At 59.3% G+C, this 922,746-nt stretch carries 780 protein-coding genes, 9 tRNA genes, 3 rRNA genes, 1 other RNA gene, 11 pseudogenes and 1 riboswitch (2 of these 805 only partly in view); of the genes and pseudogenes, 430 read left to right on the forward strand and 374 right to left on the reverse strand.

Going from position 1 to position 922,746, the window contains the following annotated elements; translation table 11 throughout:
- The 6 genes from ACA061_RS01015 to ACA061_RS01040 form a co-directional block, all read left to right on the forward strand.
- A protein-coding gene (locus ACA061_RS01015; RefSeq protein ID WP_497300417.1) for a sigma 54-interacting transcriptional regulator crosses the window boundary here: on the forward strand, positions 1-387 show its final stretch. Its footprint begins 534 nt before the window's first position; the window shows 387 of its 921 coding nt (coding positions 535-921); the start codon falls outside the window, past its left edge; its stop codon occupies positions 385-387.
- A 254-nt stretch (positions 388-641) separates the two neighbouring features.
- Positions 642-1,439 (forward strand): MetQ/NlpA family ABC transporter substrate-binding protein, encoded by a 798-nt coding sequence (locus tag ACA061_RS01020; RefSeq protein ID WP_042557106.1) that lies wholly within the window; start codon positions 642-644, stop codon positions 1,437-1,439.
- A gap of 528 nt (positions 1,440-1,967) precedes the next feature.
- Positions 1,968-2,633 (forward strand): amino acid ABC transporter permease, encoded by a 666-nt coding sequence (locus ACA061_RS01025; protein ID WP_210701269.1) that lies wholly within the window; start codon positions 1,968-1,970, stop codon positions 2,631-2,633.
- Positions 2,614-3,273: an amino acid ABC transporter permease gene (locus ACA061_RS01030; RefSeq protein ID WP_497300418.1), complete on the forward strand. Its 660-nt coding sequence runs from the start codon at positions 2,614-2,616 to the stop codon at positions 3,271-3,273. Before ACA061_RS01025 ends, ACA061_RS01030 begins: the two co-directional genes overlap by 20 nt.
- Positions 3,270-4,052 carry an amino acid ABC transporter ATP-binding protein gene (locus ACA061_RS01035; RefSeq protein ID WP_497300419.1) on the forward strand — a complete coding sequence of 261 codons (783 nt, stop codon included), beginning with the start codon at positions 3,270-3,272 and terminating at the stop codon, positions 4,050-4,052. Before ACA061_RS01030 ends, ACA061_RS01035 begins: the two co-directional genes overlap by 4 nt.
- Entirely contained in the window at positions 4,049-4,921 is an 873-nt protein-coding gene (locus ACA061_RS01040; RefSeq protein ID WP_497300420.1) for a transporter substrate-binding domain-containing protein, read from the forward strand. The genes ACA061_RS01035 and ACA061_RS01040 overlap by 4 nt, the downstream gene beginning before the upstream one ends.
- 140 nt (positions 4,922-5,061) lie before the next feature.
- On the opposite strand, the gene ACA061_RS01045 is transcribed toward ACA061_RS01040, so the two are convergent.
- Positions 5,062-6,222: an AAA family ATPase gene (locus tag ACA061_RS01045; protein WP_150603932.1), complete on the reverse strand. Its 1,161-nt coding sequence runs from the start codon at positions 6,220-6,222 to the stop codon at positions 5,062-5,064.
- A gap of 123 nt (positions 6,223-6,345) precedes the next feature.
- On the opposite strand from ACA061_RS01045, the gene ACA061_RS01050 reads away from it, so the two are divergent.
- The 4 genes from ACA061_RS01050 (at position 6,346) to ACA061_RS01065 (ending at position 13,987) form a co-directional block, all read left to right on the forward strand.
- Positions 6,346-7,449, forward strand: a complete 1,104-nt coding sequence (locus ACA061_RS01050; protein WP_210554401.1) for an efflux RND transporter periplasmic adaptor subunit — start codon at positions 6,346-6,348, stop codon at positions 7,447-7,449.
- Positions 7,446-8,510 (forward strand): efflux RND transporter periplasmic adaptor subunit, encoded by a 1,065-nt coding sequence (locus tag ACA061_RS01055; RefSeq protein ID WP_210701265.1) that lies wholly within the window; start codon positions 7,446-7,448, stop codon positions 8,508-8,510. The genes ACA061_RS01050 and ACA061_RS01055 overlap by 4 nt, the downstream gene beginning before the upstream one ends.
- On the forward strand, positions 8,507-11,560 hold the full coding sequence (locus tag ACA061_RS01060) for an efflux RND transporter permease subunit (protein WP_150618415.1): 3,054 nt from the start codon (positions 8,507-8,509) through the stop codon (positions 11,558-11,560). Before ACA061_RS01055 ends, ACA061_RS01060 begins: the two co-directional genes overlap by 4 nt.
- Positions 11,561-11,734: 174 nt before the next feature.
- Positions 11,735-13,987, forward strand: a complete 2,253-nt coding sequence (locus tag ACA061_RS01065) for a glycoside hydrolase (RefSeq protein WP_497300421.1) — start codon at positions 11,735-11,737, stop codon at positions 13,985-13,987.
- 1 nt (position 13,988) lies between these two features.
- On the opposite strand, the gene ACA061_RS01070 is transcribed toward ACA061_RS01065, so the two are convergent.
- Positions 13,989-14,615, reverse strand: a complete 627-nt coding sequence (locus ACA061_RS01070) for a class I SAM-dependent methyltransferase (RefSeq protein WP_497300422.1) — start codon at positions 14,613-14,615, stop codon at positions 13,989-13,991.
- Between the two features lie 204 nt (positions 14,616-14,819).
- On the opposite strand from ACA061_RS01070, the gene ACA061_RS01075 reads away from it, so the two are divergent.
- Positions 14,820-16,226 carry a hypothetical protein gene (locus ACA061_RS01075; RefSeq protein WP_497300423.1) on the forward strand — a complete coding sequence of 469 codons (1,407 nt, stop codon included), beginning with the start codon at positions 14,820-14,822 and terminating at the stop codon, positions 16,224-16,226.
- A gap of 91 nt (positions 16,227-16,317) precedes the next feature.
- Here ACA061_RS01075 and ACA061_RS01080 read toward each other — a convergent pair whose 3' ends face one another.
- From ACA061_RS01080 to ACA061_RS01130, 11 genes are all read right to left on the reverse strand, one after another.
- On the reverse strand, positions 16,318-16,962 hold the full coding sequence (locus ACA061_RS01080; RefSeq protein WP_210701263.1) for a methionine ABC transporter permease: 645 nt from the start codon (positions 16,960-16,962) through the stop codon (positions 16,318-16,320).
- Positions 16,952-18,073 carry a methionine ABC transporter ATP-binding protein gene (locus ACA061_RS01085; protein ID WP_210701262.1) on the reverse strand — a complete coding sequence of 374 codons (1,122 nt, stop codon included), beginning with the start codon at positions 18,071-18,073 and terminating at the stop codon, positions 16,952-16,954. The genes ACA061_RS01080 and ACA061_RS01085 overlap by 11 nt, the downstream gene beginning before the upstream one ends.
- Before the next feature lie 2 nt (positions 18,074-18,075).
- Positions 18,076-18,885 (reverse strand): MetQ/NlpA family ABC transporter substrate-binding protein, encoded by an 810-nt coding sequence (locus tag ACA061_RS01090; RefSeq protein ID WP_150618421.1) that lies wholly within the window; start codon positions 18,883-18,885, stop codon positions 18,076-18,078.
- 125 nt (positions 18,886-19,010) lie between these two features.
- The gene (locus ACA061_RS01095; RefSeq protein ID WP_210554394.1) at positions 19,011-20,363 is read right to left on the reverse strand and encodes an LLM class flavin-dependent oxidoreductase; all 1,353 of its coding nucleotides are present in this window, start codon (positions 20,361-20,363) and stop codon (positions 19,011-19,013) included.
- On the reverse strand, positions 20,363-21,556 hold the full coding sequence (locus ACA061_RS01100) for an SfnB family sulfur acquisition oxidoreductase (RefSeq protein WP_210554393.1): 1,194 nt from the start codon (positions 21,554-21,556) through the stop codon (positions 20,363-20,365). The genes ACA061_RS01095 and ACA061_RS01100 overlap by 1 nt, the downstream gene beginning before the upstream one ends.
- Before the next feature lie 35 nt (positions 21,557-21,591).
- On the reverse strand, positions 21,592-22,833 hold the full coding sequence (locus ACA061_RS01105) for an SfnB family sulfur acquisition oxidoreductase (RefSeq protein ID WP_210554392.1): 1,242 nt from the start codon (positions 22,831-22,833) through the stop codon (positions 21,592-21,594).
- 392 nt (positions 22,834-23,225) lie between these two features.
- A complete protein-coding gene (locus ACA061_RS01110) occupies positions 23,226-23,990 on the reverse strand; it encodes a hypothetical protein (RefSeq protein ID WP_150618425.1) in 765 nt (254 codons plus the stop codon).
- 477 nt (positions 23,991-24,467) lie between these two features.
- Entirely contained in the window at positions 24,468-25,217 is a 750-nt protein-coding gene (gene tcyN / locus ACA061_RS01115; RefSeq protein WP_150618426.1) for an L-cystine ABC transporter ATP-binding protein TcyN, read from the reverse strand.
- A 4-nt stretch (positions 25,218-25,221) separates the two neighbouring features.
- A complete protein-coding gene (gene tcyL, locus ACA061_RS01120) occupies positions 25,222-25,887 on the reverse strand; it encodes a cystine ABC transporter permease (protein WP_042608566.1) in 666 nt (221 codons plus the stop codon).
- A complete protein-coding gene (gene tcyJ / locus ACA061_RS01125; RefSeq protein ID WP_497300424.1) occupies positions 25,887-26,687 on the reverse strand; it encodes a cystine ABC transporter substrate-binding protein in 801 nt (266 codons plus the stop codon). The genes tcyL and tcyJ overlap by 1 nt, the downstream gene beginning before the upstream one ends.
- Before the next feature lie 291 nt (positions 26,688-26,978).
- The gene (locus ACA061_RS01130) at positions 26,979-27,971 is read right to left on the reverse strand and encodes a D-cysteine desulfhydrase (protein WP_210701255.1); all 993 of its coding nucleotides are present in this window, start codon (positions 27,969-27,971) and stop codon (positions 26,979-26,981) included.
- A gap of 190 nt (positions 27,972-28,161) precedes the next feature.
- Here ACA061_RS01130 and epsC point away from each other — a divergent pair, with 190 nt between their 5' ends.
- The 3 genes from epsC to mgrA all read left to right on the forward strand — a co-directional run bounded on the left by epsC (position 28,162) and on the right by mgrA (position 32,581).
- A complete protein-coding gene (gene epsC / locus ACA061_RS01135; protein WP_210554389.1) occupies positions 28,162-29,088 on the forward strand; it encodes a serine O-acetyltransferase EpsC in 927 nt (308 codons plus the stop codon).
- 403 nt (positions 29,089-29,491) lie between these two features.
- On the forward strand, positions 29,492-31,453 hold the full coding sequence (betT, locus tag ACA061_RS01140) for a choline transporter BetT (RefSeq protein ID WP_497301907.1): 1,962 nt from the start codon (positions 29,492-29,494) through the stop codon (positions 31,451-31,453).
- A 90-nt stretch (positions 31,454-31,543) separates the two neighbouring features.
- On the forward strand, positions 31,544-32,581 hold the full coding sequence (mgrA, locus tag ACA061_RS01145) for an L-glyceraldehyde 3-phosphate reductase (RefSeq protein ID WP_150596768.1): 1,038 nt from the start codon (positions 31,544-31,546) through the stop codon (positions 32,579-32,581).
- Between the two features lie 90 nt (positions 32,582-32,671).
- Here mgrA and tauD read toward each other — a convergent pair whose 3' ends face one another.
- The 7 genes from tauD to ACA061_RS01180 all read right to left on the reverse strand — a co-directional run bounded on the left by tauD (position 32,672) and on the right by ACA061_RS01180 (position 41,012).
- Complete coding sequence (gene tauD / locus ACA061_RS01150) at positions 32,672-33,511, reverse strand: taurine dioxygenase (RefSeq protein ID WP_497300425.1); 840 nt, start codon at positions 33,509-33,511, stop codon at positions 32,672-32,674.
- Between the two features lie 138 nt (positions 33,512-33,649).
- Entirely contained in the window at positions 33,650-34,483 is an 834-nt protein-coding gene (gene tauC, locus ACA061_RS01155; RefSeq protein WP_497300426.1) for a taurine ABC transporter permease TauC, read from the reverse strand.
- Positions 34,480-35,274, reverse strand: coding sequence for a taurine ABC transporter ATP-binding subunit (gene tauB, locus ACA061_RS01160; protein ID WP_497300427.1), 795 nt, complete (start codon positions 35,272-35,274; stop codon positions 34,480-34,482). The genes tauC and tauB overlap by 4 nt, the downstream gene beginning before the upstream one ends.
- A gap of 16 nt (positions 35,275-35,290) precedes the next feature.
- On the reverse strand, positions 35,291-36,268 hold the full coding sequence (gene tauA / locus ACA061_RS01165) for a taurine ABC transporter substrate-binding protein (protein WP_150603910.1): 978 nt from the start codon (positions 36,266-36,268) through the stop codon (positions 35,291-35,293).
- Positions 36,269-36,475: 207 nt separating this feature from the next.
- Positions 36,476-38,059: a glutamate--cysteine ligase gene (gshA, locus tag ACA061_RS01170; RefSeq protein WP_150603909.1), complete on the reverse strand. Its 1,584-nt coding sequence runs from the start codon at positions 38,057-38,059 to the stop codon at positions 36,476-36,478.
- A 245-nt stretch (positions 38,060-38,304) separates the two neighbouring features.
- A complete protein-coding gene (locus tag ACA061_RS01175; protein ID WP_210701254.1) occupies positions 38,305-38,688 on the reverse strand; it encodes a PaaI family thioesterase in 384 nt (127 codons plus the stop codon).
- Complete coding sequence (locus tag ACA061_RS01180; protein WP_497300428.1) at positions 38,688-41,012, reverse strand: Tex family protein; 2,325 nt, start codon at positions 41,010-41,012, stop codon at positions 38,688-38,690. Before ACA061_RS01180 ends, ACA061_RS01175 begins: the two co-directional genes overlap by 1 nt.
- Before the next feature lie 357 nt (positions 41,013-41,369).
- On the opposite strand from ACA061_RS01180, the gene ompR reads away from it, so the two are divergent.
- Together ompR and ACA061_RS01190 are read left to right on the forward strand one after the other, a co-directional pair.
- Positions 41,370-42,110, forward strand: a complete 741-nt coding sequence (gene ompR, locus ACA061_RS01185) for an osmolarity response regulator transcription factor OmpR (RefSeq protein ID WP_042557134.1) — start codon at positions 41,370-41,372, stop codon at positions 42,108-42,110.
- Positions 42,111-42,224: 114 nt separating this feature from the next.
- Positions 42,225-43,538 (forward strand): ATP-binding protein, encoded by a 1,314-nt coding sequence (locus ACA061_RS01190; protein WP_042557135.1) that lies wholly within the window; start codon positions 42,225-42,227, stop codon positions 43,536-43,538.
- Between the two features lie 90 nt (positions 43,539-43,628).
- Here the strand turns inward: ACA061_RS01190 and rimK are convergent, their stop codons facing one another.
- Genes rimK through rimA form a run of 3 tightly spaced genes read right to left on the reverse strand, consistent with a single transcriptional unit; the run spans position 43,629 to position 45,806 of the window.
- The gene (gene rimK, locus ACA061_RS01195) at positions 43,629-44,534 is read right to left on the reverse strand and encodes a 30S ribosomal protein S6--L-glutamate ligase (protein ID WP_007952690.1); all 906 of its coding nucleotides are present in this window, start codon (positions 44,532-44,534) and stop codon (positions 43,629-43,631) included.
- Positions 44,531-45,010 carry a retropepsin-like aspartic endopeptidase RimB gene (gene rimB, locus ACA061_RS01200; RefSeq protein WP_479687564.1) on the reverse strand — a complete coding sequence of 160 codons (480 nt, stop codon included), beginning with the start codon at positions 45,008-45,010 and terminating at the stop codon, positions 44,531-44,533. The genes rimK and rimB overlap by 4 nt, the downstream gene beginning before the upstream one ends.
- Before the next feature lie 16 nt (positions 45,011-45,026).
- Complete coding sequence (gene rimA / locus ACA061_RS01205) at positions 45,027-45,806, reverse strand: S6 modification regulatory phosphodiesterase RimA (RefSeq protein WP_210554383.1); 780 nt, start codon at positions 45,804-45,806, stop codon at positions 45,027-45,029.
- Positions 45,807-45,922: 116 nt separating this feature from the next.
- Here rimA and ACA061_RS01210 point away from each other — a divergent pair, with 116 nt between their 5' ends.
- Positions 45,923-46,330 carry an RNA-binding S4 domain-containing protein gene (locus ACA061_RS01210; protein WP_150593838.1) on the forward strand — a complete coding sequence of 136 codons (408 nt, stop codon included), beginning with the start codon at positions 45,923-45,925 and terminating at the stop codon, positions 46,328-46,330.
- A 179-nt stretch (positions 46,331-46,509) separates the two neighbouring features.
- Here ACA061_RS01210 and ACA061_RS01215 read toward each other — a convergent pair whose 3' ends face one another.
- Complete coding sequence (locus ACA061_RS01215; protein ID WP_210554382.1) at positions 46,510-47,310, reverse strand: phosphatase PAP2 family protein; 801 nt, start codon at positions 47,308-47,310, stop codon at positions 46,510-46,512.
- Positions 47,311-47,413: 103 nt separating this feature from the next.
- On the opposite strand from ACA061_RS01215, the gene hslO reads away from it, so the two are divergent.
- The 3 genes from hslO to ACA061_RS01230 all read left to right on the forward strand — a co-directional run bounded on the left by hslO (position 47,414) and on the right by ACA061_RS01230 (position 50,269).
- On the forward strand, positions 47,414-48,316 hold the full coding sequence (gene hslO / locus ACA061_RS01220) for an Hsp33 family molecular chaperone HslO (RefSeq protein WP_042557140.1): 903 nt from the start codon (positions 47,414-47,416) through the stop codon (positions 48,314-48,316).
- A 181-nt stretch (positions 48,317-48,497) separates the two neighbouring features.
- Positions 48,498-50,039 (forward strand): phosphoenolpyruvate carboxykinase, encoded by a 1,542-nt coding sequence (locus ACA061_RS01225; RefSeq protein WP_047299301.1) that lies wholly within the window; start codon positions 48,498-48,500, stop codon positions 50,037-50,039.
- A gap of 17 nt (positions 50,040-50,056) precedes the next feature.
- Positions 50,057-50,269: a hypothetical protein gene (locus ACA061_RS01230; protein WP_497300429.1), complete on the forward strand. Its 213-nt coding sequence runs from the start codon at positions 50,057-50,059 to the stop codon at positions 50,267-50,269.
- 142 nt (positions 50,270-50,411) lie between these two features.
- On the opposite strand, the gene ACA061_RS01235 is transcribed toward ACA061_RS01230, so the two are convergent.
- The 4 genes from ACA061_RS01235 to ACA061_RS01250 all read right to left on the reverse strand — a co-directional run bounded on the left by ACA061_RS01235 (position 50,412) and on the right by ACA061_RS01250 (position 53,317).
- Complete coding sequence (locus ACA061_RS01235) at positions 50,412-50,957, reverse strand: PBECR2 nuclease fold domain-containing protein (protein WP_338049948.1); 546 nt, start codon at positions 50,955-50,957, stop codon at positions 50,412-50,414.
- A 182-nt stretch (positions 50,958-51,139) separates the two neighbouring features.
- On the reverse strand, positions 51,140-51,439 hold the full coding sequence (locus tag ACA061_RS01240) for a hypothetical protein (protein ID WP_210701250.1): 300 nt from the start codon (positions 51,437-51,439) through the stop codon (positions 51,140-51,142).
- Between the two features lie 364 nt (positions 51,440-51,803).
- Positions 51,804-52,931, reverse strand: coding sequence for a hypothetical protein (locus tag ACA061_RS01245; protein ID WP_497300430.1), 1,128 nt, complete (start codon positions 52,929-52,931; stop codon positions 51,804-51,806).
- A gap of 98 nt (positions 52,932-53,029) precedes the next feature.
- Complete coding sequence (locus ACA061_RS01250) at positions 53,030-53,317, reverse strand: hypothetical protein (RefSeq protein WP_150617415.1); 288 nt, start codon at positions 53,315-53,317, stop codon at positions 53,030-53,032.
- Between the two features lie 273 nt (positions 53,318-53,590).
- On the opposite strand from ACA061_RS01250, the gene ACA061_RS01255 reads away from it, so the two are divergent.
- The 4 genes from ACA061_RS01255 to ACA061_RS01270 all read left to right on the forward strand — a co-directional run bounded on the left by ACA061_RS01255 (position 53,591) and on the right by ACA061_RS01270 (position 58,283).
- Complete coding sequence (locus tag ACA061_RS01255; RefSeq protein ID WP_150603901.1) at positions 53,591-54,094, forward strand: polysaccharide deacetylase; 504 nt, start codon at positions 53,591-53,593, stop codon at positions 54,092-54,094.
- Between the two features lie 182 nt (positions 54,095-54,276).
- The gene (locus ACA061_RS01260) at positions 54,277-56,205 is read left to right on the forward strand and encodes a RecQ family ATP-dependent DNA helicase (RefSeq protein WP_497300431.1); all 1,929 of its coding nucleotides are present in this window, start codon (positions 54,277-54,279) and stop codon (positions 56,203-56,205) included.
- 217 nt (positions 56,206-56,422) lie between these two features.
- Positions 56,423-57,649 (forward strand): 3-hydroxyacyl-CoA dehydrogenase, encoded by a 1,227-nt coding sequence (locus tag ACA061_RS01265; RefSeq protein ID WP_497300432.1) that lies wholly within the window; start codon positions 56,423-56,425, stop codon positions 57,647-57,649.
- A gap of 208 nt (positions 57,650-57,857) precedes the next feature.
- Positions 57,858-58,283: an acyl-CoA thioesterase gene (locus tag ACA061_RS01270; protein WP_497300433.1), complete on the forward strand. Its 426-nt coding sequence runs from the start codon at positions 57,858-57,860 to the stop codon at positions 58,281-58,283.
- Between the two features lie 98 nt (positions 58,284-58,381).
- Here ACA061_RS01270 and ACA061_RS01275 read toward each other — a convergent pair whose 3' ends face one another.
- From ACA061_RS01275 to ACA061_RS01290, 4 genes are all read right to left on the reverse strand, one after another.
- A complete protein-coding gene (locus ACA061_RS01275) occupies positions 58,382-58,864 on the reverse strand; it encodes a glycine zipper domain-containing protein (protein ID WP_150617420.1) in 483 nt (160 codons plus the stop codon).
- Between the two features lie 346 nt (positions 58,865-59,210).
- Complete coding sequence (locus ACA061_RS01280; RefSeq protein ID WP_150617421.1) at positions 59,211-61,559, reverse strand: FdhF/YdeP family oxidoreductase; 2,349 nt, start codon at positions 61,557-61,559, stop codon at positions 59,211-59,213.
- Positions 61,556-62,395: a formate dehydrogenase accessory sulfurtransferase FdhD gene (fdhD, locus tag ACA061_RS01285; RefSeq protein ID WP_497300434.1), complete on the reverse strand. Its 840-nt coding sequence runs from the start codon at positions 62,393-62,395 to the stop codon at positions 61,556-61,558. The genes ACA061_RS01280 and fdhD overlap by 4 nt, the downstream gene beginning before the upstream one ends.
- Positions 62,396-62,487: 92 nt before the next feature.
- On the reverse strand, positions 62,488-63,375 hold the full coding sequence (locus tag ACA061_RS01290) for a LysR family transcriptional regulator (RefSeq protein ID WP_150617423.1): 888 nt from the start codon (positions 63,373-63,375) through the stop codon (positions 62,488-62,490).
- A 139-nt stretch (positions 63,376-63,514) separates the two neighbouring features.
- Between ACA061_RS01290 and lysM the strand changes: the two genes are divergently transcribed.
- Positions 63,515-63,955 (forward strand): peptidoglycan-binding protein LysM, encoded by a 441-nt coding sequence (gene lysM, locus ACA061_RS01295; RefSeq protein WP_150617424.1) that lies wholly within the window; start codon positions 63,515-63,517, stop codon positions 63,953-63,955.
- A gap of 102 nt (positions 63,956-64,057) precedes the next feature.
- Here the strand turns inward: lysM and yrfG are convergent, their stop codons facing one another.
- A complete protein-coding gene (gene yrfG, locus ACA061_RS01300) occupies positions 64,058-64,720 on the reverse strand; it encodes a GMP/IMP nucleotidase (RefSeq protein WP_210701244.1) in 663 nt (220 codons plus the stop codon).
- A gap of 88 nt (positions 64,721-64,808) precedes the next feature.
- Between yrfG and nudE the strand changes: the two genes are divergently transcribed.
- Together nudE and cysQ are read left to right on the forward strand one after the other, a co-directional pair.
- Entirely contained in the window at positions 64,809-65,375 is a 567-nt protein-coding gene (nudE, locus tag ACA061_RS01305; RefSeq protein ID WP_150617426.1) for an ADP compounds hydrolase NudE, read from the forward strand.
- 11 nt (positions 65,376-65,386) lie between these two features.
- Positions 65,387-66,214: a 3'(2'),5'-bisphosphate nucleotidase CysQ gene (gene cysQ, locus ACA061_RS01310; protein ID WP_497300435.1), complete on the forward strand. Its 828-nt coding sequence runs from the start codon at positions 65,387-65,389 to the stop codon at positions 66,212-66,214.
- Between the two features lie 77 nt (positions 66,215-66,291).
- Here cysQ and ACA061_RS01315 read toward each other — a convergent pair whose 3' ends face one another.
- From ACA061_RS01315 to rfbC, 4 genes are read right to left on the reverse strand one after another with little or no spacing between them, the layout of a single operon-like run.
- A complete protein-coding gene (locus ACA061_RS01315) occupies positions 66,292-66,747 on the reverse strand; it encodes a thioesterase domain-containing protein (protein ID WP_210701242.1) in 456 nt (151 codons plus the stop codon).
- Entirely contained in the window at positions 66,744-68,126 is a 1,383-nt protein-coding gene (locus ACA061_RS01320; RefSeq protein WP_150604065.1) for a sigma-54-dependent transcriptional regulator, read from the reverse strand. The genes ACA061_RS01315 and ACA061_RS01320 overlap by 4 nt, the downstream gene beginning before the upstream one ends.
- Complete coding sequence (locus ACA061_RS01325; RefSeq protein WP_150617430.1) at positions 68,123-69,931, reverse strand: sensor histidine kinase; 1,809 nt, start codon at positions 69,929-69,931, stop codon at positions 68,123-68,125. The genes ACA061_RS01320 and ACA061_RS01325 overlap by 4 nt, the downstream gene beginning before the upstream one ends.
- A gap of 39 nt (positions 69,932-69,970) precedes the next feature.
- Positions 69,971-70,516 carry a dTDP-4-dehydrorhamnose 3,5-epimerase gene (gene rfbC, locus ACA061_RS01330; RefSeq protein WP_150617431.1) on the reverse strand — a complete coding sequence of 182 codons (546 nt, stop codon included), beginning with the start codon at positions 70,514-70,516 and terminating at the stop codon, positions 69,971-69,973.
- A gap of 147 nt (positions 70,517-70,663) precedes the next feature.
- Between rfbC and ACA061_RS01335 the strand changes: the two genes are divergently transcribed.
- From ACA061_RS01335 to ACA061_RS01350, 4 genes are all read left to right on the forward strand, one after another.
- A complete protein-coding gene (locus ACA061_RS01335) occupies positions 70,664-73,576 on the forward strand; it encodes an aminotransferase (protein ID WP_497300436.1) in 2,913 nt (970 codons plus the stop codon).
- A gap of 284 nt (positions 73,577-73,860) precedes the next feature.
- Positions 73,861-74,739: an N-carbamoylputrescine amidase gene (aguB, locus tag ACA061_RS01340; RefSeq protein WP_150617433.1), complete on the forward strand. Its 879-nt coding sequence runs from the start codon at positions 73,861-73,863 to the stop codon at positions 74,737-74,739.
- Between the two features lie 5 nt (positions 74,740-74,744).
- Positions 74,745-75,851: an agmatine deiminase gene (gene aguA, locus ACA061_RS01345; RefSeq protein ID WP_210554364.1), complete on the forward strand. Its 1,107-nt coding sequence runs from the start codon at positions 74,745-74,747 to the stop codon at positions 75,849-75,851.
- A 245-nt stretch (positions 75,852-76,096) separates the two neighbouring features.
- Positions 76,097-76,309 (forward strand): hypothetical protein, encoded by a 213-nt coding sequence (locus tag ACA061_RS01350; RefSeq protein ID WP_150604059.1) that lies wholly within the window; start codon positions 76,097-76,099, stop codon positions 76,307-76,309.
- 148 nt (positions 76,310-76,457) lie between these two features.
- Here ACA061_RS01350 and ACA061_RS01355 read toward each other — a convergent pair whose 3' ends face one another.
- Positions 76,458-78,551, reverse strand: a complete 2,094-nt coding sequence (locus ACA061_RS01355) for a TonB-dependent receptor (RefSeq protein ID WP_497300437.1) — start codon at positions 78,549-78,551, stop codon at positions 76,458-76,460.
- 254 nt (positions 78,552-78,805) lie between these two features.
- Between ACA061_RS01355 and ACA061_RS01360 the strand changes: the two genes are divergently transcribed.
- The 6 genes from ACA061_RS01360 (at position 78,806) to ACA061_RS01385 (ending at position 83,503) form a co-directional block, all read left to right on the forward strand.
- Positions 78,806-79,474, forward strand: coding sequence for a DsbA family protein (locus ACA061_RS01360; RefSeq protein WP_210554362.1), 669 nt, complete (start codon positions 78,806-78,808; stop codon positions 79,472-79,474).
- A 297-nt stretch (positions 79,475-79,771) separates the two neighbouring features.
- On the forward strand, positions 79,772-81,058 hold the full coding sequence (locus ACA061_RS01365; RefSeq protein WP_150604055.1) for an OprD family porin: 1,287 nt from the start codon (positions 79,772-79,774) through the stop codon (positions 81,056-81,058).
- Between the two features lie 232 nt (positions 81,059-81,290).
- Positions 81,291-82,037 (forward strand): 2OG-Fe dioxygenase family protein, encoded by a 747-nt coding sequence (locus ACA061_RS01370; RefSeq protein WP_150604054.1) that lies wholly within the window; start codon positions 81,291-81,293, stop codon positions 82,035-82,037.
- Between the two features lie 79 nt (positions 82,038-82,116).
- Positions 82,117-82,494 carry a GNAT family N-acetyltransferase gene (locus tag ACA061_RS01375; protein ID WP_150594162.1) on the forward strand — a complete coding sequence of 126 codons (378 nt, stop codon included), beginning with the start codon at positions 82,117-82,119 and terminating at the stop codon, positions 82,492-82,494.
- Positions 82,491-83,207 carry an AzlC family ABC transporter permease gene (locus tag ACA061_RS01380; protein ID WP_150604053.1) on the forward strand — a complete coding sequence of 239 codons (717 nt, stop codon included), beginning with the start codon at positions 82,491-82,493 and terminating at the stop codon, positions 83,205-83,207. Before ACA061_RS01375 ends, ACA061_RS01380 begins: the two co-directional genes overlap by 4 nt.
- Positions 83,186-83,503 carry an AzlD domain-containing protein gene (locus tag ACA061_RS01385; RefSeq protein WP_150596790.1) on the forward strand — a complete coding sequence of 106 codons (318 nt, stop codon included), beginning with the start codon at positions 83,186-83,188 and terminating at the stop codon, positions 83,501-83,503. The genes ACA061_RS01380 and ACA061_RS01385 overlap by 22 nt, the downstream gene beginning before the upstream one ends.
- Here ACA061_RS01385 and ACA061_RS01390 read toward each other — a convergent pair.
- Positions 83,420-84,346 (reverse strand): LysR family transcriptional regulator, encoded by a 927-nt coding sequence (locus ACA061_RS01390; RefSeq protein ID WP_115146028.1) that lies wholly within the window; start codon positions 84,344-84,346, stop codon positions 83,420-83,422. The two genes, ACA061_RS01385 and ACA061_RS01390, sit on opposite strands and share 84 nt — an antisense overlap.
- Positions 84,347-84,678: 332 nt before the next feature.
- On the opposite strand from ACA061_RS01390, the gene ACA061_RS01395 reads away from it, so the two are divergent.
- The 4 genes and pseudogenes from ACA061_RS01395 (at position 84,679) to ACA061_RS01410 (ending at position 86,192) form a co-directional block, all read left to right on the forward strand.
- Entirely contained in the window at positions 84,679-85,089 is a 411-nt protein-coding gene (locus ACA061_RS01395; RefSeq protein WP_150617438.1) for an MbcA/ParS/Xre antitoxin family protein, read from the forward strand.
- Entirely contained in the window at positions 85,086-85,766 is a 681-nt protein-coding gene (locus ACA061_RS01400; RefSeq protein WP_497300438.1) for an RES family NAD+ phosphorylase, read from the forward strand. The genes ACA061_RS01395 and ACA061_RS01400 overlap by 4 nt, the downstream gene beginning before the upstream one ends.
- 50 nt (positions 85,767-85,816) lie before the next feature.
- Positions 85,817-85,918, forward strand: a pseudogene (locus tag ACA061_RS01405) (transcriptional regulator); the annotation flags it as partial.
- Positions 85,908-86,192, forward strand: coding sequence for a helix-turn-helix domain-containing protein (locus tag ACA061_RS01410; protein WP_210701238.1), 285 nt, complete (start codon positions 85,908-85,910; stop codon positions 86,190-86,192). The pseudogene ACA061_RS01405 and the gene ACA061_RS01410, both read left to right, overlap by 11 nt.
- A gap of 360 nt (positions 86,193-86,552) precedes the next feature.
- Here ACA061_RS01410 and ACA061_RS01415 read toward each other — a convergent pair.
- The 6 genes from ACA061_RS01415 to ACA061_RS01440 all read right to left on the reverse strand — a co-directional run bounded on the left by ACA061_RS01415 (position 86,553) and on the right by ACA061_RS01440 (position 91,259).
- A tRNA-Thr gene (locus ACA061_RS01415) sits at positions 86,553-86,628 on the reverse strand.
- A 418-nt stretch (positions 86,629-87,046) separates the two neighbouring features.
- Complete coding sequence (locus ACA061_RS01420; RefSeq protein ID WP_210701237.1) at positions 87,047-88,282, reverse strand: methyltransferase; 1,236 nt, start codon at positions 88,280-88,282, stop codon at positions 87,047-87,049.
- Positions 88,263-88,952, reverse strand: a complete 690-nt coding sequence (locus ACA061_RS01425) for an ABC transporter permease (protein WP_047299330.1) — start codon at positions 88,950-88,952, stop codon at positions 88,263-88,265. Before ACA061_RS01425 ends, ACA061_RS01420 begins: the two co-directional genes overlap by 20 nt.
- On the reverse strand, positions 88,949-89,644 hold the full coding sequence (locus ACA061_RS01430) for an ABC transporter permease (protein WP_047299331.1): 696 nt from the start codon (positions 89,642-89,644) through the stop codon (positions 88,949-88,951). The genes ACA061_RS01425 and ACA061_RS01430 overlap by 4 nt, the downstream gene beginning before the upstream one ends.
- A 78-nt stretch (positions 89,645-89,722) precedes the next feature.
- The gene (locus ACA061_RS01435; protein WP_150593870.1) at positions 89,723-90,472 is read right to left on the reverse strand and encodes an ABC transporter substrate-binding protein; all 750 of its coding nucleotides are present in this window, start codon (positions 90,470-90,472) and stop codon (positions 89,723-89,725) included.
- Between the two features lie 13 nt (positions 90,473-90,485).
- On the reverse strand, positions 90,486-91,259 hold the full coding sequence (locus tag ACA061_RS01440; protein WP_042557182.1) for an ABC transporter ATP-binding protein: 774 nt from the start codon (positions 91,257-91,259) through the stop codon (positions 90,486-90,488).
- Positions 91,260-91,812: 553 nt separating this feature from the next.
- On the opposite strand from ACA061_RS01440, the gene gabP reads away from it, so the two are divergent.
- Positions 91,813-93,204: a GABA permease gene (gene gabP / locus ACA061_RS01445; protein WP_210554359.1), complete on the forward strand. Its 1,392-nt coding sequence runs from the start codon at positions 91,813-91,815 to the stop codon at positions 93,202-93,204.
- Positions 93,205-93,275: 71 nt separating this feature from the next.
- Here gabP and ACA061_RS01450 read toward each other — a convergent pair whose 3' ends face one another.
- The 11 genes from ACA061_RS01450 to ACA061_RS01500 all read right to left on the reverse strand — a co-directional run bounded on the left by ACA061_RS01450 (position 93,276) and on the right by ACA061_RS01500 (position 103,835).
- The gene (locus ACA061_RS01450; RefSeq protein WP_497300439.1) at positions 93,276-93,728 is read right to left on the reverse strand and encodes a hypothetical protein; all 453 of its coding nucleotides are present in this window, start codon (positions 93,726-93,728) and stop codon (positions 93,276-93,278) included.
- A gap of 6 nt (positions 93,729-93,734) precedes the next feature.
- Positions 93,735-94,148, reverse strand: a complete 414-nt coding sequence (locus tag ACA061_RS01455) for a hypothetical protein (RefSeq protein WP_042557187.1) — start codon at positions 94,146-94,148, stop codon at positions 93,735-93,737.
- 29 nt (positions 94,149-94,177) lie between these two features.
- Positions 94,178-95,152, reverse strand: coding sequence for an alpha/beta hydrolase family protein (locus tag ACA061_RS01460; RefSeq protein ID WP_497300440.1), 975 nt, complete (start codon positions 95,150-95,152; stop codon positions 94,178-94,180).
- 67 nt (positions 95,153-95,219) lie between these two features.
- Positions 95,220-96,278 carry a PDDEXK nuclease domain-containing protein gene (locus ACA061_RS01465; protein ID WP_150617448.1) on the reverse strand — a complete coding sequence of 353 codons (1,059 nt, stop codon included), beginning with the start codon at positions 96,276-96,278 and terminating at the stop codon, positions 95,220-95,222.
- A gap of 244 nt (positions 96,279-96,522) precedes the next feature.
- Positions 96,523-96,870, reverse strand: coding sequence for a hypothetical protein (locus tag ACA061_RS01470; RefSeq protein ID WP_497300441.1), 348 nt, complete (start codon positions 96,868-96,870; stop codon positions 96,523-96,525).
- A 30-nt stretch (positions 96,871-96,900) separates the two neighbouring features.
- A complete protein-coding gene (locus tag ACA061_RS01475; protein WP_210554355.1) occupies positions 96,901-98,379 on the reverse strand; it encodes an aminotransferase-like domain-containing protein in 1,479 nt (492 codons plus the stop codon).
- Positions 98,380-98,406: 27 nt separating this feature from the next.
- Entirely contained in the window at positions 98,407-99,831 is a 1,425-nt protein-coding gene (locus tag ACA061_RS01480) for an L-lactate permease (RefSeq protein ID WP_497300442.1), read from the reverse strand.
- A gap of 266 nt (positions 99,832-100,097) precedes the next feature.
- A tRNA-Phe gene (locus tag ACA061_RS01485) sits at positions 100,098-100,173 on the reverse strand.
- A gap of 103 nt (positions 100,174-100,276) precedes the next feature.
- A complete protein-coding gene (locus ACA061_RS01490) occupies positions 100,277-100,549 on the reverse strand; it encodes an oxidative damage protection protein (protein WP_095190072.1) in 273 nt (90 codons plus the stop codon).
- Entirely contained in the window at positions 100,546-101,613 is a 1,068-nt protein-coding gene (gene mutY / locus ACA061_RS01495) for an A/G-specific adenine glycosylase (RefSeq protein ID WP_150617452.1), read from the reverse strand. Before mutY ends, ACA061_RS01490 begins: the two co-directional genes overlap by 4 nt.
- Positions 101,610-103,835, reverse strand: coding sequence for an AsmA family protein (locus ACA061_RS01500; protein ID WP_497300443.1), 2,226 nt, complete (start codon positions 103,833-103,835; stop codon positions 101,610-101,612). The genes mutY and ACA061_RS01500 overlap by 4 nt, the downstream gene beginning before the upstream one ends.
- A 353-nt stretch (positions 103,836-104,188) precedes the next feature.
- Between ACA061_RS01500 and ACA061_RS01505 the strand changes: the two genes are divergently transcribed.
- The 7 genes from ACA061_RS01505 (at position 104,189) to ACA061_RS01535 (ending at position 109,997) form a co-directional block, all read left to right on the forward strand.
- On the forward strand, positions 104,189-105,853 hold the full coding sequence (locus ACA061_RS01505; RefSeq protein WP_150604031.1) for an OFA family MFS transporter: 1,665 nt from the start codon (positions 104,189-104,191) through the stop codon (positions 105,851-105,853).
- Positions 105,854-106,115: 262 nt separating this feature from the next.
- Entirely contained in the window at positions 106,116-106,709 is a 594-nt protein-coding gene (gene hisB, locus ACA061_RS01510) for an imidazoleglycerol-phosphate dehydratase HisB (RefSeq protein ID WP_042557195.1), read from the forward strand.
- Positions 106,709-107,347 (forward strand): imidazole glycerol phosphate synthase subunit HisH, encoded by a 639-nt coding sequence (hisH, locus tag ACA061_RS01515; protein WP_150604030.1) that lies wholly within the window; start codon positions 106,709-106,711, stop codon positions 107,345-107,347. The genes hisB and hisH overlap by 1 nt, the downstream gene beginning before the upstream one ends.
- Positions 107,348-107,608 carry a DUF2164 domain-containing protein gene (locus ACA061_RS01520; protein ID WP_150593884.1) on the forward strand — a complete coding sequence of 87 codons (261 nt, stop codon included), beginning with the start codon at positions 107,348-107,350 and terminating at the stop codon, positions 107,606-107,608.
- Between the two features lie 42 nt (positions 107,609-107,650).
- The gene (hisA, locus tag ACA061_RS01525) at positions 107,651-108,388 is read left to right on the forward strand and encodes a 1-(5-phosphoribosyl)-5-[(5-phosphoribosylamino)methylideneamino]imidazole-4-carboxamide isomerase (RefSeq protein WP_014336098.1); all 738 of its coding nucleotides are present in this window, start codon (positions 107,651-107,653) and stop codon (positions 108,386-108,388) included.
- Between the two features lie 9 nt (positions 108,389-108,397).
- A complete protein-coding gene (gene hisF, locus ACA061_RS01530; RefSeq protein WP_497300444.1) occupies positions 108,398-109,168 on the forward strand; it encodes an imidazole glycerol phosphate synthase subunit HisF in 771 nt (256 codons plus the stop codon).
- Positions 109,169-109,241: 73 nt separating this feature from the next.
- On the forward strand, positions 109,242-109,997 hold the full coding sequence (locus ACA061_RS01535; RefSeq protein WP_150617454.1) for a substrate-binding periplasmic protein: 756 nt from the start codon (positions 109,242-109,244) through the stop codon (positions 109,995-109,997).
- Here the strand turns inward: ACA061_RS01535 and ACA061_RS01540 are convergent.
- The 5 genes from ACA061_RS01540 to gpmI form a co-directional block, all read right to left on the reverse strand.
- Complete coding sequence (locus tag ACA061_RS01540) at positions 109,978-111,354, reverse strand: Vps62-related protein (RefSeq protein WP_150617455.1); 1,377 nt, start codon at positions 111,352-111,354, stop codon at positions 109,978-109,980. The genes ACA061_RS01535 and ACA061_RS01540 overlap by 20 nt on opposite strands.
- A 119-nt stretch (positions 111,355-111,473) precedes the next feature.
- On the reverse strand, positions 111,474-112,250 hold the full coding sequence (locus tag ACA061_RS01545; RefSeq protein ID WP_497300445.1) for a divergent polysaccharide deacetylase family protein: 777 nt from the start codon (positions 112,248-112,250) through the stop codon (positions 111,474-111,476).
- Between the two features lie 2 nt (positions 112,251-112,252).
- Entirely contained in the window at positions 112,253-113,572 is a 1,320-nt protein-coding gene (locus ACA061_RS01550; protein WP_150604025.1) for a S41 family peptidase, read from the reverse strand.
- Positions 113,573-113,606: 34 nt separating this feature from the next.
- Positions 113,607-114,911 carry a murein hydrolase activator EnvC family protein gene (locus tag ACA061_RS01555; protein WP_150604024.1) on the reverse strand — a complete coding sequence of 435 codons (1,305 nt, stop codon included), beginning with the start codon at positions 114,909-114,911 and terminating at the stop codon, positions 113,607-113,609.
- Between the two features lie 253 nt (positions 114,912-115,164).
- The gene (gene gpmI / locus ACA061_RS01560) at positions 115,165-116,694 is read right to left on the reverse strand and encodes a 2,3-bisphosphoglycerate-independent phosphoglycerate mutase (RefSeq protein WP_150617458.1); all 1,530 of its coding nucleotides are present in this window, start codon (positions 116,692-116,694) and stop codon (positions 115,165-115,167) included.
- Positions 116,695-116,847: 153 nt separating this feature from the next.
- Between gpmI and ACA061_RS01565 the strand changes: the two genes are divergently transcribed.
- From ACA061_RS01565 to secB, 3 genes are read left to right on the forward strand one after another with little or no spacing between them, the layout of a single operon-like run.
- A complete protein-coding gene (locus ACA061_RS01565) occupies positions 116,848-117,261 on the forward strand; it encodes a rhodanese-like domain-containing protein (protein ID WP_042557204.1) in 414 nt (137 codons plus the stop codon).
- A gap of 1 nt (position 117,262) precedes the next feature.
- On the forward strand, positions 117,263-117,517 hold the full coding sequence (grxC, locus tag ACA061_RS01570) for a glutaredoxin 3 (protein WP_007909231.1): 255 nt from the start codon (positions 117,263-117,265) through the stop codon (positions 117,515-117,517).
- A gap of 57 nt (positions 117,518-117,574) precedes the next feature.
- The gene (gene secB / locus ACA061_RS01575) at positions 117,575-118,060 is read left to right on the forward strand and encodes a protein-export chaperone SecB (RefSeq protein WP_042557206.1); all 486 of its coding nucleotides are present in this window, start codon (positions 117,575-117,577) and stop codon (positions 118,058-118,060) included.
- 182 nt (positions 118,061-118,242) lie between these two features.
- Here the strand turns inward: secB and ACA061_RS01580 are convergent, their stop codons facing one another.
- Entirely contained in the window at positions 118,243-118,698 is a 456-nt protein-coding gene (locus tag ACA061_RS01580) for a tRNA (cytidine(34)-2'-O)-methyltransferase (RefSeq protein ID WP_003220777.1), read from the reverse strand.
- Between ACA061_RS01580 and ACA061_RS01585 the strand changes: the two genes are divergently transcribed.
- Entirely contained in the window at positions 118,697-119,134 is a 438-nt protein-coding gene (locus tag ACA061_RS01585; protein ID WP_150604022.1) for a hypothetical protein, read from the forward strand. The two genes, ACA061_RS01580 and ACA061_RS01585, sit on opposite strands and share 2 nt — an antisense overlap.
- A gap of 548 nt (positions 119,135-119,682) precedes the next feature.
- Here ACA061_RS01585 and ntrC read toward each other — a convergent pair.
- The 5 genes from ntrC to glnA all read right to left on the reverse strand — a co-directional run bounded on the left by ntrC (position 119,683) and on the right by glnA (position 125,256).
- Positions 119,683-121,119: a nitrogen regulation protein NR(I) gene (ntrC, locus tag ACA061_RS01590; RefSeq protein WP_150604021.1), complete on the reverse strand. Its 1,437-nt coding sequence runs from the start codon at positions 121,117-121,119 to the stop codon at positions 119,683-119,685.
- A complete protein-coding gene (gene glnL / locus ACA061_RS01595) occupies positions 121,116-122,201 on the reverse strand; it encodes a nitrogen regulation protein NR(II) (RefSeq protein WP_150604020.1) in 1,086 nt (361 codons plus the stop codon). The genes ntrC and glnL overlap by 4 nt, the downstream gene beginning before the upstream one ends.
- A 231-nt stretch (positions 122,202-122,432) precedes the next feature.
- Complete coding sequence (locus ACA061_RS01600) at positions 122,433-123,056, reverse strand: DUF4124 domain-containing protein (RefSeq protein WP_210554348.1); 624 nt, start codon at positions 123,054-123,056, stop codon at positions 122,433-122,435.
- Entirely contained in the window at positions 123,053-123,565 is a 513-nt protein-coding gene (locus ACA061_RS01605) for a DUF4124 domain-containing protein (RefSeq protein WP_497300446.1), read from the reverse strand. Before ACA061_RS01605 ends, ACA061_RS01600 begins: the two co-directional genes overlap by 4 nt.
- 284 nt (positions 123,566-123,849) lie before the next feature.
- Positions 123,850-125,256, reverse strand: coding sequence for a glutamate--ammonia ligase (glnA, locus tag ACA061_RS01610; protein ID WP_150604017.1), 1,407 nt, complete (start codon positions 125,254-125,256; stop codon positions 123,850-123,852).
- 327 nt (positions 125,257-125,583) lie between these two features.
- Here glnA and thiI point away from each other — a divergent pair, with 327 nt between their 5' ends.
- Positions 125,584-127,038 carry a tRNA uracil 4-sulfurtransferase ThiI gene (gene thiI / locus ACA061_RS01615; protein ID WP_150617461.1) on the forward strand — a complete coding sequence of 485 codons (1,455 nt, stop codon included), beginning with the start codon at positions 125,584-125,586 and terminating at the stop codon, positions 127,036-127,038.
- A 139-nt stretch (positions 127,039-127,177) separates the two neighbouring features.
- Complete coding sequence (gene typA, locus ACA061_RS01620; RefSeq protein ID WP_042557214.1) at positions 127,178-128,998, forward strand: translational GTPase TypA; 1,821 nt, start codon at positions 127,178-127,180, stop codon at positions 128,996-128,998.
- Positions 128,999-129,159: 161 nt separating this feature from the next.
- Here typA and ACA061_RS01625 read toward each other — a convergent pair whose 3' ends face one another.
- Complete coding sequence (locus ACA061_RS01625; protein ID WP_042557215.1) at positions 129,160-129,597, reverse strand: YkgJ family cysteine cluster protein; 438 nt, start codon at positions 129,595-129,597, stop codon at positions 129,160-129,162.
- Between the two features lie 258 nt (positions 129,598-129,855).
- Between ACA061_RS01625 and ACA061_RS01630 the strand changes: the two genes are divergently transcribed.
- From ACA061_RS01630 to ACA061_RS01650, 5 genes are all read left to right on the forward strand, one after another.
- Complete coding sequence (locus ACA061_RS01630; RefSeq protein ID WP_210554345.1) at positions 129,856-132,306, forward strand: glycogen/starch/alpha-glucan phosphorylase; 2,451 nt, start codon at positions 129,856-129,858, stop codon at positions 132,304-132,306.
- A 162-nt stretch (positions 132,307-132,468) separates the two neighbouring features.
- Positions 132,469-136,041 (forward strand): DUF2339 domain-containing protein, encoded by a 3,573-nt coding sequence (locus ACA061_RS01635; RefSeq protein WP_497300447.1) that lies wholly within the window; start codon positions 132,469-132,471, stop codon positions 136,039-136,041.
- Positions 136,038-137,402, forward strand: a complete 1,365-nt coding sequence (locus ACA061_RS01640; protein ID WP_150617464.1) for a DUF3999 domain-containing protein — start codon at positions 136,038-136,040, stop codon at positions 137,400-137,402. The genes ACA061_RS01635 and ACA061_RS01640 overlap by 4 nt, the downstream gene beginning before the upstream one ends.
- 331 nt (positions 137,403-137,733) lie before the next feature.
- Positions 137,734-138,744 carry a class 1 fructose-bisphosphatase gene (locus tag ACA061_RS01645; RefSeq protein WP_042557219.1) on the forward strand — a complete coding sequence of 337 codons (1,011 nt, stop codon included), beginning with the start codon at positions 137,734-137,736 and terminating at the stop codon, positions 138,742-138,744.
- 3 nt (positions 138,745-138,747) lie between these two features.
- Complete coding sequence (locus tag ACA061_RS01650; protein ID WP_497300448.1) at positions 138,748-139,350, forward strand: DUF924 family protein; 603 nt, start codon at positions 138,748-138,750, stop codon at positions 139,348-139,350.
- 134 nt (positions 139,351-139,484) lie between these two features.
- Here the strand turns inward: ACA061_RS01650 and ACA061_RS01655 are convergent, their stop codons facing one another.
- On the reverse strand, positions 139,485-140,249 hold the full coding sequence (locus tag ACA061_RS01655; protein WP_411959663.1) for a methyl-accepting chemotaxis protein: 765 nt from the start codon (positions 140,247-140,249) through the stop codon (positions 139,485-139,487).
- A gap of 93 nt (positions 140,250-140,342) precedes the next feature.
- A pseudogene (locus ACA061_RS01660) lies at positions 140,343-141,377 on the reverse strand (cache domain-containing sensor histidine kinase); the annotation flags it as partial.
- Positions 141,378-141,659: 282 nt separating this feature from the next.
- Between ACA061_RS01660 and ACA061_RS01665 the strand changes: the two are divergent.
- Both ACA061_RS01665 and ACA061_RS01670 read left to right on the forward strand, forming a co-directional pair.
- Positions 141,660-141,914, forward strand: a complete 255-nt coding sequence (locus ACA061_RS01665) for an outer membrane protein assembly factor BamE (protein ID WP_150604007.1) — start codon at positions 141,660-141,662, stop codon at positions 141,912-141,914.
- Positions 141,915-141,944: 30 nt separating this feature from the next.
- Complete coding sequence (locus ACA061_RS01670) at positions 141,945-142,514, forward strand: lipocalin family protein (RefSeq protein WP_150604006.1); 570 nt, start codon at positions 141,945-141,947, stop codon at positions 142,512-142,514.
- A gap of 90 nt (positions 142,515-142,604) precedes the next feature.
- Here the strand turns inward: ACA061_RS01670 and ACA061_RS01675 are convergent, their stop codons facing one another.
- Positions 142,605-143,969 (reverse strand): formimidoylglutamate deiminase, encoded by a 1,365-nt coding sequence (locus tag ACA061_RS01675; protein WP_150604005.1) that lies wholly within the window; start codon positions 143,967-143,969, stop codon positions 142,605-142,607.
- Positions 143,970-144,114: 145 nt separating this feature from the next.
- On the opposite strand from ACA061_RS01675, the gene hutC reads away from it, so the two are divergent.
- From hutC to ACA061_RS01765, 18 genes are all read left to right on the forward strand, one after another.
- Positions 144,115-144,825 (forward strand): histidine utilization transcriptional repressor HutC, encoded by a 711-nt coding sequence (gene hutC / locus ACA061_RS01680; protein WP_181818442.1) that lies wholly within the window; start codon positions 144,115-144,117, stop codon positions 144,823-144,825.
- Positions 144,822-145,394, forward strand: coding sequence for a HutD/Ves family protein (locus ACA061_RS01685; RefSeq protein ID WP_497300449.1), 573 nt, complete (start codon positions 144,822-144,824; stop codon positions 145,392-145,394). The genes hutC and ACA061_RS01685 overlap by 4 nt, the downstream gene beginning before the upstream one ends.
- A 449-nt stretch (positions 145,395-145,843) precedes the next feature.
- Positions 145,844-147,532, forward strand: coding sequence for a urocanate hydratase (gene hutU / locus ACA061_RS01690; protein ID WP_497300450.1), 1,689 nt, complete (start codon positions 145,844-145,846; stop codon positions 147,530-147,532).
- 148 nt (positions 147,533-147,680) lie between these two features.
- Positions 147,681-149,153: a purine-cytosine permease family protein gene (locus ACA061_RS01695; RefSeq protein WP_150604002.1), complete on the forward strand. Its 1,473-nt coding sequence runs from the start codon at positions 147,681-147,683 to the stop codon at positions 149,151-149,153.
- A gap of 70 nt (positions 149,154-149,223) precedes the next feature.
- Complete coding sequence (locus ACA061_RS01700; RefSeq protein ID WP_150604001.1) at positions 149,224-150,192, forward strand: ABC transporter substrate-binding protein; 969 nt, start codon at positions 149,224-149,226, stop codon at positions 150,190-150,192.
- An 83-nt stretch (positions 150,193-150,275) separates the two neighbouring features.
- Positions 150,276-151,127, forward strand: coding sequence for an ABC transporter permease (locus tag ACA061_RS01705; RefSeq protein ID WP_042557230.1), 852 nt, complete (start codon positions 150,276-150,278; stop codon positions 151,125-151,127).
- Positions 151,124-151,954, forward strand: coding sequence for a quaternary amine ABC transporter ATP-binding protein (locus tag ACA061_RS01710; protein ID WP_150604000.1), 831 nt, complete (start codon positions 151,124-151,126; stop codon positions 151,952-151,954). Before ACA061_RS01705 ends, ACA061_RS01710 begins: the two co-directional genes overlap by 4 nt.
- 185 nt (positions 151,955-152,139) lie before the next feature.
- Positions 152,140-153,663 (forward strand): histidine ammonia-lyase, encoded by a 1,524-nt coding sequence (gene hutH / locus ACA061_RS01715; protein ID WP_210554337.1) that lies wholly within the window; start codon positions 152,140-152,142, stop codon positions 153,661-153,663.
- A gap of 117 nt (positions 153,664-153,780) precedes the next feature.
- Positions 153,781-155,313: a histidine ammonia-lyase gene (gene hutH / locus ACA061_RS01720; RefSeq protein WP_150617473.1), complete on the forward strand. Its 1,533-nt coding sequence runs from the start codon at positions 153,781-153,783 to the stop codon at positions 155,311-155,313.
- Between the two features lie 101 nt (positions 155,314-155,414).
- A complete protein-coding gene (hutI, locus tag ACA061_RS01725) occupies positions 155,415-156,620 on the forward strand; it encodes an imidazolonepropionase (protein ID WP_497300451.1) in 1,206 nt (401 codons plus the stop codon).
- A 10-nt stretch (positions 156,621-156,630) separates the two neighbouring features.
- Positions 156,631-157,431 carry an N-formylglutamate deformylase gene (hutG, locus tag ACA061_RS01730; protein ID WP_497300452.1) on the forward strand — a complete coding sequence of 267 codons (801 nt, stop codon included), beginning with the start codon at positions 156,631-156,633 and terminating at the stop codon, positions 157,429-157,431.
- Positions 157,432-157,701: 270 nt separating this feature from the next.
- Positions 157,702-158,673 (forward strand): prolyl aminopeptidase, encoded by a 972-nt coding sequence (pip, locus tag ACA061_RS01735; RefSeq protein ID WP_150603995.1) that lies wholly within the window; start codon positions 157,702-157,704, stop codon positions 158,671-158,673.
- Positions 158,670-159,107 carry a D-aminoacyl-tRNA deacylase gene (gene dtd, locus ACA061_RS01740; RefSeq protein WP_150617476.1) on the forward strand — a complete coding sequence of 146 codons (438 nt, stop codon included), beginning with the start codon at positions 158,670-158,672 and terminating at the stop codon, positions 159,105-159,107. Before pip ends, dtd begins: the two co-directional genes overlap by 4 nt.
- Positions 159,108-159,411: 304 nt before the next feature.
- Positions 159,412-161,196, forward strand: a complete 1,785-nt coding sequence (locus ACA061_RS01745; protein ID WP_191624040.1) for a glucan biosynthesis protein G — start codon at positions 159,412-159,414, stop codon at positions 161,194-161,196.
- On the forward strand, positions 161,189-163,759 hold the full coding sequence (mdoH, locus tag ACA061_RS01750) for a glucans biosynthesis glucosyltransferase MdoH (RefSeq protein WP_497300453.1): 2,571 nt from the start codon (positions 161,189-161,191) through the stop codon (positions 163,757-163,759). The genes ACA061_RS01745 and mdoH overlap by 8 nt, the downstream gene beginning before the upstream one ends.
- Before the next feature lie 188 nt (positions 163,760-163,947).
- Positions 163,948-164,745 (forward strand): transporter substrate-binding domain-containing protein, encoded by a 798-nt coding sequence (locus ACA061_RS01755; RefSeq protein WP_150603992.1) that lies wholly within the window; start codon positions 163,948-163,950, stop codon positions 164,743-164,745.
- A gap of 135 nt (positions 164,746-164,880) precedes the next feature.
- Positions 164,881-165,840, forward strand: a complete 960-nt coding sequence (locus tag ACA061_RS01760) for an amino acid ABC transporter permease (protein WP_210554331.1) — start codon at positions 164,881-164,883, stop codon at positions 165,838-165,840.
- Positions 165,833-166,567 carry an amino acid ABC transporter ATP-binding protein gene (locus tag ACA061_RS01765; protein WP_034148587.1) on the forward strand — a complete coding sequence of 245 codons (735 nt, stop codon included), beginning with the start codon at positions 165,833-165,835 and terminating at the stop codon, positions 166,565-166,567. Before ACA061_RS01760 ends, ACA061_RS01765 begins: the two co-directional genes overlap by 8 nt.
- 159 nt (positions 166,568-166,726) lie before the next feature.
- Here the strand turns inward: ACA061_RS01765 and ACA061_RS01770 are convergent, their stop codons facing one another.
- From ACA061_RS01770 to ubiE, 11 genes and pseudogenes are all read right to left on the reverse strand, one after another.
- A complete protein-coding gene (locus tag ACA061_RS01770) occupies positions 166,727-167,599 on the reverse strand; it encodes a methyl-accepting chemotaxis protein (RefSeq protein WP_412071155.1) in 873 nt (290 codons plus the stop codon).
- Positions 167,582-168,643 (reverse strand): annotated as a pseudogene (locus tag ACA061_RS01775) (methyl-accepting chemotaxis protein); the annotation flags it as partial. The pseudogene ACA061_RS01775 and the gene ACA061_RS01770, both read right to left, overlap by 18 nt.
- Before the next feature lie 202 nt (positions 168,644-168,845).
- Positions 168,846-169,553 (reverse strand): 16S rRNA (uracil(1498)-N(3))-methyltransferase, encoded by a 708-nt coding sequence (locus tag ACA061_RS01780; RefSeq protein WP_210554330.1) that lies wholly within the window; start codon positions 169,551-169,553, stop codon positions 168,846-168,848.
- Entirely contained in the window at positions 169,550-170,341 is a 792-nt protein-coding gene (gene tatC, locus ACA061_RS01785) for a twin-arginine translocase subunit TatC (RefSeq protein WP_150604819.1), read from the reverse strand. The genes ACA061_RS01780 and tatC overlap by 4 nt, the downstream gene beginning before the upstream one ends.
- Positions 170,338-170,790 (reverse strand): Sec-independent protein translocase protein TatB, encoded by a 453-nt coding sequence (gene tatB / locus ACA061_RS01790; protein ID WP_150617480.1) that lies wholly within the window; start codon positions 170,788-170,790, stop codon positions 170,338-170,340. Before tatB ends, tatC begins: the two co-directional genes overlap by 4 nt.
- Positions 170,791-170,800: 10 nt before the next feature.
- Positions 170,801-171,082, reverse strand: a complete 282-nt coding sequence (locus tag ACA061_RS01795) for a twin-arginine translocase TatA/TatE family subunit (protein WP_042557245.1) — start codon at positions 171,080-171,082, stop codon at positions 170,801-170,803.
- A 25-nt stretch (positions 171,083-171,107) separates the two neighbouring features.
- Positions 171,108-171,440, reverse strand: coding sequence for a phosphoribosyl-ATP diphosphatase (locus ACA061_RS01800; RefSeq protein ID WP_003220849.1), 333 nt, complete (start codon positions 171,438-171,440; stop codon positions 171,108-171,110).
- The gene (gene hisI, locus ACA061_RS01805) at positions 171,433-171,834 is read right to left on the reverse strand and encodes a phosphoribosyl-AMP cyclohydrolase (RefSeq protein WP_007909357.1); all 402 of its coding nucleotides are present in this window, start codon (positions 171,832-171,834) and stop codon (positions 171,433-171,435) included. Before hisI ends, ACA061_RS01800 begins: the two co-directional genes overlap by 8 nt.
- A gap of 120 nt (positions 171,835-171,954) precedes the next feature.
- Positions 171,955-173,559: a ubiquinone biosynthesis regulatory protein kinase UbiB gene (gene ubiB / locus ACA061_RS01810; RefSeq protein ID WP_497300454.1), complete on the reverse strand. Its 1,605-nt coding sequence runs from the start codon at positions 173,557-173,559 to the stop codon at positions 171,955-171,957.
- Positions 173,556-174,179 (reverse strand): ubiquinone biosynthesis accessory factor UbiJ, encoded by a 624-nt coding sequence (locus ACA061_RS01815; RefSeq protein WP_150604822.1) that lies wholly within the window; start codon positions 174,177-174,179, stop codon positions 173,556-173,558. Before ACA061_RS01815 ends, ubiB begins: the two co-directional genes overlap by 4 nt.
- The gene (gene ubiE, locus ACA061_RS01820) at positions 174,179-174,949 is read right to left on the reverse strand and encodes a bifunctional demethylmenaquinone methyltransferase/2-methoxy-6-polyprenyl-1,4-benzoquinol methylase UbiE (RefSeq protein WP_008080626.1); all 771 of its coding nucleotides are present in this window, start codon (positions 174,947-174,949) and stop codon (positions 174,179-174,181) included. The genes ACA061_RS01815 and ubiE overlap by 1 nt, the downstream gene beginning before the upstream one ends.
- 166 nt (positions 174,950-175,115) lie before the next feature.
- On the opposite strand from ubiE, the gene ACA061_RS01825 reads away from it, so the two are divergent.
- The 3 genes from ACA061_RS01825 to ACA061_RS01835 all read left to right on the forward strand — a co-directional run bounded on the left by ACA061_RS01825 (position 175,116) and on the right by ACA061_RS01835 (position 176,946).
- Positions 175,116-175,391, forward strand: coding sequence for a polyhydroxyalkanoic acid system family protein (locus tag ACA061_RS01825; RefSeq protein ID WP_042557248.1), 276 nt, complete (start codon positions 175,116-175,118; stop codon positions 175,389-175,391).
- A gap of 204 nt (positions 175,392-175,595) precedes the next feature.
- Complete coding sequence (locus tag ACA061_RS01830) at positions 175,596-176,018, forward strand: phasin family protein (protein ID WP_047299389.1); 423 nt, start codon at positions 175,596-175,598, stop codon at positions 176,016-176,018.
- A 10-nt stretch (positions 176,019-176,028) separates the two neighbouring features.
- Positions 176,029-176,946: a phasin family protein gene (locus tag ACA061_RS01835; RefSeq protein ID WP_497300455.1), complete on the forward strand. Its 918-nt coding sequence runs from the start codon at positions 176,029-176,031 to the stop codon at positions 176,944-176,946.
- 145 nt (positions 176,947-177,091) lie between these two features.
- On the opposite strand, the gene ACA061_RS01840 is transcribed toward ACA061_RS01835, so the two are convergent.
- From ACA061_RS01840 to ACA061_RS01885, 10 genes are all read right to left on the reverse strand, one after another.
- Entirely contained in the window at positions 177,092-177,712 is a 621-nt protein-coding gene (locus ACA061_RS01840; protein WP_497300456.1) for a TetR/AcrR family transcriptional regulator, read from the reverse strand.
- A 30-nt stretch (positions 177,713-177,742) separates the two neighbouring features.
- The gene (phaC, locus tag ACA061_RS01845; protein WP_210701214.1) at positions 177,743-179,425 is read right to left on the reverse strand and encodes a class II poly(R)-hydroxyalkanoic acid synthase; all 1,683 of its coding nucleotides are present in this window, start codon (positions 179,423-179,425) and stop codon (positions 177,743-177,745) included.
- Between the two features lie 138 nt (positions 179,426-179,563).
- Positions 179,564-180,418, reverse strand: coding sequence for a poly(3-hydroxyalkanoate) depolymerase (phaZ, locus tag ACA061_RS01850; RefSeq protein ID WP_150604827.1), 855 nt, complete (start codon positions 180,416-180,418; stop codon positions 179,564-179,566).
- Between the two features lie 139 nt (positions 180,419-180,557).
- Entirely contained in the window at positions 180,558-182,237 is a 1,680-nt protein-coding gene (gene phaC, locus ACA061_RS01855) for a class II poly(R)-hydroxyalkanoic acid synthase (RefSeq protein ID WP_150604828.1), read from the reverse strand.
- Between the two features lie 258 nt (positions 182,238-182,495).
- Positions 182,496-182,873: a gamma-butyrobetaine hydroxylase family protein gene (locus ACA061_RS01860; protein ID WP_210554326.1), complete on the reverse strand. Its 378-nt coding sequence runs from the start codon at positions 182,871-182,873 to the stop codon at positions 182,496-182,498.
- A gap of 126 nt (positions 182,874-182,999) precedes the next feature.
- Positions 183,000-184,337 (reverse strand): ATP-dependent protease ATPase subunit HslU, encoded by a 1,338-nt coding sequence (hslU, locus tag ACA061_RS01865; RefSeq protein WP_150604830.1) that lies wholly within the window; start codon positions 184,335-184,337, stop codon positions 183,000-183,002.
- A gap of 48 nt (positions 184,338-184,385) precedes the next feature.
- Complete coding sequence (gene hslV, locus ACA061_RS01870; RefSeq protein ID WP_003220875.1) at positions 184,386-184,922, reverse strand: ATP-dependent protease subunit HslV; 537 nt, start codon at positions 184,920-184,922, stop codon at positions 184,386-184,388.
- A gap of 219 nt (positions 184,923-185,141) precedes the next feature.
- Positions 185,142-185,837 carry an SPOR domain-containing protein gene (locus tag ACA061_RS01875; protein WP_150593934.1) on the reverse strand — a complete coding sequence of 232 codons (696 nt, stop codon included), beginning with the start codon at positions 185,835-185,837 and terminating at the stop codon, positions 185,142-185,144.
- A 1-nt stretch (position 185,838) separates the two neighbouring features.
- Positions 185,839-187,575 carry an arginine--tRNA ligase gene (argS, locus tag ACA061_RS01880; RefSeq protein WP_210701213.1) on the reverse strand — a complete coding sequence of 579 codons (1,737 nt, stop codon included), beginning with the start codon at positions 187,573-187,575 and terminating at the stop codon, positions 185,839-185,841.
- Between the two features lie 213 nt (positions 187,576-187,788).
- Entirely contained in the window at positions 187,789-190,008 is a 2,220-nt protein-coding gene (locus ACA061_RS01885; RefSeq protein ID WP_210554324.1) for a primosomal protein N', read from the reverse strand.
- Between the two features lie 292 nt (positions 190,009-190,300).
- On the opposite strand from ACA061_RS01885, the gene rpmE reads away from it, so the two are divergent.
- The 3 genes from rpmE to ACA061_RS01900 all read left to right on the forward strand — a co-directional run bounded on the left by rpmE (position 190,301) and on the right by ACA061_RS01900 (position 192,796).
- Entirely contained in the window at positions 190,301-190,528 is a 228-nt protein-coding gene (gene rpmE / locus ACA061_RS01890; protein ID WP_016984589.1) for a 50S ribosomal protein L31, read from the forward strand.
- 65 nt (positions 190,529-190,593) lie between these two features.
- Positions 190,594-191,343, forward strand: coding sequence for a thermonuclease family protein (locus tag ACA061_RS01895; RefSeq protein ID WP_497300457.1), 750 nt, complete (start codon positions 190,594-190,596; stop codon positions 191,341-191,343).
- Positions 191,344-191,527: 184 nt separating this feature from the next.
- Complete coding sequence (locus tag ACA061_RS01900; RefSeq protein ID WP_497300458.1) at positions 191,528-192,796, forward strand: malic enzyme-like NAD(P)-binding protein; 1,269 nt, start codon at positions 191,528-191,530, stop codon at positions 192,794-192,796.
- A gap of 267 nt (positions 192,797-193,063) precedes the next feature.
- Here ACA061_RS01900 and ACA061_RS01905 read toward each other — a convergent pair whose 3' ends face one another.
- Positions 193,064-195,487, reverse strand: coding sequence for a penicillin-binding protein 1A (locus ACA061_RS01905; protein ID WP_497300459.1), 2,424 nt, complete (start codon positions 195,485-195,487; stop codon positions 193,064-193,066).
- 216 nt (positions 195,488-195,703) lie between these two features.
- On the opposite strand from ACA061_RS01905, the gene ACA061_RS01910 reads away from it, so the two are divergent.
- The 10 genes from ACA061_RS01910 to ACA061_RS01955 all read left to right on the forward strand — a co-directional run bounded on the left by ACA061_RS01910 (position 195,704) and on the right by ACA061_RS01955 (position 210,201).
- Positions 195,704-196,768, forward strand: a complete 1,065-nt coding sequence (locus tag ACA061_RS01910) for a pilus assembly protein PilM (protein ID WP_210554321.1) — start codon at positions 195,704-195,706, stop codon at positions 196,766-196,768.
- Positions 196,768-197,334 carry a PilN domain-containing protein gene (locus ACA061_RS01915; RefSeq protein ID WP_150604837.1) on the forward strand — a complete coding sequence of 189 codons (567 nt, stop codon included), beginning with the start codon at positions 196,768-196,770 and terminating at the stop codon, positions 197,332-197,334. Before ACA061_RS01910 ends, ACA061_RS01915 begins: the two co-directional genes overlap by 1 nt.
- Complete coding sequence (gene pilO, locus ACA061_RS01920) at positions 197,331-197,954, forward strand: type 4a pilus biogenesis protein PilO (protein ID WP_150604838.1); 624 nt, start codon at positions 197,331-197,333, stop codon at positions 197,952-197,954. The genes ACA061_RS01915 and pilO overlap by 4 nt, the downstream gene beginning before the upstream one ends.
- A complete protein-coding gene (locus ACA061_RS01925) occupies positions 197,951-198,478 on the forward strand; it encodes a pilus assembly protein PilP (protein WP_210701210.1) in 528 nt (175 codons plus the stop codon). The genes pilO and ACA061_RS01925 overlap by 4 nt, the downstream gene beginning before the upstream one ends.
- 13 nt (positions 198,479-198,491) lie before the next feature.
- The gene (locus ACA061_RS01930; protein ID WP_497300460.1) at positions 198,492-200,570 is read left to right on the forward strand and encodes a type IV pilus secretin PilQ; all 2,079 of its coding nucleotides are present in this window, start codon (positions 198,492-198,494) and stop codon (positions 200,568-200,570) included.
- A 4-nt stretch (positions 200,571-200,574) separates the two neighbouring features.
- Complete coding sequence (gene aroK / locus ACA061_RS01935) at positions 200,575-201,093, forward strand: shikimate kinase AroK (RefSeq protein ID WP_210554317.1); 519 nt, start codon at positions 200,575-200,577, stop codon at positions 201,091-201,093.
- Between the two features lie 151 nt (positions 201,094-201,244).
- The gene (gene aroB / locus ACA061_RS01940) at positions 201,245-202,345 is read left to right on the forward strand and encodes a 3-dehydroquinate synthase (RefSeq protein WP_497300461.1); all 1,101 of its coding nucleotides are present in this window, start codon (positions 201,245-201,247) and stop codon (positions 202,343-202,345) included.
- A gap of 10 nt (positions 202,346-202,355) precedes the next feature.
- Positions 202,356-203,954 (forward strand): AAA family ATPase, encoded by a 1,599-nt coding sequence (locus ACA061_RS01945; protein WP_497300462.1) that lies wholly within the window; start codon positions 202,356-202,358, stop codon positions 203,952-203,954.
- Between the two features lie 349 nt (positions 203,955-204,303).
- On the forward strand, positions 204,304-208,749 hold the full coding sequence (gene gltB, locus ACA061_RS01950) for a glutamate synthase large subunit (protein WP_150617495.1): 4,446 nt from the start codon (positions 204,304-204,306) through the stop codon (positions 208,747-208,749).
- Positions 208,750-208,782: 33 nt separating this feature from the next.
- Positions 208,783-210,201 carry an FAD-dependent oxidoreductase gene (locus tag ACA061_RS01955; RefSeq protein ID WP_150617496.1) on the forward strand — a complete coding sequence of 473 codons (1,419 nt, stop codon included), beginning with the start codon at positions 208,783-208,785 and terminating at the stop codon, positions 210,199-210,201.
- 182 nt (positions 210,202-210,383) lie between these two features.
- On the opposite strand, the gene ACA061_RS01960 is transcribed toward ACA061_RS01955, so the two are convergent.
- Positions 210,384-211,280 carry a trypsin-like serine peptidase gene (locus tag ACA061_RS01960; RefSeq protein WP_497300463.1) on the reverse strand — a complete coding sequence of 299 codons (897 nt, stop codon included), beginning with the start codon at positions 211,278-211,280 and terminating at the stop codon, positions 210,384-210,386.
- A gap of 199 nt (positions 211,281-211,479) precedes the next feature.
- On the opposite strand from ACA061_RS01960, the pseudogene ACA061_RS01965 reads away from it, so the two are divergent.
- Positions 211,480-211,645 (forward strand): annotated as a pseudogene (locus ACA061_RS01965) (glutamate synthase small subunit); the annotation flags it as partial.
- Positions 211,646-211,796: 151 nt separating this feature from the next.
- Positions 211,797-212,864 carry a uroporphyrinogen decarboxylase gene (hemE, locus tag ACA061_RS01970; protein WP_497300464.1) on the forward strand — a complete coding sequence of 356 codons (1,068 nt, stop codon included), beginning with the start codon at positions 211,797-211,799 and terminating at the stop codon, positions 212,862-212,864.
- Between the two features lie 143 nt (positions 212,865-213,007).
- On the opposite strand, the gene ACA061_RS01975 is transcribed toward hemE, so the two are convergent.
- Entirely contained in the window at positions 213,008-214,282 is a 1,275-nt protein-coding gene (locus tag ACA061_RS01975; protein WP_210554314.1) for an MFS transporter, read from the reverse strand.
- Between the two features lie 118 nt (positions 214,283-214,400).
- Between ACA061_RS01975 and ACA061_RS01980 the strand changes: the two genes are divergently transcribed.
- Complete coding sequence (locus ACA061_RS01980; RefSeq protein WP_150604847.1) at positions 214,401-215,303, forward strand: LysR family transcriptional regulator; 903 nt, start codon at positions 214,401-214,403, stop codon at positions 215,301-215,303.
- Positions 215,304-215,396: 93 nt separating this feature from the next.
- Here ACA061_RS01980 and ACA061_RS01985 read toward each other — a convergent pair whose 3' ends face one another.
- The 23 genes from ACA061_RS01985 to ACA061_RS02095 form a co-directional block, all read right to left on the reverse strand.
- Positions 215,397-215,834 carry an excinuclease gene (locus ACA061_RS01985; RefSeq protein WP_497300465.1) on the reverse strand — a complete coding sequence of 146 codons (438 nt, stop codon included), beginning with the start codon at positions 215,832-215,834 and terminating at the stop codon, positions 215,397-215,399.
- A 300-nt stretch (positions 215,835-216,134) separates the two neighbouring features.
- On the reverse strand, positions 216,135-217,724 hold the full coding sequence (locus ACA061_RS01990; protein WP_497300466.1) for a hypothetical protein: 1,590 nt from the start codon (positions 217,722-217,724) through the stop codon (positions 216,135-216,137).
- A gap of 224 nt (positions 217,725-217,948) precedes the next feature.
- Entirely contained in the window at positions 217,949-218,392 is a 444-nt protein-coding gene (locus tag ACA061_RS01995) for an excinuclease (RefSeq protein ID WP_150604850.1), read from the reverse strand.
- 20 nt (positions 218,393-218,412) lie between these two features.
- On the reverse strand, positions 218,413-219,648 hold the full coding sequence (locus tag ACA061_RS02000; RefSeq protein WP_497300467.1) for a beta-ketoacyl-ACP synthase: 1,236 nt from the start codon (positions 219,646-219,648) through the stop codon (positions 218,413-218,415).
- A complete protein-coding gene (gene fabG, locus ACA061_RS02005; RefSeq protein ID WP_150604852.1) occupies positions 219,648-220,376 on the reverse strand; it encodes a 3-oxoacyl-ACP reductase FabG in 729 nt (242 codons plus the stop codon). The genes ACA061_RS02000 and fabG overlap by 1 nt, the downstream gene beginning before the upstream one ends.
- Positions 220,369-220,833 carry a hotdog family protein gene (locus ACA061_RS02010; RefSeq protein ID WP_497300468.1) on the reverse strand — a complete coding sequence of 155 codons (465 nt, stop codon included), beginning with the start codon at positions 220,831-220,833 and terminating at the stop codon, positions 220,369-220,371. The genes fabG and ACA061_RS02010 overlap by 8 nt, the downstream gene beginning before the upstream one ends.
- Positions 220,830-222,026 (reverse strand): beta-ketoacyl-[acyl-carrier-protein] synthase family protein, encoded by a 1,197-nt coding sequence (locus ACA061_RS02015; protein ID WP_210701201.1) that lies wholly within the window; start codon positions 222,024-222,026, stop codon positions 220,830-220,832. The genes ACA061_RS02010 and ACA061_RS02015 overlap by 4 nt, the downstream gene beginning before the upstream one ends.
- The gene (locus ACA061_RS02020) at positions 222,023-222,556 is read right to left on the reverse strand and encodes a hypothetical protein (protein WP_224450893.1); all 534 of its coding nucleotides are present in this window, start codon (positions 222,554-222,556) and stop codon (positions 222,023-222,025) included. Before ACA061_RS02020 ends, ACA061_RS02015 begins: the two co-directional genes overlap by 4 nt.
- Positions 222,557-222,612: 56 nt before the next feature.
- Positions 222,613-223,338 carry a class I SAM-dependent methyltransferase gene (locus ACA061_RS02025; protein WP_497300469.1) on the reverse strand — a complete coding sequence of 242 codons (726 nt, stop codon included), beginning with the start codon at positions 223,336-223,338 and terminating at the stop codon, positions 222,613-222,615.
- On the reverse strand, positions 223,335-224,582 hold the full coding sequence (locus tag ACA061_RS02030; RefSeq protein ID WP_150604857.1) for an NAD(P)/FAD-dependent oxidoreductase: 1,248 nt from the start codon (positions 224,580-224,582) through the stop codon (positions 223,335-223,337). Before ACA061_RS02030 ends, ACA061_RS02025 begins: the two co-directional genes overlap by 4 nt.
- On the reverse strand, positions 224,569-225,732 hold the full coding sequence (locus ACA061_RS02035; RefSeq protein WP_497300470.1) for a cation:proton antiporter: 1,164 nt from the start codon (positions 225,730-225,732) through the stop codon (positions 224,569-224,571). Before ACA061_RS02035 ends, ACA061_RS02030 begins: the two co-directional genes overlap by 14 nt.
- Positions 225,729-228,068 carry an MMPL family transporter gene (locus ACA061_RS02040; protein ID WP_497300471.1) on the reverse strand — a complete coding sequence of 780 codons (2,340 nt, stop codon included), beginning with the start codon at positions 228,066-228,068 and terminating at the stop codon, positions 225,729-225,731. The genes ACA061_RS02035 and ACA061_RS02040 overlap by 4 nt, the downstream gene beginning before the upstream one ends.
- Positions 228,052-228,654, reverse strand: coding sequence for an outer membrane lipoprotein carrier protein LolA (locus tag ACA061_RS02045; protein ID WP_150617507.1), 603 nt, complete (start codon positions 228,652-228,654; stop codon positions 228,052-228,054). The genes ACA061_RS02040 and ACA061_RS02045 overlap by 17 nt, the downstream gene beginning before the upstream one ends.
- Positions 228,651-229,076 (reverse strand): acyl-CoA thioesterase, encoded by a 426-nt coding sequence (locus ACA061_RS02050; RefSeq protein ID WP_210554305.1) that lies wholly within the window; start codon positions 229,074-229,076, stop codon positions 228,651-228,653. The genes ACA061_RS02045 and ACA061_RS02050 overlap by 4 nt, the downstream gene beginning before the upstream one ends.
- Complete coding sequence (locus tag ACA061_RS02055) at positions 229,069-230,613, reverse strand: HAL/PAL/TAL family ammonia-lyase (RefSeq protein WP_497300472.1); 1,545 nt, start codon at positions 230,611-230,613, stop codon at positions 229,069-229,071. The genes ACA061_RS02050 and ACA061_RS02055 overlap by 8 nt, the downstream gene beginning before the upstream one ends.
- Complete coding sequence (locus ACA061_RS02060) at positions 230,594-231,541, reverse strand: lysophospholipid acyltransferase family protein (RefSeq protein ID WP_210701198.1); 948 nt, start codon at positions 231,539-231,541, stop codon at positions 230,594-230,596. The genes ACA061_RS02055 and ACA061_RS02060 overlap by 20 nt, the downstream gene beginning before the upstream one ends.
- The gene (locus ACA061_RS02065) at positions 231,538-232,272 is read right to left on the reverse strand and encodes a glycosyltransferase family 2 protein (protein ID WP_497300473.1); all 735 of its coding nucleotides are present in this window, start codon (positions 232,270-232,272) and stop codon (positions 231,538-231,540) included. The genes ACA061_RS02060 and ACA061_RS02065 overlap by 4 nt, the downstream gene beginning before the upstream one ends.
- 77 nt (positions 232,273-232,349) lie before the next feature.
- Positions 232,350-234,029, reverse strand: a complete 1,680-nt coding sequence (locus ACA061_RS02070; protein ID WP_497300474.1) for an ApeI family dehydratase — start codon at positions 234,027-234,029, stop codon at positions 232,350-232,352.
- Positions 234,026-234,571, reverse strand: a complete 546-nt coding sequence (locus ACA061_RS02075; RefSeq protein ID WP_497300475.1) for a COG4648 family protein — start codon at positions 234,569-234,571, stop codon at positions 234,026-234,028. The genes ACA061_RS02070 and ACA061_RS02075 overlap by 4 nt, the downstream gene beginning before the upstream one ends.
- Complete coding sequence (locus tag ACA061_RS02080; protein ID WP_150604867.1) at positions 234,568-234,822, reverse strand: acyl carrier protein; 255 nt, start codon at positions 234,820-234,822, stop codon at positions 234,568-234,570. Before ACA061_RS02080 ends, ACA061_RS02075 begins: the two co-directional genes overlap by 4 nt.
- 9 nt (positions 234,823-234,831) lie before the next feature.
- Entirely contained in the window at positions 234,832-235,092 is a 261-nt protein-coding gene (locus ACA061_RS02085; RefSeq protein WP_047299425.1) for a phosphopantetheine-binding protein, read from the reverse strand.
- Complete coding sequence (locus ACA061_RS02090) at positions 235,073-235,882, reverse strand: lysophospholipid acyltransferase family protein (RefSeq protein ID WP_150617513.1); 810 nt, start codon at positions 235,880-235,882, stop codon at positions 235,073-235,075. The genes ACA061_RS02085 and ACA061_RS02090 overlap by 20 nt, the downstream gene beginning before the upstream one ends.
- The gene (locus ACA061_RS02095; RefSeq protein WP_150604869.1) at positions 235,858-236,583 is read right to left on the reverse strand and encodes a beta-ketoacyl synthase chain length factor; all 726 of its coding nucleotides are present in this window, start codon (positions 236,581-236,583) and stop codon (positions 235,858-235,860) included. The genes ACA061_RS02090 and ACA061_RS02095 overlap by 25 nt, the downstream gene beginning before the upstream one ends.
- A gap of 356 nt (positions 236,584-236,939) precedes the next feature.
- Here ACA061_RS02095 and ACA061_RS02100 point away from each other — a divergent pair, with 356 nt between their 5' ends.
- On the forward strand, positions 236,940-237,710 hold the full coding sequence (locus ACA061_RS02100) for a ParA family protein (protein ID WP_150604870.1): 771 nt from the start codon (positions 236,940-236,942) through the stop codon (positions 237,708-237,710).
- Between the two features lie 128 nt (positions 237,711-237,838).
- Here the strand turns inward: ACA061_RS02100 and trxC are convergent, their stop codons facing one another.
- Positions 237,839-238,273 carry a thioredoxin TrxC gene (trxC, locus tag ACA061_RS02105; RefSeq protein ID WP_497300476.1) on the reverse strand — a complete coding sequence of 145 codons (435 nt, stop codon included), beginning with the start codon at positions 238,271-238,273 and terminating at the stop codon, positions 237,839-237,841.
- A 235-nt stretch (positions 238,274-238,508) separates the two neighbouring features.
- Between trxC and mazE the strand changes: the two genes are divergently transcribed.
- Positions 238,509-238,778 (forward strand): type II toxin-antitoxin system antitoxin MazE, encoded by a 270-nt coding sequence (mazE, locus tag ACA061_RS02110; RefSeq protein ID WP_150617515.1) that lies wholly within the window; start codon positions 238,509-238,511, stop codon positions 238,776-238,778.
- Complete coding sequence (mazF, locus tag ACA061_RS02115) at positions 238,778-239,140, forward strand: type II toxin-antitoxin system toxin MazF (protein WP_497300477.1); 363 nt, start codon at positions 238,778-238,780, stop codon at positions 239,138-239,140. Before mazE ends, mazF begins: the two co-directional genes overlap by 1 nt.
- A gap of 6 nt (positions 239,141-239,146) precedes the next feature.
- On the opposite strand, the gene selO is transcribed toward mazF, so the two are convergent.
- From selO to ACA061_RS02140, 5 genes and pseudogenes are all read right to left on the reverse strand, one after another.
- Complete coding sequence (selO, locus tag ACA061_RS02120; protein ID WP_497300478.1) at positions 239,147-240,610, reverse strand: protein adenylyltransferase SelO; 1,464 nt, start codon at positions 240,608-240,610, stop codon at positions 239,147-239,149.
- Positions 240,611-240,658: 48 nt separating this feature from the next.
- A complete protein-coding gene (mscK, locus tag ACA061_RS02125; protein ID WP_150617518.1) occupies positions 240,659-244,036 on the reverse strand; it encodes a mechanosensitive channel MscK in 3,378 nt (1,125 codons plus the stop codon).
- Between the two features lie 34 nt (positions 244,037-244,070).
- Positions 244,071-245,813 (reverse strand): potassium/proton antiporter, encoded by a 1,743-nt coding sequence (locus ACA061_RS02130; protein ID WP_150604876.1) that lies wholly within the window; start codon positions 245,811-245,813, stop codon positions 244,071-244,073.
- Positions 245,814-246,011: 198 nt separating this feature from the next.
- Positions 246,012-246,884, reverse strand: coding sequence for a methyl-accepting chemotaxis protein (locus ACA061_RS02135; RefSeq protein ID WP_371042268.1), 873 nt, complete (start codon positions 246,882-246,884; stop codon positions 246,012-246,014).
- Positions 246,885-246,914: 30 nt separating this feature from the next.
- Positions 246,915-247,637 (reverse strand): annotated as a pseudogene (locus ACA061_RS02140) (MCP four helix bundle domain-containing protein); the annotation flags it as partial.
- A 276-nt stretch (positions 247,638-247,913) separates the two neighbouring features.
- On the opposite strand from ACA061_RS02140, the gene ACA061_RS02145 reads away from it, so the two are divergent.
- The 4 genes and pseudogenes from ACA061_RS02145 (at position 247,914) to ACA061_RS02160 (ending at position 250,480) form a co-directional block, all read left to right on the forward strand.
- Positions 247,914-248,144, forward strand: coding sequence for a hypothetical protein (locus ACA061_RS02145; protein ID WP_042557307.1), 231 nt, complete (start codon positions 247,914-247,916; stop codon positions 248,142-248,144).
- Positions 248,141-248,443, forward strand: a complete 303-nt coding sequence (locus ACA061_RS02150; RefSeq protein ID WP_150604878.1) for a cell division protein ZapA — start codon at positions 248,141-248,143, stop codon at positions 248,441-248,443. Before ACA061_RS02145 ends, ACA061_RS02150 begins: the two co-directional genes overlap by 4 nt.
- Before the next feature lie 144 nt (positions 248,444-248,587).
- Positions 248,588-249,616, forward strand: a pseudogene (locus ACA061_RS02155) (HAMP domain-containing protein); the annotation flags it as partial.
- A gap of 132 nt (positions 249,617-249,748) precedes the next feature.
- Positions 249,749-250,480, forward strand: a complete 732-nt coding sequence (locus ACA061_RS02160; RefSeq protein WP_497301908.1) for a methyl-accepting chemotaxis protein — start codon at positions 249,749-249,751, stop codon at positions 250,478-250,480.
- Between the two features lie 142 nt (positions 250,481-250,622).
- Here ACA061_RS02160 and ACA061_RS02165 read toward each other — a convergent pair whose 3' ends face one another.
- Both ACA061_RS02165 and putA read right to left on the reverse strand, forming a co-directional pair.
- Entirely contained in the window at positions 250,623-252,425 is a 1,803-nt protein-coding gene (locus ACA061_RS02165; RefSeq protein WP_210554296.1) for an acyl-CoA dehydrogenase, read from the reverse strand.
- 300 nt (positions 252,426-252,725) lie between these two features.
- Positions 252,726-256,679, reverse strand: coding sequence for a trifunctional transcriptional regulator/proline dehydrogenase/L-glutamate gamma-semialdehyde dehydrogenase (gene putA, locus ACA061_RS02170; protein WP_210554295.1), 3,954 nt, complete (start codon positions 256,677-256,679; stop codon positions 252,726-252,728).
- A 457-nt stretch (positions 256,680-257,136) separates the two neighbouring features.
- On the opposite strand from putA, the gene putP reads away from it, so the two are divergent.
- From putP to ACA061_RS02190, 4 genes are all read left to right on the forward strand, one after another.
- Positions 257,137-258,621 (forward strand): sodium/proline symporter PutP, encoded by a 1,485-nt coding sequence (putP, locus tag ACA061_RS02175; protein ID WP_150617522.1) that lies wholly within the window; start codon positions 257,137-257,139, stop codon positions 258,619-258,621.
- Positions 258,622-258,976: 355 nt separating this feature from the next.
- On the forward strand, positions 258,977-260,992 hold the full coding sequence (locus tag ACA061_RS02180) for a type VI secretion system Vgr family protein (RefSeq protein ID WP_497300479.1): 2,016 nt from the start codon (positions 258,977-258,979) through the stop codon (positions 260,990-260,992).
- Complete coding sequence (locus ACA061_RS02185) at positions 260,982-261,689, forward strand: DUF4123 domain-containing protein (protein ID WP_497300480.1); 708 nt, start codon at positions 260,982-260,984, stop codon at positions 261,687-261,689. Before ACA061_RS02180 ends, ACA061_RS02185 begins: the two co-directional genes overlap by 11 nt.
- A 320-nt stretch (positions 261,690-262,009) precedes the next feature.
- Positions 262,010-262,330, forward strand: coding sequence for a hypothetical protein (locus ACA061_RS02190; RefSeq protein ID WP_047299446.1), 321 nt, complete (start codon positions 262,010-262,012; stop codon positions 262,328-262,330).
- Between the two features lie 107 nt (positions 262,331-262,437).
- Here the strand turns inward: ACA061_RS02190 and ACA061_RS02195 are convergent, their stop codons facing one another.
- Entirely contained in the window at positions 262,438-262,851 is a 414-nt protein-coding gene (locus ACA061_RS02195) for a T6SS amidase immunity protein Tai4 family protein (protein ID WP_497300481.1), read from the reverse strand.
- A 163-nt stretch (positions 262,852-263,014) separates the two neighbouring features.
- On the opposite strand from ACA061_RS02195, the gene ACA061_RS02200 reads away from it, so the two are divergent.
- Positions 263,015-263,854, forward strand: coding sequence for a 23S rRNA (adenine(2030)-N(6))-methyltransferase RlmJ (locus tag ACA061_RS02200; RefSeq protein ID WP_047299449.1), 840 nt, complete (start codon positions 263,015-263,017; stop codon positions 263,852-263,854).
- 127 nt (positions 263,855-263,981) lie between these two features.
- Here the strand turns inward: ACA061_RS02200 and msrA are convergent, their stop codons facing one another.
- The 5 genes from msrA to aceE form a co-directional block, all read right to left on the reverse strand.
- Positions 263,982-264,647: a peptide-methionine (S)-S-oxide reductase MsrA gene (gene msrA, locus ACA061_RS02205; RefSeq protein ID WP_150604885.1), complete on the reverse strand. Its 666-nt coding sequence runs from the start codon at positions 264,645-264,647 to the stop codon at positions 263,982-263,984.
- 183 nt (positions 264,648-264,830) lie between these two features.
- Positions 264,831-267,527: a putative bifunctional diguanylate cyclase/phosphodiesterase gene (locus tag ACA061_RS02210; RefSeq protein ID WP_150617528.1), complete on the reverse strand. Its 2,697-nt coding sequence runs from the start codon at positions 267,525-267,527 to the stop codon at positions 264,831-264,833.
- Between the two features lie 254 nt (positions 267,528-267,781).
- The gene (locus ACA061_RS02215; RefSeq protein ID WP_497300482.1) at positions 267,782-269,176 is read right to left on the reverse strand and encodes an alkaline phosphatase D family protein; all 1,395 of its coding nucleotides are present in this window, start codon (positions 269,174-269,176) and stop codon (positions 267,782-267,784) included.
- 275 nt (positions 269,177-269,451) lie between these two features.
- Entirely contained in the window at positions 269,452-271,413 is a 1,962-nt protein-coding gene (gene aceF / locus ACA061_RS02220; protein ID WP_497300483.1) for a dihydrolipoyllysine-residue acetyltransferase, read from the reverse strand.
- 11 nt (positions 271,414-271,424) lie between these two features.
- Positions 271,425-274,070 carry a pyruvate dehydrogenase (acetyl-transferring), homodimeric type gene (aceE, locus tag ACA061_RS02225; RefSeq protein ID WP_150602689.1) on the reverse strand — a complete coding sequence of 882 codons (2,646 nt, stop codon included), beginning with the start codon at positions 274,068-274,070 and terminating at the stop codon, positions 271,425-271,427.
- 262 nt (positions 274,071-274,332) lie between these two features.
- On the opposite strand from aceE, the gene ACA061_RS02230 reads away from it, so the two are divergent.
- The 12 genes from ACA061_RS02230 (at position 274,333) to ACA061_RS02285 (ending at position 289,337) form a co-directional block, all read left to right on the forward strand.
- Positions 274,333-274,458, forward strand: coding sequence for a hypothetical protein (locus ACA061_RS02230; RefSeq protein WP_263596704.1), 126 nt, complete (start codon positions 274,333-274,335; stop codon positions 274,456-274,458).
- On the forward strand, positions 274,455-277,394 hold the full coding sequence (gene glnE / locus ACA061_RS02235) for a bifunctional [glutamate--ammonia ligase]-adenylyl-L-tyrosine phosphorylase/[glutamate--ammonia-ligase] adenylyltransferase (RefSeq protein WP_497300484.1): 2,940 nt from the start codon (positions 274,455-274,457) through the stop codon (positions 277,392-277,394). The genes ACA061_RS02230 and glnE overlap by 4 nt, the downstream gene beginning before the upstream one ends.
- Before the next feature lie 464 nt (positions 277,395-277,858).
- Positions 277,859-278,893 carry a lipopolysaccharide heptosyltransferase II gene (waaF, locus tag ACA061_RS02240; RefSeq protein ID WP_150602686.1) on the forward strand — a complete coding sequence of 345 codons (1,035 nt, stop codon included), beginning with the start codon at positions 277,859-277,861 and terminating at the stop codon, positions 278,891-278,893.
- Position 278,894: 1 nt separating this feature from the next.
- The gene (waaC, locus tag ACA061_RS02245; protein WP_497300485.1) at positions 278,895-279,956 is read left to right on the forward strand and encodes a lipopolysaccharide heptosyltransferase I; all 1,062 of its coding nucleotides are present in this window, start codon (positions 278,895-278,897) and stop codon (positions 279,954-279,956) included.
- Entirely contained in the window at positions 279,956-281,077 is a 1,122-nt protein-coding gene (locus ACA061_RS02250; protein ID WP_497300486.1) for a glycosyltransferase family 4 protein, read from the forward strand. Before waaC ends, ACA061_RS02250 begins: the two co-directional genes overlap by 1 nt.
- Positions 281,078-281,884, forward strand: coding sequence for a lipopolysaccharide core heptose(I) kinase RfaP (gene rfaP / locus ACA061_RS02255; RefSeq protein ID WP_150617535.1), 807 nt, complete (start codon positions 281,078-281,080; stop codon positions 281,882-281,884).
- Positions 281,884-282,618: a lipopolysaccharide kinase InaA family protein gene (locus tag ACA061_RS02260; protein ID WP_150617536.1), complete on the forward strand. Its 735-nt coding sequence runs from the start codon at positions 281,884-281,886 to the stop codon at positions 282,616-282,618. The genes rfaP and ACA061_RS02260 overlap by 1 nt, the downstream gene beginning before the upstream one ends.
- On the forward strand, positions 282,615-283,367 hold the full coding sequence (locus ACA061_RS02265; RefSeq protein ID WP_150617537.1) for a lipopolysaccharide kinase InaA family protein: 753 nt from the start codon (positions 282,615-282,617) through the stop codon (positions 283,365-283,367). Before ACA061_RS02260 ends, ACA061_RS02265 begins: the two co-directional genes overlap by 4 nt.
- The gene (locus ACA061_RS02270) at positions 283,367-284,818 is read left to right on the forward strand and encodes a lipopolysaccharide kinase InaA family protein (RefSeq protein WP_497300487.1); all 1,452 of its coding nucleotides are present in this window, start codon (positions 283,367-283,369) and stop codon (positions 284,816-284,818) included. Before ACA061_RS02265 ends, ACA061_RS02270 begins: the two co-directional genes overlap by 1 nt.
- Positions 284,819-285,167: 349 nt before the next feature.
- Positions 285,168-286,922 carry a carbamoyltransferase family protein gene (locus ACA061_RS02275; RefSeq protein WP_047299460.1) on the forward strand — a complete coding sequence of 585 codons (1,755 nt, stop codon included), beginning with the start codon at positions 285,168-285,170 and terminating at the stop codon, positions 286,920-286,922.
- Positions 286,915-287,823 (forward strand): glycosyltransferase family 2 protein, encoded by a 909-nt coding sequence (locus ACA061_RS02280; RefSeq protein WP_210701180.1) that lies wholly within the window; start codon positions 286,915-286,917, stop codon positions 287,821-287,823. The genes ACA061_RS02275 and ACA061_RS02280 overlap by 8 nt, the downstream gene beginning before the upstream one ends.
- Before the next feature lie 143 nt (positions 287,824-287,966).
- On the forward strand, positions 287,967-289,337 hold the full coding sequence (locus tag ACA061_RS02285; RefSeq protein WP_497300488.1) for a hypothetical protein: 1,371 nt from the start codon (positions 287,967-287,969) through the stop codon (positions 289,335-289,337).
- Between the two features lie 3 nt (positions 289,338-289,340).
- Here ACA061_RS02285 and ACA061_RS02290 read toward each other — a convergent pair whose 3' ends face one another.
- A complete protein-coding gene (locus tag ACA061_RS02290) occupies positions 289,341-289,994 on the reverse strand; it encodes a lipopolysaccharide kinase InaA family protein (RefSeq protein WP_150617541.1) in 654 nt (217 codons plus the stop codon).
- A 124-nt stretch (positions 289,995-290,118) separates the two neighbouring features.
- Here ACA061_RS02290 and msbA point away from each other — a divergent pair, with 124 nt between their 5' ends.
- The 7 genes from msbA (at position 290,119) to ACA061_RS02325 (ending at position 298,365) form a co-directional block, all read left to right on the forward strand.
- A complete protein-coding gene (msbA, locus tag ACA061_RS02295; RefSeq protein ID WP_150602677.1) occupies positions 290,119-291,939 on the forward strand; it encodes a lipid A export permease/ATP-binding protein MsbA in 1,821 nt (606 codons plus the stop codon).
- A complete protein-coding gene (locus ACA061_RS02300) occupies positions 291,933-292,829 on the forward strand; it encodes a GNAT family N-acetyltransferase (protein WP_210554283.1) in 897 nt (298 codons plus the stop codon). Before msbA ends, ACA061_RS02300 begins: the two co-directional genes overlap by 7 nt.
- A 4-nt stretch (positions 292,830-292,833) precedes the next feature.
- Positions 292,834-294,234 (forward strand): PIG-L deacetylase family protein, encoded by a 1,401-nt coding sequence (locus ACA061_RS02305; RefSeq protein WP_497300489.1) that lies wholly within the window; start codon positions 292,834-292,836, stop codon positions 294,232-294,234.
- A 64-nt stretch (positions 294,235-294,298) separates the two neighbouring features.
- A complete protein-coding gene (gene hldE, locus ACA061_RS02310; protein WP_042557338.1) occupies positions 294,299-295,720 on the forward strand; it encodes a bifunctional D-glycero-beta-D-manno-heptose-7-phosphate kinase/D-glycero-beta-D-manno-heptose 1-phosphate adenylyltransferase HldE in 1,422 nt (473 codons plus the stop codon).
- A 130-nt stretch (positions 295,721-295,850) separates the two neighbouring features.
- The gene (locus tag ACA061_RS02315) at positions 295,851-296,825 is read left to right on the forward strand and encodes a glycosyltransferase family protein (protein ID WP_150617545.1); all 975 of its coding nucleotides are present in this window, start codon (positions 295,851-295,853) and stop codon (positions 296,823-296,825) included.
- Entirely contained in the window at positions 296,826-297,512 is a 687-nt protein-coding gene (locus ACA061_RS02320) for a hypothetical protein (RefSeq protein WP_210701175.1), read from the forward strand.
- 52 nt (positions 297,513-297,564) lie between these two features.
- On the forward strand, positions 297,565-298,365 hold the full coding sequence (locus ACA061_RS02325; protein WP_210554279.1) for a hypothetical protein: 801 nt from the start codon (positions 297,565-297,567) through the stop codon (positions 298,363-298,365).
- 7 nt (positions 298,366-298,372) lie between these two features.
- On the opposite strand, the gene ACA061_RS02330 is transcribed toward ACA061_RS02325, so the two are convergent.
- From ACA061_RS02330 to ACA061_RS02345, 4 genes are all read right to left on the reverse strand, one after another.
- The gene (locus ACA061_RS02330; protein WP_150602671.1) at positions 298,373-299,335 is read right to left on the reverse strand and encodes a metal ABC transporter ATPase; all 963 of its coding nucleotides are present in this window, start codon (positions 299,333-299,335) and stop codon (positions 298,373-298,375) included.
- A 31-nt stretch (positions 299,336-299,366) separates the two neighbouring features.
- On the reverse strand, positions 299,367-300,179 hold the full coding sequence (locus ACA061_RS02335) for an aldo/keto reductase (RefSeq protein WP_210554278.1): 813 nt from the start codon (positions 300,177-300,179) through the stop codon (positions 299,367-299,369).
- Positions 300,176-301,351, reverse strand: coding sequence for an NAD(P)/FAD-dependent oxidoreductase (locus tag ACA061_RS02340; RefSeq protein ID WP_210554277.1), 1,176 nt, complete (start codon positions 301,349-301,351; stop codon positions 300,176-300,178). The genes ACA061_RS02335 and ACA061_RS02340 overlap by 4 nt, the downstream gene beginning before the upstream one ends.
- 124 nt (positions 301,352-301,475) lie before the next feature.
- Positions 301,476-301,808 carry a DMT family transporter gene (locus ACA061_RS02345; protein WP_150602668.1) on the reverse strand — a complete coding sequence of 111 codons (333 nt, stop codon included), beginning with the start codon at positions 301,806-301,808 and terminating at the stop codon, positions 301,476-301,478.
- Between the two features lie 102 nt (positions 301,809-301,910).
- Between ACA061_RS02345 and ACA061_RS02350 the strand changes: the two genes are divergently transcribed.
- Together ACA061_RS02350 and waaA are read left to right on the forward strand one after the other, a co-directional pair.
- Positions 301,911-302,813: a LysR family transcriptional regulator gene (locus ACA061_RS02350; RefSeq protein ID WP_150617550.1), complete on the forward strand. Its 903-nt coding sequence runs from the start codon at positions 301,911-301,913 to the stop codon at positions 302,811-302,813.
- An 11-nt stretch (positions 302,814-302,824) separates the two neighbouring features.
- On the forward strand, positions 302,825-304,099 hold the full coding sequence (gene waaA / locus ACA061_RS02355) for a lipid IV(A) 3-deoxy-D-manno-octulosonic acid transferase (RefSeq protein ID WP_210554275.1): 1,275 nt from the start codon (positions 302,825-302,827) through the stop codon (positions 304,097-304,099).
- A gap of 186 nt (positions 304,100-304,285) precedes the next feature.
- On the opposite strand, the gene ACA061_RS02360 is transcribed toward waaA, so the two are convergent.
- Complete coding sequence (locus ACA061_RS02360; protein ID WP_150602665.1) at positions 304,286-305,719, reverse strand: TolC family outer membrane protein; 1,434 nt, start codon at positions 305,717-305,719, stop codon at positions 304,286-304,288.
- A 196-nt stretch (positions 305,720-305,915) separates the two neighbouring features.
- Positions 305,916-306,021: riboswitch (TPP riboswitch) on the forward strand.
- Positions 306,022-306,189: 168 nt separating this feature from the next.
- On the opposite strand from ACA061_RS02360, the gene thiC reads away from it, so the two are divergent.
- A complete protein-coding gene (gene thiC, locus ACA061_RS02365; RefSeq protein ID WP_150617552.1) occupies positions 306,190-308,079 on the forward strand; it encodes a phosphomethylpyrimidine synthase ThiC in 1,890 nt (629 codons plus the stop codon).
- A 246-nt stretch (positions 308,080-308,325) separates the two neighbouring features.
- Complete coding sequence (gene cytX, locus ACA061_RS02370) at positions 308,326-309,618, forward strand: putative hydroxymethylpyrimidine transporter CytX (RefSeq protein ID WP_497300490.1); 1,293 nt, start codon at positions 308,326-308,328, stop codon at positions 309,616-309,618.
- On the opposite strand, the gene ACA061_RS02375 is transcribed toward cytX, so the two are convergent.
- Positions 309,587-310,333: an RsiV family protein gene (locus ACA061_RS02375; RefSeq protein ID WP_150602662.1), complete on the reverse strand. Its 747-nt coding sequence runs from the start codon at positions 310,331-310,333 to the stop codon at positions 309,587-309,589. The two genes, cytX and ACA061_RS02375, sit on opposite strands and share 32 nt — an antisense overlap.
- A gap of 228 nt (positions 310,334-310,561) precedes the next feature.
- Between ACA061_RS02375 and ACA061_RS02380 the strand changes: the two genes are divergently transcribed.
- The 9 genes from ACA061_RS02380 (at position 310,562) to ACA061_RS02420 (ending at position 319,989) form a co-directional block, all read left to right on the forward strand.
- Entirely contained in the window at positions 310,562-311,179 is a 618-nt protein-coding gene (locus tag ACA061_RS02380) for an NUDIX domain-containing protein (protein ID WP_115145950.1), read from the forward strand.
- On the forward strand, positions 311,170-311,622 hold the full coding sequence (locus ACA061_RS02385) for a DUF1249 domain-containing protein (RefSeq protein ID WP_003221062.1): 453 nt from the start codon (positions 311,170-311,172) through the stop codon (positions 311,620-311,622). The genes ACA061_RS02380 and ACA061_RS02385 overlap by 10 nt, the downstream gene beginning before the upstream one ends.
- 99 nt (positions 311,623-311,721) lie before the next feature.
- On the forward strand, positions 311,722-312,537 hold the full coding sequence (gene cpdA, locus ACA061_RS02390; RefSeq protein ID WP_150602661.1) for a 3',5'-cyclic-AMP phosphodiesterase: 816 nt from the start codon (positions 311,722-311,724) through the stop codon (positions 312,535-312,537).
- 225 nt (positions 312,538-312,762) lie between these two features.
- Complete coding sequence (locus ACA061_RS02395; protein WP_150617555.1) at positions 312,763-313,371, forward strand: YqiA/YcfP family alpha/beta fold hydrolase; 609 nt, start codon at positions 312,763-312,765, stop codon at positions 313,369-313,371.
- 41 nt (positions 313,372-313,412) lie between these two features.
- Complete coding sequence (parE, locus tag ACA061_RS02400) at positions 313,413-315,317, forward strand: DNA topoisomerase IV subunit B (protein WP_150602659.1); 1,905 nt, start codon at positions 313,413-313,415, stop codon at positions 315,315-315,317.
- On the forward strand, positions 315,317-316,306 hold the full coding sequence (locus ACA061_RS02405) for an esterase-like activity of phytase family protein (RefSeq protein WP_497300491.1): 990 nt from the start codon (positions 315,317-315,319) through the stop codon (positions 316,304-316,306). Before parE ends, ACA061_RS02405 begins: the two co-directional genes overlap by 1 nt.
- On the forward strand, positions 316,303-316,827 hold the full coding sequence (locus tag ACA061_RS02410; RefSeq protein ID WP_042557359.1) for a retropepsin-like aspartic protease family protein: 525 nt from the start codon (positions 316,303-316,305) through the stop codon (positions 316,825-316,827). Before ACA061_RS02405 ends, ACA061_RS02410 begins: the two co-directional genes overlap by 4 nt.
- Before the next feature lie 7 nt (positions 316,828-316,834).
- Positions 316,835-319,099 carry a DNA topoisomerase IV subunit A gene (gene parC / locus ACA061_RS02415; RefSeq protein WP_150602656.1) on the forward strand — a complete coding sequence of 755 codons (2,265 nt, stop codon included), beginning with the start codon at positions 316,835-316,837 and terminating at the stop codon, positions 319,097-319,099.
- A 176-nt stretch (positions 319,100-319,275) separates the two neighbouring features.
- Entirely contained in the window at positions 319,276-319,989 is a 714-nt protein-coding gene (locus ACA061_RS02420; protein ID WP_150602655.1) for a PqiC family protein, read from the forward strand.
- A 258-nt stretch (positions 319,990-320,247) separates the two neighbouring features.
- On the opposite strand, the gene ACA061_RS02425 is transcribed toward ACA061_RS02420, so the two are convergent.
- Positions 320,248-321,759, reverse strand: coding sequence for an AhpA/YtjB family protein (locus ACA061_RS02425; RefSeq protein ID WP_497300492.1), 1,512 nt, complete (start codon positions 321,757-321,759; stop codon positions 320,248-320,250).
- Positions 321,760-321,893: 134 nt separating this feature from the next.
- Here ACA061_RS02425 and serB point away from each other — a divergent pair, with 134 nt between their 5' ends.
- Positions 321,894-323,108 carry a phosphoserine phosphatase SerB gene (serB, locus tag ACA061_RS02430; RefSeq protein WP_150617558.1) on the forward strand — a complete coding sequence of 405 codons (1,215 nt, stop codon included), beginning with the start codon at positions 321,894-321,896 and terminating at the stop codon, positions 323,106-323,108.
- Positions 323,109-323,200: 92 nt separating this feature from the next.
- Here the strand turns inward: serB and ACA061_RS02435 are convergent, their stop codons facing one another.
- From ACA061_RS02435 to ACA061_RS02450, 4 genes are all read right to left on the reverse strand, one after another.
- Positions 323,201-324,955 carry a cyclic-di-GMP receptor FimW-related protein gene (locus tag ACA061_RS02435; RefSeq protein ID WP_497300493.1) on the reverse strand — a complete coding sequence of 585 codons (1,755 nt, stop codon included), beginning with the start codon at positions 324,953-324,955 and terminating at the stop codon, positions 323,201-323,203.
- A 150-nt stretch (positions 324,956-325,105) separates the two neighbouring features.
- Positions 325,106-325,966, reverse strand: a complete 861-nt coding sequence (gene asd, locus ACA061_RS02440) for an archaetidylserine decarboxylase (RefSeq protein WP_150602651.1) — start codon at positions 325,964-325,966, stop codon at positions 325,106-325,108.
- A gap of 18 nt (positions 325,967-325,984) precedes the next feature.
- Positions 325,985-326,800: a thiosulfate sulfurtransferase gene (gene rhdA, locus ACA061_RS02445; protein ID WP_150618015.1), complete on the reverse strand. Its 816-nt coding sequence runs from the start codon at positions 326,798-326,800 to the stop codon at positions 325,985-325,987.
- Between the two features lie 42 nt (positions 326,801-326,842).
- Complete coding sequence (locus ACA061_RS02450; RefSeq protein WP_150602649.1) at positions 326,843-328,381, reverse strand: HDOD domain-containing protein; 1,539 nt, start codon at positions 328,379-328,381, stop codon at positions 326,843-326,845.
- Positions 328,382-328,547: 166 nt separating this feature from the next.
- Here ACA061_RS02450 and motA point away from each other — a divergent pair, with 166 nt between their 5' ends.
- Together motA and motB are read left to right on the forward strand one after the other, a co-directional pair.
- Entirely contained in the window at positions 328,548-329,399 is an 852-nt protein-coding gene (gene motA / locus ACA061_RS02455; protein WP_150594024.1) for a flagellar motor stator protein MotA, read from the forward strand.
- A 3-nt stretch (positions 329,400-329,402) separates the two neighbouring features.
- On the forward strand, positions 329,403-330,488 hold the full coding sequence (motB, locus tag ACA061_RS02460; protein WP_497300494.1) for a flagellar motor protein MotB: 1,086 nt from the start codon (positions 329,403-329,405) through the stop codon (positions 330,486-330,488).
- A 257-nt stretch (positions 330,489-330,745) separates the two neighbouring features.
- Here motB and ACA061_RS02465 read toward each other — a convergent pair whose 3' ends face one another.
- From ACA061_RS02465 to rsgA, 4 genes are all read right to left on the reverse strand, one after another.
- The gene (locus ACA061_RS02465; protein WP_210554264.1) at positions 330,746-331,231 is read right to left on the reverse strand and encodes a toll/interleukin-1 receptor domain-containing protein; all 486 of its coding nucleotides are present in this window, start codon (positions 331,229-331,231) and stop codon (positions 330,746-330,748) included.
- Positions 331,231-332,190: a caspase family protein gene (locus ACA061_RS02470; protein ID WP_150618011.1), complete on the reverse strand. Its 960-nt coding sequence runs from the start codon at positions 332,188-332,190 to the stop codon at positions 331,231-331,233. The genes ACA061_RS02465 and ACA061_RS02470 overlap by 1 nt, the downstream gene beginning before the upstream one ends.
- A 2-nt stretch (positions 332,191-332,192) precedes the next feature.
- Positions 332,193-332,336, reverse strand: a complete 144-nt coding sequence (locus tag ACA061_RS02475; RefSeq protein ID WP_191626423.1) for a hypothetical protein — start codon at positions 332,334-332,336, stop codon at positions 332,193-332,195.
- A gap of 212 nt (positions 332,337-332,548) precedes the next feature.
- Positions 332,549-333,580 carry a small ribosomal subunit biogenesis GTPase RsgA gene (gene rsgA / locus ACA061_RS02480; protein WP_150602645.1) on the reverse strand — a complete coding sequence of 344 codons (1,032 nt, stop codon included), beginning with the start codon at positions 333,578-333,580 and terminating at the stop codon, positions 332,549-332,551.
- 107 nt (positions 333,581-333,687) lie between these two features.
- Here rsgA and orn point away from each other — a divergent pair, with 107 nt between their 5' ends.
- The 7 genes and pseudogenes from orn to ACA061_RS02515 all read left to right on the forward strand — a co-directional run bounded on the left by orn (position 333,688) and on the right by ACA061_RS02515 (position 345,924).
- A complete protein-coding gene (gene orn, locus ACA061_RS02485) occupies positions 333,688-334,230 on the forward strand; it encodes an oligoribonuclease (protein ID WP_150618010.1) in 543 nt (180 codons plus the stop codon).
- An 82-nt stretch (positions 334,231-334,312) separates the two neighbouring features.
- On the forward strand, positions 334,313-334,924 hold the full coding sequence (locus tag ACA061_RS02490; protein WP_150602643.1) for a trimeric intracellular cation channel family protein: 612 nt from the start codon (positions 334,313-334,315) through the stop codon (positions 334,922-334,924).
- Between the two features lie 180 nt (positions 334,925-335,104).
- Positions 335,105-336,136, forward strand: coding sequence for a hypothetical protein (locus ACA061_RS02495; RefSeq protein ID WP_497300495.1), 1,032 nt, complete (start codon positions 335,105-335,107; stop codon positions 336,134-336,136).
- 181 nt (positions 336,137-336,317) lie between these two features.
- Positions 336,318-336,465 (forward strand): annotated as a pseudogene (locus ACA061_RS02500) (trimeric intracellular cation channel family protein); the annotation flags it as partial.
- An 808-nt stretch (positions 336,466-337,273) separates the two neighbouring features.
- Positions 337,274-339,727: a leucine-rich repeat domain-containing protein gene (locus ACA061_RS02505; protein ID WP_497300496.1), complete on the forward strand. Its 2,454-nt coding sequence runs from the start codon at positions 337,274-337,276 to the stop codon at positions 339,725-339,727.
- Positions 339,728-340,066: 339 nt separating this feature from the next.
- Complete coding sequence (locus tag ACA061_RS02510) at positions 340,067-341,062, forward strand: hypothetical protein (RefSeq protein WP_497300497.1); 996 nt, start codon at positions 340,067-340,069, stop codon at positions 341,060-341,062.
- A 77-nt stretch (positions 341,063-341,139) separates the two neighbouring features.
- Positions 341,140-345,924, forward strand: coding sequence for an RHS repeat domain-containing protein (locus tag ACA061_RS02515; RefSeq protein WP_497300498.1), 4,785 nt, complete (start codon positions 341,140-341,142; stop codon positions 345,922-345,924).
- A 16-nt stretch (positions 345,925-345,940) separates the two neighbouring features.
- On the opposite strand, the gene queG is transcribed toward ACA061_RS02515, so the two are convergent.
- Positions 345,941-347,014: a tRNA epoxyqueuosine(34) reductase QueG gene (gene queG / locus ACA061_RS02520; RefSeq protein WP_150602638.1), complete on the reverse strand. Its 1,074-nt coding sequence runs from the start codon at positions 347,012-347,014 to the stop codon at positions 345,941-345,943.
- A 63-nt stretch (positions 347,015-347,077) separates the two neighbouring features.
- Here queG and ACA061_RS02525 point away from each other — a divergent pair, with 63 nt between their 5' ends.
- The 12 genes from ACA061_RS02525 to ACA061_RS02580 all read left to right on the forward strand — a co-directional run bounded on the left by ACA061_RS02525 (position 347,078) and on the right by ACA061_RS02580 (position 362,070).
- Positions 347,078-348,577, forward strand: coding sequence for an NAD(P)H-hydrate dehydratase (locus ACA061_RS02525; RefSeq protein ID WP_497300499.1), 1,500 nt, complete (start codon positions 347,078-347,080; stop codon positions 348,575-348,577).
- Complete coding sequence (gene tsaE / locus ACA061_RS02530) at positions 348,565-349,035, forward strand: tRNA (adenosine(37)-N6)-threonylcarbamoyltransferase complex ATPase subunit type 1 TsaE (RefSeq protein WP_210701159.1); 471 nt, start codon at positions 348,565-348,567, stop codon at positions 349,033-349,035. The genes ACA061_RS02525 and tsaE overlap by 13 nt, the downstream gene beginning before the upstream one ends.
- A gap of 3 nt (positions 349,036-349,038) precedes the next feature.
- On the forward strand, positions 349,039-350,466 hold the full coding sequence (locus tag ACA061_RS02535; protein WP_210554449.1) for an N-acetylmuramoyl-L-alanine amidase: 1,428 nt from the start codon (positions 349,039-349,041) through the stop codon (positions 350,464-350,466).
- On the forward strand, positions 350,463-352,373 hold the full coding sequence (gene mutL / locus ACA061_RS02540) for a DNA mismatch repair endonuclease MutL (protein ID WP_150602634.1): 1,911 nt from the start codon (positions 350,463-350,465) through the stop codon (positions 352,371-352,373). Before ACA061_RS02535 ends, mutL begins: the two co-directional genes overlap by 4 nt.
- Positions 352,373-353,344: a tRNA (adenosine(37)-N6)-dimethylallyltransferase MiaA gene (gene miaA / locus ACA061_RS02545; protein WP_497300500.1), complete on the forward strand. Its 972-nt coding sequence runs from the start codon at positions 352,373-352,375 to the stop codon at positions 353,342-353,344. Before mutL ends, miaA begins: the two co-directional genes overlap by 1 nt.
- Before the next feature lie 94 nt (positions 353,345-353,438).
- Positions 353,439-353,699, forward strand: a complete 261-nt coding sequence (gene hfq / locus ACA061_RS02550) for an RNA chaperone Hfq (protein ID WP_007902656.1) — start codon at positions 353,439-353,441, stop codon at positions 353,697-353,699.
- Positions 353,700-353,711: 12 nt separating this feature from the next.
- Positions 353,712-355,013 carry a ribosome rescue GTPase HflX gene (gene hflX, locus ACA061_RS02555; protein ID WP_042557387.1) on the forward strand — a complete coding sequence of 434 codons (1,302 nt, stop codon included), beginning with the start codon at positions 353,712-353,714 and terminating at the stop codon, positions 355,011-355,013.
- A 96-nt stretch (positions 355,014-355,109) separates the two neighbouring features.
- Positions 355,110-356,282: an FtsH protease activity modulator HflK gene (hflK, locus tag ACA061_RS02560; RefSeq protein WP_150602632.1), complete on the forward strand. Its 1,173-nt coding sequence runs from the start codon at positions 355,110-355,112 to the stop codon at positions 356,280-356,282.
- Positions 356,282-357,151, forward strand: coding sequence for a protease modulator HflC (gene hflC / locus ACA061_RS02565; protein WP_042557389.1), 870 nt, complete (start codon positions 356,282-356,284; stop codon positions 357,149-357,151). The genes hflK and hflC overlap by 1 nt, the downstream gene beginning before the upstream one ends.
- Positions 357,152-357,464: 313 nt before the next feature.
- Complete coding sequence (locus tag ACA061_RS02570) at positions 357,465-358,652, forward strand: ATP phosphoribosyltransferase regulatory subunit (RefSeq protein WP_150602631.1); 1,188 nt, start codon at positions 357,465-357,467, stop codon at positions 358,650-358,652.
- Positions 358,653-358,706: 54 nt separating this feature from the next.
- The gene (locus ACA061_RS02575; protein WP_150602630.1) at positions 358,707-359,996 is read left to right on the forward strand and encodes an adenylosuccinate synthase; all 1,290 of its coding nucleotides are present in this window, start codon (positions 358,707-358,709) and stop codon (positions 359,994-359,996) included.
- A gap of 139 nt (positions 359,997-360,135) precedes the next feature.
- Positions 360,136-362,070 carry a methyl-accepting chemotaxis protein gene (locus ACA061_RS02580; RefSeq protein ID WP_150602629.1) on the forward strand — a complete coding sequence of 645 codons (1,935 nt, stop codon included), beginning with the start codon at positions 360,136-360,138 and terminating at the stop codon, positions 362,068-362,070.
- Positions 362,071-362,160: 90 nt separating this feature from the next.
- On the opposite strand, the gene ACA061_RS02585 is transcribed toward ACA061_RS02580, so the two are convergent.
- From ACA061_RS02585 to ACA061_RS02600, 4 genes are all read right to left on the reverse strand, one after another.
- Positions 362,161-363,726, reverse strand: a complete 1,566-nt coding sequence (locus ACA061_RS02585) for an ABC transporter permease (protein ID WP_497300501.1) — start codon at positions 363,724-363,726, stop codon at positions 362,161-362,163.
- Positions 363,726-364,736: an extracellular solute-binding protein gene (locus tag ACA061_RS02590; protein WP_150602627.1), complete on the reverse strand. Its 1,011-nt coding sequence runs from the start codon at positions 364,734-364,736 to the stop codon at positions 363,726-363,728. The genes ACA061_RS02585 and ACA061_RS02590 overlap by 1 nt, the downstream gene beginning before the upstream one ends.
- Positions 364,737-365,052: 316 nt before the next feature.
- Positions 365,053-365,139, reverse strand: a tRNA-Leu gene (locus ACA061_RS02595).
- A 181-nt stretch (positions 365,140-365,320) separates the two neighbouring features.
- Positions 365,321-365,407 (reverse strand) — tRNA-Leu (locus ACA061_RS02600).
- 225 nt (positions 365,408-365,632) lie between these two features.
- Between ACA061_RS02600 and rnr the strand changes: the two genes are divergently transcribed.
- The 7 genes from rnr (at position 365,633) to dnaB (ending at position 372,914) form a co-directional block, all read left to right on the forward strand.
- Complete coding sequence (gene rnr, locus ACA061_RS02605) at positions 365,633-368,263, forward strand: ribonuclease R (RefSeq protein ID WP_210554253.1); 2,631 nt, start codon at positions 365,633-365,635, stop codon at positions 368,261-368,263.
- Positions 368,260-369,024 (forward strand): 23S rRNA (guanosine(2251)-2'-O)-methyltransferase RlmB, encoded by a 765-nt coding sequence (gene rlmB, locus ACA061_RS02610; protein ID WP_150617997.1) that lies wholly within the window; start codon positions 368,260-368,262, stop codon positions 369,022-369,024. The genes rnr and rlmB overlap by 4 nt, the downstream gene beginning before the upstream one ends.
- Before the next feature lie 294 nt (positions 369,025-369,318).
- Positions 369,319-369,741: a 30S ribosomal protein S6 gene (gene rpsF, locus ACA061_RS02615; RefSeq protein WP_003236224.1), complete on the forward strand. Its 423-nt coding sequence runs from the start codon at positions 369,319-369,321 to the stop codon at positions 369,739-369,741.
- A gap of 28 nt (positions 369,742-369,769) precedes the next feature.
- Entirely contained in the window at positions 369,770-370,000 is a 231-nt protein-coding gene (gene rpsR, locus ACA061_RS02620) for a 30S ribosomal protein S18 (protein WP_003171373.1), read from the forward strand.
- A gap of 36 nt (positions 370,001-370,036) precedes the next feature.
- Positions 370,037-370,930, forward strand: a complete 894-nt coding sequence (locus ACA061_RS02625) for a hypothetical protein (RefSeq protein ID WP_150594047.1) — start codon at positions 370,037-370,039, stop codon at positions 370,928-370,930.
- A gap of 18 nt (positions 370,931-370,948) precedes the next feature.
- On the forward strand, positions 370,949-371,395 hold the full coding sequence (gene rplI / locus ACA061_RS02630) for a 50S ribosomal protein L9 (protein WP_042557398.1): 447 nt from the start codon (positions 370,949-370,951) through the stop codon (positions 371,393-371,395).
- A 121-nt stretch (positions 371,396-371,516) separates the two neighbouring features.
- Positions 371,517-372,914 carry a replicative DNA helicase gene (gene dnaB / locus ACA061_RS02635; RefSeq protein ID WP_042557399.1) on the forward strand — a complete coding sequence of 466 codons (1,398 nt, stop codon included), beginning with the start codon at positions 371,517-371,519 and terminating at the stop codon, positions 372,912-372,914.
- 44 nt (positions 372,915-372,958) lie between these two features.
- Here dnaB and ACA061_RS02640 read toward each other — a convergent pair whose 3' ends face one another.
- The 3 genes from ACA061_RS02640 to ACA061_RS02650 all read right to left on the reverse strand — a co-directional run bounded on the left by ACA061_RS02640 (position 372,959) and on the right by ACA061_RS02650 (position 384,159).
- Positions 372,959-377,455 carry an NEL-type E3 ubiquitin ligase domain-containing protein gene (locus ACA061_RS02640; protein WP_497300502.1) on the reverse strand — a complete coding sequence of 1,499 codons (4,497 nt, stop codon included), beginning with the start codon at positions 377,453-377,455 and terminating at the stop codon, positions 372,959-372,961.
- A 396-nt stretch (positions 377,456-377,851) separates the two neighbouring features.
- Positions 377,852-381,496 carry a leucine-rich repeat domain-containing protein gene (locus ACA061_RS02645; RefSeq protein ID WP_497300503.1) on the reverse strand — a complete coding sequence of 1,215 codons (3,645 nt, stop codon included), beginning with the start codon at positions 381,494-381,496 and terminating at the stop codon, positions 377,852-377,854.
- A gap of 98 nt (positions 381,497-381,594) precedes the next feature.
- Positions 381,595-384,159, reverse strand: a complete 2,565-nt coding sequence (locus tag ACA061_RS02650) for a hypothetical protein (RefSeq protein ID WP_497300504.1) — start codon at positions 384,157-384,159, stop codon at positions 381,595-381,597.
- Positions 384,160-384,377: 218 nt separating this feature from the next.
- Here ACA061_RS02650 and ACA061_RS02655 point away from each other — a divergent pair, with 218 nt between their 5' ends.
- The 4 genes from ACA061_RS02655 (at position 384,378) to ACA061_RS02670 (ending at position 393,711) form a co-directional block, all read left to right on the forward strand.
- Positions 384,378-386,690 (forward strand): YgiQ family radical SAM protein, encoded by a 2,313-nt coding sequence (locus ACA061_RS02655; protein WP_150602691.1) that lies wholly within the window; start codon positions 384,378-384,380, stop codon positions 386,688-386,690.
- Between the two features lie 280 nt (positions 386,691-386,970).
- A complete protein-coding gene (locus ACA061_RS02660) occupies positions 386,971-390,246 on the forward strand; it encodes a transglutaminase family protein (protein ID WP_497300505.1) in 3,276 nt (1,091 codons plus the stop codon).
- A gap of 88 nt (positions 390,247-390,334) precedes the next feature.
- Entirely contained in the window at positions 390,335-392,821 is a 2,487-nt protein-coding gene (locus tag ACA061_RS02665; RefSeq protein ID WP_497300506.1) for a circularly permuted type 2 ATP-grasp protein, read from the forward strand.
- Complete coding sequence (locus ACA061_RS02670; protein WP_497300507.1) at positions 392,821-393,711, forward strand: transglutaminase family protein; 891 nt, start codon at positions 392,821-392,823, stop codon at positions 393,709-393,711. The genes ACA061_RS02665 and ACA061_RS02670 overlap by 1 nt, the downstream gene beginning before the upstream one ends.
- 175 nt (positions 393,712-393,886) lie before the next feature.
- On the opposite strand, the gene ACA061_RS02675 is transcribed toward ACA061_RS02670, so the two are convergent.
- Both ACA061_RS02675 and ACA061_RS02680 read right to left on the reverse strand, forming a co-directional pair.
- Positions 393,887-394,084, reverse strand: a complete 198-nt coding sequence (locus ACA061_RS02675; protein WP_150617990.1) for a hypothetical protein — start codon at positions 394,082-394,084, stop codon at positions 393,887-393,889.
- Positions 394,085-394,152: 68 nt separating this feature from the next.
- Positions 394,153-394,740 (reverse strand): cytokinin riboside 5'-monophosphate phosphoribohydrolase, encoded by a 588-nt coding sequence (locus tag ACA061_RS02680; protein ID WP_150602617.1) that lies wholly within the window; start codon positions 394,738-394,740, stop codon positions 394,153-394,155.
- Between the two features lie 344 nt (positions 394,741-395,084).
- Between ACA061_RS02680 and azu the strand changes: the two genes are divergently transcribed.
- Positions 395,085-395,531 carry an azurin gene (gene azu / locus ACA061_RS02685; protein WP_042557408.1) on the forward strand — a complete coding sequence of 149 codons (447 nt, stop codon included), beginning with the start codon at positions 395,085-395,087 and terminating at the stop codon, positions 395,529-395,531.
- A gap of 247 nt (positions 395,532-395,778) precedes the next feature.
- Here azu and nadE read toward each other — a convergent pair whose 3' ends face one another.
- The 3 genes from nadE to ACA061_RS02700 all read right to left on the reverse strand — a co-directional run bounded on the left by nadE (position 395,779) and on the right by ACA061_RS02700 (position 398,955).
- Positions 395,779-396,606 (reverse strand): NAD(+) synthase, encoded by an 828-nt coding sequence (gene nadE / locus ACA061_RS02690; RefSeq protein ID WP_497300508.1) that lies wholly within the window; start codon positions 396,604-396,606, stop codon positions 395,779-395,781.
- 4 nt (positions 396,607-396,610) lie between these two features.
- Positions 396,611-397,834: a nicotinate phosphoribosyltransferase gene (gene pncB / locus ACA061_RS02695; RefSeq protein ID WP_497300509.1), complete on the reverse strand. Its 1,224-nt coding sequence runs from the start codon at positions 397,832-397,834 to the stop codon at positions 396,611-396,613.
- Positions 397,835-398,055: 221 nt separating this feature from the next.
- A complete protein-coding gene (locus ACA061_RS02700; protein WP_150602614.1) occupies positions 398,056-398,955 on the reverse strand; it encodes a LysR family transcriptional regulator in 900 nt (299 codons plus the stop codon).
- A 163-nt stretch (positions 398,956-399,118) separates the two neighbouring features.
- Between ACA061_RS02700 and amaB the strand changes: the two genes are divergently transcribed.
- The 9 genes from amaB to ACA061_RS02745 all read left to right on the forward strand — a co-directional run bounded on the left by amaB (position 399,119) and on the right by ACA061_RS02745 (position 410,482).
- Positions 399,119-400,609, forward strand: a complete 1,491-nt coding sequence (amaB, locus tag ACA061_RS02705) for an L-piperidine-6-carboxylate dehydrogenase (protein WP_042557412.1) — start codon at positions 399,119-399,121, stop codon at positions 400,607-400,609.
- A 229-nt stretch (positions 400,610-400,838) separates the two neighbouring features.
- Positions 400,839-402,122: an L-pipecolate oxidase gene (gene amaA, locus ACA061_RS02710; protein ID WP_497300510.1), complete on the forward strand. Its 1,284-nt coding sequence runs from the start codon at positions 400,839-400,841 to the stop codon at positions 402,120-402,122.
- A 368-nt stretch (positions 402,123-402,490) separates the two neighbouring features.
- A complete protein-coding gene (locus tag ACA061_RS02715) occupies positions 402,491-403,624 on the forward strand; it encodes an ABC transporter substrate-binding protein (protein ID WP_042557414.1) in 1,134 nt (377 codons plus the stop codon).
- A 240-nt stretch (positions 403,625-403,864) separates the two neighbouring features.
- Positions 403,865-404,779: an ABC transporter permease subunit gene (locus ACA061_RS02720; RefSeq protein WP_042557415.1), complete on the forward strand. Its 915-nt coding sequence runs from the start codon at positions 403,865-403,867 to the stop codon at positions 404,777-404,779.
- Positions 404,780-404,782: 3 nt separating this feature from the next.
- A complete protein-coding gene (gene livM, locus ACA061_RS02725; RefSeq protein ID WP_150617987.1) occupies positions 404,783-406,084 on the forward strand; it encodes a high-affinity branched-chain amino acid ABC transporter permease LivM in 1,302 nt (433 codons plus the stop codon).
- On the forward strand, positions 406,081-406,953 hold the full coding sequence (locus ACA061_RS02730) for an ABC transporter ATP-binding protein (protein ID WP_016985385.1): 873 nt from the start codon (positions 406,081-406,083) through the stop codon (positions 406,951-406,953). The genes livM and ACA061_RS02730 overlap by 4 nt, the downstream gene beginning before the upstream one ends.
- The gene (locus tag ACA061_RS02735) at positions 406,950-407,666 is read left to right on the forward strand and encodes an ABC transporter ATP-binding protein (protein ID WP_150594063.1); all 717 of its coding nucleotides are present in this window, start codon (positions 406,950-406,952) and stop codon (positions 407,664-407,666) included. The genes ACA061_RS02730 and ACA061_RS02735 overlap by 4 nt, the downstream gene beginning before the upstream one ends.
- Before the next feature lie 930 nt (positions 407,667-408,596).
- The gene (locus ACA061_RS02740) at positions 408,597-409,361 is read left to right on the forward strand and encodes an SDR family oxidoreductase (protein ID WP_150617986.1); all 765 of its coding nucleotides are present in this window, start codon (positions 408,597-408,599) and stop codon (positions 409,359-409,361) included.
- A gap of 215 nt (positions 409,362-409,576) precedes the next feature.
- Complete coding sequence (locus ACA061_RS02745) at positions 409,577-410,482, forward strand: cation diffusion facilitator family transporter (RefSeq protein WP_150602608.1); 906 nt, start codon at positions 409,577-409,579, stop codon at positions 410,480-410,482.
- A 201-nt stretch (positions 410,483-410,683) separates the two neighbouring features.
- Here the strand turns inward: ACA061_RS02745 and ACA061_RS02750 are convergent, their stop codons facing one another.
- From ACA061_RS02750 to ACA061_RS02780, 7 genes are all read right to left on the reverse strand, one after another.
- The gene (locus ACA061_RS02750; RefSeq protein WP_497300511.1) at positions 410,684-411,817 is read right to left on the reverse strand and encodes an AGE family epimerase/isomerase; all 1,134 of its coding nucleotides are present in this window, start codon (positions 411,815-411,817) and stop codon (positions 410,684-410,686) included.
- A gap of 219 nt (positions 411,818-412,036) precedes the next feature.
- Positions 412,037-412,609 (reverse strand): HupE/UreJ family protein, encoded by a 573-nt coding sequence (locus ACA061_RS02755; RefSeq protein ID WP_497300512.1) that lies wholly within the window; start codon positions 412,607-412,609, stop codon positions 412,037-412,039.
- 27 nt (positions 412,610-412,636) lie between these two features.
- Positions 412,637-413,251 carry an urease accessory protein UreG gene (gene ureG / locus ACA061_RS02760; RefSeq protein ID WP_150594068.1) on the reverse strand — a complete coding sequence of 205 codons (615 nt, stop codon included), beginning with the start codon at positions 413,249-413,251 and terminating at the stop codon, positions 412,637-412,639.
- 38 nt (positions 413,252-413,289) lie between these two features.
- Positions 413,290-413,964: an urease accessory protein UreF gene (locus ACA061_RS02765; protein ID WP_497300513.1), complete on the reverse strand. Its 675-nt coding sequence runs from the start codon at positions 413,962-413,964 to the stop codon at positions 413,290-413,292.
- A complete protein-coding gene (gene ureE / locus ACA061_RS02770) occupies positions 413,961-414,461 on the reverse strand; it encodes an urease accessory protein UreE (protein ID WP_497300514.1) in 501 nt (166 codons plus the stop codon). The genes ACA061_RS02765 and ureE overlap by 4 nt, the downstream gene beginning before the upstream one ends.
- Positions 414,462-414,759: 298 nt before the next feature.
- The gene (locus ACA061_RS02775; protein WP_150602604.1) at positions 414,760-415,392 is read right to left on the reverse strand and encodes a TetR family transcriptional regulator; all 633 of its coding nucleotides are present in this window, start codon (positions 415,390-415,392) and stop codon (positions 414,760-414,762) included.
- Positions 415,393-415,563: 171 nt separating this feature from the next.
- Positions 415,564-415,983 (reverse strand): hypothetical protein, encoded by a 420-nt coding sequence (locus ACA061_RS02780; RefSeq protein WP_497300515.1) that lies wholly within the window; start codon positions 415,981-415,983, stop codon positions 415,564-415,566.
- 385 nt (positions 415,984-416,368) lie between these two features.
- Here ACA061_RS02780 and ACA061_RS02785 point away from each other — a divergent pair, with 385 nt between their 5' ends.
- Complete coding sequence (locus tag ACA061_RS02785; RefSeq protein WP_497300516.1) at positions 416,369-418,444, forward strand: AsmA family protein; 2,076 nt, start codon at positions 416,369-416,371, stop codon at positions 418,442-418,444.
- 184 nt (positions 418,445-418,628) lie between these two features.
- On the opposite strand, the gene ACA061_RS02790 is transcribed toward ACA061_RS02785, so the two are convergent.
- Together ACA061_RS02790 and ACA061_RS02795 are read right to left on the reverse strand one after the other, a co-directional pair.
- Positions 418,629-419,162, reverse strand: a complete 534-nt coding sequence (locus tag ACA061_RS02790; protein WP_150602601.1) for a ferritin-like domain-containing protein — start codon at positions 419,160-419,162, stop codon at positions 418,629-418,631.
- A gap of 100 nt (positions 419,163-419,262) precedes the next feature.
- A complete protein-coding gene (locus ACA061_RS02795; protein WP_497300517.1) occupies positions 419,263-420,189 on the reverse strand; it encodes a LysR substrate-binding domain-containing protein in 927 nt (308 codons plus the stop codon).
- Between the two features lie 120 nt (positions 420,190-420,309).
- On the opposite strand from ACA061_RS02795, the gene ACA061_RS02800 reads away from it, so the two are divergent.
- A complete protein-coding gene (locus ACA061_RS02800) occupies positions 420,310-420,957 on the forward strand; it encodes an FMN-dependent NADH-azoreductase (protein ID WP_210554233.1) in 648 nt (215 codons plus the stop codon).
- Between the two features lie 120 nt (positions 420,958-421,077).
- Complete coding sequence (locus ACA061_RS02805; RefSeq protein ID WP_150602598.1) at positions 421,078-421,956, forward strand: esterase/lipase family protein; 879 nt, start codon at positions 421,078-421,080, stop codon at positions 421,954-421,956.
- 146 nt (positions 421,957-422,102) lie between these two features.
- On the opposite strand, the gene ACA061_RS02810 is transcribed toward ACA061_RS02805, so the two are convergent.
- A complete protein-coding gene (locus ACA061_RS02810; RefSeq protein WP_210701143.1) occupies positions 422,103-422,990 on the reverse strand; it encodes a DMT family transporter in 888 nt (295 codons plus the stop codon).
- A 96-nt stretch (positions 422,991-423,086) separates the two neighbouring features.
- Here ACA061_RS02810 and ACA061_RS02815 point away from each other — a divergent pair, with 96 nt between their 5' ends.
- The 3 genes from ACA061_RS02815 to ACA061_RS02825 all read left to right on the forward strand — a co-directional run bounded on the left by ACA061_RS02815 (position 423,087) and on the right by ACA061_RS02825 (position 425,513).
- On the forward strand, positions 423,087-423,881 hold the full coding sequence (locus ACA061_RS02815; RefSeq protein ID WP_497300518.1) for an AraC family transcriptional regulator: 795 nt from the start codon (positions 423,087-423,089) through the stop codon (positions 423,879-423,881).
- A 63-nt stretch (positions 423,882-423,944) separates the two neighbouring features.
- Positions 423,945-424,250, forward strand: coding sequence for a PsiF family protein (locus ACA061_RS02820; RefSeq protein WP_042557433.1), 306 nt, complete (start codon positions 423,945-423,947; stop codon positions 424,248-424,250).
- Positions 424,251-424,499: 249 nt separating this feature from the next.
- Complete coding sequence (locus tag ACA061_RS02825) at positions 424,500-425,513, forward strand: AI-2E family transporter (RefSeq protein WP_150602595.1); 1,014 nt, start codon at positions 424,500-424,502, stop codon at positions 425,511-425,513.
- Between the two features lie 71 nt (positions 425,514-425,584).
- Here the strand turns inward: ACA061_RS02825 and ACA061_RS02830 are convergent, their stop codons facing one another.
- Positions 425,585-426,859 (reverse strand): Hsp70 family protein, encoded by a 1,275-nt coding sequence (locus tag ACA061_RS02830; protein ID WP_210701141.1) that lies wholly within the window; start codon positions 426,857-426,859, stop codon positions 425,585-425,587.
- A 292-nt stretch (positions 426,860-427,151) separates the two neighbouring features.
- Here ACA061_RS02830 and ACA061_RS02835 point away from each other — a divergent pair, with 292 nt between their 5' ends.
- Both ACA061_RS02835 and ACA061_RS02840 read left to right on the forward strand, forming a co-directional pair.
- Positions 427,152-428,102, forward strand: coding sequence for a DnaJ C-terminal domain-containing protein (locus ACA061_RS02835; protein ID WP_042557436.1), 951 nt, complete (start codon positions 427,152-427,154; stop codon positions 428,100-428,102).
- Positions 428,103-428,125: 23 nt separating this feature from the next.
- Positions 428,126-428,431 carry a chaperone modulator CbpM gene (locus ACA061_RS02840; RefSeq protein ID WP_150602593.1) on the forward strand — a complete coding sequence of 102 codons (306 nt, stop codon included), beginning with the start codon at positions 428,126-428,128 and terminating at the stop codon, positions 428,429-428,431.
- Positions 428,432-428,633: 202 nt separating this feature from the next.
- On the opposite strand, the gene ureC is transcribed toward ACA061_RS02840, so the two are convergent.
- The 20 genes from ureC to cbiE all read right to left on the reverse strand — a co-directional run bounded on the left by ureC (position 428,634) and on the right by cbiE (position 448,049).
- Positions 428,634-430,334 carry an urease subunit alpha gene (ureC, locus tag ACA061_RS02845; RefSeq protein WP_150617975.1) on the reverse strand — a complete coding sequence of 567 codons (1,701 nt, stop codon included), beginning with the start codon at positions 430,332-430,334 and terminating at the stop codon, positions 428,634-428,636.
- 139 nt (positions 430,335-430,473) lie between these two features.
- Complete coding sequence (locus ACA061_RS02850; RefSeq protein WP_497300519.1) at positions 430,474-430,779, reverse strand: urease subunit beta; 306 nt, start codon at positions 430,777-430,779, stop codon at positions 430,474-430,476.
- Complete coding sequence (locus tag ACA061_RS02855; RefSeq protein WP_497300520.1) at positions 430,779-431,312, reverse strand: GNAT family N-acetyltransferase; 534 nt, start codon at positions 431,310-431,312, stop codon at positions 430,779-430,781. Before ACA061_RS02855 ends, ACA061_RS02850 begins: the two co-directional genes overlap by 1 nt.
- Positions 431,313-431,317: 5 nt before the next feature.
- Positions 431,318-431,851, reverse strand: coding sequence for a GNAT family N-acetyltransferase (locus ACA061_RS02860; protein ID WP_497300521.1), 534 nt, complete (start codon positions 431,849-431,851; stop codon positions 431,318-431,320).
- Between the two features lie 9 nt (positions 431,852-431,860).
- Complete coding sequence (ureA, locus tag ACA061_RS02865) at positions 431,861-432,163, reverse strand: urease subunit gamma (RefSeq protein ID WP_042557443.1); 303 nt, start codon at positions 432,161-432,163, stop codon at positions 431,861-431,863.
- Positions 432,164-432,336: 173 nt separating this feature from the next.
- Entirely contained in the window at positions 432,337-433,176 is an 840-nt protein-coding gene (locus ACA061_RS02870) for an urease accessory protein UreD (RefSeq protein WP_150617972.1), read from the reverse strand.
- A gap of 43 nt (positions 433,177-433,219) precedes the next feature.
- On the reverse strand, positions 433,220-433,918 hold the full coding sequence (gene urtE / locus ACA061_RS02875; protein ID WP_047299522.1) for an urea ABC transporter ATP-binding subunit UrtE: 699 nt from the start codon (positions 433,916-433,918) through the stop codon (positions 433,220-433,222).
- 115 nt (positions 433,919-434,033) lie between these two features.
- The gene (urtD, locus tag ACA061_RS02880; protein WP_210554228.1) at positions 434,034-434,903 is read right to left on the reverse strand and encodes an urea ABC transporter ATP-binding protein UrtD; all 870 of its coding nucleotides are present in this window, start codon (positions 434,901-434,903) and stop codon (positions 434,034-434,036) included.
- Entirely contained in the window at positions 434,900-435,979 is a 1,080-nt protein-coding gene (gene urtC, locus ACA061_RS02885) for an urea ABC transporter permease subunit UrtC (protein ID WP_497300522.1), read from the reverse strand. Before urtC ends, urtD begins: the two co-directional genes overlap by 4 nt.
- Positions 435,979-437,481: an urea ABC transporter permease subunit UrtB gene (urtB, locus tag ACA061_RS02890; protein WP_497300524.1), complete on the reverse strand. Its 1,503-nt coding sequence runs from the start codon at positions 437,479-437,481 to the stop codon at positions 435,979-435,981. The genes urtC and urtB overlap by 1 nt, the downstream gene beginning before the upstream one ends.
- 233 nt (positions 437,482-437,714) lie before the next feature.
- Entirely contained in the window at positions 437,715-438,980 is a 1,266-nt protein-coding gene (urtA, locus tag ACA061_RS02895) for an urea ABC transporter substrate-binding protein (RefSeq protein WP_042557449.1), read from the reverse strand.
- A gap of 298 nt (positions 438,981-439,278) precedes the next feature.
- Positions 439,279-440,658 (reverse strand): PepSY-associated TM helix domain-containing protein, encoded by a 1,380-nt coding sequence (locus ACA061_RS02900; RefSeq protein ID WP_497300525.1) that lies wholly within the window; start codon positions 440,656-440,658, stop codon positions 439,279-439,281.
- A 122-nt stretch (positions 440,659-440,780) separates the two neighbouring features.
- Positions 440,781-442,901 carry a TonB-dependent copper receptor gene (locus ACA061_RS02905; RefSeq protein ID WP_497300527.1) on the reverse strand — a complete coding sequence of 707 codons (2,121 nt, stop codon included), beginning with the start codon at positions 442,899-442,901 and terminating at the stop codon, positions 440,781-440,783.
- 84 nt (positions 442,902-442,985) lie between these two features.
- Entirely contained in the window at positions 442,986-443,417 is a 432-nt protein-coding gene (locus tag ACA061_RS02910) for a DUF2946 domain-containing protein (RefSeq protein WP_497300529.1), read from the reverse strand.
- A 21-nt stretch (positions 443,418-443,438) separates the two neighbouring features.
- Positions 443,439-443,918: a copper chaperone PCu(A)C gene (locus ACA061_RS02915; RefSeq protein ID WP_497300530.1), complete on the reverse strand. Its 480-nt coding sequence runs from the start codon at positions 443,916-443,918 to the stop codon at positions 443,439-443,441.
- 48 nt (positions 443,919-443,966) lie between these two features.
- On the reverse strand, positions 443,967-444,365 hold the full coding sequence (locus ACA061_RS02920) for a DUF2946 domain-containing protein (RefSeq protein ID WP_497300531.1): 399 nt from the start codon (positions 444,363-444,365) through the stop codon (positions 443,967-443,969).
- Between the two features lie 47 nt (positions 444,366-444,412).
- On the reverse strand, positions 444,413-444,724 hold the full coding sequence (locus ACA061_RS02925) for a hypothetical protein (RefSeq protein ID WP_150617965.1): 312 nt from the start codon (positions 444,722-444,724) through the stop codon (positions 444,413-444,415).
- 298 nt (positions 444,725-445,022) lie between these two features.
- A complete protein-coding gene (locus ACA061_RS02930; protein ID WP_497300533.1) occupies positions 445,023-445,751 on the reverse strand; it encodes a cobalt-precorrin-6A reductase in 729 nt (242 codons plus the stop codon).
- Positions 445,748-446,845 carry a cobalt-precorrin-5B (C(1))-methyltransferase gene (locus tag ACA061_RS02935; RefSeq protein WP_497300535.1) on the reverse strand — a complete coding sequence of 366 codons (1,098 nt, stop codon included), beginning with the start codon at positions 446,843-446,845 and terminating at the stop codon, positions 445,748-445,750. Before ACA061_RS02935 ends, ACA061_RS02930 begins: the two co-directional genes overlap by 4 nt.
- The gene (gene cbiE, locus ACA061_RS02940; protein WP_497300536.1) at positions 446,838-448,049 is read right to left on the reverse strand and encodes a precorrin-6y C5,15-methyltransferase (decarboxylating) subunit CbiE; all 1,212 of its coding nucleotides are present in this window, start codon (positions 448,047-448,049) and stop codon (positions 446,838-446,840) included. Before cbiE ends, ACA061_RS02935 begins: the two co-directional genes overlap by 8 nt.
- A gap of 132 nt (positions 448,050-448,181) precedes the next feature.
- On the opposite strand from cbiE, the gene cobG reads away from it, so the two are divergent.
- From cobG to ACA061_RS02970, 6 genes are all read left to right on the forward strand, one after another.
- Positions 448,182-449,486: a precorrin-3B synthase gene (gene cobG / locus ACA061_RS02945; protein ID WP_497300537.1), complete on the forward strand. Its 1,305-nt coding sequence runs from the start codon at positions 448,182-448,184 to the stop codon at positions 449,484-449,486.
- A complete protein-coding gene (locus tag ACA061_RS02950; RefSeq protein WP_210554215.1) occupies positions 449,486-450,112 on the forward strand; it encodes a precorrin-8X methylmutase in 627 nt (208 codons plus the stop codon). The genes cobG and ACA061_RS02950 overlap by 1 nt, the downstream gene beginning before the upstream one ends.
- Positions 450,109-450,843, forward strand: coding sequence for a precorrin-2 C(20)-methyltransferase (locus tag ACA061_RS02955; RefSeq protein ID WP_390896383.1), 735 nt, complete (start codon positions 450,109-450,111; stop codon positions 450,841-450,843). The genes ACA061_RS02950 and ACA061_RS02955 overlap by 4 nt, the downstream gene beginning before the upstream one ends.
- Positions 450,843-452,543, forward strand: coding sequence for a precorrin-3B C(17)-methyltransferase (cobJ, locus tag ACA061_RS02960; protein ID WP_497300539.1), 1,701 nt, complete (start codon positions 450,843-450,845; stop codon positions 452,541-452,543). The genes ACA061_RS02955 and cobJ overlap by 1 nt, the downstream gene beginning before the upstream one ends.
- Positions 452,544-452,850: 307 nt before the next feature.
- Complete coding sequence (locus ACA061_RS02965; RefSeq protein WP_497300540.1) at positions 452,851-458,883, forward strand: TcdA/TcdB pore-forming domain-containing protein; 6,033 nt, start codon at positions 452,851-452,853, stop codon at positions 458,881-458,883.
- Positions 458,884-458,901: 18 nt separating this feature from the next.
- Entirely contained in the window at positions 458,902-459,990 is a 1,089-nt protein-coding gene (locus tag ACA061_RS02970; RefSeq protein WP_497300541.1) for a hypothetical protein, read from the forward strand.
- A gap of 112 nt (positions 459,991-460,102) precedes the next feature.
- Here ACA061_RS02970 and ACA061_RS02975 read toward each other — a convergent pair whose 3' ends face one another.
- The gene (locus tag ACA061_RS02975; protein WP_150617957.1) at positions 460,103-460,699 is read right to left on the reverse strand and encodes a MarC family protein; all 597 of its coding nucleotides are present in this window, start codon (positions 460,697-460,699) and stop codon (positions 460,103-460,105) included.
- A 228-nt stretch (positions 460,700-460,927) separates the two neighbouring features.
- Here ACA061_RS02975 and ACA061_RS02980 point away from each other — a divergent pair, with 228 nt between their 5' ends.
- The 3 genes from ACA061_RS02980 to ACA061_RS02990 all read left to right on the forward strand — a co-directional run bounded on the left by ACA061_RS02980 (position 460,928) and on the right by ACA061_RS02990 (position 463,126).
- Positions 460,928-461,692, forward strand: coding sequence for a hypothetical protein (locus tag ACA061_RS02980; protein ID WP_497300543.1), 765 nt, complete (start codon positions 460,928-460,930; stop codon positions 461,690-461,692).
- Positions 461,693-461,786: 94 nt separating this feature from the next.
- On the forward strand, positions 461,787-462,500 hold the full coding sequence (locus ACA061_RS02985; RefSeq protein ID WP_497300545.1) for a hypothetical protein: 714 nt from the start codon (positions 461,787-461,789) through the stop codon (positions 462,498-462,500).
- Complete coding sequence (locus ACA061_RS02990; RefSeq protein WP_497300546.1) at positions 462,485-463,126, forward strand: hypothetical protein; 642 nt, start codon at positions 462,485-462,487, stop codon at positions 463,124-463,126. Before ACA061_RS02985 ends, ACA061_RS02990 begins: the two co-directional genes overlap by 16 nt.
- Before the next feature lie 5 nt (positions 463,127-463,131).
- Here ACA061_RS02990 and ACA061_RS02995 read toward each other — a convergent pair whose 3' ends face one another.
- The 12 genes from ACA061_RS02995 to gcbA form a co-directional block, all read right to left on the reverse strand.
- A complete protein-coding gene (locus ACA061_RS02995; RefSeq protein ID WP_210701123.1) occupies positions 463,132-465,906 on the reverse strand; it encodes a hybrid sensor histidine kinase/response regulator in 2,775 nt (924 codons plus the stop codon).
- A 99-nt stretch (positions 465,907-466,005) separates the two neighbouring features.
- Positions 466,006-467,301, reverse strand: a complete 1,296-nt coding sequence (gene purD / locus ACA061_RS03000; RefSeq protein ID WP_497300547.1) for a phosphoribosylamine--glycine ligase — start codon at positions 467,299-467,301, stop codon at positions 466,006-466,008.
- Positions 467,302-467,463: 162 nt separating this feature from the next.
- On the reverse strand, positions 467,464-469,071 hold the full coding sequence (gene purH, locus ACA061_RS03005) for a bifunctional phosphoribosylaminoimidazolecarboxamide formyltransferase/IMP cyclohydrolase (protein WP_497300549.1): 1,608 nt from the start codon (positions 469,069-469,071) through the stop codon (positions 467,464-467,466).
- 82 nt (positions 469,072-469,153) lie between these two features.
- On the reverse strand, positions 469,154-469,474 hold the full coding sequence (gene fis / locus ACA061_RS03010; protein ID WP_003221275.1) for a DNA-binding transcriptional regulator Fis: 321 nt from the start codon (positions 469,472-469,474) through the stop codon (positions 469,154-469,156).
- Complete coding sequence (gene dusB / locus ACA061_RS03015) at positions 469,471-470,481, reverse strand: tRNA dihydrouridine synthase DusB (RefSeq protein ID WP_150602564.1); 1,011 nt, start codon at positions 470,479-470,481, stop codon at positions 469,471-469,473. Before dusB ends, fis begins: the two co-directional genes overlap by 4 nt.
- Before the next feature lie 185 nt (positions 470,482-470,666).
- Positions 470,667-471,929, reverse strand: coding sequence for a DUF3426 domain-containing protein (locus ACA061_RS03020; protein ID WP_150602563.1), 1,263 nt, complete (start codon positions 471,927-471,929; stop codon positions 470,667-470,669).
- 30 nt (positions 471,930-471,959) lie between these two features.
- Positions 471,960-472,838 carry a 50S ribosomal protein L11 methyltransferase gene (prmA, locus tag ACA061_RS03025; RefSeq protein WP_210554207.1) on the reverse strand — a complete coding sequence of 293 codons (879 nt, stop codon included), beginning with the start codon at positions 472,836-472,838 and terminating at the stop codon, positions 471,960-471,962.
- A 269-nt stretch (positions 472,839-473,107) separates the two neighbouring features.
- The gene (accC, locus tag ACA061_RS03030) at positions 473,108-474,466 is read right to left on the reverse strand and encodes an acetyl-CoA carboxylase biotin carboxylase subunit (protein WP_150602561.1); all 1,359 of its coding nucleotides are present in this window, start codon (positions 474,464-474,466) and stop codon (positions 473,108-473,110) included.
- Positions 474,467-474,483: 17 nt separating this feature from the next.
- On the reverse strand, positions 474,484-474,942 hold the full coding sequence (gene accB, locus ACA061_RS03035) for an acetyl-CoA carboxylase biotin carboxyl carrier protein (RefSeq protein WP_150602560.1): 459 nt from the start codon (positions 474,940-474,942) through the stop codon (positions 474,484-474,486).
- Between the two features lie 48 nt (positions 474,943-474,990).
- A complete protein-coding gene (gene aroQ, locus ACA061_RS03040) occupies positions 474,991-475,443 on the reverse strand; it encodes a type II 3-dehydroquinate dehydratase (protein ID WP_025111759.1) in 453 nt (150 codons plus the stop codon).
- A gap of 248 nt (positions 475,444-475,691) precedes the next feature.
- Positions 475,692-477,638, reverse strand: coding sequence for a methyl-accepting chemotaxis protein (locus ACA061_RS03045; protein ID WP_497300552.1), 1,947 nt, complete (start codon positions 477,636-477,638; stop codon positions 475,692-475,694).
- Between the two features lie 51 nt (positions 477,639-477,689).
- The gene (gene gcbA / locus ACA061_RS03050) at positions 477,690-479,360 is read right to left on the reverse strand and encodes a diguanylate cyclase GcbA (protein ID WP_210554205.1); all 1,671 of its coding nucleotides are present in this window, start codon (positions 479,358-479,360) and stop codon (positions 477,690-477,692) included.
- 422 nt (positions 479,361-479,782) lie between these two features.
- Here gcbA and ACA061_RS03055 point away from each other — a divergent pair, with 422 nt between their 5' ends.
- From ACA061_RS03055 to ACA061_RS03085, 7 genes are all read left to right on the forward strand, one after another.
- On the forward strand, positions 479,783-480,850 hold the full coding sequence (locus tag ACA061_RS03055; protein ID WP_150617947.1) for a DUF2333 family protein: 1,068 nt from the start codon (positions 479,783-479,785) through the stop codon (positions 480,848-480,850).
- A gap of 3 nt (positions 480,851-480,853) precedes the next feature.
- Complete coding sequence (locus ACA061_RS03060) at positions 480,854-481,411, forward strand: NUDIX hydrolase (RefSeq protein WP_150617946.1); 558 nt, start codon at positions 480,854-480,856, stop codon at positions 481,409-481,411.
- A gap of 297 nt (positions 481,412-481,708) precedes the next feature.
- Positions 481,709-482,080, forward strand: a complete 372-nt coding sequence (locus ACA061_RS03065; RefSeq protein WP_016984929.1) for a translation initiation factor Sui1 — start codon at positions 481,709-481,711, stop codon at positions 482,078-482,080.
- Between the two features lie 218 nt (positions 482,081-482,298).
- Positions 482,299-484,212 carry an arginine decarboxylase gene (gene speA / locus ACA061_RS03070; RefSeq protein ID WP_150602555.1) on the forward strand — a complete coding sequence of 638 codons (1,914 nt, stop codon included), beginning with the start codon at positions 482,299-482,301 and terminating at the stop codon, positions 484,210-484,212.
- Positions 484,213-484,445: 233 nt separating this feature from the next.
- Positions 484,446-485,789 (forward strand): type VI secretion system Vgr family protein, encoded by a 1,344-nt coding sequence (locus tag ACA061_RS03075; RefSeq protein ID WP_497300555.1) that lies wholly within the window; start codon positions 484,446-484,448, stop codon positions 485,787-485,789.
- Positions 485,786-486,580: a DUF4123 domain-containing protein gene (locus ACA061_RS03080; protein ID WP_210554203.1), complete on the forward strand. Its 795-nt coding sequence runs from the start codon at positions 485,786-485,788 to the stop codon at positions 486,578-486,580. Before ACA061_RS03075 ends, ACA061_RS03080 begins: the two co-directional genes overlap by 4 nt.
- A gap of 17 nt (positions 486,581-486,597) precedes the next feature.
- Entirely contained in the window at positions 486,598-487,473 is an 876-nt protein-coding gene (locus ACA061_RS03085) for an alpha/beta hydrolase (protein ID WP_497300556.1), read from the forward strand.
- On the opposite strand, the gene ACA061_RS03090 is transcribed toward ACA061_RS03085, so the two are convergent.
- Positions 487,467-488,816 carry an MATE family efflux transporter gene (locus ACA061_RS03090; protein ID WP_497300557.1) on the reverse strand — a complete coding sequence of 450 codons (1,350 nt, stop codon included), beginning with the start codon at positions 488,814-488,816 and terminating at the stop codon, positions 487,467-487,469. The genes ACA061_RS03085 and ACA061_RS03090 overlap by 7 nt on opposite strands.
- A 162-nt stretch (positions 488,817-488,978) precedes the next feature.
- Entirely contained in the window at positions 488,979-489,272 is a 294-nt protein-coding gene (locus tag ACA061_RS03095) for a hypothetical protein (RefSeq protein WP_150602550.1), read from the reverse strand.
- 230 nt (positions 489,273-489,502) lie between these two features.
- Here ACA061_RS03095 and ACA061_RS03100 point away from each other — a divergent pair, with 230 nt between their 5' ends.
- The 5 genes from ACA061_RS03100 to ACA061_RS03120 all read left to right on the forward strand — a co-directional run bounded on the left by ACA061_RS03100 (position 489,503) and on the right by ACA061_RS03120 (position 494,025).
- Entirely contained in the window at positions 489,503-489,805 is a 303-nt protein-coding gene (locus tag ACA061_RS03100; protein ID WP_007951009.1) for a MazG-like family protein, read from the forward strand.
- A complete protein-coding gene (locus ACA061_RS03105) occupies positions 489,805-490,554 on the forward strand; it encodes a methyltransferase (RefSeq protein ID WP_497300559.1) in 750 nt (249 codons plus the stop codon). Before ACA061_RS03100 ends, ACA061_RS03105 begins: the two co-directional genes overlap by 1 nt.
- 12 nt (positions 490,555-490,566) lie before the next feature.
- Positions 490,567-491,178, forward strand: coding sequence for a DUF4136 domain-containing protein (locus ACA061_RS03110; protein ID WP_497300560.1), 612 nt, complete (start codon positions 490,567-490,569; stop codon positions 491,176-491,178).
- 27 nt (positions 491,179-491,205) lie between these two features.
- On the forward strand, positions 491,206-491,763 hold the full coding sequence (locus ACA061_RS03115) for a DUF4136 domain-containing protein (RefSeq protein WP_150602546.1): 558 nt from the start codon (positions 491,206-491,208) through the stop codon (positions 491,761-491,763).
- Between the two features lie 264 nt (positions 491,764-492,027).
- Positions 492,028-494,025, forward strand: a complete 1,998-nt coding sequence (locus ACA061_RS03120; protein WP_497300561.1) for a pilus assembly protein TadG-related protein — start codon at positions 492,028-492,030, stop codon at positions 494,023-494,025.
- Here the strand turns inward: ACA061_RS03120 and ACA061_RS03125 are convergent.
- Both ACA061_RS03125 and ACA061_RS03130 read right to left on the reverse strand, forming a co-directional pair.
- A complete protein-coding gene (locus ACA061_RS03125) occupies positions 494,010-496,757 on the reverse strand; it encodes a PAS domain-containing sensor histidine kinase (protein ID WP_497300562.1) in 2,748 nt (915 codons plus the stop codon). The two genes, ACA061_RS03120 and ACA061_RS03125, sit on opposite strands and share 16 nt — an antisense overlap.
- Complete coding sequence (locus ACA061_RS03130) at positions 496,754-497,194, reverse strand: TadE/TadG family type IV pilus assembly protein (protein ID WP_497300563.1); 441 nt, start codon at positions 497,192-497,194, stop codon at positions 496,754-496,756. The genes ACA061_RS03125 and ACA061_RS03130 overlap by 4 nt, the downstream gene beginning before the upstream one ends.
- Before the next feature lie 75 nt (positions 497,195-497,269).
- Between ACA061_RS03130 and ACA061_RS03135 the strand changes: the two genes are divergently transcribed.
- Both ACA061_RS03135 and ACA061_RS03140 read left to right on the forward strand, forming a co-directional pair.
- Positions 497,270-497,740 carry a prepilin peptidase gene (locus ACA061_RS03135; RefSeq protein WP_210701112.1) on the forward strand — a complete coding sequence of 157 codons (471 nt, stop codon included), beginning with the start codon at positions 497,270-497,272 and terminating at the stop codon, positions 497,738-497,740.
- Between the two features lie 124 nt (positions 497,741-497,864).
- A complete protein-coding gene (locus ACA061_RS03140) occupies positions 497,865-498,638 on the forward strand; it encodes a response regulator transcription factor (protein WP_150617934.1) in 774 nt (257 codons plus the stop codon).
- Positions 498,639-498,689: 51 nt separating this feature from the next.
- Here the strand turns inward: ACA061_RS03140 and ACA061_RS03145 are convergent, their stop codons facing one another.
- Together ACA061_RS03145 and ACA061_RS03150 are read right to left on the reverse strand one after the other, a co-directional pair.
- The gene (locus ACA061_RS03145; protein ID WP_150594122.1) at positions 498,690-499,097 is read right to left on the reverse strand and encodes a response regulator; all 408 of its coding nucleotides are present in this window, start codon (positions 499,095-499,097) and stop codon (positions 498,690-498,692) included.
- Positions 499,098-499,156: 59 nt separating this feature from the next.
- Complete coding sequence (locus ACA061_RS03150) at positions 499,157-499,375, reverse strand: Flp family type IVb pilin (protein ID WP_150596158.1); 219 nt, start codon at positions 499,373-499,375, stop codon at positions 499,157-499,159.
- Between the two features lie 336 nt (positions 499,376-499,711).
- Here ACA061_RS03150 and cpaB point away from each other — a divergent pair, with 336 nt between their 5' ends.
- The 10 genes and pseudogenes from cpaB to ACA061_RS03200 all read left to right on the forward strand — a co-directional run.
- A complete protein-coding gene (gene cpaB / locus ACA061_RS03155; RefSeq protein ID WP_497300564.1) occupies positions 499,712-500,662 on the forward strand; it encodes a Flp pilus assembly protein CpaB in 951 nt (316 codons plus the stop codon).
- A gap of 21 nt (positions 500,663-500,683) precedes the next feature.
- Positions 500,684-501,934, forward strand: coding sequence for a type II and III secretion system protein family protein (locus ACA061_RS03160; RefSeq protein ID WP_497300565.1), 1,251 nt, complete (start codon positions 500,684-500,686; stop codon positions 501,932-501,934).
- On the forward strand, positions 501,931-503,121 hold the full coding sequence (locus ACA061_RS03165; RefSeq protein WP_150602537.1) for a CpaE/TadZ family protein: 1,191 nt from the start codon (positions 501,931-501,933) through the stop codon (positions 503,119-503,121). Before ACA061_RS03160 ends, ACA061_RS03165 begins: the two co-directional genes overlap by 4 nt.
- Positions 503,118-504,389, forward strand: coding sequence for a TadA family conjugal transfer-associated ATPase (locus tag ACA061_RS03170; protein WP_150617930.1), 1,272 nt, complete (start codon positions 503,118-503,120; stop codon positions 504,387-504,389). Before ACA061_RS03165 ends, ACA061_RS03170 begins: the two co-directional genes overlap by 4 nt.
- 11 nt (positions 504,390-504,400) lie before the next feature.
- Positions 504,401-505,285, forward strand: a complete 885-nt coding sequence (locus tag ACA061_RS03175; protein ID WP_210554196.1) for a type II secretion system F family protein — start codon at positions 504,401-504,403, stop codon at positions 505,283-505,285.
- A complete protein-coding gene (locus ACA061_RS03180) occupies positions 505,282-506,172 on the forward strand; it encodes a type II secretion system F family protein (RefSeq protein WP_497300567.1) in 891 nt (296 codons plus the stop codon). Before ACA061_RS03175 ends, ACA061_RS03180 begins: the two co-directional genes overlap by 4 nt.
- A gap of 10 nt (positions 506,173-506,182) precedes the next feature.
- The gene (locus ACA061_RS03185; protein ID WP_210554194.1) at positions 506,183-506,872 is read left to right on the forward strand and encodes a tetratricopeptide repeat protein; all 690 of its coding nucleotides are present in this window, start codon (positions 506,183-506,185) and stop codon (positions 506,870-506,872) included.
- A gap of 10 nt (positions 506,873-506,882) precedes the next feature.
- The gene (locus ACA061_RS03190; RefSeq protein ID WP_150602532.1) at positions 506,883-507,155 is read left to right on the forward strand and encodes a DUF3613 domain-containing protein; all 273 of its coding nucleotides are present in this window, start codon (positions 506,883-506,885) and stop codon (positions 507,153-507,155) included.
- A 514-nt stretch (positions 507,156-507,669) separates the two neighbouring features.
- The gene (locus tag ACA061_RS03195) at positions 507,670-508,032 is read left to right on the forward strand and encodes a DUF6124 family protein (RefSeq protein ID WP_210554193.1); all 363 of its coding nucleotides are present in this window, start codon (positions 507,670-507,672) and stop codon (positions 508,030-508,032) included.
- A 308-nt stretch (positions 508,033-508,340) separates the two neighbouring features.
- Positions 508,341-508,568, forward strand: a pseudogene (locus tag ACA061_RS03200) (DUF6124 family protein); the annotation flags it as partial.
- Between the two features lie 242 nt (positions 508,569-508,810).
- Here ACA061_RS03200 and ACA061_RS03205 read toward each other — a convergent pair.
- The 4 genes from ACA061_RS03205 to ACA061_RS03220 form a co-directional block, all read right to left on the reverse strand.
- The gene (locus ACA061_RS03205) at positions 508,811-510,481 is read right to left on the reverse strand and encodes a ShlB/FhaC/HecB family hemolysin secretion/activation protein (RefSeq protein WP_210701106.1); all 1,671 of its coding nucleotides are present in this window, start codon (positions 510,479-510,481) and stop codon (positions 508,811-508,813) included.
- Between the two features lie 132 nt (positions 510,482-510,613).
- A complete protein-coding gene (locus tag ACA061_RS03210) occupies positions 510,614-512,527 on the reverse strand; it encodes a collagen-like triple helix repeat-containing protein (protein ID WP_497300569.1) in 1,914 nt (637 codons plus the stop codon).
- A gap of 312 nt (positions 512,528-512,839) precedes the next feature.
- Entirely contained in the window at positions 512,840-513,694 is an 855-nt protein-coding gene (locus tag ACA061_RS03215; protein WP_497300570.1) for a MaoC family dehydratase, read from the reverse strand.
- Positions 513,695-513,696: 2 nt separating this feature from the next.
- Positions 513,697-515,049: a 3-oxoacyl-ACP reductase gene (locus ACA061_RS03220; protein ID WP_150617922.1), complete on the reverse strand. Its 1,353-nt coding sequence runs from the start codon at positions 515,047-515,049 to the stop codon at positions 513,697-513,699.
- A 237-nt stretch (positions 515,050-515,286) separates the two neighbouring features.
- Here ACA061_RS03220 and ACA061_RS03225 point away from each other — a divergent pair, with 237 nt between their 5' ends.
- The 3 genes from ACA061_RS03225 to ACA061_RS03235 all read left to right on the forward strand — a co-directional run bounded on the left by ACA061_RS03225 (position 515,287) and on the right by ACA061_RS03235 (position 519,126).
- Positions 515,287-516,564, forward strand: coding sequence for an acetyl-CoA C-acetyltransferase (locus ACA061_RS03225; protein WP_497300571.1), 1,278 nt, complete (start codon positions 515,287-515,289; stop codon positions 516,562-516,564).
- A 263-nt stretch (positions 516,565-516,827) separates the two neighbouring features.
- Positions 516,828-517,724, forward strand: coding sequence for a PA4780 family RIO1-like protein kinase (locus ACA061_RS03230; RefSeq protein WP_042557508.1), 897 nt, complete (start codon positions 516,828-516,830; stop codon positions 517,722-517,724).
- A 199-nt stretch (positions 517,725-517,923) separates the two neighbouring features.
- Entirely contained in the window at positions 517,924-519,126 is a 1,203-nt protein-coding gene (locus tag ACA061_RS03235; RefSeq protein WP_497300572.1) for an MFS transporter, read from the forward strand.
- Here ACA061_RS03235 and cueR read toward each other — a convergent pair.
- The 3 genes from cueR to ACA061_RS03250 all read right to left on the reverse strand — a co-directional run bounded on the left by cueR (position 519,080) and on the right by ACA061_RS03250 (position 522,513).
- A complete protein-coding gene (cueR, locus tag ACA061_RS03240; protein WP_150602525.1) occupies positions 519,080-519,493 on the reverse strand; it encodes a Cu(I)-responsive transcriptional regulator in 414 nt (137 codons plus the stop codon). The genes ACA061_RS03235 and cueR overlap by 47 nt on opposite strands.
- Entirely contained in the window at positions 519,490-521,883 is a 2,394-nt protein-coding gene (gene cueA, locus ACA061_RS03245) for a copper resistance metal-translocating P1-type ATPase CueA (protein ID WP_497300573.1), read from the reverse strand. The genes cueR and cueA overlap by 4 nt, the downstream gene beginning before the upstream one ends.
- Before the next feature lie 246 nt (positions 521,884-522,129).
- On the reverse strand, positions 522,130-522,513 hold the full coding sequence (locus ACA061_RS03250; protein ID WP_497300574.1) for a hypothetical protein: 384 nt from the start codon (positions 522,511-522,513) through the stop codon (positions 522,130-522,132).
- A gap of 148 nt (positions 522,514-522,661) precedes the next feature.
- Between ACA061_RS03250 and ACA061_RS03255 the strand changes: the two genes are divergently transcribed.
- On the forward strand, positions 522,662-522,859 hold the full coding sequence (locus ACA061_RS03255) for a heavy-metal-associated domain-containing protein (protein WP_210554186.1): 198 nt from the start codon (positions 522,662-522,664) through the stop codon (positions 522,857-522,859).
- A 205-nt stretch (positions 522,860-523,064) separates the two neighbouring features.
- Positions 523,065-524,267: a multidrug effflux MFS transporter gene (locus ACA061_RS03260; RefSeq protein ID WP_497300575.1), complete on the forward strand. Its 1,203-nt coding sequence runs from the start codon at positions 523,065-523,067 to the stop codon at positions 524,265-524,267.
- A gap of 3 nt (positions 524,268-524,270) precedes the next feature.
- Here the strand turns inward: ACA061_RS03260 and ACA061_RS03265 are convergent, their stop codons facing one another.
- Together ACA061_RS03265 and ACA061_RS03270 are read right to left on the reverse strand one after the other, a co-directional pair.
- Positions 524,271-524,444, reverse strand: a complete 174-nt coding sequence (locus ACA061_RS03265) for a hypothetical protein (protein ID WP_191626421.1) — start codon at positions 524,442-524,444, stop codon at positions 524,271-524,273.
- A 153-nt stretch (positions 524,445-524,597) separates the two neighbouring features.
- Positions 524,598-525,611, reverse strand: a complete 1,014-nt coding sequence (locus ACA061_RS03270) for a zinc-binding alcohol dehydrogenase family protein (RefSeq protein ID WP_150617916.1) — start codon at positions 525,609-525,611, stop codon at positions 524,598-524,600.
- Positions 525,612-525,726: 115 nt separating this feature from the next.
- On the opposite strand from ACA061_RS03270, the gene vimR reads away from it, so the two are divergent.
- Both vimR and ACA061_RS03280 read left to right on the forward strand, forming a co-directional pair.
- Positions 525,727-526,656, forward strand: a complete 930-nt coding sequence (gene vimR / locus ACA061_RS03275; protein ID WP_150617915.1) for a transcription regulator VimR — start codon at positions 525,727-525,729, stop codon at positions 526,654-526,656.
- Between the two features lie 317 nt (positions 526,657-526,973).
- The gene (locus ACA061_RS03280; RefSeq protein WP_150617914.1) at positions 526,974-527,705 is read left to right on the forward strand and encodes an ArsR/SmtB family transcription factor; all 732 of its coding nucleotides are present in this window, start codon (positions 526,974-526,976) and stop codon (positions 527,703-527,705) included.
- Between the two features lie 159 nt (positions 527,706-527,864).
- Here ACA061_RS03280 and ACA061_RS03285 read toward each other — a convergent pair whose 3' ends face one another.
- The 3 genes from ACA061_RS03285 to ACA061_RS03295 all read right to left on the reverse strand — a co-directional run bounded on the left by ACA061_RS03285 (position 527,865) and on the right by ACA061_RS03295 (position 531,074).
- On the reverse strand, positions 527,865-528,818 hold the full coding sequence (locus ACA061_RS03285) for an adenosine deaminase (RefSeq protein ID WP_042557518.1): 954 nt from the start codon (positions 528,816-528,818) through the stop codon (positions 527,865-527,867).
- Between the two features lie 80 nt (positions 528,819-528,898).
- Positions 528,899-529,864: a 2-oxoglutarate and iron-dependent oxygenase domain-containing protein gene (locus ACA061_RS03290; protein WP_210554184.1), complete on the reverse strand. Its 966-nt coding sequence runs from the start codon at positions 529,862-529,864 to the stop codon at positions 528,899-528,901.
- A 136-nt stretch (positions 529,865-530,000) separates the two neighbouring features.
- The gene (locus tag ACA061_RS03295; protein WP_497300578.1) at positions 530,001-531,074 is read right to left on the reverse strand and encodes a BMP family ABC transporter substrate-binding protein; all 1,074 of its coding nucleotides are present in this window, start codon (positions 531,072-531,074) and stop codon (positions 530,001-530,003) included.
- 288 nt (positions 531,075-531,362) lie between these two features.
- On the opposite strand from ACA061_RS03295, the gene ACA061_RS03300 reads away from it, so the two are divergent.
- Complete coding sequence (locus ACA061_RS03300; protein ID WP_210554183.1) at positions 531,363-532,454, forward strand: calcium:cation antiporter; 1,092 nt, start codon at positions 531,363-531,365, stop codon at positions 532,452-532,454.
- A gap of 131 nt (positions 532,455-532,585) precedes the next feature.
- Here the strand turns inward: ACA061_RS03300 and ACA061_RS03305 are convergent, their stop codons facing one another.
- The 3 genes from ACA061_RS03305 to ACA061_RS03315 form a co-directional block, all read right to left on the reverse strand.
- Positions 532,586-533,944: an 8-oxoguanine deaminase gene (locus tag ACA061_RS03305; RefSeq protein WP_497300580.1), complete on the reverse strand. Its 1,359-nt coding sequence runs from the start codon at positions 533,942-533,944 to the stop codon at positions 532,586-532,588.
- A gap of 263 nt (positions 533,945-534,207) precedes the next feature.
- Positions 534,208-534,894 (reverse strand): SDR family oxidoreductase, encoded by a 687-nt coding sequence (locus tag ACA061_RS03310; protein ID WP_210554182.1) that lies wholly within the window; start codon positions 534,892-534,894, stop codon positions 534,208-534,210.
- Positions 534,895-534,911: 17 nt separating this feature from the next.
- Complete coding sequence (locus tag ACA061_RS03315; RefSeq protein ID WP_210554181.1) at positions 534,912-535,268, reverse strand: MerR family transcriptional regulator; 357 nt, start codon at positions 535,266-535,268, stop codon at positions 534,912-534,914.
- Between the two features lie 84 nt (positions 535,269-535,352).
- On the opposite strand from ACA061_RS03315, the gene ACA061_RS03320 reads away from it, so the two are divergent.
- Positions 535,353-535,787: a hypothetical protein gene (locus ACA061_RS03320; protein WP_210554180.1), complete on the forward strand. Its 435-nt coding sequence runs from the start codon at positions 535,353-535,355 to the stop codon at positions 535,785-535,787.
- Between the two features lie 73 nt (positions 535,788-535,860).
- Here the strand turns inward: ACA061_RS03320 and ACA061_RS03325 are convergent, their stop codons facing one another.
- The 7 genes from ACA061_RS03325 to ACA061_RS03355 form a co-directional block, all read right to left on the reverse strand.
- Positions 535,861-536,787, reverse strand: a complete 927-nt coding sequence (locus ACA061_RS03325; RefSeq protein WP_210554179.1) for an ABC transporter permease — start codon at positions 536,785-536,787, stop codon at positions 535,861-535,863.
- Positions 536,787-537,893 carry an ABC transporter permease gene (locus tag ACA061_RS03330; protein WP_210554178.1) on the reverse strand — a complete coding sequence of 369 codons (1,107 nt, stop codon included), beginning with the start codon at positions 537,891-537,893 and terminating at the stop codon, positions 536,787-536,789. The genes ACA061_RS03325 and ACA061_RS03330 overlap by 1 nt, the downstream gene beginning before the upstream one ends.
- A gap of 13 nt (positions 537,894-537,906) precedes the next feature.
- Positions 537,907-539,454, reverse strand: coding sequence for an ABC transporter ATP-binding protein (locus tag ACA061_RS03335; protein ID WP_497300581.1), 1,548 nt, complete (start codon positions 539,452-539,454; stop codon positions 537,907-537,909).
- A gap of 618 nt (positions 539,455-540,072) precedes the next feature.
- Positions 540,073-540,654, reverse strand: coding sequence for an IMPACT family protein (locus ACA061_RS03340; RefSeq protein ID WP_150617872.1), 582 nt, complete (start codon positions 540,652-540,654; stop codon positions 540,073-540,075).
- Positions 540,655-540,661: 7 nt separating this feature from the next.
- Positions 540,662-541,312: a TetR/AcrR family transcriptional regulator gene (locus tag ACA061_RS03345; RefSeq protein WP_150617871.1), complete on the reverse strand. Its 651-nt coding sequence runs from the start codon at positions 541,310-541,312 to the stop codon at positions 540,662-540,664.
- Positions 541,313-541,400: 88 nt separating this feature from the next.
- The gene (locus ACA061_RS03350; RefSeq protein WP_150602508.1) at positions 541,401-542,789 is read right to left on the reverse strand and encodes a uracil-xanthine permease family protein; all 1,389 of its coding nucleotides are present in this window, start codon (positions 542,787-542,789) and stop codon (positions 541,401-541,403) included.
- 121 nt (positions 542,790-542,910) lie between these two features.
- Positions 542,911-543,831 (reverse strand): LysR family transcriptional regulator, encoded by a 921-nt coding sequence (locus ACA061_RS03355; RefSeq protein ID WP_210701095.1) that lies wholly within the window; start codon positions 543,829-543,831, stop codon positions 542,911-542,913.
- Between the two features lie 138 nt (positions 543,832-543,969).
- Here ACA061_RS03355 and aptA point away from each other — a divergent pair, with 138 nt between their 5' ends.
- From aptA to yfiB, 13 genes are all read left to right on the forward strand, one after another.
- Positions 543,970-545,319 (forward strand): omega-aminotransferase AptA, encoded by a 1,350-nt coding sequence (aptA, locus tag ACA061_RS03360; RefSeq protein ID WP_150617868.1) that lies wholly within the window; start codon positions 543,970-543,972, stop codon positions 545,317-545,319.
- A 76-nt stretch (positions 545,320-545,395) separates the two neighbouring features.
- Positions 545,396-546,889, forward strand: coding sequence for a CoA-acylating methylmalonate-semialdehyde dehydrogenase (locus ACA061_RS03365; protein WP_150617867.1), 1,494 nt, complete (start codon positions 545,396-545,398; stop codon positions 546,887-546,889).
- A 630-nt stretch (positions 546,890-547,519) separates the two neighbouring features.
- Positions 547,520-549,056, forward strand: a 16S ribosomal RNA gene (locus tag ACA061_RS03370).
- A gap of 82 nt (positions 549,057-549,138) precedes the next feature.
- A tRNA-Ile gene (locus tag ACA061_RS03375) sits at positions 549,139-549,215 on the forward strand.
- A gap of 30 nt (positions 549,216-549,245) precedes the next feature.
- Positions 549,246-549,321: transfer RNA gene (locus tag ACA061_RS03380), tRNA-Ala, on the forward strand.
- Positions 549,322-549,569: 248 nt separating this feature from the next.
- Positions 549,570-552,463: ribosomal RNA gene (locus tag ACA061_RS03385) — 23S ribosomal RNA — on the forward strand.
- Positions 552,464-552,613: 150 nt separating this feature from the next.
- Positions 552,614-552,729, forward strand: a 5S ribosomal RNA gene (gene rrf / locus ACA061_RS03390).
- The 16S, 23S and 5S rRNA genes sit together here with 2 tRNA genes alongside, the layout of an rRNA operon.
- A gap of 154 nt (positions 552,730-552,883) precedes the next feature.
- Positions 552,884-556,336, forward strand: coding sequence for an exodeoxyribonuclease V subunit gamma (recC, locus tag ACA061_RS03395; RefSeq protein WP_497300584.1), 3,453 nt, complete (start codon positions 552,884-552,886; stop codon positions 556,334-556,336).
- Positions 556,333-560,022: an exodeoxyribonuclease V subunit beta gene (gene recB / locus ACA061_RS03400; protein ID WP_497300586.1), complete on the forward strand. Its 3,690-nt coding sequence runs from the start codon at positions 556,333-556,335 to the stop codon at positions 560,020-560,022. The genes recC and recB overlap by 4 nt, the downstream gene beginning before the upstream one ends.
- On the forward strand, positions 560,019-562,127 hold the full coding sequence (gene recD, locus ACA061_RS03405) for an exodeoxyribonuclease V subunit alpha (RefSeq protein WP_497300588.1): 2,109 nt from the start codon (positions 560,019-560,021) through the stop codon (positions 562,125-562,127). The genes recB and recD overlap by 4 nt, the downstream gene beginning before the upstream one ends.
- Before the next feature lie 119 nt (positions 562,128-562,246).
- Positions 562,247-562,822, forward strand: coding sequence for a regulatory sequestration protein YfiR (gene yfiR, locus ACA061_RS03410; RefSeq protein ID WP_497300589.1), 576 nt, complete (start codon positions 562,247-562,249; stop codon positions 562,820-562,822).
- Positions 562,819-564,087 carry a diguanylate cyclase DgcN/YfiN gene (dgcN, locus tag ACA061_RS03415; RefSeq protein WP_210701311.1) on the forward strand — a complete coding sequence of 423 codons (1,269 nt, stop codon included), beginning with the start codon at positions 562,819-562,821 and terminating at the stop codon, positions 564,085-564,087. The genes yfiR and dgcN overlap by 4 nt, the downstream gene beginning before the upstream one ends.
- 5 nt (positions 564,088-564,092) lie before the next feature.
- Positions 564,093-564,587, forward strand: coding sequence for an outer membrane lipoprotein YfiB (yfiB, locus tag ACA061_RS03420; protein ID WP_497300591.1), 495 nt, complete (start codon positions 564,093-564,095; stop codon positions 564,585-564,587).
- Here yfiB and ACA061_RS03425 read toward each other — a convergent pair.
- Positions 564,584-565,531: a LysR family transcriptional regulator gene (locus ACA061_RS03425; RefSeq protein ID WP_150617246.1), complete on the reverse strand. Its 948-nt coding sequence runs from the start codon at positions 565,529-565,531 to the stop codon at positions 564,584-564,586. The two genes, yfiB and ACA061_RS03425, sit on opposite strands and share 4 nt — an antisense overlap.
- Before the next feature lie 149 nt (positions 565,532-565,680).
- Between ACA061_RS03425 and ACA061_RS03430 the strand changes: the two genes are divergently transcribed.
- Together ACA061_RS03430 and mmsB are read left to right on the forward strand one after the other, a co-directional pair.
- A complete protein-coding gene (locus tag ACA061_RS03430) occupies positions 565,681-567,207 on the forward strand; it encodes a CoA-acylating methylmalonate-semialdehyde dehydrogenase (RefSeq protein WP_210554463.1) in 1,527 nt (508 codons plus the stop codon).
- A 10-nt stretch (positions 567,208-567,217) separates the two neighbouring features.
- Positions 567,218-568,105 (forward strand): 3-hydroxyisobutyrate dehydrogenase, encoded by an 888-nt coding sequence (gene mmsB / locus ACA061_RS03435; RefSeq protein ID WP_150617049.1) that lies wholly within the window; start codon positions 567,218-567,220, stop codon positions 568,103-568,105.
- 183 nt (positions 568,106-568,288) lie between these two features.
- Here the strand turns inward: mmsB and ACA061_RS03440 are convergent, their stop codons facing one another.
- From ACA061_RS03440 to ACA061_RS03455, 4 genes are all read right to left on the reverse strand, one after another.
- Positions 568,289-568,639: a cupin domain-containing protein gene (locus tag ACA061_RS03440; protein WP_497300593.1), complete on the reverse strand. Its 351-nt coding sequence runs from the start codon at positions 568,637-568,639 to the stop codon at positions 568,289-568,291.
- Between the two features lie 106 nt (positions 568,640-568,745).
- Positions 568,746-569,117 (reverse strand): MerR family transcriptional regulator, encoded by a 372-nt coding sequence (locus ACA061_RS03445; protein WP_497300594.1) that lies wholly within the window; start codon positions 569,115-569,117, stop codon positions 568,746-568,748.
- Positions 569,118-569,165: 48 nt separating this feature from the next.
- Positions 569,166-569,741, reverse strand: a complete 576-nt coding sequence (locus tag ACA061_RS03450; RefSeq protein WP_150604137.1) for an NAD(P)H-dependent oxidoreductase — start codon at positions 569,739-569,741, stop codon at positions 569,166-569,168.
- Between the two features lie 45 nt (positions 569,742-569,786).
- Positions 569,787-570,668: a LysR family transcriptional regulator gene (locus ACA061_RS03455; RefSeq protein ID WP_497300595.1), complete on the reverse strand. Its 882-nt coding sequence runs from the start codon at positions 570,666-570,668 to the stop codon at positions 569,787-569,789.
- A gap of 230 nt (positions 570,669-570,898) precedes the next feature.
- On the opposite strand from ACA061_RS03455, the gene ACA061_RS03460 reads away from it, so the two are divergent.
- On the forward strand, positions 570,899-571,663 hold the full coding sequence (locus ACA061_RS03460) for a sulfite exporter TauE/SafE family protein (protein WP_497300596.1): 765 nt from the start codon (positions 570,899-570,901) through the stop codon (positions 571,661-571,663).
- Here ACA061_RS03460 and ACA061_RS03465 read toward each other — a convergent pair.
- A complete protein-coding gene (locus tag ACA061_RS03465; RefSeq protein WP_497300597.1) occupies positions 571,653-571,967 on the reverse strand; it encodes a putative quinol monooxygenase in 315 nt (104 codons plus the stop codon). The genes ACA061_RS03460 and ACA061_RS03465 overlap by 11 nt on opposite strands.
- 185 nt (positions 571,968-572,152) lie before the next feature.
- Between ACA061_RS03465 and mdaB the strand changes: the two genes are divergently transcribed.
- The 7 genes from mdaB to ACA061_RS03500 all read left to right on the forward strand — a co-directional run bounded on the left by mdaB (position 572,153) and on the right by ACA061_RS03500 (position 580,046).
- Positions 572,153-572,743: an NADPH:quinone oxidoreductase MdaB gene (gene mdaB / locus ACA061_RS03470; protein WP_497300599.1), complete on the forward strand. Its 591-nt coding sequence runs from the start codon at positions 572,153-572,155 to the stop codon at positions 572,741-572,743.
- Between the two features lie 127 nt (positions 572,744-572,870).
- Positions 572,871-573,782, forward strand: a complete 912-nt coding sequence (locus ACA061_RS03475) for a LysR family transcriptional regulator (RefSeq protein ID WP_150617056.1) — start codon at positions 572,871-572,873, stop codon at positions 573,780-573,782.
- A gap of 103 nt (positions 573,783-573,885) precedes the next feature.
- Positions 573,886-574,779: an NAD-dependent epimerase/dehydratase family protein gene (locus ACA061_RS03480; RefSeq protein ID WP_497300600.1), complete on the forward strand. Its 894-nt coding sequence runs from the start codon at positions 573,886-573,888 to the stop codon at positions 574,777-574,779.
- A gap of 1,063 nt (positions 574,780-575,842) precedes the next feature.
- Positions 575,843-577,192, forward strand: a complete 1,350-nt coding sequence (locus tag ACA061_RS03485) for a GntP family permease (RefSeq protein WP_115148412.1) — start codon at positions 575,843-575,845, stop codon at positions 577,190-577,192.
- Positions 577,193-577,207: 15 nt separating this feature from the next.
- Positions 577,208-578,068, forward strand: a complete 861-nt coding sequence (locus ACA061_RS03490; RefSeq protein WP_047299666.1) for a MurR/RpiR family transcriptional regulator — start codon at positions 577,208-577,210, stop codon at positions 578,066-578,068.
- Between the two features lies 1 nt (position 578,069).
- A complete protein-coding gene (locus ACA061_RS03495) occupies positions 578,070-579,527 on the forward strand; it encodes an N-acyl-D-amino-acid deacylase family protein (RefSeq protein WP_497300601.1) in 1,458 nt (485 codons plus the stop codon).
- Positions 579,528-579,677: 150 nt separating this feature from the next.
- On the forward strand, positions 579,678-580,046 hold the full coding sequence (locus tag ACA061_RS03500; protein WP_150595137.1) for a glyoxalase superfamily protein: 369 nt from the start codon (positions 579,678-579,680) through the stop codon (positions 580,044-580,046).
- A 254-nt stretch (positions 580,047-580,300) separates the two neighbouring features.
- Here ACA061_RS03500 and ACA061_RS03505 read toward each other — a convergent pair whose 3' ends face one another.
- Both ACA061_RS03505 and gliR read right to left on the reverse strand, forming a co-directional pair.
- A complete protein-coding gene (locus tag ACA061_RS03505) occupies positions 580,301-580,666 on the reverse strand; it encodes a DUF6124 family protein (protein ID WP_497300603.1) in 366 nt (121 codons plus the stop codon).
- A gap of 513 nt (positions 580,667-581,179) precedes the next feature.
- Positions 581,180-582,196, reverse strand: coding sequence for an AraC family transcriptional regulator GliR (gene gliR / locus ACA061_RS03510; RefSeq protein ID WP_497300605.1), 1,017 nt, complete (start codon positions 582,194-582,196; stop codon positions 581,180-581,182).
- Between the two features lie 209 nt (positions 582,197-582,405).
- Here gliR and ACA061_RS03515 point away from each other — a divergent pair, with 209 nt between their 5' ends.
- The 6 genes from ACA061_RS03515 (at position 582,406) to ACA061_RS03540 (ending at position 592,245) form a co-directional block, all read left to right on the forward strand.
- Positions 582,406-584,001: an FAD-binding oxidoreductase gene (locus ACA061_RS03515; RefSeq protein ID WP_497300606.1), complete on the forward strand. Its 1,596-nt coding sequence runs from the start codon at positions 582,406-582,408 to the stop codon at positions 583,999-584,001.
- A 5-nt stretch (positions 584,002-584,006) separates the two neighbouring features.
- Positions 584,007-585,599, forward strand: coding sequence for a glycerol-3-phosphate dehydrogenase/oxidase (locus ACA061_RS03520; RefSeq protein ID WP_497300607.1), 1,593 nt, complete (start codon positions 584,007-584,009; stop codon positions 585,597-585,599).
- Positions 585,600-585,619: 20 nt separating this feature from the next.
- Entirely contained in the window at positions 585,620-587,188 is a 1,569-nt protein-coding gene (locus ACA061_RS03525; protein ID WP_497300608.1) for an FGGY-family carbohydrate kinase, read from the forward strand.
- A gap of 238 nt (positions 587,189-587,426) precedes the next feature.
- The gene (locus ACA061_RS03530) at positions 587,427-588,716 is read left to right on the forward strand and encodes a phospholipase (protein ID WP_497300610.1); all 1,290 of its coding nucleotides are present in this window, start codon (positions 587,427-587,429) and stop codon (positions 588,714-588,716) included.
- Positions 588,717-588,763: 47 nt separating this feature from the next.
- The gene (locus ACA061_RS03535) at positions 588,764-590,722 is read left to right on the forward strand and encodes a DUF1302 domain-containing protein (protein WP_497300611.1); all 1,959 of its coding nucleotides are present in this window, start codon (positions 588,764-588,766) and stop codon (positions 590,720-590,722) included.
- 149 nt (positions 590,723-590,871) lie between these two features.
- Entirely contained in the window at positions 590,872-592,245 is a 1,374-nt protein-coding gene (locus ACA061_RS03540) for a DUF1329 domain-containing protein (protein WP_497300613.1), read from the forward strand.
- Positions 592,246-592,503: 258 nt separating this feature from the next.
- Here the strand turns inward: ACA061_RS03540 and ACA061_RS03545 are convergent, their stop codons facing one another.
- Complete coding sequence (locus ACA061_RS03545) at positions 592,504-593,367, reverse strand: methyl-accepting chemotaxis protein (protein WP_411959666.1); 864 nt, start codon at positions 593,365-593,367, stop codon at positions 592,504-592,506.
- A pseudogene (locus tag ACA061_RS03550) lies at positions 593,362-594,423 on the reverse strand (methyl-accepting chemotaxis protein); the annotation flags it as partial. The gene ACA061_RS03545 and the pseudogene ACA061_RS03550, both read right to left, overlap by 6 nt.
- 251 nt (positions 594,424-594,674) lie before the next feature.
- Between ACA061_RS03550 and pmrG the strand changes: the two are divergent.
- Positions 594,675-595,346 carry a lipopolysaccharide core heptose(II)-phosphate phosphatase PmrG gene (gene pmrG / locus ACA061_RS03555; protein ID WP_497300614.1) on the forward strand — a complete coding sequence of 224 codons (672 nt, stop codon included), beginning with the start codon at positions 594,675-594,677 and terminating at the stop codon, positions 595,344-595,346.
- Positions 595,343-596,176, forward strand: a complete 834-nt coding sequence (locus tag ACA061_RS03560) for a phosphatase PAP2 family protein (RefSeq protein ID WP_497300615.1) — start codon at positions 595,343-595,345, stop codon at positions 596,174-596,176. The genes pmrG and ACA061_RS03560 overlap by 4 nt, the downstream gene beginning before the upstream one ends.
- Positions 596,177-596,238: 62 nt before the next feature.
- Here the strand turns inward: ACA061_RS03560 and rimJ are convergent, their stop codons facing one another.
- On the reverse strand, positions 596,239-596,826 hold the full coding sequence (gene rimJ / locus ACA061_RS03565; RefSeq protein ID WP_150604117.1) for a ribosomal protein S5-alanine N-acetyltransferase: 588 nt from the start codon (positions 596,824-596,826) through the stop codon (positions 596,239-596,241).
- 270 nt (positions 596,827-597,096) lie between these two features.
- Positions 597,097-597,468, reverse strand: a complete 372-nt coding sequence (locus ACA061_RS03570; RefSeq protein ID WP_210701331.1) for a DUF6124 family protein — start codon at positions 597,466-597,468, stop codon at positions 597,097-597,099.
- A 374-nt stretch (positions 597,469-597,842) separates the two neighbouring features.
- Between ACA061_RS03570 and ACA061_RS03575 the strand changes: the two genes are divergently transcribed.
- Both ACA061_RS03575 and ACA061_RS03580 read left to right on the forward strand, forming a co-directional pair.
- Complete coding sequence (locus ACA061_RS03575) at positions 597,843-598,529, forward strand: hypothetical protein (protein WP_497300616.1); 687 nt, start codon at positions 597,843-597,845, stop codon at positions 598,527-598,529.
- A gap of 96 nt (positions 598,530-598,625) precedes the next feature.
- Positions 598,626-600,488, forward strand: a complete 1,863-nt coding sequence (locus ACA061_RS03580; protein ID WP_497300617.1) for a hypothetical protein — start codon at positions 598,626-598,628, stop codon at positions 600,486-600,488.
- 13 nt (positions 600,489-600,501) lie between these two features.
- Here the strand turns inward: ACA061_RS03580 and ACA061_RS03585 are convergent, their stop codons facing one another.
- The 11 genes from ACA061_RS03585 to ACA061_RS03635 form a co-directional block, all read right to left on the reverse strand.
- The gene (locus ACA061_RS03585) at positions 600,502-601,908 is read right to left on the reverse strand and encodes a DUF2252 domain-containing protein (RefSeq protein WP_497300618.1); all 1,407 of its coding nucleotides are present in this window, start codon (positions 601,906-601,908) and stop codon (positions 600,502-600,504) included.
- A gap of 106 nt (positions 601,909-602,014) precedes the next feature.
- Positions 602,015-602,941 carry a hypothetical protein gene (locus tag ACA061_RS03590; RefSeq protein ID WP_497300619.1) on the reverse strand — a complete coding sequence of 309 codons (927 nt, stop codon included), beginning with the start codon at positions 602,939-602,941 and terminating at the stop codon, positions 602,015-602,017.
- 266 nt (positions 602,942-603,207) lie between these two features.
- Positions 603,208-604,026, reverse strand: a complete 819-nt coding sequence (locus tag ACA061_RS03595; RefSeq protein ID WP_497300620.1) for a PDZ domain-containing protein — start codon at positions 604,024-604,026, stop codon at positions 603,208-603,210.
- Between the two features lie 282 nt (positions 604,027-604,308).
- Positions 604,309-604,701, reverse strand: a transfer-messenger RNA (tmRNA) gene (gene ssrA / locus ACA061_RS03600).
- A gap of 96 nt (positions 604,702-604,797) precedes the next feature.
- Complete coding sequence (locus ACA061_RS03605; RefSeq protein ID WP_150617082.1) at positions 604,798-605,073, reverse strand: PA2433 domain-containing protein; 276 nt, start codon at positions 605,071-605,073, stop codon at positions 604,798-604,800.
- 194 nt (positions 605,074-605,267) lie between these two features.
- Entirely contained in the window at positions 605,268-605,552 is a 285-nt protein-coding gene (locus ACA061_RS03610) for a PA2433 domain-containing protein (protein ID WP_210701346.1), read from the reverse strand.
- Positions 605,553-605,682: 130 nt separating this feature from the next.
- The gene (locus ACA061_RS03615; protein ID WP_497300622.1) at positions 605,683-608,493 is read right to left on the reverse strand and encodes an FAD-binding and (Fe-S)-binding domain-containing protein; all 2,811 of its coding nucleotides are present in this window, start codon (positions 608,491-608,493) and stop codon (positions 605,683-605,685) included.
- Complete coding sequence (locus tag ACA061_RS03620) at positions 608,490-609,161, reverse strand: LutC/YkgG family protein (RefSeq protein ID WP_497300623.1); 672 nt, start codon at positions 609,159-609,161, stop codon at positions 608,490-608,492. Before ACA061_RS03620 ends, ACA061_RS03615 begins: the two co-directional genes overlap by 4 nt.
- On the reverse strand, positions 609,161-610,615 hold the full coding sequence (locus ACA061_RS03625) for a LutB/LldF family L-lactate oxidation iron-sulfur protein (RefSeq protein WP_210554494.1): 1,455 nt from the start codon (positions 610,613-610,615) through the stop codon (positions 609,161-609,163). The genes ACA061_RS03620 and ACA061_RS03625 overlap by 1 nt, the downstream gene beginning before the upstream one ends.
- Positions 610,612-611,436 (reverse strand): (Fe-S)-binding protein, encoded by an 825-nt coding sequence (locus tag ACA061_RS03630; RefSeq protein ID WP_115147485.1) that lies wholly within the window; start codon positions 611,434-611,436, stop codon positions 610,612-610,614. Before ACA061_RS03630 ends, ACA061_RS03625 begins: the two co-directional genes overlap by 4 nt.
- A 161-nt stretch (positions 611,437-611,597) precedes the next feature.
- On the reverse strand, positions 611,598-613,292 hold the full coding sequence (locus ACA061_RS03635; RefSeq protein WP_497300625.1) for a lactate permease LctP family transporter: 1,695 nt from the start codon (positions 613,290-613,292) through the stop codon (positions 611,598-611,600).
- 261 nt (positions 613,293-613,553) lie between these two features.
- Here ACA061_RS03635 and ACA061_RS03640 point away from each other — a divergent pair, with 261 nt between their 5' ends.
- Positions 613,554-614,321 (forward strand): FCD domain-containing protein, encoded by a 768-nt coding sequence (locus ACA061_RS03640; RefSeq protein ID WP_150604102.1) that lies wholly within the window; start codon positions 613,554-613,556, stop codon positions 614,319-614,321.
- A 103-nt stretch (positions 614,322-614,424) separates the two neighbouring features.
- Here the strand turns inward: ACA061_RS03640 and smpB are convergent, their stop codons facing one another.
- Positions 614,425-614,907: an SsrA-binding protein SmpB gene (gene smpB, locus ACA061_RS03645; RefSeq protein WP_007900551.1), complete on the reverse strand. Its 483-nt coding sequence runs from the start codon at positions 614,905-614,907 to the stop codon at positions 614,425-614,427.
- A gap of 119 nt (positions 614,908-615,026) precedes the next feature.
- On the opposite strand from smpB, the gene ACA061_RS03650 reads away from it, so the two are divergent.
- Genes ACA061_RS03650 through ACA061_RS03660 form a run of 3 tightly spaced genes read left to right on the forward strand, consistent with a single transcriptional unit; the run spans position 615,027 to position 617,179 of the window.
- Complete coding sequence (locus tag ACA061_RS03650; RefSeq protein WP_497300627.1) at positions 615,027-616,430, forward strand: sodium-dependent transporter; 1,404 nt, start codon at positions 615,027-615,029, stop codon at positions 616,428-616,430.
- Between the two features lie 7 nt (positions 616,431-616,437).
- Positions 616,438-616,872 (forward strand): type II toxin-antitoxin system RatA family toxin, encoded by a 435-nt coding sequence (locus ACA061_RS03655; protein WP_150604100.1) that lies wholly within the window; start codon positions 616,438-616,440, stop codon positions 616,870-616,872.
- Positions 616,865-617,179, forward strand: a complete 315-nt coding sequence (locus ACA061_RS03660) for an RnfH family protein (protein ID WP_497300628.1) — start codon at positions 616,865-616,867, stop codon at positions 617,177-617,179. The genes ACA061_RS03655 and ACA061_RS03660 overlap by 8 nt, the downstream gene beginning before the upstream one ends.
- Before the next feature lie 60 nt (positions 617,180-617,239).
- Here the strand turns inward: ACA061_RS03660 and ACA061_RS03665 are convergent, their stop codons facing one another.
- Positions 617,240-617,767: an outer membrane protein assembly factor BamE gene (locus tag ACA061_RS03665; protein WP_210701351.1), complete on the reverse strand. Its 528-nt coding sequence runs from the start codon at positions 617,765-617,767 to the stop codon at positions 617,240-617,242.
- A gap of 97 nt (positions 617,768-617,864) precedes the next feature.
- Between ACA061_RS03665 and fur the strand changes: the two genes are divergently transcribed.
- Positions 617,865-618,269: a ferric iron uptake transcriptional regulator gene (fur, locus tag ACA061_RS03670; protein WP_150595101.1), complete on the forward strand. Its 405-nt coding sequence runs from the start codon at positions 617,865-617,867 to the stop codon at positions 618,267-618,269.
- A gap of 75 nt (positions 618,270-618,344) precedes the next feature.
- On the opposite strand, the gene recN is transcribed toward fur, so the two are convergent.
- On the reverse strand, positions 618,345-620,018 hold the full coding sequence (gene recN / locus ACA061_RS03675; RefSeq protein WP_210701352.1) for a DNA repair protein RecN: 1,674 nt from the start codon (positions 620,016-620,018) through the stop codon (positions 618,345-618,347).
- Positions 620,019-620,260: 242 nt separating this feature from the next.
- Here recN and grpE point away from each other — a divergent pair, with 242 nt between their 5' ends.
- The 8 genes from grpE (at position 620,261) to ACA061_RS03715 (ending at position 630,738) form a co-directional block, all read left to right on the forward strand.
- Positions 620,261-620,827: a nucleotide exchange factor GrpE gene (gene grpE / locus ACA061_RS03680; RefSeq protein ID WP_042557580.1), complete on the forward strand. Its 567-nt coding sequence runs from the start codon at positions 620,261-620,263 to the stop codon at positions 620,825-620,827.
- A 102-nt stretch (positions 620,828-620,929) separates the two neighbouring features.
- Positions 620,930-622,846 carry a molecular chaperone DnaK gene (dnaK, locus tag ACA061_RS03685; protein ID WP_150617089.1) on the forward strand — a complete coding sequence of 639 codons (1,917 nt, stop codon included), beginning with the start codon at positions 620,930-620,932 and terminating at the stop codon, positions 622,844-622,846.
- 297 nt (positions 622,847-623,143) lie between these two features.
- Complete coding sequence (gene dnaJ / locus ACA061_RS03690; protein ID WP_038357478.1) at positions 623,144-624,268, forward strand: molecular chaperone DnaJ; 1,125 nt, start codon at positions 623,144-623,146, stop codon at positions 624,266-624,268.
- 9 nt (positions 624,269-624,277) lie between these two features.
- Positions 624,278-625,084 carry a 4-hydroxy-tetrahydrodipicolinate reductase gene (gene dapB, locus ACA061_RS03695; protein WP_150604096.1) on the forward strand — a complete coding sequence of 269 codons (807 nt, stop codon included), beginning with the start codon at positions 624,278-624,280 and terminating at the stop codon, positions 625,082-625,084.
- 257 nt (positions 625,085-625,341) lie between these two features.
- Entirely contained in the window at positions 625,342-626,478 is a 1,137-nt protein-coding gene (gene carA / locus ACA061_RS03700; RefSeq protein WP_150604095.1) for a glutamine-hydrolyzing carbamoyl-phosphate synthase small subunit, read from the forward strand.
- Positions 626,479-626,604: 126 nt separating this feature from the next.
- A complete protein-coding gene (carB, locus tag ACA061_RS03705) occupies positions 626,605-629,826 on the forward strand; it encodes a carbamoyl-phosphate synthase large subunit (RefSeq protein WP_115147483.1) in 3,222 nt (1,073 codons plus the stop codon).
- Positions 629,827-629,828: 2 nt separating this feature from the next.
- The gene (greA, locus tag ACA061_RS03710) at positions 629,829-630,305 is read left to right on the forward strand and encodes a transcription elongation factor GreA (RefSeq protein ID WP_042561951.1); all 477 of its coding nucleotides are present in this window, start codon (positions 629,829-629,831) and stop codon (positions 630,303-630,305) included.
- A gap of 28 nt (positions 630,306-630,333) precedes the next feature.
- The gene (locus tag ACA061_RS03715; RefSeq protein WP_150595162.1) at positions 630,334-630,738 is read left to right on the forward strand and encodes an MFS transporter; all 405 of its coding nucleotides are present in this window, start codon (positions 630,334-630,336) and stop codon (positions 630,736-630,738) included.
- 9 nt (positions 630,739-630,747) lie between these two features.
- On the opposite strand, the gene ACA061_RS03720 is transcribed toward ACA061_RS03715, so the two are convergent.
- Positions 630,748-631,056 carry a YhbY family RNA-binding protein gene (locus tag ACA061_RS03720; RefSeq protein WP_042557586.1) on the reverse strand — a complete coding sequence of 103 codons (309 nt, stop codon included), beginning with the start codon at positions 631,054-631,056 and terminating at the stop codon, positions 630,748-630,750.
- 101 nt (positions 631,057-631,157) lie between these two features.
- Here ACA061_RS03720 and rlmE point away from each other — a divergent pair, with 101 nt between their 5' ends.
- The 16 genes from rlmE to ACA061_RS03800 all read left to right on the forward strand — a co-directional run bounded on the left by rlmE (position 631,158) and on the right by ACA061_RS03800 (position 646,714).
- Positions 631,158-631,787, forward strand: coding sequence for a 23S rRNA (uridine(2552)-2'-O)-methyltransferase RlmE (gene rlmE, locus ACA061_RS03725; RefSeq protein WP_008088328.1), 630 nt, complete (start codon positions 631,158-631,160; stop codon positions 631,785-631,787).
- A gap of 203 nt (positions 631,788-631,990) precedes the next feature.
- Positions 631,991-633,898, forward strand: a complete 1,908-nt coding sequence (ftsH, locus tag ACA061_RS03730; protein ID WP_042557588.1) for an ATP-dependent zinc metalloprotease FtsH — start codon at positions 631,991-631,993, stop codon at positions 633,896-633,898.
- Between the two features lie 8 nt (positions 633,899-633,906).
- Positions 633,907-634,758, forward strand: coding sequence for a dihydropteroate synthase (folP, locus tag ACA061_RS03735; protein ID WP_497300631.1), 852 nt, complete (start codon positions 633,907-633,909; stop codon positions 634,756-634,758).
- A gap of 16 nt (positions 634,759-634,774) precedes the next feature.
- Entirely contained in the window at positions 634,775-636,112 is a 1,338-nt protein-coding gene (gene glmM / locus ACA061_RS03740) for a phosphoglucosamine mutase (protein WP_150617093.1), read from the forward strand.
- A 65-nt stretch (positions 636,113-636,177) separates the two neighbouring features.
- The gene (gene tpiA, locus ACA061_RS03745) at positions 636,178-636,933 is read left to right on the forward strand and encodes a triose-phosphate isomerase (RefSeq protein ID WP_016986498.1); all 756 of its coding nucleotides are present in this window, start codon (positions 636,178-636,180) and stop codon (positions 636,931-636,933) included.
- A 4-nt stretch (positions 636,934-636,937) separates the two neighbouring features.
- Complete coding sequence (gene secG, locus ACA061_RS03750; protein ID WP_027610782.1) at positions 636,938-637,324, forward strand: preprotein translocase subunit SecG; 387 nt, start codon at positions 636,938-636,940, stop codon at positions 637,322-637,324.
- Between the two features lie 21 nt (positions 637,325-637,345).
- Positions 637,346-637,431: transfer RNA gene (locus ACA061_RS03755), tRNA-Leu, on the forward strand.
- Positions 637,432-637,528: 97 nt separating this feature from the next.
- Positions 637,529-637,605: transfer RNA gene (locus tag ACA061_RS03760), tRNA-Met, on the forward strand.
- A 138-nt stretch (positions 637,606-637,743) separates the two neighbouring features.
- Positions 637,744-638,202 carry a ribosome maturation factor RimP gene (rimP, locus tag ACA061_RS03765; protein WP_042557593.1) on the forward strand — a complete coding sequence of 153 codons (459 nt, stop codon included), beginning with the start codon at positions 637,744-637,746 and terminating at the stop codon, positions 638,200-638,202.
- Between the two features lie 47 nt (positions 638,203-638,249).
- Complete coding sequence (gene nusA / locus ACA061_RS03770; protein WP_042557594.1) at positions 638,250-639,731, forward strand: transcription termination factor NusA; 1,482 nt, start codon at positions 638,250-638,252, stop codon at positions 639,729-639,731.
- 27 nt (positions 639,732-639,758) lie between these two features.
- Positions 639,759-642,290, forward strand: coding sequence for a translation initiation factor IF-2 (gene infB, locus ACA061_RS03775; protein ID WP_210701355.1), 2,532 nt, complete (start codon positions 639,759-639,761; stop codon positions 642,288-642,290).
- A 159-nt stretch (positions 642,291-642,449) separates the two neighbouring features.
- Complete coding sequence (gene rbfA, locus ACA061_RS03780) at positions 642,450-642,851, forward strand: 30S ribosome-binding factor RbfA (protein ID WP_042557596.1); 402 nt, start codon at positions 642,450-642,452, stop codon at positions 642,849-642,851.
- Between the two features lie 4 nt (positions 642,852-642,855).
- Positions 642,856-643,773, forward strand: coding sequence for a tRNA pseudouridine(55) synthase TruB (gene truB, locus ACA061_RS03785; RefSeq protein ID WP_034154423.1), 918 nt, complete (start codon positions 642,856-642,858; stop codon positions 643,771-643,773).
- A gap of 142 nt (positions 643,774-643,915) precedes the next feature.
- Positions 643,916-644,185 (forward strand): 30S ribosomal protein S15, encoded by a 270-nt coding sequence (gene rpsO / locus ACA061_RS03790; RefSeq protein ID WP_003177875.1) that lies wholly within the window; start codon positions 643,916-643,918, stop codon positions 644,183-644,185.
- Between the two features lie 193 nt (positions 644,186-644,378).
- A complete protein-coding gene (gene pnp / locus ACA061_RS03795; protein ID WP_150604090.1) occupies positions 644,379-646,484 on the forward strand; it encodes a polyribonucleotide nucleotidyltransferase in 2,106 nt (701 codons plus the stop codon).
- A gap of 157 nt (positions 646,485-646,641) precedes the next feature.
- A tRNA-Thr gene (locus ACA061_RS03800) sits at positions 646,642-646,714 on the forward strand.
- Between the two features lie 10 nt (positions 646,715-646,724).
- Here ACA061_RS03800 and ACA061_RS03805 read toward each other — a convergent pair.
- Positions 646,725-647,219 carry a hypothetical protein gene (locus tag ACA061_RS03805; RefSeq protein WP_497300633.1) on the reverse strand — a complete coding sequence of 165 codons (495 nt, stop codon included), beginning with the start codon at positions 647,217-647,219 and terminating at the stop codon, positions 646,725-646,727.
- Between the two features lie 274 nt (positions 647,220-647,493).
- Between ACA061_RS03805 and ACA061_RS03810 the strand changes: the two genes are divergently transcribed.
- The gene (locus ACA061_RS03810; protein ID WP_150595087.1) at positions 647,494-647,793 is read left to right on the forward strand and encodes a DUF6388 family protein; all 300 of its coding nucleotides are present in this window, start codon (positions 647,494-647,496) and stop codon (positions 647,791-647,793) included.
- 89 nt (positions 647,794-647,882) lie between these two features.
- Here the strand turns inward: ACA061_RS03810 and nadC are convergent, their stop codons facing one another.
- On the reverse strand, positions 647,883-648,731 hold the full coding sequence (nadC, locus tag ACA061_RS03815) for a carboxylating nicotinate-nucleotide diphosphorylase (RefSeq protein WP_150604086.1): 849 nt from the start codon (positions 648,729-648,731) through the stop codon (positions 647,883-647,885).
- A gap of 384 nt (positions 648,732-649,115) precedes the next feature.
- Here nadC and ACA061_RS03820 point away from each other — a divergent pair, with 384 nt between their 5' ends.
- The 4 genes from ACA061_RS03820 to ACA061_RS03835 all read left to right on the forward strand — a co-directional run bounded on the left by ACA061_RS03820 (position 649,116) and on the right by ACA061_RS03835 (position 655,016).
- Entirely contained in the window at positions 649,116-651,302 is a 2,187-nt protein-coding gene (locus ACA061_RS03820) for a DUF1631 domain-containing protein (protein WP_497300634.1), read from the forward strand.
- Positions 651,303-651,366: 64 nt separating this feature from the next.
- Positions 651,367-651,927 carry a 1,6-anhydro-N-acetylmuramyl-L-alanine amidase AmpD gene (gene ampD, locus ACA061_RS03825; protein WP_497300636.1) on the forward strand — a complete coding sequence of 187 codons (561 nt, stop codon included), beginning with the start codon at positions 651,367-651,369 and terminating at the stop codon, positions 651,925-651,927.
- The gene (ampE, locus tag ACA061_RS03830; protein ID WP_042557603.1) at positions 651,924-652,763 is read left to right on the forward strand and encodes a regulatory signaling modulator protein AmpE; all 840 of its coding nucleotides are present in this window, start codon (positions 651,924-651,926) and stop codon (positions 652,761-652,763) included. The genes ampD and ampE overlap by 4 nt, the downstream gene beginning before the upstream one ends.
- A gap of 222 nt (positions 652,764-652,985) precedes the next feature.
- Entirely contained in the window at positions 652,986-655,016 is a 2,031-nt protein-coding gene (locus ACA061_RS03835) for a methyl-accepting chemotaxis protein (RefSeq protein WP_497300637.1), read from the forward strand.
- Positions 655,017-655,135: 119 nt separating this feature from the next.
- Here ACA061_RS03835 and ACA061_RS03840 read toward each other — a convergent pair.
- The 3 genes and pseudogenes from ACA061_RS03840 to cra all read right to left on the reverse strand — a co-directional run.
- Positions 655,136-655,324: pseudogene (locus ACA061_RS03840) on the reverse strand (TatD family hydrolase); the annotation flags it as partial.
- A 118-nt stretch (positions 655,325-655,442) separates the two neighbouring features.
- Positions 655,443-656,219 (reverse strand): TatD family hydrolase, encoded by a 777-nt coding sequence (locus ACA061_RS03845; RefSeq protein ID WP_497300638.1) that lies wholly within the window; start codon positions 656,217-656,219, stop codon positions 655,443-655,445.
- Positions 656,220-656,222: 3 nt separating this feature from the next.
- Positions 656,223-657,218, reverse strand: a complete 996-nt coding sequence (cra, locus tag ACA061_RS03850) for a catabolite repressor/activator (RefSeq protein ID WP_150604081.1) — start codon at positions 657,216-657,218, stop codon at positions 656,223-656,225.
- A gap of 307 nt (positions 657,219-657,525) precedes the next feature.
- Between cra and ptsP (ACA061_RS03855) the strand changes: the two genes are divergently transcribed.
- The 4 genes from ptsP (ACA061_RS03855) to ACA061_RS03870 all read left to right on the forward strand — a co-directional run bounded on the left by ptsP (ACA061_RS03855) (position 657,526) and on the right by ACA061_RS03870 (position 664,753).
- Positions 657,526-660,387: a phosphoenolpyruvate--protein phosphotransferase gene (gene ptsP / locus ACA061_RS03855; RefSeq protein ID WP_497300639.1), complete on the forward strand. Its 2,862-nt coding sequence runs from the start codon at positions 657,526-657,528 to the stop codon at positions 660,385-660,387.
- Entirely contained in the window at positions 660,387-661,328 is a 942-nt protein-coding gene (gene pfkB, locus ACA061_RS03860; protein ID WP_150617103.1) for a 1-phosphofructokinase, read from the forward strand. Before ptsP (ACA061_RS03855) ends, pfkB begins: the two co-directional genes overlap by 1 nt.
- 11 nt (positions 661,329-661,339) lie before the next feature.
- Positions 661,340-663,073: a PTS fructose-like transporter subunit IIB gene (locus tag ACA061_RS03865; protein ID WP_210554505.1), complete on the forward strand. Its 1,734-nt coding sequence runs from the start codon at positions 661,340-661,342 to the stop codon at positions 663,071-663,073.
- Positions 663,074-663,211: 138 nt separating this feature from the next.
- Positions 663,212-664,753, forward strand: coding sequence for an alkaline phosphatase D family protein (locus ACA061_RS03870; protein ID WP_047299746.1), 1,542 nt, complete (start codon positions 663,212-663,214; stop codon positions 664,751-664,753).
- A gap of 108 nt (positions 664,754-664,861) precedes the next feature.
- On the opposite strand, the gene ACA061_RS03875 is transcribed toward ACA061_RS03870, so the two are convergent.
- On the reverse strand, positions 664,862-667,390 hold the full coding sequence (locus ACA061_RS03875) for a PepSY domain-containing protein (protein ID WP_497301910.1): 2,529 nt from the start codon (positions 667,388-667,390) through the stop codon (positions 664,862-664,864).
- 214 nt (positions 667,391-667,604) lie between these two features.
- Positions 667,605-669,908, reverse strand: coding sequence for a TonB-dependent receptor (locus ACA061_RS03880; RefSeq protein WP_497300641.1), 2,304 nt, complete (start codon positions 669,906-669,908; stop codon positions 667,605-667,607).
- Positions 669,909-670,115: 207 nt separating this feature from the next.
- Here ACA061_RS03880 and ACA061_RS03885 point away from each other — a divergent pair, with 207 nt between their 5' ends.
- The 4 genes from ACA061_RS03885 (at position 670,116) to ACA061_RS03900 (ending at position 674,916) form a co-directional block, all read left to right on the forward strand.
- A complete protein-coding gene (locus ACA061_RS03885) occupies positions 670,116-670,796 on the forward strand; it encodes a Fe2+-dependent dioxygenase (protein WP_042557612.1) in 681 nt (226 codons plus the stop codon).
- Entirely contained in the window at positions 670,793-671,548 is a 756-nt protein-coding gene (locus ACA061_RS03890) for a tetratricopeptide repeat protein (protein WP_497300643.1), read from the forward strand. The genes ACA061_RS03885 and ACA061_RS03890 overlap by 4 nt, the downstream gene beginning before the upstream one ends.
- A 231-nt stretch (positions 671,549-671,779) precedes the next feature.
- Positions 671,780-673,993, forward strand: a complete 2,214-nt coding sequence (locus ACA061_RS03895; RefSeq protein ID WP_497300645.1) for an alpha-xenorhabdolysin family binary toxin subunit A — start codon at positions 671,780-671,782, stop codon at positions 673,991-673,993.
- A gap of 44 nt (positions 673,994-674,037) precedes the next feature.
- Complete coding sequence (locus ACA061_RS03900; protein WP_210554510.1) at positions 674,038-674,916, forward strand: hypothetical protein; 879 nt, start codon at positions 674,038-674,040, stop codon at positions 674,914-674,916.
- Positions 674,917-674,956: 40 nt separating this feature from the next.
- On the opposite strand, the gene ACA061_RS03905 is transcribed toward ACA061_RS03900, so the two are convergent.
- The 5 genes from ACA061_RS03905 to ACA061_RS03925 form a co-directional block, all read right to left on the reverse strand.
- The gene (locus ACA061_RS03905) at positions 674,957-676,120 is read right to left on the reverse strand and encodes a type III PLP-dependent enzyme (RefSeq protein WP_150617111.1); all 1,164 of its coding nucleotides are present in this window, start codon (positions 676,118-676,120) and stop codon (positions 674,957-674,959) included.
- A gap of 652 nt (positions 676,121-676,772) precedes the next feature.
- Complete coding sequence (locus ACA061_RS03910; protein ID WP_150617112.1) at positions 676,773-677,930, reverse strand: osmoprotectant ABC transporter ATP-binding protein OsmV; 1,158 nt, start codon at positions 677,928-677,930, stop codon at positions 676,773-676,775.
- A complete protein-coding gene (locus ACA061_RS03915; protein ID WP_497300646.1) occupies positions 677,927-678,580 on the reverse strand; it encodes an ABC transporter permease in 654 nt (217 codons plus the stop codon). Before ACA061_RS03915 ends, ACA061_RS03910 begins: the two co-directional genes overlap by 4 nt.
- Before the next feature lie 13 nt (positions 678,581-678,593).
- Complete coding sequence (locus tag ACA061_RS03920; protein ID WP_150595073.1) at positions 678,594-679,487, reverse strand: glycine betaine ABC transporter substrate-binding protein; 894 nt, start codon at positions 679,485-679,487, stop codon at positions 678,594-678,596.
- A gap of 21 nt (positions 679,488-679,508) precedes the next feature.
- Entirely contained in the window at positions 679,509-680,198 is a 690-nt protein-coding gene (locus ACA061_RS03925; RefSeq protein WP_169432591.1) for an ABC transporter permease, read from the reverse strand.
- Positions 680,199-680,638: 440 nt separating this feature from the next.
- Between ACA061_RS03925 and ACA061_RS03930 the strand changes: the two genes are divergently transcribed.
- The 3 genes from ACA061_RS03930 (at position 680,639) to ACA061_RS03940 (ending at position 683,380) form a co-directional block, all read left to right on the forward strand.
- Positions 680,639-682,222 (forward strand): peptide chain release factor 3, encoded by a 1,584-nt coding sequence (locus ACA061_RS03930; protein WP_042557621.1) that lies wholly within the window; start codon positions 680,639-680,641, stop codon positions 682,220-682,222.
- Positions 682,223-682,461: 239 nt separating this feature from the next.
- A complete protein-coding gene (locus ACA061_RS03935; protein WP_497300648.1) occupies positions 682,462-682,869 on the forward strand; it encodes a hypothetical protein in 408 nt (135 codons plus the stop codon).
- Positions 682,870-683,119: 250 nt separating this feature from the next.
- A complete protein-coding gene (locus tag ACA061_RS03940) occupies positions 683,120-683,380 on the forward strand; it encodes a hypothetical protein (RefSeq protein WP_150617114.1) in 261 nt (86 codons plus the stop codon).
- A gap of 214 nt (positions 683,381-683,594) precedes the next feature.
- Here the strand turns inward: ACA061_RS03940 and ACA061_RS03945 are convergent, their stop codons facing one another.
- From ACA061_RS03945 to ACA061_RS03985, 9 genes are all read right to left on the reverse strand, one after another.
- Positions 683,595-684,575 (reverse strand): peptide ABC transporter ATP-binding protein, encoded by a 981-nt coding sequence (locus ACA061_RS03945; RefSeq protein WP_042557623.1) that lies wholly within the window; start codon positions 684,573-684,575, stop codon positions 683,595-683,597.
- Positions 684,575-685,543 carry an ABC transporter ATP-binding protein gene (locus tag ACA061_RS03950; protein ID WP_042557624.1) on the reverse strand — a complete coding sequence of 323 codons (969 nt, stop codon included), beginning with the start codon at positions 685,541-685,543 and terminating at the stop codon, positions 684,575-684,577. Before ACA061_RS03950 ends, ACA061_RS03945 begins: the two co-directional genes overlap by 1 nt.
- 10 nt (positions 685,544-685,553) lie before the next feature.
- A complete protein-coding gene (locus tag ACA061_RS03955; protein WP_390896398.1) occupies positions 685,554-686,483 on the reverse strand; it encodes an ABC transporter permease subunit in 930 nt (309 codons plus the stop codon).
- 4 nt (positions 686,484-686,487) lie between these two features.
- Positions 686,488-687,498, reverse strand: a complete 1,011-nt coding sequence (locus ACA061_RS03960) for an ABC transporter permease subunit (RefSeq protein WP_042557626.1) — start codon at positions 687,496-687,498, stop codon at positions 686,488-686,490.
- A gap of 73 nt (positions 687,499-687,571) precedes the next feature.
- Complete coding sequence (locus tag ACA061_RS03965) at positions 687,572-689,167, reverse strand: ABC transporter substrate-binding protein (protein WP_150604439.1); 1,596 nt, start codon at positions 689,165-689,167, stop codon at positions 687,572-687,574.
- A 77-nt stretch (positions 689,168-689,244) separates the two neighbouring features.
- Positions 689,245-690,621 (reverse strand): OprD family porin, encoded by a 1,377-nt coding sequence (locus tag ACA061_RS03970; protein WP_150617116.1) that lies wholly within the window; start codon positions 690,619-690,621, stop codon positions 689,245-689,247.
- Between the two features lie 175 nt (positions 690,622-690,796).
- On the reverse strand, positions 690,797-692,395 hold the full coding sequence (locus ACA061_RS03975; RefSeq protein WP_150604437.1) for an ABC transporter substrate-binding protein: 1,599 nt from the start codon (positions 692,393-692,395) through the stop codon (positions 690,797-690,799).
- A 300-nt stretch (positions 692,396-692,695) separates the two neighbouring features.
- Positions 692,696-694,321: an ABC transporter substrate-binding protein gene (locus ACA061_RS03980; RefSeq protein WP_150617117.1), complete on the reverse strand. Its 1,626-nt coding sequence runs from the start codon at positions 694,319-694,321 to the stop codon at positions 692,696-692,698.
- 1,461 nt (positions 694,322-695,782) lie between these two features.
- Positions 695,783-696,499 (reverse strand): SIMPL domain-containing protein, encoded by a 717-nt coding sequence (locus tag ACA061_RS03985; protein ID WP_150604435.1) that lies wholly within the window; start codon positions 696,497-696,499, stop codon positions 695,783-695,785.
- Between the two features lie 311 nt (positions 696,500-696,810).
- On the opposite strand from ACA061_RS03985, the gene ACA061_RS03990 reads away from it, so the two are divergent.
- From ACA061_RS03990 to ACA061_RS04005, 4 genes are all read left to right on the forward strand, one after another.
- Positions 696,811-698,073, forward strand: a complete 1,263-nt coding sequence (locus ACA061_RS03990) for an ATP-binding protein (protein ID WP_150604434.1) — start codon at positions 696,811-696,813, stop codon at positions 698,071-698,073.
- Positions 698,066-698,626 (forward strand): response regulator transcription factor, encoded by a 561-nt coding sequence (locus ACA061_RS03995; protein ID WP_042557635.1) that lies wholly within the window; start codon positions 698,066-698,068, stop codon positions 698,624-698,626. The genes ACA061_RS03990 and ACA061_RS03995 overlap by 8 nt, the downstream gene beginning before the upstream one ends.
- A gap of 96 nt (positions 698,627-698,722) precedes the next feature.
- Positions 698,723-700,450: an ABC transporter ATP-binding protein/permease gene (locus tag ACA061_RS04000; protein ID WP_150617119.1), complete on the forward strand. Its 1,728-nt coding sequence runs from the start codon at positions 698,723-698,725 to the stop codon at positions 700,448-700,450.
- A 185-nt stretch (positions 700,451-700,635) separates the two neighbouring features.
- Entirely contained in the window at positions 700,636-701,385 is a 750-nt protein-coding gene (locus ACA061_RS04005; protein WP_150617120.1) for a FadR/GntR family transcriptional regulator, read from the forward strand.
- A 4-nt stretch (positions 701,386-701,389) separates the two neighbouring features.
- On the opposite strand, the gene ACA061_RS04010 is transcribed toward ACA061_RS04005, so the two are convergent.
- The gene (locus ACA061_RS04010) at positions 701,390-701,764 is read right to left on the reverse strand and encodes a hypothetical protein (RefSeq protein ID WP_497300651.1); all 375 of its coding nucleotides are present in this window, start codon (positions 701,762-701,764) and stop codon (positions 701,390-701,392) included.
- 363 nt (positions 701,765-702,127) lie between these two features.
- Here ACA061_RS04010 and kdgD point away from each other — a divergent pair, with 363 nt between their 5' ends.
- The 5 genes from kdgD (at position 702,128) to ACA061_RS04035 (ending at position 708,758) form a co-directional block, all read left to right on the forward strand.
- Positions 702,128-703,039, forward strand: coding sequence for a 5-dehydro-4-deoxyglucarate dehydratase (gene kdgD, locus ACA061_RS04015; protein WP_497300652.1), 912 nt, complete (start codon positions 702,128-702,130; stop codon positions 703,037-703,039).
- A 59-nt stretch (positions 703,040-703,098) separates the two neighbouring features.
- On the forward strand, positions 703,099-704,544 hold the full coding sequence (locus ACA061_RS04020; RefSeq protein WP_150604428.1) for an aldehyde dehydrogenase family protein: 1,446 nt from the start codon (positions 703,099-703,101) through the stop codon (positions 704,542-704,544).
- Positions 704,545-704,727: 183 nt separating this feature from the next.
- Complete coding sequence (locus tag ACA061_RS04025) at positions 704,728-706,092, forward strand: MFS transporter (protein ID WP_047299764.1); 1,365 nt, start codon at positions 704,728-704,730, stop codon at positions 706,090-706,092.
- A gap of 11 nt (positions 706,093-706,103) precedes the next feature.
- Positions 706,104-707,657 carry a galactarate dehydratase gene (gene garD, locus ACA061_RS04030; protein ID WP_497300654.1) on the forward strand — a complete coding sequence of 518 codons (1,554 nt, stop codon included), beginning with the start codon at positions 706,104-706,106 and terminating at the stop codon, positions 707,655-707,657.
- A 159-nt stretch (positions 707,658-707,816) separates the two neighbouring features.
- Complete coding sequence (locus ACA061_RS04035; protein ID WP_150604426.1) at positions 707,817-708,758, forward strand: AEC family transporter; 942 nt, start codon at positions 707,817-707,819, stop codon at positions 708,756-708,758.
- Positions 708,759-708,843: 85 nt separating this feature from the next.
- Here ACA061_RS04035 and ACA061_RS04040 read toward each other — a convergent pair whose 3' ends face one another.
- The 6 genes from ACA061_RS04040 to gatC form a co-directional block, all read right to left on the reverse strand.
- Complete coding sequence (locus ACA061_RS04040) at positions 708,844-709,221, reverse strand: carboxymuconolactone decarboxylase family protein (RefSeq protein ID WP_042557645.1); 378 nt, start codon at positions 709,219-709,221, stop codon at positions 708,844-708,846.
- Positions 709,218-710,279 (reverse strand): calcium/sodium antiporter, encoded by a 1,062-nt coding sequence (locus ACA061_RS04045; protein WP_497301911.1) that lies wholly within the window; start codon positions 710,277-710,279, stop codon positions 709,218-709,220. Before ACA061_RS04045 ends, ACA061_RS04040 begins: the two co-directional genes overlap by 4 nt.
- A 46-nt stretch (positions 710,280-710,325) precedes the next feature.
- Complete coding sequence (locus tag ACA061_RS04050; RefSeq protein ID WP_150604425.1) at positions 710,326-710,700, reverse strand: septal ring lytic transglycosylase RlpA family protein; 375 nt, start codon at positions 710,698-710,700, stop codon at positions 710,326-710,328.
- Between the two features lie 260 nt (positions 710,701-710,960).
- Positions 710,961-712,406 (reverse strand): Asp-tRNA(Asn)/Glu-tRNA(Gln) amidotransferase subunit GatB, encoded by a 1,446-nt coding sequence (gene gatB, locus ACA061_RS04055; protein WP_497300656.1) that lies wholly within the window; start codon positions 712,404-712,406, stop codon positions 710,961-710,963.
- Positions 712,407-712,416: 10 nt separating this feature from the next.
- On the reverse strand, positions 712,417-713,868 hold the full coding sequence (gene gatA, locus ACA061_RS04060) for an Asp-tRNA(Asn)/Glu-tRNA(Gln) amidotransferase subunit GatA (RefSeq protein ID WP_210554514.1): 1,452 nt from the start codon (positions 713,866-713,868) through the stop codon (positions 712,417-712,419).
- Between the two features lie 16 nt (positions 713,869-713,884).
- Entirely contained in the window at positions 713,885-714,172 is a 288-nt protein-coding gene (gatC, locus tag ACA061_RS04065; protein WP_007901429.1) for an Asp-tRNA(Asn)/Glu-tRNA(Gln) amidotransferase subunit GatC, read from the reverse strand.
- 211 nt (positions 714,173-714,383) lie between these two features.
- Between gatC and mreB the strand changes: the two genes are divergently transcribed.
- The 8 genes from mreB to tldD all read left to right on the forward strand — a co-directional run bounded on the left by mreB (position 714,384) and on the right by tldD (position 725,650).
- Positions 714,384-715,421 carry a rod shape-determining protein MreB gene (gene mreB / locus ACA061_RS04070; RefSeq protein ID WP_002555108.1) on the forward strand — a complete coding sequence of 346 codons (1,038 nt, stop codon included), beginning with the start codon at positions 714,384-714,386 and terminating at the stop codon, positions 715,419-715,421.
- Between the two features lie 141 nt (positions 715,422-715,562).
- On the forward strand, positions 715,563-716,687 hold the full coding sequence (gene mreC / locus ACA061_RS04075; RefSeq protein ID WP_210701512.1) for a rod shape-determining protein MreC: 1,125 nt from the start codon (positions 715,563-715,565) through the stop codon (positions 716,685-716,687).
- Complete coding sequence (gene mreD, locus ACA061_RS04080; RefSeq protein ID WP_042557650.1) at positions 716,687-717,178, forward strand: rod shape-determining protein MreD; 492 nt, start codon at positions 716,687-716,689, stop codon at positions 717,176-717,178. The genes mreC and mreD overlap by 1 nt, the downstream gene beginning before the upstream one ends.
- A gap of 36 nt (positions 717,179-717,214) precedes the next feature.
- Positions 717,215-717,811: a Maf family protein gene (locus ACA061_RS04085; protein ID WP_497300658.1), complete on the forward strand. Its 597-nt coding sequence runs from the start codon at positions 717,215-717,217 to the stop codon at positions 717,809-717,811.
- Positions 717,812-717,868: 57 nt separating this feature from the next.
- Positions 717,869-719,326 (forward strand): ribonuclease G, encoded by a 1,458-nt coding sequence (gene rng, locus ACA061_RS04090; RefSeq protein ID WP_150604421.1) that lies wholly within the window; start codon positions 717,869-717,871, stop codon positions 719,324-719,326.
- Between the two features lie 75 nt (positions 719,327-719,401).
- Positions 719,402-723,208, forward strand: coding sequence for a YhdP family protein (locus ACA061_RS04095; RefSeq protein WP_497300659.1), 3,807 nt, complete (start codon positions 719,402-719,404; stop codon positions 723,206-723,208).
- 135 nt (positions 723,209-723,343) lie between these two features.
- The gene (locus ACA061_RS04100) at positions 723,344-724,204 is read left to right on the forward strand and encodes a carbon-nitrogen hydrolase family protein (protein WP_497300661.1); all 861 of its coding nucleotides are present in this window, start codon (positions 723,344-723,346) and stop codon (positions 724,202-724,204) included.
- 3 nt (positions 724,205-724,207) lie between these two features.
- On the forward strand, positions 724,208-725,650 hold the full coding sequence (tldD, locus tag ACA061_RS04105) for a metalloprotease TldD (RefSeq protein WP_497300662.1): 1,443 nt from the start codon (positions 724,208-724,210) through the stop codon (positions 725,648-725,650).
- Between the two features lie 103 nt (positions 725,651-725,753).
- Here the strand turns inward: tldD and yjgA are convergent, their stop codons facing one another.
- Complete coding sequence (gene yjgA, locus ACA061_RS04110; protein WP_042557656.1) at positions 725,754-726,278, reverse strand: ribosome biogenesis factor YjgA; 525 nt, start codon at positions 726,276-726,278, stop codon at positions 725,754-725,756.
- Positions 726,279-726,386: 108 nt separating this feature from the next.
- Between yjgA and pmbA the strand changes: the two genes are divergently transcribed.
- The 6 genes from pmbA to ACA061_RS04140 all read left to right on the forward strand — a co-directional run bounded on the left by pmbA (position 726,387) and on the right by ACA061_RS04140 (position 731,724).
- Positions 726,387-727,733, forward strand: coding sequence for a metalloprotease PmbA (gene pmbA, locus ACA061_RS04115; RefSeq protein WP_042557657.1), 1,347 nt, complete (start codon positions 726,387-726,389; stop codon positions 727,731-727,733).
- A 221-nt stretch (positions 727,734-727,954) separates the two neighbouring features.
- Complete coding sequence (locus ACA061_RS04120) at positions 727,955-728,362, forward strand: FagA protein (protein ID WP_210554518.1); 408 nt, start codon at positions 727,955-727,957, stop codon at positions 728,360-728,362.
- A complete protein-coding gene (locus ACA061_RS04125) occupies positions 728,343-729,719 on the forward strand; it encodes a class II fumarate hydratase (RefSeq protein WP_150617131.1) in 1,377 nt (458 codons plus the stop codon). The genes ACA061_RS04120 and ACA061_RS04125 overlap by 20 nt, the downstream gene beginning before the upstream one ends.
- Positions 729,720-729,746: 27 nt before the next feature.
- Entirely contained in the window at positions 729,747-730,187 is a 441-nt protein-coding gene (locus tag ACA061_RS04130; protein WP_042557660.1) for a DUF2753 family protein, read from the forward strand.
- A 1-nt stretch (position 730,188) separates the two neighbouring features.
- On the forward strand, positions 730,189-730,800 hold the full coding sequence (locus ACA061_RS04135) for a superoxide dismutase (protein ID WP_150617132.1): 612 nt from the start codon (positions 730,189-730,191) through the stop codon (positions 730,798-730,800).
- A 30-nt stretch (positions 730,801-730,830) separates the two neighbouring features.
- Positions 730,831-731,724: a ZIP family metal transporter gene (locus ACA061_RS04140; RefSeq protein ID WP_150604415.1), complete on the forward strand. Its 894-nt coding sequence runs from the start codon at positions 730,831-730,833 to the stop codon at positions 731,722-731,724.
- Between the two features lie 91 nt (positions 731,725-731,815).
- Here the strand turns inward: ACA061_RS04140 and ACA061_RS04145 are convergent, their stop codons facing one another.
- The 10 genes from ACA061_RS04145 to ACA061_RS04190 form a co-directional block, all read right to left on the reverse strand.
- Positions 731,816-732,091, reverse strand: coding sequence for an HPr family phosphocarrier protein (locus ACA061_RS04145; protein WP_008085079.1), 276 nt, complete (start codon positions 732,089-732,091; stop codon positions 731,816-731,818).
- A gap of 15 nt (positions 732,092-732,106) precedes the next feature.
- Positions 732,107-732,964 carry an RNase adapter RapZ gene (gene rapZ, locus ACA061_RS04150; RefSeq protein WP_497300663.1) on the reverse strand — a complete coding sequence of 286 codons (858 nt, stop codon included), beginning with the start codon at positions 732,962-732,964 and terminating at the stop codon, positions 732,107-732,109.
- Positions 732,965-732,966: 2 nt separating this feature from the next.
- A complete protein-coding gene (gene ptsN / locus ACA061_RS04155) occupies positions 732,967-733,431 on the reverse strand; it encodes a PTS IIA-like nitrogen regulatory protein PtsN (RefSeq protein WP_042557664.1) in 465 nt (154 codons plus the stop codon).
- 11 nt (positions 733,432-733,442) lie between these two features.
- A complete protein-coding gene (hpf, locus tag ACA061_RS04160) occupies positions 733,443-733,751 on the reverse strand; it encodes a ribosome hibernation-promoting factor, HPF/YfiA family (RefSeq protein WP_047299778.1) in 309 nt (102 codons plus the stop codon).
- Between the two features lie 73 nt (positions 733,752-733,824).
- Positions 733,825-735,318: an RNA polymerase factor sigma-54 gene (locus tag ACA061_RS04165; RefSeq protein WP_210554520.1), complete on the reverse strand. Its 1,494-nt coding sequence runs from the start codon at positions 735,316-735,318 to the stop codon at positions 733,825-733,827.
- 187 nt (positions 735,319-735,505) lie between these two features.
- The gene (gene lptB, locus ACA061_RS04170; RefSeq protein ID WP_007953572.1) at positions 735,506-736,231 is read right to left on the reverse strand and encodes an LPS export ABC transporter ATP-binding protein; all 726 of its coding nucleotides are present in this window, start codon (positions 736,229-736,231) and stop codon (positions 735,506-735,508) included.
- Complete coding sequence (gene lptA, locus ACA061_RS04175; protein ID WP_150792345.1) at positions 736,231-736,776, reverse strand: lipopolysaccharide transport periplasmic protein LptA; 546 nt, start codon at positions 736,774-736,776, stop codon at positions 736,231-736,233. Before lptA ends, lptB begins: the two co-directional genes overlap by 1 nt.
- Positions 736,763-737,335, reverse strand: a complete 573-nt coding sequence (gene lptC / locus ACA061_RS04180) for an LPS export ABC transporter periplasmic protein LptC (RefSeq protein ID WP_150604409.1) — start codon at positions 737,333-737,335, stop codon at positions 736,763-736,765. Before lptC ends, lptA begins: the two co-directional genes overlap by 14 nt.
- Positions 737,336-737,343: 8 nt before the next feature.
- The gene (locus ACA061_RS04185; protein ID WP_150604408.1) at positions 737,344-737,868 is read right to left on the reverse strand and encodes a KdsC family phosphatase; all 525 of its coding nucleotides are present in this window, start codon (positions 737,866-737,868) and stop codon (positions 737,344-737,346) included.
- Positions 737,869-738,843: a KpsF/GutQ family sugar-phosphate isomerase gene (locus tag ACA061_RS04190; RefSeq protein WP_150604407.1), complete on the reverse strand. Its 975-nt coding sequence runs from the start codon at positions 738,841-738,843 to the stop codon at positions 737,869-737,871.
- Positions 738,844-739,118: 275 nt separating this feature from the next.
- Here ACA061_RS04190 and ACA061_RS04195 point away from each other — a divergent pair, with 275 nt between their 5' ends.
- The 10 genes from ACA061_RS04195 (at position 739,119) to hisC (ending at position 747,090) form a co-directional block, all read left to right on the forward strand.
- Positions 739,119-739,928: an ATP-binding cassette domain-containing protein gene (locus ACA061_RS04195; protein ID WP_150604406.1), complete on the forward strand. Its 810-nt coding sequence runs from the start codon at positions 739,119-739,121 to the stop codon at positions 739,926-739,928.
- On the forward strand, positions 739,928-740,725 hold the full coding sequence (mlaE, locus tag ACA061_RS04200; RefSeq protein WP_042557673.1) for a lipid asymmetry maintenance ABC transporter permease subunit MlaE: 798 nt from the start codon (positions 739,928-739,930) through the stop codon (positions 740,723-740,725). Before ACA061_RS04195 ends, mlaE begins: the two co-directional genes overlap by 1 nt.
- Entirely contained in the window at positions 740,725-741,192 is a 468-nt protein-coding gene (gene mlaD / locus ACA061_RS04205; protein WP_150595037.1) for an outer membrane lipid asymmetry maintenance protein MlaD, read from the forward strand. Before mlaE ends, mlaD begins: the two co-directional genes overlap by 1 nt.
- Positions 741,193-741,203: 11 nt before the next feature.
- A complete protein-coding gene (locus ACA061_RS04210) occupies positions 741,204-741,857 on the forward strand; it encodes an MlaC/ttg2D family ABC transporter substrate-binding protein (protein ID WP_150604405.1) in 654 nt (217 codons plus the stop codon).
- Complete coding sequence (locus ACA061_RS04215; protein WP_042557676.1) at positions 741,854-742,159, forward strand: STAS domain-containing protein; 306 nt, start codon at positions 741,854-741,856, stop codon at positions 742,157-742,159. Before ACA061_RS04210 ends, ACA061_RS04215 begins: the two co-directional genes overlap by 4 nt.
- 115 nt (positions 742,160-742,274) lie before the next feature.
- The gene (locus ACA061_RS04220) at positions 742,275-742,514 is read left to right on the forward strand and encodes a BolA family protein (protein WP_007912386.1); all 240 of its coding nucleotides are present in this window, start codon (positions 742,275-742,277) and stop codon (positions 742,512-742,514) included.
- Positions 742,515-742,536: 22 nt separating this feature from the next.
- Positions 742,537-743,802: a UDP-N-acetylglucosamine 1-carboxyvinyltransferase gene (murA, locus tag ACA061_RS04225; protein ID WP_150604404.1), complete on the forward strand. Its 1,266-nt coding sequence runs from the start codon at positions 742,537-742,539 to the stop codon at positions 743,800-743,802.
- A 134-nt stretch (positions 743,803-743,936) separates the two neighbouring features.
- Positions 743,937-744,572, forward strand: a complete 636-nt coding sequence (gene hisG / locus ACA061_RS04230; RefSeq protein ID WP_008085048.1) for an ATP phosphoribosyltransferase — start codon at positions 743,937-743,939, stop codon at positions 744,570-744,572.
- Positions 744,573-744,697: 125 nt separating this feature from the next.
- Complete coding sequence (gene hisD / locus ACA061_RS04235) at positions 744,698-746,035, forward strand: histidinol dehydrogenase (RefSeq protein WP_150604403.1); 1,338 nt, start codon at positions 744,698-744,700, stop codon at positions 746,033-746,035.
- Between the two features lie 2 nt (positions 746,036-746,037).
- Complete coding sequence (gene hisC, locus ACA061_RS04240) at positions 746,038-747,090, forward strand: histidinol-phosphate transaminase (RefSeq protein WP_497300664.1); 1,053 nt, start codon at positions 746,038-746,040, stop codon at positions 747,088-747,090.
- A gap of 119 nt (positions 747,091-747,209) precedes the next feature.
- On the opposite strand, the gene ACA061_RS04245 is transcribed toward hisC, so the two are convergent.
- The 3 genes from ACA061_RS04245 to algW form a co-directional block, all read right to left on the reverse strand.
- The gene (locus tag ACA061_RS04245) at positions 747,210-747,929 is read right to left on the reverse strand and encodes a DUF4198 domain-containing protein (protein WP_497300666.1); all 720 of its coding nucleotides are present in this window, start codon (positions 747,927-747,929) and stop codon (positions 747,210-747,212) included.
- A gap of 12 nt (positions 747,930-747,941) precedes the next feature.
- Positions 747,942-750,059: a TonB-dependent siderophore receptor gene (locus ACA061_RS04250; RefSeq protein ID WP_497300667.1), complete on the reverse strand. Its 2,118-nt coding sequence runs from the start codon at positions 750,057-750,059 to the stop codon at positions 747,942-747,944.
- An 87-nt stretch (positions 750,060-750,146) separates the two neighbouring features.
- Positions 750,147-751,304, reverse strand: a complete 1,158-nt coding sequence (algW, locus tag ACA061_RS04255; RefSeq protein WP_150604399.1) for a Do family serine endopeptidase AlgW — start codon at positions 751,302-751,304, stop codon at positions 750,147-750,149.
- Positions 751,305-751,407: 103 nt separating this feature from the next.
- On the opposite strand from algW, the gene ACA061_RS04260 reads away from it, so the two are divergent.
- The 3 genes from ACA061_RS04260 to cysN all read left to right on the forward strand — a co-directional run bounded on the left by ACA061_RS04260 (position 751,408) and on the right by cysN (position 755,231).
- Positions 751,408-752,166: a Nif3-like dinuclear metal center hexameric protein gene (locus tag ACA061_RS04260; RefSeq protein WP_150617136.1), complete on the forward strand. Its 759-nt coding sequence runs from the start codon at positions 751,408-751,410 to the stop codon at positions 752,164-752,166.
- A 239-nt stretch (positions 752,167-752,405) separates the two neighbouring features.
- A complete protein-coding gene (gene cysD / locus ACA061_RS04265) occupies positions 752,406-753,323 on the forward strand; it encodes a sulfate adenylyltransferase subunit CysD (protein WP_007912374.1) in 918 nt (305 codons plus the stop codon).
- A 9-nt stretch (positions 753,324-753,332) separates the two neighbouring features.
- Positions 753,333-755,231, forward strand: coding sequence for a sulfate adenylyltransferase subunit CysN (gene cysN / locus ACA061_RS04270; protein WP_210554523.1), 1,899 nt, complete (start codon positions 753,333-753,335; stop codon positions 755,229-755,231).
- A gap of 179 nt (positions 755,232-755,410) precedes the next feature.
- On the opposite strand, the gene yihG is transcribed toward cysN, so the two are convergent.
- From yihG to ACA061_RS04285, 3 genes are read right to left on the reverse strand one after another with little or no spacing between them, the layout of a single operon-like run.
- Positions 755,411-756,313, reverse strand: coding sequence for a 1-acylglycerol-3-phosphate O-acyltransferase, YihG family (gene yihG / locus ACA061_RS04275; RefSeq protein WP_150604395.1), 903 nt, complete (start codon positions 756,311-756,313; stop codon positions 755,411-755,413).
- A complete protein-coding gene (gene pta, locus ACA061_RS04280; RefSeq protein ID WP_150617138.1) occupies positions 756,314-758,413 on the reverse strand; it encodes a phosphate acetyltransferase in 2,100 nt (699 codons plus the stop codon).
- A gap of 60 nt (positions 758,414-758,473) precedes the next feature.
- Positions 758,474-758,800 carry a DUF3565 domain-containing protein gene (locus ACA061_RS04285; RefSeq protein WP_045122156.1) on the reverse strand — a complete coding sequence of 109 codons (327 nt, stop codon included), beginning with the start codon at positions 758,798-758,800 and terminating at the stop codon, positions 758,474-758,476.
- On the opposite strand from ACA061_RS04285, the gene ACA061_RS04290 reads away from it, so the two are divergent.
- The 3 genes from ACA061_RS04290 (at position 758,769) to ACA061_RS04300 (ending at position 761,197) form a co-directional block, all read left to right on the forward strand.
- Positions 758,769-759,254: an FKBP-type peptidyl-prolyl cis-trans isomerase gene (locus ACA061_RS04290; protein WP_150604393.1), complete on the forward strand. Its 486-nt coding sequence runs from the start codon at positions 758,769-758,771 to the stop codon at positions 759,252-759,254. The genes ACA061_RS04285 and ACA061_RS04290 overlap by 32 nt on opposite strands.
- Before the next feature lie 123 nt (positions 759,255-759,377).
- Complete coding sequence (locus ACA061_RS04295) at positions 759,378-759,860, forward strand: glutathione peroxidase (protein ID WP_042557689.1); 483 nt, start codon at positions 759,378-759,380, stop codon at positions 759,858-759,860.
- Positions 759,861-760,093: 233 nt separating this feature from the next.
- Positions 760,094-761,197, forward strand: coding sequence for an NADH:flavin oxidoreductase (locus tag ACA061_RS04300; RefSeq protein WP_150617139.1), 1,104 nt, complete (start codon positions 760,094-760,096; stop codon positions 761,195-761,197).
- Positions 761,198-761,325: 128 nt separating this feature from the next.
- Here ACA061_RS04300 and ACA061_RS04305 read toward each other — a convergent pair whose 3' ends face one another.
- Both ACA061_RS04305 and cysZ read right to left on the reverse strand, forming a co-directional pair.
- Positions 761,326-762,525, reverse strand: coding sequence for a glycosyltransferase family 4 protein (locus ACA061_RS04305; RefSeq protein ID WP_497300669.1), 1,200 nt, complete (start codon positions 762,523-762,525; stop codon positions 761,326-761,328).
- A 42-nt stretch (positions 762,526-762,567) separates the two neighbouring features.
- Positions 762,568-763,320 (reverse strand): sulfate transporter CysZ, encoded by a 753-nt coding sequence (gene cysZ / locus ACA061_RS04310; protein WP_150604390.1) that lies wholly within the window; start codon positions 763,318-763,320, stop codon positions 762,568-762,570.
- A 310-nt stretch (positions 763,321-763,630) separates the two neighbouring features.
- On the opposite strand from cysZ, the gene trxB reads away from it, so the two are divergent.
- Entirely contained in the window at positions 763,631-764,593 is a 963-nt protein-coding gene (trxB, locus tag ACA061_RS04315; RefSeq protein WP_497300671.1) for a thioredoxin-disulfide reductase, read from the forward strand.
- A gap of 187 nt (positions 764,594-764,780) precedes the next feature.
- Here the strand turns inward: trxB and ACA061_RS04320 are convergent, their stop codons facing one another.
- The 6 genes from ACA061_RS04320 to ACA061_RS04345 form a co-directional block, all read right to left on the reverse strand.
- A complete protein-coding gene (locus ACA061_RS04320) occupies positions 764,781-765,119 on the reverse strand; it encodes a HopJ type III effector protein (RefSeq protein ID WP_210701377.1) in 339 nt (112 codons plus the stop codon).
- Complete coding sequence (locus ACA061_RS04325) at positions 765,112-765,408, reverse strand: DUF1244 domain-containing protein (RefSeq protein ID WP_042557694.1); 297 nt, start codon at positions 765,406-765,408, stop codon at positions 765,112-765,114. The genes ACA061_RS04320 and ACA061_RS04325 overlap by 8 nt, the downstream gene beginning before the upstream one ends.
- A gap of 96 nt (positions 765,409-765,504) precedes the next feature.
- Positions 765,505-765,876 carry a dihydroneopterin triphosphate 2'-epimerase gene (folX, locus tag ACA061_RS04330; RefSeq protein WP_016771653.1) on the reverse strand — a complete coding sequence of 124 codons (372 nt, stop codon included), beginning with the start codon at positions 765,874-765,876 and terminating at the stop codon, positions 765,505-765,507.
- A complete protein-coding gene (folE, locus tag ACA061_RS04335) occupies positions 765,877-766,437 on the reverse strand; it encodes a GTP cyclohydrolase I FolE (RefSeq protein WP_210554525.1) in 561 nt (186 codons plus the stop codon).
- Positions 766,438-766,459: 22 nt separating this feature from the next.
- Positions 766,460-767,170: a dihydromonapterin reductase gene (gene folM, locus ACA061_RS04340; RefSeq protein ID WP_210701378.1), complete on the reverse strand. Its 711-nt coding sequence runs from the start codon at positions 767,168-767,170 to the stop codon at positions 766,460-766,462.
- 158 nt (positions 767,171-767,328) lie between these two features.
- The gene (locus ACA061_RS04345; RefSeq protein ID WP_210701379.1) at positions 767,329-767,904 is read right to left on the reverse strand and encodes an antibiotic biosynthesis monooxygenase; all 576 of its coding nucleotides are present in this window, start codon (positions 767,902-767,904) and stop codon (positions 767,329-767,331) included.
- Between the two features lie 211 nt (positions 767,905-768,115).
- Here ACA061_RS04345 and ACA061_RS04350 point away from each other — a divergent pair, with 211 nt between their 5' ends.
- Positions 768,116-769,075 carry a MerR family transcriptional regulator gene (locus ACA061_RS04350; RefSeq protein WP_150617159.1) on the forward strand — a complete coding sequence of 320 codons (960 nt, stop codon included), beginning with the start codon at positions 768,116-768,118 and terminating at the stop codon, positions 769,073-769,075.
- A gap of 3 nt (positions 769,076-769,078) precedes the next feature.
- Here the strand turns inward: ACA061_RS04350 and ACA061_RS04355 are convergent, their stop codons facing one another.
- Positions 769,079-769,684 carry a hypothetical protein gene (locus ACA061_RS04355; protein WP_150604383.1) on the reverse strand — a complete coding sequence of 202 codons (606 nt, stop codon included), beginning with the start codon at positions 769,682-769,684 and terminating at the stop codon, positions 769,079-769,081.
- A 72-nt stretch (positions 769,685-769,756) separates the two neighbouring features.
- The gene (locus ACA061_RS04360) at positions 769,757-770,215 is read right to left on the reverse strand and encodes a PAS domain-containing protein (RefSeq protein ID WP_210554529.1); all 459 of its coding nucleotides are present in this window, start codon (positions 770,213-770,215) and stop codon (positions 769,757-769,759) included.
- A gap of 153 nt (positions 770,216-770,368) precedes the next feature.
- On the opposite strand from ACA061_RS04360, the gene ACA061_RS04365 reads away from it, so the two are divergent.
- The 4 genes from ACA061_RS04365 (at position 770,369) to ACA061_RS04380 (ending at position 773,798) form a co-directional block, all read left to right on the forward strand.
- Positions 770,369-770,827: a flavodoxin gene (locus ACA061_RS04365; RefSeq protein WP_497300674.1), complete on the forward strand. Its 459-nt coding sequence runs from the start codon at positions 770,369-770,371 to the stop codon at positions 770,825-770,827.
- A 163-nt stretch (positions 770,828-770,990) separates the two neighbouring features.
- Positions 770,991-771,773, forward strand: coding sequence for a class II aldolase/adducin family protein (locus ACA061_RS04370; protein WP_497300675.1), 783 nt, complete (start codon positions 770,991-770,993; stop codon positions 771,771-771,773).
- Positions 771,773-772,675: an alpha/beta fold hydrolase gene (locus ACA061_RS04375; RefSeq protein WP_497300677.1), complete on the forward strand. Its 903-nt coding sequence runs from the start codon at positions 771,773-771,775 to the stop codon at positions 772,673-772,675. Before ACA061_RS04370 ends, ACA061_RS04375 begins: the two co-directional genes overlap by 1 nt.
- A gap of 211 nt (positions 772,676-772,886) precedes the next feature.
- On the forward strand, positions 772,887-773,798 hold the full coding sequence (locus ACA061_RS04380; RefSeq protein WP_497300678.1) for an SDR family oxidoreductase: 912 nt from the start codon (positions 772,887-772,889) through the stop codon (positions 773,796-773,798).
- Between the two features lie 46 nt (positions 773,799-773,844).
- On the opposite strand, the gene ACA061_RS04385 is transcribed toward ACA061_RS04380, so the two are convergent.
- Together ACA061_RS04385 and ACA061_RS04390 are read right to left on the reverse strand one after the other, a co-directional pair.
- Complete coding sequence (locus tag ACA061_RS04385; RefSeq protein ID WP_150617164.1) at positions 773,845-774,105, reverse strand: hypothetical protein; 261 nt, start codon at positions 774,103-774,105, stop codon at positions 773,845-773,847.
- The gene (locus ACA061_RS04390) at positions 774,102-776,420 is read right to left on the reverse strand and encodes an S-type pyocin domain-containing protein (RefSeq protein ID WP_497300679.1); all 2,319 of its coding nucleotides are present in this window, start codon (positions 776,418-776,420) and stop codon (positions 774,102-774,104) included. The genes ACA061_RS04385 and ACA061_RS04390 overlap by 4 nt, the downstream gene beginning before the upstream one ends.
- A 720-nt stretch (positions 776,421-777,140) precedes the next feature.
- Here ACA061_RS04390 and ACA061_RS04395 point away from each other — a divergent pair.
- From ACA061_RS04395 to ACA061_RS04405, 3 genes are all read left to right on the forward strand, one after another.
- Positions 777,141-778,934, forward strand: coding sequence for a DUF1302 domain-containing protein (locus ACA061_RS04395; protein WP_150605487.1), 1,794 nt, complete (start codon positions 777,141-777,143; stop codon positions 778,932-778,934).
- Positions 778,935-778,957: 23 nt separating this feature from the next.
- Entirely contained in the window at positions 778,958-780,325 is a 1,368-nt protein-coding gene (locus tag ACA061_RS04400; RefSeq protein WP_150617166.1) for a DUF1329 domain-containing protein, read from the forward strand.
- 139 nt (positions 780,326-780,464) lie between these two features.
- Positions 780,465-783,020 (forward strand): LuxR C-terminal-related transcriptional regulator, encoded by a 2,556-nt coding sequence (locus ACA061_RS04405; RefSeq protein ID WP_497300681.1) that lies wholly within the window; start codon positions 780,465-780,467, stop codon positions 783,018-783,020.
- Between the two features lie 105 nt (positions 783,021-783,125).
- Here the strand turns inward: ACA061_RS04405 and ACA061_RS04410 are convergent, their stop codons facing one another.
- Complete coding sequence (locus ACA061_RS04410) at positions 783,126-783,905, reverse strand: IclR family transcriptional regulator (RefSeq protein WP_150617168.1); 780 nt, start codon at positions 783,903-783,905, stop codon at positions 783,126-783,128.
- A 164-nt stretch (positions 783,906-784,069) separates the two neighbouring features.
- Between ACA061_RS04410 and hmgA the strand changes: the two genes are divergently transcribed.
- From hmgA to ACA061_RS04430, 4 genes are all read left to right on the forward strand, one after another.
- The gene (hmgA, locus tag ACA061_RS04415) at positions 784,070-785,374 is read left to right on the forward strand and encodes a homogentisate 1,2-dioxygenase (RefSeq protein WP_210554537.1); all 1,305 of its coding nucleotides are present in this window, start codon (positions 784,070-784,072) and stop codon (positions 785,372-785,374) included.
- Positions 785,375-785,377: 3 nt separating this feature from the next.
- On the forward strand, positions 785,378-786,682 hold the full coding sequence (gene fahA, locus ACA061_RS04420; RefSeq protein WP_210554538.1) for a fumarylacetoacetase: 1,305 nt from the start codon (positions 785,378-785,380) through the stop codon (positions 786,680-786,682).
- 12 nt (positions 786,683-786,694) lie between these two features.
- Complete coding sequence (gene maiA, locus ACA061_RS04425) at positions 786,695-787,330, forward strand: maleylacetoacetate isomerase (RefSeq protein WP_497300684.1); 636 nt, start codon at positions 786,695-786,697, stop codon at positions 787,328-787,330.
- A gap of 157 nt (positions 787,331-787,487) precedes the next feature.
- Positions 787,488-788,843 carry an MFS transporter gene (locus ACA061_RS04430; RefSeq protein WP_497300685.1) on the forward strand — a complete coding sequence of 452 codons (1,356 nt, stop codon included), beginning with the start codon at positions 787,488-787,490 and terminating at the stop codon, positions 788,841-788,843.
- A gap of 101 nt (positions 788,844-788,944) precedes the next feature.
- On the opposite strand, the gene ACA061_RS04435 is transcribed toward ACA061_RS04430, so the two are convergent.
- Positions 788,945-789,748, reverse strand: coding sequence for a SirB1 family protein (locus ACA061_RS04435; RefSeq protein WP_150605496.1), 804 nt, complete (start codon positions 789,746-789,748; stop codon positions 788,945-788,947).
- Between the two features lie 186 nt (positions 789,749-789,934).
- On the opposite strand from ACA061_RS04435, the gene ACA061_RS04440 reads away from it, so the two are divergent.
- Positions 789,935-790,954: a Leu/Phe/Val dehydrogenase gene (locus ACA061_RS04440; RefSeq protein ID WP_210554540.1), complete on the forward strand. Its 1,020-nt coding sequence runs from the start codon at positions 789,935-789,937 to the stop codon at positions 790,952-790,954.
- Positions 790,955-791,107: 153 nt separating this feature from the next.
- Here ACA061_RS04440 and ACA061_RS04445 read toward each other — a convergent pair.
- A pseudogene (locus ACA061_RS04445) lies at positions 791,108-791,362 on the reverse strand (YebG family protein); the annotation flags it as partial.
- A gap of 325 nt (positions 791,363-791,687) precedes the next feature.
- Here ACA061_RS04445 and ACA061_RS04450 point away from each other — a divergent pair.
- The gene (locus tag ACA061_RS04450; protein WP_150605499.1) at positions 791,688-792,188 is read left to right on the forward strand and encodes a phosphate-starvation-inducible protein PsiE; all 501 of its coding nucleotides are present in this window, start codon (positions 791,688-791,690) and stop codon (positions 792,186-792,188) included.
- On the opposite strand, the gene ACA061_RS04455 is transcribed toward ACA061_RS04450, so the two are convergent.
- Together ACA061_RS04455 and ACA061_RS04460 are read right to left on the reverse strand one after the other, a co-directional pair.
- The gene (locus ACA061_RS04455) at positions 792,185-792,502 is read right to left on the reverse strand and encodes a DUF3509 domain-containing protein (RefSeq protein WP_150605500.1); all 318 of its coding nucleotides are present in this window, start codon (positions 792,500-792,502) and stop codon (positions 792,185-792,187) included. The genes ACA061_RS04450 and ACA061_RS04455 overlap by 4 nt on opposite strands.
- 326 nt (positions 792,503-792,828) lie before the next feature.
- Positions 792,829-794,205: an L-serine ammonia-lyase gene (locus ACA061_RS04460; RefSeq protein WP_150605501.1), complete on the reverse strand. Its 1,377-nt coding sequence runs from the start codon at positions 794,203-794,205 to the stop codon at positions 792,829-792,831.
- 135 nt (positions 794,206-794,340) lie between these two features.
- On the opposite strand from ACA061_RS04460, the gene ACA061_RS04465 reads away from it, so the two are divergent.
- Together ACA061_RS04465 and ACA061_RS04470 are read left to right on the forward strand one after the other, a co-directional pair.
- On the forward strand, positions 794,341-795,288 hold the full coding sequence (locus ACA061_RS04465) for a LysR substrate-binding domain-containing protein (RefSeq protein WP_042557721.1): 948 nt from the start codon (positions 794,341-794,343) through the stop codon (positions 795,286-795,288).
- A 200-nt stretch (positions 795,289-795,488) separates the two neighbouring features.
- The gene (locus tag ACA061_RS04470) at positions 795,489-795,893 is read left to right on the forward strand and encodes an HPF/RaiA family ribosome-associated protein (protein ID WP_047299805.1); all 405 of its coding nucleotides are present in this window, start codon (positions 795,489-795,491) and stop codon (positions 795,891-795,893) included.
- 158 nt (positions 795,894-796,051) lie between these two features.
- On the opposite strand, the gene fecA is transcribed toward ACA061_RS04470, so the two are convergent.
- From fecA to ACA061_RS04485, 3 genes are all read right to left on the reverse strand, one after another.
- On the reverse strand, positions 796,052-798,385 hold the full coding sequence (fecA, locus tag ACA061_RS04475) for a TonB-dependent Fe(3+) dicitrate receptor FecA (RefSeq protein ID WP_497300688.1): 2,334 nt from the start codon (positions 798,383-798,385) through the stop codon (positions 796,052-796,054).
- A 177-nt stretch (positions 798,386-798,562) separates the two neighbouring features.
- Complete coding sequence (locus tag ACA061_RS04480; protein ID WP_497300690.1) at positions 798,563-799,495, reverse strand: DUF4880 domain-containing protein; 933 nt, start codon at positions 799,493-799,495, stop codon at positions 798,563-798,565.
- Positions 799,492-799,980 (reverse strand): sigma-70 family RNA polymerase sigma factor, encoded by a 489-nt coding sequence (locus ACA061_RS04485; protein WP_150617176.1) that lies wholly within the window; start codon positions 799,978-799,980, stop codon positions 799,492-799,494. Before ACA061_RS04485 ends, ACA061_RS04480 begins: the two co-directional genes overlap by 4 nt.
- A 191-nt stretch (positions 799,981-800,171) precedes the next feature.
- On the opposite strand from ACA061_RS04485, the gene ACA061_RS04490 reads away from it, so the two are divergent.
- From ACA061_RS04490 to ACA061_RS04515, 6 genes are all read left to right on the forward strand, one after another.
- Complete coding sequence (locus ACA061_RS04490) at positions 800,172-800,477, forward strand: DUF3649 domain-containing protein (protein ID WP_150603691.1); 306 nt, start codon at positions 800,172-800,174, stop codon at positions 800,475-800,477.
- Positions 800,474-802,060: a PepSY-associated TM helix domain-containing protein gene (locus ACA061_RS04495; RefSeq protein WP_210701447.1), complete on the forward strand. Its 1,587-nt coding sequence runs from the start codon at positions 800,474-800,476 to the stop codon at positions 802,058-802,060. Before ACA061_RS04490 ends, ACA061_RS04495 begins: the two co-directional genes overlap by 4 nt.
- On the forward strand, positions 802,060-802,386 hold the full coding sequence (locus ACA061_RS04500) for a DUF3325 domain-containing protein (protein WP_497300693.1): 327 nt from the start codon (positions 802,060-802,062) through the stop codon (positions 802,384-802,386). The genes ACA061_RS04495 and ACA061_RS04500 overlap by 1 nt, the downstream gene beginning before the upstream one ends.
- 1 nt (position 802,387) lies before the next feature.
- Positions 802,388-802,954 (forward strand): RNA polymerase sigma factor, encoded by a 567-nt coding sequence (locus tag ACA061_RS04505; RefSeq protein WP_150597468.1) that lies wholly within the window; start codon positions 802,388-802,390, stop codon positions 802,952-802,954.
- Positions 802,951-803,940: a FecR family protein gene (locus tag ACA061_RS04510; protein ID WP_210701449.1), complete on the forward strand. Its 990-nt coding sequence runs from the start codon at positions 802,951-802,953 to the stop codon at positions 803,938-803,940. The genes ACA061_RS04505 and ACA061_RS04510 overlap by 4 nt, the downstream gene beginning before the upstream one ends.
- A gap of 201 nt (positions 803,941-804,141) precedes the next feature.
- A complete protein-coding gene (locus ACA061_RS04515) occupies positions 804,142-806,571 on the forward strand; it encodes a TonB-dependent siderophore receptor (protein WP_497300695.1) in 2,430 nt (809 codons plus the stop codon).
- A 95-nt stretch (positions 806,572-806,666) separates the two neighbouring features.
- Here the strand turns inward: ACA061_RS04515 and ACA061_RS04520 are convergent, their stop codons facing one another.
- Positions 806,667-807,542, reverse strand: a complete 876-nt coding sequence (locus ACA061_RS04520) for an AraC family transcriptional regulator (RefSeq protein WP_210701452.1) — start codon at positions 807,540-807,542, stop codon at positions 806,667-806,669.
- A gap of 139 nt (positions 807,543-807,681) precedes the next feature.
- Here ACA061_RS04520 and ACA061_RS04525 point away from each other — a divergent pair, with 139 nt between their 5' ends.
- Complete coding sequence (locus ACA061_RS04525) at positions 807,682-808,584, forward strand: DMT family transporter (RefSeq protein ID WP_210554549.1); 903 nt, start codon at positions 807,682-807,684, stop codon at positions 808,582-808,584.
- A gap of 20 nt (positions 808,585-808,604) precedes the next feature.
- Here ACA061_RS04525 and ACA061_RS04530 read toward each other — a convergent pair whose 3' ends face one another.
- The 4 genes from ACA061_RS04530 to ACA061_RS04545 all read right to left on the reverse strand — a co-directional run bounded on the left by ACA061_RS04530 (position 808,605) and on the right by ACA061_RS04545 (position 813,234).
- Positions 808,605-809,114 (reverse strand): DUF2165 family protein, encoded by a 510-nt coding sequence (locus tag ACA061_RS04530; RefSeq protein WP_150617183.1) that lies wholly within the window; start codon positions 809,112-809,114, stop codon positions 808,605-808,607.
- 135 nt (positions 809,115-809,249) lie between these two features.
- Positions 809,250-810,224, reverse strand: coding sequence for a 2-hydroxyacid dehydrogenase (locus ACA061_RS04535; protein WP_210554550.1), 975 nt, complete (start codon positions 810,222-810,224; stop codon positions 809,250-809,252).
- Positions 810,225-811,510: 1,286 nt separating this feature from the next.
- Positions 811,511-811,885, reverse strand: a complete 375-nt coding sequence (locus ACA061_RS04540) for a DUF6124 family protein (RefSeq protein WP_150617185.1) — start codon at positions 811,883-811,885, stop codon at positions 811,511-811,513.
- A 380-nt stretch (positions 811,886-812,265) separates the two neighbouring features.
- The gene (locus ACA061_RS04545; protein ID WP_497300697.1) at positions 812,266-813,234 is read right to left on the reverse strand and encodes a LysR family transcriptional regulator; all 969 of its coding nucleotides are present in this window, start codon (positions 813,232-813,234) and stop codon (positions 812,266-812,268) included.
- Positions 813,235-813,514: 280 nt separating this feature from the next.
- On the opposite strand from ACA061_RS04545, the gene ACA061_RS04550 reads away from it, so the two are divergent.
- From ACA061_RS04550 to ACA061_RS04565, 4 genes are all read left to right on the forward strand, one after another.
- A complete protein-coding gene (locus tag ACA061_RS04550) occupies positions 813,515-815,014 on the forward strand; it encodes an efflux transporter outer membrane subunit (protein ID WP_497300698.1) in 1,500 nt (499 codons plus the stop codon).
- Positions 815,015-815,245: 231 nt separating this feature from the next.
- Positions 815,246-817,438, forward strand: a complete 2,193-nt coding sequence (locus ACA061_RS04555; protein WP_497300700.1) for an FUSC family protein — start codon at positions 815,246-815,248, stop codon at positions 817,436-817,438.
- Positions 817,428-817,628, forward strand: a complete 201-nt coding sequence (locus tag ACA061_RS04560; RefSeq protein ID WP_007914106.1) for a DUF1656 domain-containing protein — start codon at positions 817,428-817,430, stop codon at positions 817,626-817,628. The genes ACA061_RS04555 and ACA061_RS04560 overlap by 11 nt, the downstream gene beginning before the upstream one ends.
- A gap of 10 nt (positions 817,629-817,638) precedes the next feature.
- Positions 817,639-818,505, forward strand: a complete 867-nt coding sequence (locus tag ACA061_RS04565) for an efflux RND transporter periplasmic adaptor subunit (RefSeq protein ID WP_150617188.1) — start codon at positions 817,639-817,641, stop codon at positions 818,503-818,505.
- Positions 818,506-818,644: 139 nt separating this feature from the next.
- Here the strand turns inward: ACA061_RS04565 and ACA061_RS04570 are convergent, their stop codons facing one another.
- Positions 818,645-819,043: a DUF4440 domain-containing protein gene (locus ACA061_RS04570; protein ID WP_497300702.1), complete on the reverse strand. Its 399-nt coding sequence runs from the start codon at positions 819,041-819,043 to the stop codon at positions 818,645-818,647.
- Positions 819,040-820,410, reverse strand: a complete 1,371-nt coding sequence (locus ACA061_RS04575; RefSeq protein ID WP_210701460.1) for an MFS transporter — start codon at positions 820,408-820,410, stop codon at positions 819,040-819,042. The genes ACA061_RS04570 and ACA061_RS04575 overlap by 4 nt, the downstream gene beginning before the upstream one ends.
- A gap of 109 nt (positions 820,411-820,519) precedes the next feature.
- Between ACA061_RS04575 and ACA061_RS04580 the strand changes: the two genes are divergently transcribed.
- The gene (locus ACA061_RS04580) at positions 820,520-821,401 is read left to right on the forward strand and encodes a LysR family transcriptional regulator (protein WP_497300704.1); all 882 of its coding nucleotides are present in this window, start codon (positions 820,520-820,522) and stop codon (positions 821,399-821,401) included.
- A gap of 130 nt (positions 821,402-821,531) precedes the next feature.
- On the opposite strand, the gene ACA061_RS04585 is transcribed toward ACA061_RS04580, so the two are convergent.
- Positions 821,532-822,356, reverse strand: coding sequence for an SDR family oxidoreductase (locus ACA061_RS04585; protein WP_497300705.1), 825 nt, complete (start codon positions 822,354-822,356; stop codon positions 821,532-821,534).
- A gap of 38 nt (positions 822,357-822,394) precedes the next feature.
- Positions 822,395-822,859, reverse strand: a complete 465-nt coding sequence (locus ACA061_RS04590; RefSeq protein WP_042557745.1) for a hypothetical protein — start codon at positions 822,857-822,859, stop codon at positions 822,395-822,397.
- A 183-nt stretch (positions 822,860-823,042) separates the two neighbouring features.
- Between ACA061_RS04590 and ACA061_RS04595 the strand changes: the two genes are divergently transcribed.
- Complete coding sequence (locus ACA061_RS04595) at positions 823,043-825,826, forward strand: RHS repeat domain-containing protein (RefSeq protein ID WP_497300706.1); 2,784 nt, start codon at positions 823,043-823,045, stop codon at positions 825,824-825,826.
- Positions 825,827-825,905: 79 nt separating this feature from the next.
- Here ACA061_RS04595 and ACA061_RS04600 read toward each other — a convergent pair whose 3' ends face one another.
- The 13 genes from ACA061_RS04600 to yaaA all read right to left on the reverse strand — a co-directional run bounded on the left by ACA061_RS04600 (position 825,906) and on the right by yaaA (position 844,096).
- The gene (locus tag ACA061_RS04600; RefSeq protein WP_150603712.1) at positions 825,906-827,357 is read right to left on the reverse strand and encodes a mannose-1-phosphate guanylyltransferase/mannose-6-phosphate isomerase; all 1,452 of its coding nucleotides are present in this window, start codon (positions 827,355-827,357) and stop codon (positions 825,906-825,908) included.
- A gap of 208 nt (positions 827,358-827,565) precedes the next feature.
- On the reverse strand, positions 827,566-828,222 hold the full coding sequence (locus ACA061_RS04605; protein ID WP_042557747.1) for an alginate O-acetyltransferase AlgF: 657 nt from the start codon (positions 828,220-828,222) through the stop codon (positions 827,566-827,568).
- A 14-nt stretch (positions 828,223-828,236) separates the two neighbouring features.
- Positions 828,237-829,412 (reverse strand): alginate O-acetyltransferase, encoded by a 1,176-nt coding sequence (locus ACA061_RS04610; RefSeq protein ID WP_150603714.1) that lies wholly within the window; start codon positions 829,410-829,412, stop codon positions 828,237-828,239.
- A gap of 10 nt (positions 829,413-829,422) precedes the next feature.
- Complete coding sequence (locus tag ACA061_RS04615; protein ID WP_150594969.1) at positions 829,423-830,988, reverse strand: MBOAT family O-acyltransferase; 1,566 nt, start codon at positions 830,986-830,988, stop codon at positions 829,423-829,425.
- A 208-nt stretch (positions 830,989-831,196) separates the two neighbouring features.
- Positions 831,197-832,321, reverse strand: a complete 1,125-nt coding sequence (locus ACA061_RS04620) for a mannuronate-specific alginate lyase (protein ID WP_150617194.1) — start codon at positions 832,319-832,321, stop codon at positions 831,197-831,199.
- 8 nt (positions 832,322-832,329) lie between these two features.
- Positions 832,330-833,790 carry an alginate O-acetyltransferase gene (locus ACA061_RS04625; RefSeq protein WP_497300709.1) on the reverse strand — a complete coding sequence of 487 codons (1,461 nt, stop codon included), beginning with the start codon at positions 833,788-833,790 and terminating at the stop codon, positions 832,330-832,332.
- Positions 833,791-833,800: 10 nt separating this feature from the next.
- Entirely contained in the window at positions 833,801-835,372 is a 1,572-nt protein-coding gene (gene algG / locus ACA061_RS04630; protein WP_150617196.1) for a mannuronan 5-epimerase AlgG, read from the reverse strand.
- A gap of 26 nt (positions 835,373-835,398) precedes the next feature.
- Entirely contained in the window at positions 835,399-836,886 is a 1,488-nt protein-coding gene (locus tag ACA061_RS04635) for an alginate export family protein (RefSeq protein ID WP_150603718.1), read from the reverse strand.
- Positions 836,883-838,391 carry an alginate biosynthesis TPR repeat lipoprotein AlgK gene (gene algK / locus ACA061_RS04640; protein WP_210554562.1) on the reverse strand — a complete coding sequence of 503 codons (1,509 nt, stop codon included), beginning with the start codon at positions 838,389-838,391 and terminating at the stop codon, positions 836,883-836,885. The genes ACA061_RS04635 and algK overlap by 4 nt, the downstream gene beginning before the upstream one ends.
- 9 nt (positions 838,392-838,400) lie before the next feature.
- Complete coding sequence (locus ACA061_RS04645) at positions 838,401-839,570, reverse strand: alginate biosynthesis protein Alg44 (RefSeq protein ID WP_150603720.1); 1,170 nt, start codon at positions 839,568-839,570, stop codon at positions 838,401-838,403.
- 35 nt (positions 839,571-839,605) lie between these two features.
- Positions 839,606-841,090 (reverse strand): mannuronan synthase, encoded by a 1,485-nt coding sequence (gene alg8 / locus ACA061_RS04650; protein WP_411959664.1) that lies wholly within the window; start codon positions 841,088-841,090, stop codon positions 839,606-839,608.
- A 98-nt stretch (positions 841,091-841,188) separates the two neighbouring features.
- Entirely contained in the window at positions 841,189-842,505 is a 1,317-nt protein-coding gene (locus ACA061_RS04655) for a nucleotide sugar dehydrogenase (protein WP_150603721.1), read from the reverse strand.
- Between the two features lie 811 nt (positions 842,506-843,316).
- Entirely contained in the window at positions 843,317-844,096 is a 780-nt protein-coding gene (yaaA, locus tag ACA061_RS04660; protein WP_150617198.1) for a peroxide stress protein YaaA, read from the reverse strand.
- Positions 844,097-844,364: 268 nt separating this feature from the next.
- Here yaaA and ACA061_RS04665 point away from each other — a divergent pair, with 268 nt between their 5' ends.
- The 6 genes from ACA061_RS04665 to ACA061_RS04690 all read left to right on the forward strand — a co-directional run bounded on the left by ACA061_RS04665 (position 844,365) and on the right by ACA061_RS04690 (position 849,702).
- The gene (locus ACA061_RS04665) at positions 844,365-845,489 is read left to right on the forward strand and encodes a polysaccharide deacetylase family protein (RefSeq protein ID WP_150617199.1); all 1,125 of its coding nucleotides are present in this window, start codon (positions 844,365-844,367) and stop codon (positions 845,487-845,489) included.
- A gap of 349 nt (positions 845,490-845,838) precedes the next feature.
- On the forward strand, positions 845,839-847,230 hold the full coding sequence (locus ACA061_RS04670; RefSeq protein WP_150617200.1) for a PhoH family protein: 1,392 nt from the start codon (positions 845,839-845,841) through the stop codon (positions 847,228-847,230).
- A 228-nt stretch (positions 847,231-847,458) separates the two neighbouring features.
- Complete coding sequence (moaC, locus tag ACA061_RS04675; RefSeq protein WP_210701472.1) at positions 847,459-847,932, forward strand: cyclic pyranopterin monophosphate synthase MoaC; 474 nt, start codon at positions 847,459-847,461, stop codon at positions 847,930-847,932.
- A complete protein-coding gene (locus ACA061_RS04680; protein ID WP_150617201.1) occupies positions 847,929-848,171 on the forward strand; it encodes a MoaD/ThiS family protein in 243 nt (80 codons plus the stop codon). Before moaC ends, ACA061_RS04680 begins: the two co-directional genes overlap by 4 nt.
- 3 nt (positions 848,172-848,174) lie before the next feature.
- The gene (gene moaE / locus ACA061_RS04685) at positions 848,175-848,627 is read left to right on the forward strand and encodes a molybdopterin synthase catalytic subunit MoaE (protein WP_497300712.1); all 453 of its coding nucleotides are present in this window, start codon (positions 848,175-848,177) and stop codon (positions 848,625-848,627) included.
- A gap of 298 nt (positions 848,628-848,925) precedes the next feature.
- Positions 848,926-849,702 carry an ABC transporter substrate-binding protein gene (locus tag ACA061_RS04690; RefSeq protein ID WP_150617203.1) on the forward strand — a complete coding sequence of 259 codons (777 nt, stop codon included), beginning with the start codon at positions 848,926-848,928 and terminating at the stop codon, positions 849,700-849,702.
- A gap of 124 nt (positions 849,703-849,826) precedes the next feature.
- Here the strand turns inward: ACA061_RS04690 and ACA061_RS04695 are convergent, their stop codons facing one another.
- The 5 genes from ACA061_RS04695 to ACA061_RS04715 form a co-directional block, all read right to left on the reverse strand.
- Positions 849,827-850,453 carry a helix-turn-helix transcriptional regulator gene (locus ACA061_RS04695; RefSeq protein WP_150597492.1) on the reverse strand — a complete coding sequence of 209 codons (627 nt, stop codon included), beginning with the start codon at positions 850,451-850,453 and terminating at the stop codon, positions 849,827-849,829.
- 92 nt (positions 850,454-850,545) lie between these two features.
- Positions 850,546-851,673: an NAD(P)/FAD-dependent oxidoreductase gene (locus ACA061_RS04700; RefSeq protein ID WP_150617204.1), complete on the reverse strand. Its 1,128-nt coding sequence runs from the start codon at positions 851,671-851,673 to the stop codon at positions 850,546-850,548.
- A gap of 215 nt (positions 851,674-851,888) precedes the next feature.
- On the reverse strand, positions 851,889-852,833 hold the full coding sequence (locus ACA061_RS04705) for an ornithine cyclodeaminase family protein (RefSeq protein ID WP_497300714.1): 945 nt from the start codon (positions 852,831-852,833) through the stop codon (positions 851,889-851,891).
- A 140-nt stretch (positions 852,834-852,973) separates the two neighbouring features.
- Complete coding sequence (rhlB, locus tag ACA061_RS04710) at positions 852,974-854,452, reverse strand: ATP-dependent RNA helicase RhlB (RefSeq protein ID WP_497300716.1); 1,479 nt, start codon at positions 854,450-854,452, stop codon at positions 852,974-852,976.
- 96 nt (positions 854,453-854,548) lie between these two features.
- On the reverse strand, positions 854,549-855,205 hold the full coding sequence (locus tag ACA061_RS04715) for an alpha/beta hydrolase (protein WP_150603731.1): 657 nt from the start codon (positions 855,203-855,205) through the stop codon (positions 854,549-854,551).
- A 468-nt stretch (positions 855,206-855,673) separates the two neighbouring features.
- On the opposite strand from ACA061_RS04715, the gene ACA061_RS04720 reads away from it, so the two are divergent.
- The 4 genes from ACA061_RS04720 (at position 855,674) to ACA061_RS04735 (ending at position 859,836) form a co-directional block, all read left to right on the forward strand.
- Entirely contained in the window at positions 855,674-856,705 is a 1,032-nt protein-coding gene (locus ACA061_RS04720; RefSeq protein ID WP_042557768.1) for an amino acid ABC transporter substrate-binding protein, read from the forward strand.
- Between the two features lie 66 nt (positions 856,706-856,771).
- Positions 856,772-857,953: an amino acid ABC transporter permease gene (locus ACA061_RS04725; protein WP_210701480.1), complete on the forward strand. Its 1,182-nt coding sequence runs from the start codon at positions 856,772-856,774 to the stop codon at positions 857,951-857,953.
- 10 nt (positions 857,954-857,963) lie between these two features.
- Positions 857,964-859,061, forward strand: coding sequence for an amino acid ABC transporter permease (locus ACA061_RS04730; RefSeq protein WP_210554567.1), 1,098 nt, complete (start codon positions 857,964-857,966; stop codon positions 859,059-859,061).
- A gap of 10 nt (positions 859,062-859,071) precedes the next feature.
- Positions 859,072-859,836, forward strand: coding sequence for an amino acid ABC transporter ATP-binding protein (locus tag ACA061_RS04735; RefSeq protein ID WP_150603734.1), 765 nt, complete (start codon positions 859,072-859,074; stop codon positions 859,834-859,836).
- Between the two features lie 52 nt (positions 859,837-859,888).
- On the opposite strand, the gene ACA061_RS04740 is transcribed toward ACA061_RS04735, so the two are convergent.
- Entirely contained in the window at positions 859,889-860,377 is a 489-nt protein-coding gene (locus ACA061_RS04740; RefSeq protein ID WP_095188818.1) for a type II TA system antitoxin MqsA family protein, read from the reverse strand.
- Positions 860,374-860,685, reverse strand: a complete 312-nt coding sequence (locus ACA061_RS04745; protein WP_095188819.1) for a type II toxin-antitoxin system MqsR family toxin — start codon at positions 860,683-860,685, stop codon at positions 860,374-860,376. Before ACA061_RS04745 ends, ACA061_RS04740 begins: the two co-directional genes overlap by 4 nt.
- Positions 860,686-860,851: 166 nt before the next feature.
- Between ACA061_RS04745 and ACA061_RS04750 the strand changes: the two genes are divergently transcribed.
- From ACA061_RS04750 to ACA061_RS04770, 5 genes are all read left to right on the forward strand, one after another.
- On the forward strand, positions 860,852-861,511 hold the full coding sequence (locus ACA061_RS04750; protein WP_150594946.1) for a FadR/GntR family transcriptional regulator: 660 nt from the start codon (positions 860,852-860,854) through the stop codon (positions 861,509-861,511).
- Positions 861,501-862,805: a CynX/NimT family MFS transporter gene (locus tag ACA061_RS04755; protein WP_497300719.1), complete on the forward strand. Its 1,305-nt coding sequence runs from the start codon at positions 861,501-861,503 to the stop codon at positions 862,803-862,805. The genes ACA061_RS04750 and ACA061_RS04755 overlap by 11 nt, the downstream gene beginning before the upstream one ends.
- A 209-nt stretch (positions 862,806-863,014) precedes the next feature.
- Positions 863,015-863,485, forward strand: a complete 471-nt coding sequence (locus tag ACA061_RS04760; protein WP_042557775.1) for a nuclear transport factor 2 family protein — start codon at positions 863,015-863,017, stop codon at positions 863,483-863,485.
- Between the two features lie 39 nt (positions 863,486-863,524).
- Positions 863,525-863,827 (forward strand): GIY-YIG nuclease family protein, encoded by a 303-nt coding sequence (locus ACA061_RS04765; protein WP_150617209.1) that lies wholly within the window; start codon positions 863,525-863,527, stop codon positions 863,825-863,827.
- 84 nt (positions 863,828-863,911) lie between these two features.
- The gene (locus tag ACA061_RS04770) at positions 863,912-864,847 is read left to right on the forward strand and encodes a glutathione S-transferase family protein (protein ID WP_497300721.1); all 936 of its coding nucleotides are present in this window, start codon (positions 863,912-863,914) and stop codon (positions 864,845-864,847) included.
- Positions 864,848-864,940: 93 nt separating this feature from the next.
- Here ACA061_RS04770 and ACA061_RS04775 read toward each other — a convergent pair whose 3' ends face one another.
- Both ACA061_RS04775 and yejK read right to left on the reverse strand, forming a co-directional pair.
- A complete protein-coding gene (locus ACA061_RS04775) occupies positions 864,941-865,291 on the reverse strand; it encodes a glutaredoxin family protein (protein ID WP_150617211.1) in 351 nt (116 codons plus the stop codon).
- Positions 865,291-866,295 (reverse strand): nucleoid-associated protein YejK, encoded by a 1,005-nt coding sequence (gene yejK / locus ACA061_RS04780; protein ID WP_042557778.1) that lies wholly within the window; start codon positions 866,293-866,295, stop codon positions 865,291-865,293. The genes ACA061_RS04775 and yejK overlap by 1 nt, the downstream gene beginning before the upstream one ends.
- Positions 866,296-866,690: 395 nt before the next feature.
- Between yejK and ACA061_RS04785 the strand changes: the two genes are divergently transcribed.
- On the forward strand, positions 866,691-866,972 hold the full coding sequence (locus ACA061_RS04785) for an HU family DNA-binding protein (RefSeq protein WP_150603742.1): 282 nt from the start codon (positions 866,691-866,693) through the stop codon (positions 866,970-866,972).
- 194 nt (positions 866,973-867,166) lie between these two features.
- Here ACA061_RS04785 and rlmF read toward each other — a convergent pair whose 3' ends face one another.
- The 5 genes from rlmF to ACA061_RS04810 form a co-directional block, all read right to left on the reverse strand.
- On the reverse strand, positions 867,167-868,186 hold the full coding sequence (gene rlmF, locus ACA061_RS04790; RefSeq protein ID WP_150603743.1) for a 23S rRNA (adenine(1618)-N(6))-methyltransferase RlmF: 1,020 nt from the start codon (positions 868,184-868,186) through the stop codon (positions 867,167-867,169).
- A 240-nt stretch (positions 868,187-868,426) separates the two neighbouring features.
- On the reverse strand, positions 868,427-871,273 hold the full coding sequence (locus ACA061_RS04795) for a valine--tRNA ligase (RefSeq protein ID WP_042557780.1): 2,847 nt from the start codon (positions 871,271-871,273) through the stop codon (positions 868,427-868,429).
- A gap of 216 nt (positions 871,274-871,489) precedes the next feature.
- Complete coding sequence (locus ACA061_RS04800) at positions 871,490-871,873, reverse strand: DNA polymerase III subunit chi (RefSeq protein ID WP_150617212.1); 384 nt, start codon at positions 871,871-871,873, stop codon at positions 871,490-871,492.
- A gap of 8 nt (positions 871,874-871,881) precedes the next feature.
- Positions 871,882-872,310 (reverse strand): DNA polymerase III subunit chi, encoded by a 429-nt coding sequence (locus ACA061_RS04805; RefSeq protein ID WP_210554571.1) that lies wholly within the window; start codon positions 872,308-872,310, stop codon positions 871,882-871,884.
- Positions 872,311-872,367: 57 nt separating this feature from the next.
- Positions 872,368-873,858 (reverse strand): leucyl aminopeptidase, encoded by a 1,491-nt coding sequence (locus tag ACA061_RS04810; RefSeq protein WP_497300723.1) that lies wholly within the window; start codon positions 873,856-873,858, stop codon positions 872,368-872,370.
- A 576-nt stretch (positions 873,859-874,434) separates the two neighbouring features.
- On the opposite strand from ACA061_RS04810, the gene lptF reads away from it, so the two are divergent.
- The 8 genes from lptF (at position 874,435) to pdxJ (ending at position 882,800) form a co-directional block, all read left to right on the forward strand.
- The gene (gene lptF / locus ACA061_RS04815; protein WP_497300724.1) at positions 874,435-875,556 is read left to right on the forward strand and encodes an LPS export ABC transporter permease LptF; all 1,122 of its coding nucleotides are present in this window, start codon (positions 874,435-874,437) and stop codon (positions 875,554-875,556) included.
- On the forward strand, positions 875,549-876,610 hold the full coding sequence (gene lptG / locus ACA061_RS04820) for an LPS export ABC transporter permease LptG (protein WP_150594934.1): 1,062 nt from the start codon (positions 875,549-875,551) through the stop codon (positions 876,608-876,610). The genes lptF and lptG overlap by 8 nt, the downstream gene beginning before the upstream one ends.
- A gap of 172 nt (positions 876,611-876,782) precedes the next feature.
- On the forward strand, positions 876,783-878,582 hold the full coding sequence (gene lepA, locus ACA061_RS04825) for a translation elongation factor 4 (protein WP_016986097.1): 1,800 nt from the start codon (positions 876,783-876,785) through the stop codon (positions 878,580-878,582).
- A 5-nt stretch (positions 878,583-878,587) separates the two neighbouring features.
- Positions 878,588-879,442 (forward strand): signal peptidase I, encoded by an 855-nt coding sequence (gene lepB, locus ACA061_RS04830; protein ID WP_150617216.1) that lies wholly within the window; start codon positions 878,588-878,590, stop codon positions 879,440-879,442.
- Positions 879,443-879,611: 169 nt separating this feature from the next.
- Positions 879,612-880,301 (forward strand): ribonuclease III, encoded by a 690-nt coding sequence (gene rnc, locus ACA061_RS04835; RefSeq protein ID WP_042557788.1) that lies wholly within the window; start codon positions 879,612-879,614, stop codon positions 880,299-880,301.
- Positions 880,294-881,196, forward strand: a complete 903-nt coding sequence (gene era / locus ACA061_RS04840) for a GTPase Era (RefSeq protein ID WP_042557789.1) — start codon at positions 880,294-880,296, stop codon at positions 881,194-881,196. The genes rnc and era overlap by 8 nt, the downstream gene beginning before the upstream one ends.
- 119 nt (positions 881,197-881,315) lie before the next feature.
- On the forward strand, positions 881,316-882,005 hold the full coding sequence (gene recO / locus ACA061_RS04845; protein WP_150603749.1) for a DNA repair protein RecO: 690 nt from the start codon (positions 881,316-881,318) through the stop codon (positions 882,003-882,005).
- Positions 882,006-882,053: 48 nt separating this feature from the next.
- Positions 882,054-882,800 (forward strand): pyridoxine 5'-phosphate synthase, encoded by a 747-nt coding sequence (pdxJ, locus tag ACA061_RS04850; protein WP_497300727.1) that lies wholly within the window; start codon positions 882,054-882,056, stop codon positions 882,798-882,800.
- A gap of 114 nt (positions 882,801-882,914) precedes the next feature.
- Here pdxJ and mltF read toward each other — a convergent pair whose 3' ends face one another.
- On the reverse strand, positions 882,915-884,375 hold the full coding sequence (gene mltF, locus ACA061_RS04855) for a membrane-bound lytic murein transglycosylase MltF (RefSeq protein WP_150603751.1): 1,461 nt from the start codon (positions 884,373-884,375) through the stop codon (positions 882,915-882,917).
- Positions 884,376-884,660: 285 nt separating this feature from the next.
- On the opposite strand from mltF, the gene purL reads away from it, so the two are divergent.
- The 3 genes from purL to ACA061_RS04870 all read left to right on the forward strand — a co-directional run bounded on the left by purL (position 884,661) and on the right by ACA061_RS04870 (position 890,241).
- Positions 884,661-888,557: a phosphoribosylformylglycinamidine synthase gene (gene purL, locus ACA061_RS04860; RefSeq protein ID WP_497300729.1), complete on the forward strand. Its 3,897-nt coding sequence runs from the start codon at positions 884,661-884,663 to the stop codon at positions 888,555-888,557.
- A 5-nt stretch (positions 888,558-888,562) separates the two neighbouring features.
- The gene (locus ACA061_RS04865) at positions 888,563-888,874 is read left to right on the forward strand and encodes a YqfO family protein (protein ID WP_042607740.1); all 312 of its coding nucleotides are present in this window, start codon (positions 888,563-888,565) and stop codon (positions 888,872-888,874) included.
- Between the two features lie 1,007 nt (positions 888,875-889,881).
- Positions 889,882-890,241, forward strand: coding sequence for a DUF6124 family protein (locus ACA061_RS04870; protein ID WP_497300731.1), 360 nt, complete (start codon positions 889,882-889,884; stop codon positions 890,239-890,241).
- 252 nt (positions 890,242-890,493) lie between these two features.
- Here ACA061_RS04870 and nagE read toward each other — a convergent pair whose 3' ends face one another.
- The 7 genes from nagE to ACA061_RS04905 form a co-directional block, all read right to left on the reverse strand.
- Positions 890,494-892,209 carry an N-acetylglucosamine-specific PTS transporter subunit IIBC gene (gene nagE, locus ACA061_RS04875; RefSeq protein WP_210554576.1) on the reverse strand — a complete coding sequence of 572 codons (1,716 nt, stop codon included), beginning with the start codon at positions 892,207-892,209 and terminating at the stop codon, positions 890,494-890,496.
- A 23-nt stretch (positions 892,210-892,232) separates the two neighbouring features.
- Complete coding sequence (ptsP, locus tag ACA061_RS04880; RefSeq protein ID WP_497300732.1) at positions 892,233-894,749, reverse strand: phosphoenolpyruvate--protein phosphotransferase; 2,517 nt, start codon at positions 894,747-894,749, stop codon at positions 892,233-892,235.
- Between the two features lie 188 nt (positions 894,750-894,937).
- Entirely contained in the window at positions 894,938-895,960 is a 1,023-nt protein-coding gene (locus ACA061_RS04885) for an SIS domain-containing protein (RefSeq protein ID WP_497300733.1), read from the reverse strand.
- Positions 895,941-897,047 (reverse strand): N-acetylglucosamine-6-phosphate deacetylase, encoded by a 1,107-nt coding sequence (gene nagA / locus ACA061_RS04890; RefSeq protein ID WP_210554579.1) that lies wholly within the window; start codon positions 897,045-897,047, stop codon positions 895,941-895,943. The genes ACA061_RS04885 and nagA overlap by 20 nt, the downstream gene beginning before the upstream one ends.
- A gap of 24 nt (positions 897,048-897,071) precedes the next feature.
- Entirely contained in the window at positions 897,072-897,803 is a 732-nt protein-coding gene (locus ACA061_RS04895) for a GntR family transcriptional regulator (protein WP_042557811.1), read from the reverse strand.
- Positions 897,804-898,085: 282 nt separating this feature from the next.
- Positions 898,086-898,601, reverse strand: coding sequence for a L,D-transpeptidase family protein (locus tag ACA061_RS04900; protein ID WP_150617226.1), 516 nt, complete (start codon positions 898,599-898,601; stop codon positions 898,086-898,088).
- A gap of 98 nt (positions 898,602-898,699) precedes the next feature.
- Positions 898,700-899,251 carry an NUDIX hydrolase gene (locus ACA061_RS04905; protein ID WP_210701489.1) on the reverse strand — a complete coding sequence of 184 codons (552 nt, stop codon included), beginning with the start codon at positions 899,249-899,251 and terminating at the stop codon, positions 898,700-898,702.
- Between the two features lie 146 nt (positions 899,252-899,397).
- Here ACA061_RS04905 and ACA061_RS04910 point away from each other — a divergent pair, with 146 nt between their 5' ends.
- The 5 genes from ACA061_RS04910 (at position 899,398) to purT (ending at position 902,697) form a co-directional block, all read left to right on the forward strand.
- Positions 899,398-899,997 carry a CoA pyrophosphatase gene (locus ACA061_RS04910; RefSeq protein ID WP_150594921.1) on the forward strand — a complete coding sequence of 200 codons (600 nt, stop codon included), beginning with the start codon at positions 899,398-899,400 and terminating at the stop codon, positions 899,995-899,997.
- 51 nt (positions 899,998-900,048) lie between these two features.
- Positions 900,049-900,573 carry a gamma carbonic anhydrase family protein gene (locus ACA061_RS04915; protein WP_497300736.1) on the forward strand — a complete coding sequence of 175 codons (525 nt, stop codon included), beginning with the start codon at positions 900,049-900,051 and terminating at the stop codon, positions 900,571-900,573.
- Entirely contained in the window at positions 900,570-900,785 is a 216-nt protein-coding gene (locus tag ACA061_RS04920) for a DUF1289 domain-containing protein (protein ID WP_150603762.1), read from the forward strand. Before ACA061_RS04915 ends, ACA061_RS04920 begins: the two co-directional genes overlap by 4 nt.
- A 162-nt stretch (positions 900,786-900,947) precedes the next feature.
- Positions 900,948-901,415 (forward strand): preQ0 transporter, encoded by a 468-nt coding sequence (locus tag ACA061_RS04925; protein WP_210701490.1) that lies wholly within the window; start codon positions 900,948-900,950, stop codon positions 901,413-901,415.
- A 100-nt stretch (positions 901,416-901,515) separates the two neighbouring features.
- On the forward strand, positions 901,516-902,697 hold the full coding sequence (purT, locus tag ACA061_RS04930) for a formate-dependent phosphoribosylglycinamide formyltransferase (protein WP_497300737.1): 1,182 nt from the start codon (positions 901,516-901,518) through the stop codon (positions 902,695-902,697).
- A gap of 114 nt (positions 902,698-902,811) precedes the next feature.
- On the opposite strand, the gene ACA061_RS04935 is transcribed toward purT, so the two are convergent.
- The 3 genes from ACA061_RS04935 to ACA061_RS04945 form a co-directional block, all read right to left on the reverse strand.
- On the reverse strand, positions 902,812-904,128 hold the full coding sequence (locus tag ACA061_RS04935; RefSeq protein ID WP_150603763.1) for an MFS transporter: 1,317 nt from the start codon (positions 904,126-904,128) through the stop codon (positions 902,812-902,814).
- A 311-nt stretch (positions 904,129-904,439) separates the two neighbouring features.
- Complete coding sequence (locus tag ACA061_RS04940) at positions 904,440-905,681, reverse strand: transporter associated domain-containing protein (RefSeq protein ID WP_150617230.1); 1,242 nt, start codon at positions 905,679-905,681, stop codon at positions 904,440-904,442.
- Between the two features lie 12 nt (positions 905,682-905,693).
- Positions 905,694-906,506, reverse strand: a complete 813-nt coding sequence (locus tag ACA061_RS04945) for a cytochrome C assembly family protein (RefSeq protein ID WP_150603765.1) — start codon at positions 906,504-906,506, stop codon at positions 905,694-905,696.
- A 210-nt stretch (positions 906,507-906,716) separates the two neighbouring features.
- Between ACA061_RS04945 and ffh the strand changes: the two genes are divergently transcribed.
- The 13 genes from ffh to ACA061_RS05010 all read left to right on the forward strand — a co-directional run bounded on the left by ffh (position 906,717) and on the right by ACA061_RS05010 (position 918,291).
- The gene (gene ffh / locus ACA061_RS04950) at positions 906,717-908,093 is read left to right on the forward strand and encodes a signal recognition particle protein (protein WP_150617231.1); all 1,377 of its coding nucleotides are present in this window, start codon (positions 906,717-906,719) and stop codon (positions 908,091-908,093) included.
- 249 nt (positions 908,094-908,342) lie between these two features.
- Positions 908,343-908,594 carry a 30S ribosomal protein S16 gene (gene rpsP, locus ACA061_RS04955; protein ID WP_042557823.1) on the forward strand — a complete coding sequence of 84 codons (252 nt, stop codon included), beginning with the start codon at positions 908,343-908,345 and terminating at the stop codon, positions 908,592-908,594.
- Positions 908,595-908,599: 5 nt separating this feature from the next.
- Complete coding sequence (rimM, locus tag ACA061_RS04960; protein ID WP_034154824.1) at positions 908,600-909,136, forward strand: ribosome maturation factor RimM; 537 nt, start codon at positions 908,600-908,602, stop codon at positions 909,134-909,136.
- Positions 909,137-909,138: 2 nt separating this feature from the next.
- Positions 909,139-909,891 carry a tRNA (guanosine(37)-N1)-methyltransferase TrmD gene (trmD, locus tag ACA061_RS04965; RefSeq protein WP_042557825.1) on the forward strand — a complete coding sequence of 251 codons (753 nt, stop codon included), beginning with the start codon at positions 909,139-909,141 and terminating at the stop codon, positions 909,889-909,891.
- Positions 909,892-909,936: 45 nt separating this feature from the next.
- On the forward strand, positions 909,937-910,287 hold the full coding sequence (gene rplS / locus ACA061_RS04970; RefSeq protein ID WP_003175895.1) for a 50S ribosomal protein L19: 351 nt from the start codon (positions 909,937-909,939) through the stop codon (positions 910,285-910,287).
- Between the two features lie 150 nt (positions 910,288-910,437).
- On the forward strand, positions 910,438-910,851 hold the full coding sequence (locus tag ACA061_RS04975; protein WP_150603767.1) for an acyl-CoA thioesterase: 414 nt from the start codon (positions 910,438-910,440) through the stop codon (positions 910,849-910,851).
- Between the two features lie 69 nt (positions 910,852-910,920).
- Positions 910,921-911,817, forward strand: coding sequence for a site-specific tyrosine recombinase XerD (gene xerD, locus ACA061_RS04980; protein ID WP_042557828.1), 897 nt, complete (start codon positions 910,921-910,923; stop codon positions 911,815-911,817).
- A 326-nt stretch (positions 911,818-912,143) separates the two neighbouring features.
- Positions 912,144-912,875, forward strand: coding sequence for a bifunctional protein-disulfide isomerase/oxidoreductase DsbC (gene dsbC / locus ACA061_RS04985; RefSeq protein ID WP_150617232.1), 732 nt, complete (start codon positions 912,144-912,146; stop codon positions 912,873-912,875).
- Between the two features lie 131 nt (positions 912,876-913,006).
- A complete protein-coding gene (locus ACA061_RS04990) occupies positions 913,007-914,311 on the forward strand; it encodes a homoserine dehydrogenase (RefSeq protein WP_150617233.1) in 1,305 nt (434 codons plus the stop codon).
- A 105-nt stretch (positions 914,312-914,416) separates the two neighbouring features.
- A complete protein-coding gene (gene thrC, locus ACA061_RS04995) occupies positions 914,417-915,826 on the forward strand; it encodes a threonine synthase (RefSeq protein WP_150617234.1) in 1,410 nt (469 codons plus the stop codon).
- A 120-nt stretch (positions 915,827-915,946) separates the two neighbouring features.
- Complete coding sequence (locus tag ACA061_RS05000) at positions 915,947-917,320, forward strand: transporter substrate-binding domain-containing protein (RefSeq protein ID WP_497300739.1); 1,374 nt, start codon at positions 915,947-915,949, stop codon at positions 917,318-917,320.
- Positions 917,321-917,437: 117 nt separating this feature from the next.
- The gene (locus ACA061_RS05005) at positions 917,438-917,845 is read left to right on the forward strand and encodes a response regulator (RefSeq protein WP_150617236.1); all 408 of its coding nucleotides are present in this window, start codon (positions 917,438-917,440) and stop codon (positions 917,843-917,845) included.
- Between the two features lie 164 nt (positions 917,846-918,009).
- Positions 918,010-918,291 carry a DUF3509 domain-containing protein gene (locus tag ACA061_RS05010; protein ID WP_150617237.1) on the forward strand — a complete coding sequence of 94 codons (282 nt, stop codon included), beginning with the start codon at positions 918,010-918,012 and terminating at the stop codon, positions 918,289-918,291.
- Positions 918,292-918,467: 176 nt separating this feature from the next.
- Here the strand turns inward: ACA061_RS05010 and ACA061_RS05015 are convergent, their stop codons facing one another.
- Positions 918,468-919,394: a TIGR02285 family protein gene (locus ACA061_RS05015; protein ID WP_497300741.1), complete on the reverse strand. Its 927-nt coding sequence runs from the start codon at positions 919,392-919,394 to the stop codon at positions 918,468-918,470.
- Positions 919,375-920,574: a CaiB/BaiF CoA transferase family protein gene (locus tag ACA061_RS05020; RefSeq protein ID WP_210554588.1), complete on the reverse strand. Its 1,200-nt coding sequence runs from the start codon at positions 920,572-920,574 to the stop codon at positions 919,375-919,377. The genes ACA061_RS05015 and ACA061_RS05020 overlap by 20 nt, the downstream gene beginning before the upstream one ends.
- A 146-nt stretch (positions 920,575-920,720) precedes the next feature.
- On the opposite strand from ACA061_RS05020, the gene ACA061_RS05025 reads away from it, so the two are divergent.
- Complete coding sequence (locus tag ACA061_RS05025; RefSeq protein ID WP_042557838.1) at positions 920,721-921,263, forward strand: YaeQ family protein; 543 nt, start codon at positions 920,721-920,723, stop codon at positions 921,261-921,263.
- A 51-nt stretch (positions 921,264-921,314) separates the two neighbouring features.
- Positions 921,315-922,746 carry the 5' portion of a single-stranded-DNA-specific exonuclease RecJ gene (gene recJ / locus ACA061_RS05030; protein ID WP_210554589.1) on the forward strand. It continues 278 nt past the right edge of the window, so only the first 1,432 of its 1,710 coding nucleotides appear in the window; the start codon lies at positions 921,315-921,317; its stop codon lies off the right edge, out of view.

A 922,746-nucleotide genomic window follows, 5' to 3' on the forward strand; every position in this document is an offset into this window, starting at 1 on the left:
AAATTCCACGAGCGGCTCTACCACTATCTCAGCGAAGGGCATCTGGAATTGCCAGCCTTGCGCGCGCGGATCGGCGACATTCTGTCGCTGGCCGAATATTTCCTCGGCATCTACAGCCAGCGGCTGGGCCTGCCGGTGCCGTTGATCAGCGAAGCGGCGCAACATGTGCTTGAACAACACAGCTGGCCAGGCAACACCCGCGAACTGGAAAACGTCATTCACTTTGCCTTGCTGGTGAGCACCGGTGATGAAATTCTCCCGGAGCACCTGAACCTGCCAGCGCCACTGACGCAGATCGAAACCCAGATCACCCAAATCCTCGCTTCCGGCTCCTCGACTGACCAAGCCGCGCTCAGGCAACTCCTGAGAAACGCCGGCCTTCTGTAGAGCTGCGGCACGCTGCGATCTTTTGATCTTGGCTTTATTTAAACCATTGAAAATCAAAAGATCGCAGCGTGCCGCAGCTCCTACATGTCTAGCGCGCGGGTGCGAACAAAATGGAATATAGAGCTGAATAAACGTTATTGTCCGGGAATAAAAAATCCCGGTATTGTCCGCTTCACGCCAGAGATAGCACTTCACTGGCACACGTATTAATAGCCGTCGCCATGAGCGACCGTGATTTTCGATAAGGACACTGCATGAAAAAGGTTCTGTTGTTTACCGCATTGGCGGCTGCTCTGACGGCTTCCCTGGCCCAGGCCGGTGAGAAACTGGTCGTCGCGGCGACCCCGGTCCCGCATGCTGAAATTCTTGAGCTGATCAAACCGACCCTCGCCAAAGAAGGCGTGGATCTGGAAATCAAAGTCTTCACCGACTACGTACAGCCGAACGTGCAGGTTGGCGAGAAGCGTCTGGATGCCAACTACTTCCAGACCCTGCCGTACCTGAACAGCTTCAACCAGGGCAAGTACAAGGATGACAAATCCAAGTACCTGGTGACCGTGCAAGGCGTGCACGTTGAACCGTTCGGTGGTTACTCGAGCAAATACAAAACCCTGGCCGAACTGCCGGACGGCGCAACCATCGCCATCCCGAACGAAGGCAGCAACAGCGGCCGCGCGCTGATCCTGTTGCAGAAGGCTGGCCTGATCGAATTGAAAGATCCGAAAAACGCGTTGGCGACTCCGAAAGACATCGCCAAGAACCCGCACAACTTCAAGTTCAAGGAACTGGAATCGGCTTTGCTGCCGCGCGTTCTGAAGGAAGTTGATCTGGATATGATCAACACCAACTACGCGCTGGAAGCAGGTTTGAACCCGAATAAAGATGCTTTGGTGATCGAAGGCGCTGATTCGCCGTACGTGAACTTCCTGGTGGCCCGTGAGGACAACAAGAACAGCGACGCGATCCAGAAACTGGCCAAAGCCCTGACCAGCCCGGAAGTCAAAGCGTTCATTGAGAAAAAGTACAACGGCGCGGTATTGCCGGCGTTCTGATCTAACGCTTGAGTGAACCCCTTCGAGGTGTAAAAACGCCGATGGCCAGCGATGGTCATCGGCGTTTTTTGTTTGCGCTCAAAAAAGCAAAAGATCGCAGCCTTCGGCAGCTCCTACAGGGGGAATGCGATCTCTTGATCTTGTCGGTGACTCAGGCTACCTGTGCCTTCAGCGCCCGACGCAACGCCACCAACAACTTCACAATGTCCTGTGGATCCAGTCGCTGCGGCACTTTTAAATCAGCCATGTTCTCTTCCTTGTGATGGTTCGGCCGGGGGAGTCTGGCCAAAAGCTGTTCGTCCTTGGAGGGCTTTCGTAAAAAAAAGATCCCTCCTACAGCGAAAAGGAAAATAGCCTTCTTATTCCTTCCCGGCAAACCCACAGGATAGTTTTTTGGGTGATATCCATATGCTTTAACGGTATTTAAATTCTTGTTTTTATACCTATAAAGTCACTTCCTGCCGGACAGTCACCCGCTGCCCATGGACTGCACCACCGTCGTTTACCCAGCGGCGCACAGGATGTTTCATGACCTTCGATTACGCTTTTATCCTCAGCACCCTGCCGGCGTTTTTCAAAGCCGTGGGCGTGACGCTGCAGGTCGGTTTGATCGCCATCTGCACCTCGCTGCTGGTAGCGCTGCTCAACGCGACGATTCTGGTATTTCGTACGCCTTACTTGCAGCGCGCGGTCGGCCTGTATGTGGAACTGGCGCGCAATACACCGCTGCTCATCCAGCTGTTCTTTGTCTATTTCGCCTTGCCGGCATTGGGGATCAAGGTCTCCGGCTTTACCGCCGCGATCATCACCATGACGTTCCTCGGTGGTGCTTACCTCACCGAAGTACTGCGTGCGGGCGTCGATGCGGTGCCGCAGGCGCAACTGGAATCCGGGCGCTCCATCGGCCTGTCTCATGGCCAGTTGTTGCGCTACGTGATCCTGCCGCAAGCGGGAATCCTCAGCCTGCCGTCGCTGTTCGCCAATTTCATTTTTCTGCTCAAGGAAACCACCGTGGTCTCGGCGGTGGCGGTGCCGGAAATCCTCTACACCACCAAGAGCTACATCGCGCTCTATTACAAAACCTACGAAATGCTCGCCGTGTTAACACTCATCTGCGTGCTGCTGTTCTTGCCGCTGTCGCTGCTGCTCAGCCGTCTGGAAAGGAGGCTCCAGCATGGCCAGTTCGGGTCTTGAACTGCTCTGGGTGTCGTTGCCGCAACTGGCAAAAGGCGCCGGGCAAACCTTGTCGATTTCGTTCCTGAGCATCGCCATCAGCACCGTCGGCGGCGTGCTTTACGGTGTGTTGCGCACGCTCAACGTGATGTGGCTGAACGCGATCCTGCGCCTATATCTGGAGCTGTTCCGGGCGATCCCGGTGCTGGTCTGGCTGTACCTGCTGTTTTTCGGCCTGCCGATTTTCTTCGGGCTGAGCCTGCCGAGCTTCTGGTGCGCGGTGCTGGTGTTGTCGCTGTGGGGCGCCAGCGAATGCGGTGAAGTGGCGCGCGGCGCGTTGCATTCGTTGCCGCGCGGGCAGCGTGAGGCGGGGTTGTCGATTGGCCTTAACGCGCCGCAACTGTTCGGCTACGTGCTGCTACCGCAAGCGCTGAAACGCATGACGCCGCCGACCATCAACGTCTATACGCGGATCATCAAGACCAGCTCGCTGGCGGTGCTGATCGGTGTGGTCGATGTGATCAAGGTCGGCCAGCAAATAATCGAGCGCACTTACGAATCGGTGTTGATCTACGGCGCGCTGTTTCTGTTTTTCTTTTTCATCTGCTACCCGCTCTCGGCCGCTTCGCGCGTGCTGGAGCGGCGCTGGACGCAAGCATGAGCGCATTGATCGAGTTTCAGGGTTTCAACAAATTCTACGGCGAGCAGCAGGTGCTCAACGGCATCGACCTGCAAGTGAAATCAGGCGAAGTGATCGTCATCCTTGGTCCCAGCGGTTGCGGCAAAAGCACCTTGCTGCGCTGCCTCAACGGTCTGGAAAGCGCGCACAGCGGCAGCCTGAAATTTGCCGGGCGCGAGCTACTGGACCAGGCCACTGACTGGCGCGAAGTGCGTCAGCAGATCGGCATGGTTTTCCAGAGCTATCACCTGTTCCCGCACATGGGCGTGCTCGACAATCTGCTGCTCGGTCCGCTCAAAGTGCAGAAGCGTCAGCGCCGCGAAGCGCAGCAGCAAGCCGAGGCCTTGCTCGAGCGCGTAGGCCTGTCGGACAAGCGTGATGCTTTTGCGCGCCAGCTCTCCGGCGGCCAGCAGCAACGCATCGCCATCGTCCGTTCGTTGTGCATGAACCCACGGGTCATGCTCTTTGACGAGGTCACCGCCGCGCTTGATCCGGAGATGGTCAAGGAAGTCCTGCAAGTGATTCAGGGGCTGGCCCGCGAAGGCATGACCCTGTTGATCGTCACCCATGAAATGGCCTTCGCTCGCGCGGTGGCCGATCGCATCGTGTTCATGGATGCCGGGCGCATCCTTGAACAGACCCCGCCCGAGATTTTCTTTACGAACCCGCAAACCGCACGCGCGCAGCAGTTCCTGGAGAAGTTCTCCTTCGTTGCAACATTGCCAAAAACGAATCCGACAAAGGAACTGGAACTGCTATGAAAACTGCCACTTTTTTACTGCCCCTGTTGAGCCTCGCATTGCTGGCCGGTTGCAGCAAAACCGATGAACCACCAAAGCCGAAAGTGGCCAGCGAAAGCGCCGCGCCCGCCGGCTATCTGGACAAGATCAAGGCACGCGACAAATTGATCGTTGGCGTCTTTACCGATAAGCCGCCGTTCGGTTTCGTCGATGAGGCCGGGCGCTACGTCGGTTTCGATACCGACATCGGCCGCCAATTCGCCAAGGATCTGTTGGGCGATGAAAACAAGGTCGAGTTCGTTGCGGTGGAGCCGGCGAGTCGTATTCCGTTTCTGCAAAGCGACAAAGTCGACCTGATCCTCGCCAACATGACCGTGACCCCGGAGCGCAAGGAAGCGGTGGAGTTCACCAACCCGAACCTCAAGGTCGCGGTGCAGGCCCTGGTGCCGCAGAGCAGCTCGGTGAAAAACCTCGATGACCTGGCGACGCGCACCACCATCGTCACTACGGGCACCACGGCTGATATCTGGCTGACCAAGAACCACCCGGACTGGAAACTGCTGAAGTTCGAGAAAAACTCCGAGTCGCTGCAAGCCTTGGCCAATGGCCGCGGCGATGCCTACGCGCAGGACAATCTGGTGCTGTTCAGCTGGGCCAAGCAGAACCCGGGCTATCGCGTGCTGGAAGAAAAACTTGGCGCCGAGGCACCGATTGCGCCGGCCGTGAAGAAGGGCAACATCGAGCTGCGCGATTGGGTGAATACCGAGTTGGCCAAGCTCGGTGAAGAGAAGTATCTGCTCAAGCTGTATGACCAATATGTGCGTAAAGAACTGAGCGATGACACCAAGCCTGAAAGCGTGATTGTTGAGGGTGGGAAGTGGCAGGGGTGATCGGCCAGCATTATTGAATAAAGATCAAAAGATCGCAGCCTGCGGCAGCTCCTGCAGGGCGTCGGCGTCCGTCGCAAAATAACGGAGCGACGTGGCCTCTGTAGGAGCTGCCGCAGGCTGCGATCTTTTCGGTTTCGGAATCAATCAGGCCAATGCCACGCCGGCTCATCCAGCACCCGCTGCCCGACAATCCCGGTCTGCCCCAGCGTCTTCTCCAGCACGATGCAGTTGCACTCCGAATCCTCCTGCAATGCCGAAATCAACCGTCGCGCATGGGACACCACCCATACCTGACACTCTTGCGACGCCTTGATAATCAACCGCGCCAGCGCCGGCAACAGGTCCGGGTGCAAACTGGTTTCCGGTTCGTTCAGCACCATCAACGAAGGCGGCCGTGGCGTGAGCAATGCTGCGACCAGCAGTAGATAACGCAACGTTCCGTCCGACAGCTCTGCCGCCGACAATGGGCGCAACAATCCTTCCTGAAAAAATTCGATGGCAAACCGTCCACCGGCCTGTGATTCGATATGCAACCGCGCGCCGGGGAATGCATCGCTGATGGCGGCGCGCATCGCGTCGCCATCGCCTATTTCGATGATCGTCTGCAACGCGGCTGCCAGATCGCGACCGTCGTGATGCAACACCGGCGTGCGCGTGCCCAGTTGCGGCTGGCGCACCGGGGCGTCGGCATCGCTGCGAAAGTGATCGTAGAAGCGCCAGCGGCGGATGAACTCGCGCATCTGGAACACTTCCGGCGAGCTGCGCAGGCTGCCGACCTGATCGAACAGGCTGTCGAAATTCGGCGTGTGCTGTGCCAGTACATCCCAGCCACGGCCCTCGCGTGCGCGGATCATCGGGCCGTTGCGATCCACCAGCAGGCTGGCGGGGCGATAGAGCGGCCCGGCCCAGATGCATTCCTTTTTGATTTCCGGGTCGAGGGAAAAGAACGAGCGGCTCGGTTCGGGCAAGCCCAAGGCAATCGAATAACTGAAATCCTCCCCCGCAAACCCCAGCCGCAGACGTTTGACGCCCTGGCGCACCGTCGGCTCGATCGCCACCTCACCGTTGCGCATCCGTCGGCTGATGGTTTCCGGCCCGGCCCAGAACGTTGAATCCAGCCCGCCTTCACGGGCCAGCGCATTGACCACGCCGCCTTGCGCAGTCTCTGCCAACAGACGTAGCGCCCGGTAAAGATTGGATTTGCCGCTGCCGTTTGGGCCGGTGATCAGGTTCAGCCGACCCAGCGGGATCACCAATTTATTGATCGAGCGGTAATTGGCCACCGCGAGGGTCTTGAGCATGGAATTCCTTCTCTTGAGGCGCCCATCAGGGAAATGTGGTGAACTCGCGGGCGAACGTTGAACCCTGTTCTAAGCTCACAGTCGTATCGACACTTGCACGTTCGTACACAGGAAGGAGTCTGCATGGCGAGTCCCGGTTTGAAAACAGCGCTCATGCTGAGTCTGTTCATATTGTTGAGCGCCTGCGGCGAGAAAAAAGCCCCTCAGGAGTACCTGCCTCGGGTCTTTGTGCAAGAGGTCAAACCGACGGATTATGCCGCTGCAGTGACCCTCACCGGCGACGTGCAGGCGCGGGTGCAGACCGAACTTTCATTCCGCGTCGGCGGCAAGATCATCCAGCGCATGGTCGATGTCGGTGACCGGGTGACCGCCAAACAAGTGCTGGCCAAACTCGATCCCAAGGATCTACAGACCAACGTCGATTCCGCCCAGGCCCAGGTTGTCGCCGAACAGGCGCGGGTCAAGCAGACCGCCGCGGCGTTCGTGCGCCAGCAAAAACTGCTGCCCAAGGGCTACACCAGCCAGAGCGAATACGATTCAGCGCAAGCGGCGTTGCGCAGTAGCCAAAGTGCGCTGAGCGCGGCGCAGGCGCAACTGGCCAATGCCAAAGACCAATTGAGCTACACCTCGCTGATCGCCGACGCACCGGGGGTGATTACCGAGCGTCAGGCTGAAGTCGGTCAGGTCGTGCAGGCCACCGCGCCGATTTTCAGTCTGGCCCGCGATGGCGAGCGCGATGCGGTGTTCAACGTTTATGAATCGCTGCTGGCCGAGCGCCCGGCGGATCCGTCGATTGTCGTCAGCCTGCTCGATAACCCGGCAATCAAAACCACCGGCACCGTGCGCGAAGTCACCCCGGCGGTGTCGGCGCAGTCCGGCACGGTGCAGGTCAAAGTCAGCCTCGACAGGCTGCCGCAGGGCATGCAACTCGGCTCGGTGGTCAGTGCCACGGCCAAGGGCAGCGGCAAGGCAGCGGTGGTATTGCCGTGGTCGGCGCTGACCAAAAACATCAGCGCCCCGGCCGTGTGGATGGTCGACGACAAAGGTGAGGCGCAATTGCACAACGTTACGGTCGGGCGCTACCTGATCGGCAAAGTCATCATCAGCGAAGGCCTCAACGGCGGCGAAAAAGTCATTGTCGCGGGTGGGCAGTTGTTGCACCCGGGAATGAAAGTCGAGATTGCCGAAAATACCTACAAGGATCTGCAACCGGGAGCGCAGCCATGAAGCGTCTGGGGCTGTTGTCCATTGCAGTGATGCTGGCGGCGTGTTCGAAAAGCGAACCGCCACCGGAGCCGGTGCGTCCGGTGCTGTCGGTCAAAGTCGAGGCGCTCAACGAAGAGACCCTCGGGCGCTTCGCCGGCAGCATTCAGGCGCGTTACGAGAGCAACACCGGGTTTCGCGTGGGCGGGCGCATCGCCAGCCGAAATGTCGATGTCGGCACCGAAGTGGAGAAGGGCACGCTGCTCGCCACCCTCGACCCGTCCGACCAGCAGAACCAATTGCGTTCGGCCCAGGGCGATCTGGCCAAGGTTCAGGCGCAACTGATCAACGCTCAGGCCAATGCCCGGCGTCAGCAAGCGCTGTTTGATCGTGGTGTCGGCGCTCAGGCCCAACTGGACATCGCCACCACGGATCTGAAAACCACCCAGGCTTCGCTGGAGCAGGCGCGGGCGGCGGTGAATCAGAGCAAGGATCAACTCAGTTACACCGAATTGCGCTCCGACCACAAAGCCGTGGTTACCGCGTGGAACGCCGAGGCCGGCCAGGTCGTCACGGCGGGTCAGCAAGTGGTGACATTGGCGCAACCGGACATCAAGGAAGCGGTCATCGATCTACCGGACACACTGGTCGATCAGATCCCCTCAGACGTGGTGTTTCTGGTCGCCGGGCAACTCGACCCGAGCATCAACACCACGGCGGTCATCCGCGAAATCGAACCGCAGGCGCAGAGCGCTACCCGCACTCGCCGGGCGCGGTTGACCCTGGCCGAAACACCGCCCGGGTTTCGCCTCGGTACGGCGATCAGCGTGACCCTCAGCTCGGCGATCAAACCGCGCATCGAATTGCCGGCGACTGCCTTGCAAGAGGTCGACGGCAAAACCCGTATCTGGGTGATCGACCAACAAAACAAAACCGTTGCCCCGCGTGATGTCAGCCTGATCAGCCGCACCGACAGCACCGTGGTGCTGGCCGGCGGGGTGAGCGCCGGCGAGCGCGTGGTCAGTGCAGGCGTCAACAGCCTTAAACCGGGACAAGCCGTGAAACTCGACGAGGACAGTCAATGAAAGGCTCTTTCAATCTCTCCGAATGGGCCCTCAAGCATCAGTCGTTCGTCTGGTATCTGATGTTCGTCGCGTTGTTGATGGGGGTGTTCTCGTACTTCAACCTGGGGCGCGAAGAAGACCCCTCGTTCACCATCAAGACCATGGTGATCCAGACCAAATGGCCGGGCGCGACTCAGGAGGAAACCCTCCAGCAGGTCACCGACCGTATCGAGAAAAAACTCGAAGAGCTCGATTCCCTCGACTACGTGAAAAGCTACACACGGCCCGGCGAATCGACGGTTTACGTGTACCTGCGCGACACCACCAGCGCCAAGGACATCCCGGAGATCTGGTATCAGGTTCGCAAGAAAATCGACGATATTCGCGGGCAGTTTCCCCAAGGGATTCAGGGGCCAGGATTCAACGACGAGTTCGGTGACGTCTACGGATCGGTCTATGCGTTTACCGCCGATGGCCTGACCATGCGGCAGTTGCGCGACTACGTGGAGCAGGCCCGCGCCGAGATTCGCAGTGTGCCGGGGCTGGGCAAGGTCGAGATGATCGGCCAGCAGGACGAAGTGATTTACCTGAACTTCTCCACGCGCAAACTCGCGGCGCTGGGCATCGATCAGCGTCAGGTTGTGCAGAGCCTGCAGTCGCAGAACGCCGTGACCCCGGCGGGAGTGATCGAGGCCGGGCCGGAGCGGATTTCGGTGCGCACCTCGGGCCAATTCGCCTCGGAAAAAGACCTCGCCGAGGTCAACTTGAAACTCAACGACCGCTTCTATCGTCTGGCGGACGTCGCCGACATCAGTCGTGGCTACGTTGATCCGGCGTCGCCGCAATTTCGTTTCGACGGCAAACCGGCCATTGGTCTGGCGATTGCCATGCAGAAGGGCGGCAACGTTCAGGAATTCGGTAAGGCGTTGCATGCGCGGATCGATCAGGTCACGGCTGATCTGCCGGTCGGCGTCGGCGTGCATACCGTGTCCGATCAGGCGGTGGTGGTAGAGGAAGCCGTGGGCGGTTTCACCAGTGCCTTGTTCGAAGCGGTGGTGATCGTATTGGTGGTGAGCTTTATCAGCCTCGGCGTGCGTGCCGGACTGGTGGTGGCGTGCTCGATCCCGCTGGTGCTGGCGATGGTGTTTGTGTTCATGGAATACAGCGGCATCACCATGCAGCGGATCTCCCTCGGTGCATTGATCATCGCCCTCGGCCTGCTGGTGGACGATGCGATGATCACCGTTGAGATGATGGTCACGCGCTTGGAAATGGGCGAGACCAAGGAGCAGGCGGCCACATTCGCCTACACCTCGACGGCGTTCCCGATGCTCACCGGTACGCTGGTGACCGTGGCCGGTTTCGTGCCCATAGGCCTCAACGCCAGTTCTGCCGGTGAGTACACCTACACCCTGTTTGCGGTGATTGCGGTGGCCATGCTGGTGTCGTGGGTGGTGGCGGTGTTCTTTGCACCGGTGATCGGTGTGCACATCCTCAGCGCCAAAGTGAAGCCTCACTCCGCTGAACCGGGGCGTGTCGGGCGCGCGTTCAACGGTGGTTTGCTGTGGTCCATGCGCAACCGCTGGTGGGCGATCGGCATCACGATTTTGCTGTTTGTGCTGGCCGTGTTTTGCATGCGTTTCGTGCAGAACCAGTTCTTCCCGTCGTCGGATCGTCCGGAAATCCTGGTCGACCTGAACCTGCCGCAAAACGCCTCGATCGATGAAACCCGCAAGGCCGTCGACAAGCTTGAAGAAACCCTCAAGGGTGACCCGGACATCGTCCGTTGGAGCACCTACATCGGCCAGGGCGCGATCCGTTTCTATCTGCCACTCGATCAGCAACTGCAAAACCCGTACTACGCGCAGCTGGTGATCGTCAGCAAGGATTTCGAGGCCCGCGAGGCACTGAGCCAACGCTTGCGTGAGCGCTTGCACAAGGATTTCGTCGGCATCGGCAGTTACGTGCAAGCGCTGGAAATGGGCCCGCCGGTCGGGCGTCCGATCCAGTACCGGGTCAGCGGCAAGGACATCGATCAAGTGCGCAAACACGCGATCGACCTGGCCACCGAACTGGACAAGAACGAGCACATCGGCGAGATCATTTACGACTGGAACGAGCCGGGCAAAGTGCTGCGCATCGACATCGCCCAGGACAAGGCCCGCCAGCTCGGGCTGTCGTCCGAAGACGTGGCGAACCTGATGAACGGCATCGTCAGTGGTGCGCCGCTGACACAGGTCAATGACGACATCTACCTGATCAACGTGGTGGGTCGTGCGGTGAGCGCCGAACGCGGTACCCCGGAAACCCTGCAAAACCTGCAGATCGTCACGCCCAACGGCACGTCGATTCCGCTGCTGGCGTTCGCCACGGTGCGTTACGAACTGGAGCAACCGCTGGTGTGGCGTCGCGATCGTCTGCCGACGATCACCATCAAGGCTTCGGTGCGCGACGAGATCCAGCCGACCGATCTGGTGAAACTGCTCAAACCGTCCATCGATGCCTTTGCCGACAAACTGCCGGTTGGCTACAAAGTCGCCACTGGCGGTACGGTCGAGGAAAGCGGCAAGGCCCAGGGGCCGATTGCCAAGGTCTTGCCGCTGATGCTGTTTCTGATGGCGACCTTCCTGATGATCCAGTTGCACAGCGTGCAGAAGATGTTCCTGGTGGCGAGTGTTGCGCCGCTCGGGCTGATCGGCGTGGTGCTGGCGCTGGTGCCGACCGGCACGCCAATGGGCTTTGTGGCGATCCTGGGGGTTCTCGCGCTGATCGGCATCATCATCCGCAACTCGGTGATTCTGGTGACGCAAATCGATGAGTTCGAGAAAAAGGGCTCCGCGCCGTGGGATGCGGTGGTGGAAGCGACCGAGCACCGGCGTCGCCCGATCCTGCTGACCGCCGCGGCGGCGAGCATGGGCATGATCCCGATAGCCCGAGAAGTATTCTGGGGCCCGATGGCCTACGCGATGATTGGCGGGATTGTCGTTGCGACGCTGCTGACGCTGCTGTTTCTGCCGGCGCTGTATGTCGCCTGGTACAAGATTCGCGAGCCGAAGAAAGAGGCGGTTTAACAGCGAGCGCTTTGCGCGCGTCGCCAGCAGGATGGCTCCTACAGGGAAATACATTCCGACTGTGGGAGCCAGCCTGCTGGCGATGGCTATCTACAATTTACCAACATCTTGCAGACCGACTTCTGCTTCCAGTTGCCTTACCCTCCCTTCTCTTGACGCAGAAGGGACATCCCCATGCAGCTCATCTATCGCGTTCTACGCTATGCCCTGTTCAGTTGGGCTGTGTTGTTGTCGCCGTGGGTTTCGGCCAACACCGTGTTGGAAAACCCGTTGTGGCGTGTCGAACTCGATCCCGCGACGCTGTCGATTCGTGTAACGCCTGCTCAGGTAAAAACGCTACAGGCTTCGGCCGGCGTCGCCGCGCACATAGTCAGCCACCTCACGACGACCTCCACACGCGCCGATTGGCAATGGGACGATGGCGCCTGGGCTGTTAGCGTCGAACTGGATCAGCGCGACCTCCTGTTCACAATCACCGCGCGTGAGCCGGGGGAATTGGAGTTCCTGCGCCAACCCGGCAGCGCCATGGGCAAAGGCTTGATCTGGCCGCTGGCTGAGGGGCATTACGTGCCGCGTGGCGATCAGATCTGGCAAAGTTTTCTGCTCGACCAAGGCGCATTCAACACCACTCAGGATCTCAGCTTGCCGCTATGGGGCGTCGAACACGACGGGTTCAGCCTCAACTGGTTGCTGACCAATCCCTACAACAATCAGTTGCTGTTCAGTGCTGAAGGCCAGACGTTGGCGTTGTCCGCGCGGCATCAATTCACCTCATTGCAACCGTCGACGCCGCTGACGTTCAGCCTCTTTTTGGGCGACGCCGAACCATTGGCGGGGGCCAAACGCTACCGGCAATGGCTGATTGATAACGGTCGCTATGAAACGCTGAGCAGCAAGCTTGAGAAAACCCCGCAGGCCAGCAAGCTGCTGGGGGCCAGTCACGTTTACCTGTGGGGCAATGATCTGCTGGGCGCGAAAGACGTGCGCAACTGGCCGGCGCTGCTCGGCAAACTGCGCAGCCAGACGCCGCTGGCCGGTGCGCTGCGCGGCGCGATGGATCACGAAGCCTTGCAGATGCTCGCTGGCGGAACCGTGCTCAATCGCTACCAGCAAACCGTGCTGCTGCGCAGTTTCAACCGCGCGCTCAACACCTTGGCGCGCAAAACCTGGCAAGCCCGTACGGAGCCGGATATGCAGGCTCTGGCCAGTGGTTATGGCGTGCTTCGCGGGCAACTGGCCGGCGAATTCGCGGACGCCTTGACCGCCGATTCCACGCGCTGGGGCAGCACCTTGTCGCTGGACACCCTCGAACGTTTGCGCAGCGCCGGGCTGGCGCGTTTGTGGCTGGGGCTCGGCGAGGGTTGGGAGGGCGGACTCTGGCATCCGGAAGCTGTTCGCGCAGCGGTGAAGGCCGGTTATCTGATCGCGCCATATGACTCTTACGAAACGGCGCTGAGCCGTGCCGAAAACCCCGACTGGACCACCGCACATCTGGGCGATAAAGCGAACACTGAATGCGCCATCGTGCTGGAAAACCGCACGCTGAAAACCGGCTTCCAGCAGTCAGGCCATTACACCGATCCGCGTTGCGTACGGCCGTTGCTGGAGAAACGCGTCACCGCCATCAGCGCCGCTGCCGGTTTCAACAGCTGGTTTCTCGACGCCTATGCCACCGGCATGGTGTTCGACAGTTATCGTTCCGGCTCCACGATGACGCAGTCGCAGAATGCCGAGGGCAACGTCGAGGCGTCACGCTGGATCAACCAGGTCTTGCAACTGCCTACCGGTTCTGAGGATGGCAACGCGATCACGGCGCAAGGCGTGCTGTTCGCCCATGGCATGCAGACGCCCGTGATCGGCTGGGGCGACATCGATATGAGCAAGAATGCCGAATCCGAATACTTCGTCGGCAAGTGGTATCCGCCCGAACAGCCGGCGGTATTCTTCAAACCGGTGCCGATCAAAGAACCGTACCGCCGCATTCATTTTGATCCGGCCAGCCGTTTGCCGCTGTACCAGGCGGTGTTCCACGGCTCGGTCATTACCACCCATCACTGGTTGTACGACAGCCTGAAACTGAGCAACGTGCGGGTCGCGAATGAACTCACGCAACTTCTCTACAACGTGCCGCCGCTGTATCACCTGAGTGCGGCGACGCTGGCGCAGCGATTGCCGCTGATGGCACGGCAGGACGGTTTTTTCCGTCCGTTGCATGAGCGTCTGGCAACGCAGGCGCTGACCGCGTTCGAGTGGTTGAGCGACGATCGACGGGTGCAGCAAACAACCTTTGCGGATGGCACTCGATTGCTGGCCAACTTCGATTCAGCCGCGCGGGAAGTGCGTGGCCAGACCTTGCCGGGCGAGACCCTCACGGTCTTGATGCCCGACGGCACGGTCAGCCATTACCAGGTAAAAAACGCGCCCTGATTCAGACCTTGCGCCAGACACTCGCCAGCCACGGCTGCTGCTCTCGCGGCAGCCCCGCCGGGCGGAAGTAATGCTCCAGCTCGACAAATCCGGCGGTCGTGAGCAACCCGCGCCATGCTTCCAGATCGTGATACGAGCCATAACGCGGGCCGTTCCAGCCCTCGCGGTTATCGCCGCGCGGATTGGAACTGAACAGCACGCCACCCGTTTTCAGGCTGCCGTGCAGTTGCTGTAAAACCCGCGGCAACTCCTGCAACGGCACATGAAACAGCACCGCGTTGGCGAAGATTCCGTCGAAGCGCTCTGCGGGCAGGTCCAGTTTCAGGAAATCCTGCTGAAGCACTTCGCAACCGCTGACCTCACGCGCCATCTGCGCAAACTTTTCCGAGCCGTCGAGGCCGACGGCGATGTGACCCATGCGCGTGAATGTCTGCAAATCCCGCCCCGGCCCACAGCCGAAATCAAGAATCGTCAACGGTGCCGTGCCCTGAATATGCCGCAACAGCGCGTCGATGTTCTGGCTGACATCGTGATCGCGGGTGCCTTCACGAAAGTCCTCGGCCACCGCGTTGTAGTGGCCGAGGGTGGTGGCGGTGATCTGCTCAAGGTCGCTAGGGGTCTGCTTCATGATCATTTCGTGACTGGACGGATATGGGCTGACTATAGCGTGAAAGGTTACGAACGAAGCACAAAACTGCGACTCATGTGCGTTACATATGTACCGCACTCGAGGTGTTGCCATCGGATGTACTGACGCCCACGCGATAGACCACTGTCGCGTTGTCTGCCCTGTTTTATTTTCGGGGGGATTCACTAAAAAAAGGATTTTTTAATGGGCATTGTTCGTCAATCCGTTATCTCGCCATCCAGCCGTAGCCCGACGGATGTACTGCCATCACGTAAAAGGTCAGGCAGTGGACTGCCCGACCATCCACCTGCGGTGAAAAGCTTTCGTGCGGACATCGAGCAAGTAGGCGTAGAGGTGGTTCGGCCAGGTTACACGCCAATCGCTACCGTCACCGTTGAGGCGTTGCCGCGTACCGGGGTGCTGCCTATCCACCCGGCAGTCACCACGCTTGAGCGCTATCGCTTGAAAGCGCCTGCGATCCTGCCTGCGGCCAACGCGTGGGGCCTCAGGATCATCAAGGGGCGCATTTACGCCGATATCGGTTCCGGCGAGATCGTCCAGGTTCGGCAGAGCGCACAAACCGGTGAGTATCGCGCCACACTGGCCTCTGAACTCAATGCATCGGGGCCGGAACTGTTCTTCGATCCGCAAAGTGCAACGTGGAAGCTTGAGCGTGTTCAGCCCCTCGATAACCGCGGCACGGTCATTGATATCGATATTGATGCGCTCATTCACGAAGTGAGAAATCATTCGGCAAAAAAGCATCGAGTCCATACTGGGCTCAATGACTCGTTTGAACGCAAGACCGCAAACGACGCCCCGCTGGTTGCGCGCGGGTTGAAGCAGTTTGCGCCGCAGGAGGCAGCCTTGATTCGTTCGGAGCTGCGCGTGGTTGAAAGCATTTTCGCGGATGCCGCTCACGTCGCAGGTCTGAATTACACAGAAACCGCGGCCCTTTATGAAAGTTTCTTTGGCAGCGAGCATAGCGCTGTAGCCTCGCAGGTCGCTGGATCAGTTGCGCGAGGTCTGGCGCTGTCCAAAGAGTATCAAGGGCATTGGGGAGAAGAAAAATTCCTAGGGGTTGATACCGATACCAACAGCGAAGCCTGGATGTACAAGGGAGATTTTCATGGCCGGTTCTTCCTCAATCGCAAGTACATGCGGCAGGGGGATTTGAGTATGTCTTTGGGTCATGAAATGTTGCATACCAACAGAATCGACCGTTTCAAGGCCATTGGCCCGAACGCGGCAGATTTTTTCTACCTGGACGCCAGTATGCGCAGCCTGCTGGGTGCTGAGCCGCAAACCATTTACGACGTTGCAGAGCGCGGTGTTTCCGAGGTAATCATGCGCGGTGGATTGACCGTCGATTATTTGAACGCCTTTTCTGATCACCACGACAGCTTCCTGTTCCGTATCAGCGATTACTTGGGCATCGGCGACGATCTGGACCTGAAAACGGCGGTAAAACTGTTCAATGCCAATCCGTTGATGCGTGCGCAAATGGCCGCGAACAATGCCGACAGCATCATTTACGCGGCAAAAAGCATGCAGGTGCTGCACCGCGCCAAAATCGAATATGCGTGGCTCGACAGCCTGATCGACGATTGATTCGGACGAACGCAAACGAGCAGGTCGCAGCCGGCGGTATACGCCAATCCCCCTTAGGCGTTGCCGCAGGCTGCGGTCTTTTGATCATGCGTCAGCGCTTGTTCAACCCCTGTGCCAAGCGATCGCCGCCAAGTTGAATCACCGCCACCAACGCCACCAGCAACACAATCACCGTCAGCATGATCTGGCTATCAAAGCGTTGATAACCGTAGCGATAGGCGATGTCGCCCAAGCCACCGGCACCAATCGCCCCGGCCATGGCCGAGGAGTTGATCATCGTCACCAGCGTGATGGTGAAACCACCGACTATCCCCGGCAACGCCTCGGGCAGCAGCACATGCCAGACGATGTGCCGGCGCCGGCAACCCATCGCTTGCGCGGCTTCGATCAAGCCGTGGTCAACTTCACGCAAACTCACCTCGGCAATTCGCGCAAAGAATGGCGTCGCTGCAATCGTCAACGGCACCACCGCCGCCCATACGCCGTAGGTGGTACCGACGATCAGCCGCGTAAACGGGATCAGCGCGACCATCAGAATCAGAAACGGGATCGAGCGAAACAGGTTCACGAATGCGCCCAAGGCGCGGTTCAGCACCGGTGCTGCGTAGATCCCGCCCTTGTCGCTGGTGACCAGAATCACCGCCATGGGAATGCCCACCAGCAGCGCGATCAACGACGACACGCCGACCATCAGAAACGTATCGATAAAGCCCTGCAGCAAGCGATCAAACCACATAACCCAGAACCTCCACCCGTTGTGCCCATTGCCCGGCGCGTTGACGCAATGTTTCGGCGTCCAGCGAAGAACCACTCACCGCCAACAGCAACTGCCCCAGCGCGTGGCCCTGAATCCGTTCGACGCCGCCCTGAAGCAACTTCACTCGACCCCCGAGAGCTGTGAACAAAGCTGCCAGGTCTGGCTCATCGCTGGCGCTGCCGGTGAACTGCAAACGCAACACCACTGCGGCCTCGGAGGAGGGTGACTGGGTCTGCAAGCGACTCTGCAACTCTTCCGGTAAGGCATGCTGCAGCGGCGCGAGCAGCGTCTGGCTGACCTCGTGCTGCGGGTTGCCGAACACTTCCCAGACCGGGCCTTGCTCGACGACCTGGCCGTGTTCCAGCACCACCACGCGGTCGCAGATTTCGCGAATCACTGCCATTTCGTGGGTGATCAATACGATAGTCAGGCCCAGGCGCCGGTTGATCTCGCGCAGCAAGCCGAGGATCGATTGCGTGGTCTCCGGATCGAGCGCCGAAGTCGCTTCGTCACACAGCAGAATATCCGGGTCATGCACCAGCGCGCGGGCGATGCCGACACGCTGTTTCTGCCCGCCGGAAAGCTGCGCCGGATACGCCTTGTGCTTGCCTTGCAGGCCCACCAGTTCCAGCAGTTCGCGAACCTTGTTCTCGCGTTGCTCTTTCGGCACCCCGGCGACTTTCAGCGGCAACTCGACGTTCTGCCAAACGGTCTTGGCCGACATCAGATTGAAGTGCTGGAAGATCATGCCGATCCTGCGCCGCAGCGCGACCAAGCGGTCTTCATCGAATTCACCGATATCCACTTGATCGATCAGCACCCGCCCCGAAGTCGGTTGTTCCAGACGATTGATCGTACGGATCAGCGACGACTTGCCGGCGCCGCTGCGGCCAATGATGCCGAATACTTCACCGCGCTGGATCGCCAGGTCGATGCCGTGCAGAGCGGCGACCGGGCCTTGTCGACCGTTGTAGGTTTTACCAAGGTTGATGAAGCGCACGTGGGCGCGGTTCAGTTCCGGGTGCAGTTCTGTGCGTTCAGCATTCTTTGGCTCTGGAATCTCCAGTCGCCGTTGGATCGCGGCCGTCATGCTCAACTTTCCCAACCGGCCTGATACAGCTTGCCGTGGGCCTTATCCAGTGCCGCGCGAACGGCTGGCGAATGCTGATAGATATCGACGAATTTGCTCAGGCGCGGGTCGGTTTTGCTTTTGGGTTGGATTACGAATTGAATCACGTATTCCTTGTGATCGAGGCCATCGAACAGCAGCGCGGATTCGGCATCGAAGGTCTTCGCCAGGCGAATATAGGCCGGGTAACCCTGGACGAGATCAGCGTCGTCGTAAGCGCGCACCAGTTGCACGGCTTCAACCTGGAGGATTTTGATTTTTTTCGGGTTGGCGACGATGTCGTCCTCGGTGGCCTTATAGCCGACGCCCGGTTTCAACGTGATCAGTCCCGCCTTGGCCAGTAGCTGCAAACCGCGGCCGCTGTTGATCGGATCGTTGGCAATGGCGACGCTGGCGCCTTCTGGCAATTCGTCGAAGCTTTTGTATTTCTTAGAGTAGAGACCGACGTTGTTGATGATCCCCGGGGCGAACGGCACCAGGTCATAACCGGCGGCGGCTTTGGCGTTTTCGAGGAACGGGATGTGCTGGAAGTAGTTCACGTCGATGTCGCCGGCGGCGAGGCTGACGTTGGGCGCGATCCAGTCGGTGAACTCAACCAGTTCGACTTTCAGGCCTTGTTTGTTGGCTTCTTCGACGGCGGCTTCCAGTGGAATGGCGAATGCGGCGGTGGTGCCGATTTTCAGCGGCGCATCGGCGGCGAAGATTGCCGAACTGAACAGGCCGAGGGCCAGGGCCAGTGCTTTGACTGGGTGGGACAGGGGGTTCTTGGTCATGATGAGTTTTCCAGTCAGTGCATAAATTTGTGGTGTCTGTTGCGGCCTCATCGCTGGCAAGCCAGCTCCCACAGGTTTTGTGAACGCCACAGACCCTTGTGGGAGCTGGCTTGCCAGCGATGCTTTTAGCGGCGAAACGCGGAACCCGTGTGTTGCTCGGGCAAGTGCGCCTCCCGGTGAAACAGCTTCTCGCGCAAGCTGCCGCTGTCATAAGCGGTCTTGTACGACCCACGCCGCTGCAACTCAGGGATCACCAAATCAATGAAATCCACGTAGCTTTCAGGCGTGACGATGCGGGTCAGGTTGAAGCCGTCCAGACCGGTTTCGGCGATCCACGATTCCAGCTCATCCGCCACTTGCTCGGCCGAACCGACCACGGTGATGTAGCGACCACCGAGGGCGTGCTGGTCGAGCAACTTGCGTCGGGTCCAGTCGTTGTTTTGCAGGTTTTTGGTGGCGGACTGAATGGCGTTGCTCTTCACGTACTGGATCGGTTCGTCGATCTCGTACTGGGAAAAATCGATGCCGGTGGACGCGGAGAAATGCGCCACGCCGGCCTCGGCGCTGGCGTAGCTGAGGTATTCGGCGTGCTTGGCCCAAGCGGCTTTTTCAGTGGCGCCGACGATCACGTTGAGGCCCATGAACACCTTGATGTCCTCGGGATTGCGCCCGGCCTCTATAGCGCTGGCGCGGACCTTGTCGACCTGAACCTTGGTCGAGGGTTTGTTCTGCCCGCTGATAAACACGCACTCGGCGTGACGCCCGGCAAACAGCAAACCGCGATCTGAACTGCCGGCCTGAAACAGCACCGGCGTGCGCTGTGGCGACGGCTCGCAGAGGTGATAACCCTCGACCTGATAGAACTCGCCCTTGTGCTCGACCTTGTGCACTTTTTCCGGTTGGGCATAGATGCGCTGTTCGCGGTCGTTGAGCACCGCGCCGGTTTCCCAGCTGCCTTCCCAGAGTTTGTAGAGCACCTCAAGGTATTCGTCGGCCTGGTCGTAGCGACGGTCGTGTTCGACTTGCTCGCGCAGGCCCATGGCTTTGGCGGCGCTGTCGAGGTAACCGGTGACGATGTTCCAGCCCACGCGACCACGGCTCAGATGATCGAGCGTCGACATGCGCCGTGCGAACAGATACGGCGGCTCGTAGGTGAGGTTGGCAGTCAGGCCGAAACCAAGGTTTTTGGTCACGGCTGCCATCGCCGAAACCAGTAGCAACGGATCGTTGACCGGCAACTGGATCGACTCTTTCAGCGTGACATCCACCGAGTTCTGATAGACGTCGTACACGCCGACAATGTCTGCGATGAACAGCCCGTCAAACAGTCCGCGCTCCAGCAACTGCGCCAGTTCGGTCCAGTATTCGATGCTGTTGAATTGGGTCGAGGTGTCGCGCGGATGCGTCCACAAACCGTGATTGATGTGGCCGATGCAGTTCATGTTGAACGCATTGAGCAGGATCTTTTTCTTGCTCATCAGATAGTCCCCCGCAGCGGCGGGTTTTCATCGTTGAGGTAATAATTGCCAACCGCGTGATACTTCCAGCGCACCGGATCGTGCAGGGTGTGCACCCGGGCGTTGCGCCAGTGGCGGTCGAGGCCGTGTTCGATCAGCGTGGCCTGGCTGCCGGCCAGTTCGAACAACGTACTGCCGGCAGCCAGAGAGATTTCGGTGCTGATGGCGCGTGCTTCGGCGACGGCAATCGATGCCGCGGCGACGGTGTCTGCGTTGGTCTCGGCTTGCGCGGCATCGAGGAATTCGCCTGCGCGCTCAAGCAAAGCCTCGGTGGCGTGCAGGCGAATACTCAGGTGGCCGAAGCTTTTCAGGGTCAGCGGATCTTCGGTGGCCTTGTCATTGCCCGAGTCGATCCATGGCCGGGTTTTGCTGCGCACAAAGTGCAGCGCGTCTTCATAAGCGGCGCGGGCGATACCGGTGTCGATGGCGGCGTGAAGGATCTGCGCGAGCGGGCCGACGGTGGTCGGACGTTCGAAGGCGCTTTGAAACGGCAGCACGTCTTGCGCTGCGACGTACACGTCTTCGAACACCACCGAACCGCTGCCAGTGGTGCGCTGGCCGAAGCCGCTCCAGTCGTCGATCACGCTCAGGCCTTTGCTCTCTCGTGGGACGAAGGCCAGTTGCTGCACGCCGTTTTCATCGACCACCGAGGTTGGAATGCGCTGCGCGTAAATCGCCCCGGTCGCATAGAACTTGCGGCCGTTGATACGGTAGCCGTCACCATCACGCTTGAGGCTGGTAACGCGGTCGTGGGCGGTTTTGGTGCCCAGCTCCGCCAAAGCGTTACCGAAGCGCTGACCGGCCAAGACTTCCGCGTACAGGCGTTGTTTCTGCGCGTGACTGCCGTTCACCCGCAGCACTTCGAGCGCATAGAAATGGTTCTGCGGAATCTGCCCGAGCGAGCCGTCAGCCTGAGCGATCAGGGCGATGACTTTTGCCAGGGTCACGTTGGACACAGCGGCGCCGCCGTATTCCTTGGGGACGGTGATGCCCCACAGGCCGGAGCGGGAAAACACGTCGAGTTCCGGCAGCGGCAGGCGACGTTCGCGGTCGCGCAGGGCGCTGTCGCGTTTGAAATCTTCTGCCAGGTCGCTGGCGACGATCAGAGCTTGCTCATCGCTGGTGATGACCGCGACGGGATGGGAAAAAGTCATGTGTTTCTCCAGAGATCTGGTCAAAAGTGTTCTGGTCAAATCCAGGAATGGCGAGCCGGCAAAGTGCCGTTCAGGCGATAGGCGCCGACCGCGTGATATTTCCAGCGCACCGGGTCGTGCAGCGTGTGCACGCGGGCGTTGCGCCAGTGGCGGTCGAGGTTGAATTCGGCGAGGGTCGCTCGGCTGCCGGCCAGTTCGAAAAGCTTTTCGCTGGCCAGCAGCGAGATCTCGGTGGTCAGCACTTTGGCTTCAGCCACAGCTATCGAGGCGCGGGCGGCGGACTCGGCGGTGACTGGCGCGGCCTGTACCTGATCGAGCACTTGCCCGGCCTTGCGCAGCAGCGCTTCGGCGGCGTGCAGTTCGATTTTCAGCTTGCCGATGTCGGCGATCACATAGAGGTCATCGCTGGCGCGCTCGACCTTGGCGTCGATCCATGGTCGCGCGCGGGTTTTGACGAATTCGATGGCGTCATCGATGGCGCCGCGGGCGATGCCGGCGTCGATCGCGGCTTGAATCAGCTGCGAGACCGCACCTTGAATGTTCGCGGTTTCGTTGATCTTCCAGTTGTCGACGACAAGGCCCGCTTCGACGCGAACGTTGTTCAGCAGGATCGTGCCGCTGGCTGTGGTGCGCTGACCGAAACCCGACCAGTCATCGACGATGCGCAATCCCGGCGTGCCGCGACGGACGAAGGCCAGCACTTGCTTGCCGTCATCGTTGAGCGCTTTCACCGCGACCCAGTGCGCAAACAGCGCGCCAGTGGAATAAAACTTCTGGCCGTTGATCACGTAATCATCACCGTCAGCGGTGATCCGGGCCTTCAGTTCAAGGGTGTTTCTGGTGCCGCGTTCAGGGCCGGCATTACCGATGCGCCAGCCTTCCAGGACACTTTGGAACAGCTGCTTTTTCTGCGCTTCGGTGGCGCAGCCGAGCACCAGATTGATGATGCCGAACTGGTTCTGCGGGATCTGTCCCAGCGCCGGATCGGCGGCGGAAATGATCGCGAACACCTCGGCCAACGTTACGAACGAAACCTGTGGCCCACCGTATTCGCGCGGGATGGCAATGCTGCCCAGACCGCTGCGGGTGAACTGTTCGATTTCCGACCACGGCAACTTGCGTTGGCGGTCGCGTTTGGCGGCCTGCACGCGGGCGACTTGCGCCAGCTCATGGGCGGCCTCGATGGCTTGGGCGTCATCACGCAAGACTTGCGCGGGCAACAACAACGGGGCGATATCCAGATCAGACTGGACGATTGCATCTGCCAGACTGGACATCAGTGCCGCTCCTTGGCTGCACGCAATGCCCTGGCGATCTGCACTGGGGTGATTGTGTTCCGGACCATACTACCTACCTCACATCTCATGAAAACGCCGCACAGTGCGACGAAAGAAAGAATGTCCGGTGGTCCGGTTCATATACCCTAAGCGTGTATAAAAATTAAATAAACTAACTTTTAGGAATATGCATAGAAGGGGTGATGGTCGGGTTGGTCAAGAGTTTTTGAGCAGAAGCCTTGTGGTGGTCAGAGGGCCTTTGTGGTGAGGGGATTTATCCCCGATGGGGCGCGCAGCGGCCCCTCTCTTGATCCAAAAATAATTGGGCCTGCTGCGCAGTCCATCGGGGATAAATCCCCTCGCCACAAAGGCCCTCAGCATTGAGTTTGGTGCTATTGCTTGCGTGGCTCTGCAGCCTTGAACTCGGGCTTGAGCGGGACCTTCAGATAAGGATTCACACACCCGATCTTCAATGTCCTTGGCGGTGCCCAGCGCGAGTTGTTGCCGACCCGGTCGAGGATGCAGTAGGTCACGTCCAGACGCAGATCCTCACCGGCTTCGACGATGACCGCCGGCGGTATCCAGACTTGAATCGGCAACCCGATATCGGCCGCCGTGATCGGCGCCAGATCCATACGGACGTCGCCCCAACGCAAGGTGATGGCGTCGTCTTCGGCCATGTTCAAGTACGGCTCGATGGTCAGGGGCACGCCGCGTTTGATCTGATTCGGATTCACCCCCTGGCGGCGAATGGTGTCGGGAATTGTCACCGGCGCCAGTTGCTGGTTTTCATCACCGCACAGGGGCGCTGGCTGGCCGCCAGGACAATCGAGTTTGACCTGCACACGCGTCGCCGCCGACAGTGCCGCGCCCTGACCGACTTGCATCACCCGGTAGTGGATACGCGCGGTGCCGTTGGCAATGAAACTCTCAGGCACGCGCAGACTGATCGACTCGCCAACGTCCTCGGCGGTCAGCACCTTTGATGCGACGTAGCACTTGTTCCAGAACAGTTCGATCAGGTCGCCGCAGTCCATGTCGGGATAGGGCGCAACGGCGACCAGCAGATGGGCGGCGGCGGCCAGATTGATGCCGGTTTTTTGCGCTGGTGCCAAAGTCGGCGCTGCCAGTTCGGGGGTATGCGAAGTGCGGGTCATCGAATTTCTCTCCTTGAAGCCTTGCAGCGAAGTCCGTTTCTGGAAGTACAAATGGCATGAATCAACTGGCAATAAAGCAATGAACATTTCGTTCAACTTGAGAGTGAGTTGATTAAACTAAGTAGTGCCGGTTGGCGACTAGATAAGAGTGTGTTGGATGGGGTGTCAATAGTCGGTGTTAGTTAATCTGTGAATTACGATTTAATCAGAAATTTCCTACAGTGCCGGCGCCGAATGCCTCGGTTGAGATGCGAATAGGGCTACGTTTCCCAGGCTTTTTTAGCGATTTTTATGGGGTGTTATTTGAAAGTGGGCTATTGGCATTCGGTAGATTTCAGACGGGTTTTATCTGTTGCAGAACATATATATATATGTAGTGCGCCGAGCATGTTGGGTTTGTATATATTGAGGAGGGGGATGGAGCGGGGTGGAGATAACTTCCATCCATGGAAGTTTGAGAGGGTGCGCTGAAAGTTCTCAGGCGTGATTCAGGAACTTGCTGAGAAACTGTTGAGTGCGTTCTTCTTTCGGGTTGGCAAACAACGCTTTGGCTTCACCTTGTTCAACGATCACGCCCTTGTCGAAAAACACCACACGGTTGGCCACGTCGCGGGCGAAGCCCATTTCGTGGGTGACGATCACCATGGTGCGTTTCTCTTCGGCGAGACCGCGGATGGTCGCCAGCACTTCGCCGACCAGTTCCGGGTCGAGGGCCGAAGTCGGCTCGTCGAACAGGATCACTTCCGGCTCCATCGCCAGCGCCCGGGCAATCGCCACGCGCTGTTGCTGACCCCCGGACAGTCGACGCGGATAGGCGTCTTCCTTGCCGGCGAGGCCAACCTTGGTCAGCAGCTTCTTGCCCAGGGCAACCGCTTGCTCGCGCGGCATCTTCTTGACCACGATCGGCCCTTCGATGACGTTTTCCAGAGCGGTGCGATGGGGGAACAGGTTGAAGTTCTGGAACACGAAGCCTACGTGCTGGCGCAGATTGCGCACCAGACCTTGCTGCTGGTTCAGCGGGCGGCTGGTATCGATTTCGATATCGCCGACCTTGATCCGGCCGCTGGTGGGCTCTTCAAGGAAATTCAGGCAACGCAGGAACGTCGTCTTGCCCGAGCCGCTAGGGCCGATGATCGCGACGACCTCGCCTTCCTTGACCTCAAGATCAATGCCGTTGAGTACGACTTGATTCTTGAATTGCTTGGTCAGTTTTTCCACGACAATCATGGGATCAGGACTCCTGGTCGTGCCGATTGACCCGCTCTTCCAACTTGTTCTGGAAGTGCGAAAGCACCGTGGCCAGAATCCAGTAGATCAGCGCGGCGGCAAGATACATGGTGAAGACTTCGAAAGTCCGGGCGGTAATCAGCTGCGCCTGACGGAACAATTCCGGTACCTGAATAGTGGCGGCCAGCGCGGTGTCCTTGACCAGCGAAATGAAGCTGTTGCCCAGCGGCGGCAAAGCCGTGCGCATGGCTTGCGGCAGGATGGCCCGGCGCAGGGTCTGCGCGCGGGTCATTCCGATACTGGCAGCAGCTTCCCACTGACCGCGTTCGATCGAACCGATCGCGGCGCGCAGGATTTCACAGGCGTAGGCGGCCATGTTCAGCGAAAAGCCGATCAGCGCTGCTGGCAGCGGATCGAGCTCCATGCCCAATTGCGGCAAGCCGTAATAGATCACGAACAGTTGCACCAGCAACGGCGTGCCGCGAAAGAACGACACGTAGATGCGGGCCAGCCAGCTGACCGACTTGAAGCGCGACAGGCGCATCAACGCCAGGCCAAAGCCCAGCAGCAGGCCGAAGAACATCCCGCCAAGGCTGAGGACAACCGTGTAATACGCGCCCTTGAGCAGAAAGGGCGCGGAATCAAGTGCGAGTTGGAAAGCCTCTTCCATTATTTAGTGACGTCAGCGTTGAAGTATTTCGTGGACAGCTTCTCAAGGGTGCCGTCGGCACGCAGTTCGTCGAGGGCCTTGTTCAGGGCTGCCAGCAATTCAGGCTCGCCTTTGCGCAGGGCTATACCCGATTCCTGACGGGAGAAGGCTTCACCGGCAGCGACGGTTTTCGGGGCTTTCTTGGCGTATTCGAGAGCGGCCAGTCGGTCGATCAAGATGGCATCGGTACGGCCGTTATTCAGATCGGCGAACTTGGTCGGATCATCATCATAGGTACGCACGTCAGCACCCGGTACGTTGGCGCGGACCCACTGCTCGTAGTTGGTGCCCAGACCTACACCGACTTTCTTGCCGGACAGGTCAGCAGCGGTCTTGATGTTCAGTGCCGCTTCCTTATTCTTCAGCACCAATGCCTGGATACCGGAGACGGTGTACGGTTCGGAGAAGTCGTACTTCTTCTTGCGCTCGTCGGAGATAGTCACCTGGTTGACCACGACGTCCAGACGCTTGGATTCCAGCGCGGCGAGAATGCCATCCCATTTGGTTGGCTGGATCTTGGCTTTGACACCGAGTTTTTGCGCCAGCGCTTCGGAGAGCTCGACTTCAAAACCAGACAGTTTGCCGTCGGCATCAACGAAGCTGAACGGTGGATAAGTGCCTTCCAGGCCGACGTTGATAACGCCTTTGTCGTTGATCTGTTGCAACTGCTCACCGGCCACTGCCTGGCCGATCAGACCGGCGCTCAGTGCCAGGCCCAGCGAACCAACCAGCAGATTGCGACGTAGTGCGGAAAAATTCATGACAAGCCCCTGTGTTTTCTTATGGAAGACGCTTAAGGAATGTAGGCAAATGGGTGATTTGAACGACAGCGCTATCCTGCCTTAAAGCAGCTTATGCGTCTCTCGCGAAATTCGCCTGCGGCGAGACTATATGATGACTGCGTTAGACTTGAAAATACTAAATACTTAATTTGATATTCTCTTGAGGAATATGTGGCGAGTTCGAAAAGATCGCAGCCTTCGGTAGCTCCTGCAGGTGAACGCATTCCAATGCAGGAGCTGCCGAAGGCTGCGATCTTTTGATTTTTTCGGCTACAGAAAATCCTTATATGCAAACAACGCCGGAGCCCCACCAGTGTGCAGGAAAATAATCGGACCTTGATCGAAGCGCGAACGGCCAATCCCGTCGAGCAAGCCCGCCATGGCCTTGCCGGTGTAAACCGGGTCCAGCAACAGACCTTCCTGACTCGCCAATAGCTTCACCGCCGCCAGTGTCCCGGCATTCGGTTCGCCATAGCGCGGGCCAAAGTATTCGTCCCACAACTCGACCTTGAAGCTTGCCGGCAGTTCCACGCCGAGCAGCTCCGCGGTGCGTTCGGCCAGACCCTGCACCTTCGGGCGCTGGTCTTCCTCGCTACGCGAAACGGTCACGCCGATCACCGGCAGCTCTGGCAACACTTCGCTCAGGGCCAGCGCCAGACCGCTGTGCGTCCCGGCACTGCCTGAAGCCAACACCACGGCGGCGAAGTCGAGACCGGTGTCCTTGATCTGCTCGGCCAGTTCCAGGCCTGCGCGCACGTAACCCAACGCACCGAGGGCGTTGGAGCCGCCAATCGGCACCAGATACGGTTTCTTGCCGTTGCTGCGCAGGCGCGCGGCGAGTGCGGCCAGTTGTTCGTCGGCGTTGTCGAGGTTTTCGACCAGCTCGACTTTGGTATCGAACAGGTCCAGCAGCAGCCGATTGCCGTTGCCGGTGTAATTGCTGTCGTCCGTGCCTAACGGGTTTTCCAGCAGCGCGACACAACTCAGGCCCAGTTTGGCGGCCAATGCTGCGGTCTGGCGAACATGGTTCGATTGCAGCGCGCCGGCGGTGATCAGCGTGTCGGCGCCCTGGGCGAGCGCATCGGCGGCGAGGTATTCGAGTTTGCGTAATTTGTTGCCACCCATGGCCAGCGGCGTCAGATCATCGCGTTTGACGTAGACCTCGCGGCCGAGCCAGGCAGAGAGGCGCTCAAGTTTTTCCAGTGGGGTGGGTTGGCCGAGCAGGTCGAGACGGTTAAAACGGTCCAGCTGTTGTTTAATCATGAGTCCGTACTGGCGGAGAAAGATGAAAGGACTATAGGCAGTCGATTTTGCAGGGGCAACCGTGAATCGCTTATAGCCAAATGAACTGAGCCCAGCACTATCGGTTCTTAATTCGCTCTCGCAGGCATGCCGTAAAGTAGGCGCCGTTGACGCGGCCAGACAGTCCGGCCGCCCGTGAGGAGTCTTTACCGTGAGCGAGCGTTCCAGCCATTGGCAATTGCAGTCCATCGTCAGCCAACTGCGCACCGCGCGGGATCAGTGGCGCGCACAAAATGGCCGGGCCTCCGGCGAGCAGGGTGGCAGGGAGCTGCCCTCACGTGCTGCGATGGCGGAGATTCTCGAGGCGTTGTGTGGCGCGTTGTTCCCGATGCGCCTGGGGCCGGTCGATCTGCGCGAAGAAAGTGAAGATTTTTATGTGGGGCACACCCTCGACGTCGCGTTGAATGCCTTGCTGGCGCAGACGCGACTTGAACTGCGTTATGTCGCCCGGCACAGCGCGCAGGTCGACACCGAAGTCGAGGCCCGGGCGATCCAGATCGTTCAGGATTTCGCCCTTGCCTTGCCGGGGTTGCGCACGCTGCTCGACACCGACGTGCTGGCGGCCTATCACGGTGATCCGGCAGCGCGCAGTGTGGATGAAGTGCTGCTGTGCTACCCGGGGATTCTGGCGGTCATTCACCATCGTCTGGCGCACCATTTGTATCGCGCCGGGTTGCCGTTGCTGGCGCGGATCAGCGCGGAAATCGCTCACTCGGCGACGGGCATCGATATCCACCCGGGCGCGCAGATCGGCCGCAGTTTCTTCATCGACCACGGCACGGGCGTGGTGATCGGCGAGACCGCGATCATTGGTGAGCGGGTGCGGATTTATCAGGCGGTGACTCTGGGCGCCAAGCGCTTCCCGGCAGATGAAGACGGGCAGTTGCAGAAGGGCCATCCGCGTCATCCGATTGTTGAAGATGACGTGGTGATTTATGCCGGGGCGACGATTCTTGGACGGATCACCATTGGCAAGGGCTCGACCATTGGCGGCAACGTCTGGCTGACGCGCAGTGTGCCGGCCGGGTGCAATTTGACTCAGGCCAATTTGCAGCATGATGACGGGACGCAGAAGTAGGGCGGCTAACACTCCCGTGTAGGAGTTGCCGCAGGCTGCGATCTTTTGAAGTTGCTTTTGAAGATCAAAAGATCGCAGCCTGCGGCAGCTCCTACAGGGTCGATTTTGAGTTCGGAAGAGATAATGGCAATCAGCCAATTCTCCAGTGAACGAATTGCCCCAAACCTACGTCATACCCCTCCTTGGGCTACTGTAGGAAAGCTACCGCCTAGCCCTGCGATTAGTCCTTACCACCCCATTCATGTTTAACTTGAACGTTCATTCAAGTTAAACCGGTGGTTCGCTGCCCGCTCACAACAGGAGGCTTGCCTTTGCTGAGTCCGATCATTTCAGCCACGTTTCAACCCCTCGAGGTGCACGTTTCATGAGTGCATCGTCTACCCCCGCCAGCGGTCTGGTGCGGATGAATCCGCCGGTGTTCTACTTCGCCGCGACGTTTATTCTGCTGTTTGGTCTCGTTGTCATCGCCATGCCGCAACAGGCCGGTGCCTGGCTGCTTGAAGCACAAAACTGGGCGGCCAACACGGTCGGCTGGTACTACATGCTCGCGATGACGCTGTATCTGGTCTTCGTGGTGGTCACCGCGTTATCCGGCTACGGCAAGATAAAACTCGGTGCCGACCACGACGAACCCGAATTCAGTTATCTGTCTTGGGCCGGCATGCTGTTCGCCGCCGGGATCAGCATTACGCTGTTCTTCTTCTGCGTTTCAGAGCCGCTGACTCACATGCTGCAGCCGCCGCAAGGCGAGGCCGGCACCGCGGATGCAGCGCGTCAGGCCATGCAGGTGCTGTTTCTGCACTGGGGTCTGCATGGCTGGGGCGTTTTTGCCTTCGTCGGTATGGCCCTGGCGTACTTCGCCTACCGGCATAACCTGCCGCTGGCCCTGCGTTCGGCGCTGTATCCGCTGATCGGCAAACGCATCAACGGCCCGATTGGTTACGCGGTGGATGGCTTCGGCATCATCGCCACGGTGTTCGGTCTCGGCGCCGACATGGGCTTCGGTGTGCTGCACCTCAACTCGGGTCTCGACTACCTGTTCGGCATCGCCCACACACAGTGGATTCAGGTCGGCCTGATCACGCTGATGATGGGCGCGGCGATCCTCGTCGCCGTGGCCGGGGTCGATAAAGGCGTGCGGGTGATGTCCGACATCAACATGCTGCTGGCCTGCGCGCTGTTGCTGTTCGTGCTGTTCGCCGGCCCGACTCAGCACCTGCTCAACACCTTGATCCAGAACATCGGCGACTACCTCGGCGCCTTGCCGATGAAGAGTTTCGATCTCTACGCCTATGACAAACCGAGCGACTGGCTCGGCGGCTGGACAGTGTTCTACTGGGCCTGGTGGATTGCATGGTCGCCGTTCGTGGGCCTGTTCATTGCGCGGATTTCCCGTGGCCGCACCATCCGTGAGTTCGTTTTCGGCGTGCTGTTGATTCCGCTCGGTTTCACCTTGGCGTGGATGTCGATCTTCGGTAACAGCGCCATTGATCAGGTGCTCAATCACGGGATGTCTGCGATGGGCATGTCGGCGATCGAGAATCCGTCGATGACCCTCTACCTGCTGCTGGAAACCTACCCGTGGAGCAAAACCGTCATCGCGGTGACGGTGTTTATCAGCTTCGTATTCTTCGTCACCTCTGCTGATTCCGGCACCGTGGTGCTTTCGACACTGTCGGCCAAGGGCGGCAACCCTGACGAAGACGGGCCTAAATGGCTGCGGGTGTTCTGGGGCGCGATGACAGCGTTGATCACCAGTGCGCTGCTGTTCTCGGGCAGCATTGATGCACTGAAATCGGCCGTGGTGCTGACCTCGTTGCCGTTCTCGCTGATTTTGCTGTTGATGATGTGGGGTCTGCACAAGGCCTTCTATCTCGAATCGCAGAAGCAGATCGCGCAACTGCATTCGCTGGCGCCGGTGTCCGGTGCACGGCGTGGAACGGGCGGTTGGCGACAGCGTTTGAGCCAGGCCGTGCATTTCCCGTCGCGCGATGAGGTGTACCGTTTCATGGACACCACGGTGCGCCCGGCGATCGAAGAAGTGACGGCGGTGTTCGTCGAGAAAGGCCTGAACGTGGTCACTCAGCCGGATCCCTCCCATGACAACATCAGCCTGGAAATCGGCCATGGCGAGCAGCATCCGTTCATCTATCAGGTGCAGATGCGCGGCTACTTCACGCCGTCATTCGCGCGTGGCGGCATGGGCTCCAAACAGCTCAACAATCGCCGTTACTACCGCGCTGAAGTGCACCTGAGCGAGGGCAGTCAGGACTACGATCTGGTCGGCTACACCAAGGAGCAGATCATCAACGACATCCTCGACCAGTACGAACGGCACATGCAGTTCCTGCACCTGGTGCGTTGATCATGAGCTGGGCGCCGCGTCTGTTCAGGACTCGGCGCTCAGCTCGCGAAGCAGTCGACACCTGTTTCAAAACAAACAAGAGAGGATTCGATGACTTACACCGCTGCCGAAAACCGCTACGACTCCATCCCTTACCGCCGCGTCGGCCGCAGCGGTCTGGTGCTGCCAGCGCTGTCGCTGGGCCTGTGGCACAACTTTGGCGACAGCACGCCGATCGACACCCAGCGCGCCTTGCTGCGCACCGCGTTCGACCTGGGCATCAACCACTTCGACCTGGCCAACAACTACGGCCCGCCGTACGGCAGCGCCGAGATCAACTTCGGTCGCCTGCTGCGCGAAGACTTCAAGCAGTATCGCGATGAGCTGATCATCTCCAGCAAGGCCGGTTGGGACATGTGGCCCGGCCCGTACGGCCAGGGCGGCGGTTCGCGCAAATACGTGCTGGCGAGCCTCGACCAGAGCCTGCAACGCCTCGGTCTGGACTATGTGGATATCTTCTATTCGCACCGTTTCGACCCGGACACCCCGCTGGAAGAAACCGCCAGCGCCCTCGCCACTGCGGTGCAACAGGGCAAGGCGTTGTACATCGGCATCTCGTCGTATTCGGGCGTGAAAACCCGCGAGATGGCAGCGCTGCTCCAAGAGTGGAAAGTGCCGCTGCTGATCCATCAACCGGCGTACAACCTGCTCAATCGCTGGGTGGAAAAAGACCTGCTCGACACCACCGATGAACTCGGCACTGGCGTGATTGCTTTCACGCCGTTGGCGCAAGGTCTGCTGACCGATAAATACCTCAACGGCGTACCGGCGGATGCGCGGGTCAATCGTCCGGGCGGTGGTTCGTTGCAGGCTGCGCACTTGTCCGAAGCCAACATCGCCCATGTGCGCGCGTTGAACGAGATTGCCAAGCGTCGGGGTCAGAGTCTGGCGCAACTGGCGTTGGCCTGGACCCTGCGTGATCCACGGGTGACCTCGGCACTGATCGGCGCGAGCCGGCCGGAGCAGATTATCGAGAACGTCGGGGCGTTGAAGAATTTGAGCTTCAGTGCTGAGGAATTGGCGGAGATTGACCGGTTTGCCCAGGAGGGTGGGATCAATCTTTGGGAAAAACCGTCGACGGCGGAGTAATTGGTAAAGCAAAAGATCGCAGCCTGCGGCAGCTCCTACATTGGAATGCGTTCCCCTGTAGGAGCTGCCGCAGGCTGCGATCCTTTGATCCTAGAAAAACGGCACATCCCCCAACACCGTAGCCCGCTGCATCACTCGCCGCGCCGGGCGGTAATCATCCACCGCGTAATGCTGCGTCACGCGGTTATCCCAGAACGCAATATCGTCCTTCTGCCAGCGCCAGCGAATGGTGAATTCCGGCCGCGTCGCATGGGCGAACAGAAACTTCAGAATCGCCTCGCTTTCGGTTTCCGACAGCTCATTGATCTTCGACGTAAAGCCTTCGTTGACGAACAATGAACGCCGCCCGCTCACCGGGTGCGTGCGAATCACCGGGTGCGACAACGGCGGATTCTTGCGCCGTGCCTCTTCCCACTGCGCCAGCGCTTCGGGCGTGTTGCCATAGCGCTCCAGCGGAAACGAGCGAGTGAAATCGTGGGTCGCGGTCAGACCTTCGAGCAAACCTTTCATTGGCGCTGACAGGGCTTCATAGGCGGCAATGCCACTGGCCCACAACGTGTCGCCACCGAACTCCGGCAGCAACTTGGCGCTGAGCACCGCGCCCATCGCCGGCGTCGGCAGGAAGGTTACGTCGGTGTGCCAGATCGCGTTGTCGCGCACGTCGGTGACGGCGGTGTCGAGGATCAACACTTCTGGTTGCTCCGGCACGTTCGGGTAGATCGGGTGAATGTGCAGGTCGCCAAAATATGCGGCGAAACGCGCCTGTTGCGGCGGGTCGATCGGCTGGTTGCGGAAAAACAGCACTTGATACTTGAGCAACGCCTGCTCGATGGCATCGCGGTGATCCAGGCTCAATGGCTGGCTGATGTCGACGCCGCTGATCTGCGCGCCGAGGGCCGAGCTTAACGGGGTGATGTGCAGGCTGCTCATGGTCTTTCTCTTCAATTCCGGATAACCACTCCCTGTAGGAGCTGCCGCAGGCTGCGATCTTTTGATCTTGTTTTTTAGAAGATCAAAGTCAAAAGATCGCAGCCTGCGGCACCTCCTACAGGGGGGGATAGAAAATTTTTAGTGGGCCTGGCCGTGCCACGGCACCAGTTTGCGTTGCAGGGCTCTCAGGCCCATCTCCATGGCGAAGGCGATCAGGGCGATGACCAGAATCCCCAGCACCACCACATCAGTCACCAGAAATTGCGCGGCCGATTGCACCATGAAGCCCAAACCGCTGGTGGCGGCGATCAGTTCGGCAGCCACCAGCGTCGACCAACCGACCCCCAGACCAATGCGCACACCGGTGAGAATGTCAGGCAATGCGCTCGGCAAAATCACATGACGAATCAGCTGCGCGCGGGTGGCGCCGAGCGACTGCGCGGCACGCAATTTCGCCGGGTCGACGGTGCGTACGCCGGTCGCGGTGGCAATCGCAATCGGCGCGAAAATCGCCAGGTAAATCAGCAGCACTTTCGACAATTCGCCGATGCCGCACCAGATCACGATCAGTGGCAAATAGGCGAGTGGCGGAATCGGCCGGTAGAACTCGATCAGCGGATCGAGCACACCGCGCGCGATTCGGTTGGCGCCAATCGCGATGCCCACTGGCACGGCGGTCAGAATCGCGAAACCCAGGCCCAGGCCGATGCGGCTCAGACTCGCGCCGAGGTGCTGCCACAGCGTCGAATCCATGTAGCCGCTGGTCGCCAGCAACCAGCCTTTTTGCGCTACGGCAGACGGTGGTGGCAGAAACAGCGGTTCGATCAAACCAGTGGCAGTGACTGCCCACCAGGCTGCCAGCAAAACGAACAACGTCAGCAGGCTGATCCAGCGAGTGCTGAGGCTGCGGCGCACTGGAATGACAACCGAAGGGGTTTTTACTGGCGCAGCGGAAACGTCGTAACTGCTCATGCGCGCTCCTGCCGTTGAACGGCGCTGCGTTGCGAGAACACTTTGCTGAGTACGTGTTCGCGGGTTTCGATAAAACGCGGGTCGGATTTGATCGCTCGCGCGGATTCACCGGCTGCGTAACGCTGACCAAAATCCAGGTGCAGGCGCTCGACGATCTGCCCCGGATTGGGCGCCAGCAGAATCAGGTCAGTGGCGAGGAACACCGCTTCTTCAATGTCGTGGGTAATCAGGAAAACCGGTTTGGCGGTGCGTTGCCAGACTTGCAGCAACAGCTCCTGCATCTGTTCGCGAGTAAAGGCGTCGAGGGCGCCGAAGGGTTCGTCCATCAGCAAAACGCGCGGGTCGGCGGCGAGGGCGCGGGCGAGGCCGACGCGCTGTTTCTGGCCACCGGAGAGTTGCCAGATACGACGGTTTTCAAAACCGCAAAGATCGACCAGTGCGAGCATTTCGCGGGCGATTTTTTCGCGTTTGTTTTTGGCGACGCCTGCCAGTTCCAGGCCGAAAGCGACGTTGGCCAACACGTCCTGCCAAGGCAGCAACGCGTCGTCCTGGAACACCACGCCACGTTCGGCGCTCGGGCCTTCGACCGGCACGCCGTCGAGGGTGATGCGCCCGGCGCTCGGTTCGACGAAACCGGCAATCAGGTTCAACAGCGAAGTCTTGCCACTGCCGGACGGGCCGAGCGCGACCAGCAATTGCTGAGGCCCAAGGGTCAGAGAAATATCCGCCAGCACCGGTGTAGGGCTGCCCGGGTACTGTGCGCTGATGCGCTCCAGCTGTAGCAAGGCCATCGCTGTTAACTCCCGATCAGTTGGTGATGTATTTGGCGCTGACGTACGGCGCGTAGTCCGGCAGAACGGCTTCGACCTTGCCTTGTTCCTTGAGGAACGCGGCGGTGTCGGTGATGGCTTTGGTGGTCGGCGCCCCGAGGTCGCTGACCTGGTCCGCCGCCAGCGGGTACACGTTGCCTTGCAGCAGCAGCGGAATGTCGCTGGCCTTGGCACCCGAGAGTTTCACAAGCTTGTCGACGTTGGATTGATCGGCGAGCCAGGCTTTCGGGTCCTTGCGGTAATCGGCGTAGGCGTCGAGGGTGACCTTGGCGAACGCGGTAACGATTTCCGGGTGCTTGGCGGCGAAATCTTTGCGCACGATCCACGCATCGAATGTCGGCGCGCCGAACTTCGCCAGTTCGCCGGAAGTGATCAGCACTTTGCCGTTTTCCTTGGCCACACCGAGGGCCGGATCCCAAACGTAGGTGGCGTCGATGTCACCGCGTTTCCACGCCGCGATAATCGCTGGAGGAGCGAGGTTGAGCACGGTGACTTTCGACGGATCGATGTTCCAGTGCTTCAACGCTGCGAGCAGGCTGTAGTGACCGGTAGACACGAACGGCACGGCGATTTTCTTGCCGATCAGATCTTGCGGGGTCTTGATGCCGGAACCGTCGCGGGCGACCAGTGCTTCGGCGGCGCCGATCTGGGTGGCGATGAGGAAAGTTTCGACCGGGACTTTGCGGGTGATCGCGGCCGTCAGCGGGCTCGAACCGAGGTAGCCGATTTGCACGTCGCCGGAAGCGATGGCGGCGATGATGTCGGCGCCATTGTCGAACTTGCGCCAGCTGATATCGGCTTTGGTGGCTTTCTCGTAGGCGCCGTCGGCTTGTGCGACTTTCGCCGGGTCAACGGTGGTTTGGTAAGCGACGGTGAGGTCGGTGGCCTGCGCCAGGAAGCTCGCAGCAGCCAGAGAGGCCACGGCCAGCAGGCGAAGCGGGAAATTCAGTTTCATTGAAGAGCTCCATATCAGGCGACCGAGCGTCGGCGTGAAAGGAGACTAAATGATCTAAGAATTTAGAAATAAATAACTTTTTCGAATGAGCTTATGAGCGGAAAAATCTAAGGATCAAAAGATCGCAGCCTCCGGCAGCTCCTACATGGGACAGGCGTACACCCTGTAGGAGCTGCCGAAGGCTGCGATCTTTTTTATCGACAACGCTTAGTTACTGATCGCCAGAATACTCGCCTGATACGACCCAACGAACACGTCGAAATCGCCCACCTCGTTCTGCTCAAGCTCAGCCTGCGCCGCCAGCGAAGTACGCGCCACTTCCTCAAACTTCGCCTGCTCATCCGCCGCCAATGGCTCGCTGCGGAAGAACTCGGCATGTGCCTGGCTCTGGCGCAGAGAGAACTGCGCAAAGCTTTCCTTGTGCTCGGCCATCGCGGCCAGCACCTGTGCCGATGGCGTCAGGGACGAATCCTTGACCTTGGCCAGTTGCGCATCCAGCGCGGTGCTGTGCGCATCAAAGCCATGGCTTTGATCCAGCAGCGCCGCCAGTGGAGCAATCTGTTCCAGCAATTCGGCTGCCCAGGTCTTCATGTCGACCGCTTCGCCGTCGCGCTGCAATTGCAGGCCCGGACGGCGACCTTCCTTGACCACGCTGAGGAAGTTCGAGGTGGCGTTGCCACACGAGGTGTTGGTCAGCAGCGGGCTGTCGTTCAACGCGCAATACAACAGGAAGGCGTCGAGGAAGCGCGACTCGGTGAGATCGATGCCCATCGGCAGGAACGGGTTGATGTCCAGGCAACGCACTTCGACGTACTGAATGCCACGGGCGACCAGCGCCTGAATCGGCCGCTCGCCGGTGTAGGTCACGCGTTTCGGGCGGATGTTGGAGTAGTACTCGTTCTCGATCTGCAGGATGTTGGTGTTCAGTTGCACCCATTCGCCATCCTGGTGCGTGCCGACTTCAACGTACGGCGCGTAAGGCGTGGCGACGGCTTTGCGCAGGCTGTCGGTGTAGCTCGCCAGATCGTTGTAGCACGGCGTAAGGCCGGCCTGGGCGTTGCTCTGGTAACCGAGGTCGCTCATGCGCAGGCTGGTCGCGTACGGCAGGTACAGCGTGTCCGGGTCCAGTTGTTCCAGCTGATGCGAACGACCGCGCAGGAAACCGGCATCCAGCGCCGGCGACGCGCCGAACAGGTACATTAGCAGCCAGCTGTAGCGGCGGAAATTGCGGATCAGCGCGATGTAGGAGACCGACTGGAAGTCCCGGTCGGTACCGACAAAACCTTCGGCTTCCTTGAGCAGCGGCCAGAGCTTTTCCGGCAGGGAAAAGTTGTAGTGAATTCCGGCGATGCACTGCATGGTCTTGCCGTAACGCAGGGCCAGGCCTTTGCGATAGACGTACTTGAGTTGACCGATGTTGGACGTGCCGTAATAGGCGATCGGAATGTCTTCCTCGGCCGGCAACGGGCACGGCATCGATGGACTCCACAGGTACTCGTTGCCGAGCTTGCTGTAGGCAAAGCGATGAATCTTGTCCAGGCTCGCCAGGGTGTCTGCCGGGTCGGGCAGGGCGGGCGTGATGAATTCCAGCAGCGACTCGGAATAGTCGGTGGTGATTTGTTCATTGGTCAGCGCGGAACCCAAGGCTTCGGGGTGCGGCGTTTGCGCCAGACGACCTTCACTGGTCACGCGCAGGCATTCACGTTCGATACCGTGCAGGCACTGCTCGAGCAGAGAGAGGTTGGCGCGCTCACCGAGCAGAGCCAGGCGGCGGTTGAGAAGTTCGCTCAATTTGGATTCCTTCACGCGTCAGTCGCCCCAATATGGGGGTGGGCAGGACGGTCTACAAGGGTGAAGTTGAAACTGGCGTTTTCGCCTGGTTTTACTAGCCGGTCAGCCACACATAACCTGTAGGAGCTGCCGAAGGCTGCGATCTTTTGATCTTGCTGTTGGAAAACAAAATCAAAAGATCGCAGCCTGCGACAGCTCCTACAGGATTCGTTGCGCCGAAATTAACTCAAAATGATGATCAACATCTACAGGACAGCGAACGTGCCTTGCGCTTTTGCGACCAGTTTGTCGCCCTGCATCACCTCGGCTTCGACCACCAGCGTGCGCCGCCCCGGGTGAATCACCCGCGCCGTGCACATCACCTCGCCATCGGAAACGGCGCGGATGTAGTTGATCTTGCACTCGATGGTCGCGCTCTGCTGATCGAAGCCGTGGGTGCTGGAACACGCCAGCCCCATGGCGATGTCGACCAGACTGAACAGCGCGCCACCGTGCAATTTGCCGCCGCGGTTGCGCAGTTCGGGTTCCAGCCCCAGGGCGACTTGCGCCACCCCGGTTTCCAGGCTGTGCAGGCGACAGCCCAACAGCTTGAAAAATGCGCTCTCGACGAGCCCGGCCGGAATCTCCATCAGCGTTTCTTCAGCTGTTTGGCGTTGGCGAACAGCGAGGCCATCGCATTGTTCACTGGCGCTGCGGTCGCGGTTTCCTTGCGCGGCGCGTTGTTCGACGGCTGGCGTTGAGCCGAGCCCGGGCGCGAGCCACGGGCACCGTCGATTTTCTCGCCCGGGGTGTCGCCCATGCGCATCGACAGGCCGACGCGTTTGCGCGGGATGTCGACTTCCATGACCTTCACTTTCACCACATCACCGGCCTTCACCGCTTCGCGTGGGTCCTTGATGAACTTCTCCGACAGCGCCGAGATGTGCACCAGACCGTCCTGGTGCACGCCGATGTCGACGAATGCGCCGAACGCGGTCACGTTGGTGACGACGCCTTCAAGGATCATCCCCAGTTGCAGATCCTTGAGGTCTTCGACGCCTTCCTGGAACTCGGCAGTCTTGAACTCAGGACGCGGGTCACGCCCCGGCTTTTCCAGCTCCTGGATAATGTCGGTCACCGTCGGCAGACCGAAGGTCTCGTCGGTGAATTTCTTCGGATCCAGACGCTTGAGGAAACTGGCGTCGCCGATCAGCGAACGGATATCGCGGTCGGTTTCAGCAGCGATGCGCTGCACCAGCGGATAGGCTTCCGGGTGAACAGCCGAGGAATCCAGCGGGTTGTCACCGTTCATCACACGCAAGAAACCGGCAGCCTGTTCGAAGGTTTTTTCGCCCAGACGTGCGACTTTCTTCAGCGCCGCACGAGTCTTGAACGCGCCGTGTTCGTCGCGGTGAGCAACGATATTCTGCGCCAGCGTCGCGTTGAGGCCGGAGATTCGTGCCAGCAGCGCCACCGAGGCGGTGTTGACGTCGACTCCGACGGCGTTCACGCAGTCTTCGACCACGGCATCCAGACCGCGCGCCAGCTTCAACTGCGATACATCGTGCTGGTACTGGCCAACGCCGATGGATTTCGGATCGATCTTCACCAGCTCTGCCAGCGGATCCTGCAGACGGCGAGCGATGGACACCGCGCCACGGATCGACACGTCCAGATCGGGGAATTCCTTGGCTGCCAGTTCCGACGCCGAGTACACCGATGCACCGGCCTCCGACACCATGACCTTGGTCATCTTCATGGCTGGATATTTTTTGATCAGTTCGATGGCCAGTTTGTCGGTTTCGCGGCTGGCGGTGCCGTTGCCGATGGCGATCAGGTCAACCGAGTGCTTGGCGCACAGGGCCGCCAGAATGGCGATGGTCTGATCCCACTTGTTGTGCGGCACGTGCGGGTAAACCGTGGCGTGATCGAGCATCTTGCCGGTCGAATCGACCACGGCAACCTTGCAGCCGGTACGCAGGCCCGGGTCGAGGCCCAAGGTTGCGCGTGGGCCGGCCGGGGCGGCCAGCAACAAGTCATGCAGGTTGTGGGCGAAAACGTTGATCGCCTCGGTTTCGGCGCCGTCGCGCAACTCGCCCAGCAGGTCGGTTTCGAGGTGGGTGTAGAGCTTGACCTTCCAGGTCCAGCGCACCACTTCACCGAGCCATTTGTCGGCCGGACGGTTCTGGTTCTGAATATTGAATTGCTGGCCGATCATGCCTTCGCAGGGGTGCATGGTGCCCGGCAGCTCGTCGCCGACTTTCAGCGCAGAGCTGAGAATGCCTTCGTTGCGACCACGGAAAATCGCCAGTGCACGGTGCGACGGCATGCTTTTCAGCGGCTCGTCGTGTTCGAAGTAGTCGCGGAACTTGGCGCCTTCCTCTTCCTTGCCGGCGATGACGCGGGCACTGAGGATGGCTTCCTGCTTGAGATAGGTACGCAGTTTTTCCAGCAGGCTGGCGTCTTCGGCGAAACGTTCCATCAGGATGTATTTGGCGCCTTCCAGCGCAGCCTTCACGTCGGCCACGCCTTTTTCGGTATCGACGAAGCGCGCGGCTTCGGTTTCCGGAGCGAGATTCGGGTCGTTGAACAGACCGTCGGCCAGGTCGCCGAGGCCGGCTTCCAGGGCAATCTGGCCCTTGGTGCGGCGCTTCTGCTTGTACGGCAAGTACAAGTCTTCGAGGCGGGTCTTGGTGTCGGCGAGTTTGATGTCGCGCTCAAGGGCAGGGGTGAGTTTGCCTTGCTCCTCGATACTGGCGAGGATGCTGATGCGCCGTTCGTCGAGTTCTCGCAGGTAGCGCAGGCGCTCTTCCAGATGACGCAACTGGGTGTCATCGAGGCTGCCAGTGACTTCTTTTCGGTAACGGGCAATGAAGGGAACGGTTGAGCCTTCATCGAGTAGCGCGACGGCCGCTTCGACCTGTTGTGGGCGTACGCCGAGTTCCTCGGCGATGCGGCTGTTGATGCTGTCCATAAAACCACCTGACATATTGTGAAAGCAGGCTCGCAGGCACGGAAATAAAGGCCCGGAGTCTGGTTGAGCGGCTGGAAAATTGCCGCTGCCTGGGTCAAAAGGCAGCCCATTGACCCGTGAAATCGAACTATTACTGCGCTGGCCGGTAAAAAAGACGGCCACTTGCGGTAACGATTCAGACGTTGCCTGGCACAAAACGCCGCGCATTATAACCAGCGTTCTGTCATTCGGGGGCGTCACAGTCTGTAGGCTTAAACCCCGGTTTTCTGGCAGTGAAGGAAAAATCTGCTAACAATGCACACGGTGCGTATAACGGCAGCTACGCCATAATGCGCGCCGAGCTAAAAGGAGCATCTAATGAGCAGCACTGCACAAACTGCTGAAGGCGAAAAAATTCTTATCGTTGATGACGATCCGGGGCTAAGCAGCCTGCTGGAACGTTTCTTCGTCAGCAAGGGCTACCGTGCCCGTACCGTACCGAACACCGAGCAGATGGATCGTCTGCTGGCGCGTGAAGTATTCAATCTGGTCGTCCTCGACTTGATGCTGCCCGGCGAAGACGGTCTGACCGCTTGCCGCCGCCTGCGGGCCGCGAACAACCAGATTCCGATCATCATGCTCACCGCCAAGGGCGATGAGATGAGCCGTATCAAGGGCCTGGAGCTGGGCGCTGACGATTATCTCGCCAAGCCGTTCAACCCGGACGAGCTGATGGCCCGGGTCAAAGCGGTGCTGCGTCGCCAGGCCGCACCAGTGCCGGGCGCGCCGGGCAGCGAAGACGAAAATGTCACCTTCGGTGATTACGTCTTGTCGCTGGCCACTCGCGAGCTGAAACGTGGCGACGAAGTGCACATGCTCACCACCGGTGAGTTTGCGGTACTCAAGGCCTTGGTGATGAACGCGCGTCAGCCTCTGACCCGCGACAAACTCATGAACCTGGCCCGTGGCCGCGAATGGGATGCTCTGGAGCGTTCCATCGACGTGCAGATCTCCCGTCTGCGCCGGATGATCGAGCCCGATCCGTCGAAACCGCGCTACATCCAGACTGTCTGGGGCGTTGGCTACGTGTTCGTACCGGATGGCGCCGCCACCAAGTGATCGGCGATTTGTAGGAGCGGGTCTGTTGGGGATTGGTCAAACGACCATGCCCACAGACTCGCAATCCGCAATATGCGAGCATTGCTCGCTCCTGCAAGTGTGTAGCGGTTATTGATGAAGACGCCCGTCTGGTTCCCCCAAAGTTTTTTCTCCCGCACCCTCTGGCTGGTGCTCATCGTCGTGCTGTTTTCCAAGGCGCTGACCCTGGTTTATCTGTTGATGAACGAGGATGTGCTGGTGGATCGCCAATACAGCCACGGCGTCGCCCTGACGCTGCGTGCGTATTGGGCCGCTGACGAAGAAAATCGCGCGAAGATCGCCGATGCCGCGACCCTGATTCGGGTGGTGGGTGCCGGTGTGCCGGAAGGCGAGCAGCACTGGCCGTACAGCGAGATCTATCAACGACAGATGCAGGCGGAACTCGGCGCCGACACCGAAGTGCGATTACGCATGCATTCGCCGCCGGCACTGTGGGTTCGCGCCCCGAGCCTGGGTGATGGCTGGCTGAAAGTGCCGCTGTATCCGCACCCGTTGCGTGGCCAGAAAATCTGGAACGTGCTGGGCTGGTTTCTCGCGATCGGTTTGTTGTCGACTGCCTCGGCGTGGATTTTTGTCAGCCAGCTCAACCAACCCTTGAAGCGCTTGGTATACGCCGCCCGGCAACTCGGCCAGGGTCGCAGTGTGCGCCTGCCGATCAGCGACACCCCGAGCGAGATGACCGAGGTCTATCGCGCTTTCAACCAGATGGCCGAAGACGTCGAACAGGCCGGACGTGAGCGTGAGCTGATGCTGGCCGGCGTCTCCCATGACTTGCGTACGCCGTTGACGCGCTTGCGTCTGTCGCTGGAATTGATGGGCGACCACAACGACCTTACCGACGACATGGTGCGCGATATCGAAGACATGGACGCGATTCTCGACCAGTTCCTCGCGTTCATTCGCGATGGTCGTGACGAGTCGGTGGAGGAGGTGGACCTCAGCGATCTGGTGCGTGAAGTGGCTGCGCCGTACAACCAGACTGAAGAGAAAGTTCGCCTGCGTCTGGAGCCGATCCAGCCGTTCCCGTTGCGTCGGGTATCAATGAAACGTCTGCTCAACAACCTGATCGGCAACGCCCTTAACCATGCTGGCAGCGGCGTTGAAGTCGCGGCTTATGTGTCCGGCGACACCAGCGCGCCGTATGTGGTGCTGAGTGTGATGGACCGTGGTGCGGGGATTGATCCGTCGGAGCTTGAGGCGATCTTCAACCCGTTCACCCGTGGTGACCGTGCGCGCGGCGGCAAGGGAACCGGGCTGGGCTTGGCGATCGTGAAGCGGATTGCTTCGATGCATGGCGGCAATGTTGAACTGCGTAACCGGTCCGGTGGTGGACTGGAGGCGCGGGTGCGGTTGCCGCTTGGGTTGATGCTTCCGCGAGATGCGGTGTAGCAACAAAAATCGCAGCCTGCGGCAGTTCCTACAGGGTACGCATTCCCATGTAGGAGTTGCCGCAGGCTGCGATCTTTTGATCTTCCCGCTTTAGCCCTTGCCTTTCGTGCGGGTCATATTCGGCCCGCCATTCTTCTCAAGATGCTCGATGATGATCCCCGCCACATTCTTCCCCGTGGTGGTCTCGATCCCTTCCAGTCCCGGCGACGAATTCACTTCCATCACCAGCGGCCCGTGGTTGGAGCGCAAAATATCCACGCCCGCCACCGACAGGCCCATGACCTTGGCTGCACGCAGCGCGGTCATGCGTTCTTCCGGGGTGATCTTGATCAGGCTGGCGCTGCCGCCGCGATGCAGGTTGGAACGGAATTCACCCGGTTTGGCCTGACGCTTCATCGCCGCGATTACTTTATCGCCGACCACAAAGCAGCGGATGTCTGCACCGCCAGCCTCCTTGATGTATTCCTGAACCATGATGTTCTGCTTCAGGCCCATGAAAGCCTCGATCACTGACTCGGCGGCGGTCGCGGTTTCGCACAACACCACGCCGATGCCTTGAGTGCCTTCGAGCACTTTGATCACCAGTGGCGCACCGTTGACCATGTCGATCAGATCGGGAATATCGTCCGGCGAGTGAGCAAACCCGGTCACCGGCAAACCAATGCCACGGCGCGACAGCAATTGCAGCGAGCGCAATTTGTCCCGCGAACGGGCAATGGCCACCGACTCATTGAGCGGGAACACACCCATCATTTCGAACTGGCGCAACACCGCGCAGCCATAGAACGTCACCGACGCGCCGATCCGCGGGATTACCGCGTCGAAGCCTTCCAGCGGTTTGCCGCGATAGTGGATCTGCGGCTTGTGGCTGGCGATGTTCATGTAGGCGCGCAAGGTGTCGATCACTACCATTTCATGCCCGCGTTCAGTGCCGGCCTCGACCAGACGACGGGTGGAATACAGACGCGGGTTCCGCGACAGCACAGCGATCTTCATGCAACACCTGTGGAGGAGGTAGATACCGGGAACACCGGCTTGTCTTGTACATATTTGATGCCCGGATTGACCACCAGGTGGCCATCGATCAGGGCTTTGGAGCCGAGTAACAGGCGATAGCGCATCGATTTGCGGCAGGCCAGCGTGAACTCGATTGGCCAGACCCGATCACCAAGGGCCAGGGTGGTGCTGATCACGTAGCGCTCCTGGGCATGGCCGTTGGAGCTCTTGATGGTTTTGCGCGTCACCAGCAGCGCTTCACAACGCCGGTGACGCAACTGCACCACCGTGCCCAGATGCGCGGTGAAACGCACCCATTTCACACCATCGCGTTCGAACGGTTCGATGTCGGTGGCATGCAGGCTGGAAGTACTGGCACCGGTGTCGATTTTTGCGCGCAGGCCCGCGACTCCCAAATCCGGGAGCGCCACCCACTCGCGCAGACCGACAACGGTCAAATGGTCAAATGTCTTCAATATAAGAAACCAACGATTAACGCGCCCAGGCCTCAGGTGATACCTGCGCCAAGGCTTTGAATGCAGGTTTGGCGAACCAGTAACCCTGCATCAGAAATATTCCACAGTCCGCCAGGAAATCCCGTTCACCGGCGCTCTCGATGCCTTCGGCAATGACTGTAACGTCCAACTCCGCACAGATTGTGACAATCCCCCGGACGATAGCCTGACGGACACGGTCTTGATCGACATCGCGGATCAACGCCATGTCGAGTTTGATCAGGTCCGGTTGGAAATCAGCCAGCAGATTGAGCCCCGAGTAACCGGCACCGAAATCGTCGATGGCGGTCTTGAAGCCGAATTCGCGGTATTCACGCAGAATATTGGTCAAATGGCGATAGTTATCTACGTGCTCGCTTTCCAGTGTTTCGAAAATCAGTCGGTCGATCGGGAAATCGTGTTTTTTTGCTGCCTCCAACGTGCTGCGAATGCATAACTCTGGACGATAGACAGCGTTGGGCATGAAGTTGATCGACAAGTGTGTCTGCATATTAAGATTGGCCGCGCCTTCGATGGCGCGCGTCCGGCAGAGCTGGTCGAAACGGTAGCGGTTCTCTTCTGTAACCTGATCTAACACCGTCAATGCACCTTCGCCGACTACACCACGGACCAGCGCTTCATGAGCGAAAACCGACTGGTCGCGCAGGTCGACGATAGGTTGGTAGGCGAAGGCAAAATCGAAGCCCAGCGGCTCACTTTGCTGGCAGCCCTGGCAACTCGCCTTTGGCGAGGTTAATGAAGACGGAAATTTAGTCACTCGATCACTCCATGCCGATGAACCGGCCAAGATCACAGTCTATCTGGAGGGCCGAGTTCTTGCGCCCGACAGAAACGGTAGTACAGTTCCGACTACTGGCTGAGCGAGGAATTCATATGGCACAAAAACAGGAAGAGGACGACAAGGTCCGTCTCGATAAATGGTTGTGGGCGGCGCGCTTTTATAAAACCCGTGCCTTGGCCAAAGCGGCCATCGAGAGCGGCAAGGTGCACTGTCGAGGCGAGCGCTGCAAACCCGGCAAAGAGCCGCGCGTCGGCGATGAGTTCGAGATACGTACCGGTTTCGAGGTGCGCATCGTCAGGGTTGAAGCCTTGTCGATCGTGCGTCGTGGCGCCCCCGAGGCGCAGGCGTTGTACGCGGAAACCGAGGCGAGCATTGCCAAGCGCGAAGCGGCCGCAGCAATGCGCAAGGCTGGCGCGTTGGGCATGAGCACCGACGGCAAACCGAGCAAGAAGCAGCGGCGGGATCTGTTTAAATTTCGTGGGAACAGCAACGACGACTAAGGCTGATGTTTCAGTGTTGTTTGTGCTGACCTCATCGCCAGCAGGCTAGCTCCCACAGTTGAAAGGCAATCCAACTATGGGAGCCAGCCTGCTAGCCCCCTCAGTTTGAAATGCAGTCCCTGTGGGAGCCAGCCTGCTGGCGATTCGAGTGCGCAGCACTCGCCAGAGACTTTGCGGTATCAGGCGCTACGCACGACACTCATCCGCGAAACCAGCGGCAACTTGCCCAGCAAATTGAAAACCGGTGCCGTCACTTTCAACCAGAAATTCGCCGCGTGATACGCAAACGGCGTGTAGTAACCCCAGCCCAACGCCCACACCGCCAGCAACATCCCGCCGATGTAATCGTCCTGACCCCAATGCGCGCCAGCCACCAGTCGCGGCAGCATGAACAGCAGCGCCAGGCCCCAGATCGTCACGAACTGTCCGACCGTACGGCTGAACACACCCATGAACAGTGCCCAGATCAGCAACACCGACGCATGGTCACCGGGGAAGCTCTGGCCCGAGCGATCCTTCAACTCCCAGGTCTTCTCCAGATGCGGGAAGTAGTCGCTGAGGTGCACCGCGCCTTCCAGCACCATCGACGGGCTGCTGTGCTGCCAGCCCATGTGGTCGGCGAACTTGGAAAACAGTGCGCGAATCACCACCATCAACAGCAGAATCGAGAAAAAACCGAAAAACGCGCGACGCACGTCAATCGCCTTGAACACCCAGTCGCCCTTGATCAACAGCATCAGCAGAATCAGTCCGACGACGATGTCGAACGGGCGCAGACTTGCAATTGCCCAGATGTGGAGCCATATCGGGTTGCTGGCCAGCGGTGCATTGAGCGAGCGAAACAGCCACTCGTCGAAAATCACACACAGCATGTTGCCCGTAGGCCATAACCAGAAAGCCAGCAACGCCAATGGCACGACGTTGCACAGAACCAGCCGGCCGAGGTTCCACCTTGATTGGAACAAACCCGGATTGTTCATAAAATGCCTCCCGTGGCTGAACGTTCGCACCAAACAGGTGCAAAGAAGCGCGGCATTTTCATATTTTGTAACCAATTTGTCATCAATTCAGATACCCAGACCTATGACCGATCTCCCGGATACCGATTACACCCAACGCTTCATCTTTGATGACAGCGACACTCGCGGCGAACTGGTAGCGCTTGAGCGCAGCTACGCCGAAGTCCTCGCCAAGCACCCGTACCCGGAACCGGTTGCGCAACTGCTGGGCGAATTGATGGCGGCGGCCTCGCTGCTGGTGGGCACCCTGAAGTTCGACGGTTTGCTGATTCTGCAGGCGCGTTCCGAAGGCCCGATCCCGATGTTGATGATCGAGTGTTCCAGCGATCGTGAAATCCGTGGCCTGGCGCGTTATCACGCCGATCAGGTATCGGCCGATGCGACCCTCAGTGACTTGATGCCCAACGGCGTCCTGGCCCTGACCGTCGACCCGACCGTTGGCCAGCGCTATCAGGGCATCGTCGACCTCGATGGCGAAACCCTGTCCGATTGCTTCACCAACTATTTCGTCATGTCGCAGCAGGTTGGCACTCGCTTCAAACTGTTCGCCGACGGTCGTCGTGCCCGTGGCATGTTGTTGCAGCAACTGCCGGCAGATCGCCTGAAAGACGAAGAAGATCGCGCCGCCAGCTGGCAGCACATCACCGCGCTGGCCAGCACCCTGAGCGCCGATGAATTGTTGAGCCTGGACAACGAAACCGTGCTGCATCGCCTCTACCATGAAGAGCAAGTGCGCCTGTTCGATGTGCAACATCTGCGCTTCCACTGCAGCTGCTCGCGGGAACGCTCGGGCAATGCGCTGGTCAGTCTGGGTCTGGAAGATGCGCAGGCACTGGTGGCAGAGCAGGGCGGTACAGTCGAGATCGATTGCCAGTTCTGCAACGAGCGCTACCTGTTTGATGCGGCCGATATCGCTCAATTGTTCGCTGGCGCGGGCGTCGACACGCCGTCAGATACCCGGCACTAAAACGGTTCAGCGCAGGTAAATTCACTGCTCAACGACGGAATTACGCCGTTACGACGGGAGGGCCCTACTCTTTTTGGGCTTTTCTGGCATAATCCGGCCCACTTTTTTCGCGGTAGTAGTGCACGACTTTCTACTACAAAACGTTTGGAGCACACTCGGCCACTGGCCGACGGGGAACCTCATGACGCAAGCCAATAACGCCGTGTACACCGATCTGAGTGTTGATGATCTGGTAAAAGAAGCCCTGAACCGCGGTGAAGGCGAGCTTGCCGATACCGGCGCTCTGGTTGTTCGCACCGGTCATCGCACCGGCCGTTCGCCAGTCGACCGTTTCATCGTTGAAGAGCCTTCCACTCAGGCCGCTATCGCCTGGGGCCCGATCAATCGCAAGTTCCCGGCCGACAAGTTCGATGCCTTGTGGGCTCGCGTAGAAGCCTTCAACAACGCGCAAGAGCACTTCGTTTCCCATGTGCATGTAGGCGCAGCTGAAGATCACTACCTGGCCGTGAAAATGACCACCCAGACTGCCTGGCAGAATCTGTTCGGTCGTTGCCTGTTCATCAACCCGGCCCAGTACAACCCGGCTGGCCGTGATGAGTGGCAAGTGCTCAACGTCGCCAATTTCGAGTGCGTGCCTGAGCGTGACGGCACCAACTCCGACGGTTGCGTGATCATTAACTTCGCACAGAAAAAAGTGCTGATCGCTGGCATGCGTTACGCCGGCGAGATGAAGAAAGCCATGTTCTCGGTGCAGAACTTCCTGCTGCCGGCCGCTGATGTGCTGCCAATGCACTGCGCTGCCAACATCGGCGAAGAAGGCGACGTGACCCTGTTCTTCGGTCTGTCCGGCACCGGCAAGACCACCCTGTCGGCTGACGAAAGCCGTTACCTGATCGGCGACGACGAACACGGCTGGGGCGAAGGCGTTGTCTTCAACATCGAAGGCGGCTGCTATGCCAAGTGCATCGACTTGTCCGAGAAGAACGAGCCGGTCATCTGGAAAGCCATCAAGCACGGCGCAGTGCTGGAAAACGTCGTTATCGACGATGCCAAGCACGCTGACTATGCCGATGTCAGCCTGACCCAGAACAGCCGCGCCGCGTACCCCCTGGAGCACGTTGCCAAGCGTTCCGAGCACAACCTCGGTGGCGAGCCGAACGCTGTGATCTTCCTGACTTGCGACCTGACCGGCGTCCTGCCGCCAGTGTCGATCCTCAACGAAGAACAAGCGGCCTACCACTTCCTGTCTGGCTACACCGCACTGGTGGGCTCGACTGAAATGGGTTCGGGCAGCGGCATCAAGTCGACCTTCTCCACCTGCTTCGGCGCGCCGTTCTTCCCGCGCCCGGCCGGCGAATACGCAGAGCTGCTGATCAAGCGCATCCGCGGCTTCGGCTCCAAGGTCTACCTGGTCAACACCGGCTGGACCGGCGGCGGCTACGGCGTCGGCAAACGCTTCAACATCCCGACTACCCGCGCGGTGATCGCAGCGATCCAGAGCGGCGCCCTGATCGGCACCGAAACCGAACACCTGGACACCATCAACCTCGACGTGCCACTGGCCGTACCGGGCGTTGAAACCGGCCTGTTGAACCCACGCAACACCTGGGCTGACAAGGCTGCATACGACGAAGCTGCGAAAGCACTGGCCGGTCTGTTTATCGAGAACTTCAAGAAGTTCGAAGTGAGCGACGCGATCAAGGCTGCAGGGCCGAAGTTGTAAGAGTTGGGTTGTAGAGAATGAAAAAGCCGCCTCTTGGGGCGGCTTTTTTGTGGGTAACATCAGCCAAAGGTTTGACTGCCATTATTCCCGCAGAAAAGCGCTTTAACTCGCAGAATATTGCCACTTATCCGCTTCGCTTTTGCGCACCGGAGCAGCCAAAACTGCAACATCCAGCGAGAGGAGATTTTTTGAGAATCACGGCCATTCATCATTCTGCATTGACGCTATGATCAAAGACGAATAGCCTTGGTTCCGAGCGCGAAACCAGTTGCCTCCCAGCGGCAATAACTGGCGTAGGAACCCCGTCGATGGTTGGGACATCAGCGTAGGGTGAGACCTCCACACCCCTGCTTGAGGGTGTGTATATGAATATCAAGCATCAAATTCGAGGGCTACTGTCACCAGTAGCCCTTTTTCTTTGCCTTCAAAAAGTGTGTAGCGCTTGTACAACAATTCGCCATGGCGATGCTTGTTGAGCGATTTAGCGTCTGTGTGCATGAAGTTCCAGAGCAGCTGGCCATCGACGATCGCGACACTCACTAACATTTGCCGTTTTGATTCATACGCTCCGATGAACGCCAATCGGTCGGTATCGTTGGTGAAGGCGACTTTCCATATTTCCAGTGGGCCGGTGAGCGTATCCAAGGCAAGTCTCACGTAACGCTCGCGGGCATCTTTACGCTTTTCAACGATGTGATAAATGCTGCTGCGCAGGATCGTTACTTCGCCCCAAGGCGTTTCTACCGACAGGGACAGGATTGAAGGGTGACTGAATCCAAGGTGCTGAGCTGTAACCTCGACAGCGTCCTCGTGGGAGGTAGCCGCGAGGACTTCATCAATCGTCTGAGTACGCAGTTCACGAGCCAGGGTACGCAGGTCTGGAAGTTTGCGTTCAACCCATGTGGGTTGGCCCTTCACTTCGCAAACCTTGGGTCGAAACGTGTCCGTGCTCAAATACGCTGCTCACTGTTTACGTTGGCCAGACTACTGCAAGGCAACTCACTTCCGAGAGCTGCTGCTTATGACCGCTCCAATGTTTTTCTTTTCGGTTCTTTCAATCGCTCTCAGGTAATGCGTGAGAGCGATCCGATCACTTAATTTCAGGCTGGTGCTTTCCAATTGAGCATCTGCTGTTGCGCGACTTGCAGCAGGTCACAGCCATCCTGCGTCAGCAGATAGAGGGCGTGGGTGATGTGGGGGATGTCTTCTAGGTCGGCTTGTTTGAAGCTGAGGCAGTAGAGGGTTTTTAGCAGGTCGGCGGAGGCGCGCAGGCGCTGGACGGCGCATTCGAGGATGTCTTGGGGGTTAGCCGTTGTGTCGATGATCAGGGGCTTGGTGTCGGTGAGGTTGGATTCGAGTGGGCGGTAGTGATCAGGGGTGAGCGGGTTCCATGCTTTCATTGTTCTTCTCTCTATAGGCGTTCCAATAGCCGCCGCCATCATGACCAAACGATGGGAGGCGACTGTGTTTGGGTTGGTCAACCAGAGAGAGAGAACTCCGTGTACGCCGAAGCGTCCCAAACACAGCCGCCATAAAGCATGCCGCGCAATAGATCGCGGCAAGCATACAAGGGCATGCGCAGTTTCTCTCTCTCGATTTCAGGTGACCAAACCCGAGCCGCTGATTTGGCAGCGGCAGACACGACTATAGATTCGAGCCATCGAGCCGCGATAGACGGCAAGGGAGTCTGGGTTTGTAGGAACGGGACGAATACCCAATAGGCAATTGCTGTAGGTTTTTTCTCCCGCTCATTCTCCACAGCGTTCAACCAATATTCCGATACGCCGCCACATCCAGCACGCTGGTCGTCAGCCCGGTTGCAGGCGCGTAAATCGAGCCTTTCACCGCCGAGAACGGTACACCCTTGCTACCCAGCGACACATAGCGTTCGCCTTTGTGGAGCTCGGTGAAGTAGGTGTACGAGCACTTTTCCATGGCTTTGTATTTCGCCTCGGCGTTGACGATGGTGTCGCTGTGTTGGCGCAGATCGGCGTCGGTCAGGTTGAGGGTCTTGCTCAGCGGCGTGCCCCAGCGCTTTAAGCACACTTCGGCGAAGTGGCGGACGATCAGGCCGGGTTCGGCCAGCATTTTTGGGCCGCTGTGGCCGTCAGCGGCGGCGTTGCCGACGAGGGTGGCGTGGCGGCCAGGCATTGGAAAGATGCTCGTCTTGGTGCCGGTGGCGGTTTGCGGGATGACGCAGCCGAAACCTTTGGAGCGTTCGTCCCGAGCATAGAAACCAACATATTCTTTAACGTTGGCGTTAAGTTTTACTCGGTGTTTCTGGAAGTTGCCGATGCCCGGAACCGGGTCAATGGCAAAAATCCTTACCGGAATGTTTTTCAGTGCACTGTCAGTGAACATGGCGTTAGCCAGCATGTGGCAACTTATGCCGCCTCGGCTCCAACCCCCCAGATTGACGCGGGTGGGAATAACGCCATCTTTGCGGAAAGTCCTGATAATCCCTTCCTGTAACCTCTGTTGAGTAATGCTACGGGCGCCGTAGTTATACTTTCGCTCCAACCACGAGCCTTCGACCTTGACATCGTCAATGGGAATGCCAGCGGCTTTGAGGCGGTTGTATTCGGCTTCGGTCAGTTGCTCGCGTTGCCAGTCACATTTGCCCTTGATGATATTCAGCGCGTGCTGCACGTTTTCTTCCCAACCCTTGCCGAATAAGGTGCCGCTGAGGCCGTACTCCTTGGTTTTGGTGAACAGTTCATCGGCTTGCAGGTTACCGCTGCCGGGTCCGTCGACGACGATCCATTCGGCAAACTCGCGACCGCAATGATTTGCAGCCAGTGTGGAAATCAGTTCGCCGTTCCAAAAGTTTTCATGGTGCGTATCAAACTTATTGGAGCCAGTACCGCAAAAGAAAATAGTGAGTACGGTCATGTTTGTTGCTCTTGTTTAATGAAAGAGCAGTCAACGTAATGTCGTTTTTTTTAAGGGCAAAGAAGTGGGTTGTTTCCGGGTTTGTTATTTGTTTGCTTTTAGTTTTTGGAAGTGTTTTTAAGTTTTGCAACTTCCAGTAGTTCGCAGCCGTCTTGAGTCAATAAATAAAGCGCTGTGAGGATGTTGGGGATGTCTTTGACGTCTGCTTGTTGAAAACACATGCAGTAAAGAGTTTCCAGCAGATCCGTCGCGGCGGAGAGTCGTTGGTGAGCGGCGTCCACCAAGTCTTCGTGGCAGGCGTCTGTGTCGATGACCAGCACCGGATTTTCGCTGTAGCTGGATTTCAAACGGCGATAGCGGTTGGTGGGCGGATGCAGTGAGTTCATGGAGTAAGGCTGTCCTTTGAGAAGTCGCGCCGGCCACTATAGGAGGGCATTGCGCAGTGGGACAAGGCGGCCAGAGTGGACAGAGTTCGTAGGGGTTTTTCCGGGTATCGGGTACTTGCCCTACAGGTTTTCATGACGTTTTCAAGGCAAAACCCTTAGATCGGAAATTTCCCACGTGTTTGTCAGGCGTTTCGCGGTAAACCGCTGTATCGTGCGCGCCAGAATCTGTAGGACGTTTCCAAGCGTCCGATACGCGCTTAAAGGGAATTAGGTATGCAATGGCTACGAATGGCCTCGATCGTATTGCTGTGGGCCAGTGGTTGTCGTGTGGCAATGGCCGCCGACGTTGGCAATCCGCTGGTACTCGATCATTTGAATCGCACCGGATGGCCGGACGCACTCAACAGTCAGGCGAATATCGACACGGCGTCCCGCGCCGAGGTGCTGATGTTCGGCAAAGCCCTGCTCGCCAGCGAAGCGTTGGACGAGTCGGGTTTGAAGCAGAAGCTGGGTGTGCCGCAAGTGCAGTTGAAGTCGATCAGACAACTGCGCGACGGTTTGTGGGATCACTTGCTGAGCACCTATCGCAACGCCAGTCAGGACTGCGCTGAACAACCGTTTTGTCCACAGGTACGCCGTGTTGCCGATCTGCGTCAATTGGCGGCAGCGTTCACCGGCGACATCAGCCCGGCCCATGCGTTATGGGCGAGCAAAAGCCTGGGTGTGCATGAGCAGATGTTGAATGAACAGCTGCGGGTGGCCGTGTTGCAGCCGTGAACGTTTAGATTTTGTGTAGTCAGTGCCGGCCTCTTCGCGGGCAAGCCCGCTCCCACAGGGACCGTGGCGTTTAGGTGAATCGCTGTATCATTCCGTATCGATTTGGCCCCCGACCTTTTCTCGACTCGCTGCGATCGCCCGCTAGGCTGTTGGCATGGCAGCAGTCAAAGGAGTGACAGCGAATGCACAACACCCTGGAACAGGTTTTTGGTTATCCACAGTTCCGACCCGGACAAGAGGCCGCGATCAGCGCGGTGTTGGCCGGACGCTCGGCAGCAGCGATTTTTCCCACAGGTTCCGGCAAGTCCCTTTGCTATCAACTGTCGGCACTGATGCTGCCGAATCTGACGCTGGTGGTCTCGCCGCTGCTGGCGTTGATGCAGGATCAATTGGCGTTCCTGCAACGCCACGGCATTGCGGCGGGCAGCATTGATTCGGCGCAAAGCCGCGATGATGCCAATGACGTGATGGCCCGCGCCCGATCAGGTGAATTGAAAATTCTGATGATTTCCGTGGAGCGGCTGAAAAATGAACGCTTCCGCAACTTCTTGCAGCAGGTGCCGATCTCGCTGCTGGTCGTGGATGAGGCGCATTGCATCTCCGAGTGGGGGCACAATTTCCGCCCGGACTACCTCAAGCTGCCGGACTACCAACGACAGTTCAGCATCCCGCAAACCCTGCTGCTGACCGCCACGGCAACGCCGAAAGTCATCACCGACATGCAGGCCAAATTTGCCATCGCCACCGAAGACGTGGTGACCACCGGTTTCTATCGGCCCAACCTCAATCTGCTGGTGGAGCCGGTGCGCGGCCAGGACAAGCGTCGGCGTCTGGTGGAGTGGATGGCTGAGCGCCCGGGCCAGCCGAGCATTGTCTACGTCACCTTGCAGAAAACTGCCGAACACATAGCCGAGCACCTGGAGCGTAACGGCATCCAGGCCGAGGCGTACCACGCCGGTTTACCCCACGATAAACGCGAGGCGATCCAGAAGCGTTTCATGGCCGGGCAGTCCAATTGCATCGTCGCGACCATTGCTTTCGGTATGGGCATCGACAAAAGCGACATCCGCAATGTGGTGCACTTCGACCTGCCCAAATCCATCGAAAACTACAGCCAGGAAATAGGCCGCGCGGGGCGTGACGGGCAGCCGTCGGATTGTCTGGTGCTGGCCAATCGCGACAGCCTCAACGTGCTGGAAAACTTCGTTTACGGCGACACACCGGAGCGCGATGGCATCCGTTATGTGCTCGACGAGTTGAAAACCTCGGTGCCGGAAGGTCAGTGGGAGTTTCTGCTCGGTCCGCTCGCGGATCAAAGCAACATCCGCGCGTTGCCGCTCAAGACATTGCTGGTGCAATTGGAGCTGCGTGGCCTTATCGCGCCGCGCTACGCGTACTACGCCGAATACCGTTTCAAATACTTGCTGGAACCGGACGCGCTGCTCGAACGTTTCGAGGGCGAACGCAAGGATTTTGTCGCGGCGATTATCCAGACGTCGAGCCGTGCGCGAACCTGGGCGACCGTGAGTTTCGAGGCGATGTACACGCAATATTCGGCTGAGCGAAATCGGGTGGTGAAGGCGCTGGATTACTTCCAGGAGAAGGGCTGGGTCGAGCTTGAGAGCAAGCAGATGACCGAGGTCTACAGCGTGCTGCAGAGCGACTTTGACAGCGACGCGTTGAGCGCTGACCTACACGAGTACTTCACCCGCCACGAGCAGGCCGAAGTCGCACGAATTCACGCCATGCTTGAGGTGTTCGCCACTGAGCGCTGCCTGGGTTATCGCCTGGCCGAGTATTTCGGCGACCACAATGCGCCAGAGCGCTGTGGGCATTGTTCGGTGTGTCATGGGCATATCGCGCGGTTGCCGGAACCCCCGCAATTGACGCCGCTTGTGGATAAAAACTTTGCAGCGCTGTGCGGCGACTTTATCCACAAGCACGAGCAGCACACCGGCAACGTACCCACGGCGGAACGGCTGACGCGGTTTCTGTGCGGGATCAGCGTGCCACTGTTTACCAAGCTCAAGGCGCGGACGATTTCCGGGTATGCGGCGTTGGAAGACTATCCCTACGCCGAGGTGCGGGGCTGGGCCCAAGAACACCTCTGAACCCCTGTAGGAGCTGCCGAAGGCTGCGATCTTTTGACTCTGTTTTTAACATCAAAAGATCGCAGCCTTCAGCAACTCCTACAGTGAGTTGCGCCAAGTCAGTCGGAAGGGGTGAAATCCATCCGCTGAATGTCGATCATCACGGTAATAAACTTCAAAAAGTGTCGTTGGCTGACTATGGTGAGACCAGTCTTTGGATCGCCAACAAGAGAACAACATGAGCCAGACATCTTTCGATATTCAGCAGGCCGCGGTGATCGGTGCGGGCACCATGGGGCGTGGCATTGTCATGTGTCTGGCCAATGCCGGCGTGACGGTGCAATGGGTGGACACCAATCCACAGATGCTCGAACAGGCGCTCGCAACTGTGGCCGAGACTTATGCACATAACGTGCGCCAGGGCCGGATTGATCAGGCCGAGGCTGATGCACGTTTGGCCCGGGTCAGCGCCGCAGCGGATTACGCGGCGATCCGCAATGCCGATCTGGTGATCGAGGCGGTGTACGAAAACCTCGAACTGAAGCAGAAGATTTTTCGTGAGCTGGATGGCTTGCTCAAGCCGCAAGCGCTGTTGGCGAGTAACACGTCGGCACTGGATATCGATGCAATTGCTGCGGCCACCAAGCGGCCTGAGCAAGTGTTGGGTCTGCATTTCTTCAGCCCCGCGCACATCATGAAACTGCTGGAAATCGTTCGTGGTGCGCAGACTTCGCCGGCAGCACTGAACGCTGCGCTGGTACTGGGCAAGCGCATGGGCAAAGTCAGTGTGGTATCGGGCAATTGCCACGGTTTTATCGGTAACCGCATGCTGCATCCGTATGTGCTGGAGGCGCGCAAGATGCTGCTTGAAGGGGCTTATCCACAGCAGGTCGATGCGGCGTTACAGGGATTCGGTTTCGCCATGGGGCCGTTCCGCATGTACGACGTGGTCGGCATCGATCTGGAATGGCGCGCTCGTGAGCTGGCGGGCAAGGGCCAGGATGCCCCGGAAGTTCAGGTGGATAACCGCTTGTGCGAGATGGGCCGGTTCGGTCAGAAGTCTGGCAATGGTTATTACCACTACGAGCCGGGCAGTCGTCAGGCAGAGCATGACCCTGAGGTCGATGCGCTGGTGTTGCGTGTCAGTGAGGGTTTGGGTTTCCAGCGCCGTGAAATCGGCCCGGAGGAGATTCTGGAGCGTTGCCTGCTGGCACTGGTCAACGAAGGCGCGAAGATTCTGCAGGAAGGCATTGCCGAGTCGGCGCATGACATCGATCTGGTGTACCTGAACGGTTATGGCTTCCCGGCGGACAAGGGCGGGCCGATGGCCTGGGCGGATCAGCAGGGGCTTGCAGATATTCATCAACGGCTGCTGGCGCTGGAGACGCGGCAGGGTGATCAGTGGAAACCGGCAAGGCTGATTGGTGAGTTGGCGGCGCAAGGGAAGGGGTTCGCTCAAGCGTGATGTCGGGGCGAGAATCGATCCGCCTCTCCCCCAAGGTGCGAGGGGGAAAGGGAGCTGATCTTCATGCGTTCCAATCTTATGATCGACTCGATCTTTCAGGTCGGCGGACCTCGAATGACCACGTCGGTCAGTCCCCTCTACCTCTGGGAGAGGGTTAGGGTGAGGGCAACCGGCCTCACACGATTCATCCAGGAGAAACAGCCCAACCATGTCCACCCCTCAACGCACCGACTACCCACACTTCCAGCCCATCACCACGCGCTGGCACGACAACGACGCCTACGGCCACGTCAACAACGTCACCTACTACAGCTTCTTCGACACGGCGGTGAACACCTACCTGATTCAGGTCGGTGGTCTGGATATCCATGACGGTGAGGTGGTGGGGTTCGTGGTCAGTTCGGCGTGTGATTACTTTGCCTCGATCGCGTTTCCGGATCTGATCGAGATCGGTCTGAGGGTCGGCAAGTTGGGCAACAGTTCGGTGCAGTACGAATTGGCGGTGTTCAAGGTCGGCGAAAGCGAGGCCTGCGCGGCGGGGCGCTTCGTTCATGTGTTTGTGGATCGTACGACCAATCAACCTACGCCGATTCCCAACGGATTGCGCCAGGCGCTGGAGCGAATAGCAGTTTAAAAAGCGCAAAAAAATCGCAGCCTACGGCAACTCCCATAAATCCATGTAGGAGCTGCCGCAGGCTGCGATCTTTTGATCTACCTGCCGCCATTCAGCGATTAACGGTGGCGATAGTGCTTGTGATGCTTGCGGTGACCATAGGCATGGCCGCGACCAGGGTGGCCGTCGCGATAGTAGCGACGGTCACGGCCGCCGCGATCGTAATGACGATCATCGTCGTCGCTCTTGTTGCCCATGTAGTTACCCAGCGCGCCGCCGGCACCGCCACCTGCTGCCGAACCGATCAGGCTGCCGGTGGTGCCGCCCATGCTGCGGCCAACCACGTTACCGCCGGCTGCGCCCAACGCACCGCCGATGGCGGCTTCGCCACGGCTGCGTTTGTCTGCGCCGACCGCGCTACCACCCGCGCCGCCCAAGGCTGCGCCAATGGTGGAACCTGTATTGCCGCCTAAAGACTGACCGACGACCGAGCCAAGAACCCCGCCCAATGCGCCGCCCACACCTGCTTCGGTGGTGCCGCCTGCGGACGCAAAACCACTGACCAGGCCAAGGGACAACAAGAGAATCGAGGAGAACTTCATAGAGGAGCCTCAAAGGGATGACGGCGCCGATCCTGAGGCTGTGTAACAAGCGTGACAATCGAAATCCGACGAATAGCACGACCTGTATACAATTTCGCAAGTTACTGTTTTAACTGCGGAACTTAAGCGTTTTTCGCCGGTCTTTAACTACTTCGGACAGGCCGCTTTTGTGAAAAAGCGGCCTTTTTTGTGGGCGATGGGAAAGTGCAGGCTGGTGAGAAATGAGCAGGCTCGACTACCGCTATCGCGAGCAGGCTCACTCCTACAGTGATCGCGTTCCTGCAGATAGAACACGAAAAACTGTAGGAGTGAGCCTGCTCGCGATAGCAATGGGTCGGTCGCCGCTTTAAGCAGACTTGGCCATGATCAATCCGGTCTCACTCGCCGCTTCCAAGCGGATCGCGATGAACTTAGATGTCGGCGTATGACTGCCGTCGCCAGTGCTTTCCAGCGGTACCAGTGGATTCACTTCCGGGTAATACGCAGCGGCCTGGCCGGCAGGGATATCAAACGCCAGCAGTGTGAAGCCCTTTACCCGACGCTCGCGCCCATCGTCCCAGATCGACACGATGTCCGCTTTCTGCCCCGGACGGAAGCCCAGGCGAATGATGTCGGCCTCGTTGGCGAACAACACATCGCGCTGGCCCTTCACCCCGCGATAACGGTCGTCGAGGCCATAAATCGTGGTGTTGTACTGATCGTGCGAGCGCATTGATTGCAGGATCAGATCCGGCAATTGCCCAGTGGCGCGAGTGCGTTCGTGAACCAGATCCTTTGGCAGCATATTCGCGCGGAAATTGGCGCGGCCCGACGGCGTGTTCCACTTGCGTGCACCGGCGCTGTTGCCGAGGTAGAAACCACCTGGATTTTTGATCTTTTCGTTGAATTCCTTGAAGCCCGGGATGGTATCGGCGATCAGCTCGCGGATACGCCCGTAATCGGCCACCAGCCAGTTCCAGTCCACCGGTTTGCTGCCCAACGTCGCGGCAGCGATACCGGCGACGATCGACGGCTCTGAGCGCATCTGGTTCGACAGCGGCTGCAACTGACCGTTGGAGGCGTGAACCATGCTGAAGGAGTCTTCCACGGTGACCGCTTGCGCGCCTTCAGCCTGGATATCGATGTCGGTGCGACCGAAGCACGGCAGGATCAACGCGTCTTTACCGTGAGCCAGGTGGCTACGGTTGAGTTTGGTGCTGATCTGCACGGTCAGGTCGCAATTGCTCAGCGCCTCGAACGTGCGCGGGCTGTCCGGGGTGGCTTGGGCGAAGTTGCCGCCCAGACCGATAAACACCTTGGCGCGGCCCTCGGCCATGGCGTGGATCGCCTCGACCACGTTGTGCCCGTTGTGACGTGGCACCTTGAACTGGAAGCGACGCTCCAGCGAATCAAGGAACGCTACCGGCGGGCGCTCGTTGATACCCATCGTGCGGTCGCCCTGCACGTTACTGTGACCACGTACCGGGCACAGGCCGGCGCCCGGTTTGCCGATGTTGCCGCGCAGCAGCATCAGGTTGGCGATTTCCTGGATGGTCGGCACCGAATGCCGGTGCTGGGTGATGCCCATCGCCCAGCACATGATCACGTTTTTGCCTGTGGCGTACATGCGCGCTGCCTGTTCGATCTCGATCAGGGTCAGGCCGGATTGCTCGACGATCTGTTCCCACGGCGTGTCGTCGACGACGCCGAGGTATTCCAGCACGTTGGCACTGTGTGCATTGAGGAAGTCGTGATCGAACACCGCCGGCGCGCCAGCCTTCTGCGCATCGCGTTCCCATTGCAGAAGGAACTTGGCCATGCCGCGCAGCAGCGCCATGTCGCCACCCAATGCCGGGCGGAAGTACGCGGTGTTGGTCGGTTTGTCGCCGTTGGTGAGCATTTCAATCGGGTGCTGCGGGTGCTGGAAACGCTCCAGGCCACGCTCTTTGAGCGGGTTGACGCACACCACTTGAGCGCCGCGTTTCACCGCTTCACGCAGTGGTTCGAGCATCCGCGGATGGTTGGTGCCGGGGTTCTGGCCCCAGACGAAAATCGCGTCGGCGTGTTCGAAATCATCGAACGTCACGGTGCCTTTGCCGACACCGACACTCTGCGCCAACGCCACGCCGCTGGCCTCGTGGCACATGTTCGAGCAGTCGGGAAAGTTGTTGGTACCGAAGGCGCGCACGAACAGCTGATACAGATACGCCGCTTCGTTGCTGGCACGACCCGAGGTATAGAACTCGGCTTGATCCGGGCTCGACAGACCTTGCAGGTGTTTGGCGATCAGCGCGTAGGCGTCGTTCCAGGCAATCGGTTTGTAGCGGTCGGTCTCGGCGTCGTAGACCATCGGCTCGGTCAGACGACCCTGATATTCCAGCCAGTAGTCGCTCTGCTCCAGCAACGCGGTGACGCTGTGTTTGGCGAAGAATTTCGCATCCACCCGGCGCTTGGTCGCTTCCCAGTTCACTGCTTTGGCGCCGTTCTCGCAGAACTTGACCATGCCGCTTTCCGGCGAATCGCCCCACGCGCAACCCGGGCAGTCGAAGCCGCCGTTCTGGTTGGTCTTGAGCATCATGCGCAGGTTTTTCAGCGCGTTGTCGCTGGTCAACCAGGCCTGAGCCACGCTGATCAGGGCACCCCAACCGCCGGCTGCGCCTTTGTAGGGCTTGTAGCGCGGGACAGGTTTCTGGTCGGCTTGATGATGTTGGCTCACGCTTGATTCTCCATCGCGGGGCTATACACCCGCGGCGCATTTTTCTGCGGCAGGTGGATGAGATTGAGGTTATGTCGACGGGCCCATTGCACGGCAAGGCCTGTGGGTGCGGACAGGCTGACCAAGGTCTGGATGCCGGCGCGCAAAACTTTCTGGATCAATTCGAGACTGCAACGGCTGGTGACAATCGCCAGGCCGCCATCCATGGATATCTTCTGGCGGATCAGCCCGCCGATCAGTTTGTCGAGGGCGTTGTGGCGGCCGATGTCTTCGCGCCCGAGCAGCAATTCGCCGCTGGCATTCATGAACACCGCCGCGTGTACCGCACCGCAATGCTGACCGAGCGGCTGGAAGGCGCCGATGCGCTGGCGCAGACCGTCGAGCCATTCAAGTGGCGGCAACGGCGCACCGGGCAACACCTTGAGATCGGGTAACGCCTGTTCCACCGCTTCAACGCCGCACAAGCCACAGCCACTGGTGCCGGCCAGTTGCCGACGCTGGGTCTTGAGATTCCAGAAGGCGCGATTGGCGATGGTCACTTGCGCGTATTGCGCCGAACCTTCGCCAGTCAGTTGCAGGTCATAGATCTCATTGGCGTCTTCGATGATGCCGCTGCCGAGGCTGAAACCGACGATGAAGTCTTCCAGATCCGTCGGGGTCACCAGCATCACTGCCTGGCTGATGCCGTTGTAGGCGATCGCCAACGCAACTTCCTCGGCCAGCGCGGTGCTGGCCGATTCTTCTAAAGGCAAGTCGCTGTAACTGTATGTCTGGCTGGCGGCAGGCGCGGGCGTTTCGATTGCAGGCGCCGCGCAGGCTGGGCGCTTGGCGTTCATGGCATCACCGACGGTTTGAACAACGTTAAGACTAGGCGCGGCAAGATGTCGCGTCTAATCGCTAATGTTGATCTACCGATAGATGCCGTCGATCAAGACTCGCCTGGCGATTTTTGATACAGCGCAAAACAGGCCTCGGCCAGCGCTGAACGCGGTGCGCCCCGACGCATGATGAACCCCAACCGGGCGAGGGTTTGTGCGCTTTCAATCGGTTGCAGGCGCAGGTGATCGGTGAGGTTTTCCAACCCGCCGTCCAGCGGCATCACCGCGCAACAGAACCCGCCGTGCACAGCTTGTAATAATTGATGCACGGCATCGGTTTGCAGCAGTGTTTGTGGCGTCAGGCCACGGCTGTGGAAATTATGGTCGATCGACTGGCGAAAGTGCATGCCGCTGGTGAGCATGCCCAGTGGCAGTTCGATCAGCGCTTCCCAGCTCAACGGCGCTTCGCCGAAGGAGAAAAAACGCTGGTCATACAGCAATCCCATGCGGGTTTCGCTGAAGGCCAGGGATTCGAAGCGCTCACTGTCCAGCCGATCAAGGTAGGACACGCCGATATCGATGCGGTTGTTCGCCAGTTGTTCGAGGATCTGTTCGGAACTCAGCGCCGACAATTCAAAGCGCAAATTCGGGTGCTGCGCGTGCAGACGCTGCATCAGCGGCAACGCATCGAAACTCGACAGCGGCACCACGCCCAGGCGCAACGTACCGACCAGATTGCCGCGGCACGCTGCCGCTTCCGCCTGCAAGCCGTCATACGCCGCCAACACCGTGCGTGCCCACGCCAGCACCCGCTCGCCCGGCGCGGTGAAGCCTTCGAATCGCTGACCGCGGTTGACCAGCGGCAGGTCGAGTTCTTCTTCGAGGCTGCGCAGGCGCATCGACAGCGTCGGCTGCGTAATGTGACAACGCGCAGCGGCCTGGCCGAAGTGACGGGTTTCGTCGAGGGCGATGAGGAATTTCAGCTGCTTGATGTCCATCTTCGCTCCGAAGGGTGTTGGCGGGGGTGGGCGATTCTAACGCTTGTGGGGTGACAGGGTCATTGGTCGGCTTGGAACCGGGGTTGCCATTGGTGGTCTAGGCTTTGACGTCTGGAACCCAAATCAAGGAGTGTGCGCTATGAGTCTTTTTAGCTTTGTGAAAGAAGCCGGTGAGAAACTGATCGATCTGCTGACCCCGGGCAATGCCAATGCCGGTGAGCAATTGAAGGAACATATCAGCAAGGTCGGGCTGGGCAATCCGAATGTTCAAGCGACGGTCGACGGTGACAAGGTCACGGTTACCGGCGAAGTGGCGAGCCAGGAAGAGAAAGAGAAAATTCTGCTGGCCGTGGGCAATATCGAAGGCGTGGGCAGCGTCGATGATCAGATCACGGTGGCCGGCCCGGTAGTGGCTGCTGCGCAGTTTGTGGTGGTCAAGTCGGGTGACACACTGAGTGCAATTTCCCTGCGTGTTTACGGCGATGCCAACAAGTATCAAAAAATCTTCGAAGCCAACAAACCGATGCTCAAAGATGTGAACAAGATCTACCCAGGGCAGACACTGCGCATTCCTGAGTAAGCAATAACCCCTGTAGGAGCTGCCGCAGGCTGCGATCTTTTGATCTTGCCCTTGAAAAATCAAGATCAAAAGATCGCAGCCTGCGGCAGCTCCTACAGGGGGTCAGAGTCCGGAAATGAGGTCGCGGTAGTCATCCACTGCGGCAAATTCTGCCGTGTCCTTCGGCCCTTTGCGGCTGTCCGGTTCCTTGACTGCCAGCAGGTGCGCCACGCCAAAATCCCGCGCACTGCGCAGAATCGGCAAGGTGTCATCAATAAACAGACTGCGCGCCGGTTCAAAATCTATATCTGCCTGCAAGGCATCCCAGAATTGCGGATTCTCCTTGGGAAAACCGTAGTCATGCGAGCTGATCAGTCGCTCGAAATAGGGCGCCAGTTCAATCCGCTCCAGCTTCAACGACAGCGAATCACGGTGCGCATTGGTGATCATGATCACCCGCTTGCCGGAGCGTTTTATCGCTTCAAGAAAGGTATCGGCGTCGGGGCGCAGGGCGATCAGGTGTGCTGTTTCCTGCTTCAACTCTCGCACTGATAACTTCAGTTCGCTGCTCCAGAAATCCAGGCAGTACCACTGCAACTGCCCGGCATGGCGCTCGAACAGCGGCTGCAATTCCATCTCGGCCATGGCGCGGCTGACCCCGTGCAGTTCGGCGTAGCGCTGAGGCAAGTGCTCCAGCCAGAAATGATTGTCGAAGTGCAAATCCAACAGCGTGCCGTCCATGTCCAGCAGAACGGTATCGATGTCGGACCAGGGTAGTGAAGGCATGGCAACGTCTCGAGCGGTAGAAAGATATCCGACGTAAACAATCGGGAAAGCCGCGTTATAGTAGCGCGTTCACGCCAAGGAGCTTTGCATGCGCCAGAAACCCACCGTACTTGCCCGCGAGATCGTCGCCACCAGTCGCCTGTTTTGCGTCGAAGAACTCAAGCTGCGTTTTTCCAACGGTGTGGAACGCACCTACGAGCGTCTGGTGGGCAAGGGTGCCGGATATGGCGCGGTAATGATCGTGGCAATGCTCGATGCCGAGCACGCGGTGCTGGTCGAAGAATATTGCGGCGGTACTGACGAGTACGAATTGTCCCTGCCCAAAGGCCTTATCGAACCCGGTGAAGACGTGCTGGCGGCGGCCGAGCGTGAGCTCAAGGAAGAGGCCGGTTTTGGCGCGCGGCAACTGGAGCATCTGACCGAGCTGTCGCTGTCGCCCGGTTACATGAGCCAGAAAATTCAGGTGGTGCTGGCCACCGAGCTGTACGAAGAACATCTGGAGGGCGACGAGCCTGAGCCGATGCGGGTCGACAAGGTCAACCTGCGTGAACTGTCGGCGCTGGCGTTGAATCCGCAATTCACCGAAGGGCGTGCCTTGGCGGCGTTGTACCTGGCGCGTGATTTGCTGAGCCAGCGCGGTGCCTTTCAACTATGAGTGAGCAATCGATGAACTTTCCCCATCCGTTGATGGCGCCAGTGATTGCGCTGGCATTGAAGGCTGGCGAGGCAATTTTGCCGTTCTGGCGATCAGGCGTTGAAGTCACCGCCAAGTCCGATGAATCACCTGTGACCGCTGCAGATCTGGCCGCGCACCACGTGATTGTGGACGGATTGATCGCGCTGGATCCGAGTATTCCGGTGCTGTCCGAAGAGGATGCCAATATCGCGCAAAGCGTACGTGCCAACTGGCAGCGCTGGTGGCTGGTAGACCCGCTGGATGGCACCAAGGAATTCATCAGCGGCAGTGAGGAATTCACCGTCAATATTGCGTTGATCGAAAACGGTCGGGTGGTATTCGGTGTGGTATCGATGCCGACCAACGGTCGTTTCTACGTCGGTGGTGTCGGGCTCGGTGCCTGGCGCTGTGACGCGGGCGGTACACCGGTTGCGATTCAGGTGCGTGACGTGCCGGGGCCGGGTGAAGCGTTCACCGTAGTAGCCAGTCGTCGGCATTCCAGTCCCGAGCAGGAGCGCTTGCTGGCCGGGTTGAGCGCGAGTCTGGGTGAGCTGCAATTGGCCAATATCGGCAGTTCGTTGAAGTTTTGCCTGTTGGCCGAAGGTGCGGCGGATTGCTATCCGCGACTGGCGCCGACTTCGCAGTGGGACACGGCGGCGGCCCAAGGCGTGCTGGAAGGGGCGGGCGGTGAGGTGCTGGATTTGCAGGGCGAAGCGTTCTGTTATCCGGCGCGGGAATCGTTGCTGAACGAGTTTTTTCTGGCGCTGCCGGCGAAGGCGGCGTGGCGTTCCAGGCTCTTGGAGCTGGCCCGAGGTTAAGATTAAAAGATCGCAGCCTGCGGCAGCTCCTACATGGATCAACCTGTAGGAGCTGCCGCAGGCTGCGATCTTTTGCTTTAACGGTGCAAAACGTACTGCCCGCTAAACCTCACCGCATCCTCATCACTCCCTGCATTGACGATCCACGTATTCAGCGTCAACCGTGCCCGCCCATAACGCTGATACATCGCCAGAAACTTCTTCCACACCGCCGCATCCGGCGCCGGGCAAATGGCTGTCGCATCCCCCGTCACTGGCAGGGGATAACTGATCTGCCCTTCCTGAATCACGATGTGTCCTTCGGTAATCCCTTCTTCCTTCAAGCGCAAATGCAACCAGCCCCAACCGGCCAGCACCGCGCCGCAATAGAGACTGCCGCCGAACATGGTGCTTTTGTGATTGACGTTGGGCTCCAGCGGCAGATGCAGACTCAATTGCTGTGCCTGCCACTCGAGCACCTTGAGGCCCATCTCCCGGGTCAGAGGGATGTCGTGATGCAGCACCGATTCGAGATAGTGAGTGTCCGGGTTCATTCGTTCTCCTCCCCATGGCTGTTGTCACCGAAGTTGAGGCCGTGTTTGCGCAGTTTGTCGTGCAGGGTCTTGCGCGGTATGCCCAGCGCTTCGGCGAGGCTGCGTACCGAGCCGTGGGTGCGCGCCAGTTCGGCGGCGATCAACGATTTCTCGAAGTTTTCCACTTGCTCGCTGAGCCCGCCGCCCGTGATTTGCACCGTGGTGCCGCCACCCTCGAAACCACTGTTATCCAGCGCCAGTTCAAGGCCCAGCGCAAAACGTTCGGCCGCGTTTTGCAGCTCTCGCACGTTACCCGGCCAGGTATGGCGCAGCAGCAAGGCGCGTTGAGCCGGTTGCAATTCGTGGGGCGGCAGACCGTGGCGGGCGCTGGCTTCATCGGCGTAATACTGGAATAGCACCAACGCATCTTCGCCACGTTCGCGTAGTGGCGGGATGCGCAGCGGCGCGACGTTGAGGCGGTAATACAAGTCGGCACGGAAGCGGCCCTGATCAGCAGCCTGGCGCAAATCTTCCTTGGTGGCGGCGATGACGCGGATATCCAGCGGGATCAGTTGATTACCACCCAGGCGTTCAACGACTCGTTCCTGCAGCATGCGCAGCAGTTTCACCTGCACATCCATGCTCATGCTTTCGATTTCATCGAGGAACAAGGTGCCGCCATTGGCAAATTCGAACTTGCCGATACGGCGTTTTTGCGCGCCGGTGAACGCGCCCGGCTCATGGCCGAACAGCTCGCTTTCCACCACCGATTCGGCCAGCGCGCCGGCATTGATCGCCACAAACGGACCGTTGCGACGGCTCGACAGGTCATGCAGCGCGCGGGCCACAACCTCTTTGCCTGCGCCGGTTTCACCGAGGATCAACACGTCAGCCTTGGTCGCAGCCAGCGCGCCGATCTGCTCGCGCAGGCGCAGCATCGGCGGCGAATGGCCGACCAGTCGCGTGCTCAGTTCGTTGCGATCGCTGAGGGCCAGTCGCAGGCTGCGGTTGTCCAGCACCAGGCGGCGCAGGGCCAGCGCGCGGCGCACGCTGTCGAGCAGGGCGTCGCTGGCGAACGGTTTTTCGAGAAAGTCGTACGCCCCGGCGCGCATCGCCTGCACGGCGAGCGGCACATCGCCGTGGCCGGTGATCAGCAGCACGGGCAGCTCCGGGTCCTGAGCGTGCAGTTCGCTCAACAATTCCAGACCGTCCATGCCCGGCATGCGGATGTCACTGACCACCACACCCGGCCAGTCGCGTTCCAGTTGTCCGGCCAGACCCTTGGCTTCAGACAGCGGCAGGATTTTCAGCCCGGCCAGATCCAGTGTCTGGCCCAAGGCCTGGCGCAGATGCGGATCGTCGTCGATCAACACCACCTGAATGCGATTGTCGATGGTCATGCACTTCGATCCTCGGACGGTTGCAGGCTGACCCCGGGCGCACCGGCACGCAGCCGCAGGGTTATCAATGCGCCACCTTGCTTGTGGTTGGCGAACGACAGTTCACCACCGAAGGCGCGCATCAGGGTTTCACAAATCGCCAGGCCCAGACCCAGACCCTGGGTGCGCGTCTTGGTCGTGTAGAAAGGCTCGCTGGCGCGGCCAAGGGCTTCCATGCAGAAACCCGGACCGTTGTCGCGAATGTACAGATTGACGCCGTCGGCCGTGGATTCGGCACTCAGCCACAGTTTGCGCGGCGGGCCTTTTTCGGTGAGGGCGTCGAGGGCATTGGCCAGCAGATTGCCGAGCACTTGGCGCAGGCGGGTTTCCCCGGCCTCGACCCACAAGGTGGCGGCGGGCAGGTCGCGGATCAACTCGACTTCCATGCTGCGTCGACGTTTGGCCAGCAAGGCCAGCGCATCGTCCAGCGCCGGTTGCAGGGCAACGCTTTCCGGGGCATGCCTATCGCGGCGGGCGAAGGCGCGCAGGTGGGCGATGATCGAGGCCATGCGCCCGGTCAGTTCACTGATCAGCTTGAGGTTGCCGCGCGCGTCTTCGGTGCGTTGATGGTCGAGCAACACTTCGGCGTTTTCCGCGTAGCTGCGGATCGCCGCGAGAGGCTGATTGAGTTCATGGCTGATGCTCGCCGACATCGTGCCCAGCGCCGACAATTTGCCGGCTTGTACCAGATCGTCCTGAGCGCGCACCAATTCCTGCTGCGCCTGCTCTCGCTCCAGCACTTCCTGCTTCAGACGACGGTTGAGGCCTTCGAGGTCGCTGGTGCGTTCGGCGACTCGGCCTTCCAGTTCCCGTCGCGCCTTGGCTTCGAAGGCGATGCGTTCCAGGTAGTGGCGGCGGCGCTGCATCATCAGGCCCACCAGCAACATCACCACCAACAGCGTGGCGCCGCCGATGGCGACCACCGTGCGCACTGGCCGATCGATCAATGTGCGCGGCGCGAGAATGCTGACGCTCCAGCCGGTTTCGGCGATGTCGTGGGTTTGTGTCAGCCAGGCGTCGGGGCTGAGATTCAGCGGCCGGGGCTCGCGGGTCGGGTAGGGCTGGATCGCCGTGATCGCCAAGCGCTCGGCATCGCTCAAGACGCGGGTCGAGCGAAAGCGCCATTCCGGGCGTGACGTGAGGATGACCACGCCGTTGTGGTCGGTCACCAGCAGTTGTTCCGGGGTTTTGCCCCATAGGCTTTCGGTGTGGTCGAGATCGACCTTGATCACCAGTACGCCGATGATTTTTTCACCGCTGCGCACGGCGGCGGCGAAGAAGTAACCGCGTTTGGCCGACGTGGTGCCGAGACCGAAGAACCGTCCAAGACGTCCGGCCATGGCTTCACTGAAATACGGGCGGAAGGAGAAATTACGGCCGACGAAGCTGTCGTGTTTGTCCCAATTCGACGCCGCCAGTGTTTGCCCGGAGGTGTCCATCAGGTACATCACTTCGGCACCGGTTTGGGCCGAGATGTTTTTCAACAGACGATTGGCATTGCCTTGGGTGACGCCATCGTCCGGCGCCCCGAGCACGGCGCGCAGGGCCGGCAGGTCGCCGAGGATCTGCGGCAATACTTCGTAGCGGTGCAGGGTGCCCAGCAGGTTGGCGACGTACAGGTCGAGGGTCTGGCGGTTCTGGCCGGCCAGTTCGCTGCGGTAATAGCGCTCGGCCAGATGTTCCAGCGGCCAAAGCAGCGGCGCCAGACACAATGCCAGCAGGGCGAGGCTGCGCCAGCGGGGTCTGCGAGGAAGAGGTGGTTTCATGAGCGTGCGCCTGTGGGGACAGGCGCATTATGCCTAGGCTCAGGCGAAGACGTCAGCGTCCTTGAGCAGCGCTGCTACCTGATCCTTGGCCGACAGCTTCGGCGCTTCGTCCAGCTGCCAGTCGATGCCCAGTGCAGGGTCATCCCAGCGAATGCTGCGCTCGGACGATGGGTCGTAATAGTTGGTGGTCTTGTAGAGGAACTCGGCGAACTCGCTCAATACCACGAAACCATGGGCGAAACCTTCCGGCACCCACAGCTGACGATGATTCTCGGCCGACAGGCGCACCGCTACCGACTTGCCGAAGTGCGGCGAGCTGCGGCGAATGTCCACGGCCACATCGAGCACTTCACCGACAGTGACGCGCACCAGTTTGCCCTGAGTGTTTTCCAGTTGGTAATGCAGGCCACGCAGCACGCCTTTCTGCGAGCGCGAATGGTTGTCTTGCACGAATTGGGTGTCCAGGCCGGTCGCGTCCTGGAACGCCTTGGCGTTGAAGCTCTCGTAAAAGAAACCGCGCTCGTCACCAAACACCTTCGGTTCGATGATCAGAACACCGGGCAAGTCGGTGGTGATGACATTCATAAGTATTTCCAGTGGTAGGGGGCAATGGCCGACATTCTTGCGCAAAGTGCTGCCGGATGCGAGTACTCGAATAACCATCATCAGGGGTTGCGTCTCGCCAGAAGCAATGGCGATATAAGCGCCTAATAAAATTTCAGGGGTCTTTTCATGTCGCTCGCCACGTTGATTCATCGCGCCAGTCTGCCCAGCCCGCAAGTCAGCGAGGCGCAGGCCCTGCAATGGCTGGCCGAGCATTACGGGCTCAGCGGCACGTTGCAGGCCCTTGGCAGCCAGCAGGATCTCAACTACCGCGTTGACAGTGCGCGCGGGCGGTTTGTGCTGAAAATCTGCCGGGGCGACTACGCCCTTGTAGAGCTACAGGCTCAACACGCTGGCCTCAAGTATCTGGCCGAGCATTCTGATGTGCATGTGCCGCGGGTCATTGCGGCCAATAACGGTCAGGATTTGTTGTCGCTTGAGGTCGATGGCGAGGCCGTCCATGTGCGGCTGCTGGATTACATCGAAGGCCAGCCGCTGACGCACCTCGATCATTTGGGCCACGCAGTGGTCGCCGGATTTGGCCGGCTCTGCGGCGAGATGGACCTGGCCTTGGCCGGGTTCGACCATACGGGTCTTGAGCGCACTTTGCAGTGGGATGCACGCCACGCCAGCGCGTTGATCAGCCACTTGCTACCGGTGATCGAGGACGAACAGCAACGCACGTTGATCGCCGACGCCGCCGAACAGGCCGAGCGTCGTTTGCAGCCGTTGCTGGACAAGCTGCCGGTGCAGGCGATCCACATGGATATCACCGATGACAACGTGGTGTGGCAGCGTGACGCGCAGCGCCACTGGCAATTGCAGGGTGTCATCGACTTCGGCGATCTGGTGCGCACCTGGCGTATCACCGATCTGTCGGTGACCTGCGCGGCGTTGTTGCACCATGCCGGTGGCGATCCGTTTGTGATTCTGCCGGCGGTTCAGGCCTATCACGCGGTCAATCCGCTGCAACATGAAGAGCTGCAAGCGTTATGGCCACTGATCGTCGCCCGCGCGGCGGTGCTGGTGCTCAGTGGCGAGCAACAAGTCAGTATCGATCCGGATAACACCTACAGCCGCGACAACCTCAGCCACGAGTGGGAGATTTTCCGCGTCGCAACTTCAGTGCCGTTGGCGTTGATGGAGGCGGCAATTCTCAATGCGGTGGGTCAGACATTGCCGGCAATCAATAGCGAAGGTTTCGCGCCGTTATTGCCAGAGCTGGTCGGGCGCGAATTTGCGCTGATTGATCTCGGCGTGCTCAGTCCGCATTTCGAGGCGGGCAACTGGGAGCAGGAGAGCATTGACCAACGCTTGCTGAACGAAGCCGCCGCCGCCCATGGTCTGGCGGCGAGTCGTTATGGTCAGTACCGTTTGTCACGCACCCGGCCCGACAGTGCTGATGAACCGGATACCTTTGCGCTGCACGTCGAGTTGCGCGTGCCAAATGGCACTGCGGTGGAAGCGCCGTTTGCCGGCGTGTTGCATCAAAAGGCAGACGGGGCATTGCAACTGGACGGCCCGCAGCTCAGCGTTCGGCTGTGGGGCGTGGCGGCAACGCTGCACAGTGGCGCGGCGCTGGTCAAAGGTCAGGTGCTGGGTTCGGTCAGCGGACCGTTGAGCGTGCAACTGATTCGCGGCGCGGATCTGGATGCGCCGCTGTTCTGTACGCCGTCCCATGCACCCGCGTGGCAGGCGTTGTGCCCATCACCGGCCGCTTTGCTGGGACTGGCCTGCGATGCCGAACCGGAGCTGGATTGGCAAACGTTGCTCGAACGCCGCGATGCCAGTTTCGCCCGCACGCAAAAACATTATTACGTCGACCCGCCGCGTATCGAGCGCGGCTGGCGCAATCACCTGATCGACATGCAGGGCCGCTCCTACCTCGACATGCTCAACAACGTGGCGGTGCTCGGTCACGGCCATCCACGCATGGCGGCGGTCGCGGCCCGTCAGTGGTCGCTGCTCAATACCAACTCGCGGTTCAACTATGCGGCGGTGGCCGAGTTTTCCGAGCGTTTGCTGAAGCTGGCGCCGGAAGGGATGGATCGGGTGTTTCTGGTCAACAGCGGCAGCGAAGCCAATGACCTGGCGATTCGTCTGGCGTGGGCCTACAGCGGCGGTCGCGACATGATCAGCGTGCTTGAGGCTTATCACGGCTGGACGATCGGCGCCGATGCGGTCTCGACTTCGGTCGCCGACAATCCGAAAGCCCTCGAAAGTCGTCCGGACTGGGTGCATCCGGTGCCCGCGCCGAACACCTATCGTGGCGAGTTCCGCGGCCTCGATTCGGCGCCGGATTACGTGCGCAGCGTCGAACATCATCTGGAAAAAATCGCCGAACAGAAACGCCAACTGGCCGGGTTCATCTGCGAGCCGGTATACGGCAATGCCGGGGGTATCTCGCTGCCGCCGGGTTACTTGAAGCAGGTGTATGCGCTGGTCCGCGCGCAGGGCGGTGTGTGTATTGCCGACGAAGTGCAGGTCGGATACGGGCGCATGGGCCATTTTTTCTGGGGTGTCGAAGAGCAGGGCGTGGTGCCGGATATCATTACCATGGCCAAAGGCATGGGCAACGGTCAGCCACTGGGAGCGGTAATCACGCGCCGGGACATCGCCGAGGCGCTGGAAGCCGAGGGTTACTTCTTCTCGTCGGCCGGCGGCAGTCCGGTGAGCTGCCAGATCGGCATGGCGGTGCTCGACGTGATGGAAGAAGAAAAGCTCTGGGAGAACGCGCAGGTGGTCGGCGGCTACTTCAAGGCACGACTCGAAGCGTTGATCGATAAACATCCGCTGGTGGGCGCAGTGCACGGTTCCGGTTTCTATCTCGGTGTGGAACTGATCCGCAACCGCGACACACTGGAACCGGCGACAGAAGAGACCACGTTGCTGTGTGATCGCCTGCGCGAGCTGGGGATTTTCATGCAGCCGACGGGGGATGATCTGAACATTCTCAAGATCAAACCGCCGATGGTGACCTCGCGGCGCAGCGTGGATTTCTTCGTCGACATGCTCGATCGGGTGCTTGAAGAAGGCCTGTAACCCACCGATCCCCTGTAGGAGCTGCCGAAGGCTGCGATCTTTTGATCTTGCTTTTCAAAGGCAAAATCAAAAGATCGCAGCCTCCGGCAGCTCCTACATAAAGCGGATTTATATCGGTAATTTGTAGTTATTTTTAGATGATCTGATCGTTCAATGCTTTTAAAGCCGATATTTATCGGCTATAAAGTCGCCATTGCTCCGGCATGGCGATGGCTATCCGGTGCGCGCGTTTTTTCTCTTCGGTCGAAACCTCGACCGTCAAAGCACTTGCCCGGAGATGATTCATGAGCCGTACCGTTACCGTCGCCGCCACTCAGATGGCCTGTTCGTGGGACTTGGAAGCCAACCTCGAAACTGCTGAAAGGCTGGTGCGTGAAGCCGCCGCCAAAGGCGCGCAGATCATCCTGATCCAGGAATTGTTCGAAGCGCCGTACTTCTGCCAGAAGCCCAACCCGGACTATCTGCAACTGGCCACGACGGTTGAAGAAAACGTCGCCATCAAGCATTTCCAGAAAATCGCCAAAGAGCTGCAAGTGGTGTTGCCGATCAGCTTCTACGAACTGGCCGGGCGTGCGCGGTTCAACAGCATCGCGATCATCGATGCCGATGGCAGCAACCTCGGGATTTATCGTAAAAGCCACATTCCGGATGGCCCCGGTTACCACGAGAAGTACTACTTCAACCCGGGCGATACCGGCTTCAAAGTGTGGAACACCCGTTACGCGAAGATCGGCGTGGGCATCTGCTGGGATCAGTGGTTCCCGGAAGCGGCGCGTAGCATGGCCCTGCAAGGTGCGGAAATCCTCTTCTATCCAACTGCGATCGGCAGCGAACCGCACGACAAAACCATCTCGTCGCGCGATCACTGGCAGCGCGTGCAGCAGGGACATGCCGGCGCAAACTTGATGCCGCTGATTGCCAGCAACCGCATCGGCAACGAAGAACAGGATGGCTACGACATCACGTTCTACGGCTCTTCGTTCATCGCCAACCAGTTCGGCGAAAAAGTGCAGGAGCTGAATAAAACCGAAGAAGGTATTCTTGTGCACACTTTCAACCTCGACGAGCTGGAACATATTCGCAGCGCGTGGGGTTCATTCCGCGACCGCCGGCCGAATCTGTACGGCGCGTTGAAAACCCTCGACGGTTCCCTGGAGTCCTGATCCCGATGACCACATTGAAAAGTACCCCACGCGCCGACGGCTTCCACATGCCGGCCGAGTGGGCGCCACAAACACAGACCTGGATGATCTGGCCCGAGCGTCCGGACAACTGGCGTCTGGGCGGCAAACCGGCGCAGGCTGCACACGCGGCGGTGGCCAAAGCCATCGCCCGTTTCGAGCCGGTGACCGTTGCCGTGTCCGCCGGCCAGTACGAAAACGCCCGCGCGCGCCTCGACGTGCCGAATATCCGCGTGGTCGAGATGTCCAGCGACGACGCTTGGGTACGCGACAGCGGTCCGACATTCGTCATCAATAACAACGGCGAAGTACGCGGTGTGAACTGGGACTTCAACGCTTGGGGCGGTTTCGACGGTGGTTTGTACGCGCCATGGAATCGCGATTCGCAGGTTGGCGGCAAGATCCTCGAGATCGAGCGCAGCCCGCGCTATCGCACCGAAGGTTTTGTGCTTGAAGGCGGTTCGATTCATGTCGACGGCGAAGGCACGTTGATCACCACCGAAGAATGCCTGCTCAACCGCAATCGCAACCCGCATCTGGGGCGCGAAGAGATCGAAGCGGTGCTGAGCGACAATCTGGCTGTGGATAAAATCATCTGGCTGCCGGACGGTTTGTTCAACGACGAAACCGACGGTCATGTGGATAACTTCTGCTGCTACGTGCGTCCGGGTGAAGTATTGCTGGCCTGGACCGATGATCCACAGGACCCGAACTACCCGCGCTGTCAGGCGGCGATGAAAGTGCTGCAAAGCAGCACCGACGCCAAGGGTCGCCCGTTCACGGTGCACAAAATGCCGATTCCGGGGCCGCTGTATGCGACCGAAGAAGAGTGCGCTGGCGTCGACCAAGTGGACGGCTCGCAGGAACGTAATCCTACCGAGCGTCTGGCCGGTTCCTACGTGAACTTCCTGATCGTCAACGGCGGCATCATCGCGCCGAGCTTCGACGATCCAATGGATGCCCCGGCCCGGGAAATTCTGCAGAACCTGTTTCCGCAACACGAAGTGGTGATGGTGCCGGGCCGCGAACTGTTACTGGGTGGCGGCAATATTCACTGCCTTACCCAACAGCAGCCAGCGCCGCACAAAGAGTGAGTTGAGTCGTAACAGCTTGAGCTGATTGGCAAATCAGTCGAGCAACGATTAGCTCGCCAGGTACGCGTAGAGGCCCGCAGCCCGACAGGACTGCGGGCTTCTTTGTATCCACTTGTCGACAAATCGCAAACCTTGGCACAGCTCTTGTATTTGTCCTGGTGCACTAGGGAGGGAGGAGAACTTCAACAGTTCTGTCATAAACCTTGGATAACTTAGCCGCTCATGACCGGGGAGAGAGCGCTGAAATGAACGCCGAAGTGAACGTAGTCAGCGAGCGGACGTTGCATCCCATGGCCGTAAACGGCGAATCGCTCCAGATGGTCGCGCACTTTTTGAGGTCCAATGGAACGCGTCAGATCAGGGAACCTGATCCGCGCCGGATGATGATCGAGCGCTACCCCGCTGACCTGTTCAGCGAGGCCGAACTGGAAGCGTTGTGGGCTGTGATGGAAGGATAAGAAAAACAACAGGGATTGGTGAAAGCGCTGCCGGGATGGCGGCGCTTTTTTTGCGCGGCTGAAAAGATCGCAGCCTGCGGCAGCTCCTACACTGGAATGCGAGTTCCCCTGTAGGAGCTGCCGCAGGCTGCGATCTTTTGATCTTGCTTCAGAAACTGTAGGTACCCGTCATCACCACGCTACGCGGCGCCCCCGGCATGATCTGCGCGGCGCTGGTCGCTGACGCGTAATACTCGCGATCAGTGATGTTGTTCAACGCCGTACGCAAATCCCAGTCCTTGAAGCGATAACCGACCAGCGCATCCCAACGGCCATAGCCCGGCAGCACGGTGGTGTTGGCGTTGTCGGCATAACGCTGGCCGACCAGGGTCAGGCCGGTTTCGCCGTACCAGCCCATCTCCGGTTTCCAGGTCAGGAACAGACTGCCGTTGTGCTTGGCGACGTTGTTGATGCGTTTGCCTTCCAGACCGTTGTTGTCCTTCTCGATCTTCGCATCCTGCATACCGACGCCACCGCGCACGTACCAGTTGCCGACGAGGTTGCCGGTAGCGGTCAGTTCGATCCCGCGCGAGCGTTGCAGACCGGACATCACCGTCAGGGTCGGATCATTGGGATCGGTGGTGCGACGGTTGTAGAGCTCCAGGTCATAGATGGCCAACGTTGTGCTGAGGCGATCATCGAGCCAGTCGCTCTTCACGCCGATCTCTTTCTGCTTGGTCAGCTCGGGGCTCAGGTCGTTGGTGTTGCCGGCCGCCCCCGGCGTGATGCCGATCAGGCCGCCGCCCACTGGCGAGAAGGTCTTCGACCATGAGGCGTAGAAGGAATGATTCTCCAGCGGCGTCCAGACCAGGCCCACGCGCGGGCTGGTGCTGTGGCTGTCGCGATCTTCGGAAATGTTGCGCAGCTTGTTGGTCGACTCGATATCAAACGTGTCGTAGCGCAATCCGCCGAGCAGTTGCCATTGATCGTTAAGACGCAGTTGATCCTGCACGTAGACCGCGCGGCTTTCGACTTCGGTGTGGCTGCTACTGGAGACCTGCATGGCGCCGGTGTGACGCAGATCGCGGTTCGGGTTGAACAGGTCAAGCGAAGGCACCGGCTGCGCGCGTGGCGTTCTGCCGGTGGCGGCGTTGTACAAGGTCGGGTCGCGGCGCTGGCTGCCGATTTCGATACCGGTGAGCAAACGATGCTCAAGGCCGAACGTATCGAAACCACCTTCCAGTTCAACGTTGTTGTAGACGTTGCGGGTGGTCAGATCCTGCTGCCAGTGCTGGCGCGTAACCTTGTTGGTTGCAGGCGTGTAACCGGTGAGGTAGGTGTTGTCGAAATCGCTGTCGAGCTTGAACACGCCGAGGGTCTGGCGAAGTTGCCAGTTGTCGTTGATTTCGTAAGTGAGTTTCGAGCGTAGCGATTGCGACTTGTCGTCGATGAAGTCGTGATCGTTGCCGTAGGTGGTGTCGCGGCCGACATCGGCCGGCCGCCCATTCACGCCCGGAATCCCGCGATCGGGGGTGCGGTTGTAGCGGCTGTATTCGTACTGCACCAGCCAGTTCAGGTCGGGCGTCAGTTGCCAGCTCATCGACGGTGCGAACAGTTGGCGGTTACCGCTGACGCCATCGCGAAAGCTGTTTTCATCCATGTTGCCCATGTTCAGGCGCAGGCTGATGTTGTCACTCGGGTCGGTGCTGAGGTCGGCGTACAGGCTGCGCAGATCTTCGCTGCCGCCCTGGGCTTCAATGGTCGAGCGGCGGCCGGCCTCTGGCGCTTTGCTCACGCGGTTGACGATCCCGCCCTGACTGCCGCGGCCGTACAACACGGCCGCCGGGCCTTTGAGCACTTCGACGCGTTCGATGTTGTGCAAGTCGCGCTTGTATTGGCTGTCGTCGCGAATGCCGTCCAGATAGAAGTCGTTGCTGGCGTCGAAGCCGCGGATCCGCAAACTGTCGAAGCGGGTGTCGGCGCTGCTGCTGACGTTGGGCATGCCGCTCAGGGCATCGCCGATATCGTTGGTGCCGTAATTGGCAACGTTCGACGTTTTGATCGAATCAATGGCCTGCGGCACATAACGCACCGGAGTCGAGGTACGGGTCGCGGTGTTGCTGACTTTTACCCGCGGATCATCGGCTTGCGCTTCAGCGCTGATGGCGGTGGCGGGTAATTCGGTCGCGGAGTAGGCAAAACCGCTGGACAGAAAAGCAGAAAGCCCAAGGGTGACGGGCGTAAGACGGAACGGGGCAGGCATTGAAAAGCGCATCCGAAAGGTTGGAAGAATCAAGCGCGCGAATGGTAATGCTTTGCATTTGCTTCCGTTAATTATTCCTGAGAAGTTCCCTTATGTGATTGTTTCAATTTGTGTCGAACTCGATACAACCTGACCGTTCGGACAATTCGCCCGATTCACGAAACAGTCTGAGAGCCATTCCGGCGTTTTTCCGCATTGGCTTGAGGACTAGTCTGCCTGCATCAACTTTCCCACGTTTATGCCGGAGTTTTCTGATGATCCTTCACTACATTTACGACCCATTGTGCGGTTGGTGCTATGGCGCCAAACCGTTGGTGGAAGCGGCGCAGTCAGTGCTGCCGGTGAGCGCTCATGCGGGCGGGATGATGAGCGGCGCCAACCGCCAAAGCGTTTCGCCGCAGTTGCGCAATTACGTCATGCCCCACGATCGGCGCATTGCCGAATACACCGGCCAGCCTTTTGGCGAAGCGTATTTCGACGGCTTGCTGCGCGATCACACGGCCGTCTTTGACTCGACACCACCGATCGCTGCCGTTTTGGCAGCAGAGGCAATCGACGGCCGTGGTCTGGAGGTGCTCGGGCGTTTGCAGGCTGCGCATTACGTGGAAGGGCGGCGGATTGCCGATGAATCTGTACTTCTGGAGCTCGCAATTGACCTGGGCTACGTCGAGGAAATCTTTCAGGCCGCGTTTAAATCCGTGGATACCGAGCAACACATAAAAGCCAGTCGCGCACTGCTGGCTCAGTTGGGCGGGCAGGGATTCCCGACGCTCGCGTTGGAACAAGACGGCCAATACACGCTTATCGATATCAGCCCTTGGCTGGGCAAGCCGCAAGCCTTTGCCGATTGGTTAGGGCAGGCGATTGGCAGCGACGATACTGGCGAGTCTTCCGCGTTTTGTGGTCTTGACGGTTGTGCTTGATAGGCGCTGGATTCACTGGCTTAACGCATTTCCGTGCAAGGAGTGAGCGTTAAATTTACGTTTCTTAGACGATTTTCGCCTATTTAAAGACGATTCTTGAAATTGACACAATGTTAAGGGCGCGGCTACGATTCGGCCCAACGCCTGTGGCCAACCGCCATGACTCAAAAATAATAAGAAGGCCCGCCACGACTTTGTCGTGGGCGGGCCTTTTTGTTTCGGGGTGAAAAAAGAGCGCAATAGCGCCGTTTCAGCCGTTCGACACAGCGCGTTTCAACCCGAAATAAGGAAAATAAAATGTTGAACAAGCGAATCAGCCTGATCGCTCTGGGGATGTTGAGCGCTACACAGGCCATGGCTAACGACCAGGCCGAGTCCAAGGGTTTTCAAGAAGACAGCAGCCTCAAAGTGCTGCTGCGCAACGCCTACATCAATCGTGATTACAAAGACGGTAACGACGACAAAGCCGAGTGGGGCCAAGCGGCCATCGGCACGTTCTCGTCCGGTTTCACTCAAGGCACCATCGGTGTCGGTGTGGACGCCTTCGGTCTGTACGCACTGCGTCTGGATGGCGGCAAAGGCCGTAGCGGCGCCGGTGGTATCGATTTCTTCAAGCAAGAAAATGACGGTCGCGCGAACCATGACATCGCGAAGGGCGGTGCAGCGGTCAAGTTCCGCTTCTCCAACACCGTGCTGACCTACGGCGATCAGATGCCGGCCCTGCCGGTGCTGAACTACGACAACTCGCGCCTGCTGCCGGAAAGCTACACCGGCACCTTGATCACTTCCAGAGAGATCAAAGGCCTGGAACTGAACGCCGGTCGTTTCACCGCCGAATCGCGCAAGAGCGATGAAGGCCGTGACAGCGGTGGTCTGAAGTCGATCAACGTACTGGGCGGTAGCTACCAGTTCACTGAACGTTTCAAAGGTGCGCTTTACGCCTCCGACGTTGAAGACGTATTGAAGAAACAATACGTGAACGCCAACTACGTCTTGCCGTTCAACAAGGATCAGTCGCTGACCCTGGACTTCAATGGCTATCGCACCAAACTGGACAACTCCTATGTCCGCGAAAACGGTGTAACTGGCGACGACAACAAGATCTGGAGCCTGGCAGCAACTTTCGCTACTGGTCCGCACTCGTTCACCGTGGCGCACCAGCGCTCCACCGGCGACAGCAACCTGGGCTACGCCTACGGCGGCTATCAGAAAGATCAGAATCGTGTCGGCGACGGTGGCAACACCATCTACCTGGCCAACTCTTACTGGTCCGACTTCAACGCCGAAGACGAACGCAGCTGGCAGTTGGGCTATGGCCTGGACTTCGGCGCATTCGGTGTACCGGGTCTGAGCTACAACTTCGCTTACGTGCGTGGCGACAACATCACCACGTCCACCAGCGAAGGCGGCACCGAGCGCGAAATCTTCAACCAGTTCAAGTACGTCGTGCAAAGTGGCCCGGCCAAAGACCTGAGCGTGAAACTGCGCAGCTCGATCCTGCGTGTTTCGCAGAAATCCAGCGAGTACAACGTCAGCGGCAACGAGCTGCGTGTATTTGTGGACTACCCGATCAACATCTTCTGATGAACGATCAGGTGTAACAAGTTTGAGAAAAACCCCGACTGTCTCGGGGTTTTTTTTCGACGTATTTTTATAAAAAACCGGAAAAAACCCGTGTTTTTGTCATGTAAAAGTTGTTTTTCAGTTGCTTCAAACCCCGTTTCAAACAGCGCTTTAAATGCCTGAAATTCTTTCTCATGGACGCAAATTCTGCACCTAATAGATTAGGCCGCTCAATGCAGCGGAGAATTTGGTAATGATCGTTTTGAACAGAGAAGTGGGCGAATCGCTACGGCGCGACAAATACGTCAACGTCCAGGGTGGTGACTTCAATCTCTACGGTCATTTCGCCGACTTCGTCAGACTGACCAAAAGTTGGGAAAACATGGAACCTGACAGTTACTACGGTCAGGCCGAAGCCGGCATGCGTTTCCGCCGTTACAGCGATTTTGAATACAACCCCAAGACTCGCGAACTGACCCAGCTCGAACATCGCGCGTACGTGCAGTCCAAGGAAAACAACGCCTATGTCGGCGGTCTGGTCCGGCACTTCCAGGACTTTTCCGATGAAGTGATTTCATCGCCAGTGATGCGCAGCCTGATCGACACCGATTTCGAAGTGTACAAAAGCGTATTGCCGGAAGAGCTGCACGATGAAATCTGGCAGTGCCAGATCCATCAGATCCGCATCGAGATCAAACCCGGCAAACAGCTGGAAATCACCCCCGAGGGGATTCATTGCGACGGTTATCCGTTCAGCGGTGTGCACTTCTGGGGCCGCAACAATGTCGAGGGTGCAGAGAGTCGTTTGTACGACATCCACGAGCATCAACTGGCGTCTACCACTTACCAGGAAATTCTCGATACCACCTACTTCCTCGACCGCGACATGCGCCACTACGTGACCCCGGCGCGCAACTCGCACACCCATGCCATGGCGTACCGGCAGATTCTGGCGATTTCCTTCTCGCGGCCCGGGACCGCTTTCGACATTGTTCGCTAATCAGATCACCCCAATCGACGGCGTCGAGTGCTCAACGCCGGTGCTGCTGCGGCGCGCCACGGCCAAGGATGCGCAGCGCATGGAGCGCTTCTTCCGCCAGTTCGACGAGGTGTCCTTCTGCGAATGGCAGGACGCCAAGTGCCTGCGCGGGGTATTAATCCAGAAAACCACCACGGCCTTTCTGGCCTTCGACGTGGCCGGCGAGATCGTCGGCGCGGTGCTGGGCGGGATGCTCGGCAGTCGCGGCACCATCAATCATCTGGCCGTCAGTCCGCTGTATCGCAGCCAGGGCGTCGGTCAACGTCTGGTTGAAGCGGCGTCGTCCGACATGAAACGTGTGGGTGTGTTGCGGATGTTTCTGTTCGTCGACGATGCTAACCTCGCGGGCAAGCGTTTTTGGGCTGCCCAGGGTTTTTGCGAACCTCACGGCGAACGGACATTTGAGAGGGATCTATGAATGAAACGTCCGGCAGTGCGCCGCTGATGGTCAACCATCAGCCGTCGCGTACATTTGCCGAAGCCAGCCCGGTGGTCGCCGGGTATTTCACGGTGGCGTTCGTATTCGGCTTGATGGCCGTCAACGCGGGGCTGCCAATGTGGCTGCCCGTGGCGATGTGTTTATTCGTTTATGCCGGCGCTTCGCAATTTGCCGCGTTGGCGCTGATCTCCAGCGGTGCTTCGCTGACCACCATTGTGCTGACCACTTTCCTGATCAATGCGCGGCACATGCTGATGTCGGTGTACATGGCAAAAGCCCTGCGCGCGTTAGGCCTCAGTCGCATGGAGCGCTGGTGCTACGCCGGTGGCCTGACCGACGAATCCTTTGCTTTCCACAGCGTAAAACTCGGCACCGGCGCGCCGGTCAACGTGCGTTATCTGATTGGTTTCAACCTGTTCTGCCACACCTCGTGGGTGCTCGGTGGCTTGCTCGGCGCGGTCTGTGCCCAGTACGCGGCGCACTTGATCAAATATCAGCTCGACTACGCACTGACGGCGATGATGCTCTACGTGCTGGTGTCGCTGTGCAACACCCGCAACAAACTCATCGCCGCCGCGGCGGCTGTGGTTTGCATGGGCGCACTGAGCCTGGTCGGCAGCTCGCCGTTTAATGTGTTTATCGCCACGTTTGTGGGCTGCGGAGTGGGTGTATGCCTGACCAAACGTTCCTGATTCTGGTGGTCGCGCTGATGATGGCTGTGACCTTCCTGCCGCGGGCTCTGCCCTTGCAAATCAACACCGAGCACTGGCCGCCGTTTATCGCGCGCGCGCTGGAATACCTGCCAGTGGCGATCGTCGCTGCGATCAGCCTGACACCCTTGTTGATCAAGGATCAGCACATACAGCTCGATCGCCCGGAATTCTATGCAGCGATTCCGACGTTGTTATGTGCGTATTTCAGCAAAAACCTCTTTCTCAGTGTGGCGGTTGGGACGGCTGCGTACATTGCGCTCGGCTCGTTCATGTAGCGGCAGATCGACCACGTCGCTCAACGCCTGGTTCGACAGGTCCGGGTTATTGATCGCCAGCCGCACCTCAAGGAAATCCTCGAAACCGGGGAAGATCGTCAGGCCGTTCTTCTGCGCGGCCTCGCGGGAAACCATGCCAACTGCATCCATCTGCGTGATCAGCGATAACGTAAGGGTCTCGCTGCAGGAGTAGACCATGCGTTGACCGTTCTCGTGATTGCCCAGCCCGGCGTCGAGAAAACGCAAGAAGCTGTGGGAATACGGACAATCTTCCGCAGGACGCACCTGAAACTTGTTGCCCAGCAACGTCAGCGGATCGTTCTCCTGCCCACAATGCGCGCCGACCACCTGCACCTGCACATCCGGCAGGACAATGCTCGGCAAACCCGGACGCTGCGGGCCGATCAGCACCGCGAGGTCAAAGTCTTCGTTTTTCAGCTTGCTGAGGTTTTCCATCGACTCGGCGTAGCTGAATTCCATCTGATAATCGGGAAACACCTCAATCAGGCGTCCGATCATTCGCCGATTGAAGTCAGGCGACAACGTGTTGTTTAACGCAACCTTCAACGTGCGTTGCCCTGGCACTTTGAGCGCCTCGACTTTTTCTTCCATCTGTCGCGTGGCAATCAGCACTCTGTCCATATAAGGCGTCAGCTCGGTGCCTTGCGGCGTCAGCGTCAGCCCTTTGTTGGAACGACGAAACAAGCGGAAACCGAACTGCTCTTCGACCTTGTTCAACTGCGCGGCCAATGCCTGCACGGTCAGGCACGAATGCTCGGCTGCGGCCGACAACGAGCCGGTCTGCACGATGCGCATGAGGTTGCGTAAGGTTCTGCTATCCATGGGTAATGCCCTCTGAAGTGGGCTGGGTATTGTTGTTTACGAGACGACCGGTCCGGCGCCATATGCCGGCTATATTCCTGCACCTGAGCATAGTTGTCGCGGGTTTAGTAGCGAATTGATGTCCCCGCCGATGGCTGGAGGCTGACACAGGATCGGGGTTTTCGGTGACATGGGGGTGATTGGGGTCAAAAAATACTCACGTGAAATGATAAAACATGGCTTTTCAACGACTTCATCTGGATAACGATCTGATTCATTAGCGGATAAAAATAAAACAAGCATTCGTATCTGTACTAGGCTTCATGGCACGTCACCTACTAATGGAGGAGACCATGTCTACCTCAATCCCAGCCCTCACCCCACGCGAACAACTTGACGCCCCCGAAGCGGGCCGCGTCGCGCTGAAGTTTTTCTTCAACCTCATGGAGCGGTGGGGCTGCAACGCCGAGCAGCAACGCACATTGCTCGGCGGTGTCGGCAACACCACGTTCTACAAGTACAAACACCTGCCGCCAAACGTGCGCCTACCCCACGACACCCTTGAGCGCATCTCCTACCTGATGGGCATTCACAAGGCGTTGAGCATCATCTTCAGCAACAGCCGCGAGCGCGCTTATACGTGGGTCAGCAGCCCGAACACTGCTGCACCGTTTAATGGGCAAACCGCTCTGGACTACATGCTGGCCGGGCGCGTCGTCGATATCGCCGATGTACGACGCTACCTCGACGGAGTGCGCGGTTGAGCGCGCCAGCGCTGGCCGATTCGCATTGGCCGCGCGCCTACCGGATCGTTAACAGCAGCTTCCCGCCAATTGCGCTGTTCGAAGACGTGCTCGACCCCGAAGACCTGGAAATTGCCTACGCCCTCGAAGCGCTGACCAACGATCGTCTGATCGCTCAGGCGGGCGTCCTTGACCGGGTGCGCCCGGGAGATCGGCTCTCAGGCCCCGGATCGACCCCGGTGATGGCTGCGTTCACGCACATAGGCAAAAGCAGCCGCTTCACCGACGGCACCTTCGGCGTTTACTACGCCGCCAGCAGCCAGGCCGCTGCTATCGCCGAGACCTGTTATCACCAGGAACGCTTTCTCGCAGCCACCAACGAAGCAAACCTCGAATTGACCATGCGCACTTACGTCAACCGAGTCGTCAAACCGCTGCACGACATTCGCCACGACTATCCGAACCTGCACAACCCTGATCCGGATGCCTACGGCCCTTCTCAGGCATTTGCCCGGCAGCTACGTGAAGCCCAATCCTGGGGTTTGCTTTACAACAGCGTTCGTTTGGCCGGGCACGAATGCGTCGCCGCGTTCCGGCCACCGGCAGTATCGATTCCCAAGCAGGGCAAGCATCTGCGTTATGTGTGGAGTGCGAGCCAGCGCAGGATTTCGTTTGTGTTTGAGGTCAGTCAGGTTTGAAACGCAAAAAGCCCTCGCCGTAGGGAAGGCGATTTACCTCAATGAATTTCTGTTCAATTTGGTTGCTCATTGCCTACACCAAGGCAAAGTTCGACAACTTGCCCACAGCCTTGCTCAAGCAATTGAAGGAGGAAATCAGCGATGGCCAATGAAGTGGAGCAATTCCAGCAGGACTTGCTGGACTCTGTGCGTCAAATGAAAGAAAGAAAAGCCGCGCGGGTAACTCATGTGCCGCTTTCTGCAGCAGCAGAAGCTCGTGCCAAGGTGGGCATTTCCCAAAGCGCGTTTGCCAAGCTGATCGGTGTGAGTCGGCGGACATTGCAGGATTGGGAGCAAGGCCGCAGGCAGCCGACGGGCGCAGCGCAAACCCTGCTGCGTGTTGCGAGTCAGCATCCTGAAGCGTTGCGGGATTTGCATCCTGCTTAAGACCGGAAATAAACAAAGCCCCTGCATTTCTGCAGGGGCTTTTTTGTAATGAATGCCTCGCAGCCTAACCCCACAATCAAAGCTCCTCAGCCAGTTCTGAGCACTGAAAAATGCCGTTTATGCAATTACAGCTTTTATGAGCACGTCATAATTATTGCCAGCTCATAATTTGCCATAAATGGAAATCTAAACCTTTGGGGGCAAAGCGGTGCTTTCGGGGATTGAAAGAGGAGGTGTGGCGAGGCAGTCGAAGTGTGCGGGGGAGAGGTGCTGTTTCTACGGAAGGTGTTGCGTTGCCAGAAATATAAACACCCCAGAAACAACAAAGCCCCTGCATTTCTGCAGGGGCTTTGTTTTGTATGGTGCCGGCACCAGGAGTCGAACCCGGGACCTACTGATTACAAGTCAGTTGCTCTACCAACTGAGCTATACCGGCGTGTGGGCGACGATTATAGCGATTGGGTTAAATCTGTAAACCCCTGAATTCAGACTATTTTTATGCGGGTGCAGGATCAAGCTCAACGTAGGCGTTATCTCTGGGTTTTCACCCTTGAAAACAGGCACTTTCAAGGTTTGTATTCCTACCCTGAGGCGGCGATTTTTTTTGTCAGATCTGCTTCGTATCAGCTGATTTATGTCGTTTTGAATGGAAGCTTATGCACAACTGATCGGCAGGCCCGCGCTCAAGTGTGAGTATTTGTGGACGCATTCTCATTTTGTTCGCAAATCCCTGTTTTACTGGTTATTTATTCATGTGAACAAAAAATGACCAGCAGTGTTAAAGCCACGAAACAGGCGTGGATATTGGATCCACAAGAATTTCATCAACAGAGTTATCCACAGGCTGGAGTGTTTTAAGCGCGTTCGGCGAGCAGGAGGAAATTGCGCGGTGTGAGTGGCGCATCGCAGAAGGTGCCAAGGCGCACGACGTATTCCTGTTCGGCGAGGAAAAGTGCTCGATCCAGATTCAGCCAAAGCTCCAGTGGTCGTCGGAATATTCCGCGAAGTAATTCCAGGTTGCGAACTTCGGCTAACCGCTGCCAACCGGCCGCCTCCAGCGCTGGCCAATCCTGCGGGCCGATTGTGGATAACTCTTTGAGCGCTGCCAGATCGCGGCAGTAATCGGCGAAGGGTTTTTCCAGCCAGGTGCTGGGTAGCGAAGGGGTTGGCAGGTATTGGTCGATGCCGCGTAGTTGCCGTTGCAGCAAGTCAAAGGCAAGGCGTCGTGCCATCGAGGTGTCGCGCTGGCGTCGGACTCGTGCACCGGCGGTGACGGTTTCGCTCATCGGTAGCGCCAGATCCTCTAAAGATAGCTGTAGGAGCGATCCCGAGCCGGCCAGGGATAACGCCTGATATTCCGTGCGATTGATCCGGTTGTAGCAGCACGGAGCGATTGCCATTTGTCGGCAACCGGCGGCGCTGGCCAATTGCATCAGTCGCACATGCAGATCACCGCAGGCGTGGAGGGCAACCGGCGTGTGAAGTGCGTTCAATACGGCTGAAGCATCTGCCGCCAGAACATCCTGTTCAACATGCCGCGCGTGTAAATGATGACGCTGGCTAAGCGCCTGACCACTGGCAACCAGCGCCGGATCGTATTCAACGCAAGTCAGTTGTTGCCCGGTGCTCAGCAGACGCCGCCCCAAGTGTCCCTTGCCGGAGCACCAGTCCAGCCAATGCGTCGGTTGCGATGCGAAGGACAGTCGACTGCCGAACGCCTCGATCTGCTGCCATTTACGCCCCGGTACATCAACATTCAATCGATGGCCCGCAGTTTCCAGCGCATGTTCCGGTAACTCACCGACCGCGCTCAGTTCAGCCGACAACGCCGCCAATGAAGCGAACGGCTCCGGCGCATCGGCAAGATTGGCAGGGTGGTTGTGAGCATTTTCCGCATCTTGCAGCGACCGGCCGCGTAGCCATGAGGCCAGCTCCGGGTAGGACGCTTCCCAGGGAAGCTGAAGATGAGTGAACGGTCGAGGTTTCCACAACGCCTGGTGCGCTGTCAGAAAAGTATTCAGTGCCGTGAAGCGGGCGAGTAAGTCCTCGCCCGTCAGCACGTGGGAAGTTTCAGCGCCCTTGGCAGGCATCGACGCGCAGCCAGCGCTCCAGCAACTTGAAGCCGCGCACCAGCACGTAAGCCATCACCAGATAGAACACGCCAGCGGCGAAGAAGATTTCCACCGGCAGGTAGGTGCGAGCAATGATCGTGCGGGCCATGCCGGTCAGTTCCAGCAGGGTGACGGTGCTGGCCAGGGCGCTGGCCTTGAGCATCAATATCACTTCGTTGCTGTAGGCCGGCAGGCCGATGCGTGCTGCCCGCGGCAGGATGATGTAGAACATCGCTTTGGGCTTGGACATGCCCAGGGCACGCGCCGCTTCGATCTCGCCCGGTGGGATGGCCTGAATCGCGCCGCGCAGGATCTCGGCGATGTACGCCGCGGTGTGCAGGGTCATGGTTACCGTTGCGCACCAGAACGGATCGCGCAGGTACGGCCACATGGGGCTGTTACGGACAGCGTCGAACTGCGCCAGGCCGTAATAGACCAGGAACAGCTGAACCAGCAACGGTGTGCCGCGGAAAAAGAAGATGTAGGCGTAGGGCAAAGCACGCACGTACCACAGCTTCGAAGAGCGGGCGATGCCCAGCGGAATCGCCAGCAACAGGCCGGCAATCACGGCGATGGCCACCAGTTCCAGGGTCAGGGTCGCGCCCTGCGCCAGTTTCGGCAGCCACTTGATGATGACTTCCCAGTTCATTGAGCGCTCCTCGCAAAGCCACGGGCGGCGCGTTTTTCCAGGAAGTGCATGCCGGTCATCGCCACCACCGTCAGGCCGAGATACATGAGCGCGGCAACCATATAGAAGGTGAACGGCTGTTTCGACATGGTCACGCCGATCTGCGCATGACGCATGATTTCTTCCAGGCCGATCACTGACACCAGCGCAGTGTCTTTCATCAGGATCATGAACAGGTTGCCCAGGCCCGGCAGGGCGATGCGCCACATCTGCGGCATGATCAGCTTGGTGAAGATTCGCCATTTCGACAGGCCCAGGGCCACGCCGGCCTCACGGTGACCTTTGGGAATGGCGAGGATTGCGCCACGAAACACTTCCGTGGCGTAGGCGCCGAAACACAAACCGAGCGCGATGACACCGGCGGCAAAGGCGCTGAGTGCCAGATCGGGGTTGCCGAAAAACTCACCGAGCGCGCGCATCAGGTTGACCGTACCGAAGTAGATCAACAGCACCCAGAGCAATTCCGGGACGCCGCGCACCAGGGTTGAATAAAAGCCGCCAAGCCATTGCAGCGGCTTGTACGGGGAAGTCTTGGCCAAGGCGCCGAGCAGACCGAGCACCAGACCCAGGCACAGGGCCGAGAGAGCCAGTTTGACGGTCATCAGCGCGCCAGCGGCGAGCGCCGGGCCGAATCCGTAAAGGTCGATAATCATGGATTTCTTTTCAAATCGCGGCAGGCAAGGTCGGGAGCCGGCGCCGTTGCATCACGGCGCCGGTTCCGCAGGTCAGGATCAGTAGATGCTGAACGGGAAGTACTTGTCGTTGATCTTCTTGTAGGTACCGTCAGCGACGATTTCCTTCAGTGCAGCGTTCAGCTTCTCGCGCAGTGGATCGCCCTTGCGCACAGCAATGCCGATCTTGTCGCTTTCCACGACCGGGTCGCCTTTGAACTCGTAGTTCTTGCCGGCTTCGCTTTTCAGCCAGTCATAGTTGGCGTACTTGTCGGCGAGGATGGCGTCGACGCGGCCGGAGGTCAGGTCGAGGTAGGCGTTTTCCTGGGTGTCATAGAGGCTGACCTTGATGTCATCCGCATAGGTATCTTCCAGCCAGGTGCCGGCCAGCGTGGCACGCTGCGTACCGATGGTTTTGCCTTTGAGCGAGTCCTTGTCGGTTTTGAAGTCGACGTTCTTCGGTGCGATGAATTGCAGCTTGTTCGAGTAGTACGGGTCGGTGAAGTCCACCGCGCCTTTGCGCTCTTCGGTGATCGACAAAGACGAGATCAGGAAGTCGAATTTCTTCGCGTTCAGCGACGGGATGATGCCGTCCCAATCGGAGGTGACTACGGTGCACTCGACTTTCATCTTGGCGCACAGGGCGTCGCCGATGTCTTTGTCGAAGCCGACCACGTTGCCGCTGGCGTCTTTATTGTTGAACGGCGGGTAAGCCGCTTCGATGCCCATCTTCAGGGTTTCGGCCATGGCACCGGCGCTGAACGCGAGGGTGACGGCGGCGGCCAGGAAGACCTTTTTATAGTTCTGCATGCATGTTGCTCCGTTAGCGGTTGCTGGACATGAATTGTTTGCAGCGCGCCGAAAGCGGGTTTTCGAACACCTGCTGTGGCGATCCTTGCTCTTCTATCAGGCCCTGATGAAGGAACACCACTTCGCTGGAGACCTGACGGGCGAAGCCCATTTCGTGGGTCACGAGCAGCATGGTGCGGCCTTCTTCGGCCAATGCGCGGATGACACTAAGTACTTCCTGAACCATTTCCGGGTCAAGGGCGGAGGTGGGTTCGTCGAACAGGATCACCTTCGGCTGCATCGCCAGCGTGCGCGCGATGGCCGCGCGTTGCTGCTGGCCACCGGACAGTTGCGCCGGGTAGGCGTGGCGCTTGTCAGCGATGCCGACCTTGGCCAGCAGTGCTTCCGCGACTTCAATGGCTTCGGCCTTGCTCTGGCCGAGCACGCGGCGCGGGGCTTCGATGATGTTGTCGAGGACGCTCATGTGCGGCCACAGATTAAAGTTTTGAAACACAAAACCAATCTCGGAACGCAGGCGGTTGATCTGTTTGCCGTCGGCGGCAACCAGTTCGCCATTCTTGGCGGCCTTGAGCTTGAGTTCTTCACCGGCCACCAGGATCTGGCCCTGGTGCGGGTTTTCCAACAGATTGATGCAACGCAGGAACGTGGACTTGCCGGAACCGGAGGAACCCAGGATCGAGATCACGTCGCCGTCGCGTGCGGTCAGCGAGATGCCTTTGAGCACCTCAAGCTGTCCGTAGCGTTTGTGCAAGTTGCGGATTTCAAGCGCGGGCGTGGCCTCAGCCATGTGCGTTCCTCATATATGTTGCGCTCCTGCTGTTTGATGGCCTTCCTGGCGAGGCGGCCAAGCTAGCATAGCGTTTCAATGGCAGCCAACAGCGCTACGAGCGGTAAACGGGTGGCATGTGGCGGGTTGTCGCATCAGCACAGCAGACTGTCGCCCCATCAACAACCGAACGGGTGTTTGAACGTGCAATCGCGTGGGTGTCGCGTAAAAAAAGGCGCGATGTTGCCAGCTTTGGCGGGGTGTTGGAAGCGCTATCCGGCCGAACGTTCCCGATTCGCCCTTTTATTGTGCATCCCACACTTTTTCAGTGTGTTTCTGGTGCGCGGATTCGTCTTTAAAGTGAGTCGCAGGGTAACGCTCTGGCAGATTGCCATTAAATCCAATGACTTGCGATGACTGTCCGGTCGCGCGCAAAGCCCCGGCCCGAAAGAGTTTGAAATATTTTGGCGCAATTATTGCGTGCAGAATAAGGAACGCCCCGTTGGTTTCTTTTTACGAGAAGGAAATTTCGGACGGGCCGGACGCAATCGCTTTCCTTGCAAAGGTAGTTTCGATGAGCAGTACCCCAAGCTCCAATGGCCTCGAACAGGGGCTCAAACCGCGTCATGTGACCATGTTGTCGATCGCCGGTGTAATCGGCGCCGGTCTGTTCGTTGGCTCCGGCCACGCCATCGCCGCCGCAGGTCCTGCAGTGCTGCTGGCCTATGCAGCCGCCGGTACCCTGGTGGTGCTGGTGATGCGCATGCTCGGCGAAATGGCGGTTGCTTCGCCCGACACCGGCTCTTTCTCGACGTATGCCGACCGTGCCATCGGGCACTGGGCCGGCTTCACCATCGGCTGGTTGTACTGGTGGTTCTGGGTGTTGGTGATTCCGCTGGAAGCCAACGCCGCCGCGACCATCCTGCACGCGTGGTTCCCCGACGTAGGCATCTGGGCGTTTGCGCTGGTCATCACCCTGCTGTTGACCGTGACCAACCTGTTCAGCGTGAAAAACTACGGCGAGTTCGAATTCTGGTTTGCGCTGGTTAAAGTGCTGGCGATCATCGGGTTCATCGGGCTCGGCCTTGCGGCAATTTTCGGCTACCTGCCGAACAGCCAGGTCAGCGGCGTTTCGCACTTGTTCGACAGCGGCGGCTTCCTGCCTAACGGCATGGGCGCGGTGTTGGGCGCGATTCTGACCACCATGTTCTCGTTCATGGGGACCGAGATCGTGACCATCGCGGCCGCGGAATCGAAAGACCCGGGCAAGCAGATCTCCAAGGCCACCAACTCGGTGATCTGGCGGATCGGTTTGTTCTACCTCGTGTCGATCTTCATCGTCGTGGCGCTGGTGCCATGGAACGATCCTATGTTGGCGAACCTCGGTTCTTACCAGACCGTACTGGAACGCATGGGCATCCCGAACGCGAAAATGATCGTCGACATCGTGGTTCTGGTCGCCGTAACCAGCTGCCTGAACTCGGCGCTCTATACCTCGTCGCGCATGCTGTTCTCCCTCGGCAAGCGCGGTGACGCACCGGCCATGTCGACTCGCACCAACAAAAGCGGTACGCCTTACTGGGCGGTGATGTTGTCCACTGGCGCCGCGTTCCTCTGCACATTCGCCAACTACGTGGCCCCGGCCGCCGTGTTCGAATTCCTGCTGGCCAGCTCCGGTGCGATCGCACTGCTGGTGTACCTGGTGATCGCGTTCTCGCAACTGCGGATGCGCAAACAGCGCATGGCCCGTGGCGAGAAAATCGAATTCAGCATGTGGCTGTTCCCGGGCCTGACCTACGCGGTGATCATCTTCATCGTCGCGGCCCTGACCATCATGTTGTTCCAGGAAGCGCACCGCGTGGAAATCCTCGCCACCGGCCTGCTGAGCCTGATGGTGGTGGCAACCGGTCTGCTGGTGTCTCGCCGTCGCAAGCAGGAAAAGCGTGGTGCTGTGGTGTTGAACTGATCCGTAACGCGTAATGCAAAACGGCCGCTGTCAGTGATGACTAGCGGCCGTTTTTGTTTGTGAGCGCGGATTTACTCGCTCTTTTCTTCCTGCGATTCCACCGACTTGCCATAAGCATCCAGCGCAATCCCGAAGTCGGTGATGAACTGCGGCTCGCTCAGCCAGGCCTGTGCGGCTTCGATCGTCATGCCGTCGGCCCACATGCGGTAGTCGATCAACATGTCGGCGGCCAGGTGGGTGGCGGCCATGCCTTCGTTGTCGGCGTTTTCCATGTCGAGCAGATCAGGGTGATCGATGATGATGAACGCCAGTTCGCGCAGCAGTGTCAGCAGCATGTCGTTACGGCTGACGGCTTCGGCGTCGCGCATTTTGCTGAACATTGCCAGGGTGTAATCCGGAATCGGCTCGGCGAGGTGGCCGAGGTCTTCGTCCTGGTCCAGCGGCTTGCGGCCGACCATACGGATTTGCTTGGCTTTGGCCTTGGCGCGTTTGGCGCGTTTTTGTTGCTTGTTCAGGGATGCCATGGGAACTCAGTTCTTCTGTTGGGTTTGTGCAGCGATGGCGTCGGACGCCGCCACATAGTCGGCCTGGAACGCGGGGGATTCGATCCACGCCAGCGCGCCAGCCTCGTCGGTTTCCTGCGACCACTGGCGATACTCGATCAGCGCTGCGAGGATGAAATCCATGGAGCCTTCTTCGCCTTCCTGTTCGTAGACCAGTTCCAGCAGCGGGTCTTCGAGGAATGCGGTGCACATCGCTTGCTGACTGATCTTCTCGGCGTCGATCATTTTCTTGAACAGCTCGGTCAGGTCCACCGACTCGAAGTCGATACGGTCGTCGTTCGGGTCCAGCTCGACCGGCGCTTCGGCGCGTTTGGTGCGGTTCTGCTTGGCCTTGGTTTTGGCCCGGGCGGCGCGTTTTTGCTGCTTGTTGGCGGAGGCCATGATGTGTTCCGTCGTGCGTTGAATGAGGCTCAGCTGCGCGGTACTTGCCGCCCCGGTGTGTCGGGGGCCAGTTCGCCGGTTTGCAGCCAGTTCAGAGCGATGGGCCATAGTGTGGCTTGGTATGCGCTGCGAAAAAAGGCGAAATGTCCGACTTGTTGCTCACCGATGTCCTGTGGGTCGATGCGCAGGTGGGTTTTTGGCGCATGGCTGAAGTAGTTGAGCAGGCGCTCGATGGCTGCAATCGTGCCATAAGGGTCGTCGCTGATGCTGATCGCCAGGGTTTGCGCGCGGACAGTGGCAAAGGGCAGGTGGCCTGTTCTCGCCAACATCGCTCGCCCGCTTGGGCGACGCTCGTAACGCGCAGTGGGCGTGCTCCAGTCGCGCACTACGCCTGCCGGCGTGTCTTCCAGCCAGCCGAGGCGTTTACCGGGGAAGTAACCGCAGAACAGCGTTAACAGCGGCATCAGCAGATGCCATTTGCCGAACATCCGCCAGCGCTGTTCAGGCGCGTAATCGCGCCAGTAGGCGAACTGCGCGCCGACGGTGACCAGCCGTCGGATGACCTGCCCGGACTCACCGAGGCCAGCCGCGCAGCCACCAAAACTGTGGCCGACAACATCGATCGGCTGCCCGGTAAATTCCCGCTGCGCGCGCCGCAGCATCGCCTCGAAGTCCAGCGCGCCCCAATCTGTCCATGAGGCGTTGAGGCCTTTGATTGAGCCAGGTCGCGACTCACCGATGCCCCGGTAGTCGTAGGTGATGACGTCGAAGCCATTGGCGAACAGGTAATCAGCGAAACGCGAGTAATGACGGCAGCGCACCGAAGTGGCGGCGTTGAGGATTACAACCGGGCGCTGGATATCGGGCAGGGCATGACGCCAGGTGAAACCGCCAAGGACAAAACCGTCGGCGGCTGTTTCCTTGAACGGATCACCTTGAAGCTCGGCAGCCAATGGCGGCTTGCGCTGCGCAGCTTGCAATGGGGGCGTGTCCTGACAGCTCATGGTGCTCGACCTTTGCGAGATGCTGCCCACGATAGTCGCAGTACCTTAAAGGGACAATCTGCAGCGTTTATTCGGTGGATTCAGAGAGCATGCGTTCCTCGATCAATGCTTGTTCTCTTTGCAGCTCCGCTCGCAACTCTTCCACGCTGGGCAGTACTGTTTTGTAACTGCTGGCGAACAGTTGCTCATTGCCTTTGAGGATCGAGTAACGCGCGACCGCCTCGTTATCCTGCGCGCACAAAATGATCCCGACGGTCGGTTTGTCACCCTCACTGCGCTTGAGCTCGTCGTACATGCGCACATACATATCCATCTGCCCGACATCGCGTGCGCTGAGTTGGCCACGTTTGAGGTCAATGATCACGAAGCATTTGAGCAGGTAGTTGTAAAACACCAGATCGATGTACAGATCCGAACCGCCGGCGCTTATGCGTTGTTGTCGAGCCACAAAAGAGAAGCCCTTGCCCAGCTCCAGCAGGAAGCTCTGCAGATGATCGATGAGCGCTTGCTCAAGCCCCGTTTCATTCACCTTGCCCGGAGATGGCAGGCCGAGAAATTCGAGAATGACGGGGTCGCGGATGAACTCGCGTGGATTGCAGTTCAGTGCGGCGATGTTGGTGGTAGCTTCCTCGATCACGCCTGCCTTGTCCCGACTCATTAGCAGGCGCTCGTAGTACAGCGTATTGATCTGGCGATCCAAGGCGCGGCTCGACCAGTTGAGGGTGGCGCATTCGTCCATATACCACTGGCGAGCCTTTTCACTTTCGACCCTGAGCAGCCTGCGATAGTGGGTCCAGCTCAATTCGGAACGCACTGCGTTCCAAATTGGGAAAAGCTGATAAAAGCTGCGCATGTAGCGCAGATTTCGCTCATCAAAGCCTTTGCCGAACTGCGCCTTCAGTTCGTGCGCTAACAGGGCCAACAGTTGCTTGCCGTATCCCGCTCGTTTGGTTCCTTCCTGTTCAAACTCAACAATATGCCGGCCAATCTGCCAGCAGGTTTGCACCTGAATCGTATCTACAACGCGCAGCACTTTTTGCCGTGCCTGGCGGATCAGCTCGCCAAGTTCGCCCAGCAGTGAATCGATTTTCGGATCTTGCATGTCAGCAGGTTTCAGCTGGCTCATCGAATCTTCCGCATCATTGAAAACAGAAGTGCCAGCATGCCGAGAGTCGCTTGCGAAAGATGTCGGCCCAGCCTGCGAAGTCGGCAGGAAGAAGGGATGGGTGTTGCAGGAAGTTGCTGGCTCTTGACGCATTAAGTGGCGACGGTCTGTAGTCCATTTCGTACGCGCTCCAGATTCAACCGTTCTGGAGCGCGACCGGCCCGCGTTCAATCAAGCAAGCATGATTGTCGCAGGACGGGATTATTTATCGCCGAGTGCGCTTGCCTTTCGGCTTCTTCTCAGGCTCCTGCACTTTGCGATAAATCCACAATCCGAACACCCCGATAAACAGCAGGAACGCTGTGCCTATGCTTTGCGACACGAACTCGATCCAGAACCGCCGGGGTTGCAGGGTCAGGGTGTAGGTGTCTTTCGGGCCGCGATTGGTTGTGGTGATGGAGCCGCTGGTCCAGCTGTCGAACAGCATCCAGATGGATGCGCCGCAAGCGAAGGTAATCAGAACGCCAACGAGTACGGTCAGCCAGAAGGTCGCCCGGCTTTGGCGATACGGCGGCGGATGGGGCAGGGGGATGCGGGTTCTTTTCTGGTTCATCAGGTGGCTCTGCGAAAGTCCTTTTCGCGGTCAGGAAACCGCTGTTTCTTGAAGTTGTGCAGTCAGCATCTGCCGCACGTCTGATGGTCGCCCGGCGAGGTGCGCGCACTCGGCAATCACCTTCAGAATTGCGATCACATCCGGGGTCAGCGCTGTGCCAAGGCAGATACGCACGCCCGTGGTTGCATGCCCGTCGGCGAAAAAAATTCCGCTCCCGGCCACGTGGCAACCGCGCTCGCTGGCCAGCCGATCCAGCGCCAACATGTCCGTGTGTGCTGGCAACTCGATCCAATGAATGAACCCCCCGCGTGGTGGCACATACACGGTTCCCGCAGGGAAATCCGTGCGCACCAGCGCTTCGACAAAGCTTGCATGCGAAGACAGTTGCGACCTGAGCCTGGCGCAGTGTTCTTCCATGTAGCCGCGCCCGATAAATTCGTTGAGGACATTTTGCGCCAGGCTGGAAACCGCCAGGTTGCGGGAAAACATCTGCGCCAGAATGGCATTGCGGTACTTGCCGGCCAGACACCAGCCAACGCGATAGCCGGGCGCGATGGTCTTGGAGAATGACGAACAGTAAATCGTCTGTCCGCTGCTGTCGTAGCTCTTGATCGCGCGCGGGCGTTCGCCTTCGGGCACCAGGTCGAAGAAGATATCGTCCTCGATAATCGGCACATCCGCGTCGCGAGCGATCTGTGACAGCCGTGCGCGGGTTTCCTCGGGCATGATGAAGCCACGGGGATTCTGCAGGGTCGGGTTGAGAAAGATCACCGCGACCTTTTTCAGTTTCAACGCCTCTTCGAGGTGATCGACGTCGAGGCCCAGTTTGCCGTGCGTACGGATCGGCAGGGCGCGCATGCCCAGGCGTTCGATGGTCTGCAGGATGCCGTAATAGGTCGGGGTTTCGATGGCGACGGTGGCGCCTCGCGGCGCGACGGCTTCCAGTGCCAGCTCCAAGGCGATCGTGTCGCCCGATGTCATCAGAATATCGTCTGGCCCGCAAACCACGCCACGGGTCAGCATCAGTCCGGCAATCCGACGGCGCAGCGCTGGCAGGCCGGGCGGTGCGACCAGCCCGGTCAGCGAGTTGTCAGCTTTGCCGGCCAGCACCGAAAGGCACTTGTTGAGGAGCACGTTCGGCGTGAGGTCGCCGTGCAACACGGCCGAGTTCAATGACGCGGTAGTGCGCGAAGCCGCTTGGGAGAGCATCGCGACCACCGCATGATTGACGTTGACCGGAACACTGGAGAAATCAAAATCACTGGCCGGTTTGCCCCGTCCTGAAGCCGAGACAAAATAGCCGACACGGGGGACCGTCGAAACATAGGCATCGGCTTCCAGATCCGCCAGCGCGCGCTGAACGGTGGTGATGCTGGTTTCAAACATTCGGGTCAGGGCGCGGATCGAGGGCAGCTTCGTATCGGCCGGCCATTCCCCGCTGTCGATCTGACGAATGATCCAATCCTTGACTATCCGCCAGCGCTTGTCCGGCAAATCAAACCTGTCCATAAGTTCTCTGTTGTGTCGCGAAACAATTCAGAGAAAGTAGAGTAAAACGCCCCCCGTTGCAGCAACTATGACGATGTTGAGCGCAACCAGGCCGAAGGCGAATCGGATCAGACTGTGCTCTTCATGCCGGTTGGCGCCGGCCAGCCCGGTGATCAGCGACAGAATTGATAGCGACCCCAGCGCGCCATGCCCGGCGGCACTATTGACCATCGCGGCCAGCCACGCGCCGTGCTCACTGGTCAGTGCGGCGATGGACGGCATGACGAGTGTGTTGCCGCCGACGTTGGAGCCAGTGACATAACCGGCAATCCCTGCCAGCAACGCGATGGTCGGTGCCAGGGAAATCCCTGACAACGATTGCAGCGTGCGCTGCGCCTCGACCAGGAACCCGGCATTGACCATCACTTGCGAGAGCAGCAAAAACAGGAAAATCGTCGTGACCGGAAACTTCGCCCGATTAAACAGCGCGCGCCACGGGAAGCCCGCCGCAGCGCTTTGCCGAATCGCCATCCACAAGCTGACGATCATCAATGCCAGTCCAGGGGACGCCAATGGCTTCCACGAAACGTGTTCGCCTTTGACGATCCACAGTGCATCCCAGCCCGACAGAACAAACAATCCTCGCGACGCAACGATCACCCCCAGCAAGGCCAGATAGGGCCACGCCGCGTTCGGCCAGCGCAGCCGTTTTCTGCGTTGTACGAACGAAATGCCCAAGCCAACGCAGGCCACGGCCAGACCGGCCAGCACACCGGAGACTTCCGGCCCGATCCACAGGTTGATGGAAAACAGCACTGCGACAAACAGCGCCGTCACCACGATCAGCCCCAGCCACGGCGAGACGCTGCGGATGCCGCCCTGCCACATGGCAATCGCGGCCAGGCAGAGGAACACCGGCGCACTGATCAGCGCCGAATGACTGCCGAGGGTTTGCGCCGGCAAGTGCGCGAGCAACGCGCCAATCACCGTCGCCAGCCCCAAAGTGCCCCACGGCATGATGACCATCCCTGCCAGCGCGATTTTCATCCCCGACTGTCGCGTAAACAGGCCTATCAACAGCGGCACCGTAGCGATCAGCGAGACGCCGAAACCCGTCATCGCTTCAAGCAACGGCGCCAGGCCCAGCACGATGAAGATGATCTGCGCCGGCGGTGTCCAGCCGAGCTCTTTGACCCAGGCACCGATGGCCTGAGGCGCACCACCGCGCTCGACCAGAATGACAAAGGCCAGCCCCGGTACGATCACGCAAGCGGTGCTGAGGAACAGAATTGTGGTGTCCTGAAAGATTGCAGAAGTGATCGCGACGGATACGGCCCCTGCAGCGCCTGACAGCCACAGTACGAGCGCCAGTGCCACGCCCGCCAGCGCGGCTTGTACGGGTGGGCGGCGGACGATCAGGATTAATGCAATGACCAGAACGATGGGGGACATTTGCAACAAGAGAGAGCTCATGCACAGGTTTCCAGAAAACAGGTAATGCGCTCTGACGATTTGAAAGGTCCAGAGTGTTTGCGGGGCGCGAGGTATGGCCAGGCATGGGTTCGCCAAGGCGTGTAGAAATACTGGCGAGTTTTTCTGTACGGGGAGAGATACAGATTTCGGGTTTTTTCCAATACACCCGAGGGCGATGGATACCGAGAGAAGCGGGGTGAGGAGGAGGGGATCAAATCGCAGGCATAAAAAAACCCTGAATCTTGCGATTCAGGGTTTTCGGTATTTGGTGCCCAGAGACGGAATCGAACCGCCGACACGGGGATTTTCAATCCCCTGCTCTACCGACTGAGCTATCTGGGCAACGGGGCGCATTAAAAGGGTTTTTCGGATTCTCGTCAACGACTTTTTTAAAATTTCTTAAATTAATTCCGTCGCTTACGATCCGACCCCCGATTTTGTGGGCTTACTGCGCAGGCGGAACGTAGCCTTCGGCCTGGGCGTATTCCTCGCCGGAGAAATACTTGTCCATTTCGCCCTGCAGAAATTTGCGATCTTCGGCGTTCATCATGTTCAGGCGTTTTTCGTTGATCAGCAGAGTCTGGTGTTTCTGCCAGTCGGCCCAGGCCTTGGCCGAGACGTTGTCAAAAATGTCCTGCCCTTTGGCGCCCGGGTACGGTGGGCGTTCCAGGCCTTCGAGTTGTTCTTTGTACTTGCGGCACATTACGGTGCGGGTCATGGCGACTCTCCTGCATTCAAGACGGCGGCCGCGCGTTCGAGCAAGGTTTTGACCGGGGCGGCGAGGCCCAGGCGCGGCGGGGTGGCGAGGTTATACCAGAGCCAGTCGGCCTCGGCCACGTGATGGCTGGCCTCCTGCACCTGAACCAGCCAGGGTTCGATGGCCAACTGGAAATGGCTGAACGTGTGGACGAGGCTCGGCAGCGCCTGCTGCTCGCCCAGTGCCAGCGAGTGTTGATCGGCGAGATGTTGCAGGTCGTCGAGGTCGTCGAGTTCCGGCAGGCTCCACAGACCGCCCCACAAACCGGTCGATGGGCGGCGATAAAGCAGAATCGCGCCCTCGCCATTGGCCAGCATCGGCATCAGCGTGCGTTTCTGCGGGATAGCTTTGCGCGGCTTGGGAATCGGATAGCGCGTCTCCAGGCCGAGCATGTGGGCTTCGCAGCCACGCTCCAGCGGACACAGCAGGCAGCTTGGCTTGCTGCGGGTGCACAGCGTGGCGCCGAGATCCATCATTGCCTGGGTGTAGGCGTTGACCCGATCGTGCGGCGTAAAGCGCTCGGCATTGGCCCACAGCTGTTTGGCGACCTTCGGCTCGCCGGGGTAGCCCTCCTGCGCGGTAAAACGCGCCAGAACGCGTTTGACGTTGCCATCGAGAATCGGCGCGCGCAGGCCCATGCTGATGCTGGCGATAGCGCCAGCGGTGGACAGGCCGATGCCCGGCAACTCGACCAGCTTCTCGACATCGCGCGGAAATTCGCCAGCGTACTGGCTGACGACGATCTTCGCGGTTTTCTGCAGATTGCGTGCGCGGGTGTAGTAACCCAGGCCGGTCCACAAGTGCAGCACTTCGTCTTCCGGCGCTTCGGCCAAGGCTTCGACCGTTGGCAGCGCGGCCATGAAGCGGTCGAAGTAGTTGAGCACAGTGCTGACCTGAGTCTGCTGCAACATGATTTCCGACACCCAGACCCGATACGGGTTGATGTCCTGCTGCCAAGGCAAATCGTGGCGGCCATGGCGGTCGAACCAATCCAGCACCGCCTCTGAAAACTGCTCCGCTCTCATCGCTTGAACAGCCCCTTCAATGCGTTTTTCAATTCCGGGCTGACCTTGTCGCCAAGTTTCTCGTCGATCTTCTCGCTGAGTTTGTCGCCGGCCAGTTTGCTCGCGACCTGGCCCATGCGTTCGTTATCCAGGCGGCATGCCTTGGCGCCCAATTCCAGCGGGCCACGGCAGCGCAGTGGCCACTCGATGCCGACGAACTTGTCGCCAACCTGACAGGCCGGATCCGGCATGGCGCTCGTGTCGCCTTCGACGATGATGCCGACGCGGTAGTCCATGCCCAGCACCCGCAGATCGATGTCGCCGTCACCGTTGACGGTCATGCCCGGAATACGAACCTTGAGGTCCGGGTTGCTGGCGATGCCGTTACGGAAAGTCAGGTTGCCCTTGAGTTCCTGAAACGGAGTGTCCTTGCCCCGTGGCTCGCCGCTGAGTGATTTGCGATTGAGGGTGGCGATGCCTTTGCACAGTTGCTGCTCAAGGTTGGCGTTGAGCAGCACGCCGTTGTTGATGACGAAACTGGCGTTGCCGTTGAGGCTGTCGATCAGCGCCTGTTGGCTGTTGCCGCTGCCGGTGAGGTTGCTGGTCAGTGTTACCAGGCCTGTGACGGGCGGTTTTTTGCCTTGGCTTTCGAGGATTTTTTCCGCTGGCACGCGGTTGATTTTGGTCTGCAGGTTGAGCACCGGGGCGCTCGGACGCACGTCGAGGGTGCCTTTGGCTTCGAAGCCGCCGTTGTACAGCTCGCCGCTGAGGTTGCCGAGGGTCAGCAGACCGCCCTGGCCGGTGGCTTTGAGTGCGGCATTCTGGATCGGCAGTTTGTCGAGGGTCAGTTGGCCGAAGGTCAGGTCGGCGTCCACGTCGAGCTTGGCCAGGCGTTCAACCGGCAGCAGGCGCTCGGTGCTCCAGGCGGTTTTGCTCGGTTTGTCTGGCAGGGCCGTGGAGCCCGCACCGGCGATGGCATTGGCTTCGGTGCTGGCGACTTCGGCCTGACGGGTTTGCGTGGCGCTGTTGGCCTTTTCCGATTTCGGCGGCAGGTAACGGTCGACGTCGAAGGTGTCTGCCTTGAGGATCGCCCGCAACGATTGCTTGGCGAAGTCTTCGACGGCGATGCGCCCGCTGAAGCTGCTGTCGTCGAGTTTCAGGTTGATGTTGTCGAACGCGACGCTGCTCGGTGTGGCCGCAATGCGGCTGACCAGTTCGACTTTGCTCAGGCTGCCTTCGGCCATGGCCGGCAGTTTTTGACCGATGCTGTCGACGAATTTCGCCAGATCGAACTGGGCGATCGAGATACCGCCAGTGATCTGTGGGGTCTTGTCGAGGTCGTTGGCTTTCAGTTCACCCAAGGCGCGCAATTGGTTGGCGGAGATCTTGATCCCGGTCCATTCGGCTACGTTCGCCGCTTTATCCAGCAGCAGTTGCCCTTGGGCGGAGAAGGTCATGGTCTTGCCTTGCAGCGGATCGCCCGCCACTTCGCCGGAGAGCTTCATGTCTTCGAACTTGTAGCGTTGCAGGGCGCGCTCGAAACGCAACTCGCCATTGAGCTCGGTGCGCACGCGCAACACCGGCTGATTAGTGCCGAGAAATGCCGTGGCTTTGATCGGGATGTTGGTCGAGTCGTGCACCGGGCCGGTGCTCAACTGGATGCTCTCGGCACTGAACTGCTTGCCGCTCAGTTCATCGTTGTACTCAACGCGGGCGTTGTTGACGGTCAGGCTGTCGATGTCGAGGCGGATCGGTTGCGCCGGTTTCTCCACGGCGACAGGGGCGTCGCTGGCGGGTTGGCCAGGAGCAGTGGCTGGCGGCGTTGCACCAGGCGCGACCGGCACCTTGCCGATATCTTCCCAGTTGCCATGGCCGTTCTTGTCACGGTTCAGGCGCAGGTTGAGGCCTTCGACGCGCACATCGCTCATCTGCACTTCGCGGCGCAACAGCGGCAGCACGCGCACGGACAGGCCGAGCATCTGCAAATCGGCAAACGGTTCGGCGGGTTTGGCCAGGGTGGCGACGCTGGCTTCGTGCAATTCCAGGCCGAGCCACGGGAACAGGCTCCAGCCGATATCGCCATTGAGCGTCAGCTCGATGTGGGCCTTGTCGCGGGCTATCTGGCGGATCTCGTCTTTATAGTCGTTGGGATCGAAGAGGTGGGTCAGGGCAAAGCCTGCCGCCACAATGATCAGCAACAGCCCGAGGAGTACCAGACCCAGGATTTTGCCGAACGCTTTCATGGGCGAGTCCTTGTAATTAGTCGAATTCGTAATTTAGCCGGGGAGTATAGCGCTGCATCAGTCTTCACTGCTGAGGCGTCCTGCCTTGGTCGTTGACTCGCCGCTTGTAGCGCTTCGACAACGGATGCGATGGGGGTTCACCGCAGAGATAAGATCAGGTAACAGAAAAAAGGTGATATCAGTTTGGTTTTTCTGTCACGTGCAAATGGTAACCTTCGCCGGTTCGTCCGTCCTTCTGCGACTTAACGTCGCGCCTTCAAGGAGCTTCACTCAAAAAAACGGTCATGCCTGCGTGCATAAGGCCGGGGGTGAACAGTGGCTGGCGAACCATACTAATAATTGGGGGATACACAATGAGCACGAGCATCACGGCGGACGGCTTCAAAGCCGATCAGCCCGCGTTCCTGTCCAAGGAACGCATCATCGCCAAGCCCGGTTTCAACCGTTGGCTGGTTCCACCGGCCGCTCTGGCCATTCACCTGTGCATCGGCATGGCCTACGGCTTTTCGGTGTTCTGGTTGCCGTTGTCCAAGGCGTTGGGCGTTACTGCACCGGTGGCTTGCGCGCCGGACATGAGCTTCATCGCACAAGTCTTCTCGTCGCAATGCGACTGGCCGATCTCGATGCTCGGCTGGATCTACACCCTGTTCTTCATCTTCCTCGGCTGCTCGGCAGCTATCTGGGGTGGCTGGCTGGAACACGCCGGTCCGCGTAAGGCTGGTGTGGTTTCGGCACTGTGCTGGTGCGGTGGACTGCTGATTTCGGCGCTGGGGATTTATACCCACCAGATCTGGCTGATGTGGATCGGTTCCGGCGTGATCGGTGGTATCGGTCTGGGCCTGGGCTATATCTCGCCGGTGTCGACCCTGATCAAGTGGTTCCCGGACAAGCGCGGCATGGCGACCGGCATGGCGATCATGGGCTTCGGCGGTGGCGCGATGGTCGGTGCACCGTTGGCGACCGCGCTGATGAGCCACTTCGGCTCGGCTGAAGGCGTTGGCGTCTGGCAGAGCTTCGTGGCCATGGCGGCGATCTACTTCGTGTTCATGATCGGTGGCGCCCTCGCTTACCGCGTGCCTCCAACCGGCTGGAAACCTGAAGGCTGGACAGCTCCAGCGAAAAAAGCATCCAACTCGATGATCACGCACCGTCACGTGCACGTGAATGTGGCGTGGAAAACCCCGCAATTCCGTCTGGTCTGGCTGGTGCTGTGCCTGAACGTGTCTGCCGGTATCGGCATTCTCGGCATGGCTTCGCCACTGCTGCAGGAAGTGTTCGGCGGCAAACTGCTGGGTGTTGATGTGCCGTTTGGCCAACTCGACGCCGGGCAACTGGCTTCGATTGCCGCGATTGCTGCCGGTTTCACCGGTCTGCTGAGCCTGTTCAACATTGGTGGCCGTTTCTTCTGGGCATCGTTCTCGGACTACCTGGGCCGCAAAAACACCTACTTCGTGTTCTTCGCACTGGGTTTTGCCCTGTATGCGCTGATCCCGAACCTGGGCCACCTGGGCAACGTTGCGCTGTTCGTGGCAGCGTTCTGCATCATCCTGTCGATGTACGGCGGTGGTTTTGCGACGGTTCCGGCGTATCTGGCCGACCTGTTCGGGACGCAGATGGTTGGCGCGATCCACGGTCGTCTGTTGACCGCTTGGGCGGCGGCCGGTGTGCTTGGTCCGGTGCTGGTGAACTACCTGCGTGAGTATCAACTGAGCATCGGCGTTGAACGCGCTGCCGCTTACGACATCACGCTGTATATCCTCGCCGGTTTGCTGGTGCTGGGCTTCCTGTGCAACCTGCTGGTGCGCCCGGTGGCTGACAAGTACTTCATGACCGACGCCGAACTGGCTGCCGAACAGGCGCTGGGCCATGACAAAGGCGCTGATGCGACCACCGTTCTGGAATGGAAAGCGGCACCAGGCAGCAAGCCGTTGGCGATTGCTGCTTGGCTGGCAGTGGGTATTCCGTTGGCATGGGGTGTGTGGGTGACTCTGCAGAAAACGGCGGTATTGTTTAACTAAGTAAAAAGCAGTACCCCTGTAGGAGTGAGCCTGCTCGCGATAGCGGTCTGACAGTCACAGAAATGTTGATTGCAAGGTCCTCATCGCGAGCAGGCTCACTCCTACAGTTGTTTTTGGGCGCCTGTAATGGCTTGTATGGACATGTCTACCCGCGACACCCCCGGATTCACTCCGTCAGCCATATCCCTTCTCGTGTTTCTGTTTCGCGTTCGCGTGCCTATAATGGCTGCCTTTTTCGCCCAATGATTTTGCGGAGCTGGTGATGGCCGAACGTAAGGCTTCTGTCGAGCGCGACACTCTGGAAACCCAGATCAAAGCCTCGATCAACCTTGATGGCACCGGAAAGGCCCGATTCGATATCGGTGTTCCTTTTCTTGAGCACATGCTGGATCAGATCGCCCGTCACGGGTTGATCGACCTGGATATTGAATGCAAGGGCGATCTGCATATCGACGACCACCACACGGTGGAAGACGTCGGTATCACTCTCGGCCAGGCTTTCGCCAAAGCCATCGGCGACAAAAAAGGCATCCGTCGTTACGGCCACGCCTACGTGCCGCTCGATGAAGCGCTGTCGCGCGTGGTGATCGATTTCTCCGGTCGTCCGGGCCTGCAAATGCACGTGCCGTACACCCGCGCTACCGTTGGCGGCTTCGACGTTGACCTGTTCCAGGAATTCTTCCAGGGCTTCGTCAACCACGCGCTGGTCAGCATGCACATCGATAACCTGCGTGGCACCAACACCCACCACCAGATCGAAACCGTGTTCAAGGCTTTCGGCCGCGCGCTGCGCATGGCTGTCGAACTCGACGAGCGCATGGCCGGGCAGATGCCATCGACCAAAGGCGTTCTGTAATGCAGACCGTTGCAGTTATCGATTACGGCATGGGTAACCTGCACTCGGTGGCCAAAGCCCTGGAGCACGTCGGCGCCGGTAAAGTGTTGATCACAAGCGATGCGGCCGTGATCCGCGAAGCTGACCGCGTGGTGTTCCCGGGTGTCGGCGCGATTCGCGATTGCATGGCGGAGATCCGTCGCCTCGAGTTTGATTCGCTGGTGCGTGAAGTCAGCCAGGATCGTCCGTTCCTCGGCATCTGCGTCGGCATGCAAGCCTTGCTCGATACCAGCGAAGAGAACAACGGCGTCGACTGCATCGGCCTGTTCCCGGGCGCGGTGAAGTTCTTCGGCAAAGACCTGCATGAAGACGGCGAACACCTGAAAGTCCCGCACATGGGCTGGAACGAGGTGAAGCAGAAGGTCAGTCACCCGCTGTGGCACGACATTCCGGACATGGCGCGTTTCTATTTCGTGCACAGCTACTACATTGCCGCTGCCAACGCGCGGCAGGTGGTGGGCGGCGGTCATTACGGTGTCGATTTCGCTGCAGCGCTGGCCGATGGCTCGCGTTTCGCCGTGCAGTTCCACCCGGAGAAGAGCCATACCCATGGCCTGCAATTGCTACAGAACTTCGCTGCATGGGACGGTCGCTGGTAAATGGCCGCCAAGAAATCCAGACCGCCGATCCTGACCCTCACTCCCGAACAGGAGAACGAGGCCAATCACAAGATCAAGCGGTTCATGGAGGATCGTTTCGAACTGGACCTGGGTTCGTTCGAAGCGGCAGAAATTCTTGAGCTGTTTACCCGCGAAATTGCTCCGCACTATTACAACAGGGCGATTTTCGATGTGCAGACCCACCTCAAGGAACGGTTTGAGAGCATCGAAAGCGACCTGTGGGCGCTCGAGAAAAACTGATTTCCGAGCCAAGCTGAACATTCAAATTTGAAGGTTTGCCAGATGCTGATTATCCCCGCTATCGATCTTAAAGACGGTGCCTGCGTACGTCTGCGCCAGGGCCGCATGGAAGATTCCACGGTGTTCTCCGATGACCCGGTGAGCATGGCTGCCAAGTGGGTGGAGGGCGGCTGCCGTCGTCTGCATCTGGTCGACCTGAACGGCGCCTTCGAAGGCCAGCCGGTCAACGGCGAAGTGGTCACCGCCATCGCCAAGCGCTATCCGAACCTGCCGATCCAGATCGGCGGCGGCATTCGCTCGCTGGAAACCATCGAGCACTACGTCAAGGCTGGCGTGAGCTACGTGATCATCGGCACCAAAGCCGTGAAAGATCCGGCCTTCGTCGCCGAAGCGTGCCGTGCGTTCCCGGGCAAAATCATCGTCGGCCTCGACGCCAAGGACGGTTTTGTCGCCACTGACGGCTGGGCTGAAATCAGCACCGTGCAGGTCATCGATCTGGCCAAGCAGTTTGAAGCCGATGGCGTGTCTTCGATCGTTTATACCGACATCGCCAAAGACGGCATGATGCAGGGCTGCAACGTACCGTTCACCGCTGCGCTGGCTGCTGCAACCAAGATCCCGGTGATCGCTTCCGGCGGTATTCACAACCTCGGTGACATCAAGTCGCTGCTCGACGCCAAGGCGCCGGGCATCATCGGTGCCATCACGGGCCGGGCGATCTACGAAGGCACCCTCGACGTCGCTGAAGCGCAAGCTTTCTGCGATTCGTACAAAGGCTGAGGACTGACCATGGCGCTGGCCAAACGCATCATCCCTTGCCTGGACGTGGACAACGGCCGGGTCGTCAAAGGTGTGAAGTTCGAGAACATCCGCGACGCCGGTGACCCGGTGGAAATCGCCCGTCGTTATGACGAGCAGGGTGCTGACGAGATTACCTTTCTCGACATCACCGCCAGCGCCGATGGCCGCGACACCACGCTGCACACCGTCGAGCGCATGGCCAGCCAGGTCTTCATTCCGCTGACCGTTGGCGGTGGTGTACGCACCGTGCAAGACATCCGCAACCTGCTCAATGCCGGCGCGGACAAGGTTTCGATCAACACCGCAGCGGTGTTCAACCCTGAATTCGTTGGCGAAGCCGCGCAGCATTTCGGCTCGCAGTGCATCGTCGTCGCCATCGATGCGAAGAAGGTGTCGGGTCCGGGCGAAACCCCGCGCTGGGAAATCTTCACCCACGGTGGGCGCAAGCCGACCGGTCTCGACGCAGTCGAATGGGCGAAGAAGATGGAAGGCCTCGGTGCCGGTGAGATCCTGCTGACCAGCATGGATCAGGACGGCATGAAAAACGGTTTCGACCTCGGCGTGACCCGCGCCATCAGCGATGCACTGGGCATTCCAGTGATCGCTTCCGGCGGTGTCGGCAACTTGCAGCATCTGGCCGACGGCATTCTCGAAGGCCACGCCAGCGCGGTGTTGGCGGCGAGTATTTTCCACTTCGGCGAATACACCGTGCAGGAAGCCAAGGCCTATATGGCCCATCGCGGGATTGTGATGCGTTAAACGGTACAGGCCAGTGGACAGCATGGCGTGCCCAAGGCACTCTTGGGCACGCCATGGATTTCGGTAGCCCGACATGATCAAACGCCTGCTTCTTGTTCTCGCCAGTGCTTCTTTGTTGCTCATCAACAGTGTCAGGGCCGAAAACAATCCCGACACCGATCTGGTGCTCCTCACCGAAAACTTCCCGCCGTACAACATGGCGAAGAACGGCAAGAACTTCGCTCAAGGCGAGAACATCAACGGTATCGCCACCGATATCGTGCGCGAGATGTTCCAGCGTGCCGGCCTCACTTACAGCCTGACCCTGCGCTTCCCTTGGGAGCGGGTGTACAAACTGGCGCTGGAAAATCCCGGATACGGCGCCTTCGTGATGGCGCGTCTGCCCGATCGCGAAAAACTCTTCAAGTGGGTCGGCCCGATCGGCCCCGACGACTGGATCCTGTTGGCCAAGGCTGATAGCAAGATCACCCTCGAAACCCTCGATGATGCGCGCAAGTACAAAATCGGCGCCTATAAAGGCGACGCGATTGCCGAGACGCTGACCAAGCAAGGCTTGAAACCAGTGGTTGTGCTGCGCGATCAGGACAATGCGAAAAAGCTGATCAACGGCCAGATCGACCTGTGGGCCACGGGCGATCCTGCCGGCCGTTATCTGGCGCGGCAGGATGGTGTGACCGGACTCAAAACCGTGCTGCGCTTCAACAGCGCCGAGTTATACCTGGCGCTGAACAAGGACGTTTCCGATGAGATCGTCACCAGGCTGCAGACGGCTCTGGATCAACTGCGCAAAGAAGGTGTCGTTGACGACATCATGGCGCGCTATCTGTAACCACCGGCAATTCGGGCGCCGGTTCAACGGTCATATCGACGTCGACTGTTGCAGCCTGCGCTGAAGAGGCCGTCAGCGGTAGCGGGCACTCCTGCTCTGTTTCTTCCGATTGCGCTGGGAATTCGGTCAGATAAAGGCTGTCGTTGTCGGCGTAATGAAGGTCGGACGCTATTTTGGTGCCATCCGCGCGCAGCAACTCGTAGTGACTTTGCATTCGATACACGGCCATCGATTTGCCCTTCGCTGCCATGGCAAGCACAACGACAGACTGGGGATCGAGCCATCCAGTCGAAGTCCTTTCCGTGTAATTGAAGGAATCGGGCAGGCACGCCCTGAATCGGATCACGCGATGGTCAGTGGGCACTTTGGCTGGCCAGGTTGAGTGGACTCTAATAGAAGAGACGTCACTGAAGAGCAACATTTCGTGCCGGTTGTGAGCGGGGTTAGCAATCCATTTGACGGGTAGGGAGTGTTCCGTGTCGTTGCGGGTGGATCCGACGAGCATGTACTGGTCGGTGCGCCTTAACTGGTAAAAAGGCGTCTGCTGAAATTGCTCGGTGGGTTGAAGTTGATCCGTTACGGCGAACCAGGGTAGCCGGGCGACCTGCGTAATCTTCTTGGCTCCGTCCGAAACAGGACCCGAGCTTGTGGTCAATGTCGGGGCTTCTGCAGGCGTTGAGACTTCAACTGCAATCGGTACCCTCAAGGCATAGGCTTTATGGTGGCTGGCCGGTACTTGGTGGCTTTGATCGGCAATGAAGGAGCCGGATGTGAGGCAGATTTCGCCGATAATGCCAAACGGCGGGGCAATGCTCCAGACACTACAGTTGAGTTTTACGCGGCTACCTTTGTCGTTCCAGATCTGCTCGCCGATGCCCGCTTCGGTAACCAGGTCTTCCCTGACGCAACGAAGAGAATTGAACGAAGGTTTGGTGTTGTCGTTGGTGCAGACAGTGCCCAGCGCAACGTAGCCTATGGGTGCTATCGGTCGCCAAATGTACAAACGGGTGGCCACGGCCGAGGCAGAGTTTCGCCAAATCAGCTCGAAATCGACGGGCCGGTTGAGCGCATGTCCTTTGGTTTTTTCCGATCCCGTATGCTCGCCCTCGCAGACAACGGGCGTCACCATAGTGCCGTTAGGGTTGTCATGATCGCGCAGCGCGATATCGCCCAGCGAAAAGTATCCATGCAGTAGATCTGGAGCGGGTATCGGGCGCCAGAAGCTTGCACGCTGGGAGGGTATCGCTGCGGTGTCCTGGATCCGCTGAAACTCCGTCGTGAAGTTGATCAACAGGTTGTCGACTTTGATGGATTCCATTTGCCTGGCGGGCAATACGGCATTGTCTTGAGTAGTCATCGTTATTCCTGATAGTAGAAAAGCGACTCAGGGGGAGTCGCGACCTGTTGCAGGTCTCACTATCTGCAAGTGCGCCAGGCACCTGGTGGTAACTATGTATTGGATAACGTGACAGGGTGTTACCGGTACACGCCGTCCTTGCCATGCCCGGCCATGGCGCGATTGCTGCGCAAACTGATCATCTGCTTGATGTTGATCCACTCGATGCCCTGGGCTTTGAGTTTGGGCAACTCGCGTTCCAGCACCGCCAAGGTCTGTGGATACGGATGGCCGATCATTACGGCTGAACCTTGTTTGCGCGCCAGACTGATTGCCGTCTGCAACTGCGTGAAGATCGCAGCTTCAGTGCGCTCGTCATCAAGAAAAACATCTCGCGAAACACTTGCCAGAGCAATTTTCTGCGCCTGCTGGGCGGCCACGGTCTGCGCACTGGTGCGGCTGTCGACGAAGAACTTGTGACGGCGCTGCAACTCGCCCATCAACCACGCCATGGCCACGGGTTGCGCGGTCATGCGGCTGCCCATGTGGTTATTGATGCCAGCGGTGTAGGGGACCCTTTTGAAAGCAGCGTTGAGGCGTTTTTCGAGTTCTTCGATCGGCAGTTCGGGATGCCAGGCATAAGGCCCTGTAGCCGGATCCATCGGCATGTGCAGGATGACGATCTTGCCGGCGCTGTGGGCTTCGCGGGCAAACTCGGTGGCGTGCGGGGTGTCGGGCATGATCGCGGCGGTCACCGGCCCGGGCAGGGCCAGCACACGGCGATCCCGGGGCAGGTTTTGCCCCAGGTCGTCGATGATCAGCGTCAGGTAGGCTTTGTGAGGCGTTGAGCTGGCGGGTTGTGCGTTAGCAGCACCCGCCAGACAGCACAACAGAACGAAGACGAAACGCAAAGACATCCTCAACGGCCGGACGTAATGCTCAGGCCTTTGAGCAGGCTCAGGGCCTGGGCCAGTTGGTAATCGTCATCCTGCGGCATGGCCTTGGCCTTGCCTGCGGAACCGCTTGGTTTGTCGGCGCCGCCGTTGCCGTTGCCCAAGTGGCCTTGCAGATCGGCTTCCTTGAAGTATTCGCTGTCCGCCTCGCTGGTGATCTTGGCCTTGCGCACTTCGATGTCCGGGACGATGCCCTGAGCCTGGATCGAACGGCCATTCGGTGTGTAGTACAACGCGGTGGTGATCTTCAGTGCGCGGTCGTTGTTCAGCGGCAGCACGGTTTGTACCGAGCCTTTGCCGAAACTGGTGGTGCCCATGACCACCGCACGTTTCTGATCCTGCAGGGCACCGGCGACGATTTCCGACGCCGAGGCGCTGCCGCCGTTGATCAGCACGACCATCGGCACCGCTTCGCTTTCATCTTTGCCGGTGGCAGAGAAGCGCAGCTCGGAGTTGGCGATCCGGCCTTTGGTGTAGACGATCAGGCCTTTGGTGATGAAGTGGTCGACCACTTCCACCGCTGCCTGCAACACGCCGCCCGGGTTGTTACGCAGGTCGAGAATGATGCCGTTGAGCTTTTTGCCGTTGTCTTTGCGCATCTTCGCCAGGGCCTTGGAGACCTCATCACCGGTCTTGACCTGGAACTGAGTGATGCGGATGTAGCCGTAGCCCGACTCCAACAGCTGCGCCTTGACGCTTTTCACCTGAATAACGGCGCGCGCCAGGGTTACGTCGAATGGCGTGCCACCGTCGCGCACCAGAGTCAGGGTGATTTTCTGGCCGATCTTGCCGCGCATCTTGTCCACGGCTTCGGTCATGGTCTGGCCGCGAGTCGGCTGACCGTTGATCTTGACGATGAAGTCGCCAGCCTGAATGCCGGCCTTCGACGCTGGCGTGTCATCAATAGGCGAGACGACTTTGATAAAGCCGTCTTCGGCGCCGACTTCAATGCCCAGACCGCCGAACTCACCGCTGGTGCTTTCCTGCAACTCGGTGAAGTCTTCAGGGCCGAGGTAGGCCGAGTGCGGATCAAGGTTGCTGAGCATGCCCTTGATCGCGTTTTCCAGCAGGGTCTTGTCGTCCACCGGCTCGACGTACGCGGCTTTGATCCGGTCCATGACCTCGGCAAAAGTGCGCAACTCTTCCAGCGGCAGCGGGGCCTTGGAGGTCGCAGCTGTGCCTGCCGGAGCGACGGCCGGAGCCGGTTGAGCGGCGAACGCCAGAGGCGCGCCGATCACCAGGGCGATCGTCAGGGCCAGCGAGGTAAGGCGGGACAAATGCAGCATGTCGAACGAACTCCTAATGTTGGTGACTCAACGCCTATCCTTGCGCGCGGCACCATTGCGCCGGATCACTCGGGTGACCCTGCTGACGAATTGCGAAATACAGCGCTGATGTGTCCTGGCCGCCACTGTTACCGACAGTGGAGATGGACTCACCGGCTTTAACCACGTCACCCGCCGACTTGAGCAGTGTCTGGTTGTGACCGTAAAGACTCAGAAAACCATTGCCGTGATCGAGGATCACCAGCAACCCGGCGCCGCGCAGCCAATCGGCAAACACCACGCGCCCACCATGGACGGCATGCACCTGGCTGCCGGCGGAGGCGCTGATCATCACGCCATCCCACTTGGTGCGGGCGTCGTCGCCACGGCTTTCACCGAAGCGTGCCAGCAGTCGACCATCAACCGGCCATGGAAGTTTTCCCCGGGTTGCCGCAAAAGCTCCACCAAAGGTTTCGCCACTGCTGGAAACCAGCGCGCCGGGAGACGATTTGACAGGCTTTCGTGGGGCGTCGCTGGTGTCCGATTCTGTATCCGCGTGGGCTTGCGCCTCACGCAAACGCTTTTTTTCCGCTTCCTGCTGGGCGATCAGCGCTTTCTGTCGCGCTTCTTCTGCCTCACGGGCCTGACGGGCCAGGGTTTCTTCAATGGTTTTGAGGACTTTAGACAGGTCTGCCTGATCCTGCTCGCGCGCGGCGAGTTTCTGGTCGCGGGCCTTCACGTCGTCATTGAGCTTGGCGAGGGCTTGCTGGCGCTCCTTGCGAACCTTGTCGAGCTCGTCGCGGCGGGTGTCGAGGTCGCTTTTCTGGACCAGCAACTGCGCCTGCTGCAAGCCGATGTCTTTTTCGACATTGGCTAATTGGCGCAGGGTTTCGTTGAAGTTTTTCAGCTGCTCCAGGCGGGCCTGGCTCAGGTAATCGTAATAGGTGAGGGTGCGGGCAAACTTCTCGGGATTCTGCTGGTTGAGCAGCAGTTTGAGGTACTCCTGACGGCCGTTCTGATAGGCCGCACGGGCCTGGATGGCGATCAGTCGTTGTTGTTCAGTGCGCGCGCTCTGGAGTTTTTTTTTCTCTGCATCGAGTCGCTGTAGCTCGGATTCGCTTTTCTGCAGTTCTTTCTGCAGCGCATCGACCTGCTTCTGCAGCTTGCCCAGCTCGGTCTCGGTGCCCTTGAGCTCTTTCTGTACGCCGGACTTTTCTTCCTGAACCTTGCTCAGCAGCTTTTTCAGCTCGGCAATGTCCTGACGCGTGGCGTCCAACTGTTGTTGGGTTTGCGCGCGCTCGTCAGCGAAGGCCGGTTGGAGCAGGCAAGTCAGAGCGAGGGCAATCAGGACGCGAAGCATAGGGGCGGGCGGCACCAGGGTAATGGACGGCCTAGTATGCCCGCCCGAGGCTGCAAAAAAAACGCCCAATTGGGGCTGTGTGATAACTGGCCGGAGATACAGCTGCAAATAATCTTTGAAACCACCCTAGACCAATGTGGGAGCTGGCTTGCCAGCGATGGCGTCTGAACATTCAACATAGCTGTTGGCTGTCAGATTGCTATCGCTGGCAAGCCAGCTCCCACAGGGTTTTGCGGTGTTTTGGCGATCCGGGTCAGACCAGAATCGAAGTCCCGGTCATTTCCGCCGGTTTTTCCAGACCCAGCAGCTTGAGCATGGTCGGCGCCACATCCGCCAGTACGCCGCCTTCACGGACCTTGAGATCGCGCTTGCCCACATAAATGAACGGCACCGGCTCGGTGGTGTGTGCGGTGTGCGCCTGGTGGGTTTCTTCATCGGCCATTTTTTCAACGTTGCCGTGGTCAGCGGTGATCAGCGCTTCGCCACCCACCTTGTCCAGTGCTTCGACGATGCGCCCGACGCAAGTGTCCAGGCATTCAACCGCTTTCACTGCCGCGTCAAACACGCCGCTGTGGCCGACCATGTCGCCGTTGGCGTAGTTGACCACGATCACGTCGTAGCGCTGGTTTTCAATGGCTTCGACAATACGGTCGGTCACTTCCGGCGCGCTCATTTCCGGCTGCAAGTCGTAAGTGGCGACTTTCGGCGACGGGATCAGGATGCGTTCTTCGCCCGGGAACGGTTCTTCACGGCCGCCGGAGAAGAAGAAGGTGACGTGGGCGTATTTCTCGGTTTCAGCGATGCGCAGCTGGGTTTTGCCGTTTTTCGCCAGATAGTCGCCCAGCACGTTTTCCAGGCTGCCCGCAGCGAACGCCGACGGCGCAGGAATACTCGCGGCGTACTGGGTCAGCATGACGAAACCGGCCAGTTTTGGCTGACGCGCGCGCTCGAAGTCCTTGAAATCGTCTTCGACGAACACGCGAGTCAGCTCGCGGGCGCGGTCGGCGCGGAAGTTCATGAACACCACTGCGTCACCGTCTTCGACTTTGACCGGCTCACCAATGGTGGTGGCTTTGACGAATTCGTCGCTCTCGCCACGAGCATAAGCGGCGTCCAGGCCTTCCTGAGCGGTGGCAGCGTTGAATTCGCCGTTGCCGTCGACGATCAGGTTGTACGCCTGGGCCACGCGATCCCAGCGGTTGTCACGGTCCATGGCGAAGTAACGGCCGACGATGCTGGCGATGCGGCCCTTGCCGAGTGCCTGGAACGTCGCATCGAGCAGTTCGATCGACGAAGCGGCGCTTTTTGGTGGCGTGTCGCGGCCGTCGAGAAAAGCGTGCAGGTAGATTTTTTCGGCGCCGCGCTTGAAGGCCAGTTCGGCCATGGCAATCAGGTGATCCTGATGGCTGTGCACGCCGCCCTCCGACAGCAGGCCCATGAAGTGCACGGCTTTGCCGGCAGCCACGGCTTTATCTACAGCGGCGCAGATGGTCGGGTTCTCGAAAAACTCGCCGTCGCGGATCGATTTGGTCACGCGGGTGAAGTCCTGATACACCACACGACCGGCGCCTAGGTTCATGTGGCCGACTTCGGAGTTGCCCATCTGGCCGTCCGGCAGACCGACGTCCATGCCGCTGCCCGAGATCAAGCCGTTCGGCTGGTTGGCCGTCAGGCGATCCAGCACAGGCTTCTTCGCCGCAAAAACGGCATTGGATTCGGGGCTGTCGCTGTGACCGAAGCCGTCGAGAATGATCAGGACCAAAGGTTTAGGCGTGGTAGTCATGGAATCCACTCGTGGCTGATAAAGAAGAGGGCGATGGAAAAGGGAGTTGGAGTTTAAAGCGAAGTTCCGACCGCGTCACCGCCGGACGGGGTTTGGCCCACCATAGTGGCTGTGTATACTGGCCGACATTTTAACGCCCTGGAACCTCCTTCGATGGTTGCTCACCTGATTGAATTTGCCACTAACCACTACATTCTTGTCGGTATCTTCGTCGTACTGCTGGCTCTGCTGCTGGCGCACACGATGCAGGGCGGCGGTAAAAGCCTGAGCACCGGTGAGCTGACCGCGCTGGTCAACAAAGATGCAGGCGTAGTGGTAGACATTCGTACAGCCAAGGATTTCGCTGCCGGCCACATCGTTGGTGCGGTGAATATTCCCCAGGACAAACTGGCCGCACGCGTCGCCGAGCTGGAAAAGCACAAGGCCAAGACCATCATTCTGGTCGATGCCCTGGGCCAGACCGCCGGCACCCACGCCCGCGAACTGATGAAATCCGGCTTCACCGCCGCCAAGCTGTCCGGCGGGATCTCCAGCTGGAAAGGCGACAACCTGCCGCTGGTGAAGTGATATGAGCGAAGTCATCGTCTACTCCAGCGATTACTGCCCTTACTGCTCGCGAGCCAAGTACCTGCTCGAGAACAAAGGCGTGGCCTTCAAAGAGATCAAGGTCGATGGCAAGCCGCAGGTGCGTGCCGAAATGGCCCAGAAAGCCGGACGCACGTCTGTGCCGCAGATCTGGATCGGCAGCAAGCACATCGGCGGCTGTGACGATTTATTCGCCCTGGAACGCGCCGGCAAGCTCGACGCGTTGCTCAAGGCCTGAACGGCTGCACCCACGTACAGCACTCCCTAAAAGACCCAAGATCAGAAAGGATCTGAGATGACTGACCAACAGAACACTGCAGCCAGCGAAGAAGAAACCGCACCGCAATTCTCCTTGCAGCGCATCTACGTACGCGACCTGTCCTTCGAAGCCCCGAAAAGCCCGGCGATCTTTCGCCAGCAGTGGGACCCGGCGGTCGGTCTGGATCTGAACACCCGTCAGAAAGAACTGGAAGGTGATTTCTACGAAGTCGTACTGACCCTGTCCGTTACCGTGAAAAACGGTGAAGAAGTCGCCTTCATCGCTGAAGTGCAACAGGCCGGTATCTTCCTGATCAAGAACCTGGACGCGGCTTCGATGAGCCACACCCTGGGTGCGTTCTGCCCGAACATCCTCTTCCCGTACGCTCGCGAAACCCTGGACAGCCTGGTAACCCGCGGTTCGTTCCCGGCGCTGATGCTGGCTCCGGTGAACTTCGACGCCCTGTACGCGCAAGAGCTGCAGCGCATGCAGGAAAGCGGCGAGACGCCAACCGTTCAGTAAACGGTGAGTAACGCCCCATGAAAAAAGCGCCTTCAAACGGCGCTTTTTTCATGGGGCAAACGAAACCTTCGTGTAGGAGCTGCCGAAGGCTGCGATCTTTTGATCTTGATCCCCGAAAAACAAGATCAAAAGATCGCAGCCTTCGGCAGCTTCTACAGAGGATTGATAGATCCGCTGCGGTGTTATTTAAAGTCGTTCTGCCGCCACGCTTCGTACACGGCCACTGCCACGGTGTTGGACAGGTTCAGGCTGCGGCAGCCTTCACGCATCGGCAGGCGCAGGCGCTGTTCGGCCGGCAGGGCGTCGAGCACTTCTGGTGGCAAGCCTCGGCTTTCCGGGCCGAAGATGAACGCATCGCCCGGGACGAACGCGGCATCATGAAACGGCCGCGAACCCTTGGTGGTGAACGCGAACAGGCGTGGATTGCCTAAACTTTCCAGGCAACTGGCGAGGTCGGCGTGGCGTTGCAGCGTGGCGTATTCGTGGTAGTCGAGACCGGCCCGGCGCAGGCGCTTGTCGTCCATCTCGAAGCCCAGCGGTTCGATCAAATGCAGGTGGCAGCCGCTGTTGGCGCACAGCCTGATAACGTTGCCGGTATTCGGCGGAATTTCTGGTTGAAAAAGGATGACGTGAAACATGCACGGCTCCGAAGGTAAAGATGACGCGCATTCTACGCCGCAAGCGGACTCGCGTTCGAAACTATTCCCGCGGGTGATCGGTTCGCTGGCGATTGTCGGTTTGATGATCGGTTTGATGATCGGTCGCCTGACCACGCCGGATCCAACCGTTTTGCAGCAGGTCGAGGTGATCGACGGTGGGCTGGTGGTGTGGTTCAACAACGAACCGAAACTGCACGGCGAGATCATCGACGGCACGGTGGCGCTGTTGTTTCAGGCGGATGGGCGGGCGCAGAAAGGCCAGTTCAAGCTCAATGGCAAGGATGTGAATTGGCGTACGCGAATGAGTGACGGCGGATTGTTGCTGACGGTGCTGGCGGCGCGGCCGCTGCAGGGAGATTGGGCCGGCAGCGAGGTCGATGACCGCTGGCGGCTGCAGATCCATCTGCGCGAGTAATAAAAGCGGGAATCCCTGACCTGCCTGTATCAGGGTTCCCAAAAGGCTGGACTTCGCTCAAAGCGTCAGTCCGGTGTAAAGAGGGAACCCCCGGCCTGCCTGTACCAAGGATCCCAAAAGGGTGAGCTCGCCGCGTTGCGGTGTGAGCCCGATGTAAAGAGGGGAATCCCCGGCCTGCCTGTACCAAGGTCCCCGAAACGGGTGGTGAAACGAATCACCTGTGAGAGGTATTGCAGGGGACGTGCCAGGTTTTCGCATTTTGAAACAGGAAATATCTACGGATATACAAAACCCCCGTTTTCCGGAGGTTTGAAGGGTTTTGACGCTGGACTTTCGGTTAGTTCAGACGGGATTTTGAAACGCCTGCCGTGCCCGGTTGCGGGTCATCGTGCATTGATGCGGTGCATGTAGACTCAAAAAGCATCGCCAGCAGGCTCACTCCTACAGAGATTTGAGGTGTTCACATGATTGTGAACCCCACACAGTCAACTGTAGGAGTGAGCCTGCTCGCGATTGGATGTCTCTGTCAGCGAAGACCCAAAGGCTGATTAACCCTCATCCCCCTCATCATCATCCCCACCATCGACCTTCATCCCCAATTCCTTGATCTTGCGCGTCAGGGTATTTCGCCCCCAGCCCAACAGCACCGCGGCATCACGTCGGCGCCCGGCGGTGTGCTTCAGCGCCGTCTCGATCATGATCCGCTCGAACGCCGGCACCGCGCTGTCGAGCAGGCTCGACTGGCCACGCGCCAACGCCTGATCGGCCCACTGGCGCAGCGCTTGCTCCCAGTTGGTCACTGGCGCCGAATCCTGCGGCAGGTTGAGCAACTCTGGCGGCAAGTCGCTGATGTGCACTTCGCGCCCGGACGCCATGACCGTGATCCAGCGGCAGGTGTTCTCCAGCTGACGCACGTTGCCGCCCCACGGCAGGTTCTTCAGATATTCCTCAGTCTCGCTTTTCAGCAACTTCGGCTCCACCGCCAGTTCCTGCGCAGCGCGGCTGAGGAAGTGTCGGGCCAGCGTCGGGATGTCTTCGCGACGATCCGACAGGCGCGGAATGTGGATACGGATCACGTTGAGGCGGTGGAACAAGTCCTCACGGAATTTCCCGGCGTGCACCAGGGTTTCCAGATTCTGGTGAGTCGCGGCGATGATCCGCACGTCAACCTTGACCGGCACATGACCGCCAACGCGATAGAACTCGCCATCGGCCAGAACCCGTAGCAAACGGGTTTGAGTATCGGCTGGCATGTCGCCGATTTCATCGAGGAACAGCGTGCCGCCATCGGCCTGCTCAAATCGCCCGCGACGCAGGTTGGCCGCGCCAGTGAAAGCGCCTTTCTCGTGGCCGAACAGCTCGGATTCCATCAGATCCTTGGGGATCGCCGCCATGTTCAGTGCAATGAACGGCGAGGCCGCACGCGGGCTGTGACGGTGCAGGGCGTGGGCCACCAGTTCTTTACCGGTACCCGATTCGCCGTTGATCAGCACGGTGATGTTGGAGTGACTCAAGCGGCCGATGGCGCGAAACACTTCCTGCATCGCCGGCGCTTCGCCGATGATTTCCGGGGTGCGGGTCAGCGCTGGCACGACCTGCAGGCCTTGCTGTTCTTGCGCATGCTGATTGGCGCGCTTGACCAGCGAGACAGCCTCATCAACGTCAAACGGCTTTGGCAGGTACTCGAACGCACCGCCCTGATAGGAGGCAACAGCGCTGTCCAGATCGGAGTGAGCGGTCATGATGATGACCGGCAGCCGTGGGTGCTGCTCACGAATCCGCGCCAACAGGTCCAGACCGCTGGCACCCGGCATGCGGATGTCGGAGATGATCACGTCCGGCTGTTGACGGGCCAGGCGACTCATCACGCCATCGGCGCTGTCGAAGCTCTGGGTGGTCATGCCTTCCTGCTGCAGGGCCTTTTCCAGAACCCAACGGATAGAACGGTCGTCATCGACGATCCACACGGTTTCACTACGGCTCATGTCGATGTGGCTCCTTGTTCCAGTGGCAGAAAGATCGAGAACGTGGTGTGGCCTGGATGGCTGTCACATTCGATCAGGCCCTGGTGCTGGCTGATGATGTTCTGGGTGATGGCCAGGCCCAGCCCGGTACCGTCCGGGCGGCCGCTGACCATGGGAAAGAAAATGGTTTCCTGCAGTTCCGCAGGAATGCCCGGGCCGTTGTCGATGATCTCGATCTTGGTCACCAGGCGATGGCGGACGTGGCCGATGGTGAACTGGCGCATGGTCCGGGTACGCAAGCTGATGCGGCCCAGACGCAGCTCGTTCTGACTGCTTATCGCCTGCATCGCATTGCGCACGATATTCAGCACGGCCTGGATCATTTGCTCGCGGTCGATCAGCACGTCGGGAATGCTTGGGTCGTAATCGCGCACCAGCGTGATGCAGCCCTGGCTTTCGGCTTCGACCAGATGGCAGACGCGCTCTAGTACTTCGTGAACGTTGCACATCGCCAGCGACGGCAGCTTGTTTGAACCCAGCATGCGGTCTACCAGATTGCGCAGGCGATCGGCCTCTTCAATGATCACGTTGGTGTAATCGCGCAGACTTTCTTCCGGCAGCTCGCGGGCCAGCAATTGCGCGGCGCCACGGATGCCGCCGAGCGGGTTCTTGATCTCGTGGGCGAGGCCGCGGACCAGCATCTTGCTGGTTTCCTGCTTCGACAGCTGCGCCTCTTCCTTGGTGATCCGCAGCAGGCGGTCACGCGGGTGGACCTCTAGCAGGAGCAGGGTCGCGCCGTTGCTGAGGATCGGCGTCACCGCGTAATCCACCGTCAATGTCTGACCGGTGAGGGCGGTGAGCATGGCTTCGCGCTTGGTGAACGGGTGCGCCTGTTCCACGGCCTGGCGCAACGAATTGAGCGCCTCGGCAGACTCGGTGAACAGCTCACTGATGAACTGCCCATGGCTGCGCTGACCGCTGATGGCCAGCAGCATCTCCGCTGCCGGGTTCATGTACTCGAGGCGCAATTCGGCATCAAGCAAGATTGTGGCAGTGGTCAGGTTGTCGAGCAGCAAGCGTGGGATTGCGTCGCTAATAGTCATCAAGGCCTCTTTTGGGGGCGGAGCGTGCGCAAGAAACAAGCGTGTGTAGATGGAAAATGCAAAAACCAAACCAAGGCTCCGAAAAGAAGCGTTCAACCCCTGAAACGGGCGTTTGACGCTCGTTTGCGTGGCGTTCTGCCAGCTTGATCGGGAAGTTTCGAACCAAAATGGGATGGAATGTGAGTACGGTGCAACCTATTGCACCAATATAGTGCGCAAAGCTAAATGGCGTTAGAAGAAACGCAGGAAAGGATTTTTCGGCTCTTCGGGTTTGTCTTTCAGCGGACACTCGGGGCGTACGCCGTAGTCCTCTGTGGTGCAGGGCTTGACCTGGCGTTTCTGCGCGAGCGAGATGCGCAGCATGTGGAAGGGTTGGTTGGCGGTGCGCTCGACGGTGCGGCCCTGAGCATCAAGGATTTCCACCGAGAGGCTATGGCTGCCACGGTCGATATTGCTCAACGGAAAAACCGGACTGACGCCGGGCTCGCCCGTGGCCTTGCCGTCCAGCAGCAAGCGATAAAAATGGCCCTTTTGCAGGCGAGGTTCACTGGTGATGCTGACAATCAGCTCACCGGCACTGCTGCGAATGGTCGCGTCAGGCTCGGGCACCAGAACGCGCAGCATGTCGTAATGAAACGGTGGTTGTTCCGGGGATTTTTTCGCGGTGGTCATCGGCGCAGTAGCCGTTGGGTTAGCCGGCATGCGATTGCTGGTGGCCAGCGGCACACGCTTGGCGTTGCCGCGTGGTTGATCGGTGTAGACACGATTGCCTTGCGCGTCGATATAAGTGAACACCTCGGCCGAGGCGTGCAGTGCCGTCATGGCCAGCACGGCGATCAGCCATGCGCGGATCATGGCTTGTGCACCCGTTGCGCGGTGAAGACTACTGGCGGGCTCTGTTGGACGATCGTTTCGCCATCGATCACCTGCACCGCCAGACGATGTTCGCCGCGATCGATATTCACCAGTTGCAGGATCGGCACGTTGCTCGGCTGCCCGTAAGGCTCGTCGTCCAAAACCAGCCTTAATTGATGCGGCGTTTGCAGGCGCGGCTTGATCAGCACATTGACGGTGAAGGTGCCGTTGTTGGCGCGCAGGGCTTCTTCAGTGGGCAGGCCGGTCAGTTCCAGCACTTCATACGCATTGGGCTCAGGCTGGGGATTGTCCGTCTCGACGGGTGGCGGCGTGCTCGGCGTTTGCGATTCGACACGGTTGAGCGGCGGCAACTCCACCGGCTGCGCGTCGACGCCGTCCGGCGAGTGATCGCTGTACACCGTGTGGCCGTTGGCATCGGTGTATTTGTAGATCTGCGCGTGGGCGGGCAGAGCGATTGCCAGCAGCAGGAATAGAAAACCACGACCCATGGAATCGACCGATCAACAATGAGATTGGCTTGCAGCATAGGCCAGGGTCGGCGGTAAGCCTAACCCGGTACACATCCGGGAATTATTTGTACGCCACAATTCACTGTAGGAGTGAGCCTGCTCGCGATCGCGTAGTGTCAGCCACCATAATTCTTAACGACCCACCGCTATCGCGAGCAGGCTCACTCCTACAGGTTCTTCATCAGTCATAAAATCCGCGCAATAAAAAAGGCCTCCCGAAGGAGGCCTCTTTTTGTCACGCCGCGTAGCGCGGCGCTACCGGATCAGCAGCTGTAGTACAGCTCATATTCCAGTGGGTGTACGAAGGTGCGGACCTTGATTTCTTCTTCGGATTTCAGCGCGATGTAAGCGTCGATGAAGTCGTCGGAGAACACGCCGCCCTTGGTCAGGAACGCACGGCCCTTGTCCAGCTCTTCCAGGGCTTCTTTCAGGCTGCCGCAAACTTGTGGGATCTCTTTCGCCTCTTCAGGCGGCAGGTCGTACAGGTTTTTGTCGGCAGCATCGCCTGGGTGGATCTTGTTCTGGATACCGTCCAGGCCGGCCATCAGCAGTGCTGCGAAAGCCAGGTACGGGTTGGCAGCCGGGTCCGGGAAACGTGCTTCGATACGACGGCCTTTAGGGCTGTTGACGTAAGGAATACGGATCGAGGCGGAACGGTTGCGAGCCGAGTAGGCCAGCATTACCGGCGCTTCGAAGCCTGGCACCAGACGCTTGTAGGAGTTGGTGGCCGGGTTGGTGAAGCCGTTCAGTGCCTTACCGTGCTTGATGATACCGCCGATGAAGTACAGAGCGGTTTCGGACAGGCCGGCATAGCCTTCGCCAGCGAAGGTGTTCTTGCCATCTTTGGAGATGGACATGTGTACGTGCATACCCGAACCGTTGTCGCCGTACAGCGGCTTCGGCATGAAGGTAGCGGTGCGGCCGTAAGCGTCGGCAACGTTGTGTACAACGTATTTCAGAGTCTGAACTTCGTCAGCTTTCTTCACCAGGGTGTTGAACTTGACACCGATTTCGTTCTGACCGGCAGTCGCCACTTCGTGGTGGTGAACTTCAACGGTCTGGCCCATTTCTTCCAGTGCGTTGCACATGGCAGTACGGATTTCGTGGTCGTGGTCGAACGGCGGAACCGGGAAGTAGCCGCCTTTGACGCCTGGACGGTGACCCTTGTTGCCGCCTTCGATGTCCTGGTCGGACATCCACGAACCTTGTTCGGAGTAGATCTTGAACATCGAGCCGGAGATGTCCGACTTGAATTTCACTTCGTCGAAGATGAAGAATTCTGGCTCTGGGCCGGCGAAGACGGTGTCACCGATACCGGTGGTCTTCAGGTATTCCTCGGCGCGGTGAGCAATGGCGCGCGGGTCGCGATCGTAACCTTGCATGGTCGACGGTTCGATGATGTCGCACACCAGGATCAGGGTGGCGTCTTCGGTGAACGGGTCGAGCACGGCAGTTTCGTCGTCCGGCAGCAGGATCATGTCGGAGGCTTCGATGCCTTTCCAGCCAGCGATGGAGGAACCGTCGAACATCTTGCCGACTTCGAAGAAGTCGTCTTCCAGCGCATCGCGAGCCGGCATGGTCACGTGGTGCTGAGTGCCTTTGGTGTCCGTGAAGCGCAGATCAATCCACTTGACGTCATGATCTTTGATGAGTTGAACCGACTTCGACATAGTGTCCTCCGGGTGAATTAGGGCGGGTAGTGGATGCCCTTAATAGTGGTGATGCCGGCGCGAATACTCTGCCAAGGCAACCTGCCTCACAAGGGAGCAAATTGCATGCCAGTGCCCCAGCATGGGTTTTTTGCCCCAAATTCACGCTTATTAAAGTGCAAAGCGCCCTGATGCAGAAATTATCGCCCTCTAATGTAGCGTCTTAATCTCAAAATGACCCGTTTTGGTGCGTTCGAAACCTTCTGCATATTAACTGGTTAAACCTTGAGCAATTTCCGCTATAATCCGCGCCCCCCTTTTTCGGCTGGCCCTGCGCGCGCTGTTTTCATGAAACTAATCGTAAAAGTCTTCCCCGAGATCACCATCAAGAGTCGACCTGTCCGGACGAAATTTATCCGCCAGTTGGCCAAAAACATCCGCGCCGTGCTCCGCGATCTGGACCCGGCTGTGGTGGTGAACGGTGTGTGGGACAACCTCGAGCTGGAAACCCGCGTTACCGACGCCAAAGCCCTGAAAGAGATGGGCGAACGCCTGATGTGCATGCCGGGCATCGCGCACTTTTTGCAGATCGACGAGTACCCGCTGGGCGACTTCGACGACATCACCGAAAAGTGCAAGGAACACTACGGCGCGGCCTTGGCCGGGAAGATTTTCTCGGTGCGCTGCAAGCGTGCGGGCAAGCACGCGTTCAGCTCGATGGACGTCGAAAAATACGTCGGCAGCAAGTTGCGTCGTGAGTGCGGCGCCGCCGGAATCGACCTGAAAAAGCCGGAAATCGAAGTCCGTATCGAAGTTCGCGACAAACGGTTGTTTGTCATTCACAGCCAGCACAACGGCATCGGCGGTTACCCGCTCGGCGCTTTGGAGCAGACGCTGGTATTGATGTCCGGCGGCTTTGACTCCACCGTTGCGGCCTACCAGATCATGCGCCGCGGCCTGATGGCGCACTTCTGCTTCTTCAATCTGGGCGGTCGTGCCCACGAATTGGGCGTGATGGAAGTCGCGCACTTCATCTGGAAGAAGTACGGCAGCTCGCAACGCGTGCTATTTGTCAGTGTGCCGTTCGAAGAAGTGTTGGGCGAAATTCTCGGCAAAGTCGATAACAGTCATATGGGCGTCGTATTGAAGCGTATGATGTTGCGCGCGTCCTCTGTCATCGCCGACCGCCTGAGCATCGATGCGCTGGTTACCGGCGAAGCGATCTCCCAGGTATCGAGCCAGACGCTGCCGAACCTGTCGGTGATCGACTGCGTGACCGACAAGCTGGTCCTGCGCCCGCTGATCGTCGCGCACAAACAGGACATCATCGACACGGCCAACGAAATCGGCACTGCCGATTTTGCCCGGCACATGCCGGAGTACTGCGGGGTCATCTCGGTCAATCCGAAGACCGCCGCCAAGCGTGGCCGCGTTGAACACGAAGAGAAAGAATTCGACATGGCGGTGCTCGAGCGTGCGCTCGCCAACGCCAAACTGGTCGCCATTGATCGAGTGATCGATGAATTGGGCCAGGATTTGCAAATTGAAGAAGTCGGCGAAGCACTGGCCGGTCAGATCGTCATCGACATCCGTCACCCGGATGCCGCTGAAGACGAACCGCTGGAGCTTGCCGGCATAGAGGTACAGACGATGCCGTTCTATGCAGTGAACGCACGTTTCAAGGAACTGGACCCTACTCGCCAGTACCTGCTGTATTGCGACAAAGGCGTGATGAGTCGCCTGCATGCCCACCATTTGCTCAGTGAGGGGCATGCCAATGTGCGCGTTTATCGACCGAGCTAAGTGCCCGGGGCTGTTTGCCTGTGGCCTGCGTCACCGGCCCCCCGACACCGCCGTCAAGCTGTAACGGCCATGCCGGACACTACTGCTAATCGCTGCCAAGACTTGTCAGCAAACCGAATCCTCTGATCGAGATACACAAGTGATCGAAAATCTACGCAACATCGCCATCATTGCCCACGTTGACCATGGTAAAACCACCCTGGTAGACAAACTCCTGCGTCAATCCGGCACTCTGGAGCGCAACGAGCTCAACGACGAGCGCGTGATGGACTCCAACGACCAGGAAAAAGAGCGCGGTATTACCATTCTGGCGAAAAACACCGCCATCAACTGGAACGGCTACCACATCAACATCGTGGACACCCCTGGCCACGCCGACTTCGGCGGCGAAGTTGAACGTGTAATGTCGATGGTTGACTCCGTTCTGCTGCTGGTTGACGCTCAAGACGGCCCTATGCCGCAAACCCGTTTCGTGACCAAGAAGGCTTTCGAAGCCGGCCTGCGTCCGATCGTGGTCATCAACAAGGTTGACCGTCCAGGCGCGCGTCCGGACTGGGTTCTGGACCAGATCTTCGACCTGTTCGACAACCTCGGTGCTACCGAAGAACAACTGGACTTCCAGGTTGTTTACGCCTCGGCCCTGAACGGCATTGCCGGTCTGGATCACACCGACATGGCTGAAGACATGACCCCGCTGTACCAAGCGGTTGTCGATCACGTTCCGGCTCCTAAGGTCGACCGTGAAGGTCCGTTCCAGATGCAAATCTCGGCACTGGACTACAACAGCTTCCTGGGTGTTATCGGCGTTGGCCGTATCGCTCGTGGTAGCGTCAAGCCGAACACTCCGGTTGTTGCTATCGGTGCCGACGGCAAGAAGCGTAACGGTCGTATCCTGAAGCTGATGGGTCACCACGGTCTGCACCGTATCGACGTTGAAGAAGCTTTCGCAGGCGACATCGTTTGCGTCAGCGGTATGGACTCGCTGTTCATCTCCGACACCCTATGCCACCCGGACACTGTCGAGGCGATGAAGCCTCTGACCGTTGACGAGCCAACCGTTTCGATGACCTTCCAGGTAAACGACTCGCCATTCTGCGGTAAAGAAGGCAAGTTCGTGACGTCCCGTAACATCAAGGACCGTCTGGACAAAGAGCTGCTGTACAACGTTGCTCTGCGCGTTGAAGAAGGCGACACCGCTGACAAGTTCAAGGTTTCCGGCCGTGGTGAGCTGCACCTCTCGGTACTGATCGAAACCATGCGTCGCGAAGGCTTCGAACTGGCCCTGGGCCGTCCTGAAGTGATCATTCGTGAAGTAGACGGCGTCAAGCAAGAGCCGTTCGAAAACGTGACCATCGACATCCCTGAAGAAGCTCAGGGCAAAGTGATGGAAGAGATGGGCCTGCGTAAGGGCGACCTGAGCAACATGGTGCCGGATGGCAAAGGCCGTGTGCGTCTGGAATACAACATCCCTGCTCGTGGTCTGATTGGTTTCCGTAACCAGTTCCTGACCCTGACCAACGGTGCTGGCATCCTGACCTCGATCTTCGATCGCTACGACACCGTCAAGTCGGGCCACATGTCCGGCCGTCAGAACGGCGTTCTGGTTTCGGTTGAAACCGGTAAGGCTCTGACCTACTCCCTGGAAACTCTGCAGGCGCGTGGCAAGCTGTTCGTTGAACACGGTCAGGAGATCTACACCGGTCAAATCGTCGGCCAGAACAGCCGCGACAACGACCTGGGTATCAACCCAACCAAAGGCAAGAAGCTCGACAACATGCGTGCTTCGGGTAAAGACGAAACCATCGCTCTGGTTCCACCAGTGAAGTTCACTCTGGAACAGGCTCTGGAATACATCCAGGAAGACGAGCTGTGCGAAGTTACTCCTAAGTCCATCCGTCTTCGCAAGAAGATCCTGGACGAAAGCGAGCGTACCCGCGCTGCCAAGAAAGCCAAGATCTAAGTAATTAGTTCAGGCTGAATGAAAACGCCCCCGGTCGAGAGACCGGGGGCGTTTTTGTTTGTCTGGAGTGTAAAAAGCAAAAAAGATCGCAACCTGCGGCAGCTCCTACATTGGAACGCATTTCCCTGTAGGAGCTGCCGCAGGCTGCGATCTTTTGATTTTTAGAACTTCTCGATCGCCCGAAAATTCTGCTCGCGCACCACTTCCTTCGGCTTGTACGCGCAATACCCCGGCCGTGGGCCGATTTTCGGGTGATTGCGGCAAGTGTCCGGGCGCTTGTCATAAATGGTGCACAGGCGGCTCTTACGATCCAGGTAGTAGCAATCGTTGTTGCTCATGCGCTGGAGGGTGAAGATGCCCGACTTCTGATTGAAGCGCTCGACCAGGCCTTCCTTTTGCAAACGCTTGGCGATGTTCTTCGGCGGATCGCCCAGTTCGAACTCGTCGACCACGCCGATGCGCACCAGATCCTTGATCTTGACCTCGACCGGCAGCGTGCAGCAGCTGGAGATACAAGAGCCACACATCGGGGCCGTATATTTGGCCCACGTATCGAGACGATCGATCTCGGCGGCGGCAATCAGGTTGGGCTTCATCATCGGGAGTTACCAGGCGTGTGCATCAGGGCGCGCGATCATACCGGGACTGGTGGATTTTTGAACAACCTTTCGCCAGATTTTTTCTGCGTGCAGGCATTTTGCCGAACAATTCGGCACGGCCCCTGCATTCATTAGCTCATTCGCCAAGGTAATGCCGGGGCATCTCACCGTCTCCGGAAATACTGCCGAACCAGAGCCGCCGCCGTCGGTCAGACCGTCTAGGCTCAGACAATTCCCCGCTCGCCCGAGGTCGTATCGATGACTCAAGAACCACTAGTTCGCGAAGCAGAGGTGGCCGCATTCCGCGACGCCGTCTTGACCAAACTCACCTACGCGGTGGGCAAAGACCCTGATCACGCCTTCGACCATGACTGGTTCGAAGCCATTGCGTTGGCAGCGCGTGATCACATGGTCGAGCACTGGATGGACCACACCCGGCAGATCTACCGCAAAGGTCAGAAGCGGGTGTATTACCTCTCGCTGGAATTCCTCATCGGCCGTTTGCTCTACGACAGCCTGAGCAACCTCGGCCTGCTCGATGTGGCGCGTGAAGCCCTGACCGAACTCGGTGTCGATCTGGAGCGCATTCGCCTGCTGGAGCCCGACGCGGCGCTCGGCAACGGTGGCCTCGGCAGACTGGCGGCGTGCTTCATGGAAAGCATGTCGACCCTCGGCATTGCTGGCCACGGTTACGGTATTCGTTATGAACACGGTTTGTTCCGCCAGGCCATCGTCGATGGCTGGCAGCAGGAGCAGACCGAGCACTGGCTGGACTTCGGCAACCCGTGGGAGTTCGAGCGTCCGGAAGTCGTCTACCCCATCGGCTTCGGTGGCAGTGTGGAAACCGTCACCGACGCCAGCGGCCAATCCAGGCAAGTCTGGTCACCCGCCGAGACCGTCCGCGCAATTGCCTACGACACACCGGTAGTCGGCTGGCGTGGGGCGAGCGTCAATACCTTGCGCCTGTGGCGTGCGCGGGCGATGGAAGATCTGCACCTGGAGCGTTTCAACGCGGGTGACCACCTGGGCGCCGTCGCCGAAGTGGCTCGTGCCGAAAGCATTTCCCGCGTGCTCTATCCGGCGGACAGTACCGAGGCCGGGCAGGAACTGCGCCTGCGTCAGGAATACTTCTTTGTCGCCGCCTCGCTGCAGGATTTGCTGCGTCGCCATCGCAACATGCACACCTCGGTGCTGACCCTGGGCGATCACGCCGCCATCCAGCTCAACGACACGCACCCCTCGATTGCCGTCGCCGAACTGATGCGCCAATTGGTCGACGTCTACGACGTGGCATGGGATGCGGCGTGGCAAGTGACGGTCGATACGCTGTCGTACACCAACCACACGTTGCTGCCCGAAGCGCTGGAAACCTGGCCGGTCGGTTTGATGGAACGCATGCTGCCACGGCACATGCAGATCATTTACCTGATCAACGCCCAGCACATCGATTCGCTGCGCGCCAAGGGCATTCACGACTTCGACGTGCTGCGCGCGGTGTCGCTGATCGAAGAGGACAACGGTCGTCGGGTGCGCATGGGTAACCTTGCGTTCCTCGGTTCGCACAGCGTCAACGGCGTGTCCGGGTTGCACACGCAACTGATGCGCAAAACCGTGTTCTCCGAGTTGCACAAGCTTTACCCGGAGCGGATCAACAACAAAACCAACGGCATCACCTTCCGCCGCTGGCTGTACCAGGCCAACTCCGAGCTGACCTCGATGCTGGTTGATGCCCTCGGCCCGGATCTGCTCGATAACCCTGAAGAACGCCTGCTGGATCTGGAGCCATTCGCCGAGAAACCCGCGTTCCGCAAAGCTTTTGCCGAACAACGTCTGCACAGCAAAAAAGCGCTGGCTTATCTGATTCATGAACGGCTGGGGATCGCAGTGAACCCGGCGGCGATGTTCGACGTGCAGGTCAAGCGGATCCACGAATACAAACGCCAGTTGCTCAACCTGTTGCACACCGTGGCGCTGTATCAGGCCATTCGCGCAGAGCCGGAAATCGACTGGGTGCCGCGCGTGAAGATTTTCGCCGGCAAGGCTGCGGCGAGTTATCACCAGGCCAAGTTGATCATCAAGCTGACCAACGACATCGCCCGGGTGGTGAACAACGATCCGACCGTGCGTGGACTGTTGAAAGTGGTGTTTTTGCCCAACTACAACGTCAGCCTCGCGGAGAGCATTATTCCGGCGGCGGACCTTTCGGAGCAGATTTCCACTGCCGGTTTCGAGGCGTCGGGCACCAGTAACATGAAGTTCGGCCTCAACGGTGCGTTGACCATCGGCACCCTCGATGGCGCCAATGTGGAGATGTGCGAGCGTATTGGCGCCGAGCACATGTTCATCTTTGGCCTCAGCGCCCAGCAGGTCGAAGCGCGCAAACAGAACCACGAGTTCAGCGCTGCGCCGGACATTGCGGAGTCCCATCGCCTCAACGATGTGTTGCAAGCGATCCGCAGCGGCGTGTTCTCGCCGGATGACACTTCACGCTATACCGGGCTGATCGATTCGCTGGTGGACTACGACCGCTTCCTGGTCTGCGCCGACTTCGACTCCTACTGGGAAGCACAGAAACGCGTCGAAGCGCATTGGCATGACGCTGATAACTGGTGGCGTTCGGCGGTGTTGAATACATCGCGGATGGGCTGGTTCTCGTCCGACCGGACGATCCGCGAATACGCCACGGATATCTGGAAGGCCCTGGAGTAACTTTCCGCTCGGCTCGATATACTGCGCGCCGGAAAAGATCGCAGCCTCGGCAGCTCCTACAGGGGTTTACATAACCTGTAGGAGCTGCCGCAGGCTGCGATCTTTTTCGATCAGGCTGCGCTAATCTTCCCGGATTGGCCTTCGCGCTTAGGGATATCGACCATGCAATGGATGTTCATGTTGATCGGGCTGGTGCTCGGCTGGCTGCTCGACGAGTCGCTCAGTGATGCGCTGTTGGGTGCGCTGCTGGGGCTGGCGATCGGTCAGACGATCCGCATCGCGCGGCTTGGCTCGCAGATGGCGGAGCAACAGCACCAACTTGAACAGGTGAGGGAGGCCTTGCAAGGCGTCGCCCAGCGTCTGTTTCTGCTGGAAGGCTCGACATCTCATGCGGCGGCAACGCCAAGCGTTGAACCGGTCAGTGAGCCTGTTGACGTCGTCGCAGAGGCCCCTACGTCCGAACTGGTCTGGGAACTACCGCCCGAACTTGAGCCAATTTCCGCCGTCGCCAGCGAAACCAGTCAACCATTGCCGGACGATGTCTGGCGTCTGGACGCCGTCACCCCCGAACCACAACAACCCGCCGAACCCCGAGGCCCGAACCTTATCGAGCGTGGCATCAGCGCTGCACGCAACTGGTTGTTCGGCGGCAACACCGTACTGCGTGTCGGCGTGGTGCTGTTGTTCTTCGGTCTGGCGTTTCTGCTGCGTTACGCCACCGAAGGCATGGTGGTGCCAATCGAATTGCGTTACGCCGGGGTCGCGGCAGCGGCGTTGGGGCTGTTGGCGCTGGGCTGGTGGCTACGTCAGCGCAACAGCAATTATGCGTTGATGCTGCAAGGCACCGGGATTGCGGTGCTGTACCTGACGGTGTTTGCGGCGATGCGTTTGCATCCGCTGCTTGATCCGTCCGCCGCGCTGGGTTTGCTGGTGGCCGTGACGGTGTTCTCGGCGATTCTGGCCATTACGCAAGATGCGCTAGGTCTGGCCGCAGCGGCCGCGCTGGGCGGTTTCGCCGCACCGATCCTGACCTCGACCGGCGCCGGTAACCATGTCGCGCTGTTCAGTTATTTCGCATTGCTCAATGCCGGCATTCTCGCCATCGCTTGGTTCAAGGCCTGGCGCTTGCTCAACCTGATCGGCTTCGTCGGCACCTTCGGTATCGGTTTCGCCTGGGGCTTGCGCTCGTACGCGCCGGAACTGCTGTGGAGCACCGAGCCATTCCTGATTCTGTTCTTCCTGATGTACCTAGGCATCGGCCTGCTGTTTGCCCGACGTAAATTGCTCGATATGCCCGACGCTCCTGCGGACGGTGATCGCGAGGCGTTGCTGCACTGGTCGGCGCGCAAGGGCGATTACGTTGACGGGACGATGCTGTTCGGCCCGCCAATCGTGGGCTTCGGTTTGCAGTTCGCGCTGGTCCAGCATCTGGAGTTCGCCGCCGCATTCAGTGCGCTGGTGCTGGGCATGATTTACATGGGCCTGGCCAAGATGTTGATGAGCGGGCGCGCGGTGCTGCTGGGCGAAACCTGTCTGGCGCTGGGGGTGATTTTCGCCAGTCTGGCGATTCCGTTGGGCCTGGATGCACGCTGGACGTCGGCGGCATGGGCGGTGGAAGGTGCGGGGATTTTCTGGCTGGGTTTGCGTCAGCATCGACCATTCGCCCGGGCCTTTGCGTTGTTGCTGCAATTCGGTTCAGCGCTGGCGTTTCTCAGCCAATTGAATGTCAGCGAAAGCAGCCTGCTCGATGGTGCTCCACTGGGCGCGCTGATGCTTGGCGCTGCGCTGCTGTTCAGCTTCTATCAACTGCGCAAAGCCACGCCGGAACAGGCTTCGCCTTGGGAACGCCAGGGGCTGCCGGTATTGGCATGCCTGGGCCTGACGTTCCTTTATCTGTTGGCGCCGTTGTTCTTCTTCATTCAAGGCACGGCGATCAGTTGGGCGCTGGCCGGTTTGGCGACCTTGTTTGTAGGTCTGCGTCTGCAATCGCGCACGTTCCTGTTCACCGCGTTCGGCGTGCAACTGCTCGGTGGTGCGTTGTTCCTGCTGCGGCTGCAAGGCGCTGGCGAAGATTCGGCGGCAGTCTTCAGCGCCGGTTGGAGCGGTCTGCTCAGTGCGTCGTTGATTGGCCTGGCGCTGATCGCCGGGATGCTTTTGGCCGCTCGGGACGAAATGGTGCGCGGCGACGTACGCCTGTTGCGCGGTTTGTCGGTGGTGTTGCTGGCCGGTCTGGTGCTGATCAATCTGGCGGTGTTGTTTGTCCTGCCGTGGCAAACGGCGAGTGCGGTGTGGGCCGCCAGCGGTTTGCTGATTATCTGGCTGAGCCTGTACCTCAAGCAGCGCGTGAGTTTTGTCTTCGGACTGCTGTTGCAAGTGATCGGTGGCGCGGCGTTTTTGCTGGCCGGCCCCGAGCTCCTCGGGCCGCTGTCCGACGAGGGTCTGAAACCGCTGGCCCATGGCGGATTCTGGACGCCGCTGGTGCTGGGGCTGGCGGCGATGATCGGTGCCTGGCGCCTGCAACTGGGCAATCACGCTTCGGCGTTTGATGCACTGAGTTTGCAGCGCTTGTCCGAAGTCTTGCTGGTGTGGGGCGCTGGTTGGTGGGCGTTGGCGTGGGTCAGTGAGGTGCTGCGTTTTGCACCGGTGAATCTGCAAGGGACGTTGTTGCTGTTGGTGGCGGCGTTGAGTGTTCTGTTGTGGACGCTGCTGTCGCTGCGCTTGAAGTGGCCGGCGCTGGCCTTGCTTTGCACGCTGCTGATTCCAGCGGCAGGCTTGGTATTGCTGGCGGCGTGGCACTCGCGTTATCACCCGGCGGCAGACTTCGGCTGGGTGGCGTGGACATTGGTGTTCGCTGTGCACTTCTTCAGCTTGCGCCGTTTGGCGCCAATGCTGCCGGCACGCGCCTCGAGCACCGCCCATATGCTCGGTTGCTGGCTGCTGATCGGCGTGCTCGCGCTGGAATTGCGCTACGGCTTGCTCCTGTTGTCCGAGCAATACAACGCCTGGCGCTGGTTGGGTTGGGCGCTTCTGCCGAGCCTGTATCTGTTGCTGGCGGCAGCGCCGCGAAACTGGCCGTGGCCGGTGGCGGCGTTCGCCCGCGAATACCGTCTGTATGCCGCCGCGCCTTTGGCAGTGTTGATGCTTGCGTGGTTCTGGCTGGCCAACGGGGTCAGCGATGGCAACGCCGAACCCTTGCCGTACGTGCCGCTGCTCAATCCGCTGGAGCTGGGTCTACTGTTCGCCTTGTTCGGCGTTTATGTCTGGTCACGCAGTGCGGTTTCGCAGCTGTCGATCCGTCAGGACTACGCCGATTACGCCACGCAACTGGTCGCCGGGGTTTCGCTGTTCGCTTTCTGCACCGCGTTGGTGACCCGCGCCGCGCACCATTGGGCGGGAATTCCATTCGAACTCGATCAACTGCTCGCCTCTATGCTGGTGCAGGCCGGGTTATCCATCGTCTGGACGCTGATGGCGCTGGGGCTGATGATCGGCGGACACCTGCGTCATCGTCGCGAGGTCTGGCTGATCGGTGCGGCGCTGATTGCGCTGGTGGTGGCCAAACTGATTTTTGTCGAATTGAGCAACCGTGGCGGCCTCGCCCGGATCGTCTCGTTTATCGGCGTCGGCGTGTTGCTGTTGGTGGTGGGCTACTTCGCGCCGCTGCCACCCAAACGCGTCGAAGCTGACCCGGAGGCAGGAAAACCAGCCCCGGAAACCGAAGGAGTTGCATCGTGAGTCGCATGCTGAATCTGGGGTGGTTGGCGTTGGGTGTGGTGATGGTCGCCGGCGCTCAGGAAAAACCGGCGGACTTCGCCACGCAGGTGCCGCTGTCGGTGACGGGCGATGGCCCGTGGTATCGCCTGGAGTTGCCGCTAAGCGCGCAATTGCAGGCGCGCCAGACCGATCTCAGCGACTTGCGCGTGTTCAACGCTGCCGGCGAACCACAGGCCTACGCCTTGGCCCGCGAATCGGCGCAAACCCGCGACGACGGCCAGTTGCACGAAGTGAAGTGGTTCCCGCTGTATAACGCCGCGGACGCCACGGAGCGCGCCCCCAACGTCCGGGTGCAATCCACCACCAACGGCACGCTGGTTGAGGTGCAGCCATCCAGTCAGTTGGAGGCGGGTGAGGAAGTGCTGCGCGGCTGGTTGCTCGACGCCAGTGCAATCAAGGCACCGTTGCAGCAGTTGATCCTCGACTGGACCAGCGAGCGCGACGGCTTCCAGCGTTTCAGCATCGAGGCCAGTGACGACTTGCAGCGTTGGCAGCCGTGGGGCGAGGGGCAGGTGGCGCGACTGACCTTTTCCGATGAGCGGATCGAGCAGCAGAACGTAGCCTTGCCGGGACAATCGGCGCGTTATCTGCGACTGCTCTGGGAGTCGCCCAACTCGGCGCCAATCCTGACCTCGGCGCAGCTGAAAAGCAGCGACCCACGTAACGTGCCGCTGCCGTTGGTCTGGTCGCAAGCGTTGGCGGGCAGTAGCAGCAGACCCGGTGAATACACCTGGCAGTTGCCGATGGGACTGAATGTCGAGCGGGTACAGGTTGAGCTGAAACAACCGAACAGTCTGGCGCCGGTAACCTTGGCCGGCCGGCGCGAGAGCAGCCTGCCGTGGCAGACGTTAAGCAGTGGTTTGCTCTATCGCCTGACGCAGAATGCCCAAGATGTGGTGCAAAACGAATTGCAGCTGTACGGGCAAACCGTGCAGCAATTGAAGCTGACGGTGGATGAACGCGGCGGCGGTTTGGGCGAGCAGGCGCCGAGCCTGAAATACGCGGTGCGGGCGACGCAGGTGATCTTCCTCGCTCGAGGGGAGGGCCCGTACAGTCTGGCGTTGGGTAATCCGAATGTGAAAACGGCGAATCTGCCGTTGACGACTCTTATTCCGGATTTCAAACCGGAGAAACTGGCGGCGTTGGGCAAGGCGACGGTTCAGGGGGACGCGGTTGCTACCCAGACATCGACCGCGACGACAGCGGCTGTGGCTGAGACCAATTGGAAGAAGCTCGGTTTGTGGGCGGTGTTGTTGTTGAGTGTGGTGTTTCTTGGGGCGATGGCGTTCAGTTTGTTGCGCAAGCCTCCTTCTAAATCCTGAAAAAGGCGGGTGCTGCGCACCCGATCGCGAGCAGGCTCACTCCTACAGGGAGCGCATTTCTTCAGATGGAATGCGATCCCTGTAGGAGTGAGCCTGCTCGCGATAGCGGTCTACCAGCCAGCAAAAATCTTCGAACTGTTGCCGTCAGTCACGCACCACCGGTCTCGAACCGGTCTACGCTAAACCCGCGACCTGAACTCTCTACCCCCATTCACGTCTGATACAAGCAATTGCGCCCCGACGCACGTTACCGGGCGTCTTCGCTCGCTACGTTTTCAGACTCCCTGTAAACTGCGCGGGTTTTTAGCCCCCCATTCCACCGGAGCCGTCCATGTCCCGCGTTACCCTGAGTCGCTATTTGATTGAGCAGACCCGTAGCAACAACACTCCTGCCGATCTGCGTTTTCTGATCGAAGTGGTGGCGCGCGCCTGTAAAGAAATCAGCCACGCCGTGTCCAAAGGCGCCCTGGGTGGTGTTCTGGGCAGCATGGGCACTGAAAACGTGCAAGGCGAAGTGCAGAAGAAACTCGACGTGATCTCCAACGAGATCCTGCTCGAAGCCAACGAATGGGGCGGTCACCTGGCCGGCATGGCGTCCGAAGAAATGGACAATGCCTACCAGATCCCGGGCAAATACCCGAAAGGCGCGTACCTGTTGGTATTCGACCCGTTGGACGGTTCGTCGAACATCGACATCAACGCCCCGGTCGGCACGATCTTCTCGGTGCTGCGTTGCCCGAACGAATACCTGACCCAGAACGAGCCGCTGAACGAAAAAGCGTTCCTGCAGCCGGGTACTCAGCAAGTTGCCGCCGGCTACGCGATCTACGGCCCGCAGACCATGCTGGTGCTGACCTTGGGCCACGGCGTCAAAGGCTTCACCCTGGACCGCGAAATGGGCAGCTTCGTGCTGACCCACGAAGACATCACCATTCCTGAATCGACCCAGGAATTCGCCATCAACATGTCCAACCAGCGTCACTGGGAAGCCCCGGTACAACGTTATGTTGGCGAGTTGCTGGCCGGTGAAGAAGGTCCGCTGAAAAAGAATTACAACATGCGTTGGGTCGCGGCGATGGTTGCCGACGTGCACCGCATCCTGACCCGTGGCGGTCTGTTCATGTACCCGCGCGACAGCCGCGAGCCATCCAAGCCTGGCAAACTGCGTCTGATGTACGAAGCCAATCCGATGTCGTTCCTCGTGGAACAAGCGGGCGGCGCGTCCACCGACGGTCACCAGCGCATCCTCGACATTCAGCCGGACGGCCTGCACCAGCGTGTTGCGGTGTTCCTGGGCTCGAAAGAAGAAGTCGCACGCGCTACGGCCTACCACAAGGAATAAACCATGAACGCGCCCTGGCAGCCGTTGCTCGATTGGTGGTTCGGAAATGCCGAATCACCGGATGAGATATCGGCTGACAAGGGCAAGTTGTGGTTCGGCAAGCGTGACAGCCAAGACCTCGAAGCGCAGACGCGTTTCGGGGTCTTTGTCGATCAGGCCCTGGCTGGCGAATTGACCGAGTGGACGCAACGTCCCGAAGGTTGGCTGGCGGTGGTGCTGCTGCTCGATCAACTGCCGCGAATGATCTTTCGCGACTCTCCCAAAGCTTTCTCCGGCGATCTGCGTGCGCAGAAGCTCGTCGCGCAAGGCATTGCTGCGGATTTCGATCGGCAGTTAAAACCCATTCAGAGAGTGTTCATTTATCTGGTGTTCGAACACTGCGAAAACCTCGCGGTGCAGAACGAAGCGGTTTCCCGATTTATGGCGCTTGTGGCTGAACAGCCGGAAGCGGAGCGGGCAGTGTTTGCCGACAATCTGGATTATGCCGAGCGGCATCAGAAGGTGATTGCACGGTTTGGAAGGTTTCCGCATCGCAATGCGGTGTTGGGGCGGGAGTCTACGGCTGAGGAGTTGGAGTTTCTTTCCGAGCCGGGATCCAGATTCTAAATTTTCAGAACGGCTGATGCCGCTTTCGCGGGCAAGCCCGCTCCCACAGTGTTTTGGGGTGGAGCACACATTGTGTGAACACCGAAGATCCCTGTGGGAGCGGGCTTGCCCGCGAAAGGGTCAGTTGCAGCATTTTAGATCCTGAAGCTGCCCACCAACTGCTTCAACCGCGCCGCCTGCTGCTCCAGATCTGAACAAGCCCGTAACGTCGCCTGCAAGTTCTCCACACCTTCCTGATTCAGCGTGTTGATCTCGTTGATATCAACGTTGATCGACTCAACCACAGCAGTCTGCTCTTCAGTCGCGGTGGCTACCGACTGGTTCATGCCGTCGATCTCGCCGATGCGTTGGGTCACGCTGCCCAGGCGTTCGCCGGCCTGATTGGCGATACCGACGCTGCTTTCGCTCTCGCGCTGGCTCTCGGTCATGATGCTGACCGCCTGTCGCGCGCCGACTTGCAGCTCTTCGATCATCTTCTGCACTTGTTGCGCGGAATCCTGGGTGCGGTGCGCGAGGTTGCGCACTTCGTCAGCGACCACGGCGAAACCACGACCGGCTTCACCGGCACGCGCGGCTTCGATCGCGGCGTTCAGTGCCAGCAGGTTGGTCTGCTGCGAAATGCTGGTGATCACTTCCAGAATCTGGCCGATGTTCACGGTGTTGCTGTTCAGGGTTTCTATGTTGCCGCACGAATCGCTGATCTTCGCCGAGAGCTGTTGCATCGCGTGGATGGTTTTATCCACAACCTGCTGACCGTCGACCGCCAGGCTGCGCGCTTCGCTGGAATGCTGCGAGGCGAGGGCGGCGTTTTGGGCGATCTCCTGCGCGGCAGCGCCGAGCTGGTTGATCGCGGCGGCCACACTGTTGGTGCGAGTGGCTTGTTGATCGGAGTTGTACATCGACGAATTCGAGGCCGCGACCACGCGCAGGGCGACTTCGTTGACTTGCCCGGTGGCCGAAGACACTTCGCGGATCGAGGTGTGGATACGCTCCACGAAACGGTTGAACGAGGTGCCCAGTGCGCCGAATTCGTCGTTGCCGTGGATGACCAGACGTTTGGTCAGGTCGCCTTCACCTTCGGCGATGTCGTGCATGGCGCGGCCCATGGTCAGCAGCGGCTGCATCAGAACGCGGATCAGCATGCCGAGCAGGAAGATGATGATCACCACGGCAATGACCATGGCGATCAGCGCCGAGGTGCGGAATTCGCTGAGCATCGAGAATGCGGTGTCTTTGTCCAGTACCAGCGCGACGTACCAGTCGGCCGACGGCACACCGTTGACGCGGGTGAAGGAGATAAATTGGGTCTTGCCGGCGAACTCTACTTCTTTCAGGCCCGGGCTGACTTTCGGTGCGCCGTTGGGGTAAGCCTCGGCGAGGGTCTTGAGCACCAGTTTGCTGTCCGGGTGGATCAGGATTTTGCCATCGGCACTGACGATGAACGCGTGGCCGTGGCCGCCGAAGTTCAGCGAGTTGATGATCGCGCTGACGCTGGTCAGGTCGATGTCGGCACCGGCCACGCCGAGCATCTGGCCTTGGCGCTGCACCGGTGTGGCAACGGTGATTACCAGTTTGCCCGACGAGGCGGCAATGTACGGTTCGGTGACGATGGTCTGCTGCGCGCTGTTGGCCGCTTTGTACCAGCCACGGGCGCGCGGATCGTAATCAGGCGCGCGGTTGCCGGCGGGCACCGAGAACATCACGCCGTCAGTACCGCCGAAGTAGCTGAGCTGGAAATTGCCGGTGTAGGCGGGCAGGCCGATGATGCGTTTCAGGCTGGCGGGGGCGTTGCCGTCGATCGCGACCTGCTGGGACAGCGATTGCAGCAATTGAATGCGGCTTTCCAGCCAGGTCTGGATGTTGCTGGTGGTCAGGCTGCCGAGTTCCTGCATGGTCGACTCGGTGCTGCTGCTCAGCGCTTCGCGTTGACGATAGTCGTTGAAAAAGATGAAACAGGCGAACGCAACGGCCACCACGAGGGCGGCAGCCAACAAGATCTTGTGGCTGAATTTCATGTTTCTGGTCATCGAATGAGCTACCGCGAAGGGGCTGGTCAAGAAAGGGTGGCAATTTGCCGCACTCTAGGGCTTTGCGCTGCTTTTATGTCGACCGCTGCGCGTCAAAGATTAGGCTTCTTTTGCGAAATGCGACGAAGTGCTCAGAAGCGTTACAAAGTCTCTGATTTATCGGCAAAAGCCAGACGAGCGGAGCAATAAATAGCCAGTCCGGCAGGGAACCAGACAAGGGTTTTCTCTTCTAAGCTTCTGGTTGGCACCATGCCATCCCCCCTTCGTTCCAGGAGTTACACCATGTCGCTGCGATCTCTCGCCCTGCTGTCGTTTTGCGTGCTGTTGGCCGCATGCAGCAAGGTCAATCAGGAAAATTACTCGAAGCTCTCGGCCGGCATGGCCAAGACCGAAGTGGAGACCCTGCTCGGCAAACCGACTGACTGCTCCGGCGCGCTCGGCATGTCCAGTTGCACCTGGGGCGACAAGAACAGCTTTATCAGCGTGCAGTACGCTGGTGACAAAGTGCTGATGTTTTCCGGCCAAGGCCTGAAGTAAACCGGGGCTTCGCGCCCACGGAGAAGAAAAATGAAGCGGTTATTGTTTGTCCTTTTTGCCGGCCTGGTACTGGCCGGCTGCGCCACTTCCGGCGTGGATCCGTTGGCGCCGAAAACCGTCGACAGCGTCAACCTCAAGCGTTATCAGGGGACCTGGTACGAGCTGGCGCGTTTGCCGATGTACTTCCAGCGCCATTGCGCGCAATCCGAAGCCCGTTACACCCTCAAGCCTGACGGTAACGTTGCGGTGCTCAATCGCTGCCTGACCCCGGACTGGCAGTGGGAAGAAGCCAAGGGCACGGCTTATCCACAGGTGCCGGGCAAGACCGACAAGTTGTGGGTCGAATTCGATAACTGGTTCTCGCGACTGGTTCCGGGTGTGGCGAAGGGCGAATATTGGGTGCTGTACGTCAGCGACGACTACAAGACCGCCATCGTTGGCGACCCGAGTCGCAAGTACCTGTGGCTGCTGTCGCGCACGCCGACCGTCAACGGTGTGGTGCGCGAAGAATTGTTGAGCAAGGCCCGCCAGCAAGGTTACGACACCACGCGGTTGATCTGGCGAGCGTCGGATCGGCAGATGGCCAAGACCTCGAATTAATAGCGAAAAGATCGCAGCCTTCGGCAGCTCCTACAGGGGAATGATGTGTTCCCTGTAGGAGCTGCCGAAGGCTGCGATCTTTTGCTTTTCTTAACCTAATAGTTCGCGCAGGACTTGGGTAAACGCGCGAGCGCTTTGTTCTTCTGCCGCATGGCGTCCATCACGCACCACCCACTGGCCATTGACCAGCACATCGCGCACCTGACGATCGCCGCCAGCAAACAACCAGCGATTCAAAATCCCGTCCCCACTCGCCGTCGCCAGATACGGGTCGTTGCCATCGAGCACAATCCAGTCCGCACGTTTGCCGACTTCCAGCGCACCAATCGGTTGGCCCAACGCCTGAGCGCCGCCATCCAGCGCCGCGTCGTATAACGTGCGCCCGACCATCGGCTGATCCGCGCCATACAAACGGTTTCGCCGCTGATCACGCAAACGCTGGCCGTATTCCAGCCAACGCAATTCCTCTACCACGCTAAGCGACACATGGCTGTCAGAGCCGATACCCATGCGCCCGCCCTGAGCGAGGAAATCCACCGCCGGGAAAATCCCGTCGCCGAGGTTGGCTTCGGTGGTCAGGCACAAGCCGGCGATGGCGCGACTCTTGGCCATCAGCGTGACTTCTTCCGGGTTGGCGTGAGTGGCGTGGACCAGGCACCAGCGCTGATCGACTTCTGTGTTTTCGTACAGCCATTGCAGCGGGCGACGGCCGCTCCAGCTCAGGCAGTCGTCGACTTCCTTCTGCTGTTCGGCGATGTGGATGTGCACCGGGCAATGCTTGTCACTGGCCGCCAGTACTTCGCTGATCTGCTGCGGGGTCACCGCGCGCAACGAGTGGAAACACAGACCCAGTGATTGCGCCTTTTGCTGCGCCAACAACGGCTGCAAACGCGATTGCAGATTCAGGTAGTTTTCGGTGCTGTTGATAAACCGGCGCTGGCCGTCGTTTGGCGTCTGGCCGCCGAAACCGGCGTGGCTGTAGAGCACCGGCAGCAGGGTCAAACCGATGCCGCTTTCGCTGGCAGCCTGACTGATACGCAACGCCAGTTCCGCCGGATCGGCATAAGGCTGACCATTGCTGTCATGGTGAACATAGTGAAATTCAGCCACCGAGGTGTAACCGGCCTTGAGCATTTCGATGTACAGCTGACGGGCGATCACGCCGAGTTGATCCGGGCTGATTTTTCCGACGAGGCGGTACATCAGATCGCGCCAGGTCCAGAAACTGTCATTCGGGTTACCAGCCACTTCGGCCAGCCCGGCCATCGCTCGCTGGAAAGCGTGGGAGTGCAGGTTGGGCATTCCCGGCAGCAACGGACCGCTCAACCGTTCGGCGCCATCTGCGGTGGAATCGGCCTGGATTTGGGTCAGCAGGCCATCGGCGCTGACCTCAAGACGTACATTATTGGCCCATCCGTTAGGCAGCAGCGCGCGTTCGGCAAAGAAGGCGGACATGGTTCAGCACCCCATCGTGTGTTATTTGTATATACATATACAGACGTTTGCCTGCCCGGTAAACTCCGGCAAGCTAGCAACCTCTACCGACGAACAAGGATCCACCGTGCCGACTCCGCCTCCAGTTTCCCCGTTGGCCGCGAACATGGGCGACAGTCCGGCGCCCTTGTACGCCCGCGTCAAACAAATGATCACCCAGCAGATCGACAGCGGAAACTGGCCGCCGCATTACCGCGTGCCGTCCGAAAGCGAACTGGTCAATCAGCTCGGTTTCAGCCGCATGACCATCAATCGCGCGCTGCGCGAGATGACCGCCGATGGCCTGCTGGTGCGCATGCAAGGTGTCGGCACCTTCGTCGCCGAGCCAAAGAGCCAGTCCGCGCTGTTTGAAGTGCACAACATTGCCGACGAGATCGCCTCCCGCGGTCATCGCCATACCTGCCAGGTCATCACCCTCGAAGAAGAGGCCGCCGGTTCCGAGCGCGCGCTGGCGCTGGATATGCGCGAAGGGCAAAAGGTTTTTCACTCGCTGATCGTGCATTACGAAAACGACATTCCGGTGCAAATCGAAGACCGTTTCGTCAACGCGCTGGTCGCCCCGGAATACCTCAAGCAGGATTTCACCCTGCAAACGCCTTACGCCTATCTGAACCAGGTCGCGCCGCTGACTGAGGGCGAGCATGTGGTCGAAGCGATTCTCGCGGAGGCGTCCGAGTGCAAGTTGCTGCAGATCGAAAAAGGCGAGCCATGCCTGCTGATCCGCCGCCGCACGTGGTCGGGGCGTCAGCCGGTGACCGCTGCGCGCCTGATTCACCCCGGTTCCCGTCATCGTCTGGAAGGACGTTTTCATAAATGAAATGCGAAGTGAAGGTTTTACGCGCCGAAGGCTATCCGCGCATGCCGTGGAAAAACGGCGGCGGCAGCACTGAAGAAATCACCCGTGACGCTGGCGCTGGCCTCGACGGTTTCGGCTGGCGCCTGTCGATTGCCGACATCGCCGAGTCCGGCGGTTTCTCGAGCTTTGCCGGCTACCAGCGGGTGATCACCGTGTTGCAGGGTGACGGCATGACCCTGTGCGTCGACGGCGACGACACTCGGACACTGTTACCGCTCGACCCGTTTGCATTCAGCGGCGAGAGTAAAGTGTCCTGCACCTTGCTCGGTGGGGCGATTCGCGATTTCAACCTGATCTACGCGCCGCAGCGTTACAGCGCGCGGTTGCAGTGGCTGGATGGCGAGCAACGGTTTTTCAGTTCGGCCGGCACGGTGTTGGTGTTCAGTGTCAGTGAGTTGCTTGAAGTTGTGGTCGGTGAGAAGACTGCACAACTTGGCCGTCATGATTGCCTGCAATTGGACGGTAACAGCGGGCTGGTTGAAGTCGCCTTGAATGCCTCGTGCTGCGTGATCGAACTGGCTGCGCGCTGATTCAAATAACGTCAAAAGATCGCAGCCTTCGGCAGCTCCTGCAGGGTGTACATCAATCCCACTGTAGGAGCTACCGAAGGCTGCGATCTTTTGCTTTTGGGGTGTTCCCAACCACGCACCAACTTGTTACCGAACGCCCCAGCGTGGCGCAAAACCCCACTTGCGTAACATCTCTCTACCTCCCCAAACCATCCCCTCGAAAAATTTCATCATCGCCAGAACCCTTGATTCAGGCGATCTCCAGCCGTGTCCGCGATTTTTCTTGAACACCCCACTGCCAAGTTGGCCGCTTGATTGCATATGCTTGTATGTACAAGTAAAGACGTATGCGTATGAGTCGTTAGAGATTCTCCGCAGCGTCCACTGATTCGCTTGTCGCGCATTGATGCGCACAGGCTGCTTGCCCACTGCCAGGGTTGGTTTGAATTGATCGCTGAGGAGTCTTTTTCGTGACTGACAATACCCAGAAACCTACAAAGCATCGTGACGTCGAAATCCGTGCCGCCCGCGGTAACAAGCTGACCGCCAAGAGCTGGCTGACCGAAGCGCCGCTGCGCATGCTGATGAACAACCTCGACCCGGAAGTCGCCGAGAACCCGAAGGAACTGGTGGTTTATGGCGGTATCGGTCGCGCCGCCCGTAACTGGGAGTGCTACGACAAGATCGTTGAAAGCCTGACCAACCTGAATGACGACGAGACCCTGCTGGTGCAATCCGGCAAGCCGGTCGGCGTGTTCAAGACTCACAGCAACGCCCCGCGCGTACTGATCGCCAACTCCAACCTGGTGCCGCACTGGGCGAGCTGGGAACACTTCAACGAACTCGACGCCAAAGGCCTGGCCATGTACGGCCAGATGACTGCCGGCAGCTGGATCTACATCGGTAGCCAAGGCATCGTTCAAGGCACCTACGAAACCTTCGTCGAGGCCGGTCGTCAGCACTACAACGACAATCTCACCGGCAAGTGGGTCCTGACCGCAGGTCTGGGTGGCATGGGCGGCGCTCAGCCGCTGGCGGCAACTTTGGCCGGCGCTTGCTCGCTGAACATCGAATGCCAGCAGGTCAGTATCGATTTCCGCCTGAAAAGCCGCTACGTCGACGAGCAAGCCACTGACCTCGACGACGCGCTGACGCGCATCGCCAAATACACCAAAGAAGGCAAAGCGATCTCCATCGCCCTGCTGGGCAACGCGGCGGAAATTCTGCCGGAACTGGTCAAGCGCGGCGTGCGCCCGGACATGGTCACCGACCAGACCAGCGCCCACGATCCACTCAACGGTTACCTGCCGGCCGGCTGGACCTGGGACGAATATCGCGCCCGCGCCAAGACCGAACCTGCCGCTGTGATCAAAGCCGCCAAGCAGTCGATGGCTGTGCACGTCAAAGCGATGCTGGCGTTCCAGAAGCAAGGCATTCCGACCTTCGACTACGGCAACAACATCCGTCAGATGGCTCAGGAAGAGGGCGTTGAGAACGCATTCGACTTCCCGGGTTTCGTACCGGCTTACATCCGTCCGCTGTTCTGCCGTGGCATCGGCCCGTTCCGCTGGGCGGCGCTGTCGGGTGATCCGCAAGACATCTACAAAACCGACGCCAAGGTCAAAGAGCTGATCCCGGACGACGCCCACCTGCACAACTGGCTGGACATGGCCCGCGAGCGCATCAGCTTCCAGGGTCTGCCGGCCCGTATCTGCTGGGTTGGCCTGGGTCTGCGCGCCAAGCTCGGTCTGGCCTTCAACGAAATGGTCCGTAGCGGTGAATTGTCCGCCCCTATCGTGATCGGTCGCGACCACCTCGATTCCGGCTCGGTCGCCAGCCCGAACCGCGAAACCGAATCGATGCAGGACGGTTCCGACGCTGTGTCCGACTGGCCACTGCTCAACGCTCTGCTCAACACCGCGAGCGGCGCGACCTGGGTTTCCCTGCACCACGGCGGCGGCGTCGGCATGGGTTTCTCGCAGCACTCGGGCATGGTGATCGTCTGCGACGGTACCGACGAAGCGGCCGAGCGAATAGCCCGCGTGCTGCATAACGACCCGGCCACCGGTGTCATGCGTCACGCCGATGCCGGTTACCAGATCGCTATCGACTGCGCGAAGGAGCAGGGCCTGAACCTGCCGATGATTACCGGCAAGTAATGCTTGCCCTGTAGGAGTGAGCCTGCTCGCGATGAGGACGGCACATTCAGCATTTTTGCTGACTGGTACGCCGCCATCGCGAGCAGGCTCACTCCTACAAGGGCCAACATCAAGAACAAAATCCAGAACAATCCACAGAGGTTGAATCATGGCTGTTAACACCGATCGTGCAGGCAACAAACCGTTGATCGAAAGGCGTTCGATCGACTACATCCCGGAAGCGGAAAGACACGGTCGTCTGTTCAGCCAATTCACCCTGTGGATGGGGGCCAACCTGCAAATCACCGCGATTGTCACCGGGGCCCTGGCCGTGGTGCTGGGCGGTGATGTGTTCTGGTCGTTGATCGGTCTGCTGATCGGTCAACTACTGGGCGGTGGCGTCATGGCGCTGCATGCTGCGCAAGGACCGAAACTGGGCCTGCCGCAGATGATTTCCAGCCGCGTGCAGTTTGGTGTGTATGGCGCGGCCATCCCGATCGTGCTGGTGTGTTTGATGTACCTGGGTTTTACCGCCACCGGAACCGTGCTTTCCGGTCAGGCGCTGGGCCAGTTGTTTGGTGTCAGCGACAGCGTCGGCATCCTGATTTTTGCCAGTGTCATCGTCTTGGTCACGGTGCTCGGTTATCGAGTGATCCACTGGATTGGCCGTGTCGCCAGCGTCATCGGCGTGATCGCTTTTGTTTTCCTGTTCTGGCGTCTGATCAATCAGACCGACGTCGGCGCACTCCTGCAAATCCGCCACTTCAGCTGGAGCAGTTTCCTGCTGGCGGTGTCGCTCGCCGCTTCCTGGCAGATCGCTTTTGGCCCGTACGTGGCTGACTATTCGCGCTACCTGCCGAGCAGCACTTCCTCGGTGAAAACCTTCTTCGCCGCGGGCGCCGGCTCGGTGATTGGCGCTCAAGTGGCGATGATCCTCGGCGTGTTCGCTGCGGCTTCGGCCAACGGTCAATTCGCCGGCCATGAAGTGGCTTACATCGTAGGACTGGGCGGTACCGGTGCCACCGCTGCGCTGCTGTACTTCAGCATCGCCTTCGGCAAAGTCACCATCTCCACGCTGAACTCCTACGGCAGCTTCATGTGCATCGCGACCATCATCAGCGGTTTCCGTGGCCACCTGAAGGTGTCGCGTTTGCAGCGTCTGGTATTCGTGCTGTTCATCGTCGGTGCGGCAACCCTGATCGCATTGCTCGGACAGCATTCGTTCCTCGGCGCGTTCAAGTCTTTCATCCTGTTCCTGCTCGCCTTCTTCACGCCTTGGAGCGCGATCAACCTGGTCGACTACTACTGCATCACCCGTGAGCGCTATGACGTGCCGGCGCTGGCCGATCCGAATGGTCGCTATGGCCGTTGGAACATCCTCGGTATCAGCGTCTACGTGTTCGGTGTACTGGTGCAGTTGCCGTTTATCTCCACAAAGTTCTACACAGGTCCCTTGGTGGCGGCGCTGGGTGATGTGGATATCTCCTGGATCATCGGTCTGGTGGTGCCCGCCGCCGTGTATTACGTCTGTGCGAAAAAATGGCACAGCGCCGTACCTGATCAGCTGATTCTGCCGACCGAGCAGGACAGCGATGCACAACCTGAAAAAAGCGGGGCCAGCCGCGTTGCGGCGCAGGCCTGATTGGACGTGGACAGGGCTGGATGCCTCTTGACTGCCGTAAGCCCAATTCATGATTAGGAGCGTCACGACAATGAAATCGAACAAGACCCTGCTGACCACATTGCTTTCCATGGGCCTGCTCGCCAGTGCCGGTGCCACCCAGGCGGCCGGTTGGTGCGAGTCAGGCAAACCGGTGAAGTTCGCCGGCCTGAACTGGGAAAGCGGCATGCTGCTGACCGACGTCATGCAAGTGGTGCTGGAAAAAGGCTACGACTGCAAGACCGACAGCTTGCCGGGCAACTCCATCACCATGGAAAACGCCCTGAGCAGCAACGACATCCAAGTGTTCGCCGAAGAGTGGGTCGGCCGCAGCGAAGTCTGGAACAAGGCCGAGAAGGCCGGCAAGGTCGTCGGTGTCGGCGCACCTGTCGTGGGCGCTATCGAAGGCTGGTACGTGCCGCGTTATGTGATCGAAGGCGACGCCAAGCGCAAGCTTGAACCGAAAGCGCCAGACCTGAAAAACATTGCTGACCTGGCCAAGTATTCCGCCGTGTTCAAAGACGCTGAAGAACCTGCCAAGGGCCGCTTCTACAACTGCCCGGCCGGCTGGACCTGCGAGCTGGACAACAGCGAAATGCTGAAAAGCTACGGCCTGGAAAACAGCTACACCAACTTCCGCCCAGGCACCGGCCCGGCGCTGGATGCGGCGGTGCTGTCGAGCTACAAACGTGGCGAGCCGATTCTCTTCTACTACTGGTCGCCAACCCCGCTGATGGGCCAGGTCGATCTGGTCAAACTGGAAGAAAAACCGGGCGTCGACAAGACCGTGACGATCAAGGTCGGCCTGTCCAAGACCTTCCACGAACAAGCCCCGGAACTGGTGGCGGTGCTGGAAAAGGTCAACCTGCCGATCGATTTGCTGAACCAGAATCTGGGACGCATGGCGAAGGAACGTATCGAGTCGCCAAAACTGGCGAAAATCTTCCTCAAGGAACATCCTGAGGTCTGGCACGCGTGGGTCAGTGAAGACGCCGCCAAGAAAATCGACGCGGCGCTGTAGGTCGCTACCTCCCGGTCAACCGTGAGGCTGGCCGGGAGATATGCCGTCATCGCTTGATTGAGATTTCTGATTGAGAGCCGCTTATGTTTCCCGAAAGCTTTACCTTTTCCATCGCCGACTGGGTCAACGGTTGGGTCGATTCGCTAGTCACCAACTACGGTGATGTGTTCCGCCAGATCTCGGACACCCTGCTGTGGGCCATCGTCAATCTCGAAGGCCTGCTGCGTGCTGCACCGTGGTGGCTGATGCTGGCGATCGTCGGTGTCGTCGCCTGGCATGCAACGCGCAAAGTCGTGACCACGGCGGTGATCGTCGGTCTGTTGTTTCTCGTAGGCGCTGTCGGCCTGTGGGACAAACTCATGCAGACGCTGGCGCTGATGATGGTGGCGACGATCATATCGGTGCTGATCGGCATTCCGCTGGGGATTCTCTCGGCGCGCAGCAATCGCCTGCGTTCAGTACTGATGCCGCTGCTCGACATCATGCAGACCATGCCGAGTTTCGTGTACCTGATCCCGGTGCTGATGCTGTTCGGTCTGGGCAAGGTCCCGGCGATTTTCGCCACCGTGATCTACGCCGCACCGCCGCTGATTCGCCTGACCGATCTGGGCATTCGCCAGGTCGACGGCGAAGTCATGGAGGCGATCAACGCGTTCGGCGCCAACCGCTGGCAGCAACTGTTCGGCGTGCAACTGCCGCTGGCCCTGCCAAGCATCATGGCCGGGATCAACCAGACCACGATGATGGCCCTGTCGATGGTGGTCATCGCCTCGATGATCGGCGCCCGTGGCTTGGGTGAAGACGTGCTGGTGGGGATTCAGACCCTCAACGTCGGACGCGGGCTTGAGGCCGGTCTGGCGATCGTGATTCTCGCAGTGGTCATCGACCGCATTACTCAGGCGTACGGTCGGCCACGGCATGAGGTGAGCAAATGAGCAACGCAACCGTGAGCAAGATTGAAGTCAAAAACGTCTTCAAGATTTTCGGCAACCGCGCCAAGGACGCCTTGGCCATGGTTGGCCAGGGCAAGACCAAGGATCAGGTGCTGAGCGAAACCGGCTGCGTGGTCGGGGTCAACGACCTGTCGCTGAGCATCGGCACCGGCGAGATTTTCGTGATCATGGGCCTGTCCGGTTCCGGCAAGTCGACGCTGGTGCGCCACTTCAATCGCCTGATCGACCCGACCAGCGGCGCGATCCTGGTGGACGGCGTGGACATCCTGCAATACGACATGCAAGCCCTGCGCGAATTTCGCCGGCACAAGATCAGCATGGTCTTCCAGAGCTTCGGCCTGCTGCCGCACAAGACCGTGCTCGACAACGTCGCCTACGGCCTCAAAGTGCGCGGCGAGAGCAAGCAACTGTGCGCCGAGCGGGCGTTGCACTGGATCAACACCGTGGGCCTCAAGGGCTACGAAAACAAATACCCGCACCAGCTCTCCGGCGGCATGCGTCAGCGTGTGGGCCTGGCCCGCGCCTTGGCGGCGGACACTGACATCATCCTGATGGACGAAGCGTTCAGTGCGCTGGATCCGCTGATCCGCGCCGAGATGCAGGACCAGTTGCTGGAGCTGCAAAAGACCCTGCACAAGACCATCGTCTTCATCACCCACGACCTCGACGAGGCGGTGCGTATCGGCAATCGCATTGCGATTCTCAAGGACGGCAAGCTGATTCAGGTCGGTACGCCACGCGAGATCCTGCATTCGCCGGCGGATGAGTATGTCGACCGGTTCGTGCAGCGGCGGGCTGCGGTTGTCTGAATCTGGACTGCCCCTGTGGCGAGGGGATTTATCCCCGATCGGCTGCGTAGCAGTCGTAAATTCAACCAATGCGGTCTGTCAGACAGACCTCTTCGGACGATTTTGGGGCGGCTTCGCCACCCATCGGGGATAAATCCCCTCGCCACAGGGTTTCTATAGTCAACAAAATTGGTATGAGGCTTCAGATGTCCCAGGCTGAAAAAATCGTGATCACCGGCGCCCATCTGCGCTGGCAAGACGTAGTCGCCGTTGCCCGTCACGGCGCGCCACTCGAGCTGTCGAGCGACACGTGGGCGCGCATCGAAAACGCGCAAGGCATCGTCCAGCGCATCGTCGCCAGCGGCGAGCGTGCTTATGGCGTCAACACCGGCCTGGGCGGGTTGTCCAACGTCTCGCTGAAAGACGAACAGCTCAGCCAGTTGTCGCGTAACACCCTGCTCAGCCATGCCTGCGGCGTCGGCCCGGTTTTGGCCGACGAACAAACGCGCGCGATCATCTGCGCCGCGATTCACAACTACAGCCACGGCAAATCCGGCATCCATCGCCGGGTGGTCGAAGGGCTGCTGGCGCTGCTCAATCGCGGCATCACGCCGCAGGTGCCGTCGCAAGGCTCGGTGGGTTATCTGACCCACATGGCGCACATCGGCATTGCACTGCTGGGCGTTGGTAATGTCAGCTATCGCGGGCAAATCACCTCTGCTCAACAAGCGCTGGCCGAGGAGGGCCTGCAACCGGTGCAACTCGGCGCGAAGGACGGTTTGTGTCTGGTCAACGGCACGCCGTGCATGACCGGCCTCAGCTGCCTGGCCATCGCCGACGCCACCCGTCTGCTGCAATGGGCCGACGTGATCGGCGCCATGAGTTTCGAAGCGCAGCGCGGGCAGATCGCCGCGTTCGATGCCGAAATCATCGCGCTGAAACCGCATCCGGGGATGCAGCAGGTTGGCGTCAATCTGCGTGCATTGCTCGACGGCAGTGAAGTGATCGCATCGAGCAAAGGCATTCGCACTCAGGACGCGCTGAGCATCCGTTCGATTCCGCAGGTGCACGGCGCCGCGCGCGATCAACTGGAGCACGCGATCAAACAGATCGAAACCGAGCTCAACGGCTGCACCGACAACCCGCTGCTGCTGGGCACACCGGACGAATTCCGCGTCATGTCGCAAGCCAATCCACACGGTCAATCAGTAGCAATGGCGGCAGATTTGCTGGCAATTGCCATGGCTGAAATCGGCTCGATTGCCGAGCGTCGTCTCGATCGCCTGGTGAATCCGCACGTCAGCGGTCTGCCGGCATTTCTGGTGGCCAATCCGGGGGTGAACTCCGGGATGATGATCGTGCAATACGTCGCCGCGTCACTGTGTGCGGAAAACCGCCAATTGGCACAACCGGCTGTGCTCGACAACTACATCACTTCGGGTTTGCAGGAAGACCACTTGAGCATGGGCACCAACGCCGCACTCAAGCTGCATCGCGCCCTGGAAAACTGCACGCAAATCCTCGCCATCGAATATCTGCTGGCGGCGCAGGCGTTTGAATTCCTCAAGGAACAGCGTTTCGGCGCGGGCACCGATGTTGCGTGGCGACTGCTGCGCGAAAAGGTCCCGGCTTATGATCAGGATCGCTGGCTGGCGCCGGATATCGCTGCCGCTGCAAGCGTTCTGAAAGACTCGAATTTGCTGCACAACGTACTACCGAATCTGCACTGAAAATCTACCTACGCCAGCGTGCCAAGGCGCGGCTCCCCAAAAGGGCAGACGCGACGGACAACGGACATCTCCGGAGCGTCTGGCGAGTTAACAATAAACTCTCAAAAGGAGCACAAAATGACTGCGCTGAACCTGATTCCCGGCCAACTGAGCCTGGCCCAACTGCGTGACGTGTATCAGAACCCGGTCAAGCTGACCCTCGACGACAGCGCATCACAGCAGATCGAAGCCAGCGTCGCCTGTGTCGAGCAGATCCTCGCCGAAAACCGCACCGCCTACGGCATCAACACCGGTTTCGGCCTGCTGGCCTCGACCCGCATCGCCAGCGAAGACCTGGAAAACCTCCAGCGCTCGCTGGTGTTGTCCCACGCTGCCGGCGTCGGCGCGCCGATCAGCGATGCGCTGGTGCGGCTGGTGATGGTGCTCAAGGTCAACAGCCTCAGCCGTGGTTTTTCCGGGATCCGTCGCGTTGTGATCGATGCGCTGATTGCGCTGATCAATGCCGAGGTTTATCCGCACATTCCGTTGAAAGGTTCGGTCGGTGCTTCCGGCGATCTGGCTCCATTGGCGCACATGTCGCTGGTGCTGCTGGGCGAAGGCAAGGCGCGTTACAAGGGCGAGTGGATGGAAGCCACCGAAGCGCTGAAAGTCGCCGGCCTGACGCCGCTGACGCTGGCGGCTAAGGAAGGTCTGGCGCTGCTCAACGGCACTCAGGTTTCTACTGCTTTTGCGTTGCGTGGTTTGTTTGAAGGCGAAGATTTGTTCGCGGGCGCCATCGCACTGGGCGCTCTGACGGTTGAAGCCGTGCTCGGTTCGCGCTCGCCGTTCGATGCGCGCATCCACGCGGCTCGCGGGCAGAAAGGCCAGATCGATGCGGCCGCTGCTTACCGCGATTTGCTGGGTGAGCGCAGCGAAGTTTCCGACTCGCACCAGAATTGCGACAAGGTCCAGGATCCATACTCCCTGCGCTGCCAGCCACAAGTCATGGGCGCCTGTCTGACCCAGTTCCGTCAGGCTGCTGAAGTGCTGGCGGTTGAAGCCAACGCCGTCTCCGATAATCCGCTGGTGTTTGCCGCTGAAGGCGATGTGATTTCCGGCGGTAACTTCCACGCCGAACCCGTGGCCATGGCCGCTGACAACATGGCCCTGGCTATCGCTGAAATCGGCTCGCTGAGCGAACGCCGCATCTCGCTGATGATGGACAAGCACATGTCGCAACTGCCGCCGTTTCTCGTGGCCAATGGCGGCGTGAACTCCGGTTTCATGATCGCTCAGGTGACCGCTGCCGCACTGGCCAGTGAGAACAAGGCGTTGTCCCACCCGCATTCGGTGGACAGCCTGCCGACTTCGGCCAACCAGGAAGACCACGTTTCAATGGCACCTGCGGCCGGCAAGCGCCTGTGGGAAATGGCCGAGAACACTCGCGGGATTCTCGCGGTGGAATGGCTGGCGGCGGTGCAGGGGCTGGATTTGCGTAATGGTCTGAAGACCTCGGCAAAGCTGGAACAGGCTCGGGCCATTCTGCGCAAGGAAGTGCCGTTTTATGAGAAGGACCGGTTCTTTGCGCCGGACATCAATGCTGCGAGTGAGTTGTTGGCTTCGCGGTGTTTGAACGAGCTGGTTGCGGCGAAGGTTCTGCCGAGCCTGTGATGGACTCATCGCCAGCAGGCTGGCTCTCACAGTTGGAATGCGTTTCCCTGTGGGAGCCAGCCTGCTGGCGATTCGATTTTGAATACTGTGGAGACTAAGGGATGAAAACCCTCTGGCAACACTGCCACGTCGCAACCATGGCACAAGGCGTCTACTCGATCATCGAGGATGCCGCCATCGTGACGTCCGGTGCGCTCATCGAGTGGATCGGCCCGCGCAATCTATTGCCGTCCGGCGAATACCCAGCGGTCAATGATCTGCAAGGCGCGTGGGTCACCCCCGGCCTGATCGACTGCCACACCCACACGGTGTTCGGCGGCAATCGCAGCGGCGAGTTCGAGAAACGTCTGCAAGGCGTCAGCTACGCGGAAATCGCAGCGGCCGGTGGCGGCATCGCCAGCACCGTGCGCGCCACGCGCGAGGCGTCGGAAGACGAGCTGTTCGCCAGCGCCGCCAAACGCCTGAAAAGCCTCATGCGCGACGGCGTGACCACGGTAGAGATGAAGTCTGGCTACGGTCTCGATCTGGCCAACGAACGGAAGATCCTGCGGGTCATCCGTCGTCTGGCCAAAGAGCTGCCGATCAGCGTGCGCAGTACCTGCCTCGCCGCTCACGCGTTGCCGCCCGAATACAAGGATCGCGCCGACGCTTACATCGATCACATCTGCACCGACATGCTGCCTGCGCTAGCCGCCGAACGCCTGGTCGATGCCGTGGATGCGTTCTGCGAATACCTGGCGTTCTCGCCGGAGCAGGTCGAGCGCGTGTTCATCGCCGCGCAAACACTCGGTCTGCCGGTGAAGTTGCACGCCGAGCAATTGTCGTCGCTGCACGGCTCCAGCCTCGCCGCGCGCTATAAAGCGTTGTCCGCCGATCACCTGGAGTTCATGGACGAAGCCGATGCCATCGCCATGGCCGCGTCCGACACCGTCGCGGTGCTGTTGCCGGGTGCGTTCTACTTCCTGCGCGAAACCCAGTTGCCGCCGATGGACGCCTTGCGCAAACACAAGGTCAAAATCGCCATCGCCAGCGACCTCAATCCGGGCACCTCGCCTGCGTTATCGCTGCGTTTGATGCTGAACATGGCCTGCACCTGTTTCCGCATGACCCCGGAAGAGGCTTTGGCTGGCGCGACTATTCATGCCGCGCAAGCGCTGGGCATGGCCGACACACATGGCTCGCTGGAAGTCGGCAAGGTCGCGGATTTCGTCGCGTGGCAGATTGATCGCCCGGCGGATCTGGCTTACTGGCTCGGTGGCGATCTGGACAAACGCGTCGTGCGTCACGGCGTTGAATCAAGTCTGTAGGAGAGCGGTTGTGGATAAGGTTTTGAATTTCAAAAAAGGTCGCGTGCCGCTGCTGATCAGCATGCCGCATGCTGGCTTACGTCTGACCCCGGTGGTCGAGGCCGGCCTGATCGGCGACGCGAAAAGCCTGCCGGACACTGACTGGCATATTCCGCAGCTGTACGACTTTGCCGAGGAGCTGGGCGCCAGCACTTTGGCTGCCGAATACTCGCGTTTCGTCATCGACCTGAACCGGCCGTCCGACGACAAACCGTTGTACGCCGGGGCGACCACCGGCCTGTATCCGGCAACGTTGTTCGATGGCATCCCGTTGTTCAAGGAAGGGCTGGAGCCGTCGAAAGAAGAGCGCGCGACGTATCTGGAACAAATCTGGACGCCGTATCACCGCACCTTGCAGCAAGAACTGGCGCGGCTGAAGGCCGAGTTCGGCTATGCGCTGCTGTTTGATGCGCACTCGATTCGCTCGATCATTCCGCATCTGTTCGACGGCAAGTTGCCCGACTTCAACCTCGGCACCTTCAACGGCGCCAGTTGCGATCCGCGGTTGGCCACGCAACTGGAGGCGATCTGCGCGCGACACAGCGATTACAGCCACGTGCTGAACGGGCGCTTCAAGGGCGGCCACATCACCCGTCACTACGGCAACCCGGCCGAGAATATTCACGCGGTGCAGCTGGAGTTGGGGCAGTGCACCTATATGGAAGAATTCGAACCGTTCCGCTACCGCACCGATCTGGCCGAGCCGACGCGGGTGGTGCTCAAGGAATTGCTGCAGGGCTTCCTCGCCTGGGGCGAATCCCGCTACGCATGACGGTAGCCCTGTGGCGAGGGGATTTATCCCCGTTGGGTCGCGCAGCGGCCCTAAAACCGGCCACCACAGTTTCTCAGACATACCGCGTATATCGGTTTTACGACGGCTTCGCCGCCGGACGGGGATAAATCCCCTCGCCACAGGGGACATCGCTGAAAAATTGTGATTACGCGCGGGCATGCTCATTGACGTAAATCGGGTTTATGATGCCCAACGGCAGAATAATAGACGTCCCCCCAGGGATGACCTCGACCCCTTACGGAGCGCGCAATGCAGACTTTGTTTCCGCAGATCAAACCTCACGCCCGGCACGATCTGGCTGTCGATGACACCCATACGCTGTACGTCGACGAAAGCGGCTCACCGGAAGGCTTGCCGGTCGTGTTCATCCATGGTGGCCCGGGCGCCGGTTGCGACGCGCAGAGCCGTCGCTATTTCGATCCGAACCTTTACCGCATTGTCACCTTCGACCAGCGTGGTTGCGGACGCTCCACGCCGCACGCCAGCCTCGAAAACAACACCACTTGGGATCTGGTCGCCGACCTTGAGCGCATCCGCAAGCACTTGGGCATCGACAAATGGGTGCTGTTCGGCGGTTCGTGGGGTTCGACCCTGGCGCTGGCCTACGCGCAAACCCATCCGGAGCGTGTACACGGTCTGATCCTGCGTGGGATCTTTCTTTGCCGTCCGCAGGAAATCGAGTGGTTCTATCAGGCCGGCGCCAGCCGCCTGTTCCCCGATTACTGGCAGGACTACATCGCGCCGATCCCGCTGGACGAGCGCGATGACCTGCTCGGCGCTTTCCACAAACGCCTGACCGGTAACGACCAGATCGCCCAGATGCATGCAGCCAAGGCCTGGTCGACCTGGGAAGGGCGCACCGCGACGCTGCGGCCGAACCCGCTGGTGGTCGATCGCTTTTCCGAGCCGCAGCGTGCGCTGTCGATTGCGCGGATCGAATGCCACTATTTCACCAACAATGCCTTCCTTGAACCGAACCAGTTGATTCGTGACATGGGCAAGATCGCTCATCTGCCGGGCGTGATCATCCACGGTCGCTACGACGTGATCTGCCCGCTCGACAACGCCTGGGAATTGCACCAGGCCTGGCCGAACAGCGAATTGCAGGTGATCCGCGACGCCGGCCACGCCGCATCCGAACCGGGCATTACTGATGCACTGGTGCGCGCGGCGGGCAACATGGCGCGTCGTCTGCTCGATCTGCCGCCCGAAGAAGCATGAAGGGGCTTTTACAGCGGGTACGCGGTGCGCGAGTGGAAGTGGCGGGCGAGGTGGTTGGCGCGGTCGATCAAGGTTTGCTGGTGCTGGTAGCGGTAGAACCCGACGACACGCGCGCCAGCGCCGACAAACTTCTGCATAAGCTGCTTAACTATCGGGTATTCAGCGACGACGAGGGCAAGATGAATTTGTCTCTCGCCGATGTTGGCGGTGGGTTGCTGCTGGTCTCTCAGTTCACCCTGGCTGCCGACACCAAAAGCGGGTTGCGCCCGAGCTTCTCGACCGCGGCCCCTCCGGCGTTGGGCGAGGAATTATTCGACTATCTATTAGGCAAAGCGAAAGAGATGCATGGCACTGTGGCATCAGGTAGATTCGGCGCGGATATGCAGGTGCATTTGGTCAACGACGGCCCTGTTACCTTTTTGTTACAAACCTGACAACACTTGAAACGCCTTTTTAGGAGATTTCGACGTTTTTAGGGCGTTTTCGCGATAAATACTTTGTTACCCCTGATGCGTTGTCATGCGGGCTACTAGATAATCGCGCGCTACGGTGATCAGCGTTCGTTGGTCCATTTTCACTTAGGTAGAGACTTGTCTGGATCCGATTGGGGAATCATTTTGCCCCAGCGGAGTCGGAACAATGCTCGCCAACCTGGCATATAGATAGCTGGCCGTTGGTTTATTGATCTGTTTTCGGCGAGGGTTGCTCGTGATTGTTAGTCCCTGTAATGCAGCAAAAATGTCTGCCAAACGCATGCGAAGTGCCCTGGTAGCGGGTTCGGCGCTCCTGTGCCTGCTCAGCGCCGGTCAGCTTTGGGCGTTCAATCTTGACGATGTGTCGGCCAAGGCCAAAGAGTTGGCCGGGCAGAAGTTCGAAGCCCCGCGCAGCAACCTGCCGAACGAATTCCGCGATATGAAGTTCGCGGACTATCAGAAAATCCGCTTCCTCACCGAAAAGGCTGAGTGGGCTGATAAGAAGACGCCGTTCAAGCTGTCCTTCTATCACCAGGGTATGCACTTCGATACACCGGTGAAAATCAACGAAATCACCGCGAACAGCGTCGATGAGATCAAATACGATCCGACTCGCTTCGATTTTGGCGACCTGAAGTTTGATCCCAAAGCCACCGAGCAACTGGGTTATGCCGGTTTCCGTGTGCTGTACCCGATCAACAAGGCCGACAAGCAAGACGAAATCATGACCATGCTCGGCGCGAGCTACTTCCGCGTCGTCGGCAAGGGTCATACCTACGGTCTGTCGGCCCGCGGCCTGGCAATCGATACCGCGCTGCCGTCGGGTGAAGAATTCCCGCGTTTTCGCGAGTTTTGGATTCAACAGCCGAAGCCGGGCGACAAGCATCTGGTGATCTTCGCCCTGCTTGATTCGCCGCGTGCTACTGGTGCCTACCGTCTGATCCTGCGCCCGGGCAGCGACACCGTTGTCGACGTCAAGGCGCAGATGTTCCTGCGTGACAAGGTTGGCAAACTGGGCATCGCACCGCTGACCAGCATGTTCCTGTTCGGCGCCAACCAGCCGTCGAAAGTCCTCAACTACCGTCGTGAACTGCACGACTCCAGCGGTCTGTCGATCCATGCCGGCAATGGCGAGTGGATCTGGCGTCCGCTGAACAACCCGAAACACCTCGCCGTGAGCAACTTCAGCGTCGAGAACCTGCGTGGTTTCGGTCTGCTGCAACGTGGCCGTGATTTCAGCCACTACGAAGACCTCGACGACCGCTACGACAAGCGCCCAAGCGCCTGGATCGAGCCGAAGGGCGACTGGGGCAAAGGCACCGTCGATCTGGTCGAGATTCCAACCGCCGACGAAACCAACGACAACATCGTTGCGTTCTGGAGCCCGGAAAAATTGCCGGAGCCAGGTCAGCCACTCGACTTCGCCTATCGCATGCACTGGACCATGGACGAAGCGGCGATTCACGCGCCGGACAGCGCCTGGGTTGCGCAGACTCTGCGCTCCACCGGTGACGTCAAGCAATCGAACCTGATCCGTCAGCCGGATGGCAGCGTTGCTTATCTGGTCGACTTCGAAGGTCCATCGCTGGCGGCTCTGGCCCCGGATGCAGACGTTCGCAGCCAGGTCAGCGTTGGCGACAATGCCGAGCTGGTCGAGAACAGCGTGCGTTACAACCCTGAAACCAAGGGCTGGCGTTTGACCCTGCGCATGAAGATCAAGGACGCGAGCAAAGCGACCGAGATGCGTGCCGCTCTGGTGCAGCCAATCGTTACGGCGGATCTGGCCAAGTCTTCGGTGCCGGCGTCCAACTCGTCCGTTGCCAAGGCCGACAAGGTTGCCGCCAAGCAACAAGAGAAACTCGACAAGGAAGCCAAGGCAGCCGAGGCCAAACAGGCTGAAGCCAAGCCAGCCGCAGATGCCAAGGACAAGGCCAACAAAGACGCCAAGCAGCCAGTCGCTGCGGACGCGGCCACAGCCACACCGGAATCGGCACCGACTGAAGAAGTCCTGACCGAGACCTGGAGCTATCAGTTGCCTGCCGATGAGTAACTCTCAAGTACAGCCAGAGACTCTGTCCGAGTATCTGGCGCATCTGCCGATGACCGACGAGCAGCGCGCGGAACTCGCGGGCTGCCAGTCGTTCAGCGAGCTGCATGAACGCCTATCGTCCTCGACTTTCGACGCCCCTGCCGAAGCCGCCCAGGCTTCGGTGGGCAAGCGCCTGACACTGAGCACCGCTGAAGAGCTTGAAGAAGCGGAAATGCTGGTGCTCGATGCCAGCGGTCGGGTCAGCCTCAAGGCAACGCCGCCGATCCGTCGGACCAAAGTCGTGCCGGAGCCGTGGCGCACCAATATTCTGGTGCGCGGCTGGCGCCGCATGACTGGCCGCACCAACCCGCCACAACCGCCCAAGGACGAGAACGTCCTGCCGGCGGCGCGCTGGCGCACGGTCGGTTCGATCCGTCGCTACATCTTGCTGGTGCTGATGCTCGGTCAGACCATCGTTGCCGGCTGGTACATGAAAGGCATCATGCCGTACCAGGGCTGGTCGTTCGTTGATCTGGACGAAGTCCTGCATCAGCCACTGCTGCAAACCGCCACGCAAGTGCTGCCGTATGCGCTGCAAACCAGCATCCTGATTCTGTTCGGGATTCTGTTCTGCTGGGTGTCGGCCGGTTTCTGGACCGCGCTGATGGGCTTCCTCGAGTTGCTCACCGGTCACGATAAATACCGCATCTCCGGTAAAAGTGCCGGCAACGAGCCGATTGCCAAAGAAGCGCGTACCGCACTGGTAATGCCGATCTGCAACGAAGACGTGCCGCGTGTATTCGCCGGTTTGCGTGCAACCTTCGAATCGGTCGCCGCTACCGGTGATCTGGATCGATTCGACTTCTTCGTGCTCAGCGACAGTAACGACTCCGACATCTGCGTGGCCGAACAACAGGCCTGGCTGGACGTCTGCCGCGAAGCCAAAGGCTTCGGCAAGATCTTCTACCGTCGCCGTCGTCGCCGTGTGAAACGCAAGAGCGGCAACCTCGACGACTTCTGCCGTCGTTGGGGCGGTGACTACAAGTACATGGTCGTCCTCGACGCTGACTCGGTCATGAGCGGCGAGTGTCTGACCAGTCTGGTGCGCTTGATGGAAGCCACGCCGGACGCCGGGATCATCCAGACCGCGCCGCGTGCGTCGGGCATGGACACTCTGTATGCGCGCATGCAGCAGTTCGCGACCCGCGTGTACGGCCCGCTGTTTACTGCCGGTCTGCACTTCTGGCAGTTGGGTGAATCCCACTACTGGGGTCACAACGCGATCATCCGCATGAAGCCGTTTATCGACCACTGCGCCTTGGCGCCGTTGCCGGGTAAAGGCGCGTTCTCTGGTGCGATCCTGTCTCACGACTTCGTTGAAGCCGCGCTGATGCGTCGTGCCGGTTGGGGGGTGTGGATTGCCTACGACTTGCCGGGCAGTTACGAAGAGTTGCCGCCCAACCTGCTCGACGAACTCAAGCGTGACCGTCGCTGGTGCCACGGCAACCTGATGAACTTCCGTCTGTTCCTGGTCAAAGGCATGCACCCGGTGCACCGCGCGGTGTTCCTCACCGGCGTGATGTCATACCTGTCGGCGCCGTTGTGGTTCTTCTTCCTGGTGTTGTCGACTGCGCTGCTGGCGGTGAACACCTTGATGGAGCCGCAGTATTTTCTTGAACCGCGTCAGCTCTATCCTCTGTGGCCACAATGGCATCCGGAGAAGGCGATCGCGCTGTTCTCGACAACCATCGTGCTGCTGTTCTTGCCGAAACTGTTGAGCATCATCCTGATCTGGGCCAAGGGCGCGAAAGAGTTCGGTGGCAAGTTCAAGGTGACCCTGTCGATGCTGCTGGAGATGTTGTTCTCCATGCTGCTGGCGCCGGTGCGGATGATTTTCCACACCCGTTTCGTTCTGGCCGCGTTCCTCGGTTGGGCCGCGACCTGGAACTCGCCGCAGCGTGACGACGACTCCACGCCATGGAGCGAGGCGGTCAAACGCCACGGCCCGCAGACCCTGTTGGGCTTCTTCTGGGCACTGCTGGTGATCTGGCTGAACCCGAGCTTCCTGTGGTGGCTGGTGCCGATCGTCGGGTCGCTGATGCTGTCGATCCCGGTGTCGGTGATTTCCAGCCGTGTCGGTCTGGGCCTCAAGTCCCGTGACGAGAGCCTGTTCCTCATCCCTGAGGAATACAATCCGCCACAGGCGTTGCTGGCCACCGATCAGTACACCCACGAAAACCGCTGGCACGCACTGAACGACGGCTTCGTCCGCGCCGTGGTCGATCCGCAGCAGAACGCCTTGGCGTGCTCGCTGGCGACCTCCCGTCACGGTCAGGCCGAGCCGATTGAGTGGCTGCGTCAGGAGCGTGTGCGTCATGCGATCAAGGTCGGTCCTGCCGGGCTGAACAACCATGATCGCCTGCAACTGCTGAGCGACCCGGTTGCTCTGGCCCGCCTGCACGAGCAGGTCTGGGCCGAAGGTCACGCCGAGTGGCTGGACGCATGGCGGGCATCGGTGAAAGCCGATCCGCATGCGCCGTTGCTGCCGCTGCGACCGCTGAGCATGCAGGCTCAACCGGCTTGATGAAAGAACCCCGCTGATTCAGCGGGGTTTTTTTATGGCTGCCCTTGATTGTCAAACAAATCACCCATAAACCCTTGTGCAAAAGAACGAGTGCGTTAGCATCCGTCCCCGAATTGGCGCGCCCGGGCTTTTTTGCCCGTCACTGTTGGTTTTCGCGCCGCAAACGCAATGGTTTTGGGGACTTGAAGATGAAGAAGTATCTGTCGATGCTGCTGGTCGGCGTCACGGCACTGGTTGCAGTCAATGCGGCACACGCGGGCGCAATCGATGACGCGGTCAAACGCGGCACCTTGAAAGTCGGCATGGATCCGACCTACATGCCGTTCGAGATGACCAACAAACGCGGTGAAATCATCGGCTTCGAAGTCGATATCCTCAAAGCCATGACCAAGGCCATGGGCGTCAAACTGGAACTGGTCTCCACCGGTTACGACGGCATCATCCCGGCGCTGATGACCGACAAGTTCGACATGATCGGCAGCGGCATGACCCTGACTCAGGAACGCAACCTGCGCCTGAACTTCAGCGACCCGTTCATCGTGGTTGGCCAGACCCTGCTGATTCGCAAGGAGCTGGAAGGCACCATCAAGTCCTATAAAGACCTGAACACCGCCGACTACCGCATCACCTCCAAGCTCGGCACCACTGGCGAAATGGTTGCCAAGAAGCTGATCTCCAAAGCCAAGTACCACGGCTACGACAACGAACAGGAAGCCGTACTCGACGTGGTCAACGGCAAGGCCGACGCCTTCATCTACGACGCGCCGTACAACGTCGTGGCAGTGACCAAAGTGGGTGCCGGCAAACTGGTGTTCCTCGACAAGCCGTTCACCTACGAGCCGTTGGCCTTCGGTCTGAAGAAGGGCGATTACGACAGCCTCAACTTCATCAACAACTTCCTGCACCAGATCCACGAAGACGGCACCTACGATCGCATCCATGACAAGTGGTTCAAGAGCACCGAGTGGCTCAAGGACATGGAATAAGCCCGGTCAGATAGACCGCGTCGCCTCGATCGCGAGCAGCCTCACTCCTACAGGGGAACGCATTCCAATGTAGGAGTGAGCCTGCTCGCGATGAGGGCCTCCAAGGCGATACAGAATCCGGAACCTGCAAATCCAATGAAACATAAAAAAGCCCAATGGCCCTGGCACGTCCTCACCGTGCTGGTGCTGATCGGTCTGGCGGGTGCGTTGTATTACGCCACGTCGCTGATGTCCTACGAATGGCGCTGGAACCGTGTGCCGCAGTACTTCGCCTATCAGGCCGAAGAAACCCAGCGCGCCGCGGACATTTCCACCGTCACTGAACTGGTGCGCAAAGGCAGCAGCGCCGACGTCACTCTGCGCAACGACGCCGGTGACGAGCAGCACCTGACTGTCGACGAGAACAGCCTGCAATTCGCTCAGGGCGACGATGTGGCTGAAGGCGACGTCGTGGGTGTTACTCGGCATTGGGCGGCAGGGCCGCTGTTATGGGGGCTGTGGACCACGCTTTGGCTGTCGGTGGTGTCCGGCATTCTGGGGTTGGTGATCGGTCTGGTCACCGGGTTGTGCCGCTTGTCGAGCAACCCGACGCTGCGCGACCTGTCGAGCATCTACGTCGAACTGGTGCGCGGTACGCCGCTGCTGGTGCAGATTTTCATTTTCTACTTCTTCATCGGCACGGTGATGAACCTGTCCCGGGAGTTCGCCGGGATCGCCGCGTTGTCGCTGTTTACCGGGGCCTACGTGGCCGAGATCATCCGTTCCGGCGTGCAGTCGATTGCCCGGGGCCAGAATGAAGCAGCGCGTTCGCTCGGTCTGAGCTCAGGTCAGTCGATGCGCCACGTCGTGTTGCCGCAAGCGTTCAAACGCGTGCTGCCGCCGCTGGCCGGGCAATTCATCAGTCTGGTCAAGGACACCTCACTGGTGTCGGTGATCGCCATCACCGAGCTGCTGAAAAGCGGTCGTGAAGTGATCACCACGTCGTTCTCGCCGTTCGAGATTCTGTTCTGTGTTGCCGGTCTGTACCTGTTGATCAACCTGCCGCTGTCGAAAATCGCCAGCCGGCTCGAGCGGAGGCTCGCGCAAAGTGATTGAAGTCCGCGATCTGGTAAAAGTCTTCGACACCCGCGGCCAAGTGGTGCGCGCGGTGGATAACGTCAGCACCAATGTTGCCAAGGGCGAAGTGCTGGTGGTGATCGGCCCGTCCGGTTCCGGCAAGTCGACCTTCCTGCGTTGTCTCAATGGCCTGGAAGAGTTCGATTCCGGCTCGGTGAGCATCGACGGTCTGCAACTGGCCGACCCGAAAACCGACGTCAACGCCTACCGCCGCGAAGTCGGCATGGTGTTCCAGCATTTCAACCTGTTCCCGCACATGACCGTGCTGGAAAACCTTTGTCTGGCGCAGAAAGTCGTGCGCAAGCGCGGCAAGAAAGAGCGCGAAGCCAAGGCTATGGCGTTGCTGGAAAAGGTCGGTATCGCGCAGAAGGCCAACGAGTTTCCGTCACGCCTGTCCGGCGGTCAGCAGCAGCGCGTGGCGATTGCCCGGGCGCTGGCGATGGAGCCGAAGGTGATGTTGTTCGATGAGCCGACATCGGCCCTCGACCCGGAAATGGTCGGCGAAGTGCTGGATGTGATGAAAAACCTGGCCGTGGAAGGCATGACCATGGTCTGCGTCACCCACGAAATGGGTTTTGCCCGGGAAGTGGCGGATCGGGTGTTGTTCTTCGATCACGGGAAATTGCTGGAGGATGCGTCACCGGCGGAGTTCTTTGATGCGCCGAAGGATCCGCGGGCTCAGGCCTTCTTGCGTCAGGTCCTCTAAAAGCGGCGGCCTTGGGGGCCGCTAATCGCGAGCAGGCTCACTCCTACAGTGGTTTTGTGTTGTTGCAAAAAAGGTGTGAACACCGCAAAACCTGTAGGAGTGAGCCTGCTCGCGATAGCATCACCTCGGTCCACAGCGAACCGAGGTGGATGAATCACCTCAAACCTTGAATCGCCCGACCAGCATCTGCAGATGCGTCCCCAACCGCGCCAGCTCAACGCTGGACGCCGCTGTCTCTTCACTTGCCGCCGATGTCTGATCCGACACATCGCGTACGTTCAGCACGCTACGGTTGATCTCTTCGGCCACCGCACTCTGCTGTTCAGCCGCCGCAGCAATCTGCTGGTTCATCGCCTGAATCGCCGACACGGTGCGCGTGATGCTTTCCAGCGAGCCGCCAGCACGACGGGTCAGCTCGACGCTGCTGTCGGTGAGGGTGCGGCTGTTGTCCATGATCGTCGCCACCTGCTGGGTGCCGTTTTGCAGGCCGACGATCAGCTCTTCGATCTCTTCGGTGGACTTCTGTGTGCGCTGCGCGAGGCTGCGCACTTCATCGGCGACCACTGCGAAACCACGTCCGGCTTCACCAGCACGCGCCGCTTCGATGGCCGCGTTGAGTGCCAGCAGGTTGGTTTGCTGAGCCACGGATTTGATCACGTCGAGCACGCTGCCGATCTTGTCGCTTTCGCGCTTGAGTTCGCCCATGGCTTCGGTCGAGTGGCCGACTTCAACGGCCAGACGCTCAATCTGCGCGATGGCTTCACCGACAACCTTGTCGCCCTCACGGGCCTGCTGGTCGGCAGCCACGGCAGCTTCGGAAGCTTCTTCAGCGTTACGCGCGACTTCCTGCACGGTGGCGGCCATTTCGTTCATGGCGGTGGCGACCTGATCGGTCTCGATCTTCTGATTGTTGACGCCGGCGCTGGTCTGCTCGGTCACCGCTGACAATTCCTCGGCGGCGCTGGCGATCTGGGTCACGCCCTCGCTGATCCCGCCGATCAGCTCACGCAGGCCTTGGGTCATGCTCTGCATCGAGCGTTGCAACTGACCAAGTTCGTCACGGCGCAGGGAGACCAGGTTGTGGGTCAGGTCGCCGGCAGCTACGCGTTCGGCGACTTTCAGGGTCTGGTTCAGGGGGATGATGATCTGTCGGGTGATCGCCCAGGCAGCGAGCAAGCCGAAGGCCAAGGCCAGCAGGGTGGCGATCAAAAGCATGTTCTTGGCGTGGGCGGCATCGGTGTCGCGCACGATAGTTTGCGAAGCCGTCAGCTTCTTGCTGAGATCGATCAGGATGTCGCCCTGAGCGGACATGCGCGCGAGCGACTTGGCATTGGTGACCTGCGAGTCGCGGAACTGCGCGACCGCCGCGCGATAGGCTTTGATCGAGTCGGTGGCCTGTTGCAGGTTGGCGATGTGTTGCTCCGGCAGTTTCGACGGCAGGCTTTCGAGGTTTTTCAGGGCGTTGTCGATGGCGGCCAGCGCTGGCTGTTCGGCTTCGGCCTTGCCGCTGTAGGTGTAGCCGCGCACTTGGTAGCGCGCCTGTTGCAGCAGTTTGCTCAGCTCGATCACGCTGTCGTATTGCGCGACGCTGTCACCTTGCAGCATGGATTTTTCGACTTCGGAGACTTTGGCTACAGCGTTGTCGGCGCTGGCGCCGAGTTTGCTGCGGGCATCTTCGCGCTGCACGGTAGCTTGAGTCATGTCGGCAAAGGCGCGTTTGTACTCGGCGACGGCGGCCAGTTGCTGATCGACCATGGCGGCGTCGGACGGCTGCTCGATCAGGCTGCGGGCGGTTTGCAGGCCGCTGTCGAGTTTATTCAGCAACTCGTTGACCGCGCCCGGGCCCTGTTCGCCACGGCGGGAGTCATATTCGAACCGCGCAATGCGCAAGTCCTTGGTCAGCTCATTGAGGCTGGAGATGAAGCCGAGCTTGTCGCCACGGCTGATGATGCCATTCATGCCGGTCCAGCCGGTGAAGGTGATCAACAACGTCAGCAACAGCACCAGGCCGAAACCGATGCCCAGTTTGCGTTTGACGCTGACGTTTCCAAGACTCTCGGCTAACCAACGGTACATGCGACGACTCCCTCGACCACTAATTGGACTTATGGGAGCTGTATCGGCTGGGTGATGGCATTCTGTAACACCATTTATCCGCCGGCCCTGCACGGGATCAATGTAGGAGCTGCCGAAGGCTGCGATCTTTTGATCTTGCTTCTAAAAACAACATCAAAAGATCGCAGCCTGCGGCAGCTCCTACAGGGGATCGGTGTTGCGCTTAGAAGAGGCGCGCGAGGAGGGCGGTCACGGCGGTTTCGACGCGCAGGATACGGTCGCCGAGTTGCACCGGTTGCAGGCCGGATTTGGCCAGCAAATCGATTTCGTAGGGAATCCAGCCACCCTCGGGGCCAATGGCCAGGGTTACCGGTTCGCTCAAGGCGCGAGGGCACGGCGGATAGTTGCCCGGATGACCAACCAGGCCGAGAGTGCCTTCGCTGATCGCCGGCAGTCGATCTTCGACAAAAGGCTTGAAGCGCTTTTCGATGACGATCTCTGGCAGCACCGTGTCGCGAGCCTGCTCGAGGCCGAGGATCAGTTGCTCACGGATCGCCTGCGGCTCAAGAAACGGCGTCTGCCAGAAGCTTTTCTCGACGCGGTAGCTATTGACCAGAATCACCTTCGACACGCCCATGGTCGCCACGGTCTGGAACACTCGTCGCAACATCTTCGGGCGCGGCAGGGCCAGCACCAATGTCAGTGGCAACTTGGCCGGTGGCGGCTGATCGAGGGTGACGCGCAGCTCCGCTTCACCCGCCTCCAGCCGCAACAGCTCAGCCGAACCCATCAGCCCATTGATCCGCCCGACGCGCAGGCTGTCACCGACTTCCGAACGATGGACTTCCTGCATATGCGTCAGGCGTCGATCGCGCAGCACCACACGGTCAGCCGCAATGAAGTCGGCCTCTTCGAGTAGCAGCAGGTTCATGCCTGGGTCGCTGGCGGCTGGTCGTTGTGATCGTCGGCCGGGGTTTCGTCCGGGCGTTCGCGTTTGCTGATCAGGCCACCGAACAGGATGCCGATCTCAAACAGCATCCACATCGGCACGGCCAGCAGGGTCTGCGAGAAGATGTCCGGCGGCGTCAGGATCATGCCGACCACGAAGCAGCCGATGATCACGTACGGGCGGATCTTCCTCAGGTAGGCGACGTCGACCACGCCGATCCACACCAGCAGCACCACGGCTACCGGGATTTCGAACGCCACGCCGAACGCAAAGAACAGCGTCATGACGAAATCGAGATAGCTGGCGATGTCGGTCATCATTTCCACGCCGGCGGGGGTGGCTGCAGCGAAGAACTTGAAGATCAGCGGGAACACGAAGTAATAGGCGAACGCCATGCCGGTGTAGAACAGCATGATGCTGGACACCAGAAGCGGCACCGCAATGCGCTTTTCATGCTTGTAGAGGCCCGGCGCAATAAAGCCCCAGATCTGATGCAGGATCACCGGGATCGCCAGGAACAGCGAGACCATCATCGTCAGCTTCAGTGGCGTCAGGAACGGCGACGACACGTCGGTGGCGATCATCGTCGCGCCGACCGGCAAGTACTGGCGCAGCGGCGTCGAGACGAAGGTGTAGATCTGCTGGGTGAACGCGAACAGCCCGGCGAAGATGATAAAGATCGCCGCCACGCAACGCAGCAGGCGGGTGCGCAACTCGGTGAGGTGCGATACCAGCGGCATGTGCTGGTCGTTTTCGGGGAGATCGCTCATGGGGCTCGCGGCGGCAAAGTAGTGTCGTGAGGGGCCGGCGCGGTTGGCGCGGCGCTTGGAGCAATGTGTTCAACCGAATGTTCTGCGGCAGAGGGTGCAGGCGTTGTCGGCGCTACAACGGGTGCAGGTGTCGCCGGAACAACTGCGGCAGGCGCATGAATCGTCTGCTGGCCCACGTGTTCAACCGGCGTCGGCTCTTGCTGAACCGGATTGAAAATCTTCCGCGCCTCCTGCTCCAGCGACAGAATATGTTCGTTGTGCAGTTGCCGACGAATCTCGTCGGCACCGATTTCACGTTCAACTTCCTGTTTGATCGCGTTGAAGCTGCGTTTCAGCCGGCCGACCCACAGGCCGGCGGTGCGCGCAGCACCCGGCAGACGCTCGGGGCCCAGCACCAGCAGGGCGACGAGGCCGACGAGCAGCAGTTCAGAGAAGCTGATACCAAACATTAGTCAGTGCTCACACGTCTTTGCGGATCGGCTCTTCGACTTTCTGCGCCTGCACGTCGATGGTGTGCGGCGGGTTGGCCTGAGCAGTGGCTTGCGGCTGTACCGGTGGTACCGGTTGCGCAGGCGTCACGGTCGGATCGACGTTTGGCTTCTCGTCGTCGTTCATGGCTTTGCGAAAGCCCTTGATCGACTCGCCGACGTCGGTGCCGAGGTTTTTCAGTTTCTTGGTGCCGAACACCAGCACCACGACAACCAGAATGACGATCCAGTGTTTCCAGTCAAAAATGCCCATGTTGCTGTTCCTCTCTAAAAATTGTTCAGGCGGACGGACGCGAGGCTTTCTCGACGTGTCCGGACAGACCGAAGCGGCGATCCAGCTCATCGAGCACGGCCTGCGGATGCTGCCCCAGTTGGGCGAGCATGACCATGCTGTGGAACCACAGGTCGGCGGTCTCGTAGATCACATCGCTGCAGTCGCCACTGATAGCGGCGTCCTTGGCGGCAATAATGGTTTCGACCGACTCTTCGCCGACTTTCTCCAGAATCTTGTTCAGGCCCTTGTGATACAGGCTGGCCACATACGAGCTGTCAGCCGCTGCGCCTTTGCGCTCTTCCAGTACCTGAGCGAGGCGCGTCAGAGTGTCACTCATGTTTGTGTCCTGCGGAATAGATTGCGTGCGGGTCTTTCAGCACCGGGTCGACCGTTTTCCAGTCGCCGTTTTCGAAGACGCGGTAAAAGCAGCTTTGACGGCCGGTATGGCAAGCGATGTCGCCGATCTGTTCGACCATCAGGATGATCACGTCGGCGTCACAGTCCAGACGCATTTCATGCAGGGTCTGTACGTGGCCGGACTCTTCGCCCTTGCGCCACAGCTTGCCACGGGAACGTGACCAGTAGATTGCACGGTTTTCCGCGGCAGTCAGCTCGAGCGCTTCGCGGTTCATCCAGGCCATCATCAGCACGCGTCCGGTCTTGTGATCCTGGGCAATCGCCGGCACCAGGCCATCAGCGTCCCATTTGATCTCGTCCAGCCAGTTTTTCATCTTCAATTCCCGAAACGCAGCTACAAGCTTTGAGCTTCAAGCTGCAAGTAAAAGCAGATTGCGGTGTTTCAGTATCGTCAGGCTTGCAGCTCGCAGCTTATAACTTGCAGCTGATTCGTGCTATCGGCGAACGACCAGATACAAACCGACGGCCACCATGATTCCCGCAGGCCAATGCCCCAGTTCGTGCAGCGGACCACCAATGGCGAGAATCACCCCGCCCGCCAGATGGGCACAACCGAGCAGGCGCAGGAACCAGTCGTCCTTGCGTTTGTGCCACGGCGGCGGCGGGTCGTAGGCATGTGGTTGGGACATGCGCTCGAGCAGATCGCGCGCCATGTTGGCCAGGTGCGGCAGTTGTTCGAACTGGCTCTGCACGTTGCCGAGCAAGGCTTTCGGGCTGACGCGCTCGCGCATCCAGCGCTCAAGGAACGGCTGCGCGGTGTTCCACAGATCCAGATCCGGGTAGAGCTGACGGCCGAGGCCTTCGATGTTCAGCAAGGTCTTTTGCAGCAAAACCAACTGCGGCTGCACTTCCATGTTGAAGCGCCGCGCCGTCTGGAACAGGCGCATCAGCACCTGGCCGAATGAAATATCTTTTAACGGTTTTTCGAAGATCGGTTCGCACACGGTACGGATCGCCGCTTCGAATTCGTTGAGCTTGGTTTCTGCCGGCACCCAGCCCGAATCAATGTGCAACTGCGACACGCGGCGGTAGTCGCGTTTGAAGAAGGCGAACAGGTTGCGTGCCAGATAATCCTGGTCTTCCGGGGTCAGGCTGCCGACGATCCCGCAGTCGATCGCGATGTATTGCGGGCTCCACGGGTTAACCGTGCTGACGAAAATGTTGCCCGGGTGCATGTCGGCGTGGAAGAAACTGTCGCGGAACACCTGGGTGAAGAAGATCTCGACGCCGCGCTCGGCGAGCATTTTCATGTCGGTACGCTGATCGGCGAGGGTTGCCAGATCCGTCACCTGAATGCCGTAGATGCGCTCCATCACCAGCACTTTCGGCCGGCACCAGTCCCAATAGACTTGCGGCACGTAGAGCAGCGGCGAACCTTCGAAGTTGCGCTTCAACTGGCTGGCGTTGGCGGCCTCGCGCAGCAGGTCGAGTTCGTCGTAGATGGTTTTTTCGTAGTCCTGCACCACGTCCACCGGGTGCAACAGACGCGCGTCGGCCGAGAGTTTTTCAGCCGCGCGAGCGAGGATGAACAGCCACGCCAGATCCTGCGCGATGATTGGCTTCAAGCCCGGGCGGATCACCTTGACCACCACTTCTTCGCCGGTTTTCAGCTGCGCGGCATGTACCTGCGCCACCGAGGCCGAGGCCAGCGGCTCGACGTCGAAACGGCTGAACACTTCGCTGATCTTCTTGCCAAGCTGTTCTTCGATCAGCTTGATCGACAGCTGCGAGTCGAACGGCGGCACGCGATCCTGCAGCAGCATCAGCTCATCGGCGATGTCTTCGGGCAACAGGTCGCGACGGGTCGAGAGGATCTGCCCGAACTTGATGAAAATCGGCCCCAGATCCTGCAACGCCAGACGCAATCGCGCGCCTCGGCTCAGCTCCAGCGTCTTGCGCGGGAACCAGCGCCACGGCAGCACATAACGCAGCGCCAGGAGAAACCAGGGCAGCGGCAGATCGAACAGCAGGTCATCGAGGCGGTAGCGGATCACGACGGACTGGATGCGCAGCAGACGGCGGACGGCGAGCAGCTTCATGCGTTATCGCTTGGGTCGAGGGATCGGGAAAGGCGCTCGAAGCGCGCCTCGAGACGTTCCAGATCAAGTTTGATCCGGTCCAGTTCGCTGAACCGCGCTTCGGCTTCGCGCTGCCCGACGAGGGTGCGCGATTCTTCGGCGAGGTACTCGGCGAGGTTCTGGTTGAGGCTGGCAAATCCTTGTTGGTACCAGCGCGCGCGGCTGCGCAGATGACCGCCAACCAGTTGCGTGGCGACCGGGCCGAGCCAGCGCGAGAGTTCGTACTCCCAGTCCAGCTCAAGGTCCTGCAACACGCCGGCCAGCTCCAGCAGCACGCCGCTGTCGCCATCAAGCTCGACTTCCGGGGCGTGCAGCACCGCGGTCTTGTCTTTGCTCAGGGCCAGTTTCAGCAGGCTGGACGCCGGGGCGCGCAGGGTGCAATCGACGCCGGTTTCCCAGTGCGAGGCCAGCATCAGGCCTTCGTCGCTGGGCAAAATGAACAACTGCAATGCCGGGTTGCGGCAATCGACGGCAATCACCTTGCCGGTCAAATGCGCCAGCCGCGGCAGCGCCGTGCTGTCGAGACGCAGCACCCGGTTCAGGCCGAGTTCAACGCTGGCGAGCAGCCCGGTAAGCAGCATCAGGGCTTGATGCCGCGGTGCAGGGCGACGATGCCGGCGGTCATGTTGTGATAGGTCACGCGGTCGAAACCGGCGTCGACCATCATCGACTTCAGGGTTTCCTGATTCGGGTGCATGCGGATCGATTCGGCCAGGTAACGATAGCTTTCCGAGTCGTTGGTGATCAGCTTGCCCATCAGCGGCATGAAGGCGAACGAGTAAGCGTCGTAGGCTTTGGACATCAGCGCGTTGGTCGGCTTGGAAAACTCCAGCACCAGCAGACGACCGCCGGGCTTGAGCACACGCAGCATCGAGCGCAGGGCGTCTTCTTTGTGCGTGACGTTGCGCAGACCGAAGGCGATGGTCACGCAGTCGAAATGATTGTCCGGAAACGGCAGTTTTTCTGCGTCGGCCTGGACGAACTCGACGTTGCCCGCCACACCCAGATCCAGCAGGCGGTCACGGCCGACCTTGAGCATGGATTCGTTGATGTCGGCCAATACCACTTGGCCGGTCGGGCCAACGAGGTGCGAAAACTTTTTGGTCAGGTCACCGGTGCCGCCGGCGATGTCGAGCACGCGGTTGCCGCTGCGCACGCCCGAGAGTTCGATCGCGAAACGCTTCCACAAACGGTGCATGCCGCCCGACAGAAGGTCGTTCATCAGGTCGTACTTGGCGGCTACGGAGTGGAACACCTCAGCGACTTTTTCCGCTTTCTGGCTTTCCGGAACGTTTTTGAAGCCGAAGTGAGTGGTGGGTTCGGCATCGCTGCCTTTGCGCTGATCAGTCATATCGCTGTCACCAAAAGAGAATGCGCGACATTCTAATCCCCAAGCCATGCTTTGTCTTGGAATGGCTAAAGGTAAGATGGGCAACCTTCGGGACGATTTGCCGCAGACGCGGTCAAGATTTACCGACGAGCATTCATAGCTGTATTCAAAAAGAAGGAGTCACCCAATGGCCAAAATCAGTGTTGAGCGTGCCCACAGCCTGGGCAAGGAAGCCGCCCGCGAGAAGGCCGACAAGCTGGCCAAAAAGCTAAATGAACAATACGGCCTGGAGCCGCAATGGTCGGGCGACGTATTGAATCTCAAGCGTTCGGGTGTGAAAGGCGCGGTGCATGTTGGCGATGACTCGATCCGCGTCGACGTGGAACTGGGCCTGATGATGTCGGCCATGAGCGGAATGATCAAAGCCGAGATCGAGAAAGCCCTCGATAAAGCGCTGGTCTGAAAGTCAAAAGATCGCAGCCTTCGGCAGCTCCTACATTGAATTGTGACCCCCGTAGGAGCTGCCGAAGGCTGCGATCTTTTCATTCGGGCACCACCGATTCATGTCAGTTGTTAGGGTGCCGTTTCTAATTTTTCTACTTACTTTGTGCCTGAGCCCGACACTTTCGCGGGCAGTTCCTCAAACCTTCTGCGCGTGAGGTGCACCATGGCCAAAGTAATTTTGAAGAAAAAAATCGACGCTTCGACTTCTGCTCTGAGCGACGTCAAATCCTATGCCCGCAAGATCTGGCTGGCAGGCCTGGGTGCCTACGCCAAGGTTGGCCAAGAGGGCGGCGAGTACTTTCAAGAGTTGATCAAGGCTGGTCAAACTGTTGAAAAGAAAGGCAAAAAGGTAGTCACCGAAAAACTCGAAGCGGCCAATGCCGAAATCGACGAAGCCCGCGATGAAGTCAGTTCTTTCAAAGGTCGCGTCGAAGTTCAGCTCGACAAGGTCGAGAAGGCATTCGACACCCGCGTGGCAAGCGCCTTGAATCGTATCGGCATTCCGTCTAAACATGACGTTGAGACACTCTCTGCTAAGCTCGATGAGCTGACGGCATTGCTCGAACGCGTCGCGCGTAAATCTTAAGGAGAACGGGATGGCTGGTAAAAAGAACACCGATAAAGAAGGCAGCTCGTGGATTGGGAAGGTCGAAGACTACTCCCGCAAAATCTGGCTGGCTGGTTTAGGCGTGTACTCGAAGATCGACACTGACGGCAGCAAGCTCTTCGATACATTGGTCAAAGACGGCGAGAAAGCCGAGAAGCTCACCAAGTCTGCAGTCGGCAAAAAAGTCGATGCCGCCAAGGATTCTGCTTCTTCTGCCAAGTCGCGCATCAGCGGCGTGAAAGATCGCGCACTGGGCAAGTGGGATGAGCTGGAAGGGGCTTTCGACAAGCGCCTGAACAGCGCGATTTCGCGCCTGGGCGTACCGAGCCGCAATGAGGTCAAGGCCCTGCACAGCAAGGTTGAAACCTTGACTAAGCAGATCGAGAAACTCACCGGCGAGAAGGCGCGTCCTGTAGCGGCGAAAACCGCTGCGGCAAAACCGGCAGCTAAAACTGCAGCGGCCAAGCCAGCAGCCAAAACCGCGGCCAAGCCATTGGTCAAAGCGGCTGCCAAACCTGCGGCGAAAGCCAAGGCTGCGGTTAAATCCGTAGCGAAAACGGCTGCTGCCAAACCTGCTGCAAAAGCAGCCACCAAACCGGTTGCTGCCGCCAAGACCGCTGCCAAAGCCGTTGCCAAACCTGCAGCAAAAGCAGCAGCCAAGCCAGCCGCGAAAACCGCTGCCGCCAAACCTGCTACCAAGCCAGCGGCCAAACCGGCTGCAGCGAAGAAGCCGGCAGTGAAAAAATCGGCCGCGCCGAAAGCCGCTGCGCCAAAACCGGCCGCTCCAGCAGCCAAGCCTGCGACCCCGGCAACCCCGGCCAGCGCGTCGAACTCCGCCGCTGCACCGACCCCGGTTGCAACCCCGACTGCTGCATCGACCCCGTCGACGCCAACCAGTCAGTCCTGATTTTTCAGGGCAAAACAAAACGCCCGGCCTGTGAAGGTCGGGCGTTTTTGTTTGAAGATCAAAAGATCGCAGCCTTCGGCAGCTCCTACAGAGGTACACATTCCCCGGTAGGAGCTGCCGAAGGCTGCGATCTTTTGATTCCGGGCTACTCGTGGTCTTCAAGGTATCGCAAAGCCATCCGCTCCGTGGCGACCTTCACCGGCGGCAACAAGTGCGGCGCCACCAGCATCATGATCTGATAAACCACCAACCTGACCTCACCCTCTCGATCCAGAATCCGCTGATAGTCCAGCGAAAACAGCAGCGTCATGGTGATCTGCTCCACCAGTTGCCCCAACGCCTGGGTATCACTGACCAACTGCCCCGAAGCCTTCAATCGCGCCAATAACGACGCCAGCGTGCGCTTCAACGCATTGAGCAAATGACGAATGCCCTTCGCGAGTTTCGGCAATCGCCCCGCCAGGTTCGACAGGTCCTGAAACAGGAACCGGTATTGCGCCAGCCGCTCGACGATCAAATGCAAAAACAGCCAGTAATCCTCCGGCGCCAACTCTACGTCCGGCGGTGGATCCAGCAGCGGTGCCAGTTCATTCTGGAAGCGATCGAACAGCCCGAGTATCAGCGGTTCCTTGCCGTGAAAGTGGTAGTAGAGGTTGCCGGGGCTGATCCCCATTTCGTTGGCAACTTCCATGGTGGAAACGTTCGGCTCGCCCTTTTCGTTGAACAATTGCAGAGCACATTCGAGAATCCGGTCGCGGGTTTTCATCCAGTCTTCTTAGAAAAGGTCGGTTAAGCGTCAGCGCACACGCACGTAAGTACCGGGTGCTGCCTCCATCGGTGGATAGTTCGGGTTGCCGAGGGGCATCTGGGTTTCGTGCTGGGCGCCCGAGCGCTGCTGAATCCATTCCAGCCACTGCGGCCACCAGCTGCCGTCGACGTGTTTGCCGTCGTAATACCAGGCGCGTGGGTCGCTGCTCATCTTGCCGTTCTCGACATACGCGGCTTTCGGGTTGCTTGGCGGGTTGAGAATGCTCTGTACATGGCCGCTGTTGGACAGCACGAAACGCCGTTCCCCACCCAGTAACAGGGTCGAGCGATACACCGCATCCCACGGCGTGATGTGGTCGTTCATGCCGGCGACGCTGAAGCTGTCGACCGTGACTTTCTGCAGGTCAATCGGCGTGCCGCACACTTCCAGCCCGCCCGGATGGGTCAGCGGGTTGTGCTTGAAGAAATCCAGCAAGTCGCCGTGAAAGGCGGCCGGCAGGCGAGTGTTGTCGTTGTTCCAGTAAAGAATGTCGAAGGCAGGCGGCTCTTTGCCCAGCAGGTAGTTATTGACGAAGTAGCTCCAGATCAAATCGTTGGGGCGCATCCAGGCGAAGATCCTGGCCATGTCGCGACCATCCAGCACGCCTTTTTGATAGGAGCGACGCTTGGCGGCTTCGAGGGTCTGCTCATCGGCAAACAGCGTGGCCGGGGTTTCGATCTGGCTGTCGAGCAGGCTGACCAGGTAGGTGGCGCTGGAGATGCGGCGCAACTGGCGCTTGGCTTGCAAATGACCTTGCAGGGCGGCGATGGTCAGGCCGCCGGCACAGGCGCCCATCAGGTTAACCTCGCGGGCGCCGGTGATCGCCCGGCACACGTTCATCGCTTCTTCCACGGCCTCCACATACGTCGACAAGCCCCACTCGCGGTGGCGCACATCCGGGTTGCGCCAGCTGATCATGAAAGTCTGCAGGCCGTTCTTCAGGGCGTACTGCACGAAGCTGTTGTGCGGGCTGAGGTCGAAAATGTAGTACTTGTTGATTTGCGGCGGCACCACCAGCAGCGGCTTGGCGTACTGTTTTTCGCTCATCGGCTTGTACTGGATAAGCTCGAGCATCTCGTTGCGAAACACCACCGAGCCTGGCGTGGTGGCAACCGTCTTACCGACCTCGAAAGCCTGACGGGTCACCTGCCGTGGCAGGCCATCGTTGTGCAGCAAATCATCAAACAAATGACTGAGGCCACGCACCAGACTGTTGCCGCCGGAGTTGAACAGCTCCTTGATCGCCAGCGGGTTGAGCAGGGTGTTGGACGGCGCCACGGCGTCGTTGAGCAGGGTGAAGGCGAAGTGCGCGCGGGCGCGGTCGTCCGGGTTCATGTTGCTGTCGTCGATCCAGCTCTTGACCTGCTTCTGCCAGGCCAGATACGCCTGCAGACTGCGCCGATAAAATGGATTGAGGCTCCACGCCGGATCGGCAAAACGGCCGTCCTGCGGATTGGTCGGATGCAGGGTCTCGCCAAGCAAAACGCGACCAAGCTGGCCACCCAGTTTCAGAGCGTGCTTTGCGCTGTGGAGGGGGTTGCGCAGGCCGTGCGCGGCGACACTGCGCAGCGTCGAGATCATATCCCGACCACGCAGGCCGGTGATCGCACTTTGTGCGTTGATGAAAACGGCTGGGCTGGGCACTACGCCCTTCGCTGGTTTGTCGCGCATGACTCAACACTCCTTCGTCTTCAGGCCAAAAACAAACTCACCGAACCAGAACACCATAGACGCTGTTATGGGTTGCTGCCTGCGCGGCGTCCTGCCGCGCACTCTGCATAAAGCCCTGCATAAAGCCTGCCGCAGCGATTAACCGCCCAGCGGTGTCGGGTGCGGGTGCATCACCGCTCGCTGACGTTCCTCCTGAAGGAATTTCATGATGATCGGTGCCACAGCTTCGGCGCGGGTAATCAGGAACAAATGGCCGTCGTCGATGATGTGCAACTGGGCGTTGGGAATTCGCCAGGCGAGCATGCGCATATTGATCAACGGGATCAGCGGATCGTCGTCGCCGGCCAGCACCAGCGTCGGTTGATGGATCTTGTGCAGCCAGTGAATGCTGGTCCAGCCAAGGCCGGCGAACAGTTGCCAGTAGTAACCGAGCTTGCCTGCCGAACGCACTTTCGCGGCATGGCTGGCAGCCAGCGTCGGGTCGCGGCGAAACGAGCCGCCGTAGATCAGCGGCGCGATGCGGATCACATGGGAAGGCTGGATGTAGCGCCTGGGGCTTGCCATCATCCACAGCACTTTCGGCTTGCCCGGCACCATCACGGCACCGGCAGCGGTCGCCGCCAGCACCAGTTTCTTGCAGCGCTCGGGGTAGTCGTAGGCGAATTGCTGCGCGAGCGCGCCGCCCCACGACACGCCGATCACGTTGACCTGACCGTAGTCCAGATAATCGAGCATCCGCGACGTCAGTTTGGCCAGGCCAGGAAAACGATAGGGCCGATTGGGCGTCGAGGAACCGCCGACACCGGGCACGTCGAAGGCGATCACTTCCAGATCCGGGTCCAGCGCCGCGACAAATGGAAACACCAGCTCCAGGTTGGCGCCGATGCCGTTGAAAATCAGCAAGGGCGTCAAGTGAGGCTTGCCGGGGCGTACCGCCGTGCGGAGGGTCTGGCCATCCAGCTCGACGGTACGGAATATGAACGGTTGCGGCATGCGTCAGGCCCTGTGGATTTAAATTCACCATCCCCCGTGTAGGAGCTGCCGCAGGCTGCGATCTTTTGATCTTGATTGTAAAAAACACAATCAAAAGATCGCAGCCTGCGGCAGCTCCAACAAGGACGGGTGGTGTCAGTTACCGCTCGTGTACGTAAGTGCCCGGCGACGCTTCGCCCGCCGGGTAAGCCTTGTTGCCCAGTTTGGTCGGGGCCTTTTTCAGGTTGCCCGCCCGTTCGGCCTGCCACGCTTGCCAGTGCAGCCACCAGGAATCGGTGTGCTTGGTCGAGTTCTCTTGCCAGTCTTCGGCATTGGCGGCCATTTCTTCGCCGGTCATGTATCGGGACTTCGGGTTGCCCGGCGGGTTCAGAATGCTTTGGATATGGCCGCTGCTCGACAACACGAACTCCACTTTGCCACCGAACAATTGCGCCGACTTGTAGCAAGACTTCCACGGGGTGATGTGGTCGTTGGTGCCGGCCAGCGAAAAGATGTCGGCAGTGACCTGCTTGAGGTCGATCGGTGTGCCGCACACTTCCAGTGCATTGGGGCGAATCAGTGGGTTGTTTTTGAACATCTCGATCAGGTCGCCGTGGAACGCTGCCGGCAACCGTGTGGTGTCGTTGTTCCAGAACAGGATGTCGAACACCGGCGGCTCGTTGCCGAGCAGGTAATTATTGACCCAGTAGTTCCAGATCAGGTCGTTGGGGCGCATCCACGCGAAGACCTTGGCCATGTCTTTGCCCTCAAGCACACCGGCCTGATACGAATGGCGCTTGGCGGTCTCCAGGGTCTGCTCGTCGACGAACAGGGCGACGTCGCTGTCGAGCGTAGTGTCGAGCACGCTGACCAGCAGGGTCAGAGCGTTGACCTTGTTCTGTCCGAGCGCCGCATAGTGGCCGAGCAGGGCGGTGCAGGTGATGCCGCCGGAGCAGGCGCCGAGCATGTTGATGTCTTTGCTGCCGGTGATCGCGGTGACCACGTCGACCGCCTCTTTCAGTGCATCGATATACGTCGAGAGGCCCCACTCGCGCTGCGCCTTGGTCGGGTTACGCCAGCTGACAATGAACGTTTGTACGTTGTTGCGCAGGCAGAAACGCGCCAGGCTCTTGTCCGGGCTCAGGTCGAATACGTAGAACTTGTTGATCTGTGGCGGCACCACCAACAGTGGTCGCTCGTGGACTTGCTCGGTGATCGGCCGGTACTGGATCAGCTCCAGCACATCGTTGCGAAACACTACCGCGCCTTCAGTCACGCCCAGGCTCTTGCCGACCTCGAACGCGCCCATGTTGACCTGGCTCGGCATGCCGCCGTTGTGCACCAGATCCTTGGCCAGATGGGAGAGGCCGTCGAGCAGGCTTTTGCCACCGGTTTCGAAGAAGCGCTTGACCGCTGCAGGGTTGGCCGCGGTGTTCGTCGGGGCCATGGCCTCGGTCATCAGGTTGATGACGAAGTGGCCGCGCGCGATATCTTTGGGCGACAGGCTGCTGTCGTCGATCCAGGCATGGAGTTCCTTGCGCCACGCCAGATAGGTTTGCAGATAACGTTTGTAGAGCGGGTTCTGGCTCCACGCAGGATCAGCGAAACGACGGTCATCGCCTGCCGGTTGCAGTTCGGATTTACCAAACAGCACGTTCTTCAGTTCGAGGCCGAAATGGGTGACGTGCCTGACGCTATGGATCGGTTGTTTGATGGCCTGTTTCAGCACCATACGAGCAGAGGCCAGCAGATCCTTTCCGCGCAGCCCAACGACGGGATTAAGCCCCAGGGTGTTTTCCGAGGCTTGGTACTTCAGGTCATCGTTATTCTTGTTACTCATCTACGACGCTCCATTGTCCTGAGACGAGTACCCGGTTTTCTGCTGTGCAGTTCCACAGCGATTGCCAGGTACTACTGCTCGGGTGACCGTTAATTCTGCATAGCTGCTTTACAGTCGTAGAGCACTGCAGGGAACTTGCCAGCTCCATTGGTTACCCGAGTTTAATTTTTTTCGCAAGCGGGCCGATCCTCGACGCCGCAGCGGAGCATTCAAACAGATGAAGTTAGAAAATGCCCTCTAAAGAGCACGACCCTCGGACTAGAGCATCAGCTTGACGATCGACTCGTCCGGATCACGGGTTTTACCAGCGGCTTTGAGCTCGGCCAGATAATCGGCCCAGAGTGCGTCATGACGTCGCCCCAGCTCATAGAGATATTCCCAAGTGAACAAGCCGCTGTCGTGGCCGTCATCGAAGGTCAGTTTCAGTGCGTAGTGACCGGCCGGTTCCAGCTTGGTCAGGCCGACATTGAGCTTGCCGAATTGCAGGATGGGTTTGCCGTGGCCCTGGACCTCGGCGGAGGGAGAATGTACACGCAGAAATTCCGCGGGCAGGGTGAACTCCTCGCCGGACGCGTAGGTGAGCGTCAGGGTTTTCGAGGCTTTGTGCAGCTTGATGTCGGTGGGGATAGTAGTCATTGCAGGTCATCCGACTGAGTGAAACACCCAGTAGGAGCTGCCGAAGGCTGCGATCTTTTGACTTTGCTCTTCAAAAAACACGATCAAAAATCGCAGCCTGCGGCAGCTCCTACAGGGAGAAGTGACCTACAGGATATAACGGGACAGGTCTTCGTTCTGTGCCAATTCGCCGAGGTGGCTGTTGACGTATTCAGCGTCGATCAGGATCACCTTGTCATCGTGAGTGCTGGCCAGATCGCCGGCACTGAACGACACCTCTTCCAGCAGACGCTCGAGCAGCGTGTGCAGACGACGGGCACCGATGTTCTCGGTTTTCTCGTTGACCTGCCAAGCGATCTCGGCGATGCGCTTGATGCCTTCGGGCTGGAACTCGATGTTCAGGCCTTCGGTTTTCAGCAGCGCGCAATATTGCTCGGTGAGCGAGGCATGCGGTTCGCTGAGGATGCGTTCGAAGTCTTCCGGGCTCAGGGCCTTGAGTTCGACGCGGATCGGCAGACGACCTTGCAGTTCCGGCACCAGATCGCTCGGCTTGCTCAGGTGGAATGCACCGGACGCGATGAACAGGATGTGGTCAGTCTTGACCATGCCCAGTTTGGTGTTGACGGTGCAGCCTTCAATCAGCGGCAGCAGGTCGCGCTGCACGCCTTCACGGGACACGTCGACGCCGCCGGAATTGCCGCGCTTGGCCACTTTGTCGATCTCGTCGATAAACACGATGCCGTGCTGCTCGACTGCTTCCAGCGCCTTGGCCTTCAACTCTTCTTCGTTGACCAGACGCCCGGCTTCTTCGTCGCGCACCAGTTTCAGCGCTTCTTTGACCTTGAGCTTGCGCGACTTCTTCTTGCCCTTGCCCATGTTGGCAAACAGGCTTTGCAACTGGTTGGTCATCTCTTCCATGCCTGGCGGCGTGGCGATCTCGATGCCGGCCACTTCGGCGACTTCGATCTCGATTTCCTTGTCGTCCAGCTGACCTTCGCGCAGACGCTTGCGGAACAGCTGACGGGTGTTGGAATCCGAGCTTGGCGCGTCTTCGTTGCTGAAGCCCATGCGCGCCGGCGGCAGCAGCGCGTCGAGGATGCGGTCTTCGGCGGCGTCTTCGGCGCGGTGGCGAACGCGGGACATTTCCTGTTCGCGCAGCATCTTGATCGCGGCATCCGCCAGATCACGGATGATCGACTCGACGTCACGGCCGACATAGCCGACTTCGGTGAACTTGGTCGCTTCGACCTTGATGAACGGCGCATTGGCGAGTTTCGCCAGACGACGGGCGATCTCGGTTTTACCGACACCGGTCGGGCCGATCATCAGGATGTTCTTCGGGGTCACTTCAACGCGCAGCTCTTCAGGCAGCTGCATGCGGCGCCAGCGGTTGCGCAGGGCAATCGCGACGGCGCGCTTGGCATCGTCCTGGCCGATGATATGGCGGTTGAGTTCGTGGACGATTTCGCGGGGAGTCATGGACATAATTTTTGGCGGTCCTCAAGCAGAAAAAAGCCGTGGCACGGGGCCGAGTCAGGCTTCTTCAGCGAGATCCTGCTCCTCAATGGTCTGAGTGTGGTTGGTGAATACACAGATGTCGGCGGCGATACCGAGTGCGGTTTCGACGATTTCGCGAGCCGACAGATCGGTCTTTTTCAGCAGCGCGCTGGCCGCAGCCTGGGCGTAACCGCCACCGGAGCCCATGGCGATCAGGCCGTTTTCCGGTTCGACCACGTCACCGTTGCCGGTGATGATCAAGGAGGCGTCTTTGTTGGCGACCGCGAGCATGGCTTCGAGGCGGCTGAGGGAGCGGTCGGTGCGCCATTCTTTGGCGAGTTCGACAGCGGCGCGGATCAGGTGGCCCTGATGTTTCTCGAGCTGGCCTTCAAAGCGTTCAAACAAAGTGAAGGCGTCGGCGGTGGCACCGGCAAAACCGGCGATGACCTGGCCGTGGTACAGGCGACGAACTTTCTTCGCGTTGCCTTTCATCACGGTGTTGCCGAGAGAAACCTGGCCGTCGCCGCCCATGACGACTTTGCCGTGGCGGCGGACTGAAACGATGGTGGTCAAGGGAAGAGTCTCCACGCAGCGGGGCGAAAATGCCTATGCCCATTCATATGGGGGTGGTGGAGAGGATTTCAACCGGGGAGGGCGTGGAGGGACGAACGGCGACCCCCTGCAGGAGCTGCCGAAGGCTGCGATCTTTTGATCTTGATCTGAAACAAAATCAAAAGATCGCAGCCTTCGGCAGCTCCTACAGGGGATTTGTGGCGCCCGTGTGGGAGGAAATCAGCGGCTCTGGCGTTGTTGTAACAACAGGTTGCTAAAACCGCTGCCGGCCAGTTGTTTCTGCGCCGTGGTCAGCTGTTCACGGTTGCTGAACGGGCCGACCAGTACGCGATACCAGGTTTCATCCTTCACCGTGCCCGACTCAACCGCAACCGCCTGGCCGAGCAAAATGATCTGCGCACGAACCTTGTCCGCATCTGCCTCTTTGCGGAACGAACCGGCCTGGAGGAAGAATTTGGTCACCGGCGCTGCTTTCACCGGAGGTGCCGGCGGCGGGGTAATGCCCGCCAGTGCTGCCTGAGCCCGCGCAGTGTCGATTTTTGCTGCTTCCGCCGGGGTCACCGGTGTGGTCGGCACTTGCGGCGTCGGCAGGGTTTTCTCCGGTACGGCATCCGCCGGCACGATCACTTCCGATTCCGGCAGCAAAGTGTAGAAGTCGTACTTCGGCTTCACCGGTTGTGTCGGGCTCGGCGGGGTCTTGTTGGCCTCGGCGATTTTCGCTTTTTGCTGTTGCTCGACCTTCTCGCGCTTGACCGTGTCGCTGCCCTTGCCAGGCTCCAGCTTCATCAGGAACACGATGAACGCACCGACCGTCAGGCCGATGGCCATCCACAGCCAGCCCGGAATCGGCTGCTTCGCAGGCGCCTGATAACGGCTGGCGCCACGTTTGGGTGCAGGTTTTTTCTTGGCAGCCAACTTACATACGCTCCAGAGTTTCCAGACCCAACAGCTCCAGGCCTTGCTTGAGGGTGCGACCGGTCAACGCGGCCAGACGCAGACGGCTCTGCATCTGAGCCGGGGTTTCGGCGGCGAGGATCGGGCAGTTCTCGTAGAAGCTCGAGAACAGGCCGGCGACGTCGTACAGGTAGGTGCAAAGAATGTGCGGCGTGCCTTTATCGGACACGTTGTTCAACACTTCGCCGAACTGCGCCAGCTTCGCTGCGAGCTCATGTTCGTGTGCCGCTTCGAGGACGATCTGGCCGTCGACTTCGCTGAAGTCCTTGCCCAGTTTGCGGAATACACCGGCCACACGGGTGTAGGCGTAGAGCAGATACGGCGCGGTGTTGCCTTCAAAGTTCAGCATCAAGTCGAAGTTGAAGCTGTAGTCGCTGGTGCGGTGTTTCGACAGATCGGCGTATTTCACCGCACCGATGCCGACGACCTTGGCGATGTTGCGCAGCTCGTCTTCGGCAAGCTCCGGGTTCTTCTCTTTCACCAGGTTGTAGGCGCGATCCTGAGCCTCGGTCAGCAGATCGATCAGCTTCACGGTGCCGCCGTCACGGGTTTTGAACGGACGGCCATCGGCGCCGTTCATGGTGCCGAAGCCCATGTGCTCCATTTCCATCGGATGGGTCACGAAACCGGCCTTGCGCGCCACGGCAAACACTTGCTGGAAGTGCAGGGCCTGACGTTGATCGACGAAGTACAACGCACGGTCGGCTTTCAGTTTGCCGCTGCGATAGCGCACGGCCGCCAGGTCTGTGGTGGCGTAGAGATAACCGCCGTCAGCCTTGACGATGATCACCGGCAGCGGGTCGCCGTCGGCATTCTTGAACTCATCGAGGAACACGCACTGGGCGCCGTTGCTCTCGACCAGCATGCCGGCCGCTTTCAGGTCGTTGACCACATTGATCAGGTCGTCGTTGTAGGCGCTTTCGCCCATCACGTCGGCCATGGTCAGTTTGACGTTGAGCAGCTCGTAGATCTTCTGGCAGTGCGACAGCGAGATGTCCTTGAACTTGGTCCACAGCGCCAGACACTCGGCGTCGCCGGCCTGCAACTTGACCACCAGACCACGGGCGCGGTCGGCGAATTCGGCGGACTCGTCGAAACGCTGCTTGGCGGCGCGGTAGAAGTTTTCCAGGTCCGACAACTCGTCGCTGGTGATCGGGTTCTCTTGCAGATAGGCCATCAGCATGCCGAACTGGGTGCCCCAGTCGCCGACGTGGTTCTGACGGATCACTTCGTCGCCGAGAAACTCGAGCACGCGTGCCACACCATCGCCAATGATGGTCGAGCGCAAGTGGCCGACGTGCATCTCTTTGGCCAGGTTCGGCGCAGACAGGTCGACCACGGTGCGCTGCGCAGGACCTGCCTTGCGCACCCCGACATGGGCGTCGGCCAAGGCAGCGTCGAGTCGCGAAGCCAGCGCCTGAGTGTTCTGGAAGAAGTTGATGAAGCCCGGGCCGGCGATTTCGGCCTTGGTGACGTTTTCGTCGGCGGGCAGCGCAGCGATGATTTTTTCCGCCAGATCGCGCGGCTTCATGCCTGCAGGCTTGGCCAGCATCATCGCGATGTTGCTGGCGAAGTCGCCGTGAGTCTTGTCACGAGCGTTCTCCACCTGAATCGCCGGCGACAGGCCTTCAGGCAACACACCTTCGTTGACGAGTTGGGTGAGGGCTTGTTGGATCAGCTGGCGAATGGTGTCTTTCATGGTCTTCTCTTTCGACCGCAAGCGCGGCGGCGCATCGATGCGCGGGTGGAAAAACTGGGCATTATCCGTTGCGAAGACGGGCTTGCCAACCTTAGCAGGCAGCTTATGGATATGTGGTGACATTAAGATCAAAAGATCGCAGCCTGCGGCAGCTCCTACACAGGGAATCGCATTTCACTGTAGGAGCTGGCGCAGGCTGCGATCTCTTGATCTTCAATACAAGTCGACGGGATCAACGTCCAGCGACCATCGCACCGCCCGCCCGCTCGGCATCTGCTCCAGGACCAGCAACCAACTGGCCAGCAGCCGGTGCAGCGGTGCCCGCGCCGTCGCCTGCAACAGCAACTGCGCGCGATAACGCCCAGCGCGCCGCTCCATCGGCGCCGGCACCGGCCCAAGCAGTTCAATCCCGTTCAGCCCCTGCTCGACCAGTAAACGCTCGGCCTCGCTGCACGCCTCATCGAGAAAACCCTCGGCCTGCCCCGGTTTATGCGCTTCGGCACGCAACAGCGCCAAATGCGCGAATGGCGGCAGACCGGCGGCGCGGCGCTCGCTCAAGGCTTGTTCGGCAAAGGCGAAATAACCCTGTTCGGTCAGTTGCACCAATAAAGGATGGTCGGCGAGGTGGGTCTGAATGATCACCTTGCCCGGCTCTTCCGCCCGGCCGGCGCGTCCGGCGACCTGCACGATCAACTGCGCCATGCGCTCGCTGGCGCGGAAGTCGCCGGAGAACAAGCCACCGTCGGCATCGAGAATCGACACCAGCGTCACCCGCGGAAAATGGTGCCCCTTGGCCAACATCTGCGTGCCGACCAGAATGCATGGCTGGCCCTTCTGGATCGTCGCGAACAGCTGATTCATCGCGTCCTTGCGCGAAGTGCTGTCGCGGTCGACCCGCAGCACCGGGTAATCCGGGAACAGAATCGCCAGGCGTTCCTCTGCGCGCTCGGTACCGGCGCCGACCGGGCGCAGATCGACCTTGTTGCACTTCGGGCACTGGCGCGGCGTGCGCTCGACGTAGCCGCAGTGGTGGCAGCGCAGTTCGCCGTGGCGCTGGTGCACGGTCATCCGCGCATCGCAGCGCGAACATTCAGACATCCAGCCGCAATCGTGACAAAGCAGCGTTGGTGCAAAACCGCGACGGTTGAGAAATACCAGCACCTGTTGCCCATTTGCCAGGGTCTGGCCAATGGCTTGCTGCATCGGCCCGGAAATCCCGCTGTCGAGTGGGCGGCTTTTCACATCCAGACGCAGGAAGCGCGGTTGCTTGGCACCGCCGGCCCGCTCGTTCAGGCGTAGCAGGCCATAACGGCCGGTGTAGGCGTTGTGCAGGCTTTCCAGCGAAGGCGTGGCGGAGCCGAGGACGATCGGGATGTTTTCCTGTCGTGCGCGCACCAGCGCCAGATCACGGGCGTGGTAGCGCAAGCCTTCCTGCTGTTTATAGGAGCCGTCGTGTTCTTCGTCGATGATGATCAACCCCGGATTCTTCATCGGGGTGAACAGTGCCGAGCGGGTGCCGATAATAATGTCGGCCTCGCCGTCGCGGGCGGCGAGCCAGGCCTCGAGGCGCTCGCGATCGTTGACGGCCGAGTGGATCAGGGCGATCCGTGCGTTGAAACGTTGTTCGAAGCGCGCCAGCGTCTGCGGACCGAGGTTGATCTCCGGGATCAGCACCAGCGCCTGTTTGCCGGCCTCGAGGGTTTCGCGGATCAGTTGCAAATAGACTTCGGTTTTGCCGCTGCCGGTGACGCCAGCCAGCAGGAACGCGTGATAACTGTCGAAGCCTGCGCGAATCGCCTCATACGCGGCGCGCTGCTCGGTGTTGAGCGGCAACTCCGGTTGCGCCAGCCAATGTTCATGGCGTGCGCCGGGTGCATGGCGGCGGATTTCCACCTGTACCAGATTTTTCGCCAGCAACAGATCGAGACTGTCCTTGCTCAGCATCAGTTTGCTCAGCAATTGATGGGCGACGCCGTGAGGGTGTTGGGCCAGTGTGGTCAACGCTTCACGCTGCCGCGGTGCACGGGCGATGCGCGGATCATCGACGCTGGCGCCCGGCATGACCGACCAGAAGCGCTCCTGCCGGGCTTCGGCCAGTTCACCCTGACGCAATAGCACCGGCAGCGCCCAGCTCAAGGTGTCGCCGAGGCTGTGCTGATAATACTGGGATGTCCACAGGCACAGCTTGAACAGCGCCGGTGGCAGCGGCGGAGTGGCATCGAGCAGGGCCAGCGCCGGTTTGAGTTTCTCCACCGGCACTTCGCTGGTGTCAGTCACCTCCACCAGAATCCCGATCATCTCGCGTCGGCCGAAAGGCACCCGCAGGCGCATACCTGGTTGCAACTGCTCGCGCAGCACGCCGGCCGGCGCTCGATAGTCGAACAGGCGGCGCAAAGGCGAAGGCAGGGCGAGGCGCAAAATGGCGTCGGGCACGCGGGGGGATCTCGATCAACAGGCGGTAAAAAGGGAGCAGGCACATAACCCTGTAGGAGTGAGCCTGCTCGCGATAGCGGTGTGTCAGACGACACAAATGTCGGGTGGCCGACCGCTATCGCGATCAGGCTCACTCCTACAAGGGGATCGCGTATTGGGTCGGGAGCCTAGCAGACGGTCGGTCTCAGTGACAGCTTGCGTGATTGCAAAGGTCTGGTAGAATCCGCGGCCTAATTACGTGCGGTATTCAACAATAGTGTTGGATGGCGGCACGCTAGCTGAGGAAGACACCATGAAAGCTGATATCCACCCGAATTACCCAGTCATCGCTGTTACCTGCAGCTGTGGCAACAAGTTTGAAACCCGTTCGACTTTCGGCAAAGCTCTGCCAATCGACGTTTGCAACGAATGCCACCCGTTCTACACCGGTAAGCAAAAGACTCTGGACACTGGCGGCCGCGTTCAGCGCTTCGCAGACCGTTTCGGTGCTTTCGGCAAGAAACCTGCTGCTGCAGAGTAAGGTTGAAGAGCCCGGTGGGCTTTTCCTCGCTGCTGAAAAAGGCGTCCCTTGCGGGCGCCTTTTTTATGCCTGCGATTTGGCTTTCCACCGCCCTTGCATACTGCCCGGCACCCGCCGGACTGACGCAAATCGCCGTGCAGCGCGTGGTCGATGGCGACACCTTGCGCCTGAGCGACGGCCGCAGCGTGCGGATGATCGGCCTCAATACGCCTGAACTCGGCAAGCAGGGTCGCAGCGACGAGCCATTCGCTGTTGCTGCACGTAAACGCCTGGAAACGCTGGTGGCCGACAGCGGCGGGCGTGTCGGTGTGGTTCCCGGCAAAGAGTCCAAAGACCATTACGGCCGCACGCTGGCCCACATCTACAGCGCCAGCGGCGCTAACCTCGAAGCGCAAATGCTCGCCGATGGCCTGGGTTTTCAGGTCGCGGTGGCGCCGAATGTCGATCTTGTTGCCTGCCAGCAAGCGGCCGAACGCGACGCGCGACAGGCGGGTCGAGGGCTCTGGCGGCAATCACCGGTACTGAAAGCGGAGCAGATCCAGCGCTCGGGTTTTGCCGTGGTCAGTGGGCGTGTGAGCAAAGTGCAACGCAATCGCGGTGGAATCTGGATCGAGTTGCAGGACTCGCTTGTATTGCGCGTTGCACCCAATCTGGTCGGACAATTCGACAATACCCGCTTGCAAGCACTGAAGGGCAAGCAAATCGAGGCGCGCGGCTGGGTGGTTGATCGTTCGCGGCGCGGTGGGTTGAAACCGGGTCAACCGCGTTGGCTGCTGCCACTGACCGATCCTTCCATGCTGCAGAGCGCACGCTGAAGAAAAATTGTAGACATTTTTTCTGTCGATTGTGAACAGTCAAGCCCTTGTGCGCCGTGGCTCTTGGCCCAAAGTCGTAGGGCAGGCCGCTTGACAGGGGTGACCGCTCAGTCTTGTGGGGACTTTGCGAGGCGCGTATCCTCGCTGACCAGTCTGTCCAACAGTAAAAAAGCGGAATGCCAAAATGTCTGATCTGAAAACTGCCGCTCTCGAATACCATGCTCATCCTCGTCCAGGGAAGCTGAGTGTCGAGCTCACCAAGGCCACTGCTACCGCCCGCGACCTGTCGCTGGCCTACAGCCCCGGCGTAGCTGAACCAGTGCGCGAGATCGCTCGCGATCCTGAACTGGCCTACAAGTACACCGGCAAGGGCAACCTGGTTGCAGTCATTTCCGATGGCACCGCGATTCTCGGCCTGGGTAACCTCGGGCCATTGGCTTCCAAGCCAGTCATGGAAGGTAAAGGCGTGCTGTTCAAGCGCTTCGCCGGCATCGACGTTTTCGACATCGAAGTCGACTCCGAAAGCCCGCAAGCCTTCATCGACACCGTCAAGCGTATCTCCATCACCTTCGGTGGCATCAACCTGGAAGACATCAAGGCGCCTGAGTGCTTTGAGATCGAACGTGCTCTGATCGAGCAGTGCGACATTCCGGTATTCCACGATGACCAGCACGGCACCGCAATCGTGACCGCTGCGGGCATGATCAACGCCCTGGAAATCGCTGGCAAAACCTTGCCGGAAGCTAAAATCGTCTGCCTGGGCGCCGGCGCTGCCGCCATCTCCTGCATGAAGTTGCTGGTGAGCATGGGCGCAAGCATCGAAAACATCTTCATGGTTGACCGTACCGGCGTGATCCACTCCGGCCGTGACGACCTGAACCAGTACAAAGCCGTGTTCGCCCACGCTACTGAAAAACGCACCTTGGCTGATGCTCTGCAAGGCGCTGACGTATTCGTCGGCCTGTCCGGTCCGAACCTGCTGAGCGCTGAAGGCCTGCTGTCGATGGCAGCAAACCCGATCGTGTTCGCGTGCTCGAACCCGGATCCGGAAATCTCCCCGGAACTGGCTCACGCCACCCGTAACGACGTGATCATGGCGACCGGCCGTTCGGATTACCCGAACCAGGTCAACAACGTTCTGGGCTTCCCGTTCATCTTCCGCGGTGCTCTGGACGTTCGCGCCAAGCGCATCAACGAAGAAATGAAAGTGGCTGCCGCCAATGCCCTGCGCGAACTGGCCAAACTGCCAGTGCCTCAGGACGTGTGCGATGCCTACGGTGGTGCTCCGCTGGAATTCGGTCGTGAGTACATCATTCCGAAGCCAATGGACAAGCGCCTTATCACCCTGATCTCCGACGCTGTGGCCAAAGCCGCAATCGAGACTGGTGTGGCAACCCTGCCGTATCCGAAGAACTACCCGCTGAAAAGCGTGGATGACGTGTTCAACGGCTAAGTCGTTGTAGCGCTTCAAGCAAAAGCCCCGGCTCGTTATGAGTCGGGGCTTTTTTGTGGCTGAGGTTTTTGTGGGGTTTGTGAGGGCGCCATCGCGAGCAGGCTCACTCCTACAAGGTTTTGTGTTCTTCGCTCCATATATGCCTCACCTCGGCCCTTGTAGGAGTGAGCCTGCTCGCGATGAGGCGATACCTCCACTACAAATATGGCAGGCACAAAAAAGCCCCGCACTTCTCACAAAGGCGGGGCTTTTCATCAGGTCGCTGAATCAGAACAAATCAATCGGCGCCTGCTCATCCGCCGGCAGCGGACTGCCCGGCACTGAGCCATTCCCCAGCTCATTCACCGATGGTGGCGTGTCCTCAGCCTTGAACAGCTCGAAGTAGGCTCCCGGCGTGCTCGGCGTCGCCGCGCGACCACTGGCTGGATCCACCCGCAGGCTCAGCATACCTTCCGGCTCAGGCTGCACGTGTGGCGGCTTGTCCTTGAGGGCGGCCGCCATATAGTTCATCCAGATCGGCAGTGACACAGTGCCGCCGAACTCGCGGCGACCGAGGCTTTCCGGCTGATCGAAACCGGTCCAGACCGTGGTCACGTAATCGGCGTTGTAACCGGAGAACCACGCATCTTTCGATTCGTTGGTGGTACCGGTTTTGCCGGCGATGTCGCTGCGGCCCAGGGCTAGCGCACGACGCCCCGTGCCGCGCTTGATGACGTCTTGTAGCATGCTGTTGAGGATGTAAATGGTGCGCCCGTCGACGATGCGCTCAGCAACTGCCGGCGTTTGCGGCGCAGCAGCACTGCCCGGTGCTTCACCCGGAACCGGCGCGGCGTTGACCGTGAACGATTCAGTGGCCGCGGCACCTTGCGGAACGGTCGGCGGATTGGCGACGAACAGCGTGTCGCCATTGCGGCTTTCGATCTTGTCGATGATGAACGGCGTGACCTTGTAGCCGCCGTTGGCGAACGTGGCCCAACCGGTGGCGATCTCCATCGGCGTCAGCGTTGCGGTACCCAGCGCCAGCGACAGGTTCGGCGGCAAGTCCTGCTTGTTGAAGCCGAAGCGGGTGATGTAGTCGATGGTCTTGCCTACGCCCATTGCTTGCAGCAGGCGGATCGAAACGAGGTTGCGCGACTTGTACAGCGCTTCACGCAAGCGGATCGGGCCGAGGAAGGTGTTGGTGTCGTTCTTCGGGCGCCAGACCTTGTCCAGGTACTCGTCGACGAACACGATAGGGGCGTCGTTGACCAGCGTGGCGGCGGTGTAACCGTTGTCCAGCGCAGCGCTGTAGACGAACGGCTTGAAGCTCGAGCCCGGCTGACGCTTGGCCTGCATGGCGCGGTTGTAATTGCTCTGCTCGAAAGCAAAACCGCCGACCAGCGAGCGGATCGCGCCGTTCTGCGGATCCAGCGACACCAGCGCGCCTTGCGCCTGGGGAATCTGGCTGAACTTCAGCGAATTGTCTTTCTGGCGCTGCACGCGGACCAGATCACCGATCTGCGCAACATCCGACGGCTGGCGCGGGTTGGCGCCCATGCTGTTGGTATTAAGGAACGGCCGCGCCCATTTCATGGTGTCCCACGCGACATGTTCTTCGCCGGTGCGGGTCAGCACTTGCAGGCCATTTTTGTCCACCTGAGTGACGATGGCCGGCTCAAGGCTGCTGATGGTGCGTTGTTTGGTTAGCTCGGTTGCCCAGGCCTCGCGGGTCTTGCCCGGCAGGCGCGATTCGGGGCCACGGTAGCCGTGCCGCTGATCGTAGGTCATCAAGCCTTCATGCAGCGCGGTGTTGGCCATTTCCTGCAGGTTGCTCGGCACCGTGGTGGTGACCCGGAAACCCTCGGTGTAGGCGTCGCTGCCATAGCGGCCGACCATTTCGGCACGGGCCATTTCGGCAATGTACGGTGCGTTCACTTCCGGGGTTGGCACGTGATAGCTGGCGTTCAGCGGCTCGTTGATCGCAGCGGTGTATTCCGGCTCGGTAATCTTGCCGAGTTTGTACATGCGCCCCAGGATCCAGTCGCGGCGCTCTTTACTGCGCGCCGGGTTGGCCAGCGGATTGAAGCGCGAAGGGGCTTTCGGCAGGCCGGCGATCATCGCCATCTGCGCCAGGCTGACGTCGCGGATCGACTTGCCGTAATACACCTGCGCCGCTGCCTCGATGCCGTAGGCGCGGTTGCCCAGATAGATCTTGTTCACGTACAGCTCAAGGATCTCGTCCTTGGTCAGCTGCCGTTCGATCTGCAAGGCCAGAAGGATTTCAGTGGTTTTGCGCGAGAAGCTGCGTTCGCTGGAGAGGAAGAAGTTTTTCGCCACCTGCATGGTGATGGTGCTGCCGCCGGACTGAATGTGACCGCTCTTGACCAGTTGGGTAGCGGCACGCATCAGGCTGCTCGGATCGACGCCGTAGTGGTTGGCGAAATTGTCGTCTTCAGCACTTAGTAACGCATTAATGAAATTGGGGGGAATGTCGGCGAAACGGATCGGAGTACGGCGCATTTCGCCAAACTCTGCGATCAACTTGTCGTCGCTGCTGTAGACCCGCAGGGGAATCTGCAACTGAATGCTTCTCAGAGCCTCCACGGACGGCAAACCCGGACTAAGGTAAAGATACGCGCCGCTGAGAGCTAAAAGCAGTCCGCAGAAAACGGCGACGATGGACCAACCGAAAAATTTCAGCAAACGAATCAAGGCTTTTGGACATCCAGGGCAAAAAATGAATTTGGCGACGGGGTTCCGGCTACACACAGAACTGTCCGCGCAGGCAGTAAAAAGCGGAAAAAATCGCTGGGCATTATAAGCACTTTTCTGCTGGGGGCGTCATTTGCGCTTCTGTCAAGACGGGGTGAAGGAACGCAATGTGTATTACAGAGTCCGTAACTCACGGAAAGTCATAGGGAATTGGTAGTGCTGGGACTCTTCAATAAAAAGACCAATGCGTTACTGGGGATCGACATCAGCTCCACGTCGGTGAAGCTGCTGGAACTGAGTCGTCAGGGTGATCGCTACCGGGTCGAGGCTTATGCGGTGGAGCCGCTGCCGCCGAACGCCGTGGTCGAAAAAAATATCGCCGAGCTCGAAGGCGTGGGTCAGGCCCTGACCCGGGTGCTGGCCAAGGCGCGCACCGGGCTGAGAAGCGTGGCGGTGGCGGTGGCCGGTTCCGCGGTGATCACCAAGATCATCGAGATGGACGCCGGGCTTTCCGACGATGAACTGGAAAACCAGCTCAAGATTGAAGCCGACCAATACATTCCCTATCCGCTGGACGAAGTCGCCATCGACTTCGAGGTTCAGGGCGTGTCGCCGCGTAACCCTGAGCGGGTCAACGTATTGCTGGCGGCCTGTCGCAAGGAAAACGTCGAAGTCCGTGAAGCGGCACTGGCGCTGGCCGGGCTGACCGCGCGGGTGGTGGATGTCGAAGCGTATGCGCTGGAGCGCTCGTTCGGCTTGCTCGCGACGCAGCTGGCAGCTTCTCAAGAGCGTTTGACCGTGGCGGTGGTCGACATCGGCGCCACCATGACCACCCTCAGCGTCCTGCACAACGGAAAAATCATCTACACCCGCGAGCAGTTGTTCGGCGGCCGGCAACTGACCGAGGAGATCCAGCGTCGCTATGGTCTGACCGTCGAGCAGGCGGGGCTGGCGAAAAAACAGGGTGGTCTGCCCGACGACTACGTCAGCGAAGTGTTGCAGCCGTTTCGCGAGGCGCTGGTGCAGCAGGTATCGCGTTCTTTGCAGTTTTTCTTCGCTTCCGGCCAGTACAACGCGGTTGATCATATTCTGCTCGCCGGCGGCACGGCGTCGGTGCCGGGGCTGGATCGGCTGATCGAACAGCGCCTGGATACACCGACCCAAGTGGCTAATCCGTTTTCCAATATGGCCCTGAGCAGCAAGGTCAACGCCGGGGCCCTGGCCAGTGACGCGCCGGCCTTGATGATCGCCTGCGGGCTCGCGCTCAGGAGTTTCGACTGATGGCGCGGATCAACCTTTTACCTTGGCGCGAGGAGCGCCGCGAAGAGCGGCGCAAACGCTTCCTGCTGGCGCTGACCGGCGTGGTGGTCGGTTCGATCGGTGCGGTGTTCATCGCCGATCAGATCATCAGCGCGGCCATCGCCCGGCAAGTGGCGCGCAACGACTACATCGGCAAGCAGATTGCCGTGGTCGACGAACGGATCAAGCAGATCAGTGAACTCAAGGCCCATCGCCAGCAGCTGGTCGAGCGCATGCGCATCATCCAGGACTTGCAGGGCAACCGGCAGGTCAGCGGCCGAATCTTCGATCAACTGGCGCGCACCTTGCCCGACGGCGTGTATTTCACTGACGTGAAGATGGTCGGTAAAACCTTGTCGATCAGCGGTGCGGCGGAGTCGAACAACCGCGTCTCCGAACTGATGCGCAATCTGGATGCGTCCGACTGGTTCGACGCGGCAAGCCTCACTGAAGTCAAAGCGACCAGTGCCGATCAGGTGGAGCAGACCAACGTCTTTCAACTGACCGTTCGTCAGACCCAGCCGAAGATTGTGGAGGACGCGCAATGAAGCCGTCCGAATGGCTGGAGAGTCTGCGCAACATCGACTTCAACGATCTGGACACCAGCAACATCGGGTCGTGGCCGGGCGCGGTCAAAGCCATCGCCGGGGCGCTGTTGATGGTGCTGGTATTGGCGTTTGGCTATAACTTTTTCATCAGTGACATGCAAAATCAGCTGGAGCTCAAGCGTGAAGAAGAGGCCACGCTCAAGCAACAGTTCGCCAGCAAGGCACACATTTCAGCCAATCTGGAGCTGTACACCCAGCAGATGAAGGAGATGGAAAACTCCTTCGGCGTGCTGCTGCGCCAGTTGCCCAGCGACACCGAAGTGCCGGGCTTGCTCGAAGACATCACGCGTACGGGTTTGGGCAGTGGTCTTGAGTTCGAAGAAATCAAACTGCTGCCGGAGGTTACCCAGCAGTTTTACATCGAGCTACCGATCCAGATTACCGTCACCGGCGCCTACCACGACCTCGCGACGTTCGTCAGCGGCGTGGCCGGATTGCCGCGCATCGTTACCCTGCATGATTTCGAATTGGCCCCGGCCAGCAAAGAGGGTGGGTCGAAGTTGCGCATGAGCATCCTCGCCAAGACCTACCGCTATAACGACAAGGGGCTGCAGAAATGACCCTCGTTCGTTATTCCGCCGGCTTGATGGCCCTGCTGGCATTGAGCGGCTGTGGTGGCAGCAATGACTTCAACGACCTCGACGCCTACATGAATGAAGTGCGCTTGCGTCCGCCAGGCAAAATTGAACCAACCCCGACATTCCGGTCTTACCCAACATTCACTTACAGCGCTGCCAACCTGCGCAGTCCGTTCTCGCGGCAGGTGCGCGTCGATCTGGCCGGGCAGCAGCGTGGTTCACGCAACGTCAAACCCGACCCCGCCCGGGTCAAGCAATACCTCGAAGGTTTCAACATCGAGCAGTTCGAGATGGTCGGCACGATTGCCAATGCTTCCGGTTCCTTCGCGCTGTTGCGTGGCGCCGGCGGCGTGCATCGCCTGAAGGTCGGCGATTACCTGGGGCGCAACGATGGCCGCATTGTCGCCATCAGCGCCACCCAGGTCGATGTGGTTGAAATCGTGCCCGACGGCGAAGGCGCCTGGCTGGAACGTCCGCGCACCATTCCTTTGAAAGAGCATTCATAGTGGAAGTCGAACAATGAACAGGATTTTCTCCACCCTCGGTTTTTCGCTATGGATAGCGCTGTTGTCACCGATGGTACAGGCGGCCAACTTGAAGGCGCTGAATGTGGCGGCGTTGCCGGGTGATCGCGTCGAACTGAAGCTGTCGTTCGACGGCCCGCCGCCGCAGCCCAAGGGTTACACCACCGAGTCACCGGCGCGAATTGCCCTGGACTTGCCCGGTGTGGCGAGTCAGTTGGCGAGCAAAAATCTCGATCTGGGCAGTGGCAATGCACGCACGGCCACGGTGGTTGAAGCCAAGGACCGCACCCGGCTGATTGTCAGCCTCACGCAATTGGCGCCTTACGACACTCGGGTCGAGGGCAACAATCTGTTCGTGGTGGTCGGTCAGGGCGCGCCGGTCAAGGCGCCGCGACCGGCAGTGGCTGCACCGCGTGCGGCGACTGCTGCGGCGGCACCCGCCAAGGCGTTCGTACCGAAATCCCGCGCCATTCGCGGTGTGGATTTTCAGCGTGGCACAGTGGGCGAGGGCAATGTCGTCATCGACCTGTCCGACCCGACCATCGCCCCTGATATCCAGGAGCATGACGGCAAGATCATCCTCAGCTTCGCCCGTACGCAATTGCCGGAAAAGCTGCGGGTGCGTCTCGACGTCAAGGATTTCGCCACGCCGGTGCAATTCGTCAACGCCGGCGTGACCGGTGATCGCACGGTCATTACCGTCGAGCCCAGCGGCACCTTTGACTACTCCACGTTCCAGACCGACAACAAGCTGACCGTCAGCATTCGCCCGATGACCGTCGACGACCTGCAAAAACGCAACGCCGATCGTCAGGCCTATGTCGGTGAAAAGCTCTCGCTGAACTTCCAGGACATTGACGTGCGCTCGGTGCTGCAACTGATCGCCGACTTCACCAACCTCAATCTGGTGGCGAGCGACACGGTGCAGGGCGGCATCACCCTGCGTTTGCAAAACGTGCCGTGGGATCAGGCGCTGGATCTGGTGTTGAAAACCAAAGGCCTGGATAAACGCAAGATCGGTAATGTGCTGCTGGTGGCCCCGGCTGATGAAATCGCCGCGCGCGAACGTCAGGAGCTGGAGTCGCAGAAGCAGATCGCCGAACTGGCGCCGCTGCGTCGTGAGCTGTTGCAGGTGAACTACGCGAAGGCTGCCGACATCGCCAAGCTGTTCCAGTCGGTAACCAGCGCCGAGGCCAAGATCGACGAGCGTGGATCAATCACTGTCGACGATCGGACCAACAACATCATTGCCTACCAGACTCAGGATCGTCTCGACGAGCTGCGGCGGATCGTGGCGCAACTGGATATTCCCGTGCGTCAGGTGATGATCGAGGCGCGCATCGTCGAGGCCAACGTCGATTACGACAAGAGTCTGGGGGTGCGCTGGGGCGGTTCAATCCAGAACAAGGGTAACTGGAATGCCTCCGGGGTCAACGGTTCATCAACCACCATCGGCACGCCGGGCAGCACCAGTACCAACTCGCCGTTCGTCGACATGGGGACCGTCGGCAACACTTCCGGGATCGGCATCGCATTCATTACCGACAACGTTCTGCTCGATCTGGAACTGACGGCCATGGAGAAGACCGGTAACGGCGAAATCGTTTCGCAGCCCAAAGTGGTCACCTCCGACAAAGAGACCGCGAAGATCCTCAAAGGCACCGAGATTCCTTACCAGGAAGCCAGCTCCAGCGGCGCCACGTCGGTGTCGTTCAAGGAGGCTTCGCTGTCGCTGGAAGTGACCCCGCAGATCACTCCGGACAACCGCATCATCATGGAGGTCAAGGTCACCAAGGACGAGCCGGACTACCTGAACAAGGTGCAGGATGTGCCGCCGATCAAAAAGAACGAGGTCAACGCCAAAGTGCTGGTCAATGACGGCGAAACCATCGTGATTGGGGGTGTTTTCTCAAATACTCAAAGCAAGGTCGTAGATAAGGTGCCATTTCTTGGCGATGTGCCGTATCTTGGCCGCCTTTTCCGGCGTGATGTGGTTTCGGAGAAAAAATCCGAGCTGCTGGTATTTCTCACTCCGCGTATCATGAATAACCAGGCGATTGCTGTGAGTCGTTGATTCTGTGCGAAATTTGATTCTTGTAGGTCCGATGGGTGCTGGCAAAAGCACCATCGGCCGATTATTGGCCAAAGAGCTGCGCCTGCCGTTCAAAGATTCCGACAAGGAAATTGAACTGCGCACGGGCGCCAATATCCCGTGGATCTTCGACAAGGAAGGCGAGCCGGGCTTTCGTGACCGCGAGCAGGCGATGATCGCCGAGCTATGCGAGTTCGACGGCGTGGTGTTGGCGACCGGTGGGGGCGCGGTCATGCGCGACGCCAATCGCAAGGCCCTGCATGACGGCGGGCGCGTGGTGTATCTGCACGCCTCCGTCGAACAGCAGGTCGGCCGCACTTCCCGTGATCGCAATCGACCATTGCTGCGCACTGCCGATCCGGCGAAAACCCTGCGTGACCTGCTCGCGATCCGTGATCCGCTCTATCGGGAAATTGCCGATTTGGTGGTGGAAACCGACGAACGGCCGCCGCGCATGGTAGTGCTCGACATTCTCGACCGTCTGGCGCAGCTTCCTCCCCGTTAAAGCATCGCCCGAAATGCGCTATCCTCGGCGTCCTGTCACAGCCCGCCAAGGTTGTGGCGGATGGCGTGCCGGCGGCGTCATACCCGCTACAGGCCGCAGTAACCAATAATTCAGGGCAGGACGCCTGCTTCCATCTTCACTGTGGGGACACATGCAGACACTCAAGGTCGATCTAGGCGAGCGCAGCTACCCGATTCATATTGGCGAAGGTTTGTTGGATCAGCCCGAGTTGCTGGCTCCGCATATCCACGGGCGTCAGGTGGCAATCATCTCCAATGAGACCGTTGCGCCGCTCTATCTCGAACGTCTGACGCGCAGCCTGGCGCAGTTCTCGGTTATTTCCGTGGTGTTGCCGGACGGCGAAGCCTTCAAGAACTGGGAAACCCTGCAACTGATTTTCGACGGTTTGCTGACCGCCCGTCATGACCGCCGTACCACCGTGATCGCCCTTGGCGGCGGTGTGATCGGCGACATGGCCGGTTTCGCCGCTGCCTGCTACCAACGCGGCGTCGATTTCATCCAGATCCCCACCACCTTGCTGTCCCAGGTCGATTCGTCGGTGGGCGGCAAAACCGGGATCAACCATCCGCAGGGCAAGAACATGGTCGGCGCGTTCTACCAGCCGAACGTGGTGCTGATCGATACGACGTCCCTGAAAACCCTTCCACCACGCGAGCTGTCGGCGGGTCTGGCTGAGGTCATCAAGTACGGTCTGATCTGCGACGAGCCGTTCCTCGGCTGGCTCGAAGACAACGTCGACGCCTTGCGCGCGCTGGATCAAACAGCCCTGACTTACGCCATCGAGCGCTCCTGCGCAGCCAAGGCTGCAGTAGTCGGCGCCGATGAGAAGGAAACCGGCGTACGCGCCACGCTCAACCTCGGCCACACCTTCGGCCACGCCATCGAGACCCACATGGGCTATGGTGTCTGGTTGCATGGTGAGGCGGTGGCGGCTGGCACCGTGATGGCGCTGGAGATGTCTGCGCGTCTGGGCTGGATCAGCGAGCAGGAGCGCGATCGCGGCATTCGTCTGTTTCAGCGGGCCGGCCTGCCAGTGATTCCGCCGTCTGAAATGAGCGAAGCCGATTTTCTTGAACACATGGCAATCGACAAAAAAGTGATCGACGGTCGTCTGCGCCTGGTGCTGCTGCGCCGGATGGGCGAAGCGGTAGTGACCGACGATTATCCGAAAGAGGTTCTACAGGCCACGCTGGGAGCGGATTACCGCGCCCTGGCTCAGCTTAAAGGTTAATAAGATTCCGATGACTAGTTTGCATGCCGACGAGGCGTTCCTCGGCCATTTCCAGTTAAGCCACGACCCCTTCGCGCCGCGCGTTCCGGGCTTCAAATTCTTTCCGGCCCAGCGCAAACCGGTGCTCGGCCAACTGCATCACCTGGCGCGTTACAGCCAGTTGCTGCTGGTGGTCACTGGCCCGCAGGGCAGCGGCAAGACTTTGCTGCGTCAGGCGCTGGTCGCCAGCACCAACAAGCAATCGGTGCAGAGCGTTGTGGTTTCCGCGCGCGGTGCCGGCGATGCCGCTGGCGTACTGCGTCAGGTGGCGCAGGCGCTGAACGTGGCTCAGGCCGAAGTCGGCGCGATTCTGGATCAGGTGGTGCAGTTGGCACTCACCGGCCAGGAAGTCTATTTGCTGGTGGACGACGCCGAGCAGCTCGACGAATCCGCCCTCGAAGCGCTGATGGCGCTGGGTGCCGGCGCGCCGGAAGGTCGCCCGCATGTGTTCCTGTTCGGTGAGTCGTCGCTGATCGCTCAGCTTGAGGCTTTGCACCTCGAAGAAGAGCGTTTCCACGTCATCGAATTGCAGCCTTACACCGAAGAAGAGACCCGCGAATATCTCGACCAACGGCTCGAAGGTGCGGGCCGGGGTGTCGAACTTTTCACCGCGGATCAGATCTCTGATATTCACGAAAGCTCCGAGGGTTGGCCTGGCAACATCAACCAGGTCGCTCGCGATGCACTGATCGAAGTCATGATTGCCAGCCGCTCTGCGGTCAAGCGTCCAAGTATGGGGTTCAACATGCCGAAGAAACACGTATTGGCGATTTCCGCCGTCGTTGTGGTCGCGGTCGCCGCCGCCTGGCTGATGCCGGGTCGCAACAAGGCGCCAACCACCGGCGCACCCGCCAACGAACAGGCACAACTGCCATTGGGTCAGGGCGCAGCCAATGGCGGCGCGCCGAATGTCGAATTCGCCGGTAATACCCAGCCGATGCCATTGCCGCTGGTTGGCAACTCGCAACCGGTCATGCGCGGCCCGCTGGCCGAAGCTGCTGGCGGTATCACCGAAGGCGACGACGGTGTGCCACTGGAAGGCTCCAGCGACACGCCGCCAACCGTGACCACCTCGGCGCCTCCTGCGGGCGTTCCGGCCGGTCCGGCACCAACCCCGGCTCCGGTCCCAGCAGTCAAGCCGGCGCCGACGCCGGCACCGACCCAGATCGCTACCGCCAAGCCTGCTCCGGCAGCGCCAGCGGCCAAACCTGCTCCAGCGCCAGCCAAGCCAGTTGCCGCCGCCAAACCCGCCGAGAAGCCGGTTACCGTGGCCAAAGCCGCGGGTGGCAGCTGGTACGCCGGGCAGCCGACGAGCAACTACGTGGTGCAGATCCTCGGCACCAGCTCCGAGACGGCTGCGCAAAGCTTCGTCAAGGAGCAGGGCGGCGAGTACCGTTATTTCAAGAAAGTCCTCAATGGCAAGCCGCTCTACGTGATCACCTACGGCAACTTTGCCAATCGTGATGCGGCTGTTTCTGCCATCAAGGCCTTGCCAGCGAAGGTTCAGGCTGGTAAACCTTGGCCTCGCACTGTCGCCAGCGTCCAACAGGAACTGGCAACAACTCGCTGAAGATTCGGCGGCCTTACCCAGGCCGCCTCTCCAAGCACCTCAAAATTTCTACATGTGCGCGCTTCCTTCCAGGTCGCGTGCCTTGTGGTGTCTGCGTCACAGTAGTCTTTGAGTCGTTGCAGTCAAAATTAAAAAAGTTTTGACTAGCACAGCAGATCGCTTTAAACCTTTCACAAATGCGACATGAATTTGCGACAGTTCGTCGTCAAATTTGTGAGCCTCTGTGTCGCTGTGTACAATGACCACCCTTTTGCCCCCGCCAAGCCGGCGTACGTTCGGCGCGGATCGCAAGTGGTTGAATTGAAAAGAAATTTGCCTCGAAAAGAGGCAGCCTGGTGAGAAAGTGTCTATGAAAGCAGGTCTGTACCAACCAGATGAATTCAAGGATAACTGCGGTTTCGGCCTGATAGCCCATATGCAGGGCGAGCCCAGTCATACCCTTTTGCAAACGGCCATCGAGGCCCTGACCTGCATGACCCACCGCGGTGGGATTAATGCCGACGGCAAGACCGGTGACGGTTGCGGTCTGCTGATTCAAAAGCCTGACGCCTTTCTGCGCGCTATTGCTCAGGAAACCTTCAGCGTCGAGTTGCCCAAGCAATATGCCGTGGGCATGGTCTTCTTCAACCAGGATTCGGCCAAGGCCGAAGCCGCTCGCGAGAACATGAACCGCGAGATCCTCGCCGAAGGCCTGCAACTGATCGGCTGGCGCAAAGTGCCAATCGATACCAGCGTCCTCGGCCGCCTGGCCCTTGAACGCCTGCCGCAAATCGAGCAGGTGTACATCGGCGGCGAAGGCCTGAGCGATCAGGACATGGCGGTCAAGCTGTTCAGCGCCCGTCGCCGTTCGTCGGTGACCAACGCTGTCGACAGCGATCACTACATCTGCAGCTTTTCGCACAAGACCATCATCTATAAAGGCCTGATGATGCCGGCCGATCTGGCCGCGTTTTATCCGGACCTGAGTGACGAGCGCCTGCAGACCGCGATCTGCGTGTTCCACCAGCGCTTCTCCACCAACACCCTGCCGAAATGGCCGCTGGCTCAGCCATTCCGCTTCCTCGCCCACAACGGCGAGATCAACACCATCACCGGTAACCGTAACTGGGCTCAGGCCCGTCGGACCAAGTTCACCAATGATCTGATGGATCTGGAAGAACTCGGCCCGCTGGTTAACCGCGTGGGTTCCGACTCTTCGAGCATGGACAACATGCTTGAGCTGATGGTCACCGGCGGCATCGACCTGTTCCGTGGCGTGCGGATGATCATTCCGCCTGCGTGGCAGAACGTCGAAACCATGGACCCGGATCTGCGTGCGTTCTACGAGTACAACTCGATGCACATGGAGCCGTGGGACGGCCCGGCCGGCGTGGTAATGACCGATGGTCGTTACGCGGTGTGCCTGCTCGACCGTAACGGTCTGCGCCCGGCGCGCTGGGTTACCACCACCAACGGTTTCATCACCGTTGCGTCGGAAATCGGCGTCTGGAACTACCAGCCCGAAGACGTGATCGCCAAGGGCCGTGTCGGCCCGGGCCAGATCCTTGCCGTGGATACCGAAACCGGGCAGATCCTCGACACCGATGCGATCGACAACCGTCTCAAATCCCGTCATCCGTACAAGCAATGGCTGCGCAAGAATGCCCTGCGCATTCAGGCGACCATGGAAGACAACGACCACGGTTCGGCTTTCTACGACGTCGATCAGCTCAAGCAATACATGAAGATGTATCAGGTCACGTTCGAAGAGCGCGATCAGGTACTGCGTCCGCTCGGCGAGCAAGGCTACGAAGCCGTTGGCTCGATGGGCGACGATACGCCGATGGCCGTGCTGTCCCAGCGCGTGCGCACGCCGTACGACTATTTCCGCCAGCAGTTCGCGCAGGTCACCAACCCGCCGATCGACCCGCTGCGTGAAGCGATCGTGATGTCGCTGGAAATCTGCCTCGGTGCCGAGCGCAACATTTTCCAGGAGTCGCCGGAACACGCCTCGCGCGTGATCCTCAGCTCGCCGGTCATTTCCCCGGCCAAGTGGCGTTCGCTGATGAACCTCGATCGCCCGGGTTTCGAGCGGCAGATCATCGACCTCAATTACGACGAAAGCGTCGGCCTCGAAGCGGCGATCCGCAACGTCGCCGATCAGGCTGAAGAAGCCGTGCGCGCCGGTCGTACCCAGATCGTTCTGAGCGACCGTCATATCGCGCCGGGCAAACTGCCAATCCACGCTTCGCTGGCGACCGGTGCGGTGCACCATCGTCTGACCGAAAAAGGCCTGCGTTGCGACTCCAACATCCTCGTTGAAACCGCTACCGCGCGTGATCCGCATCACTTCGCCGTGCTGATCGGTTTCGGTGCCTCGGCGGTCTATCCGTTCCTGGCTTACGAAGTGCTGGGTGACCTGATCCGTACCGGTGAAGTGCTGGGCGACCTCTACGAGGTGTTCAAGAACTACCGCAAAGGCATCACCAAAGGCCTGCTCAAGATTCTGTCGAAGATGGGTATCTCGACCATCGCTTCGTACCGTGGTGCGCAGTTGTTCGAGGCCATTGGCCTGTCCGAAGAAGTGTGCGACCTGAGCTTCCGTGGCGTGCCGAGCCGCATCAAGGGTGCGCGTTTCGTCGACATCGAAGCCGAGCAGAAAGCCCTCGCTGCCGAAGCCTGGAGCCCGCGCAAGCCGATCCAGCAGGGCGGTCTGCTGAAGTTCGTCCACGGTGGCGAATATCACGCGTACAACCCGGACGTGGTCAACACCCTGCAAGCCGCTGTGCAGCAGGGCGACTACAGCAAGTTCAAGGAATACACCGCGCTGGTGGACAACCGTCCGGTGTCGATGATTCGTGACCTGCTCAAGGTCAAGACCCTCGACACGCCGTTGGACATCAGTGAAATCGAGCCGCTGGAATCGGTGCTCAAGCGCTTCGACTCTGCCGGTATTTCGCTGGGCGCTCTGTCGCCGGAAGCTCACGAAGCCTTGGCCGAAGCCATGAACCGCCTTGGTGCGCGTTCCAACTCCGGCGAAGGCGGCGAAGATCCGGCGCGCTACGGCACCATCAAGAGCTCGAAAATCAAGCAGGTCGCAACTGGCCGTTTCGGCGTGACGCCGGAATACCTGGTCAATGCCGAAGTGCTGCAGATCAAGGTTGCCCAAGGCGCCAAGCCGGGTGAGGGTGGTCAACTGCCAGGTGGCAAGGTCAACGGGCTGATCGCCAAGCTGCGTTATGCAGTGCCGGGCGTGACCCTGATTTCGCCACCGCCGCACCACGACATTTATTCCATCGAGGACTTGTCGCAGCTGATTTTCGACCTGAAACAGGTCAATCCGAAGGCGCTGGTCTCGGTGAAACTGGTGGCTGAAGCAGGCGTCGGCACCATCGCTGCCGGTGTGGCCAAGGCCTACGCGGACTTGATCACCATTTCCGGCTACGACGGTGGTACCGGTGCTTCGCCGCTGACCTCGATCAAATACGCCGGCGCACCATGGGAACTCGGCCTGGCCGAAACCCACCAGACTCTGCGCGGCAACGACCTGCGCGGCAAAGTCCGGGTGCAGACCGACGGTGGCCTGAAAACCGGCCTCGACGTGATCAAGGCAGCGATCCTCGGTGCCGAAAGCTTCGGCTTCGGCACCGCGCCAATGATCGCGCTGGGCTGCAAATACCTGCGCATCTGCCACCTGAACAACTGCGCCACCGGCGTTGCCACTCAGAACGAGAAGCTGCGCAAGGATCACTACATCGGCACCGTCGACATGGTGGTGAATTTCTTCACCTACGTCGCCGAAGAAACCCGTGAGTGGCTGGCCAAGCTCGGCGTGCGTTCCCTCGAAGAGCTGATCGGCCGCACCGATCTGCTGGAAATCCTCGAAGGCCAGACCGCCAAGCAACATCACCTGGATCTGACTCCGCTGCTGGGCAGCGATCACATCCCGGCGGACAAGCCGCAGTTCTGCCAGGTTGAGCGCAACCCGCCATTCGACCAAGGCCTGCTGGCCGAGAAAATGGTTGATTTGGCGACGTCGGCCATCAACGACCTCAGCGGTGCCGAGTTCGACCTGGACATCTGCAACTGCGACCGTTCGATCGGCGCGCGGATCTCCGGCGAAATCGCCCGCAAGCACGGCAACCAAGGCATGGCCAAAGCGCCGATCACCTTCCGCTTCAAAGGGACGGCCGGTCAGAGCTTCGGCGTGTGGAACGCCGGCGGTCTGAACATGTACCTGGAAGGCGACGCCAACGACTACGTCGGCAAAGGCATGACCGGTGGCAAGCTGACCATCGTGCCGCCCAAGGGCAGCGTTTATAAGACTCAGAACAGCGCCATCATCGGCAACACCTGCCTGTACGGCGCCACTGGCGGCAAGCTGTTCGCCGCTGGCACCGCAGGTGAGCGTTTCGCCGTGCGTAACTCCGGTGCCCACACGGTTGTGGAAGGCACTGGCGATCACTGCTGCGAGTACATGACCGGTGGTTTTGTCTGCGTGTTGGGCAAGACCGGTTACAACTTCGGCTCTGGCATGACTGGTGGTTTCGCCTATGTGCTTGACCAGGACAACAGCTTCGTTGACCGGGTCAACCACGAACTGGTGGAAATCCAGCGGATCAGTGGTGAGGCGATGGAATCCTATCGCAGCCACCTGCAAAACGTGCTGAACGAGTACGTCGCGGAAACCGACAGCGAGTGGGGTCGTGAACTCGCCGAAAACCTCGATGACTACCTGCGCCGTTTCTGGCTGGTCAAGCCTAAGGCTGCCAACCTGAAATCGTTGCTTTCCAGCACTCGTGCCAACCCGCAGTGATATGCGCCTGAAGAGTTTGATGAGGTTTTAACAATGGCTGAACGTCTGAATAACGACTTCCAGTTCATCGATGTCGGGCGCAAAGATCCGAAGAAGAAACTGTTGCGTCAACGCAAGAAAGAGTTCGTCGAGATCTACGAACCGTTCAAACCCCAGCAGTCGGCCGATCAGGCCCACCGCTGCCTGGGTTGCGGCAACCCGTATTGCGAGTGGAAGTGCCCGGTGCACAACTTCATTCCCAATTGGCTGAAGCTGGTGGCCGAAGGCAACATCCTTCAGGCTGCCGAGCTGTCGCACCAGACCAACACCCTGCCGGAAGTGTGTGGCCGGGTGTGCCCGCAGGATCGTCTGTGCGAGGGTGCCTGCACCCTCAACGACGGCTTCGGTGCGGTGACCATCGGTTCGGTCGAGAAGTACATCACCGACACCGCTTTCGCCATGGGCTGGCGCCCGGACATGTCCAAGGTCAAACCGACCGGCAAACGTGTCGCGATCATCGGTGCTGGCCCGGCAGGTCTGGGCTGTGCCGACGTGCTGGTGCGTGGCGGCGTGACCCCGGTGGTGTTCGACAAGAACCCGGAAATCGGTGGTCTGCTGACCTTCGGTATCCCCGAGTTCAAGCTGGAAAAGAGCGTGCTGAGCAATCGTCGCGAAGTCTTCACCGGCATGGGCATCGAGTTCCGTCTCAACACCGAAGTCGGCACAGACGTGACCATGGAGCAACTGCTCGCCGAATACGATGCCGTGTTCATGGGCATGGGCACCTACACCTACATGAAGGGCGGTTTTGCCGGTGAGGACCTGCCGGGCGTTTATGACGCGCTGGACTTCCTGATCGCCAACGTCAATCGCAACCTGGGCTTTGAAAAGTCGCCGGAAGATTTCGTCGACATGAAAGGCAAGAAGGTTGTGGTGCTCGGTGGTGGTGACACGGCGATGGACTGCAATCGCACCTCGATCCGCCAGGGTGCCAAGTCGGTAACCTGCGCTTATCGTCGTGACGAAGCGAACATGCCCGGCTCGCGCAAAGAGGTGAAGAACGCCAAGGAAGAAGGCGTGAAATTCCTCTACAACCGCCAGCCGATCGCCATCGTCGGCGAAGACAGGGTCGAAGGCGTGAAAGTGGTCGAGACCCGTCTCGGCGAACCGGACGCCCGTGGCCGTCGCAGCCCCGAGCCGATCCCGGGCTCCGAAGAGATCATTCCGGCCGACGCCGTGGTCATCGCCTTCGGTTTCCGTCCAAGCCCGGCGCCATGGTTCGAACAGTTCGAGATCCAGACCGACAGCCAGGGCCGTGTAGTTGCGCCTGAGCAAGGTCAGTACAAGCACCAGACCAGCAACCCGAAAATCTTTGCGGGTGGCGACATGGTGCGCGGCTCCGACCTGGTCGTGACGGCAATCTTCGAAGGCCGTAATGCGGCTGAAGGGATTCTGGATTACCTGGGCGTCTAAACCCCAGTCCGAAACTGCACCGCAACTCCTGTGGGAGCTGGCTTGCCAGCTCCCACAATGTTTTATGGTGTTGTAAAAATACGAGCGCTAACGGAGCGGTTGTGTGCTGGTGATCGCTGCGCGACTTTCGAGTTGTGCGGCGATTCATTCACGCCATGTCAAAAGAGTTTTTGCCTGATTTGTTACTTGCACGGATTACTCTGGCTAACGGTCTGAAAAAGGTTCCAAAGCTCCATACCAAACACTGGAGAACTGAGATGGTTAGCTGATCCGCCATGGGTGGAACCCACGACCTGGTTCGTGTTCATGTCAACCCATGCTCCACCACTGGAACCTCCGAAGAGAAAGTTTGGAGTTATTTGGTGCATGCTGCCGTTTGGCATCATAAAACCATTGAAAGCTTTGAGTGATAGCCCTTGGTAACCAACCACCGTTACAGGTAGTTGGGACGCGTTAATTCTTAATCCCATCCACCCCGTAATCGAATTGCTAACTCTTAAGAAAGCGTAGTCCAGTTGACCTCCTGGACTACCAACATAGGAAGAGGAGGTTGATGAACAACTGGGCAGGAAATAGTAAAGTTTACCTGTGCTTGGGAAGCTTTGTTCAAAGCGCAGGTTTTTATACCATTCTCCCGTTGCTTTATCTCTAACGCAGTGAGCGGCAGTAAGTACGACGTTCTGGTTTACAAATTGACCGCTGCATTTGGAGCGTCCTGAGGGGCCATCAAAATACAGTATGCCAAGCTGTGTGAAAGGGTGTCTGTCGCGGTTTGGGCTGTAAAGATTTTTAGCCTCTCCTTGTTCCCTGATATCTGGATTGTAAGGTGGTTGCAAATCAACAGCGGGAGAGCTCTTTTGTACTAAGTCTGCGCTTTTTTCACGTTGCTGTTCTACGGGTTGGGCTAGCGGTTCGTAAATAGGCAAAGGCATTGGTGTAGCGGTTTTCATTTCCTCCTCAGTCCATGTATGTGTGGTATCGGGCTTGGCATGATCAAATTTTGAATCGCTGGCGTCTGCAGCAGATGCAACGGACATGTACATTAAAATTAGCGAAAAAGCTGAGTATAAATTTTTCATCTTCTAATTCCTTTTATAGATTTCTTTCTCAGAGAGGACTTAAATTTCATCCTGGTGTCGTTTTATATTGGTAACAACTGTAAAGGTTGACAGGTATAACGAGTTTTAAATAAGAACTAGAATGAAAGTTTTTCGTACCGCAGGCCCTAAACGTCATTTTTATCGTGTTCGATGCCGTGATATAAAAAGCTGTGGGAGTGGGGTTGTCTTGCACCCCTCCAGATTCCATCAGTACAAGCAACAGAGCAGCCATATGAAAATCTTGCTGGGTGGCGACATGTTGCGCGGTAACCGATCTGGTGGTGACGGAGATCTTCGAAGGCTGCAATGCGGCTGAAGGGATTCTGGATTACCTGGGCGTCTAAACAAACAACGCAATACCCTGTCGTTTCGGGGTGCTGCAAAATCTGCATTCCAACGCAATAAATTGACCCGATAGACAAAAGGCTGACCTGCATCCGTGCCTTTTCCCTCGCGCTCTGAGAAAATGCCCGCACTTTTTTTCCGGATGCCGACATGACTGCCCTGAAGAACGACCGTTTCCTGCGCGCCCTGCTCAAGCAACCCGTAGACACCACCCCCGTGTGGATGATGCGTCAGGCCGGCCGCTACCTGCCGGAATACCGCGCCAGCCGTGCCCACGCCGGTGACTTCATGAGCCTGTGCATGAATCCGGAGTTCGCTTGCGAAGTCACCATGCAACCGCTCGACCGCTATCCACAACTGGACGCGGCGATCCTGTTTTCCGACATCCTCACCATCCCCGATGCCATGGGTCAGGGCCTGTACTTCGAGACCGGTGAAGGTCCGCGCTTCAAGAAAGTCGTCAGTACCCTGGCTGACATTGAAGCCCTGCCGATCCCTGATCCGCACAAAGACCTCGGCTACGTGATGGACGCGGTCAGCACCATCCGTCGCGAACTGAATGGCCGTGTGCCGTTGATCGGCTTCTCTGGCAGCCCGTGGACCCTGGCGACGTACATGGTTGAAGGCGGCTCGTCGAAAGACTTCCGCAAGACCAAAGCCATGCTCTACGACAATCCGCAAGCCATGCACCTGCTGCTGGATAAGCTGGCGCAGTCGGTGACCTCGTACCTCAACGGCCAGATCATGGCCGGCGCGCAAGCGGTGCAGATCTTCGACACGTGGGGCGGCAATCTGTCGGCGGCGGCGTATCAGGAATTCTCGCTGGCCTACATGAAGAAAATCGTCAGCGGTTTGATCCGCGAAAACGACGGTCGCAAGGTGCCGGTGATCCTGTTCACCAAGAACGGCGGCCTGTGGCTGGAAAGCATCGCCGAGGCTGGTGCCGATGCACTGGGCCTGGACTGGACCTGCGATATCGGCAACGCCCGCGCCCGTGTCGGCGACAAGGTTGCGCTGCAAGGCAACATGGACCCGACCGTGCTTTATGCAAAACCGGAAGCCATCCGCACCGAAGTCGGACGCATTCTGGCCAGCTACGGCAAGGGCAGCGGCCACGTGTTCAACCTCGGCCACGGCATCACCCCGGAAGTCGACCCGGAACACGCCGGCGCCTTCCTGCGCGCGGTGCATGAGTTGTCGGCGCAGTATCACGAGTGATCGATACGCAATAAAAAACGCCCGGCAAATGCCGGGCGTTTTTTAAATCAAAAGATCGCAGCCTGCGGCAGCTCCTACATTGGATTTCGTTTTCCTGTAGGAGCTGCCGAAGGGTCGGGCCGCGATCGGACGATCTTTTGCTTTTAAGCTTTCACACCACCCAATGGCGGCAACTTCGCCAGCTTCAACGCTATTAACAGCGCCACCAGCAACAGCGCGCCAATAAACAGCCCAATCCCGTTCCACCCACCCAAATGCCAGAACACCCCGCCCGCTGTGCCTGCGATACTCGACCCGGCGTAATAACTGAACAGATACAGAGACGACGCTTGCCCCTTGGCCTTGATCGCCCGACGGCCGATCCAACTGCTCGCCACCGAATGTGCGGCGAAGAAGCCGAAGGTGAAAATCAACATGCCGACGATCACCAGCAGCAGCGAGGTGAACATCGTCAGCGCGAGGCCGACGAACATCAGCGCGATAGTTGCCCACAACACTTTGCGTCGCCCCAGTTTGTCCGCCAGCGAGCCGATCTTCGCCGAGCTGTAAATACCCGACAGGTACACCACCGAGAGCAAACCGACGAACACCTGATCAAGGTTGTACGGTGCAGCCAGCAAGCGATAACCGATGTAGTTGAACAGCGTGACAAACGCGCCCATCAGTACGAACGCTTCAAGAAACAACAGCGGCAGACCGGCATCGCGAAAGTGCATGGTGAAACCGTCGAGCAAGCTGCGCGGATGCAGCGAGCGTGAGCGGAAGTTGCGCGACTCCGGCAGGATCTTCCAGAACACCGCTGCTGCAATCATCGCCAGACCGCCAATCACCAGCATCGCCGTGTGCCAACTGACAAAGTCGATCAACACGCCGGTAATCAGGCGTCCGCTCATCCCGCCAATCGCGTTGCCGCCGATGTACAACCCCATGGCCAGACCGATGTGTTGCGGATGAATTTCTTCACTGAGATAGGTCATCGCTACCGCCGCCAGGCCGCTCAACGACAAACCGATCAGCGCGCGCATGATCAGCACGCCCTGCCAGCTCGGCATCATCGCACTGGCCATGGTGCACAGCGCTGCCGCGAACAGCGCGGCAACCATGACCGGTTTACGCCCGATCCGGTCGGAAATCGGCCCGGTGATCAGCAAGCCAATGGCGAGCATGCCGGTGGCCACCGATAGAATCAGGCTGCTCTGCGCCGCGTTGATTCCGTATTCATGAGACAGCAACGGCATCATCGGCTGCACGCAATACAGCAGCGCAAACGTCGCGAACCCGCCGCTGAACAGCGCCAGCACCGTGCGCATGAACATCGGCGTGCCTTTTTCGATGTAGATTTCCTGCAGTTCGGCGACGACATCGTCCGACGCTGCGGGCGGGACTTCATGGGCAAGGGGCGCGACAGCAGTTTTCACTTCAGACCTCGGAGAGCACGGCCAGGCAGGCAATGAAAAAATCATATAGCTGGCTAATGTTTCTATCCAATATATTGTTCGACCTGTTTGATAGCTTTAACGACCTAATGGGGTTTCCATGGAATTGCGTCACCTGCGCTACTTCATCGCCGTCGCCGAAGAACTGCATTTCGGCCGCGCCGCACAGGTGCTGGGCATCTCCCAGCCACCGCTGAGCCAGCAGATTCAGGCGCTGGAGCAAGAGGTCGGTGCACGTCTGTTTGAACGGACCAATCGTCGGGTCGAGTTGAGTGAGGCCGGTAGATTGTTTCTGGAAGAGGCGCGGCTGGTGCTGGCGCAAGTCGACAAAGCGGCGGATGTCGCCCGCCGTGCGCAACTTGGTGAGCTCGGGGAACTGAAGATCGGCTTCACCTCGTCGGCGCCATTCAACTCGACCATTCCGCAGGCGATCTTTTCATTTCGTCAGCGTTTTCCGGCGGTGCATCTGCATTTGCGCGAGATGAGCAGCACCCAAGTGGCCGAAGCGCTGGTCGACGAATCAATTGAAGTCGGCATCATGCGCCCGCTAGGTTTGCCGGATTCGTTGAGCGTGGTCGAGTTGATGCGTGAACCGCTGGTGGCCGTGCTCAGTTCCAAGCATCCGCTGGCGCAGGGCAGCGAGGACGGGTTGTTTCTCTCGGCGCTGGCGCTGGAGCCTTTCGTGTTCTTCCCGCGCAGTTATGGCAGTGGTCTCTATGCACAATTACTCAGCCTGGCGCGCGACGCCGGCTTCAGTCCGCACTTTGCCCAAGAGGCTGGCGAAGCCATGACCATCATCGGTCTGGTGGCGGCGGGGTTGGGCGTGTCGGTGTTGCCGGCGTCCTACCAGCGGATGCGCATCGACGGCGTGGTCTACCGGCCGCTGCTCGATCCGGCAGCGGTATCGGCAGTGTGGCTGGTGCAGCGCAAGGATCAGAAATCACCGATGGCCAAGGCGTTTGTCGAACTGCTCACAAGTAAGGTCGAGCCTCTGAAAACCTGAAGTCAAAAGATCGCAGCCTTCGGCAGCTCCTACAGGGAAAAGGCATTCCAAATGTAGGAGCTGCCGAAGGCTGTGATCTTTTGATCTTGCCCTTCAAGGCAACCGCACCAAATCCCCCTTCAACGCCACCCGCGTTACAAAAATCCCCGCTCGACACTCGTAAGTATTCAAATCCTTGCGCACATGCTGGTCGTAATAACTGACGATATTGGTCACCGCATTTGCCCCGACCCGCTTGGCTTCGGCCTGCAACTTGATCAGGTTCGACTGCAACACCCACTCGCATGAGAACTGATCACTTTTGTTGAACCCGTTGGTGCTCAGATCACTGACCACGCCCCGTCTTAGCAACTGTTGAGTCCCCTGCGGTCCATTGCCAACCAGATAAAACTTCACACTGCCATCCAGCCGCCCGGCGCGAAGTGCGTCCGACAACACCGTCTCGAATGGCATGTACATCAGATTGGTCGCGTGGCTGGCACTGGGCAGCAGGCAGAAGAGCGTGGCGGCGATCAGGGCTTTCACTTGCATGGTCATCTCCTTGACGGTGGAAGAGAGCAGCGAGTGTTTGATCGATTGGGGCTCGCCGTTCTGGCAGGCGCGATGTGTCAGCCTGCCGGGACGAGTGTAGATGCTGAAAATGCGAAGGGCGCCGAATGACCCTCGCCACGATGCTTGTCAGACTCGATGAGCGTTCTGGACTATACATCTCAGAGGCATTGCCTACAGACGTGAAATTGTTCCTCGCAAACGAAACAAACGCCTTGGACAAGCCAGAGCGTTTGTCGCGCTATCCAATGGGTTTCACGCCCGACTTCCTGTCTTGCGCCTTCAGATCTCAGGCGCATCCACGCGCACGATAATTACCGAGTCCGGGCGATTCGGGGCGATATTGGTCACGCCTTTCAACCAGACCAGGTTGTTTGCTGAGCGGGCGGTTTCAATCGCGTGCAGGGCCTCTGGGCCAATTGATTGTTCGGTAAACGCTTTGGTGTTGTGGTGGATTTGATGACGTGTGCCTAGGGATCGATGCAGGTTCATGCAGAACACAAACTCATGTTCTTTGCGTTGGAACACCAGTGCTGGATAAATGTTGGTTCCGGTTGGTTTGAAGACGGTGTATCCATTGCGCGTCAACAGCATGTACATGGCGTGCTTGAGATCAACGGCTGTCTGAGTTGATGAAAAAAAACGCCAATATTGCGGGAGATCTTCCGCATCAAACTCCAGTCTCTCTAACGGCGCCTGTTTGTCGAGAAAGTCCAACTTCAATACGCGTTTATACTTTGATCCGGGCTCCAGATGCGTTATCGGAAGCATGAGAAGTGGATCCATCATCTCCGGTCGTGGCGCCGGCCGTGAGGTTTTCCAGTCATTGAATGTTTGTCGCAGAGTTGTCAGCCCGGCGCCGGTCGCGATATCCCCGCCGTTGGCGAGTTCAAACTGTTTCCTGGCAACCTTACGCACGGAGGAAGTTGTCAGGTGCCGGAAGTAAGTGGCGACATAGTCGGTAAGCGGGCCGTTAAAAGGAAGTGTCGGATCGATCTCCCAGCGCTGCGTCGACGGAATCTGAATGGCGCCTCGAGGTTGTTGCTGGATGTGGTCCGACAGGATTTTATTCAGTGAGTCAAAGTCGTAACTCAAATGTGCAGGGTTTTTGACATAAACAATCGGCGGAGGCGGAAATTCACCATGGGGCAGGATTTCGTAGCGTAGACCGTCAACGGTTATATGGTTCAGGGAGAAACGTTCAGGACTGAGTTTCCAGCTTTTCCAAGGCATGGCAATGGATGTATCCGGAACCGGTGGCGCAGGATTCTCAGTTGTGCTTTCTTCATCGATCCCGCGCATGCGTTTGGCTGGGACGGCATCATCAGGCTCTTTATCTGGTAGTTCGCGGCGCGAAACAATCAGTTCTGAATTCCCGGTCTCAGCGTCGTCGGTCGGGAGCCGGCGCCATGCGAGAGAGTCTTCCACGCGTTCCAGTCGCGCCCCGAGGGTCAGCACCGACGGCAGACGCGCCCTTAAATTGCCTTGTGCATCCGTATCCACGCGTACCGTCCAGCCGTCGACGAGATCGACATATTGGCGCCCTCTGTCAGTTGTTCGAATCGCACTTACCGGATCCGGATCGGGTAAACGTTCTGCCAGACTTGGCGGCAGATAATAATCGCTGAGTGGACGCTCGACAGTGGTTTGGCTGATGGTTGTGTCAGCAGGGAGTTCGAAGACCTGAATGGTGGATAGTTGGGAGTCAAGCGAGGATGGAGGCTGCGCAGTCATCTGTCGCAGTTCGATATTACTGGTGTCGAGCAAACTGCGTAGAGTCAGCGTGCCATCGTCGGTAGGGCTGTAACGAGTGGGTTGGTCAGTTTCCGGCCTGTCGGAAGTTATCACTTTTTTCAGCGGCTTCTTGCCCATGTTATTGCTCCATTGATCAGCTCGAGTTATTGGGTATACCTGAGCGAATGGAACGCTCAGGGAGCTTTGAGTTTTCCTCATATCAATGGTTGCTGGGCGGTAACTATGTATCGCTGGTTATTGCCCCGACGGGAATGCGACGCAGCTTGTCTTATTGACCCTGAGAAGGGCACTGCTGCGCAGTCCATCGGGGATAAATCCCCTCACCACAATGCAAAGACGTCTTACTGCACCTTCGCCAGATCACCCTTCAACGCAACGCCCGCCATGATCGCGCCGGCGTGGCATTCGTAGGTCTGCGGGTCCTTGCGCTCGTTGCTCTTGTAGAAGCTGACGATGTTGGTCACGGCGTTGGCGCCGGCGCTTTTCGCGGCCTGGTGCAGGCTGATGATGGCCGATTGTGCGACCCACTCGCAGGCGACTTCGTCGGACTTGTTGAAGGCGTTGGTTTTCTTGTTGGTCACGGCGCCAGGGCTGACGACGGTGACTTTGCCGGCCGGTGTGTTGCCTGCCAGGTAAAACTTCACGCTGCCATCGATTTTGCCTGAGCGGGTCGCTTCGGCGACGGCTTTGTCGAACGGCAGGTAAACCGCCGTGTCACGGGCCTGGCTGACGGCCGGCAGAGCGCAGAGCATAAAGGTGAACGCAGCGAGTTTCTTGAAGTGCATGGAGGTCTCCTTGACCTGGATTAATTCGGTTGCGGCCAGCGGCGGAAAATCAACGAGGTGTTGACGCCACCAAAAGCGAAATTGTTGTTCATCACGTATTCGTTGCTCATCTGGCGGAATTCGCCGCGCAGGTAGTCGAGCTTGCCGCAGTGCGGATCGACTTCATCGAGGTTGAACGTGTGCACGTACAGGTCGCGGTTGAGCATTTCGATGCTGAACCACGACTCCAGCGCGCCGCAGGCCCCGAGCGTATGGCCGAGGAAACTCTTCTGCGAGCTGATCGGCATGCGTTCACCGAACAGGCTGCTGGTCGCCAGTGTTTCGGCAATGTCGCCCTGTTCTGTAGCGGTACCGTGGCCATTGACGTAACCGATTGCATCCGGCGTGATCCCGGCGTCTTCGAGCGCCAGTTCCATCGCGCGGCGCATGGTGGTTTGTTCGGGGCGGGTGGTGTGCTGGCCGTCGGCGTTGCTGCCGAAACCAACGAGCTCGGCGTGGATATGTGCACCGCGGGCGAGGGCGTGTTCCAGCTCTTCGAGCACCAGCATGCCACCACCTTCACCGATCACCAGACCATCGCGGCCCTTGTCGTACGGGCGTGGGCTGGTCTGTGGCGCGTCGTTTTTCAGGCTGGTGGCGTAGAGCGCGTCGAACACCATCGCTTCGGTCGGGCAGAGTTCTTCGGCGCCGCCAGCGAGCATCAACGGCAGGCGTCCGAACTTGATTGCCTCGTAGGCATAACCGATGCCCTGACTGCCGCTGGTGCAGGCACTGGACGTCGGAATCAAACGCCCGGTGAGGCCGAAGAAGATGCTGATATTCGCCGCTGTGGTGTGCGGCATCATCCGCACGTAGGAATTGGCGTTCAGACCCTCGGCTACCGAGTTGAGCAGCATGTTGCCGAACGCCTTGATCTCGTCGGTGCTGCCGGTGGACGACCCGCAGGCCACGCCCATGCGCCCATCCTTGATCGACGGATCGCCGAGCAGGCCAGCGTCGGCCAGGGCTTTTTCCGCCGCGCCGACAGCTAGCCTTGAAACCCGGCCCATACTGCGCAACTGTTTGCGGGTCCAGTGCGCCGGGACGAAGAAATCATCGATTGGGCCGGCGAGACGCGTGTTCAGCTCGCTGAAGCGATCCCACTCGTCCATTCGGCGGATTCCGCTGCGATTGGCTGCGAAGTTGCCGGCGATGGTTTGCCAGTCGCTACCCAGCGAGGTGATGCCGGCCATGCCGGTGACGACGACGCGCTTCATCAGCACAAGCCTCCGTTGACCGCCAGGACCTGGCGGGTGATGTACGAGGCTTCCGCCGACATCAGGAAATTCACCGCACTGGCCACCTCTTCAGGGGTGCCCATGCGTTGTGCGGGGATCATTTTCATCAGTTCTTCCACCGGCACGTTTTCGTCGAGCATCGCTGTGTCGATCAGGCCCGGCGCGACGCAGTTAACGGTGATTTTGCGCTTGCCCAGTTCAATCGCCAATGCTTTCGCAGCACCAATCACGCCAGCCTTGGAGGCGCTGTAGTTGACCTGGCCACGGTTGCCGATCAGCCCGGAGACGGAGGTGATGCAAACAATGCGACCGGCGGCGCGGCGGCGGATCATCGGCATCATCACCGGGTGCAGGACGTTGTAGAAACCGTCGAGGTTGGTACGCAGCACCACGTCCCAATCGTCGTCGCTCAGGGCTGGGAAGGCGCCGTCGCGGGTCAGCCCGGCGTTGAGCACCACTCCGTAATAGGCGCCGTGGGTTTCGACGTCGGCTTCGAGAATGGTTTTGCAGGTTTCACGGTCGGCGACGTCGAATTGCAGGATGCGCGCGTTGCGGCCCAGCGCTTCAATCTCAGCTTGCACTGCCTGGGCTTCGGCGACGCCGCTGCGGCAATGCAGGACGATGTCGTGCCCGGCCTGCGCCAGACGCAAGGCAATGGCGCGGCCGATACCACGGCTGGAGCCGGTGACCAGTACGGATTCAGTCATCGCTCGACTCCTGTGTCTGTTGCAGATATTGGGACGGTTGCGGCGGGCGGAACACGTTCAGTCGAGCGCTGGCCTGGATGCCGGGCGCAGTGATGTGGCATTCGAACACGCCCATGCCGTTGTCATCTTCCAGCGAGCGGATGCCATGGACGGTCAACTCGCTGCCGGCCGGAAACGTTTCGACGTTGCACTCGAACTTGCGTGTGCCGAGCAGGAAACCCAGTTCCACCGGATTGCCTTTGCGCCGGGCATGACAACCGGCGAACGCGGCGACGCTTTGTGCCATCAGCTCGACGCCGACCCATGCCGGCAGGCTGCCGTCGGGCAGGTTGAACAGGCCGTCAGGCTTGACCGTGAGGCAGGTGTAAATCTGTTCATCGTCGAAACGCGTGATCTTGTCGATCAGGATCATGTCGCCTGCGTGAGGCAGCAGTTCGGCGAGCGGCCAGTCAGTCATGGGGCGTCTCCGATAATCAGGCTGACGTTGTTGCCCCCGAAGGCAAACGAGTTGCTCATCAGGTAGCGGGGTGCAATGGACGTCAGGGGTTCACTTGCGGTCACCCATTTGAGCGCTGGCAAGTCGGGATCGGGGTGGCCATCCCAGACGTGCGGCGGTAGCGCGTGGCCTGGGTTGTCAGCGCTCAGGCTCAGCCAGCAGAACGCCGCTTCCAGCGCGCCGGCAGCACCGAGCGTATGACCGGTCATCGGTTTGGTCGACGAGCATGCAACGCCGTCGGGGAACAGCGTGGCGACCGCCAGGCTTTCCATGGCGTCGTTGTGTTGGGTCGCGGTGCCGTGCAGGTTCAGATAGTTGATTTGCCCGGGCTGCAATTGCGCGCGACTCAGGGCTTTTTGCATCGCTTGCAGCGCACCGCGCCCGCTCGGTTCCGGCGCCGAGATATGGTGCGCGTCGGAACTGGCGCCAGCGCCGAGCAGGGCGATGGCCGGACCATCCCCGCGTTGCTTGCTCATCACGAACAGCACCGCGGCTTCGCCGATGTTGATGCCGTTGCGGTTGGCCGAGAACGGATTGCAGCGCTCATCGGACACCGCTTCCAGCGACGAAAAACCGTTGAGGGTCAGCTTGCACAGGCTGTCGACGCCACCGCACAGCACCGCATCGCAGAGGCCCAGATCGAGCAGGCGCTGCGCGCTCATCAGCGCACGTGCGCTGGAGGTGCACGCGGTGGAAATAACGTAGGCCGGGCCGCTCAGTTGCAGCCAGTCGGCAAGAAAATTCGCCGGGGCGCCGAGCTCCTGTTGCCGATAGTCGTACTCGACCGGGAATTGTTGTTCTTGAAGGAAATGCGCCAGACCCCGACTGGCTTCGTCGATGCCCGAGGTACTGGTGCCTAGCACCACGCCGATGCGCTCGCGGCCGTAAGTCTCAATGGCCCGGTCGATGTCGTCGCGGATCTGCAACGCAGCTTCCAGCAAAAGCTGATTGTTGCGGCTGCGCTGGTCGGCCAACTCCGGCGGAATCGCTGCCAGCTCACCGTGCACGGCGGCCACTGGCAACTCACGCTCCGGCACCCAGCCGGATTCGCGACGCATGCCGGAGCAGTCGCCAGCGAACAGGTTGTGCGCGACTTGTTGCTTGTCTCGACCCAGCGCGCAAATCACGCCGAGGGCATTCAAGTAGGCAGTCATGGCGTCGGTTCACCGAGTGGGGAAACGCGGTAGTGCGGGCCTTGAGGCAGTTTCAATTCGAAGCTCAACGGTTGTGAATAGCGGATGTCCCAGCGCGCTGGCAGGGAGCGTTGCTCGCCCTGTTGCTGCGCGGCGGGGTAGTTGCGCAGCAATTCGCCGGACGGGGTCAGGGCGAACAGCAGGGCGGCGAACAACTCCCGGGCTTCCGGGTTTGGCGGCAGCAAGCCATCGGCCTGCCAGCGCCCGTCGATCAGTTGCTGACGGGCCTGGGGAATGCCCAGCGGGTCCATCATCGACCAGCGGATGCCGGGGCCTTCACGCTGGATCACCAGCAGCCAGTCCTGGCGTTGTTCGGCTTGCTGGCGTTCGATGTGCAGTTGCAATGGCAGGGGCAGCGTCGGGTTGCCAGCCGGCAGCGGTGCCTGAGTGGCGCAACCACTGAGCAGCGCAAATATCCCCCATACCAGCCACACCACAAACCTTGTAGGAGTGAGCCTGCTCGCGATCGCGGTTGCACATTCAAAAAACATGTTGGCTGATCCACCGCTATCGCGAGCAGGCTCACTCCTACAAGTTGTGTGTCGCATCACAAGGCACCCGCAAGTGGTTTGCGCGCAACCACGTTCACCAGCGTCTCTTCCCGCTGCCCGAATGGTTTGGGCTTGCGCAATCCAAAGCGCTCCAGCAAGCCGAAATCCTTCGAGCGGCTCCACCACAAATACGGGTACGAAACATTGCGCTCGGAAAACTCGAAACCCTGCTCGCGAATCATCCCCAGATACTGCGCGGCGCTTTTCTGCACGTGCATTGGATGGCGGAAAAGCCAGCGAATCACCCAGGTATCGATGTAAGCCTCGGTCGATTCGGCAAACAGCAGATAACCGCCAGGCTTGAGCACCCGATAAAACTCGGCCAAGGCCTTTTCCTGCTCGACCAGATGATGAAAGGTCTGGTGGCAGAACAGCAGATCGACACTGGCGTCCGGCACGTTGAGCGTTGCGCAATCGCTGCCGATCAGCTCGACTTCTAGTCCCTGACGCGCCGCTTCTGCGGCGCTCAATTCAAGGCTGTGCGGATCGGCATCGATGCCGATCAAACGCTGTGGTGCAAAGGTCTGGCGCAAATGGCCGAACGACTTGCCCTGTCCGCAACCGGCATCGAGCAGCACCGGGTTTGCCGGCAGTGCTTCGCTGAACAAACCACGCAGATCGTTGATTGCCACGCGCAACACGTGATGCTGCCAGGTGTGGCTGCGCAGGAACCAGAAACCGAAGCGGGTTTCCTCGACGTAGCTGTCGCTCAGGTAATTCATGGGGCGTCCTTTGCACAAAGTTCGGAAATCATCTTCAACCGGCGCCGAGCTTCGCTGACGAACGGGTTGCGTTCATCCCAGGCATAACCGGCGAGGATCGAGCAGATCATCCGGCGAATGTCTGCCTGACTGTCTTCATAGAAAATCACGTCCTGGAAGGTCCCGGCATACCAGCCCTCGACATAGCAGCGGAAGGTGTCGACGCCGCGCTTCAGCGGCTGGGCAAACTCGCTTTGCCAATCGACCGTTTCGCCCTGCAACTGACGATGCAGCACAGCCGCGGCCATGCTCGCCGAACGCATGGCGATGGTTACGCCGGAGGAGAACACCGGATCGAGAAATTCCGCCGCGTTGCCGAGTAACGCAAAGCCCGGACCGTGCAGGGTTTTGACGTTGGCTGCGTAACCGCCGAGGGTGCGCGCCGGGGTATCCCACACGGCGTTGTTGAGCACGCCGGCCAGACTTGGCGTTTCAGCGATGAAACCGCGCAGACAGGCGTCAAGATCGGTATCGCGACCTTCGAAGTGTTCGGCAGCGGCGACCACGCCCACCGAGCAGCGACCGTTGCTGAACGGGATGGTCCAGAACCAGATATCGCGATGCTGCGGGTGCGTGGTGACGAGGATTTTTTCGCGGTCGAACGCCGGGTTGTCGATGTGATCTTCGACGTGAGTGAACACTGCCTGACGCACCGGGAAATTCGACGGCGCCTCCAGATCCAGCAAGCGTGAAAGCACGCGACCGTAACCGCTGGCATCGAGCACGAAATCCGCTTCGACGCGGTATTCGCTGCCGTCTTCGCGGCGCACATCCAGCTGCGGTTTTGCCCGGTCGAAATCGACGCTGACGATGGCATCGCCATAGCGAATCTCGGCGCCTTGCAGCGCGGCTTGATCGGCCAGCAGTTTGTCGAAATCGGCACGCTGCACCTGGAACGTGGTCGGCTTGCCGTTGGTGAAGGTGTCGCCAAAATCAAACGCGCTGTAGCGCTCGCCCCAGGCAAACGCAGCGCCGGTCTTGCGCTGGAATCCGGCGGCGTTGACGGCGTCGAGCATGCCGGCTTCTTCGACGAAATCCAGGCAATGGCTGAGCAGGCTTTCGCCGATGGAAAACCTTGGGAAGTGCTGACGCTCGATCACCAGCACGTCGTGGCCCTTGCGCTTGAGCAGGGCGGCGGCGATGGCGCCTGAGGGACCTGCGCCGATGATCACGACCTGACGGGATTCCATTTCAACGATTGGCACGTGAGCTCCGGGGCAAAGGGTGGTTCAAATTCAGGGGGGCGCGATGCAGGCCGATCAGGGCTGGCAGCAACGTCGCGATCAGGCCCATCAGCATCAGCGCGAAGTACAGCGCCGGCGTGATGAGTTGTTGTTGCAATAACAGGTTGAGAAAGACGATTTCGCTCAGGCCACGAATGTTCAGCAGCACGCTTTCACGCCAGCGACTGGCGCCCTCGAACGAGGCACCCGCCCAGCCGAGGCCAAGCCAGTTGCCGAGCAGTTTACTGGCAATCGGCACCAGCAGCAGCGCTGCCCATTGCAGCGCGCCAAGGCTGGCGAGGGCGCTGTGGACGTCGATTTGCACAATGCCGAACGTGAGGATCAACGGGATCGCGATCCACGTCTGCAAACGGCTCATCCAGCGCGCCGGCAACGGCAGCACCAGCGGTATTTTTAGCGTGGCCATGCACAACAGGTAACCGATGCCGAAAATCAGCGCATTGAGTTTGTAGTGCTCGGCCAGCACCAATAACGCGAAGAATCCAAGGCTGTAAGTCAGCGGCCGCTGCACACCGAACAGACGCAGCAGCAAGGGAACGCACGCCAACCCCAGCGGCAGCAACAGACTGCTCAGGTGCAAACTGCCTTGGGCGAGGCCGAACAGAGTCCAGCAAGTCAGGTCGATCAGGATCGCGGTTTGCACCAGCCGCCGCGTGGCGGCGGGCGGGTAATCGATGTGGCGCAGATACAGATACAGCACCGGAATGGCGGTGATGGCGAACACCAGACCGATGGCCAATGAGTTGAGCCACGGTTGCGCCGGCAGCAGCCAATAGGCGGTCGCGAGACCACAGGCGAAGGGTACGGCGAAACTCGGTACGGCAATTTTCACGCTCTGGCGGTCCAGACGCAGGTCGATCACATCGCTGAGGATGTGCCCGAGCAACAGTGCAAAACTCAGGCTGTAGAGGTCTTTCAGCCACGTCGGCGCAATCAGTTCGGCGCCGCTGAGCTGCCAGCCCGGTTCGATCCAGAAATACATCAGCAGCGGCAAACCGAAACTCGCCAACAGCAGCTGGCTGACAATCGGGATCAGGCCAAAGTGGCGACCGACGCGGGTCGCGACAAAGAACAAGGCCATGGCCAGCAGCCAGAATCCGACGATCATCATGCTGCCGGCTCCGCGACTGTTGCGGTGTGAGGGTGACGACCGGCCCACGGTGCAAGCATGAAGCTGAAGGCCAGACCAAGGCTGACCGACAAACCGAAATTGCTCACTGCCGGCGTGCTCGACACTGCCAGCAAACCGAATGACAGCCACGTCGTCACGGCCGCCAGCAACGTGCCCAGCAGGCTGACTGCCGCACCGCCGACTTGCTCACGCATGAGAATCGCGTAATCGACGCTGATCGCTGTCACCAGCAGCAGGCCGAACAGGCTGAACAGTGTCAGCGGCTGTCCGAGCCAACCGAGGCTGGCCAGGCTGCACAGCGCTGCCAGCAACGGCAGCGTGACGATGCGCACGGCGCCGCCGAGACCAAACGGCAGGATCAACACCAGCACGATCAACACGCAGGAAGCGAGTTTCAGTTCCGCCGCGCTGATCTGCGTGGCGGCGAAAACACTGTTCAATTCACCGAGGCGATCCACCAGCACTACCCCCGGCAGATCCAGCGCCTGCACCCGCAGCAGCGAAGGATTGTTCAGGCCTTGCAGACTGGTGATCGCCGCCACGCCCTCTTCGGTCGGGCCGAGCCACAGTGTGCGGTAGGGCTCGCCGAGCGGACCGGCCAGCGCGGCGTCGATGTCCTCAAGAGGTAATGTTTGCAACTGCTGCAACTCGGTTTGCAGGGCCGTCACTGGCACGCCGAGATCGAGCAGTGGCTGCCAGAACTGTGGAAGTTTGTTCAGCGCTTCGCGCACTTGCTGTTGCTGACTCGGTGGGCTGACCAGTTGATCAAGCGCCAGATACCCTTGCAGCTTGTCGAGGTTGACCAGTTGCTGCAAACGTTCGCTCAGTGCCGCTTGGCGTTCCAGCAGTTCTTGCTGATTGGCTGCGCGCACCAGGAAGAACTGGCTGGTCGGCTGATACCCGGTAATGCGCGCGATGGTCTGCGCTTCGTCGGTCAGTTGCTGCGGCGCGCCGACCCATTGGCGGATGTCGTTTTTGCTTTGCAGTTGCACGAGACCGCCCACACAGAAGGCGATCAACAGCGCCAGCAACACCGGCGTGCGCACGTATTCGAGCAATTTTTCCCGCAGGGTCACCAGCCGTTGGGCCAGATGCAGTGGCCACTGCGCCGGGCGCAGTTCGACATTCTTCAACAGCGCCGGCAGCAGACACACCGCCGACAGATAGGCGCCGAGCAACCCGGCAGCGGAGAACACGGCGATTTGCGTCAGCGCCGGGAAGGGCGTCCACGCCAGCGCCAGATAACCGATGGCACTGGTGATCAGACTCAGCGTCAGCCCGGGCAGGGTCAGGCGCAAGGCTGGCCAACTGCGCCACGGTTTCAGGCTCCAGCTCTTCGACAGATAGTGCAGCGGGTAATCCACCGCCACGCCGATCAGGCTGGAACCGAGCACCAAGGTCATCACGTGCATATGGCCGAACAGCGCCACACACGCCACGGCACCGAATAACATACCGACCAGCACCGGCACAAACGCCAGCAACACGCGCCAGCGCCGGAACGCCAGCAGCAATAACAGCAGAATCCCGACTGTGGCGCCGCCGCCCACCCAGGTCATCTCGCGAGTGGCCTGTTGCTGACCGCTGGCGGCGTACAGCAGACCGCTGGCGGCCAGAAGCTGCACGTCGGATTTCGCTGCCTGATCACGACCGCGCTGGAGCAGTTCGGCCACTTGCAGCGGCAGGTTCATGTCGAATGCATTGCCGGTGGTGCGTGCGCGCAACAGCACCCAGCTCTTGCCGTCGGCATCGGCGACCAATGCACCGCTGCCGATGTCCAGTTGCACCGCACCGTGTTGCGGCTGGCTGTTCTGAATGCGCGTGGTCAGGCCCAGCCAGTCTTCCTGGCTCGGCACCAGACTGAAACCGCTGAACGGGTCGAACAGTGCCTGTACCCGTTGCTGAATGAAGGCGTCGGGATGTTCGCTCAGCAATTGCCGGTCGTCCGCCGAGAGCATCGCCAGTCGCCCTTGCAGCAATTGCGTGCGCAGGGCCGGCAAGTCCGCTTGCAGGTTCCACTGCACTTTTTCGAACAGGCCGCTGGCTTGCCATTGTTCGCCCAGCGTCTGCGCCATGGCCACTGCTTGCTGGCGATCAGTGTGGCCGACCAGCACCAGCATTTCGCGGTTGAGCGGTTCCTGCATGCGTTGTTCGGCGCGCAGTTCGAGGGCGTCCGGATCGGTGCCCGGCACCAGTTCCATCAGGTTGGCGGACAACGGCGCACCGTCGCGCCACTGCCAGCCGGCCAGCGCGACAACCGCCAGCAGCAGAATCAGGAACAGCCAGGGCAGCTTGCGTTCACTCGGCAAAGTCATGTTGCTCCGCATCGCTCAACGGTTGGCCGGCGCTGCTGTCCTGCATGCGCAGCACGGTGCTGTCGCCCTGGGTTTCCAGCAGCTCGATGGTTTGCACCAGTTCGCCGCCGTCGATGTTGATCTGGTTGAACACTTGCTTGAGCAGCAGCGAACGTGGAGTCAGGGTGAGTTTCCACTGTTGCGCGTCGCCACTGAGCGCCAGCTCGAAATCCCGTTGCAAGCCACTGCTGTCACCTTGCAGCACGGCGAGGAACAAGCGGTTCTGCTCGGCCCCGGCGCTCTTGTTCGGAAGCAACTGCCAGCCGTTGCCGTCACGCCGGGCAATGCCTTTGGCGCTGATGCGGTAATCCTGCTGCAGCGGGGTTTTCAATAGCCAGAGCAGGCCATGGTTTTTTGCGAGGACGAAACTGCCCTTGCTGATCAGCGGCTGGGGCAGCGCGCGCAGGTGTTTTTCCTGGATGAACTGGCCGTGGATCACGTCCGGTTTCGCCAGTTGCTGGCTGAGTTGTTGCAGGTCGAAAGCGTTGGCCAGTGACGACACGGCCAGCAGCGCCAGCGCGCCAAGGCTTCTAAAAAACAGGTTCATCGCAGCATCCTTTCCACGGCATCAGTGAAGACTTTTGGTGACGCCAGTTGCATCTCGCGGCTGCTCACTTCGACTGCCACTTGCACGGAGCTTGCGCGAGTCAGGCGTTCGCCGCTTTGCAGGTCGGTGATCAGATAGTTGATCTTCAGACGGTTTTCCCACTCGACCAGGCTGGCGCGCACGTTCAACTTCTGGCCGAACACCGCTCCACGCACGTAGCGCAGTTGCAGATCGATGATCGGCCAGGCGTAACCGGACTCGACCATGTGCGTGTAGTTGTGGCCGATCTTGTCGAGCAACGCACAGCGCGCTATTTCAAGGTATTTGACGTAATGGCCGTGCCAGACCACGTGCATGGTGTCGACGTCGAAGAACGGGACGAGGATTTCCGTATCGGCATGCAGTACTCCGGCGCTACGCATGCAGCCTCCAGTGTTGCGCGGCGATGCGTTGCAGGCACAGGCGCAGTTCGCCTTCCAGTGCGCGGTCTTCGATGACCGGCGGGAAGTCCTTGGCGAGTTCTTCGTGCATGGCGGCCAGCGCAGGCGGCAGCGCTCGGGCGTCTTCGACCTGAGCGCGCAGCCACACGCCCTGGTTCGCGGCGAGGAGTGTGGCGGCGGCGACCTGTTCGGTCAGCTCCAGCACGCGGATCGCATCACGGGCGGCGATGGTGCCCATGCTCACCTTGTCCTGGTTGTGGCACTCGGTAGAGCGCGAGAAGACACTGGCTGGCATGGTGTTTTTCAAGGCTTCGGCGGTCCAGGCGCTGGTGCCGATCTGCACAGCCTTGAAGCCGTGGTTGAGCATCGCCCGATCCGCCGTGGCGCCGGACAGATTGCTCGGCAAACCGTGGTTGTAACGTTCATCGACCAGCAGCGCGAGTTGACGGTCGAGCAGGTCGGCGACGTTGGCCACGAGGTTTTTCAGGCTGTCCATGGCGAACGCGATGTGCCCGCCGTAGAAGTGCCCGCCGTGCAGCACACGCTCGGCTTCGGCGTCGATGATCGGGTTGTCGTTGGCGCTGTTGAGTTCGATCTCGATAAACGAACGCAGCCAGTTCAGGCTGTCGGCCAATACGCCGAGGACATGCGGGGCGCAGCGCAGCGAGTAGCGATCCTGCAAACGGTGCAGCGGCGCGGTCGGCGCGTCGATTGCCAGATCCTTGCGCAGCCATGCGGCCACTTGCATCTGCCCCGGATGCGGCTTGGCGGCGAACAGGCGTTCGTCGAAATGCTCCGGATTGCCTTGCAGCGCCACGACGTTCAGCGCGGTGATCCGCGCGGCCAGTTGCAATAGATAGTCGGCGCGGGCGTAGGCGAGGCAGGCGAGGCCGGTCATCACGGCAGTGCCGTTCATCAGTGCCAGCGCTTCTTTGGGGCGCAGCACCAACGGCGTCCAGCCGAGTTCACGATGGATGTCGGCCGCTTGACGGCGCTCGCCACGGAACATCACTTCACGCTCACCAGACAGGGTTGCGGCAACGTAGGACAGCGGCGTCAGATCGCCGCTGGCGCCAACCGAGCCTTCTTCGGGAATCAGCGGCAGGATGTCGTGTTCGAGAAAAGCGTGCAGCCGCTCGAGCAGTTCAATCCGCACCCCGGACACACCGTGGCACAGCGACTGCAAACGCGCTGCCAGAACTGCGCGAGTGGCCTGGGCGTCGAGCAGTTTGCCCAACCCGCAACCGTGGAAAGTGTAGAGATGACGCGGCAGCGCCTCGACGTGATGCAGCGGCACCGCGACCACGCAGGAATCACCGTAACCGGTGGTCACGCCGTAGATCACGCCTTCCTTGTCCAGCAGCGAATCGAGAAACCGTGCGCCCTTGGCGATGCGTTCGCGGTAATCGGCGTCGCTCTGCAACTGCACGGGCGCCTGACGGTTGGCCAGGGCCAGCACGTCTTCGATGCGCAAAGGGCGTTCGCCGAAGGTTACCGGCTCATGAGTTGGCGTCGTCATCGGTCTTCCAGAAAGGGTAAAAGTTGAACCATTGCTGCGGGGCTTCAAGGCAATAGTGACTCAGGCGCTGCGCGTAGCGGGTTGCCCACTGATGAATGACCTGTTCGCGCTCGCTGCGCTTCCACACTACGGCGTCGGCGAACGGTTCGAGGGTCAGGCGATAATGGCCGTCGGGTTGCTTGAGGCACATCAGCAGATTGACCGGGCACTTGAGTAGGCCGGCCAGCAACCAAGGGCCTTGCGGGAATGGCGCCGGATGGCCGAGGAAATCCACGGTCACGCTGCGCCCGCCGTGCAGCGGCACACGGTCGCCGGCAATCGCCAGCCACTCGCCGCGCTCCAGGCGTTCGTGCAGTTGCAGCATGATCACCGGGTCGAGTTCGCTGACCTGAATCAGGCGCAGATTGGTCGCCCCGGCTTCACCCAGCAAGCGGTTGAATTGCTCGGCGTGCTTGGTGTGCACCAGCACATTCATGGTGACCTTTTCGCCGATTTCCGCCAGCGCCCGGCACACTTCGAGATTGCCCAGGTGTGCGCCGACCAGCAGTTGCCCGCGACTGCCGCGCAGTTGAGTGCGCAGCAGCGCCGGGTCGATGATTTCGATTTGCTCGATGCGCAGCTTGCCGTTCCACACGTCGAGCTTGTCGAGTAGCGAATCGGCGAACGCCATGAACTGACCGAATACTCGCCAATGACTTGGGCGCAAGTCTTCGCGTTGGCTCCAGTCGGCCAGGCGTTGCTGATACTGCCAGGCGCTGTTGCGTGCCGTGCGGCCGAACAGGAAAAAGTACAGGACGATGCCGTACAACAACGGGCTCAGCAGGCGGCGACCAAGTACCTTGGCGGCGAGCGCGGTGAATTTCATTAGCAGGAAACTGCCGCGCTCCTCGCGGTCGGCCCAGTGCTTTTTATCGGTCTCGACGGTCATGTCCGCCACCGTCGCCAGAGGATTATCGGAAAGCGCAGCAACATGCCGAAGAACAGCCGCGTGTGCATGCTCGAAATCAGCGCGTTGTCATGGAACAGCCGGAAGTGCGAGACGCCATCCAGCGGGTAATGCACGCTGGTTTGCAGCCAGCGCATCGGTTGATTGCGCCACGCCAGACGCACCAGAATGTCCGAGTCGAAATCCATGCGTTTGCCGACCTTGGCCGAGTCGATCACCGCCAGCGTCGGTGCCAGTGGATAGACGCGAAAGCCGCACATCGAATCGCGAATCTGCAATGACAGTGTGTTGACCCAGACCATCACGTGAGTCAGGTAGCGCGCGTACAAACGGCCCTTGGGCACGCTGTCGTCGAACAGCGGATAACCGCAGATCAATGCTTGCGGATGTGCGCGGGATTCCTCAACGAAGCGGGCAACGTCGTGCAGATCGTGCTGGCCGTCGGCATCTACCTGCAACGCATGGCTGAAGCCCAGGCGCGAGGCTTCGCGCAGGCCGGTCATCACCGCGCCGCCCTTGCCTTGATTGATGGTGAGCCGCACCAGATGCACGTTGTCGCGCTCGGCCAGCCCGTCCAGCACCCGCGCGCAGGACTGCGTGCTGGCGTCGTCCACCAGCAGGCACGGCAGACCTTGGGCGAGCAGGGCATCGACCACGGTGGTGATCGCGGTTTCGTGGTTGTAGACCGGGATCACGGCGCAGGGGTTATGCATACCGCTTCTCCACTGGAAAACTGCGATCCCTGCAGGAGTGAGCCTGCTCGCGATTGAGTGCGCAGCACTCACCAAGGTCAATCATGCTCTACACCCAAAAGAATCCGGCCACTGGAGCAGGTCGCCGTGTCATTGCGGTAGGCAAAATACAATTTGCCGCGCTCGGGATCGAAGCGCAGGTGCAGCTGGATTTCATCGCCGGGGCGCACCAGTTGCTGGAATTTCAGCACTTCCATGCCAGCGAAGGCACCGCGCAGGTTCAGCAGTTGGCGACCGAGGTTCAGCGCCCATTCCACCTGCACCACGCCAGGCAACACGGGTGCTTTGGGGAAGTGGCCGCTGAAGTACGCCAGATCTGGCGGTACGCTCAGTTGCAGGCTCCATTCGCCGTCTGTTTCGGTCTGCTCCAGCACTTCGGGAGCTTTCGGTCGAGGGCCGAGCAGCAGCGCCTCGATATCCGCCTGCGGCAGTTTGCCCTGGCTGTTGAGCGGCATTTGTCGCAGCAATCGCCAGCGACGTGGCAGGGCCAGGGCTTCGCAGTGCTCTTTCAAGTGCTGGCGCAGGGCTTCGGTCAGGCTACGTCGACCGTGTTCGCGCAGAGCAAACAGGCCGGACTCGCTGAGCACCAGCAAGGCGCCGAGGGATGCACGATTTTCCTGAACCACGCCCAAGCGCGCTTCGGCAACCCAGTCGTGGGCGACCAAGGCTTGCTCAAGCATCGGCAAGGAAATGCGTTTTTCTTCGAGTTTGACGATTCGGTCCAGTCGACCCAGCAGTTCGAAACGGCCATCGGCGGCAATGCGTGCTGCATCGGCGGTGTGTTCAACGTGCCCGGCAGGCAGGTACGGTGAGGCGATCAGCAGTGCACCGTCGTTGTCCTGACTCAATTCGACACCAGCGAACGGCTGCCACAGTTGCTCGCCCTGACGCCAGGCGATGCCGCCAGTTTCCGAGCTGCCGAGGATTTCCGTCGGCCACTGTTGCAGGCGTTGATGCAAGCTCTGCGTGGCTTCGGCCGGCAGTGCGCCGCCCGAAGAAAACACTCTGCGCACAGCGCTCAGGGCCGGCCAGTCGAGGTTGTCGCCCATGCGCTTGAGCAGCGCCGGGCTGGCAACCCAGGCGAAGGCCGGATGCTCGCGGCTGGCGCGCTGCAAATCCTCGGGGAAGGGCAGTTGCTTGCGCACGAACGTTCGCCCGGCGCACAGCGGCCACAACACGCGAAACAGCAAGCCGTAAATGTGTTGGGTGGCGACGCTGCCGATGACGCACGCCTCAGCGAGATCCGCGCCCCACAGCTGCTCGAGTGCTTCGACTTCATTGGCCAGTTGGCGCAGAGTCTTGTCGATACGCTTCGGTTCACCGCTGGAGCCGGAAGTGCACAGGCTCAAGCGGCACTGATCCAGATCCAGCTCGGCGCCGGGCAGTGGTGGCTGATGGAACTCGGCTAAACCACTGTCGCCGGTTTGATCGGTCAGCCACAGATCCACTTCGCCAGACCAGCGCTGGCGGGTTTGCGCTTGCAAGTCCGAGGGCAGCAATACGCTGACGCCAGCGCGCCAGGCACCGAGCAGGGCGATGGCCAGGTCGGCGGCATCTTCCAGATGTACGGCCAAACGCTGCACGCCTCGGGCTTGCAGGCCGGCAGCCACGCTCAATGCCTGTTCGCACAACTGCGCGTGATCCAATGCCGGGGCGTGGCTGATTGCCCGCGTCGGCAACGCCTTGAGCAACAGTTGCTCAAGTTTTATCCAATTCATGTAGGGCCTCTTACCCGTTGTCGTATCAGCCATTCAATGGCAAACATCAGGCCGATCAATCCGTAGGAGATCAGGCCGGTGTACAACATCCACCAACTCAGCGGCGCCCACAGGGTCAGGAGCGCGGCGCACAAACCGTTGCAGAAGAAAAAAATGCTCCAGGCCACCGTGACCTTGCGCGTGTAGGCAATTGCGTTGGCCGGCAACTGCGGTTCACGCAGCCGCGCCAGGCGTTCGACCATCGGCGGGCCGTATTTCAGGCTCAGGCTGAACAGCACCAGCATGAAGCCGCTGATCAGCACCGGATACCAGCGCAGCAACCGTGGGCTGTCGAACAGCGCCAGCAACAGGCAAAACATCATCGCCACGCAGGCCATCCACAGACTGCCGGGTTTGCGTTCGCCGGTCAGTGCTCGCGCCAGCCACAGGCTGCCCAGCAGCAGGCCGAACTGCCACGTAGCAAAGTGCTCCATGCCGAAATACACCGCAAAGGGATACAGCAGACCGGCCAGCAGCAGGCCGAGGCCGATCAATCGACTCATGCGGTCGGTTGAACCAGACGGTAGACCGCCTCGACCACGTCACCGACAGTGCGCACCGTTTTGAATTCTTCGGCGGCGATCTTCTTGCCGGTCTGGCGCTTGATGTGGTCGATCAGATCGACTGCGTCAATGCTGTCGATCTCCAGATCCTGATACAGGTTGGAGTCCAGGCTTACACGGGAGGGATCCAGTTCGAACAGCTCGACCAGGGCGTCACGCAGGGTGTTGAAAATGTCGTCACGAGTTTGCATGGTCCGGTCTCAAGCTGCCTGTTTTGCCATGACGAAGGCCGCAAGGCTCGCCACGTTGGAGAAATGGTTACGGGTGTCTTTGGCGTCGGCGTCGATCTTGATGCCGTACTTTTTCTGGATCGCCAGACCCAGTTCCAGCGCGTCGACAGAATCCAGGCCCAGGCCTTCGCCGAACAGTGTTTGATCGTCGCCGATGTCGTCGACGCTGATGTCTTCGAGGCCGAGGGCGTCGATGATCAGCAATTTAATCTCACGGTGTAGATCGCTCATCTTCGGCGAGCTCCTTGATGAAGTATGAATGCAAATAGTCGTTGAGCTTGCGCGAGGCCTGCGGTGCCGGCCCTTGTGCGGCGAATGTCTGTGGATCTATATCGGCCCCGATGCGAAAACTGAAGTGCACGCGGCGGCTGGGTATCCGATACCAGGGCTCGGCTTTGGTCAAAGTGGTCGGGTTGACCTTGATGACCACCGGCGTAAGGATTTTCGCACCCCGCAGGGCAATCGCCGCAGCCCCCCGATGAAAGGCCGGTGCCTGGCCCGGTTGAGTACGCGTGCCTTCAGGAAAAATGATCAGGGTCTGGCCGTTTTGCAGGGACTCGGCGGCGGCATCAAGCATGTCCATGCTGCCGTCGTTACTGATGTATTCAGTGCTGCGCAGCGGGCCACGGGTGAAGGGGTTTTCCCACAGGCTTTTCTTCACCACGCAGTTGGCCTGGCGTACCAGACCGATCAGGAACACCACATCGATCAGCGAGGGATGATTGGCGATGATCATCTGTCCGGGACGACCGAGGCGTTCAGCGCCCTGAATGTCGTAGGTCAATACGCCGGTGCGAGCCATGAATCGGACAAAAAACCAGAACAACCGACTGACGGTCTGCCGCGCACGCTGCCGGTGCTTCAGCGCATCACCGGGCAGACAGCCGAGCACCGGGAAAACCAGCACACGCAGGCACAGCCCGCCCAGCCCGAACAGCGCGAAACTTGCCGCGGTGGCCAGCAGGCGCCAGTAGTAGGCGTCGCGGTTCTTCTCGGTCACGGGTTGCGTTGCCAGGTCCATACACGATTTTTCCAGGCATGTTGGCAAAGGGTTTGCTGGCCGAGCAGGGTGCGCAGCAAATTGAGCGCGTGGGGCCAGTGCGCTTTGGACAGTGCTTCTGTGGTGCTGTTCAGGGTCAGCCGCCAGTCGGTACCGGGGGTGAGCAACAGACCTAGCGCGTAAGGAAACGGCACATCGTCGATCCACGCCGAATAGGCTGCGGGCGGCTGTTCTTCGGTAATCACCAGCAGCACTGCCGGGGCGCCCTCATTGAGAAGGGCGGCTGCTTCGAGCATGCCGTGTTCGAGACCGTCGCCAGCGGCGGCGAGGGCGGTCATTTCGCTGGTTTCGCCGCGCATGATCGACCACAGGCCGATGATCGCGTTGTGTACCGACAGGCTGAATTGCGTCGGCGACAGCGGTTCGTCTTTGGCAAGGTCACTGAGGATCTCGTAAGTGCGCGGGGTCTCGCCGTGTCGCGAGACGAACACCAGAGGCAGGTTCTCCCGTCCGTCGGCCAGTGGCCAGCCAACACTGAAAGCCATTCTGGCCAGTCGGCTGAGGCGGCGGCGTTGCATGGCCGGCAAGAACGACACATCGGGCGCGGCGTCACTGCTCTGAAGCACGACCGGTTGTCGGCTCCAGGCTTGCCATGCGTCCACGCTATCGAGCCCCGGGGCCCACGCGCGCCATTGGGCGATGTTGAAGTTGATCACGGGCATTCATCCCGCCCCTGCGGGCTTTTTGTTGAGGCGTGAGTCGCCAAAGCCGCAGCAGGCTTGACGTGGCGCTTGGCGCCGGGTGGCGCGCATTATCCCGGTGACACGGGTGTGTAGCAAATGCTGGTTACATTTTGTGCAGTGAAATGTACCGAATGGTTCGCGATAAAACTGTCACTTGGCCATTATCCAGATTGTCAGAGGCTTGTCTGTCGGCTATCTCGGCGATTGATGAGGGTTTTTACTCGTCCTGCACGCTGAAATTTGCACCTGACCTTGTAGTCCATGTCCGTGAAGGTAGCGAAGCAAGGCGGCGCGCATCTACACTCGGTCATTCTTTGATACACGGAGGTTTTGTCATGCGGCGCGTGGTGTTCAATCAGAAAGGTGGCGTGGGCAAATCCAGCATTGCCTGCAATCTGGCAGCGGTCAGCGCCAGTGAGGGTTATCGCACACTGTTGGTCGATCTCGATGCTCAGGCCAACTCCACTCAGTATCTGACGGGGCTCACCGGCAACGACATCCCGATGGGCATTGCTGATTTCTTCAAGCAAACGCTGTCTTCAGGGCCGTTTTCGAAAAAGAATCAGGCGGATATCTACGAAACCCCGTTCGACAACCTGCACATCATCACCGCTACCGCCGAGCTGGCGGATCTTCAGCCGAAGCTTGAGGCGAAGCACAAGATCAACAAGCTGCGTAAATTGCTCGATGAGTTGTCCGAAGATTACGACCGGATTTATCTCGATACACCGCCGGCGCTGAATTTTTATGCGGTATCAGCGCTGATTGCGGCTGATCGCGTGCTGATTCCCTTCGATTGCGACAGCTTCTCGCGTCAGGCCTTGTACGGGTTGATGGCGGAAATCGCAGAATTGAAGGAAGACCACAACGAAGGCCTGGAAGTCGAAGGCATCGTGGTCAACCAGTTCCAGGCGCGCGCCAGCCTGCCGCAGCAGATTCTCGATGAACTGATTGCCGAAGGTTTGCCGGTATTGCCGGTGTATCTGACCAGTTCAGTGCGCATGCGCGAGTCGCATCAGGCGAGCATCCCGCTGATCCACCTCGATCCGCGGCACAAGCTGACCCAGCAGTTTGTCGAGTTACACAACCTGCTCGAAGACGCGTGATCTCTCGAAGCTCCCACAAAACCTGTGGGAGCGGGCTTGCCCGCGATGAGGCCGGCACATTCAGCATCTGAAGTGCCTGATCCAGTGTCATCGCTGGCAAGCCAGCTCCCACAGGGTCTCTAGGTGTATCAGATACCCTGACTACGCAGCCACGCCATCAACTGTGGCAACGGAAACGCCCCACTCTGCCGTGCCACTTCCCGGCCGTTCTTGAACAGAATCAGGCTCGGAATCGAGCGAATCCCCAACTGCGCCGACAGCTGCTGATTCGCCTCGCTATCAAGCTTGGCCAACCGGCACTTGCCGACCAACTGCGCAGCCGCCTGCTCGAACACCGGTGCAAACGACTTGCACGGCCCGCACCAGTCCGCCCATACGTCCACCAACAACGGCAGATCACCCTTGATCTGGCTGGCGTAATCGCCTTGCTTGAGTTCGAAGGGTTTGTCCAGCAGCACCGCAGATTTGCAGCGACCGCACTTCGGCTGGTCAGCGAGGCGCTCGGCGGGAATGCGGTTGAGGCCGTTGCAGGCGGGGCAGGGGATGAGCAGTGGGTCGGTCATGATGGTCTCTTGATTAGACAGTCTGTGAGACTTATGGAGGCGGTACGCCAGTTTATCAATGTCTCACCTGCTCACATTTTTTCGAGCCCCAACTTCTCATCACTGGCTAGCCTGAAGGCCAATTCAGCTTTTTAACGCTTGTCGTGAGGAGATCGCTTTGTCTGTATCTGCGTGCTACTTTTGTTGCACTTATCTCGAGGTCGATGACCTGCATGTATCGAATCGGAGCGACATAATGTCCGTAACATCCAAAATTCGCCGTCAGGGTGGCGCTGCCGTCATCACGATTCCGCCGACGCTGCTGAAGCTTTTGCATCTGGAAGTAGGGGCGCAACTCGAACTGAATGTGGTGGACGGTGAGTTGATCGCTCGCCCAGCGGTACCTCCTGCGCGTAGGCGATATAGCTTGTCCGAGCTACTTGAAGGTGCCGAGGAGCTAAAGAAACTGAACGTCCAGACTGCTGAGGCTCGCGAAGGTGATCCCGTTGGCAGGGAGTTGGGCTGATGGTGCGTCGGCAACCCCCACAGCGGGGAGACGTTTACTGGATTGATCCGAATCCCGTAGCTGGGCGAGAAATGATGAACCGGCACCGTTTTGTAGTGATTACGCCTCGGGAGATCAATGCATTGGGCGTCAGCATGACCGTACCCGTCACCAGCGGCGGCAATTTCAGCAGAAATTCAGGATTGGCCGTGAACATCACGGGCCACGAAACCAATGGTGTAGCGGTGTGTAATCAGGTTCGTAGCTTTGATATTGAACAGCGCGTAAAAGAGGGGACAGCCAGATTTATCGAACGATTGGATGACGTGACAATGGCGGATATTGTCGCTCGAGTTGTCAGCGCTATCGATCCTCTGGCTTGAGACGCCTTACGACGAACAACTGATCTCCAAATGCTTGCCCCACTCGGGCGGGCGCTCGGCATAGCTGTCCATCCCCGGTTGTTCCTCGAACGGCTTGCTCAACACCGCGTACAACCGGCGAACCTCTGAGTAGTCCCCTTGTTCAGCCGCATCAATCGCTTTTTGCGCCAGATAATTACGCAGGATGTACAGCGGATTGACCGCGTGCATGCGCGTGCGGCGTTGCTCTTGATCGAGCGCGCCATCACGGGCAACCCGCGCCACATAGCGTTCGCCCCAGGCGTCGAAGCCTTTGATGTCGACGAAGTCGTCACGCAATTGAGCAACGGCCAGTTCTGCGGATTGATCACCGAGCCGGCGGAAGAATAGCGTGTAGTCGACGCCGCTGTTCTGCATCAGTTGCAGCAGGTTTTCCAGCAGCAATTGATCGTCGTCTTCAGCCGTGGTGAAACCGAAACGACGGCGCATCAGGTCGAGGTAGTGCGCCTGGAACAATGGTAAATACAAGCCGAGCGTTTCGCGCAGGGCTTCAACGCTGATGAACGGCGTCAACGCCTGAGCCAGAGCGCTGAGGTTCCACTGGCCGATGGGCACTTGATTGCTGAAGGAGTAGCGGCCCTGATCGTCCGAGTGGTTGCAGATGAAGTTGGCGTCGAAGTCATCAAGAAAGGCGAACGGGCCGAAGTCGAAGGTGATGCCCAGGATCGACATGTTGTCGGTGTTCATCACGCCGTGGCAGAACCCGTAGGCCTGCCATTTGGCGATCAGCTCGGCGTTGCGCTCGACGATCTCGCGGAACATCGCCAGATACGGTTCGGGTTGCTCCAGGCATTGCGGAAAATGCATCGCCAGCACATGCTCGCCGAGCAACTTCTGCTGCTCGGGACGCTTGGTGTAGTAGAAATATTCGAAGTGGCCAAAGCGGATATGGCTCGGCGCCAGACGCAGCACCATCGCGGCGCGTTCCTGCTTTTCGCGCCAGACCGGGGTGTCGGAGCCGATCACGCAGGCGGCGCGCGAGGAAGGAATGTTCAGCGCGTGCAGCGCTTCGGAAGCGAGGAATTCACGGATCGACGAACGCAGCACGGCGCGACCATCGCCCATGCGCGAAAACGGCGTCTGCCCGGCGCCCTTGAGGTGCAAGTCCCAGTGCTCGCCGGCCGCGTTGTAGACCTCGCCGAGCAATAAGCCGCGACCATCACCCAGTTGCGGTGTGTAGCCACCGAACTGATGCCCGGAGTAAACCATCGCTCGCGGCTCGGCATCGGCCCACAGTTTGTGGCCGCCGAACAGTTCGGCAAACTCTTGGGTTTCGGCGGTGGCCGGCTCCAGATCCAGCAGGGCGAGCGCTGCGGGACTTGCGACGACCAGACGCGGGTTGTCGATCGGCTCGGGCAGCACATGGGCTGAGAACGCATCGCCGAGGCGGGCGAAACGATTGTCGAAGGTCAGTTCGTCGAGGGCTTTCAAGGGCCGGCTCCAGCAGAATGTCCGAGCATTCTGCTGGGATTAACCGGGTTAGTCGAGTTTGGTCGGTGGCGGCTCTTGCAATGGCTCTTGTGGCGAATCTTGCAGCGGTTTTTGCTCGGCGCCAACCGGCACGATGGTTTTGGTTTCCGCTTCGATGGGCACCAACTTGTATTCCTGGCCATGCAGGTTCTTCAGGTAAACCTCCATCTGGCGGAACGAGATGTTGATGTGCTGCTTCTTGAACTCGCGGTTGATGAAGCGGTTGACCTCATCAAGCACCGGGTTGCGGTCACCCAGATCGCGTACGTGCATGCGCAGTTCGTGGTCGAGGGTGCTTTCGCCGAAGTTGAGGAAGTACACAAGCGGCTCCGGTTCCTTGAGCACGCGCGGGTTTTCCCGGGCGGCCTTGAGCAGCAGCTCCTTGACCAGATCCAGATCGGAACCGTAATCGACGCCCAGTTTGAGCGTGACTCGGGTGACGGTGTCGGTCAGCGACCAGTTGATCAGTTGCCCGGTGATGAACGTCTTGTTCGGGACAATGATGTCTTTGCGGTCGAAGTCGGTAATGGTCGTGGCGCGGATGCGGATCTTGCTCACCGTGCCCGACAGGTTGCCGATGGTGATGGTGTCACCGATCCGCACCGGGCGTTCGAACAGGATCATGATGCCGGAGATGAAGTTGGCGAAGATCTCCTGCATACCGAAACCGAGGCCGACCGACAGCGCCGCCACCAGCCATTGCAACTTGTCCCAACTCACGCCGAGGGTCGACAGGGTCGTGACGAAGCCGATGCCGGCGATCACGTAGGACAGCAGCGTCGTGGTCGCGTAAGCGCTGCCCTGCGCCAGATTGAGTTTCGACAGCACGAACACTTCGAGCAGGCCGGGCAAGTTGCGCGCCAGGGCAAAGGTGATGCCGATGATGATCAGCGCACCCAGCATGTCGCCGATGCTGATCGGCACCATGCTCATGTTGGCGCCGGTGCCGCTGGTGTATTCGTAAAGGGTGATGTTGTCGAGGTACGAGAACACCGAGATCAGGTCCGACCAGACCCAGTACAGCGCCGCGATGAAACCGCCGAGCAGGGCCAGACGGATCAGGCGCAGGGACTGTTCGTTGACCTTTTCGATGTCCAGCGTCGGCTCTTCAATGACCGCTTCGCCGTCGCCGGCCTCCTTCGCTGCCTGGCGTTTGGCCAAGGCGCGCTGGTAGGCCAGACGCCGCGCGGCAACGCTGAGGCCGCGAACGAAGGTGGCTTCGATCACCAGCCAGAACATCAGCAGATAGAGCGTGTTGATCAAGCGATCGCTGAGTTTCAGCGCGGTGTAGTAGTAACCAAAGCAAACGGCTACGAACAACGCGATTGGCAGCAGAGTAAACATCACGCCCAGCGCCTTGCGGAACAGCGAGGCGTTTTGGTGGGTAGGGCTGCTGATCAGCAGACGGCTGAGCAGCCATGCCATCAACGCGTAGCAGGTCAGCACTACCGGCATGCCGAGGACGTCGTCGGCCAGCGCCGCCGGCTGCAATTCGGCGACCGCGACCACAGCCACCAGTGCCATGACCACCAGGCCGAGTCGACGCACCCAGCCTTGCAGGAATTCGACCTGGGGTTTTTCCCAGCGGAAGTGCAATTCGGCCACGCCGCCCGGCGCCAGAATCCGGTAGGCGGTGTAGAACACCAGCCATGCCTGACCCATTTGCAGCAGCGCCGCGCCCATGTTGGCGTTCTGCCCGCGGGCGTCGATCTGCAAGGCCAGACCGCACAGGCCCAGCCCCAGCGCCACCGGCATCGCCAGCAGAATATTGATCAGGATCGCCTGCGGCGTGTGCCACTGGCTGTCGCGTTTGAAGTGGCCGATGTCCTGGTGAACCTTGTTCAGGCGCCCATACAGACTCTTGCGCCGCCACAGCAACGCGCCGATCAGCAGCGCCAGCGGCAGGAACAGCAACGGGCGCTGGATCAGACCATCGGTCAACTCGCTCAGGCTGGAAGCCCACGGCAACGTATCGACCTGACGCTTGAGGCGATCCGGCACGCCGCGCATCCACTCCAGGTCCAGCGGTTTGTTGCTGGGAATCCAGAACATCTGCTCGTCGAGGGTCGCGCGCAGGCTTTGCGCTGTACTCAACAGTTGCTTCTGGTTGAGTTGCAGGGTGATCGATTCGTTGAGCATCGCGCTCAATTCGCGGTTCAGCCGCTCCAGCAGGTCGGCGCGCGTGTTGGCCAGCTCCAGCAGGCTTTTGCGCAGCTGCGGCGTGATCTGTTCCGGCGGCTGGGTTGTCAGCAGGTTCTCGACATAGGCCGCCGGATTGCTCAGCAGCTCACGCTGCTGGCTGACATCAAACTGATACAAGCGGATGTCGGCGATCTGATCCGCCAGATCACGGTCGACCTTGAGGCGTGGCAGAGCCTGTTTCTGTTTGTAGAGAATCTTCGACAGCAACAGGCTGCCCTTGAGCACTGCGATCTGCTCGTCGAGGGCGGAGTCGCTCTGGGTCAGGGTGTCGAGTTGCTGTTTGGTTTGCAGGTTCTGCTGAGTGACCTCGTTGAGGCGGTCGGTACTCTTGAGCAGGTAGTCCGAGAGTTTGAGGTTGGCGGCGCTTTCAGTGGCGAGCAGGCTGCTGCTGCCGGCCTTCTGAGCCTCGATAGATTGCTGAGTGACGGTTTCCTGAGACTGCGCCAGACGTTTCTGGTTGATCAGGGTCTGCAGCTCCTGGATCTCGCGGTCGAGGCGGTCGGTTTTTTCCGAAAGCAGGTCATGTTGAGCGTTGCCCAGATCCTGCAACTGGTTATTGCCGGCCAGTTCCTGACGGCGCAACGGAATCAGCGCGTTAAGCGCCGCCAGCTCGGCATTCAACTGGTCGCGCTGCTCGGCGCTGACGGTCTTGCCCGCGTCCTTGCCGGACTTGAGGATGTTGTTGATCTGCTGAATGCGCGTCTGGCTGGCGGAGATTTCTGCCTGAGCCCGCTCGGGGCGAGTCTGCGCGGTGATGATCAGGCTGTTGGCCTCGGCCAGCGCTTTTTGCAGATCACTTTGCTGGGTCGAGCGATCCGTCAGGATTTGCTCCAGCTGCTGGATCGACTCCTTGGGGAAACGCTGCGTCACCGGCACCACCGCAGTGGCCTTGAGACGCGTCAGTTCGCGTGTGCTCTCGATGGTCTGCCGGGGCGCGGAGGCCAGTTGCTGCTTGAGGTCGATCAGCTTCTGTTCGTAATCACGCTGATTGTTCAGATGATTGAGCGTGCTCTGCAGGACAGTTTGCAGGGTCTTTTTATCGGCATCCGGCAGTTTACTGTCGGCGAGCTTGTCGAGGCTGGCCTGCACGGATTGACTCGACGGTGGTTCGGCGGCGTACAGCGGGCCGACAGTAAGACTCAGGCCCAGAAGGGCCGCAACGAAAAAGGAGCGCAGGGTAGGCATAGAGACCGGTCAAGCAAGTGATAGTGGACGCAGTTTAGAGGAAGAGCCCGGGGCCCGGGCGACTTCCTTCGGGGAATCTGACGCCCACTTTGGCAATCTTGTTCCCGTCCATGACCGCCACCGTCCAATGGGTGTTGTTCCACTCCACCTGGTCACCCACGATCGGCGCCCCCCCGACCTTGTGGGCAATGAAGGTGCCCAGGGTCATGTCCGGATCGATGCCTTCGGCCGGCAAGCCATAAAGCGCTGCAACCGCTTTAAGCTGGGCGTCTCCTTCGAGTACAAAGTCGCCGAAGAAACGCAGGTCGAGGCCACGTTGCGGTGCCTGGCTGAACAGTTTTCCGAGCGCTGGCAAGTTGTGTTCATGGCCGATAACACACAGCAAATCATCGACTTCCAGCACCGTACTACCCGACGGATGGAGCAGTTGCTGGCCACGAAACAGCGCGGCGATGCGCGTGCCTTCGGGCATTTTCAGCTCGCGCAGGGGCGAACCGATGCACCATTTCTCCGCGCCGAGCTTATAAACGAACAGCTCCCACTCGCTGGTGATGTGCACTTCCAGTGCGGATCGGGAAATCGGTGCCGGCTCCGGCGGTACGGTGACCTTCAGCAGTTTGGCCACCCACGGCAGGCTCGTGCCCTGCACCAACAGCGACACCAATACGATGAAGAAGGCGAGGTTGAAGTACAGCTGCGCATTCGGCAGCCCGGCCATCAGCGGGAACACCGCAAGAATGATTGGTACCGCGCCGCGTAGGCCAACCCAGGAAATAAAGACTTTCTCGCGGCCATGGAACGCCTTGAACGGCAGCAGGCCGACCATCACCGACAACGGCCGCGCAAACAGAATCATCCACAGCGCCAGGCCGAGGGCGGGCAGGGCGATGGGCAGCAAATCATGCGGTGTGACCAGCAGCCCCAGCACCAGGAACATGCCGATCTGCGCCAGCCACGCCATGCCATCAAGCATGTGCAGGATGCCGTGACGGCTGCGCACCGGGCGGTTGCCGATCACCAGTCCACACAGGTACACCGCGAGAAAGCCGCTGCCGTGCAGGGCGTTGGTCAGCGCGAACACCACCAGACCGCCAGCGATCACCAGAATCGGATACAGGCCGGCGGCGAGGTTGATGCGGTTGACCATTTGCAACATCAACCAGCCACCGCCCAGCCCGACCACGCCACCGATGCCGAACTCGCGGATCAGGTGGGTCAGCAGGCTCCAGTGCAAACCGGTCTGGCCGCTGGCGAGCATGTCGATCAGGGTCACGGTGAGGAACACCGCCATCGGGTCGTTGCTGCCGGATTCGATTTCCAGGCTGGCGCTCACCCGTTCGTTCAGGCCCTTGCCGCCGAGGAGCGAGAACACCGCCGCGGCGTCGGTGGAGCCGACAATCGCGCCGATCAGCAGGCCCTGGATCAGGTTCAGGTCGAACAGCCACGCCGCTGCCATGCCGGTCAGCCCGGTGGTGATCAACACGCCGACCGTCGCCAGCGACAGCGCCGGCCACAACGCCACGCGGAAACTTGATACCCGCGTACGCAAACCGCCGTCGAGCAGGATCACTGCCAGCGCGAGGTTGCCGACCAGATAGGCCGTGGGGTAATTGTCGAAAATGATCCCGCCGCCATCGACCCCGGCGGCCATGCCGACCGCGAGAATAATGACCAGAATGGGAATGCCGAGCCGGGAGGACAGTGAGCTGACAAGAATGCTTGCGCCTACCAGCAACGCGCCGATCAAGAACAGGCTGTTGATGGTCGTCGCATTCAAAGGCAGTACTCCAGAAGCGTAAAGACGGGCACAAACTGACCATGCAGTCTGCGTGCCAGCGATTCTAACCTGTTGAAATGTGGTGATGTCAAAAAGGTTTTTGGTAGATCAAAAGATCGCAGCCTGCGGCAGCTCTTACAGGGTGTACATCAATCCCATGTAGGAGCTGCCGAAGGCTGCGATCTTTGCTCTTGGCGATTAAAGACTGAACCGCCCAACCATATTGTTCAGATCCAGCGCCAGCCGGGACAGCTCGTTACTCGCCGCGCTGGTCTGATTCGCCCCGGTCGCCGATTGCACCGACAGATCGCGGATGTTCACCAGATTACGGTCGACTTCCCGCGCCACCTGCGCCTGCTCTTCAGCAGCGCTGGCGATCACCAGATTGCGCTCGTTGATCTCGACGATGGCGGTGTTGATGGTGTCCAGCGACATCCCGGCACCACGGGCGATGTTCAGCGTCGATTCAGCACGCTCGGTGCTGTTGCGCATCGAATCCACGGCGTGTTCGGTGCCGCTCTGAATGCTGCCGATCATGCGCTCGATTTCGCTGGTCGACTGCTGCGTGCGATGGGCCAAGGCACGCACTTCGTCCGCCACCACCGCAAAACCACGACCGGCCTCACCAGCACGCGCGGCTTCAATTGCGGCGTTCAGCGCCAGCAGGTTGGTCTGATCAGCCAGACCACGAATCACGTCCAGCACCTTGCCGATGTCACGGGATTCATTGGCCAGATCGCCGATCAGGCTCGCCGTGCTCTGCACGTCGGCGCTCATGCGTTCGATGGCGCTGACCGTTTCCTGCACCAGGTCACGACCGTCACCGGCAGACGTGGTGGCGTTCTTCGAGGCTTCCGAGGTACTTACCGCGTTACGTGCGACTTCTTCCACCGCGCTGGTCATCTCGTTGACCGCTGTAGCCGCTTGTTCTATTTCGTTGTTCTGCTGCGTCAGGCCGCGGGCGCTTTCGTCGGTGACGCTGTTCAGTTCCTCGGCGGCCGAGGCCAGCTGCGTGGCCGAGCCGGAAATCCGCTGCAAGGTGTCGCGCAGCTTCGATTGCATCTTGGCCATTGCCGCCAGCAAGCGCCCGGCTTCGTCTTCACCGTCGACGTGGATCGGCTGAGTCAGATTGCCTTCGGCGATGGTTTCAGCAGCTTCCAGTGCTTTGGAGATTGGCTTGGTGATGCTGTTGGTCAGCAACCAGGCGAACAGCAGAGTCAGGCCGCTGGCAATGATCAGCAGAGTGACCACCAGGTTGAATGACATGGAGTACTGGTCAGACGCACCTTTATCCGTTTCGGCGATTTGCTGGGTGTTGATCTCCAGCAAGCGCGCCAACGCCGTATTCACGGCTTCCGAATTGCTCAGCAAATCGCTGTTGAGCATCTGCCGCAGTTCATCGACCTGATTGTTACGCGACAGGGTTTTCATCCTGTCTTCCATCTGGCGGTACTGCGCGAGCAATTGCACGTACTGGTCGTACGCCGCACGTTCCTGCGGGCCATCGATCAGTGGTTCGTAAGCACGCTGAGCGTCGGCGATCTGCTTGTTGCGCATCTCGAAGAGCTCAAATGTCTTTTGCTGGACGTCCGGCTCACGGTTGATCAGCAAGCGATACGACAGCACGCGCAGACGCAGGGTCAGTTGAGTGAATTCGTCGAGGGCCTTGATCGATGGCACGCTCGCGGTGGCGATGTCTTCGCCTGCCGCGCGGATTTTGCTCATCTGGTTCAGGGCGAACACGCCGAGAATCAGCATCAGGCCGCCGATCAGGGCAAAACCGGTGAACGCCCGGGGGGCGATATTCATATTGCGGAGGGACATGGGCGGGTACCGAGAAGGGCCGCATCCATGCGGGCTGAGACTGCTATTGCATGACTTATCGGTCAGGCAAATGAACTCTTTAGTTCGTGTGCGTATTTGTCGCACCCCGCATTGAGCGACGAAGTGCAGGAACCAGATCGGCAGATCACAGTCTTTTAAACTCGCGAGAACGGTCGGCCGTCAGGAAAATCAAGGCTTTGCGCCGGTTTAAACCTAGCGTCCACGACGACTTTTCTTTATCGTACGCGCCCTTTGAAAAACGCTTGGAAGATCAAAATGTTGGAAGCATCCCTCAGCCAGTTGGAACAGCTCGTCAGCGACCTGGTGCAACAGAACCAGACCCTTTCGCAAACCAACCAGACCCTGTCCACGGAACTGGCCCAGGCCAAGGATGAAAACGAAAGCCTGCAACTGAACCTGATGGAACAGGAAGAAAAACACGGTGCCACCGCCGCACGCATTCAGGCTCTGGTTGATCGCGTCAACGCAGGTCCTGTCAGCGCATGAACCACAACTCAGCAGGGGTAAAAGTCGTCTCCATTATGGGGGAGGACTATTCGATCAAGGCACCGGCCGGGGAAGAACAGACCCTGCTGGACGCGGCGCTCATGCTCAAGGCCGCGCTGGACGACACCAAAAGGAAATACCCGACGTTGATCGGCGATCGCTTGCTGGTACTGGCGGCGATGAATCTGTGCTCGCAGCAGATCGAAATGAAGAAGCAGCACCAGCAAGAACTCGACCGTTACCAAGAGCAAGTCAGCGCCACGGTCGACACCATCGCCAAGACCATCAATCAGGGTTGATGGAGTTGCGCACAACCAAAGAATAGATTGTCGATTGAGTTGTATACAATCGGCACGGCTGTTGCATTGTTTCGGCCACTTATTCTTTGGGAGTGCTCCATGCATTTGTGGCGACGCAGTATTCAATGGCAGCTGATTCTCAGTATGGGCACCGCCCTGCTGGTCAGCATCCTGATCGTGGTTGGCATTTATACCCTGGTGGTCAACCGCCTCGCCCAGAGCTATCTGGTCGAACAAGCGCTGCCGTCGAGCATTGAAGCGACTCGCAACGATATCGAACGCATCCTCATTCAGCCGCTGACCGCCGCGAAAGACATCGCCAGCAATTCGATGGTGCGCGACTGGTTGGCCGCCGGTGAAGACAGCAGCAAAACGGCAGGCTTCGCGCAGTATCTGGAAGGCATCCGCGCCGAACACAAAGCATTTACTGCTTTGATCATCGGCACTGAATCCAATCACTACATCAGCGAAAAAGGCCTGGATCGCACCCTCAGCCGTGCCAAACCGGCCGACGCCTGGTTTTATTCCTTCCTCGACAGCGATCAGCCGCGCACCCTCAATATCGACAACGACGTGGCGACGGGAGAGCTGGCGCTGTTCATCGATTTGAAGGTCGAACAGGCCGGCAAAGTCGTTGGTGTGGCAGGCCTTGGACTGAGCATGAAAGAGCTCTCGGAGCTGATCCACAATTTCAGCTTTGGTGAGCGCGGCAAGGTCTATCTCGTGCGTTCCGACGGTTTGATCCAGGTCCATCCTGAAGCGCAGTTTAGCGGTAAACGCACCTTGAGCGAGCAGATCGGCGCTGAAGCGGCGCAAGCGGTCATGGGCCAGAAAGTTGCGACCAATCGCTCATTTCAGCGCGACGGCGAGGATTTTCTCGCTTTCAGCCTGCCGTTACGCGATCTCGGCTGGACCTTGGTGGCCGAAGTGCCGCAATCGCAGATCTACGCCGAAGCCCGCAAGGCGATGTGGATGAGCGGCGCAATCGGTCTGGCAGTGGCGCTGGTATGCCTGCTGCTGGTGGTGTGGCTGGCGCAAGGGCTGGTGCGGCCGATCCGTCAGGTAACAGCCGCGTTGGTGGCAATCGGTAGCGGTGGGGGAGATTTGACCCATCGGTTAGATTCCAGCCGTGCCGACGAGTTGGGTGACCTGGCGCGCGGCTTCAATCGCTTCCTCGACAGTCAGCGCGAAATGATTGGCGAAGTCCTGACCACCAGCGAGCGCCTGCGCACGGCGGTGGGGCAGGTGGCGAAAGTGGTGGAAAACACTGCCGAGCGTTCCGGTCGCCAGCAGGAAATGACCGACATGGTCGCCACGGCTGTCCACGAAATGGGCCTGACCGTGCAGGAAATCGCGCAGAACGCCGGCAACGCCGCACTCGCTTCGCAAAACGCGCGGGATGAAGCCATGCAAGCGCGGGAAGTGGTGGGCGGCTCGATTCGGCACATTGAAAGCATGTCCGATGAAATCGGCCTGGCGGCCGGTGCGGTGGGTGAACTGGCGCAGCAAGTGTCGTCAATTGACTCGGTGCTGGCGGTGATTCGCGGCGTCTCTGAACAGACCAATTTGCTCGCCCTAAACGCGGCTATCGAGGCTGCCCGGGCGGGTGACATGGGGCGTGGTTTTGCGGTGGTGGCAGACGAAGTTCGTACCTTGGCGCGCCGGACTCAGGCGTCCACTGACGAGATCCAGCAGATGATCGGCAGCCTCAAGCAGGGCGCGGAAAATGCCGTGTCATCGATGCGCACCGGGCAAGCGGCGACGGGCACTGGGGTCGAGTCGAGCCAGCGTACCGGGGCATCGCTGACGGCGATTACCGGGCAGGTCGAGCGCATCAGCGACATGAACCATCAGGTGGCGACCGCGACCGAAGAACAGTCAGCGGTGACTGAAGAGATCAACCGTAACGTACAGGGTATTTCCGATCTGGCCCGGGCGACGGCGGGGGAGGTTCGGGCGTGTCGCGAGGATTGTCAGATGTTGCAGCGGTTGGCGGATGATCTGGCGCGGCAGATGGGTGGGTTCAGGTTGAGCTGATGTCCTGTCAGTTCCGGCCCCTTCGCGGGCAAGCCCGCTCCCACAGGTATTGCGGCGTGTTCACATGGTGCGTGAACACCACAGAACCCTGTGGGAGCGTGCTTGCCCGCGAAGACGGTATCAGCCGCACGCATAATCCAGATCAGAACCAAGCATCCTGCATCCCCAGACACGTATCATCCCGCGCCTCCAGCAACGCCAGCTCATGGTGGCAACCCGGCACTTCCCACGTCAGGAAATACCGCGCCGCCTGCAACTTGCCCTTGTAGAAGTCGGCGTCTGCCGCGTTGCCCTTGGCCAACCCTTCTTCGGCGCGAATCGCCTGCTCCAGCCAGCGCCAGCCAATCACCGTGTGGCCAAATACTTTCAGATACAGCGCCGAATTCGCCAGGCTGCTGTTGACCTTGCCCTGAGCAAGATCGGTCAGCAAACCGATGGTCACCACTTGCAGGCGCGCGACCAGTTTTTCCAACGGCTCACGCAGTGCGGTTAACGATTCGTACGCAACAGCGCGTTCGGCGGTGTCGGCGATCAGCCGCACCAGTTGTTTCAAGCCTGCTCCACCGTTCTGCGCCAGTTTGCGCCCGAGCAAGTCGAGCGACTGAATGCCGTGGGTGCCTTCGTGGATCGGGTTCAAACGGTTGTCGCGGTAATACTGCTCAACCGGGTATTCGCGGGTGTAACCGTGGCCGCCGAGAATCTGGATCGCCAGTTCATTCGCCTTCAGGCAGAACTCAGATGGCCAGGATTTGACGATGGGTGTCAGCAAATCCAGCAGCTCATGGGCGTGCTTGCGCTCCGCTTCGGTCTCAAGCGTGGTGGTGTCATCGAACAAACGGGCGGCGTAGAGCCCGAGGTCAAAGGCACCTTCGACGTAGGACTTTTGTGTCAGCAGCATGCGTCTGACGTCGGCGTGCTGAATGATCGCCACGGGCGCGGTGCTCGGGTCCTTGCTGTCCGGCACCCGGCCTTGCGGACGTTCGCGAGCGTATTCCAGCGAATACAGGTAACCGGCGTAACCGAGCATCACCGCGCCCATGCCAACACCGATCCGCGCCTCGTTCATCATCTGGAACATGTAGCTCAAACCGCGATGCGCTTCACCGACCAGATAGCCGACACATTCACCGTTATCGCCGAAATTCAGCGCGGTCGACGTCGTGCCGCGCCAGCCCATCTTGTGGAATAGCCCGGCCAGCAGTACGTCATTGCGTTGGCCGAGGGTGCCGTCATCGTTGACCAGAAACTTCGGCACGATGAACAGCGAAATGCCTTTCACCCCAGGCGGCGCGTCCGGCAGCTTGGCCAGCACCATGTGCACGATGTTTTCCGAGAGCGGATGATCACCGCCGGAAATAAAGATCTTGTTGCCCTTGAGGCGATAGGTGCCGTCGGCCGCAGGCTCGGCGCGGGTGCGAATATCCGACAGCGAGGAGCCCGCGTGCGGCTCGGTCAAGGCCATGGTGCCGAAGAAACGGCCATCGATCATCGGTTGCAGGAAGCGCTGTTTCTGCTCGTCGGTGCCGAAGCTTTCGATCAGGTTGGCCGCGCCCATGGTCAGGAACGGGTACGAAGTCGAAGCAGCATTGGCCGATTGGAAATGCGCGAAGCAGGCTTGCGACAGCAGTGTAGGAAGTTGCATACCGCCGGCGTCGAAACTTCTCGCAGCGTTGAGGAATCCGGCTTCGAGGAAGGCATCCACCGCCGGTTTCACCTCGGGAATCAGAATCGCCTGACCGTTCTCGTAGCGTGGCTCGTTCTCGTCGCCCTTGCGGTTGTGCGGCGCGAAGTATTTCTCGGCAATGTTGCGGGCGGTGCCAATGGCGGCATCGAAGGTCTCGCGGTTGTGCTCGGCAAAGCGCTCACGCCGGGTCAGGCCCTCGGCATCAAGGACTTCATACAGCTCGAAAGCCAGATTGCGGGAACTGAGCAGCGTCTCGGACATGGCGGCCTACCTGAAATTGGGGTTGGACCGAGTCTAGGCTTGCTGATAAAGGCTGAACAGGATGATTGATGGGCGTGATACAGAAGCAAAAGATCGCAGCCTTCGGCAGCTCCTACATGGGACGGTGTAGGAGCTGCCGAAGGCTGCGATCTTTTGATCTTTTGTAGGAGTGAGCCTGCTCGCGATAGCGGTTTATCAGCCAGAGTAAATGTGTCTGACAGACCGCTATCGCGAGCAGGCTCACTCCTACAGGGGATCTCATTCCAGGCGACCATTGCGGTCGCCTGGATTTGCAGCGGTTTAACCGATGGTCATCAAACTCGCATTACCACCCGCCGCAGCGGTGTTAACGCTCAACGCTCGCTCAATCACCAGACGCTCCAGCGCAATGTTGGTCTCGCCCTGGGACAAGCCCTGAACCCCAACGATCGCGCCGGCACGCTTGGCAATCTGCTGGCAAACGCCGCGCAACTGGTCCGAATGGCCGTGATGCAGAACCGCATCAAACACCACGTCGTCTTTATTCCAGTCGGCTACCAGTTTGATCCGTGCCTGAATTTCCTTCGGCAGGCGTGCGAACAATGCCTTGCTGATGTCGGACTCTGGCCATACCGCCGAACCGCCTACTGCCAGTACCGCCGCCAGTTGGGTCAGCAGATCGCCTTCAACGTCCGCCAGGCACAACACGTGTTCGCGCGGCAGGATCGCGTAGCTGTTCTTCTCACCGGTCGGACCGGCCAGCACGCGGGTAATGCCGCTTTGCGATTGCGCCGCGTACTGCACGCACAGGGTGCTCAGATCAGCGAACTTGTTGCTGTCAGCCCAGGCTTTCAGGGCGGTCAATGGCTTGCTCATGGCGTCACGCAGGCGAACGTCCGGGGCTACGGCAGCATCACCGCGAGCGAAGGACTGTTCGATAGCATCGGTAGGACGCGTCGACAGCAAGCGATACAGGTACAGCGGGCCACCGGCTTTCGGGCCAGTACCCGACAAGCCTTCACCGCCGAACGGCTGCACGCCGACCACGGCACCGACAATGTTGCGGTTGACGTAGACGTTACCGGCGTTGACGTTGTCGATCACCTTGGCGATGGTCTCGTCGATACGGGTGTGCACGCCGAGGGTCAGGCCATAACCGGAAGCGTTGATCTGGCCGATCAACTGGTCGATCTCTTTGCGCTTGTAGCGAACCACGTGCAGCACCGGCCCGAAGATCTCGCGTTGCAGCTCGTCGAAGCTTTCCAGCTCGATCAGGGTCGGCATGACGAAGGTGCCGCGTTTGACTTCTTCGGTGTCAGCGATAGCCACCTGGTACACGTTGCGACCTTTATCGCGCATGCCCTGGATGTGCTTGTCGATGCCGGCCTTGGCTTCGGCGTCGATCACCGGGCCAATGTCCACGGACAGACGCTCAGGGTTGCCGAGACGGGATTCCGCCATGGCACCTTTAAGCATTTCAATGACGCGGTCTGCCGAATCTTCCTGCAAGCACAGTACGCGCAGGGCCGAGCAACGCTGACCAGCGCTGTCGAACGCCGAGGACACTACGTCGATCACGACTTGTTCGGTCAGAGCAGACGAGTCGACGATCATCGCGTTCTGGCCACCGGTTTCGGCGATCAGCGGAATCGGACGACCCTGGTTGTCGAGGCGGCCAGCGATGTTGCGTTGCAGCAGACGCGCCACTTCGGTGGAGCCAGTGAACATCACGCCTTTGACGCGATCATCACCGACCAGACCGGCACCGACGGTTTCACCGCGACCCGGCAGCAGTTGCAGCACGCCTTCCGGAATCCCGGCTTCGAGCATCAGGCGCACAGCCTGAGCCGCAACCAGCGGGGTTTGTTCGGCCGGTTTGGCCAATACCGGGTTACCGGCAGCCAATGCGGCGGCGACTTGGCCGCTGAAGATCGCCAGCGGGAAGTTCCACGGGCTGATACACACCACTGGGCCCAGTGGGCGGTGGGCGTCATTGCTGAAGTCGTTGCGTGCTTGCACCGCGTAATAACGCAGGAAGTCGACGGCTTCGCGGACTTCGGCAATGGCGTTGGCGAACGTCTTGCCGGCTTCGCGAGCCAGCAGGCCCATCAGCGGCTGGATCTCGCCTTCCATCAAATCAGCGGCACGCTCCAGAATCGCGGCACGTTCAGCGGGCGGGGTGGCCTGCCAGATCGGCGCAGCGTTCAGGGCGCATTGAATAGCGTTGTCGACGTCTTCAACCGTAGCTTCCTGCACGTGGCCGACCACATCACGGTGATCCGCAGGGTTCAGCACTGGCGCAGGCGTTTCGGTGCTGGAAGTGCAACCAAGCATCGGCGCGGCTTTCCAGTCGTTGTGTGCGGTGGCGAGCAACGCGCAGGACAACGACGCCAAACGGTGTTCGTTGGCCATGTCGATGCCGCTGGAGTTGGCGCGCTCGGAGCCATAAAGGTCACGCGGCAGCGGGATACGCGGGTGCGGCAGGCCGAAGCCACCTTCCACGGTCGCCATCTGCTCGATCTGGGCAACCGGATCGGCCACCAGCTCCTGAATCGAAATCGATTGGTCGGCGATGCGGTTGACGAACGAGGTGTTCGCGCCGTTTTCCAACAGACGACGCACGAGGTACGCCAGCAGGGTTTCATGAGTGCCGACCGGTGCGTACACGCGGCACGGACGGTTCAGCTTGCCTTCGGAAACTTTGCCTACAACCTGCTCGTAGAGCGGTTCGCCCATGCCGTGCAGGCACTGGAATTCGTACTGGCCGGGGTAATAGTTCTGACCGGCAATGTGGTAAATGGCCGACAGGGTGTGGGCGTTGTGCGTGGCGAACTGCGGGTAGATGACTTCCGGCACCGACAGCAGTTTGCGTGCGCAAGCGATGTAGGAAACGTCGGTGTACACCTTGCGGGTGTATACCGGGTAGCCTTCCAGGCCTTCGACCTGGGCGCGCTTGATTTCGCTGTCCCAGTACGCGCCTTTCACCAGACGGATCATCAGGCGATGACGGCTACGGCGAGCCAGGTCAATCACGTAGTCGATCACATACGGGCAGCGCTTCTGGTAAGCCTGGATGACGAAACCGATGCCGTTCCAGCCAGTCAATTGCGGTTCGAAGCACAGGCGTTCGAGCAGATCCAGTGACAGCTCGAGACGGTCAGCTTCTTCAGCGTCGATGTTCAGGCCGATGTCGTACTGCTTGGCCAGCAAGGTCAGCGACAACAGGCGCGGGTACAGCTCTTCCATCACGCGCTCGTACTGCGCACGGCTGTAACGCGGGTGCAGTGCCGACAGCTTGATCGAGATGCCCGGGCCTTCATAAATCCCACGACCGTGAGAGGCTTTGCCGATCGAGTGGATCGCTTGTTCGTACGACGCCAGGTACTTTTGCGCGTCGTGTTCGGTCAGCGCTGCTTCACCGAGCATGTCGTAGGAATAGCGGAAGCCCTTGGCTTCGAACTTGCTCGCGTTGGCCAGTGCTTCAGCGATGGTCTCGCCGGTCACGAACTGCTCGCCCATCAGGCGCATGGCCATGTCGACGCCCTTGCGGATCATCGGCTCGCCGCTCTTGCCGATGATGCGGCTCAAGGACGAAGTCAGGCCGGCTTCGTTGTGCGTCGACACCAGTTTGCCGGTCAGCAGCAGACCCCAGGTGGCGGCGTTGACGAACAGCGACGGGCTGTTGCCCAAGTGCGGGTGCCAGTTGCCGGTGCTGATCTTGTCGCGGATCAGCGCATCGCGAGTGCCCTTGTCCGGGATACGCAGCAGCGCTTCGGCCAGGCACATCAGCGCCACGCCTTCCTGGGACGACAGGGAAAATTCCTGCAACAGACCTTGAACAATGCCTGCACGACCGCCGGCACTTTTCTGGTTGCGCAGTTTTTCTGCGATGGACGCAGCGAGTTTGTTGGTGGCTTCGGCCATGGTTACCGGCAGGCGAGCCTGCTCGATCAGCATCGGTACCACTTCCGGCTCAGGGCGACGGTAGGCGGCGGTGATGGAGGCGCGCAGCACCGATTGCGGCAGAATGCTTTCTGCGAATTCAAGGAAGCACTGGTGGGCGTGATCGTTGTGGACTTCACCCGAGTCGTCGGCGTCCTTGGCGGTCAAGCCGTTCAGCTCGGTCAGGGTTGCACCACCCTCGAGTTTTTCCAGGTAATTGAAAATTGCCTGCTTGATCAGCCAGTGCGGCGTACGATCAATCGAGGTTGCGGCGGCCTTCAGGCGCTCGCGGGTCGGGTCATCGAGTTTGACCCCAAGGGTGGTGGTAGCCATATTTTTATCCTCATGGTTGCCACAGTTGCGTGGCATCAGCTGGCCGCAAGATTAGCCGCGCACCGAAAGAGGTGCAACCGGGTGCAACCCTTTTTTTGTCGGAATTATAGGCAGCTCGTCAGGAAATAATTTCTGGTACGAAAGTGCTGCTCCTGTTTGGTGCTTTTGCTTCTAGCAAAAGGCCATAACTGTTACAAAAGGGAGCAAAAACGGGGTCGTCGTCGATAAATCCGACTAGGTGCAACTTATTCTGGCGAAACTGGTTGCACCTTATTTGATTTGTTGCATAGCATTCGCGCCCAAGGTGCAACCGGAATACCCGATGCACCCGGCTGATGGCTTTCCTGGGGAAACATCAGTCCTAAATGCGCGGGATCCCGGATCGTCTGCCAAACGTCGTCGTTTGCGAGCGGTTCACCACCGCCGCTACATAAAAACAAAGCCAGGGCGTAACTCAATGAGCGTAAGTAATCCAACCCTGATCACATTCGTGATCTACATCGCAGCAATGGTGCTGATCGGTCTCATGGCCTATCGCTCCACCAACAACCTTTCTGACTACATTCTGGGCGGCCGTAGCCTGGGCAGCGTCGTGACCGCACTGTCTGCCGGTGCCTCCGACATGAGTGGCTGGTTGTTGATGGGCCTGCCGGGCGCCATCTATATGTCCGGTCTTTCCGAAAGCTGGATCGCCATCGGTCTGATCATCGGTGCCTACCTGAACTGGCTGTTCGTTGCCGGCCGTCTGCGCGTGCAGACCGAGCACAACGGCGACGCACTGACCCTGCCGGACTACTTCTCCAGCCGTTTCGAAGACAAAAGCGGCCTGCTGCGGATTATCTCGGCTGTTGTGATTCTGGTGTTCTTCACCATTTACTGCGCATCCGGCATCGTCGCTGGCGCCCGTCTGTTCGAAAGCACTTTCGGCATGACCTACGAGACTGCGCTGTGGGCCGGTGCTGCGGCGACGATTGCCTACACCTTCGTCGGTGGTTTCCTCGCGGTGAGCTGGACTGACACCGTACAAGCCACGCTGATGATCTTCGCTCTGATCCTGACGCCGATCATCGTGCTGCTGGCCACCGGCGGCGTCGATACCACGTTCCTGGCGATCGAAGCACAAGATCCAAGCAACTTCGACATGCTCAAAGGCACGTCCTTCATCGGCATCATCTCGTTGCTGGGCTGGGGTCTGGGCTACTTTGGCCAGCCGCACATTCTCGCGCGTTTCATGGCCGCTGATTCGGTCAAATCGATTGCCAAGGCGCGTCGCATTTCCATGGCCTGGATGATCCTGTGCCTGGGCGGCACCGTGGCCGTGGGCTTCTTCGGTATCGCTTACTTCTCGGCGCACCCGGAAGTAGCGGGTCCTGTTACCGAGAACAACGAGCGCGTGTTCATCGAACTGGCCAAACTGCTGTTCAACCCATGGGTTGCCGGTGTGCTGCTGTCGGCCATTCTGGCTGCCGTCATGAGCACCCTGAGCTGCCAGTTGCTGGTGTGCTCGAGCGCCCTGACCGAAGACTTCTACAAAGCGTTCATTCGCAAGACCGCTTCGCAGAAAGAGCTGGTATGGGTCGGTCGCGCCATGGTGTTGCTGGTTGCACTGGTCGCCATCGCATTGGCAGCTAACCCGAAAAACCAGGTGCTGGGTCTGGTCAGCTACGCTTGGGCCGGTTTCGGTGCTGCATTCGGTCCGGTTGTGTTGATCTCGGTAATCTGGAAAGGCATGACCCGTGACGGCGCACTGGCCGGTATTCTGGTCGGCGCGATCACCGTGGTCGCCTGGAAGCAGCTTGACGTGATGGGTCTGTACGAAATCATCCCGGGCTTCATCCTCGCCAGCCTGGTCATCGTCATCGTCAGCAAGCTCGGTAAGCCGACGGCTGGCATGGTGCAGCGTTTCGAAGCGGCAGAAAAAGATTACAACCTGAACAAGTGATTGTTCCGAGCTGAGGCTCACCAGAAAACGGCCCGTCTCCCATAAGGAGGCGGGCCGTTTTTTTGTGCCTGTGTTTTCTCCGATTCACCGTGCTCCCCTGTAGGAGTGAGCCTGCTCGCGATAGCGGTGTGTCAGTCGACATCAATGCTGAATGTCAGACCGCTATCGCGAGCAGGCTCACTCCTACAGGGGGTCGGTGGTGGGTTCGAGGGATCTGTCTGTAGTTGGATGCGGCAATTTAAGTAGGGCATTTAGACAGTCAAAGTAGGGCAAATCTGATTTTTCCGTCACCCACCCAGCCCCCCTTGCCTCTCATGCAGAATCGCCCGCCCTTCATTCTGCAGAGAGACATCGGATGTTCGCGCCTGCCAATCAACCGCGTTTCACGTTGACCCTCGAAGGCGCCCCGCACGACCTCAAAGTCCTTGAGTTCACGGGCACGGAAGCCATCAGCCAACCCTTTCGTTTCGAGCTGGAACTGGTCAGCGAGCGGCCGGACCTGGACCTCGAAAGCCTGCTGCACTGTCAGGCGTTTCTGAGTTTTGATGCGGACGGTTCCGGCGTTCACGGTCAGATCTATCAGGTCGGGCAGGGCGACTCCGGGAAACGTCTTACTCGTTATCACCTAAGCCTTGTCCCGCGTCTGACGTACCTCGGTCAGCGCATCAATCAGCGGATTTTCCAGCATCGGAGCGTGCCGCAAATCGTAGAGCAGGTCCTCAAGGACCACGCGATCCTGCGCGATGCCTTCGAGTTTCGTCTCGGCAGCGAATACCCGGTGCGCGAATATTGCGTGCAGTACGGGGAAAGTGATCTCGCGTTTATCCAGCGCCTGTGCGCCGAAGTCGGCATTCACTTCCATTTTCAGCACAGTCCCGAAGGCCATCTGTTGGTGTTCGGCGACGATCAAACGGTGTTCCCGCGCCTGGCCGAGCCGACCCTTTATTTGCCGGGCAGCGGCATGGCTGGCGGGGCGCCGGCGATTCAGCGCTTCAATGTTCGCTTGGAAACCCGTACCAGCGTAGTCGCCCGGCGCGACTACAACTTCGCCAAGCCGCGTTTGCAACTGGAAAGCCGCATCGACGGTGAACAACGTCCGGTGCTGGAGGATTACCACTTTCCCGGCCAATTCAACGACCGTGAAACCGGCAAGCACCTCGCCCAGCGCGCACTTGAGCGACATGTCGCCGATTACCGTCAGGCCGAAGGCATCAGCGATGAATCTGCGCTGGTTTGTGGACATTTCCTGCAACTGGCGGAGCACCCGCGCCAGGAATGGAATGATCTGTGGCTGCTCACCGCCATCGAACACCGTGGCCGGCAGCCGCAAGTGCTGGAGGAATCGGTGACCAGCGATGGGGAAGAATTCCGCGGTTACCGTAATACCTTTCTCGCGACACCGTGGGAGGTGTTCTTTCGTCCAGCCCTGGGGCCGGAAAAGCCAAGGATGCTCGGCTATCAACCGGCCGTTGTCACCGGGCCACAGGACAGCGAAATCCACTGCGACGAGTACGGTCGGGTCAAGGTGCAACTGGCCTGGGATCGCGACGGCGAACTCAACGATCACGCCAGTTGCTGGCTGCGAGTTGCCACTGGCTGGGCTCACGATCGCTATGGCAGCGTGTTGATCCCGCGCGTGGGCATGGAAGTGCTGGTCGGTTTCATCGATGCCGATGCTGACAAGCCGCTGGTGATGGGTTGCCTGCCAAACGCGGCGACCCCGGTGCCACTGGACTTGCCCGCGGACAAGACCCGCAGCGTCTTCCGCAGTCAGAGCAGCCCCGGTGGTGGCGGGTACAACGAGCTGCGCATAGAAGACAAAAAAGGCGCCGAGGAAATCTATCTGCGCGCCCAGCGCAACTGGACTCAGCATGTGTTGAATGATCAACAAGTGCAGGTCGACAACCAGCGCAGCATCGTCGTCACCGGCACCGCCAAACATGAATTGAAGGCTGACGAACAACGCATCACACACGGCCAACGCCAGACCGAAGTCAGGCAGGACGATCATCTGACGGTTGTTGGCGATCGGCATATCAGCGTGAGCAGTCAGGCGACCAGCGCCAGTGCGCAATTCCACGTCAGCGCCGGTCAGCAAGTGGTCATCGATGGTGGCGCGAGCGCGACGATTCAGGCGGGCGGGCAGTGGATCAACATCGGCCCCGGCGGAATTTTCAGCAGCGTGCCGATTGTGGTGGGTGGCGCGCCGATGGCGGCGATGAGCGCGGCGCCGAGTGTGCCGGGGTTGCCGGAGAATTTGGTGGCGGCCCCGGCAGCGATGCTGACGGCCGCGCAGATCATGAGTTTCAAAGGTGACGCGCCATTCTGCGAAGAGTGTGAGCGTTGCAAGGAAGGTGTTTGTGCAGCCTGAATGTCTTGAGCCGCGTGCATGGCTGGCGCGTGAGCCGCTGAAACCGTCGGAGCAGTTGTTCGCCATCTTCAGCAATGCCAGCGCTGCCAAGCCGCCAATGCAGTTGGCGCCTGGCCCAGTTTGGGCGGACACGATCTACGCCGAGTGGGATGCGGTGATGCCCTTCGTGGGAATTGTCTCGGCGGAAAGTGAGTTTCTGGATTGGGTGGCGACTACCGAGTCCCGCGACTGGGGATGGTTGGCGGTGTCTTCGGCGAGTCTTGAGGTGGTGGTCGAGCATTTTCGCAGCCTGACGCAAGTGTTGATGCCGGACGGGAAAGCCGTGTTTTTCCGCTTCTGGGATGGACGGTTCTTGTTGCCGATCCTGCGGTCTGCTGATGTGGATTCGGCGCAGCTGTTGCCGGTGATCTCGCGCGGACTCATCAATGGTCAGGCTGTTGATATCGGGGGCAGGGCGCAGGTTTCGGGGCAGGTGTTTCCTTGGTGGAAGGTGCCTGACTCGGTATTGGCTGCGAGCGGTGATGAGGTTCAGGTCAGCAATGCTGTGCAGTGGCTGAGCGAGGAACATCCGGCGTTGTACGAGGCATTTCCCGAGGCTGTTCTGCGCTGCAAGGTCAGGCAGTTTTTCCGGGTTGCAGTGTCGGAAGAATCGTCGCAATCGGCGTTACTGAAGTTTTTGCTGGCAGAGTCGGGGTGAAATTTCCGGGCGAAGGCCTCGGACATTTCCTTCGAGTTGCGGCGGTTTTCATGAACTGGTGGGCGTTGGGGTACGGGGGTAGTCTTTTGGCTGTCACCGCAAATTCGGTGACAGGGCGTGGAAGTCCTTTTATCGTTAGGCGCATCAGCGTCACCAGTAAGGCGTGCTTTAACGTCTGCAGTTAATGGTGGCTGTGCGCGGGGCGCTTTCGAGTGCGCCGGGTGCCTAACGTCCCGGTCTTCCACACCTGCGTACAGCCGCCACCTTTCGCGTGGAAGTGAAATCTGGCGGCTTCAGTTAATACGTTAGGAGTTAGTCCAGTGCCAACATTGAAACCCGATCCACCCTACGAAAAAATCATCCCCCATCCCGACAACCGCTTCATGGCCCTGACCGGCAATTGCAGCGACATGCCCACCCTGTTCATCGACACCCACGTCCCCCTCGACATCCTCCTGGACGCCGCCAACCATCGCCTGCGCGCCGTGATTCAGGTCCTGGAAAACATGTGCATGCGCGGCTCGGTCGAATGCGACTCCGTCATCCTCAGCGACTTCGCCCAGCTCTGCGTGATTCCGCTGCGCGACGGCTGTGATGTCCTGGATGTCATCGGCAAGCGGTTGCGCGCGATGCCTTCCTGAATTTTCAGGAGCAAAATCAAAAGATCGCAGCCTTCGGCAGCTCCTACATGAAATCCCCTGTAGGAGCTGCCGAAGGCTGCGATCTTTTGACGTTGAGGGTACGGCAGTCAGTCTGCGATGTAGCGATCCTGTGTCTTGATAAAACTGTCGAAAGGCTCTGAGTTGTAGACCTCCAGGCACCCATAAAAAACGACATTGCTGTTCGAGTGTTTGCTGATCGACGGTGTCTGCTTGTAGGCCGCATACACATAGTTTCTGGTTTCTTTATATGGATCGTGCAGCACTTGCAGCGTGTCTTCATTCTGCAGGACGGAGTGCATGCCTTTGCCCATGAACGAGTAAGCACCAGCGGACAGACCGATGTCCTTTTCCAAGGCTGAATTTTCTTTGAATGGCTTCAGGATGCAGTGACTCAAGCCGTAGTTCTTGAGCATTTGGCGGGCCTGCGCAATGTGGTTTTCGCCCGAAACAGCGTGCATTGAGCAGATCAGGCACAGAGAGAAAAAGATCGGGTGACGCATGGGTTGGACTTCCTGTCGGCGGGTACCTGCCTGTTAAGCGAGATAAATGACCTGTGGCGATGGGGTTGGGTCAGATTCTTAACATGTAAGAGGCCGCTCGGCTACCAACCCCTGACTTGCCGCCCGGTAAAAGGTAAACTTCGCGGCCTTCGCAGGAGCAATCATGAATTATCGTCACGCCTTCCATGCCGGCAATCACGCCGATGTGTTCAAACACCTGACCTTGACCCGTCTCATCGCCCTGATGTCGCGCAAGGAGCAGCCGTTTGCCTATCTCGACAGCCACGCCGGCATCGGTCTGTATGACTTGCAGGGCGATCAGGCCAACCGTACCGGCGAGTACCTGGAAGGCATCGCGCGTTTGTGGGATCAGCCGGACCTGCCGGCGCTGACCGCCGACTACATGAAAGTCCTGCACGAGATGAACCCGGATGGCCAGTTGCGCTACTACCCGGGTTCGCCGGAGCTGGCGCGGCGTCTGACTCGGCCGCAGGATCGGGTGATGCTCAACGAGAAGCACCCTGAAGACGGCGTGCTGCTCAAAGACAACATGGCCGGCGATCGTCGGGTGAAAGTGCATCTGGGCGAGGGCTGGCATGTTGCGCGGGCGATGTTGCCGGTGCAGGAGAAGCGCGCGGTGATGTTGATTGATCCGCCGTTCGAGCAGCTCGATGAAATGCAGCGTTGTGCGGCGTCGATGAAAGAGGCCATTGGCCGGATGCGTCAAACCGTGACGGCGATCTGGTACCCGGTGAAGGATCAGCGTGCGTTGCGCCGTTTCTATCAGGACCTGGCCGGCACTGGTGCGCCGAAATTGTTACGCGTGGAGTTGTTGGTGCATCCATTGGATACGCCGAACAGCCTGAACGGCTCGGGAATGGCGATTGCCAATCCGCCGTGGGGGCTGGAGGAAGAGTTGCGTGAGCTGCTGCCGTGGTTGTCGAAGAAATTGGGCCAGACCCAGGGCGGCTGGCAGATGGATTGGTTGATTGCAGAGAGCTGATCAACGGCAGGATCAAAAGATCGCAGCCTGCGGCAGCTCCTACAGGGTTCGGTGAACGCTCACACATTTGTGGACGATCTCGATCCCTCCAGGAGCTGCCGAAGGCTGCGATCTTTTGCTTTAAGGCTTAATTACCGGCCAGACTCGGTGGCATGCACACGCCAGTGCCGCCAATCCCGCAGTAGCCTTCCGGGTTTTTCGCCAGGTATTGCTGGTGATAAGTTTCGGCAAAGTACACGGTCGGTGCCTGTTCGATCTCGGTGCTGATTTCACCCAAGCCCGCTTTCGACAGTTCAGCCTGATAGGTCGCCTTACTCTCCAGCGCAGCATCCAGTTGCTCTGGCGAGGTCGCGTAGATCACCGAGCGGTACTGGGTGCCGATGTCGTTGCCCTGACGCATGCCCTGAGTCGGGTTGTGCAATTCCCAGAACATCGCCAGCAGTTCTTCGTAGCTGACTTGCGCCTTGTCATACACCACCAGCACCACTTCGGCGTGGCCGGTCAGGCCTGAGCAGACTTCTTCGTAAGTCGGGTTTGGCGTGAAGCCACCGGCATAACCAACCACCGTGCTGACCACGCCTTCGCGCTGCCAGAAGCGACGTTCGGCACCCCAGAAACAGCCCAGACCGAAGATTGCGAAATCGACATCCTGGAAAAACGGGCCGAGCAGCGGGGTTTCGTCGAAGACGAAGTGCTTTTCAGGCAGGGTCATCGCGGTTTCGCGGCCGGGCAGAGCTTGTTCTTTAGTCGGGAGCACGTTTTTGTTCACCAGAATTTCCGAGCGCAGAACCATGATCGTTCCTCTCAGTCAGGATGGGATGTAAAAAAAGTAGACCGCCAGTGTGCCCAATGATGCCCGATTTCGCACTATTCAATGTAGGAGCTGCCAAAGGCTGCGATCTTTTGATCTTGTCTTTAAAAAACAGGATCAAAAGATCGCAGCCTGCGGCAGCTCCTACATGAGGGAGCGGCGAGATCAGAGGCAGAGCGGGCCGCGCGGGTAGCGTTTGAGGGCCTGGATCAGATCGGCGCCGGGGATCGGCCGGTCGAACAGATAGCCTTGGCCCACATCGCAACGATGGCGACGCAGGAACGCCAGTTGCTCGGCAGTCTCGATGCCTTCGGCCACGACTTTGAGTTTCAGGTTGTGGGCCATGGCGATCACCGCAGAGGTGATTTCCATGTCGTCCTGATTGTCGGGGATTTCGTGGATGAAGCTGCGATCGATCTTGATGACGTCGATCGGGAATTTTTTCAGGTAGCTGAGCGACGAGTAGCCGGTGCCGAAGTCATCCATGGCCAGGGTCAGGCCCAGGCGCTTGAGTTGATCGAGTTGCAAGTGCGTGTCTTCGGTGGCTTCCAGCAGCAGGCCTTCGGTCAGCTCCAGCTCCAGCAAATTGGCCGGCAGCGCTTCTTCCTTGAGGATGTTGGCGATGGACGCGACCAGGTCCGGATCGGAGAACTGCTTGGGCGACAGATTGATCGCCACTTGCAGATTACCCAGACCGGCAGCGGTCAGCGCTTTGCTCATGCGGCAGGCCTGACGGGCGATCCATTTGCCGATCGGAATGATCAGGCCGGTTTCTTCGGCGACGCTGATGAACTGATCCGGACGAATCATGCCGCGCTCCGGATGATTCCAGCGCAACAGCGCTTCCATCCCCAGCAGGCGACCACTGCGCAGGCAGAGCTTGGGCTGGTAAAACACGTCCAGCTCGTTCTGGGTCAGGGCGCGCCGCAAATTGTTCTCGACGAACAGCTTGTAGCTGGCCTCGGCGTTTAGCGCTTCGGTGAAGACTTGTACCTGATGTTTACCGTTGGCCTTGGCCTTGTGCAGGGCCAAACCGGCGTTACGCATCAGGGTTTGTGGGTCGCGGCCGTGCAGGGGCGCGCAGGCAAGGCCCACGGAACCGGTGACGCTGATCAACTGGTTGTCGACGAACATCGGTTTGTCGAGGGTCATCAGCAACTGGCTGGCGATCTGCTGGCCGACCTCAAGGTCGGTGTCGTCGAGCAGCACCGCGAATTCGTTACTGGCGAACCGGGCGAGGCTGCCGCTCGAGCTCAGGCTGTTGCGCAAACGCCGCGCCAGACTGATCAGCAGTTTGTCGCCGGTCTGGTGGCCAAGGCTGTCGTTGATGCGCTTGAAGTTGTCGATGTCCACCAGCAGCAGGCTGATCGGAGTATCGGTATCGCGGGCGAAGCGTTCGTCGAGGTTGCGGATGAACGCCGGGCGGTTACCGAGGTTGGTCAGGTTGTCGGTGTACGCCAGACGTTCGATGCGCTGCTGCGCCAGTTTGGTCTGGGTGATGTCTTCGTAGATGCCGATGTAATGGGTCAGCTCTCGGTTGTCGCCGTAAACCTTGGAGATCGACAACTGCCCCCAGTACGGTTCGAGGTTTTTCCGGCGGCTCTTGAATTCGCCCTGCCAGCTGTTGCTCTTGGCCAGCGCCGAGGGCGCGTCGAACAGCAGCTCGCTGAGGTTTTCCAGGGCCGGCAGTTCCGACAGGCGCTGGCCGTGGACTTCCTCGGTGGTGTACTGGGTGATCGCGGTGAAGCTCGGGTTGACGTACTCGACCACGCCGTCGCAATTGACCAGCAAAAAGGCATTGGCGCTTTGCTCGACCGCACGCTGGAACAGGTGCAGGGCGCTGGTGGCGGTGCGCCGGTTGTGGTTGTTGATCACTTGGGCGAACTGGTCGGCCAGTTCGCCGGCAAAGGCGATTTCATCGGACTGCCAGGCGCGGGTGACGCCGGTCTGCTCCAGGCACAGCACACCGACCACGTGGCCGTCGACGCGGATGCTGGCGTCGAGCATGGCGTTGACGTCGCGCGGGCGAAGCGCTTCGGCCATCTCGCGGGTGCGCGGGTCACGCATGGCATTGTGTGCGTCGATGGCGCGGCTGCTGTGCAGGGCGTCCATGTAATCAGGGAAGCCGCTGATGTCGATCGCGTCCGGGAGAATGTAGTCCTGGGTCGCGCGGTGGTAAGCCGAGATCGGCAGCAGTTGCTGGCCTTCGAGGTTCCACAGGCTGGCACAGTCGATTTCATAGATATCGCAGGCGCAGCGGGTGATCAGTTCGGCGGCTTCTTGCAGCGAGTTGTGCGTGCTGTAGCGCTGGCGGGCGAGTAGCAGAATCAGATCCTGCTGGGCGCGCACTCGATCCAGATGCTGCAGTTGTTCCTGCTGGGCACGCTGATTGAGTTCGAGGGCGATCTGCAAGCGCGAGTTCTGGGTTTCGAGATCGACGCAAGGCAGCAGCGGCGCTTCGTCGAATACGGTATCGACCGCCAGCAGATAGCCGCGCAGCAAGTGACGATTGTGCTGCTTATAGGCTTCGCCGAGTTCCAGAATGGACAGCGCGCCGGCAGGGGTGTGCAGCGTGTAACGCACCAGATAATGCGGGCTGGCACTGAGTTGCAATTGGATCGTGTCGTGCAACTGATAGCGTGCTTCCGGCTCCATCAGGCTGGCGTATGGTGAGCCGACCAGAGCACACAACTCAACGGCCGGTTGACCGAATTGACGTTCGCAATTGGGATCAAGGAACAGCATTGCCCAGCTGGCTTCATTCAAGCGCTCGAAACGCAGCATGCCGAGCCGCGAGGGCACCGGCAATTGCGTCACTACCTCGGCCACCATACGGCTGGCGGCATCGGGTTGGCTCTTCATGGAGGGAAACTCGCTTGGAAATATGCTGAACGCTCTGGGCTCTCGCCCTCTTTACTGTTGCCTGCGGCAAGGTTGCATCATTGCGGCACTGACTGACAAGAGTGATGAAGGCCAAGTGCTATAAGAATGTGTCGGCCGCGCGGGGCATTTCTCCAGTGTCTGTCAGAAAAGAACGATTGATCGCAGCTGGCGACAGTTCCAGCAGGGGCATTTGACCTTTGCAGGAGCGGCCGAAGGCTGCGATCTTTCAGGGCTTAACGCAGTTTTATGGCGATCGACTGTAGCTTCTTGCCATCCCGGTCATGGTAATTGACCAGAATCTGATCGGCTTCGACCACCACATGGGCAAAGTTGTCTTTACTGACCACCGTGCTGGTCAACTCATGCTGATAATCGCCCGTCGCCGTACGCACCAGCGGTTGGTCGAGTATAAAAGTGGAAGCCTTGGCGTACGGCAGCAGCATGCTGTTGCACAGGGGCGAGGAAACGATGGTGTGGACTTCAAAGTCCGGATCGTCGCTGTGGGTCAGGCGCGCGGTCAGCGAACCGTGCACGTCGCCCGAGACGAACACCACGTTTTTGATCCCTTGGATGCGGATGGTTTCCAGAAGGCGCAGGCGCTGTTCCGGGAAGGCTTTCCACGCATCGTCGCCGAATTGTTTGCGATCCGGGTAGAACATCACGCTGGTCACTACGAACTTCACCCGCGCCGGACTGCTGACCAGCCACTCCAGCAACGCGTGCTCCTGAGCCTCATCGAGAATGCGTCGATCATCGACTGACAAGTTACGTCGAGTGCGGCTGTCGGTCACGAACCATTCAATGTCACCGTCACTGAACTGATACCAATAGTGCTGAAGTACCGAACGATCAATCTGGCCGTTAGTTGTCAGCGGATGTACCGGGCTGTGACTGGCTTGATACAACTCATAGGCGGCCATGGCATTGCGATATAACGCGCCGTCGGACTTGCTGGCATTGGCCGGCCAGTTATCTTCTATTTCATGGTCGTCGAGAATCATGTAAGTCGAAGTGCTGGACATCAATCGCTTTATATTGGGTTGCGAGAACGCCGCGCGGTATTTACTGAGTATGTCCTTGTATTCGCGATCCGGTGCGATCAGGTTCATGTCGTCGACATAAATTTGATCGCCGGTCATCAGCGTGGCACTGATAGGGGGTTGTGCGCCCTCGATCAATTGATTGATGGACGCAAAGATCCGGTCGCCCAACTGGGGCAGTGAAGCAATGCCGGCGGTCATGCGCAAGTACCGGCAAGAGCCGACAATGTAGGCCCTTGCGCGCATTGCTGTTGAGCGGGTGCGCAAACGGTAGATCTCCCGAGGCCATTGCAGCGGCAGTTCTGCCACCGAGTCCTGGGTATGAACCGGATTCATCGGGCTGAACCAGCCTGCTTGAAATTCGTATTCCGTATCGCTGCTCAAGTGGTTGAGTGCGAAAACTTCCGACATATCTCGCAGATCGCTCAGTTTGGCAAAAATACCGTTAGACCATTGTTGTGTGTCGGCGATGCGATAACGTATCCCGGCAAACACGGTGTTGTTGTCCTGTCGGTCGCCGCGGATAAATATGCGTGCATGATGAGTTGTTACATGGCCGATAATTGGGCCTATAGTTGGTTTTAGCATTTTCGAATCCATTCGAATGAATTACTTGATAAGTTTTGGCGTCAAGTTTGGTTAATAAACTTGCTGCGCCAAGGTTAGTTGCATGTCGAATGGATAAGTCGGTGCAAAGTTGACTGGAGTCGTGGCCGATGTCAGCGCAACTTGTAGGAAAAATACGAGACCTGGTTTATTTCAGGCAAAAAAAGCCCCGCCAATTGGCGGGGTTGAGGTACGAGCGTGTGGCGCTCGAAAACGTGGAGCACAAGCGGCCCTCCGTCGCCGGAGGGCCGTCTGGATTACAGCAGGATGGTGCGGATGTCCGCCAGCAGGCTGCCCAAACGCTGGGTGAAGCGTGCGGCAGCGGCGCCGTTGATCACACGGTGATCGTAGGACAGCGACAGCGGCAGCATCAGTTTCGGCTGGAAGGCTTTGCCGTCCCAGACTGGCTGGATGGTTGCCTTGGAAACACCGAGGATCGCCACTTCCGGCGCGTTGACGATCGGCGTGAAGCCGGTGCCGCCAATGTGGCCGAGGCTGGAAATGGTGAAGCAGGCGCCTTGCATGTCGTCAGCGGTAAGCTTCTTGTCGCGGGCTTTGGCGGCCAGCGCAGCGGCTTCGGCTGCCAGTTGCAACAGACTCTTCTGGTCGACGTTCTTGATGACCGGTACCAGCAGGCCATCCGGGGTGTCGACGGCAAAGCCGATGTTCACGTATTTCTTGCGGATGATCGCTTTGCCGCTTGGTGCCAGCGAACTGTTGAAGTCCGGCAGCTCCTTGAGCATGTGCGCGCAGGACTTGAGCAGCAGCGGCAGAATGGTCAGCTTGACGCCGGCCTTCTCTGCAACGGCTTTCTGTGCGACGCGGAACGCTTCCAGCTCAGTGATATCAGCCGAATCGAACTGAGTCACGTGCGGGATGTTCAGCCAGCTGCGGTGCAGGCTCGACGCGCCGATCTGCATCAGGCGAGTCATCGGCACTTCTTCGATTTCGCCGAAACGGCTGAAGTCGACGACCGGAATCGGCGGGATGCCCGCACCACCGGTAGCGCCGGCAGCTGCGGCCGGTGCTTCCTTGGCCTTCTGCATCATCGCTTTGACGTAAACCTGCACGTCTTCTTTCAGAATGCGACCGTGCGGACCGCTGGCGCCGACTGCGTTCAGCTCAACGCCGAACTCGCGGGCCAGTTGACGCACGGCAGGGCCGGCGTGAACTTTCGCGCCCGGCTTGGCCGGGGCGGCGGCTGGTGCGGCTGCAGCAGGTGCAGGTGCAGCGGCAGCCGGGGCAGCAGCGGCAGGTGCCGGAGCACTTGCAGCGGCAGCTGGAGCCGGAGCAGCAGGCGCCGCGCCTTTGACTTTCAGCTTCAGAATCAGGTCGCCAGTGCCGACTTCGTCATCCAGCTTGATGGAAACGCTTTCGACCACGCCAGCGGCAGGCGACGGGATTTCCATGCTCGCCTTGTCGGATTCCAGAGTGATCAGCGATTGATCGGCTTCGACGGTGTCGCCAGCCTTGACCAACACTTCGATGATCTTGGCCTTGCCGGCCGAACCGATGTCCGGAACGTGGATGTCCTGAACGCTGTCGGCCACCGGTGCAGCTGGCGCGGCTGCCGGAGCAGGCGCAGCAGCAGCGGCCGGCGCAGCAGCCTGAGCCGGAGCGGCAGCAGCAGGGGCCGCAGCACCCGCCACTTCCAGATCCAGAATCAGGTCGCCGGTGCCAACTTCGTCGTTGAGCTTGACGCTGATGGCCTTGACCACGCCAGCGGCAGGCGACGGGATTTCCATGCTCGCCTTGTCGGATTCAAGGGTGATCAGCGATTGATCAGCTTCGACGGTGTCGCCGACCTTGACCTGGATCTCGATGATCTGCGCCTTGCCCGACGAACCGATGTCCGGCACGTGCACTTGCTGAACCGAAGCGGCAGCAGGGGCAGCGGCTGGGGCGGCGGCAGCAGGAGCGGCAGCCGGTTTGGCTTCAGCTTTTGCAGCAGGCGCAGCGGCAGCCGCCGGGGCCGCTTCAGCGGCGCCCTCGACTTCCAGCTCCAGCAGTTCGTCGCCTTCTTTCAGACGGTCGCCCAGCTTCACTTTCAGGCTTTTGATGACGCCGGCTTTCGGGGCCGGCACTTCCATGCTGGCCTTGTCCGATTCCAGGGTCAGGATGCTCTGGTCGGCTTCGATACGGTCGCCGACCTTCACAAACAGTTCAATTACTTCACCTTCACCGCTGCCGATGTCAGGTACGCGAATGAGTTCGCTCACAAAATGTCTCCTCAGCAGTCCAGTGGGTTGCGTTTTTCCGGGTCGATGCCGAACCTGGTGATGGCTTCAGCCACAACCTTGGGTTCGATATCACCACGGTCAGCCAGTGCTTCCAGGGCTGCCAACACCACGAAATGACGGTCGACTTCGAAGAAATGACGCAGTTTCTTGCGGCTGTCGCTGCGGCCGAAACCGTCGGTGCCCAGGACCTTGAATTCCTTGGACGGTACCCACTGACGGATCTGCTCGGCGAACAGCTTCATGTAGTCGGTAGAGGCAATGACCGGACCTTTACGGCCGCTCAGGCACTCTTCAACGTAGCTCTTCTGAGGCTTCTGGCCAGGCTTGAGGCGGTTGCTGCGCTCTACGGCCAGGCCGTCGCGACGCAGTTCGTTGAAGCTGGTGACGCTCCACACGTCGGCGCCGACGTTGAACTCTTCACGCAGAATCTTCGCCGCTTCACGCACTTCGCGCAGGATGGTGCCGGAGCCCATCAGCTGTACGTGGTGTGCTGCTTCGCGGGTGTCTTCTTCGAGCAGGTACATGCCCTTGATGATGCCTTCCTCTGCACCGGCCGGCATGGCGGGTTGCTGGTAGGACTCGTTCATCACGGTGATGTAGTAGAAAACGTCCTGCTGCTCTTCGGTCATCTTCTTCATGCCGTCCTGAATGATCACCGCCAGCTCGTAGCCGTAGGTTGGATCAAAGGTGCGGCAGTTCGGGATGGTCGCGGCCAGGATGTGGCTGTGGCCGTCTTCGTGTTGCAGGCCTTCGCCGTTCAGGGTAGTCCGGCCAGCGGTGCCGCCGATCAGGAAGCCACGGGTACGGCTGTCGCCTGCTGCCCAAGCCAGGTCGCCAATACGCTGGAAGCCGAACATCGAGTAGAAGATGTAGAACGGCAGCATTGGCTGGTTGTGGCTGGAGTACGAAGTACCGGCAGCGATGAAGGAGCTCATGGCGCCCGCTTCGTTGATGCCTTCTTCGAGGATCTGGCCCTTTTTGTCTTCCTTGTAGAACATCACCTGGTCTTTATCGACTGGCTCGTAGAGCTGGCCGACGGACGAGTAGATGCCCAACTGACGGAACATGCCTTCCATACCGAAGGTACGGGCTTCGTCCGGGATGATCGGCACGATACGCGAGCCGATTTCCTTGTCCTTGACCAGTTGCGCGAGGATCCGCACGAAAGCCATGGTGGTGGAGATTTCACGGTCGCCCGAGCCGTCGAGGATAGCCTTGAGGGTATCGAGTGGCGGTGTAGGAATGTCGAAAGACTTGGCGCGGCGCTGTGGCACGAAACCGCCCAGTGCAGTGCGGCGCTCGCTCAGGTAGCGGGCTTCGGCGCTGTTTGCCTCTGGCTTGAAGAACGGCAGGTTCTCCAGCTCTTCGTCCTTGACCGGGATGTCGAAGCGATCGCGGAACAACTTCAGGCTGTCGACATCGACTTTCTTGGTGTTGTGCGCAGTGTTTTTCGCTTCGCCGGCACCGGTGCCATAACCTTTGATGGTCTTGGCCAGGATGACGGTTGGTTGTTCTTTGTGGTTGACCGCTTCGTGGTACGCCGCGTAGACCTTGTACGGGTCGTGGCCGCCACGGTTGAGTTTCCAGATCTCGTCGTCGGACAGGTCTGCAACCATTGCCTTGAGTTCAGGCGTGTTGAAGAAGTGTTCACGTACGAACGCGCCGTCTTTGGCTTTGTAGTTCTGGTACTCGCCGTCGATGACTTCGTCCATGCGACGTTGCAGGATACCGTCGACGTCCTTGGCCAGCAGTGGGTCCCAGAAACGGCCCCAGATGACTTTGGTCACGTTCCACTGAGCACCGCGGAACACGCCTTCGAGTTCCTGGATGATCTTGCCGTTACCGCGAACCGGGCCGTCGAGGCGCTGCAGGTTGCAGTTGATGACGAAGATCAGGTTGTCGAGCTTCTCGCGGCCAGCCAGGGAGATGGCGCCCAGGGATTCTGGTTCGTCGCACTCGCCGTCGCCCAGGAAACACCAGACTTTTTGCTTGCCTTCCGGGATGAAGCCACGAGCTTCCAGGTACTTCATGAAACGTGCCTGGTAGATCGCCTGGATCGGACCCAGACCCATCGATACGGTCGGGAACTGCCAGAAGTCAGGCATCAGCCAAGGGTGCGGGTAGGACGACAGGCCCTGACCGTCCACTTCCTGGCGGAAGTTGTTCATCTGGTCTTCGGTGATGCGGCCTTCCATGAATGCACGGGCGTAAACGCCTGGCGAGGTGTGGCCCTGGAAGTAGATCAGGTCGCCGCCGTGTTCGTCGGTCGGGGCCTGGAAGAAGTAGTTGAAGCCGATGTCATACAGGGTCGCACTGGAAGCGAAGCTGGAGATGTGACCACCCAGGTCAGAATCTTTCAGGTTCGTACGCATTACCATGGCCATCGCGTTCCAGCGTACCAACGAGCGAATGCGGCGTTCCATGAACAGGTCGCCAGGCATGCGTGCTTCGTGGGTGACGGGGATGGTGTTGCGGTAAGGCGTGGTGATGGCGTAAGGGAGCTGCGAGCCGCTGCGGGTCGCGAGTTCGCCCATACGGGTCATCAGATAGTGAGCACGGTCTTCGCCTTCTTTGTCGAGAACCGATTCCAGGGCGTCCAGCCATTCCTGGGTTTCGACGGGATCGAGGTCTTGCATGGCTTGCTCCAGGGCGGAAAGGCTTCCAGAATCGGTTGCCTGAGTTTGCGACTGGCCTTGTGGGCAGACGATTTAAAATTCTTGGATTGCCGTCAGGTTGTTCCGGCGGCGTGTAGTTTTACTACAAATCTTCCGGCATTTCAGCCTTTCGAATGTATAGACGAGTAGTAAAACTACAGATGAAAGGCTTGTGGCCTCCGACTACGTTGTGAGAATAATCGTTAAGGTTGGTCGATTACCATCCGAAAAAGGTGAAAGTTTGATGCTGGCTGCCAAAGAAAAAGAAATTTCAGCTATTTCTAACTTTTGTTCGACAGTCCTTCAGGTAGCGGGTTTTCACCGTTCACTACAAGCGGCCATTTACACGCCGATCAAGGATAGACCATGACCCTGCCCGTGCTTGCCGAACTGCCCGCCATTCTCCTGCCGTTGGTCACTCGATCCGAGCAGTCGTTCCGTACGGCCGTCGCCGCGCTTGAAGACGATCATGGCTTCTCGAACTGGACATCCGAACGCTGGGCGCAATTTGCCCGCGTCACCGGCGCCAGCGAGTTCGTCATTGAACAGAGCGTTCGTGACCCTTTGATGTTACTGACGCTGGTGCAGTCCGGTGAGCTCGACCGGCCGTTTGCGCCCGGTGAGTTGTGCGCGCAAATAGCCGCTGCAGTGGATGCCGCCCAGACTGAAGATGAACTCGGCCGCGTCCTGCGCCGTCAGCGCGCACGCCATCAGGTGCGGATCATCTGGCGTGATCTGACCCGCCAGGCCGATCTGGTGCAGACCTGTCGTGATCTGTCGGACATGGCCGATGCCTCCATCGATCAAGCCTACCAATGGTTGTACAGCCGCCATTGTCAGCAGTTCGGCACGCCAACCGGGCGTCGCAGCGGTTTGCCGCAGCAGATGGTCATCCTCGGCATGGGCAAGCTCGGCGCCGTTGAATTGAACCTGTCCTCGGACATCGACCTGATCTTCGCCTACCCCGAGGGCGGCGAAACCGTTGGCGTGAAGCGCGCGCTGGATAATCAGGAATTCTTCATCCGCCTCGGCCAGCGCCTGATCAAGGCGCTGGACCCGATGACCGTCGATGGCTTCGTGTTCCGTGTCGACATGCGTCTGCGTCCGTACGGTTCATCGGGCGCGCTGGTGCTGAGCTTCAATGCGCTGGAGCAGTATTACCAGGATCAGGGTCGCGACTGGGAACGCTACGCGATGATCAAGGCGCGCGTGGTGGCCGGCGATCAAGTGGCCGGCGCACAGTTGCTCGACATGCTGCGGCCGTTCGTTTACCGGCGTTATCTGGACTTCTCGGCAATCGAAGCGCTGCGCACCATGAAGCAGCTGATTCAGCAGGAAGTCCGGCGCAAAGGTATGGCCGACAACATCAAGCTCGGATCGGGCGGGATCCGCGAGGTCGAGTTCATCGCACAGGCTTTTCAGCTGATCCACGGCGGGCGCGATCTGAGTCTGCAACAGCGTCCTCTATTAAAGGTGTTGAGCACGCTGGAAGGTCAGGGTTATCTGCCACCCGCGGTGATCAGCGAGTTGCGCGAGGGGTATGAGTTTCTGCGTTACACCGAGCACGCGATCCAGGCGATTGCCGACCGCCAGACTCAGATGCTGCCGGACGGCGCTCAGGATCAGGCGCGTATCGCGTTCATGCTCGGGTTTGCCGACTGGGAGGCCTTCCATGAAAAACTGATGTTCTGGCGCGGCCGGGTGGCCTGGCACTTTGCACAGGTGATCGCTGATCCTGATGAGGAAGAGGGCACCGAAAGCGAAGTGGTGGTTGGCGGTGAATGGCTGCCGCTGTGGGAAGAGGCGCAGGACGAAGAGGCTGCCTGCCGTCAGTTGGAGGAGGGCGGCTTCAGCGATGCGCCGAAAGCGCTGAAGGCCTTGGCCGGGCTGCGCGGCAGTCCGCAACTGCGGGCGATGCAGCGTCTGGGACGCGAACGTCTGGATTTATTCATCCCGCGCCTGATCGCCCAAGCGGTTGAGCATGACAACCCCGATCTGGTGCTTGAGCGTGTGCTGCCACTGGTTGAAGCGGTGGCGCGGCGCTCGGCGTACCTGGTGTTGCTGACGGAAAACCCTGGTGCGCTGCGTCGTTTGTTGACGTTGTGTGCAGCGAGCCCGTGGATTGCCGAGCAGATCACCCGCTTCCCGCTGTTGCTCGATGAATTGCTCAACGAAGGGCGCTTGTTCAAACCGCCATTGGCGCCGGAACTCGCTGCTGAATTGCGCGAGCGCCTGACGCGGATTCCCGAAGACGACCTCGAACAACAGATGGAAGCCCTGCGCCATTTCAAACTGGCGCACCGCTTGCGCGTCGCCGCATCGGAAATCGCCGGCAGTTTGCCGCTGATGAAGGTCAGCGACTATCTGACCTGGCTGGCCGAGGCGATTCTTGCGCAAGTGCTGGCGCTGGCCTGGCGCCAGACCGTGGCCAAGTACGGCACGCCGTTGCGTACCGACGGTACGTTGTGCGATCCCGGGTTCATCATTGTCGGTTACGGCAAAGTCGGCGGCCTGGAACTGGGGCATGGTTCGGACCTCGATCTGGTGTTCATTCACGACGGCGATCCGCAGGCCGAAACCGATGGCCCGAAACCGATTGATGGCGCGCAATTCTTCACGCGGCTGGGGCAGCGGATCATCCACTTGCTGACGGCGCAGACCAACTCCGGTCAGCTTTATGAAGTGGATATGCGCTTGCGGCCGTCCGGTGCATCGGGGTTGCTGGTCAGTTCGCTCGGCGCTTTTGCCCGCTATCAGGAAAACGAAGCCTGGACGTGGGAGCATCAGGCGCTGGTGCGGGCGCGGGTGCTGGTTGGCAGTCAGGATGTCGGGCAGGCCTTCGAGAAGGTCCGCGCCCAGGTACTGGGCAAAACCCGGGACCTGGCCAAGCTGCAACAGGAAGTCAGCGAGATGCGCGCGAAGATGCGCGACAACCTCGGCAGCAAGAGCACCGCAGCCGGCACAGCGGCAAACGCCTTCGAGGCCACGGCGCCGTTCGACCTCAAGCAGGACGCCGGAGGTATCGTCGATATTGAATTTATGGTGCAATACGCGGCTCTGGCGTGGTCGCAAAGCCACCCGCCATTGCTGCGCTGGACCGATAACATCCGCATCCTGGAAGAGCTGGAACACGAAGGGCTGATGCCTGCCGAAGATGCCAGTCTGTTGCGTGAGGCCTATAAAGCCTACCGCTCGGCCGCCCACCGGCAGGCCTTGCAGAAGGACGCCGGGGTGATTGCCGGCGACCAGTTTGCCGAAGAGCGTCGGCAGGTATTGCGGATATGGAAAGAGATGGGGCTAAGCTGATTCGCAGATATGTGAATGAATGCGAAACCCTGTAGGAGTGAGCCTGCTCGCGATAGCGGAGTGTCAGACAACATCGATGTTGAATGTGACGGCCCCATCGCGAGCAGGCTTGCTCCCACAGTAGATCTGCGGTGAATCGCAGATATGTGAACGGATGCAAAACCCTGTGGGAGCTGGCTTGCCAGCGATAGCGGAGTATCAGACGACAATAATGTTGAATGTGACGACCCCATCGCGAGCAGGCTCACTCCTACAATAGATCTGCGGTGAGTCGCAGATGTGTGAACGGATGCAAAACCCTGTGGGAGCTGGCTTGCCAGCGATAGCGGAGTATCAGACGACAATAATGTTGAATGTGACGACCCCGTCGCGAGCAGGCTCGCTCCCACAGTAGATCTACAGTGTTTGTAGAATTCTCGAGGCGGGGAGGCGTAATGCCTCCCCGGTTCGTTTTTGGAAACCACATGAATATTCTGATCGTTGGGCCCAGTTGGGTCGGTGACATGGTGATGGCGCAGACACTGTTTCAGTGTCTCAAGCAGCGCCACCCGCAATGCGAAATCGACGTGCTGGCCCCCGAGTGGAGCCGGCCGATCCTTGAGCGCATGCCCGAAGTGCGCAAGGCCTTGAGCTTTCCGCTCGGCCATGGCGCGCTTGAATTGGCGACCCGTCGGCGGATCGGCAAGTCCCTGCGCGGCCAGTACGATCAGGCGATCCTGCTGCCCAACTCATTGAAGTCGGCGCTGGTGCCGTTCTTTGCCGGCATCCCGAAACGCACCGGCTGGCGCGGCGAGTTCCGCTATGGCCTGCTCAATGACGTGCGCACCCTCGATAAAGAGCGTTATCCGCTGATGATCGAGCGTTTCATGGCCTTGGCCTATGAACCGAACGCCGAACTGCCGAAACCGTATCCACGGCCAAGTCTGCAAATTGACCCGGTCACCCGCGAAGCGGCGCTGGCCAAGTTTGGCTTGAGCCTCGACCGCCCGGTGTTGGCCCTGTGTCCAGGCGCCGAGTTCGGCGAATCAAAACGTTGGCCATCCGAGCATTACGCCAAAGTCGCCGAAGCGCGAATTCGCGAAGGCTGGCAGGTGTGGCTGTTCGGCTCGAAAAACGATCACGCGGTCGGCGAAGACATCCGCGCGCGGCTGATTCCTGGCCTGCGTGAAGAGGCGGTGAATCTCAGCGGTGGCACCTCGTTGGCCGAAGCCATCGACCTGCTGTCCTGCGCCGACTCGGTAGTCTCCAACGACTCCGGCCTGATGCACGTCGCCGCCGCGCTGAACCGCCCGTTGGTGGCCGTTTATGGTTCGACCTCCCCGGGCTTTACCCCGCCGCTGGCCGAGCACGTCGAAATCGTCCGTTTGGGCCTCGATTGCAGCCCGTGCTTCGACCGAACCTGCCGTTTCGGCCATTACAACTGCCTGCGCCAGCTGATGCCGGACGCGGTCAACGATGCCTTGCAGAAGTTGCAGGGCTCAGTGGTCGAGGTTCATTAAGTTGCGGGTATTGCTGATCAAGACTTCTTCGCTGGGTGACGTGATTCACGCGTTGCCGGCGCTGACCGACGCGGCCCGGGCCATCCCCGGAATCAAGTTCGACTGGGTGGTGGAAGAAAGCTTCGCCGAGATTCCGACCTGGCACCCGGCCGTTGACAAAGTGATTCCGGTGGCGATCCGTCGCTGGCGCAAAAGTCTTTGGAAAACCATCACCAGCGGCGAGTGGAAACGCTTCAAGCAGAGCGTGCGCGCGAACAAATACGATTTGGTGATCGACGCACAGGGCTTGCTGAAAAGCGCCTGGCTGACCCGTTACGTCAAAGCTCCGGTGGCCGGTCTCGATAAAGGCTCGGCCCGGGAACCGATGGCTGCGCGATTCTATGATCGCAAACTGGCCGTGGCCCGTGGTCAACATGCCGTCGAGCGTGTGCGTCAGTTGTTCGCCATCGCCCTCGGATATGACCTGCCCAAAGGCTTGGGCGATTATGGTCTCAACGTCGAGCGTCTGGTCGAGCTGCCGCGCAAGAACGCCTTCGTGGTGTTCCTCCACGGTACGACGTGGGACACCAAACATTGGCCGGAAGCTTACTGGCGCGAGCTGACCGAGCGTGTCGGTTATCTCGGCGTCGGCGTGAAACTGCCATGGGGCAACCCACTGGAAAAGGCTCGTGCCGAACGCATCGCCGCCGGTTTCAAACACGCCGAAGTCCTGCCGAAGCTGAATCTGGCCGGTGTCGGCAAAGTCCTTGCCGGCGCACAAGCCTGTGTGGCGGTGGACACCGGTCTCGGCCACTTGGCGGCGGCGCTGGACGTGCCGACCATCTCGCTGTTCGGCCCGACCAACCCGGGCCTGACCGGCGCCTACGGCAAGTTGCAGATTCACATGGCCAGCGACTTTCCGTGCGCGCCGTGCCTGCAGAAAAAATGCACTTATCAACCGACCGAGCAGGATGCCCGTCAGTTTGACCTGAAGCGTGAACAGCCTCTGTGCTTCACGCGTCTGAACCCCGAGCGTGTCGCCAGCCGACTGAGCACGTTGTTAATGGCTGAGGAGCTGCGCTGATGCAATTGGCATTCGTCCTGTACAAATATTTCCCGTTCGGTGGCTTGCAGCGCGATTTCATGCGCATCGCCCTCGAATGTCAGAGGCGCGGCCACCAGATCCGCGTCTATACGCTGATCTGGGAAGGCGACGTGCCGCCCGGTTTCGAAGTGCTGGTGGCGCCGGTCAAGGCGTTTTTCAATCACCGTCGCAACGAAAAACTCACGGCATGGATGGAAGCGGACTTGGCCAAGCGCCCGGTGGATCGCCTGATCGGCTTCAACAAAATGCCAGGCCTGGACGTGTATTACGCCGCCGACGGTTGCTTCGAAGACAAGGCGCAGAACCTGCGCAATTCGCTGTACCGTCGCTGGGGCCGCTATCGCCACTTCGCCGAGTACGAGCGCGCGGTGTTTGCCAAAGAGGCGAAAACTGAAGTGCTGATGATTTCCGAAGTGCAGCAGCCGCTGTTCATCAAACACTACGACACGCCACTCGAGCGCTTCCATTTGCTGCCGCCGGGCATTGCCCAGGATCGTCGCCGTCCCGCGGATGCCGATGCGATTCGCGCCGGTTTCCGTGCCGAATTCAAGCTCAAGGACGACGACCTGCTACTGGTGCAAATCGGCTCCGGGTTCAAGACCAAAGGCGTCGATCGCAGCCTCAAAGCCCTGGCCGCATTGCCCGCCGAACTGAAGAAACGCACCCGGCTGTTTGTAATCGGCCAGGATGACCCCAAATTGTTCCAGATGCAGAGCGCCACTTTGGGCCTGGGCGACAACGTGACGTTCCTCAAGGGCCGCAGCGATATCCCGCGGTTCCTGCTCGGCGCCGATCTGTTGATCCACCCGGCGTACAACGAAAATACCGGTACAGTGCTGCTCGAAGCGCTGGTCGCAGGCCTGCCTGTGCTGGTCAGCGCGGTGTGCGGTTACGCCCACTACATTGCCGAGGCGGATGCCGGGCGAGTGCTGGACGAACCGTTCGATCAGGCGCAACTGACGCGATACCTGACCGATATGTTGAACGACGACGCTGCACGCGCGGCCTGGAGCCGCAATGGTCTGGCGTTCGCCGAAACGGCCGACCTTTACAGCATGCCGCAACATGCGGCGGATGTGATTCTGGCGGAGCACGCTTAAATGAAGTTGATGCTGGCTGAACCGTTCAAAAGCCTCTGGGCCGGACGCGATCCGTTCGCCGAAGTCGAGGGCTTGCAGGGCGAGGTGTATCGCGAGCTCGAAGCGCGCCGGACGCTGCGTACCGAAGTCGACGGCCATGGATTTTTTGTGAAGATCCATCGCGGCATCGGCTGGGGTGAGATCTTCAAGAACCTGCTGACCGCCAAGCTGCCGGTACTCGGCGCGGGTCAGGAATGGAAAGCCATCCAGCGCTTGCAGGAAGTCGGCGTGCCGACCATGACTGCCGTGGCGTATGGCGAAAAGGGCAGCAACCCGGCCGACCAGCATTCGTTCATCGTTACCGAAGAACTGGCGCCGACCATCAGCCTCGAAGACTTCAGCATCGACTGGGTCAAGCAGCCGCCGCAGCCAAAGCTCAAACGCGCGCTGATCGCCGAAGTGGCGCGCATGACTGGCATGATGCACCGCGCGGGCGTCAATCACCGCGACTGCTACATCTGCCACTTCCTGCTGCACACCGACAAACCGGTGACGGCGGATGATTTCAAGCTGTCGGTGATCGACCTGCACCGCGCCCAGACCCGCCCGAGAATCACGCAACGCTGGCGCAACAAGGATCTGGCGGCGCTGTACTTTTCCGCGCTGGATATTGGCCTGACCCGTCGCGACAAGTTGCGATTCCTCAAGGGCTATTTCCAGCAGCCGCTGCGGCAGATTCTGGCTGAAGAAGCGCCGCTGCTGAACTGGCTGGAAGGCAAAGCCAACAAGCTCTACGCGCGTAAACAGCGTTACGGGGATGCGCTCTGATGGCGGGTTGGACTCTTGAACCGCCGTACAGCGATCTGGCCGAAGATTTCGGCAGTCTGGAAGCCGTGTTTGCCCTGCAAGGCGAGCGGCTGACGCGCGATCCGCTGTCCGAAGTGGTTCGCGTGCAGCGCAACGGCATCAACTATTACGTCAAGCGCTACGTCGGCGCGGGCAAAGGCCTGCGCCGTTACCTCGGCAAACCGCGCGTCAAGATGGAGTGGCAGAACCTCAAGCGGTTCGCCAAGTGGGGTATTCCCACCGCTGAAGTGGTGGCGTGGGGGCTGGAGCGACGCGGCGCGGCTTACGACCGTGGCGCGATGATCACCCGCGAGCTGCCCAATACCGAAGACCTCGCCGCACTCGCCGAGCGCAAGGATCCCAAGCTCAAGGATCGCGCCTGGGTCGACGCCGTCAGCCAACAGTTGGCCGGTTATACGCGCACGATGCATGATCACCGTTTTACCCATAACGATTTGAAATGGCGCAATCTGTTGATCGACGACCAGTCGCGCATATTTCTGATTGATTGCCCCAATGGCGAGTTCTGGCGCGGCTTCTGGCTCAAGTATCGGATCACCAAAGATCTGGCCTGTCTCGACAAGCTCGCCAAATATCACCTGTCCAATACCCAACGCCTGCGCTTTTATATGCAATACCGCCAGTGCGATCGGCTGAACGCTGCCGACAAGAAACGGATTCGGCACGTGGTGAGATTTTTCGAGGGACGTGAATGACTGATTTTCTCGCCGATGAAGACCGTGCTTTGCTTGAACGCCACGGCTTGGGCACATTTGACGCCCTGTGGGCCAAACAACTTGAAGCGGTGGACGAGCCCAATACCGCGCGTGGCGGCTGGAGCAGCGTGTTCCGTCTGGATCTGGAAGGTCAGGGTTTCTACCTCAAACGCCAGAGCAACTACCTGACCCGCACCTTGCATGCGCCGTTCGGCGAGCCAAGCTTTGCTCGCGAATTTCGTAATATCAGCCGCTACCGCAAGCTCGGTATTCCGGCGCTGCAAGCGGCATTTTTCGGTGAGCGCAAAGTCGCAGGCGAAGTCCGCGCGATTCTGTTGACGCGAGCTCTGGATGGCTGGAGCGACCTGGAGTCGCTGCTTGCGCGCTGGTCGCAGCTCAGCACCGCGCAACAGTCGGCCATCCTCAAGGCCTGCGGGTTGCTGGCGCGGCAGCTGCACGGGGTGCGTCAGGTGCATGGCTGTTTCTACCCCAAACATATTTTTCTTCAGGCCAGCGGCGACGGGTATCAGGCGCAATTGATCGACCTGGAGAAAACCCGGCCGCTGTTGTTCGGCATGCGTGACCGGATCAAGGATCTGGAGCCGCTGCAGCGCCGCGCACCACAGTGGAGCGAGGCGCAACTGCGCGAGTTGCTGGCGGCTTATCTCGATCAGCCGATCGACAGTTCGCTGCTCGACAGCTGGCTCGCCCGGCTGACCGCGCGCCGTAGTCACAAGGAGACTCGCTGATGCAGTTGTCTGAGCTGGCCGCTGTCGGGCGTACCCCGCAACTGCCGCTGACCGTCACACTGGCCGATGCGGCCGGTGCCGCGGATTTGCAGTTGCTGAGCCTGCTGCGCGTGTTGCCGGGGCAACGTTACGTCGGTGCCGGCGTTTGGCGTGGTCGTCCGGTATTGGCCAAATTGCTGGTCGGCAGCAAGGCCGCTCGACATTTTCAGCGTGAACTGGAAGGCGTGCGCCTGTTGGCCGCACAAGGGCTGACGACACCGCTGCTGCTGGCCGATGGCCTGAAAAGCGGTGAGGATGGCTGGCTGCTGTTCGACTTCCTGGAAGGCGCGCAAAGTCTTGGCGATGCCTGGGCGCAAGTCGAGGCACTGCCGCCGCTGGCGGAGGAACAAACCGCGGTGCTGGCCGAGGCGCTTGCCGCCATTGGCCAGTTGCACGGCAAAGGGCTGTGGCAGGAAGACCTGCACCTGGACAATCTGCTGCGTCACGGCGGTAAGTTGTACCTGATCGACGGTGCCGGCATTTGCGTGGAAACCGCGGGTCAGCCGTTGTCGCGGCAAAAAGTCCTGGAAAATCTCGGCGTGTTTTTCGCCCAGTTGCCCAAGGCGTTGGAGCCGTTCACCGAAGAGCTGCTGGTGTATTACCTGTTGAGCAACAGCGAGCACGCTTTGCCGCTGGAAGCGTTACAGAAGCAGATCGACAAGGTGCGCCGCTGGCGCCTGAAGGATTACCTGATCAAGGTCGGGCGCGAATGCACGCTGTTCAGCGTCCGCCGTGGGGCGTTTGGTCTGCAAGCGATCCGGCGCGAGGAAGAAGCGGCCATGGTTCCGGTGCTTGAGCAGGCGGATGCCCTGCTTGATCGCGGCCATCTCTACAAGACCGGCGGCGCGGCAAGTGTCGGCAAGGTCGAAGTGGGGGCGCGCCAATTGGTGATCAAGCGCTACAACATCAAGGGCTTCGCGCATTGGCTCAAGCGGTTCTGGCGTCCGAGTCGTGCCTGGCACTCGTGGCGTGAAGGCAATCGCCTGATGTTTCTCGGGATTGCCACGCCCAAGCCGCTGGCGGTGCTGGAAAAGCGCTTCCTGTGGTTGCGCAGCCGCGCCTATCTGGTGACCGAGTTCCTGCCGGGACCGGACATCATCGAGCGCTTTGCGCCATACGTTGAAAGTGGCGAAGCACCGGAATCGGAGCTGCAGGCACTGGATCGGTTATTCGCTCGATTGATTGCCGAGCGCATCAGTCATGGCGATTTCAAGGGTCACAACCTGTTCTGGCACAACGACCGCTGGGCGCTGATCGATCTTGACTCGATGTGTCAGCACGGCTCGCCGGGAAGTTTTGCCCCGGCCTATGCGCGGGACCGGGCGCGATTCATGCGTAACTGGCCCGAGAGCAGCGCGCTGTATCAGATAATCGATCAGCGTTTGCCCAAACATATCTCGAGTGTTGTCTGAGTCGGGCGAGAGCGAAAGGGGCTTCTGAAATGTCTTACATTTTCTTCAGAAGCCATGAACTGTGCCCTCACCGGCCTCGGTGCTGATTTTAAGAGATTGTCGTCATTAGACCGGGACGAAAAATCGTACAACGCAGCACGACCGCGTCGGATATTTCGACGCATGGGCGGTTATTGAGTCAGCGGACAAGGAATATGCAAACCATTCACCCTGGGGCAATTCGCACAGGGTAATTCCCGTCACGTTTACGCTATAATCCCGCCCTTTAGCTGCCACTCGCCATTTGCGAGGGCGCATCAATTTTCAAGGCGCATCGCGCCTGCACGCAGACTAAAGAGGCTAGACCCCTGTGGCATTGACGATTCTTGGCCTGTCCGGCGCCCTTAGCCACGATCCTTCAGCAGCCTTGTACATCGACGGCAAGCTGGTGGCGGCGGCTGAAGAAGAGCGCTTCGTACGCGATAAGCATGCAAAGAACCGCATGCCCTACGAGTCGGCGAAGTTCTGTCTTGAACAGGCCGGCATCAAGCCGTCCGACGTCGACGTAGTCGCAATCCCTTTCGCACCGATCAGCCTGTTCGGCAAGGCCCGCTGGCACTATGCCAAGCGCTACTGGTACGCCCCGGACCGCGCGCTTGATGCGATCCTGATGGGTAACCGTCGCTACAAGCGCTATCGCAACAAGATCGTCTGGTGCCTTGAGCAGCTCGGTTTTGATCCGAAAAAGATCAAGATCGAACCGGTCGAGCACCATTTGGCCCACGCCTCCAGCGCTTACCACTGCTCCGGTTTCAAAGAGAAAACCGCGATCCTCGGTATCGACGGCAAGGGTGAATACGCGACGACCTTCTTCGGTTACGGCGAAAACGGCAAGATCCACAAGATCAAGGAATTCTTTGACCCGGACTCCCTCGGCGGCCTGTACGGCGCAATCACCGAGTTCCTCGGTTTCGAGATGCTCGACGGTGAGTTCAAGGTCATGGGCATGGCTCCCTATGGTGACGCCAGCAAATACGATTTCTCGCGTCTGGCCTCGTTCGAAAATGGCGAGTTGGTCATCAACACCGACTACGCCAACGTCATCGGCCTGCGTCGCTACAAAGAGAAGGGCAAGGGCTTCTACTTCTCGCCGAAGCTGATCGAGTGGCTGGGCCCGAAACGCGAAGGCGACATCGCTGACGAACCGTACATCCACTACGCCGCGAGCATGCAAGCGCTGTTCGAAAAACTGGCGTTGCAGATGATCGACCACTACCTGGGCGACGTGCTCAAGGAAACCGGCAAACTGGCTTTTGCCGGCGGCTGTGCGTTGAACGTCAAGCTGAACCAGAAAATCATCGCCCGCGATGACATCAAGGAACTGTTCGTGCAACCGGCGTCCGGCGATGCTGGCACCGCGGTCGGCGCAGCAGCCTATGTGTCCCACGCCCGTGGCGTACCGGTCGAGAAGATGGAGCACGTCTACCTCGGCCCGTCGTACAGCAACGAAGACGTGATCGCCGCGTGTGCCCGGCATGAGAGCAAGCCTGTCTGGCGCAAGCTCGACAACATGCCGGAGCAGATCGCCAAAATCATGGTCGAGGGCAATCCGGTGGCCTGGTTCCAGGGGCGCATGGAGTTCGGTCCGCGCGCACTGGGCGGTCGTTCGATCATTGGCTGCCCGAGCGTGGCCGGCGTAGCTGACCGCATCAACCACCAGATCAAGTTCCGCGAGCGCTGGAGGCCTTTCTGCCCGTCGATGCTCGACACCGTCGCCCCACAGATGATCAAGATCGATCACCCGGCGCCGTTCATGACGTTCACCTTCGAAGTGTCTGAAGAGTGGAAGACCCGTGTGCCGGAAGTTGTCCACGAAGATGGCACGTCTCGCGCCCAGGTGCTCAAGCGCGAATACAATCCGCGCTACTATGACATGATGAAAGCGCTGGAAAACCTGACTGGCAACGGCGTGTCGCTGAACACTTCGCTCAACCGTCGTGGCGAGCCGATGATCTGCTCGCCGACTGATGCGCTGAACATGTTTTTCGGCTCCGATCTGGAGTACCTGATCATGGAAGATATTCTGGTCGTCAAAGAGGGTGTAAAAGGATACGCAATTGACTGAAACACTGATCAGCGTCGTGATCCCCGTTTACAACTACGCGCGAACCCTGCCCCGCGCAGTGGAGTCGGTGTTGGCGCAGTTGGATGAAACGACGGTGGATTTACTGGTCATCGACGATGGGTCGACGGACGAGACGCCTGAGGTAGTGGAATCGCTATTGCTCAAGCATGGCGGGCGTTTTCGCGCGCTGCGCAAAAGCAATGGCGGGTTGTCTACGGTGCGCAATCGGGGGCTTGAAGAAACGACCGGGAAGTATCTGGTTTTTCTCGATTCCGACGACGAAATGGCACCCGGCGCACTGGCTGCGCTTGCGCAACATATTGCCAGCAACCCGCAAACCCGGATGGTCATTGGCGCGCATTGGTCGGTATTTGCCGACGGCAGGCGCAGCTTACAGACCGCCAAGCCCTTGCCGTTGACACCGCGGCAGCGTTTGCAGGGTTACCTGCTGGACAAGACCGTATCGATATCCAACGGCGCGTGCGCAATGCATCGCGATGTATTCGTTCCGGGCAATTACCCGGAACATTTGCGCAACGTTGAGGATCTGCCAGTGTTTGCCCAAGTGCTGGCGCGCTATCCTTGCACCGTCCTCGACAAACCCCTGGCACTTATCTACAAACATGCCGACAGCATGCGCCATGATTTGCGCCAAAGTCTTGCTGCCGGTACGGAGCAAGTCGTCAGCGAGGTATTTTCAAGTCGACGCATGCCAAAGGAGATGCACGACCTGCGTCAGGCCTTTCTGGCACAGCGCTGCTTGTCGCTGTTTCGCGATTGTTACTCACATGGCGAGTACAGCCTGGCCAAGGGCTTCTATTTTCAGGCGCTGCGTGCAGACTGGCGCACGTTTTCGCGCTGGTCCTACACTCGCAAGGCTTTGCGTCTGCTGTTTCGATAAATGGTCCGCCGTGACTGCGCGTACCTTGTGATGAGTGTTGGTGAGGTGGCTGGGTGAAAGGCAGGAGCGGGAAAGTGGGTACTCAGGTCGCCAGGATCATCGACGAATACCCGGTATGGCTGACATTTTTTGGCAGTTTGCTGTTGTCGCTGATAGCGGTCATGGGTACTGCGACAGTAGGGCGTGATGCCGCGCTTTACATCGATATCGCACAACAAGTCACCGAGCAGGGCCCCGATGTCGCCTGGGCCACTTTCGACTGGCCGTGGTTTTCCCTTCTGCTTGCCGCTACCCATTCCATCCTGCGGTTGCCATTGGAGCTGAGCGCCTACCTCTGGTGTGGCCTCTTCTTTGCTGGCATCAGCGCGTTGATGGTGGACTGCGTCCGTCAGCGTTCACCCGACATCACCCGGTGGGCCTGTCTTGTCATGCTGGCAATGCCTGCGGTCAATGCCTTTCGAAATGACATCATCCGTGAGTGCGGCTTCTGGTTTTTTTGCACGCTGGCGCTGTGGCTCGCGTTGCGCTGGCAGGCTCGTGGAGGCTGGTTGCGTGCGGCATTTATTCATATGGCAATTGTCGCGGCCGCCTTGTTTCGGCTGGAGGCGTTGTTGTTGATACCGGCGTTGGCGCTGTGGCAATTGCCCAACCTGTGGTCGTCGAGCCGACGCCTGTCGTTCATTCAGTTTTCATTGTTGCCGGTTATCGGGTTGCTGGTCGTCTCGGTGACAGGCGTGCTCTTGTCGGCGCGCGTGGTTCTTTATCTGGACATGATTGAGCCTCGCAGTGTGTTCGCCTCGTTCCAGATGCTCTGCGATCAGTTCGCTAATTCACTCATCAACAAGTATTCCCAGGATGAGGCGGGTCGGATCATTTTCTTCGGCATCCTTGCGACCATGACGATTACTTTCGTCAAGTTGATGGGGCCGTTCGCCGTCCCGTTCATTCTGCGGCGCAACTGGGGCGTGCTGGGTATCTACTGGCGCGACTATCGTCCCTTCGCCTGGGTAGCGATGCTCTACCTGGTGGTACTGGTACTGTTTTTTATCAAGCAACAGTTCATGAATGCGCGCTACATGAGTTTTCTGAACCTGATGTTTGTGCCTGTGCTGGCGATGGGGCTGGCAGCGTTTGTTCGCCAATTTCCGCGATTGGGCAAGGGGTTGGTGGTACTGGCGCTGCTGGTGATGCTATCGAACGTCATCTCCACCGGGGCCGGAAAAACCCACTATGTCGAGGCCGGCCGCTGGATGTCCTCCCATGTTGAATCGGACGCGCCGACTTACTTCACCGATGGGCGGATCAGCTATTACGCGGGGCGCGGCTACGTGTTGCCAGTCCTGACGCAGGAAGAGGCAATATCGCCAGCGCATGCTGGCGACTACCGTTATTTCGTGATCGAGGCGAAAGGTGACGAGCCATGGCTGAACGAGTGGCTGGCAGCACACAAGCTGCGCATCCTTGAGCATTTCGCCAATCGCAAAGGCGCGACCGTTGTGGTGATTGGTCGCTAGGGTTCAAGCAAGCAGTGGGCGCAGGCGCGAGATCAGCGGCGCTTGCCGGTTGCTCGGCAGGGCCTGTCGGTAACCTTCGATAAAGGTGTCGCCGGCGTCCTGGCCCAGCAACCATTGCCGATCTTCCTTGTAGCGCAGCAGGTGAGCGAAATTGCGCAGGCGTTTGCTGTCGCTGAGCGAGCGCTTCTGGCAGCGCAGGTCGGCGATGTCGATCAGGCCCAGATGGCCGTCCGGGGTCAGCACCACGTTGCCGAAGTGCAGCGATCGAAAGTACACGCCTTTCTCGTGCAATTGAGCAAAGTATGCGCCCAGCTGGAATCTCAGAGACTCAGTCTCTTCGCTGGTGCCTTGCAATTGGCGTACGGTATTGCCCGCCAGCGGACTGTAATACACACAGTCACGCTCGATGCTCGGGATGCGGTACACCGCGATGACTTTGGGGCAGAGGATGCCGCGTTGTTCAAGCGCCCGGGTGTTGTCGGCAAAACGTTGCGCGTAGGGGTAGAACAGCGCAGAACTGAGCAGCCGTTTGCGACGGAACAGTTTGAGCATGCGTCCATCGGCCAATCTGAGCACCTTGTCGCCGGAGCCGTCGGCTTCCAGTACGTGTGCACCTTCGCGCAGTGCCTCGTAAGTGCTGTGATCAATCGATTGCATATCTGGCTCCCATCATTAGCGGCGTATCTTAACCGACTTGCTCAAAGGCTGGCGTGAAGTCATGTTTATCGGGGGAAAAACGCGTGTGATATCATCCGCGCCTCACTGAATTGTGCGGATCACCATGAGCAGTCCTGAACCGAAAGCCCAGTCAACGCTGGCGATCTATTTCCGCCTTTTGGCTTACGTGCGGCCTTATGCCGGTCTCTTCCTTCTCAGCATCGTCGGGTTTCTGCTTTTCGCATCGACCCAGCCGATGCTCGCTTACATCCTCAAGTACTTTGTCGACGGCCTGGCCAATCCTGAAGCCAGTCTGTTTCCGGGCAATCCCTATCTGGGCAAGTTGCAGTTGCTCGAAACCGTGCCGCTGATGATTGTGTTCATCGCCGTGTTGCAGGGTGTGGGTTCGTATCTCGGCAACTTCTTTCTGGCGCGGGTTTCTCTGGGCCTGGTGCATGACTTGCGGGTCGTGCTGTTCAACAAGTTGCTGGATTTGCCCAACCGCTTCTTCGACAAGAACAACTCCGGTCATCTGATTTCCCGGATCACCTTCAACGTGACGATGGTCACGGGGGCGGCGACTGACGCGATCAAAGTGGTCATCCGTGAAGGCATGACGGTGATTTTCCTGTTCTGCACCCTGTTGTGGATGAACTGGAAACTCACCCTGGTGATGGTCGCTATCCTGCCGGTGATCGGCATTATGGTGAACAGCACCAGCAAGAAATTCCGCAAGCAAAGCAAAAAGATCCAGGTGTCCATGGGCAACGTCACGCACGTCGCCTCCGAGACCATTCATGGTTATCGCGTGGTGCGCAGTTTCGGCGGTGAAGTCTATGAAAAAGACCGCTTTCGCGACGCCAGCCAAAGCAACACCGACAAGCAGCTGACGATGACCAAGACCGGCGCGGTCTACACGCCGATGCTGCAACTGGTGACGTACAGCGCCATGGCCGTGGTCATGTTCCTCGTGCTTTATCTTCGCGGTGACGCGTCGCCGGGCGATCTGGTGGCTTACATCACCATGGCCGGTCTGTTGCCCAAGCCTATCCGTCAGCTCTCTGAAGTCAGCTCTACCATCCAGAAAGGCGTGGCCGGTGCCGAGAGTATTTTCGAGCAACTGGATGAGCCGGCGGAAGTGGATCAGGGCACGGTCGAGCGCGATCGTCTTGAAGGTCGTCTGGAAGTGCGCAATCTCAGCTTCCAGTACCCGGACACCGACAAAAAGGTGCTCAACGACATCAGCTTTGTCGTCGAGCCTGGGCAGATGGTGGCTTTGGTCGGGCGTTCGGGTAGCGGCAAGTCGACGCTGGCCGGGTTGATTCCGCGCTTCTACCAGCATGAGCAGGGTCAGATTCTGCTCGATGGTGTAGAGGTTCAGGATTTCACCTTGCGCAGCCTGCGTCGCCAGATCGCTCTGGTGACCCAGGCGGTCACGCTGTTCAACGATACGGTGACCAACAACATCGCTTATGGCGATCTGGCTGGCGCGCCTTTCGAAGAGGTCAAACGCGCGGCTACCGAGGCTTATGCCGACGAGTTCATCGTCAAGATGCCGCAGGGTTACGAGACCATGGTCGGCGAAAACGGCGTATTGCTGTCCGGCGGCCAGCGCCAGCGCATCGCCATCGCCCGGGCCCTGCTCAAGGATGCGCCGTTGCTGATTCTCGACGAGGCCACATCGGCTCTCGATACGGAGTCGGAACGGCACATTCAGGCAGCACTGGATCATGTGGTGCAGAACCGCACGACGCTGGTGATTGCTCACCGCTTGAGCACCATCGAGAAGGCCGACCTGATTCTGGTCATGGACGAAGGCCGCATCGTCGAGCGCGGCAGTCACGCACAACTGCTGGAGCAGAACGGCTATTACTCACGTCTGCATGCCAAAGAGTTTGAAGAAGGTGACGAACCTCAGCCGGCCCACGTGACCAACGTATGCTGACAATGTTTCGCAGCTTTCGTGAGCGCGGCTGGAGTGAAATCGACCGGGATGCGTACGCGGGTGCCTGGCAGCGTTTCGGTGGTAGTTTCGCGACACATCCCGAAGTGGTAGAGCGGCTGTCGACCTTCGTCGGTATCGAACTGCGTTATCTGGGCTGGATCGTTGGCGGTGAGGTGCTTGCCGCCATTCCCTGCTGGGGGCGCCATGTCGCCTTGTCCAAGGAAGTGCTCAAGCGCGAGGGCAAGCGCGGCTTGCTGGACATGGGCAATGCGGAAATCATCCTGCCGATCGCGCCCGATATCGTCGTGCCGGTCCGTCAGCGCATGGCCTATGTCTCCCAACTGAATGCCGAGCAGATCAGCACCTTGAAAGCGCAGCCGGAGGGCTTGGCCCTGGCCCGGTTGCCGGAGGAGTATTCGAAGAAATTTCGCTACAACCAGCGTCGCGAGCAGCGCTTGCTGGAAGAGGCGGGTGGCTCGCTGGTACCGATGTCCGACTTTACCCCGCAAGAGCAGGCCGCCGCTTACGGCGATCTGTTTCAGCGTCGCTGGGGCTTTGAAGTACCGGGCAAGGCCGGGCTGGTCGAGGTCTTCACGCTGTTGCGCGAATTCATGACCGGCTCGGTGGCCATGCTCGAATCGGCCCCCGTGGCCATTCAGGTTTTGTATCGAGTCGAGGCGCCCGAGTGGGTGTCGCTTGAATACGTCAATGGTGGCGTCGACCCGCAGAGCCGCGAGTTCAGCCCCGGCAGCGTTCTGAGCTTCGTCAACACCCAGCAGGCCTGGGCAGACGCGCGGGCGCTGGGCAAGCCTCTGCGTTATTCATTCGGTCGTGCCGACCGTGAGTACAAGGATCGCTGGTGCCACACGGTGCCGGTCTACAAGGTCTGAATCCATGAGCGCTCGCAAGCAACAGCTTCTCAAGGCCCATCGACGTAACAAGCGCATGTTCCTCGTGGCCTTTCTGGTCGCGCTGCTTGTGATCGGGTTACTCATCGCGTGGTGGCTGGTGCCGCTGTTGCTGGTGCTGGCCTGGATCGCCCACGAGGGGTGGTTTGCCGATCATTTGTTCTACCGGCCCTCTGACGATTATCAATACGCGTTTCCTACCGACACGGCGCGGCAGGCGGTGAGCCTGAGCGGTGGTGTTGTGCGTCTGAGCGAACCGTTGGCTGCAGGCGAAACGCTTATTCTCGAACTTGAATTGAAGGCTGGCTGGCTAGGGCGCTGGCTCGATCCTTACGTTCAGGTCGGCGATGATCGCCAGGATTTCGAGCGCGGGGTCAGCGGGCGGCGTTTTCTGAATCTGTCCGGTCAAGCCGAGGCATTACAGCAGGGCTCACTGAACCTGCGCGGCCGGTATTGCGCGGCAGGCGCCGTCGGTACTTTGTGGGTCATGGCCAGCCCTGACTACAGCCGCCAGCGCGTGATGGTCATCGCGCCCCATGCCGACGATGCCGAGTTGGCAGCGTTTGGCCTGTATAGCCGCTGCGAGGACGTCAGCATCGTCACTCTGACCCAAGGCGAGATTGAGGCTGAAGATTTCCAGCGTCTGGGTCTGGATCAAGCTGCGGCTGCCCGGTTGAAGGGGCGTTTGCGCAGTTGGGACAGTCTGGCGATTCCGCAGTGGGGCGGGGTGCCCGCCGAGCGTTGCGTGCAACTGGGTTACTACTGCCTGCAATTGCCTGCGATGGCTGCAGAACCGGGCAAAGCGTTCGGCTCCCGAGAGTCGCAGGAAAGCGATGTGCGCAGTGTGCGCCGGCACAATCCGCTGGCGTTGCCCGCCGACGTCGATGGGCAACCGACCTGGCAGAATCTGGTCGGCGATCTGGCGAAACTGCTGGAGCACTACCGTCCCGAGGTGCTGGTCACGCCGCATCCTGAACTCGATCCCCATAGCGATCACGTCGCCAGCACTCAAGCCCTGCTTGAAGCCATTGCCCTGAGCAACTGGAAGCCGACGACCCTGCTGATGTACGCCAATCACCTGCATGACAACGACCGCTGGCCGATGGGGCCTGCCGGTGCCGGTATCGCCTTGCCGCCTGCGATCGAGCCGTTGCCGGCTGACCGCTTGTGGAGCCCGCTGCTGTCGGCGGATACGCAACTGGACAAGGCCATGGCACTGGCGATGGAGCATGACCTGCAGGGTGGGCAAGCGTTCAAGCGCCAATTGCGCCGCTGGATCCAGCAGGCTCTGGCCGGGCGCCGCTGGCCTGTCACGGGCAGTAACGAATTTTTCCGCAAAGCTGTCCGGCGCCACGAATTGTTCTGGGTGCGCGACCTTTCAGATTGAGGCGGACGGCGCTTTTCCCTGTGTTAATATCGCGCCCCTGTTCATTTTGTATGTGGGTTGCTCCATGAAGTTGTCCATGCCGCGTTTCGATCAAGCCCCGGTCTTGGTAGTCGGCGATGTCATGCTCGACCGTTACTGGCATGGCGGAACCTCACGGATTTCCCCTGAGGCCCCGGTGCCGGTCGTTAAAGTCGAGCAAATCGAAGATCGTCCGGGCGGTGCCGCGAACGTTGCCTTGAACATTGCCGCGCTGGGTGCGCCGGCGTCCCTGGTCGGTGTGACCGGGGACGACGAAGCTGCCGACAGCCTGAGCAACAGTCTCAAGGGCGCGGGCGTACGTGCCTTGTTCCAGCGCATTGCGCACCAGCCAACCATCGTCAAGCTGCGGGTCATGAGCCGGCACCAGCAATTGCTGCGTATCGACTTCGAAGAACCGTTTGCCACCGATGCCCTGGCCCTCGCCTCGCAGGTCGATGATCTGCTGGAAGGCATCAAGGTGCTGGTGTTGTCCGACTACGGCAAAGGCGCACTGAAAAACCATCAGGCGCTGATTCAGGCTGCCCGTGCCAGGAATATCCCGGTGCTGGCCGACCCGAAGGGCAAGGATTTCTCGATCTACCGTGGCGCCAGCCTGATCACCCCCAACCTCAGTGAATTCGAAGCCATCGTCGGCGGTTGCGCCGATGAGCATGAGCTGGTGAGCAAGGGCGCCGCGCTGATGCACGACCTTGAGCTCGGTGCGCTGCTGGTGACCCGTGGCGAGCACGGCATGACCCTCCTGCGTCCTGATCATCCGGCGCTGCACCTGCCGGCCCGTGCGCGAGAAGTGTTTGACGTTACCGGTGCCGGTGACACGGTGATCTCGACGCTGGCTGCTGCCATCGCCGCCGGTGAAGAGCTGCCCCACGCCGTGGCGCTGGCCAATCTGGCCGCCGGCATTGTGGTCGGCAAACTCGGTACGGCGGCCATCAGTGCTCCGGAACTGCGTCGCGCCATTCAGCGTGAAGAAGGCTCCGAGCGCGGTGTGCTGGGCCTGGAACAGTTGATTCTCGCGGTGGCCGATGCTCGCGCGCATAACGAAAAGATTGTCTTCACCAATGGCTGCTTCGACATTCTGCACGCCGGCCACGTGACCTATCTGGAACAGGCGCGGGCGCAAGGCGATCGTCTGATTGTCGCGGTCAATGACGATGCTTCGGTCAGTCGCTTGAAGGGGCCGGGTCGTCCGATCAACAGTGTTGACCGGCGTATGGCGGTTCTGGCGGGGCTTGGTGCGGTGGACTGGGTCATCAGTTTCCCTGAAGGCACTCCGGAAAACCTGCTGCGTGAGGTCAAGCCTGATGTGTTGGTCAAGGGCGGCGATTACGGGATCGACCAAGTGGTTGGTGCGGACATCGTGACGTCTTATGGCGGTACCGTGAAAGTGCTGGGGCTTGTGGAAAACAGCTCGACGACCGCAATTGTCGAAAAAATCCGCAGTCGCTGATCAGATGAATTTTTACCGTTGTGTACTGCGTGTGAACGGATTTTGCCTTGGGGATCTAGCCGTTTCCGTTGATGTCGGCAGGTTTGAATCCGATGCGCTTGCCTGCCTACGTCGCGTGGTCAATTAATCTATGAAAGTCATGCTACTGGTGATGGACGAGCAGCGGGTCATTCTCGACCGGCTCTACGACATCGTGCAGCAGAACTGTGATGAATGTGTCATCTACCGTCTGAGCAAGCAGCAACAGCTAAACCTCGGACGGTTTCTGGCCTCGGTCGACTATCAGACGTTCGACCGCGTGGTGATCTTCTCCCGGGTCAAGCGCCTGGCCACGCAACTGCGGGTGCTCAAGTGCATTCCCGGGCTGGTTTTCCTCGAACACGACGCCTACCAGAACTACATGCCCGCCAGTAAATACCGTGGCGTGTATTCGCGTCTCTACAGTCGTCTGCCGAGCTGCCGCGCGCTGGTGTCTGGCGCCGTGGTTGCCCGCAAAATGCTCGCTGAAGGCATCGACACCGTCTTCGTTTCCAAGGGTTACGACGAGCAGATGCTGCGCAACACCGGCGCCGAGCGGGATATCCCCATCGGTTTTCTTGGCAGCCTGAAAAGTACCGAGTACGCCGAGCGCAAGGCAATGCTGGAGTCGCTCGCGCAACGTACCGGCATGCTGGTGACCCGCACGAAGTCGGGTTCGGAATACCTCGAAACACTCAACCGCATCAAGATCTTCGTCAGTGCCGACATCGGCATGAACGAGTTCATGATCAAGAATTTTGAAGCCATGGCCTGTGGCTGCGTGCTGCTGGCCTGGAGCCAAGGCGAAGAAGATCAGTTGCTCGGCTTCGAAGACATGCACAACACTGTGTTTTATCGCAGCGAAGACGAGGCCGTTGCAAAGATCAAACTGCTGCAGGACGACCCGGAGCTGGCGCAACGTATCGCCATGAAGGGGCAGGAATTTGCGCAAAGTCGCTATTCCTTCGCCCGTGTTGGTCAGGCCCTGGCCACGGAAATCCAGCGCGAGATGCGCCCATGGCAGCCGCCTTCGGCGTTCACGCAGTTCTGGGTCAAGTTACGCCACGGGATGAAGGTGCCGACCTGAATGAAGGACGAACACATGGCGCTGGATGCGCTGCCTGGCGGTGACCAGTCTGTTCTGGGGGCGCTGCCCGAGCCATTGCAGGCGTGCCTGAGCCGTGCGGCTCGGGTCGTATTGATTGCCAACAATCCGGCCATTACGGCGGCGGATTTTCAGGCGTTGAACATTGGCGTCGATGACGTCGTGGTCAGCTTCAATACCTGCATCAAGGCGCCACTGCTCGACTGGCGCAGCGTGAACGTCGTCGTGCATGGCTATAACGCGCAGGACGCGTATTTTTTTGGCCTGCCCTTTGGGCCGGACGTGCAGCGGCTGTGTGATCAGGCGGGTGAGCGCTTTTTCACCATGCTGGTCGGCTGTGCCGCACCGATGTGTCCGCTGCCTCGTGTGGCCATGTACTGGGATCGCATTCCGCTGCCACCGCTCTGGAACTATCCGGTCGACCGGCCGGGCGGCAAGCGCTACGTTGGCCCCTCCACCGGTTTCAACACGCTGGTGCTGTTCGACTGGTTGCGCGGTCATGCCGGGTACACCTATCAGCTCATGACCCTGGGTTTTTCCAACGAAGCTGGAAAACTATGGGGTGGGCATGCCTGGGATTACGAGCGCGACTGGCTGCAGAAATCGGACGTCATCGTCGTGCCGCTGCAACCCCGCCGCTGGTGGCAAAAGTTGTTTCGCCGCAAATAAGCGAGTCCGCGGTGTCGGCCGGCCCGTACAACTTTCGAAAAGGTGCTGTTGAGTGTTGAAAATTGCCGTGGCTTTTTTTGGTATCCCGAGAAACTCGCCGATTTGTTTTCCTTCCATCGAACAGAACGTACTGGCGCAGTTACCTGCGGGCAGCGACGTGAAGTGCTTTTATCACCTGTACAAAATCGATGAAGTGCAGAACGCGCGCTCAGGCGAGAAAGGCGAGCTGGCGGCGGACAACTACCAGCCATTCGAGTCGATGATCGGGACGCTGACCTCAACCGAAGGCGTGCTGGAGCGTTGGGATTTCGAGCAGGTCAAGACACAGGGCGATACCTGGGCGGATGATTTTGCATCGTTGCGCAACCTGATCTATCAGCTCAACTCGCTGCACACCGTCACCAGCATGATTGAATCCTTCAATCCCGATTTCGTGGTGTTCGTGCGTCCGGACAATTTCTTCCACAACCCGCTACCGGCCTATGTGTTCAATCATCCAGAGGCGCGGCAGCACAATGCCTACATTCCCGATTGGCAGTGGTGGGGAGGGTTGAACGACCGCTTTGCCATTTGCGGTCGCGATACTTACGTCGCGTATGGCAAACGAGTCGAGCGCATCTTCGAGTTCTGCAAGGCGACGGGGAGGAAGCTGCATTCCGAACGCTTGCTAAAATACGTATTGCAGCAGGCCGACGCCAAGGTTTGCACGCTGAAGACCCAGGCTTCGCGGGTGCGTATTACCGGCGCGTTTGCCGAGGAGTCGTTCTCGCCCAAGCGCGGCATGGGCAAACGCGAGAATCGTTACTTCCACTTCTTCGCCACGTTGCGTACGTGGCTGGATCGTCGGCGCTAACCGGCAGTCAGTTCGCGCGCTTCTTGCCCAGACCAACGAGGCGCAACGCCTTGAGACTTAGCTGCTTGAGGCCCGCACGAGGGGGCTTTGCCGGTTGCAGGCCCTGTTGCACGAGCCAGTCTTTCCAGCGAATCCGCTCTTCGCGCACCACCCAGCCTTCTTGATTCGCAAAGCTCTCGGCCAGATAAAGTCCGCGCGTGCTGGCCGGTAGCAGTTTGTCGCGCTTGAGGGTGTACAGCTCGGCCACTGGCGCGCCGTCCTTGAGTGGCATCAAGTACAGATCGGGTCGCTTGCGGTCGAGCCGCGCCACCAGTTGATCGCCTTCCAGACGCTCATCGACGTGGAACAGGCTCAGGGATTTGGCTTCCTTGGGCACGTCCAGGCGCAAGTCGTAGATCAATTGCAGCGACGCTGTCGGCAAATGCACATAAGCGCGCGGCCGCTCCAGCAATTGCAGATTGGCGCTACGAATGGGCCGCGCTGAACCGGACAGTGGCGTCAACCGAAACGGCAAAGCCTCGCGATAGTGCAGGGCGGACGAGTAGGGCGCCGGCAGCCAAGTGTCGTTGAAACGCCCGCCGAGCCAGCCTTCGGGGGTTTCAAGCAAACACTCTTCGGCGATCTCTTGAATGGCTGTGTGCAGCGGAATATTCAGTTCGTGAGCCGGTACGTAACCGGAAATCAACTTCAGCACCACATCGCCGCGATCCTGCCGACGCTGGCGCACCAGCACCCAGTAGTCGCGATTCTGCCAATGCAGGGTCAGGCGTACCGAGACGCCCAGATTCGCCAGTTCCAGCGAGAAGCGTTCGGTGTCCGTCACACTGACCGGTTTGCGTCGCTGCAAGGTCTGCGTGAAATTCAGCGGCATGCCGACGCTCTGATACGTCAGGCCTTCGGGCGTTGCTTCGACGAACAGCGGCAGAGTCTTGAAGTTGCTCGGGTTCTTTCTGATGAGCGTGCGCGGCATATCGGCTCCTGCTTAAGGCCGCGGGGCGGCGTCAGTGACCACGAAGGACTTGGGCAACGGTCGCAACGTTGTGGGCGAGGTGCAGCGGATTGATCGTCCCGACGATAGCACTGGCCACGCCAGGTTGCGCGAAAAGCAACTCGAAGCTGGCGCGTACCGGATCCACGCCCGGGCTCAGGCAAACGTGACCGCTGGCCAGGGCCTTCTTCACCAGAATGGCTTTGCCGTGCGCAGCAGCATAGTCAATGACAGCCTTCTCGTTTTGTTCGTTCAGATTGTAGGTGACCATCGCGCAGTCGCCTTGCTCCAATGCTTTGAGGCCACCTTCGACGGTCTTGCCGGAAAAGCCGAAGCCGCGAATCTTGCCCTCGGCCTTGAGCGCGGCGAGTGTGGCATAAACGTCTTCGTGCTCGAGAATGGCCAGGTCGTTGCCATCGGAGTGCACCAGTACCAGATCGATAAAGTCCGTTTCCAGACGTTGCAGGCTGCGTTCGACCGACAGGCGCGTGTGCGCCGCGCTGAAATCGTGTCGCGAGAGGCCGTCGGCAAACTCTTCGCCGACTTTGCTGACGATCACCCAGTCCTGACGCTGGCCGCGCAACAGTGGGCCGAGGCGCTCTTCGCTGCGACCGTAGGCCGGGGCCGTGTCGATCAGGTTGATACCTAGCTCGCGTGCTTGCCTGAGTAACATCCGTGCTTCGTCGTCATCGGGAATCTGAAAGCCGTTGGGGTATTTCACCCCTTGATCGCGGCCAAGTTTGACCGTGCCCAGGCCCAGCGGCGAGACCATCAGGCCGGTACTGCCCAGCGGGCGGTGAAAGTCATGCAGGGTGGCAATGCTCATGGCAACAGTTGCTCCCAGGCCGGAACGCCCATCGGTGGTTTTGGCAGCGACGGCAACGGTTCGCCGGCTTGCGGCTGGATACCGTCGCGCTGCAAGGAGGTAATCACTCGGTCAGCAAAGTCCGGCGCCAGCGCCAGTTTGGTCGGCCAGCCGACCAGCAAGCGACCCTCTTCGGCGAGGAATGCGTTGTCCGGGCGCGTCAGGCCGGTTTGCAGCGGCTCGGCACGGTCGACGCGCAACGTCGCCCATTGCGCCGTGCTGAGATCGATCCACGGCAACAACTGGGCGATTTCTTTTTGCGCGGTAGCGATCTGTTCGGCGGGTTCGCGGTTCACGCCTTCGCTTTCGGCAATGTCGCCACCCATGTACCAGACCCACTGACCATCAGCCGCCGGATGCGTGGTGACGGTAATGCGCGGTTTGGTGCCGCCGCCCAGGCAGTGGGCGTACAGCGGTTTCAGGCCGGGGCCTTTGGCGAGGATCATGTGCAATGGCCGGCGCTGCATGGCCGGATGAGTCAGGCCCAGATTCTCGAGCAGTTGGGCGGTACCGGCGCCGGCACTGAGGACGATGCGCTGGGCGCGGATCTCGCGATCGTCGACCTTGAGCCCCACCAGCACGCCTGCTTCCAGCATGGGCTCGATGGTCTGCCCGGCGAGCAGACCGTCACCGGCCAGATCGGCCAGACGCTGGATCAGGCTCGGCACATCGACCACCAGTTCGGCGAGGCGATAGACCTTGCCCTTGAAGCGCTTGTCTTGCAGGGCTGGCGGCAGTTGCTCGCCCTTGACCTGATCGACGCGGCCGCGCACGGCTTTACTGGCGAAGAAACTGGTGAGGTTGCCGGCGAGGGTGCCCGGCGACCACAGGTAATGGGCTTCGGAGAGCAGGCGCACGCCGCTCAGATCCAGCTCGCCGTTGCCGGCCAGCGCTTCACGCCAGCGTCGCGGCATGTCGGCGATGGCTTCCGACGCGCCGGTCAACGCGCCGTGCAGCGCATACTTGGCGCCGCCGTGAATGATGCCTTGGGATTTCACACTTTGCCCGCCGCCGAGGCTGGCACTTTCCACCAGCACGGTCGAAAAACCCTGACGACGCAGGCGCGCATTCAGCCAGAGGCCGGCGACACCAGCGCCGACAATCAGAACGTCGGTGGAAATAACGGATGGCATGCAGCGACCTCAGTGTTCAAGACGAGGGCGCAGTATACAGGCGAAAAAAGATCGCAGCCTTCGGCAGCTCCTACAGGGTCATGCGTACACCTGTAGGAGCTGCCGAAGGCTGCGATCTTTTTCTTTAGTGCCCCGCAGTTTTCGAGAACAGTTGAATCACCACAACGCCAAGAACAATCAACCCCATCCCCAACATCGCCGGCACATCCAGCTTCTGCCCGTAGATAAACAGCGCCGCGACACTGACCATCACAATGCCCATCCCGGCCCACACCGCGTAGGCAACGCCCACCGGCACCGTGCGCACCACCAGGATCAGCATCCAGAACGCGATTGCGTAACCGACGATCACCACCAGCAGTGGCAGCGGCGTGCTGAAGCCTTTGACCGCTTTCATCGAAACGGTGGCCATGACTTCGGCGCAGATGGCGATGGCAAGGTAGGCGTAGGCGTTCATGTGTAATCCTCGTGTGCAGCGTTACTTTCTGAGGTCGGCATTTTAGAGGTTGTTCAGATGCGGTAAAGTCATTACCTATCTGTTTGAGAGATGGGATGTGCGATGAGCACGCAGTGGAATCTAGATCAGTTACGCGTGTTTATCGCGGTCGCCGAACAGCGTTCGTTTTCCGCCGTGGCCCGGCAGCAGCGCAAGGCGCAGTCGGCGATCAGCAGTGCCATCGCCATGCTCGAGGACGATCTGGGCGTGAGCCTGTTTGAGCGTAGCAGCGGTCGTCAGCCCAGGCTCACCGAAGCGGGGGAGGCGCTGCTCGAAGAGGCGCGGGAAGTCTTGCGCCAGTGTGAGCGCCTCAATGGCCGGGCCATGGCGATGATGCGCGGCCAGGAAGCGCAACTGCGCGTGGCGCAGGATGAGGCGATGCCTTATCAGGCGCTGGTGGAAAGTTTCGGCGCGCTGGCCGAACAATTTCCCAGCCTGGAAGTACAACTCACCAGCGCTGCTCAAGGCGAAGTCGCACGCAAACTCGTCGAGCGCCGCGCCGATCTCGGCTTGCTGTTCTATCACGATGAAATCCCCGAGGCGCTGGAACGACGAGTGCTGGGCAGCGTGGAAATGGTCACGGTCTGCGGGATCAATCATCCGTTGGCGACGCAGCCCTACGTCACCTGCCAGCAACTGGCGCAACACCGGCAACTGTTGATGTCGACGCAAACCAGCGTCTACCCCGGCAGCGAGCCGGCCAGTCCACAGGTGTGGCGGGCCGACAGTTTCTACGTCATGGCCGAATGGTTGGTGCGCGATCTTGGCTGGGCGTGGCTGCCCCGGCACGTGGTGCAGTACTCGGCGTATCAGGGTTTGATGGTCGAGCTCGCCAGCGAATGGACGCCGCCAGCGCTGGTGGTGGAGCTGGTCTGGCGGCGCGACGAGCCGCTCGGCCCTGCGGCGCGTTGGCTGGCCGAGCGTTTTGCCGTGCACTTGCGCGCGATCGACGGAAAAAGTCGATAAACTCCGCCGCCATGAATAGAACTCTGTACACCGCGCTGTTTTACCTGGGGCTGCCATTGGTGGCGATTCGGCTGTGGCTGCGGGCGCGCAAGGCGCCGGCGTATGCCAAGCGCATTGGCGAACGTTTCTCTTACGCAATGCCGGCGCTGCAACCCGGTGGCATCTGGGTGCACGCGGTGTCGGTGGGCGAAAGCATCGCCGCGGCGCCGATGATCCGCGCCTTGCTGCAACGTTATCCGCAGCTGCCGATTACCGTGACTTGCATGACGCCGACCGGTTCGGAGCGAATTCAGGCACTGTTCGCCAACGAGCCGCGCATCCAGCACTGCTATCTGCCCTATGACTTGCCGTGCGCAGCGGCGCGTTTTCTCGATCGCGTCCAGCCGAAACTGGCGGTGATCATGGAAACCGAACTGTGGCCCAACCATATTCATCAGTGCGCCAAACGCGGCATCCCGGTGGCGCTGGCCAACGGGCGCTTGTCCGAACGGTCGGCCAAGGGGTATGGCCGCTTCAGCAAACTGACCGCGCCGATGCTCGCCGAGATGAGTTTTTTTGCCGTGCAGACCGAGGCCGAGGCTCAGCGCTTCCGCGATCTGGGTGCGCGTCCGGAGACGGTCGAGGTCACTGGTTCGATCAAATTCGACCTGACCATCGACCCGCAACTGCTGCAACGCGCCGCCCAATTGCGTGGCCAGTGGCAGGCGCTGGAGCGACCGGTGTGGATCGCCGCCAGCACCCATGACGGCGAGGATGAAGTGGTGTTGAACGCCCACCGGCGTTTGTTGGCCAATCATCCGGATGCGTTGCTGATTCTGGTGCCGCGTCACCCGGAGCGCTTCAACTCGGTGTTTGAACTGTGTCAGCGCGAAGGTTTTGCCACGCTGCGTCGTTCGACCGGGGCCAATGTCGATGCGCAAACTTCGGTGCTGCTCGGCGACACCATGGGTGAGCTGCTGTTTCTCTACGCCTTGGCCGACAGCGCCTTTGTCGGTGGCAGCCTGGTGCCGAATGGCGGGCACAATTTACTGGAGCCCGCCGCACTGGCAAAACCGGTGATCAGCGGCCCGCACCTGTTCAACTTTCTCGACATCGCCGCGCAGTTGCGCGAGGCCGGCGCGTTGGTTGAAGTGGATGATGCCGAAGGGCTGGCGGTGCAAGTGCAGCGCCTGTTCGAGTTGCCGCGCGATGCGCAGCGCATGGCCGACGCCGGGCTGGCGGTGATGCGCCGCAATCAGGGCGCGTTGCAGCGATTGCTCGATGGCCTGGGCAGACTCATCAAGTAGCCTGGCGCCACAGTATTTTCAGGTGACATGAATTTGTGGCGAGGGGATTTATCCCCGATCGGCTGCGCAGCAGTCGTCAATACGGCTAGCCAAGTCTGACGGAATCACCGCGGTGAATGGTTTTGGGGCCGCTTCGCAGCCCATCGGGGATAAATCCCCTCGCCACAGGGAATTTATTCACGTTGTTTACGGCCGAGCCCTGAGCTGCGCCTCGGCAGCCTTGGCCAGATCCGGCGGCAGGAAGTCCTTGTCGGGGTTGTAATCGGCCTTCAGGTAACGGCGCAGATCCTCCAGATCACCCGGGTTCAACGTCCCCGCGGCCTGCTTCAAGCGCAGGTTGTCGAGGATGTAGTCGTACCGCGTGTTGTTGTAATTGCGCACCGAGCTATACAGCTGGCGCTGGGCATCAAGCACGTCGACGATGTTGCGCGTGCCCACCTGATAACCGATTTCCGTGGCTTCCACCGCGCTCTGGTTGGAGATGATCGACTGGCGGCGCGCCTGCACCTGCTCGACGTCGGTATTCACCGCGCGGTGCAGGTTGCGAGTGTTTTCGACGACTTGCCGGCGCAGGGCTTCGCGCTGCTGCTCGGTTTGGTCAAGCCGCGAGTAGGACTCACGCACCTGGGAGCTGGTCAGCCCGCCGCTGTAGATCGGGATGTTCAACTGCAAACCCAGCGTGCTTTGTTCAACATTGCCACCGTACGGCGCGCCGAATGAGTTCGGGTTGGCGAAACCGAGGGCGTCGTTGTCACCTTTTTCGTATTTGGCCACGGCGTCGAGGGTCGGCAAGTGGCCGGCCTTGCGCTGTTTCAGGGTCTGTTCGGCGGAGCTGACGGCGTAGTTGCTGGCGAGCAGATTGAGGTTCTGTCTGGCGGCGGTGTCGACCCACGACTTGGCGTCATTCGGCGCTGGCGGCAGGATCGGCAGCGTATGGACAATGCCTTGAATCGAGTTGTACTGACGGTTGGTCAGGGTGATCAGCGCTTCAAATGCATCATCGACCTGACGCTGCGCGACGATCCGGTTGGCCCGCGCGGTGTCGTAGCTGGCTTGCGATTGCAGCACGTCGGTCTTGTCCGACAGGCCGACGTCGAAGCGTTCGTTGGACTGATCGAGCTGGCGCTTGAACGCGGCTTCTTCAGCCTTGGTCGAGGCCAGGTTGTCCTGGCTGCGCAACACGTTGAAGTAGCTCTCGGCCGATTGCAGAATCAGGTTCTGCTCGGTGGCCGACAGTTGCAGCGCGGCTTGTTCGTTGACGTCTTTGGCAGCCTGGTACTGGAACCATCGATCGGCGCGGAACAGTGGCTGAGCCAGAGTCGCCTGATACGAGTGAGCGCTGCGGTTGGCGATGGCTGAAGGCTGATCGATAGACGTGCGTACATCCGCCACTTCGGCGCCACCGGACAGATTCGGCAACAACCCGGCGCGGGCCTGCGGTACCACTTCTTTCTGTGCACCGTACTGGGCGCGGGCGGCGGCCAGGTCGGCGTTGTTGTCGACCGCTTCCTGATAGACGCTGACCAGATCGGTTTTGGTCGACAAGGGCGCTTCTGCTGCCCAGGCCATTGCGTTGGACGCACAAGACACGGCAAGAGCCAGTGAAAGTTTGCGCAGCATGAGGCGATCCCTAGCATGAATATTATGGAAGTAATCCGGGCGCCAAAGGTAAGGCGCGGCCCCTGTAGCGTCAAGGCTCGGCGGGGCAGAGCGAGTGTAGTTGCGCCTGCGCTCGGCAACAATCCGTTAATTGCGCCATTCATCATGGGGTTTGCCGCGGTGTTGGCGTTCTTTGCCGGTTGTGTCTAGACTGGCCGGGTTCTTGTCGGGGTGCCTTGCTATGAGGCTGAGATCGAATAATTTCGGATCCCGTTGAACCTGATCAGGTTAGCGCCTGCGTAGGGAACAAGATTTCTCGTCACCCGGCGAGTCCTCTTGTGCTTCGTCCGGGATGTTGTTCGACAATCGAACAGCCCTCGAGTACTGAGCACAGCACCAACAGCAGAGTCATCGCTGATTGGTCGCGTCCATTCGTTACAGGTTCGCTCCGACAAAAATCCACTGCCTGGATGCTGTCTGGAGAGCCCGTGATGACGATAAAACTAAAAAATACGACGAACCTGAGTGATTCGGCCCAAGTCGATCAACAGTCGGTTCAACCCTTTACCCGCTCGCAAAAAGTCTACGTTCAGGGTTCCCGCCCGGACATCCTCGTGCCGATGCGCGAAATCAGCCTCGACGTGACACCGACCGACTTCGGCGGCGAGATCAACGCGCCGGTCGTCGTGTATGACACCTCGGGCCCGTACACCGATCCCAACGTCATCATCGATGTGCGCAAAGGCCTGGGCGATGTGCGTTCAGCGTGGATCGAATCCCGTGGCGATACCGAGCGTCTGTCGGGTCTGAGCTCCAGTTTTGGCCAGGAACGCCTGGCCGACGCCGAGCTGACCAAGCTGCGCTTTGCCCACGTGAACAACCCGCGCCGCGCCAAGGCCGGGGCCAACGTCAGCCAGATGCACTATGCGCGCAAAGGCATCATTACCGCCGAGATGGAATACGTCGCCATCCGCGAAAACATGAAGCTTGAAGTGGCTCGCGCCGCCGGGCTGCTGGACCAGCAACACGCCGGGCACAGCTTCGGCGCCAGCGTGCCGAAAATCATCACTCCTGAATTTGTCCGTGAAGAAATTGCCCGTGGTCGCGCGATCATTCCGGCCAACATCAACCACACCGAACTGGAACCGATGATTATCGGCCGTAACTTCCTGGTGAAGATCAACGGCAACATCGGCAACAGCGCTTTGGGTTCTTCGATCGAAGAAGAAGTGGCGAAACTTACCTGGGGCATTCGCTGGGGTTCAGACACGGTCATGGACCTGTCCACCGGCAAGCACATTCACGAAACCCGCGAGTGGATCATCCGCAACTCGCCAGTGCCGATCGGCACCGTGCCGATCTACCAGGCGTTGGAAAAAGTCGGTGGCGCCGCTGAAGACCTGACCTGGGAGCTGTTCCGCGACACGCTGATTGAGCAGGCCGAGCAGGGCGTCGACTACTTCACCATCCACGCCGGCGTGTTGCTGCGCTATGTGCCGCTGACCGCCAAGCGCGTGACCGGCATCGTTTCCCGTGGCGGTTCGATCATGGCCAAGTGGTGCCTGGCGCACCACAAAGAGAACTTCCTCTACACCCATTTCGACGAAATCTGCGAAATCATGAAGGCCTACGACGTCAGCTTCTCTCTGGGCGACGGCCTGCGTCCGGGCTCGATTGCCGACGCCAACGACGAAGCGCAATTCGGCGAGCTGGAAACCCTCGGCGAGCTGACCAAGATCGCCTGGAAGCACGACGTGCAGTGCATGATCGAAGGCCCGGGCCACGTGCCGATGCAGTTGATCAAAGAGAACATGGACAAGCAGCTGGAATGCTGCGACGAGGCGCCGTTCTACACCCTCGGCCCGTTGACCACTGACATCGCGCCGGGCTACGACCACATCACCTCGGGTATCGGTGCGGCGATGATCGGCTGGTTCGGTTGCGCCATGCTTTGCTACGTGACGCCGAAGGAGCACTTGGGCCTGCCGAACAAGGATGACGTGAAGACCGGGATCATCACCTACAAGATCGCCGCGCACGCAGCGGACTTGGCCAAGGGGCACCCGGGCGCACAGATCCGCGACAACGCCTTGAGCAAGGCGCGATTCGAATTCCGTTGGGAAGACCAGTTCAACCTCGGTCTCGATCCGGACACCGCGCGTTCGTACCACGATGAAACCCTTCCGAAGGACTCGGCCAAGGTCGCGCATTTCTGCTCGATGTGCGGACCGAAATTCTGCTCGATGAAGATCACTCAGGAAGTCCGCGAATACGCGGCCAACCAGCGGATCGAAGCGGTCGACGCCGAAGTCGCCCAAGGCCTGGCGGAACAGGCCGAGCGGTTCAAGAAGGAAGGCAGTCAGCTGTACAAGAAAGTTTGATCTGACCTGAACAGGTGGGGTCTGCAAAGGCCCCATCGCCAGCAGGCTGGCTCCCACAGGGGACTATGAACGTACTCTCCTGTAGGAGCTGCCGAAGGCTGCGATCTTTTGACTTTGTTTTGCAAGATCAACAGATCGCAGCCTTCGGCAGCTCCTACAGAAAACTATTCACAAGTTCCCTGTGGGAGCCAGCCTGCTGGCGATAGCGGTCAACACAACAACAAATGTCCCTCTGAGATAACACCCTTGAGCATTCAACCCGGTACCTACTCCCCCGATCTCGCCGTGCCCGCCGACAAGCGTGTATTCGGCGGTCGCGATCTGTTTTCCCTGTGGTTCTCCCTCGGCATCGGCCTGATGGTGCTGCAGACCGGCGCATTGCTCGCGCCGGGTCTGGGCTTGTCCGGTTCGCTGCTGGCCATTTTCCTCGGCACGCTGGTCGGCGTTTTGCTGCTGGCGGCCGTCGGGGTGATCGGCAGCGACACCGGCCTGTCGTCGATGGCTGCACTCAAACTCAGCCTCGGCAGCAAAGGTGCGAGCCTGCCGGCGCTGCTCAATCTGTTGCAACTGATCGGTTGGGGCTCGTTCGAAATCATCGTCATGCGAGACGCCGCCAGCCTGCTCGGCACCCGCGCATTCAGCGAAGGTTCGCTGTGGTCCAATCCGGTGTTGTGGACGCTGTTCTTCGGCGCTCTGGCGACCCTGCTTGCCGTCAGCGGGCCGCTGACGTTTGTCCGGCAGATCCTGCGCAAATGGGGTATCTGGCTGCTGTTGGCCGCGTGCCTCTGGCTGACCTGGAACCTGTTCGCCAAGGCTGATCTGGCCGCACTTTGGGCGCGTGCCGGTGACGGTTCGATGCCATTCGCCGTGGGCTTCGACATCGCTATTGCCATGCCGCTGTCGTGGCTGCCGCTGATCGCCGACTACTCGCGTTTCGGCAAGCGTGCGAAGAACGTTTTCGGCGGCACCGCCGTCGGTTTCTTCATTGGTAATTTCTGGCTGATGAGCCTCGGCGTGGCATATACCCTGGCGTTCGCGCCGAGCGGTGAAGTCAATGCGTTGCTGCTGGCACTGGCCGGTGCCGGGTTGGGTATTCCGTTGCTGCTGATTCTGCTCGACGAGTCTGAAAACGCCTTCGCCGACATTCATTCGGCAGCGGTGTCCAGCGGGATTCTGTTGCGCCTGAAAGTCGAGCATCTGGCTTTGGCCATCGGCGTCATCTGCACGCTGATTGCACTGCTGGCGCCATTGGCGCAATACCAGAATTTCCTGCTGCTGATCGGCTCGGTGTTTGCGCCGTTGTTCGGCGTGGTGCTGGTGGATCACTTCATCCTGCGCAAGCGCCGGGGGCTGGTCGCTTCAGCCGCGTTGCGCTGGCCGGCGTTGTTGGCGTGGCTGGGTGGTGTCAGCACCTATCACTTGCTGGCGAATCTGTATCCGGACATCGGCGCGACCCTGCCGGCGCTGGTGCTGGCAGGGCTGCTGCAATGGGTGCTCGGTCGAGCCTTCAGTTACGGCCGGGAAACAGCTCAGGCTTGAGAATGCCGTTCAGACGTGGATAAGGGATCTTCAGTTCGACGTGGCCCAGCGCGTAAGGCGCGATGGTGCTCGTTTCGTACTTGAGGATCACCCCGCCGTAGGTCAGCGCGACGTGCGGGGTTTTCACGAATGGCCAGCTCTTGACGAATTCGGCTTCCTGATCGAGCTTAGTGCTGATCAGCCAGCTGTTGTGCGCCACTTGCGCAGCCTTCCAGAACGCCTCTTCCTGCCCCGGCATCAGCATGTCGGACAGATTCAGCACTTTGTGCTGCTGGCGCGAATAGTTGATGAAACCGCGACCCGGTGTGCCATGGGCGCCACCGGTGTCGAGGTAGCTCGACAATTCGATGATCACCAAGCCGTCATGCTGCTCACGTACTTTCGCTTGCAGATAGCTGCTGTTGCGCGGGCCGGCGTTGGCCAGAAACTGCTCGCGGTAGGCCGCCAGCGTCGGCGCGACAGGTGCGCCCGGCTCGGTGCGGGTCATTTGCAGCAGGCGTTTTTCGATGATCGGGTCCAGCGCGGGCTCTGCTGGGAAGCGCAGGGTGTCGATGTTCACCAGTGGGCAATCCGGGTTGGAACAGCCCGGTTTCAGCTGTTCCGACGCATCACGGGTGGTTTCCAGCGGCGTGCGATAGTTGGGCTGGAACAGGCTCGCGCACGCGCCCAGGGTCAGGGCAATGGCGGCCACGGAGGCAATTTTGAAAAGCGACATGGGCGTCCTTTCGAAAGCAGGGGAAGGCAAAAAGTTACCGCTTCGACTCTCAACGAAGCAGTCAGTTCGCCACTAAGCTAATTAGAGTGGGTTTCGTCGCCACCGTCCATCCCGATGACGGTAAAGGGGCTGCATCAAACGGTACGGGCGCGTTAGGATGGCGCGAAGTCGAGGTTGCCGGTAACGATAAGGAACCTCGTAATGGATTCGCAGTAAACGAGGATGCTCATGACTGACTTTGCCAACGCCATTCCGACCGCCGTCGACATCGTGCGCCGCGAGAGCTGCTATCAGGGCTTCTACAAGCTCGATCGTGTGCACCTGCGCCATGAGCTGTTCGCCGGGGGCATGAGCCGCGAGATCAACCGTGAAGTGTTCGTGCGTCACGATGCCGTGTGCGTGCTGCCGTACGATCCGCAGCGCGACGAAGTGGTGCTGATCGAGCAGTTTCGCGTCGGCGCGATGGGCAAGGCTGACAATCCGTGGCTGGTCGAACTGGTCGCTGGTCTGATCGACAAGGATGAACAGCCGGAAGAAGTTGCTCACCGCGAGGCGCAGGAGGAAGCTGGGCTGGACATCAAGGCCCTGTGGCCGATGACCAAATATTTCCCGTCGCCGGGCGGCAGCAACGAGTTCGTGCATCTGTATCTGGGGCGTTGCAGCACCGATGGCGTTGGCGGCCTGCATGGGCTGGAGGAAGAGGCAGAAGATATCCGCGTCACGGTCTGGGCCTTTGAAGATGCCTTGCAGGCCGTCCGTGACGGACGCATTGCCAACGCGGCGAGCATCATCGCTTTGCAGTGGCTGGCGCTTAACCGCGCCGAAGTGAGGGGGCTATGGTTGTAAACAAGTTGCGCGATCGTTATCGAGTCGACCTCGCGGGGCTGCAAGCCGCCTGCGAGGCCAACTACGCGCGCCTGATGCGACTGGTGCCGGACATGCGCAACGAACCCGAAGCGCGGCGCATCGCTGTTACTCAGGGCGAGCAGATGCTCGGCGTACTGGCCCTCGAAGTGCTGCAAACCTGCCCGTATACCACCACGTTGCAAGTCCGTCAGGAGCACAGCCTGCCATGGCTGCCGGTGCCGCAACTGGAAGTGCAGGTCTATCACGACGCGCGCATGGCCGAAGTGATCAGCGCCGAACATGCACGACGCTTTCGCGGCATCTATCCTTACCCGAACGCCGCGATGCATCAGCCGGATGAAAAAGCTCAGCTCAATCTGTTCCTGGGGGAATGGCTGAGTCATTGCCTGGCGTTGGGGCACGAGTACGAAGTCGTACGCTAGTTGTGAACTGCGTCCGGTTCCTCGGTTTCCTCTTTCAGTAATCCCCCAGCATAATTGCGGCACTTAACCGATTCCGTGCTTTTGCCTTGGGAGAACGCCTTGCCGAGCGTATCCACGTTGACCACCGCCGATCCGGCGTTGCTGGTGCAGTTGTCCGACAGCCATCTGTTCGCCGAAGCGGGTGGCACACTGCTGGGCATGAACACCCGCGACAGCCTGCAAAAAGTCATCGAGTTGGTGCTCAAGCAGCAGCCGCAGATCGACCTGATGCTGGCCACCGGGGATATTTCCCAGGACGGCACGCTGGAGTCGTATCAGCTATTTCGTGAAATGACCGCGCAGATCGATGCGCCGGCACGCTGGATTCCCGGCAACCACGACGAACCCATGATCATGGCTGAGGCAGCAGTGCAAAGCGCGTTGCTGGAATCGGTGGTCGATCTCGGCAACTGGCGTGTGACGATGCTGGATTCGGCGGTACCGGGTTCGGTGCCGGGGTATTTGCAGGACGATCAGTTGCAGCTGCTGGCCCGCTCGTTGAGCGAAGCGCCGGAGCGTCATCATCTGGTGTGTTTTCACCATCATCCGGTGTCGATCGGTTGTGCGTGGATGGAGCCGATTGGTTTGCGCAATCCGGAAGCGTTTTTCGAAGTGCTGGATCGTTTTCCGCAGGCGCGGGCGGTGCTGTGGGGGCACGTGCATCAGGAAATTGATCGCGAGCGTAATGGCGTGCGTTTGATGGCGTCGCCTTCGACCTGCATTCAGTTCGAGCCGGGGAGTGAAGACTTCAAGGTCGGCGAGCAGGCGCCGGGATATCGCTGGTTGCGGTTGTTGCCGGATGGGGGGCTGGAAACTGGCGTGGAACGCGTGACTGGCTTCGACTTCACCGTCGACTACGGTTCCAACGGGTACTGAAATTCCTTTTCCCAACGGCTAATGCCAACCCCCGGCTAACGCTACCCTGTAGGAGCTGCCGAAGGCTGCGATCTTTTGATCCTGTTTTTTTACAATCAAAAGATCGCAGCCTGCGGCAGCTCCTACAAGAGGCAACATGCTCAGCATGGGCATCATTTGTATGGCCCATCCTGCTGTGACTCCCTGTAAACTCCGCTATCTTTCGCCGACACCCAGGGAGCTCAAATGTCCGGTTCGATCCTCTATATCCACGGTTTCAACAGCGCCCCGGCCTCGACAAAGGCCTGTCAGCTGGTCGCGGTGATGGAGCAGCTGGGTTTGAGTGAGCAATTGCGTGTTCCCGCCCTGCATCACCATCCGCGTGAAGCCATCGGTCAGTTGGAACAGGCGATTGCCGAGCTAGGCCAGCCGTTGCTGGTGGGAAGCTCCCTCGGCGGCTACTATGCGACTCACCTGGCCGAGCGCCATGGCCTGAAAGCCCTGCTGGTCAACCCGGCGGTCAGCCCGCACCGGATGTTCGACGGCTATCTGGGCACGCAGAAAAACCTGTACACCGATGAAACCTGGGAATTGACCCACGACCACGTTGCGGCCCTGGCCGAACTGGAAGTGCCGGCGCCCCAGGATGCGCAGCGTTTTCAGGTCTGGTTGCAGACCGGCGATGAAACATTGGATTATCGCCTCGCCCAGCAGTATTACCGCGCCTGTGCCTTGCGCATTCAGGCCGGCGGCGACCACAGTTTCCAGGGTTTCGCCGGGCAATTGCCGGCGTTGCTGAGTTTTGCCGGCATTGGCGCCGATTTGTATCAGGCAATCGATTTCACCGCACTGTGAAGTCTTGCCCCTATTTCATGAATGACTGACGACGAGACCCTATGGCCACTCCCAGCGCTAGCTCTTATAACGCCGACGCCATCGAAGTCCTCTCGGGCCTCGACCCGGTGCGTAAACGCCCCGGTATGTACACCGACACCAGTCGGCCGAACCACCTCGCCCAGGAAGTCATCGACAACAGCGTCGACGAAGCCTTGGCCGGCCACGCCAAATCGGTGCAGGTCATCCTGCACGCCGACCACTCGCTGGAAGTCAGCGACGATGGCCGCGGCATGCCGGTCGACATCCACCCTGAAGAAGGTGTGTCGGGCGTTGAGCTGATCCTCACCAAACTCCACGCGGGCGGCAAGTTTTCCAACAAGAACTACCAGTTCTCCGGCGGTCTGCACGGGGTGGGTATTTCCGTGGTCAACGCCTTGTCGACCGAAGTCCGGGTGCGCGTGAAGCGTGATGGCAACGAGTACCAGATGACGTTCGCCGATGGCTACAAGGCCACCGAACTTGAAGTCGTCGGCACCGTTGGCAAGCGCAACACCGGCACCAGCGTGTATTTCGCGCCGGATCCGAAGTATTTCGACTCACCGAAATTCTCCATCAGCCGCCTCAAGCACGTGCTCAAGGCCAAGGCTGTGTTGTGCCCGGGCCTGCTGGTCAGCTTTGAAGACAAAGGCACCGGCGAGAAAATCGAGTGGCATTACGAAGACGGCCTGCGCTCCTATCTGGTCGACGCTGTCAGCGAGTTCGAACGCCTGCCGGACGAACCGTTCTGCGGCGCTTTCGCCGGTAATAAAGAAGCGGTCGATTGGGCATTGCTGTGGCTGCCGGAAGGTGGCGACGCGGTGCAGGAAAGCTACGTCAACCTGATCCCGACGGCGCAGGGTGGTACCCACGTCAATGGTCTGCGTCAGGGCCTGCTCGATGCGATGCGCGAATTCTGCGAATTCCGCAGTCTGCTGCCGCGCGGCGTGAAGCTGGCGCCGGAAGACGTCTGGGAGCGCATTGCCTTCGTTCTGTCGATGAAGATGCAAGAGCCGCAATTCTCCGGCCAGACCAAAGAGCGTCTGTCGTCCCGTGAAGCGGCGGCGTTTGTTTCCGGTGTGGTCAAGGACGCGTTCAGCCTGTGGCTCAACGCCAACCCGGAAACCGGTCTGGCGCTGGCCGAACTGGCGATCAACAACGCCGGCCGTCGTCTGAAAGCGAGCAAGAAAGTCGAGCGCAAACGCGTCACCCAGGGGCCGGCACTGCCGGGCAAACTGGCCGACTGCGCCGGGCAGGATCCGATGCGTTCCGAACTGTTTTTGGTCGAAGGTGATTCCGCCGGCGGTTCCGCCAAGCAAGCGCGGGACAAGGAATTCCAGGCGATCCTGCCGTTGCGCGGCAAGATCCTCAACACCTGGGAAGTCGACGGCAGCGAAGTGCTCGCCAGTCAGGAAGTGCACAACATCGCCGTGGCCATCGGTGTCGATCCAGGCTCGGCCGACATCGCCCAACTGCGCTACGGCAAAATCTGCATCCTCGCCGACGCCGACTCCGACGGTCTGCACATCGCAACCTTGCTCTGCGCGTTGTTCGTCCAGCATTTCCGCCCGCTGGTGGATGCCGGTCACGTCTACGTCGCGATGCCACCGCTGTACCGCATCGACCTGGGCAAAGAGATCTACTACGCCCTCGACGAGGCTGAGCGCGACGGCATTCTCGACCGTCTGGTCGCCGAGAAGAAACGCGGCAAGCCACAGGTCACCCGATTCAAAGGTCTGGGTGAAATGAACCCGCCGCAACTGCGTGAAACCACCATGGACCCGAACACTCGGCGTCTGGTGCAGTTGACCCTGGAAGACTTCGACGCGACCTCGGAAATGATGGACATGCTGCTGGCGAAAAAACGCGCCGGTGATCGCAAGTCGTGGCTGGAATCCAAAGGCAACCTGGCCGAGGTTCTTGGTTGATGCGGGTTGGCTTTGCCCTGGCGTGTGCGTTACTCCTGAGCTCTGTTTCGGCGCTTGCCGAGCCGGTGCCGGAGTTGCGCGTGCTGTCCGAACATCCGGTAGACGGCATGCGCGGCGGCAACCTGTCAGGGCTGGCGCAGTGTGGCAACGAGTTGTGGACGGTGTCCGACCGCGACGATGATCAGATCTATCGCCTCGACACGCGACAAACCGCCTGGCAGGCCGAAACTGTGCACATCGACGTGCCTCAATTGCCCGAGACCGGGCTGCCGTGGGGGTTGCGTTCGCGCAACTGGGCAGCGTCGTTCGTGCGCGGCGGCGATCTGGATTTTGAAGGGATCAGCTGCGACAGCGCCGGCAATCGCTACCTCGTCAGCGAGGGGCATGCAGCGGTGTTGCAGCTGCCTGTCAGCGGCCCGGCAAACTGGCTGAAGATCTCGCCGCTGCTGGTTCGCGAAGCGCGAGCCAAGGGCATGTTGCAGAAATTCAACGCGATATTCGAAGGTCTGGCGATCAATCCGGCGGGCGATCAGATGTGGTTGGCTGCCGAGCGCCAAAGCCGTGGCTTGCTGTTGATCAAGCGCCAGCAGACTGTGTGGGACTGCGACGGACGCTGTGTGTTGGTGAGCGAAGGCGGCAAGGAAATGCAGCCGGCGCAGTTTCCCAAAGCCAAAGCGGTCGACCGGGATTTTTCCGACCTGTCATTGTTCAACGGCAAGCTGTTCACCCTTGAGCGCAATACCTTCCAGATTTGCCGTCGCGATTCGCTGACGGCCAAAGTCGAGCGCTGCTGGTCGTATGCCGCCGAACTGTTGCAGGCAAACCGCCGTTACTCGCAGAACTATGGGCTTGAAGAAGCGTTGATCGTTGATGCTGAAGGCGCGTGGATTGGCGTCGACAATAATTTCGGCCCGCGTGCCGATGGCGAGAACCGCCCGATTGTCTGGCGCTTCGCCGCGCCGGAAGGTGGCTGGAGCGCCAAGCCATGAGCCAGCAACCGCCGGGCAAACGCGCCGGCCGGGTGCTGATGATTCTGGCGTGGTGTGCGGCACTGTTTCTGGCCACGCGGTTTTTTGGTCAGTGGGAACAACGCCAGCAGAATCCGAACGTCGTCGTGAGTTCGGAGCAGGGCGCAGGATTTATCGAAGTGAAACTGGCGAGCAATGCCCAAGGGCACTTTGTCGCCAGCGGTCAGATCAACGGCGAACCGGTTGAGTTCATGCTCGACACCGGCGCGACCGATGTAGCGATCCCGGCGGATCTGGCCAAGCGTTTGAAGCTGGAAGAAGGTTTCGGTGTGACCCTGAGCACGGCCAATGGCCTGAGCCAGGGCTATCGTACAAAAATCGCTCGCCTGCAACTGGGCGACATCGTGCTGCGGGATGTCCGCGCGCTGGTGGCGCCGGGGTTGCATGGCGATCAGGTGCTGCTCGGCATGAGCGCCCTGAACAAACTTGAATTTACTCAGCGCGGTGGCACCATGCTGCTGCGCCAGACAACGAACCGATGAGGCCTGCATGAGCAATCCCCTTGATCTTAGCCTGGACGGTGTTGAACGCCGCTCGCTGGCTGACTTCACCGAAAGTGCCTACCTCAACTACTCCATGTACGTGATCATGGACCGTGCCCTGCCGCATATCGGCGACGGCCTGAAACCAGTACAGCGGCGGATCATCTACGCGATGAGCGAGTTGGGCCTGGACGCCGATTCCAAGCACAAGAAATCGGCGCGTACCGTCGGCGACGTGCTCGGCAAGTTCCACCCGCACGGCGACTCGGCGTGCTACGAAGCGATGGTGCTGATGGCCCAGCCGTTCAGCTATCGCTACACGCTGGTCGACGGCCAGGGCAACTGGGGTGCGCCGGATGATCCCAAATCCTTCGCGGCCATGCGTTACACCGAAGCGCGTCTGTCGCGATATTCCGAAGTGCTGCTCAGCGAACTGGGCCAAGGCACCGCGGACTGGGGCCCGAACTTCGACGGCACCCTGCAGGAGCCGCTGGTGTTGCCGGCGCGCCTGCCCAACATTCTGCTCAACGGCACCACCGGTATCGCCGTGGGCATGGCCACCGACGTACCGCCGCACAACCTGCGCGAAGTCGCGACCGCGTGTGTGCGCTTGCTCGATGAGCCCAAAGCCACGGTCGAACAGCTCTGCGAACACATTCAGGGCCCGGATTATCCGACCGAAGCGGAAATCATCACACCGCGTGCCGACCTGCTGAAAATGTACGAAACCGGCAAGGGCTCGGTGCGTATGCGCGCCGTGTACCACGTCGAGGACGGCGACATCATCGTCACCGCGCTGCCGCATCAGGTCTCCGGGGCCAAAGTGCTGGAGCAGATCGCCGCGCTGATGCAGGCCAAACCGTCGAAAGCGCCGCAGATTGCTGACCTGCGTGACGAGTCCGACCACGAAAACCCGTGCCGCATCGTGATCATTCCGGTCAACAGCCGCGTCGATCACGAAGCCCTGATGCAGCATCTGTTCGCCAGCACCGAGCTGGAGTCGACCTACCGGGTCAACGTCAACATCATCGGTCTGGATGGCAAGCCGCAGCTGAAAAACCTGCGCGCATTGCTGGTCGAATGGCTGGAGTTCCGCGTGCAGACCGTACGTCGCCGCCTGCAATTCCGCCTCGACAAGGTCGAGCGTCGCCTGCACCTGTTGGACGGTTTGTTGATTGCCTACCTCAACCTGGATGAAGTGATTCACATCATCCGTACCGAGGAACACCCGAAGCTCAAGCTGATCGAGCGTTTCGCCCTCAGCGAAATTCAGGCTGACTACATTCTCGACACCCGTCTGCGTCAATTGGCGCGACTGGAAGAGATGAAGCTGCGCGACGAGCAGGACGAACTGCTCAAGGAGCAAGCCAAGCTGCAAGCCCTGCTGGGCAGCGAAGCCAAGTTGAAGAAACTGGTGCGCACCGAGCTGATCAAGGATGCAGAGACCTATGGCGACGACCGCCGCTCGCCAATCGTCGAGCGCGCCGAAGCCAAAGCGCTGACCGAGCACGATCTGCTGCCGAACGAGAAAGTCACCGTCGTGCTCTCGGAAAAAGGCTGGATCCGTTCTGCCAAGGGTCACGACATCGACGCCACCGGCCTGTCTTACAAGGCTGGCGACGGCTTCAAGACCTCGGCGGCGGGGCGCTCCAACCAGTCTGCCGTGGTGATTGACTCCACCGGCCGCAGCTATTCGGTCGCTGCGCACACGTTGCCGTCGGCGCGTGGCCAGGGCGAACCGTTGACCGGTCGTCTGACACCGCCACCGGGTGCGACGTTTGAATGCGTGCTGATGCCCGAAGACGATGCGTTGTACGTGATCGCTTCCGACGCCGGGTATGGCTTCGTGGTTAAAGGTGAAGACCTGCAAGCCAAGAACAAGGCCGGCAAGGCGCTGTTGAGCCTGCCGAACAACGCTAAAGTCATCGCGCCACGGCCGGTGGCTGATCGTGAGCACAACTGGCTGGCCTCGGTCACGACCGAAGGTCGCCTGCTGATCTTCAAAATCAGCGATCTGCCACAATTAGGTAAGGGCAAAGGCAACAAGATCATCGGTATTCCCGGTGAGCGTGTCGCCAGTCGCGAAGAATATGTCACGGACATCGCGGTCATTCCGGAAGGCTCCACCCTGGTGTTGCAGGCCGGAAAACGCACGTTGTCGCTGAAGGCCGACGACCTCGAACACTACAAAGGTGAGCGCGGTCGACGTGGTAACAAGCTTCCGCGTGGCTTCCAGCGGGTCGATGCGCTGCTCGTCGAAAACCTCAATTAGGCGTCCTAGAGAGCTCGATCTACGATTTAACGCGTAGATCGACGCTTTGGCGCTGGAGTCGGAACGCATATTCACGGATGATATGGCCTTTCAAGCGCCGGCGTGGCCGAGCGTTCTTCATATTTATTGAGTATTTTCACTGTGGTCAGCTTTGTGGCGGCCACCTGGACGGGATGATGACTGCGCTGCGCCTTCCACTTATTTTGTTACTCGCTGGCGTTCTTGGCCTGGCGGGTTGCAGCGTTCACCAGCCGGTGTCGCTGTATCAACTGGACAGCGGAAGTCCGGTTCAGCCCGCGCAAAGCGCGGGCATGGCGGTTTTACTGGGCCCGGTAGTCGTAGCCGATTACCTGCAACGTGAGACCCTGTTGCAACGTCAGCCGGATGGCAGCCTGCAAGCGGCGACCGATGGTCGTTGGGCTGGTAGCCTTTCGTCGGATATTGATCAGTTGCTGATGCGTCAGGTTTCCGGTCATCTGGACAGCCAGCGTGTCGTTCTGGCACCGGCCACTGGCGGGTTCACCCCGGATGTGCAGGTGTTGCTGACCATCACGCGTCTGGACTCCGGTGCGAAGCAACCGGCGATTCTCGATGCGCAATGGCGCTTGATCGACCGTCGCGGCAAGGTGCGCGATAACCGCATTGTTCATCTGCAAGAGTTGCATCTGGGAAGCACGGCGTCGCAAGTGAAGGCGCAAGGCATTCTGTTGCAGCGTCTGGCCGAGCAACTGTCGGTAGCGCTCAAGCCATTGGCCAATCAGCCTCCTGTGGCGGAAGCACCGCGTAAAGCGGCGCAGAAACCCGCAGCGCGGGCCGAGGAAGCCGAGAAGCAGCCGAAGATCCCGATGGCATCGCCGATTCGTACAGACATGGAAGTGTTTCGCTTCTAAGGCTGGATCGAGTCAAGACAGAGCCCGCCTTGTGCGGGCTTTGTTGTGTCTGGACGAACGAATAACACACGCGAACCCTGTAGGAGCTGCCGAAGGCTGCGATCTTTTGATCTGGTCTTCAGGATCAAGATCAAAAGATCGCAGCTCGCCGCAGCTCCTACACGATCCGATTCCGCGTTCGAAGATCCTTTCAGGTGACCACAAAAAAGCCCGCAGACAATCACTCGTCTGCGGGCTTCTGTGTATCAGGGCTAGGGCTTAAGCCCGACGCTCATGCATCCGCGCCAGTTGCCGCTCCAGCATTGATGGATAAGGCTCCATCAACCGCTCTACGCAGCAAGCGCCCTCAGGGCTGGCAATCGGTCGGATCCGCGCACGCTGACGGATCAGCGCGTCGTCACTGATCTTGCGCTCGACCAGCAGCAGGTTGCGGCTGTGTTGCGACAGGGCCAGGGCATCCTGCGCCGAATCAGTCAGCAGCAGATCGATCTGGCTCAAACCGAACAACTCATCGCCAAGGGTCAGGCCCAGCTGCAATTGCAGGGTGATGCCGCTGTCGGCGACTTCGATCTGCAACTGATGACCCAGTGCGCGCAGCAACTCGCCGCAGCAGATCGCGTTGGTCAGGTAGTCGTCGCCGCTGTCTTCGGTGTGGAACAGCATCAGCGTGCTGCCGTCGTTCAGGGTTTCGATTTCGCCCTGGTACAACGAAGCGGCTTGATCCAGACAGTCGCGGTAGCGCGCCTGCAATTCTTCCAGACGTGCCCGAGGCAAACGGCGCAGTTGCTCTTGCGAGCCCAATTGCACCGCCAGCACGGCGGTGTGTTGCGGTACGTTCGGCGTCGCTTTGCGCACGGCCGGTGGCGCGACAGCAGTCAAAGACTCGTCGCGCAGGTCGGCGAACGCGTCGTCGTCATCATCGTCTTCGACGGTGCTGACCACATGGCGCGGAGCAGGCTTGTGCGCGGCCAACGGACGGGTTTCGTCAAAGCTCGGGTCGCGCAGATTGCGCACTTCGAACTCCGGCTCGTCGTCCTCGTCCTCGAATTCAGGTTCTGGCTCAGGCTCGGGCGTAGGTTCCGGCGCGTAGTTGGCGTGCAGCTGACGGGCCAGATCGCCAATTTCATCCTGACGCTCTATGCCCGGCGTGTGCTCGTCGATCCGGCGCAGCCAGACGCGTAATTGCAGCAACGGTGTGGACAGATAGCGGCCCATGCGCAGGCTCAAGGCCAGCGACAGCGCCAACAGAATTGCACTGAGAATGCCCATGCTCTGCAAGCTGATGGTCATTGGCTGCTGGAACTGATCCATGTCCAGGCTGATGCGCAGTTGCCCGGCCGTCACGTCCTGAAAAGTGATCTTGCTCTCGTACATGCCCTCGGCTTCGCCCAACAGGCTGTGCTTGGGGCGCTGACCGGATTCGGCGAGGATGCGGTTATCCACGCTATAGATAGCCGCGTGGGCCACCAGTTTGTTCTTGGTCAGGTTATTGAGCAGCACGTTGAGGCTGAGGATGTCGTTGGACACCAACAGCTCCGTGGCGGAGGTGGCGGTCTGCGTGGTCAGGCTTTCGCCCAGCGCATCGGCCTGCTCGTGCATGGCCTGCTTGAATTGCAAACCCATCACGCCGGCATAGATCACCAGGGCCAGAGCGACCAGGATCACGTTATGGCTGGCAATGCGCAATGCAATCGGTACACGGCGGTGGCGCAGTGCACGGAAGATCAGCAGGAAGAAGTTATCGGTTTTAACTGGCGTAGGCCGGTTCACTGAGCTCGGCTCTTTTGTCCGTGAAGTTGACGCGCAGTATAGCGACAGGCCCTAGACCGGCAAAGCGCTCGCTGTGCCCGATGGTCACTGAAAGTGGGTAGAATGCGGTTTTTTTCCAGTTGCGGGGGTGCGCGTTGCGCGAAATCGTCCTGATTAACATCACGGGAGTCGACCGTCCGGGTCTGACGGCGGCCATTACCGGTGTTCTGGCCCAAGGTGGCGTGAACATTCTCGACATCGGTCAGGCGGTGATCCACGACACCCTGTCGTTCGGCATCCTGGTTGAAATTCCCGACTCCGAGCAAGGCAAATCCGTGCTCAAGGACATCCTGTTCAAGGGCTACGAGCTCGACCAGCAGGTGCGCTTCACTCCGGTGTCGGAAGAGGATTACCAGCAATGGGTAGGTAATCAGGGCAAGAAACGCCACATCGTCACCCTGTTGACCCGCAAAGTGACGGCCGGCCAATTGCAGGCTGTCAGTTCGATCACTGCCAAATACGGCCTGAACATCGATCACATTGACCGTCTGTCGGGTCGCATGCCGCTGGACACCCCGGCCGACAAGGGCAAGGGCTGCATCGAGTTTTCCGTGCGTGGCGAAGCGGCCGATCCGCAGGCGCTGCGTGCTGAGTTCCTCAGTGTCGCGCAGGAATTGAACGTCGACATCGCCTTTCAGGAAGATTCGCTGTTCCGCCGTAACCGTCGCCTGGCGGTGTTCGACATGGACTCGACGCTGATTGAAGCCGAAGTCATCGACGAACTGGCCAAGGCTGCCGGTGTTGGCGAGCAGGTTTCGCAGATCACTGAGCGCGCGATGGCTGGCGAACTGGATTTCCGTGAGAGTTTCAAAGAGCGTCTGGCGTTGCTAAAAGGCCTCGACGTCAGCGTGCTGGATTCGATCGGTGCTTCGCTGCGCCTGACCGAAGGCGCCGAAACCCTGTTCGCCGAACTCAAGCGTCTGGGCTACAAGACTGCAATCCTGTCTGGCGGCTTCACCTACTTCGCCAAGCAGTTGCAGGCCAAGCTCGGCATCGATTACGTGTTCGCCAACGAACTGGAAGTGGTCGACGGCAAGTGCACCGGCGTGGCGATCGAGCCGATTGTCGATGCGCAGCGCAAGGCTGATCTGCTGAAAGAGTTGGCGCACAAGGAGGGTTTGCGTCTGGAGCAGACCATCGCGGTCGGCGACGGCGCGAATGACCTGCCGATGCTGGCGATTGCCGGGTTGGGTGTGGCGTTCCGCGCCAAGCCGCTGGTCAAACAGTCGGCGAAACAGGCGATCTCAACCTTGGGTCTGGATGGCGTGCTGTATCTGCTGGGTTTCCGCGATCGCGACGGGCAGCTGTGAGTTAGAGATCAAAAGATCGCAGCCTGCGGCAGCTCCTGCACAGGAATTTGTATTTCCCTGTAGGAGCTGCCGAAGGCTGCGATCTTTTGTTTTTAAAGCGACTTCCATAGAGAATCAAAATCCTCCTCGCTCCCGCCATTCTGCGCGGCCTCCAGCGATCGATAAGCAAACTGATTGAAGCTGTGCGTACTCGCCACCCGTCGATCCAGACCGGCGCGGTGTTCTTCGCCCTGGGTGTTGATCAGCACTTTGCTGCCTTCCTGAAACGGCAAGCGTGGTGCCAGTAACGTTGCTGGCAGATCGATCGCGCTGATCTGCGGCAACAGCAATCCGCGTAAGTAATGGCTGTGATCGTCCCGCGAGCGCACCAGTTGCAGGCCGCACGGCTCGGCATGCGGCGCCACCAGTTCGATGCCCATCTGGGTGCCGCTGCCGCGCACCTGACGAATCCAGCGAATCACCGCAATGCTCCAGCCAAGACTCACACTGTCCTGAATCCCGAGCATTTCTCCGGCCTGCAGCTCGGTGGGCACCTCTTGCGGCCAGCCCAGGCAATATCCGCCGGGGCTGTGATTGATTACCGGCAACGCATAAGTCGGGTAGTGCTGCGTGCTGTCGGTGCTGTTTTCGTCCTCGACCAGACGGTCGTACTGGATTTCCTCGTAGGGTAAAAACTCGTCAGCCTTGCTCTGCGGCGCGGCGTCGAACGCCTGGCTCCAACTGTCCTTTTCACCCTTGGCCACCACGTTGTTGAAGTTTGCCGCACGGGCGCCGGGATGTTTCAGCAGATCGCTGAACGTACGCTCGCCGCCCAGGAAGAAGTGCAGGGCACTCATGCCGACACACACGGTCAGGTTGCCCTGACCCACGGTGCGCTGGAAACTGCGCTCGGCCGCCTGACCCCAGGTCGCGTGCAAATGTTGCAGAGTGTCGAAACTGAGCCCCGCCGGGACGGCCAGCGGCGTCGAGGTGTGCTGGCGCAGTAGGTGCGCTTCGATGGCATTCACCAATAGCTGAGGATCAAAGCCGAGCAGTCCGGCCTTTTGCTCGTTGCGGAACATACTGCGATAGCGCGGGCCGGCGTCGATTTCAGCGCTGACCGCAAACAAGCCATCGTTCGGGCTGCCGGGATGGAGCTTGAGCAGTGCGCTCCACGGCTCCAGGACTTCCGCGAGTCGGGCGATCTGGTTCTGGCGCAGTTGATTGCAACGGGCACTGCCCAATAACAGTGTGGCGAGGTAAGTCTGTTCGACGCTCAGTTCGGTTGTCAGGCTGGCGAGATCATCGTGTACACGACGTTGTTGCAGCTGCAATGCACACGCGGTGCGATACAGCTGATGCAGCTCGAACCACAGATGCTCTGGCGGCGAGCTGTACAACTGCGTCGCGCGCACCAGTTGGCCTTTGAGTGCGTGGGTCGCCCGTTGCAGGGCCAGGCTGACCAATGCCGCACGATCCTTGCTGTATTTCGGCGCGATGCGCAGCACGATCTGCTTGTAGCCGGTGGCCAGATGACTTTGCAGCGCCTGACACAAGTTGCTGATCTTGCGTGAACGCTCGTCGAGCATGATCGCCTGATGCAGAAAGTGCCGCTCCAGATGCTGGCAGACGAAATACACCTCGGGACGCAGCAGCTCCAGCAGTTGCAGGCGATTGTCGCTGGGAGTCAGCAATAGGTTGAGTTCGCCGAGGCCCTGGTACAACTGACGGGCAGTTTCGCCGATGTTGGCCTTGGGCAGGCCGGCGATCCAGCGCTTGAGATCGCGCGGGGTGGCTTCGCAAAACGACAGGCGCGTTTGCGTCGGGGTGGTGGCGCGTAGTTGCGGAGGAGAGATGGTTTGGCTCATGCCAAAAACCATAGCAGCAAATGAAGGTGCTGGCCTTTAACCTGTAGGAGCTGCCGAAGGCTGCGATCTTTTGATCTTGCTTGTAAAAAACAAAATCAAAAGATCGCAGCCTTCGGCAGCTCCTACAGGGGATCGGCGTGTTTCGTCGGATCAGGCTTTCGGCAGTGCCAGACCCTGGCCCATTTGCACTGGCGAACCGGCAACCAGTTCTTCAGCCCATTTCACTTGATCAGGGCCGAACAGCACGATCGCGGTAGAACCCAGCTTGAAGCGACCCAGTTCTGCGCCTTTTTCCAGATGAATCGGTGCACGGGCGGCTTCGTCGTAGCGGAAGGTTTTCAGCTCGCGCTTGGGCGGCGTGACCAGACCGGCCCAGACGGTTTCGATTGAAGCAACAATCATTGCGCCGACCAGCACGACAGCCATCGGCCCGCGCTCGGTGTCGAAAATGCACGCCACACGCTCGTTGCGGGCGAACAGCTCCGGGACGTTTTCGGCGGTGGTCTGGTTGACCGAGAAGATTCGGCCGGGGATATAAACCATTTCGCGCAGGGTGCCGGCCAGCGGCATGTGTACGCGGTGGTAGTCCTTCGGCGACAGGTAAACAGTCGCGAATTCGCCGCCCATGAACGGCGCGGCATTGGCCGCGTCACCGCCGAGCAGTTCCAGCACGCTGAAACTGTGGCCCTTGGCCTGGAACACGCGACCGTGTTCGATCGGGCCGAGTTGGCTGATCGCACCGTCTGCCGGGCTGAGGATCGCGCCCGGGGTTTCGTCCAGCGGCCGCGCGCCGTCTTTCAGAGCACGGGTGAAGAAGGCGTTGAAGTGCTCGTAAGCGGTCACGTCTTCAACCAGCGCTTGCGACATGTCGACTTGATAGCGCTTGGCGAACCAGGTGGTGAAGGCATTCTTGAACCAGGGCACGCGGCACTCGGCGATGCAGCCGGCCAGGCGCGACAGCAGGTGATGAGGCAGCAGGTACTGGCTGAGGATAAACAGACGCTCTTTCATTAGTTGTCCTTAAAAACCTTAAATCTCGACTGGCGTGTCAGGGTGGTTGCCCCATTCGCCCCAGGAACCGGCGTAGCCTTTGACCCGCGGATAACCGAGGGACTTGGCCACCAGATAGGTGAAGCCCGACCGGTGATGGGTCTGGCAGTGGGTAATGATTTCTTTGTCCTTGGTGATCCCCAGGTCTTCGAGGATCTGCGGCATGTCAGTGCGAATGCGCAACTGACGCGCCTTGTCCATGCCGGCAGTCCATTCGAAATTGACCGCGCCGGGAATATGGCCTGCCTTGGCAGCCAAAACCTTCTCGCCGGAATACTCCAGCGGCCCGCGTGCATCCCAGATCGCCAGATCGGCAGCGCCGAGACGGCTTTGCAGGTATTCGCGAGTGGCGGTCGGCTCTTCATGCAGAGTCAGCGCGACCGGCCCACCGACGGCGGGTGGCACCTGGATCGACATCGGCGAACCTTCCGCCAGCCACGCCGGCAGACCGCCATCTATATAGTGATATTTGTCGTGACCGATCACGTCGAGCAGCCAGATGAAGCGCCCGGCCCAGCCGCCGCCCTCGTCGTCGTAGACCACGTAGACCGCGTCCTTGCGGTGCCCCAGCTCACCGAACAACGCTTCCAGATCGGCTTTCGCCGGCATCAGGCCCGGTGCTGGCGGTTGGCCGAGCTGGGTGCGTTTCGGATCGACAAAGCGTGCGCCGGGCAGATGACCTTCGGCATAGCGGGCGGGACTGGTCAGGTCCACCAGGATGAGTTCGCTGGCATCGAGGCGAGGGAGCAGGTCGCTCGGTTCGATAACGAGCGGCAAGCCAGAGAAGTCAGACATGTGAGGTCTCCAGAGCACAAAGGGGGGGATTGTAGCGCAGCCTCATCGGCCACGGCTGCTAAAGCTGTGCAGGGCTTTTTCGATGCACTGCGCGGTTTTGCCAAAGGCTTGTACGGTGATATCGGCGAACGGCCCGCCGCCCTGATCGGCGACGACGATCATGATCACCCGGCCGTTATTGACCAGTGAGCGCAGGAACAGATGCTCGCCACGGAACAACGTGCGCAGGCCCGCCGGCAACAATGCGGAGAATTGCGCGTTGTTCTCTGGATTGATCCGCACCTGTGCCTGCTGCGCGAGCAGTCGTTGCAGGACCTTGCTCTGGCTGACGACGAAATTCAGCGCCGCAGCTTCTTTCGGCAGGCCAACGGTTTGATGCACGCGCAAGTTCGACTGCGTGCGATCAGCCATCAGGATCATCACCCGCCGCATGCCGCTGGCCACTAGCGCGTCGCGGGCGGCGACGGTCAGGCTCATGGCATTGGTGAAGCGACTCGGCTCTGCCAGTAATTCGGCGCATTGCCGGCGCCACTGGGTCAAATCTTCGGCATTGGGCGCCGCCGCAGGCAGCATGCCAGCGGGCAAGCGACGCGTGCCCCACGGCCACAGCAACGACACCGCCGGGTGCCACAAGTCAGGCATCGCATGCTGGCGCGCGCTGTTGGCGGCTTGCTGGTGCAGCTGTTGTTGCACCTCGTCCATCGAAATCTGTAGATAAAGACTGGTCAGGTACTGCCAGCGCTCGCTGTGCGGGCTGTCCCACGCCTGCTGCGCCGACAGCGCCAGGCCGTTGGCCAGCAACACGGTATTGGCTGGCTGATTGAGCCAGCGGCGCAGAGTCGGATCATCGTCCAGACGGTTTTGCTGGCGTAGCGGATGCTCGCTGTCGCGGGCGATGCGCAACACTTTGACCAGTTCTCGGTGCTCGCTGAGCAGCAGTTTATAGCCCTGTTGCACCCAGATTGGCAGGTGCCAGACGGCCACCAGTGCTTGCGCGATTGCCAGCAGACGCACGCCAAACAATTGCTTCTCGACGGTGCGTGCCGATTCGCCCTTGTGGATAACGCGCAGCTCCCACTCTTCAAGCAATTGCGGGTAAGTCAGCGCCAGCGGCCACAGCGGCGAGAGGAACAACAGGCTGCCCCAATGAATGTCCTGCCACAGCCGCGCCAGGCGACTAGCAAAAAAACCGTTGGCCTGTTGCGTGGCGTGCTGGCTGATCATTTGCAGTTGGCGCAGGGCCTTGGGGATCTGCATCTGCGGAACGGCGGGCAGCCGCGCGAGCAATTCTTCGGTGCGGGCGAGGCCGAGGCGATTGATCGCCACTTCGAGATTTTCTGCCGGCGTGGCCATGTTGCCGTGGGTGTGACGATTGGCCTCACGGATGATGCTCAAGGCCAGGGCCGGGCTGTCTTGCATCAGGTCGGCGATGTCGCGAAGCGAGCTGCGATTGTCGCGGATCGCGCGGCAGACCTTGTCGTGCGCCTCCTGCGGTACGGGCAGTAGAACGCTGTCGAGCAGTTTTACCCAGCCGTCGAGTGTGGTCGGTTGTGCGTGTGGGACGTTCGTTTCATTAGCCATGTCTGGACAAGATCTTCACTGACTGTAGACGCGCCCGGCATGGGCTAAATTGGCTTTTCGCCTGAACTGGCTATAGTCTGGCGCAGTTTTGCCGATAAGTAGAAGAAGAGATTTTTTAACTTCCGAATATGACCTTGAACCCGACTTAAATAAGTACTTTCTACCTATGGCTAAAATTATCGGCATCATCGTCGTATTCGCGAGCGTGCTCGGCGGATACGTGCTCTCCCACGGCAAAATTGCCGCCCTGATCCAGCCTTTCGAGGTGTTGATCATCGGCGGTGCTGCACTGGGCGCTTTTCTCCAGGCGAACCCCAGCTACATGACGATGCACGTGCTCAAGAAATCCCTGAGCATGTTCAGTTCGCGCTTCACCCACACTTTCTATCTGGAAGTGCTGGGGCTGATCTACGAGATCCTCAACAAGAGCCGCCGCGAAGGCATGATGGCCATCGAGGGCGACATCGAAGATGCCGCCGCGAGCCCGATCTTCGCCAAGTACCCGGCGGTGCTTAAAGATGAACGCATGACCGCGTTTATCTGCGATTACCTGCGCATCATGTCCTCCGGCAACATGGCTCCGCACGAGCTGGAAGGCCTGTTCGACATGGAGCTGTACAGCCTCAAGGAAGACCTCGAGCACCCATCCCACGCGGTGAACGGCATTGCCGACGCCATGCCGGGTTTCGGTATCGTTGCGGCGGTACTCGGTATCGTGGTGACCATGGCCTCCCTGGGTGAAGGCGATCAGAAATCCATCGGCCTGCACGTTGGTGCGGCACTGGTCGGTACCTTCTTCGGTATTCTCGCCGCCTACGGCTTCTTCGGTCCGTTGGCGCATTCCCTGGCCCACGATGCCAAGGAAGAGCTGAACGTGTATGAAGCCATTAAAGCTTCGCTGGTGGCTTCCGCTTCCGGCATGCCGCCATCGCTGGCGGTGGAGTTCGGTCGCAAGGTTCTGTACCCGGCCCACCGTCCAAGCTTTGCCGAGCTCGAACAAGCGGTTCGCGGTCGCTAAGTCATGGAAAATAATCAGCCGATTATCATCAAGCGCGTCAAGCGCATAGCCGGCGGGCACCACGGCGGGGCATGGAAAATCGCCTTCGCCGACTTCGCCACGGCGATGATGGCGTTCTTCCTGGTGCTGTGGCTGCTGTCCACTGCAACGCCGGAGCAGAAGATTGCTATCGCCGGTTACTTCAAAGACCCGGTCGGCTTCTCCGAAAGCGGCACGCCATACATCATCGATCTGGGCGGTACGCCGACGCTGGCGCCGGAGAACACCCTTAACCCCGAGGTGAAGTCCCAGCCGCAACCGGACAAGGTCACCGTCGACACCGAGCAAGTCGAAGGCATGGCCGAAATGGTCGAGAAAGAACGCCTGGAACTGTTGCTGCAAGAACTGCAGAACAAGGTCGACGAGAACCCGCAACTGCAGAAATTCAAGGACCAGATCCTCTTCGAGATCACGCCGAACGGCTTGCGCATCCAGATCATGGACGCCGAGAACCGGCCGATGTTCGACTCGGGTTCTGCGCGCCTGAAGCCGTACTTTGAAGACATCCTGCTAGCCATGGCCGACACCATCAAAGCGGTGCCGAACAAGATCAGCATCAGCGGCCACACCGATGCCAAGCCGTATATCGGTACCGGCGATTACGGCAACTGGGAGCTTTCAGCCAACCGCGCCAACGCTGCACGGCGTGCGCTGATCGCGGGCAGTTATCCCGACGCGCAAGTGGCGCGGGTGGTCGGTTACGCTTCGTCGGCACTGTTCGACAAGGAAAAACCGTTCAACCCGGTCAACCGTCGCATCGATATCGTGGTGCTGACCAAAAAGGCTCAGGCGGCCATCGAAGGTGCGCAAGGCCCCGACGCTGCGAAGCCGGCCGAACAAGGTCAGAACGGTGCCGCGCCGGCAACCCCGGTCGACCCGAATGCCTTGCCGGCGGATCAGCAGCCGGTGCCTGCCCACGAGCTGCGCGAACGGCTGAACCTGTTCGACGACGTTGCGCCCAAACCGGCTGAGCAGGGGAGTACGGCGCCAGCGCCAACAGCGCCAACAGCGCCACCGGCCACTGCACCGGCCCCCGCGCCGAAGCAGTGATTCACAAAAAAGCCGCGAGATGATCGCGGCTTTTTTGTGTCTGTCGGCTTGTGCTTCGTTGTGTTCGTTGGATCTTTCCCCTCACCCCAGCCCTCTCCCCCCAGGGAGCGAGGGGGAAAGGGAGCCGATCTTCATGCGGTTCAAGACCTGAGTTCGACTCGGTCTTTCACGTCGGCGTAACTCGAACATCCGCCTCGGTCAGTCCCCTCTCCCTCCGGGAGAGGGTTAGGGTGAGGGGCATCAAGGGTGACGATGTTTCAGAACCCGCGCCGAATCCGGTTCTTCAGTTGTTCGTGGAACATGTCGGCATTGCGTTTGTAGGTGCCCTTGACGGATTCACTCATCGATTCCAACGATATCGACCGCTTGTTCGACACCTCCTCACGATACGCATCAATAAAGAAATCCAGATCACTCTCCGTGCTCAGCTTCGGCCATTTGTCCAGATACAACGGCAACTCCGCTGGCCCGGTCCTGAAGGAACAGATCCGCCGATTGCTGATCGTCGCCTCGCCGATCTCAAACGGCACCCACCACGACAACGCGGTTTTTTCCGAAACCACCGCCAGCAAGTGCGTGCACTCGGTGATGTTGCGCGTGATGACCCCGGTGATGTCGTCGGTGGTCTGCGATTCCGGGTCCAGCACGTCAAGGTAGGTCTTGATGTTGGCCCTGATCAGGCGGCTGTTGATCGCCATCGCGTGGGCGCGATCCATGTGGCGGTAGCTGATAAAGACTGGCATCAGAAATGTCCTTTGAGGGCGAGTTCGCGGTAGTAGGCGCCGAGGGCGGTGAGGCGGCAGCCGGTGGAATGAATGGCGGCGTAATACATATGCTCGGCGTCCATCGGTTCTATCAGGCTGTGGCGGTTGCACTTTTGCAGCTGGGCGAAGACTTCGCCGTGTTCCGGATTGAAAGTGGCTTCGGTGGGTTCGTAGCTGGGATCGAGCGGGAAAACCGACTCGGCTTCGGCAAACCATTCGGGGAGTTTGCGCAGGATCTCCTTGGGGATCAGCGGCGAGACTTCGCGCAGGGAAATGAACTGCGAGACGTTGGTCTTGAACACCGGACGCTGCTCCCAGGCATCGAGCGCGTTGTCGACGAAGGAATAGAGGCTGCCGGGGGTGATTTTGCCGAGGATGTTGGCTGCGCCGCCATGCAACGCCTGCAACAGCAGTCCGGTGAACACGCCGTGTTGCGCGCCTTCCATGGCCGGCTCTTCCTTTTTGCACGCGGTCAGAATCGTCATGCCTTCACCGACCACGCTGCTTTCACTGCGCAACGCGCGCACCTCGCCGGCCGCGCCGCTTTGGCAGCAGTCGAGGATGATCACCTTGTTTTTGATCTTGGTCGCTTTGGCTGCCCAGTTGAGGATGTCGCTGATGCGGATGCCGTCCTTGGGGTTACGGAAATCCTGAGGCAGCAGCATGCCTTCATCATTGTCAGTGTCGAAGCCGCCATGCCCGGCGAAGTACAGCAGCGCGACGTTGCAGTCACCGGAAAACAGTTCGCGAATCTGGTCTTCGAGTTTCTCCCTGCTCAAGTGATCCTCGGCGGACGTCAGCACCACGTTCTTGAAGTTGGGGTCGCCATTGGCGTCGGTTTTCAGTACGGATGCCATGGCCATGGCGTCATTGCTGCACCCGCTCAAGCGCGAGATGTGTTTGTAGTCGTTGATCCCGATAAACAGTCCCTTGCGCATGGTTACACCGCCGTATGCAGGCGAATCGCGCTGACAATGCTGTTGGTGTTCCACGCGCACTCGGCATGTGCGGCGTTGCGCACCAGATTGTCGTGGCCGTGGGAGTGGTTCCACGAGTGGCTGATGAACAGATGGTAGGTTTGCATGGGGTTCCTCGGAGGTCGCGAACGTGCGAAGGAGGAACCGAATGTAGGCATCTGGGAAATGCCTACAAGATGTGCGCGGCAAAAGAGAAATGTCCTGCAAGCAGGCGTACGCAGGCCTTACAGAAAAATCTGATGTTTAAAAAAACAGGGGATTTGTAGGGAAAGATCCGACAACCGGCAGCACCTGAGACAGGCGCTACCGGGTTGGCTGTTTAATAGCCGTTTTCAGGCAGACTGGCGATGATCGAGCGATAGCTGTTCATCCGTTGCTGCTGCACGCGGCCATCTTCCAGGGCCTTGAGCAGTGCGCAACCCGGTTCGCGATCGTGCTTGCAGTCGCGGAAGCGGCAGGTGCCGAGCAAGTCGTTGAACTCGATGAAGCCGGCTTCGACGTCGGCGCGGCTGACGTGGCCGAGGCCGAATTCGCGGATACCCGGGGAGTCGATCAGTTCACCGCCGCCAGGGAAGTGGAACAGCCGCGCGGTGGTCGTCGTGTGCGTGCCCTGGCCAGACAGCTCGGACAACGGCCCGACGCGGGTTTCAACCTCGGGCAGCAAGCTGTTGACCAGCGACGACTTGCCAACGCCGGACTGGCCGACGAACACGCTGATGCGCCCGTCGAGCTGCTGTTGCAGTTGTTCCATGCCGTTGCCGTGGTGCGCGGAAACTTCCAGTACCGGATAGCCGAGCGTGCGGTAAACCGCCAGCAGCGCGTTCAGCGCCGGGGCGTTCTGCTCGTCGATCAGGTCGAATTTGTTCAGCAGCAACAGCGGCCGGATGCCGGCGTGTTCAGCCGCGACCAGGTAGCGGTCGATCAGGTTGGCATGCGGCTCGGGCAGCGGTGCGAAAACGATGACGATCATGTCAACGTTGGCGGCGACCGGTTTGAGCTGGCCACGGCTGTCCGGGCGGCACAGCTCGGTGGTACGCGGCAGTTGCGCGACGATCACACCGATGCCCTGGTTACCGGCACGCCAGACGACGGTATCGCCGGTCACCAGCGCCGGCAGGTTGGCGCGCAAGTGGCAGCGAAATACCTGGCCGGCGAGTTCGCCGTCCTTGGCCTCGACTTCGACCTGCACACCGAAGTGGGCAATCACCAGGCCGGTCTGTTCCGGACCCAGGTCGCCGCCCTCCAGGGCCTCGACAGCCGAGGACTCGCGTTTGGCGGCGCGTGCGGCGCGCTCGCCCTGAATTTTTTCGATGCGCCAGTTTTGACGTCGATTGAGTTGGCGTTTGGCCATGGGTGTTCCGTCTGAAGAATGCAGCGATTAGGTAAAACGGCCGCGAGTTTAGCACGCCCGGCCACCGGCCTAGGCTAAACTGCGCAGCATTGCCTAGGAGCCGAAATATGCAAAACCCGCAGAATTTGATCTGGATCGACCTGGAAATGACCGGTCTGGATCCGGATAACGACGTCATCATCGAAATGGCCACTATCGTCACTGACAGCGACCTCAACACTCTCGCCGAAGGGCCGGTGATCGCCATTCACCACAGCGACGAAGTCCTCGCGCGCATGGATGAGTGGAACACCCGCACCCACGGCAACTCCGGCCTGACCCAGCGCGTACGTGACAGCCGCGTCAGCATGGCCGAAGCCGAAGCCGAAACCATCGCCTTCCTCGAAAAGTGGGTGCCGAAGGGCAAATCGCCGATCTGTGGCAACAGCATCTGCCAGGATCGTCGCTTCCTTTATAACCACATGAAGGCGCTGGAAAGCTACTTCCACTACCGCAACCTCGACGTGTCGACCCTCAAGGAACTGGCCGCGCGCTGGGCGCCGGACGTACGTGACAGCTTCAAGAAGGGCAGCACGCACCTTGCGCTGGACGATATCCGCGAATCGATTGCCGAGCTGCAGCACTACCGCAAGCATTTCATCAAGTTCTGAGATTGGCGAACTTCGCTATCGCCCTCTTTTGGTGCCATGGCGAAGTCAGTAGACTGCGCGCCTTCCTGCAAGGATCGCCACCATGTTGCTGATGCTCTACCTCGTCGCCATCACCGCTGAAGCCATGACTGGCGCCCTGTCTGCCGGGCGTCGTGGCATGGACTGGTTCGGCGTGGTGCTGATCGCCTGCGTCACGGCATTGGGCGGCGGTTCGGTGCGCGACGTGCTGCTTGGGCATTACCCGCTGACGTGGGTCAAGCACCCGGAGTATCTGGTGCTGACATCAGTGGCGGCGATGTTCACCGTGTTCACCGCCCGCTGGATGCGTCACCTGCGCTCGCTGTTTCTGGTGCTCGATGCGGTCGGTCTGGTGGCATTCACCCTGATCGGCTGCATGACCGCCCTGGAAATGGGCCACGGTATGCTGGTGGCGTCTGTCAGCGGTGTAATTACCGGAGTGTTCGGTGGCATATTGCGCGATATCTTTTGCAATGATATTCCGCTGATCTTCCGTCGCGAACTTTACGCCAGCGTGTCATTTGCCGCAGCGTGGTGCTACATGCTGTGTCTGTATCTGAACTTGCCGAGTGAGCAGGCAATACTGATCACACTGTTCGGTGGTTTTCTATTGCGCTTGTTGGCGATCCGTTTTCACTGGGAAATGCCAAAGTTTGTATATAACGACGAACATTGAGATTTGCTGTGGTCGCTATTTGTAAACGGATGACTAACTAGTCGATAGTCGGCGATTATAAGTGTGTGCATGTTTCTTACATTTTTAGGTTTGTCGCTCTTTTGAAGGTCGTGTTATTTTTTTGATCGGTTATCTCAGTATCGATTATCGAAACAAGCATGAATTCAAAGGAGTTGCATCATGGATGTAGAATTAGGCGTAGCACGGACCGCGGAAGCCATGTCGGTAGTTCTCGATGGTATTTCCAGCTTCAAGGTAAAGTTTGATGCGAGTGACGCTACCCGCAGCAAGACTCTATTCGGCAATGGGCGTATGCAGGTAAAAGTGCAGGTTCTGGTCACCGGAGTTGATAGTAATGGAACTCCAGTACATGTGCCTGCTGTAGTCATGGATAGCATTGAGCTTATCCATTACACCACCGGCAAAACCCTGCGCGCTGGCTGGGCCGCAAGCGCCGAGCAAGGGCGATTCACGCTGGAAGCACCAGCGGTCACGACCGTGGGTGGGGGCGATGACGATGCGGAGGATGACGTTCTACATCACCAGGTTCGCACGTTCTGGGTGTCGTCGTCGGGCGCCGGGACGACCCAGATCGCCGCGCGCCTTTCCCTCCAAGGCCAGACGATCACCACCAATGGAACTGCGCTCGGCGGTGTTCATGACAGCAGCGTGACGTTGGAGGCGCAACCACCACAAGCCTACGCGATGGAACAGTTCCGCTGGCATATGACCCGCCGGGGAAATGAGGAACCGCGTAATCGTATCTTTAACTATTATCTTGGTTTATATCCAAACGGGCAGCAAATCAAACTGGTTGACTGGATTGCCGATGGAGCAGCGGCTGAAGAAGATTATATGTTTGTTGTAGCTAATAAACTTTACGCATACGCGACGAATTTTCTCAGCGGTATTCTGGCTCGGCCAACAGCTACGCATGTGCAACTGTCATTGCCCTACAACGGAGACGCGACTGCTTTTACATTTTTCCGTGATGCGATTACGCGGGATTCGAAACTTTACAGTGTGAGGGTAAATGACCGGGATGGAGAACTGACGTTTGTGCAGGCTCTCTCCGAATATTCGAGGATTGCACCTGAATTCAAAAGTGACAAAGTCTTTCGGTTTCGCGCCATTGATCAACATGGTACGGAGCATAAACTGGCGATTCGCACCGATTTCGCAGCGCGCAATTTCTATCTTGAACGAGGTTGAGTGCCGCCTCATTCAATTTGCGTACCGCACTAAAGCAGGCAGTCCGATAAACTGAATTTTCGCTCGTCAAGTATTGCGATATGCAGAATTTGTATGTCTGTCATGCGTTGACTCTGTAGGAATACGGAGTCTTCGCAACCACACGCCAACAGTTCTGAACTCTGTGCTAACGCACGTAATCAGCGTGGATTTTGCCGCCGCGTGCTGCTACATCCCGTGTCTGTATTTGAATGTGCCGGGTGAGCGAGCCATTCTGATTACCTGTGTGCGAATTTTTGTTGCGTCTGCTGGCCATTCGTTTTCATTGGAAAATGCCGAGTTTTTTGTAAAGACCAGTGTTGAAATGTTTTGCAGTTGCTGTTTGCGCGCGGGTAATTAACTTGTCGGTCTTTGGTGATCATAAGTGTATGGATGTTTCTTGCGTTTTCCGCTTTACCGATCTTTTGACGGTTGTGTTATTTGTTTAGTCGGTTGTCTCAATATCGATTATCAAAATAAACATGTTTCAGAGGCGTCCATGACAGCAGCGTGACCGTGGAGGTGCAGCCGCCACAAGGCTACGCGTTGGATCAGTTCCGCTGGGGGAGCATCCGACGGAGAAATGAGGAGTCGGGTAATCGTATCTATAACTTTTATCTTGGTTTGTATCCACAGGGGCGATTAACACGGATTCGGTAGAGCGCTATTTCCATCTTGAACGAGGTTGAACGCCGAAACATTCAATTTGCGGTGAATGTGGTAGACATGTATGCCGCTTTACAAAAGGCATGCCACTAAACTGAATTTCGCTCATCAAGTATTTGCGATACGCAGTATTTGCATGCCTGTCATGCGTTGACCCTGTCGGAATACAGGGTATTCGCAACCACATTTCAAGGATGAAATCCCATGGTTGGCAAAACGCCAAAAAACCCACCGGCACCCGTTCCCCCCGTTTCTCGCAAACGGATCCAGCCGCCTGACCCACCATTACGCGTCGAAACTTTTCTCCCTCCGATAGCTCACCCTTTAGTTACGAGCTCTGTGCTAACCCACACAGGCAGCCCGATACATGTTTCTCCAATCGTTGCCACTGCCGCCATCAAAGTCAGTCCTTATCCCCACAAACCTGACTCGCCAAGCGGCGCCGCCGTATCGATGGCCCGATCTCTGGAGGAGTTTTATACGCCGGTACCGTCGTGGATACCGAATACCGAGGCCGATGGAACATTGCTGTTCAAGCGGCGCCAATACGTGGCCGTAGACCATGAGCACTTTGTGCAAGTGGTTCGCGATCCCGCCAGTGGCCACCTGCGCGCAACACTGTCGATTGAACGAACGCCCTCGGGGCCGTGGCTTCAGCGTGATCCCGTCAGTGGATTCTGGCGTTGCGTGGAGCAACCAAGGATGGAGACTGTCACCGGCGCGTGGGGCCAGGCTGTCGAGCGCCCCGCGCAATGGCAGGTCGCGCAGCTATTCCGACGGTTAGGTCAGTCAGTCGCGATGTTCTCCGATGCCACCGTCGCCCGCATTCTCGCAGTGAGTGGTATCGATGATGATTTGCTGCATCGCCTCTACGCCCGATCCCATCGCCCGCCTGCGCTGCTGGAAGACACGGTCAGGCGCTTCAAGCTTGATCAGCAGATCCGGCAGTTGGTCACCCATCTGGAGAGCGACGACCCCTCGGTATACGTCAAGGCCGATCCTCAGTTGCAGTTATTGCTGCTGAAAGCTAATGGCGTCGATGTTGCAAGCACCCCTCTGTTCAGGGGTGACTTACTCCCCAGTGTTGTCAGGACGCTGGATGCTGCATTGCTCGAAAAACTGCTGGCACCAACGGCAAGCGCGCAATCCGGTTTAACGCCGCTGGACTCACGGGTTGGCCGTTTACGCAAACTAATGGCCCGTTGGGCTCGGCACGCGCCAGAGCAGCTATTCAAAGCTCGAGAAGAAGCGTTCGAACTGGACTGTAACGAAACCACCCTGCAGATACGCCGGGTTTTTCCGAACCTGCCGAAGACTGCGGCTATGGAAATCTGGCGTAACGCGAGTGCCTCCGAGCGATTGCGGGTGCAAGGTAACCAGAGCATGTCCGACCCCATGATGAATGACGCCTTGCTGCTGTGGCGAGAGATCAGGATCGCGAGGGCATGTGAGGGCATTTACCTGCCGGCAGCCTCCAGTCTGGACAGCGACAGCGTGGCGCTACTGATGATTGCCGACTTGTCCCAATGGCCGCGAGACATGGCGATAGAGATTCGCCACTACGATAGGGGAGGCAAATTGTTGGCCGCTGTCGGAAAATCCGAAGTTGAGAAAACTCGCATTCTGGTGCGCACTGACGACGGTTATGTCATCGAAAATGGCGCCGCACTCAAATCGCAGCGGGCGCGCGATGTGTATTCGGCACTCCTGTTGACCTTGCAGCCTGCGCAGCGTCAAGCCTTCGGTTTGTCTGCCGATGAGGGCAAGTTGCTGCAGCGACGAATCCGGACGCAGCCTCTACCATCACGACAACGTATCAGCGAGGCGCTCGGGTTGCCACCGACCCCGATCGATACGCATGGTCAAGGCCTGGTGCCGCGCGATAGGGGATCGCTGCGCGGCGGTGGTGATATTGACCCCGCCCCCTCTACTTCAGATGTACAGCGCCTGCGTGAACTTTATCCGGCGTTATCGGAGGACGAGGTGGCCAAATTCATGTCCCGCGGCGGCCAGCTTTCCAGTGTGTTGACGCGGCTGGAAAAGGAGTTCGCGACACTGCGCAGCGATTTGGCGGTCTGGAGTGCCGAGGTGCCCGCTGAATCGTCCTCGACGGGCCAAGGGAATGTGCTGACACTCGCCGAACAACGCCAGGCTCGCCAACAGTTCAGCGCAATGCTGCAAGATATCTGGCAGCGCAAGTCGGTTTCGCAATGGGGGGAGGGAGACTATCATTTTTCTTACTATGTCGATTTTTCGGGTGAATTACCGAGATTGTCCGCCAGATTTGAGTATGTAACAGAGTTGATATTGACCGTAAAAAACCCGGACGTCCGTATAGGCACGTTTCTTGATTGCTTTCCCAATATTCAATTTTTAGGGGTAGTTGGCATAAAAATGGAAGAGTTCCCGTCAGGAATTTTTCAAATGCGCCAGTTAAGCGAACTTACACTGGACGGGTGCGCTCTAAAACTGTCTGAAGTCACGGCTGAGGGGGTGTCCAGAATCGAAACGCTCACCTTGTTGAACCTGGCAAACAACCCTCTTACAGTCGCTCCGCATATAGGCTACATGGCAGGTTTGAGCGAGTTGATGCTGAGCAACGCAAATCTTTCCAGTGTCCCTTCAGGCATAGGTGCGCTCAAGGAGCTAGAGCTTGTGGCATTACATAATAATAATATTTCCGACGTGGGGTATGAGTTGTTTGATATTCCGGATACACAGGATCTATTCGTTGGTTTAGTGCATAACCCACTAAGTGATACGTCGAGACAGCGGATTGAACAGTATCTTGAAAATTCCAGTATGGACCGTAAGGTGGAAATCCAGACGGAGGGGGAAGTTTTAGAGTCTGACTCCGATAGTGAGTCTTCAGAAAGCGGGATCTCGACTGCGTCAGGAAGCGACTGAATATTGGTGAAAGTAACGGCTCCTTTGTTTTCCTGAGATAACCTGACAAGAATAAACTGCCCGGTGGCTCCCCTTTTGATTCTGTTGAGTTGAGGTCAGGAGGGGAGAAGGTCATTGAGTGCTGGAATCATGGGGGCAGGAAGAGTGTTGTTAAAGTCCGCTTCATGTGATCTACGATTTTTGAATGTATAAGCATTTGTGTGGGTTGTTGATGGTGATGTTAAAATATTACTCCCTCACAATTTGTCGAATGTCGCGGCTGTTTTTATTCAAGTCGATTCTCCATAGTTTGCTGAGTCCTTAGAGGGCGGAATCTATTAATCAGCAAGGTATTGTTAGATGTTTGATGAGCAAATTGGTATTTCCCGTATCGAGGTAAAACTCGACTCCACAAGGTCAGGCCAGCATAAAGTGCTTTATGCCAATGGGCGCATGCAGGTGCGGGTGTTGGTACTTCTACACGGGATCGATAACAATGGCGACGGCGCTTCACTGTATGGTCATCCCGCGTTGCAGACACTGCGCTTGATTGCCTATAACGGTGCTCGAGCTCTGGACGGGGATTGGCAAGTATCCGTTCAGGAAAATCGGTATAACCACGAAATGTCGGGTGGAGTATCGCATCTCACAGAGGTTGCTAAGGTTACCGATAACCGAATAAGCAGCAATTTGGATCCGGTGCAGATTTTTGAGTTCTGGGTTTCCGCCACCAAGACCGGAATCATGGAGGTTGCCGCCGAAATCGTCATGAACGAAGAGGTATTGAGAAGCAACGGACTTGGTTTTGACAGCAGCGTTACGCTGGAGGCGATTCCACCGAAAGAGTATTCGCTGAGTGACTTCTCGGTGAGCAAATACGGAGACCAGGAGCGGCGTGATCGTTACGACTGGATCCAGACTTATCATATTGCCCTGCACGCGGAGGGCAGGCAGATTTCCCTCCTGGATTGGTACAGTAGCGAAGTAAGGCTTGCGTATTACGATTCCGATACTGCGGTGCAAGTGTATGTGTCCGGAAATATTCCCGATACTGAGGATAATCGCCGGTGTTTTTATGGCTATATGGCGCCGATGTATAAGCGCAGCGCAACGTTTCGCAGCCCTCGCCTTGGTTATATGACGGTGCCTGTGAACAAAGTAGCAGGGCGATTGACGCTCATTCAGTATATTTCCGCTGATTCTCAAGAGGGCGGCGAAAACAAAAACGGATTCGAGTTCGCGGTATTTGATGAGTTTGGTACGGAACATCGGCTGTGTCTCGAAGGCGACAAAGAGCAGCGTACTTTTATTCTGGTTAAGTCAAAGCGGCCGATGCAACAGTTCTGGTCTCGTTAAGTCCGGCCAGGCCAGCGCACAGTTCGCTGGCCTGCTGTTGGCCGTATCTGAATAAATTGAATGCAAGGCGTTGTTTCATGACTAATAATTCAAATTCCCCTGTTCACTCAAATGCTTTCAACTTCGGTGAGTTCGTTACCGGAGGCGTTGATCCGCGTACGGGTATGTACACCTGCGCCTTTTCCTTGGGCACGTTACACTCGGCGGATCTCAATGGCCCTGACCTTGCAATTTCACTGGGCTTCAATCCGCTTAATCAGACGGATGCCGGTTTCGGAGTTGGCTGGTCGCTGATCACGACAAATTACGACTTGCGCAGCAAAGTCATGACACTGTCCAACGGTGAGCGTTACAAGGCTGTCGAAACGCCTGCTGGGTTGAAGTTCAAGGAAATGAAACTGCAAACGGCAAAAGTGTTAGTGACCGGAGCAGGGCGCTATGAAGTTCGATACAAGGATGGTCGGCGTGAACTGCTCAAGGTTCTGGCTGGCACTCAGGTCGCGGTAGCGGAAAAAATAATCGCGGCGAACGGTGTGAGCGTCACGCTCAAGCATAAGGCGTTCAATGAGTTTCCCATGCTGACCGAGATCAGCGACACCAAGGGATGCCTGCTGAACATTACACGCAAGGAGGGTCAGGTGACATTGACCCGGCATCCGGATACCTCGTCCAGTTTCAATTACAAATTGATCCTGAAAAATGGGCGGGTGACGTCAATCGAACTGCCGGTCGGCAAAGGTTGGGACCTCGATTATGAAGTCATTGATGGAGCCAGTTATCTGCGCAAAGTCGTCAATCCATTGCATGGCATAGAAATCATTCGTTACAAGCGGCAAGGTCACCGCTTCATCAATGAGGTGGAACAGACACTACCGTTTGTTATCGCTCACGATATCTACCCTGGTCGTGGCCAACCCAGGCTGTGCAAGACGTACACCTACTCCGACCGTAACTTTCTCGGGCATGGTCTGGTTCCGGCCAGGGGCGATGACGGAGATCCTCTCTACCGGGCATCTGGCACCTACGTCTACACCTCTGAGGAGAAGTTGGTTGTGAGCGGTAAGGCACATACGCGCATCAACCGCACCTACAACAAATTTCATTTGCTGGTCGAAGAAGTTACGACGTGTGGCGATGCTCAGATCGAAACCACTACTGAATATCATTGTTCGGTCGCCAAGCCGTTCAACGAGCAGCCGGCTCAGTTCCGCATGCCGAAAGTTCAGACGGTGACCTATCTCGATCGACGCACCAAGCAATCGCGCAAGGAAATCACCGTCACCGAGTTCGACGGCGAAGGCAACCTGCTTAAGTGCGTTGAGCCGAGTGGGGTGACGACTGTCACGGAGTTTTATCCGGCAAGCGGTGGGGACAACTGCCCAGAGGATCCGCTGGGTTTCGCCAGGTTCCAGAAAAAGAGGACGGTCACCGCTGCGGCAGCGGGTGAGGCCTCGACTGTCACGTACTACGACTATGCGCTGCATCCTGCGCTGGAAGGTGAGGGGCTGGCATCCGTCTTGCCGGTCGAGGAACGTGATTTCGAGTTCGTGAAGGGGGTAGAGGTCCTGCTATCGAAAACCGAACGCAGTTACCTCGATACGCCAAAGGATCCGTTCAAGCACGGGGCGACGAAAGCGCAAAGCGTCACCCGAAACTATAAAAAGATCTGTACGGAATTTTCCTATGAGCTTGAGGACAATCGTCTTCGGGTGAAGTCCAGCACACGCGGGTTTGATGGTTCGCAGCAGACCAGTGAAAAAGTGCTCTCGACGCAGACGGGCTTACTGTTGGCAGAGGTCGGTGTCGATGGCACGCGCATCGAACATGAATACGACGCGATCGGCCGAGCCGTATGCAAAACGGTTGCCCCCGGCACGCCCTACGCGGCCTCTACCCAGTGGGCCTACCTGGCCGCCAGTAAACAACAGCCGGCCACGATGGTGACCACGGATGCGGCGGGCGGCGAGCAAAGAGTGACTTATGACGGCCTGGAGCGGGTAATCACCGTTCAGGAAAAGGACTGCGATCATCCCGACAAGGACGGTCTTATCCAGTCCCGCACCCTATATTCAGCCATGCATGATTCGGCGGGTCATAAAGTCAAATCGACGCTGACCGATTGGCGCGATGGCAAGCCTTGTCCGGTCATCACCTGCTACGAATACGATAGCTGGGGCCAGGTCAGCAAGACGCTGCATGCCGATGGGCGCATCGAACACAGCGTGGCTGATCCGGTCCTTCGCCAGCAAACGAACTGGCTCGAGGGAATGGGCAAAACGGTGACTGAAGTCAACGACTTTGGTAAACCGCTGAGCGTCGAGCACTTCAACCTGAAGAGCAAGAGCCTCGGCAAAACCGTTTATACCTATGACGGCTTCGGGCGCACAACCAGCCAGACAGATCCCGTCGGCAATACGACTCGATATGAGTACGACGTTTTTGACCGGATGATCCGCACTGTCCTGCCCGATGCCAGCGCGGTCGTGACCGACTATGCCGAGCATAGCGATGAAGGTCTGCCGATCGGCATCAAGGTTGATGACAAAGTGTTGGGGCAGCAAACTTATGACGGTTTGAGTCGTTTAATACAAAGTACCGTGGGCGGACGAAAGTCCGAGGCTGGTTATGAAGCGGGCTTCACTCAGCCACAGTGGCACAAGAGTGCTGATGGCAAAAAAACCGAATTCACTTATTTGCGCGATCTGGGCGGTTTGCTGACGGAGCGCAAGGCAGGTGCATTAGTCACGACCATGACTTACGACCCCGTCAGTGGCAATCCCTTGACCTGTACTGAAAACGGTAAGGAACGCAGCTTTACCTATTACCCTTCCGGACGCCTCAAATCCGAAACGACGACCTTCGGCGCTATCACGAAAGCCACGTCCAGTACCTATTCCCTGCAGGGGCGAACGATCACCCATGTCGATGTGCTCGGAGCCGAAAGCAGATCCGAATACGATGAGCACGGCCGCCTGCTCTCCACTTCGCAGGGCTCGCTGAAAACCGAGTTCCACTACAACACCCGGACGGGGAAGCTGGACTGGACGAAAACCGAAGAAACGTCAATCAAGCGTCAAATGGTCACCCGGTTTGTCTACGACGATATCGGTCGTGAAACCCGCCGTACATTCGAGATTCAGGGTCAGCCTGACCAGACGCTGGAATCGACTTATACGCTTGCTGGCAAACTGGCGCAGAAGGTTTCCAGGCGTGGCACGCAAATTTTGCGTGATGAGCAATTCACATACGATGTGCGCGGGCGTCTGATCAAGTACGACTGTGCCGGCACCCAAAAGCCCCGCGATCCGTATGGCAAGGAAATTGTCCAGCAGACGTTCACTTTCGACGCGCTGGACAACATCCTAACCGTGCAGACGAAGTTCCCGCTGGGCGTGAATCTGACCACCTTCAGTTATGACAATCCTGATCCTGTACAGCTCAGCGCAGTCAAGCATTCCCATGTCGATTATCCGTCGGCAGTGACGCTGGAGTACGACGCCAACGGCAGGATGATCAAGGACGACCAGGCGCGAACGCTGGCCTATGACGCATTCGGACGTCTAGAGCAATTGTCCGGCGCTGGGGGATCAGTCATTCGTGGCTACCATTACGACGGTTTCGACGATCTGGTTGAACTGTCGCAACCCGAAAAGGCAACTGCGCAGCGTTACTACTACGCAGGCCGGGTCGCCAATGAGGTGAGTGGTGAAAATTCATACAGTGTTGTACGTCACGGTGGAGCGCTTGTGGGGCAACAGCAGCTAGGTTTGAACGCCGGCGCCCAGCTATTTGGCACCGATCAGCAGCAAAGCGTGCTGGCAACGCTGGGCAAGGAACAGCTCACCGATTGCGCCTACAGCCCTTATGGGCACCGTCCTGCCGAAGGCGGATTGTTCAGCCTCGCGGGGTTCAACGGCGAGCAGCTCGATCCGGTTACCGGGCTGTATCTGCTGGGGAATGGTTACAGGGCCTATAGTCCGACACTGATGCGTTTTCTCGCCCCCGACAGCATGAGTCCGTTCGGCGCGGGCGGATTGAATACCTATAGCTATTGCTTGGGCGACCCTGTCAATCGTGTCGACCCAACCGGGCATATCTCCTGGCAATCAGTCCTGGGAATCGGGCTCAGTATTCTCGGGGTTGTTGCCAGCGTATTGACGATGGGCGCGGCGACGCCATGGGCAGTGGCGTCAATGGGGTTGGCGGTTGCGTCTGGACTGGCGGGTATAGCCAGCGAGGTGCTCAATGAATTGGCACCGGGTTCTCAAGCAGGCGAGATATTGGGGTGGATCAGCTTTGGTCTAGGATTGGCTTCGCTCGGTACAGGCCTGGCGGCTGGTGCCAAAGCGGCCATTAATGCTGGCAGGAGACTTGCTGGGGCCTTTAAGCCGGGGTTGAGTGGCAGAGGAGGCCAAAAAGCAGGCCAAGAGATGGCCCGAGGTTTCGTCAAAGGAAAAGGGGCCAAGGCAGCGGCCAAAAAAGCCAAGGCGCCCGTGGTGGAAGAGTCGGATGAACCTTGGCAATTAATCAGGCCCACGCGACACACTTTCCAAAATCCATGTAATAGCAGAAAGGCTTATGATTTCTACAGGCTCATTGAAGGCAATAACTCCCCCCGCCAAGCGGCCAACCTAAATGGGATGCTGTACGGGGAAATGAGACCACTCGGCAATGGAAGAAGTGTATCGCATGTTTATATGGCGAAGACGGCCGGACGTGGGGAGCGTATTTACCTTCTAGAGGACAGTAATCAGAGAGTTTGCAAAGTCTTGCACGCGGGCGAGCATTTGTCCCCGGGGCAGACGAATGCACTGATAGAATCTGCTTACGATATGGATACAATGCGCATTCCTACGGCCTGAGTACTTTGCTGGCCCTTTATGGATTTGAAGGCCTGGAGTGCCGTTCCAGCGCCCATTCCACATGCTCTCTAACCAACTCCGACGGATAATCCCGTCGCGCCTTCAACGCTTCCAGCACCGGAATCGTTGAAGGCGCATTCCCCAGCCCCACTGCCAGATTCCTCAACCAGCGCTCATACCCGGCACGCCGCAATGGCGAGCCTTCGGTGCTGCTCAAGAACTTCTCTTCATCCCACAAAAACAGCTCGGCCAGTTCGGCATTGTCGAGGTTATGCCTCGGCTTGAAATCACCTTCTCCTGAGGGCTTGGCGAAACGGTTCCACGGGCAGACGATCTGGCAGTCATCGCAGCCGAACACGCGGTTGCCGATCAGCGGGCGCAAATCTTCAGGGATAGCGGTTTTCAGCTCGATGGTCAGATACGAAATGCAACGCCGGGCGTCCAGCACATACGGGCCGACGAAGGCGTTGGTCGGACAAATGTCGAGGCAAGCGGTGCAACGGCCGCAATGTTCGCTGCTGTGCGGCTCATCTACCGGCAGCGGCAGATCAACAAACAGTTCGCTCAAGAAGAAATAGCTGCCCGCCTTGCGATTCAACACCAGCGTGTTTTTGCCGATCCAGCCCAGCCCAGCCTGTTCGGCGATGGCCTTTTCCAGCACCGGCGCGCTGTCGACGAAGGCGCGGAAACCGAACGGACCGATCTCGGCTTGAATCCTGTCGGCCAATTGTTGAACACGTTTACGGATCAATTTGTGGTAATCGCGGCCCAAGGCATAACGCGACACGTAAGCTTTTTCCGGTTCGGCCAGTCGTTTGGCCATTTCGGTGTCGCCCGGCAAGTAGTCCATGCGCAGGGAAACCACGCGCAAAGTGCCAGGCACCAGCTCCTCGGGATGCGAACGTTTGCTGCCGTGGGCGCCCATGTAATCCATTTCGCCGTGGTAGCCGGCTTCGAGCCAGCGCTCAAGGTGCTGCTCATGCTCGGCCAGATCGAGGCCGCTGATGCCGACTTGCTGAAAGCCCAGCTCGCGGCCCCAATCCTTGATCGATTGGGCTAGGGCGGGCAGGTCTGTGGTGATGGCGGACATGAGGCGAGAGAAACCGGAGCTGAGGTGCGTATAATTCTGCCAGACATCGGAGCCCGAAGACGCATGCCGCACACGAAAGATGAATTACCCGACGCGCTGTATGGCGCTGCGCAGGTGCGTGAGATCGACGCACGGCTGATTGCCGCCGGCACGCCGGGCTTTGAATTGATGCAACGCGCCGCCCATGCGACCTGGCGGGCACTGGTGCGGCAGTGGCCATCAGCCGATGAAATGACTGTGCTTGCTGGGCACGGCAACAATGCGGGCGATGGTTATTTGATCGCTGTGCTGGCGCAGCGGGCCGGGTGGTCAGTGCGGGTGTTGGCGGTCGGTGATCCGCAGCGTTTGCAGGGTGATGCTGCGCTTGCTCATGCCCAGGCGTTGGCTGAAGGCGTCAGCGTGCAGGGCTGGACAGTGCAAAGCGAACTGCGCGGCGTCATCGTCGATGCCTTGCTCGGTACTGGCCTCACCGGCGAAGTGCGCGAGCCTTATCTCGATGCAATCAAGACAATCAACGCCAGCGGCTTGCCAGTCACGGCGGTGGATATTCCTTCCGGATTGTCCGCCGATACCGGGCATGTGCTCGGCGTAGCGGTTCGTGCCGATCTCACGGTCACCTTCATTGGTTTGAAAATCGGCCTGTTCACCGGCGACGCGGCGGACTACACCGGTCATCTGGTGTTTAACGATTTGCAAGCCGCAGCCGAAACCTGTCGTGACATTTGCGTTCGTGCCCGACGCCTCAACGCGGCTAATCTGCCGCGTCTGACGCCCCGTGCACCGACGGCGCACAAGGGCCGTTTCGGACACGTGCTGTTGATCGGCGGCGATCAAGGTTTTGGCGGGGCGATCTTGCTCAGCAGCGAAAGCGCCTTGCGCAGCGGTGCGGGCATGGTTTCGCTGGCGACGCGCCCGGAGCATGTGCCAGCAGCGCTGACGCGGATTCCGGAAGTCATGGCGCTCGGCGTTTCTTCGGCCAATCAACTGATGGGCTTGCTGGAAAAGGTTTCCGTGCTGGTGGTCGGACCGGGTCTCGGGCAAGCAGGTTGGGGGCGGGCGTTGTTGTCCGCCGCCGCCAACGCAGCACTACCGCAAGTTTGGGACGCCGATGCATTGAACCTGCTGGCCAGCGGTTGTGTCAGTCTGCCAAAGGATTGTGTGATCACTCCGCATCCGGGTGAAGCGGCGCGTCTGCTGGGGATCAGCACAGCTGAAGTACAGGCCGATCGTCTGGCGGCAGCGCTGGCGTTGAGCAAAAAATATACAGCGGTGGTTGTGCTCAAAGGCGCCGGTAGCCTGATCGCCCATCCCGACGGGCGTCTGGCGTTGTGTCATCAGGGCCATCCGGCCATGGCCACCGCCGGGCTCGGCGATGTGCTGGCCGGTTCGACCGGCGCACTGCTGGCGCAAGGCATGGACGGTTTCGATGCCGCGTGCCTGGCGGTCTGGCTGCATGCCAATGCCGGAATGCAACAAGGGAAATTCGGCCGTGGGCTGGCGGCCAGTGATTTGATTCCAGCCATTCGTCAGTTGTTGGAGGAGCATGCACCGTGTCTGAAGTAACCCTGTACCTGGCCGATGAACAGGCCATGAGCGACTTTGGCGCACGCATCGCCCGCGTTACCCAGGGCCATGGCCTGATTTTTCTCGAAGGCAATCTCGGCATGGGCAAAACCACCCTGTCGCGGGGCATCATTCGGGGTCTGGGGCATGTCGGCTCGGTAAAAAGTCCGACCTTCACGTTGGTCGAGCCCTACGAGATCGGTGACATCCGCGCGTTCCACTTCGACCTGTATCGCCTGGTCGATCCGGAAGAACTGGAGTTTCTCGGCATCCGCGACTACTTCGAAGACGATGCCCTGTGCCTGATCGAGTGGCCCGATAAAGGTGCAGGCTTTTTGCCAAAGCCTGACCTGACCATTACCATTAGCCCGCAAGACAGCGGTCGTTCGCTGAAAATTTTATCCCAGGGCCCGCGTGGCGAGGCCTGGTGTGCCGCTTTGGCATTGGAAACCAATTAAATGATGGGGTTAGGTATGCGCTTTCGCGCGTTGGTGGCTGCCGTTGGACTGTTGTTGATGGCAGTAACCGTCAACGCTGTGGCCGATTCAAAGGTCAACAGCGTGCGCCTGTGGCGGGCGCCGGACAACACGCGACTGGTCTTCGACCTGAGCGGCCCGGTGCAGCACAGCGTGTTCACCCTGACTTCACCGGATCGACTGGTGATCGACATCAATGGCGCCACCCTCGGAGCGCCATTGAATGTGCAGACCGCCAACACGCCGATCACCGCGATGCGCTCGGCTCAGCGCACGCCGACCGACCTGCGGGTGGTCATCGACCTGAAAAAAGCCGTCACGCCGAAAAGCTTCTCGCTGGCGCCGAACGCGCAATACGGCAACCGTCTTGTGGTCGATCTGTTCGACAACCCGGCCGATGCCGCACCACCACCTGCGCCAACGCCGCGGGTTGCGACGGTACCGGCCGTGCCGGTCACCCCGACCGAACCGACAATCAAGCTGCCGCCAGCCCCGGCCGGCAAGCGCGACATTATTGTGGTGATTGACGCCGGCCACGGTGGCGAAGACCCGGGTGCGTCCGGCTCGCGCGGGCAGCGTGAGAAAGACGTGGTGCTGCAGATCGCCCGTGAATTGCAGCGTCAGGTCAATGGCATGAAAGGCTTCCGCGCCGAACTGACCCGTACTGGCGACTACTTCATCCCGTTGCGCGGCCGTACCGAAATTGCCCGCAAGAAGGGCGCCGACCTGTTCGTCTCGATCCACGCCGATGCTGCACCGTCAGCGGCGGCCTTCGGTGCTTCGGTATTTGCCCTGTCTGATCGCGGCGCGACCTCCGAGACCGCTCGTTGGCTGGCCGACAGTGAAAACCGTTCCGACCTGATCGGCGGTGCTGGCAACGTCAGCCTCGACGACAAGGATCGTATGCTCGCAGGCGTATTGCTCGATCTGTCGATGACTGCCTCGTTGACCTCAAGCCTCAACGTCGGCCAGAAAGTCCTGACCAACATCGGCCGGGTTACGCCGCTGCACAAACAGCGTGTTGAGCAAGCCGGGTTCATGGTGCTGAAGTCGCCGGACATTCCGTCGATCCTGGTTGAAACCGGGTTTATCTCCAACGCCAACGAAGCAAACAAACTCTCGGCGTCGAGCCACCAGCAAGCGCTGGCGCGTTCGATCAGCAGCGGCGTACGGCAGTTCTTCCAGCAGAATCCGCCACCGGGGACTTACATCGCCTGGCTGCGCGATTCCGGCAAGATTGCTCAAGGCCCGCGTGATCACCGGGTGAACCCCGGGGAAACCCTGGCGATGATCGCCGTGCGTTATCAGGTCTCGCCTGCGACGTTGCGCAGCGCCAACAATCTGAAAAGCGATGACCTGAAGGCCGGTCAGCACCTGACCATTCCTGGCACCGAACTGGCGTCCAAGGAATGAATCAGGTCTTGAATATGGCCCGCATCGAACTGCTCAGCCCACGGCTGGCGAACCAGATCGCCGCCGGTGAAGTGGTCGAGCGCCCGGCGTCAGTGATCAAGGAATTGCTGGAAAACAGCCTCGACTCCGGAGCGAAACGCATCGACGTCGATGTCGAGCAGGGCGGCGTAAAGCTGTTGCGGGTTCGCGACGACGGCAGCGGCATCTCCGCCGACGACCTGCCGCTGGCGCTGGCCCGCCACGCCACCAGCAAGATTCGTAATCTGGAAGATCTTGAGCAGGTGATGAGCCTGGGCTTTCGCGGTGAAGCCTTGGCATCGATCAGTTCCGTGGCGCGCCTGACCCTGACTTCGCGTACCCGCGATGCCGATCAGGCCTGGCAGGTTGAAACCGAAGGTCGCGACATGGCGCCGCGTGTTCAGCCGGCCGCGCATCCGGTGGGCACTTCGGTGGAAGTGCGTGACTTGTTCTTCAATACGCCGGCACGACGCAAATTCCTCAAGACTGAAAAAACCGAATTCGATCACCTGCAAGAAGTGATCAAACGTCTGGCACTGGCGCGTTTCGACGTGGCTTTCCATCTGCGCCACAACGGCAAGACCATCCTCAGCCTGCACGAAGCCCACGATGATGCGGCCCGCGCCCGGCGTGTGGCGGCGATCTGCGGCTCGGGTTTTCTTGAGCAGGCGCTGCCGATCGAGATCGAACGCAATGGCTTGCACCTGTGGGGTTGGGTCGGGTTGCCTACTTTCAACCGCAGTCAGGCGGACTTGCAGTACTTCTTTGTGAATGGCCGTGCGGTGCGCGACAAACTGGTGGCCCATGCGGTGCGCCAGGCGTATCGCGACGTGCTGTTCAACGGTCGTCACCCAACGTTTGCGCTGTTTTTCGAGGTTGATCCGGCGGCGGTGGACGTTAACGTTCACCCGACCAAACACGAAGTGCGCTTCCGTGACGGGCGCATGGTGCATGACTTCCTTTACGGCACGCTGCACCGTGCGTTGGGCGATGTGCGCCCGGAAGATCAGCTTGCCGGTTCGGTCACCACTGCCGTCGTCCGTCCGACAGGGCTTGATGCCGGCGAATTCGGGCCGCAGGGCGAAATGCGTCTGGCGGCCAATGCGCTGCTGGAGCAACCGCAGGCACAACCGGCGTTCAACACGTCGTCGGGCGCCAGCGCTGGCGGCGCTTACCAGTATCAATACACGCCGCGTCCGCAATCCGCCGTGCCGCCGGCCGCTGAGGCTCAGGCTGCCTACCGCGAGTTTTTCGCGCCGTTGCCAGAAGCCAATGCCAATGCATTGCCGGCTGGTCAGGAAGACATTCCGCCGCTCGGCTACGCATTGGCGCAGTTGAAAGGCATCTACATCTTGTCCGAGAACGCCCAAGGCCTGGTGCTGGTGGACATGCATGCTGCCCACGAGCGGATCATGTACGAGCGCCTGAAGATCGCTATGGCCAGCGAAGGCCTCAGCGGCCAACCGTTGCTGGTGCCGGAATCGCTGGCGGTCAGTCAGCGTGAGGCCGATTGCGCCGAAGAGCATGCCGCGTGGTTCCAGCGACTGGGCTTTGAATTGCAGCGTCTGGGCCCGGAAACATTGGCGATCCGCCAGATTCCAGCACTGCTCAAGCAAGCCGAAGCCAACCGTTTGGTCGGCGACGTGCTGTCGGATTTGATGGAATATGGCACCAGCGACCGGATTCAGGCACACCTGAACGAACTGCTCGGCACCATGGCCTGCCACGGCGCAATCCGCGCCAACCGGCGCCTGGCCCTGCCGGAAATGAACGGCCTGCTGCGTGACATGGAAAACACCGAGCGCAGCGGTCAATGCAACCATGGCCGACCGACCTGGACCCAATTGGGCCTGGACGATCTGGACAAACTGTTTTTGCGCGGTCGTTGATGAGCCAGCTTCCTCCAGCGATTTTCCTGATGGGCCCGACCGCTGCGGGCAAGACAGATCTGGCCATCGAGTTGACCAAAGTGCTGCCGTGCGAGCTGATCAGTGTCGATTCGGCGCTGGTCTTTCGCGGCATGGACATCGGCACCGCCAAGCCCTCAAAAGAGCTTCTGGCTGAATATCCTCACCGTCTGATCGACATTCTCGATCCGGTTGAAGCCTATTCGGCTGCGGATTTTCGTCGCGATGCCTTGCAAGCCATGGCTGAAATCACCGCGCGCGGAAAAATTCCGCTGCTGGTCGGCGGCACAATGCTCTATTACAAGGCTTTGATCGAAGGTCTGGCGGATATGCCAGCGGCCGATCCCGAGGTGCGCGCGCAGATCGAAGAAGAGGCTGCACGCCTTGGCTGGCAAGCCCTGCACGATCAATTGGCGGTGATCGACCCGGTGTCCGCTGCGCGGATTCATCCGAACGATCCACAGCGCTTGAGTCGCGCGCTGGAAGTCTATCGGGTCAGTGGTCAGAGCATGACTGCGCTACGTGAGCAACAATCTGCGCAAAGTACTGAAGCAGCCGCTTCGGGACTTCAACAATTGCCCTATACTGTCGCGAACTTGGCCATTGCTCCGGCGAATCGTCAGGTACTGCACGAGCGCATTAAACAAAGATTCACAAATATGTTGGAACAGGGATTCATCGACGAGGTCGTAGCCCTGCGTAAAAGAAGTGACCTGCATTCGGGGTTGCCGTCTATACGTGCGGTAGGCTACCGCCAAGTCTGGGACTACCTGGATGGCAAGCTGACATTGGCTGAAATGCAGGAGCGCGGCATCATCGCCACGCGCCAGTTGGCCAAGCGCCAGTTCACCTGGCTGCGCAGTTGGGAAGATCTGCACTGGCTCGACAGCCTTGATTGCGACAATCTGCCGCGCGCCTTGAAATACCTTGGGACCATCTCCATATTGAGCTGAGTCCTTGCAATTGCCGTCTATCCTTGGGGGTGTGACGGCCAAAGCCATCTGAATTACCTATTTTTATTATTGAATCCTTAAAGGAGTGCGGCACATGTCAAAAGGGCATTCGCTACAAGACCCTTACCTGAATACTTTACGTAAAGAGAAAGTTGGGGTTTCCATCTACCTGGTCAACGGTATCAAACTGCAAGGCACGATCGAGTCGTTCGACCAGTTCGTGATCCTGCTGAAAAACACCGTGAGCCAAATGGTTTACAAACACGCTATCTCGACAGTCGTGCCGGTTCGTCCAATTCGTCTGCCTAGCGCAACCGAATCCGAAGCAGGTGACGCTGAGCCAGGTAACGCCTGATAGGAGTCTCCTTTGTTCTTTGAGCGCCACGGTGGTGGTGAGCGAGTAATCCTCGTTCACTTGGATGGACAGGACCCTGAGGCGCGCGAAGATCCGCAGGAGTTTCAGGAACTGGCTAATTCGGCAGGCGCCGAGACCGTTGCGTTTTTTAACGTGCCGCGTCATCGGCCAACTGCCAAATTCCTGATTGGCAGCGGCAAGGTCGAGGAACTGCGCGATCTGGTCCATGCCGAAAAGGCCGATCTGGTGATTTTCAATCACATCCTCACGCCCAGTCAGGAACGTAACCTCGAACGTGTTTTCGAGTGTCGCGTGATCGACCGTACCGGTCTGATTCTCGATATTTTCGCCCAGCGCGCCCGAACCCATGAAGGCAAGCTCCAGGTTGAACTGGCCCAGCTTGACCACATGAGCACGCGGCTGGTTCGTGGCTGGACTCACCTTGAGCGTCAGGGTGGCGGTATCGGCATGCGCGGTCCGGGTGAAACCCAGCTTGAAACCGACCGTCGTCTGTTGCGGGTTCGCCTGCGTCAGATCAAGGGCCGGCTGGAAAAAGTGCGCAGCCAGCGTGAGCAGTCGCGGCGCGGCCGTTCGCGTGCGGATATTCCTACCGTGTCTCTGGTGGGCTATACCAACGCCGGTAAATCCACGCTCTTCAATAACGTGACCAAATCCGACGTGTACGCGGCTGATCAATTGTTCGCCACGCTGGACCCGACCTTGCGCCGTCTGGAACTGGACGACCTGGGGCCGATTGTTCTGGCCGACACGGTTGGTTTCATTCGTCACTTGCCACACAAGCTGGTCGAGGCTTTTCGGTCTACGCTCGAAGAGTCGAGCAACTCCGACCTGCTGTTGCACGTTATCGACGCAGCCGAACCGGATCGCATGTTGCAGATCGAGCAGGTGATGGTGGTGCTGGGCGAGATTGGCGCCCAGGACTTGCCGATCCTCGAGGTCTATAACAAACTCGATTTGCTTGAAGGTGTTGAGCCACAAATCCAGCGCGATGCCGATGGCAAGCCGCAACGGGTATGGTTGTCGGCGCGTGATGGCAGTGGTCTGGAATTACTTGAACAAGCCATTTCCGAGTTGCTGGGCGGTGATTTGTTTGTGGGTACATTGCGCTTGCCGCAACAATTCGCTCGACTGCGTGCGCAGTTTTTCGAACTCGGTGCGGTGCAAAAAGAAGAGCACGACGAAGAAGGCATCAGCCTGCTGGCCGTTCGTTTGCCCCGGGTCGAGTTGAATCGACTGGTAAGCCGCGAAGGATTGCAGCCGATGGAATTCATCGAGCAACACACTTTGCAATAAAAGCCTGACAAAGCGGTTGTGCCGCAACGTCAGGCATTCTGTAGCATTGGTCGGCGCGCCGTGGGTGCGTCTTTGCTTTATCAGATGGAGAGCGCTATGGCTTGGAATGAGCCGGGTGGCAACTCGAATAATCAGGATCCTTGGGGTGGCAAGCGCCGCAATAACGGCGACCGCAAGGGGCCACCAGATCTCGACGAGGCCTTCCGAAAGCTGCAGGAAAGCCTGAACGGTTTGTTCGGTGGTGGCAAGAAACGCGGTGGTGATGACGGCGGTGGTTCGGGCAAGAGCGGTGGCGGCTTCGGCGGTCTGATCGGTATCGCCCTCGTTGTGCTGGCGGCTGTCTGGCTGTACAGCGCGGTTTATGTAGTGGACGAGCAGGAGCAAGCCGTAGTGCTGCGCTTCGGCAAATACTACGAAACCGTCGGCCCGGGTCTGAACATCTACTTCCCGCCGATCGATAAAAAGTACATGGAGAACGTCACGCGTGAGCGTGCCTACACCAAGCAGGGCCAGATGCTGACCGAAGACGAGAACATCGTCGAAGTGCCGCTGACCGTGCAGTACAAGATCAGCAACCTGCAGGACTTCGTGCTGAACGTCGACCAGCCGGAAATCAGCCTGCAGCACGCGACCGAAAGTGCGCTGCGTCACGTGGTGGGTTCCACCGCGATGGATCAGGTGCTGACCGAAGGTCGTGAGTTGATGGCCAGCGAAATCAAGGAGCGTCTCCAGCGTTTCCTCGATACCTATCGCACCGGTATCACCGTTACTCAGGTCAACGTACAGAGCGCCGCTGCACCGCGTGAAGTACAGGAAGCCTTTGATGACGTGATCCGTGCCCGTGAAGACGAGCAGCGTTCGCGCAACCAGGCAGAAACCTACGCCAACGGCGTGGTGCCGGAAGCTCGTGGTCAGGCCCAGCGTATCCTCGAGGATGCCAACGGTTACCGCGACGAAACGGTCTCGCGCGCCAAGGGTGAGGCGGATCGCTTCACCAAACTGGTCGCCGAGTATCGCAAGGCGCCTGAAGTCACCCGCCAGCGTCTGTACCTGGACACCATGCAGGAAGTCTTCAGCAACACCAGCAAGGTACTCGTGACCGGCAACAAGGACGGCCAGAGCAATCTGCTTTACCTGCCGTTGGACAAAATGATCCAGAACAGTTCGGGCAGCGCACCGGTAACCGGTTCGGCCGCCGCCAGCAGCAACACGGACGTCACGCCGCATGTCACTGACGTGCCGCAGTCGCGCACAAGGGAGACCCGCTGATGAGCAATAAATCGCTGATCGCCCTGATCGTTGGCGTCGTTGTCGTACTGGTTGGCTGGAACTGCTTCTACATCGTGGCTCAGACCGAGCGTGCGGTGTTGCTGCAATTCGGTCGTGTGGTTCAGGCCGATGTCCAGCCGGGTCTGCATGTGAAAGTGCCTTACGTCAACCAGGTGCGCAAGTTCGACGCTCGCCTGCTGACGCTGGATGCACCGACGCAGCGCTTCCTGACCCTGGAAAAGAAAGCCGTGATGGTCGATGCCTACGCCAAGTGGCGCGTGAAAGATGCCGAGCGCTTCTACACCGCAACTTCCGGCCTCAAGCAGATCGCCGACGAGCGTCTTTCCCGTCGACTGGAATCCGGTCTGCGTGACCAGTTCGGTAAGCGCACCCTGCACGAAGTCGTGTCGGGCGAGCGTGATGCGCTGATGGCTGACATCACCGCGTCGCTGAACAAGATGGCGGAAAAAGAGTTGGGTATCGAAGTCGTCGATGTCCGGGTCAAGGCCATCGACCTGCCCAAAGAAGTGAACCGCAGTGTGTTCGAACGTATGAGCACCGAGCGTGAGCGTGAAGCTCGCGAGCACCGCGCCAAGGGTAACGAACTGGCTGAAGGCATCCGTGCCGACGCCGATCGTCAACGCCGCGTGCTGCTGGCTGAAGCCTATCGTGAATCTGAAGAGGTTCGCGGTGATGGTGATGCCCAGGCCGCTGCGATCTACTCCAAGGCCTACGGTCAGGATCAGGAGTTCTACGGTTTCTACCGTAGCCTGCGCGCCTACCGTGAAAGCTTCGCGAACAAATCCGACGTCTTGGTCCTCGACCCAAGCAGCGACTTCTTCCGTTACCTGGAAAAGTCCAAGCCTTGATACGGCGTTGACCTGAATCATTCCGCCCGGCGGCTAAAACCTCGGGCGGGGTGATCCTTTGGGAAAACGTGTGTATGATGCGGCAGCCGGGAAATTCCCGGCTTTTTTGCGTCTGCACGTTTGATTGCTGTTGTTACTGCAGAACATCGGGTTGAATGGCTCGACAGTTTTTCGAGGAAAGTGATGGGCGAAGCCGGTTAAAGGCCTTTCGCTGCGTCGTTCATGCGCGTGCGTTTTGAACGGACCGGTCATTTTCTGCTTCACTCAAGGCTCGCCCTAGTGCTGGCCGCCCGGATCAAAGGGGAATGGCGTAATGGCAACGGTAGACCGCTGGCTGCTGCCAGATGGCATCGAAGAAGTACTGCCACCAGAAGCTGCGCGCATTGAAGTCGCGCGTCGTCAGGTGTTGGATCTGTTCCAGAGCTGGGGTTACGAGTTTGTCGTGACTCCCCATATCGAGTACCTGGAATCCCTGCTGACCGGCGCAGGCTCGGACCTCGATCTGCGTACCTTCAAGGTCATCGACCCGCAGTCGGGGCGGCAGATGGGTTTCCGTGCCGACATCACGCCGCAAGTGGCGCGCATCGATGCGCACACCCTGCGTCGCGAGGGCCCGAGCCGTCTGTGCTACGCCGGCAGCGTATTGCACGCCCAACCGCGTGCATTGTCGTCGTCGCGCAGTCCGATCCAGTTAGGCGCCGAGTTGTACGGCGATGCCAGCCCGAGCAGCGACGTTGAAGTGATCAGCCTGATGCTGGCCATGCTGCAACTGGCCGATGTGCCGGACGTGCACATGGATCTCGGTCACGTGGGGATCTACCGTGGTCTGGCGCGCGCCGCCGGCCTGTCCGGTGAAGTCGAACAGCAGTTGTTCGATGCGTTGCAACGCAAGGCCATCGACGAGGTCATTACCTTGACCGAAGGCTTGCCGGCCGATCTGTCCGGCATGCTCCGTGCGCTGGTTGACTTGTGCGGCGGCCGTGAAGTGTTGAGCGCTGCCCGCGAGCGTCTGGCCAATGCGCCGGCGCCGGTGCTGGATGCACTGGAAGATTTGCTGGCGATAGCCGAGCGCCTGTCGGCACGCTTCCCGGAGCTGCCGCTGTACTTTGATCTGGGCGAGTTGCGCGGTTATCACTACCACACCGGTGTGGTGTTCGCGGTGTTCGTACCGGGCGTTGGCCAGTCCATCGCTCAGGGCGGCCGTTACGACGACATCGGTGCCGACTTCGGTCGCGCCCGTCCGGCGACTGGCTTTTCCACCGATTTGAAAACCCTGGTGACCCTGGGGCGTGCTGAGATCGAGCTACCGTCTGGCGGTATCTGGATGCCTGACAGTACGGATGCAGCACTCTGGCAGCAGGTTTGTCAGTTGCGCAGTGAGGGTCAGCGTGTCGTTCAGGCATTGCCTGGACAACCTTTGGCCGCCGCCCGTGATGCGGACTGCGACCGGCAATTGATTCAGCAGAACGGGCTTTGGCAAGTATCGCCACTGGCTTCTTGAGTTTTCCTGCCGGCCATCGCCGGCACCAAGTTTGCGCGAATGAGGACAAGTGTTATGGGTAAGAATGTCGTAGTCCTGGGCACCCAATGGGGTGATGAGGGCAAAGGCAAGATCGTTGATCTGCTGACCGAACATGCTGCCGCCGTAGTGCGCTACCAGGGTGGCCACAACGCTGGTCACACCTTGGTGATCGACGGCGAAAAAACTGTCTTGCACCTGATTCCGTCGGGCGTGCTGCGCGAAGGCGTGCAGTGCCTGATCGGCAACGGCGTAGTGGTTGCACCTGACGCCTTGCTGCGCGAGATCACCAAGCTGGAAGAGAAAGGCGTACCGGTGCGCGAGCGCCTGCGTATCAGCCCGTCCTGCCCGCTGATCCTGTCCTTCCACGTAGCGCTGGACCAGGCTCGTGAAAAGGCCCGTGGCGAGCTGAAGATCGGTACTACCGGTCGCGGCATTGGCCCGGCTTATGAAGACAAGGTTGCCCGTCGTGGCCTGCGTGTTGGCGACCTGCTCAACATGCCGCGCTTTGAAGACAAGCTGCGTGAACTGGTGGATTACCACAACTTCATGCTGGTTGGTTACTACAAAGAGCCGGCCATCGAGTTCGAAAAAACCCTCGCCGAGTGCAAGGAATACGCAGAACTGCTCAAGCCGCTGATGCTGGACGTGACGGCCGAGCTGCACGACCTGCGTCGCGCCGGCAAAGACATCATGTTCGAAGGTGCTCAGGGTTCGTTGCTCGATATCGACCACGGTACCTATCCGTACGTGACCAGCTCCAACACCACCGCGGGTGGCGTGGCGACCGGTTCGGGCGTTGGCCCGATGTTCCTGGACTACATCCTGGGCATCACCAAGGCTTACACCACTCGCGTAGGTTCGGGCCCGTTCCCGACTGAGCTGTTTGACGACGTGGGTGCGCACCTGGCCAAGCAAGGTCACGAGTTTGGCGCTACCACCGGCCGTGCCCGTCGTTGCGGCTGGTTCGACGCCGTTATCCTGCGTCGCGCTATCGATGTGAACAGCATCTCGGGTATCTGCCTGACCAAGCTGGACGTGCTCGACGGCCTGCAAACCATCAACATCTGCGTCGGCTACAAAGACGCCGAAGGCAAGGACGTTGCTCCAACTGACGCTGACAGCTACGTGGGCCTCCAGCCTGTGTACGAAGAAGTGCCGGGCTGGACCGAATCGACCGTGGGTGCCAAAACCCTGGAAGAGCTGCCAGCTAACGCTCGTGCCTACATCAAGCGTGTTGAAGAGTTGATCGGCGCGCCGATCGACATTATTTCGACGGGCCCGGATCGCAACGAAACCATCGTTCTGCGTCATCCGTTTGCTTGATAAGTCGTTGATGTAAAAAACAAAGGCCCCTTAATCGGGGCCTTTGTCGTTTATGCCTGTAGGACGGCATGACCTTTGCTGTGAATCTTCCTACAAGAGTGCCATCAATTTAATGGCGTCAGAAGTAGAGGGATTCATAGTGTCAGCCGTTCTCTCACTGTTACAAAGCCGTCTGTTGCGGCCCGTGTTCGTTACCCTTGGTATCGCCCTTTTGGTGCAGGTGTTGGTGGCCGTTGCCCTGACGCGGAGCACGGTCACGGCACTGGAAGCTGATCTGGCGGTGCGCCTCGGTGCCGACAGCCAGAAACTCTCCGGGGAGCTGGAGCAGGCCGGGCGTGAAGTTACGTCGAGTCTCGACGCCTTGTCCGCCAGTACCCGTCAGCGTCTTACCGCTGGTTTGTCTTCGCGCCTGAAGGACGAACAGGCGCAATTGCGTGCGACGCTGGAAAAGGATTTGAAGGATTCGGCCAATGACATGGCCCAATTGCTGGCTTCGGTCGCACCCCGCGCCATGTGGGACAGCGACGTGCCGACACTGTCCGAGTTTGCCCGGCGCGCCCAGCGCAATCCCAATGTGCTGTTCGTGGTCTACGACGACGCTACTGGCCAACATTTGACCCGTTACCTCAATCGCGAAAATCCGATCAACAAGGCCTTGCTGGAGAAGGGCCAGGGCGAACGTGCGCTGGATAAAGTGCTGGATGCGGCAAAGAACGATCCGTCGGTTTATTACCTCGAAGCGTCGATCAGCCCAAACGGCGTTGAAATCGGCAAGGTGCTGATGGGCGTCTCCACGGCCTCGGTAGAGACCGATCTGGCTGCGCTCGACAAACGCTTCTCGGCATTGATCGCGAGCAGCGATCAACTGGTCGGCGACAGCCTCAAAGGCGCCGCAGCCGACAGCGCCACAGCGATGCGCGCGCGTCTGCAATCGGCACAATCCACCGCAGCCGAGATGAAATCCAATACGGCGAGCACTGTGCAGGACGCTGCCGCGACCTTGCGTTGGCGCATCGGTATGGGCCTCGCTCTAGTCGGCTGCGGCGTGCTGTTGCTGCTGGCCGTGGTGCTCGGCCATCGCGTGGTCAACCGCTTGAAAATGCTCAATGCAGCGATGGACGACTTGGCGGCGGGCGAGGGCGACCTGACCAAGCGCGTGCAGATCAACAGTAAGGACGAGATCGGCGACATGGCAGCAGCGGTGAACCGCTTTGTCGACAAGTTGCAGCCGATCGTGCGTGAGGCGGGTGATGTGGCCCAGCGTACAGGCGTGGAAATTGGCGCGATGACGCTGCGCAATGCCGGTGCCGATGCGGCGGCCGGGATGCAGCGTGACGAAGTCGCGGAAAGTCTGCGGGCGCTTTCGCAAATGGCGGACGAGGCCCAATCGGAAAGCCACGCGATGCAGGCAGCGTTGAAGCAGGTGGTTGATATTCGTCAGGCCACTGATGAGAACACTCGCACGTCGGCCAAGGTCGGCAGTCTGATCGAGGCGCTGGCGGGGCAGGTCGACACGGGGGCGAAAGTCATCGAGCGGCTCGCGCAGCAGAGTGAACAGATTGAAGTAGTACTGACGGTCATCCACGGGATCGCCGAGCAGACCAACCTGCTGGCATTGAACGCTGCGATCGAAGCAGCGCGGGCTGGCGAAACCGGACGAGGTTTCGCTGTTGTGGCAGACGAAGTCCGGGCGCTGGCGAGCAAGACACAAAGCTCTACCGGCGACATCCAGGCACACATCGTCGCATTGCAGCAGGGCGCGCGGGAGGCGGTCGAGGCGATTGGCCAGGCCGGGCGTCAGGCCAGTGAAGGTTTGCTGGTGCTGCGCGACAGTGCGCGGCTGCAGCAGTCGGTGCAAGCTTCGGTCGAGCAGGTGCACGCGGCGATTGGTCTGGCAACGCAGGCGGCGGCGCATCAGGCTGCGGGTGCGCAAGCGGTACGTGGGCGCGTCGAGACGATTCATGTGCAGGCTGAAAAAGCGGCTCAGGCTGTGGTGGAAACCACGGCCAGTGGCAAGGTCCTGGATGGCTTGGCTGCGCAGCTTAAGGCGAGCCTGGGGCAGTTCCGGGCCTGAAGACCAAAAGATCGCAGCCTTCGGCAGCTCCTGCAGGGAAACGCAAAATCCCCTGTAGGAGCTGCCGAAGGCTGCGATCTTTTTGCTTTGTCAGCGGCTCAAATACATCCGCGTAGTCAGCAGATAGACGGGCAACCCCGAAACCAATATCAACAGCGCCGCATAAGGTGCCGCCGCTGCAAACTCGACATTCGCGGTATGCGCCCAGACTTCGGTCGCCAAGGTGTTGAGTCCGGTCGGACTCAACAGCAAGGTCGCCGTCAATTCCTTCATCGCATCCAGAAAAACCAACGCAAACGCCGCGCCCAATGCCGGGAAAATGATCGGCAGCGTCACCCGACAAAACGCCGTGAACGACGATGCGCCCAAAGTGCGCGCGGCTTCTTCGAGTTGCGGCGCAGCCTTGTTCAGGGCGGTGCGAATCGGTGCCTGAGCCAACGGCAGAAACAGCAGCGCATAAGCGATCAGCAGCAAACCAGATGTCTGGTACAGCGCCGGAACGTAATGCAGGGCGAAATACACCAGCGTCAGAGCGATCACCAGACCTGGCAGTGCATGCAACAGATACGGCAGGCGCTCGGCCCAGATCGCCAGTTGACCTTTGTAACGCACCACCAGCAGGCCAACCGGCACCGCCAGCAGCAGGCACAGCGCTGCGCCACCCAGTGACAACGCCAGCGACGACAGCAGCGCCTCGGTAATTGCCGCGACCGGGAATGCCGCCGATGACCCGACGGCCAGCCAATACGCCAACATGCCCAGTGGAATCCCGCTGCCGATAATCGCCAGCGTCAGGCAATACACCTGACCGACAGCGGCCCAGGATCCGAGCCTGACTTGTTCGGCCTGACGTGCCGCGCCCTGGCCCGTGCGTACGTGTCGGCCCTTGCCGCGCACGCGCAGTTCCAGCCATAACAGCACCAGGCACAGTGCTAGCAATACCGCCGAAAGCATCGCCGCATTAGCGTTGCTGAACTCCAGTTCGAACTGCTGATAGATCGCCGTGGTGAAGGTTTGCAGACCAATGATCGACAGCGCGCCGAACTCCACCAGCATGTGCAAGGCGATCAGCAACGAGCCGGCCAGCAGCGATGGCCAGAGCAGGGGGAGGGTGATGCGAAAAAACACCCCCCAACGGTTCTGGCCCAGGGTGCGGGCGGATTCTTCAAGGGATGGATCGAGATTGCGCAGGGTCGCTGCGACAGGCAAGAAAATCAGCGGGTATTTCGACAGGCTCATCACCAGAATCGCACCGCCCAGACCCTCGAACTGTGCGCTCAACGACACCCAGGTGAAGCTGCTGACAAATGCCGGCACCGCGAACGGCAGGCATAAAATCACGCCCCATAGACGTCGCCCCGGCAAATTGCTGCGTTCCAGCAGCCAGGCCAGCGACAGACCGATCACGCCGCAGGTGACGGTCACGCCGACCATCAATGCCAAGGTGTTGCGCAGCAGGCCGAAAACGTAAGGGCGCCACAACAAGTGCAGCGCTTCGGCCCAGCCGGCCTGCCACGTTTTCAGCCCGACATACGCCAGCGGCAGCAGGCTCATCACCACCAGCAACAACACTGGCAGCACCAGCCAGATCGACGGCCGCTTGCGTTGTGGCACGTACCCCCCGCGCGCGGCGGGGGTGGCTAACGATGCGGTCATCAGTTCAAGCCAACTTCACGTTCCAGTTCCAGTGCTTCTTCAGCATTACCCAGGTCGGCCGGGGTGACATTCGGCGCTTCCAGCTCGCTGAACGGCTTGAGGCCGCGATCCGATGCCATGCCTTTGTGCAGCGGATATTCGGCGGTGGTCTGAGTGATCACCCGCTGACCTTCTTCGCTGGCCATATAGGCGAGGAATTGCTGGGCTTCTTTTGGATGTTTGCTGGATTTCAGCACAGCGGCACTGGAGACGGTGATCAAGCCGCCGACGTCGCCGCCGGTGAAGTAGTGCAGTTTCGAATCCAGTTTGCCTTTCTCGCGCTGCAGGGCGAACCAGTAGTAGTTGTTCACCAGCACGGTGGCGACTTCGCCGTTTTCCACCGCTTTGAGCGCGACCATGTTGTTGCTGTAAGTCTTGCCGAATGCGCGCAGACCGGTCAGCCATTCTTCGGCGGCGTCACGACCGTGCATCTTGATAATGGCCACGGCCTGTTCCTGGAACGCGCCGCTGGTTGGCACGAAGCCGACTTTGCCTTGCCATTGCGGATCGGAGAACTCCATCACCGATTTCGGCAGGTCTTTCTCATCGATCAGTTTCGGGTTGTAGGCAACCACGCGGACCCGGGCGGTCACGCCGATCCAGGTGCCGTTACTCGCGACGTATTTTTCCGGCAGCACAGCCAGGGTGGCGTCATCGGCCTTGGCCAGCAGGCCTTGCTCGCCAAGTTTGTTCAGTGGCGGGGATTCTTCGGTGTAGATCACGTCGGCGGGCGAGCGGTCGCCTTCTTCGACGATCTGGCTGGCAAGCTGATTGCTGCTGCCCTTGCGGACATTAACGTGTATGCCGGTCTTGGCTTCGAAGGCTTTGGCGATCGCATCGCCGACTTCCTTGTGCTGGCCATTGTAGAGAGTCAGGGAAACCGCATCGGCAGCCTGGGTGAGGGGAGTGGCGAGTGCCAGGCCGAGAAGGGTGAAGGTCAAGCCTCGGCGCAGGGTATTTCGAAACGTCATTCTCAGGGTTCCTCACTGTCGCATTGCAAAATCTTGCAACAATGATAAACGATATTGTTTCTCAAGTGCGCCTTGCGGGGCTGGACGGGGTCTGGTACTGCAGTTGCTGCTCGTCCTTGTAGGAGCTGCCGAAGGCTGCGATCTTTTGACTTTTGCTTTCAAAAAACAAGATCAAAAGATCGCAGCCTTCGGCAGCTCCTACAGGGGGGGCAATCGAATTTCGAGTGGGTCGCTTGGAGTTTCAGGAGAGCAGAAACGCAAAAACCCGCTTTCGCGGGTTTTTGAGAAATTCAGGGTCGTAACCTTGAATTTGAATTGGTGCCCAGAAGAAGACTCGAACTTCCACGACCTTGCGGTCACCAGCACCTGAAGCTGGCGTGTCTACCAATTTCACCATCTGGGCAATCATCGCAAGCGTTGCCGCTGTTGATGTGGCGCACTATACGGAGCGCTTTTTGATCTGTAAACCCCTGATTTAATTTTAATAAATCGGTTTTAACAAATCCTTTCCTTAGAATGCAAAAAACCCGCTTTCGCGGGTTTTTGTGTGAGTCTTGAAACTGATCTAGTCTCAAACTCGAAATTGGTGCCCAGAAGAAGACTCGAACTTCCACGACCTTGCGGTCACCAGCACCTGAAGCTGGCGTGTCTACCAATTTCACCATCTGGGCAGTATCGGCAGCGCTTGTGCGTCGTCGATGGCGCGCACTATACGGAGCGCCTTTTTAACTGTAAACCCCTGCTGCCGATTTTTTTGATTTTTTTTACCAGCGGTGTTCAAAACCAGTTTAAAACGGCGATACAGTGCTCTAGATGGGCCTTTATAGTCTGAAATTTCCCGTTTGATGGCGCCTATGCCAAACTAACCCGCATATAGACAAGGTGAAAACTCTCTAATGGCCGATTGGCAGTCCCTCGATCCCGAGGCCGCTCGTGAAGCGGAAAAATATGATAACCCTATTCCAAGCCGCGAACTGATCCTTCAGCACCTCGCTGATCGAGGTTCGCCAGCTGCCCGCGAGCAACTGGTCGAAGAGTTTGGTCTGACCACAGAAGACCAGATCGAAGCCCTGCGCCGCCGTCTGCGCGCAATGGAGCGCGACGCTCAACTGATTTACACCCGTCGTGGCACTTATGCGCCGGTGGATAAACTCGACCTGATCCTGGGCCGCATCAGCGGGCACCGGGACGGTTTCGGCTTTTTGGTGCCGGACGACGGCAGCGACGACCTGTTCATGAGCCCGGCGCAAATGCGCCTGGTGTTCGACGGTGACCGTGCGCTGGCCCGTGTTTCCGGCCTCGACCGTCGCGGTCGCCGCGAAGGCATGATCGTCGAAGTGGTCTCGCGTGCTCACGAAACCATCGTCGGCCGCTACTTCGAAGAGGGCGGTATTGGTTTCGTCGTCGCGGACAATCCGAAGATCCAGCAAGAAGTGCTGGTCACGCCGGGCCGTAACGCCAACGCGCAAATCGGTCAGTTTGTCGAAGTGAAGATCACTCACTGGCCGACGCCACGCTTCCAGCCGCAAGGCGATGTGGTTGAAGTCGTGGGCAACTATATGGCGCCGGGCATGGAAATCGATGTCGCCTTGCGCGCTTACGATATCCCGCACGTCTGGCCTGAAGCGGTCTTGAAAGAAGCCGCCAAGCTCAAGCCTGAAGTCGAAGAGAAAGACAAAGAGAAGCGCATCGACCTGCGCCATCTGCCGTTCGTGACCATTGACGGTGAAGATGCTCGCGACTTCGATGACGCGGTCTACTGCGAAGCCAAGCCTGGCAAGTTGCGTCTGTTCTCCGGCGGCTGGAAGTTGTACGTGGCCATTGCCGACGTCTCCAGCTACGTGAAGATCGGTTCGGCGCTGGACAATGAATCTCAGGTTCGTGGCAACTCGGTGTACTTCCCCGAGCGTGTAGTGCCGATGCTGCCTGAGCAACTGTCCAATGGCCTGTGCTCGCTGAACCCGCATGTCGATCGTCTGGCCATGGTTTGCGAGATGACCATCTCCAAGTCCGGTGAAATGACTGACTACTGCTTCTATGAAGCGGTGATCCATTCCCACGCTCGTCTGACCTACAACAAGGTCAGCGCGATGCTGGAAACGCCGAAACTTACCGAGGCGCGTCAGCTTCGCGGTGAGTACAACGACGTTCTGCCGCACCTCAAGCAGCTTTATGCGCTGTACAAGGTTTTGCTGGCCGCTCGTCACGTACGCGGCGCGATCGATTTCGAAACGCAGGAAACCCGCATCATCTTCGGGACCGAGCGCAAGATTGCCGAGATCCGTCCAACCGTTCGTAACGACGCGCACAAGCTGATCGAGGAATGCATGCTGGCGGCCAACGTGGCCACCGCTGAATTCCTGAAGAAGCACGAAATACCCGCGTTGTATCGCGTTCACAACGGTCCGCCGCCGGAGCGTCTGGAGAAACTGCGCGCATTCCTCGGTGAGCTTGGTCTGTCCCTGCACAAAGGCAAGGACGGCCCGTCGCCGAAGGATTACCAGGCACTGCTGGCCAGCATCAAGGATCGTCCGGATTTCCATCTGATCCAGACCGTGATGCTGCGCTCGCTGAGTCAGGCGGTGTACAGCGCTGATAACCAAGGCCACTTCGGTCTGAATTACGAAGCCTATACCCACTTCACTTCGCCGATCCGTCGTTACCCGGACTTGCTCACGCACCGCGCGATCCGCAGTGTGATCCATTCGAAACAGGACACCCCGCACGTTCGCCGTGCCGGTGCGATGACTATTCCGAAGGCGCGCATTTATCCGTACGACGAAGCAGCGCTGGAGCAACTCGGCGAGCAATGCTCGATGAGCGAGCGCCGTGCCGACGAAGCCACTCGTGACGTAGTGAACTGGCTCAAGTGCGAGTTCATGAAGGATCGCGTGGGCGAATCGTTCCCGGGCGTGATCACTGCCGTGACCGGTTTTGGTTTGTTTGTCGAGCTGACTGATATCTATGTCGAAGGTTTGGTCCATGTCACCGCACTGCCGGGCGACTACTACCACTTCGACCCTGTGCATCACCGCCTGGCGGGCGAGCGCACCGGTCGCAGCTTCCGTCTTGGCGACACCGTTGAGGTGCGCGTCATGCGTGTCGATCTCGACGAGCGCAAGATCGACTTCGAGATGGCCGAAAAAACCATCAGCGCACCGATTGGTCGCAAGAAGCGTGGCGCCGAAACTGCTGCGCCCGCTGCCAAGACTGCGGCAGAACCGGCTCCAGCGAAAACCGCTGGCCGCCGTCCTGCCAAGGAAAAGGCCAGTGAAGCCTATCGCCCGAGCGACGCCGTGGCGAAAAACGCCGAGCTGCGCAAAAGCCGTGAAATGAAGCAGGCTTTGCTCGCCGATGCGAAAAACGGTGGTAAAGCGGCGTCCGGGGGAAAGACCGGACGGTCGGCGCCTGAGAATGCGACCGGCGGCAAGCCAGCCAAACCGAGCAAACACCGTAAAGGCCCGCCGAAAGCGGGTTCGGCTCCAGCCAAAAGTGGCGGGGCACGTAAACCGAAGGCGAAGTCATGAGTCAGTTGGAAAAAATCTACGGCGTTCACGCGGTAGAAGCGTTGCTGCGTCACCACCCCAAGCGCGTCAAGCAGATCTGGCTGGCCGAAAGCCGCAACGATCCGCGCGTGCAGACCTTGATCGAACTGGCCAACGAGAATCGTGTCCAGGTGGGTCAGGCCGAGCGTCGTGAGATGGACGCCTGGGTTGAGGGCGTACACCAGGGCGTGGTGGCGGACGTCAGTCCGAGCCAGGTCTGGGGCGAGGCAATGCTCGACGAATTGCTCGATCGCACCGACGGTGCGCCACTGTTGCTGGTGCTCGACGGCGTGACCGATCCGCACAACCTCGGCGCCTGCCTGCGTTCGGCAGATGCTGCCGGTGCGTTGGCAGTCATCGTGCCAAAAGACAAGTCAGCCACCCTGACACCTGTCGTGCGTAAAGTGGCCTGCGGCGCGGCGGAAGTGATTCCGCTGGTTGCAGTGACCAACCTGGCGCGCACTCTGGAAAAGCTCCAGCAGCGCGGTCTGTGGGTTGTCGGCACGGCGGGCGAGGCCGAGGTCAGTATCTATGACCAGGATCTGACTGGCCCGACCATCCTGATCATGGGTGCCGAAGGCAAGGGCATGCGTCGCCTGACCCGTGAGCATTGCGACTATCTGGTGAACCTGCCGATGGCCGGTAGCGTCAGCAGCCTCAACGTTTCGGTGGCAACCGGCGTGTGCCTGTTCGAGGCGCAGCGTCAGCGCGGTGCAAAAGCCAAGGCTTCCGCCAAGAAATAAGCCTGTTCAGGACCTGTAGGAGCTGTCGAGTGAAACGAGGCTGCGATCTTTTGATCTTGTTTTGAAAAAAACAAAGGCAAAAGATCGCAGCCCTCGGCAGCTACTACAGATGTCTGTCGGTGATTGTTCAAATAATCACCAATTGCCTTGCACCTCTTCAGTCCCTTCTCTACAATTGCGCCCCTTGCTGTGACGGCAGGCACGCATGTGCCCCGCGCCAGCAAGTCCATAAGTGTCATTCACTCCTTGTCTGACCGTTTTTGAGCGGCAGGCTACAACCCGTAAGGAGCATTCATGCGTCATTACGAAATCATCTTTTTGGTCCACCCGGATCAAAGCGAGCAAGTCGGCGGCATGGTAGAGCGTTACACCAAGCTGATCGAAGAAGACGGCGGCAAAATCCACCGTCTGGAAGATTGGGGCCGTCGTCAACTGGCCTACGCAATCAACAATGTTCACAAGGCTCACTACGTGATGCTGAACGTTGAGTGCACTGGCAAGGCCCTGGCCGAGCTGGAAGACAACTTCCGCTACAACGATGCAGTGATCCGTAACCTGGTCATCCGTCGCGAAGAAGCCGTTACCGGCCAATCCGAGATGCTCAAGGCTGAAGAAAACCGCAGTGAGCGCCGTGAGCGTCGCGACCGTCCTGAGCACGAAGGCGCTGATAGCGCTGATAGTGATGACAGCGACAACAGCGATAACGCTGACGAGTAATCCACGGACCTTTTAAGGAGCCTATCAAATGGCACGTTTCTTCCGTCGTCGTAAATTCTGCCGCTTCACAGCTGAAGAAGTGAAAGAGATCGATTACAAAGATCTCAACACTCTGAAAGCCTACGTATCCGAGACCGGCAAAATCGTTCCAAGCCGCATCACCGGTACCAAAGCTCGTTATCAGCGTCAGCTGGCCACCGCTATCAAGCGCGCCCGCTTCCTGGCCCTGCTGGCCTACACCGACAGCCACGGCCGCTGAGACCGGGCAGTCGACAAGTAGCAAAGGATTGAATGCATGCGTGCCTTAGCTGAGTTCATTATGCGAGGCCGTATGCAGGCCACTCTCGTAGTGGCCGGATGTGCAACATTGCCGTTGTTGTATTGGTTGGGTGCTGCCGCCGGGAGCCTTGTGCTTCTGCGGCGCGGATTGAAAGACGCTCTTGGCGTTCTTTCACTGGGGCTGCTGCCAGCGTTGATCTGGTGGTTGTATGCCGATGACCCACGGGCACTTCTGGTGCTTTTGGGATCTTCGGGGCTTGCGTTGGTTTTGCGCGCAAGTGAGTCCTGGGTTCGCACGCTGCTGGTCAGCGTAGCCGTTGGAGTGGTGTTTTCAGTGGTGCTCGGGGCGGCGTTTGCGGCCCAGATCGAGATGCTCGCGCAGGCCCTCATAAAGGTCATGCCAGCGCTTCTCGGTGAGACCTACAAGCAATTGTCGGTTGATGAGCAAGCGCGTTTCGCGTCCCTGATTGCGCCAGTCCTGACCGGACTGATTGCGGCCTTGTTGCAGATCGTCAGCGTGCTGAGCCTGATTGTCGGGCGTCATTGGCAGGCGTTGTTGTACAACCCGGGTGGTTTTGGTCGCGAGTTTCGCGCCATCCGGATCCCGCTGGGGCCGGCGATGTTGCTGCTGGCGTTGATGCTTCTGGGCCCGAATCTCGGTGCACAGATGGCCATGTTGACGCCGTTGTGCAGTGTACCGCTGGTGTTCGCCGGACTTGCCTTGATTCATGGGCTGGTCGGGCAGAAGCGACTGGCCGGTTTCTGGCTGGTGGGGTTGTACGTCACGCTGTTGCTGTTCATGCAGCTGATCTATCCGTTGCTGGTGGTCTTGGCCATTGTCGACAGCCTGATTGATTTTCGCGGTCGTCACGTGTCGAAAGACACCGACAGCGCGAACGGTGAAGGTTAAAAGTTAGAGGATTTTCACATGCAACTGATCCTTCTGGAAAAAGTCACCAACCTGGGCAACCTGGGTGACAAAGTAAACGTTAAGGCCGGTTACGGTCGTAACTACCTGCTGCCTTACGGCAAGGCTACCGCCGCGACCCCAGCAAACATTGCTGCGTTCGAAGAGCGTCGTGCCGAGCTGGAAAAAGCTGCCGCAGACCGTAAAGCATCGGCTGAAAGCCGTGCTGCCCAACTGGCCGAGCTGGAAGTGACTATCACTGCCACCGCTGGCGACGAAGGCAAGCTGTTCGGTTCGATCGGTACTCACGACATCGCTGACGCACTGACCGCTTCCGGCGTTGAAGTGCAGAAGAGCGAAGTTCGTCTGCCGAACGGCACCATCCGCAACGTAGGCGAATTCGACGTAGCCGTGCACCTGCACGCCGAAGTTGAAGCCACCGTACGCGTTGTAGTGGTAGCAGCTTAAGCAACACCTGATCGGCTGGCGGCTTGTCCGTCAGACGGTTAACATCGGGCACGATCCTGTTTACAGGTCGTGCCCTTTGTCTTTCTGCAATCCCTGTTTTCACTAAACAACTCAAGTGGCCATGAACGATATCTCCGCTCCCGAGCAATACGATCTGCAAACCGCTGCCCTGAAGGTGCCGCCGCATTCCATCGAAGCCGAACAGGCTGTTCTCGGTGGTCTGATGCTGGACAACAACGCCTGGGAACGCGTGCTCGATCAAGTCTCCGACGGCGATTTCTATCGACATGACCACCGCCTGATATTCCGTGCGATCGCCAAACTGGCCGATCAGAACTCCCCGATTGACGTCGTGACCCTTGCCGAACAACTGGACAAGGAAGGTCAGACGTCACAGGTTGGCGGCCTCGGTTACCTCGGCGAACTGGCAAAAAACACGCCATCCGTCGCCAACATCAAGGCCTATGCGCAGATCGTTCGTCAGCGCGCGACACTACGCCAACTGATCGGTATCAGCACCGAGATCGCCGACAGTGCCTTCAACCCCGAAGGCCGCACCGCCGAGGAAATCCTCGACGAAGCCGAGCGCCAGATCTTCGCCATTGCCGAGGCCCGGCCTAAAACCGGTGGCCCGGTGGGTGTGAACGAGTTGCTGACCAAGGCCATCGATCGTATCGACACGCTGTTCAACACCGACAACGCCATTACCGGCCTGTCGACCGGTTACACCGACCTCGATGAGAAGACCAGCGGCCTGCAGCCGGCTGACTTGATCATCGTTGCTGGCCGTCCGTCGATGGGTAAAACCACCTTCGCGATGAACCTGGTGGAAAACGCTGTGCTGCGCAGCGACAAGGCCGTTCTGGTGTACTCCCTCGAGATGCCAGGCGAATCGCTGATCATGCGTATGCTCTCGTCCCTCGGCCGGATCGATCAGACCAAGGTGCGTTCCGGTCAGTTGGAAGATGATGACTGGCCGCGCCTGACCTCGGCGGTCAACCTGCTCAACGATCGCAAGCTGTTCATCGATGACACGGCCGGCATCAGCCCGTCAGAAATGCGAGCGCGCACGCGGCGCTTGGCGCGTGAACACGGTGACATCGGCCTGATCATGATCGACTACCTGCAACTGATGCAGATTCCAGGTTCCGGTGGCGACAACCGGACCAACGAGATTTCCGAAATCTCGCGTTCCTTGAAAGCCCTGGCCAAGGAATTCAATTGCCCGGTGGTGGCGTTGTCCCAGCTCAACCGCTCCCTGGAGCAACGGCCGAACAAACGCCCGATCAACTCCGACCTCCGGGAATCCGGAGCGATCGAGCAGGATGCTGACGTCATCATGTTCGTGTACCGGGACGAGGTGTATCACCCGGAAACCGAGCACAAAGGCATCGCCGAAATCATCATCGGCAAGCAGCGGAACGGCCCGATCGGTTTTATCCGCTTGGCGTTCATCGGCAAGTACACCCGTTTCGAGAACCTCGCGCCGGGCAGCTACAACTTCGACGACGACGAATAAAGGCTGGCCGAAAACCCTTCGGCCAGCTCTGCTATTTCAGCCTGTTATCCAGCGGCGCCAACGGCTCCCGCGCCGTTATTCCCGACTGGAACCATGCCCAGTTCCTGTCGGGACAACGTTTCGATGAGCGACGCTTCCTCGATCCGATTCGTTGCTTCCAGCGATTCGGATTGCGCCTTGAACTCATCAAGCGTCAGTCTATTGGCTGCGTGTTCAGCGGCGAGTTCTGTCTGCCGCAGCTGAAATGGCTGGCGTTGGTCTTCGAATTGCCCCCGGTATTTGTTGGTCACGTAGTCTTGCCAGAACTCTTCGGACAACAGCGCCTGGAATTCTTCGGGCGAGTCGTCCAGTGCCACCACTTTTCGATAAGCCGCCTCCAGCGCTCCCTCCGACACCTTGGCCATGTGGGTGTAGAAGACCTGATCGGGTTGCGCCGGCAATTGCAGGCGATCCTTTAGACCATAGCGATAGGCAAGCCTGATCTCCACTTCCTCTCTCAGACGTTCGCTATGCACGAGTTTTTCGATCTCAGACGTCGCCGGATCGCCGAGTATTGCCTCACTGCGTGCGATGTCGGCGGACGCGATCTTGTCGACTTCGTGCAAGCGAAACAGTCCCCGAGAGAGCATGGAAAGGTTGCGGCCCTGAGTTTGATCCGTAGCCTGAGCGATCGCCTTGAAGGCCAGCGATTTGGTTTCCAGGTTGGTAAAGGTGAACGCCGCCCGGTCACAACAGGTTGCGTCACCCGCCCGGTCCAGGAGTTCGCGACGCAGGCGTTTCGACTCCACAGAGTGCTCGGTCATCGAATCGATGAGCGCCCACAACCTCCGTTGTTGATCCGCGTGACCGGCTTTATTGACTCTAAGTAGCTCCAGCATGTTGAAAAAGCCGTTCGAGCCTTCCTCCTCGCGCACCGTTTGCCACTGGATTTTCCTGGTATTTATCTGGTCGGGGGACATCCCGGTGGTCCAGCGCGCCATTGAATTATTGGTGAGTGCGCGCATTGCCACAGGTGCTTGGACGCGTGCAGTGTCGACCAGGTTGAATGCTTCGCGCAGAGGTACTTGCGCTTCGATCAAACGGGCCTCGTAAAGGTCGATCCGCGCCAATGTGGCCTCGGACAGCGGATTCGAGCCAATGTTGGTAAAGTCGTTGACGCGCGCGGTGTTCAGAAGTCGTTCGTTCGTGGGGGCGATGACCGCGTCAGGAATGTCCACGATTCTGTTGGAGCTCAAGTCGAAGTGGTCCAGCAGTGGCTGATCGGCAATGCCGCTCGGAAAGGTGTCGATGCCGGTATGGGCCAAATTGAGCGAGCGCATGTCGGTTATCTGACTGAAGTCAGGAACGACGCCCAGTTGCGGGTTATTGTGAAGGCCCAGGCCTCGTAGCGTTCTACGTTCTGAAATGACCCGGGCGGTGTCAGCCGTCAGCATTAACTGATTGTTCTGCAGAAAAAGTCGGGTCAGCCCGTTCATTTCTCCGATGGCGGGCGGCAGTGTGTGCAGTTGGTTGTGCGACAGATCGAGCCAGCGTACATGGCGGAAGCGGGTCAGAAAGCCCTCCGGCGAAATACTCAGGTTCATGTGGCTCAGTTTGAGTGAACCGACATGGCTGAAGTCAATGTCGAGATCCGGCAGGCTTCCTAGCCACAGGCCGCTGAGATCCAGCTCAAGCCCGATGGGCGTGCGATCAAAGGCCAGTTTCTGCGGTGTTTCCCGTCTCCAGCAACTGAGAATCCTGGCGGCAGCGATCTCACGTTCAGGGCGCGCCTGCGCGTTGAGGGCCACCTGGTTCGCCCGAGCGTAAGCCGAACGAGCTCCCCGTCCAGAGAACACCCAGTCGTCGAGCTGTTGCTTCAGTTTTCCGAACTCCTGTTCGAGGTTGCGCAGTGTCGTGACCGCCGTATCACGCTCAAGGCTCCAAAGATATTTTCTGCACTGATTGATGTCCTTGCCTGGATACAGTCGTTGATAGCGCTGGGCGGGGGAGTCGTCACTATCAAAGATTACGCCCTCGGCAGCGGGTGTCAGTTCGGGGTGGGCTTCGTTCAGGCGCTGCCAGAAATCGTCGAATTTGCGCCAGTACTCGGTGGGGAAGTCGTTACCGTCGAGTTGGATGACGCTGTTGATCTTGCCGATGGCGAGCAACTGATCAGGCGCCGGTTCAAGGAGTGCATGCGGTACTCCATTCAAGCGGTTATCGCGCAAATCAACGACTTTCAGTGCTGTCTTGTTTTGCAATCCACTCGGCCAGTGTTCGATTTCCGTGTTACGCAGCCGCAGGTACTCAAGCCCGGACATGTCGGTGAAGTCAGGGATGCCATCCAGTGGATTGCCCGACAGATTGAGGTCTGACAGCTGGTGCAGGCCAGTGATGACGTTAGTGGTGTGCTCATCGAGAGCGATCCTGTTATTACTCAGATCCAGGTGCGTGAGCTGCTGCATGTGCTCCACGCTGGCCGGCAGCCTGCCGAGGTCGCTTTGAGTTATGGAGAGTTTTTTCAGGTGGGTGAAACTCGACAGGAACCGGTCGCCAGCGTCCGACCAGGCAATGTTGTTCATTTCCAGAGAACGGACATGGCTGAAATCCGCCTCCAGTGCCGGGAGCGGCCCGCGTCCTTTCGGCAACTTCAGCGTGGTCAAGGAATCGTTTAACCAGCACTCCTTGAGGCTCCTCGCAACCTGCTGTACCCATTGGCGGGTCTGTACGTTGGCCGTGGACGAGCTTTGAACGTACCGCTCCAATTGTGCCGCCATCAGGTCGAATTTCTGCATGCGGTCGGGCAGCGCCTTTTGCGTGGCATCGTCCATTGCGTTCCAGTAGGCCTTGGCAGTCTGCACATCCTTGTCGGGGTACATCCGGCGCACCATGGCGATCTCTGGAATGTGGCCGTCCAGACGGAACGCGCCCGGCAGTGCCTGGGCGGCCAGCTCCGGATGATCCGCGGCTACCCGCACCCAGAACGCGTCGAGCGACCGCCACAGGTCCGCTTCAAAGCGGTTGTCTTCAAGTTGCGTGACGCCATTGATCCTGGCGCGAGCGGACAACTGCTCCGCTGGCGGGTTGAGGACCGCATTTGGCACTTCACGCAGATCGTTGCCGCGCAGATCAACGAGTTTGAGCCTCGACTGATGCTGCAAGCCCTCAGGCCATCGTTTAAGACCGGTTTTGCTCAGGTTCAGGGTCTGCAAATCGCTCATCGCGCTGAAGTCCGGGGTTCGCCCCAGAGGGTTCTCGGACAGATCAATGGACTTGAGTTTCGTGAGTTTCCCCAGGCTGACCGCAGCCTGCTCATCAAGCCGGAGCTGATTGTTGCGCAGATTCAACTCGGTCAGGTTGTGCAGGGTCGCCAAGGAGTCCGGCAGCTTTTTCAGCGTGGAACGTGTCACTGTCAAACGGGTCAGGCCGGTGAAATTGCTGAGGAATGTCTCGGTTGCGACTGACCAGTTGACCTGGTCCAGCTCGAGCGTGCGGACATGGCTGAAGTCGGCCTTGAGCAGCGGCAGGGTAAAATTTTCAGCTCTAAGCTCAAGTTTCTTTGTTGTGGGGGACTGCCAGCATTGTTTGATCTTGATCGAGTTCAAGCGAATTATCAGATCCTGGCTACTTGCAAGCGACCAGGCCTTCAACGCCTTTTCCATATTTTTATACTCGGCTTCCCGACGAGCCAATCCTCCTGAAACATCGTCGCCAAGTGATGTGAGCAGGGCTGTGACTTGCCTCTCGGTGAGAGCCGGATACAACTTGCGCGCGCGAGACTCCGGGCTTTTCAAGCGATTGAGGGCGGCGCTGAGACGCTCTTTCAATGTGCGTGGCGGGGGATCCCCCGCCCGCCGCATGCCGCCGGCGCCCGGGATACTGACGCCAACCCAGCCCTCTACGGCGTCGAACACAATCGGCTGCGATCTGCCTGGGCGTGTCGCGACATAGCGGTTATCGACGTCGCCAGCCACCGCATCCGCGGCGCGCACGATACGCATCACCGGGGTGAGCGGCGTCGACGCGTCAAGGTCGTGCAGGGTCTGGTAGGTGTGGCTGTCTATCACCACGTAAAGCTTGCCGTCGAAGCGGTGCAGTCCGTTGACATCGGGTTCGACATCAGCGAAGTCCAGCGGTGTCCGGAATCCTTGCAAGCTGCTTTCGCTCAGGGCAAAAGTGATGGGCGATTCGTCGACTTGATGCCAGAGCCTGCTGATTGAGTCGCGTACCAGCAGCGGTCCGGAAGGCTCCAGCTCACTGGGCAATCTGGCACGGTGCTGACCGGTGGCGTCCGTCGCGACAGCGATAATGCCGACCTCGGCCACTTCAACGTAGCGGCGTCCCTTGAACATGATGAAACCCTCGGCGTCGGCATTCGGCAGATGCACCGCTACGCTGATCCGGTAGTCCTCCAGTGTTCGGATCACCGGTGTGGAAGTTGTTCCTGAGGCAGCGGAAACAGGCGTGGGCGTCACCACTACCGGGCTGATGGCATCGAGGTCGGGCCGCCCCGAAGTGCTTGCCGAATCCCTGGGGTTGTGGGGTCTTGCGATGTTCGACATACCCGGATCCAGAGAGTGCGGGAGCTCGGGCTGTCGCACCTGCAGACTGTCCGGCTGCACAGGACGCGTGTGGATGTCGACTGTGACAGTGTTGCGCGGAGGTGTTTTGATGGGCATTGAGTTTTTCTTCCTTGAATCTTGCTGCACCAGGGTCGGTAAACAACTGGCAGGGCAGCGTTCGGCGTCATTGCCGGGGTCGGTGTTTTACGATCAGGTCAAGCGTTCTGTTGCGGATTGAAAGAGCGCCATGATTGACCGGGTTGCTCATCCTTGAGCACTGACCTTTTCCCTGCACAATGATGACGGGGAAAAGGTCTGATTGGCGGGGTCTGCGCCTCGCTCAGTGAAAAGGCGCCTTGCTATCGAATCATCATTCCTGCCAGGGCGATCTCTTCATTATTCGTTAATCGTGAGCAGCAGGTTACGCCGGGATAAGCGTATTCCGGCTGCTTCAAGGCGCATTTGATAAATCAGCGCCTGCTGCCGGGCACTTTCGTCGAATTGGTTATGGGACACGTTGATCACGTTGGTGAGCCGCGCCGAAGCTGCCAGATGTTGCTGCGCAGGATTGATCAAATAGTCGGGAATACTGGTGAGGTTATTGCGGCTGAGATTGATCCTCTGCATCGAAGTCAATGCTTCGAGCCCGGGTGGCCAGTCCCGCAGGCCTGTGCGCGACAGGGCCAACGCGCGCAATTGGGTCATCTGGCTGAGGTCCGGCAACCACTGCAGTGGATTATTATTCATCTCCAACACCTGAAGGGTTGTGCGTTGCGACAGGATTCGCGCTGTCGCATCAGTCAACGCGATGCTGTTGCCGTTGAGAATCAGACGTGTCAGATGGTTCATGTTGCGCAATGCTTGAGGTAGTTCGGTGAGGTACGAGTTCGTCAGATCAAGTGTGCGCAGGTTGGTAAATCGGCTCAAGAAGCCTTCGGGAGGACTGTACAGTCCCTCGTTTTTCATCAGCAGTGAACCGACATGGCTGAAGTCGGCATCAAGATTTGGCAGCACCTCCACGTTGAGACCGCTCAAGTCCAGGGTCAGGTCAAGGAATGCTCCATCCGGCGTGGCCGATGTCGATTGCGTAATACCTTCACGCCGCCAGCAGCTCAAGATGCGCTCCGATGCTGGTTTTTTATTGTTCCCGCCCCAGTCCTGCAGCTGGGATTTCAGCGTATTGAGCTCGTGTTCCAGCGCAGCCAACCTTCCTGGAACGTCGGGCTCCAGCGACTGGATCAGGTGATTGATCGACTGTTCATTGTAGGAAGGGAAAATTTCCTGGACGCGTCGAGCAGGCGTCAGGACGCTGGGCTGTGCGGGGCGGGTGGGGAGGAAGCTGACAGGCAACTCCTGATTCTCAGGGTTGACGGCGGTCAGCAGGTTTCGCGGCCGTTGCAGTGTTATGCCAGCGGCTTGAAGCCTGCTTGCGAGTAGCCTTAAGTTGGATTGAGTGTCGGACGACAACGGGTTGCCGGTGATGTCGAGGCTGTCATAGAGACGGACAAACCCGGCGAGATCCTGATCACCAGGCGCAAGCAGGAACAGGGGAAGGTCTTTGAACCCGTTATGTGACAGGTTGACCTCCTCCAGTGCCGGCATTCTCTCCAGTCCGGGCGGCCAGGAATCAATTTCCGTACGGGAAATATTCAGTTTTCGCAACGCTGGCAACAAGCTCAAATCAAGCGTGTGCACGAACCTGTTCCTGCTCAGGTTCAGCTCCCGCAGGGACGTCCTTGGCCCCAGGTCCTGGATCAGTTGCGCTGCGTCAGGCCCCAGATAGTTGTCGCTCATGTTCAAGCGTGTCAGATGCTGCATCTTCGCCAATGCCGAAGGCACGCTGCGCAGCTGGTTCTGCGAGATATCGAGCTCGTGCAAATTCGGGAATCGCCCCAGGAAACCGTCAGGATTGTGATGCAAGCGGGCACGTTTCAAGTTGAGCGAGGCGACGAAACTGAAATCAGCATCCAGGCTCGGCATGTTCTCCAGATTCAAACTGGTCAGATTCAATTTCAGGCCTAAATGCTCTCCCCCTGCCCCAAGCAGCATTCGCCCCTCCCGCCGCCAGCATTTCAAGATTTTTTGTGAGGCAATATTGAATTGTCCTTTGGACCATGCGTTGAGCTGGGTTTTAAGCACCTCGAACTCATATTCCAGCCGTGTCAGGACGTTGGGAGCATCCACGCCCATGGACTGAAGAAACGCATCGGCATTATTTCCCATCGTGGGATACAACTCGCGTACCCGAACCAGCAGAGCAGATGCCGCGCCGCTGCCATAGTCGCTGTGTGCCGGAAGTCGAACCGGCAGTGGCTCCAGCCATCTCATGGTGCTTAACAGGTTCTCCGGATTGGACAGCGACAATCCGCTGGCCAGAAGGCGCAGACGATAAAGGCTGGCGCGCTCGAGCGTGATCAGAGAAAACGGGTTGCCATCCACATTGACGATGTTGCTCAGTCGCGTATTCGCCAGATGCTCGAATGCTGGTGCAATCAGGGCGTCGGGCAATTCGCTGAGGGCGTTGTATCTCAGATCCACCCTTTCAAGCAGTGGCAGTTGATCAAGGCTGGCTGGCCATCGCGCAAGATTCGTGTAGGTCATTTCCAGCCTGCGAAGATTTGGCAGGCCGCTGAAGTCTGGAGCGTCAGCAATCGCGCAGTTGTTCAGACTCAGCACTTGCAGTGTGTTGGAAACCAGCCGCTCACCTGGATTTATGGGTGACGGGTTGTAGTCGAGATTAAGGTGAGTCAAATGCTGCATTGCGCTCAGCTGGTGAATCGAACCTTCGATTTTGTTACCCCACAGGTCCAGGTCGAGCACATTTTTGAAGGCGGACAGATTGATGTTTCGATCCAGATTATTACTGCGCAACTTCAGTGAAGTGACATGGCTGAATTCAATCCCGTCCAGCGACGGCAGATTGGTAATTCCCAGACCACTGAGATTGAGCTCCATGCCCAAGGGGGTTCCGTTTGCATCCAGATGCAGCGGCCCTGTCCTGCGCCAGATGCTCAGCAGGCGCTGACTGGCAGTTTCGATGGCATTGTTCGAGGCTGGCATACCCGGCGTGGCGTTGGCGATTTCCTGCCATCGGTTCAATCGCAATTGCAGCCTGCTCAGACCCACTTCGAACTGAGTCAGTTTGCGCGGTAGGTCAACACCCAGCGACTCGATCGTCAGGCGCACCAGGTCATCCTCGATGGTGGGAAACAGTTCGCGCAGGCGACGCTCCGGGGAAGGAAGGGAAAGAACTTCGTTGTCGCCGCGTCGGATCCCGGCGTCAATCCAGCCGAGTCGCGCATCGAAAATCACCGGCTCCCCCTGAGCGATCAGTTCGGGCTGAAAAAAAGCATGGTTGTCCACGTCATTTGCGGTTCTCTGATGCACGATGTGCATCATTTGGGCCCCATGCTGATCCCACATCACCCGATAAACTTTCTTGCGAATAATGATGTAAGTGTTGCCGTCGAGCGGGTACACGCCGTTGATGTAAGGTTGCACACCCTCCAGATTTATTTGCGTGCGATAGCTTTCGAGACGGGCGTCTGTCAGGACATCTGAGGGTGACCACCAGTACTCGCCGCCAGGATCGGGCACCAGCACCGGCCCAGGCTCACGCTGGGTCGGCCATCTGGCACGGTAGAGGCCGGTGTCCGGATCACTGGCGATTTCCACCGTCTTGCCATCCGGCAAGTTGACGAACTTGCGCCCTTTGATCGTTCGTACGCCCTGACTGTCAATGGTGGCCTGAAGGTTATCCGGGAGCGTGACATGGAAATCTGCCACTGAGAGTCGTGATGCGCTTGTGACCATCGCGGCTAGCGCTGAGGGGGGCAGCGGGGTGACGGTGAGCGGCGTAGTTGAGGGGCCTGCCTGAACGTTGACGTTGGTAGCCGTTGTGCTTGCGGCGATGTTGGATTCGCGCAGATGGGGAAGTGGCGATACATCGATGCGCGAGGGCGTCTCAGTCCAGTCAGAGTGTATGGCGGGTTGTCGCGGTGGAGTAATAGCCGATGTGCCTGTGGGAGTTTTGCCTTTCATGTGTACTCATCCTTGAGTGATTGTTGTATCAATAGCGCGGCTGCAACGACTGATGTTGAACGGTTGTATGTTGTTCGTTTGCCGCGACAGTCGAGCGATCACCGCGCGATATCAAAAATTCTCTGCGCCGTCCTGCTGTCGAGTGCTTCACGCCAGATCGGCACGTGCACGCGTCCGGCCTGCTGATCCTTTTGTTGGGATGCCAGCCCCAAGCCGCTTTGCTCGAGGGTTTTCAGGTGGCCTCCCTGTACAGTGAAATCGAGCGCTGCGCTGTCCTTCCTGTCGTAGTGAAAATGCGCGTGCCACAGCGGCTCGCCACTGAGACTGTCATTGAGCGAGTAGATATCGAGATAGTGTTTGTTGCTGCCCTTGCCCCGTTCCAGCCGGGTATGGGTTTTCACTGCGAGGATTTGATTCTGGTCGAGCAGGTACGCCACTCGGTTCGCGCTCAGGAACGACTTGTCCTTGTATAGCCGGACGCGGATATTCTCGCCCTCAGTACGCAGCCGCTGACTGTCATGACGTAACTGGCGAACGAGCGGAACGATATTGTCGTCAAGCGCATTCGGCAGGCGCTCCAGTTGCGAGGCGACGTCGTCCAGTTGTTCGGCTTTTGCGCCCAGCGATTCGACGATATTGGTGGCGTTTCGCTTGGCTTTTTCATCCTGTCTGGCGCTATTGAGGTGTGTATCGCATTGGCCCAGTCGCTCGTTGGCCAATGCCACCAGTGTAGGCAAGGCATCGTTTCGCGGCGGCGTCTGTCGGCGCCATTCGCCATCACGGCGCTCATACGTTTGCCAGACCTGATTACTGATGGGGTCTGTGACATCAATGACTTCTTCCCCCGAAGCGGTGCGGCGTGGATGACCGACGCTGATCCTGGAGACGTTATGGTGTCTGGCGCGAAACAAACGCCTGCGTGTTGGCGCCGGGCCGGAGACTTCCTGCGCAGGCACGAAGTCGAAATCAATCACCTGATCCTGCGCCGGCAGCGCCGCCGTAGTCAGCGACTCGCGGTGATAGCGACTCGCCCGCTCTTCCAGTACGTTTTCAAAAGATTGCACGACCTCGACGATTTGCCGACGAACGCCGGCCTCGGAAGACTCCGGCGCAAGCACCAGGGTTTCGTAGGAGGCCCTGATGGCTGCGGTCTCATCCAGCAAGTCGGTGATGACCGCAAGGCGCGCTTGCTGAGGAATACTGTCGATGTCATAGAAAGCCGAAGTCGTTTCAACGTGCCAGCTCCCCAGTTGCGCCAGCGCGGACTGGCTGTCGGCGGGTCTGCCGCTCAGCAGTCGGCTTTTGAAGCTGACCCACCAGGCAGATGCCACGTGCAAATCCAATGCTAATGTATTGCGTGAAGCGATTTCGAACGCGGACGAGCGCGATTGTCTGACGAAGTCATTGATCAGTTGCTGACGCGTTTCGAGAAGCTCGCGCTTCTTCCACAGGTATTCTGCATCGGCGTTGTAGAACTGGTGCAGGTTGTGCAAGCCCGCGCGCTCAATGGTCATGCGACTTTCCCTTGCATAAATCTGGTACTCACAAAGTTCGATGCTGCGCGCCCGCATTTCGTGCAGTTCGGATAGGTACCTTTCTTTTTCATACAGGATGATCGCGTCACGTTCGTTCACATAAAGGCTGATGAGGGGCGTGAGCAGCTCCTGTTCTTGGCGAGCGTACCCTTCCAGTAACGCCAGTGCGCCTCTTTCACCTTGGCTTCCCGGCTCCTGTTCGAGCCTTTTTTTTTCGGCTTTTTCGCTACGTTCCTTGGCCGCATCCCACCTGGCTCGTCCGTTATTCAGCAGGGCAGGCGAAACGAGCATGCGATCAGGCAGAAGAGGGGCAGGGTTTACGCGCCGCATCCCGCCGGCCCCTTTTACGCTGGTGCCGACCCAGCCGTGCTGCGGATCGAGAACAACGGCCTCCGAACGTCCCGGCCGGGTACCCACATAGATATTGTTGGCGTCATGGGCCACGGCGTCTTCCGCGCGGACGATACGCAGTACCGCGGTTGTCGGCGTAGAAGCATCCAGGTCATGCAGGACCTGATAAGCATGGTCGCGGATCACCGCGTAGAGCTTGCCGTCAAAACGGTGCAGACCGTCGCTGCCGGGTTCGATGCCGGTGAAATCGATGTCGCTGCGAAAGGCCTCCAGCCGGGTGTCACTCAGCGGCAGCGCTTCGACATTGCCTGCTTCGCGCCAGAACCTGCCGTCGGGATCGGGTTGCAGTATCGGCCCGGAAGGATCGCGCTCGCTTGGGCGTCTGGCCCGGTAAAACCCGGTTTCAATGTCCATCGCGATCTGCACGATCTGGTTATCGGGCAAGGTGACGTACATGCGTCCTTTAATGATTCGCGGGCTCTGGGTAGAGGAACTGTCCCATTCCGGCGGGGGCGTGATGCAGTAATCCTGCAGTGCACGGTGTACGGGCAATGCTGGCGAGTCGATAGCCGTTGGTATCGCTCTGACGGTGGGGGCGGGCGTGATTGCGTCAAGGTCGACGCCGGCCGGGTGCGTCGTCACTAACCGGTTTGTCGGGCCCGCAGAGTGAATGCCGGGGACATCAACCCGCGTGAGGGCATCTGTTCCCGATGTGCCATTCATCGCAGGCCTTGTCGTGGTGGCGCCGTTGGCGCCCTTGCTGGTCTTGCCGATCATGAATACTCATCCTTTAGTATTTTCATGTCCGCCCCGCATGATGCAAGGCTTGAAAAATCTGACGGCGTTGCCGGTTCGCGCGCGTGGGACGTTCGCGGGGCATGTCGCGAACGATCCTGGGCAACGATAAAGAGAAACCGACCATTGCCGTCGGAATTGGTTATTTTTTGTGCTATATTCCGCGCCCGCGATTTTTCATCTCAACACCGGTCGTCGACATGCAAACAGCCAAGCCGTTATTTGACTATCCAAAATATTGGGCCGAATGTTTCGGGCCAGCGCCATTCCTGCCGATGAGCAGGGAGGAGATGGATCAGCTTGGCTGGGATTCCTGCGACATCATCATTGTTACGGGAGATGCCTACGTCGATCACCCGTCGTTCGGCATGGCAATCATCGGCCGGCTGCTGGAGTCGCAAGGCTTCCGCGTCGGGATCATTGCCCAACCGAACTGGCAGTCCAAAGACGACTTCATGAAGCTCGGCGAGCCGAACCTGTTCTTCGGCGTCGCGGCCGGCAACATGGACTCGATGATCAACCGCTACACCGCCGACAAGAAAATCCGTTCCGATGACGCCTACACCCCGGGCGGCATGGCCGGCAAGCGTCCGGATCGCGCCAGTCTGGTCTACAGCCAGCGCTGCAAGGAAGCCTACAAAAACGTGCCGATCGTGCTCGGCGGCATCGAAGCTTCGCTGCGCCGCATCGCGCATTACGACTACTGGCAGGATCGCGTGCGTAACTCGATCCTGATCGACGCCTGCGCCGACATCCTGCTGTACGGCAATGCCGAGCGGGCGATTGTCGAAGTCGCCCAGCGTCTGTCCTACGGTCACAAGATTGAAGACATCACTGATGTGCGCGGCACCGCGTTCATCCGTCGTGACACGCCTGCGGGCTGGTACGAAGTCGATTCCACGCGCATCGATCGTCCGGGCAAGGTCGACAAGATCATCAACCCGTACGTGAATACCCAGGACACCCAGGCCTGCGCCATCGAGCAGGAAAAGGGGCCGGTCGATGATCCGGAAGAAGCCAAGGTCGTGCAGATCCTGGCCAGCCCACGGATGACCCGCGACAAGACCGTGATTCGTCTGCCGTCGGTGGAAAAGGTCCGTGGCGATGCGGTTCTTTATGCGCATGCCAACCGCGTACTCCATCTGGAAACCAACCCGGGCAACGCCCGTGCGCTGGTGCAGAAGCATGGCGAAGTCGACGTCTGGTTCAACCCGCCGCCGATTCCGATGACCACTGAAGAAATGGACTACGTGTTCGGCATGCCTTACGCACGTGTCCCGCATCCTGCGTACGGCAAGGAGAAAATCCCGGCCTACGACATGATCCGTTTCTCGGTGAACATCATGCGCGGCTGCTTTGGCGGCTGTACCTTCTGCTCGATCACCGAGCACGAAGGCCGGATCATCCAGAACCGTTCCGAAGAGTCGATCATTCGCGAAATCGAAGAGATCCGCGACAAGGTGCCAGGCTTCACCGGCGTCATTTCCGACCTCGGCGGCCCGACCGCGAACATGTACCGCATCGCCTGCAAAACGCCGGAAATCGAATCCGCGTGCCGCAAGCCATCCTGCGTGTTCCCGGGGATCTGTCCGAACCTGAACACCGATCACTCGTCGCTGATTCAGCTGTACCGCAGCGCTCGCGCGTTGCCGGGTGTGAAGAAGATCCTGATCGCCTCCGGCCTGCGTTATGACCTCGCGGTCGAGTCGCCGGAGTACGTCAAAGAGCTGGTGACCCACCACGTGGGTGGTTACCTGAAGATCGCCCCGGAACACACCGAGGAAGGTCCGCTCAACCAGATGATGAAACCGGGCATTGGCAGCTATGACAAGTTCAAGCGCATGTTCGAGAAGTACACCAAGGAAGCCGGGAAAGAGCAGTACCTGATTCCATACTTCATCGCCGCGCACCCGGGCACCACCGACGAAGACATGATGAACCTGGCGCTGTGGCTCAAGGGCAATGGCTTCCGTGCCGACCAGGTGCAGGCGTTCTACCCGTCGCCGATGGCCACCGCCACCGCGATGTATCACTCGGGCAAGAATCCGCTGCGCAAGGTCACCTACAAAAGTGACGGTGTGACCATCGTCAAGAGCGAGGAGCAACGTCGTCTGCACAAGGCGTTCTTGCGTTATCACGACCCGAAAGGCTGGCCGATGCTGCGTGAAGCGCTGCAACGCATGGGGCGCGCCGATTTGATCGGGCCGGGCAAGGATCAGTTGATTCCGCTGCATCAGCCGGCCACCGACAGCTACCAGAGCGCCCGTCGCAAGAACTCGACGCCGGCTGGCAGCCATAAAGTGGCGAAGGAAGGCAAAGAGAAGACTACCAAGATCCTCACTCAGCACACCGGCCTGCCGCCGCGTGCCAGTGATGGCGGTAATCCGTGGGACAAGCGTGAACAGGCCAAGGCTGCGGCGTTCGCCCGCAACCAGCAGGCCGCCAAGGAGCGCAAGGACGCGGCCAAGGGCAAAGGGCCGAAGCCGACACGCAAACCGGTCGTGCCACGCTAAACAGAACGCCAACCTTCGGGTTGGCGTTTTTTTTTTGAGTCAAAAGATCGCAGCCTGCGGCAGCTTCTACAGTGGGATTCGCGTTTCCCTGTAGGAGCTGCCGCAGGCTGCGATCTTTTGATCTTCGCCACAATTAGGCGCAACTTCGCCAAACCATTTCCTCGCATCGCCCGATTTTGGTGCTGTACTGCCCTGAGCATTCCGCAAAAGCGCCCGAGCCTGTGCATGGCATAAGTCTTGCGCGCTTTCGAATACGCTTAGGGCTCGCAGGAGGCACGCCGTGTCGATTCATGTCGCATTGCATCACGTCACGCATTACCGCTACGACCGCGCTGTCGAACTCGGCCCGCAGATCGTTCGCCTGCGCCCGGCTGCCCACAGCCGCACGCGGATTCTCTCGTATGCGCTGAAAGTCTCGCCCGAGAAGCACTTCATCAACTGGCAGCAGGACCCGCAGGGCAACTACCTCGCCCGGTTGGTGTTCCCGGAGAAAACCGACGAACTGCGCATTGAAGTCGACCTGCTGGCGGAAATGGCGGTATTCAACCCGTTCGACTTCTTCCTCGAACCCTACGCCGAGAAAATCCCCTTCGCCTATGCCGCCGATGAGCGCAAGGAGCTGGCGCCGTACCTCGAAACCTTGCCGCTGACGCCGGAATTCAAAGCCTATCTCGACGGCATCGACCGTACGCCGCTGCCCGCTGTGGATTTTCTGGTCGCGATTAACCAGCGTCTGAGCGAAGACATCAATTACCTGATTCGCATGGAGCCGGGCGTGCAAACCCCGGAACACACCCTCGAACACGCCTCTGGATCGTGCCGCGACTCGGCATGGCTGCTGGTGCAATTGCTGCGCAACCTCGGACTGGCGGCGCGGTTTGTCTCCGGTTACCTGATTCAACTGACCGCCGACGTGAAAAGTCTCGACGGGCCATCCGGCACCGAGGTGGATTTCACCGATCTGCATGCCTGGTGCGAAGTGTATTTGCCGGGCGCCGGTTGGATCGGCCTTGATGCCACGTCAGGGCTGTTCGCCGGTGAAGGACATATCCCGTTGGCCTGTAGTCCCGATCCGTCCTCGGCGGCACCGATCAGCGGCATGGTCGAACCCTGCGAGACGCAGTTCAGCCACGAAATGTCGGTTGAGCGAATCTGGGAAGCGCCAAGGGTTACCAAGCCCTACACCGACGAGCAATGGCTGGCGATTCAGGCGCTGGGCCGGCAGATCGATGCCGACCTGCTGGAAGGCGACGTACGCCTGACCATGGGCGGCGAGCCGACCTTCGTTTCCATCGATGACCCGGACGGCGCCGAATGGAACACCGCCGCCCTCGGCGAGGACAAGCGTCGGCTCTCCGCCGAGTTGTTTCAGCGCATGCGCAAGCATTACGCGCCGAAAGGTCTGGTGCATTTCGGCCAGGGCAAGTGGTACCCCGGTGAGCAACTGCCGCGCTGGTCGCTCAATTGCTATTGGCGCCGCGATGGTGTGGCGATCTGGCAAAACGACGCGTTAATCGCCGACGAGCAGCAGGATTACCGCGCCGATGGTGAACTCGCCGGGCGCTTTCTGGCGAGTGTCGCCGAACGCCTGAAAATTCCCACGCGATTTGTGTTCCCGGCCTACGAGGACAATTTCTATTACCTCTGGCGTGAAGGAACTTTGCCGAGCAACGTCAGCGCCGAAGACTCGCGTCTGGAAGAGCCGCTGGAGCGTGCGCGGCTGCGCAAAGTCTTCAATCAGGGACTCGATAAAGTCATCGGCCAGGTACTGCCGCTGGCGCGTACCGCCAAGGGCGATCAATGGCAGAGCGGGCGCTGGTATCTGCGCGACGAGCATTGCCGTCTGGTGCCGGGGGATTCTCCGCTGGGCTATCGTTTGCCGTTGGGCGCGCAGCCTTGGGTGAAAGCGGCCGAGTATCCGTTTATCCATCCGCAGGACCCGAACCAGAACTTCCCCGAGCTACCGCAGACTGCGCAACTCAACAGTCACGGTGAACCGGCCACGGCTGACGAGCGCCAACCGAAAATCGACGAATCCGCCGACTGGCTGACCCGCACCGCGTTCTGCGCTGAAGCACGAGAAGGGCGCTTGTACCTGTTCATGCCGCCGCTGGAGCGGGTCGAGGATTATCTGGAATTGGTCGCAGCCATCGAAGCCACCGCTGAAGAGCTGCGCTGCCCGGTACTGCTGGAGGGCTACGAACCGCCGAGCGATCCGCGCCTGAGCAATTTCCGGATTACTCCGGATCCGGGCGTGATCGAGGTCAACGTGCAGCCGTCCGCCACTTGGGACGAGTTGGTCGAGCGCACCGAGTTTCTCTATGAAGAGGCGCGGCAAACCCGACTGACCACTGAGAAGTTCATGATCGACGGGCGCCATACCGGCACCGGTGGCGGCAACCACTTCGTCCTCGGTGGCGCGACGCCGGCCGATTCGCCGTTTCTGCGGCGTCCGGATCTGCTGCGCAGTTTGATCAGTTACTGGCACAACCATCCGTCGCTGTCCTATCTGTTTTCCGGCTTGTTCATCGGTCCGACGTCCCAGGCGCCGCGTGTCGATGAGGCGCGTAACGACGCCTTGTATGAACTGGAAATTGCCTTCGCGCAGATGCCGGAGCCGGGCGAGGAGTGCGCGCCGTGGCTGGTGGATCGATTGCTGCGCAACTTGCTGATCGATGTCACCGGCAACACCCATCGCGCAGAGTTCTGCATCGACAAGCTCTATTCACCGGACGGCGCCACCGGGCGCCTCGGCTTGCTGGAGCTGCGCGCCTTTGAAATGCCGCCGCACGCGCGCATGAGCCTGGCCCAGCAATTGTTACTGCGGGCGCTGGTCGCACGTTTCTGGCGCGAGCCGTATGCGCCGCCGAAACTGGCGCGCTGGGGCACGGAGCTGCACGATCGGTTCATGCTGCCGCACTTTATCGAACAGGATTTCGCCGACGTTATCGTTGAACTCAACAGCGCCGGTTATCCGCTGCGGGCCGAGTGGTTCGCGGCGCATCTGGAGTTTCGTTTTCCCAAGGTTGGCGATTACGCGGTCAACGGTATCGAACTGGAACTGCGTCAGGCCCTTGAGCCGTGGCATGTGCTGGGTGAAGAGGGCACGGCGGGCGGCACGGTACGTTACGTCGATTCATCGTTGGAGCGCTTGCAGGTCAAGCTCAAAGGCCTGCCACCGCAACGCTACCTGCTGACCTGCAACGGCATCGCGGTGCCATTGCATCCGACCGGGCGAGTCGGCGAGTTTGTCGCCGGTGTGCGTTATCGCGCCTGGCAACCGGCCAACTGCCTGCAACCGAATATCCCGGTGCACGCGCCGCTGGTGTTCGACTTGCTCGATACGTGGATGGCGCGCTCGCTGGGCGGCTGCCAGTACCACGTGGCGCATCCGGGTGGGCGCAATTACGAGACGCTGCCGGTCAATGCCAACGAAGCGGAGAGCCGGCGCATGGCGCGTTTCTTCCGCATCGGACATACGCCGGGGAAACTTCCTATACCGAATGTGGAAATAAACGACGAGCTACCGATGACAATCGATTTGCGCCGTTTCTGAATCGTACGCAGCGCCCGGATTTTTCGTCTATCCGGGCGTCATCTGCCTGCGTTAGTCTGACCTTTCCTTGCTGTCTGCCGAGCTTTCCATGCCTGACCTGCTAGACCGCTACCCGCTGACGGCGGGCACTTACCACGAACTGCTGGATGCCAGCGGTGCGGTGCGCCCGCATTGGCAACGGCTGTTCGAGCAATTGCAGCGCAGCACACCGGCGCAACTGGTGCAGCGGCAGGCATTGCTGGCCCGGCAGATTCAGGAAAACGGCGTCACCTACAACGTCTATGCCGATCCCAAAGGCGCGGATCGTCCGTGGGAGCTGGACTTGCTGCCGCATGTGATTGCGGCGGATGAGTGGCAGCAATTGTCGGCCGGGATCGCCCAGCGAGCACGACTGCTCAATGCCGTGCTGGCCGATTTGTATGGGCCGCAGCGCTTGATCAGCGAAGGTCTGCTGCCGGCGGAGCTGGTATTCGGCCACAACAATTTTCTCTGGCCGTGTCAGGGCATTGTGCCGCCGGACAGTGCTTTTCTTCATCTATACGCCGTGGATCTGGCGCGCACGCCGGACGGGCGCTGGTGGGTGACGGCAGATCGCACGCAGGCACCCTCGGGTGCCGGTTACGCCTTGGAAAACCGCACCATCGTGTCCCGCGCCTTCCCCGAGTTGTACCGTGATCTGAAGGTGCAGCATCTGGCCGGTTTCTTCCGTACGTTGCAGGAAACACTGGCCCGCCAGGCGCCCACTGATGACGAGGCGCCGCTGGTGGTGTTGCTGACGCCGGGGCGGTTCAACGAAAGCTATTTCGAACACCTGTATCTGGCGCGTCAGCTCGGGTATCCATTGGTGGAGGGCGGCGACCTCACAGTGCGCGATGCCACCGTCTACCTGAAAACCCTCAGCGGCCTGCGCCGGGTGCACGCGATCATGCGGCGGCTCGACGACGACTTCTGCGATCCGCTGGAGCTGCGCACGGACTCGGCACTCGGCGTTCCCGGTCTGCTTGAGGCGGTGCGGCAGGGGCGGGTGCTGGTCGCCAATGCGCTGGGCAGCGGCGTGCTGGAATCGCCGGGTTTGCTGGGGTTTCTGCCGAGGATCAACCAATTCCTGTTTGGCGAAGAACTGATCCTGCCGTCCATCGCAACCTGGTGGTGCGGTGAAGCGCCGGTGTTGGCCCAGGCGCTGGAAAAACTCCCTGAACTGTTGATAAAACCGGCCTTTCCTTCACAAAGCTTCGCGCCGGTATTCGGCCGCGATCTGAGTGAAAAGCAGCGCCAATCCCTCGCGGAGCGCATGCAGGCGCGCCCTTACGCCTATGTTGCGCAAGAATTGGCGCAGCTCTCCCAGGCGCCGATCTGGCAAGCCGAAGACGGCCAGTTGCAACCCCGGGCGATCGGTATGCGTGTGTACGCGGCGGCCAGCCGTGACGGCTATCGAGTGCTGCCGGGCGGGCTGACCCGGGTGGCGGCCGAGGCTGATGCCGAAGTGGTGTCGATGCAGCGCGGCGGGGCGAGCAAGGACACCTGGGTGCTGGGCGATCGTCCGCCGAGCGGCGAACAGTGGAAGACCCAGCGCAACGTCGGCGTGCACGATCTGGTCAGGCGTGATCCTTATCTGCCGTCGCGGGTGGTGGAAAACCTGTTCTGGTTCGGCCGTTACTGCGAGCGCTGCGACGACAGTGCGCGGCTGCTGCGAATCATGCTCGCGCGGTATGTCGACGGCGACGACCCGCAAGCGCTGCAAGCCGCGGTCGAACTCGGCGAGCGACTGTCGCTGTTGCCGGACGAAGGTGAACTGCCGGAGCGTTTGCTGGCTGCGCTGCTCGGCGAAGACTGGTCGTTCAGCCTGCGCTCCAACCTGCAACGCTTGCAGTGGGCGGCTTCGCAGGTGCGCGGCAAGCTCTCACGGGAAAACTGGCAGGCGCTGGTCGAGTTGCAGCGTGAAGCGCTGGAGCTGGAGACCGACGAGCCGGATTTTGGCGAGTTGCTGGATTTTCTCAACCGTCTGGTGATGTCGCTGGCAGCGCTGTCAGGTTTCGCGTTGGACGACATGACCCGAGACGAAGGCTGGCGCTTCCTGATGATCGGCCGGCGTATCGAACGGCTGCAATTCCTCAGCAGCAGTCTGGCGGGGTTTCTGCGTGGCGCCGGTGCGTTCGATCAGGCCGGGCTTGAGTGGTTGCTGGAATTAGGCAACAGCAGCATCACTTACCGCTCACGTTATCTGGCGGTGGCGCAGTTGATCCCGGTGCTCGACCTGCTGTTGCTCGATGAACAGAACCCACACGCGGTGTTGTTCCAGTTGAAACTGGTGACTCGCATGTTGAAACGCCTGAACGATGATTTCGGTGTGCCACGCGAGGCCGGACTGCCGCAACTGGTCGAACGATTGGCACGATTTGATCTGGGCTGTCTGGAGAACCCGCTGTTCGGTGAATCCAGCGTACGCGCAGCGCTCGATGGTCTGGCGGATCTGCTGCAAGAGATCGCCGAAGCCAGCGGGCAAGTCTCGGATCGACTGGCCCTGCGCCATTTCGCCCATGTCGATGATGTCAGCCAGCGCACGGTGTCCGTCTGATGAGCGCGCATTACCAGATCTTCCACGACACCTGTTATCACTACGACAGCCCGGTCTCGCTGGCGCAGCAGTTGGCACACCTGTGGCCGCGTGAGTGCAGTTGGCAGCGCTGCACTGAACAACAATTGCTGATCAGCCCACAACCATCGGCACGACGCGATGAGCTCGATGTGTTCGGCAATCCGCTGACGCGGCTGGCGTTTGAGCGACCGCACGATGAGTTGCAGGTCAACGCCCGGCTTACCGTTGAAGTGCTGGCGCGACCGTCGCTCGATTTCAATCAGTCTCCGGCGTGGGAGCTGACGCGCAATGCACTGACCTACAGCAGCCAGCCACTACCTGCCGAATTGCTTGAGGCTTGCCGTTATCGTTTCCAGTCACCGTACGTGCATTTGAAACGCAGTTTCGTCGAGTTCTCGCACAGCTGTTTTCCGCCGGGGCAGCCGTTGCTGTTGGGCGTGCAGGCCTTGATGCAGAAGATTTTCAGCGAATTCACTTTTGATGCCGAAGCCACCCAAGTGGCGACACCGCTCGTGGAAGTGCTTGAGCGCCGTCGTGGGGTCTGTCAGGACTTCGCGCACCTGATGCTGGCCTGTGTACGCTCAAGAGGCCTGGCGGCACGTTATATCAGTGGCTATCTGCTGACTCAGCCGCCACCAGGGCAGCCACGGTTGATCGGCGCCGATGCGTCGCATGCCTGGGTTTCGGTGTTTTGCCCGGTGCTGGGCTGGGTGGATTTTGATCCGACCAACAATGTGCAGCCGGCGCTGGAGCACATCACTTTGGCATGGGGACGGGATTTTTCTGATGTGTCGCCGTTGCGCGGGGTGATTCTGGGCGGGGGAAGCCATGATCCGGAAGTGCGGGTCACGGTGATGCCACTGGAGTAACGCGTATTGGGGAGCTTTTGTGGCGAGGGGATTTATCCCCGATGGGTCGCGAAGCGGCCCCCTGCGTCCATCCAGACAGATTGATTTGTCTGGGCTGGCGGCTGCTTCGCAGCCGATCGGGGATAAATCCCCTCGCCACAGAGCTCCCGCAAGGGAGCGGATTCAACTATTCAGCTCAGGCGTCAGGCGCCTGCTCTTTCGGTGCATCTGCTTGTGTTTCTGCATCTACAGCGTCGTCTGTCGCCACTTCACCGTCAGGGTTCAGTGCCGCTTCTTCAGCTACTTGTTTCTTGCGCTGAAGCTTTTCCTCTTTCTTCTTTTCCTTTTCCAGGTCTCGTTGACGTTTGGCGAAGGAGTAATTGGGTTTGGCCATGGGCGATCCTCTTGGGTCGAAGGTGAGGTTGAGCGGCGCATATTCTGCCCTGTATCGGTGCCCGGCAGTTAGCCGGGTTTTTGGTCGACCCACTTTGGCGTGACGGTCGGCTTCCAGTTATCCAGGGCGTCGAGCAGCGTTTGCGGCGATTCGCTCACTTGCAGCATGTCACGGTGTGGCCCGCGAACGAAGCCTTCGCCGACGATATGGTCAAGAAAAGCAGTGAGTTTGCTGTAGAAACCGTTCACTTCCAGCAGGCCCAACGGCTTGCCGTGGTAGCCGAGCTGGCCCCAGGTCCAGACTTCGAACAGTTCTTCCAGGGTGCCGAGGCCACCGGGCAGCGCGATAAATGCATCGCTGAGTTCGGCCATCCGCGCCTTGCGGGCGTGCATGCCGTCGACCACTTCCAGACGCGTCAGGCTTTTGTGACCGATTTCCTTGTCCATCAGGCTCTGCGGGATGATGCCGATCACCTCGCCACCGGCGGCCAGTGCGGCATCGGCAACGATGCCCATCAAACCGACGGCGCCGCCGCCATAGACCAGCGTCAACTTGCGCTCGGCCAATGCGCGACCAAGGGCCACGGCGGCTTCGGTATAGGCTGGGTCAGTGCCGGCGTTGGCACCGCAAAATACACAAACGGATGTGAGAGACATGCCTTTCTCCGGTATCGAATCAGTCGCACAGGGTACTGGCTGGCACGCCTCGATCCAAGGTTTAGAGTTCGCGCTCCGGTGATTCAAAGGTACCGCTGGCGCCACAGGCATAGGCGGCGAGCAAGCTGCACAACAGGCCGTTAAAGATCATGACAGACGCTCCGTTTCAGTGAGATGCGCCGATCATAGGTTCAGCCGGATGATCTGGCCGTTAGATTGTGTCGATGAGTGTCATAGCCTGAAAGTTGTATACAATTTTTGACTCAAGTCATAGGAACTTGCGAAGATTTCAGGCAGTCTTTCAACCATTAGTGTTTTTGTTAACCCTGCCTTGGAGATTCACCATGTTTTCCAAAGTTGTTGCGGTATCCCTGCTGGCGCTGGCCAGCAGCCAATTGATGGCTGCCGAGTGCAAAACCACCGTTGACTCCACCGACCAGATGTCCTTCAACACCAAGGCCATCGAAATCGACAAGAGCTGCAAGACCTTCACCATCGAACTGACCCACTCCGGCAGCCTGCCGAAGAACGTCATGGGCCATAACCTGGTGATCAGCAAAGAAGCTGACATGCAGCCGATCGCTACCGATGGCCTGGCCGCCGGCATCGACAAGAACTACCTGAAGGACGGTGATGCACGCGTCATCGCTCACACCAAAATCATCGGCGCCAAGGAAACCGACTCGGTGACCTTCGATGTGTCGAAGCTCAATGCCAGCGAGAAATACGGCTTCTTCTGCTCGTTCCCTGGCCACATCTCGATGATGAAAGGCACTGTGACCCTGAAGTAATCATTCAGGCACAAAAAAAGCGTCCCGCGAGGGACGCTTTTTTTGCTCTTGTGTAGGAGCTGCCGAAGGCTGCGATCTTTTGATCTTGTTTGTTGGAAGCAAAATCAAAAGATCGCAGCCTCGTTTCACTCGACAGCTCCTACAGCGATCACAACGATCACAGCGATCACAGCGATCACAGCGATCACAGCGATCACAGCGATCACAGCGGATCGCTGGGATCTCAGAAGTTCCAGGGCGCTGCTTATCACGGCGCGAACGGCATCACGCGTTTGTGATGGGTCTTGTTGTACGTATCAACAATGATCTTGAACGCCTCTTCACGCAGCGGCTCGCCGTGCAGGAACGCGTCGATCTCGGTGTAGGTCACGCCATGGGACGCTTCGTCCGGTTTTCCCGGCGACAGGTCTTCGAGGTCCGCCGTCGGGACTTTCTCGACCAAAGACTCCGGCGCGCCGAAGCTGCGGGCAATCGCCCGTACCTGGTTTTTCACCAGACCGCTGAGTGGGGCGAGGTCACAGGCGCCGTCGCCGAACTTGGTGAAAAACCCCATCACCGCTTCCGCTGCATGGTCGGTACCGATCACCAGACCACCCGCCGCGCCAGCAATCGTGTACTGCGCAACCATGCGCATCCGCGCCTTGGTGTTACCGAGCACGAAATCCACTGACGCCGCGTGCTTGCCTTCGAACGCCGCGACTTCACTGGCCAGCGCTTTCACCGCCGGGCCGATGTTGACCGTGTGGCGTTCGTCCGGAGCGATGAAATCCACCGAGGCCTGAGCGTCGTGCTCGTCGAACTGTGTTTCATACGGCAGGCGTACGGCGATGAATTTGTACGCATTGTCGCCGCTACGTTCGCGCAATTCACCCATCGCGCGCTGGGCCAGCAGCCCGGCTGTCAGCGAGTCGACGCCGCCGCTGATGCCCAACACCAGCGTCTTGAGCCCGGAATTGACCAGGCAATCCTGAATAAAGGTAATGCGCCGGGCGACTTCGGCTTGCAGGGCCTGGTGGTCAGCGAACGGCGGTTGCACCTTGAGCTGTTCAGCAATCTCACGCTGTACGGCTTGCATGAATTCACTCCTTGCTAGATAGACTGGAATCGGCAGGAACCTGGAAAACGTGTCGCAAATAGGCGACAAAATTCGGATCTTTGCAGTGGGTCTTGCCTGGCTCGTCGGAGATCTTCGCCACCGGTTGGCCGTTGCAGGCGGTCATTTTAAGCACGATGCTCATCGGTTCGACACCCGGAATGTCACAGGTCAGGTTAGTGCCGATGCCGAAGCTCACGTTGATCCGCTCGTGCAACGCGCGGAATATCTCCAGCGACTTGGGTAATGTCAGGCTGTCGGAGAACACCAGCGTCTTGCTCATCGGGTCGATGCCGAGCTTGTGATAGTGGGCGATGCATTTTTCGCCCCATGCCACAGGGTCGCCGGAATCGTGGCGCAAACCGTCGAAAAGCTTGGCAAAGAACAGGTCGAAATCGCCGAGGAAAGCATCGGTGGTGATGCAGTCGGTGAGGGCGATCCCCAGCAACCCCCGGTACTCGCGGACCCAGCAATCGAGGGCGGCGATCTGGCTGTCGATCAACCTTGGGCCGAGTTGCTGGTGCGCCATGATCCATTCGTGGGCCATGGTGCCCAGCGGTTTCATGTCCAGTTCGCGAGACAGGTGCACATTGCTGGTGCCGACGAATCGACCGGGGAAATCGTGCTTGAGCACGTTCACCACTTCTTCCTGTACCCGGTAGGAAAACCGCCGACGGGTGCCGAAATCGGCGACCTGCAATTGCGATAGTTCATCGGCCGAAGCGTTGGCGGTCAGCCAGTCGAACTTGCGATAGAGCTGTTCACGCGCCTGTTCGAGCACGGTTTCGCGGTAGCGATAGCGGTTGCGCACTTCGCTGACGATGGCCAGCAGCGGCACTTCGTAGAGGATCACATGCAGCCAGGGCCCGCGCAGGCGGATGAACAGTTCGCCGTTTTCGATGCCGGTGCGCAGGTAGCGCAGATTGAAGCGGAACAAGCCGAGGAAGCGCAGGAAATCCGGTTTCAGGAAACTGATGCGCTCCAGAAAGCTCAGTTGATCGGCGCTCAGGCTCAGTTCGGCCAGACGCTCGATCTGAAAGCGGATCTCGGCCAGATACGGACGCAAGTCCTCACTGTTACGGCAACGAAACTCCCATTCGACTTCGACGTTGGGGTAGTTGTGCAGCACCGCCTGCATCATCGTCAGCTTGTAGAAGTCGGTGTCGAGCAGGTTCTGCACGATGCGATCGGCAAACACACTCTCGCTCATAACGGGGTCTCCAGGTGCGCCGCGCCGTGGCGCGGTCTCGAACAATGGCGCTAGTGGCGCATATCAGCGGTGGGGATTGCCAGCGATTTCTATTCTGAGTGAGGTCAATTGTGGCGAGGGGATTTATCCCCGACCGGCTGCGAAGCAGTCGTCGCTCTTGAAATTTTGGGGCCGCTGCGCGACCCATCGGGGATAAATCCCCTCGCCACAAGGGGCTGATTTCAGCCTGGATTGTCGATCTGCTCCAGCATCCATTTCACAAAATCCCTCACCTTGGGCACTTCCGCAGAATGTTCCGGGTAGGCCAGGTAGTAGGCGTCGGTGCTGGGCATTGCATGCTGCCAGGGAATGACCAGTTTGCCGTCGGCCAATTCCTCTTCCACCAGAAACCGTGGCAGCAGCGCTACACCGCAGCCGACCTGTGCGGCGCGGATGCACATATAAAAGGTTTCAAAACGCGGGCCGTGGTAGCTATGTTCGGTCTGGTAACCCTGACTGTCGAACCAGTCGTGCCAGGCCTGTGGCCGTGAAGCGTTCTGCAGCAGCACCAGGTCGGTGAGTTGCGTCGGATCAGTGAAAGGCTTGTCGGGCAAGCTGCCGGGCGCGCACACCGGCACAAGCTCTTCGCCGAACAGCTTCAGGCATTCAGTGCCGGGGCGTGAACCCTGGCCGAAATAGAACGCCAGATCGCTGCGCCCTTGCAGCAAATCGTCGGCCTCCTGCTCGTTGCACATGTCGAGATGGATCGACGGATGGCGCAAGCGCCAGCCTTTCAGGCGTGGCACCAGCCAGCGGGCGCCGAAGGTCGAAGGCGTGGAGACGCGCAGGACTTCGGTCTCGCCGCCGTAGGAACGCAGGTAGTGGGTCGACATCTCTACCTGCGTGAGGATTTTTCTGACTTCCACCAGATACAAATCCCCGGCCGGGGTCATCTGCAAACGCCGGCGTATCCGGCGGAACAACAAGTGCTGCAACAATTCCTCTAGTTGCGCGACCTGTTTGCTGACGGCGCTTTGAGTGAGGTTCAGTTCCTCGGCGGCCCGGGTGAAACTCAGGTGCCGGGTCACGGCCTCGAAGCACTGCAATGCGGTGATCGAAGGCAAGTGGCGTTTGTTCAGCATGGCCGATCCTTTTCTTGTCTTTCTATGCGCAGCATGAATAAACGGAATGATATCTCGCGTAAAGGTCGTTTGTTGCCTCGCCGTACTGACGCTACAACTAAAGGCCTGCCCGGTCGTGAAAAACCGACCGCACACATTCAGTTTTTTGCTTGAGGAGTGACCCATGGTTGCCGCATTGCTTGATCGTCTTGGTGTGAACCCGGCCCTTTATCAGAACGGCAAAGTGCCGGTGCATTCGCCGATCGACGGCAGCCGCATTGCCGCCGTGAACTGGGAAGGCCCGGCCGAAGTCGAGCAGCACATCAGTCGCGCAGATCATGCGTTCGAAGCGTGGCGCAAGGTGCCGGCCCCGCGCCGCGGCGAACTGGTGCGCCAATTCGGTGAAGTGTTGCGCGAGTACAAAGCCGATCTCGGCGAACTGGTGTCGTGGGAGGCGGGCAAGATCACCCAGGAAGGCTTGGGTGAAGTGCAGGAGATGATCGACATCTGCGACTTCGCCGTCGGCCTGTCCCGCCAACTGTACGGCTTGACCATCGCCTCCGAGCGCCCGGGCCACCACATGCGTGAAACCTGGCATCCACTGGGCGTGGTCGGCGTCATCAGCGCCTTTAACTTCCCGGTTGCCGTGTGGGCGTGGAACACCACGCTGGCGCTGGTCTGCGGCAACCCGGTGGTGTGGAAACCCTCGGAGAAAACCCCGCTGACAGCGCTGGCCTGTCAGGCGCTGTTTGACCGCGTGGTGAAGAATTTCAGCGATGCTCCGGCGAGTCTCTGCCAAGTGATCATCGGTGGCCGTGACGCCGGTGAGGCGTTGGTCGATGACCCGCGTGTGGCGCTGATCAGTGCGACCGGCAGCACCCGCATGGGCCGCGAAGTGGCGCCGAAGGTCGCCGCGCGTTTCGCCCGCAGCATTCTCGAACTGGGCGGCAACAACGCAATGATCCTCGGCCCAAGTGCCGACCTCGACATGGCCGTGCGCGCAATCCTGTTCAGCGCGGTCGGCACTGCTGGCCAGCGTTGCACCACCCTGCGTCGCTTGATTGCCCACGAGTCGGTGAAGGAAGAAATCGTCACTCGCCTCAAGGCTGCGTACGCGAAAGTGCGTATCGGCCATCCGCTGGAAGGCAATCTGATCGGCCCGCTGATCGATAAACACAGCTTCGAAAACATGCAGGATGCGCTGGAGCAGGCGTTGAGTGAGGGCGGCCGGGTGTTCGGCGGCAAGCGTCAATTGCAGGATCAATTCCCCAACGCTTACTACGTCTCGCCAGCGATTGTTGAAATGCCGGAGCAGAGCGATGTGGTCTGCAGCGAAACCTTCGCGCCGATCCTGTACGTGGTTGGCTATAGCGATTTCGAGGAAGCGCTGCGCCTGAACAACGCTGTGCCGCAAGGCCTGTCATCGTGCATTTTCACCACGGATGTGCGCGAGGCCGAACGGTTCATGTCGGCGGTCGGCAGCGACTGTGGTATCGCCAACGTCAATATCGGCCCGAGCGGCGCGGAAATCGGCGGCGCGTTTGGTGGCGAGAAGGAGACCGGAGGCGGTCGTGAGTCGGGCTCCGATGCCTGGCGCGGGTACATGCGCCGCCAGACCAACACCGTCAACTACTCGCTGGAGTTGCCGCTGGCGCAGGGCATTACGTTCGACTGAGTCCTTCGGTCGTGTAGAGAACCCCTGTAGGAGTGAACTTTTGTGGTGAGGGGATTTATCCCCGATGGGCTGCGCAGCGGCCCCAAAACGGGTAATCGCAGTTTCTGATATACCGCGTGCACTGGTTTACGGCTGCTTCGCAACCGATCGGGGATAAATCCCCTCACCACAGGGGCTCACTCCTACAGTGTGAATTGTGTGTTTGGCAGGTTTCTGTTGGAGTCTGGCAATGCCGTTACGCGAAGAATGTCTGTGGGAAAAGCTCACGCCACTAAGGCCCGATAACACGGCGCTCAAGGGTGAGGTCAAGGTTGATGTCTGCGTGATCGGCGCCGGGTTCACCGGGTTGTCGGCGGCACTGCATCTGTTGGAAAAAGGCAAAACCGTCTGCGTGCTGGAAGCTCATCGTGCCGGTCACGGCGGTTCCGGGCGCAATGTCGGGCTGGTCAACGCTGGCATGTGGATCCCGCCGGACGAGATCGAAGCCGGTTTCGGCGAGGCGGTCGGCAGTCAGCTCAACCGCATGCTCGGGGCAGCGCCTTCATTGGTGTTCAGCCTTGTGGATAAGTACAACATCGATTGCCAGCTACGCCGCGAAGGTACGTTGCACATGGCGCACAACGCCAAGGGCGAGGCCGATCTGCGCAGTCGTGAGCAACAATGGAAACGCCGTGGCGCACCGGTCGAATTACTGACCGGCAAAGCCTGTGAACAAGCCACCGGTACGCAGAAAATCGCTGCCGCCCTGCTTGATCGTCGCGCCGGCACGCTCAATCCGATGGCCTATGTCACCGGTCTGGCGAATGCCGTGGTCAGCCTCGGTGGGCAGATGTTTGATCATTCTCCGGTCGCTCGACTTGAGCGCGTGGGGCAACAATGGTCGGTGCAGACCGAGCACGGTTCGGTGCTGGCCGAGCAAGTGGTGATCGCCTCCAACGCCTATACCGAAGGCGACTGGACCGAACTCAAACGCAACTTCTTCCCCGGTTACTACTATCAGGTCGCCTCGGTGCCACTGACCGAAGACGCCGCGCAGGACATTCTGCCGGGCGGGCAGGGGGCGTGGGATACGCGCCAGGTTCTCAGCAGCATCCGTCGCGATAAAGAAGGGCGGTTATTGCTGGGCAGTCTCGGTAATGGCAATCAGAAACCGGCCTGGTTTCTCAAGGCCTGGGCCGATCGGGTGCAACAGCATTACTTCCCCAATCTGAAACCTGTCGAATGGGAATGCACCTGGACCGGGCGTATTGCGTTCACGCCCGATCACTTGATGCGCCTGTTCGAACCGGCGCCCGGTCTGGTCGCTGTCACCGGTTATAACGGCCGTGGCGTGACGACGGGCACCGTGGTCGGCAAGGCCTTCGCCGATTACCTGTGCAATGGCAACCCTCAGGCCCTGCCGATTCCCTTTGCACCGATGCAGCCGCTGGCAGGCGTGGGCTTGCGCAGTTGTCTTTACGAAGCCGGGTTCTCGCTGTATCACGCGGGCCAGTGCCTGCGCATCGTCATTTGAGTGTTGAAATATGTTGCGTGAAGCGGCGCTTTTTCGCTTAGCGACTAGCCTGTAATGGTGCGGGTTGTAGCAGTCCCGCACCAGCAGTGTGCAGTTCGGTGACGCGGGCTGTTACAGGCTGGTTGCACGTCGATTGGTGCCGCGGTTGCAATGATGGCGCAAGCGGGTTGCGCCTGAAAAAATAAATGGTTTCACCTTCCGCGGTTTAGACGGTTGCACGCCCAATGAAAATGGGAACGAAACAGTCGAAATAACAAGAAAGCAGCGACTTTTTGAAGAATAAAAAACCGATGGCACGGCCCTTGCTCTGAGCATCAAGAGAAGTGAAGTCGCAGTGCCAACTAAAAAAAACCTTGGAGCACCACCTCATGTCCCAGACGTTTTACAAGAAAGGCTTTCTGGCCCTCGCAGTGGCTACTGCGTTGGGTGTTTCTGCGTTTGCTCAAGCTGATGTGAAAATCGGTGTAGCGGGTCCAATGACTGGCGCCAACGCGGCATTTGGCGAGCAGTACATGAAGGGTGCACAGGCGGCGGCTGACGCGGTCAACGCCGCAGGCGGCGTCAACGGGGAAAAAATCGTACTGGTCAAGGGCGATGACGCCTGCGAACCGAAGCAGGCCGTGACGGTCGCCAAGGACCTCACCAACCAGAAAGTTGCCGGCGTGGTCGGTCACTTCTGCTCCTCTTCGACCATTCCAGCGTCGGAAATCTATGACGAAGCGGGCATCATCGCGATCACCCCGGGTTCCACCAACCCGCAAGTGACCGAGCGCGGCCTGAGCGCCATGTTCCGTATGTGCGGGCGTGACGACCAGCAGGGCATCGTTGCCGGCGACTACATCGTCGACGTGCTCAAGGGCAAGAAAGTCGTCGTGCTGCACGACAAAGACACCTACGGCCAAGGCCTGGCGGATGCCACCAAGGCCCAACTGGTCAAGCGCGGCGTGACCCCAGTGTTGTACGAAGGCCTGACCCGTGGCGAAAAAGACTTCAGCACCATCGTCACCAAAATCCGCGGCGCTGGCGCCGACGTTGTCTACTTCGGTGGTCTGCACCCGGAGGCCGGCCCACTGGTTCGCCAACTGCGTGAGCAAGGCCTGAAAGACGTCAAGTTCATGTCCGATGACGGCATCGTTACCGACGAACTGGTGACCACCGCTGGCGGCCCGCAATTCGTCGATGGCGTGCTGATGACCTTCGGCGCCGACCCTCGCATGCTGCCCGACAGCAAGGCTGTGGTAGATGCCTTCCGCAAGGCTGGCACCGAGCCTGAAGGCTACACCCTGTACGCCTACGCTTCGGTTCAGACCCTGGCCGCCGCTTTCAATGGCGCCAAGTCCAACAAGGGCGAAGAAGCTGCTGCCTGGCTGAAGAAAAACCCGGTGAAAACCGTCATGGGCGAGAAAGCCTGGGACTCCAAGGGCGACCTGAAAGTCTCCGACTACGTGGTTTACCAGTGGGACAAGGACGGCAAATACCACCAGCTGGAAAAACAGAAGTAAGGGCTGACGCGATCAGTTAATCACCACCGATCCCTTGTAGGAGTGAGCCTGCTCGCGATAGCGGTTCAACATTCAACAAATCTGTTGGCTGTGAGTCCGTCATCGCGAGCAGGCTCACTCCTACAGGGGCGGGGGTAATCAGGCTGATCGTGGCTGACATTGCTCCGACGTAAATCTGTATTTTTCCTAGAAGAACCGCACACTCAGGGTGTGCAGGTTCTCACTGCGTGAGATTGCGTTATGGATGGTATTTTCCTGCAGCAACTGGTCAACGGTCTGACCCTCGGGTCGGTCTATGGCCTGATCGCCATCGGCTACACAATGGTCTACGGCATCATCGGCATGATCAACTTCGCCCACGGCGAGGTTTACATGATTTCCGCTTACCTGGCGGCAATCAGTCTGGCTCTGCTGGCGTACTTCGGTATCGAATCTTTCCCTCTGCTGATGCTCGGCACCCTGATCTTCACCATCGTCGTCACGGCGGTGTATGGCTGGGTCATCGAGCGTGTTGCCTACAAACCTCTGCGTAACTCCACACGGCTGGCGCCGCTGATCAGCGCCATCGGTATTTCCCTGATCCTGCAAAACTATGCACAGATCGCCCAAGGCGCCAAACAACAGGGCGTTCCGACGCTGCTCACCGGTGCATGGCGGGTTGAAGTCGGTACCGGCTTCGTACAACTGACCTACACCAAAGTCTTCATTCTGGTGGCCGCATTCGTCGGCATGGGGCTGCTGACCTACATCATCAAGTACACCAAGCTCGGCCGCATGTGCCGCGCTACCCAGCAAGACCGCAAGATGGCTTCGATTCTGGGGATCAACACCGACCGGGTGATTTCCTACGTGTTCATCATCGGTGCAGCCATGGCGGCACTCGCGGGTGTGCTGATCACCATGAACTACGGCACCTTCGACTTCTACGCCGGCTTCATCATCGGCATCAAGGCGTTCACCGCTGCGGTACTCGGCGGGATCGGTTCGCTGCCCGGCGCCATGTTGGGCGGGATCATCCTCGGCATCTCCGAGTCGCTGTTCTCCGGCCTGGTCAACTCCGACTACAAAGACGTGTTCAGCTTCTCGCTGCTCGTACTTGTTCTGGTCTTCCGGCCGCAGGGCCTGTTGGGCCGTCCTCTTGTGTCGAAGGTGTAAGCGATGTCTTCAACCACTAAAAAATCCATTGATGTCAAAAAAAGCCTGGTTGAGGCGATTCTGGCCGGCCTGATTGCCTTGATTGTTTTCGGGCCGATCGTCGGTGTCGTGCTCGACGGTTATAGCTTCAACCTTGAAGTGACCCGCGTGGCGTGGATCATTGCCATCGTCATGGCCGGCCGCTTTGCCCTCAGCCTGTTCCTGCAAACGCCCAAGGGTCTGAAGATTCTCGACGGATTCGAGAGCTCCGGATCGGGCGTGCATGTTTTGCCCGCCGATCACAAATCCAGCCTGCGCTGGATTATTCCGCTGGTGGTTCTGCTGGCCGTGGCCGTACCGTTCTTCTCCAACTCCTACCTGCTGGGCGTGGTCATCCTCGGGTTGATCTACGTGCTGCTGGGGTTGGGGCTGAATATCGTGGTTGGCCTGGCCGGTCTGCTCGACCTTGGTTACGTGGCGTTCTATGCCATCGGCGCCTATGGTCTGGCGCTCGGTTATCAATATCTCGGGCTGGGTTTCTGGACGGTGCTGCCGCTGGCGGCGATCACCGCGGGGCTTGCCGGCTGCATCCTCGGTTTCCCGGTGCTGCGCCTGCATGGCGACTATCTGGCGATCGTGACCCTAGGCTTCGGTGAGATCATTCGTCTGGTCCTCAACAACTGGCTTTCCCTCACGGGTGGCCCGAACGGCATGGCGGCGCCGCTGCCGACATTCTTCGGTCTGGAGTTCGGCAAGCGGGCGAAGGATGGCGGGGTGCCGTTTCATGAGTTCTTCGGCATCGCTTACAACCCGGACGTGAAGTATTACTTCATCTACGCGGTGCTGTTTCTCGTGGTGCTGGCCGTGCTGTACATCAAGCATCGACTGGTGAAAATGCCGGTCGGTCGCGCTTGGGAGGCCTTGCGTGAAGATGAAATCGCCTGCCGCTCGATGGGCCTCAACCACGTACTGGTAAAGCTCTCGGCATTCACCATCGGCGCGTCGACGGCGGGTCTGGCGGGTGTGTTCTTCGCGACTTATCAGGGCTTCGTCAACCCGACCTCGTTTACGTTCTTCGAATCGGCGCTGATCCTTGCCATCGTCGTCCTCGGCGGCATGGGCTCGACCATCGGCGTGGTGATTGCAGCGTTCGTGCTGACCGTCGCCCCGGAACTGCTGCGCGGATTTGCTGAATATCGCGTGCTGCTGTTCGGCATTCTGATGGTGTTGATGATGATCTGGCGACCACGCGGGTTGATTCGCATCAGCCGTACCGGGGTCAAACCACGCAAAGGTGCCATTCACTACGAGAGGACTGCGCCATGAGTGAAGTCGTACTCTCTGTTGAAAAACTGATGATGCATTTCGGTGGCATCAAGGCGTTGAGCGATGTCAGCCTGAAGGTCAAACGCAACTCGATCTTCGCCCTGATCGGCCCCAACGGCGCCGGCAAGACCACGGTGTTCAACTGCCTGACCGGTTTCTACAAAGCCTCCGGCGGCAAGATCGAGCTCAACGTGCGCGGCCAGCAGACCAACGTGATTCAACTGCTGGGTGAGTCGTTCAAACCGACCGACTTCGTTTCGCCGAAAAGCTTTCTCAGCCGGATGTACTACAAAATGTTCGGCGGCACCCATCTGGTGAACCGCGCAGGCCTGGCTCGTACCTTCCAGAACATTCGTCTGTTCAAGGAAATGTCCGTGCTGGAAAACCTGCTGGTGGCCCAGCACATGTGGGTCAACCGCAACATGCTCGCAGGCATCCTCAACACCAAGGGCTATCGCAAGGCTGAAAGTGACGCGCTGGATTGCGCGTTCTACTGGCTGGAAGTGGTCGATCTGGTGGACTGCGCCAACCGTCTGGCCGGTGAGCTCTCGTACGGTCAGCAACGCCGTCTGGAGATCGCTCGGGCCATGTGCACGCGGCCGCAGATCATCTGCCTCGACGAACCGGCCGCCGGCCTCAATCCTCAGGAAACCGAAGCGCTGAGCGCAATGATCCGGTTGCTGCGTGACGAGCATGATCTGACCGTGGTGCTGATCGAACACGACATGGGCATGGTAATGAGCATTTCCGACCACATCGTGGTACTGGACCACGGCATCGTTATCGCTGAAGGGGGACCTGAAGCCATCCGCAACGACCCGAAAGTGATTGCCGCCTACCTGGGCGCCGACGAAGAGGAGCTGGTATGAGCCAACCGATCCTCGAACTGAAAAACCTGGACGTGTTTTACGGCCCGATCCAGGCACTCAAAGGCGTTTCGCTGCAGATCAATGAAGGGGAAACCGTCAGCCTGATCGGCTCCAACGGCGCGGGGAAATCAACATTGCTGATGTCGATCTTCGGCCAGCCCCGGGCGGCGAACGGGCAGATCATTTATCAAGGCGTCGACATTACTCACAAGTCATCGCACTACATCGCGTCCAACGGCATTGCGCAGTCGCCGGAAGGACGGCGGGTGTTCCCCGACATGACCGTCGAGGAAAACCTGCTGATGGGCACCATCCCGATTGGCGACAAGTACGCCAAAGAGGATATGCAGCGCATGTTCGAGTTGTTTCCGCGGCTTGAAGAGCGGCGCACGCAGCGGGCGATGACCATGTCCGGCGGCGAACAGCAGATGCTCGCCATTGCTCGCGCATTGATGAGCCGACCCAAGCTGTTGCTGCTCGATGAGCCGAGCCTGGGGCTGGCGCCGATCGTGGTGAAGCAGATCTTCGCGACCCTGCGGGAACTGGCGAAAACCGGCATGACGATTTTCCTCGTCGAGCAGAACGCCAACCATGCGTTGAAGCTGTCGGATCGCGCGTATGTGATGGTCAACGGCGAGATTCGCCTGACGGGTACCGGTAAGGAGTTGCTGGTGAACGAGGAGGTGCGTAACGCCTATCTGGGCGGGCACTGATTCTCATCGTTATACAAAAGCCCCGACGCGAAAGCCTCGGGGCTTTTTTACATCCGTAATTCACCTCAGACCCCCTGTAGGAGCTGCCGAAGGCTGCGATCTTTTGATCCTTAAAAACAACATCAAAAGATCGCAGCCTTCGGCAGCTCCTACATGGAATCCAGCCGTGACATCAAGCGGATTTTGAAATTGTGGAAAACAAATTCCGCAACCTGCCAAAGCGCGACATATAGACGCTGCAAATGGCTGTTTTTCCACAGTTTTGACTTGTCCCCGTTTGCTGTGGAACTGGCTGTGAATAACGTGGGAGTAGCTGGCTGAAGCCCTTTAAAACCGTGGCGTGCAGGCGTGTGGTTGTTTTTTGATCAGGCGTTTTTGCGGGAGCGACAGACGTCTTTGTCAACCTTTTTGTGGGCGCAGCATGGCAGCAGGTTTGATGCGTACAAGCCTGTGGATAAGTCTGTGATTAAACTCTGGAAAGACCCCGCTAAGGGCCGTAGTTACTGGCCTCGCGCAATCACTGCGCCAACCGGGCTGTCGTGCAAAATGCCATGTCCCGCACAGGTATCGCTCCAGGGTCAAGCAAAAAACTTTCTATTTCGCCCGCAAAGCCTTGTGTGGCGTGGCTTTGCGCGCTTCCACTTGCCCCCGGAAACTGTGGAAGGGACTGTGGATAACATGCGTGCACATGGCTACAGGCCACGGTGCATATGGCGTAGCGACGACTGATCAAATTTCATACAGTGTTTACGCTTTTGTAGGAGCTGCCGCAGGCTGCGATCTGTTGATTCTTGTTTTTAAGATCAACAGATCGCAGCCTGCGGCAGCTCCTGGACGGGCAACGGTTGCTGGTTAATCTCGGGCCGGGCATGCTGCCTGCTGATTTTCTATTCCAATGGCTGCCCTCGCGGTCGAAGCAAGGAGAACACGATGTCCAACACCCTGTTTATCACCGGCGCGACGTCCGGTTTTGGTGAAGCATGCGCCCGTCGTTTTGCCGAGGCTGGCTGGAAACTGGTGCTGACCGGTCGTCGTGAAGAACGCCTCAACGCTCTGTGCGCCGATTTGTCGAAACAGACCGAAGTGCATGGCCTGGTGCTTGATGTCCGGGACCGCAAGGCAATGGAGGAGGCGATTGCCAACCTGCCGCCATCGTTCGCCAAACTGCGTGGCCTGATCAACAACGCGGGCCTGGCGCTGGGCGTTGATCCTGCGCCGAAATGCGATCTGGATGACTGGGACACCATGGTCGACACCAACGTCAAAGGCCTGATGTATGCCACTCGCTTGCTGCTGCCGCGCCTGATCGCCCACGGTCGTGGCGCCGGCATCGTCAACCTCGGCTCCATCGCCGGCAACTACCCTTACCCCGGCAGTCATGTGTACGGCGCGACCAAAGCGTTTGTTAAACAGTTTTCGCTGAACCTGCGCTGCGACTTGCAGGGCACCGGCGTGCGTGTCAGCAACATTGAGCCGGGGCTGTGCGAGAGCGAATTCTCGCTGGTGCGTTTCGCCGGTGATCAGGAGCGCTACAACGCCACCTACGCCGGAGCCGAGCCGATCCAGCCGCAGGACATCGCCGAGACGATTTTCTGGGTGATGAATGCGCCGGCGCATATCAACATCAATAGCCTGGAATTGATGCCGGTGAGCCAGACCTGGGCCGGGTTTGCCATCGAGCGTAACAAGGCTTAAGACCGCATAACGGCCATCGCTGGCAAGCCAGCTCCCACAGGGGCTTCGGCCTAGACATAATCTTGTGACCGACTCGATACCTGTGGGAGCTGCGGTGCGACGATTCGACTTGCCAGCGATGGGGTCATAACAGCCAATAAATCCCGATAAGGTAGACTCCTCTCCCAACAACCCCACCGCACCCCGCGGTTTTCAAGGTTTTCAGAGGAGGCTACGTGAGTAACCGAGGTGAGCAGTCGCTGCTCAAACAATCGACCATCCTGATGTTCGCCGTGTCGATTGCCGGGATCGTCACCGGTTTTGTTTCAGGTTCCCAATCCATCCTGTTCGATGGTTTTTTCTCGCTGATCGCAACATTCATCAAAGTACTGATGCTGATCACTGCCAAGCTGATCGCCAAGGAAAGCAATCACCGTTTCCAGTTCGGCTTCTGGCATCTGGAACCCATGGTGCTGCTGATTGAAGGCAGTTTTCTGCTGTTGATTGCCATCTACGCGTTTCTCAACGGCGTGTTCGGCATCATCGACGGTGGACGCGACATTGAGTTGGGGCTGGTGATCATCTATGCCGCGGTGTTTACCGTGGTCGAGTTCGCCTACTTCTTCTATGTACGCCGGCGCAATCGCAAGCTCAAATCCAGTCTGATCCAGTTCGACAACATCAGTTGGCTGGTGGACGCGATGCTTTCTGTGGGCCTGTTGATCAGTTTTCTCACGGCGCTGCTGCTCAAGTCCCAGGGCTATGGCGAGTGGGCGGTTTACGTCGACCCGCTGATCCTGATCGTACTGGCCCTGACCATGCTGCCGCCGGCCTTCAAGATCCTCGGCCCGGCATTACGCGATGTGCTTGGCATCGCGCCGGACACGCTGAATGACCACGTGCGCCAGGTAATGGACGAGGTGAAGGTCGAGCATGGTTTCGACGACTATGTGTCCTACGTGCAGAAACACGGGCGGGCGCGGTTTATCGAGATTCATGTGGTGTTGCCGGCGGATTACCGACTGGAGCACGTCGGGCAACTCGATGCGCTGCGTGAAGAGATTTCCGCGAAGCTGGGCAAACCGGATGCGGCGCGATGGCTGACCATCAGCTTCACGGGCGACAAGAAGTGGATTGCCTGAAGAACGGCTGATGGGAATTGTGTAAGGGAATGTTGTGCTGAAGGGGTTTACTGTGGCGAGGGGATTTATCCCCGATGGGTTGCGAAGCGACCCCAAAAGCCGGGGCTGCTGCGCAACCCATCGGGGATAAATCCCCTCGCCACAAAGACCCCTGTTCCACAAAGATTCCCTCTGCAACAGCAGATCCCTTTGCGCGAAACGTCAGCGAAGATAGTCAGCCAATCCGCGATAGCACGTCGCGAGGTGATACGGCGTGGTGGAAGGCATGTCCTTGCGGCTGACCTCGCCCTGCTCATCGCGGCACTCATGCCAGCCACCGGCATGCAGAAAGCGCTGTTGCAACGCCTGCAATTGATGCAGCACCACGGCTTCGCTGTCGGGGCGCAAGGTCAGCGCACGCAGGTATTCGGCCTGGGCCCAGATGCGCTGGGTTGAATCTTTCGCACGTTCGTCCATTTCCAGATCAAGCATTGCGCGCACCGCACCGGACGGCTGCTCCACGCCGAATTGCTCGGTGAAGGCAAAGGCCTTATCAAGCGCCGCATGCAATTTCGAACCGCGCAGCAGCGCTGACGATTGCAGCAGGAAATACCATTCGAACTGGTGCCCGGGCTCGTACCAGTTATCCACAACGCCCAACGGTTTCTCCATCAACACGCCATGTTGCGGGTCGATGAAACGCTTGTGCATGGCTGTGCATAACTCAAGCAGCGCCTGTTGCGTCGCGCTGTCCTGGCGAACTTGCAGAGTGGCGAGGAAGGCTTCGGCGAGGTGCATCAGCGGGTTTTGCAGCGGGCCGGTTTGCAACGTCATCCAGTCGCGGTCGAGGCACGCTTCGTAAAGGCCATCGCCGGTAGCGAAACGCTGACCGATGACTTCCAGCGCGGCGTTCAACGTCGATTCCACCAGCGGCTCGCGGGATTTTTCCCAGTAATGCGCGCAGGCAAACAGGATGAACGCGTGGGTGTAGAGATCTTTGCGCTGATCCAGCGGTTTGCCCTGCGCATCGATGCTGTAGAACCAGCCGCCGTGCTCGGCATCGTGGAAGTGTCGTTGCAGAGAACGGAACAGCGCGGCCGCGCGTTCTGCTGCGTTATCCACAACGCCGATCAGGCTGGAAAACAGATACAGCTGTCGTGCACAGGCCATCGCCCGATAACGTTGCGCTGGCAACGGTTGGTGCGCGGCGTCGAGTGCTTCGTAGGGCAGTGCCATGTCGGCATTCCAGCCCGGGCCTTGCCAGAGCGGCACGATCACGTTGACGAAGTGCTGCTGCACCTCGGTGAACAGGGCGGTCAATTCAGGCAGGGATTTGGAGCGGGAAGCATGGGGCATTGGCGGACGTCGTCACGGCTGGGGCGATTGCGCGACATGGTAGCAGAGCGGCGGGCTTTAGAGACCCGGTGTCTGTCAGACCGCTACCGCCAGCAGGCTGGCTCCCGCAGTGACTTAAGTGCGCAATGCGACCCTGTAGGAGCTGCCGAAGGCTGCGATCTTTAATGTCAAAATCAAAAGATCGCAGCCTTCGGCAGCTCCTACAGGGGGATGAGGCGTTTAGCCGGCCAGCAACCAGGCACCAGTCATTGCCGAAGCCGCACCCGCCAACCGCACCAACGGCGCCGCCGCTTGCGGCAACACGCGCACCATGCCATAACCGGCGGCATGCAGCGCAGCAGTGGCAGCTACAAAACCTGCCGCATACGCCCACGGATTGCTCATCTCCGGCAATTCCAGCCCATGCGCAACACCATGGAACAACGCAAACAGCGCCGTCGCAGCCACCGCCATAACCAACGGCGGACGCACCGCCAGCGCCACGGCCAGGCCCAGCGCCAGCACCGATGCGGCGATCCCGCTTTCCAGCGCCGGCAGTTCCAGCCCTTCAAAACCGAGCATGCCGCCGATCAGCATGGTGCCGACAAAGGTGCACGGCAGCGCCCAGCGCGCCGCGCCTTGTTGCTGCGCTGCCCACAAGCCGACGGCGACCATCGCTAACAAATGGTCGAGACCGCCGATCGGGTGGCTGATGCCCGCGATCAAACCGCTGTCGCCGTGGCCCGGATGCGCAAAGGCCAGTGCCGGGGTCAGCAGCAGCGCAACGGCGCCGAAAATACGTTTGAGTGTCATTGATAAGCTTCCTTGTTGATAAGTGAATCAGGCTGCGGTCAGCAAGCCCTGGCGTTCGATGAAGGCGATGATTGCGTCCAGACCCTGACCGGTTTTCTGGTTGCTGAACACGAACGGCTTGCCGTTGCGCATGCGTTTGGTGTCGCTATCCATCATTTCCAGCGAGGCACCGACCAGCGGCGCCAGGTCGATCTTGTTGATCACCAGCAGGTCGGACTTGCAGATCCCCGGCCCGCCCTTGCGCGGCAACTTGTCGCCGGCCGAGACGTCGATCACGTAGATGGTCAGGTCGGACAGTTCCGGGCTGAACGTCGCCGACAGGTTGTCGCCGCCGGACTCCACCAGAATCAGGTCCAGGCCCGGAAAACGCCGGTTCAACTGATCGACCGCTTCGAGGTTGATCGAGGCGTCTTCGCGGATCGCCGTGTGCGGGCAGCCGCCGGTTTCCACACCGATGATCCGCTCGGGCGCCAGCGCTTCGTTGCGCACCAGAAAATCGGCGTCTTCGCGGGTATAGATGTCGTTGGTGACCACGGCGAGGTTGTAGCGCTCGCGCAAGGCAAGGCACAGGGCGAGGGTCAACGCGGTTTTACCGGAACCGACCGGGCCGCCGATACCGATGCGCAGAGGTTGTGTGTTCATACAGCTTCTCCAAAATAAAAGGCTCAAAATGACGGGCCCTAGGAACGGAACAGACGGCTGTACTGGCGCTCATGGGCCATGCACGTCAGGGACAGGCCGAACGCGGCGCTGCCAATGTGTTCGGGTTTGATGTGGGTCGCGTCTTGCTGCGCCTGTTGCAGCAACGGCAGCAATTCGCTGGTCAGGCGTTGGGCGGCTTGCTGGCCCAGCGGCAAGGTTTTCATCAGCACGGCGAGCTGGTTTTCCAGCCAGCTCCACAGCCACGCGGCGAGGGCGTCTTGGGGTCTGATCCCCCAGGCGCGAGCAGCCAGCGCCCAGCCGAGCGCCAGATGCGGTTCGCTGCATTGTTCTAGAAAGGTTCGGGCCGGCGCGTCGAGTTCTGGCAAGCCGTTGAGCAACTGCTGCAGCGAATAACCCATCTGCCGACTTTCCAGATGCAACTCGCGAGTCTCGCGGCTGGCACGGTGGGTTTCGCAGATGTGCAGTAATTCGCCCCAGTTTTCCTCGGCGGCTGCCTGGCAATGGGCAAGCAGCAGCGGCGCTTCGAACCGGGCGAGGTTGAGCAGCAACTGATCGCTGATCCAGCGGCGGGCGCTGTCCGGGTTGTTGACGCGGCCGTTATCCACAGCCATTTCCAGGCCTTGCGAATAGCTGTAACCGCCAATCGGCAATTGCGGACTGGCCAGGCGCAGCAGCGCCCAGGCTGGGTTCATAAACGAACGCCGAACTGGTGCAGTTTTGGCGCGTAGTTGAAGTCTTCGTCGCCGTGCCGCGAATGGTGATGGCCGCCGCCGTAGGCACCGTGTTCCGGCTGGAACGGCGCTTCAAGCGCTTCGACCTGCGCGCCGAGTTGTTCCAGCATGGCTTTGAGCACGTAGTCGTCGAGCAAGCGCAGCCAGCCATCGCCGACTTGCAGGGCGACGTGGCGATTGCCCAGGTGATACGCGGCGCGGGTCAGTTCAAAGGCGTTGGCACAGGTGACATGCAGCAATTGTTCGGGGCGGGCGCAGACACGGACGATGCGGCCGTCTTCGGCCTGTAGGCATTCGCCGTCATACAGCGGCGGCTGACCGCGCTCCAAAAACAACCCGACGTCTTCGTTCTCGGCACTGAAACAGCGCAAACGGCTCTTGCTGCGCGCTTCGAAGGTCAGGTGCAACTCGGCGGCCCAGAAGGGTTGAGGGTCGATTCTGCGATGAATCACCAGCATCGGAAAGCTTCCAGCAGTGGACAATACTCAGGCTAGAGCAAGGGGCTTGCCAATCGGGCGATCTGTAGGAAATCCCTGTCGGATCGTAGATGGTGTTGCAGGATGTTGCGGGGATTTGAAGCGTTTTGGTGCATGAAGATTTTTACATGCACCAAATAGGGGCTGTGAAGCTGCACCTTTGTAGGAGTGAGCCTGCTCGCGATTGCGGTGGGTCAGCCAGCCAATATTTCGACTGATACGACGCTATCGCGAGCAGGCTCACTCCTACAGGGGATTTGTAGTGTTGTTGAAAGGGGTATTACTCGGTACTGCCCAGCCCTTGCCAGTGCTTGAGCCCGATAAAGATGAAGCGCAACTGCTGGGTGATCTTCGCCTGCGCCGTCAAATGCTCGGGCAAGGCCTCGGCCGGTGGATCGATGATATCCGGCAGGGTGGCGAACACCGATTTGACGATCAGGTCGGCCACCACGCTCAGGCCTTCGGCGTCCAGGTGCTGGAGCTTGGGCATCATCGTCAGATCGGCCGCGAGGTCGGAACTGATGTTCTCGCGCAGACGGCCAATCGCCTGGCGCACCGGCAACGAACCACCGTACTGCTCGCGCGCCAGAAACAGGAACTGCGAACGGTTGGCGCTGACCACATCGAGGAAGATCCGCACCGACGCATCGATGATGCCGCCCATGACGAATTCGTTATGGCGTACCAAACGGATGGTTTCGCGGAAGGTCTGGCCCACTTCGCTGACCAGCACCAGACCGAGTTCGTCCATGTCGGCAAAATGCCGATAGAAACCGGTGGGCACGATGCCGGCGGTCTTCGTCACTTCGCGCAGGCTCAGGCTGCCGAATCCTCGGCCGCTTTCCATCAAATGGCGGGCAGCGTCCATCAGGGCGTTGCGGGTCTGTTGTTTCTGTTCGGCGCGGGGCAGCATCGCAAGGTGTGTTCTTTGGCAAGACAAGCGCCGCACTCTAGCAAATCGGCTTTATCGGCGTCGAACGGCAGCGGGGCAGGTAGCGGGGAAATAGCGACTTATTAATGGCTGCGGCCAAAAAGGCAAAAGCCCAATCCGGGGACTGGGCTTTTTTTCAGGGCCGCCATGGGCTTAGCTCACAGCGCTGTTGCGTTCGATCACACGGTCACCACCACCTTCGGCGAGAGCTTGGCCTTGTGGGGTTTTGTCGTAGCCGTCTTCGACCAGACCTTTTTCTTCCAGGCGATTGCGACCGTTTTCGGCAAGCGCTTGGCCTTGTGGGGTTTTGTCGTAGCCGTCTTCAACCAGACCTTTTTCTTCCAGACGATTGCGACCGTTCTCGGCAAGTTGACCTTGTGGAGTTTTGTCGTAGCCGTCTTCAGCCAGGGTCTGACCTTGTGGCGTTTTGTCGTAGCCGTCTTCGGCCAGGGTTTGGCTGAACACCGAGTGGCTGTCTTTGACTTGCGGAGTGGCTTGTTCGGCAGCGGGCAGAGCGAAGGCAGTGCTGGCTAGCATCGAAAGGGTAAGACTAAGCAGTAATTGGCGTTTCATGATGGGTTGCTCCTTGGGAGGGCGATAAAGTGGGTACGAGGGCAATGCTACTCTCGATAAGTCGATATAAAAGTTCATAAACGCAATGGTAATAATCAACAGAATTGATTGTTCTGGCGGGAGGCTCTAGAACGGGCCTTCCAGAGGGGCGCTTTTGCACCGCAGTGGGTATTTTCGACCCACTCGCGCCTCGCAAAAGTGCGGGTGGCGGTAACGCTGCCTGACCGATCGGTCGGATTTGGCGCGGCTTTTTGCGCCTTAATCGGTCTTTCGATTAAACCTGCGGGCCTTTTGCCAGTCACAGATTTCATAAGGGGCGCTTTGGCCCGCCGTTTCAGCTGTACGCCGCAGGTTTTGCGTGCAGTCGTGATCAGGAGTTTTGTGCATGACGCGCACCGGAAAAATTTTCAGCTGGACCTTCGCTACCCTCGTACTGCTTCTGGCCGTACTGGTACTGATCATCGTGTTCTTCGACTGGAACCGGATCAAACCGCCGCTCAACGCCAAAGTCTCGGAAGAACTGCACCGACCGTTTGCCATCAACGGCAACCTCGCGGTGGTCTGGCAGCGCGAGCCGGAAGAAGGCGGCTGGCGCGCCTGGGTGCCTTGGCCGCATGTGGTCGCAGAGGATTTGAGCCTGGGCAACCCGGACTGGTCGAAGCAGCCGCAGATGGTCACGCTCAAGCGCGTCGAGTTGCGTATTTCGCCGCTGGCCTTGCTGGGGCAGCGCGTGGTGATCCCGCGCATCGACCTGACCGAACCCAATGCCGAGTTGCAACGTCTGGCCGACGGCCGCGCCAACTGGACGTTCAAGTTCGATCCCAAGGATCCGAATGCCGAGCCGTCGAACTGGGTCGTCGATATCGGCGCCATCAAGTTCGACAAGGGCCACGTCACCCTTGATGACCAGACCTTGAAGACCAACCTTGATGTGCTGATCGATCCTCTGGGCAAGCCGATTCCGTACAGCGATATCGTCGGCGACAAAGCGGCGAAAACCACGCAGGACAAGGTTGGCGCACCGCAGGACTATGCGTTTGCCTTAAAGGTAAAAGGTCAGTATCACGGCCAGAAACTCAGCGGCCAGGGCAAGGTCGGCGGGCTGCTGGCCTTGCAGGACTCGAGCAAACCGTTCCCGCTGCAAGCCCAGGCGAAAATCGGCGATACCAGTATTGAGCTGGCCGGCACCCTGACCGACCCGCTAAACCTCGGCGCCCTCGACCTGCGTCTGAAACTGGCCGGTGACAGCCTCGGCAACCTCTACCCGCTGACCGGTGTGACCCTGCCGGACACGCCACCGTACGCCACCGACGGTCACCTGATCGCCAGGTTGCATGACGAGGCCGGCGCAAAATTCACTTATGAGAAATTCAACGGCAAGATCGGCAGCAGTGACATTCACGGTGACCTGACCTACGTCGCCAGCCAGCCACGGCCAAAACTCAGCGGCGCGCTGGTGTCCAACCAAATGCTGTTCGCTGACCTCGGGCCGTTGATCGGCGCCGACTCGAACGACAAGCAAAAAACTCGCAGCGGCGAGAGCAAGCAACCGGCAGACAAAGTGTTGCCGGTAGACGAGTTCAAAACTGACCGCTGGCGCGCGATGGACGCCGATGTCGAGTTCACTGGCAAGCGTATCGTCCACAGCGAAAAACTGCCGTTCACCGACCTTTATACCCACCTGATACTCAACGACGGCGAACTCAGTCTGGAGCCGCTGCGCTTCGGCGTGGCTGGCGGCAAACTCGATGCGCAAATTCGCCTGAATGGGCGCACCGAGCCGCTTGAAGGCCGGGCCAAATTGACGGCGCGCGGGTTCAAACTCAAGGAGCTGTTCCCGACCTTCGAGCCGATGAAAACCAGTTTCGGCGAGCTCAATGGCGACGCCAATATCAGCGGACGCGGTAACTCGGTGGCGAAGTTACTGGGCGGCGCCAACGGCAATCTGAAGATGCTGATCAATGACGGTGCGATCAGTCGTGAACTGATGGAGCTGGCAGGTCTCAACGTCGGCAACTACGTGGTCGGCAAAATCTTTGGCGACAAGGAAGTGAAGATCAACTGCGCGGCGGCGGACTTCGATATCAAGACTGGTCTGGCGACTACGCAGCTGTTTGTTTTCGATACCGAGAACGCGATTATCTATATCGACGGCACGGCGAACATGGCGACCGAGCAACTGGACCTGACGGTGACGCCGGAATCCAAGGGCTGGCGTTTGATCTCGCTGCGTTCGCCGCTGTATGTACGCGGCAAGTTCATCAAACCCAGCGCTGGCGTCAAACCGGTCCCGCTGTTGTTGCGCGGCGCGGGGATGGTGGCGTTGGGCGTGATTGCCGCACCGGCGGCGGGGCTGCTGGCGTTGGTGGCGCCGAGCGGTGGCGAGCCGAATCAGTGCGCGCCGTTGCTGGAGCAGATGAAGGCCGGGAAGGCACCGGTTACCGTCAAACCAACCAAGTAGGCCAAGATCAAAAGATCGCAGCCTTCGGCAGCTCCTACAGAGGAACGCATTTCCCTGTAGGAGCTGCCGAAGGCTGCGATCTTTTGTTTCTGATTTTTGACCCATCGCGAGCAGGCTCACTCCTACATCTGGAATGCGTTCCAAATGTGGGAGCGGGCTTGCCCGCGATGGCGATTTTGAAGGTTTACAGATCTTTCAGAATGTCAGCCATGTCATCCGCATGCTCTTCTTCCTGCGCGAGGATGTCTTCAAAGATGCGGCGGGTGGTCGGATCTTTCTCGCCGATGTACTGAATGATCTCGCGATAACTATCAATCGCGATCCGCTCGGCGACCAGGTCTTCGTAGACCATCTCCTTCAAGCTGTTGCCGGCTACATATTGTGCGTGGGACAGTTTCGACAGCATGTCCGGATTGAACTCCGGTTCGCCGCCCAATTGCACAATACGCTCGGCCAGTCGGTCGGCGTGCTGGGCTTCCTGAACGGCATGCTCAAGGAACTCATCGGCGGCCGTGCTGGCCTTCAGACCGCTGGCCATGAAGTAGTGACGTTTGTAGCGCAAGACGCAGACCAGTTCAGTGGCCAGCGATTCGTTGAGCAAGCGCAGCACCTCTTCACGGTTGGCGCTGTAGCTTTCGGTCACTGCGCCGTTTTCCACGTGTAGCCGTGCGCGTTCGCGCAGTGTTTTGACATCTGACAGATGCAGGTCGTCGCTCATTTCAGTCTCCTGGAGGCTAATCCGATTGGCGCCACGCTCTACAGGCGCGATCGCCTACCCAGGTTGTGAGTGATGCGCGAGCGGAAAAGTTTTATCGGATCTACACCGAAGCTGCCGAAGGCTGCGATCTTGGCGCCAGGCCAGACAAAAGTGCTTCTTCCTGCAACCACGCAAAAAACGCCCGCACCGGCGGGTGCCGCTCGCGCCCCGGCACACAAAGCGCGCTGTAGCCGGCACCGTCGACTTGCACATCGCCTTGAAATGGCACCAGCAAACCACTGGCGATGCTTTCCGAGACCAGAATATTGCTCGCCAGCACCAAGCCTTGCCCGGCGATCGCCGCTTGCAACGCGTAATGCTCTTCATCGTATTCGCGAATCGCCGGATGCTGATTCAGCCAGTTCGCACCGGACTTTGCGCACCACGCGTCCCAGCCATGGGCATACAGTTTCGAGTTGTGCCAGCGCACGCTGATCAGCGCCGGCGTGCGCCGCGCCGCCAGCGCCACTTGTTCTGGCGAGCCGTAAACCCCGAACGATTCATCGAACAGGCACAAACCGTAGAGATTCGGGTAATCGTCGAGGCTGTAGCGCAGCACGAGATCGACACTGGCGTCCTGATGCAGATCGATCACTTCGCAATGCGTGTCCAGGCGCACATTGATGTTCGGGTGCCTGGCATAAAACCGCCCGAGGCGCGGCACCAGCCACAGCGCGGCAAACGCGGCAGTGGTCGACAGCGTCAGGCTGCTGCCACTGCGTTGCGGGCGCAAGGTGTCGACGCTTTGCGCCACGTCCAGCAGCGCGCCATGCAGGCTGCGGAACAGCCGCTCGCCGCCCTCTGTCAGGCGCACCTTGCGCGGCAGACGTTCGAACAGGGCCACGCCGAGCCAATCCTCCAGCACACGGATCTGATGGGAGATCGCCGTTGGCGTTACCGACAATTCTTCGGCTGCGGCCTTGAAGCTCAGCAAGCGTGCAGCGGACTCAAAGGCGCGCAGGGCGGTCAACGGCAAGGAAGCGAACATTGAAACTCCATGGATGAAATGGATTCATCCCGAATGATTTTTGCTCATTTGAAGTCGGGCGGCTACGAGCTTCAAGCTGCAAGCCACAAGCAGTTGGATTCTAGTCCGGAGGAAGTACAGATGAGCAAAATTCTTGTGATCCATGCCAGCCCGCGCGGCGACCGTTCGCACTCGCGGCGTCTGGCGGAAGGTTTTCTCAGCGCCTGGCAAGTGCGTTATCCACAGCCGCAAGTGACGCGTCGTGAAGTCGGCCGGGCGCTGATTCCAGCGGTCAACGAGGCCTTTGTCGCGGCGGCATTCCATCCCGAGTCCGAAGCTCGGTCGCTGTCGATGCAGGCTGATCTGGCACTCAGCGATCAACTGGTTGGCGAGTTGTTCGATCACGATCTGTTGCTGATTTCCACGCCGATGTACAACTTCAGCGTGCCCAGCGGCCTCAAGGCCTGGGTCGATCAGATTGTGCGATTGGGCCTGACCTTCGATCACACGCTCGACAACGGTGTGGCCCAGTACACACCGCTGTTGCAGGGCAAGAGAGCGTTGATCGTCACCAGTCGCGGCGGTTTCGGCTTCGGTCCGGGCGGTGAGCTGGAGGCACTGAATCACGCCGACCCATGGCTGCGCACGGCGCTGGGTTTTATCGGCATCAACGACGTCACGGTGGTCGCGGCCGAAGGCGAGGAGTCTGCCGAACGCACTTTCGCGGTATCGGTGGCCGAGGCTGAGCAGCGCTTGCTTGAACTCGCGAGGGAGTTCCAGGTGGCCTGATTGTGGCGGGGGTTGCAGGGCTGAAGTAGGCTGAACGCTGCGTTGTCATCATTACAGCGGATGCTTGGCGGGTGTTTTGCACGCCTTGCATCCACTTACCGACCACAAGGATGTTTGCCCATGTCGACGCGTTATCCATTGGTGCTGGTGCCGGGAATGCTCGGGTTTATCCGGCTGGTGCTTTATCCGTATTGGTACGGGATTATCAAGGCGTTGCGCCGTGGTGGTGCAACCGTGATTGCGGTGCAGGTGTCGCCGCTCAATTCGACCGAGGTGCGTGGCGAGCAGTTACTCGCGCGCATCGACGAGATTTTGCGCGAAACCGGGGCGCAGAAGGTCAATCTGTTTGGCCACAGTCAGGGCTCGTTGACGGCGCGTTACGCTGCAGCGAAACGCCCGGATCTGGTGGCTTCGGTCACTTCGGTGGCCGGGCCCAATCATGGTTCGGAACTGGCCGACTATCTGCACAAACACTATCCCGCAGACAGCGCCAAGGGTCGTATCCTCGAAGTGCTGCTGCGTGTTGTCGGCTGGCTGATGGCGTTGCTGGATACCGGTTATCACGGGCCGAAACTGCCCGTGGATATCCACGCCTCGCATCATTCGCTGACCACTGAAGGCGTGGCGCTGTTCAATCAGCGTTATCCACAGGGCCTGCCTGAAACGTGGGGTGGCCACGGGCCGGAAGAGGTCAACGGCGTGCGGTATTACTCGTGGTCGGGTACGTTGCAGCCGGGCAAGACGGATCGTGGCGGCAATCTGTTCGACGGGACCAATCGCAGCTGTCGATTGTTTGCGAAAACCTTTGTCCGTGAGCCGGGGCAGTGCGACGGGATGGTCGGGCGTTACAGCTCGCATCTGGGCACGGTGATTGGCGACGACTATCCGCTGGATCACTTCGACATCGTCAACCAGTCGCTGGGGCTGGTGGGCAAGGGCGCGGATCCGGTGCGGTTGTTTGTCGAGCATGCGGCGCGCCTGAAGGCTGCCGGGCTGTAACCGTTGAGGTGCAGTGAATTAGGTGTGGCGAGGGGATTTATCCCCGATGGGTCGCGCAGCGGCCCCAAAAAAGCGGGGGACGCTGCGCGACCCATCGGGGATAAATCCCCTCGCCACAGAGACCACAAACCCTACAAAAGGTCACATCAGGCAACGCTGAGTTTGCGGCCCAACACCGTCGTCCAGCGCTCGGAAAGAATCACCCCGCCCAACGTCAGCAAACCACCCACCAGGTGATACATCGCCAGTCGTTCCTTCAACACCAGCGCCGCAATCAGCGCGGTAATCAACGGCAGCAAGTTGAAGAACAGTGTGGTCCGGCTCGGCCCGAGGCGCATCACCGCCTGCATCCACGCCAGCGGCGCGACCATCGATGCCAGCAGGCACGCATACAACACCAGCGGAATATTCTGCAGCGTCAGCCCGGTTTTCGGTGAGGCGGCATACAGCGGAAACAACACCACAATCGCTACCAGCACCTGCAAATACAGCAACACCAGCGGGGGCAGGCGCAGCTGCCATTTCTTCAGCAAGGTGCTGTAAATCGCATAGGCGAGCGTGGCGATCAGCATCATCGCATCGCCCAAATTCACGCCGTGTTGCAGCAACGCGCCGAGGCTGCCCGACGACACCACCACCAGCACACCGGCAAACGACAGCACCGCACCCACCAACGCACCGGCAGTCAGGCGCTGGCCGAGGCTGATGATTGCCATGGCCAGCGACATCAATGGCATCAGCGACAGGATGATGCCCATGTTGGTTGCCGTGGTCAGGGTCGCGGCGAAGTAGGCGAGGCTTTGATACACCGCCATGCCGAGCACGCCGAGGACGAAAATCTTGCCCAGGTTGGGGCGGATCTGCGGCCAGTGCGCGATCACTTGTTTGAGCATGAACGGGGTGAACAGCAAACCGGCTAACAGCCAGCGGTAGAAACCGATCTCGGCCGGAAAGATCGCGCCGACCGCGAGTTTGTTGATCACGGTGTTGCCGGCCCAGATAAAGATCGCCAGCAGGGGAAAAGCGTATTGCATGCGTTGAAACCAGTACGTTGATGAAACGTGATTATCCCCTGTCTGGATGCAGCCCTATACTTCGAACCAGACAACCTGGCACTGAAAGCGGACAGCATGAACAGTAAACACATCGATCTGCTCGATTTCAGCGAACTGCCGTCAGCGGTGTACTTCCGTTACGCCGATTTCAACGCCCATGAGTTTGCCGCGCCGCACCGCCATCCGTGGGGCACTCTGGAATACGCCGCTCACGGGGTGTTGCACATGGACGTCGATGGCAGTCGTTTCATGTCGCCGCCGCAATACGCGGTGTGGGTGCCGCCGCAGGTCGAACACAGTTTCTACAGTCATCAACCGGTCAATTACCGGGCGGTCTGTCTCGATCCCAAGGTTTGCGCCGAGTTGCCGGCGCGGGCCTGCACATTGGCGATCAGCGATATCCTCAAGGCGATTCTCAAAGACTTCGCCGCCCGTGACGTGAAGATTCCCGAGCTGGATGCTGATCAGCGTCTGGCTCAGGTGCTGGTCGATCAACTGCAACAGGCGCCGGTGCATGAGTGTTATCTGCCGTATGCAAGCAGCCCCGGATTGCTGGCGATTCTTGAAACGCTGCAAGCGCAGCCAGGCAACAACCAGCCGCTGGCGCACTGGGCTGCGCAGGTGCATGTCAGCGAGCGCACGTTGGCGCGGCAGTTTGTTCGAGAGCTGGGGATGAGTTTCGGTGAGTGGCGCCAGCGTCTGCGCTATCTCGCCGCAATTGAAGCGCTGGAAACGTCGCACAGCGTGCAGGAAATCGCTTTTGATCTCGGCTACAGCAGCGGCTCGGCGTTTATCGCCATGTTCGCGCGGCAGGCCGGTTGCACGCCGGAGCAGTACCGCCGCAGCCACCTGGAAGGCAGGAAGATGTAACAGGATTTGGCTACACTCCAGCAGAGGCCGCCTCCATCGAAGCGGCGACAAGGAGAAAACTCCATGAAGATGTTGCGTGTCCCGTTGTTGATGATTGGTTTGCTCCTGTGTTCCCAGGGTTTCGCCGCCACGGCGCAACAGAACAAAATGACCACCTGCAATGCCGATGCGACCGCCAAGAGTCTGAAAGGCGATGAGCGCAAAACCTTCATGAGCACTTGCCTGAAGGCAGCGCCCGCGGCCAATGACGCCAAGGCCCTGACCCCGCAACAGCAGAAGATGACCACGTGCAACGCCGATGCGAAAACCAAAGCCCTGAGCGGCGATGCGCGCAAGGCGTTCATGAGTGAGTGCCTGAAGAAAAAGTGATCCTCTGACCTTGTGGTGAGCGTGCCGGCCTCATCGCGGGCAAGCCCGCTCCCACAGGGTTTTGGTGGGCTCAGATAATTTGTGTACGACGCAATCACTGTGGGAGCTGGCTTGCCAGCGATGAGGCCAGATAGCCCCCTGAGCTTTTGACTCATGGCCCCGATCAGGCTTGCCCCAGCATATCCCTAGTGCTCCCCCCGGAACGCTGGCAGACTGCCAATCCTTTTACGCCGTTCGTTTTGAGGCTGTATGCCAACGTTTTCTGAGCGTCATGTTGTGTTCTGGGTCAGTTGCATCATCATTTTCGGCGGGTTGCTGCTCGTCCTGCCGCTGCGGTTGTTGCCCAGCCTGCTGGCCGGGTTGCTGGTGTTCGAGCTGGTCAACATGCTCACCCCACAACTGCAACGGCTGATCGAAGGTCGCCGCGCTCGTTGGCTGGCGGTGGCACTGCTCGGTACGCTGGTGGTCAGTGTGCTGGCGTTGCTCTTCGCCGGGGCCATCAGTTTCCTCCTGCACGAAGCGGAAAATCCCGGCGCCTCTCTGGACAAATTCATGGGCGTGGTCGATCGGGCGCGCGGTCAGTTGCCGCCGTTCATCGACGCCTATTTGCCGGCCAGCGCCGCTGAATTTCGTGTGGCCATCGGCGAATGGATGAGCAAACACCTGTCCGATCTGCAACTGGTGGGCAAAGATGCGGCGCACATGTTCGTGACGTTGCTGATCGGCATGGTGCTCGGCGCGATCATCGCCTTGCAGCGCATACCGGACGTGACCAAGCGCAAACCGCTGGCGGCCGCGCTGTTCGACCGTCTGCACCTGCTGGTTCAGGCCTTTCGCAACATTGTTTTCGCGCAGATCAAGATCTCCCTGCTGAACACCTTCTTCACCGGGATTTTCCTCGCGGTGATCCTGCCGATGTTCGGCGTCCATCTGCCGCTGACCAAGACACTGATCGTCCTGACCTTCCTGCTCGGCCTGTTGCCGGTGATCGGCAACCTGATATCGAACACGCTGATCACCATCGTCGGTCTGTCGCTGTCGATCTGGGTGGCGATGGCCGCACTGGGTTATCTGATTTTCATCCACAAGCTCGAATACTTCCTCAACGCGCGCATTGTCGGCGGGCAGATCAGTGCCAAGTCGTGGGAATTGCTGCTGGCGATGCTGGTGTTCGAGGCCGCATTCGGCCTGCCGGGGGTGGTGGCGGGGCCGATTTATTATGCGTATCTGAAGAGTGAGTTGAAGCTGGGGGGGATGGTCTGACCGATGGGCCTGGGTTGCCTGATCTGACGCCATCGCTGGCTTGCCAGCGATAGGCGCAACTGGGTATCTGATCAGTCCATGGCGCCGTAGCGCTTCATCGCCTCAATCGCCAAACCGCTGCCAATGCTGCCGAAGATATTCCCCTCGACGTGCCGCGCTTTCGGCAACATCGCCGAAACGCTGTTGCGCAGTGCCGGGATGCCGCTGGAACCACCGGTGAAGAACACCGTATCCACTTGATCCACGCGCACATTGGCGTCGTTCAGCAGGTTCGTGACGCTGCCGCGCACCCGCTCCAGCAGCGCATCGATCGCAGATTCAAACAACGCCCGCGTCAGCTCCACGCTCAACCCGGCTTCGATGCGGTCCAGCGGCACGTGGCGGCTGTCGGCGTGGGTCAGCTCGATCTTGGTTTCCTCGACTTCCATCGCCAGCCAGTGCCCGGCGCGTTGTTCGATCAACTTGAACAGGCGATCAATGCCGCCCGTGTCTTCGATGTCGTAGCGCATGCTGCCCAGCGCCAGACTCGATTTTTGCGAGTACACCGAGTTGATCGTGTGCCAGGTTGCCAGGTTCATATGATGGCTGGTCGGCATGTAGGCGCCGCTCTTCATGCGGCTGCCGTAGCCGAACAGCGGCATCAGGCCTTGCAGGCTCAGCTGTTTGTCGAAGTCGGTCCCGCCGATGTGCACGCCGCCGGTGGCGAGAATGTCGTCGTGGCGGTTATCCACACCGCGACGCTCGGGCGACAGGCGGACCAGCGAGAAGTCGGATGTACCACCGCCGATGTCGACGATCAGGACCAGCTCTTCCTTTTCGATGGTCGACTCGTAGTCGAAGGCCGCAGCGATCGGTTCGTACTGAAACGACACGTCTTTGAAACCGATCTTTTTCGCCACGTCCACCAACGTGTCTTCGGCTTCCTGGTCGGCCAGCGGATCGTCATCGACGAAAAACACCGGGCGGCCGAGCACCACTTGCTCGAACTCCCGACCGGCGGCGGTTTCGGCGCGGCTCTTCAGTTGGCCGATGAACAGGCCGAGCAGGTCCTTGAACGGCATCGCCGTGCCAAGGACGCTGGTGTCGTGCTTGATCAGCTTGGAGCCGAGCAGGCTTTTCAGCGAGCGCATCAGGCGGCCTTCGTAGCCTTCCAGGTACTCGTGCAGCGCCAGGCGACCGTACACCGGGCGGCGCTCCTCAAAGTTGAAGAAGACCACCGACGGCAGGGTGATCTTGTCGTCTTCCAGCGCGATCATCGTTTCCATGCCGGGGCGCAGCCAGCCGACGGTGGAGTTGGACGTGCCGAAGTCGATGCCGCAGGCACGGGCTGGAGAGGCGTCTTTCATGTCTTTCGGTTCCGGTCAAAAAAACGGCCGCGCAGTGTATGTCAGTGCGCGGCAGATTCGTAGGCCGGTCATCTGCTATTTGATGACTAATCTTGCTTGAAACTCGCCGCTTTGCCCCAAACTTGCTGGCATGGGCCGGCAGATACACCGGCGGTCGCAAGAACCGCCGTCCACTGCCGATAAACTTCTGCAGCGCCACCCGGTCACAAACTTGAGATCGGTCAACCCGGCACGCGCTAATCGGCGCATGCTGGCATGGGCGCGAAATCGATAACGGATGGTGATTCCTTCAATGGACTTCAAAGACTATTACAAGATACTCGGCGTGGAGCCGACAGCAGACGACAAGGCCATCAAGGCTGCCTATCGCAAGCTGGCGCGCAAGTACCACCCCGATGTCAGCAAGGAAAAAGACGCCGAGTCCAAATTCAAGGACGCGTCGGAAGCCTATGAAGCGCTGAAAAGCGCAGACAAACGCGCCGAATACGACGAGCTGCGCCGCTACGGCCAGCACGGTCAGCCGTTCCAGGGACCGCCGGGCTGGCAGAGCCGTGGCGGTTTTGGTGGCGGCGGTCAGGACACCGGCGACTTCTCGGACTTTTTCAGTTCGATCTTCGGCAATCGCGGCCCCGGTTTCGGTGGCGGTGACGGTCGGCAACAACGCAGTGCAGGGCGCCGAGGGCAAGACGTGGAAATGGAACTGCCGATCTTCCTCGAAGAAACGCTTTCGAACGAATCGAAAAAGGTCACCTTTCAGGTGCCGCAATACAACGCGGCGGGCCAGCACGTCAGCAACACCAGCAAAAGCCTGAACGTGAAGATCCCTGCGGGCGTGACCGACGGCGAGCGCATCCGCCTCAAGGGCCAGGGTGCACCGGGTGTGGGTGGTGGCGCGAGTGGCGATCTGTACCTGACCATCCGTTTGGCGCCGCACCCAAAATTTGATGTCGAAGGCGAGAACCTGATCATCACGCTGCCGTTGGCACCGTGGGAGTTGGCGCTGGGTGCCGAAGTGGCCGTGCCGACCCTGACCGGCAAGATCAACCTCAAGGTGCCGGCCGGCAGCCAGAACGGCCAGCGCATGCGCGCCAAGGGCCATGGTCTGAAAAACAAGGCCGGTGAGCGTGGTTATCTGTTCGTGCAGCTCAAAGCCGTCATGCCAAAGACCGCCGACGATGAGGTCAAGGCGCTGTGGCAGGAACTGGCGAAGAAAGCCGCTTTCAATCCGCGAGAGAACTTCTGAACCCAGCGACGGAGTAGCCCATCATGAGCAGCCCCCTGATCGTTCAACTGGACATGGCAGAATTCTGTGAGGCGGCCGATTTGTCGGACGTCTACGTGATCGAAATCGTCGAACACGGCATCCTCGAACCTCAGGGCGCGCAGCCCCGGGAATGGCGCTTCACCGATTACGAACTGGCCCTGGCCAAACGCGCCGCGAAGCTGCGGCGCGATCTCGATCTGGAGTGGGAAGGCGTCGCCCTGGCGCTGGACCTGCTTGAAGAGGTTCGCGAACTGCGCGCCGAGAACAGTATGTTGCGCCAGCGGTTGGGACGGTTGGTGGTCGAATAACCGAATCGCGGTCCCTGTAGGAACTGCCGAAGGCTGCGATCTTTTGACCTTGTTTTTTAAAAGCAGGATCAAAAGATCGCAGTCTTCGACAGCTCCTACAGGGATTGGTGTACGCAGGCCCTTGTAGGAGTGAGCCTGCTCGCGATGAACGATTACGCGGTACGACAGACAGAATGAAAAAGGCCCGGATGGGCCTTTTTTGTCAGAACAGGAAATAGCGCTGAGCCATCGGCAATGTTTCCGCAGGCTCACACCAGAGCAACACACCGTCAGCCTTGACCTGATACGTCTGCGGATCAACGTCGATGTTCGGCAAGTAATCGTTGTGGATCAGATCGGTTTTCTGCACCTCGCGGCAACCTTTGACCACCGCGATTTTCTTTTTCAGACCCAAGGCTTCCGGCAACCCGGCTGCCTGCGCCGCCTGACTGATAAATGTCAGGCTGGTGGCATGCAGTGAACCGCCATAGCTGGCGAACATCGGCCGGTAGTGCACGGGTTGCGGCGTAGGAATCGAGGCGTTGGCGTCGCCCATCAGGCTTGCCGCAATGGCGCCGCCCTTGAGAATCAACGTCGGTTTCACGCCGAAAAACGCCGGACGCCAGAGCACCAGATCCGCCCATTTGCCCACTTCGATCGAGCCGACTTCATGGCTGATACCGTGAGTGATCGCCGGGTTGATGGTGTATTTGGCGATGTAGCGTTTGGCGCGGAAGTTGTCGTTGCCTGCGCCGTCCTGTGGCAGCGGGCCGCGCTGCTTTTTCATCTTGTCGGCAGTCTGCCAGGTGCGCGTGATGACTTCGCCGACGCGGCCCATGGCCTGGCTGTCGGAGCTGATCATCGAGAATGCGCCGAGGTCGTGGAGGATGTCTTCGGCGGCAATGGTTTCGCGGCGAATGCGGCTTTCGGCGAACGCCACGTCTTCGGCAATGCTCGGGTCGAGGTGGTGGCAGACCATCAGCATGTCGAGGTGTTCGTCGATGGTATTGCGGGTGAACGGTCGGGTCGGGTTGGTCGAGCTGGGCAGCACGTTGGCGAAACCGCAGGCCTTGATGATGTCCGGCGCATGTCCGCCACCGGCACCTTCGGTGTGATAGGTGTGGATGGTGCGGCCCTTGAACGCGCCGAGGGTGGTTTCGACGAAACCGGATTCGTTGAGCGTGTCGGTGTGGATCGCCACCTGCACGTCGTACTGATCGGCGACGTTCAGGCAGTTATCGATGCTCGCCGGGGTGGTGCCCCAGTCTTCGTGCAGCTTGAGGCCGATGGCGCCGGCCTTGACCTGCTCGATCAACGGCTCCGGCAGGCTGGCGTTGCCCTTGCCGGTGAGGCCGATGTTCATCGGGAACGCGTCGGCGGCCTGAAGCATGCGCGCCAGGTGCCACGGCCCTGAGGTGCAGGTCGTGGCGTTGGTGCCGGTGGCCGGGCCAGTGCCGCCGCCGATCATGGTGGTGACACCACTCATCAGCGCTTCTTCGATCTGCTGTGGGCAGATGAAGTGGATGTGCGTGTCGATGCCGCCCGCGGTGAGGATCATGCCTTCGCCGGCAATGACTTCGGTGCTGGCGCCGATGGCGATGGTCACGTTGGGCTGCACGTCCGGGTTGCCGGCCTTGCCGATTGCAGCGATGCGCCCATCCTTGAGGCCGACGTCAGCCTTGACGATGCCCCAGTGATCGATGATCAGCGCATTGGTGATCAGCGTGTCGACGACTTCGGCAGCCAGCAGTTGGCTTTGGCCCTGACCGTCGCGGATGACTTTGCCGCCACCGAATTTCACTTCCTCGCCGTAAGTGGTGAAGTCCTGTTCGACTTCGATCCACAGCTCTGTGTCGGCCAGGCGCACCTTGTCGCCGACGGTGGGGCCGAACATGTCGGCGTAGGCCTGTCTAGAAATCTTCATGTGCTCGCCTTGGGATTCAATTGGTTTTGAAATCGCTCGCATTACTCGCTTTCGCGAGCAGGCTCGCTCCTACATTTGATCGCGGTCTCATGTAGGAGTGAGCCTGCTCGCGATGGCTTTCTTGCAGTCACCTGATGACTTAGAGATCACCCATGACCCGCCCGGCAAAACCGAACACCCGCCGATGCCCGGCGTAATCCACCAGCTCGACTTCCCGGCTTTGCCCCGGCTCGAAGCGCACCGCTGTGCCGGCCGCGATGTTCAGGCGCATGCCACGGCTGGCCGCGCGATCAAACGTCAGGGCGTCGTTGGTTTCGAAAAAGTGATAGTGCGAGCCGACCTGGATCGGCCGATCGCCGCTGTTGGCGACTTTCAGGCTGACGGTGCGGCGGCCGACGTTGAGTTCAATCTCGCCGGCCTGGATCTGGTATTCGCCAGGAATCATCACTGGGCTCCTTGCAGAACTTTGTAATAGAGGGCAGTCGGTCGATACGTGCCGTGGGGATCGCAGGCGTAGTCGGGGATGGCCCCGGCGCGGGTGTAACCCAAGGACTTGTAGAAGTCTTCAGCAGGCGAGCCTGCCTCGGTATCGAGGTAGAGCATGCCGCGCTTTTGTTTGGGCGCTTCGAGCTCCAGCGCTGTCATCAATTGCTGGCCGAGACCACGACGACGCGCTTGCTCGCGTACCAGCAGTTTTTGCACTTCGGCGCGGTTCAGGCCATTGGCCTTTTGGCACAGGGCCAACTGCACACTGGCCAGCACTTGCTCGTCGTTGACCACCACCCAAAGCAACACGCTGCCCTTGTTGACGTTGTCTTGCACCTCATCGAAATAGGTGCGGGCCTGCGCGGCATCGAGGTCGGCCATGAAGCCGACACTGGCGCCATACCCCACGGCATCAAGCAGCAGATCGATCAGGCCCTGACGATAATGCGCAAAACTTTCAGCGTTGACGCGGCGCAGTTGGGCGGCGTTCATCGGTGTCACTCCTTGTCGGTGTCGGGCGGCTCCGCGCCAGGGTTGAGGGTCAGTTGCATGAAGGTCAGGTCCAGCCAGCGGCCGAACTTGGTACCGACTTGCGGCATCTGCCCGGTGATGAGGAAACCGGCGCGCTCGTGCAATCGAATGGAGGCGGTGTTGCCGCTTTCGATGGCAGCGACCATGACGTGTTTGCCGCAGGTTTTTGCGCGCTCGATCAGTGCAGTCATCAGTTGCGGACCGAGGCCGTTGCCGCGTTGGTCGTTGCGTACGTAAACCGAATGCTCGACGGTGTGGCGGAAGCCGTCGAAGGGCCGCCAGTCACCGAACGAAGCGTAGCCGAGCACCGTGTTGTCGCTGTCGACGATGACCAGGATCGGGTAAGCCTGAGCCTGGCGTGCGGCGAACCACGCTTGCCGGTTGCCGAGGTCGACGGCCGATTCGTTCCAGATCGCCGTGGTGTTGAGCACGGCATCGTTGTAGATATCGCGGATCGCCGGCAGGTCGGCGTGGAGGGCATCGCGAATGGCGTAGGTCATGGCGCGGCCTCAGACAATCGGTTGGTGGACGGTGACCAGTTTGGTGCCGTCGGGGAACGTTGCCTCAACCTGAATCTCCGGGATCATTTCCGGGATGCCTTCCATCACTTGATCGCGGCTGAGCAGGGTGGTGCCGAAGTGCATCAGCTCGGCCACGGTGCGGCCGTCACGGGCGCCTTCGAGCAGGGCGGCGGAGATGTAGGCCATGGCTTCCGGGTAGTTGAGCTTCACACCGCGAGCCAAACGCCGCTCGGCGACGAGGCCGGCGGTGAAGATCAGCAGCTTGTCTTTTTCGCGTGGGGTCAGGTCCATTTGGAATCAATCTCGGCAGTTAAAGATATTAAGTCGTGCGCACTGTAGGAGCTGCCGAAGGCTGCGATCTTTTGACTTTGTTTTTAAGTGCAAGATCAAAGGATCGCAGCCTCGTTTCACTCGACAGCTCCTACAGGGGGATTGCATTTCAGGGTTCAAATGCGCAATGCATTTCAGGTGTTCCAGATTCGTGGGGGCTGGGCGTCGCGACCCAGCAGGGCGGGTCTGAGCAAACGCCATAAATCGATGAGCCAGGCCCGGGCGAGCAATGCTTCACTGGCCAGACACCGAGCGACCAATAGCCCCGGCAACTGCGTCAGATCCCCGCGCACCTCATGGCCCAGCGAACGACAACGCTCCAGCAGTTCAGCATCAATTTCCCCGGTCACCAGCAACGTCGCAAACACCGGTTGCCCGTCCAGCCCTATGGGCGAATCAAGCAAACCGTCCCCGCCGACAATGCGCTGTCGCTCATGCCAGAGCAATCGACCATCGCGACGAATATCCAGATGACTCTGAAAATGGCCCAGATCAAAGCGCTCGCCACTGGCCGGGCGGCCCAGCGCGACCACGTCCCAGTAGAACAACCGCGCATCGCCTTCAAGATCGATCGAGGTCGTTAGTTCTGCCTGCGCAGCGCTGTAGACGATGGTCTCTTGTGGCAACCATTCCAGCGTTGCCCCGGCAGCTACTTTCAAGTCCAGCTGCTGATACGCAGGGCCTGCCGCGCGGTACCATTTGGCCGCGCCGGGGCTGGTGATCTGCGCCCAGGCGTGCGCCTCGACGCGGGCGCTGATGTCCAGCCGATCACCGCCGGCAATCCCGCCAGGCGGGTGGACGATGATGTGTTGGCACACTTCAGGACCTTCGGCGTACAGATGCTTTTGCACTCGCAGCGGGCCAAGGTGACGGCGCATGACCGGGCGCGTGCAATCGCCGAAGCGCGCGTAGGCCAGCTCCAGCTCAGCGTGCCAGCTCGGGGTAAACAGGGCAGTGGAAATGGGTAAATTCATGGTTTGTAATTATCGTTAGGAAGCTACAGGTTAGATCGTATTGTTAAATCGTGACTAGCCCGCGCACACCTTCGGCCTCCATATTTTCGCCGCGACCCTGTTGCACGATCTCGCCCCGGGACATCACCAGGTACTGATCGGCCAACTCCGCGGCGAAATCGTAGAACTGCTCCACCAGCAGAATCGCCATGTCGCCACGCGCCGCCAGCTTCTTGATCACCGCACCGATTTCCTTGATCACCGACGGCTGAATGCCTTCGGTGGGCTCGTCGAGGATCAGCAGGCGCGGACGGCTGGCCAATGCGCGACCGATCGCCAGTTGTTGTTGCTGACCGCCGGACAGATCACCACCGCGACGCTGTTTCATCTGCAGCAGCACCGGAAACAATTCGTAGATGAACGCAGGGACTTCCTTTGCTTCGCTGCCGGGAAACCGAGACAGACCCATCAGCAGATTTTCTTCCACGGTCAGCCGCCCGAAGATTTCCCGGCCCTGCGGCACATAGGCAATTCCGGCGTGAACGCGCTGGTGCGGTTTGAACGTGGTGATGGGTTTGCCTTCCCAATTCACCGCGCCCTCTTTCGCCGGCAGCAGGCCCATCAGGCACTTGAGCAGCGTGGTCTTGCCCACGCCGTTGCGCCCGAGCAGGCAGGTGACTTCGCCGACCTTCACGTCAAAGCTCAGGCCACGCAGGATGTGGCTACCGCCGTAATACTGGTGCAGCTTTTCGACTTGCAGCATGTCCAAAATCTCCCTAAATCCCTGTAGGAACTGGCGCAGGCTGCGATCTTTTGATCTTGTTTTTGAAGAGCAAAGTCAAAAGATCGCAGCCTGCGGCAGCTCCTACAGAGTGACCTTAGCGGCCTAAATACACTTCGATCACCCGCTCGTTTTCCTGCACCTGCTCAAGCGACCCTTCCGCCAGCACGCTGCCCTGATGCAACACCGTCACGTGGTCGGCAATCGAGCCGACAAACCCCATGTCGTGCTCCACCACCATCAGCGAATGCTTGCCGGCCAGGCTCTTGAACAGTTCTGCCGTGAACTCGGTTTCGGCATCGGTCATGCCCGCCACCGGCTCATCGAGCAGCAGCAGTTGCGGGTCTTGCATGAGCAACATGCCGATTTCCAGAAATTGTTTTTGGCCGTGGGACAGCAGCCCCGCCGGGCGATTGACCGAGGTGGTCAGGCGAATGGTGTCCAGCACTTCGCTGATGCGATCGCGCTGCTCGCCGCTCAGGCGCGCACGCAAACTGGCCCACACCGATTTGTCGGTTTTCTGCGCCAGCTCAAGATTTTCAAACACGCTCAGCGCTTCGAACACCGTGGGTTTCTGAAACTTGCGACCGATGCCGGCCTGGGCGATCTGCACTTCGCTCATCTGCGTCAAATCCAGCGTTTCACCGAACCAGGCCTTGCCGTGGCTGGGGCGGGTCTTGCCGGTGATCACGTCCATCAGCGTGGTTTTGCCCGCACCGTTGGGGCCGATGATGCAGCGCAATTCGCCGACGCCGATGTACAGGTTGAGATTGTTCAGTGCGCGAAAGCCGTCGAAGCTGACGCTGATGTCTTCCAGGGTCAGGATCGTGCCATGACGGGTATCGAGGCCCGGGCCGACGCGTTGGCCGAGGCCGATGGAATCGCGGCTGGTGCCGGCGTCCTTGTTCGGCTCGACAGGAAAGAAGGCGGGTTCAAGCATGAATTCTGCGCTGGCCGTGACTCTCATGATTCACCTCGTTTTTTCAGCAGACCGATCACGCCTTTGGGCAAGTACAGGGTCACGATGATGAACAGCGCACCGAGGAAGAACAGCCAATATTCAGGGAACGCCACGGTGAACCAGCTCTTCATGCCATTGACCACGCCAGCGCCCAGCAACGGGCCGATCAAGGTGCCGCGTCCGCCGAGAGCGACCCAGACCGCCGCTTCAATCGAGTTGGTCGGCGACATTTCGCTCGGGTTGATGATCCCGACCTGCGGCACGTACAACGCACCGGCCAAGCCACACAACACCGCGCTCAACACCCAGACAAACAGCTTGAAACCGCGCGGATCGTAGCCGCAGAACATCAGACGGTTTTCCGCATCGCGCAGCGCGGTCAGCACGCGACCGAACTTGCTCTGCGCCAGACGCCAGCCGATAAACAGACTCGCCACCAGCAACAAAACCGTCGCCAGAAACAGCACCGCGCGAGTGCCGGGTTCAGTGATGCCGAAACCCAGAATCGTGCGGAAATTGGTGAAGCCGTTGTTGCCGCCGAACCCGGTCTCGTTGCGGAAAAACAGGAGCATGCCGGCGAAGGTCAGGGCCTGGGTCATGATCGAGAAGTACACGCCTTTGATCCGCGAGCGGAAGGCGAAAAAGCTGAACACCAGCGCCAGCAATCCTGGCGCCAGCACCACCAGACACATGGCCCAGAGGAAGCTGCTGGTGCCGGTCCAGTACCACGGTAATTCGCTCCACGACAGGAAGGTCATGAACGCCGGCAGACCATCGCCGGCAGCCTGACGCATCAGGTACATGCCCATCGCATAACCGCCGAGGGCGAAGAACAGACCGTGGCCCAGCGACAGCAAACCGGCGTAACCCCAGACCAGATCCAGCGCCAGTGCGACGATGGCGTAGCAGAGGATTTTGCCGACCAAAGTCAGGGTGTAAGCGGAGACGTGCAGCGCGCTGTCCGGTGACAACAGCGACAGCAGCGGTAATGCGATCAGCAACGCGAGGATGACGACGCCAACCGCAATCGTGATTTTCGGGCCGGCCTTTTGCGTGGCCGTAACGAGCAGGGGCTGGTTCATCAGTCGATCACCCGTCCTTTCAATGCGAAGAGGCCTTGCGGACGTTTCTGGATAAACAGAATGATCAGCGCGAGGATCAGGATCTTGCCGAGCACCGCACCGATCTGCGGTTCAAGAATCTTGTTGGCGATGCCCAGGCCAAATGCCGCGAGTACGCTGCCGGCCAGTTGGCCAACACCACCGAGCACCACGACCAAAAACGAATCGATGATGTAGCTCTGGCCCAGATCCGGGCCGACGTTGCCGATCTGGCTCAGCGCCACGCCGCCGAGTCCGGCGATGCCGGAACCGAGGCCGAAGGCGAGCATGTCGACACGCCCGGTCGGCACGCCGCAGCAAGCCGCCATGTTGCGGTTCTGGGTGACGGCTCGGACGTTGAGGCCAAGGCGTGTCTTGTTCAGCAGCAGCCAGGTGAGGACAACCACAAACAACGCGAAAGCGATGATGACGATGCGGTTGTACGGCAGCACCAGATTGGGCAGCACCTGAATCCCGCCGGACAACCACTCTGGGTTGGCCACTTCGACGTTCTGCGCGCCGAACAGCAAACGTACCAACTGAATCAGCATCAGACTGATGCCCCAGGTGGCGAGCAGGGTTTCCAGCGGTCGGCCGTAGAGGTGACGAATCACCGTGCGCTCCAGCGCCATGCCGATCGCGGCGGTGACGAAAAATGCGACCGGCAATGCGATCAGTGGATAGAACTCGATGGCCTGTGGGGCGTAGCGCTGGAACATCAACTGCACCACATACGTCGAGTAGGCGCCGAGCATCAGCATCTCGCCGTGGGCCATGTTGATCACGCCGAGCAGGCCGAACGTGATCGCCAGGCCGAGTGCCGCGAGCAGCAGAATCGAACCCAGCGACATGCCGCTGAACGCCTGCCCGAGAACTTCGCCGATCAGCAGTTTGCGTTTGACCTGGGCGAGGCTGGTTTCGGCGGCGGTGCGCACGCTGGCATCGGTTTCGACTCCGGGTTCGAGCAAGCCTTCGAGTCGCGTGCGGGCCAGCGGGTCGCCGGTTTCACCGAGCAGACGCACTGCGGCAAGTCGCACTGCCGGATCGCCGTCGACCAGTTGCAGATTGGCCAGCGCCAGGCTCAGGGCCGCGTGGACACTTTCATCTTTTTCGCCAGCCAGTTGCTGGTCGAGGAATTTCAGCTGCGCCGGTTTGGCGCTTTTCTGCAATTGCTGCGCGGCGCTCAGACGGATTTTGCCGTCGGCGGCGAGCAATTGGTGGCTGGCCAGAGCGGTGTCGATCAGACCCCGCAGGCGATTGTTCAGGCGCAGGGTTTTCGGTTGGCCGTCGATGGTCAACTCGCCTTGTTGCAGCGCGTTGATCAGTTCGATACGGGCCGGGTCGGGCTGCGCGGCCCAGGTTTCCAGCAGTTTGGCTTGTTGCATGGGATTGGCGGCGACGAAGTCTTCGGCGTCGCCGGCGTGGGTGGCCATCGGCAGCAAGATGGCGATGGCGAGGATGAAGCGATAAAGGGCAGTGGGCATATTCAGTCGCCTTGACGCAGACATTGTGGGAGCAGGCTTTTGTGGCGAGGGGATTTATCCCCGTTGGGTCGCGAAGCGGCCCCAAATCCAGCGGTCGTGGTGTATCAGGTAGATCGCGTCGACCGATTTCGCGACTGCTTCGCAGCCGAACGGGGATAAATCCCCTCGCCACAACTGCCCGCTCCCACAGGGATATGTGTCGGGCCAAAAAGTCAGGCCCGACACCCAATGGCTCAGTTGCTCTTCACCGCATAATCCGGCTTCTTGTCGTTGCCATCGATAAACGGACTCCACGGCTGCGCCCGAATCGGCCCCTCGGTCTGCCACACCACGTTGAACTGACCGTCGGCCTGAATCTCGCCGATCATCACCGGTTTGTGCAGGTGGTGATTGGTCTTGTCCATGGTCAGGGTGTAGCCCGACGGTGCGGCGAAAGTCTGGCCGGCGAGGGCTTCGCGGACTTTGTCGACGTCGGTGGATTTGGCTTTCTCTGCGGCCTGCGCCCACATGTGGATGCCGACATAAGTGGCTTCCATCGGGTCGTTGGTCACCGCTTTGTCAGCGCCCGGCAGGTTGTGTTTCTTCGCGTAGGCTTTCCAGTCGGCGACGAATTTCTTGTTCGCCGGGTTCTCCACCGACTCGAAGTAGTTCCACGCCGCGAGGTTGCCCACCAACGGTTTGGTGTCGATGCCACGTAATTCTTCTTCACCCACCGAGAACGCCACCACCGGTACGTCGGTAGCTTTCAGGCCCTGGTTGGCCAGTTCTTTATAGAAGGGCACGTTCGAGTCGCCGTTGACGGTCGAGATCACCGCAGTCTTGCCGCCAGCCGAGAACTTCTTGATGTTGGCGACGATGGTTTGATAGTCGCTGTGACCGAACGGGGTGTAGACCTCTTCGATGTCCTTGTCGGCCACGCCTTTGGAGTGCAGGAACGAGCGCAGGATTTTGTTGGTGGTGCGCGGGTAGACGTAGTCGGTGCCGAGCAGGAAGTAGCGCTTGGCGCTGCCACCTTCTTCGCTCATCAGATATTCAACGGCCGGGATCGCTTGCTGGTTCGGCGCGGCGCCGGTGTAGAAGACGTTCGGCGACATCTCTTCACCTTCGTACTGCACCGGGTAGAACAGCAGACCGTTGAGCTCTTCGAACACCGGCAACACCGATTTACGCGACACCGACGTCCAGCAACCGAACACCACGGCAACCTTGTCCTGGGTCAGCAACTGCCGGCCTTTCTCGGCGAACAGCGGCCAGTTCGAGGCCGGATCGACTACCACCGGCTCAAGCATTTTGCCGTTCACGCCGCCCTTGGCGTTGATCTCGTCGATGGTCATCAGCGCCATGTCTTTGAGCGACGTTTCGGAGATCGCCATGGTCCCGGACAACGAATGCAGAATCCCGACCTTGATGGTCTCGGCTGCCTGGACAGTCCAGGTCATGCCCATCGCGGCAATGGATGCCGTGAGTGTGAAAGCCTTGATCAAACTGCGACGCTTCATTGTGCGATCTCCATGAACGTTAAAGTTTTTTATGGTTGGCAGATGCGGACGACTGAAGGGTGTTTTGCAAGGGCTGTGCCCGGTCGGGTTTGGGCAGGAAAATGTCGTGTTAGAGCGCTTGCGCTGCTGAGCTCTGCACCATGAAGGGACGCACATGAGGCGTTGGTGCAGGCGGTCGCGCCAGAATGGGGCGCGAACAATCCGTGTAGGAGCTGCCGCAGGCTGCGATCTTTTGATGTTGTTTTTCAAGATCAAGATCAAAAGATCGCAGCCTGCGGCAGCTCCTACATGGGGTGGATCAGGATGAAGTCGAGGCGGACTCGGTTTGCCTGCTCAGACGCGACAGCAGCAGTCGATCCAGCAGCCACACCACCACCAGCGAAGCCCCCACCAGCGGAAAAATCACCGCCAGTGCGAGCATGATCACCACGCCGGTTTTCCATTTCGGCAGGTCATGACGCAGCGGTGGCACGCCGAACTTGCCCTGTGGGCGGCGCTTCCACCAGATCACCACGCCACTGACGGCGCTGAGCAGAATCATCAGGCAGATCAGCAGCACGACGATCTGGTTGAAGGTGCCGAACATCTTGCCTTCGTGCAGCATCACGCCGATTTCCGTGGCCCGCGCGACCGTGCCGTAATGCTCGAAACGCACGTCGGCGAGAACCTTGCCGGTGTACTGGTCGACATGCAGCGTGGCGTCATTGCGTGGGTCGTCGGCAAACACGGCGATGGTGAACACACCGGTCGCGGTGGTGGGCAGGGTGATGCTGTAGCCCGGTTCGACTTTGCGTTCAGTGGCAATGTTCTGCACATCTTGCAGGCTGATGCTCGGCGCGGCCGGGCCGGCAGGGGCGGCGCCGTGGGCCATGTGTTCGGCGTGGTCGCCGGACATTGGCATCGGCGTGTTTTCCATCGCCCATGGCACGGTCTGGCGGGTGGCGCTGTTGAGGCTGCGGGCCTCGACGTCGGAGGTCGGCACGTTTTCCCACATCGCCGCCGGGAACACGTTCCACACCTGCGCGTATTGCTTGCCCCAAAAACCGGTCCAGGTCATGCCGCTGAGCAGCATTACCAGCAGCAATGTCGCGCCCCAGAACCCGGTGACCGCGTGCAGATCACGCCACAACACGCGACCGCGACTGTTCAGGCGCGGCCACAAAATTCCTGCCGCCTGACCGCGCGGCCACCACAGGAAAACTCCCGACACCACCAGCACCACGCCCCAACCGGCGGCCATTTCGATCAGCCGGTCGCCGACAGTACCGATCATCAATTCGCCGTGGATGGCGCGGGCGATGGCTTGCAGATTCTGCTTGGCATCCTGCTCGCCGAGGATGTCGCCGTGGTACGGATCGACGAATACGTTCAGCTCCTGCCCGGCATTGGTCACGACAAATTGCGCACTGCGCTCGGCGTTTACCGGTGGCAGGTACTGGGTGATATGACCCTGGGGATAAGCACTTTTGACCCGTTGCAGCAGGTCGTCGGCGGGCACGGTGTGATGACCGGCCGGGACGTTGAGCAGGCTGCTGTACATCAGCGAATCGAGCTGGGGTTTGAACAGGTAAATGATGCCGGTCAGGGCCAGCATCACCATGAACGGCGCGACGAACAGTCCGGCATAAAAATGCCAACGCCAGGCCAGGTTGTAGAAATTCGGTTTGGGCTTTTGCATCACGTTTGCTCCGCTGGGCGAATTTTTTTAGATCAAAAGATCGCAGCCTTCGGCAGCTCCTACAGGATGTCCGCGCTCCAATGTAGGAGCTGGCGCAGCCTGCGATCTTTTGACTTTTTTTGTCAGAAACTCATGTCCACCTTGGTCCAGAGCGTGCGCCCCGGTTCATTGATGGCTTGCGGGTCGTTGGCCGGGTAGCCGAAACCGGCGTTGCCCGCCAGGTTCAGGTGTTCGGCGTAAGCCTTGCCGAACAGGTTGTCGACGCCGCTGCTGACCTTCCAGTTTTTGTTGATCCGGTAGGCTCCGTTGAGCGAGAACACGCCGAAGCCCGAACTCTTGTCGTAATCCTTGCCGACCACGTTGCCCTTGTTCTGGTCGATACGGTTTTGCGCGGCAACCACCCTCCACAGTGCGCCGGCGCTCCAGTTGTTTTCGGTATAGGTCAGGCCCATACGTGCGTCCAGCGGCGGCATTTGTGGCAGGGCCGAACCGTCGCTGCTGTTCTTGCCCCAGGCGTAGGCCAGGGTCGCATCGGCTTTCCAGTTGTCGGTGAGTTTGTACGCGGCACCGAGTTCACCGCCTATGATCCGCGCGTCGATGTTCTCGGCGCGCGAAGTGCTCATGCCCATCATTCCCGGGGTGTAGTCGAAGAGGATGTAATCGCGCACCACGCCGATGTACCCGGAGGCCCATGCCTCAAGATCGGCACTCTTGTAGTTCACGCCGAAATCCAGCTGGGTGGTCTTTTCCGGTTTGATCGAGTCGAACGCATTGACCGAGCCCGCAGGTCCCGACTTCGGCGAAAACAGCTCCCAGTAATCCGGGAAGCGCTGTGCGTGGCCAATACCGGCGTAGAGCGTGGTCGGGCTGTCGGCCAGATCGTGCTCGTAGCGCACGAAGCCGCTCGGCAAGGTGTCGGCGCGGGTGTCATCGGCGGTCGGGTTCGGTCGACTCATCATTCCCGAACCGCTGGTCTGCCGGTAATCCTTGGCCGAAGCGCGGTCAACGCGGGCGCCGGTGATCAGGCGATCACGGTCGGCGGCGTACCAGGTCATTTCGCTGAACAGGCCGTAGTTATGGAAATCGGCGTCCTTGTTGTAGGGCTGATCCTTGTAGGTATCGATGCCCATGCCGCTGCGCTGGCGGTGTTCGTTGGTCTGCGCGTCAAGGCCGGTGATCAGCTGAATGTCAGCCCAGCGCCACGTCGCTTTGATCCGTGCGCCAAGGGTGCGGCGGTCGACGTTGGATGCCATTGGCCCCGCCATCATGCCGGTGCCGGACGGGGTACGCAGGGTGTAGTTGTCCATCACGTGGTCGGCGTAGTTGTAATAGACCTGTGCTTCCAGCTTCTCCAGCACGTCGCTGATGTTGGATCTTTCGACGCGCAGGCCGAGGCTTTCACGCAGGAACTGCGAACCGTCCATGCCGCGTCCGGCGTAGCGGGCTTCACCATCACCCTTGCCGGCGGTGAGCTCGATCAGGGTGTCGGCGTCCGGCGTCCAGCCCACGGCGACATCGCCGTTCCACTTGTCGTAACGCGAGGCGACGATGTCGTTGTTGCCGTCGCGGTAGTCGTCGGAGTGCGCGGTGTTGCCGATCACCCGCACGTAGCCCAACGGACCGCCGGCAGCGGCGTCGATGACTTTGTCGAAGCGACCGTGGGAGCCGGCCAGAATGCTGGCGTTCACCCGCGTGCCGAGTTCGCCGAAGCTCTCCGGTTCACGGTCGAACAGCACGGTGCCGGCCGAGGCCCCTGGGCCATAGAGCACGGTTTGCGGGCCTTTGATCACGGTGAGTTTGTCGTAGGTTTCTGGCGAGATGTACGAGGTCGGCGCGTCCATCCGGCCTGGGCAGGCGCCGAGCATCATGCTGCCGTTGGTAAGAATATTCAGGCGCGAACCGAACATGCCACGCAGTACCGGATCGCCGTTGGTGCCGCCGTTGCGCACCAGCGCAAAGCCCGGAATGGTCTTCAGGTAATCGCCGCCATCGCTGGCCGGCACTGGCTGGCGCGGGTCTTTGGGGTTGGTGACGATGGTCAGTGGCGAGCTCGGGGCGATGGCGGTAATCACCGTCGGGCTCAGTTCTTCGCGGTGATCGGCGTGATCATCGGCCAGCACCAGCGGGGACAGCAGGATGCCGCAAAGGACGGCGATAGCGTGCCTGAAACGAATGCGTGATTCGTTCAAAGCGAAGGACGCCTGGGCAGAGCCCGAGCGGGGAACAGCAGAAAACCTGGACATGACAATTTCCATCAAGCAGTCGTAAACGACACGGCCGGCAGCCTGAGGCTGTCTTCTCAACCGTGTGCAATCAAAGGTGCGTGTTCACGCTGTGACGGGCGGGGCGCGGGGGCGGGCGCCGGGGAAGAAGGTTTGCCCGGCATGACCCAGGCGTGGCGAGGGTGAAGTGAAGGTGTTCAGCGGCAGGATATTGAAGGCAACGAAATCGCCGCCGCCCGTCAATGCCGGGCAATTGAACAGCAGGCTGCAATAGCCGCATTTTTCCCACAGCACATGCTGCGAGGATTGTGGCGGGCAATGTTCGGCGGCGGGTTTTGCGCCATGCCCGGAGTGATCCATGCCGGGCATGTCCATCGACATGTCCATGCTCATTGGCGCGGATGTCGAGGCGTGCTGATTCATCGGCATCGACTGAGAAATCAGTGGGCCGATGAAGATCATCAACATGGCGAACAGGGCGATCCAACTGCCGTTCAGACGGCGGTTGTCGATGGACCTGGCGCGAGGCGGGCGCATGGGTGCGATCAGCCGGGCTGATTACTGAGCGTGCGCGTGGGCCTTGGTATTTTCCGGCGGTTTCTTCTGCACGGCGACTTCGACGGTGACGTCCCCGGCCTTCTCGAAATGCATCGTCAGCGGGAAGCGTTTGCCGTCGCTGAGCAGGCTGCGGTCAGTCGGGTTGAGCAGCATCACGTGATAGGCCATCGGCGCGAAGGTCACGTTGCCGCCCGCAGGAATATCCACGCTCGGCACCTGCTGCATCTTCATCAGGTCGCCCTGCATCACATGCTCATGCAATTGTGCTTCGGGGGCGATGGGCGAGTCGACACTGAGCAAGCGGTCGGCGGTCTTGCCGTTGTTGTGAATCACGAAATACGCCGCAACCGTGGGGGCATTGGGCGGTAATTCCTGTGACCACGGGTGGGCAATTTCAAGCTCGCCAGCCTTGTATTCGTGGGCATGGGCGAAGCACGCAGGCAGCAAGAGCGCAGCGATGACGATGAATTTGTTCAACATGGCAGTTCTCCAGAACGATTTGAAACGCAGATTAATTGCGCGAACAAATCAAACCAGAGGGGAGGCGCGGGGGTTCAGACTCGGCCATTGCTGGCGCGGCGTAGGGGCTTGCAATGAGGCGGGCGCCACACTGCGATTGCTTTCGAAACGCGCAAAATACAGCTGCGGTGGATGTCCCGGCAGCGCCACCAGCGGCGCTGAGCCCGAGCAACACCAGCAATGCTGCATGTTGGAATGGGTGTCATTCGGCGGGGCTTGCTGATCGGTGGTGCCGATGTTGATCGCCACCATTTTCGTCCCGCTGCCAGTGCAGAAACTGCTCCACAACAATTGCTCGGCCGGTGAATTGGCCGCCTGTGCCATCGCTCCCGTCATCGGCATGGCGAGCATGTTGAACAGCACTGCAAAGCAGGCAATCCAGGCAAGCGCGAGCCGTTGTCGGTTCATGGGACAGGTCCATAGGGTGGGCGATCAGGCGTGGCTATTTAGCCTGATCAGGGCCGATAAGTAAAAAAGCGTCGTGCGGTTTGGTGTCGCAGAGCTTCCTGCAAGAGTTTGAGAAGTCTGCGGCCCAGCTCGATTTCGCCGTTATAAATGAGTGTAGCGGCTTCGATTCGCATTGCCTGGGCGAAATCCGAGTCGCTTTCTATTCGTGCTCGGATGGTCTGCATGACGTCTCGGAAAGATACTCGGTTGAGTTGCCCATCGCCCGAGTCTTCGATCTCACAGGCCTTGATGTATTGGCCGAGGTCGGCAGATGTTGTGAGGTGATCCTTAACGTCGAAACGCAGGAATTTTTCTGACATTGGATGTCTATGCCTTTGGAATGAAAGACAGTGAGCGTAGATGCGGACGCTCGACGCTGACAGTCAGTAATTCGTTAAGTTGTTGTGGGCAGTATCTGGCGCGGTTGTAGGATTAAATTCGGACGCAGTCAGATATTCGGTCAAGCCTGGGACATTGTAGGAGTGAGCCTGCTCGCGAAATCGCTGTGTCAGGCAATGAGGTGCCGGCTGTGCTGACGTCATCGCGAGCAGGCTCACTCCTACAGTGGTCTGTGTCATCCGCATAATCTGTGTACACCGGAGCGACGGTGCGACCTTTTTAAAGCCGGTTGAAGGTCGCGAGGGCGGTGATGACTTCGTCGACCGACCCAAACTCCCGATCACCCCCCGGCAACCCCGGCCGCTTCAACACAATCACCGGCACCCCACGCTCCCGAGCCACTTCCAGCTTCGGTTCGGTCGCCGTGCTGCCGCTGTTCTTGCTGATCAGCACATCAATCTGCCGCCGTTCGAATAGCGCCCGCTCGTCCTCCAGCAGGAACGGCCCACGTGCGCCGATGACTTCGCAGCGTTCGTTGCCGGGATAAACGTCGAGGGCGCGCAGGGTCCAGAATTGTTCGGCGGGGATTTCGTCGAGGTGTTGCAACGGTTCGCGGCCCAAGGTGAACAGGGGGCGACGAAACGGTTCGAGGGCGTCGATCAGTTCGGCCCAGTCGCTGACTTCACGCCAGTCATCGCCCGGCTGCGGTTGCCACGCAGGACGGCGCAAGGCCCAGCAGGGGATACCGGTCAGTTGCGCGGCGGTGGCGGCGTTCTGGCTGATTTGTGCGGCGTAGGGGTGAGTGGCATCGAGCAGCAGATCAACGCCTTCATCGCGAATGAACTGCGCCAGACCTTCAGCGCCACCGTAGCCACCGACGCGCACCTGACAGCTCAGATCGCTGGGCACGCGACCCACCCCGGCCAGGCTGTAAATATGTTGCGGGTCAAGGGTGCGGGCAATCGCCAGGGCCTCAGTCACGCCGCCCAACAACAGAATCCGCTTCATGCAAAACCTCCGGCATGGCCGACAATGCCGCCCTGACGATCAATCGCAAATACCTCGACCTGCACCTGCGCTGGCACCACGCTACGGGCGAAACTCAACGCGTGACGGCAGACTTCATCGCCCAGTGCGATCCCCACTGCACTGGCCATCGCCAACGCCTGCTGGCTGGTGTTCGCCTCACGAATATTCTGCTGCAAAGTCTCGTCAGCGCCGATCGCCGCCGCCCAGTCGGCCAGTTGCGGCAGGTCAATGCTGGAATGGCGCGAGTGCAGATCCATGTGCCCGGCCGCCAGTTTGCTGATCTTGCCGAAACCGCCGCACAGGCTGAGTTTATCCACAGGTACTTTGCGTAAATGCTTGAGCACCGCGCCGACGAAGTCGCCCATTTCGATCAGGGCGATTTCCGGCAAATCGTAGACTCGGCGCATGGTGTCTTCGCTGGCGTTGCCGGTGCAGGCGGCGATGTGCAGGTAGCCGTTGGTCTTGGCGACATCGATGCCTTGATGAATCGAGGCAATGTACGCCGCGCAGGAAAAGGGCCGGACGATGCCGCTGGTGCCGAGGATCGACAAGCCGCCGAGAATGCCCAGGCGCGGGTTCATGGTTTTCAGCGCGAGGGCTTCGCCGCCCTCGACGTTGACGGTGACCTCGAAGCCGCCGGCATAACCGGTTTCGGCCGCGAGCAGGCTCAAGTGGTCGCTGATCATCTTGCGCGGCACCGGATTGATCGCCGGTTCGCCCACGGCCAGCACAAGTCCCGGGCGAGTCACGGTGCCAACGCCCGCACCGGCATTGAAGCGAATCCCCGGTTCGGCCAGCAGTCGCACCCGCGAATAGAGCAAGGCGCCGTGGGTCACGTCCGGGTCGTCGCCGGCGTCCTTGATCGTCCCGGCTTCGGCGCCGTCGTCAGTCAACCGGCAGAACTCCAGACGCATCTGCACTTGCTTGCCCTTGGGCAAGATGATTTGTACGGCATCGGCCGAGACTCCGCCGAGCAGCAGCCGGGCGGCGGCGAGGCTGGTGGCGGTGGCACAGCTGCCGGTGGTCAGGCCGCTGCGCAGGGGCGCGGGTTGTTCGGCGGTTTCGTCACGCATCGAAAGGTTTGACCAGATCGAGCAACGTGATCGGCAGCGCCTGACGCCAGGTGTCGAACTCGCCGAGCGGTTGTGCCTGAGCGACATGAATGCGCGTCAGCTCGCCGCCGTAGCGTTCGCGCCAGTGCATCAGGGTGACTTCGCTTTGCAGGGTCACCGCGTTGGCGACCAGTCGGCCGCCGGGCTTGAGTTGTTCCCAGCAGGTTTCAAACACGCCTTCGCGGGTCACGCCACCGCCGATGAAAATGGCGTCCGGGCGCTCAAGTCCCGCCAGTGCTTGCGGTGCCTTGCCGCGAATCAATTGCAGCCCTGGCACACCCAGCGCATCGCGATTGTGTTCGATCAATTGCTGACGGCCGTCATCGGCTTCGATGGCCAGCGTGCGGCAGCTTGGGTGAGCGCGCATCCACTCGATGCCAATCGAACCACTGCCCGCGCCGACGTCCCACAGCAGTTCGCCGGGAGTCGGTGCGAGGCGGGCGAGGGTGATCGCGCGCACGTCGCGTTTGGTCAGTTGGCCGTCATGCTGAAATGCCGAGTCGGGCAGGCCGGCGAGACGCGACAGTCGCGGGGTGTCGGCGTTGGCGCGGCACTCGATGGCGATCACGTTCAGATCGGCAATCGGCGGGTCGCACCAGTCATTGGCGCTGCTGTCGATACGCCGTTCGGCGTCGCCGCCCAGATGTTCCAGCACGCTTATGCGACTCGAACCAAAGCCGCGGTCACGCAACAATTGCGCGACTGCCGCGGGACTGGCTCCGTCATTGCTCAGCAGCAACAGACGCAGGCCGCTGAACAACTGCGCATTGAGCGCCGCCAGTGGTCGAGCGACCAGCGACAACGTCACGACGTCTTGTAACGGCCAGCCGAGGCGGGCGGCGGCCAGCGAGCAGGAGGATGGCGCGGGCAGGATCAGCATCTCGTCGCTCGGCAGTTGCCGCGCGAGGCTGGCGCCGACGCCGTAGAACATCGGGTCACCACTGGCCAGCACGCACACCGCTGCACCGCGCTGCTCAAGCACCGGCGCCAGCGAAAAGGGGCTCGGCCACAACTGCCGCTCGCCGCGAATGCACACGGGCAACAGGTCCAGTTGGCGCTGACCGCCGACGATCCGCGAGGCGCCCATCAGGGCACGCCGGGCGTTTTTGCCCAGGCCCTTGAAGCCGTCTTCACCGATTCCCACAACCGTCAGCCAGGGTGACATCTATATTCCTCTAAACATGCCGTTCCGACGGGCAGACTTTTCATGCCGCCGGACAAAGCAGGCATAATACCGCGCCTTCGCCCGCGAAGCGCCTTTCCCACGCAGCCGGTCAGCCCCTTGAACGAACGCCCGATGTCCACCGCCATACGCCCCTCGGCCTGCCCGGGGTTGCTGCGTATCGTCCAGGCATTGGACGGCGGCATCTGCCGGATCAAGCTCAATGGCGGCTCGATCAGCGCCGATCAGGCTGACGCGGTGGCCAATGCCGCCGAACAGTTCGCTGGCGGGGCGATTGAGGCGACCAATCGCGCCAACCTGCAAATCCGTGGCATCGGCCAGCAATCGGCTGCCCTGATCGACAGTTTGCTGGCTGCCGGACTGGGGCCACGCACCGCCGCAGGCGATGATGTGCGCAATCTGATGCTCAGCCCAACCGCCGGGATCGACCGCCAGATGCGTTTCGACACCCGCGCACTCGCCGAGCAGATTCTCCACACGCTGCAGAGCCATCCACGTTTCCACGAGTTGAGCGCCAAGTTCGCCGTGCAACTCGATGGCGGTGAAGCGCTGGCGATGCTCGAACATCCCCACGACCTGTGGTTGTCGGCGTTCGAGCGCGATGGCGAAACGTTGCTGGCGTTTGGTCTGGCCGGGTGCCCGAGCGATCGCGCGGTCGGCGCGGTGAAGCTGGAAAATGGCCATGCGCTGGTGGTCGCGGTGCTGGAATTGTTCCTCGAACTGGCGCGGCCCGAGCAAACGCGGATGCGCCATTTACTCGAAGAACTGCCGATGCTGGCGTTTCTTGAACAGCTCAGAACACGCTTGCCGATCAAAGCGATCAGCAACTGGCAACGTCTGCCAGGCGCGGACGATCTGCACATAGGCGTTCATCCACAAGGCACAGACACTCTCGTCTACGTTGGCGCGGTGCCGCCACTCGGTCGCCTCGACCCGGCCATGCTGCGCGGTGCCGCTCAACTGGCTCGTCAGTTCGGTGACGGCAGCCTGCGTTTCACCCCGTGGCAAAGCCTGCTGCTGCCGAACGTGACGCAGACCGACGCAAACCAGGTGATCGAAGGCCTCAAACAGCTGCACCTGCTGACCGAGGCCGCTGAGCCACTGGCAAGAATGATCGCCTGCACCGGCACCAACGGCTGTGGGAAAGGCCTGGCCGACACCAAAAGCGATGCCCGTCTGTTGGCGACGCTGCTGGCGCAAGCGCAAAGCGTGCACCTGTCCGGTTGCACGCGTTCGTGCGCCGCCGCGCACTGTGCCCCGGCGACCTTGCTGGCCGTCAGTGCCGGTCAATACGACCTCTATTTTCGCGATGCAGCACAGCCGGGTTTCGGCACGCTGCACGCACGCAACCTTACTATTGAAGCGGCCGCGGCACTCCTTATCGATGCTGCCCGAAGCCCGCTCCCGGAGCCCCCTTGATGCTTGATTACATCCGCGACGGTCAGGAGATCTATCGCAACTCCTTCGCGATCATTCGCAGCGAGGCCAATCTGGCGCGCATCCCCGCCGATCTGGAAAAACTCGCGGTGCGGGTGATTCACGCCTGCGGCATGGTCGAAGCCATCGACGGTCTGCAATTCTCTGAAGGCGCAGGCACGGCCGGGCGCGCTGCGCTGGCCGCGGGTGCGCCGATCCTCTGCGATGCGCGAATGGTCTCCGAGGGCGTGACCCGCGCGCGCCTGCCGGCCAACAACCAAGTGATCTGCACCCTGCGCGACGACAGCGTGCCGGAGCTGGCGCGCGAGCTGGGCAACACCCGTTCCGCCGCCGCGCTGGAGCTGTGGCGCCCGCACCTGGAAGGCAGCGTCGTGGTGATCGGCAATGCGCCGACCGCGCTGTTTTATCTGCTGGAAATGCTTGATGCCGGCGCACCGAAACCGGCGCTGATTCTCGGCTTCCCGGTGGGTTTCGTCGGTGCCGCAGAATCGAAAGCGGCGCTGGCCGCCGACAGCCGTGGCGTGCCGTTTGTGATCATGCAAGGTCGGCTCGGCGGCAGCGCCATGGCGGCCGCGGCGGTCAATGCCCTCGCCACGGAGATCGAATGATGCAGGCCAAAGGACGTTTGATTGGCCTGGGCGTCGGCCCCGGTGATCCGGAACTGATCACCGTCAAGGCCTTGCGCCTGCTGCGCGAATCGCCGGTGGTGGCGTACTTCGTCGCCAAGGGCAAAAAGGGCAACGCGTTCGGCATCATCGAAGCGCACCTGCAGGACGCGCAGAATCTGCTGCCGCTGGTGTACCCGGTGACCACCGAAGCGCTGCCGGCGCCGCTCTCGTATGAACAGGTGATCAGTGATTTCTACGATGAAGCCGCCGAGACGATTGCCGCGCATCTGGACGCCGGTCGTGACGTGGCGGTGATCTGTGAAGGCGATCCGTTCTTCTACGGCTCCTACATGTATTTGCATGATCGACTGGCCACCCGCTATGAAGCGCAAGTGGTGCCGGGCGTGTGCTCGATGCTTGGTGGCGCGTCGGTGCTGGGTGCGCCGTTGGTGTACCGCAATCAGAGTCTGTCGGTGCTTTCCGGCGTATTGCCCCATGAAGAACTGAAGCGACGTCTGGCGGATGCCGACGCGGCAGTGATCATGAAACTGGGGCGCAATTTCCACAAAGTGCGTCAGGTGCTGGAAGAACTCGGCCTGGCCGAGCGGGCGCTCTACGTCGAGCGTGCGACCATGGCCAATCAGAAGATCGTGCCGATCGACCAGGTCGAGCCGATGTCGTCGCCGTACTTCTCGCTGATCATCGTGCCTGGCGAACGGTGGCAAGGCTGATGACTGCATCCACTCCCGCGATTGTCATTCTCGGTCAGGGCAGCCTGGCCACCGCCCGGCGCATTCAGCAGGTGTATCCGGCGGCGCAGATTCACGGCCTCGCCGGGCGTGTCGAAGGTGCCGACTGCACGTATCAGGAATTCGGCGCGACCCTGCGCCAGTTGTACCAGCAGGCCACGCCGATCATTGCCCTGTGCGCGGCCGGCATTGTCATCCGCACACTGGCGCCGCTGTTGCTGGAAAAGGGCGCCGAGCCTGCGGTTCTTGCCGTCGCCGAAGACGGCAGCGCCGTGGTGCCGCTGCTCGGTGGCCTCGGCGGGGTGAATGTCATGGCGCGGGAAATCGCTGCGGGGCTGCAAGTCGCGGCGGCGATCACCACCAGCGGCGAACTGCGCTTTGGCACTTGCCTGCTCAACCCTCCAAGCGGTTATGCGCTGGCGGATCTGGAGTCGGGTAAACGCTTTGTCTCCGATCTGCTGGCCGGGCACAGCGTGCGCATTGAAGGCGCGGCGCCGTGGCTGGAACAGGCGCAACTGCTGGAAGATCCGCAGGCGCAGCGTTCGATTCATGTCGGCAGTGCCGAGCGTGCGGCGAGTGCCAATGAGTTGCTGATCTATCCGCGCAGTGTTGCGGTTGCCGTAAGCGCTGAAGCGGCGGATTTGCCGAATGTGATTCGCGCAGCATTGCAGCAGGCGAACGTCGCGGTTCAGGCACTGGCTTGTCTGCTGGCAGCGGATACCGCGATGGCCTCGGCTGACCTGCGCGAAGCAGCACTTGAATTGAATGTGCCGCTACGGTTTGTCTCGGCGCAAAGCGAGATTGGCGCAATGGCGCGAACTGTGCTGCCTGATGCCCGGATCGTTGAGGCGAACGGCCTGGCCATCGCTATCGCCGAACAGCCACTGGACGTCGCGCACATCGGTCGCCCGCGCGGTCGTCTCGCGGTGATCGGCCTCGGCCCCGGCGCTGCCGAACTGATGGTGCCGGCGGTGAAAGCCGAACTGGCTCGCGCCACCGATGTGCTCGGCTATGAAACCTATGTGCGCATGGCCGGCCCGTTTCGCGACGATCAAGTGCAGCATTGCACCGACAACCGCGAAGAAATGCAGCGCGCCCGCCACGCCTTCAGGCTGGCGGCCGAGGGCCGTTCGGTGATTGTGGTTTCGTCCGGCGATCCGGGCGTATTCGCCATGGCGGCGGCGGTGCTCGAAGCGTTGCACGAGTCGGATGATCCGGCGTGGCACCGTGTCGATCTGGAAATTCTCCCGGGCGTTTCTGCGTCCCTCGCCACCGCTGCCCAGGCCGGTGCGCCGCTGGGCCATGACTTCTGTGTGATGTCGCTGTCGGACAACCTCAAACCGTGGTCGATCATCGAGAAGCGTCTCGATCTGGCCGCTGAAGCGGATCTGGCGCTGGCGTTCTACAACCCGATCTCCCGCGCCCGTCCATGGCAACTGGGTCGGGCCCTGGAAATCGTCGCGCAACATCGCACACCGCAAACCCCGGTGGTGCTGGGGCGTGACATCGGCCGGCCGGGGCAGACCCTGCGCACTACGACTCTCGGCGCTTTGACGCCGGATCAGGTGGACATGCGCACCATGGTGTTGATCGGTTCCTCCACAACTTGCACGTTTGCACGCGCCGGCGGAGGGGAATGGGTTTACACGCCTCGTTGGTATGGTGAAAAGCCGATTGGCTGAAAACTCGCCCATTGATCGGCCAGGGAAGTTGTAAGTAACTTCAACTTGGCGTGACATGGAGTTAATCCTTTCGCACTTAAAGTGCGATAACAAAAACAAGGCCGCGACCCATTCGGGTTCGCGGCCTTGTGCGTTTGCAGGTGAAAAAATCAAAGCTGAACGTGTTGCTGGATCATGCGCTTGTGCACTTTGAATGTTGTTCGATGTTTCGCGTGACACCGATTGAGTTTCTTTCTTGTTTGAGTGCGCCCTGTTTAAACAATAGTTTTGTTTGACGTTTTAACTATTGACTCAAGGATAAATGCATATGGGTGCTATGGAAAGTCATGTAAGCAAGGGCGGATTTATTTCGACTGAAGATTTTTCGATACTGCAACTGGCGTTGTTCGAGTTTGCCGCGTCTGCGGAATACGCGGCGCTGACTGCGCATCATGAAGTTGCCAGTAACACCGTTGATCCTGCCGAAAAACTGCTGGCGGTGAAGTTGTTTCAGGAGAAACTGGGATCACTGCTAAAACGCAGTAAACCGTCCGCACCTGTGGCGATCAATCGGATTCAAGGCGGGTTGACCGAATATATTGCGAGACTTTCGGCGACGGTGGAGATCCTTTCCGGAGCGGCAACACCCGTACCGAACATCATGCACTTCGTTTGGGTGGGCGGCAGTGAAGTTGGTGCGATTCAGCGTGATTACATGAATATCTGGCGCGAAGTGCTCAAGCCTGAGCAGTACCGGTTCAATCTCTGGTACGACAGCGACGCTTTGCTTGCTTTTGAAATGAATCGGGTGATTCTCGACAGCGCACGTATTGATGCGATGGAGTCGGGAGGCGCTCTGGCCGGGAAACCCGGCGAACTGGCACGCATGATCGAGGATCGCGCGCGCGTGTTGAAGCACCAGATGTTCGCGTACATCGAACAACCGCAATGGCGTGGCAGGGCGGATGAGGCCCGTATTGACCTGATGGTGCGGGCGTATGGCAAGGATCGCGCGACGCTTGAGGCCTTTCGCCAAAAGTGTCTGGCTTCGCATCAGGCCATGGCGGGATCGGATCTGGATTTGCGCGACGTACGTCAGGCGTTCGCCGGACACTTTTTACAGGATGTCTATCAGCGCGAAGTGGCCATGCGCGGCAACTTTGCGGCGGCCAGTGATGTGGTGCGTTTGCAGGCCGTGCACCTCGAGGGTGGCCGTTACAGTGACATGGATTACTTGCCACCGTTGGCCGACAAATTGGGTGGCGTGGATATCAGTGGTTTCAATGGAGAGCAGCGATTTGCGGTTCTTAAACTTTTACTGGATCACAACGAGGCGTTGATGCCGGGTCGCGATGCGCTTCGTTACGAAGGCATCGGCGGACAAATTCCTGCCCGGCATGTAGAGGCGTTGACCACATTTGCGCGCAGCAAACCGCGCGCTCTGGATATTTTTGTTGCGCCACGGGACAAGGGGGTTTCACGGCAAGCGATTCGCTTGGGGACTGCGCACAGCGATCCTTCAAGGGGGGAAATGAATGCGCATATGTTGGCCCATCCTGGTAGTGGTATGACCCGCTCCATCATGGAAGTCATACGGGTCAACTACGACTGTCTCACCGAAGTCGAACGGCGGATGGATGCAGCAGGCGCGGGATGGGGAGAGAAAGCACGGCTGAATAAAGTCATCGCCGATGTAATGGAAGAAAAAGCCGCACGAGTCATCGCACTGTCGCATGCGGATGAGTTGTATCTGCCCCGGCTGGAACTGGCGATTCTTCAGTATTACTCAGACGGGATTCGTCCCGAATCGCGCGGCACGATTGTATTGAGCGGTCCGAGTGCTGCCAGTGCAGGGCTCGGTAAGTACGCGGCCACACATCTGCAACTTGCTCAATGGCTGGCCGTGCGCGACAAACTGAAGTTGACGCAGGGCTACAACACATATACCGAAGAGGAACTCGTCAGCGGCTGGACGGTAAACGGTACCGAGGAGGACTGGTTAATAAAAGAAGTGGAAAAATGGCAAACCGGCAAACTCAAGTCGCGTTACGCCGGCCAGTTGGCGGACCTGCTGAAAGAACACACGCTGACGTTCAAGCAAGGCTGGCCGGTGATTGAAGGCAAACCGGTGTTGTTGACTTCAGTATTGCAGCAGTTGATGAATGATTTGGGCGAGCCATTCATTCGCGTCATGAAGGAGAAGTTGAGCGGTGATTTCACCTTCGACACAGCCTTCGCCCTTGATTTTGATACCCGTCAACAGATCATCGCGCAACCCGACAGCCAGATCCCGACGTCCCTTGGCGTCGAGTCCACCAGCAACCTGAACGAACTGTTCACCCACGTCGCCCACGGCTCACTCAAACCTGACCACCTGAGCCCGATGCTGCGCGTGATACTGGGCGGTATTTTCGGCGCTACAAGCCTGGACGCCGCCGGGTTCGCCAGTGTTTGGCAGCAAGTATCGGATATCGCCCACGCAACCACGCAAGACGGTCTGTTCGCTCGCTACAACGCCATCGAGAATGCCGTGCGCCAGCGTCAGCCAGCGGTCAACGAAACCGCCCCGGCGCCGGGTGGCCAGCCTGACAGCCACACTTCGCGCGAGCTCAAGGTGTTTGCCCTGACCGAACCGTTGACGCTCAACAGCTGGCGTGAGCGCGTTGAGCAGATCAACCGCACCGCGCGACGTGAATATCACGCGCAAATCCTCAAGCGCGGCGGGCAGGTGCGTGATCTGTTTTTCAAGGCAGGTGCCATTTCCAGCCGGCAGATGCCGCAGGATTTACTGATGAACACTGCAGGCGATCCGGGTCGGCGCTGCTATCCGCTGGCGCTGCTGACTGCGTCGGCACTGGCACAGGGCGAGTCGGCCGAGCGTGCACTGATCGGGCGTGTGGCCAACGCCGGCAAGACACCGGATGACGCTGATTCACGGGCCTTGCTGCTGGCACTGGATGAGCTGCATCAAACGCCCATCACCGAGCATGGAAGCGCGCGCGGCCTGCTCGGGCTGGAGGGTATCGTGCAGATGCTGCAAGCGAAAACGGCGCCCGCCGTGATGCTGCTCGATACCGGCAATCATGCGCTGTTGGTGGCCAAAGTCATGCAGGGCGATACGCCGGTCTTGCGCTTTTATGACCCCAACTTTGCGATTTTCAGTTTCGCCGCAGCGCCAGAACTGACCTTGGGTATGGCGCTCTACTTGAGCGCCGGAAAGAGCGCGATGGCCAGGCTTTACGGTCTGGACGACATCGCCAAAGCACAATTCAACGTAATCGAATTGGATACCACGAAGATAGCCAGCACCGTGCTTTCTTCCAATCTGCGGCTCGACAGCTTTCTGCAAAGTGAGGCGATTGCCGATGCTCAAGGTGTTTCAATCTGGGAAAAATATTCAGTAGAGCGCACCCGCTCGGTGAATGAAAACGCTCGAATGGGCGCTGGTCTGGCGCAGCTGGACGCTCGCTACTGGACGCAGGAGTTTGCCCAGGCCACCGACCTTTTGCGCGCCGAGCATAAACTGGGACCTGAATACCTGCCGTTGCTGGACACCGTCGAAAAAACGCCGGATGCGGGTTACTCGCTGACCATGGCCGACGCACGCCACCCGCAGAACAGCCTCAAGGTCTCGACCACCGACGCGCGGTTCAGCAAGATCAAACAACACCTTCAGCGTCTGGTGAAAACCCTGGCCGGTGAGGCCACCCATGCGGGGGAAGCCGACGGCGGGAGTCGCTTGAGTTTCGCCTTCGCGATTCAGACGCTGATCACTGAAATGCGCCAACGTGATTACCAGGACGGCGAAGGACAGATGCCGGCATTGGCGATTGCCCTTCAGGTTCAGGTGTATGTGAACTATGCACAACTGGGTTTTGGTGTGGTCAGCGACGCGGTGCAGATTGCCCGGCTGGTGCAACAGGTGTCTGCCGCTGAACAGGCACTGCGACAGGCCCCTGTATCGGGACGGTTGGTCGGTCGTGCTGCCACTGGCGTCGGCTTTGTATTCTCCCTCGCCAATATCGGCTTCGACATTTACAACCTGTCGATTGCCGAAAACCATGAACAGCGTTCGCGGTTTTCCACATCGCTGGCGTTCAACGTCGCAGCGCTGGGGCTGGATATCGTCGCGCTGGCCGCGGGCGGCGTCGTTGGCGGAGCAGCGGCTATTCTCTCTGTCCCCTTGCTCGGTATCGGCATCGGCGTGACGGCCATCGCCAGCAATCTGGGGCAGATCCGGGACAAGGCTACCGCCGTCGGCAATCATCTGCGCGATATCCAGAATGCCTACACTCCCGGCGCCTATACGCTCGAAAACGGGGTTCTGCAGTTCCCGGCCGAGGCGGTCATCACAGGCCTTGATCTGCAAGATAATCAAGTCCGGTTCAACAGCCAGAGTTTTTACCCATGGGTGGGCGGCCCTCTGGAGTTGCCGCATTACACCGCTGCCGCAAAGCATATGCACCGCGCCATCAACATTCGTGAGGCATTGGAGCTGCCCGAAGTCATGACGCTCGACAAGGGCCGAGCCAGCGATCGCCATACGGTCGTGCTGCCGTGTACGCCTGTCTGCTTTTACGGATACGAGTATCAACTGGGGGGCACGGGGCACAAGTACGTGCCCAAGCCAGGAGAGGTGGTTGCGCCGCGTGCCGCGAGTGAGGCCCCCGGGCCACAGTGGTATTCATACCTTTCGCCTCTTGCTGTGGCCATTGAAGCGATTGCCGACAGCTACAACGATGGCATCTATACCCGCTATCCTCAATTACGCAACAGTGCGGCTTACAAGTTGGAGTATGACAAACAAGGTAACCAACGGTTTTACCTGTACAGCACTCCATCGCTAAAACACATCCTCTACAAACTTATCCCGACCCATAAACCGACGAACATAGAAGTGCAACTGGATGAGCATGTCCGTCAGTTGGTAGTCCCGCAGTTGCCGAAGGAATGGAAACAGTGCATTTCTTACGAGATCGTCAGCCGTTCTCCCGGCATCCGTCAGCTCTGGCTGACGCCGGGGCTCGTTGCGGTTTCCCTGCGCAATTACGCAGCGACGCAGTGGATACTTCATGCAGCGTGGGCTGCCGAAAAAAGCATTCGCTTTAACGGCGTGACGCTTAACGTCGACGGAATTCCCATTGAAGGTCATGTGGACTTCATCGAACTGGCCAACGGTGAATTGTTCCGCCTCGACTGGAAAACCGCGCGGTTGGTGCTGGTATCAATCACGCTGCAGCATCCGGTTATGCTGGCCACCTTGTCGACATGGAACATTACGGCTGGCAGAGAAACTTCGCAGGCAGAGGTGAAGGAGCGGATTCGAAGGCTGGTAGCAGAGCAACGCGTCGCCACCGCTTATGTGCCGTTGTACAAGTTCAAGGTGCCGCTGAACGAGGCTAATCAACCGGTGTTCGTCACCGCTTACTATGACGTGGCGAACGCCCAGACGTTCTATGCGCGCAACCTGCCCGAGGCAGTCAATGACGGCGTGATGCTGGCGGCAGTCGACACAAGGCACGCCTGGTTCTATCACCCCGAGCATGCAACGGTCTGGCGCGTCGACGCGATCACCGGCACCGTCAACCGTCGCTATCGGCTGATGAATCCCGCCAGTGGCTCAAGGATTGTCGGTTGTGAACAGACTGCCGGCGGCATTCGGGTGCGGCAAACGATGCTTGAAGTTGTCAGCGGCGTGGAGACCGGTTTTGAATACATTCTGACTGAGTCCGCGACAGTGCTTGAGTGCATCGACACTTCGGCTGCCTGGGGCGATTACACGCCGCGCCGGTCGGTGAATTACTGGCGTTCATTGGTTGATCGCTTCAAAACGCCGCGTGACTACTCCGATAGCCTCTCCGGCATGGCGCCGAGTGTGGCCATTTGGGGACCTGCCCAATTTGTGCAGATACGCAGTCATGTCCAGCAAGCGGTTCGAGATCTGGGCTGGATTCGTCTGGCCGATGGTCTGTATTTCCATTTAAGCCGCGCCAGTGGCCTCGATCTGGATACGGTGATGCTGGTCTGGGATGAAGGTCTGGGCGATCTCCCGCTGTTCTACAGTAAAAGCGCCGGGCTACTGCAACGTGGTGCAGAGACGGATGCCGCGCAAGTCATCGCCAGTGACGTCATCGATGTCAGCAAATTCGGCCAGCGTTACATCGCCACTCGAGAAGACGGCCTGTTGTTCGAGGTCGACAAGCAAGGTGTGATGAATTTTGTCGGTGTCGGGAAGCACTGGTTGCGCAAGCATACGGATTGGCTCGCCGCTTTACCGGCACTTGCTGAAACGTGGAAAGCTGCGCCGTTTTCGATCATTGGGCCTGGCGATGTCAGCAGCGAACATTCACTGGCGATGTGATGTATCGACGGCAAGGTCTTGCTGGCCAATATCACGGGTGCCAGGGAGTTGGATCTGGTTGGACTGACGCCTGACAAACAGGCCGCGTGGCTGCTGGATGGCTGGGGGCGACTCTATCGCCAGCCCCTGATGCAGATGGAAGGTTTGCGCCGGGTGTTTGCCGATGGCAGTCGTCTGTTGCATCCAGAGCATTTGCCACGCGCGGAAAAAGTCTGGTCGCAATGGTCATTTGCCCAAGTGCTGATGGACGGCGAAGGCCTGCTCGGACAATCCCACGAAGGTGTCAACCTGGAGCTGTTCGATCATCAGCCTGCACGTATTGTCAGTTTCGAAAACACATGGTCGGACACAGCCGGGCAACATCCCGAGCAGTTGCAGGAGCGCTTGCGAGCACTTTTGAGCAGGGAGAACCATGCGCCCCTCCTGCCAATCAAAGCGCATCAGGAGCGCTACACCTATTACGTGCCGAAACTGGATCGGCTGTTCGAAGTTGGCGGCCGCGCGGATGGGCAGTGGGCTGAGTTGCTGGGTACTCTCGGTGAGTCGGTGGCACTGCTGTTCGATCCCGTGGACGGCTTGATCTTCAGTCGTGGAGCGGCGACGAACATCTGGCTGCCGGACAGTTACGCACACCGCGACGGTGAGGTGCTGTCGCTTGACGCGAGTGGTGAGGTCAACGATCTCGTGGCGATGCTGCCGGACGGGGTCACCACGTTGGTTCTGGCTTTCGGTGCGTTTACGTCGAGCTACCGAATCTCGGATGAAGCGTGGCAGCGGCTGGACTGCATCGTTGTCGATAGCCGCCGACCGTCCGCTACGCAAGTCGCCGGCGAGGGCACGCTGGTTCTGGACCTGGCCAACAATGAACGCTTGGTGATGTCGCAGGTTGATGGGCAACTGGTGTTCAGCGATCCGGACAATGCGCACAGTCTGATCGTGCGCGCGGCTGAACCGCAGGAGGGGGAAACAGGGATGACAGTGCAAATCAACATTATTGTTGCCGACCACCTGTACACGCTCGCGACTCAGCAGTGGCTGAGCGCTTTGGCCAAAGCGCGGGGTGATAAAGGGTTTGCCACACTCGACGCGGTTGTTGAAAACGTTTGATTTGAATTCGGCAGGGCCGGTGAGCGCCGGTTAACCCTGAGCGACAGCAAAACGCCGCGAACGATACCGTTCGCGGCGTTTTACCGGGTGGTTATTACCGGCGAGCCTGTACTCAAGGCACCAGATAACCCTTGATCCCGGTAAAGATGATCTGCGCCGCCAGTGCGCACACGAACAAGCCCATCAAACGACTGACAATCTGCAGACCCTGATCGCCGAGAATCCGCTCGATGCGGTTCGACAGGTACAGCACCACGCCGACGGTGAAGCTGGCCAGCGCGATACTTGTGATCGCGGTGAGTTTGTCGTCCCAGTGTGGCTGGCTGACGCCCATCACCAACAAGGCGCCGATGGTGCCGGGGCCGACAGTCAGTGGAATGGTCAACGGCACGATGGTCACATCCTGCTGCACATTGTCGGTTTGCACCACCGACTTGCCCTGTGCCATGCCCAGCGCCGATATGAACAACACGCTGCCGGCGCCGATCCGGAAGGCATCCACAGTGATGCCAAACACGTCGAAAATCACTCGCCCGAACAAATACAGCAGAACGCTGGAAACCAGGGTGGCAATCGCCACTTTCCACGCCAGTCGGCGTTGCTCCTTGCGCGAATAACCACGGGTCAGGCTGATAAAGCAGGACAACACGAAGAACGGGCTGTAGAGCACCAGCATCTTCAGGTAAACGCTGAATAACACGTGGAGCATGATCTTGGCTCACGGCAGGAGAATGTGGGGATGGAGTCTATCAGTCGTTCAAGTTTTTGTCGGTAACGTCTTTTTAATATGTTTGGAGTTGCTGTTCGTTTGGTTGTTGGTTGTTGTTTTGTTTGTTGATTATGTTACATCTTTAGGTTGGTATGTTTTTGTTTGGCTGGTTATGGTTGTTCTCACAAGTTCATGAGAGCTTGTTTGAGTAACGATAAGGAATTCGTGATGAGTAACCAAGTGATGCAGCCAACGTTTGTTGATAGGTGTTTGAAAGAAATACAACAATATGATGTCAGTGAGATGCCCGCTATTCGGAGTCGAAGTTTTGCCTCGGGTATTACCGCGGGAGATGCTGTTGTAGTACCGGATAAAGGCTCTGTCGTTGGTGAGGGTATTCTGTCTTTTACGGGTAACCTCAGTGATGTAAATCGAACCGACGCACAAAATGCCTTTCTTTTCGCAAGCCTGGCGGCGAACAAACGGTATCCGCGGGAAGACCAAGGTCAAGAATGGTATCTTCTCTTCCGTAACGTTATGGAAGCCGCGGGCTGGACGTCTATCAGAAAATATTACAATGATCTTGAAGTAGGCGGCACCAGTGTTCGAATGGACAAACTGGTACTGGAGATTCTGGGTTCAGTTCTCTCGGGTGTAGCATTGCCCGGTCCGACTAGTGCATTGATGTTGAAAGTGGCAACCGATGCAATTGCAGCCCTGAGCAAGCGTGAGACCGCCTTGACGCTGTATGAACGAAACCTTCTGAATAACGGCGTGGGTGGTATTTCGACCGGAGCCTGTACCGAAGTAAATGGTGTGCCCTTAATGGCTGTCGGTGCAGTTCGTTTCCTGCGCAGGAATACGTCGGACAAAGTGCTGTTCGTCGATGTGGATGTTCGCAACGTGAAAATGTATCGTGGCGAAACCGTGTTTGAAAAAACACTGATACAGCCAATGCAACTCGCGACTATATACGCACTAAGTTGGGTCTGAATGCGCTTTCTAAAATCGAAGAGTTCGAGATTTAATCAGTGTTGGAAGGGCGGTCGGAGTCGGCTGCCCTTTTTTATATTCAGGAGGGGTGGACATGGTCGATGAATATTTGACGATGGTGGTGGGAAATTCCATTGTACTTGTGCCTGAAGTTGATGGTGCGGCGGCTTACGATGATCTGATCAATTCGATATTGCTTGCACAACTGGTGGCTAATAAAAAGATTGAAAAAACTCCTGAGGTAATCTGGTATGACGCCTGTATGGAAGTTCTCGATGCCTATTGGTTACGACAAAAAAAGTCGAATCAGACATGGGAGTTCAGTTACAACGCAGAAGGACTCGTGCCCGATGTGTTTACCGCCATGTTGACTTACGGCGCGTTGGGTGACGCCCATACAACCGCCGCGGTTCTGGCGCGAGTTGCAAGGTTGCCAGACAAAGAGCCGGCACTCCAACTGCTGCGCAGTCACATGCAACCATTGGTTGAGCCCAAGCCGACCGCAGTTCCAGAGCCGTTGATGGATGTACGTTTACTGGTGATAGTCGCGAAATCCCCCAACTCGATTACCAGCGCGTATGTCGAGTTCAAAACTCGACAGGCACTGAGCCCCAATCCATTCCAACAGTCGTATCAAGCTGATGATCTGCACGGTTTGGTTCACGTGCATCACGCGTGTGCAAACCTTATTGAACAGCTTTACAGCCCTGTGCGTGCCGCGACTGCCTTGAAAGTCAGGGACAGACTTGCGCGCAATGTTGCAACGTTGCCTCTGCCAACGGAGGTGGAATCATGTCGGCTGCGATGACACCGCAGGCAGCGGTGGTGGGCGGTAGCGTCGTGGCATTTGCCGGTAGCCTGCCGGCGTCACATCGAGAAGACATCTTCATGAGCACCGCCTATGCACAAATGACTACGCGTGCGGCAATTGAGGATGGTCTTTCGGCTGACTGGTTCGAGTACTACTGCAAGGTACTCAAGTTTATCGGTTGGGATGTGCCGAAACCGCAAACCTTGACGCCATTGCGCAACAGCTTGATGGCCGGCCAGGCGACGCAACGGATTTCAACCATCATGGGCGAGGAGTTTTCCGAGCCAATGCGTCGTGCGCTGGTGGCAATGGAGCGCAATACATTGGCGCTCAAGCTGTTCGAGTCTACGAGCATTCGTGGCAATGCCGGTTTCTTTCAGATAATTCCCTGCGTCATGAGCGGCCTGAACAAGGTGCAGATGGGCATCTATAATCGTCAGTTCAGGATCAAGCGACAGATCTCAGGATTTCTGTTCGGCGAGGACGAGACGCTGATCCATGACAGCGTCGAACAGATCGCCGCCATCACGTTCAACACCCTTTATTACGCCCAGTTTCGGGAAAAGGTAAAAAAGTCGGTAATAAGCGGCTCGCTCAATTATCTGAGCAGTCTGGAGATCTGAGCGATTCAGAAGGTCGACGCCGTACGATTGTGCTGATCACGTTGGGCCACCCAATGCTCAATCAACTCGCGCAATTGCGACAGCTCGACCGGTTTGGACATGTGCCCGTCCATTCCGGCCTGGCGTGCGCGCTCCTTGTGCTCGGCTAAAATGTGCGCGGTCAGCGCGACGATCGGCGTGCGGATGCGTTGGTTGCTGACTTCCCACGCGCGCAATTGCTGAGTTGCGGAGAAGCCGTCGAGGATGGGCATCTCGCAGTCCATCAACACCAGATCGTACCGTTGGGCTTTCATCGCTTGCAGCGCTTCTTCGCCGTTGCTGGCGGTGTCGGGTTGCAGGTTGAGCTTGCCGAGCATGCCGCGAATCACTTTGGTTGAAATCGTATTGTCTTCGGCAACGAGGATGCGGAAGTCGCTCGGTACTTTGGCCACCGTGGCCGCGCTCACCACTTGCGGCTGGAACACCACCTGGCCTTTGTTGCGCTGGTTGAGTTCGTCCGCCAGGGTGGTCTTGAGCGTATAGCCGGCCACGGGTTTGGCCAGAATCCGTTTGATCCCCGAGTTGCGCGCGATGATCTTGCTCGGCGCGTTGCTGATGCCGGTGAGCATGATCAACAGGATGTCGTGGTTCAGGCTTGGGTCTTCCTTGATCTTGGCTGCCAGTTGCATGCCGGTCATGCCGGGCATGTTCTGATCGAGCAGCACTACATCGAAGTAGTCGCGCAGGTGCGCCTTGGTGCGCAGCAGCGCCAGTGCTTCCTTGCCCGACGGCACGGCGCTGACGTTCAGGCCCCAGGCGCTGCATTGCTGCACCAGCACCTTGCGACAAGTGTCGTTGTCATCGACCACCAGCACCCGCGCGCCTTGCAGCGGGCTGTCGAGGTCGGAGGTCGGGTGTTCAAGGCGATCCGGGTCCAGCGGCAGCGTCAGCCACAAGGTGCTGCCCTGATTGGTGCCGCTCTTGATGCCGAATTCACCCTGCATCAACCGGATCAGTTGCCGTGCGATCACCAGACCCAGATTGCCTCCCAGACGATTGGCCGAAAGGAAATGCTTGCTGTGCAGCTCGGCGTGCATCAGCGCGTCACGCTCTTCCTGCTCCATCGGCTGGCCGCTGTCCTGCACGGCGATGCGCAGGCGTGGTTTGCTGCTGCGCTCATCGAGGGCGACGACGATCAGCACTTCGCCTTCGTCGGTTTTCTTCAGGGCGTTTTCCAGCAGGCTCAGCAGGGTCTGGCGCAGACGGGTCGGGTCACCGCTGATCACCCGCGGCACTTGCGGCTGAATAAAGCTGATCAGTTCGACGTTCTGCTGTTCGGCCTTGGCGCGGTAGATGCTCAGACAATCGTCGATCAAGGCGTTGAGATCGAACTGCACGTCGTCCAGTTCGATCTGCCCGGATTCGAGTTTGGAGATGTCGAGGATCTCGTTGATCAATGTCAGCAGTTCGTTGCCGGCGCTGTGGATGGTCTGCACGTAATCGCGCTGTTTGACCGACAACGGCGTGCCGAGCAGCAACTCGGTCATGCCCAGCACGCCGTTCATCGGCGTGCGGATCTCGTGGCTGATCTTGGCGAGGAATTCGGCCTTGGCGTTGATCTCGGCATTGCTTGCGGCGAGGTCGCGACTGATGCTGAAGCGGCTTTCGGTGATGCTGCGTTGACGCTCGCCCAGCGCAATGCTCATCAACAGTCCGCTGATGCAGATAAACACCATCAACGTCATGATCAGGCCTTGCGGCGCGACCAAGGTCAGGCCCAGCAATGCCGGAAGAATGATCAGCGTACCGATGTTGAACACCACCATGGCGGCCACGAACAACCGCGCCGGGCGGTAGCCCTTCTGCCAGTGATAGGACGCGACAAACAACATGCTCAGGCCGGCGAGTGCTACCAGCGCGTAAGTGATGATGTTCAGTGGCAAGGTGTTGACGAACAACAGCAACAAGCTACAAGTCACGATGAACAGAATGTCGCCCAGCAACAGTTTGTTCAGCGGATGCGGGCCCAGCGGGGCGAAGAAGCGCAGGGCAAACATCAGACCGGCCGGCGCGGTCAGCAGCAACGCGAGATAAGCCCCTGGCGTCTGGATCGCATGCCAGTTCGGCAGCCAGGGGCCGGCGAGGTTGAGCAACAGCAACAGGCTGAGCCCCAACAGGCCCTCGCAGACCGCGAGCCACAGGCTGCTGCGTGAACGGGAGTAGGCGTAACGCACGAGATTGTGCAGCAACAGCATTGCGAGGCAGCCGAACAACAGGCCGAAGATCAGTGTCTGGTTCTGGTCGGCTGCGCTCATGACCGCCGATTGCAGGGTGATGTGCGGGCGCAACTGATGGTCGGAAACCAGCCGCACGTAGACGTCGAGAGGCTTGCCACTTTGCGGCAGGGGCAGCATGAAGTCGCTGCTCGGTAGCGGCCGTTCAGCCTGAGGCTGGTCGGTGCCGGTGTTGCGTTGCTCGATCAACTGGTCGCCGTCGAGCACGTACAGATTGAGGTGTGAAAGGTCCGGGGCGAAGATCCGCAGCACTTGTTCGTGCTTGCCGGGCGCGAGCCTGAAACGCAGCCACAATGCTCCTTCGGGCTGGGCCGCGGTGAGGCGGTCAAGGTCGATGGGGCTGAATTGATTGGTGTAACGGGCTGAGCGAATGTCGCTCAGTTGCAGATTGCCCTGATCGTCGAGCAATACCGACCAGCCACTGCCTTGCGAGGCCTGGGCCGGGAGCATGCAGAGCAAGGTCAGCAACGTGACGGTGAAGCTTATGGCAATCCTGAGCCAGCGCACGGCGAAATCCCTTCTTAGGTTGATGCCAGAGTATAACGACGCGCGGCGGCGGAACAGCCCGGTGAGGAGCGGTACTCCTCACCGGACTTCATGGACAGCTTATTCCTGGGTTTCGCCACGTTCACGGGCAATGGCGCGGTAGCCAATGTCCTTGCGGTAGAAGCTGCCTTCCCAGTCGATCGCGGCCGCCAGCTTGTAGGCTTGCTGTTGGGCTTCACTGACGCTGGCGCCCATTGCGGTGGCGCAGAGTACGCGACCACCGGCGGTCACGACCTGGCCATCTTTCAGTGCGGTGCCGGCGTGGAAGACTTTGCCTTCCAGGCTTGCCGCAGCGTCCAGACCGTTGATCGCCGCGCCTTTGGCGTAGTCGCCCGGGTAGCCGCCAGCGGCCAGCACGATGCCAACGCTCGGACGTGGATCCCACTGCGCTTCGATCTTGTCCAGCGCTTGCGCCAGAGCGGCTTCAACCAGCAGCACCAGGCTCGACTGCAAACGCAGCATCACCGGTTGGGTTTCCGGATCACCGAAACGGCAGTTGAACTCGATGACTTTCGGGTTGCCGGCCTTGTCGATCATCAGACCGGCGTACAGGAAGCCAGTGTAGACGTTGCCTTCATCGGCCATGCCGCGCACGGTCGGCCAGATCACCAGGTCCATCACGCGCTTGTGCACGTCGGCGGTGATTACCGGGGCAGGGGAGTAAGCACCCATGCCGCCGGTGTTCGGGCCGCTGTCGCCGTCGCCGACGCGTTTGTGGTCCTGACTGGTGGCCATCGGCAGGACGTTCTTGCCGTCGACCATGACGATGAACGAAGCTTCTTCGCCGTCGAGGAATTCTTCGATGACCACACGCGAACCGGCATCGCCGAAAGCATTGCCGGCAAGCATGTCGCGCACGGCGTCTTCGGCTTCAGCCAGGGTCATGGCAACGATCACGCCTTTACCGGCGGCCAGGCCATCGGCCTTGATCACGATCGGTGCGCCTTTTTCACGCAGATAAGCCAGGGCTGGCTCGATCTCGGTGAAATTCTGGTAGTCGGCGGTCGGGATCTTGTGGCGCGCCAGGAAGTCCTTGGTGAACGCTTTCGAGCCTTCCAGCTGCGCAGCGCCTGCGGTCGGACCGAAGCAGTCCAGGCCACGGGAGCGGAACAGGTCGACAACGCCAGCGACCAGCGGCACTTCCGGGCCGACGATGGTCAGGGAAACGTTTTTCTCGGCGAAATCGGCGAGTTGCTCAAGGGCCAGCACGTCAATGGCGACGTTCTCGCACTTGGCTTCAATCGCCGTGCCGGCGTTGCCCGGGGCAACGAAAACCTTCTGCACGCGCGGATCCTGAGCCACTTTCCAGGCCAGAGCGTGTTCACGGCCACCGCTGCCAATGATCAAAACATTCATTTCAAAAACCTCAAATTCTGTAAAGCGCTGCAAAACCTCTGTGTGCAAACCCTGTAGGAGCTGCCGGAGGCTGCGATCTTTTGATCTTGATCTCAAAAACAAGATCAAAAGATCGCAGCCTCCGGCAGCTCCTACAAAGCTTCTGCACAGAGGGAGCGTGTATCAGTGACGGAAGTGGCGCATGCCGGTGAACACCATCGCGATGCCAGCTTCATCAGCGGCGGCAATCACTTCAGCGTCACGCATCGAGCCACCTGGCTGGATCACCGCAGTGATGCCGACCTTGGCGGCATTGTCCAGACCGTCGCGGAACGGGAAGAACGCGTCCGATGCCATCACCGAACCGGCTACTTGCAGACCCGCGTGTTCAGCCTTGATCGCAGCGATACGTGCGGAGTTTACGCGGCTCATCTGGCCAGCGCCGACACCGATGGTCTGACGGTTCTTGGCGTAGACGATCGCGTTGGATTTGACGTACTTGGCCACTTTCCAGGCGAAGATCAGGTCGTTGATTTCCTGTTCGGTCGGTGCACGCTTGGTCACGACTTTCAGGTCTTCGCTGCCGATCATGCCGATGTCGCGGCTTTGTACCAGCAGGCCGCCGTTGACGCGCTTGTAGTCCCACGCGGCAGCGCGGTCAGCCGACCACTCGCCGCAGGCCAGCAGACGCACGTTGGCTTTGGCGGCAACGATGGCGCGGGCTTCTTCGCTCACGGAAGGGGCGATGATCACTTCAACGAACTGACGCTCGACGATCGCCTTGGCGGTCTCGGCATCCAGTTCACGGTTGAAGGCAATGATGCCGCCGAACGCCGATTCGGTGTCGGTGGCGTAAGCCAGTTCGTAGGCCTGACGGATGCCGCCTTCGGCGTCCGGGCTCACCGCCACGCCGCACGGGTTGGCGTGCTTGACGATCACGCAGGCTGGCTTGACGAAGCTCTTCACACATTCCAGCGCAGCGTCGGTGTCGGCCACGTTGTTGTACGACAGCTCTTTGCCTTGCAGTTGGGTCGCGGTAGCGATGCCGACTTCGGCAGGTTTGGCTTCCACATAGAACGCCGCGCTCTGGTGCGGGTTCTCGCCGTAGCGCATTTCCTGAGCCTTGATGAACTGGCTGTTGAAGGTGCGCGGGAATTCGCTACGACCGGAGGTCGAGAGGGTTTCAGCGGCCTGATTCACGGTGCCCATATAGTTGGCGATCATGCCGTCGTAGGCCGCAGTGTGTTCGAACGCCTTGAGCATCAGGTCGAAACGCTGAGCGTAGGTCAGGCCACCGGACTTGAGGTTTTCGAGGACGTTGGCGTAATCGCTGGCGTTGACCACGATCGCGACGTCTTTATGGTTTTTTGCTGCCGAACGGACCATGGTCGGACCGCCGATGTCGATGTTCTCGATGGCGGTCGGCAGGTCGCAACCTGGCTTGTTGATGGTCGCTTCGAACGGATACAGGTTGACCGCTACCAGATCGATCGGCTTGATGCCGTGTTCGTTCATGATAGCGTCGTCGATACCGCGACGACCGAGGATGCCACCGTGGATTTTCGGGTGCAGGGTCTTCACCCGACCGTCCATCATCTCTGCGAAACCGGTGTAATCCGCGACTTCCACTGCGGCAACGCCGTTGTCGCGCAGCAGCTTGAACGTTCCGCCGGTGGAGAGGATCTCGACGCCCAGGGCTTCAAGCTCCTTGGCGAATTCGAGGATCCCGGTCTTGTCGGAAACGCTGATCAAGGCGCGGCGGATCGGCAGGCGGGTAGTCTGGTCGGTCATCTCAATTTCCATCAAAAGCAAAGGAAGTCAGCAAAAAAGGCGACCGGTTTTACGCGGGCGCCTTTCTGGTTTGATTGAATGCTTACAGCAGATCGTACTGCTTGAGTTTCTTGCGCAGCGTGCCTCGGTTGAGTCCGAGCAGCTCGCTGGCCTTGGTCTGGTTGCCCTTGACGTAGTTCATCACGCTTTCGAGCAGGGGAGCCTCGACTTCGGAGAGCACCAGGTTGTACACATCCGTGACGGACGCGCCCTCAAGGTGGGCGAAATAATTGTGCAGCGCCTTCTCGACACTCCCGCGAAGGGTCTGACCTTCTTCGCTTGGTGTATTGAGGTGCTGTTTCAAATTCACGTTGTCGCTCACGGGTGCTGTTCCACTCACTAAAGTCTCGGTCATCATCGTCATGCGGCCACCCCTTCTTCGTCCCCTGTCAGGCTCTTGTAATGCTCGGCGAAGAACTCCCGAACATTGGCGCATTGTGTTTCCGTACCATCCAAACGATTGAAGTGGGCGCGAAACTCCTTGGCGCCCGGCAAGGTTGCGAGATACCAGCCCACATGCTTTCGAGCAATACGCACGCCCATCACATCCCCATAGAAAGCGTGAAGTGCGGCCAGATGCTCTAGCAGAATGTGTTCCACCTCGATCAGCTCCGGTGCCGGCAATTTCTCGCCAGTGCGCAGGAAATGATCGATCTCGCGAAAAATCCATGGCCGCCCTTGGGCGGCTCGGCCTACCAACAGGCCATCGGCACCGGTCGCATCGAGCACGTAACGGGCCTTTTCCGGCGAATCGATATCGCCATTGGCAAACACCGGGATCGACACGGCCTGCTTGATCGCGGCAATCGTGTCGTACTCGGCTTCACCTTTATAAAGATCGGCGCGAGTGCGGCCATGCACTGCCAGCGCGGTGATCCCGGCCTGCTCGGCGATCTTCGCCACGGTCAGACCGTTCTTGTTGTCGCGATCCCAGCCAGTGCGGATCTTCAGGGTGACCGGCACATCAACTGCCGCCACGACGGCCTGCAGGATCTCGGTCACCAATGCTTCATCTTTCAACAACGCGGAGCCGGCGGCCTTGTTGCAGACCTTCTTTGCCGGGCAACCCATGTTGATATCAATAATCTGTGCGCCCAGTTCGACGTTGGCGCGGGCCGCATTTGCCAGCATCTGTGCATCACCACCGGCAATCTGTACCGAGCGTGGCTCGGGATCGCCTTCGTGGATCATGCGCATGCGCGACTTGCGGGTGTTCCACAGGCTCATGTCACTGGTGACCATTTCCGAGACCACAAGCCCTGCGCCCAAACGCTTGCAAAGCTGACGAAAGGGCTGGTCGGTGACCCCCGCCATCGGGGCGAGAATCAAGCCGTTCTGTAATGTATATGGGCCGATGCGTACCGCCGACATAGGACTTCCCTGAAGTGGGGCCGGATCATGAGAGTTCGAAAAAGGGTTGGCATGATACCCGCTCTCGATGACTGGATAAAGGCTGAATTGAACAAAATCTGAACAGTTATTTTCTTATCGCCAGCGGTTCGGTAGCCCGGCGCGCAGTCAGAAAATTGCCGTCAATTCAGAAACGATGAAGCGATTCACTCGGGCGAGTGAAAACTCAGGCTGTAATTCACCGCTTTAGGGCCTGGATCGAGAATATCCAGCGCGATGTGGATCGGCGTTTGTGGCGGCATTTCTGCCAAACCTTCGAGATCGCCGCTCAAGTATTCGCCGGGTTTGAAGCGCCGACTGGCGATCAGGTGGCCGTTTAGGTCGGCAAACCGCAGCTCCAGCAGCGGAAACGGCTGGGAGAACGTTGCGCGGTTATAAATGATCGCGTCGACCACCAGCGCGCCGTTGAACTCCGGATGGCTGCGCACTACCAGGTTGCTGCTTTTGATTCTGGCAATGTCGACCTTGGACGGCACCGTGCAGCCGATTTGCGGGCAGACTTGCTGGAACCATGGGCGGTATTGATCCTGCCGCGCCAGTTCGTCGAAATGGTAGGCGATGTACTGGGCGGCGAGGCCACCAGCGGCGAGCAACACCAACAGCAGCCAAAGCAGGCGACGGGCCCAGGGTGAGCGGCGCTTTTGCCAGTCCAGTTGCAGCGGGTCGTCAGTCAGGTCCTGCAAGACTTCGGCGCGTACACCGGGGTCTGCGCGCTCACGTTTTTTGCGCTGCGGTTCGAGCAATGGCAGATCGTCATCGCTGTCGTCACTCGCGGAGAGGCGCTCACGGCGGGCATTCGGATCGATCGGATCGTGCAGGCGCAATTGCGGGATCGCCGGTTCATCATCCAGATCCACCGGCTCCAGCGACAGCGAGGGCTCGGTGCGGGCGGCTTTGATCGGTTCCTCGACAACTTCCGGTTCGGCTTCAGGCTCCGCTCTCTCGTCGGCAGGCTTGCTGAACAGGCTGTCGGGCCAGACCGCTTCATCCGGTTCCGGACTGTCGCGACGGGCACTCAGGGAATCTTCGCGCGGACGACCGAATTCGGTGGTCGGCTGGATTTCCCGTTGTTCGAGGCGGGCGAGTTCTTCGTCCAGGTCGAGACTGTCGAGGTCCAGCTCCGAGGCGCTCCATTGCTTTTGGCTGATGGCGCGGGTGACAGGTGGCTCAACGACCGCGGGCGATTCAACCACCGGCGGTGGCGCAACCGGCAGTTGTTCGGCATTGGCAGGTGCAACCGGCGTCACCGCGTCCTTGCCCGCGTGCTGTTCAAGCAGCTGTTTGGCGGCGTTGAACACTTGCAGGCAGGAGCCGCAGCGAACCACTCCGCGGGCCACGCTCAATTGAGCGTGGCTGACACGGAAGCTGGTTTGGCAATGCGGGCACTGAGTGACGAAACTGTCGGTCATGCGGCGATCCGGATTATGCAGGCGGCCATTCTAGCGCCGACGCCCGGTGATGCGCACCCAGCCATCGCGATTGGCGATCGGGTCGAGATCGAAGTCCTGAGCGTAGGCAGCAGCGACTTCTTCACCTTGTTCGGCAAGAATGCCCGACAGCGCCAGACGCCCGCCGGTCTTGACCAGGCTGGCCAATTGCGGTGCCAGCGAAACCAGCGGGCCGGCGAGGATATTGGCGACCAGCACGTCTGCTTTGACCTGCGGCAGATCTTGCGGCAGGTACAGCGGGAACAGCTCATCGGCGATATTGTTGCGCCCGGCATTGTCGCGCGAGGCTTCCAGCGCCTGCACGTCGATGTCGGTGCCGACGGCTTCTTTAGCGCCGAGCAGCAGGGCGGCGATGGCCAGAATCCCCGAGCCGCAGCCGAAATCCAGCACGTTGCAGTCTTTGAGGTCCTGGCCGTCGAGCCATTCCAGGCAGAGCGCGGTGGTCGGGTGGGTGCCGGTACCGAACGCCAGGCCCGGATCCAGCAGCAGGTTGACTGCGTCAGGCTCGGGCGCGGCATGCCAGCTCGGGACGATCCACAGGCGCTGGCCGAAACGCATTGGCTGGAAACCATCCATCCAGCTGCGTTCCCAATCCTGGTCTTCGATGACTTCGCTGTGATGCTCGGGCAGCGGGCTGCCGGTCAGCAATTCGAGGTGGGCCAGCACGGGTGCAGGCTCGGTGCCGCCTTCGAACAGGGCCAGCAGGTGAGTGTGCGCCCACAGCGGAGTGGTGTTGAGTTCCGGCTCGAAGATCGGTTGATCTTCGGCGTCCATGAAGGTCACCGAAACAGCGCCCACTTCAAGGAAAGCGTCTTCGTAGGTTTCGGCTTGTTCCGGGCTGATGGCGAGACGTACTTGCAGCCAAGGCATGGCGGGCACCTTTGAAAAATATTGATTGCAGACTAGCGGCCTGCGAGAAGCGCGCAAGTTTACGCGAGCGCAGGCGGTTTGTGGGAGCTGGATTTGTAGCGCCAATCCCTTGTAGGAGTGAGCCTGCTCGCGATGGCGATGTTGCCGTCAACATAAATGCTGAATGTGCCAGCCTCATCGCGAGCAGGCTCACTCCTACAGGGTTTTTGTGAAACCTGCAGAAACAACAAAGCCGCCCGAAGGCGGCTTTGTCTGGTGCGGGCTGAAGCTTAGTGCTTCTCGCCAGCCAGCTTGTGCTCGAGGTAGTGAATGTTCACGCCCCCTTTGCAGAAGCCTTCGTCACGAACCAGATCACGGTGCAGCGGGATGTTGGTCTTGATCCCGTCAACCACGATTTCGTCCAGGGCATTGCGCATGCGGGCCATGGCTTCGTCGCGGGTAGCGCCGTAAGTGATCAGCTTGCCGATCAGCGAGTCGTAGTTCGGCGGAACGGCATAACCGCTGTACAGGTGCGAATCGACGCGAACGCCGTTGCCGCCTGGCGCGTGGAAATGCTTGACCGTGCCCGGGCTCGGCATGAAGGTCTTCGGGTCTTCAGCGTTGATCCGGCATTCCAGCGAGTGACCGCGGATAACCACGTCATCTTGCGTGAACGACAGCTTGTTGCCAGCGGCGATGCTGAGCATCTCCTTGACGATGTCGATACCGGTGACCATTTCCGAAACCGGGTGCTCCACCTGAACACGAGTGTTCATTTCGATGAAGTAGAAACGACCGTTCTCGTACAGGAACTCGAAAGTGCCGGCGCCGCGGTAGCCGATGTCGATGCACGCCTTGACGCAGCGAGCCAGAACTTCCTGGCGAGCCTGCTCGTCGATGCCCGGTGCCGGCGCTTCTTCGAGAACCTTCTGGTGACGACGTTGCAGCGAGCAATCGCGGTCGCCCAGATGGATGGCGTGACCCTGGCCGTCGGACAGAACCTGCACTTCGACGTGACGCGGGTTGGTCAGGAATTTTTCCAGATAGACCATCGGGTTGCCAAACGCCGCGCCTGCTTCGGTGCGGGTCAGTTTGGCGAACGAGATCAGGTCTTCTTCCTTGTGCACCACGCGCATGCCGCGACCACCACCGCCGCCAGCGGCCTTGATGATCACCGGGTAGCCGACTTCACGACCGATGCGCAGCGCCGTTTCTTCGTCTTCCGGCAGTGGGCCGTCAGAACCTGGAACGGTTGGCACGCCTGCTTCGATCATCGCGTGCTTGGCCGATACCTTGTCGCCCATCAGGCGAATGGTGTCGGCTTTCGGGCCGATGAAGGCGAAGCCGGAGTTCTCGACCTGCTCGGCAAAATCGGCGTTTTCCGCGAGGAAACCGTAGCCTGGGTGAATGGCGGTAGCGCCAGTCACTTCGGCGGCAGCGATGATGGCCGGGATGTGCAGGTAAGACTGAGAGGCCGAGGCCGGGCCGATGCAGACGGATTCGTCTGCCAGACCCAGGTGCATCAGCTCTTTGTCGGCCTTGGAGTAAACGGCGACGGTCTTGATGCCCATCTCTTTGCAGGCACGCAGAATCCGCAGGGCGATCTCACCGCGGTTCGCGATCAGAACTTTTTCCAACTTCGCAGTCATCAAAGGCTCTCCGCAGTTCAAACGATGGTGAACAGCGGTTGGTCGTACTCAACCGGCTGGCCGTCTTCGACGAGGATGGACTCGATCACACCGCTGGTTTCAGCTTCGATGTGGTTCATCATCTTCATGGCTTCAACGATGCACAGAGTGTCGCCTTTCTTCACGGTCTGGCCGACTTCAACGAAGGACGGCGAGGCTGGCGAAGATTTGCGGTAGAACGTGCCGACCATCGGCGAACGGGCAACAGTGCCGTTCAGCGCCGGGGCAGCAGCGGCAACCGGAGCAGCTGCAGCTACAGGAGCGGCGGCTGGTGCAGCGACCGGCGCTTGCATCGGTGCAGGCGCGTAGTACTGCTGAGCCGGGGTCTTGCTGTGACGGCTGATGCGTACGGACTCTTCGCCTTCCTTGATCTCGAGCTCGTCGATGCCGGACTCTTCCAGCAATTCGATCAGTTTCTTAACTTTACGGATATCCATGAATCATCAACTCCCAAGGGTCGGTCAGGGGCGCTTAACGCTTGTCGTTCAAGTCGTTGCCTGTGTTTCAAGCTGTTCTAGTGCAGCCTCCAGGGCCAGTCGGTAACCGCTGGCGCCAAGGCCGCAGATCACTCCCACCGCTACGTCGGAGAAGTAAGAGTGATGGCGGAAAGGTTCGCGCTTGTGCACGTTGGACAAATGCACTTCGATGAATGGGATGCTCACTCCAAGCAACGCGTCACGTAATGCAACACTTGTATGTGTAAATGCGGCCGGATTGATCAGGATAAAGTCCACACCTTCGCCGCGTGCGGCGTGGATGCGGTCGATCAATTCGTACTCGGCATTGCTTTGCAGATGCAGCAGATGATGGCCGGCTTCACGGGCGCGGCGCTCCAGATCCTGATTGATCTGCGCCAGGGTCGTCGACCCATAGGTACCCGGTTCGCGGGTGCCGAGCAGGTTCAGGTTGGGGCCGTGCAGCACCAGTAGGGTTGCCATCTGCGTTGTCCTTGTCATGAATGAGCAGTCGTCAGAACCCGGCGACTATGCCGCAAAGACTTTATGACTGTCCAGTTCTATGCAATAGCCAGCACGATGGCCGATGTTTGCGCAAAATATGTGACCGCGTGATCTGATCCGGTCATTTGTGGCAATTCCTGTAGGAGCTGCCGCAGGCTGCGATCTTTTGATTTTCAGAAGCAAGATCAAAGGATCGCAGCCTGCGGCAGCTCCTACAGGGAATTTCTTTAGACGCGGAAGGCTTGTACGGCCGTATGCAACTGCCCGCCCAGTACCAACAGGTTTTCGCCTTGCTCGCGGCCTCGGCCGATACGCAGCAAGTTATCCCCACCCAACTGATGAATCCGCTCGCTGTGATCGCGAATCTCGCTGACCGCGCCACTTTGCTGCGCGGTGATATCGGCGATGCGGATTGCTGTGTCGGAAATGGTCTGGATCGCACCGACAATCTTGTCCAGCGCACCGTCCGCCGCTTGTGCCTGATTCGCCGTCGCTTCGGCGTGCTCGACTTGCGCACGCATGCCTTCAACCGATTGCCGGGCAGCGGTTTGCAGGCCGGCAATCAGGGTTTGAATTTCCGCAGTCGCCCCGGCCGTACGCTGCGCCAGAGAGCGCACCTCTTCGGCCACCACAGCAAAACCGCGGCCCATTTCCCCGGCGCGCGCCGCTTCAATCGCCGCGTTCAGTGCTAGTAGATTGGTCTGGTCGGCAATCGAGCGGATCACCGTCAGCACGCCGCCAATGGTCGCCGACTCTTCAGCCAGATGTTCGATCATCTGCGCATTGCCCTGCACTTCGCCGACCAAGGCGTGCAGGCCTGTGAGGCTCTGGCCGATGACGGTCTGACCGTGCTCGACAGCCAAACCGGCATGACGGCTGGCATCGGCGGCCTGACGCGCGTCCCCGGCAACTTGCTGGATAGTCGCCTCCAGTTCGCCGAGCGAATCGCGAATCAGCGCCGTGTCTCCGGCCTGATGTTCGGCGCCGCTGTGCAAGTCGTTGCTCAACTCGGCGAGGGTGCGACTGCTGCCCGCGACTTGTTCAGCATTGCCGCGAATGGTCCCGACCAGATCCACCAGATACGCGCGCAAGCGATTCAGCGAGGCCTCGATGTCGTGCAGCTCGCGGTTGGTCTTGCCCAGTTGAATGTCGCGACTGAAATCGCCGTCGGCCCATACGGACAATGCCGGCGCGAGGTTGGTCAGGGTTCGCGCCAGACGCCGCTGCAAGGTGTCGATCAGCAGCGCAATCAGCAGAATCAGGCCGATCATCACGCCTTGCATCAGCCGCACTTCGCCCTGAATTTGCCCGTGCTGGGCACGCACCACCGGTTCCAGTCCGGCGATGGCGTGTTGTACGGCAGCGATTTTCGCGTGGGTGGCGGTGCTGAGTTCGCTGCGTTTCTGGATTTGCTCGCGGGTGCGTGCAAGCTCTGCCGGGTAGCGACCGAGCAGGCTGTTGAGTTCACGTTTGAGGCCGACACCGGCATCCTCGGCAACGGTTTTTTCGCTGCTTTCGATACCCATCATCGCCGCGAAATCGTCGCTGCTCGATTCGTTGCTGGCCACTACACCCAGCAGGGGCAGGGCATCGATCAACTGTGCTTGAGCGCGGATATTGCTGACTTCGCGTTCAACGTCGACCGCCAGTTCACTGCGCCCGCTGCTGACCAGTTTGTCTCGCGCCAGTGAGAGTTTGCCCAAGTGCTGAGAGGCAGCAAGCAGCGGCGTCAGGTAGGCCGCGTTGCCGCTGGCATAGGCGCTGAGCTGGTCGAGGCTGGCACTCAATTCGCGCTCGGCCTGTAACAGCAATGCCTGCGGATCACCGGCCAGTTTGCCGGCGGCGAGCAAATCGGTTTTGCTGAATTCATCGAGGCCCGACAGGCTCGGACGCAACGTATCGGCCAGCGCCGGCGGCAGTTCACCAAGTTCTTTCTGTACGTTGTCGATGGCCTGGCTGGCACTGCTCAAACGCAAGGCATCGCCACTGGCGAGGTAGTCCTCGACGTTGCGCGCCACCTCGTTTTGAAATTGCTGCGACAGCCCCAGATAACGCTCCATCAACAGATACGGGCGTTCCAGCGCTTTTTGCGACCACCACAGCGTGGCGCCGAGTGCGAGGCACACGGCGACCAGCAGCAGCGTATTAAGATTTGTGAGCAACTTCAGGCGCATGACAGCTACCAACGACAGAAATGGTAAGTGCCTGAATTTATTGCGGTTCTATTACAGGGTTATGACCGAATCGGTGGATTCCGATGAAATAGTGGCACTTTGCTTTGATTCCCGCGCCGTCTGCACCCGGTTACGCCCGGCACCCTTGGCACGGTACAGCGCCTCGTCGGCCTGGCTGGCCATCATCAGGCTGTCGGAATCATCGCGCATTTCCACCACGCCGGCGCTGAAGGTGCACCACAAGTCATGAGGTTGCGCCGGGTAGTGGATTTCGGCGAAGCGCTGGCGGATCTCGTCGAGCACTTTATGCGCGGCTTCCATGTCAGTGTCGGGCATGACGATGGCGAACTCTTCGCCGCCGTAACGGCCGATGAAATCGGTTTTGCGCAAACGTTGCTTGAGGAACAGTGCAAGGCTCTTGATGACACGGTCGCCCATCGGGTGGCCGTGGCTGTCGTTGACCCGTTTGAAGTGGTCGATGTCGAGCATGGCAAAGCTCAGCGGCTTGTTCTCGCGACGGGCGCGGAACGAGCAGTCTTCGAGCAATTGCAGGATGTGCGTGTGGTTGTACAAACCGGTGAGGCTGTCGCGCACCATCCGTGCTTTCAAGTTGCGCGCACGGGCAGCTCGGTTGCGTACGGTGGTGATCAGGTGACGCGGCTTGATCGGTTTGGTCAGGAAGTCGTCGCCGCCCTCGCTCATGGCGTCAAGCTGCTTGTCCAGATCGTCCTCGGCCGACAGGTAAATGATCGGCACGCTCACATAACGGTCGTTGTGGCGGATCACCTTGGCCAGTTCGGTGCCGGTGCAGGCTGGCATGTACATGTCGAGGATGATCAGGTCAGGCTGGAAATCTGCCAGTTCAGCCATTGCCTGAATCGGTTCGATCAAGGTGCGGGTGACGATACCGGCGCTGTTGAGCAGGCGTTCGGTGTGCATGGCCTGGGCGCGGGAGTCATCGATGATCAGCACTTTATAAGGTTCGTACTGGGCGACGCAGGTCAGGACTTCGATCTTTTCCAGCAGGCTCGACGCTTCGAGGGTGCCGGTGAGGAATTCCTGGCCGCCGGCGCGCACGGCCGCGAGGCGCGTCGGGGTGTCGGTTTCGTGCAGGCTGAAAAACAGCAACGGCAACGGTTCCTCCAGCCCGACCTGGGCTTCGGCAGCGAGTTTCAAGCCAACGCCGGCACCACTGAAATCCACGTCCATGACGATCGCGGCCGGCAAGCGCTCGACCATCGATGAGCGAAACGCCGCGACGCTGTCCAGCGACTGGGCGCTGAGGCCAAAGAATTCCAGTTGCTTGGCCAGCCGCTCGGCACGGTCGTGATCCTGCAGCATCACGTAGATGGGCTTGCGCAGCGGCGGCAGGAAGGTCTGGTCGAGCTGATCGCCTTGGCGCAGGCCGGTACGCGACAAGCGCTGCATCAAACGATTGAGGTCGGTGATCAAGCCACTGCTCAGGCGTCCACGATTGGCGTCCACTGCTTCCAGCGACTGACTGATGTGGCGCGCGAGCTGGGTGTGTTCAGGCTGTTCGAAGCGCTCGGCAAAGCGCAGCAGGCGCAGGTTGGCCTCACTCAGTTCGGCGAGGTCGACGGTGGACCATTCACTACGTTGCAGGCGCTGCCATATCTCAAGAATCTGACGTGCCTGATGAATTACCCGCTGGGCAAAGTGGTGCTTGAGACGCTCACGGCTGGGGTCTTCTGGCTCGGTCATATCCTGACTACTAGTTAGGGTGCATGCTGAGATCGACTGGTGGCTCTATGCTAGCACCTCTTTTCCCTTAGACGAGTGTCGTACGTCAATAATCTGTAATGCGTCACTATTCAGTTTCTGACCGAGTGGTTTTGTTTTCGCTCTGGATGTCGGCCAAGTCCCTGTAGGCAGGGCGCCTTAATATATAGCGGCTAATATTTCAGGTGACTCTGTGCGTCTCACACCAATGGGGCAAACGAGGTTTTAATGGCTCTGCGTCGAAATAGCAGATGAATGGCATCAGGGATTCCCTTAGATCTGAAAGATGCGTCGAGCGCCTGCACCATTTGCGGCATATCTTCACGCGCAGGTGCCCGGCCTTGGCACGTTGTTGTATGGTTGTGGTCGAACCGTTGACCCCAAGTGATTGAAAGGATATCGCCATGCTGGACTGGAAAAACCGCGCGGGCAGCGCGCCTGAACGTGCCGCCGAGCCCAAGTCGGCCGCCCGCAGCTATGTCGGCGGGCTGTTGTTCAGCCGTGCGTTGGCCACTCTGCTCGGTATTTATTTGTTAGTGACCATTGGCCTGGGCTGGTACTGGAGCCAGGAGCCGGCGTTATTTCCGGTGGCGCAAAACGCGCAACTGGCCGCCGAGAAAGAAGGCAAGCAGATGGTGATCGGCTACACCACGGTCGAGACTCTGAAGACCGTGGCCGGCACCTTGCTCGATAAACCGGGCGGTTACATTTCCAACGACCGTTTTCCCCCAGGCCTGTGGATGGACAACACGCCGAGCTGGGAATACGGCGTACTGGTACAGGTCCGTGACCTGACCCGCGCCTTGCGCAAAGACTTCGCCCGTTCGCAATCGCAATCGGCCGAAGACTCCGATCTGGCCAAGGCCGAACCGCGTTTCAACTTCGACAACAAGAGCTGGATCCTGCCGTCCAGTGAGTCCGAGTATCAGGAAGGCATCAACTCCCTGAGCCGCTATCAGGCGCGCCTGTCTGACCCTTCGCAGAAAAACGCGCTGTTTTACGCGCGCGCTGACAACCTCAACAACTGGCTCGGCGATGTCGGCACCCGTCTGGGATCGCTGTCGCAACGGCTGTCGGCCAGTGTTGGTCGGGTCAAACTCAACACCGCGCTGAAAACCGAAGTCCCGGCCGTCGGCGAAGTGCCGCAGCTTGACGAAGAAGTCGTCGAGACCCCGTGGATGCAGATCGACAATGTCTTCTACGAAGCGCGCGGTCAGGCCTGGGCACTGTCGCACTTGCTGCGAGCCATCGAAGTCGACTTCGCCGATGTACTGGCGAAGAAGAACGCCACGGTCAGCGTGCGTCAGATCATCCGTGAGCTGGAAGCCTCGCAAGAGCCGGTTTGGAGCCCGATGATTCTCAACGGCAGCGGCTTCGGCGTATTGGCCAACCACTCGCTGGTCATGGCCAACTATATTTCCCGGGCCAACGCGGCAGTCATCGACTTGCGTCAACTGCTCAATCAGGGCTGATACATGAGTCAAAACGCCAAAGAGGCGGCCCATCGCGCCGCCTCGGATGCCGAACAAATCGCCTGGGTCGACGAGCAGGACAACCTGCTCGGCGCCTTGGTGCGTGCCGATCTGCGTGAACGCGGGCTGATCGGTCGCGGCACTTACATCATGTTGTTCAATTCCGCCGGTGAGCTTTGTGTGCACCGGCGAACCTTGAGCAAGGCGATCTACCCCGGTTACTGGGACGTGGCGGCAGGCGGTATGGTGCAGGCCAACGAAACCTATGCCGAGTCGGCTGCCCGTGAGCTGGCGGAAGAGTTGGGGGTCAGCGGTGTGGAACTCACCGCCCACGATCATTTTTACTTCGAGGACACCGGCAATCGTCTCTGGTGTTCGGCGTTTTCCGCCGTGTGGGACGGTCCGCTGAAATTGCAGCCGGAAGAAGTCCTGGAAGCGCGCTTCATTCCGGTCGAACAGGTCATGCAGGAAATCCGGCAAAAGCCTTATTGCCCGGACTCTCTGGCCGCTTTGAAGCGCTATCTGAAGGCGCAGCAAAGCGACGTCGCAAAGAACACATAAATTGGCGCCGATTGGCACTTAGCAATTGGGTTTTTTGCCGTTACACTGCGCGACCTTTTCAAGCTGCACCGAATCGCTTGATGTTGGCCTGCTGACTTATTGTAGGAGCTGCCGAAGGCTGCGATCTTTTGATCTTGCTTTGTAAAGATCAGGATCAAAAGATCGCAGCCTGCGGCAGCTCCTACAGTTCAGTCCACATTCCGGTGCAGTAGCGCTGCCCCTGCCTGAGTGGGGCTTCGCGGTCGATGACCTTGCCCAAGGTTGCGATCAGTCTTTGTCCTCCCAAGAGGATTGCCGGTGGCCAAAAAAGCCGCATCCTTCGCCGCCCTTGGCGGTCTGGTATTTTCCACCGACGCAGGTCGTCATTGCCCGGAATGCAGTCAGCCGGTGGACGCCTGTATCTGCAAACAAACCGTGATCCCTGCCGGTGACGGCATTGCCCGCGTGCGTCGCGAGAGCAAGGGCCGTGGCGGCAAGACGGTGACCACCATCACCGGCGTGCCGCTGGCCGAAGACGCGCTCAAGGAGCTGGCGACAACGTTGAAGAAACGTTGCGGCACCGGCGGGGCGTTGAAGGACGGGATCATCGAAATCCAGGGCGATCATGTCGAGCTACTCTTGGCGGAACTGATCAAGCACGGTTTCAAAGCGAAGAAATCCGGCGGCTAGCAGCCTCTGTGAAAGCCACCAGCGGCTTGATCCGGTTCTGACAGGTTCAGCTCCGGCATCGTCTCCATGGTTTTCACAGAGCCTGTTCATGACCGGTTTCTAAACTCCACGCGGTCCGCGCGGTCTACCGCCGCGCTGACGAATCGTCATTTTCATACTTTAGACTGCGCCGGCCTGAGATCAGGCGACGCACTATGACTTCTTTATAGGGGACTTCGATGTCCGTACGACGCACACGCAAAGACGATGGCAGCCAATGGACAGTTGCGGACAGCCGCAGTGTTTACGGGATCCGCCATTGGGGGGCCGGGTATTTCGCGATCAATGACGCCGGTCGCGTCGAAGTTCGTCCGAACGGCCCGAGCAGCTCGCCTATCGACCTGTTCGAGCAAGTCGACCAACTGCGCAAAAGCGGTTTGTCCTTGCCGTTGCTGGTTCGTTTTCCCGACATTCTGCAAGACCGTGTACGCCAGCTGACCGGCGCCTTCGATGCGAACATCGAGCGCCTGGAATACCAAAGCAAGTACACCGCGTTGTACCCGATCAAGGTTAACCAGCAAGAAGCGGTGATCGAGAACATCATCGCCACCAAGGACGTCTCCATTGGTCTGGAAGCCGGCTCCAAGCCGGAGCTGCTGGCCGTGCTGGCGCTGGCGCCGAAGGGCGGCACCATCGTCTGCAACGGTTACAAGGACCGCGAGTTCATCCGCCTGGCGCTGATGGGCCAGAAGCTCGGCCACAACGTGTTCATCGTGATCGAGAAAGAGTCCGAAGTTGCGCTGGTGATCGAAGAAGCGGCGTCCCTCAAGGTCAAGCCACAGGTCGGCTTGCGCGTGCGTCTGTCGTCGCTGGCTTCGTCGAAGTGGGCGGACACGGGTGGCGAGAAATCCAAATTCGGTCTGTCGGCGGCGCAATTGCTGTCGGTGGTCGAGCGCTTCCGCGCGGCCGGTCTGGATCAGGGCATCCGCCTGCTGCACTTCCACATGGGCTCGCAGATTGCCAACCTGGCCGACTATCAGCACGGCTTCAAGGAAGCGATCCGTTACTACGGCGAGCTGCGCAATCTCGGTCTGCCGGTCGATCACATCGACGTCGGTGGCGGTCTGGGTGTCGACTACGACGGCACACACTCGCGCAACGCCAGTTCGATCAACTACGACATGGACGATTACGCCGGTGTCGTGGTCGGCATGCTCAAGGAATTCTGCGACGCGCAGAGCCTGCCGCATCCGCACATCTTCTCCGAAAGCGGCCGCTCGCTGACCGCGCACCACGCCATGCTGGTGGTGCAGGTGACCGACGTCGAGAAGCACAACGACGAGATCCCGCAGATCGAAAACAAGGAATCGCTGCCGGAAACCGTGCAGTGGCTGGTTGACCTGCTCGGCCCGACCGATATCGAAATGGTCACCGAAACCTACTGGCGCGCCACCCACTACATGAGCGACGTTGCCGCGCAATACGCCGATGGCAAGCTGACCCTGGCTGAAAAAGCCTTGGCCGAGCAGTGCTACTTCGCCGTGTGCCGTCGCCTGCACAACTCGCTCAAAGCCCGTCAGCGTTCGCACCGTCAGGTGCTCGACGAGCTCAACGACAAACTGGCCGACAAGTACATCTGCAACTTCTCGGTATTCCAGAGCCTGCCGGACACCTGGGCGATCGATCAGGTCCTGCCGATCATCCCGCTGCACCGTCTCGACGAAGAGCCGCTGCGCCGCGCGGTGCTGCAGGATCTGACCTGCGACTCCGACGGCAAGATCAACCAGTACGTCGACGAGCAGAGCATCGAGACCAGCCTGCCAGTACACGGCTTGAACGAAGGCGAGGACTATCTGTTGGGCGTGTTCCTGGTCGGCGCCTATCAGGAAATCCTCGGCGACATGCACAACCTGTTCGGTGACACCGACTCGGTGAACATCTACCAGAACGCCGATGGCAGCGTGTACCACGCGGGTATCGAAACTCACGACACCATCGAAGACATGCTGCGTTATGTGCACTTGTCGCCGGAAGAACTGATGACCCACTACCGCGACAAGTGCGCCAGTGCCCGCATCAGTGCCAGCGAGCGCACGCAATTTCTCGATGCCTTGCGTCTGGGCCTGACCCGCTCCTCCTACCTGTCTTCCTGAGACCAGGTTGCTGTCTCGCCGGGTTGTCTGAAATTTTCCCTATTGCTGTGGAAAATTCGGATGACCCGGTGGGATATATCCCAAAATCTTCGCGATATGTTTGGCTATCCCGGTCAGCAAAGTGATCCGGTCTGCTTTTCGCGTAGGTCATTTCCTAAGTTGTACTTCAGCTCTCTACTCGGCCATGGCTCTCGGCGAGAATCCCCGACCGCCCCTCCTGTAGAGATCCGCCTATGTTCGATCCAGTCAACGAGTCGTCATTTCGTCTCGATGTAGCGGGCCTGTCCGACCCTTTCGAAGTCCTGGCCTTTACCGGTAGCGAAGCCCTCAACGAACCTTTTGCGTTCGAAATCGATGTGTTGATCGACGATCCGCAACTGGATCTCGCCGGCCTGCTTTATCGTTCGGCGTTCCTCTGTTTCGGGCCGTCGGGGGAGGGTGTGCACGGGCAGTTGCAGAGCCTTGTCCAGCATGAGCACGGACACGGTTCGCGGTTGAGCCGGATCCATCTGGGACCGAAACTCGCTTGCCTTGACCTGCGCATCAGCCAGCGGATCTTCAGTGGCCGTTCGGTGCCACAGATCATCGAGCAGGTGCTCAGGGAACACGGGATCGTCGGTGCCCAGCGACGCTTCGAATTGCGTGACGACTACCCGGCCCGCACGTTTTGCACGCAATACCGCGAATCGGATCTGCAACTGCTGCAGCGCTTGTGCACACAGGCGCGTATTCACTATTTCTTCGAGCATACCCACGACCGGCATTGCCTGGTGTTCAGCGATGACCCGGCGCATTTTCCGCTGGCTAGCGCCGCGCTGTATCAAGGTGAACAAGACGAAAAAAGTACCTGTCCTGCCGTTCACCATTGGCAGTTGCATGAAGCCATGCAGGCCGGCTCGCAAGGTTTGCGGCAGGCAACGAATGCCGAAGGACGCAGTGATCTTGCGGCGCTGCGCAGCGGGCATTGGCTGCGCCTGGTCGGGCATCCTTTCCCCGAATGCAATCGGCAATGGTTGTTGACCCGAATCGAACACAGCGCTGACCTGTCCCTTGATCTGCCGTACGCCAACCGTTTGTTTGCCGCCGCGCAGTTACCCTCATCGGCGCCGTCGCGCTTGCGCATGCACAGCCTGCAACGGGCCTGGGTGGTGACCGTAGACGAACCGCAACCCGACCGTTTCAGGCCGGTGGCGGTGCAGTTCGACTGGCTCTACCAGGGCGAAGGCGCGGCGCCGAGTCATTGTTGGCTGCCGCTCGCGCCGGCCTTGGCCGAAGCACCAATGGCGGCGTTGGGCGATGGTGTCGAAGTGGTGGTGAGCTTCTTTGAGGGTGACCCGGATCAGCCAATGATCAGCGGCGTTTTACAGTCGTCAGTCGCTGCTGCGCAAACCAGCGATGCGCCAACGCCGCCGCTGCCGGACAGCCTGGCGAGTGAAGGCTTGCAGCAAATGCTGACGTCAGGCGAGCCATTGCTGTTGTTGTGCCTGATCCCAGGAGGCGGCAGTTTCAACCATTGCACAGAGGCGGTTTGCAGTTGTCGGCTGGTCACCACGCTTGAACAGAGCAGCGCAAGATGAGCGGGGTGGCGCTTGAGCCGGTAGCGCAATGGCTGTTGCTCGACGGCGCGGATGCAGCGCGGGCCTTGACGACGCTGAGCAAGGGTTTCGCCGGCTTGCCGAGTTTCAAACTGTTCGACGGCACCGAGTTTGAGCCGGTCAGCGACCACGGTCCTGTGCTGGTCGATATGCGTGACAGTCCGGCGCTGGCGTCGTTGTGTCACAGCGATCCGGATACCTGGCGCGGGCTGTTGCTGGGCAGCGAAGCGTCGGCGCAGGAACTGCTGAGCCACTTGCAGCGCATGCTCACGGTTTCGTTCGGGTTGAGCCATCGGGCCTTGCTCAGTTATTACAACCGCCAGACCGCGAGCTATTTTTTCGACGCCTGCGACGCCGCAGAACTGAGTCGCTGGCTCGGGCCTATCCGCCTGTTGCACTGGTTCGGTGGCACTTGGGCCGACCGCGCCATCGGCAGTCAGGGCTGGCAGCAGTTGCGCAATCCGGGTCTGAGCGTGGAGCCGTTGAGCATCGAAGAAAGCCTTACCCGGCGACAGTGCGAACGCTTGCAAACCTGCCTGCTGGAGCAACACATCTGGCGCTGGTGCCAATCGTTGGGAACTGATTACGCGGCGATCGCCTCCCATGTTCAGCAGGGCCTGGCGCTGGGTTTCAGCGACCGCACCGTGCTCGAAGGCTGGTTGTGGCTACGCTTGCAGCATCCGCGTGCAGTGCTGGTGCCGCCACCGCAGGATTTGACCCAGCAAGAGCGGCTTGAGCATGTGCGGCGCCAGTGGCGCAGCGATCAAATTTGACCTGAGGTTCGGCGCGTATGGCAGGTTTTTTTCGTCAAAGATTCGCTGCAATGTTCGGCGCTTTGTTGCTGTTGGCATTGAGTGCCTGTTCGCCGGTCAAGCTGCTCAATGCGCTGACGCCGGACAGCACGTTCGTCAAAACTACCGGTATTGCTTATGGCGACGATCCACGGCAAAAACTTGATGTGTACGTGCCGCGTCACGCCTTGTCAGATGCCCCGGTCGTGGTGTTTTTCTACGGCGGCAGTTGGAACAGCGGTGCGCGCGAGGACTACAACTTTGTTGGCGAGGCGTTGGCGTCGCGGGGCATTGTCGCGGTTGTGGCGGATTATCGGCTGTATCCGCAGGTGCGTTATCCACTGTTTCTGCAGGACGGTGCGCGGGCGGTGGCATGGACCAAGGCGCACATCCGCGAGTTTTCCGGCAATCCACAGCGTTTGTACTTGATGGGGCACAGCTCGGGTGGCTACAACGCGGCGATGCTGGCACTGGACGGCGATCTGCTCGCTGCGGCGGGCATGTCCCCCAAGGACCTGCGCGGCTGGATCGGTCTGGCCGGGCCATACGACTTTCTGCCGATCGAGAATCCCGCTGTGCGGCCGGTGTTTTTCTGGCCGGACTCACCGCCGCAATCGCAGCCGATCAATCATGTCAGTCGCGGTGCGCCGCCTGCGTTGCTGATCGCGGCGAGCGAGGATGATCTGGTCAACCCGACGCGCAACACCGGCGGCCTGGCGTACAAACTGCGCGCGGCCGGGGTGCCGGTGCAGGATTTCTACTATTCGCGACCCAATCACATAACGCTGGTGGCGACGCTGTCGCGACCGTTACGTGGACTGGCGCCGGTGCTCGATCAGGTGGTCGGCTTCATCAAGCACACGCCGGCTCAGTGAGCGGCGCCGGTGAACCAGCCGTCGTTGCGCTTCAGCCACCAGGCTTGCGCACCGAGGGTCAGGCTGCGCAGCACCATGAACAACAGGAACGTTATCCACAGGCCATGATTGCCCAGACCTTGCAGCGCCCAGGCGAACGGCAGGAGCAACACCACCGTCATGAGCATGCCGTTGCGCATTTCCCGGGCCCGGGTGGCGCCGATAAACAGACCGTCGAGCAGGTAGCTCCACACCGCAACCAACGGCAGCACGGCGAGGTAAGGCAGGTAAACGAATGCAGTGTCGCGTACGTTCTGGATGTCGGTTTGCATCTCGATGAACAAGTGCCCGGCCAGGACAAACAGCAGGGCAAAGCCGAGACTGGCGATCAGTGACCAGCCACCGGCAACCACCAGTGAACGGCGCAAGGCGAGGCGATCACGCGCACCGATGGCGTGTCCGCAAAGGGCTTCGACCGCGTGGGCCAAACCATCCAGAGCATGCGCAGTCAGTAACAAACCATTGAGCAGCAGCGCGTTGGCGGCGACCGTCGCATCACCGAGTCGAGCGCCTTGCACCGTGATCAGAAAAAACACCGATTGCAGCGCCAGGCTGCGGATGAAGATATCGCGATTGACCGCCAGCAGCGGTCGCCAGCTCTGCCACACCTTCAACGCGGCCCAGGCGATGTGCCCGGGATAGGCGCGCAACGCTTTGCGGGTCAGCAGCAAGCCGAGCAGGGCGCCGCTCCATTCGGCGATGACCGAGGCACGAGCGGAGCCGACCACGCCCCAGTCCAGGCCGATGACGAACCAAAGATTGAGGACGATGTTGATCAGGTTCGTCGTCAGCAGAATCGCCAGCGGCGCCCGCGCGTTCTGGGTGCCGAGGAACCAGCCCACCAGCGCATAACTGGCCAGCGCGGCAGGGAGGCCGAACAACCGGGTATGGAAGAACTCGCGAGTGAGCTGATCAAGCTCTGCCGACGGCTGCATGAAATGCAACGCCACGCCGCTCAGCGGAACACCCAGGGTGCCGAGTACCAGCGCCAGACCCATCGCCAGCAGCAAACCTTGCAACAGAATCTGCCGCAGCGCCGCGCCATCACTGCGCCCGGCCGCTTGTGCGGCGAACCCGGTGGTGCCCATGCGCAGGAAACCCATGGCCCAGGCGAGAAAGGTATACAGGCTGGCGCCGACCGCCACTGCGCCCAGTTGATGGGCGTGGGGCAAGTGGCCGATGACGGTGCTGTCGACCAGCGCCACCAGTGGCACGGAAATATTGGAAAGGATCATGGGCGCCGCGAGCACCCAGACCTTGCGGTGAGTCGGGCGGTCGCGCCAGTCGGCAATCAGGTTGGACATGCGGGCTCCTTGGGGGAGCGGGCATTGTAGCGATTCATCTGGCTCGCAATGCGATCCAATGTAGGAGTGAGCCTGCTCGCGATAGCGGTGGGTCAGTCAAAATTGATTTGAATGACCCACCGCTATCGCGAGCAGGCTCACTCCTACAAGGGTTTCGTGGGGTCAGTGAATAATCCAGCTCAACAACCACAACCCCAGCAACAACCAGATAATCCCGGCAATGATCGACGCATTCATGAACGCACGGATCGCCGACCACAACAGCATCAGCCCGACAATCAGGGCGATGATGCTGATGATCGAAGTGTCCATCCCCAACGTCTTGGCCAGGCCGTCGACAAAGTTGCCTCCGGCGTTGCTCAGTATGTTGAACAAACCACTGAGACCATCAACGATAAAGCGGATGACCGCGCCGAGTGCCTGGCCGAGCCATTCGAAAAAGCTTTCTACCTGCATGTGTGCATCCTGAGAAATTGGCATTGAACCTTGGGCCGCAGCACCTATGGCCGAGTTCCGTGGCGGAAGTATGGCGTAAACCTGTAGGAGCTGCCGCAGGCTGCGATCTTTTGATCCTGCTTTTGAATTCAAAAACCAGAAATCGAAAGATCGCAGCCTGCGGCAGCGCCTACATGGGCCTTGCCTTCAAGCAACATCCCCCCGAAGCTATACGCCTCCAGGAGAACCCGATGAACCTTGTTGAACTGACCGAACGCCTGCACGCCATTCGCGATCGCAATGACTGGCGGCAATTTCACAGCCCGAAAAACCTTGCCATGGCCGCCAGCGTCGAGATGTCCGAACTGGTGGAGATCTTCCAGTGGCTGACGGAAGACCAGTCGCGCCAGTTGCCAGCGGACAAACTCGCCCACGCCGGGCAGGAAGTGGGCGACATCGTGTTGTATCTGTTGCTGCTGTGCAGCGAGTTGGGGTTGGACATGAATGAAGTGGTGCGCAGCAAACTCGCCGACAGCGAACGGCGGTTCAGCTGATGAGCGACCGGCATTTCGATCAGTTGGCGACGCGTTTCGCCGAAAAAATCTATGGCGGTGCCAAAGGTGCCATTCGCCTCGCGGTGTTGCAGGCTGACCTTGCCGAAGCGCTGCCGGATCGCCCGTTGCGGGTGCTCGACATCGGTGGCGGTCTGGGCCATATGTCGCTGTGGCTGGCAGAGCGTGGGCACGATGTGACCTTTACCGAGCCGGCCGAGCCGATGCTCGAAGGCGCTCGCCAGCGCTTTGCCGATGCGGGGCAGGCTGCGACATTCATTCAGGCGCCGTGGCAGGAATTGCCCGGCCAGCTCACTGAACCCTACGACCTGGTGATCTGCCACGCCGTGCTGGAATGGCTGGCCGAACCCCACGCGATTTTGCCGGTGCTGCACCAATTGACCAAACCCGGTGGCTGGTTGTCGCTGGCGTTCTACAACCGCGATGCGCTGATCTACCGCAATCTGCTCAAGGGTCATTTCAAGAAGATGCGCAAGAACGTCATGGCCGGCGAAAAGCAGAGCCTGACCCCGCAGCAGCCCCTCGACCCGCGAGAACTTGCAACGCAACTCGAAGGCATGTGGCAGGTCGAAAGCCAGAGCGGAGTGCGGGTTTTTCACGACTACATGCCGGTGGAATTCCAGGCCCGCGTCGAACTCGCGGATTTACTCGAGATGGAGCTCGCCCACCGTCGTCACCCAAGCTTCGCCGGGCTTGGGCGCTACTTGCACTGGATCTGCCGGCCGATCTGATCGGAGCGCGACATGAAAGCTCAATCCGGATTATTGCTCATCTGTCTGGGGTTGGCTGCCTGCCAGGGTAGCAACCCGTATGTGGCGCAGTCGCGGCCCTTGCCCCCGGCGCCGCCGCAAGCCGCCAACACGTTTGACCGCAGTGCCTACCCGGCACCACCGCGTGATTATGGACGCTATCGCAGTTGGGCCTGGCTCAACGGGCAATTGCCGCCGGGCACTGCGTGGGCGGATTCGGCGCAAGTGGCCGAAGCGGTGAGCAATGCGCTGGATCAGCGTGGTTTACGGCCGTTGCACGACAATCGCCCGGCGGATCTCTTCGTTACCGCCGACCTGCGTCTGGAAACCCGCTTGCGTCAAGAGCGGGACGATTACGGCTACTACGGCGGATACGGCAGCTATGATCGTTACGGACGCGGTTACGGCATGTACAACACCGTACCGATCGTCCGTACTTATCAGGAACAGGTCGTGGTGGTGCAAGTCGATCTGTTCGACGCCGTCACCGGTCAACCGGTGTGGAGCGCCAGCGCCGAAACCGCCAACAGGGGCAGCCAGAGCGACCGCACCGATGCAATTCGCGAGGCTGTGGAAAAGGCGATGTCGGCGTATCCTCCGAGTTAGCTTCCTGCCTACGAGTGGAGAAAACCCATGTTCCGCCGTCTCGCTTTACTGGCCATGGCCGCGCTGCTCAGCGCCTGCGCCTCGAACCAGGTCAACCACGACTTTGATGCCAGCCGCGACTTCGCTGCCTATCGCAGCTGGAGCTGGAAAGATCCCGCCCTGCAATATCGCCCGGATGACCCACGGATCAAGAGCGACCTGACCGAACAAAGGATTCGTCAGGCGGTGACCGATCAGCTCGATCAACGGGGTTTGCGTCCCGCAGCGGCAGGCGCCAAGGGTGACGTGAGTGTGCAGACCTACTTGATCGTCGAGGATCGCCAGCAGCAAGTGACGACCAATTACGGCGGCGGTTGGGGTGGCCCATGGAATGGTTACTGGGGCGCGCCGATGTACAACGAAACCCGCAACATCACCTATAAGGTCGCAACCATCCAGGTCGACTTGCTCGATGGCAAGGACGGCAAACTGGTGTGGCGCGGCAGCGATGAGCAGATGCTCGCCAGCAGGCCGAATCCAGAGGACCGCAGCAACGCCATACGCGAGACAGTCGCGCGCATCCTCGCCAACTATCCACCGCGCTAACTCTGTATAAAAAGGGAACCCTTGGGGTTCCCATTTTTTTGCCCAACACAAACTCCCTGTAGGAGCTGCCGAAGGCTGCGATCTTTTGATGTTGATCTTTTAAAAACAAGATCAAAAGATCGCAGCCTTCGGCAGCTCCTACAGGGGATTTGTGACGGTGCCGTTAGCTTATGGCTTGGTGCCAGCAACTTCGCCGCGCCCCGTCTACACTCAAATCCACCCATGGAGGTTGCGCTCGGCGGTGCGCCGGCAAAGGAGTGCGCGATGTCACCTCGTTCACAATTCAACAGCCCGGCCCGACAGCGTGGGGCGATCGGCCTGACGGCGGCGCTGACCCTCGGCGTTGCGGTGTTGATGATGTTGCTGGTGGTCGATACCGGCCGCTTGTACATGGAGCAGCGCAAACTGCAGCGCGTGGTGGATAACGCCGCTCTGGAAGCGGTCAGTCGCGGTGGCAATTGCCTGTCCGGCCTGACGGCAGCCACTTATGCCGGGCAAAGCGCCGTGCGCAATGGATACACCGTCGATACCACCAATACCCTGGCGACCAGTTGCGGCACTTTGCTGACCGGCGCCAACGGGATGCGCACGTTCACCGCTGATGCGGCTCAGACGGCAGCGGTCCAGGTCGCGGCCAGTCGCACGGTGACCACCAGTTTCGCCCGTGGCATACGCGCATTGTTTTCGGGAGCATCGGTCAGCCAGAACACCACGTTGCAGGCTTCCGCCGTCGCCGCAAAACCGCAGCCGACGCTCGCGCAACTGAACATTCGCAGCAATCTGGCGAGCATCGATACCGCCCAGTCGAACATCCTCAACCCGCTGTTTTCAGGGCTGCTCGGTGGCAACGTCAACCTCACCGCGCTGGGCTGGGATGGCCTGCTGAAAACTGATATCAACCTGCTCAAATACCTCGATCAACTGGCGATCAATCTGAATGTCGCGGCCGGTAACTACAGTCAATTGCTCAACACTCAAGCCTCGGTCACACAACTGATTCAAGCCGCTGCGACAGTGGCGCAACTCAACGGCGCGACCGCCGAAGTGATTACCGCACTCGGCGCGCTGCAAGTGGCAGCAATCAACGCGGCGCCGGTCAAGCTCGGCGAGATTCTGCAATTGCAGACCGGTACCACGTCGGCGGGGCTGGATGCCAACCTGCAACTGCTGCAACTGATTCAGGGCGTGGTGCAACTGGCGAATAGCAAAAGCGCGGTAGCGGCGACGTTGCCGATCAGTGTGCCGGGGTTGGCGAACGTTACGGTGCGGGTGAAGGTGATCGAACCACCGCAGTTTTCGGCGATTGGCGACCCGGCCCGAGCCAAGGCCAACCCGCTGGGGCCGGACCGGATTTTTGTGCGCACGGCGCAGATTCGTACGATGTTGTCAGTCAATCTGCCGGTGCTTTCGGGGGTAACCGGGTTGACCAATGCGGTGCTGGGGTTAGTGGGCACATTGACCCCGACTTTGAATGCACTGTTGAGCCTGAATCTGGTGGATACGCTCAACTCCGTGTTGTGTTTGCTGGGCGCTGGTTGCGAACAGCTTGATCCCAAATTGCTGCCATCCCCGCGAATCGATATTGCCCTCGATGCCGGCGGCGCGAAGAGTTACGTCACTGATTACAGTTGCCCGACCGGCAGCACGGGTACGAAAAGCCTGACCGCCCACACCATTACCTCTATCGCCGATCTCAAGGTCGGCCAGATCGACCCGACCAACGCTTTCTCGTCGGTCGCCGAGCCGACGGTCATGCCGCTGCCGCTGATCGATCTGGGCACTGTGACATGTCACAAGATTCTGGGTATCGGCTCGTGCAATCCCGCCACCCATGTGCAATACCGCGCCGGTGGAATCGGGATCAAACTCGACACCAGCGTTGCGCAAAACTCGCAGGACCTGCTGTTTTCCAGCGCCACGCCGTTCGCCACCCCGGCCAACCTGAAACTGCCGCCAAGTATTCGGGCGGTGGTACCTACTAACGATATCGTTGCAAGCCTGGCCAATAGCCTCGCGGGCATCAACCTGATCGTCTACAGGCCGGTGGGCAGCAACCCGCTGGGCGCTATCGTGACGGGCGTGGCGTCTTTGATCAGCGATGTCACCAACCGCCTGCTGCCAGTGGTGACCGGGTTGATCTCGCCATTGCTCGACCCACTGCTCAACAACCTGCTAAAAGGCTTGGGCATCAACCTGATGGACGTCGAAGTCGGCGCCAACATGACTTGCGGGCAGACTGGCAGAGCCTATCTGGTGATCTGATCGCTGGGTGCAATCGGTAGCTCGATACAGAACCGCGCACCCTCAACGCCATTGCGCACGCTCAGGCGTCCGCCCATGTTTTCGATAATGCCGTAACTCACCGACAAGCCCAGACCGGTGCCAACACCCACGGGTTTGGTGGTGAAAAACGGCTCGAAAATGCGCTCCAGCAGGCGCGGATCAATGCCGCCGCCGTTGTCCTCGACGCACAGCCGCACCACATGCTCGTCGCACTCGGCGTGCACGGCGATCCACGGCTGGAAGTCGCGATTGGCCTCACGCTTGCCGAGCAGGGCGTCGCGAGCATTGACCATCAGGTTGATCAGCACTTGCTCAAGCTGATCGACGTAACCGCGCACCTGAACCTGAAAACCAGCGTCTTTGATTCGCAACTCGACACCTTTGCCGCGCAGGCCTTCGGACAATAGCGCCAGCGTGCCTTCAATGGCGTCGAGGGGGTTGAAGGGGTGTTGTTCGATTTCCGAGCGGCGCCCGAACACACGCATGTGATCCACCACTCGCGCCGCCCGTTGCACCTGGGCGTCAATGCGTTTGAGCTTGTCGGTCAGATAGTCGATCTGCACATCGCCGCTGCTCAAGCGCTTGAGCACATTGACGATGGCCATGCGCATCACGTTCAGCGGCTGATTGATCTCGTGCGCCAGGCCGGTGGCCATTTCGCCGAGGGTGGCCAATTTTGCACTCTGCGTCAGTTGCTGCTGGGAGCGGCGCACCTCGGTGTTGTCGCGACCCACCGCTTGCACTTCGAGCAAGCGCCCGTGCTCATCGAACACGCCACGATCCGACCAGACCCACCACGCATGCTCGCGACCGGGCAGGCGCAGATTGATTTCGGCGGTACTCACCGGCAGTTCCGGGGTCAGTTGCGCCAGGCGCTGAACAAAGGCTTCGCGTTGTTCGTCAGACATCCAGCTGCCCAGATTCACACCGGGCAATTGCTCCGGCGCGCACTCCAGATAAGTCGCCAACGGCCGGTTGCCGAAGGTCAGTGTCAGGTCCGGGCGGTAGCGGCAAATCATCGCCGGCGAATCTTCGACCAGAATCCGGTAGCGCTCCTCGCTGGCCTTGACCTGCTCGGCGGCGAGGGTCGCTTCAGTGACGTCCAGCCACAGGCCCACCGCTTCGACGGGCAGGCCGAGATCGTCGCGCAGCAGTTTGGCTTCATCGAGCAACCAGTGCGCCTGACCATGACGGTCGAGCACCCGATAGCGGGCGCTCACCGAGCCTTCGCGCAGCAACTGGCGAGTGCGTTCGAAATAGCGCGGACGGTCTTCGGGGTGGACGTGTTCCACCAGTCGACCATCGGCACAATCGGCGAGATCCCAACCCAGCAAGGGTTGCAGGCTGGCACTGAAAAATGTCGGTTGCAGCGCCCCTTCGACGTAGCGCTGCACGTAGATCACCGCCGGTGAACTGGCGATCAGATTGTCCAGTCGCGCATGGGCGGCAGCGGCCTGCTGCTGTTGATTTTTGATGTCGCTGATGTCGAGCATGAACCCTACCAGTCGGCGTTCGGCACCGATGCCCAGCGACCGGCCTTGCAGGCGATACCACAGCGGCAACGATTGATCGCTGGTTTGCAGGCGCACGCACAATTCCAGCGGCGTGCCGTCATCCTGCAAGGCTTGCAGATGGCTGCGCAGCTCATCGCGATCGGCGGGATGCACGTGGCTGAACCAGTCCTCGATGGAGATTCGCTCACTCTGCAAACCGAGGTTCACCGCCAGTGCTGGCGCCAGTTGCACTTCGGCGCTGGCGCTGCTGACTTCCCACCAACCGGTACCGAGCAGTGCCTGGAGGATTTCCAATCGTTCCAGCTGTTGATGATGACGATGCTCGCGCAGCCGCTCCAGCAGCGGCGCGGCCACGGCGGCGGCCAACAGGAGCCAGTCATGATCGCTCAGGTCGGGTGCCTGTTGCGCCGCGCTATAGCCCGCGCACAACAACCATGCCGCTACGCCTTGAGCGTCGCGGTAGGGCACGGCAAACCCTTCGTTCGGGCCGAGCAGCGCACTCAGTCGCGGCTGCTCGCTTGCCATTAAACGTTGCGGCAGGGCGCCGTTCAGGCTGTCGAGGCCAGTGCCCAGGCGCTGTTGGTCACGCCACACCTGCGGTGCATTCGGCGCCGCGTAGTGCTGATGAATCTGCCAGCCCTGGCCCTGCTCATCGAGCAGGGCCACCGCCAGGCTGGGAATGTGCAAATGCTGACCCAAACGTTGCAACTGTTCGCTCAGCACCTGCGGGAGGCGAGCGAGGCTGCCCAGGCGCAGTTGGTCGCGAATCTGTGTGGCCAGCCACTGGCATTGCTCACGGCTGCGCGCCTGCCGCCGTTCGCCGAGCAGATCACCGATGTCCAGCAATTGCAGAAGCCAGCCGTCACCTTGCGCCTGCACCCAGCCGCGCAAATGCAATGGCGGGCCTGCGAGGCTGTAAAAATCCAGGTCGAGCAGTTGTCCTTGCCAGTCGGCCGGTCGACCTTCCACCGCAAGGCTGCTGTGCGGCAATAAATATTCGAGCAGCGGCGCGGTACGGCTACTGGGCCTTTGTTGCGCAAGCAAATGGCGCAGTGGTCCGCTCAAATGCTCGACGTGGCCGTCGTCATCCACATACAGCTGCAGGCCGACGCTTGGCACTACGGACCTGTTCAGAGGCTGAGGCAGGCCGGGTTGTCGATTGAGCAGGCGGGCGAACAGCTTGTCACCCGTACTCAAAATTGCAGGCTCGAAGAGGCGCGCAGTGTCGCTGGCAGGCGCGGCACTGAACCGATGCCCGGCAGCACCAGAAACGGCAGCGCCTGATTCAATTTGCTGGTGGGATAGTTGATGGTTACGGTCAGCACGCCACCGACATAAGTGATGGTGCTGTCCGAGGTGGCGTTGAAGTCCAGGGCGCCGGGTAGCCAGGCCAGTTGCCGGGCCAGTTCGGTTCTGGCGGTGGTGGTGACGACGGTGGGGTAATTGTCGGTGGCCGGATCAAGCGCCACGCTGCGCCGTACTGCCTCGGCCGTCGATTCGTTGAATGACTGCATCAGCAACAGCGGCAAGCTGTAGCTGACCAAGCCATAAAACACCGCAAAAAAAATGATGAAAACCAAGGCGAACTCGATGGCGACTGCGCCTTTTTGCTTGCGGGGGAGGCCGGATTTCATGACTGCGTCTACCCTGACATTCACTACGTAATATCAGCATAGAATCATTCGGCCAAAACGGACGTTTTTTACCGCATGCACAGCTTTGTCCTACTGATCTGGCTGGCGCTATGCGCGGCGCAGGATGCCCGGCAACGGCATATTGGCAACGCCCTGACGCTGGGTGTCGGCAGCCTCGCTGCGGCGTACTTGCTGTTGACCGGCCACACCTGGCTCGGTGCCGAAGCGGCGCAAGGCGGCTGGGCGGTATTGCTGGCGCTGGTGCTCACTGTTCCCGGTTATATCTTGAAACGTTTTGGCGCCGGTGATGTGAAATTAATGACAGCCTTGGCCCTCGCGACGGACGGTGCGCATCTGCTCGGCGCATTTATCGGCGCGGCGCTGACCAGCGCCCTGTGGATACTGCTGGTGCCAAAACTCTGGCTGCATATGAGTCAAAGGCTTAGAGAACATCTTCGATATATGGCACCAGGAATGTCAAAAAAGCTGCCATTTGCACCGTTCGTGCTGGCTGGAACAGTCCTGACTTTACTCTGGTTCCACTAGTCGCTCGTTGCCACTACTGCTATGTACATAGTCAGAAAGTGCGTCTACTTTCAAATTAACGCTGTACAGCATTGCGCTGTAAGTACAGGAACGGTCAGCCTTTGGCCTGGGCATGGAGTGGCAAGTGAACAAGCTTACGTCTGCAATAAAGGTTCTGGTAGTCGACGATCAGCCGCTGGTTGTCGAAGAACTCTGCGAATTCCTCGAGAGCAGCGGCTATCGTTGCGTGCCTTGCGAATCAAGCAAGCAGGCGATCGAACAATTCATCGAAGACCCTGCCATCGGCCTGGTGTTGAGTGACCTGCATATGCCGGACATGGACGGCATTGAACTGGTGCAGGAACTGCAACGGTTGTCGGGCAAGCACCGTGCTTTCGAAGCCATCATGCTCACGGGGCGCGCCGATAAGCAGGACGTGATCAAGGCATTACGCGCCGGGATTGCCGACTACTACCAGAAACCTATTGATCTGGACGAACTGCTTGAAGGTCTGCAACGCCAGGAAGTGGCACTGCAAGAGCGGCAGAAAACCCTGCAACTGGGCCATTTGAATCAGAAGCTGCAATACCTGTCCGAGTCGATTGACGACCTTTACCAGGACCTCGACAAAGTCCGCCGCGGCCCTGCGCCTGTGAGTGACGAAGCGTCGGGTAATGTCGAAGGGCTGGAGATACCGGCGATTTTCAATCAGCTGTCACCCCGTCAGCTCGATGTCGCGCGGTTGGTAGGCAAGGGCCAGACCAACTATCAGATCGCGTGTGAGTTGGGGATTACCGAGAACACGGTAAAGCTCTATGTCTCGCAGGTGCTGCGCCTGACGCATATGCACAACCGCACCCAATTGGCGCTGGCGTTGTCACCGAGCAACTCGGGACGTCAACGCGTGACCGCGCACTGACCTTTGTCGACCCCGCTCTTGCGCGGGGTCACATACCTCAACCGCCGCAATTCAACCGATAGAGACCTTCGACTTGGGAAACAGGTTGTCGAGGGTTTCCAGCAGGCGCACGTGGTAGATCGGTTTGCGGAACAGGTCCAGTACCTGCAGGCGCAGCATGTCGCTGACATCCTCCATGTCCGCATGCCCGGACGTGACGATCACCGGCAAGTGCTGGCGCGAGGTGTGTTCACGCAGGCGCTTGATCAGCGACATGCCGCTTTCTTCCGGCATGCGCAGATCAGTGATCACCAGGGCGATATCGGGATGGCGGGTGAGATGGTGAAGGGCGAGTTTCACCGACGTTGCGGTATGACAGGTGAAGCCTTCGCCCTCCAGCAACTCCGCAAGCTCCAGCAGTGCGTCCTCTTCATCGTCGACGAGGAGCAACTGCTGGCGTGGAGTGTGTGAAGAGTTCATGGGCAACACCTGCAATGGACTGAGTGCTGACGTTAGAACCCAATGGCTGCATTGACAAGTTAACTGCCGGTGACGGCGGGTGTCAGCGCGGTTTGGATAGCGGTCAAAATCCTGGTGACCTGCGTGCCGATGCCGTTACCGAACGCAGCAATCACCAGCGCCACCAGACCAACCACCAGCGCATACTCGATGGCCGAGGCACCCTCGGTGTCTTTGGCCAGGTTTTTGAAGAACGCGAACTCGGATTTGATTTTTGCAACAACGCGCGAATACGACATGAGGATTCTCCTAGAGCACGCCAGGTGTTGCGCGTTCGCAACATGATTTCCCTGTGCCAGCATCAGCATTGTCGGCATTTCTTGCTCCAACAACTGTAACAACGGATTAACGCTTAAGTAGTAATGCGCCGTTTAACGGCACAAAACGACGTTTGGCGCTTTAGCCCTCTGATTTTCGCGGATATTTGAGTGCGTTTAATGGCGTTTTGTTCGCGCTGCGCTACCGTCAAATAGCGAAATAGTTACTTGTTCATAGCTGCCTGATTGCGAATTTGTCTCGATGGAAGTCACGGGTCATTGCAAAAGACACAACGCAGCAGGAAAGGGAGAGCCGTCATGAACAGTCGCGTCACTTTGGGTCTGGCCGGATTGCTTCTGCTAGGCGCCATCATCGCCGGATACTGGGGGCTGACCTTAAGCCGTCAACCGGCCGTCGAACCGGCCGCAGCGCCCGCTGCTGTCGCTGTCGTAGCACCGAACGCTGCGCCTGCGACACCGGTTGAAGACCCGACCCGTCAACCCGTTGTTGTGCTACTGCGCGATATCGCACCGTTCATGAAAATCACCGCAGCCGATGTCGCGGTGGAAAAACTGCGCACCGCCCCCGCCGGCAGCCTTGGCGCTGTCGAGCAAGTCGTCGGCCGCACACCGTGGCGGCCCCTGAGCGCCGGCAGTTGGTTGAGTGAAGAAAGCTTCGAAGCGGGCAGTCAACTGGCACGCATGATCCGCCCTGGTGAACGCGCATTGGCCGTGGCGGTGGATGAAGTGATTAACGCCGGAGGGCAATTGGCGCCCGGCGATTACGTCGATGTGTTGCTGTTTCTGCGCAAGGACGAAAGCAATTCTCAGGCCTCGGCGCAACTGGTGGTACCTGCGGTGCGCGTGCTGGTCGTCGGCAACCAGATGGGCCTGACCAACGAGGGTCAACCCGCCAGCCCCACGCGTACCGAGGAAGAGCGCCTTAAACAGGAACAACAACGCATGGCTGCGCGCAGCGTGGTGCTCGCCGTGCCGGAACCGTTGCTCAGCCGCTTGATGCTGGCCTCGGGCGCCGGTGTGCTGCGCCTCGCGGTGCGCAGCGCCGATGAGCAGCAACTGGCGAAATACTGGGCCGGCGAAAACGATGTGGCGACGCGGCTCGATACACCGCGCCGGGATTTGCTCGAGTTCAGCCAATTGTCCCTGACGCCCCCGCCCAGGCCACTTGCTGTGGCCGGTCAACCGGCTGCGCGCAAACCCACCGTGGAAGTCATCCGCGGTGCAGAAACCGCCCAACCCACTCCCTGATCCGAGCAAGGACGCCTTTACATGCGCAAACGCTTTACGCCTCTGTTCAACGGCCTGTTTCGAGCCTCGCTGCTGAGCGTCGCCTCGATCGGCACTGCCGTCGCCGCCACCAGTAACTGCGCCGCGCTCGGTCCGTTGCCGGCGACACTGGAAGTCGGCGAAGGCCTGCAACAAGCGCTGCAATCACCCGTGCCTATCACTCGGGTTGCGGTGGGCGACCCGAAAATCGCCGATGTGCGCGTGACCGGCGATCAAGGCGTGTTGCTCACCGGCGTCGCGCCCGGCGCCACCACGTTGATGATCTGGAGTGCCTGCGCCAGCGCGCCGCTGCAGAGCATGGTGTTCGTGCAGGGCAAGGCCAGCGCAGCGATGACGGCCGTTACGCTGCCGGCAACCGATGACCCGAACCTGCCGTCGCAAGTACAGACCGACATCCGTTTTGTCGAAGTCAGCCGCACCAAACTGAAAGAGGCCGGCACATCGATCTACGGTAAAGGCTCCAACAACTTCCTGTTCGGCGGCCCGGGCACGGTGCCAGGCACCGTAGTCAGACCGGGTACGGTGCCGGTCATTGCACCGAGCATTCCGTTGGTCAACGACGCGTTCAACATTGTCTGGGGCGGTGGCAGCAGCAAATTTCTCGGCATCGTCAATGCGCTGGAGGGCAGCGGTTTCGCCTACACCCTGGCGCGACCTAGCCTGGTGGCGTTGAGCGGGCAGAGCGCGAGTTTCCTTGCTGGCGGTGAGATTCCGATCCCGGTGCCGAGCGCCAACAGCAACAGTTACTCCATCGAATACAAGGAATTCGGTATCCGCCTGACCCTGACCCCGACCGTGGTCAGCAACAACCGCATCGCTCTCAAGGTCGCCCCTGAAGTCAGCGAGCTGGACTACAACAATGGCGTGACCATCGGCGGCACCACCGTGCCGGCGTTCACCATCCGCCGCACCGACACCAGCATTTCTCTGGCCGACGGTGAGAGCTTTGTGATCAGCGGGCTGATCAGCACGCGCAACGCCTCTGAAGTGAACAAGTTTCCCGGCCTTGGCGACATCCCGGTCCTCGGCGCATTTTTCCGCAACTCGTCGATCAATCGCGAAGAGCGCGAGTTGCTGATGATCGTCACCCCGCACCTGGTGCAGCCACTGGCCGCGAATGCGCCGCTGCCTTCGCTGCCGGGGGAGAAACTGCGCAACTACGACCCGAACTGGTATCGCCTGTACTTCCTCGAAAACGGCAACTTCGATAAACGCAGCGGATTATCGCAATGAGCCAGAACCTGAGTCAGACCTTCCTCGCCATCACCCGCAACGACACCGACCTTGAGTGGCTGCAAGGTGCGCTGGCGCCACTCGGTCAGGTGGTCAGCGCCGGTGGCGGCAGCCTTGACGAGTTGCTGGCGCTGGTCGATGTAACCTTCGCCAGCCTGGTGTTCGTGGGGCTTGATCGTGATCATCTGGTGGCGCAAAGCGCCCTGATCGAAGGGGTGCTCGAAGCCAAGCCGATGCTCGCCATCGTCGCCCTCGGTGACGGCATGGACAATCAGTTGGTGCTCAACGCAATGCGCGCCGGCGCGCGGGATTTCGTCGCCTACGGTTCGCGCTCCAGTGAAGTCGCAGGTCTGGTACGACGCCTGAGCAAACGCCTGCCGGCGGTGACGCCGAGCACTCAGCTCGGTGGTTTGACCGTGCTCTATGGCGTACAAAGCAACGCCGACGGCGCACTGCTCGCCAACCACATGGCGCTGGTGGTGCAGAAGAGCGGCCAGCAAACCCTGCTGCTCGATCTGGGCCTACCGCGCGGTGACAGCCTGGCCTTGCTCGGGCTTGAGAGTTCGTTCAATTTCGGCGACGCGTTGCGCCACTTGCGGCGGCTGGATGCGACCCTGATCGACAGCGCCTTCACCAGCGCCGAAGCCGGCCTGCGCATTCTGGCTTATGCCAATGGCGACGAGCCGCTGGAGCGCACCAGTGCCGCCGAGTTGTACATGTTGCTCAGCGCCCTGCGCCAACACTTCCAGCACATCGTGGTCAACCTGACCGGCCAGCCCGACAGCGAAGCACTGCGCACGTTCGTCAGCCATTGCGACAAGCTGATCTGGTACACCGACCAGAACGTTCTCGACTGTCGACGCAACCTTGCGGTGCTCAATCTGTGGCGCGAAAAAGGCATGAAACTCGACCACTGCCGGCTGTTGGTGGATCGTTACTTGCGCAACGTCGCACCGGACTCCGACACCCTCGGCAAGACCTTCGGCCTGGAGGTGATCGCGGTGCTCGCCTACAGTCCGGAGATTCGTCTAAACGCAAAAAACCAGGGTGTCAGCCTGTTCGAACTGGCACCGCGTGAAGCCATCAGCCAAAGCCTGCGTACCCTCGGCGAACGTCTGGCGAAACGCTCCGAAGGCCTGGCCAAACCCAAGTCCAGCTGGTTCGACCGGTTGCGAGGCACCTCATGAGCGGCGAACAACTGTTCGGCGGGACGCAGCGCGCCGCCCCCGGCAACACCGACCACGACGGCCTGAAACTGGTGCTGCACCGCTACATCATCGACGCCATCGAAGAGTCGGGGAAAAACCTGCTGGAGGGCTCGCGGCAGGTGCTCTCGCAGTTCGTCATCGACAAGGTTGCCGAATACATTGCACGCCTGCACCTGGCGATTTCCCGTTATGAGATGGAGCGCCTGGCCGAAGAAATCGTCGATGAGCTGACCGGTTTCGGTCCGCTGGAGGTATTGCTGCGCGACAGCGCGGTGACCGAGATTCTGGTCAACGGCCCGCACCGGGTGTTCATCGAACGCGACGGCGTGCTGCACCTGAGCGACCTGCGCTTTATTGATGCACACCACGTTGAACGGGTGATGCAGCGCATTCTCGCGCCACTCGGTCGGCGTCTCGATGAGTCGTCGCCGATGGTCGATGCACGCCTGCCCGATGGCAGCCGGGTCAACGCCATCATTCCGCCGATTGCCCTCGACGGCCCGTGCCTGTCGATCCGAAAATTTCGCAAGGACATGCTCAAGAGCACCGACCTGATGGCAATGCAAACCATCGATCAGGCGATCTTCGACTTCATCCAGGAGGCGGTGGGCAAGCGCTGCAACATCCTTATCAGCGGCGGCACCGGCACTGGCAAAACCACCTTGCTGAACATCCTCAGCCAGTTGATCAATCCCAACGAACGTCTGGTGACCATCGAAGACGTTGCCGAATTGCAGCTCGGCCATCCCCACGTCGTGCGCCTCGAAACCCGGCCGCCAAACGCCGAAGGCCATGGCGAGGTGAAAGCCAGCGATCTGATTCGCAACGCCCTGCGCATGCGGCCCGACCGGATCATCCTCGGTGAGATTCGCGGTGTTGAAGTGGTCGACGTGCTGACGGCGATGAACACCGGTCACGACGGCTCGATGAGCACCGTGCACGCCAACAATGCCCAGGACGCCTTGCTGCGTCTAGAAACCCTGGTCGGCCTGACCGGGCGCACCATCGCCGAACGCACCCTGCGCCAGATGATATGCGCCGCGCTGGATGTGGTGATTCAACTGACGCGCATGCCGGACGGCCGTCGCTGCGTCAGCGAGGTGGTGGAAGTGGTCGGCGTGCGCGATGACGTTTACGTCACCAACACGTTGTTCCGTCTCGACCGCCGCACAGGCTTCGGCTTCATGCGCGAGGCGGTCAACCCGGCTGGCGACAAGTTGCGCCGCGAACCGATGCTCGCGCACTGAGGGCCCACAGCATGCTCAAACCGCTGTTGCTGATCGTGATTTGCCTGACCTTGCTGGGGTTGTCGCTGCGCCTGTTCTACAGCGGCTGGCGTCAGGGCGGGACCGAGCGGGTACTTGATCGGCTTAATCAGGGGCAACCGCAATTGACGGTGGAGGCGCCGCGCTGGGTGGGGCTTGAACGTGCGTTTCTGCGTGCGGGACTGGGCCGGCCGACGGAGCGTATCGGCCTCTGGTTACTGTTGTGGGCCTTTGCGATGCTCATCGGTTTCGCCCTGGCGGGGATGATTGGCTTGCTGGTGTTGTTCGTCTTGCCGCCGCTTGCCCTGCGCGGGTATGTCAGTTGGCGCTATCAACGTCGGCTGCGGCGAATGATTGAACAATTGCCGCAACTGCTCGACCACACTGTGCGAAGCCTGAAGTCCGGACGTACCCTGGCCGATGCGGTGCTCGGAGCCATTGAGGCCAGTGAATATCCGCTCAAGGATGCCATGGGCCGGGTCCAGCGCAGCGTGCAGTTGGGCGTGAGCCTGCCGGACGCGGTGTCGGATCTGGCAGAGCTTTACGAGCGCGATGAATTTCGGCTGTTCGCCCTCGGCCTCAAGGTCAATCATCGCTACGGCGGCAACGCCAGCGAGTTGCTGGAAAACCTGATCAAGATGATCCGCGAGCGCGATCAGGCCGCGCGCCAATTGCGCGCGATGACTGGCGAAACCCGCCTCACCGCGTGGGTACTGGGCTTGCTGCCGATTACCATGGCCGGGTACTTCCTGATGGCCAATCCGGTTTATCTGGTCGCCATGTGGCACGACCCCTCCGGACAGCGGATGCTGGCCACGGCGTTCGGCATGCAGGTGATCGGCAGTCTGTTGCTCTGGCGGATGTTGCGCAGCCTATGACGACGCCACTGATGATCAGCGCCTTGCTCTTGCTTGGCGCCGCGCTGTTGCTGCTTTTCAGCCTGCTGGACCAGCGCCGCCGCAGCCAGCAGATCAGCCGCCGGCTGGAGGGCAACCTGCTGCGGCAGAATCGCTTCGGCAATCTGCTGCAAGTGCTCGGTGACAGCAAGGTCGGCCAGCGCAGCGTCAAAATCGACAACGAAACCCAGGCCCTGCTCAACCGTCTCGGCTGGCGCAGCGCCCGTCAGCGCTCGCTGTTCGCCGCCTGCCAGATTGGCTCGCCGTTGTTGCTGCTGGCGCTGACCGTGCTGCTGCAAGCGGTATTTTTTCCCGCCGTGGAAAAACAATGGATCGCGCCGCTGTTCGCCCTCGGCGTTGGCTACCTGTTGCCCAAGCGACTATTGGTGATTGCCGTCGCCCGTCGGCAAAAACAACTGGCCAGTGAGATCGGCACGTTCATTCCGCTGCTGCGCATCCTCTTCGAATCCGGCATGGCCGTGGAGCAGGCACTGCGCGTGTTGAGCCATGAAGGCCAGGCTTTGTTGCCGGTGCTGACCCAGGAACTACGCCTGGTGTTGAGCCGCGTCGACTCGGGCCTTGAGTTGGGCGCAGAACTGAGCAAAGCCACGCAACTGCTGGCGGTCGACGAGTTCACCGACACCTGCGTGATCCTCCAGCAACTGCTGCATCAGGGCGGCGGCGCGATGAAATCGCTTCTGTCACTCAAGCAACTGCTCGATGACCGGCGCCTGACCCGCCTGCAGGAATACATCTCGAAAATGTCCGCAAAAATGTCCGTCGTGATGATGCTGTTTCTCTTCCCGGCGTTATTGATTGTCCTCGCCGGCCCGGGCTTCACCGCCCTGGCGAAGGCGTTGGGTGCTTGAAGGAGTGGTGATGAAAGCGATGATTGCAGGTGTCTGTTTGCTGCTGCTCGGTGGTTGTGCCAACACCGGGCAAAACCCTTGGCAAGCGCTGACCAATAACACCAGTTGCGCCAAGTTGAGTTCCGATCAACAGCTGTCGTTGAACCTCGCCGATGACATGGCCAACGATGGCAAGCTGCACGCCAGCCTCGCCAACCTGCAAAGCCTGCCGGACAACATCGCTGATGTGCGTCTGCGCAAGGCCAAGGTGTACCGCTTGCTCGGTCGCAGTGAGGCCGAGCCTTTGTATCGCAGCCTGCTCGGTTCGTGTCTGGCCGCCGAGGCCGAACACGGCTTGGGCCAATTGGCAGCGGCGAGGTCCGACTACGGTCAGGCGCAGGCTCATTTGCAACGCGCCGCACGCCTGGCGCCGACCGACGAAAAAATCCGTAACGATCTGGGGGTGGTTTACCTCAACCAGTTGCGCATTGAAGACGCACGCTTCGAATTCCTCACCGCCATGGAGCTCAAGCAGAGCGATCAGTTGGCGGCGCTGAACCTGGTGACGCTGTTGCTCTATCAGAACGACTGGAACCGCGCCGCCGAACTGGTCAGCCGTCTCGGCCTGAGCCCGGCGCAATTCAGCGAAGCCCAGGGCCGCGCGGAAAAACTCAAAGTGCCGAGCCCGGCCACCGCCGCCGTCACGGCGATGCTCAAGTAAGGAGACCGCGATGAGAGCTGCCATTTTTTTTGTTGGCCTGCTGGCACTGCCGCTGACCAGCCACGCCATCGACGCCGGCCCAGCCTCGGCCCAGCAACAGGAAACCGAAGGCTGGCTGCTGCTGCAAAGCCGTAACAAAGTCGCCTCGCCGGTCGTGCAAACCCAGACGCCGACTGAACGGGAACTGGCCATGCAGCGCTGGCTGAAAAGCTACCTGCACGAGATTCCGCAGTATTTCGATCAGGCTGAGGGCGGGGAGGTCGACAGCGGATCGGGGGGCTAGCCCGGTTCACCGCGTTATCGTTCTTCGCGAGCAGCCCAGTCAATACAACTCATGCAGACTGCATATACCCGTGTAGGAGCTGCCGAAGGCTCGGGCCGCGATCGGACGATCTTTTGATCTTGTTCTTAAAGATCACAATCAAAAGATCGCAGCCTTCGGCAGCTCCTACACGGGGGGTATTTCAATTCGGGATGTTTAAGTGTGTGTGGGATTTTCGGAACCCTCCCACAAGGTTTTCAGGTTGTCCGTCGGACGTGCGCTCACTAGTCTTGGGTTGTCGCTGACGTCTCAGCGATCGGGTGTGGAAACCCGCTTAAGTAGATGCATTACATCAGCACCGTAATCGTTGCCGACGTCTTCATTCGTCTGCAAACTGCGTCGCGGCGGCTGTGCGTGGGCAGACTTCGGTCTGGCCGGTTGCCTACTTATCGGTTTTCCACCCCGCGTACAGCTGCCACCTTTTTGCCGTGTGGAAACGACAACAGGTGGCTACGAAGCCAAGTAGGAGTTGTTAATGGACAAGCTGATTCCCGATCCCCCCCTCGAAACCCCCACCCCACTTGCCGACGCCATCCGCGTCGATGAGCAGACAAAAAACCGCGAAGCCATAAAGCGTGCGCTGGATTTCTACCTCTGCCCTGATCCCGTCAAACCTCGCCAGCCGAGCACGATGTTCATGGTCAACCCCAACGTCGATACCGAAAGCCTGCTCGCCCACGCCTGCGAATCACTGGCCAGCGCCAGCGCGGCGGCCAGCAACTTCGCCAACGAACTGAGCGGCTTGCAGCGCAGTACGGTGTTGGGCATCCAGCAGATCATCATGCTCGCCGAACTGGCGGTGAACCGGGCGCTGGATCGAGTCGATCCGCAAAGCTGATCCACAACGAAAACCGCGTCATCGTTCATCGCTGGCAAGCCAGCTCCCACAGGATCTGCATAGTTTTCGAAAATGTCGCAATACCCTGTGGGAGCGGGCTTGCCCGCGATGAGGCCCGCCCAGTCCACCCACCTCATACTGACTACAACCACACGCGTAGGAGCTGCCGAAGGGTGCGATCTTTTGATCTTGTTTTTAAAGATCACAATCAAAAGATCGCAGCCTTCGGCAGCTCCTACACGGGGGGTATTTCAATTCGGGATGTTTAAGTGTGTGTGGGATTTTCGGAACCCTCCCACAAGGTTTTCAAACCACGCCAGCCGAGCACGATGTTCCTGGTCAACCCGAGCGTCGATACCGAAAGCCTGCTCGCCCACGCCTGCGAATCACTGGCCAGCGCCAGCGCGGCGGCCAGCAACTTCGCCAGCGAACTGAGCGGCTTGCAGCGCAGCACGGTGTTGGGCATTCAGCAGATCATCATGCTCGCCGAACTGACGGTGAACCGGGCGCTGGATCGAGTCGATCCGCAAAGCTGATCCACAACGAAAACCGCGTCATCGTTCATCGCTGGCAAGCCAGCTGCCACAGGTTCCGCATCTATCTTGAAAGTGGCATATGACCCTGTGGGAGCGGGCTTGCCCGCGATGAGGCCCACCCACCTCATGCTGACTACACGCACCTGTGTAGGAGCTGCCGAAGGCTGCGATCTTTTGATCTTGATCTTTAAAAACAGGATCAAAAGATCGCAGCCTTCGGCAGCTCCTACAGGGGATTTCTTTTACAACTGATAACTGAAGCTGATGCTGTACCGCGGTTTGCGATTGAAGGTGTCCAGTGCCTCATCCGACATCGCCTTCGCTGCCTCCAACGCAATGTTGTAGTACTTGGCATCGCCAAACCTTAATCCGATCGCTGCCGATGACAGGTTGTTGGCCTGCACCGGCAAGTCATTGAACCAGCTGCGCGAGCGGTCGAGCACTACGTACGGTTGCAGGATTCGCACCCAGTTGCCCTCACGGTTGAAGCTGTAGTTGACCTCGTAAGCCACCCCCCAACCCTTGTCGCCGGACGCCTGGTCATCGGGATAACCGCGACCGAAATTCTGCCCGCCGAACACGGCGCGCTCGCTGTCGGGCAAGGTGTCGTCGCTCCAGTACAACGCTGCCGACAGCACGCCTTGCCAGTTGTCGAAGAACTTGTCGCTCTGCACGCCGGAGAGTCGCGCGCGGAAGAAGTCCAGGTCGATGTCATCGAAGTTGGTATGCGCGCCCAGGCTGTCGAAACCCTGATAGACGCCGGCGCTGAGGATGCGCAACTGGCGGGCATCGGCCTTGCGCCAGTCGCCTTCGAAGGCGAGGGCGCGAATGTCGGTGCGAAACTCCGTGCTGAACGGAAAGTTGATGCCGTCGTAGCGGGTCTTGTCGTCGACCGCGTACAGGCGCGAGCCGGCAGTCAGCAGTTCGTTGGAGGAGGCAATCAGCGGCATGCTGAAACCGATCGAGTAACGGTCGTTTTCGCGGTGGGTATCGAGGCGGCCGCCATTGTTGACCAGCACCTCGGTGCCGGGGTCGGCGCGATAACGCGAGGCCGACAGATTCAGTTGCGTGCCTTCAGCATCGAGGAACTGGCTGTAGTCGAGGCGATAGTAACGTTCGTGGTCATCTCCCGGCGGGAACAGGCCGCTGAGGGTCAGTTGCTCGCCCATGGAGGTTTGCGAATTGCTGCTGACACCGAGCAACGCTTGCGTGCCGTTACGGTTGTTTTCGGTGGCGCTCAGCGTGCTGGTGAACGGTTTGCGGCTGGCCTCGGCGATCAGCGTCGTGGCGCCGTCAGTGGTGCCGGGCGGCGGCACCTGGGCCTGAATCGTGACGCCGGGGATGCGCGTCATCAGCGTGGTGTAGCGCTCGAAGGTCTTGCGGGTCAGCGGCCGTTCGGCCTGTATTTTCGCCACCAGTTTATCGAGCAGGCCTTTGACCCGGCCGACATCACCCTGCATCTGCACATCGCGAACGTAGCCTTCGACCAGCACCACTCGCGCCACGCCGTCGTCGAAATTCTGTTGCGGCAGGAAGGCGTAGGACAACAGATAGCCGTCCTGTTGATAGCGTCGGGTGATGTTGCGCGTCGCCTCGATCAGGTCGGCGAGGCTGGTCTGGTGGCCGATCAGCGGCTTGTAGACTTCGGCCAGTTCGTTGAGCGGATAAATCGTCCCGCCTTCGATCTGCACGGTCCTGAGATTGACCTTGGTTTCCATCAGCAACGGTTGCGCGGTGGCGGCGCCGGGGTCAGGCACTTCCAGCGGCGTGGCGCTCGGGCGATAAGCGTCGGCCGGCAGGTTGGGCACGGGCAGGTTGCGGATGGTTTCGTTGCTGTTGAGAAAGCTGGGCAGGGTGTCGGCGAGGGCGGTGGAACTGAGACTGAGGCACAGCAGGGATGCCATAACGCGCATAGGACACTCCATGGTCAGAACACAGCGAAGGGCTGATTTTCCAAAGAAAAAAGCGGAAGACTCGTGGGAATCTTCCGCCCTCAACCAAGCGTAGGCGCTGTAGGTAAGGCCGTCGAATCGGCCAGGTGCAATTTAGCGATTGTTGCCTCCCAGAGCGCCGGTCAAACCACCGAGCACACCGCCCAGACCGCCAGTTGTGGTGCCGCCGGTGGTGCCTGTACTGGCACCACCATTGACCAGCCCACCGACGGCGCCGACGGTAGCACCTACGTTGTTGACCAGACCGCCGACGGCTGTAGTGACCGGGTTGTTGGTGGCAGCGATCGTGTTGCCGATGTTGCTGACTGCGCCGCCGACCTGGGTGGTGAGACCGGCCACAGGTGCGGAGATACCGGTGGTGGCGCCGACATTTTGGGTCAGGCTGGTGACAGCGCTGGTAACCGGGTTCAGACCAGCCCCCACAGTGGCGCCGACGGTGGCCAGTGGTGAGGTCGGAGCGGTGATCGGTGTGCCCGATCCGCCAAGTGCAGTGTTGAGCGAAGCGATGGTATTACCCAAGCCACCCGCGGTGACACCACCTGCACTGACCACGCCATTGGTGCTGCCAGCATTCAAGCCTGCGCCGACGTTGACCACTGCGCCGCCAACGGTTTGCAGCAGGCCCGTGCCAGCCAGAGCGCCGCCGACACCACCGACACCTCCGCCACCGACACTGCCGCTACTGATCGCGCCACCGACAGCCACGACAGCGCCGCCGACACCACTGACAGCACCGCCTACGGCACCACCGGCACCACCTAAACCACCGACAGCACCACCGATACCTGCGACAGCGCCGCCGACACCACTGACAGCCCCGCCCACAGCGCCACCGATACCACCGACACCGCCGATACCACCGGTACCCGAGCCGGTGCCGTTGGACACCAGGCCACCGGCCTTGCCAACGGCTGTGCCGGTATTGCTCAGCGCACCGCCGACGGTGTTGGTCAGAGCATTGCCGTGACCGGCGTCGGTGACCTTGCCACCCAAGCCGTTCACCGCGCCGCCGACTTGCGAAATCACGCCTTTGAGCGGAGTGCCCAGGCCAGTGGCGCTACCGATTTTGTCAGTAGTACTTTCAACCATGGCTATCACCGGCACCAGTTTGCCGCCAACGGTGTTGGTCAGTTGGCTGGTTGGGCCGGTACTGAGTGATGTGTTCAGCGTGTCGCCGAGCATGGTGACTTTCTCGCCGACGCCATCGAGCAACGGAGCCACTTTGGTGACCACGCCGCCGACCACCGGGACGCGATTGGTTGCGGTCGACAGTTTGCCGCTGAGATCGGACACGCCGTCGCCGACATCCTGTACCACGCCGCCGACCGAAGAGACGGTGGTGGTGAGGCCTTTTGGATCAGTCGCCAGTTTACCGATGCCGTTGGTTACGCCGTCGCCCAGTGTGGAGACAACGTTGCCAGCGGTGTTGGCCGCGCTCTGTACCACGCCACCGACTACAGGCACGCCGCTCAGGGAGTCGCCCACTTGGCCAACACCATCGCCGACGCCGCTGACTGTTTTACCGACATCCTGCACGAGGGTGGTGGTCACCAGCGCTGGGGGGGGATTAGTCGGGTTGGTTGGATCTGTCGGGTTCGTTGGATTGGTTGGATTGGTTGGATCTGTCGGGTTTGTAGGGTTTGTCGGATTGGTAGGATTAGTACCGCCGGTGCCACCCGTTCCTCCAGTTCCACCTGTGCCGGCGGTATCACCTGTTCCGCCAGTGCCGCCAGTGCCGCCAGTGCCTCCGGTATTGCCAGTGCCGCCAGTGCCACCCGTACCGGCGGTGTCACCGGTTCCGCCAGTGCCACCCGTTCCGGCGGTATCACCGGTTCCGCCTGTTCCACCAGTTCCGCCCGTCCCATCGGTACCGGCGGTGCTGTCCTGCGAAGAGGCGCCGGGATTGCTCTTGTGACCGCCACCGCCGCTGCTGCAACCGGTGAGGCCGAGGGAAAGCATCAATGCCAGAGCAATTGCCGATTTGCACCACACGTTTTGAGTTTTCATGATCGAGTTACCTGCACCTGTCACAACGTTCGTCGTCTTCGATGGCCCGCCGATCTGTTGTCGGTGATGCCTCGTCCGTTGTGCCAATCTCAGTCCGGGGGCAGGGTTCGCACCATTCTCAAGTTGGTATTAACGCCTTTATATATAAGGTGCTGCGCAGCGCCTAAGGACTAATACCCACGATATAGACGCACAAAAAAAAGCCTTGAAAATCAAGGCTGGATGTTTGCCGGAGAAGGGGGCGCCGCACGCAAAAACTTAAGTGATATATACACAATTTACAGGCTTGCCCCCGACGCCAACAAAAGGGTTTCAAGCAATCGGCTGCCAGTCACCCACCATGTGCTCAAGTTCCCCCGCGCCAACCAGGCGCAATTCGCCGCTGGACCCTGCCGCGCTTGCGAGCAATGTCACCTCACTCGGCAATCGCACCGGTTTGCGAAAGTGCACCGTGACTTCAAAATTGGCCTTGGGTAAATGATCCGCCAATGCCGCGAGTGTGCGTGCCTTGTTCCACAAGCCGTGGGCGATGGCCGTGGGGAAACCGAACAGCTTGGCGCTGGTCGCACTCAAGTGAATCGGGTTGTAGTCACCGGAGACCTTGGCGTATTGGCGGCCGATGTCTGCTGGTGCTTTCCAGTCCGACACTTCAGTCAGCGCTTGCGACGGTTCCCACTGCTGCTCGACGGCCTCACCGTCGAGTTTCACACCGCGACAGAGCATCTGGCTTTCGGCTTCCCACAGCGGCCCGAGCTGATCGTCCAGTGTGGTCACCAGATCGAACGTCGCCCCCTTGGGATGCGGTTGCAGGTTGTGCACGCGCACGCTGACTTGCGCCCGACTGATCCCGCCCATCGGCCGCAGCACGCGAATGCGGTTGCGCAAATGAATCAACCCCAGCAGCGGAAACGGGAAGTCCTTGGCCGTGAGCAATTGCATCTGCAAGGCAAACGCGAGGATGTGGGGATAAGTCGGCGGCAGCAGGCCATCGTCGACAAAACCGCAGACCTTGCGATAGTCCGCCAGCCGTTTTCCGTTGACGTCGACCCAGCAGCGCAAACCACTGTCGGGCAATTGCGTGCCGGTGATTTTGCGCCGTGTCGCGGCCCTTGCGTACAGCCCGGGCAGACTTGGTTCGCGGTCCAGCGAGTGCCATTCGATGCTCATGCCTATGCCCCCAGAACGCTTTGCCCACAGACGCGCAGCGCCTGCCCGGTGAACGCGCCGGTGCCCGGTTGCGCCAGCCACGCCACCGCTTCGGCGACGTCCTGCGGCAGGCCGCCCTGGCCCAGCGAACTCATACGGCGGCCGGCTTCGCGCAAACCGAAGGGGATGTGCGCGGTCATCTGGGTTTCGATAAACCCCGGGGCCACGGCGTTGATGCTGATGCCGCGCTCCTGCAACGTCGGTGCCCAAGCCTGCGCGAGGCCGATCAGACCAGCCTTGCTCGCGGCATAGTTGGTTTGCCCGCGATTACCGGCGATGCCGCTGATCGAGGCCAGCAGGACCACCCGCGCATCGTCATGCAAGGTGCCGCTGTCGAGCAGGGCTTTGGTCAGTATTTGCGGGGCGTTGAGGTTGACCGCAAGCACCGCGTCCCAGAATTCCGGGGTCATGTTGGCCAGGGTCTTGTCGCGGGTGATTCCGGCGTTGTGCACCAGAATGTCGAGGCCGTCCGGCAACTGTTCGATCAATTGCGCGGCGGCGTCTTCGGCGCAGATATCGAGAGTAATACTGCGACCGCCCAGGCGTGCGGCGAGGGCTTCCAGATCGGACTTGGCCGGTGGCACGTCGAGCAGGATGACGTCAGCGCCGTCGCGCGCGAGGGTCTCGGCAATTGATGCGCCAATACCGCGTGCCGCGCCGGTGACCAATGCCTTGCGTCCGGCGAGTGGCCGCGTCCAGTCGGTCACCGGGGTCGCACACGCGGTCAGGCGAATTACTTGTCCGGAGACAAAAGCGCTTTTGGGCGAAAGGAAAAACCGCAGTGGCCCTTCCAGTTGATCCTCGGCGCCTTCGCCGACATAGATCAGTTGCAGCGTGCCGCCGCTGCGCAATTCCTTGGCCAGCGAACGGGAAAAACCTTCCAGCGCACGTTGGGCGCTGGCCGCGAACGGATCGCGCAAGCTTTCCGGCGCACGGCCAAGAATCACCAGATGGGCGCTGTGCTCAAGGTTTTTCATCAGAGGCTGGAAGAACTCGCGCAGCTGTTTGAGCTGGTCGGTGTGCTGCAAGTCACTCGCATCGAACACCACGGCTTTGAGTTTTGGGCCAAGGCCCGGAATCCACTCAGTGGCCGTCGCCGGTTGCTCGCCGTAACGGTAAATCCCCTCGGTCAAACGGTTGGCGAAAGCACTGATGCGCTCGGTCAGCGGGCCGCCACCGATCAGCAGCGCACCTTCCACCGGCCGCAGGCGCCCGGCCTGCCAGCGCTCCAGTCGCACCGGCGACGGCAGGCCCAAAGCCCCGACCAGGCGATGGCCGATGGACGAGTTGGCGAAGTCGATATAGCGGTCAGACATGGAACGCTCTCCAAAAGTTGGGGTTCAAAGTGTGGACTACCCACGGCAATCAATCGTTCGATCCACGCAATAAGGCCTACGCTAGAACAGCAGAGTAGACCAATGCCCTTGTGGGAGCTGGCTTGCCAGCGATGGCGGACTGTCTGCCAATGAATTTGTTGGATGTGCCGGCCCCATCGCTGGCAAGCCAGCTCCCACAGGGGGCTATGTAATCTGGAATCCAAACAGGAGCTTTTCATGAGTCAGCTGCGCCGCGTCGCGATCATCGGCGGTAACCGTATTCCCTTCGCTCGTTCCAATGGCCCTTACGCCGCGGCCAGCAATCAGGCGATGCTCACCGCAGCCCTCGAAGGCCTGATCGAACGCTACAACCTGCACGGCCAGCGCATCGGCGAGGTGGTGGCGGGCGCGGTGCTTAAATTGTCACGGGATATGAACCTGGCCCGCGAATGCGTGCTCGGCTCACGCCTGTCACCGACCACCCCGGCCTATGACATCCAGCAAGCCTGTGGCACCGGGCTGGAAGCGGCGTTGCTGGTGGCCAATAAAATCGCCCTCGGCCAGATCGATTGCGGCATTGCCGGCGGCGTCGACACCACCTCCGACGCGCCGATCGGCGTCAGCGAAGGCCTGCGCAAAATCCTCCTGCAGGCCAACCGCGCGAAGACCACCGGTGAAAAGCTCAAGACTTTTCTGCAACTGCGCCCGCAACACCTGATCCCGGATTTTCCGCGCAACGGCGAAGCGCGCACGGGCCTGTCGATGGGCCAACACTGCGAGTTGATGGCGCAGACCTGGAATATTGCTCGCGAAGATCAGGATCAATTAGCCCTCGAAAGTCATCACAAACTGGCCGCGTCTTATGGCGAAGGCTGGCACAACGATCTGATGACGCCGTTCCTCGGCCTGACCCGTGACAACAACCTGCGCCCGGACCTGACCCTGGAAAAACTCGCCGCGCTGAAACCGGCGTTCGAAAAAAGCGCCAAAGGCACGCTGACGGCGGGTAATTCCACACCACTGACGGACGGTGCGTCGGTGGTGCTGCTTGGCAGTGAGGAATGGGCGAACGAGCGTGGCTTGCCGATCCTGGCCTACCTGCGCGATGGCGAAACGGCGGCGGTGGACTTCGTCAACGGCGCCGAAGGCCTGCTGATGGCGCCGGTGTACGCGGTTCCCCGCTTGCTGGCGCGCAACGGCCTGACCTTGCAGGATTTCGACTATTACGAAATTCATGAGGCGTTCGCCGCGCAGGTTTTGTGTACGCTCAAGGCCTGGGAGGATCCCGAGTACTGCAAAACCCGTCTGGGGCTTGAGGCGCCGCTGGGTTCCATCGACCGCAGTCGCCTCAATGTAAAAGGCAGTTCACTGGCGGCGGGGCATCCGTTTGCCGCGACCGGCGGGAGGATTGTCGCCAATCTGGCGAAGTTGCTGGATGCGGCGGGGCAGGGAAGAGGGTTGATTTCGATCTGCGCGGCGGGGGGGCAAGGGGTTACCGCGATTATTGAGCGCTAGAAGAGTCCCTCTCCCTCGGGAGGGGGCTGGGGTGAGGGGCAAGGGCCAGAACACCCGATGTCAGATTCTGTCGCAAATGCCCTCCTCACTGTTTACCAACATTTACCACCGGCTCAGCTATGATTCGCTGCGGTCGATTTTTTCGGCACAGTGTGTGCATTCATAAGGTTCACAGGTCGGCAACCCCTCCCCGAAGCGCGAGGATTGCCGTATAACGAGTGACATTCGCGTGTTTGGTAATAAAGGACCCACAATAAAAGCTGATGAAGACTCCAAAACGCATTGAACCCCTGATCGAGGACGGTCTGGTCGACGAAGTGCTGCGCCCACTGATGAGTGGTAAAGAAGCAGCTGTTTATGTGGTGCGCTGCGGCAATCAGTTACGTTGCGCAAAGGTCTACAAGGAGGCGAACAAACGCAGTTTCCGCCAGGCGTCCGAATATCAGGAAGGTCGCAAGGTACGCAACAGCCGACAGGCACGGGCAATGGCCAAGGGCTCGAAGTTCGGCAAGAAAGAAACCGAAGACGCCTGGCAGAACGCTGAGGTCGCCGCGCTGTTCCGGCTGGCCGGCGCGGGCGTTCGGGTTCCGCAACCGTACGACTTCCTTGAAGGCGTGCTGTTGATGGAGCTGGTGGCCGACGAGTACGGCGATGCCGCGCCGCGTCTGAACGACGTGGTGCTGGAGCCGGATCAGGCGCGCGAGTATCACGCGTTCCTGATTTCGCAGATCGTGCTGATGTTGTGTACCGGTCTGGTGCACGGTGACCTCTCGGAGTTCAACGTGCTGCTGACACCAACCGGCCCGGTGATCATCGATCTGCCGCAGGCAGTCGATGCGGCGGGCAACAACCACGCGTTCAGCATGCTCGAGCGTGACGTTGGCAACATGGCTTCGTACTTCGGTCGCTTTGCTCCGGAGTTGAAGAAGACCAAGTACGCCAAGGAAATGTGGGCGCTATACGAAGCCGGCACCTTGCACCCGGCCAGCGTGCTGACCGGTGAGTTCGACGATCCGGAAGAGCAGGCGGATGTTGGCGGCATTCTGCGCGAGATCGAAGCGGCGCGACTCGATGAAGAGCGCAAGCAAGCGATTCGTGCGGCGGACGACGAGCCGAAGGGCAAGTCGGACGAGCCACCGCCTCCCCCGTGGATGCAGTGATTGCTTGAACAGAAACCCGGCTTCGGCCGGGTTTTTTGCGCCCGATACATTCCCATAAGCAACCACAAACATATTTGATGCTGCTGACCTTGTAGGAGCTGCCGAAGGCTGCGATCTTTTGATCTTGTTTTTCAAAGGCAAGATCAAAAGATCGTCCGATCGCGGCCCGAGCCTTCGGCAGCTCCTACAAGGATCGTATGTGAACGCCAACACCCGCTTCATCATCACTGCCCGGCTGATCTCCGATTTCGGCGCCTTCCTCAACATGGTCGCGTTGGCCACCTACGTCTATCTGCTCAGCAACAGCGCCATGAGCGTGGGGATTTTCCTTGCCAGCCGCGTGGGGGGCGGGATTTTCGCCAGTCTGATCGGCACGCGTTTTTATAGACGCTGGAGCGGCCGTCTGCCGCTGATCGCGTTTGATCTGTTGCGCGCCGGCGTGCTCGGTTTGTTGTTGATCGTGCCGGTCAGTCAGCAAGCGCTGTTGTTGCCGGTGATCGCTTTCGCGCTGGGCTTGGGCAATTCGATGTTTGCCATCGGTCTCAACAGTCAGTTACCACGGCTGATCGAGCCGTCGCAGTTGCTCAAGACCAACGCCTGGATCACCTCGGCTTCTTCCGCAGCCATGGTCGGTGGCAGCCTGGTTTCAGGGTTGCTGGTAGCGGGGTTTGGGTTCGAAACGGTATTTGCCTTGAACGCGCTGACCTATTTGCTCGCGGCGTTGTTGATTGTGCCGCTGCGTTTCGAGCCTGTGACTATCAACCCAGCGCCCGAGCGTGGCGAGTGGTCGGCCCTCAAGCAAGGTTTGCGCAGTGCCCCGGTAGTTGCTGCGATGCTCGCGGTGACGATGGCCGACACCTTGGGCAGCGCCGCGCACAACGTCGGATTCCCGATCATTTCCAAACTGCTGTCACCGGATTCAGCAAGCACAACCCTGGGCCTGATGCTGGCGGTGTGGGCCAGCGGCAAACTGCTCGGCGCGCGGATCGCCAGCCGTTTGAAAGGCTCGGACAACATCCATCTCGAGCGTCGGTTTTTTTTCGGGGTGGCGTTGATGTCCTGCGGTTTTATCCTGATGTTCCAGCAGCACAGCCTGTATGGACTGCTGTTGTTTTCGTTGCCGGCGGGGCTGGGTGACGGCTTTTCCGAGGTCGGTCTGATGTCGCGCCTGCAACGCGAGCCCGAGCATTTGCGCCTGCCGATTTTCAGCTTTTTGACGTTACTGCAGATGACCGGCTTCGGCGTCGGCATGCTGATCGCCGCACCGTTTTACTCATGGTGGACGCCGGGTGCCGTGGTCATGTTGTTCCACGGCATTCCACTCGGCACGTTGCTGGCGGTGAAGGGGCTGGCGCTCAGGCGCGGGCGGGTTGCGCGCAGCAGCCCGACGCCAGTTCCTTGAGGATCGGGCAGTCGGGGCGATGATCGCCCTGACAATGCTCGACCAAGTCCTGCAACGTGTCGCGCAACTGGCCGAGTTCGCGGATCTTCTGGTTCAGTTCATCGATGTGTTGCCGCGCCAGCGCCTTCACATCGGCGCTGGCCCGTTGACGGTCCTGCCAGAGGGTCAGCAGCTTGCCGACTTCTTCCAGTGAAAAACCGAGGTCGCGCGAACGCTTGATGAACGCCAGTGTGTGCAAGTCATCGGCGCCGTAGACCCGGTAGCCGCTGTCGGTGCGATGGGCCGCTTTGAGCAGGCCGATCGATTCGTAGTAGCGGATCATTTTTGCGCTCAGGCCACTTTGCCGGGCCGCTTGGCCGATGTTCATCGATGCTCCTCCAGATCCTTGGGTTTCCAGGTTTTCAACAGTAGCGCATTGCTCACTACGCTGACGCTCGACAGTGCCATCGCCGCGCCGGCCAGCACCGGGTTGAGAAAGCCGAACGCCGCCAACGGAATGCCGATCAGGTTGTAGACGAAGGCCCAGAACAGGTTCTGGCGAATCTTCGCGTAAGTCTTGCGGCTGATTTCCAGCGCCGCCGGCACCAGTCGTGGATCACCGCGCATCAGCGTTATGCCCGCCGCGTGCATGGCGACGTCGGTGCCGCCGCCCATGGCAATGCCGATGTCGGCTGCCGCGAGCGCCGGGGCGTCGTTGATGCCATCGCCGACCATGGCCACGACGCCGGTTTTTTTCAGTTCGGTGACGGTGGCGGCTTTGTCGGCTGGCAGGACTTCGGCGTGGACGTTGTTGATGCCCAGAGCCTCAGCCACCACGCGCGCGCTGCCACGGTTATCCCCGGTCAGCAAATGGCTTTGGATATTTCGAGCGGCAAGCTGTTGCACCGCCTCCAGTGCACCGGGTTTGAGGGTGTCACCGAAGGCGAACAAACCGAGAACGCGGGGCTCGGGGCTTTGTTCGATCAGCCACGAAAGCGTACGACCCTCGGCTTCCCAGGCTTTTGCCGAATCCGCCAGATCGCCGGCGCTCAGGCCACTTTCTTCGAGCATTCGCCGATTGCCCAGAGCCAGGCGCCGACCGTCGAGATTGCCAGCGATGCCGCGACCGGTCAGCGACTGGCTGTCGCTGACGTCCGGTACATCCAGCTCACGTTCGGCGGCCGCATCCAGCACCGCTTTGGCCAGCGGGTGTTCGCTGCCGCGTTGCAGGGCGCCGGCGAGTTGCAGCAGATTATTTTCATGACCGTCGATTGCACTGAAATGCGCGATGCGCGGCGTGCCGGAGGTCAGCGTGCCGGTCTTGTCGAACACCACGCTGCTGACTTCATGGGCGCGCTCCAGGGCTTCGGCGTCCTTGATCAGGATGCCGTGGCGCGCGGCCACGCCGGTGCCGGCCATGATCGCGGTGGGTGTGGCGAGGCCGAGGGCGCAGGGGCAGGCGATGACCAGTACCGCGACGGCGTTGATCAACGCGGTTTCCAGCGGCGCGCCGTACAGCCACCAGCCGATCAGTGTCGCCAGCGCCAACACCAGCACGGTCGGAACGAACACCTGGCTGACTTTATCCACCAGTTTCTGGATCGGTGCTTTCGCCGCTTGGGCGTCTTCGACCAGGCGAATGATGCGCGCCAGCAGGCTTTCCGCGCCGAGGGCCGTGGTGCGCACCAGCAGCCGGCCTTCACCGTTGATGGCGCCGCCGGTAACTTTGTCGCCGGGCTGTTTCGGCACCGGCAAGCTCTCGCCGCTGATCAACGCTTCGTCAGCGTGGCTTTGGCCTTCCAGCACTTCGCCGTCGACCGGGAAGCGCTCGCCGGGTTTGACCAACACCCGATCATTGAGGCGCAGAGCGCTGATGGCGACATCCTGCTCGCGGCCGTCAATCACTTGAATCGCCCGCTCCGGACGCAAAGCTTCGAGGGCGCGGATGGCGCTGGCGGTCTGGCGTTTGGCGCGGCTTTCCAGGTATTTGCCGAGCAGCACCAGCGCGATGACCACCGCCGACGCTTCGAAATACAGGTGCGGCATGCGCCCGGCGGCGGTGGCCCATTCGTAGAGACTCAAGCCATAACCGGCGCTGGTGCCGAGGGCGACCAGCAAATCCATGTTGCCGGCTCCGGCGCGCACGGCTTTCCAAGCCGCCACGTAAAACCGCGCGCCGAAGATGAATTGCACTGGGGTGGCGAGGGCAAACTGCGCCCAGGCCGGGAGCATCCAGTGGATGCCGAACGGTTGCAGCAACATCGGCAACACCAGCGGCAAGGCCAGGGCGATGGCACAGATCAGTGCCCAGCGCTCACGTTGCAGACGCTGTTGCTGATTATCGTTTTGAGGGTGTTCGGCTTGCCAGACGCTGGCGGCGTAACCGGCCTTGCTCACCGCGTCGAGCAGGATCTGTGGATCGATTTGACCGAGCAATTCGAGGTGGGCGCGTTCGTTGGCCAGATTGACGCTGACGCTTTTCACCCCGGGGACTTTGTTCAGGGCGCGCTCGACACGACCGACGCAGGACGCGCAGGTCATGCCGTCGATGCTCAATTCGAGGGTCTGTTGCGGCACGCTGTAACCGGCGCGTTCAACCGCGTCCATCAACGCCGGCAGACTGTCCCCGGGCGCCTTGACGCGGGCCTGTTCGGTGGCGAGGTTGACGCTGACGGCACTGGCGCCGCTGACTTTACTCAAGGCCCGCTCGACACGCCCGGCGCAACTGGCGCAGGTCATGCCGGCAATCGGCAGATCGAAAGTGATGGATTCGGACATCGTTCACGCTCCCTGTAGAAGTTGCCTACAGGATCAACCTTGCCATGCGGGCAAGGTCAAGCGCCAATCTTGAGAATGCCGCAAGACAATAAATGTGGGAGCGAGCTTGCTCGCGAAGGCGTCGTGTCAGTCAATATCGTGTTGCAGTCGTTGCTCTGTGTATTTTCGGAAGGCGGGGGCCGCTGCGCGACCCATCGGGGATAAATCCCCTCACCACAAAGGTTGTTCATACATTTTTGGATTTGACTAATAGCCGAGGTCGGCGCGCTTGAGGTACATACCTTCCTGCGTCATCGCAATCCGGTACTTCTGGATATCACCGGCCTGCAATTTGATTTCCTGCGAACCCGGCGCCAGCATTCCCGGACTGCACCCGGCCACTTGCCCCGGCAGCAATTTCAGGCGCAGCGACACGGTGCCCGGCGGCAGGTTGAACGAAGCGCTCTGCTCCTGGAACAGCCGCGCCGACAGTTGATCCTGGATATACACACCGATTTCGCACGAGGTCGCCACTTCAAGACGCTCGCGGGAAATGATCAGCACCCCATAGTCCTCACCTGCGGCGTGCACCGAAGGGATGGCGGCAAAGAGGCCGAGAAAGCCAAACAGGCTGAAAGCTGACCAGCGCATGGCTGAATCTCCTGAATTCATGTCATTGATGGATGCAGCTTGGCCGAGCGCGGCGCCGATTGCCAGCCCGGCAGTTTATTCAAGAACTTGACCTTGCCATCGTGGCAAGCTCGACACTGCCGGCAAACTCACTCAAAGGAGTCATTCCATGCAAGTGTTCAATGTTCAAGGCATGTCCTGCGGTCACTGCGTCAAAGCCGTCACACAAGCCGTGCAGGCCAAGGATCCGGCGGCCAATGTGCGCGTTGATCTGGCAGCAAAAGAGGTCGGCGTCGAAAGTACATTGAGTGCCGAACAGGTCATCGAGATCATCAGCGAAGAAGGGTACGCGGTGAAACTTGCCTGATTGTTCTTGACTGAAAAAAGCAAAAAGATCGCAGCCTTCGGCAACTCCTACAGGGGATTTGCGTTGCTCTTGTAGGAGCTGCCGAAGGCTGCGATCTTTTGATCTTGATATCCCGTTTTCTGATTGTTAGCCAGCTATCGGAATGTTCAAGGCGTCCATGCCCGGCTAGACTATCGGGCTGCCGAATTGCCAACCTGGATGCCTGATGAACTTTCGTACCATTCTGATTCTCGGAGCCTTGACCGCTTTCGGTCCGTTGGCGATCGACTTCTATTTACCTGCATTTCCGTCGATGGCGCTCGCGTTCGGCACCGACGAGAAGCACGTGCAGATGACGTTGGCAGCGTATTTTCTCGGTCTGTCCATCGGCCAACTGGCGTACGGCCCGGTAGCCGATCGCTTCGGTCGACGGGTTCCGTTGCTCATTGGTCTGGCGCTGTTCACTCTGGCATCACTGGCATGTGCTTATGCCCCGAACCTGGAATGGCTGATCGGCGCACGTTTCGTCCAGGCGTTGGGCGGTTGTGCAGGGATGGTGATCGCCCGGGCGGTGGTCAGCGATAAATGCGATGCCGTGGGCTCGGCGAAAGTCTTCTCGCAGTTGATGCTGGTGATGGGCCTGGCGCCGATTCTGGCGCCGATGCTCGGCGGGCTGTTGGTCAACACAACCGGCTGGCAGTCGATCTTTTTGGTGCTGACCGGGTTCAGCGCGTTGGCAGGTCTGGCCGTGGCGCTCGGTCTGCCGGAAAGTATGCCCGCAGACATGCCGCGCCAGCCGCTGTCCGGTGCACTGCGTCAGTATGGACGGCTGCTGAAGGATCGGATTTACCTCGGCCACGCCCTGACCGGCGGAATCGCGATCGCCGGAATGTTCGCTTACATTGCCGGCTCACCGTTCATCTTCATCAAACTGTATGGCGTTCCGGCCGAGCATTTCGGCTGGCTGTTCGGTACGAACGCGGCAGGGTTCATTCTGGTAGCGCAGGTCAATGCGCGGTTGTTGGCCAAGCGTGGCCCGGCGTTTCTGCTGTCGCGTGCGGTCTGGGTTTACCTGGCTGCCGGGCTGACATTGCTGGCCGTCAGCGCCTTGCACACTGAAGCACTTTGGCCGTTGTTGATTCCATTGTTCATCTGCGTGTCCAGCCTCGGCTGCATCAGCCCTAACGCTGCCGCCTGCGCGATGAACGGGCAGGGCGCGCGCGCCGGCAGCGCGTCGGCGTTGCTCGGTTGCATGCAATTCAGTGTCGCGGCCGGGGCCTCGGCGCTGGTGGGGGTATTGCACGATGGCACAGCCGTGCCGATGGCCATCGTCATCAGCGTGTGCGGTTTTCTGGTGGTGATCGTCGCGATTCTTACCCGACGTCTGCAAAATGCCCGAGCCCTGGCTCAGGCCCAAGCCCAGGCTTGAACCTCAGCCTGCCGCGCGTTGCTGGCCGTGATCGGGAATCTTGTGTGGCGCGCAGAGTCGCGCTTCGAGGGTGCGAGTGAAGGCCAGCGCTTCGGCTTCACTGCGGAATGTCACGGCGTGCTGGTCGAGTCGAACCTGCCATTGAGACTTTGCCACTTCTTTTATCAGGATCTTCATTGCTGACCTCCCTTGCGTAAAAGATGTATCGCAGAGGTTTCGATTGTAGACCTGAATACGATCGCAATTGTGACAACGGTCAAGCATCTGACTGACGGCAAAAGAAGATCGCAGCCCTTGCAGGAGCTACCTCAGACTGCGATCTTCTGATCCTTAGAAACCTTCTAAAACAATTTTCCCCTTGGCCTTGCCGCTCTCCAGCAATTCATGCGCGCGACGCAGATTCGCCGCATTGATCGTGCCGAAGTGCTCGCCGACGGTCGTCTTCAACGTGCCTGCATCAATCAACTCGGCCACGCGGTTGAGCAGCTTGTGCTGTTCGATCATGTCTGGCGTCTCGAACAGCGAACGGGTGTACATGAACTCCCAGTGCAGCGACAGGCTCTTGCGCTTGAGCTTGGTCACGTCCAGCGACTTCGGGTCGTCGATCAGCGCCAGTTTGCCTTGCGGCGCCAGCGCCTCGACCAGTTGATCCAGATGCTGATCGGTCTGAGTCAGGCTGGCGACGTGGGTCACGTTATTGATGCCGGCGCGTTTGAGTTCTTCGCTCAGCGGCTGGCTGTGGTCGATGACCAGATCCGCCCCCAGTTCGCTGACCCAGTCGCGGGTCTGTGGACGGGAGGCGGTGCCGATCACTTTGAGGCCGGTCAGTTGCTTGGCCAATTGGGTGAGGATCGAACCGACGCCACCCGCCGCACCGACGATCAGCAGGCTCTGGCCATTATCGATATGGCCTTCGCTGACTTGCAGGCGTTCAAAGAGCAACTCCCATGCGGTAATCGCGGTCAGCGGCAGGGCCGCGGCTTCGGCGAAACCGAGGGACTTGGGCATATGGCCGACGATCCGCTCATCGACCACATGCAGTTCGCTGTTGCCGCCCGCGCGGGCGATGGAGCCAGCGTAGAAAACCTTGTCGCCAGCCTTGAACAGCGTCACCTCGCTGCCAACTGCCTTGACCACGCCGGCCACGTCCCAGCCCAGCACTTTCGCGGCACCGTCTTCAGGCGCCACATTCTGCCGCACCTTGGTGTCGACCGGGTTGACCGAAATGGCTTTGACCTCCACCAGCAAGTCGCGCGGGCCGGCTACTGGCTCAGGCAGATCGATGTCTTGCAGTGATTTGGCGTCGCTGATGGGCAGTGAGGCGTAGTAGGCAATGGCTTTCATGGAGGGCTCCGCACAGGTAGTAGAAGATAGGGCTGATGATTAGCTATTTCTCTGCGAGATAAAACCGGCTAAAAGAGCAGTCTCTTTCAATATTTTTTTGATAATCGAGGCTGGAATGCTGCGTTTCGATGACTTGCAATTGTTTGTCCGGGCAGCGGATCTGGGTAGCCTGTCGGCGGCGGCGCGGGTGATGGATATGTCCGCCGCGGTGGCCAGCGCGGCGCTGAAACGTATCGAACAGCAACTCGGTGCGCGTCTGCTCGCCCGTTCGACGCGCAGCTTGCGCCTGACGGCCGAGGGTGAAGGCTTTCTCGAATACGCTCGGGCGGCGTTGAGCAATCTCGAGGAGGGGCGGCGTTTGCTGGCCAGCGGGCAGGATCAGGTCAGCGGAGTCTTGCAGCTGTCGGCGCCTTCCGACTTTGGCCGCAACCTGCTGCTGCCGTGGCTCGACGAGTTCCAGCGCGAGCACCCGAAACTGACCGTGCGCTTGCTGCTCGGCGACCGCATTGCCGACCTGTTTCGCCAACCGGTGGACATCGCCCTGCGTTATGGCGAGCCGGAAGATTCCAGCCTGATCGCCTTGCCCATCGCGCCGCACAATCGTCGCGTGCTTTGCGCATCCCCGGCGTACCTGGCGCGGCACGGCGAACCGCGGCAACTCGAACAACTGGCCCAGCACAATTGCCTGTTGTTCATGCTCGGCAGTCGGGTCCATGACCACTGGAGCTTCACTGACGGCAAGCGCGAAGTCAGCCTTACTGTCACGGGTGACCGCTTCAGCGACGACGCCGACGTGGTACGTCTGTGGGCCGTGGCGGGTGCCGGCATTGCCTACAAATCCTGGCTGGACGTGGGCGCCGATGTTCTCGCCGGGCGCCTCAAAGTGCTATTGCCGGAGCTGCTGTGTGAGCGCGCTCCGCTGAACTTGTTGTGCGCCCATCGCGCACAATTGAGTAAGCCTGTGAACCTTTTAAGGGAGATGCTCGCCAGCCGTTGCGCTGATTTGAGTAGTCAATTTCCCGCTTTCTCGAAAGTTGATCATTAGTCGCAGGTAAATAGAGAAATTTCTGTCAGGAACAATCACCACCCATGCAGTCCACAGCGCGGGACGGCGCGTGCATCCCGCTTATACTAGCGCCCGCCTCATGCCAGTACCGAAACCGGCCCCGAACGCCATCAATGCTGAGCTGCCCTTGTTTAATTCCGGGGACTGCTGCGGTTGCGGGTTCGGCGCCGGAACATGTTGTGTCAATGGCCTGCCTTGCCCCGGCTCAGGGCGTTTTTCGCGTCTTGGCCGCCGACTCATTACTGGTCAAGATGTCTCCGAGCAGTAGACGATACGATTCCACAGGGAGTGAATACATGGAACATGCACCTTGCATCAGCCAGATCGCCACGTTGCTGGCCGACCCCAAGCGCAGCGCGATGATGTGGGCGTTGATGGATGGCTCGGCCCGGCAGACCGAGGAGCTTGCGCTACTGGCAGGGCTGTCGCCGTCGTCGGCCAGCGCGCATCTGGCACGGCTGGCCGCTGGCGGACTGCTGAAGGTTGAAGTCCGTGGGCGTAAACGGTTTTTCCGCCTCTCGGCACCGGAGGTAGGGGCTGCGATCGAAGCGTTGGCCAGCGCCACCATCGCCAGTGCCCCGCGAGAAGTCGCCGAGGTGTTCAAACGTAAGACACCGATGGCCAAGGTTGCGGCGGCGCCGTCTTCACTGTTGCGCGCTCGTTTCTGTGATGACCACCTGGGCGGCACACTGGCCGCCGATCTGTATCAGCGCCTGCTCGACGCCGGCTGGATCGAACAGCTTGAGCAACGCGTGGTGGTGACCCATAAAGGCGCGAACAAGTTGGCCGGCCGTGGCGTGTTCATCCAGGCGCTGGCCCATCGCAACGTGCAGGTGGCCTGTGCCTGCCCGGACTGGAGCGAGCGTCGTCCGCACATGGGCGGTTCACTCGGCGCGGCGTTGCTGCAGTTGTTCATGCAGTCCGGTTGGCTGACCTTGCCCCATGACTCGAGGGCGTTGCAACTGACCGCTATTGGCCAGCGAGAACTGCATCGATTTGCCAAGGAAACAGAGCTGGAACTGGCGTAGCAGAGCGTGTGAAATCTTTGCCTGAGCCCGAATCCATGAGCTAACACTGTACCTGTGGGAGCGGGCTTGCCCGCGATAGCGGTCCGTCAGTCAACAATGATGTTGGAATTGATGGCCTCATCGCGGGCAAGCCCGCTCCCACAGGTTTTTGTATTGCTCTTAAGGTTTTACCAGACGTGCATCGAGGCTGTTCTGCGCCAGGCGTTTGGCCTGATCCTGGGTCATGCCCAAATGTTCGTACAGCGCATGGAAGTTCTCGGTGACGTAACCACCGAAATACGCCGGGTCATCGGAGTTCACAGTCACCTTCACGCCACGCTCAAGCATGTCGAGGATGTTGTGCTGCGACATGTGATCGAACACGCAAAGCTTGGTGTTCGACAGCGGGCACACGGTCAGCGGGATCTGCTCGTCGATGATCCGCTGCATCAGGCGCTCGTCTTCGATGGCGCGTACGCCGTGGTCGATGCGCTGGATTTTCAGCAGGTCGATGGCTTCCCAGATGTATTCCGGCGGGCCTTCTTCACCGGCGTGGGCGACGGTCAGGAAACCTTCGTGACGGGCACGATCGAACACGCGCTGGAACTTGCTTGGCGGATGGCCCATTTCGGAGCTGTCCAGGCCTACGGCAACAAACGCGTCACGGAACGGCAGCGCCTGATCGAGGGTTTTCTCGGCTTCTTCTTCGCTCAAGTGGCGCAGGAAGCTGAGGATCAAACCGCTGGTGATGCCCAGTTGCTGCTCGCCATCCTTCAACGCGGCGGCGATGCCGTTGAGCACCACTTCGAACGGGATGCCACGGTCGGTGTGGGTCTGCGGGTCGAAGAACGGTTCGGTGTGAATCACGTTCTGCGCCTTGCAGCGCAGCAGGTAGGCCCAGGTCAGGTCGTAGAAGTCCTGCGAGGTGCGCAGCACATCGGCGCCTTGGTAATACAGGTCGAGGAATTCCTGCAGATTGTTGAAGGCGTAAGCCTTGCGCAGGGTTTCGACGTCGTTCCACGGCAGGGCGATCTTGTTGCGTTCGGCCAAAGCGAACAGCAACTCAGGCTCCAGCGAGCCTTCCAGATGCAGGTGCAGTTCGGCCTTGGGCAGGGCGTTGAGCCAGTCGTACATATTCTTTTCTCATCAGGTGCAATGACGGCATTCTACAGATGCTTGCTGAAATAATTGGCAAAACCTGACCAAGCGATCCGTCACACCGCTTCCTGTTCCCGTCGATAAGCGTAGGTATCGGCGAAGCGCGACAGCAGGAATTCAGCACAAGTGGTCGTCGGATATTTCGCCGGGTGTTCTGCGCTCTGGCAACCGGGCAGGCACTCGATACGGGTGTCCGGGTGAGGCTCGGCAAAGAACGGCATCGAGTAGCGATCCACCCCGAGCGGGCTGATCACCCGGTGCGGTGTCGAGCGATATCGGTCATTGCTCCAGCGCGCCATCATGTCGCCGAGATTGACCACAAACGTCCCGTCAATCGGTGGAGCGTCGATCCACTCGCCTTTGACGTTCTTCACTTGCAAGCCGCCGGCGCTGTCCTGATAGAGCAGGGTGATGCAGCCGTAATCGGTGTGCGCACCGGCGCCTTGCTGCTCGGCGGAACTGGCGGTGTGACGCGGCGGGTAGTGGATCATGCGCAGCACACTCACGGGCTCAAGAAAGCGCTTGTCGAAGAAGTCGCGTTCGATGTCCAGGGCAAGGGTCATGGCGCGAAGCAGCGTTTGCGCGAGGGCCTGCATGTCCAGGTAGTGTTGTTCCATCAGCGCCTCCCAACCGGGAATTACCGGATGGCGGTTGGGCCCGCGCAAGGGTTTTTCCGCCAGCACTTCGGGATGGTCCGCCGACAGGTGCAGGCCCATGTCAAAGGTTTCTTTGAGGTCGCTGGGTTTGTTCGGGTCGAGCTGTTCGGTGGCGATGGCGCCGTAGCCGCGATGGTGGCGGGTCTGGGTGATGTCGATCTTGAGCTTCTCTGCCGCCGGCAGATCGAAAAAACGCTGCGCATGATCGAGCAGCGCGTCGATGCGCTGGGCTGTGATCGGATGACCTTTGATGTAGAAGAAACCCCACTCGCGGCAAGCGTGGTCGATTTGCTCAGCAACGGCGGGCCAGGCGTTTTGGTTGTCGGTGTAGAGCGGGGCGATGTCGATGATCGGAAGACTGTTCATGCACAATCCTTGAATACGCTGAAGATCAATTGTAGGAGTGAGCCTGCTCGCGATGGCGGTGCGTCATTCGACACATTTGTATCTGACACACCGCTATCGCGAGCAGGCTCACTCCTACAGGGGGGGGCGCTGAGGATTACTTCGGCATCTCAGCCTTCAGGCCTTCCACGTAATAGTTCATCGACGCCAGTTCCGCCGTGGTCGCACTCACACCCGCGGGGATTTTCTCGACCCCGGCCTGATCCTTGATCGGCCCGGTAAACGGCTGCAACGCACCGCTCTTGATATCGGCAATGATCTGCTCGGCCTCGGCTTTGACCGGTGCTGGCACCAGGTCGCTGATCGGCAGTTCAACCGTGCCTTCCTTCAGCCCGCCCCAGTAATCCTGAGACTTCCAGCTGTGATCGATCACGCTTTGAGTCGCCTGAATGTAATGCGGCGCCCAGTCGTTGACGATCGAGGTCAGCACCGCTTTCGGCCCGAAGTGGGCCATGTCGGAGGCGTAACCCACCGCGTAGACACCGCGGCGTTCGGCAGCCTGAATCGGAGCCGGGCTGTCGGTGTGCTGGAATACCACGTCGACACCCTGATCGATCAGCGCGTTGGCGGCATCGGCTTCCTTGCCCGGATCGAACCACGAGTTGACCCACACCACTTTGATCTCGGTGCCGGGGTTGTACTTGTTCAGGGCCAGTTGAATGGCGTTGATGTCGCGGATCACTTCCGGGATCGGGAAGGAGGCGACGTAGCCGATCTTTTTGGTCTTGGTCATCTTCGCCGCGAGGAAGCCGCCGACGTAACGGCCCTCGTAGGTGCGCGCCAGATAGGTGCCGAGGTTCTTGTCCTGCTTGTAGCCGGTGGCGTGCTCGAAGGTCACCTTGGGAAATTGTTTGGCGACTTTCAGCGTCGGGTTCATGTAGCCGAAGGACGTGGTGAAGATCAGGTCGTACTTGTCCTTCGCCATGTTGCGGATCACCCGCTCGGCATCGGCACCTTCGGCGACGTTCTCCACGTAGTTGGTGGTGATCTGCGCGCCGAACTTCTCCGCCAGCGCCTTGCGCCCCTGTTCATGCTGATACGTCCAGCCGTGGTCACCGATCGGGCCGATGTAGACGAAACCGACCTTCAGCGGATCGGCAGCGCTGGCGCTCAGACTTATCCCCAGACCAATGGCGGCGCACAGCAGTTTGTGCAGCGGACGTATTTGCATGAATTGGAGCTCCATTTTGTTGTGTGTGGTCAGGGGCAATGCAAATTGCTGACCAACAGGACAACAAACCCGTCCGGAATCGCATGAAGGCTATCGCGAGCAGGCTCACTCCTACAGGTAATAGCGTTCCCCTGTAGGAGTGAGCCTGCTCGCGATGGGGCCGGTGAGGCCAATAAAAGTGCATCGGTTGAAACGGCTGCTTTCGGCTGGTGCGCTAATGTGTAACGAAACGTTAGCGCCGCGCCGTAGTCAGTAGCTCATTCGAATCTTTGGCAAAAAAGGCCCGCCATGCTCTCAATCCTCAAGCAAGAAAGCTTTCTGCTGCTGGCCCTGCTCGCCGCAGTCGTCGCTTATCCGTTGGAACACTGGATGCTGCACAGCGGCCAGATCGTCGCGCTGACTGCCGGTCTGGTGCTGATCGCGTTCATCGTCGCCGCTTCGATGCGCGTCGCCCATCACGCCGAATTGCTCGCCGAAAAGGTCGGCGACCCATACGGCACGATGATCCTCACGCTGGCCGCCGTGCTGGTGGAAGTGGTGATTCTGGCGATCATGATGAGCAACGAAGCGTCGCCCACGCTGGTGCGCGACACGATTTATTCGGCAGTAATGCTCGACATCAACGGCATCCTCGGCCTGGCAGCGCTGATGGGCGGGATCAAGCATGGCGAGCAGTCCTACAACGACGATTCGGCGCGCAGCTACAGCGTGATGATCCTCACCGCGATGGGCGTGTCGATGGTGGTGCCGGAGTTCATTCCCGAGGCCAACTGGAAGATATATTCGGCGTTCACCATCGGTGCAATGGTGGTGCTTTACGCGCTGTTTTTGCGCATGCAGGTCGGCCCGCACAGTTACTTTTTCAGCTACAGCTACCCGGACAAACGTCGCAAGAAAGAACCGCAGGACGCGCAGGCGAAAGCACCGGGCATCGGCCTGTCGATCGGCATTCTGGTGTTCGGCATTGTGGTGATCGGCGCATTGGCCGAGGTGATGTCCAAGACCCTCGATCTGGGCCTGGAAGGGACGGGCGCTCCTCCAGTGATCACGGCGATTCTGGTGGCGGCGATTTCGGCGGCGCCGGAGATTTTGACCGCGTTGCGTGCGGCGCTGGCCAATCGCATGCAGTCGGTGGTCAATATTGCGATGGGTGCGTCACTGTCGACGGTGATCCTCACCGTGCCGGTGATGGAAGCGATGGCGCTGTATACCGGTCAGCCATTTCAGATGGCAATGACCCCGGTGCAGACGGTGATGATCTTTCTCACATTGATCGTCAGCGCGATCAATCTCAATGACGGCGAGACCAATGCTATTGAAGGCATGACGCACTTTGTGTTGTTTGCGACCTTCATCATGCTGTCCCTGCTGGGCCTTTAAGCCCGCCACACCCCCCCCTGTAGGAGCTGCCGAAGGCTCGGGCCGCGATCGGACGATCTTTTGATCTCGTTTTTCAAAACACAATCAAAAGATCGCAGCCTGCGGCAGCTCCTACAGGGGATCGCGGTGAATCAGGTGCCGGCGATCAACTGGCGAGCAGCCTGGCTGTGATCGGCGATCAGGCCTTTCAGATCCAGCCCTTCGACCTGGCCATCAACCACGCGCCACTTGCCGCCAATCATCACCCGATCCGCCCGGTCTGCGCCGCACAGCAGCAGCGCCGAAATCGGATCGTGGCTGCCAGAGAAGCGCAGTTCATCGAGCTTGAACAACGCCAGATCCGCCTGTTTGCCCACCGCCAGTTCACCAATGTCGGTACGATCCAACAGACTCGCCGAGCCCTTGGTCGCCCAGCCCAGCACGCGCTCCGGGGTGATCTTCTCGGCGCCGTAACGCAGGCGCTGGATGTACAGCGCCTGACGCGCTTCGAGGATCATGTTCGATGCATCGTTGGACGCCGAGCCATCCACGCCCAGACCGAACAGCGCACCGGCGTCGGTCAAATCAATGCTTGGGCAAATGCCCGAGGCCAGACGCATGTTCGAGCTTGGGCAATGACAGATGCCAGTGCCGGCCTGACCGAGGCGGGCGATTTCGTCCGGGTTGAAGTGGATGCCGTGGGCCAGCCAGGTGCGCGGGCCGAGCCAGCCGACGCTGTCCAGATAATCCACGGTGCGCAGGCCGAAACGCTGCAGGCAGAAATCCTCTTCGTCGAGGGTTTCGGCCAGGTGCGTGTGCAGGCGCACGTCGAGTTTGTTCGCCAGTTCGGCGCTGGCCGACATGATTTCCGGCGTCACCGAAAAAGGCGAGCACGGTGCCAGAGCGATCTGGATTTGCGCACCGTCGCCACGCTCGTGGTACTCGTGGATCAGGCGCTGACTGTCGTCGAGAATCACCTGGCCTTCCTGCACGGTCTGCTGCGGCGGCAGGCCGCCGTCCTTCTCGCCGAGGCTCATCGAGCCACGGGTGAGCATGGCGCGCATGCCCAGTTCTCGCACGGTTTCGACTTGCACGTCGATGGCGTTTTCCAGACCGTCCGGAAACAGATAATGATGGTCGGCAGCGGTGGTGCAACCCGACAGCAGCAACTCGGCCAACGCGACTTTGGTGGCGAGGGCGAGTTTTTCCGGCGTCAGCCGTGCCCACACCGGGTACAGGGTTTTCAGCCACGGGAACAACGGCTGATTGACCACCGGCGCCCAGGCGCGTGTCAGGGTTTGATAGAAGTGATGGTGGGTGTTGATCAGGCCCGGCAGGATCACATGCTCGCGAGCATCGAACACTTCATTGCACGGCGCTGACGGCTGTTGACCGGCAGCAAGCACTTCGACGATCACGCCGTCTTGCAGCACCAGACCGCCACGGGCATCGAGCTCGTTGGAGGTGAAAATGGCGAGGGGGTTTTTTAACCAGGTACGGGTCGCAGGCATTGTCGCCGGCTCCTCTGAAAGTGGGTTCAGGGTTGCCAGCTCAGTGTTGCCCTGTCTGCTGATCCAGGTTCGCCGCGACGGACGAGGTGCGCAGTTTCAAACAAATCGTTGCGCCGGGCAAGCCCCACCCGACAGGACAACATCACCAAAATACACAACCCCTGTAGGAGCTGCCGAAGGCTCGGGCCGCGATCGGACGATCTTTTGATCTTAAAAAAATCAAAAGATCGCAGCCTTCGGCAGCTCCTACAGGGGATCATCAATTACCAGGGAATTGTTTCACCCTTGTAGTTGATAAAGTGATGTCCGCCCTTGCCGGTAAACGCATTCACCTGATCAATCAGACCGCGTGTGCTGGTGTCCACATCAAGGTCAGCCCCTTCACCGCCCATGTCGGTCTTCACCCAACCCGGATGCAGCGACAGTACGGTCAGTTTTTGCTCGCCCAATTGCGTGACAAAACTGTTGGTCATCGAGTTCAGCGCAGCCTTGCTCGCCTTGTACAGCGCCAGTTCCGGCGCATCCGGCATGGTCACGCTGCCGAGTACCGAACTCATGAACGCCAGCACGCCGCTGCCATCGCGGATCTGTCCGGCAAAGCGTTGCGCCAGATTGATCGGCGCCACCGCGTTGGTGAAAAACAGCTGACCGACTTCCGCCAGGGTCGCGCCGCCCGGGGTCTGTACGGCCGGGCCTTTGACCCCGGCATTGACGAACAGCAGGTCGAAAGTTTCGCCCTTCAACTGTTGGTTCAAGGCGATCACCGCCTGCTGGTCATCCATGTCGAGCTTCTCGATCCGCACGTTGCCCAGCGCTTGCAGCGCCTCGGCGTTCGAGGGATTGCGCACGGTGGCGGTCACTTGCCAGCCGTCGCCCAGCAGGGTCTTCACCAACCCGAGGCCCAAGCCTCGGGAGGCGCCGATGATCAGTGCGTTTTTTGCCTGGGACATGATGGGTTCCTTGAAAGTCAAAGTTCAGGATTCAATGGACACGCCTGACCGAGCCGTAGTTGCAACTCATGCCGTAGCGCGTCGAGTTCGCTCATGCGGGTTTCAATCAGTAGCAGCTTGTCGCGCAGCAATTGCGCCACAGCGTTTTTCGGATCGGGCGCGTTCCACAGTGCGGCAACGCTGTCGCCGATCTCGCCGAGGGTAAAACCCAGGCGCTGCGCCGTCTTGATGTAGAGCACCAGTTGCAGCATTTCCGGCGGGTAGTCGCGATAACCATTGGCACTGCGTTGCGCCGCGATCAATCCGCGTTGCTCATAGAAACGCAGCGTGTCGCGACTGACTGCGCTGGCCTGTGCCAATTCACCGATGCGCATTTGTGATGCTCTGAAGAGGGCTTGACCCTGGAGCATACTCCAGGCTTTAACGTGGTTGCTCCTCAAATTTCTGGAGCATGGACGATGTGGACTTCAACACAATATCGAAACGTGGTGCGCGGCAGCGCCTGGTACGACCTGATCGTCACGGCGGCGTTTGTGACGCCGTGGAGTTTTGCTTTTTTGCATGGGGTTTTGGCGGCGCTGAGTCAGACGATGGATTTGCCGGGTGAGTTGCCGGCGTTCGCGCCGATGCACATGTTGATGGCGAATATGTTGGGTTCGGTGGTTTGTGTGTGGGCGGTGCTGCGGATTCGTGATCCGCAGGCGCTTTATGGACGTTATGACGCGGTGGCGCGGTTTCTGTTTGCGGCTTGGCAGGGGTATGCCCTGGTCCATGGCGCCAGTTCGATTTTGCTGATTTTCCTCGTCTTCGAACTGGCGTGGGGCATCGCTCAGGTGTTGCCTGTTCGGGCCCCATCGCTGGCAAGCCAGCTCCCACAGGTTCCGGTGGTGTAATCCAGAACGCATTCACACCCGAGATCCCTGTGGGAGCTGGCTTGCCAGCGATGAGGCCCGTGAAATCACCACATTAATGCCCCGCCTGCCAAGGCTGCCCCAACGACACCGGCGCATACAACCGTGTGCGCAGCGCATCGCGCGACAACAACACCAGCACCACAATCGTCGCCACGTACGGCAGCATCGCCAGAAGACTAGACGGAATCGCCAGCCCCAACCCCTGCGCCACCAGGTGCAGGATGCTGGCGAGGCCGAACAGATAGGCGCCCAGCAACAACCGCCACACCCGCCAACTGGCAAACACCACCAGCGCCAAGGCAATCCAGCCACGCCCGGCCGTCATGTTTTCCGCCCACATCGGCGTATACGCCAGCGACAGATACGCCCCGGCCAGCCCGGCCATCGCGCCGCCGAAAAGCACCGCCAGGGTGCGCACGGTCAACACCGGCAAGCCCATCGCACTGGCCGCATCCGGGTTTTCGCCGACCGCTTGAATGATCAGCCCGACACGGCTTTTGATGATCACCCACGCCACCAGCGCAAACAGCGCAAACGACAGATACACCAGCAGATCCTGCGCGAACAGCATTCGCCCGATCAGCGGAATTTCACTCAGATACGGAATCGCCAACGGCTCGAATCCAGCCAATGGTTTGCCGACCCACGCCGCCCCCACGAAAGTCGACAACCCCACGCCAAAAATCGTCAGGGCCAAGCCGGTCGCCACCTGATTGGCGTTGAACACCAGCGCCACCAAAGCAAACAGCGACGACAGCAACATCCCGGCGAGCATCGCCAGCAATACGCCGAGCCACAGGTTGCCGCTATTGAGCGCGACGATAAAACCGATCACCGCACCAAACAGCATCATCCCTTCCTGCCCAAGGTTGAGCACGCCGCTCTTCTCGCAGATCAGTTCACCCAGCGCCACCAACAGCAGCGGCGTGCCGCAACGCACCATCGCGAAGAAAATATTGCTCAGCAGATCGATATCCATCACAGCGCTCCGGCGGTTACGGTGGGGGTCTGTGTGCGCCGTGCCCAGCGCAGATTCAGGCGTGGTCGATAGAGAATCAGCACATCACTGGCGAGCAGGAAAAACAGCATCATTCCCTGAAACAGTTGCGTGATCGCTTGCGGCAGATTGAGGCTCATCTGCGCGTTCTCGCCACCGATGTACAGCAGCGCCATCAGCAAACTTGCGAACAGAATTCCGATGGGGTTGAGCCGCCCGAGAAACGCCACGGTGATCGCCGCGTAGCCATAACCCGGTGACACTTGCGGCACCAATTGGCCGATCGGGCCGGTGACTTCGCAGACCCCGGCAAGCCCCGCCAACCCGCCGCTGATCAACAGGGCAAGCCAGATCAAACGCTTCTCGCGAAAGCCGACGAACCCTGCCGCACGCTTGTCGAGCCCGAGCACTTTGATCTGGAAACCGATAAAACTCTTCTGCAACAACACCCACACCGCGACCAGCGCGAGCAGGGCGAAATACACCCCGGCATGCACGCGGCCATCCTCCAGCAACAGCGGCAAACGGCTGGCGTCGCCGAACATCGCCGACTCGGGAAAATTGAAACCGGCGGGATCCTTCAGCGGCCCATGTACGCAGAACAGCAGCAGGTTCAGCGCGATGTAATTGAGCATGATGCTGGTGAGGATTTCGTTGGCGTTGAAACGTGTGCGCAGCCATGCGGTGAGCCCGGCCCATGCGGCGCCGGCGAGGGTGCCGGTCAGCAGAATCAGCACCAGCGCCCAACGGCTTTGCATGTCGATGATGTTGACCGCCAAGGCACTGCCGGCGAGTGCGCCCAGCAGCAATTGACCTTCGGCGCCGATGTTCCAGATTCGCGCTTGGTAGGCCACCGCCAGTCCCTGCGCGCAGAGCAGAATCGGCAGGGCTTTGACCAGTAATTCCGAAACGCCGTACAAGTCGCTGACCGGCGCGATCAGCAGCGTGTGCAAGGTTTGCAGCGGATCATGACCGAGGGCGATGAACAGCAGCGAACCGCAGCCGAGCGTCAGCGCCGCCGCCAACAGCGGTGAGCACCAGAGCATCAGGCGTGATTGCTGGCCACGGGGTTCGAGGGAAAGCAGCATGTTTGAAACTCCGTTAAACCGTGGCGTGTTGTTGAGGGGCATCGAACTGACCGGCCATCCATCCGCCGACGTCGCTCAGTTGCGTGTCCGTGGTGTTTTGCAGCGCCGACAGCTTGCCGCCACACAAGGCGCCGAGGCGGTCGCTGATCTGGAACAGTTCATCGAGGTCTTCGGAAATCACCAGAATCGCCGCGCCGGCGTCGCGCAAGGCGATCAACGCGCGGTGGATGGTCGCGGCGGCGCCGACGTCCACGCCCCAGGTCGGGTGCGCGGCGATCAGCAGTTTCGGTTGCTGGAGGATTTCCCGGCCGAGGATGAATTTCTGCAGATTGCCGCCGGACAGGCTGCGGGCGGGGGTTTGCGTATTCGGCGTTTTTACCCCAAAGCGTTGAATGATTTGCTGGGCGAGGGCTTCGACTTTGCCGCGTTCGATCAAACCGTTGCTCACCAGCCCTTGTTGGAAGGCTGTCAGCAGCGCGTTGTCGGCCAGACTCAGCTCCGGCACCGCACCATGGCCGAGACGCTCGGCCGGGACGAAAGCCAGACCGAGTTTGCGTCGTGCATCGGGGCGTAAATCAGCAACGGCCTGATGACCGAAACGAATCTTTTCGACTTCGGCCCGTGGCAGCGTTTGCTCGCCACTGAGCAGGGCAAGCAGTTCATCCTGGCCATTGCCCGCGACTCCGGCGATGCCAACGATTTCACCGCTGCGCACCTGCAAGTCGATACCTGTCAGTGAGCAGCCAAACGGGTCCGGGTTATGCCAGCTCAAACCGCTGACCTGCAAAAACACCGCGCCACCGCTGGCCTTTGGATAGTCGCCAATCAACGCCGCCGCTTCGCCCACCATCATCTGCGCCAACTGTTGATCCGAGCATTCGGCCGGTACGCAATGCCCGGCTACCCGCCCGCCGCGCAAGACCGTGGCGCTGTGGCACAAGGCGCGAACCTCACCGAGCTTGTGGCTGATAAACAAAATGCTGCAACCCTCGGCGGCGAGACGGCGCAGGGTGATGAACAAATCGTCGGCCTCCTGCGGCGTCAGCACTGAAGTCGGTTCGTCGAGGATCAGCAGCCGGATGTCCTGCATCAGGCAGCGAATGATTTCCACCCGTTGCCGCTCGCCGATCGACAGGCTGTGGACAAGTCGCTCAGGCTCCAGCGCCATGCCGTAGCGCCGCGAGACTTCGCGAATCTTTGGCTCAAGCTGTTTCGGTGTGCCCGCTGCCGCACCCATTGCCAAGGCAATGTTCTGCGCCACGGTCAGAGTTTCGAACAGCGAGAAATGTTGGAAGACCATGCCGATCCCCAGCTGTCGCGCCTGGGCCGGATTGCGCATGTTCACGCGCTGTCCTTGCCAGAGCATCTCGCCCGCGTCGGCCTGAGTGACGCCGTAGATGATCTTCATCAGCGTGCTTTTGCCTGCGCCGTTCTCACCGAGCAGCGCATGGATTTCACCAGGCGCAATGCTCAGATCAATGGCGTCATTGGCCAGACATCCGGGGTAGCGTTTGCTGATATGGCGCAGTTGCAGGCGCGGGACAGGGGGGGCGATGGACATGACAGGCTCGACTTGCTTGGAGTTGTGCCTGTGGATAAAGCAATTTCCTGGCCATTGAGTCAGGAAGTCCGCCACGCATCGCCTCCCAGCATTTGGTGCAGAGCTGGCGAGGTCAAATCCCGATGATGCCAAGCACCAATTGAGAGCAAAGCTGATGATCAGGCTCCAGTTTTGCTCGTCGGTAATTGATCAAAAAACGAGCAAACCCATTGGAGCTATACAGCATCGGCGACTGCGACAGCCATGAACGGGTTATCCACAGGTTGTTCCACAGTTATTGTGCGCAAGCTGAAATCCCGGGCATAAGCACCGCGGTGCTTTCTTCTAATGGTGATAAACCAAGATAACTGATTGTTTTTGCGTGGGATTTGCATTTGGTCGGGGGAATTGAACGAAAAGTGAACAAATCGCGCAAAGCCGCATGACAGAAGGGTTACAGCGGGATGTGCTCAGGTTATCCACAGCCGGGTGCACAGCCGATGTGGGCAAGTCCGGGTAATAACGGAAAAGGGTGATGCCCTAAAAGATCGCAGCCTTCGGCAGCTCCTACAGGGGAATGCATTTCAAGTGTAGGACCTGCGGAACGCTCGGGCCGCGATCGGACGATCTTTTGATCTTTTATCGTTGAAGCAAAATCCGCCCACGACTCAAATCGGCTAGCTGCGTTTGCAAGACCTCGATCTGCGCTTCCCCCACAGCTAACTTCAACTCAACGCCGTTTGCCGTGAAGTTTTCTTCGACAATCAACCCACCCAGATCCGCCACCCGCAACTTCACCAGCGCCAACTCGGCAAAACCACAGGCACAACTCAACGGCACCCGGCTGATCAACTCGACTTTCGCCGCCGTTTGCAGGCACTTGTTCGCTCCGCCGCCATAGGCCCGGGCCAATCCACCAGTGCCAAGTTGAATGCCGCCGTACCAGCGGATCACCAGCACCGCGACCTGATCGCAATCCTGCGCTTCAATCGCCGCCAGAATCGGTCTCCCGGCCGTGCCGCCCGGTTCGCCGTCGTCATTGCTGCGATATTGATCGCCGAGTTTCCAAGCCCAGCAATTGTGCGAGGCGTTCAAGTCGCTGTGCTGTTCGAAGAACGCCTGTGCGTCAGCGGGACTGCTGATCGGTGCAGCGAAGGTGATAAAGCGGCTTTTGCGAATCTCTTCGCGGTACTCGCAAAAACCGCTGAGGGTGAAAGGCATAAACGTCTTATAGAGAAGGAGTGAGGCCGCAGCCTTTGAGAATGATGCGGATCAGGTTGTTGCCGGCGTCTTCCATGTCCTGCTTGGTCAACTTGCTGCGCCCGCTGACGCGGCAGATCTGCGTGGCGAAGTCGGCGTAATGCTGGGTGCTGCCCCACAACAGGAAGATCAGGTGCACCGGATCCACCGGGTCCATTTTGCCGGCATCGATCCACGCCTGAAACACCGCCGCGCGGCCCTGGAACCAAGCGCGGTAATCCTGGTTGAAATATTCGCTCAGACATTCGCCGCCACTGATCACTTCCATCGCAAAGATTCGCGAGGCTTGTGGCTGGCGACGGGAGAATTCCATTTTGGCGCGGATGTAACGGGTCAGCGCTTCAGCCGGATCGTCTTCGGCGGTGAGAGTGTTGAAGGTGCTGTCCCACAACTCGATGATGTTGCTCAGCACCGCTACGTACAGCCCCAACTTGTTGGTGAAGTAGTAATGCAGGTTCGCCTTGGGCAACCCGGCATTCTGCGCGATGGTGTTCATGCTGGTGCCTTTGTACCCGTGACGGGCGAACTCGTCTTCGGCGGCTTTGAGAATGGTCTCTTCGTTCTTCTGACGAATGCGGCTGGCGGGCTTGCCGCCGTGAGCGGGGACTTCAAAGGTCATAGGCACTTCCGGGTTTGTCTGTGGGTGCAACCAGTTGCGTTGATAGCGCACCCACACGTATCCGACAAGTCCTGAAACGATAAAACCGTTACGCCTGTTCGATCTTGTTCAGCGGCGCATGTACTTCAGTGGGGGCTGGTTTTGCTTCCGGCAGCAGCAGACAAAGGATGATTGCCGTCAGCCCGCCGCTGGTAATCGCCGAGTCGAACAGGTTTTGCACCAGTTTCGGTAGCAGGTGCAGCAGGTTCGGTTGCGCGGCGATGCCCAGGCCGACGCCGAACGACGTGGCGATGATCAGCATGCTGCGCCGATCCAGCGGCGATTGCGCGAGGATGCGCACACCCGCAGCGGCGACGGCACCGAACATCACCAGAGTGGCGCCGCCGAGTACTGGTTTAGGGATCTGTTGCAGCACTGCACCGATCATTGGAAACAGGCCGAGACAAAACAGAATCGCGCCGATGTATAGGCCAACGTAACGGCTGGCAACGCCGGTCAACTGGATCACGCCGTTGTTCTGCGCAAACGTGGTGTTGGGGAAGGCGCTGAACGTTGCGGCGATCATGCAGCTCACGCCATCACCCAGCACCCCACCGCGCAAGCGGCTTATATAAGAAGGGCCGCTGATGGGTTGGCGGGCGAGCATGCAATTGGCGGTGAGGTCACCGACGGTTTCGATGGTGCTGATCAGATAGATCAGCGCGACCGGCAGGAACGCGGTCCAGTCAAAACTGAATCCGAACTTGAACGGTGTAGGAAAACTCACCAGCGGCAAGTCAGGCAAAGGCTGCGGGACCAGTTTCCCACTGAACCACGCCGCCAGGCTGCCGAGCACCAAGCCGATGATGATTGCCGACAACCGCACCCAAGGCGTGTTCGAGCGGTTGAGCAAAATGATCGTCAGCAACACGAACACGCCCAGCGCCAGATTGCCCGGCGCGCCGAAGTCCGGGGCATTGAAGCCACCGCCGAGATCGGTGATGCCGACCTTGATCAGGCTGATGCCGATCAGCGTGATGACAATCCCGGTCACCAGCGGCGTGACCACCCTGCGCAATTGACCAATGAAACGGCTGAGCACGATCTGCACAATCGCGCCGAAGAAGCACACGCCAAAGATCATCGCCAGAATGTCTTCCGGACTGCCGCCGCGCTGCTTGACCAGAAACCCGGCCGACAGCACCGCGCCGAGAAAGGCGAAACTGGTGCCTTGCAGGCAGATCATCCCTGCGCCAATCCCGAACGGGCGGCGTGCCTGAATAAACGTGCCGACCCCGGACACCATCAGCGCCATGCTGATCAGGTAAGGCAAATGCGCGGTCAGCCCGAGCGCCGAGCCGATCACCAGCGGCGGGGTGATGATGCCGACGAAACTGGCGAGCACGTGTTGCAGGGCGGCAAGGGTCGCGGCCAGCGGTTTGGGGCGGTCGTTGAGGCCGTAGATCAAGTCGCTGGACGGTTCAGAATCTGGCTGCATGGCGTTGGGCTTCTTGTTGAAGGATCGGGATTGATCCTGCTTTGCAAAAAGCTGTCCACTTGCTCAGGTTATTGGTTAATTTTGTCTCTAGGGCCTAACGTGGCTGGGCGTTTGTTGGTTTTCAACGTGTTGCCGCCAGACTCTCCAGAAAGCTTTCCAGCACCAAATGAGGGCGCCGGCCCTTGCGCGTGACCGATGCCAGACTCAAATCATAAAAACGTGTATCGGCCTTGAGTGCGCGTAAACGCCCTTGCTGTACCCAAAGGCTGGCGTAATGATCCGGCAGATAACCAATGTAGCGCCCGGTCAGAATCAGAAACGCCATGCCCTCACGGTCGGAAGCGCTGGCGGTGCAGTTGAGCGCTTGATAGTGCGCCTGGATTTCCGCCGGCAAACGAAACGTTGGGGCAATGGCGTCCTGACTATTTAGGCGTTCGTCATCGAGTTGTTTGTCATCGACATAAAACAGTGGATGACCGACCGCGCAATAAAGTAGCGAACGCTCGCTGTACAGCGGCTGATACTCCAGGCCCGACAGCGCACTGGCCTGCGGCACTACGCCGACATGCAGGCGACCGTCCAGCACGCCTTGTTCGACTTCATTCGGCGCAATCATGCGGATCTGGATTTGCACATCCGGCCCGCGCTCCTTCAATTGGGCGAGGGCGTGAGTGATGCGCATGTGGGGCAGGGTGACCAGATTATCGGTCAGGCCGATGATCAGTTCGCCACGCAAGTGTTGGTGCAGGCCATTGACCTCGGTGCGAAAACTTTCCAGCGCACTCAATAGCTGCAGGGCTGATTGATAGACCTCGCGACCTTCTTCGGTCAGCGAGAATCCAGCGCGGCCACGCTGACATAAACGTAAACCGAGGCGTTGCTCCAGATCGCTCATTTGCTGGCTGATTGCCGAGCGCCCGATGCCGAGCACGGTTTCCGCTGCCGAGAAGCCGCCGGATTCCACCACGCTGCGAAAGATCCGCAGCAGGCGAATATCAAAGTCACTGACCTGGGCCAGCGGATCGGGACGGCGGCTGCTCATGTTTAATCGCTCAAAGTTTAGTGATGGTCTAACTGAAGGTTAGAAGAGTTGGATTTCACCGACTTTATCCGCGTGGCAATTTAGCTGCAACAACGACTTTTATCTCCCTGAAGCTTAAGCCCTGCGAGGTTTTGCCCGATGAACATGCCCGAAAACGCTCCGTCGCCACTGGCCAGCCAATTGAAGCTGGACGCGCACTGGATGCCGTACACCGCCAACCGTAACTTCCAGCGCGATCCGCGACTGATCGTTGGTGCCGAAGGCAGTTGGCTCATCGATGACAAAGGCCGCAAGGTGTACGACTCGCTGTCGGGTCTGTGGACCTGCGGCGCCGGGCATACCCGCAAGGAAATTCAGGAAGCGGTTTCGAAACAACTGGGCACCCTCGATTACTCGCCGGGTTTCCAGTACGGCCATCCGTTGTCCTTTCAACTGGCCGAAAAAATCACTGACCTGACCCCAGGCAACCTGAACCACGTGTTCTTCACCGACTCCGGCTCCGAGTGCGCCGACACGGCGGTGAAAATGGTCCGTGCCTACTGGCGTCTGAAAGGTCAGGCGACCAAGACCAAAATGATCGGTCGTGCCCGGGGTTATCACGGCGTAAACATCGCCGGCACCAGCCTCGGCGGCGTCAACGGCAACCGCAAGCTGTTCGGTCAGTCGATGATGGACGTCGATCACCTGCCGCACACGCTGCTGGCGAGCAATGCTTTCTCCCGTGGCATGCCGGAGCAGGGCGGTATCGCCTTGGCCGATGAGTTGCTGAAGCTGATCGAACTGCACGACGCGTCGAACATCGCCGCGGTGTTCGTTGAGCCGATGGCCGGTTCCGCAGGTGTGTTGGTGCCACCGCAGGGTTACCTGAAACGTCTGCGTGAAATCTGTGATCAGCACAACATCCTGCTGGTGTTCGACGAAGTGATCACCGGTTTCGGCCGCACCGGTTCGATGTTTGGTGCCGACAGCTTTGGCGTCACCCCGGACCTGATGTGCATCGCCAAACAAATCACCAACGGCGCGATCCCGATGGGCGCGGTGATTGCCAGTTCCGAGATCTATCAGACCTTCATGAACCAGGCGACCCCGGAATACGCCGTGGAATTCCCGCACGGCTACACCTACTCGGCGCACCCGGTGGCGTGCGCTGCTGGCCTGGCATCGCTGGATCTGCTGCAAAAGGAAAACCTGGTGCAAAGCGTCGCCGAAGTCGCGCCGCATTTCGAAAATGCGTTGCACGGTCTGAAAGGTTCGAAGAACGTCATCGACATCCGCAACTACGGCCTGGCCGGTGCGATTCAGATTGCCGGTCGTGATGGCGATGCCATCGTGCGTCCATTCGAAGCGGGCATGGCCCTGTGGAAGGCAGGGTTCTACGTGCGCTTCGGCGGCGACACCCTGCAGTTTGGCCCAACTTTCAACAGCAAGCCGCAAGACCTCGATCGTCTGTTCGACGCGGTCGGCGAAGTGCTGAACAAGCTCGACTGATTTTTCCTTCTATATATACCTACAAACGGCGGGTGCCCCTCGTGGGCATCCGCGGACAAGAATTCAGGAGTTTTCGATGAGCGTTATCCCGCATTTGATCAATGGTGAACTGGTGACCGAGAACGGTCGCGCGGTTGATGTATTCAACCCGGCTACCGGCCAGGCGATCCACAAACTGCCACTGGCCACCCGCGAGACCATCCAGAAAGCCATCGATGCCGCCAAGGCTGCGTTCCCGGCCTGGCGCAACACGCCGCCGGCCAAGCGTGCCCAGGTGATGTTCCGCTTCAAGCAACTGCTGGAGCAGAACGAAGCGCGCATCTCGCAATTGATCAGCGAAGAACACGGCAAGACCCTGGAAGACGCTGCCGGTGAACTGAAGCGCGGTATCGAGAACGTCGAATTCGCCTGCGCCGCCCCGGAAATCCTCAAGGGCGAGTACAGCCGCAACGTCGGCCCGAACATCGACGCATGGTCGGACTTCCAGCCGCTGGGCATTGTTGCCGGTATCACGCCGTTCAACTTCCCGGCCATGGTGCCGCTGTGGATGTACCCGCTGGCGATCGTCTGCGGCAACTGCTTTATCCTCAAACCGTCCGAGCGTGATCCGAGCTCCACGCTGCTGATCGCTCAGCTGCTGCTGGAAGCGGGCCTGCCAAAAGGCGTAATGAGCGTGGTGCACGGTGACAAGACCGCGGTAGACGCGTTGATCGAAGCGCCGGAAGTCAAAGCGCTGAGCTTCGTCGGTTCGACGCCGATTGCGGAATACATCTACGCCGAAGGCACCAAGCGCGGCAAACGCGTTCAGGCACTGGGCGGCGCGAAGAATCATGCGGTGCTGATGCCGGATGCAGATCTGGACAACGCGGTCAGCGCACTGATGGGCGCGGCTTACGGTTCCTGCGGTGAGCGTTGCATGGCGATTTCGGTAGCCGTGTGTGTGGGCGATCAAGTGGCGGATGCGCTGGTGGCCAAACTGGTTCCACAGATCAAGGCGCTGAAAATCGGTGCCGGCACTTCCTGCGGTCTGGACATGGGGCCGCTGGTTACCGGTCAGGCTCGCGACAAAGTCAGCGGTTATGTGGATGACGGCGTGGCGGCGGGCGCGACTCTGGTGGTCGACGGTCGTGGTCTGAGCGTGGCGGGCCATGAAGAAGGCTTCTTCTTGGGTGGCTGCCTGTTCGACAACGTCACCCCTGAGATGCGCATCTATAAAGAAGAGATCTTCGGTCCGGTGCTGTGCGTTGTTCGCGTCAACAGCCTGGAAGAGGCCATGCAACTGATCAACGATCACGAATACGGTAATGGCACCTGCATCTTCACCCGTGATGGTGAAGCGGCGCGTCTGTTCTGTGATGAGATTGAAGTCGGCATGGTTGGCGTCAACGTTCCTCTGCCGGTGCCGGTTGCTTATCACAGCTTCGGTGGCTGGAAGCGTTCGCTGTTCGGCGACCTGCATGCTTACGGCCCGGATGGCGTGCGCTTCTATACCCGTCGCAAGGCGATCACTCAGCGCTGGCCTCAGCGTGCGAGCCATGAGGCTTCGCAGTTCGCATTCCCTAGCTTATAAGTAGAAGGGCATGCAGAAGGCCGACCTTTTAAGGTCGGCCTTTGCGTTTTCGGGCTTTTTTGACTGATATGACAGAATTATGAAAATAGCGGTTGACGGCAGATTCCAGACGTCTATAATTCGCCCCACTTCCGGCGCAGTCGAAACGGAAAACTCCTTGAGATTCAATGAGTTAAGTAGGTTTCGAGAGCGGGTCGCTTCAGTTCATCGAAGCCTGGAGGGAGTTGAAAGAGCGGTGATGTTTGGCTCTTTTAACGGTTCGATCTTCTCGGTCGAAAGCGGAGAAAAAGAGGTGTTGACAACAGCGAGTAACGCTGTAGAATTCGCCTCCCGCTAACGAGAGATCGGAAGCGCAAGTGGTTGAAGTTGTTGAAGAATTCTTCGAAAACTTCTGAAAATAATCACTTGACAGCAAATGAGGCTGCTGTAGAATGCGCGCCTCGGTTGAGACGAAAGATCTTAACCAACCGCTCTTTAACAACTGAATCAAGCAATTCGTGTGGGTGCTTGTGGAGTCAGACTGATAGTCAACAAGATTATCAGCATCACAAGTTACTCCGCGAGAAATCAAAGATGTAACCAACGATTGCTGAGCCGAGTTTAGGGTTTCTTAAAAACCCAAAGATGTTTGAACTGAAGAGTTTGATCATGGCTCAGATTGAACGCTGGCGGCAGGCCTAACACATGCAAGTCGAGCGGATGACAGGAGCTTGCTCCTGAATTCAGCGGCGGACGGGTGAGTAATGCCTAGGAATCTGCCTGGTAGTGGGGGACAACGTTTCGAAAGGAACGCTAATACCGCATACGTCCTACGGGAGAAAGCAGGGGACCTTCGGGCCTTGCGCTATCAGATGAGCCTAGGTCGGATTAGCTAGTTGGTGAGGTAATGGCTCACCAAGGCGACGATCCGTAACTGGTCTGAGAGGATGATCAGTCACACTGGAACTGAGACACGGTCCAGACTCCTACGGGAGGCAGCAGTGGGGAATATTGGACAATGGGCGAAAGCCTGATCCAGCCATGCCGCGTGTGTGAAGAAGGTCTTCGGATTGTAAAGCACTTTAAGTTGGGAGGAAGGGCATTAACCTAATACGTTAGTGTTTTGACGTTACCGACAGAATAAGCACCGGCTAACTCTGTGCCAGCAGCCGCGGTAATACAGAGGGTGCAAGCGTTAATCGGAATTACTGGGCGTAAAGCGCGCGTAGGTGGTTTGTTAAGTTGGATGTGAAATCCCCGGGCTCAACCTGGGAACTGCATTCAAAACTGACAAGCTAGAGTATGGTAGAGGGTGGTGGAATTTCCTGTGTAGCGGTGAAATGCGTAGATATAGGAAGGAACACCAGTGGCGAAGGCGACCACCTGGACTGATACTGACACTGAGGTGCGAAAGCGTGGGGAGCAAACAGGATTAGATACCCTGGTAGTCCACGCCGTAAACGATGTCAACTAGCCGTTGGGAGCCTTGAGCTCTTAGTGGCGCAGCTAACGCATTAAGTTGACCGCCTGGGGAGTACGGCCGCAAGGTTAAAACTCAAATGAATTGACGGGGGCCCGCACAAGCGGTGGAGCATGTGGTTTAATTCGAAGCAACGCGAAGAACCTTACCAGGCCTTGACATCCAATGAACTTTCCAGAGATGGATTGGTGCCTTCGGGAACATTGAGACAGGTGCTGCATGGCTGTCGTCAGCTCGTGTCGTGAGATGTTGGGTTAAGTCCCGTAACGAGCGCAACCCTTGTCCTTAGTTACCAGCACGTAATGGTGGGCACTCTAAGGAGACTGCCGGTGACAAACCGGAGGAAGGTGGGGATGACGTCAAGTCATCATGGCCCTTACGGCCTGGGCTACACACGTGCTACAATGGTCGGTACAAAGGGTTGCCAAGCCGCGAGGTGGAGCTAATCCCATAAAACCGATCGTAGTCCGGATCGCAGTCTGCAACTCGACTGCGTGAAGTCGGAATCGCTAGTAATCGTGAATCAGAATGTCACGGTGAATACGTTCCCGGGCCTTGTACACACCGCCCGTCACACCATGGGAGTGGGTTGCACCAGAAGTAGCTAGTCTAACCTTCGGGAGGACGGTTACCACGGTGTGATTCATGACTGGGGTGAAGTCGTAACAAGGTAGCCGTAGGGGAACCTGCGGCTGGATCACCTCCTTAATCGACGACATCAGCTGCTCCATGAGCTCCCACACGAATTGCTTGATTCATTGAAGAAGACGATAAGAAGCAGCCCGAAATTGGGTCTGTAGCTCAGTTGGTTAGAGCGCACCCCTGATAAGGGTGAGGTCGGCAGTTCGAATCTGCCCAGACCCACCAATTTTGTGTGGGAAACGCCTGTAGAAATACGGGGCCATAGCTCAGCTGGGAGAGCGCCTGCCTTGCACGCAGGAGGTCAACGGTTCGATCCCGTTTGGCTCCACCACTACTGCTTCTGACGTATGAAAGCTTAGAAATGAGCATTCCATTGAAAGATGGTGAATGTTGATTTCTAGTCTTTGATTAGATCGTTCTTTAAAAATTTGGGTATGTGATAGAAAGATAGACTGAACGTTACTTTCACTGGTAACGGATCAGGCTAAGGTAAAATTTGTGAGTTACTCTGAATTGAGTATTATCGAATTTTCGGCGAATGTCGTCTTCACAGTATAACCAGATTGCTTGGGGTTATATGGTCAAGTGAAGAAGCGCATACGGTGGATGCCTTGGCAGTCAGAGGCGATGAAAGACGTGGTAGCCTGCGAAAAGCTTCGGGGAGTCGGCAAACAGACTTTGATCCGGAGATGTCTGAATGGGGGAACCCAGCCATCATAAGATGGTTATCTTGTACTGAATACATAGGTGCAAGAGGCGAACCAGGGGAACTGAAACATCTAAGTACCCTGAGGAAAAGAAATCAACCGAGATTCCCTTAGTAGTGGCGAGCGAACGGGGACTAGCCCTTAAGTGGCTTTGAGATTAGCGGAACGCTCTGGAAAGTGCGGCCATAGTGGGTGATAGCCCTGTACGCGAAAATCTCTTGGTCATGAAATCGAGTAGGACGGAGCACGAGAAACTTTGTCTGAATATGGGGGGACCATCCTCCAAGGCTAAATACTACTGACTGACCGATAGTGAACTAGTACCGTGAGGGAAAGGCGAAAAGAACCCCGGAGAGGGGAGTGAAATAGATCCTGAAACCGTATGCGTACAAGCAGTGGGAGCAGACTTTGTTCTGTGACTGCGTACCTTTTGTATAATGGGTCAGCGACTTATTTTCAGTGGCGAGCTTAACCGAATAGGGGAGGCGTAGCGAAAGCGAGTCTTAATAGGGCGTCTAGTCGCTGGGAATAGACCCGAAACCGGGCGATCTATCCATGGGCAGGTTGAAGGTTGGGTAACACTAACTGGAGGACCGAACCGACTACCGTTGAAAAGTTAGCGGATGACCTGTGGATCGGAGTGAAAGGCTAATCAAGCTCGGAGATAGCTGGTTCTCCTCGAAAGCTATTTAGGTAGCGCCTCATGTATCACTGTAGGGGGTAGAGCACTGTTTCGGCTAGGGGGTCATCCCGACTTACCAAACCGATGCAAACTCCGAATACCTACAAGTGCCGAGCATGGGAGACACACGGCGGGTGCTAACGTCCGTCGTGAAAAGGGAAACAACCCAGACCGTCAGCTAAGGTCCCAAAGTTATGGTTAAGTGGGAAACGATGTGGGAAGGCTTAGACAGCTAGGAGGTTGGCTTAGAAGCAGCCACCCTTTAAAGAAAGCGTAATAGCTCACTAGTCGAGTCGGCCTGCGCGGAAGATGTAACGGGGCTCAAACCATACACCGAAGCTACGGGTATCATCTTAGGATGATGCGGTAGAGGAGCGTTCTGTAAGCCTGTGAAGGTGAGTTGAGAAGCTTGCTGGAGGTATCAGAAGTGCGAATGCTGACATGAGTAACGACAATGGGTGTGAAAAACACCCACGCCGAAAGACCAAGGTTTCCTGCGCAACGTTAATCGACGCAGGGTTAGTCGGTCCCTAAGGCGAGGCTGAAAAGCGTAGTCGATGGAAAACAGGTTAATATTCCTGTACTTCTGGTTATTGCGATGGAGGGACGGAGAAGGCTAGGCCAGCTTGGCGTTGGTTGTCCAAGTTTAAGGTGGTAGGCTGGAATCTTAGGTAAATCCGGGATTCTAAGGCCGAGAGCTGATGACGAGTCATCTTTTAGATGACGAAGTGGTTGATGCCATGCTTCCAAGAAAAGCTTCTAAGCTTCAGGTAACCAGGAACCGTACCCCAAACCGACACAGGTGGTTGGGTAGAGAATACCAAGGCGCTTGAGAGAACTCGGGTGAAGGAACTAGGCAAAATGGCACCGTAACTTCGGGAGAAGGTGCGCCGGTGAGGGTGAAGGACTTGCTCCGTAAGCTCATGCCGGTCGAAGATACCAGGCCGCTGCGACTGTTTATTAAAAACACAGCACTCTGCAAACACGAAAGTGGACGTATAGGGTGTGACGCCTGCCCGGTGCCGGAAGGTTAATTGATGGGGTTAGCTAACGCGAAGCTCTTGATCGAAGCCCCGGTAAACGGCGGCCGTAACTATAACGGTCCTAAGGTAGCGAAATTCCTTGTCGGGTAAGTTCCGACCTGCACGAATGGCGTAACGATGGCGGCGCTGTCTCCACCCGAGACTCAGTGAAATTGAAATCGCTGTGAAGATGCAGTGTATCCGCGGCTAGACGGAAAGACCCCGTGAACCTTTACTATAGCTTTGCACTGGACTTTGAATTTGCTTGTGTAGGATAGGTGGGAGGCTTTGAAGCGTGGACGCCAGTTCGCGTGGAGCCAACCTTGAAATACCACCCTGGCAACTTTGAGGTTCTAACTCAGGTCCGTTATCCGGATCGAGGACAGTGTATGGTGGGTAGTTTGACTGGGGCGGTCTCCTCCTAAAGAGTAACGGAGGAGTACGAAGGTGCGCTCAGACCGGTCGGAAATCGGTCGTAGAGTATAAAGGCAAAAGCGCGCTTGACTGCGAGACAGACACGTCGAGCAGGTACGAAAGTAGGTCTTAGTGATCCGGTGGTTCTGTATGGAAGGGCCATCGCTCAACGGATAAAAGGTACTCCGGGGATAACAGGCTGATACCGCCCAAGAGTTCATATCGACGGCGGTGTTTGGCACCTCGATGTCGGCTCATCACATCCTGGGGCTGAAGCCGGTCCCAAGGGTATGGCTGTTCGCCATTTAAAGTGGTACGCGAGCTGGGTTTAGAACGTCGTGAGACAGTTCGGTCCCTATCTGCCGTGGACGTTTGAGATTTGAGAGGGGCTGCTCCTAGTACGAGAGGACCGGAGTGGACGAACCTCTGGTGTTCCGGTTGTCACGCCAGTGGCATTGCCGGGTAGCTATGTTCGGGAAAGATAACCGCTGAAAGCATCTAAGCGGGAAACTTGCCTCAAGATGAGATCTCACTGGAACCTTGAGTTCCCTAAAGGGCCGTCGAAGACTACGACGTTGATAGGTTGGGTGTGTAAGCGCTGTGAGGCGTTGAGCTAACCAATACTAATTGCCCGTGAGGCTTGACCATATAACACCCAAGCAATTTGCGTCGAAAGGCCAGATTGCGGTGTGTGAAGACGAAACGAACCGAAAGTTCGATGTTCACAAACACCGAAAGCTATCACATACCCAATTTGCTGAAGCGAGGCCGACTGGTCACGACTCAGTACCCGAATTTCTTGACGACCATAGAGCGTTGGAACCACCTGATCCCATCCCGAACTCAGCAGTGAAACGATGCATCGCCGATGGTAGTGTGGGGTTTCCCCATGTGAGAGTAGGTCATCGTCAAGATTAAATTCCGAAACCCCAATTGCGAAAGCAGTTGGGGTTTTGTTTTGCCCGCAGGAAAGTTCTTACAGCATTCACGGACGTCGTCCGGCTGTCATAGCCTGCCGACAATGCTAAGGTTCTGACCTGGTTTTCGTACTTTTCCAAGGAAGTCTTTATGCCGGACGCCCAGTCCCTCAACGCTGCATTCATGGTGGTTCAGAGCAATAGCCTGGACGAACTGCGCAGCTTGGTGGTCAGCATCATGCGGCGCTATCCGCTGGCTCCCTTGGAGAACGAAATTGCGTTGGTGCAGAGTAACGGTATCGCACAATGGCTAAAACTGGCCCTGGCTGAAGACCCAGAAGAAGGCGACCTCGGTGGCTGCGGCATCGCCGCGGCGATTGATGTGCAACTGCCTGGTAGCTTCATGTGGCAGCTCTACCGCATGGTTTTGGGACGTGAAGAAATTCCGGCCAAATCCCTGCTCGATAAAGCGCCACTGACCTGGCGCCTCATGCGTTTGCTACCCCAGGTCATCGACCGCGCGCATTTCGAGCCGTTGCAACGCTTCCTCACCCACGACACTGATTTGCGCAAGCGTTATCAATTGTCTGAGCGTCTAGCGGATCTTTTCGACCAATACCAGGTGTATCGGGCTGACTGGCTTGAGGATTGGGCCGAAGGGCGGCATCAATTGCGTAACGTCAGAGGCGAAGTAAAACCACTGCCGGAGACCAGTTGCTGGCAAGCCGAATTGTGGCGTGCACTACTGAATGACGTGGGTGAACAAGGCATGGCGCAGAGTCGCGCCGGCGTTCACCAGCGATTCATCGAGCGTATCAACAACCTTGCGAAGGCTCCTGCTGGACTGCCATCGCGAGTGATCGTTTTCGGGATTTCGTCGTTACCGGCCCAAGTCCTTGAAGCGCTGGCCGGACTCGCGCGTTTCAGTCAGGTTCTGTTGTGTGTGCATAACCCTTGCCGTCACCACTGGGCCGATATCGTCGCCGACAAGGATTTGCTGCGTCACCAGTACAAGCGACAGTCCCGCAAGAGCGGAATGCCCGTCGTGCTGGATCCCGAAACACTGCACCAACATGCCCATCCATTATTGGCAGCATGGGGTAAGCAAGGTCGCGACTACATCAACCTGCTCGACAGTTACGACGATCCGAACAGCTACCGCGCCGCATTTCGAGATGGCCGCATTGACCTGTTCAGCGAATCTGAGCCACACAATCTGCTCAATCAACTTCAGGACGATATCCTGGAGCTGCGTCCACTCAACGAGACCCGCGAGCACTGGCCGGCTGTTGATCTCAATGAAGACGACTCGATCCGTTTTCATATTGCCCACAGCGCTCAGCGCGAAGTGGAAATCCTGCATGACCAGCTACTGGCGCGCTTCAGTGCCAATCCCGATCTGCGCCCTCGCGATGTGATCGTAATGGTGCCGGATGTCGACAGTTATGCACCGCATATACGCGCGGTGTTTGGTCAACTCGACCGGTATGACCCACGCTTCATTCCCTTCACATTGGCGGATCAGGGGCAGCGTGGCCGCGACCCATTACTGATCGCGGTCGAGCACCTGCTCAAGCTGCCGGACAGTCGTTTCCCCGTCAGCGAAATCCTCGACCTGCTCGACGTTCCGGCATTGCGTGCCCGGTTCGGCGTAGAAGAGCGGGACCTGCCAACACTGCATCGCTGGATCGAAGGGGCGGGCGTCCGTTGGGGTATGAACGCCGAGCAACGTGCCGGGCTCGGCCTGCCGGATGAACTTGAGCAGAACAGCTGGCATTTCGGCCTGCGCCGAATGCTCTTGGGTTACGCCGTCGGTAGCGCCAACGCCTGCTCAGGGATCGAACCTTATGATGAAATTGGCGGCCTGGATGCCGCATTGATCGGGCCGTTGGTGGCATTGCTTGATGCTCTGGAACTCGCCCATCAGCAGCTCATGCAACCGGCTCAACCCAAAGAATGGGGGCAGCGACTACAAGCGCTGATGCAGCTGTTCTTCAAAGCCAGTAATGAACATGACGACTACTTGCTAACCCAACTGGAAGAGCTTCGCGAAACCTGGCTGGAGACCTGTGAGACGGTAGGTCTGGTAGATGAACTGCCGCTGACGGTCGTCCGTGAAGCCTGGCTCGCCGGACTGGATCAGGGGCGTTTGTCTCAGCGCTTCCTGGCCGGTGCGGTGAACTTTTGTACGTTGATGCCGATGCGCGCCATACCCTTCAAGCTGGTCTGTTTGTTGGGGATGAACGACGGCGATTACCCTCGCGCGCAGCCCCCGCTGGACTTCGATCTGATGGGCAGCGACTACCGTCCTGGAGACCGCTCTCGGCGAGAAGATGACCGCTATCTGTTGCTCGAGGCGCTCCTGTCGGCACGTGATCAGCTCTATATCAGTTGGGTCGGCCGCAGCATTCGCGACAACAGCGAGCGACCGGCGTCGGTGCTGATTGGCCAGTTGCGTGATCACCTCGCCAGCGGCTGGCGATTGATCGACGAAAGCCAGGATCTGTTAGGCGCCATGACCGAAGAGCATCCGCTGCAGCCGTTTAGTGCGCGCTATTTCCATGAAGGCGATCAATTGTTCAGCTATGCCAGTGAGTGGCAGGTGTTGCATCAACAGCATGCGCCCCAAGCCCACGCAGAATTGCTCACGCCCTACATTCAGGAAGAACCTCTGAGCCTAGCCCTGCTACAGGATTTCCTGCGTAACCCGACACGACATTTTTTTACCCAACGACTCAAGGTGTATTTCGAAGCCGCCGAAGCTCCGCTGGCCGATGAAGAACCTTTTGTGCTGGACGCATTGCAGCGCTATACGCTCAGCGACAGCCTGCTCGAAGCCGCTCTCATGCAACCGGACAATATCGATCAGGCACTCGAGGCTCAGGCCCGAAGGCTGCAAAACAGCGGATTGCTGCCCATGGCGGGTTTTGGCGAATGCTTGCAGAGGGAACTGATCGAACCGCTCCCTGACCTGTTGCAGCGTTATCAACAGCTACTGACGTTGTGGCCGACACCGGTGACTAGCGCGATCCCGGTTAATCTCGATTTTCAGGGGTTGCGGCTTGAAGGCTGGCTCGCAGGCCTGCATCAGCGCGCTGATGGTGGCCTGTTAGCCGTCACGACCATTCCCAACAGCATCGGCTCGATCAAAAGTCGTAAGTGGCATCGGTTGACCAAACCGTGGGTCAATCATCTTGCCGCCTGCGCCAGCGGACTTTCACTGACCACGGCATTGGTCGCCAGTGACGACACATTGCTGCTGGAGCCGATGGAACAAGCCCGCGCGTTTAGCTTCCTTGGCGATTTACTCCTCGCCTGGCAGGCCGGCATGCGCCAACCATTGCCGATTGCGGTAAAGACCGCATTTGCCTGGCTGTCGCAGACCGATCCAGTCAAAGCCGACGCTGCTGCCCGTAAAGCCTACGAAGGTGACGGGCAGACCAGCGAGGGCGAACGCCGTGAAAGCCCGGCATTGTCCCGACAATTTGCCGACTTCGACGCATTACTCACGGATGAGACGTTCTCCGGTTGGTGCGACACCCTGTACCGCCCCCTGCATGAGGCCCCTTGGCGGTCATTGTCCAGCGAAGGTCCACGCTCATGAGCACGAAGACACCGCTGGCCCTGGCGTTCCCTCTGCGTGGCAGCCAGTTGATCGAAGCGAGTGCCGGTACCGGCAAAACCTTCACCATTTCTGCGCTCTATCTGCGGCTCATCCTCGGGCACGGCGGCGAATCGAGCGGGTTTTCCCGCGAATTGTTGCCTCCGCAGATCCTCGTGGTGACGTTCACCGACGCCGCGACCAAAGAGCTGCGCGAGCGAATTCGTACGCGACTGGCGGAGGCGGCGAGGTTTTTCCGCGACGAGACTCCAGCACCTGATGGATTGATCGCTGATCTGCGCAATCAATTCGATCCTCAGCAATGGCCCGGCTGTGCCAACCGCCTTGATATTGCCGCGCAATGGATGGATGAAGCCGCCGTCTCGACCATCCACAGCTGGTGTCAGCGCATGCTGCGCGAGCATGCGTTCGACAGCGGCAGCCTGTTTACTCAATCCCTGGAAACCGATCACAGCGATTTGCTGGGTGAAGTGCTGCGCGATTACTGGCGGCTGTTCTGTTACCCGATGCAGGGTGATGCGCTGAATTGGGTTCGTAGCAACTGGGGTGGACCTGCAGCGTTGCTACCCCGAGTGCGTGGACTGTTCGCCAGTGAGCGCGACAGCGATGAAGGCAAGGCACCCGCTGAGCTGATCGAGGAGTGTTTGCAGGAGCGCCGCTCGGCATTGATCGAGTTGAAGATACCTTGGCGTCAATGGGCGGACGAGTTGCTCGCCATCTGTCATCAAGGCGTTGCCAGCAAGACTGTCGATGGTCGCAAGATGCAGGCGCGTTACTTCGAGCCTTGGTTCGAGAAGCTCAAGGCTTGGGCCGAAGACGAGTCTTTGGAACAGCTCGACATCGGTACCGGCTTCACCCGACTGACCCCCGACGGCATGGCCGAAGCCTGGAAGGGGCAGGCCCCGGATCATCCGGGGCTCGATGCCATGCCGGGGCTCAAGTCGAGTCTTGATTCTTTGCCAACGCCTGATGCCGCTGTCCTGCAGCACGCCGCCAAATGGGTCGGCGCGCGCTTCGAAGAAGAGAAGCGCCGTCGTGCCGAAATGGGTTTCGACGACATGCTGCTACGCCTGGATGCCGCGCTGCAATCCGACGGTGGCGAGCGTCTGGCAACGTTGATCCGCGAGCAATTCCCGGTCGCTTTGATCGACGAGTTCCAAGACACCGACCCGGTGCAATACCGCATCTTCGAAAGCATCTATCGCATCGAAGACAACCACCCCGATACCGGTTTGTTTCTGATCGGCGATCCCAAGCAGGCGATTTACGCTTTCCGCGGTGCGGACATCTACACCTATTTACGTGCCCGTCAGGCCACCACCGGCAGACTGCATACGCTGGGCACCAATTTCCGCTCCAGTCACGGCATGGTCAAAGCGGTCAATCATGTATTCGAACGCGCCGAGTCCCGCGAGCTGGGTCGCGGCGCGTTTTTGTTCCGGGAGAAAAACGGCGAGAACCCGGTGCCGTTTCAACCGGTGGAATCGCAAGGGCGTAAAGAGAAACTGCAGATTGCCGGACAAGACATTGGCGCATTGAATGTCTGGCACTTGTCCACAGATCAACCGCTGTCGGGAGCGGTTTACAGACAACAGTTGGCGGCTGCCTGCGCCAGCGAAATAACGGCATTGCTTAATGGCGGGCAAAACGGCAGCGCGGGGTTTGTTCAGGACGGTGAAGATTTCAGAGGGCTGCGGCCTTCGGATATCGCGATCCTCGTCCGTGACGGTAAAGAGGCTCAAGCGGTTCGCGGCGAGCTTGCCGCCCGCGGTGTGCGAAGCGTTTATCTGTCGGACAAGGATTCGGTGTTTGCAGCCCAAGAGGCTCACGACGTGCTGTCCTGGCTCAAAGCCTGCGCCGAGCCGGATGTCGAACGTTCGCTCAAAGCCGCGCTGGCCTGTATCACCCTGAACTTGCCACTGGTTGAACTGGAGCGGCTGAATCAGGACGAACTGGTTTGGGAAGCTCGAGTCATGCAGTTTCGTGGCTATCGCGAACTCTGGCGCAAGCAAGGCGTGCTGCCGATGCTGCGTCGCCTGCTTCACGACTTCCATTTGCCACAGACTTTGATGACACGCAGCGATGGCGAGCGGGTGCTGACCAACCTTCTTCACCTGTCCGAACTGATGCAACAGGCCGCCGCAGAGCTGGACGGCGAGCAAGCGCTGATCCGTCATCTGGCCGAGCTTCTGGCGTTGTCGGGGCAGGCCGGTGAAGAGCAGATCCTGCGCCTGGAAAGTGACGAGCAACTGGTCAAAGTCGTGACCATCCACAAGTCCAAAGGCCTTGAGTATCCACTGGTGTTCCTGCCGTTCATCTGCTCGGCGAAACCCGTGGACGGCAGTCGATTGCCGCTGCATTACCACGACGCTACGGGCAAGGCTCAGGTGAGTCTCAAGCCGACCGTCGAGTTGATTGCGCAAGCGGACGAAGAGCGTCTCGCCGAGGATCTGCGTCTGCTCTATGTCGCGCTGACTCGCGCGCAACATGCCTGCTGGTTGGGCGTGACGGATCTGAAACGCGGCAATAACAACAGCTCGGTGCTGCACCTTTCTGCGCTGGGCTATCTGCTGGGTGGCGGTGCCTCTCTGGGTGAATCCAGTGGACTCAACCGTTGGTTGCAAGACTTGCAACAAGACTGCCCGGCTATCGACATCGGCGAAATGCCGCAACCCACCGACGAGCATTACCAGCCTCCGCGCAATGACGCCGTTCTCAGTGCCACGTTGCTGCCCAAGCGCAAGGCCAGTGAAAACTGGTGGATCGCGTCCTATAGCGCGCTGCGCATCAGTGATGTGCTGAGTGTCGGCAGTGATGAAGCCCCCGACAGCCCGCAAGCTCAAAAGCTTTTCGATGACGAACGCCTCGACCCGGATGCACCGCGAGAGATTACAACCGGCGGCGCCGATATCCATCGCTTTCCCCGCGGCCCCAATCCGGGAACGTTTCTTCACGGTTTGCTGGAGTGGGCGGGTGATGACGGTTTCGCCGTTTCCCGCGAGGCGCTGGAGGATGCAATTGGCCGGCGCTGCAACCTGCGTGGCTGGGAAGGCTGGATCACCACCCTCAGTGACTGGTTGCAACACCTGCTCAAGTCGCCACTGCCAATCGCTGGCGGGCAGCCACCGGTGATTCTCGAACAACTGACTCAGTACCGTGTCGAGATGGAGTTCTGGTTCGCCAGCCATAAAGTCGACGTGCTGAAACTCGACGAACTGGTACGCCAATTCACCCACAACGGTGTGGCCCGGGTTGGTGCAGAACCGGTGCAACTCAACGGCATGTTCAAAGGCTTCATCGATCTGACTTTTGAACACGATGGCCGCTATTACGTGGCCGACTACAAGTCCAACTGGCTGGGTGTGGACGATCTGGCCTATACCGAGCAGGCCATGGAACAATCGATTCTGGACAACCGCTACGACCTGCAATACGTGTTGTATCTGTTGGCGTTGCATCGTCAGCTCAAGGCACGTTTGCCCGACTACGATTACGACCGGCATGTTGGCGGAGCGTTGTACCTGTTCTTGCGTGGCACTCGCTCAGACAGCCGTGGTGTGTATTTTGCCCGACCGCCTCGTGAGTTGATCGAGCGTCTCGACCGGATGTTCCAGGGCAAACCCGAACCCAAAGCCGAACCCGCATGGGAACAGGGAGTCCTGCTATGAGCCGCACGTTTGCCGATCTGTTGCCGACACCGCTGGCAGCCGACAGCCTGTCGAGACTTTCGCCCCTGACAAGTGCCGATGACTTGCTGTTGTTGCTCACCCGTTGGGTCGAGCGTGGCTGGCTGCGTGCGTTGGACAAGGCATTCGTTGCATTTCTTCACGAGCTTGAACCCGATACCGATCCGTTGGTGCTGCTCGCTGCGGCGTTGACCAGTCACCAACTCGGCCACGGTCATGTTTGTCTGGATTTGTTCGAAACCCTTAAAGCCCCCGATTTTGCCTTGTCGCTGCCACCCGAAGGCGACGTGCAAGGGGGCGTGTTGTTGCTGCCTTCACAATTGCTTGAAGCGCTCGATGGCGCACATTGGTGCAAGGCGTTGGCGGGCAGCGGCCTGGTCGCGCTGGCAGCCGATACCAGCGAAGCCGCGCAGAATCGCCCACTGGTGTTGTCCGGAAAACGTTTATACCTGCGGCGCTACTGGGCTTACGAACGCCGCATCGATACGGCGTTGCGCCAGCGTCTCGCCCAAGGCGAGGCGACGCCGGATGATCTGCCGCAACGGCTCGATGAACTGTTCGGGGTGGCTAAAACCGATGAGGTGATCGACTGGCAGAAACTCGCCTGTGCCCTCGCTACCCGCGGTGCATTCAGTATCGTCACCGGTGGCCCGGGCACCGGCAAAACCACCACAGTGGTGCGCTTGCTCGCGTTGCTGCAAGCGCCAGCGGTGGAGGCTGGTCATCCGCTGCGAATACGCTTGGCTGCACCGACAGGCAAAGCGGCTGCGCGATTGACCGAATCCATCAGCCAACAAGTGCAATCACTGAAAGTCGCCGAAGACGTACGCGCAAAAATCCCCTGCGACGTGACCACTGTGCACCGCTTGCTGGGCAGTCGTCCCGGTACGCGACACTTCCGCCACCATGCCGGCAACCGTTTACCGCTGGATGTGCTGGTGGTCGACGAAGCGTCGATGATCGACCTGGAAATGATGGCCAACCTGCTCGACGCCCTGCCGGCCCATGCACGTCTGGTGCTGCTGGGTGACAAGGATCAGTTGGCGTCAGTAGAGGCCGGCGCCGTGTTGGGGGATTTGTGCCGTGACGCTGAAAGCGGTTGGTATAGCCCGCAGACTCGGCAATGGCTGGAGTCGGTCAGCGGTGAATCGTTGCAGGCCAGCGGCTTGCATGAAGACCTCGACGACTCCCATCCGCTGGCGCAACAAGTGGTGATGTTGCGTCACTCGCGGCGCTTCGGCGAAGGGAGCGGTATCGGCCAGCTCGCACGCCGGGTCAATCAGCAGTTGCCGGATGAGGCGCGTCAGTTGCTGGTAGCGGGGCACTATGACGATGTGTATTCGTTGCCGCTCAAGGGCGAGCACGATCACCAGTTCGAGCGACTCTTGCTTGAGGGCCATGGCGATGGACCGCAAGGCTATCGGCATTATCTGAGCATGCTGCGTGATCAGCGTCCACCGCTCGGCAGGCCGCTCGAGCACCCGGACTGGGTCAACTGGGCCCGGGAGGTCTTGCAGGCATTCGACACCTTCCAGCTGTTGTGTGCGGTGCGCAAGGGGCCGTGGGGTGTGGAAGGTTTGAACCAGCGCATCACAGCTGCGTTGCTCAAGGCGCGCCTGATCGACAACGACCAGCAATGGTACGAAGGTCGACCAGTGCTGATGACTCGCAATGACTACGGTCTGGGCCTGATGAACGGTGATATCGGCATTGCCCTCAAACTGCCCGAGCGCGAGGGTCCTGACGCCGGCAAACCGGTGCTGCGAGTGGCTTTTCCGCGCAACGATGGCCAGGGTGGCGTGCGCTTTGTGTTGCCGAGTCGTTTGAATGATGTTGAAACCGTCTACGCGATGACCGTACACAAATCTCAGGGGTCGGAATTCGCCCATACCGCATTGATCCTGCCGGACGCCTTGAACCCCGTGCTGACCAAGGAGCTGATTTATACCGGCATCACCCGGGCCAAGCACTGGTTCACCTTGATCGAACCGCGTGCCGGAGTTTTTGAAGAGGCCGTGCAGCGCAAGGTAAAACGCTTGAGCGGGTTGATGCTGGAACTGGAGGAGAGCGCCGAGCCCCGAGGATGAAGGTTTCGGTGGATGAGGCTGAGTACTGACCATCCGGTCAGGAGTCCGTGCCTCGCTGGTGATTCTGCGCTGTGCTATCGTTGCGGCATCATCCCGTTACGATCCAAGAGAATCCCTGCATGAAGGTGGCTGTCTGGGCGACAGAGCGCGTGTTTCGCTGCAAGCACGCAGTGCTTGTCGGTCTGCTCTGTTTGCTGGCGGGCGCTGCCGTCGCGCAACCGCAAACGCCGCCGGGCATGGCCGAACAGCGGGCGCAGGCGGTCACGCAAGTTGTACTGGGTATTCTCAGTTACGCACGCTGGCCGGTAGAGCCTGCGCAACTGCGCCTGTGCATCGTCGGCCCCACCGAATACACCGACGATCTGGTCAAAGGCACTACTCAGGCCACCGGCAGGCCCGTTATCGTGCATCGTCTGCTGGCCGACAACCCGGCCATCGTCACCGAATGCGATGCGGTGTATATCGGCAAACTCACCGCAGATGAACGCACTCGGCTATTCGCTTCGCTGACAGGGCACCCGGTGCTGAGCATCAGCGAGTCCGACGATCAGTGCACAGTCGGCAGCCTGTTCTGTCTGCGCGTCGGCGATGAGCAGGTGTCCTTCGAAGTCAATCTCGACTCTGTTGCCCGCAGCGGCGTACGCATTCATCCAAGCGTGCTGCAGTTGTCACGCCGCAAATCGGCGGCACAATGAGACTGTTCAGATCCAATACGCGCCCAACGCTAGGCTCGGTTCTCGGCCGTGGGCACTTGACGGTCGCACTGGTCGCAGTGGCGATGGCCAGTGTCTCGCTGACCCTGCTGGGCGTTCTGGCGTTGCGGGTTTATGCCGATCACAACCTGCATTTGATCGCCCGGTCGATCAGCTACACCGTGGAAGCGGCGGTCGTGTTCAACGACAAGGCTGCCGCCACTGAGTCGCTGGCAATGATCGCATCGGCCGAAGAAGTGGCAGACGCTCAGGTGCTGGATGCTCGAGGGAAACTGCTCGCGCGATGGCAGCGACCGGAAACCGGTCTGATCTCTGAGTTGGAAATGCAACTCGCCCGGGCGATTCTGGAAAAGCCGATCGACCTGCCGATCATCCATCAGAATCGCGAGATCGGACGTGTTCTGCTCACCGGTCACGGCGGCAGTCTGATGCGTTTTCTGCTCAGCGGTCTGGCGGGGATCCTTCTCTGTACCGCCATCAGCGCCTGGGTGGCGATCTATCTGGCACGCCGACAATTGCGCGAGATCATCGGCCCGTTGCGCAGCCTCGCGACCGTGGCCCACGCCGCCCGTAGCGAACGAGCGCTGGATCGGCGTGTGCCGCCAGCGCAGATCGCCGAACTCGACAACCTCGGCAACGACTTCAACGCTTTGCTCGACGAGCTGGAGTCGTGGCAAACCCATCTGCAAAACGAAAACGAGACCCTGGCCCACCAGGCCAGTCACGACAGTCTTACCGGGCTGCCGAACCGCGCCTATTTCGAGGGTCGCTTGATTCGGGCCCTGCGCAATGCCGGCAAACTCAAGGAACGCGTGGCTGTACTGTTTTTGGACAGCGACCGTTTCAAAGGCATCAACGATAACTTTGGCCATGCGGCCGGTGACGCGGTGTTGGTGGCGGTTGCCGATCGGGTGCGCGCGCAGTTGCGTGAAGGGGATTTGGTCGCGCGCTTGGGCGGGGACGAATTCGCCGTACTGCTCGCGCCTCTGCACAAGGTCGAAGACGCCGAACGCATCGCTGACAAGATTCTCGCGAGCATGGACATGCCGATCGCCCTGCCGGGTGATGGCAGTGTCGTGACGTCGCTCAGTATCGGCATCGCGGTTTACCCCGATCATGGCGCCACCCCCGGTGCGCTGCTCAACGCCGCCGACGCGGCGATGTATCAAGCCAAGCGCCTGTCGCGTGGCGCTCAATCCACGGCGGGGTCGGAGTACCCGGTCAATCCCGTTCAAACCAGGAGCTAATTTCCGTGTTCACTTTTTCTGCTCGACTGTTTTCCACGCTGATGTTGATGGCCATATTGGCGCTGACCGGTTGCCAGACCGCCGCGCAAAAAGGCCTGTCTCCGGCGCAGGTTGCCGTGCTCAAGCAACAAGGCTTCGAGCTGACTGACGATGGCTGGGAGTTTGGCCTGTCCGGCAAAGTGCTGTTCGGCAGCGATGTCGAGAGTTTGAATACGCAGAGCACCGAGATCGTCGAGCGTATCGGCAAGGCGCTGCTGGGCGTAGGCATCGAACGAGTACGCGTAGACGGCCACACCGATGCGTCGGGCAAGGAAACCTACAACCAGCAACTGTCATTGCGCCGGGCCAAGAGCGTCGCCAACGTATTGGGCACGGTTGGCATGAAGCAAGAAAACATACAGTTACGTGGGCTGGGCAGCAGCGAGCCGGTGGCATCCAACGACACCGCCGCGGGCCGCACGGAGAACCGCCGCGTTTCGATTGTGGTCAGCGCCGATTAATCGGCGAACTGCATTTCACGAGTCTCACCCATCAGCAGACCCTGATTACGCTCGGTCACCTCACGAATGTAATCCCACAACAGGGTGATCCGCTTGAGCTTGCGCAGATCCTCGCGGCAGTACATCCAGAACTGCCGGGTGATGTCGATTTCTTCCGGCAGCACCGGCAACAAACGCGGGTCCTGCGCGGCGAGGAAGCACGGCAGAATCGCCAGTGAGCGACCTTGCTGCGCCGCGACGAATTGCGCGATCACGCTGGTGCTGCGCAAGTTCGCGCTGGCACCCGGTAGTGCATTCGCCAGGTAAAGCAGCTCCGAGCTGAACGCCAGGTCATCCACATAACTGATGAATTGATGCTTGCCCAAGTCTGCCGGGCGGCGGATCGGTGGGTGTTTGTCGAGATAGTCCTGGGTCGCATAGAGCTGCAAGCGGTAGTCGCAGAGTTTGCAGCAGACGTACGGCCCGTGCTCCGGTCGTTCCAGCGCGATGACGATGTCGGCCTCCCGCTTGGACAGGCTGATGAAGTGCGGCAGCGGCAGGATATCCACCGAGATTGCCGGGTAGGCGTCGACGAAATGGCTCAGTTGCGGCGTGATGAAAAAACTGCCGAAACCTTCAGTGCAGCCCATGCGCACATGCCCGGACAGCGCCACGCCAGAGCCTGAAACCTGCTCGCAGGCCATGTGCAGTGTGCTTTCAATCGACTCGGCGTAACCCAGCAAACGCTGGCCTTCGGTGGTGAGCACGAAGCCGCTGGTCCGCGATTTCTCGAACAGCAACGTGCCTAACGCCGATTCCAGCGAACTGATCCGCCGCGACACGGTGGTGTAGTCGACCGCCAGCCGTTTGGCCGCGGTGCTGGCCTTGCGGGTGCGGGCAACTTCGAGGAAAAACTTGAGGTCGTCCCAGTTCAGCGAACCTAGAGAGGTGATGTTTTTTTGCATGATGGACGGGCTTTTATGTGCGTTCTTATTAGAAGTTTGCACATCTATACTCCAAAAACAGTCCGACAACCAACTCGTGACACACGCCTCATCTCAAGGCGAACCTTTCGCCTTGGCTCCTACGATAAAAACAAGTTTCGGAGACCAGCATGAACGCATCGCTTACGCCCAACGAAACCACGCTGCAGAAGGTCAAGCTGCTGATCGACGGCGAGTGGGTCGAGTCACAGACCACCGAGTGGCACGACATCGTCAACCCGGCGACCCAGCAAGTACTGGCCAAAGTCCCGTTTGCGACCGCCGCTGAAGTCGATGCCGCCGTCAGCGCCGCCCAGCGTGCCTTCCAGACCTGGAAACTGACCCCGATTGGCGCGCGGATGCGCATCATGCTCAAGCTACAAGCGCTGATCCGCGAGCATTCCAAGCGTATCGCCGTGGTGCTGAGCGCCGAGCAGGGCAAAACCATTGCCGACGCCGAGGGCGATATTTTCCGTGGCCTGGAAGTGGTCGAGCACGCCTGCTCCATTGGTAGCCTGCAAATGGGCGAGTTCGCCGAGAACGTCGCGGGTGGCGTCGATACTTACACCCTGCGCCAGCCGATCGGCGTTTGCGCCGGCATCACGCCGTTCAACTTCCCGGCGATGATTCCGCTGTGGATGTTCCCGATGGCCATCGCTTGCGGCAACACTTTCGTATTGAAGCCTTCGGAACAGGATCCGATGTCGACCATGTTGCTGGTGGAGCTGGCGGTTGAGGCCGGTGTGCCAGCGGGCGTGCTCAATGTGGTTCACGGCGGCAAAGACGTGGTTGATGGCCTGTGCACCCACAAGGACATCAAAGCCGTGTCCTTCGTCGGTTCGACCGCTGTCGGTACTCACGTCTATGACCTGGCCGGCAAGCACGGCAAACGCGTGCAGTCGATGATGGGGGCGAAGAACCACGCCGTGGTGCTGGCGGACGCCAATCGCGAGCAAGCGCTGAACGCCTTGGTTGGCGCCGGTTTTGGTGCGGCCGGGCAACGTTGCATGGCCACTTCGGTGGTGGTGCTGGTGGGCGCGGCGAAACAATGGCTGCCTGACCTGAAAGCGCTGGCGCAGAAACTCACCGTCAACGCCGGTAACGAGCCGGGCACCGATGTCGGCCCGGTGATCTCGAAAAAGGCCAAGGCACGGATTCTCGAGCTGATCGAAAGCGGCATCAAGGAAGGCGCCAAGCTTGAGCTGGACGGTCGTGACATCAGCGTGCCGGGTTACGAGCAAGGCAACTTCGTCGGCCCGACCCTGTTCTCGGGCGTGACCACCGACATGCAGATCTACACCCAGGAAATCTTCGGCCCGGTGCTGGTGGTGCTGGAAGTCGATACGCTTGATCAGGCGATTGCGCTGGTCAACGCGAACCCGTTCGGTAACGGCACGGGCCTGTTCACCCAGAGCGGTGCGGCGGCGCGTAAATTCCAGACGGAAATCGATGTTGGTCAGGTCGGCATCAACATCCCGATTCCAGTGCCGGTGCCGTTCTTCAGCTTCACCGGTTCGCGCGGTTCGAAACTAGGCGACCTCGGCCCGTACGGCAAGCAGGTGGTGCAGTTCTACACGCAGACCAAAACGGTCACGGCGCGCTGGTTCGATGACGACAGCGTCAACGACGGCGTGAACACCACCATCAACCTGCGCTGAGGAACGTGCCATGAAAATCGCATTTATCGGTCTGGGCAACATGGGCGCGCCGATGGCGCGCAACCTGATCAAGGCTGGCCATTCGCTGAATCTGGTCGACTTGAACAAAACCGTGTTGGCGGAGTTGGAGCAGATGGGCGGCACCATCCGCGCTTCGGCCCGCGAGGCTGCCGAGGACGCCGAACTGGTGATCACCATGCTCCCGGCCGCCGTGCACGTGCGCAGCGTCTGGCTCGGTGAAGACGGTGTTCTCGCTGGCATCGGCAAAGGCGTGCCGGCGGTGGATTGCAGCACCATCGATCCGCAGACTGCTCGTGACGTCGCCGCGGCTGCCGCCAAACAAGGGGTGGCCATGGCCGATGCGCCGGTGTCCGGCGGTACGGGCGGTGCGACTGCCGGGACCCTGACCTTCATGGTCGGCGCCACGCCGGAACTGTTCGCCACCCTGCAACCGGTGCTGGCGCAAATGGGCCGCAACATCGTTCATTGCGGTGAAGTCGGCACCGGGCAGATCGCCAAAATCTGCAACAACTTGCTGCTGGCGATTTCGATGGTCGGCGTCAGTGAAGCGATGGCGCTGGGCGATGCGCTGGGGATCGATACGTCGGTGCTGGCCGGGATCATCAACAGTTCGACCGGGCGTTGCTGGAGTTCGGAAATGTACAACCCATGGCCGGGCATCGTCGAAACGGCGCCGGCCTCACGTGGGTATACCGGTGGTTTCGGTGCGGAACTGATGCTCAAGGATCTGGGCCTTGCCACTGAAGCGGCGCGTCAGGCACATCAGCCCGTGGTGCTCGGCGCGGTGGCGCAGCAGTTGTACCAGGCGATGAGCCAGCGCGGGGAAGGGGGGAAAGATTTCTCGGCGATTATCAACAGCTATCGCAAGCCGCAGTAACTGTTCAATAAGGCTGTGGTGAGGTTCTTTGTGGCGAGGGGATTTATCCCCGATGGGGCGCGAAGCGGCCCCCTGCATTGCGTCAGTTAAAACGCGTGCTCAGGTGTCACGCATGTAGTGCCAATCAGAATGTAGTAAGTGTTGCCGGGAAACCACGTCGGGTGGTTCCCCGGCTTTTTTGCATCAGGCAAACACGAAATATTTGCGCACCGTCTCGACCACTTCCCACGTGCCTTTCATCCCCGGCTCAACCACGAAGATGTCGCCAGCGCGCAGGTGGATGGGTTCCATGCCGTCGGGGGTGATCACGCAGTAGCCTTCCTGGAAATGGCAGTACTCCCACTTCACATAATCGACGCGCCACTTGCCCGGCGTGCAGATCCAGGTGCCCATGATCTTGCTGCCGTCTTCGCTGGTGTAGGCGTTGAGGTTGACGGTGTGCGGGGCGCCTTCGAGTTTTTCCCATTTGCAGGCGTCGAGTACCGGCAGCGGATGGGTATCGCGCAGAACGGTGATAGGGGCGGTCGCGGTCATGAGAACTCCGGGCTGTGGGCTATGAACTGAAGTCGCACCCTATAGCGCCCGGTCGCCGTTCAGTTGTCTGTGCTCGACATCGAGCTGCTCAGAAACGCGCAGATCGTTAGAGTTTCTCCAGCGGGCATTCGACTCTTGCTCGCTCCAGCTCGACTTCGAACCCCTCGAGTTGGGCGTATTGGCGCGTGAGCTCGGCCATGGTGCGATTGATCTCGCTTTTTTTCGCTTCTATGGCTTGTTGTGCCAACGCCCACGGCATCGCTTCACCGTGATGTCCGGAGAAGATCGCCTGCAACTCCTTGAGGCGAAAACCCATGTCTTTGGCGCACTTGATGAAGATCAGCAGTTCGACACTCTGCTGATCGTAGAGGCGGTAGTTACCCTGTCGCCGGGGTGTGGGCAACAGACCGATCGACTCGTAGTGGCGGATGCTTTTGATGGTGGTGCCGGAACGTTGCGCGGCTTGGCCGATGTACATAAAAGTCCTTTTTTCAACAAGTAACAGCGCGGCGCATTATCGGCAGACTCAGCGGCGGGCGATAGCCTGAGCCTGTTGCAACCAGCTTCTTCGTTGCTGATCGGTTGAGCCGAGCACCGGGCCGAACGTGAGGGTGCGCAGTGGTTTGATCCCGCAAAATTGGAGGGTAGTCTTGCGTACTTCATGCAGTCCGGGCATGCGATAGATCAAGCGGTAATACCAGGGTGGTGTGTCCATGGTCACCAGCAAATGCGCGGTGCGGCCATTCAACAACTTGTCGGGGAACGCTTTGCCTTTTCGGTATTTGAAAGCAAACCCCGGCAGCAACACCCGGTCAAAAAAACCTTTGAGCAGCGCCGGAATACCGCCCCACCAGATCGGGTAAACCAGCGTCAGATGTTCGGCCCAGAGGATGTCGGATTGTGCCGCGTTCAAGTCATCTTCCAGCGTCTGGATCTGTTGATACCCGTCGCGCAACACCGGGTCGAAAACCATCTCGCCAAGGCGCAATTGGCGCACTTCGTGTCCGGCATCGAGTGCTGATTGAGCGTAGCGCTCAGCAAGTGCAGCGCAAAAACTCGTGGTAGAAGGATGGCCGAGAATCAGCAGAATGCGTTTGCCCATGGTCATCGTCCTTGCTGTAAAAAGGCCAAGGATGAAGTCTGCCCCTTAGGGGAGAGTCAAGGCTTTCAGCAGTGCTTTGGCGTAACTCGGCAGCGCGCTGAAATCTCTGGCGCAGAGCATCAACGTGCGGCGCGCCCAAGGCTCGTCGAGGGCAACGCTTTTGAATGAGCGTGGCGTTGCGCGCTCGACGGCAGCCAGCGGCACGATCGCCACTCCGGCGCCGTGGCCGACCATGCGCATCACGCCGTCGAAACCGTCGGCGCGGATGCGGATCTGCATGCGCGAGCCGCTGTGCAAAGCCTGTTCCTCAAGATAGATCGCCAATGCGCTGTCGGCGCTCAGTCCTACGAAGTCGTAGCGCAAGGCATCGCTGAAACTGACCTCGACGGCGTCAGACAATGGGTGATCCAGCGGCAGAATCAGTACCAGCGGATCGTCGCGAAAGGACTGGGTTTGCAGGTCGCTGGTGTCGACCGCGTCGGAAACAATCCCAAGATCCGCCGCCCCCTGTCGCAAGGCGTGGGTGATACGGGCGCTGGGCAGCTCTTGCAGATCGATGTCGAGATTGGGATGGCTGCGCAAGAAGTCCGCGAGCACTTCCGGCAGGTACTCGGTGATTGCGGTGGTATTGCACAACAACCGCACCTGACCTTTGACGCCTTGCGCGTACTCGGCGAGATCCTGCTGCATGCGTTCGGCTTGTTGCAGGAGGATGCGTGCGTGGTGGGCCAACGCTTTGCCGGCCGGCGTCGGGGTGACACCGCGGCGACCGCGTTCCAGAAAGTCAGCGCCGAGTGAGGCTTCCATCGCACGAATTCGCGCACTGGCCGCCGCGAGCGAGAGATGACTGCGGGCGGCGCCGGCGGTGATGTTGCCGGTGTCGAGGATGTGCAGGTAGAGGCGCAGGTCGGTGAGGTCGAAGTGCATGTTGTCAGCCTGGGTTTGCAGTGTCTGGACTGGCCCCATCGCTGGCAAGCCAGCTCCCACAGGGTTTTGTGTGTACTCAGGTTTTGAATGCAACCGATAAACCTGTGGGAGCTGGCTTGCCAGCGATGGGGCCAGTTGCCTTAATGAATTTCTAAGCCTCTTGCATTGGCAGAGGCAGCCTCAGTATATGGCAGATTTCCAGCCCGATTCATCTGGCGCACAGTTGCGCCATGAACACACTCGCAAGCTTCTACCAGAACCTCGGCCTGACCCTTTCCCTGCTGGTCATCGCCACCTTCATGCTCGCCGGTCTGATCAAAGGCGTCATTGGTCTCGGCCTGCCTACCGTCGCCATGGGGCTGCTCGGTCTGGCTATGGCGCCAACACAGGCTGCCGCGTTACTGATTATCCCGGCAACGTTAACCAACGTCTGGCAATTGGCATTCGGCGGTCACTTGAAAGGATTGATCAAACGCCTCTGGCCGATGCTCTTGATGATCTTCCTCGGCACCGCTATCGGCACCTTATGGATCGGCATGGCCGGAGGACATTGGGTGGTGCGCGGATTGGGGGCGGCGCTGTTGCTGTATGCGTTGAGCGGGTTGTTCCTGCCGACGCTGCACATACACCCGCGCCATGAGCCATGGCTCGCCCCGGTCTGCGGGGCGATCACCGGCATCATCACCTCGGCCACCGGGGTCTTCGTGATTCCGGCAGTGCCGTACCTGCAAGCGCTAGGCTTGAATCGCGATGAACTGGTTCAGGCGCTCGGGCTGTCGTTCACCGTCTCGACCCTGGCGCTGGCCGGCGGCTTGCTCTGGCGTGGCGCGTTGGGTGGCGGCGAATTGAGCGCTTCGCTGCTGGCGCTGATTCCGGCAGTGCTTGGCATGTTGCTCGGCCAATGGCTGCGTCAGCAAATCAGCGCGGTGCTGTTCAAGCGCGTGTTCTTCATCGGTCTGGGCGCGCTCGGCGCCCACTTGCTGGTCAGCGGCTAGCCGAAGATTCGCTGAGCATGTCGATCGCGCGAATGTCGAAATCCCGCTCCAGATAGTCCATGCGCTGCTCGGAAAACTCCTTCATGTGCGGCAGGTTCGAGTGCACATCCAGATGTGCCTGGGATGCCCAGATCTCGTAGAAGATGAACAGCGTCGGATCTTCTTTATCGCGCAGCATGTGATATTCGATGCAGCCCGGCTCGGCGCGGCTTGGCTCGACATAGGCGCGGAATAGCGCTTCGAAGGCCGCGGATTTCTCCGGGCGGGTCTTGGCGTGCAGGATGAAACCCTGGCGTTCACTCATCGATAAAACTCCTCAAGTTCAGATGGCGGCCAATCCTACGGCAACAATCTGCGTCCGATTCGTGCGTTTTACTCAAATGTATTTTGCGCAACCACGGCTTATTCCGCGCGAGGCGGATCGTTAATCTGCCGCCATTCCATTTTTCCCTTCTCCCTCCAGCCCAGTGGCTGCGCCGAGGCTTTCTCATGAAAAAAGTTTTGTTACTCAATGGCGGTAAGAAATTCGCCCATTCTGACGGTCGCTACAACACCACCCTGCACGAAGCTGCGCTGAGCGTGCTGGATCGCGGCGGTGTCGACGTCAAAACGACGTTCATCGACGAGGGTTATGACGTCGCTGAAGAAGTCGCCAAATTCCTCTGGGCAGACGTGATCATTTATCAGATGCCGGGCTGGTGGATGGGCGCGCCGTGGACAGTAAAAAAGTACATAGACGAAGTCTTCACCGAAGGCCACGGCAGCCTCTACGCCAGCGATGGTCGCACCCGTTCCGATGCGTCGCAGAAGTACGGCAGTGGTGGTCTGGTCCAGGGCAAGCAATACATGCTGTCGCTGACGTGGAACGCCCCGCAGCAAGCGTTTGATGACCCGACTGACTTCTTCGAAGGCAAAGGCGTGGACGCGGTGTACTTCCCGTTTCATAAGGCTAACGAGTTTCTGGGCATGACCAGGTTACCGACGTTTCTATGTGTCGATGTGATGAAACGTCCGAACATTGAAAATGATGTGGCGCGCTACGAGCAGCATTTGAGTGAGGTGTTTGGCCTCAAGGCTTGAGTGGTTTCGGGCTACTATCGGTTGTAACAGCAAAAGATCGCAGCCTTCGGCAGCTCCTACAGGGGAACGCATTTCACTGTAGGAGCTGCCGAAGGCTGCGATCTTGGCGATTTCAAAGAGGACACCCGTGAAAGCCAGATCCGATGAGTTGCAGATTTTCGTCTGTGTGATCGAGTGCGGTTCGATTTCCGCCGCTGCCGAGCAGGTCGGACAGACGCCGTCGGCGGTCAGTCGCACGCTGTCGCGGCTGGAAGCCAAGCTTGATACCACGCTGATCAACCGCACCACGCGGCGCATGGACCTGACCGAGGAGGGCAAGTATTTCTTTGAGCAGGCCAAGCTGATTCTCGATCAGATGGAGCAACTCGAAGAACGCCTGTCCTCACGCCAGCAAACCCCGTCCGGACGCCTGCGGATCAACGCCGCGTCGCCGTTCATGCTGCACGCCGTCGTGCCCTACATCGACGAATTCCGCCGGCTCTACCCGGACATCCAGCTCGAACTCAACAGCAATGACCTGATCATTGACCTGCTGGAACAAAGCACCGACGTCGCCATCCGTATCGGCACGCTCGCCGACTCGACATTGCATGCGCGTTCGCTGGGTTGCAGTCCGCTGCTGATCGTCGCCAGCCCTGCCTATCTGAAAAAACACGGCACGCCGCTGCAAGTCGCCGAACTGAGCGAGCACACCTTGCTCGGATTCACCCAGAACGAAGGCCTCAATCAGTGGCCGTTGCGTTACGTGCACGGTGACCGCTGGCCCATCACCCCAGCCATCAGCGCCTCCAGCGGCGAAACCGTTCGGCACTTGGCGCTGGAAGGGCAGGGCATCGCCTGCCTGTCGCACTTCATGACCATCGACGACATTCGCGCCGGGCGTTTGAAGGTCGTGCTGGCGGAATTCAACAGCGGTTATCGCCAACCGATCAACGCCGTTTACTACCGTAACTCGCAACTGGCGCTGCGCATTCAGTGCTTCCTCGACTTCATCCAGAGCAAACTCGCAGCCTACGCCAGCGCCGATTTCAAAGGTTGATTCGTGACCTCTGCGCAACAGTGATTTGGGCGAGCGCGGGTTTTTCGGCCGCCGTCGTCGGTCGATACTCGTTCCATCACTTACTCACGCAGGGAGTTTCTCCATGAACGTATTCGTCACCGGCGCTGCCGGTTTTATCGGCGGCTCCATCGCTACCGGTCTGGTTCAGGCCGGGCATAACGTCACGGGTCTGGTGCGCAGCGCCGAACAGGCCGATGAACTCAAAGCACTGGGCATCACCCCGGTGATCGGCACCCTCGACGACCAAACACTGCTCGCCGAACAGGCCCGCGCCGCCGACGCAGTGATCAACGCCGCCAGCAGCGACCATCGTGCCGCGGTTGAGGCCTTGCTCGATGCATTGCGCGGCTCCAACAAAGTGTTCCTGCACACCAGCGGTTCGAGCATCGTCGGTGATGCATCCGGCGGCAAGTCGAGCGACGTCATCTACTACGAAGACAACCTCCCCGAGCCGACCGTCGACAAAGCCGCACGCGTGGCCATCGACAACCTGATCCTCGCCGCAGCGAAGGACGGCGTGAACTCGGCCGTCATCTGCAATACCCTGATCTACGGCCACAGCCTGGGCGTCAACCGCGACAGCGTGCAATTGCCGCGCTTGCTGAAACAGGCGCGCAAAAGCGCTGTGGTTCGCCACGTCGGCACGGGTCAGAACATCTGGTCCAACGTACACATCGAAGACGTCGTCGCCCTGTACCTGCTGGCGCTGACCAAAAACGTCGCGGGCACGTTCTACTTTGTCGAAAGCGGCGAAGCGTCGTTCATCGACATGACCACCGCCATGGCCGACGCCCTGAATCTGGGCCAGCCACAAGACTGGCCACTTCCGGATGCCGAAGCCGAGTGGGGCTATGAAATGGCCAACTACGGCCTCGGCTCCAACAGCCGGGTACGCGGCAAACACGCCCGCGAACTGCTGGGCTGGACGCCGAAACGCACATCGGTGGTTGAATGGATTCGTAACGAAATGGTGTGATTCTTTCAACACCACAATACCTGTGGGAGCCAGCCTGCTGGCGATAGCGGCTGATCATCCAACATCAATGTTGAACATGACGCCGCCATCGCTGACAAGCCAGCTCCCACAAGTTGTCCGCTTTCTGTCTGAAGAAATTTGATCAAACTGTGGGAGCGAGCTTGCTCGCGAAAGCGGTGTGTCTGCCAACAAATATGTTGAATGTGAAAATGTCATCGCCAGCGGGCTGGCTCCTACAGGTTGTCCGCATTCCACCTGAAGAAACTCGATCAACTTGTGGGAGCTGGCTTGCCAGCGATAGCGGTCGACCAGCCAGCATCTATGTTGAACATGACGCCGCCATCGCTGGCAAGCCAGCTCCCACAAGTTGTCCGCTATCTGTCTGAAAAAATTTGATCAAACTGTGGGAGCGAGCTTGCTCGCGATAGCGGTGTGTCTGCCAACAAATATGTTGAATGTGAAAACGTCATCGCCAGCAGGCTGGCTCCTACAGGTAGTTCGCATTCCATCTGAAGGAATACGATCAAATTGTGGGAGCTGGCTTGCCAGCGATAGCGGTCGACCAGCCAGCATCTATGTTGAACGTGCCGCCGCCATCGCGGGCAAGCCAGCTCCCACAAGTTGTCCGCTATCTGTCTGAAGAAATTTGATCAAACTGTGGGAGCGAGCTTGCTCGCGAAAGCGGTGGATCAGTCGACAGAGATGTTGAATGTGACAACGCCATCGCCAGCAGGCTGGCTCCTGCAGGTAGTTCGCATTCCACCTGAAGAAACTCGATCAACTTGTGGGAGCTGGCTTGCCAGCGATAGCGGTCGACCAGCCAGCATCTATGTTGAACGTGCCGCCGCCATCGCGGGCAAGCCAGCTCCCACAGGGTTTTGTGTTGTCAGAAGAGCATGAAAATCCCGCCCCCCAATTTTCATTAATCACGACAAGACATATCCCTGCGCGACACTGCTTGCCTCTCCACGAAAATTACTTTCATGCGGTTTGAAATCTCGATCTCGAAATGATTTATGAGTTTCACAACCCATTCGAACGTGACCCTTTCGAGGAGTACCGCATGACGCCTTCTTTCGGCTATTGGCTGCTGGTGTATGCCGCCGTGGCCATCATCGCTTTGATCGTCTTGATCGCCCGTTATCGGCTCAATCCGTTCATTGTCATCACGCTGATTTCCATTGGTCTGGCACTGGTGGCGGGCATGCCGCCGTCGGGTGTGGTGGGGGCGTATGAGGCCGGGGTCGGCAAGACGCTCGGGCACATTGCGCTGGTGGTGGCGCTGGGGACGATGCTCGGCAAGATGATGGCCGAGTCTGGTGGCGCGGATCAGATGGCGCGCACGTTGATCGACAAGTTCGGCGAGAAGAACGCGCACTGGGCGATGGTCTGCATCGCGTTTCTGGTCGGGCTGCCGCTGTTCTTCGAAGTCGGTTTTGTGTTGCTGGTGCCGATTGCGTTTACCGTGGCGCGACGGGTGGGTGTATCGATCCTGATGGTCGGTTTGCCCATGGTTGCCGGCCTCTCGGTGGTGCATGCATTGGTGCCGCCGCACCCGGCCGCCATGCTGGCGGTGCAGGCGTATCAGGCGTCGGTCGGGCAGACCTTGTTGTATGCAATCGCAATCGGGATTCCTACGGCGATCATCGCCGGCCCGCTGTACGCCAAATTCATCGTGCCGCGCATTCAGTTGCCGGCGGATAACCCGCTGGAAAAACAATTCCTCGACCGCGAACCGCGCGACAAACTGCCGAGCTTCGGCATCACCATGGCGACCATTCTGTTGCCGGTGGTGCTGATGCTGATCGGCGGTTGGGCCAACCTGATTTCCACGCCGGGCAGCGGTTTCAATCAGTTCCTGCTGTTCATCGGCAACTCGGTGATTGCGCTGTTGCTGGCGACGTTGCTGAGCTTCTGGACGCTGGGGATTGCCCAGGGTTTCAACCGCGAATCGATCCTCAAGTTCACCAATGAGTGCCTGGCGCCAACCGCCAGCATCACCTTGCTGGTCGGCGCGGGCGGTGGTCTGAACCGGATACTGGTCGACGCTGGCGTCACCGATCAGATCGTCGGCCTCGCTCATGAATTTCATCTGTCGCCGCTGCTCATGGGTTGGCTATTTGCCGCTCTGATGCGTATCGCTACCGGTTCGGCGACCGTGGCGATGACCACCGCGTCCGGCGTGGTCGCGCCTGTGGCCATCGGTCTGGGATATCCCCACCCCGAACTATTGGTGCTGGCGACCGGCGCCGGGTCGGTTATCTTTTCCCACGTCAACGACGGCGGCTTCTGGTTGATCAAGGAGTACTTCAACATGACGGTCGCGCAGACGTTCAAGACCTGGACCGTGCTTGAGACGTTGATCTCGCTGGTCGCTTTCGGTCTGACCGTCGGCCTTTCTTACCTGCTGTAACCGGAGCCCGCCGCTATGGACATCCTCTACCAGATCCGCGCCCGTCAGGATTCCTTCAGCGCCGGCGAGGGCCGCATCGCTCGTTTGATGCTCGACGACGTCGGCTTTGCCGCCTCCGCCAGTCTCGAAGAGCTGGCGCAACGAGCGGAAGTCAGCACCGCCACGCTGTCGCGATTTGCCCGCACCGTTGGTTGCCGTGACCTGCGTGATCTGCGCCTGCAACTGGCCCAGGCCAGCGGCGTCGGCAGTCGTTTTCTCGACCCGGCGGGCACGCCTGAACAGTCGGCGTTTTATGGCCAGATTGTCGGCGATATCGAAACCACTCTGCGTCAGCATCTGGCCGGGTTCGACGAATCACGCTTCGCCGATGCGGTAAAACTGCTCGGTCAGGCGCGGATGATCCACGCCTTCGGCATGGGCGGCTGCTCGACCCTGTGCAGCGATGAATTGCAGGTGCGTCTGGTACGGCTCGGCTATCCGATTGCGGTCTGCCATGACGCGGTGATGATGCGCGTCACCGCCGCCAGCCTCAACGCCGAACAGGTCGTCATCGTCTGCTCGCTGACCGGCATCACCCCAGAGCTGCTGGAGACCGTCGAACTGGCGCGCAACTACGGCGCGCGCATCCTCGCCATCACTCGCGCCGATTCGCCACTGGCGGAACTGGCCGACATCGTCCTGCCGCTGCAAGGCGCAGAAACCTCGTTCATCTACAAACCGACGGCGGCGCGTTACGGCATGTTGCTTGCCATCGACGTGCTCGCGACCGAGCTGGCGCTGGCCAGTCCTGAAGACAATCAAGAACGTCTGCGGCGCATCAAACTCGCTCTCGACGAATACCGTGGCGGCGACGATCACCTGCCGCTGGGAGACTGACATGCTGTACGACACCCTGATTCGCAACGCCCTGATCATCGATGGCAGCAACGCACCCGGCTATCGCGCTGACGTGGCGATTCTCAACGGTCGAATCGAGCGCATCGGCGACCTGCGCGATGCCCAGGCCACCGAAGAATTCGACGCTGCCGGCCGCGTGCTGGCGCCGGGGTTTATCGACGTGCACACCCACGACGACACCGTGGTCATCCGTCAGCCAGAGATGCTGCCAAAACTCAGCCAAGGCGTGACCACGGTGATTGTCGGTAACTGCGGGATCAGCGCTTCGCCGGTCAGTTTGAAAGGCAATCCGCCGGACCCGATGAACCTGCTCGGGAGCGCCGCGGCGTTTGTTTATCCACGGTTCAGCGATTACCGCGCGGCGGTCGAAGCGGCCAAAACCACGTTGAACGTTGCCGCGTTGGTCGGTCACACGGCGCTGCGCAGCAATCACCTCGACGACTTGTTTCGCACCGCAACCCCTGCCGAAATCGCCGCGATGCGCGAGCAGTTGCGCGAAAGTCTTGAGGCTGGTGCTCTTGGTTTATCCACAGGTCTGGCCTACGCCAGCGCCTATAACGCCTCCACCGATGAAGTCATGCAACTGACCGAAGAACTGACGGCATTCGGTGCGGTGTACACCACTCATCTGCGCAGCGAATTCGCCCCGGTGCTGGAGGCGATGGACGAGGCGTTTCAGATCGGTCGCCACGCCAAATCGCCGGTGATCATTTCCCACCTCAAGTGTGCCGGTGTCGGCAACTGGGGGCGCAGTCCGCAGTTGCTCGCCTCACTGGAAGAGGCAGCGAAAACCCATCCGGTCGGTTGCGATTGCTATCCGTATGCGGCGAGTTCCTCGACGCTGGATCTGAAACAAGTCACCGACGCCCACCGCATCACCATCACCTGGTCGACGCCGCACCCGCAAGTCAGCGGCCGCGACCTGATCGACATCGCCACCGAATGGAACGTGCCGCTGCTCGACGCCGCCAAACGCCTGCAACCGGCGGGCGCGGTGTACTACGGCATGGACGAGGCGGATGTACGAAGAATCCTCGCGCACCCGCTGTCGATGGTGGGCTCTGACGGACTGCCGGAAGATCCGTTCCCGCACCCACGCCTGTGGGGCGCTTTCCCACGGGTACTTGGACATTTCAGTCGTGACGTCGGACTGTTTCCGCTGCACACGGCGGTGCACAAGATGACCGGTCTGTCGGCGGCGCGGTTTGGCTTGAAAGAAAGAGGCGAGATTCGCGAAGGAAACTGGGCGGATCTGGTGTTGTTCGATCCGGCGACCGTGCGCGATGTTGCGGATTTCCATGATCCGCAACGGGCGGCGCAGGGGATTGACGGGGTGTGGATCAACGGTGTTTTGAGTTACAGCGATGGTCAGGCGAATGGCAAGAGGGAAGGGCGGTTTCTTGCGCGGGAAGGAGATTTGCGCAAAGGTTTCAGTTAATCGGAAACTCCTGTAGGAGCTGCCGGAGGCTGCGATCTTTTGATCTACGTCTCATAGTGGCACTGTGCAATTAAAGAAACTCCATCCCAAGCCGAAGTGCTGACATCCAGCCCGGTTACACTCTTGGGCCAACCAGTCAGGGAGCACCCCATGAGCTTCGGCAAAACTACCCCGATCCTGCGGATTTTCGATGAAGCCAAAGCCGTAGAGTTCTACGTCGACTTCCTCGGTTTCAAGATCGACTGGCAGCATCGTTTCGAAGCGAACTTCCCGTTGTATCTGCAGGTGTCGCGTGGCGAATGCGTGCTGCATTTATCCGAGCATCATGGCGATGCCTCGCCGGGTTCGGCGTTGCGCATCGAGACCGATGAGCTTGAGGCGTTTCAGCAGCAATTGGTGGCCAAGGAATACAAGTTTTCGCATCCGCAGATACAGGCGACGCCGTGGGGCAGCCAGGACATGACCATTGCCGATCCGTTTGGGAATCGGTTGGTGTTTACCAATGCGATTTGTGTTTGAGCCTGGAAGCCCCTCACCCTAACCCTCTCCCGGGGGGAGAGGGGACTGATTGGGGGATGCTTGAGCCATACGCCGGCCTGAATCTGCTTTGCTGAATCCATAATCGACTCGCACGTTCAGGTCGATGTACAGCGCCAGACACCTCGGTCGGCCCCCTCTCCCCCCGGGAGAGGGCTGGGGTGAGGGTAAAAAAATCGCAAGCCAAACAAAAAGCCCACTGCCAAACCACTACGGTCTGCCAGCGGGCTTTTTCGCTACTCGGTCGGCACTAATCTGTCCAACACTCGGTTAACCGCCAACTCTGCCAGCATCACCACCTGAGCGATGCCTTGCAGGGTTTTGCGGTGGGTGCCTTCCACCATTGCGACGTGGTTTTGAAGCATGACGGTGGCCGAGCCGAGCGTTTCACTGGCGTCCACCAGCAGGGATTCGTTATCGGACTCGGGGCTGGCCATGTACAGCGCGTTGGGTTTGTAAGGCGCGGCCATGATTTCGACGGTTGGTGGGCCGAGGTAGTGGTCGAGGGCGCGCTCGGCGGCTTCGTGGAGTTTCTTTGAATCGGGGGATTCGTAGGGCGAGGCCGGGTCGGTGACCGGCGGGTTTGGCGTGATTTTGAACATAGCTGTGTTCCCGTTGTTGAGCGGCAACCCTTTTGCTACTAAACGAAAGGGTGGCAGCTGTACGCAGGTTAGTAGACCGGGGAACCCAGCTTAAGCCGGCGCGCCGAAGCGCCCTGCGTACAGCCACCATGAAGCTCAGGTACGAGAGCACCTGTGATGAATGTACGACCAGCCGAGTTACCTCGGGCTACTAAACCCGATCACTGGAAATCAGTGACGGATCCAAGTTACGCAGCAAGGCCAGGGCGCACAAGCCGGTGGATTCTGGCTTAGGCGTAGGCAGCGGCGCAAGGATTTGTGGGTGGTTTCGCGTAACGCTGAGTGTCCTTAAACGTCTGCGCTAAAAGATGTTTATTGCGATCGGAAATTTGGGATTTGCCTGTCGGGTTTTTGGTGCGGCCACTGACGCCATCGCTGGCAAGCCAGCTCCCACAGTGACCGAGTCGTACACAGAATTTGTGGTTCACCGAGAAACCTGTGGGAGCTGGCTTGCCAGCGATGAGGCCCGCGCAATCACCCCCGATGCGTCTGCCGAAACTCCCCGGGCGGCATCCCGCGCCGGCTCTTGAACGTGCGATGAAACGAGCGCGGTTCGGTAAACCCCAAATACTGCGCAATATCCTGAATCGGCAACGTGCTGTTCAACAGATAGTGCTCAGCCAACTCCTGCCGCAGATCATCCAGAATCTGCTGATACGACGTCCCCGCCTGATGCAATTGGCGCTGCAACGTGCGCACCGACACAGCCAGATGCTCGGCCACCTGCTCCTTGCGCGGCAGGCCCTCCTTGAGCAATTGACGCAAAATGCTCTTCACCTGTTGCGCAAGCGACGCGTCCTCCAGTGTCGCCATCAACCCCATTGCATGCTCTTCCAGCGTGCGCAGCAATTGCGCATCGGCCTGACGCAGCGGCAACTGCAAATACGCCGGCGGCACAATCAACGCCGAATACGGTTGATCGAACAGCACCGGGCAATCGAAAAACGCTTCGTACTGCGCCAGCGTCACCTCGTCTGGACACGAATGTTCCAGCCACACTGCCGCTGGCGACATCTGCGTATCAGCGATCCAGCGCGCATATTGCAGCCACGAACCGAGGACGTTTTCCACCAGATGCCGACGAATCCGCGGGCGCTGATAGCGGCAGGTCCAGATCAGGTGTACTTGGCCATCTTGCATCTCGGCGCGGCTGACGCCCATGTCGCCCACCAGTTTTTCGAACGGCATGATGCGGCTCATCGCATCGCCCAGGGTCGCGCAGTTCATGGTGATGTAACCCAAAACACTCCATGAATTGGGCAGCACAAAATTCGCGGCGTTGAGCCCGAACAGCGGATCGCCCGAGTGTTCGCAGAAGTAATCGAGCAACTTTTCATGCGCCTCACCCGGCAAGCGCAGGGTGTTGTCGCTCAACTGCTGCGCCTGCAGCCCGGCCGCCGCCAACGCAGGCTCGATGGCCATGCCCAATTGCTCGGCATGGCGCAGGTACTTGAGCAGCGGCGGAACGGAGGTGAAGCCGAGCGATTGCATGATCGTATTCCCTTGATCAAAGCGTGCGTGAGCGGATGAATGCCTGAAAGGTAATTTGAAACCACGGCTAAAGTAAATGGCTGACGCTTGCGCGACGTTTGACTCAATTGGCTACACGAACTGGCCGGATGCGACCGTGACACTTTTCGGCCGCCGACTAGTATGGACGCCTGAAATATCGCTGATAAGAACCGAAAAAGGACACACGCATGCGACGCTGGAACGGCTGGGGAGATGCAACCACGGTGGTCGAACTGCCGGCCCAGGGCGCGAGTTTTCTCGCCGAACGGTTGGGCGACGGTCGAGCGCTGCCCGATGCGACGCTGGAAACAGCGCTGGCCCGCGTGCCTGAATCGCGGTTGCGGGCTCACACGTTATACAGCGTCGATGCCCATGACCGGTTACTGCACGCTCGCGGCCAGAGCCTGCCGGATTGGCTGGCGTTACGCGAAGGCACGTTGGGCAAATATCCCGATGCGGTGGCGTTCCCTGAGACGGCCGAGCAGATTCGCCAATTGCTGGCGCTCGCCCATGAACAGGACCTGTGCCTGATTCCTTACGGCGGCGGCACGTCGGTGGCCGGGCACATCAACCCGCCGGATTCCGCACGGCCCGTGGTGACGGTTTCGCTGGCGCGGATGAATCGTCTGATCGACCTTGATGAACACAGCTTGTTGGCGACTTTCGGCCCAGGCGCCAGTGGTCCGCAGGTGGAAAGTCAGTTGCGGGCGCGGGGGTACACGCTGGGGCATTTTCCGCAGTCGTGGGAGCTGTCGACGTTGGGCGGTTGGGTTGCCAGCCGTTCCAGCGGTCAGCAATCGCTGCGTTATGGGCGGATCGAACAATTGTTCGCCGGGGGCACGCTGGAAACGTTCGCCGGCCCTCTGCAAATCCCCACGTTCCCGGCCTCGGCAGCCGGCCCCGATCTGCGTGAAGTGGTGCTGGGCTGCGAGGGGCGTTTCGGGATCATTTCCGAGGTCAAGGTGCGGGTCAGCGCACTGCCCGCCGATGAACGTTTCTACGGCGTTTTTCTGCCCAGTTGGACCAAAGCGCTGCAAGCCATCCGCCAATTGGCTCAGGCGCGCGTGCCGCTGTCGATGCTGCGCCTGTCCAACGCGGTGGAGACCGAAACGCAACTGGCGTTGGCCGGTCACCCGCAACAAATCGCCTGGCTGGAAAAGTACCTGAGCTTGCGTGGAGCTGGTGAGGGCAAGTGCCTGCTTACCTTCGGCGTGACCGGCAATCGTCGGCAAAATGCGCTGTCGCTCAGGCAAGCGCGGCAGCATCTCAAAGCCTTTGGCGGCGTATTCACCGGCACCTTGCTCGGCAAGAAATGGGCACAGAATCGCTTCCGTTTCCCCTACCTGCGCGAGAACCTGTGGAACGCCGGTTACGTGGTCGACACCCTCGAAACCGCCACCGACTGGAGCAACGTCGACAACCTGCTCAACCTCATCGAAAACAGCCTGCGCGATGCCTTGGCCGCTGAAGGCGAGCGGGTGCATGTGTTCACTCATCTGTCCCACGTTTACGGTGAAGGGTCGAGTATCTACACCACCTACGTGTTTCGCCCGGCGGCGGATTACCCCGCGACGCTGGCGCGCTGGCAGGCGCTCAAGCACGCGGCCAGCCAGACCATCGTCGACAACCACGGCACCATCAGTCACCAGCACGGCGTGGGCAAGGATCACGCGCCGTACCTGCTGCGCGAGAAAGGCGCGCTGGCGATGGACACCTTGCAGGCGCTGAGCCGGCACTTCGATCCGGCCGGGCGCCTCAACCCCGGCACGCTGTTTCCGGAGTGACGGCCATGACTGCGCAATGGAACGCCGCGTGGCGCCAGCAGATTTTGCCGACGCTGGCCGATCAGACCTGGGATCTGATCGTCATCGGCGGCGGGATCAGTGGCGCCGGAATACTGCGTGAAGCCGCGCGCCGTGGCTGGCGCTGCCTGCTGCTGGAGCAGCGCGATTTTGCCTGGGGCACGTCCAGCCGATCGTCGAAAATGGTCCATGGCGGTTTGCGTTACATCGCCAAGGGGCAATGGCGGTTGACCCGCGACTCGGTACGCGAGCGTCAGCGTCTGCTCGACGAAGCGCCGGGGCTGGTCGAGCCGATGAGTTTCATGATGCCGCACTATCGCGGCGGCTTTCCCGGGCCACGGGTTTTGGGTGGTTTGCTTTCGGTGTACGACGCTTTGGCCGGGCGGCGCAGCCACCGTTTTCATGACGCGCAGCAACTGCGATATCTGGCGCCGGGCGTAAAGGAAACCGACCTGCTCGGCGGCACCTGTTTTGTCGATGCGCTGACCGATGATGCGCGGCTGGTGATGCGTGTATTGAGCGAGGCGCGGGCCGACGGCGCGGTGGTGCTAAACGGCGTGCGCGTTGAGCATCTGCTGCGTGAGGGCGGGCGCGTGCGCGGGGTTCAGGTTGAGGACTGCGAGGCTGGCGCGCCCCTGCAATTGCGCTGCGGCGTGCTGGCCGTGGCCACCGGCGCCTGGGCTGAACGCCTACGACCAGCCGAGGCACCACGGCAATTGCGCCCGTTGCGTGGCAGTCATTTGTTGTTGCCGGGCTGGCGTCTGCCGGTGGCGCAGGCGTTCACCTTTTTGCATGAGCGTGATCGGCGACCGGTGTTTGTTTTTCCGTGGGAAGGCGCGACAGTGGTCGGCACCACGGATTTGGATCATCACGAAAATCTGGATCAAAGCGCGAGCATCAGCGCTGAAGAACTCGACTATTTGTTGGCGGCTTGCGCGCAACAGTTCCCCGGCGCCGAAGTGGTTGCCGCCGATGTGCTGTCGACCTGGTCGGGCGTGCGTCCGGTGGTCGGTGGCGAGGGTGCGAATCAAGACAAACCGTCTAACGAAACCCGTGAGCACGTGCTGTGGCAGGAGCCGGGTTGCGTGACCCTGGCCGGCGGCAAACTGACGACGTTTCGCCCGCAAGCCATCGAAGTACTCAAGGCTTGCGCGGCGATGCTTGATCGGCCGTTTGATGATGACGCCGCGCCGGTGTTCGCCGCCGTGCCGCCGCTGGCGATCGCGGGACTTGGCGCGCAGCAGTGGCGACGTCTGGCCGGGCGGCATGGCCGGGACCTGCCAAGGCTGGCGCAACTGCTCACGGAACTGGGCCACGACACGGTCGGCAACACCGACACCTTGTGGGCGGAACTGGCCTTTGCCTGCGAAGCAGAAATGGTCCTGCACCTTGATGACCTGCTGCTGCGCCGCACCCGATTGGGCCTGTTGCTGCCACGCGGTGGCGAAGATTATTTCGCCGCCATCCGCCAGCTCTGTCAGCCGCGACTGGGTTGGAGCGACGAATACTGGCAGCATGAATTACAGCGTTATCAGGCGTTGTGGCAACGCCATCACGGTTTGCCGGATGCCACGCCTTGATGCCCCTTGAAGAGAGCTCCATGGATAACCACCCGAACAAGCGCTACCTGCTGGCTATCGACAACGGCACCCAAAGCGTGCGCGCGCTGCTCTTCGATTTGCAGGGTAATTTGCTCGGTAAAGGCAAAGTCGAGCTGCAGGCCTATTACTCGGCGCAACCGGGCTGGGCCGAGCAAGACCCGGAATATTACTGGGCGAAACTCGGCGAGGCCTGCCAGCAAGTCTGGCAACAAACCGGCATTGATCGCTCAGAGATTGCCGGCGTTTCCCTGACCACGCAGCGCGGCACCGTGATCAATGTCGATGCCGAAGGCAAACCGTTGCGCCCGGCGATTCTGTGGCTCGATCAACGCCAGAGTGAGGTCGAAGGCGGGATAAAAGGGCCGTGGGGCTGGTTGTTCAAACTGGTCGGTGCGCAGGCCACCGTGGACCATTTTCGCGCCCAGGCCGAGGCCAACTGGATCGCCCGCCATCAGCCCGAAGTGTGGGCGGCGACCGACAAGTTTTTGCTGCTCTCGGGGTTTCTCACCCATCGCTTGTGCGGGCGTTTTGTCGATTCGGTGGGGTGTTGCGTCGGCTACTTGCCGTTCGACTTCAAACGCCTGAAGTGGGCCGCGCCGAGTGACTGGAAATGGCAGGCCCTGGCCGTGCGCCCCGAGCAACTGCCGACCCTGTACAAACCCGGTGAAACCCTCGGCTACATCACCGCGCAAGCCAGCCGCCACACCGGAATTCCCGAAGGGCTGCCGCTGATTGCGGCGGGGGCCGACAAGGCTTGCGAGGTGGTCGGTTCCGGCGTGGTCGATGCGAGCACGGTGTGCCTGTCCTACGGCACCACGGCGACGATCACCAGCACCCGCTCGCGCTATCTGGAAATCGTCCCGCTGATCCCGCCGTATCCGTCGGCGGTGCCGGATCAATTCAACTGCGAGGTGATGATTTATCGCGGTTACTGGATGGTCAGCTGGTTCAAAAACGAGTTCGGTTTGCGCGAGATGCAGCAGGCGAAGGAGCAGGGTATCGAGCCAGAGCAATTGTTCGATGCATTGGTGGATGCGGTGCCACCGGGATCGATGGGTTTGATGCTGCAACCCTACTGGTCGCCAGGCATTCGCGAGCCGGGCGTGGAGGCGAAAGGCGCGATGATCGGCTTCGGCGATGTGCACACCCGCGCGCATATTTACCGGGCGATTCTGGAAGGGCTGGCGTATGCCTTGCGCCAGGGCCTGGAGAACATCGAGCGGCGTTCGAAGGTGTCGGTCAAACGGCTGCGTGTTGCTGGCGGCGGTTCGCAAAGTGATGCGGCGATGCAGCTGACGGCGAACATTTTTGGCCTGCCCGCCGAGCGTCCGCACGTGTACGAAGCGTCCGGCCTGGGCGCGGCGATTTGCTGCGCGGTGGGGTTGGGACTGCATGCGGATTTCCCCACGGCAATCGCGGCGATGACCCGGGTGGGCGCGGTGTTCATGCCGCAGCCTGAGGCGCAAAAAATCTACGAGCAACTGTACAAAGAGGTCTACCTGCGCATGTACCGCCAGCTCAAGCCGCTGTACCAAAGCATCCGGAAAATCACCGGCTACCCCGCCTGAAAAAACACCGCAAATCCCCTGTAGGAGCTTCCGAAGGCTGCGATCTTTTGATGTTGATCTTAAAAAACAAGATCAAAAGATCGCAGCCTGCGGCAGCTCCTACAGGGGAGTGGGGCAAATCGCGGGGATTCTCATATGGCGCTATCGGAGACCTTTTCTGGTGAGATTGGACAGTGTCAGCGGCGGGGGCGGTTGTTAGGCTCATCCCCCTCGGCATCTCCAATAAGAATCACAAGCAATGAAGCTGACATTCCTCCTGTTGCTGCTTTTTGCAACGGCCCCGACTGCTTGGGGCTGGTCGAACCATACGGTGGGCAGCTACCTGGCGTTGCAGGATTTGCCGGCGCTGCGTGACGCTTCAGACATTGAAGTCGAGCCGCTGGAGCAGTTTCTTGCGCAGCAATATCCGGCCGTGGTTGCGCTGCTCGAGCAACAGGAAAGTTTCGCTCGCGAGCACTTCGCCCAGTACCCTCCGCGCCCCGACAATCTGCAATTGCCCGCCGTGCCGGGGGACAATCTGCGCCACGATTTCTTCACCGCGCTGCGCATCAATCCACAGATTCATCTGGCGATGGTGATCCAGCCTTTGCCGGGCAAGGATCTGCCGGAACGCGAACACCTCAGCGCCGAGCAAGTCATGGTCGAGCAAACCCTCTCGCCATGGAATCGGCAGCGCTTCATCGTTGTCGCTGAAGGCGAAAAAGTCGCGCCTCTTGCGGTGCTGGCCAGCGCTGCCGACGAGCCGGATTACGGTCACGACATCAATCTGTTCAGCGACAACCCGGGCGAAGTCGGCGCGGTATACGGCTTCGGCCCGCAGCCTTTTGGCGATGCGCGGTTTCAGTACAGTTCCCAGGCGCCTTTCCACATGGGCTTCTTCCACGAGAGCCCGGTGGTGTATGCCGCTGCCGGTTTTCTCGAGCGCAGTTGGCCGCACTGGCGCGCGTATCAATACATGGGCCTGGCGCGACTGGCGTTTGCCAGCGGTCATCCCTACTGGGGCTATCGCTTTCTCGGCTGGGGCCTGCACCACGTCCAGGACCTGACCCAGCCGTATCACGCCAAGCCGTTGCCCGGCGTCGATCTTGCCAATCTTCTGCTGCTGGAAGGTAAGGCGCTGGCCGGTTTTGCGGGCGACAAACAGGCGTCAATCGAGCGTGTTGCGACGCGGCATATGGAGGTCGAGAAATACCAATCAACCTGGCTGCGACGCTTGCTGCGCGCCGGGCAAGCGCATCCGATGCTCAACGCTTACACCGATTTTTCCCAGGACAAACAGTATCCGCCGTACTCCGTGGACTACCTGCGTGAGGTGGTCAGCGCCGAGTCTGTTGATGACTCCGCCGCGTTCGATGAAGCCATCGGCCAATGGCTGGAAACGGCGCCGGTCACCAGTGATTTCAGCAGCGGCAATCAGTTACGCCGCGAAGATTTCGACCATCCGGCTCTCAATCAACAACTGTTCAGACTGCTCGGCCATTTCGGCGCGCACAGCCGGATTTATGTCAGTGCGGGACTAGCGCCCTAGCCATCGCGGCAGGACAAAAAACAATAAAAACAGGGAAGGAGGAATAGATGATCAGTACTCGATTGCGCCTGTCCGGCGCGGCGCTACCCGGTGTCGGCCTGGCAGGGCTGCTGCAACTCTGCGCGGTCGACGGGGTGCAGGCCGCCGAGTTCAGCGTGCTGGATAAACAGGTCACCGGCTCGTTCGACACGACCTTGTCCTATGGTCGCTTGTGGCGGGTGCAGGGCCGCGACAAAACCAACGATGACGTCAACACCAACGACGGCAATCGCAACTTCGACACCGGGCTGGTTTCCGAGGTTTACAAGATCACCTCAGAGCTTGAGGCCAACTATCAGAACTACGGCTTGTTCGTGCGCGGCACCGCGTTCTATGACACCCAACTGATGGACAAGCGCAACGATTACTACCGCAACAACAATCCGTCACAACCGAGTCAGAGCTACCCGCAGGACGACCGCTTCACCAGCCAGACCCGCGACATCGCCGGCAGCCGTATCGAGATGCTCGACGCTTACGTCCACGGCAGTTGGGACGTCGCGCAGATGCCGGTGACGGCGCGCGTCGGCCGTCAGGTGTTCAACTGGGGCGAGGGGATTTTCTATCGCGGCGGCATCAACACCACCAATCCGGTGGACGCGGCCAAGTACCGTTTACCCGGCGCCGAGGTCAAGGAAGTGCTGGTGCCGGTGGAGGCGCTGAGCTTCAACATCGGCCTGACTGACAGCCTGACCCTGGAGAGTTTCTACCAGACCAACTGGAAGGAAACCCGCATCGATCCGGTCGGCACGTTCTACTCGCAAACCGATCTGTTCGCCGACGGTGGCAACACCGGCTACAACGATTTCAGCGGCACCGCTCTCGACACACCTGTGCCAGGATTTGGCAACGTCATCGGTCTGTACAGCGCATTGGGCAACAACCCGTTGCTCGGCCCGGTCCTGCAATCCACCGGGCTGTACGCCAACGGCGTGACCCCGGCGTACGGCAATACGCTCAAAGTGGCGTCCGTCGGCAAGGACTACAACGCGCGCAACGACGGTCAGTTTGGTTTTGCCTTTCGCTACATCGCCGAACAGCTCAACAGCACTGAGTTTGGCCTGTACCTGGTTAATTACCACGCCAAGGAGCCGACCATTGCGGCGGATCTGGGTGGGTACAACGGCATCGACATGAACGCCCTGACCAACCTGCTCGCCGGTGTCGCCGGCAGTCAGGCCGGGGCACTCGCGAACGGTCTGGCCACGGCGGATGTGATGGGCAACATCCAGGCGCATCGGCGCTATGCCGAAGACATTCGCATGTACGGTTTCAGCTTCAACACCACGTTGGGCGAGGCCTCGGTGTTCGGTGAAGTGGCTTATCGACCGAACCTGCCCATCGGCGTTGCGGCCACCAACGACCTGATCGGCGATCTGGCCAACGGTGCGGCTGCGGCGGTAACGGGCCAGTCGATCAATGTCGGCGGGCAAATGGTCACCCTCGACAGCCAGATCAACAACGCCGAGCGCGTTGAAGCGTTCAATACCTCGTTGGGCACCATCTACAACTTCGGTCCGACCGGGTCGTTCGACTCGCTGTTCGGTATCTTCGAACTGGCCTCCGAGCACCTGCGCGGCAGTAACCTGCAATACACCGCTTTCGACGGCAGCAATCGTTATTACGCTGGCACCGGTAACTATTCCTATGTGTCCGGCGGTGAGCGTGACGATCAGGTCAACCGCGATTCCTACAGCTACACGGCGATGCTCAACGGCACGTGGAACGACGTGTATGCCGGGGTCAACGTTTCGCCGTACGTCGTCTACAAGGACGACTTCAAGGGCAACAGTTATCAGGCCGGCAACACCATCGAAGGTCGCAAGGCCTACACGCTGGGGATCAAGGCCAACTACCAGAACAAGCTCGAGGCCGAGTTGCAGTACACCGAGTTCTACGGCGGCGGGCAGAACAACGGCATTCGCGATCGCGACAACGTCGGGTTCAACCTCAAGTATTTCCTTTGATTGCCCAGAACAAATCTTGCGGCACCCCGGCCCCCTGTGGGAGCGGGCTTGCCCGCGATGACGGCAGCACATTCGACATCAATGGTGGCTGATCCACCGTAATCGCTGGCAAGCCAGCTCCCACAGGTTTCTGCATTCTGGAGAAGATCATGTTTCACATTTCAAGGCTGACAAAAACATCACTAGCGTTGTTGCTAAGTTTGGCCGCCGGCACTGCACTAGCCGCCATCACCCCGCAACAAACCGAGCAGTTAAAAACCACCCTGACCCCCATGGGCGCCGAGCGCGCCGGCAACGCCGCCGGCACCATCCCCGCCTGGACCGGCGGCATCACCCAGGCCCCGGCTGGCTACAAACCGGGCCAGCATCACCCGGACCCGTTTGCGGCGGACAAACCGCTGTTCACCATCACCAAAGCCAATCTCGACCAGTACAAATCCCATCTCAGCCCGGGCCAGATTGCACTGTTCAACAGCTACCCCGACACCTTCCAGATGCCGGTCTATCCTTCGCGTCGATCAGGTTCTGCACCGCAATGGCTGTACGACAACACCCTGAAAAATGCGACCTCGGCCAAGCTGCTCGAAGGTGGCAGCGGGTTCTCCGATGCCTATGGCGGCGTGCCGTTTCCGGTGCCCAAGGATGGCGTCGAAGTGCTGTGGAATCACATCACCCGTTACCGCGGCATCTACGTTGTTCGCCGTGCCTCCGAGGCGCCGGTCCAGCGCAACGGCAGCTTCGCGCTGGTGACCTCGCAGCAGGAAGCGCTGTTCAACTATTACCGTCCCGGCGGGCAGTTCGCCGACCTGAAAAACATCCTCTTCTACTACGTGGCATTTGTGAAAAGTCCGGCACGGCTGGCGGGCGGTGCAGCGCTGGTGCACGAAACCCTCGATCAGCTCAAGGATGCGCGCCAGGCCTGGATCTACGACGCCGGCCAACGCCGTGTGCGCCGCGCGCCGAACCTTGCGTACGACACGCCAATCGCCTCGTCCGATGGCCTGCGCACTGCCGACGACACCGACCTGTTCAACGGCTCGCCGGATCGCTACGACTGGAAGCTCAAGGGCAAGCAGGAAATCTACATCCCCTACAACAACTACAAAGTCGCCAGCCCCGACGTGAAGTACGCGCAACTGCTTACCCCCGGTCACCTCAACCCGCAATTCACCCGCTATGAGCTGCACCGCGTGTGGGTGGTGGAAGGCAACCTCAAACCCGGTTCGCGGCACATCTATTCCAAGCGCGTGCTGTTTCTGGATGAGGACAGCTGGGGGGCTGCGCTGGTCGATCAATACGACGGGCGAGGGGAGTTGTGGCGCGTGTCGATGGCCTACCTGAAAAACTTCTACGACCTGCCCACCACCTGGAGCGCGCTCGACGTTTTCCACGACTTGCAGGCGCGCCGTTACTACGTGCAGAACCTCGACAACGAAGAATCGGAAACCGTCGACTTCGCCCAACCTGTGCCTGAGGACGCGTACTTCATGCCGTCGGCATTGCGCCAACGCGGCACCCGCTAAAGCGCCACACAACATCCCCTGTAGGAGCTGCCGAAGGTTGCGATCTTTTGATCCTGGTTTTAAAAACAAGATCAAAAGATCGCAGCCTGCGGCAGCTCCTACATAAGGCGGGGAAATTCTGAGGTGTCTGTTCTAACGCAATCGCGGGCAAGCCCGCTCCCACACGTTCTGAGTCGAACACAACATTTGTGAACGACTCAGAACCCTGTGGGAGCGGGCTTGCCCGCGATTGGTTTATTGCTTCAGCGCAAATCAACTTCAAACGCGGAAGTGGCTCACCATCTGCTGCAATTGACCACCCAGGCGCGCCAGTTCAACGCTGGACTTGGCGGTTTCATCGCTGGCGGCGGCAGTCTGCTCGGACACGTCGCGCACGTTGATGATGCTGCGGCTGATCTCTTCGGCCACGGCGCTTTGCTGTTCGGCAGCGGCGGCGATCTGCTGGTTCATCGACTGGATGTTCGACACCGTGCGGGTGATGTTTTCCAGCGATGCACCGGCCTTGCGGGTCAGGGCGACGCTGCTGTCAGTCAGGGCGCGGCTGTTGTTCATCACTGCCGAGACTTGCTGCGTACCGTTCTGTAAACCGGCGACCAGGCCTTCGATTTCTTCGGTGGATTTCTGCGTGCGCTGAGCCAGACCACGGACTTCGTCGGCGACCACGGCGAAACCACGACCGGCTTCACCGGCACGTGCCGCTTCAATCGCGGCGTTGAGTGCCAGCAGGTTGGTCTGTTCGGCGACGGCTTTGATCACGTCCATGACGCTGCCAATCTTGTCGCTTTCCTGTTGCAGCACGCTCATGGCTTCGGTGGAACGCACCACTTCGCTGGCCAGACGCTCAATCTGCGTGATGGCCTCGTTCACGACCTTGTCGCCTTCACGGGCTTCGCCGTCAGCCGCAGCGGCTGCTTGCGAAGCCTCTTCGGCGTTGCGCGCGACTTCCTGCACGGTGGCAGTCATTTCGTGCATGGCGGTGGCGACTTGATCGGTTTCGATCTTCTGGCTGTTCACACCGGCGCTGGTCTGCTCGGTAACGGCCGACAGTTCTTCAGCGGCGCTGGCGATTTGAGTAACGCCGTCGCGGATGCCGCTGATCAAGTCGCGCAGGGTGACGCCCATGCGCGCGATGCCTTGTTGCAGCACACCGAGTTCGTCGCGGCGGGTAACGGTAACGTTCTGGGTCAGGTCGCCGCTGGCGATGCGTTCGACCACGGCCAGGGTTTCTCGCAGGGGGCGGGTGATCTGACGGGTGATGATGACGGCAGCAATCACGCCGACCAGCAGGGCCAGCAGGGTGCTGATCAACTGGAAGGTACGCGCCTGAGCGCTTTCGATGTCGCGACGATCAAGCTGAATCTGATACAGCTGCTCGCTCAGGGTCACGATGGTGGCGCCCTGATCGGTCATTTCCTTACGCGCCTGCACGGCTTCGCTGTTGGCGTTTTTATAAGCCATCAACGCGCTGCGATAATTGGTCAACGCCGTTTCCAGCTGACGCAGGGCATCTTGCTGAGTATCAGCGAAATGCACGTTCAGCTGTTTGAGGCTGGCGATCGCCACGTCGATCTGGCCGATGGCTTTGTGCTCGGTTTCCGCGTTGGTGGTGGCGGTGTAACCGCGCACTTCGTAACGGGCGAGGATGAACGCTTCCTTGGCGGCGCTGATGGCCTGGAACTGCTCGAACCGCTGCTCGCTCATGTCCATTTGCTGAACGCGCTTGCTGATCGATTCGATCAGGTTGTATGCGGTATCGGCGTTGACGCCCATGGTGTCGCGCGCAGTGTTGCCGGTGCGATAGGCGTTACGCATTTTGTTCAGGGACGTCTGGTACTCGGCGATGGTCGCCGCCTGCTCCTTGAGCAGTTTGACGTTTTCCGGGCTCTTGAAGCTGCTGATGAGCTTCTGCTGTTGAGCGGCGAAACCGTCGAGGGTGGTCTGCACATTCTGCGCGGCGGTTTCGTCGCCGTTGGTCAGCATGTATTGCAGGCGCACCACGCGCAGTTTGGTCAGGCCGGAGTTGAGCTGGGTGATGTCGCTCATCCAGTTACTACGGTCAATCAGGCCGCCCAGGCTGGTCCAGCCGGTCAGTGCCAGAACGCAGGTCAATGCCAGGACAAGGCCGAAGCCCAGGCCCAGTTTCATGTTCACGCTGATGTTGCCGAACCAGCTATTCATCACAATATCCTCCAGAAACTTGTGTTTCTTGATCGTCGGTAAGCTGGAAGATTGTTGTTTTTTGAGCCAGCAAGGGTGTTAGCAGGTCTGTATCGGCAGCAAACGCGAGAGCTGAAAGGTTTTTGTCGGACAGAATTTGTAACAAGCCATCCCAAGACTTTTTTCACATGGGTTTCACTGGCTGCCCACGCGGGCGTGGGTAGCTTTGCCGCATCAAATGACAAGTGATGCATGCTGGCGAGGCGGCTTTTGTGGAATTGAGACTGAATCTGTTTGGCGTCAATCGCTCGATCGATCTGAGTGGTCTGGCGCGTTTTCGAAACACCTGGGTGGTGTTGGCGGCATCGCTGCTGGTGATTCCGTTGACCCTGTGGCTGCTCGCACCGGCGGCGGTGCCGGACCTTGCCCACGGCAACATCGCCGGCGCGCGGGCGTTGGCGCAGGGATGGGCCAAGGGCGACATGATCGTGCTGGTGCGCCACGTTGAGCGCTGCGATCACTCCAGGGCGCCGTGTTTGAGCGGCCATGATGGCATCACCGATCGGTCTCGCAGTGCAGCCGTTAGCGTCGGCGCGCAGTTCGAGCAACTGGGTCTGACTAACGCCGATATCCATAACAGCCCGACAATGCGTACCGTGCAGACCGCCGGTTACATGTTCAATCATGCCGCCACTGGCGACGACTGGCTGATCAACTGCAAGGGCCGCATGTTGCGCGATGCGCTTGCCCACAAGATCGCCGGTCGCAACCTGATTCTGGTGACGCACAGCGAATGCATGGAACAACTGGAAAAAGATCTGAAAGTAGCGGGCTCCGACCTCGGTTACGGCGCTTCGTTGTTTGTTTCCGCTGCCAACCCGGCGGTTCCACAGATGCTCGGCTTTATTGAGGCCTCCGACTGGCGCACGGTGACCACGCAATGAATTCTCGTTTTTACGCGTACAACTTCGGCATCCCGCTGGTCTGCGCGGCGCTGGTGTTTTTATTGTTCGACATGACCCGCATCGACATCGCCTTCAGCAACCTTCTGTTCGATCCGCTGACCCAGACCTTCCCGCTCGACAAGATTCACCTGTTCGAAAAGATCACTCACAAATGGGCGCGGATCATTCCGAACTGGACCGCCGAGATTGCCCTGATCGGCGCCATGCTGTCGGTGGTCTGGCCGCTGGTCAATCCGCAGAAGCATCCGCGACTTGGCGCATTTCTTGAACGCAGCAAAGTCGCTCCCGTGCTGCGATTTACCACTGATCACCGTAGGGATTTTCTGTTTGTGGTGGTCGCTTTTGCGGTCTGCACGGGCGTGATCCATTTCCTCAAATCCCACACCAGCGTTTACTGCCCGATCGAGACAACGCTGTACGGCGGCAAAATGGCTCACATCGAGTGGTACAGCAATTTCCAGCTGTTCCATGAAGCCGGAAGTGGCCGCTGCTGGCCGGGCGGGCATGCCTCCGGTGGCTTCACTATGCTGGCGCTGTACTTTGTGGCGCGCCGTTATCAGTGGCGCTTTTCCAGCGCCTTGTTGTGGGGCTCGTTGTTGCTGGGTTTCGTCTACGGCACGACGCGAGTTCTGCAGGGCTGGCACTACATGTCCCACACGTTCTGGGCCGCAATCTTTGTCTGGTTGGCGTGTTTACTGACGGCGCTGGGGTTTTATGGGCGGGCACGGTTGGAGAGACCGGTGTTGCAGAAACATGAACAATGTTTGCCCGCCCAAACCTCGTCAGGGCTGGAAATGCCGTTCAATTGAGCCGCGACTGAATCTGCGTGCCGCCCGACCATAAATCGCCAATGTTGAATAGTTTGTGAATCTCATGCCAGACGTCGTGACCAGCGCTGATCCGGAGCTTCAAAGCCCGGATTGACCAGCGCAGTCAGCACGTGATCCTGCCAACGTCCGGCAATGTTCAGATACGCCTTGGCATAGCCTTCTTGCTCGAAGCCCAGTCGCTCCAACAACCGTGCACTGCGCTCGTTGCCAGGAATGTAGTTGGCCATGATCCGGTGCAGGTTCTGTGTCTCGAACATGTAGCCGATGCTGGTTTCCAGCGCTTCTTGCATCAGGCCCTGACCTTGCTGAGCCTGATCGATGTGGTACCCCAGATAACACGCCTGAAACGCCCCGCGAATGATGCCGCTGAAATTGCAGGCGCCGATCATTTGCTGGCCGTCCACGCTCAGCAGCGCGAAATGCATCGCCAACCCGGCGTCAAAGGCACTGGCCTGGATTTCGAGACGACGGCGAATCTGTGCAGTGGAAAAGTACTCGGTCGTACGGATTGGCGACCACGGCGCCAAATGACGCTGGTTGCGTTGATAGAAATCGCTTTCCAGTTCTGCCTGATCCGGGGCAAGGATGGCGAGCTTCAGGCGTTGGCAGGGCAGGGTCAACAACGGCATCGGGCGCTCCGGGTAGGGGGGGCGAAGGACAGAATTGCCCGGGGCGGGGGAAAACGCAAACCGGTTGTCAGTTGTTGAAGCGTGTTCTGCTTTGAAGCCAAACAACAGGCAAAAAAAAGCCCGCGGGAGAGCCGCGGGCGAACCGTAGTTTCTTGAATGAGCGAGCGGACTTTACAGCGTTGGCTGGGCAGCAGCAGTGAAGAAAAATTCATCTCGATAAACTGCTCCGACCCGGTCTGATCAGCGGTCGGTCCGCGCCCACTTCAGCCATCAATGGCGCACTTCAGGGGGCGGTGAGGTGGGCGACCCCTGTTGCACAACTTGATCCCGTGCCCGGCAAACCACAATCTCGGCCAATGCACTCAACTGCTTGATTGCCACCGCAACATGGCGCTGGGTGCCGTCGCACTCATCCGCAAAGTTTGCGCTGATGAGCGCGAGGGATTCGAGAAGGTCACTGGCATGTGTGAGCAGGGTCATCGTGTCGACATCTTCGCGCACGCTGAACATTTGCTTGAGCGGCACTGTACGACGGGGTTTGCGTTGGTTTGAGCCGGTGACGCTGGCGTGGGTTTTCTGGCCGGGCGTTTGCGCGTCGGCCGGGACCGGACCGACAAGCGTAAGTCGGGTGATTTTTTTCATGACGTAGCTCCGTGGAGTGAACGATCTCTGCGGATGCGGCCTGGCAAACCGCCCGCTGGATGGCAGCGAAGCGTGGAGGGTAGCGCCGTGGAAATTGGTGCACCAGTTCATGAAAGTCGACGCGTGTTGAAGGAAATTTCCTAGGACGTGAAATGTAGGAAAAGAGGGCCGTGAAGAGTAACTGCCGGGTCGTGAATAAGCTGAAATCTTCTTTGATAATATTTTGCAAAGAACTGATGGCGCGATGCTTTGCGTGCAGTCATCATCTGCGGCGATCGTCAGGGCGGACCTCTCTGGCGTGCTGCTCGGATCTCCCTCTGATATCTATCAGGCGTCGCAACACCCGGAAGATTTTTCTACAAGGAGTAGAAAGCATGTTGAATCAGGTTATTCCCTTGGTCTTGGCTACGGCAGTCTGTAGCGCCGAGGCGCAAGTTCAGATTCAGGTAATGCCGGTCCCTGATGACTTGAAGAATCTGAAGCCTGTCGCGATTGCGCAGAGCGACCTCGAAGAGCGTAAGCGGCTTGACCGCATCGACTCGATAATTGAGCGCTTCAGTCTGAAAAAAAACGAAAAGTTCATCTATACGGGTAAGCGCTCTTCGAGTCCTCTTTTGGGGCCTTTGGATGTCGTCTACAAGGTTTATCCGCAAGAGGATGAATTGAAAGTGGTAAGGCTCAACATGCGATTGGGTGATGCCCGTCTTTATGCCGTTGATCCCGAAGATATCCAACCCTACTCAAGCTTCTCATCTGGCCCTCTCGACGCCCGGGTTGCCAGCCATATCCTCAATCCTGGCGCGTCGGCGACCCGGTCCAAAGCCTATTTCAAAGATTGGTACGACACCTATCAGTCGTCGAGAGTCAAATTCGCTCGAAAAATAGTGGCGAGCGATGCCTGTGAAACGGTAACGAGTGTCGACTTCTACAGTTTCAATCTAGATGTATTCACGGCGTTCTGTGGCAACGGTATGACGCTCAGCCAAACGCCGACCGAAATAGAGAACGGGTTGCCGATAGACCCCGCCATAAAGACATGGCAGGTGAAACGGCCTCGGTAAATCAGGCGTTGTGATTCAAGTGCCACGCGTATGCCGAACTGTGCACCTTCCAATGCCTTTGGATTGCGTCCATAAGAAACGTGTCAGAGAGAAAAGATGAACCGTTCACTAACAAACCGGCACTGGCATTTTCTTGCCGCGCTCCTGTTGGTATCCAACATGGCCGCTTGGTTTACGCCCAACGTAAATGCGCAGACGCAAATGCCGGACGCGGCCGGACTGATGCGCGAGGCGCAACGCCTGAACCGCGAAGGCTCGTTGGCACAGGCCTCGGACGCTGCCCGAGCGGCCATGTTGGCCGGCCGCAAAAGGGGTGGGCTCGACTTTACAGAACTTGACGCTGGAGCCTTGCTGATTGATCTGCTGTACAAGCAGGCCCGATACGACGAGGCCCGCAGCGCCGCAGAAGAGCAGATTGCGCACTGGGAGCAACAAGCTGCCGATAGCGGGAGGTCCAGCAGGCGCGACAGTCGAGTCACGCACAGGCTGGGTCAGGCCATCGAAGCGAGCATGATGGCGGGTGAAAGAACCGAGGTCGCACGCCTGCAAGGGAAGCTGTTCGCGGTCGTCAGTCCCGATCCCGGTCTATGGCGCATGTTGCCGGATGAACCGCGCTTGCGCTACGACCTCGCTGACTTCTCGATGCCCCTCATGCTGGGGCAGTGGAAATTGACCAAATTCGAGCCAGCACAAAAACGCGATTCCAACACTATTGTTCTCTATACACAGGAGTTGCCGGGCGGCCGCCTGAGTGCCGAGATTGCCCTGTCTTATGACGAAGCTCAACGCAAGCAGAGCGCAGCCGAGCGGCAAGAGTCGGCGGATGCCTATCTTAAGCGGCACAAGCCAAGCGCACTCGAAACGGCAATGCCCGATCTCTCGTTCGACGGTCTGACTTCTTTTAAGCGGGGAGAGCAGTCGGTATGTGAAGGCGAGGAATGCCTCAATGTTCATTGGCTGGCGTTTCGTGGTGACTGGCGCATGGACATCGATGTCACCTTTGGATTACACGACGAGGCCAAAGCCACTGAGCAAATGCATCAAATGTTTGCCGCGTTGAAATGGCAAAGTGCGCCGCCGCTGTTTCGTGAGCGACCGCTGGCCGAGCAGATTCGGAATATCGAGGTGGCCGCGTCACTTGCGAATGGCGTAGCCAAGGCTGCTGAACTGGCGGAGCAGGCATTGCCCGATGCGCATTTCCCGGAAGAGATTGCGCAGATGCAGACTTACATAGGCGTGGATCAATATCGGCGCGCAAACTTCGACGCCGCCCGCCGAGCGCTGGGTCTGGCCGTGCCTGCCTGGGAGAATTCCTTCATCAATGATGTTTTTTATCGCAATGCGCTGGATTACGCCGCCGACATCGCCTATCGCCAAGGACGAAGCCAAGACGCCGTGGCACTGAATCGCAAACTGATTGAATGGCAGGAAAGTGATGCAACGTTGGGCTGGTCAGTGCCGAAGGATGAAAACGCCTTGGTCAACAACCGCCAAGGCGTGCATTTGCCCTTGCGCGTGGGCGACTACCGTCTACGTCCGGACACACACGGGCGGTTCTACTACGAAAACCTGCAGAGCGGGGCACAAATCGGCCTGACAGTAGGCATGCCACAATCCTCCGAGCAGGAGCTGGAACTGACGCTTCGTTCCTTCATGTCGAAAACTCTGGGGCTGCAAGCCGCAGGTATACGTAAGGCTAAGTTCTCACCCCGGTCGGCTGTGCATGAAGGCGTCTCGGTAATCGGCCAAAAGTGGGAGTTCGAGGTGGCACCGCTGCCGGAAGAACAAGATCATTCCAGCAAAAAACCTGTCTCGGGTGCCGTGCGTAAAACACCGACGAAAATGACGTTCTGGATCGTCGATCGCAAAGAACAAAGGTCGATGCTGCGGGCTCCTGTCACGGACAACAGTCGGTCCAGTGCTGAAGCGGATCAAGTTGCACAGGCGGTGTCGTGGTAGAAGTGGTTTCGGCTCAAGGCACGTGGTCGGCAGCGAAATCAGCCTCCGTACGTGCCTGCAACCGGCCCTTGCGACACGCTATCTGAAAGCGTTCGAAGTCGCTTTCGTTCTGCGCGGTGTAACTTTTCGCGTATTTCAGCAAGGCATCTGCCAGCGCATCGCCCTTGCCGGTATAGCCGCTGATCTGCGCGGCGAGCCCGGACGCTTTGGCATGCGCGCGGGCCAGGGCGCGTCCGCAAACCCGGCCATAAGCAGCAAAAGTCTCGGCGTCGAAGGTTTCCAGGTCGGCGGAAATCTTCATGTCGCGCAATTGCCGCACAGAGAAGTGCCGACCATTGGGCCCGGTGGTCCAGCCCAGAAACAGATCGCTGGCCGCTTGCATCAAGCGTTGACCTTCAACCACGCGCTGACCTTCGTGGCGCACCCGCGATTTGCTTTTGACGTAATCGGCGAGTACCGAGCGCCGCGCCTCCTTGAATTGCAGGAACAGCGGGAATTGCTGATCGTCGGTCAACAGCACCACCAGACACCGCATGCCGACACTGCCCACGCCGACCACTTTGAATGCCAGATCCTGCACATGAAAACGCGACAACAGTTCGCGACGGTCGGGTTGCAGCGTGCACCGATATTCGCGAATGAGCGTGTCACACAGCGGTCGCCAATCGGCCAACCGCAGCCAGTCATCCTCGGCATCCAGCAGGGTAGTTTTTTTGTGCAGATGGAAAATTTCCGGCAAGTCATCGCGAATCATCAGACGCCCATGGGCGTCGCGCTCAATGGTCTTTGGCAGCCCTTGGGCGTGAGTGCGCCGCTCGGCTTTTTCGATGGCGCGTTCCACATGCTCAAGGGTACTTTTGCTCGCCTGCGCGAGCAGATCCGTGTGGGTAATCGACTCGTACCAGGTCTCCATTGAGCTTTGCTCGGCGCACTCAAACAACGTTGCCTGATAGGCACCGATCATGTCGCGGCAGACTGACTCTTCGACCGATTCACCATGGCGCAAGTCCCGCGCAGCGATCACGAAACTCGCCGCCAGCCGTTTCAGATCCCACTCCCACGGACCGGGATGGGCCTGATCGAAATCGTTGAGGCTGAACAGCAGATTGCGTTCAGGCGTGGCGAACCCACCGAAATTCAGCAAGTGAGCGTCACCACAAATCGGCGAAACCAGCCCCATGTTCGCCGTGCCCGACAAATCATGAGCCTGCAACAACGCGTTGCCACGAAAGAATTTGAAGGGCGACTCCAGCATGCGCCCGTAACGCAACTCGACCAGCGACTCGACACGCCCCTGACTCGACGCCTTGATCAGCGGAATCGGATCACGATTCATCTTGCCCGTTGCGGCTTGAGCGCTGCGCGGGCATTTTTTGCGGGCGTCCTTGCCGAGTTGCATACGGTCTTTCAGGGTGTTCATGGCGGCGTTTTCTGGCGGAGTGGGCGCTGTGAGTGTAGAAGCGCTTTTGGGGTTTATCCGCCAGGTTGCAGCGTGCTCTGTCTTGTCGACTGGAAAAGCGTCTCGCTCAATACTCCGTCACCTTGTCCTCACGCAAAATCCACCCTGCTTCTCCCGCCACCAACTTGTACTGAACCTGCCGCATCTTCCCCGTCCGGCCGGCACCCGCGTCGGCGCTGTCGTAAACCGGGAAGCGCTGCACGAGCGTGTTCTCCACCACGGCAAATGAATCTTCACCCTGATATCCGTCGGCGATTTTCGGGTTTTCGCTGATGGGCGGCAGATAGATTTCGCTCAGGGATTTTTTGTTGTTGGCGGAATAGGCGATCAGTTCGCCCGGCATACCGCGCCCGGGTGTGCGAGTGAAGACGTAGATCTCAGGTGAGCCGTCGTTATTCAGATCGCCAATCTCGGCGCGGACGATATTGCCGTTGAGCGTACGGGTCTGCACCGTGTTGTCGATTTCCAGGCCCTTGGGTTCGATGCGCACGATGGATTTGCCGTCGACCTGATCCGCTTTTACATGAAAGTGGATGCCCTGCAATTCCAGGTTCTGGTCGAATGCCGGGTTGTTATCCACAGCGTCGCCGTTGGCGAGGATCAGTGAAATCTCGTAGTCGGCCACTTCATTTCGCCGGGCAGCATTGCGCATGAGATAGACCTGCACCGTGTACTCGCCATCGGCGGGCAGCGAACCGAGAAAGTGATTGCCCGCCATCGAACCGTTGAACAGGGCGTAATCGGAATTTTTGGCGGTGATGTTGAAGTAGGCAGACGTGTTGGTGGGCTTGAAGTCCACGGTCAGTATCTGCCCAGCCTTGGCGTTGAGTTTGTACTCCGCCGTTTTATAGCCCTTGATCGACTGTTTGAACTGCACGCTGCCGTGGCCGCTTTTGTAGTTGACCTGCTGGATTCTTGGCGGGATGTCGGTAGTCGCGGCGTGTGCAGACAGTGAAAGTAGGGCAGCCAGTGCGGCGCCGAGCCAGATGTTCATGAGATTCCTTGGGTTATTGCCAGAGTGCTCCGAAGCATAGATCCGGGGCGGTACGCGCGTCCAACGGGGCTGGTGATCAAATCCCGATCTCCAATCTCCAGATGCGACAAAGCCCGCACTGGGCGGGCTTTGTCGTTGAGAGTTGGTGGGTCGGGGTAAGTTAAACTCGCGTCTAAAGCACCAGTAATCATTGATTCAATCCGAGATCAGTGATTATGGGGATACATCAGGGGATACAAGATGCTGGGATGTTCACCAAAGCTTTTTCAGTTGCCTACCTGAATGATTTTTTCAATTGCGCGGCCTTGTCTTATCAACGACATTTTTACGGCTTGGCCCTTCTTCAGAGAACCCATACGGCTGAACGCCTCTTGATTGGAAACTCTTTCCCCATCCATCGCTATGATCATATCGCCGGTGAGGAGATCCGCTCTGTATGCCGGACTGTCATCGACAATCGCAGTCACCACCACGCCCTGATTTGTTTCCAGCAACTGACGTTCAAGGTCGTTCAGGTTGCGAACGAATGCTCCAATCCGAAATCGACCTTTTACAAAGTAAATAGCGCCGTAATCAGAACGGTCAACGGTTACGGGGATGTACGTCGTGCTGCTCCCGTACGTGGTGGTCGTTGCGTTACCGTAAGCTGATACCGGGCCGCTTGGCCCGTATGCAGTAGCATTCGCGGTGGTGTAAGAGGTGTTTGTAGTGGGGGTAGTGATTGGCATGCTCGAAGTAACAGATCCCGTGTACTGCGGAATGAACACTAGAACTAGGTCTGCACCAACTGCCTGACCCTGTTTTATTGCTTCATCCTCGGAGACCCTCTCACCGCTGTTAAAACTCGACTCGCCAATGACCAGATACCCGCGTTTTGCGTACCTTGCCAACACTTGATCTGTGTCTCCAAATGCCGATCGTTCCACAGCAGGCATTAGCGGCGCGGCTGAGGCGCGAGTTGACGATATCGCTTCAGGGGTTGCGCCTGGGCTAGGGGTGTAGAATTCTTTGTATCCACTAGCACAACCAGCGATGCTGAGTGATGCGCCTATCGCCAACAGCAAATGGATAATATTCTTTCTCATACTTCCCTTCCCTTGCCCGAAAACGCTTAGCTACAGATCAGGGAGTATGGCGTAACGCCTTCACAAGACATAGATGCTCGGGCGGGCTTGCCGAGTGAGACGTGCTCAAGCGCGTTGAGCCGCGAGCGGGCGTATGACGATATTTCAAAATAGGGTTTTTGTTCGGTCGACAGAAGCGGAGAGGATGTTGTTGAAAAGCTGCTGAAGCGGGCGTGAATCCGCAACAATTTTCCAATCTCCAGATGCGACAAAGCCCGCACTGGGCGGGCTTTGTCGTTGAGTTGGTGGAGCCGGGGGGATTTGAACCCCCGTCCGCCAGTACTCCGCTGTCGGTACTACATGCGTAGCCGTTTCTATTAAGTTAACCCTCAGCGACCCGAAGGGCAGGGTGCTTTGGGCGAGTTGTGTAAGTTTTAGCCGCTTCGTCCACAACGTACTGCACGGCGATTCTGTTCTATATGACAATCATTTTGGGTTTACAGACATCCCCTGATGATTGCTGGACCCGAAGGTACCAGAAGGGAAGGCTAAGGCTGCTTACGCAGCGAGAGCGTATTCCCCGTAGGTTTCGTCATTGGCAACTATAAGAAGTTGCAACAGTGGATTTACGAGTTCTGTTACCAACTCGGCATGCACCTAAAGTTTCGCAACCGGCGTCGAATCCTAAACGGCCCCGAACTCATTGCTCTGTACATCTTGGTGAGCAACAAGCCTGCGCAGTGTACGCCAATCGGCGTGTAAGGCCAACCCGAAGGTTGGCCTTGAGGTATGTCAGTTACGTGTTGGGTTACGGATCTGCATTTTCGTCATGAGGCCCGAGGTGATCTCCACGCAATCCTTGTCGTTGCCGGCCGCTTGAGCCGCCAGGGCTTTTTCCTGATCAGCCTTGATGTTGTTCATGGATGTTTCAGGAAGGGATGGCTGACTGGTGACGAAGTCTTTGATGGCTTGAAGATTCCCGGCACAAAGGTCTTTGTCTGCCGCGAACACCGGCGACGTCAGCAGGGCACCAGCGATGAACAATCCAGCAATTGCAGAATGCTTCATGGGTATCTCCTTGAACGGTTGGTCTCGGTGCTGCCGGACGATCTGGCGGCGATGCCGAGTTCGTATCAGGCCGCGTTCGTTTCGGGCCTGTTCAATCGACCGCGACGGCACGCAGGAATTCGGTTTTTTTTACATCTGGTATTGAAATGCCATTCCCTTCAAATAACCGGTTAGGCCGACCGGAATAGATCGGCTCATGGTTGTTTGGCGTCACCCGAGGACTTATCGATTTCTAAAATGATTTGCGATGTTTCCGCAAGACAGTCGTCGATCCTGCCCTGAGCCTTGAGGGCTTGGGCTTTGCTCACGCTGGCCGAGACGCGCGCATTCAGATCGGGCGACGTTTGGTATTGCGACTTGGAGTTGTTGATTTTCTGCAAATTCGCTTCGCACAGGTCGCCAGGCTTTGAATCGGCGAAGGAAGTCGAGGCCATCATCGAGGCAGTAACGAACAGACCTAGCAGTACAGAATGCTTCATTTTTTTCTCCTTGCACTGAGGAATCCGGACTTCGCTGACCGTGAGAACGGGCCATCGAAAGGAGGACAAACCCCGATTATTCGGGGCTTGTTCAGTGGACTACCGTCTCGCGCAAGGGTTCTGATTTTCTTCAGCAGGCCCTCGCTCGAGTGACCCGATCAACCAGATAAACCAGGCTGTGATAGTCGATTCCACCATGTTGTGTCAGCCCGATTTCGCACGTGCGACTCGTGGAAATCCCCTCACTGCAATGCTGCACCGCGTCCTTGAGTGTGCGCAGCGAGTGGCTGTTCAGTTCCGGCGTGGTAAAGCCCTTGTCCCCTGCGAAACCGCAGCAATGAATGCCTTCCGGAATCACCACGTTGTTGCTGCACTTGCGCGCCAGATCAATCAACGCCTGGCTCTCACCCAAATGCTGAGTGCTGCACGTTACGTGAACGGCAATCGGCGCATCCTGAGGAGTGAAATCCAGCCGATCGAGCAGATGCGTACGAATGAAACGCACTGGGTCGTACAGGTCCAGGCGAACATCTCCCACGTCCTGCACCAGCCGCAGCGTGCACGGACTGGTGTCGCAGTAGACCGGATCTAGCCCGCCGCGACTGGCGTGGAGTAACGCGCTGATCAGCTCCTGACGCTTATGTTCGGCCTGTTCGGCATAGCCTTTGGAGGCGAATGGTTGGCCGCAGCAAAGGCTGTCCTGATTGTCGGGAAAGACCACTTGGTAACCGGCCTTTTCCAGCAGCCCACGGGTTTTGTCGTACAGCGACATCTGCTCTTTGTCACCCGCCGCCGGCCCCATGACCCGCGAGACGCACGCTGCCAGATAAACCACGCGCGGACGTTCGTCCGACACGCTCGGACTGAAGCGAATGGCTCTCTCCGGTTGCGGCATCGCGTTTGTCCACAACGGCACCTGTCCCTTGGACAATCGGGTCAGGCTCGCTGATAACTTCGCCAGACGCGGCGCGCCCATCAGCATTCGCGCGCCGTTGGCCACATGCAGAGTAAAGCGCGCGCCTTGCAGCGTCTTGGCGAAATTTCCTTCGATCCAGTCGGCGGTTTTCTTGTGCGTTGCGTGTCGGCCGCGAAGCTTTTTCACCAGCTCGCCGGTATTGATGCCTACAGGGCAGCGTTGCGCACACAATCCGGTGGCAGCGCAGGTTTCGATGCCTTGGTACTCGTAGGCTTTCTCCAGTTCAGTGGTGTCGATGCCTGCGCGTTTTTTCGCCTGAATATCGCGCCAGATCACGATGCGCTGGCGCGGGGTCAGGGTCAGGCCTTTCGACGGGCAAACCGGTTCGCAGAAGCCGCACTCGATGCACTTATCGATAATCTCGTCAGCCGCCGGCAGCGGTTTCAGATGCTTGAGGTGGATCTGCGGATCTTCGCTGAGCACCACGTCCGGGTTGAGAATACCGTTGGGGTCGAGCAGGCGTTTGAGCTGCCACATCAGTTGGTAGGCGTCGCTGCCCCATTCCAGCTCAACAAACGGTGCCATGTTGCGTCCGGTGCCGTGTTCGGCCTTGAGCGAGCCGCCGAACTCCACCGCCACCAGTTGCGCGACATCGTCCATGAACGCTTGATAGCGTGCGACTTCTTCCGGGTTGTTGAAGCCTTGGGTGAAGACGAAGTGAAGATTGCCTTCCAGCGCATGTCCGAAAAGGATCGCCTCGTCGTAGGAATGTTTTTCGAACAGTTCGATCAAGCGGTTTACGCCGATTGCCAGTTGTTCAACCGGGAAGGTCACGTCCTCGATGATCACCGTGGTGCCGGTTTTACGTACGGCGCCGACGGCGGGGAAGGTGTCCTTGCGGATCGCCCAGAGGCGGGCGTTTTCAACTGGGTCTTCGCTGAAGTCGACCTGCTTTTCTACCGGGAAGCTGCTGATCGACGCCATGATCTGCGCCAGTTGTTCCTGTAGCAGCGTGGAAGAGGCGGCGCGGGATTCGATCAGCAGGGCGCAGGCATTGTTCGACAGCTGCTGTACGAAAGCGGGCATGCCCGGTTTGTCCTGCACCGAGCGCAGGCTGCGTCGATCCAGCAGCTCTACCGCTGACACTGGCTGGCTTTTCAGCACGGTGACTGCGTTGCAGCAGGTTTCCACATCCGGGAACACGATCAGCGCTGAAGCCTTGTGCGGATGATCGATGACGGTGTCGTAAGTCACCGCGCTGATAAAACCGAGCGTGCCTTCGGAGCCGACCAGCAGGTGGCTCAAGATATCCACAGGCTCGTCGAAATCCACCAGGGCGTTGAGCGACAGGCCTGTGGTATTTTTCAGACGATATTTGTGGCGGATTCTGGCAGCCAGTTCGGCATTGGCGCGGGTCTCGCGGCTCAACGTCGCCAGGCGTTCAAGCAGATCACCATGGCTTGCACGAAACGCCGCGACGCTGGCGGCGTCTTCAGTATCAAATCGCGTGCCGTCGGCCAGTACCAAGCGGATGCCGGCCAGTGTGTGATAAGTGTTTTGTGCGGTGCCGCAGCACATGCCGCTGGCGTTGTTGGCGACGATGCCGCCGATTTTGCAGGCGTTGATCGAGGCCGGGTCCGGGCCGATCTTGCGTCCGAATGGCGCCAGCCACGCGTTGGCCTGTGCGCCGATCACCCCCGGTTGCAGACGGATTTGCGTGCCTTGGCCGCGTATTTCGCGAGCGTTCCAGTTATCCCCAAGCACGATCAGCACCGAATCGCTGATCGCCTGCCCGGAGAGACTGGTGCCGGCCGCGCGAAAGGTCACCGGTACGTGATCGCGCTGCGCCAATTGCAGCAGCGTTACCACTTCATCTTCGGATTCAACGCGGATCACCAGCTGCGGAATCAGTCGATAAAAACTGGCGTCGGTGCCGAAAGCCAATGTCGACAGCGGATCGTCGAAGCGGCGATCCGCCGGAATCAGTTGTTGCGCATCACGCAGGAAATTCGCCGGAAGCGTCATTGGTCCTCCAGGATCAAAACCACCAGGTCTTTCGGACCGTGGGCGCCGTAGGCCAGCACTTGCTCGATGTCAGCGGTTTTCGACGGGCCGGACACCAGCAACGCGTTGGTCGGCATGCCTTGGGCCCAGTTGAATTCCTGCTGCACTTGGTAGAAGTTGTCGCGGATTTCGCTGGCCTTGAGCAGGGCGAAATGTACGGGCGGTACCAGGCTCATCAGGCGCGGTTCTTCGCGGGTTGGCCAGAGAATCAGGCTGCCGGTGGCGGCAATGGCACCCAGGGTGCCGGTGAGGCTGGCCGGGGTGTCGTTGAACAGCTCGGCTTTCCATTCTTCCATCGGCCGGTCGTAGGATTTCAGTGCCGGCAGATCAGGATTGTTCGCCCAGTGTTCAGTGATTTTTGCACCGTGTGGCGTAGTTGGTGCGATCAACAGGCTCGGCAGCTGACGGTCGTGCAGCAATTGTGCGAGCAGTGCAGGCCATTCTTCGCCAGATGTCAGATGAATCTCGGTATGGACCGCTTCCATCAATTTGCGCAATTGCGGAATGCGCTGTTCGGCGCTGTAGGTGTACGGCTGAGTTACCAGTTCTACATCGAAATCGTCAGCAATCGGCGTGGCGCCGGTCAGACTTTTCCGCAGTTTGGCGAGGATATTTTGCTTGGCGCTCATCAGCGGTCTCCCTGTTTGGCCAGATGCTCGCGGGCCATGTCGTGCAGTGAGCGGGCGGCGGGTTTGGGTGCGCTGTGATTCTGCGTCCATGGGCCGACATTGTTTGGCGTGAGGGCGCGCAAGCGCGTGGCGAAAAAGCCGAACAGCCGATACAACGTTGGCGAGCTATTGAGCCTGGCCCATGCGTTCCAGATAAAGCGTTCCTTGCGCGAATACTTGCTGCCCTGACCGCGCATCACTTGATGAGGGCTGTCCGGGGCTTTGACGTTTTCTTCGCGTAGGCGACGTAGCAATGCGGGGATAGGAATTTTTACCGGACACACTTCACCGCAGGCACCGCACAGCGAAGACGCACTCGGGTGATCCGGCACCTTGGCCAGACCGACCATGTGTGGGGTGATGATTTTTCCTATAGGGCCGGGGTAAACCTCCCCATAGGCGTGGCCGCCGATTCGCGTGTAGACCGGGCAATGATTCATACAGGCGCCGCAGCGAATGCAGCTCAGGGTCTGGCGCAATTCGCTGTCGGCAAAGGCCTGGCTGCGACCGTTGTCGAGCAGCACCAGATGCACTTCTTGCGGGCCGTCGAGTTCATGCTCCTTGCGCGGGCCGGAGATCATGTTGACGTAAGTGGTGATCGGAATGCCCAGCGCCGAACGGGTCAGCAGCGATAACAGCGGCACCACGTCGCGCAGGTTTTCGACGACTTTTTCGATGCCGGTGACGGCGATGTGCACCGGCGGCACAGTGGTGGTCATCCGGCCGTTGCCTTCGTTTTCCACCAGCAGCAGGGTACCGGTTTCGGCCACGGCGAAGTTGACGCCGGAAACGCCGATGTCCGCTTCGAAGAATTTCTGCCGCAAGACTCTGCGACCGATCTGAATGAGTTGGTCAACGTCCTTGGTGTATTCCACGCCAAGTTTGTCGTGGAACAAGGACGCGACCTGACCGGCATTCTTGTGGATCGCCGGCATAATAATGTGTGAAGGCTTCTCTTGGTCGAGCTGGACGATGTATTCCCCCATGTCGGACTCCAGACATTCAATGTCTTGAGCCTCGAGGAAATGGTTCATTTCCATCTCTTCGCTGACCATCGATTTGCCCTTGATCACTTGCCGCGCCTCGTGAGCACGGATGATCGATAAGACGATGCCATTGGCCTCGTCCACCGTTTCCGCCCAGTGCACTGTCACACCGTTGCGGGTCAGGTTCTGTTCCAGTTGCTCGAGCAGGTCGGGCAACTTGGAGAGCGCGCGGGCTCTGATCGAGTTGCCCAGTGCGCGCAAATGTTCTCTTTCGTGGGCATCGCCAAAAGCCGCTGCCCGCTTGGTCATCAGTGAATCCATGGCAGTGCGGAAATTGTTCCGTAACTGCGGGTCACCCAAAGCGTTGTGCGCCCGGGTGCGGAAATCTTCTTCTACGGCGACCGTAGGAATAATCGCGGAAGTGCTCATTGCGCACCTCCGGTTCTTTGCCACAGGAAACTGGCCAGATGTTGGCCGCGCAACGCTTCCTGTTGTTTCTCCAGCGAGCCGTTGATGTTCATCAAACAGCCGCAGTCAGCACTCAAAATCCTGTGTGCGCCGGATTCCTTCAACGCCCGGGTCTTGTCAGCCACCATCGCGCCGGAAATATCTGGCATTCGGACGCTGAATGTCCCGCCGAAGCCACAGCATTCGCTTTCGTGGTCGTGGTTGACCCGTTCCACATTGCTCAACTGCGCCAACAACTCGCGGCCGTGCAGGTGGGTGTTCATCTCGCGACGCGCAGAACACGACGTGTGCAGCGCGACTTTTACCGGCTCGCCGCTGTCCTTGAGCTGCACTTTGCAGACGAACAGCAGAAACTCTGCCAATTCGTAGGTTCGTGCCGCGAGGGCCTGAACCTGTTTCAAGGTTTCTGGCTCGTCCTTGAACAAGTCGGCGTAGTGTTCGCGCAACATCCCGGCGCAGGAGCCCGATGGCACCACCACCGGATAATCCCCGGCGAACAGCGCCAGCTGCGAGCGCGCCACCGTCCGCGCCTGCTCGGTGTAACCGGAGGTGTAGGCCGGTTGTCCGCAGCAACTTTGCCCTTGCGGGTACTCGACCCGAATCCCTTCGCGCTCCAGCAAGTGGATCGCGTCCATCCCGGCTTCGGGGTAGAACAGGTCGACCACGCACGTCCCGAACAGGTAGACCCGCGACGGTTTCTCGCTGGGGTATTGCCGAGGTTCGGGCAGTGGCGGTGCCACGCGGGTCGCGTTCGGCACAGCGTTGTAAAAAAGCTCGCTCATCAGGCGTGTCTCCGGGTTGTCCCGGTTATCCGTCCGCTGAGGCTGCTGAATATAAAGAGCGTTGCTTTCAGCAGCCTTACAGACCGGGTTGTGAATTGCTGACGCCGGAATCACGAACCGGCGTCGGTTATTTCCATGTTGCTTGTAGTCTTCTTGTAGGTTTAGTGCACCAGCATGCCAGTGAGCCAGTAGGCTTGCGCCAGCGTGATCAGGCCGACGATCGTTGCAAAGAATAGGCTGTGCTTGAGGGTGAAGCGGAACAGATCCGACTCTTTACCGACCAGACCGGTCGCAGCGCAGGCCACAGCAATGGATTGCGGCGAGATCATCTTGCCGGTGACGCCGCCGCTGGTGTTTGCCGCGACCAGCAGGGTGTCGTTGACGCCGATCTGGTGCGCGGTGGTGGCTTGCAGCGAACTGAAAAGGGCGTTGGACGATGTGTCGGAACCGGTGAGGAATACGCCCAGCCAGCCCAGGAACGGCGAAAAGAACGGGAACGCTGCGCCAGTACCCGCCAGCACTAGAGCCATGGTCGAGGACATGCCGGAATAGTTGGTGACGAACGCGAAAGCCAGCACCATGCCAATCGACAGAATAGGCCAGCGCAGTTCGTAGAAGGTCTCTTTCAAAGTGGTCAGACCAGTTTTGAAATTGATCTTCAGCACCAGCATCGAGATCAGTGCGGAGAAGAAAATCGCCGTGCCGGTCGCGGAAATCGGGTCAAGTTTGAACACGGCTGGAATGGCGGTCGGAGCGGCCACGATCGGTGCAGTTTTGATCACCAATTGATCAAGATGCGGAATCGCGAAGTTGAACACCCACGCGTACATCGAGCCACCAGCGGCGAACATGGCTTTGAAAGGCTTGAGCGTCCAGATCGTCACCAGCACGGTGAGGATCAGGAACGGCGACCAGGCGATGAAAATCTCCCAGAGGCTGTAAGGGGAAACCGCGGTGGCGCGCTTCTGGCCGAAACCGCCGACGCTGCCGGTGATGGCGGCGCTGGAAGTCGCGCCGGCGATTTGTGCGCCAGCGGTACGTTTTGGCTGCCAGACTTTCAGGAACAGGGTCAGGGAGATCAGGCTGGCCAGGGCCGAGGTGATGTCCGGCAGTTCCGGGCCGATGAAGTTCGAAGTGAAGTACTGAGTAATGGCAAAGCTCAGGCCCGCAACCAGTGCAGCCGGCCAGGTTTCACGCACGCCGCGCATGCCGTCCATCATGAACACCAGCCAGAACGGCACGAATAGCGACAGCAGCGGTAGCTGGCGACCGGTCATGGCGCCGATTTTGAAGGCGTCGATACCGGTGACCTGGCCGGCCACGATGATCGGAATCCCCAGGGCGCCAAATGCAACCGGCGCGGTGTTGGCGATCAGGCACAGGCCTGCGGCATACAGCGGGTTGAAACCCAGGCCTACAAGGAGTGCAGCGGTAATCGCGACCGGCGCACCGAAACCGGCGGCACCTTCCAGAAATGCACCGAAGCAGAAACCGATCAGCAGCACCTGCAGGCGCTGGTCATCAGTAATCGACAGTACGGAGCTGCGAATAACTTCGAACTGACCACTTTTGACTGTCAGCTTGTACAGGAATACCGCCGCGACAATGATCCAGGCAATCGGCCACAAACCATAGGCAAAACCATAACCGGCAGCGGCAAACGCCATGTCGACCGGCATCTGGAAAGCGAAAATGGCCACGGCGATGGACAAGGCGAGCGTGATGCTACCGGCCACATGACCTTTGAGGCGGAACACCGCCAACGCGAGGAAGAAGAAAACGATGGGAATGACGGCCGCGAGTGCGGAAACGCCGAGACTGCCGAGCGGGCTGTAGATCTGTTGCCAGGTTTGCATATGGGGTGGCCCCTAATTGTTGTTGGTCAGGCACTGTCAGCGTTCTTGGTTAATTGGTAAGACCAATTTACAATCGCTGTTGGCTAGGGTAAAAGCCTTGATATGGGTGTGTCAATTTGTCGCCCTGAAACTTTTGTCGAATAAGCGGTGCAGAAGTCATCTGATCCGTTCGAGCGAGCGTTTTCTGGTAGGTGTCGTGATGGCGCCGATAGGCCAGAATAGAGAGCCCGGCGAGCGGTCGGGCTCGTGGAGAAGTGAGTTATGGGGTTTGATCAGATACGTCAGCGCCGTTTGTCTGACGATATTGTCGAGCGGCTCGAGGGGATGATCCTCGAGGGCACGCTGAAGTCCGGTGAGCGGCTGCCGGCTGAGCGCACGCTGGCCGAGCAGTTCGGGGTTTCGCGTCCATCGTTGCGCGAAGCGATTCAGAAGCTGGCCGCAAAGGGTTTGCTGATCAGCAAGCAGGGCGGTGGCAACTATGTGGTGGAGTCGCTGGGTTCGACGTTCAGCGATCCGCTGCTGCAACTGCTCGAAAGCAATCCGGAGGCGCAGCGCGATTTGCTGGAATTCCGGCATACCCTGGAGGCATCGTGCGCCTATTACGCTGCATTGCGCGCAACCGATGTGGATCGCGAACGGCTGACTGCGGCGTTTGAAGAGTTACAGGACTGTTATTCGCGTCATGACGAAGTGAGCCGGGCGGAAGAGGGTGCGGCGGATGCGAAGTTTCATCTGGCGATTGCCGAGGCCAGCCACAACGCCGTGTTGTTGCACACCATTCGTGGGTTGTTCGATCTGCTCAAGCGTAACGTCGTGACCAACATCGGCGGCATGTATAAGCAGCGCACGGAAACCCGCGACATGCTGATCACCCAGCATCGAGAATTGTATCTGGCGATTATTGAGGGACGTGCGGAGCAGGCACGGGAGGTTTCCAGTCGCCACATTTTGTATGTGCAGGAAGTGCTGGAAGAGGTGCGGCAGGAAGTTCAGCGCATGGCTCGGGCGGAGCGGCGCAAGGGAATGTGATTTTTTAAGCAAAAGATCGCAGCCTGCGGCAGCTCCTACACGGGGATTCGTATTTCCCTGTAGGAGCTGCCGCAGGCTGCGAGCTTTGCTTTTGGGGGGAAGACTAGTCTTCCTTGCCCTTGTTGCGCACCGCGCGCTGCAACTCACGACCGGCGTCGCGTTCGCGCTCGGTATCACGCTTGTCGTATTCCTTCTTGCCCTTGCCCAAAGCAATCTCGCACTTGACCATGTGCTTGCTCCAGTACCAGGACAGGCATACGCAGGCGTAACCCTTTTGCTGCACTGCCGCGGCGAGTTTTTCCAGCTCGCGGCGGTTGAGCAGCAACTTGCGCGTGCGCGTCGGGTCAGCGATGACGTGGGTGCTGGCGGTCATCAGAGGCGTGATGTGACTGCCGAGCAGCCAAGCCTCGCCATCCTTGAGCAGCACGTAACTGTCGACCAGTTGCAGCTTGCTTGCCCGCAGACTTTTTACTTCCCAGCCGGCCAGGACCAGACCAGCCTCGAACTTATGCTCGATGAAGTAATCGTGTCGCGCCTTTTTGTTCTGCGCGATGGTCCCTGTTGGGTGTTTCTTCTGTTTAGCCATAGGGGCGGCATTATATGGAGATAAACGGCTGTCGGCTACGGTGATGCTGCGTGCTTGAGCAGGTTGAGTGAATCCCGGACAATGCGGCCTCTTTTTCTAACGCTTGGGCGTGATAAACGATGTCGACAGACAAGGTTTCTGTCCACGGCAGTTGGGCTAGCCGCTGGGTATTCATACTCGCCGCGACCGGTTCGGCCGTGGGACTGGGTAGTATCTGGAAGTTTCCGTACATGGTCGGAGTCTACGGCGGCGGCGCCTTTGTGCTGATGTTTCTGGCATGTATCGCGTTGATCGGGATCCCGGTCATGCTGGCTGAAACCCTTATCGGCCGCCGCGCGCGGCAGAGTCCGGCCAATGCTTTGAAGGTGCTGGCGGTGGAAGCCGGGCATTCGGGCAAGTGGTCGTGGGGCGCCTTCGCCGGGATGATCACGGCGTTGTTGATCCTGTCTTTCTACAGTGTGGTCGGCGGCTGGTCGCTGGACTACATCATCGATATGGGCCGTGGCGACTTTCAAGGTGCCACGGCCGCTCAGGTCGGTGCCTACTTCGGCAATGTGATCGCTGATCCGTGGCGCCTGACACTTTGGCACACGATTTTTATGCTGCTTTCAGCGCTGGTGATCGCCAAAGGCGTGGTCGCCGGGCTTGAACGCAGCCTGCGAATCATGATGCCGTTGCTGTTTGTGATGATTCTGGTGCTGCTCGGCTACAGCATGAGCACCGGGCATTTCATGGAAGGCGTGCATTTCATGTTCGACTTCCACCCGGAAAAAGTCCTCGACGGATTGCTCCCGGCGATGGGCCATGCGTTCTTTTCGCTGAGCGTGGGCGTCGGTTCGATCATGATCTACGGCGCTTACATGCCGAAGAATTCATCGCTTTCTGGCACGGTCGTCGGTGTGGCGCTGCTCGATACGTTTGTATCGCTGGTGGCTGGTCTGGCCTTGTTCCCAATCGTGTTTGCCGCGGGCCTGAACCCGAGCGAAGGCCCTGGCCTGATGTTCGTCAGTCTGCCATTTGCCTTTGGTAACGTAGCGTTCGGTCAGTTGATGGGGGTAGTGTTCTTCGTACTGGTGGCGGTTGCCGCCTGGAGTTCGGCGATTTCCCTGCTGGAGCCGATGGTCGCGTACCTGGTTGAACGCACGAAAATCAGCCGCGCCTGGGTCACATTCTGGTTGGCTTTTACCTGCTGGTTCGTCGGTTTGGGCACTGTGTTTTCCTTCAATATCTGGAAGGAAGCCAAGTTTTTCGTGAACGAAGGCGGGATGTTCCATCTCTATCAATGGGGTGCGGCAAGCGGTCTGGACTTCTTCGGCGTGATCGATTTCTTCACCTCGCGGATCATGTTGCCACTCGGTGGTTTGTGTTTCGTGTTGTTTGCAGGCTGGGTGATGGGCCGTGAAGCGGTGCGCGACGAATTGTCGATCCGCAATCCGGCGCTGTTCGCCCTGTCCCTGTTCCTGATGCGCTATGTGGCGCCCATCGGCATTCTTGTAGTGTTTGCCGCTCAGCTCTGGAAGTAACGCTTACATGACGACACATATTCAACGATCGGCGCTGCTGCCTTACCCGGCGCAATTTCTCTACGACCTGGTCAATGACGTGGCGCGTTATCCGGAATTTCTGCCGTGGTGCTCGTCTGCCGAGGTGTTGGAGAGCTCGGCTGAGCATATGCGTGCAAGTGTCGGCGTGGCCAAGGGCGGCCTCAGTCAGCATTTCGTGACGCGCAATACGCTGGTGCCGGGGCAATCGATCGAGATGAACCTCGAAGAAGGCCCGTTCAATCAGTTGCACGGCGTCTGGGTATTCAAGGTGCTGAACGAGAAGGCCTGCAAGATCAGTCTCGATCTGTCGTTCGACTACGCAGGGCCGATTGTGCGTGCCACGCTGGGGCCGCTGTTCAATCAGGCTGCGAACACGCTGGTGGATGCATTCTGTCAGCGTGCCAAACAGATGCATGGTTGAGTCGGTGATCGAAATAGAGGTCGTGTATGCGGCCGTTGATCGTCAGGTCTTGCGCACGGTCAGTGTTCCCGAAGGGGTAACGGTACGTGATGCCTTGCTCAAGTCCAGAATTGGCGACGAGTTCCCTGAGCTTGATCTGGCGGAATGCCCGGTAGGGATCTTCGGCAAAGTAATCGCTGATCCAGAGGTTCGCCTTATTCAGGCTGGGGATCGCATCGAAATTTACCGACCGTTGCTCGCCGATCCGAAAGAGGTGCGGCGTTTGCGTGCTGCCAAGGCAGCTGAGGCGAAAGCTCGAAATCAGTAGGAAGCCAAACGGCAGACAATAAAAAACCCGGAATTTCCGGGTTTTTTATTGCGTCGCAAATTATTGCGGCGAGGTGTCCAGCGGCTCTGGCGTCGGAACCGGAACGGTTTCTACACCATCAACGTCCTTCTGGATCTGATCCAGCAGGGAGCCTGGCTTGACCGGTTTTTCCGGTGTTGGCTTCTCGGCGTTTTCAGCAGGAGCGGCCACGTTGGTGCCACTGTCCTTGCCGAGAATCGCTTCGTCACGGCTCACGCCCGGCATAAAGTCACCGGACAGGCTGACGAGCTGGTCGTTCGAGTTGAAAATAACACTCATGCGTTCCTGCTGACGTTCACCGCCACCAGGTTGCAGGCTATACAGATAATCCCAGCGATCGGCATGGAACGTGTCGGCAAGCAGAGGGTTGCCCATGATAAACCGTACTTGCGGCCGGGTCATTCCCGGGCGTAACTGGTCTATCATGTCCTGCGTGACGACATTGCCCTGCTGGATGTCGATTTTGTAAACCCCGGGGAATGAACAACCGGCGAGTGCGAGCAGTCCCACAAAGGTGAAACTGGTTAGCAAGAGCTTGGTGTTTTGCATCGGTGGGCGACTTCCACTATCTTGGCTGGGACAACGTAAACGCCGATCATACCCGTATTAAGAGAAGCTGCGAAGCAGCATCGCGAGAAAGCTGACCATGGTTGAAAATAGCGAACTACGCAAAGCTGGCCTCAAAGTGACCCTGCCACGGGTCAAGATCCTGCAAATGCTCGACTCTACAGAGCAGCGTCACATGAGTGCCGAGGACGTCTACAAGGCGTTGATGGAAGCGGGCGAGGACGTCGGTCTGGCCACGGTTTACCGTGTTCTGACCCAGTTCGAAGCCGCTGGCCTGGTGGTCCGTCACAACTTCGACGGCGGCCACGCTGTGTTTGAATTGGCCGACGGTGGCCACCACGACCATATGGTCGACGTGGAGTCCGGTGAAGTGATCGAGTTCTTCGACGAAGAAATCGAAAAACTTCAGAAGTCGATCGTCGAGAAGCATGGCTTTGAGATGGTGGATCACAATCTGGTGCTGTACGTACGCAAGAAAAAGTAAGCATGTCGCGCGAATTTCAGGTTCGCGAAACGAGCGAAGGCGACCCAAGGGTCGCCTTCGTGCTTTCTGCCATTCTTAAACTTTTGCGGTGACGACCATTTTCTTCGCGTGCGCCAGAGACTCTTTGGTCAGATCGATACCGCCCAACATCCGTGCCACTTCTTCTATACGGTCGTTCTTGCTCAGCTTGGAAACGGCGGTGTGCGTTGCCTCTTCCCCGCGTACCTTGTGCACGAACAAGTGCTGATGCCCCTGAGCCGCCACTTGTGGCAAGTGCGTGACGGTCAATACCTGACCGCGCTCACCGAGTCGGCGCAATAACTGGCCGACAATTTCAGCCGTGGGGCCGCCAATGCCCACGTCGACTTCGTCAAACACCAGGGTTGGAACACGAGAGGTCTGCGCGGTGATTACCTGGATTGCCAGGCTGATCCGCGAAAGCTCACCACCGGATGCGACTTTCGCCAGCGCCTTCAGCGGCTGGCCGGGGTTGGCGCTCACCAGCAATTCGACTTGTTCGAGGCCATTAGGCAAGAGTTCGTCGCTGCTGTTGGCGCGCAGCTCAATGGTGAATCGACCGCCAGGCATGCCCAGACGCTGAATCTCCAACTCCACCGCACTAGCCAGGCTGCCGGCTGCCTGATGGCGCAAATCGCTCAGCTCCCGTGCCTTTTCCTGATAGTGGCGGGCATAGGAGGCCAACTCTTCGCCCAATCGCTCAATGGATTCGTCATTGGCATTGAGCGTTTCGATTTCATCCAGCAGTTTTTGCTGCATTTCACCGACTTCTGTCGGCTGGATCCGATGCTTGCGCGCCAGCGTGTAAATGGCGTCGAGGCGCTCTTCCAGATATTGCAGGCGTGCCGGGTCGGCATCGAAGTTATCGAGGAAGCGATTGAGCTCACCGACAGCCTCTTCGACCTGAATCTGTGCGCTGGTCAGCAAACTGCTGGCTTCGCCGAGGGCCACAACGGAATTGTTCACGCTCGACAGGCGATTGAGGCTGGCGGTCAGTGCATTCAGCACATTGCCGGAATCACTTTCGCTGCATTGTTCGACCACTTGTCGGCAAATGCCGAGCAGGGTTTCAGCATTGGTCAGGTTCTTGTGTTCCTGTTCCAGCTGTTCGAGTTCGTTATCGCCGAGCCCGAGGTTTTCGAGCTCTTCGAGTTGGTAGCTGAGCAGTTGATGGCGAGCGCGTTGTTCGTCGCCGGAGTTGGAGAGACGCTCCAGCTCCTGGCGAGTCTGACGCCAGCGCTGCGCCGCCAGTTGTACCTGGCGGGCGAGGTCGGTCGCGCCAGCGTATTCGTCCAGCAGGCGACGATGGGTATCGGTTTTCAGAAGAGACTGGTGTTCGTGCTGGCTGTGGATATCGATCAGTAATTCGCCAAGCGACTTTAAATCGCCTAGCGGGCAGGGCGTACCGTTGATATAGCCACGAGAGCGTCCTTCCGAAGTAATGACCCGGCGCAAGATGCACGGACCGTCGATGTCCAGATCGCGCTCGGCCAGCCAGGCGCTGGCTTCGGGGATATCGGCCAGGTCGAAGGTTGCCAGGATATCGGCCTTGTCGGCGCCCGGGCGGACGACTCCGCTGTCGGCACGATCGCCAAGGGTCAGGCCCAGGGCGTCGAGCATGATCGACTTGCCGGCGCCGGTTTCCCCTGTGATCACGCTCATCCCGCGATCAAGTTCAAGATCGAGATGTTCAACGATGGCGTAGTTATGTACGGACAGGTGCACCAGCATAAAGGCCGCTCCCAGGCTTTAGGTCTGGTTATTTATACAGTGTTTTGTTTGGCGCTGACAATGCCCTCACTTAGGTCGATTCGCTTGAGCGTTTCAAATGCTTAGCTCATCGAGGAATGAAAAAAAGCAGCACTTTTTTGTAGGGTTAATGCTTGAGCCCCCTTGAAGCCTGATTTTGCGGCCCCATATATCGGGACAGAAGCGCGAGTCGAACTCGCGGACGATATTGAAAGGAGAATTCTATGGCTGACGAACAGACAGTAGATAAGCAAAACCCAGAAGCCAATCAGGCGCCCGAGGGTTCGGGTGACGACCTGGCGACCCGTGTACAAGTGCTCGAAGAGCAATTGGCCGCCGCGCAGGATCAGTCTCTGCGTGTTGCTGCCGATCTGCAGAACGTCCGTCGTCGTGCCGAGCAGGACGTGGAGAAGGCGCACAAGTTTGCGCTGGAAAAATTCGCCAGCGACCTGCTGCCGATCGTCGACAGTCTGGAGCGCGGCCTCGAGTTGTCGAACCCGGACGACGAAAGCATCCGTCCGATGCGCGAAGGCATCGAGCTGACCCTGAAAATGTTCCACGACACCCTCAAGCGTTATCAGCTTGAAGCGATCGATCCGCATGGCGAACCGTTCAACGCCGTTCAGCATCAGGCAATGGCCATGCAGGAAAGCGCAGACGTCGAGCCGAACAGCGTTCTGAAGGTGTTCCAGAAGGGCTATCAGCTCAACGGTCGCCTGCTGCGCCCGGCCATGGTCGTGGTCAGCAAGGCGCCAGCGCCAGTTTCGCCTTCTATTGATGAGCAGGCTTGAAATTAGCCGCAAGGCCCCCATTTAGAAGTCAAGCGTTTAAGTGCTACCGCAGTCAGCCACCACTGCTGCGGCATCCAAATCCAAAGTTTCGGGAGAGTTAACATGGGCAAAATTATCGGTATCGACCTGGGGACTACCAACTCCTGCGTCTCCGTGCTGGAAAACGGCAAAGCAAAAGTTATTGAAAACGCTGAAGGCGCGCGTACCACGCCGTCGATCATCGCTTACGCCAACGATGGCGAAATTCTGGTTGGTCAGTCTGCCAAGCGTCAGGCAGTCACCAACCCGCACAACACTCTGTACGCCGTAAAGCGTCTGATCGGTCGTCGTTTTGACGAAGAAGTTGTGCAGAAAGACATCCAGATGGTGCCTTACAAGATCGCCAAGGCTGACAACGGCGACGCTTGGGTTGAAGTGAACGGCCAGAAAATGGCACCGCCACAAATCTCGGCTGAAATCCTGAAAAAGATGAAGAAGACCGCCGAAGATTATCTCGGCGAGGAAGTCACTGAAGCAGTGATCACTGTTCCGGCCTACTTCAACGACAGCCAGCGTCAGGCGACCAAAGACGCCGGCCGCATCGCGGGTCTGGACGTTAAACGTATCATCAACGAACCAACCGCAGCCGCTCTGGCTTACGGTATGGACAAGGCCAAGGGCGATCACACCGTGATCGTTTATGACCTGGGTGGCGGTACTTTCGACGTTTCCGTGATCGAGATCGCTGAAGTTGACGGCGAGCACCAGTTCGAAGTGTTGGCCACCAACGGTGACACGTTCCTGGGCGGTGAAGACTTCGACATTCGTCTGATCGACTACCTCGTTGACGAATTCAAGAAAGAAAGCGGCATGAACCTTAAAGGTGACCCGCTGGCCATGCAGCGCCTGAAAGAAGCCGCTGAGAAAGCCAAGATCGAGCTGTCGTCCGCTCAGTCGACCGACGTCAACCTGCCGTACATCACTGCAGATGCCACCGGTCCTAAGCACTTGAACGTGAAAATTTCGCGTTCCAAGCTCGAAGCACTGGTTGAAGACCTGGTTCAGCGCACCATCGAACCTTGCCGCATCGCCATGAAAGACGCAGGTCTGGACGTTGGCGCGATCAACGACGTGATTCTGGTCGGTGGTCAGACCCGTATGCCGCTGGTACAGAAGCTGGTTACCGATTTCTTCGGTAAAGAAGCGCGTAAAGACGTTAACCCGGACGAAGCTGTTGCCATGGGTGCTGCCATCCAGGGCGCCGTTCTGGCCGGTGACGTGAAAGACGTTCTGCTGCTCGACGTCAGCCCGCTGACCCTGGGTATTGAAACCATGGGCGGCGTGATGACCGCGCTGATCGAGAAAAACACCACGATTCCTACCAAGAAATCGCAAGTGTTCTCGACTGCCGACGACAACCAGGGCGCCGTGACCATTCACGTCCTGCAAGGCGAGCGTAAGCAAGCCACGCAGAACAAGTCCTTGGGCAAGTTCGACCTGGCCGACATTCCACCTGCACCACGTGGCGTGCCGCAGATCGAAGTAACCTTCGACATCGATGCAAACGGCATCCTGCACGTTGGCGCGAAAGACAAGGCCACCGGCAAGACTCAGTCGATCGTGATCAAGGCCAACTCCGGTCTGTCCGACGAAGAAATCGAGCGCATGGTGCGTGACGCCGAGGCGAATGCCGAGGAAGACCGCAAGTTCGAAGAGCTGGCTGGCGCCCGTAACCAGGGTGATGCACTGGTTCACTCGACTCGCAAAATGATCGCTGACGCGGGTGACAAAGTTACCGCCGAAGAGAAAACCGCGATCGAAGCTGCCGTGGTTGCTCTGGAAGCCGCTGTGAAAGGCGACGACAAGGCTGCCATCGAAGCGAAAGTCGAAGAGCTGTCGAAAGTCTCCGCTCCGGTTGCTCAGAAGATGTACGCCGAACAGGCTCAGCCTGCTGAAGGCGCAGCACCGCAAGACGAGAAAGCTGAAAAAGCCGACGATGTTGTCGATGCTGAGTTCGAAGAAGTTAAAGACCACAAGTAAGTTGTTGGTCGGCCGGTTGACTGCCTTCAGGCGGTGACTGGTAGGATGTCGCCGCGCGGGAGCTTGCTCCCGCGTTGGCGTATCTGGAATACGCGAATTTTTACAGCATGCGACAAGGCTCGCGTGTTGGTGGTATGGCCGGGAATGCTCCTGCTTTTCGCGCCGAAAGTACCGCATGAATCAAAGACCAGGATCGTTGAATTGACGTGAGTTGGGTCCGGGCCTGTATTGGGGCTCAACGAGTTTGGCCATCCTCAGGAGGGGTTTGCCGAACGTCCTCAAGAGTGCGAAGAACTTATGGCAAAGCGTGATTATTACGAAGTGTTGGGTGTTGAGCGTGGCTCAAGCGATGCGGACCTGAAAAAGGCCTATCGCCGTCTGGCGATGAAGCATCACCCGGACCGTAATCCCGATGACAAAGCATCGGAAGAACTGTTCAAAGAGGCCAATGAGGCCTACGAAGTGCTGTCCGATTCGAGCAAGCGCGCGGCGTACGACCAGTACGGTCATGCAGGCGTTGATCCGAGCATGGGCGGCGGCGGTGCCGGTTTCGGCGGTCAGAACTTCTCTGACATCTTTGGCGATGTATTCAGTGATTTCTTCGGTGGCGGTCGCGGCGGTTCCCGTGGCGGCGCCCAGCGTGGCAGCGATTTACGCTACACCCTGGAGCTGAATCTGGAAGAAGCGGTGCGCGGCACCTCGGTGAATATCCGCGTGCCGACGCTGGTCAATTGCAAGCCGTGCGATGGCTCGGGCGCCAAGAAAGGCTCGTCGCCTTCGACGTGCCCGACGTGCGGCGGCATCGGTCAGGTGCGCATGCAGCAAGGTTTCTTTTCGGTTCAGCAGACCTGCCCGCGCTGCCATGGCCAAGGCAAGATCATTTCCGATCCGTGCGATTCCTGCCACGGCGACGGTCGTGTCGAAGAGTACAAAACCCTGTCGGTCAAAGTGCCGGCCGGCGTTGATACTGGCGACCGCATCCGTCTGTCTGGCGAAGGCGAGGCGGGAACTCAGGGTGGTCCGACTGGCGACCTGTACGTGGTCATCAATGTCCGCGAACACGACATCTTCCAGCGTGACGGCAAGCATCTGTTCTGCGAAGTGCCAATCAGCTTTGTCGATGCAGCGCTGGGCGGCGAGCTGGAGATTCCGACCCTCGACGGTCGCGTCAAGCTGAAAATTCCTGAAGGCACCCAGACCGGCAAGCAATTCCGCGTGCGTGGCAAAGGCGTTGCTCCAGTGCGTGGCGGCGGTGCGGGCGATCTGATGTGCCGTGTGGCTGTCGAGACCCCGGTCAATCTGAACCGTCGTCAGCGTGAATTGCTGGAAGAGTTCCGCAGCTCGCTGGCCGATGACAACAGCCACTCGCCGAAAACCACCGGTTGGTTCGATGGTGTAAAGCGCTTCTTCGGCGATTTGTAAGGAGTCGGCATGCGACGTATTGCAGTGATGGGCGCCGCCGGGCGCATGGGTAAGATCCTGGTCGAGGCCGTGCAGCAGCGCGCGCCGCTGACCGGGCTGACTGCCGCGATCGTTCGCCCGGGCAGCACGCTGATTGGCGTCGATGCCGGTGAGCTGGCATCGCTGGGGCGAATCGGCGTGCCGTTGTCTGGTCATGTCGAAGCAGTAGCTGATGAGTTCGATGTGCTGATCGATTTCACGCTGCCTGAAGTCATGCTGAAAAACCTGGCCTTCTGTCGTAAGGCAGGCAAGGCCATGGTCATCGGCACGACCGGGCTGGATGCCGCGCAGAAGCGTCTGTTGGCGGAGGCGGGCAAGGATATTCCCATCGTGTTCGCCGCCAACTTCAGTGTCGGGGTCAATCTGTCGCTGAAGCTGCTTGATATGGCTGCGCGTGTGCTCGGCGATGATGCGGATATCGAAATCATCGAAGCGCATCACCGAAACAAGATCGATGCGCCGTCAGGTACGGCGTTGCGCATGGGTGAAGTGATTGCCAGCGCGCTGGACCGTGATCTGCAGAAAGTTGCAGTCTATGGGCGTGAGGGTCACACCGGTGTGCGCGAGCGTGAAACCATTGGTTTTGCCACGGTGCGCGGTGGGGATGTAGTGGGTGATCACACGGTGCTGTTCGCTTGTGAGGGCGAACGGCTTGAGATCACGCACAAGGCTTCCAGTCGCATGACCTTCGCCAAGGGCGCGGTGCGTGCTGCGTTGTGGCTGGATGGTCGTGCGCCGGGTCTTTACGACATGCAAGACGTGCTCGATCTGCATTAAGTGCTCCAGAAACCGGGTTCAAACCATATGTTTGAGCCCGGTTTTTTCCGCCGAGCGACGCCCTGTCGCATTCTCTGCCCTTTCGGGCTCATTGGCGGTAGACCAAAAAAGCCTTTTTCTGTAAGCTACAGCTTTAGTGTGTCCACTAAAAGCGCGCAGAATAATTCAGTGAACAAGCGGGGTGACGTGTCCATACGTCATTCCGCTTTTTTACAACCTGCGATCGCCCTTTCATGCGTTATTTACGGGAGGTCTTCTTGACTAAGCCAGCCATACTTGCCCTTGCTGATGGCAGCATTTTTCGCGGCGAAGCCATTGGTGCCGACGGTCAAACCGTTGGTGAGGTGGTGTTCAACACCGCAATGACCGGCTATCAGGAAATCCTTACCGATCCTTCCTACGCCCAACAGATCGTTACCCTGACCTACCCGCACATTGGCAACACCGGCACCACGCCGGAAGATGCCGAGTCGGATCGCGTCTGGTCTGCCGGTCTGGTCATCCGTGACCTGCCGCTGGTGGCGAGCAACTGGCGTAACACGATGTCCCTGGACGATTACCTGAAGGCCAACAATGTTGTGGCAATCGCCGGTATCGACACCCGTCGCCTGACCCGCATCCTTCGGGAAAAAGGCGCCCAGAACGGCTGCATCATGGCCGGCGACAACATCTCCGAAGAAGCCGCCATCGCCGCTGCGCAAGGCTTCCCGGGTCTGAAGGGCATGGATCTGGCCAAAGTCGTCAGCACCAAGAAGCAATACGAATGGCGCTCGACAGTCTGGGATCTGAAAACCGACAGCCACGCGACCATCGAAGCCTCCGAGCTGCCATACCACGTGGTTGCCTACGACTACGGCGTCAAGGTCAACATCCTGCGCATGCTGGTCGAGCGCGGCTGCCGCGTCACCGTCGTGCCGGCGCAAACGCCTGCTGCCGACGTACTGGCACTGAAACCGGATGGCGTGTTCCTGTCCAACGGCCCTGGTGACCCGGAGCCATGCGACTACGCCATCAAGGCGATCAAGGAAGTGCTGGAAACCGAAACTCCGGTATTCGGTATCTGCCTCGGTCACCAGTTGCTGGCTCTGGCCTCCGGCGCCAAGACCCTGAAAATGGGCCACGGCCACCACGGTGCCAACCACCCGGTGCAGGATCTGGACACTGGCGTCGTAATGATCACCAGCCAGAACCACGGTTTTGCGGTAGACGAAGAAACCCTGCCAGCCAACGTTCGCGCGATCCACAAATCGCTGTTCGACGGCACCCTGCAAGGTATCGAACGCACCGACAAGAGCGCGTTCAGCTTCCAGGGTCACCCTGAAGCGAGCCCGGGCCCGAACGATGTGGCGCCACTGTTCGACCGCTTCATCAACGAGATGGCCAAGCGACGCTAAGCGTTCGCCTTGAGACTGTAGAGAGAAGCCCCTTGAGGGTGGCCCCGCTACCGGCGGCCCCTTCGAGGCTTCAGAAATCGATCAAGACGGCTTGCCGACTGACCTGCGGATTTGAGTGACAAACCCATGCCAAAACGTACAGACATTAAAAGCATCCTGATTCTCGGCGCTGGCCCGATCGTTATCGGCCAGGCTTGCGAATTCGACTACTCCGGCGCCCAGGCCTGTAAAGCCCTGCGTGAAGAGGGTTACCGCGTCATCCTGGTGAACTCCAACCCGGCCACCATCATGACCGACCCGTCGATGGCCGATGCTACCTACATCGAACCGATCAAATGGCAGACCGTTGCCAAGATCATCGAGAAAGAGCGTCCAGACGCACTGCTGCCGACCATGGGCGGCCAGACCGCTCTGAACTGCGCCCTCGACCTGGAGCGCGAAGGCGTTCTGGAGAAGTTCGGTGTGGAAATGATCGGCGCCAACGCCGACACCATCGACAAGGCTGAAGACCGTTCGCGTTTCGACAAGGCGATGAAATCCATCGGCCTGGCGTGCCCGCGTTCCGGTATCGCCCACAGCATGGAAGAAGCCAACGCGGTCCTCGAAACCCTCGGCTTCCCGTGCATCATCCGTCCGTCGTTCACCATGGGCGGCACCGGTGGCGGTATCGCTTACAACCGTGAAGAATTTGAAGAAATCTGCGCTCGCGGTCTGGACCTGTCGCCGACCAAAGAGCTGCTGATCGACGAATCGCTGATCGGCTGGAAAGAATATGAAATGGAAGTTGTCCGCGACAAAAAGGACAACTGCATCATTGTCTGCTCGATCGAAAACTTCGACCCGATGGGCGTGCACACCGGTGACTCGATCACTGTTGCTCCGGCTCAGACCCTGACCGACAAGGAATACCAGATCCTGCGTAACGCCTCCCTGGCGGTACTGCGTGAGATCGGCGTCGAGACCGGCGGTTCCAACGTGCAATTCGGTATCTGCCCGGACACTGGCCGTATGGTCGTGATCGAAATGAACCCGCGCGTATCGCGTTCTTCGGCCCTGGCTTCGAAAGCCACCGGTTTCCCGATCGCCAAAGTTGCGGCCAAACTGGCTGTGGGCTACACCCTCGACGAACTGTCGAACGACATCACCGGCGGCAAGACCCCGGCGTCCTTCGAGCCGTCGATTGACTATGTCGTTACCAAGCTGCCTCGCTTTGCTTTCGAAAAATTCGCTAAGGCTGACGCGCGTCTGACCACTCAGATGAAGTCGGTGGGTGAGGTCATGGCGATCGGCCGGACTTTCCAGGAATCCCTGCAGAAAGCCCTGCGTGGTCTGGAAGTGGGCGTTTGCGGTCTGGACGAGAAGCTCGACCTGAGCAACCCGGAAAGCATGAGCATCCTCAAGCGCGAACTGACCGTACCGGGCGCCGAGCGTATCTGGTACGTGGCTGACGCTTTCCGCGCTGGCATGACCGTCGAAGAAATTTTCGGCATGAACATGATCGATCCGTGGTTCCTGGTACAGATCGAAGATCTGATCAAGGATGAAGAGAAGGTCAAGACCCTGGGTCTGTCCGCGATCGACCGCGATCTGATGTTCAAGCTCAAGCGCAAAGGCTTCTCCGATCAGCGTCTGGCCAAGCTGCTGGGTGTTACCGAGAAGAACCTGCGGACTCACCGTCACAAGCTGGAAGTGTTCCCGGTCTACAAGCGCGTTGACACCTGTGCTGCCGAGTTCGCCACTGATACCGCCTATCTGTATTCGACCTACGAGGAAGAATGCGAAGCAGCGCCGTCGGGTCGCGACAAGATCATCATCCTCGGCGGTGGTCCAAACCGCATCGGTCAGGGCATCGAGTTCGACTACTGCTGCGTACACGCCGCCCTCGCTCTGCGCGAAGACGGGTACGAGACCATCATGGTCAACTGCAACCCGGAAACCGTTTCCACTGACTACGACACTTCCGACCGTCTGTACTTCGAGTCGGTAACCCTGGAAGACGTGCTGGAAATCTGCCGCGTCGAGAAGCCGAAAGGCGTCATCGTCCAGTACGGCGGCCAGACCCCGCTGAAACTGGCTCGCGCCCTGGAGGCCGCTGGCGTGCCAATCATCGGCACCAGCCCTGACGCCATCGACCGTGCCGAAGACCGTGAGCGCTTCCAGCAAATGGTTGAGCGCCTGAACCTGCGTCAGCCGCCAAACGCTACTGTGCGCAGCGAAGACGAAGCCATTCGTGCTGCGGCCAAGATCGGTTATCCGCTGGTGGTTCGCCCGTCCTACGTGTTGGGCGGCCGTGCGATGGAAATCGTCTACGAAGAAGAAGAACTCAAGCGCTATCTGCGTGACGCAGTGAAAGTGTCCAACGACAGCCCGGTGCTGCTCGACCACTTCCTCAACTGCGCCATCGAGATGGACGTGGATGCGGTCTGCGACGGCAAAGATGTGGTAATCGGCGCGATCATGCAGCACATCGAACAGGCTGGCGTTCACTCCGGTGACTCCGCTTGCTCGCTGCCGCCGTACTCGCTGCCGGCGCACATCCAGGACGAGATGCGCGAACAGGTCAAGAAAATGGCCTTGGAACTGGGCGTTGTCGGCCTGATGAACGTGCAATTGGCTCTGCAAGGCGAAGACATCTACGTCATCGAAGTCAACCCGCGCGCTTCCCGTACCGTGCCGTTCGTATCCAAGTGCATCGGTGTTTCCCTGGCCATGATCGCGGCTCGCGTGATGGCGGGTAAAACCCTGAAAGAAATCGGCTTCACCAAAGAAATCATCCCGAATTTCTACAGCGTGAAAGAGGCGGTCTTCCCGTTCGCCAAATTCCCTGGCGTTGACCCGATCCTCGGCCCAGAGATGAAGTCGACCGGTGAAGTGATGGGTGTCGGTGACACCTTCGGTGAAGCGTTCGCGAAAGCCCAAATGGGCGCGAGCGAAGTGCTGCCAACCGGCGGCACTGCATTCATCAGCGTGCGTGATGATGACAAACCACTGGTTGCAGGCGTGGCTCGTGATCTGATCAACTTGGGCTTCGAAGTGGTTGCCACTGCCGGTACTGCCAAGCTGATCGAAGCCGCAGGCCTGAAAGTGCGCCGTGTGAACAAGGTGACCGAGGGTCGTCCGCACGTGGTCGACATGATCAAGAATGACGAAGTCACGCTGATCATCAACACCACCGAAGGTCGCCAGTCGATCGCCGATTCCTACTCCATTCGTCGTAATGCCTTGCAGCACAAGATTTACTGCACCACCACCATTGCTGCTGGCGAAGCTATCTGTGAAGCGCTGAAGTTCGGTCCGGAAAAGACCGTGCGTCGCTTGCAGGATCTACACGCAGGATTGAAGGCATGAGCATAACCAAGTACCCAATGACAGTTCAGGGCGCGAAAGCTCTGGAAGAAGAACACACTCACCTGACCAAGGTCGTCCGTCCGAAGCTCAGCCAGGACATCGGGACGGCCCGCGAGTTGGGTGACCTGAAAGAGAACGCGGAATACCATGCCGCCCGCGAACAGCAGGGCATGGTCGAGGCGCGGATTCGTGACATCGAAGGCCGGATTCAGAATCAGGTCATCATTGATGTCACGACCATTCCTCATACCGGCAAAGTGATCTTCGGTACCACCGTCGAAATCGCCAATGTCGAGACGGATGAAAGCGTCACTTACCACATCGTGGGTGAGGATGAGGCTGACTTCAAACTCGGCAAGATTTCGGTCGGTTCGCCTCTGGCCCGCGCCTTGATCGGCAAGGAAGAGGGCGATACGGTCGCCGTGAAAACGCCAGGTGGCGTTATCGAGTACGAGATTGTCGAAGTCCGTCACATCTGAAACCGGGCGCCCGCTGCATGCGGGCGCCATGCTTTGGCAGCTGACCCAGATGTTATGGGTTGGCGGTCTCTGGCTGATTCATTTCGGTTTGCAGCCGGCGTTGGTCAGGATTGGCCTGGCGCCGCTGTTGATCGACGAAGTCGCCAGTGCATTTGAAGTGCTGGTGGTGGGTTTTTCCGCCGCATGCGTGATATTTCAGGCTTTGGTGCTTTTACAGGCCGAGGGTCTTGCCAGTCTATGGCGGGATTTTCGCGGGCAGGTGCTGTTGATGGCGTTGTATGCGTGTGCGATGTATGTCGCAGTGCGTGTCGGCTGGCCGGATGCGCAGCGCTGGCAGGTGTTCAGCTATCTGGTGCTGGGGTTTTCCGGGCTGGTGCTGGTGATGCAGCCGGTGCCGGGATGGAGTGGCAGGGTGCGCGAAGCACACCCTTGACCCTTGTCATCACTTGAAGCGATGAACGTTCGACAGTTGCTTGTTGACGCTGAAGTTCTTGCGGTAAAGCAGTGCCATCTTGCCGATGACCTGAACCAGATCCGCTTTGCCGACCTTGCACAGTTCTGCAATGGACGCCAGGCGCGACTCGCGATCGAGGATGTTGAGCTTGATTTTGATCAGCTCGTGATCCGCCAAGGCGCGTTCAAGTTCGGCTAACACACCTTCAGTCAAACCGTTGTCCGCCACAGTCAAAACTGGTTTCAGATGGTGACCAATGGATTTGTACTGTTTCTTCTGCTCTGGAGTGAGCGGCATAATCTGACCCTTTCGTCTGGATTCTGTAAAATGGCGGCCATTTTACCCGAGGGTTCGTGGATCCGCCCAACTAATCACGACCCTTATCATCGAGGTGCCCAATGGCGCGTTCCAAGACAAGCCTTGGTTGGCTGAAAAGACATGTCAATGATCCCTATGTGAAGCAGGCGCAGAAGGATGGCTACCGTTCGCGTGCGAGTTACAAACTTCTGGAGGTCCAGGAGAAATACAAGCTGATCCGTCCTGGCATGAGCGTTGTCGATCTGGGTGCGGCGCCTGGTGGCTGGTCGCAGGTAACTAGCCGGCTGATCGGTGGTCAGGGGCGTCTGATTGCCTCGGACATCCTGGAGATGGACAGCATCCCTGACGTGACATTCATCCAGGGTGACTTCACCGAAGACGCGGTGCTCGCTCAGATCCTCGAGGCCGTAGGTAATTCGCAGGTGGACCTTGTGATTTCCGATATGGCCCCCAATATGAGTGGTACGCCTGAAGTGGATATGCCAAAAGCCATGTTCCTTTGCGAGCTGGCTCTTGATTTGGCGGAGAGGATACTCAAGCCGGGTGGTAATTTTGTGATCAAGATCTTTCAGGGCGAAGGTTTCGATGTGTACCTGAAGGATGCCCGCAAGAAGTTCGACAAGATCCAGATGATCAAGCCGGACTCGTCCCGGGGTAGTTCCCGGGAGCAATACATGCTGGCTTGGGGCTACCGCGGCCGTAGCGAGTAAAACGACGTAATTCGTCCAGGGCGATAGGTTTTTCGCATTTCGCTCCGGGCGCATTAACGAATATTGTGTAGAAAGTGTTTCACAAAGGGTTACAGACGGCGCCTGCCAGAGTTGTAGGTAATGTAGTAAGTTAGGCCGGTGAATATCATGCGAAGCGCGCGCCAGTAGCGGAGCTTGCTTCAGAGGGTAGTTAATTGAACGATATGGCAAAGAATCTGATCCTGTGGTTGATCATCGCGGCTGTCCTGGTGACGGTGATGAACAACTTCTCCAGCCCTAACGAGCCGCAGACCCTCAACTATTCCGACTTCATCCAGCAGGTCAAGGATGGCAAGGTCGAGCGCGTAGCCGTTGATGGTTATGTGATTACCGGCAAACGCAGCGATGGCGATAGCTTCAAGACCATTCGTCCGGCTATTCAGGACAATGGTCTGATCGGCGATCTGGTCGACAACCACGTTGTGGTTGAAGGCAAGCAGCCTGAGCAGCAAAGCATCTGGACCCAGCTTCTGGTGGCCAGCTTCCCGATCCTGGTGATCATCGCGGTGTTCATGTTCTTCATGCGCCAGATGCAGGGCGGTGCGGGTGGCAAGGGTGGGCCGATGAGCTTTGGCAAGAGCAAGGCGCGCCTGCTCTCCGAAGATCAGGTGAAAACCACTTTGGCTGACGTTGCCGGTTGCGATGAAGCCAAGGAAGAAGTTGGCGAGCTGGTCGAGTTCCTCCGTGATCCGGGCAAGTTCCAGCGTCTGGGCGGTCGAATTCCTCGCGGTGTCTTGATGGTCGGTCCTCCGGGTACCGGTAAAACCTTGCTGGCCAAGGCAATTGCCGGTGAGGCCAAGGTACCGTTCTTCACCATTTCCGGTTCCGACTTTGTCGAAATGTTTGTTGGTGTCGGCGCTAGCCGCGTCCGTGACATGTTCGAGCAGGCCAAGAAGCACGCTCCATGCATCATCTTTATCGACGAAATCGACGCCGTCGGTCGCCATCGTGGCGCCGGCATGGGCGGTGGTCACGATGAGCGTGAGCAGACTCTTAACCAGTTGCTGGTTGAGATGGACGGCTTTGAAATGAACGACGGCATCATCGTGATCGCTGCAACCAACCGTCCTGACGTACTCGACCCTGCGCTGCTGCGTCCGGGCCGTTTCGACCGCCAGGTTGTTGTTGGTCTGCCGGACATCCGTGGTCGCGAACAGATTCTCAAGGTTCACATGCGCAAAGTGCCAATGGGCGACGACGTCGCTCCGGGTGTTATCGCACGTGGTACCCCGGGCTTCTCCGGTGCCGACCTGGCCAACCTGGTCAACGAAGCTTCGCTGTTCGCTGCTCGCAGCGGCAAGCGCATCGTCGAGATGAAGGAATTCGAGCTGGCCAAAGACAAGATCATGATGGGCGCCGAGCGCAAATCGATGGTCATGTCCGAGAAAGAAAAACAGAACACGGCTTATCACGAAGCGGGTCACGCTATTGTTGGTCGCGTCGTGCCTGAGCATGATCCGGTCTACAAAGTTTCGATCATTCCGCGCGGTCGTGCGCTGGGTGTGACGATGTTCCTGCCGGAAGAAGATCGCTATAGCCTGTCCAAGCGTGCGTTGATCAGTCAGATCTGCTCGCTGTACGGCGGCCGTATCGCTGAAGAAATGACCCTGGGCTTCGACGGTGTCACTACCGGTGCTTCCAACGACATCATGCGTGCAAGTCAGATTGCGCGAAACATGGTGACCAAGTGGGGCCTGTCGGAAAAACTTGGTCCGCTGATGTATGCCGAAGAAGAGGGCGAAGTGTTCCTCGGTCGCGGCGGTGGCGGCCAGGCTGCCAGCTTCTCCGGTGATACGGCCAAGCTGATTGACTCCGAGGTGCGCAGCATCATTGATCAGTGCTACGGCACGGCCAAGCAGATCCTCACAGATAACCGTGACAAGCTCGATGCCATGGCTGATGCCCTGATGAAGTACGAAACGATCGACGCTGAGCAGATCGACGACATCATGGCTGGCCGCACGCCTCGTGAGCCTCGCGATTGGTCGGGTGGTACTGGTACACCGCCACCTCCAGTTGTCCAGGATGAGCGTCCGGAAACACCGATCGGCGGTCCGGCTGCTGACGTTTAAGGTTTGAAATGACTTTTGCACAGTCCCTGACCCGGTTGCCTTGCGGCAACCGGGTTCTTGATTTGGCCCAGACGCATGTCATGGGTATTCTCAATGTCACTCCCGATTCTTTCTCCGATGGCGGCCGATACAGCCAGCTCGACGAGGCTTTGCGCCACGCCGAAGCCATGGTTGCGGCTGGCGCGACGTTAATTGATGTTGGCGGCGAATCTACTCGCCCTGGTGCGCGCGCGGTGTCACCGCTGGAAGAGCTCGAGCGCGTGGCGCCGATTGTCGAGCTGATCAATCGCGAGCTCGATGTGATCATCTCGGTCGATACGTCGACACCTGCCGTGATGCGCGAAACCGCGCGTCTTGGTGCTGGGTTGATCAACGATGTGCGATCACTACGGCGTGACGGGGCGCTAGATGCGGCAGCAGCAACCGGTTTGCCGGTGTGCCTCATGCATATGCTCGGAGAGCCGGGTGATATGCAGGACAATCCTCAATACAATGATGTCACTCGGGAAGTGGGCGAGTTTCTTGCCGAGCGCATGGCGCAATGTGCATTAGCAGGTATTCCGGCCGATCGAATCATCCTTGATCCCGGCTTCGGCTTCGCCAAAACCCTGCAGCACAATCTAAGCTTGTTCAAGCATATGGAAGCCCTGCATGCGCTGGGCCGCCCTTTGCTGGTGGGTGTTTCGCGCAAGAGCATGATCGGACATGCATTGAATCGGCCTGTGGGCGAACGTCTGTACGGTGGTCTTGCACTGGCTGCGCTGGCGTCGGTCAAGGGGACGCGTATATTGCGTGTCCATGATGTGGCGCAAACAGTAGATGTCGTGCGAATGATCGCGGCCGTCGAATCAGCCGAATAAGAATGATGGAGCACTTATGAGCAAGAAATACTTTGGTACTGACGGCATTCGTGGTCGAGTCGGTGAATACCCGATTACTCCTGACTTCATGCTCAAGCTTGGCTGGGCTGCTGGAATGGCGTTCCGGAAGATGGGGGCCTGCAAGGTGCTGGTCGGCAAGGACACGCGAATTTCCGGCTACATGTTCGAGTCGGCGCTGGAGGCTGGCCTGACATCGGCAGGTGCCGATGTAATGCTGCTTGGTCCAATGCCGACGCCCGCCATCGCTTACCTGGCGCGCACGTTCCAGGCCGAGGCTGGCATTGTGATCAGTGCTTCGCACAACCCGCATGACGATAACGGCATCAAATTCTTCTCCGGAAAAGGCACCAAGCTGCCGGACGAACTGGAGTTGATGATCGAAGAGCTGCTCGACACCCCGATGACCGTGGTCGAGTCGAGCAAGATCGGCAAGGTGTCGCGGATCAACGATGCGTCCGGTCGTTACATTGAATTCTGCAAGAGCAGTGTGCCAACCGGCACCAGTTTTTCCGGCCTCAAGATTGTCATCGACTGCGCTCACGGCGCGACTTATAAAGTTGCCCCGAGCGTTTTTCGAGAGCTGGGTGCGGACGTGGTCGTGCTGTCGGCGCAACCCAATGGCCTGAATATCAATGACAACTGCGGTTCGACCCATATGGGTCAGCTTCAGGCGGCAGTCTTGGCTGAGCACGCTGATCTAGGTATCGCCTTTGATGGTGACGGCGATCGGGTCTTGATGGTCGATCACACTGGCGCAATCGTTGATGGCGACGAATTGATATTCATCATTGCGCGTGATCTGCACGAGCGTGGGAAGCTGCAGGGCGGTGTGGTCGGCACCCTGATGAGTAACCTCGGTCTTGAGTTGGCGCTCGCCGATCTTTCGATTCCATTCATTCGTGCCAACGTTGGCGATCGCTACGTGATTGCTGAACTGCTGGAGCGTAATTGGCTGGTCGGTGGTGAAAATTCGGGGCATGTCGTTTGTTTCAATCACACCACGACTGGTGATGCGATCATTGCGGCTCTGCAAGTATTGATGGCGCTCAAAACGCGTAATGAAGGCCTGGCGCTAGCTCGCCAAGCGTTACGCAAGTGCCCTCAGGTGCTGATCAATGTGCGTTTCGGCGGTGGCGAAAGCCCGCTGGAGCATCCAGCAGTCAAGGAAGCCAGTGCGCGTGTAACACAGGCGATGGCTGGGCGTGGACGTGTGCTCCTGCGCAAGTCCGGCACAGAGCCTCTGGTGCGTGTGATGGTCGAAGGCGAGGACGAAACCCTTGTTCGCGGCTATGCCGAAGAACTGGCAAAACTGGTAACTGAAGTTTCTGCCTGATACGGCTTGCAAGCCATGATTGTGTTGGGTAACATCTGCGCCCACTTTGACCGACGAGGTACAGCATGCGTCGCCCTATGGTAGCTGGTAACTGGAAGATGCACGGTACCCGCGCCAGCGTCGCTGAGCTGATCAACGGCCTTCGTCATCTGGCCTTGCCAAGCGGTGTTGATGTCGCAGTATTTCCGCCTTGCTTGTATATCAATCAAGTGATTGATGGCTTGAAGGGCAAGTCGATTTCGGTCGGCGCGCAGAATTCTGCGGTGGAATCCATGCAAGGTGCATTAACCGGTGAGATTGCACCGAGTCAATTAGTGGATGCAGGTTGTTCCCTGGTGCTTGTCGGGCACTCCGAACGCCGTCAGATAATGGGCGAGCGAGACGGAATGCTGAATCGCAAGTTCGCAGCGGCACAGGCATGTGGCTTGATTCCGGTGTTGTGCATAGGGGAGACCCTTGAGCAGCGCGAAGCCGGTAAAACTCTTGAAGTTGTCGGGCGTCAGCTTGGCAGCATCATCGAGGAGCTGGGTGTAGGTGCCTTTGCCAAGGCAGTAATAGCTTACGAGCCGGTCTGGGCCATTGGTACCGGGCTGACTGCAACACCGCAACAGGCTCAGGATGTGCATAAAGCCATTCGTGAGCAGTTGGCGGCAGAGAATTCTGAAGTCGCACGAGGTGTGCGGCTTCTATACGGCGGCAGCGTGAAGGCGGCCAATGCGGTCGAACTGTTCGGCATGCCGGATATCGATGGGGGGCTCATTGGTGGAGCTTCCCTGAATGCAGATGAGTTCGGTGCGATCTGTCGCGCCGCGGGAAACTGAAAAAATGCTGGAAACAGTCGTAGTCGTTTTTCATCTGCTGGGTGCATTGGGCGTAGTTGCTCTGGTTTTGCTGCAGCAGGGTAAGGGTGCGGACGCTGGCGCGTCTTTCGGAGCAGGTGCTTCAAATACTGTGTTCGGAAGCCAAGGTTCCTCTACCTTTCTTAGTAAGTTTACTGCTATACTTGCCGCCGGTTTCTTCATAACCAGCTTGGGGTTAGGTTACTTTGCTAAAGAGAAAGCTCATCAGCTGACTCAAGCAGGTTTGCCAGATCCAGCAGTGTTGGAAGTACCTAAGCAACAACAACCGGCTTCTGATGATGTCCCGGTGCTTCAAGAGCAAAAGTCGGCTACTCCAGCGACTGACGTACCTCCAGCTCAAGAGCAGAAGTAAGAAGGGTTTCAATGTAGTTTTGCCGAGGTGGTGGAATTGGTAGACACGCAACCTTGAGGTGGTTGTGCCCATAGGGTGTAGGGGTTCGAGTCCCCTTCTCGGTACCAATTAGTCAGGATAGCCCGCTGTTGCGGGCTTTCTTGCAGGTGGAAGGTTAGATTGACCCTATAAGGGATCGGTCGTATACTTCCGCCCCAGCTTTGTCGCGGGGTGGAGCAGTCTGGTAGCTCGTCGGGCTCATAACCCGAAGGTCGTCGGTTCAAATCCGGCCCCCGCAACCAGTTTAAAGAGCCCCTTTTAAGGGGCTTTTTGTTAGCTGGACACTTTCAACGCCGCTGTTCGACGGCGTTTCAAGGATGGGCGTTTCGCCCATTTTTTTATTCTGCATAGCATGCACATACATGCACTAGGGGGTTCAGGTGTCGAGCAAGCTAGAAGAGTTGCAGGCCTTGCTGGCCCCGGTGGTCGTGGCCCTAGGCTATGAATGCTGGGGTATTGAGTTTTCGGCTCAAGGTCGTCACTCGATGTTGCGCGTTTATATCGATAAAGAGGGCGGTGTGCTGGTGGACGATTGCGCCATTGTCAGCCGTCAGATCAGCGGTGTCCTGGATGTTGAAGATCCAATCACCGTTGAATACACCCTCGAAGTTTCCTCGCCTGGCATGGAGCGCCCACTGTTCACTATCGAGCAGTTCGCCCAGTTTGTCGGTGCACAAGTGAAGATCAAGCTGCGCTCGCCTTTTGAAGGTCGACGCAACTTTCAGGGCCTTCTGCGCGGTGTAGAAGAACAGGATGTCGTGGTGCAGGTAGATGACCATGAGTTTCTGTTGCCGATCGATATGATCGACAAGGCCAACATTATTCCCAGTTTTGACTGAGACGCGGATCCCGCGGATCCAATGGCTTGCGAAAGGCGAGGCGTACGATGAGCAAAGAAGTACTGCTGGTTGTTGAGTCGGTATCCAATGAAAAGGGCGTACCGGCAAGCGTAATTTTTGAAGCGCTGGAGCTGGCTCTGGCCACTGCTACCAAAAAGCGTTTTGAAGACGAAGTTGACCTGCGTGTGGAAATTAACCGCCACACCGGGGCATACGAAACTTTCCGTCGCTGGACGGTCGTCGAAGAGAATGATCTTGACGATCCAGCTATCGAAACCTGGCCGAGCAAGGTTGCCGAAACGCATCCTGGTGCCAACGTTGGCGACGTCGTTGAAGAAAAAATCGACTCCATCGAGTTCGGCCGCATTGCTGCACAGACTGCCAAGCAAGTCATCGTGCAGAAAGTGCGTGAAGCCGAGCGCGCTCAAGTGGTCGACGCCTATCGCGAGCGCCTGGGAGAAATCATCTCCGGCACCGTGAAGAAAGTGACCCGCGACAACGTGATCGTCGATCTGGGCAACAACGCCGAGGCGTTGCTGGCTCGTGAAGACATCATTTCTCGCGAAACCTTCCGTGTCGGCGTGCGTCTGCGTGCGCTGCTCAAGGAAATCCGCACCGAGAACCGCGGCCCGCAGCTGATCCTGTCGCGTACCGCGCCGGAAATGCTGATCGAGCTGTTCCGCATCGAAGTGCCGGAAATTGCTGAAGGTCTGATCGAAGTAATGGCTGCGTCCCGTGACCCGGGTTCGCGCGCCAAGATCGCCGTCCGCTCCAAGGACAAACGCATCGACCCGCAGGGCGCTTGCATCGGTATGCGCGGTTCGCGCGTCCAGGCAGTGTCGGGTGAGTTGGGCGGTGAGCGTGTTGATATCGTCCTGTGGGACGACAACCCGGCTCAGTTCGTGATCAACGCCATGTCCCCGGCCGAGGTTGCGGCAATTATCGTTGACGAAGATGCCCATGCAATGGACATCGCCGTTGGCGCAGACAATCTGGCTCAGGCCATCGGTCGTGGTGGTCAGAACGTGCGTCTGGCAAGCCAGTTGACTGGCTGGACCCTGAACGTGATGACCGAATCGGACATCCAGGCTAAGCAGCAAGCAGAAACCGGTGACATCCTGCGCAACTTCATCGACGAGCTGGAAGTCGACGAAGATCTGGCGCAGGTGCTGGTAGATGAAGGCTTCACCAGTCTGGAAGAGATTGCCTACGTACCGTTGGAAGAAATGCTCAACATCGACGGCTTTGACGAAGATACCGTCAACGAGCTTCGCGCTCGTGCCAAGGATCGTTTGTTGACCAAAGCCATCGCTACTGAGGAAAAGCTGGCAGACGCCCATCCGGCCGAAGACCTGCTCTCGCTTGAGGGTATGGACAAGGATCTGGCGATGGAACTGGCGGTGCGCGGCGTAATTACCCGCGAAGACCTGGCCGAGCAGTCTATTGACGACCTGCTCGACATCGACGGCATTGACGATGATCGTGCCGGCAAGTTGATCATGGCCGCCCGAGCCCATTGGTTCGAGTAATTAGGCGCGGCCTGAGGAGAGAAGTGCATGACGCAAGTCACGGTGAAACAACTGGCCGATGAGGTCAAAACACCGGTAGAGCGCCTGTTGCAGCAGATGCGTGAGGCAGGTCTGCCGCACACCGCCGCCGAAGAAAATGTGACTGACAGTGAGAAGCAATCTTTGCTGACTCACTTGAAAAGCAGCCACAAGGCGAAAGTGGAAGAACCACGCAAGATCACGCTGCAGCGTAAAACCACCAGCACCCTGCGTGTGGCTGGTAGCAAGAGCATCAGCGTTGAAGTTCGCAAAAAGAAAGTTTTCGTACAGCGCAGCCCGGAAGAAATCGAAGCCGAGCGCAAGCGTGAACTGGATGAGCGTCGCGCAGTAGAAAATGCTGCCCGCCAGAAAACTGAGCAAGAAGCCAAGCAGCGCGCCGAAGAAGAAGCACGCCGCAATCCTGGCTCTGCGCAAGCCGCTACTAGCGCCGCCGTTGCAGCTCCTGCTGCAGCTGCTGAGCCGGTACGTGAAAGCGCGCCGGTGGTTGCCGCTGCTCCAGCGCCGTCTGCTGACGTTCGTAACAAGCAGAACGAACAGCGCCGTCCGGACAAACCACGTGCCGACGACAACAATCGTCGCAGTGGCGGTGGTGATGGCGAGCGCAAAAACGCTCCGCATCGCGCATCGGTCAAAGAGAAAGCGCCAGCGCCACGTGTTGCGCCACGTACTACCGACGAAGAAAGCGATGGCTTCCGTCGTGGTGGTCGCGGCAAGGCCAAGCTGAAGAAGCGCAACGCTCACGGTTTCCAGAGCCCAACCGGCCCTGTCGTGCGTGATGTGCAGATCGGCGAGACCATCACTGTTGGCGATCTCGCCAATCAGATGTCGGTCAAGGCTGCTGAAATCATCAAGTTCATGTTCAAACTGGGCACTCCAGCGACCATCAACCAGGTGCTTGATCAGGAAACTGCTCAACTGGTAGCCGAAGAACTGGGCCACAAAGTGACCCTGGTCAGCGACACCGCCCTGGAAGATTCCCTGGCCGAGTCCCTGAAGTTTGAAGGTGAGTCGTTCTCCCGTGCGCCAGTCGTGACCGTAATGGGCCACGTTGACCACGGTAAAACTTCCCTGCTCGACTACATCCGTCGTGCCAAGGTAGCTGCTGGCGAAGCCGGCGGTATCACCCAGCACATCGGTGCGTACCACGTTGAAACCGAACGCGGCATGGTCACCTTCCTCGACACCCCTGGTCACGCCGCGTTTACCGCAATGCGTGCCCGTGGTGCCAAGGCGACCGACATCGTGATTCTGGTAGTTGCAGCGGACGACGGCGTGATGCCGCAGACCATTGAAGCTGTTCAGCACGCGGTAGCCGCTGGCGTTCCACTGGTTGTTGCAGTGAACAAGATCGACAAGCCGGGCGCTGACCTCGATCGCATCCGTAGTGAACTGTCGGTTCACGGCGTGACGTCGGAAGAGTGGGGCGGTGAAACGCCGTTCGTATCGGTTTCGGCGAAACTCGGTACTGGCGTGGACGACCTGCTTGAAGCCGTTCTGCTGCAAGCTGAAGTTCTCGAACTGAAGGCAACTCCGTCGGCTCCAGGCCGTGGTGTTGTGGTTGAATCGCGTCTCGACAAAGGTCGTGGTCCGGTTGCAACCGTTCTGGTTCAAGACGGTACCCTGCGCCAAGGCGACATGGTTCTGGTCGGTTCGAACTATGGCCGCGTGCGTGCCATGCTCGACGAGAACGGCAAGCCAATCAAGGAAGCCGGTCCTTCCATCCCTGTCGAGATTCTCGGCCTGGACGGTACCCCGGACGCTGGCGACGAGATGAGTGTGGTTGCCGACGAGAAGAAAGCCCGTGAAGTGGCTCTGTTCCGTCAAGGCAAGTTCCGCGAAGTCAAACTGGCTCGCGCTCACGCCGGCAAGCTGGAAAACATCTTCGAAAACATGGGTCAGGCAGAGAAGAAGACGCTCAATATCGTCCTCAAATCTGACGTCCGTGGTTCGTTGGAAGCTCTGCAAGGCGCTCTGAATGGCCTGGGCAACGACGAAGTGCAAGTGCGCGTAGTCGGCGGCGGTGTCGGTGGTATCACCGAGTCCGATGCCAACCTGGCACTGGCTTCGAGCGCTGTACTGTTCGGCTTCAACGTGCGTGCCGATGCTGGCGCACGGAAGATCGTCGAGCAGGAAGGTCTGGATATGCGTTACTACAACGTGATCTACGACATCATCGAAGACGTCAAGAAAGCCCTGACCGGTATGCTCGGCAGCGATGTTCGCGAGAATATTCTGGGTATCGCCGAAGTGCGTGACGTGTTCCGTTCGCCGAAGTTTGGCGCGATCGCAGGCTGCATGGTGATCGAAGGTGTTGTGCACCGTAACCGTCCGATCCGTGTACTGCGTGAAGACATCGTTATCTTCGAAGGCGAGCTGGAATCCCTGCGCCGCTTCAAGGATGACGCTTCCGAAGTACGTGCCGGCATGGAATGCGGTATCGGCGTGAAGAGCTACAACGACGTCAAAGTCGGCGATAAGATCGAAGTCTTCGAGAAGGTTCAGGTTGCTCGCAGCCTCTAACTCGCGCACTTCAAGGGCCACATCGGGCCGTCGCATGAAAATGCGCGGCACGGTGTCAGGACTCTAAACGCAACGCCCGGTCTGGCTTTTGTCAGGCCGGGCGTTTGCCGCTTTCAGACCTTGCGGGTTTCACCGTGGGGCAGTAACAGGTAACAAATCATGGCAAAAGAATACAGCCGTACCCAACGTATCGGCGATCAGATGCAGCGTGAGCTGGCCCAGCTGATCCGTCGTGAAGTCAAAGATCCGCGCGTCGGCCTGGTGACTATTACCGCAGTGGAAGTCAGCCGTGACGTCGGTCACGCGAAGATTTTCATCACCGTGATGGGGCAGGACAACGCAGAAGACATCGCGCAAAGCATCAAGGTACTGAATGCCGCCGCAGGTTTCCTGCGTATGCAACTGGCCCGCGAAATGAAGCTGCGCAGCGTGCCGCAATTGCACTTCCACTACGACGAATCCGTTGTCCGTGGTGCGCACCTGTCGGCGCTGATCGAACGCGCCGTTGCTGAAGACAATCAGCACGTTGTCGTTCCAGCACCTGAAGACACCAAGGAGTAACTCGGTGGCTCAGGTCAAACGTATCCGTCGTAACGTCAGCGGCATCATCCTGCTCGATAAGCCGCTGGGGTTCACCTCAAACGCCGCGCTGCAGAAGGTTCGGTGGCTGCTCAACGCCGAGAAGGCCGGGCATACTGGCAGTCTCGACCCACTGGCCACCGGCGTACTGCCGTTGTGCTTTGGTGAGGCCACCAAGTTCTCGCAATACCTGCTCGATTCCGACAAGGGTTATGAAACCTTGGCGCAACTGGGCAAGACCACCACCACGGCTGATGCTGAAGGTGAGGTTTTGCAGGAGCGCCCGGTGACCGTTGGTCGCGCCGATGTCGAAGCTGCCTTGCCGAAATTTCGCGGTCAAATCAGCCAGATACCGCCGATGTACTCGGCGCTCAAGCGTGATGGCCAACCGCTGTACAAGCTGGCCCGTGCAGGCGAAGTAGTGGAGCGTGAACCGCGTTCTGTTACTATTGCGCGCTTGGAATTACTGGCCTTCGAAGGCGATACTGCGCGGCTTGCGGTGGATTGCAGCAAGGGCACCTATATTCGTACCCTGGTGGAGGATATCGGTGAGCAACTCGGTTGTGGTGCGTACGTCGCAGAATTGCGCCGTACCCAGGCCGGGCCTTTCACCTTGGCGCAGACCGTTACCCTCGAAGAGCTCGAAGCAGTACATGCCGAAGGCGGCAACGAAGCGGTCGACCGCTTCCTGATGCCATCGGACAGCGGCTTGCTGGACTGGCCGCTGCTGCACTTCTCGGAAGCGAGCGCGTTCTACTGGCTAAACGGCCAGCCGGTACGTGCCCCGGATGCTCCGAAGTTCGGCATGGTGCGGGTACAGGATCACAATGGTCGCTTCATCGGTATCGGTGAAGTGAGCGAAGACGGGCGCATCGCGCCACGTCGTTTGATTCGGTCGGAATGACCGAAACCAGCCTGTGTAACAGCAGGCTGGCGAGTGTGGCTGTTAACAGGCACGGTCACGACTCATTTATAGATACAGGGATTTGTCCCTGGCCTGTTGAAGCTGTTTCCCTGAAACAGTTTCCTGATAAAAGGATTGCCTCATGGCTCTCGACGTTCAAGAAAAAGCTCAAATCGTTGCTGACTATCAGCAAGCTGTTGGTGACACTGGTTCGCCAGAAGTGCAAGTTGCACTGCTGACCCACAACATCAACAAGCTGCAGGGTCACTTCAAGGCCAACGGTAAAGATCACCACTCCCGTCGTGGTCTGATCCGCATGGTAAACCAGCGTCGCAAGCTGCTGGACTACCTGAAAGGCAAGGATCTGGGTCGTTATCAGACTCTGATCGGTCGCCTGGGTCTGCGTCGCTAATAAGCGATTGCGCTCTGAGGTTGGTTGTTTGTCAGACGTCCGCGGTTTTTCGCGGGCTTCCGGCAGGCTCCCAGCCTCAAGTTTTATCTGGATACACGTTTTACCCTGGACAGGCGTTGGGCCGATTCCCGACATTGCCCAAGAATTTCGCAAGAAACCAGTTCCCCAAGAGCCACAAAGAAGGTAGGACACCGTGAACCCGGTAATCAAAAAATTCCAGTTCGGTCAATCGACCGTTACCCTCGAGACAGGCCGTATCGCCCGTCAAGCCTCCGGCGCAGTGCTGGTTACTGTTGATGACGACGTGACCGTATTGGTGACCGTTGTTGGCGCCAAGCACGCTGACCCAAGCAAAGGCTTCTTCCCTCTTTCCGTTCACTACCAGGAAAAGACTTACGCTGCCGGTAAGATCCCTGGCGGTTTCTTCAAGCGCGAAGGCCGTCCTTCCGAGAAAGAAACCCTGACTTCCCGACTGATCGACCGTCCGATCCGTCCGCTGTTCCCAGAAGGTTTCATGAACGAAGTGCAGGTTGTCTGCACCGTCGTTTCCACCAGCAAGAAGACCGATCCGGACGTCGCTGCGATGATCGGTACCTCGGCTGCCCTGGCCATCTCCGGTATTCCTTTCGATGGCCCGATCGGCGCTGCCCGTGTTGCTTTCCACGAAAGCACCGGCTACCTGCTGAACCCGACTTACGAGCAACAGAAAGCATCGAGCCTGGACATGGTCGTTGCCGGTACCTCGGAAGCCGTGTTGATGGTTGAATCGGAAGCCAAAGAGCTGACCGAAGACCAGATGCTGGGCGCTGTACTGTTTGCTCACGACGAGTTCCAGGTTGTGATCAACGCTGTTAAAGAACTGGCTGCTGAAGCTGCCAAGCCTACCTGGGCCTGGGCTCCACAAGCCGAAGCGACTGAACTGCTGGGCGCTATCCGCTCCGAGTTCGGCGCTGCGATCTCCGACGCCTACACCATCACCGTCAAGGCCGACCGTTATGCTCGCCTGGGCGAGTTGAAGGATCAGGTTGTGGCCAAGCTGTCCGGTGAAGAAGGCCAGCCTTCGTCCAGCGACGTCAAAGCTGCATTCGGCGAAATCGAATACCGCACCGTTCGCGAAAACATCGTAAACGGCAAGCCACGTATCGACGGTCGCGACACCAAAACCGTACGTCCGCTGAACATCGAAGTCGGCGTTCTGCCGAAGACTCACGGTTCGGCTTTGTTCACCCGTGGTGAAACCCAGGCTCTGGTAGTCGCGACTCTGGGTACTGCCCGTGACGCACAGCTGCTGGACACCCTGGAAGGCGAGAAAAAAGACCCGTTCATGCTGCACTACAACTTCCCTCCGTTCTCGGTGGGCGAGTGTGGTCGCATGGGTGGTGCTGGTCGTCGCGAAATCGGTCACGGCCGTCTGGCCCGTCGTTCGATTTCCGCCATGCTGCCTGCCGCTGACGTGTTCCCGTACACCATCCGCGTGGTTTCGGAAATCACCGAATCCAACGGTTCGAGCTCGATGGCTTCCGTGTGCGGCGCTTCCCTGGCTCTGATGGACGCTGGTGTGCCGATGAAGGCACCGGTTGCCGGTATCGCCATGGGTCTGGTTAAAGAAGGCGAGAAGTTCGCCATCCTGACCGACATCCTCGGTGACGAAGACCACCTGGGCGACATGGACTTCAAAGTAGCGGGTACCGCCAAAGGTGTTACCGCGCTGCAGATGGACATCAAGATCAAGGGCATCACCGAAGAGATCATGGAAATCGCTCTGGGCCAAGCCCTGGAAGCGCGCCTGAACATCCTCGGCCAGATGAACCAGATCATTGGTCAGTCGCGTACCGAGCTGTCGGAAAATGCTCCGACCATGATCGCGATGAAAATCGACACCGACAAGATCCGTGACGTTATCGGTAAAGGTGGCGCGACCATCCGTGCGATCTGCGAAGAAACCAAGGCTTCGATCGACATCGAAGACGACGGTTCGATCAAGATCTTCGGCGAAACCAAGGAAGCTGCTGAAGCTGCACGTCAGCGCGTTCTGGGCATCACCGCTGAAGCCGAGATCGGCAAGATCTACGTCGGCAAGGTTGAGCGCATCGTCGACTTCGGCGCATTCGTCAACATCCTGCCAGGCAAGGACGGTCTGGTTCACATCTCGATGCTGAGCGACGCTCGCGTAGAGAAAGTGACCGACATCCTGAAAGAAGGCCAGGAAGTGGAAGTACTGGTACTGGACGTGGACAACCGCGGCCGTATCAAGCTGTCCATCAAAGACGTGGCAGCGGCCAAGGCTTCGGGCGTTTAATCACCCCAAAGCTTTAGCGCAATAAAAATGCCCCGCCGTGAAAACGGCGGGGCATTTTTTTGTCTGTGGAAAACCATAAAAAATCGCAGCCTGCGGTGAGCCGTGCAGGCGCTGCGAACTTTGCGTTTGTGAAAACCGGTGCTAGGTTTAGCTCACCGCCCGTGTAGCTCAGCCGGTAGAGCAGCGCACTCGTAACGCGAAGGTCGCAGGTTCGATTCCTGTCTCGGGCACGATCCCCCTTTATTTCACCTTGCGGCTCAGATCCTCGACAGTACGTTTGAGCTGGTCCATCGCTCGGTCCTGATCGTTGATCTTCTGCTTCAGGTTCGAAATTTCACTGCTGCTCGAATTGGAGCTTGAGCCACTGTTGCGCTTGAGCTCTTCAACCTGGCGGCCGAGAGTATCCAGCTCACGATCCTGTTCTTTGACCTTGTTCTTCAAATCGTCGAGTTCTTTGCCGCTGGAACTGGAACTGGAGCCGCTGCTGCGCTTGAGTTCTTCGATCTGGCGCGATTGATCGCTGATGGTGTCACGCATCTTTTTCAGTTCATCGATGCTGATGTCACTTCGGATAACGACGTCTTTGCCGTAATCGTTGTGAATCAGAGGAACCTTGTCGCCATAGGACGGACTGCTGTTGCTCAACTCAACAGCCATTGCGCTTGCCGGCAACGCTAGAGCGGCGATCAGAGCAGTCGTGGACACAACAGAAGAAATTTTCAAAAAGCTGCGCATCACTGGTTTTCCTTGTGAACAGCGGATGTGTGCCGAAGTGGCACATCGCTATGACCGGGGATCGGCATTTATGTTCCGCAGGTCAGCTTTTTGTGAGAGAGATGTAAAGAGCCGTGTAATTCCTCATGCAAACGTCCTATATTCGGTGCCTGCATGAGCATCGCCCTGCAGTTTTCAGATGATCCCGAATGGTTCCGAAGGCCGGACAATCCGCGTCAGAGAGATCCTTGATGATCCAGATCCATCTTCCATTCCTATGATCAACGAGAACGACATGACCGAATTAACTCAAGAGCAACGCCACGAACAAGCGCTGGAAAAATACATTCTGGACGTGCCCGACCTGAAGGAAGAGATCAAGGACTTGAGTCCCGATGATCAGAAAGATCAGATCCAGTGGGCGTTCGAAGATGAAGCTGAAGCCCAGGGTTTGCAGCCGTGGGAGCTGACACTCAAGTACACGAGCACGCCGGAGGAGTTCGAGGCCCAGCGCCTTGTTCTGCACAAAGAGGCCGCTGAGGTGCTGGGCGTCGAGTGGCAAGAATACTGCGAGATGAACAATCTCGTCGTTTGACGAGAGCTACCAGCTCCAGGCCGTAAGCTACAAGTCAAAGCGCAACAGCTTTGGCTTGCAGCTTGCAGCTCTGGACTTGCCGCTGCTGTTTAAAGGCTGAGACGCATCGACAGGTCTACCGCCTTCACATCCTTGGTCATCGCGCCAATCGAGATGTAATCCACCCCGGTCTCGGCGATTGGCAATAGCGTGTTTTCGTTGATGCCGCCGCTGGCCTCCAGTTTTGCCTTGCCGCCGTTCAGGCGCACGGCTTCGCGCATGTCGTCCAGGCTCAGTTCGTCAAGCATGATGATGTCGGCACCGGCCTCTAGCGCTTCCTTCAGCTCTTGCAGACTTTCCACTTCGATTTCCACCGGTTTGCCCGGGGCTATCTTGTGCGCCGCGGCAATGGCTTGCGCGATGCCACCGCTGGCAGCGATGTGGTTTTCCTTGATCAGGAACGCGTCGTACAGGCCGATGCGATGGTTATGGCAACCGCCACAGGTCACGGCGTATTTCTGCGCCAGACGCAGGCCTGGCAAGGTTTTGCGGGTGTCGAGAAGCTTGACCTGAGTCTCGCCCACGAAGTCTGCCAAATACTGTGCGCGAGTCGCCACACCGGAAAGCAATTGCAGGAAGTTCAGGGCGCTGCGTTCACCGGTGAGCAACGAACGGGCCGGGCCTTCCAGATGGAACAGTGGCTGATTGGGTTTTACCCGCTGGCCATCGACTACCTGCCAATGCACCGCCACCCGTGGATCGAGCTGGCGAAACACCGCATCGACCCAAGCCGTGCCGCAGATAACGGCGTCGTCGCGAGTAATGATGGTGGCTTTGGCCAGACGTTCGGCCGGGATCAGTTGCGCGGTGATGTCGCCGCTGCCGATGTCTTCGAGCAACGCACGGCGCACGTTGGCTTCGATTTCGGCGGTCAAATCGGCGAGACGTAGATTCGGCATAACGGGCTCCACAAACAAAGTGATTCGATTATAGGGGCATGGCGCGAGCCAACCCAAGGCAAGAACTTGCGTGCCTGTCTGCATCTGGTCGATTTCTTTGAGCAAACCCTGTTGGGGCGTGGTCAGTTGAGGGGGATCGGGCGGGCATAGGGGAAACCCTGACGCCTATGGCGCTGGGGACATCTTTTGCAAGATAATCCGCCTTGCATTTGACGTCATAGGCTTGACGTCTATTTGGGGCCCAACTTGTAGGACTTTTTGGAGCGATTCCCTTCTGTCTCTGATTGCAATGTTTACTGACATTGCGCTATCGCGAGCAGGCTCACTCCTACAGGGGTTCGCTGTTTCGGCCCAAAAGAAGAATCACCGTTTCAGGAGGCTTGGATGCACAACGACGGGAAAGTGGTGCCTTTGTACAAGGCGTCTACCGATCAGGCGAATCACTCGCCGCTCGCCCGCCTGCCTGTGATTCTGCTTCAGGTTCGTGACAAGGCTGCCCAGCAACTGCGCCACGGGTTGCAGGAGCTGTTCGATAATGCTGACGACACCCTGTTCGAAATGGCTGACCGGGCACGCAACGACGTCGAGCAGAACATCTTTTTTGAAGCGATGCGCGACTTGCGCCTCAAACGCAAAAACATCGAACGCGGCTTTCTCGAGCAGTTTTTCGAAGCCTTTGTCGGCCTGACTCAATACGACCCTGCGCACAACACGCTGCCGCGCCCGTTGCTGTTCGAAGACTCGGCGCCGCGCACCGACGACATGGAACGCACCGTCGCCGTGGAGACCATGGTCGGCCGCGTGCTCAAGCGCGATGGCTTCGCCCTCGGCCAACTGACCGCACGCCTCAACGCATTACTGGGTAACTCCTTTGCCGATCAACACAACCCGCTTGGCCCGGCGCTGCTCTGTGAGTTCTTTTTGCAGGCCGGGCGCAACCTGGGCGTTGAGATCAAGGTCAAGCTGATCCTGCTCAAACTGTTCGAGCGCTATGTGCTGGCCGACACCGAGCAGTTGTATGCCGAAGCCAATCAGTTGCTCAGCGCCACCGGCGTGTTACCCGAGCTGAAACCGGCCCCGGCGCGACGCGCGATTGATCGTGCAGCGGCGAGTATCGGTCGCGAAGAAAGTGCCGAGCCCGTCGCGGCGGACGAGAGTGTCCAGGAAGTTTTCGCTGCGTTGCAGGAGTTGCTGCTGAACGTGCGCGGCAGTGTTGCGCCGAGCCTCGAATCAGCCGCCGCTGCCCAGCCGATCACCACGCGCGACCTGCTGCGTCTGCTCTCGCATTTGCAGCAATATGTGCCGGCGCTGGCGGCGCAGGAAGATTTCGATCTGCGTAACCAGCTCGAACAACTGCTGACGCGGGTCAGCGTCAGAACTGGCAAGTCGCGGATCGTCGGCGGCGCTGATGAGGATGTGATCAACCTGATCGCCATGGTCTTCGACTGCATCCTCGAAGACCGCAATCTGCCGGACTCGCTCAAGGCCTTGATCGCCCGCTTGCAGATTCCGATGCTTAAGGTCGCGGTACTCGACAAGAGTTTCTTCAGTCGCAGCAGCCACCCGGCGCGGCGTCTGCTCAATGAAATCGCCGATGCGGCCATGGGCTGGGGCGATTGTGACGGTGAGGCGCGTGACAGTCTGTATCTGCGCATCGAACAAGTGGTGCAGCGCCTGCTGACCGATTTTGTCGATGATCCGGCGATATTTTCTGAACTGCTCGCTGACTTCCTCGCTTTCACCAGTGATCAGCGTCGGCGCAGCGAACTCCTCGAGCAACGTCTGCGCGATGCGGAAGAGGGGCGGGCGAAAACCGAGCTGGCGCGGCGACGCGTCGAGCATGCGTTGAATCTGGCACTGTTGGGCAAAGTCTTGCCGCCGTCGGTGGTGACCTTCGTGCAAGACGCCTGGAGCAAGGTGTTGCTGCTGACCTGCCTCAAACATGGCGACCAGTCCGCCGAATGGCAGGCTGATGTGCAGACCATGGAGCAACTCATCTGGAGTGTTCAGCGCCACGACGATGCTGAAGCTGGCATGCGTCTGCTGGCGCTGGTACCGGGGTTACTGAAGTCGCTACGCGATGGCCTGACCCGCTGCGCATTCGATCCGTTTGCCACCAGCGAATTTTTCGCTGAGCTGGAAACGCTGCATGTGCGCGTGCTTGAGCGTACTGGTGAGTCTGCTCAGGCCGAGGCGCCGGCGATGATCGAGGTGTCGCAGCAGATCGTCTTGGCAATGGCGCAAGAGGGTGAGTCGGCGCTGACCTCGGTACGTCTGTCCCATCACGACGTTGGCCTGCAGCAGGTGGCTCAATTGCATCTGAGCAGTTGGGTTGCGTTTCAGGAAGACGAGGAAAACACCCTGCGCTGCAAGCTCGCGGCAATTATTGAAGCGACGGGCAAGTACGTGTTTGTCGACCGTACCGGCATGAAAGTGCTGGAGCGCAGTCGCATCGGTCTGGCTCTTGAGTTCCAGCGTGGTGCGGTGCGTGCGCTGGACGACACCTTGTTGTTCGATCGGGCGCTGGAGTCGGTGTTGGGCAATTTGCGGCGACTCAATCGCGCCAAGTGATCGCGCGCCGGGGGCTGATCACGGCATACTGGGCGCCAACACAGTCGGCGTTGAAGGAATCGGTATGCAGTTGGATCCCGCTAGCGGGTGGTTTCACGGGGTGCAGACTTGCCCATCGCCCAACTTCAATGAGCGCCCAGCGGGCGAAATCTCCCTGTTGGTTATCCACAACATCAGCCTGCCGCCGGCGCAGTTCGCCACCGGCAAGGTGCAGGAATTTTTCCAGAATCGTCTGGATGTCACCGAACATCCCTACTTTGCGGGGATTGCCGACTTACGGGTCTCGGCGCATTTTCTGATTGAACGTGACGGCAAGGTCACCCAGTTTGTCTCCTGTCTTGAGCGGGCGTGGCATGCCGGCGTGTCGATTTTTGAAGGGCGCGAAACCTGTAACGATTTTTCCGTGGGCATTGAGCTCGAAGGCACCGATGATCTGCCGTTCACCGATGCGCAGTATCAGGCGTTGACGGCGCTGACCCGCCAGTTGCAGACAGCATTTCCGGCTATCACCGGCGCCCGCATTTGCGGGCACAGCGACATTGCACCCGGGCGCAAGACCGATCCTGGCCCGGCATTCGACTGGGCGCGCTACCGCGCGGCCCTGGCACAAGAGGAAGGACAATGAGTTTTCTGGTGTTACTGCTGGCGCTCTGGATCGAGAAATTCTCGGCCCTGCGCCATCGGGTTCAACGCGATGGCGGATGGATTCGCGAACTGAACAAACTCGAAACCAGCGAGCGACTGGCCAAACAGCCCTGGCTGGTACTGACGATTTTGGTGCTGCTGCCGGTGGCGTTGCTGGCCCTGTTGCTGGTGGTGCTGGAGCCGGTGGCGTACGGCTTGCTGGCCCTGCCGGTGCATTTGCTGGTGGTGATTTATAGCCTGGGGCGCGGCGACCTGCTCGGCGGTCTCGGGCCGTTTCGTGATGCCTGGCGTCGTGAGGATCTGCAAGCAGCGGCGCATGTGGCCAAGCGCGATCTGAATATCTGCGCCGACAGCGGCGAGCAATTGCTCGATCGGGTGCAGGAGCATTTGTTGTGGCAGGCCTATCAAAGCTTTTTCGCCGTGATCTTCTGGTATTTCCTGCTCGGTCCGGTGGCGGCACTGGCCTATCGCTTGTTGGCGCTGGCCCAGGAGCACGGTCAGAATCCGGCGCTGGTCGAACGTGCCGCGCAACTGCGCCATGCCTTTGACTGGGTGCCGGTGCGTCTGTTGGCGGCGAGTTTTGCCTTGGTCGGCAACTTCGTTGCGGTCAGCCGGGTGATGCTGCATGAACTGCTGAACTGGAACATCAGCGCTGCGCAGCTTATTAACAAGGTCGGATTGGCCGCGGGGGAGATCCCGCCGCCGACGGTCGGCCCGGAAGGCGTCAACACCCTCGATTGCCTGTGGGAATTGCTGCTGCGCGCGGCGGTGTTGTGGTATGCCGGGTTCGCCTTGTGGACAGTACTGATTCACTGATTCCTGTCTGAAGATCAAAAGATCGCAGCCTGCGGCAGCTCCTACTTTTGGGTCTGTGTTTCCTGGAAGAGCTGCCGAAGGCTGCGATCTTTTTTGTCGTTAACCTTAAGTTACAAAACCTCCCTTCGATTTGAGCTATACAGAGATGGCGTCCGATAGTGGCTATCTGCTGTCCCCGCGCGCCTGCCAATAAAAACAAGAAAAACCAAAGGGAGACTTCCAGTGAAGAGCTTGCTCTATCCCGCCGTCTCGCTGATGAACCGTCTGAGCTTCGGCATGAAGTTCAGCCTGATCAGCGTGCTGTTTCTGGTGCCGATGCTGGTGACCAATTTCTATCTGGTGCGCGATTCCTATCGTGAATTCCAGGGCACCCGGGTCGAGCTGCAAAGCCTTGATCTGCTCGGCAGCAGCCTGAGCCTGCGCCGCGATCTGGAAACCCTCAACAATCTGGTACAGATCAACGTCACCCTCGGCCAGTCCGGCAAGGCTGGCAATGTCGAATCGCAGATCACCAGCCTCGAACAAGCCGTACTGACACGCCTGCAAGGCCTGGCGGCAATGACCGATGATCCCGAGCAGATCAAGGTGTTCGACGGCAAGCGCGATGAAATGATTGCTGCGTTCAAGGCCCAGCAAGCGGAAAACTCTCTGCAAAGCAAAAGTGCGTTGATCGGCAAATTGTTGGCCAGTGCGCAGATTTTCAGCCAGATCATCACCAGTCAGGCCGGTCTGAGTCGCGACAATCAGGGCGACATCCGTCAACTCAGCGAACTCGTCACCCTGATCACGCCGACTGTGACGCAAACCCTCGGTGAAGGCCGGGCCATGGGTTCGTATTCACTGGGACAGGGTTTCCTCAACAGTTCGTCGAGCACCCGTTTTGACGAATTACTGGTGCAGATCGAAAAGCTCCAGGCCGAATACGCCTTGAAACTGCAGGACGCCCTCGGCTCCAGCAAAGCCGCGCACGAAACGCTCAGCGCTTCGGCTGACATTAGTAAGACCTCGTTGAAGCAGGCGAGCGAACTCTTCGAAGAGCAAGTGGTGATGGCCGACACGCTCGATGCACCGTGGCAGGCGTTTTACGACCAGACCACCGCACTCATCGACAAGACCTACCAGCTCAATGAAGCGACTTTGAAATTCCTCGACACGCAATTACAGCAGCGCCTGACGCAAAACCGCACGCACATGGTCTTGCAGGCTGTGGCGTTGTCGGTGGTGTTCGTGCTGATTTTCTATCTGTATGGCGGCTTCTACGCGTCGACCCGCACCACCCTCAAGCGCCTCGGCGCGATGATGGACAAGGTTGCGGCTGGCGACATGACCGTCAACTTCAAGGCCAGCAGCCGCGATGAATTGGGCGAGTTGGGCGAAGTGTTCAACGGCACGGTAAAGAAGATTCACGACTTGATTGAACGGGTCGGGCAGACCGTTGGCGAAGTTGAACGACAGGCCGGGCAAGTGGAAAGTGTGTCGGCGCAAAGCAATCTGGCTGTTGCCGGGCAACGCTCGCAGATCGAGCAAGTGGCCACGGCCATGAACCAGATGTCGGCGACGTCTCTTGAGGTGGCGCGCAGCGCTGCAGCGGCGGTGAGCAGCGCCCACAGCGTGAATGACGAAACCATCAGCGGTCGTGGTCTGGTGGAGTCGCAGCAGGGCAGCATCGCGGCGTTGGCCAGCGAGATCGATCAGTCAGTGCTGGTGATCAACCAATTGGCCAGTGACAGCCAGGCGATCAGCCGTGTTCTGGAAGTGATCAAAAGTATCGCCGAGCAAACCAACCTGCTGGCGCTCAACGCGGCGATTGAAGCGGCGCGTGCAGGTGAGCAGGGACGCGGTTTTGCGGTGGTGGCGGACGAAGTGCGCACGCTGGCCAAACGCACCCAGCAATCGACCGAAGAAATCGAACAGATGATCGCCAGACTGCACGGCGGCGTGGGGGCGGCGGTCAAGGCGATGGGCATCAGCCATCAGATGGCCAATGGCACGGTCGGGCAGTCGGAAAAGGTTCAGCAGGCGCTGGAAAATATCCTTGGCGCCGTCGGAATGATCGTTGATCAGAACCAGCAAATTGCCGCTGCGGTCGAGCAGCAGACGGCAGTTGCCCATGACATCGACCAGAACATCGTCGAGATCAACCGTGCAGGCGAGCGCACGGCGCAGGGGGCGCACCAGACTGAAGACGCGAGTCGCGCACTGTCCGCCCAGGTCGTGGAACTCAAACAACTGATCAGCGCCTTCCGCGTGTAGGGCATACACAAATCCCGTGTAGGAGCTGCGGCACGCTGCGATCTTTTGATCTTGATCTTGTTCCTGGAAACCCAGGATCAAAAGATCGCAGCGTGCCGCAGCTCCTACAGGGATTTTTATTACCAGCCGAACACGGCGCAGCTATTGGCGGTGCTGGCTGCGGCAAGTTGTTGAGGGGAGATATTCATCAGCTCGGCGAGCGCCGCACAAATTGCCGGCAAATGCGCCGGGCTGTTGCGCACTCCGGGGAACATTGCAGGCGCCATGTCCGGCGAATCGGTTTCCAGCACAATCGAATCCGCGTGTAGGGCATACACAAATCCCGTGTAGGAGCTGCGGCACGCTGCGATCTTTTGATCTTGCTTTGTTCCTGGAAACCCAGGATCAAAAGATCGCAGCGTGCCGCAGCTCCTACAGGGATTTGGATTACCAGTCGAACACGGCGCAGCTGTTGGCTGTGCTGGCGTCGGCAAGTTGTTGCGGGCTGATATTCATCAGCTCGGCGAGCGCCGCACAAATCGCCGGCAAGTGTGCCGGGCTGTTGCGCACTCCGGGGAACATTGCGGGCGCCATGTCCGGCGAGTCGGTTTCCAGCACGATTGAATCCAGTGGCAAATCCGCCAGCACCCGGTGCATGCGCAGCGCTTGCGGCCAGGTCGGCGCGCCGCCCAGCCCCAGTTTGAAACCGAGTTTGATGTATTCCCGTGCTTCCTCACGGCTGCCGGCGAACGCGTGGATGATCCCGGCCCGCTTCAAACGAAAACGCTTGAGCGTGGCAATCACCGCCGCGTGACTGCGCCGCACATGGATCAGCGCCGGCAAATCGAAATCCGCCGCCAGTTGCAGTTGCGCGTCGAACAACGCCTGTTGCCGCTCGCGGTCCAGCGTTTCGATGAAGTAATCCAGACCAATCTCGCCCACTGCACACAACTGCCGATGGCCGCGCAATCGCGTCAGCCAATCGCCGAGGGTGTGTAAATCCTCGGGGCGATGCTGATCCAGATACACCGGATGCAAGCCGAACGCCGCGTACAGATCCGAATCGCTCTGCACCAAATCCCACACCCGCTGCCAGTTACCTTCATAGACGCCCAGCACCACCATCCGCCGCACCCCAAGGGCGCGGCTTTCGGCCAGCAGCGCCGAGCGATCGGCGTCGAAGTCGGGAAAATCCAGGTGAGTGTGGCTGTCGATCAGCTCCACGGATCAGTCTCGGTGAATACGCTGCTTGAAGGTCCGCGCAATCGCTTGCACGCCAGGCTGGTATTGAGACTGCTCGACAGCGGCCAATGCCAGTTCCAGCGCCTTGTCGGCGATCAGCTGATGCTGCTGGGCCATGGCGTTGACCGGCAGTGGCAGGAAGTCGAGCAGTTGTGTGTCACCAAACGTGCCGAGGCGTAGCGGCCGTGACTTGAGCGGGAAGTCATGCAGCGCATCGAACACTCCCTGCAACAACACGTAGGAAGTGGTTACCAGCGCGTCCGGTAAATGCCCCAGACGTTGCAGGAGTTCTTCCATCAATTGCTTGCCGCAGTCACGGCTGAAGGACTCGGCGTGCTCGACCAGCACTTCGCCTTTGAAATCGACGAGGGCCTGTCTGAAACCGGCGGCACGTTCCTGGCTGATGCTCAGTTCCGGGCGCGCGCCGAGCAGTACGATCTGTTTAAGCTGCGGGTCGAGCAGGCTCTGGGTCAGGTGCAGACTGGCCTCGCGGTCGTCGCTGATCACCGAACAAAAATGCTCCGGCTCCATGACCCGGTCGATGGCGATGATCGGCAGCCCCTTGGCCTGCAACTGAAGATAGCTGTCATCACCGGGTGGCAGACAACTGGCGACGATCAGCGCATCACAACGGCGCGCCTTGAACAGTTGCAGCAGTTTGCGCTCGCTGTCCGGCGCATCGTCGGAACTGGCGATCAGCAACTGATAGCCGCGCGCCCGCGCACCTTGCTCCAGCAGCTTGGCGATCCGCGCGTAGCTGGGGTTTTCCAGATCCGGCAGGATAAAACCCAACGTGCGGGTATGCCGGCTGCGTAGCCCGGCCGCTTGTGGGTTGGGCGTAAAGCCGTGCAGATCGACCACCGCGCGCACCCGCTCGACGGTCGCGGTGCTGATGCGTTGCTGTTCGGCCTTGCCGTTGATGACGTAGCTCGCGGTGGTCACGGACACTCCGGCCAACCGCGCGATATCACTGAGTTTCAACTCGGGATTTCCTTGTTATTTCGAGCATGCCGCGAGATTTTCGCCAATCCTACCCGATAAGGGCAGGCGACTTATTGTCTACGCGCATCCGACAAGTTGGACTTCAAGGATGAGACATTATCGAGTAACGTGCCGATCAATCTAGATTAAACGTTTCAGCAAGCGTATTTTCTACGTTTTAGACGCCTTTGGCCGGTTCTGCCGTGAAACCGCCAAAACTGCCCCTGAAAAGGATCGCGCAGAGCGCCTAAGCTGCAACTCATTCAAAACAATACCTGGCGCCATAAAACGCCAAAAAGGAGATCGCATGCTCGAGCTCACTATAGAGCAGATATCCATGGGCCAATCGGCTGTGGATAAACCCGCTGCTCTGCAATTGCTGGCCAGTCATCTGGTGGCCGATGGTCTGGTCGCCGACGGATACCTCGCAGGATTGCAGGCGCGTGAGGCCCAGGGCTCGACCTTTCTCGGTCAAGGTATTGCCATTCCCCACGGCACCCCCGAAACCCGCGAGCTGGTGTTTACCACGGGCGTGCGGCTGATGCAGTTCCCCGAAGGCGTCGATTGGGGCGATGGCCAGATCGTTTATCTGGCCATCGGCATTGCCGCCAAATCCGACGAACACTTGCGCCTGCTGCAACTGCTTACCCGTGCACTCGGCGAGACCGATCTGGGCCAGGCTCTGCGTCGCGCCAGTTCTCCTGAAGCGCTGCTGAAACTGCTGCAAGGCGCACCGCAGGAACTGGCGCTGGACGCGCAGATGATCGGCCTCGGCGTTTCCGCTGACGATTTTGAAGAACTGGTCTGGCGTGGCGCGCGTCTGCTGCGCCAGGCCGATTGCGTGAGCAACGGTTTCGCCGCGGTATTGCAGCAAGTCGAAGCGCTGCCATTGGGCGATGGCTTGTGGTGGCTGCACAGCGAGCAAACCGTAAAGCGTCCGGGCCTGGCGTTTGTCACCCCGGATAAACCGATGCGCTACCTCGGCCAGCCACTGAGCGGTCTGTTCTGTCTGGCCAGTCTGGGCGAGGCGCATCAGGCCCTGCTGGAACGCCTGTGTGCGTTGCTCATCGAAGGTCGCGGGCATGAACTGGGCCGGGCCACCAGCAGCCGTAAAGTCCTTGAAGTGCTCGGCGGTGAGTTGCCCGCCGACTGGCCAAGCGCCCGTATCGCGCTGGCCAATGCCCACGGTTTGCACGCGCGGCCGGCGAAGATCCTCGCGCAATTGGCGAAGAGTTTTGACGGCGAGATTCGCGTGCGCATCGTCGACGGTGAGGATAACGCCGTGTCGGTGAAAAGCCTCAGCAAACTGCTCAGCCTCGGCGCCCGTCGCGGTCAGGTGCTGGAGCTGATTGCCGAACCGAGCATCGCCGCCGACGCCTTGCCTGCGCTGCTCGCCGCCATCGAGGAAGGCCTCGGTGAAGAAGTCGAGCCGCTGCCCGCCGTGAGCCAGCAGCGCGAAGTCTTCGCCGACATCGCCGAAGTGCTGATCGCCCCGGCGTCCGGCACTCAGTTGCACGCGATCCCCGCCGCGCCGGGTATCGCCATCGGCCCGGCGCATATTCAAGTGCAACAAGCCATCGAATACCCGTTGCGTGGCGAATCCGCCAGCGTCGAGCGCGAGCGTCTCAAGCAAGCGCTCAGCGACGTGCGCAACGACATTCAAGGCTTGATCGAACGCAGCAAAGCCAAGGCGATCCGCGAGATTTTCATCACCCACCAGGAAATGCTCGACGACCCGGAACTCACCGATGAAGTCGACACGCGCCTCAAGCAAGGTGAAAGCGCCGAAGCGGCGTGGATGGCGGTGATCGAAGCGGCCGCCAAACAACAGGAATCGTTGCAGGATGCCTTGCTCGCCGAACGTGCGGCGGATCTGCGTGACATCGGTCGCCGGGTGCTGGCGCAGTTGTGTGGGATAGAGACGCCAAGCGAGCCTGAGCAGCCGTACATTCTGGTGATGGACGAGGTCGGCCCGTCCGACGTCGCGCGGCTTGATCCGGCGCGCGTGGCGGGGATTCTAACCGCGCGCGGCGGCGCTACCGCACACAGCGCAATCGTCGCCCGTGCACTCGGCATTCCCGCGCTGGTCGGCGCTGGCGCGGCCGTGCTGTTGCTGGCGCCGGGCACGCCGTTGCTGCTCGACGGTCAACGCGGTCGTTTGCATGTCGACGCCGATGCGGCAACGTTGCAACGCGCCGTCGAAGAACGCGACACCCGCGAGCAACGCCTTAAAGCCGCCGCCGAACAACGCCATCAACCGGCGCACACCACCGATGGTCACGCCGTGGAAGTGTTCGCCAACATCGGCGAAAGCGCTGGCGTGATCAGCGCGGTGGAGCAGGGCGCGGAAGGCATTGGTTTGCTGCGCACCGAACTGATTTTCATGGCGCACCCGCAAGCGCCGGACGAAGCCACCCAGGAAGCCGAATATCGCCGCGTCCTCGATGGCCTCGCGGGGCGACCGCTGGTGGTACGCACGCTTGATGTTGGCGGCGACAAACCGCTGCCGTATTGGCCGATCGCCAAGGAAGAAAACCCGTTCCTCGGTGTACGCGGGATTCGCCTGACGTTGCAGCGTCCGCAGATCATGGAAGCGCAATTGCGCGCCTTGCTGCGGGCCGCGGATAACCGGCCGCTGCGGATCATGTTCCCGATGGTCGGCAGCGTCGACGAATGGCGTCAGGCGCGCGACATGACCGAGCGCTTGCGCCTGGAAATACCGGTGGCTGATCTGCAACTGGGGATCATGATCGAGGTGCCATCCGCCGCATTGCTCGCACCAGTATTGGCCAAAGAAGTCGACTTCTTCAGCGTCGGCACCAACGACCTGACGCAATACACCCTGGCCATCGACCGCGGTCATCCGACGCTGTCGGCACAGGCGGACGGCTTGCACCCGGCGGTGCTGCAACTGATCGACATCACCGTGCGTGCGGCCCATGCCCATGGCAAATGGGTTGGCGTCTGCGGTGAACTGGCAGCCGATCCGCTGGCGGTGCCGGTGTTGGTCGGCCTCGGTGTGGATGAACTGAGTGTGTCCGGGCGCAGCATTGCCGAGGTCAAGGCGCGCATCCGCGAACTCAGCCTGACCCAGGCGCAAACCGTTGCTCAACAAGCCCTCAGCGTGGGCAGCGCCAACGAAGTGCGCGCATTAGTGGAGGCCCTGTAATGGCCAGGATTCTTACCCTGACCCTCAACCCGGCGCTGGACCTCACGGTCGAGCTGCCGATATTGGCGGCCGGTCAGGTCAACCGCAGCGACGAGATGCACACCCATGCTGCCGGCAAAGGCGTCAACGTCGCGCAAGTGCTGGCCGACCTTGGCCATCAACTGACGGTCAGCGGGTTTCTGGGTGAAGACAACCTGCAAGCATTCGAAACCCTGTTCGCCAAACGTGGATTTGTTGACGCATTCATCCGCGTACCGGGCGAGACACGCAGCAACATCAAAATCGCTGAGCACGACGGGCGCATCACCGACATCAACGGCCCGGGGCCGATGGTTGATGCTGCGGCGCAACAGGCGTTGCTCGATCGTCTGGTGCAGATTGCACCGGGGCACGATGCGGTGGTGGTCGCTGGCAGTTTGCCGCGCGGCGTTTCTGCACAGTGGTTGCGTGAACTGATCGAACGGCTGAATCAACTCGGTCTGAAAGTCGCCCTCGACACCAGCGGCGAAGCGTTGCGCGCTGCGTTGCAGGCCAGGCCGTGGCTGATCAAGCCGAACACCGAAGAGCTGGCCGATGCACTCGGTTGCGAAGTGGTTTCCCGCGCGGCCGAGGTACAAGCGGCAGCGCATCTGCATGCTCAGGGTATCGACCATGTGGTGATCTCCCACGGCGCCGACGGCGTGAACTGGTTCAGCGTCGGCTCGGCGCTGCATGCCTCGCCGCCCAAGGTCAGCGTCGCCAGCACGGTTGGTGCTGGTGACTCGCTGCTGGCCGGCATGCTTCACGGTTTGCTCAGTGCCGACACGCCTGAGCAAACCCTGCGCACGGCCACGGCGATTGCTGCGCTGGCGGTCACGCAGATCGGTTTTGGCATCAACGACGTCGCGCAACTGGCGCAGCTCGAACAGGGCGTGCGCGTGCGCCCCCTGACAGAACAATAAGAGGGTTTGTCATGAAGTTAGCCATTGTTACGGCCTGCCCGAACGGCATGGTCACCAGTGTGCTGTGCGCCCGTTTGCTCGATGCAGCGGCCCAGCGTCAGGGCTGGAGCACCAGCGTCGAAGTGGTCGACGCTGCGCACCCCGAACGTGAATTGTCGGCAGCCACCATCGCGGCGGCGGAGTGGGTGTTGCTGGTCGCCACCGGCAACGTCGACATGACACGTTTTGTCGGCAAACGGGTCTTCCAGATTGCACCTGCGCAAGCCCTGCAGGATGTCGAAGCGGTGCTGCGCCGTGGTGCTGAAGAAGCGCAAATCTACGTCGCTACCGAAGCTGTTCCCGCGGCTGTTGCGGCCCGTGCACCGCGCATCGTCGCCATCACCGCGTGCCCGACCGGTGTTGCCCACACCTTTATGGCGGCCGAAGCATTGCAGCAAACGGCCAAGCGTCTGGGCTATGACTTGCAGGTCGAAACCCAAGGCTCGGTCGGCGCGAAAACCCCGTTGAGCGCAGCCGCAATTGCCGAGGCGGATGTTGTGCTGTTGGCGGCGGATATCGAAGTCGCCACCGAGCGTTTCGCCGGCAAGAAAATCTACCGCTGCGGCACCGGCGTTGCCCTCAAAAAATCGGAAGACACGCTGAAAAAAGCGCTGGCGGAAGGCGTGCAGGAAAGCGCTGCCGGTGACGGCAAGGCACCGGCAAAATCCGAGAAAACCGGTGTCTACAAACATCTGCTGACCGGTGTGTCGTTCATGCTGCCGATGGTGGTGGCGGGCGGTTTGATGATCGCCCTGTCATTCGTGTTCGGCATCACCGCGTTCAAGGAAGAAGGCACGCTGGCGGCAGCGCTGATGCAGATCGGCGGCGAAACCGCGTTCAAGTTGATGGTGCCGCTGCTGGCCGGGTACATCGCCTATTCGATTGCCGACCGTCCGGGCCTGGCGCCGGGGATGATCGGCGGTTTGCTGGCGAGTACCCTGGGCGCCGGGTTTATCGGCGGGATCGTCGCCGGGTTTATCGCCGGTTACGCGGCGAAGGCGATCAGTCGTTATGTCGCGTTGCCGCAAAGCCTTGAAGCACTGAAACCGATTCTGATCATCCCGTTGTTCGCCAGTCTGTTTACCGGGCTGGTGATGATTTATGTAGTCGGCAAACCGGTCGCGGACATGCTCGCGGCGCTCACGCATTTCCTCGACAGCATGGGCACCACCAACGCGATTCTGCTCGGTGTATTGCTCGGCGGCATGATGTGCGTCGACCTCGGCGGGCCGATCAACAAAGCCGCGTATGCGTTCTCGGTGGGGCTGTTGGCGTCGCAGAGTTATGCACCGATGGCCGCGACCATGGCGGCGGGCATGGTGCCACCGATTGGTCTGGGTATCGCCACGTTCATTGCTCGACGCAAATTCGCTCAGACCGAGCGCGAGGCCGGTAAAGCGGCGTTCGTGCTGGGGCTGTGCTTTATCTCCGAAGGGGCGATTCCGTTTGCCGCGAAGGACCCGCTGCGGGTGATTCCGGCGAGCATTGCCGGCGGTGCATTGACCGGCGCACTGTCGATGTACTTCGGCTGCAAGCTGATGGCGCCGCACGGTGGGTTGTTTGTGTTGGCGATTCCGAATGCGATCAACCACGCGTTGCTGTATCTGCTGGCGATTGTCGCGGGGAGTCTGTTGACTGCCGTTGTGTATGCGACGGTCAAACGCCCGGAAGCGGTGGAGTTGGCGCTGGAGCCGGTAAAAGCATAAAAGCAAAAGATCGCAGCCTTCGGCAGCTCCTACAGGGGATCGCGGTTCTCTGCAGGAACTGCCGAAGGCTGCGATCTTTTTTGTCATCCCCGATTCATGATCTCGTGCTTAAGTTTTCCTTTTTCCAGGGAGAACAGCATGAGCGATTTCAATGTGGGTCGCCGGCGGGTCATGCAAGTGGTCGGGGCCGGACTGCTGATGCCCGGGTTGGCGCCGGCGGTCATCGCATCGGTCAAGGATCGGCCGCAACTCACCGATGGCGTGCAGTCCGGCGACCTGCAAGGCGACCGCGCGATGATCTGGAGCCGCAGCGACCGCCCGGCACGCATGGTGGTCGAGTGGGACACCCGCAGCCAGTTTCGCAATCCACGGCGGATCGTTTCGGCGTTAGCGGATGCCCGCAGCGACTTCACCGCCCGCGTCGAACTCACCGGGTTACCCGCCGATCAGGCGATTTTCTATCGCGTGTATTTCAAGGACGCCCGCAGCGGCGTCGCCAGCGAACCCTGGCTCGGCCACTTGCGCAGCGCACCCTCGGCGCGGCGTGATATTCGTTTCGTCTGGAGCGGCGACACCGTCGGCCAGGGCTTCGGCATCAATCCGGACATTGGCGGCATGCGCATCTACGAAGCCATGCGTTTGCGCCTGCCGGACTTCTTTATTCACAGCGGCGACACCATCTACGCCGACGGCCCGGTACCGGCGCAGCTGACCACTGAAAACGGCCGGGTGTGGCGCAACATCACCACTGAAGCCAAAAGCAAAGTCGCCCAGACCCTCGACGACTATCGCGGCAATTACCGCTACAACCTGATGGACGAGAACATCCGCCGCTTCAACGCCGAAGTGCCGCAGATCTGGCAGTGGGACGACCATGAAGTGGTCAACAACTGGTCGCCCGGCAAGCAACTCGACGAGCGCTATCAGGAAAAAGATATCCACACCCTGGTCGGCCGCGCGCGCAAGGCCTGGCTGGAATATTCGCCGATGCGTTTGCAGGCGGCTGACGCGGGCGGGCGGATTTATCGCAAGCTCAAGTACGGGCCGATGCTGGATGTGTTCGTGCTCGACATGCGCAGCTATCGCGAGGCCAACGACGACAACCTCGGCGCAGCAAAACCGTTCCTGGGGCGTGAGCAACTGGATTGGCTCAAGCGCGGGTTGAAGGCCTCGAAAGCGCAGTGGAAGGTCATCGCGGCAGACATGCCGATTGGCCTGGGTGTACCTGATGGCGAGGTGAGCCCGGGTGTTGCGCGCTGGGAAGCCGTGGCCAACGGCGACCCGGGACCGGCGCAGGGGCGCGAGCTGGAGATCGCTGAACTGCTCGGTTTTCTGCGGGCGCAGCAGGTGCGCAATTTCGTCTTCCTCACCGCAGATGTGCACTACTGCGCGGCGCATCACTATCACCCGGATCGCGCGGCGTTTCAGGATTTCGAGCCGTTCTGGGAGTTTGTCGCAGGGCCGTTGAATGCCGGAAGTTTCGGGCCTAATCCGCTGGATAAGACCTTTGGGCCTGAGGTGGTTTTCGAGAAGGCACCGACGGCGCAGAACATGTCACCGTTTGCCGGCTTTCAGTTTTTTGGCGAGGTGAATATTGAAGGGCAGAGCGGGGAGATGAGTGTGGTGTTGCGGGATTTGAATGGGGTCAGTGTGTTCGAGAAAAAACTGCAGCCAGTCTGAAACCCCCTGTAGGAGCTGCCGCAGGCTGCGATCTTTTGATCTTGGTTTTAAAAAAGACAAGGTCAAAAGATCGCAGCCTGCGGCAGCTCCTACAGGGGAGAGGGGGTGTCAGTAAACATCGCGACGATAACGACCCTGCTCAATCAGGCGTTCAACTTCAGCTGCGCCGAGGATGTCATTGAGTGCCTGGTCTACCCCTGAAGCCATCCCTTGCAGGCTGCCACAGATGCAGATGACCGCACCCTCTGCCAGCCATTTTTTCAACTCATCCGCCGATTCCCGCAAGCGATCCTGCACATAAATCTTCTCTGCCTGATCCCGCGAAAACGCCAGATCCAGCCGCGCCAGATCGCCGTTGATCAACCACTCCTCCAGCTGCGCACGGCACAGGTAGTCGTGCTCACGATTGCGCTCGCCGAACAGCAACCACTGACGCTGCTGACCATCAGCAATGCGCGCCTTGAGCAGGCTGCGCAACCCGGCCAGCCCCGTGCCGTTACCGATCAGAATCATCGGCAGCGGTTCATTCGGCAGGTGGAAACCGCTGTTACGGCGCACCCGCAAGCTGATGCTGCCGCCCACCGGCGCATGCTCGGTCAACCAGCCTGAAGCGATGCCAAGCGTGCCGTCGGCGTGCTGTTCCTGACGCACGATCAACTCCAGCACACCGTCGGCGGCAATCGAGGCGATCGAATATTCGCGCATGGCCAAAGGCACCATCGCATCGACCAACGACTGCGCATGCAGGCCAACCAGATGCGCGCGGTGCTGGGGCAATTGGCGCGAGGCCAGTGCCACTTCAAGCGGTTCATCGAGGCCGTTGATTTTCACCGTCGTCTCGCCACGAATGCCGAGGCCGTCGAGGAAGTGCTCGATGACCCACGGGCAGTTGCGTGGCAGCACTTCGACCAGGTCGCCGGACAGCCAGCTGCTGGTGTTCGGTGCGCTCAGGCTCAGCAGATAAACCGGCGAACCACTGCTGCCAGGGTTCATCAGTTCACGGCGCAGCAGCGTCCAGTTTTCGTAGGTGGGTGCCTGCCAGGTGTCGACCGGTGCCTGTCCGGTGAGCAAGCCCAGTTGGGTTTGCCAATGACGCAGGGCGTATGGGTCGCCGCTGTCGACTTCCACCGGGGCGAACAGGGTCTTGCCGCCGTGCTCGCTCAGCCACTGATGCAGGCGTCGGGCGAAACCGCAGAAGTGCTGATACTGCCGGTCGCCAAGCCCGAGGACGGCGTAGCTCAAGTTGTCGAGTGTGGATGCTTTGGCCAGCACCTTGCGCTCGAAACTACGGGCGCTGTCGGGGGCCTGACCGTCGCCGAAGGTGCTGACCACGAACAGCGCATTGCTCGATTCGCGCAGATCTTTTTCGCTGACATTCGCCAGCGGCTGCACTTTCACCGGCAACCCGGCGGCCTGCAATTGGCCAGCGGTCTGCCACGCCAGTTGCTCGGCGAAACCGCTTTGGCTGGCGAAGCCGATCAGCCACGCCGGGGTATCGCCGGCCGGCGGTTCGAAGCCTTTGCGCGCATCCTTGATCTGCTTTTTCTTGCGGCGACGATCAAGGTACAGCAGCCATCCGGTGATGAAGAACAACGGCATGCACACCGCCGCGACTGTGATGATGATCCGTCCGACGAGGCCGAAATAGCTGCCGACGTGCAGCGCGTAGATGCTGGTCAGCAATTGCGCCTTGAAGCTCTTGTCGGCATAGCGGTCGACACGTTTGACGATGCCGGTGGCCGGGTCGAGGGTGATCTGGTTCAGCGCGCGATCATGCGGCGAGCTATCGAGCAGGTAGAACACCGTCGCCGGTTGACCGGCCACGGGCGGCATGCGGATGTTGTAGGCAGACAGGCCTGGACCGGCAGCGCTGTAGATGCTGCTCCACATCGCTGAGTAGTCGGCGATGGGTGCCGGGCCTTCCGGCGCCGGGCCACGACCGCCGCGCACACGCTCGTTTTGCGGAGCGTCGGAAAGCAGTCTGGTCAGGCCTTTGTTGTACCACTCGTATGACCACGACAACCCGGTCAGCGCCAGCAGCAGATACACCAACAGGCACCACGTGCCGGCCACCGAATGCAGGTCCCAATTAAAGGCGCGGCCCTTCTTCTTCCAGTCCAGAGTCAGCCACACGCGCCAACTGTTCCACTGCCGAGGCCAGCGCAGGTACAGGCCGGAGAGGCAGAAAAACACCAGGATCAGCGTGCAGGCTCCGGTGATGTTGCGCCCGGTGTCGCCCATGGCGAGGAAGCGGTGCAGTTGCAACATCAGCCCAAAGAAATCCTGGCCGACGGCGTTGCCCATGAACTCGCCGGTATACGGATCGAAGTAGCGCATTTCGCCGCGACGTTCACCCTTGGGCGGGGTGAAGAATACTTTCGCCGCGTGGCCGCTTTCGGTCTCCACCGACAGCATCGAGACTTTCTTGCCCGACGTGGCTTCGATGCGCTCTACCAATTCAACGGGCGGCAGCACGCCGGCGACCTGTTTTTCCACTTGCAAGACCGAGGGGTTCAGCGCCCGCAGGATTTCGTCCTGAAACGAATAGGCCGCGCCGGTGATGCCCATCAGGGCCAGCACCAGTCCTGCGGTGATGCCAAAAAACCAGTGCAACTGGAACAGGGTTTTCTTCAACACGTCACTCGCCGTCCGTTCGGAAATTGTCATCACGGCGCGCATTATGCCGTGGGTTGTCGAGAAGCTTCTTGATTACGCACAAAAGCCCCGTTCAATCGAATGAACGGGGCTCGCTGTTCTGTAGGAGCTGCGGCACGCTGCGATCTGTTGATCTTTCTTTTCAACAGCAAAAACAAGATCAACAGATCGCAGCGTGCCGCCGCTCCTACAGCTTTTAGAAGTGGAAATTGGTGCTCAACAGTGCCGTACGGCCCGCTGCCTGGCTGGCGAAGTGGGTCGAGAAAGCTTTGTCGTAGTAGGTTTCATCGGTCAGGTTCTGCACGTTGAGTTGCAGGTCGACGTTCTTGGTCAGCTTGTAGGCCGCCATCGCGTCGTAGCGAACGTACGAATCAACCATGGTGGTGTTGGCCACGTTGCCGAACACGTCGTCGACATAGAACGCGCCGCCACCAATCGTCAGCTTCGGTGTGACCTGATAAGTGGTCCACAGGCTGGCGCTGTTTTTCGGCGTGTTAGGCAGCTGGTTGCCGTCGGTGGCGCGGTTCAGCGGGCCACCATCGACCTGTTCACTGTCCATGTAGGCGTAACCGGCGAACACCTGCCACTTGTCGGTGATCTTGCCACTGGCCGACAGCTCGACACCCTGCACTCGGGTCTTGCCGGCGTTCTCGTACGAGGTGGTATCGACTTGCACGCGGGCGTTTTCTTTCTCGGTGCGGAAGATGTCAGCAGTCAGCGACAGGCGATCATTGAGCAGGTCCCACTTGGTGCCGATTTCGTAGTTCTTGGTGGTTTCCGGCTCCATGTCGCTGCTCAGCAGATTGCCGGCGCGATCTCTGCTGCCGCCCAATGGGTTGCCGTCCATGCCTTCACCGAGGGTGTTGCCCGGTGGTGTGGCCGAGGTGGCGTAGGAAGCATAAATGCTGCCGTTTTCCGCAGGCTTGTAGACCACGCCGAACTGGCCGGTAACGAACTCGCTGACGTCATCGCCCTTGGCGGTAGTAGCACCGGCGGCGGTGTAGGTCTTGTACTCAGTGTCGAAGTGGTCGTAACGCAGCCCCATGTTCACCAGCCACTGCTCGGACAACTCCAGGGTGTTGAACGCATACAGCGCGTAGGTGTTGGCCTTGGTGTCGGTGCCTGCGTAGTTGCGCGAGATCGCGCCATTCCATGGATCGTTCGGGTTCGGATTCGACAGCGAGGTGCAGTTGTAGCCGCTTGCTGCACCAATCAATCCCGGGTTGCAATTGGTGGTCACGGCGCTGGTTCGCGGCGTGGTGTCGGTGTTGACGTTGTACGAAGACTTCTGGCTTTCCTCACGGGTGTATTCGACACCGGTGGAGAAGCTGTTCTTGAAACCGGCGACGTAGAAATTGCCGAACAGGTCAGTCTGGTTGGTGGTGGTCTCGGTGTTGCTGACCCGCGTATTCGCCCGACGCCAGACGCTGCCGTTGTTGACGTTGCCCTTGCTGTCGTCCGGCTGGGTGAGGATGTAATCCTGCATGCTGGTGCCGTGACGCAGGGTGTTCTTGATGGTCAGCGAGTCGTTCAGGTCATGCTCGATGGCGAACGTCGCGGTATCGGTGCGGCCCTTGCGGAAATCGCGATCCAGACCGTAGAAGTTGCTGTTGTCGCCACCGGCATACGGCTTGTCCGGATTGGACTTGGTGCGTGGGTTCGAAAAGCTGTACGGGATGCCCGAGTCCGGCGTGTCGTTGCTTTCCAGATGGTAGTAATCGAGGTTGACGCGGGTGTCGGTGCCCAGACCAAAGGCCAGGGAAGGCGCGATGCCCCAACGGTCGTAATCGACTTTGTCGCGACCGGCGACGTTGCTTTCGTGGCTCATCAGGTTCAGACGGCCAGCAGCGGTGTCGCTGAACTGGTAGTTGCCGTCGAGGGTGTAACGCTGGGTCTGGTCGGAGCCCCAAGTGAAACCACCGTCGAACGAGTTACCCAGATGAGCCTTCTTGCTCACCAGGTTGATGCTGCCGCCCGCCGCGCCACGACCGCCGATAGCGGAGTTCGGGCCCTTGCTGACTTCAATGTTCTCTACGGCGAAGATTTCGCGGCTCTGCGAACCGGTGTCGCGCACGCCATCAAGGTAAGTGTCGCCCTGGGCGTCGAAGCCACGGATGAACGGACGGTCACCTTGTGGGTTGCCACCTTCACCGGCGCCGAAGGTGATGCCCGGCACGGTGCGCAGGGCGTCCTGCATGTTCAGGGCGCCAGTGTCCTTGAGGACTTGCTGCGGAATGACGGTGACCGAGCGCGGCGTGTCGATCAGCGGCGCGGTGTACTTGGGCGAGGAGGCTTTCTCGACCTGGTAGGACGTCGCGTCCTGCGCTTCGCCAGTGATGGCGGTGGCGTCCAGGGCGATGGCATTGCCGGAAGCTTTGCTGTCGGTCTTTTCGGCGGCAAACACCATGTGGCCGGCGGAACCGGCGGTGATTGCCACGCCAATTGCAGAGGCGAGCAGACGTGGTGAACTGACCGGTAATTGTGCGAGTTGACGTGCCATTTTTATTCCCCTCCCCAAGGATTTGAGGCGGCGGAATATAGGGTAAACGGGTATTCGTATCAATTGCGAAACATTGTTATTCGCACTGAATTTACATTCTTTACAATTTGCCCTTACGGTTTTCGCCTGTTCATTCGTCTTGCAGGTTTTACACAGACAATAAGAATCAATACCATTGCCGCCTCTTTGCCATCAGGTGACATTGCCATGCTGCTGCACATCCCCGGTCTGTTTGAAAAAGACGAAGTGCAGCGCATTCGTGAGGCGCTGGAACAGGCAGATTGGGCTGACGGCAAGATCACCGCCGGTTATCAATCGGCCAAGGCCAAGCACAATCTGCAACTGCCCGAAGGCCATCCGCTGGCCAAGGAAATCGGCGCGGCAATGCTCGAGCGGCTGTGGAAAAATCCGCTGTTCATGTCTGCCGCACTGCCGCACAAAGTGTTCCCGCCGTTAGTGAACTGTTACACGGCCGGTGGCAGTTTCGACTTCCACATCGACAATGCCGTGCGCCAGCCCAAGGGCAGCATCGAGCGAGTGCGCACCGACCTGTCGGCCACGCTGTTTTTCAGCGAGCCCGAGGATTACGACGGCGGCGAACTGGAGATCCAGGACACCTTCGGCACCCAACAAGTGAAACTGCCCGCCGGCGACATGGTGCTATACCCCGGCACCAGCCTGCATAAAGTCAACGCAGTCACTCGCGGTGCGCGTTACGCCTCATTCTTCTGGACGCAAAGTCTGGTGCGTGAAGATAGCCAGCGCGCCTTGCTGTTCGAGATGGACGGGGCGATCCAGCAGCTCACGCAAGACCTGCCTGATCACCCTTCGCTGATCCGCCTCACCGGCACTTATCACAACTTGCTGCGGCGCTGGGTCGAGGTATGAGTTTTCAGCTGCGTCGTCAGGAAGTCCTCGACGGCGAACAACTCAACGCCATGCTCGAAGAGAGCCCGGGTCGTGCGGCGCAGGCGATTCTGTTGGCCGCGGGCGAGGGCGTTGTCGAGGCGCAGGCGTTGCTCGGGCAGATCCTGCTCGATGGTCAGGGGATCGCGCAGGATCAACCCTTGGCGCTACGCTGGTTTGGTATCGCTGCTCGGCAAGGGCATCTGATGGCGCGCAACATGCTCGGCCGTTGTAACGAACATGGTTGGGGCTGTGAGGCGGATGCTGCGGTTGCGGTGCAGCACTATCGAATTGCCGCCGAGGCCGGGCTGGACTGGGCGATGTACAACCTCGCCAACCTGCTCGCTACCGGTCGCGGCATCGCCGAGAACCAGGCGCAAGCACTGATCCTGTATCAGTGTGCTGCAAAGCTGGGCCACGCCAAGTCAATGAATCTGTTGGGCCGCTACCTGGAAGACGGACGCCATTGTCCGCAGGATTCACTGGCCGCGCGTGATTGGTATCGCCGTGCGGCCGAGGGCGGTGATTTTCGTGGGCAGTTCAGTCACGCCGCGATCCTCGCCGACGATGGCCAGATCGATGATGCCCTTGTCTGGCTGCGCAAAGCGCTGGCGGGGGGCAATGCAAACTTCCTGCGAGTCGCCGGCGAGTCGCTGATGAATGCACCGCACTTACGCATTCGCGCAATGGCCGACGCTTATAAATTGCGCTTGTCGCAGTTGATGGAATCGTAATGAGTTGGTTTTATCGTTAGTTGTTTTAATAGGGTGGGTGATGCGCCCGGGCGTTAACGGCTTGGCTAAGTAGTTATGCTGTCTTGATTGCTAATATTTAAGCGCTTGTTAGTTTTTATCTTGTTGTCCTAAGGTTGTTTTGCGATATCCGTGATTGAGTTGATTTAAAACTCGACAAGGTCGAATCGCGATTGACTTTAATAAATATTCAAAGCAGACATGGAGTCTCTTGTGGAATTCAGGATAGATAACAAGATTGTTGAAAATGCCGCGAAAGCACCTGTCGTGTTTATCAGTGCCTCGCTCGGTGAAGGTGATGAATACAATCGAGATACCGGTATTCAGCTAACCAAAGAGCAGATTATCAGTTTAAGAAAGTATGAGGTTCTAGGGTTGTCTTTGCCCGTGCGCTTGCAGGATGTTATTGCATACTTGAACTACGGCGCAGGTGATAGCGGCGGCATCGGTCTCAAGCCGGCAGACTTTCTGCGTACATTTAACACTACTTATGATCACGCCAGACGTTGGTCGCCGTTGCGTGAACAAATCATGCTTACGGGCACCGATCTGAAGATTTTTGCCGGCAATATCATCCGGATAGGCAGCGGAATAGTCGAGATCTATGAAGATTTGAAAGTGTCCAGATACCTGGAAGAACACAATATAAATACCCCTGAGCAGTATCTGGAGCTCAAGAGGAAGATACCTGATCTTCCTGATCTCGAATTGCCGGAGGACGATGTTCCGGAAATAAAAAAATACCTCAACGACATGCTTGCCTATGTCAGGCAAAGCCATCAGAAAGCTGAACGGGTCCGTGAACAACTGGACAGTTTTGGCACTGATATGCGCGAGAAAGTGTTGCCCGAGATCAAATTGCGTCTGGAGTTTGTTTCGAGGAATACCTATCAGGCGGACATTAAGGTGCTGCAAGAGGAGATCGACCAACGCTCGAAGGAGATTGATGAACTCAATAAACAATATGATCAAATGGTTCAAGAAGCCATCAAGTCTGCTGTGTCCTCTCCCTTCGCAGGATTGATCCTCGCTATCTATCAGGGCGTAAAGGCAGAAGAGATCCGCAAGGAGCGCAATAAACTCAAAGGCGAACAACAGGCTGCCAATCAGAAAATGGCCAGTAAGAGCCAAACATTGACTTCTTTGAACAAGATACGGGATGACTTGCAAAACCTTGACTATGTAGCGATCGAAGCTGAAGTTGCAACTCAAAACCTCATGTTGGTATGGAATGCGTTGAGTACTTATGTCACGGCATCCCTCAAAGAGGTCGATTCGCTGCATGAGGCCACGTCGTTGCGCAAGTTCAAGAATCAGATCATCTCCATTATCGATCCGTGGGGATATATCAGAACCAGTGCTGATCAACTGCTTGGCGTGTTTGCAGCAGCGGATAAAGAGTATGGAAACACCTTTCGATCGTTCAGGAGTAAGACAGTAATGCTTTCGGCGCAAGATAATACAAGTTCGGAACTGGATGTGGTGGCTCTGCGTCGTCATGCACTCGAGGTGAGTAGAGTTAATACCACGGCGCAAATGCTATTTGCACAGTTCAATTATCTGCCAGGCACAGTCGGCGCCATGAACGATTTGACCGTTGCAATTCAGAAGGCGACGTTTGATATGCGTGATCGGGCTGGGGCGACGATCATCCATTTACGGCAATCGCTGAGCAAGTTGAAAAACAGTCAGGCCGATCTCGGTGATCCTGGGGAAATTGATGAAATTCATGCTGAGATGGAGACGGAGCTAGGAATTATCTTCAACACAATCTCCGAACGATCTCAAGATTTTGAAGATACCCGCAATAGTCTAAGTAAAGCTTACGACCGGGCCACTTCTCAACAATGGATTGCAACACTGCAACGGGATCTGGATGTAACGGAAGCACTCAAGGTCAAATCCGAAGAGAAATTGACCGATCTGGAAGAACAGATGAAATCGGTATCCGAAGGGATCGACTTGATCGCGAAGGCCGGTGTGGAAAAGATCGGCCAGGAAGCGCAATTGACGCTGGATAATCTGAAAGCCCTGGGTTTGGCACCGCCGCAGATTCAAATTGCAATGCTGGCGATCGACAGCCTGAAAAAAATCATCTCCGGTATTGGTGACGCGATCTCGTTCATGAACATGCTGGATGCTTACAACAAGCTCAGGGATAAAGCCGCTGACTTGCGGGGGCAGTTGAAGAAATACAAAAGCGATATCGCCCGGATAGACGGGAAAATTCAATTGGTCAACGCTCTGGATCAACTGGACGAGGGTCGCTGGGGTTATGTGAACGAGTACTCGAATCTGGTTACTGGTTTTGAATCGTTCCGCCGAGACTTCAGGCAGGACAAGTCACAACCTGTCGAGGAGCGGGCTGATACCGCGATTGCCCGGATCACCGACGTCGTCAGGTATCTGAAGGCTGTTCAATCATAAGGAGTGGGGCGGTGGGCTGCGCGCCCATCGCTTCTTGAATAGTTATGGACATACTTTCCTATGACCTTTCTGCTGCGCAGCGGCGCGTGCTGGATCGCTATACAAGGTTTCTCGGCTCTCTTCACACGACCATCAACAACATCCCGGTGGTATTTGCCCGTCGAAAAGCCAGCGGTCATGCACTCGCGGTGTTGGCCGGTGATTCGCGTCTGAACAATGCCCGATTCAATGAGCGCTATTTGCAAGAACTCTGGGGGCGCACAGAAGAAGCCCGGAATCTGTGCAGTGCTTACGTCGCAGACCTCACTATGTTTGCGCAAGAAAACCGGGAAATAACCAGTCGTACTTCGAGAAATGAACCCCTCAGTCAGGTGGATTTCAAGTGGTACAGTTTGTCCCGGTCGCCGACCTGGAGGCTGTTTGCGCCTAACGATGTACCCGATCTGGTTCACGAATTGGTACTGCGGTTTTATCAAATCAGAGCGATGATTCAACAACTGAAATATACAGTCGCCGAGGTGCATGACGAGTCCTTTGGGCTCAGGTCGGTATTTACCAAGGCAATGGATCATCGCTCCTGCCAGTGCCATGCCCAGCCAACGGTTGTCCAGGAATTGTTCCGGGAAGCCCGCACTACGCCGTTTTGGGATATCACTTATTCTTCCGCGAATGCAGTGATTCGGGCCGCAGAATACAAAACTGATATTGGCACTTTGTTCAATGGACTGGCGTCCGTGAGTTCGCAAGTCGGTATGTTTCTTGAGGCGACGGGATCGTACATGGACACTGCGATCAATGAGTTATCAAGGGCAGAACGCGTGTCGAAACTGGGCGAGTTGAATTTCAGACTAGCCGCGACCACGGCATTGGCTGACGAGTTCATGGCCATGGTTAACCAGCTTGAGACTTGGCTGCGCAAATAAAAAAAGGCCCATGCATGGGCCTTTTCATTTAAAGCGTCAGTTAAAGGTAATACGACTTCAGCGGCGGGAAGCCATTGAACTCAACCGCGCTGTAACTGGTGGTGTACGCACCGGTCGACAGCCAGTACATGCGATCACCGATCGCCAGGTTCAGCGGCAGGCCGTACTTGTAGTTCTCGTACATGATGTCGGCGCTGTCGCAGGTCGGGCCGGCGATGACGACTTCTTCCATCTCGCCTTTCTTCTCGGTCCAGATCGGAAACTTGATCGCTTCGTCCATGGTTTCGATCAGGCCGGAGAATTTGCCCACATCGGTATAAACCCAGCGTTCAACAGCGGTGCGCGACTTGCGTGCGACCAGCACCACTTCGCTGACCAGAATACCGGCGTTGGCAATCAACGAACGGCCCGGCTCCAGAATGATTTCCGGCAGGTCATCACCGAAGTCTTCCTTGAGGAAGCGAATGATTTCTTCGGCGTAGGTTTCCAGGCTGTTGGTGCGGGTGATGTAGTTGGCCGGGAAGCCACCGCCCATGTTGATCAGCTTCAGCTCGATGCCGTCTTCTTCTTTCAGGCGCTCGAAGATCACTTTGACCTTGGCGATTGCCGCGTCCCACACGCTGATGTCGCGCTGCTGCGAGCCAACGTGGAACGAGATGCCGTAAGGCACCAGGCCCAGGTCGCGGGCGAGGATCAGCAGGTCCATGGCCATGTCGGTCTGGCAGCCGAATTTGCGCGACAAAGGCCAGTCAGCGGTGGTCGAGCCTTCGGTGAGGATGCGCACGTAGACTTTCGAGCCCGGCGCAGCCTTGGCGATGTTGCGCAGGTCGGCTTCGGAATCGGTGGAGAACAGACGCACGCCCTTATCAAAGAAGTAGCGAATGTCCTTGGATTTCTTGATGGTGTTGCCGTAGCTGATACGGTCGGCGCTGACGCCGCGATCCATCACTTTGTCGAGCTCGTAGATCGAGGCGATGTCGAAGCTCGAACCTTTCTCTTTGAGCAGGTCGATGATTTCGACGGCCGGGTTGGCCTTGACTGCGTAGTAGACCTTGGCGAATTCAAAACCGGCGCGCAGGTCATCGTAGGCCTGGCTGATCATCGCGGTGTCGATCACCACGAACGGGGTTTCTTGCTTGTCGGCGAACGCCTTCATTTTGTCAAAAGTGGCGCGCTCGAAATAATCTTCGACGTTGATCGACATGCTGGGAACTCCTAAGGGCAAACAATAATAAACATGGGTAAAAATGAACGTCCTCCGTATCCCCACTTTGGTTCGCCTACTTCCCAAGGCATGTCGCCGAAAGCAAAAAGGCCATGGGAAATGCAGCTTCTTTCCCTTGGCCTTGCTGTCTCGTCGTCAGTACTTGAGCCGGATGGATCGTTTCCAGCATGGACGTTCGGCGCGAACTTTAGGGCGTGAGGGGCCTGAGATCAACTAAAAATGTCGCGTTTTTGCACGCTTCTGACGTACGACGCGGATATCACTCTTTGTAGCCGACCCAGATGACGAACAGATGTTCCCCACGGATTTTCTGGTGTTAAAAATACCTGCACGTTCGCTGCTTTTGTCTGCTAAATCCTGGGTAAGTGTGATGAGTGCAACATCGGCGACGTTGGGTGCAAGAAGATAGGTCGGGAGGGATTTTGGTTGTGGTGCAGGGGGATTTCGAAGCGCTTTCAACGCTGCGTGTGTTGATATTTTTTGCCGGCCTGTGAAGCCTTCAAGAATTGCACTAAACCTGTGGGAGCCAGCCTGCTGGCGATGACAATTTCATCATCAAAACAGTTTTGACTGGCATTGCCCCATCGCTAGCTGGCTGGCTCCCACAGGTTTTTGTGTTTTTACCAGATAATCAGGCGACTACCGCCTCAGCCGGCGAAACGATGCTGGTCTTGCCGCCGCGAGATTTGCCGGAGCTCAGATACTCGGCAATCGACTCTTGCGTGACCTCACCCAGGAACACCCGGTCGGCATCCATCACCGGCAGCCACGAGCGGTTGAACTCGTACATGCGCGACAGCAGGATGCGCAAATGCTCGTCGTACGCCGCCGTGGCGTTGAACTCGCGAAGATACTGCGCGCAAGTGCCAGTCTGACGGTGCAGGTCGCGACGTCGCACATAACCCAGCGCCTTGTTCTCGGAGCAAGTGACGACGACATAACGACGGTCATGTTCGTCCATCAATTCCAGCGCATCGGCCACCGGGGTTTCCGGGCTCACCGACGGCGCGTTGTCCGCCGCGTCTTCAGCCTTCACCAGCAACAGACGTTTGAGCGTGCTGTCCTGGCCAACGAAGTTGCTGACAAAGTCGTCCGCCGGATGCGCGAGCAGCGTGTCCGGGTGATCGATCTGCAGCAGCTTGCCGGCGCGGAAGATCGCGATCTTGTCACCCAGCTTGATCGCTTCGTCGATGTCGTGGCTGACCATGATCACGGTCTTGTTCAGCGCGCGCTGCATCTCGAAGAATTCGTTCTGGATCATCTCGCGGTTGATCGGGTCGACCGCACCGAACGGTTCGTCCATCAGCAACAGCGGCGCATCTGCCGCCAGTGCGCGGATCACGCCGATACGTTGCTGCTGACCACCGGACAACTCACGCGGGTAACGATGCAGATACTGCTTGGGTTCAAGCTTGATCATGCTCATCAGTTCGCGGGCGCGGTCGTGGCATCGCTGCTTGTCCCAGCCGAGCAGTTTCGGCACCACGACGATGTTCTCTTCGATGGTCATGTTCGGGAACAGACCGATCTGCTGGATCACGTAGCCGATGTTGCGACGCAGGGTCACTTCGTCCAGATCGGTGGTGTCTTCGCCGTTGATCAGGATCTTGCCCGAGGTCGGTTTGATCAGGCGGTTGATCATTTTCAGCGTGGTGCTTTTGCCGCAACCCGATGGCCCGAGGAACACACAGATTTCGCCTTCATTGACGGTCAGGCTCACCGAATCCACGGCTTTGACATCTTTGCCGTTGCTTTGGAAGGTCTTGCTGAGGTTTTGAAGTTCGATCATTTGAGTAATCCTTTTGGAGTCAACGAGCGTTGCAGCCATTGCAAAAACAGGTCGGCGAAGATCGCCAGAAGACTGACCAGCAGCGCGCCGACGATAAGCATCGACATGTCACTGCGGCTGATGGAGGCGAGGATCAACACGCCGAGGCCGCCAGCGCCGATGGTCGCGGCGATGGTCATCACGCCGATGTTCATCACCACGGCGGTGCGCACACCGGCGAGGATCACCGGCACCGCAATCGGCAACTCGACCATGCGCAGGCGCTGGCCGAAGGTCATGCCGATGCCGCGGGCGGCTTCGCGGATGCCCGGCTCAACGCCGGTCAACGCCAGGTAGGTGTTGCGCATGATCGGCAGCAGTGAATAAAGGAACACCGCAGTGATCGCCGGCATCGGGCCGAGGCCCTGGCCAAACTTTGAGTAGAGCGGCAGCAGCAGGCCGAACAGTGCAATCGACGGCACGGTCAGCAGCACCGTGGCACTGGCTTGCAACGGGCCGGCGAGGCTCGGGAAGCGCGTCATCAAAATGCCCAGCGGCACCCCGACGAGGATCGCCAGCGTGACAGCGATGCCAACCAGCGTGATGTGCTGCCAGGTCAGGTGCAGCACCTGCTGCCAGTCGAGATGGGAAAAGGCGTTCAAGAATTCCATGACTTTTCCTCCCTTAATTCAACGGATGTTGGCGCAGAAAATCGGCGGCAACAGCAGATGGGCTTTCGTGATCGACATCGACCCGCGCGTTGAGCTGGCGCATGGTTTCGTCATCGAACAGTTCGGCCAGTGGCTTGAGCTGCTCGGCCAGTTTCGGGTTGGCGTCCAGCGTTGCCTGACGCACCACCGGTGCGGCGGTGTAGTCGGGGAAGTAGTGCTTGTCGTCTTCCAGCAGCTTCAGGCCGAAGGCATTCAAGCGACCGTCGGTGGTGTAGACCAGGCCGGCAAACACTTGGCCGTTGCGCAGCGCCGTATAAACCAGTCCCGCATCCATCTGCCGAATGTTTTTGCGGCTCAGGTTCATGTCGTAGAGCTTGACCATGCCGAGCAGGCCGTCGGAACGATTGGCGAACTCGGTGTCGAGTGCGACCAGATGATTGGTCTTCGCTTCAGCCTGCAACACCTCGTTCAACTGACTGATGTTGTTGATCTGCGGATATTGCTCGGCGACTTTTTTTGGCAGCGCGAGGGCGTAGGTGTTGCTGAATTTCGACGGAGTCAGCCAGATAAGGCCTTTTTTCGCGTCGAGTTCTTTCACCCGGGCGTAGGACTGAGCGCTGTCGAGTTTTTCGGTGACATGGTTATAGGCCACCAGCGACACGCCGGTGTATTCCCAGAGCATGTCCAACTGGCCACTTTCGTGGGCGCTGCGGGCGAGGTTGCTGCCCAGACCGCCGGTGATCTGCGCGTCGTAGCCTTTGCTGCGCAGGTATTGCGCGGTGATTTCGGCGAGCAGGGTCTGCTCGGTGAACACGCGGGCGCCGAGGCGGATAACCGGTTTGTCGGCGGCTTGTGCGATTCCTGCGAACAGCAGGACGCAGCCTAAGATAAAGCTAAGTCGTTTCATGTGAATTCCTTTGCCGAGGCCTTAAGACGGGCGCAAACCGCGTTCCAGCCAGAGACGGCTGGCGAGGGTGACCACGCCATCGAGCAGCAGGGCCAGCAGCGCGGTGCACGCGGCGCCGAGCAGCAGTTGCGGCTGATTGTTCAAGGCGATGCCAGGGAAAATCAGGCTACCAAGGCTGTTGGCGCCGATCAGGAACGCCAGTGGCGCCGTCCCGACATTGATCGCCAAGGCCACACGCACACCACCGACAATGATCGGCACGGCGTTGGGTAGTTCGACCTGCCACAGCACCTGACGCGGGGTCATGCCGATGCCGACGGCCGCTTCCTTGAGCGAACCCTGGACGTTTTTCAGGCCTTCATAGGTGTTGCGCACAATCGGCAACAGGGAAGCGAGGAACAAAGCGAAGATCGCCGGACCACTGCCGATGCCCAGAATCCCCAGGGCGATCGCGAGTACGGCCAGCGGCGGCACGGTGTTGCCGATATTGAAGATCTGCATGAAGCGTTCAGCGCGGCCAACCATGGTCGGGCGACTGAGAAAGATGCCGGCGGGGATGCCCACGACAAGGGCGGCCAGCATTGAAGCGAGGACAAGAATCAGATGAGCTTGCAGGTAAAACAACAAATCGTCGCGGTAGTGTTCGATCGTGTTGATGCCGATCCAGTGGACCAGCAGGGCCAGGAGCGCGATTACCACCGCACCTCCCATCAGCCCTTTGCCATAGCGGATAGCCACAGGCGGACTCCTTTTTTATAGTCGGCGAACGCCGTCGCATGCCATGCCTGGCTGCCGGGAATAAACGTTCGCGAGAAGCAGCTCCCTCAGCACCGGCAAAAAGCGGTCTGAAAGCGAGCCATGAGCGCAGCCTCGTCAGGCTAACTTGCTGATTTTTCAGCCCCTGACGAAAATTCGTAACAGGGGATGGACGTCTCCGAGCGCTGAAAGGTTCCCACATAAGATGCCATCTGGCCACCTGTAGGAGCTGCCGAAGGCTGCGATCTTTTGACTTTGTTCTAGTGCAACAGATCAAAAGATCGCAGCCTGCGGCAGCTCCTACAGGGCTTGCGGCGCCGAGGGACGGTGGTTCGGCGGTCACATTTTAAGCTATACTCGGCGCCCTTTTTTGAATCACCGTCAGGCGATTTCCCATGACCAACCAGGCCGCCGAAGTCGCGAAACGCCGCACTTTCGCCATTATTTCCCACCCCGATGCCGGTAAGACGACGATCACCGAGAAGCTCCTGTTGATGGGCAAGGCGATTGCGATTGCGGGCACGGTGAAATCCCGTAAATCCGACCGCCATGCGACATCCGACTGGATGGAGATGGAGAAACAACGGGGTATTTCCATTACCACGTCGGTCATGCAGTTCCCGTATCGCGACCACATGGTCAACCTGCTCGACACCCCGGGCCACGAAGACTTCTCCGAAGATACCTACCGCACCCTGACCGCGGTGGACTCGGCATTGATGGTTCTCGACGGCGGTAAAGGTGTCGAGCCGCGTACGATTGCGCTGATGGACGTCTGCCGTCTGCGTGACACGCCGATCGTCAGCTTCATCAACAAACTCGACCGCGACATCCGCGACCCGATCGAACTGCTCGACGAGATCGAAGCCGTCCTCAAGATCAAGGCTGCGCCGATCACCTGGCCGATCGGTTGCTACCGCGATTTCAAAGGCGTGTATCACCTGGCCGACGACTACATCATTGTCTACACCGCCGGTCACGGTCACGAACGCACCGAAACCAGGATCATCGAGAAGCTCGACTCCGACGAGGCGCGCGCGCATCTGGGCGACGAGTACGATCGTTTCGTCGATCAGCTGGAACTGGTGCAGGGTGCCTGCCACGAATTCAACCAGCAGGAATTCCTCGACGGTCAACTGACCCCGGTGTTCTTCGGTACCGCGCTGGGCAACTTCGGTGTTGACCACGTGCTCGACGCCGTTGTCGATTGGGCGCCGCGTCCGCTGGCCCGTGTCGCCAACGAGCGCACCGTGGAGCCGGTTGAAGAGAAGTTCTCGGGCTTCATCTTCAAGATCCAGGCGAACATGGACCCGAAACACCGCGACCGCATCGCCTTCATGCGCATTTGCTCCGGCAAGTACGAGAAAGGCATGAAGATGCGCCACGTGCGCACCGGCAAGGACGTGCGCATCGGCGATGCCCTGACATTCTTCTCCTCCGAGCGTGAGCAACTGGAAGAGGCGTTTGCCGGCGACATCATCGGCCTGCACAACCACGGCACCATCCAGATCGGCGACACCTTCAGCGAAGGCGAAGCCCTGAGCTTCACCGGCATCCCGCACTTCGCCCCGGAACTGTTCCGCCGCGTACGCCTGCGCGATCCGCTGAAATCCAAGCAACTGCGCCAAGGCTTGCAGCAGTTGGCCGAAGAGGGCGCCACCCAGGTGTTCTTCCCGGAGCGCAGCAACGACATCATCCTCGGCGCCGTCGGTGTGCTGCAGTTCGATGTGGTCGCCAGCCGCTTGAAAGAGGAATACAAGGTTGAGTGCTCGTACGAGCCGATCACCGTGTACTCCGCACGCTGGATCGAATGCAGCGACAAGAAGAAGCTTGAGGAGTTCTCCAACAAGGCTGTAGAAAACCTTGCAGTCGACGGCGGCGGTCACCTGACCTACCTCGCCCCGACCCGGGTTAACCTGGCCCTGATGGAAGAGCGCTGGCCGGACGTGAAATTCCGTGCGACGCGTGAGCATCACTAACGATCAGTGTCGCTTATTGACCCTCGATACTTAAGACGTGCAAAAAAACCCACAGAATTTCTCTGTGGGTTTTTTTTTGTGCCTCGAAAAGGGACGAAGGCACAGTGTGGCAGATTTAAACTTGTGATCGTATGTTCTGCTCTTTGTCAACTGTCAGGTCTTACAGTGGTGGCTGTGTTTTTTCCATTGTATAAAAGTGTTAGAGGAATTTTTTCTCTAACACTTGGAAGGAGGTGGGTATGTTGCCAGTACAACAAATGACCAAAATATCTGGAACAATTCGGTTCACCGTGGATAAGAGTGAATTTATTGCCAATGAGCTGCTCGGTCATATGGCGGAGGATGGGGGGCTCCAGATAATTGGAAGGTACGGAGATATCGGTGTCGGGTTCAATTACAGAAACGATGGTCCTACCGGGGAAGTATCAGCGGAGTTTGGCGTTGGTGATGGGCGTTTTGCGAATGCTGTCTTGGACAACTGGGAGGAAGGTTATAGCTGGTATTCAATATCTGGAAACTACAAGGGTAATATTGATTTTAAAGAAAGTAGTGTGAAGCTTACTTTTAAAAGTATCGTAAGGAACGATGATGACTGGACACAAACGAAAGAAATAAGTGCAGATATAAACGTAAGGTTTGAACAGTAGTCAGCTGGAAAGAAGATGGTTATTTTGAAGTTGCGAATAGACCCCCCTACGAAAGCAGTGGGGTTTATTTGTTGACAGCGTTGCAATCTTCTTCGGTAGTGAAATTCGATATAGACGTTATCGCCAATGGATCTGCATTCTCAAGGCATTTTCCCTCATTCTGAGACGTCCTATCAGATGAACACTGCTGATCGGAACTTTTTTAACTTGATCAGCATTTGTGTCGCACCTGCACAGGATGGAATCGATCATGAGAAACAGATTGCTACGCGTTTTGTTGCTGTTGAAAGTGATGGTCCTGCTGTCTCTCGGCACCGCAACGGCCTGGGCCGAGTGCGAGGATCATGATTCCCAGGCCTTCAACGGGCAGGTGGGGCATAGCGGGCTGATGCTCGCCAAGTCTGAATCCGAGCCGGGCGATCAGGGGCAGGGTGGAACCGCTGATGACGATGATTCGATGACAGACGAGCCGGACTCTGACGATCCGGACGAAGGCGATAGCCAGACGTAGATTGCAGGCAAAGAAAAACCCCGTCTGCCTCCACTGATACACAGTCGAGGTAGAAGGGGTTTGCTTGGTACGCAATCTCTGAATTCAACATCATCCTCTGTGGGAGCGGGCTTGCCCGCGATTGCGGTGTGTCAGTCGACAAATCAGTTGGCTGACACGACGTCATCGCGGGCAAGCCCGCTCCCACAGGGTTTTGCATGTTTCGCGCAAATGCTTACGCCGCACCATCAAGGAACTGCTCGGCGTAGTGGCAAGCCACCTGCCGATTGTCGAGCAAGCGCAATGCCGGCTCTTCAGTGCTGCAACGCTCGGTCGCGTACGGGCAGCGCTTGTGGAAAGCGCAGCCCGGTGGCGGGTTCAGCGGGTTGGGCAGTTCGCCGACGATCTTGATTTTCGGCTTGTTCGGGTCCGGGTGGATGGTCGGGGTCGCCGACAGCAGCGCCTGGGTGTACGGGTGAAGAGGGCGTTCGTAGATGTCGTTCTTCGGGCCCATTTCCACCGGGCGACCGAGGTACATCACCATCACGTCATCGGCCACGTGTTGCACCACCGCGAGGTTGTGCGAGATGAACACGTAAGCGGTGTTGAACTCCTGCTGCAGATCCATGAACAGGTTCAGCACCTGCGCCTGAATCGACACGTCCAGCGCCGAAGTCGGTTCGTCCGCCACCAGCACTTTCGGTTGCAGCATCATCGCCCGAGCGAGGGCGATCCGCTGGCGCTGACCGCCGGAGAACATGTGCGGATAACGCTGGTAATGCTCAGGACGCAAGCCGACCTGCTTCATCATCGCCTGGACTTTCTCGCGGCGTTCGGCGGCGGACAGGTTGGTGTTGATCAACAGCGGTTCGGCCAGTTGATCACCGACTTTCTGCCGTGGGTTCAACGAGGCGTACGGGCTCTGGAACACCATCTGCACGTCTTTGCGCAGTTGCTTGCGCTGGGCCTTGTCGGCGCCGGCTACTTCTTGCCCGGCGATTTTCAGCGAGCCGGACGACGGCTCTTCAATCAGGGTCAGGGCGCGCGCCAAAGTGGATTTGCCGCAACCCGACTCGCCGACGACCGCGAGGGTCTTGCCGGCTTCCAGTTCGAATGACACGCCGTTAAGCGCGCGCACTGTCGCGTGGCCCTTGAACAGGCCACGGGACACTTCGTAGTGACGGGTCAGGTCGCGGGCGGTAAGTACGACGGCCATTACGCCACCTCCTGGTTCAGCGGGTAGAAGCAGCGGGCGAGGCTGTGGCTTTTCGGATCAAGGGTCGGACGCTGCGCGCGGCAACTTTCCTGCACGTACGGGCAGCGCGGCGACAGCAGGCAACCCTGCGGACGGTCGTAACGGCCCGGGACGATGCCCGGCAGTGTCGCCAGACGATCGGCACCCTGGCTGTGTTCCGGAATCGCCTTGAGCAGCGCTTCGCTGTACGGGTGCGCCGGGATGTCGAACAGTTGCGGTACCTGACCGACTTCAACAGCCTGGCCGGCGTACATCACGCACACACGCTGGGCGGTTTCCGCGACGACCGCGAGGTCGTGAGTGATCAGCACCAGGCCCATGTTCTGCTCTTTCTGCAACGCCAGCAGCAGGTCCATGATCTGCGCCTGAATCGTCACGTCGAGTGCGGTGGTCGGCTCATCCGCGATCAGCAGTTTCGGCTCGCCGGCAATCGCCATGGCAATCGCCACACGCTGGCTCATACCGCCGGACAGTTGATGCGGGTAGGCGTCCATACGGCTGGCCGCGCCCGGGATTTCAACTTTTTCCAGCAGTTCGATGGCGCGTTTGCGCGCTTGTTTGCTGGACATTTTCAGGTGCAGGCGCAGCACTTCTTCGATCTGGAAACCGACGGTGTAGCTCGGGTTGAGCGCGGTCATCGGGTCCTGAAAGACCATCGCCAGGTCTTTACCGACGATCTGCCGACGCTGACGGTTGCTCAGCTTGAGCATGTTCTTGCCGTCGAAATTCAGCGCATCGGCGGTAACGATCCCCGGGTGTTCGATCAGGCCCATCAGCGCCATCATGGTCACGGATTTGCCCGAACCGGACTCGCCCACGATCGCCAGCACTTCGCCCTTGTCGACGCTGATGTCGAGGCCATCGACCACCGGCACAGCGTTCTTGTCGCCGAAACGAACGTTGAGATTCTTGATTTCCAACAGTGACATTTGAATCTCCTCAGGCGGCATTCTTGAGTTTCGGGTCCAGCGCATCGCGCAGACCGTCGCCCATCAGGTTGATTGCCAGCACGCTGAGCAAAATGGTCAAACCAGGCAGGCTCACCACCCACCAGGCGCGTTCGATGTAGTCGCGGGCCGAGGCCAGCATGGTGCCCCACTCAGGGGTTGGCGGTTGTACGCCAAGACCGAGGAAGCCCAGGGCAGCGGCATCGAGAATCGCCGAAGAGAAACTCAAGGTTGCCTGAACGATCAGCGGTGCCATGCAGTTGGGCAGCACGGTGATGAACATCAGGCGTGGCAGACCGGCACCGGCCAGGCGCGCGGCGGTCACGTAGTCGCGGTTCAGTTCGCCCATCACCGCAGCGCGGGTCAGACGCACATACGACGGCAGGGACACCACAGCAATGGCGATCACGGTGTTGATCAGGCCAGGGCCGAGGATGGCGACAATCGCCACAGCCAGCAGCAAGGACGGCAGGGCCAGCATGATGTCCATCAGACGCATGATGGTCGGGCCAATCATTTTCGGGAAGAAACCGGCGAACAGACCGAGCAGAATCCCCGGGATCAGCGACATCACGACCGACGACAAGCCGATCAGCAGCGACAGGCGCGAACCCTGGATCAGACGCGACAGCAGATCACGGCCCAGTTCATCGGTGCCGAGCAAAAATTGCATCTGCCCGCCTTCAAGCCACGCCGGTGGCGTCAGCAGGAAGTCGCGGTATTGCTCGCTCGGGTTATGCGGCGCCACCCAAGGGGCGAACAGCGCGCAGAAAATCACCAGCAACATGAACATCAGGCCGGCAACGGCACCTTTGTTCTTGGAAAACGCTTGCCAGAATTCTTTGTACGGGGACGGATACAGCAGGCTTTGATCGACTGCTACCGCTTGATTTTGAGTTGAAGCTGGAGTGGTCATGGTCATGATCTCAGCGCTGATGACGGATGCGTGGGTTGGCAAAGCCGTAGAGGATATCCACTACGAAGTTGACCAGAATCACCAGGCAGGCGATTAACAGGATGCCGTTTTGCACGACCGGATAGTCCCGGGCGCCGATGGCTTCAATCAGCCATTTGCCAATGCCGGGCCAGGAGAAAATGGTTTCGGTCAGGACAGCACCGGCCAGCAAAGTACCGACTTGCAGACCCACAACCGTCAGCACCGGAATCAGCGCGTTACGCAGACCGTGAACGAACACTACGCGCGATGGCGACAGGCCTTTGGCCTTGGCGGTACGGATGTAGTCTTCGCGCAGGACTTCGAGCATCGACGAGCGGGTCATCCGCGCGATAACGGCCAGCGGGATGGTGCCGAGCACGATGGCCGGCAGGATCAGGTGATGCAGGGCATCGAGGAACGCGCCCATGTCATCGGCCAGCAGCGTATCGATCAGCATGAAACCGGTGCGTGGCTCGATGTCGTAGAGCAGGTCGATCCGCCCGGATACCGGCGTCCAGCCCAGGCTCACCGAGAAGAACATGATCAGGATCAGGCCCCACCAGAAGATCGGCATCGAATAACCCGCGAGGGAGATGCCCATCACCCCATGGTCGAATAATGATCCTCGCTTGAGTGCCGCGATCACCCCGGCCAGAAGGCCCAGAATGCCGGCGAACAGCAGGGCGGCCATGGACAGTTCCAGGGTCGCCGGGAAAAGAGAGGTGAACTCGGTCCATACGCTCTCACGAGTACGCAGGGATTCGCCGAGATCGCCTTGGGCCAGTTTGCCGATGTAGTCCAGATACTGGGCATACAACGGTTTGTTCAGACCTAGGCGTTCCATTGCCTGAGCGTGCATTTCGGGGTCGACCCGACGTTCGCCCATCATCACTTCCACGGGGTCGCCAGGAATCATGCGAATCAACGCGAAAGTCAGCAGGGTGATGCCGAAAAACGTGGGGATCAACAACCCCAGTCGGCGGGCAATAAAACTAAACATCTTGTGTGGTACCTCATCAGCCGGTTAGGCGTGCCCGGCTTCCCTGGGATCAGGGAGGCCGGGAGTTTCTTATCTACTTCACCTGGGTGGTGGCGAAGTTATTAGTTGTCAGGGGGCTGATGTGATAGCCCTCTACGTTGTTGCGCATTGCAGTAAACATACGGGTGTGGGCCATGCTGATCCATGGTTGATCCTGGTTAAAGATCACCTGGGCTTGTTCATACAGCTTGGCGCGTTCGGCCGGATCTACTTTAGCCCGTGCTTCGTCGATCAGCGCCTGGAATTTCTCGTTGCACCAGCGCGCGTAGTTTTCGCCGTTCTTGGCGGCTTCGCAACTGAGCATAGGCGTCAGGAAGTTATCCGGGTCGCCGTTGTCACCCGCCCATCCGGCCGAGACCATGTCGTGCTCGCCGGCCTTGGCGCGTTTAAGCATTTCGCCCCATTCCATGACGCGGATGTCGATCTTGATCCCGACTTTCGCCAGGTCAGCCTGCATCATCTGTGCGCCGAGCATAGGGTTCGGGTTGGTCGGACCGCCGCCGTTGCGGGTAAACAGGGTAAACACGGTGCCTTCCGGAACCCCGGCTTCCTTGAGCAGGGCGCGAGCCTTGTCGAGGTCACGTGGCGGGTTCTTCAGCTCGGTGTTGTAGCCGAGCAGGGTATCCGGGTACGGGTTGACCGCGACGGTCGCGTTGCCCTTGCCGAACAGCGCATTGACGTAAGCGGCTTTGTCGAAGGCGATGTCGATCGCCTTACGCACGCGCACGTCGCTCATGTATTTGTGCTGGGTGTTCATGGCGATGTAGGAAACGGTCATCGCGTTCAGCTCATCAACCTTCAGATTGCTGTCTTTCTTGATGCTCGGGATGTCATCCGGTTTCGGATACAGCGCGATCTGGCACTCGTTGGCCTTGAGCTTTTGCAGGCGCACGTTGTTGTCGGTGGCGATTGCCAGAATCAACGCGTCGGCTGGTGGCTTGCCACGGAAGTACTCGGCGTTGGCCTTGAAGCGCACCTGCGCATCCTTGGCGTAGCGCTGGAAGACGAACGGGCCGGTGCCGACAGGCTTGTTGTTGAGATCGCCGGTCTTGTTGGCCTTGAGCAACTGATCGGCGTACTCGGCGGAGTAGATCGCGGTGAACGGCATGGCCACATCGGCAAGGAACGGTGCTTCGCGGCGGGTCAGGGTGAACTTGACGGTGTTGTCGTCAACCTTTTCCACGTTCTTGAGCAGTTCCTTGAAGCCCATGCTTTCAAAGTACGGGAAGCCCACGCTCGACAGTTTGTGCCACGGGTGATTCGGGTCCAGCTGACGCTGGAAGCTCCAAAGCACATCGTCGGCATTCATGTCGCGGGTCGGCTTGAAGTATTCGGTGGTGTGAAACTTGACGCCTTTGCGCAGGTGGAACGTGTACGTCAGACCGTCATCGCTGATTTCCCAGGAGTCGGCCAGCGCAGGGACCACTTCGGTGGTGCCAGGCTTGAAGTCGACCAGACGGTTGAAGATCGTTTCGGCCACCGCATCGGCAGTGACTGCAGTTGTGTACTGGACCATGTCGAAGCCTTCCGGACTGGCTTCGGTGCAGACCACCAAGGGTTTGGCCGAGACGCCGATGGCGGCGCTCAACAACGCGGCAGCGACGGCCGCACGTAGGGGAAGCATTTTCATCGATAACCCTCTGCAATCGGTTGAAGACAAAAAACCGAACGGCCGACTCATCATGAGTCAGCCGTCGGTTGGCGTTTTTACAGGATGTTGAATGGAACTGTGGTCACGAGACGGAATTCGTTGATGCTGCCGTCGGACTGGTTTTCACTGGCGCGGTGGGTGGTGTAGGTCGCGCGAATAGTGGTGGCCTTGAGCGGGCCGCTTTGCACGGCGTACGAGGAGCCGATGCCGTATTCGTAATGGTGTTCGCCGTCCATTTTGTTCACGTCGTAAGCGGTACCGACGTAGTGAGTACCGTCGATGCCCCAGCCGCGAGCGCTATAGGCGTTGAACTTCAGGCCAGGAATACCGTACTCGGCCATGTTGATGCCGTAGGCAATCTGGAAGGACTTCTCGTTCGGTCCGTTGAAGTCCGACAGCAGGGAGTTGGCCAGGTAGATGCCGTTGGTTTCGTGCAGGTAGTCGAAGTACTCGTTACCGTTCACTTCCTGATACGAGAAGGTCAGGCTGTGCGCCTGGTGAGTCAGACCGAACGACAGCGAGTAGGTGTCGTTGTCGATCTGGCCCATCAACCTTTTGCCTTCGTCGACGGTCTTGTAGTAGTTCAGGCCGGTGGTCAGGCTCAGTACCGAGCTGTCGCCCAGTTCGTGAGTGGCGCCGAAGTAGTACTGGTTCCAGAAGTCTTCAGCCTGGGTTGCGTAGAGGCTGGTTTTCAGGCTCTTGAGCGGCTGATAGTTCACGCCGGCAGTGTTGACGTGGTCGGTTTCAACACCGGTGTTGCTGTATTCGGTACGGAATTTCGACAGGCTCTGCTCGGTACGTGGCGACACGCGGTCGAACGTGGCGAGGTCGAACGACAGATTGTCGAATTCTTCACTGTGGATCGCCACACCTTCGAAGCTCGAAGGCAGCGGACGGTTGCCGATGACATCGACGATCGGGCTGCTGAAGTTCATGCGGCCGGCGGTCAGGGTAGTGTTGGAGATACGCGCCTTGACGTTGGCCAGGCCGAGTTTGCTCCACTGATCGACTGCGTCGCCGTTGGAGTGGGCGAGGGTACGGTTGGAACCGCCCTTGATGTCCTCGCGGCTGCGATCCAGTGCGATGGCGTTGTAAGCCGCCACTTCGGTACTGATACCCACGGTGCCTTGGGTGAAGCCCGAGGTGTAGTTCAGGATGGTGCCCTGAACCCAGTTGATCCGGCGCGAACCGGTCAGGGTTTCGCCGTGGCGCTCGTAATTGAAGGTGCCGCCGCGCTGCTTGTCTTCGTTGGCGTACCAGTTACGGGTCGAACCCGACAGGCTTTGGCCATCGATGAAGCCTTTGGCTTCGGATTGGGCGCTGGTGCTGGCCAGTTGCGTTGGAACGAATGCCTGGCTGACGCTTTCAGCATGGGCTCCGGCGGTGATGCTGCTTATGGCCAGGGCCAGTATCGCGGTGCTGCTCAGTTTCATGGGTGAAGCTCCTTTACTTTCTTTTTATGCCGGCTTTTTTGGGTTGGCCGGTTATTGGTTTAGAACTCATTCACACATCGCAAACGTTTGCAAAAAGCCATATTGGCGAATTTAGGCAAAGCGCTTGCGTGAGGGGGTAGACAGTCCCCCTCAGCGTTGCGGCTAATCGGTTGGGTTAATCGATACTGACACCCGAGAACACGTTGCGGCCGAAAGGGCTCACCTTGAACCCTTCAACCCGAGTGCTTAACGGCTGGTTGACCGTCGAGTGGGCGACAGGCGTGATCGGCACTTGCTGTTTAAGCAACTGCTGAGCCTGTTTATAGAGCGCGGTGCGCTGGTCGCGATCGGTGACGACCTTGGCCTCTTTGATCAGCTTGTCGTAAGCCGGATCGCACCACATGGAGTAGTTGTTGCCGCCGATGGCATCGCAGCTGTATAGCGTGCCGAGCCAGTTGTCCGGGTCACCGTTGTCACCGGTCCAGCCGATCAGGCTGATGTCATGCTCACCGTTCTTGGTGCGCTTGATGTACTCGCCCCATTCATAGCTGACGATTTTCACTTTCAGACCGATCTTGGCCCAGTCGGCCTGAAGCATTTCGGCCATCAGCTTGGCGTTGGGGTTGTACGGTCGCTGTACCGGCATCGCCCACAGGGTGATCTCGGTGCCTTCTTTCACGCCGGCAGCCTTGAGCAGCTCTTTGGCTTTTTCCGGGTTGTAGGCGGCGTCTTTGATGCTGTCGTCGTAGGACCACTGCGTCGGTGGCATGGCGTTGACGGCCAGTTGGCCGGCGCCTTGATAAACAGCGTTGAGAATCCCTTGTTTATTCACCGCCATGTCCAGCGCCTGACGCACTTCGAGCTGGTCGAACGGTTTGTGGCGCACGTTATAGGCGATGTAGCCGAGGTTGAAACCGGGCTTGGAGATCAGTTGCAGCTTCGGGTCGGCCTTCAGTGCTTCAACATCGGCAGGACGCGGATGCAGAGTGATCTGGCATTCGCCGGCCTTGAGTTTTTGCACGCGCACCGAAGCGTCGGTGTTGATCGCGAAGATCAGGTTTTTCAGTTTTACCCGGCTCGGGTCCCAGTAGTGGGGGTTGCCGGTGTAACGGATGTTGGAGTCTTTTTGATAGCTCTTGAACACGAACGGCCCGGTACCGATCGGCTTCTGGTTGATGTCGCTCGGTTTGCCTTCGGCCATGAGCTTGTCGGCGTATTCGGCGGACAGGATGGCAGCAAAACTCATGGCAATGTTCTGGATGAACGCGGCGTCGACGCTGTTGAGCGTGAACTCAACGGTCAGCGGCCCGGTCTTCTCGACCTTGGCAATGTTCTTGTTCAGGCTCATCCCGTTGAAATACGGGAACTCGGTCGGATAAACCTTACGGAATGGCTGTTGCGCATCCAGCATGCGATTAAAAGTAAACAGCACGTCGTCGGCGTTGAAATCGCGTGTTGGCTTGAAGTAAGGCGTTGTATGAAATTTCACACCCTCACGTAGGTGAAAGGTGTACTTGAGGCCGTCCTCGGAAATATCCCACTGGGTGGCCAGGCCCGGTACGACATTGGTCGCGCCTTTTTCAAACTCCACCAAGCGGTTGTACAGCGGTTCGGCGGCATCGTTATCGGTGGCCGTCGTGTATTGCGCAGTATCAAAACCCGCCGGACTGCCTTCGGAGCAAAACACCAGACTGTTGCTGGCGGCGTGGCTTGCAGACGTGGCGGCCAACAGGCCGGCGCCCAGCAATGCGGAAAAAACCAAGGTATGGCGCATGACGCTCCCTCTTGTTTAGTGGTGTTTTGATGCGCCGCGATCCCGTCCAGGGAGGTTGTGGCTACATCAAGCTCAAACCAGTACGAACAGCAAAACCGTTAGCCCACGCAGTCACTGGTCAGAACCCGACGGTAGGAGCCGTGGGTCTGGCAGTAAATGCGTTGAGTCCTAAAGACTCGTAGGAAAAGGCAACACGACCTGTATCTCCCTGGTAAAGCAGGGAGGAAACAGCTGTAGGCAAATTCCTAACTAATCGGCAGAAAAAGCAGCGGCGACGCTGAAAACGTCGCCGCTGCTTTTTTACTTGCTGACGCTGACGCCGTAGAAGGAGTTCAAGCCGAACGGGCTGATCTTGAAGTCCTGCACGTTGGCGCGCATGGGTTGATACACCGTCGAGTGAGCGATAGGTGTCATTGGGACTGCATCTTTGAGGACGTGTTGCGCCTGTTTGTACAGTTCGGTGCGCTTGCCCTGGTCTGTCGTGCGCTTGGCTTCTTTGACGAGGCCATCGAATTTCTTGTCGCACCACTTGGAGAAGTTGTTGCCGCTGAGCGAGTCGCAACCAAACAACACGTTCAGCCAGTTGTCCGGATCACCATTGTCACCGCTCCAGCCAATGATCATGGCCTGGTTCTCGCCACCTTTGGAACGCTTGATGTACTCGCCCCATTCGTAGCTGGTGATCTTCACTTTCAAGCCGATCTTGGCCCAGTCGGACTGGAGCATTTCAGCCATCAGTTTGGCGTTCGGGTTGTACGGACGCTGAACCGGCATCGCCCACAGGACGATTTCGGTACCTTCCTTGACGCCGGCTTCCTTGAGCAGCTGCTTGGCTTTCTCAGGATCGTACTTGGCGTCCTTGATGGTGGTGTCGTAAGACCACTGGGTCGGCGGCATGGCGTTGACGGCCAGTTGGCCCGCACCCTGATAAACCGAATCGATGATCTGCGGCTTGTTGACGGCCATGTCCATGGCCTGACGAACGCGCAGGTCGGCCAGCGGGTTTTTCTCGTCGCTGCCTTTGACCTTGTCCATCACGTTGTAAGCGATGTAGCCCAGGTTGAAACCGGCCTGGTCAGGCATCTTCAGCGACTTGTCTTCTTTCAGCGCTTTCAGGTCAGCCGGACGTGGGAACAGGGTGACCTGGCACTCGTTCTTTTTCAGCTTCTGAATACGTACCGACGGGTCGGTGGTGATGGCGAAGATCAGGTTGTCGATCTTCACATCATCAGGCTTCCAGTAGTCCTTGTTCCCGGTGAAGCGGATGTTGGAGTCTTTCTGGTAGCTCTTGAACACGAACGGGCCGGTGCCGACCGGTTTCTGGTTGATGTCGGCAGGCTTGCCATCTTTAAGCAGTTGGGCTGCGTACTCGGCGGACTGCACCGAGGCGAAGCTCATGGCCATGTTCTGGATGAACGCGGCATCAACTTCTTTAAGGGTGAACTTGACGGTGTGGTCGTCGACTTTATCGATCTTGGTGATGTTGGTGTCCATCCCCATGTCGGTGAAGTACGGGAATTCGGTCGGGTACGCCTTACGGAACGGGTCATCCTTGTTAATCATGCGATTAAAGGTGAACAGCACGTCGTCGGCGTTGAACTCACGGGTCGGCTTGAAGTACGGAGTGGTGTGGAACTTGACGCCTTCACGCAGGTGGAAGGTGTAAGTCAGGCCGTCATCGGAAATGTCCCACTTGGTCGCCAGACCAGGAATCACGGCGGTGCCGCCGCGCTCGAACTGGGTCAGGCGGTTGAACATGGTTTCGGCAGAGGCGTCGAAGTCTGTTCCGGTGGTGTACTGGCCTGGATCAAAACCGGCCGGGCTCCCTTCGGAGCAGAACACCAGGTTAGTCGCAGCGGATGCGAAAGGTGCGGAGGCTAACAAGCCTGCGCCGACTAAAAACGGAATGACCGCGTGTTTAAGCATGTTGGCCTCATGATTTGTTGTCATTTTTTGATTTGAGGTACGACCTCGTGAGTCGTGCCTGCGGATACTTATGCAGGCGCCATACCCAATGCAAGATCCAGAGCGGTCGACGGCCTCAAACGGTGGCACGAACGTACCTTAATGTCGCATCCGTATAACTTTTGACGCATTTGACCGTTTGCGGATGGTTTTTACGGTGCAAATGAAGCCCCAATATGGTGCGTCGGTCACGTTTTGTGCGCTGGCTTGGGGCTGGGTGTTACTTATTTATACCGTTGGTTTTGTAGGATTTTTCTGAGATTTGTGTGGGGGGCTTGTGGGGGCTGGCGTTGGGCTTTTTTGTTGGGGTTTTACTGGGTGCAACTGGGGGTGGTTCTTTTGGTAGCGCCTTTTTGTTTTTGGGGTGTTTTTTTGGGGGGGGGATCCGTTGCTGCGGGTGTGGCTGCTTAGGGTTTCGCCCTGACGGCGAGTCACCTTTTCCAAACGCCGAAAAGGTAACCCAAAAGGCTTTACCCTGACGTCCGGCCCTCGCTGTGGCTCGGGTTCCTTCGTTCCGGGATTGATCCGGGCGCATCGCCTCCGGTTTGCTTCGCTGCACCTCCTCTCGATGTGTTTGGCTTCGCCAAACGGTCGCTGCGCTCCCACCCCCGGATCAATCCCTCCACTCAGCCTGCCGACGGGCGCTCGGGATCAAGAGCTGCACTCGAGCTAACGCTCATTGTGTTGAGTGGTGAGGAGCGAAGCGGGTTGGTGTGTTGCTTTGCTTTTTTGTAGGCCTTCGCCTTTTCGCGATGGCGGCCTGACAGCCGACCAGTTTTCTGGCTGGATGCACACGGTCCAATTGTGGGAGCTGGCTTGCCAGCGATGGCGGCCTGGCAGCCGACCAGTTTCTGGCTGCATGCACCCGGTCCAATTGTGGGAGCTAACTTGCCAGCGATGGCGGCCTGACAGCCGACCAGTTTTCTGGCTGCATGCACCCGGTCCAATTGTGGGAGCTGGCTTGCCAGCGATGGCGGCCTGACAGCCGACCAGTTTCTGGCTGCATGCACGCGGTCCAATTGTGGGAGCTGGCTTGCCAGCGATGGCGGCCTGACAGCCGACCAGTTTTCTGGCTGGATGCACACGGTCCAATTGTGGGAGCTGGCTTGCCAGCGATGGCGGCCTGGCAGGCGACCAGTTTCTGGCTGCATGCACCCGGTCCAATTGTGGGAGCTAACTTGCCAGCGATGGCGGCCTGACAGCCGACCAGTTTTCTGGCTGGATGCACACGGTCCAATTGTGGGCGCTGGCTTGCCAGCGATGGTGGCCTGGCAGCCGACCAGTTTCTGGCTGCATGCACGCGGTCCAACTGTGGGAGCCAGCCTGCTGGCGATGGCTGTGGATCTTTCACCACAAAATGCACGCACAAAAAAACCGGCGATCATTCACTGATCGCCGGTTTCTCATTCAACCCACATCACATCACTGCATCAGCACTTCAATAGAGCCATCAGCGGTCATGCTGACCTGGCTGGTACCCGCTTCAACTTCAGGAGTCACCGGTGCCGAATCCATGCCGGCCGCTTTCATCATCATCGGCGCGCGCATGTACGGTTGTGGATAACCGTTAGCGTTGAGGTTCAGGTTGACGATTTTGTAGCCCTTGCCGCCGAGTGCGTCGGTGGCCAATTGGGCGCGGGCCTTGAAGGCGGTGACGGCTTCTTTGAGCAGCGCGTCTTCGCTGGATTTGCGGGTCGGGTTGGCGATGGCGAAGTCCATGCCGCCCATTTTCAGATCGCCGAGCAGTTCGCCGGTGAGTTTGGACAGGGCGGCGAAGTCGGCGCTTTCCAGACGCAGTTCGGCGCGTTCACGCCAACCGGTGATTTTCTGGCCCTTGGTGTCGTAGATCGGGTAGCTGTTGCGGCTGCCCTGGCGCAGGGTGATGTCTTTGACTTGCTTGGCCTGGGCCAATGCCTTGTTCATGGTGGTGCTGACGTCGGCGGCGAGTTTGGCCGGGTCGGTGTTTTGCTCTTCGGTGTAGAGGGTCACGATCATCAGGTCGCGGGCGACTTCCTGGCTGACTTCGGCGCGCAGGGAAATCTGGTTGTAGTGCAGCTCATCGGCGGCCAGGGCTGGAAGGCTGGCGACGCTGCCGACGGTCAGGGCGAGGAGGGCGGCGCTGCGGCGAAATGTATGCATGAAAGCTCCTTGATGAGGGCGCAGGTTCGTGGGCCTGCGTGAAACCATCAGACTCTAGCTTTAATGATCCGGTTCGCCCAGTTACAACTTCGATACAGATGACTGGTGGCTGCTGCGCAGCCAATCGCCAGCAGGCTGGCTCCCACAGGGGAATGCATTTCAAAATGTGGGAGCCAGCCTGCTGGCGATGGAGTCCTTATAGTCTCCAACCACTTTTCTGCCATGTGGTCGTTTGCCGCACTTTCGCCTCTGGAGGCCGCGGCTTGGTTATACTCCGTGCGATCCGCCTGGAGCGCTCATCAGGAGAGCTCATGCTCGCCCCCGTACAACTGACTTCCGCCACTCGCCAGAACCTCTGGCGGCTGACTTTCATCCGCACGCTGGTGCTCGCCGCGCAGGCCGGTTCCGTAGGCCTGGCCTATTGGCTGGAGCTGTTGCCGTTGCCGTGGGTGCAACTGGCGATGACTCTTGGCTGCTCGATACTGCTTTGCGTGTTCACCGCCGTGCGTCTGCGTACTTCATGGCCGGTAACCGAGCTGGAATACGCCCTGCAACTGGCCTGTGATCTGGTTATCCACAGCGCACTGCTGTATTTCTCCGGCGGTTCGACCAACCCGTTCGTTTCTTATTATCTGGTACCGCTGACTATCGCTGCGGTCACGCTGCCATGGCGCTATTCGGTGATTCTGTCCGGCATCGCGCTGGCCTTGTACACCGTGATGCTGACGCGCTTCTATCCGCTGGAAACCCTGCCGGTTGCCCGCGAAAACCTGCAGATCTACGGCATGTGGCTGAGCTTTGCCCTCGCTGCGGCGGTGATCACTTTCTTCGCTGCGCGCATGGCTGAAGAGTTGCGTCGCCAGGAAGAGCTGCGTGCAATTCGCCGCGAAGAAGGCCTGCGCGATCAGCAACTGCTCGCCGTCGCCACGCAAGCCGCCGGCGCCGCTCATGAACTGGGCACGCCGCTGGCGACCATGAGCGTGTTGCTCAAGGAGATGCAGCAGGATCATCCCGATCCGCTGCTGCAGGACGATCTGAAGGTGCTGCAGGATCAGGTCAAGTTGTGCAAGGAAACCTTGCAGCAACTGGTGCGCGCCGCTGAGGCCAATCGTCGTTTGGCGGTGGAAATGCAGGACGTCACGGTATGGCTCGACGAAGCGCTGAACCGCTGGCACCTGATGCGTCCGGAAGCCAGTTATCGCTTCCACCGTCTCGGTCAGGGCACGGTGCCGCGCATGGCGCCGCCGCCGGATCTGACCCAGGCCCTGTTGAATCTGCTCAATAACGCCGCCGATGCCTGCCCGGAAAACCTCAAAGTGACGCTGGACTGGGACACGGAAGACCTGACCATCAGCATTCGCGATCACGGCGCCGGTGTGCCACTGGCCATCGCCGAGCAGATCGGCAAACCATTTTTTACCACGAAGGGCAAAGGTTTCGGCCTGGGCCTGTTTTTGAGCAAGGCCAGCGTGACACGCGCCGGCGGCTCAGTGAAACTCTATAGTCATGAGGAAGGCGGCACGCTCACCGAGCTGCGCCTGCCCCACGGCGCCCGAGGAGACCAACATGAGTGACGAAATCCAAGTCGAAGGCGAAGAACTGCCGCATTTGCTGCTGGTCGACGATGACGCGACCTTCACCCGAGTGATGGCCCGTGCCATGGCCCGCCGCGGTTTTCGCGTCAGCACCGCAGGTTCAGCCGAAGAAGGCATTACCATCGCGCAGGCCGATATACCGGACTACGCCGCGCTCGACCTGAAAATGGACGGCGATTCCGGTCTGGTGCTGCTGCCCAAGCTGCTGGAACTGGACCCGGAAATGCGCGTGGTGATCCTTACCGGTTATTCGAGCATTGCCACCGCTGTTGAAGCGATCAAGCGCGGCGCCTGCAACTACCTGTGCAAACCGGCCGATGCCGACGATGTCCTGGCCGCGCTGCTTTCCGAGCACGCCGACCTCGATAGCCTGGTGCCGGAAAACCCGATGTCGGTCGACCGCCTGCAGTGGGAACACATCCAGCGCGTGCTCACCGAACACGAAGGCAACATCTCCGCCACTGCCCGCGCCTTGGGCATGCACCGCCGCACCCTGCAGCGCAAACTGCAGAAGCGCCCGGTTCGTCGCTGAACCTGCGCTGAACGACCATCGCCAGCCCTCGCGATAAAACGCGCCGATCATCTATGATCGGCGCGTGTCTGTTCTTATCTATATCGAGCCTTATCCATGAATCAGAACGCTGAATACTCCGCGGTCAACGATGCTGTGCGCGGGCAGTTTTTTCGCAAAGTATGGGCGATCATCACGCCTTACTGGCGCAGTGAAGAGAAGATCCAGGCCTGGACACTGCTGATTGCGGTGATAGCGCTCTCGCTGCTCAGTGTGGGCATCTCGGTGTGGTTCAACACCTGGTACAAGGACTTTTACAACGCGCTGCAGAAGAAGGACGAGGCGGCGTTCTGGCAGCTGATTCTGTATTTCTGTGCGATAGCGGCGGTGGCGATTGTCGGGGCGGTGTATCGGCTTTATCTGACTCAGATGCTGACGATTCGCTGGCGGGCCTGGCTCACTGAAAAGCATTTTTCGCGTTGGCTCGCCGACAAGAACTACTACCAGCTGGAGCAGGGCGGTTATACCGATAACCCGGACCAGCGAATCTCCGAAGACCTCAACAACTTCACCTCCAATACCCTTGAACTGGGTATCGGGTTACTGCGCAATATCGTCAGCCTGGTGTCGTTCTCGATCATTCTGTGGGGCGTGTCGGGCAGCATCGAAGTCTTTGGTATCACCATTCCCGGCTACATGTTCTGGTGCGTGCTGGTTTACGCCGTGGTCGGTAGCTGGCTGACGCATCTGATCGGTCGTCGTTTGATCGGCCTGAACAACCAACAACAACGCTTCGAAGCCGACCTGCGTTTTTCCATGGTGCGGATTCGCGAGAACGCCGAAAGCATCGCGTTGTACAACGGCGAACCGAACGAAAATCGTCGGTTGAGCGCTCGCTTCGGGAATGTCTGGCACAACTTCTGGGACATCATGAAAGTGTCCAAGCGCCTGACGTTCTTCACCGCCGGTTACAGCCAGGCGGCCATCATCTTCCCGTTCATCGTGGCCTCGCCGCGTTATCTCGCTGGCAAGATCGAACTCGGTGAGCTGATGCAGATCAGCTCGGCATTCGGCAACGTTCAGGAGAGTTTCAGCTGGTTCATCAGTGCGTACCAGAGCCTCGCTTCCTGGCGCGCCACTTGTGATCGTCTGCTGAGTTTCCGTCAAGCCATGACCGACAATGAACAACGTGCGCCGGCCATTGATGTGCAGAATCAGGGCAGTGAATTGAAAGTCCACAACCTGGGGCTGGATCTGGCCGACGGCCGCCACTTGCTGACCAGCGCCGACATGACCGTTGAACCGGGTGATCGGGTGATGCTCAGCGGCCGCTCCGGCAGCGGCAAGTCGACGTTGCTGCGGGCGATGGGGCATTTGTGGCCCGCGGGGCACGGCAGCATTCGGCTGCCGGCGGCGCGTTATCTGTTTCTGCCGCAGAAACCTTATCTGCCGATCGGCACCCTGCGCGAGGCCTTGAGTTATCCACAGGCGGGCGACACCTATTCACCCGAACGATACGCGCAAGTGCTGGAAACCTGCCGCTTGCCGCATCTGGTCGCGCGTCTGGATGAGGCCAATCACTGGCAGCGGATGCTCTCGCCCGGTGAACAGCAACGCCTGGCCTTCGCCCGCGCACTGCTTTATGCACCGCACTGGCTGTACATGGACGAAGCCACCTCGGCGATGGATGAAGAAGACGAAGCCACGCTTTATCAGGCGCTGATCGACCAGTTGCCCGAGTTGAGCATTGTCAGTGTTGGTCACCGTAGCAGCCTGAAGCGGTTCCACCCACGGCATGTGCGAATCGACAACGGCCACCTGGTTGAACAAACCGTGACCGCCTGAACCACACAAATCTCCTGTAGGAGCTGCCGCAGGCTGCGATCTTTTGACTTTGATTTTCTGAAACAAGATCAAAAGATCGCAGCCTGCGGCAGCTCCTACAGGGCCGATGTGATCCGGCCGGTGATCGTACAACCCGCTTGAGCTATGATGCCCACAAGCCGAACTTTCGAGACAAGACGTAGACCATGGAAAACCTGATCGAAACCCCGCGCCTCCCCCGCAAGCGCCGCAGCCTGGCTCAGGAATTGGTGACGGTGCTCAGCGAGCAGATCCGTGACGGCCTGCTCAAGCGTGGCGACAAGTTGCCTACCGAGTCGGCGATCATGGAAGCCCATGGCGTCAGCCGTACCGTGGTGCGCGAGGCGATTTCCCGTTTGCAGGCCGCAGGCCAGGTAGAAACCCGCCATGGCATCGGCACGTTCGTGCTCGACACGCCAAGCCCCAGCGGTTTTCGCATCGACCCGGCTACCGTCGTCACCCTGCGTGACGTGCTGGCGATTCTCGAATTACGCATCAGCCTCGAAGTCGAGTCTGCCGGCCTTGCCGCGCAACGTCGCAGCCCCGAGCAACTGGCGACCATGCGCGCCGCCCTCGATGCGCTGAACGACAGCGTTGCCCACGCCAGTGATGCCGTCGCCTCTGACTTTGCGTTCCACCTGGAAATCGCCCTGTCCACCGGCAACCGCTATTTCACCGACATCATGACTCACCTGGGTACCAGCATCATTCCGCGCACGCGACTGAATTCGGCGCGCCTGGCCCATGATGATCAGCAGCACTACATGAGTCGCCTGAGCCGTGAGCACGAAGAAATCTACGAGGCAATCGCCCGTCAGGATTCCGATGCAGCGCGTGCGGCCATGCGTCTTCACCTGACCAACAGCCGCGAAAGACTGCGCCAGGCCCATGAAGAGGCGCAGGCGCAGCGGGGTTAGTCGCTCACGCTTCGATCCGTAGCAGCAACGGCTCTGAATAGGGCTCCAAGCTGGACTCATCCTGAAATTTGTAGCGCAGTTCGATTTCCGAATGCAGGTACGACAGTAGTACCTCTTTCGGAATGTGCAGTTCGATGCCCGTCAGTTTTTCCATCTCGTCCTCGGCGTCATCCCAAGTGCCAGTGTTGACTTCTTCGCTCGCCCATTCGGGCTCCTCGGGGTCATCGCCCAGAATCGCGTAGACGCTCCAGTTCGCCGCAAAATCGCTGGAATCGGGCACTTGAACGATCAGTTCGTCGCTCAACGCCGACAGGTTCACGGTTGCCGTTTCAGGCGTATGAGGCAGAAATTGCGGAAGTTCGGGTGGGGCAAAATCCATCGGGGGCGCTCTCCATGCGAGGTGTGCCGTGATCCATTCACGGCGGGTTTGCACGGTACGAGAATCCCGCCTGTCTCGTTTTAAACCGTCTATTTCCATTTATTGCGATGCCACCTGTAGGAGCTGCCGCAGGCTGCGATCTCTTGACTTTGATTTTCTGAAAGAAGATCAAAAGATCGCAGCCTGCGGCAGCTCCTACAGGGGCTTTGCGTGCCATTGATAACAATCTTGTCGGACAAAAAAGCACTCTCAACGATGAAATGCAGTTGACGGTTATTTTTTAAGTTGTACGATGACCTACAACCTCGGCGAATAGCTGAACGATCCAATCACAAAAAACGTTGCTACCAGGGTGTTCGAATAATGAATCCACAAGAACTGAAGTCCATCCTCTCTGCCGGCCTGCTGTCTTTCCCGGTGACCGATTTCAACGCGCAGGGCGATTTCAACCGCGCGGGCTATATCAAACGTCTGGAATGGCTGGCCCCGTACGGTGCTTCGGCCCTGTTCGCCGCCGGTGGCACCGGTGAATTCTTCTCGCTGGGCGCCAGTGAATACTCGGAAATCATCAAGACTGCCGTCGATACCTGCGAAACCAGCGTGCCGATTCTGGCCGGCGTGGGCGGTTCGACTCGTCAGGCCATCGAATACGCACAGGAAGCCGAGCGTCTGGGCGCCAAAGGTCTGTTACTGCTGCCGCATTACCTGACCGAAGCCAGCCAGGACGGTGTCGCCGCTCACGTTGAAGCCGTGTGTAAATCGGTGAAGATCGGCGTGGTGGTTTATAACCGCAACGTCTGCCGCCTGACCGCGCCACTGCTGGAACGTCTGGCCGAGCGCTGCCCGAACCTGATCGGTTACAAGGACGGTCTGGGTGATATCGAGTTGATGGTGTCGATCCGTCGCCGCCTCGGTGATCGCTTCAGCTACCTGGGTGGTTTGCCGACCGCCGAAGTCTATGCCGCCGCCTATAAGGCGCTGGGCGTGCCGGTTTACTCCTCGGCAGTGTTCAACTTCATTCCGAAAACCGCGATGGATTTCTACCACGCCATTGCCCGCGAAGATCACGCCACTGTTGGCAAGATCATCGACGACTTCTTCCTGCCATACCTCGACATCCGTAACCGCAAGGCCGGTTATGCCGTGAGCATCGTCAAGGCAGGCGCAAAAATCGCCGGCTACGACGCAGGCCCGGTGCGGGCGCCGCTGACCGATCTGACTGGCGAAGAGTACGAAATGCTCGCTGCGCTGATCGACAAGCAAGGTGCGCAATAACAACTCTATAGATAAGGCCGCTGAGCAATCAGCGGCCTTTTGCGTGAGGAGCGATTTCAGTGACTGATTCAAAACGCTACGACAACTACATCAACGGTGAATGGGTCGCCGGTTCCGATTACTCGGCCAACATCAACCCGTCCGAGCTGAGCGACACCATCGGCGACTACGCCAAGGCAGATCTGGCGCAAGTTCACGCCGCCATCGACGCTGCGCGTGCAGCTTTCCCGGCATGGTCGACTTCGGGTATTCAGGCCCGTCACGATTCGCTGGATAAGGTTGGCTCGGAAATCCTCGCTCGTCGCGAAGAACTCGGTACTCTGCTGGCCCGGGAAGAGGGCAAGACCCTGCCCGAAGCCATCGGCGAAGTGACCCGCGCCGGCAACATCTTCAAGTTCTTCGCCGGTGAATGCCTGCGTTTGTCCGGCGATTACGTGCCGTCGGTGCGCCCGGGCGTAAACGTCGAAGTCACCCGCGAAGCGCTGGGTGTGGTCGGTCTGATCACCCCGTGGAATTTCCCGATCGCCATTCCATCGTGGAAAATCGCTCCGGCCCTGGCCTACGGTAACTGCGTGGTTTTGAAACCTGCCGATCTGGTACCGGGCTGCGCTTGGGCGCTGGCCGAAATCATCTCCCGTGCAGGCTTCCCGGCTGGCGTGTTCAACCTGGTGATGGGCAGCGGCCGTGTAGTTGGCGATGCACTGGTGCAGAGCCCGAAAGTCGATGGCATCAGCTTCACCGGTTCCGTCGGCGTGGGTCGGCAGATCGCGGTCAACTGCGTGTCGCGTCAGGCCAAGGTTCAGCTGGAAATGGGCGGCAAGAACCCGCAGATCATTCTCGACGACGCCGACCTTAAGCAAGCGGTTGAGCTGTCGGTGCAGAGCGCGTTCTACTCCACCGGCCAACGTTGCACGGCATCGAGCCGCTTGATCGTCACCGCCGGGATTCACGACAAGTTCGTCGAAGCCATGGCCGAACGCATGAAGTCGATCAAGGTCGGCCACGCGCTGAAATCCGGCACCGATATCGGTCCGGTGGTTTCGCAGGCGCAGCTTGAACAGGACATGAAATACATCGACATCGGCCAGTCCGAAGGTGCGCGTCTGGTCAGCGGCGGCGGTCTGGTGACCTGCGACACCGAGGGTTACTACCTCGCGCCAACGCTGTTTGCCGACAGCGAAGCATCGATGCGCATCAGCCGCGAAGAGATTTTCGGACCGGTGGCCAACATCGTTCGCGTTGCCGATTACGACGCTGCGTTGGCCATGGCCAACGACACCGAATTCGGTCTGTCGGCCGGCATCGCCACCACATCGCTGAAGTACGCCAACCACTTCAAACGTCATTCCCAGGCCGGGATGGTGATGGTCAACCTGCCGACCGCCGGCGTGGATTACCACGTTCCGTTCGGTGGCCGTAAGGGTTCATCCTATGGCTCACGTGAGCAAGGCCGCTATGCGCAAGAGTTCTACACGGTCGTGAAGACCAGCTACATCGGTTCCTGAATGGAGCACGCGGTGTCGACCCCGACACCGCACCCCTGTAGGAGCTGCCGAAGGCTGCGATCTTTTGATCCTGTTTTTTGAGATCAAGATCAAAAGATCGCAGCCTTCGGCAGCTCCTACAGGGAGCAAGCGAATACAACAGATTCACCCGCGCATAAAAATAATCAGTGGGAGTACATCTACATGCAACCGACTCAAAAGCCGACTCACGTCCGCTATTTGATCCTGCTCATGCTGTTTCTGGTGACCACGATCAACTACGCCGACCGCGCGACCATTGCGATCGCCGGTTCCAGCCTGCAAAAAGACCTCGGCATCGACGCGGTTACCCTCGGCTATATCTTCTCCGCATTCGGTTGGGCCTACGTGGCCGGGCAAATTCCCGGTGGCTGGCTGCTCGATCGCTTCGGCTCGAAAAAAGTCTATGCCCTGAGCATTTTCACCTGGTCGCTGTTCACCGTGCTGCAAGGCTTTGTCGGTGAGTTCGGCATGTCCACGGCGATTGTTGCGCTGTTCATGCTGCGCTTCCTGGTGGGCCTGGCCGAGGCGCCGTCCTTCCCCGGCAACGCACGCATCGTCGCGGCCTGGTTCCCGACCGCTGAACGCGGCACCGCTTCGGCGATCTTCAACTCGGCGCAATATTTCGCCACTGTGTTGTTCGCACCGCTGATGGGCTGGATCGTCTACAGCTTCGGCTGGGAACACGTGTTCATCGTCATGGGTATCCTCGGTATCGTCTTCTCGCTGATCTGGCTGAAGGTTATCCACAGCCCGCGCGAACACCCGAGCATCAACGATGCCGAGTTCAAGCACATCGCTGACAATGGCGGCATGGTCGACATGGACCAGCGCGGCAAAAAATCCGACGGCCCGAAATGGGACTACATCCGCCAGTTGCTGACCAACCGCATGATGCTCGGCGTGTATCTGGGTCAGTACTGCATCAACGGCATCACGTACTTCTTCCTGACCTGGTTCCCTGTTTACCTGGTGCAGGAACGCGGCATGACCATCCTCAAGGCGGGTTTCATTGCTTCGTTGCCGGCGATCTGCGGGTTTATCGGTGGCGTGCTGGGCGGGGTGATTTCCGATTACCTGCTGCGCAAGGGCCATTCGCTGACCTTCGCCCGCAAGGCACCAATCATTGCTGGCCTGCTGGTTTCCAGCAGCATCGTCGCCTGCAACTATGTAGATGTTGAATGGATGGTCGTGGGCTTCATGGCTCTGGCATTCTTCGGCAAAGGCGTTGGCGCACTGGGTTGGGCAGTGGTTTCCGACACCTCGCCTAAACAGATCGCCGGTCTGAGCGGTGGTCTGTTCAACACTTTCGGCAACATCGCTTCGATCACCACGCCGATCGTGATTGGCTACATCATCAGCTCCACCGGTTCGTTCAAATGGGCGCTGGTGTTCGTCGGTGCCAACGCACTGGTTGCGGTGTTCAGCTATCTGGTGATCGTCGGCCCGATCAAACGTGTGGTGCTCAAAGAGCCGCCAACCACTGGCGGTGTTGAAGCCAGCGGTAAATTGTCTCAAGCGCATTCCTGAGGAGCGGCGTCATGCAGTTGATTGAACATTCCGACTCGCCGCGCTACATCCGCCTGCACGAGCGGGACAACGTAGTGGTAGTGGTCAATGACCAAGGTGTTCCGGCCGGAACCGAATTCGCCGATGGCCTGGTGACAGTGGATTTCGTCCCGCAAAGCCACAAAGTCAACCTCGTCGATATTCCCGAGGGCGGGCAGGTGATTCGCTATGGCCAGATCATTGGCTACGCGTTGCAGCCGATTCCCCGTGGCAGTTGGGTCAAGGAAGATCAACTGCGCATGCCGACCGCGCCGCCGCTGGACAGCTTGCCGTTGTCCACCGAGGTGCCAGAGACGCAGGCGCCGCTTGAGGGTTTTACCTTCGAGGGTTATCGCAACGCCGACGGCACTGTCGGCACGCGCAACATTCTCGGGATCACCACCACCGTGCAGTGCGTCACCGGCGTGCTCGATCACGCGGTTAAACGCATCAAGGATGAGTTGCTGCCGAAGTATCCGCACGTCGATGACGTGGTGGCGCTGACCCACAGTTACGGCTGCGGCGTGGCGATCACTGCCACCGACGCCTACATTCCGATCCGCACCGTGCGCAATCTGGCGCGCAACCCGAATCTGGGCGGCGAGGCGCTGGTGATCAGTCTGGGCTGCGAGAAGTTGCAGGCCGGGCAGGTGATGCACGAGGACGACGCTTCGGTCGATCTCAGCGATCCATGGCTGTATCGCTTGCAGGATTCCAGTCACGGTTTCACCGAGATGATCGAGCAGATCATGGCGTTGGCTGAGGTTCGACTGAAGAAACTCGACCAGCGCCGCCGCGAAACCGTGCCGGCCTCCGAGTTGATCCTGGGTATGCAGTGCGGCGGCAGTGATGCGTTTTCCGGGATCACCGCTAATCCGGCGCTGGGTTATGCCTCGGACTTGCTGCTGCGGGCGGGGGCGACGGTGATGTTTTCCGAAGTCACCGAAGTGCGCGACGCGATTTATCTGCTGACCTCTCGGGCGCAAACCAAAACCGTCGCCGAGGAACTGGTGCGCGAAATGGATTGGTACGACCGCTATCTGGCCAAGGGTGAAGCGGATCGCAGTGCCAACACCACGCCGGGCAACAAGAAGGGCGGGTTGTCGAACATTGTCGAGAAGTCGCTGGGTTCCATCGTCAAATCCGGCAGCAGCGCGATCAATGGCGTACTTGGTCCGGGTGAGCGTTTTAAACAGAAGGGTTTGATTTTCTGCGCGACCCCGGCCAGTGATTTTGTCTGTGGCACGTTGCAACTGGCGGCAGGGATGAATTTGCATGTGTTCACCACGGGGCGGGGTACGCCCTACGGGCTGGCGATGGCGCCGGTGGTGAAGGTGTCGACGCGCACGGAGCTGGCGCAGCGCTGGCCTGACTTGATCGATATCGACGCCGGGCGGATTGCCACCGGGCGCGCGACCATCGAAGAGCTGGGCTGGGAGTTGTTCCACTACTATCTGGATGTTGCCAGCGGCAAACAGCAGACGTGGGCGGAGAAGCACAAGCTGCATAACGACATCACGTTGTTCAATCCGGCGCCGATTACCTGAGACAGAGCTGCCTTGAAAAGATCGCAGCCTGCGGCAGCTCCTACCTTGGAATGCATTTTTCCCTGTAGGAGCTGCCGCAGGCTGCGATCTTTTGATCTTCAATTGGGCTCAGTGGCTTATCATTAGGCCCCTAACGACGCTCACCCAAGGCTCCCCGGCATGCTGGCAATTTTCCTCGAAACCCTGAACATCACCGCGCCGGTGTTTGCCATGCTGTTTCTCGGTGTGTTACTCAAGCGCATCGACTGGATCAACGACAACTTTATCCACACGGCATCGTCGCTGGTGTTCAACGTCACCATGCCGGCGCTGCTGTTCCTCGGCATTCTGCATGCCGACCTGCACGCCGCGTTGCAGCCGGCGCTGCTGATCTACTTCTCGATTGCCACGCTGGTGAGTTTTGCCGTCGCTTGGGGCTGGGCGATTTTCAAGTGTCCGCGCGAAGATCGCGGCATCTATACCCAAGGCGCGTTTCGCGGCAATAACGGGGTGATCGGCCTGGCACTTGCCGCGAGCATGTACGGCGATTACGGCATTTCGCTTGGGGCGATTCTCGCGGCGCTGGTGATCCTGTTCTACAACACGCTCTCGACCATTGTGCTGGCGGTCTACAGCCCGGTGATCAAATCCGACCCGTGGAGCATCTGCAAAAGTGTGTTCAGCAATCCGCTGATCATCAGCGTGATTGCGGCGGCGCCGTTTGCCTACTTCAAGATCAGTCTGCCGGGATGGCTGGAAACCTCCGGCCAGTATCTGGCGCAAACCACCTTGCCGCTGGCGTTGATCTGCATTGGCGGCACGCTGTCGCTGGCGGCGCTGCGCAAGAGCGGCAACATGGCGCTCAGCTCTAGTCTGGTGAAGATGATCGGCTTGCCGGTGCTCGCGACCTTTGGCGCATGGCTGTGCGGTTTTCGCGGGGCGGAGCTGGGGATTCTGTTTCTGTACTTCGGCAGCCCGACGGCGGCAGCCAGTTTTGTCATGGCGCGGGCGGCGCAGGGTAATCATGAACTGGCGGCGGCGATTATTGTGCTGACCACGCTGATGGCGGCCATCACCACCAACGTCGGTATCTTCATCTTGCAGTGGGGCGGGTGGATCTGAAGGGCAAGATCAAAGGATCGCAGCCTCCGGCAGCTCCTACAGGGGAGCGCATTTCACTGTAGGAGCTGCCGAAGGCTGCGATCTTTTAGCTTTTCTGATAACTGTCGATCACTTCCTGCGCCGCACGAAACGCATCAATCGCCGCCGGCACCCCGGCATATACGGCGCAATGCAGCAGCGCTTCGCGAATCTCTTCCACGGTGCAGCCGTTGTTCAGCGCACCGCGCACATGGCCTTTCAGCTCTTGCGGGCACTTCAGCGCGGTCAGCGCGGCCAAGGTAATCAGGCTGCGGGTTTTCAGCGGCAGACCTTCGCGATTCCACACGCCACCCCAGGCATGCTCGTTGACAAAATCCTGCAATGGTTGGGTGAACTCCGTGGCATTGCCCAGCGCGCGGTCGACAAACACATCGCCCATTACCTGACGGCGGACTTCAACCCCGGACTTCTTCGATTCGGTCATGGCATATCCCTCTTGTGGTGTTGGCGGCGCCAGGCGCGTACGGACGTGAACAGCAGAAACGCCAGCAGCGGCGGCAGAACGTAAAACAGCATCAGCCGCTCCAGTTTGCCGGCCAGTGGCATGCCGGTGGTGAACGACACCACGTGCAGCCCGTACACCAGATACAAACCGAGCAGCAGCAGACCTTCGACGCGGGTCACGCGGTAGCCGGAATAGAACACCGGCAGACACAATGCGGCGACACCAAGCATCACCGGCAAATCGAAATCCAGCGCATTGGGCGAGACAGACAAAGGCATCGGTGCGATCAGTGCAGTAAGCCCAAGCACCCCAAGCAGATTGAACAAGTTGGCGCCGATCACGTTGCCCACGGCGATGTCCCGCTGCCCGCGCAGAGCCGCAATCAGCGACGTCGCGAGTTCTGGCAGCGAAGTGCCGACAGCAACGACAGTGAGGCCGATCACTCGCTCGGAGAATCCAAGGTCGGTGGCCACCACGACCGCGGCGCCGAGCAACAGACGTCCGGCGAACACCAGCATGGCCAGGCCGACAATGATCATCAGCACACTGACGAACCACGACGCCGGCGCAGTTTCAGGTTGTTCCGAATGCGGTCGTGCCGAATGCCGAGACTGACGCAGCAGCAAACCCAGGTACAACGCCAGTGCGCTCAGAAGCAGGATGCCGTCGAGGCGCCCGAGCTCTTCATTCCACGCCAGCAAGAACACCAGCAGACTGGCGCCGATCATCAGTGGAATATCCAGACGCACCAACTGCCGCGACACGCGCAACGGAATGATCAGCGCCGACAAGCCGAGGGTCACCAGGATATTGAAGATACTGCTGCCGATCACGCTGCTGACCGCAATGTCCGGGGTATGCGCCTGTGCCGCTTGCAGGCTGACGGCCATTTGCGGCGCACTGCTGCCAAACGCGACCACCGTGAGGCCGATGATCAGCGGCCGCACATGCAGGCGAGCGGCCAGGCGCACTGCCGCGCGCACCATCAGTTCGGCGCCGAAGATCAGCAGGCACAGCCCGGCGAACAGTTCGATCAGGCTGATCAGCGGCAAATCGGCTAAGGCGAAAATGGTGGGCGCTCCATCAGTCGTCGAGGGCCTGCACACGAACCCGTGCAGTGCCGCTGCGCAGCATACCGAGTTGTTCGGCCGCCCCGCGAGACACGTCGATCAAGCGCCCACGGGTGTGTGGGCCGCGATCGTTGATACGGACCACGACGGATTCATCGTTTTTAAGATTGGTGACTTTCACCCGGGTACCGAAGGGGAGCTGGCGATGGGCGGCAGTCAGGGCATTCTGGTTGAACGCTTCGCCACTGGCGGTGCGTTTACCGTGGTGTTTGGCTCCGTAATAGGAGGCGACGCCGGTCTGGTCGTAACCGTGCGGGTCGATGATGTCGGTGCTGGCGCAACCGGCGAGTAAGGAGAGCAGGGCGCAGCCCAGGAGCAGACGCTTCATTCAAAGGTTTCCCGAAACTAATGCAGGAGTGAGCCTGTGTGGAGGATGAGCTTTCTGTGGCGAGGGGATTTATCCCCGATGGGTCGCGAAGCGGCCGCAATCTCTGAGTACGATTTGTATCTGACAAATCGAGAACTCAGGTTTTGGGGCTGCTTCGCAGTCCATCGGGGATAAATCCCCTCACCACAAACATGCACCAGCCACAGAAGGTTATTCCCCACAGGGGATAGAGCCAGGTTTTAGGTCTGGCTCCATTTTCATCAGCCTTCGAGCTTGCTTTTCAGCAGTTCGTTCACTTGCTGGGGGTTGGCCTTGCCTTTGGAGGCTTTCATGGCCTGGCCGACGAAGAAGCCGAACATCTTGCCGCGTTTGGCTTCGTCTGCCGCGCGGTATTGCTCGACTTGCTCGGCGTTGGCCGCGAGCATTTCGTCCAGCACCGCCGAGATCGCGCCGCTGTCGGTCACTTGCTTCAGGCCACGCTTTTCGATGATCTCGTCTGCGCTGCCTTCGCCGTTGGCCATCGCTTCGAACACTACCTTGGCGATCTTGCCAGAGATGGTGTTGTCCTTGATGCGCTGCAGCATGCCGCCCAATTGCTCGGCCGAAACCGGCGATTCGTCGATGTCCAGGCCTTGCTTGTTGAGCAGGCTGCCCAACTCGACCATCACCCAGTTCGCCGCCAGTTTGGCGTCGCCGCCGATGGCTGCGACTTTCTCGAAGTAGTCGGCTTGTTCGCGGCTGGTGGCCAGGACGCTGGCGTCATAGACCGACAGACCGAATTGCTCCTGGAAACGCTCGCGTTTCTGCGGAGGCAGTTCCGGCAGGGTGGCGCGCACCTCGCCGAGGAACGACTCTTCGATGACCACTGGCAGCAAGTCCGGGTCGGGGAAGTAACGGTAGTCGTTGGCTTCCTCTTTGGAACGCATCGGACGGGTCTCGTCCTTGTTCGGATCGTACAGACGGGTCTGCTGGATCACTTTGCCGCCGTCTTCGATCAGCTCGATCTGACGCTGGATCTCGGAGTTGATCGCCTTCTCGATGAAACGGAACGAGTTGACGTTCTTGATCTCGCAGCGCGTGCCGAATTCAACCTGGCCTTTCGGACGGATCGACACGTTGCAGTCGCAACGCAGCGAACCTTCGGCCATGTTGCCGTCGCAGATGCCCAGATAACGGACCAGCGCGTGGATTGCCTTGACGTAAGCCACGGCTTCCTTGGCACTGCGCATGTCCGGCTCGGAAACGATTTCCAGCAACGGCGTGCCGGCACGGTTCAGGTCGATGCCGGTGGCACCGTTGAATTCTTCATGCAGGCTCTTGCCGGCGTCTTCTTCCAGGTGCGCGCGGGTGATGCCGACACGTTTGACCGTGCCGTCTTCCAGCGCGATGTCCAGGCGGCCCTTGCCGACAATCGGCAATTCCATCTGGCTGATCTGGTAGCCCTTCGGCAGATCCGGGTAGAAGTAGTTTTTACGCGCGAACACGTTGTGCTGACCGATCTCGGCGTCAATCGCCAGACCGAACATCACCGCCATACGCACTGCTTCCTGGTTCAGCACCGGCAACACGCCGGGCATGCCCAGGTCGATCAGGCTCGCCTGAGTGTTCGGCTCGGAGCCGAACGTGGTCGAACTACCGGAAAAGATTTTCGACCGGGTGGTGAGCTGGGTATGAATCTCCAGCCCGATCACGACTTCCCATTGCATGTGTGTCTCCTCAGAAGCCGGTTGGGGTGCGGGTGTGCCAGTCAGTGTTCAACTGATACTGATGCGCAACGTTGAGCAAACGGCCTTCCTGGAAATATGGAGCGAGCAACTGCACGCCGACCGGCAGACCGTCGACAAAACCGGCTGGCATCGACAGGCCCGGCAGGCCCGCGAGGTTGGCGGTGATGGTGTAGACGTCTTCCAGATAGGCAGCGACCGGGTCGCTGTTCTTGGCGCCGAGTTTCCAGGCCGGGTTCGGCGTGGTTGGGCCGAGGATGATGTCGACTTCATTAAAGGCAGCCATGAAATCGTTCTTCACCAGGCGGCGAATCTTCTGCGCCTTGAGGTAGTAGGCATCGTAGTAACCGGCGGACAGCGCGTAGGCACCGACCATGATCCGGCGCTGCACTTCAGGCCCGAAGCCTTCGCCACGGGAGCGCTTGTACAGGTCGATGAGGTTTTCCGGGTTCTCGCAGCGATGGCCGAAACGCACGCCGTCGAAACGCGACAGGTTGGAGGAGGCTTCTGCCGGCGCAATAACGTAGTACGCAGGAATCGCGTGCTGCATGTTCGGCAGGCTGATTTCCTTGATCACGGCACCGAGCTTCTGCAGCTCTTTGATGCTGTTCTGGATCAGCTCGGCAATGCGCGGGTCGAGACCGGCGCTGAAGTATTCCTTCGGCACACCGATGCGCAGGCCTTTCAGCGATTCGTTGAGGCTGGCGGAGTAATCCGGCACAGGCTCATCGATGCTGGTGGAGTCGTTCTGATCGAAGCCGGCCATACCTTGCAACATAATTGCGCAGTCTTCGGCAGTGCGTGCCAACGGGCCGCCCTGATCGAGGCTGGAGGCGTAGGCGATCATGCCCCAGCGCGAAACACGACCGTACGTCGGTTTCAGGCCGGTGAGGTTGGTGAACGCGGCGGGCTGACGGATCGAGCCGCCGGTGTCAGTGGCGGTGGCCGCTGGCAACAGACGAGCGGCAACGGCCGCCGCCGAACCACCGGACGAACCGCCCGGCACGTGTTCCAGATTCCACGGGTTTTTCACCGCGCCGTACCAGCTCGACTCGTTGGCCGAACCCATGGCGAACTCGTCCATGTTGGTCTTGCCGAGGGTCACAGCGCCGGCAGCGGCCAGTTTGGCGACCACGGTGGCGTCGTACGGAGCCTTGAAATTGTCGAGCATCTTCGAGCCGCAGCTGGTGCGAATGCCCTGGGTGCAGAACAGGTCTTTGTGGGCGATCGGCGCACCCAGCAGGGCGCCGCTCTCACCGTTGGCACGGCGTGCGTCGGCGGCTTTCGCCTGCTCAAGCGCCAGCTCTTCGGTGAGGCTGATGAAACTGTTGAGCTGCGGATCGAGCTGGGAAATACGCGCCAGCAGGACTTTGGTCAGCTCTTCGGAGGAAAACTTTTTATCGGCGAGACCGCGAGCGATCTCGGCCAGAGTCATTTGATGCATTGCAGGCTCTTTCCCTTTAGTCGATGACTTTCGGAACCAGATACAGGCCGTTTTCGACCGCTGGTGCGATGGACTGGTAGGCCTCGCGGTGATTTGTTTCGGTCACGACGTCGGCGCGCAGGCGCTGACTGGCTTCCAGCGGGTGGGCCAATGGCTCGATACCGTCGGTATTAACAGCCTGCATTTCGTCGACCAGACCGAGAATGCTGTTGAGGGCCGAGGTGATGTGCGGAAGATCGGCATCATTAAGGCCAAGGCAGGCCAAATGCGCGATTTTTTCCACGTCGGAGCGTTCTAGTGCCATCGGGATTCTCCAGTGGAAAACAGAACGGACGGCGTCCGTGTGTTAGATTGTCGGAACACTACCGCACTTCTACGGTCATAAGGCCGCGATTGTGGGGCTTGGTGCACAGAAAAGCGGCCAATTTAACATATTGGCGCCTTGCCCAAAATCCCTGTCGTTGTTAGAGTTTGCCGCACTTTTTTACCCACGCGTTGCCTAGGGTCCCTTTCCCATGTTCAAGAAACTGCGTGGCATGTTTTCCAGCGATCTTTCCATTGACCTGGGCACTGCCAACACCCTTATTTACGTGCGCGAGCGCGGTATCGTCCTGAATGAGCCATCGGTTGTGGCCATTCGGACACACGGTAATCAGAAAAGTGTCGTTGCTGTCGGCACCGAGGCCAAGCGCATGCTCGGCCGTACGCCGGGCAACATTGCTGCCATTCGTCCGATGAAAGACGGCGTGATCGCCGACTTCAGCGTCTGCGAAAAGATGCTGCAATATTTCATCAACAAGGTTCACGAAAACAGTTTTCTGCAGCCTAGCCCTCGTGTGCTGATCTGCGTTCCATGCAAATCCACCCAGGTTGAGCGTCGCGCCATCCGTGAATCGGCCCTCGGTGCCGGTGCCCGTGAAGTGTTCCTGATCGAAGAGCCAATGGCTGCAGCGATCGGTGCCGGTCTGCCGGTTGAAGAAGCACGCGGTTCGATGGTCGTCGATATCGGTGGTGGTACCACTGAAATCGCACTGATCTCCCTGAACGGTGTGGTTTACGCCGAATCCGTACGCGTTGGTGGCGACCGCTTCGACGAAGCGATCATCACTTATGTGCGCCGTAACTACGGCAGCCTGATCGGTGAATCCACCGCAGAGCGCATCAAACAGGAAATCGGTACGGCCTACCCGGGCGGCGAAGTTCGCGAAGTCGACGTTCGCGGTCGTAACCTGGCAGAAGGCGTTCCACGCGCATTCACCCTGAACTCCAACGAAGTGCTGGAAGCTCTGCAAGAGTCTCTGGCCACCATCGTTCAGGCAGTGAAGAGTGCGCTGGAGCAATCGCCGCCGGAACTGGCTTCCGACATCGCCGAGCGTGGCCTGGTGCTGACCGGTGGTGGCGCGCTGCTGCGTGACCTCGACAAGCTGCTGGCCCAGGAAACCGGTCTGCCGGTGATCGTTGCCGAAGATCCGCTGACCTGTGTTGCTCGCGGCGGTGGCCGTGCATTGGAAATGATGGATAAGCACACCATGGATCTGCTCTCGAGCGAATAAGTCGCCGAGTGCAATACGTGGGTGAGCGCACAGGCAGCACTTTGCAGTGCTGCCTGTTGGCGTTTATCTTCTGTCAGTCTTCATCCAGGCCGGTTTGATGCCGTATGAATAAACAGAACATTTGCCTGGGAGGAGCGGCTTATTAAACCGCTTTTCGCCAAAGGCCCTTCGCTGGGTGTGCGCCTGCTGGTGCTGGCCGTGTTGTCGGTCGCACTGATGGTGGTCGATGCCCGCTTCGACCTGCTCAAGCCCGCGCGCAAACAAGCGTCGCTGGTGTTGATGGACGCCTACTGGATCACCGACCTGCCCGGACGGCTGTGGGACGGTATCGCCAGTCAGTTCGGCAGTCGCACCGAGCTTGTCGCCGAAAACGAAAAACTCAAGACCGAAAACCTGCTGTATCAGGGCCGCATGCAAAAGCTTGCCGCGCTGACCGAGCAGAACGTCCGGCTGCGCGAGTTGCTTAATTCTTCCGCGCTGGTCAACGAAAAGGTCGAAGTGGCCGAGTTGATCGGCATGGACCCCAACCCCTTCACCCATCGCATCATCATCAATAAAGGTGAGCGCGACGGCGTGGTGCTTGGTCAACCGGTGCTCGATGCGCGCGGTTTGATGGGGCAGGTGGTCGAGTTGATGCCTTACACCTCCCGTGTACTGCTGCTGACCGACACCACTCACAGCATTCCTGTGCAGGTGAACCGTAACGGTCTGCGGGCGATTGCCAGCGGCACCGGCAACCCTGAACGCCTGGAACTGCGGCATGTCGCCGACACGGCGGATATCAAGGAAGGCGATTTGCTGGTCAGCTCCGGTCTCGGCCAGCGCTTCCCGGCCGGTTACCCGGTGGCGACGGTCAAGGAAGTGATCCATGACTCCGGCCAACCGTTCGCGATCGTGCGCGCAGTGCCGACCGCTGCTTTGAACCGCAGCCGCTACCTGCTTCTGGTGTTCAGCGACTCACGCACCGCCGAGGAGCGCGCCAACGACGCCGCGCAAGCTCAAGAAGCTCTGGATGCCCATGGCGGCGGTCCGATGCCGGCCTCGGTAGTTTCCCGGCCGTTGGTCATGCCGGCGCCGGCTGCTCCGGCTGCCGAGCAAACCCCGGCTGCTACGACGCCTGCCGCGACCCCGGCCAAACCTGCTGCGAGCAAGCCGCCTGCGGCCGCACCGGCGGCGACCAAGCCCCCGGCGTCTTCTCCTGCCGCCAGCAAACCACCTGCCAAACCGCCGGCAACGGCGCCAGCCACCACTGGGGGACGAGAATAATGGTCGGTGTCAAAGCCTCCCGAAATGGCTGGATCATCTGGCTGACCTTCGTTGTTGGCATATTGCTCAGCGTTTCGCCGTTACCGATCTTCATGGAAATCCTGCGTCCGCTTTGGCTGGCCTTGCTGCTGACGTTCTGGGCGCTTTACATGCCGCACGCGGTGGGTATGGTCACGGCGTTCTGCCTGGGCCTGGCCGAAGATGTGCTGCAGGGCGATCTGTTTGGGCAGAACGCGCTCGTTCTCACGCTGATCACTTTCCTGGTGCTGTCATTGCAGCAGCGCCTGCGCATGTTCCCGATGTGGCAACAGTGTCTGGTGATTCTGGTGATTTTCGGGCTCGCGCAACTAGTGCAGTTGTGGCTCAGTGCCTTGACCGGTAACCGTCAGCCGACCCTGGCGCTGGTGCTGCCGGCACTGACCAGTGCCTTGCTGTGGCCCTGGATCAGTTTCGCTTTGCGTGGATTACGCCGCCGCTACAAAATCAATTGAGCCGGTGAAGCAGGGCACTGAACAGGGGATGTTTTGATGAAGCCGCTTTACCTCGCCTCCGGATCGCCGCGTCGACGTGAATTGCTCACGCAGATCGGCATTCCTTTTTCCGCCATCAGTGCGGACATCGATGAAACGCCATTCCCCGAAGAATCACCGGCGGCCTACGTCGAACGCCTCGCGCGCGGCAAGGCCGAGGCCGGGCGGCGCACGGTTGTGTCGGCTGCGCCGTTTTGCGTTCTGGGCGCCGATACTGCGGTGGTGCTCGATGGCAAAATTCTCGGCAAACCGGTGGACGAAGCCGATGCATGCGCCATGCTGATGATGTTGTCCGGCAAGGAACATGAAGTGCTGACTGCCATCGCTGTGCTCGAAGGCGAGCGCTGCGAGTCGCGGGTGGTGCGCAGCCTGGTACGGTTCCGGCCGATCAGCCGCGAAGAGGCCGCTGCCTACTGGGCCAGCGGTGAACCCCGGGACAAGGCCGGTGGTTATGGGATTCAAGGGCTCGGCGCGGTGTTTGTCGCGGGGCTCAATGGCAGCTATTCGGCGGTTGTCGGGCTGCCCGTTTGCGAAACCGCAGAACTGTTGGGCCATTTCGGCATACCCTGTTGGCAAAACCTGAACGCGCAATAAGCGTCGTACGAACAAGATGCGGCCATTATCGTGAACACGCCTGAACGAGATCCTGCCATGAGTGAAGAGATTCTGATCAACATAACGCCGATGGAATCGCGCGTGGCGGTGGTCGAAAACGGTGTGCTGCAAGAAGTCCACGTCGAGCGCACGCAAAAGCGCGGCATCGTCGGCAACATCTATAAAGGCAAGATTGTCCGGGTACTGCCGGGCATGCAGGCAGCCTTCGTCGACATCGGCCTCGATCGTGCGGCGTTCATTCATGCCGCGGAAATCTCTCTGCGCGAAGGCCCGGCGGTGGAAAGCATCAGCTCGCTGGTGCACGAAGGCCAGAGCCTGGTGGTGCAAGTCACCAAGGATCCGATCGGCTCCAAAGGTGCGCGACTGACCACGCAATTGTCGATTCCATCGCGCTATCTGGTGTACATGCCGCGCACCGCCCACGTCGGCATTTCCCTGAAAATCGAAGACGAAGCCGAGCGCGATCGCCTCAAGCAGGTGGTCACCGATTGTGTCGCCAAAGAAGGCATCAAGGAGGCTGGCGGCTTCATTCTGCGGACCGCCGCCGAAGGTGCCGGGGCCGATGAGATCCTCATGGACATCCGCTACCTGCGGCGCCTGTGGGATCAGATCAACGAACAGATCAAAACCATCGGCGCGCCGAGCGTGATCTACGAAGACCTCGGCCTGGCCTTGCGCACGTTGCGCGATCTGGTCAATCCGAAAATCGAGAAGATTCGCATCGATTCCCGGGAAACCTTCCAGAAAACCACGCAGTTCGTCGCCGAACTGATGCCGGAGATCGCCGATCGACTGGAACACTATCCGGGCGAGCGACCGATTTTCGATCTGTACGGTGTCGAGGACGAAATCCAGAGAGCGCTCGAGCGCAAAGTCCCGCTGAAATCCGGTGGCTATCTGGTGGTCGATCCGGCCGAAGCCATGACCACCATCGACGTCAACACCGGCGCCTTCGTTGGCCATCGCAATCTCGAAGAAACCATCTTCAAGACCAACCTCGAAGCGGCGACCGCGATAGCCCGGCAGATGCGTCTGCGCAATCTGGGCGGGATCATCATCATCGACTTCATCGACATGGAAGATGAAGAACACCGGCGTCAGGTTTTGCGAACCCTGGAAAAACAGCTGGAACGCGATCACGCCAAGACCAACATCATCGGTATTACCGAGTTGGGCCTGGTGCAGATGACCCGCAAGCGCACCCGCGAAAGCCTTGAGCAAGTGCTGTGCGAACCGTGCAGCTGCTGCCAGGGTCGCGGCAAATTGAAGACTGCCGAAACCATCTGTTACGAGATCTTCCGCGAGATCCTTCGTGAAGCCCGGGCCTATCAGGCCGAGGGTTATCGCGTGCTGGCGAACCAGAAAGTGGTGGACCGGCTGCTTGACGAGGAATCCGGGAATGTCGCCGAGCTTGAAGGGTTCATCGGCCGCACCATACGCTTCCAGGTGGAAACCATGTATTCCCAGGAACAATATGACGTGGTGCTGCTCTGAACCCCTGCGTCACCCTTTTTTCACAGCGGCTGGCCTCAGCTTTTCGCAGTATTTTTGCCATGGGAGCCAACTGACATGGACCGTCTGACACGCATTTTGGCCGCACTCACCCGTTGGGGGCTGGGCCTGTGCGCGTTGGTTCTGGTGTTGATGGCGTTGTACGTCAGTCTCGGCCGCGAACTGACGCCGTTGGTGGCCGAATATCGTGCCGACATCGAAGACAAGGCCAGTGCCGCCCTCGGCATGCCGTTGCAGATCGGCGAACTGGAAGGCAACTGGAGCGGTTTTGCGCCGATCCTGTTGGCCCACGACGTGATGATCGGCGACGGTGCCAATGCCTTGCGTCTTGATCGTGTGCGGGCAGTGCCCGATCTTTGGGCCAGCCTGTTGGCCCGCGAAGTGCGCATCGCTCATCTGGAACTCAATGGCCTGAAGGTCAGCCTCAAGGAAGCCGAGGACGGCACCTGGGCGCTTGAAGGTTTGCCGGTGCAGAAGGATCAGCCGCTGGATCCCGAGCAACTGTTCAACCGCTCGCAAATGATCCAGCAATTGTCGGTGCTCGAAAGTCAGGTGACCTTGCAGCCGCTGGATCACCCGCCGATGACGCTCACCTATGTCGGTCTCAATCTGCAGACCGGTGCCAGTCGCCAGCGCCTTGACGCACGCTTGACCTTGCCTGACGGCCAACCCGTCGCGCTGAGCCTGCACACACGGATTCGCCCCAGCCAGTTACGCGACAGCACGGTGGAAGGCTACGCCAGCCTGCCGCAAAGCGACTGGTCGAAGTGGCTGCCGGAGCGTCTGACACAGCAGTGGAATTTCTCCGAAATCAAGGCCGGCGGTGAGCTTTGGGTGAACTGGGCCGAGGGCACTTTGCAAAGTGCCGCGATTCGTTTGAATGCCCCGCAACTGACCGGTGCTTACGCCGAGCGCAAGCCGATCAAGATCACCAATCTGGCGCTCAACGCCTATTACGAAAACAGTGCCCAAGGTGCGACGGTCACTTTCGATTCGCTGGCGATGAATTTCGGTGAAACCCGCTGGGAATCGCGAGTGCAAGTGCAGCAGACCCGCGCCACTGACAAGGTTGAAGAGCTCTGGCACTTACAGGCTGATCGCCTCGACCTGACCCCCATCACCCCGCTGCTCAACGCGTTGGGGCCGTTGCCGCAGGGTGTCGCTACAGCCGTGGAGCGCCTGAAGGTCACCGGCGGCCTGCGCAATGTTCTGCTGGATTTCCGCCCGAATGCCACTGACGGAACCAAATTCGGCTTCGCGGCCAATCTCGATAACGTCGGGTTTGATGCCTATCACGGCGCTCCGGCGGCACGAAATGTCAGCGGCAGCCTCAGCGGTAACCTCGATGGTGGTGAGCTGCGCATGGACAGCAAGGATTTTGTCCTGCACCTCGATCCGATTTTCGCCAAGCCATGGCAATACATTCAGGCCAACGCCCGACTCACCTGGAAGCTTGATAAGGACGGCTTCACCCTGATCGCTCCGTACCTTAAGGTGCTGGGCGAAGAGGGCAAGATTGCCGGTGACTTCCTGATTCGTCTGCATTTCGATCACAGTCAGGAAGACTACATGGACCTGCGGGTCGGTCTGGTCGACGGCGACGGCCGCTACACCGCCAAGTACTTGCCCGAAGTGCTGAGCCCGGCGCTGGATGAATGGTTGCGCACGGCGATTCTCAAAGGCGCGGTGGATCAGGGTTTCTTCCAGTATCAAGGCTCGCTAAGCAAGAACGCCGGGGAGGCTGATCGCAGCATCAGTCTGTTCTTCAAGGTGCATGACGCCGAACTGGCCTTCCAGCCGGGTTGGCCGCATGTCAGCAAGGTCAGTGGCGACGTGTTCATCGAGGACAGCGGCGTGCGGATCTGGGCCAGCAAGGGCCAATTGCTCGACACCCAGGTCAGCAACGTTTTCGTCAATATTCCCCATGTCCCGGCCGGACAGCATACCCATATGTACCTCGACGGTGCGTTCGCGGGTGGTCTGGGTGACGGTTTGAAGATTCTTCAGGATGCACCGATCGGCACTGGCGAAACCTTTGCCGGATGGGAAGGCGCGGGGGATCTGCAAGGCAAGCTCAAACTCGACGTGCCGCTGGACAAGGGCGGCGACCAGCCGAAAATCGTCGTCGACTTCAAGACCGCCAACGCGCGCCTAAAATTGGCGGAGCCGAAACTGGAACTGACGCAACTCAAGGGTGATTTCCGCTTCGACAGCGCCAAGGGTCTCAGCGGGCAGAATATCGCTGCCCGAGCGTTCGACAAGCCGGTCACTGCGCAGATTTTCGCTGATGGCAGCGCCAACCAGCTCAAGACCCGTGTCGCTGCGACGGGGCAGGTTGAAGTCAAGAAACTGACCGACTGGCTCGGCGTCACTCAACCGCTGCCAGCGTCCGGGACGATTCCCTATCAGTTGCAACTGAATCTGGACGGCAACGATAGCCAGTTGATGGTCAGCTCTAACCTCAACGGTGTGGCGGTCGATCTGCCAGCACCGTTTGGCATGGCGGCGGATGTTGGTCGAGACACCGTTTTCCGCATGACCTTGCAAGGGCAGGAGCGGCGTTACTGGGTCAGTTATGGTCAATTGGCCAGTTTTACTTTTGCTGCGCCGCCGGCTGATTTTGCCCAGGGCCGCGGTGAGTTGTTCCTCGGGGAGGGCGAAGCCGTGTTGCCGGGCGCCAAGGGTTTGCGGGTTCGCGGTGTGCTGTCGGAACTGGACGTCGCGCCCTGGCAGGATCTGGTCAGCAAGTACGCCGGACAGGATCCGGGCGGCAATGCCAAGCAACTGTTGAGCAGCGCCGATTTCAAGATCGGCAAGCTGACAGCATTTGGCACGACGCTGGATCAGGCCTCGGTGCAACTGAATCGCAAACCGGGGGCGTGGAATCTGGCGCTCGACAGTCAGCAAGCCAAAGGCACTGCTGGCCTGCCAGACGCCAAAAACGCGCCGATTGCGGTGAACCTGCAATACGTGCGACTGCCGGCGCCGGATCCGACGGTGCAGGCTGACGAGAATTCGCCTGACCCGTTGGCGTCTGTCGATCCGACGAAAATCCCGGCGCTGGATATCACCATCAATCAACTGTTCCTGGGCCAGGATCTGGTCGGTGGCTGGTCGCTGAAGATCCGCCCGACCAGCAAGGGTATCGCCATGAACAATCTCGACATGGGGCTCAAAGGCATCCTGTTGCAGGGCAATGGCGGCTGGGAAGGTGCACCGGGTTCCAGCACTAGCTGGTTCAAGGGCCGGATCGGCGGCAAGAACCTCGCCGATGTCCTCAAGGGCTGGGGCTTCGCGCCGAGTGTGACCAGTCAAGAGTTTCACATGGACGTCGATGGCCGCTGGCCGGGTTCGCCGGCGTGGCTGGCGACCAAGCGTTTTTCCGGCACCCTCGATGCGTCGCTGAACAAGGGCCAGTTTGTCGAGGTGGAGGGCGGCGCGCAGGCTTTGCGAGTGTTCGGGCTGCTCAACTTCAACTCCATCGGCCGTCGTCTGCGTCTGGACTTCTCCGACCTGTTTGGCAAAGGTCTGAGCTATGACCGGGTCAAAGGCCTGCTCGTGGCGACCAACGGTGTTTACGATACCAAAGAGCCAATCCGCCTGACCGGGCCATCGAGCAACATTGAGCTCAACGGCAAGCTGGACCTGGTGGCTGAACAGGTCGACGCCAAGTTGCTGGTGACATTACCGGTGACCAACAATCTGCCGATTGCCGCGTTGCTTGTGGGTGCTCCGGCGGTCGGGGGGGCGCTGTTCCTGATCGACAAGCTCATCGGCGACCGTGTGTCACGCTTTGCCAGTGTGAAATACACCGTCAAAGGTCCGTGGAAAGAGCCGAAAATCACTTTCGACAAACCTTTTTGAGTAGCATGAGGCAAGCGCCCGTGCAGGAGCTGCCGAAGGCTGCGATCTTTGCTTTTGTTTTATAAGAGCCAGATCAAAAGATCGCAGCCTGCGGCAGCTCCTACAGGTAGTCATTCATTCCAGCCAGGAGCGGCCATGTCTTTAGCGGTGATTCAAATGGTCAGCCAGAGTGACGTGCTGGCCAATCTGGCCCAGGCCCGGCGCCTGCTTGAGCAGGCGGCGGCCGGTGGCGCGAAGCTGGCGGTGCTGCCGGAAAACTTCGCCGCCATGGGCCGTCGTGACATCGCCGATATCGGCCGCGCTGAAGCCCTTGGCGAAGGGCCGATCCTGCCATGGTTGAAACAGGCCGCCCGCGACCTCAAGTTATGGATAGTGGCCGGCACGTTGCCGTTGCCGCCGGTCAATCAGCCCGCGGGCAAATCACACGCGTGTTCGCTGCTGGTCGATGATCAGGGCGAAACCGTTGCACGGTATGACAAGTTGCATCTGTTTGATGTGGATGTAGCGGACAATCGAGGCCGTTACCGCGAATCCGATGACTATGCTTATGGCAGTGGTGTGGTGGTTGCGGATACACCGGTCGGCAAAGTGGGTCTGACCGTGTGTTACGACCTGCGCTTTCCGGAGCTGTATAGCGAATTGCGCGCTGCCGGTGCCGAGTTGATTACCGCGCCATCGGCCTTTACCGCTGTGACCGGCGCGGCACATTGGGATGTATTGATCCGCGCGCGGGCCATCGAGACACAGTGTTATGTGCTGGCGGCTGCGCAGGGTGGAAGCCATCCGGGGCCGCGAGAAACCTTTGGGCATGCGGCGATTGTCGACCCATGGGGCCGTGTGCTGGCGAGTCAGGATCAAGGCGAAGCGGTGTTGCTGGCCGAACGCGACAGCAATGAACAAGCGTCCATCAGGGCGCGGATGCCGGTGACGAGTCATCGGCGGTTTTTCTCGCAGGGCGCACAGCGACCTGCTTCAGAACATGAATTTAAGGCCTAAACCATGAGCGAGTTGTTGTCCTCAGTCAGTAATCACCTTTTGGCGCCCGGCGGCGTGACGATCGAGAGCCTGCAAAGCGTTCTCGGCGATCTGGCGGGCCCGGGCATCGATGCTGCCGACCTGTATTTCCAGGGCCAGATCTCCGAGTCCTGGGCGCTGGAAGACGGCATCGTCAAGGAAGGCAGTTTCAATCTCGACCAAGGTGTCGGTGTGCGTGCGCAGTCCGGTGAAAAAACCGGTTTCGCCTACAGCAACGCGATCACCCTTGAAGCGCTGGGCGCTGCGGCGCGTGCGGCCCGTTCGATCTCCCGTGCCGGGCAGAACGGCACGGTGCAGGCGTTCACCACTCAGGACGTCGCCCAGTTGTATGCGCCGGACAATCCGCTGGAAGTGTTGAGCCGTGCCGAGAAGGTCGAACTGCTCAAGCGCATCGACGTCGCCACGCGCGCGCTCGATCCGCGAATTCAGCAAGTCAGCGTAAGCATGGCCGGGGTCTGGGAACGCATTCTTGTGGCATCGACCGACGGCGGTCTGGCGGCGGATGTGCGGCCCCTGGTGCGTTTCAATGTCAGCGTTATCGTTGAGCAGAACGGCCGTCGCGAGCGCGGCGGCCATGGCGGCGGCGGGCGTACCGACTACCGTTATTTCCTCGCTGAAGACCGCGCCATGGGTTATGCCCGTGAAGCGCTGCGTCAGGCGCTGGTGAACCTGGAAGCGATTCCGGCACCGGCCGGGACGCTGCCGGTGGTGCTGGGTTCGGGCTGGTCCGGTGTGCTGCTGCACGAAGCGGTTGGCCACGGTCTGGAAGGCGACTTCAACCGTAAGGGCAGCTCCGCCTACAGCGGTCGTATGGGCGAAATGGTTGCTTCCAAGCTCTGCACCATCGTCGATGACGGCACCTTGAGCGGCCGTCGCGGCTCGCTGAGCGTCGACGACGAAGGCACCCCGACCGAGTGCACCACGCTGATCGAAAACGGCGTGCTCAAGGGCTACATGCAGGACAAGCTCAACGCGCGCCTGATGGGCGTGGCCCGTACCGGCAACGGTCGCCGTGAATCCTATGCGCACCTGCCGATGCCGCGGATGACCAACACCTACATGCTGGGCGGCGAAAGCGATCCGGCGGAAATCATCGCCTCGGTGAAGAAAGGCATCTATTGCGCCAACCTCGGCGGTGGCCAGGTCGACATTACCAGCGGCAAATTTGTGTTCTCCACCAGCGAGGCGTATCTGATCGAAGACGGCAAGATCACCGCGCCGGTCAAGGGCGCGACGTTGATCGGCAACGGCCCCGAGGCGATGAGCCGGGTGTCGATGGTCGGTAACGATCTTTCGCTCGATAGCGGTGTGGGGACGTGTGGCAAGGATGGGCAGTCGGTACCCGTGGGTGTTGGCCAGCCGACGCTGAAAATCGATGCGATCACCGTGGGTGGCACGGGCGCATAAACAGATGTGTGTAGGCGCTGCCGAAGGCTGCGATCTTTTGATTTTTCAATGGCAAAGATCGCAGCCTTCGGCAGCTCCTACAGGGTGCAAGGCAGGGCGAATATCAACGCAGACCGCGTTGAGTCTCGTCCAGCTCACGGATGTACTTGAAGATTTTACGGCTTGAGGCCGGCGCTTTGTTTTGCGCAACCTCATGCTGAGCCTGACGGATCAGGGAACGCAGTTGCTGGCGATCGGCGTCCGGGTATTCCAGGACGAATTTCTCCAGCACGGCATCATCACCGGCGATAAGGCGGTCACGCCAGCGTTCGAGATTGTGGAAACGCTCGTTGTACTGACGAGTGGAGGCATCGAGTTGATCGAGCAAAATGAGGATCGCGTCAGTGTCCTGATCGCGCATCAGTTTGCCGATGAACTGCAAATGCCGTTTCCGCGCGATATTCGCGGTGTGCTTCGGCGCATCGGCCAAGGCACGGCGCATCGCGTCGGTCAGTGGCAGTTTTGCCACCAAGTCAGGCTTGAGTGTTGTAAGGCGCTCGCCAAGGTCAACCAGAGCATGCAGCTCGCGTTTGACCTGAGATTTGCTTTTTTCTCCCGTATCGAGGGAGTCGTCGTAAGAATCAACCATGGTGGCAGTCCGCAAAGAAACGCCGCCATGATAACCAGTCGGGGGCCGCTTGTCCGGCCCGGTCGCTCGATGGCCCCAGCCGAAAGCAGAATTTGAGTGGAGATGAGCATGAGTGCAGTTCAAAGCGTCGGCCCGCAGGCATTGCCGGCACTGCAGGAACAAGTCGAGCAGATCATCGCCGAAGCCAAGCGCCAGGGCGCCAGTGCCTGCGAAGTCGCGGTGTCGCTGGAGCAGGGCCTGTCGACATCAGTGCGTCAGCGCGAGGTCGAAACAGTCGAATTCAACCGCGATCAGGGCTTTGGCATCACTTTGTATGTCGGCCAGCGCAAAGGCTCTGCGAGCACGTCCGCCACTGGCCCTGATGCGATTCGCGAGACGGTGGCTGCCGCACTGGCGATCGCCAAGCACACGTCCGAGGATGAAGCCTCTGGCTTGGCCGATGCGGCGTTGATGGCCAGGGATCAGCAGGATTTCGACTTGTTCCACGAATGGGACATCACCCCGGAACAGGCCATCGAGAAAGCGTTGCTCTGTGAAGCGGCTGCTTTCGATGCCGATGCGCGGATCAAAAACGCCGACGGCACCACACTCAGCACCCATCAGGGCTGCCGCGTGTATGGCAACAGCCACGGTTTCATCGGTGGCTATGCGTCGACACGGCACAGCCTGAGCTGCGTGATGATCGCCGAGGCCGATGGCCAGATGCAGCGCGATTACTGGTACGACGTGAGTCGTCAGGGCGAGTTGCTGGCCGACCCGGTCAGCATCGGCCAACGTGCCGCGCAAAGAGCGGCGGGCCGCTTGGGCGCGCGTCCGGTGCCGACCTGTGAAGTGCCGGTGCTGTTTTCCGCCGAACTGGCGGGTGGGTTGTTCGGCAGCTTCCTTTCGGCGGTTTCCGGCGGCAGCCTGTATCGAAAATCGTCGTTCCTGGAAGGCACGCTGGGCCAGAAACTGTTTCCCGAGTGGCTGACCATCGATGAACGTCCTCACTTGATGCGCGCCATGGGCAGTGCTTCTTACGACGGAGATGGCTTGGCGACCTACGCCAAACCGTTCGTCGAGAAAGGCGAGTTGGTGTCGTACATCCTCGGTACTTACTCCGGCCGTAAACTCGGCATGCCGAGCACCGCCAACGCTGGCGGCGTGCACAACCTGTTCGTCACCCATGGCGACGAAGACCAGGCTGCATTGCTGCGACGCATGGGCCGTGGGTTGTTGGTCACCGAGTTGATGGGCCATGGCTTGAACATGGTGACCGGCGACTATTCGCGCGGGGCGGCGGGTTTTTGGGTGGAGAACGGCGAAATTCAGTTCGCGGTGCAGGAAGTGACCATCGCCGGCAACATGCGCGACATGTTCAAGCAAATCGTTGCCGTGGGTAATGATCTGGAACTGCGCAGCAACATCCGCACAGGCTCGGTGTTGATCGAGCGAATGACGGTGGCGGGCAGCTAAACCTCCACCCGGTACACAAAAAGGCGCGCCACCCGATCAGGTGGCGCGCCTTTTTTATGCCTGCTTTTGTAGGAGCTGCCGCAGGCTGCGATCCTTTGATCTTGTTTCTAAAAACCAAAATCAAAAGATCGCATCCTGCGGCAGCTCCTACAAAGAGCGCTCTTGTGTTGGTTCTCATTATCATCTAATAATAAATCTCATTATCGAATGAGCCCGGGATCATGAGTTCTGCCTTGCACGAGCAGCCGTACCTCGAAAGCTGGCGCTGGATGAGTCGTCAGATCCGATGCGCGATGGATCCTGACGAACCGCGCCTGATCGAACATTACCTGGCCGAGGGCCGGTATCTGTCTTGTTGCACGGCAACCTCGCCCTGGACTGTCGCTGAAACTTCCTTCCGATTGCTGCTCGACACGGCCACCGACATCGCGTTGCCGTGGCACTGGCGCAGCCTCTGTCTCGATCAAGCCTGGCGCCCCTTGCGTGAAATGGAGCGCCTGTCGCTGTGTAAATGCCGGCTCAAACGCTGGCAATGCTACACCTGGCAACTGGCGACGTGCGAGTTGCAACCCTCGATTCCTCTTATTGAACTGGTGCAAGGATTTACTGATGACCAAGACTCGTATTGAGCGCGACAGCATGGGCGAATTGCAGGTGCCGGTGGACGCTCTCTACGGCGCGCAAACCCAGCGCGCAGTGGATAACTTCCCGATCAGCGGCAAACCGATGCCGACGCAATTCATCCGCGCGTTGATCCTGGCCAAAGCCGCCGCGGCCCGGGCCAACGTCGAACTCAACCAGATCAGCGCCGCTCAGGGCAAAGCCATCAGCGACGCGGCCCAAGGCTTGCTTGAAGGCGATTTCATGCTGCATTTTCCGGTGGATATCTTCCAGACCGGCTCCGGCACCAGCTCCAACATGAACGCCAACGAGGTGATCGCGACCCTGGCCAGTCGCCTGCTCGGCGAGCCGGTCAATGCCAACGATCACGTCAACTGCGGCCAGAGCAGCAACGACATCATCCCGACCACCATCCACGTCAGTGCTGCGCTGGCCCTGCACGAACAATTGCTGCCGGCGCTGCTGCATCTGGTGCAGGTCATCGAGCACAAAGCCGAGCAAGTGCATCACCACGTCAAAACCGGTCGTACGCATTTGATGGATGCGATGCCGGTGCGTATGAGCCAGGTGCTCAACGGCTGGGCGCAGCAACTGAAGGCCAACATCGGTCATTTGCAAGACTTGCTGCCCAGCCTGCAATCCCTCGCGCAGGGCGGGACGGCGGTCGGTACCGGGATCAACGCGCATCCGGAATTCGCTGCGCGGTTCAGCCGTCAACTGAGCCAGTTGACCCATGTGCAGTTCACCCAAGGCAAAGACCTGTTCGCGCTGATCGGCTCGCAAGACACCGCCGTTGCGGTCTCCGGGCAGCTCAAGGCCATCGCTGTGTCGCTGATGAAAATCGCCAACGACCTGCGCTGGATGAACTCCGGTCCCTTGGCCGGTCTCGGCGAAATTGAGCTTGAGGCGCTGCAACCGGGGTCGTCGATCATGCCGGGCAAGGTCAACCCGGTGATCCCGGAAGCGACCGCCATGGTCGCCGCCCAAGTGATCGGCAACGACTCGGTGATCACCATCGCCGGCCAATCGGGCAATTTCGAGTTGAACGTGATGCTGCCAATCATTGCCCAGAACCTGTTGAGCAGCATCGAGCTGCTGGCCAACTCCAGTCGCCTGCTGGGTGACAAAGCCATCGCCAGCTTCAAGGTCAACGAGTCGCGGCTCAAGGAAGCGCTGTCGCGCAACCCGATTCTGGTCACCGCACTCAACCCGATCATCGGTTACCAGAAAGCCGCCGAAATCGCCAAGCAGGCCTACAAACAGGGTCGCCCGGTGATCGACGTCGCGCTGGAGCACACCGACCTGTCGCGCAGTCAGCTGGAAGAGTTACTCAACCCCGAGAAACTCACCGCTGGCGGCGTGTAATCCCCGCAACCGCTTTGGAGGCTCACCATGGAGCACTGGAAACGCACGATCGAACGGGCCAATCGCTGCTTCATGTTGGGCGAGCTGATCGATGCCCGTGAGGCTTACCTGCAAGCGCTGGCCCTGGCGCAAGTGTTGTTCGAACGCTGGGCCGATGCCGACGAAGCGGTGGCGGCCTGCGTCATCTCCCACCACAACCTGGCGGATCTGCACCTGCGCCTGAATCAGCCGGAGGAGAGCGCCGAATACCTTTGCGCAATCCATCAACGGCTGTTGCAGACGATGCAGGACGAACGTCAGCGCCTCGCGCTGCGTGAGGCGGCGCTGCGCCAGAGCAGCAAAACTTACGTCGAGCTGCTGAATTTCATCAGCGACCACGGCGAATACCCGCGTACCCAGCGTCTGTTGCACCCGGATACCGGCAATGCGCGCCGCGCACCAGCCCCACATCACCATGGAGTCCATTGAAATGGCTTTTACCTTGCCTGCCTTGCCTTATGCCTACGATGCCCTGGAGCCGCACATCGATGCGCAGACCATGGAAATCCACTACACCAAGCATCACCAGACCTACATCAATAACCTCAACGCTGCGGTGGAAGGCACTGAATACGCGGGATGGCCGGTGGAAAAACTGGTGGCCAGCGTTCAGCAGTTGCCGGAAAAACTTCGCGCTGCTGTTATCAATCAGGGCGGCGGCCACGCCAACCACTCGCTGTTCTGGGAAGTCATGGTGCCCAACGGTGGCGGCAAACCGGACGGTGTGCTGGCCAAGGCCATCGACGAACAGCTGGGTGGCCTCGACAGTTTCAAGGAAACATTCACCAAAGCTGCGCTGACGCGTTTCGGCAGTGGCTGGGCCTGGCTGAGCGTGACCCCGGAGAAAAAACTGGTCGTGGAAAGCAGCGGTAATCAGGACAGTCCGTTGATGAACGGTAATACGCCGATTCTCGGCCTCGACGTTTGGGAGCACGCCTACTACCTGCGCTACCAGAACCGTCGGCCGGAATACATCAACGCCTTCTACAACGTGATCAATTGGCCTGAAGTGGCTGCGCGCTATCAGGCTGCACTGGTTTAAGTCTCCTAAAAAAACAATTCAAGGCTGACTATGGGCACTGAAACACTGGCGGTCGGAAGCGGGCGTATGTTTCGTTACGCAGTGGGATCGCTCTTGCTGCTGGCAGGCATGACCTTGCTTGCAGCTCACGGACTGCAATGGCTGAATCTGGAACCGAGGCTGTCGCGGGCGTTGCAGGGGGGCGCAATCTGCGCGCTCGGCACCGCGCTCGGAGCGGTGCCAGTGTTGGTGATTCGGCGCATGCCTTTGGCGCTCAGCGACACATTACTGGGTTTCGGTGCCGGGGTGATGCTGGCGGCGACGGCGTTCTCGCTGATTGTCCCGGGCATTGCTGCCGCAGAGAGTCTGGGTCTGACACCGTGGGCGGCGAGTGGCCTGATCTGCTTTGGCATCATGCTCGGTGCGTTCGGCCTGTATCTGGTGGATCGCAAGGTGTCCGGTGCATCACCGGAAATGCTCGTTGGCACCGTCGAGCATCCGGTGATTCCACCGCGGATCTGGTTGTTCGTGTTCGCCATCATTGCCCATAACATCCCTGAGGGAATGGCGGTTGGGGTATCGGCCGGCGGCGGCATGCCGGACGCGGACAGCCTGGCCATGGGCATCGCCTTGCAGGACGTACCGGAAGGACTGGTGATTGCATTGGTATTGGCTGGAGCAGGAATGTCACGGGTCAAGGCGTTCTTGATCGGCGCGGCGTCAGGGCTGGTCGAGCCGGTGTTTGCGCTGTTGTGTGCGTGGCTGGTCAGTCTGGCGCAGGTGCTGTTGCCGTTAGGCCTGGCGCTGGCGGCCGGCGCGATGTTGCTGGTGGTGACCCACGAAGTGATTCCGGAGTCGCGACGCAATGGTCATGACAAGCTGGCCAGTCTTGGTTTGCTGATCGGGTTTTGTCTGATGATGGTGATGGATACGGCGCTGGGTTGAAGATCAAAAGATCGCAGCCTGCGGCAGCTCCTACAGGAAACGCATTCCAATGTAGGAGCTGCCGCAGGCTGCGATCTTTTGATTTTGGCTGTCAGCCGCCTTCGTCGAAGTAGTTGTTGATCAACGCCACCAGCGCATCCAGCGCTTCCTGTTCCTGATGGCCTTCGGTACTCAGATAAATCTTTGTGCCCTTGCCAGCGGCCAACATCATCATTGCCATGATGCTTTTGCCATCAACCGTTGTTTCTGGTGTGCGGCCTACTCTGATCGTGCAGTCGGGATACTGACCGGCAACCCCGACAAACTTCGCCGACGCTCGGGCATGCAAACCCAGTTTGTTGATGATTTCGATTTCCAGAGCAGGCATCGCGGTGTGAATCCTTTAGGTGAGGTCGCGGTGGCGAACCTGGACGTTCTTCAGAGTTTTCTGCAGGGCCTGACCCAGGCGTTCGGTCAGGTAGACGGAGCGGTGGTGCCCGCCGGTGCAGCCAATGGCAACAGTAACGTAGGCGCGATTGCTCGCAGCGAAGCGGGGCAGCCATTTGTGCAGGTAGCTGAAAATGTCCTGGAACATTTCTTCAACCTCGGGCTGCGCTGCGAGGTATTCGGCCACCGGCTCATCGAGCCCCGATTGCGCACGCAGCTCTGGCTTCCAGTAAGGATTAGGCAGGCAGCGCACGTCAAACACCAAGTCCGCATCCACCGGCACGCCGCGTTTGAAGCCGAATGACTCAACCAGAAATGCCGTGCCCGGTTCCGGCTGACTCAGCAAACGCAGCTTGATGGTGTCGCGCAACTGGTACAGGTTCAGATTGGTGGTATTGATCTTCAGATCGGCCAGATCGGCGATGGGGCCCAGCAGGGCTGTTTCATCCTGGATCGCCTCGGCCAGCGAACGATTGGCGTTGCTCAGCGGGTGGCGTCGACGGGTTTCCGAAAAACGCTTGAGCAGGGTTTCTTCGTCGGCATCCAGATACAACACATCGCACTGGATATGGCGGCTGCGCACTTCTTCAAGCAGTTCGGGAAAACGCGAGAGATGACTTGGCAGGTTGCGCGCATCGATCGACACCGCCACCAGCGGTTGCGCCAGTTCAGTGTGAATCAGCGCGCGCTCAGCCAGTTCCGGCAGCAAGCCTGCCGGCAGATTGTCGATGCAATAGTAACCGTTGTCCTCAAGAACATTGAGCGCGGTACTTTTACCCGAGCCGGAACGGCCACTGACGATGATCAAGCGCATGATTACTGCCCGCTCTGCTCGTCCACAACAACCTGGTACAAGGCTTCATTGCTTGAAGCGCTGCGCAGTTTATCGCGCACATCCTTGCGATCCAGCATGCTGGCGATCTGGCGGAGCAACTCCAGATGCGCATCGGTGGCAGCTTCGGGGACCAGCAGTACAAACAGCAGGTCAACCGGCGCACCATCAATGGCGTCGAAATCGATAGGGGCTTCAAGGTGCATCAGGGCACTGATCGGCGACTGGCAACCCTTGAGGCGACAGTGAGGAATGGCGATGCCGTTGCCAAAACCGGTAGAACCGAGTTTTTCACGGGCAATCAGAGCCTCGAAGACATCTTGCATCTCCAGATCCGGCACTTCACGGGCGATCAGGTTGGCAATCTGTTCGAGGGCTTTCTTTTTACTGCCGCCCGGCACGTTCACGAGGGAACGGCCGGGGGTCAGGATACTTTCAAGTCGGATCATGGGGTAGGGGGTTATCGACCGGTCGCGCCCTGGAGCAGGCTCTGGGTCTTTTCCTTATGCTTTTTGAGTTGTTTGTCCAGCTTGTCGGTCAAGGCGTCGATCGCGGCATACATATCGGTATGTTCTGCGTTGGCGACCACTTCACTGCCGGGTATATGCAAGGTGGCTTCGATTTTCTGCTTAAGCTTTTCGACGCACATCGTGACTTGCACGTTGGTGATCTTGTCGAAATGGCGCTCTAATCGTTGAAGTTTCTCATTGATGTAGTCGCGCAGAGGTTCGGTCACTTCCAGTTGGTGTCCACTGATGTTGACTTGCATACAGCTTCTCCTTCGTTGCCAGTGCATAAAGCGGCAGGCCGAAAAGCCTGCCACTGGAACGCTGTAACGTGGCTTACATCAACCGCTTGCGTTCGCTCGAAGGCGCGATCCCGAGGGATTCGCGGTACTTGGCGACGGTGCGGCGAGCCACCTGAATGCCTTGTGCCTCCAGTAAACCAGCGATCTTGCTGTCACTCAACGGCTTTTTCTGATTTTCCGCGGCAACCAGTTTTTTGATGATCGCGCGGATCGCCGTGGACGAGCATTCGCCGCCCTCGGAGGTGCTGACGTGGCTGGAGAAAAAGTATTTCAGTTCATAAATACCGCGTGGGGTATGCATGAATTTCTGCGTGGTCACCCGGGAAATGGTCGACTCGTGCATGCCAACCGCCTCGGCGATGTCATGCAACACCAGCGGCTTCATGGCTTCGTCGCCATATTCCAGAAAGCCGCGCTGATGCTCGACGATCTGGGTGGCCACTTTCATCAGGGTTTCGTTGCGGCTTTGCAGGCTCTTGATGAACCAGCGGGCTTCCTGCAACTGATTGCGCATGAACGTATTGTCGGCGCTGGTATCGGCGCGACGCACAAAGCCTGCGTACTGAGCGTTGACGCGCAGACGAGGTACCGACTCCTGATTCAGCTCGACCAGCCAGCGTTCATTGTCCTTGCGCACAATGACGTCCGGAACGACGTATTCGGCTTCCGTCGATTCGATCTGCGAGCCCGGCCGTGGATTGAGGCTCTGTACCAGTTCGATAACCTGGCGCAGCTCATCCTCCTTGAGCTTCATGCGGCGCATCAACTGGCTGTAATCGCGGCTGCCGAGCAAGTCGATGTAATCGCTGACCAGACGTTTCGCTTCAGCCAGCCAAGGCGTCTTGGCCGATAGCTGGCGCAATTGCAGCAGCAGGCATTCGCTGAGATTGCGCGCGCCGATGCCGGCGGGTTCAAACTGCTGGATGCGGTGCAGAACAGCTTCGATCTCGTCCAGTTCGATGTCCAGTTCCGGATCAAACGCTTCGAGAATCTCGTCGAGGGTTTCGTCCAGGTAGCCCTGATTGTTGATGCAATCGATCAGGGTCACGGCGATCAGTCGATCGGTGTCGGACATCGGTGCGAGATTCAGTTGCCAAAGCAGATGGCTTTGCAGGCTTTCGCCCACTGAAGTGCGCGTGGTGAAGTCCCACTCGTCATCATCGCTGCTCGGCAGGCTGCTGGCGCTGGTCTGGTAGACGTCTTCCCAGGCAGTGTCGACCGGTAGTTCGTTGGGGATGCGCTCGCTCCAGTCGCCTTCCTCGAGGTTATCCACCGTCGGGGCGGTTTCCTGATAGGAGGGTTCCTGGATATCGGTGTTGGGCTTCTGTTCGGCGTTGTCAGCCAGGGGGTCGGTGTTGTCGAAGTCTTCGCCTTCTTCCTGGCGTTCGAGCATCGGATTGGATTCCAGGGCCTCCTGAATTTCCTGTTGCAGGTCCAGGGTCGACAATTGGAGCAGACGGATAGCCTGTTGCAGCTGCGGTGTCATCGTCAGCTGCTGGCCCATTCTCAAGACTAGCGATGGTTTCATGGCAGGGGCTTAACACCTTATTCGCCGGCGCGATGCGCCATCCACTACAGGGCGCCGAAGCGCCAAACTTAAGCAAATTATATGCCTGAAACTGAAGTGTTTGCCTAGAGCGCTGTAACAATTAAAGCGTATTAAATTCTGCTTGAACCGATACAGCGCCCGGGCGGCTCACCGGGCACCTTTACGCTTACAGGCGGAACTCGTGGCCCAGATACACTTCCTTGACCAGGTCGTTGGCCAGGATGGTAGCGGAGTCACCTTCGGCGATCAGCTGACCGTCGTTGACGATGTAAGCGGTTTCGCAGATATCCAGCGTCTCGCGCACGTTGTGGTCGGTGATCAGAACACCGATGCCCTTGGCTTTGAGATGGTGGATGATTTGCTTGATGTCGCCGACCGAAATCGGATCGACACCGGCGAACGGTTCGTCGAGCAGGATGAATTTCGGCGCAGTCGCCAGCGCGCGGGCGATTTCCACCCGGCGGCGTTCACCACCGGACAGGCTCATGCCGAGGTTGTCGCGGATGTGGCTGATGTGGAATTCCTGCAGCAGGCTTTCCAGCTCCTTGCGACGACCGGCCTTGTCGAGTTCCTGACGGGTCTCGAGGATGGCCATGATGTTGTCGGCTACCGACAGTTTGCGGAAGATCGACGCTTCTTGCGGCAGATAGCCGATACCGGCCTTTGCACGACCGTGCATTGGCTGGTGGCTGACGTCCAGATCATCGATCAGCACACGGCCCTGATCAGCCTGAACCAGGCCGACGATCATGTAGAAGCACGTGGTCTTGCCGGCACCGTTGGGGCCGAGCAGGCCGACGATCTGACCGCTGTCGATCGACAGGCTGACGTCACGCACGACCTGGCGGCTTTTATAGGCCTTGGCCAGGTGCTGAGCTTTCAGAGTTGCCATTACTGGTTTTTCTCTTCGGTTTTCTTCTTCGGCTGGATCACCATGTCGATGCGCGGACGCGATTCGGTGACTTTGCTGCCGGTAGCGCGACCGGCGCTGGCCAGTTTCTTCACGGTGTCGTAGACGATTTTCTCGCCCTGGGTGGTGTTGTTGTCTTTATCGACAACCTTGGCCTTATCGATCAGGACGACGCGATTTTGCGCGGCGTGGTACTGAATCGTCACGCCCCAGCCCTGAACTGGCTTGGTGTCGCCGGCAGTCTGCAGTTGTTCGAAGTAGGCGAGGTTGCCGACCGACGTCACAACGTCGATATCACCGGTCGAGGTGCGGGTGATGGTCACGGTGTTGCCTTTGACGATCATCGAGCCCTGAGTGATGATCACGTCACCTTTATAGGTAGCTACGCCGTTCTTGTCGTCCAGCTGGGCATCGTCGGCCTGAATGCGGATTGGCTGCTCTTGATCGTTCGGCAGAGCCCAGGCGCTCACGCTTCCCAGTGCTGCGCCCAGACTGAGCAAAATAGGGAGGGTTTTAACGAGCCTCATACTGTCCTCTTACGTTCGATTGCAGGTGTATCCTGCTTTCCTTCAGGTACGCTTTCATTCCTACGCCAGTCGATACACCGCCAGCGCCCTCGATTCTAACGGGTTGCTCGGTCTGCGCATATTCCCGCTGCGGGAACACTGTCATGCGAGTGGAAGTGATCAGCGTGTCACGTTTCTTTTCATCGGTGCGCTTGATGCGTACCGAATCGATCAATTCGACTTCGGTGCCGCCCGAATTCACTTCGCCGCGTTCGCTGGTCACGTGCCACGGGAAATCCGTTCCGCGGTACATGTTCAGGTCGGGCTTGGTGACCAGCGTGATGTCGGTCGCCTTGACGTGCTCGGCCTTGTCGGACGTCATTTCATACTGCACTTTGCCGTCCGGCAGGTATTGCACGGTATGCGTGTTGGTCGCATACCAGTCGATAGGATTTTCCACAGACGTGGTCGGAGGCTTGTCGAGGAAGCGTTCCGGGCTGATGTTCCAGTAGCCGACCGCTGCAAATAACGCAGCGATGCAGCCGAACAGCAGGAAGTTACGAAATTTTTTGCTGAACATGGTTTGGCTCACAGGTACGCGGCGTTGGCCGCATCGAGGCGGCCCTGGGCGCGCAGGATCAATTCGCAGAATTCGCGGGCAGCACCTTCACCACCTCGGGCGCGGGTAACGCCATGGGCGTGTTCGCGGACGAAATCAGCAGCGTTGGCGACGGCCATGCCCAGGCCGACGCGGCGGATCACCGGCAGGTCAGGCAAATCGTCGCCCAGATAGGCGACTTGTTCATAGCTTAGGCCCAGTTGCTCAAGCAGGCCGTCCAGAACCACCAATTTGTCTTCGCGTCCCTGAAACAGGTGCGGGATGCCGAGGTTTTTTGCCCGGCGTTCGACCACTGGCGTCTTGCGACCGCTGATGATAGCGGTCTGCACGCCGGCGTTCATGAGCATTTTGATGCCTTGACCGTCGAGGGTGTTGAAGGTCTTGAATTCGCTACCGTCTTCAAGAAAGTACAGGCGTCCGTCAGTGAGGACGCCGTCGACGTCGAAAACCGCCAGTTTGATGGCTTTGCCGCGTTGCAGCAGATCGTCGCTCATTTACATCACTCCTGCGCGCAGCAGATCGGAGAGGTTGAAGGCGCCGACCGGGCGATCCTCCTCGTCGACAACTACCAGTGCGTTGATTCGGTGGTCTTCCATGATTTTCAGGGCTTCGGCGGCGAGCATCTCGGGCCGGGCGGTCTTGCCGTGGGCTGTCATCACCTGGTCGATGGTCGCACTGCGAATATCGATGCTGCGATCAAGGGTGCGGCGCAAATCGCCGTCGGTGAAGATCCCGGCGAGTTTGCCGTCGGCTTCCAGAATGGCGGTCATGCCCAGACCCTTGCGAGTCATTTCCATCAGCGCGTCCTTGAGCAGCGTACCGCGTTGCACCTGCGGCAACTCCTGCCCGGCGTGCATGACGTTTTCCACTTTCAGCAACAGGCGACGGCCAAGGGCGCCACCTGGATGGGAGAAGGCGAAATCTTCAGCGGTAAACCCGCGAGCTTCCAGCAATGCCACGGCCAGGGCATCGCCCATGACCAGGGCTGCGGTGGTCGACGAGGTTGGCGCCAGGTTCAGCGGGCAGGCTTCGTGCTCGACGTGAACGTTGAGGTTCACTTCGGCGGCTTTGGCCAGCGGCGAGGCCGGATTGCCGGTGACGCTGATCAACTGGATGCCCAGACGCTTGATCAACGGCAGCAAGGTGACGATTTCGTTGGTCGAGCCGGAGTTTGAGAGGGCCAGGATCACGTCATCACGGGTGATCATGCCCATGTCGCCATGACTGGCTTCGGCCGGGTGAACGAAAAAAGCCGGGGTGCCGGTGCTGGCCAGGGTCGCGGCGATCTTGTTGCCGACGTGCCCTGATTTGCCCATGCCGACCACGACCACACGGCCCTTGCTGGCCAGAATCATCTCGCAGGCGCGTACGAAATCGGCGTCGATATGGGGTAACAAGCCTTGTACGGCTTCCACTTCGAGGCGAATGGTGCGTTGTGCCGATTGAATCAGGTCGCTGGATTGGCTCATGTCAGAAATCGTATAGCCCGATGAAAAGGCGGCGATTATAGCGGTTATGTAGCAAAGCCTCACGCAAGTTCGTCATGCTTTGTCATCCCGTGTTACCAAAACCCGGCAAAAGCGCCTCCGCACCTGTCATCTCGCTGAACACGGGGCGGTACAAGCCTTGGGCGCTTGGCCTTTGCAGTGATATAGTTCGCCGCCAGTTCGGCCTGCCCGGGACGTACGTGCTTTTTAACCAAAGCCAGGCGTCCGAGTGAGAGGCTGCATCGCAAGGAGTTTAGATGAGTGCCGATAACGCCTACGCGGTCGAGCTGAAGGGAGTCTCCTTCAAGCGCGGTGCGCGCAGCATTTTCAATAACGTCGATATTCGCATCCCGCGCGGCAAGGTCACCGGCATCATGGGACCTTCCGGGTGTGGCAAGACCACGCTGCTGCGGTTGATGGGGGCTCAGTTGCGCCCTGCCAGCGGCGAAGTCTGGGTCAACGGTCAGAACCTGCCTGCGCTGTCGCGCAGCGATCTGTTCGATGCGCGCAAGCACATGGGTGTGCTGTTTCAGAGCGGCGCGCTGTTTACCGATCTCGATGTCTTCGAGAACGTCGCTTTTCCCCTGCGCGTTCATACCGAGTTGCCGGAAGAAATGATCCGCGACATCGTCCTGCTCAAATTGCAGGCGGTCGGTTTGCGCGGTGCCATCGAGCTGATGCCCGATGAACTGTCCGGCGGCATGAAGCGTCGCGTGGCTCTGGCCCGTGCCATTGCACTGGATCCGCAGATCCTGTTTTACGACGAACCATTCGTCGGTCAGGACCCGATCGCCATGGGCGTATTGGTGCGTCTGATCCGTTTGCTCAATGATGCGCTGGGCATCACCAGTATCGTGGTGTCCCACGATCTGGCTGAAACCGCGAGCATTGCCGACTATATCTATGTAGTGGGTGATGGTCAGGTGCTGGGGCAGGGTACGCCGGACGAGTTGATGAACTCGGACGAGCCGCGTATCCGTCAGTTCATGTCCGGTAATCCCGATGGCCCGGTGCCGTACCATTTTCCAGCGACGGACTACCGCGCAGATCTTCTGGGGAAGCGCTGATGCGCAGAATTTCATTAATAGAACGCGTGCGCCGGTTCGGCGAAGCGGCGATCGACGCCATTGCGGTGTTCGGTCGGGCGACGCTGTTCCTGTTTCATGCTTTGGTTGGACGTGGCGGCATCAGCGGCGGATTTGGCCTGCTGGTCAAGCAACTGCATTCGGTCGGCGTCATGTCGCTGGTAATCATTGTGGTCTCCGGGGTTTTCATCGGCATGGTTCTGGCGTTGCAGGGGTTCAGCATCCTGTCGAGCTACGGATCGGAGCAGGCGGTAGGGCAGATGGTTGCGCTGACGCTGCTGCGTGAGCTTGGCCCGGTGGTGACCGCGCTTTTGTTTGCCGGGCGCGCCGGTTCGGCGTTGACCGCGGAAATCGGCAACATGAAGTCCACCGAACAGCTTTCCAGTCTGGAAATGATCGGTGTCGACCCGCTTAAATACATTATTGCCCCGCGACTGTGGGCCGGTTTCATTTCCCTGCCGGTGCTGGCAATGATTTTCAGCGTGGTGGGCATCTGGGGCGGTTCGTGGGTCGCTGTCGACTGGCTGGGTGTGTATGAAGGGTCTTACTGGTCGAACATGCAAAACAGTGTGACCTTCACCAGTGACGTGCTCAACGGCGTCATCAAAAGTATCGTTTTCGCCTTTGTCGTGACCTGGATCGCCGTATTCCAAGGCTATGACTGTGAGCCCACTTCCGAGGGGATCAGTCGTGCCACCACCAAGACCGTAGTGTTTGCCTCGCTGGCAGTACTGGGCCTGGACTTTATTCTGACCGCTTTGATGTTTGGAGATTTCTGATGCAAAACCGCACCCTGGAAATCGGTGTCGGCCTGTTCCTGCTGGCAGGGATCCTGGCTCTGTTGCTGCTTGCTTTGCGGGTCAGTGGGCTGTCTCCGACTTCGACCACCGAGACCTATAAACTTTATGCGTATTTCGACAATATCGCCGGTTTGACGGTCAGAGCCAAAGTGACCATGGCCGGTGTCACCATCGGCAAGGTCACTGCAATCGATCTGGATCGCGACAGCTTCACCGGTCGGGTGACCCTGCAAGTGGATAAAAAAGTCGACAATCTGCCGACTGACTCCACAGCGTCTATCCTGACCGCGGGTCTGCTGGGCGAGAAGTACATCGGTATCAGCGTAGGCGGGGAAGACACCGCTCTGAAGGATGGTGGAACCATCCACGACACGCAGTCGTCTCTGGTACTGGAAGACCTGATCGGTAAATTCCTGCTCAATACCGTTAGCAAAGACGCCAAATGAGGAGCTTTTGAATGATCTCTATCTTGCGACGCAGCCTGTTGGTGTTACTGGCGGCCCTGCCTTTGATGGGTAACGCCGTGGCTGCGACTTCGGCCCATGATCTGGTGCAGGACACAACCACCCGGTTGCTGGCCGATCTGGCTGCCAACAAAGAGAAATACAAGCAGGATCCGACCGATTTCTACGCGGCGCTCAACAGCATCGTCGGGCCGGTGGTGGATGCCGAAGGCATTTCCAAAAGCATCATGACGGTGAAGTATTCGCGCAAGGCCACGCCGGCGCAGATGCAAACCTTCCAGGAGAACTTCAAGAAGGGCCTGTTCCAGTTCTACGGCAACGCCTTGCTCGAGTACAACAATCAGGGCATTACCGTTGACCCTGCCAAGGATGAGTCGGGCGATCGCACCAGCGTCAACATGACCGTCAAGGGCAGCAGTGGCGCGGTCTATCCTGTGCAGTACACGCTGGAGAAGATCAACGGCGAGTGGAAACTGCGCAACGTGATCATCAACGGTATCAACATCGGCAAGCTGTTCCGTGATCAGTTCGCTGACGCGATGCAGCGCAATGGCAACAATCTGGACGCAACCATCAACGGTTGGGCCGGTGAAGTGGCCAAGGCCAAGGAAACCACCGAAAAAGCTGCCGAGAAGCCAGCGCAATGAATGAGGCCGCAGTTCGTATGAGTGATGTTGACGAGCTCTTGCTCAGCGGAGTGCTGGATTACCGCACCGGGCCTGATCTGCGCAAGGAAGGTCAGGCGCTGATCAAGTCCAGCAAGGCGTCTTCGCTGGTCATCGACTGCTCGGCCGTAAAGAAATCCAGCAGCGTCGGTTTGTCGTTGCTGCTGTGTTTCATGCGCGATGCACAGGCGGCCGGCAAGGCTGTCAGCATCCGCGCGATGCCCGAAGACATGCGCGAAATTGCTCAGGTCAGTGAACTGACCGAACTGTTGGCGCAACCCTGAACCCGCATCATTAAAGAAGCCCCCCGTCAGAGTCCTGCCATGCGGGGTTCGCAGGCGCGGGGCTTTTTTGTATGATGTCCGACCCGTGCGCACAGGGCGCCGATTGAGGTTGAGCATGCAGGCCGTAGAAGTGAAGAGCTTCCTAGAAGGAAAGCTGCCCGGAACGTTGGTAGAAGTTGAGGGCGAAGGCTGCAATTTCCAGCTGAACGTGATTAGCGATGAACTGGCGGCGTTGAGCCCGGTGAAGCGTCAGCAGCAGATCTATGCCCATTTGAACCCATGGATCACCGATGGCAGCATCCATGCGGTCACTATGAAATTTTTCAGCAGCGCGGCCTGGGCCGAGCGCACCTGAGCCTAAGGGCGTCGAGATTCTTATGGATAAATTGATTATTACCGGTGGCGCTCGTCTTGATGGCGAGATCCGCATTTCCGGGGCAAAGAACTCTGCCCTGCCGATCCTGGCCGCCACTTTGTTGTGCGATGGCCCGGTGACTGTGGCCAACCTGCCGCACCTGCACGACATCACCACCATGATCGAGCTGTTCGGTCGCATGGGCATCGAGCCGGTGATCGACGAGAAGCTCAGCGTCGAAATCGACCCGCGCACCATCAAGACCCTGATCGCCCCGTACGAACTGGTGAAAACCATGCGTGCTTCGATCCTGGTGCTTGGCCCGATGGTTGCCCGTTTCGGTGAAGCCGAAGTCGCACTGCCTGGCGGTTGCGCCATCGGTTCGCGTCCGGTTGACCTGCACATCCGTGGCCTCGAAGCCATGGGCGCAGTGATCGACGTCGAAGGCGGCTACATCAAGGCCAAGGCGCCTGAGGGCGGTCTGCGCGGTGCAAGCTTCTTCTTCGATACCGTCAGTGTGACCGGTACCGAAAACATCATGATGGCTGCTGCTCTGGCCAAGGGCCGTAGCGTGTTGCAGAACGCCGCCCGCGAGCCTGAAGTGGTTGACCTGGCGAACTTCCTCAACGCCATGGGCGCCAAGGTTTCCGGTGCCGGCACCGACACCATCACCATTGATGGCGTCGAGCGTCTGGGTTCGGCTTTCTACAAAGTCATGCCTGACCGTATCGAAACCGGCACCTATCTGGTCGCTGCTGCCGTGACCGGTGGCCGCGTCAAGGTCAAGGACACCGATCCGACCATCCTCGAAGCCGTTCTGGAAAAACTCCGTGAAGCCGGCGCAGAAATCACCTGCGGTGAAGACTGGATCGAGCTGAACATGCACGGCAAGCGTCCGAAAGCGGTCAACGTGCGCACTGCGCCGTACCCGGCGTTCCCGACTGACATGCAGGCGCAGTTCATCTCGCTCAACGCCATTGCCGAAGGCACTGGTGCGGTGATCGAGACGATCTTCGAAAACCGTTTCATGCACGTCTACGAGCTGCACCGCATGGGCGCGCATATCCAGGTTGAAGGCAATACGGCCATCGTCACCGGCATCGAAAAACTCAAGGGCGCGCCAGTAATGGCGACCGACCTGCGTGCTTCGGCCAGCCTGGTGATCTCGGCGCTGGTTGCCGAAGGCGATACGCTGATCGACCGCATCTACCACATCGACCGTGGCTACGAGTGCATCGAAGAAAAACTGCAGATGCTGGGCGCCAAGATCCGTCGCGTTCCGGGCTGATAACTGCATGTGGACACAGGGACGTGTCCGTTGAATTCGTTTCGAATCGAGGTTTTCATCCGTGAAAACCTCGATGTGTGTCCGGCGCCGATTGCGACCGGACATGAGTACCTTGATAAGGACTGACGTTTCCCATGTTGACCATCGCACTGTCCAAGGGCCGCATCCTTGACGACACCCTGCCGCTTCTCGCTGAAGCGGGCATCGTGCCGACCGAGAATCCGGACAAGAGCCGCAAGCTGATCATCCCCACGACGCAGCCAGACGTACGCCTGCTGATCGTGCGCGCCACCGACGTGCCGACCTATGTCGAGCATGGCGCGGCCGACCTCGGCGTGGCCGGTAAAGACGTGTTGATGGAATACACCGGCCAGGGCTTGTACGAGCCACTGGACCTGCAAATTGCCCAGTGCAAACTGATGACCGCCGGCAAGATCGGCGCCGCCGAGCCAAAGGGCCGCCTGCGTGTGGCGACCAAGTTCGTCAACGTCGCCAAGCGTTACTACGCCGAGCAGGGCCGTCAGGTCGACATCATCAAGCTGTACGGTTCGATGGAACTGGCACCGCTGATTGGCCTGGCCGACAAGATCATTGACGTGGTCGACACCGGCAACACCCTGCGCGCCAACGGCCTGGAACCTCAGGAACTGATCGCCACGATCAGCTCGCGCCTGGTGGTCAACAAGGCTTCGATGAAAATGCAACACGCCCGTATCCAGGCGTTGATCGATACCCTGCGCAACGCAGTGGAATCGCGACACCGCGGCTGATTCACCTGCGCGACCTTGAGTCGCGCCCGTCTATCCGCCTCATAGCCAGAATCTCAGGTGCCCAAGCGGAAACGACTGCTAAGTTAGGGCGCCTGAGTTTTTGCCATTCCTATGAGGCTCTCGCTATGACCGCACCGACTGCAATTCGCCGACTCAACGCTGCTGACCCGGATTTCGCGCATCATCTGGATCATCTGCTGAGCTGGGAAAGTGTGTCTGACGACTCGGTCAATCAGCGCGTGCTGGACATCATCAAAGCTGTGCGCGAGCGTGGCGACGCGGCGTTGGTCGAGTTCACCAAGAAGTTCGACGGTCTCGATGTCGCCTCGATGGCTGACCTGATCCTGCCGCGCGAACGCCTGGAACTGGCCCTGACCCGCATCACCGTAGCGCAGCGTGAAGCGCTGGAAAAAGCCGCGGCCCGCGTGCGCAGCTACCACGAAAAACAGAAACAGGATTCCTGGAGCTACACCGAGGCCGACGGCACGGTGCTGGGCCAGAAGGTCACGCCGCTAGATCGCGCGGGCCTCTACGTGCCGGGCGGCAAGGCGTCGTACCCCTCGTCGGTGTTGATGAACGCGATTCCGGCCAAGGTTGCCGGCGTGACCGAAGTGGTCATGGTCGTGCCGACCCCGCGGGGTGAAATCAACGAGTTGGTGCTCGCTGCCGCGTGCATTGCTGGCGTCGATCGGGTCTTCACCATCGGTGGCGCACAAGCCGTTGCCGCGCTGGCCTATGGCACCGAAAGCGTGCCGAAAGTGGATAAGGTCGTCGGCCCCGGCAATATCTATGTCGCCACCGCCAAGCGCCACGTTTTCGGTCAGGTTGGCATCGACATGATCGCCGGCCCTTCGGAAATCCTCGTTGTGTGCGATGGTCAGACCGACCCGGACTGGATCGCCATGGACCTGTTCTCCCAGGCCGAGCACGATGAAGACGCGCAAGCGATTCTGGTCAGCCCCGACGCCGAGTTCCTCGACAGGGTCGCCGCGAGCATCGACAAGCTGCTGCCGACCATGGATCGCGCAGCCATCATCGAAACTTCCATCAATGGCCGCGGTGCGTTGATTCACGTGCGTGACATGGCCCAGGCCATCGAAGTCGCCAACCGCATTGCGCCAGAACACCTTGAACTGTCGGTCGCCGACCCGCAGGCCTGGTTGCCGCAGATCCGCCACGCCGGTGCGATCTTCATGGGCCGCCACACCTCTGAAGCGCTGGGTGATTACTGCGCAGGCCCGAACCACGTGCTGCCGACTTCCGGCACCGCGCGTTTCTCTTCGCCGCTGGGTGTGTACGACTTCCAGAAGCGTTCCTCGATCATCTTCTGCTCCGAGGCCGGTGCTTCCGAACTGGGCAAGACTGCGTCCGTTCTGGCTCGTGGTGAATCGCTCAGCGCTCACGCACGTAGCGCCGAATACCGCATCAAAGACGAAGACTTTCTTCAAGGTCAGGGGAACTGAACATGAGCAAATTCTGGAGCCCGTTCGTCAAGGATCTGGTGCCTTATGTGCCGGGCGAACAGCCGAAGCTGACCAGGCTGGTCAAGCTCAACACCAACGAAAACCCGTACGGCCCGTCGCCAAAAGCCTTGGCGGCAATGCAGACCGAACTCAACGACAACCTGCGCCTGTACCCGGACCCGAACAGCGATTTGCTGAAAAACGCCGTCGCCACTTATTACGGCGTGCAGACCAATCAGGTGTTCCTCGGCAACGGTTCGGACGAAGTGCTCGCGCACATCTTCCACGGCTTGCTGCAACACGATCAGCCGATTCTGTTCCCGGACATCAGCTACAGCTTTTATCCGGTGTATTGCGGTTTGTACGGCATCAAGTTCGACGCGGTGCCGCTGGATGCGCAGTTCCAGATCAACCCGGCGGATTACGCCAAGCCAAACGGCGGGATCATTTTCCCTAACCCGAACGCCCCGACTGGCTGCCTGTTGGCGCTGGATGCGGTTGAGCGGATTCTCATCGCCAGCCCGAATTCGGTGGTCGTGGTGGACGAGGCGTATATCGACTTCGGCGGTGAAACGGCGATCAGCCTGGTGGATCGTTATCCGAACCTGCTGGTGACGCAGACCCTGTCCAAGTCGCGTTCGTTGGCGGGCCTGCGGGTTGGCCTGGCGGTGGGGCATCCGGATCTGATCGAGGCGCTGGAGCGCATCAAGAACAGCTTCAACTCTTATCCGATTGATCGTTTGGCGAACGTCGGCGCGGCGGCGGCATTCGAGGATCGTGAGTATTTCGACAAGACTTGCCGTTTGGTCATCGAAAGTCGCGAGTGGGTTGTCGCGCAATTGCAGGACAAGGGTTTTGAGGTGTTGCCGTCGGCGGCGAACTTCATTTTTGCCCGTCACCCGCAACATGATGCGGCAGGGTTGGCGGCGAAACTGCGCGAGCAGGGCGTGATTGTGCGGCACTTCAAGCAAGAGCGGATTGCGCAGTTCCTGCGGATCTCGATTGGCACGCCGGAGCAGAATCAGGCGCTGATCGACGGCCTCGGCGAGCCTTGAGCCACCGCTGAACCCTGTAGGAGTGAGCCTGCTCGCGATGCGTTTCAGCATTCAACATGTGAGTTGAATGACATACCGTAATCGCGAGCAGGCTCACTCCTACAAGGGATTTGTGTTGATTATTCGTGATGCGGTTCACCCAAAAACGTCAGCGAACTGAACAACCCGCGACTATTCACATCAGCACTGTCCTTCACAGGCACCTCAACCTGCGCCGCAATCACATTCAACCCTTCATTTCGCACCAGCACCTGCGCACGGCCGTCCTTGTCAGTCTCGGTGCTCAGGGTATTCGGTGCACTGCGGTAATCGCCGATCAACTTGACGCCCGCCGCCGGTTTGCCATCAAGCAACACGCGCACCGGCAATGATTTGCCCGGGCCGACGGTCAGCGGATCAACTTCCGGCAGAATCAGCAGCTTGATCTGATCCAGCTTGGGCAGCTTCGCCCCCGGTTGATAGATCGCCAGGCTGTACTTGAACGTCTGCGTCGCCTCGACTGCACCCGGTACTTTGCTGCGACCTTCGTTGATCCACTTTTTGTCAGCGGTTTGCGACCACATTCCGTTATTCAACGCCACGGCCATGACCGCGGGTGTTTTCAGCGGCTTGAGGCGGGCGTGATCGGGCAAGCGCTCGACGCTCACCGGGATCATCTTGCCGCCCGCGTCATAGGCCCACGCGCCGCTGATTTTCTGGGCCTTGAAGGCGTTGTCCTCGGCGCCGTGGCCGTAGATCACTTCGATGTTGCCGCGCCGTTGTTCGGTCCACAGGCCGTGGGCCGAGGCTTGTCCGGCGAACAGCGCGGCGATGACCAGCAGGGTTTTGCCGTATTGCATGGTGACGTCCTTTTACAGATTGAGTGACAGGCTGACGGTGAAATTGCGCGGCTCGCCGGGGTTGACCCAGTAGTTGCTGTAAGAGCGCTCGTAGTATTTTTCGTCGAAAACGTTGTTCAGGTTCAGGCCGACGGTGACGTTGTCGCTGGCCTTGTAATGGGCCAGCAGGTCGACGGTGTGATAGGCCGGCAATTCGAAGTCGCTGCCGGATTCGCCCGAGCGGTCACCGACGTAAGTGAAAGCTGCGCCAACATCCGAGCCGCGCAGATGCCCGTCCTGAAATTCATAAACACCCAGCAGACTGCCGCTGCGTTTGGCCACGCCGAGGATGCGGCTGCCGGTGGGAATCACGGCGTCACCCTGAGTTACTTCGGCGTCGATGTAGGCGAAGGCGCCAATCACCCGCAGGGCATCGGTGACTTGGCCGGTCACCTGCAGATCGAAGCCGCGACTGCGCGCCTTGCCCATCGCGCGGTTGGTGTCGGTGGCCGGGTCGAGCGCGAGGACGTTTTCCTTGTCGATGTGAAAGAAGGCGAGGGTGCTGCTCAGACGTTCGTCGAACAGTTCGTTTTTGATGCCGATTTCGTAGCCGACACCTTCCTCCGGATCGAAGGATTTGCCGGTCGCATCAAGACCGTTGTTCGGTTTGAACGAGGTCGAGGCGTTGGCGAACAGGCCGGTGTTCGGCGTCAGTTGATAGAGCAGGCCGGCGCGCTGGGTGAGAGCGTCGTGGGTCTGACGGCTGTTGGCGTTGCGGCTGTGGTCATTGATGTTTTGTTCGAAGTGTTCGAAGCGTGCGCCGATCATCCCGCGCAATTTGTCGGTAAAGACGATTTGATCCTGCAGGTTCAGCGCATGGCTTTCGAGGTGCTCGAAAGTGTCAGTGCCCGACCGGGCGCCGTTGGGTTTCTGCTGGCCGTAGATCGGTTTGTAAATGTCGATGGCGTAGGGGCCGCCGGCGAGGGTGGTGACGCGCTCGTTCTTGCGGAAGTTCTCGTATTCGCTGCCGATCAGCAGTTCGTGCTGCCATGGGCCGAGGTCGAACAAACCGCGCAATTCCAGTTGAGTGATGCTGTCGTGCCAGTTGGTATCGCGCTCGCGGTAACGGCGGTTGACGGTGTGGCCATCGGCGCTCAACGGGCGACTTTCAGAGGCATCGCCCCAGAGTTTGCCTTCCTTGTAATGGCTGGCCAGGCGCAGTTTCCAGCTGTCGTTAAGATGGTGCTCGAGCGTCGCCTGAAGCAGGTTGTTGTGGTTGTCGATGTTGCCGTCGTTGGGCTCGCCGAGGAACGTCGAACGTGAAACACCGCTCCACTTATTGTTCGGCGCGACGATGCCACGGTCGAACGTCGAGCTGTGGCGGACGATTTCGCTTTCCACCAACAGCGACGTATCCGGGTTCAGTTGCCAACTGATCGAGGGCGCGATGAATACGCGTTTGCTGTCGACGTGATCGCGAAAGCTCTGGTTGTCCTCGACTGCAAGGTTGATCCGTGAGAGCACGTCACCCTGTTCATCGAGCGGGGTGTTGACGTCCAGCGCCGTGCGATAACGATCCCAACTGCCAGCGCTGGTCTGCAACGTGGTAAAGGCTTCGGGCTGTGGTTTTTTGGTGACGATGTTCACCGTGCCACCCGGGTCGCCACGGCCATAAAGGCTGGCCGCCGGGCCTTTGAGCACTTCGATACGCTCGATATTGGCCGCGTCCGGTGTGCTCGGATAGCCGCGATTGGCGCTGAAACCGTCCTTGTAGAACTCCGAGGTGGTGAAGCCGCGCACGCTGTATTCGTAGAGCGTCAGGCCGCCGAAGTTGTTTTGCTTCGATACGCCGCCAGCGAAATCCAGCGCGCGCTCGACGCTGGTGCTGCCCAGATCCTTGAGCACGCTCGCGGGCACCACGCTGATTGCCTGCGGGATATCGCGGATCGCGGTGTCGGTTTTGGTTGCACTGGATGAGCGCGTGGCACGGTAGCCCTTGACCGGGCCGGTGGGGGATTCGTAATCGGAGGTAACGCTGATCGCGTCCAGTTCGAGCGGTTGCGACTCTTCGGCAAAGGCCGCATCGCCCAGCAAAGCAAGGGGTAGACCGAGAGTCAGGCCAAGCAGGGAGGCCTTTGTTCGAGACGACATGTTATGTTGTTCCAATCGTTAGATTGAAACAATATAACATGCCTTTTGAGAATGTCTTTTATTCGCGCCGTCGACGCGAATAATTTTTTACTCTTGTTTTTCCTTCACCGGCGCCGGCGGTGGACGCAGGCCGATTTCCGCCGAGAGCTTGATCTCCTTGCCGTTACGCATCACTTGAATCGTGACCTTGTCGGTCGGTTTGATCCGCGCGACCTGGTTCATCGAGCGACGACCATCGCCGGCCGGTTCGCCATCAATGCTTAGAATCACGTCGCCCAGTTGCAGGCCGGCCTTCTGTGCCGGGCCGTCGCGAAAGATCCCGGCGACGACAATGCCCGGACGCCCGGACAGACCAAACGATTCGGCCAGTTCCTGAGTCAATGGCTGCACTTCGATGCCGAGCCAGCCGCGAATTACCTGCCCGTGCTCGATGATCGACTTCATCACTTCCATCGCCAGTTTCACCGGGATGGCAAAACCGATGCCCTGCGAGCCACCGGACTTGGAGAAAATCGCCGTGTTGATGCCGGTGAGGTTGCCGTTGGCATCCACCAGTGCACCGCCGGAGTTGCCCGGGTTGATCGCCGCGTCGGTCTGGATGAAGTCTTCGTAGTTGTTCAGGCCCAACTGATTACGCCCGGTGGCGCTGATGATGCCCATGGTCACGGTCTGGCCGACGCCGAACGGGTTGCCGATGGCCAGCGCAACGTCGCCGATGCGGATGCTGTCGGAACGGCCGACAGTGATCGCTGGCAGGTTTTTCAAGTCGATTTTCAGGACGGCGAGATCGGTTTCCGGGTCGCTGCCGATCACTCGGGCCAGGGTTTCCCGGCCATCCTTGAGCGCTACGACGATCTGGTCGGCGCCGCTGGTGACGTGGTTGTTGGTCAGGATGTAGCCTTCCGGGCTCATGATCACGCCGGAACCGAGGCTCGACTCCATGCGCTTCTGCTTCGGCGAGTTGTCACCAAAGAAACGGCGGAACTGTGGATCCTCGAATAAAGGATGCGCCGGCTTGTTGATGACTTTGGTGGTGTACAGGTTGACCACCGATGGCGCGGCGATCGTCACCGCATCCGCATAGGACACCGGCCCCTGCTGCACGCGGGTGGTCTGCGGCGCCTGTTGCAGGTTGACGTCGAGGCTCGGCAGCCCGACCCACTGCGGGTATCGCTGAATAATCAACAGAGCGATAAGCACACCGGCCAACAATGGCCAGCCAAAAAAACGCAGCGCCTTGAACATTAAGCACGTCCTGGAAAAGTTGCAGGCGAAGTCAGACCGCCCATAATGTCGCGCATTATACGAGGCCGCGCGTGCCTCTGAACGGGATATTTAGGAGTCTTTCATGGCCGTTGCCCTCAGCACCCTCGTCGAAGAAGCCGACCGATACCTGGCCAGTGCAAAAATTGCCGATTATTGCCCCAACGGCTTGCAGGTCGAAGGCCGTCCGCAAGTGATGCGCATCGTCAGCGGCGTCACCGCGAGCCAGGCGTTGCTCGATGCCGCCGTCGAGGCCGAGGCCGATCTGGTGCTGGTGCACCACGGTTACTTCTGGAAAGGCGAAAACCCCTGCGTCACGGGCATGAAGCAGCGTCGTTTGAAGACTTTGCTCAAGCACGACATCAGCTTGCTCGCCTACCATTTGCCGCTGGATCTGCACCCGGATGTTGGCAACAACGTGCAGTTGGCGCGTCAGTTGGACATCACCGTCGAAGGGCCGCTGGATCCGGACAATCTGAAAATTGTCGGCTTGGTCGGTTCGCTTAACGAGCCAATGACCCCGCGCGATTTCGCCCGCAAGGTTCAGGAAGTGATGGGCCGTGAACCGCTGCTGGTTGAAGGCAGCGGGATGATCCGACGGGTTGGCTGGTGCACTGGCGGTGGTCAGGGATACATCGATCACGGCGTGGCGGCGGGTGTCGATCTGTTTCTCAGCGGTGAAGCTTCCGAGCAGACATTCCACAGCGCCCGGGAAAACGACATCAGTTTCATCGCCGCCGGCCACCACGCCACCGAGCGTTACGGCGTGCAGGCTCTGGGCGACTACTTGGCAAAACGCTTCGCCGTCGAACACATCTTCATCGACATCCCCAACCCGATCTGACTCCCTCCCCTGTAGGAGCTGCCGAAGGCTGCGATCTTTTGCTCTTGTTTTTTAAAAGGCCAGATCAAAAGATCGCAGCCTTCGGCAGCTCCTACAGGGGCGGGTTGGCCGAACTGTGAGGCATATTCATATGCCCTTTCGTTCTAGTTAGCGTCCTGATTAGAAGAGGTCGCTGTGCTAGGATTCCCCGCTCGAACACGGCCCGCTGGCCGTTCATAAGAAAGCTTTCGTGAGTAGCCATGGTCGACAAACTGACGCATCTGAAACAGCTGGAGGCGGAAAGCATCCACATCATCCGCGAGGTGGCCGCCGAGTTCGATAACCCGGTGATGCTGTACTCCATCGGTAAAGACTCCGCCGTGATGCTGCACCTGGCACGCAAGGCGTTCTTCCCGGGCAAACTGCCGTTTCCGGTGATGCACGTCGACACCCGCTGGAAATTCCAGGAAATGTACAAGTTCCGCGACAAGATGGTCGAAGAGCTTGGCCTGGACCTGATCACGCACATCAACCCGGATGGCGTGGCGCAGAACATCAACCCGTTCACCCACGGCAGCGCCAAGCACACCGACATCATGAAAACCGAGGGCCTGAAACAGGCGCTCGACAAGCATGGTTTCGACGCAGCGTTCGGCGGTGCCCGTCGCGATGAAGAGAAGTCCCGCGCCAAAGAGCGCGTGTATTCGTTCCGCGACAGCAAGCACCGCTGGGACCCGAAAAACCAGCGCCCAGAGCTGTGGAACGTCTACAACGGCAAGGTCAACAAGGGCGAATCCATTCGTGTGTTCCCGTTGTCGAACTGGACCGAGCTGGACATCTGGCAGTACATCTACCTCGAAGGCATCCCGATTGTGCCGCTGTACTTCGCCGCCGAGCGTGAAGTGATCGAGAAGAACGGCACGCTGATCATGATCGACGACGAGCGCATCCTCGAGCACCTGTCCGACGAAGACAAAGCGCGCATCGTCAAAAAGAAAGTGCGTTTCCGTACCCTTGGTTGCTACCCGTTGACGGGCGCGGTGGAGTCCGAGGCCGAAAGCCTCACGGACATCATTCAGGAAATGCTCCTGACGCGAACTTCCGAGCGCCAGGGCCGGGTCATCGACCACGATGGCGCAGGCTCCATGGAAGACAAAAAACGTCAGGGTTATTTCTAAGGGGTTGTCATGTCGCACGTATCTGATTTGATCAGCGAGGACATCCTCGCCTACCTGGGCCAGCACGAACGTAAAGAGCTGCTGCGCTTTCTGACCTGCGGTAACGTCGATGACGGCAAGAGCACCCTGATCGGGCGTCTGCTGCACGACTCCAAAATGATCTACGAAGATCATCTGGAAGCCATCACTCGCGACTCTAAAAAAGTCGGCACCACTGGCGATGACATCGACCTGGCATTGCTGGTCGACGGCCTGCAGGCCGAGCGTGAGCAGGGCATCACCATCGATGTCGCCTACCGCTATTTCTCCACCGCCAAACGCAAATTCATCATCGCCGACACCCCCGGCCATGAGCAGTACACCCGCAACATGGCCACCGGTGCGTCTACCTGTGACCTGGCGATCATCCTGGTCGACGCCCGTTACGGCGTGCAGACCCAGACCCGTCGCCACAGCTTCATCGCCTCGTTGCTGGGCATCAAACATATCGTTGTCGCCATCAACAAGATGGACCTCAAAGACTTCGACGAAGGTGTGTTCGAGTCGATCAAGGCCGACTACCTGAAGTTCGCTGAAGGCTTGAAGATGAAGCCGACCAGCATGCACTTCGTGCCGATGTCTGCCCTCAAGGGCGACAACGTGGTGAACAAGTCCGAGCGCTCGCCGTGGTACACCGGCCAGTCGCTGATGGAAATTCTCGAGACTGTGGAAGTGGCGGGCGACCGCAACTTCACCGATCTGCGTTTCCCGGTGCAGTACGTCAACCGTCCGAACCTGAACTTCCGCGGCTTCGCCGGCACCCTCGCCAGCGGCATCGTCAAGAAGGGTGACGAGGTCGTGGTGCTGCCGTCGGGCAAGAGCAGCCGCGTCAAATCCATTGTCACTTTCGAAGGTGAACTGGAGCATGCGGGTCCTGGTCAAGCGGTGACGCTGACCATGGAAGACGAAATCGACATCTCCCGCGGCGATCTGTTGGTGCATGCCGACAATGTGCCGCCGGTCACCGACAGCTTCGAAGCGATGCTGGTGTGGATGGCTGAAGAGCCGATGCTGCCGGGCAAGAAGTACGACATCAAACGCGCGACCAGTTACGTGCCGGGCTCGATTGCCAGCATCATTAACAAGGTCGACGTGAACACGTTGGAAGAAGGTCCGGCGAGCGCGTTGCAGCTCAACGAAATCGGCAAGGTCAGGATCGCGCTTGATGCGCCGATTGCCCTCGACGGTTACGAAAGCAACCGCACCACCGGCGCGTTCATCATCATCGATCGTTTGACCAACGGCACCGTTGGCGCTGGCATGATCGTCGCTCAGCCTGTTTCGCATGGCACCACGACACACCACGGCAAACTGGCGCATGTGGCGACTGAAGAGCGTGCGCAGCGCTTTGGTCAGCAACCGGCCACCGTGCTGTTCAGCGGTCTGTCGGGCGCGGGCAAGAGCACGCTGGCTTATGCGGTCGAGCGCAAGTTGTTTGACCTCGGTCGTGCGGTGTTTGTGCTGGATGGTCAGAATCTGCGTCAGGATCTGAACAAAGGCCTGCCGCAGGATCGTGCCGGGCGCACCGAGAACTGGCGTCGTGCTGCGCATGTGGCGCGTCAGTTTAACGAAGCTGGTTTGCTGACTCTGGCAGCGTTTGTGGCACCGAGTGCCGAAGGTCGTGAGCAGGCCAAGGAACTGATCGGTAAGGAGCGTCTGCTGACGGTCTATGTGCAGGCTTCGCCGACGGTGTGTGCAGAGCGTGATCCGCAAGGTTTGTATGCCGCCGGTAGCGACAACATCCCGGGCGAATCCTTCCCGTATGACGTGCCGCTGAATGCTGATCTGGTGATCGACACGCAGACGCTGAGTCTGGAAGAAAGCGTCAAGCAAGTGCTGGATCTGCTGCGCAAACGTGGCGCGATCTAAGACAGAAGCAGCTGCAAGCTTCTAGCTTCGAGCTGCAAGAAAAAGCCCGCCGATGAGCAATCATCGGCGGGCTTTTTTTGTCGCTTTGAGAATGTCAAAAGATCGCAGCCTTCGGCAGCTCCTACAGGGTGTACGCCGATCTAATGTAGGAGCTGCCGAAGGCTGCGATCTTTTGATCTTTAATTCTTTGGGTATTCGCGGTGCATCTGTTCCAGCAACGCATCCTTGTCCAGCCACAGCTGATTGATCCAGCCCTGAAACTGCAAACGATACTCACCGTCCTGATCGTAATTCTTGCCGATGAACTGCTGAGGAATCTTCAGCTCTTCAAAATGCACCACTACATCTCGCACGTTGCCGCACAGCAAATCCCAGAACCCCGGACGTCCGGCTGGGTAGTGGATGGTCACGTTGACGATCGACTCCAGCTGTTCGCCCATCGCATCCAGCACAAACGCAATGCCGCCAGCCTTGGGCTTGAGCAGGTATTTGAACGGTGACTGCTGCTGCGCATGTTTGCCGTCAGTGAAGCGCGTGCCTTCGACGAAGTTGAAAATTCCCACCGGGTTGTTACGAAATTTCGCGCAGGTTTTGCGGGTGGTTTCGAGGTCTTTGCCTTTTTTCTCCGGGTGTTTTTCCAGATAGGCCTTGGAGTAGCGCTTCATGAACGGGAAGCCCAGCGCCCACCACGCCAGACCAATCACCGGCACCCAGATCAGTTCTTGCTTGAGGAAGAACTTCAGCGGCTGGATGCGACGGTTGAGTACGTATTGCAGCACCAGAATGTCGACCCAGCTCTGATGGTTGCTGGTGATCAGATAGGAGTGGTTGTAGTCGAGGCCTTGCAGGCCGCTGAGGTGCCAGCGCGTGCGGCGCACCAGGTTCATCCAGCCCTTGTTATTGCTGATCCACGCTTCGTGGGTGTGGCTCATCAGCCAACCAGCGATGCGCTGGGTGAAGGCGAACGGCAAGGCCTTGATCAGCGCCACGCAGAACAGGAACGAACACAGCAGAATCGTATTGAGCGCCAACAACAGTGAGGCGATCACGCCGCGCAGCGGTGCAGGTAGGAAATCCAGCATTTACACATCCATAGGTCGGTTGGCGGCTTGAATCGCGGTGAGGGCGATGGTGTAGACGATGTCATCGACTTGCGCGCCGCGCGGCAGGTCGTTCACCGGTTTGCGCAGGCCTTGCAGCATCGGGCCGAGGCTGACGCAGTCGGCGCTACGCTGTACGGCTTTGTGCGTGGTGTTGCCGGTGTTCAGATCGGGGAACACAAACACTGTGGCGCGACCGGCCACCGGACTGTTCGGCGCCAGTTGCCGGGCGACGGTTTCGTTGGCGGCGGCGTCGTATTGCAGCGGGCCGTCGATCAGCAATGTGTGCTGTTGTTCATGGGCGAGCAGGGTGGCCTCGCGGACTTTCTCGACTTCCTCGCCGGTGGCCGATTCGCCGCTGGAGTAACTGATCATCGCCACGCGCGGGGTGATGCCGAATGCCGCCGCCGAGTCGGCGCTTTGCAGGGCAATCTCGGCCAGTTCGGTGGCGCTCGGGTGCGGGTTCATCACGCAGTCGCCGTAGACCAGCACTTCCTCCGGGAACAGCATGAAGAACACCGACGACACCAGCGTGCAGCCCGGCGCCGTTTTAATAAGCTGCAGGGCCGGGCGGATGGTGTTGGCGGTGGTGTTGATCACGCCGGAAACCAGGCCGTCGACTTCATCCAGCGCGAGCATCATGGTGCCAATCACCACGGTGTCTTCCAGTTGCTGCTCGGCCATTGGCGCGTTGAGGCTTTTGGTTTTGCGCAAGGCAACCATCGGCTCGACGTAGCGCTCGCGGATCAGATCCGGATCGAGAATCTCCAGCCCCGGCGGCAACACGATGCCTTGGGCGCGGGCGACCGCTTCGACGTCTTCGGGTTTGGCCAGCAACACACAACGAGCTATCCCGCGTTCCTGACAAATTGCCGCCGCTTGCACGGTGAACGGCTCGCTGCCTTCAGGCAGGACGATGCGTTTGTTGGCGGCCTGGGCGCGCTGAATCAGTTGATAACGGAACACCGCCGGCGACAGGCGCATCTCGCGTGGCGTACCGCAGCGCTGGTGCAGCCAGTTGGCGTCGAGGTGGCTGGCGACGAAATCGGTGATGATCTCCGCTCGCTCGCGGTCATCGATCGGGATTTCCTTGTTCAAGCCGTTGAGCAGGTTGGCGGTGTCGTAGGAACCCGTGCTCACCGACAACACGGGTAAACCGGCCTGCAAGGCGCCACGGCACAAGTCCATGATGCGCGGATCGGGCAGGGTGTCGCTGGTCAGCAGCAGACCGGCCAGCGGCACGCCGTTGATTGCCGCGAGGCTGACCGCAAGGATGATGTCGTCGCGATCCCCCGGCGTTACCACCAGCACGCCGGGCTTGAGCAGCTCGACGGTGTTGCGCATGGTCCGTGCGCAAATGATGATTTTGGTCATGCGGCGGGTTTCATAGTCGCCGGCGTTGAGCACCTGTGCGCCCATCAGGTCGGCGACGTCGCGGGTCCGCGGTGCATTGAGTTCAGGCTGGAACGGGATGCAGCCGAGTAGACGGAAATCACCGCTGCGCAGTAATGGCGAATGTTCCTTCAGGCGCGAAGCAAACGCTTCCATGCTCTCGTCGGTCTTGACCTTGTTGAGGATCACGCCGAGGACTTTCGGGTCTTTCGGACCACCGAACAATTGCGCCTGCAATTCGACGCGGCCGGAGAGTTCGGCGAGCACTTCGTTTTCCGGCGCCGAGACCAGAATCACTTCGGCATCCAGACTTTTCGCCAGGTGCAGGTTGACCCGTGCGGCGTAACTGGCGCTGCGGGTCGGCACCATGCCTTCAACCACCAGCACGTCTTTGCCGACGGCTGCTTGCTGATACAGGGTGATGATTTCTTCGAGCAGCTCATCGAGCTGGCCATCGCCCAGCATTCGCTCGACATGGGCCAGACCCAGCGGCTGTGGTGGTTTCAGGCCGTGGGTGCGCGCCATCAGTTCGGTGGAGCGCTCAGGGCCGGTGTCGCCCGGATGCGGTTGGGCGATCGGTTTGAAAAAACCGACTTTCAGCCCGGCCCGCTCCAGCGTGCGCACCAGCCCGAGGCTGATGGAGGTCAGACCCACACCAAAATCGGTGGGCGCGATAAAAAAAGTTTGCATGCGAATTCTCTAAGGGTGCATGGCAATGGCGATCATCTATCTCTGACAATCTGCCGAAATTCAGTCGCCAAGGTTATCGCTAACCGAGCCTTGAGCGCACCAACCGCAGGCAAAGGGTTGGCCTATTTTTTCAATACGTTGCGCCGGGTCCAGCACCCACGCGCGCGATTGCCACGGTGGCTGGTGGCGCAGGTGCTGAGTGTGGCCACAGGAAAGCTCGGCCACCCAGTGACCGTCCTCGTCCTGATGGAAGCCGGTAATCGTCGAATCCCGTTTGTCCGGGTTGTGTTCGCTTTCGCGCGATTGCTTCGCTAAACTTGGCCTTTCTATATTCTTCTGCAAAAGGTCTCGCCCCATGCTGATCGCCGCCAATAAGGCTGTCTCCATCGACTATACCCTGACCAACGACGCTGGTGAGGTCATCGACAGCTCCGCCGGCGGCGCACCGCTGGTCTACCTGCAAGGCGCAGGCAACATCATCCCGGGCCTGGAAAAAGCCCTGGAAGGCAAAGCTGTTGGTGATGAACTGGAAGTATCCGTTGAGCCGGAAGACGCTTACGGCGAATACGCTGCCGAACTGGTCAGCACCCTGAGCCGCAGCATGTTCGAAGGCGTTGACGAGCTGGAAGTCGGCATGCAGTTCCACGCTTCGGCGCCGGACGGCCAGATGCAAATCGTCACCATTCGTGACCTCGACGGCGACGACGTCACCGTCGACGGCAACCACCCACTGGCCGGTCAGCGCCTGAACTTCAAAGTGAAGATCGTTGCTATCCGTGACGCCAGCCAGGAAGAAGTCGCTCATGGTCACGTCCATGGCGAAGGTGGCCATCAGCACTGATTTTCTGCGCTAAGCTTCGAGTACTGGAGAGGCGCCTGCGGGCGCCTTTTTCAGTCCGCGGCTGTCCTTGGTGGTCTCGCCAAGTGGCTGTTTCGAGTAGAACACGGGAATCTGGAGTTCGTCATGAGTGCTTTTCACGACCTTAAGTTGACAGCCCTGGATGGTCAGGAGCTACCGCTGGCGCCCTTCAAGGGCCAAGTCGTGCTGGTGGTCAACGTCGCCTCCAAATGCGGGTTGACCCCACAGTACGCGGCGCTGGAAAACCTCTACCAGCAATTCAAAGGTAAAGGTTTCAGTGTATTGGGCCTGCCGTGCAACCAGTTTGCCGGTCAGGAGCCAGGCACCGAGCAGGAAATCCAGGATTTCTGCAGCCTCAACTACGGCGTGACGTTCCCGTTGTCGAGCAAGCTCGAAGTCAACGGTCACGAGCGTCATCAGCTCTATCGGCTGCTGGCGGGCGAGGGCGCGGAATTTCCCGGTGACATCACCTGGAATTTCGAGAAGTTCCTGCTTGGCAAGGACGGTCGCGTGCTGGCCCGGTTCTCGCCGCGCACGGCGCCGGATGATCCGACGGTGATTGCTGCCATCGAGAAAGCGCTGGGCTAAAACCCTCAAGATCAAGAGATCGTCCGATCGCAGCCCGAGCCTTCGGCAGCTCTTACAGGGGACTGCTGGCGCTCCGATCTTTTCGTTTGGCTTGCATTCGATTGTGTGGGAGCTGCCGAAGGCTGCGATCTTTTCGTTTCTAATCCTTGATCACCCAAATCAATAGTGCTGTTCAAAGGCTTCGCCTGTCCATATTATCGCCGTCATAAAGTCATTTCCTGCGGAGTCTTCCCATGCCGGTTCAAGCCCTGTTCAAACCGTTCCACCTCGGCACTCTCGAACTGCCGACCCGTGTGGTCATGGCGCCGATGACCCGTTCGTTTTCTCCGGGCGGCGTACCGAACTCCAAAGTCATCGAGTACTACCGTCGTCGCGCTGCTGCCGGCGTTGGCCTGATCATCACCGAAGGCACGACCGTCGGCCATATTGCGTCCAACGGTTACCCGAATGTGCCGCAGTTCTTTGGTGAAGCACCCTTGGCCGGTTGGAAAAAAGTCGTCGACGCGGTGCATGCCGAGGGCGGCAAGATCGTTCCACAGCTCTGGCACGTCGGTAGCGTGCGCCGCATCGGCACCGAACCGGACGCCAGCGTGCCGGCTTATGGCCCGACGGAAAAACTCAAGGACGGTCAGGTCGTCGTGCACGGCATGACCAAGCAGGACATCCAGGACGTGATCGGCGCCTTCGCCCAAGCGGCCAAGGATGCCCAAAGCATCGGCATGGACGGCGTGGAAATCCACGGCGCCCATGGTTATCTGGTCGACCAGTTCTTCTGGGAAGGCAGCAACCAGCGCACTGACGAATACGGCGGCAGCCTGGCCAACCGTTCGCGTTTTGCCATCGAGCTGATTCAGGCTGTGCGTGCAGCGGTGGGCGAAGGTTTCCCGATCATCTTCCGTTTCTCGCAATGGAAACAGCAGGATTACACCGCGCGGCTGGTGCAAACCCCGGAAGCCTTGGGTGAATTCCTCGCGCCGTTGTCCGACGCTGGCGTGGACATTTTCCACTGCTCGACGCGGCGTTTCTGGGAGCCGGAATTCGATGGCTCCGAGCTGAACCTGGCTGGCTGGACGCGCAAACTGACCGGCAAACCGACCATCACCGTCGGCAGCGTAGGCCTGGATGGCGAGTTCCTGCAGTTCATGGTCAACACCGACAAGATCGCAGAACCGGCCAGTTTGGAGAACCTGCTTGAGCGTCTGAACAAAGAGGAATTCGATCTGGTAGCGGTGGGGCGCGCACTGCTGGTCGATCCGGACTGGGCACTGAAAGTGCGCGAAGGGCGTGAGCAGGACATTCTGCCGTTCAGCCGTGAGGCGTTGATGACACTGGTTTAAGCGCTAACCAGCACTGACGCCATCGCGAGCAGGCTCACTCCTACATTGAATCGCACTTCCTCAGGAAGAACGCGGTTAATTGTAGGAGTGAGCCTGCTCGCGATGGCTGCTTCAGAGTCAGCAAAGATTCAGGGCAATGTCGGTGCATTCGGCACCACCAACTCCCCGACACAAGCCCCCCGCAAATGACCTTCAAACTGCTCGATAATCGCCGCCCACCCTTGGCGACTCGCATGTTGGCGCGCATTCAGCCGCACGCAGCGCAACGTTTCATATTTCTCCAACAACCATACCGCCGCATCGCAAAACGCCTCTTCATCGCCCGGCATCGCCAGCACGCCGCTGTAGCCATGGCGAATATGCTGCGCTGCCGCTGCCTGATCGTAGGCCACCACGCCAAGCCCTGAGGCCAGCGCTTCGAGCACGACATTGCCAAAGGTTTCGGTCAGGCTCGGGAACAGAAACACATCGCCGGATGCATAGTGCGCGGCCAGCGCTTCGCCGCGCTGCGACCCGCAGAAAATCGCCTCGGGCAGATCCCTCTCCAGTGCCATGCGTTGCGGCCCGTCGCCGACCACGATCAGCTTCAGAGTGCGTTGTGGATAAGTTTCGCGCAGCTTTTCAAAGCAGCGTTTGAGCAAACCGAGGTTTTTCTCTGGTGCGAGCCTTCCTACGTGAATCACCGCAATATCGCGCTCGCCCAGTCCCCATTGCTCACGCAGGGCATTCAGGCGTTTGGCCGGATGAAACAACTGGCTGTCCACCCCTCGGGACAACAACGCCAGTCGCTCGAAATGCCGCCGCTCCAGTTCCAGTCGCTGACTGATACTCGGCACCAGCGTCAGCGCCGAACGGTTGTGAAACCAGCGCAAATAATGCGTCAGGAGCCGCGTCAGCAGGCCGAGGCCGTATTGGCTGGTGTATTGCTGGAAATTGGTATGAAAGCCACTGACCACCGAAATCCCCAGTCGTCGCGCCGCTCGCAACGCCGACAGACCGAGCGGGCCTTCGGTGGCGATGTACAGCACGTCCGGACGCTGGCGCTTCCAGCGCCGCAGCAACTTGTGCATCGACGATTGGCCCCATTGCAATCCGGGATAGCCCGGCAGCGGCCAGCCCCGGCACAAGAGCAAGGCATCGTCTTCAGTACGCTGCGGATCATCAGGCTGACGTGGGCGTATCAGGTCGACCCGATGTCCGCGCGCACGCAATCCATCGCACAAGCGGCCAAGGGTATTGGCCACGCCGTTGATTTCCGGTGGGAAGGTTTCGCTGATCAGAGTGATATGTAGAGCTGTCGTCATGACCCCAGTGTCGGCTGAGGCCATGTCGAGCTTGTGACGTTCGGATGATGGATTTGTGACGCCGCGTTAGCGCTGGGTCACGAGATTCTCGGCACCGCGCTCACGCACCCAGAACAGCGTCGCCCCGGCCACGGCGGCCGGCATCATGAGGATGTTGACCACCGGAATCAGCAACACCAGATAAACGATCCCGCCGAAACTCATGCTCTGCCAGCGCTTTTCGCGCAGCCAAGCGAGCATTTCGTTCCAGCCCAGTTTGTGGTTGTCCGCCGGGTAGTCGATGTACTGGATCGCCATCATCCACACGCCGAACAACAGCCACAGCGGTGCGGCGACGATGTTCACCACGGGGATGAACGAGAGAATGAACAGGCCGATCGCCCGAGGCAGGAAGTAGCCGAGCTTGCGCATTTCCCGGGCGAGGGTACGCGGGACCATGGCGATCAGTTCGCCCCAGCTGAAGGCCGGGAAGTCGTCGGTGCCACGCACCACCACTTCGACTTTTTCCGCGAGGAAACCGTTAAACGGCGCAGCAATGATATTGGCTAGCATGGTGAACGTGAAAAACACCATCAATGCCACCAGCACCACGAACAGCGGCCAGAGAACGTAGCTGAGGAAACTCAGCCACTCGGGCAGCGATGGCATCAGCGTGTCGACCCACAGGCTGAACTGGTGGCCGGCCAGATAGATCAATCCGACGAACAGCACCAGGTTGATCGCCAGCGGCAGCAACACGAACAGGCGCAGGCCCGGACTGAGAACCAGTTTGAGGCCTTCGCGCAGGTATTGCGGGCCGGACAGAACAGGGGCGGGCATAAGGTGCTCCGAGCAAGGGAAAACGCGCCGACCTTACCGACTTTGCACCACGTGCGAAAGCGCGGCAGAGCGATCGACATTCACTGTAACAAAGACGTCCATCTCGTCAGTGTCTCGGCATAGAGACCACCTATGAGCTGGATTGTTAAACCGTATTTCCTTAATCTTGCCCCCCTCGATACGCTGCACCCAACTTTTTACAGGACTGTCGAGTTCATGCCTTCCCCAAGGTTATCCACAGTCCTTTTTTATTCCGCCGGCAGTCCGGCGTCCGCGCCAGCTGTATTGGCCGGTCAACAGGAGCAGATTCATGTCTGAAGTCCGTCATTCGCGAGTGATCATTCTCGGTTCCGGTCCTGCCGGTTACAGCGCTGCGGTGTATGCCGCACGTGCCAACCTCAAGCCACTGCTGATCACCGGCATGCAGGCTGGCGGTCAACTGACCACCACCACCGAAGTCGACAACTGGCCGGGCGACGTCCACGGTCTGACCGGTCCGGTGCTGATGGAGCGCATGCGCGAGCACGCCGAGCGTTTTGAAACCGAGATCGTTTTCGATCACATCAATGCCGTCGACTTCGCTTCCAAGCCTTACAGCCTGACCGGCGACAGCGCGACTTACACCTGCGACGCCCTGATCATCGCCACCGGTGCCAGCGCTCGTTACCTGGGCCTGCCGTCGGAAGAAGCGTTCATGGGCAAAGGCGTTTCGGCCTGCGCGACCTGCGACGGTTTCTTCTACCGCAACAAACCGGTTGCAGTGGTTGGCGGCGGTAACACCGCTGTTGAAGAGGCCCTGTACCTGGCCAACATCGCCAGCACCGTGACCCTGATCCACCGTCGCGAAACCTTCCGCGCCGAGAAGATCTTGATCGACAAGCTCAACGCTCGCGTGGCTGAAGGCAAGATCATCCTCAAGCTCAACGCCACCCTCGACGAAGTGTTGGGCGACAACATGGGCGTGACCGGTGCGCGTCTGAAGAACAATGACGGCAGCTTCGACGAAATCACCGTTGACGGCGTGTTCATCGCCATCGGCCATACCCCGAACACTTCTCTGTTCGAAGGTCAGCTGGATTTGAAGGACGGCTATCTGATCGTGCAGGGCGGCCGTGAAGGCAACGCCACCGCCACTAACGTTGAAGGCATCTTCGCTGCCGGTGACGTGGCCGACCACGTTTACCGTCAGGCCATCACCTCGGCCGGCGCCGGTTGCATGGCGGCACTGGATACCGAGCGTTACCTGGACGGTCTGCAGAACGCTTCGTTCTAAGATCGCAGGCACAAAAAAACCGGCTTCGGCCGGTTTTTTTATGCCCGTTATTTCAGGCGCGACGCGATTCCAATGTAGGAGTGAGCCTGCTCGCGATAGCGGTTTTACATTCAGCTTATGTATCGACTGACACAGCGCTATCGCGAGCAGGCTCACTCCTACAGGGGATTGTGTTTACAGATCGAAATCAGCGACGGGTCAGGGGTTGTGTTTCGAACTTCACGCCCGCCAGACCCTTCGCGATCAACGCGCGGATATTGCCGTGATCACTGCCCTCAGGCGTGGCCACTACCGAGCGGTAATGCTCGCCGAACGCCAGCAGCGCTTCCTCGTCACTCAAGCCTTCCAGCAATGCCAGACCCAGGGTCTTGCACGAGCCTTCGTTCTGCCCGGCGGCGTTTTCCACGCCACCGTTGTTGAACGCTTGAGGCTGGTAGTCATAGCCCGCGGCGATGAACGCCAGGGTGTCGGCGAAAGCGTGTTCGCCGCTCTTTAGGCTGGCGCGCAGGGTGTTCAGGTCACTCATGGGTTTTTCCTTTGGCGAACGCTGCTTGTTGCTCAGCGCTGGCTTCTTGCTGAAATTGGGCTTTCCACTCGGCGTACGGCATGCCGTAAACCACTTCGCGGGCGTCGTCGAGGCTGACCTCGATCTGGCGCTCATCGGCTTCGGCCTTGTACCACTTCGACAGGCAGTTGCGGCAGAACCCGGCGAGGTTCATCAGGTCGATGTTCTGCACATCCTTGCGGCTGTCCAGGTGCGCGACCAGTCGGCGGAAGGCGGCGGCTTCGAGTTCGAGGCGTTGTTGCTCGTTCATGGGAGTCTCTGCGAGACAGCTTCAAGCGACGAGCTTCAAGCTGCAAGATGGTTGGCGGTGATACGAAGTTTACAGCTTGGCGCTTGAAGCTTGAAGCTAGCGGCTCGCTGCAAGCGTGATCGACACCGACTCGGCAAAGCGCAGCGCGTGCGGCTTGTCGACTTCGACTTCGGCGTACAGCACCGAGGCGTTGGTCATCACCAGATCGAGCAATTCCTGGGTCAGGCGCTCGAGCAGGGCAAAACGATTGCCCTCGACGTGGGCGATGATTGCCTTGGTGATGGTGCGGTAATTGAGCGCGTGGTCGATGTCATTGTCACGCACCGCTTCTTGCGCGGCGTACAGGATGGTCAGGTTGATCAGCACATCCTGCTTGTTGAGGATTTCGTCCTCGTTGATCCCGATAAAGGTGCGCAAGCGCAGATCCTTGACCCGGATACGCGCCATTCCCGGCTGAAGTTGTGGCATTTACTTGCTCCGTCCAATCAATTGCAGGAACTCCTGACGGGTGTTGCTCGAGTCGCGGAAGGCGCCGAGCATGACCGAGGTGTTCATGGTCGAATTCTGTTTTTCGACACCGCGCATCATCATGCACATGTGTCTGGCCTCGATGACCACCGCAACACCGGCGGCATCGGTAACCTGTTGCACCGCATCGGCAATCTGCCGGGTGAGGTTTTCCTGAATTTGCAGGCGTCTGGCGAACATGTCCACCAGTCGCGCGATCTTCGACAGCCCCAGCACTTTGCCAGTCGGAATATAAGCCACATGGGCCTTGCCGATGAAGGGCAGCAGGTGATGTTCGCACAACGAGTACAACTCGATGTCGGCGACGATGATCATCTCGTCGCTGTCGGAGGCAAACAGCGCGCCATTGACGATTTTGTCGACGCTCTGCTCGTAACCGTGACACAGGTATTGCATGGCCTTGGCCGCCCGCGCCGGCGTATCGAGCAATCCTTCACGGTCGGGATCTTCACCGAGGCCAATGAGGATTTCACGGTAGTTCTCGGGCAGGGAACGGATCATCGAACATCCTCGCGGGGCAGCGTTATTTGACGTGCCTTCCGCCATTGACGGTCAGGGTCGTGCCGGTGACATAAGGGTTGTCGAGCAGGTAGCGAAGGCTCTGGTAGATCACTTCGCTACCGGGTTCGATGCCCAGCGCGGATTTGGCCAGGGCCTTGGCGCGGTACGCCGCGTCGTCGTCGGGGTTGAACAATAGCAGGGCCGGCGCAATGCCGTTGACCTTGATCGCCGGCGCATAGCGAGCGGCGAAGGACAGGGTCAGGCTGTCGAGCCCGGCTTTGCTGGCGCAATAGGCGATGTGCTTGCTGCTGCCCTTGCGAGTGACATCGTCGCTGATGTGGATGATGTCGGCGGGTGTCGATTGCTTGAGCAGGTCGGCGCAGTGCAGGTTGATCAGATAGGGCGCGAGCATGTGAATGTTGACCATGCGGTTGAACGCTTCGGCTTCGCTGCCCGGGGTTTCCGCCTGCCAGTCGGAGGCGTTATGCACGATCGCCCGCAGGCTGTCGGTGTGGGTGTTCAATTCGGCGATGAACGCGAGGATGCCGGCTTCGCTGGAAAAGTCTGCGAATACGCCGATGGCGCCCAGATCACGTAGCGTCTGGACACCGGGGCGTTCGCTGCGATAGGTGAAAATGACGCGGTGGCCGTCTTCGAGCAAACGCTGCGCGCAGTGCAGACCGACACGTTGGCCGGCGCCGGTGATCAGGATCGGGGCGGAGGTTGTAGTCATGAACGGCTCGCGTCGCGGTGGGTGCAAAAACTATAACAGCGGCGGGCCTGAAAAGATCGCAGCCTCCGGCAGCTCCCGCACTGCGCCACTGTCGCAACTGTGTAGGAGCCGTGTAGGAGCCATGTAGGAGCATTCGAGTGCAACGAGGCTGCGATCTTTTAGCGGTTCTGCGTAGAGGGTGCGACAGGCAACGGACGCGCAGGCGTGCTGTTCAACCAGTTCGCCAGCAACCGCGTCGACAACGGAATAAAGAAATAAACCATCAGCGGCGTCAGGCATGCCGTGCTGATCAACACTTTCGGCAAAAGGCTCATGTCCACGAGCAACGGACCCACGACAAAATTGAACAACAGCGACACCGGAAAGAATGCCAGCCAGATCGCAATCGCCTGTTTCCAGCGCGGCGGGCGCTGGCCGACTACGCTTGTGCCGAACCAGCCTTCGATGCCACTGACACGATGCTCTTTGGGATGGGCAAACAGATCGCTGCCACGATCCAGCCAGGCGGTACGCGAGGCCGAATGCTCCCACGCATGCAAAGTCTGTTCATCGACAAAGCGGAAGATAATCTGGAATTCGTTATCGCCGGGCGGCGGTGCGAGCACGCCGGAACCCAGATAACCGGGGAAATCGGTGGCCAGTTGTTCGCCTTCGCGCAGCCAGGCGATCAGATCCTGATAGCGGCCATCGGCGACGCGACGCGCAACCATCAGCGTGACGGGTGAAGTAGACATTGTGTATCTCCGTATCTCGATTGCGTCACTCCGGGTAGGAGTTTCGCCTGACGCAAGGCCGGGGTGGAGGCCTGCGCTTTTCAGCAAGCAAGGATTATTCCTGATTTTCGTGTTTAAACCAGAGACTTTCGTCGCATATCTCTACTTGAACGCAATCAGCGCATCGGGGTTAGAATGGGATCCAATTCACCCGTCCGGAAGTTGAGGCCCAATGCCTGTCATGACAGACGCGCACCCAGTTTCTCAGGCATCTGTTGCGCTCGAGCGCGAGGATCTGTTTCCTATCCGTGAAGTCGCGAGGCTGACAGGTGTCAATCCGGTCACGCTGCGCGCCTGGGAACGTCGCTATGGTTTGATCCTGCCGGTGCGCACCGAGAGTGGGCATCGGCTGTATTCGATGACCGAAATCGAGCGCGTTCGCAGCATCGTCGACTGGATCGATCGTGGTGTGGCGGTCAGCAAGATCGGCAAGATTCTCGCCAGGACCGAACCGCTGAAGGTTCTCGCGCACATCATTCCCGATGATCTGGTGCAAGCCGATTATCTGCAATGGCAAGTGCAGCTCCAGCAGGCGATCAGCTCTTTCGATGATCAGCAGCTGGATCGGGTCTACGGTCAGATCTTTTCTTCTTATGCGTTGCCCGTTGTGTTTCAGGACATCCTGATGCCGTTATGGCTGCAGTTGTTGCAGCGTCAGGATGGCTTTGGGCAGACCAGCGAATGGCTGTTCTTCGACGGGTTTCTTAGGGCGCGGGTGTTACACCGAATCATCACCCTGCGTGGCGCACAACCGCGACGGGTGATCGTCAGCGCACTGGCCGGGCAATGCCGGGAGCTTGAGTTGCTGGTGGCGGCGTTGTTTCTGAGTGGCAACGACGCAGGCGTTCGTGTGTTGACCACCGGCCAGCCGCTCGATGAGCTGACCCTCGTTTGCGAGAAGATCAAACCTGACGCACTGGTGCTGTTTTCCAATCACGCCCCGAGTGCCGATTTGCCCCGGCGTCTGAATCGACTGGCCTTGAGTCTTGATTGTCAGCTGATGCTCGCCGGCGATGCGTCTGATCTGGCGCAAGAGAGTCTGGCCGGATCATCTGTGGCGTGCCTGGGTAATGAAGGGATGAACATGCGTCAGCGCATGACGCAGTTTCTGGCGGGGAAGCTTGATACCTGAGAATCAGGTGTGCAGGGCAGGGTGCGTCAAACGATGTTGCTGCAGGATGAACTGTCGAAGACGCTCGGTTTCGTCGCTGTCTGTCTGGCTGAGTTCGTAGGCGTAGAAACCACTCTCGGTTTCGCGCTCGAAATTGCCGCGCAATGCGATCCGCTCATAACCCGAAGGGCTGAACCACAGCGCGAAGTGCTTGGGCGGTTTGGTCTTGTTGCGCACTTCCAGCAGTACGCCTTTATGTGAAACCTCGTGAACCCACAGCGTGCCCGCCTGGCCTTTGGCATTCTCCAGCGCCACCGGCTCTTCAAGTGTCAGCCGCCACGGACGAACCATCGGGCCATCTTCGTAGATGCTTGGCACACCGAGGCGCAGGTGCAGTGCATGAAACTCGTCTTCCACCAGATGCAGTGGAAACGTCATCTGCTGATTTTCGAAGTTGGCCTGAATGGTCACTTGCTCGTGAGCGGCCAGACGCGTGAGCAAATCACGGATCTGCGAACCACCGTTAACCAGCAGACTCGACGTCGCATCCCGCACATTGAGTTGCGGGTTGTGCTGCATGGTCTGGATAAAATCCAGCTCATCCTGGGTCAGGAGCGCGTCGCGTTGCATGGCTAACTCGAAAGGAATAGTTACAAAGTCATTGGTGATTGTAGTTAATGACAACCAGTTCGATGTTTTGTTTTAACCGTTTGTCGCTTTCAAGGCGGCGAGTTCTGTTTCCAGTGCAGCGACCCGGGCCTCCAGCTGCGCGACACGTTGCTGAGCCTTGACCTGCATCGTCACATCTTTTTGCACGCCGACAAAGTAAGTCTGCCCGTCATCGGCATTTTTTACCGTTGAAAGTGACAATTCATTCCAGAACGCCGTGCCGTCCTTACGGTAGTTGCGCAAAATTTCCCGACACGAGCCGTTGGTACGCAATACATCGCGAATGAGCTCCAGGCTCTCCTGATCACGGTCGCCGGCCTGCAGAAAGCGGCAATCCTGATAGAGGATTTCTTCGCTGGAGTAACCGGTGAGACGCTCGAAGGCCGGGTTGACGTAGATCAGGATGTTGTCCCGCTCGCCTTCTTTTTCCGCGACCACAATCCCGTCATTCGATGCGTTGATCACCATTTGCAGCAAGTGAGCGTTGATCATCCTTGAATCCTTTCAGAGCTGGCATTGGCACGCATTCTAGAAGAACGGCGGTGCCTGTCCATAGGACATCAGCGCTCATTGAGAGCCAATCGCAACTTCACGGCTGAGGCTGTTACTATCGCCGCTCTTTTTTTCAGTTTCAGGATCAGATTGATGAAAGTCGCCATCCTCTCCGGTTCGGTCTACGGCACCGCCGAAGAAGTCGCCCGCCACGCCCAGAACCTGCTGAAAGCCGCTGGCTTTGAAACCTTCTACAACTCACGCGTCAGCCTGGCCGAGGTTCAGGCTTTCGCGCCAGAAGCGTTTCTTGCCGTGACCTCGACCACCGGCATGGGCGAGTTGCCGGACAACCTGCAACCGTTGTATTCGATGATCCGCGATCAATTGCCTGCCGCCTGGCGTGGTTTGCCGGGTGCGGTGATTGCTTTGGGCGACGCCAGTTACGGCGACACCTTCTGCGGTGGCGGTGAGCAAATGCGCGAACTGTTTTTCAGCGAACTCGGCCTGCGTGAAGTTCAAGAGATGCTGCGCCTCGATGCCAGCGAAAGCGTCACCCCGGAAACCGACGCCGAGCCGTGGCTGGCGGATCTGATTGGCGCGCTCAAGGGTTGATTGCCGCTCCTTTGTTGGCGCCGTTGCCTTGACATGGATCCAAGGAGTTTGCATGGCTGACCCGTTCAGTCATCAAGCTGGCTGGCAATGCAACTACGCGATCGACTGCGCCTGACTAGACTGCTGACACCAGCAGAACAATAAGAACGCAGAGGTGCATACAGTGAGCGTAGCCCCCGTCCAGTCGTCCCTTAATGTCAAAGAGCAGGTCAGCGCCGCCGAGTGGCAGACACGCGTCGATCTCGCCGCTTGCTATCGTCTGGTCGCGTCGCATGGTTGGGACGATCTGATCTTCACGCACATATCCGCCAAGGTGCCGGGCACTGAAGATTTCCTGATCAATCCGTTTGGCCTGATGTTCCACGAAATCACCGCATCGAGCCTGGTGAAAGTCGATCAGGCCGGCAAAAAGCTCATGGACAGCCCCTACGAAATCAACCCGGCCGGCTACACCATTCACAGCGCCGTGCACGAAGTGCGTCACGATGTGGTTTGCGTGCTGCATACGCACACCGCTTCGGGCGTGGCGGTGTCGGCGCAAAAGCAAGGCGTGTTGCCGATCAGCCAGCAGTCGCTGTTCGTGCTGTCGAGCCTGGCGTATCACGGCTATGAAGGGGTGGCGCTGAATCACGAAGAGAAGGCGCGCTTGCAGGCCGACCTCGGTGAGAACAACTTCCTCATGCTGCACAACCACGGTCTGCTGACCTGTGGCGGCACCATCGCTGATACCTTCCTGATGATGTTCACCTTCCAGCGCGCCTGCGACATCCAGGTGATGGCCCAGACCGGCGGCGCTGAACTGATCGCCATCGAACCGCAGATTCTGGCAGGCGCCAAGGCAATGATCGCCGGCGTGACCAAAAGTGCTCAAGGCATGGGTGGCGCGCTGGCCTGGCCGGCGCTGCTGCGCAAACTCGATAAACAAGACCCCGGATATAAACTCTAATGCCTCTTGCCGAGATTCCTCTGTGTGTCTGGCGTAAACGCAGCCAGACGTTTGTCTTTCGTGGCCAGTCGATCCGCTACTGGACGACGGGGCAGGGTGAGCCGCTGCTGCTGATCCATGGTTTCCCTACCGCCAGTTGGGATTGGCATTATCTGTGGCAACCACTGGCCCAGCGTTATCGGGTGATCGCTTGCGACATGCTGGGTTTCGGTGATTCGGCCAAACCTGCCAATCACCGCTACAGCCTGCTGGAGCAGGCCGATCTGCAACAGGCGCTGCTCGCGCATTTGCAGGTCGAACAGCCGCTACACATCTTCGCTCACGATTATGGCGACAGCGTCGCGCAGGAGCTGCTTGCCCGGCACTACGAAGACAAGATCGAAGTCGCCAGTTGCGTGTTCCTCAACGGCGGTCTGTTCCCGGAAACCCATCGTCCGGTATTGATGCAAAAGCTATTGCTCAGCCCGTTGGGCTGGATGATCGGCCGCGCCTTTACTCGCGACGCACTGGTGAAAAGCTTCCGCCAGATCTTCGGTCCGCAGACCGGGCCGACCGAGAGCGAGCTGGACGATTTCTGGAGCCTGGTCGACAGCAATCACGGCCCGCGGATCATGCACAAGTTGATTAACTACATCCCCGAACGGCGGGTGCAGCGTGATCGTTGGGTGGCGGCGATGCAGCGCGGCGAAGTGCCGTTGCGGGTCATTGATGGTGAAGTTGATCCGATCTCGGGTGCGCACATGGTTGAGCGCTATCGGCAGTTGATACCGGATGCCGACACCGTGCTGTTGCCGGGCATCGGCCACTATCCGCAGATCGAAGCGCCGGTGCAGGTGCTCAAGCATTACCTGGCGTTTCGCGAACGTTTTGCGCTACCACCGCGCAAGGTCGCATGCTCCTGACAGATCAAAAGATCGCAGCCTTCGGCAGCTCCTACACCTATCCCATATAGGAGCTGCCGAAGGCTGCGATCTTTTGATCTTTTGATTTTGCGCGGCACATCATCCCCCAGCCTTATCGCGCACCATTCAGCCTCAACCGTGTTCGTTGTGACCGAAAGCCCCGTGCCTGACACTCGGGGTCACTGTCCCTTGGCCTGCTGGAGTTGCCGCGATGAATGAGTCTGTGCGTTTCGAAGATAAAGTCGTGATTGTCACCGGAGCCGGTGGCGGCCTCGGACGGGCGCACGCTTTGCTGTTCGCCAAACAGGGCGCCAAAGTGCTGGTCAATGATCTCGGCGGCTCGACTCAAGGCGAAGGCGCCAATGCATCTGCCGCTGATCGCGTGGTCGCTGAGATTCGTGAAGCTGGCGGTAGCGCCGAAGCCAACCATGACTCGGTTACCGACGGCGACAAACTGGTGCAGAACGCGCTGGATGTTTTCGGCCGCGTCGACGTCGTGGTCAACAACGCCGGGATCCTGCGCGACAAGACCTTCCACAAAATGGACGACGCCGATTGGGATCTGGTCTACCGCGTCCACGTTGAAGGCGCCTACAAAGTCACTCGCGCCGCATGGCCGCACCTGCGCGAGCAAAACTATGGCCGAGTGATCTTCACTGCTTCAACTTCAGGCATCTACGGCAACTTCGGCCAGTCCAACTACGGCATGGCCAAGCTTGGTCTATACGGGCTGACCCGCACCTTGGCCATCGAGGGCCGCAAGAACAACATCTTGGTGAACGCCATCGCGCCAACCGGCGGCACGCGCATGACCGAAGGTCTGATCCCGCCGCAAGTGTTCGAGCAACTGAAACCGGAACTGGTCAGCCCGTTGGTGGTGTACCTGGCCAGTGAGCAGTGCCAGGAGACTTCCGGGCTGTTCGAAGTCGGCGGTGGCTGGATGGGCAAGGTGCGTTGGGAGCGCAGCCTGGGCGCCGGGTTCGACCCGCGAGTGGGCTTCTCGCCCGAGGATGTAGCGGCGCACTGGCAGCAGATTTGTGATTTCGAAGGGGCGGCGCATCCGAAGGACAATATTGAAGCGCTGAAGGAAATGATGGCGAATTTGCAGAAGTATTCGCTCTGAAAGTGTACGGAGCCGCCAAGACGTTCGCGCTTGGTGGCTCCCGATTTCAAACGTATCTTCTTTCTGTCATATAAGCGGGCGGGGCCCAGTTAGGCCCTTTTACTGCGAGCCCATTTTCCCCGTTTGCCAGCACGCCGGCATTGATCAGCCGCGTATAGGCGTTTTCAAGCGCACCATATTCTTTGAGAAGTTCGCGATTGTGGATTCTTATCATCATGTCCAGATGCGGTGTTGCTTTAATTAAAGCAAACACGGTGACGATATCATCCAAGGATTCATTTTTAACAATCATCTCGACGGTGCTCATTGCCACATCTCCTTCAACAGTTTTTGATAATTACGCTCTCCCTGCTCGAGTGCAGCATTTAGTGCTTCGGTGGTATAAAGAAGAGTTGGGTCATCTTTTAGCTGGAAATCCTCCAAAGTCGCAGTGTGAACGTTATTCCAGATCGGAGAACCGATATCTGGTCTCTCGGTATCACCAAAGCCTAAAGCTTTAAATCGTTCGAACTCTCTTATTTCATGAGTGTAGAAACGTTTGTCAGTGTCAGTGGCTTCAAGTTCTCCACGAGCAATACGCTCCAGCCGATCAAGCATTATTTCATTGGCGTCTGATTGCAGAAATTTCGAAATGTGTAATTTCACGATAATTGTTCCCTCCGCTGAAATGGTTTCCGGTACCCACTGCAAATCTAAAATTTCCCCCCCGATTTGGTCAGGGTTGAAATCACGGCCACTGTATTTACCCTTGACGGTTGCCCCCGCATAAGGACAGCTAAACACCACATAAAGCGGAACAATCCCCGAGTCATCCGGAAACACAATGATGAATCGTTCCCAGCCCTCGACCAGAATAGGATGCAGATCCAGACGCCCTTCAACCGGGACAATCGGTGCGCCGGAATATGCGGTCGACTCGGTTTCGACCATTGGCGATTCGGTCGAGCTGTTACCCGGGGAGATGGCGGGTGTCCAGGTCAGGAAGTCGGTTGGCGAATCCGGGAGCGCGGCCTCGTAAACATCATTCAGCAAGTCGTAAGCCGCATTCAGAACCAGCACGCTCGAGCGAATATGAAAGTCATCGGTCGAGGCGACGAATACTTCCGCGCCAGCGCCGAATGGCCGGACGCCCAAGCCTACCGGCATCTCCAGCGTGCCTTGTCGGTCGGCTATATCGCGCAGTGTCTGGGCAGACTCCGACGACAACTCGGAAAATGGAACGCTCATGGCAAACCGCTCGCCGTTTCCCAGGCGTGACGGCATCAATAAAGCCGCGAAACCTATCAACACCGGGCTGCCGAACAGCGCGGCGCCAGATGCTTTCACGGTCAGTAAACCTGAGCGCAGTGCATTGAGAATTGCGGAAGACGTCGCCGGGGGAAGACGTATGGCTGTCGAAGCAAAGGAGAAATGCGGGCTGGTTGAAGCCACTACTCCTGACGCAGCATAAACACGTTGAATCTCTGGCGAATGGTGCCCCAGATTTTGAGCGTCAGCCTCAGTCGTAAAGTCCGGTTCAATGTCGTGCAGCCCTGGTTCATTTCCCAATTGCTGCTGGTTCTCCAATGTCGCCAGATGAGCTTGGCGTTTGGCTAAGGCGGTCGCGGTTTCAAGGACTTTGTGGCGAAGTTCCATGCTCTTTTTATCTGCTTGAACCTGCTTTTGTATCGCCTCAATGCGCAGTTCCATTTCCGCTTGAAGGCGAGCCTGCTCAGCGGCGAACACCCGTGCGGCTGTTTCAGCGTTGGCTTGTGCTTCAGCCAATGCGATCCTCAATTGCGCAATCCGCTCTCTTTCCCGAGCTTCAGCATCGGCATTGATCCGCGCCACTTCAGCGGCCAGGCGAGCCTGTTCAGCATCCCGGCGTTGTTTCTCTGCGAGTGCGGCCAGCCTTGCCTGTTCCCGAGCGCGGGCTTGCTCTTGTTCTCGGCGTACTGCTTCGGCAAGTTCTCTCTGCCGTTGCTGTTCGGCTGCGATCCGCGCATGTTCTGCAGCCAATCGCTGGGCTTCTTGCGCAGCGGCAGCCGCTTGCGCCTGATCATTGGCCAGCACGGCGGACAGCCAGTTCTGCACGTTGATTTGCTGTTGATTGAGAAGCTGGACAGTCTGATTTAGCAGCCTCGCTTCATGGGCCGCCCGATAGGACTGACTCCATAGCTCTCGCACGGGCGGGCCTGTGCGGTTCGTTCGCCGGATAGCCGAGGCCTGATTCAGAAAATCATTGAAGTTTTTACCCAGCGGATCACTTCCAAAAAAACGATTGGCAATAGTGATCTGCTCGTGAAGTTGAGCGGACTTGCGTTGAATGAGGGTATTTCTTACATCCAGTTCGCGGACTATTGCTGCCGCGGGTGGTAGTGGACTGGTTGACCGTTCCAGCCGTGTTGCAGCGAGTTCATTCTCAATGGATTGAGGCAATAAGAAGGACTTCGCGCTGAACTCCTGTTCCAGGGTAACTTGAGTTTCGTACATTAGTTCGCGGGTTTTATGGTTGGCGCCTGCCGGCCCAAACATGCCGCTATAGGAATAGCCCTGATTGCTTTCCTTGAAGGGGTCGTAATGATCAGGGGCGGGTGCATTAATATGTGTTGCATCAAGTATCAAGGGTGGAGGTCTTTGCATATTCATGTCCTTTTGAATTGCGTGGCGGCTCGCTGGAAAGTAAGCGCGGGCGATAGTGACTTCCGTGTCACCGGCGAATATTTGAGGTGTTTCAAGTTACATCAGAATTGCTGTTGCAAAATCCGAGAAGCTCGTAAGTAACAAGGCGTTGTTTTGAGAGGTTTTTCGCAGACTAATAACGAAGTGAGGAGGATTCTTCTGCGCAGCAGGAAAGGTCCGACGCTTTTCTCGGAATGTTTTTACAGTTCGTAGGGATGCCTTTTCAACAGCCATAAAAAAGGCCGCTGCAAACGTAGCGGCCAAGGTAAGACGTTGGATCAAGGAGCTACAAATCAACGTCAGTGAACACCGGGGCGATAAACCGACTCATCGATTCATCTGAAATCTGTCAGCAGTGGCCTGAATTGCTCAGTAGCCAAGGCTGGGTGCTTTTCGGCGTATGCCGTGAAAGCCCGCTCAGAATACGGTTTCAAATCTGTAGGAAAAATACCGATTCCAGACATGCACTGTTACGGGGCATGCAACAGTCTGCAGTGGCTGATGTGCACCATGCGCGGCACTGATGATCCTCTATCCAGCCGATCCATGGTCGATGCAAAGCCGCGTACTGCATGGGCATTCATCCTTTCGAGCGACAGCGCGAATACCTCCTTGGTGCGCTTATCGGCCCGGTCATGCGGCAGTAGGGTGGGGTCTTCTGTCACTCACCGGGGAAGACGCATGACAACAAAAACAATGCGCGCCATCTTCACACCGCAGGCGCTGGCAGCCGCGGTGGCTCTGGGTTGCTGTGCCCAGGCGCACGCGGTTGCTTTCAATATCGGAGAAATCGAGGGCACGTTCGATTCGTCGCTCTCGGTCGGTGCGAGTTGGGGCATGCGCGATGCCGACAAGTCGCTGGTCGGTACGGTCAACGGCGGGACCGGGCAATCCTCGACCGGTGATGATGGGCGTTTGAACTTCAAGAAGGGCGAGACTTTCTCGAAAATCGTTAAAGGCATTCACGACCTCGAACTCAAGTACGGTGATACCGGTGTTTTCGTGCGTGGCAAATATTGGTACGACTTCGAGCTCAAGGACGAAGACCGTGAGTTCAAGCAGATCAGCGACAGTGGCCGCAAGGAAGGCGCCAAATCATCCGGCGCGCAAATTCTCGATGCATTCGTCTATCACAACTATTCCATCGGCGACCTGCCGGGCACCGTGCGCGCCGGTAAACAAGTGGTCAGTTGGGGCGAAAGTACTTTCATCGGCAACTCGATCAACAGCATCAACCCGATCGACGTGTCGGCATTCCGTCGTCCCGGTGCAGAGATCAAGGAAGGCCTGATTCCGGTGAACATGTTGTTCGGCTCCCAAGGGCTGACCGACCAGTTGACCATCGAAGGCTTCTATCAACTGGAGTGGGACCAGACCGTTGTCGACAACTGCGGCACGTTCTTCGGCGTCGACGTGGTGGCGGACGGCTGTACCAGTGGCTATACCGTCGGCAACCCGGCGATTGCGCCGCTGGTGCCATTGACCACCGCGTTTGGTCAGGGCATTCAGGTCACCCGCGAGGGCGTAGTCATCCCGCGTGGCGGCGACCGCGATGCGCGGGATTCCGGGCAGTGGGGCACGGCGTTGCGCTGGCTCGGCGACGATACCGAGTACGGCCTGTATTTCATGAACTACCACAGCCGCACGCCGACAGTCGGCACCACCACCGCAGGGCTTTCGACTCTGGCGGCATTGCCGGGCATGGTCGGTATTGCCAACGGTCTGGCTCCCGGCAGCGGTGCCGGGCTGGCGCAAAGTGTGATGCTCGGGCGCGGTGGCTACTACCTCGAATACCCGGAAGACATTCGCCTGTACGGTGCGAGTTTCTCTACCACGCTGCCCACCGGCACCGCATGGACCGGCGAGATCAGCTACCGGCCGAACGCTCCGGTGCAAGTCAGCACCAATGATCTGACGCTGGCATTGCTCAACCCGATCGCCGGCGGCGCAGCTTCGCCGATCGCCACCTCACCGGGTGCGGACAACACGGGATACCGGCGCAAGGAAGTGACGCAGATCCAGAGCACCCTGACGCACTTCTTCGACCAAGTGCTGGGCGCCCAACGCCTGACCCTGGTCGGTGAAGCGGCGGTGGTACGGGTCGGCGGTCTGGAGTCGCGCAGCAAGCTGCGTTATGGCCGCGATTCGGTATACGGCCAATACGGTTTTGGTGGCGACACGGACGGCTTTGTCACCTCGACTTCGTGGGGCTATCGCGGCCGCGCCATCCTCGATTACGCCAACGTGATTGGCGGGATCAACCTCAAACCCAACCTGTCGTGGTCGCACGACGTCGCCGGTTATGGCCCCAACGGCCTGTTCAACGAAGGCGCCAAAGCGATCAGCGTCGGCGTCGATGCCGACTATCGCAACACCTACACCGCGAGCCTCAGCTACACCGACTTTTTCGGTGGCGACTACAACGTCCTCGAAGACCGTGACTTCGTCGCTCTGAGCTTCGGCGTGAACTTCTGATCTGCCCGAGAAGGATGAAAGCAATGCGCAAAATGATTCTGCAATGCGGTGTGCTGGCCCTGAGTCTGCTGGCGGCCAACGTGATGGCGGCAGTGTCGCCGGATGAGGCGAACAAACTCGGCACCAGCCTGACTCCGCTGGGTGCCGAGAAGGCCGGCAACGCCGACGGCTCGATCCCGGCATGGACGGGCGGCATCGCGAAAAACGCTGGTGCGGTGGACAGTAAAGGCTTTCTCGCCGACCCGTTTGCCAATGAAAAACCGCTGTTCACCATCACCGCCGCCAACGTCGATCAGTACAAAAGCAAACTGTCTGAAGGTCAGGTGGCGATGTTCAAACGCTATCCGGAGACCTACAAGATCCCGGTCTATCCGACCCATCGCACCGTTGCCGCACCGCCGGAAATCTACGAATCGGCCAAGCGCAGCGCCCTTAACGTTACCACCATCAACGACGGTAACGGCCTGGCCAACTTCACCGGCAATCGCTACTACGCCTTCCCGATTCCGAAGAATGGCGTGGAAGTCTTGTGGAACCACATCACCCGTTATCACGGCGGCAACGTCAAGCGGATCATCACCCAGGTGACACCGCAAACCAACGGCAGCTACACGCCAATCCGCTTCGAAGAAGAGATCGCCGTGCCGCAACTGATGAAAGATATCGATCCGGAAAAAGCCGCCAACGTGCTGACCTTCTTCAAACAGTCGGTGACGGCTCCGGCGCGGCTGGCCGGCAACGTGCTGCTGGTGCACGAAACCCTTGATCAGGTGAAGGAACCGCGCCTGGCGTGGATTTACAACGCCGGTCAGCGTCGCGTCCGGCGCGCGCCGCAAGTGGCCTACGACGGCCCGGGCACCGCCGCCGATGGCCTGCGCACTTCGGACAACTTCGACATGTTCTCCGGTGCGCCGGACCGTTACGACTGGAAACTGGTCGGCAAAAAGGAAATGTACATTCCGTACAACAGCTACAAACTCGACTCGCCGAAGCTCAAGTACGACGACATCGTCAAGGCCGGGCACATCAATCAGGACCTGACGCGCTACGAGCTGCACCGCGTGTGGGAGGTGATCGGCACGGTCAAGGCGAACGAGCGGCACATCTACGCCAAGCGCCACATGTACATCGACGAGGACAGCTGGCAAGTGGCGCTCGCCGATCACTACGACGGTCGCGGGCAACTGTGGCGCGTCGCCGAAGGTCACGCCGAGTACTACTACGATCATCAGGCTCCGGCCTACACCCTCGAAGCGCTCTACGACATTATTGCCGGTCGCTACATCGCGCTGGGGATGAAGAACGAAGAGAAGCACGGCTACGAATTCGGCTTCGAAGCCAAGGCTGCCGACTACACGCCAGCGGCCCTGCGTACAGAGGGCGTGCGGTAACGGTTCTGATACATCGGCTGAACAAAAGGCGACCGCGCGGTCGCCTTTTTTATGGCCGCTAATCAGCGCGCTGAATACTTGTCAACAAGCCGCCGGGAGAGGGCTAGGGTGAGCTCACAACTATAAAAAGGCTCATCCGATGACCGCCATGACTGCTTGTCTGGATCGCCCCGGTTTTCTCCCCAGACTGTCCTCCCATCACCAGCCACGTACGCGATTGAGCGAGCCATTGCTGGAATCGGTGGCCCGGGTCAGGCTCATTTGTGCACCCGCCGGCAGCGGCAAGAGCGCGCTGCTCGCCGAGTGCCTGCTTCAAGCGCCGCAACGTTGCGAAGTGTGCTGGCTACCACTGGCTGGCGCCGCTTTGAGTGTCGACGAATTTTGTCTGCGATTGGCACAGGCGTTGGGACTGGCAGAAACAACGGAGTCCGGTCTGGTCGCTGCGCTGAGTCGCTGGTCGTTGCCGACCTGGCTGTTTATCGATGACTACTGTCGGCTGCCGGAACCTGCGCTTGATGCGTTGCTTGACCGTTTGCTGACGGTCAGTAGCCCGGCGTTCACCTGGTGGATCGGCACCCGCCGACGGCCGCAATGCAACTGGCCGCGGTTGCTGCTCGACGACGAACTGTACGAGTGTGAAAGCGCGACGCTGGCGCTGTCTGCGGACGAAATCGCCCAGGCGCTGCGACATCTGTCGCCCGAGCAGGCAAGCAGTGTGGCTGCACGTATCGTCCAGCGTACCGGTGGTTGGTGCGCCGGGGTGCGCATGGCGCTGCTGCAAAAGTGTGACTGGTCGCAAAGCAATCAGCCGCAGCAACGGGTGGATACGCTGCTGGATTATCTGCAACACGAACTCTTCAATAACCTCACGCCGGAGCTGGCCGAGAACTGGCGGGTGCTCGCGCATCTACCGCGCTTCAATGCCGAGCTGTGTGAGCATCTGTTTGGTGCCGGAGAGGGCGCACAGTGCCTGCGCACCCTGCAAACACTGGGCTGCTTTATCGAGCCGTGGCACGACTCGGCCGACTGGCTGCGGGTTTTTCCACCGTTGTCGCGGGTGATGCGCGACGAACAATGGCCCGCAGGTCGTTCCTGGCATCGGCGGGCGTGTCAGTGGTTTTCCTGGCGGCAGGATTGGCGTTCGGCCTTCGAACAGGCGTTGCTCGCCGAAGAACATGAAATCGCCGTCAGCCTGTTGCAGCACTTCAGCTTCGAGCATTTGTTTGAAGAGCAAACCGTGGTCCTGTTACTGCAATTGCATGAGCAACAGAGTGAAGAGTTGACCCTGAGCACGCCACAACTGGTCGGTCTGATCACAGCTGCATTGCTCTTCGCCGGTCGTTTTGAACAGGCGGCGCAATGCATCGAGCATTTAGGGCGGTTCATGCCGCAGCCTTCGCCAGCTCATGAGCGGCAATTGATTGCGCGTTGGCAAACGTTGAAGGGGTGGTTACTGCATCTGGAAGGGCGGATGGAGGGCGCTCACGAATACTTTTCGCAAGCGTTGGAGGTACTCGATTTCGATAACTGGATCGCTCGGGTGATGTGCTTGTCAGGGTTGACCCAGCAGGCGTTGTTGCGCGGCGAACTGGACGTAGCCCATGCCCGTAATCGTCAGGCACTGTGTCTGGCACGGGCGCAAGGCTCGCTGGTTTTCGAAGCACTGCTGGAGCTTGATCACGGGCAATTGCTCGAACAGCGCGGCGCGGCACCTCGGGCTGAAAGTCTTTTGGCGGGCGTGCATGATTTACTCGTCCGGCAACCGAACCGCCTGACCCCGCTGTTGGGACGGATTGCGCTGCGTCGTGGGCGTCTTGCGCTGAGTCAGGGCCAGGATGTCTTGGCGGCGGATTTTTTCCAGTCCGGTCTGGACGGTTGCGGGCGCAACCATGACAAGCGTGCCCTCTACGGCTATCTGGGGCTGGCGCAACTGGCTGCCAATCAGGCGGATTATGAGAAAGCGTTCGTGTGGCTGCGCGATGCGGAACGGCTGATGCAACAGCGGCAGATTCCAGACACGGTTTATCGTGGCGTGGTGTTGCAAGTCAGCAGTCTGTTCTGGCTGCAGCAGGGCCGTCATGAGCTGGCGTGCGAGGCGATGGCACGTCTGTTACGGCACTATCAAGGAGCGGACGCTTTGCAGGCGCCGCCGGCAACACTCGAGTTGATTCCCCGCGTCGAGTACTTGTTGATCCTTGCTGAGGCAGGGTCAGGCTCGGCTCGCAACCCGATGGGCCGGCTACAGCGTCTGCTCGAAACGGCGCAGCGCTGCAGGATGCTCATTCTGGAAACCGACTTGCATCTGGCGATGGCAGAAGTGGCCTTTTCGCAGGGTGATCAGACTTCGGCGCGCGCCAGCCTGCAGCAGGGTCTGGAGCTGAGTCGTCAATATGGGCTGCATCAGGCGTTGCGTGAACTGCAACTGCGCCACCCGGGGCTGTTGCAAATACTGGCAAACACGGTTTCGGAGCCGGCCACTGTTGAAGTGGCGAGCGGTAGTGGTTTGCTCAGTCAACGTGAGTTGGAAGTTTTACGCCTGATTGCCAAGGGCCATTCCAATCAACAGATTGCAGATGAGCTGTTTATTTCTCTGCACACGGTAAAGACTCACGCCAGGCGGATACACGGAAAACTGGGCGTCGAGCGAAGAACGCAGGCTGTAGCCAGTGCCAAGTTGCTGGGGTTTGAGCTGTAGCAATAGTTTTCAAAGAGATTGTGCAAGAGGAAGCGGCGGGCGACAGCAAAACTGTGTTGCTGCAACCCTTCACAACGTCGCTGACCGGCGGATCGACGCAGGCGGCTAAGCGTCAAACCCCATCCGCCAACTCACGGCCCGCGTCGCAGCCAACAACCGCTGCGCCGCCGGGCCGTTTTCGTCGGCGTGGAACAGCGAGGTCGGGCCAACGATGGTCAGCACCGCTGCAACTTGTCCGACGGCGTTGAACACCGGTGCCGACAAGGCATCCACACCCGGCATCAGCAAGCCGTGGACATGATGCAGGCCGCGCTCGCGGATCTGTTCGCACAACGTCGCATAGGCGGTTTCGTCCTTCAACGGATGCTCGGCGACGGCGATTTCCCGCTCGCGCAATTCGTCGGTTTCCCGATGCGGCAGGTAGGCGCTGAACACCAGTCCTGTCGAGGAACTGAGCAGCGGCAGCACCGAACCCAATTGCGTCACCACCGTCACTGCACGCACCGCCGGTTCGATGTGCACCACGGTTGCTCCCTGATTGCCCCACACCGCGAGGAAACAGGTTTCGTTGAGTTCGTCACGCAGTTCCGACAGAGGCAGGGCGGCGACTTTCAGCACGTCCATACTGTTGAGTGCCGCCAGGCCCACGCGCAGTGCTTCGCGGCCGAGACCGTAGTGGTTGGTCGCTGGATTTTGCTCGGCGAATCCGCTGGCAATCAACGCCTGCAAGTAGCGGTGAACCTTGCTCGCCGGCATCTGCACGTGTTCGGCCAGGCGCGACAGCGAAGTGGAGGGCGACAACTCGGCCAAAGCCTTGAGGATGTCGGTGCCGACTTCGGCGGAGCGGACTTTCTGTTTGCCGTTACTGTCGCTGGTTTTTTCCATGGTGCGGCCGGGTTCCAATACGAATGGGCGTCTTTATAGCTTGACGCTGGATAGCGAGCAAATTACGTTATGCGTAATCGAATTACGATAATAACAACCCCGGCGTGCCGAAACCTCTGAGCCAGAGCGATGGGCCATTGCCGACTCCCTGTTCAGGAGGCTCCATGAACCTCGATTCAACCGCGTCGACGCTGGCTTATCAGTCCGGTTTCGGCAACGAATTCAGCTCTGAAGCGTTGCCCGGCGCGCTGCCCGTTGGCCAGAACTCCCCGCAAAAAGCCCCCTACGGCCTCTACACCGAATTGTTCTCCGGCACCGCGTTCACCATGACCCGCAGTGAAGCGCGGCGTACCTGGATGTACCGGATTCAGCCCTCAGCCAATCACCCTGCATTCGTCAAGCTGGAGCGGCAACTGGCCGGTGGGCCTTTGGGTGAAGTGACCCCCAATCGCCTGCGCTGGAACGCGCTGGACATGCCGGCCGAACCGACCGATTTCATCGATGGACTGGTGAGCATGGCGGCCAATTCCGGCGCCGAAAAACCGGCCGGCATCAGCATCTACAACTACGCGGCCAACCGCTCGATGGAGCGGGTGTTTTTCAATGCTGACGGCGAACTGCTGCTGGTGCCACAACTGGGACGTCTGCGGATTGCCACTGAGTTGGGCGTGCTGGAAGTCGCCCCTCTGGAAATCGCCGTGCTGCCACGTGGCCTGAAATTCCGTATAGAACTGCTCGATCCGCAAGCGCGCGGCTATGTTGCCGAAAACCACGGCGCGCCGTTGCGTCTGCCGGACCTTGGGCCGATCGGCAGCAACGGTCTGGCCAATCCGCGCGACTTCCTCACCCCGGTCGCCGCTTACGAAAACCTGCAACAACCCACCACGCTGGTGCAGAAATTCCTCGGCCAGTTGTGGGCCACCGAGCTCAATCATTCGCCGCTGAACGTGGTCGCCTGGCACGGTAATAACGTGCCGTACAAATATGATCTGCGCCGCTTCAACACCATTGGCACGGTCAGTTTTGATCACCCCGACCCGTCGATCTTCACCGTGTTGACCTCGCCGACCAGCGTGCACGGTCTGGCCAACCTCGACTTCGTGATTTTCCCGCCACGCTGGATGGTGGCCGAGAACACCTTCCGTCCGCCGTGGTTCCACCGCAATCTGATGAACGAATTCATGGGCCTGATCCAGGGCGAATACGACGCCAAGGCCGAAGGCTTCGTGCCCGGCGGTGCCTCGCTGCACAGCTGCATGAGTGCTCACGGCCCGGACGGCGAGACCTGCACCAAAGCGATCAATGCCGAACTTGCACCCGCAAAAATCGACAACACCATGGCCTTCATGTTCGAGACCAGCCAAGTGCTGCGCCCAAGCCGCTTCGCCCTCGACTGCCCACAACTGCAACCCAATTACGACGCTTGCTGGGCCACATTGCCCGCCACGTTCGACCCGACCCGGAGATAACCCATGACTCAGAATTCCATCACCCGCAGCTGGGTTGCGTCGGCCAACGGCCACGCCGATTTCCCGCTGCAGAATCTGCCGCTGGGTGTGTTCAGCATCAACGGTTCAGAACCGCGCAGCGGTGTGGCCATTGGTGACCACATCTTCGATCTGCAAGTTGCCCTTGAAGCAGGTCTGTTCGACGGCGCCGCTCGCAGTGCTGTGGAAGCCACCCGTGGCGGCCAGTTGAATGCCTTCTTCGACCTCGGTCGCGAGGCGCGGGTTGCCCTGCGCGAACGTCTGCTGGAACTGTTCAGCGAAACCAGCACCCAGCGCGGCGACATCGAAGCTCAAGGCGCGAAACTGCTGCCATTGGCCGCCGATTGCCAGATGCATCTGCCGGCGCGCATCAGCGATTACACCGACTTCTACGTCGGCATCGAGCACGCGCAGAACGTCGGCAAACTGTTCCGCCCGGACAACCCGCTGCTGCCGAACTACAAGCACGTGCCGATCGGCTATCACGGTCGTGCGTCCACCGTTCGTGCGTCCGGCACCGACGTCCGTCGTCCTAAAGGCCAGACCCTGCCGGCCGGCGCTACCGAGCCGACTTTCGGCCCATGCGCGCGTCTGGACTATGAGCTGGAACTGGGTATCTGGATTGGTCAGGGCAACGAGATGGGCGACTCGATCGCCATCGGTGATGCCGCCGAACACATCGCCGGTTTCTGCCTGCTCAACGACTGGTCGGCTCGCGACATCCAGGCCTGGGAATACCAGCCGCTAGGGCCGTTTTTGTCCAAGAGTTTCATCACCAGCGTCTCGCCGTGGGTCGTCACTGCCGAAGCGCTGGAGCCGTTCCGCGCCGCACAACCGGCACGTCCGGAGGGCGATCCGCAGCCGCTGCCGTACCTGTTCGACAAGCGCGATCAGGACGGCGGTGCATTCGACATCGAACTGGAAGTGCTGCTGCTCACCGAAACCATGCGCGAGCAGAATCTGCCGGCTCATCGCCTGACCCTGAGCAACACCCGCTACATGTACTGGACCGTCGCGCAAATGGTCGCGCATCACAGCGTCAACGGCTGCCAGTTGCAGGCCGGTGACCTGTTCGGTTCGGGCACGCTGTCCGGTCCGGAAAACGGTCAGTTCGGCAGCCTGCTGGAAATCACCGAAGGCGGCAAAAAGCCGATCGAACTGGCGTCCGGCGAAGTGCGCAAATTCCTTGAAGATGGCGACGAAATCATCCTGCGCGCACGTTGTGCCCGTGACGGTTTCGCCTCGATCGGCTTTGGCGAATGCCGCGGCAAAGTGCTGGCGGCGCGCTGACAGGAGCGGCTCATGGATCTCTACACCTATTACCGCTCGACCTCGTCGTATCGGGTGCGGATCGCACTGGCGCTAAAAGGTCTCGACTATCAGGCGTTGCCGGTCAACTTGATCGCGGCGCCCGGTGGCGAGCATCGGCAGCCGGCGTATCTGGCGATCAATCCACAGGGCCGCGTGCCGGCCTTGCGCACCGATGACGGCGAACTGCTGATTCAGTCACCGGCGATCATCGAGTACCTGGAGGAACGTTATCCACAGGTGCCGCTACTCCCCGAAGACCTTGCTGCCCGCGCCCATGTACGCGGCGTGGCGGCGGTGATCGGTTGCGATGTGCATCCGCTGCATAACGTCAGCGTGCTCAATCGGCTGCGGCAGTCGGGGCATGACGAACCGCAGGTCACGGCGTGGATCAGCCATTGGATCAGCCAGGGGCTGACGACGGTGGAACAGTTGATTGGCGATAGCGGATTCTGTTTCGGTGAGTGGCCGTGCGTGGCGGACGTGTATCTGATTCCGCAGTTGTACGCGGCTGAGCGCTTCAATGTTTCGCTTGAGGCTTATCCGCGGATTCGTCGAGTCGCGACGCTGGCCGCTGAGCATCCGGCATTCATCCAGGCTCACCCGTCCAACCAGCCAGATACACCGTAAGCCTCAACAAATAACCTGTGGGAGCGGGTTTGCCCGCGATAGCGATTTGGCAGGCACATTTATGTCGGATGCGCTGCCGTCATCGCGGGCAAGCCCGCTCCCACAGGGTTTGTGTTGCACCACCAAAAAACCATAAAAACAAAACAGGTACCTCGCGATGCACAACCAGATTGCCAGCTTCCGGGCGGCACTCAACGCCCGTCCTGTGTCTCGATATCAGTGGTTGCTCTTGATCCTGCTCGCCTTGTTGCTGGTCACCGATGGCTATGACGCCCAGGTGCTCGGCTACGTGGTGCCTGCACTGGCGCAGGATTGGGGTCTGGAAAAAGCCGCGTTCGGGCCTGTGTTCAGTGCCAACCTGCTAGGCCTCACTATTGGCTCCCTCGCCGTCACGCCGCTGGCCGACCGTTTTGGCGTGCGGCGAATTCTGCTTGCTTGCGTGCTGATCTACGCCAGTCTGACGCTGCTGATGGTGTTCGCCGACTCCCTGAATTCGCTGATGGTCGCGCGCTTCATCTGCGGCATCGGTATGGGCGGTGCAATGCCTAGCGCGATGGCGCTGATGTCGGATTATTCGCCGCCACGCTTGCGTACCTTGATGGTCACGCTGGCGGCTTGTGGCTTCTCGTTTGGTGGTGCGGCGGGTGGTTTTGTAGCCGCCGGGTTCATCGATCAATTCGGCTGGCAGGCAGTGTTCCTCGCCGGTGGTGTGACGCCGCTGCTGCTGTTTCCGTTTCTCTGGTGGATGCTGCCCGAATCCTTGCCGCGCCTGCTGCGTGATCAGCCACCTTACGCGCGACTGCGCAGAGTTACTGGGCGAATGTTGCCGGACTGGCAACCTCCGCGGGCCTCGGTCGAACAGAATGAACGCGAGCAGGGCAGTAAACTGACCGTGGTCGAGCTGTTCCGCAATGGTTACGCGCGGCCGACCCTGCTGATCTGGGCGACCTTTTTTGTCAGCCTGATCTTGCTGTATTTCATGATCAGTTGGTTGCCGTCGCTGCTGCTGGAAAGTGGCCTGAAACTCAATGAGGCCAATCTGGTGACGTCGATGTTTCTGTTCGCCGGCACCCTGGGGGCGATTTGCATGGCCTGGTTCGCCGACCGCTTGAAACGCAAGGTGCGACTGTTGTCCGGCGTGCTCGCAGGCGCTGCGCTGTGCACCATTGTGCTGGGGCTTAACCACGACAATCCACGTTATCTGGTGGCCTGCGTGTTTGCTGCCGGGTTCTGCATCATTGGCGGGCAACTGACGCTGAACGCTTTCGCCAGTAATTTCTATCCGGCGCATGTGCGCGCCACCGGCACCGGTTGGGCATTGGGTGTGGGGCGATTTGGTTCGATTCTCGGGCCGTTGTTCGGCAGTCTGTTGCTGGCGATGCACATTCCGGTTCAGCAGATTTTCTTCTTCTGCGCGATTCCGGCCATCATCGCCGCACTGCTGATCATCCAGGTGCGTTCGCCCTCGGAGACCGTTGGGCAGCCGGTGGTGGAGCAAGCACTGAAAAGCTGAAGATCAAAAGATCGCAGCCTGCGGCAGCTCCTACATTGGGAAGGTGTACACCCTGTAGGAGCTGCCGAAGGCTCGGGCCGCGATCGGACGATCTTTTGCTGTTAGTGGACGACTGAATTCGGGGGCAGATGCCCGAGTCGTTCGGTCAGGCGCAGCCGTTGGATCGGGTCATCGCTGAGCAACAACGCATGTTCCAGATCAAACCGCTCGGCGTTCGGGCAGTCGAGCCGCTGATACAGGCTGGCCCGGGCCAGATAATCGGCGGCGCCGGCATCGCCCAGTTCAAGCACGCGTTCGGCGTCAATCAGCGCCGCGATGAAGTCATCCTGAGTCAGGTACAACTGGCGCAAATTGCGCGACAAGCGCTGCAGCATCTGCGCCGGCGTGGCAGTCAACAGGTGCTCGGCATTGAGTTTCATGTTGGGCCCGTATTGGCGCTGTAACAGCTCACGACAGTCGTTGGGGTACAAACGGCGACCGCCGCACGGATCGAGCAGATGATCGGCACCGGGCACGCGCAACAGGAAGTGCCCGGGGAAGTTGACCCCGACCAGGGGAATCTCCAGACCGCGCGCCAGTTCCAGCGCAATCAAGGCCAACGCCAGCGGCTGCCCGCGACGGGTCTGCAACACTTTGTGAATTAAAGCGGCCTGCGGACGGAGCGGGGCGAAGTCATCCATGGCAAAGCCCAGATCATTCATGCGCCGCAATAACGGCTGCGCCAACTCACTGACTGGCAACATCGGCAAACCGTAGCTGACACGCTGTTGCAGATCCTTGAACTCCACCAGCAGCGCCTCGGGATCGACTGCTTTTTCGTGCTCGGCGGCCATCCACAGCGCGGCTTCGAACAGCGCGGGCGGTGAACGGTGCAGGCACTCGAAAAAGCGTTGGCGCGGACTCATCGAAATCTCCGTGGAATGCCTCGTTTTTAGCCCCGTCCGTGGCATTCGTCCAGTGGCTCGGTAAACAGGTCGAGAGATATGCCGTAAAGCCGTCGTCTGCACGCCTGCTTATTCCGGTGCGCTCCAGCAATTTTCAAGGGCAAGCCTATACTGGCGTTCTACAAGAAGTGATTCGGGAGCCCAACGATGTTTGCGCTCATGCAAAGCACTCGCCTGGAATCGCTGCACCTTAGCGTCGACCCGGTTTGCGGGTTGAAGGCGGTCATTGCTATCCATAACAGCCGTCTGGGCCCAGCCCTGGGCGGGTGTCGTTACCTTGCCTACCCCAACGACGAATCCGCCGTCGAGGATGCCATTCGCCTCGCTCAGGGCATGAGCTACAAAGCCGCGCTGGCGGGCTTGCCGCAGGGCGGTGGCGTTGCGGTAATCGTGCGCCCGATACATGTTGAAAATCGTGCAGCGCTGTTCGAAGCCTTCGGCCGGTGCATCGACCAGCTCGACGGTCGCTACATCACCGCCATCGACAGCGGCACCTCGGTGGCGGACATGGATTGCATCGCCCAGCAGACCCAGCACGTCACCAGCACCACGTCGGCCGGCGATCCGGCACCGCACGCGGCGATGGGGGTGTTCGCCGGCATTCGCGCCACGGCGATGGCGCGCCTGGGCAGTGACAACCTCGAAGGCTTGCGCGTGGCAATTCAGGGCCTGGGCAATGTCGGTTATGCCTTGGCCGAGCAACTGCACGCCGCTGGCGCCGAGTTGCTGGTCAGCGACATCGACCATGGCAAGGTGCAACTGGCGATGGAACAGCTTAATGCTCACCCGATTGCCAACGACGCGTTGCTCAGCACGCCGTGCGACATCCTTGCGCCGTGTGGTCTGGGCGGTGTGCTCAATAGCCACTCGGTGGCGCAACTGCGCTGCGCGGCGGTGGCCGGTTCGGCGAACAATCAGCTGACGCATCTGGATGTGGCCGATCAACTGGAACGTCGCGGCATTCTTTATGCGCCGGATTATGTGATCAACGCGGGTGGGCTGATTTACGTCTCGCTGAAACATCGCGGTGAGGAATTGACCACCATTACCGCGCATCTGTCGAAAATCAGCTCGCGGCTGACGGAAGTTTTTGCCCATGCGCAGGCGGAGAAACGTTCACCGGCGCGGGTGGCGGATGAGTTGGCGGAGCGGGTTTTGTATCGGTGATGGAGCGAAGATCAAAAGATCGCAGCCTTCGGCAGCTCCTACAGGGGCTGCGATCCTTGATTGGGGGCGGTGTTACTTTGCAGCTTTCGCCGCTTTGGCTGGCTTGACCGGCGCTTCGGCAGATTCGTCCACCTCGGCTTTTTCGACCGGCTCGGCCGGCGCATTGATCAGCTCCGACAGTGCATCAGGCTGGCTCTTGAATGCCCGGGCGAATACATCACGGTTCTTCGCCATGTAGATCCCGGCTTCTTCCACTTGCTGTTCAGTCAGGGACGGAACGGCTTTTTGCAACACATCGGCCAGATATTCGGCCAGTTCGAGCATTTTGTCATGACGGTCAGCTTCGGCTTTATCCATGAACAAGCGCTCCAGATCTCGGCTGCTGCGGTATACCACTTCGACGGCCATTCACCACCTCACATGCCTTCACATTTAGTTGTCTTTGCGACTACTGTATCTATATACAGCGAAAAGGATAAGCGAATCCCTGCGCTTTGGGTAGTGGCATTTCAATGTAGACCGAATTCAGGGTTTGTCAGTCGAGCCGTGTGACTGCCATTCGCAAGCAGGCTCACCCACATGAGCAGGGCATGTGCGACCAAACGCCACAGCGCGGGTTTCGCGGCACATCGCCATGATGCGTGGCCCTGTTTCTGCATGAAATCAGGCGCGTGCAGAAAACCGTCACGTCCAACACGCATCATCCGCTCGAATCGGGCTAAGGAACTTCATCGTGAAAATCAACTGGGCCGAGAAACTGCGGCAAAACGTGCATCAACTGGCCGAGTCCCTGGGCAACCTGTTCGTCGAGACTTTTCACTACCTTGCGCTGTTCGCCATCGGTGCGGTGACCGCGTATGCAGCGGTGATGGAGTTTCTCGGGATGCTCGAAGTCGGGCACATCAAGATCGATGACATTCTGTTGCTGTTCATCTATCTGGAACTGGGGGCGATGGTCGGGATTTATTTCAAGACCAACCACATGCCAGTGCGTTTCCTGATCTATGTGGCGATCACCGCGCTGACGCGATTGCTGATCTCCAACGTCTCGCACCATAACCCGCCGGACATGGGCATCATCTACCTGTGCGGCGGCATTCTGCTGCTGGCATTTTCGATTCTGGTGGTGCGTTACGCGTCGTCGCAATTTCCATCGGTGAAGATCGAATACCCGCAACGCAAAGTCGGTACGGGTTCGAGTGAGCATCCCGATGTCGAGAAGGGCGAGCTTTAAAGACCGGCCGCTGGCCGTGGCTGGCCTTTGATCTGTGGCGGTGGCGGGGTCAGCCCGTCGCCGTTGGTCATGGCTTCGAGAATCGCCATGGCGCTGTGGCCCTGCTCGATGGCGATGCCGAATTGAATGCTCTGCACCAACAGCTTGAGGCGTTTGGGGTCATTGCGCTGTTCGGCGCTGATCATCCGCTTGGCCACGATCCGGCCGCTGTTGGACAGGGTCAACATGATGCTGCCGTCCAGGCCTTGAATGCTCAGGTTGATCTGATAGTCCGGCGCGAAGGCATCGGTAATGATCTGAAAAGGGTTGTCCATGATGCGTCACCGCCTGATTGAACGTGCAGTTGTTGACCGGCCGTGATCGGGTTGGTTCGCCCCACCAGACCATCGGCCATTCCGTGGCCATTTCGCCAAATTGTTTCTATGTAGGAGCTGCCGAAGGCTGCGATCTTTTGATCTTGATCTTCTGAAGAAAGATCAAAAGATCGCAGCCTTCGGCAGCTCCTACAGAGGTAGCAAGGTGCATGCCGGGAAAATTGTCGAACAATGAATACGGCAACAAAAAGGCGAGCACTGGGCTCGCCTTGTTCATTTTTGGCCCGTTTGCGGGCGGGTGATCGCAGACAGTGCAGTCAGGCCGATCAGCACTCCACCCAGTTCACCGCCAGACCGCCGCGCGACGTCTCTTTATATTTGTCGTGCATGTCGGCGCCGGTGTCACGCATGGTGCGGATCACCCGGTCGAGTGAGATGAAGTGGTTGCCGTCACCACGCAGGGCCATTTGTGTGGCGTTGATGGCCTTCACCGCAGCGATCGCATTGCGTTCGATGCACGGCACTTGCACGAGGCCGCCAACCGGGTCGCAGGTCAGGCCAAGGTTGTGTTCCAGGCCGATTTCGGCGGCGTTTTCCAGTTGCTCGGGAGTGGCGCCGAGTATTTCGGCCAGACCGGCGGCCGCCATGGCGCAGGCCGAGCCGACTTCGCCCTGACAACCGACTTCGGCGCCAGAGATCGAGGCATTTTTCTTACACAGAATGCCGACGGCGGCCGCGGACAGGAAGAAAGCGACGACGTCATCGTCAGACGCGTCCGGGTTGAATTTCATGTAGTAGTGCAAAACCGCCGGAATGATCCCCGCTGCGCCGTTGGTCGGCGCGGTGACCATGCGCCCGCCGGCAGCGTTTTCTTCGTTGACGGCGAGGGCGAACAGGTTGACCCATTCCATCGCCGACAGCGTCGAGCTGATCACATTCGGTTTGCCGATTTCCAGCAGGCTGCGGTGCAGTTTCGCTGCACGGCGCGGCACCTTCAGACCCCCGGGGAGGATGCCTTCGTGGCGCAGGCCCTGCTCGACGCACTCGCGCATCACCGACCAGATATGCAGCAGGCCCTGACGGATGTCCGCATCGCTGCGCCAGGCGCGTTCATTGGCCATCATCAGCTCGGAAACGCGCAGATTGTGCTGCTTGCACAGCGACAACAGTTCGGCGGCGCTGGAAAAATCGTAAGGCAACACCACGTCACCCGACGGCGCCACTCCTGACTCGGCTTCCGCCGCTTCGATGATGAAGCCGCCGCCGACCGAGTAGTACGTCTGCGTAAACAGCTCGGCAGATTCGCCAAAGGCTGTCAGAGACATGGCATTGGGGTGGTAGGGCAGGCTCTCGTCCAGCAGCAGGAGATCGCGTTGCCAGTCGAAGGCAATCGACCGTCCGTCGGCGAGGGGCAGTTGCCCGGTGTTGCGCAGTTGCTCAATGCGCGCATCGATGGTCGTCGGGTCGATGCTGTCCGGCCATTCGCCCATCAGGCCCATGATCGTGGCGCGGTCGGTGGCGTGACCCACACCGGTGGCCGACAGCGAGCCGTACAAACGGATTTCGACGCGACGCACATCATTGAGCAGACGTTGATCGGTCAGCGCTTGAGCAAAGGTCGCGGCGGCGCGCATCGGGCCGACGGTGTGGGAGCTGGACGGGCCGATGCCCACTTTGAATAGATCGAAAACACTGATAGCCATGCTAAACCCTTACAAGCAATGGAGGAGGAATCGCTGCCATTTTTTGTCGGACAAGCGCAATGTCGGCGATACTGCCTCGCTCGGTCGGACGTGACCAACGAAACTTCCTAAGACAGCCTTTAGCAGGACTAAACGATGAGTCGTCAATTGCATGCCCAGACCTACGTCTGGCTGCAGGTATTTTCCTGTGCCGCGCGGCACCTGTCCTTCACCCGTTGTGCTGAGGAACTGCACATCACGCCGGGTGCGGTCAGTCAGCAGATCCGCCAATTGGAAGAGCGCCTCGGCTTTCGCCTGTTTCACCGGCGTGCGCGTGGCGTGGAGTTGAGCGCGGAAGGGCAGCGGCTGGCGATCACGGTGAATGAGGCGTACGGCAGCATTGATGCCGAACTGCGTCGACTGGATGCCGGGATGATCAGCGGGATCTTGCGGGTACGTTCCATCCCATCGTTCCTCAGCAAATGGCTGACGCCGCGTTTGCCGCGCTTGCAGCAGCGCTACCCGGACATTCAGTTGCGACTGGTGGCCGAGGACAGCAGCGTGCCGTTGCATGAGGGCGATTTCGATTTGGCCATCGACCTGAACGACGGCAGTTATCCGGGATTGTTATCCACAGCGTTGCTCGATGAGCAGATTTTCCCGGTGTGCGCGCCAAGCCTTTTGCGCGGGCGCCCGCCGCTGCATGGACCGGTGGATCTGGTGCATTTCCCCTTGCTGCACGACATCACCGCCTGGCGCGGCAGCTATGAATATGCGGAATGGGAATTTTATTTGAATGCAATCGGCTTCGAAGGCGCCGATGTGCGGCGTGGGCATACCTTCAATCGCAATCATCTGACCATCGAAGCGGCCATCGCTGGCATGGGCGTCGCGATTGCCCGGCGCACATTGCTCAATGATGAGCTGGAAAGGGGCGCGTTGATCGTGCCGTTCGGGCTGTCGGTGCCCAATCACAAACGTTATGTATTGCTGTATGCGCCGGGCGCGTTGAGTCATCCGGGCGTGCGTGCAGTGCATGACTGGCTGGTGGAGGAGGCGGGGATTTTTCGCGGCTTGCACCCGTTGAACGACGGGCAATTGTGAGCAGAATTTGCCGGAAGGCATGCCGACCCAACTCCCGACCTTACCAGCGCCTTGCTCGGTTGTCCGGCTTTTTTTGCGAATGAATATTTATCTTTTTTCAGGGGTTGAAATGTTCGACGGTCGGGCCGATTGTTGTAACCAAGGGGTCAGGAAATTCAATTCAAGGCCTCTCGCGAGCTAGCTGAAATAAGGGATGAACTATGCAAATCCAAGTCAACAGCGATAACCATATTCAAAGTAGTCAACGACTGGAGGAGTGGGTACGCACCACCATTGAGAGCACGCTCGAACGTTATGAAGAAGACCTGACCCGTGTCGAAGTCCATCTGAGCGACGAGAACGGTGACAAACCAGGTCCCCACGATTTGCGCTGCCAACTGGAAGCGCGGCCAAAAGGCCATCAACCGGTTTCCGTTACCCATAAAGCCGATTCGCTGGAGCTGGCGATCGATGGCGCTGCCGAAAAACTCGAGCACGCGCTGGAACACCTCTTTGGCAAACTGCGAGGTAAACCACGTGCCGCTGTAGTGCCGTTCAGCAAAACAAACGACGCGCTGTTGGAAGAAGAATTTCTAGAGAACGAACAGGCAGCGATCAACAGTTGATGCGCTGAATAGTTAGTCACCCAATGAGGACGGGCCTGCTGATGCAGGCCCGTTTTTGTTTGTGGTGTTGCTGGAGGTTGTGCACGGCTCAGGCTCCAAACCCTCACCCCAGCCCTCTCCTGGAGGGAGAGGGTTAGGGTGAGGGGCTTTTCAAAACATCAGAACGCCACAGAAGTTTGCACATAAACCGTGCGCGGCTCACCCACATATTTCCCCTTGTTGTTGTCATCAAACGACCGCGTGAAGTACTGCGTGTTGAAGATGTTCTTCACGCCCACCGCCACATTCAAATCCGACAATTGCGGTCCGAAATCGTAGCCCGCGCGGCTGCTGAACAGCATGTAGCCCGGGATCTTGCCGGTGCTGCCGTCGGCGCTTTCTTTTGAGGTGTTGGCGTTGTCAGCGAACTGGTCGCTCTGGAAGCTGCTGTCCAGATTCAACTTCCACGGGCCTTCGGTGTAACCGACGCCAACCGTGCCTTTGTGTTTCGAAGAGAACGGCACGCGATTACCCTTGTTCGGTCCATCTTCGCGGATGGTCGCGTCAACATAGGCGTAGGAGGCATACACATCGAAGCCTGACAGTGCCGGGCTCAAGTCATCGAGCGCGTAATTGATGCTGGTCTCGATGCCTTGATGGCGAGTTTCGCCACGGGCGATCACCGAATCGTTGGTCTGGTTACTTTCGTACTGATTGTCGAAGTTGATCAGGAACGCACCGATTTCCGCGCGCAATGCGCCGTTGTCATAGCGAGTGCCGAGCTCCCAGGTGCGGGCCTTCTCCGGTTTTACTTCACCACTGGTCACCCGGTTGGGCATCTGGCTGTACTGCACGCTGCCGAACGAGCCTTCGGTATTGGCGTACAGATTCCAGCTATCCGTCAGGTGATAGAGCACGTTCAGCGCGGGCAGCGCGGTGTTGTAGTCGCCCTTGTATTTGACGTTGGTCAGGTTGTTGGTCTGCTGGGATTCGATCATCTCGTAGCGCACGCCCGGGGTGATCGTCCATTTGCCGATGTCGATGCGGTCGTCGACGAAGAACGCATTGGCCTCGGTGCCGCCCCGAGTGTCGCGGTCGTTACGGCTGTTGGTGGTCGGGTATTCGTTGCTGGCGATCGGCGTGCGATAGCGCAATTCGTGGCCGGCCTCGTTGATGTAGCGGTAGCCGACGCCGACTTCATGGCTGGTCGGGCCGAGATCGAAGCCTTGGGCGAAACGGGTTTCGAAACCGCGCACCCAATACTCGCGTGGCGACAGCGACAGGAAGGTGCCCTGATCCAGATAACCGCTGCGCAGGGTTTTGGTGAAGAACGTGTTAGCGGTGAATTCGCGGCGATCTTCCTGATAGCGATACCCGAAGTTGAACATCGTGCGACGGCCCCAGAACTGGTCTTTGGGGCGCGTCGATTGGTACGGATCGGCATCGTAATCAGCGACGTTCAAACCGCCGGGCATGTCCGCTTTACCTTCGTAATACTGGGCCATGGCGTTGAAGCTGTTGGCGTCGTCGAGCTGGTATTTGCCCTTGAGGATCAGGTCGTCGATTTCGGTGTCGCTGTGTTCGCGCCAGTCGCCACCGCGGGTGCCGGAATACAGAAGGGCGCCGCCCAGACCGTTGGCGTTGGTGCCGCCGGCCAGCAGATTGGCGCTGGTCTTGAAGCCGTCGTGGCTCGACGAAGGGCTGGTCTCGGTCTGAAAGCCTCCCTTGACCGTCGGCTCGTCAGGAATCGCCCGGGTCACGAAGTTGACTACGCCGCCGACGTTCTGCGGGCCGTAACGTACTGCACCGCCGCCGCGCACCACGTCCACGGCATCCATGTTGCCCATGCTGATGGGCGCGAACGATAACTGCGGCTGACCGTAAGGGGCGAACGGCACCGGGATGCCGTCCATCAACACGGTCGAGCGTGCAGCCAGGCGCGGGTTCAAACCGCGGATGCCGAAATTCAGCGCCATGTCATGGCTGCCCGTGCCGTTGTTTTCCGGCGCGTTGACGCCGGGAATGCGGTTGAGCACATCGCGTGCCTGAGTCGCGCCTTGGCGTTCGAACTCTTCGCGGCGGATCACGTCGCGGGCGCCGGGATGTTCAAACACGTTGATCTGCGCCGCGTCGCCGAGCCAGTCGCCGACGACTTTCGAGGTGTCCAGCTCCAGCGCTGCATCACTGACCGGTTGCAGGCTGAAAGCGTTGTCGCCCTCGGTGCGGGCTTGCAAACCGGTGCCTTCGAGCAACGCATCCAGACCTTGCTCGGTCGTGTAATTGCCTTCCAGACCACGGCTTTGCACGCCGCTGGTGACTTGCGAACCGAAAGAAATCAGCACCCCGGCTTCACGGCCAAACTGATTGAGAGCGTTTTCCAGCGCCGACGGTGCGATGTGATACGCCTTGGCATCGCTGGCCATGGCAGCGGGCAGGGCGCTGAAGCTCAGGCTGGCGCCGAGGATGAGATTGCGCAGGCAGCGGGCCAGTGGCGTGAGGCGGGTGAGGGGCATGGTGGATGATCCTGAGAAGGTTGAATCAAGGGGGCTTTCCTTCTCTGTCACGCCAGATCTGAAAAACGGCTCATTTATTTTTGAAGAGCAAAAGATCGCAGCCTTCGGCAGCTCCTACAGGGTGAACACAAATCCCATGTAGGAGCTGCCGCAGGCTGCGATCTTTTGACCTTGCGGTTACACCCGCGCCTCGACGCTGACCCAATACCGGGTAAAGCGCTTCACCTTCACCGGCAAGCTGATTTCCAGCAGATCCAGAATCCGCTCACTGTCGTCCAGTGGATACGTCCCGGAGATCAGCAAGTCGGCGACCTTTTTGTCGCAATTGAGCTGCCCGCGCCGGTAGCGGCCAAGTTCTTCGAGGAAGTCGCCGAGGCGCATATGCGCGGCCACCAACATGCCGTCCGCCCAAGCGCCGCTGTTGGCGTCCAGTGGTTTGGCGTCGCTGGCGGCAGTCGCGGTGAAACTCAATTGCCGAGCGACGGGCAGCAGCATCGGCGCGCGTTCGCTGGTGGCCAGTTCGACGCGACCTGCAAACAGCGCCACCTGTGTGCGATCGGCAAATTGCCGCACATTGAGTCGTGCGCCCTGGGTTTTCAGAATGCCCTGCGCGGTGTGTATTTCGAACGATTGCGCGGCCGTCAGGAGGATTTCGCCTTCGAGCAAGCGGATCAAACGTTGATCGACGCGCACGTCTGCCGCACTGGCCGTGTTCAGTTGCAACTGATCGTCCGCCCCCAGCCCGATCTTGCGACGTTGGCCAATCGGGCTGCGGTAATCGGCGAGCAGCGAAGGTAGCGGATTGTGCTCGCGCAGGCCCCAGGTGGCGGCAGAACCGGCGCCGAGAATCAGCAGCAGTTTCAGTGCCTGACGTCGGCTACCGGACTTCGGCCTGTTCAATGTCGCATGCGCCAGCGGTGAAGAAACACCGCGCAAACGCTGGTTGACCCGTTGAATATGTTCCCACGCGCGGCGGTGCTCACTGTGGGCATCCAGCCACTGTTGCAACGCCAGTTGCTGGCGCGCGTTGAGCGCACCTTGCTGCACTTCCATCAGCCAGTGCACCGCTTGTTCAGCCACTTGCGAGGAAAAATCCGGCGCTTGATTCATAGGGCGAAATAGCAGCGCAGCGCCGCTTTGTTCAGATGACGTTTGACCGTGGCCACGGAAATACCCAGCTCAGCGGCGATTTGCGGGTAGGTCAGGCCATCGACCTGCGCCAATAGAAAAGCGCGTTTGACCTGACGTGGCAAACCATCGAGCAACTGATCCAGCTCGATCAGGGTTTGCAGGATGATTGCTTTGTCTTCCTCCGACGGCGCCACCATGTCCGGCATCTGCGCCAATGTTTCCAGATAGGCGCGCTCCAGATCCTGGCGGCGGTAGTGATTGAACAAAACCCGTTTGGCGAGGGTGGTGAGGAAGGCGCGTGGTTCGATGATCACTGGTGGCTCGCGCGCGGTGAGCACTTTGATAAAGGTGTCCTGCGCCAGATCCGCCGCGCTGTCCGGGCAGCCGAGCTTGCGCCGCAGCCAGCCGGTAAGCCAGCTGTGGTGAGCCTGATAAAGCGATTCGACGGGATGGGCGGATGGCAACGGTAGTGCTCCGGGCGCTTTCGCTCTGCGGCAGAAAGCATGCGTTAGAGAACAAGAATGGTTCGCATTGTAGGGTCGGAGATGGCTGCCCGGCAATCAGATGCTTTTGCATATGAGAATATTTATCATTAAACTCGATCGCCTGTTGGTTCGGCTTGTCGGCCGGACGTTTTTCGTTTCAGGGTCGAAACATGAAAGCCAAACTCGCCACACTCCCGATGTCCTATCGTCTGGCCGTTACCTCGCGGGTGCTGGCGGCGGTGTTTGGCGGCTATCTGGTGGCTGCACTGGCCAGTGTCACCCTGACGATGTGGCTGCCATTGAGCCGCGCCGAAGCGGTAGTGACGGGCATGACCGTTTCTTTTCTGGTCTATCTGGTTGCGGTGCTCTGGTGTTTTGCCTGCCGCACGGCGTGGTCGGCATGGGTCGGTTTGCTGGTGCCGAGTGTGATTCTGGCGACCATTTCCGGCGCGGCGCGCGGGTTGGGTTTCGCATGAAAGAGGGTTTCCGCCAGGCCATGGCATGGCTGCACACCTGGACCGGGCTGGTGTTCGGCTGGTTGCTGTTTGCGATTTTCCTCACCGGAACGCTGGCGTACTTCAATGACGAAACCACTCACTGGATGCAGCCGGAAATCCCCGCACGGCCGATCAATGCCGAAGCGAGCCTGACGCTCGCCCAGGACTATCTACAGCAACATGCTGGCGGTGCCTCACGCTGGCTGATCGACTTGCCTGACGCCCGCGACCCCGGCCTGACCGTGCGTTGGCAACAAGCGCCAGCCAAACCCGGCGAGCGCGGCCGCTTCGAATCGAAAACCCTCGACGCGCAAACCGGTGCCCAAGTGCAGGGCCGCGAAAGCATGGGCGGCGAGTTCTTCTACCGCTTCCATTTCCAGCTGCAGATGCCTTATCCATGGGGCCGCTGGCTGGCGACGATTGCCGCCATGGTGATGTTCGTCGCGCTGATCACCGGGATCATCACCCACAAAAAAATCTTCAAGGACTTCTTCACGTTCCGCCCGCGCAAAGGCCAGCGTTCCTGGCTCGATGGGCATAACGCCGTGGGCGTTCTGGTGCTGCCGTTTCACTTGATGATCACCTACAGCAGTCTGGTGATTTTCATGTCGATGGTCATGCCGGCGAGCATCGTGGCGTCTTATGGCAGCGACGTTCGCAAGTTCTACGATGAGGTTTTTCCTGCGTCGAAAACCCCGGAGCGGGCCAACATTCCTGCGGCACTGGCACCGATGGCGCCGCTGCTGGTCAAGGCCACTGAGCAATGGTCGGGTGGCTCTACCGCACGACTGTCCGTGAGCAATCCGGGCGATGCAAATGCCACGGTGGTGTTGTCCCGCGCGGGCGACCGAGTGGTCCACGATTTCGGTCGCGCGGTGACCTTTAACGGCGTCACCGGGCAGATGCTCGACAGCACGCCGGAGCAACCTGTGGCGATGGCAGTCGGTGGCGCATTTTACGGTTTGCACATGGGCCATTTCGCCGGGCCGGTATTGCGCTGGTTGTATTTCATCTGCGGTCTGGCCGGCACGGCGATGATCGGCACCGGGCTGGTGATCTGGCTCGGCAAGCGTCAGCTCAAACATGCCAAGAGCGGCGTCATGCCGTTCGAATTGCGCCTGGTGGAAGTGCTGAACATTGCCAGCATGGCAGGGCTGGTGACGGCAGTGGCGGTGTTCTTCCTGGCCAATCGGCTGTTGCCGGTGAGTCTGGCCGGGCGTGCCGATTGGGAAGTGAATGCATTCTTTATCGCTTGGGGTTTGAGCGTGGTGCATGCGCTGTTGCGCCTGGGACGCAAAGCCTGGATTGAACAGTTAGCGTTGGGCGCTTTGCTGTTTATCGCGGTGCCTTTGATCAATGCGCTGACCACGCCGTGGAACCTTGGCGTAACGCTGGCGCAGGGCGATTGGGTGCTCGCCGGTTTCGACCTGACGTGCCTTGGGACAGGTGTGTTTCTAGCGTGGGCCGCGTGGAAAATGCAGCGCGCCGGCAGCACCGTCAGCGTGAAAAAAACTCGCCGCGAAATGCCTCGGCCCGTCACGCTTGAGCAAGGGACAAACTGATGCTGCTGGCGCTATTGCTGTGCTACGCCGGGTTCACGGCATTGTGTCTGTCGATGCCTCGGCACCACGATGAATTGCTCGGGCATAAACCGTCGACGCGACGGGGTAGGGGTCTGAAGCTGGCGGGGTGGTCGCTGCTGGGTTTGTCACTTTGGGCGGCGGTCACAGGCAACGGCTGGAGTTTGGGGCTGGTCGACTGGTTCGCGGTGCTGATGCTCAGCGCCCTGGCGTTGGTGCTGTTGCTGCCGTATCGCCCGCGCCTGGCGTTGGCGCTGGCCGGTTTGAGTCTGTTGGCCAGTCCGGTCGCAGCCTGGGCGCAGTGCTGACGTGCTGATCGGTCATCCCCCGGAATCGCGCGACGACGAGCCGCGTGGCGCGCGTGCGCATTTCCTTCAGGTGTTCCTGTCCCAGCGTTCGCAGATGGAAGCGTTGGTGAACCGCCGCGTTGGCTGCCGGGCGACGGCGGCGGATCTGGTGCAGGATCTGTTTCTGCGTTTCTGGCGTCGGCCGTTGGTACAGGTCGAAGAACTCAGCACCTACCTGTTGCGCTGCGCCGGCAACATCGCTATCGATCATCTGCGCAGCGAAGGCACGCGGGTGCGCGTCAACGAAGGCTGGCAACCCGACGAGCCGGACAGCCATGGCAGCGAACCACAAGCGGCGCTCGAAGCCGGCAATGATCTGCGCCATGTCGAAGCGGCGTTGCGCGCCTTGCCCGAACGCACCCGGCAGATCTTTTTGCTCAATCGCATACACGGCCGCAAGTACGCGGACATCGCCAAAGCCATGGGCCTGTCCCAAAGCGCCGTGGAAAAACATATGATGCGCGCCCTCGAGGCCTGCAAGGCCAGCCTGCGCGAACCCGCGCCACGCACGCCAGGGAAAGCACCGTGAAACACACCGACCGCGTCACGCCGACGCCCTCCCAGGAACAGGCCGCGTTTGCCTGGCTGAGCCTGTTGCATGATCGGCCCAGCGCAGGGGATCAACTCACGTTCAGCCAATGGCTGCGCGCCGACCCCGCCCATGCCGAGGCCTACGCACAGGCGCAAGTGGTCTGGGAATTGAGTGAAGGCCCGGCGAAAACTCTGGCCGATGAAGAGGCTTTCGCGCTGCAAGGCTATCTCAACGCTATGGATCGCCCGCGTCGCCAGCCGCTCTTGCGCTGGTCCGGCGGGTTGGCGATGGCCGCGTGTCTGTTGCTGATGATCAGCCTCGGAACGGGCTGGCAACCGCAGCGTTGGCTAGATGATCTCGGCGCCGATTACGTTTCTGCGCCCGGCGAAGTCCGCACCGTAACCCTCGCCGATCAATCACAAGTGACGCTTGATGCGGACAGTGCCATCGCCGTGGATTTCAGCCATGGCGAGCGCCATGTGCAGTTGCGTCGCGGCGCCGGTTTTTTCAGCGTCACGCACACGGGCGATCCGTTTGTGGTCGAGGCTGAGAAGGGCCAGGCACGGGTGCTCGGGACGCAATTCGAAGTGCGTCTGCAACCGCATGGGGCGCAGGTGACGGTGTTATCCGGGCGCGTCGGCGTGACGGCCGATCAAGGGGGCGAGCAGCAGATTCTCACCGCCGGCCAGCAAGTGGCTTACGGTGATGGGACGGCGGAAAAACTCCATGCTGTAGACAGCGAGGCGCAACTGGCCTGGCGCCAAGGCTGGCTGACTTACTACAAATCGACGCTGGCGGATGTGGTGCAGGATCTTCGCCGTTATTACCCGGGGCGAATTGTTTTGCTCAACGATGAACTGGCGGCGCGCAAGGTCAGTGGCAGTTTTCCGAGCAAGGATCCGCAGGCAGTTCTTAATTCCTTGCAGGGGGTATTGGGGTTTGAGCAGCATCGGGTTTTGGGGCAGTTGATTATTTTGCGCTGACAACAAAGTCAAAAGATCGCAGCCTTCGGCAGCTCCTACAGGGTGTACGCACATCTACTGTAGGAGCTGCCGAAGGCTGCGATCTCTTGATCTTGAAAATAATTTCAAAATTGTAGTGAGGTAAACCCGAGCCCCATCCGTGTAGTGACTGAAACTGCGAGTCATTCGCATCCGTTGCGGTTCTACACAGGTCATTGAGCAATGAAGTCCAGGGCAAAATCGGGTTCGGTCAAACAATGGTTGGGCGTTTCGGCATTAAGTTTTTCGGCATTGGCGCTGTTGCCGATGAGCGTCGCACTCGCCGCTGAAACCGTCAGCAGCCAGGCGCAAAAGCAATTCAATTTCGCATTGGTTGCCAAACCGTTGCCGCAAGCCCTGAGCGACTTCAGCCGCGTCACCGGGCAAAGCGTGGTCTACACCGATGAAGCGCCGTACGGCCTCACCGCGCCAGCCGTCAATGGGCAGATGAATGCAGAACAAGCGCTGCAACGCCTGCTTGCCGGTTCCGGCCTGAGCTTTCGCCGCACCGACAGTCACACCCTGGCACTTGAGCCGCAGCCCACCGAAGGCGCGCTGAATCTGGGCGCTACTACCATCACCTCGATGCGCGATGAGTCGACGAGTTACCAGCCGCCGCCAACCAGTTCGGTGATGCGTTCCTCGGCCTCGCTTCAGGAAATCCCGCAGACCGTCAACGTCATCCCCGCGCAGGTCATTCGCGATCAGGCGCCGCGCAATCTCGACGATGCGCTGGCCAACGTCAGCGGTATCACGCAGGGCAACACGCTGGGCAGCACCCAGGATTCGGTGATGACCCGCGGCTTCGGTGACAACCGCAACGGCTCGATCATGCGCGACGGCATGCCGATCGTGCAGGGCCGTGGCATGAACGCCACGGTCGATCGCGTCGAAGTGCTCAAAGGCCCGGCCTCCTTGTTGTACGGTATTCAGGACCCGGGCGGCGTGGTCAATCTGGTCAGCAAGAAACCTGAACTGACGCAATACAATGCGTTGACCTACACCGGGTCGACCTACGGCGACGGCAAGAACGGCAGCGGCGGTACCTTCGACAGCACGGGCGCACTGGGTGATTCCGGGCTGGCCTATCGCATGGTGGTGGATCATGTCGACGAAGATTACTGGCGCAATTTTGGCACGCACCGGGAAACCTTGATCGCGCCTTCGCTGGCCTGGTACGGCGAACGCACCCAACTGTTATTCGCCTACGAACATCGCGAATTCCTCACCCCGTTCGACCGTGGCACGCTGATCGATCCGCGCACCAATCACCCGTTGGATATCTCGCGCAAGCAGCGTCTCGACGAGCCGTTCAACGACATGGAAGGGCGTTCGGATCTGTATCACTTCGAAGCCGATCACGAACTCAACGACGACTGGAAAGCCCACTTCGGCTACAGCTGGAACCGCGAAACCTACGACGCCAGCCAGGTCCGCGTAACCGCTATCGACACCAACAAAGGCACGCTGACCCGCAGCATGGACGGCACCCACGGCGCGATCAGCACCGACCGTTTCACCACCGCCAGCCTCGAAGGCAAGGTCAAGGTGCTGGGCATGCAGCATGACCTGGTGTTCGGCGTCGATGACGAGTACCGCAAGATCTACCGCGCCGACCTGATCCGCCAGAAAAGCCTGAGCACCTTCAGCTACACCAACCCGGTGTACGGTCGTGAAGTCGAGGGCTCCACGGTCAGCGCCGCCGACAGCGCACAGACCGATGAACTGCGCAGCGACTCGGTCTTTGTGCAGGACTCCATCCACCTCAACGACCAGTGGATTCTGGTCGCCGGCGGACGTTTTCAGGAGTACGACCAGTACGCCGGCAAAGGCGTGCCGTTCAAAGCCAACACCGACAGCAACGGGCAGAAGTGGGTGCCGCGCGCCGGTCTGGTGTATCGCTTTACCGACGAGTTGTCGTTCTACGGCAGCTACACCGAATCATTCAAACCCAACTCGACCATCGCCCCGCTGAGCGGCAGCAGCACCGTGCTCGACGGCAGCATCGCGCCGGAAGAAGCGAAGTCGTGGGAGCTGGGTGCGCGACTGGATATGCCGGGGCGCATCACCGGCAATATCGCGCTGTTCGACATCAAGAAACGCAACGTGCTGGTGGCCAATTCCGAAGGCCCGACGACGATTTACAGCGCGGCGGGTGAAGTGCGCTCCCGCGGTCTGGAAGTGGACCTGACCGGTCAGTTGAGCGACCGCTGGAGCATGATCGGCAGCTACGCCTACACCGATGCCGAAGTCACCGAAGACCCGGAATACAAGGGTAAGCGTTTGCAAAACGTGGCAAAGAACAGCGGCTCATTGTCGGCGGTGTATGACTTTGGCAGCGTGATCGGCGGCGATCAGTTGCGCGTTGGTGCCGGCGCACGCTACGTCGGCGAGCGGGCGGGTAACGCGGTGAATGATTTCGATCTGCCGAGCTACACCGTGGCCGATGCCTTCGCCACTTACGACACCAAAATCGAAGGGCAGAAGGTCAAGTTTCAGCTCAATGTGAAGAACCTGTTCGACCGCACTTACTACACGTCGTCGGCGAGCCGGTTCTTTGTGTCGATGGGGGATTCGCGGCAGGTTTCGTTGTCCAGCACATTAGAATTTTGAGGTGGCTGCAAAAGATCGCAGCCTTCGGCAGCTCCTACAGGGGAATGCATTCCAAATGTAGGAGCTGCCGAAGGCTGCGATCTTTTGATCTTGCTCTAACGCAAAAACGCCTGCCGATACTCCCCCGGCGTGCCACCCAACACCTGCCTGAACCGATTGGTGAAATGGCTGGCACTGGCAAACCCGCAAGCCAATGCAATCTCCCCCAATGGCAACGCCGTCCCCCGCAACAACTCTCGCGCCCGGCTCAAGCGCCGCGCCAGCACGTATTGATGCGGCGGTAGCCCGAAGCTCACGCGAAACATTCGCGCAAAGTGATATTCCGACAGCGCGCACAAACCGGCCAATTGCCCGAGGCTGATCGGCTCGGCCAACTGACTGTCGATGAAGTCCACCAGTTGCCGACGCTGGTGCGGTGCCAGCCCGCCCTTGAGGCGCAAACCCTGACGCGCACCGACCTGGCTGAGCAAGGTATGGCTGATCAATTCATGGGCAATGCTGCTGGTCAGCAAACGTTCGGCCGGCTCGTCCCAGTTCAGGTTCAGCAGTTGCCGAAAGCGCTGCGCTTGCTGCGGGTCTTCGAGAAAGGTCTGCTCGCGCAGTTGCATCTCGCGCGGCTCGCGATCGAGCAACGTCACACAACCGAGGGCAAATTGCTCGGCACTGAAATACAGGTGCGCCAGACGGATATCGCCATTGATCACCCAGCCTGATTCGTGATCCGCCGGCAAGATGCACAGCTTGTCCGGCCCGCCCTTGTGGCCCGGCTGACCGCGACGAAACGTGCCAGTGCCACCGGCGATATAGCAGGAGAGGGTGTGATGGCTCGGCGCTTCGTATTCCTGGGCGTCGTGATGATTGGTCCACAAAGCCGCAGACAAGCCGTCACCGAGTTCGGCGCTGTGCACAAGGCATGCGTTCTGCGAGCGGTTAAGCGCTTGGAAGACTTGCAGGTTTTCGATGGTGGCCATGATCGGTTCTCTTCAACGACTTGCATCCTACTCCGTCGCATTCGCGCTGCCAGCCAGTCGGCCGACAAAAGCGCAAGTTTATGCAAGCGGGATTTCCATGTCGCGACGGACACTGAAATCCAATTGAGGAGCGTCTGCCATGAACCTGTCGTTGTATCTGCTGACCGTGCTGATCTGGGGCACCACCTGGATTGCCTTGAAATGGCAATTGGGCGTGGTGGAGATTCCGGTGTCGATCGTCTACCGCTTCGGTCTCGCCGCGCTGGTGCTGTTTGCGCTGTTGCTGCTCAGCCGGCGGTTGCAACCGATGAACCGGCGCGGGCACCTGATCTGCGTGGCGCAGGGCGTGTGTCTGTTCTGCGTCAACTTCATGTGCTTTCTGACCGCCAGCCAGTGGATTCCCAGCGGTCTGGTGGCGGTTGTTTTTTCCACCGCAACCTTGTGGAACGCGCTCAATGCGCGGGTGTTCTTCGGCCAGCGCATTGCCCGCAATGTGCTGATGGGTGGGGGCGTGGGGTTGTTCGGCCTGGGCCTGTTGTTCTGGCCGGAACTGGCCGGCCATCAGGCTACGCCGCAAACCTTGCTCGGTCTTGGCCTGGCACTGTGCGGTACGTTGTGTTTCTCGGCGGGCAATATGCTCTCGAGCCTGCAACAGAAGGCCGGGCTCAAACCCCTGACCACCAATGCCTGGGGCATGGCTTACGGTGCCGCGATGCTGTCGGTGTGGTGTCTGGTCAAAGGCATCCCGTTCGAAATGGACTGGAGCCCGCGTTATGTCGGCGCGTTGTTGTACCTGGTGATTCCCGGCTCAGTGATCGGCTTCACCGCCTACCTGACGTTGGTTGGGCGAATGGGGCCCGAACGTGCAGCGTATTGCACAGTGCTGTTTCCGGTGGTGGCGTTGAACGTTTCGGCATTTGCCGAAGGCTATCAATGGACAGCGCCGGCGCTGGCGGGCTTGGTACTGGTGATGCTGGGCAATGTGCTGGTGTTTCGCAAACCACGTATGTCCGTATTGCCGAGTCAGGGCAAACTGGCCTGAAATTTTTGAGCGTTGCGCGTTCAGCGCTCAACTTTCATAACCATGTAAATCAATACCGGAAGTATAAAGTCGATAATGTGTCGGGCCCAGTCCTTGGCATTCCATGATTGTGAGGTGTCCATGTCGAACCATTCAACGCCGATGGTTTGCAGGCCCACGTAATATATGAATATGGCGATCATCAAACCGATAATCGAGAGTTTCTTGGCGTCGTGGAAGGCTTCTGCTGATTCGTCCAGCTTTTGATAAAGGTGATAAGTGCCCAGCAGGCAGCACACGGTGTAAATCACTTCCAGGGTTATGATGAGCCAGTAAATGCGGTGGTGCAGCATGGGCGATGTGATTGCTCTATAACGAATGTTTTCGTTGGTTTTAGTGGTGTCCATACTGAGGATGTGCCCGACATATTCATAGTTTGACGGGTAGTCAGTGAAATTGCTGTATATCACCAGAATGCCAAAGAAGCTGATGTAGGCCATCAGCATTATTTTGCTGTAACGGACAAGTTGGTCGGTGCTGAGGTTTCTCAAGTTTTATACTCTCCAGAGAGGTTTTTGTCTGGCGAGTTTATAGCGGCAGTGTTTATTTCGTTGTTCAGTAAAGTTGCAAGTTATGTGTTTCGGGAGAATGAACGGGCAAGTGCTGCAGAGCACTTGCCCTGTTTTTTATCCTCGCCAGACCTGCGGGTTGACCAGATCCTGCGGACGTTCGCCGAGCAGCGCGCTGCGCAGGTTGGCGAGGGCGCGATTGGCCATGGCTTCGCGGGTTTCGTGGGTGGCCGAGCCGATGTGCGGCAAGGTCACGGCGTTTTTCAGCTGGAACAGCGGCGACTCGGCCAGCGGTTCTTTTTCGTAGACGTCGAGGCCGGCACCGCGGATGCGGTTGTTTTGCAGCGCCTCGATCAGTGCCGGTTCATCGACCACCGGGCCGCGGGAGATGTTGACCAGAATCGCGCTCGGCTTCATCAGGGCCAGTTCACGATAGCTGATCAGGTGGCGGGTCTTGTCACTGAGTGGCACCACCAGGCAGACAAAGTCGGCTTCGGCCAGCAGTTGGTCGAGGCTGCGAAATTGTGCGCCGAGTTCTTGCTCAAGTTCGGTCTTGCGGCTGTTGCCGCTGTAGATGATCGGCATGTTGAAACCGAACCGACCCCGGCGGGCGACGGCGGCGCCGATGTTGCCCATGCCGACGATGCCGAGGGTTTTGCCGTGTACGTCAGAGCCGAACAGCGGGGCGCCGACGCTGGCTTGCCATTGGCCTGCCTTGGTCCAGGCGTCGAGTTCGGCGACGCGGCGGGCGCTGCTCATGATCAGCGTGAAGGCGAGGTCGGCGGTGCTTTCGGTGAGCACGTCCGGGGTGTTGGTGAGCATGATCCCGCGTTCGTTGAAGTAGTCGAGGTCGTAGTTGTCGTAGCCGACCGACACGCTGGAGACCACTTCGAGTTTTGTGGCGGTTTCGAGTTGGGCCTTGCCGAGTTTGCGGCCGACGCCGATGAGGCCGTGGGCGTGGGGCAGGGCTTCGTTGAACTGGGCGTTGATGTCGCCGGCTTTTGGGTTGGGGACGATGACGTCGAACTCTTGTTGCAGGCGTTCGATCATTGGGGGGGTGATGCGGCTGAAGGCCAGGACAGTCTTTTTCATCGTTTTTGGCTCTTGTTCGGGCTTGATGCCAAGCAAGCTAACATTTTTGTTTTGGGGTGTCTTGGCGGCCTTTGGGCCGACCATGTTCTTGGGGGTTTTGGGTGTATATCCGTTGCTTGGGGTGTTGCTGATCAGGGGTTCCGCCCTTACGGCGGGTCACTTTTTCCAGACGCCGAAAAAGTAACCAAAAAGGCTTGCTCCTACGTGCGGCCCGCTCGCTGGGGCTCGGGGTTCCTTCGCTCCGGGATCGATCCGGGCGCAGCGTCTACGGTTTGCTTCGCTGCACCTCCTTTCGCTGTGTTTGGCTTCGCCAAACGGTCGCTGCGCTCCCACGCCCGGATCAATCCCTGCGCTCAGCCTTCCGAAGTCGCCCGTGGATCAAGATCAAGAGCTTTACTCGAGCTAACGCTCATTGTTGAGTGGGGCGGCATTCGCCGCGTGCGGGTTGTACTCATCTCCCGTGTAGGAGCTGCCGAAGGCTGCGATCTTTTGATCTTGCTGATGGCGGCCTGACAGCCGACCGGTCTTTGGCGGGTGTACTCCTTTCAAATGTGGGAGCTGGCTTGCCAGCGATGGCGGCCTGATAGCCGACCGGTCTCTGGCGGGTGTGCTCCTTTCAAATGTGGGAGCTGGCCTGCCAGCGATGGCGGCCTGACAGCCGACCGGTCTTTGGCGAATGTACTCATTTCAAATGTGGGAGCTGGCTTGCCAGCGATGGCGGCCTGATAGCCGACCGGTCTTTGGCAGATGTACTCATTTCAAATGTGGGAGCTGGCCTGCCAGCGATGGCGGCCTGACAGCCGACCGGTCTCTGGCAGGTGTGCTCCTTTCAAATGTGGGAGCTGGTCTGCCAGCGATGGCGGCCTGACAGCCGACCGGTCTTTGGCGAATGTACTCATTTCAAATGTGGGAGCTGGCTTGCCAGCGATGGCGGCCTGACAGCCGACCGGTCTCTGGCGGGTGTACTCCTTTCAAATGTGGGAGCTGGCTTGCCAGCGATGGCGGCCTGACAGCCGACCGGTCTTTGGCGGGTGTGCTCCTTTCAAATGTTGGGGCTGGCCTGCCAGCGATGGCGGCCTGACAGCCGACCGGTCTTTGGCGAATGTACTCATTTCAAATGTGGGAGCTGGCTTGCCAGCGATGGCGGCCTGACAGCCGATCGATTTTTAGCAGGTTGTATGCGATTCACATTGTAGGAGTGAGCCTGCTCGCGATGACGGTGTGTCAGGCACCACCGATGTTGAATGTGAGCCTGCAATCGCGAGCAGGCTCACTCCTGCAAGGGGTCAGCTGTGTGGCGCGGGTTGGGGTATGTCGACGTTATCCAGCACCCGATTCACCGCCAGTTCCGCCAGCATGATGATCTGCTGAATCGCCAGAATCGTCCGGCGCTGCGGAAGGTCGACGTACGCAGCAATGTCACTGCTCATGAGGCTGGCTTGCGCCAGTGATTCGCAGGCGTGGACGAGGAGGCTTTCGTTGTCTTGGTCCGGCGCGACCTGGAACATGGTGCTGGGTTTGTGGAAGCGCAGGGTCAGGGCGTTGGGTTTGAGGTAGTGGTCGAGGGCGCGCTCGGCGGCTTCGTGGAATTTCTTCGAACCGGCGGCTTCGTAAGGCGTGGTGTTATCCGCTTCGGGTGGATTGGGTGTTGGCTTTTTCAAGGTGAAACTCCATTCGGGATGTGGAGTTCGCCAGACGCTGCGACCAAGCAGAAGGGTGGCGAACCGTACGCGGGTTGGTCGACCAGGGAATGGAAACCCGGCAGGGCCGAGGCCCTCCCACGCACAGCTCGCCATTAAGCAAGCTTGAAAAGTGCGCCATTCTAAACCCGGACGACCAAGTCCGGTCGCTGATTCGTCAGCGACACCCAAAGCCTATCCACCGCACTTCCGACGGACAACCTTCAAAACCTGTCGGAAACTTCCGCGAAAACCACGAAATGTAGGAGCTGCCGTAGGCTGCGATCTTTTGATTTTTAAACATCAAGGTCAAAAGATCGCAGCCTTCGGCAGCTCCTACAGGTTTCACGGTGTGTTGAAAATCACTTGGCGACTCGGGCTCCGGCGAGGCTGCCGCTGAGTTCGTAGGCGGCCAGTTCCGCCTGATGCGCTGCGAGAATTTCCGGCAGGGAGCCGCGCAGGTACTCGACCCACGTCTTGATCTTCGCATCCAGGTATTGGCGCGACGGGTAGATTGCGTACAGGTTCAGTTCCTGCGAGCGGTAGTTCGGCATCACTCGCACCAGCGTGCCGTTGCGCAAACCTTCGATGGCGGCGTACACGGGCAGGACGCCGACGCCCATGCCGCTGATGATTGCGGTTTTCATCGCGTCGGCAGAGTTCACCAGAAACGGTGAGCTATTGATGGTGACCATCTCCTGACCTTCCGGGCCGTCGAATGCCCATTTCTCCAGCGGGATCACCGGGCTTACAAGGCGCAGACAGGCGTGGTTGAGCAGGTCGCTGGGCTTTTGTGCGCAGCCGTTGGCTTTCACGTAGGCCGGTGAGGCACAGACGATGCTGTAGGTGATGCCCAGGCGCTGCGAGACGAAGCCCGAGTCTGGCAGTTCGCGAGCCAGCACGATGGAGACGTCGTAGCCTTCATCGAGCAGGTCCGGCACGCGGTTGGCCATGGTCAGGTCGAAGGTCACGTCGGGGTGTGTCTTGCGATAGCGGGCGATGGCGTCGATGACGAAGTGCTGGCCGATGCCGGTCATGGTGTGCACTTTCAACTGTCCGGCCGGGCGGGCGTGGGCCTGGCTGGCTTCTGCCTCCGCTTCTTCGACGTAAGCGAGGATCTGTTCGCAACGCAGCAGATAACGCTTGCCGGCCTCGGTCAGGGCGATGCGCCGGGTTGTGCGGTTGAGCAGTCGGGTTTGCAGGTGGGCTTCCAGGTTGGAGACCGCGCGCGAAACGTTGGCGGTGGTGGTGTCGAGTTGCACGGCGGCGGCGGTGAAGCTGCCGGCTTCGGCCACGCAACTGAAGGCGCGCATGTTTTGCAAAGTGTCCATGGGGTGCTCTCAAGGCAGATGGCAAATTGTGACACGAAGTTTCGGGGTCGAAACCCCCGACCAAGGAATTATCTCGTTAACGGTAACAAAGATTCACAAGATTCCCAGCTTATCGCCGCTCAGGCCGCCCCCTAGAATTGCGCCGTTCCCTGTAGGAGCTGCCGAAGGCTGCGATCTTTTGATTTTGTTTTAAGGGATCAAGATCAAAAGATCGCAGCCTTCGGCAGCTCCTACAGAGTGAGTAAGCCCCGCCATATCCCCTTCTCAGGAATTCGCAGCTGTGCCGCGTCGCATCAACAGAGCGCTTTTGCCGCTCAGTGTTCTGGCTTTCGCCCTAAGTCTCGGCGGCTGCATTTCAACCGAAGGTATTGCCCCGCAGGGCAAGGCACTGCAAGCCAATGCACTGGCCACCGACGACGCCATCGCCCACGCCGCCCGTGACGCCAATTGGCCCACCGCACAATGGTGGCAAGCCTACGGCGACCCGCAATTGAACCGCTGGATCGACCTCGCCGTACAAGGCAGCCCGAGCATGGCCATGGCCGCCGCGCGGGTGCGTCAGGCCAAGGCCATGGCCGGTGTCGCTGAAGCGGCCGAGTCGTTGCAGATCAATGCTGAGTCGACGCTCAAGCGCCACAACTGGCCGACCGATCAGTTCTACGGTCCGGGCGAGCTGGCCAACACCACCACCTGGGACAACAACGCCGCGCTGGGTTTCAGTTACGCCCTCGACCTCTGGGGACGCGAAAGCAATGCCAGCGAACGGGCGGTGGATCTGGCGCACATGAGCGCTGCCGAGGCGCGATTGGCGCAGTTGGAGTTGCAGAACAACATCGTGCGTGCCTACATCGAACTGTCGCTGCACTACGCCCAGCGCGACATCGTCGCCGCGACACTAAAGCAGCAACAGCAGATTCTCGATCTGGCGCAAAAGCGTCTGGACGGCGGGATCGGCACGCACTTTGAAGTCAGCCAGGCGCAAACGCCTTTGCCGGAAACCCATCGGCAACTCGATGCGCTGGACGAAGAGATCGCCCTCAGTCGCAATCAACTCGCCGCACTGGCGGGTAAAGGCCCGGGTGACGGCGCGCAGTTGCAGCGCCCGACGCTGGCCCTTGGTGCCGCACTGAAACTGCCTTCGGCACTGCCCGCCGAACTGCTCGGTCAGCGTCCGGATGTGGTCGCCAGCCGCTGGCAAGTGGCGGCGCAGGCGCGTGGCATTGATGTGGCGCATGCCGGTTTTTATCCCAACGTCGATCTGGTCGGCAGCCTCGGTTACATGGCCACCGGCGGTGGTGCGCTGGAGTTTTTGAGCGGCAAGAAACTCAATTACAACGTGGGGCCGGCGATCTCGCTGCCGATCTTCGACGGAGGGCGACTGCGTGCCGAACTGGGTGAAGCGTCGGCTGGTTTTGACATCGCCGTGGCGCATTACAACCAGACGCTGGTCAATGCGCTGAAGAATATTTCTGACCAATTGATCCGCCGTGAGTCGATGGACAAGCAGCAAGAGTTCGCCGCCGAATCGGTGGCCACCGCGCAGAAGACTTACGACATCGCGATGATCGCTTATCAGCGCGGCCTCACCGATTACCTCAACGTGCTCAACGCGCAAACATTGCTGTTCAAACAGCAGCAAGTGCAACAGCAGGTGCAGGCGGCGCGGTTGAGTGCGCATGCGGAATTGGTGACGGCGCTGGGTGGTGGGCTGGGTGCGGGTAATGACGTGCCGAGTGACGAGAAAACCCAAGCCCCGAAAACTCCGATGCTCCTGCGTTGAACACCCAACTTACTGCACACCAACCCTGTGGCGAGGGGATTTCTGTGGCGAGGGGATTTATCCCCGATGGGCTGCGCAGCAGCCCCAAACACTGCAATCGAGTTTTCACAGACACACCGCGCTCGCTGGTTTTGGGGCCGCTTCGCAGCCCATCGGGGATAAATCCCCTCGCCACAGGGTTTTCCATGTACCTAAGTAAAACTTCCTGCCGACAACCATGAGCAAGATTAAATGACTCCCTTGCCTGCCCCCCTGCGCTGGCTCTACTCCCTGGAATGGCGTCGCGGTTTTTTTGACTGGGCGCGCAGCGATGGCGTGACCTGGGTCTACATCATCAAGGTGTTGCTCGCCGCGTTCCTCACCCTGTGGCTGGCCATGCGTCTGGAATTGCCGCAACCGCGCACGGCGATGATCACCGTGTTCATCGTCATGCAGCCGCAAAGCGGGCAGGTGTTCGCCAAGAGTTTCTATCGCTTTCTGGGCACGCTGGCCGGCTCGGCGATGATGGTCACGTTGATCGCGCTGTTTGCGCAGAACACCGAGCTGTTCCTCGGCTCTCTGGCGATCTGGGTCGGCATCTGCTCGGCCGGTGCCGCGCGTTGCCGTAACTTCCGCGCCTATGGATTCGTGCTGGCGGGTTACACCGCCGCAATGGTCGGGTTGCCGGCGCTGGCCCACCCTGACGGCGCGTTTATGGCGGCGGTTTGGCGGGTGCTGGAAATATCGCTGGGGATTCTCTGCGCCACCGTGGTCAGCGCCGCGATCCTGCCGCAAACCGCCAGTGCGGCGATGCGCAACGCTCTGTATCAGCGTTTCGGCGTGTTCGCGCTGTTCGTCACCGATGGCTTGCGCGGGCGTAGCAAAACCGAATCCTTTGAGGCGACCAACGTACGCTTTATTGCCGAAGCGGTGGGGCTGGAAGGGCTGCGCAGCGTGACCGTGTTCGAAGACCCGCACATGCGCCGGCGCAATGGCCGCCTCAGCCGTTTGAACAGTGAGTTCATGGGCATCACCACGCGCTTCAACGCCCTGCACCAGTTGCTTGAACGTCTGCGCGGCAATGGCGAAGAACACGTCGTGGCGGCAATCAGGCCGGGTCTGCAGGACCTGGCCGAAGTGCTCGACAGCTTCAGCGGTCGTGCCCTGACCAGTCCCGATGCCGCACGCCTGGCGACGGCGCTTGCGACCTATAAAGAAGGCCTGCCAGCGCGGGTGCGTAGCCTGCGCGCGACGTTTCAGGAGAGTGAGCCGAGCGACGCCGAGCAACTGGATTTCCACACCGCTTACGAGTTGCTCTATCGCTTCGTCGATGACCTGCACAGTTATGCACAGACCCACGCGTCCTTAGCTGATCACCGCCACGAACGCGAGCGTTGGGATGAGCCGTTTACCCCGCAAACCAACTGGTGGGCAGCGGCTGCTTCGGGGATTCGTGCCTCGTTCATCCTGATCGTGCTGGGCAGTTATTGGGTGGCCACCGCGTGGCCGAGCGGCGCGACCATGACCCTGATTGCCGCCGCCACGGTGGGCCTGTCCGCTGCCACGCCGAACCCGAAACGCATGGCATTCCAGATGGCGTGCGGGACGTTCCTCGGCGCGCTGATCGGCTTCTTCGAGATGTTTTTCATCTTTCCGTGGATCGACGGTTTTCCATTGCTGTGCGTGATGCTCGCGCCGGTGATCGTGCTCGGCTCGTTTCTTACGTCGCGGCCGCAATACGCCGGTGTCGGTCTCGGTTTGCTGATCTTCTTCAGCACAGGCTCTGTGCCGGACAACCTGACGGTCTACAACCCGTACACCTTCATCAATGACTACATCGCCATGGTCATCGGCATGCTGGTCTGCGCAGCTGCCGGGGCGATTATTCTGCCGCCGAACAGCCGTTGGTTGTGGCAACGGCTGGAGCAGGATCTGCGCGGGCAAGTGGTCTATGCGATCAGCGGCAGACTCAAAGGCCTGGCGTCGAGTTTCGAGAGCCGCACCCGCGACCTGCTGCATCAGGCCTACGGTCTGGCGGCCGGTGAGCCGAAGGTCCAGAAGAACTTGCTGCGCTGGATGTTCGTGGTGCTTGAAGTCGGCCACGCGATCATCGAGTTGCGCAAGGAACAGGCGATTCTGCCGGTGCATCCGGCGTATGCCGAGTCGCAGCCGTGGCGTCAGGCAATCCGCGTTATGGGGCGCTCGCTGGTGCGGCTGTTTCTGCACCCCAACGCCAGCAATCTGGAGCGCGCACTGGTCGCGGTCGATCATGCGATCAGTCGTGTTGCGGCCACCGATGAACCGTTCGCGCCGCACTTCGATACCTCGGCGTTGCGTCGGGTGAAGAGCTATCTGCACTTTATCCGCACGTCCTTGCTCGACCCGCAATCACCGCTTGCCGCGTTCGCGCCCGCCAAGCCCGAAGGACTTGCCCATGCCTCGTGAAATCGCCTTCCACGGCGTGTACATGCCAACCATGACCCTGATGTTTTTCATCGCTGCGGCGCTAGCCTGGGCGGTGGACCGGTTCTTGTCGGGGTTTGATCTGTACCGCTTCTTCTGGCACCCGGCGCTGCTGCGCCTGAGTCTGTTTACCTGTCTGTTCGGCGCGATGGCGCTGACTGTCTACCGTTGAGAACGATCTGATGAAAAAGTTTTTCAGCCTGCTCGCAACCCTGCTGGTGCTGGCCCTTGCGCTGTGGATCGGCCGGACCTTGTGGGTGCATTACATGGACACGCCGTGGACCCGCGACGGCCGGGTGCGTGCGGACATCATCAACGTCGCCGCCGACGTCACCGGTGAAGTGGTCAACGTGCCGGTGCGCGACAACCAACTGGTGAAGAAGGGCGATTTGCTCATGCAGATCGACCCTGAGCACTACCGCATCGCGGTGAAACAGGCGCAGTCGCTGGTCGCTTCACGCAAGTCGACGTGGGAGATGCGCAAGGTCAACGCCCATCGCCGCGCCGATATGGACGCGTTGGTGATCTCCAGGGAAAACCGCGACGACGCCAGCAACATCGCAGACGCCGCACTGGCCGATTACCAACACGCGCAGGCGCAACTGGAAGCGGCCGAACTCAACCTCAAACGCACCGAAGTGCGCGCGGCGGTGGACGGCTACGTGACCAACCTCAACGTGCATCGCGGCGACTACGCGCGCATCGGCGAGGCAAAAATGGCCGTGGTCGACATGAATTCGTTCTGGGTCTACGGCTTCTTCGAAGAAACCAAACTGCCGCACGTGCGCGTGGGTGATAAGGCCGACATGCAACTGATGAGCGGCGAAGTGTTGAAAGGCCATGTGGAAAGCATTTCTCGCGGCATCTACGACCGCGACAACCCTGAAAGCCGCGAGCTGATCGCCGATGTGAATCCGACGTTCAACTGGGTGCGCCTGGCGCAGCGGGTGCCGGTGCGCATTCACATCGATGAAGTGCCAGAGGGTGTGCTGTTGGCGGCGGGGATTACTTGCACGGTCGTGGTGAAACAGGACGTTGTGGATAACTGACCGACCGCGTCGTTGCCATCGCGAGCAGGCTCACTCCTACACTGGATCTGCGCTGCGCTAGAGATCTCCTGTAGGAGTGAGCCTGCTCGCGATGAGAGCGACTCGGTGTTTCAGACAGATTCAGACAGCGATCGAGCATTCACTCACTGCAAAACGTCTCGTGCAAATGCAGCCAGACCACGCGCCCGGATTCGAGTTTTTCAAACACCACAGTCGATTGGCGATCAGTGTGCAACCCACTCGCATCCGACTGCTGCTCTCGATAACTCAGCGTCGCGCCACGTTCATGCAACGCAATCCCGTGCAGTTGGCTGAGCTCAATCCTGAACCCGTTCTTCTTGCCTCCAGCTATTTGAAACAGCCCCCGCAAGGCTTCGAAATCAAGCACGCGACCCAGCGGCGAAATCATCGAAAACCGGGGTGAAAAGCGTGTCAGTAATCGCTCCAGAGCGGTCTCGTCCTCTGCCACGGCAAACCATCGCTCTATGGCCTCGTGCGCCTCGATCACTTCGGCAAAGTAGTCGGTGTAGTCAGTCATGTGGATTTTTCCTGAAGGGCAGGTGAGTTCAGCAGCGCGAGCACTTTGCTCGCATCGAAACGCAGCACGGCGGCCATCGGCAAGAGCGTGAGCAGCGCGGCGGCGAGAAAACAATATTTGAAACCGTTGGCGCCGAGTGCGCCCAGCAATGAACTGAGCAGCGCCGCGCCGAGGCAGAAACCGAGCTGGCGATTGATGTTCCAGAGGGCGCTGGAGTGACCCATTTTTTCCGCGCTCATGCCGACAAACGCCAAGGTCTGCGCGGTGACGCTGCACAGGCTGCCGCCCAGGCCCATCAGCGCATAGGCGATTATCAGAGGGCCGGCTGCGGGTTGTTCGATCTGCATCAGCATGACAATGCCCAGGCTTTGCAAAAGCATGCCCGCGATCAGCAACGGCTTGGGACCGACTCGGTTGAAACTGCGTTTGCCAAGCATGATCGCCAGTCCCGAAGCCGCCGCCCAGGACAGCATCAGTGCACCGGTTTGCGCTGCGCCGAAACCGAGGTCGTGCAGGTACAACACGGCAAGCATGTTGGTACCGGTAAAGACGCCCGGCACAAACAGGTAGATCAGCATTGCCAGACGCAATGACGGGTTCTTGATCAGTTGCAGGTCAAGCACCGCACCAGGTTTGTGCCAGCCATCGCGCAAGTACACGCACAAGGTTAAGGCGCTGAGCAGCAGCACGGCGCCAGCCAGGTGGCGGGTTGCGGTTGCGCTTGCCAGGCTCACGGCAATCAACAACAGGCTCAGAGCCGACACGGCCAACAGCAGGCCGCGTGCGTCCAGTGTCGGTCGTACGCGGGTGGGTTGGTCGGGCTTCAACCAGAGCAGGCCGAGCCCGAAAGCCAACAGTGCCATAGGCATGTTCAGGTAGAAAATCCAGCGCCACGACAACGCCTGAACAATCAGCCCACCGGCCGCGGGCGACAGGGCCGGCACCATCAGCGCCACCAGCAGCACCACACCGGTGAAGTGCGCGCGCTGCGTCGCAGGAAACTCTCGGTAGGCCAGGGCCTGACCGACCGGCAGCAGTAACCCGCCACCCAGCCCTTGCAGCAATCGCCAGCCGATCAGGCTTTCAATCGACCCGGCCTGGGCCACCAGTCCGGACGCGATGGCGAACAACAGCAACGAGCCGAGAATCAGCCGGCGCTCGCCCACCCGTGCCGCCAGCCACACGCTCATCGGAATGATCAGCGTCAGCCCGAGCATGTAGGCGTTGGTGATCCACGCCAGTTGCGTCACCGAGGCGTGCAACTGCCGGGCGATGTCCGGGTAGGCAATGCTGGCGGCGAACATGTTGAGCAGGTCGAGGGCGAAACCCAGTAAATACACCAGCGCGACTTTTGAGCGATAGGCCATGGCAACTTCCCTGTGATGAGGCGTGCAGGGTAGGGTGCTTCTGACGATAGGAAAACGCTGGTTTGGCTGCTAGTTTGTCAAAATAATTTTGACAAGGAGCGCCGTGAACATGGTCAGCCTGGACCGTTTTGACACCTTTAAAGCCGTGGTCGAGGCCGGGTCGTTGACCGCAGCCGCCGATACGCTTGGGCAGACGCGAGCGGTGGTGAGCTTCAACCTCAAGCGGCTGGAAGAGGAGCTGGGCGTCACGTTGCTCACCCGTAATACGCGGCAATTGGCGCTGACCGATGCCGGCGAGCGCTTCTATCGGCGCTGTTTGCGCACGCTGGATGAAGCGCGACTGGCCATCGAGGAGGCTCGTTCCGAGCACTCACAGCTAAAGGGCACGTTGCGCATCACCACCACCGTGGAATTTGCTCTGGCGCAGGTGGTGCCGGCGCTGGAAGTGTTTCGTCAGCAGCAGCCGCAACTGAATATTCACCTGTCCACTTCCTCGACCCACGCCGATCTGATCTCTGAACGTTTTGATCTGGCGATTCGCCTCGGACGCATGCACGACTCCAATCTGCGCGCGGTGCAGTTGTCGACGTTCGAGGTGTTTGCAGTGGCGGCGCCGGAGTTGGTCGAACGTTTTGCACCCGTCAGCACCCTGGCGGTGCTGGAGTCGATGCCGACACTGGGGCATGGACGCGTACCGGAAATGACGGTCACCGACCCGGCCGGCAGCGAGCATTTCTATCAGCCAAAACCGGGGACGACCGCGATCGTCGCGGACAACTCGGCAACGCTGCGGGCATTTGCATTGACCGGGCAGGGCGTGGCCATTCTGCCGCAGTGGCTGATCCAGGAAGATCTCGACGCCGGACGGTTACAGCACTTGTTGGCGGACTACCGTTTTGCCCAGCAAGGCGTGTACGCGCTGTACCCGGACACCCGGCATTTGCCGCTGAAGGTGCGGGCGTTCATTGATTTCATGAAAGGCTGGGGTTGAGATTTTGCGGTGATTGCTCCGGCCCAATCGCGAGCAAGCTCGCTCCCACAGGTTATGTAGCATTTTGGGTTTTCGAGTACACCGAAAAACCTGTGGGAGCGGGCTTGCCCGCGATGAGGTCAACCCGGTCTTAGAGTTGCCCACGCAAGCCGAACCGCTTCATCAACGTCGATTCCAGCAACCCTTTGGGCAACAGTGCTGCCAACAACGGCAACGCCCGGCTGCCATTGCCGATGCGGATCAGCCGTGGTGGTTTGCTCTGCTGCACGGCTTTAAGCAGTTCAGCAGCAAAGTCTCGGGCCGGTGTCGGCTTGTCCTGCGAGGCCTTGGCCCGCGCCCGAATGCCTTCACGCAAGGGAAACCATGGCGATTGCTCGTTGATCAACTGCTCGGCCTCGTGCCCGGCGTTCTTTGCAAAGCTCGACTGAATCGCCCCGGGCTGGACTTCCATCACGCGGATGCCGAACGGTGCCAGCTCCATACGCAACGCGTCGCTCAAGGCATGTACGGCGGCTTTCGAGGCACAGTAGGCGCCGGCGAACGGCGTAACCAAAACCCCGGAAACGCTGCCGATATTCACCACCAGGCCTTTGCCCCGACGCAGCACCGGGAACAGCGCACGGGTGACGCCGACAATCGAGAATACGTTGGTTTCGAACTGACGCTGCATGGCGGGCACGCCGCCGTCGAGCAGCGGGCCCATAGCGCCATAACCGGCGTTGTTGATCAGCACATCGAGGCCGCCGTGTTGCTGATTGATTCGCACGCCAAGTTGCTCCAGTGCCACGCCGTCATTGACGTCGAGCTGCACCGTAATAAACCCGGCTGAGGCCAGCGCGGCGACATCTTCAGCCTTGCGCGCAGTGGCCCAGACTTCGAAACCGGCGTTCTTGAAAGCGTCGGCCAGGGCGCGGCCGATGCCGCTCGAACAACCGGTAATCAACGCAACGGGCATGGCGCATTCCTTGTGCAAAAAAAACGGTGGGGGAGGGGTCAGTCGGAGAAACTACCCTGCAATCGCTCGGCGCGAAACTCCAGGGTTTGTGGGCGATAACCGGGCCGCAGCGGCGGCATCGGCAGGCAATCTTCCCAACTGCCGCCAGCCTGCAACTCGCCGGGGCCACGGTAACGCGGGGCAGTGTATTGGTTATCGGCCAGATTGACGGTGTCGCCCGGTGCATAGGCCGCGATGCGCCAGCGCAGTTCGGTCAGTGGCACGTCGTTGCCGTTGTTCATCTTCAGTTGCAGCGGTCGATCTGCCGGGCATTGTTCGGGCGCATAGCTGATGCGTAGTTCCAGGCGTGCCAGTTGCTTGACCTCGCGGTTGTCCAGCCACACCACCCACATCGCCACCAGTGCGAGGCCGACGGCCGCTGCGACCGAAACCGGTAACGCCTTGGCCGGATAGCGCAGCAACAGGATCAACCAGGTGATGACCAGCAAGACGCCGATGAACATGTTTGAACGCTCCTTTAACTCGTGAGCACCATCCTACCGAAGGGACGCCCCAATAGACATTCGTTGCGCAAGCGAATGCACCGTTGGTCGGAACTGTAATTTCTGACAGTAGGCATTCGTGCCGCCCGACTGCTTTGATGCCGACAGACGAAAAGGACGTCGCTACCGTGCGAAGCAGAAATGATGAGCGTGCACAGCAGAACACCGACGCTTTCGGCAAACGACCCGCGTGGATTGCCGGTTCGTACGGTCGACTATTGGCGCACCGAGGTCGTTGAACCGGTTCAAACCCGCGTCAACCGCACTCGGCATGACGTAGCCGGGCGCGCCGTCGCCCAGTGGGATCCACGTTTGTGGGCGCTGCAAATCAGCGATCCGCAGACTCCGGCCAATCTGACCTCGGTTTATTCGCTGAACGGCCAGGTGCTGCGCTCGGACAGCGTCGATGCCGGCATACAGATCGCCTTGCATGGGGGCGGTGGGCAAGTGCTGTTCGATTGGGACAGTCGTGGCACTCGTCGCGAAATACAACACGACCCGCTGCTGCGCCCGTTGGCGGTGTTTGAAGAAGGTGAATCGCAACCTCGGCTATGCGTCGAGCGTTTCATGTATGGCGAGGCCGATACGGCTGACCCGACCCGCAACCAGCTCGGCCAGTTGATTCGCCATGATGATCCGGCGGGCAGTGTGTTGTTTGAAACCTTTGCGTTCAGCGGCCAATGCAGCGAAAACACCCGGCATTTCACCCTGGATTCCGTCACCCCGGATTGGCCCGAGCCGATTGATCAACGTGCGCGGTTGCTGGAGCCCGGCGAGGGCGCAACGACCCAATGGCGTTTCGGGCCACAGGGGCAGGTGATCGAACAGGTCGATGCGCGGGGCAATCGGCAGGGCAGCGACTTCACCCTTGATGGCCGCTTGCGTGCCAGCCATCTGCAACTGAAACATCAGTCCGAAGCGCAGGTACTGGTCAGTGACATTCGCTACAACGCTGACGGGCAAGTCACCCAGGAGTTGGCAGGCAACGGGGTGCGGACGACATTAACCTATCGCCCCGAGGACGGCCGTTTGCTGGAACGTCAGGCGAAGAAGGGCAGCGGTGAAGACTTACAGCTTCTTCGCTACGAATACGACCGGATTGGCAATGTGCTGAGCATCGAGGACAAGGCACTGCCGATTCGCTACTTTGCCAATCAGCGCATCGATCCGGTCAGCCGGTTTACCTACGACAGCCTCTACCAATTGAGCGAGGCAACCGGATGGGAGGCGGGGGCTGCCAGTCAGGGGCCAGAGTCTCTGGACCGCAATGATCCGGCGGCGTTGAGTAATTATCGACAGAGCTATCGCTACGATGAATCCGGCAATCTGCTGGAGCTGACGCATGTGGGCGCGCGCAGCGGACGAAAGCTTAAAGCCGCGCGGTTCAGCAATCGCTGCCTGCCTTTTCGCGACGACGTACCGCCCACTGAAGAGGAGATCGCTGCGACGTTTGATTCCCGTGGAAATTTGCGGGCGCTGGAGGCGGGGCGTTCGTTGACGTGGAATCTGCGTAATCAGCTGCAATTAGTCACGCCGGTCGAGCGGGCCAGTGGACTCAATGACCTTGAGCAATATGTTTATGACGGTGACGAACAGCGTGTACGCAAGATGCGCTCATCGCAGACAAACGCCCGTGGCATTGTTGACGAGGTGCGCTATCTACCCGGGTTGGAATTGCGCGACGACACGGCAACTGGCAGACAGCTGCACGTAATCATTGCCGGAGGCGGCCTCAACAGCGTGCGGGTTTTGCATTGGGACAGTGCGCCGCCGACCGGTTCCAACGACCACTACCGGTACACCATCACCGATCATTTGGGATCAACCAGTCTGGAGCTGGGCGAGGATGCCCGCATCATCAGTCAGGAAAGCTTTTATCCTTTTGGCGAGACGGCATGGAGCAAGGACAGCGAAGTCAGTCACAAAACCATCCGTTATTCGGGTAAGGAGCGCGATGCCACCGGACTTTACTATTACGGTTGTCGCTATTACATGCCGTGGTTGCAGCGGTGGCTGAATCCCGATCCGGCAGAGGCTATAGATGGCCTCAATCTTTTCCGGATGGTGGTCAACAATCCAATATCGCTGATCGACAAAAATGGACTTGTTGCTACGAGCAATTTAACGGGAGTTGGTTCAAGCCGGACCAATGGTCCTTCGTCCGCGCGTCCTCCGATCCCCCCAAGGCCCAATGCATTCCCGACTCCTGGCCGTCCCCAAGTGCCACCACGGCCGACTGCATTCCCGACTCCGATCCGTTCAGCTATGCCCATTCCACCGATTAAAAATATGTCTGCCGAAAAGGAAAACGTGACACCTCGTCCACCCAATCCGCAGGTTGATGTGGGTAGAAGCACGCAAACGTCAGGCCCACTGCCATCCTACGCGAGCAGCAGAAGGACGATTGGCCACCATGAATTGATGATTAGTTCGACAGGCGCGGTGATAGTCATGAGGTCGGATAATCGTTCTCCCGACGATATCCGAAGCGCGGGCGGTTTTTTCCCGAAGGAGCCTAGAAAAGACTACAAGCAAATTTTTCGCAATGACGTCACTAAGCAGGGATGGAATGGACATGCCCGCACACATGTCGGGTTTAGTAACCCACGTTATGTCTCGACAGGCATAGATGACCAATCCGGTGGCTACGCTGGTCAGCGCCGCTACCTCTACCGGATGGAAATACCTGGACTGGAAGAGCGAGCGATCAACGATTCAACCTTGGGACTTGCGGCACCCATGTCGTTTAACCCGAATAGACGTATGGATACTCGGCTCTTGATGAGTGCGACAACGGTGGAAGAATCCGATTTTGTGGCAATGATTCCGGGTACTACATCCGAAATGACTTTCATCAACCCGATTCCGAGTGCATTTATTGTGAGCTATAGCGAAGGAGGAACGGGTTCTTGGAAACCATTCCACTGAGCCAATAAAAACCCCCACCCAACCCGCTGCGGATAGGGAACGCAACGGGCTGGGCGAGGGCTTCTTGTCTTACTGAGCGTTACTGCGCGATGGTTTTCACCGACACGCCGCGCTCGATCGGAGTGGAACGACCGTAGATATCTTCAAAGCGCTCGATATCGTCTTCGCCCAGGTACGAACCCGATTGCACTTCGATGATTTCCAGCGGGATCTTGCCCGGGTTGCGCAGGCGATGCACCGACGCGATCGGGATGTAGGTCGACTGGTTCTCGCACAGCAGGAACACGTTGTCATCGCAGGTCACTTCGGCGGTGCCGCTGACCACGATCCAGTGTTCGGCGCGGTGGTGGTGCATTTGCAGCGACAGGCACGCGCCCGGTTTGACCGAGATGTGCTTGACCTGGAAACGCCCGCCCATGTCCACCGAGTCGTAGGAACCCCACGGACGATAGACTTCGCAGTGGTTCTGGGTTTCGCTGCGGCCCTGTTCGTTGAGGGTGTTGACCATCTGCTTGACGCCCTGGACCTTGTCCTTGTGGGCAATCATCATCGCGTCCTTGGTTTCGACCACGACGATGTTTTCCAGGCCGATCACCGACACCAGTTTGCCGTTGCCGTGGATCATGCAGTTCTTGCTGTCCTGAATCACCACATCACCTTTGGTGACGTTGCCATTGGCGTCTTTCTCGTTGACTTCCCACAGCGACGACCAGCAACCGACATCGCTCCAGCCCGCGCTCAGTGGCACGACGCAGGCACGCTGGGTTTTTTCCATCACTGAGTAGTCGATGGAATTGTCCGGGCAGCAGGCGAAAGTCGCTTCGTCCAGCGTGACGGTGTCGGCGTCATGCTCGCTGCGCTCAAGGGTCAGCAGGCAGGTGTCGTAGATGTCCGGGTCGTGCTTTTTCAGCTCTTCGAGGAAGCGGCTGGCGCGGAACAGGAACATGCCGCTGTTCCAGAAGTAACCGCCGGATTGCACGTATTCGGTGGCGCGTTTGACGTCTGGTTTTTCGACAAAGTGCGAAACGCGGCTGACGCCTTCGGGCAGCAGCGAATCAGCGGTGGATTTGATGTAGCCGTAACCGGTTTCCGGTTTGGTCGCCGGCACGCCGAACAACACCATTTCGCCGTTTTCGGCAGCCACGGTGGCCAGGGCCAATGCTCGTTGCAGGGCTTTCTGGTCTTCCAGTACGTGGTCGGCGGGCAGCACCAGCATCAGTTCGTCACGGCCTTCATTGACCAGCATCATCGCGGTCAGCGCCACGGCTGGCGCGGTGTTGCGGCCAAACGGTTCCATCAGGATGCGCTGGCATTCGAGTTTGCGGTTGGCCAACTGCTCGTTGACGATGAAGCGGTGATCTTTGTTGCAGACCACGATCGGGGTGTCCATGCCTTCGAACACCAGGCGTTCCAGGGTTTGCTGGAACAAGGTGTGTTCGCCGGTCAGGGCGAGGAATTGCTTAGGGAACTGCTTACGCGAAAGCGGCCAAAGACGTGAGCCGCTACCACCTGACAAGATCACCGGAATCATATTGTTTACTCCATAAAATCGATTGGGTTAGAGCCACGAACGCTGTGTCGTTTCACTCTTGTTTTTGTTTCGTACCCAGAGACCGCCGCCATTCCCTGTAGGAGCTGCCGAAGGCTGCGATCTGTTGATCTTGATCTGCAAAAGCAAAGTCAAAAGATCGCAGCCTGCGGCAGCTCCTACAGAGGTCAGCGTCTCTGTGGGAAATTGATTAGCGCGTCGACACCGGGCGTTTCACCCAGACTGGCGACAGGCTGCTGCCGGAACCGGTGACGTACAGCACCGCTGCTTCACCGCGTTCCAGGGCAACCGGCTTCACGTCGCCGACTTTCTTGTCGCCTTCGTACAGCGCCAGGCTGACTTTCACCGGGTTGATTTCACGTTCGCCACGGCCCTTGGCAGCCACGGTTTTGACCACTTCAGTCTTGCCGTCGGCAGTCTTCAGGGTCAGCGGCTTGTCGCTGAGGTTCTGCACGCGCACCAGGGATTTCTGCTTGTTCTTGAACGGCGGCTCTTCGATCAGTTGCGGCGCGCCGGAAGCGTTGTTGACCAGTGTGTAGTAGTGATCACCGGCGAGTTTTACCGGCAGGGTCTGGCTGCCGACCTTGGCGCTGTAGTCGCCGCCCGGCATGAAGCTGAAGTCGCTGCTGGCCAGTGGCGCAACATCGCTCAGGTTGGTGCTGCCAACGGTGGCGCTGACTTCAGCGTTGCTGGCGTTATAGATGCGCACGAAGCTCGAACCTTTTGGCGCCGTAGGGCCGTAAAGGGCAGCATCGCCACCAGCGAAGGCGGGTACGGAAAGCACGCTGAGGCCAGCAACCAGAGCGAAGCTTTTAGCGAGACGGCGAGGAGTAGTAGTGAAAGTCATGGTGTACCTCTCTTTCAGTTTTGCGCCCGGTCGGGCGTCTCGGATTTAGTGTTTGCAGCTACGTTTTGTTGGCGTGCGCCGGCTTGTTTAAGCTCTGCGACCCACTGCGGGTCGGCGTCACCGATTTCGTTGTTCACAGGCAGATAACGTTCAGGAAACTCCCAGATCAGCACCTGTGGCGGGCTGTTCTTGAAGTCATCGCTTTTGAGGTAGCTGAGCATCGGCAGGATCGGGCCGTGGCCGTCTTCGGCGTAGCTCACGACGTCGCTGTGCAGCGCTTGTTTCAGCGCACCGACGAAGTTCCAGTTCGGGTTGGCGCTGTAGCTGGTACCGATCAGCGCGACCGGCACTTCGCTGTTGGCGAACAGTGCGTCGTCACCGCCAGGTTGCTCGCCAGCGGCTACGGTGTTGCGCTTTTGCAGCGGCTCTTGCGCCGGCATCAGGTTTTCGAACAGCGGATCAAGCGGCAGGAACAGACGCAGATCGCCCTTGTGCGTGACCTTTTCCGCTGGCGTGGTGACGAAACGCTGAGGCTCGCCGCTGAGCGGGAACTTGTCGGCGATGGTCTTGGCCAGGGTATTGGCGGCAACTTCGGCACCCTCTGGCGTCCAGTGAGTGTCGGTGCGCAGGAACACTTGCTGACCGTTCTGCTTGGCTTGTTGCAATGGCTTGAGCAGATCGGGCGCAAGGATCTTGTCCGCCGCAACCCGTGCGTGGAAGTCCTCGTAAAGGTTGGCGTGAATGCTCGCCGGTTTCACTTCACCCAGGTGCTCCGGGTACAGACGAACCTTGGCCGGCACGATCGCCATCACCAGTTTCACGCCTTTGTCTTTCAGGGTCTGGCGCACGCCTTCAACCAGCGCGTAGTTGCCTTGCAGGTTCAGCTCTTCGTTAACGATCGGGTTGAATTCCTCATCGCTGTACAACCACTGATCGCGACCGAGCACGACGCCCGGACGACCTTCGTTGAACAGTTTGAAATCCAGCGCGGCCCAGAGGTTGGTGCCCAGACGCTTGATCGGAAACTCTTCGTCGTAATGGGTTTCCACAGCCTTGGTCCAGCGGCCGTTGAGCACCGTCGCGTCGGCGTTGGTGCTGAAGCCGAAGAAGCTGCGAACCGACCACAGACCGAGCACCAGCAAGGTCACCAGGAACAGGGCGATGTAGAAGATGCGTAATGAGCGGGTCATGTCAGATCCCTCAGAACTGGAAGTAAAGGAACGGCGAGAAGCTTTGCGCCGAGAGTTTGAGAATCGAGGCAATGAACAGCAGCAGAATCACGGCGCGCATTGCGTAGCGCGACCAGTCAGCAGTCCAGTAGGCCGGTTGCACCTGGGCTTCGACGCCGACGGTGTAGCCAGGCTCGTGGATGCTTGCCGGGTTGTCGCCGGGCACCGCTTTGATCATTCCTGGAGTGGCAGTGGCAGGGCCGTCGGCCTCGACGTTGACTTCAGGTTTGGCCTTGACCGGTGGCTGATTGGTGTACAGATCACGCAGGCCGAAGAACGCCAGCGTCACGTACGCCACCACCAGAGTTGCCACTTGCAGACCGGTGAGGCTGGCCTGATTGAGTTCCGACAGCGACCATTCGCCGAAGCTGAACATCGCGCCGTACATGCGACCGGCAACGTGCAGGTTCTCTGCGCGGAAGATCACCCAGCCCATCACCACCAGCAGGAAAGTCAGTGCCCAGCGGATCGGGTTGAGACTGCGTGGCGAGGTGTTCAGGCCCAGCGCTTTCTCGATGGCCAGCCACATGCCGTGCCAGGCGCCCCAGACGATGTAGGTGATGTTCGCGCCGTGCCACAGACCACCCAGAAGCATGGTCAGGAACAGGTTGCGATAGGTCATCAACGTACCTTTACGGTTACCGCCAAGGGTGATGTACAGGTAGTCACGCAGCCAGGTGGACAGGCTGATGTGCCAGCGACGCCAGAACTCGGTGATCGACTGACTGATGTACGGCTGCTTGAAGTTTTCCATGAAGCGAAAACCCATCATCAAGCCCAGACCAATCGCCATGTCGCTGTAACCGGAGAAGTCGAAATACAGTTGCGCGGTATACGCCAGCGCACCCAGCCAGGCATCGCCCGTGGTCGGGTTTTGCAGGGCGAAGCAATGGTCGGCAACTACCGCCAGGGTGTCGGCGATGAAGACCTTCTTGATGAAACCCTGCATGAACCGCGTGCAGCCCTCGGAGAACTTGTCGAGGGTGTGCGTACGGTTGTTGAACTGATCGGCGAGGTCACGGAAACGCAGAACCGGGCCGGCGATCAGGTGCGGGAAGATCGCCACGAATGCCGCGAAGTCGATCAGGTTGCGCGTCGCTGGGGTGTCACCGCGATACACGTCGATGATGTAGCTGATCGACTCGAAAATGTAGAACGAGATACCGATCGGCAATAGCACGTGGGTCAGGATGAACGGCGACAGGCCGACCGAGGTCATCATCGCGTTGATGCTGTCGACGCCGAAGTTGGCGTACTTGAAGTAGCCGAGGATGCACAGATCCACTGCCACGCCGAGCAACAGCCAGCGTTGCGCCGGTTTGGTCCGCACGCCGGCAGCACCGACTTTCAGGCCGATCCAGTAGTTCCACAACGTGACGGCAGCGAACAGCGCCAGGAAGTCCACTCGCCACCACGCATAGAACACGTAGCTGGCGAGTAGCAGCAGCAGATTGCGATAACGAATCCCGCTCAGGTAGTACATGCCGAGAAAGATCGGCAAGAACAGAAACAGGAACACGTTGGATGAAAATACCATCCCGATCTCTCCAGTTTTAACCAACAGTCAAGGGCCAAAGCCCCCCCAAACCCCCCACCGAAAAACCGGAGGGCCAACTCAAATCTCAAACCTGATACCTACCCCCTGTAGGAGCTGCCGGAGGCTGCGATCTTTTGATCTGGATCTTTAAAAAACAGGATCAAAAGATCGCAGCCTTCGGCAGCTCCTACAGGGTTTTGTGTTTGGCCTAGGAGCCCTTGTCGCCCTTTTCGTGGGACGGGTCGTAGACCTTGGTCAGATCCCCGCCAAGGCGGAAGGTCTTGAACGGTTGCATGCCGTGCTTCTTCTCGATCACATCGGCCGGGCAGGTGTAGAGGGTGCAGAACGGTTCGAGCCAGGCGAATTTGGAGTCGACCTTGAGGTCGTCCATGTCTTGCTCTTTGCCGTTCTTCTTCTCGAATTCATCCGGGTCTTTCACACCCGACAGCACCCGATCACCCAGACGTTTCAGCGCACTGTTGTTTTCTTGACGCAGATCGACACCATTGACCTGCGCAAAACTGGCGATCATCGCCAGCGGCGGCAGGGCGTAGTTGTGGTAGGCGAGGGCGCGTTGCTGGCGCTTGAGTTCGTTGGGCAGGAAACCGTCGGCGTCGACCTGATTCACGCCGACCTTGTATTCCTTCACCGCCCAGTCAAACAGGTCGCGACGGTTGGTGGCGATGGACGTCGCCATCACCGACCACGCCGCCCAGTACGAATGGTTGTTGGTTTTTTCCAGCGGCAGGTTGTCCCAATCGCTGACGACCTGGTCGGCCATTTTGCTGAACCATGCCTCGATCAACTGCGCTTGCTGCTGGTGTTGAGCCAGCGGATGCGAGTCGGAGAATTTCAGGCGAATGTACGAAGAGGCCATGCTGCCCAGCGCCCATTTGCGCATCGACTTGCCGGTGTGGTTGAAGTCTTTCGACATCAAGGCGTCAGCCTTGGCCCAAGCGGTCAGCCAGTTGAGCGTGCATTCGAGCTGCTCCGGGCGACCGTCACGCATGAATTGCATCACGCGTTTGGCGGTGCCGCGTTCCAGCGTGGTGATGTCTTTGGTGGTGTCGCGGAAGGCTTTTTCCGACTGCACGTTCAGGGTCGAACGGGCCTTGTCCGAGCCTTCGTATTTGCTGCGAAATTGCAGCGCGCCGGTGTACGGCGTCGGCATTGCATCGCAGCCTTCGCTTTTGTCGCCAGTCTTGAATTTATCCACAGGGGCGAAATAGCCCTGAGGTGGACGCAGCGGCGCGGCGGCCTGCGCGGTGCCGGCGAAGATCGCCAGCCCGAGCAGCGTCGGCGCTAAAAGAGTTTTCAATTTCGGATTTCGCATAGCAGACCTCATTGCCCGGCCTGAGCGGTTTGTTGCCCAGCGCCCGGGAATACGTTGCGTTTGCAGATTTTCGCTTCGACTTTCTGTGGCGCGGCGCCCGCTTCCGGGCCCTGAACTTCGACTGCCAGCAGGTTTTGCGAGGCCCAGTCTTCGTCCGTGCGCAACTCAAAGGCGAAACGACCGTCGGTGTCGGAGGTTTCCGGCTTCTCGATCTTGATGTCCTCGTGGCGACCGTTCATGTACCAGAGGGTGGCTTGCAGGGTTTTCACCGAGGTGTCGGCGAAGCGAATGTCGACCTGATGGCTGCTGTTCTGCAGGTTCAGGTTCTTGCTGTTGACCATTAGTTCTTGCTTGCTGCCCGGCTTCAGTGTGGCGCTGCCGGTCATCTGTGCATCTTTGCCTTCGCAGCCGTTGTCGAGCAGCGCCATCATCTGGCGGTAGATGGTTTCCTGGTCGAGGCGATACAGCGGCGAGAATTCCCAGATGAGAATTTTCGGCGGGGTTTTCTGGAACTCGTCGCTGCCCAGGTACTGCAACATCGAGCCTTCCAGACCACCGCCCGGGAACGCGACGTTGAGGATGTCGGCGCCGATCGACTCTTCGAGGAAACCGGCAAAGTTGTAGTTTTTGCCACTGTGCGAGGTGCCGACCAGGGTGATTTGCGGGTTGCCGGAATCACCGAACAGGTCGCCGTCGCCCGCTTCGCCTTTCGGCTCGGTGGTGAACTGGTCCATGTACTGGATCGCGTAACTGGTGCCGCACAGTTGCCCGGCCATGTTGTGCAGGGTGCCGGTCTTGCCCATGCGCCCGGACTTCTTGGTCTCGAACTCACGCTTGGGAATGTCGGCGAAGGCCGGGATCTGCTTGACCTTCTCGGCGACGATTTTCGCCGTGCGCTGCGCGCCGTATGGCGTCCAGTGCTGGTCGCCACGGAAGTAGAAATCGTGGGCGGGCAGGGTGTCTGGCAGCGATTCGTTGGTCAGCGGCGACAAGTCCGGCACCACGTAACCCATCTTGGCGAAACGGCCGAGCATGGTCTTGTAGTTGCCCAACGCTTTCTCGTAATCGAACGCGGCTTTTTCCTGCGGGTTGAGCTTGTTGCGGTTCACCAGACCACGGGTCGGCTGATAGACAATCACCAGCTCGACGCCTTTGCTCTTGAACGCATCGTGCAGTTGCTGCATGCGTTTGTAGCCGGCCGGGGTGGTGTTGAACTCGGTGCGCAGGTCTTCCTGGGTACGGAACAACCAGTCGCCTTGCGCCTGTACCAGCGTGGTGAAGTTCTGCTGATAGCGCGTGGTGTAATTCTTCGCGTCATGCGCTTCCGGGCACAGGTTGCAGCACGGATCAGCGGTGAACCTGGGCGGTGTGACGGCGCTGGCTTCATCTGCGCGGGCGCCATTGCTGGCCGCCAGAATGCCCATGGTCAGGGCCGACAGGCTGAGTAATTTGATCAAGTGTGGGTGCATAAAATTATCCTCAGTCCTGCATTTCGGTCTGGCGTTCGACAGGGTCGATCAGCACGGCTTTCTGCTGGCGCACCAGCAGGTCAAGAATTTCATCCTGGCGCTCGCCGAGGATGCCGTTGAAGCTGATGCCGCTGGATTTGGTCGGCGCCAGCATCGATACGCGATACAGCTCAACACTCAATGGCGAGTCGATCGACAGCGGACCACTGCCATTGGCCGCCAGTTCACCGCCGACCACGATCAGCGATACCTGCGCATCGAACGGATCGAGCTTGATGTCGCGGTCGGTGTCGGTCAGGTCTTTGATGTGGCCGTAGACGCCGGTCAGACCGTTGGCCATGGCGATGTTTTCGTAGAGGCGGATGTTCACGCTGTTACGAATGCGGATGCCGTGGCGCTTGTTGCTGATGACCTTGTTGCCCCACAGCAGATTGTCGGCAGACTCGTAGAGGGTGATGCCGTCGGTGTGGTTCTTGTAAATCTCGTTGTAGGCAATGATGTTGTTGACGCTGTTACGGTCGATCACCAGGCCCGAGAGTTTGTTGTCGTAGCTTTTGTTGTTGAAGATGAAGCTGTCGTTCACTTCACGGGAAATGATGATCCCGTGCTTCTTCTTCGTACCGTAAACGGTGTTCTCGGCAATGATCAGGCCGTGAGAACGGTCGTGTGGGTCGATGCCGTAGACGATGTTGTCTTTGTAGGTGTTGCCCTTGACCACGAAGTCGCGGGTCTCGTAGCAGTAGAAGCCGTACCACATGTCCGAGAACTCGGAACCGACGATCCAGCCAGTCGGCTCGGCGCGCTTGAGGACCTTGGCCATGTTGGGTGTGTACTGGGAAATACTCACGCCGTACGACTTACTGTTGGCGTAGCCGAAGCTGGCCATCTTGCTGTTGACGATGTAAGTCTCGGTGCCACCCCAGGCGAGCAGGAACGGGCGGAATTCTTTCGGCGAACGGAAGGTTGCCGGGCCGTTTTCCTTCTCGCGCCAGCCAGTGATTTTGGTATCACGCACGAACAGCTGACCGTCGTTGACCAGGAACGAACCGGCCTCTTGGGACAGGCGCAACTCCTGAGTCTGGCCGTCGATTTCGAGGATGCCCTTGCGGCCAACCACGATCGGCAACTTCGCCAGGTACACGCCCGGCGAGGTTTCGCTGAAGTACTGTTTGGGCAGTTTCTTCGCCAGATCCTTGAGGTTCATGTAGCCGTCGTCGACGAAGATCGCCTGCGGAATACCGTGCTGACGCACCACCCACTCGGCCATCTTGTTGTCGCCGCCGATGAAGTCCTTCAGAGCGTCTTCCTGCATCATCCGGCGCACACTGACCTTGCCCGCCTTGCTGCGAACGATCTTCGCGGCGGCGGCTTCGGCGGTGTAGCCGGAGATGTCCGGCAGTGTCGGCGCGGCCAGGTTCAGCGCCTCGGTCGGTGCGCTGCTGACGGTGTAGGTCTTGGCTTGTTGCAGCTCTTTCGCCGTGGTCGCTGGCTTCGCCGGCTCCACGCTGGCGAAGGCGCCTGCCGAGGCCAGCAGCATCGCGCCGGCCAGCAGGCTGAGTGAGCCTTTGCGGGCACTGTTCATGTCGGGCACTCCCTTGGCGGTTGGCATCAGAAGCGCCAGATCACGTCGATGAACGCGCGGTGCATGTACGAATCAACCTGCTTGCCGTAGGCATCGCCCGGCTTGAACACGCCGCCACGGAAACGCACCAGGGCCGAAGGCTCATCGATCGACTGGCTCAATGCGGCCGGCAACAGGCCTTGCTTGAAGTACTTGGTGACGACCAGATCCATCTCCTGACCCATGTCCTTGTTGCCGTCTTCAAGCGGCAACGAGGTGCTGGACAAGATTGCGCCGGTGACGTCGTCGGTGTTGTTCTCGACGGCGTTGATACCGTTGCTGCCGACTGGCTTGTTGCCGTCGACGCGCCAGAATTTGTGGTAGATCAGGCTGGCGTCGTACTCGTCGTTGAGCATCCACGAGCCGAACAACGTAGCGGTCTGCATGTTGTTCATTTCGCCACGGAACGCTTCGCCGAAACGGTGAACGCGTGAACGTGTACCGGTGTAGTTCGAGCGGTTGCTTTCCAGACCGGTCTGTTCGTAATCGGCGCTGGCGCGGGCATACGCGGCACCGACTTGCCATTGCGGATCGAGGCGCAGACGCACACCGATGTCAGTGGCCCAGCCGTTGACGTCATCGCTGCGTTTGGCTTGCGTCGGGCGGCTGCCATCGGCATTCAACGCGTTGACCGTGTCGCGGTCGCCGCTCATGCCGGTGATGCTGCCCCAGTAGTTGACGGTGTTGGTGTTGCGCCAGTTGTAGGCGTCGCTGTCGGCGGTCAGGCCGATCCAGCTGATGTCGCCATTCTCTTTCTTGTCCAGCGAATCGCCGGCAACGCCGGGTTCTGGATAGTCGAGTTTGCCGTCATCGTGAGTATGGTGACCGCGAATCCCGACCCAGTTGCCCGGTGTCCACTGGTAAGCGGCATCGGCGTAGGCGTGGAGGCGATCCTTGTCTTTCGGCGCCAACTCTTTGAGGTCAGTGCGGTACTCGCTGAAGCGTTCGGCAACACCGGCGTTGGCACGCAACAGGGTGGTGTCGAAGGTCCAGTTCAGCGCTTCGATGTTGGTGTCGCGCCATTGGCCGTCGTCATTGCGCAGGCGCTGGCGACCGAGCTTGAGCATCTCGCCCGGGTAAGGCGTGAGGCCGCTGTAGCCGACCCAGAATTCGCGCATCGCCAGGTAGTTTTTCTTGGTCTTGCGATCACCGTTGTCGGTGGTCTGGGTGCCGTCGCTGTCGGACTGCTGCAGGGTGTCGGTCTCGATGATGTCGGTCGAGGTCACCGCTTGGCCCATGGCGTAGGCGCTCCACGCGCCGCTCTCGCCGTAGACCCACGGACGCAGGTCAAGGCCGACACCGTTGACGTCGCCGCCGCTGGCGGTACCGAGGTCACGGTCGTCTTCGGACTGGCCGGTGATCTTCACTTCCAGGCCGAAGTTCTTGCTTTCAGTCATCGCGGCCAGTGTCGGGCAAGACCAGATCAGCGCGAATGTGAGGCCAATGCCGGCCTTCACGAATGGATTGAGCTTCATAGTTTTTCCTCGCCGTCTTCTTCTTGCAGGGCGTGCAGTTGCAGCGTGTTCGGGTTCAGGGCGCCACGGCTGGCCTGTTCCTGTTGCAGCAGGCGCTGGGCTTCGGCCAGACGCTCGGGCGGCAATTGGGCAGCGATGGTGGTCGCCAGTTCATCGGCTTGCGGGGTGTTTTGTGCCTTGGCCAGTTGGCTGAAGACATACGCGTTGAGCGGGTCGGGCTTGGTGCCTTTGCCTTGGGAGAACAGTTGGGCGATGGCGAAGTCGGCGCTGTTCTGGCCGTTGCGCGCAGCGGTCAGCAGATGGTCGAGAGCCTTCTGCGGGTAAACCTTGCCCAGGTAACCACGGCGATAGATCTGGCCGAGGTAATAGTCGGCGGCGACTTCGCGGCCGACGGCTTTCTGGAAATGTTCTTCGGCGACCTTCGCATCGGCCGGAACCACTTTGCCTTCGTAGTAGAGCTTGCCCAGCAACAGTTCGGCGCGTGGCTGGTCGGCGGCTCGGCCGTTGTCCAGGTACTTCATCATTTGGTCGACGTCGCCCAGTTCGGGGAAGTCGTAAAGCAATTGCGCGAGGGTGACCCACGACGCCGGGTAGCCCGGAGCGATTGGCTCAAGCAGCGACTGCGCGGTTTTTTCGTCAGTCTTGCCCAGAGTCGAATCGGCCAGTACACGGGCAACCGAATCGACGCGCTGCGCAGTGACGGTGCCACGGCTGTAAGCGGCCTGCATTTGCTTGATCAGCTCGGCCTGTTGTTCTGGCTGGGCACGTTTCTGATAGACCGTGGCCAGTTCGACGTAGCAGATGTCGGTGGTGTTGAGCGCGGCTTTGCAGATTTTTTCCACGTCATCCAGATGCTGGTCGTAAGTGCCCTGGGTGCGATACAGCAGCACCTGCGCCAGACCTGCTTCCGGGTAGCCGGATTTGCGCCACTGATCGATCTGCTGCTGAGCGTTGATGTTCGGGAAGCTGTGCGGGTATTGCAGGTAGAGCATCGCCAGCGGGATCAACGTGTTGCCTTCGCCATTGGCGGCGGCTTTTTTCAGCAGGGTTTCGGCTTCGTGGTGCTCGGCTTCGGTCGAACCGGGCTTGGCCACCAGCAAGCGACCCAGACGTGCCTGAGCACGCGGCGAAACACTGGCCGCTGCGCGATAAGTCGCTTCGGCCTGTTTCATTTGCGCAGGGTCGCGGCTGTCGACCTGGATATCAGCGAGGCCCACTTGCGCTTCGCTGTAGCCCAGATCGGCCAGTTGCTGATAATTCTGCGCAGCAGTGGCGGTATCGCCACGCTTGAGCGCTTCGTTGGCCAGACGCTGATCGGGCAGGCCGGCGCAACCGGCCAGACTGACTGCCAATGCCAAGGCACACACTGATCCTTTGTGGGAGCTGGCTTGCCAGCGATTCAGGCGACTCGGTGTTTCAGCTGGACCACATTGATCCGATCGCTGGCAAGCCAGCTCCCACAGGGATCGTGGCGTTCTGAAAAGACTGGTGATAGTCACAGGCATGTCCTCGACTTAAAGACCGGCAGCCATGGCTTTGTCGATCAGCCAGTTCAGGTTCGGGCCACGGTCGCTGTTCACTTCCACCGGGCGGCCGGCGAGGCTGCTGTCGAGCGACTCGTCAGGCTTGATCTGCACGCGGATGTCGGAGGACAGGTCGGCGCTTTTCAGGCTGGTGCTGCTGACGATCTTGCCGGTGCGGATCTTGTCTTCGCCGGCGATCTGGAAGCTCACCGGGGTGCCCGGACGCACGTCGCCGAACTGGCGATAGGAGAAGCGTGCTTCCACATTGGCCTCGGTGTTGCGCGGCACCAGTTGGAAGATCACGTCGCCCTTGCTCGCGTATTGACCGTCAGCCACCAGTTGCTGGGCCACGGTGCAATCGCACGGCGAGGTGAGGGTGCCGGTCATTTGCTTGCCGAACAGTTCTTCAACCTTGGCGGGCGACAGTTGATCTTCCTGCATGTGGCCCTTGAGCACGTCGAGCATGCTGGTGCTGAAGGTCGCCAGTGGCGCGCCTTTGGCCGCAACGCCGTCGGACTTGATCAGGCTCTGCACGGTGCCGTCACGCGGCATGGTGATGTTCATGCCCGGCACGCTGACCAGACCGGCCTGTGCATGGCTGACGAAGTACATGCCGTACACCGATTTGGCAATGAAACCCGCCGCGATCAGACCGACCGCGAAGATCCCGGCGCTGAACGTCACGGCTTTCAGACGCCCGAACGGGGTCATGCCGTGGCCGCCGTCCTTGACCTTGCGCGCCTTGGTGAAGTTGTCGCGCTGCAGGGTCGCCAGTACTTCACCCATGCTGACGATGTCGCCAGCCAGGTGCGAAGTGATCAGGTGGCGCAGGGTGGAAATATCCTGCGGCTCAAGGTTCTGAAACTGGCAACCCGCGCGGCCGGTCTGGCGGTCAAAGGAACGCACTTGCAATTCGACGTCCATGGCCAGGCCAAGGTTGTCGATGACGAATTGCAGACGCGCCTTGTACACCTCGCCGATAGTCAGCGGCAGTTGGCCGGCGTTGAACGCCAGGCCACCGGCGGACAGGTCGAGGACCCGCGCCTCCATCGGCGTCCGGTCGGGGCCGAAGAAACGCAGTTTGGCCGGGATTTTCACTCGGGCGTGCTGGCGCTGGGCTTCGGATTCATGCACTACGTTGGCGTTGACGGCGGTATTCATAGGGGCGATTTCCTTGTTAATTCAATAGGGGCGGGTCAGACCATCATCAGCAGCACGGCGACGAAAATGCTGCCGGCGGAGAAGGTCATGGTCCGAGACGACCAAGTGTTGAACCAACGTTGAAAGCTGGCGAGATCACGGGTCAGGGAAGTGGGCTGGCGAGTCCAGGATTGTTGGTCGAGGCGGAAGAACACGTAGATCTTCACCAACGCACCGACGATCTGGTTGTAATAAAGAATCGCCGGGTAAGCCGGGCCGATCTTGTGCCCTGAGCAGGACAACAGCAGCGTCAGAATCAGGCGGGTGATGCCGATCCACAGCAGGTACACCAGGATGAACGCGGTGCCGTACTTGAAGCTGGCGATGATTGCCACGGTCAGGCCGAGCAGCGACGTCCACATCGACACGCGCTGGTCGAACAGCACCACCGAGGTGAAGGCGCCGAGGCGTTTCACACCCAGGCCCAGCGCACGCGAGTTCTGGCGCAGGTTGTTGCCGTACCAGCGGAACATCAGTTTGCGGCTGGCCTTGATGAAGCTCTTTTCCGGCGGGTGTTCCACGGTGTGGATCGCCGCGTCCGGCACGTAGAACGTGTCGTAGCCAAGGCGCATCAGGCTGAACCAGCTCGACTTGTCGTCGCCGGTCAGAAACTTGAAGCGGCCCAGGCGCCAGTGTTGCAGCGAGTCGCTTTCCACATCGGCGATGAAGTCCGGATTGGTCACCACGGAGGCGCGGAATACCGACATCCGGCCGGTCATGGTCAGGACGCGTTTGGACAGGGCCATCGAGCACATGTTGATGTGGCGCTGGGCGAAACGCAGCTTGTGCCATTCGCTCATGATGTAGCCGCCGCGCACTTCGCAGAATTCGTTGGTGGTCAGGCCGCCGACGTTGCCGAACAGCTGGAACCACGGCACGGTTTTGCGCACTACGCCTTCGGCGAGCACGGTGTCGCCATCGATCACGGCGACGACCGCGCGGTCGTCCGGCAAGTGACGGGAGATGGCGCGGAAACCGTAGGCCAGGCCATCGCGTTTGCCGGTGCCGGGAATGCGCACGAAGTCGAGTTTCACTCGATCCGGCGGATTCATTCGCGCCCACAGCGCTTTGACCAGCAACTCATCGGACATTTCGACGATGGAGCAGACCATGGTGGTCGGCAGTCCGCAGTCGATCGCTTCGCGGATCACCGAGCTGTAGACCTGCGCTGTGGTCAGCGCGTCGATACGGAAACTGGTGACCATCAGGTACACGTGCGACGGATCTGCCGCCTTGCCCAGCTTGCGCACTTTACGGCGCAGGTGCGGGTAGACGATGTAGAGAAAAATCATGCCGCGCACAAAGTGCGTTGCACCCATCGAGTAGCGCCAGATACCCACGGCGCCAATCAGGAAAATGAAGTCCTTCGACTCGGAGTCGAATGTGGACGTGGGCAGCATCAAGGCCAGGCCCATCAGCAGACTGAGATAAAAAAGCCAGCCGGCGGATTGCAGAAAAAAATGTTTGAGCTTGTTCGACATGACCGTCATCCGAAGGTGAGAAGGCTTCAAGCCGCAAGCTGCGAGCTGCAAGCGAAACGCTTTGGCTTGCAGCTCGAGGCTTGTCGCTTAGGGCTGCTTTACCAGCAGATACCTTCGGTACGGGTGCCAGCGTCGGTGGCTTTGGCCATGAAGCCGACCAGGTCGATGACCTGTTTGCCGTCCGGTGCTTGCTGAGCCAGCGCACGGAACTTCTCGTCGCGGTTGCCGAGGATGATCACGTCGGAGTTGTCGATCACCGAGTCGAAGTCCGAATTGAGCAGGGACGACACGTGCGGGATTTTCGACTCGATGTAGTCCTTGTTCGCGCCGTGAACACGGGCGTACTCGACGTTGCTGTCGTAGATGCTCAGGTCGTAACCCTTGCCGATCAGCATTTCAGCCAGTTCCACCAGCGGGCTTTCGCGCAGGTCGTCGGTGCCGGCCTTGAAGCTCAAGCCGAGCAGGGCGACTTTGCGTTTGTCGTGGCTTTCAACGATGTCGAAGGCGTTCTGCACTTGCGATTCGTTGCTGCGCATCAGCGAGTTGAGCAGTGGCGCTTCGACGTCCAGCGAACCTGCGCGGTAGGTCAGGGCGCGGACGTCTTTCGGCAGGCACGAACCGCCGAAAGCGAAGCCTGGACGCATGTAGTACTGGGACAGGTTGAGGGTCTTGTCCTGGCAAACGACGTCCATCACTTCACGGCCATCGACGCCGACCGCTTTGGCGATGTTGCCGATCTCGTTGGCGAAGGTCACTTTGGTGGCGTGCCAGACGTTGCAGGTGTACTTGATCATTTCGGCAACGGCGATGTCCTTGCGGATGATCGGTGCGTCGAGTTCTTCGTACAGCGATTGCAGAACGTCGCCCGAGGCCTTGTCGAACTCGCCGATAACGGTCATCGGTGGCAGGTCGTAGTCGGCGATCGCGGTGGATTCACGCAGGAACTCAGGGTTGACCGCAACGCCGAAATCGACGCCAGCCTTTTTCCCGGAGCAGTCTTCGAGGATCGGGATGACAACGTTTGCGACAGTGCCCGGCAGTACGGTGCTGCGCACCACGATGGTGTGGCGGGTGGTCTTGTCACGCAGAACAAAACCGATCTCGCGGCACACGGCCTCGATGTAGTTCAGTTCCAGGTCGCCGTTCTTTTTGCTCGGCGTGCCGACGCAAATCATCGACAGGTCGGTATCGCGAATCGCTTCGGCGAAGTTGGTCGTACCGCGCAGACGTCCGTTCTGAATACCTTGCTGCAACAGTTCGCCCAGACCCGGCTCAACAATGGGAGATTTGCCAGCGTTGATCATGTCGATCTTGTCTTTGGCTACATCGACGCCAACCACGTCATGGCCCCGTGCAGACAGGCAACCGGCACACACTGCGCCAACGTAACCCAAACCAAATATGCTGATGCGCATCGCAATTACCTCTGTATATATCAGGCCACTAGAGGGCCGGAGTTAATGGTGTTCAGCGTTCGTTAGTGCACTCGAAAGTGCGACGCACAGGCGCAACAATGCCGTGTGCAGGCATACTAAGTTCCGAGTGTCTAAATAAGTGCACTCAAGATGTGCGCAACCAGGCCTTGTTGTTATGGCATGCCCTGTTATGCAGCCGATCTTCATTGGTGAAGACCTTGGTGCAATCGTTTTTACGCGCTTGATGTCAGGTGGAAGCCTTGTAAATCAAGCGGTTGGGTGCTCAGGCGAGCACGTTTATAGGGGCGTGGCCATGGCCTTGCAGGGGATATTAATGGTGCGTATCTCCTGACCTTCAGTTTGCTTTCAGACTAGTTAGTCATCTAGGCAAGTTGCTGTGACAACTTGGTTACATGACTATCTGCCTTGCGTAAGTTATCTCGTACAAACTCGGCGAGAATCGTTACCGGTGGTATGAGCTATGCATTTGGACGAAGTTCCTGTCCACTCATCGCGAAATCTGAAATTTCTTGAAATATTGTCGAAGATGGCACTAGTCTCAATTTGATGGCACCTTCGTTTCCGACCTTTATTAACAGGCGAATAATCACGTTAGATAGTTTTGTGCCACTACAGTGAAAAAAATTAGGTGCCACTACTGAAAAAAATGATCAGTGTCGAGTGAAACTAATATTAAAAAAGAGGCTGTTGATTTTATGGCGCCATAAAAATGGCGATATGTAGCGAGGGATTTTTGACATCGTGCGAGCTGCACGACTCTCGATAGAAAGAGTCGTGCAATAGGCATGCTTTATTCGGGGGCGTGATCGCGCAAAAACACCAGATTGTCCGGTTTGGATTGTTCAGCACTGTAGCGATAACCCTGAACATCGAACTGCTTGAGGTGGGCTGGATCGTTGATACCTTCCTGGATCACGAAACGGCTCATCAGGCCACGGGCCTTTTTTGCGTAGAAGCTGATGATCTTGTACTGACCGTTTTTCAGATCCTTGAAATCGGCATTGATGATTCGCGCATTCAACGCGGTGCGTTTGACCGCCGAAAAGTACTCGTTGGACGCCAGGTTGAGCAGCAGGTCATCGCCTTGCTCGGCCAATGCTTCGTTCAGCCATTCACTGATGCGCGTGCCCCAGAACGCGTACAAATCCTTGCCACGTGCGTTGGCCAGTTTGGTACCCATTTCCAGACGATACGGTTGCATCAAGTCCAGCGGGCGCAGCAGGCCATAGAGGCCGGAAAGCATGCGCAGGTGTTTTTGCGCGTAATCGAAATTCGCTTCGCTGAAGGACTGCGCATCGAGACCGGTGTAGACGTCACCCTTGAACGCGAGCAGTGCCTGCTTGGCGTTTTCCGGAGTGAACGCTGGCGTCCAGCTGCCGAAACGCGCGGCGTTGAGCCCGCCGATCTTGTCGGAGACGTGCATCAGCTCGCTGATCTGCGCCGGCGATAGCTCGCGCAACTGCTGGATCAGTTCCTGGGAGTGGTCGAGATATTGCGGCTGGGTGAAGCGCTGGGTCGCCGGCGGCGTTTCGTAATCGAGGGTCTTGGCGGGGGAAATCACCATCAGCATGAAGTCGTCTCCTTTAATCGTGGGGGCGATTCTAGGGGGTTGTCGGTGTTGACTCCAGCTATGAGCGTAATAGGTGATCGGTGGTGTCATGGAACAAGATCGCTGCCTCGCTGGGGCTCGAGAGCTCCTACAGTGTGCGCCTGGCATGAAGTGGCCTCGAGTCTGTGGCGTGAACCTGTAGGAGCTGCCGCAGGCTGCGATCTTTTGATCTTTCTTTTGATCCACCCGCGATATAGTGCCTCCCGGGTTTTGTGACGGAGACACCCCATTGCGCATTGTTCTTTTATTCACCGCGTGGCTGTTGAGCTTCGGAGCCGTCGCGGCGCCGGGCGATGTGGCGACGCTGGATCGCGGCACCTGGCCTGAGCAACTGAGCAGCCCGACGCTGTTCGACGTCGCTTCACGGGCGGAAATCCTCATGTTTGCCCGCGGCTTGCTCGGCACCGAATCGATGACGGAGGCCGCGCTGGCTCAGCGTCTGGGCCTGCGCACGGTCAATCTGGACTCAGTCAACAGCCTGCGCGAGCGCCTGTGGCAGCGCTTGCTGGCCAACTACAACTTCGCCCAGCAGAGTTGCGATCAGGACGCCTCTTTCTGCTTCCTCGTCGAAGATTTGCCGACGCTGCGTGAGCAGGCCGCCAAATTCGTCGTCAGCGATGACAGCTATTACACCAAGTGGGCCGAGCCGAGTCGGATCTTCCATTTGCAGTATCTGGACGAACTGCTGCGCAAGGCTGCGCTGTTCCCGCAGACCAGCAGCGAAATCGATCGTTTCGGCGACTATGAGCGCAACGGCGACGAGATGCATGACCGACTGTTTCTGCTGACCTTCGACAGCGCCGCCAACGCGCAACCGGACAACACCGATTGGCTCACCGAGTACCTGCGCAAGTCAAACATGAGCGGCACGTTCTTCATGTTGGGCAAGGATATTCAGGCGCGACTGGGTGACCGTTCCGTGAGCGGCCTGCAAGCGGCGTTCTCGCAGCAATGCGTCGGCGTGCAGGGTTGGGAGTTCCGTTCCCACAGCCATTGGCAGGACTGGCAGGACTCGGTGCGCCGCAGTGCCGATCTGGTGAAGAACAAACTGCCGGAAAACTATGTACCGCTGTTTCGTCCGCCAGATGGCCAGCGGCGCAGCGATGCAAAAGGCTTCTTTAACACGCAGGGCCTGCAAGTGGCGCTTTGGGACATCGATGCCGCGGACGGCGCAGGCAAACTCAAAGGCCCGCAGAGTGCGCAACGAGTATTGACCCTGATGCTGTTGTGGCGTCACGGAGTGATCAATTTCAACATGAAACAGGATGCCGTGAAGACCGCCATGCCTTGGCTGATCACGCAAACTTCGCAAAGCGGCATCGGTTGGGAAGACTGTCTGGACGGGTTTCGCTGAGAAACGAAGGAAGCCCGTAAACATTGGGCTTGGGGCGATTTTTTTACAGGATTCGATGCAGGCGGACTTCCGACTTTAGCGGGGTCTGAACGGTCCGCCAAGGGCTTTTCGTCACTCTGCAAAATAAACTTCAAAAAACCGTCAAAGTGCTTTTTCCTGTCATGGGTTTTGGAGTATTACGAAGACAGACCGCCGAAACCTGCAACACAGGTGGCGTCTTCCAAGACCCACTTTGTGTGCAAGTCACCTGCCTCTTTCAATAAAAGCCCGGCAGATGAATCGGCAGTCACTTCGAGGCGCAGCACTGTAGAGGTATTGCGTCGAATGGCTCTGACAAAGGTGACCGAGTATGGATGATCACGGACGTAGCCCTTCCAACCAGCCAATCCTTTATGTACTCGATACCAACGTACTGATTCACGATCCAAACGCCCTGCTTAATTTCGAAGAACACCACGTCGCGATCCCGATGACCGTGCTGGAAGAGCTGGACAAGCTCAAGAGCGGGCATCACAGCGTTGCCGCCGAATGCCGTCAGGCCATCCGGCTGATCGACAAGACCCTGGGCGATGCCTCCCCCGAGGACGTCGAACTGGGCGTGCCGATTCAGCGCGGCAAGGGTGGTCCGAAAGGCTTGCTGTCAATTCTGATGAGCAAGCAGGCCGAGTCGAATCTGATTCTGCCCGAGCATCTGAACGACAACAAAATCATCAACCAACTCATCGATATGCACACCCGTGACCCACAGAAACCTGTGGTTCTGGTGACCAAAGACATCAACATGCGCCTCAAGGCGCGCGCCTGCGGGATCGCGGCCGAGGACTACAGCACCGACCAACTGGTCGATGACGTGTCGCTGCTGCCCAACGGTTATCACAACATGACCGGCTCTTTCTGGGACCTGGTGAGCAAGGTTGAAACCCGTCAGGACCACGGCCGCACCTGGCACGAAGTGAAGCTGATCGATAACCTGCCAGCAGTGCATATCAACGAGTTCATCATCGATGAACAGGGCTTCGTTGGCTGGATCAAGGAGATTGACGAAGACCGTCTGCTGATTCTCGATCTGCATCAGGAACCCCTGTTGCACCAGGAAGCCTGGGGCCTGAAACCGCGTGACATCTACCAGAGCCTGGCGCTGTATGCGCTGCTCGATCCGGACATCCATCTGGTCAACCTGTCGGGTGCGGCCGGTTCCGGTAAAACCATTCTGGCGCTGGCCGCTGCGATCGAGCAGACCATGGTCAGCAAGCGTTATCGGCGCATCATCGCCACCCGCAGCGTGCAGGGCCTGGACCAGGAAATCGGCTTCCTGCCTGGCACCGAAGCGGAAAAAATGGAGCCTTGGCTGGGCGCCATCACCGACAACCTCGAAGCCTTGCACATGGATGACGAAAACACCCATGGCAGCGTCGACTACATCCTCAGCAAAGTGCCGTTGCAGTTCAAATCGCTCAACTACATTCGCGGTCGCAGCTTCCAGCAGAGCCTGATCCTGATCGACGAATGCCAGAACCTCACGCCGCACCAGATGAAAACCATCATCACCCGGGCCGGCGCGGGTTCCAAAGTGGTGTGCCTGGGTAACCTCGCACAGATCGACACCCCATACCTGTCCGCGACCAGCTCCGGGCTGACCTACCTGACCGAACGTTTCAAGGATTTCCCTAACGGTGTGCACATCACCCTGCAAGGGGTGCCTCGCTCGATCCTGGCCGAATACGCCGAAACGCATTTGTAACCCTTCGAAACAAACCGGGCGGCCGAAAAAGCTGCCCGGTTTTTTTATGGATAAATGCCGATCAAGTGTAGGAGCTGCCGAAGGCTGCGATCTTTTGATTTTGGTTCTAAAAAGCAAGATCAACAGATCGCAGCCTCCGGCAGCTCCTACAGGGAGATATGTGAATCGGTGCGTGCGGAAATTTGACTCGCAGGTTTACAATCCCCGCTCCTGATCAGGAGTAATCCCGTGCTGACTCATCTCGATTCCCAAGGTCGCGCCAACATGGTCGACGTCACTGAAAAAGCCGTGACGTTTCGTGAAGCGACGGCTCAAGCGCTGGTGCGCATGCTCCCCGAAACGTTGCAGATGATCGTCAGCGGCGGCCATCCCAAGGGTGACGTGTTCGCCGTGGCGCGCATTGCCGGTATTCAGGCTGCAAAGAAAACCAGCGATCTGATTCCCCTGTGCCATCCGCTGATGCTCACTGGCGTCAAAGTCGAGCTCAGCGCTGAAGGCGAAGACGCCGTGCGCATCGTCGCGCGTTGCAAATTGTCCGGGCAGACCGGCGTCGAGATGGAAGCGCTGACCGCTGCCAGCGTCGCCGCGCTGACTATCTATGACATGTGCAAAGCGGTGGATCGCGGCATGACCATCGAAAGCGTGCGTCTGCTGGAAAAGGTCGGCGGCAAGAGCGGGCACTTTCAGGCGGATCAAGCATGAAGCTGACGGTTAAGTTTTTTGCCCGTTACCGTGAAGCGCTGGGCGTTGACTCGGTAACGGTCGACGGCGATTTCGCCACCGTCGATGACGTGCGCGCGCTGTTGGCGCAGCGTGACGGCGCCGAGGTATTGAGCGAGCAGAACCTGATGTGCGCGCGCAACGAAGATTTGTGCCAGCTCGACGAGCCGGTGGTCGAGGGTGACGAAGTGGCATTTTTCCCCACAGTGACCGGAGGCTGAGTCATGGCGATTCGTGTGCAGGCCGCGCCGTTCGATCCGGGTGCTGAAGTCAACGCGATGCACGCGGCCAATGTCGGCGTCGGCGCGGTGGTGAGTTTTGTCGGCTACGTGCGCGACTTCAACGACGGGCTGGATGTGGCGGGGATGTTTCTCGAACACTATCCGGGCATGACTGAAAAAGCCCTCGGCAAGATCGCCGTCGAGGCCGAGCAGCGCTGGCCGTTGCTGAAACTGGAAGTGCTGCACCGCATCGGCGCGCTGGAACCGGGCGAGCCCATCGTGTTTGTCGGCGCTGCCAGCGCCCATCGCCAGGCAGCGTTCGACGCCTGCGCTTTCGTCATGGATTACCTGAAAACCCGTGCACCGTTCTGGAAGAAGGAAAACACCAGTGATGGGCCGCGCTGGGTTGAGGGGCGGGACAGTGATCATGCGGCGGCGGATCGCTGGAACAAATAGTCCTGTAGCGTTCTTCAGTCGGTCATCGCTGGCAAGCCAGCTCCCACAGTGTTTTGCGTCATGCACATTTTTTTGTGCACCACTGAAACCTGTGGGAGCTGGCTTGCCAGCGATGAGGCCATCCGCAACACCAAAAACCTCTTAGACTCTCTTATCCCTCGATTGACGATTTGTACTATCGAGTCCAATATGGATTTCCAAGTATAAAAAAAGCTTCAGTCTTGCCGCTCGTAGCTCCCCGCTCCCAGCTGCTCTTCTTCATCTTGCCAAACCAACAACAACCCGCGAGAGAATGAACATGAAGAAACTCCCCCTCATCACCGGTCTGGCCCTCAGTCTGTTGGCGTGCTCCAGCGTCTTCGCCGCCGAGAAAACCCTGCGCATCGGTATCGAAGCTGCTTATCCGCCATTCGCCTCGAAAACCGACAAAGGCGAAATCGTCGGCTTCGACTACGACATCGGCAATGCCTTGTGCGCGCAGATGAAGGCCAAGTGCGTGTGGGTCGAAGGTGAGTTTGATGGCCTGATTCCTTCGTTGAAAGTGAAGAAAATCGACATGGCGCTGTCGTCCATGACCATCAACGAAGACCGCAAGAAGTCGGTGGATTTCACACACAAGTATTACTTCACTTCGTCGCGTTTGGTGATGAAGGAAGGCGCCACGGTCGATGACCAATACGCCAGCCTCAAGGGCAAGAACGTCGGCGTGCAGCGTGCGACCACGACCGACCGCTATGCCACCGAGGTGTTTGAACCCAAGGGCGTCAACGTCAAGCGCTACAGCAACAACGAAGAGATTTACATGGACCTGGCAGCCGGTCGCCTTGATGCGATTTTTGCCGACACCATTCCGCTGAATGACTTTCTGTCGATGCCACGCGGCAAGGGCTATGCGTTTGTCGGCCCGGAGCTGAAGGATCCGAAGTATGTGGGCGAAGGTGCGGGGATTGCGGTGCGCAAGGGTAATAGTGAGCTGGTCAGCGAGCTGAACACCGCAATCGACGGGATTCGCGCGAGCGGCGAATATCAGAAGATTTCCGAGAAGTATTTCAAGTCCGATATCTACGGCGACTGATAGTCCGTTATCGCTGGCAAGCCAGCTCCCACAGTGATCGAGTCGTACACAGATTTTGTGTACATCAAAATCCCTGTGGGAGCTGGCTTGCCAGCGATGGGGCCAGATCAATCACCGCGAATCTTCAGCCCTTTAATTCCTTCAGGTGTTTGTACACCGTCGCCCGCCCCATGTTCAGCACATTGGCCACATAGTTCGAGGCGCTCTTGCCCTTGAACGCGCCTTCGGCGTGCAGCGCCAGCACCAGTTCACGTTTGTGATCGCGGGTCAGCAGATTCAGGCTCAATTGCCGCTCGCGCAGCCAGGCGTGCAGGAACGTGTTGATGCGCTCCTGCCAGTCATCGCGAAACAGTGAGTCGGGTTGCGGGATCAGTTTGCTCGGCGACAGGAACAGATCCAGTGCCGCCTTGGCATTCTCGAACAGCGAAATATTCAGATTGATGCACAGCACCGCCAGCGGCAGGCCTTCGCTGTCACGCAGCACGCTGCTCAGGCTGCGGATTTTCTGACCATCCCAATTCAACTTTTCGTACGGGCCGATGTTCCGCTCGCTGACGTCTTCGCTGAGCATGTCTTCGAGTGACGACTCGTCACCGATCTCGCGTTTGGACAGATTGTTGGCGATGTAATCGACTTTTTGCGTGCGCAAATCGTGCAGCACCACTTCGGCGTGGGGAAAAAACAGCGTGGCGATGGCGTCGGCGATGGCCCGGAAGTTATCCAGTGCCGGGTCGAGTTCGGGGGCGGTCATGACAGTGGAGCTCCAGGCAGCGTCAGCGCCCCCATGAACAGGGGCGCTGCGAGTTTGCCGCAATCGGTTGGGCGCGTCATCCGCAGCGCGGATTAACCGAGCCGGGCAGGGGAGAGCATGTTGCTGCTCAGACCGAACTGACGCAGTTGCTCGGGTAACGGCAGACCCCGTACCAGAGCCGCGCTGGCCTGGCCCATCGCCGGTGACGTCTGGATGCCGTATCCGCCCTGGGCTGCGACCCAGAACAAGCCCGGCACCTGTGCATCGAACCCGCTGAGCAAATCACCGTCGGCGACGAAACTGCGCAAACCGGCCCACGTGCGCGTCGGGCGGCGAATGGTCAGCGTTGTGGCTTCTTCGATCTGATAGATGCCCATGGCGATGTCCAGTTCTTCAGGCTGCACGTCGTGGGGTTCGACCGGGTCAGCATTGGCTGGCGAGCCGAGGAACATGCCGGCGTCGGGTTTCATGTAGAACGATTCGTCGAGGCTGACCAGCATCGGCCAATGATGAATGTCGACGCCTTCGGGTCCGGCGAATATGAATGCGGCGCGGCGTTTCGGTTGCAGGCCCAGCGATTGTGCACCGGCCATTGCGCCGATCTTGTCGGCCCAGGCGCCGGCCGCGTTGATGATCACTGGCGCGCTGAAGGTCTGGCCGTTGGTCTGCACCTGCCAGACATTATTGGCATCGCGCTCAAGGCTCAGCACCTGGCAGTCGGTGTGCACCTCTCCGTGGTTGCGGCGGATACCGCGCAGGTAGCCTTGATGCAGGGCGTCGGTATCGATGTCACAGGCTGTCGGGTCGTAAATCGCCCCGTGGACTTTTTCCCGGCGCAGGATCGGCAGGCGCGCGCAGGCTTCATCAGCGCTGAGCAGTTGCATTTGCGGCACCGTGGCTTTGGCGCTCAGGTACTGGTTGTTGAGTTCGGCGGCGTCACCGGTGAAATCCACGGTCATTTCTCCGCGTGGGGTCAGCAGCGGGTGCTCGCAGAATCCGGCCGGCGGCTGGTCGAAAAACTCACGGCTGGCCTGAGTCAGCGCGCGTACCTGCGGTGTGCCATAAGCAGCGGTGAACAGGGCGGCGGACCGCCCGGTGGAGTGATAGGCCGGGTGAGATTCACGCTCCAGCACAATCACTTTGGCGTGGGGCGACAGCCAGAAACCGGTGGAAGCGCCGGCAATCCCGCCGCCGATGATGATGAAATCTGCCTGGCTCATGAACATCTCCAAAGGTATCGAGGTTCTCTGTGGGATCTGCCTTTTGGCGACACCCACTCTGGAATGCGTTTTCTGTGGATCTGCCTTTGGCGACATCCACTCTGGAATGCGTTTTCTGTAGGAGCTGCCGCAGGCTGCGATCTTTTGATTTTGATTTTCTGAAGGCAAGATCAAAAGATCGCAGCCTGCGGCAGCTCCTACAGGGGATCGAGGTGTCAGTGCTTCAGGCGATAAACCGCATTGGCCAGGGCAATGTCTTCCAGACCCAGTCCGATCGAGCGGAAAAACACGTGGCGGTCGTAATCCGGGCGCGGGACTTTCTCGCTGAGCAGATCGGCGAGGTCACCCATGATCGAATCCTTGCCCCAGCCATGTTGCTCAACAGCAATCAGCATTTCGCCCGCCGAGCCTGGTGTGGTCAGACGGTAGTCGCAGAACACCTGCATGTCGTTGAGGCTTTGCGGTGGCACTTCATGGGCGCGGGGGGCGTTGGTGCTGATCGAGGTGATCAACGCGGGTTTGCTCAGTGCTGCCGGGTCGATCACCGGCCCCGCTGACGAAGTGCAGAGCATGATCACATCGGCATCGGCGAGGGCAGTTTCACGGCTCTTGGCAACCGTCAGCAGGGGAGCAATGGCTTTGAGCTGCGCCTGGGTTTCAGGATCCTCATTCAGGCTCGGCGAATACACACTGATCCTTTGCCAGTCGCGCAAAGACTTCACGTAATGCAGATGCGCCTGTGCAACTTTGCCGCTGCCGATGATCGCCAGTCGCCGCGCATCCAGTGGGGCGAGGGCATCGACGGCCACTGCGGTAGTCGCAGCCGTACGCGCAGTGGTCAGTTCGCCGGCATCGCACAGCAGCAAGGGCTGGCCGGTCTGCATCGACATCAACAATGTCCAAGCGGTCACCAGCGGGCCTTGCTCGCGGACGATGTACGGCGAGGTCTTCACGCCGTACACACCGTCTTCGGCCAGCACTCCCAGATAGTTGATGAAGTCGCCAGCGCCCTGTGGGAATTCCACCAGTTGCTGCGCCGGTTGTACCGCGTTACCGGCAGCGAGATCACGGAACAGTTTGCGCAATGTCTGCGGCACATCAATGCGGGCCAGCAACTCACGGGCCTGGGTTTGGTCGATCACGTAGGGCGTACTGGACATGTCAGGCTCCGGAAGCGAAATCTAAACTTATTTGTCTATTATGGACTTTTAGTTTTGTCGGGCAAGATGCTCCGGAAAAAAAGCCGGGCACAAAAAAAGCGCAGTCCGTTGCCGGCTGCGCTTCTCTTCTATCGTGTCGCTTACTCTGGACGCTTGCGCTCGACTGCACGCAATAGATGCGTTGGAGGTGTTTCACAGCTGATCTTGCGGCCGAGCTTCTCTTCGATGGACGGCAACTGGTAGGAGTCGTCTTCACCGGCAAAGCTGATCGATACGCCATCGGCGCCGGCACGACCGGTACGGCCGATGCGGTGCACGTAATCGTCCGGGACTTCCGGCAGGGTGAAGTTGATGACGTGGCTGATGCCGTCGATGTGGATGCCGCGACCGGCAACATCGGTGGCGACCAATACGCGAATCTTGCCTTCGCGGAAGCCTTCCAGGGTCTTGATGCGCTTGTGCTGCGGCACGTCGCCAGACAGTTGCGCGGCGTTGATGCCATCGCGCACCAGGCGTTCTTCGATTCGGCGTACTTCGTCTTTGCGGTTGGCAAACACGATCACCCGCTCCCAGCCGTTATCGTTGACCAGGTTGAAGAGCAGTTTGTATTTGTCGGCAGCGGCCACGGCAAAGATGTGCTGCTCGACGTTTTCGTTGGCCACGTTTTGCGATTCGATCTCGACGATCGACGGGTCGGTGGTCCACTGCTTGGCGAGGTTCATCACGTCTTCGGTGAACGTCGCGGAGAACAGCAGCGTCTGACGTTCGCTTTTCGGCGGGGTCTGGCGAATGATCTGCCGAACCTGCGGGATGAAACCCATGTCGAGCATGCGGTCGGCTTCGTCCAGCACCATGACTTCGACCATGTCCAGATGCACGTCGCCGCGCTGGTTGAAGTCGAGCAGACGGCCTGGGGTCGCGACGAGGATGTCGCAGTGGCGCGCTTCAAGGTGCTTGAGCTGCTTGTCGAAATCCATGCCGCCGACAAACGTCATCACGTTGAGACCGGTGTACTTGGTCAGGTCAGCGGCGTCTTTTGCAATCTGCACCACCAGCTCACGGGTCGGCGCGATGATCAGCGCACGGGGTTCGCCCATGTAGCGTTCTTTCGGCGGCGGGGTCTGCAACAACTGAGTGATGATCGAGATCAGGAACGCGGCGGTTTTACCGGTACCGGTCTGGGCGCGGCCGATGGCGTCTTTGCCGGCGAGGGTGAAGCCCAGCACCTGCGCCTGGATCGGCGTGCAATAAGGAAAGCCCAGATCCTGAATGGCGTGCATCAGCTCTGGAGAAAGCTTGAAATCGTGAAAACGGGTTTTGCCTTCCTGAGGTTCGACGACGAAGTCTTCGAGTTTCCACGGGATGACCGGTGCCTTGGGCTTGGGTTCGCGACGCGGCTTGAGCGGTTTTGGCGCTTCGCTGCGGGCAGGCTCGGCGGCGATTGGCGCGGCCGGTGCAGGTTGCGGTTGTTGCATCGGTGCCGCTGCGGGAGCGGGGCGGTCGGCCTGCGGGGCATCGTTGCGATGACCGGCGGCGTGCGACGGCGCACGGGTAACTGGCGCGAGCTGCTCAGCCTCGCTTTTACCGAACATTTTCTTGAGTGCTTCGAGCACGGTCATCTCATCAATTGGTTAAGGAATGTACGCCGGCCAGTGTAATGCAAGAAACGGGCGCGGCGTAGTGTGATGATCAAAGGGCGGACGTTGTGCGGATAATCAGCGCAGGCGCTCGCTCAGCCAGGTACCGATATCACGAATTTCCTCGGGTAACACTTCGTGCTCCATTGGGTATTCCTGCCATGTCACGGTGACACCATGGGCCTTCAGATACTCATAAGCAGTGCGGCCCATGGAGTTTTGCACAACGTTGTCGAACTGACCGTGCAACGAAAGCACCGGAATTCGTTGCTGGCTGGCCGATAACTGCAGTTCTTCACTGAACGTCGGCGCATACGTCGACAACGCCATCACGCCACCCAACGGCCCCTGCCACTTCAGAAAAGCGGTGTGATAGACCACGGCGCCACCCTGGGAGAAACCCGCGAGAAAAATCCGCGAGGCGTCTATTCCGCTGGCTCGCTCGTTTTCGATCAATTCAATGACGTGATCGGCCGACGCTTCCAGCTCATCGCGATCGATCGCCCGCGCCGGGCTCATGGCTTTGATGTCGTACCAGCTCGGCATGGCGTATCCGCCGTTAATTGTCACAGGGCGTGTCGGCGCCTGAGGCAGCACGAAGCGTGTGCTCAGCAGGCTTTCCTGCAATGCCTCGGCGACCGGCAGGAAGTCATAGCGGTCGGCGCCGAGGCCGTGCAGCCAGATCACGCAGGCGTCTGCGGGCTTAACAGGCTGAAGAATCAAGGGCTCGGTCATGTCTGCTCCAAATATGTGCGGGCGCTCTCATTGAGTGCGTGATTGAAGTGCGCGCCCGGTTGATCCGTTAAGAAGATGTCGCAAGGGTACAAGTTTTGCTATTGACCTGTCGCTTATGTGCTTCAGCGGCCGGTGTGGTACGGGCTTTGCTATGGCTTGAAGCGTGCAACCGATCTCGCGTCTGGCGGTAACACTATCAGTGAACGCCTGGCGATGGGATGCAAAGAATCCGGTAATGGATGTTCGCCAATGGCCGCCATGGGCTTAGCGAATATGAAAGGGCTACAGCCCGTTCGGCCAATTGGTGAGAAGTGAGTTGTCCATGATGTGGATTTTCTCCTGAAACACTCATAGCGAAGGTCTTTACGTCGGTTGACCCAATAAAAAGCCAACTAGGGTCAACACCGCCTCAAAAGGGTGCGACTGGACTCAAGCTCCGACACAACAAGAGCAAAACTGGAGGTTTGAATGAAGATGTTGAAATCCACTCTGGCGATCGTGACTGCAGCAGCAGTACTCGGCGTCAGCGGGTTCGCTCAGGCGGGTGCAACCCTGGATGCCGTGCAGAAGAAAGGTTTCGTGCAATGTGGCGTGAGCGACGGTCTGCCGGGCTTCTCGGTACCGGACGCTACCGGCAAGATCCTCGGCATCGACGCTGACTTCTGCCGCGCAGTAGCCGCTGCCGTATTCGGCGACGCAACCAAGGTCAAATTCAGTCAGTTGAACGCCAAGGAGCGCTTCACCGCGCTGCAGTCCGGCGAGATCGACATCCTGTCGCGCAACACCACCATGACCAGCTCCCGTGATGCGGGCATGGGCCTGAAATTCCCGGGCTTCATTACCTACTACGACGGCATCGGCTTCCTGGTAAACAACAAGCTGGGCGTGAAGAGTGCCAAAGAGCTGGACGGCGCAACCATCTGCATCCAGGCCGGTACTACCACCGAGCTCAACGTTTCCGACTACTTCCGCGGCAACGGTCTGAAATACACCCCAATCACTTTCGACACCTCCGATGAAAGCGCCAAGTCGCTGGAATCCGGTCGTTGCGACGTGCTGACTTCCGACAAATCCCAGCTGTTCGCCCAGCGCAGCAAACTGGCTTCGCCGAAAGACTACGTGGTTCTGCCGGAAACCATTTCCAAGGAACCACTGGGTCCGGTCGTGCGTAACGGCGACGACGAGTGGCTGGCCGTGGTGCGCTGGACTGGCTACGCCATGCTCAACGCTGAAGAGGCCGGCATCACTTCGAAGAATGTCGAAGCTGAAGCCAAGTCCACCAAGAATCCGGACGTCGCTCGTATGCTCGGTGCTGACGGTGAATACGGCAAAGACCTGAAACTGCCGAAGGACTGGGTCGTGCAGATCGTCAAGCAGGTCGGCAACTACGGTGAAGTGTTCGAGAAAAACCTCGGCAAGAACACTCCGCTGGAAATCGACCGTGGCCTGAACGCCCTGTGGAACAACGGCGGCATTCAGTACGCACCACCAGTGCGCTAATGGTTCTATCGCCCGGCGGGCCAACCGCCGGGTGATGTTCTTGTTCCATTTTTTCCGGGGCACTTCATGCAAAATTCAATCGGCGCACCAAAGCAGAGGTTTAGCCTCAGCGATCCACGAGTGCGCGCCTGGGTATTTCAGATCGTCACTATCGTGGCAGTCGTATCCCTGGGCTGGTTCCTGTTCGATAACACACAAACCAACCTTGAACACCGGGGCATCACCTCCGGCTTCAGCTTTCTGGAGCGCAGTGCCGGGTTCGGCATCGCTCAAACCCTGATCGACTACACCGAAGCGGACAGCTATGCCCGCGTGTTTGTGATCGGTCTGCTCAATACATTGCTGGTGACCATCATCGGCGTGATCCTGGCGACTCTGCTGGGCTTCATCATTGGTGTCGCGCGTCTTTCGCCGAACTGGATCATCAGCAAGCTTGCGACCGTGTATGTGGAAGTCTTCCGCAACATTCCGCCCCTGCTGCAAATCCTGTTCTGGTACTTCGCGGTGTTCCTGACCATGCCGGGACCGCGCAACAGCCACAACTTCGGCGACACTTTCTTTGTCAGCAGCCGTGGCCTGAACATGCCGGCCGCGCTGGCAGCTGATGGTTTCTGGGCGTTCGTGATCAGTGTCGTGGTGGCCATCGTCGGCATCGTGCTGATGTGCCGCTGGGCCAACAAACGCTTTGAAGCGACCGGTGAGCCGTTCCACAAGTTCTGGGTGGGTCTGGCGATGCTGCTGGTGATCCCGAGTTTGTGCGCGCTGATCTTCGGTGCTCCGCTGCACTGGGAAATGCCTGAGCTCAAGGGCTTCAACTTCGTTGGCGGCTGGGTGCTTATCCCGGAACTGCTGGCCTTGACCCTGGCCTTGACCGTTTACACCGCGGCGTTTATCGCCGAGATCGTGCGTTCGGGGATCAAGTCGGTCAGCCACGGCCAGACCGAAGCGGCCCGTTCGCTCGGTTTGCGTGAAGGCCCGACCCTGCGCAAGGTGATCATTCCCCAGGCACTGCGGGTGATCATCCCGCCGCTGACCAGCCAATACCTGAACCTGGCGAAGAACTCCTCGCTGGCCGCCGGTATCGGTTATCCGGAAATGGTTTCGCTGTTCGCCGGCACCGTGCTGAACCAGACCGGTCAGGCGATCGAAGTGATTGCGATCACCATGAGCGTGTACCTGGCGATCAGTATCAGCATTTCCCTGCTGATGAACTGGTACAACAAGCGCATTGCGCTGATCGAGCGGTAAGGAAAAGCGCATGAGTACTCATACTTTCAAACCCGACATGCCCCCACCGAGCAGTAGCATCGGCGTAGTGGCATGGATGCGCGCGAACATGTTCTCCAGCTGGCTCAACACCTTGCTGACGCTGTTCGCGTTCTACCTGATCTACCTGATCGTTCCGCCGATTCTGGGGTGGGCGATCATCGACGCCAACTGGATCGGCACCACCCAGGCCGATTGCACCAAGGAGGGCGCCTGCTGGGTGTTCATCCAGCAACGCTTCGGTCAGTTCATGTATGGCTACTACCCGACCGGCTTGCGCTGGCGCGTGGACCTGACCGTGTGGCTGGCAGTGATCGGCGTGGCGCCACTGTTCATCTCGCGCTTCCCGCGTAAAGCGGTATACGGGCTGAGTTTTCTGGTGATCTATCCGATTGCCGCCTGGTGCCTGCTGCACGGCGGCGTATTCGGCCTGCAAACCGTCGCGACCAGCCAATGGGGCGGTTTGATGCTGACTCTGGTAATCGCCACGGTCGGTATCGCTGGAGCCTTGCCGCTGGGGATTGTGCTGGCGCTGGGTCGACGTTCGAACATGCCGGCGATTCGAGTGGTCTGCGTGACCTTCATCGAGTTCTGGCGCGGCGTGCCGTTGATCACGGTGCTGTTCATGTCCTCGGTAATGCTGCCGCTGTTCCTGCCCGAAGGCATGAACTTCGACAAGTTGCTGCGGGCGCTGATCGGCGTGATCCTGTTCCAGTCGGCCTACGTGGCTGAAGTGGTGCGCGGCGGTCTGCAAGCGATCCCCAAGGGTCAGTACGAAGCGGCCGCTGCGATGGGCCTGGGCTACTGGCGTTCGATGGGCCTGGTGATTCTGCCGCAAGCCCTGAAAATGGTGATTCCCGGCATCGTCAACACCTTCATCGCGCTGTTCAAGGACACCAGTCTGGTGATCATCATCGGCCTCTTTGACCTGCTCAACAGCGTCAAGCAAGCCGCTGCCGATCCGAAATGGCTGGGCATGGCCACCGAAGGCTACGTGTTTGCCGCCCTGGTGTTCTGGATTTTCTGTTTTGGTATGTCGCGCTATTCCATGCATCTGGAACGCAAGCTCGACACTGGCCACAAGCGTTAGGAGTTCTGTAATGAGTGAAGCAATCAAAAAGCCTGTGAGCCCTGAAGGCATTATTCAGATGCAGGGCGTCAACAAGTGGTACGGCCAGTTCCACGTGCTCAAAGACATCAACCTCAACGTCAAACAGGGCGAACGTATCGTCCTGTGCGGCCCGTCGGGTTCCGGCAAGTCGACCACCATTCGTTGCCTCAATCGTCTGGAAGAACACCAGCAGGGCCGCATCGTTGTCGATGGCGTGGAACTGACCAACGACCTCAAGCAGATCGAAGCGATCCGCCGTGAAGTCGGCATGGTGTTCCAGCATTTCAACCTGTTCCCGCACCTGACCATTTTGCAGAACTGCACCCTGGCGCCGATGTGGGTGCGTAAGATGCCCAAGCGCAAGGCCGAGGAAATCGCCATGCATTATCTGGAACGCGTACGCATTCCGGAGCAGGCGCACAAGTTTCCGGGGCAACTGTCCGGCGGTCAGCAACAGCGTGTGGCGATCGCCCGCGCGCTGTGCATGAAACCGAAAATCATGCTGTTCGACGAACCGACGTCGGCCCTCGATCCGGAAATGGTCAAAGAGGTGCTCGACACCATGATCGGTCTGGCCGAAGACGGCATGACCATGCTCTGCGTAACCCACGAAATGGGCTTCGCCCGTACCGTGGCCAATCGCGTGATCTTCATGGACAAGGGCGAGATTGTTGAGCAGGCGGCACCGAACGACTTCTTCGATAATCCGCAGAATGAGCGGACGAAGCTGTTCCTGAGCCAGATTCTGCATTGATGGCTGATGTGTAAAACGAACCCGGCCAAGTGCCGGGTTTGTTTTTTTGGGGTCAGGATACGGTGAGGGTTTCGTGTTCTTTGTGGATGGTGTGCTTGAAGCCTCTCAAGTCTGCACCTTCACCGAGAATTTTCGCATCGGTCAGCAAGTACGGGTAACGATCCAATAGTCGCATCAGCAGCATCAACGCCTTGGGCGGTAGTATTTCGCCGCGTTCGTAGCGAGAGAACGCGTTATGCCCTCCACCGGACAGCAGTTGCACCGTCTCTTTTTGCGTGAGGTGCAATTTGCGCCGAATACGCTTCATCTCGGCGCCGATCATTTGCCTGGCAGCGAAAACCAACTCATCCCCTGCATCACAATAACGTTCTGCGCTATCGGTATCGTGATCCCACTCAACCTCTCCGCACTGCTGGCATTCCCAACCAGAAAGATCATCTACACGGCGCTCCATGCCTTTGACACTCAGGGTTTCGCCGCGCCCTGCAAAATGTCTCATTCCCTCACGTGCACCGCAGCTGACACATTGCTGGGTTTTCATGGGTTTTTCTCCTTGAAGGAGATTACCGGTGGGCCGCCACCGGGGCGGTAGGTCACCTTGATGTAAATCTCCAGATCTTGTGAATGGGTGTGATACACGTCTTGCCAGACCCGATGATCGTCGTAGCTGGTCATCGATTTGTACAACATCCTGTTCTGCAATTCGAAAACGATCTCTTGCATCTCGCTGATGCTGAAGCCGAGATACTCGCCTGAATCTGCCGAGGTCTTTGTGAAGGCTTTTTTTCCAAGCCGCCGGACCTCAGCCTTGATCACCGCCAAGTCGTAATGGGGCGTGTTCTTCTCCATAAGAAACCAAAGCCCTGTCCCTGAAATTACCCTTAAAGGGTAATTTTGACTAATCGAAAATTCCGCTCCATTTCCCTCCCATTCACCCTAGGTGGTTGCCGTCCTACACGGGTCTGACTACCATGTCGGAAAATTCATCCTATGATTGGATGAAAGGGCGAATCCTATGTCAGACATTTCTCCACTTGTTAAGCGGTCTTTGGTCGATCAGGCCTTGGATCAATTGCGTCAGCGCATCAACAGCGGCACCTGGCAGGTCGGCGAGCGATTGCCGACCGAGCCCGAGCTGTGCGCCGAGCTGGGCATCAGCCGCAACACCGTGCGTGAAGCCATGCGCGTGTTGGCGTTTTCCGGGTTGATTGAAATTCGCCAGGGCGACGGTAGTTATCTGCGTGCGCTGATTGATCCGCTGGACACCCTCAAGGCGCTCTCGCGTTGTTCGCTAGAGCAAGCGCGGGAAACCCGGCACATCCTTGAGGTCGAGGCCATTGGCCTCGCGGCGTTGCGCCGCACCGATGAAGACCTGGTCGCCTTGCGTGAAGCGCTCGGCACCAGCGGCAGTCATTACCACGGCGATCTCGATACCTACATCGCCTGCGATCTGGTGTTCCACCGCCGCTTGGTCGACGCCGCGCACAACCCGACACTCAGCGAGCTATATCGCTATTTCTCCAGCATCGTCGGCGCGCAATTGCGCCAGACGCTGAACATCGTTCCGCGCCGTCAGGAAGTGTTCGACCTGCACATCGAGTTGCTCGATGCCGTCGAACAACGCGACCCGGAACGGGCCAAAGCCTTATCGAGGCAGTTGATCAATGAACCTTGAAACAGAGAAATCCATGCCCCGCAACGAGATATCCACAGCCCCGAAACGCACGGCAGAGCTTGAAGAGCTGCTGATCGATGCCGAGGCTGATGACGAACAAGTGCAGCAAAGCCATCCGCTGGTGCGCCGGCCATGGCTGTTGCTGCTGGGCTTGATTCTGGTGGCGCTGAACCTGCGTCCGGCGCTGTCGAGCCTGGCACCGCTGCTCAGCGATGTTTCAAAAAGCCTCGGGCTGTCTGCTGCGCAGGCGGGTCTGCTGACCACGTTGCCGGTGCTGTGCCTCGGCCTGTTTGCACCGCTGGCGCCGATTCTGGCCCGGCGTTTTGGTGCCGAGCGAGTGGTGTTGGGGATTCTCCTGACCCTCGCAGGCGGGATTATCTTGCGCAGCAATTTCGGTGAGATCGGTCTGTTTGCCGGCAGCGTATTGGGCGGCGCCAGTATCGGCATCATTGGCGTGCTGCTGCCGGGCATCGTCAAGCGCGACTTCGCCAAACACGCCGGCACCATGACGGGCGTTTACACCATGGCGCTGTGTCTCGGTGCCGCGATGGCGGCGGGATCGAGCGTGCCGTTAAGTGAACACTTCGGCAGCAGCTGGGCCGTGGGACTGGGTTTCTGGGTGATACCGGCGCTGGTCGCTGCGGTGTTCTGGCTACCACAAGTCGGCCAGAAACACGGTGCGCACAATGTTGCTTATCGCGTGCGCGGACTGTTGCGTGATCCGCTGGCGTGGCAGGTGACCTTGTACATGGGCCTGCAATCGTCGCTGGCCTACATCGTGTTCGGCTGGTTGCCGTCGATCCTGATTGGGCGCGGTCTGACGCCGACTCAGGCCGGCCTGGTACTGTCCGGTTCGGTGATCGTTCAGCTCGCCAGTTCACTCGCGGCGCCGTGGCTGGCGACTCGTGGCAAGGATCAGCGTCTGGCGATTGTGGTGGTGATGGCGCTGACCCTCGGCGGTCTGTTCGGTTGCCTTTATGCGCCGATCGAAGGCCTGTGGGGCTGGGCGATTCTGCTCGGTCTGGGGCAGGGTGGTGCATTCAGTCTGGCGCTGACGTTGATCGTACTGCGTTCGCGTGACTCCCATGTCGCAGCCAACCTGTCGGGCATGGCCCAAGGCTTCGGCTACACGCTGGCGTCGATGGGGCCGTTTGCAGTCGGCGTTGTGCATGACTGGACGGGCGGCTGGAATGCGGTGGGCTGGATCTTCGGCATCATTGGCACTGGGGCGATCATCGCCGGCCTCGGCGCCGGGCGGACGCTGTATGTGCAGGTCACAAGCGAAAAAATCTGATTCATGTAGGCGCTGCGGCACGCTGCGATCTTTTGATGGTGATTTTAAAGACCAGGATCAAAAGATCGCAGCCTCGTTGCACTCGAATGCTCCTACAGGGTTTGTGCTGAACGAAGACGCTGATGGTATTCGGTGCACGAATGCCGATAGTGTTTCCGCGCTTTGCAGATTATCGTGCTGGCAATCTGTCCATTCCTTGGAGTTTGCCCATGAGTGACGCCCACGCTGCGTTGATCACCCGCTTCTATCAGGCCTTCCAGCGTCTCGACGCCGAGGCCATGGCTGCGTGTTACACCGACGATGTAGTGTTCAGCGATCCGGCCTTTGGTGAGCTGCGCGGGCGTGATGCTGGCGACATGTGGCGGATGCTCACCACTCGCGCCAAAGACTTTTCGCTGACTTTCGACAACGTTCGCGCCGACGAGCGCAGCGGCGGTGCACATTGGGTCGCGACTTACCTGTTCAGCCAGACCGGCAATGTGGTGGTCAACGATATCCAGGCACGCTTCGTGTTCCGTGACGGCAAGATCTGCGAGCACCATGATCATTTCGATCTGTGGCGCTGGTCGCGTCAGGCCCTCGGTTTCAAAGGTCTGCTGCTCGGTTGGACGCCTCTGGTGCGTAACGCAGTGCGTGCCCAGGCGCTGAAGGGACTGAAGGCATTTCAGGCCGGTCGCTGATAAGATCGCGGCCTGTTTCCTACGCGTCTTGATCCCGAAGTGACCAGCCTTAGCGAAAAATCTGTCGATGTTGTCGAGCCAGTGAGCAAATCCTGGTTCGTCTATCTCGTGCGCGCGGCCAACGGTTCGTTGTATTGCGGGATCAGCGATGATCCTGTCCGCCGTTTTGCCAAGCATCAGAGCGGTAAAGGCGCGCGCTTCTTCCTGTCCAGCCCGGCGATGGCGCTGGTTTACACCGAGCTTTGTCGCGACAAGAGCGACGCCTTGCGGCAGGAAAGGTTGATCAAAAAACTGCGCAAGAGTGCGAAGGAGTGTCTGGTCGCGTCTTATCAATCTGACTGATCAGTTCCCATCAGCCAGATCTGTAGGCTGCTAAGTAAATGCGCGCTAAGCTGCCGACTCACTTTCTGAGCGGCGGAGCCGAGCATGTCCGAGTTGATTCTGCATCATTACCCGACCTCTCCATTTGCCGAGAAGGCCCGTCTGCTGCTGGGTTTCAAAGGTCTGTCCTGGCGCTCGGTGAACATCTCGCCGGTAATGCCGAAACCGGATCTGACCGCCCTGACCGGTGGTTATCGCAAAACCCCTGTGCTGCAGATCGGCGCTGACATCTATTGCGACACTTCGTTGATCGCCCGCCGACTTGAGCAAGAGAAGGCACAGCCGTCGTTTTTCCCCGAAGGTCAGGAAATGACCTCCGCGAGTTTCGCGACGTGGGCGGACTCGGTGGTGTTCCAGCATGCCGTCAGTCTGGTGTTCCAGCCGGAATCGGTTGCCGTGCGTTTCGGCAAATTACCGCCGGAAGCGATCAAGGCGTTTATGGCCGACCGTGCCGGCCTGTTCAGTGGTGGCAGCGCCACGCGTTTGTCTACCGAACAAGCCAAGCATCAATGGCTGACGATCATGGCGCGTCTGGAGCAGCAGTTGCAGCGCGAGCAAGGTGATTTCCTGTTCGGCGATCCATCGATTGCCGACTTTGCTTTGGCGCACCCGATGTGGTTTCTCAAGGCGACCCATGTGACAGCGCCTTTGGTGGATGAGTATCCAGCCGTCGTCGCGTGGCTGGGACGTGTGTTGGGCTTCGGGCATGGCGCTGCGAGCGAAATGACGTCCGACGAGGCGCTGGAGGTTGCACGCAATGCGACGCCAGCGGCATTGCCGGATGAACAGTTTGTTGACCCGAACGGGTTCAAGGCCGGGCAGCAGGTGGCAATTGCCGCAACGGATTACGGGGTTGATCCGGTGGTGGGCGAGTTGCTGTTTGCCGGTCGTGAGCAGTTGATCGTGCGGCGCGAAGACGAGCGTGCCGGCGTGGTGCATGTGCACTTCCCGCGGTTCGGTTTCCGTATCGAAGCACGCTAAAAGCAAAAGATCGCAGCCTGCGGCAGCTCCTACACGGATAACATCAATCCGACTGTAGGAGCTGCCGCAGGCTGCGATCTTTTGATCTTGCTGTTATTTCAATGCGGCGAGGATCTCGTCCGGATCAAACCCGCGAATCAACGTGCCATTCACATCGATCAGCGGAATCCCGCGCCCACCCAGTGCCTCGTACGCCTTGCGCGCCTCGCCATCCTTCTCGATGTCGAATTCCTTGAAGGCAATCCCCTTGCTGTCGAGAAAGCGTTTGGTCTGCTTGCAGTAGCCGCACCAGTCTGTGGCATACAGCACGACATTAGCCTGCGCCCGCGTCTGCTCGGCAACCATCTGCGAGGGGTTGAACACCCGCTCGATCTTGCCCCAGTTCTGATAGATCACGACCACCAGCAGAACCAGCGCGACCTTTTTCAGCACATTACCGAGCATCAGTTACGGCGCTTCAGCTGATCGGTCAGAGAGGTTGGCAGACCCTTGATCATCAGGGTGCCGTTCTCTTCGTCGTACTCGATCTTCGAGCCCAGCAGGTGCGCCTCAAAGCTGATCGACAGGCCCTCTGCGCGGCCGGTGAAGCGGCGGAATTGGTTCAAGGTACGTTTGTCCGCCGGAATCTCTGGCGACAGGCCGTAATCCTTGTTGCGGATGTGATCGTAGAAGGCTTTCGGGCGTTCTTCGTCGATCAACTCCGAGAGCTCTTCCAGGCCCATCGGCTCGCCGAGTTTGGCCTGGCTGCTGGCGTAATCGACCAGGGTCTTGGTTTTCTCGCGGGCGGACTCTTCCGGCAGGTCTTCGCTCTCGACGAAGTCACTGAAAGCCTTGAGCAGGGTGCGGGTCTCGCCCGGGCCGTCGACGCCTTCCTGGCAGCCGATGAAGTCGCGGAAGTATTCCGAAACCTTTTTGCCGTTTTTGCCTTTGATGAACGAGATGTACTGCTTGGACTGCTTGTTGTTCTGCCACTCGGAGACGTTGATCCGAGCTGCCAGATGCAACTGGCCGAGGTCGAGGTGGCGCGACGGGGTCACGTCCAGCGAGTCGGTGACGGCCACTCCTTCGCTGTGGTGCAGCAGCGCGATGGCCAGGTAGTCGGTCATGCCTTGCTGGTAGTGGGCGAACAGCACGTGGCCGCCGACTGACAGGTTCGACTCTTCCATCAGCTTCTGCAGATGCTCGACCGCCACTTTGCTGAACGCGGTGAAGTCCCTGCCACCTTCCATGTATTCCTTCAGCCATCCGCTGAACGGGAACGCGCCGGATTCCGGATGGAACAACCCCCAGGCTTTGCCCTGTTTGGCGTTGTAGCTCTCGTTGAGGTCGGCGAGCATGTTCTCGATGGCCGCCGACTCTGCCAGTTCAGAATCACGGGCGTGCAGAACTGCGGGCGTGCCGTCGGGTTTTTTGTCGATCAGGTGGACGATGCAATGACGGATCGGCATGGGCTTCTCGGCTGTTGGATGGGAGGAGGGCAGGCTCCCCCGAAAAAGCGCCCAGTGTACCGCAATCACTGGTTTTGGCGCCGGGTGAGGGGCAAATCCTGGGCGCTGTGCGGCGCTTATGCAGTTTTTTACCGGTTTAGCGTAATAAAGCTGACCAAATGGGTAGCTAGAGGCGGATATTTCCTTGTCTCTGTGCTAGTTTTGCCCGGTCTTACGCGAAGTCACTGCGTTAAGCGTGCAATCAGCATTTGTCAGGTCGAACCAAACCCTGATTTCGGTATCTATAACCCGACTCGTCGTGGTTATCGCCGAGGGTGCCAGATCCAGAAGATCGGGCTCGATGGCTGACACTGCACTCTGCAATCCATATGAATTTGATAGGGAAGGAACACTACATGGCTCTTACTAAAGACCAACTGATCGCCGACATCGCTGAAGCTATCGACGCGCCGAAAACCACCGCGCGTAGCGCTCTGGACCAACTGGGCCAAATCGTTGCCGATCAGCTGGAAAACGGCGGCGAAATCACTCTGCCAGGTATCGGCAAGCTGAAAGTGACCGAGCGTCCTGCCCGCACTGGCCGTAACCCTTCGACTGGCGCTGCCATCGAAATCCCTGCGAAGAAAGTGATCAAGCTGGTTGTGGCCAAAGGCCTGACCGACGCTGTGAACAAGTAAGACGCAGCAAGAAAAAACCGTGCACCGGAGTGATCCGGGCACGGTTTTTTTGTGTCTGCGATTTGGTGAATCTTCACTGGGTCCCTGGCTCGGGCCGCGATCGGACGATCTTTTGATCTGGCTTGTGAAAAAACAAGATCAAAAGATCGCAGCGTGCCGCAACTCCTACACGAACATCATGCAGTGACTCAGTCTTAGCGCGTCCAGCGCTCGCGGCGCCAGATCTGCTGTTCGGACTTGGTCTGGAAGGTCCAGGCGACGAAGCGGCTCTGTTTCTGCCCCTGAGACATCTCCACCACCTGACTTTCCAGTACGCCGGCCTTTTTCAGGGCGGTTTCAATGGCTGGCAGGTTCGAGGCTTTCGAGACCAGAGTGCTGAACCACAGCACTTTGTGCTGGAAGTTGGCGCTCTCGGCGATCAATTGCGTCACGAAACGTGCTTCACCACCCTCGCACCACAACTCGGCCGATTGACCGCCGAAGTTCAGCACCGGCAGTTTGCGTGTTGGATCGGCGCGGCCCAGTGCGCGCCATTTGCGCTCGCTGCCCTTGGTCGCTTCGTCCATCGAGGCGTGGAACGGCGGGTTGCACATGGTCAAGTCGAAACGCTCGCCCGGCTCCAGCAGGCCGATCAGGATGTGCTTGCGGTTCTCCTGCAGGCGCAGCTGGATGACCTTGTTCAGGTCGTTGGACTGGACGATAGCCTTGGCTGCGGCCACGGCCGTCGGGTCAACCTCCGAGCCGAGGAAGTGCCAGCGATATTCGCTGTTACCGATCAGCGGATACACACAGTTGGCGCCCATGCCGATGTCCAGCACGTTGATGATCGCCCCGCGCGGGACCTTGCCGTCGTTCATGCTGGCCAACAGATCTGCCAGGAAGTGCACGTAATCGGCACGGCCCGGGACCGGTGGGCAAAGGTAATCAGCCGGGATATCCCAATGCTGGATGCCATAGAACGACTTGAGCAGCGCCCGGTTGAACACGCGCACCGCGTCTGGACTGGCGAAGTCGATGCTTTCCTTGCCGTACGGGTTGATGATCACGAACTTCGCCAGTTCCGGCGTGGTTTTGATCAGCGCCGGGAAGTCGTAACGACCCTGATGGCGGTTGCGCGGGTGCAGGCTGGCCTTTTCACGCGGTTCCACGGCTTTGGCCGGGGTGGCGGAATCAGGCTTTTTGCGCGGCGGGCGAGGTGTGCGGGGGGCGTTCATGGGCGTGGTCGATTCGGGTATGGCTGAAAGTGGCGGGTATTGTCCCACATTGATGAAGTCTACGCCGAACCCATGTAGGAGCTGCCGAAGGCTTGGGCCGCGATCGGACGATCTTTTGATGTTGATTTTAAAAGACAAGATCAAAAGATCGCAGCCTTCGGCAGCTCCTACACGAGGTTTGTGGTGGGTACAAAAAAAGGGAGGCCATTGCGGGCCTCCCTTTTTCATTGCGATTTGCTGTTACAGGCTGGCAATCCGCGCGTGCTGCTCGGCCAGTTTGCCCAGGGCTTGTTCAGCCTCGGCCAGTTTGGCGCGTTCCTTCTCGATGACTTCGGCCGGGGCCTTGTCGACGAAACCGGCGTTGGACAGCTTGCCGCCAACACGCTGGACTTCGCCCTGCAGACGCAGGATTTCCTTGTCCAGACGCGCCAGTTCCGCAGCCTTGTCGATCAGGCCGGCCATAGGCACCAGCACTTCCATCTCGCCGACCAGTGCGGTGGCGGACAGCGGTGCTTCTTCGCCAGCGGCCAGAACGGTGATCGATTCCAGACGCGCCAGCTTCTTCAGCAGCGCTTCGTTCTCGGTCAAACGGCGCTGGTCTTCGGCGCTGACGTTCTTCAGGTAGATCGGCAGTGGTTTGCCCGGGCCGATGTTCATCTCGCCACGGATGTTACGCGTGCCGAGCATCAGTTCCTTGAGCCACTCGATGTCGCTTTCGGCAGCCGGATCGATGCGCTCTTCGTTGGCCACCGGCCAAGGTTGCAGCATGATCGTCTTGCCCTGGATACCGGCCAGCGGCGCAATGCGCTGCCAGATTTCTTCAGTGATGAACGGCATGAACGGGTGCGCCAGACGCAGCGCCACTTCCAGTACGCGAACCAGCGTGCGACGGGTGCCGCGCTGGCGCTCGACCGGGGCGTTTTCGTCCCACAGCACAGGCTTGGACAATTCCAGATACCAGTCGCAGTACTGGTTCCAGATGAACTCGTACAGCGCTTGCGCCGCGAGGTCGAAACGGAACTGATCCAGTTGACGGGTCACTTCGGCTTCGGTGCGTTGCAGCTGCGAGATGATCCAGCGATCCGCCAGCGACAGTTCGTAGGCTTCGCCGTTCTGGCCGCAGTCTTCGCCCTTGTCCAGAACATAACGTGCGGCGTTCCAGATCTTGTTGCAGAAGTTGCGATAGCCTTCAACGCGGCCCATGTCGAACTTGATGTCGCGACCGGTGGACGCCAGCGAGCAGAAGGTGAAGCGCAGGGCGTCGGTGCCGTAGCTGGCGATGCCGTCAGCGAACTCGTCGCGAGTCTGCTTCTCGATCTTCTTCGCCAGTTTCGGCTGCATCAGGCCCGAGGTGCGTTTCTGCACCAGCGTTTCCAGGTCGATGCCGTCGATGATGTCCAGCGGGTCAAGGACGTTGCCCTTGGACTTGGACATCTTCTGGCCTTGGCCGTCACGCACCAGACCATGCACGTAAACGGTCTTGAACGGCACTTGCGGCGTGCCGTCTTCGTTCTTCACCAGGTGCATGGTCATCATGATCATCCGGGCGACCCAGAAGAAAATGATGTCGAAACCGGTGACCAGCACGTCGGTGGAGTGGAATTTCTTCAGGAACTCGGTTTTTTCCGGCCAGCCGAGGGTGGAGAACGTCCACAGACCCGAACTGAACCAGGTGTCGAGAACGTCGTTATCCTGTTGCAGCGCAACGTCCGGGCCAAGGTTGTTCTTGGCACGCACTTCGGCTTCGTCGCGACCGACGTAGACCTTGCCCGACTCGTCGTACCAGGCCGGAATCCGGTGGCCCCACCACAACTGACGGCTGATGCACCAATCCTGGATGTCGCGCATCCACGAGAAGTACATGTTTTCGTATTGTTTCGGCACGAACTGGATGCGGCCGTCTTCGACAGCAGCAATCGCAGGCTCGGCCAAAGGCTTGGTCGACACGTACCACTGGTCGGTCAGCCACGGCTCGATGATGGTGCCGGAGCGGTCGCCTTTCGGCACTTTCAGGCCGTGGTCGTCAACGCTGACCAGCAGGCCGGCAGCGTCGAACGCGGCAACGATCTGCTTGCGCGCTTCGAAACGATCGAGGCCGGCGTATTCAGCCGGGATCTTGCCGTCGATGCTCTCGTTCAGCGTGCCGTCGAGGTTGAACACCTGACAGGCCGGCAGTACGTGGGCATTTTTGTCGAAGATGTTCAGCAGCGGCAGGTTGTGGCGCTTGCCGACTTCGTAGTCGTTGAAATCGTGGGCCGGGGTGATTTTCACGCAGCCGGTGCCGAATTCTGGATCGCAGTAATCGTCGGCGATGATCGGGATGCGACGGCCAACCAGTGGCAGTTCGACAAACTTGCCGATCAGGGCTTTGTAGCGCTCGTCGTTCGGGTTCACCGCGACGGCGGAGTCGCCGAGCATGGTTTCCGGACGGGTGGTCGCGACGATCAGGAAATCGTTGCCTTCAGCGGTTTTCGCGCCGTCAGCCAGCGGGTATTTCAGGTTCCACAGGAAACCTTTCTCGTCGTGGTTTTCCACTTCGAGGTCGGAAATCGCCGTGTGCAGCTTGGTGTCCCAGTTGACCAGACGCTTGCCGCGATAGATCAGACCGTCTTCGTGCAGGCGCACGAACGCTTCTTTAACCGCTTCGGACAGACCGTCGTCCATGGTGAAGCGCTCGCGGCTCCAGTCAACGGACGAGCCGAGGCGACGGATCTGACGGCTGATGTTGCCACCGGATTCATCTTTCCATTCCCAGATTTTCTCGAGGAATTTCTCGCGGCCGAGGTCGTGACGGCTCTGGCCCTTGGCTTCGAGTTGACGTTCCACCAGCATCTGCGTGGCGATACCGGCGTGGTCGGTGCCCGGCTGCCACAGGGTGTTACGACCCTGCATGCGGCGGAAACGGATCAGGGCATCCATGATCGCGTTGTTGAAACCGTGACCCATGTGCAGGCTGCCGGTGACGTTCGGCGGCGGGATCATGATGGTGTAGGAATCGCCCGCGCCTTGCGGGGCGAAGTAGTTCTCGGACTCCCAGGTGTTGTACCAGGAAGTTTCAATGGCGTGCGGCTGGTAGGTCTTATCCATGCGCGGCGGGACCCTATTGGCATTTATTCAGGAAAAGCCGGGAAGTATAGCGAGCCATGGGGCCGAGGGCGAGCGGGGCAGGACAATGCGTCGACCAGTCTTATGGTTCGACGATTTCCATGTAGTAGCTGCCGCAGGCTGCGATCTTTTGATCCTGTTTTTTATAACCAAAGTCAAAAGATCGCAGCCTGCGGCAGCTCCTACAGGGATCGGGGGTTATTCGTACTGGCTGAGTAGCCGTTCCATGCGCGCATCGAGGCGGCGTTTGATTTCGGTTTCGATGTGCGGCGCGAAGTCGTCGATCACGTCTTGCATGATCAATTGCGCGGCGGCGCGCAGTTCGCTGTCCAGGTGTAGCAGGGCATCCGGGCCTTTATCGACGGTTGCTGCAGGTTGCGCAGCGGGTGCCGGTGGCGATTCAGCGGCTGGGGGGACGTTGCCGACCGAGTCGAACAACATCGGAATCTGTTCCTGCTCACCGTCATCGACCGTATCGGTCAGCAGTGGCGGTTGCAGGTTGTCATCGCCGAGCAACTGGCGGATTGATTCGAGATCATCCAGCAGGTGCGCGGACTTTTGCTGCGGTTTCGGAGTGTCCATTGGAATGCTCAGAGTCGCTGTAATCGGTGGTCTTGCAGAGGATAGCCTTGTTCGCGGTAGAAGCGAAAACTCTCCCGCGCGGCAGCTCGAATCGTCGGATCTTCTACCACCACTTCCGCCACTCGGGCGAATTTGTTGGCGAAGGCCGGGACTTTCAGGTCCAGATTGACCAGTAAATCCTGATGCTGACCGCAGTCATCGCCCAGCCCCAGGACAATCAAACCGTCCGGTTCGCTGTCAGTCGGGCCGTGAGGCACGAAGCTTTCGCCCTTGAATGCCCACAGGCGCGCATCGAGATCATCACGCTGAGCGGCATCGCTGCAATGCAGATAGATGCGGTGACCCATGCGCCAGGCTTTCTCGGTGAGCTTGCAGGCAAAGTCCAGGCGCGCGGAAGGATCGGCGCTGGGCAGGATATAGAAGTCGACTTTGGTCATTGCGGTTCCAGAGCGGCAAACGGCGTCACCCGAAAGTGACGCCGCTCATCAGCGGTTTCAGGCTTTGGCGCGGTCCAGCAGGTACTGGGTCAACAGAGGGACTGGACGGCCAGTGGCGCCCTTGTCCTTGCCGCCGCTGGTCCACGCGGTGCCCGCGATGTCCAGGTGCGCCCAGTTGAGGTTCTTGGTGAAACGCGACAGGAAGCATGCGGCGGTGATGGTGCCGGCCTTCGGCCCGCCGATATTGGCGATGTCGGCGAACGGGCTGTCCAGTTGCTCCTGATACTCGTCGAACAGCGGCAGCTGCCAGGCGCGATCGTCGGCAGTCTGGCCGGCGCTGAGCAGTTGGCTGATCAGTTCGTCGTTGTTGCCCAGCAGGCCCGAAGTATGAGCGCCCAGAGCAACTACGCAGGCGCCGGTCAGGGTGGCGATGTCGATCACCGCTTGCGGCTTGAAGCGCTCGGAGTAGGTCAGGGCATCGCACAGCACCAGACGGCCTTCGGCGTCGGTGTTGAGGATTTCCACGGTCTGGCCGCTCATGGTGGTGACGATGTCGCCCGGACGGGTCGCATTGCCGCTTGGCATGTTTTCGGCGCAGGCGAGGATGCACACCAGGTTGATCGGCAGTTTCAGCTCAAGCACGGCACGCAGGGTGCCGAACACGCTGGCGGCGCCGCCCATGTCGTACTTCATTTCGTCCATGCCGGCGCCCGGTTTCAGGCTGATGCCGCCGGTGTCGAAGGTGATGCCTTTACCGACCAGGGCGTACGGCTTCTCGGATTTCTTGCCGCCGTTGTATTGCATGACGATCAGGCGTGGCGGCTGTTCGCTGCCCTGGCCGACGGCGTAGAACGAGCCCATGCCCAGGGATTTGATCTTCTTCTCGTCGAGGACTTCGACTTTCAGGTCCTTGAACTCTTTGCCCAGATTCTTGGCTTGCTCGCTAAGGAACGTCGGATGGCAGATGTTCGGTGGCAGGTTGCCCAGGTCGCGGGTGAAGGCCATGCCGTTGGCGATTGCAGTGGCGTGGGTCACGGCGCGTTGCACTTCGGCTTGTGCAGCCTTGATGGTCAACAGAGTGATTTTTTTCAGTGCGCGTGGTTCGGCTTTTACGCTCTTGAACTGATCGAAGCAGTATTCGCCGTCGACCAGGGTTTCGGCCAGCAGACGGGTTTTACCGTAGCTGTCGCGGCCCTTGACGATGACTTCGTCCAGCGCCAGCACGGCATCGCTGCCATTCAGGCCTTTGAGAGTGGTGAGGATGCCGGCCACGATTTTGCGGAACGGGCGATCGCCCAGTTCTTCATCTTTGCCGACGCCGACCAGCAACACTCGCTCGGCTTTGAGGTTCGGCAGGCTGTGCAGCATCAGGCTCTGACCGACCTTGCCGGCCAGATCGCCACGCTTGAGTACGGCGCTGATGGCGCCGCCGCTCAGTTCGTCGATCTGTTTGGCAGCAGCGCCGAGTTTGCGGCCTTCGCCGACGGCAACCACCAGGGTGGCGGTTTTCAACGTTTCTGGGCTAACGCTTTTTACAACCAGTTCCATGTCCGGATCCCTGAATGAATGGTCAACACACAGGCGTTCGACGGTGTCCGCAGTCGCCTGCTTATAAATAGAAGAGGCGCAGGCCAAAGCCTGCGACAAGGGCCGCAGTTTGAACCTCGCTCCCCGCGCCTGACAACCCTAGGGGGCGTTCTCAATTAGTTTTCACACCGCGTTGTCGCTTTAAAGCCGGCCATGCAAGGCGCAGGCCGCTGGGAATGGTTGTTCCCTTTCCAAGGCCTGCAACGCAGCCTGGCCGGCTTTAAAGCACAACCCGAAGGGCCGGGCCTGCTGTTGTGCAGGGCTGCGTTGCTCGAAGCTTATTTGGAATGACCAAACCGCGCTTCTCGCGCCTTGCCCTGCACAACAGCAGACCCGGCGCGGTGTGAAAACCAATTGAGAACGCCCCCTGGGCTGGACGATCTTCAACGTATTGCGTGCGTGGATGAGTGTGCGCAGTGACAGGCGCCCTCAATCACAGGATAATGCCGCATCTTTTTCCGACGGCTCTGCGTAGCGGGCCGGTCGATGTGTTTGCTTGTTTGGCCGCCTTAGCCTGACAACCCTGGAGTGTCTGGTTTGATCGTCTTCCGTTATCTGTCCCGCGAAGTTCTGTTGACCCTCAGCGCCGTGAGTGCGGTGCTGCTGGTCATCATCATGAGCGGTCGCTTCATCAAATACCTCGCTCAGGCCGCTGCCGGTCAGCTCGATCCGGGCTCGCTGTTCCTGATCATGGGCTTTCGCCTGCCGGGCTTCCTGCAGTTGATTCTGCCGCTGGGCCTGTTTCTCGGGATCCTGCTGGCCTACGGTCGCCTGTACCTGGAAAGCGAAATGACCGTGCTCTCGGCCACCGGCATGAGTCAGCAGAAGCTGCTGCGCATGACCCTGTTTCCGGCGACGCTGGTTGCGCTGGTCGTGGCCTGGCTGAGCCTGGGTCTGGCGCCGCAAGGTGCCAACCAGTTCCAGTTGCTGCTGAACAAGCAGGACGCGCTGACCGAATTCGACACCCTGGAGCCTGGTCGCTTTCAGGCCCTGCGCGACGGCAGTCGGGTGACTTACACCGAAACCCTGAGCGATGATCGCGTCAATCTGGGCGGCGTGTTCATCTCGCAGAAGAACCTTGGCGCCGATCAGAAGGACCGCGGGATTTCCGTACTGGTAGCCGAATCGGGTCGCCAGGCAATCCGCCCCGACGGCAATCGCTACCTGATCCTCGATAACGGCTATCGCTACGACGGCAGCCCGGGCCAGGCTGATTACCGCGCCATTCATTACGAGAACTATGGCGTGCTGCTGCCCAAGCCGGACGTCAGTGAAGAAGTCACCGACCGTGACGCCATGCCGACTTCGTCCTTGCTGGGCAGCGACGACATCCGCTCCAAGACCGAACTGCAATGGCGCCTGTCCCTGCCATTGCTGGTGTTTATCGTGACCCTGATGGCGGTGCCGCTGTCGCGAGTCAATCCGCGTCAAGGGCGCTTCCTCAAGCTTCTGCCGGCGATTCTTCTTTATATGGCTTACCTGACCATCCTGATTGCCGCGCGCGGCGCCCTTGAAAAAGGCAAGATCCACCCGACGCTCGGCTTGTGGTGGGTGCATGCGATCTTCCTGTTCATCGGCCTCGGCCTGCTCTATTGGGAGCCGCTGCGCCTGAAGATGGCCAGCCGTCGCGCCGCTGCGCTGGAGGTGGCTCGTGGTTAAACTCGACCGCTACATCGGCAGCAGCGTGTTCATGGCGATCATCGCTGTGTTGGCGATCATTCTCGGCCTGGCGACACTGTTTGCCTTCATCGATGAAATGGGAGACGTCAGCGAAACCTACACCTTGGTTGACGTGCTGAGCTTCGTGCTGCTGACCGCACCGCGTCGTCTTTACGAAATGCTGCCGATGGCGGCGTTGATCGGCTGTCTGATTGGCCTCGGCAGTCTGGCCAGCAGCAGCGAGCTGACCGTGATGCGCGCCGCGGGCGTATCCATCGGCCGTATCGTCTGGGCGGTCATGAAGCCAATGCTGGTGCTGATGCTGGCCGGCGTGCTGATCGGCGAATACGTCGCGCCAGCCACCGAAAGCATGGCCCAGGCCAACCGCTCGCTGGCTCAGGGCAGTGGCGACGCGCAAAGCGCCAAGCACGGCATGTGGCACCGTCAGGGTGAAGAGTTCATCCACATCAATGCCGTGCAACCCAACGGCCTGTTGTATGGCGTGACCCGCTACCACTTCGACAAGGAGCGCCATCTGCTGAGTTCGAGCTTTGCCAAAAAGGCCGAGTTCGACGGCGATCACTGGCAGCTCAGCGACGTGTCGACCACCAGGTTCAATGAGCGCAGCACTGAAGTCGTGAACATGCCAACCGAGCGTTGGGATGTGGCACTGAGCCCGCAATTGCTCAGCACCGTGGTCATGGCGCCGGAATCGCTGTCGATCAGCGGTTTGTGGGGTTACATCCACTATCTGGCCGAGCAGGGCCTGAGCAACGGTCGTTACTGGCTGGCATTTTGGGTCAAGGTGTTGCAGCCGCTGGTGACCGCTGCACTGGTACTGATGGCAATCTCCTTTATCTTCGGCCCGTTGCGTTCGGTGACATTGGGTCAGCGTGTGTTCACGGGTGTGCTGGTGGGTTTCACCTTCCGCATCGTCCAGGATTTGCTCGGCCCATCGAGCCTGGTGTTCGGTTTCTCGCCTTTGTTTGCGGTGCTTGTACCGGCTGGGGTCTGTGCGCTGGCGGGTGTCTGGCTGCTTAGACGAGCCGGTTGATGAACAAGCTTTCATCCGCCGTTTAACCTTGAAAACGCCTCGGTCGACAGATCGGGGCGTTTTTGCATGCAATCCGGGTGACAGGTGAACGTGACGCTTGCGCCGTGTATCAGGTACAATTCCCGGCTATTTTTCGGCGGGCTATGCCTGCAGCCTTTTTGAGTGTTGATCCGTGAGTGATTTGAGTCATATCCGCAATTTCTCCATCATCGCCCACATTGACCATGGCAAGTCGACGCTGGCCGATCGCTTCATCCAGATGTGCGGCGGCCTGGCCGAGCGTGAAATGGAAGCCCAGGTACTGGATTCCATGGACCTGGAGCGTGAACGCGGGATCACCATCAAGGCCCACAGCGTCACCCTTTATTACACCGCCAAAGACGGCATCAAATATCAGCTGAACTTCATTGACACCCCGGGCCACGTCGACTTCACCTATGAAGTCAGCCGTTCCCTGGCTGCGTGCGAAGGTGCATTGCTGGTAGTCGACGCGGGTCAGGGTGTTGAAGCCCAGTCCGTGGCCAACTGCTACACCGCTATCGAGCAGGGCCTTGAGGTCATGCCGGTACTGAACAAGATCGACCTGCCACAGGCCGACCCTGATCGCGTCAAGGACGAGATCGAGAAGATCATCGGCATCGACGCCACCGACGCCGTCACCTGCAGCGCCAAAACCGGCCTGGGTGTCGATGAGGTGCTCGAGCGTCTGGTACACACCATTCCTGCGCCAACCGGCAATATCGAAGATCCGCTGCAAGCGTTGATCATCGATTCCTGGTTCGACAACTACCTGGGCGTTGTTTCCCTGGTACGTGTCCGTCACGGCCGCGTGAAGAAGGGCGACAAGATCCTCGTCAAGTCCACCGGCAAGATCCATCTGGTCGACAGCGTTGGCGTGTTCAACCCGAAACACACCGCCACGGCTGATCTGAAGGCCGGCGAAGTGGGCTTCATCATCGCCAGCATCAAGGACATTCACGGTGCTCCGGTGGGTGACACCCTGACGCTGAGCTCGACGCCGGACGTTGAAGTGCTGCCAGGCTTCAAGCGTATCCAGCCACAGGTTTACGCCGGTCTGTTCCCGGTCAGCTCCGACGACTTCGAAGATTTCCGCGAAGCGCTGCAGAAGCTGACCCTCAACGACTCGTCGCTGCAATACACCCCGGAAAGCTCCGACGCACTGGGCTTCGGCTTCCGTTGCGGGTTCCTCGGCATGCTGCACATGGAAATCATCCAGGAACGTCTCGAGCGCGAGTACGACCTGGACCTGATCACCACGGCGCCGACGGTAATCTTCGAGCTGGTGCTGAAAACCGGTGAAACGATTTACGTCGACAACCCATCCAAGCTTCCGGATGTGTCGTCGATCGAAGACATGCGCGAGCCGATCGTGCGGGCCAACATTCTGGTGCCGCAGGAACACTTGGGCAACGTCATCACCCTGTGCATCGAGAAGCGTGGCGTTCAAGTCGACATGCTGTTCCTCGGCAATCAGGTGCAGGTCACCTACGACCTGCCGATGAACGAAGTGGTCCTGGACTTCTTCGACCGTCTCAAATCCACCAGCCGCGGCTATGCTTCGCTGGACTACCATTTCGATCGTTACCAATCGGCTAATCTGGTGAAGCTGGATGTGCTGATCAACGGCGACAAGGTCGATGCCCTGGCGTTGATCGTGCACCGTGACAACTCGCACTACAAAGGTCGCCAGTTGACCGAGAAGATGAAAGAACTGATTCCGCGTCAGATGTTCGACGTCGCGATCCAGGCCGCCATCGGTGGTCAGATCGTTGCCCGGACAACCGTCAAGGCACTCAGAAAGAACGTATTGGCCAAATGCTACGGTGGTGACGTCAGCCGTAAGAAGAAACTGCTGGAGAAGCAAAAGGCCGGTAAGAAACGCATGAAGCAGGTCGGCAACGTGGAAATTCCACAAGAAGCCTTCCTCGCAGTGCTCAGGTTGGATAGTTAGGTCCTATGTCACTAAATTTCCCGCTGTTGCTGGTCATCGCCGTGTTCGTCTGCGGCCTGTTGGCGTTGCTTGATCTGTTGATCCTCGCGCCGCGTCGGCGTGCTGCCATTGCCTCCTATCAGGGCAGCGTCAGCCAGCCTGACGGGGTAGTGGTCGAGAAACTGAACAAAGAGCCGCTGCTGGTTGAATACGGCAAGTCGTTCTTCCCGGTGTTGTTCATCGTGCTGGTGCTGCGTTCGTTCCTGGTGGAACCGTTCCAGATTCCATCCGGCTCGATGAAGCCGACCCTGGACGTCGGCGACTTCATTCTGGTGAACAAGTTTTCTTACGGGATCCGCCTGCCGGTGATCGACAAGAAAATCATCGAAGTCGGTGATCCACAGCGTGGCGATGTGATGGTGTTCCGCTACCCGAGCGACCCTGCCGTCAACTACATCAAGCGTGTAGTCGGCTTGCCGGGCGATACCGTGCGATACACCGCTGACAAGCGTCTGTTCGTCAATGGCGAGTCGATTGCCGAGCAACTGGTCGGCTCCGAGCCGGGCACGCTGGGCAGCGCAGAGCTCTACAAGGAAAAACTCGGCGCTGCCGAGCACCTTATCCGCAAGGAAATGGGCCGCTACCGCACCCCGCCGGATCGTACGTGGACAGTGCCGGCCGGGCACTACTTCATGATGGGCGACAACCGCGACAACTCGAACGACAGTCGCTACTGGGATGATCCGAACATTCCCAAGGATCTGCTGGGCATGGTTCCCGACCAGAATATCGTCGGCAAGGCCTTCGCGGTCTGGATGAGCTGGCCGGAACCGAAACTCAGCCACCTGCCGAATTTCTCGCGGGTTGGCCTGATCAAGTAATCACACACGGCGCTGTTGACCACAGCGCCGAATGCATTTCTGGAGTCGACACAATCGGCTTCGCTATCGCCAGGATTTAATTTTTGAACACAGCGTTAATTGTCCCAGGCCTGCGCCGTACCCCGGCGATGGCGGTGGAATCCAGCTTTGAACACAGCGTGGGTAAACCGTGAGCGCCTCATTAAGCCGTCTCGAGCGTCAGCTCGGTTACACCTTCAAGGATCAGGAGCTGATGCTCCTGGCCCTTACGCACCGCAGTTTTGCCGGGCGCAACAACGAACGCCTGGAATTCCTCGGTGACGCCATCCTCAATTTCGTCGCCGGCGAAGCACTGTTTGATCGCTTCCCGCTGGCCCGCGAAGGCCAGTTGTCGCGTTTGCGCGCACGTTTGGTGAAAGGTGAGACGCTGGCCGTACTGGCTCGCGGTTTCGACCTCGGCGATTATTTGCGTCTGGGTTCCGGTGAACTGAAAAGCGGCGGTTTTCGTCGCGAATCGATTCTGGCCGATGCCCTTGAAGCACTGATCGGTGCGATCTACCTCGACGCCGGCATGGACGTCGCCCGCGAACGCGTACTGGCCTGGCTGGCCGGCGAGTTCGAAGGCCTGACGCTGGTCGACACCAACAAGGATCCAAAGACCCGCCTGCAGGAACATCTGCAATCGCGCGGTTGCGACCTGCCACGTTACGAAGTGGTGGATATCCAGGGTGAGCCGCACTGCCGAACCTTCTTCGTCGAATGCGAAGTTGTCTTACTGAATGAAAAAAGCCGAGGTCAGGGTGTGAGCCGTCGTATTGCCGAACAGGTAGCGGCCGCCGCAGCACTGATTGCCCTGGGCGTGGAGAATGGCAATGACTGATACAAACGCAACTCGCTGTGGCTATGTTGCCATCGTCGGCCGTCCCAACGTGGGCAAGTCCACGCTGCTGAACCACATCCTGGGCCAGAAGCTCGCGATCACCTCGCGCAAGCCGCAGACCACTCGCCACAACATGCTCGGGATCAAGACCGAGGGTGACGTGCAAGCGATCTACGTCGACACCCCGGGCATGCACAAGGGTGGCGAAAAGGCGCTGAACCGCTACATGAACAAGACCGCTTCGGCGGCGTTGAAAGACGTCGACGTGGTGATCTTTGTGGTTGATCGCACCAAGTGGACCGACGAAGACCAGATGGTTCTGGAGCGCGTGCAGTACGTGACCGGCCCGCTGATCGTCGCACTGAACAAGACCGATCGCATCGAAGACAAGGCCGAGCTGATGCCGCACTTGTCGTGGTTGCAGGAGCAGCTGCCGAACGCGCAGATCATCCCGATTTCGGCGCAGCACGGGCACAACCTTGAAGCGCTGGAAAAGGTGATTGCCAACCACTTGCCGGAAAATGATCACTTCTTCCCGGAAGACCAGATCACCGACCGCAGCAGCCGTTTCCTTGCCGCCGAACTGGTGCGCGAGAAAATCATGCGCCAGATGGGCGCCGAGCTGCCGTACCAGATCACCGTCGAGATCGAAGAATTCAAGCAGCAGGGCAAGACCCTGCACATTCACGCCTTGATCCTCGTCGAGCGTGATGGCCAGAAGAAGATCATCATCGGCGACAAGGGCGAGCGCATCAAACGCATCGGCACCGAAGCGCGCAAGGACATGGAGCTGCTGTTCGACTCCAAGATCATGCTCAACCTGTGGGTCAAGGTGAAGGGCGGCTGGTCCGACGACGAGCGTGCATTGCGCTCGCTGGGTTACGGCGACCTGTAAGCGGTACCAAGATCAAAAAATCGCAGCCTTCGGCAGCTCCTACAGAGTTTTGTGTATACCTGTAGGAGCTGCCGAAGGCTGCGATCTTTTTTGCAATCTCCGACCGGGAAACAGCCCTCATGTCGCAAAACCCGCCTCCCGCCCAACCCGCCTACGTCCTCCACTCACGCGCCTACCGCGAAAACAGCGCTTTGGTGGATTTCCTCACGCCGCAAGGTCGGCTGCGGGCGGTGTTGCGCAGTGCGCGGGGCAAGGCCGGGACACTGGCGCGGCCATTTGTGCCGCTGGAAGTGGAGTTTCGTGGCAAGGGTGAACTGAAGAACGTCGGGCGCATGGAGAGTGCCGGAACCGCGACCTGGATGGTTGGCGAGGCACTGTTCAGCGGCCTCTATCTAAACGAGCTGTTGATCCGCTTGCTGCCTTCGGAAGATCCGCATCCGGCGGTGTTCGATCACTACGCCGCGACTTTGTCGGCCCTGGCTGAAGGCCGACCGCTGGAACCCTTGCTGCGCTCCTTCGAATGGCGATTGTTGGATGATCTTGGCTACGGCTTTTCCATGAACACTGATGTTCACGGCGAACCTGTCGCGCCGGACGGTCTCTATCGCCTGCAGGTGGATGCAGGGCTTGAACGCGTCTATCTGCTGCAACCGGGGCTGTTCAATGGCACCGAATTGCTGGCCATGGCCGAAGCCGATTGGTCGGCGCCTGGTGCATTGTCCGCTGCCAAGCGGTTGATGCGTCAGGCATTGGCCGTTCACTTGGGCGGTCGTCCTCTCGTCAGTCGCGAGCTGTTTCGCAAGCCCTGATCTCACGTATGCTGTGCGCCGAATCTTTTCCTTCAGGAGCGCGCATCCGTGACCACCAGCAATCGCATTCTTCTTGGCGTGAACATCGACCACGTCGCCACCCTGCGTCAGGCCCGTGGCACGCGCTATCCGGATCCGGTCAAGGCTGCGCTGGACGCGGAAGAGGCGGGCGCTGACGGTATCACCGTGCACCTGCGTGAAGACCGCCGCCACATTCAAGAACGCGATGTGCTGCTGCTCAAGGATGTGCTGCAAACCCGCATGAACTTCGAAATGGGCGTCACCGAAGAAATGATGGTGTTCGCCGAACTTATCCGCCCGGCGCACATTTGCCTGGTACCGGAAACCCGTCAGGAACTGACCACCGAGGGCGGTCTGGACGTGGCGGGACAGGAAGCGCGGATCAAGACCGCGGTTGAGCGGCTGTCGAAAATCGGCAGTGAAGTGTCGCTGTTCATTGACGCCGACGAGCGCCAGATTGCTGCGTCGAAACGTGTCGGCGCACCGGCGATTGAGCTGCACACCGGGCGTTATGCCGATGCCGAAACCCCGGCTGAAGTCGCTGAGGAATTGAAGCGTGTCGCGGACGGTGTGGCGTTTGGCCTGGCGCAGGGGCTGATCGTCAATGCCGGTCATGGCCTGCATTACCACAACGTTGAGGCGGTGGCGGCGATCAAGGGCATCAACGAGCTGAACATCGGCCATGCGCTGGTGGCGCATGCGTTGTTCGTGGGTTTCAAGTCTGCAGTGGCTGAGATGAAGGCGCTGATTCTGGCGGCTGCCTTGAAGGGCTGAAGATCAAAAGATCGCAGCCTGCGGCAGCTCCTACAGGGGGATCATGCTAACCCCGCAATTTTGCGGCGCATGTGATCCCCTATAGGAGCTGCCGAAGGCTGCGATCTTTTGCTTTTAAAGCGGAGCAGGCTCTTGGGTCGGCTTGGACTTGTCGATCGCCGGCACATGCAGGTTGCCCTCGGCCACTTGATCACCCTCAAGCTGCGGTTGGGTCACCCAGGTAAGAATGTCGTAGTAACGACGGATGTTCGCCACGAAATGCACGGGCTCGCCGCCTCGGGCGTAGCCGTAGCGGGTTTTGCTGTACCACTGCTTCTGCGACAGACGCGGCAGTATTTTCTTCACGTCCAGCCACTTGTCCGGATTCAGCCCTTCCTTGGCCGTCAGTTTGCGCGCGTCATCCAGATGACCGATGCCGACGTTGTACGCCGCCAGTGCAAACCAGGTGCGATCCGGCTCCTTGATCGAATCATCAAGCTGATCCTTCATATAAGCGATGTACTTGGCGCCGCCCATGATGCTCTGCTTCGGGTCGAGGCGGTTGGACACGCCCATCGCCTGAGCGGTGTTCTGGGTCAGCATCATCAAGCCGCGCACGCCGGTTTTCGAGGTGACTGTCGGTTGCCACAGCGATTCCTGATAACCGATGGCGGCGAGCAGGCGCCAGTCGACTTTCTCTTTTTTCGCATAGTTCTTGAAGTGCTGTTCGTATTTCGGCAGGCGCTGCTGCAAATGTTGGGCAAACGTGGTGGCGCCCATGTAGCCAAGGACGTCGACGTGGCCGTAGTAGCGGTCTTTCAAGCGTTGCAAGGTGCCGTTCTTTTGCACCTTGTCCAGATAAGCGTTGATTTCGTTGAGCAGGCTGTTGTCTTCGCCCGGGCCTACCGCCCAGCTCTGGCTGCGCGCATCGCCGAGGTCGAAGGCCACGCGGATGTTGGTGAAGTAAACCTGATTCATTGCCACTTCGTTGGAGTCGACCAGGGTCAGGTCGATCTGGCCTTCATCGACCATGCGCAACAGGTCGACCACCTCGACAGCGTCGGACTCTTCGTATTCGATGCCGGGAAATTTCTGTTTCAGCTCGGCCAGTTGCTCGGCGTGGGTGCTGCCCTTGAGCACCATGATCTTCTTGCCGACCAGATCACCGGCATCGGTCGGCCGCGACTGGCCGTTGCGATAGATGATCTGTGGCGTGACTTCCAGGTAGGAGTGGGAGAATCGCACCTGCTGCTTGCGCTGGTCGCTGCTGACCAGACCGGCAGCCGCCAGTACCGGCCCGTTGGGCTTGCCGATCTGGTTGAAGAGGTCGTCGAGATTGTCGGCGGTCTCGATTTTCAGTTCGACACCCAAATCGTCGGCAAAGCGCTTCACCAGCTCGTATTCGAAGCCGGTTTCACCACTGCGATCCTGGAAGTAGGTGGCGGGGCTGTTTCGGGTAATCACCCGCAGCACGCCATCCTCCTTTACGCGCTCGAGTGTGTTGGGTTTATCAACACAGCCACCGAGCATCAGGAAGAGTCCGGTTGCGATCAGCCATTTGGCGTACCGCGGACGCAAAGCCGTTGGGAAAAACATTTGCGCAGTATACGCAAAGGACTGCGGGCGCCATATCTCGACAGTGCAGGGCGACTCTGCTAGAGATCACAAAACCAGCCGAAACCCCGCAGAAACGGGCCTGAAGGGCATTTTGTTACAGTAAAAATTAACGTTGTTCACTTGTCCCGTAAATTTGACTCTCGAGGCAGAAACACAGATCGACACCCGAGTGCAACCGTGCGTAGCGTTTCGGGTGATGTTGAGGGCGGTTTAGGCTAGAATGCACGGCCTCAAAGCACACCCCTTCCCGAGGCTGTCCCGAAGATGTTGATCCTGCGCGGCGCTCCTGCCCTTTCTGCCTTTCGCCACAGCAAACTCCTTGAGCAACTGAGCCAGAAAGTTTCGGCTGTCAGTGGCTTGTATGCTGAATTCGCTCACTTCGCCGAAGTTACCGGCGTCCTGACCGGCGACGAACAGCAGGTGCTTGCGCGCCTTCTGAAGTACGGTCCAAGTGTTCCGGTTCAAGAGCCGACCGGCCGTCTGTTCCTGGTGTTGCCGCGTTTTGGCACCATCTCGCCATGGTCGAGCAAGGCCAGCGACATTGCCCGCAATTGCGGCCTGAGCAAGATCCAGCGTCTGGAGCGCGGCATCGCGTTCTACGTGGCCGGTCAGTTCAGCGACGCCCAAGCGCAGCAGATTGCTGATGTATTGCATGACCGCATGACGCAAATCGTCCTCGGCAACCTTGAGCAGGCCGCCGGTCTGTTCAGTCACGCCGAGCCGAAGCCGCTGACGGCGATCGACATCCTCGGTGGCGGTCGCGCCGCGCTGGAAAAGGCCAACACCGAGCTGGGTCTGGCCTTGGCCGAAGACGAGATCGACTACCTGGTCGACGCCTTCAACGGTCTCAAGCGCAACCCGCACGACATCGAACTGATGATGTTCGCCCAAGCCAACTCCGAGCACTGCCGTCACAAGATCTTCAACGCCAGTTGGGATATTGATGGTGAGAACCAGGAAAAAAGCCTGTTCGGCATGATCAAGAACACCTACGTGATGCACAGCGAAGGCGTTCTGTCGGCTTATAAGGACAACGCTTCGGTGATCGTCGGCAACGTTGCCGGCCGTTTCTTCCCGAATCCTGAAACCCGCCAGTACGGCGCGGTGCAGGAGCCGGTGCACATCCTGATGAAGGTTGAAACCCACAACCACCCGACCGCGATTGCCCCGTTCCCGGGCGCATCCACCGGTTCCGGTGGCGAGATCCGTGACGAAGGCGCAACCGGTCGTGGCGCCAAGCCAAAGGCTGGCCTGACCGGTTTCACCGTATCCAACCTGCAGATCCCGGGCTTCGAACAGCCGTGGGAAGTGCCGTACGGCAAGCCTGAGCGCATCGTTACGGCGCTGGACATCATGATCGAAGGCCCGCTCGGCGGCGCCGCGTTCAACAACGAATTCGGTCGTCCGGCCCTGACCGGCTACTTCCGTACCTTCGAACAATCGATCACCACCCCGCACGGTGACGAAGTTCGCGGTTACCACAAGCCGATCATGCTGGCCGGTGGTATGGGTAACATTCGCGAAGAACACGTCAAGAAAGGCGAAATCGTCGTTGGCTCCAAGCTGATCGTGCTTGGCGGCCCGGCGATGTTGATCGGTCTGGGCGGCGGCGCGGCTTCCTCCATGGCCACCGGCACCAGCTCGGCGGATCTGGACTTCGCTTCGGTTCAGCGTGAAAACCCTGAAATGGAACGTCGCTGCCAGGAAGTCATCGACCGTTGCTGGCAACTGGGTGACAAGAACCCGATCAGCTTCATCCACGACGTCGGCGCGGGCGGTCTGTCCAACGCCTTCCCGGAACTGGTCAACGACGGCGAGCGCGGTGGTCGTTTCGAACTGCGCAACATTCCAAACGACGAGCCGGGCATGGCCCCGCACGAAATCTGGAGTAACGAATCCCAGGAACGTTACGTGCTGGCCGTTGGCCCTGAAGACTTCGCGCGCTTCCAGGCCATTTGTGAACGCGAGCGTTGCCCGTTTGCCGTCGTTGGTGAAGCCACCGCCGAGCCGCAACTGACCGTGACCGATAGCCACTTCGGCAACAACCCGGTGGACATGCCACTGGAAGTGTTGCTGGGCAAAGCCCCGCGCATGCACCGTTCGGTGGTACGTGAAGCCGAGCTTGGCGATGACTTCGATCCGTCGAATCTCGACATCAGCGAAAGCATCGAACGCGTTCTGCATCACCCGGCTGTTGCGAGCAAGAGCTTCCTGATCACCATCGGCGACCGCACCATCACTGGCCTCGTCGCCCGTGACCAAATGGTCGGCCCATGGCAGGTTCCGGTGGCCGACGTTGCCGTTACCGCCACCAGTTTCGACGTTTACACCGGTGAAGCGATGGCGATGGGCGAGCGTACTCCGCTGGCTCTGCTGGACGCTCCGGCGTCGGGCCGCATGGCCATCGGCGAAACCCTGACCAACATTGCCGCTTCGCGCATCAACAAGATCTCCGACATCAAACTGTCGGCGAACTGGATGTCGGCTGCCGGCCACCCGGGCGAAGACGCGCGTCTGTACGACACCGTGAAAGCGGTCGGTATGGAGCTGTGCCCTGAGCTGGGCATCACCATTCCGGTGGGCAAGGACTCGATGTCCATGGCCACGCGCTGGAATGACAACGGTGAAGAAAAAACCGTGACCTCGCCGATGTCGTTGATCGTGACCGGTTTCGCGCCAGTGGCTGACATCCGTCAGACCCTGACTCCGGAACTGCGCATGGACAAGGGCACCACCGACCTGATCCTGATCGACCTCGGTCGCGGTCAGAACCGCATGGGTGCTTCGATCCTTGCTCAGGTTCACGGCAAGCTCGGTTCGCAAGCGCCGGACGTCGATGATGCTGAAGATCTCAAAGCCTTCTTTGCCGTGATCCAGGGCCTCAACGCCGACGGTCACCTGCTGGCTTACCACGACCGCTCCGACGGTGGTCTGCTGACCAGCGTCGTGGAAATGGCCTTCGCCGGTCATTGCGGTCTGAGTCTGAACCTCGATGGTCTGGCTGAAACGTCGGCCGACATCGCCGCGATCCTGTTCAACGAAGAACTGGGCGCCGTGATCCAGGTTCGTCAGGACGCCACGCCAGACATCCTCGCGCAGTTCAGCGCTGCCGGTCTGGGCGATTGCGTTTCGGTGATCGGTCAGCCAATCAACAACGGCCAGATCAACATCACCTTCAACGGTGACACCGTGTTCGAAGGCCAGCGTCGTTTGCTGCAGCGTACCTGGGCTGAGACCAGCTACCAGATCCAGCGTCTGCGCGACAACGCCGACTGCGCCGAACAAGAGTTCGACGTGCTGCTGGAAGAAGACAACCCGGGCCTGAGCGTCAAGCTGAGCTATGACGTCAACCAGGACATCGCCGCGCCGTACATCAAGAAAGGCATCCGCCCACAGGTTGCCGTGCTGCGTGAGCAGGGCGTCAACGGTCAGGTGGAAATGGCCGCCGCGTTCGACCGCGCCGGTTTCAACGCGATCGACGTGCACATGAGCGACATTCTGGCCGGCCGTGTCGACCTGAACGAGTTCAAAGGTCTGGTGGCGTGCGGTGGTTTCTCCTACGGCGACGTACTCGGCGCCGGTGAGGGCTGGGCCAAGTCGGCACTGTTCAACAGCCGCGCCCGTGATGCGTTCCAGGGTTTCTTCGAACGTAACGACAGCTTCACCCTCGGTGTGTGCAACGGTTGCCAGATGATGTCCAACCTCCACGAGCTGATCCCGGGCAGCGAGTTCTGGCCGCACTTCGTGCGCAACCGTTCCGAGCAGTTCGAAGCGCGTATGGCAATGGTTCAGGTTCAGGAATCGAACTCGATCTTCCTGCAGGGCATGGCCGGTTCGCGTATGCCGATCGCCATCGCTCACGGTGAAGGTCATGCCGAGTTCTCCAGCGAAGAAGCACTGCTGGAAGCGGATCTGTCGGGTTGCGTGGCGATGCGCTTTGTCGACAACCATGGCAAGGTCACTGAATCGTATCCGGCCAACCCGAACGGTTCGCCGCGCGGGATTACCGGTCTCACCAGCCGTGATGGCCGTGTGACGATCATGATGCCGCACCCGGAGCGTGTGTTCCGTGCCGTGCAGAACTCGTGGCGTTCGGAAGACTGGAACGAGGACGCACCTTGGATGCGTATGTTCCGTAATGCTCGGGTCTGGGTGAACTAAGGCCTGTGTACAAGCTCGCTTTTTTTGTTCCTGACAGTCATGTCGAGGTGGTCAAGGGGGCTGTGTTCGCTGCCGGTGGTGGGCGGATTGGTGACTATGACCACTGTGCGTGGCAGGTGCTTGGTCTGGGCCAGTTTCGACCTTTGGACGGGAGTCAGCCGTTCATTGGCGAGGCGGGGCAGGTTGAGCGGGTTGAGGAATGGAAGGTTGAGCTTGTTGTTGCGGATGAGTTGATTGTTGCTGTTGTGGCGGCTTTGAAGCTTAGCCATCCGTACGAGACACCGGCTTATGAGGTGTGGCGGCTGGAAGATTTCTGATCTTCCTTGCTGCTGAAACAGGAAACCCGCAGATCAGTGATTGTCTGCGGGTTTTTTGTTGCCTGCGATCTGCTTTTCTGTAGGAGTGAGCCTGCTCGCGATGGCGCCCTGACAGGCGACCATGCTCTGTCTGATTGAGAGAATATCCATTTCTTCGAGTGCTGCGGCTGGCGGTTTCGCCCTTACGGCGACTCACTTTTTTACAAGCGCCTAAAAAAGTAAGCAAAAAACGCTTGCCCCAACGTTCGGCCCGCTCGCTAAAGCTCGGGGTTCCTTCGCTCCGGTATCCATCCGGGCGCATCGTCTCCGGTTTGCTTCGCTGCACCTCCTCTCGATGTGTTTGGCTTCGCCAAACGGTCGCTGCGCTCCCACCCCCGGATGAATCCCTCCGCTCAGCCTGCCGACGGGGCGGGTGGATCAAGGTCAAGAGCTGCAGCCGAGCTAACGCTCATCCTGTTGGTTGGTGAGGAGCAGGAGCGAGTAGGTGGCGCTGCTTTGCTTTTCTGTGGGAGCTGGCTTGCCAGCGATGGCGGCCTGACAGCCGACCAGTCTCTGAGGGTGTAGCTATCCCCTGTAGGAGCTGCCGAAGGCTGCGATCTTTTGATTTTGATGTTGAAACGTCAAAGTCAAAAGATCGCAGCCTTCGGCAGCTCCTACACGGGGTGTATTTCAATTCGGTATGTTTAGTTGTGTGTGAAACAGACAGAGGATTCCCACAAGGTTTTCAGGTTGTCCGTCGGACGTGCGGTCTCTAGGCTTGAGTTGTCACTGCCAATGCGGTGATCGGGCGTGAGAACCCGGGTAAGTGTCATTCCAGCGCCAGTAGTCCCATAATTGCCGCCAGCTCATTCGCTGCTGCATTTTTATGGTGGCTATGTGCGGGCGGACTTCGGTCCGGCCGGAGGTTTGCTGGTCTTTGCCCGGTTTCTCACCCCGCACATAGCTGCCACCCAATTCGCCGCGTGAGAAACGGTATTTGGATGGCTCCAACCAGCAAGGACCGATCCATGACTAAAATCGTCCCCGACCCACCCGAAACCAAAACCCCACTCGAAGAAGCCCTCCGCGCTGAGGAGCAGGCCCGAAACCGCGAAGCCATCAAGCGCGCCCTCGACTTCTACCTGTGCCCCGAACCCGCAAAACCTCGCCGACCGAGCACCATGTTCATGGTCTGCCCCCAGGCCGACACCGAAAGCCTGCTCGCTCACGCGGTCGAATCGTTGGCCAGCGCAAGCGCCGCCGCCAGCAACTTCGCCAATGAGCTAAGCGGTCTGCAGCGCAGCACGGCATTAGGCATCCAGCAAATCGTCATGCTCGCCGAACTGGCAGTAAACCGGGCGCTGGATCGAGTCGACCCGCAAACCTGACGACCGTGTCACCGTTCATCGCCAGCAGGCTGGCTCCACCGGGGCGTGCACGATCTTGAGAACACTGCACAACCTGTGGGAGCCTGGCTTGCCAGCGATGGCGGCTTGCCAAACGACTTGACTCTAGGGGTTGAGAGCATCCCTTGTAGGAGCTGCCGAAGGCTGCGATCTTTTGATCTTGCCTTTGACTGTCAAAAAACAAAGTCAAAAGATCGCAGCCTGCGGCAGCTCCTACATGGGTGAAGTGGTAGGTCAGACCTTGGCGCCGACCTCGCTACGATTGACCAATGCCTCAATCGCCCCACTCAAACTCGCCGCCTTATCCCCCACCAACAAATGCCAAACCCCACCTTCCAACTGGCTGACACCTTGGCAGCCCAATTCCTTCAACTGAGCCTCGGACAACGCCTTGCCATCCGCCAGCAACAGCCGAATACGGCTCATGGCGATGCAATCCAGTTGCAGCACATTGCCGCCGCCGCCCAGTGCATTCAGCCATTTCTGTGCCTCGGCGCCCGCGACCATCAGCGCTTTCGGCTCTTCGACAACGGCAACAGATTCGGCAATAACAGCACGCCCCAACGCCGGCATCGCCAGGCGAATTTCATCGGCAATGCTGTCGGCCAGCGGCCCGACCACTACCTGCAAACTCCCACCTTTACCCGGACGCACAACCGCCATTGCACCCAGTGCTTTCAGATCGGCATCCGAGGCCTTGTTGCGATCCACCATCTCCAGCCGCAATCGCGTGGTGCAAGCGCCAACAGTCAGCAGGTTTTCAGCGCCGCCCAATGCTTTGATGTAGGCACTGGCGCGCTCGTTTTCAGTCAGTACGGCTTTCTCACTGACAGCGACATCTTCTCGGCCCGGCGTCTTCAGGTTGAATCGACGAATACAGAAATCAAACACGGCGTAATACACAACTGCATAAGCCAGCCCGACCGGGACCACCAGCCAACCATTGGTGGACTTGCCCCAGCCCAGCACCATGTCAATAAAGCCGCCAGAGAACGTAAAGCCCAAATGAATGTTCAGCGCATTGGTGATCGCCATCGCCAGCCCGGTCAGCAGCGCGTGCAGCAGAAACAGCAGCGGCGCCAAAAACATGAAGGCGAATTCGATTGGCTCGGTCACCCCGGTCAGGAATGAAGTCAGCGCCATCGACAGGAAGATCCCGCCCATGACTTTGCGGCGTTCCGGCAAAGCATTGCGATACATCGCCAGGCACGCGGCGGGCAGGCCGAAGATCATCATCGGGAACATGCCGGTCATGAACTGGCCGCCCTTCGGATCGCCGGCGAAATAGCGCGACAGGTCGCCGGTCACTAGTGCGCCAGTGGTCGGGTCGGTGAAGTTGCCGAAGACGAACCACGCCATGTTGTTGAGGATGTGGTGCAGGCCGGTGACGATCAGCAGGCGATTGAACACGCCGAAGACAAACGCGCCGATGCTGCCGCTTTCCATCATCAGGGCGCCGAAAGCGTTGATGCCGTGCTGGATCGGCGGCCAGATGTAGCCGAACACCACGCCCAGGCCGACGGCCGCGAATCCGGTGACAATCGGCACGAATCGTCGGCCACCGAAGAACGCCAGATACTCCGGCAGCTTGATGTCCTTGAAGCGGTTGTACAGTGCGCCGGCCATCAGGCCGCTGACGATCCCGGCGAGCATGCCCATGTTGATGCTCGCATCGAGCACTTTAAGGGTGGAGATCATCACCAGATAACCGATCACCCCGGCCAGGCCCGCGGTGCCGTTATTGTCCTTGGCGAAACCGACGGCGATGCCGATGGCGAAGATCATTGCCAGGTTGGCGAAAATGACTTGGCCGGCGTCGTGAATGATCGCGATGTTCAGCAGATCGGTGTCACCCAGACGCAGCAGCAGGCCGGCGATGGGCAGGATCGCGATCGGCAGCATCAGCGCACGCCCGAGGCGTTGCAGGCCTTCGATGAAGAGTTGATACATGGCGGTTCTCCTTCTTGTTGTTATTAGCGCAGAGGCCAGTGTTGGTGGCAGGCGTGACGTACCGCGGCGGCGCTGCTCAGCTTGAGCAGGTCACGGGCGAGGCGTTGGCATTCGGCTTCGTGCAACTGACGCACGCGATCCTTGATTTCACCGATCTGCACCGGACTCACCGACAATTCAGTGACGCCGAGGCCGATCAACACCGGCGTCGCCAGCGGGTCGGATGCCAACGCACCGCATACACCGACCCAGCGCTTGTGCACCGCCGCGCCTTCGCAGGTCATGGCGATCAGGCGCAGCAGCGCCGGGTGCAATGCATCCACCCTTGCGGCGAGGCCGGCGTGGTCGCGGTCCATGGCCAAGGTGTATTGGGAGAGATCGTTGGTGCCGATCGACAGGAAGTCTGCATGTTCGGCCAGTTGTTCGGCTTGCAACGCGGCGGCCGGGACTTCGATCATCACGCCGATTTCCGGGCGCTGAGTGATGTTCAGCTCAAGGCACAACGCATCGACGCGCTCACGGATGTGCAGCAGTTCTTCGACTTCAGTGACCATCGGCAACAGGATCCGGCAACGCTGTAACGGGCTGATTTGCAGCAGTGCGCGCAGTTGTTGATCGAGGATTTCCGGGCGGGCCTGAGCCAGACGAATGCCGCGCAGACCCAGCACCGGGTTGGCTTCGGTCGGCAGCGGCAGATAGTCGAGTTGCTTGTCGCCGCCGACGTCGATGGTGCGGATGATCACCGACTTGTCGCCCATCGCATCGATGACCGCTTGATAGGCACAGCGTTGTTCTTCGACGTCCGGTGCGGTCTGGCGATCAACGAAAAGGAATTCGGTACGCAGCAGGCCGACGCCATCGGCGCCGTTTGCAAAGGCGTCTTCAGCTTCAGCGCTGGAGGCGACATTGGCGACGACTTCGATGGTCACACCGTTGCGGGTTTCGGCCGGCAGATGCGCTTTGGCTTGCTGCGCATCGCGGCGTTGCTGGCGCTCGATTTGCATTTGTTGGACTTCAGCCAGTCGCTCAGCGCTTGGCGTCAGTTCGAGGCGACCGCCATCGGCATCAAGCACCACCGCGTGGCCTTGCGGTTGATCGAGCAGTGCTGAACCTAGCGCAACCATGCAGGGCAGACCTTTACCACGCGCGAGAATCGCCACGTGAGAAGTCGCGCCGCCCTCGGCCATGCACAAACCGGCGACACCTTGCGCGCTGAGTTGCAGCAGATCCGACGGCGTCAGTTCATGGGCAGCGACGATGGCGCCGGTCGGTACGTCGTAGTGCCAGGCCTCGCCGAGCAGGGCGCGCAACACGCGTTGCTTGAGGTCGCGCAGATCGTTGGCGCGCTCGGCCAGCAGCGCGCTGCCGGTGTGTTGCAGGACTTCGCACTGGACATCAATCGACTGGCTCCAGGCGTGAGTTGCTGCGGTGCCTTGGTTGATGGATTGCTGTGCAGCGTCGAGCAGGGCCGGGTCTTCCAGCAATGCCAAATGCGCGGCGAAGATGGCTTCTTCATCGGCATTACGTTGTTTTTTCGCCTGGGCTAGGGTGCCGTTGATTTCGTTGCGTACCTGGGTCAGCGCAGTCTCAAGTTTCTGCTGCTGTTCCAACAGATCATGATTGCCGGCATCCACTGGCAAGTTGATGGTGTTCAAACGAAATAACGGCCCGCCGACTAATCCCGGTGCGGCGCAAACACCCTGCAACACGCCAGCCTCGGCCGGACGCTTGGGGGATGCACCGCGCACAGGTGCGGCGGCGTGATGATCATCCGGCAGTGCGGTGGCCAATGCGCTGAGCAACGCTTGCAGCGCGGCTTCGGCGTCCGGTCCCTGACAGCTGACTTGCACTTCATCCTGCTCGCCGATCGCCAGCGCCATCAACCCGATCAGGCTGTTGCACGGCGCCGATTTGCCGGCGAAATGCAGCTGCGACTGGCTTTTGAAACGCTGCGCAGTCTGACGAATCAGCGCAGCGGGGCGCGCATGCAAACCGCCTCGATGCGCAACCAGCACATAACCGTTAACCTCAGGCCCGCCGATTTCTTCTGCATTCGCCGCCGAAGCGTTGCGCGCCACGATGTGCAACAACGGCTCGCCGACTTTCACCGGTTTCAGGGTGATCGGTCGCACCTGAAAATCCTGGCTGTTGGTCAGGATCAACAGGCTGACCAGGCTTTTGCATTGCTGGCCGACTTTGTCCAGGTCGTAGCGCAACAGCGGCTGTCCGTTGCTCACTCGCACGCCTTCCTTGACCAGCATCGAAAAGCCTTCGCCGTTCAGCTCAACGGTGTCGAGGCCCAGGTGCAGAAGGATTTCCGCGCCATTGTCGGCGCGCACGGTGAGGGCGTGGCCGGTGCGGGCGACGTGAATGATCACCCCGGCGCATGGCGAATACAGGGTGTCGTTGAGTGGATCGATGGCAATGCCATCGCCCATCGCGCCGCTGGCGAACACCGCGTCCGGGACTTTGGCGAGCGTGAGCACCGGGCCGCTGAGCGGGGCGCTGAGGGTCAGCTCTTTATTGTTGTTGTTTTGCATGGCTCGGTCTCATCAGTAGTTCGGAATTTCGCGATTGCACGGTGTTGCTGAATGCCTGCATCGCGATCTCACGTTTTCGCTGAACCCTGTAGGAGCTGCCGAAGGCTGCGATCTGTTGATCTTGATCCATAAAAACAAGATCAAAAGATCGCAGCCTTCGGCAGCTCCTACAGGTCGCTCATCAGTGGTCAGTGCGTGCGGGTCACTTTGCTCAGGTGGCGCGGTTGATCCGGGTCCATGCCTCGGGCCACGGCCAAACCTGCGGCCATCACGTAGAAACTCTGGATGGCCAGAATCGGGTCGAGGGCCGGGTGTTCGGCACGGGTCAGGGTCAGGTCGCGTTCGCTCACATCATCTGGCGCGGCCAGCAATACCCGGGCGCCGCGTTGACGCATTTCTGCCGCAAGGCTCAACAGACCAGCCTGTTCGGCACCGCGTGGGGCGAACACCAACAGTGGGTAGTGCTCGTCAATCAGCGCCATCGGGCCGTGACGCACTTCGGCGCTGCTGAACGCTTCGGCCTGGATCGCCGAGGTTTCCTTGAATTTCAATGCCGCTTCCTGGGCAATGGCAAAACCGGCGCCACGGCCGATGACCATCAGTCGCTCGCAATCGCGCAGGGCGTCGATGGCCACGCTCCAGTCCTGCTGCGCTGCTGCACGCAAGCCTTCAGGCAAGGCGTTGTGCGCCTCAAGCAGTTCGCTGTCTTCTTTCCAGTGCGCGACCAAACGGGCGCTGGCGCTGAGGGTGGCGATAAAGCTCTTGGTCGCGGCGACGCTGCTTTCGATGCCGGCGAGCAGCGGCACGCTGAATTCACACGCGGCTTCCAATGGCGAATCGGCGGCGTTGACCATCGACACGCTCAGCGCGCCACGCTTGCGCAACAAACGCAGGCTGTTGACCAGATCCGGGCTTTGGCCCGATTGCGAAAAGGCAAACGCCACCTGACCGCTGACCTTCAGCGGGGCCTGCTGCATGGTCACCACCGACATCGGAATCGACGCCACAGGCACGCCCAGTTGCTGCATGGTCAGGTAGGCGAAGTAGCTCGCTGCGTGGTCGGAGCTGCCGCGCGCGATGGTCATTGCCACTTGTGGCGGCTGACGGCGCAGACGCCCGGCGATCTCGATCAGTTGCGGGTCGAGTTGCTGCAGTTGGGCTTGCACGGCCTCGAACGAGGACAGCGCCTCTTCAAGCATTTTTGAAGTCAATGTCTTCTCCTTCGACCATGACGGCGGTCAGTGTGAGTGAGCGATCCAGCCGCACGCAGTCGGCCCAGGCGCCGGGTACAAGGCGCCCGCGTTCGGTGATGCCGAGATAGTCGGCGGGGAATTGCGAAAGACGTTGCGAAGCCTCGGCAATCGGCAAACCGATCTTCACCAGATTGCGCAGGGCTTGATCCATGGTCAGCGTGCTGCCGGCCAGCGTGCCGTCGGGCAGGCGCACGCCGCCCAGGCATTTGGTCACGGTGTGGCTGCCGAGTTTGTATTCACCGTCGGGCATGCCAGCGGCGGCGGTCGAATCGGTAACGCAATACAGGCACGGGATCGAACGCAGGGCGACGCGGATGGCGCCGGGGTGCACGTGCAACAAATCCGGAATCAGCTCGGCGAATTTGGCGTGGGCCAGTGCCGCGCCGACGATCCCGGGTTCGCGGTGATGCAGCGGGCTCATGGCGTTGTACAAATGGGTGAAGCTGGTCGCGCCGGCGTCCAGTGCGGCGACGCCTTCCTCGTAACTGCCGAGGGTGTGGCCGATCTGCATGCGGATGCCGCGACTGCTGAGTTCACGAATCAAAGCGTCGTGGCCGGCGATTTCCGGAGCAATGGTGATCACGCGAATCGGCGCCAACGCCAGATACTCTTCGACCTCGGCCATCAACGCGGTGTGGGCGAAGTTTGGTTGGGCGCCGAGTTTGCCGGGATTGATGTACGGGCCTTCAAGGTGCACGCCGAGCACTCGCGCGCTGCCTTTCGGACGCTGTTCGCAGAACTCGCCGACCTCTTTCAAAACGCTGGAAATCTCTGCGCTCGGTGCGGTCATGGTGGTGGCCAGCAGCGAGGTGGTGCCGAAACGCACGTGGGTTTTGGTGATGGTCTCGAAGGCGCTGGCGCCTTCCATGATGTCTTTGCCGCCACCGCCGTGAACGTGCAGGTCGATGAAGCCCGGCAGCAGATACGGCAGGTCGTTATCTGCCGGATCGCAAGGCACGCCTTCGATCGACACGACTTTGCCGTGTTCGTGAATCAGCCGGCCGCGAATCCAGCCGCTGGCGGTGAGGATGTTGTCTTCGGACATTTTGGTTCTCGCTTATGGCTGCTCTTAACGACGCAGCTCTGCAACAAAGTCGTAGTAGTCGTTGCGGCAATAGGTGTCGGTGACTTCGATCGGCGTGTTGTCTTCCAGATAGCCGACCCGGGTCATCAGCAGCATGGCGGTACCGGGGGCGATGCCGACCAGGGCGGCAAACTCGTCCGAGGCGTTGATCGCCTGAATGTGCTGCAAGGCGCGGACGATCGGTTTGCCGATGCCGTCGAGGTATTCGTAGAGCGAATCGCCCACCGCTTGCGGCTTGGGCATGATCGAGGCGGGCAGGGTACTCATCTCGATGGCCATCACGGTGTCGTCGGCTTTGCGCAGGCGTTTCATGCGCGCGACCTTGTCGTTCGGCGACAGGCTGAGACGGATCAGTTCTTCGTGGGTCGGCAGGGTGATTTCTCGCTCCAGCCATTGCGAGCTGGGCACGAAGCCCTTGAGGCGAAGCATTTCACTGAAGCCGGAAAGGCGTGAAAGAGGTTGTTCCAGGCGTGGGGTGATGAACGTGCCGGAACCTTGCAAGCGCCGGATCAGGCCTTGGTCGAACAACACTTCCAGCGCCTTGCGGGCGGTGACTCGGGAGATGCCGAGCTGCTCGCTGAGATTGCGCTCCGAAGGCATCGCCTGTTCGGCTTTCCACTGACCGGAATGAATCGCCGCTTCCAGGTTGCGCGCCAGTTGCAGGTACAGCGGCGTCGGCTGGGAGTCGTCGGGGCGTAGGACGTGGAGGTCATTCATGTCGGTCATTTCCGGCGCGAGTATTGGATTGTTGTGGCTCGCTTGTGGGGCGGAAATTAATACCACTTGAATACCATGTCAACGCAGTGAAATGGCCATTAGGCCAATGAAATGGCGGGTTTTAGGTCGGTGGGCTTTAAGTGGTATTAGGGATGGACTGTAAAACGCAAAAGATCGCAGCCTTCGGCAGCTCCTACAGTAGGAAGTGGTATCAACCCTGTAGGAGCTGCCGAAGGCTGCGATCTTTTGATTTATTTTTTGCAGGTGACCGGCGGTCGGTGATTAAGGGCGGATTTCGATCATCGTGCCGTCCGGCACCAGACCCCACACTTCGCGCATATCGACGTTGCGCATGGCGATGCAGCCGTCGGTCCAGTCCAGGGTGTGCAGCAGGTCTTCGGGGTTTTCTTCCGTGTCCGGCGTGCCGTGAATCATGATCATCCCGCCGGGCTCGACGCCTTCACGGCGGGCGCGGGCCGAATCGGTGATGTTCGGGTAGGAAATGTGCATCGACAGATTGAATTTCTCGCTGGTCTTGCGCCAGTCGATCCAATAAAAGCCTTCAGGTGTACGTTTGTCGCCTTCTATCAGTTTCGGACCCTTTTTCGCGCCCTTGCCAAGCGAGATGCGATAGGTTTTGAGCGGCTTGCCGTCGGCAATCAACTGCAGACGATGAGCCGATTTGAGCACCAGGACTTTTTCGATCATCGGGGTGTTTGAAGGCGTCACGGTGGTCACGAATGACGCTTGCGAGACCGTAACGAACGACAGGCAGAACAGGGCAAGCAACCAGCGCATTGAAACGATTCCCCAGGAAGTGACGCAAATATGACGTTAAGTGTAGGAGCTGCCGCAGGCTGCGATCTTTTGATCTTCTAGCCGGTGCCGTCGCTGGATCAAATAATGACCGGCTGGGCCAGCGGCGGAATCGATTCGGAACGAACCGGGTAGGTCTCGGCGCGCCGATCCGCGAAGAAGCATTCTAAGGTACGCCCCACCGTGCGGAAAGCCAGCTCGTCCCATGGAATGTCGGCTTCGTCGAATAGTTGCACTTCCAGGCTCTCGGGGCCGGCAGCAAAATCTGGCTCGGCCAGCTCGGCGCGGAAGAACACATGCACCTGACTGATGTGTGGCACGTCGATCAGGGTATAGATGCTCAGGTTGCGCACCCGGGCGCAGGCTTCCTCGGCGGTTTCGCGGATCGCGGCCTGCTCGATGGTCTCGCCGTTTTCCATGAATCCGGCGGGCAGGGTCCAGTAACCGAGGCGCGGTTCGATGGCGCGGCGACAGAGCAGCACTTTAGTGCCCCAGGTCGCGACACAGCCGGCGACGATATTGGGGTTCTGATAGTGAATGGTCTGACAGCTATCGCAGACAAATCGCAGTCGCGAGTCGCCCTCGGGAATGCGCTGGGTCACCGGGTTACCGCACTGGCTGCAAAATTTCATGCTTGGGTTCCTGAAGGCTGCGCCTATCTTGGCGTGCAGCGGTGTCGGTCGGCAAGTTGTCGTTTCGCGACATGGCCCCGTGAGGGGGTTGGGCGGCTGCAATGATTGGTGCATGATGCAGGGTAAGGCACAGATCGAGAACACTCATGCTGGACGAGCTACTGCATAGGGTAAGCAACCACACACCGCGCACGCTGGAGACCGACAAACGTTTCCCCGAGGCCGCCGTTCTGGTGCCGATCACCCGCAGTGACGAGCCGGAACTGGTGCTGACCCTGCGGGCCAGCGGCCTCTCGACCCACGGCGGCGAAGTGGCCTTTCCCGGTGGGCGCCGCGACCCGGAAGATCCCGATCTGATCTTCACCGCGTTACGCGAAGCCGAAGAAGAAATCGGCCTGCCGCCAGGGCTGGTCGAAGTGATCGGTCCGCTTAGCCCGCTGATCTCCCTGCACGGTATCAAAGTCACGCCTTATGTCGGCGTCATCCCCGATTTTGTCGAATACCAGCCCAACGACGCAGAAATTGCCGCCGTGTTCAGCGTCCCGCTGGAATTCTTCCGTACCGATCCCCGCGAACACACCCATCGCATCGACTATCAGGGCCGCAGTTGGTACGTGCCGAGCTATCGATACGGTGAGTACAAGATCTGGGGGCTGACGGCGATCATGATTGTCGAGTTGATCAATCTGCTCTATGACGCGAAAATCAGCCTGCATCAGCCGCCCAAAAGCTTTATCAACACCTGAAGTCATAAGCCATCGTTCGAATGGCCACTCGTGAGCCCTGAGGAAAACAAGATGAAATACCGCTTGGGCGACGCCCGTGTCGAGACCCACCCACAGAGCTGGGTCGCCCCCAACGCTGTGCTGGTGGGCAAGGTCAAGCTGGAAGAGGGCGCCAACGTCTGGTTCAACGCCGTACTGCGCGGCGACAACGAGTTGATCCTGATCGGCAAGAACAGCAATGTGCAGGATGGCACGGTGATGCACACCGACATGGGCTACCCGCTGACCATCGGCACCGGTGTGACCATTGGCCATAACGCCATGCTGCATGGCTGCACAGTTGGCGATTACAGCCTGATCGGCATCAACGCGGTGATTCTCAATGGCGCAAAGATCGGCAAAAACTGCATCATCGGCGCCAACTCGCTGATTGGTGAAAGCAAGGAAATCCCCGATGGCTCGCTGGTCATGGGTTCGCCAGGCAAAGTCGTGCGTGAGCTGACCGAGCCGCAGAAGAAAATGCTCGAAGCCAGCGCCGCCCACTATGTGCATAACGCTCAGCGTTATGCCCGCGATCTGGTTGAGCAGGAAGAATGACTACGCCGGAAAGACCAGTCGCCTCGCCGTGCGTGAATATTTGTGCGCTGGATGAGGCTGATATTTGCACCGGGTGCCAGCGTACGGTGGCGGAGATTACGCGCTGGAGCCGGATGAATAACGATGAGCGGCGGGTGGTGTTGGGGTTGTGTCATGAGCGGGCGAAGGCGAGTGGGTTGGTGTGGATGATAGGTAAGACGCCGGGCCAATAATTCAAGATCAAAAGATCGCAGCCTTCGGCAGCTCCTACAGGTTCAGTATTCATCTGCGGAATGGGCGGCGAACACGGTTAATGCAGGAGCTGCCGAAGGCTGCGATCTTTTGATTCTGCTGTGTCTAAAGTAACCTGTGCGCCAATCTGACAGGTCGCCCCCATGATTTTCCTCATCGCCTACATCAGCAGCGTTGTACTCATCAACTTCGCTTTCTCCACCGCGCCACACCTGGACATCATCTGGTCGGCGTGGGGCGGCTTGGTGTTCGTGCTGCGTGACATGGTGCAAACCCGCTTCGGCCACGGCGCAATCATTGCCATGCTGGCGGCACTGGTGTTGTCCTACGTCACGTCTGATCCGTCCATCGCTCTGGCCAGTGCCACGGCGTTCGCGGTCTCCGAATGCATCGACTGGCTGGTGTTCAGCATCACCAAGCGCCCATTGCGCGACCGGTTGTGGATCAGTTCGGCACTGAGCATTCCCCTCGACACCTTCATCTTTTTCGGCATGATTGACCTGCTGACTCCGCCGGTGATCATCACTGCGCTGGTCTCGAAGTTTGCCGGCGTCACCGCTGTCTGGTTGATCATGGCCTGGCGCGATCGCAAACAGGCCGTCGCCAGCTGAAGCCAAACCCTCGGGTTCATGTAAAATGCCGCGCTTTCTCCCCATGGAAAGCGCGCATGGCGACGCTTTCCTCGATGATCCGCTTCTTTGAGGACCTGAGATGACCCGTATCGGAACTCCATTGTCGCCAACCGCGACCCGCGTATTGCTGTGTGGCTGTGGTGAGTTGGGCAAGGAAGTGGTGATCGAACTGCAACGTTTGGGTGTTGAAGTGATTGCCGTCGACCGCTACGCCAACGCGCCGGCCATGCAGGTCGCGCATCGCAGCCACGTGATCAACATGCTCGATGGCGCCGCCCTGCGCGCAGTGATCGAAGCCGAGAAACCGCACTTCATCGTGCCGGAAATCGAAGCCATCGCCACCGCCACTCTGGTCGAGCTGGAAGCCGAAGGCTTCACCGTGATCCCGACCGCTCGCGCTGCGCAATTGACCATGAACCGTGAAGGCATCCGTCGTCTGGCCGCCGAAGAGCTGGACCTGCCGACCTCGCCGTACCACTTCGCCGACACCTTCGAGGACTACAGCAAAGCTGTTGAAGACCTGGGTTTCCCGTGTGTCGTCAAACCAGTGATGAGTTCGTCGGGCAAAGGCCAGAGCCTGCTGCGCAGCGCCGATGACGTGCAGAAAGCCTGGGACTACGCCCAAGAAGGTGGTCGTGCCGGCAAAGGGCGGGTGATCATCGAAGGCTTCATTGATTTCGACTACGAAATCACTCTGCTGACCGTGCGCCACATCGGTGGCACTACATTCTGCGCACCGGTCGGTCACCGTCAGGAGAAGGGCGACTATCAGGAATCCTGGCAGCCACAAGCCATGAGCCCGGTTGCGTTGGCGGAATCCGAGCGTGTTGCCAAAGCGGTAACCGAGGCGCTGGGTGGCCGTGGGCTGTTTGGTGTCGAGCTGTTTATCAAAGGTGATCAGGTGTGGTTCAGCGAAGTTTCGCCGCGTCCGCATGACACTGGCCTGGTAACGCTGATTTCCCAGGACCTGTCGCAATTCGCCCTGCATGCCCGCGCGATTCTCGGCTTGCCGGTGCCACTGATCCGTCAGTTCGGTCCATCGGCTTCGGCGGTGGTTCTGGTGGAAGGGCAGTCGACCCAGACTGCATTCGCCAATCTTGGCGCTGCGCTGAGCGAACCGGATACGGCGTTGCGTTTGTTTGGTAAGCCAGAAGTGAACGGTCAGCGCCGGATGGGCGTGGCATTGGCGCGGGATGAGTCGATCGAGGCTGCTCGTGCCAAGGCGACCCGTGCTGCTCATGCTGTTGTTGTAGAGCTGTAAACCGAGGCGCGTTCATCGCGGGCAAGCCCGCTCCCACAGGTTGTTTGGTTGCACACAAAATTTGTGATCAACAGAAATCCCTGTGGGAGCGGGCTTGCCCGCGATAGCGGTCTGTCAGGCAATCTGATTCAGATCGTTATTGCGCGTTTCCTTCAAGCACAGCACCGCGATCAAGCTGATCACCGCCGCTCCCGAAACATACCCGCCGACATAACTCAAACCACCCATCGCCACCAGTTTCTGCGCAAAGAACGGCGCCGCCGAGGCTCCGACAATGCCGCCAAGGTTGTACGCGGCCGACGCGCCGGTATAGCGCACGTGGGTCGGGAACAGTTCCGGCAGCAACGCGCCCATCGGTGCGAACGTCACGCCCATCAAGAACAGTTCGATGCACAGAAACAGCGCCACGCCCCAGGTCGAACCCTGGGTCAGCAGCGGCTCCATCAGAAACCCCGAAAGAATCGCCAGTACACCGCCGATGATCAGCACCGGTTTGCGTCCATAACGATCGCTGGCCCAGGCTGACAGTGGGGTCGCTGCGGCCATGAACAACACGGCAAAACACAGCAGCCCCAGGAACGTCTCGCGGCTGTAACCGAGGGTGGACACGCCGTAGCTCAGGGAAAACACCGTCGAGATATAGAACAGCGCATAACACACCACCATCGCCGCCGCGCCCAACAGGGTCGGCGCCCAATATTGGCTGAACAGTTCGACCAGCGGCAGTTTGACCCGCTCCTGGCGCGCCATGGCGTTGGCGAACACTGGCGTTTCGTGGAGTTTCAGACGTACATACAGACCGACCATCACCAGCGCTGCGCTGAGCAGAAACGGAATGCGCCAGCCCCAACTGCGGAACTGTTCGTCATCCAGCGTCATGGCCAGCGTCAGGAACAGACCATTGGCGGCGAGAAAACCAATCGAAGGGCCGAGTTGCGGAAACATGCCGAACCACGCTCGTTTGCCTTTCGGCGCGTTCTCCGTGGCCAGCAGCGCGGCACCGCCCCATTCGCCGCCCAATCCCAGGCCCTGACCAAAGCGCAGCACACACAACAGAATCGGCGCCCAGGCCCCGATGGTGGCGTAACCCGGCAGCACACCAATCAACGTGGTGCACACGCCCATCAACAGTAGCGAGGCGACCAGTGTCGATTTGCGCCCGATGCGATCACCGAAGTGACCGAACAGCGCCGAACCCAATGGTCGGGCGAGGAAGGCAATGCCAAAGGTGAGAAACGCCGAGAGCATCTGTGCGGTGCCGGACGTTTGCGGAAAGAACACCGGCCCGATCACCAGTGCGGCAGCCGTGGCGTAGACGTAGAAGTCGTAGAACTCGATGGCGGTGCCGATAAAACTCGCCGTCGCCACGCGGGTGGCGGAGTTGGTCGGTTGGGCAGGCGCGGTTTCGCTGAAAGCGGTACTGGTCGTCATGCGGTGATCCCTGACAGTCATGAGCTCCGGTGGAGCGAATTATTATGGTTGAGCACCCAGGGATGTGGGATCAGGCGCGAGCGCTGTTTCGAGTAGGAACAGTCGTCGGAGTGAAGCGGAAATCGTCGAGATCCGTGTAGTGCGGGGTAAGCACAAGGTTCGGCGAGGCTTGGGTAAGCCGGCTCGATTATAGGAAGGAGGCTAACAATCAAACAAGAGCAAAAGATCGCAGCCTTCGGCAGCTCCCACATTTGGAATACGTTCCCCTGTAGGAGCTGCCGAAGGCTGCGATCTTTTGATCTTTTGATCTTCTATCTGGCAGGCACCAGAGCAGGTACAGAAGAGGTATGCCAGATCAGCACCTTACTCACCCGGTTCTCCTCGGTCTCGAGAATCTCCAGCCGATAACGCCCGATCTTCAAGCAAACAGCGCTTTCCGGAATGGTCTCCAGCGCCTCGGTTACCAGGCCATTGAGGGTTTTCGGCCCATCGCTGGGCAAGTGCCAGCCCAGGCACTTGTTCAATTCACGGATCGAGGCGGTGCCGTCGATCATCATGCGGCCATCGGCTTGTGGGTGAATGTGCGGATTATCGAGGCTGTGCTCGCTTTCGAATTCGCCGACGATCTCTTCGAGAATGTCTTCCAGCGTGACGATGCCGAGCACTTCGCCGTACTCGTCGACCACCATGCCCAGCCGTCGCTGCTGCTTGTGGAAGTTGAGCAATTGCAGCTGCAGCGGCGTGCTTTCGGGCACGAAGTACGGCTCGTAACTGGCGGCTAGCAGTGCTTCGCGGGTCAGGTCGTCATTGTTCAGCAAGTGACGGATCTGCCGGGTGTTGAGCACGGCTTCAACCTGGTTGATATCACTGTGGAACAGCGGCAGGCGCGTGCGCTTGGTGTTGCGCAGTTGTTCGATGATTTCTTCGATCGGATCGTCGAGGTTGATACCGTCGACGTCACTGCGGGGTACCAGAATGTCGTTGACCGTAATGTTGTCCAGCGCATGGATACCCGACACCGGGTGCGCGCGAACCGGATGCTCCGGGGCATCGTGACGATCAGTCGGCGCATCGTCTTCGCTTTGCTGCACGACCTGGACTTTGCGCACCAGCGGCGTCAGCAGCAAAGCGCTGATACGGCTGAACAGCCAGGCGAACGGATAAACGATTTTCAGCGGCACCGCCAGCAGCGAATTGCCAAACGCCAGCACGGCATCCGGATAGCGCTGGGCGAGGGTGCGCGGGAAGTAATCGGCAAACACCAGCAACACCGCACCGACACCCAGGCACGCCGCCCACGGACCGTTTTCTTCACAGAGGAAAATCGCCAGCAGCGTGGCGATCACCACTGCGAGCGCACGGCACAGGGTGTTGCAGAGGATCAGGCTGTCGAGCGGGAAGCTCAGCTTCGCCAGCGGTTTATCGCTGGCGCGCGAGGCTGTGCGTTGTGCGAGCAGGTGCTGCTGCGCGATTTCGACCGCGGTAAATAGCCCCGACCATAAAACCAGCAGGACAAATACCGCGAGCATCGGCCCTATGGGCAAACCGTCCATTTATGCCGCCCGTCAGATGTGCAGAATGTATTCACGAACCAGTTTGCTGCCGAAGTACGCCAACATCAGCAGGCAGAAACCGGCGAGGGTCCAGCGAATCGCCTTGTGGCCACGCCACCCGAGACGGTTGCGGCCCCACAACAGCACACTGAAAACGATCCAGGCCAAGCACGCCAGCAGGGTCTTGTGCACCAGATGCTGGGCGAACAGGTTCTCGACGAACAGCCAGCCGGAGATCAGCGACAGCGACAGCAGCGTCCAGCCGGCCCAGAGGAAACCGAACAGCAGGCTTTCCATGGTTTGCAGCGGCGGGAAGTTCTTGATCAGCCCGGACGGGTGCTTGTGCTTGAGCTGGTGGTCTTGCACCAGCAGCAGCAAGGCCTGGAACACCGCGATGGTGAACATCCCGTAGGCGAGGATCGACAATAGAATGTGCGCAAGAATACCCGGCTCTTCATCGATGATCTGCACCGTGCCGGCCGGCGCGAACTGCGCCAGCAACACGGTGATCGCACCCAGCGGGAACAGCAGCACCAACAGGTTCTCTACGGGAATCCGCGAGCAGGCGAGCAGTGTCAGGGCGATCACTGCCGCCGCGATAAGACTGGAGGCGCTGAAGAAATCCAGGCCCAGACCGATCGGGGTCAGCAAATGCGTGAGCAGGCTGGCGCTGTGAGCCACCACGGCGAGGACGCCGAGCGTAACCAGCAGGCGCTTGTTCGCCTTGGCGCCGGTGGCCAGACGAGTGCTCTGATAAAGGGTCGCAGCGGCATATAGAAGGGCGGCGGCGAGGGTAGTCAGCAAACTGGGTGACAAGGGGAGCATAAATCCTGTTAGGCAAGCCCGAAAGGGGCTGAGTTTGGCATAGAACCGCCATGACACGAAAGACTCAGGAAGCTGACAGCGAGGTGTCCGCCAGACGCAGTCTTCGCTATAATCCGCGACCTGCCCACGCCGCAGGCTCGCCGAGCACATGTTGATTCCGGTCTGGGCCGCCATTATCCCGGTCTACACAGGGCCTGAAAGGATCGCGCAATGTTTGAAAACTTAACCGACCGTCTCTCGCAGACGCTGCGCCATGTCACCGGCAAGGCGAAGCTGACTGAAGACAATATCAAAGACACCCTGCGTGAAGTGCGCATGGCGTTGCTCGAAGCCGACGTCGCCCTGCCGGTGGTCAAGGACTTCGTCAATTCGGTCAAGGAGCGCGCTGTCGGCACCGAGGTGTCGCGCAGCCTGACGCCGGGCCAAGCGTTCGTGAAGATCGTCCAGGCCGAACTCGAAAGCCTGATGGGCGCAGCCAACGAAGACTTGAACCTGAGCGCCGTGCCGCCCGCCGTCATTCTGATGGCCGGTCTGCAGGGTGCTGGTAAAACCACCACCGCCGGTAAACTTGCGCGCTTCCTTAAAGAGCGCAAGAAGAAGTCGGTCATGGTCGTGTCGGCGGACGTTTATCGTCCTGCTGCTATTAAACAGCTGGAAATGCTGGCCGGTGAAGTCGGTGTCACCTTCTTCCCGTCCGACCTGAGCCAGAAGCCGGTCGACATCGCCGCTGCGGCTATTAAAGAAGCAAAGCTTAAATTCATCGACGTGGTCATCGTCGATACCGCCGGCCGTCTGCACATCGACGAAGAGATGATGGGCGAGATCAAGGCGCTGCACGCCGCGATCAACCCGGTCGAAACCCTGTTCGTGGTCGATGCCATGACCGGTCAGGACGCGGCCAACACTGCCAAGGCCTTCGGCGATGCACTGCCGCTGACCGGTGTGATCCTGACCAAGGTCGACGGCGATGCGCGCGGTGGTGCGGCCCTGTCGGTGCGCGCCATCACTGGCAAGCCGATCAAGTTCATCGGTATGGGCGAAAAGAGCGAAGCGCTCGATCCGTTCCACCCTGAGCGTATCGCTTCGCGGATTCTCGGCATGGGCGACGTGCTCAGCCTGATCGAACAGGCTGAAGCGACCCTCGACAAGGACAAGGCCGACAAGCTGGCCAAGAAGCTGAAGAAGGGCAAGGGCTTCGATCTCGAAGACTTCCGCGATCAGCTGCAACAGATGAAAAACATGGGCGGCCTAGGCGGGCTCATGGACAAACTGCCGAGCATCGGCGGCGTCAACCTGTCGCAAATGGGCAATGCCCAGAACGCCGCAGAGAAGCAGTTCAAGCAAATGGAAGCCATCATCAACTCCATGACCCCGGCCGAGCGCCGCGACCCTGAGCTGATCAGCGGTTCGCGCAAGCGCCGGATCGCCATGGGTTCCGGCACTCAGGTGCAGGACATCGGTCGCTTGATCAAGCAGCACAAGCAAATGCAGAAGATGATGAAAAAATTCACCGCCAAAGGCGGAATGGCCAAGATGATGCGCGGCATGGGCGGTATGTTGCCCGGCGGCGGTATGCCGAAAATGTAAAAAACTGGCCGGTCGTCGCACCGGCGCAGGCCCCGCAAGGATGCGGGATCAACAGCAAACCCGCACTTGGCGGGAGCTGACTGGCCGTTTTCAACGACGGCTCTATAGCAAATCTGCATGGCGTCCGATAGGCCGCCGGAAAAAGACATTTGCAAAAGTCCGGATATTCCTTAGAATATGCGGCCTTTCGGGCACCTATGCCCGCTGTGCCTTTAGATTTGCAGCACCGACTACAGGAACGATGTTCACATGCTAACAATCCGTCTTGCCCTTGGCGGCTCCAAAAAGCGCCCGTTTTACCACCTGACCGTAACCGACTCGCGTAACCCGCGTGACGGTTCCCACAAAGAACAGGTTGGTTTCTTCAACCCTGTTGCCCGTGGTCAGGAAATCCGTCTGTCCGTGAACCAAGAGCGCGTAGCCTACTGGCTGAGCGTTGGTGCACAACCTTCTGAGCGTGTTGCTCAGTTGTTGAAGGAAACTGCCAAGGCTGCGGCCTGAGCAATATGAACGCGACGCCTGCTGTTGCCGATGATTTGATCGTTATTGGCAAAATTTATTCTGTTCATGGCGTTCGCGGCGAAGTGAAGGTTTATTCCTTTACTGATCCGACTGAAAACCTGTTGCAGTACAAAACCTGGACGCTCAAGCGCGAAGGTAATGTGAAACAGGTTGAGCTGGTCAGTGGACGCGGGAGCGACAAGTTCCTGGTCGCAAAGCTCAAGGGTCTTGATGATCGTGAAGAAGCTCGTCTTCTGGCCGGTTATGAGATCTGCGTGCCGCGCAACCTGTTCGCTGAATTGACCGACGGTGAGTACTACTGGTACCAACTCGAAGGTCTGAAGGTCATCGACACCCTTGGGCAATTGCTCGGGAAAATCGATCATCTTCTGGAAACCGGCGCCAATGATGTAATGGTAGTCAAGCCTTGCGCTGGCAGCCTGGATGATCGCGAACGCCTGTTGCCCTATACGGAGCAATGCGTGTTGGCAGTCGACCTCGCAGCGGGCGAGATGAAGGTGGATTGGGACGCGGACTTCTAAGCGTGGCTAACTTGCGCGTAGAAGTGATCAGTTTGTTTCCCGAGATGTTTTCCGCCATTGGCGACTACGGCATCACCAGTCGTGCGGTCAAACAGGGGCTCTTGCAGCTGACCTGTTGGAATCCGCGAGATTACACGACGGATCGGCATCACACTGTGGACGATCGCCCGTTTGGCGGTGGTCCGGGCATGGTGATGAAGATCAAGCCCCTGGAAGATGCGCTGGCTCAGGCCAAGGCAGCAGCCGGGGAGGAGGCGAAGGTTATTTACCTGTCCCCCCAAGGCCGTCAACTGAATCAGTCGGCGGTACGCGAGTTGGCACAATCGGATGCATTGATCCTGATTGCCGGCCGCTATGAAGGCATTGACGAGCGCTTTATTGAGGCTCATGTCGATGAAGAGTGGTCGATTGGCGACTATGTACTGTCTGGCGGTGAGCTGCCGGCCATGGTCCTGATCGATGCGGTTACACGGCTGCTGCCTGGAGCTTTAGGGCATGCGGACTCCGCTGAGGAAGATTCCTTTACGGATGGTTTGCTGGATTGCCCGCACTACACCCGACCTGAGGTGTATGCGGATCAGCGTGTTCCCGACGTGTTGCTAAGTGGCAATCACGCGCATATCCGGCGTTGGCGTTTACAGCAGTCCCTTGGTAGGACCTATGAACGACGCGCCGATCTTCTGGAAAGCCGCTCGCTTTCTGGAGAAGAGAAGAAGCTGCTCGAGGAATACATCCGCGAGCGGGACGATAGTTAACAACGTATCGATGGTAGATCAGTTGATTTACCTTAGGAGCACAGCATGACCAACAAAATCATCCTTGCACTCGAAGCAGAGCAGATGACCAAAGAAATCCCTACCTTTGCCCCAGGCGACACCATTGTCGTTCAGGTGAAAGTGAAGGAAGGCGATCGTTCCCGTCTGCAAGCGTTCGAAGGCGTTGTTATCGCCAAGCGTAACCGCGGCGTGAACAGTGCGTTCACCGTACGTAAAATCTCCAACGGTGTTGGCGTAGAACGTACTTTCCAGACCTACTCCCCGCAGATCGACAGCATGGCTGTCAAACGTCGCGGTGACGTACGTAAAGCCAAGCTGTACTACCTGCGCGACCTGTCGGGCAAAGCAGCTCGCATCAAGGAAAAACTGGCTTAAGTCCAGCTTCCGATGCAGAAAAAAGCAGCCTTCGGGCTGCTTTTTTGTTGCCCGAAATTCACCAAATCTCCCCTGTAGGAGCTGCCGAAGGCTGCGATCTGTTGATCTTGCTTTTCATTCGGAAGCCCGTCACACAAGAGCAGTAACCCCATGACCCCGCGCGACCAGGAAATCGAACGCCGCACCGAACTCTCGGTGACCCGCGTAACCAAAGCCGTCTTTCCGCCGACCACCAACCACCACAACACTCTGTTCGGCGGCACTGCGCTGGCATGGATGGATGAAGTGTCGTTCATCACCGCCACGCGTTTCTGCCGCTTGCCACTGGTGACCGTGTCCACTGACCGCATCGACTTCAATCATGCGATCCCGGCGGGCTCGATCGTTGAGCTGGTGGGGAAGGTGATCAAGGTCGGCAACACCAGCCTCAAGGTCGAGGTAGAAGTGTTTGTTGAAAGCATGAGCTGCGACGGTCGCGAGAAAGCGATTCATGGCCAGTTCAGCTTTGTCGCCATTGATGATGACAAGCGACCGGTGCCGGTGCTTCCGGGATTTGCCGGCTGAGTGTTCCGTGATCGATTGCTCTGTGAAAGACTGTCGACCACCCGCAGTTGCTGCCTGACTTGAGCCTTTATGCCTGCCATCGACCATCCGCAGATTGACCAATTCCTCGACGCTTTATGGCTTGAAAAAGGCCTGTCCGATAACACCCGCGATGCCTACCGCAGTGATCTGGCGCTATTCAACGGCTGGCTGCAGGAAAAGAACCTGGAGCTGATCAACGCCGGTCGTGAGCTCATTCTCGATCATCTGTCCTGGCGCCTGGAGCAGAACTACAAGCCACGCTCTACCGCCAGATTTCTCTCCGGGGTGCGTGGCTTTTATCGGTATTTGCTGCGAGAAAAGATCATCACCGTTGACCCGACGTTACGCATCGACATGCCCCAACTGGGTAGGCCGCTGCCCAAGTCGCTGTCGGAAGCGGACGTCGAGGCGCTGCTGAAGGCGCCGGATCTGAGCGAAGCCATCGGCCAGCGCGACCGCGCCATGCTTGAGGTGCTTTATGCCTGTGGTCTGCGGGTCACCGAGTTGATCAGTCTGACGCTCGAACAGGTCAACCTGCGTCAGGGCGTGCTGCGGGTGATGGGCAAGGGCAGCAAGGAGCGGCTGGTGCCGATGGGCGAGGAGGCGATTGTCTGGGTCGAGCGTTACATGCGGGACGGTCGCAGCGAGTTGCTCGGCGGCCGGCCCAGTGACGTGCTGTTTCCCAGTCAGCGGGGTGAGCAGATGACTCGTCAGACCTTCTGGCACCGGATCAAGCATCAGGCCAAGGTCGCGGGGATCGGCAAGTCGCTGTCGCCGCACACCTTGCGGCATGCGTTCGCCACCCATTTGCTCAACCATGGCGCGGATTTGCGCGTGGTGCAGATGTTGCTCGGGCACAGCGATCTGTCGACCACGCAGATCTACACCCACGTCGCCCGCGCTCGATTGCAGGACCTGCACGCCAAACACCACCCAAGAGGCTGATGCAGGTTCCAATGTTGGAATGCTGACCTGTGGTGAGGGGATTTATCCCCGTTCGGCGACGAAGTCGTCGCAAATCCAGTCAACGCGGTTTGCCTGACTGAATGATGGCGGATGGTTTTGGCGCTGCTTCGCAACCCATCGGGGATAAATCCCCTCGCCACGCTGAGGATTGCCAATCGAGCATCACAGTTTCTCTGGCATCCAGCGCATTCGGCCACCGTGACCTTATGTGTTAGGCTTTGCCGGTTTGCACGATGGACGGTTATGACCCGGTGTTTCGGCACGGGCGTTCTGATCGATCCATTTGTCCGCCTTCAGGAGTTCTCATGCGTCTGACCCAGATTTTCGCCGCCGCAGCCATTGCGTTGGTCAGTACCTTTGCCGTCGCCGATGACGCGGCCAACAAAGCCATTCGTCAAAGTCTCGAAAAACTCGAACTCGAGGTTCCGGTAGAAAGCATCAACGCCAGCCCGCTGCCAGGCATGTATGAAGTCAAGCTCAAGGGCAGTCGCGTGCTGTACGCCAGCGCCGACGGCCAATACATCGTTCAGGGCTATCTGTTTCAGCTCAAGGACGGCAAGCCGGTCAACCTGACCGAGAAGACCGAACGTCTGGGTGTCTCCAAACTGGTCAACGCCATTCCGGTTGCCGAAACCGTGGTGTACCCGGCCGTGGGCGAAACCAAATCGCACATCACCGTATTCACCGACACTACCTGCCCGTACTGCCACAAACTGCACGCCGAAGTGCCTGAGCTGAACAAGCGCGGCATTGAAGTGCGTTATGTGGCGTTCCCGCGTCAGGGCCTCGGTTCGCCGGGCGACGAGCAACTGCAAGCCGTGTGGTGCTCGAAAGACAAGAAAGCCGCCATGGACAAAATGGTCGATGGCAAGGAAATCAAGGCCGCCAAGTGCGAGAACCCGGTTTCCAAACAGTTCGCGCTCGGTCAGTCGATTGGCGTGAATGGCACACCGGCCATCGTTTTGGCTGACGGACAAGTCATTCCGGGCTACCAGCCGGCGCCACAAGTCGCCAAACTGGCGCTGGGCGTCAAGTAATTCGCATCGTCACGGTCAGCCTTTGACGATCATGGTCCGGTGGCAGCATCGCCGGGCCATTAATAGAGAACCGCGAGCACGCGGTTGTTTTCCGGCCGACCCTGCGTCGGCCGTTTTATGGGGAGTTCACAGTGAATCCGGTCAAAGTAGGCATCTGTGGGTTAGGGACCGTCGGTGGCGGTACCTTCAACGTACTTCAGCGCAACGCCGAGGAAATTGCTCGTCGTGCCGGGCGTGGGATCGAAGTGGCACAAATTGCCATGCGCACGCCAAAGCCTCAGTTCCAGACGACCGGTATTGCGATTACCAACGATGTCTTCGAAGTGGCCACGAACCCTGAGATCGACATCGTCATAGAGCTGGTGGGCGGCTACACCGTTGCCCGCGAGCTGGTACTCAAGGCCATCGAGAATGGCAAGCATGTGGTCACCGCGAACAAGGCTCTGATTGCCGTTCACGGTAATGAAATTTTCGCCAAGGCACGCGAGAAAGGCGTGATCGTGGCGTTTGAAGCGGCAGTGGCCGGTGGCATTCCGGTGATCAAGGCGATCCGTGAAGGCCTGTCCGCCAACCGCATCAACTGGGTCGCCGGGATCATCAACGGTACAGGCAACTTCATCCTCACCGAAATGCGTGAGAAGGGTCGCACCTTCGAAGACGTGCTGGCCGAAGCTCAGGCACTGGGTTACGCCGAAGCCGATCCGACTTTCGACGTTGAAGGCATCGACGCGGCGCACAAGCTGACGATTCTGGCCTCCATCGCGTTCGGCATTCCGCTGCAATTCGACAAGGCTTACACCGAAGGCATCACCAAGCTGACCACGGCTGACGTCAACTACGCCGAAGCGCTGGGCTATCGCATCAAGCACCTCGGCGTGGCGCGCAGCACTGACGCCGGCATTGAGTTGCGTGTACACCCGACGCTGATCCCGGCCGATCGTCTGATCGCTAACGTCAACGGCGTGATGAACGCGGTGATGGTCAACGGCGACGCTGCCGGTTCAACCCTGTTCTACGGTGCTGGCGCTGGCATGGAGCCGACGGCTTCGTCGGTGATCGCCGACCTCGTGGACGTGGTTCGCGCCATGACCTCCGACCCGGAAAACCGCGTACCGCATCTGGCCTTCCAGCCGGATTCGCTGTCGGCCCATCCGATTTTGCCGATCGAAGCCTGCGAAAGCGCCTACTACCTGCGTATTCAGGCCAAGGACCATCCGGGCGTTCTCGCTCAGGTGGCGAGCATCCTCTCGGAGCGCGGCATCAACATCGAGTCGATCATGCAGAAGGAAGTCGAGGAACACGACGGTCTGGTGCCGATGATCCTGCTGACCCACCGTGTGGTGGAAAAGCGTATCAACGATGCGATCGCCGCTCTCGAGGCCCTTGCCGGCGTGGACGGTCCGGTTGTGCGGATCCGCGTCGAACACTTGAATTAACAGCAGCGGCAAGTTTCAAGCTTCAAGCTGCAAGTAAAAGCAGAGCCGCTTTTCACTTGTAGCTTGCAGCTCACAGCTTGTAGCTCAAACCGAAGGTTTGCCCCTATGCGTTATATCAGTACCCGCGGCCAGGCACCGGCCCTGAATTTCGAAGACGTCCTGCTGGCAGGTCTTGCCACCGACGGCGGTCTGTACGTCCCGGAAGTCCTGCCACGTTTCACTCAGGAAGAAATCGCTTCCTGGGCTGGCCTGCCGTATCACGAGCTGGCCTTTCGGGTTATGCGACCGTTCGTGACCGGCAGTATTCCGGACGCCGATTTCAAAAAGATTCTTGAAGAAACCTACGGGGTGTTCTCGCACAGCGCCGTCGCGCCGCTGCGTCAGTTGAACGGCAACGAATGGGTGCTCGAGCTGTTCCACGGCCCGACCCTGGCGTTCAAGGACTTCGCCCTGCAACTGCTCGGTCGTCTGCTCGACTATGTGCTGGAAAAGCGTGGCGAGCGCGTGGTGATCGTCGGTGCCACCTCGGGTGATACCGGTTCGGCTGCCATTGAAGGCTGCAAACACTGCGAAAACGTCGACATCTTCATCCTGCACCCACACAACCGTGTGTCCGAAGTGCAGCGTCGCCAAATGACCACGATTTTCGGCGAGAACATCCACAACATCGCTATTGAAGGCAACTTCGACGACTGCCAGGAAATGGTCAAGGCCAGCTTCGCCGACCAGAGCTTCCTCAAAGGCACCCGTCTGGTGGCAGTGAACTCGATCAACTGGGCGCGGATCATGGCCCAGATCGTTTACTACTTCCACGCAGCCCTGCAGCTGGGCGGCCCGGCGCGTTCGGTATCGTTCTCGGTGCCAACTGGCAACTTCGGCGACATCTTCGCCGGTTACCTGGCGCGCAACATGGGCCTGCCGATCAACCAGTTGATCGTCGCCACCAACCGCAACGACATCCTGCACCGCTTCATGAGCGGCAATCAGTACGTCAAGGAAACCCTGCACGCGACATTGTCGCCGTCGATGGACATCATGGTCTCGTCGAACTTCGAGCGCCTGCTGTTCGACCTGCACGGTCGCAACGGTGCAGCGATTGCCGGGCTGATGGATTCGTTCAAGCAGGGCGGTGGTTTCAGCGTCGAGCAAGAGCGCTGGACCGAAGCACGCAAACTGTTCGACTCGTTGGCTGTCGACGATGCCCAGACTTGTGAAACCATTGCCGAAGTTTACGAGCAGACCGGTGAACTGCTGGATCCGCACACGGCCATCGGTGTCAAAGCCGCGCGCGAGTGCCGTCGCAGCCTGGACATCCCGATGGTCATTTTGGGCACTGCCCATCCGGTGAAATTCCCGGACGCGGTGGAGAAGGCCGGTGTAGGAAAAGCTCTCGAGCTACCTGCACATCTTTCTGATTTGTTTGAGCGAAATGAGCGCAGCACCGTTCTGCCGAACGACCTGAAAGCCGTGCAGGCCTTTGTCAGCCAGCATGGCAACCGCGGCAAGCCACTTTAAGCCCGCGAAAGCTGTCACATTTTGAAGCCCGTCTCCTGACGGGCTTTTTTGTTTCTACTGCCACACTGCTCGGGTTTTCACCCACGAAGGACGGGTGAGTCGATCACGAAGGATGTGGCAATGCTGTTTTATAGAGGTTTGAAACCGGCACTGGTTTGCCTGGTCTTTTTCGGGGTGCTGGGACTGATGCACTGCAGTGTGGCGGCGCAATTGGCACTGCAAGAAAACGCCGAGGTGTCTGGCGTCCAGCCTGTCGAGCTGGATGCACGCGAGCGCCAATGGATTCGCGACAACCCCAAGGTGACGGTGGCATCGGTGCAGTACCCGTTGTATCTGTTTCAGGATGAACATGGGCACTGGAGCGGTTTGAACATTGATGTGCTCAAGCGCGTCACTGCGATGACCGGTCTGCGATTTGAGCATCACGAGTCGTTTTCTACCGAGCAAATGCTCGAGCGCCTCGAGAGTGGGCAGGCTGACATGAGTACCACCCTGGCCATGAGCGATGAGCGCAAAGTGTTTCTGGATTTCAGTCACGCATTTGGCGGCGCAGGATGGGTGTTTGTCGGCCGCGCTGGAGCACCATCGGTGGAGTCTCTGGAGCAACTGGCCAAACGGGTGCTGGTGCTACCGGCCAGGCACGCACTGGAGGACATGATCCGCCGCGATTACCCGTCGATCCAGATTCGCTCGGTCAAGACTTACGCCGAAGCGCGAGCATTGGTCGAGAGCGGTGAGGCCGACGCAACCATCGAAAACGAAATCGGTGCGCAGCTTTATCCATTGGGTCTGCTCAAGGTCGGCGCTCTGGTGGAGGGCAAGTGGGAGGCTGATCACCTGGCAATACGCAAGGGCATGCCCGAACTCTTGAGTATTCTCAACAAGGCGCTGGAGGCGTTTCCCGCGGCCGAACTGCGCGCCATTCAACTGAAGTGGCTAGAGGGTATTTCCCTGGCTCCGGTGCCTTCGCTCTGGCAACGGATAATTGAGTGGGGCTGTTGGGCAACGGTAGTCCTTGGCGTGTTTGGACTGCTCTCGCTGGTGTGGAATCGACGGCTGACGGTGGTGATCAAGCAGCGGCGGGCGGCCGAGAAAGACCTTGGCGATCAATTGGCCTTTCAGCATGCGCTGATCGATTCCATGCCCGATCCCGTATTCGTCCGTGATCTGCAAGGGCGCTTGATTATGTGCAACCGCAGTTACGAGGAGGCGCTTTCGGTTCGGCTGGATCAGATTCAGGGGCGGCTGTTGATCGAAATTGATGCCTTGCCCGAAGCGACGGCGTTGATGCTGCACGGCGAGTTCATGGTGCAGTTGCGCACACGCAAGTCATGCTTCATCAAACGGCATTTGCAGCTCAAGAACGGTCGCCGCGAGATCTATCAGTGGACGGTGCCGTTCTACAGTGCCGACGGAAATTTGCGTGGTTTGCTGGGCGGCTGGACGGACATCACTCAGCGTCGGATGGAAAGTGGGTGTCGATGTCAGCATTGAAGATCGGAAATGTCCTATAAGACGCGGCTACTTTTCCGATGGGAGGCTTCAGACGGCTGCCCTAGAGTGGACGATAAATGCGGTGAGAGTCCGCGATTGTCGCTCCAGAGGTCGCCCATGCGCTCGCTTAAAGTCCTGATTCTTGAACCCGATCCGTTTCAGATGATGGCATTGCATCAAATGCTCAATGCCATCGGCATCTACAACGTACTCACCGCGCCGTCGCTGGCAGCGGCCTTGTGTTCGCTGGGGCATCGCGGTGCAGTCGATATCGCCATTTGCGATCCACAGCTCAAGGGCGGCCATGGCCTGGCCTTGATCCAGCATCTGGCGGTGCAGCGTGAGGCGCGTGCGCTGATTCTATTGGGTACGGTCGCACCGAGTCTGCTGAGCGATCTTGAGCCGTTGTTGAGCAAACATCGATTGCGACTGTTGGGACGTCTGCAAACGCCGGTATCGGCGGTATTGATGAGAGGGCTGCTGGACAGCTACCTGATCGCCTCTATGCAACCTGTCGAGGTCTGATGCGTACGGTTATTTTTCTGTCACCTTCGCCGTGCATGCTCTGACAGACCGGTGACACTCCAATGCTTGCGACCGGAATACAGAACTTTCTTCTCGGGCCGATTGTCATTTAATGTAGACATGCCCCAGACACAATGTTTTCGGACTATTGAGTGGAGATCGAGATGGAAAGTATCAGTCTATTGCTCGGTGAGGCTCTGAGCCCGTATCAGGTTTCGTTGTCTCCAAACGGTGCTCATGGCGAATGCCTGGTGAGCTTGAAGAACAGCAGCGGCGCAATTGTGGTGGAGCGCGAATTCAATCAGGCGCAACTGACCGACAAGCGTCAGTTGACCGATGTTGTCGACGGCTTGCACCGTGACATCCTGATTGCCGAAGGGCGCCTGGAACCCTGTGTGATCGCGGCCTTGCGCAATGCCGCTCTGGACAAACGTCCTGTGCTCTAAAGATGAATTATTTTTTGTGGGAACCTTCCTGCATCCCTGTCAGTCAGACCCCGTAACAGCAAGATCAAGCATTGTGCTCCGGTGCTTGTCGCTTGCTGCTACTGGCCTTTATGTAGGCCACGTTTAACCCCGAGTCGTCTCCCCACTTCTCGGGGTTTCTTTTGTCCGCGATTTATTCACTGCGCCGATTGGTGTTCGAAAAACCTTCGGGCCTGTTCGACGTAATCGGTGCGCATCTCAGGATCGAGCCAGTCGGCGTAGCGCTGGTTCAATGGATCGTGAGGCAGAGTGCGAAGCAACTGGTTGATCTCGGTGATCGCCTGGCGCCCCTCAGGTGTGTCGGAGCAGCCGATGTAACCCGAAAGATATTTTCCGTTGTCCCGAATCGGATAGAAGCGCAATTCGTCTTCGGCAATTTGCGCCAGATGAGCCTGATAACGGATCTCCGGCCAGTAGCCCAGCACCACCTGCAAACGACCGAGGCGCTGCATCAGCAGCAGACTGTTAAGGGCGTCGTTGCCGTAATGGGCGGTCAGTGCATCCTTCGGTGCCTGGCGCAGCAAATTATCGACCAGCTCACCGTAACTGCGCTCCGCCACGACGCCGACCTTGTCTTCGCCATTGGCCAGGAGCGCCGCCAGATCAACTTCACCGTCCACCAGAAAAGGCGCCAATACGTCGTGATCTTTCTGACGCACCACCAGCCCATTGCTGACAGCGCGGAACGCGGGGATGGAAAAAGCGATCCATTGCGCGCGCTCCTTGCTCCACATCAGCGACGGATCACAAGTGAAGGATGCTTCTTGAAGCATCTGCATGCCTCGGGCGCGGTTGACCCGCATCAGCGTGTGTTCGTATTGCGGCATGCCGGCGATCAGCATCGGCATAAGGTGGTCGATGACTCCCTGACCCTTTTTCGGACCTTCAAAAATGGTCAGGGGCGGCAGATCGCGCAGTAACCAGACCAACGTCGGTTTCGCCTGTGCCCAGGCTGGCAGGGCCAGCAGAAACAACAGGCCGAACAGCCGCCACGTCCACCAGTGGTGGGCGCGGTTGGCGTTCGATTTCTGCAGGCTTTTCAGCTCAAATGGCTCCGTCTTCACGCAGCCGGGCGATCTGCTTTTCGTCGTAGCCAAGATCGTGGAGTACCTGCGCGTTGTGTTCACCGAGCTGCGGTCCGACCCATTCGGAGGAACCCGGTGTCTCTGAGAGTTTCGGCACAATGCCGGGCATCTTGAAGGGTTTGCCATCCGGCAATTTGGCGTGCAGGAACATTTCCCGGGCCAGGTATTGCGGATCGGTGAACATGTCCTCGGCGCTGAAGATCCGGCTGACCGGTACCTCGGCCTGATTGAGCAGATCCAGCACGGTTTGCAGTGGCAGCGAATTGACCCAGCGATCGATCACGCCATACAACTCGTCACGTCGACTGTCGCGCCCGTCGTTGCTGGTCAGCATTGGGTCGTTGGCCAGATCTTCACGGCCGATGGTCAGCATGAAACGCTTGAAAATCGCATCGCCATTGGCGCCGATCTGCACATGCTTGCCGTCGGCGCTGGTGTGGATAGAGGAGGGCGTGATGCCGGGCATGATGTTGCCGGTGCGCTCGCGGATGAAACCGAACACATCGAACTCCGGCACCATGCTTTCCATCATGGCGAAGATCGCTTCATACAGTGCGACATCGACCACTTGGCCCAAACCGCCGTTGACCTCGCGATGACGCAGCGCCATCAGCGCGCCGATCACGCCCCACAGCGCCGCAATCGAATCGCCGATGGAGATCCCGGTACGCACCGGCGGTCGATCCTCGAAACCGGTGATGTAGCGCAAGCCACCCATGGATTCGCCCACGGCTCCGAAACCTGGTTGATCCTTCATCGGCCCGGTTTGACCAAAACCGGAGAGTCGCACCATCACCAGTTTCGGGTTCAAGGCGTGCAGGGTTTCCCAGCTCAGACCGAGTTTCTCCAGGACGCCGGGTCGGAAGTTCTCGATCAGGATGTCGGCTTCAGCGATCAATTTTTTCAGGATGGCCAAACCGTCAGGATGTTTGAGGTTCAGTGTCAGCGACTTCTTGTTGCGCGCCTGAACAAACCACCACAAGGACGTGCCTTCGTACAACTTGCGCCATTTGCGCAGCGGATCACCGCCGTCCGGCGATTCGATCTTGATCACTTCGGCGCCGAATTCGCCGCAAATGCGCGAGGCAAACGGCCCGGCAATCAACGTACCCAATTCAATGACTTTCACACCGCTGAGCGGTTTATTGGCGAACGGCATACAGAATCCTGTAGGACAAGGCTGAGCGTATACAGCGTTTTAACATAGCCGGCCGTCAGGCGCCCAAAGTTGATCGCCATCAATTCGATGATTGCCTACCGCATCGGTTAGACTTGCCGACTTTCCTCGTATCAAGAAGCCCGTTCATGGCCCAGCCTTCCACCACTTACAAGTTTGAACTGAACCTCACCGACCTCGACCGCAGTGTCTACGAGAGCGTCAAGCAGACCATCGCCCGTCACCCTTCGGAGACCGAAGAGCGCATGACCGTGCGGTTGCTGGCCTACGCCCTCTGGTACAACGAGCAGTTGTCGTTTGGCCGTGGTCTGTCAGACGTGGATGAACCTGCGCTGTGGGAAAAAAGTCTGGACGACCGTGTCCTGCACTGGATCGAAGTCGGCCAGCCGGATTCCGACCGTCTGACCTGGTGCTCGCGCCGTACCGAACGCACCAGCCTGCTCGCCTATGGCAGCCTGCGCGTGTGGGAGACCAAGGTGATTCCGGCGATCAAGAACCTGAAAAACGTCAACATCGCCGCCGTCCCGCAAGAAGTCCTGGAAACCCTGGCCAAGGACATGCCCCGCGTCATCAAGTGGGACGTGATGATCAGCGAAGGGACGATTTTCGTCACCGACGACCGTGGTCAACACGAAGTCCAGTTGCAATGGCTGCAAGGCGAGCGCGGCTGATCTGCCTTCGCTGACTAATCCTACGTATTGAAGAGAAGTATCCGTTACCCCATGCGCATCGAACCTCGCCAACTGCCTGCCACTCTGCCATTTCTCGGTGATCTGCCGCCGCTGCTGACGCGCTTGTACGCGGCGCGGGGTGTGCAGTCCGAGGTGGAGCTGGACAAGAGCCTCAAGCACTTGATCCCGTTTGAGAAACTCAAGGGCATCGAGGCCGCGGTAGACCTGCTGGTGACGGCGCTGGAACAACGTCAGCGCATCCTCATCGTCGGTGACTTCGATGCCGATGGCGCGACGGCCAGCACGGTCGGCATGCTCGGCTTGCGCTTGCTGGGCGCGGCGCATGTCGACTATCTGGTGCCGAACCGCTTTGAATACGGCTACGGCCTGACCCCGGAAATCGTCGAAGTCGCACTGACCCGTGAGCCGCAATTGTTGATCACTGTCGACAACGGCATCTCCAGCGTCGAAGGTGTGGCCGCCGCCAAGAAGGCCGGGCTCAAAGTATTGATCACCGACCACCACTTGCCCGGCGATGAACTGCCGTTGGCCGATGCGCTGGTCAATCCAAACCAGCCGGGCTGCGAGTTCCCAAGCAAGGCGCTGGCCGGGGTCGGGGTGATTTTCTACGTGTTGATGGCCTTGCGGGCGCGCCTGCGCAGCCTCGGCTGGTACGAGAACAGCCCACAGCCGAACATCGGTGAACTGCTCGATCTGGTGGCGCTGGGCAGCGTCGCGGACGTGGTGCCGCTGGACGCCAACAACCGGATTCTGGTGCATCAGGGGCTGGAGCGGATTCGGGCCGGGCGCGCGCGGCCGGGGATCAAAGCGATTCTTGAAGTGGCCAAGCGTGATGCAGCGCGCATCACTTCAACCGATCTGGGATTCATCGTCGGCCCTCGCCTGAACGCCGCCGGGCGTCTGGATGACATGAGCCTGGGCATCGAATGCCTGCTCACCGCCGACACCAACCTGGCCCGGGAAATGGCCGCGCAACTGGATGGCATGAATCAGGATCGCAAATCCATCGAGCAGGGCATGCAGCGTGAAGCGCTGGCCCAACTCAAGGATCTGCCCGTCGAGTCGATGCCGTTTGGCCTGTGTCTGTTTGATCCTGAATGGCACCAGGGTGTTATCGGTATTCTTGCCTCGCGGATGAAAGAGCGTTATTTCCGTCCGACCATTGCCTTCGCCGACGCTGGCGACGGCTTGCTCAAGGGTTCTGGGCGTTCGGTGCAGGGTTTCCATATTCGCGATGCGTTGAGCGTGGTCGCGGCGCAACACCCAAACCTGATCGCCAAGTACGGTGGCCACGCGATGGCAGCTGGCCTGACCTTACCGCAAGAGAATTTTCCGTTATTCGCCGAAGCATTCGACGCCGAGGTGCGCAGGCAACTTCGCGAAGAGGACCTGACCGGACGTTTGCTGTCCGATGGCACGCTGGCCGTTGAAGAATTCCACCTCGAACTGGCCCGCGCCCTGC

The organism is Pseudomonas sp. LBUM1668 (assembly GCF_059695715.1).

Bases quoted from the DNA above. Each gene is read 5' to 3' on its own strand.
- ACA061_RS01020 (WP_042557106.1), top strand. From the start codon at position 642: ATGAAAAAGGTTCTGTTGTTTACCGCATTGGCGGCTGCTCTGACGGCT.
- ACA061_RS01025 (WP_210701269.1), top strand. From the start codon at position 1,968: ATGACCTTCGATTACGCTTTTATCCTCAGCACCCTGCCGGCGTTTTTC.
- ACA061_RS01030 (WP_497300418.1), top strand. From the start codon at position 2,614: ATGGCCAGTTCGGGTCTTGAACTGCTCTGGGTGTCGTTGCCGCAACTG.
- ACA061_RS01035 (WP_497300419.1), top strand. From the start codon at position 3,270: ATGAGCGCATTGATCGAGTTTCAGGGTTTCAACAAATTCTACGGCGAG.
- ACA061_RS01040 (WP_497300420.1), top strand. From the start codon at position 4,049: ATGAAAACTGCCACTTTTTTACTGCCCCTGTTGAGCCTCGCATTGCTG.
- ACA061_RS01045 (WP_150603932.1), bottom strand. From the start codon at position 6,222: ATGCTCAAGACCCTCGCGGTGGCCAATTACCGCTCGATCAATAAATTG.
- ACA061_RS01050 (WP_210554401.1), top strand. From the start codon at position 6,346: ATGGCGAGTCCCGGTTTGAAAACAGCGCTCATGCTGAGTCTGTTCATA.
- ACA061_RS01055 (WP_210701265.1), top strand. From the start codon at position 7,446: ATGAAGCGTCTGGGGCTGTTGTCCATTGCAGTGATGCTGGCGGCGTGT.
- ACA061_RS01060 (WP_150618415.1), top strand. From the start codon at position 8,507: ATGAAAGGCTCTTTCAATCTCTCCGAATGGGCCCTCAAGCATCAGTCG.
- ACA061_RS01065 (WP_497300421.1), top strand. From the start codon at position 11,735: ATGCAGCTCATCTATCGCGTTCTACGCTATGCCCTGTTCAGTTGGGCT.
- ACA061_RS01070 (WP_497300422.1), bottom strand. From the start codon at position 14,615: ATGAAGCAGACCCCTAGCGACCTTGAGCAGATCACCGCCACCACCCTC.
- ACA061_RS01075 (WP_497300423.1), top strand. From the start codon at position 14,820: ATGGGCATTGTTCGTCAATCCGTTATCTCGCCATCCAGCCGTAGCCCG.
- ACA061_RS01080 (WP_210701263.1), bottom strand. From the start codon at position 16,962: ATGTGGTTTGATCGCTTGCTGCAGGGCTTTATCGATACGTTTCTGATG.
- ACA061_RS01085 (WP_210701262.1), bottom strand. From the start codon at position 18,073: ATGACGGCCGCGATCCAACGGCGACTGGAGATTCCAGAGCCAAAGAAT.
- ACA061_RS01090 (WP_150618421.1), bottom strand. From the start codon at position 18,885: ATGACCAAGAACCCCCTGTCCCACCCAGTCAAAGCACTGGCCCTGGCC.
- ACA061_RS01095 (WP_210554394.1), bottom strand. From the start codon at position 20,363: ATGAGCAAGAAAAAGATCCTGCTCAATGCGTTCAACATGAACTGCATC.
- ACA061_RS01100 (WP_210554393.1), bottom strand. From the start codon at position 21,556: ATGACTTTTTCCCATCCCGTCGCGGTCATCACCAGCGATGAGCAAGCT.
- ACA061_RS01105 (WP_210554392.1), bottom strand. From the start codon at position 22,833: ATGTCCAGTCTGGCAGATGCAATCGTCCAGTCTGATCTGGATATCGCC.
- ACA061_RS01110 (WP_150618425.1), bottom strand. From the start codon at position 23,990: ATGACCCGCACTTCGCATACCCCCGAACTGGCAGCGCCGACTTTGGCA.
- tcyN (WP_150618426.1), bottom strand. From the start codon at position 25,217: ATGATTGTCGTGGAAAAACTGACCAAGCAATTCAAGAATCAAGTCGTA.
- tcyL (WP_042608566.1), bottom strand. From the start codon at position 25,887: ATGGAAGAGGCTTTCCAACTCGCACTTGATTCCGCGCCCTTTCTGCTC.
- tcyJ (WP_497300424.1), bottom strand. From the start codon at position 26,687: ATGAATTTTTCCGCACTACGTCGCAATCTGCTGGTTGGTTCGCTGGGC.
- ACA061_RS01130 (WP_210701255.1), bottom strand. From the start codon at position 27,971: ATGATTAAACAACAGCTGGACCGTTTTAACCGTCTCGACCTGCTCGGC.
- betT (WP_497301907.1), top strand. From the start codon at position 29,492: ATGAATCCGCCGGTGTTCTACTTCGCCGCGACGTTTATTCTGCTGTTT.
- mgrA (WP_150596768.1), top strand. From the start codon at position 31,544: ATGACTTACACCGCTGCCGAAAACCGCTACGACTCCATCCCTTACCGC.
- tauD (WP_497300425.1), bottom strand. From the start codon at position 33,511: ATGAGCAGCCTGCACATCACCCCGTTAAGCTCGGCCCTCGGCGCGCAG.
- tauC (WP_497300426.1), bottom strand. From the start codon at position 34,483: ATGAGCAGTTACGACGTTTCCGCTGCGCCAGTAAAAACCCCTTCGGTT.
- tauB (WP_497300427.1), bottom strand. From the start codon at position 35,274: ATGGCCTTGCTACAGCTGGAGCGCATCAGCGCACAGTACCCGGGCAGC.
- tauA (WP_150603910.1), bottom strand. From the start codon at position 36,268: ATGAAACTGAATTTCCCGCTTCGCCTGCTGGCCGTGGCCTCTCTGGCT.
- ACA061_RS01175 (WP_210701254.1), bottom strand. From the start codon at position 38,688: ATGGAGATTCCGGCCGGGCTCGTCGAGAGCGCATTTTTCAAGCTGTTG.
- ACA061_RS01180 (WP_497300428.1), bottom strand. From the start codon at position 41,012: ATGGACAGCATCAACAGCCGCATCGCCGAGGAACTCGGCGTACGCCCA.
- ompR (WP_042557134.1), top strand. From the start codon at position 41,370: ATGAGCAGCACTGCACAAACTGCTGAAGGCGAAAAAATTCTTATCGTT.
- ACA061_RS01190 (WP_042557135.1), top strand. From the start codon at position 42,225: ATGAAGACGCCCGTCTGGTTCCCCCAAAGTTTTTTCTCCCGCACCCTC.
- rimK (WP_007952690.1), bottom strand. From the start codon at position 44,534: ATGAAGATCGCTGTGCTGTCGCGGAACCCGCGTCTGTATTCCACCCGT.
- ACA061_RS01210 (WP_150593838.1), top strand. From the start codon at position 45,923: ATGGCACAAAAACAGGAAGAGGACGACAAGGTCCGTCTCGATAAATGG.
- ACA061_RS01215 (WP_210554382.1), bottom strand. From the start codon at position 47,310: ATGAACAATCCGGGTTTGTTCCAATCAAGGTGGAACCTCGGCCGGCTG.
- hslO (WP_042557140.1), top strand. From the start codon at position 47,414: ATGACCGATCTCCCGGATACCGATTACACCCAACGCTTCATCTTTGAT.
- ACA061_RS01225 (WP_047299301.1), top strand. From the start codon at position 48,498: ATGACGCAAGCCAATAACGCCGTGTACACCGATCTGAGTGTTGATGAT.
- ACA061_RS01230 (WP_497300429.1), top strand. From the start codon at position 50,057: ATGAAAAAGCCGCCTCTTGGGGCGGCTTTTTTGTGGGTAACATCAGCC.
- ACA061_RS01240 (WP_210701250.1), bottom strand. From the start codon at position 51,439: ATGAAAGCATGGAACCCGCTCACCCCTGATCACTACCGCCCACTCGAA.
- ACA061_RS01245 (WP_497300430.1), bottom strand. From the start codon at position 52,931: ATGACCGTACTCACTATTTTCTTTTGCGGTACTGGCTCCAATAAGTTT.
- ACA061_RS01250 (WP_150617415.1), bottom strand. From the start codon at position 53,317: ATGAACTCACTGCATCCGCCCACCAACCGCTATCGCCGTTTGAAATCC.
- ACA061_RS01255 (WP_150603901.1), top strand. From the start codon at position 53,591: ATGCAATGGCTACGAATGGCCTCGATCGTATTGCTGTGGGCCAGTGGT.
- ACA061_RS01260 (WP_497300431.1), top strand. From the start codon at position 54,277: ATGCACAACACCCTGGAACAGGTTTTTGGTTATCCACAGTTCCGACCC.
- ACA061_RS01265 (WP_497300432.1), top strand. From the start codon at position 56,423: ATGAGCCAGACATCTTTCGATATTCAGCAGGCCGCGGTGATCGGTGCG.
- ACA061_RS01270 (WP_497300433.1), top strand. From the start codon at position 57,858: ATGTCCACCCCTCAACGCACCGACTACCCACACTTCCAGCCCATCACC.
- ACA061_RS01275 (WP_150617420.1), bottom strand. From the start codon at position 58,864: ATGAAGTTCTCCTCGATTCTCTTGTTGTCCCTTGGCCTGGTCAGTGGT.
- fdhD (WP_497300434.1), bottom strand. From the start codon at position 62,395: ATGAACGCCAAGCGCCCAGCCTGCGCGGCGCCTGCAATCGAAACGCCC.
- ACA061_RS01290 (WP_150617423.1), bottom strand. From the start codon at position 63,375: ATGGACATCAAGCAGCTGAAATTCCTCATCGCCCTCGACGAAACCCGT.
- lysM (WP_150617424.1), top strand. From the start codon at position 63,515: ATGAGTCTTTTTAGCTTTGTGAAAGAAGCCGGTGAGAAACTGATCGAT.
- yrfG (WP_210701244.1), bottom strand. From the start codon at position 64,720: ATGCCTTCACTACCCTGGTCCGACATCGATACCGTTCTGCTGGACATG.
- nudE (WP_150617426.1), top strand. From the start codon at position 64,809: ATGCGCCAGAAACCCACCGTACTTGCCCGCGAGATCGTCGCCACCAGT.
- cysQ (WP_497300435.1), top strand. From the start codon at position 65,387: ATGAACTTTCCCCATCCGTTGATGGCGCCAGTGATTGCGCTGGCATTG.
- ACA061_RS01315 (WP_210701242.1), bottom strand. From the start codon at position 66,747: ATGAACCCGGACACTCACTATCTCGAATCGGTGCTGCATCACGACATC.
- ACA061_RS01320 (WP_150604065.1), bottom strand. From the start codon at position 68,126: ATGACCATCGACAATCGCATTCAGGTGGTGTTGATCGACGACGATCCG.
- ACA061_RS01325 (WP_150617430.1), bottom strand. From the start codon at position 69,931: ATGAAACCACCTCTTCCTCGCAGACCCCGCTGGCGCAGCCTCGCCCTG.
- rfbC (WP_150617431.1), bottom strand. From the start codon at position 70,516: ATGAATGTCATCACCACCGACTTGCCCGGTGTTCTGATCATCGAACCG.
- ACA061_RS01335 (WP_497300436.1), top strand. From the start codon at position 70,664: ATGTCGCTCGCCACGTTGATTCATCGCGCCAGTCTGCCCAGCCCGCAA.
- aguB (WP_150617433.1), top strand. From the start codon at position 73,861: ATGAGCCGTACCGTTACCGTCGCCGCCACTCAGATGGCCTGTTCGTGG.
- aguA (WP_210554364.1), top strand. From the start codon at position 74,745: ATGACCACATTGAAAAGTACCCCACGCGCCGACGGCTTCCACATGCCG.
- ACA061_RS01350 (WP_150604059.1), top strand. From the start codon at position 76,097: ATGAACGCCGAAGTGAACGTAGTCAGCGAGCGGACGTTGCATCCCATG.
- ACA061_RS01355 (WP_497300437.1), bottom strand. From the start codon at position 78,551: ATGCCTGCCCCGTTCCGTCTTACGCCCGTCACCCTTGGGCTTTCTGCT.
- ACA061_RS01360 (WP_210554362.1), top strand. From the start codon at position 78,806: ATGATCCTTCACTACATTTACGACCCATTGTGCGGTTGGTGCTATGGC.
- ACA061_RS01365 (WP_150604055.1), top strand. From the start codon at position 79,772: ATGTTGAACAAGCGAATCAGCCTGATCGCTCTGGGGATGTTGAGCGCT.
- ACA061_RS01370 (WP_150604054.1), top strand. From the start codon at position 81,291: ATGATCGTTTTGAACAGAGAAGTGGGCGAATCGCTACGGCGCGACAAA.
- ACA061_RS01375 (WP_150594162.1), top strand. From the start codon at position 82,117: ATGGAGCGCTTCTTCCGCCAGTTCGACGAGGTGTCCTTCTGCGAATGG.
- ACA061_RS01380 (WP_150604053.1), top strand. From the start codon at position 82,491: ATGAATGAAACGTCCGGCAGTGCGCCGCTGATGGTCAACCATCAGCCG.
- ACA061_RS01385 (WP_150596790.1), top strand. From the start codon at position 83,186: ATGCCTGACCAAACGTTCCTGATTCTGGTGGTCGCGCTGATGATGGCT.
- ACA061_RS01390 (WP_115146028.1), bottom strand. From the start codon at position 84,346: ATGGATAGCAGAACCTTACGCAACCTCATGCGCATCGTGCAGACCGGC.
- ACA061_RS01395 (WP_150617438.1), top strand. From the start codon at position 84,679: ATGTCTACCTCAATCCCAGCCCTCACCCCACGCGAACAACTTGACGCC.
- ACA061_RS01410 (WP_210701238.1), top strand. From the start codon at position 85,908: ATGGCCAATGAAGTGGAGCAATTCCAGCAGGACTTGCTGGACTCTGTG.
- ACA061_RS01420 (WP_210701237.1), bottom strand. From the start codon at position 88,282: ATGCCTGCCAAGGGCGCTGAAACTTCCCACGTGCTGACGGGCGAGGAC.
- ACA061_RS01425 (WP_047299330.1), bottom strand. From the start codon at position 88,952: ATGAACTGGGAAGTCATCATCAAGTGGCTGCCGAAACTGGCGCAGGGC.
- ACA061_RS01430 (WP_047299331.1), bottom strand. From the start codon at position 89,644: ATGATTATCGACCTTTACGGATTCGGCCCGGCGCTCGCCGCTGGCGCG.
- ACA061_RS01435 (WP_150593870.1), bottom strand. From the start codon at position 90,472: ATGCAGAACTATAAAAAGGTCTTCCTGGCCGCCGCCGTCACCCTCGCG.
- ACA061_RS01440 (WP_042557182.1), bottom strand. From the start codon at position 91,259: ATGGCTGAGGCCACGCCCGCGCTTGAAATCCGCAACTTGCACAAACGC.
- gabP (WP_210554359.1), top strand. From the start codon at position 91,813: ATGAGCAGTACCCCAAGCTCCAATGGCCTCGAACAGGGGCTCAAACCG.
- ACA061_RS01450 (WP_497300439.1), bottom strand. From the start codon at position 93,728: ATGGCATCCCTGAACAAGCAACAAAAACGCGCCAAACGCGCCAAGGCC.
- ACA061_RS01455 (WP_042557187.1), bottom strand. From the start codon at position 94,148: ATGGCCTCCGCCAACAAGCAGCAAAAACGCGCCGCCCGGGCCAAAACC.
- ACA061_RS01460 (WP_497300440.1), bottom strand. From the start codon at position 95,152: ATGAGCTGTCAGGACACGCCCCCATTGCAAGCTGCGCAGCGCAAGCCG.
- ACA061_RS01465 (WP_150617448.1), bottom strand. From the start codon at position 96,278: ATGAGCCAGCTGAAACCTGCTGACATGCAAGATCCGAAAATCGATTCA.
- ACA061_RS01470 (WP_497300441.1), bottom strand. From the start codon at position 96,870: ATGAACCAGAAAAGAACCCGCATCCCCCTGCCCCATCCGCCGCCGTAT.
- ACA061_RS01475 (WP_210554355.1), bottom strand. From the start codon at position 98,379: ATGGACAGGTTTGATTTGCCGGACAAGCGCTGGCGGATAGTCAAGGAT.
- ACA061_RS01480 (WP_497300442.1), bottom strand. From the start codon at position 99,831: ATGAGCTCTCTCTTGTTGCAAATGTCCCCCATCGTTCTGGTCATTGCA.
- ACA061_RS01490 (WP_095190072.1), bottom strand. From the start codon at position 100,549: ATGACCCGCACCGTAATGTGCCGCAAGTACAAAGAACAACTCGAAGGC.
- mutY (WP_150617452.1), bottom strand. From the start codon at position 101,613: ATGAGAGCGGAGCAGTTTTCAGAGGCGGTGCTGGATTGGTTCGACCGC.
- ACA061_RS01500 (WP_497300443.1), bottom strand. From the start codon at position 103,835: ATGAAAGCGTTCGGCAAAATCCTGGGTCTGGTACTCCTCGGGCTGTTG.
- ACA061_RS01505 (WP_150604031.1), top strand. From the start codon at position 104,189: ATGAGCACGAGCATCACGGCGGACGGCTTCAAAGCCGATCAGCCCGCG.
- hisB (WP_042557195.1), top strand. From the start codon at position 106,116: ATGGCCGAACGTAAGGCTTCTGTCGAGCGCGACACTCTGGAAACCCAG.
- hisH (WP_150604030.1), top strand. From the start codon at position 106,709: ATGCAGACCGTTGCAGTTATCGATTACGGCATGGGTAACCTGCACTCG.
- ACA061_RS01520 (WP_150593884.1), top strand. From the start codon at position 107,348: ATGGCCGCCAAGAAATCCAGACCGCCGATCCTGACCCTCACTCCCGAA.
- hisA (WP_014336098.1), top strand. From the start codon at position 107,651: ATGCTGATTATCCCCGCTATCGATCTTAAAGACGGTGCCTGCGTACGT.
- hisF (WP_497300444.1), top strand. From the start codon at position 108,398: ATGGCGCTGGCCAAACGCATCATCCCTTGCCTGGACGTGGACAACGGC.
- ACA061_RS01535 (WP_150617454.1), top strand. From the start codon at position 109,242: ATGATCAAACGCCTGCTTCTTGTTCTCGCCAGTGCTTCTTTGTTGCTC.
- ACA061_RS01540 (WP_150617455.1), bottom strand. From the start codon at position 111,354: ATGACTACTCAAGACAATGCCGTATTGCCCGCCAGGCAAATGGAATCC.
- ACA061_RS01545 (WP_497300445.1), bottom strand. From the start codon at position 112,250: ATGTCTTTGCGTTTCGTCTTCGTTCTGTTGTGCTGTCTGGCGGGTGCT.
- ACA061_RS01550 (WP_150604025.1), bottom strand. From the start codon at position 113,572: ATGCTGCATTTGTCCCGCCTTACCTCGCTGGCCCTGACGATCGCCCTG.
- ACA061_RS01555 (WP_150604024.1), bottom strand. From the start codon at position 114,911: ATGCTTCGCGTCCTGATTGCCCTCGCTCTGACTTGCCTGCTCCAACCG.
- gpmI (WP_150617458.1), bottom strand. From the start codon at position 116,694: ATGACTACCACGCCTAAACCTTTGGTCCTGATCATTCTCGACGGCTTC.
- ACA061_RS01565 (WP_042557204.1), top strand. From the start codon at position 116,848: ATGGTTGCTCACCTGATTGAATTTGCCACTAACCACTACATTCTTGTC.
- grxC (WP_007909231.1), top strand. From the start codon at position 117,263: ATGAGCGAAGTCATCGTCTACTCCAGCGATTACTGCCCTTACTGCTCG.
- secB (WP_042557206.1), top strand. From the start codon at position 117,575: ATGACTGACCAACAGAACACTGCAGCCAGCGAAGAAGAAACCGCACCG.
- ACA061_RS01585 (WP_150604022.1), top strand. From the start codon at position 118,697: ATGCACGGCTCCGAAGGTAAAGATGACGCGCATTCTACGCCGCAAGCG.
- ACA061_RS01580 (WP_003220777.1), bottom strand. From the start codon at position 118,698: ATGTTTCACGTCATCCTTTTTCAACCAGAAATTCCGCCGAATACCGGC.
- ntrC (WP_150604021.1), bottom strand. From the start codon at position 121,119: ATGAGCCGTAGTGAAACCGTGTGGATCGTCGATGACGACCGTTCTATC.
- glnL (WP_150604020.1), bottom strand. From the start codon at position 122,201: ATGACTATTAGCGACGCAATCCCACGCTTGCTGCTCGACAACCTGACC.
- ACA061_RS01600 (WP_210554348.1), bottom strand. From the start codon at position 123,056: ATGATCCGCGCATGGCTGATCGCCGTGCTGGCCATGACGGCACTGCAC.
- ACA061_RS01605 (WP_497300446.1), bottom strand. From the start codon at position 123,565: ATGGGTCGTGGTTTTCTATTCCTGCTGCTGGCAATCGCTCTGCCCGCC.
- glnA (WP_150604017.1), bottom strand. From the start codon at position 125,256: ATGTCGAAGTCGGTTCAACTCATCAAAGATCATGACGTCAAGTGGATT.
- thiI (WP_150617461.1), top strand. From the start codon at position 125,584: ATGAAACTAATCGTAAAAGTCTTCCCCGAGATCACCATCAAGAGTCGA.
- ACA061_RS01625 (WP_042557215.1), bottom strand. From the start codon at position 129,597: ATGATGAAGCCCAACCTGATTGCCGCCGCCGAGATCGATCGTCTCGAT.
- ACA061_RS01630 (WP_210554345.1), top strand. From the start codon at position 129,856: ATGACTCAAGAACCACTAGTTCGCGAAGCAGAGGTGGCCGCATTCCGC.
- ACA061_RS01635 (WP_497300447.1), top strand. From the start codon at position 132,469: ATGCAATGGATGTTCATGTTGATCGGGCTGGTGCTCGGCTGGCTGCTC.
- ACA061_RS01645 (WP_042557219.1), top strand. From the start codon at position 137,734: ATGTCCCGCGTTACCCTGAGTCGCTATTTGATTGAGCAGACCCGTAGC.
- ACA061_RS01650 (WP_497300448.1), top strand. From the start codon at position 138,748: ATGAACGCGCCCTGGCAGCCGTTGCTCGATTGGTGGTTCGGAAATGCC.
- ACA061_RS01655 (WP_411959663.1), bottom strand. From the start codon at position 140,249: ATGTACAACTCCGATCAACAAGCCACTCGCACCAACAGTGTGGCCGCC.
- ACA061_RS01665 (WP_150604007.1), top strand. From the start codon at position 141,660: ATGTCGCTGCGATCTCTCGCCCTGCTGTCGTTTTGCGTGCTGTTGGCC.
- ACA061_RS01670 (WP_150604006.1), top strand. From the start codon at position 141,945: ATGAAGCGGTTATTGTTTGTCCTTTTTGCCGGCCTGGTACTGGCCGGC.
- ACA061_RS01675 (WP_150604005.1), bottom strand. From the start codon at position 143,969: ATGTCCGCCTTCTTTGCCGAACGCGCGCTGCTGCCTAACGGATGGGCC.
- hutC (WP_181818442.1), top strand. From the start codon at position 144,115: ATGGGCGACAGTCCGGCGCCCTTGTACGCCCGCGTCAAACAAATGATC.
- ACA061_RS01685 (WP_497300449.1), top strand. From the start codon at position 144,822: ATGAAATGCGAAGTGAAGGTTTTACGCGCCGAAGGCTATCCGCGCATG.
- ACA061_RS01695 (WP_150604002.1), top strand. From the start codon at position 147,681: ATGGCTGTTAACACCGATCGTGCAGGCAACAAACCGTTGATCGAAAGG.
- ACA061_RS01700 (WP_150604001.1), top strand. From the start codon at position 149,224: ATGAAATCGAACAAGACCCTGCTGACCACATTGCTTTCCATGGGCCTG.
- ACA061_RS01705 (WP_042557230.1), top strand. From the start codon at position 150,276: ATGTTTCCCGAAAGCTTTACCTTTTCCATCGCCGACTGGGTCAACGGT.
- ACA061_RS01710 (WP_150604000.1), top strand. From the start codon at position 151,124: ATGAGCAACGCAACCGTGAGCAAGATTGAAGTCAAAAACGTCTTCAAG.
- hutH (WP_210554337.1), top strand. From the start codon at position 152,140: ATGTCCCAGGCTGAAAAAATCGTGATCACCGGCGCCCATCTGCGCTGG.
- hutH (WP_150617473.1), top strand. From the start codon at position 153,781: ATGACTGCGCTGAACCTGATTCCCGGCCAACTGAGCCTGGCCCAACTG.
- hutI (WP_497300451.1), top strand. From the start codon at position 155,415: ATGAAAACCCTCTGGCAACACTGCCACGTCGCAACCATGGCACAAGGC.
- pip (WP_150603995.1), top strand. From the start codon at position 157,702: ATGCAGACTTTGTTTCCGCAGATCAAACCTCACGCCCGGCACGATCTG.
- dtd (WP_150617476.1), top strand. From the start codon at position 158,670: ATGAAGGGGCTTTTACAGCGGGTACGCGGTGCGCGAGTGGAAGTGGCG.
- ACA061_RS01745 (WP_191624040.1), top strand. From the start codon at position 159,412: ATGTCTGCCAAACGCATGCGAAGTGCCCTGGTAGCGGGTTCGGCGCTC.
- mdoH (WP_497300453.1), top strand. From the start codon at position 161,189: ATGAGTAACTCTCAAGTACAGCCAGAGACTCTGTCCGAGTATCTGGCG.
- ACA061_RS01755 (WP_150603992.1), top strand. From the start codon at position 163,948: ATGAAGAAGTATCTGTCGATGCTGCTGGTCGGCGTCACGGCACTGGTT.
- ACA061_RS01760 (WP_210554331.1), top strand. From the start codon at position 164,881: ATGAAACATAAAAAAGCCCAATGGCCCTGGCACGTCCTCACCGTGCTG.
- ACA061_RS01770 (WP_412071155.1), bottom strand. From the start codon at position 167,599: ATGCAGAGCATGACCCAAGGCCTGCGTGAGCTGATCGGCGGGATCAGC.
- ACA061_RS01780 (WP_210554330.1), bottom strand. From the start codon at position 169,553: ATGAACCTGCTGCTACTCGAAGAGGCCGACTTCATTGCGGCTGACCGT.
- tatC (WP_150604819.1), bottom strand. From the start codon at position 170,341: ATGAGCGATCTCCCCGAAAACGACCAGCACATGCCGCTGGTATCGCAC.
- tatB (WP_150617480.1), bottom strand. From the start codon at position 170,790: ATGTTTGGTATCAGCTTCTCTGAACTGCTGCTCGTCGGCCTCGTCGCC.
- ACA061_RS01795 (WP_042557245.1), bottom strand. From the start codon at position 171,082: ATGGGCATTTTTGACTGGAAACACTGGATCGTCATTCTGGTTGTCGTG.
- ACA061_RS01800 (WP_003220849.1), bottom strand. From the start codon at position 171,440: ATGAGTGACACTCTGACGCGCCTCGCTCAGGTACTGGAAGAGCGCAAA.
- hisI (WP_007909357.1), bottom strand. From the start codon at position 171,834: ATGAAAAACTGGCTGGACGAGATCAAATGGGACGCTGATGGCCTGGTG.
- ubiB (WP_497300454.1), bottom strand. From the start codon at position 173,559: ATGAAGCTGCTCGCCGTCCGCCGTCTGCTGCGCATCCAGTCCGTCGTG.
- ACA061_RS01815 (WP_150604822.1), bottom strand. From the start codon at position 174,179: ATGCTGCTTACCGGGCTGCTCGCCAGCGTTGAACTCGGCCTGAACCGG.
- ubiE (WP_008080626.1), bottom strand. From the start codon at position 174,949: ATGACTGATCAGCGCAAAGGCAGCGATGCCGAACCCACCACTCACTTC.
- ACA061_RS01825 (WP_042557248.1), top strand. From the start codon at position 175,116: ATGGCCAAAATCAGTGTTGAGCGTGCCCACAGCCTGGGCAAGGAAGCC.
- ACA061_RS01830 (WP_047299389.1), top strand. From the start codon at position 175,596: ATGGCCAAAGTAATTTTGAAGAAAAAAATCGACGCTTCGACTTCTGCT.
- ACA061_RS01835 (WP_497300455.1), top strand. From the start codon at position 176,029: ATGGCTGGTAAAAAGAACACCGATAAAGAAGGCAGCTCGTGGATTGGG.
- ACA061_RS01840 (WP_497300456.1), bottom strand. From the start codon at position 177,712: ATGAAAACCCGCGACCGGATTCTCGAATGTGCTCTGCAATTGTTCAAC.
- phaC (WP_210701214.1), bottom strand. From the start codon at position 179,425: ATGCGCGACAAACCAGCGAAGGGCGTAGTGCCCAGCCCAGCCGTTTTC.
- phaZ (WP_150604827.1), bottom strand. From the start codon at position 180,418: ATGCCGCAACCGTTCATATTCCGTACCGTCGAGCTGGATGGCCAGACC.
- phaC (WP_150604828.1), bottom strand. From the start codon at position 182,237: ATGAGTAACAAGAATAACGATGACCTGAAGTACCAAGCCTCGGAAAAC.
- ACA061_RS01860 (WP_210554326.1), bottom strand. From the start codon at position 182,873: ATGACTACTATCCCCACCGACATCAAGCTGCACAAAGCCTCGAAAACC.
- hslU (WP_150604830.1), bottom strand. From the start codon at position 184,337: ATGTCCATGACTCCCCGCGAAATCGTCCACGAACTCAACCGCCATATC.
- argS (WP_210701213.1), bottom strand. From the start codon at position 187,575: ATGAAAGACACCATTCGCCAGCTGATCCAACAAGCCCTCACCCAACTC.
- rpmE (WP_016984589.1), top strand. From the start codon at position 190,301: ATGAAAGCTGATATCCACCCGAATTACCCAGTCATCGCTGTTACCTGC.
- ACA061_RS01895 (WP_497300457.1), top strand. From the start codon at position 190,594: ATGCCTGCGATTTGGCTTTCCACCGCCCTTGCATACTGCCCGGCACCC.
- ACA061_RS01900 (WP_497300458.1), top strand. From the start codon at position 191,528: ATGTCTGATCTGAAAACTGCCGCTCTCGAATACCATGCTCATCCTCGT.
- ACA061_RS01915 (WP_150604837.1), top strand. From the start codon at position 196,768: ATGGCGCGGATCAACCTTTTACCTTGGCGCGAGGAGCGCCGCGAAGAG.
- pilO (WP_150604838.1), top strand. From the start codon at position 197,331: ATGAAGCCGTCCGAATGGCTGGAGAGTCTGCGCAACATCGACTTCAAC.
- ACA061_RS01925 (WP_210701210.1), top strand. From the start codon at position 197,951: ATGACCCTCGTTCGTTATTCCGCCGGCTTGATGGCCCTGCTGGCATTG.
- ACA061_RS01930 (WP_497300460.1), top strand. From the start codon at position 198,492: ATGAACAGGATTTTCTCCACCCTCGGTTTTTCGCTATGGATAGCGCTG.
- aroB (WP_497300461.1), top strand. From the start codon at position 201,245: ATGCAGACACTCAAGGTCGATCTAGGCGAGCGCAGCTACCCGATTCAT.
- ACA061_RS01945 (WP_497300462.1), top strand. From the start codon at position 202,356: ATGACTAGTTTGCATGCCGACGAGGCGTTCCTCGGCCATTTCCAGTTA.
- gltB (WP_150617495.1), top strand. From the start codon at position 204,304: ATGAAAGCAGGTCTGTACCAACCAGATGAATTCAAGGATAACTGCGGT.
- ACA061_RS01955 (WP_150617496.1), top strand. From the start codon at position 208,783: ATGGCTGAACGTCTGAATAACGACTTCCAGTTCATCGATGTCGGGCGC.
- ACA061_RS01960 (WP_497300463.1), bottom strand. From the start codon at position 211,280: ATGAAAAATTTATACTCAGCTTTTTCGCTAATTTTAATGTACATGTCC.
- hemE (WP_497300464.1), top strand. From the start codon at position 211,797: ATGACTGCCCTGAAGAACGACCGTTTCCTGCGCGCCCTGCTCAAGCAA.
- ACA061_RS01980 (WP_150604847.1), top strand. From the start codon at position 214,401: ATGGAATTGCGTCACCTGCGCTACTTCATCGCCGTCGCCGAAGAACTG.
- ACA061_RS01985 (WP_497300465.1), bottom strand. From the start codon at position 215,834: ATGCAAGTGAAAGCCCTGATCGCCGCCACGCTCTTCTGCCTGCTGCCC.
- ACA061_RS01990 (WP_497300466.1), bottom strand. From the start codon at position 217,724: ATGGGCAAGAAGCCGCTGAAAAAAGTGATAACTTCCGACAGGCCGGAA.
- ACA061_RS01995 (WP_150604850.1), bottom strand. From the start codon at position 218,392: ATGCACTTCAAGAAACTCGCTGCGTTCACCTTTATGCTCTGCGCTCTG.
- ACA061_RS02000 (WP_497300467.1), bottom strand. From the start codon at position 219,648: ATGAAGCGCGTCGTCGTCACCGGCATGGCCGGCATCACCTCGCTGGGT.
- fabG (WP_150604852.1), bottom strand. From the start codon at position 220,376: ATGACTGAATCCGTACTGGTCACCGGCTCCAGCCGTGGTATCGGCCGC.
- ACA061_RS02010 (WP_497300468.1), bottom strand. From the start codon at position 220,833: ATGACTGACTGGCCGCTCGCCGAACTGCTGCCTCACGCAGGCGACATG.
- ACA061_RS02015 (WP_210701201.1), bottom strand. From the start codon at position 222,026: ATGACTGCCTACTTGAATGCCCTCGGCGTGATTTGCGCGCTGGGTCGA.
- ACA061_RS02020 (WP_224450893.1), bottom strand. From the start codon at position 222,556: ATGTTTTTTGAATGTGCAACCGCGATCGCGAGCAGGCTCACTCCTACA.
- ACA061_RS02025 (WP_497300469.1), bottom strand. From the start codon at position 223,338: ATGAATTACCTGAGCGACAGCTACGTCGAGGAAACCCGCTTCGGTTTC.
- ACA061_RS02035 (WP_497300470.1), bottom strand. From the start codon at position 225,732: ATGATGATCGTCGGATTCTGGCTGCTGGCCATGGCCTTGTTCTTTGTC.
- ACA061_RS02040 (WP_497300471.1), bottom strand. From the start codon at position 228,068: ATGACTTTGCCGAGTGAACGCAAGCTGCCCTGGCTGTTCCTGATTCTG.
- ACA061_RS02045 (WP_150617507.1), bottom strand. From the start codon at position 228,654: ATGAACCTGTTTTTTAGAAGCCTTGGCGCGCTGGCGCTGCTGGCCGTG.
- ACA061_RS02050 (WP_210554305.1), bottom strand. From the start codon at position 229,076: ATGCGTAGCGCCGGAGTACTGCATGCCGATACGGAAATCCTCGTCCCG.
- ACA061_RS02055 (WP_497300472.1), bottom strand. From the start codon at position 230,613: ATGACGACGCCAACTCATGAGCCGGTAACCTTCGGCGAACGCCCTTTG.
- ACA061_RS02060 (WP_210701198.1), bottom strand. From the start codon at position 231,541: ATGACCGTCGAGACCGATAAAAAGCACTGGGCCGACCGCGAGGAGCGC.
- ACA061_RS02065 (WP_497300473.1), bottom strand. From the start codon at position 232,272: ATGCATAACCCCTGCGCCGTGATCCCGGTCTACAACCACGAAACCGCG.
- ACA061_RS02070 (WP_497300474.1), bottom strand. From the start codon at position 234,029: ATGAATTGGATAAAACTTGAGCAACTGTTGCTCAAGGCGTTGCCGACG.
- ACA061_RS02075 (WP_497300475.1), bottom strand. From the start codon at position 234,571: ATGAGTCGATTGATCGGCCTCGGCCTGCTGCTGGCCGGTCTGCTGTAT.
- ACA061_RS02080 (WP_150604867.1), bottom strand. From the start codon at position 234,822: ATGCAAACTCGTGACGACATTTTCAACACCCTGCGTGACGCCCTGGTC.
- ACA061_RS02085 (WP_047299425.1), bottom strand. From the start codon at position 235,092: ATGAGCGATCTACACCGTGAGATTAAATTGCTGATCATCGACGCCCTC.
- ACA061_RS02090 (WP_150617513.1), bottom strand. From the start codon at position 235,882: ATGGACCTGGCAACGCAACCCGTGACCGAGAAGAACCGCGACGCCTAC.
- ACA061_RS02095 (WP_150604869.1), bottom strand. From the start codon at position 236,583: ATGCCCGTGATCAACTTCAACATCGCCCAATGGCGCGCGTGGGCCCCG.
- ACA061_RS02100 (WP_150604870.1), top strand. From the start codon at position 236,940: ATGCGGCGCGTGGTGTTCAATCAGAAAGGTGGCGTGGGCAAATCCAGC.
- trxC (WP_497300476.1), bottom strand. From the start codon at position 238,273: ATGACCGACCCACTGCTCATCCCCTGCCCCGCCTGCAACGGCCTCAAC.
- mazE (WP_150617515.1), top strand. From the start codon at position 238,509: ATGTCCGTAACATCCAAAATTCGCCGTCAGGGTGGCGCTGCCGTCATC.
- mazF (WP_497300477.1), top strand. From the start codon at position 238,778: ATGGTGCGTCGGCAACCCCCACAGCGGGGAGACGTTTACTGGATTGAT.
- mscK (WP_150617518.1), bottom strand. From the start codon at position 244,036: ATGCCTACCCTGCGCTCCTTTTTCGTTGCGGCCCTTCTGGGCCTGAGT.
- ACA061_RS02135 (WP_371042268.1), bottom strand. From the start codon at position 246,884: ATGGCCAAGATGCAATCGAAGCTGCGCGACACCTTGCAGCGGATTTCC.
- ACA061_RS02145 (WP_042557307.1), top strand. From the start codon at position 247,914: ATGTTGGAAGCATCCCTCAGCCAGTTGGAACAGCTCGTCAGCGACCTG.
- ACA061_RS02150 (WP_150604878.1), top strand. From the start codon at position 248,141: ATGAACCACAACTCAGCAGGGGTAAAAGTCGTCTCCATTATGGGGGAG.
- ACA061_RS02160 (WP_497301908.1), top strand. From the start codon at position 249,749: ATGGTCGCCACGGCTGTCCACGAAATGGGCCTGACCGTGCAGGAAATC.
- ACA061_RS02165 (WP_210554296.1), bottom strand. From the start codon at position 252,425: ATGTCCGAGACGCTGCTCAGTTCCCGCAATCTGGCTTTCGAGCTGTAT.
- putA (WP_210554295.1), bottom strand. From the start codon at position 256,679: ATGGCTACCACCACCCTTGGGGTCAAACTCGATGACCCGACCCGCGAG.
- putP (WP_150617522.1), top strand. From the start codon at position 257,137: ATGAGCGTAAGTAATCCAACCCTGATCACATTCGTGATCTACATCGCA.
- ACA061_RS02180 (WP_497300479.1), top strand. From the start codon at position 258,977: ATGTTCGCGCCTGCCAATCAACCGCGTTTCACGTTGACCCTCGAAGGC.
- ACA061_RS02195 (WP_497300481.1), bottom strand. From the start codon at position 262,851: ATGCGTCACCCGATCTTTTTCTCTCTGTGCCTGATCTGCTCAATGCAC.
- ACA061_RS02200 (WP_047299449.1), top strand. From the start codon at position 263,015: ATGAATTATCGTCACGCCTTCCATGCCGGCAATCACGCCGATGTGTTC.
- msrA (WP_150604885.1), bottom strand. From the start codon at position 264,647: ATGGTTCTGCGCTCGGAAATTCTGGTGAACAAAAACGTGCTCCCGACT.
- ACA061_RS02210 (WP_150617528.1), bottom strand. From the start codon at position 267,527: ATGAAGAGCCAACCCGATGCCGCCAGCCGTATGGTGGCCGAGGTAGTG.
- ACA061_RS02215 (WP_497300482.1), bottom strand. From the start codon at position 269,176: ATGCTAAAACCAACTATAGGCCCAATTATCGGCCATGTAACAACTCAT.
- aceE (WP_150602689.1), bottom strand. From the start codon at position 274,070: ATGCAAGACCTCGATCCCGTCGAAACCCAGGAATGGCTGGACGCCCTG.
- ACA061_RS02230 (WP_263596704.1), top strand. From the start codon at position 274,333: ATGCTGGCTGCCAAAGAAAAAGAAATTTCAGCTATTTCTAACTTTTGT.
- glnE (WP_497300484.1), top strand. From the start codon at position 274,455: ATGACCCTGCCCGTGCTTGCCGAACTGCCCGCCATTCTCCTGCCGTTG.
- waaF (WP_150602686.1), top strand. From the start codon at position 277,859: ATGAATATTCTGATCGTTGGGCCCAGTTGGGTCGGTGACATGGTGATG.
- ACA061_RS02250 (WP_497300486.1), top strand. From the start codon at position 279,956: ATGCAATTGGCATTCGTCCTGTACAAATATTTCCCGTTCGGTGGCTTG.
- rfaP (WP_150617535.1), top strand. From the start codon at position 281,078: ATGAAGTTGATGCTGGCTGAACCGTTCAAAAGCCTCTGGGCCGGACGC.
- ACA061_RS02260 (WP_150617536.1), top strand. From the start codon at position 281,884: ATGGCGGGTTGGACTCTTGAACCGCCGTACAGCGATCTGGCCGAAGAT.
- ACA061_RS02265 (WP_150617537.1), top strand. From the start codon at position 282,615: ATGACTGATTTTCTCGCCGATGAAGACCGTGCTTTGCTTGAACGCCAC.
- ACA061_RS02270 (WP_497300487.1), top strand. From the start codon at position 283,367: ATGCAGTTGTCTGAGCTGGCCGCTGTCGGGCGTACCCCGCAACTGCCG.
- ACA061_RS02290 (WP_150617541.1), bottom strand. From the start codon at position 289,994: ATGCAATCGATTGATCACAGCACTTACGAGGCACTGCGCGAAGGTGCA.
- msbA (WP_150602677.1), top strand. From the start codon at position 290,119: ATGAGCAGTCCTGAACCGAAAGCCCAGTCAACGCTGGCGATCTATTTC.
- ACA061_RS02300 (WP_210554283.1), top strand. From the start codon at position 291,933: ATGCTGACAATGTTTCGCAGCTTTCGTGAGCGCGGCTGGAGTGAAATC.
- ACA061_RS02305 (WP_497300489.1), top strand. From the start codon at position 292,834: ATGAGCGCTCGCAAGCAACAGCTTCTCAAGGCCCATCGACGTAACAAG.
- hldE (WP_042557338.1), top strand. From the start codon at position 294,299: ATGAAGTTGTCCATGCCGCGTTTCGATCAAGCCCCGGTCTTGGTAGTC.
- ACA061_RS02315 (WP_150617545.1), top strand. From the start codon at position 295,851: ATGAAAGTCATGCTACTGGTGATGGACGAGCAGCGGGTCATTCTCGAC.
- ACA061_RS02320 (WP_210701175.1), top strand. From the start codon at position 296,826: ATGAAGGACGAACACATGGCGCTGGATGCGCTGCCTGGCGGTGACCAG.
- ACA061_RS02330 (WP_150602671.1), bottom strand. From the start codon at position 299,335: ATGCCGCGCACGCTCATCAGAAAGAACCCGAGCAACTTCAAGACTCTG.
- ACA061_RS02335 (WP_210554278.1), bottom strand. From the start codon at position 300,179: ATGAGCATTGCCACCCTGCATGACTTTCACCGCCCGCTGGGCAGTACC.
- ACA061_RS02340 (WP_210554277.1), bottom strand. From the start codon at position 301,351: ATGCCATCCGTTATTTCCACCGACGTTCTGATTGTCGGCGCTGGTGTC.
- ACA061_RS02345 (WP_150602668.1), bottom strand. From the start codon at position 301,808: ATGAACGCCTACGCCTACCTTGCCATCGCCATCTGCGCCGAAGTCATG.
- ACA061_RS02350 (WP_150617550.1), top strand. From the start codon at position 301,911: ATGAGCACGCAGTGGAATCTAGATCAGTTACGCGTGTTTATCGCGGTC.
- waaA (WP_210554275.1), top strand. From the start codon at position 302,825: ATGAATAGAACTCTGTACACCGCGCTGTTTTACCTGGGGCTGCCATTG.
- ACA061_RS02360 (WP_150602665.1), bottom strand. From the start codon at position 305,719: ATGCTGCGCAAACTTTCACTGGCTCTTGCCGTGTCTTGTGCGTCCAAC.
- thiC (WP_150617552.1), top strand. From the start codon at position 306,190: ATGACGATAAAACTAAAAAATACGACGAACCTGAGTGATTCGGCCCAA.
- ACA061_RS02375 (WP_150602662.1), bottom strand. From the start codon at position 310,333: ATGTCGCTTTTCAAAATTGCCTCCGTGGCCGCCATTGCCCTGACCCTG.
- ACA061_RS02380 (WP_115145950.1), top strand. From the start codon at position 310,562: ATGACTGACTTTGCCAACGCCATTCCGACCGCCGTCGACATCGTGCGC.
- ACA061_RS02385 (WP_003221062.1), top strand. From the start codon at position 311,170: ATGGTTGTAAACAAGTTGCGCGATCGTTATCGAGTCGACCTCGCGGGG.
- ACA061_RS02395 (WP_150617555.1), top strand. From the start codon at position 312,763: ATGTCCGGTTCGATCCTCTATATCCACGGTTTCAACAGCGCCCCGGCC.
- parE (WP_150602659.1), top strand. From the start codon at position 313,413: ATGGCCACTCCCAGCGCTAGCTCTTATAACGCCGACGCCATCGAAGTC.
- ACA061_RS02405 (WP_497300491.1), top strand. From the start codon at position 315,317: ATGCGGGTTGGCTTTGCCCTGGCGTGTGCGTTACTCCTGAGCTCTGTT.
- ACA061_RS02410 (WP_042557359.1), top strand. From the start codon at position 316,303: ATGAGCCAGCAACCGCCGGGCAAACGCGCCGGCCGGGTGCTGATGATT.
- parC (WP_150602656.1), top strand. From the start codon at position 316,835: ATGAGCAATCCCCTTGATCTTAGCCTGGACGGTGTTGAACGCCGCTCG.
- ACA061_RS02420 (WP_150602655.1), top strand. From the start codon at position 319,276: ATGACTGCGCTGCGCCTTCCACTTATTTTGTTACTCGCTGGCGTTCTT.
- ACA061_RS02435 (WP_497300493.1), bottom strand. From the start codon at position 324,955: ATGAGCCAAACCATCTCTCCTCCGCAACTACGCGCCACCACCCCGACG.
- asd (WP_150602651.1), bottom strand. From the start codon at position 325,966: ATGAAAGAGCGTCTGTTTATCCTCAGCCAGTACCTGCTGCCTCATCAC.
- rhdA (WP_150618015.1), bottom strand. From the start codon at position 326,800: ATGTCTGACTTCTCTGGCTTGCCGCTCGTTATCGAACCGAGCGACCTG.
- ACA061_RS02450 (WP_150602649.1), bottom strand. From the start codon at position 328,381: ATGGCTAATGAAACGAACGTCCCACACGCACAACCGACCACACTCGAC.
- motA (WP_150594024.1), top strand. From the start codon at position 328,548: ATGGCTAAAATTATCGGCATCATCGTCGTATTCGCGAGCGTGCTCGGC.
- motB (WP_497300494.1), top strand. From the start codon at position 329,403: ATGGAAAATAATCAGCCGATTATCATCAAGCGCGTCAAGCGCATAGCC.
- ACA061_RS02465 (WP_210554264.1), bottom strand. From the start codon at position 331,231: ATGCCAGTCTTTATCAGCTACCGCCACATGGATCGCGCCCACGCGATG.
- ACA061_RS02470 (WP_150618011.1), bottom strand. From the start codon at position 332,190: ATGCGCAAGGGACTGTTTATCGGGATCAACGACTACAAACACATCTCG.
- ACA061_RS02475 (WP_191626423.1), bottom strand. From the start codon at position 332,336: ATGCAAACCTACCATCTGTTCATCAGCCACTCGTGGAACCACTCCCAC.
- rsgA (WP_150602645.1), bottom strand. From the start codon at position 333,580: ATGGCCAAACGCCAACTCAATCGACGTCAAAACTGGCGCATCGAAAAA.
- orn (WP_150618010.1), top strand. From the start codon at position 333,688: ATGCAAAACCCGCAGAATTTGATCTGGATCGACCTGGAAATGACCGGT.
- ACA061_RS02490 (WP_150602643.1), top strand. From the start codon at position 334,313: ATGTTGCTGATGCTCTACCTCGTCGCCATCACCGCTGAAGCCATGACT.
- ACA061_RS02495 (WP_497300495.1), top strand. From the start codon at position 335,105: ATGGATGTAGAATTAGGCGTAGCACGGACCGCGGAAGCCATGTCGGTA.
- ACA061_RS02505 (WP_497300496.1), top strand. From the start codon at position 337,274: ATGGCCCGATCTCTGGAGGAGTTTTATACGCCGGTACCGTCGTGGATA.
- ACA061_RS02510 (WP_497300497.1), top strand. From the start codon at position 340,067: ATGTTTGATGAGCAAATTGGTATTTCCCGTATCGAGGTAAAACTCGAC.
- ACA061_RS02515 (WP_497300498.1), top strand. From the start codon at position 341,140: ATGACTAATAATTCAAATTCCCCTGTTCACTCAAATGCTTTCAACTTC.
- queG (WP_150602638.1), bottom strand. From the start codon at position 347,014: ATGTCCGCCATCACCACAGACCTGCCCGCCCTAGCCCAATCGATCAAG.
- ACA061_RS02525 (WP_497300499.1), top strand. From the start codon at position 347,078: ATGCCGCACACGAAAGATGAATTACCCGACGCGCTGTATGGCGCTGCG.
- ACA061_RS02535 (WP_210554449.1), top strand. From the start codon at position 349,039: ATGGGGTTAGGTATGCGCTTTCGCGCGTTGGTGGCTGCCGTTGGACTG.
- mutL (WP_150602634.1), top strand. From the start codon at position 350,463: ATGAATCAGGTCTTGAATATGGCCCGCATCGAACTGCTCAGCCCACGG.
- miaA (WP_497300500.1), top strand. From the start codon at position 352,373: ATGAGCCAGCTTCCTCCAGCGATTTTCCTGATGGGCCCGACCGCTGCG.
- hfq (WP_007902656.1), top strand. From the start codon at position 353,439: ATGTCAAAAGGGCATTCGCTACAAGACCCTTACCTGAATACTTTACGT.
- hflK (WP_150602632.1), top strand. From the start codon at position 355,110: ATGGCTTGGAATGAGCCGGGTGGCAACTCGAATAATCAGGATCCTTGG.
- hflC (WP_042557389.1), top strand. From the start codon at position 356,282: ATGAGCAATAAATCGCTGATCGCCCTGATCGTTGGCGTCGTTGTCGTA.
- ACA061_RS02570 (WP_150602631.1), top strand. From the start codon at position 357,465: ATGGCAACGGTAGACCGCTGGCTGCTGCCAGATGGCATCGAAGAAGTA.
- ACA061_RS02575 (WP_150602630.1), top strand. From the start codon at position 358,707: ATGGGTAAGAATGTCGTAGTCCTGGGCACCCAATGGGGTGATGAGGGC.
- ACA061_RS02585 (WP_497300501.1), bottom strand. From the start codon at position 363,726: ATGACCGCATCGTTAGCCACCCCCGCCGCGCGCGGGGGGTACGTGCCA.
- ACA061_RS02590 (WP_150602627.1), bottom strand. From the start codon at position 364,736: ATGACGTTTCGAAATACCCTGCGCCGAGGCTTGACCTTCACCCTTCTC.
- rnr (WP_210554253.1), top strand. From the start codon at position 365,633: ATGGCCGATTGGCAGTCCCTCGATCCCGAGGCCGCTCGTGAAGCGGAA.
- rlmB (WP_150617997.1), top strand. From the start codon at position 368,260: ATGAGTCAGTTGGAAAAAATCTACGGCGTTCACGCGGTAGAAGCGTTG.
- rpsF (WP_003236224.1), top strand. From the start codon at position 369,319: ATGCGTCATTACGAAATCATCTTTTTGGTCCACCCGGATCAAAGCGAG.
- rpsR (WP_003171373.1), top strand. From the start codon at position 369,770: ATGGCACGTTTCTTCCGTCGTCGTAAATTCTGCCGCTTCACAGCTGAA.
- ACA061_RS02625 (WP_150594047.1), top strand. From the start codon at position 370,037: ATGCGTGCCTTAGCTGAGTTCATTATGCGAGGCCGTATGCAGGCCACT.
- rplI (WP_042557398.1), top strand. From the start codon at position 370,949: ATGCAACTGATCCTTCTGGAAAAAGTCACCAACCTGGGCAACCTGGGT.
- dnaB (WP_042557399.1), top strand. From the start codon at position 371,517: ATGAACGATATCTCCGCTCCCGAGCAATACGATCTGCAAACCGCTGCC.
- ACA061_RS02640 (WP_497300502.1), bottom strand. From the start codon at position 377,455: ATGTCGAACATCGCAAGACCCCACAACCCCAGGGATTCGGCAAGCACT.
- ACA061_RS02645 (WP_497300503.1), bottom strand. From the start codon at position 381,496: ATGAAAGGCAAAACTCCCACAGGCACATCGGCTATTACTCCACCGCGA.
- ACA061_RS02650 (WP_497300504.1), bottom strand. From the start codon at position 384,159: ATGATCGGCAAGACCAGCAAGGGCGCCAACGGCGCCACCACGACAAGG.
- ACA061_RS02655 (WP_150602691.1), top strand. From the start codon at position 384,378: ATGCAAACAGCCAAGCCGTTATTTGACTATCCAAAATATTGGGCCGAA.
- ACA061_RS02665 (WP_497300506.1), top strand. From the start codon at position 390,335: ATGCCTGACCTGCTAGACCGCTACCCGCTGACGGCGGGCACTTACCAC.
- ACA061_RS02670 (WP_497300507.1), top strand. From the start codon at position 392,821: ATGAGCGCGCATTACCAGATCTTCCACGACACCTGTTATCACTACGAC.
- ACA061_RS02675 (WP_150617990.1), bottom strand. From the start codon at position 394,084: ATGGCCAAACCCAATTACTCCTTCGCCAAACGTCAACGAGACCTGGAA.
- ACA061_RS02680 (WP_150602617.1), bottom strand. From the start codon at position 394,740: ATGTCTCTCACATCCGTTTGTGTATTTTGCGGTGCCAACGCCGGCACT.
- azu (WP_042557408.1), top strand. From the start codon at position 395,085: ATGTTTTCCAAAGTTGTTGCGGTATCCCTGCTGGCGCTGGCCAGCAGC.
- nadE (WP_497300508.1), bottom strand. From the start codon at position 396,606: ATGCAAGCCGTACAGCGTGAGATTGCTGAACAGCTCAAGGTGCAACCG.
- pncB (WP_497300509.1), bottom strand. From the start codon at position 397,834: ATGAGCGAGAGTGTGTTTGCCGATCGCATCGTGCAGAACCTGCTCGAC.
- ACA061_RS02700 (WP_150602614.1), bottom strand. From the start codon at position 398,955: ATGCTGAACAAACGCCACTTGCCTTCGATCACCGCATTGCAGTGCTTC.
- amaB (WP_042557412.1), top strand. From the start codon at position 399,119: ATGGTTGCCGCATTGCTTGATCGTCTTGGTGTGAACCCGGCCCTTTAT.
- amaA (WP_497300510.1), top strand. From the start codon at position 400,839: ATGCCGTTACGCGAAGAATGTCTGTGGGAAAAGCTCACGCCACTAAGG.
- ACA061_RS02715 (WP_042557414.1), top strand. From the start codon at position 402,491: ATGTCCCAGACGTTTTACAAGAAAGGCTTTCTGGCCCTCGCAGTGGCT.
- ACA061_RS02720 (WP_042557415.1), top strand. From the start codon at position 403,865: ATGGATGGTATTTTCCTGCAGCAACTGGTCAACGGTCTGACCCTCGGG.
- livM (WP_150617987.1), top strand. From the start codon at position 404,783: ATGTCTTCAACCACTAAAAAATCCATTGATGTCAAAAAAAGCCTGGTT.
- ACA061_RS02730 (WP_016985385.1), top strand. From the start codon at position 406,081: ATGAGTGAAGTCGTACTCTCTGTTGAAAAACTGATGATGCATTTCGGT.
- ACA061_RS02735 (WP_150594063.1), top strand. From the start codon at position 406,950: ATGAGCCAACCGATCCTCGAACTGAAAAACCTGGACGTGTTTTACGGC.
- ACA061_RS02740 (WP_150617986.1), top strand. From the start codon at position 408,597: ATGTCCAACACCCTGTTTATCACCGGCGCGACGTCCGGTTTTGGTGAA.
- ACA061_RS02750 (WP_497300511.1), bottom strand. From the start codon at position 411,817: ATGCCCCATGCTTCCCGCTCCAAATCCCTGCCTGAATTGACCGCCCTG.
- ACA061_RS02755 (WP_497300512.1), bottom strand. From the start codon at position 412,609: ATGACACTCAAACGTATTTTCGGCGCCGTTGCGCTGCTGCTGACCCCG.
- ureG (WP_150594068.1), bottom strand. From the start codon at position 413,251: ATGAACACACAACCTCTGCGCATCGGTATCGGCGGCCCGGTCGGTTCC.
- ACA061_RS02765 (WP_497300513.1), bottom strand. From the start codon at position 413,964: ATGAACCCAGCCTGGGCGCTGCTGCGCCTGGCCAGTCCGCAATTGCCG.
- ureE (WP_497300514.1), bottom strand. From the start codon at position 414,461: ATGCTGGTGATTCATCGCAGAATCGACCCTCAACCCTTCTGGGCCGCC.
- ACA061_RS02775 (WP_150602604.1), bottom strand. From the start codon at position 415,392: ATGCTGCCCCGCGCCGAACAGAAACAACAGACCCGCAACGCCCTGATG.
- ACA061_RS02780 (WP_497300515.1), bottom strand. From the start codon at position 415,983: ATGAAACGCCAATTACTGCTTAGTCTTACCCTTTCGATGCTAGCCAGC.
- ACA061_RS02785 (WP_497300516.1), top strand. From the start codon at position 416,369: ATGACGCGCACCGGAAAAATTTTCAGCTGGACCTTCGCTACCCTCGTA.
- ACA061_RS02790 (WP_150602601.1), bottom strand. From the start codon at position 419,162: ATGAGCGACGACCTGCATCTGTCAGATGTCAAAACACTGCGCGAACGC.
- ACA061_RS02795 (WP_497300517.1), bottom strand. From the start codon at position 420,189: ATGTTCGCTTCCTTGCCGTTGACCGCCCTGCGCGCCTTTGAGTCCGCT.
- ACA061_RS02800 (WP_210554233.1), top strand. From the start codon at position 420,310: ATGAGCAAAATTCTTGTGATCCATGCCAGCCCGCGCGGCGACCGTTCG.
- ACA061_RS02805 (WP_150602598.1), top strand. From the start codon at position 421,078: ATGTCGACGCGTTATCCATTGGTGCTGGTGCCGGGAATGCTCGGGTTT.
- ACA061_RS02810 (WP_210701143.1), bottom strand. From the start codon at position 422,990: ATGCAATACGCTTTTCCCCTGCTGGCGATCTTTATCTGGGCCGGCAAC.
- ACA061_RS02815 (WP_497300518.1), top strand. From the start codon at position 423,087: ATGAACAGTAAACACATCGATCTGCTCGATTTCAGCGAACTGCCGTCA.
- ACA061_RS02820 (WP_042557433.1), top strand. From the start codon at position 423,945: ATGAAGATGTTGCGTGTCCCGTTGTTGATGATTGGTTTGCTCCTGTGT.
- ACA061_RS02825 (WP_150602595.1), top strand. From the start codon at position 424,500: ATGCCAACGTTTTCTGAGCGTCATGTTGTGTTCTGGGTCAGTTGCATC.
- ACA061_RS02830 (WP_210701141.1), bottom strand. From the start codon at position 426,859: ATGAAAGACGCCTCTCCAGCCCGTGCCTGCGGCATCGACTTCGGCACG.
- ACA061_RS02835 (WP_042557436.1), top strand. From the start codon at position 427,152: ATGGACTTCAAAGACTATTACAAGATACTCGGCGTGGAGCCGACAGCA.
- ACA061_RS02840 (WP_150602593.1), top strand. From the start codon at position 428,126: ATGAGCAGCCCCCTGATCGTTCAACTGGACATGGCAGAATTCTGTGAG.
- ureC (WP_150617975.1), bottom strand. From the start codon at position 430,334: ATGAAGATTTCTAGACAGGCCTACGCCGACATGTTCGGCCCCACCGTC.
- ACA061_RS02850 (WP_497300519.1), bottom strand. From the start codon at position 430,779: ATGATTCCTGGCGAATACCAGATCCAGGCCGGCGAGATTGAACTCAAC.
- ACA061_RS02855 (WP_497300520.1), bottom strand. From the start codon at position 431,312: ATGAACGCCGCCCAACTGCGCCGCGTCAACGCTGAAAGTTTTGCGCAT.
- ACA061_RS02860 (WP_497300521.1), bottom strand. From the start codon at position 431,851: ATGACCTACGCCATTCGCGATGCCCTCCACGCCGACCTGCCGGCGATC.
- ureA (WP_042557443.1), bottom strand. From the start codon at position 432,163: ATGGACCTGACCCCACGCGAAAAAGACAAGCTGCTGATCTTCACCGCC.
- ACA061_RS02870 (WP_150617972.1), bottom strand. From the start codon at position 433,176: ATGAATTTACCCATTTCCACTGCCCTGTTTACCCCGAGCTGGCACGCT.
- urtE (WP_047299522.1), bottom strand. From the start codon at position 433,918: ATGCTGCAAGTCGAAAAGCTGCACCAGTATTACGGCGGTAGCCACATC.
- urtD (WP_210554228.1), bottom strand. From the start codon at position 434,903: ATGAGAGTCACGGCCAGCGCAGAATTCATGCTTGAACCCGCCTTCTTT.
- urtC (WP_497300522.1), bottom strand. From the start codon at position 435,979: ATGAACCAGCCCCTGCTCGTTACGGCCACGCAAAAGGCCGGCCCGAAA.
- urtB (WP_497300524.1), bottom strand. From the start codon at position 437,481: ATGCCCACTGCCCTTTATCGCTTCATCCTCGCCATCGCCATCTTGCTG.
- urtA (WP_042557449.1), bottom strand. From the start codon at position 438,980: ATGAAGCGTCGCAGTTTGATCAAGGCTTTCACACTCACGGCATCCATT.
- ACA061_RS02900 (WP_497300525.1), bottom strand. From the start codon at position 440,658: ATGCAAAAGCCCAAACCGAATTTCTACAACCTGGCCTGGCGTTGGCAT.
- ACA061_RS02905 (WP_497300527.1), bottom strand. From the start codon at position 442,901: ATGTCCAGGTTTTCTGCTGTTCCCCGCTCGGGCTCTGCCCAGGCGTCC.
- ACA061_RS02910 (WP_497300529.1), bottom strand. From the start codon at position 443,417: ATGCGCCCGCCTCGCGCCAGGTCCATCGACAACCGCCGTCTGAACGGC.
- ACA061_RS02915 (WP_497300530.1), bottom strand. From the start codon at position 443,918: ATGTTGAACAAATTCATCGTCATCGCTGCGCTCTTGCTGCCTGCGTGC.
- ACA061_RS02920 (WP_497300531.1), bottom strand. From the start codon at position 444,365: ATGAACCGACAACGGCTCGCGCTTGCCTGGATTGCCTGCTTTGCAGTG.
- ACA061_RS02925 (WP_150617965.1), bottom strand. From the start codon at position 444,724: ATGTCAGAAAAATTCCTGCGTTTCGACGTTAAGGATCACCTCACAACA.
- ACA061_RS02930 (WP_497300533.1), bottom strand. From the start codon at position 445,751: ATGAAGCGGATTCTGTTGTTGGGCGGCGTGACTGAGGCCCTGGCGATT.
- ACA061_RS02935 (WP_497300535.1), bottom strand. From the start codon at position 446,845: ATGCGTGACGAAACCGCCGAACAACCCGCGCCCCTGCGCAGCGGCCTG.
- cbiE (WP_497300536.1), bottom strand. From the start codon at position 448,049: ATGTCACCCTGGCTGACGGTTGTGGGAATCGGTGAAGACGGCTTCAAG.
- cobG (WP_497300537.1), top strand. From the start codon at position 448,182: ATGTCCACCGCCATACGCCCCTCGGCCTGCCCGGGGTTGCTGCGTATC.
- ACA061_RS02950 (WP_210554215.1), top strand. From the start codon at position 449,486: ATGCTTGATTACATCCGCGACGGTCAGGAGATCTATCGCAACTCCTTC.
- ACA061_RS02955 (WP_390896383.1), top strand. From the start codon at position 450,109: ATGATGCAGGCCAAAGGACGTTTGATTGGCCTGGGCGTCGGCCCCGGT.
- cobJ (WP_497300539.1), top strand. From the start codon at position 450,843: ATGACTGCATCCACTCCCGCGATTGTCATTCTCGGTCAGGGCAGCCTG.
- ACA061_RS02965 (WP_497300540.1), top strand. From the start codon at position 452,851: ATGGGTGCTATGGAAAGTCATGTAAGCAAGGGCGGATTTATTTCGACT.
- ACA061_RS02975 (WP_150617957.1), bottom strand. From the start codon at position 460,699: ATGCTCCACGTGTTATTCAGCGTTTACCTGAAGATGCTGGTGCTCTAC.
- ACA061_RS02980 (WP_497300543.1), top strand. From the start codon at position 460,928: ATGAGTAACCAAGTGATGCAGCCAACGTTTGTTGATAGGTGTTTGAAA.
- ACA061_RS02985 (WP_497300545.1), top strand. From the start codon at position 461,787: ATGGTCGATGAATATTTGACGATGGTGGTGGGAAATTCCATTGTACTT.
- ACA061_RS02990 (WP_497300546.1), top strand. From the start codon at position 462,485: ATGTCGGCTGCGATGACACCGCAGGCAGCGGTGGTGGGCGGTAGCGTC.
- purD (WP_497300547.1), bottom strand. From the start codon at position 467,301: ATGAATGTTTTGATCATTGGCAGCGGTGGCCGTGAACACGCTCTGGCC.
- purH (WP_497300549.1), bottom strand. From the start codon at position 469,071: ATGACCGACCAGACTACCCGCCTGCCGATCCGCCGCGCCTTGATCAGC.
- fis (WP_003221275.1), bottom strand. From the start codon at position 469,474: ATGACGATGATGACCGAGACTTTAGTGAGTGGAACAGCACCCGTGAGC.
- dusB (WP_150602564.1), bottom strand. From the start codon at position 470,481: ATGTCGGCGGTACGCATCGGCCCATATACATTACAGAACGGCTTGATT.
- ACA061_RS03020 (WP_150602563.1), bottom strand. From the start codon at position 471,929: ATGACCGACAGTTTCGTCACTCAGTGCCCGCATTGCCAAACCAGCTTC.
- prmA (WP_210554207.1), bottom strand. From the start codon at position 472,838: ATGCCTTGGCTGCAAGTACGTCTCGCCATCAGCCCGGAACAAGCCGAA.
- accC (WP_150602561.1), bottom strand. From the start codon at position 474,466: ATGACTGCGAAGTTGGAAAAAGTTCTGATCGCGAACCGCGGTGAGATC.
- accB (WP_150602560.1), bottom strand. From the start codon at position 474,942: ATGGATATCCGTAAAGTTAAGAAACTGATCGAATTGCTGGAAGAGTCC.
- aroQ (WP_025111759.1), bottom strand. From the start codon at position 475,443: ATGGCAACCCTACTGGTGCTGCACGGCCCCAACCTGAACCTGCTCGGC.
- ACA061_RS03045 (WP_497300552.1), bottom strand. From the start codon at position 477,638: ATGCGCCTGAAGTTGCTCACAAATCTTAATACGCTGCTGCTGGTCGCC.
- gcbA (WP_210554205.1), bottom strand. From the start codon at position 479,360: ATGACCGAGCCAGAAGACCCCAGCCGTGAGCGTCTCAAGCACCACTTT.
- ACA061_RS03055 (WP_150617947.1), top strand. From the start codon at position 479,783: ATGCTGGACTGGAAAAACCGCGCGGGCAGCGCGCCTGAACGTGCCGCC.
- ACA061_RS03060 (WP_150617946.1), top strand. From the start codon at position 480,854: ATGAGTCAAAACGCCAAAGAGGCGGCCCATCGCGCCGCCTCGGATGCC.
- speA (WP_150602555.1), top strand. From the start codon at position 482,299: ATGTCCGTACGACGCACACGCAAAGACGATGGCAGCCAATGGACAGTT.
- ACA061_RS03075 (WP_497300555.1), top strand. From the start codon at position 484,446: ATGTTCGATCCAGTCAACGAGTCGTCATTTCGTCTCGATGTAGCGGGC.
- ACA061_RS03080 (WP_210554203.1), top strand. From the start codon at position 485,786: ATGAGCGGGGTGGCGCTTGAGCCGGTAGCGCAATGGCTGTTGCTCGAC.
- ACA061_RS03085 (WP_497300556.1), top strand. From the start codon at position 486,598: ATGGCAGGTTTTTTTCGTCAAAGATTCGCTGCAATGTTCGGCGCTTTG.
- ACA061_RS03090 (WP_497300557.1), bottom strand. From the start codon at position 488,816: ATGTCCAACCTGATTGCCGACTGGCGCGACCGCCCGACTCACCGCAAG.
- ACA061_RS03095 (WP_150602550.1), bottom strand. From the start codon at position 489,272: ATGCAGGTAGAAAGCTTTTTCGAATGGCTCGGCCAGGCACTCGGCGCG.
- ACA061_RS03100 (WP_007951009.1), top strand. From the start codon at position 489,503: ATGAACCTTGTTGAACTGACCGAACGCCTGCACGCCATTCGCGATCGC.
- ACA061_RS03105 (WP_497300559.1), top strand. From the start codon at position 489,805: ATGAGCGACCGGCATTTCGATCAGTTGGCGACGCGTTTCGCCGAAAAA.
- ACA061_RS03110 (WP_497300560.1), top strand. From the start codon at position 490,567: ATGAAAGCTCAATCCGGATTATTGCTCATCTGTCTGGGGTTGGCTGCC.
- ACA061_RS03115 (WP_150602546.1), top strand. From the start codon at position 491,206: ATGTTCCGCCGTCTCGCTTTACTGGCCATGGCCGCGCTGCTCAGCGCC.
- ACA061_RS03120 (WP_497300561.1), top strand. From the start codon at position 492,028: ATGTCACCTCGTTCACAATTCAACAGCCCGGCCCGACAGCGTGGGGCG.
- ACA061_RS03130 (WP_497300563.1), bottom strand. From the start codon at position 497,194: ATGAAATCCGGCCTCCCCCGCAAGCAAAAAGGCGCAGTCGCCATCGAG.
- ACA061_RS03135 (WP_210701112.1), top strand. From the start codon at position 497,270: ATGCACAGCTTTGTCCTACTGATCTGGCTGGCGCTATGCGCGGCGCAG.
- ACA061_RS03145 (WP_150594122.1), bottom strand. From the start codon at position 499,097: ATGAACTCTTCACACACTCCACGCCAGCAGTTGCTCCTCGTCGACGAT.
- ACA061_RS03150 (WP_150596158.1), bottom strand. From the start codon at position 499,375: ATGTCGTATTCGCGCGTTGTTGCAAAAATCAAATCCGAGTTCGCGTTC.
- cpaB (WP_497300564.1), top strand. From the start codon at position 499,712: ATGAACAGTCGCGTCACTTTGGGTCTGGCCGGATTGCTTCTGCTAGGC.
- ACA061_RS03160 (WP_497300565.1), top strand. From the start codon at position 500,684: ATGCGCAAACGCTTTACGCCTCTGTTCAACGGCCTGTTTCGAGCCTCG.
- ACA061_RS03165 (WP_150602537.1), top strand. From the start codon at position 501,931: ATGAGCCAGAACCTGAGTCAGACCTTCCTCGCCATCACCCGCAACGAC.
- ACA061_RS03170 (WP_150617930.1), top strand. From the start codon at position 503,118: ATGAGCGGCGAACAACTGTTCGGCGGGACGCAGCGCGCCGCCCCCGGC.
- ACA061_RS03175 (WP_210554196.1), top strand. From the start codon at position 504,401: ATGCTCAAACCGCTGTTGCTGATCGTGATTTGCCTGACCTTGCTGGGG.
- ACA061_RS03180 (WP_497300567.1), top strand. From the start codon at position 505,282: ATGACGACGCCACTGATGATCAGCGCCTTGCTCTTGCTTGGCGCCGCG.
- ACA061_RS03185 (WP_210554194.1), top strand. From the start codon at position 506,183: ATGAAAGCGATGATTGCAGGTGTCTGTTTGCTGCTGCTCGGTGGTTGT.
- ACA061_RS03190 (WP_150602532.1), top strand. From the start codon at position 506,883: ATGAGAGCTGCCATTTTTTTTGTTGGCCTGCTGGCACTGCCGCTGACC.
- ACA061_RS03195 (WP_210554193.1), top strand. From the start codon at position 507,670: ATGGACAAGCTGATTCCCGATCCCCCCCTCGAAACCCCCACCCCACTT.
- ACA061_RS03205 (WP_210701106.1), bottom strand. From the start codon at position 510,481: ATGCGCGTTATGGCATCCCTGCTGTGCCTCAGTCTCAGTTCCACCGCC.
- ACA061_RS03210 (WP_497300569.1), bottom strand. From the start codon at position 512,527: ATGAAAACTCAAAACGTGTGGTGCAAATCGGCAATTGCTCTGGCATTG.
- ACA061_RS03215 (WP_497300570.1), bottom strand. From the start codon at position 513,694: ATGAGCATCGAATGGCACTCGCTGGACCGCGAACCAAGTCTGCCCGGG.
- ACA061_RS03220 (WP_150617922.1), bottom strand. From the start codon at position 515,049: ATGTCTGACCGCTATATCGACTTCGCCAACTCGTCCATCGGCCATCGC.
- ACA061_RS03225 (WP_497300571.1), top strand. From the start codon at position 515,287: ATGAGTCAGCTGCGCCGCGTCGCGATCATCGGCGGTAACCGTATTCCC.
- ACA061_RS03230 (WP_042557508.1), top strand. From the start codon at position 516,828: ATGAAGACTCCAAAACGCATTGAACCCCTGATCGAGGACGGTCTGGTC.
- cueR (WP_150602525.1), bottom strand. From the start codon at position 519,493: ATGAACATCGGCCAAGCGGCCCGGCAAAGTGGCCTGAGCGCAAAAATG.
- cueA (WP_497300573.1), bottom strand. From the start codon at position 521,883: ATGTCCGAATCCATCACTTTCGATCTGCCGATTGCCGGCATGACCTGC.
- ACA061_RS03250 (WP_497300574.1), bottom strand. From the start codon at position 522,513: ATGCGCTGGTCAGCTTTCAGCCTGTTTGGCTTTCTCGGCCTCTTTGCC.
- ACA061_RS03255 (WP_210554186.1), top strand. From the start codon at position 522,662: ATGCAAGTGTTCAATGTTCAAGGCATGTCCTGCGGTCACTGCGTCAAA.
- ACA061_RS03260 (WP_497300575.1), top strand. From the start codon at position 523,065: ATGAACTTTCGTACCATTCTGATTCTCGGAGCCTTGACCGCTTTCGGT.
- ACA061_RS03265 (WP_191626421.1), bottom strand. From the start codon at position 524,444: ATGAAGATCCTGATAAAAGAAGTGGCAAAGTCTCAATGGCAGGTTCGA.
- ACA061_RS03270 (WP_150617916.1), bottom strand. From the start codon at position 525,611: ATGAAAGCCATTGCCTACTACGCCTCACTGCCCATCAGCGACGCCAAA.
- vimR (WP_150617915.1), top strand. From the start codon at position 525,727: ATGCTGCGTTTCGATGACTTGCAATTGTTTGTCCGGGCAGCGGATCTG.
- ACA061_RS03280 (WP_150617914.1), top strand. From the start codon at position 526,974: ATGGAACATGCACCTTGCATCAGCCAGATCGCCACGTTGCTGGCCGAC.
- ACA061_RS03285 (WP_042557518.1), bottom strand. From the start codon at position 528,818: ATGTACGACTGGCTCAACGCCCTGCCCAAGGCCGAACTGCACCTGCAT.
- ACA061_RS03290 (WP_210554184.1), bottom strand. From the start codon at position 529,864: ATGAACAGTCTTCCGATCATCGACATCGCCCCGCTCTACACCGACAAC.
- ACA061_RS03295 (WP_497300578.1), bottom strand. From the start codon at position 531,074: ATGCAAATACGTCCGCTGCACAAACTGCTGTGCGCCGCCATTGGTCTG.
- ACA061_RS03300 (WP_210554183.1), top strand. From the start codon at position 531,363: ATGCTCTCAATCCTCAAGCAAGAAAGCTTTCTGCTGCTGGCCCTGCTC.
- ACA061_RS03305 (WP_497300580.1), bottom strand. From the start codon at position 533,944: ATGCCTGCGACCCGTACCTGGTTAAAAAACCCCCTCGCCATTTTCACC.
- ACA061_RS03310 (WP_210554182.1), bottom strand. From the start codon at position 534,894: ATGTCCCAGGCAAAAAACGCACTGATCATCGGCGCCTCCCGAGGCTTG.
- ACA061_RS03315 (WP_210554181.1), bottom strand. From the start codon at position 535,268: ATGCGCATCGGTGAATTGGCACAGGCCAGCGCAGTCAGTCGCGACACG.
- ACA061_RS03320 (WP_210554180.1), top strand. From the start codon at position 535,353: ATGTGGACTTCAACACAATATCGAAACGTGGTGCGCGGCAGCGCCTGG.
- ACA061_RS03325 (WP_210554179.1), bottom strand. From the start codon at position 536,787: ATGGATATCGATCTGCTGAGCAATATTTTCTTCGCGATGGTGCGTTGC.
- ACA061_RS03330 (WP_210554178.1), bottom strand. From the start codon at position 537,893: ATGCTGCTTTCCCTCGAACCCCGTGGCCAGCAATCACGCCTGATGCTC.
- ACA061_RS03335 (WP_497300581.1), bottom strand. From the start codon at position 539,454: ATGTCCATCGCCCCCCCTGTCCCGCGCCTGCAACTGCGCCATATCAGC.
- ACA061_RS03340 (WP_150617872.1), bottom strand. From the start codon at position 540,654: ATGCCTTTCACCCTCAGCGGTTTTTGCGAGTACCGCGAAGAGATTCGC.
- ACA061_RS03345 (WP_150617871.1), bottom strand. From the start codon at position 541,312: ATGACCTTTGAAGTCCCCGCTCACGGCGGCAAGCCCGCCAGCCGCATT.
- ACA061_RS03350 (WP_150602508.1), bottom strand. From the start codon at position 542,789: ATGCAGCCAGATTCTGAACCGTCCAGCGACTTGATCTACGGCCTCAAC.
- ACA061_RS03355 (WP_210701095.1), bottom strand. From the start codon at position 543,831: ATGAGCAGCCGCCGTCCCGATCCGCTGGCCCAGGTCAGTGACTTTGAT.
- aptA (WP_150617868.1), top strand. From the start codon at position 543,970: ATGAACATGCCCGAAAACGCTCCGTCGCCACTGGCCAGCCAATTGAAG.
- ACA061_RS03365 (WP_150617867.1), top strand. From the start codon at position 545,396: ATGAGCGTTATCCCGCATTTGATCAATGGTGAACTGGTGACCGAGAAC.
- recC (WP_497300584.1), top strand. From the start codon at position 552,884: ATGCCGGACGCCCAGTCCCTCAACGCTGCATTCATGGTGGTTCAGAGC.
- recB (WP_497300586.1), top strand. From the start codon at position 556,333: ATGAGCACGAAGACACCGCTGGCCCTGGCGTTCCCTCTGCGTGGCAGC.
- recD (WP_497300588.1), top strand. From the start codon at position 560,019: ATGAGCCGCACGTTTGCCGATCTGTTGCCGACACCGCTGGCAGCCGAC.
- yfiR (WP_497300589.1), top strand. From the start codon at position 562,247: ATGAAGGTGGCTGTCTGGGCGACAGAGCGCGTGTTTCGCTGCAAGCAC.
- dgcN (WP_210701311.1), top strand. From the start codon at position 562,819: ATGAGACTGTTCAGATCCAATACGCGCCCAACGCTAGGCTCGGTTCTC.
- ACA061_RS03425 (WP_150617246.1), bottom strand. From the start codon at position 565,531: ATGCAAAAAAACATCACCTCTCTAGGTTCGCTGAACTGGGACGACCTC.
- ACA061_RS03430 (WP_210554463.1), top strand. From the start codon at position 565,681: ATGAACGCATCGCTTACGCCCAACGAAACCACGCTGCAGAAGGTCAAG.
- mmsB (WP_150617049.1), top strand. From the start codon at position 567,218: ATGAAAATCGCATTTATCGGTCTGGGCAACATGGGCGCGCCGATGGCG.
- ACA061_RS03440 (WP_497300593.1), bottom strand. From the start codon at position 568,639: ATGACCGCGACCGCCCCTATCACCGTTCTGCGCGATACCCATCCGCTG.
- ACA061_RS03445 (WP_497300594.1), bottom strand. From the start codon at position 569,117: ATGTACATCGGCCAAGCCGCGCAACGTTCCGGCACCACCATCAAAAGC.
- ACA061_RS03450 (WP_150604137.1), bottom strand. From the start codon at position 569,741: ATGGGCAAACGCATTCTGCTGATTCTCGGCCATCCTTCTACCACGAGT.
- ACA061_RS03455 (WP_497300595.1), bottom strand. From the start codon at position 570,668: ATGCACTTCGACCTCACCGACCTGCGCCTCTACCTGCACATCCTCGAC.
- ACA061_RS03460 (WP_497300596.1), top strand. From the start codon at position 570,899: ATGAACACACTCGCAAGCTTCTACCAGAACCTCGGCCTGACCCTTTCC.
- ACA061_RS03465 (WP_497300597.1), bottom strand. From the start codon at position 571,967: ATGAGTGAACGCCAGGGTTTCATCCTGCACGCCAAGACCCGCCCGGAG.
- mdaB (WP_497300599.1), top strand. From the start codon at position 572,153: ATGAAAAAAGTTTTGTTACTCAATGGCGGTAAGAAATTCGCCCATTCT.
- ACA061_RS03480 (WP_497300600.1), top strand. From the start codon at position 573,886: ATGAACGTATTCGTCACCGGCGCTGCCGGTTTTATCGGCGGCTCCATC.
- ACA061_RS03485 (WP_115148412.1), top strand. From the start codon at position 575,843: ATGACGCCTTCTTTCGGCTATTGGCTGCTGGTGTATGCCGCCGTGGCC.
- ACA061_RS03490 (WP_047299666.1), top strand. From the start codon at position 577,208: ATGGACATCCTCTACCAGATCCGCGCCCGTCAGGATTCCTTCAGCGCC.
- ACA061_RS03495 (WP_497300601.1), top strand. From the start codon at position 578,070: ATGCTGTACGACACCCTGATTCGCAACGCCCTGATCATCGATGGCAGC.
- ACA061_RS03500 (WP_150595137.1), top strand. From the start codon at position 579,678: ATGAGCTTCGGCAAAACTACCCCGATCCTGCGGATTTTCGATGAAGCC.
- ACA061_RS03505 (WP_497300603.1), bottom strand. From the start codon at position 580,666: ATGTTCAAAATCACGCCAAACCCGCCGGTCACCGACCCGGCCTCGCCC.
- gliR (WP_497300605.1), bottom strand. From the start codon at position 582,196: ATGCAATCGCTCGGCTTCACCTCCGTTCCGCCGCTGCTCAAGTACCTG.
- ACA061_RS03515 (WP_497300606.1), top strand. From the start codon at position 582,406: ATGCGACGCTGGAACGGCTGGGGAGATGCAACCACGGTGGTCGAACTG.
- ACA061_RS03520 (WP_497300607.1), top strand. From the start codon at position 584,007: ATGACTGCGCAATGGAACGCCGCGTGGCGCCAGCAGATTTTGCCGACG.
- ACA061_RS03525 (WP_497300608.1), top strand. From the start codon at position 585,620: ATGGATAACCACCCGAACAAGCGCTACCTGCTGGCTATCGACAACGGC.
- ACA061_RS03530 (WP_497300610.1), top strand. From the start codon at position 587,427: ATGAAGCTGACATTCCTCCTGTTGCTGCTTTTTGCAACGGCCCCGACT.
- ACA061_RS03535 (WP_497300611.1), top strand. From the start codon at position 588,764: ATGATCAGTACTCGATTGCGCCTGTCCGGCGCGGCGCTACCCGGTGTC.
- ACA061_RS03540 (WP_497300613.1), top strand. From the start codon at position 590,872: ATGTTTCACATTTCAAGGCTGACAAAAACATCACTAGCGTTGTTGCTA.
- ACA061_RS03545 (WP_411959666.1), bottom strand. From the start codon at position 593,367: ATGGGCGTCACCCTGCGCGACTTGATCAGCGGCATCCGCGACGGCGTT.
- ACA061_RS03560 (WP_497300615.1), top strand. From the start codon at position 595,343: ATGAATTCTCGTTTTTACGCGTACAACTTCGGCATCCCGCTGGTCTGC.
- rimJ (WP_150604117.1), bottom strand. From the start codon at position 596,826: ATGCCGTTGTTGACCCTGCCCTGCCAACGCCTGAAGCTCGCCATCCTT.
- ACA061_RS03570 (WP_210701331.1), bottom strand. From the start codon at position 597,468: ATGAAAAAAATCACCCGACTTACGCTTGTCGGTCCGGTCCCGGCCGAC.
- ACA061_RS03575 (WP_497300616.1), top strand. From the start codon at position 597,843: ATGTTGAATCAGGTTATTCCCTTGGTCTTGGCTACGGCAGTCTGTAGC.
- ACA061_RS03580 (WP_497300617.1), top strand. From the start codon at position 598,626: ATGAACCGTTCACTAACAAACCGGCACTGGCATTTTCTTGCCGCGCTC.
- ACA061_RS03585 (WP_497300618.1), bottom strand. From the start codon at position 601,908: ATGAACACCCTGAAAGACCGTATGCAACTCGGCAAGGACGCCCGCAAA.
- ACA061_RS03590 (WP_497300619.1), bottom strand. From the start codon at position 602,941: ATGAACATCTGGCTCGGCGCCGCACTGGCTGCCCTACTTTCACTGTCT.
- ACA061_RS03595 (WP_497300620.1), bottom strand. From the start codon at position 604,026: ATGAGAAAGAATATTATCCATTTGCTGTTGGCGATAGGCGCATCACTC.
- ACA061_RS03605 (WP_150617082.1), bottom strand. From the start codon at position 605,073: ATGAAGCATTCTGCAATTGCTGGATTGTTCATCGCTGGTGCCCTGCTG.
- ACA061_RS03610 (WP_210701346.1), bottom strand. From the start codon at position 605,552: ATGAAGCATTCTGTACTGCTAGGTCTGTTCGTTACTGCCTCGATGATG.
- ACA061_RS03615 (WP_497300622.1), bottom strand. From the start codon at position 608,493: ATGACGCTTCCGGCGAATTTCCTGCGTGATGCGCAACAACTGATTCCG.
- ACA061_RS03620 (WP_497300623.1), bottom strand. From the start codon at position 609,161: ATGAGCGCCAAGCAAAATATCCTCGCCAAACTGCGGAAAAGTCTGACC.
- ACA061_RS03625 (WP_210554494.1), bottom strand. From the start codon at position 610,615: ATGAGCACTTCCGCGATTATTCCTACGGTCGCCGTAGAAGAAGATTTC.
- ACA061_RS03630 (WP_115147485.1), bottom strand. From the start codon at position 611,436: ATGAGCGAGCTTTTTTACAACGCTGTGCCGAACGCGACCCGCGTGGCA.
- ACA061_RS03635 (WP_497300625.1), bottom strand. From the start codon at position 613,292: ATGCAAACCTGGCAACAGATCTACAGCCCGCTCGGCAGTCTCGGCGTT.
- ACA061_RS03640 (WP_150604102.1), top strand. From the start codon at position 613,554: ATGGGGTTTGATCAGATACGTCAGCGCCGTTTGTCTGACGATATTGTC.
- smpB (WP_007900551.1), bottom strand. From the start codon at position 614,907: ATGGCTAAACAGAAGAAACACCCAACAGGGACCATCGCGCAGAACAAA.
- ACA061_RS03650 (WP_497300627.1), top strand. From the start codon at position 615,027: ATGTCGACAGACAAGGTTTCTGTCCACGGCAGTTGGGCTAGCCGCTGG.
- ACA061_RS03655 (WP_150604100.1), top strand. From the start codon at position 616,438: ATGACGACACATATTCAACGATCGGCGCTGCTGCCTTACCCGGCGCAA.
- ACA061_RS03660 (WP_497300628.1), top strand. From the start codon at position 616,865: ATGGTTGAGTCGGTGATCGAAATAGAGGTCGTGTATGCGGCCGTTGAT.
- ACA061_RS03665 (WP_210701351.1), bottom strand. From the start codon at position 617,767: ATGCAAAACACCAAGCTCTTGCTAACCAGTTTCACCTTTGTGGGACTG.
- fur (WP_150595101.1), top strand. From the start codon at position 617,865: ATGGTTGAAAATAGCGAACTACGCAAAGCTGGCCTCAAAGTGACCCTG.
- recN (WP_210701352.1), bottom strand. From the start codon at position 620,018: ATGCTGGTGCACCTGTCCGTACATAACTACGCCATCGTTGAACATCTC.
- grpE (WP_042557580.1), top strand. From the start codon at position 620,261: ATGGCTGACGAACAGACAGTAGATAAGCAAAACCCAGAAGCCAATCAG.
- dnaK (WP_150617089.1), top strand. From the start codon at position 620,930: ATGGGCAAAATTATCGGTATCGACCTGGGGACTACCAACTCCTGCGTC.
- dnaJ (WP_038357478.1), top strand. From the start codon at position 623,144: ATGGCAAAGCGTGATTATTACGAAGTGTTGGGTGTTGAGCGTGGCTCA.
- dapB (WP_150604096.1), top strand. From the start codon at position 624,278: ATGCGACGTATTGCAGTGATGGGCGCCGCCGGGCGCATGGGTAAGATC.
- carB (WP_115147483.1), top strand. From the start codon at position 626,605: ATGCCAAAACGTACAGACATTAAAAGCATCCTGATTCTCGGCGCTGGC.
- ACA061_RS03715 (WP_150595162.1), top strand. From the start codon at position 630,334: ATGCTTTGGCAGCTGACCCAGATGTTATGGGTTGGCGGTCTCTGGCTG.
- ACA061_RS03720 (WP_042557586.1), bottom strand. From the start codon at position 631,056: ATGCCGCTCACTCCAGAGCAGAAGAAACAGTACAAATCCATTGGTCAC.
- rlmE (WP_008088328.1), top strand. From the start codon at position 631,158: ATGGCGCGTTCCAAGACAAGCCTTGGTTGGCTGAAAAGACATGTCAAT.
- ftsH (WP_042557588.1), top strand. From the start codon at position 631,991: ATGGCAAAGAATCTGATCCTGTGGTTGATCATCGCGGCTGTCCTGGTG.
- folP (WP_497300631.1), top strand. From the start codon at position 633,907: ATGACTTTTGCACAGTCCCTGACCCGGTTGCCTTGCGGCAACCGGGTT.
- glmM (WP_150617093.1), top strand. From the start codon at position 634,775: ATGAGCAAGAAATACTTTGGTACTGACGGCATTCGTGGTCGAGTCGGT.
- tpiA (WP_016986498.1), top strand. From the start codon at position 636,178: ATGCGTCGCCCTATGGTAGCTGGTAACTGGAAGATGCACGGTACCCGC.
- secG (WP_027610782.1), top strand. From the start codon at position 636,938: ATGCTGGAAACAGTCGTAGTCGTTTTTCATCTGCTGGGTGCATTGGGC.
- nusA (WP_042557594.1), top strand. From the start codon at position 638,250: ATGAGCAAAGAAGTACTGCTGGTTGTTGAGTCGGTATCCAATGAAAAG.
- infB (WP_210701355.1), top strand. From the start codon at position 639,759: ATGACGCAAGTCACGGTGAAACAACTGGCCGATGAGGTCAAAACACCG.
- rbfA (WP_042557596.1), top strand. From the start codon at position 642,450: ATGGCAAAAGAATACAGCCGTACCCAACGTATCGGCGATCAGATGCAG.
- rpsO (WP_003177875.1), top strand. From the start codon at position 643,916: ATGGCTCTCGACGTTCAAGAAAAAGCTCAAATCGTTGCTGACTATCAG.
- ACA061_RS03805 (WP_497300633.1), bottom strand. From the start codon at position 647,219: ATGCGCAGCTTTTTGAAAATTTCTTCTGTTGTGTCCACGACTGCTCTG.
- ACA061_RS03810 (WP_150595087.1), top strand. From the start codon at position 647,494: ATGACCGAATTAACTCAAGAGCAACGCCACGAACAAGCGCTGGAAAAA.
- nadC (WP_150604086.1), bottom strand. From the start codon at position 648,731: ATGCCGAATCTACGTCTCGCCGATTTGACCGCCGAAATCGAAGCCAAC.
- ACA061_RS03820 (WP_497300634.1), top strand. From the start codon at position 649,116: ATGCACAACGACGGGAAAGTGGTGCCTTTGTACAAGGCGTCTACCGAT.
- ampD (WP_497300636.1), top strand. From the start codon at position 651,367: ATGCAGTTGGATCCCGCTAGCGGGTGGTTTCACGGGGTGCAGACTTGC.
- ampE (WP_042557603.1), top strand. From the start codon at position 651,924: ATGAGTTTTCTGGTGTTACTGCTGGCGCTCTGGATCGAGAAATTCTCG.
- ptsP (WP_497300639.1), top strand. From the start codon at position 657,526: ATGCTCGAGCTCACTATAGAGCAGATATCCATGGGCCAATCGGCTGTG.
- pfkB (WP_150617103.1), top strand. From the start codon at position 660,387: ATGGCCAGGATTCTTACCCTGACCCTCAACCCGGCGCTGGACCTCACG.
- ACA061_RS03865 (WP_210554505.1), top strand. From the start codon at position 661,340: ATGAAGTTAGCCATTGTTACGGCCTGCCCGAACGGCATGGTCACCAGT.
- ACA061_RS03870 (WP_047299746.1), top strand. From the start codon at position 663,212: ATGAGCGATTTCAATGTGGGTCGCCGGCGGGTCATGCAAGTGGTCGGG.
- ACA061_RS03880 (WP_497300641.1), bottom strand. From the start codon at position 669,908: ATGGCACGTCAACTCGCACAATTACCGGTCAGTTCACCACGTCTGCTC.
- ACA061_RS03885 (WP_042557612.1), top strand. From the start codon at position 670,116: ATGCTGCTGCACATCCCCGGTCTGTTTGAAAAAGACGAAGTGCAGCGC.
- ACA061_RS03890 (WP_497300643.1), top strand. From the start codon at position 670,793: ATGAGTTTTCAGCTGCGTCGTCAGGAAGTCCTCGACGGCGAACAACTC.
- ACA061_RS03900 (WP_210554510.1), top strand. From the start codon at position 674,038: ATGGACATACTTTCCTATGACCTTTCTGCTGCGCAGCGGCGCGTGCTG.
- ACA061_RS03905 (WP_150617111.1), bottom strand. From the start codon at position 676,120: ATGTCGATCAACGTCGAAGATTATTTCGAGCGCGCCACTTTTGACAAA.
- ACA061_RS03910 (WP_150617112.1), bottom strand. From the start codon at position 677,930: ATGATCGAACTTCAAAACCTCAGCAAGACCTTCCAAAGCAACGGCAAA.
- ACA061_RS03915 (WP_497300646.1), bottom strand. From the start codon at position 678,580: ATGGAATTCTTGAACGCCTTTTCCCATCTCGACTGGCAGCAGGTGCTG.
- ACA061_RS03920 (WP_150595073.1), bottom strand. From the start codon at position 679,487: ATGAAACGACTTAGCTTTATCTTAGGCTGCGTCCTGCTGTTCGCAGGA.
- ACA061_RS03925 (WP_169432591.1), bottom strand. From the start codon at position 680,198: ATGGGAGGTGCGGTGGTAATCGCGCTCCTGGCCCTGCTGGTCCACTGG.
- ACA061_RS03930 (WP_042557621.1), top strand. From the start codon at position 680,639: ATGACCAACCAGGCCGCCGAAGTCGCGAAACGCCGCACTTTCGCCATT.
- ACA061_RS03935 (WP_497300648.1), top strand. From the start codon at position 682,462: ATGTTGCCAGTACAACAAATGACCAAAATATCTGGAACAATTCGGTTC.
- ACA061_RS03940 (WP_150617114.1), top strand. From the start codon at position 683,120: ATGAGAAACAGATTGCTACGCGTTTTGTTGCTGTTGAAAGTGATGGTC.
- ACA061_RS03945 (WP_042557623.1), bottom strand. From the start codon at position 684,575: ATGGCCGTCGTACTTACCGCCCGCGACCTGACCCGTCACTACGAAGTG.
- ACA061_RS03950 (WP_042557624.1), bottom strand. From the start codon at position 685,543: ATGTCACTGTTGGAAATCAAGAATCTCAACGTTCGTTTCGGCGACAAG.
- ACA061_RS03955 (WP_390896398.1), bottom strand. From the start codon at position 686,483: ATGACCATGACCACTCCAGCTTCAACTCAAAATCAAGCGGTAGCAGTC.
- ACA061_RS03960 (WP_042557626.1), bottom strand. From the start codon at position 687,498: ATGTTTAGTTTTATTGCCCGCCGACTGGGGTTGTTGATCCCCACGTTT.
- ACA061_RS03965 (WP_150604439.1), bottom strand. From the start codon at position 689,167: ATGAAAATGCTTCCCCTACGTGCGGCCGTCGCTGCCGCGTTGTTGAGC.
- ACA061_RS03970 (WP_150617116.1), bottom strand. From the start codon at position 690,621: ATGAAACTGAGCAGCACCGCGATACTGGCCCTGGCCATAAGCAGCATC.
- ACA061_RS03975 (WP_150604437.1), bottom strand. From the start codon at position 692,395: ATGCGCCATACCTTGGTTTTTTCCGCATTGCTGGGCGCCGGCCTGTTG.
- ACA061_RS03980 (WP_150617117.1), bottom strand. From the start codon at position 694,321: ATGCTTAAACACGCGGTCATTCCGTTTTTAGTCGGCGCAGGCTTGTTA.
- ACA061_RS03985 (WP_150604435.1), bottom strand. From the start codon at position 696,499: ATGCATACATTTCGCCGCAGCGCCGCCCTCCTCGCCCTGACCGTCGGC.
- ACA061_RS03990 (WP_150604434.1), top strand. From the start codon at position 696,811: ATGCTCGCCCCCGTACAACTGACTTCCGCCACTCGCCAGAACCTCTGG.
- ACA061_RS03995 (WP_042557635.1), top strand. From the start codon at position 698,066: ATGAGTGACGAAATCCAAGTCGAAGGCGAAGAACTGCCGCATTTGCTG.
- ACA061_RS04000 (WP_150617119.1), top strand. From the start codon at position 698,723: ATGAATCAGAACGCTGAATACTCCGCGGTCAACGATGCTGTGCGCGGG.
- ACA061_RS04005 (WP_150617120.1), top strand. From the start codon at position 700,636: ATGGAAAACCTGATCGAAACCCCGCGCCTCCCCCGCAAGCGCCGCAGC.
- ACA061_RS04010 (WP_497300651.1), bottom strand. From the start codon at position 701,764: ATGGATTTTGCCCCACCCGAACTTCCGCAATTTCTGCCTCATACGCCT.
- kdgD (WP_497300652.1), top strand. From the start codon at position 702,128: ATGAATCCACAAGAACTGAAGTCCATCCTCTCTGCCGGCCTGCTGTCT.
- ACA061_RS04025 (WP_047299764.1), top strand. From the start codon at position 704,728: ATGCAACCGACTCAAAAGCCGACTCACGTCCGCTATTTGATCCTGCTC.
- garD (WP_497300654.1), top strand. From the start codon at position 706,104: ATGCAGTTGATTGAACATTCCGACTCGCCGCGCTACATCCGCCTGCAC.
- ACA061_RS04035 (WP_150604426.1), top strand. From the start codon at position 707,817: ATGCTGGCAATTTTCCTCGAAACCCTGAACATCACCGCGCCGGTGTTT.
- ACA061_RS04040 (WP_042557645.1), bottom strand. From the start codon at position 709,221: ATGACCGAATCGAAGAAGTCCGGGGTTGAAGTCCGCCGTCAGGTAATG.
- ACA061_RS04050 (WP_150604425.1), bottom strand. From the start codon at position 710,700: ATGAAGCGTCTGCTCCTGGGCTGCGCCCTGCTCTCCTTACTCGCCGGT.
- gatB (WP_497300656.1), bottom strand. From the start codon at position 712,406: ATGCAATGGGAAGTCGTGATCGGGCTGGAGATTCATACCCAGCTCACC.
- gatA (WP_210554514.1), bottom strand. From the start codon at position 713,868: ATGCATCAAATGACTCTGGCCGAGATCGCTCGCGGTCTCGCCGATAAA.
- gatC (WP_007901429.1), bottom strand. From the start codon at position 714,172: ATGGCACTAGAACGCTCCGACGTGGAAAAAATCGCGCATTTGGCCTGC.
- mreB (WP_002555108.1), top strand. From the start codon at position 714,384: ATGTTCAAGAAACTGCGTGGCATGTTTTCCAGCGATCTTTCCATTGAC.
- mreD (WP_042557650.1), top strand. From the start codon at position 716,687: ATGGTCGGTGTCAAAGCCTCCCGAAATGGCTGGATCATCTGGCTGACC.
- ACA061_RS04085 (WP_497300658.1), top strand. From the start codon at position 717,215: ATGAAGCCGCTTTACCTCGCCTCCGGATCGCCGCGTCGACGTGAATTG.
- rng (WP_150604421.1), top strand. From the start codon at position 717,869: ATGAGTGAAGAGATTCTGATCAACATAACGCCGATGGAATCGCGCGTG.
- ACA061_RS04095 (WP_497300659.1), top strand. From the start codon at position 719,402: ATGGACCGTCTGACACGCATTTTGGCCGCACTCACCCGTTGGGGGCTG.
- ACA061_RS04100 (WP_497300661.1), top strand. From the start codon at position 723,344: ATGTCTTTAGCGGTGATTCAAATGGTCAGCCAGAGTGACGTGCTGGCC.
- tldD (WP_497300662.1), top strand. From the start codon at position 724,208: ATGAGCGAGTTGTTGTCCTCAGTCAGTAATCACCTTTTGGCGCCCGGC.
- yjgA (WP_042557656.1), bottom strand. From the start codon at position 726,278: ATGGTTGATTCTTACGACGACTCCCTCGATACGGGAGAAAAAAGCAAA.
- pmbA (WP_042557657.1), top strand. From the start codon at position 726,387: ATGAGTGCAGTTCAAAGCGTCGGCCCGCAGGCATTGCCGGCACTGCAG.
- ACA061_RS04120 (WP_210554518.1), top strand. From the start codon at position 727,955: ATGAGTTCTGCCTTGCACGAGCAGCCGTACCTCGAAAGCTGGCGCTGG.
- ACA061_RS04125 (WP_150617131.1), top strand. From the start codon at position 728,343: ATGACCAAGACTCGTATTGAGCGCGACAGCATGGGCGAATTGCAGGTG.
- ACA061_RS04130 (WP_042557660.1), top strand. From the start codon at position 729,747: ATGGAGCACTGGAAACGCACGATCGAACGGGCCAATCGCTGCTTCATG.
- ACA061_RS04135 (WP_150617132.1), top strand. From the start codon at position 730,189: ATGGCTTTTACCTTGCCTGCCTTGCCTTATGCCTACGATGCCCTGGAG.
- ACA061_RS04140 (WP_150604415.1), top strand. From the start codon at position 730,831: ATGGGCACTGAAACACTGGCGGTCGGAAGCGGGCGTATGTTTCGTTAC.
- ACA061_RS04145 (WP_008085079.1), bottom strand. From the start codon at position 732,091: ATGCCTGCTCTGGAAATCGAAATCATCAACAAACTGGGTTTGCATGCC.
- rapZ (WP_497300663.1), bottom strand. From the start codon at position 732,964: ATGCGCTTGATCATCGTCAGTGGCCGTTCCGGCTCGGGTAAAAGTACC.
- ptsN (WP_042557664.1), bottom strand. From the start codon at position 733,431: ATGATCCGACTTGAAAGTATCCTGACCCCCGGCCGTTCCCTCGTGAAC.
- hpf (WP_047299778.1), bottom strand. From the start codon at position 733,751: ATGCAAGTCAACATCAGTGGACACCAACTGGAAGTGACCGAACCTCTG.
- ACA061_RS04165 (WP_210554520.1), bottom strand. From the start codon at position 735,318: ATGAAACCATCGCTAGTCTTGAGAATGGGCCAGCAGCTGACGATGACA.
- lptB (WP_007953572.1), bottom strand. From the start codon at position 736,231: ATGGCAACTCTGAAAGCTCAGCACCTGGCCAAGGCCTATAAAAGCCGC.
- lptA (WP_150792345.1), bottom strand. From the start codon at position 736,776: ATGAGGCTCGTTAAAACCCTCCCTATTTTGCTCAGTCTGGGCGCAGCA.
- lptC (WP_150604409.1), bottom strand. From the start codon at position 737,335: ATGTTCAGCAAAAAATTTCGTAACTTCCTGCTGTTCGGCTGCATCGCT.
- ACA061_RS04185 (WP_150604408.1), bottom strand. From the start codon at position 737,868: ATGAGCGACGATCTGCTGCAACGCGGCAAAGCCATCAAACTGGCGGTT.
- ACA061_RS04190 (WP_150604407.1), bottom strand. From the start codon at position 738,843: ATGAGCCAATCCAGCGACCTGATTCAATCGGCACAACGCACCATTCGC.
- ACA061_RS04195 (WP_150604406.1), top strand. From the start codon at position 739,119: ATGAGTGCCGATAACGCCTACGCGGTCGAGCTGAAGGGAGTCTCCTTC.
- mlaE (WP_042557673.1), top strand. From the start codon at position 739,928: ATGCGCAGAATTTCATTAATAGAACGCGTGCGCCGGTTCGGCGAAGCG.
- mlaD (WP_150595037.1), top strand. From the start codon at position 740,725: ATGCAAAACCGCACCCTGGAAATCGGTGTCGGCCTGTTCCTGCTGGCA.
- ACA061_RS04210 (WP_150604405.1), top strand. From the start codon at position 741,204: ATGATCTCTATCTTGCGACGCAGCCTGTTGGTGTTACTGGCGGCCCTG.
- ACA061_RS04215 (WP_042557676.1), top strand. From the start codon at position 741,854: ATGAATGAGGCCGCAGTTCGTATGAGTGATGTTGACGAGCTCTTGCTC.
- ACA061_RS04220 (WP_007912386.1), top strand. From the start codon at position 742,275: ATGCAGGCCGTAGAAGTGAAGAGCTTCCTAGAAGGAAAGCTGCCCGGA.
- murA (WP_150604404.1), top strand. From the start codon at position 742,537: ATGGATAAATTGATTATTACCGGTGGCGCTCGTCTTGATGGCGAGATC.
- hisG (WP_008085048.1), top strand. From the start codon at position 743,937: ATGTTGACCATCGCACTGTCCAAGGGCCGCATCCTTGACGACACCCTG.
- hisD (WP_150604403.1), top strand. From the start codon at position 744,698: ATGACCGCACCGACTGCAATTCGCCGACTCAACGCTGCTGACCCGGAT.
- hisC (WP_497300664.1), top strand. From the start codon at position 746,038: ATGAGCAAATTCTGGAGCCCGTTCGTCAAGGATCTGGTGCCTTATGTG.
- ACA061_RS04245 (WP_497300666.1), bottom strand. From the start codon at position 747,929: ATGCAATACGGCAAAACCCTGCTGGTCATCGCCGCGCTGTTCGCCGGA.
- ACA061_RS04250 (WP_497300667.1), bottom strand. From the start codon at position 750,059: ATGTCGTCTCGAACAAAGGCCTCCCTGCTTGGCCTGACTCTCGGTCTA.
- algW (WP_150604399.1), bottom strand. From the start codon at position 751,304: ATGTTCAAGGCGCTGCGTTTTTTTGGCTGGCCATTGTTGGCCGGTGTG.
- ACA061_RS04260 (WP_150617136.1), top strand. From the start codon at position 751,408: ATGGCCGTTGCCCTCAGCACCCTCGTCGAAGAAGCCGACCGATACCTG.
- cysD (WP_007912374.1), top strand. From the start codon at position 752,406: ATGGTCGACAAACTGACGCATCTGAAACAGCTGGAGGCGGAAAGCATC.
- cysN (WP_210554523.1), top strand. From the start codon at position 753,333: ATGTCGCACGTATCTGATTTGATCAGCGAGGACATCCTCGCCTACCTG.
- yihG (WP_150604395.1), bottom strand. From the start codon at position 756,313: ATGCTGGATTTCCTACCTGCACCGCTGCGCGGCGTGATCGCCTCACTG.
- pta (WP_150617138.1), bottom strand. From the start codon at position 758,413: ATGCAAACTTTTTTTATCGCGCCCACCGATTTTGGTGTGGGTCTGACC.
- ACA061_RS04290 (WP_150604393.1), top strand. From the start codon at position 758,769: ATGCTGATCGCCGCCAATAAGGCTGTCTCCATCGACTATACCCTGACC.
- ACA061_RS04285 (WP_045122156.1), bottom strand. From the start codon at position 758,800: ATGGAGACAGCCTTATTGGCGGCGATCAGCATGGGGCGAGACCTTTTG.
- ACA061_RS04295 (WP_042557689.1), top strand. From the start codon at position 759,378: ATGAGTGCTTTTCACGACCTTAAGTTGACAGCCCTGGATGGTCAGGAG.
- ACA061_RS04300 (WP_150617139.1), top strand. From the start codon at position 760,094: ATGCCGGTTCAAGCCCTGTTCAAACCGTTCCACCTCGGCACTCTCGAA.
- ACA061_RS04305 (WP_497300669.1), bottom strand. From the start codon at position 762,525: ATGGCCTCAGCCGACACTGGGGTCATGACGACAGCTCTACATATCACT.
- cysZ (WP_150604390.1), bottom strand. From the start codon at position 763,320: ATGCCCGCCCCTGTTCTGTCCGGCCCGCAATACCTGCGCGAAGGCCTC.
- trxB (WP_497300671.1), top strand. From the start codon at position 763,631: ATGTCTGAAGTCCGTCATTCGCGAGTGATCATTCTCGGTTCCGGTCCT.
- ACA061_RS04320 (WP_210701377.1), bottom strand. From the start codon at position 765,119: ATGAGTGACCTGAACACCCTGCGCGCCAGCCTAAAGAGCGGCGAACAC.
- ACA061_RS04325 (WP_042557694.1), bottom strand. From the start codon at position 765,408: ATGAACGAGCAACAACGCCTCGAACTCGAAGCCGCCGCCTTCCGCCGA.
- folX (WP_016771653.1), bottom strand. From the start codon at position 765,876: ATGCCACAACTTCAGCCGGGAATGGCGCGTATCCGGGTCAAGGATCTG.
- folE (WP_210554525.1), bottom strand. From the start codon at position 766,437: ATGATCCGTTCCCTGCCCGAGAACTACCGTGAAATCCTCATTGGCCTC.
- folM (WP_210701378.1), bottom strand. From the start codon at position 767,170: ATGACTACAACCTCCGCCCCGATCCTGATCACCGGCGCCGGCCAACGT.
- ACA061_RS04345 (WP_210701379.1), bottom strand. From the start codon at position 767,904: ATGTCTACTTCACCCGTCACGCTGATGGTTGCGCGTCGCGTCGCCGAT.
- ACA061_RS04350 (WP_150617159.1), top strand. From the start codon at position 768,116: ATGCCTGTCATGACAGACGCGCACCCAGTTTCTCAGGCATCTGTTGCG.
- ACA061_RS04355 (WP_150604383.1), bottom strand. From the start codon at position 769,684: ATGCAACGCGACGCGCTCCTGACCCAGGATGAGCTGGATTTTATCCAG.
- ACA061_RS04360 (WP_210554529.1), bottom strand. From the start codon at position 770,215: ATGATCAACGCTCACTTGCTGCAAATGGTGATCAACGCATCGAATGAC.
- ACA061_RS04365 (WP_497300674.1), top strand. From the start codon at position 770,369: ATGAAAGTCGCCATCCTCTCCGGTTCGGTCTACGGCACCGCCGAAGAA.
- ACA061_RS04375 (WP_497300677.1), top strand. From the start codon at position 771,773: ATGCCTCTTGCCGAGATTCCTCTGTGTGTCTGGCGTAAACGCAGCCAG.
- ACA061_RS04380 (WP_497300678.1), top strand. From the start codon at position 772,887: ATGAATGAGTCTGTGCGTTTCGAAGATAAAGTCGTGATTGTCACCGGA.
- ACA061_RS04385 (WP_150617164.1), bottom strand. From the start codon at position 774,105: ATGAGCACCGTCGAGATGATTGTTAAAAATGAATCCTTGGATGATATC.
- ACA061_RS04390 (WP_497300679.1), bottom strand. From the start codon at position 776,420: ATGCAAAGACCTCCACCCTTGATACTTGATGCAACACATATTAATGCA.
- ACA061_RS04395 (WP_150605487.1), top strand. From the start codon at position 777,141: ATGACAACAAAAACAATGCGCGCCATCTTCACACCGCAGGCGCTGGCA.
- ACA061_RS04400 (WP_150617166.1), top strand. From the start codon at position 778,958: ATGCGCAAAATGATTCTGCAATGCGGTGTGCTGGCCCTGAGTCTGCTG.
- ACA061_RS04405 (WP_497300681.1), top strand. From the start codon at position 780,465: ATGACCGCCATGACTGCTTGTCTGGATCGCCCCGGTTTTCTCCCCAGA.
- ACA061_RS04410 (WP_150617168.1), bottom strand. From the start codon at position 783,905: ATGGAAAAAACCAGCGACAGTAACGGCAAACAGAAAGTCCGCTCCGCC.
- hmgA (WP_210554537.1), top strand. From the start codon at position 784,070: ATGAACCTCGATTCAACCGCGTCGACGCTGGCTTATCAGTCCGGTTTC.
- fahA (WP_210554538.1), top strand. From the start codon at position 785,378: ATGACTCAGAATTCCATCACCCGCAGCTGGGTTGCGTCGGCCAACGGC.
- maiA (WP_497300684.1), top strand. From the start codon at position 786,695: ATGGATCTCTACACCTATTACCGCTCGACCTCGTCGTATCGGGTGCGG.
- ACA061_RS04430 (WP_497300685.1), top strand. From the start codon at position 787,488: ATGCACAACCAGATTGCCAGCTTCCGGGCGGCACTCAACGCCCGTCCT.
- ACA061_RS04435 (WP_150605496.1), bottom strand. From the start codon at position 789,748: ATGAGTCCGCGCCAACGCTTTTTCGAGTGCCTGCACCGTTCACCGCCC.
- ACA061_RS04440 (WP_210554540.1), top strand. From the start codon at position 789,935: ATGTTTGCGCTCATGCAAAGCACTCGCCTGGAATCGCTGCACCTTAGC.
- ACA061_RS04455 (WP_150605500.1), bottom strand. From the start codon at position 792,502: ATGGACAACCCTTTTCAGATCATTACCGATGCCTTCGCGCCGGACTAT.
- ACA061_RS04460 (WP_150605501.1), bottom strand. From the start codon at position 794,205: ATGGCTATCAGTGTTTTCGATCTATTCAAAGTGGGCATCGGCCCGTCC.
- ACA061_RS04465 (WP_042557721.1), top strand. From the start codon at position 794,341: ATGAGTCGTCAATTGCATGCCCAGACCTACGTCTGGCTGCAGGTATTT.
- ACA061_RS04470 (WP_047299805.1), top strand. From the start codon at position 795,489: ATGCAAATCCAAGTCAACAGCGATAACCATATTCAAAGTAGTCAACGA.
- fecA (WP_497300688.1), bottom strand. From the start codon at position 798,385: ATGCCCCTCACCCGCCTCACGCCACTGGCCCGCTGCCTGCGCAATCTC.
- ACA061_RS04480 (WP_497300690.1), bottom strand. From the start codon at position 799,495: ATGAATCAAGCGCCGGATTTTTCCTCGCAAGTGGCTGAACAAGCGGTG.
- ACA061_RS04490 (WP_150603691.1), top strand. From the start codon at position 800,172: ATGAAAGCCAAACTCGCCACACTCCCGATGTCCTATCGTCTGGCCGTT.
- ACA061_RS04495 (WP_210701447.1), top strand. From the start codon at position 800,474: ATGAAAGAGGGTTTCCGCCAGGCCATGGCATGGCTGCACACCTGGACC.
- ACA061_RS04500 (WP_497300693.1), top strand. From the start codon at position 802,060: ATGCTGCTGGCGCTATTGCTGTGCTACGCCGGGTTCACGGCATTGTGT.
- ACA061_RS04515 (WP_497300695.1), top strand. From the start codon at position 804,142: ATGAAGTCCAGGGCAAAATCGGGTTCGGTCAAACAATGGTTGGGCGTT.
- ACA061_RS04520 (WP_210701452.1), bottom strand. From the start codon at position 807,542: ATGGCCACCATCGAAAACCTGCAAGTCTTCCAAGCGCTTAACCGCTCG.
- ACA061_RS04525 (WP_210554549.1), top strand. From the start codon at position 807,682: ATGAACCTGTCGTTGTATCTGCTGACCGTGCTGATCTGGGGCACCACC.
- ACA061_RS04535 (WP_210554550.1), bottom strand. From the start codon at position 810,224: ATGAAAAAGACTGTCCTGGCCTTCAGCCGCATCACCCCCCCAATGATC.
- ACA061_RS04545 (WP_497300697.1), bottom strand. From the start codon at position 813,234: ATGGACACTTTGCAAAACATGCGCGCCTTCAGTTGCGTGGCCGAAGCC.
- ACA061_RS04555 (WP_497300700.1), top strand. From the start codon at position 815,246: ATGACTCCCTTGCCTGCCCCCCTGCGCTGGCTCTACTCCCTGGAATGG.
- ACA061_RS04560 (WP_007914106.1), top strand. From the start codon at position 817,428: ATGCCTCGTGAAATCGCCTTCCACGGCGTGTACATGCCAACCATGACC.
- ACA061_RS04565 (WP_150617188.1), top strand. From the start codon at position 817,639: ATGAAAAAGTTTTTCAGCCTGCTCGCAACCCTGCTGGTGCTGGCCCTT.
- ACA061_RS04570 (WP_497300702.1), bottom strand. From the start codon at position 819,043: ATGACTGACTACACCGACTACTTTGCCGAAGTGATCGAGGCGCACGAG.
- ACA061_RS04575 (WP_210701460.1), bottom strand. From the start codon at position 820,410: ATGGCCTATCGCTCAAAAGTCGCGCTGGTGTATTTACTGGGTTTCGCC.
- ACA061_RS04580 (WP_497300704.1), top strand. From the start codon at position 820,520: ATGGTCAGCCTGGACCGTTTTGACACCTTTAAAGCCGTGGTCGAGGCC.
- ACA061_RS04585 (WP_497300705.1), bottom strand. From the start codon at position 822,356: ATGCCCGTTGCGTTGATTACCGGTTGTTCGAGCGGCATCGGCCGCGCC.
- ACA061_RS04590 (WP_042557745.1), bottom strand. From the start codon at position 822,859: ATGTTCATCGGCGTCTTGCTGGTCATCACCTGGTTGATCCTGTTGCTG.
- ACA061_RS04595 (WP_497300706.1), top strand. From the start codon at position 823,043: ATGAGCGTGCACAGCAGAACACCGACGCTTTCGGCAAACGACCCGCGT.
- ACA061_RS04600 (WP_150603712.1), bottom strand. From the start codon at position 827,357: ATGATTCCGGTGATCTTGTCAGGTGGTAGCGGCTCACGTCTTTGGCCG.
- ACA061_RS04605 (WP_042557747.1), bottom strand. From the start codon at position 828,222: ATGACTTTCACTACTACTCCTCGCCGTCTCGCTAAAAGCTTCGCTCTG.
- ACA061_RS04610 (WP_150603714.1), bottom strand. From the start codon at position 829,412: ATGACCCGCTCATTACGCATCTTCTACATCGCCCTGTTCCTGGTGACC.
- ACA061_RS04615 (WP_150594969.1), bottom strand. From the start codon at position 830,988: ATGGTATTTTCATCCAACGTGTTCCTGTTTCTGTTCTTGCCGATCTTT.
- ACA061_RS04620 (WP_150617194.1), bottom strand. From the start codon at position 832,321: ATGCGAAATCCGAAATTGAAAACTCTTTTAGCGCCGACGCTGCTCGGG.
- ACA061_RS04625 (WP_497300709.1), bottom strand. From the start codon at position 833,790: ATGCACCCACACTTGATCAAATTACTCAGCCTGTCGGCCCTGACCATG.
- algG (WP_150617196.1), bottom strand. From the start codon at position 835,372: ATGAACAGTGCCCGCAAAGGCTCACTCAGCCTGCTGGCCGGCGCGATG.
- ACA061_RS04635 (WP_150603718.1), bottom strand. From the start codon at position 836,886: ATGAAGCTCAATCCATTCGTGAAGGCCGGCATTGGCCTCACATTCGCG.
- algK (WP_210554562.1), bottom strand. From the start codon at position 838,391: ATGCCTGTGACTATCACCAGTCTTTTCAGAACGCCACGATCCCTGTGG.
- ACA061_RS04645 (WP_150603720.1), bottom strand. From the start codon at position 839,570: ATGAATACCGCCGTCAACGCCAACGTAGTGCATGAATCCGAAGCCCAG.
- alg8 (WP_411959664.1), bottom strand. From the start codon at position 841,090: ATGTCGAACAAGCTCAAACATTTTTTTCTGCAATCCGCCGGCTGGCTT.
- ACA061_RS04655 (WP_150603721.1), bottom strand. From the start codon at position 842,505: ATGCGCATCAGCATATTTGGTTTGGGTTACGTTGGCGCAGTGTGTGCC.
- yaaA (WP_150617198.1), bottom strand. From the start codon at position 844,096: ATGCTGATGGTGATTTCCCCCGCCAAGACCCTCGATTACGAAACGCCG.
- ACA061_RS04670 (WP_150617200.1), top strand. From the start codon at position 845,839: ATGGATGATCACGGACGTAGCCCTTCCAACCAGCCAATCCTTTATGTA.
- ACA061_RS04680 (WP_150617201.1), top strand. From the start codon at position 847,929: ATGAAGCTGACGGTTAAGTTTTTTGCCCGTTACCGTGAAGCGCTGGGC.
- moaE (WP_497300712.1), top strand. From the start codon at position 848,175: ATGGCGATTCGTGTGCAGGCCGCGCCGTTCGATCCGGGTGCTGAAGTC.
- ACA061_RS04690 (WP_150617203.1), top strand. From the start codon at position 848,926: ATGAAGAAACTCCCCCTCATCACCGGTCTGGCCCTCAGTCTGTTGGCG.
- ACA061_RS04695 (WP_150597492.1), bottom strand. From the start codon at position 850,453: ATGACCGCCCCCGAACTCGACCCGGCACTGGATAACTTCCGGGCCATC.
- ACA061_RS04700 (WP_150617204.1), bottom strand. From the start codon at position 851,673: ATGAGCCAGGCAGATTTCATCATCATCGGCGGCGGGATTGCCGGCGCT.
- ACA061_RS04705 (WP_497300714.1), bottom strand. From the start codon at position 852,833: ATGTCCAGTACGCCCTACGTGATCGACCAAACCCAGGCCCGTGAGTTG.
- rhlB (WP_497300716.1), bottom strand. From the start codon at position 854,452: ATGACCGTGCTCGAAGCACTCAAGAAAATGTTCGGTAAAAGCGAGGCT.
- ACA061_RS04715 (WP_150603731.1), bottom strand. From the start codon at position 855,205: ATGACCGAGCCCTTGATTCTTCAGCCTGTTAAGCCCGCAGACGCCTGC.
- ACA061_RS04720 (WP_042557768.1), top strand. From the start codon at position 855,674: ATGAAGATGTTGAAATCCACTCTGGCGATCGTGACTGCAGCAGCAGTA.
- ACA061_RS04725 (WP_210701480.1), top strand. From the start codon at position 856,772: ATGCAAAATTCAATCGGCGCACCAAAGCAGAGGTTTAGCCTCAGCGAT.
- ACA061_RS04730 (WP_210554567.1), top strand. From the start codon at position 857,964: ATGAGTACTCATACTTTCAAACCCGACATGCCCCCACCGAGCAGTAGC.
- ACA061_RS04735 (WP_150603734.1), top strand. From the start codon at position 859,072: ATGAGTGAAGCAATCAAAAAGCCTGTGAGCCCTGAAGGCATTATTCAG.
- ACA061_RS04740 (WP_095188818.1), bottom strand. From the start codon at position 860,377: ATGAAAACCCAGCAATGTGTCAGCTGCGGTGCACGTGAGGGAATGAGA.
- ACA061_RS04745 (WP_095188819.1), bottom strand. From the start codon at position 860,685: ATGGAGAAGAACACGCCCCATTACGACTTGGCGGTGATCAAGGCTGAG.
- ACA061_RS04750 (WP_150594946.1), top strand. From the start codon at position 860,852: ATGTCAGACATTTCTCCACTTGTTAAGCGGTCTTTGGTCGATCAGGCC.
- ACA061_RS04755 (WP_497300719.1), top strand. From the start codon at position 861,501: ATGAACCTTGAAACAGAGAAATCCATGCCCCGCAACGAGATATCCACA.
- ACA061_RS04760 (WP_042557775.1), top strand. From the start codon at position 863,015: ATGAGTGACGCCCACGCTGCGTTGATCACCCGCTTCTATCAGGCCTTC.
- ACA061_RS04770 (WP_497300721.1), top strand. From the start codon at position 863,912: ATGTCCGAGTTGATTCTGCATCATTACCCGACCTCTCCATTTGCCGAG.
- ACA061_RS04775 (WP_150617211.1), bottom strand. From the start codon at position 865,291: ATGCTCGGTAATGTGCTGAAAAAGGTCGCGCTGGTTCTGCTGGTGGTC.
- yejK (WP_042557778.1), bottom strand. From the start codon at position 866,295: ATGCCGATCCGTCATTGCATCGTCCACCTGATCGACAAAAAACCCGAC.
- ACA061_RS04785 (WP_150603742.1), top strand. From the start codon at position 866,691: ATGGCTCTTACTAAAGACCAACTGATCGCCGACATCGCTGAAGCTATC.
- rlmF (WP_150603743.1), bottom strand. From the start codon at position 868,186: ATGAACGCCCCCCGCACACCTCGCCCGCCGCGCAAAAAGCCTGATTCC.
- ACA061_RS04795 (WP_042557780.1), bottom strand. From the start codon at position 871,273: ATGGATAAGACCTACCAGCCGCACGCCATTGAAACTTCCTGGTACAAC.
- ACA061_RS04800 (WP_150617212.1), bottom strand. From the start codon at position 871,873: ATGGACACTCCGAAACCGCAGCAAAAGTCCGCGCACCTGCTGGATGAT.
- ACA061_RS04805 (WP_210554571.1), bottom strand. From the start codon at position 872,310: ATGACCAAAGTCGACTTCTATATCCTGCCCAGCGCCGATCCTTCCGCG.
- ACA061_RS04810 (WP_497300723.1), bottom strand. From the start codon at position 873,858: ATGGAACTGGTTGTAAAAAGCGTTAGCCCAGAAACGTTGAAAACCGCC.
- lepB (WP_150617216.1), top strand. From the start codon at position 878,588: ATGTCACTAAATTTCCCGCTGTTGCTGGTCATCGCCGTGTTCGTCTGC.
- era (WP_042557789.1), top strand. From the start codon at position 880,294: ATGACTGATACAAACGCAACTCGCTGTGGCTATGTTGCCATCGTCGGC.
- recO (WP_150603749.1), top strand. From the start codon at position 881,316: ATGTCGCAAAACCCGCCTCCCGCCCAACCCGCCTACGTCCTCCACTCA.
- mltF (WP_150603751.1), bottom strand. From the start codon at position 884,375: ATGTTTTTCCCAACGGCTTTGCGTCCGCGGTACGCCAAATGGCTGATC.
- purL (WP_497300729.1), top strand. From the start codon at position 884,661: ATGTTGATCCTGCGCGGCGCTCCTGCCCTTTCTGCCTTTCGCCACAGC.
- ACA061_RS04870 (WP_497300731.1), top strand. From the start codon at position 889,882: ATGACTAAAATCGTCCCCGACCCACCCGAAACCAAAACCCCACTCGAA.
- nagE (WP_210554576.1), bottom strand. From the start codon at position 892,209: ATGTATCAACTCTTCATCGAAGGCCTGCAACGCCTCGGGCGTGCGCTG.
- ptsP (WP_497300732.1), bottom strand. From the start codon at position 894,749: ATGCAAAACAACAACAATAAAGAGCTGACCCTCAGCGCCCCGCTCAGC.
- nagA (WP_210554579.1), bottom strand. From the start codon at position 897,047: ATGTCCGAAGACAACATCCTCACCGCCAGCGGCTGGATTCGCGGCCGG.
- ACA061_RS04895 (WP_042557811.1), bottom strand. From the start codon at position 897,803: ATGAATGACCTCCACGTCCTACGCCCCGACGACTCCCAGCCGACGCCG.
- ACA061_RS04900 (WP_150617226.1), bottom strand. From the start codon at position 898,601: ATGCGCTGGTTGCTTGCCCTGTTCTGCCTGTCGTTCGTTACGGTCTCG.
- ACA061_RS04905 (WP_210701489.1), bottom strand. From the start codon at position 899,251: ATGAAATTTTGCAGCCAGTGCGGTAACCCGGTGACCCAGCGCATTCCC.
- ACA061_RS04910 (WP_150594921.1), top strand. From the start codon at position 899,398: ATGCTGGACGAGCTACTGCATAGGGTAAGCAACCACACACCGCGCACG.
- ACA061_RS04915 (WP_497300736.1), top strand. From the start codon at position 900,049: ATGAAATACCGCTTGGGCGACGCCCGTGTCGAGACCCACCCACAGAGC.
- ACA061_RS04920 (WP_150603762.1), top strand. From the start codon at position 900,570: ATGACTACGCCGGAAAGACCAGTCGCCTCGCCGTGCGTGAATATTTGT.
- ACA061_RS04925 (WP_210701490.1), top strand. From the start codon at position 900,948: ATGATTTTCCTCATCGCCTACATCAGCAGCGTTGTACTCATCAACTTC.
- purT (WP_497300737.1), top strand. From the start codon at position 901,516: ATGACCCGTATCGGAACTCCATTGTCGCCAACCGCGACCCGCGTATTG.
- ACA061_RS04935 (WP_150603763.1), bottom strand. From the start codon at position 904,128: ATGACGACCAGTACCGCTTTCAGCGAAACCGCGCCTGCCCAACCGACC.
- ACA061_RS04940 (WP_150617230.1), bottom strand. From the start codon at position 905,681: ATGGACGGTTTGCCCATAGGGCCGATGCTCGCGGTATTTGTCCTGCTG.
- ACA061_RS04945 (WP_150603765.1), bottom strand. From the start codon at position 906,506: ATGCTCCCCTTGTCACCCAGTTTGCTGACTACCCTCGCCGCCGCCCTT.
- ffh (WP_150617231.1), top strand. From the start codon at position 906,717: ATGTTTGAAAACTTAACCGACCGTCTCTCGCAGACGCTGCGCCATGTC.
- rpsP (WP_042557823.1), top strand. From the start codon at position 908,343: ATGCTAACAATCCGTCTTGCCCTTGGCGGCTCCAAAAAGCGCCCGTTT.
- rimM (WP_034154824.1), top strand. From the start codon at position 908,600: ATGAACGCGACGCCTGCTGTTGCCGATGATTTGATCGTTATTGGCAAA.
- rplS (WP_003175895.1), top strand. From the start codon at position 909,937: ATGACCAACAAAATCATCCTTGCACTCGAAGCAGAGCAGATGACCAAA.
- ACA061_RS04975 (WP_150603767.1), top strand. From the start codon at position 910,438: ATGACCCCGCGCGACCAGGAAATCGAACGCCGCACCGAACTCTCGGTG.
- xerD (WP_042557828.1), top strand. From the start codon at position 910,921: ATGCCTGCCATCGACCATCCGCAGATTGACCAATTCCTCGACGCTTTA.
- dsbC (WP_150617232.1), top strand. From the start codon at position 912,144: ATGCGTCTGACCCAGATTTTCGCCGCCGCAGCCATTGCGTTGGTCAGT.
- thrC (WP_150617234.1), top strand. From the start codon at position 914,417: ATGCGTTATATCAGTACCCGCGGCCAGGCACCGGCCCTGAATTTCGAA.
- ACA061_RS05000 (WP_497300739.1), top strand. From the start codon at position 915,947: ATGCTGTTTTATAGAGGTTTGAAACCGGCACTGGTTTGCCTGGTCTTT.
- ACA061_RS05005 (WP_150617236.1), top strand. From the start codon at position 917,438: ATGCGCTCGCTTAAAGTCCTGATTCTTGAACCCGATCCGTTTCAGATG.
- ACA061_RS05010 (WP_150617237.1), top strand. From the start codon at position 918,010: ATGGAAAGTATCAGTCTATTGCTCGGTGAGGCTCTGAGCCCGTATCAG.
- ACA061_RS05020 (WP_210554588.1), bottom strand. From the start codon at position 920,574: ATGCCGTTCGCCAATAAACCGCTCAGCGGTGTGAAAGTCATTGAATTG.
- ACA061_RS05025 (WP_042557838.1), top strand. From the start codon at position 920,721: ATGGCCCAGCCTTCCACCACTTACAAGTTTGAACTGAACCTCACCGAC.